The sequence below is a fragment of the Lysinibacillus sp. FSL K6-3209 genome (assembly GCF_037976175.1).
Classification (GTDB): domain Bacteria; phylum Bacillota; class Bacilli; order Bacillales_A; family Planococcaceae; genus Lysinibacillus; species Lysinibacillus sphaericus_D.
This window is the reverse complement of sequence record NZ_CP150264.1, coordinates 2187717-3110462: the sequence shown is the minus strand read 5'-3', so window position 1 is coordinate 3110462 and position 922746 is coordinate 2187717. Positions and strand designations below refer to the sequence as shown.

Sequence of the window (922746 nt, the reverse complement as noted above, 5' to 3'; positions counted from 1 at the left end):
TTTCCAAAGCCAGTGTACGTGCTTGAAGATGTAGAAATTGCAACGATGCGAAAAATTGGCGCAGCAGAAAATCACATTAAAATGGAATTAACTGACGGTCTTGAAAAATTGGATAGTGTAGGATTTAACAAAGGTCATTTGTACCATGAGCTGACTTACGGCATTAAAGTGTCGTTTACTGGCGATCTTCAAATTAATGAATGGCAAGGACGCAAAAAGCCACAGTTTATGATTGAAGATGTTCAAACGACAGAGTGGCAATTATTTGATATTCGTGGTATTCGTCAAACATCTCGATGGTTACACACGGTACCAAAAGAGGAAGCAGTCTTTTTTGCGTTTCGTCTTGAGACAATCAGCTATTATCAATCATTGCTTGGTGTGCCAATTGAATTAGTGGATGTAGAGCTATCCAATGTGGAACAAACAGATTACATTGTATTGCTGGATTTACCACACAATGTTCAATTATTAGAAAATGTGTTAAGCAAAACAGCACCTACACGTATTTATGCCCATTTCTATATGCCAGATTCCCAGTACTTTAATGGCATACCTACACGTGAGCAGTTTGCGTGGTACTATAAATTTTTAAAGCAACGTCCAGCATTTCCACTAGATATGCATTTACCGGATTTAGCGAAACATACTGGTTGGCCTTTAGAAGCATTAAAATTTATGACACAGGTGTTTTTTGAGCTTAATTTTGTTAAAATGGAGAGTGGACTGACGACTGTCAACATGAATGCACCGAAAACGGCATTAACGGAGGCACCGTCTTACAAACAACGTTCTGAACAGATTGAAATAGAGCAAAAACTTGTCTATGCGCCATATATAGAGTTAAAGCAATGGTTTGATGAACGATTAAATTTATATGCGAATACAGTTTCGTAGGAGGAGCAAGAACTATGGATTTAAAGCAGTACGTGACAACGGTTGAGAACTGGCCGAAAGAAGGCATTAGTTTCAAAGATATTACAACAATTATGGATAACGGTCCAGCTTACAAATATGCAACAGATCAAATCGTAGCTTATGCCAAGGAAGTAGGGGCAGAAATTATTGTAGGTCCTGAAGCACGTGGTTTCATTATCGGTTGCCCAGTTGCCTATGCGCTGGAAATTGGCTTTGCGCCAGTTCGTAAACCAGGAAAATTGCCACGTGAAGTCATTAGTGCAGATTACGGTTTAGAGTATGGTAAAGATACTTTAACAATGCATAAAGATGCCATCAAACCAGGTCAGAAAGTACTTATCTGTGATGATTTACTAGCTACTGGTGGTACAGTGGAGGCAACAGTACGCTTAATTCAACAATTAGGTGGAGAAGTTGTTGGCTGTGCATTCCTAATCGAGCTAAAAGAACTAAATGGCCGTGCAAAACTTGGCGATTTAAGCGTAAAAACTTTAATTCAATATTAATAAACAAAAAGGCTGTCCCAAAGTGGGGCAGCTTTTTTAGTGTCTTTTTTGGTGTCAGGCACCCAAACAATTAGGCACCCAAACAATTTATTTGAACACAATTTAGGGTCTACCTTTTTTCATAGGATTTCACTATTTTTTGTATTTTTTGAAGCGTGTCATAAAAATTTATATATTGTTCGAATCCAATATCATGAATGATTTTTTCCTGTAATTCTTTCCAAATAGGTGCTGCTTCATTTAGTTTTTCAATTCCTTTAGCCGTTAAAGAAATAATTTTTGTTCGGCCATCTTGTGAATCTTGGGTAATAGCAACATAGCCACTTTTTTTTAAAAGATTGACATTGCGGGTGATCGTCGTCTGATCAAGTGAAAGAATAATGCCTAGTTGACTAACTGAAACGGCTTTATGCTTTGCTATATTGGCTAACATAGCGTATTGCGTAACTTTTAAATTAGTAGGTTCAAGAATTTTATCGTATAGCTGCGTAACAATTCTAGTCTTCTTTCTAAGATTTGCACATACGCAAATTTGCGTATAGTCAATGTCTGTGTGTACTTTCTCCATCATAAGCTCTCCTTTTATGTTTTTTAATTGTTTATATTATATCACTTAAATGGAAAAAATTTCTTGACATCGAAAATAACATGTTATTATTATGTATGTATATACATGTATTTTTATTTTATATGAAAATATCCTTAAAGTGTTCCATTATCCGAGAATGTAGGTGGCCTTATGAAACGTATTCATTACAGCTGGTTTGTTTTAACGATTACTTTTTTCTCCATTATTGTAGCGGGTATCACTTTATCTTCATCCGGTGTTTTTATTGGTCCGTTTGAACAGGAGTTTGGCTGGGATCGCTCAATCATCGCAATGGCATTTGCCATAAGTCTTTTTTTATATGGCATTTCAGGTCCATTTATGGCAGCACTACTTGAAGTTATTGGATTAAAAAAAATGATGGTAGCTGCGATGGTAATATTAGTTATAGGCATCTCTCTCACATTGTTGATGCAGCAAGCATGGCAATTAATAATTATTTGGGGCTTTATTATTGGTTTAGGAGCTAGTCTCTTTTTAACCGTATTAAGTCCATTTGTAGCGAATCATTGGTTTGAGAAAAGAAGAGGGCTTGCATTAGGAATACTAACAGCTAGTACTGCAACAGGCCAGTTAGTACTGCTTCCAGTTTTAGCGATGATGATCGAAAATTACTCATGGCGTTGGGCAATTACATTAATCATTGTGTTAAGTTCGATCATGTTAATAATTATTTTATTGTTTATGAAAAATAAACCGATGGATGTGGGGCTTCTTGCATACGGTCTTGACGAAGAACGATTGGAAGAAGTAGTAGAAAATAAGAAAAATCCAATCGTCATTGCCTTTAATGGTTTATTTGCGGCTGTGAAAGTGAAAGCATTTTGGCTTTTGGCTGGTAGCTTTTTTATTTGTGGATTATCGACTAGTGGCTTAATAGGTACACATTTTGTATCGTATTGTATTAGTTTCGGTATTCCATTAGTAACAGCAGCATCTTTTCTATCCTTCATGGGGATTTTTAACCTAGTAGGAACAACACTATCAGGTTGGTTATCGGATCGTTTCGATAATCGTTGGTTATTATTTTGGTATTATCTTTTAAGGGGTGCTTCCTTAGTTTTACTACCGTATGCATTAGTACAAGGTTCTTTACCATTGCTCATCATGTTTACTGTGTTTTATGGACTAGATTGGATAGCAACTGTACCGCCAACTGTTAGTATTTCAAGGCAAATTTTTGGTACCCAAAAAAGCGGGATTATTTATGGCTGGATATTCGCCTCCCATCAGGCAGGTGCAGCAGTAGCAGCATATGGGGGAGGTCTTATCTATAAACTTTTTAATTCTTATACTTGGGCATTTTTCTTGGCTGGCGTTTTTTGCGTTTTAGCTAGCTTGTTTGTCATCATTGTGAAAAAGCAAGTACCGAATGGCATGCATAATAGTGATTCAGCATAATAGTATAAACAATATGGAACAAACAATAGTACGCTAGAAAATTCATCTAGTGTGCTATTTTTTATTGAAAATATTTGCATTTCATTTGAAGGGAAAATATAGAAGTGGGGAGTGTTAAACAAATCGAATGAAATGTTTTGACTTCGCTCAAACAAAAGTTTATAATGCAAACAAATATAATAAAAGGTGATGCTATGAATGAAAGAGAACAAGCGGTACTGGCTTTAATTCGCAAAAATCCGTTTATGTCTCAGCAAGAGATGGCAGATAAGATGAATCTGTCCCGTCCAGTACTTGCGAACTTAGTGTCGAGCTTAACGAAGCAAGGGAAAATTGTCGGTCGTGCTTATATTTTACCTGAGGAAAATGAAATTATTTGTATCGGTGGCGCGAATCTCGATCGCAAATTTCATGTAAAAGGAACTGTCCAATTAGGTACTTCGAATCCTGCTAGTTCCTCATTCAGTGTAGGTGGGGTTGGGCGCAATATTGCAGAAAATTTAGGCCGACTTAATCATCAGGTGACGTTATTAACGACAGCAGGTAAAGATGCGGATTGGCAAGTAATCCAAGAAGCATCAGAGTCATTTATGAATTTGCGCTATGTCGAGCAGTTACCAGATGCTTCAACTGGTTCTTATACTGCGATTATGGACGAGCAAGGTGAGCTTGCATTAGCTGTGGCGAACATGGAAGTTTATGATTTATTGTTGCCGAGTTTGTTAAAGAAATACGAGGCAATGCTTATGAATGCTGGCTGCTTTATTATGGATTTAAATTGCCCGAAAGAAACAGTGGTGTATATCCAACAAGTCGCGATTGCGCGCGCTATTCCATTTGTTATCGTTCCGGTATCTTCTCCTAAAATGAATCGACTACCGGATACATTGCAAGGTGTTACGTGGTTTATATGTAATACGGACGAAGCAGAAACGATTGTTGGTCATACAATCAATAACGAGGCAAACTATGACCAAGCGATTCAAAAGCTTCTACAATTAGGAGCAGAGCATGTCATTATTACGGCTGGTAGCAAAGGGGTCTATGCTGCCTCTACCACTAGTCCACCACGTCATTTTGCTGCGAAAGCAATAAAGAAAATTGAAGATGTAACGGGCGCGGGTGACGCTTTTGTAAGTGCTGTCATTCATAGTTGGTTAAGGGGGCAATCGTTTGAAGTTTGCATAGACGCAGGCTTAACGAATGCTAAAAATACATTGGCATCCCCATATACAGTAAGACCTGAACTATCAGAAGAATTGTTGAAAAGTGAAATGGAGGAATAACATCATGAAAGAATTCATCGTATTATCAGAAGAAGTAAAAGCTGGACAAGCAAAAGGGCTACCCATTGTTGCATTAGAGTCAACAATCATTTCACATGGTATGCCATATCCTCAAAACGTACAAACAGCACGTGAAGTAGAGCAAATTATTCGTGATAACGGTGCGGTGCCTGCAACAATCGCGCTTATTGATGGGAAAATTAAAATCGGTTTATCTGACGAAGAACTTGAAATGTTTGGGAATGCACAAGGTGTTGCAAAAACTTCTCGTCGCGACTTAGGCTATTTATTGGCTACGAAAAAATTAGGTGCGACAACAGTTGCTGCAACAATGATTTGCGCTGAGCTTGCAGGCATTGATATTTTCGTTACAGGTGGTATTGGTGGTGTACACCGTGGTGCTGAAACAACAATGGATATTTCAGCAGACTTAGAAGAATTAGCACAAACAAATGTAGCTGTTATTTGTGCAGGTGCGAAATCTATCTTAGATATCGGTTTAACATTAGAATATCTTGAAACAAAAGGTGTACCAGTAGTTGGATATGGCACGTCTGAGCTTCCAGCATTCTACACTCGCCAAAGTGGATTTGATGTCAACTTTAAACTAGATACACCAGAAGAAGTTGCAGCAATGTTGCGTGCTAAGTGGGATTTAGGCTTACAAGGCGGCGCAGTTATTGCAAACCCTATCCCTGAAGTCGATGCACTAGAGCATGAATTCATCACAAGCATTATTGAAAAGGCTTTACAAGAAGCTGAAGAAAATGGTATCCAAGGTAAAAACGTAACACCATTCTTACTTGGTAAAGTAAAAGAGTTAACAGAAGGTAAGAGCCTTGATGCTAATATCGCATTAGTGAAAAACAATGCAGTAGTTGGTGCGAAAATTGCAGTGGCTTACAACAAAGCAAACTAACAAGTAAATGAAAGACTCTTTGCGAAGCAAATCAGCCTAGCAAAGGGTCTTTTTATTTATAATAATGAATATTTTTTCCATTTATGAAACTTGTTCACGATATTATCTAAACTATATGACACAGTCCCTTTACAATCGACCTCTATTTTTTATACAATTAAGTTTATATCTAATCTGAAAAATTTGACGAGCAAGGTGGACATGTTATGGCGAAAGAGCAAATTTTGACTCCTGAGGACGTTTTTGAGTTAGTCAAATCCTACATGAATGAGGAAAATGTCGCATTCGTGAAAAAAGCATATGAATTGGCAAGAGATGCGCATATTGAGCAATTCCGTAGCTCTGGTGAACCGTATATTATTCACCCAGTGCAAGTTGCCGGTATTTTAGCTGAATTACAAATGGATCCAGAAACTGTGGCAGCAGGCTTTTTACACGATGTTGTCGAAGATACGGAATTTACACGTGATGACCTAGTCCGTGAATTTGGCGAGGAAGTAGCAATGCTCGTTGATGGTGTGACGAAGCTAGGGAAAATAAAATATTTATCGAAAGAAGCACAGCAGGCGGAAAATCACCGTAAAATGTTTGTCGCTATGGCACAGGATATTCGCGTTATCTTAATTAAGCTTGCGGATCGTTTGCACAATATGCGTACCTTAAAGCATTTACCTGCTGAAAAACAACGCCGTATTTCGAAAGAAACGCTTGAAATTTTTGCTCCCCTTGCACATCGTCTAGGAATTTCGACAGTAAAATGGGAGCTGGAGGATACTGCACTACGTTATTTAAATCCACAGCAATATTACCGTATTGTCAGTCTCATGAAGAAGAAGCGCGATGAACGTGAGGCTTATTTAGACAATGTTATGGGAGAAATGAAATCCCAGCTTTCTGAAGTCGAAATTGATGCGGATATTTATGGTCGTCCGAAACATATATACAGCATCTATCGTAAAATGGTGCTCCAAAAAAAGCAATTTAACGAAATTTATGATTTGTTAGCCATTCGCGTTTTAGTTGATAGCATAAAAGATTGCTATGCAGTGTTAGGTATTGTGCATACATTATGGAAGCCGATGCCTGGGCGTTTTAAAGATTATATTGCAATGCCAAAGCAAAACTTGTATCAATCGTTGCATACAACGGTCATTGGTCCATACGGAGATCCTCTAGAAGTACAAATCCGTACAAAAGAAATGCATAAAATTGCTGAATACGGGATCGCTGCTCACTGGGCTTATAAAGAAGGTAAAAAGATTGATATTGAAAAACAAAATGTCGATCAAAAATTAACGTGGTTTAGAGAAATATTAGAATTCCAAAACGAGTCTTCAAATGCCGAAGAGTTCATGGAATCTTTAAAATTCGATTTATTCTCTGATATGGTGTACGTGTTTACACCGGAAGGGGATGTAATAGAATTGCCAGCTGGTTCTGTACCTATCGATTTTGCATACCGTGTGCATTCAGAAGTCGGTAATCGTACAATCGGTGCAAAAATTAATGGCAAGATGGTGCCGCTCGATACACCATTAAAAACGGGTGATATTATTGAAATATTAACATCAAAGCAATCTTTCGGTCCAAGTCGTGACTGGCTAAAAATTGCGCAATCATCCCAAGCAAAAAATAAAATCAAGCAATTTTTCAAGCGTCATCTTCGTGAAGAAAATATCATCAAAGGGAAAGAGATGATTGAAAAAGAAATTCGCGCGCAAGATTTCGACATGAAAGAAACAATGTCAGCGGAAAACTTAAAACGTGTCTGCGATAAATTTAATTACACGAATGAAGAAGATTTATATGCCGCAGTTGGTGTAAATGGTATTACAGCGCAACAAGTTGTTAATCGTTTAGCCGAAAAACGTCGTAAAGAGCGTGAACAAGAAGAAGCACTTGAAAAAATTGAGCAAAAAATGAAAAATCCTATTCCACAAAAACGCACAGAGTCTGGCGTTATTGTAAAAGGAATTGACAATATGCTCATTCGATTGTCTCGTTGCTGTACACCAGTGCCAGGTGATGACATTGTCGGTTTTATTACGAAAGGACGAGGTGTTTCCGTACACCGTGCAGATTGTCCAAATATTCAAATTGAGGATGAGCAGGAACGTATTATCGAAGTTGAATGGGAGAACGGGCTTACACCTGAGAAAAAAGAGTATCCTGTCGATATCGAGGTATCTGCCTTTGATAGACCTGGTATTTTAAATGAAATTATGCAAATCGTAAGCGAGACGAAAACGAACATTTTAGCTGTGAGTGGCCGTGCTGACCGTGATAAAATTGCCACTATTCACCTAACGATTTCAATTTCGAATATTTCCCATCTGCATAAGGTTGTTGAACGTATAAAACAAACACCTGATATATATTCAGTGCAACGTGTAATTAACTAATAACTACAGCAAATAACAAGAGAAAAGAATAGTGTAGATTTTGATAGATTGAGGGGTTTAACATTATGAAAGTAGTTTTACAGCGGAGTAAGGCTGCATCTGTTACCGTACAAGGAGAAGTAACAGGTGCTATTGATAGTGGCTATGTGCTTCTTGTAGGCATTACACATGAAGATACAACAGAAGACGTGGCCTATCTAGCAAAAAAAATCGCTAATCTACGCTTGTGGGAAGATAGTGAAGGAAAAATGAATCATTCTATTTTAGAGCATGGAGGCGCAATCCTATCGGTTTCCCAATTTACATTGTATGGAGATACGAAAAAAGGTAATCGTCCAAGCTTTACAAGTGCAGCAAGACCAGAAATGGCTGCTCCATTGTGGGAGACATTCAATGATGCATTACGAGGGTATGGCCTACAGGTTGAAACAGGGATTTTCGGTGCGATGATGGATGTTGCATTGACAAATGATGGACCTGTCACAATTCTACTGGAGTCAAAATAGAGTTACATTTCCTATCATTCCTTCATATACTAAAAAGAATGGCTAAATGCGGGAAGGAAGTGCAATTTCGATGACGCAAATGGGAAGAGTGTCGAATCCTTATTTATATGAAACACTGAAAATGATGATTGGCCAAATGATCGTTGTTCAAACGAAGAAGAATATTCAACAAGGTCATTTGACCTCCATATTACCAGACCATATCGTTATCGAAATTAATCGTACACCTTTCTTTATTCGCATGGAGGAAATTGTATGGGTCACATTGGCGATAACATAAATAAATCACATATAAAAACCTTCATTTTCTTAAGCATATAGAAAATGAAGGTTCTTTTTTATTCGTGTGCATCAAAATAATCTAAAATGCCTTGATAGATGCCAAGTGAGGCTTGTTCTCGGAATTTAGCTGTTGTAATAACTCTTTCTTCATTGGCATTACTTAAAAAACCGAGCTCGATCAGCACTGCCTTTTGTCGATTTTCACGTAGTACTAAATAATTCCCTTGTTGTGTACCACGATCTTTCAAATTAACTTTACTAGCTAATCCATTGTGTATGGCTTCAGCAAGCCCTTTTTGATTGTTGTTTAAATAATAGGAGGTAAAGCCAGAAATTGAGCTATTGTCAGTTGCATCATAGTGAATACTGATAAAAGCGTCCGCATCATGCTGGTGGGCAATGGACACCCGTTTACGAAGTGCTACATATTCATCTGATTCACGTGTCATGACAACATTTGCACCTGCTGCACTTAACTTGGAAGCAAGCAGAGATGCCGTTTTCAATGTAATGTCCTTTTCATCCGTCCCGCGTTGTCCAGTCGTTCCATGGTCATTTCCACCGTGCCCTGGATCTACGACAATTGTTAGTCCGTTTAAAGTGCCCTTTTTTCGTGGCTCAGACTTTGTTTTGGTAGTTGTTTTTGTTGCTGCATTATTTTGAGAAGTAGTCACAACCCAATTGGCAACGAAAGCGGTTTTATCTTCTAATTGAATTTCGTAAAAATCATCTTTAGCCCCTACAATGGGAAAAGTTTCACCTGCATCTACACGTTGCACAACTTCCGCAGTGGTTGTCGCATCTGTGCGTAAGTTGGTGCCATTATAAATAATTGTGACAGATTCAAGTGTTGATGATGAAGATGATGTTGCTGTTTTCGAAGTCGTTTTCACCGCATTTGAAAATGTCCCATAGAAACTATATACCCAACCAGCTTTTTTGTTACTATATTGAATTTGCACCCAATTGTGCTCTTGAGCAAGCACCTTATAAGATTGTCCTTTGGAAACAGTCCCTAGAATTTTGGATGTTAAATCGGCTTTTTTTCGGACATTTAACGTATCGACTAAAATCGTAAAAGTAGTCCCTTTCGATTCGGTTGTTGTAGATACTTCAACTACTGGTTCAGTAGTTGTTTTTTCCGCTTTTTCATTAATCGTCACATAGTCTGAAGATACCCAACCAATTAGCCCATTCCAATTGATCTTTGCCCATTCACCATTTTCTGTTATTAATGTGGCTTGATTACCTGTTGACAGTTGTCCAAGAACAGGAGACGCAATATCTGGTTCCGTACGGATATTTAGACGATCAACTTGGGAAATAACAGTTTTATCTATTGTTTGTTGCTCATTTATGGATGCTGTTAGCCATGAAGCTACCCATCCTTCGAAATCGCCTGTTTTTACTTGAATCCAGTCTCCCTCGCGACCGATAGATGTTAACGAATCGCCTTCTTCTAATGTGGTAATAATGGGGTAAGACAGCCCAGGTCCTTCGCGTAAATGAAGTATGGTTCCAGTAACTTTTAAATCACTTGTATCGGCCAGTGCTAGTTCTTTGTCGCTGATATGTGGTATCATAAATGCTAATAATAAGACAAAGATAATAGTTTTATGTATAAGTTTTGTCGTCATCGAACCCCTCCTTTCCTTGTGCTATTTTACCATGCTTTTATGCTAAAATTCGAGGGAAAAAGGTAACAGAAATCGTTTTTTTAACAACTGTATGATGAAAAACAAGAAAACAGTTGACATTACCTTATGTTGTGACTAACATAAAGGGTAATCAAAAAATGATTAACCGCTTATGACCAAGCAAGTAGCATATACCTCTATTGGAAAAGAGAGGGAAAGACTTAGGCTGCAATCTTTCCTACAAAAATGTATAAGGCGAATAACACTTGAGAGGCTTTTTTCTGAAAAGGAATACTTAGTAGGAAAAAACGGAATCGGCCGTTACCCGATTATGAGGAGGACGCAATATACGTTATGCGTCAACTAGGGTGGAACCGCGGAAGCATATACAGCTCTCGTCCCTTGCAATTATGCAAGGTGACGAGGGCTTTTTTTGTTGGATTTCTTTTGAACAAGGTCGGTCTATCTACAGTATGTTCGTATTTTACATACGAAGGCTAGCTCATAAGCAATTGAAAAGGAGGTATTTTCATGACTTTTAAAGTGCCACGAGGAACACAAGACATATTGCCAGGTCAATCAGAAAAATGGCAAAAGGTTGAATCGATTATTCGTGATATATGTCGTGTCTATCGATATAACGAAATTCGTACGCCGATTTTTGAACAAACAGATTTATTTGCACGCGGTGTTGGTGAAACAACGGATGTTGTCCAAAAGGAAATGTATACATTTGAAGACCGCGGGGGTCGTTCATTAACATTGCGCCCTGAAAATACAGCTGGCGTTGTACGTGCCTATGTAGAACATAAAATGTTTGGGGCACCTGATCAGCCTGTCAAGCTATCTTATATTGGACCAATGTTCCGTTATGAACGCCAACAGGCTGGTCGTTACCGTCAATTCGTGCAATTCGGCGTTGAAGCAATTGGCTCAGCGGATCCTGCTATTGATGCTGAAGTCATTGCACTAGCTATGGACATTTATGAATCAACAGGCTTAAAGGATTTAAAATTAGTGATCAACTCTCTTGGGGATAAAGAAACACGTGATGCCCATCGGACAGCGTTGATTAACCATTTCGAGCCACATATTCACGAATTTTGTGCAGATTGCCAAAATCGTTTGCAAAAAAATCCGTTACGTATTTTAGATTGTAAAGTAGACCGTGAGCATCCATTAATGGCTTCTGCACCTGCATTAACAGATTTTTTAACAGACGATTCAGCGGCATATTTCGCTCAAGTTAAATCGTATTTAGATACGCTTGGTATTACGTATGAAGTAGATCCAAACTTAGTACGTGGTCTTGACTACTATAACCATACTACATTTGAAATTATGTCTACTGCTGATGGCTTTGGTGCTATCACAACACTTTGTGGTGGTGGTCGTTACAATGGATTAGTAGAGGAAATTGGTGGTCCTAATGTACCAGGTATAGGCTTTGCGTTAAGTATTGAGCGTTTATTATTAGCGCTTGAAGCTGAAGCAGTGGAGTTAGATACAGAATCAGCGTTAGATGTTTACATGATTGCCATGGGTGCTGAAGCAAAGCTAAAGGCGGTAGAGCTAACAAGTTCATTCCGTGCAAAAGGCATTGCAACCGACATGGATTACCTAGATCGTAAAATGAAAGCCCAAATGAAATCTGCAGACCGATTAGGTGCTCAATATACAATCGTCTTAGGTGAAACAGAAATGGAAGAACAAGCAGCGACAGTCAAACATATGGCAACTGGGGAGCAACAAAAAGTCGCTTTCTCAGAATTAGTGAACTACTTACTTAAATAAATGAAATAGATGTTGGAGGAAATACAAAATGGCAAAAAGAACTCATGCTAGTAACGAACTTTCTGAAACGTTACAAGGCGAACACGTTGTATTAAAAGGTTGGGTGCAACGCCGTCGCGATTTAGGTGGTCTAATTTTTATCGACCTACGTGACCGTACAGGTATTACACAAGTTGTATTTAGCCCTGATGTAGCAGAAGCACATGCTTTAGCTGATAAAGTGCGTAGCGAATACGTAATCGAAGTTGAAGGGAAAGTTATTCTTCGTGCAGAAGATCAAATCAACCCGAATGTGCCAAACGGAAAAATCGAGGTTGAAGCGACAAGCTTAATTGTAATTAATACAGCAAAGACGCCGCCGTTCCAAATTGAAGATCGCACAGACGTTTCAGAAGACTTACGATTAAAATATCGTTATCTAGATTTACGTCGTCCAGTGATGTTTGATACGTTCAAAATGCGTTCAGACGTAACACGGACAATTCGTAACTTTTTACAAAATGAAGGTTTCTTAGAAGTAGAAACGCCAATTTTAACAAAATCAACGCCAGAAGGTGCCCGTGACTACCTAGTACCATCACGTGTACATGAGGGAGAGTTTTATGCCTTACCGCAATCTCCGCAACTATTTAAACAGTTATTAATGGTAGCAGGTTTTGAGAAGTATTTCCAAATCGCTCGTTGTTTCCGTGACGAAGATTTACGTGCTGACCGTCAACCTGAATTTACTCAAGTGGACATTGAAACAAGCTTCTTAACACAAGAAGAAATTTTGGAAATGAATGAACGATTAATTCAAGCTGTTATGAAAGATGTAAAAGGCATCGACATTCCAGCACCGTTCCAACGTATGAAATACCAAGAAGCGATGGATCGTTATGGCTCAGATAAACCAGATGTTCGCTTCGGTTTAGAGCTAGTAGCATTAAATGATATTTTTGATGGCTGTGATTTCAAGGTGTTTGCTGATACAGTAGCGCAAGGCAAGCAAGTGAAAAGTATTAACATCAAAGGTGCGGCTGATAAATATTCACGTAAAGATATGGACGAACTTACAAAATTCGTTGGTATTTACGGGGCAAAAGGTCTTGCTTGGTTGAAAGTAACAGAAGAAGGTTTAAATGGACCTATCGCAAAATTCTTCGATGAAGCGTTAGCAGCGGCTTTAATGGAGCGCATGGGTGCTGAAATTGGTGATATTTTAGTATTCGTAGCTGACAAAGCTCCTATAGTAGCAGCATCTCTAGGTGCTCTTCGTACAAAATTAGGTCAAGATTTAGGCTTAATCGATGAATCTCAATATGCCTTCTTATGGATTACGGACTGGCCGTTGTTCGAGTACTCTGAAGAAGATGGTCGCTACTATGCAGCGCATCATCCATTCACACGTCCATTTGACGAAGATATCGAATTAATGGACACAAATCCTGCTGCAGTGCGTGCACAAGCTTACGATATCGTGTTAAACGGTTATGAGCTTGGCGGTGGTTCACTACGTATTTATGAGCGTGATTTACAAGAAAAAATGTTTAAACTACTCGGTTTCACAGAAGAGGAAGCAAAAGCGCAATTCGGCTTCTTATTAGAAGCATTTGAATACGGTGTTCCTCCTCATGCTGGTCTTGCATTTGGTCTTGACCGTTTCGTTATGCTACTTGCAGGACGTACGAATTTACGTGATACAATTGCATTCCCGAAAACAGCAAGCGCAAGTTGCTTATTAACGGATGCGCCAAGCGAAGTATCTCCTGATCAATTAAGCGAATTAAGTCTCGCGATTAAATCTTTTAAAAGATAAAAACAATACAGAATACCTAGATTCTCTAACAATAAATGTTGGGAATCTAGGTATTTTTTGTTTATTTCGAAATTATCGCTAGAAATCGTTTGAATTATCTGAAATATGGTGTTATGATAACTGTAATACGAATCCTGATGTGTTTGTCTAACTGCTAACTCTATTTAACAGTTTTGACCGAACACTATATCGTCGGGAGCCATCTAATTTTGTAGTGGCAAACAAGCCCCATACGGAGAGGGACGTTTAAAGCTATGAAGAGGGCACCCACCTGCAAATTGCGGGTTCAAAACGAATGTTTCATTGGCATTACGGCACTATCGGGATTCGTCCATACATAGAGTGCTAGAATGTAGATAGGGCAAAGTCGTAAATTTTGCTAGTCTTTCTTTTACAGATATAAAATTTAAAAGAGCATTCGTTAATGGAAGCGGATAGCAACGCTTACAGAAAAATGAGGCTGGGACATAACTAAAAAAATTTAAAGAACAGAGGAAAGGTGTTCGTAAATTTTTGCTATTATGGGAACTTGGCTATTTGCAAAAAAATAAAAGTGTTCACTAGTTGTTGGTAGCGAAGGCGGTGACTCCTGCTCAGAACGCACACACCGTAAGACGCTGGCATTCCGCGCGTTAGCGAGGGTTGCGGCTTACTGTGCTGAGCGGAAAGCGCCGCCGAAGCGGACAACAACGGCGCAGCAAAAAAGTGTTAGATTGATGGCAGTCAATCTAACACTTTTTCTCTTTTGTCCCAGCCCCTTTTTCTATTGGGATTAGCTTATTTTAAGTCAGGACTTTTTTGTTAAATTGAAAGAAAAATAAGAAAAATTGTAAAAATTACTTTTTATTTTCAAATGAACACACTATAATTGGTATAGACAACTAGACCATAATGCAAATAGATGTCTTTTTCTTGCACAGCCAAGTTGTTAAAAGCAAAGGCAGTGGAGGTGTTGAATTGAGCCACAGATTATTAATTTCCAATGTCACGATCGTCAACGATACCGACTTGCCGTTCAAAGGTGATGTTTTCATTGCGGATGGTCGGATTATGAAAGTAGGCAATGAATTATTCGATCAGGCAGAGCAATATATTGATGGTAAGGGAAAAGACTGGCTGCTATTCCCTGGTTATATTGATATGCATATTCATGGTTCTGCCGGAAGTGATGTGATGGATGCCACCGAGCAAGCATTACATCAAATGTCCCGATCCTTAGTACAAGAAGGTGTCACAGGCTTTCTTGCTACGACCATGACACAGGCAACAGATACCATTGAGCAAGCATTAAAGACGATAGCACAATTTGAAAATGATGAAGATGAAGCCACATTGTTAGGTGTGCACGTTGAAGGACCCTATGTGTCACCAAAGCGAGCAGGTGCCCAACCAGTGGACTATATGATTTTACCATCAATCGAGCAATTTGCTTATTGGCAACAATTGAGTCACAACCGTATTAAACAAATCACTGTCGCTCCAGAGCTGGAGGGAGGTATAGCGTTTATCAAAGCGCTACATAAACAAGGCGTAATTGTTTCAATTGGCCATTCAGATGCAACGTTTGAAGAGGTCGATAGAGCAGTGGCAGTTGGTGTGAGACAGGCAACGCATTTATACAATCAAATGAGACCATTCCATCATCGCAATCCAGGAGTAGTCGGTGGTGTACTTCTTGAAAATGCAGTGAAAGTTGAAATCATCGCGGATTTTGTCCATTGTCATCCTATGTCCATACAACTTGCTTACCGACTAAAGGGGGCAGCGGGAATTATCTTAATTACGGATGCAATGCGTGCGAAAGGATTGCAATATGGCAATTATGATTTAGGTGGTCAAACGGTCCATGTTACAGCAAGCGGAGCGCATTTACCCAATGGCGCATTAGCTGGTAGTATTTTAACGATGGAACAAGCAGTGAAAAATATGAAAGCGGTCACAAACTGTTCACTGTCAGAACTTGTTGCCATGTCTTCTGCAAATGCTGCACAGCAATTACAGCTACGTTCGAAAGGTCGTATCGCAGCAGGCTTTGATGCGGATGTGATTTTGTTAGATCAACAGCTAAATGTAGAAAAAACTATTTGTCGGGGGAAAGTTGTATTTGAGAAATCATAGTAAAACGCGTTAGGAAGGTGCCAAGCTTGTTAGATAAAAATTCTCATATACCAATCTATATACAAATAGAGGAAATATTAAAGCAAAGAATTTATTTAGAGGAATACAAAATAGGAGAAAATATTCCATCAGAACGAGAGCTATCAGTGCAATTTGATGTGAGTAGGATGACTGTCCGTCAATCTATTACCAATTTAGTAAACAGTGGATTGCTCTATCGTGAAAAAGGAAGAGGTACGTATGTAGCCAATCCGAAATTGGAACAACCATTAAAGGGATTAACAAGCTTTACAGAAGATATGCGTGCAAGAGGAATGGAACCGAGCAGTAAAGTTTTGCGCTTTGAAAAAATTGTGCCACCTCTAGACATAGCCGGTGACTTGTTGTTAGAACCTGGGGAGGAAGTATTTTTTGTCGCACGAATACGAAATGCCGATTCTAAACCGATGGCAATAGAAAGAACGTATATTCCAGTGAAAGTTTATCCTGAATTAGATGAGAAAAAAATTATGGGCTCATTGTATGCACTGATAGAAGCAAAATTTCATCAGAAAATTGGCAATGCTATTCAACAAATGGAGGCAGCTATTGTGGCGAAGGAGGACAGTAAATATTTGCAAATTAATAGTACAGCACCAGTGTTAATTATTAAACGAACAAGTTATTTAGCTGACGGTGTGCCATTTGAACTTGTACGAAGTACTTATCGTGCAGATCGATACAAATTTATAAGCGAAATTAAAAGGTGATGCGATGCGAGCTTATTTTCATGAACTTCAAAAACTATTAGATATTGTGCTAGAGCAGGAAAATGCACTGATAGCCGAAGCGGCACAACAGATTGTTTTGCGTCTCCAACGTGGAGGGATTGTGCAATTGTTTGGGTGTGGGCATTCACATCTATTAGCACAAGATGCTTTTTATCGTGCTGGAGGGCTTGTGCCTGTACGTCCTATAACAATAGAGCCATTAACTTTATATGCAGGTGCTTTGACATCTTCGAAAAATGAAAAAGACCCAACAATTATAGCGCGCCATAAAGATCATTTTCATTTTCATGCGTACGATGTATGTATTGTTATTTCAACGTCTGGGCGAAATTATGCCCCAATCGATGCCGCATTGTTAGCCAAACAATCGGGTGTCCTCGTCATGTCTATGCAATCACTTGCGTATCGCCAACAACCAACTCGTCATCATAGTGGTAAGCGATTAGAGGATGTGGTCGATGTTGTTATTGATACACATATCCCTGTAGGAGATGGCTTATTACATCTACAGCAGATGCAATATGCACCAGCGTCAACGGTTATTGGTTCTGCTATTCTTCAGGCGTTATTTAGCCAAGTTATTGAAATAATGGCGGAGTGTCAGGGGATAGTACCTGTTTTTGAGAGTAACAATGTAGAGTCAAATTTGCATCATAATGATGTTATGATTGCGAACTATCAATCTCGGATTAATTTTGAATGAAATTTGGAGGGATATCGATGAAAAAAACATTTAAGATTACAACACCAGAAGGCTTACATGCTCGACCAACAGCATTATTAGTAACTGCTGTAACACCATTTGCTTGTGATGTTCAGTTAACTTACAATGACAAGTCTGTCAATTTAAAATCAATTATGGGCGTTATGGCACAAGGAATCGTAACAGGAAGTATTGTGACGATTTCGGCACAGGGGACAGATGCAGATCAGCTAATGCAAACTGTGACAGAGGTAATCGTAACGAAAGGAATTGGTGAAGAATGTTAGAGATAAAAGGTATTGCCGTTTCTGAAGGCATTGCCTTTGCTGATGCTTATTGTTTAGTGGAACCAGATTTATCATTTAAAAAAGAGACGATTACTGATGTTCAGGCAGAAATTGAACGTTTTAAAAAAGCGCTAGCGCAATCGAAAGTGGAATTACAAGAAATCGTAACAAGCGCGCAGGAAAAGTTTGGTGAAGAAAAGGCAGCGATATTTGTTGCCCATTTACTCTTATTAGAAGACCCTGAAATGTTAGCCGCTATTGAAGAAAAAATGAAATTAGGCAGCAACGCGGAGTATGCATTACATGAAGTTTCAAAAATGTTTATCTCGATGTTTGAAGGAATGGATAATGTTTATATGCAGGAGCGAGCGGCGGATATTCGTGATGTATCGAAGCGATTATTAGCGCATTTATTGCATGTGGAATTACCTGATATTCGTCGTTTGGCATCAGATGTCATAATCGTTGCTGAAGATTTAACTCCATCGATGACAGCACAATTAGATACCAAATATGTCAAAGGTTTTATTACAGATATTGGTGGGAGAACATCACATTCTGCTATTCTCGCACGCACGCTAGATATTCCAGCCATCGTGGGAACAAAAACGGCTACAAAGGAAATTAAACACGGCACGCCCCTTATTATGGATGGTACAAAGGGCAACATTCTTATGAATGTAACACCAGAAATGGCCGCTTTTTATATGCAACAGCAACAAGTGCAACAGCAACAACGAAGTGAGCTCTCTCAATATGTTACATTGTTGAGCCAAAGTGCTGATGGGCACAGTGTAGAGATTGCTGGTAATATTGGCAAGCCTGAAGACGTAGAGAAGGTATTACTTGCTGCGGGGGACGGTATCGGTCTTTTTCGAACGGAGTTTTTGTATATGGAGCGGCAAGAACTCCCGAATGAAGAAGAACAGTTTCAAGCCTATCGTACGGTTCTTGAAAAAATGCAAGGGAAGCCTACGATTGTTCGTACATTAGATATTGGGGGTGATAAGCACCTGCCTTACTTAAAGCTACCATCTGAAATCAATCCGTTTTTAGGCTACCGAGCGATTCGAATTTGCCTAAATCAACAAACCATGTTTCGTACACAACTGCGTGCTTTACTACGAGCGAGTGCCTATGGCAATTTGAAAATTATGTTTCCGATGATTGCAACGTTAGAGGAATGGCGCATAGCGAAGCAAATGTTAGTAGAAGAAAAAGCTCAATTGCAAGCACAAGGGGTTGCAATAGCTGATGCAATAGAAGTTGGCATAATGGTGGAGATTCCTGCGACCGCGATGATTGCTGATTTATTTGCACAAGAAGTGGATTTTTTCTCAATCGGGACAAATGATTTAATACAATATATGTTAGCTACAGATCGTATGAATGAAAATGTTTCTTATTTATACCAACCCTATCATCCGGCTGTACTAAGACTGATTAAACAAATTATTGATGCGGCACATCAACAGGGGAAATGGGTAGGAATGTGCGGTGAAATGGCAGCGGATGAAGTGGCGATACCAATTTTACTGGCTCTCGGTTTAGATGAATTTTCCATGAATGCCGCTTCTATTCTCAAAGCAAGGGCACAGATTGCAAAGCTTTCAAAAGAACAGTTAGGCCAACATATTGAGGTTATTTTAATGTTAGCAACGGCTTCTGAAGTTGAAGCGTATATAAAACAATATTTAATAATGTAATTATTCAATTCTGAATTTTTCGTAAAAAGGAGGGCGTCATGGATATTAAATACGTTCCATCAAATGATTACCTACAAATTCATCGACTAAGGGATTATTGCTTTCCAAATAAATATACTGGTGCACGTCGTGACGATTTCCATTATTGGATTGAGCATAGTACAACACTGGGCGCTTATGACGGGGATAAGGTCGTTGGTCAGCTCTTAATACTGCCACTGAATATGATGATACATGGTGAAAATTATGAAATGGGTGGAATTGGATTTGTGGCAACCTATCCAGAGTATCGTCAGCAAGGGATTATGAAGAAGTTGATGATAGCTTCGCTAAAAGAAATGCGACAAAAAGGGCAAACCATTTCAGTACTGGCTCCATTTTCTATCTCCTTTTATCGTTACTTTGGCTGGGAACTATTTTTTGAAAAGCTTCATTATACAATTCCACAGTCGAAGTTTCCTTATTTCGGTAAACAATACGATGATGTGAAACGTATGAGCTTTGAATGGCCTGATATAGCGCTATTTGAAGCAATTCAGCAGTTTCATAATGCACAGGCACGCTTGACGAATGGAAGCATGCTACGAGACGCTGCTTGGTGGAAACGGATTGCAAGAAGATCACCTGATAGTCACTTTGCCGCGTGTTTTTTTGCAAGTAGCATAGCTGGCTATATTCGCTATACGATTCAAGATGGTATTTTTACCATCCATGATTTTATTGCGCGACATCATCTGGCTGAACAAGCACTATGGCGTTTTGTCTCATCCCATGCAGCAAGTGTACACACGATTGAGGGAGTCACAGCAAATGATTGCTATTTTGGCTTTAATTTTCAAGATCCACAAGTTGAAAAAAAAGTAACACAAGATGTCATGGTTCGAATAGTGGATGCTTTCGCTTTTATGAAACGTTACCCTTGGAATAACTTACAGCACACGTTATACGTGCGTCTTGAGGATCCATTTTGTCCTTGGAATGAACAAATGTATTTGATAAATAAAGATGGTCATGTTTCGATTATGGAGGCAAATTCAGTGTCTGAACAGCATATGCTAACATTACCAATCACCTTATTTTCAGCGATGATGGTCGGCTATCTTCGTGTTAAAGATGCAGTTGTTTTTAGCCAAAAAGAACTAGCAGAGGAAGAAATACAACATTGGCAGCAGGCGATTCCGTCGAAGAAGCCTACATTTTACGAATACTTTTAACTTCATCGTGTCGTAGATGAGAAAAGGAAACATAACTAAACGTAATACGAGAGGCGTTTTAATGTAAACGCAAAAATTTTTGAAGTTTTTTCTGGACTATACCAGTTGCGTAAATGCATTTATTTGCAAGTAATGAGGCAATAGCCCAATTATTTCAGTATGCAGTATAGGTATAAAATGGTTAAAAATCTATATTGTGGTATATACCAATAGATGCTATTCTCAGTATAAGAAAGCGATTTCATGAAAGTCGTCAAGATGATAATAAGAACGAAAAAGACATTAAAGGAGAGTGCTGACAATGAAAAATATTATGTTAGTGTGTGTAGCGGGAATGAGTACAAGTTTATTAGTTTCAAAAATGCAGAAGGCAGCGCAGGAACAAAATATTGAGGCAGATATTTTTGCCATAGCTGAAAGTGAGGTAGATAAAGTGTTAACAAATAAAAAGGCGGATGTATTGTTACTTGGTCCGCAAGTTCGCTACTTAAAATCGACTTTTGAAGCAAAATTCAAGGAATTAAATTTTCCAATTGATGTTATTAATATGGCTGATTACGGCATGATGAATGGTGACAATGTATTGAAACAGGCATTGAAACTAATTGGATGAGGAGGCAAGCCCGATGGAAGAAACAGCGATGATGCAGTCAGTTATGGGGTTAATCGTCCATAGTGGAAATACGAAAAGTGAATGTATGGAAGCGCTTCAGTTAGCAAAAAAGGGGCAAATCAATGAAGCAAAGGACAAAATAAAGCTGGCGAATGAGGCGTTAGTCGAGGCTCATCATGCACAAACAGCATTGTTAACACAGGAGGCAAGGGGAGAGAAAGTTGAAGTATCGATGCTATTAATTCATGCGCAAGATCACTTAATGAATGCTATAACATTTCGAGATTTAGCACAGGAAATGATTGAACTGTATGAACAACTCAAAGGGGAGTAGCATCAAGTATTTGATGTCACAATAAAAAGCAAAGGGAGTGTGTGGAATGTTCCGATTTTTAGAAGAAAAATTTGTGCCGGTAGCTGCTAGAGTTGGGAGCCAGCGTCATTTAGTTGCCATTCGTGACGGTTTTATTACGATTATGCCATTGACAATTGTAGGTTCGTTGGCTGTACTAATTAATAATTTACCAATTGATTTTTATCAGAATGCACTTGATTCTATTTGGAAGCATGAAACATGGACACAATTTGGTGGTAACATTTGGAATGCTACATTTAATATTTTGTCGCTGTTACTTGCCTTTACAATTGCTTACAACTTGGCGAAGGGGTATAACAAGGATGGTCTTTCAGCTGGCGTAATTAGTCTATCTAGTTATTTAACATTTGGAACGTTTGGTGAAGGTGGTTTAACAGGATTAACAACAGGTACGGGCGGAATATTTATCGCCATCATCGTGGCATTGTTATCTACCGAACTATTTTGTAGATTAGCAGGCAATCGTAAGCTGCTAATTAAAATGCCTGATGGAGTACCACCAGCTGTTTCGAAATCATTTGCAGCATTGCTGCCAGCCATTATAACGATTGGGATTTTCGCATTAGTGCGTACCATTATTACGGCAGGTTTTGGTATTCCAGATATTGTGGGTTCGTTTTATTCAACGATTCAGGAGCCATTTATGGGCTTAACAAATACATGGGTAGCGGCGTTAATTTTAGCCTTTATCCCAGCATTCTTATGGACGTTAGGTGTCCATGGTGCTAATATTATCGAGCCATTTATGCAAACGATTAATTCAGCTGCGATTCAGGAAAATGTCAATGCCATTTCGGCTGGAAATGTTGCACCTTATATCGTTAATAAGCCATTCTTTGATGCGTTTGTCAATATGGGCGGATCGGGTACAACCATTGCACTGATTATCGCCATCTTTATTTTTGCAAGAAAGAATAAGCAATATAATACCGTTGGCAAATTATCAGCAGCACCAGGCCTATTCAATATTAATGAGCCATTACTATTTGGTCTTCCAATTGTATTGAATCCTATTTTGTTTATCCCGTTTATTTTAACGCCAATGGTTAACGTAACCATTGCATTTTTTGTAACAAAATGGGGTTGGGTTCCAGCGGCAACGGTTGTAGCACCTTGGACAACACCGCCGATTATTAACGGATTTTTAGTAACGCAATCGTGGACTGGAGCTGTTTTAAGTCTTGTGCTTATAATCGTGTCAGTTTGTATTTACCTACCATTTATAGCGATGGCTAACCGCATTGCTAAACAAGAACAAAAGCATGAACTAAAGGAAGAGACACAAGCACTACAGCCTGAAAAAGCAACAGAGATTCCGAAAGTTGAAGTGTAATAGCTTAATATTGGAGGTATTGTCATTTGAGAAGGTTAGGAATTTCACTATACCCACAGCATAGCACGCTAGAAGAAATGCAACAGTATGTGCAGCTAGCGCATGATAATGGTTTTGACCGTATATTTACATGTCTTTTGTCTTTAAACGATGACAAAGAGAAGCGTAAATTACAGCAAATTAATTATTTTGCCAAACAGCTAGGCTTTGCTATTTCAGCGGATATTGCACCAGCAGTTTTTGAAGATCTAGGCTTAACGTATAAAAATATTGCTTATTTTAAAGAACACTATCATCTAGCGGCATTGCGCCTAGATATGGGATTTTCAGGTCATGAGGAAGCATTGATGTCATGGGATAATAGTGAGTTAAACATTGAGCTTAATATTAGTAATGGCACGAAATATGTGGATAATATTTTATCCTATCAACCAAACCGTAATCATCTTATAGGCTGTCATAACTTTTATCCACGACGCTATACGGGACTATCACGACAGCATTTTTTAGCAACATCGAATAATTTTAAAGCAAACCATATACGAACAGCGGCGATGATTTCTTCTCAACATGCAGTGTATGGTCCTTGGGAAAAAACAGAGCATGGTTTACCGACATTAGAAGAGCATCGCGATCTACCAATAACTGTGCAGGCGAAAGATTTATGGCATACAGGCTTAATTGATGATTGTATTATTGGCAATATGTATGCTTCAAAGGAAGAACTTAGCGCATTAGGCCAATTAAATCGCAATAAGCTAGAGCTAAAGATTGTCCCATCTTCCGAAACAACTATTTTAGAGCAAGCGGTGTTATTTAAAGAGCCTCATTTTAATCGGGGCGATGTATCGGACTATGTTATTCGAAGTACCCAATCGCGCGTGAAATATAAAAATGGTGATTTTCCAGCTCATGATACACACCCATTACAGTTAGGTGATGTGACAATTGATAATAATTTGGATGTGCGCTATAAAGGTGAGCTACAAATAGTGTTAAAGGCAATGCCCAATGCAGGCTCTAGCAATGTAGTGGCAAAGGTCGTGGAAGAAGAACGCTTCTTATTATCTCAAATTCAACCTTGGGCGTCGTTCGGCTTTACAAAATAATTGAAACAGGAGGGGGATTAAGCCGACAGTAGACTGTGCTTAATCCTTTTTCATATCGAAAGGAGTAAATGAAATGTACGTACTAGCAATAGATGGCGGCGGTACAAAAACCTGTGGCGTGATTTGTGATGCGCATGGCAATCTATATGGCAAAGTAGTGACGTCACGTAGTAATCCTACTGCGATGGATGGGCAACATTTTGAGTCGACGCTGCATGGACTATTGCAGCAATTGCAGCAACAAGCGCCACAACTATTTTCTGCAATACATAGCTGCTTTGTTGGTATGGCTGGGGTGAAGGAACAGCAAGCAGAAGGTGTAGTAGAACGGATTATTCGGCAATATGTTCATAAGGCAACGACAGTTATCATTGAAAATGATGCCTTAATTGCGCTCTATGCTGGAACGTTAGGACAAGAGGGCATTGTGCAAATTGCTGGGACAGGTGCAATTACGATGGGGTTTAACTATCAGGGCACGTGCAATCGTGTCGGTGGCTGGGGATACCTTTTTGATGATGAGGGTAGCGGTTATGATTTAGGAGTTGAAACGCTAAAGGCAGTTTTTCAAAGCTACGACCAGCGAGCTAGACCAACAGCCTTGACGGATGTCGTGTTACAACATTTTACTGTAGACCATGTTCCACAATTAATAGAACGTATTTATGGAGTTGCACATCCAAGAACTGTGATTGCTCCACTTGGTAAATATGTTTTTCAAGCGGCAGAAAAAGGAGATACTGTAGCCAATCACATTATGCGAGGGGCTTGTGTGAAGTATTATAAGGCGATCAAAACTTGCTATGTGAATATGTCCTGGAAGCAAGACAATGTGCCAGTAGTTTTAGCGGGAGGTGTATTTGCAAATAACGCGATGCTTGTGCCACAGCTTGAACAATTAGCGTTAGATGAGCAGATGCCACTGCACTTTATTTTACCTGTTTTAGAGCCGATTGGAGGAGCTGTAGTAGGAGCGTTTAAAATGGCGCACGTTCCATTGGATAGGTCATTTATTCAAGCATTTCAGGCTAACTATGCCACATGGGGTGTTGACTAAATCGGCGAAATTACTATGCTCTTTAGATGTCTATGCGAATTTTTATTTTTAGCTATACGACAGCATAATACTTTTGACAATTTCCACTTGAACAATATCATGATAAAATGTAATATAGGTTTGATTTTATCTTAGTATATAACTAGGTTTACTAATAAAAATTCGATAGATGGAGAGTGTAAGGATGTTACATCAATTTTCTCGTAACGAGCTCGCGATAGGTACTGAAGGACTCGAAAAATTAAAAAATACAACCGTAGCCATTTTAGGTGTAGGTGGCGTCGGCTCATTTGCTGCCGAGGCATGTGCTAGAAGTGGTATTGGCCGTATTATTTTAGTTGATAAGGATAATGTAGATATTACAAATGTAAACCGTCAATTAGTAGCGTATCTTTCAACAGTAGGAAAATCTAAATCTGGTGTGATGAAAGAGCGAATTGCAGATATTAATCCAGAATGTGAAGTGATTGATATGCATATGTTTTACACGGAAGAAACGTATGAGCAATTTTTTGCACAAGGAATTGATTATGTTATCGACGCGAGTGATACGGTAATTTATAAAATTCACATTATGAAAGAATGCTTAAAGCGTAACATTCCTATTATTTCAAGTATGGGTGCCGCCAATAAAATGGACCCTACACGCTTTAAAATTGCTGATATTTCCAAAACACATACAGACCCATTAGCAAAAGTGATTCGCACAAAATTACGAAAAGATGGTATTCATAAAGGCGTAACCGTTGTATTCTCAGATGAAAGCCCGATTGTCGTACGTCCAGATGTTGTAGAGCATGTGGGAAAACCAGATGCAGCTATCCGCAAGGCGAAAATGCCACCATCTTCTAACGCGTTTGTACCCTCTGTTGCAGGTTTAATCGCGGCAAGTTGGGTAGTCAATAAAATTGTGGAAGACGTGAAAATTACCCGCGTGCAAGGATAAACTGTGTTTTAAAAAACATGTCGTTTATATAAATTTGGTCATTTAGAAAATGCCAATTAGAAGAGGAATCTGTAAAGTTTTCCATTAGGAACAGTGAGCTTACATGGGCACAGCGTGGCTGTGAATACGAGTTTCGCTCGCTTTTTCCTAAATGGCTTGCAGATTCTTTTCTTTTACGGCATGACTATCAGTAGGAGAAATGACGTAAAATGCTCCCTTATGTTATTTATGCGGCTGACGCTCGCTTTTTCTATGATACAATAGGGCTGTTAAAAAAGAGGGGGCATTCATTAATAATGGAGCAAATTTATCAAATGGAATATAGAGGCTTAAATCTATTCGATGAAATTAGCACAGTGGAATTAGCGATTGATGAGGCGAACAAGACGATACATATTTATGATGTTGGACAGGTTGTGACACCTGTTTTTAATTTTGATGTATCTGCTTATGAATTATCAGATGGTTTTTACAAAATGGCGGATATACTTCGCCACAAAAGGATTTTAACAGAACAGCAACCACCAACGGAGCTGACGTTAAGCCAATGGTTAATTACAAATAATGTGTATTTTTATAGTCCGAAACAAAGAATTAAAAAATATGCCAATGGTTGCATTATCGAAATAATTGATCGAGAAAAAGAACAATTTTTGTTTGACTACTATTTACAAAGAGTTTAATTTTACCAAAATAATTAATCTTACGTACACAAAATGCTAACAATTCACGAAATTGCCTTATTTTTTTCATGAGCTCACTTCTTCTTTTGGTTTATTGCTATAATTTGAATAATTCCAATATATATATACAAAAGGTCGCTTTGTTTGGAATGTTCAAATCTGCTTAAGGGGAGTAGAAATGGCGTTTGCCAAAACAAATGAGAACATGGGAGAGTGGAAAATGGAAATACAAGTAATTCGTGATCACTTAGATATTGTAAAGCTTCAAGAAAAAATGAATAGTATTGTATTTGACTATTTGGATACGTCTAATAATTACACAAAGGCTATGCGATCTTTAACGCCTTTATATACACAGGTTACTACGTTTTATAAGGAATACTTAGGAGCAAGAGCAGGAGAACTTCCGAAAGCCAATACATATTGGCATTTGTTTATAGATTGCAGCGCAAAGTTATGTTATTTCTTAGCTGCATCCATTTTTTATGCGTCCAATGAGCTACAAAAAACGCCAGAAAAAGTAGAAAGTTTATTAATGATCGCGGCCTATTCTTTACCGAGCATTGAACAGGAAGAGAATGAAGAGTTTTTAACAGCGATTTTTGCATTGTATGGGGATGTCGTAGAAGATCATGAGAAAGTATCTGCTTTAAGAGATGAAGTGCTTGCTCAACAAGGTGAAGCTAAACAGTGTTTACAACGCTTTAAATTGTTTGTGGAGAAAGAAATAGCTTAAAAAATATATAAGAAATAAGTATCTACCATTGTCGAGCTTTAAAACGACAATGGTTTTTAATATTGTCGAGATGTTTATGAAGAAGCCTACCAGGCAAACTGTAGACAAACAAAGAATGTCCTGTTGTCTACAGTTTTTCTTTTTAGAGAGGCCGATGACTGCTTTGAGTCTTGCAGGTATGGCTTCCGCAAATTTTCATAATTGTTTGAGTGCCTGGCACTAATTATGGAATGATTTAAGTTTGTTGTATATACTTGCCATCCTTTTTTCCTCTCCTGCAATAACGGGCTTATAAAACTCTGTCCCTACAAGTTCATCTGGTAAATATTGCTGGTCTACCCAGCCACCGAATGTCCCAATAGGGTTGTTATGCGGATATTGGTAGCCCACATGCCCTAAGTCTTTGGCACCTTCATAATGTGTATCGCGTAAATGCAGCGGAATCTCTCCTGTTTTACCTGCATGGATGCTTGCAATTGCAGCATCTATTGCGGAAATCGCTGAATTTGATTTTGATGCAAGGCACATTTCAATAACAGCACTAGCAAGTGGGATCCGTGCTTCGGGTAGCCCTAGACGCTCTGCTGCCTGAACAGCTGCAAGCATATGTGCACCAACCTGTGGGTTAGCAAGACCAATATCTTCATACGCCATAACAAGGAGTCGGCGACTTACGGCAACTAAATCACCTGTTTCAAGTAAATGTGCTAAATAATACAATGCTGCATTCGTATCACTACCACGGACGGATTTTTGTAATGCCGAGAGCAAGTTATAGAAGTGTGAACCATTCTTATCTCCGTAGACACCAATTCGACCAATCAAATGTTCTAAAATATGGTCAGAAGCAATCGTTTGTCCATTCACTTCATCACTTGCATAATAAAGCGACTCTAGCAAAGTTAATGCCTTGCGTGCATCTCCGTGAGCTGCAGTGGCGATTTGCTCGATTTGAGTTGCTGTCAGTACAAAATGATATTTCCCTAGTCCACGTTTGTCATCAGTAAGTGCTTTTTGAATAAGTTCTACTAAATTAGCTGTAGTTAATTTTTTTAACTGATGAATTTCACCGCAACGCGAACGAATGGCTGGGTTAACATCATGATAGGGGTTTTCTGTTGTAGCCCCAATTAAAACGATGGAGCCATTTTCTACATGTGGTAATAAGGTATCCTGCTGTAATTTATTGAAGCGGTGAATCTCATCTAAAAACAATAAGACTTTTCCTGAAATTCTCGCTTCTTGTACAATATCTTCAACGTCCTTTTTGCCAGCGCGTGTTGCATTTAGTGCAAAAAAAGGGAGTTTTGAGCTACCTGCGATGGCATTGGCTATCGATGTCTTACCTATACCTGGCTCACCATACAGTAGCATAGAAGGAACATGTCCATTTTCAATCATTTTATATAAAGCCGTATCAGGACCAACAAAATCTTGTTGACCAACGATTTCATCAAGCGTTAATGGACGCATCCGATAAGCGAGTGGTTCGTTATGCAAAACATTATCCCCTTTCGTACGTTTGTTCTAAATTATAGTATATCATAACCTTCTAAGAGTATTTCCGAGTTCTTCAAGAGGAGATTATGATATACTGTTGGTAGTATTTTGACTAGACTAATTGAGGGTGATAAAATGAAAATTTCTACAAAGGGCCGTTACGGTCTCACGATTATGATTGAATTGGCAAAACATTATGGAGAAGGTCCAATTCCGCTTCGTAAGATTGCTGCTGAAAAAGAGCTTTCTGAAGCGTACCTAGAGCAACTTGTGTCTCCATTACGTAATTCAGGATTGGTAAAAAGTGTACGTGGAGCGTACGGCGGTTATATGCTGGCGAATCCACCTAGTGAGATTTCAGCAGCAAACGTTATCAGTGTATTAGAAGGGCCGATCCAGCCTGTAGAAGGTATTGAAAATGAGGAAGCACCTCAACGAGAGCTATGGCTACGAATTCGTGATGCTGTAAAAAATGTGTTAGATACAACGACAATTGAAGATTTAGCACAGTATACAGAGGAAAATGTCGTAGACGGCTATATGTTCTATATTTAATATTATTAGACTAAAGCACTCCAACGGTTTATATGCTGCCATGTTTTCGCCACTCTGCATGTTGTGCAAAGTTGGACTCTTTAACATGCAGCGTTTTCGCCACTTGGGAAAAGACAGTACTTTAGTGTTTTTGGATAAAGGAGTTTTCAACATGAATGCAAACATCTATCTTGATCATGCGGCTACATCTCCGATGAATGACAAGGTAATAGACGCCATGACTATAGCGATGCGTGATGTATATGGCAATGCATCGAGTATTCACGGCGCTGGGCGTGAGGCGCGAAAATATTTAGATCAGGCACGTGATACATTGGCACAATCCATTGGAGCAAAGCCCGGAGAAATTATTTTAACAAGTGGTGGTACGGAAGCGGATAATACGGCAATTATTGGCACGGCTAATGCTCGTGCTCATGAAGGTAAGCATATTATTACAACTCAGATTGAGCATCATGCGGTGTTACATACTTGTGAAAAGTTGGAAAAAGACGGCTTTGAAGTGACCTATTTACCAGTAGATATCAACGGGCGTATAACTGTAGAAGCGGTACGACAAGCGCTACGTGAAGATACAATTTTAGTAACTATTATGTACGGGAATAATGAGGTAGGTACAATTCAACCAATTGCTGAAATTGGTGAGTTGTTACGGGAACATAAAGCGACATTCCATACGGATGCCGTACAGGCTTACGGCTTAGAAAACATTGATGTAGCTGCTTTGCAGGTTGATTTATTAAGTGTCTCTGCGCACAAAATTAATGGACCAAAAGGAATTGGTTTCCTTTATCAAAAGACAGGTACACCACTTGCAAGCTATGCATTTGGCGGTTCACAAGAGAAAAAACGTCGTGCAGGGACGGAAAATATTCCTGCTGCTATTGGCTTTGCTACAGCTGCTCAAAATGCAAGTGAGTTGCGCGAAGGTAAGCGAGCACTGTACAATCGCTTTAAACAAATTATGTTGGATGTTTTTTCGCATGAAAAGTTAGCATTTCATGTCAATGGTGATCTACAAAATGTTCTGCCGCACGTTTTAAATATTAGTTTTGCTAATATGGAGGTAGAGTCATTTTTAGTGAACCTAGATATGGCTGGTATTTACGCATCCAGTGGCTCTGCCTGCACAGCAGGTACAATTGATCCTTCACATGTGTTAGTAGCGATATATGGAAAAGGGGCAGATGAGTTGCGAAACTCTATTCGCTTTAGCTTTGGCCAAGGACTCACTGAAGAAAATGTACGTCAAGCAGCAGAAAAAACAGCTACGATTGTGAAAAGATTGGCAAAATAATTTGCTGCAAAAGAAAACTTTAAACCTTTAAAGATGCTTTTACTATAAATAAAGCCACAAAGTAAGGTTTAAATGAATTGAATAAAAGAAAAGGTGACCACAATGATCGAAACACGTGACCCATCACAAATCCGTGTCGTCGTCGGCATGTCAGGTGGGGTAGACTCTTCCGTTGCTGCCTATTTATTAAAGCAACAAGGGTACGAAGTAATTGGTATTTTTATGAAAAATTGGGATGATACAGACGAAAATGGCGTTTGTACCGCGACAGAAGATTACGAAGATGTGATTAAAGTATGTAATCAAATCGGTATTCCTTATTATGCTGTCAATTTTGAAAAGCAATATTGGGATAAGGTTTTCACATACTTTTTAGAAGAATATAAAGCGGGACGCACACCAAACCCGGATGTAATGTGCAATAAGGAAATTAAATTTAAAGCATTCCTAGAGCATGCGATGAATCTTGGTGCAGATTATCTAGCAACAGGTCACTATGCACGCATTGACCGCAGTGGTGATGGCGAAGTACGTATGCTTCGTGGTGTTGATGATAATAAGGACCAAACGTATTTCCTTAACCAACTATCACAGGAGCAATTAGCGCATGTCATGTTCCCAATTGGGGATATAGAGAAAAAAGAAGTGCGTAAAATTGCAGAAGAAGCAGGGCTTGCTACAGCTAAGAAAAAGGATTCAACAGGTATTTGCTTTATCGGAGAGCGTAATTTTAAAGAGTTTTTAAGTCAATATTTACCTGCTCAACCTGGCAAAATGGAAACGATGGATGGGGTAGTAATGGGGCAACATGATGGGTTAATGTATTATACATTAGGTCAACGTCATGGTCTTGGCATAGGTGGAGACGGTGAGCCATGGTTTGTCCTTGGGAAAGATTTAGAACGTAATGTGTTGCTTGTCGGTCAAGGATTCCATCATGATGCTCTATACTCAACATCGCTAACAGCAGTGAAAATGGGCTATACTTCGACAAAAAAATTGCCCGGGAAATTTTCTTGTACTGCGAAATTCCGCTATCGTCAAACAGATACTCCTGTAGAGGTAGAAATTTTAGAAGATGGTCGTACACATATTGTGTTTGCAGAACCTGTACGTGCTATAACACCTGGACAGGCTGTTGTTTTATATGACGGTGAAGTTTGCTTAGGTGGCGGTACAATTGATGAAGTTTTTAAAAACAATGAAAAACTAACATACGTTGGATAACTTGCGAAAAAGACTGTGACTCTAAACTTTAAAGTGTATCAAGCAAATAACCTTGGTGTACACGAAAGAGCGATCAGATGTGCAGTCTTTTCGCTACATAGAGGTGAAATGATTTGGATTTTAACGAGCAAGGAATACTAGCGTTTCAAGAGAAACGTTATGAGGATGCTGCACAGCTTTTTACCAAAGCAATTGAAGCAGAGCCTGAAAATGCAATAGGCTATGTGAATTTTGGAAATTTATTGGCGGTCTTAGAAGATACAGAACGAGCAGAGCGTTTTTTTCAAAAAGCAATTACTGTAGATGAAACGGCAGCTACAGCCTATTATGGTTTAGCTAATTTATATTATAATGCGGAACGCTATGCCGAAGCGTTAAAACTTTATGAGCAAGCTGTGAAGCATAAAATTGCAGGTGCGGATGTTTATTATATGATGGGCAAATGCTTTGAACGAATGGAAAATCCTAAGCTTGCTTTGCCATACTTACAACGCGCGGCAGAAATTGCACCAGAGGATACACAAATTCGCCTAGCATATGCAATCGTGCTCTGCGCATTAGAAATGTTCGAGGAAGGTAAGAAGGAGTTAGATTATTTAATCGAACAGGATTGGAATAATGCGGATGCTCATTATAACTTAGGTGTGCTGTATGCTGTATCCACTGAACAAACAGAAGATGCGATGTATCATTTAAAGCAGGCATTTACCATTCAACCTGAATACGATCAAGCGCGTTATATTTACGATATGATTGCACAACGATTTAATTAAAGCGGGCGAGACAAAACTTGAAGAGTATGAAACAAGGACAAAGTTGTCAGCCATTCTTTCTATAGAACGCTAGTTGATGGTGGCGAAGGCAGACTCCTGCTCAGAACAGCACACAATGTAAGACGCGGGTATTCTGCGTGCTATAGAGGGTTGGGGCTTACTGTGCTGAGCGGAAAGCGCCACCGTAGCGGACATCAACGATAATAAAAAAGTGATAGATTGATGGCAGTCAATCTATCACTTTTTCTCTTTGCTTGAGTTATTATTTGCTGTCTTTAACTGCACTGTCAAATGTCAGTTGGGATAAGTATTGAGCTAAATGCGCAATGGGTGTTGTGTCTAAAAGGGACGACTCGGTATCGTTAGCCTTTAAAATATTGATTTCTTTATTGAGCCGTTCCATTTTACTATCTAATTCAGCAGCTTGGAGCGCTGCATCTTTTAGTTCCTTACGAATATGTGCAGGAACTTCCTTATTGTATTTATAGTAAATTTTATGTTCGAGACTTGCCCAAAAATCCATTGCAATCGTTCGTATTTGAATTTCTGTATAGACTTTTTCCATTCGATCGGACATAAAAATTGGGATTTTAATAATAAGATGAAGGCTTTGGTAGCCATTCTCTTTTGGATGCGCGATATAGTCTTTTACGTCCACTACTTCAATATCATTTTGTGCTTGCAACATCGCACTTACTTTATAAATATCTTCTACAAAGGAGCACGTAATACGGACGCCTGCTATATCCCGAATATGTTCACGAATACTATCAATAGCAGGTGTCAGCTCCTTTTTCTTCATCTTTAATAAGATGCTTTTTGGGGATTTCACTCGAGTGGAGACATGTTCAATTGGATTATAATCGTGCATAAGCTTAAATTCTTCTTGTAGAATATTGATTTTCGTCTCCACTTCATTTAACGCAAATTTATATGCTAAAAAGAAGCGAGTAAGTTCTGTTTGGAGTGTTTTAATAGTTGTGGCTTCAAGTTCATGTGTCATCTTAAAAAATCCTTTCTTCTGAAACAAAATGAGTATCTTTAGTGCGAGATGCTTAGACTTTAATCAGTTAATTGGCTACCAACATATGTATTTCTCTTTCTAAGCTTAACAAAAAGGAGGGGAAATTAGAAATTGACACGCTACTAAAGATGCGATTTTTATTAATATGCCTTGTTTTTACTCAAAGGTGCATGACTTCAAAAAAAGACAACATACTAACGCTCCAGTATGTTGTCTATAGTTTGGGCTATTATACAATAATTTTTGCATTTAAATTGTAACGTTTATTGAATTCTTCAACAAAAATTTGCAAGTCGATATAAGTGCCAATATATGGCTCATTTTCTTGATCGCGTAGGAAACTGCAAGTTGCCTTTAATGATTTTGAAAACTCAAGTAGCATTTGTTCATTATCAAGTTGAATCTGTAATGATAAGGAATCATCTAACGTGTTAACTTTGAAATATTTGCCATCAATAATCCGTTCTAAATTGGTTTCTTTAAATGGAAAAACAAAATCTTTATAAATAAGTTTCACAGTATCCCGCCTTTTTTACAATAGTTCACAACTTCCGTATAAGGTAAATCTCCACCGAAAATAGAAAGTGAGCTACCGATCGTGACATGTAGCTTTCCATTTGAGATGGCTTTGAATTTTTCTAAGTCCTCTAAAGAACGAACGCCACCTGCATAGGTTGTTGGAATAGATGTCCAAGCTGCTAAATCTCGCACTAAGCTTTCCTGCATCCCACCTTTTTTTCCTTCAACATCCACTGCATGAATCAATAGTTCATCACAAAATTCTTCAATGTAGGAAATGTTTTGTGGGTTGACTTCAAAATCACTAAATTTTGTCCATTTATCTGTGACTACAAACCACTTTCCATCACGCATACGGCAACTTAAATCGATTACAAGATGTTTTTTACCGATTAGCTTAACGAGTTGCTCTAAGCGATTGACATCGAGTTGTCCATCATGAAAGATAAAAGATGTCACGATAACATGCGAAGCACCTGCATCTATGTACTTTTTAGCGTTTTCAGTCGTAATGCCACCTCCGACTTGTAAACCTCCTGGGTAAGCTGTTAAGGCTGCTAGTGCGGCTTGTTCATTGCCACTACCAAGCATAATAACATGCCCGCCTACTAATTGATCTTTTGCAAACATATTGGCATAATAACTAGGCTCATATTCTGAAATGAAGTTTTCGATAACTTCTTGATCTGCATATCCTAGCGTGCTGCCAACAATTTGTTTTACTTTGCCATCGTGTAAATCGATGCAAGGTCTAAATTCCACTAGCTTCACAATCCTTCCAAACAACAAATTCTTACTGTATATCATAGCATGCTTAGTGTTAAAATAGCCGTAATTCATCATTTGTCAAAATAATGTTAAAAAATTTGAGGATTTTCTAGATAAAACGATTTTTCTTGATGCGCTGTGGTAAAATAATAGGATTGAAATATACAAGCAAGGAGACGAATCGATAATGACAGAAAATCTAGATTTATTTGAACTGAATAAGCTATTTATTCTCGGACGTCCGATTGTCTCTATTTTCCATAATGTTCAAAATATGTATTCTATCGTGCGCGTGAAAATTCAAGAAACAAATTTGCAATATGATGATAAGGAAATTATTGTCGTTGGTTATTTCCCACAATTGCAAATGGACGAACAATATCGTTTTACTGGAACGATGAGACAGCATCCAAAATATGGTGTACAATTTCAAGTTGAAACCTTTACAAAAGAAGTGCCCGCAACTGAGCAAGGTATCGTTCATTACTTATCGAGTGATTTATTTGTTGGTATTGGAAAAAAAACGGCTGAAACAATTGTAGAGAAACTTGGACCCAATACAATCCGTCTTATTTTAGAAGACCCGAATGTCCTTGATGGTGTACCACGACTATCTGCTGAAAAAAAGGAAGTTATTCATCGTACCATTGAGCAAAATCTTGGATTGGAACGGGTGATGATTCAGTTAAATGAATGGGGATTTGGCCCGCAGCTCGGTATGAAAATATATCAAACATATCGTACAGAGACGATTGATTTTTTAACTGAAAACCCTTATCGACTCATTGAAGATGTGGACGGTGTCGGTTTCTTTCGGGCAGATGAGCTTGGTGCAAAATTAGGTATTACAGGCAATCATCCTGACCGTATTAAGGCGGCTATTTTACATATTCTAAATACAGCAGCGTTATCGGATGGTCATGTATTTTTAGATGCGGAACATGTATTACCACAAGTGAAAGATATGCTGGAGCAAAGTCAACGTCAAGAAATACCATACGAAGCAATTTCCAAGGCATGTATCGAATTGCGTGAGGAAAATAAAATCTATGGTGAAGAAACGAGACTATATTTGCCATCTCTATATTTTTCGGAGATTGGTATTGCCTCAAAAATAATTGCGCTAACGGAACGCAATAGTCAAGCGAAGCATTTTAGTAAAGATGAAATTCGCAAGGCAATCGGTGAAACAGAAGCATTGTTAAGTGTCACATATGCAGAAACACAAGCTTTTGCAATTGAACAAGCACTTAATTCAGCTGTCATGATTTTAACAGGTGGTCCTGGTACAGGAAAAACGACGGTTGTTAGGGGCATTGTTGAAGTATACGCGAAACTTCACGGGCTTTCACTAAATCCAAAGGAATATGCGCAAAAAGAAGAGCCGTTCCCTATTATTTTATGTGCACCAACAGGTCGTGCAGCTAAACGTCTAGCGGAGTCTACGGAACTACCTGCGATGACCATCCACCGCTTATTAGGTTTTACAGGTCAGGAGAAAGAGGAAGAAACGGAGCGAGAGGTTACTGGAAAACTAATCATTGTCGATGAAATGTCCATGGTAGATACATGGCTTGCCCATCAATTATTAAAATCATTACATGAGGATGTGCAAGTTGTTTTTGTTGGCGATCAAGATCAGCTACCGCCAGTAGGTCCAGGACAAGTGCTCAAAGATTTACTTGCCTCGCAACAAATACCGACTGTTGAACTGACAGATGTTTATCGTCAGGCAGAAGGTTCAACCATTATTGAACTCGCCCATCAGATTAAACGTGGTACAATTCCGAATGATCTTACGATGAAAACATCTGATCGTTCCTTTATTAAAGCTTCTTCAGAGCAAGTGGCGAACGTTGTAACACAAGTTGTGAAAAGTGCAGTAGCAAAAGGGCAAGAAATCCGAAATATCCAAGTTTTAGCACCGATGTATAAAGGACCAGCTGGAATCGATAACTTAAATAAATTGATTCAAGCGCTTGTCAATCCGAATGATACTGGTACAAGAAAGGAACTTGTCTTTGGTGATGTAACGTATCGCATAAAGGATAAAGTATTACAGCTTGTAAACCAGCCAGAAAGCAATGTTTTCAACGGGGATATGGGTGAAGTCATTAGCATTATCAAAGCAAAGGAAACGGTGGAGAAGCAGGATTTACTTGTCGTGTCTTTTGATGGGATTGAAGTAACATATCAGCGTAGTGATCTTAATCAACTAACATTGGCCTATTGTTGCTCCATTCATAAATCACAAGGCTCAGAATTTCAAACGGTGATTATGCCTGTCGTGCGTGGCTACTCGAAAATGCTACGTCGTAATTTATTATATACTGGTATTACACGTGCGAAAAATTTCTTAATTTTATGTGGTGAGCCAGATGTGCTAGCTAGCGGTTTACAACGAACAGACGATTTGCAACGCTTCACGTCTCTGCGCGCACGACTGAACCCAATGGAAGCGTCTAATGAGGTTATACTAGTGGAGGAGACGCTAGCGCAACAAATAGAAGAGAACACTCAACAAGAGGATGCTACGACTGTTCTACAGCTAACGGTCGAAACCTTACCATCCATCCACCCAATGATTGGAATGGATGGCATATCTCCATATGATTTTATGGATGAATCATAAGAAAAATTAGTTTTATGAGGTGAAGAAATTGAAACGCATTGTATATATGCTCCTATTCATGCTGCTATTACCATTCGTGCACAAGGTACATGCCAGTAATTTAGTTATTCAAGTGAATGAGGAAGCAACTGTCTTTGATAATCGTTCAGTCTCACTTGAACAGGTAGGAACATTATCAGCAGGACAAACTTTTGAAGTGACAAAAGATTATGGACCTAACTGGTGGCAAATTCGTTGGGGAGGTAACTACGGTTATGTTGATAAACGATACACAACTGTTGTTCCATCCAAGACATATCAAAATACTGTACCTTCTATTGTGAAAGTAAAAGATTACATTGTAGCAACGAAGGCAACGCCTGTTTATGATAATACAGGGAACAAATTAGTGCAGTTTGCAACAATATCGGAAGGTGTTCGTTTTCCTATATATAGTAAAATGGGCAGTTGGTACGGAATTGCTGTGAACGGACGACTTGGTTTTGTACATAGTAATTTTGTTAATGAAGAAAAGGGTCAGGACAACACTAATCCATCAACAAAGCCGGTTGAAAAACCTACGCCGACACCACCAACACCACCAACAACCCCGCCAAGTAAACCAAATGGTTATCTTGAAGCGTTGGAAAATGCTGTTCTCTATGACCTTCGTCGAGAACAACCTATGTCGATTGCGACACTGTTAAAAGGGCAACAGTTGGAAATTGCCAATGTTATAGATGAAATGTATGTTCAAGTACGATGGGGCAATACATTCCTTTATGTGGAAAAATCAAAAATAAAATTTGTCAATAAGCCATCTTTTAAAAATAGTGGGAATGATAATGCAGTAAAAAATCAATATTTCATCCCAGTATCAGGGAATAATGAAATTTATGATCGAACTGCGAACAAATTACAACCCTTTGCAAAATTGGATGTAAATCGACGTTACCCAATTTTACGAAAAGAACAAAATTGGTATGTTACGACGATAGGTGGCCGTGAAGGTTATATTCACAGTTCTAAGGTAGCATTAGATCGTGGCGTTCCTGTTATGATGTACCATCATTTCTTAAAGGAGAATGAATTAGGACGCTTTAAAAATGTAAGTACAACGATGACAGATACCCAATTTGCTAATGAAATGAAGTATTTGAAAGATAAAAAATATGAAACGGTTAGTACGGCAGATTTATTGCGCTTTATGCGCAATGAAATTACATTGCCTGCTTATTCTATCGTTTTGACATTTGATGATGGCTTATTATCTACAAGAGAATATGCCTATCCAATATTAAAAAATTATGGATTTCAAGCAACACAATTTTTAATTACGTATCGCAATGAGTATTCACCAGCAGAACAGCTGTTTAATTATAATGATTTACAAGCACTGTCAAAACAGGATATGGATTATATGAAAGATGTCTTCACGTATGAATCACACACATACAATTTACACGATATGATTGGCAATAAAGGGAAAATGTTGTTGATACCTTACCATGAGGTCGTAGAAGATTTAAAGCGCAGTTTAACATTCATACCGAATGCAACAGCATTTGCTTATCCATTTGGTCAATATAATGCCAATATAATTTATGCAGTGAAAGAAGCTGGGTTTACAATGGCTTTTTCAACAAAGCCCGGCTACAACAATCCACATGATGATATCTACCAAATTAAACGTCTCTACAGCGATCAACAAACGAGCTTAGCGCAGTTCAAAAAAATGGTGTCACCTTTTGCTCAATAAAAAAATGAACTGACTAACAGCTTTCAGACGAAAAGCCATATGTATAAAACAAACCCGCATCTTCAGGAAAGATGCGGGTTTGTTTTGTAGTAGATTTTATTTAAATGGTGAGATTAATGTAAGCCGATTAAGTGATGTTTTACCACTTCATATGCTTGGCAAACATTTTCATATTGATCTTGTTCTTTTGCAATCATACCGGAAGCAATAGAGAACAATAAATTTTCTTCATTATGGTCTTCCATTTGGTTCATTAAAGCTGCTTCCATTTGAGCTACATAGGAAATAATTTGTGTATTCATTTTTATTTTCTCCTTTTGGACAAATGATGTTTTTCTTTTCTTGATGACTATATCTTACTCCAGTTAGTCAAAAGAAATCTAGAAAGTTGTACTAATGAAATGAGGTATTTTGATGAATGTGACACAAAAATGAACTTGTTTGAAAAGCGCTTTTTGAAACCGTTTTTATCTAAAATCACTGATAATTCAAGCTTTATCGTCAATTTTTCTGTGTATTATTAAACTAGTACAGTTATCTATAAAATAGCATTTGATATAGTACAGATAAGTAGTTATGGAACGAAAAAACGTAAAAGTTCATATACTACATGGAATGAAAACATAGGTAACTTTTTTAGGGGTGAATGTATGCCAGCAATAACAGGCCAGCAGTATATTAAGCGCATTGATGCATTGCAAACGTATATCTCAATAGATGGCGAAGTCGTTACGGGAAAGGTTTCAGAACATCCAGCATTTAAAGGCGTAATGCAAAGTCAAGCAAAGCTTTTTGATTTGCAGCATGATGAGGCGTTACATGATAGCTTGACCTATGTATCACCAAAGAGTAATGAGCGGGTAGGTATGTCTTTTCTACAAGTGACAAAGGTTGAAGATTTAGTAACAAGACGTCAAGCTGCGCGTGAGTGGGCTTTATCTAATCATGGCTTAATGGGAAGAAGTCCTGATTATATGAACACTACTTTAATGGCATTAGCGTCTGCCGCTGAATTTTTAAAAGATAAGCCAAATTGTTTTCCAGATCATTTACTAAATTTCTATGAGTATGCACGTGAGAATGATTTGACGATGACACATACGTTTATTGAGCCGCAAGTAAACCGTCAAAGATATCATTACGAAGATGAAGAGGTCATCATTGCCGCTAAAATTGTAGGGAAAACGAGTCAAGGACTGGTGATTAAAGGAGCAAGATTACTTGCCACACAAGGTGGCATTACAGACGAACTGCTTGTTTTATCAACAAATGGCTTCGATAAGGAAAAAGGGTTTGGTTTTTCCATACCAAGTGATACGAAAGGATTGAAATTTTTATGTAGACAGTCATTTGTCGGAGGGGAATCAACGTTTGATCATCCTTTAAGCGCGCGCTTTGAGGAAATGGATGCGATTGTTGTCTTTGATGATGTCGTTGTACCGTGGGAGCGCGTTTTTTATTATGAAAATAATGAGGTTGCCAATAACTTCATGAATGTGAGCGGCTTCCAAGCGTATACGTTACATCAAGTATTGTCCCGACAAATTGCTAAAACGGAATTTGTTTTAGGTGTTGTCCAATCAATTGTTAATACAATCAATATTGGCGAATATCAACATGTACAGCAAAAAGTAGTGGAAATCATTGTAACATTAGAAACGATGAAAGCTTTATTGCTCAAATCCGAAATAGAAGCTAAAAGAGATGACTTTGGTTATATAAGACCTCATCATCCAACATTACAAGTAGCCATTCAAATTTTTCCTAAGGTCTATCCAACCTTTACAGAAATCATTCAATTATTAGGTGCAAGTGGCTTAATGTCTATTCCGAGTGAAAAAGCATTTGGCGCAGATGATGGGGATTTGGAGCATTATTTACAGTCCTTTCGAGATGGTGGAGAGGAACGTGTCAAAAAATTCCGTTTAGCTTGGGATTTAACGATGAGTAGCTTTGGCACGAGACAAACGCTATATGAGCGATATTTCTTTGGAGACCCAGTACGTTTATCGAGCTTACTGTACCAATCGTATAATCGGGAGCCATTTATACAAAGAGTAGAAAATTTCTTGAAAAATAAAGATTAAGTGCGAATAGGCATGTTTGACTTTGATTATTAGGTATATTAGCCATTTTTTAGCGGATTGTAATCATTGCTTTTCAATATAGAAATGCAATGATTGACAGAAGACCATAATTTTTTTATAATGTGCGTTAGAAAATAGAAAAAACGATGATGGAACAAGTACGTATTTGTGCGTGTAGAAGAAAGGGATTTCTAGGCTGAAAAAATCCTCACGTTAACAAGTACCGAAAGCTACTCCAGAGTGCAGCTAATCCCTGCCGTTCACTTACGTTACAAGTGCTAAAGAGGTAAGTATACACAATACTTACAACTAGGGTGGTACCGCGAGACAATATACAAAGTCCTCGTCCCTTTTTTGGGATGAGGGCTTTTTTATGCGTATAAGCGGCTTCATATCGTAATTTTACACTATTAGAGGAGGAACTTTTCACATGAAAGCAGTAGAAATTCGCCGTATGTATTTAGAATTCTTTAAAGAAAAAGGACATCACCATGAACCATCAGCACCTCTTGTGCCAATTAATGACCCTTCATTACTTTGGATTAACTCAGGTGTAGCAACATTAAAACCTTATTTTGATGGTCGTATTATTCCAGATAATCCGCGTATTACGAATGCACAAAAATCGATTCGTACAAACGATATTGAAAATGTAGGGAAGACAGCACGTCACCATACATTCTTTGAAATGTTAGGTAACTTTTCTATCGGTGACTACTTCAAAAAAGAGGCGATTCATTACGCGTGGGAGTTTTTAACAGATAAAAAGTGGATGGGCTTTGATCCTGAACTTTTATCCATTACAATACATCCAGAAGACCAAGAAGCATATGACGTATGGCATAACGAAATTGGCATTCCAGAAGAACGTTTAATTCGATTAGAAGGGAACTTCTGGGATATTGGAGAAGGCCCATCTGGTCCAAACTCTGAAATTTTCTACGATCGTGGAGAAGAATATGGGGCAGATGAAAATGATCCAGAAATGTATCCTGGTGGAGAAAACGAACGCTATTTAGAAGTTTGGAACTTAGTGTTCTCTCAATTTAACCACAATCCAGATGGTACTTATACACCATTACCAAAGCAAAATATTGATACGGGGATGGGACTAGAACGTATTGTATCTGTTGTACAAAATGTTCCAACTAACTTTGATACGGATTTATTTATGCCAATCATTGAAAAAATCGAACAATTTGCCAATCGAAAATACAAGCGTCCTGGTGAAGTAGCGTTAAGTGAAATCTTCGGTTCAGAAGAAGATATTAATACACCATTCAAAGTTATTGCTGACCATATTCGTACTGTGGCATTTGCTATCGGTGATGGCGCACTGCCTTCAAATGAAGGTCGTGGTTATGTATTGCGTCGTTTACTACGTCGTGCAGTACGTTACGCTAAACAAATTGGTATCGAAAAACCATTTATGTTTGAATTAGTACCAACAGTTGGAGAAATTATGGTGGATTTCTACCCAGAAGTTACGGAGAAATGCGAATTTATCCAACGTGTGATTAAAAACGAGGAAATTCGTTTCCATGAAACATTAGATGGCGGTCTTACTATCTTTAACGAGGTTGTAGAAGCACAAAAAGCAGCGGGTCATGATTATATTCCTGGAGCAGATGCATTCCGTCTTTACGACACATACGGCTTCCCAATTGAGTTAACAGAAGAATATGCGGAAGAAGTAGGCATGAAAGTGGATCATGAAGGATTCGAAGTGGCAATGAATGAACAACGTGAACGTGCGCGTGCAGCTCGTCAAGATGTAGATTCAATGCAAGTACAAAATGAAGTGCTAGCAAACTTAACCGTTGCAAGTGAATTCGTTGGCTATGATACATTATCAGTAGAAACAGAAGTTGCAGCAATGATTGTCAATGGACAAGTGACGAAGGTCGCTTCAGAAGGTCAAGAAGCATTAGTAGTCTTAGCAAAAACACCGTTCTACGCTGAAATGGGTGGACAAATTGCTGATAGCGGTGTAATTTCCAATGACGGCTTTACAGCAATCGTTAAGGATGTTCAAAAAGCTCCAAACGGACAACCATTACACACAGTTCTTGTTGAATCAGGTGAAATGCATGTTGAAGATGCAGTAAAAGCGGTAGTTAATCGCAGTGAACGTAATCTCATCATTAAAAACCATACAGCAACGCACATTATGCAACGTGCGTTAAAAGACGTATTAGGTGACCATGTTAACCAAGCGGGTTCTTATGTTGGCCCTGATCGATTACGCTTTGACTTCTCTCACTTCGGTCAAGTAACTAAAGAAGAGTTACAACAAATTGAACGTATTGTAAATGAAAAAGTGTGGGAAGATATTGAAGTCGTGATTGAAGAAAAGGCGATTGATGAAGCGAGAGCAATGGGAGCAATGGCATTATTCGGCGAAAAATACGGTGATATCGTGCGCGTCGTTTCCATTGGCGATTATTCAATCGAACTTTGTGGTGGTATCCATGTAAAACGTTCTTCTGAAATTGGCTTCTTTAAAATTGTATCAGAAGGTGGTATTGGCGCAGGAACGCGTCGTATCGAGGCTGTGACTGGAAAAGTGGCATATGAGGCGATCAAAGAAGAAGAGGCGCTATTAAATGATGCAGCAGCATTATTAAAAGCAAATCCGAAAGATATTGTGATAAAAGTCCATGCGCTACAAGCAGACTACAAAGAATTACAACGTGAAAATGAAGGATTATCACAAAAAATTGCCAATGCACAAGCAGGTGCTATTGTAGATGCAGCCCAAACATTTGGTGATGTGACAGTACTTTCAACGAAAGTTGAAGCGAAAGACAATAACCAACTGCGTCAAATGATGGATGACCTAAAAGGTAAAATGACAAAAGCTGTTGTGGTCTTAGGTGCTGTTGATGGCGATAAAGTGATGTTATGCGCAGGTGTAACAAAAGATTTAGTTGGTGGCAATTACCATGCAGGAAATATTGTGAAAATGGTGGCAGAAGCTTGTGGCGGTAAAGGCGGCGGTCGTCCAGATATGGCGATGGCAGGTGCTAAAGATGCTTCAAAACTTGATGAAGCGCTACTTTCTGTGTATGATTACGTTAAATCCATTTAATTAATACGTCAAATCGGTTATAATAAAGAGAAATCGGAGATGAGCTATTCTTTGCACATCTCCTTATTTCTGAAAGCGAGGTGCTGGTCATGAGTTCATTTGATCAAACGATGAAATTTAATTTTCCAGAAGAATCAATGGAACAGGAAGTCAAGCAGGTAATGTTGAAAGTACATTCTTCATTAGAGGAAAAGGGATATAATCCTATCAATCAGATTGTCGGTTACTTACTTTCTGGTGATCCGGCGTATATTCCTCGCCATCAGGATGCTCGTAATTTAATTCGCAAGCTAGAGCGTGACGAAATTCTAGAAGAGCTTGTTAAATTTTATATTAAAAAGAATAACGAGGGCTAGAAATGAGAATTATGGGATTAGACGTTGGGTCGAAAACAGTCGGTGTTGCCATAAGTGATGCACTTGGCTGGACGGCTCAAGGTATTGAAACCGTAAAAATTGATGAAGCAAATGGCGAATTCGGCATCGACCGTATTGCTGAGCTAGTGAAGGAATATACTATCACTGAATTTGTTGTAGGATTCCCGAAAAACATGAATAATACGGTAGGACCACGTGGTGAAGCTTCTGAAAACTATAAAAAGTTATTAGAAGAGACATTTTCACTGCCGGTTAAACTTTGGGATGAGCGTTTAACGACGATGGCAGCCGAGCGCATGCTAATCGAAGCGGACGTAAGTCGCAAAAAACGCAAGCAGGTCATTGATAAAATGGCTGCTGTGATGATTTTACAAGGCTATTTAGATAGCAAAAACTAATTAATGAGGTGGCAAACATGGCGCACGAGCATAACCATGAAGAAGAATTACACGTACAACACATTACAGTGATTGACGAAAACGGAAACGAGCAACTTTGCGAAGTGATTCACGTACACGAGTCTCCTGAATTCGGTAAATCTTACGTATTTTACTCTATGGTAGGAGCAGAAGAAGATGAAGACGGCTCTGTAGAAATCTTCGTATCATCATTTGTACCTTCTGAAAACGGTGAAGATGGCGAATTAACACCGATTGAAACAGAAGCAGAGTGGGACATGGTAGAAGACGTTTTAAACGCTTTAGAGGACGAAGACGAAGAATAATTGTTTTCCATTTAAAGTGTAAAGAACAAGGATGGCAAAAGCGGTCCTTGTTCTTTTTTTACGCCAATCAACTTGGACGTAGATGGGCAAAAACAAAAAATCAGCTCTTTTGTAAGGAGGAAGTTAAATGAACGAGGAAACACAAGAATTTATTATTATCGGTGAAAATGGTCAAGAGCAAACATGCCGAGTTGTATTTACATTTGATGCTGAGGAAAAATCATATGTATTGTTCTCACTGATTGATGAAAAGGGGCATGAAATCCCTGGTGATATTTCAGCCATGACATTTGATTATGATGATAACAGCGGGGATATGACGAATTTGCAACCTGTTGAAACTGAAGCCGAATGGGAAATGATTAATGAAGTTGTATTAACACTACTAGATGAATTTCAGGAGGAACCACAGCTTATAACGGTGACCAATGAAGATGGCACAGATCAGGTGTGCGAGGTTATTCATACATTTGCTTCTGAACAATTTGGTAAATCATACGTACTTTATGTTGCTGTTTCAGACGAGCCAATGGAGGAGCGTGATATTTTCGCCGCTCAATATGTACCTGGACCAGATGGAACGATTGAGGATTTACTACCAATTGAAACAGATGCAGAATGGGAATTCGTGGAAGATATCTTAAATGACTTATAAAAAACATACTCAAAGTTATTGAACTGCCCCGTAAAAGTTAGACATCAATCTAACTTTTACAGGGGTTTTTTTATATGAGTGCCAGTCACTCAAACAATTCAAATCATTTGCAACGATGTCTAATAGAAAATTTCTATCTGAAGCTAAAAAGGATTCTATCGTCGGACGAATATTGTGTTGATTAGAGAGAAAAACATGTATAACATACAGAAAAGCTAGGAAATCTCCTCTCCAAAATTACATAAAGTTCGATGTGTGGAAAAAACAAGAAAAAATTGCATTGACCAATAACAAGTAAACAGATAAGATTTGTTGTAATAAAAATAGAAAATTTTAAATAGTTTATTTTTAAGAGAACTATTTAACTGTGCAAGAAATTTTCTATATTTATTTACAATTAAACCAAGTAAATTAATAAAAATAGGAGGATATCATATGAAGAAATTATGGTTATGGTTTGCTAGCGCGTTAATCATTGTCGTTGCTGGTTGTACAGATTCGAAGCAGGTAAAACAAGACGACGTCGTAACATTAAATGTAGGGGCTGCAAGTGTACCCCATGCGGAAGTATTAGAGTATTTAGCGGAGGATCTTGCACAAGATGGTGTGAAATTAAACATTTCCATACTAAAAGATGCTGTCCAAACTAATCAACAAACAGCGGACGGTGAACTGGATTTCAACTATTTTCAACACATTCCTTTTTTAGAACAGACGAATAAAGAAAGTAATTTAGATTTAGTAAGTGTCAAAGGTATTCATATTGAGCCATTCGGAGTCTATTCAAAAACAATTCACGATATAAAGGATTTACCACAAAATGCAAAAGTAGCTGTGCCAAATGACGTTGTCAATTTTTCACGCGCATTACTACTGTTTGAACATAATGACCTTATCCAATTAGATGATGCAAAGGACAATGATTTCACAGTTGAGGATATTACCAAAAATGAAAAGAACATTCAGTTTATAGGTGTTGATCCATTGCTATTAGTTCGCTCGTTAGATGATGTAGACGCGTCTGCTATCAATACGAATTACGCATTAGAAGGAGGTTATAATCCACTTGAGGATGCACTTATTATGGAAGGACCGGAGTCACCTTATGTCAATATTATTGCAACGACGAAAGAAAAACAGCAAGATGCTGCCATTCAAAAAGTAGTGAAATGGCTGACAAGTGAAAAGGCAAGGAAATTTTTTGAAGATCAATATAAAGGAGCTGTCGTTCCGGTATTTTAGCATATTGAACAGATTATACGGATTCAAGTGCATAGGAGGGAAATATGAATGATTGAATTTATAAATACGACGAAGGAATTTCATGTTGGGCAAGCGACTGTGAAGGCGTTAAATCACATTAATTTAACTATTCAAAAAGGCGATATATTTGGCGTAATTGGCTTTAGCGGCGCTGGGAAAAGTACTTTACTTCGCACAGTGAATTTATTAGAAGAGCCGACATCTGGTGAAGTGCTTGTCAACGGTAAAAATTTAACTAAACTAAGCAAAAAACAATTGCGAGAGGAAAAGAAAAATATTGGAATGATTTTTCAACATTTTAATCTCCTCCACTCTAAAACGGTTTTTGATAATGTCGCAATGCCTTTAATGTTAAGTGGCGCTAACAAATCGAAAATAGCAGCTCAAGTGCAAGAGGTCTTAACATTTGTCGGCTTGCAAGATAAAGCGCATCGCTTTATTGATGAATTATCAGGTGGTCAAAAGCAACGTGTAGGTATTGCAAGAGCATTGATTACAAAGCCGACAATTTTATTATGCGATGAAGCGACATCTGCTCTGGACCCCCAAACGACAAAATCTATTTTAGCGTTGCTCAAGCGTGTCAATAGTGAATATGGCATTACCATTTTAATGATTACACATGAAATGGAAGTGATTCGAGATATATGTAATCGTGTAGCGGTAATGGAGAACGGGCAAATAATAGAAGAAGACAATGTCCTACACATTTTTTCTGCACCAAAGCAAGACACAACGAAAAACTTTGTGCAATCAGTTGTTCGAAATGAAATACCGCAATCTGTTTATGAGCAATTGAATGTCATCGATGGTTCGAAGCGAATTTACAATATGAAATTTATTGGGGTGGATGTCGGTCAGCCTGTTGTATCACAAGTAGCCAAGAAATTCGCGGTCGATGTCAATGTACTATTTGGCAATATTACGGAGCTACAAGGCATTCCATTCGGTCATTTAATAGTAGAGCTAGTTGGTTCAGCAACAGAGATTCAAAAGGCGTTTTTATATATTCAAAGTAAAAATATTCATATGGAGGAGGTCGTTGCACATGAAGGTGAGCACACAGATTATCATCGACGCACTGTTGGATACGCTGTACATGGTTAGTATTTCATTAGTTTTTGGCGCTATTTTAGGGTTTATATTAGGTATCGTTTTAGTTGTTACGCGCAAAGGGCACATACTTGAAAATAAAATTATTTTCTCCATTGTCAATCCAGTTGTCAATACGTTACGATCTATTCCTTTCATTATTTTATTAGTGGCTATCATTCCATTTACACGTCTACTTGTTGGGACAGCGATTGGCACAACTGCTGCTATCGTACCACTTGTCTTGCATATTGGACCGTATATTTCAAGATTAATTGAAAATTCTCTGCTTGAGGTAGATGAAGGCATCATTGAAGCGGCTAAAGCAATGGGAGCTTCTCCATTTCAAATTATTCGTAAGTTTTTACTTCCGGAAGCCTTCCCATCTTTAATTTTAAGCGTCACAACAGCAACGATTGGTCTTATCGGGGCAACAGCAATGGCAGGAGCAGTTGGTGGAGGAGGTCTTGGGGATGTTGCCATAACTTATGGCTATCAACGCTTTGATAATGTAACCATTCTCGTGACAGTTGTACTATTAGTCGTTCTTGTTCAAATTATTCAAAGTATAGGCAATACCATTGAAAGAAAGCTGCGAAGAGTAGCTTAAAAGGAGAGCTAGCAATGAAGAAAATACAGAATATTATCGGACTCTTGTCATTATTATTTTTACTTGTAGCATGTACAAAAGCTGAGGATAGTGATGTTGTAAAGGTTGGCATTCGTAGCTCAGAAATCAAAACGTGGGAATATATAAAAGAACAAGCAGCAAAGGAAAATATACATTTAGAATTAGTGACATTTTCGGCACAGTACGATCCCAATCAAGCATTAGCAGAGGGGGAAGTCGATATAAATGCTTTCCAACATGTCGCATATTTAAATTTATTTAATGAGAATAACGGCACAGATTTACAAGCGATCGGCACAACGATTATGGCGCCAATCGGCTTGTATTCGAACCAATACAAACGCATAGAAGATATAAAAGATGGGGCCAAAATTGCAGTGCCAAATGATCCTTCCAATTGGGGGCGAGCATTGTTACTGCTGCAAGAATATAATCTGTTAACCGTTACCGATAATTTTGATGGCAATGGTGGCGAAGATCGTATACAAGACAATCCTAAAAATTTAACGATTGTGCCAGTGGATGGAGCGACGACGCCTCGTGTTATGGAGGATACTGATTTTGCGATTATTAATAATGGGGTAGCTGTTGAAGCAGGCTTACTTTTAAAGGATGCGATTATTCATGAAAATGAAACAGCAAAGCCTTTTATTAATGTCATTGTGGCAAAGCCAGAAGACAAGGACAATGCAAAGTTGAAAAAAATTGTGGAGATATATCAGCGTAAAGAAACAGCAGATTTTGTCTCTAACATTTCAAAGGGGAACTATATTCCTGTCAATATGTCCTTGGATGAACTAGCAACATGGAAGACGTTTTATTCATATTAAAAGGAGAGATGATGAAATATGGCGGAGAACAAACAATTAAAGTTAGCTTTATATTTAATCGGGGCGGGCATGCATGTTGCGGCATGGAAGCATCCTTTAGCGCAGGTCGATGCAAGCATTGATATAAAAGCATTACAAAAAGTAGCACAACTTGCCGAAAAAGGTAAATTCGACATTGCCTTTGTGGCGGATAGCTTGGCCATTAATCACGAATCCCATCCACATATTTTAAACCGTTTTGACCCACTGATTCAAATTACAGCGCTAGCTGCAGCGACATCTAAAATAGGGCTTGGTGCAACAGCTTCGACTACTTACAGTGAGCCGTATATATTAGCAAGACAATTAATGTCCATTGATCATATCAGTAATGGACGTGTTGCATGGAATTTAGTGACAACGGCAGATGCGACTGGTGAAACAGCCTTGAACTTTAGTCGTGATCAGCACTGGGAGCATGACCATCGCTACGAACGAGCGGAAGAATTTATTGATGTCGTGCAATCATTATGGGATTCATGGGAAGATGATGCCTTTGTCTATGATCGTGAAAATAATATTTTCTATGAACAAGAGAAAGTGCATGAAACAGCATTTAAAGGAAAATATTTATCTGTGAAAGGTCCGCTAAACATTGCGCGTTCGATACAAGGGCAACCCGTTATTGTTCAGGCAGGAGCGTCTAAGCCAGGGCAACAATTAGCTGCACGAACAGCAGAAGTGGTTTTTGTCCATTGGGATGATATCGAAAAAGCCAAAGCACATTATCGCACTTTAAAGGTACAGCTAGCGTCGTTCGGTCGAACGGAGGAGGAGCTGCTTGTTTTACAAGGGATTTCGCCAATAGTAGGTGATACTGAGGAAGAAGCTATTCGTCAATACAATGAATTGCAATCACTGGTAGACCCATATGAGAGCTTGAAATTTGTTTCAGGTTATATGGGCAATGTTGATTTTTCAAAGTATTCACTAGATACGCCAGCTATTGAAGTTGAGTTTCCTACGGTCAATAGTATTCAAAGCCATTTTGACGAGCATTTAGAAATTATTAAAAAAGAAAATTTAAAGGTCGGTGAGTTGTATGCCCGCCTGTTTGGACCTGCTAGACGTGATGCCTTTGTTGGAACAGCGGTGCAAATTGCTGACGAAATGGAACGATGGTTGAAGGAAGGGGCAGCTGATGGATTTATGCTGCAATTTCCGTTGTTACCACGTGATTTAGAAAACTTTGTAGAGAAAGTTGTGCCGATATTACAAGAGCGTGGCATCTATCGTGAAGATTATACGGGGACAACATTACGTGAGCATTTAGGGCTAAAGAAACCTCAAAACCGATTTACGAAAAGTAAGGTGATCCACTGATGCGTGATGTTTTTATTCGCAATGAACGAGAGCAACAGCTCGTTCAATATGCCCGTAAACTTGCTGAGCAAATTGAAGAAACGGCTGCTATTTATGATGAAAGTGGTGCGTTTCCTTTTGACCATTTTAAACTGTTGGAGGAGGCAGGTTATTTTCGATTAACTGTGCCGAAAAAATACGGTGGCGAGGAAATCTCCCTCTATGAAATGCTATTAGTGCAAGAGCAGCTTGCTAAAGGAGATGGGTCAACTGCTTTAGCGGTTGGCTGGCACTTATTAACGTTTTTAAATGTAAGAGAGGCGAAGCTGTGGCCACAGCATATTTTTGCAGAACTAAGTCGTAAAGCTGTGGAGGAAGGTTCCCTGTTAAATATTATTAATAGTGAACGAGGAAAGGGCAATATTTCACGGGGAAGTTTGCCTGGCACGACTGCCAAAAAAGTTCCAGGTGGTTTTATCATTACCGGCGAGAAAGCCTTTGCTTCACTAGCACCCATTTTAAAGCAATTCACAATTATTGCATATTTAGAAGATGAAAATGTAACTGCCGAGTTTCTTATGACAAAAAATGAGCAGGTTGAAGTGGTGAATACGTGGGATGCAATGGGCATGCGAGCAACAGGTAGTCATGATATCATTTTCCACGATACTTTTGTGCCAGATGAAGCATTATTATATCGTCATCGTCCGAATGAAATAAATCGATTTTTAGCAGATGGACGTATCTATTCATTAGAAATTCCCGCAGTCTATTTAGGAATTGCAGGTGCGGCGAGGGATTATGTAGTCGAGTTTGCGAAAAATACGTATTCTTATAGCTTGGAAAATACTATTGCCCACGCTAGCCATGTGCAACAAAAGATTGGAGAAATAGAGGTGTTGTATCAAATAGCACGTCGTACGCTGTACAGTATTGCCGCACAAGCAGAACAGCACCCGACAGATAAACAGGATTTAGCACAGGATGTTAGTATTGCGAAATATGTTATTTGTCAACATGCCATAGAAATTGTGACGAAAGCGATGCAAGTTGTTGGGGGCCGAAGTTTGTCGAAGTCTAATAAATTGCAACGACTTTTTCGAGATGTTCAGTGTAGCCGCTTCAATCCACCAGCTGATGATGTAGTTATTTCTCAATTAGCGCAAAGTTTGTTAGGGGAAGAGAGAAAGCAAGGAGCATTGCAATTATAAAGGTACAAATCTGCTAAAGAATGTGTTAGCAGATTTTTTTATGTGTGCAATTTCTCCTGAATTGTCATTTCTGTTTGTCGAAAAAGTTGATTTCTAGTATGATATTGGATAGTGATAGGGGGGAAACCCGTGGATAACGGTTCTAAAAAACAAGAAATGTTTTCAAAAATGGAAGAAAAAAAATCTGAGGTAAAAATCGTGAGAAAAATCGTAGCTATTATAGCCATTACGTTTTTATTATTATTTGGCATTATCGGTTTAATTGGGTACAACTACGTTAAAAGTGCGCTTAAGCCGGTGAATCCGGATGCGACGAAAACCATTGCTGTTGAAGTACCAATTGGCTCTAGTTTAAGTTCGATTTCGGCTTTGTTAGAGAAAAAGGGCATTATTAAAGATGCGAAAGTCTTTAAATATTACGCCAAGTTTAAAAATGAATCTCAATTCCAAGCAGGAAATTATGATTTAACCCAAGCGATGACATTGGACGAGCTGATTGAGAGTTTAAAAACAGGCAAGGTGTATCGTGAGCCAATCTTTACGATGACGATTCCAGAAGGTCTAACACTTGATCAGATTGGTAAAATCGTAGAAAAGAAAACACCTTATACTCAAAAAGAGTTTATGGATTTAGTAACAAGTGAAGCATTTGTTCAAAAAATGATGGCTAACTATCCAGAACTTATTACAGATGCGGTTTTAGCTGATAATATTCGCTATGATTTAGAAGGGTATTTATTCCCTGCAACATATTCATATTTTGAAGAAAAACCTTCGTTAGAGTCAATTGTCGAAGAAATGATTGCAGCGATGAATAATGTAGTGAAAAATTATAGTGAAGTGCTAGTTGAAAAACAAATGTCAGTCCATCAACTTTTGACGTTTGCATCGTTATTAGAGGAAGAGGCAACAGCACAAACAGATCGTGAAACGATTGCAAGTGTATTTTATAATCGTATAGAGAAAGGCATGCCACTACAAACAGACCCAACTGTTTTATATGCCCTTGGTTCACATAAGGATCGCGTATTGTATGAAGATTTAGAAGTGGAAAATGCTTATAATACTTACAAAAATAAAGGATTACCGCCAGGGCCAATTGCTGGTGCTGGAAAAACTTCGATTGAAGCTGCGTTAAATCCAAGCAAAACAGACTATTTCTATTTCCTTGCGGATAAAGAGGGTGTCAACCACTTCTCAAAAACATATGATGAGCATTTACAAAAGGTAGAAAAATATTTACGTCAAGCAGAGTAGATGCTAGCAAATAGAAATAACGATAGCACATGAAAATAGATAGAAGGAAAGAAAAATAGCTTTCCTTCTATTTTCGTGCTATTATAAATTGTGATTTTTAATCAATTATACGTGGTGGCAATTGTTTCGTGCATATCGACTAACAATTGCTCATTTTTGTATGGCAAAGTACCAAGACATCACGTTTGGTCTTTTTCTTTTTGTAGCAAAGTGATGATGAAGTTTGGATAACGGGAGTGCTCGTTTCCTTTTAAATGAGGGTGAATTTTACAATGGAATTATCGGATGCATATATACAATCATTTATTCAACCACGTAATGACTTGCTTTTAGAAATGGAAGCATATGCGGAAGAAAATCATGTACCGATTATGCAGTTAGCAGGAATAGACGCACTGAATCAGTTGCTACGTATTCAAAATCCGTCAAAAATTTTAGAAATTGGCACGGCAATTGGTTACTCAGCAATACGGATGGCAGAAGCTTTGCCAAATGTGCAGATTGTCACGATCGAACGTGATGAAGAACGTGTCGCTCGTGCAAAAGCATATATTGCAAGATCGACTGTGTCCAATCGTATTACCGTTATTGAAGGAGATGCTTTAGAGGTAGACGATAAGGCAATTCACACAACTTTTGATGCGGTTTTTATTGATGCAGCAAAAGGACAATACCAACGATTTTTCGAAAAATATGCCCCTCTTGTCAACTCGGGAGGCGTCTTGTATATCGATAATATGTATATGCATGGCTTGTCCGATTTGGACTTAAAAGACGTACCACGTCGCAAGCGCACAATGATTCGGAATTTAAAAAACTTTACCGATTGGATTATGCACCATCCTGACTATACAAGTGCATTTTTACCAGTCGGGGATGGCTTATTATTATGTTTGAAGAGGTGACGACTATGAAAAAACCTGAATTGCTTGTTACACCGCAATCAGTGGACCATGTAAAAGCACTGTTAACAGCTGGAGCTGATGCTTTTGTCATTGGGGAACAACAATTTGGTCTTCGTCTTGCAGGTGAATTTTCAGTGAGCGAAGTAGAAGAAGCAACGAAGCTAATACACGCAGCAGGCAAAAAGGTGTATGTTGCAGTGAATGCGCTTTTCCATAACGAAAAACTAGATGCATTAGGTGACTACTTAAAAGAAATGCAACGCATAGGTGTAGATCGTTTAATTTACGGCGACCCTGCGGTTATTATAGTGCGTCGCGAGCAAGGTGTAACCATTCCGTTGCACTGGAATCCAGAAACGACGGCTACCAACTGGTTTACTGCGAATTATTGGGGTAAACGTGGTGCAACACGTGCTGTGCTAGCGCGTGAGCTTTCATTAGATGAAGTTATAGAAATTAAAGAAAACGCAGAAGTAGAAGTGGAAGTACAAGTTCACGGCATGACTTGTATGTTCCAATCGAAGCGTCCATTACTAGGTCATTATTTCTTATATCAAGATAAAGTAATGACAATTGAAAATCGTCAAGAAAACCGTAATATGTTCCTTCATGATGATGAGCGTAACAACAAATATCCAATTTATGAGGATGCAAATGGGACACATATTTTCAGTCCAAATGATATGTGCATTATTGATGAGCTTGGCGAGTTATTTGAAGCAGACATCGATGCGCTAAAAATTGAAGGTGTTTTACAAACGCCGGAATATGTAGTGACAGTTACGGAAGCATACCGTCGAGCAATTGACACATATTTTGACGAATCTGAAGATGCATATGACGATATTAAAGATGATTTACTGGCTAAAATTGAAGAAATTCAACCTGCTATTCGACCACTCGATACGGGCTTTATCTTCAAGGAAACAGTTTACTAGGAGGTGGCAAGAACATGGCATTGGCATTAGAACAAAATGACAAAATCCGTGAAATGATAAACGGTAAACGCGTCATTACAAAAAAACCTGAACTACTTGCCCCTGCAGGTAGCTTAGAAAAACTAAAAGTAGCTGTCCATTATGGTGCAGACGCAGTATTTATCGGAGGTCGAGAATTCGGTCTTCGCTCAAACGCAGATAATTTTTCTATCGAAGATATGCGTGAAGGTGTAGAGTTTGCAAATAAGTATGGAGCAAAAATTTACGTGACAACGAATATTTTCGCTCATAATGAAAATATGGATGGTTTAGAGCAATATTTAAAGGATATTGAATCAGCAGGCGTTACTGGCATTATTGTAGCGGACCCACTTATTATCGAAACATGTCGTAGTGCTGCGCCGAAGCTAGAAATCCATCTTTCTACACAACAATCTTTATCCAACTGGAAAGCAGTGCAGTATTGGAAAGAAGAAGGCTTACACCGCGTTGTTTTAGCACGTGAAGTTGGCGGCGAAGAAATGAAGCTAATGAAAGAAAAAGTCGATATCGAAATTGAAGCATTCGTTCATGGCGCAATGTGTATCGCCTATTCAGGTCGTTGTGTGTTATCAAATCATATGACAGCACGTGACTCCAACCGTGGTGGTTGCTGCCAATCTTGTCGTTGGGATTATGATTTATACGAGCTGGAAGACGGCGAGGAAAAAGCGCTCTTCGATGACAATCATGCACCATTTGCGATGAGTCCGAAAGATTTAAAGTTAATTGAAGCGATTCCACATATGATTGAGCTTGGCATTGACTCATTAAAAGTCGAAGGCCGTATGAAATCAATTCACTATGTGGCAACAGTAGTTTCTGTCTATCGTAAAGTCATTGATGCGTATTGTGCAGACCCTGACAATTTTAAAATTAAACGGGAATGGCTAGAAGAGTTAGATAAATGTGCAAATCGTGACACTGCTGAGGCGTTTTTCCATGATGCACCAGGTCATGAAGAGCAAATGTTTGGCGTTCATGGTCGTAAAACAACCTATGAATTTGCAGGGCTTATTTTAGAGCATGATCCTGAAACAAAAATTGTAACGATGCAACAACGTAACTATTTTAAACCAGGTGATGAAGTAGAATTTTTTGGGCCAGAAATCGAAAATTTCCGCATTACAATGGGGGAAATTTGGGATGAGGACGGCAATAGCTTAGATGCGGCACGTCATCCTTTGCAAATTGTTAAGTTTAAATGTGAGACACCACTTCAACCGCACAACATGATGCGAAAGGAGAATAATTAATGGCAATCAAGCGTCCAGTTGTCATCGGAATCGCTGGTGGCTCATGCTCAGGTAAAACGAGTGTGACCCGTGCTATTTATGATGTTTTCCGTGAGCATTCTGTCGTAGTAATTGAACAAGATTACTACTATAAAGATCAAAGTCATTTAACATTTGAAGAACGATTAGGAACGAATTATGACCATCCACTAGCGTTTGATAATGATTTATTGATTGAGCATATAAAAAAATTATTAAAGCGTCAGCCAATCGATAAGCCGGTTTATGACTATGTACAGCATACACGTGCCAAAGAAGTGATCCATGTAGAGCCAGTAGATGTTATTATACTAGAAGGAATTTTAGTATTAGAGGATGCAGACTTACGTGGTTTAATGGACATCAAATTATTTGTTGATACGGATCCGGATTTACGTATTATTCGTCGTATTCTACGTGATATTAAAGAGCGTGGACGTACAACAGATTCTGTAATTGACCAGTATCTATCTGCAGTACGACCAATGCATAATATGTTTATAGAACCGACTAAACGTTATGCTGATATTATTATTCCTGAAGGTGGAGAGAATGGCGTAGCGATTGATTTGATGGTAACGAAAATTAAAACTATTCTTGAAACTGACAACGTATTGTAATAAGATAGAGTGGTATTGACAATATTTACATGCTTTATGAAGCATATTTTTGTAAGGCATGCATACTATTAGGTCAAAGCGTATTTTGAAATGGATTAAAAATAATAAAATTCGATTAAATGCATTTTTAAAGCATTTGGTCGAGTTTTATGTTTTTATATTGAAGAAATAAGGAGTGAAGTACTTTGTCAAATGAAAAACAGTACCCAATGACTGCCGAGGGTAAAAGAAAATTAGAAGAAGAATTAGTGAAATTAGAAACAGAAACGCGTAAAGAAATTGTAGAGCGTATTAAAATTGCACGTGACTTCGGAGACCTTTCTGAAAATGCCGAGTATGACTCAGCAAAAGAAGAGCAAGCCTTTTTAGAAGGACGTATTTCTACATTAAAATCAATGATTCGTAACGCAGTAATTATTACTGAAGATGAAACGGACAACAGTGTAGTTTCGCTTGGGAAAACGGTTACATTCGTAGAAATTATTAACGGTAAACCATCTTCTGATGAAGAATCTTATACGATCGTTGGTTCTGCAGAGGCTGATCCAATGGAATTCCGAATCTCAAATGAATCACCAATTGCAAAAGGCTTACTTGGAAAAGCAGAAGGTGAAGAAGTAGTTGTACAAACACCTGGTGGTGAAATGAAAGTGAAAATTCTTTCAATTAAATAATCACAGATGTACAAGCAGTTAGCTCTTCTTTCTAGAGAAGAGCTAACTGTTTTTATTTTGCAAGTTGTGTGGAACTTGATAAAATATTGGCTAGAGAGGGGGAGACTTCATGGGTGAACGACAAACACGAAGCAGTCGTCATTTGCAGCCATCTCACAATAAAAAGCTAGATAAAATGTTAAATATTTTAATTGGCATTGTCATTATATTAATTGTTATAACGGCAACGTATGTGTTTAAGTGGCAAGATGACGCACAAGAAACTGTTAAAGAGGAACCAGCTCAAGAGCAAAAGAACGATGAAAGTGAGAAGGAGCCTTCAAAAGAGGAAGACATCGCAAGTAACGACGAACAGTCACAAGAGGAAGACCAGACGAAAGATAAAGACCAGACGAAAGATGAAGAGCAACCAGAACAAAATACGGCAGTTGAAACGACGTCCGACGATCCAATTGTTGACCGTGTAGTGACAGATAAAAACTGGAAACCGACGCCTACAACGCAAACTGGAGAGCATGTCTCATCCTACGATGATCAATCTGTAGATTGGGCAGAAAAAATTGCAACAGTGACAGCCATTACGGGCATTACAAGTGACAATATGATTGTTTGGCGTTTGCAAAATAATGGTGGTGCCAATAAAGCCATTGCAACGGTTTCGACAAAAGACAAAAGTGAAAAGTATCGTGTCAGCATGGAATGGGTTGATAACGAAGGCTGGCTTCCTGTAAAACTAGAACAGTTGAATACATTAGAAGGTGCCTATTGACGAAAACTGCTGTATTGATTATTTTTAAATCTATTGGGTAAAAACATAGCTCAATAGTGCAATGTTCTTTGACCAGAGCCATTAGCAGTAGGTAATGGAAAAAGTTCTACGGATGTTTGGGATTTGTGGCGGGGGCGTTACAAATGAATGTCAAACCCGACACATTGTTGTTTAATAGAGTTGGATAAAAGAAGGGGAGTAATGAATTCATGAAAATCGCAGTTATCGGTGCAATGGAAGAGGAAGTAGAGTTATTACGCGCATCTTTAGAAGGTGCTACTAGTACAACAATTGCTGGTAGTGAATACACAACAGGGACATATGAAGGAAAAGAAGTAGTCCTATTAAAAAGCGGTATTGGTAAAGTCAATGCGGCGATGTCAACAACAATTTTATTACATGAATTCAAACCAGATGTAGTCATTAATACAGGTTCTGCTGGGGGCTATGATGAGGCACTTGAAGTTGGAGCTGTGGTTATTTCAAATGAAGTACGTCATCATGATGTAGATGTTACGATTTTCGGTTATGAAATTGGCCAAATGGCAGGTATGCCTGCTGCCTTCCAATCAGATGCAAAATTAATAAAAGTTGCCGAAGAGGCTGTAAAAGCAGTTGGTGAACATCAATACGGTATTGGCTTAATTTGCTCTGGTGACGCCTTTATGAATGACCCTGTACGTGTGGAAGCAGTGCGTCAGCATTTTCCTCAAATGAAAGCTGTTGAAATGGAAGCGGCAGCTGTTGCACAAGTATGCTATCAATTTGGTACACCTTTCGTTGTTATTCGTGCACTATCTGATATTGCTGGCAAAGAATCAAACATCAGCTTTGATGAGTTCTTACCAGTCGCTGCAAAACATTCAACACAAATTGTATTAAAAGCAATTACGGCTCTATAAATCTACATGTAATAGACAAAGTGAGCAGTGAAAAAGTGAGAAAAATCACAGTCGTAAATAATCTTCAATGCTACAATGGCATTAATTCATTCTCTTCATAGTTCGATGGGAGGTATCCATTATGCTATTTTTAACAGCAGGTGTCGTGATAATTACAATGTTAATCGGCACGCTTATTTCGGCAGATCTTACAGAAGCAACGCATTAATACGTTATAGAAAGCTCCTTTGTGGCTGTTAAAGTCAAAAAGGAGCTTTTTATTGTTTGAGGAAACAACGGACTCCTCAAGGGATGCTAGACACGCTAAAGTGTTTTAGCGGCTAATGAAAACCGTTTTGGAGAGCATCAATAAAACACGTACAGCTATTTCAAGATTGAATTTTTATCAATAACAAATTACAATAAATTACTCAATAGACTTTTGATCTCTTTTATAAAATTGATAGAGTTTAATGAGTGCTCGCTTTTCAATGCGAGATACATAACTACGAGAAATATTTAAGCGGGCAGCGATCTCTTTTTGTGTCAGTGCATCATGCTGATTTAGCCCATAGCGGAGTGTGACAATTTCCAGCTCGCGTTCATCGAGCATGTGCAAATAATGGTACAACTGGGCAACATGCTCTTTATGTTCGATTTTTTCGGTTGCACTTTCTTCATCGCATTGTAGCAGGTCGCGAATTTGTAATGCATTGCCATCTTTGTCTGTGCCAATTGGTTCAAATAAGGATACATCTTTTTGTACTTTTTTCTGGGTTCTTAAATGCATTAAAATTTCATTTTCAATACAGCGTGCGGCGTACGTTGCAAGGCGCGTCTTTTTATCGGGGGTATAACTTTCAACAGCTTTCATTAGACCGATTGTTCCGATGGAAATATAATCATCGAGTTGTTCATGTTTTGGATGGAATTTCTTTACGACATGTGCAACAAGTCGCATATTGCGCTCAATTAAATCGAGACGCGCTTGCTCATCACCACCTAAAAATCGTTCAATACAAGCAGCTTCCTCTTCTTTAGAAAAGGGTTTATGGAATGTTTGCCCTTTTAAATAACCGAATAACGCAGGGATTTCAAACCATAACTGCAACATAGAAGTAAAAATTCCGCTCATTGAATGATTTCATCCTTTCCCCATTTTTCGACAGTATATGTTAAGAAAGGTCGTTCAATGAAAAAAGTGCAACAGCAATTACGCTGTTACACTTTTCTTAACGTGAATGTACTTATCATTAGTAAAGCTAAAATCGGTAATAGGAATAGATAAAAGGCTGGATGGAACGTAGTCGACGCAAAATACGTTAATGTTAATAGCGTACCAGCAGCTGTTATCGGGAGCCCAGTAAAATAACCGTTTGCTTCACTAATATTGAAGCGAGCTAATCGCATCGCACCGCAGACGATATAAAGAACGGTCATCATCATGCCCGCGAAACCAAAATCAACTAGGACAACTTCATACATTAATAATGCAGGTGCTACACCAAATGATATAATATCACTCATAGAATCTAATTGTTTACCTAACTCAGATACTTGTCCGAGCGCGCGTGCCACTTTCCCGTCATAGCGATCGAGAAGAGCAGCAATAAAGATAAACAAGACGCTATAGCTATAATATTCATGTAAAGTGGCCATTATGGCCGCGCCACCAAAGGACATATTACTAATTGTGATGAAGTTTGCTGCGTGCGATTTCATTTTCTTAACCGTCGTATCCACCAACTTGTGATAAAAAAACAAGGCGGATCACTCCTTTGCACTTAAGATATTGTACCATTATACTTCGGATGAGAAAAAATTGACAGTCTAATTTAATGGATAGGGGTTTTGCTTTATGAAAGAAAAACTATACCAACGCTTAATAGAATTAACGAATGGTAAACAATCTTCCCAGCTTTTACAAACTATTGCTAAAGCGAAGTGGAGTAAGCGAATAATTCCAAGCTATATGAAACTATACGATATTAACCTTGAAGAAGTTTCAAAAAAACCACAACAATTTTCAAGTTTACATGATTTTTTTACAAGAGAGCTTTTAACAGATGCACGACCAATAGACCAAAATCCTACTGTTTTTACAAGTCCAGTGGATGCAAAAGTGGAATCCTTTGGGCGTATTGAATGGGATATGACTTTTCTTGTAAAGGGCAAACCTTATGCTTTGCAGGACTTACTAGGGAATAAAGATCGTGCTGCGCAATATGCCGATGGACATTTTATCGTATTTTATTTAAGTCCTGCTGATTATCATCGAATCCATAGCCCGATTGATGGCGAAGTGTTAAGACAATATACACTTGGACAATCATCTTTCCCGGTCAATCAACTAGGACTCACTTATGGCAAAAAGCCAATTTCTCATAACTATCGTCTTGTAACCGAGTTAAAAGTGGCAAATGACCAGCATGTGGCATTTATTAAAGTCGGTGCTACGTTTGTCAATTCCATTGTGTTAACAAATACAACAGCCCAGTGGCAAAAGGGAGATGAAGTTGGTTATTTTTCATTTGGTTCGACAGTGGTCATGCTATTTGAGAAAGATACCATTACATTTACGGATAATGTTGTACAAGGAAGTCCAATTCGCATGGGTGAAGCCTTTGCAAATATGCTATAATGGTCGAATAATACGTTTAGATTAGGGGTCGCTATTTTGTATAATTTTTTATTACCAGATGAATTTGTGACAAGCATTTTTGAAATAACACCAGAAAAGCTTCAAGAATTAGGCATTAAAGGAATTATTACAGATTTAGATAATACGCTTGTGGAATGGGACCGTGCAGATGCAACGGAAGAGCTAATTATCTGGCTACGTATTATGAAGGAATCTGGCATTCGTGTAATTATCGCTTCAAATAATAAAGAAGCACGTGTAAAGCATTTTGCTGAGCCACTTAACATTCCGTATATTCATAAGGCGAGAAAGCCACTTCGTAATGCCTTTTACAGTGCTGTTATTCAACTAGGCTTACGTCCTAATGAAGTAGTAATGGTAGGAGACCAGTTACTTACAGATGTGATGGGCGCCAAACGTTTAGGTTTGCATACTGTGTTAGTAAAACCAGTTGCACAATCCGATGGGCTCGTAACAAAATTTAATCGTTTCGTTGAGCGCCGTGTATTCAATGATTTAAAACGTAAAGGAATAATTACTTGGGAGGAACAAGAATGAACGAAATGCCAAATTGTATTGGCTGTGGTACGACAATTCAAACAGAAGATAAAACAGCAGTAGGGTATGCACCCCCATCATCACTAGAAAAAGACGTAGTCATTTGTCAACGTTGCTTCCGTTTGAAAAATTACAATGAAATTCAACCTGTGTCATTAACAGATGACGATTTTCTACGTATTTTGAATGGCCTTGGAACACAGCAAGGCTTGATCGTAAAAATCGTTGATATTTTTGACTTCAATGGTAGCTGGTTGCCAGGGCTTCATCGCTTCGTTGGCAAAAATCCAGTGCTATTAGTAGCGAATAAAGCTGATTTACTGCCAAAATCAGTGAAGCCAAAAAAAGTAATAAACTGGCTCAAACGTGAGGCAAAAGCACTTGGTCTACAACCAATTGATGTACTGTTAGTTAGTGCACATAAAGGCCAAGGAATGGCTGAGGCAATGGAAGCGATAGACCAATATCGCAACGGCCAAAACGTTTACGTAGTAGGTTGTACAAATGTTGGGAAATCCACGTTTATTAATCGCGTTATTAAACAAGCTACGGGTGAAGGAGAAGTCATTACTACCTCGCATTTCCCTGGCACTACATTGGACATGATTGAAATTCCACTCGATGATGGTAGTGCATTATATGACACACCTGGGATTATTAATCACCATCAAATGGCACATTATATTGATGCAAGCGAATTAAAGTATATTATGCCCAAAAAAGAAATTAAGCCGAAAGTGTATCAGCAAAATGCAGGGCAAACTTTATTTATTGGTGCACTTGCACGATTTGACTTTATTCAAGGGGAGCGTTCAGCATTTACAATCCATGTGGCAAATGATTTGCCAATCCACCGTACAAAGCTTGAAAAGGCTGATACGTTATATGCTGAGCATAAAGGTGAGTTACTGGCACCTCCGACTGCAGACTTTATCGACAAGCTTCCAGAGTTAGTCCGTCATGAGTTTTCAATCAAAGAAGCAAAAACAGATGTAGTTTTTTCAGGACTTGGCTGGATTACGGTACAGCATGCGAATGTGGTCATTGCTGCTTATGCACCAAAAGGTGTACAAGTATCAATTCGTCCATCGCTCATTTAATAATTAGTAAAAGAAGAGAAGAGGAACTAGGACATGAAGAAGTGGTTTGCAGTAATTGGTGATCCGATTGAGCATTCAAAATCACCAGCCATGCATAATGTTTGGTTTGAAGAAATGGCGATCGATGCAGCCTATATTCCAGTACACGTACCATCGCATCAGTTAGAGGCAGCAATTGCTGGTTTAAAAACATTAGGTGCTAGTGGATGGAATGTGACCATACCGCATAAAACAGCAATCATTCCTTATTTAGACGAGCTAGATGAGTTAGCAGAAAAAATGGGTGCGGTGAACACCGTCGTACGAACAAAAGAAGGTAAGTTAAAAGGATACAATACAGATGGGCTTGGTTTTGTGCGCTCATTAGAAGAAGCTGTTGGTAAGTCACATAAAGATAAGCCAGTGCTTCTGATTGGAGCGGGCGGGGCAGCTCGTGGCATCGCATTTGCCATGCAACAACAAGGATATACGAATTTAACAATCGCCAATCGTACAGTTGCCAATGCACAAGCAATGATTGATGAACTCGGAACAGGGCGTGCGATTTCTTTAGCGCAAGCGGAGGAATCGTTGGCTGACTTTGGTATTTTAGTGCAAATGACGTCAGCTGGGCTAGTAACGGGTGACTTTTCGATGCCATTTTCATTGAATCGACTAGCGAAAGGCGCAATTGTTGCAGATATTGTGTATAATCCATTAATGACGCCTTTTTTACAAGCGGCTGTGGAAAAAGGAGCGACCGTTGTAACTGGTCTTGGAATGTTCGTACATCAAGGTGCGATTGCGTTCCATCACTGGCTCGATGAATATCCAAATACAAATTCAATGATTGCGCGATTAAAGGCGCAATTAGGAGGACAATAATTTTTATGTTAACAGGTAAACAAAAGCGTTTTTTACGTGCAGAAGCACATCATTTAACACCGATTTTCCAAGTAGGAAAAGGCGGCGTGAATGACGAAATGACAAAGCAAATTCGTGAAGCATTAGAAGTACGTGAACTAATTAAAGTACGTATTTTAGATAACTGTGAAGAGGACAAAAACGAAGTGGCAGAGGCTCTTGCAAAAGGTGCACATGCTGAACTTGTTCAATTAATCGGCTTGACAGTTGTTTTATATAAAGAATCACGTAACAACAAGAAAATTGTGTTACCAAAAGCAGCGAAATAAGGTGAAACGATGAAAAAGGTCGGTTTACTTGGAGGTACGTTTAATCCACCGCATATTGGACATCTAATCATGGCAAACGAAGTCTTTCATGCATTGGAATTAGATGAGGTACGTTTTTTGCCAAATGCTCTACCACCCCATAAACAAGCTCCGCATGATGCGAGTGATGACAAACGCCTAGAAATGGTGAAGCGGGCCATTCAACCTTATCCGCATTTTCGTGTTGAGTCGTATGAGGTTGATAAGGGCGGTGTATCCTATTCCTATAACACACTTGCTGCATTATGTGAAAGGGAGCCTACTGTGAAGTTTTACTTTATTATTGGGGGCGATATGATTGATTCACTCCATACGTGGTATTGTATTGATGAGCTAGTGGAACTTGTTCAATTTGTCGGCGTAAAGCGTCCAAAGACAGAGGCGCTTACGGAGTATCCTGTATTAATGGTGGAAGTACCGCAAATCGATTTATCGTCGACACTGATTCGTGAGCGCCTTGCTACTGGTAGAACGGTAACCTTTTTACTGCCAGAAGCGGTAGAGACGTTTATACGAGAGGAAGGTCTTTATGGAACGCGAACAGTATTTAGCAGCGATTAAACCTCGCATGCCTGAGAAACGCTATATCCATACACTTGGTGTAATGGAAACAGCCATACAATTAGCAAAAATCTATGGTGAAAACGAGAGCAAAGCTGAAACAGCTGCTATTCTTCATGATATTGCAAAGTATGCAGATATCGAATGGATGGAGGAAATCGTGAAAGCGCAACAGTTAGATCAACAACTGATTGGCTGGGGCAGTGAACTACTACATGGGCCTGTTGGTGCGTATATTGCTGAAAGTGAATTCGGCATAACGGATGAAGAGATATTAAATGCAATCCGTTTCCATACGACAGGACGTGAAGCAATGAGCAATTTAGAAAAAATAATTTTTGTTGCAGATATGATTGAACCAAATCGAAAATTTGATGGTGTAGAACGTCTGCGAAAAAAAGCGCATAAAAATTTGGATAAGGCTATGAGTGCCTGCATACGTCATACATTGGCGTTTTTAATCGATAGTAAACAGGCCATTTATCCATTATCTATAGCATGTTATAACGATATGATGAAAAGAGAGGACAGTGAAGGATGACTTCAACTTTATTACAAGCAGCTTACAAAGCAATCGACGACAAACATGGTGAGGATATTGTCGTTTTAAATATGCAAGGTATTTCACTTTTAGCAGATTACTTCATCATTGCACACGGGAATTCAGATCGCCAAGTACAAGCGATTGCACGTGAATTACAAGAGGTAGCGGTAAAAGAGGGACACGAAATTCGTCGTGTTGAAGGCTTCGATGGCGCACGCTGGATTTTAGTAGACCTTGGTGATGTTGTAGCACATATATTCCACAAGGATGAGCGTGCTTACTATAACTTAGAGCGTCTATGGGGCGATGCACCACAATTAGACGTATCAGAGGCGTAAGTGAGTAGCTACGAACGTTTTGCCCATGTATACGATGAGCTCCAAACGGATATTCCGTATGATCGTTATGTGAAGTGGGTAGAGCAACATGCGCCGAGCAAACAATTCCCGAAGCTTTTAGATATTGGCTGTGGCACTGGTGTGCTTGGGCTGATGCTAGCAAAGGCTGGTTATCAGGTAAGTGGTATTGATTTGTCAGAAGATATGCTTGCTATAGCCGCAGAGCGTTTTGCAGAGGCGGGTTTACAAGTGCCGCTGTTCTGTATGTCGATGCATGAATTGGACGGTTTTGAGGCACTGGATGTTGTCACGATTGCCATTGATTCACTGAACTATGTGGTGGAACAGGCAGACGTTTATTCGACGCTAGAGCGTATTTTTCATACGTTACGACCAGGTGGTCAACTGTTCTTTGATGTCCATTCATTATTTAAAATGGATGAAATCTTTTTAGATGGACCATTTACGTATGATGATGGAGATATTAGTTACGTATGGCATACAGAGCCTGGGGACTATGAACATTCGATTGTCCATCAAATGACGTTTTATGTTCGAGATGCTGGAAGTGATCTGTATGAACGTTTTGATGAGGAGCATTTCCAACGCACATTTGCTATTGAACACTATATGACATGGCTTCGTGAGATTGGCTTTACGGATATAGAAGTAACAGCAGATTTTACAGAGGAAGCACCGGAATACGAAAGTGAACGCATTTTTATACGTGCGGTGAAATGATAGTTGCAACAGGTACTCCTGAAATTTTGATAAGATGATGGAGGCCAATACTCAAAAAAAGTTCGGTATTATACCGAACTTTTTTTTGATTAAATATGAGTTTTTGAAAATATATGGCTAGAACAATTTAGATTTGGATAGATAGCATCAATCTACTTTTCTTCAGTAGAACGATAGTATATGATTAAAACAGACTCCATATGATTACCTTTTGCATAGAAAGGATGGTTTATATGATCCAATCTTTATGGCAAAAGTATAAGAAAAGTGTGTTGCTCCCCAGCATACTAGTAATCAGTGGACTTTGTTACTTCTTTTTCTCGAATTTTGACTCTTCACCTCCCCAAGAAGAGCTCATCGAAACAATCCAACCGACAGAACAGCTAGCAATAATAGAAGAACCTGTTGAAGAAGCGGTCGTACAGCAGGTGCTTATTGATATAAAGGGTGCTGTATTGCATCCAGGTGTCTATGCACTTAAGCCAGATCAACGAATGATAGATGCAGTCCAGCTTGCAGGCGGCTATAGTGAGGACGCTGATACACGGCACATTAACCATGCGCAAAAGGTGCAGGATGAAATGGTTATTTATATTCCTGTAAAAGGTGAAAAACTTGATGACGTAATGTCCAGTTTCAACATTGCCACAGCAAATGAAAGCAATCTGACAACGAATAATAAAATCAATGTCAATAAGGCAGATCATACAGAGCTGGCAACATTAGTTGGGATAGGTCCTTCTAAGGCGCAAAGTATTATTGCCTACCGTGAGGAACATGGACGTTTCCAAACAATAGAAGATGTAAAAAAGGTGGCAGGTATCGGAGAAAAAACATTTGAAAAGTTTAAAGATGCCATTACGGTTAACTAATTTTACAAAATAATGTGAAGTTGACGACCCTTTTCTAAAAGGGCTACACTAGAGTAGAAAAGTGACTGTGGTATATAGCACAGTTCGTTGATAATGTAAGTAAATTTAGGAGGTAGTCATATGGAGCGTATTACTTGGGATCAATTTTTCATGGCACAAAGCCATTTACTCGCGTTACGTAGTACTTGTACAAGACTGGCAGTAGGCGCAACAGTTGTGCGTGATAAACGGATTATAGCAGGAGGCTATAACGGTTCAATTACAGGTGATGAACATTGTATTGAAGAGGGTTGCTATGTTGTTGATAACCATTGTGTGCGTACGGTGCATGCAGAGATGAATGCACTTTTACAATGCGCCAAGTACGGTACACCGACAAAAGGAGCAGATTTGTATGTGACACATTTCCCTTGTTTGCCATGTACGAAGTCTATTATTCAAGCAGGAATTGAACGTGTCTATTATGCAACGGATTATAAAAATAATCCATACGCTCAAGAGTTATTTAAAAAAGCAGGTGTAGAAGTGTTACATGTACCCTTTGATGAGCGCAAAATTGATTTTTTAAGAAATGAAAAATTAGCCTTGTACATAGATATGCTCAATGCATTACGTGAAAGCGGCATGCCAGCAGAAAAATTGCTCCCTTATGAACAGAAGGTGAGTGCATTATTTGGCAAAATACAATAAAGCATAAATGGATTTATGTAGCACTAGCTGTACTTGTTGCTTCGCTTGCGGCACACAAGTCAGCTTGGCTACTTGTTTGTGTTCTATTATTAGCATCATGGCTTATTTTTAAAGGTGAGGCAATGCTGATACCAACACTCGTTATAGGTGTTGGACTTCTTTTTTTCTTCTATCTTTCCACCATTCGATTGACGGAACCTTCCCCTTTACCGTCAACTTTTCAATTAACATGGACGAGCGACTATAAAATTAATGGGCAACGGCTTAGTGGGTTTGCAAAAACAGAGACAGGTGAAACACTCTATGTGATGTATACATTGTCTTCAGAGCTAGAAAAACATTTTTATGAAACGACATCTATTACAGGTTTTACCTATGTCGTTGAGGGCGAACTGGTAGCACCGAATCCACCAGCACATGCTTACGCTTTGTCTTTTGATAAATATTTAGTGAGCAAAGGCGCAAGAGGCATTTTTGAAGTCAAGAGCTGGTCGTTGATAGCAAAAGAGAAATCTTTAGGCATAGTGCTTGCTAAGTACAGATTTCACCTGAAAAAGCATATTGAAACTGCTTTTCCTGCATCCCTTGTAGCAGAGGCACAGGCGTTGCTAATTGGTTTACGGGATCATGTAGACGATGAGCTTCAAAGAGCATATCAGAAGCTAGGCATTACGCATTTATTTGCCATTTCTGGCTTACATGTCGCACTCGTTTCATGGTTGTTTTATGAAGGAATGCTACGAGTAGGTATACGAAAAGAAATAGCGACAATTATCCTACTGATTGTGTTGCCTATGTACGGTGTGCTAGCCGGTGGAGCGCCTTCTGTAGTTCGAGCTGTTTCGGTTGTAGAACTGGTGATGTTAATGCGTTTTGCGAGGTGGCAGATGCCAGTTGATGACGCATTAGCTATTAGTTTTATTGGCTTTGTTTTACTGGAGCCTGGGGTAATATTTCAACTGGGCTTTCAGTTATCCTATCTAGCAACAGTTAGTCTTTTATACTCGAATGCAATCTTGCAAGGCAGGCACTGGTTGTTAAAGTCTTTGTTAATCACGTTTGTATGCCAATTATTGGCTTATCCACTATTACTTTATCACTTTTACGAATTATCAATCTCATCGTTTATTGCAAATATTGTTTTTGTGCCATTATTTTCAATTGTTATTTTACCGACAAATCTGATGCTGCTCATTATCTCATTCATCTCGATGCCTTTAGCTAAGCTATTTTTCAAATTTTATGAGCCTTTGCGCACTTGGCTTTCGGAAGCCATCATATATTTACAAGCTTTGCCGATACAACTATGGACCCCTGGAAAACCTGCTTTATGGCTAGTATGCCTAGCGTTTGTTAGCGTGCTTAGTAGCTTGTATTTTTTAGAAGCGAGACGCTATGGGAAAGTTGTCATGCTGCTTTTAATACCTGCTCTTTGCATCGAACTTGCACCTAAATTATATAACGAAACGAGGCTGACATTTTTAAATGTAGGGCAGGGTGATTGTACAGTCATCGAATTACCGTTTAGAAGGGCCGTATACGTCGTCGATGCTGGAGGTGTACTTCGATTCAAGGAAGAGGATTGGAAGGCTCCAAAGCGCCCCTATGAGGTTGGTAGGCAGGTTATTGTACCGTTTTTAAAAGGAAAAGGTATTCGACAGGTGGATATAATGATATTGACACACCCAGATGCTGACCATGTAGAGGGAGCAGAAGAAGTGCTAGAGGAGATTAGGATGCGGGAAATTCATGTAACACCAAGCTCCCTCGATAAACCAGTGATGCAAGACTTATTAGCGGAAGCGGCGAAACAAAAAGTTCCTGTAAAAGAAAAAATGCAAGGTACTTCATGGCGTGTCGGGTCGACAAATTTTCACTATTTATTACCCGATGATACACATTATGAGGGCAATAATGATTCCCTTGTGTTATTTATACAACAGGAATCGTTTCGTGCATTGTTAACAGGCGATTTGGAGGAAGCTGGTGAACATCAGTTAATAAATCAATATGGACCACATTTGGCAAACATAACGCTTTTAAAGGCGGGGCATCACGGTAGTAAAACTTCAAGCATTGAACCTTTTGTAGAGCTACTACAGCCTACATTAACCATTTTTAGTGCAGGACGAAATAATCGCTACAATCACCCGCATGACATAGTAGTCGAACGTTTTCGACGGCGTGAATTAGCGACGATGATAACGGGGATAGATGGTACGATTGAAGTGGTCGCACATAAAGATAGATGGGGTGTGCGTACTGAAAAAGACCTTGTCCAAATCTGAACAAGGTCTTTTACATTGGTATAAAAGGTAGCTTACATTGCTGCGTAGTCTACTATTACTGCGATGATAAACATAATAGTGAAAACCCCAAAAGATACGCCGAAACCAACGCCAGAATCAATAGCATCGTTACGTTTGCATTGTATATTTTTACCTTCAAATGGATTCATTGTCATCCCTCCAATTCTGTTATTTATTATAAGACATCATTTTCATAAAAGCTATATCGAAAATACGAATTACCAATGTGGCAAGGAATCGACACAATTTAGCCCAAAGTCACAACCGAAACTAAATCATGTATACTAATAGTATTGCTAGATGGAGGTAAAAATATGATATCAACGGTTTGGAACAATATAAAAAAAGGTCAGCTTGCACCTGTATACTTAATCATTGGTGAAGAAAGCTATTTTATAGACGAAACAGTGAAGCGTTTAAAGGAAGCACTCGGCACAGAAGAAGAAATTGAAATGACTACTTTTGATTTGGAAGAATTACCGGTAGATGTCGTGATGGATGAAGCGGATACGATTCCATTTTTTTCAGAGCGTAAACTAGTAATTGCTAAAAATGCATCGTTTTTAAAGGCAACTGAAAAAGGGAAAGAAAAAATCGAGCATGATGTGAAACGTTTGGAGGCATGGCTTGCAAATCCTTCCGATTTTTCTGTAACGGTTTTTATTGCACCATATGAAAAGCTAGATGAACGTAAAAAAGTGACAAAAATGATGAAAGAGCATGCGCTCATTGTCCAAGCCGAAACGCCAAAAGAACAAGATTTAGCAGTATGGATTCAAGGACTTGTGAAAGCACAGGGCAATACGATTACACAAAGTGCTATTGAGCAGCTTGTATCAATGGTTGGACCGAATATGCTACAGCTACAGATGGAAATGGAGAAACTATCGCTCTATGTAGGTGAGGGCGGAGAAATAACAACGATGCTCGTAGAAGATTTAGTCGCAAAAACGTTAGAACAGGATGCCTTTAAAATGTTAAACGCATATTTTGCACATGACCCTGTAGCGGCATTGTCAATTTACCATGATTTATTGCGCCAGAAACAGGAGCCGATTATGCTTGTCGGGCTTCTTGCTTCGAATGTACGGACGATGTCGAATGTGTTTTATTTGCTGAAAAAGGGCTATCATCCGCAGCAAATTGCAAAAAACTTAAAAATTCACCCTTATCGTGTCAAGTTAATGGTTGAGCAACGCAACCGTCCATCTGAAGAAAGTTTATTGAAAGCTTTATATCAGTTGGCAGAAGTCGATTTACAGTTAAAAACAGCAGGAGGAAACCGCGAGCGATATTTAGAACTATTTTTACTACGCCAACTGTAAAAAATATTAACTAGTTGGGCATGAATGGTTGTATAATGTCGTGGGGGGTTTTTGAACGTGCATACACGAATTCAGTACATGGACAGCCTTAGAGCCATTGCAATTCTAGGCGTATTACTTTTGCATGCTGCGACTCCTTATGTCGTGCTTTATGACAAAATTACTTTATTTGACTGGCAAACAGGCATTGTTTATAATGCATTATCGCGCTGGTGTGTGCCCATTTTTTTAATGATTAGTGGGGCATTGTTACTTGGGCGGAAAGAAGAATCGCTGCGTACTTTTTTTAAAAAACGTGCGAATAAAATTTTACTACCTTTTATTACTTGGTCGATAATCTATTATACGTGGGCAACGTATATGTGGAATCCTGGGTATTCGTTGAAAGAGTTTCTAATCATGTTTTTTAATAATCAGATATACTATCATTTGTGGTATTTTTATGCGCTGATTGGTATTTATTTACTAGCGCCCGTCTTTAATATTTTCGTTAATCATGCTTCTAAACAAATGATAGGCTATGTGGTTGTTCTCTGGATATTATTTTATGGAGGTTTCCGTTATTATTCATATATTGTGAGTAATGAATTTACGTTGTTTTTCCCTTTAAGTGAGTATATCGGTTTCTTTATACTTGGCTACTATTTAGCGACATTTGAACTATCGAAAAAATGGCGTGTCGGAATTTACATGCTAGGAATAGTTGGAGCACTTGAAACAATCCTACGTACAAATGTTTTAACAGAGCAGCAAGGACAATTTACAAGCTATGCTTTTTCTTATTCTAGTCCAAATGTTATTGCGATGAGTATTGCTCTCTTTGTCTTTGTGAAATATTGGGTCAATCGTAAAGTGGCAAGCGGAAGCTATGAGACAAGTAGAATTGTTAAGTTAATTGGACAAACAAGTTTTGGTGTGTACTTAGTACATGCAATGATTTTAGATAAAGTCCGCCCGTACTTTTTTGATGAAAATGAGCTTTTTGTCAAACCGCTATTTGCTATTCCATTACAAGTACTCATTATTTTAGTGCTTTCCACAATAGTTGTGTGGATTATGCAGAAAATACCATATCTAAAAAGAGTGATTTAGGTAAGGAAGATTCATACAAATAGCAACTATGAATCGTTTTCCTGATAAATAAAATCCGCTGTGCCTTTCCGAGGGGAAGACAAGGAGCACCTTTAGGGTCTCCTGTTTTTTCGAAGAAGCATAGCGGATTTTTTTATTGGCAATCCTATAATTGTTGAAAACGAAAAAAGACCAGTTACTCAAGAAGAGTAAACTGATCCTTTATAAACACTTACGCTTTTTTAGCTAGGCGAGACTTTTTACGAGCCGCCGCGTTTTTGTGGATAAGTCCTTTTGAAGCTGCTTTATCTAAAGATTTGTAAGCTGCTTGTAAAAGTTCTTGTGCGTTTTCAGCGTTAGCAGCAACAGCGTTTTCAGCTTTTTTCACTGTAGTACGCATTGCAGATTTAGCTTGAGAGTTAGCAACGTTTGCTTTTTCGTTAACTTTTACGCGTTTAATCGCAGATTTAATGTTTGGCATATCTTTCACCTCCTAAAATAGGTACGAGATGATATCTTCTCATTGATTTCTTGTGTCAATACAACAAAAATCATTTTAACAAACGCTAGGCTAAATTGCAATAGATAAATGCAAAGAATATTTACTTGACAGTTTGAACAAACTACTAATTGAGGTGAGCTGAATGCAAAATTTAAATTGGCAACGGACTGATTTAATTGATGAATCTGAAGAGGTCGTTTTACATCAAACGAAGGAACAAAAAGAAACACTTGAACAATCATCTGGGGTTCAAATCGAAGACCGCACTGCAGGACGCGTGAAAATAACCGATGTCCAAGTGAACGCAGAAGGCAAGAAACAAATAGGCAAAAAAGAAGGGAAATATATAACCCTTTCCGTACCAACGCTTACATTAGAAGATGAGGATGGATTTGAACAACTTGAAAAAGCCTTGCTAGCAAACTTTAAAACGTTACATGAATCAATTTCCTGGCAGAAGGATGACAAAATATTAATTATAGGGCTTGGCAATCGAACGATAACGCCAGATGCCATAGGACCATATGTTATCGATCACTTGCATAGTCTAGATAAAATCGATGACAAATTTGTCATGTATGCACCAGGTGTGACGGGGCAAACAGGCTATGAAACAGGTGAATTTGTAGCAGCATTAGCTGAGCGTCTACAACCAAAACTAATCATTGTCGTAGATGCCCTCGCAACAAGAGCAAGCGACCGCTTATGTAAAACTATCCAACTTACCGATACGGGTATTCATCCAGGTTCAGGTGTCGGCAATCAACGCAAGGAAATATCCTTAGAAATGCTTGGTATCCCTGTCACAGCAATTGGGATTCCAACAGTTGTTGATGCACCCGTGCTAATTGCTGACGCAGTAGAGGTGATGTTACGCACTATTGCCGCGCGAGTTGCTGAGAGAGGAAAACCTTCATCTAAATTATCATTATCTTCATGGCGTCCAGATATTAATAAAGAACTGGATATGTCCCTTGTTACACCCATTTTCGGTGAATGGGCAACATGGTCAAAAGAGGAACGTCAACAGCTTTTTGAAGAGACTTTTGCTGCTTCACATGCACAGTTAATGGTCACACCGAAAGAAGCCGATTATTGGATAGATCGGTATGCAACACTCATTTCAACTATGCTTACAAAATGGGCAAACGATCTATAAATTCATCGTTCTAAAAGACACATCCCCTCCATACGATAAGGGGAGGAGGGTGTGACTTTGCTAAAAAAACTACAATGGTCAATTGGTCTATTATTGTTCTTTTTCGTATTACCAGTCATTGCTGGGCAACTTCCGTTCAACAAGCAAGCATCGACTCCGATTAAACAACCAGAGGATAAACAAGTCGTGTTTGCCGCTACAAATTTAGAAGAAGAAAGTGAACTAGAGAAGACGAAAGAGCAGACGCCAGAATCGACGTCAGAGCAGACAAAAGAGCAGGATCCATTTAAAGTATTATTGTTATTTACACATTCACAAGAAGCCTATCAACCGATGGTAAAAGCAGCTAGCGGAAAAGTGGCGGTTTATGATGACAAAACAAATATTTATAACTTACAAGACGCCATTTCCAAGCACTTTAGTATGAACGGTATCCAGACGGATGTATTAGATGTTGATGTGATGAAGGTAATGAAATCGGAAGGCAAAACTTTTCCACAAGCTTATAACACAGTACGTCCATATCTATCAAGCCGTTTACAAGAGCAATCCTATAATTTAATAATTGATTTGCATCGAGATTCTGCCAAGCGGGATGCGACAACTACCATGTACAACAATCAATCATATGCACGTATTGCCATAGTCGTAGGAGCAGAACATAAAAATTACAGATGGAATACGGCTTATGCAGAAAGTCTTTCTGCTGCCATGAATGACATTGTGCCAAAGGTTTCAAGAGGGGTTATATCGAAAAGTGGTGATAATGTAGATGGTCGCTACAATCAAGATTTAGCTAAAGAGATGATTTTAATTGAATTAGGTGGCATCGATAATACAGAAGATGAGTTAAATCGTACAATTGCTGTTATAGGAAAAGCAATTGCCAAAACTTTTGTAACAGAATCTAAAAGTTAAACAGCTATTAGCAGTAAGTTAACAATCATGAGGCAATGATTAACAATTAGTGTGTTACATTAGTCATCTTTAACTATATTGAATTTTTGCTATTCAAGTAATTTTTTCATTGTTGTCCACTTTAGAAAATAGTTTGATGTCATCAATGAAGGGTAATGAATGGTATGTATGGTGCCAATTGAGAGAATTACCTAAAAAAATTTTTTTCTAGGTCTTTCAATTGTTTATACCTTGCATTATACTTTTCAAGTCAGCTCATACGCCTTATTGAATCGGGCGATTTTCGATTGTGTTCATCAATGAAAAAAGCCGTTTCAAAAGCATCTTCCATTATGGGCAGATGCTTTTTTTGTTGTTTTGTTGTAATATTACAAATTTTTAATAAAAAAATGACTTTGATTATATGTTATATACATACTTTATGTAAGAAATATAGTAAATTTTTATACCCTGTAGTAGTGAAAATAGATTTAAAAAACTTAGGAAAATGGTATAACGAAAATCCCACCGTGGAAAAATTTTTTTGCTTTAGAAAATGATCAACCTTTTTAGGTCGCTCATACGTCTTTAATATTATAAGTAAAGAATAAAGCGTAGAAAAGGAGCAGAGGCTAGGCAATATATTCACATTTTGTAGATAATTTAATAAATGGAACGACGTTTTATATTTTATTGGAGGAAACAGTATGTTAGGCAAGACATTGAATCATCGTTATATCCCAGGATTAGATGGGATAAGAGCTTTAGCAGTACTAGCAGTCATTGCTTACCATTTTAACTTTCGATGGGCTAGTGGAGGGTTCCTCGGAGTTGATATCTTTTTTGTTTTATCAGGTTATTTAATTACTTCAACCATTTTACCGATGAAAGGGAATCAATTAACAGTCAGTTTGCGACAATTTTGGATTGGTCGCTTTCGACGTCTAGTGCCCGCTGCTTACGTTATGATTATGACCACTTTCGTCTGGGTCATGTTATTTCATAAAGAACTTTTAAATACTATGCGTGGAGATGCGCTATCTTCCATTTTTTACTCAAGTAATTGGTGGTTTATTTATCATAAACTTTCCTATTTTGATAGTTTCGGGTCGCCTTCCCCATTGAAAAATTTATGGTCTTTAGCGATTGAAGAACAATTTTATGTAATTTGGCCGATTGTATTGATGATTGGTTTAGCTCTATTTAAAAAACAAAGTAAATTTTCGACGATTATTTTCATTGGCGCAATTTGTTCAGCAATCCTAATGGCCCTTTTGTATCAGCCAGGAGCTGACCCAAGCCGAATTTATTATGGGACGGATACACGTTCATTTGAATTGTTAATAGGCTGTTGGTTAGCATTCGTTTGGCCAATGAAAAGACTTTCTACGAAAAAGCTTTCTACTAAGCATGTTTATGAGCTTAACAGTATAGGTTTCATTACCTTTAGTATTTTTATTGTTAGTATTTTATTCGTAGATGAATACCAAGCATTTCTATATAGAGGTGGTATGTTCTTATTTTGTCTAAATGCAGCGCTATTAATAGCCTGTGTTTGCCATCCAGCTAGTTTTTTAGGCAAACTACTTTCATGGAAGCCGCTTCGCTGGATTGGTTCTAGATCGTACGGAATCTATCTTTGGCATTACCCTATTATTGTGTTAGGTACTCCTGTTCATGAAATTGGGAACCCTGTCTATTGGCGTGTTACTATACAGTTATTGCTCATATTACTGCTCGCTGAATTATCTTATCGCTGTATTGAAATGCCTATTCGTAAAAAAGGATTCCGATTATATTTCCGACAATATTTAATCATCAATCCGAACAAATGGCGTGATTTTTCAATTGCAAGAAAAATTGCAACTGCTGTTATTCCACTTTTCTTACTCGTGTTTTTTACTGGTATAACAGGGGTAGTAGGAGAAGCACCACAGGACACAAAGGAGTCTTACCCAACAAACATTAAAATAAATGGTGGGCAACATGCTTCTGCAAAAGATCAGGATACCGTAGAGCAAGATTCCACAGATGAACAAGTAGAATCACCTATTGACAATAACGAAGCAACGTCAAAAACGGAGAAAGATGATGCAAGTGACATTGCTAAGAAAGGACCGTATAAAGAACTACTAGCTATCGGGGATTCTGTTATGATTGATATTGCTACAAGTTTACATACGCTTTACCCTAACATTACAATAGATGGAAAAATCGGGAGACAAGTTTCGCAAGCAGTCAAACTAATCCCTAGTTACGCCCGCTTCAATCAACCAGATAAAGCGGTCATTATTCAACTTGGCACAAACGGTTACTTTACAAATGACCAAATTGACACGCTTCTTGGTGCTTTTTCACAAGCAGAAATATACTTAGTGAACACACGTGTACCACGTCCATGGGAAGCAAAAGTAAACAATGCTTTAGCGAATAAAGCGCAAGAGCGTGAGAATATTACGTTAATTGATTGGCATTCTACAGCCTTAAACCATCCCGAATATTTTGCTCCAGACGGAGTACACTTGGAGCCAGAAGGGGTAGAAGCTTTATCGAGTCTAATTCAGCAAGCAATTGATGCGAGTATGAATGAAGTTTAATAAGCATCCTGCTGTCGCTAGATAGTCTCCCTGAGACGAGTCACTTAATGGAGTGACTCGTCTTTTTATATGAAAGGACAGGGATTTTTTCTTATGTAGAAAAAATAATTTGATGCTAATTTAATATATTTATACCAATTTTAATCCATTTATGTATAATATTTAGTGGTAGGAGGGATTGATGAATACAGTGAATCCACTAGATGCCAAAGCGGTACATGAACATTGACACCTATGATAAGAACTTTCAAGGATTACATAAAAAGGTTATTTATAGAAAATGATAAAAAGGGAGACTTAAAAAATGAAAAGTAAAACACTTGTATTAGTATTGACACTAATGTTAGCATTTGCATTTAATGTCAACATTGCAAATGCTAGCACTTTTAAAGAAGTAAAGGTAACAGACTCTTCATCTAAGGTATATGAAAAAACTGATACGAATTCAAAAGTAATTGGAACTGTAGAAAAGGGAAAATTTGTTATTTCAATTAGTGAACATAATGATTTTTCTCGTATAATGTATTTAAATAACGAAAATAAAATGATTGATGGTTATATTATTGAAGATGTACTTGATGATGCGCCATACACAATTAAAATTGCGAGTTCGAAAAGTGGCTTGGTTGTAAAAGAAACGCCATCTTTAAAAGGTAAAACGGTTGCAACATTACAAAATAAAATGGTTGTCAAAGATTTTGGATCTGTTGGTGATGGTTGGTCCTTTGTCCAGTATGGTAATGTAATTGGCTATGCTGCTACTAATTTTATGAGCAATTCACAGCCAACAACTAAATATGTGCTAGCGAGCAGTCTTATTGTTAGAAATATTGCAAGCCCTTCTGGTGTTCAAGTAGGGGAGCTAGCGAAAAATGAAGAAGTAGCCGTTCATTCTACAATTGCTGGTTGGTCGTTTATAACAACTGCAGATTACGAGGGCTATGTAGTAGATACTTACTTAAGTTCAAAAAATCCAGCTGCCGCGACAACGAGTAAACCAAGTGGCTCGTCAAATGCGGGTAATTCAAATAGTAGTAAAACCTATAAAAATTGTACAGAGCTTCGTAAAGATCACCCAAATGGTGTAGGAGCTGACCACCCTGCCTATGCGCCTAAACATGATCGAGACAAAGATGGATGGGCTTGTGAAAGGTAATTTTACTTTAGTGAGTAGTAAATAATTGAATTAAAAAAGCGCCTGTCACATGCAGGTGCTTTTTTTCGCTCTACAGTTCGTTATTGAATTAGTTAGTGCCTTCCTGTACACACACTTGTCATATTTTATGCACTTTTTGAAAAGCACCTTTTTGGGCCTGATTGCCTGAATTGGGTGCTTTTTGATGCATTGAATTGCAGAAAATAACAAGCATAAATAAGAGTAACCATTGATTTAACAGCATTTATCCCGTTCTAATGTTGTGGTTTGTATGTGGTTCATAGTATAATTCATTATAGTTTAATTAGGAGTGGAAGAGATGAACCGAGAAGCACGATTAAAAAGACAAGAGAACATACGAAATTTCTCTATTATTGCACATATTGACCACGGGAAATCAACGCTTGCTGACCGTATTTTAGAGCAAACGAAATCACTGACATCCCGTGAAATGAAAGCACAGCTACTCGACTCAATGGATTTAGAGCGTGAGCGAGGCATAACAATTAAGTTAAATGCAGTCCAATTAAAATATGAAGCCAAAGATGGCGAAGTGTATACATTCCATTTAATCGATACACCAGGACATGTCGATTTCACATATGAAGTATCACGGAGTTTAGCTGCTTGTGAGGGCGCTATTTTAGTTGTGGATGCAGCACAAGGCATCGAAGCACAAACATTGGCTAACGTTTACTTAGCACTTGATAACGATTTAGAAATTTTGCCAGTTATCAATAAAATTGACTTACCAGCAGCCGATCCAGAACGTGTGCGTCAAGAAGTTGAAGACGTTATCGGTTTAGATGCTTCAGAAGCGGTATTAGCTTCCGCAAAAGCTGGTATCGGTATTGAAGATATTTTAGAACAAATTGTTGAAAAGGTTCCTGCACCAACAGGCGATCCAGATGCACCATTACAAGCACTTATTTTTGACTCAGTATACGATGCCTATAAAGGTGTTATTATTTCCATTCGAATTATGAATGGTACGGTTAAACCTGGCGATAAAATTCGTATGATGGCGACCGGTGCAGAATTTGATGTTATTGAAGTCGGCGTACATACTCCGAAAAGTGTGCCACAAAGTGAATTAACGGTTGGAGATGTGGGCTACTTAACAGCTTCTATTAAAAATGTTGGGGATACGCGAGTGGGGGACACTGTAACATTTGCTAATCGTCCAGCAGCAGAGGCATTAGCAGGTTATCGCCGTTTAAATCCAATGGTATACTGTGGATTATATCCAATTGATACTGCTAAATATAATGATTTACGTGATGCGTTAGAAAAATTAGAGTTAAATGACTCTGCATTACAATATGAACCTGAAACATCGCAAGCGCTTGGTTTTGGTTTCCGTTGTGGTTTCCTAGGGCTTCTTCATATGGAAATTATTCAAGAACGTATTGAACGTGAATTTAACATTGATTTAATTACAACAGCACCATCGGTAATTTACGATGTTTATATGACAGATGGTACGTCCATTAAAGTCGACAACCCATCGTTTATGCCAGATCCACAAAAAATTGACCGTGTTGAAGAACCATATGTGAAAGCGACAATTATGGTACCGAACGATTATGTTGGTGCGGTAATGGAGCTTTGCCAATTGAAACGCGGTAATTTCATGACGATGGATTATATTGATACGTCACGTGTCAGCATTATTTATGAAATGCCATTATCTGAAATTGTCTATGACTTTTTCGATTATTTAAAATCAAATACAAAAGGCTATGCATCATTTGATTATGAGCTAATTGGTTATCAGCCTTCAAAACTAGTGAAGATGGATATCCTATTAAATGCCGAGCAAGTCGATGCACTAAGCTTTATCGTGCACCGTGACTTTGCTTACGAGCGTGGGAAAGTAATCGTAGAAAAACTAAAAGAATTGATTCCACGTCAACAATTCGAAGTCCCAATTCAAGCTGCAATCGGTCAAAAAATTGTCGCACGTTCGACAATTAAAGCGATGCGTAAAAATGTATTGGCAAAATGTTACGGTGGGGATATTTCTCGTAAACGTAAACTTCTTGATAAACAAAAAGAAGGTAAAAAGCGTATGAAACAAGTCGGTTCAGTCGAAGTTCCACAAGAAGCATTTATGGCTGTATTGAAGATGGATGATACGAAGTAACGTTGAAATAACAACGTTTATAGAGGTTATTAATTAGTAATTTTATATCCTTTGGGTGGAGGATGCCACCGATTCGCCACCGTTATTAAAATGAGCCTTCCACAGATGATTGTGGAGGGCTTTTATTATACAAAAAGGAAGGTGTCAGATAAAAACAGACACACTATATACATCAATCAAAAAAGTGACGTGAAGTTCTGATTGAAAATAATTAATATATAATAATGAAAGGTATTAATATACCTAAGAGTGTAAAATATTTGAATATTTTTAGTGAATTAGGAGCGTGGAAATAATTGATTATTTTGAAAGAATACTAAGATTGAAAGACATGGAGGTATGGGATGTTAAGTTTGGTAAAGATGTTTATCGATTATTTATTGTTGATGAAAATCGAGCTTCTGAAATAAAAGATCTAAACCTATCTCCCAATGATATTTTTTTTGAAGATGATTTAAGGGGGAATTTAATTACCGTTAGTGTTTATTCTAAGCATTCTGTCAAAAAAGAACATATAGAACCAATCAATCAATTTTCTAAACAACTTACAGACCATGTTGCATTAGCACACTGTGATGTAGTAATTACATTTTATACAGGTATTGTTGAAAATATTTTTAAGACGGTATTACAGGAGAAATATAACTTAGACTTTGACAAAATTCCTTTACAAAAATTATTACATCTAAATCAAGACTAATGCGAAAAAAAAGCGTTTATTTTGAAAAAGATAGTAGCCACAATAATGATTATGGTACTTATCTAAATAAAGTAAAAGCAGCAGAAATAGAAAAAATGGATATTCCTCAAAAAGTATTGAATATTTACCAGAAGAGATTCAATCAATCTTGAGCGGTGAAAAGAACAAAAGAGCAATATGAGTTATATTTAGAGCTTATTAAAAAAGAAAAAAATAAAGAATATACTAGTTCTCCTATAGAGATAACACCTTTGGCTTCAAATGTTAACTCTCAAAGTTGTGAATATGATTTAGGAAGTAATTAACTGTTTCAGAATTAGAATTCGTCAACTGGTGAACTATATCATACTCATAGTTATAAAAAAAGAAAGTACATAAGGTCTATAACCCTGATGCGCAAAGTTGGTCAGATAATATACCATTTATAAAAACTTTAGCTATCGCAGCAATTGTAGTAGCTTTAGTAGTTACACCCATACTAGGTGACGAGTATGTAGCTTGGGCATATTTTTTAAGAGCTATTTTGGAATATTTTAAAAAGAACCAGGCGCTCATTTTAATTGAGTACCTAGTTTTTTTATTATTTACCTTTTAATATTATTCTAACCCTAATTGAGTCTTGTTCATCAATTTACCACCTTGGAACATTAAAGAAGCATTTGCCCCTAAAGTCTTACCATTATAACTGTACATAACTACATCGCCAGATTCAGAAATAACCGCACCTTCACCACCAAGGATCTCAAATACTTGTTCTTTTGTCATGCCATTCTCTAATTTATTGAATTGGTCGATAGTGATTTCAATGTCAGATGATTCAACACCAAATTGAGCCTTATTGATTAGTTTGCCACCTTGGAAAGTCATTGTAGAAGCAGCTAGGGCACCATCCGTCTCAAATTCATACATAACAGTATGATACGGTTCACCAGCTGAACCTGTTTCAGACATAATTTTCCCTTCACTACCAATAATTTTAACTACTTCTTCATATGTCATGCCATCTTTAATTTGTTTGAACTTTTCCTCAGTTAATTTTCCATCATCTTTAGAAACTGGTGCTGCTGTTTCTTGTTTAGAATCATTCGATGTTTCAGCAACCGATTTTTCCTCTTTTGCAGATTCGTCCTTTGTAGTTGTCTCTCCACAGCCTGCTAGTCCAAGACTTAATACTAATGCTGCACTAAATACTAATTTTTTCATTTGTAAATCCCTCCTCTATATTTCCATTTTAGGAAAATAATTAGAAAAAGTACAGATAAAAAACAGATAATCGTATTTAGTTATCTGTTTAGAATAATTTTTTAATTGTTCGTTTTAAAGATGGTTTACGCTTTTTCTTAATCATTGGCTTTGGCTTTTTAATTTTAATAGGCTTAATTCTAGTTGCTTCATATACTGCCTTTTTAGCTTGCTTCTTTAATTGTCGCTTCTTTTTGCTAAACAACTTTTTAAACATATTAGCCCTCCGCAGATTATTTATATCTTCGTACCTTCTTCTAACACAAAATGAGCTTCAAACTTAATCCCTAAAATATCAGCTATTTCTTGTAATTCTTTTTCACTGAAATTATCACGTTTTAATTTTTTGGTAAATTTGATTGTCAAGTTCCCATTTTTTCAGCTAATTACGTGATGTTCAAAGTCTTTAACAGCCATTACACAGCTTCAAAGTGCACCTGACTTTATTAAAGCTAGCTATTCAAAATTGCTATGTATATAAAAAGAGAACAGGGTAGAATGGTAGATGGGAGAAATAATGCTATGGAAAAATACTATACTTTTGTAGGGTTTTTAACAACCGTTGATAGAATATTAAGTTACTGGTATATAATACTAAGAAATTATGTTTTTATAACTGAGTAGGAGGAGAATAATGAAAAAATTATTTATTGTGTTACTAGCAGCATTCGTATTTGCAGTAGTAAATCCAACAAAATCAGAAGCGAAAGTGATGTATGATGGAGCGGAAGTTGTAAAAGGGCAAACAGGGAAAATGACCTTTAAAAAAGACATTAAGGTATACAAGAAAAATTCAGATGGTACGTTTGAATCTTTAGTGGTAAAGCGAAATAACTTCTTTAGAACGTATGATATTGAAAAATATGATAACAAAATATTTTATCAAATGGGGCAATACCGAGTACAAGCAACCGATTTGGTAGTTTTCAAAGAAGTACCAATAAAAATTCGTTCATCTTTTTATAACAAACCAGCTTATATTGTTATTACTCGCGATGGTATTAATGATGGCTTATATTACGGATCATACATCAAACTAGAAGGACCATGGAGTTTTAATTTCAAGGATACAAATAATGGTCAACTACTACAGTATTGCGAAAGTGGCGATGGTAGTGAGGAATTTTGTTACGAGTATCCTGGTACAGACCTTAAAATCGCTGAGACAATATCGAGAGAAAGAGGTGTACGTTATGAACTAACAAGAGAAGAAGAGGGGAAGGGCGTTCCATTAAAAGAATCTAAGACTGAAAGAATTATGAAAAAGGGAAGTACTGTATATTCAAGGTATGATCATGAAATTAATGGTTATATATATGTAACCGATGAATTAGAAGGAAGACTCGATAATGCTGTTTATCTTCCAATGAATTCACTAAAGCCAGTTGGAGATAAGTGATAGATTAAGAATTATATAAAGCCCTCATATTTATTTGATAAGGGGGCTATTTTTTATGGTTGTGGACATGCGAATAGGCTGATTATCGATGTCTTGTGCTTAGCTGAATAATTCATAAAAGACCATTCTGTGATGGGTGGTCATTTTGTTATTTTCTCCATCATATCCCCACCAATGATAATAAATAAGCGAAGAAAAAACAACCGACAAACCCTTATACAGCAAAGGTTTATTAGTTGGAAAAGGATACGAATAGATACATCCTGAATACAACGTTTCTATAGGAAGCATTTATGACTGTGCTGAAAATGGACGATATGAAGTAATGTTGATTTATCAATATAGGGTATAAACAAAAACTAAGTAAAAAAGCTCAGAAACTCAATTAATTTTGAGCCTGAGCTTTTTTCTATTAAGAACATATTGCTTTGCCTTTAGATAATCAGAGACTATAGAGCATTAATTAATCTCGTTTCTATAAATTATCTTATTGACATCATGTCTTACTGTTTTATGACCGGCTTTAGTACCTTTCCCAACAGCTATGAGCATCACATCTAAATATCTGTCAGAAATATGTAAGATATCTTTTAGTTTTTTAGAATCATAGCCTGACATAGTAATCGTGTCAAAACCGGCTTCATTTGCTAATAAAATGAATGACATGGACGCAAGACTTACATCTCGAGTTAATTCTAGCTTTAAATCTTCCTTAGATTTATGTTGGTAATAATTGATTGCAGCATTTGCTAGATAATCTCTTAGCGATTCATCGTAATACCCTGCTTGAAAGCCCTCCTCATGTATCTCGATAATATTCTCTTTGTCAAATGCCTGATAATCACCTAACATGACCATTAAAGTTGAAGCTTCTATTACTTGTTGCTGATTAAAGGCTATAGGGAGTATTAAATTTCTTAAGTCTGGATTATCAATAATTAAGTATCGTGTAGCTTGAATATTATTTCCATTAGGTGCCTTACTTGCACTTTCAACTAATGAGCTTAGTTTTTCTGAACTTATTTTATAACTTGCATCATAATGTCTAACTGAACGTCTTTTTTCCAAAATATTTTTTACACTCATACTATCAGCTCCGAAATTTTTATTGTCTTGCAGCTTTAATTATAGTAAGCAATAATATAGAAGAAAATAACGCACTTTAAAGTGGTATAGCCACTTAAAGGTGCCTATTTAGCGTCAGGAGGAAAATAGATGGTGAACTATAATACAGGAATTAATATTTTCATGAATATAGCAGGTGGTAAATGGAAATGTTTAATTCTTTTTTTCTTAAGTCAAAAATCAGTAAGAACAAAAGAGTTTTATGAGTTAATACCTGGCATTACACAAAAGGTTTTAACCGATCAATTGAAACAGTTAGAAAGAGATGGCCTTGTACGAAGAGAAATATTTAAAGAAGTACCGCCAAAAGTAGAATATAGCTTAACGGATTTGGGAAAATCTTTTGTACCAGTATTAAACACGATGTGTGAATGGGGAAATACATATGCAGCTATAAAAGGTCTAGATAAAGATCAACAAATTACTTGTGATTTGTTCCGCAGTGCTCAAAATGACAGGTAGTGGCAACTAGACTTGCTCCTAGCAGGTACTGTCAATCATGAAATCAAACATTTATTTAATAATAAGTGCGTAGTTGTTTATTTTTCTAGATTGATGAAATATGAGGTTTAACTAGATTTCATTAAAAATACCAAAAAATTGTCGATATAGATTATGAGGTGGAAAAATATGAAAATAACGCATGATAGTAATTCTACGAACTTTATTAAACTGTCAAATGTATCTTCTAATAGACCTAAAATGGTTCAGCAAAATACTCCAATTCGTAAAGATACATTAACAATAGGACAACAAGCACGAAATTTGTTTAAAGGTCAGCAAGCTAAAACGAGTCTTATTGAAAGTTTAATGAAGCAACGAGAGAGCATTCAACAAATGAAAAGTGATTTAAGCGAACGGACGTTAGAAAACGGAGGCGACTTATCGTCTATTAAAGAACAGCTAAAGGATTTTGAAAAACAAATAGCTGAAATTGATGCTCAAATAGCTGAACAGCAGATGGAAGAACAAAAGAAAGCGACAAACCAAAAGGATCAAGAAATAAAGAAAGAACAACCTGCCAATTCAATGGAAGATATTTTGGGCAAATCCGTTTCACTAGAACAAATGGAAACATTAGAATTTTCGAAGAATTCATTAGGACGCGAGCAAAATCGTCTTGAGAGTGAAGTAGCGTTAGATGCACGCCGTGGAATTTTTATTGATAAAAAATATGAAAAACTTTCAGATTTAGAGGATCGGATTCAAACTGTGCAAGAAAAAGTAGCAGATCAGCTTCAAAATGCTGAAGATAAAGATCTACATAAAGAAGATTCTTTAACTACTCTTATTGATGAACTTAAGGAATCTAAAACCGAACAACAACAGGATAAACTGACAGCGGAATAAAGGAAGTTAAAGTAACTAGCCACCATCATATTGAGCAAATTTGACTGATTAACTGTCATTGTGAAGATGGAAAAAAGCCCAGTTCTCAAAATTTTGAGACTGGGCTTTTTGGCGCGATCTAATTATTATGGTCATGGCAAAAGGATCGTAGCCATATGCATGGTAGCAAAATAGCTATTAATCACATGTGTATTTATATTCAGGGTTTGTTTGAATAAAATAGCCACTTCGTACTTGCCCTGCCCAGTTTTGTAATGCTTCTTTCCAAGCTATACTATCAAAAAATTCATCTACTGTTGTCGTTTCAGAAAACCATATTAATGGGGTATAAGGGGCAAGTGGACCTGCATCTCCCCAGATACCACCTGCTTTGATTGTACTTTGTTTTACAAGCAGTAAAGGAAGTCCGCGTTGTAGAGACATGGATGGTTCTATTTGTAAGAAAGGCGAATAAGGTTCAAGTTGATCCGTTCGCCGAGTTGGTTTTAATAGAGCCGCAGCTGTTCCATAACTAGAGTTTACTATTGTCCGGACATTCTCTATTGTAGTATTGGGATATTGGTCTGTATTCGGAATGGTTCTTGGGAAAAGAAGCACCTGTTTAATTTCGTTAAACATCCGAATAATAAATCGTTGTTCATCAGATAGTGGTGGTTGTGCTGATCCTATAGTAAAAAGGTTTTGATGGCTAAAAAAAACAGGAATGCGGAAAAATGCACCTGCTGCATCATTTAAATCTTCCACAGCTTTATAAAATTGATTGATTTCAGTGTTCGTATTTCTAGTTTTATTCTCACTCAAGTTTGATAACCTCCTTACGCTAACTTATTCAAAAGTTAGAAGGAAAGGCTGTGTTTACATACAATATAGCTATTCATTTTGTTTCTTATAAATTATCACCTATATATTGCGAGTGAAAAATTATGAAATATAGTTACTAGATAAATAAATTAGGTTGCATTAGTTTAATTTTCGAATACACATTTTTATTCTCTCTACATACAGTGTAAAAAGGAGTGGTGTGTATTGATGACAAATCATGACCGTTTTATTAAGGCTGTTAATATTCCTAATCCATTGTATCAATCCATACAAGGACGATATTTTGTTGGTCAAACAGAACCGATTTGTTTAGGGAAAGGGAAAAATGCCTGGGGAAGCTTGAGTAATCCGCATTATTCAAATGTAGATTTATATGTAAATGCGTTTACCATTACAAATCACTCGAATCAACCATTTGTTGCTGAAATTTGGTTTAATGCAATAGCTCCTGGAAATGCGATGATTTCTAAAAACGTAACATCTGCAAATCAGGCCATTTCGCCACTTCCAAAGCCAGAAGTGAAAATTGAGTTTGCTGAACATGTAAGTGGATTTCCAAAACAGGGCGTAAATGCATTTAAACGCATTGTACCTCCACAAAGTACATTGGCAAGTGATGAAGATGGAAAATTTATATTTCCATCAGGAGAATCCTTTGTAATTTTTTTAGTTTCACCCAATGATGGATATATCGAGGCAGAAGTGGCATTTGGATGGTTTGAAAAAAAGATTAAGAAATAAATACATCTGGGCAAAAGAAGAATCGCTTGTGAACATCCGAATCGAGTAGACTAGCCGTCAACGCTAATTGATAACTTTATATCATTATTTTATATTTGATGAATAGACTTTTTTTACACAATAGCTAAATAATGATACTCACAATATAAGTCCTCTTATACTGCTTTATTTACCACTTACTGTATAAATTACAAATCTTCTAAAATGGCATGTTACATTAAGAAATGTAGCACGACATTTTTTGATAAATCAATTTTTAGGGGACTGTAAAATGAAAAAACTTACGTTAATGTTTAGTTGCTTAGCTATTGGAATAGCTGGATACTCCATAGTTCAATATTTAATAATGGATGCCCATCAGGCAGGCTTTGTTCGGATGAAACTGATGTTTATTGATACATTGGATTCGCACTGGTATACCTTGCTTTATATCCATATTGTATGTAGTGTAGTGGCTTTAGTAATAGGTCCCTTTACACTATCTTCAAAATTTAGAGAAAAAAATAGGAAGCGTCATCGTATAGCAGGGAAGGTCTATATGATAGGCATTTTATTCGGCAGTATTGCAGGTCTTTATTTAGCGTTTTATGCGACAGGCGGATTTGTGTCACAGCTTGGTTTTAGTATGTTAGCTATTTTCTGGGTCATTACCGGTTATCAAGCGGTTACGAAAATTAAAAAACATAATGTTTATGAACACCAAAAATGGATGATACGCAATTACTCATTAACTTTTGCTGCGGTAACTTTAAGAATGTGGCTACCATTATTTACTGCATTATTTGGATTCGAAAATTTTATGATTAGTTATCCTATTATTTCGTGGTTATGTTGGGTGCCAAATCTTATAGTTGCGCAGTGGATTATTGGGCGGACACTTCAAGAAAGAAGCACAATAGTTAAATAGGTTAGGATAAATGCCACTCTATTTAGGGTGGTTTTTATTGTCTATTCGTATCAAAAAGGCTGTCAAATTGGGAGGGTAGAATTAAAAAAAGAAAAATAAAAGCCATCGGAAAGATGATATTTTTTATGTAATACTAAAATTATTATTAAAAAAATGTCTAAATTTTTAAAAAAAATAAAGTAATTTGACTATTGTATGAGAATCGTTATCAATGATAAGTTATTGTTAACTCGGGGATAGTTTAGCTATAGCTATACGATGTTGAAATTATATAATATTACTTTTCAAATTGACATCACAATTGAAAGTTTAGGTTTTACATTTAATTAATAGGGTGAAGTTATACTAACTAGAGGTATCGTAATGTTTTGGATAAACAAAGAATACATCAAATAAAAGTTAAGTTTGATGTTACAAAAGTTCTATAACATGTAAATATTCGGGAGGTGTTTTTTTTATACACTTTTGGATAATAAATAAATTTCATATCAATCAGGTAAATCTTTTTTCGACTAAAAATAAAATTTAAGGAGAGATGAAAATGAAAAAAATAATTATATTTTTTACAGTTTTAACATTATTTTTGGGTCTAGTACCTTTTTATGCAAAGGCATATTCAAATGGTGAAGATGAAAAAGAATATAAAGAGAGTTTAGAAAATATCATATCTGTTATAGAAGCAAATCTAGAGATTTCATCTTATGGCATAACTATTTTAGACGAAGATAAAATAGTTCATAATTTGAATCAACAAGATATTAATCTATTAAATGAATTTGCCAGAGAACAAGGTAGCAATAATATAATTACTAAAGCTTCATTAATGGAAGATTTAGAAGCACATTTCAATAACTTAAATTTACGGATTGAAAAAGGTGAACTGAAAGTTTTAGATAATGGTGCGATGATCGATTCTACTGATAACAATTTTTATATTCAGGGCGGATCTACTTACGATGAAACTTTTTGGTGGGGCAAACGACGTTATATGAGTACTTCAGCAGCTAGGCAATGGGTTTATGATTTAAGAGATGCTGCATCTGTATCTACGGGCCTGGCACTTGCTAGTGTCGTTTTTGGCAAACTTGGTGTAATACCTGCCACTATTAATGGTATTACTGCTTTATGGACTAACCAATTAGCTAATCGAGTAGAATATCATAATGGAAATACAAATAGAGGTATTAGAGCAGATTTATACTGGGTTTTAGTTTTTAATATCGAGCCTCAATAATAGTATTTATTAAATTAATAAACAGCTATAAAGTAGGTGCTTTTATTGAAAAGATTTTTAACTAAATTAATTTGGATGATTTTTATATTTGCTGGATTATCCTTGACAATCTATACCGTATTTTCGTCTAATTATGAAAATAATAGTGTAGATGCTACAACTTGGGAATTTGATTGGCTAGATTATAAAGAGCTTCATAAACTTTCTACAGGTAGGTCCCAAATAATTGCTCTAATTGATAGTGGTATAAATCCTCAATACAGTGAAAATCTAAAATTTGAAAAATCTTTAGTTGATCAATCTATCGAAGATACAAATGGTCATGGTACTATGATGTACTCCATAATTAAAGGGATTGATGGCATTTTAGAAGGTATAAGTCCAGATGCACAAATAATCGTCATTAAAGTGATGAATGGAGATGATTCAGTTGCACCAACAATTATCAAGAATGCAATTGAATTGGCTATCCAAAAAGATGCTTCTATTATTAATTTAAGTATGGCTAGCCATTTCGAAGATACAGATATTACGGAAACGATAAAATTAGCAGTAAATAAAGGTGTTACAGTAGTAGCTTCCTCAGGAGATTATGGAAATACTGAATTGATGTATCCTGCAATTTTAGATGAAGTTATTTCAGTTGGGGCGATAGATACTTCAGGAAATGTACTTGATTTAACAAGCGGTTCGCAAAAAACAACGATTAACGCACCTGGTCACGAGATATCAACAATCCATTCCGATGGGACTATAATTAAAACTACTGGTACATCGCAGGCAACAGCCTTAATATCAGGCTATATTGCACTATTAAAAGATTATGCCTTTTCGAAAAATGTAGAGTTGACTGATGATACGATTATATCGTTATTAAAGTCTATTAATAATGAAGAATTAACGTATTTACAAGCATTGAAGAAAATCAGTACTTGGTAAGGGGACTAGTTATATGGAAATAAGACCATATTATTTAGCGATAATAGCAGCCGTCATAAGCTGTGGTGCATCATATTTATCTATATCTTCAGATGCCAAATCTATTATTAACTTTTTTATGGCTGTTTTAATAATTATTTCTATTTATTTGAGTTATAAAGAATACAAAAAATCGAAAAGAGAGTCTTGAACTTAATAGATTAATAGGATGTTGATATATGGAAATAAGAGATTGGTTTAGTATACCAATGATATTAAGTCAAATTGTTATTTGGATTTTATGGATTCTATTACAACTTGCTTTAGAAGCCAATGTAATGTGGATAGTTTTTAATCCATTTAATTTTCTTTTTGTTGCAAATGTAATTATTGGCGTCGTCTATCAAATTAAAAAGTGTAAAAAGACAACGTGTTAATATACGGGTAAAAGATGACCAAGTAAGCATACGATGTGACCTTGGTCATTTTTTATTGTGCAACGAATCCTGAAATAATGGAAAAATATAACTGACTAAATATCATATGTGTATTATGATAAAAGAATAAGAAAGTAACACATTTTAGTTGTAGGAGGGAGGGGATTGCCATGGATTATCGTATATTTGAGCAGAGAGTTCACAATATAGTGGAGCGAATGGTTGCGATTGGTGGAGAAGTATCAGCAGTAGATATTGGTGCCCCTGCGACGCTACAACAAATTGCACACTGTGAGAACCAATTAGGTTTCCAGATTCCTAAAAGTTTTAAAAAAGTGCTACTGGAGTTTTCATCAGCATTATACTTCCGTTGGGTTTTTCCAGATGATTACCAACTAGAAGGTGAACTGGATGGAATCTTTAGTGGAATGCTTCATTGGGATTTGGAATTATTGAACGAGATAAATAATGATAAAAACGCGTGGATTAAGGAAGTTTTTTCAGATCCACAACATGATTACGATAAAGTATGGCATCATACATTTGCTTTTTACGAGGTCGGCAATGGAGATTACATTGCATTTAATATCGTTGATAACAATGCTGATGCTTCTATTGTTTATTTAAGTCATGATGATGGAGAAGGTCATGGCTATAAATTAGCGGATAACTTTATTGATTTTCTAGAAAAATGGTCTAGGTTAGCATTTGTTGGTGGTGAAGATTGGCAGTGGCTAGCATTTACATCGAATGCTCGAAGTGGTCTTTTACCAGACAGTCAACATGCAAAGCGCTTTAGACGTTTAATGAAATTAACAATTTAATTTGGGATGCATGACGGGGCTTACGGAAAGTGCCATTTTGTTTAAAAGGAGCTAATAACATTGTACGAACAACAACTTGCAAGGGCAATCCAATTACGAAATGAGGAAAAGAAGAAAGAATCAAATCACTTGTTGTTAAAAATGGTAGAACAATACCCGAATGATGCGTTTGTGAACTATCAATGTGCTTGGAGCTTTGATGTTTTGGGAGAAGAGTCACAAGCGGTACCATACTATGAGAAAGCAATTCAACAAGGGCTATCTGGCAAAGATTTAGAAGGAGCATTTATAGGGCTTGGTAGTACATATAGAACGTTAGGGCAGTATAAAAAAGCACAATCGACGTTTTTAAAAGGAATCGACTTATTTCCGACTAATAAAGCATTACAAGTCTTTTATGCCATGACTTTATATAATCTAGACGAGCATAGTAAGGCGATGGAGCTTTTATTAGAATGCTTACTACATACGACAAGAGATGCTGAAATACTTAGTTATAAAAATGCGATTCATTTTTATGCACATCAATTAGATAAAGTATGGCAATAAAGGGGGAATAATGTGACGAAGTTTTATATGATGGTTATTACCAAAAAAACAGATGACCAAGAATATGAGGAAGCAGAAAACGTTTTTGTTAAAAAATCGCAACTAAAAAAGTATTTGAAGAGTGAGGGGTACTGCAAGGAAACCAAGTATCAGTACATTAAAATACAAAAAGAATCCATGTATGTTGCGACTGTTGAAAAAATAAAAGTACAATAGAGTCCAAATTCACGAAAACCAGTATTACTGATTATAAAAGGGGATTTGGCCTATTTGAACAGGGAGTTGTTTTAGTTGAAAATCAGTAAAGAACATGCGGAGCATTACATATGGGGCAAACAATGTGATGGCTGGCATTTAGTTAAAAATAATGAATTAAGTATTATTCATGAACGAATGCCTGCCAATACAACGGAAGTTTGTCATTACCACCATCAAGCACAACAATTCTTTTTCGTGCTATCAGGTATAGCAACAATGGAAATAGGCGAAGAACGGATTATATTATTGCCCCATGAAGGAATTGAAGTACCATCATTTCAGCCGCACCAAATGCGCAATGATTCACAGGAGGATGTGGAATTTTTAGTTATTTCACAGCCAAATAGTAGAGGAGATCGTACTCCGATATAAGGTTATATAGAAACCTAAAGTATATTTTCTAAATCTTCATTCTTTTGCATGAGGAACATGTATCTGTTATTTAGTACAGTAAATGATATCAAAAGCTAAGGGGATGACGGATTGATGAGAATTACTAAAATAAAACTTTACGCGTATGATTTACATAAAATGAAGGAATTTTACTGTACCTTATTAGGATTTGAATTATTAGATGAGGGGACCCATTTTTTTGACATAAATGCTGGGGAGAGCAATGTTCGATTCGAAAAACTAGATGCTTCTGTTGCAAAGCAATATCATTTCGCCTTCAATATCCCTAGTAATTTATTTCAGTTAGCGAAAAAATGGGCAAAAGAGCGTGTAGACGTATTAAGTTTGGACGATGAGGATGAAGTGTATTTTAAAACAATCGATGCCTATTCATGCTATTTTTATGATGCCGAGAACAATGTAGTAGAGTTGATAGCACGGCAGCATATCAATCCAAGCGTTAATGCCGATACATTTTCCATTGAACATATACAAGATATAGCAGAAATAAATTTAACCACAGATGCGATTGCAGACGTGGTAGAGCGTTTAAAGGATTATGATATAACACCATTAAAAGGGGAAGATATTCGCTTAGATGCGCTAACTTTTATGGGAAATTACGAAGAGGGAGCCTATCTATTAATTGGTCCAAGTGAACGGCTTTGGTATTTCTCTACTCGAAAAGCGATAATCAGTCCTATTCAAATAGAAGTAAATAAAGAGATTGTGATATCTATGACAGCTAATGGCAATTTTGCGATTTCGGAACAAACGAAGGATAGATAACAGGCTATCCTTCGTTTTATCGTTAAAATAAATCGGTAGATAAATAGCGCAATCCTGTATCTGGAAAGAGTACGACTATACGTTTCCCTTTGTTTTCGGGGCGTTTAGCAAGAGTTGTTGCAACAAACAAAGCCGCACCAGAGGAAGTACCTACTAAAACACCATCTGTTTGCGCTACAGTGCGAGCAGCTTTATAGGCCTCCTCTGTTTCTACTTCTAACACTTCATCAATCCGATCAAGATGAACGTTAGACGGAACGCGAGCTTCCTGTGCATCTGAAAAGCGATGTACACCTGTAATTTCAATAATATCAGGCTGTTCAACTGTAGCGATAGAATTAATAGCTGGTTCTACGCCTATAATTTGTATGGCTGGATTTTTGGATTTTAAATAAGCCCCTACACCACTAATGGTGCCTCCTGTACCAATTGCTGCAACAAAAATATCAATTTGCCCTGCTGTGTCCGCCCAAATTTCTGGCCCAGTAGTGCGTTCGTGAATGTTAGGGTTGGCTTCATTATCCAGTTGATTTAGAAAGACGACATTGTCTTCCTTATCAACGACAGTTTCTCTAAATACTTTAATGGTTTCAACAAAATCGCCATCTGTTTCTTCAAATGCCGCTACCATCTCTGGTACATCGGAAAATGGAACAACCTCGGTTCCATATGCTTTCACAACCTTTGTTCGTTCTTCGCTTACACCATCTTGCATGTAGATACGTAATTTATAGCCCTTTGCTGCTGCAATAGCCGCAAGCCCAATACCAGTATTCCCACTTGTTGTTTCAATAATCGTTTTGTCCTTTGTTAAAACTCCACGTGCTTCAGCATCCTCAATCATCGCTTTAGCAATACGATCTTTTACACTATTCGCAGGATTAAAATATTCTAGCTTTGCAATAATTTCCGCTTCAAGTTGTAGTTCTTTCGTGTACTGATTTAACGCTAATAGTGGTGTATGCCCTACTAACTCGGTTATCGACTGCTTTATGGTATTGGCAATAATTTGACCCATATCATCATCCCCTTTATTTTACCTACTTAACAAATTAGTTTTGTAGGAATTATTGGCATCTTAGCATGATAAATCCTTATGAGCAATACATTTTCTGATAGAAAGAATGGTTCGATTAATAGAAAAACGTAATCAGTTTAGTTAAATTTAAAGTTTTAGTTGTTTTAAAGAGAAGTGGAGGGTAAGATGAATTATTTGCGTTGTTGAACATTTTAGAAAAAACATGAATTGCGCTATGATAAGAGAAATGGGGAATGCTGTTATGATAGTAACCAGAAAAATGAATGTTGGAGAGGATTTGAATGGAATGTTGGAAGATGTGAATCGATTAAAAGAAAGAATCAATCAACTAAGTGAAGCGGAAGCAAAGTCAATGCTTTTCATATCTCTATTAAATGGAAAGTCGAGTGAGGACATGCAGCAAATACTCCTACATATGACAGAAGATAAGGAACAAATGGATAAAGCGCAGACAATACATATTGTTTTTGGTGATTCGCCAGCCGGAAGTCTAAAAGCAGCATTTAGAACGTTAGAATATCAAAAGACAGAGGATATTATTGTTTGGCCAGATAATTTATCGATTGGGCCAGTAAAAGATATACATCAAGCTTCGGGAATAGAAGCGAGACTTGGATGGTTCCACAAACGATATAATATGGACGAGGATGAACGTAATCATTATCGACAATGTATGCAAACTGCTATCGAGAAAATAAACAATATTTTACCACATCAAAAAATCGTTATTTGGACATGCCAAAATGCACATGAACAAACAGGATTAAGACTTGTACTAGCCATGCTAGAAGGCAAAGTGAATACAGTGCGAGTCATTGATACGTATAAGGCTTTTCATGAAAAAGAGATGCATACACAAATAGCGGATTATCCACGAACTTCAGGAGAATTGAATGAAGAAAACCTCCTGTATTTTTATGAACAGTTTGACATGGGTGAACTAATGAATGAAGCAAGAGAAGCCTTAATTAAGGAAGGTAAAAGCTTATTAGCAGACGAAGTTCATCTGTTACGAACATGGACATGTAATGGGCTATTGCATAGCGTACATGAAAATCGAGATGATGATTTTATTATTGAATGTGCTAAGCGGATGTATCAAGAAGATGGTAACGTAGCGTTTAGAAAGGCGGCACGTTTAATAGGTGAAGTGTACGGACATATGCAACAATTTACAGGAGACGAATGGATTGAGTATCGTTTACGAACGTTAATCAAGCAGGGCATTTTTTCGTACCGAGGAGATTTGAAGGCTATGCGCTTTTATGAAGTGAAATTGCAAGACGACTTCTTGACAAATTGAAATTTTTGATGTTTTGACTTCATTAAAAAGCATAGATAGAATAGTGTAGTAGAGTTTGAATAACTCTAGTTGATTAGCAACATTTATCAGTGAACATAACGAGTGAATAAATAATGAATAGATAAATTTGAAGAAAGGAAGTCGATTATGAATCCTGAAATCAATCAAAATGCAATTCTTCAAGCTATTTTGGAGCTTTCTACACAAGTGCAGGGCGTGAAAACAGAGATTCAACAACAAATCAAAGCGCTAGACAAAAGACTAGATTCCGTTGAAACGAAAATAGATTCAATAGAAAAAAGATTAGGATCGGTTGAAACGAGAATAGATTCAATAGAAAAAAGATTAGGATTGGTTGAAACGAGAATAGATTCAGTAGAAAAAAGATTAGGATCGGTTGAAACAAGGCTAGATTCAGTAGAAAGAAGATTAGGATCGGTTGAAACAAGGCTAGATTCAGTAGAACAAAATCTTAGTGCAAAAATAGATAAAGTGGATGCAAAGATGAACGTGATAACACTTGACATATTAGAAACAAAGGCCGATGTGGAAATGTTAAAGAAAGCAAAATAAATTGTTTTGGTCGTCACAATGTGCAATAATCATTGACAATTAGCAATGATAGAGGAGTGAGTTGGATGTTAAAAACAGCAGTATTTGAACAACTAAAAACAGCAATGAAGGAAAAGGATGTCTTAGCAAAAGGTGTGCTAACCCTAGTTAAATCAGCATTAGATTTAGCAGAGAAAGAAAAAGGTGAACCTCTAACACAAACAGAGGAGATTGCAATCATTAATCGTGAAGTAAAGCAAACGAATCAAGCATTAGAAGGCGCGCAAAATGCGGGCCGTGCAGATTTAATTGAAAAAGAAGAAGCAAAATTAGTGTTATTAAAATCCTTCCTTCCTAAGCAATTAAGCGAAGAGGAAATTACTGAAAAATTACTAGCAGCAGGCGTTAGTAAAGGGATGAATATGGGCGAAGCGATGAAGATTGCAAAACCATTATTATCTGGTCAAGCAGAAGGAGCCATAATATCTAAAGTAGTAAAAAGTTTAATTTAATATAAAATTGAAGGATAGCTGACGTAGTAGTGTTGGCTATCCTTTGATTATTCTCGGTGCAAAATTTCACCATTTAATCACTGTCAGAAAATAGAGGTTTTGTTTAATACAACGTTTAGAAGAGGAACTGTAAAATGATTTGTATTAAAATTAAGGTTTGCCAAATAAATGAAAACATTTTATACTATTAATTAACCACTGGTCAGTTAAAGGAGGATTCCATGTCGCCACGTAAACCATCAGCACAAGAATTGACACTCAAGATGATTGTTGACGAAGCCCATAAACAGTTTATTGAAAAGGGTTTTCATCAAGTTTCCATGCGTAGTATCGCGAAAGAACTTGGATGTAGTCATGGAGCAATTTACTATCATTTTCAAAATAAAGCGGAATTATTTTATTGCATTATAGGTGAGTATTTTACTGAATTAAATCAAATGTTAGATGACATTGTAAATGGAACTGGAGAGCATCAAAACAAACTTTACGATGTCTTTGTTGGCTTTATGAAATTTGGATTAAACCATCCAAGCCAATATGAATTGATGTTTATGACGAAAGATCTTCATATTGATGGATTATCGCAAGAGGCTGCTAATCTTTGCTATGAAAAATTTGCGCAATCGGTTCAAGCTTTATCAGCAAAAACATTGTTAATTTCGGATATTCATTCAACATTTCTTGCATTACACGGTTTTGTTTCACATTATCACCATTATGTGATGAACTATGATGAAGCGCAAGAGGCGGTAGATGTTCATGCTAAATTTCTCGTTAAAGCATTAGCATAAATTAAGTTGCTCTAGATGCGAAGGTGAATCTAGAGTTTCCTTTTAACATTTATTGACCGGTGGTTAATTAAAAGGGGGAATAGATGATGAAGAAAGCATTAGTAATGGGTGCTTCAGGTGGAATAGGTTTTGCGATTGTGAGTGAATTAGCAGCAAGAGGTATACAAGTTGTGGCTTTTGCTAGGGGAAAAGAGAAGTTGCAAGCGCTTTTTGAAAATTACCCGAATGTGTCGATTTTTCCAGGGGATGTCTTTAATGAAGAGCATGTAAGGAGGGCATCTGATGGAATTGATGTTATGTTTCATGCTATTAGTTTTCCCTATCAAGAATGGGAAGAAACACATATGCAATGTATCCAAACAATTATCAATGTGGCACAAACGCAACAAGCAAAGATTGCACTAGTGGACAATATTTACGCATACGGAAGGCAATCCTCTATTGTAACAGAAGAGGCAATCAAAGAACCTCATACAAAAAAAGGGAAGATACGATTAGCAATGGAAAATAAATTGAAGGCTAGTAGTGTGCCTTCATTAATCGTCCATATGCCTGATTTATATGGGCCCAATGCAGAAAATACAATTCTATATGAAACATTAAAAAGTGTTATTAGTAATAAAAAGGCAAACTTCGTTGGGCATATGCAAGTGGCTAGAGAATTTCTCTATACAGTCGATGGAGCTAAAGCAATCGTTGAATTGGCATTGCGATCAGACACATATAATCAGAATTGGAATGTGCCAGCTGTGCATCCCATTACAGGAGAACAATTAATGGGGATAATTCGGGATATTACAGGCTATAAAAAGAAAGTACGAACGGTTTCCAACACAATGATTGCTATTTTAGCACTCTTTTCTCCATTTATGAAGGAAATGAAGGAGATGATGTATTTAACAGAGGAGCCTGTTATTTTGAGCGGGGTAAAGTATGAAAGAGCAATTGGCACGCTGCCGCAGACTAGTTATCAGGAAGGTTTACAACAAACGTTGCTATGGTTGAAGAAGAAGAGATAAAATCAGTTTTCCTAAAGTATAAAAATCCACTTCGGTTTCTGCGGGTACAAAGTAGTTCGCAGAAATCTACGTGGATTTTTATTAAATTGTGTGAGTGACTGGCACTTATTTAGTTATATAATGCCTAGCTCGTTATTACAATGAATCATAGGCAATTACCCGTTGATAGATGTTGAAAGGGATTGGGGGTGTTTTTTTGTCAGTTGAATCGTATGTGCATGAAGTGTCTCCTGAAAAAAGTGGAAAACGTAAATGGGTAATCATTGTAGTAAGTATGTTATTCGTTGCCTGTGTATTATTGGTAGGAAGCCGCGTTGTCTCTTTAATTTTTAATGATAATCAGTCGGATTTTGCAGCTTATAAAACACTAGTTGGTCAATCAACTGAAAATGATTTTGGGAAATTGACTTTAAATGAGGTGATGGTTGATGATAATCAACTATTGTTAAACGCAACTTTTGAACCGGCGAAAGATGTAAATTTCGACCATCAAATTTTTTTCTTTCCGCAAGTACTCGTGAACGGTCAAAATTATACCGTTCGAAACGGTGGTCAGACCATTGCCCAATCAGAAAATACTTATACTATATATAGCAGTGTTAAAATGCGTGATTTACCTCAAGATGAACTGTTGCAACTGAATATCCTCTACAATGATTGGAATTGGGAAAAGCCTATTCCAGAGCCTTGGGCATTTAAAGTAGAAGCATCTCAAAAGCAACTGCAAGAAGATCGAAAAGTAATTGCACTCAATAAAACCATCAAGCTTAGTGATGGTCAGGAAATCAAGGTAGAAAAAGTTGTATCTACACCGATTTCAACGACGGTATACGTTGAGACACAAGAAACTACAAATGAATCGTTAAATTTTAATATTGTATCGGAGTCAGGCAAAACTTGGCGTCAAGATTCTTCGTACACATTAAATAAAGAACATACAAAGTGGGGGATTCGCTTCGATGCACGCTATCTTACAGATAAAACGTATAAACTGATTCCTGTTACTGCAAGTGATGTTAAAAGCGGACCAGCTATCAAAATACGCGAGAACTGAATATTCGATGCTTTAAGTAAATTTTACAATATCTTAATCTATTAGAAGCCTATCTCCGTGTAATATGATTGTATATTACATGGAAAGTAGTGAACAGTTTGCGAAAGTTATTCGAGATTTTTCTTATTTCCTTTAAATTAGGTTGTACATCTTTTGGAGGTCCAACAGCGCATTTAGGCTTTTTTCAAATTGAATACGTGCAAAAAAGAAAATGGTTATCAGATAAAGAGTACAGTAGCTTAGTAGCACTTAGTCAATTTCTCCCTGGGCCTGCATCGAGTCAGGTTGGTATGGGCATTGGGTTACTACGTGGCGGACTGTTGGGAAGCTTAGCCTCCTTCCTTGGTTTTACGTTACCATCTGTATTGCTATTAACTCTATTTGCCTATTTTTATTCGCATATAAAGATGGATATGGGCTGGATTCATGGCTTGAAATTGGTTGCTGTTGCCATCGTGGCGCAAGCGATTTGGGATATGTCCAAAAAGTTAATTCCTAGCATAGCACACTTGATAATAGCAGTTTTAGCGCTTATAACGCTCCAATTTTGGGGAAATCCATTTGCGCAAGTTATTGTCATTGCATTGGCAGCTTTAATAGGTGCACGCCTGTTTAAGCAAACGAACGGTTTAGAAGATACCACGCAAAAAAATTTACCCATTTCTAAAAAAACAGGTGGCTTGTTATTAGCATTGTTTGTCACATTAATGATTGCTCTACCAATAGCTAATTCATTGTTAAAAGATGACTTACTAACTATTATGGAAAAATGTTATCTAGCAGGTGCCCTCGTATTTGGTGGCGGTCATGTAGTATTACCGTTACTCGAAACGCAGTTTGTGCAAAGTGGCTTAATGAGCGCATCTGACTTTATAGCAGGCTATGGTCTTACACAAGCAGTTCCAGGTCCATTGTTTACATTTGCCTCTTATATTGGGATGGTCATTGCTGGCGTGCCAGGAGCAGTGGTTGCGACAATTGCAATTTTCCTACCTGCATTTCTTTTAATCGTTGGGGCTATGCCTTTTTGGCTCACTATGAGTAGGCATGTAGCTTTGAAAGGTGCAATGGCTGGTGCTAATGCAGCGGTTGTTGGAATTTTAGCTAGTGCTTTTATTCATCCAATTGTGACGCAAACAATTCAAAGTGGATTAGATATTCTTTTAGCGGCTGTATTTTTGTTGCTATCCTTGCGCTGGGCAGTCCCTCCTTATATACTGGTCCTGCTTGGCATAATAGTGGGACTGCTATGTTATTAAGAGCAAACATAAAAAAATCAAAACTACACATGATGATGGTAGTTTTGATTTTTTTTTGGGATCAATTGTTTCTCTATTGTAGAAGCAAATGAAACCTGTCCATTCAAAGATAGGTTCCACGAGCGGTGTGTCATCATGTTAGCTGAATTGTCATGTTCTATCTTCGATAAAAAGTATATTACGTTCGTATCTTGATACTAGTTTTTGCTTTTTTATTTTTGCAAAGACGTTATGAGAGTTCACTTTTATAAAAACAAGACGGCTTAATACCGTCATGTTGAATATATTTTCATTCAATATAATGCACCGTTCTTAGAGATGCTTACCGTAAAGTTAGCTGAAATTGGGATTACAACACCTTGGTAAGTGTAGTTGTCAGCAATGCTATAACCAAAGTAAGTATAGGGTTGACCTTGAGGCCATTGCGATACACCTGCGTAAGTTTGGCTCCAAGAACCTGAACCCCATCCTTTAGCAGTTGTAATAGTTCCTGGACTTGTGAGCACCATACCATCGCGTTCGCTATGGTATGCCGATTGTGGAGAAACTGTTGCATTGATTCTTCCTATAACGTGTCCTGTTGTATTTATTACATTAAATGATTTTGTGATACTTGTAACAATTTTTCGTGCACGGATATTTGAGGTGGAATTTTCCATTGAAACGATCTTACTTGTAATTACTTCGTTTAATATGATTTTGAATTGGGAAGGCTCAATCCATCCGTTTTCTTCAAAATATGCAAAGTGAGCCACAGCGATATTTAAAACTTCTTGTCCTACATATTGATTTTGTAAGTCTTGTAAATCATTCAGATATTGCTGATAGTATTTTTCTTTTTGTGTTTGTGATAAAACAAGCTCCGCTGCGGAAGCTGATGGAACAAATACACTAACTACACCACATAAAGCGAGAGCGATAATACCGATAATAATACGTTTCATACTTCAATATTCCTCCCTATGTAGTACTTCTTATACTAACATAGTGACGAAATTCTCTATAACTATATACTGTTTTGGACAGCGAAATATTGTAAATTATATAACGCTAAGATGTGTTTATTGTTTAGAAATATTGGACTGGAGGGAAATTTATTTCTTGAAAATACAGAAGTCATTTAATCTAGTATTGAATGGAGATATAACAGTACTAAGTTATTACAACTCGGTTTATATGTCAGAATAAGTGAAATAATCAGAAAATATTATAAAGTTTTTTAAAAATTTTGTCAATAGTAAGTCGTTTAAATAAAGCATTAATTTCAAATTCCAACACATCTCTATGACAATATTTGTATTCAAGCAGGGCAATTTCTGTTGAATTAAACTTTGCAGTTATAAAGTGATTCTTAAGAGAAGCAATATAAATGTCTTTGTTTTTATAAGTTGAGAAGGGTTTCTATTAACATAATCCTACCTTGTTCTTACAGTTCTTTTATTTATCTGGATGGATTCATAGCGTTCTTTATTTCGTTTGTTTATAATGAAGAAATGGAAAAACTCAACAAGAAAGAAGGGATAGCTATGGCACGAGGTGTTTACATTCATATTCCTTTTTGTCATCAAATTTGCAATTATTGCGATTTCAACAAATTTTACTTTAAAAATCAACCTGTTGATGAATATATAGAATCACTTGGCAAGGAGATGGCGCTTGCTACGGAAAAATATCCGCAACATTTTCAACAAATTGAAACGATTTTTCTTGGCGGTGGAACACCTACTGCTTTATCTCCAGAACAATTAACGAGATTACTCAACATGATCCGCACGTATATTCCAATGGATCGTGTGACAGAATTTACATCAGAGGCGAATCCAGATGAATTATCAGAGGCGAAAATGCGTGCTTTGTTTAATGGAGGCGTCAATCGTTTAAGTATGGGTGTTCAATCATTTAACCAAGAATTATTGAAAAAAATTGGTCGCACACATAGCAATACGCACGTCTACGATACAATTGCACTCGCTAAAAAGGTCGGTTTTCAAAATATAAGCATTGATTTAATGTATGGTTTGCCAGGTCAAACGATGGCGCAATGGAAAGATTCATTAGATAAAGCGTTTGCGCTTGAGCTACCACATTTCTCAGCTTACTCTCTTATCGTAGAACCAAAAACAATTTTTTATAATCAATATGCGAAAGGGAAACTGAGCTTACCAACGGAAGATTTAGAAGCGGATATGTATGAAGTGCTAATGCAAGAAATGAAATTGCATGGTTATATGCAATATGAAATCAGCAATTTTGCGAAAGCAGGTTTTACTTCAACGCACAATAAAATTTATTGGGAAAATGATGAATATGCTGGTTTTGGCGCAGGTGCACATGGCTATATGAATGGCACGCGTTATTCAAATTATGGTCCTTTAAAAAAATATATGGATGCTGTAAATGCGGGGGACTTACCTATCATGCAGGAGCATGTTGTAACAGCAACTGAACAACGCGAAGAACAAATGTTTTTAGGGCTGCGTAAAACGGACGGAATTACACACAATATATATGAAGAAAGATTTAATGAGTCAATGTTGGACCGTTATGGACATGTCATTGATAAGCTAGTGTCAGAAGGGCTTTTGGCACATGATGCTGTAGGCATTCGGCTTACACGCAAGGGGCGATTTGTCGGGAATGAAGTTTTTCAACAATTTTTGCTAGAAGATTGAGCGATATCGTTGACATAAAATGTGGGATTTGATAACTTAATAATAGTATTAGCACTCCTCTTAGTTGAGTGCTAACAGAGGTGATGATCATGCTAACAAATCGGCAATTACAGATATTGCAAGTAATCGTAGACGATTTCATTATGTCTGCACAGCCGGTAGGTTCTCGCCAAATCTCAAAAAAACAAGAGATTACATTTAGTCCAGCCACTATTAGAAACGAAATGGCGGATTTAGAGGAATTAGGGTTCTTAGAAAAAACCCATACGTCCTCTGGTCGAGTGCCTTCGGAAAAGGGGTATAGATTTTATGTAGATCATTTGTTGAATCCACAGGGCATTAATTCACGGGATATTCAGCAAATTCAATCAATTTTTAACGAACGTCTAGTAGAAGTAGAGCACATTATCCGAAAATCAGCGAATATTTTATCTGAGCTGACATCGTATACATCGATTCTTTTAGGACCAGATGTCCAAAGACATCGAGTAAAGCGTTTTTCTATCGTGCCACTCTCAAGCGACGCGGCAGTAGCGATTATCGTAACGAATAACGGACATGTTGAGAACCGCATGTTTAGTTTACCACCTAATTTTACCGCTGCTGAACTAGAAAAAATGGTGAACATTTTAAATGAGCGCTTAGTCGGTGTTTCGTTAGATGAAATCCATAAAAAGCTGGAAATTGAAATTCTGGCAATCTTGCAGCAACATGTTCGATCGGCGGATGATTTTATCCATTCGCTCGTTTCAGCTACGATGCAAAATTCGGAAAGTAAAATTTTCTATGGTGGTAAAACAAATATGTTCAACCAACCGGAATTCCACGATTTAAATAAAGTCCGAATGATTTTGGACTTAATGGAAACGACTAGCCAAGTGCAGTCGCTTTTCCATCCGAACGAATCGGGTATTCATATTCGTATAGGCTCGGAAAATCAGCAGTTAGAAATGGAAAACTGTAGTGTCATCACGACGACTTATTCAATAGGTGAGGATCAACAGGGGGCCATTGCAATTATTGGTCCAACGCGTATGGATTACAAGCGTGTTGTTGCTTTGCTTGAAGTAATGCGCATGGACTTATCTCAAGCCTTTACGAAGAATCGTAGTGAATGATAATGAGGAGGATTTAAGTGACTGAAACAACAGAAAACAAAGACCTTGTACAAGAAAATGTACAAGCTGAAAATGAGGCAACTGTAGAACAAACAGAAACGCCAGAAGAAGTGAAAGAACTAACGATTGAAGAGCAGTATGAAGCGAAACTAGCAGAATTACAAGCAAAGCTAGATGAGGAGGAAAATCGCCATCTACGCCTGCGTGCTGACTTTGACAATTTACGCCGCCGTACACAACTTGATCGTGAGGCGGCTGAAAAATATCGTGCACAAAGTCTGTTATCGGATTTATTGCCGGTATTAGATAATTTCGAACGTGCTTTACAAATAGAGCCAACTTCTGAAGAAGCAGTCTCAATTGTAAAAGGTATTGAAATGGTCTACCGATCACTAGTAGAAGCAACTGAAAAAGAAGGCTTACAAGTGATAAAAGCTGAAGGAGAGCAATTTGATCCAAATGTTCACCAAGCTGTTATGCAAGAACAAGATAGTGAAAAAGAACAAGGTGTTGTATTACGTGAGCTTCAAAAAGGGTATATTTTAAAAGATCGCGTATTACGCCCAACTATGGTATCTGTAAACGAATAGTCATCGCACTATTCAAAAAATAATTAGTTAATTAACGCATTTGCGTTTTAATAATAGGAGGAAATTTTACTATGAGCAAAATTATCGGTATTGACTTAGGAACAACAAACTCTTGTGTATCTGTACTTGAAGGCGGAGAGCCAAAAGTTATTCCAAACCCAGAAGGAAACCGTACAACACCATCTGTAGTAGCATTCAAAAATGGTGAAAAACAAGTTGGGGAAGTAGCAAAACGCCAATCAGTAACAAATCCAAATACGATTATCTCAATTAAATCTAAAATGGGTACAGCTGAAAAAGTTAAAGTGGAAGATAAAGAATATACACCACAAGAAGTTTCAGCAATGATTCTTCAATACTTAAAAGGCTATGCAGAAGATTACTTAGGTGAAAAAGTAACGAAAGCAGTTATTACTGTACCTGCTTACTTTAACGATGCGCAACGTCAAGCGACAAAAGACGCTGGTAAAATCGCTGGTCTTGAAGTAGAACGTATCATTAATGAACCAACAGCTGCTGCACTTGCTTATGGTTTAGATAAACAAGATGTAGACCAAAAAGTATTAGTATTTGACCTTGGTGGTGGTACATTCGACGTATCTATCCTTGAATTAGGTGACGGTGTATTCGAAGTATTAGCTACAGCTGGTGACAACAAACTTGGTGGTGACGATTTCGATGACGCAGTAATCGAATATTTAGTTGCTGAATTTAAAAAAGAAAACGGCATTGACCTTTCTAAAGACAAAATGGCTATGCAACGTCTAAAAGATGCTGCTGAAAAAGCGAAAAAAGATTTATCAGGTGTAACATCTACACAAATTTCATTACCATTCATTACGGCTGGTGAAGCAGGTCCATTACACTTAGAAATCTCTTTAACTCGTGCGAAATTCGATGAAATTACATTACCATTAGTAAACCGTACAGTTGGTCCAGTACGTCAAGCATTATCTGATGCAGGTCTATCTACTTCAGAAATTGACCAAGTAATTTTAGTTGGTGGTTCTACTCGTATTCCTGCCGTACAAGAAGCTGTACGTAAAGAAACTGGTAAAGAGCCTCACCGTGGTGTAAACCCTGACGAAGTAGTTGCAATGGGTGCTGCTGTTCAAGGTGGCGTATTAACAGGTGATGTGAAAGACGTAGTACTTCTTGATGTAACACCACTTTCTTTAGGTATTGAAACAATGGGTGGCGTGTTCACAAAATTAATCGATCGTAACACAACAATTCCAACATCTAAATCACAAGTATTCTCAACTGCAGCGGATAACCAACCAGCAGTAGATATTCACGTATTGCAAGGTGAGCGTTCAATGGCAGCGGATAACAAAACATTAGGTCGCTTCCAATTAGCGGATATTCCACCAGCTCCACGTGGTATTCCACAAATCGAAGTAACATTTGATATCGACAAAAATGGTATCGTGTCTGTTAAAGCGAAAGATTTAGGTACAAATAAAGAACAAACAATCGTTATCCAATCTGACTCTGGTTTATCAGATGATGAAATCGAACGCATGGTAAAAGATGCAGAAGCAAATGCTGAAGCGGATGCAAAACGTAAAGAAGAAGCTGATCTTCGCAACGAAGCAGACCAATTAGTGTTCCAAGTTGACAAAACAATTGCTGATTTAGGTGAGCAAATTACAGAAGATGAGAAAAAATCTGTAGAAGATGCTCGTGATGAGCTTAAAAAAGCGCTTGAAGCTGGCGAATTAGAAGGTATTAAATCAGCGAAAGAAAAATTAGAAGGTGTATTACAGCCTCTAGTAATGAAAGTTTACGAACAAGCTGCAGCTGCTGCTCAAGCGGCTCAAGGTGGCGAAGCAGGTCCAGAAGCTGGAACTGACAAAAAAGACGATGGTATCGTTGATGCTGACTTTGAAGAAGTAAAAGACGATAAATAAGATATTATCAACAGCACAGTAAAGTGAAAAAGCCAAAGACCGCTTGCGGCTTTGGCTTTTCTCTTTCTATTCTTTATAGAAAAAGAATGGGCATATTAGTGACATTTCTATAATGCTAGAGATATCATAGATACAATGATAGTAATGAGAAAATTATGGCGAAAATTAAAGCAGTTTTTTAAACTGCATGTTACAATAGATTTTATGCAAAAAGAGCGGAGTGTGAATCATGGAGAAACGCGATTACTACGAGGTGCTTGGTTTAACGAAATCGGCTTCTAAAGATGATATTAAAAAAGCATATCGTAAATTATCAAAGCAATACCATCCTGACTTAAATAAAGAGCCAGGTGCAGATGAAAAATTCAAAGAAATTGCTGAGGCTTACGAAGTACTAAGTGACGATCAGAAAAAAGCGCGCTATGACCAATTTGGACACGAAGATCCAAATGCAGGCTTTGGCGGCGGTGGCTTCGGAGGCGGCGGCTTTGGCGGCTTCGAGGATATTTTCAGTTCATTCTTTGGCGGTGGTGGACGACGTCAAGATCCAAATGCACCACGCAAAGGTGACGATTTGCAATATCGCATGAATATTAAATTTGAAGAAGCGATTTTCGGGAAAGAAACAGAAATCGAGATTCCAAAAGATGAAACATGTGATACTTGTCATGGCTCTGGGGCAAAACCAGGAACGTCACCAGAAACATGTTCGACATGTAAAGGTGCTGGGCAAATTAATCAAGCAGTCGATACACCTTTTGGTCGCATGATGAATCGTCGTACTTGTTCAACATGTCATGGAACAGGTAAAATCATTAAAGAAAAATGTTCAACTTGTCGTGGAGAAGGTAAAATCCAAAAACGTAAAAAAATTAAAGTGTCTATTCCAGCAGGTGTAGATGACGGTCAACAAATTCGTGTATCGGGTCAGGGTGAACCAGGTATTAATGGTGGTCCAGCTGGTGACCTATACATTATGTTCCGTGTTCAAGGGCACAATGAATTTGAACGTGATGGAGATGATATTTACTACGAATTAAAATTAACATTCCCTCAAGCAGCACTAGGTGATGAGATTGAGGTACCAACTGTGCATGGAAAAGTGAAATTACGTATTCCTGCAGGCACACAATCAGGTGCTCAATTCCGCTTAAAAGATAAAGGCGTTAAAAATGTGCATGGGTATGGAACAGGTAACCAATATGTCACAGTTAAAGTTGTCACACCAGAAAAACTAACAGAGAAACAAAAACAATTACTACGTGAATTTGCAGAAATCAGTGGTGATATTCCAGAAGAACAAGGAAGTTCACTATTTGATAAAATCAAGAAAAAATTCCAAGGTGAATAATTAGAGGAGCTGAAGAGCTACGTGAAGTGGTCAGAATTATCCATTCATACAAAAAATGAAGCGGTGGAAGCAATTTCAAACATTTTGCATGAAGCAGGGGCTAGCGGTGTTGTTATTGAAGATTCAGCTGAATATGCGAAGCCACGTGAAGATCAGTATGGAGAAATTTATGCGCTAAATGAAGATGATTTTCCAAAAGAGGGAGTCATCGTTAAAGCTTACTTATCAGAGTCTAGCTTTTTAAATGAAACAGTCGAAGAGATTAAGGCGGCTATTACAAATTTAACGAAATTTAACATTGATATTGGCGAAAATGTTGTTTCGATTGTAGAAGTGAACGAGGAAGATTGGGCAACAGCGTGGAAGCAATATTATCACCCTGTTAAAATTTCGGAACGCTTTACAATTGTACCGACATGGGAAGACTATTCACCCGTTTCAACGGATGAGTTAATCATTGAGTTAGATCCTGGCATGGCATTCGGAACAGGAACACATCCAACGACAGTAATGTGCTTACAAGGGCTTGAAAAGGTCGTGAAAGAAGGCGACACGGTTGTTGACATTGGCACAGGTTCAGGGGTGCTGTCAATTGGTGCTGCAATGCTGGGTGCAAAAAGTGTGCATGCTCTAGATTTAGACGAAGTTGCTGTACGTTCTGCTAAAGAAAATGTTGCGTTGAACAAAGTAAGCGATACAGTGCAAGTTTTCCATGGTAACCTATTGGATACTGTGAAGGAGCCAGCAGATGTTGTCGTTGCCAATATTTTAGCGGAAATCATAATGTCCTTTACTGACGATGCATTTACGATTGTCAAACCGGGTGGATTATACGTCACTTCAGGCATCATCGGAGCGAAACGAGATGATGTAAAAGCAGCACTAGAAGCTTCTGGATTTGTTATTGAAGAAGTTTTATTAATGGAAGATTGGGTAGCGATTATCGCCCGTCGTCCCCTATAAATGAACCGAGGAAGCGCAAATTGTGAGCCGAGTGCTGACGATTTGGCGCTTCTTCTATTGAGAGGAGTGAGCAGTATGCAACGCTATTTCATTGAGACGGCCATTCAGGAAGCGCGCATTACAGGTGAAGATGCCCGCCATATTATGCGTGTTATGCGGATGAAAGAAGGTGCTGAAATCATCGTTGTGGCACAAAACACAGCTTATATTTGTACGATTACCGCCTTTGAAGATGAGGATGTCATAGTGCAAGCAACGGGACAAACCATTCCATCCCCTGAACTACCAGTGCGTGTAACAGTGGCGTGTGGGTTGCCTAAAGGCGATAAACTGGAGCTTATCACGCAAAAGGCAACGGAGCTAGGGATGTATGCTTTATTACCATTTGAAGCGGAACGTTCCATTGTCAAATGGGATGTGAAAAAGGGTGCGAAAAAACAAGAGCGCTTGCAAAAAATTGCAAAAGAGGCAGCGGAACAATCACATCGCACACATATTCCTAAAATTTATGAACCGATTCACTTTAAACAGCTTGTGTCACAAATTGGAGATTTTGATGCTGTTTTTATTGCAGATGAAGAGGATGCCAAAGCCGATAAACGGACAAGGTTTGCGGACAAGCTAAAAAACCTGTATGACAAGCAAGCGAAATCAATCCTTATCGTCTTTGGACCAGAAGGTGGAATTGCGCGCAAGGAAGCTGATATGTTAATGCAAGCTGGTGCGCAAACAATGTCTCTAGGACCAAGAATTTTACGAGCAGAAACGGCGCCTCTTTATGCATTATCTGCAATATCATATGAATTTGAATAAAACTTGGGTTTAGCCTTGTGGTGTTTTTTTTGTAAGTGGAACTGTCACGGAGCAAAGCATTTTACCAGTGTGTAAATCCCTTTGTAGAGCGCGTTTTATGAAAGCTGCTGTCTGCACATGCAGATGGCAGTTTTTTATTACTATTGTCGACAAGAATAGTTGTAGGGGATTACTGCTAGAGAAGAAACTTATGGATGCAATCGAGCGAATTTACCGTAGTAGCAAATTTTAAAGTAGTGCTGAGAAGGGGAAAAAATAGATTGGTTTATGTCAAAGGATTACAGGTTTGTGAGGCAAGTTCTTGTAAACAACATTTAGTCAGTTATGGTATTAATAAAAAAGCCCAATTGTTAGCTTGTTTGTCTAACAATTGGAGCATATGCAGTGCCATCAAAGGTAATAGGGTTTCTATATTGCCTGTTAGAGCATGTTATTTATTTTAAGGCTTCTTGCATAAAAACTTTCATCTTACTACTTAATACTGTTAATTCCCCAATAATTTCGCTGAAATCTTGAACAAGTTGAGCTTGTTCATTTGTTGCACCATTAATTTGACCCATATTTTGTTTCAGGTTTTCAAGGCTACTATTAATATTTCGTAAAGACGTTTCAATACTTTCTGTCGCGTTGGATGTTTCAGAAGAAAGCTTTCTTACTTCTTGTGCCACAATATTAAAACCAGCACCATGTTGACCAGCACGAGCTGCTTCAATCGAAGCGTTTAAGCCAAGTAAATTTGTTTGACGCGAGATGCTTTTTATTAAATTTGTTACTTCGTGTGTTTTTTTAGCATCATCTAGTGCGTGCTGTGCTTGCGTGTTAATTTCGTCACTAGTGGCTGCTAGCTCCTCAGAATGAGAAGCTACGTTATGTACTTTATCTTGTAAACTGTTAATAATAGTTTCCATTTTATTCATATATTCTTCAAGTTTAAGTTTATTGTCGATTGGTAAACCAAAAGCAAGTGCTCCCACAACTTTACCATGTTCACGAATGGGAAAAGCAAATGCATAAATGAAAATTCCGTAAACGTCTTCTGGGATAATTGTATCTGAATTTTGCCCTTTTAAAGCAGTGTAAATATTCTCATCGTTAGAGTTTACTTTGTGCCCGTCTTGATAACCTACATCGATGCGTTTACCAGCTAAACATTTTACAACAGTTTCAGTTTCTTTATCAATAACCGCTACTATTGCTTCTTCTTTTAATGCTAAGTGAATATAGGGAACTGAAAGAGATAATGCTTCAAGAATGTTCATACTAATTCCTCCGTTTTTTGTAAACCGTTTAAGGGCACTATTAGTTTTGTAATCATACAATTACATTGAAAGTATATCATTTCACCAGCTTTGTTGCTATATTGGAAGAAAGAAATGTATTTTATAATATGACAATAAAAAACAATTAAATGATAAAAGAGAATGGCAATTACTTATAGAAGGTTTCGTTTTCAAAGGTGATATTATATTGAGATAATTGATAGCAGAGCGTGTAAAAGTTGGGCAATAGCTATTTGTTATGCTTAGTTATTTTATAAAAAAATCTAATAAGTACTGATTTTAAAAGGTTTGTGTTATTATAGTTCTCGTATCTAAAATAAGAACACAAAAAAATACTTATAAATACGAAACACAATGTTATGTGATGTTGAAAGGATGAAATTAATTATGAGTTACGCGCCTCCAAAAACCGTATCTCTATATACGCTAGGTTGTAAAGTAAATCATTACGAAACAGAAGCTATTTGGCAACTGTTTAAAGAAGAAGGCTATGAACGTACGGAGTTTGATCATAAAGCAGATGTTTATGTGATTAATACATGTACAGTAACAAATACGGGTGATAAAAAATCACGTCAAGTTATTCGCAGAGCTGTCCGTCAAAATCCGGATGCTGTTATTTGTGTAACAGGCTGTTATGCGCAAACATCGCCAGCAGAAATTATGGCTATTCCTGGTGTTGATATTGTGGTAGGAACACAGGACCGTACAAAATTACTAGGCTATATTGAACAATATCGTAATGAGCGTCAACCGATTAATGCTGTACGCAACATTATGAAAAACCGTGTATACGAAGAATTAGATGTACCGGCATTTACAGACCGAACACGTGCATCGTTAAAAATCCAAGAGGGTTGCAATAACTTCTGTACATTTTGTATTATTCCTTGGGCGCGTGGTTTAATGCGCTCTCGTGATCCTCAAGAAGTTGTCAAACAAGCACAGCAGTTAGTAGATGCTGGTTATCTCGAAATTGTACTAACAGGTATTCATACAGGGGGTTATGGTCAAGACTTAAAAGACTATAATCTTGCACAGTTGTTACGTGATTTAGAAGCGAATGTAAAAGGATTAAAACGTTTACGTATTTCTTCTATTGAAGCAAGCCAACTAACTGATGAAGTCATTGAGGTTTTACGTGACTCAAAAATCGTTGTAAATCATTTACACATTCCAATTCAATCTGGTTCGGATACGGTATTAAAACGTATGCGCCGAAAATATACAATGGCATTTTTCGGGGAGCGCTTAACAAAATTACATGAAGCCTTACCTGATTTAGCTGTTACTTCTGATGTAATCGTTGGGTTCCCAGGTGAGACAGAAGAAGAATTTATGGAAACCTACAACTTTATTCGTGACCATAAGTTTTCTGAATTACATGTTTTCCCATTCTCACCTCGTACAGGCACGCCAGCAGCACGTATGGAAGACCAAGTGGATGAGGACATTAAAAATGAGCGCGTGCATCGTCTAATCGCTTTAAACGACCAACTAGCAAAGGAATATGCTTGTCGTTTTGAAAATGATGTGTTAGAAGTAATCCCAGAAGAATTTGTTCACGATGGTAGTGATGAAGAAGGTTTATTAACAGGTTATACTGATAACTATTTAAAAGTAGTATTTGAAGGACCTGAAAATCTTATTGGCCAACTTGTAAAAGTAAAAATTACACAAGCAGGCTATCCTCATTCTAAAGGGCAGTTTGTACGCTTACTAGAGACAGTAAAATAATTGATAAAGGATTGTCTATCTATTGAAGATGGACAATCCTTTCCTTTTTTCCTTAATAATAATGCGCTTGTACGGGCATGATATTTAGTGTTTGTAGCAAGTATTTTTATTAGATAGACTGGCTCTAGTGTTCGATTATTAGACGGAAACGTGAAAACATGTTATCATTCCAAAGAGGTACGGACAACTTAAGTTAGAAGGAGCGCTTGTTAAATGAAAACAAATTATGCAAGTATGATTGATCACACGTTATTAAAGGCGGAGGCAACGAAAGAGCAAATTGAAAAGTTATGTGCAGAGGCTAAAGAATTTGGCTTTGCATCAGTTTGCGTAAATCCAACTTGGGTAAAATATTGCAGTGAGCTATTACAAGATTCAAATGTTTTAGTTTGTACGGTTATTGGTTTTCCGTTAGGCGCTAATACAACCGCTGTAAAAGTATTTGAGGCAAAAGATGCAATTGCTAACGGCGCACAAGAAGTAGACATGGTTATTAATATTGGGGCATTAAAAGACCAAAACTTTGAATTAGTGCAAGCAGATATTGCGGCAGTGGTGGAAGCCGCTAAAGGCAGTGCGATTGTTAAAGTGATTATCGAAACATGTTTACTAACTGAAGAAGAGAAAGTAAAGGCATGTGAACTTTCAGTGGCAGCTGGAGCAGATTTCGTCAAAACGTCAACAGGTTTTTCTACAGGTGGAGCAACAGCAGAGGACATTGCCTTAATGCGTAAAACAGTAGGGCCAGAGCTAGGTGTAAAAGCTTCTGGTGGCGTTCGCAGTTTAGAAGATATGCAAAAAATGGTCGAAGCAGGTGCTACACGAATTGGGGCAAGCTCTGGTGTAGCGATTATGAAGGGCTTAGTTGCAGATTCTAATTATTAATTTTCACATATCATTTAATAGCGGTCTTTAGAAAAATAGTGTACTGGGGATTTCTCCGGTATACTATTTTTTTGATTACCACTAAAGACCGTACTTACAATCAACCATCTATATTACGCTAACCTGTCTATAGAATAATTAATTTTTCCTTCTCATATACTCGAATGACGTAAATCTTTTGAAAGGAGGATTTTATGTTTACGCAATTTAAATATTGGCGGCCTTATATCGGTCCATTCGACCCTTGTAAACCGATCGAAGTCAAGAGTTATTCAACACCTCCGCAATTGTATATAGGCTTTCAACCACCTGGACTACCACAATTTCAAACGGCTAAGGAAGCGCTGAAATTTGGTACTTTATGGCCTCAATTTTTTAGCCCATATCCGAATCCAGAGAGAGGTGAGATGAAAGGTGAGTAAAAAAATGCCACCAGAGTTTTATGAGCTTCTCGAGGCAATTCAGGCCATTGATTTTGTTTTAGTTGAATTAAATCTTTATTTAGATACACATCCTCACGATTATACAGCGATTACACAATTTAATGAAAATGCTGAAAAAAGTATGCGCTTAAAAATTGATTTTGAGCAAAAATTTGGACCACTCATGAACTTTGGTAGAAGCTATTCAAATTATCCGTTTAACTGGGTCGACACGCCATGGCCTTGGCAAGTGTAACATCTTATGAAAAACATTTGGATTAGGGGGAAAGATGTTTGTGGTATTATGAAAAAAAGCTCCAATATCCAGTGAAAGTTAGTACATGTAACCCGATGCTTGCGAAATTTTTAATAGAGCAGTACGGGGGTGCTGATGGGGAGCTGGCTGCAGCACTTCGGTATATGAATCAGCGTTACACTTTACCTGATAAAGTAGTTGGTTTGCTGACGGATATAGCGACGGAAGAGTTTTCACATCTCGAAATGATTGCGACGATGATTTATAAATTAACGAAGGACGCCACGCCACAGCAGTTAAAAGAAGCGGGAATTGGTGATTATTATGTTAATCATGATAAAGCTTTGTTTTATCAAAATGCAGCCGGTGTGCCATTTACCGCAAGCTACATTCAGGCAAAGGGGGATCCCATTGCTGACCTTTATGAAGATATTGCAGCAGAAGAAAAGGCGCGTGCCACATACCAATGGATTATTGACTTATCAGATGACCCTGATTTAAATGATAGTTTAATTTTCTTAAGAGAAAGAGAAATCATCCATTCTCAACGCTTTAGAGAAGCGGTCGAACTATTAAAAGAAGATGGCAACACGAAGAAAATTTTTTAAAATACGACATAATGGAAAAATGCTCGTACATGAATGTTTGCTTGCTTTGATAAAAAACGTAGATGAGAGAAAACATAGCCGATAAGGCGGCAACGCTCGTGGATAACAACCTATAGCGAGCGTCAACAGCATAGCAAATAAGTGTTAGATTGTTGGTAGTCAATCTAACACTTTTTCTTATTTTGCTAATTTGCTTATTCAATATTGGAAAATTGCGCAATATCTTTACGATGGCCAATCATGACTAAAATATCTTCTTGTTCAATTAATTGTTCTGGAGATGGAGAGATAATGATATCTACTCCTCTTACAATGGCAATAACACTGACATTGTATTTAGCGCGTAAATCTAAATCGCGTAAATTTTTATTGGCCATTTTGGGAGGAATCATAATTTCTTCTATACTATAGTCTTTCGATAACTCAATATAATTTAACATATTAGGGGAGAGCAACTGATTTGCTACTCGTTCACCCATATCGCGTTCAGGATAAATAATCCAATCTGCGCCTACTTTATCTAATACTTGCCCATGTCTTTTACCGAGCGCTTTAGCGATAATTTTTTTTATGCCCAGTTCTTTTAGCAATGAAACCGTTAAAATACTTGATTGCATATCGTTACCAATGGCAACAATGACACAATCGAAATTTCCTATGCCGATGGAGGTTAGTGCCTTCTCTTCAGTCGTATCTGCAACAACTGCATGTGTTACATAAAGCTCGGCATCTTCAACCCGCTCCTCGTTAATATCGATTCCAAGCACTTGTTGGCCCGCTTCATGTAATCGTCTAGCCACACTTACTCCGAATCTGCCTAAGCCGATGATGGCATATTGATTGATGGTCATAGTCGTTAGCTCCTCTTGAATTTAATTAACCGATCATTATATTTCCTTTTGGATGATGGAAAGCTTCTGGCTTTCGTCGTTTCGTAATAGCAAAAGCAATCGTTAGAGGACCGAGTCTACCAGCAAACATTGTTAAAATGATGAGTATACGACCAGCAGGCGTCAACTCAGGAGTTAGCCCCATGGAAAGTCCAACAGTACCAAAGGCAGAAGTAGCCTCAAACAAATACATCATAAAACTATGTTTTTGTTCGGTAATGCTAAGAAAGATGGTGACAAACACCACAATGACCATCCCACACATTGCCACGGTTAATGCCTTTAAAATGGTTTCAATCACAATTCTACGACGAAATAAAACGACATCTTCCTTCCCTCTAATTTGCGCCCAAAGCGTAGCAGCTAAAACGGCAAACGTTGTTATTTTAATCCCACCAGCGGTAGAACCAGACCCCGCTCCGATAAACATCAATAAAATAGTTAAAAACAATGTAGAATGAGTCAAATCCCCGATAGGTAAAGTATTCGATCCAGCAGTCCTTGGTGTAACAGCCTGATAGAAAGAGCCCAAAATTTTACCCATTCCCGTTAAATCACCAATTGTTTTACTATTGGTATATTCAAATAAAAATATTAAAAGGGTAGAACCTACTGTTAAAATAACTGTGGCTGATAATACAATTTTAGAATGGACAGAAAGACGTTTTGTTTCACGATATTCATATAACTCATTCATGACGATAAACCCTAAACCACCAATTGTAATCAGCGCGCAAATGGTTAATACAACAAATGGGTCAGCTACATACGCTGTTAAACCTTGGAACCCTCCCATTAAGTCGAAGCCAGCGTTGTTAAAGTTCGAGATTGAGTGGAAAAAACCAAAGTAAATGGCTTTACCAATCGGCATATCAAATGAAAAACGAATCGATAAGATAAGGCCTCCAATTAGTTCAATAAGTGCTGTAAATAACAAAATTCTTTTCACCAATTTCACAAGACCAGCCATCGAAATATTATTAAAGGCTTCTTTTAACAATAGCCTTTCTTTTAAAGAGATTTTTTTCCCTAACAACAAAAATAATAATGTTGCAAAAGTCATAAATCCTAAGCCCCCGATTTGAATAAGAGCCAGAATAACGATTTCACCAAACATTGTAAAGGTGTCTCCTGTATCAACTACAATTAACCCGGTTACACATGTGGCGGAAGTAGCAGTAAATAATGCATTTAAAAAAGGTAGGCCATTTCCATCCTCTGTAGCAATCGGCAAAGTGAGCAAACATGCCCCAATAAAAATAATAATGGCAAAACCAAGTACAAGAATTTTTGGTGGACTTAAATAATGTATCAATTTTCTCATCGATGTCTCCTAACTGTTTACAAAACATGTGAGCCTTTCATATCCATATTTGGGCATAAGAAAAAGACCCTCATGGTTAGACTGTTGGATTGGGCATCACAAAAAAACTAATGGTGGTCTTTATGACCTCCTTCGCTTTAGCCGACGAAGTTAGCTGACGGGTAGGATGGCGAAAGAGAACTCATCCCTTCTACATATGCAGAATTAACCCCAAAATATTGGGTCCTCCGTACTCAAAAAATTTGAGATTTGGCTGTTATGAAATTGAATGGGATTATTTTACGCCCAACTATTAATTTTTGTAAAGCCCTTATTTTAAATTAAATTTCTTCACCTTATTGTTCACGTTAAAGCGCTATAAAATTCGGACAAAGTGGGTGTAAAAAATTCTCTGCGCTATTTCGAATACTTTCTATTGACCGTTAAAAGACAATACGGTATAATTTTTTAGTACACAACAGTTAGTTATTAGCCTAATTCGTTTGTGTATTGACGTGTGTTCGGAGGGAGGGAAAGAGAGATGTCAAAAACTGTCGTTCGCAAAAACGAATCGCTTGAAGATGCTCTTCGCCGCTTCAAACGTACTGTATCAAAAAGTGGTACAATTCAAGAAGTTAGAAAGCGCGAGTTCTACGAAAAACCTAGCGTAAAACGTAAAAAGAAATCAGAAGCTGCACGTAAACGTAAGTGGTAATTTAATTTCCCATTAAAAATCCCTACGTTCAAAACACGCAATTGTATGATTCACTGAGCAGACAATGATATACCTGGAATTAATTGCACTAGCGATTAATTCTGGGTATTTTGCATGATGCTCCATTTTGCGGTACATATTCGAAAAAAAGGCCGAATGAAGTCACCCTAGATTTCGTTCGGTTTTTTCATTGCCATTGTCAAAGCAACTTTCAATCCATCCAACAGAAGATAAAAAACAACCTTTCACTAAAATTTCACTGTATAATAAAAATAAACAAGATTTTGTGAAACTTATTACAAATTCTCTCGTATATACAGTAGAGAAGCATGTTAGAAGGGAGGGAAAAAGATGCGGCAAAAAAGGAGAATACTAAGCTATATCATCATCATTTGGATGACAGTTTTGGTAGCGTTTCCATTGACTACAGCTTTCGCGAGTAGCAAGGTTTACCACGTACCGATTCATGATGAAGTAGAACGTGGACTTCACGCATTTTTGGAACGAGCTTTTAAAGAGGCAGAAGAAAATTATGCAGAAGCGATTGTACTGGAGATACATACGCCGGGTGGATTTGTCAATGCAGCTAGTGACATCGCCATGCTTATGGATGCCACAAAAATTCGTACAATCGCTTTTATAAACAAAGATGCGCATTCCGCTGGTGCTTTTTTAGCCTTACATGCAGATGAAATATACATGGTACCAAATGGAACAATTGGCGCAGCGGCTGTTATCGATTCAGTGGGCAATGCAGCGGACAATAAAGCGCATAGTGCGTGGTTAGCACAAATGCAGGCAGCAGCCGAAACATCTGAACGTGACCCGATATATGCATTAGCAATGGCAGATCCAAAGATTAATTTGCCAGAATATCGTGCTGGGGGAGATAATTTATTAACATTATCTGCTACAGAAGCAAAAAAGGTCGGCTATTCTGAAGGAACGGTTGCAAACTTTCAAGAGCTTTTGGCGGAAACGGGGTTAAAAGGTAGTGATATTGTACCGATTGAGCCAACATTCGCTGAAAAAATTGCTCGTTTTATTACGAACCCGCTAATTATACCTATTTTGTTGTCCGTTGCTAGTTTAGGGCTTGTAATGGAGCTCTATTCGCCTGGATTTGGCGTTCCGGGTATAATGGGGTTGTCAGCTCTCGGATTATTTTTCTTCGGACATATGGTGGCAGGCTTTGCAGGATATGAAACATTGTTACTTTTCATCGCAGGGCTAGCCCTCGTCATCGCAGAATTTTTTGTCCCCGGAGGCATTGTTGGTATTTTAGGTGGTGTGCTTATAATACTTAGCTTGCTGCTAGCAGGTGCCAATATAACGCAAATGATTATGGCGATCGTTATTGCACTTGTAGTAGCCATAATAGGAATGGTGGTCCTGATGAAATTTTTCGGTAAAAAAATGCATGTTTTAAACAAGTTAGTGTTGATGGATGCAACAACGACGGAAGAAGGCTATGTGTCTAACGTTAATCGCACAGAGTTGTTAGGAAAAGTGGGGGTAACAATTACACCGCTTCGTCCAGCAGGGACAATTCGTTTTGTTAATGAGCGTATTGATGTAGTATCAGAAGGTGGCTACGTTGATGTAGGCAAGAATGTAGAAGTGATTAAAGTAGAAGGCTCACGCATTGTCGTGAGACAAACAGAAAAAGAGATGGAGGAATAACAACATGGGATTTGATTTAGCTCTAATGGGTCCAATTGTCGGGCTAGTCTTATTATTTATTGTAGTCGCGGTATTCTTTACTTTTGTACCAGTGGCGCTGTGGATTTCTGCTCTTGCAGCAGGTGTCCGCGTTAGTATTTTCACATTAATCGGAATGCGCTTACGTCGTGTCATTCCATCGCGTATCGTCAATCCGTTAATTAAAGCCCACAAAGCGGGCTTACCAGTAACTATTAATCAGTTAGAAAGTCACTATTTAGCAGGTGGTAATGTAGACCGTGTCGTAAATGCACTAATTGCTGCTCACCGTGCGAATATTGAACTAACATTTGAACGTTGTGCTGCGATTGATCTAGCGGGACGTGATGTATTAGAAGCGGTACAAATGTCGGTTAACCCAAAAGTAATCGAAACACCATTTATTGCAGGTGTTGCAATGAACGGGATTGAAGTAAAAGCGAAAGCACGTATTACTGTGCGTGCTAACATCGAACGTTTAGTCGGTGGTGCAGGTGAAGAAACAGTTATTGCCCGTGTAGGTGAAGGGATCGTTTCTACAATCGGTAGTGCAACAAGCCATACAACAGTCCTTGAAAATCCGGATATGATTTCACAAACCGTGTTATCTAAAGGCTTAGACTCGGGAACAGCATTTGAAATCCTATCCATTGATATTGCGGATGTTGATATCGGTAAAAATATTGGTGCGGAATTACAGATTGAACAAGCGCAGGCGGATAAAAACATCGCCCAAGCGAAAGCAGAAGAACGCCGTGCAATGGCCGTTGCAAATGAGCAAGAAATGATTGCACGCGTTCAAGAAATGAAAGCGAAAGTAGTGGAGGCAGAAGCAGAAGTTCCGCAAGCGATGGCAGAAGCTTTACGCTCTGGTAATCTTGGTATTATGGATTACATGAATTATCGTAACATTCAAGCGGATACAGCTATGCGTGACTCCATTTCAAAAGTAAGCCTAGATAAATCAGAACCAAATGAACCGAACGTATAACATACGGAAAGGAGCGAGTGCTAACAAATGGAACAACTTATTTTATTTGCAATTATAGCCATAGTCAGCTCGCTTTTCGGAAAATTAAAAAACCCAAAAGAACAAAAGCCAATGCCCCCTTTCAATAAATCTGCGCAACCTTCCGCTCATATGGAAGTAGATGAGCCAATGCAACATCAGCCAACGACTAAAAAGCAGAGCTTCGAGGATTTTGCACGAGAGTTTTTAGGGGAAATGAAAGCGGAAATGACGACAGATGTTCCGGAAAAACGAGTGGAACCAAGAGAAGAAAGTGTGAAGGAACACATTCCTAGCTATGTAGCACCACCGTTAACGCCGACGGAACCTTCTAGTCGTAAAATTGAACGACCTAGCCTTGGTCGTTTAGCTGCGGGGAAAAAAGATAGCCCAGTGGCAGCCTCCAAAAATGGATTCCAACTACCAAATTCCCAAAAGGCAATTGTGCAAGCAGTGGTAATGGCTGAAATTTTAGGTCCACCAAAAGCAAAACGAAAATAACTAGCATGTCCTCCTTTTTTGGCGCATATATTGCCGAAGAAGGAGGCATTTTTTATGAAAAAATTATTTCAATTAACGCCACTACTTGAATTAACACAGTATGAAACATTAAAAATTATCGGTCCATATCGCTTTTTACATGCGGATGCTACATCGTGCTCGTTTATTTATGCAGATTATCATATTATTGTGCGTGGAAAATCCGTTGCTATAAATGCAATTAAAGAAGAAATGCTTCATCTTTCAGTAGAGGATTTGCAAGAATTACATGTGAAAATGACTAAAGATTTGGGTGTGAGCAATCATGTGGAATAATCGACCGATCATCATACGTATAAAGCGTCATGAAAATGTTCATCCTTTTATTCAAGCATTGCATGCGCAACAAATACCATTAAAGCGTGTCGTCTTTCGGGAGCAAGAAGTGACATTTGAAACGCATATGGGGTACTTGTCTAAAATTCGCCGTATACGCAGTCGCTATCGGCTCAAAATGACTGTTCATTATGCAGATGAACAACAGGTTTTTCGAGCTCAACTTTGGACATTACTTGGTTTGTTTATCATGATTTTAACCCCTTTGCTATGTGCGCAAGTAGTTTGGCGCGTCGATATTGAAGCGGCTACACCAGAATTGCAGCAACAAATAGAGCGAACGTTTCAAGAAACTTTTAGGCTAGAAACACCTATGACGAAAAAAGTGTTACCGTCAGATGCAGTAATTCGGCAAAGTCTGTTAGAAAAGCATCGAGATTTAGCGTGGGTGCATATTGAAAAACACGGTGGTCGAGTTATTTTAAGACCACAGGAATCGCCTAAAAAAACGGAGCTGACAACAGAAAAACTTGCTACCCATTTAGTTGCTACGAAAAGTGGGGTTATTACAAACTTTAATATTCAACACGGCGAACGGAAAATTTCTGTTAATGATACAGCATATGATGGGGACGTCTTAGTTAGTGGTGTCATTGAAAGTGGGGATGATCATGTTTTTGTCGGGGCAAAGGGAGAGGTATTTGCCGACTACTGGCTTGAATGCACATTTAAAATACCAACAAAGCTAACGCTTCAATCTTTGCAGCAAAAGCAATGGCGTGTCGTGGTGAAAGGTATTCATAAAGAAGCGGTTGATTATGTACAAAAGAAAGACTTACCAAATTGGCTAGATCCTTATGTTTCCATTGTGGAGGAACAGCAAACAAAAACGATGGTAATTAAATTAGATGAATCTAAAATAGACACGTTGTTAATGCCACTACTTCATGAAAAGATGTTGCAATCCCTTCCTGCAAAAACAGTTATTAAGAAAGAAAACCTTTTACAGGCGAAGTGGGGGAATGGTACAGTTGAAGGGAAAGTTCTATTTTTAGTCAATGAAAACATTGCAAGTCCAATAAAAGGGCCACAAGGAGAATGATTATGTCAGAACATTTAACTGTATTACAAGTGGATAATCCAAATGAAGCGGTCATGTTACTAGGTATATCTGATGCGAATATGAAATTGATTGAAGAGGCACTTCACGTTCATATTATTACACGCGGTGAGCAAATTCAGCTTGCGGGTGAAGAAGAAGCAAAAGAACAAGCGACATATCTTTTACATGCATTATTAAAAGTTATTCGCAAAGGCATTAATATCGACCAACGCGATGTAGCAACCGCTATTGAAATGACACAAAAAGGAACAATTGAATATTTTGCAGAACTTTACGATGAAGAAATTGCACGCACGACAAAAGGGAAACCAATTCGTGCTAAGACAATTGGTCAGCGAGAATACATACAAGCGATTCGTCACAAAGACGTTGTTTTCGGTATCGGTCCAGCAGGTACCGGAAAAACGTATTTAGCGGTAGTAATGGCTACACAAGCGCTTAAAAATGGGCATGTAAAGCGTATTATTTTAACTCGTCCTGCAGTGGAAGCAGGAGAGTCATTGGGCTTCCTTCCAGGCGATTTAAAGGAAAAGGTGGATCCATATTTACGTCCACTCTACGACGCCTTAAACGATATTTATGGCTCGGAACAAACACAACGCCTTATTGAGCGAGGAACGATTGAAATCGCGCCTTTAGCATATATGCGAGGACGTACGTTAGATGATGCTTTCGTTATTTTAGATGAAGCACAAAATACAACACATATGCAAATGAAGATGTTTTTAACACGTCTTGGCTTTGGTTCAAAAATGGTTATTACTGGCGATAAAACGCAAATTGACCTTCCTAAAAATACAGAGTCAGGATTGATTGTTGCGGAACGCACGTTAAAATATGTCAAACCAATACATTTCCAAATTTTAGAGCAAGGCGACGTTGTCCGCCATCCAGTCGTAGCAAAAATCATCCAAGCTTATGAAGAGCAACAACTTTAAAATAACCGCCTTAGGCGGTTATTTTAAAGTCTGTACCGAAAGCGAAGCGGCAGGTACAACGATAGAAAAGTCTGTACCGAAAACGAAGCGGCAGGTACAACGGATAGAAAAGTCTGTACCGAAAACGAAGCGGCAGGTACAACGATAGAAAAGTCTGTACCGAAAGCGAAGCGGCAGGTACAACGATAGAAAAGTCTGTACCGAAAGCGAAGCGGCAGGTCAGCGAATTATGCATATCTAAGGTTAAATGTGACGGCTATACATATACGTATAGCTGTTTTTTTGCTTTCTTTATACATTTTTCGGGAAAAATGTTTTTTGAATTGGTATGATAGAAGATAGATAGGGGAGGTGCCAAATGGAGAAACAACTTCAGAAAATTACGGAGCTTATTGGATTCCGCTACTTTTTGATTGTCGTTCTCATCCTTACAGGAGCATTACAATTTACATTTATGTATGGCAATGTAAAGGGTGTTACATATGATTTTAAACCGTTGCAACTTGCGTCAGAAACAGTAAGATCAACGAAAACCATCGAAGATACCGTGAAGACACAGCAGGAACGAGAAAAGGCTGCTAACGCAGTTACGCCCGTCTATCAATTTTCTGAAGACGTCGCTAAGCAACGTGTAGCAATCGTGACGTCTTTATTTGATTATGTTCTCGAAGTGAAAAAGGATGTCGAAAGTAGTAAGGACCCTGTTGCAACTGTCGACCAAGTGGCAAAGCTCCGGAAAAAATTAGAATCCATTGATGTGGATCAAATGCCTGTCGTCTTTACCGATGCACAGTTAGAAGGCTTATTACAACAAAGTGAAGCAGATTTAAAGCGAACAAGCATACAACTATCAAAACTTGTACAGGAATACCTAGAAAAATCAATTCGAAAAGAAAATGTGTTAGCTGCTCAAAATGATTTTGAAACCAAAATACGTGGACAGCGTGGCTATCCTGATAGGATTTTAAGTACCGTCGTATCAATTGGACGTGCTAGTATTATCGAAAACGAAACCATTAATGAGGAACAAACGAAAGTTAGAATAGAACAAGCAAAGGAAGCAGTTGAACCAACACGTATTCTACAAGGTCAAATCATCGTACAAGAAGGTCAGATTATTGATAATGAGGCTTATCGCCAGTTAGAGCTACTTGGTATGGTGAGTAATAAAGCATCACTGAAACCGATTGCAGGGCTAATTATTTTAACGTTCATTCAAATGATATTTATGTATATTTTATTTGATCGTTGGGAAATAGAAGAACAGAAAAAGCGCAATGCATTGCTCGTAACAGTTATTGTGTATAGTTTTTCTATCTTGTTAATGAAGTTTATAAGCTTAGTGGCGGATGGGTTTGATGTAACAATTGCCTTTTTATTCCCAACAGCTTTAGCTACAATGCTTGTACGTCTGCTCGCTGATGATCGAGCTGCAGTCCTTATTACCGTCATGACAGCTGCTTCAGCAGGGGTTATTTTCCAAGAAGGATATTCCTCTGTAATGCAGATGGAAATTACTTTGTATATCATATTTGGTGGCTTTGCGAGTTTATTCTTTATGCGTAGTGTAGAAAAGCGCTCGCATATTATGCAGGCGGTTGCCGTAATTTCCGTTGTAAATATGGGCTTTATCGCATTTTATTTATTGATGACACAATCATCTTATGGATTATCTGAGCTATTGTTTTACTTTATAGCCGCGATATTATCAGCTCTACTATCTGGTGCGCTAACAATGGGACTATTGCCGTTTTTTGAGTCAGCATTTAGTTTGCTCTCCACATTACGTCTCATTGAGCTTTCCAATCCAAATCATCCATTGCTGAAAAAGCTACTAATGGAGACACCGGGAACATATCATCATAGTGTAATGGTAGCGAATTTAGCTGAAGCGGCATGCGAAGCGATAGGTGCGGACGGATTGCTGGCTCGTGTAGGTTGTTATTATCATGATATTGGCAAAACGAAACGACCAGCTTTCTTCATTGAAAATCAAATGTCAGGTATGAATCCGCATGATTCCATGCCTCCAGAAACAAGTGCTGAAATAATTATTGCGCATACAACTGATGGTGCTGATATGCTAAGACGTTATAAAATGCCACAAGAAATTATTGATATTGCGCTACAACATCATGGTACAAGTCTACTTAAATTTTTCCTTTACAAAGCGAAGGAAGAAGGAAAAGTAATAGATGAGGCAAAATTCCGTTACCCAGGACCAAAACCTCAAACGAAGGAAGCCGCTGTAATAAGCGTTGCTGATAGTGTGGAAGCAGCGGTGCGTTCGATGAAAGAGCCAAATGCTGAGAAAATTCATAAACTCGTTCGAGCAATTATTGATGACCGTGTACAAGATCATCAGTTTGATGAATGCGATATTTCAATAAAAGAGTTAAAATGTATAGAGCAAGTACTTTGTGAGACGTTGAATGGGATTTTCCATTCTCGTATTGAATATCCAAAGGCAGATAAGTAGGAGGCACTAATGATTTTAACGATTGATTTTACAGATGAAACAAATGAAGTGACAGCACAACATATGGAGCTTGTAGAAAAGCTTTTACAGCATGCTGCAAAAGTGGAAAAGATAGAACCTGAAACAGAAGTATCAGTAACTTTTGTCACAAATGAGGCTATCCAAGAAATTAACCGAGAATATCGCGATAAAGATCAACCAACAGATGTGATTTCCTTCGCGCTAGAAGAGTTAGGCGAGGGAGAAATGGAAGTAACATTTGAAGGCATGCCACGCATTTTAGGTGATATTATAATTTCCACGGATCGCACTAAGGAACAAGCAGAAGAATATGGGCACTCATTTGAACGAGAATTGGGCTTTTTAGCTGTCCATGGCTTCTTGCATTTATTAGGTTATGACCATATGGTACCTGAAGATGAAAAGGTGATGTTCGGCAAACAAGAGGAGATTTTACAAACTTTTGGCTTAGGACGTGACTAAATGAACTTACGCAAATATTTACGTTCATTTGGATATGCTTTTGAAGGAATAATCACAGCATGTAAAGAGCAAAATTTTCGATCCCATTTGCTTAGTGCGTGCATTGTTATCATTGCTGGTTATTTCACAGGTTTATCACGAGTTGAATGGTTGATTGTGCTATTATTAATAGCACTGATGTTTGCGCTTGAAATGATTAATACCGCGATTGAGCGAGTTGTAGACCTAGCATCAACAGATATTCACCCACTCGCTAAGCAAGCTAAGGATATTGCAGCGGGTGCGGTGCTTGTATTTGCGGTATTCAGTGCTATAATCGGGTTACTTATCTTTATACCGAAATGGTTTTAGTTTAGTTCCATTACAAGCTACCACTTCGCTAAGTGAGGATAAATGCCAATTATGCTCTTATGCATGTGTGGTTTAAACGCTGGCAAAAATCAATTGAAAACCCCAGCAAATGTCACAGATTTTGTAGAGGCGCTTTTCAAGCATGCTCGAAAGAATCTAGACGCAATTACGTTGTGGCGTAATGGATAGTGCCTAGTAAAAGAGGCATATTTGATTTTTTATGTAGAGGAGAATTAGCATAGATGAAGATAGATATGCATGCATTACTAGAAGAGTCAAAAAAAGCACGCGAGAAGGCATATGTTCCTTATTCGAAATTTAAAGTAGGAGCTGCGCTTTTGACTAAAAATGGCGATGTCATCCACGGCTGTAACATTGAAAATGCTGGCTATAGTATGACAAATTGTGCGGAGCGTACGGCGTTTTTTAAAGCTATTTCAGAAGGTGTTTATGATTTTGAGGCAATTGCGATTGTAGCAGATACGGAAGGCCCTTGTGCGCCTTGTGGAGCTTGTCGCCAAGTGATGGTGGAGTTTTGCCCACCAACTATGCCTGTCTATTTAACAAATTTAAAAGGTGATGTCACGGTAACGTCAGTTGGCGAATTAGTACCGTTTGCATTTACAACGGAGGATTTAGAGAATGCTGGAAAATAACACTGGCTATAAGTCAGGCTTTATCTCAATTATAGGAAGACCAAATGTCGGGAAATCTACATTTTTAAACAGGGTCATTGGTCAAAAAATTGCCATTATGAGTGATAAGCCACAAACAACACGAAATAAAGTACAAGGTGTACTAACAACAGACGATAGCCAAATGATTTTTATTGATACACCAGGAATCCATAAGCCAAAGCATAAGCTAGGCGATTTCATGTTAAAAGTATCTAAAAATACATTGCGTGAAGTGGACGTTATCATGTTTATGGTAAATGCGGAGCAAAAGCTTGGAAAAGGTGACGAGTTTATTTTAGAAATGCTCGAAGGTAATCCAACGCCTGTGTTTCTAGTCATAAATAAAATCGATCAAGTGCACCCAGATGAATTAATGGGTATTATCGACAGTTATAAGGAACGTTATGACTTTGCGGAAATTGTGCCGATTTCAGCACTGCAAGGTAATAATGTTGAAAACTTACTAGCAACACTTACTAAATATTTACCTGAAGGCCCACAATATTATCCTGCCGATCAAGTAACAGACCACCCCGAGCGCTTTATCATTTCCGAGTTGATTCGTGAAAAAGTGTTACATTTAACACGTGAGGAAATTCCGCATTCCATTGCAGTAGTCATTGATAAAATTCGTCGTGATGAAGAAAACGAAGGGAAAATTCGTGTAGCTGCGACAATTATTGTAGAGCGTGATTCTCAAAAAGGCATTGTGATTGGGAAGCGTGGAGCATTACTGAAAGAAGTAGGAATCCGAGCTCGTAAAGATATCGAAATGTTATTGGGTTCTAAAGTATATTTAGAGCTATGGGTAAAAGTGCAAAAGGATTGGCGTAATAAATCGACACATCTTCGTGACTTTGGATTCCGCGATGATGAATATTAATTTTCTTCACATAGCTTGATTCTTCAACGAAGTCTTCCTTATCGAGTTGTTGAAGTGGACAAACAGTTGAAGTAATGCTTGATTCAGAAGAGGGAAAACGGAGCTGTCCAAATATGTTTGGAGAGCTCTATTTTCATGGAAAACTTGAAAAAAGGAGGGGGATGGATGCTTTATAAATGGGAAGGTATTGTGCTAAAGGTGCGTGCTTACGGGGAATCCAATAAAATTGTGACGCTACTAACGCGAGAGGCTGGTAAAGTAGCAACGATGGCGCGAGGGGCCAAAAAGCCTTCAAGCAGATTATCAGCCGTAACACAGCCCTTTACATATGGTATGTTTATGGTGCAGCATCATACAGGTATGGGCACTTTGCAACAGGGAGAGCATCTCAATTCAATGCGTCATATACGTGAGGATATTATAGCGACAGCCTATGCGAGCTATATTATGGAACTAGTGGAACGTGTAGTGGAAGAGGGAAAAGCAGAACCTTTTGCATTTGAAGTACTCTTGCAAGCATTACAAGCAATTGAAGATGGCTATGATCCAGAAGCCATTACCCTTTTTGTAGAGTGGAAAATGCTCCCTTATACGGGTGTGCAACCGATACTACATGCTTGTGCTTCTTGCGGTGCAGTGGATGGAGAATTTGCCTTTTCCTTTGCACAAGGAGGTTTCCTATGCCACCGCTGTTATCAGCATGATCCATATATCATTCGTTTAACACCAACACAGTTAAAGTTAATCCGCATGTTTTATACCGTGCCAATTGATCAGATTGGTAAACTGGAATTGAAAAAAGAAACAAAATATTTCATAAAAAAAATTATTACCACGATTTATGAGGAACAGACGGGGATCCGCTTTAAAACAAAGAAATTTATTGAGCAATTAGAAAGAACACCTGAATTACAGTTAAGACCATCTAAAGATAAAACAGAAATGCCAGAGGACAATTAATGTACCCTCTGGCATTTTTACATGATGAATTAGTAATCTTCCATATCATCGTATAAATCGTAATAAGTTGCCCATTTACCTGCAATTTTCATAAATTCAACATTTAAATATGCAGTTTCTCCATTTTTTCCAGTTACATGTATCATGGCATTGCCCTCTGCTAAGGGTGTTACAATCAATTTGTTTCCATTAAGTACTGCTTTGACTGGTACTTTGTAAGTTGGATCAGAATCATCATCTAAATCTTCTAATGCAACTTGCACTGGTTCAAATGTAAAATAATCGCTTGTAAATGTTAGTTCGTCCGTTAGTTCGTAAAGGTCAATACTACGTACAAAATCATACGTATATACATCAGCCGCCATTATTTGTTGTTGGGTACCATTTGTGAAAGTTAATAAGTATTGTCCATCTTTAAAAATGGATAGTGTTGTACCATTATCTTTTGTTTCTAGTGCATAGGAATCTGAAGATAAAGCTTGTCCATCCGCTGTTTGTATACTTACTTCTGTAGGTGTGAACGTTAAATCTGTTTCATTTAAGTTGAGCGGTAGATGTTCTAAATAGTCTTCTTCATTTACTTCTTCAAGCGTTGTTTGTAGCTTGCCGTCTACAGTTTTTACATGAACTAAGAAAAAGAAATCTGTGAACTCTTCTGTCTCTTCGCTAAAACCAGAAATAACTAATTTACCAGTACCTTCTTTTAAAGGTTTAATCGTAATGGTATTTGTCATAATCTCTTCATCATCCCATGTGAAAATATCCTCTGCGGGTTCAATTCCACCATAAGAAGCGAAAATATAATCTTGATTAAAACGACTTGCAGAAATCGTAGCATTATTTTGAGTGTTTTCTGCTCTTACTACAAAAGAAGCAAGTTGAGAACGTTTTACATAACTTTGGGGACCAAAAGTAGTCGGTGTCGTGCCTTTTGTAATGTTATTAGAAAATAATGTTTGAATATATGGCTCGTATTCACTGCCAGCTTTTACATCCGTAAAGGGGATATCAATATCATCAGTAATTGTTAAATCAAAACCTTTGACAATCATTTTTGACAATTGACCTCGTGTAATTTGTTTCGTTGGGTTGAAATACCCATTAGAGCCTCGGATGATTCCTGCTTCTGCTAGTGCAGCGATGGCACCGTAGTTTTCATTGTCAGGAGTAATGTCCTTAAAGTTAGGATTTGTTACATGAACAGTATCAAGATGTAAAATGCCTGCTAAAATTTTGGCAGCCTGTGTACGGGTAATAAAATTTGCGGGCTTGAACGTGCCATCTGGGTAGCCGGATATAATTCCACGCTCTGCTAAGTTTATAATTGCCTTCCCATCCTCTGTAGAGGGATTTATATCGGGGAATGATGAAGCAGCATATGCTGGGGGTGCTATGACAATGGCGCTCGTTGCGATAGTTGCGGCCATAACCATTTGATAAAAACGATGTGTATTCAATTTGTTTCCTCCAATGTCCATTTTTATAGCTTGCTTTTTTCTAGTAAAAATCCTTCCTATGTACAGTTTCAAACTTCCGGACGATTGATTGTGAATGGTTGGTATTACTATGTATTGTTAAAAATACGTACTTTAACATAAAAGATTAACTATAATAATATATTTATAACAAATTGTTGAAGGTGAGAATAGAGGGAATATTATCCACTATAAAATGGGAATTATGAGATATAAATAGCAATGAGCTTTTGCTACTAGGAAAAAAAGATTAGTAGATAACATTTAGTGAGAAATTTTTTGTTTTTTAAGCCATTCTTTATATTAATAGAAAAATGGTTATTTTTTATAAATATACATTTATCTATATTTTTAAATAGGTCAAATGAAATATAACGTTGTCTCAATATCGATAAAAATAAATAAAATAAATAAGAACAAATAACTAATTTTTAGGTGGTTTATAATATATGCATAGTATTAACTAATCATTTAAGCCCCATATACTAGTTGAAAAGGCATTTTAACCTATGATATTGTAAAGATACAAAGAAATGTAATATTAATTATTCTTGTATAATTATGCGAATTAAAGTTTAGGAATGTAATTTCAAACTATTTTAAAACCATGCCTCTATCAGCAAAACGTACTGTTGTACGTTATTAGATTAATGCAGTCCTATGGAAAAGGGAGGGAGGTCACATAATGCTCTAACCATGCGTGTGTGGCTGATAAAATGCTAAAAAAAGTGATATTATGTATTGATGAAGTAGAAGCCGGTGATATTTTAGCAGAAGATATTTTTTCCGAGTATCGCCTATTAGCTAAAAAAGATTTAGTGCTAACTGAAAGAATTATTGCATTACTTAAACTTAGAAAAGTAGAAGAATTGTCAGTTTACCTATCATCAGATTCAGTAAGAATTGTTCATGATTTAAGTATACAACGTGCAATGGAATACGAAGATATTTTTGCACCACTCTTGGAGAAAAATGAAGAAATAGATGAATATCAAGTAGCGGTTAGTAATCTATTTATGTCAACGTTAGAAAATGTTGTACATGAATTACGTTATGGTCAAATATTAAAAAGTATGCAGGATACGGCATATGTCAGAGGCATATTTGAACGGATTTTAGCAGAAAAGCATCGCTACGATTTGCTTATGCGTTTAAAGGAGTGGGATGAATACTCATTTGTCCATTCATTTGATGTTTTTGTTCTTGGAACGATTTTTGCCCGACAATTAGGCTTAACAGACATTGAGATGCTTGCACGAGGTTATTTATTTCACGATATCGGCAAAGTTTTTATTCCACAAGAAATCTTAAGTGTAAAAAGAAAGCTGTCCGAAGATGAATTTGATATAGTCAAAACACATACGACGAAAGGCTATGAGCTTCTTATAGAAAATGGTGAAGCTGATATTGCTTACTTGGCACGCGATCACCACGAACGCTTTGCTGGAAAAGGGTACCCTAACCAACTGTGTGCAGATGAGATGAGTGAAGGTGTTCAGTTATTACAAATTATTGATGTCTATTCAGCAATGACCTCAAAGCGTGTATACCATTCTGGATATGGTGCAACAGATGCTTTAGCTGTTCTATATCGTGATCGGCATTTATATAATGAGAAGTTTATGAACAAATTTGTAGAATGTCTTGGTATCTATCCAGTAAACTCAGTTGTGTTACTATCTGATAATCGAAGTGCACAAGTAGAGCTTGTCTATGATATGTTCCCAACATTACCGAAAGTAAAGTTACTAGATGAACAAACGTCTATGAACTTACCGCTGAATTATAGTGTCAAGATTGTTAAAATGATTGATTATCGTGCCAATAGTTTTGAGGAGATTTTTAATTTATTTATCGAGCAATTGATACGTAATGATGAAGTTTCTTTAAGGGTACATTTCAGTAAATTGATTGACCATCTTCATCCGAAAGAAATTGTTTTAAAAATTTTTCTACCAGCTTTTCGTATTCTTCGACTACTAACGAGAGAAATACAAACTGATATGAAGAAATATAAAAATTCTATACTCATATTAAATAAATTGTTGGAAGAACAATTAAATGTTTTGTACATGGATTATCAGCATGAGCAAACAACTATTTTAGTTGTCGAAACGGCTGTTCGAGAAAACTTTTTCATCAAGCTTGTTCAGAGTATTTTGTATATTGACAAAATTGTACCGTTCTTTATTAATCCGGGAGATGATCAGCGCATTACGCAACTAATGGAGCATTGTGGAGTCAATGTTGCCTATTTTATTGAGGAAGAATTGACGATAGACAAACGAGTGCGTCCTATGCGTGAAGGGACATTTCTCTATTACTCTCTAAGTGATATTGAGGAACTATTAGTAAACTTAGTAGGGATGAGTATGAAAAAGTTTCTATTTGAAGAAAAAATGCAAGAGCGATTATTTATATCGTTAAAAGCATAAAGCAAGATATTTATGACGACCAAATCAATACTTGATTTGGTTTTTTTATAAGCTTATAAGTACGCTGCTATTGTTGAGGGGGAGTTCGGTTGGCAATTGAAAGTATCATCGAATTGAATGAACAAAATATTGTTCAAAGTGGCTGCTTTTGTCTACGCAGTAATCCGCATGCCACAGGATATATAAATAAAAGTAACTGGCTTTATCAAAGGTTTCATGAAGGATTAAAGTATAAAAAAATAATGGACAATAATAAGCAGGCAGGTTTTATTGAGTATACACCAATCGAGTATTCTTCAAGGGTTGTGTTCGGTGAAAACTATGTTGTGATTCATTGTTTATGGGTAAGTATGACTGGAAAGGGCTATGCTTCTCAATTGATTGATAGTTGTTTAGAAGATGCAAAAAAACAACAGAAATCAGGTGTCATTGTCATTACAAACCCAAATAGTTCGTGGGTTCCGAGTAAGCAAATTTTTTTAAAACATAACTTTAAAGAAGTAGAGCAGGCACCAAATGGGTTTGAATTGCTCGTTTATAAGTTCAAAAATGCACCAAACCCATACTTTCCGAACGATTGGGATAAGCGCCTAGCATCTTATCAGGAGCTAACAGTATTCCGAACACCTCAATGTCCCTTTGTAGATATCGCAACGGATAATGTTGTAGAGGCTGCAAAAAAACTAGGCATTCATGCTGAAATCATTGATGTGCAAAATAGAGAAGAATTGTTAAGACTTTCTCCTACCCCTTATGGTGTCTATGGGGTCATCTATAAAGGGAAATTACTAGCTTTTCATAGACTTACTGTACATTCGGCGATAAAGCGTTTAAAAGCGTTACAAAAGTAAGGTCTAATTGTAATAGCGGAGGTGGGCAGTGACTCTAGTATACAACTAAACATACACTAGGGTTGAGACGTTCGTGTGTACCCGCAAAGCATCGCCGTAACGGACAACACAGCATAGCAAAAACGAGGCTGGGACATAAGAGAAAAAGTGTTAGATTGAACCCAATCAATCTAACACTTTTTTGCTATGTCGTTGTTGTCCGCTACGACGGTGCTTTCCGCGGGCACACCGTAAGCCGCAACCCTCGCTAACGCGCGGTCTGTTGCGTCTTACATTATGTGCTGTTCCCGCAGGAGTCACCGCCTCCGCTACCAACAACTAGTGAACACTTCTAATTTTTTATTAATTGCAAAAGCAAGAATAGCTAAGGTCTCCATATAGCAAAAATTTATGAACACCTTTCCTCTGTTCCTTAAATTTTTTTAGTTATGTCCCAGTCTCTTTCTTTTTTTAGCCGTTTGATTTGCTTAAAACTTAGCTAATCGTTTGAATTAAAATTGAAGATGCTTTTCGATATATGCTTTTACATCCGCGATTGGCATACGTACTTGTTCCATTGAATCACGATGACGAACAGTTACTTGACCATCTTCTTTTGAATCGAAATCGAATGTAATACAGAATGGCGTACCGATTTCGTCTTGACGGCGGTAGCGTTTACCGATTGATTGAGACTCATCAAAATCAACAGGGAATGATTTGCGTAACGCTGACCATACATCTGCTGCTTCATCAGATAATTTTTTAGAAAGTGGAAGAACGGCTGCTTTAAATGGTGCTAAAGCAGGGTGGAAACGTAATACGGTACGTTTGTCATCACCTTCAAGCTCCTCTTCATCGTAGGCGTCACATAAAAATGCTAATGTTACACGGTCAGCACCTAAAGATGGTTCGATACAATATGGTACATAGCGCTCGTTTGTTACTGGATCAATATAAGTGAAATCTTCGCCTGAATGTTCCATATGTTGTTTTAAGTCGTAGTCTGTGCGATCAGCTACACCCCAAAGCTCGCCCCAGCCGAATGGGAATTTAAATTCAATATCAGTTGTTGCATTTGAGTAATGCGATAATTCATCTTCCTCGTGGTCACGTAGACGCATAGAATCTTCTTTCATACCTAAGTTCAGTAACCAGTTTTTACAGAATTCTTTCCAATAAGCATGCCACTCAAGATCTTCACCAGGCTTGCAGAAAAATTCAAGCTCCATTTGTTCAAATTCACGAGTACGGAATGTAAAGTTCCCTGGCGTAATTTCGTTACGGAAAGACTTCCCGATTTGTGCAATACCAAATGGTGTACGTTTACGCATAGAACGTTGTACGTTTTTAAAGTTAACGAAAATTCCTTGTGCTGTTTCTGGACGAAGGAAAATTTCGTTTGTTGAAGATTCTGTTACACCTTGGAATGTTTTAAACATTAAGTTGAACTGACGAATATCAGTGAAATCTGCTTTGCCACAATCAGGGCAGACAACATCGTATTTCACCATTGTTTCTTTCATTTGATCGAATGTCATACCATCAACGATAATTTCATCACCTTTTGCTAGTGCAGCATCTTCAATGATTTTATCTGCACGGTGACGCGCTTTACAAGCTTTACAGTCTACCATTGGGTCGTTGAAGTTGCCAACGTGACCAGATGCAACCCATGCTTTTGGATTCATCAGGATAGCTGCATCAATCCCAACGTTATGTTCAGATTCTTGGACAAATTTTTGCCACCAAGCTTTTTTGACATTGTTTTTTAATTCAACACCAAGTGGACCATAATCCCAAGTATTTGCCAAACCTCCGTAGATTTCAGAACCTGGGAAGACAAAGCCACGATGCTTTGCTAAAGATACAATTGTTTCCATTGATTTGTTAGCCATAATAATAGCCTCCTTTGTAATTTTTCCTTGCATTTGAGTGAAACGTAACTGTCTGATAGGACGAATTGATTTAAAACAAAAATAAGAGATTACCTTTATATTTGTTGGAAATAAGAATTCGCCATATCTGAAATAAAAATAGCACCCGTCTCCGGGCACGAAAATGCCCAGGGACGAGTGCTAATACCCGCGGTTCCACCCTGATTGTTTTAAACGCTTTGTTTAAAACCTCTTTTCAAAAAGTTAGCTCAAGGAGTGCCTTTCTCTGCTGCTATGTAGACTTTCACCATCTTCTACTCGCTAAATAAATGAACAGATACTTTTTTCCTATCATCGCCTGTATAACGCAAGATTGCTCGAAAATACATAGAGAGCAAGCGTCTGTGTCAATATTGTAGCATGTAGTTCTTTTCTTCGCAATAACCATTAAAATAGTATATAATAATTGAGCATAAGTATAACACTATTAGATTTGAGGCGGTGAGTCCAATCGAACTCAATAAACGTCAGGAAGACATTTTACAAATTGTGAAAGAGAACGGCCCGATAACAGGGGAACATATTGCAGAACGTCTCAATCTGACAAGAGCGACTTTAAGACCAGATTTAGCCATTTTGACAATGGCTGGCTTTTTAGATGCTAGACCAAGAGTTGGTTATTTCTATTCTGGTAAAAAAACATCCGTAACATTAACGGATAGCATTAACAATTTAAAAGTTAAAGATTTTCACTCTGGACCTGTTGTTGTACCTGAAACAATGACAGTATATGATGCCATTTGCTTCATGTTTTCAGAGGATGTCGGAACCCTTTTCGTTGTCGATAAAAACGAATTTTTGACAGGTGTTCTGTCTCGTAAAGATTTACTGCGTACAAGTATTGGCACGCAGGATTTAAATAAAATTCCTGTACATATTATTATGACACGAATGCCAAATATCTCGTACTGTGAAAGATCCGATTCGTTAGTTGTTGCAGCTAATAAGCTAATAGAACGAGAAGTAGATTCATTACCGGTAATCGAGCCACAAGAGGGTGGATTGACGATTGTAGGTCGTCTCACTAAAACGACCATTACACGTGCTTTCCTTTCGCTTGCGCAAAATGTCTAAAAATTGAAGGGGAACAGCATGAAAAGACTACGAGTTTTTGTTGTATCTGATTCAGTCGGCGAAACTGGGGATCAAGTAGCCAAAGCGGTAATTAGCCAGTTCCGACCAGGCTTGGAAAATACGATTATTCGGCGCTTTCCACATATTCAAACAGAGGAGCTTGTTCGAAAAATTGTGTGCCTCGCTGCGAAACAGAAGGCATTTGTTGTCTATACACTTGTTCGACAAGACATGCGTACATTACTACATGATTTATGTGAGAAAGAAAAAGTACATGCTGTAGATATTTTAGGACCAGCGTTGAAATCAATGGCAACATTTATGGAAGAAATGCCATTAGAGACACCGGGCATTGTGCATCAACTTGATGACGACTATTTTAAAAAAATTGAGGCGATAGAATTTGCGGTGAAATATGATGATGGCAGAGATCCACGAGGCTTATTGCTAGCTGATATCGTACTTGTGGGTGTTTCACGTACATCAAAAACGCCTCTTTCACAGTATTTAGCACATAAACGTTATAAGGTGGCAAATGTACCATTAGTCCCGGAGGTCGCGCCACCAGAAGAATTATTTAAAATTGATCCAAAAAAATGCTTTGGTTTAGTTATCTCGCCTGATAAATTAAATTCGATACGAAAAGAAAGATTAATGACGTTAGGATTAAATGATGATGCTATCTATGCTCAGCATGTACGCATTTTAGAGGAGATACAACATTTTGAACAAGTTGTTGAGAAAATAGGTTGTAAAGTGATTGATGTAACGAATAAAGCTGTAGAGGAAACGGCGAATATTATTATTGAACAGCTTGCAAGCTGTAAATAAGAAACCAAATTGTGTAAACCACCTCGGGGTAGTAGAGGCGGTTTTTTTGAGTCGGTTTTGAAATTGGTATAGATAAATACTAATTTTTGTTTTATAATAATAAAATTGTGGTAAAAATATTTAAAAAGAGAAAAATCCTATTTTTTTGTCGAGAAATAAAGGATTTTTAAAACGGATATCGAATTGTGTTCTAGAACGTAAATTAAAGATGGTGATGAATTTGGCAGGGAAAATACCAGAAGAAGTAATTGAGCAGATTCGTACACAATCGGATATTGTCGATGTTATTAGCGAATATATGCAGCTAACAAAGCGCGGGCGCAATTGGTTTGGTCTCTGTCCTTTTCATGGAGAACAAACGCCATCTTTTTCTGTGTCAACAGACAAACAGATTTTTCATTGTTTTGGTTGCGGTGCAGGTGGTAATGCCATTACTTTCGTCATGGATATCGAAGGGATTTCTTTCCCAGATGCAGTCGTCAAACTAGGTGAACGTGTGGGCGTACATTTAGATGTTGGTCCAACTTTGCCTCAAGCGACGACAAAGATTTCAAAAGCGGAAGAAAGGATGAAAGAAGCCCATGCCTTTGCGGCAGATTTTTTTCATCATTTATTGCTGAACACAGAAGATGGGGAAGAGCCTTTAAATTATTTACTAGAAAGAGGATTTACAAGGGAACTTATCGAATCTAATAGCATTGGATGGTCTCTCCCAAGCTTTGATGCATTAACGATATTGCTTGAAAGAAAAGGTTATAACTTACAAGAAATCGCAGATAGTGGTCTAGTAATCAAACGTGAAGGAGAAGAACGCTATTTTGATCGTTTTCGAGGGCGTATTATGTTTCCAATTCGTGATGAGAATGGTAAAATTATTGCCTTCTCAGGGCGAATCTTGTCATCGACAGGTGAAGAGGCAAAATATTTAAATAGTCCAGAATCACCAATTTTTCAAAAGAGTGAAGTGCTATATAACCTAGACAAAGCACGAACCTCTATTAGAAAAAATCGTCAAGTAGTGTTGATGGAAGGTTTTATGGATGTTTTAGCTGCCACTTCAGTTGGTGTAACAAATGCCGTAGCAACTATGGGTACTTCGCTTACGAATCAGCATATCACAAAGCTAAAACGCTTAGTAGAGCAAGTTACGATTTGCTATGACGGTGATAACGCTGGATTTGATGCGGCGAAAAGAGCGGCACAGTTACTACAAACGGAGCGCATGAAAGTGAATGTTGCGGTGCTACCAGATAAACTAGATCCTGATGAGTATATTCAAAGTCTAGGTGGACAGGCTTTTAAGGAACAGATTTTGGAAAATCCACATACGTATATTGCTTTTATGATGATGCATGCTAGACGAAATAAGAATTTTCAGTTTGAAAATGATACGCTTCAATATATTCAAGAAGTACTCGAACAATTAGTGGGTAGCTCCTCACCGATTGAACGAGATTTGTATATCCGACAGCTATCGAATGAAACAACGATTTCGGAAGAAGCGATTTATGCCCAATTCCGAAAACTAGAGGCAAATCAGGTACGCACTGCGAAAGTGGAAATGCCAACGCATACACCTTCGATGCCAGTCACGCAGCGACAAAAGCCTATGGACGCAGCAGAACGTGCCGAACGTTTATTACTGGCTCATATGCTTCATAATATAGATGTAGTGGACAGGGTATTACGTAGTGAGCAAAAAGAGCCTTTTGTACGAGATGCATATATGGCTGTATTTGTTCGATTGGTAGGATTTTATGAGGAATATGGTCATCCAGATTATCAGCGTTTTGTAGAGATATTAGATGACGCTGAATTACGCAAAATTGTGATGGAAGCGGCTTTAGTGGAAAGGGATCCAGACCAATCAGAGTCAGAGGTTACAGATTCTATTCGACAGCTTCAAAAATATAGAATTGAGCAGGAAATTCATCAAAAGATGCATGAGTCAAAGGAAGCGGAGAAGATGCACGAGTATGCGCGTGCACTTGAAATCGCCCAACAGATTATTCATTTAAGAAAATCGTTATCGGCGATTTAACCCGATTCGGTTGTTTAGAAGGAGGAAGGTTTATGGCGGACAAGTCTGAACGTTCAAAAGAGGTAGAAGTAGAAATTACATTAGATGAAGCAAAAAAATTACTACAAGAAAAGGCGAAAACAGAAGGTGAAATTTCGATGAAAGAAATTTCAGAGAAATTAATGCCTTATGAGTTGGAAAATGAAGAAGTTTTTCATTTCGCTGAAGATCTTGAAAAACATAAAGACATTCAAATTATTGGTAAAGAAGAATTTGAAGAAGAAAGCTTAATGAAAGAAGAAGCTAACGAAGAAACGTTCGATTTAAATGATTTAAGCGTACCACCAGGCGTAAAAATTAATGATCCTGTTCGTATGTATTTAAAAGAAATTGGTCGCGTGGATTTACTTTCTGCCGAGCAAGAAATTGCACTGGCAGAACGTATTGAGCAAGGGGATGAAGAAGCGCGTAAACGTTTAGCTGAAGCGAATTTACGTCTTGTTGTATCCATCGCCAAACGCTATGTGGGCCGTGGGATGTTATTCCTTGATTTAATTCAAGAGGGGAATATGGGACTTATTAAGGCAGTTGAAAAATTCGACTATCGTAAAGGTTTTAAGTTCTCAACTTACGCAACATGGTGGATTCGTCAAGCGATTACACGTGCGATTGCCGACCAAGCACGTACAATACGTATCCCTGTGCACATGGTAGAAACAATTAACAAATTAATTCGTGTGCAACGTCAATTATTACAGGACTTAGGTCGTGAGCCGTCTCCAGAAGAAATTGGCGAGGAAATGGATTTAACACCTGAAAAAGTACGTGAAATTTTAAAAATCGCGCAAGAACCAGTTTCTCTTGAAACGCCAATCGGTGAAGAAGACGATTCACACTTAGGGGACTTCATTGAAGACTCAGAGGCTCAATCTCCTTCTGATCATGCAGCCTATGAATTGTTAAAAGAACAGCTAGAAGATGTATTAGATACATTAACAGACCGTGAAGAAAACGTACTACGTTTACGTTTTGGCTTAGATGATGGACGTACACGCACGTTAGAAGAAGTAGGGAAAGTATTTGGTGTAACACGTGAACGTATTCGTCAAATTGAGGCAAAAGCACTTCGTAAATTGCGCCACCCTTCTCGCAGTAAACGTTTAAAAGATTTCTTAGAATAAAACAGAACTTCATACTTGTGATATGCAAACCTCGCTACATTATATTGTGTAGCGGGGTTTGTTCTTTATAAGCTACTGTTACAGTAGCATTCCTTATTTTTAGGGGAAACTATTAAACAGGATGTTGACTTAAGATTTTTACATAATAGATGTAAAAATACATAATTTGAACGGATGATAAGTTCCGTTTTTTGCGACTTTTTACAGATGTTCTTTCTTTAATTGTGAGATAAAATTGTAGTACAACCATTATTAAGCAATGTTTGGAGAATATACGATGACAAATCCACGGAAAAAAATTATTTTAAATGAGATATTGTTTTGGAAGCAAAATAAGCTATTACCAGAGCACTACTGTGACTTTCTAGCCACTCTTTATGCAGAGGGAAATGATGTAGAAGAGCTAGAAGAAGCAACTCATAAACAGGCAGTATTGCCTTTAGAAAAACGAAAAATGATGTTCTTCATAGTGGGATTATGCTTAGGTATGCTACTGCTTTTGTATATTTATTTTACAGTCACTTCTTTATTGCTTTTATTAACGGGTATTGTAGCCATTGCTACAATTACATTATTCATAATGGCTTTTCGAGTTGCGACCAAAAATAACTTATTAGCCCCTGTCTTCCATATTATTGCTGCTATCTTGTTATTTAGCTTATCTATTCGCATGTATACTACATATTTTAGTGGAAATAATACTGTGCTATTTGTCATTATCGCTGCAAATTGTGGGGTATGGCTAGTGTCAGGTATCAAAATGAAGTTGCTGTATTTCACAGTATCTGGTGGTCTCGGATTATTAGCACTTATTGGTTATTATTTGTATAATTTTATGTAAGAAATACTCTGCTATAACGAACTTTTCGTTCATAGTAGAGTATTTTATTTTTGTAATATAGTAGTATGACTTTTTTAAAAAAGTATAAATTGAAGAAAAAATAGAAAAAACACGGAATAATAATATATCAAAATAATAGTATAACCTATTTATGAAATTGTTATGATAAATCAACAGCATAATAGGACACAGAGGTTTTATATGACAGCTATTTAATTTTTCATTGGATGTATATGAATGCCTAATGGGTGGCAAAATATTTGCGAGAAGGAAAAGAATTGAGTTGCTAGAAGATTCATTATCAGTCCATAATTTGGGTTTAACAAGACATAATTTATCCAATTGATACAGAAATGTCGAAATTGTTACAAACAAAGGAAAACTTAGCGAATGGGGCTTTTCGTTTCTTGTTTAATGCAGTACAATATTAGATGTTGACTGATTCTATATTATAATAGAAGTAGATTTATTATGAGGAGGGGAAACATATGAAAAACAATCCAGTCGTTCCTTACATCTTGATTCTGGCATTTGGTATAGGTCTTATTTTCTTCATGTCTTTACAAGGCGCAGATAACAAGAAAGAAATTGCTGCTGAACAAGAGGGCGGTGGCGAAACTACAGAAGCTAATGATGATGGTTCTGCATTAGTACAAACTTGTATCGGTTGTCACGGTGGTGACTTAACTGGTGGTGTTGGTCCAAACCTACACGGTTTAGATGAAGCTCGTATCGTAGACGTGTTAACAAACGGTATCGAAGGCACACCTATGACACCAGGAATGAAAAACGAAGCGGAAGCAAAAGCAATCGCTGAGTACATTTCTACTCTAAAATAGTTTTAAAAAATGGCTGTACTAAAAAGTGTCTTTACGCTTTTAGTACAGCTTCTATTATGATGGAGTTGCTCAAAAATATGAGACAACTCCATTTGTTTTTTTGTTCAACATCATACATACTAGAGTGGACTCTATATTTATAAGGTAGGCGGTTTAAAATGAACGCACAAAAATTATCAAAACGTTTAGAAACAGTGGCAAAATTTGTTCCAACTGGTGCGGTTGTAGCAGATATTGGCAGTGATCATGCATATTTACCATGCTATTTAATCCATAAGGGGATTGCTACGAGCGCAGTAGCAGGTGAAGTTGTAAAAGGACCGTATGAATCGGCGCTAGGACAAGTTAAAAAAGAAGGGTTAACAGAAAAAATTACAGTTAGACTGGCGGATGGCTTAGCTGCAGTGGAGGCAACTGATCATGTGGATACTGTGACAATAGCTGGCATGGGTGGGCCACTTATTGTGTCGATATTAGAGAAACATCCACAAAGCTTACAAGGTGTAACACGTCTAATTTTGCAACCTAACATTCATGCAAAAGTTATTCGTGAATGGGCTTTAACAAATAATTGGGCCATTCTCGATGAAGATATTTTAGAGGAAGATGAAAAAATCTACGAAATTCTTGTCTTACAAAGAGGAGCGATGACGTTATCTCCGTCAGATATCTTATTTGGTCCTAAATTATTGTTACGTAAAGCACCCGCTTTTTTAAAAAAATGGCAACGAGAAAAAGAAAATTGGCAACGTGTTTTACAGTCCATTGAAGGGGCAGAACCAACTCTTGAAATTGAGGAAAAACGTGCAGAATTAACAGCACTACTTGATTTAGTGGAAGGAGCTTTATAGCATGAAATCAGTAAATGGTCAGGAAATTATACAACTATTTGAATCATGGTCACCAAAGCATCTTGCGTGTATGGAGAATGACCCAATTGGACTTGCCATTGGAACGTTAAATAAACCTGTAAACAAAGTATTAGTGACATTAGATGTGAATGACGCTGTAGCAGACGAAGCGATTGCCCAAGGCTGTGAACTGATTATAGCGCATCATCCGCCTATTTTCCGTCGACTAGCTAATATACGTACGGACAATCCTGCTGGACAATTATACGAAAAACTTATTAAACATGATATTGCGGTCTATGCAGCACATACAAACTTAGATGTAGCGGAAGGTGGCGTCAATGATTTATTAGCTGATGCATTGCTGCTCGAAAATCGCTCTATTTTAGAAGAAACGTATGCTGAGGATGTTTTAAAGCTAACCGTTTTTGTACCGACTGCTGATGCAGACGTGCTGCGTGAGGCATTAGCAAAAGCTGGAGCAGGTCGAATAGGTCGTTATGAAGCGTGCAGTTATACATCGAGTGGAGAAGGGCGTTTCCGTGCACTTGAAGGGGCAAATCCGCATGTTGGTTCTATTGGAGAATTACATGTCGAGGAAGAAGTCAAAGTGGAAGTGGTTTTGCCCGCGTCCATTAAAAATCGCGTATTGAAGGCACTGTTAAATGCCCATCCATATGAGGAGCCTGCGTATGATATCATTCGCTTGGAGCAACAAACGAATCGTATGGGATTAGGTCGTGTTGGCTATTTACCAAAAGAAATGCTGTTACAAGACTTTGCAGAGTTTGTAAAGAAACAACTAGATGTACCAACTGTTCGTGTTGTCGGCGATTTGCAGTCAACAGTAAGAAAGATTGCACTAGTAGGTGGAGATGGAAATAAGTATATTTATACGGCAAAGCGTGCAGGTGCCGATGTCTTTTTAACAGGCGATATGTATTTCCATACGGCACAGGATGCACAAGCAATTGGTTTGCAAATTGTAGACCCAGGTCATCATGTTGAAAAAGTAATGATTGCAGGTGTTGCGAAAAAAATGGCAACATTGTGTGAGACAAAAAAATATAGAGTAGAATTTGTCCAATCGACTATTCATACAGAACCATTTTTATTTGTTTAAGAGAGGGGAATACATGTGGCAAATGGGAAACCTGCTGGGAATAATGCAGGCAAGTTATGGATTATTATCGGCTTACTAATTGCTGTGTTTGGTGGCGGTATGACACTTATGACAAATATGATGAATGAGAAAAAAATAGATGCCATGACCGAGCAATGTGAAAACGATGGAGGCAAAGCCATCGTGTCAAAAGAAAAGAGCTTTCTAGCAACAAATTATTCGTTTGAATGTAAAAAATAGTATGATTCGCATATGATTGAACGCAACTTTTAAAGGAAGTTCCTTTAAAGGTTGCGTTTTTTTGTTATGGTCTTAAAGATAAATCTACTATTTTTCCATTGTTATATAAATATTTAAAATATATTGATTTTTCTATTATCTTATGCTATATAAAAAAATAATTAAATGAGAATCGATTGAGAATTTAAATTGTAGGAATGTGGAACAGTGTTGACGATAACAAAATGCTAGATATAGGAGGTATATTTCTATTGAAAAGAGGCGATAAAATTAAAAAGATTCCAGCACCATATGTTTATCTAATGCTAATATTTATTTCGTTACTATCATTAATCAGGGATTATGAAAGTACGCCTATTTGGATAAAGGTTTTTGGGATATTTGGCATTTTAGGATTTTCCGTACTCACATATTTGGAGAGAGATAAATTTTTTAGAAAGTAAAGTGTTCTATCAATTTCTATCCATTACATAATAAAAAATAGCCATAAATTCTTCCTTGTCAAATGAAAGGAGGTGAGCCATATGTTAGCCAAAAAAACTGTGAGGGTGAAAATAGTAGTGTTAGCGTTGGTGGCATTATTGTTATTGCCATCTGGCGTTTTGGCAGTGTCCCATAAAGCTATTCAGGAACCTTTAATTGCTACAACATCAATGGTTGCCACACAAAGTGATCAATTCAACCGCGGAGACATTTCCCGTAAATGGCTAGCACCAGGACCAATCACGCAATATCCAAATGAAGGTGGCACGTGGGAGTATGGATTTTGGGATGTTAAAGTGCGTTCCTACTACACAGTGGATCGCTGTCATGGAAGCACGGTAAATCTGAATGGTAATATATCAAGATCAGCTGAAACTAGAGCAGGAAAAAAATCAATTGCTGAACTTTGGGCGGTGCAGTTACCTACCCATAATGATCGATATTACTATTGGGTATGCGATTAAGTACTAAAGCTTTAATCCTTTAGAGGCTTGGAATGTCTTTCGCAGTAGGCTTTCCAAGCTTCTCAATAAAAGATTAGGGGGAGTGGTTATGCTTAAAAAAGCAGTGCAACTGACATCTTTGATTTGTGTAATGCTGCTGTCTCTGCTTATTTTTCAATATACGTCACTTATCCAACAGCGGCTGCCATTAGGCACGACCCATCAATTTGATTTAAATCTTGCTGAAACTACTATTGCAAGAGATCAATTGATTTCGGATCTGAACCGACTAACAGATCAATATAATGCAATTGTAGTCAAAACTTCAGTAGATCCAGAAAACTACAACAACAAAAAAGATATCATCTATTTCGGTACTGCCAAACCAGCATTTCATGGCTTGCTTATAGAGCAGAATGCGATTAAGTGGTTCGAATCTGCTCTAACAGGTGACTTGCTTTCAACTGCAGAAATAGGCACCCGTTCTTTATCAGGCACCTATGCTTTTAACGCTGGAAAAGATTTTCAAGTAGCAGTAAATGATTGGGCGCAACAGCATCAAATTGGGCTTATATGGGTTCCAGAACCATCTATACTAAGAATCATTTTTGCATACTTATTTCAAAATGGTACAGGAAATGCAGTGCTCGCTTCCTTGCTGTTATTAGTAACGACCATTAGTACGTGGATATTTCAACACGCAAAAGCAAGGTCTATTCGATTATTAGGCGGCGTTAAAGCTGGGAAAATTCATGTGGAGGATACAACAACAATAGTATCTTTTGTCTTTGTCGGATTTTTACTAGGTTTGTTTATGTCATTAGGCTATGTGGGTGTCATAAAGGATATTCGACAAATTCCATTGGTATTCAATCGTCTACTACTTTGTTTAGTGCTATTCTTAATTGTCGTTGGGTTCATAACAGCCTTGCTTTCACTAATGGCTAGCCCAAAAGCTGCCCATATAGCCAAAAGACAAATTCCGTTGAAGCGGTTTTCCATAATGGCAAAGCTAAGTCATGTTCTTGTTATAATTTTATCGCTAATTGTTATCCCGACCATTATCACATCTATACTAATAACCAATCAACTGTCAAAAGACTATGCGCTTTGGGACAAAATGCACAATATCGTTCGGCTATCCATGTCTGACTTGGATTCATTAGAACAAGAGTCGACACTTCCCGAGGTAGAAGCTTTTTTTTCTAAAATGCAAAAAGCTAATAAAGTAAGCCTTTCTTACGTTATTGATAAAGCGATTTTTTTAGAGCCATCTGAGATGAGTGGCTATGATCATATTATTATGACAGATCGAGCTTGGATTGATTTGCTAGAAATAGGTGTGGAAACAGAAGGCAAGGGCGGGAAACTCATTGCAAAAAATGTTAAAGATTTACCAGATGAATTGGCTTCCTTTTTAGAAGGGCAAATTCCGCTATGGACGAAACATAATGATGTTTATCCAGCGCAAGGTTTAACTTTTTACGAATATGTGGGAACGAAATTTCTTGCATTACCACCAAATGTTGGTTTAGCAGGGGAAACAGTGCAAGCAGAAAATCCGTTAGTTATACTGATAGATGGTCAGCTAATAGACATTGTAAAAACGAAAGGGTTCTTATTATCTTTAGCTTCTAGTGGAAATATCGTTTTTTTTGATGAGAATCATTTACAAGCAGCTTTAGCTAACTCCGTTATGAAACCTTCTATCACGTCGATTAATGGGATAGCAGACGTTGCTTTGGAAACGGCTCAAAGGTTTAAACAACAATACGTTTACTATATTGTATCAGGAATACTTATTGTCGTAACAATGCTGTTGACTGCTATATTAAATGGCAGACTGTGGGCAGGCACGAATGGTAAACGTATTTTTACCTTGCACACCTTTGGTTACCCATACACATCGATTATTAGACCGGCTTTAAAGCGACAACTAATGACAATCATTTTAACAACAATTATCGGTTCCATAATTGGTTATTTTATCCACTATATGCAACTTAGCGTTATACTTTCATCTGCATTGCTTGTCGGAATCTTATATTGGCTAGGTAGTTACATTTCCTTTCAAAATTCCGCAAAACAAGCATTTTATCGTACGAGTCATCGGCACAATTAATGTCTTAAAGGAGTAATGAATATGATTATTCAAACGAAAAATATTGGCATTGAAATTAGTGGCAAAACGATTTTTTCTAATATTTCTCTTGAGATCAACCCGAATGAAATGATTGCCATTACCGGTCCATCTGGTAGTGGCAAAACAACACTGTTAAATTGTCTAGGTCTTATTCAATCAGTTAATAGCGGGGACATCCTAATAGAAAATCAAAATGCTAGTAAATGGAAGGAAAAAGAAAAAACAAGTTTTTGGAAAGATAAAGCGGCATTTATTTATCAAGATTATGGGATTATTGAGGATGAAAACATTAGTTATAACGTGACATTAAATAAGCAACAAGCAAAGGCAAAGATTGTGGAGGAAATTCTACATACGGTTGGACTTGGGGGAAGAGGTCAGGAAATGGCGGCTGTGTTATCAGGAGGAGAAAAACAACGACTAGGCGTAGCGCGTGCAATTTATAAGAAGGCTTCAATTATCTATGCGGATGAACCAACAGCATCACTTGATCAAACGAACAGAGAAGTCATTATTGATCTACTAAGAAAGTGTAGTGAAAACGGTGCTAGTGTGATTATTGCAACGCATGATGAAAGGCTTGTAAGTGTTTGTGATCGAAGTATAAATTTGAATCCATTTATGTAAGAGAAGCGAAACGGTGGATCATTGTTCTGGTGTTCCAAGGCTTCATGACCACTTACATTTTAAATGTGATAAAAATTCACTATACAAATTTCTACCTTCGTCTATACTTGATGTAACGCAATGCAGAAGGGAGTGGCGAAATGTGTTTATCCGTTTAACTAAGGAGCAACAAGAACAAATCATTGCCGATATACAACGCTTTTTCTATAATCAACGTGAAGAGGATATTTCCGATTTTGAGGCACAAAGGGTATTGGATTTTGTAAAAGAGAATATTGCTCCATATATTTATAATGCAGCCATTTCAGATGCAAAATATGTGGTGGAAAGTCAATTATCAGCGCTGGACGAAGAACTTATGGCTTTGGAACGCCCGATAAAAATAAAATGACAATTAAAGAGAAACAATGCAGCAAATTGTTTCTCTTTTTTAGTATTTCAATTTGGTATACATTGGTTTAAAAACAAAAAAATACAATTTCTTTATTGACAAATGCAAGATAGATATGATAATTTTATCTCGAATTAAAGATAATCAACTCCAAAGTAGATAACTCCAAGATAAATGTGCACGCAATGTTTATATCTTAATTTAAAATTTCAAGCCCGTTTTATCTGTAATGTTATGAATAAAGTGCTGTTTTCTTGCACACCATGGCTAAGAGACCGAGTTTTACAGGCTGTTATTTGAGTTTAAATAAATACATTAAGGAGGAATAGAAATGTTGAAAATTGGGATTATTTTAGGTAGCACACGTGAAGGACGGTTAAGCCCACAAGTGGGGCAGTGGGTAAAGGAAATAGCTGAAAAACGCCGCGATGCAGAATATGAAATTATTGATATTGCTGAATTCAAACTACCCCTTTTAGGAGAGCCAGGTGGCGATGCTTCCGGCGCAACTGCGTGGTCACAAAGGGTTGCTGCATGTGATGGTTTTGTATTTATTGTGCAAGAATATAATCACTCTATTTCAGGAGCACTTAAAAACGCTTTAGATTATTTACGTCAAGAATGGAATAATAAGTCAGCAGGTATTGTGTCTTACGGTTCTGTAGGTGGTGCTCGTGCCGCAGAACATTTACGCGGAATTCTTGGTGAATTATTAGTAGCAGATGTTCGTGTACATCCTGCACTTTCGTTATTCACAGATTTTGAAAATGGCACAGTATTTAAGCCAAAAGAGGTGCAAGCCGATTCAGTGAACCAAATGCTCGATCAAGTTATTCCATGGGCGAATGCTTTAAAAACCATTCGTTAAGCTTTCACTAGCATACACCAGTATGCTAGTGCCAGTCACCCAAACAATTATGAAAATTCAAAGAAACTTCTCCATAGAATCATCAAATGCATTATGATAAAGGTAGCAGAATTCATTATAAAAAAGTTCTGGCAATTAACTTGATAACATTCTAACAAAAAGTGGGGAAGTTTATGCAAATAGTAACTGTTCAACATTATGATGCATTTAGTACGGAGCCTAATAAGGGGAATCCTGCTGGGGTTGTAGTGGAAGGAAGCCAATATAGTGAGCAAGAAATGCAAGAGATTGCTAAAATGGTAGGCTTTAATGAAACTGCCTTTGCCTTGCCATCTAATCAAGCAGACATACGTATCCGTTATTTTACGCCAGGGCATGAGGTGGATTTATGCGGACACGCCACAATGGCAACCATTTATGCTCTACAAACACAAGGGTTTTTAGTGAATAAATCAAGCATTACAATTGAAACGAAGGCGGGGATATTGCCAATTCTGTTGGAAGAAAAAGGGGAAAAGCTATACATAACAATGCAACATGCGGCACCACAATTCGTAGATTTTAACGGTTCTAAAGCAGCGCTTGCACAGTCGATCGGTTTAAACGAGGATGAATTACATGCAGAATTACCCATTGTCTATGGAAGCACAGGCTTATGGACTTTATTAATACCTGTCCAACACTTAGCCTCGTTTGAAAAAATGAGTCCACATACCGCTACATTTCCTTCTATATTAAAAGAAATGCCAACAGCATCGTTGCATCCATTTTGTTTACAAGCATTCGATAAGTCGGCAGATATGCATGCTAGACATTTTTCATCGCCATACTCTGGAACAATACAAGATATCGTAACGGGCACTGCTTCAGGCGTCATGGGAGCATATTATGCTAAGTATATTAATCCTGAAGTGATATATCCAAAAACACTCGTTGTTGAGCAAGGGCAAGAGCTTGACCGAGATGGTCGCGTCCATGTTCATGTAAACAAAGTAGACAATGAATTGGATATTTCAATCACAGGAACAGCTGTCTATGTAAAGGAATTGAAAATCCAAATTTGAGTGCCAGTCACTCAAACAATTCTCACACAATTTCAAATAAAAGAGGCTGTTCTTTATTAGAACAGTCTCTTTTGTTATACGTTCTTTACTTTTGTAGTATGTCACATACTCTACCGATTTGACCATCTGTTAAACGAACTTTAATACCATGTGGATGGTTCGGGGAGTTGGTTAAAATATCTTTCACAATACCTCTCGTTTTAACACCTGTTCGCTGATCTTTTTTAAGAATAATATTGACCTCTAGGCCCGGATAAATATTTTTTCGATTTTGACCGTTCATACTGTACCTCACATTTATCTAGCATGACTCAAATTATAGCATATGTGTCGTTAGTTACCTATGGCAAATAGAGATTGAAAAAGTGAGGCTACTAAAGCGACAAATAAAGTATCATCTGATTGAAACAGCTTAAAGACAATTCCTTCGCGTCGAATCCCACTATCTACAAAGCTTGCACTCGCAATTTTTTCATCATTGCAATATAAAAATGCGGTTGAAGTAAAGTCTTTCTCAAAACGAAAGACAAGGCCATCCATTGTAAAGGAATAGGAAGATTCCAATAATTGAACCGTTTTTCGCTGAATAGGTATCATACTTCCATCTGGCATGATTAAGTGATGGCTTACACCTTGTGTTAACACTGTGGAACGTACTTGAAAAAGAGCTTCTCCTTTCGTAGTGCGCGTTTCATAGCGATGTGGCAACGATTGTTGTGTTGCTACTAGCGCAGCTACATTCAGTACTTTCACAATATTGGAACGATCGACAGGTTGGAGAATACAAACTGTTTCATGGAGACTATTTAGAATAGGGTATTTTGACGGTCTATCAAATGCTTGGGAATATGTAAGTGTAAATGTTGCCATAAAAAAACCTCCAATTTACTTACTATACGAATAAGCAAGACTGGAGGTTTCATTATTCAGTGTGTGGGAATCATTTTAACTTTGTGCATGCTGTCTGCTCCGAATCGATGTTATTTCTTCCTGTGAAACGGCATTTCACTTTTTGTAATTTTACTACATTTTTTAATATATATATGATGAAATTAAAATAATAATAACAATATTATGTCTTTTTTTCTAAAAAAACTTGTATCACCCTTTTTTTGTGTAGTAAAATTACAAATAAATTTAGGAGGTGATTTTCAATTGTTAAGCTTCGAAGAAAGAATTAATAGCAAAATGAACTTGCTAACTATTTCTGAGAGGAAGGTAGTCGAGCAGCTAAAAATGCATGAGCAACCCTTTTTGCTGTCAATGAACGAACTTTCACTATTGAGCAAGGTGAGTGAGCCGAGTGTTGTTCGACTGTATAGAAAGCTTGGATATGCTAGTTACCAAGAGTTAAAAGTAGCACTTGCTCAAGAACAAGTAAATAACGGTATCACATCAATAGGGAATTACAATGAGATTAAGGAGGAAGATCTTGCTGATGTCGTTTTCGATAAAATGGCCGATCAGCTTGCCACAGCGATGTCGATGACAAAAGAAAAAATAAACGTTCAACAGATGGAAGAAGCGGTTCAAATTATCTCAAAAGCAGACAGAGTGTTTTTTTTCGGACAAGGTCTTTCAGGTAACATTGCAGAGGATGGTGCTCATAAATTTATGAGAATGGGCGGTACGACAATCGCTGTCAAGGATCCACATTACCAAGCGATTTATGCTAACCATATGTGTAAAAATGATGTTGTCATTGTCATATCGCATTCTGGAGAAACAGTCAATATTATAGAGGTAGTGAAAATGAGTCAAAAAAGTGGAGCGTTTGTCATTGTTATTACATCGAATTCAAACACAACGCTTGCTCAAATGGCTGATACGTTGCTTCTTACGCAGGCGCAAGAGACAGAAAAGCGATCGGATGCGATGGTCAGTCGCCTAGTGCAACTTGCTTTAATTGACACCTTATTTACAAGGGTTGTTGCAATCGGAGGGAGTCATGTAAAAGAATCCATTAATCGTTCAAGATTAGCTGTTACTAGAATGAAGAAGTAAATGATAAATAAAATGTAAGCGTTGTCACCTTAACTAACTTTTTACTTAAGGAGGATCCACTACAATGTTAACAGGTCATACACTCATTTTTGGATTTGTTCTTGCTTTAATTGTTTTATTTGTCCTTATTATTAGATTCAAATGGGATGCCTTCGTCTCTCTTTTAGTGGTTGCCCTTGGTCTTGGCTTATTGTCAGGCATTCCTGCGAAAGAAATCCCTGGCATTATCGCTACCGGATTTGGCAATACACTAGCTGGTGTTGGAATTTTAATCGGACTTGGAATATTATTTGGTCAATTTTTAGCATCATCAGGAGCCATTAATAAAATTGCTACTGGGATGCTAAGCGTCTTTGGGGTGAAAAAATCTCCTTACGCTATTGCAATGACATCGATTACTGTTTCAATTCCTGTATTCTTTGATGCAGCGTTTATTATTTTACATAAATTAATCCAAAATATTTCCCTTAAAACAAAAATAGCACTTTCTACTTTTGTTGCAATTCTTTCGATTGGATTAATTACTGCCCATAGTTTAATTATCCCCACACCAGGGCCATTAGTGGTTGCAGACCAAACAGGATCGGATATCGGAGTATTTCTTCTTTATGGATTGCTTGTTTCCATTCCTGGCGTACTCGTAGGTGGCGTCATGTATGGAAAGTTTATCGGGAAGCGCATTGCAAATAATGGACGTCTTGATGATTATGAAATGTCTGAAGGAAATAGCACAATTGCTGACAGAAAAGAAATTTCAACAGTTCTTTCATTTAGCATACTCGCTTTACCAATTATTTTGATTTTATCGAACACATTCATGAATTTACTATTCAGAGGCAACCCAGAACATTTCGTTCCGACCTTTTTTTCCGTTATTGGAGATAAAAATGTTGCACTGTTAATTAGTTTAGTTGTCGCGATGTTTGCCTTAAAGCCATACATCAAGGAAGATTCTAAAACTGTGTTTGCCAAAGCGTTTAATCAAAGCGGTTTGGTCATCCTTATTACTGGAGCAGGTGGTGCCTTTGGTAAAGTGGTTCAAGAAACAGGCATTGGTGATTTACTTATTGCTATGATGCAAGGGCTTAATATGCCTGCCTTATTACTTGCATTTTTATTTTCGCAAATTCTTCGTGCATCGCTTGGGTCTGCCACGGTTGCGCTAGTGACAACATCTGCAATCATGGGTCCGATAGCGACGGAACTTGGCGTATCGCCAGTCCTATTGGGTCTTGCAATTTGTGCAGGCGGGGTCGGTTTATCACTTCCTAACGATTCAGGTTTTTGGGTAGTAAGTAAATTTGGACGTTTATCTATAACAGAAACAATAAGAGTTTGGACAATTGGGGGCTTCTTATCAGGTGTAACCGTATTACTATTCGTCTACATTCTCAGCATATTCCAAGGGATTTTACCAGGGTTATAATTTACTTGTTTAATTGCGTTGCTTTAGATACGAAAAAGGTATTTATCACTGATTAATAAACAACTAGATTGGAGCTGAAGTCAAAATGAAGAAAAAAATAGGATTTATTGGACTTGGCATTATGGGGGCACCAATGGTTCGCAACCTTTTAAAAAAAGGTAATGATGTGACTGTATACGATATAAATACAACCACAGTTAATATGCTTGCACAAGATGGTGCTAACAAGGCAACTTCTAGTAAGGAAGTAGCATTAACAAGTGATGTGGTGATTACAATGCTACCGCAAGGGGCAGATGTTTTCCAAGCTATTTTCGGCGAACATGGGGTAATGGAAGGTGCTCGTCGGGATATGATTATTATCGACATGAGCTCAGTCACACCGTCAGAATCAAAAGAAATGTTTGAGCTCTCTGCCAATCGAGGCGTCCATTTCCTTGATGCACCAGTTAGTGGTGGAGAGCCGAAGGCAATTGATGGAACATTGACAATTATGGTTGGTGGAAAGGAAGAGATATTTGAAAGGGTAAAAGACATTCTTGGGAATATGGGGAGTAACATCGTCCATGTTGGTGATTCAGGCTGTGGCACGACAGCAAAGCTAGCCAATCAAATAATCGTAAATTTAAATATTGCTGCTATTTCCGAAGCACTTGTGTTAGCGACAAAAGCCGGTATTAATGTGGAGAAAATGTATGAGGCAATTCGTAGTGGATTAGCAGGAAGCACCGTAATGGATGCAAAAATTCCAATGATTCTTGATCGAAACTTTCAAGCGGGAGGCCGTGTCGATATTAATCTGAAAGATATAAAAAATGTAATGAATACTGCACATGAGCTAGCTGTTCCACTGCCATTATCAGCGCAACTTTTAGAGGTTTTTTATAGTTTAAAGGCAGATGGAAAAGAAAGGCTCGATCACGCAAGTATTGTCCAACATTATGAGAAATTAGCGAATGTTGAAGTTTCAAGAGAGGGGCAATCATCATGGTAACGAAAAAAACATCAGAAGTGTTTTCGAGCCTTCTTGAATCGAATCATAAGCAAATTCAAATTCAATTAAAGGATGAGCTAAGTAGTTTTCATCATAAAATCATTGTTCTTGATGATGACCCAACTGGTGTTCAAACCGTTCATGGTGTATCAGTTTATACGGATTGGACAGAAGAAAGTATTAAGCAAGGATTTCGAGAAAAGAATCAAGTTTTTTTTCTGCTAACAAACTCCCGCAGTTTTTCGGCAGAGGAAACAGCAGTCGTCCATCGGGACATCGCTCGCCGGATCCATGCTATTTCTTTGCAAGAAGGAAAGCCCTATGTGTTGATTAGTCGAGGAGATTCCACATTGCGAGGTCATTACCCTCTAGAGACGGAAACTTTGAAAACTTCAATTGAAGAAATTTCTGATACAACGTTTGATGGGGAAATTATTATTCCATTTTTTAAAGAAGGCGGTCGTTTAACAATCCAAAATATTCATTATGTTCAGTATGGAGATGAACTTGTTCCAGCAGGTGAAACTGAATTTGCAAAAGACCGTACTTTTGGTTTTGTTTCCTCTCATTTGGGCGAATGGATTGAAGAAAAAACAAAAGGTGCTTATACAAAAGAAGATACAATTTATATCACGCTTGAAGACTTACGCTCACAAAATCTGAAAGCCATACAAGCGCAATTACTAGCAGCAAAAAATTTTAGGAAAATTGTTGTAAATGCAGCAGCTTATAGCGATGTTGAAATATTTGTTATTGCCTTGCTGCAAGTCATGAAAGCAGGGAAATCATATATTTTTAGGAGTGCCGCTTCTTTAACAAAAGTTTTAGGCGGTATTTCGGATAAGCCGCTTTTATCAAGAGATGAGCTGCTAACAGATAAGTCGTCCAGCGGGGGACTGATTGTAGTTGGTTCCCATGTGCAAAAAACAACAGACCAATTATACGCACTTCTGGATAGTGGTCTTGTCACAGGGGTAGAGCTTGATGTTCATCTTGTGCATGATGATGAGAAGTTTCAACAAGAGGTTCAACGTGTTCGTACTACTTGCGAAGAGCTAATCAGAGCAGGTAAATCTGTTGTGTATTACACTCGTCGCGAGAGGCTAGATTTAGGAGAAAATCAAGGTGAAAACGAACTTCAATTAGCTGTTAAAATTTCAAATGCTGTGACAAGTATTGTTTACAATTTACAGGTACAGCCAAAATACATTGTTGCAAAAGGCGGAATTACTTCTTCAAGCGTGGGTACAATTGGACTATCGGTTAAGCGTGCGACAGTAGCTGGCCAAATAAAACCTGGAATTCCCGTATGGAAAATAGGACAAGAAAGCAAATTCCCCGATTCATCTTACATCATTTTCCCTGGCAATGTCGGCACAATCAATACGCTAAAAGAAGTAATTGAAGTGTTGGAAGGAGAAATAAAGTAACCATTTTGAACATATTTAACCTTTTAGAGAAAAGATAAACCGAACTTCTTGCTACTAATGAAGGCGTTACGGTTTTTCTTTTTATGTTAAACTAGTAGTTTATTCCATAGAAAAGGGAAGTGGAAAAATTGATGATTTGGTGTACATTCTTTCCTATGTATCAGCTAACTAGGAAAAGTTTATGATGAAAACGGTTGTGCAAGCATTTTTTTGTTCGTTATTTATACATATACTATTCATTTTCATTATGTATGGATGGTCATATAGTAAAGAGATTTTCGGAAAGGTAAAACTAGGGGAGAGATATGTAGCAGAAAGTCATACCGATGTGCTATTCGTTTTTATAGGTTCCCCAATCGTTTTTATAGTGACGTCGTTTTTAGGAATAGCAATAGTAAGTGCTTTTCTGATTCGCTTGACTAAAAAATTTCTTAAGGCACGGGGCGTGCAAGAAAACTAGCAAAAGGATTGACTTACTATAAAAAAACATCCAATCTACTAACTTTACAAGTAGATTGGATGTTTTATGTTTAAGCGTTGTGAATCATTTCACCTGAAAGAGCGCGTTTTTCTTGGTCCGTATCAAATTCTTTTTCCATCTTTGATACGACAACTGTTGCTACCCCGTTACCAATTAGGTTAGTGACAGCACGAGCCTCTGACATAAAGCGGTCTACACCTATTAACAGAGCAATACCTTCTACAGGAATCATCGGGAATGCAGCAAGTGTTGCAGCTAGCGTAATAAAGCCTGAGCCTGTGACACCGGCAGCTCCTTTAGAAGTTAACATTAAAATGGCTAGTAAAGTAAGCTGATGCCAAATATCTAAATCTACTCCATAAGCTTGGGCAATAAAAATAGCCGCCATGGATAAATAAATGGAAGTACCGTCCAAGTTAAAAGAGTAACCTGTTGGAATAACAAGTCCAACTACTTGTTTCGAACAACCGTAATTTTCTAATTTGCGCATCATGGAAGGTAGCGCAGATTCAGAAGAAGAAGTACCGATAACGATGAAGATTTCATCTTTAATATATTTAATGAATTTAAAAATACTAAAGCCAAAATAACGTGTAATTAAACCAATAATGACAACTATAAATAGGAACATTGTAATGTACACAGACAGCATTAAGAAACCTAGATTACCAAGTGATTTTAAACCGAAGTTCCCAATTGTGTAACTCATCGCACCAAATGCACCAATTGGAGAAATTTTCATTACCATATTGACAATTTTAAAGAAAATATCTGCAACTTGTTCAAAAAATTTGATAACAGGTTTTGCTGGTTCACCTATAGCAGCAGCAGCTAAACCGAATAATACTGCAGAAAATAAGACAGGCAATAACTCGCCATTTGCTAGTGCGCCAACAACATTATCAGGGATAATTTGCATAATAAATGCGCCAAATCCATGCTCAGCAGCAGCAGCTTGCTCTGTATATTGTGCAACATCTGCAGCATTGGCTGCATCTGTATTAAATCCTTTACCAGGTTGAATAATATTTACTACAAGTAAGCCAATCGCAAGTGCGAAAGTAGAGACAATTTCAAAATAAATTAATGCTTTCCCACCAATTTTTCCGACCTTTTTCACATCGCCCATGCTACCGATTCCGATAACGACAGTTAAGAAAATAATAGGTGCAATTAACATCTTAATTAATTTAATAAATATATCAGCTAATATTTTTAAGCTAGCACCGAACTCTGGGAATGCGGCTCCAACAATAATACCGAGTACGATGGCAATCAGCACTTGTACCGTTAAGTTTTTAAAATTTATACGCATAATACTTCCCCCTTGAAAAATGTATACTTTGTGAACGCTTTCATGTGGTTATCATAGCTGAAATTTTCCGACAATAGTTTTTATGACCGTAAAGTTTCTATTGTTCATTTTGTTCATTTTTCGTTTCGATAGTTGGGAAGTTAGTAATATCAAGGGGTGAAGGCTGTTTTATAGTAGATTATAAATTATTGAATCTATTATAATACAAAAGAAAAAATCCTCACGAAAAGTGAGGATTTAGCCAAAATGACCAAAAGGTTTAGGGAGAAACAATTTTTTGGATTTCAGATAGTATATGATGCTGTTTGACATCTGCTTGATAGATATCATAGACAGGGGCTAGTTTTTCTTGAAAACGTTGTCGTTCTGCATCACTCATTGTGTAAATTTCAAAATCGTTCTCTTGTTGTAGTTTACGTAAATCATTGCCGTTCATAAGAACTGCTTGTTTAAATTGCCAGTCAGTTGTTTCTCTCATCGCTTCCATTAGTTGTTTTTGCACTTTGGGTGGTAGCTGTTCCCAAAATTTTTCATTCATTAAAACCGAATAACCTAAAATACCATGTTTAGTTAATGTCATATTTTTTTGCACTTTGTAAAAGCCCTTGGAAAAAATATTAGATGCCGTGTTCTCTTGTGCATCGATAGCGTGTGCTTCAAGGTCAGTAAAAATTTCACTAAAGGAAATCGATACTGGCGTTGCACCTACTAAGCTGAATTGTTTTTCAAGTGTTTTGCTTGGCATGGTACGTATGCGTAACCCTTGTAAATCCTCAAATGTATGGATTGGACGCTCGGCAGTTAAATGTTTAAAGCCATTATGCCAAAAACCGAGGCCGCGAACATTAAAAGGCTTCAGTTCATCTAGTAATTGTTCACCGATGGGTCCTGTCAACACTTCAAGTACTTCATCATCTGTATGAAAAAGATAGGGTAGATCAAGTACTTGCCAGTCTGGTACGTAAGAAGTCATTTTAGAAAAAGTAGGGATAATCATTTCAACTTTTCCATCTTGTAACGCTTGGAATTCATTTTCATCATTATATAGCGAGGCATTAGGATAGACATGTACTTTAACCTTACCATTTGTTTTTTCTTCAACAAGTTCTGCAAATTTAGTTGCGGCTTGTCCTTTTGGCGTATTTTCCGCTACAACATGACTTAAATGGATCGTAATTTGTTTGTCGAGTCCTTTTTGTTCATCATCATACGGAAGGGTTTTCGAAAACAAAAATCCTTGCTGTATACTAAATACAATCGTTAAAACTAAAACAGTGGCAATCGTTCCAAAAATAAAATTTTTCATATAATACACCCAATTGATTCGTATTTTCACATGTTTTTGTTATTCTAACATAGGAGAAAGCTAATACATAGTAAGAAGGAGGCAATGGTATTGAAATTTCAAAAATTATCAATGAAGGGAAAGATCATGTCTCTTACTTTTTTTATACTCATGCTTTCCTTTAGTATTGGTGGTACGTTTTTACTAGGGTTTGTTATGAACGAGCAAAAAGAAAAGTTAGCAGAACAGGCGTTATTGGTAGCAAAAACCGTATCACAGTTACCAGAATTAAAATCGGCCATTGCAAACAGCGATTTTTTAGAAGCAACTAAACATATTAATCCTGTTGTGGAAGAAATTCGCGATATTAACGGAGCACAGTATATAGTGGTTCTCGATATGCAACGACGCAAGTATTCCCATCCGAACTCTGAAGAAATAGGGACCATATCACAGTCAGGTGATTTAAACGCGGCATTTTCGGAACATTATTATACATCAATCGCGCATGGTGAACATGGCGATATGGTGCGTGCTTTTGTCCCGATTATGAATCATGACGGTGGTCAAATTGGCGTAGTGATTGTAGGGTTTAGTGTGTTAACGGTTAGCGAGCTACTATCGTCTATAGAAAAAGAACTAATCATTACATTAGTCATGTCATTGTTATTTAGTGCATGGGGTGCTCAAACATTAGGGCGACATATGAAAAAGCAAATGTTTGGATTAGAACCACACGAAATTGCTAAAATGTATGTGGAACGAACGGAAACATTTAACGCAATGCATGAGGGAATTATTGCTATTGATAAGGAATTTACAATTACAATTTTTAATGAAAAAGCATGTGATATATTAGGCGTAGCACAACGACCTTCTGCATTAATAGGCAAAAAAATCTTCGAAGTATTACCGGATACACGTCTACCCGAAATATTAGCGCTAGATCGCCCACTATATAATCGTGAACTTTATATCAATAATCATAGTATTATGAGCAATCGTATTCCTATACAGGTGAATGGTGAAACCGTTGGTGCGGTGGCTATGTTCAAGGATCGTACAGAAGTGAAAAAGCTAGCCGAAGAACTTACAGGTGTAAAGGCGTTTGTACAGGCATTACGTGTCCAAACGCATGAACATAAAAATAAATTGCATACGATTGCGGGGCTTTTACAGCTTGGCCATTATGATCAGGCACTTACGTACTTAACGCAAGTAAAAGAAGAACATGATGAAATTACGAAGTTTTTAAATGAGCGCATTAAAAATGAAAATATTTCGGGTCTATTGCTCAGTAAAATTGCTCATGCGAAAGAGCATGGGATTATACTTGAAATAGACAGAGCTAGTCGTCTGACAACATTTCCGAAAAACTTAGATCATCATGATTTTGTTATTATTTTTGGGAATCTAATCGAAAATGCCTTTGATGCATTAAAGGATAGTACGATGGAAGAAAAGGTTGTGCATATTTCGGTGGATGAAGATGAAGATGTACTGGCAATATTAGTAACGGATAACGGTGTCGGCATGTCAGAGACAGTAAAGGCACATATTTTTGATAATGGCTATTCGACTAAAGAAAAAAAAGGTCGAGGGATTGGACTATATTTAATAAAAGAAATTGTCCAAAAAGGACAGGGTGAAATTGAAGTAATAAGTGAGCCGAACAAAGGGACGAGCTTTTTATTAACATTTTATCATTCTTAATATACAGCGATTTTTTCGCTAAATGAGTTGTACTAGAGTATATGGAGGGCTTGACCGTGACACAAATAAACGTGTTATTAATAGAGGACGATCCGATGGTGCGGGAAGTAAACCGTCAATTCATCGAAAAAGTAGCCAGATTTGAGGTAATAGGACAAGCCTCAAACGGCGTAGAGGGCATAGAGAAAATTTGTTCGCTACAACCAGACCTTGTATTTATGGATATTTTTATGCCAGAGCAGGATGGCCTAACAAGCTTGCGGAAAATTCGAGAATTGAAAATACCAGTCGACGTTATTACCGTAACAGCAGCCAATGATATGGAAACAGTTAAACAAGTTTTACATCTTGGTGTCTTCGATTATATCATGAAGCCTTTTTCATTTGAGCGCGTACAAGGAACGCTGGAAAATTATAAGCGCTTTAAGCAACAAATGCAAACAGAAAGAGAATTTACACAAGGAGAGCTCGATCAGTTATTCCATTATCATAATGAACAAGAAAAGCGTGAGCTAGCAAATGAAGAAAAGTCTGAAAAAACGTTGCCGAAAGGCTTTAATCGAGCAACACTTGAAAAAGTGGTCCATTATTTACAATCAGTGGATGGTGCATCAGCAGAAGATGTTGCCAGTGGAGTGGGCATTGCGCGGGTAACAGCAAGACGTTATTTAGATTATTTAGAAAAACAACAGGAAATTACGATGGATGTCCATTACGGTGGCATTGGTCGCCCAATTAATTATTATTTTAGTAAATGACACTAAGATGTGCAGAGCGGAAAGCGCCTATCATAGCTTAGAGCTGGAAAGCAAGAAAGAAACTGGGACAAAACTAAAAAAATTTAAGGAACAGAGGAAAGGTGTTCGTAAATTTTTGCTATTATAGGAACATAGCTGTTATTTGCAAAAAATAGAAGTTTTCACTAGTTATTGGTAGCGAAGGCGATGACTCCTGCTTTAGAACGCACACACCGTAAGACGTAACAAACCTGCGCGTTAGCGAAGGTTGGGGCTTACTGTGCAGAGCGGAAAGCAGCGCCGAAGCGGACAACAACGGTGCAGCAAAAAAGTGTTAGATTGATGACAAACAATCTAACACTTTTTCGTTTTGTTCAAGTACTTATAACATCGCCCTAAGTCCATTAGTAAGGCATAATTTTATCGACAGGTTTAGGCGTTTTAATTTTTGGTAAAATTTTATCAAGTGTCACCGTACGTTGGATCGTATGCGTTGTTTCGTCATTTTCATCGAATTGCTCAAGGAAAGTAATAACCTCTTTTACAATAGGTGTTGGTGTTGAGGCACCGGCAGTGACAGCAACAGTATTAATTCCTTTTAGCCAATCAATTTTAAGTTCCGAAACGTCTGCAATACGATACGAAGGTGTGCCAGCAATTTCTACTGATACTTGTGTAAGACGGTTTGAGTTATTGGATTTTGGATCACCAACAACGATTAGTAAATCAGCTTCCCCTGCTTGTTTCGCAACTGCTTCTTGACGCACTTGTGTCGCTAAACAAATTTCTTTATGAACTTCGATATGTGGGAACTTTTCTTTTAAACTATCCATTAAATGTGCAACGTCCCATTGACTCATAGTCGTTTGGTTCGTGACGAGCAATTTATCATTCGTTAAGTTTAATGCATCAATATCCGATGAAGATTGTACTAAATGAACATGGTCTGGAGCAACACCAATTGCACCCTCTGGCTCTGGATGACCTTTCTTACCGATATAAATAATATCATAGCCTTCAGCTGATTTTTCACGAATTAAATCGTGTGTTACTGTTACGTCAGGACATGTAGCATCAATGGATACTAGGCCTTTGCGTTTCGCAATTTCACGAATTTCAGGTGAAACACCATGTGCTGTGAAAATAACAGTGCCTGTTTCAACCTGTTCAATAATTTCTAAGCGATTATCACCATCTAGTGTAATGATACCATCCTCTTCAAAGGCATCTGTAACATGTTTATTGTGCACAATCATCCCTAAAATGTAGATAGGTCTTGGTAATGTTTTATCGAGTGCGGCGTTACGTGCAATGACCATCGCATCAACAACACCGTAGCAATAGCCACGTGGATTAATTTTTAATACTTGCATGGTTGTGACTCCTTTCAAGCTTACCTACCTACATTATAACGGACAGGCACGGTGAATACAAAGAAACCTTCACTCCATAGGTGGCTGGAAAATGCGCGGCTTCGATGGAAGTGGTTGTCGCGGGGGAGTCGACGCACTTTTTTGCGTTGAACGTCTACTTCTTGATGAACCTGCTACATTGCTAGCAGCGGCTGCATCAGTTGCAGCGGCTGCCGCACCCGCTACCGCTCCAGCTGCAGGGAGCCCTGAAAAACCTTTATATAGTTTTAAAAGGGAAGGAATGTTTTTTACCATAGGCATTGCTTGTTGTATATATGGGGTATACGTTTTGGCAGAGTTAAATAAACTATTTGCCTGTTGTAAAAATGAACCTATTTTAGAAGGTTCCTGTACAGGTGGTGTTGGCATTTGCCCTCCGAATGCCCCCCTCATGCCCCCAGACATTGGAAAGCCACCTGGAATTCGTGGTTGAGGAAAGCCTCCAGGCGGGTAAAAGGACTGCGGTGGCATTTGTGGAGGTGTTGGCATCCGCATTTGCATGGGCATTTGCGCTGGCATTTGCATGCCATTTGGATACATAGGGAATTGATAAGGTGGTCTAAATACCATAATGATCTCCTTTCATTGTACGTTTTGCATTGATGACATACCTGATTATAGATATGATATGCAGACGCTGATGTTAGCGTTCGACAAAGACTAATAACCAGAAAATCGAAGAATTCGTAAGAAATCATTAAAGAAATGCTGTAAAACCTCGTTCCATCAACTACTTTGTAAATAAAATTCTAAAAAAATACACAATATTTTTACTTTGGCAAGCGTATAATAATTTGTTGGTAAGTGCTAACTTAGGCAAAAAGAATGTGTATTATGGATTATATTAGTGAAAAAATGAATATTTGCGAATGGCTTGTAAGAAATATGTTACAGTTATGTAAATGTGGTTTGTTATTTTTACAAAACTGTAATAGTTGGGTCGAATTGAGGAGGGTTTTTGTGACGATTAAATTAAGAAGTGTGTTATCGTTCGGTATTATTATATTGCTTGTTCTAGTAATGGGGATTGTTCAACAACGGAATGCATCTTCGCAGCTAGAGGAAATACAATTAATAAAGGAAAAGACATTTCAATCTACATTGCTAGCAGATGAAATGAAGTTGTCAGTTGTGCAGGTACAACAGTATTTAACAGATATTAGTGCCACACGTGCCCAAAATAATTTAGATGATGGGTTTGATTTGGCACAAAAATATAGTGAAATTTTTTATCGAGACTTAGAACAATTGAAAAGCCTTCATCCCCAACAGCAAGAAAAATTAGATACGATTAAACGTGCATTCGATGCCTACTATAGCACTGGGAAGAAAATGGCAACTAGTTATATAGAAGGTGGCCATGAGGCTGGTAATCAAATAATGCTTGAATTTGATACAACGTCAATAGAAATTAATGAAAAAGTAGATGTATTCCAACAAGAAAGCATTGCCGAAATGCAAAAAACATTAGACAATGTTGAACATCTTGTCGACCATAATAGAGACGTGTTCTTATGGATATTTGGCATTATTTTAGTCATTTGTTTAGCAGTTGGCGTCTTGTTAGTTCGTTCAATTGTTGTGCCAGTCAATAAATTGGCGGCAGCGGCTGAAGTGATTGCAAAAGGCGATTTATGTCAAAAGGATATAGAAGTTCGAACAAATGATGAAATAAGAAAATTAGCCGATTCATTTAATTTGATGAAATCTAATTTACATTCACTTATTCATAACATGACATTGAATGTGGAACATACAACTTCCGCAGCGGAGCAATTAGCAGCTAGTACAGACGAGATATCACAATCTTCAAACGATATAGCCAATCTTGTAGAACGCATGGCATTTAGTGATAATCAATCTGCTGCAACTGGGCGAGAGAGTTCAATTGCGATGGATGAAACTGCACAAGGTGTCCAACGTATTGCAGAAGCTACACAAATGCTTCATACAAAAGCAATTAGTACACAAACTGCTGCAAACGAAGGCGAACAAACCTTACATATTGCAGAAAAGCAAATGTCGATTATTCAACAATCATCCCAATCAACAAGTGATCGAATCAATCAGCTTAGTACTCAATCTGCTGAAATTGTTAATATTACAAAAGTGATTTCTGCTATTACGGAACAAACGAATCTGTTGGCTCTTAATGCCGCGATCGAAGCAGCCCGTGCAGGAGAGCATGGGAAAGGTTTTGCAATTGTTGCAGATGAAGTACGCAAACTAGCAGAGGAATCCAAAGAATCCGCAAAACAAATTGTAGAGCTAGTAACGCTTATTCAACAAGATACACAAGAGGTGGAAAAGGCGGTAGGGGAAACAGTAGGCAATGTTGAGGAAGGTGTGAAATTTATTCGCAATGCCCAATATTCCTTCGATAATATTTTAAAATCAATTGAAGAGATGACGAACCAAATTGAAGATGTCTCGGCTTCAACTCAACAAATTTCAGCAAGTACAGAAGAAATGGCCGCTTCGGTAAATGAAATGTCTTCCTCTGCTGTCCATGCTGCTGAACAGTCCGATGCCGTTGCAGCAACAATTGAAGAACAAGTGGCAACTATACAGGAGATTAACACGGTGGCCAAATCGTTAAGTGAGGAAGCGTTATCAGTGAAAGAAGTTATCAATAAATTTAATATCTAATAAGTTGTCGTTTCATATGCAAAATACAAAAGGCATGACTCCTATACTACTTGGGAGCCATGCCTATTTTAATACCTTTGTAAAGTTGCTATGTTAATGTTGAGTGGGATCGTTTATTTTAGCAGGAGGTGCACACGTATTGGTTGTACAACTTTTCTGTAAAGAACAGGCAGCACATTTCCCTTTTTTCTGTTTCTTAATGCTTTTATATAAAGTAACCCCTGCATAGCTAAAAATAATACTTCCTATGACTATATTGATGATTATCGACATCTTCTACACCTCAAATAAATAGATTCCCAATTGTGTAAACAACGAGTGCAATTAAATAGGCAACAACAAACGGATAAATTGTCGCGAATAACGTCCATTTAGTAGATTGTGTTTCTCTTTTAATAGCGCCAACTGTTGCTAAACAAGGCATATAAAGCAAAACAAAAACTAAAAATGTATAGGCACTTAGTCCATTAAAATGGGTTGTCATAGTGGATGATAATACACCTTCATTGACACCGTAAATAATTGCCATCGTTGAGACAATTACCTCTTTTGCTAAAAAGCCCGAAATAAGGGATGCCCCAGCTTGCCATGTACCAAATCCAAGCGGTATAAAGAGAACTCCAAAAGCGCCGCCAATCATGGCAAGAAAGCTTTCATCCATCGCTACATTAGTGCCATGTGGTCCTAAATAAGATAATAGCCAAATGATAACCGAACCTGCAAAGATAATCGTCCCTGCTTTGCGAAGAAATCCTTTCCCTTTTTCCCATGTTGAACGCCACAGCGTTTTAAGCTGGGGCATATGATAGGACGGCAATTCCACAAAGAAAACCGACGTCTCATTTTTTAGGAGTGTCATAGACAATAACTTTGTAACAATTAACGCTATTACGATTCCTAATAGGTACAAAGAGAAGACAACCAACGATTGATGTTTAGCAAAAAATGCTGCACCAAACAAAGCATAAACTGGTAAACGCGCTGAACAGCTCATAAAAGGTGCTACAAGAATAGTTAGAAGTCTTTCCTTTGGTTGTTCAATTGTTCTCGCCGCCATAATGCCAGGAACATTGCAGCCAAAGCTGATAATCATGGGAATAAAGGCTTTCCCGTTCAGGCCAAAGAATTCCATTATTCGGTCCATGACAACTGCAATTCTTGCCATATAGCCCGAATCCTCTAGTAAAGAAATAAAGAAAAACAGAACAAAGATTTGAGGAATAAAAACGATTACTCCACCAACACCGGCGATAATCCCATCACAAATTAAATGAATAATAAAAGAAGATGCGCCAATGGCCGTTAACCCATTATAAACGGTTTCGCTAAAAGGTCCTCCGACAAAGCGATCCAATAAATCTGAAAGGGGCCCGCCAATCCATGCGAATGTTGCTTGAAACATGAAATACATCAACGCTAAGAAGATTGGTACACCTAAAACAGGATGCGTTAAAATTTTATCTATTTGTTCTGTCCATTGTTTTTCACTTTTCTCTTGAATGACCAATTCATTTTTAAGGGCTGCGATGTAGCTGTCCCGTTGTTTTGTAATGGCACCACTTAACGACTCGCCTATTTCTTCTGTCAGTGCCGTTCGAATCAGTTGAATTTTATGAAAGTAGCCCTCATTTTGTAAGAATACGTCTATAGCTTGATTGCCCATTAAAAATTGAATCGCACACCATCTTCTTTGCTCAGCAGCTACATTTTGTAGCTGTTCTTCAAGTGTTGCAATGGCTGTTTCGATAGGGGAATCGTAGGTTAATGTAAATTGTTGTTCGAGTTGGGAAGAGCTTTCTAATGCTTGATAAATCCCTTCGATGCCTTTCCCTGTACGAGCGACAATTGGAATTACAGGGACACCTAAAGTGCTCTGTAATTTCTCTATGTTAATGGAAATGCCTTTTTTCTTTGCTACGTCCATCATATTTAAGCAAATAAAAACAGGCTTTCTTAGTTCTAACAAATCGAGTGTTAGTTGCATATTTCGTTCAAAATTGGATGCATCGATAATATTTAAAAGCCCATCGATTTGTTCTTCTAATAGAAAAGTAGTAACGACGCTTTCATCTCTAGAAATAGGATTAAGTGTATAAACACCAGGCAAATCGATTATTTCTTTATTGAGTTTCTTTACCTGTCCTACCTTTTTTTCAACCGTTACACCACTCCAATTGCCAACATATTCGTATGAATTTGTTAATGTATTAAATAATGATGTTTTTCCAATATTAGGGTTTCCTATTAAAGCTAATCGCCTCATAATTGTTCTACCTTTATGTTCATTAAGTCTTTTTTACGAAGGCCAATTTTTTGACCTTGGCATTCCATAATACAGGCGCCAGAAAACCAACCTTTTTGAATCATACATACTTGGCAGCCCTCTTTTACGCCAAATGCATTTAAACGTTTCATTAAGAGTGCATCGACTTGCTGTAGGTCTTTAACTTTAACTTTTTCACCCAATTGAACTGCATGAAGGTCCATGAAATCTACCTACTTCCTTGTGAGTGATAATCATTGTCAAAATAAATAATATAGTATCACCTTTTATGTAATCTATCAATAAGAGGTTTACAGTACGGAACTATATGAAAGGAGCTTTGTGCAATAAGCATGGTTGGGGGATAGTTATGCTTTATGAAAGCAGGTAGAAAGTATAGAGAGACAATCCAATAGGGGAAGTTGTCTGTTGCCACTTAAGAGGTGTTATGCAATGTAGCTTGCACCTTATAAAAAAGGCATAACGGACTTTTCCCCAATAGGAAAGTAGTTAGATAGGTTAATGCGCTCCTATCGGCTTATTCGTCATCATCATGATAACGAAGCATGCGATAGCCAACGCGAACGTGTGTCTGGATGTACTTTGGTTGGGCTGGATTATCTTCGATTTTTTTGCGCAGGGTCGCCATAAAAACTCGAAGACTAGGGACGTCCGATTGTAGTACATTTTGCCAAATTTCCTTCAATAAAAAGTTATGTGTCAGCACTTTGCCAACATGCTTGGATAGCACAACTAATAGTTTATATTCGATGGGGGTTAAGTGTACTTCCACACCGTTGACAATCACCGTGTTAGCCAAGTAATCAATTTCTAAATGACCATTGACAAATACGGCTGACTCATTGTCTATCTGATGTTCGCTGACAGTTCTTCTTAAAGCTACTCGAATGCGTGCAAGTAGCTCCTCGACACTAAAAGGTTTTGTAACATAATCATCTGCCCCTGCATCAAGTGCATTAATTTTATCGAGCTCTGCACCGCGGGCACTCACAACGATAATCGGCGTTTGGGTCCAACTGCGGAGTTTGTGAATAAAGTCTAGACCATCCATATCAGGCAAGCCTAAATCAAGGATAATTACATTCGGTTTGAACGTTATGGCTTTTTGTAAAGCACTTGAACCATCTTGCATAATATCGAATTCATAATTTTGGGTAGTCAAGGTCATTTTAATTAAATTGCCAATTGCTATGTCGTCTTCTACGACTAAAATCCGTTTATTCATCGATACTGACAACTCCTTTTTTTAAAGTAAAACGAAAGATGGTTCCGTTCGGGTAGTTATCTTCAACTACTAATTTACTATTGTGTAAAGTTAAAATCGTCTGACATAATGCTAATCCTAACCCTAAGCCTCTTCGGCTATCACTGCGCTGCACTTTCCCTGTAATAAATGGTTCAAATAGCTTTTCTTTTAATGAATCGTCAATACCTGGTCCATTATCAGCTATACTAAAATGTACATATTCGCCTTCCTCTTTTGCGATAAAAGAGATGTCACTACCAGCAGGTGTATATGTTAGTGCATTATTGATAATATTAATAAGCACTTGAATAATCAGGCGTGCATCCATTAAAGCCATAACTAATTCGGGCTCTACATGATAAGAAATATGATGCGTATTGTTGCGTGGAATTACATGTAGCAACGCTTCTTGAATAATATCCTCTACTAGCTCCAACTGCATCTCGAGGGCAAATTGTCCATCCTCTAACATCGAAACGGCTAGTAAGTTTTCGACCATTTGCACAAGCCATCTTGAATTTTTATAGATATCTTCATATAATCGAGTTTTTTCTGTATCTGGAATTTGAACTGTATTTGTTAACAATATATCGGCATTCCCAGAAATCGTAGTCAGTGGTGTCCGTAAATCATGCGAGATAGCACGCAAAAGATTCGCTCGCATTTGTTCAAGTTCAGCTTCTCTTGCCACTTTTTCATTTAAGTTTTGCAAATACCATTTATCTAATGCAAACGAAAAATCATTCATAATGGCATTTAAAATATGGCGCTCAAATGCAGGTAATGGGGTTTGCTTTGAAAGCGCAATGCCAACGACACCCTTTACACTGCCACTTGAAAGAACGGGCATATAATAGCCGTTTACTTCTGGGAAAATGTCAGTGGACACGCCAGCAAAATGGTTATTATTGATGACCCAATGAATGACGCCTAGTTCATTTGTATTTTTAAATAAGGTAGCTACTTTCGTATTCTCCGTATTTGATAGCGTTGGTGTTGGAAAAAAAACAGATTTAGCAATCATGTTATTTTCTATTTCAAAAAATTGGACAGGTTTCTCTACTAATTTAACAATTTGAGACATGCCTTCCATAATAATATCTTCGATGGACTTAGCATGTTGTAATTTGCGATTCGTTTCAAGCAACACTTCCATTCGATAGGATTTTCGGACGGCTACGATGGCCTGCTCTTTTATCTTTTTCGTTAAGCTACTTGTAATAATGCCAGAGAAAAACATAATTATAAATGTCATCGGATAGTCTCGATGATATGCTTCCAGTGAAAATCGTGGCTCTGTAAATAAAAAGTTGAACAGTAGTACAGCTACAGCCGAGCTAATAATAGTCATGAGCCATCCAGATGACCAAATAGCAAGAATTAACACACTAAGAATATAAATGGTAATAATATTCGATTCGCTGACACCCATTGTGAAGAAAAATAAGGCTAAACATGACGCCAAGCTAAACACGACGGACATCTTTAACAAATCTAACCATTCAAAAGTTAGTCGATTGCGAAGATCTGGAAAATAAAATTGCTCGTTTTCTTGGTCTGGCACGATATGAATAGCGAGATTAGGCACATAATCATTGAGTCGATCAATGATTTTTGCATTGGGCTGCCACCATTTCTTTTTCATCACCGTCCTGCCGAGTACCAGTTTTGTGACGCCACTCATTTGAGCATAATTAGCAAGCGCCGCTGCGACATCATTCTCCTGCACGATTACGACATGTCCACCAAGTTGTTCGGTCAATTTAATATGTTGTTGTAAGCGCTCGGAGTTCGCGTCGTTATCGTCACCTTCTTTCACCTTTTGTACATAAAGCGCCGTGAATTTACCATGTAAGGCTTGAGCAAGTCTGGCAGCAGTGCGAATAACTTTTGCATTGGTTGGGGAGCTACTAATACCAACTAAAATATGCTCTTCAATTTGTGCCGTTTGCCTAATCGATTCGCTGTCATTTATTTGTTTGTAATTAATCGTATCTGCCGTTCTACGCAGGGCAATTTCCCGCAATGCTACTAAATTTTGTTTGCGAAAAAAAGATGCTAACGCTTTTTCAGCTTGTTGTTTGGAATATATTTTTCCTTCTATTAAGCGTTGGATTAACTCATCTGGTTCGATATCTACAATTTTAATAAGTGCGGCTTGATCGATTAAATAATCTGGAATACGTTCGCGGACTTTTACCCCTGTAATTTCTTCTACAACATCATGAAGACTTTCGATATGTTGAATATTAACGGTTGTATAGACATGAATGCCCTTTGCTAGCAATTCTTCCACGTCTCCAAAACGTTTTGTATGTCGCATAACCGGAACGTTGCTATGAGCCAACTCATCGATAAGGACAATTTCCGGTTTACGCTCCAATACCGCATCAATATCCAATTCTTGAAAAGTTCTCCCTTTATAATGGATTGTTCTAGTAGGTATTTGTTCAAGCCCATCAAGTAATGCTAATGTTTCTGGTCGAGGATGTGGCTCTATATAGCCAATTACTACATCTTTTCCAAGTTTTTTTGCTAAATGTGCGGCATCTAGCATAGCATACGTTTTTCCGACGCCGGCTGCATACCCAATAAATATCTTCAATCTACCGACAGTTGTTTGTTCCTGATGAAACCTCGTTAAAAGCTCTTCGGGAGTGGGGCGCATTTTTTCCATCATCCTTCACCTCATTTGTATTATAGCGTTATCTGCCATTAAGAAAGTGTAAAGATTTAACACCTTTATCGTTTCTTAATACAAAGAAGCGATTTCCTAACACTACATTAATTTGAAAGTCAGTATGATAAAAACATCAAATAGAGAGAAGGGTGATGCGATTGATGGATTTATATATGGTTGGCTTATTACTTATTAGTTTTGCCAGTCTATATGCGTTAACGACTTGGTGCTACAAGCTAGTCGAAGAGTAAGGGGAGGAATTACTATGTGGATTGTTATTGGAATGATACTTATATTGCTTTTTGGATATTTAGGGCATGCCCTATTATATCCGGAAAAATATTAATAGGTATTTAGGAGGAATAGAGTATGTGGCAAATCGCCATTGTGTGTATTATTTATTTACCGCTTGTTATCCTGACCGGCCATTATCTTTTTCGTGTGACAATGCATAAAAAAACATGGCTCGATCCATTCATGGATAAAGTGGATCATGTGATTTATAAGGTTTGCGGCATTAAACAAGTGGATATGACAGGCAAGCAATATGTATTGTCATTAATTATTTCAAATGCTTTTATGGTTTTTATCGGATACATTCTTTTACGCATTCAATCTTTTTTGCTGTTAAATCCAAATGATATAGAAAATATGGAGGCATCACTTTCTTTTAATACGATCATTTCGTTTATGACTAACACCAATCTGCAACATTATAGTGGTGAATCTGGTTTAAGTTATTTATCACAAATGCTCGTTATTATTTTTATGATGTTTACATCTGCAGCGACAGGCTACGCTGCTTGTATGGCGTTCTGTAGACGGTTAGTCGCAAAAAGTGATACGTTAGGCAATTTTTTTGTAGATTTTGTGCGTGTGATTACACGTGTATTAATGCCTATTTCCATCGTAGTTGCCATTATTTTAGTATCGCAAGGAGCGCCTCAAACATTCAGTGCCAATCAGACCGTTCAAACAATCGAAGGAAAAATGCAAGATATCGCATTGGGACCCGTTGCCTCACTTGAATCAATTAAACATGTAGGTACAAATGGAGGTGGGTTTAATGGCGCTAATTCCACAACGCCTTTTGAAAACCCTACGGTTATATCTAATATCGTCGAAATGCTATCCATGATGTTGCTACCAGGTGCGTGTGTTGTTGCCTTTAGTCTAATGGTTGCTTATAGAAAGAAAAAAACAATATTCGGCAAGCAAGGGCTAACGATTTTTGCTGCAATGGGTATGCTATTTCTTATCGGGTTAGTGACAGTGTATATGGCTGAGCGTGCGGGTAATCCCCTTATTAGTGACTTGGGAATTACTCAGGAGCTTGGCAGTATGGAAGGAAAAGAAATGCGCTTTGGGGTAGCCCAATCGGCTCTTTTCACTACAGTCACAACTGCCTTTACAACGGGCTCGGTCAATAACATGCACGATACATTAACACCAATTGGTGGCATGGTGCCGATGTTTAACATGATGTTAAATGTTGTATTTGGAGGCAAGGGTGTTGGGCTGATGAATATGATGATGTATGTCTTGCTAACGATTTTTATCGCATGTTTAATGATTGGTCGTACGCCACAGTTTTTAGGAAAGAAAATTGAGGAAAAGGAAATGAAGCTAATAGCGCTTTGTATTTTAATTCATCCTGCAATTATCCTACTGTTTTCTGCGCTTGCTGTTGCCACAACATCTGGGGTAGCTGGTATTACAAATCCAGGGGCACACGGTTTATCGCAAGTACTATATGAGTTTGCTTCAGCATCTGCCAACAATGGCTCTGGCTTTGAAGGATTAGCTGATAACTCAACGTTTTGGAATGTGACGACAGGGTTAGCTATGTTTTTTGGTCGCTATTTAACCATTATCCTTCAATTAGCAATTGCTTCACTACTTGCTAAAAAAATGTGGCACAGCGATTCAGTTGGAACATTGAAAACAGATACCTCAATGTTTACATTTTTGCTTGTTGCCATTGTACTGATGATTGGTGCGCTAACATTTTTACCCGCATTAGCACTTGGACCAATTACGGAGCATTTACAAATACATTCCTAATGAGGAGAGAATCAAATGGAAACTGTAAGAAAAGGTTTTATCACGAGCGATTTAGTAAAGAGCTCATTGATAGGCGCATTGAAGAAATTTAATCCAGTTACGATGATAAAAAATCCCGTCATGTTTGTCGTAGAAATCGGTTTTATTTTTGTGTTGTTGTTATCGTTTTTTCCTAATCTACTTGGCGGTGAGGAAGGAGAGCATGCTCAGCTCTATAATGCCATTGTTGCTATCATTCTCTTTGTTACAATTTTATTTGCTAACTTTGCAGAATCCATCGCTGAAGGGCGTGGAAAAGCACAAGTACAAACGTTAAAAAATACAAAGACAGTTACAAAAGCACGCGTCCTTTTAGCGGATGGTACAGAAGTAATGAAACAGGCACATGAGTTGAAAAAAGGGGATATCGTTTTAGTGCAAGCAGGGGAAGTGATTCCAAATGATGGCGAGGTCATTGAAGGGATTGCCACAGTCGATGAATCAGCCATTACTGGTGAGTCTGCACCCGTTGTGAAAGAACGCAGTGGAGATTTTTCATCTGTTACTGGTGGTACGACTGTCACAAGTGATTGGCTAATGATTGAAATTACTTCACTGCCAGGAGAGTCATTTTTAGATAAAATGATTGCCCTCATCGAAGGAGCAAGTCGGAAAAAAACACCTAATGAAATAGCGTTAAATACACTGTTAGTTAGCTTGACAATCATCTTTTTATTAGTGGTCGTGACATTATATCCAATGACTACTTATTTAAATGTACACATTTCCATTGCAACGTTAATTGCACTGACAGTTTGCTTAATACCAACGACCATCGGCGGTTTACTTTCTGCAATTGGTATTGCTGGTATGGACCGAGTGACGCAGTTTAATGTCATTGCAATGTCTGGTAGAGCTGTGGAAGCTTGCGGAGACGTAGATACACTTATATTAGATAAAACAGGTACAATAACGTACGGTAATCGCATGGCAACTGAGTTTTTACCAGTCAAAGGAGTTGACCAACAAACTTTGATGCAAGCTGCATGGCTTAGTTCGCTGACAGATGATACACCAGAAGGAAAATCTATCTTATCATTGGCATGTGATTTAGGGGTAACTACAGCGGATGAACAACAACTAATTCAATACAGTGAGCATATTCCCTTTACCGCACAGACACGGATGAGCGGATTGAACTTGCAGGATGGGACGATCATTCGAAAAGGGGCTTATGATACGATTAAACAAGATAGTCTTGCAGCAGGACAACATATTCCTACAAATTTGGAACAGTTAGTGCATCAAGTATCTGCTGTTGGGGGCACACCGCTTGTTGTGTCGATGAATCACAATATTTTGGGTGTCATCCATCTGAAAGATGTTGTTAAATCCGGTTTGAAAGAACGCTTTGAACAACTGCGAGCAATGGGCATAAAAACAATTATGTGCACAGGGGATAATCCACTAACAGCAGCCGCTATTGCCAAAGAATCGGGCGTTGACAGTTTTATTGCAGAAAGTAAACCAGAAGATAAAATAAAGGTGATTAAAGATGAGCAGGCACTTGGAAAAGTTGTGGCAATGACAGGGGACGGTACCAATGACGCACCTGCTTTAGCACAGGCGAATGTAGGTCTTGCGATGAATTCAGGAACGAATGCAGCAAAAGAAGCTGCCAACATGGTTGATTTAGATTCAAATCCAACTAAAATAATTGAAGTTGTAGAGATTGGAAAGCAATTATTAATGACGCGTGGTGCACTTACAACATTCAGTATTGCAAACGATGTGGCAAAATATTTCGCTATTATTCCTGCTATGTTAATGGTAGCAGTACCTGAAATGAATGCGCTCAACATTATGCAACTGCATTCGCCGACAAGTGCCATCATTTCCGCTTTAATTTTTAATGCGGTGATTATTCCAATGTTAATTCCCATTGCGATAAAGGGCGTAAAATATAAGCCGATGAGTGCTACAAAATTATTACAGAAAAACTTGTTTGTTTATGGACTAGGTGGTATTCTTGCGCCTTTTATCGGTATAAAGGTGATCGATTTGCTAGCAGGGCCACTGTTAACCATGCTTGGTCTATAGGAGGAAAATGATATGAATAGATTTTGGGACAATGTCAAGCAAGCATTAATGGTATCTATTATTATGTTTGTAGTCTGTGGTTTAATTTATCCTGTGACAGTAACGGGTATCGCACAAGGGCTATTTAAGCATCAAGCGAATGGTAGCATTGTGGAAGTTGACGGAAAAGCTGTTGGTTCGGAAAAGCTTGGGCAAGCCTTTACATCAGCAGCGTTTTTTAAGGGCCGTGTTTCATCCATTAACTATAATGTTTATACACAAGAAGATATTGTACCAGATAAAAATGGTGAGATAGCTTATGGTGGCGTGAGCTCTGGAACGTTCAATTATGCTCCGTCCAATCCAGAATTAACAAAACGGATAGAAGGAGATATTCAAGCGTTTTTACAGGCGAACCCGACTATAAAAAGACAAGACATTCCTGCTGATCTTATGACGGCCTCCGGATCGGGTTTAGATCCACATATTAGTGTGCAAGCAGCGCGCATTCAAATCAAACGAATTGCCAATGCAAGCGGACTGTCAGAGAAGGAAATCGAAAAAATTGTGGAGGCTAATACAGAGGGGCGGGCGCTCGGTCTATTTGGGGAAGAGAAAGTGAACTTCTTAATGGCGAATTTAGCTATTTTTAAACAAATGAAGGACAATGAATAAGTGGTGTAAAGTATAACTTCAATAAGGCAGATAGAGAGAATGGTATAGAGGTATTTTCTCTATCTGCTTACAATAAAAGGGTCTATGTTAGCTTTGTGAATTGACAAGAATTTTAATATGGTTTTTCTCTTTCATTAACGCTTCAAAGCCTTCTGTTACAACATCATCGAGCCCAATACGCTTAGTTACAAGTTTGTCCGCTGGGAAATAGCCTTTGGTCATTAACTCCATAACAGCTGGGAAGATATCTCGATAGGCAATAATACCTTTCACAGTACGTTCCGACAATACAATATTATTTGGTTGAATAGAAGCGCTTGATTCCCATATCGAAACGATAATTGTTTCACCTTCGAACGTAGTGGAGTCAATAGCTTGCTGTAAAACAACAGGAACGCCAGTAACTTCAAATGCCACATCAACACCGCCATTTGTTAAGGCATGAAGACGTTCAACAGCATCTTCATCTTGCGGATTAATAACAGCTGTCGCTCCTAGTTCCATCGCCTTTGCAGCACGTTCTGCTGAAAGTTCCACCGCATAAATTTCGGAAGCTCCAGATGCCCGTAATGCTTCGATAACAAGAAGACCAATTGGCCCAGTTCCAAAAACTGCGGCTTTATCGCCAGCCTTTAATTTGCTTTGGCGAACTGCATGTAAAGCTACTGCGGCTGGTTCTACAAGAGCACCTTGTTCATAAGAAAGTCCTGCTGGCATTTTGTGTACCATGTGGTCATCTACCACAGTATATTCTGACAATCCGCCACCGCCGCCAGACAGTCCGTGGAAACCTAGTTGTTTACAAATGTTGTACTTCCCTTTTTTACAAGCAGCACATTCGCCACAAGAGAGAATAGGTTCGACAACGACAGCATCTCCAATTTTTACTTTTGTAACACCTTCTCCAATTTCAACTACCTCGCCAGAAAACTCATGGCCCATCACAATAGGGGCTATATCTTTACTGATAGAGTGTGGCTGTTCAACTGGAATAAAGATTGGTCCTGCTGCATACTCATGTAAATCGCTTCCACAAATGCCTGTCCAATGTACTTTAATTTTTACTTTGCCGGATGCAATGGAAGGCTCCTCAATGTTTTCTACACGGATATCTCTTGCTTTATACCATCTTGCTGCTTTCATCACTATCAACCTCCAATACTATTATTCATGTTTATATTAACATGTGGAAAATATGCAAATCATTAGTTGGACTAAAATTGACATAAAAAATACGAAATGTCCATTAAATTTTTTCACATTTTTCACACTTTACATTTTTCATTGCATAATAGTCGTAATTAAAGTAAGTTTGTTAAGGGTTAGCGTTGCATCGATGAAAAAAACAAGAGAATATTGTAAATGCTTATGTTAATAGTACGTAAACATCCCTAAAAGGCCGAATCATGGTACAATGGGAAAGATGTAAGGAGGAACGAATTATGTCAAAATATACTGATTATAATTTTCAGCCATTTTTGCAGGACGCAATTGCAAAGCTTGGCTTCACAGAACCAACACCAATACAAAAGGAAATTATTCCACTAATCCTGAAAGGGAAAAGTGCGATTGGACAAGCACATACGGGTACAGGGAAAACGCATAGTTTCCTTATTCCTATCGTGCAACGCATTCAAGTTGACAAACAAGAGGTACAAGCGGTTATTACTTCGCCAACACGCGAGTTAGCTCAACAAATTTTTGATGCGTTAAATCAATTAATAGAAGGAACAGACATTCAAGCGAAATTATTTATTGGGGGTACGGACAAACAACGCTCCATTGATAAGTTAAAAACGCAACCACAAATCGTTGTGGGTACACCAGGACGTATTCGTGACCTTGTTTCAGCTCAAGCGTTATTTGTGCATACGGCACCAATGTTAGTTGTTGACGAAGCGGACTTAGCGTTCGATATGGGCTTTATCGAAGAGATTGATGGCTTTGCTTCTCAAATGCCAGAAAAGCTTGAAATGTTCGTGTTCTCTGCAACAATTCCAGAACGTCTACAGCCATTCTTAAAAAAATATATGGAAGCACCTGTCCATGTTCATATGAACGATAAACGTCCCGTGGCAGAAGGTATAGACTTTGTGCTTGTGCCTGTGCGTTCGAAATCACGTAACAAACGCTTGTTAGATGTTATTGAAGGCATTAACCCATTTTTAGCGGTTATTTTTACCAATACGCGTAAAACAGCAGAGCATGTTGCGGGTTATTTAAATGAGCAAGGGATTCGCTGTGGTCAAATTCACGGGGATTTAAGCCCACGTGATCGTAAAAAAATGATGAAGCAAATTCGTGATTTAGAATTTCAATACATTGTAGCAACAGATTTAGCTGCGCGCGGTATTGATATTCAAGGAATTTCACATGTCATTAACTACGAAATTCCAGAAGATCTAGAATTCTTTATTCACCGTGTCGGTCGTACAGCTCGTGCCGGCAATAAAGGTACGGCAATTACATTATTTGAGCCTTCGGACGAGGACGCACTAGCACGCGTTGAGAAAATGGGTATACCATTTGAACAAAAAGATGTTAAAGATGGTGAATGGTCTGAACTAAAAGACCGTCATGCACGTAAAAATCGTGTGAAGCACGAAAATGAAATTGATGCGAAAGCAAAATCTCTAGTGCGTAAGCCGAAAAAAGTAAAACCAGGTTACAAACGTAATATGAAATGGGAAATGGAAAAAATTAAAAAACGCGAACGTCGCCTAAAAGCACGTAATAAAAAATAAGTGAAGGAGGCCTAATCATGTTACTTGGCTCACATGTTTCAATGAGCGGCAAAGAAATGTTGCTCGGCTCTAGTAAAGAAGCTCTTTCTTATGGTGCGAACACCTTTATGATTTATACGGGTGCTCCACAAAACACGCGTCGAAAATCCATTGCAGACCTTAATATTATGAATGGTCTGTTGCATATGAAAGAGCATGGCATGACAAATATTGTTGTGCATGCTCCCTATATTATAAATATTGCCAATACAGAAAAACCGGAAACATTCCGTCTCGGCGTAGATTTCCTACAATCTGAAATTGAACGCACTGCTGCGTTGGAAGCTACACAAATTGTTTTACATCCTGGTGCCCATGTAGGTGCAGGGGCAGATGCTGGTATTGCTAAAATTATTGAAGGATTAAATGAAGTACTATCGCAGGACTATCCCGTACAAATTGCATTAGAAACAATGGCAGGGAAAGGTACAGAGTGTGGACGTTCTTTTGAAGAACTAGCAAAAATTATTGATGGTGTGACACATAACGAGCGCCTTTCTGTATGCTTTGACACATGCCATACACATGATGCTGGCTATAATATTGTTGAAGATTTTGATGGGGTATTAAACGAGTTCGATAAAATAATCGGTGTAGACCGCATCAAAGTTCTTCATATAAATGACTCCAAAAACGTTCGTGGTGCAGGTAAAGACCGCCATGAAAATATCGGTTTTGGACATATCGGATTTGATGCATTAAAATACGTGGTTCATCATCCGCAATTAATGGCGGTACCGAAGATTTTAGAAACACCATTTGTTGCTCTAAATAGTGATGCGAAAACTAAAACAGCACCGTATAAATATGAAATTGATATGCTACGTAGTGGAGAATATAAGCCAGAGCTTATTAACGCCTTACGAGGAGAGTAAGAGAACCGTAGACCAACGCAATGCAAATTGTGTTTGGTCTACGTTTTTTTATGAATCGCGGGTAAACGAGGCTATATCGCGGGTATTTGAACGGCTTCCGCGGGTAAAGAGAGTTTTATCGCGGGTATTTGAACACGAATCGCGGGTAAACAGCTTAAATTCGCGGGTATTTCAATAGTACTGTTCGGAACTATTTTGAAATTCAAACGTCTACATGTGAAATAATGGGAAAGAACATTAGGTATAGAGAATGGAAATAATTACAGATAAATTAATTATGATTGCTTTATTTATTCTCATCATTCATTCAATCGAGACACTTGCCTATGCGGTACGTTTATCAGGGGCACGTGTAAAGTTACTAGCTTCAGCTTTATCTCTGTTTAATGTAATGGTGATGGTTTCAAGGCTAGCGAATATGATGCAACAACCGTTTACGGGGAGTTTAGTGGATACAGCGCCTGCTGACAATGCGCTAGCTTTTGTAGAATACCAGTATCGCTTTATTATAGGAGCGGCATCACTAGGGACACTATTTGGGATATTATTACTGCCGACTTTCGTAGCCATCTTTTCACGAGGCATCATTCATTTGGCTGAGGAAAGAGGGTCGATTCCAGCTTTATTGAAGAAAGGCTTCACATTTGACTATGTAAAAAGAGGCATTAAACATATTCGCAAGCCAAGCTTGGCCTATGTAAAGGGCATTGGTTTACGAGATATTCCAGTCAAACTATTTGTGATGAACATTGTGATTACAGCGATTTATACTATTGGTGTTTTATCTTCTTTATATGCTGGTTTATTAGTCCCTGAATTAAAGGCAACAGCTGTCATGGCGTCTGGATTAATCAATGGCGTAGCAACAATTTTGTTAATTATTTTTATTGACCCTAAAATTTCTATACTTGCAGATGATGTTATCAATCAGCGGGGAAGTTATCTTGATTTAAAAAGAGCATCTGTTATGATGATGACCTCTAGATTTTTAGGAACGATTTTAGCGCAAGTGTTATTTATACCTGGGGCACATTATGTAGCTTGGTTTGCAAAGCTTATTACTTAGGAGTTAAGACAGAAATGGCTTTTAAAACGAGCATTTCATCTACTGGAAGAAGTAAGAATTAAAACATATCGTTAGGTTAATCCTATAATAAGGTTTAGATTTCAAGGCACATTTTCTATAAGGAAATGTGTCTTTTTTTATGTCTTCACTGTAAATAACATTGCATTTTGCAATTTATAAAAAACTAAATGCAATTTATATGTTGCAAAAAGCAATGTCATTTCATATAATACAATTAATAAAACAAATGGAGGTACATTATGTATAAGAAAAATAAGAAGCAAGTGGATGAACGTGTTAAAAATTTACAAAATAAAATATACAAAGAAATGTATGTGCTGATTATGATTGTCTGTTCCATTTCTATCGTAATAAAGTTCTTTAAAATGGGCATGTCCTTGGACAATGTATTAACAGAGTGGTTGATTATCTTTGTGTCATCTGTTTATTATTATGTTAGGACGGCTTATCTAGGTATCTTAACAGATGAAGTAGAGGTTCATGATAGTAACAGTAAAATAAAATTACAGACGAAAAATATCATTTACGGAGTGGCTACTGGTTTGGTACTGGCGATTTTTTTTGGTCTTAATAGTGCCTTCAACTATGCGGATAGCACACAACAAGCATATAAATATTTCTTCATGGTTTTCTTAGTATCGCTAGTTATCTATGTACCATTTTTTGCAGGATTTTTAGGCTTATCATATATGGCTGCAAAAAAGAAAAGTGACCAAGTCGTACAAAAAAATCTAGAAGATTAACAGTGGTGATAAGCATGAAAAACATCCGTTTAAAAATGGCTCGAATAGAGCATGATTTGTCACAGGAAGATTTAGCTCAAAAAGTAGGGGTTACCCGCCAAACAATCGGTTTAATTGAAGTTGGGAAATATAATCCGACGTTAAACTTATGTATTGCAATTTGTAAAACGTTAAATAAAACGTTGGATGAATTATTTTGGGAAGAGTAAGACAATAAAAACCGCCATTTAGCCCTTCGCTAAATGGCGGTTTTTCGCTTAACTTTAGAAAATAAATTCAATAGGTTTCAGTTAACACGCCTTCACGCAGTCTGTATACTTGATCGCATAAGGACTCAATATCATTTTTATTATGGGATGTTAATAAAATAGTTGCTCCTCGCTGTTTTTCAGCGTTAATAATGTCATAGACATTTTGTACAGAATCTTCATCCAAACCATTCATGGGTTCATCTAGTAAAATCAATTCAGGTGTTTCCATAATGCTTTGAGCAATGGCTAGTTTTTGTTTCATCCCAAGAGAGTATGCTTTAACAGGGCGTTTATCTTCTGGGTCTAAACCTACTTTTGCTATCGCAGCTTTTATATCCTGGTCAGTAATTTGATTGCGAATCGCTGCTAAAAATTTTAAGTTGGAGAAACCTGAATAATGCTCTAAAAATCCAGGCTTTTCAAGGATTACACTTGCACTTTTAGGAAATGAAATATCTTGATGTAACACATCCCCGAATAATTTTACTGTTCCGACACTCGGTTTTACTAAGCCACAAATAACGCGGAATAACATCGATTTCCCTGAACCGTTATGACCCACAAAGCCATAAATTTTCCCTCGCTCTAGCTGAAAGTTAATATTTTGTAGCACCGTGCGTTTTTTAATCACCTTGGAAACGTTTAATATTTCAATGGACATAGCGCAACCTCCCTAATGGTAATCATTTTTTAAGCCGATTCGAACAATAATTAAACTCATAAGACAAATAAATAGCCCTTCAATCACTAAAATGACAGCGAACATGTTTGCGTCGAAATTTCCCATTAGCCCATAATAGAAAGGAATATAAGGGGCTGATTGCTTTATACCTGCAAAAAATAGAACGATCAGTAGCACAGACGCTATTTTTCCTGAAAACAATAATTCGATTATTTTCCATAGCAAGGCATGACAGTACATATTGATGCATAGAATGAATGCCTGTAGAACAATCAAGATATCAAATTGTAGCGACACGTGAGCTTTTAAAAAAAGGAAAAAGCTCATTATATAAGTGATTGCCACATAGCATGTCGTGAATATAAGTAGGATTAGCAGCCGATTAAGCCAAAACCAGCTTTTTTTTGGATAGCGTAATAGCATATTGTAGGAAAAAGAAGTGGAGCGAGGCTTCCAAATAATTTGAATTAAAATCACATAACCAAACCATAACAAAGTCCAATACATCCAAGTAAGTTCCTCCACGTGCCCTAAAAGGGCAGTAAATGCTTGGTGCAATGTCAGTCCATCAAAAAGGGATGTCATATGGAGTAGCAATAAAGTAGTACATAATGGATAGACAATACAAATACAACTAATTTTAAGGGCATCTTCTCGCAGTAGTTTCCACTCTAACGAAAATGTTGTCATGAATCATCATCTCGCACGTAAAAGTCTAGTTTATTGACTAAATAATGAATGGCATTGATTAATAATATCGTAACAGCTACTAATATAAAGAATGACCAAATAGGTGAAGTAAATTCACTTTTGTAAAACAAAATAGGTACAATGTGTATTGTGATTTTATCAACCATAAAAAGAGCCATGACTAAAATCGCACTAATAAAATTATTTTTGAGTAGCTGTTGGATCACTATGTATAGCAAACCACAAATAGCCGTAACACAATAAAATATATACATAAAGTAAAGCAAAGAACCGTTTTCTTTAGGCTCAGGCACATATAATAATAGGGCACTGTAATTTGTGATATAAGGGAAAAATATCCACTTCGCTAGCGATGTGCTCAACATACTACTTCCGAAAACAATCGCTGTAAAAAAGGCGGTCACGATAAAAACGAAGCAAACTTTATACGTAGCAAATTGCTGTCGGTGACGATATCTTCTAAGTAATAGCCAATCATTGTCTTTAGATGAAAAAGGCGCTAATAATATTAAAAATAATAAGGTATAGAAATTTTCATAACGAGAGGCTAATATAAAGTCTTTCACCGTATGCCATCTAGTTGCCACTGACATGATAGGCAATACTTCAAACAAATGTAGAGTTATCATAAAACATGCCACAATCCAAAAGAGCCATTTTTTCAAGCGAATATCCTGTAGACAATAGGTGTAGTACTTATAATACATCTTCATGTTTCTTCATCCCAATTAAGTAAATGACAAATGTAATGAAAATTTGCAACAGAAATTCGATAATCATAATAGAGATGGAGTTATCTCCATGTATACCTTCCGGAGCTAAAAAGTAAAATGGAGCCCATTTTGCGTGATTGGCAGCTAAAAACCAAATGCTAGTATAAATAATTTGTGGCATAAAAATTAATAAATAATAATTTTTAATAAACATAGATAGGGCTAGTCCCATACAAACATACACACTAGCAAACAATCCTCCGATAATATAAAATACAGCAACATATGCGTATGGAGACATGCTTAGTAAATTGGAAAAAAGAGGTTGAATATCGCCTTTGAAAGCACTTAAAACATTATCGGGTATTGCCAAAGTCCCCTCTACAAACCCTTTATAAATATTTGCATAGGCTGTATAGTCCCAATGATTTGTAAATATATTAACAAGTACTACCCCTAAACATAGTGGCAGTACGAACATAAAAAAGGCAGTTAGAAAAGTAGAAGCAAACTTTGCAGTGTAATATTTCCGTCTATCCATGCGCATAAAAATAAAATGTTGATAGCCGCTTTTTCTTTCACGAAAAATTGAGTCTACAAGTGCAATAGAAATTAACAACGGAAATATTAAATAATACAATTGAGATGCAAAATTATTAGTAAAACCTAGCCATTGTTTATGCGGAGATACGAAATTGAGCATATCATCTACAATAGGTTTTTCAAAGTGTTGATTATAAATTCTCTCTGATAATAAATATTCTTCATTATGCTCTTTAACGCCTATCCATACAGCAATGACAACAAGCAATACCAAGGCACAAATACTAAGATAAAAGTTTTTATTATTAAATAGTTTTTTATATTCAAGTAGCATTGCTATCCTCCTTTCTAAAATAAAGAAAGGGTTGTCCTAAGATAGACAACCCTATCCTAGAAAAAACTATAATATAATTTTTCAATGGGTTTTATAGAAAAGAGATAGAGTACTCTTAGTTACTTATTTTTACAAATTTTTCAAAGTGAATAAATTACTTTAGTAGAACTATTATCAATTTACTATTTATTGTTATTTTAAATATCTGGATAAAATCTACCTGCAATGTCTACATTTACGTGTGTAAAAGCGCTATTTTCTGCGACAAGCGTTACGCTGTTGCCAACAGCGCTTTGATCTACTGTAAAGGTACGTGTATCATTGTCACCTACCCTTGTAGCTGTTGGAGAAACTTTCTTCCCACCGGAATCCACAATCCACATATTTGCAGTGTAAGTACTACCAACGATAGAGTTTTCCACCTTTGATTGACTATTCGTATCTTTTGTTCCTGTTGCTAAATTAATATTAATAGAAAAAGGAGGCAGTTTTTTCGCATAGCTGATAGGACTTGTCCCTGCACTTGCTATACCTGCACTAAGCAATAATCCTAAAGCACAAACTGTTGTTGCTAGTCTTTTCTTCATTTAAAATCCAACTCCTTACTTTGTATTTTAAAATGGAAAATAAACCAATGACATCGACAACATCGTAACTAAGAGATTATTTCTTTTCTTATCCATAATTATAAAATTCTCAATATTGAAAATCAATATTTTGTTTCGCAAAGGAAAAAGATTTTCTTAGGTAGGTTTTGTAAGATTGAACTCTTAAATGAGTACGAATTTTTTTGAACAAACTCCCACCTATAGAAGGGAAAAAGCCCGAAAGTCCAAAACTGACTTTCGGGCCTTTCTTACGTTTATTTAGTAAAAAGTGCAATAAGCTGGCGAGAACGTTTTCGTCCGAGTACTGCTTCCACTTCACTGAGTACATCTTTTGGAATACCTAAAAAGAGCCAAGAAAAAGAGAATTGCTCTAGATAAGGTCGAAGCTTTTTCACTTCAGAAGTGGTAATGTCAAAACCTTCGGCACGGGCAATCGCTACAACTTCTTTATCACTACTTTGAGATAATTGTTGCAAAAATTGAATACTCACAAACAATCCCTCCTTTTAAGTTTTGTTTTCTTTACAAATACTAAACTTTCATTTATACTTACAATTTGTAAATCGTAATGATTTTGAATTAGAAAGAAGCGATCATGCATGAAACAAGCATTAATTGACATTGAAAATGTGTCATTTCAATATGACTATACACAAGTATTAAAAAACATCTCATTTCGTGTGGAAGAAGGAGATTTTTTGGCGCTCCTAGGTCCGAATGGCTCTGGGAAATCAACATTACTTAAAATTATTTTAGGTTTATTAAAACCGATGTCTGGTGAAATCCAATTATTTGGAGAGCCAAGTGCAACATTTAAACATCGTGAATGGATAGGCTATGTTTCTCAAAAATCCAATGCCTTCAACTCTGGTTTTCCTGCAACAGTTCAAGAAGTAGTTATTAGTGGATTATCAAAAAAATTAGGGCTCTTTAAGCGTCCGACGAAGGATGCTAAAAGCAAAGTATATGAGGCATTAAAAGCCGTAGGGATGGACGCCTTTATGAAACGAAATATTGGCGAGTTATCTGGTGGACAACAACAGCGCGTATTTATTGCACGTGCTTTAGTCAGTGAGCCACGATTACTGATTTTAGATGAACCAACAGTCGGCATCGATCACGAGAATGTGCAGTCCTTTTATGATATGCTGGCGAAATTGAATAGGGAACAAGGAATTACGATGATTCTTGTGACACATGATGTTGATACGGTATCAAACCGCATTAGTCATGTTGCTTGCCTTAATCAAACAATTCATTTCCATGGCTACAAAAACGAATTTGATTCGATTTCTCAGGATGCGCTAGACGCTTGGTATGGCCATTCTGTGAGAAAGATTCACTAGAAGGAGAAGGCACAATGATTGAAGCAATTTTTCACTATGAGTTTTTACAAAATGCCTTTTTCTCTGGCTTATTAATTGGCATCATCGCACCACTATTAGGTGTATTTATCGTAGTTCGTAGGCTATCACTTATTGCTGATGCATTATCCCATGTTACACTTGCGGGGATTGCTGGTAGCTTATATGTAAGTCAGTCTGTTGCTGCATTAGCAATGCTCAACCCAATTTACTTAGGTATACTTGCCTCTGTGAGTGGCTCGATATTAATTGAGCGCTTACGCCGTTTATATAAGCATTATGAAGAACTTGCCATTCCGATCATTATGTCTGGTGGAATTGGCATTAGCGCAATTTTTATTTCACTTGCCAGTGGCTTTAGCACCGATTTAATGAGCTATTTATTTGGTTCCGTTTCGGCTGTGTCGAGGCAGGATTTATGGGTCGTTATAGGGATTGCGATTGTAGTTATTGTGTTTTTATATTTCTTCTTTAAAGAATTATTTGTGCTATCGTTCGATGAGGAATATGCCAAAGCAAGTGGTTTGCCAGCTCGCTGGGTTCACCTGTTGTTTATGATTGTGACAGCACTTGTAATTGCTGCTAGTATGCGCATCGTAGGTATTTTACTTGTTTCTTCTTTAATGACTTTGCCAGTGGCTGCAGCCATGCGTCTGGCTAAAGGTTTTAAACAAACAATACTCTATGCAATTGTATTTGGCGAGGTAGCAGTGTTCATAGGATTAGTAAGTGCATTTTACTTAGATTTAGCGCCAGGTGGTACGATTGTCGTTACGTCTATTGTTATTTTATTGCTAGTTATTATCGTGAAGAAAATTATGTTAAAGGTATCTGTAAAACAAGGGGAGGAAGCACTGTGAATATTTCAAGAGCGTGGGAAATTTTAAAAGAAAACGGCTATAAAAAAACAGATAAACGTGAGTTAATTTTAAATATGTTTGCGGAAACGGATAAATATTTAACCGCTCGAGATTTATTAGATGTGCTGAAAAAAGATTTTCCAGGTATGAGCTTCGATACAATTTATCGTAATCTTTCAACGTTTGTAAAGCTTGGCATTTTAGAAGAGACTGAGTTGTCTGGTGAACGAAATTTTCGTATGCATTGTGAATCTGAACATCATCACCATCATTTCATTTGTATGGATTGTGGCAATGTAAAAGAGCTGAATGTTTGCCCGATGGAAATGTTAGGTGAGAAGCTTCCAGATTATGAAATTGAAAATCATAAATTTGAAATTTACGGAAAATGCCCAGAATGTAAACATGAAACCCTGTCAAATTAGTTTTGACAGGGTTTTTACTTATATCAAAGGAGTATGTTTAGAAGGAAAGGGTATACTCCATTCTCAGTGAAAGAAGGCTACTATGCTCTTACTACACGAATAGCATCTATTTTTTTGCAATCGATAATAAGTGGTGATGTTGAACCAGCTTCTAGGAAATAAGCACAGCAATTTCTACAATTGAAGCTCACAAAAGTTAAACCAAGGAAACTAAGACCGCCTGCTAAGAAAACATCAACTACAGCTCCAACTTCTAATTTTCTTAATTGCTCACAGATGCAGCTTCTGCAGTTGTTCACTGCTTTGTGGCATTTCTCTTCTTTACATTCATGTTCTTTTTTGTGGCTACATTTGCAAGGTTTATGGCATTTACAAGGAGCCCAGTTCATATGCGTAACATAACGTCTATCTTCCATTCATATTACCTCCTTTCTCCATCACTTAATGTAAAGCTATTGCCTTACACTAATAATCTATGTTTTGTTGAAGAATGGAGGGTGGTAATATGTCCGATAAACAAAGAAAAAACTATTTTTTCTTTTAATAAATGTTGTTAAAGTTTATTTTATATGGCAAAGGTGTGATTGTACCGATATGGTTGTCATAGAGATAGAAGTCTATTAGTGGGGAAATAGGAAAGAATGTTATGTTTAGACAGCAGAACATGCATTTAAAATAAAGAAACGACGAATGTTGTTATTTTTACAAGCATTCGTCGTTGATTTATTATTGGTGTTTTTGTTGGAATGCTACCATGAAATCGCGAAGTGCTTCGCAAGTCTCTAATGGCACAGCATTATATGTTGATGCACGGCAACCACCTACTGAGCGGTGACCATTTAAACCGATAAATCCAGCTGCTTTTGCTTCAGCTAGGAATTGTTTTTCAAGTTCTTCATCAGCGACGCGGAACGTGATGTTCATTAATGAACGGCTTTCTGGCGTTGCGTGACCTTTATAAAAGCCATTGCTGTTATCGATTGCATCGTAAATTACTTGTGCTTTTGCTTCATTAAGTTTAGCAACAGCTTCGACGCCACCTTTAGCTTCCACCCATTTCAATACTTCACCTAACATGTAGATACCGAATGTTGGTGGTGTATTATATAATGAGTTACCATCCGCATGTGTTGTATATTTAAGCATTGTTGGAATTTCTTTATTTGCTTTTTCTAGTAAATCCTTGCGAATAATAACGACTGTTACACCAGAAGGACCAAGATTTTTTTGCGCACCTGCATAAATGATACCAAATTTACTTACGTCTACAGGTTTAGATAGGATGTCACTTGACATATCTGCTACTAAAGGAACATTACCTGTTTCAGGGAATTCCTTCCATTGAGTACCGTAAATTGTATTGTTAGAAGTAATGTGCACGTATGCATCGTCTTCATTAAATTGAATATCTGATAATGCTGGGATATTACGATATTTATTTTCCTTTGTGCTTGCTGCTTCAACAGGTGTACCGAATAATTTAGCTTCTTTGAATGCTTTTTCTGACCATGAACCAGATAATACATAGCTTGCTTTTTTATCGGCTTGGAGGAAGTTCATCGGTACCATTGTGAATTGAAGGCTTGCTCCACCTTGTAAGAATAGTACTTCATAGTTTTCTGGAATAGCATAAAGTTTTTTTAATAGAGCAATTGCTTCGTTATGTACTTCGTCGAAAATTGCACTACGGTGACTCATTTCCATAATCGACATACCTGAATTACGGAAGTTTACTAATTGTTGTTGAGCGTTTTCTAATACTTCTAGGGGTAGTGCAGAAGGACCTGCGTTAAAATTGTATGCTCGTTGTGTCAAAATGGTACACTCCTTGTTTTGTTTAATAAAAGCACCTTTATTGGATTATAACTTAATTTTCAAGAGAAAAAACAAAATTCTCAATTTTTTATTTATGTACGATGAAAACGAGCATTTTAGTGTCAGGCACGCACACAATTCGCACACAATTTGTTTTATGTATTGCATATTGATGAAAAACTACATAGAGAAAAAAATTTCGGTATACTGAAAGGTAAGAAATAGTGAAAGGGGTGTATGTATGTTTACAGTAGAACAAGCAAGTCTGATTGTTGTGGATGTCCAAGGTAAATTAGCAACGATTGTAGAAGATAGTGAAACAGTCATTCAAAATGTAGCAAAACTAGTACAAGCGATGGAGGCTTTGGATGTCCCTGTGTTATGGCTTGAACAAAATCCAAGTCGTTTAGGTGGAACTGCATTAGAAATAGCGCAACATCTTCAGGGGGCCCCGATGGCCAAAATGGCTTTTAGTGCATGTCAAGAGCAAGCTTTTATCGATGCAGTTAAAGCAAGTGGTCGTACCCAATTTATCGTGACAGGTATTGAAGCGCATATTTGCGTTTATCAAACAGCAAGACAACTGAAAGAACAGGGCTTTGAAGTGGAAGTCGTTGTGGATGCGGTGTCCTCTCGCACAAAAGCTAACAAGGAAATAGGGCTAGATAAAATGAAGGCACTAGGTATATTGCCAACGAGCACAGAAATGATTTTATATGAGCTTTTACAAAGAGCGGATCATCCACATTTTAAAACGGTGTTACAACTCGTTAAATAACGATTTGATTGCCAGTACACCTTTAAAAGTAAATGCGTAGCAGACAAAGACCACAGCAAAAAAAGAGGCTGGGGCATAACTAAAATATTTAAGGAACAGAGGAAAGGTGTTCATAAATTTTTGCTATATGGAGAACTTAGCTAATTTAGCTATTCTGCTTTTGCAATAAATAAAATTTAGAAGGGTTCACTAGTTGTTGGTAGCGGAGGCGGTGACTCCAGCTCAGAACGCACACCGCATAAGACGCTGGCCTTCTGCGTTAGCGAGGGTTACGGCTTACTGTGCTGAGCGGAAAGCACCGCCGAAGCGGACAACAAAGGCACAGCAAAAAAGTGTTAGATTGATGGGTTGTCAATCTAACACTTTTCCTCTTTGTGTCAGCATCTTATGCAGGCATTTCCGTTGGAGTTGGTTTTGCATAACCATTTTTGTATGTTTCATCAATTGTTTGGCGGATTTCTTTTAATGTCATGCCATCTTTATGCATTTTTGCTGATTGTAGTGCAATTTCCAAACAAACAGCGCAACGTGTGCCATGATCATCCCATACAATTGTTCCATCTTGCCTTTTTTCTTGGATAAAGCAGTTTAAATTACTTTTATGTCCAACAGATTCTCCACAGCCACAGTAGCATGGCATCCATTCTAAAATTTCGGTTGATTGTCCAGCTATTTGGTAGACTAAGCGAATATTTTCAGATTGGTTATCTAAAAATGTTGGCAGGACATCAGCACTTGCTGTCTCTTCCTGAATATCTCCTGTCACATGAGCATGTCCATCATGTGAAGCATCATTTTGAGTATCTTTTGGCTGTTCTTCAGTCGCTTGTTTGTCAGTCCCGCAAGCACTTAACACGAGCAATAACAACGTAAAAATGGATATTAGCTTTTTCAAAAAAAACGCCTCCTACATGTTTACAATATTTCCATTATAACATTGGTCGCGTCAATATTTATAGCAAGGATGGTCACAAATTAGTGAAAAATATCTAATCCGCGTGTTTTGTTCATTAAAAGTTCCATTTTTTCGCCTAGCAATTTTTTTAAGAACAAGCCAAACAACAGAAAAACTAGCCAGAAGCTTAGTAAGAATGCAAGGTCTATCCATATTTTGGACCAAATGATGCCACCAACTGCTTCACGCATCATGCCGATTGCATAAGTAAACGGTAAAAATGGATTAATTACTTGGAAAAACTTCGGTAACAATTCAACGGGATAGGTACCGCCAGAACCAGCAATTTGTAAGACCAACATCACAATGGCTAGTGCTTTTCCTACATTTCCAAATACGGATACTAGCGTGTAGACCACTGTAATAAAAACAAAACTAATGATCAAACCAAAAAGAATAAAGTAAAGAGGCGCACGAATGGAGACGTCTAATAGTAAAACATCACCAATTGTAATAATCAATGTTTGTATAACGGATATAGTTGCAAAAGTCATTAATCGCCCAAAATAAATTTCACGAATGCTATATTGTGGGTTGTCGTGAATATTCACTGCAAGAAGAGAAATAAGCAACAAACAACCGACCCAAATAGATAAAACGGTATAAAATGGTGTCATGGCTGTTCCGTAATTTGCAATTGGGAATATTCTATGTTCTGCTAGTTTGACTGGTTCTTCAAAAAAATCTCGCTCTGCTTCAACATCATTTTTTAACAATTGAACGATTTCAGAGATATCGGTTTCGTTTTCTAATGTCCGTAGCTTATTAGCAAGGTCGATAATTTTAGTACTTAGCGTAGGGAAGTCAGATTGAATAGTTGCTATAGCCTGATTGGCTGTAACTAACGTATTTTTTGCATTGCTTAACCGTTGTTTTGCCTGTGGAATGGAGCTTTGCACCTTCGTTAGCAAAGTAGATGCCTTTGTTAATGTATCCTTTGCAGCATTCAAGGTTGTATGAATTTGTGGTTCCAGTTTATCTGAATAGTAATTAAGAAACTGATTTAAATGATTTGCAGCATCTTGAGCCATTTTTTGAACTGCGGCAATATCTTTTTTCACTGTTTGCTCGTCGATATTATTGAATTGTTGTACTTTATTTGAGACATCCGTTACTAGCGAACTTAGTTGACGTAATGTAGAGAGCACACTAATCATAGAGTCGCTAGCAATAGGATTTGCTTGTAACTTTCCTTGTATGGACTCCAATTGCTGAATAATACCTTTATTATCTAATAGAGCGATAACATCGTTCGATTGCTCCTGTTGAAGCGATGAAATCACCGTTTGGAGCGAGTTTTCCAGTTGTTTACGAGAGGAGGCATCTGCCTGTGTTAACTTCTGTAAAGCTTCCAACGTTTGAATACTACTATTTACCTTATCTTGTGAAGATGTTAACTGCTTTTGCAGTTCGTCTTTAGATTTTGCTAAGGTAGCTGTATCTGTCCGGATAGTTTGCAATTGCTCTAAAAGCTGTGAGAACTGTTGAGCAATTGTTTGTACGCTTTCTAAATCTTCTTTTACAATGGGTGAAAGCTGCGAGAACAGCGTATCTGCCTCATTTATCAGCTGTAGACCATTTTGGACAGTTGTAAGACCGCTAGCTGTTATTTTTTCTATCTCGGGTATTTCACTGATAGTAGTGTCCAATAATTTTTCAGCATCTTTTCCACCTTGTGCGGTTTGAGCTAAAAATGATTCAATATCTGGAAGATGCTGTTCAATTGTGAAAATATAATGTTCGAATTTTTTGAAATCTGGAATATCGTGTTCGATTTCAATGCCAATGGTATTAAACATAGAAAAAAGTGTGCCATTGACTGTTGAAATAAATTCACTCGAAACTTGTTGTGTAATAACACTGGCGCCTTTACCTGTAATTTTAGGAGCAATAGGATTAATTTTTTCATTTACATAATAATCAATATGCGCTTTTGTAGGTTGATCGGTCAAAATAGATGTGAGCTTTTTGGAAAAATCGTTAGGAACGATAAGTACTGCAAAATAATCACCATTGTTTAATGAATCGAGCGCTTCTTGCCTTGGGAGAAAATACCATGAAAAGCTATTGTTTGCTTGTAAATTGCTCATTAATTCCTTTCCAATGTTTAAATTTTCACCTTTAATTGTAGTGCCGTCATCTTCATTGACAACGGCAATTTTCATATTTGCCGTGTGCGCGTATGGATCCATCGAAGCATAGATATTCAACCATGCATACAAAGAAGGTAAAAAAATGAGCCCACCAACAATGACAGCAACTACCCAGTTTGATACTATATTTAAGATATCACTTTTATAAATTCGAAAAACATGTTGGAAAGTAGGTTTCATAGTAAATTTCACTCCAAATTCATTTTGCGCATTATAGTAAGTAGGTTTCCATAAATACACTAAATTATGTTTGAATTGTGCGAAAACTTACTATGAAAGACGAATTAGTTTACTAGGTTCTAAAAACACTTTATAATCAATTCCAAATACACTAAAAGTAGGACATTTTTTATGTGAAATCGGAGGAGTTTAATTGAAAAAGCTACTAATTATTGGTTCGGTTATTGTTGTTTTGTTTGCAGCGATTATTGTACTTACAAATGTATCGAACAAAAACAAACTGGCAAGTGCGAATAATCCATACGGTGACAAAAATCTAAAACAAGAAACAATTGACCAATTAGATGATGAAAATTACCAAAATATTATGTTGCCTGATGAGCTAGAAAAGAAGATTAAAGCTGGGGAAGATGTCAATGCGTATTTCTTTAGTCCAGTTTGTGTCCATTGTCAAGCATTCACACCCGTATTAATGCCGATTGCAGATGATTTAGGCGTAAATATTGCCCAATTAAACGTATATGAATATGAAAATTTGTGGAACAAGTATAATCTCGAAGCAACGCCAACTTTTATTCGTTTTGAAGATGGCAAAGAAACTGCACGTTTTGTAGGGGCATTAGCTGAAGAAGATTTACGAGCTTTCTTAGATAAAGAAGTATTAAAAAAATAACGCACAGAAGAGACTGAACCAATTGGACAGTCTCTTTTTTGTTCGAATAGATAGCAAACGAAATGGAGGGTGCTTTACAGAGTGAAGTATGTATAATATATACTATATAGAATGAGGTGTATGAAAACTGGAGGAAGAATGGATGACAATGGAAGAATATTTTTATAATGGAGAGCTGATGAAATGTTATAAGGCTGCTTTGCAAGTTGCAGATGGGCCTGATAAGGAGTTAGCTACTAAATATATTACCTTGTTGGATGAGTACGATGTTGCTACATTGCCGAAGCCAACACTTTTCGTGGAAACACAGCATAGTGAACGGGCGAATGAAAGTTATCCTGAATCAGATGATGTTTTAGAAATACGTGCTATAAAAGATGAAGCGGCATTTGCGAAGAGAGTGAAAGCGCTAGAGGAAATGGCTAAATCGGGTTCAGCTAATGAAAAGGCACAATCATTTTTTACGCAGGGCGAGCTGTTTTTATTTGCCCATCATTACAATGAGAGCGTCCATTGCTTCAAGCAGGCAGTGAAAGCAAATCCTAATAAGGCTTTGTATTGGGGCATAACAGGTCAGACGATGCATCGTTTTGGTTGGATGCCTTTTGATGCACTTGCTTATTTAGAGCAAGCGATTGACTTAGATCCGACAAATGCTCGCTGGAAATGGAATAAAGCCCTTGTATTAATTCAGCTTGCAAAAGATTTACAGATGGCACCGTTTATAGCTAATGCAGCGATTGCATTAGAGGAAGCCATTGCTTCTTGCGGTGAGCATCAACGATCGCTTAAAGATGCGATCCAAAATACCATTGATAATATGGATAGTTATGTATTTTCATAACATGAACATTTAAGACTGAAGATAAACTCGTTAATTGTGGGGATATTTTCAGTCTTCTTCCTTTTTTCAACAGTTGAAACATTTTATCCATTTTTCTTTGATTGAATTTTAGGTATATCATGGTAATCTATTAGTAGAATCATCTCAAAATTATTTATACATAATGAATTTTATAAAGTAGCGGTTATCAGCCAAGTGAAAGTAGGGATCATCGTGTGGGAATTAAATAAACATTTTTCTTTATTTAGGAAAGGAATACTATTCATATTTTTCTCTAGCGTATTATTGATGATCATTGGTTTTTGGAGTGATGAATTTTACGGGATTTTTGGAAAGAGCAATTATGTTTCGATTCATTTGCTAATAGAAATTTTGATCATTGTTGTGACGATGACAATTGCCATCCAATCATGGTTAACAACACCTTATATTCTATCTAATAGAACACTATACATAGGTGCGTTATTTTTAACGTATAGCTTAATTGAAATTGCACATGCCCTTTCTTATAAGGGGATGCCATATTTTATTATGGAGAGTACCCCCTATGCTGCAACATGGTTTTATATTATTGGAAGGCTAGTGTTATCATGTGGTATCTTGCTCATATTTTTTATTAAGGAAAAAGCCATTCTTAATAAAACTTATCGATGGTTCATTTATAGTACACCATTTGTTATTACTGTTGGATTATTCATACTTATATATGTACCGACTACCCCTATTCTGCCACCGCTTGTTGTTGAAGGGGTCGGTCCAACGCCTTTAAAAAATTCGTTGCAGTATGTTGCAATGGCATGCCATTTTCTCATCATGTACTTATTAATAAAAAAATTCAAGGTAGCACCCAACATTATTTTCTTGTTGGTAGGTAGTGCAAGTTATTTAATCATTAGCGATTTTCTTTTTACTACTTATCGTGACGTTTATGATATTAAAAATTTTATTGGACATATTTTTCAATTGTGTTCTTTTTATCTGCTTTTTAAAGCAATTTATTTTTCGTCCATTGAAAAACCGTTTCAGGATTTAATAGAAATGCAGAAACATTTAGAGAAATCTAGAGAGAAGATGCACTATATGGCTTATCACAACGAGGTGACAAACTTACCCAATGAACGATTTTTAATGGAGACATTACATAAGAATTTATATAAATGTAATGTTAAGAAGGCTATTTTAGCTATAGAGATTGAGCGCATTTCAGCTATTAAAGCGTCACTAGGTAGTTCATATGCAGATAAATTAATTAGTCAAGTTGCACAGAGACTAAAGGATATTTTACCTGAGCAGTATTTACTAAGTATGCTTCGAGAAGATTATTTTATCGTATTTATTGATGATGCAAATCATACACAACGAATAATGGAGCTTTGTAAACAATTGCAAATGGCAATGGCGAAATCCTTCCAAATACAACATATTTCTTTAAATGGGCATTTGAATATTGGCATTTCTTTATTCCCGACTGATGCCTACAAGGAAGAAGAGCTTGTTAGGTTTGCTGTGTATGCGATGCAGGAGGCGAGAAAAGTACCTTCACGCATCGTATTTTATGAAACTTCCATGTCTAGCGATATTACAGAGAAAATTATTTTAGAAAATGATTTACGTCATGCTTTAGAAAACCGTGAGTTGTTTGTGGAATATCAACCGCAAATAGATTTGCAGACGGGGCATATATTATCGGTTGAAGCACTAGTCCGTTGGCAGCACCCAAGTAAGGGCATGGTTTCACCAGGTTTGTTTATTCCAATTGCCGAAGAGTCCGGTATCATTATTCCGATTGGACAATGGGTATTAGAAACGGCGTGTAGACAAGTGAAGCAGTGGGAACAAGCAGGCTTACCACCTATCAAAGTAGCGGTTAATCTTTCTTTAGGCCAATTATTTCAGCAAGATCTAGTGGAGATGATTCAATCTGTACTTAAAGAAACTGATTTAGACCCAAAATATTTACAATTAGAAATAACGGAAAGTATGACCATTAATATCGATCATATAACGATGATTTTACATCAATTAAAAGCGCTTGGCGTGACAATTGCTGTTGATGATTTTGGAACTGGTTATTCATCGCTATCCTATTTAAAAGATTTTCCAATTGATTGTTTGAAAATTGATCGCTCTTTTGTCCAAAAAATTCAAAGCGATCCTACTGATAAAGCATTAGTTGATATGATATTATCAATGGCTAAACATTTACGTTTGAGAGTAGTGGCAGAAGGAATTGAGGAAGTAGCACAGCTCAATTATTTAGTAGCAGGGCATTGTGAAACGGTACAAGGTTTTTTATTTAGTAAGCCATTGCATCCGACATACTTACAAGATAACTATCAAGTACTTCAAGATAATGCACAAACGATTTTAGAAGCGTTACATACCCGATGCTGAAAATGTAAAACAACCTTGTTTCGAAATGAAACAAGGTTGTTTTTTTGTATGAATCACTTATTTTTGGATAGTATTAAAATGAAAACGATTTCACTTATTTAAAATATTCTAAAAATATTAACAATTTAAAAAGTTTTATATAGGATTGCGCTTGACGGCATTGACTTTAGTTGGATGAAGTAATATAATTTTCAAAATATAACAAGATTAATTATTTAGAATAGTATTACAATAATAATTTTTTTGTTGAGCATGAATGGAAAAAATAAATGACATGTAGATAGAAGATAGGAGTTTAGACAATGGATATTATGCAAAAGGCAAAAGAGATGCACAAAGAAGCACAAGGGAAAATGGAGATTGTAGCCAAGGTACCTGTGCAGGATACATATGATTTAAGTTTAGCTTATTCACCTGGCGTTGCGCAGCCTTGTATTGAAATCGAAAACAATCCACAAGCAGTGTACGATTATACAATTAAAGGAAATCTTGTTGGCATTGTGACAGATGGGACAGCCGTTCTAGGTTTAGGTGATATCGGCCCAGAAGCGGCATTACCAGTGATGGAGGGAAAGGCGATTTTGCTAAAACGTTTTGCCAATGTGGATGCATTTCCTATTTGTCTCGCAACAAAAGATGTGGATGAAATCGTACGCACAGTTAAGGCGATTGCTCCAACATTTGGTGGTATTAATTTAGAGGATATTTCCGCTCCGCGCTGCTTTGAAATCGAAGATCGTCTTCGACAGGAGTGTAATATACCCGTATTTCATGATGACCAGCATGGAACGGCGATTGTTGTTGGGGCTGGCTTAATGAATGCGATTAAAATTGTCAACAAGAAACCAGAAGATATGAAGGTCGTGATAAACGGTGCGGGGGCAGCCGGCATTGCTATATTACGCTTATTACTTCAAATGGGTTATAGAAACGTCGTGATGTGTGATACGAAGGGGATAATTTATGACGGTCGTAAGGAAGGGATGAATAGCATCAAAGACCAGATTGCAAAAATTTCAAACCCATTCAAATTAGTTGGGACATTAGAAGATGCGATTGCTGGTAGTGATGTTTTTGTCGGTGTATCCGTTGCAAATTTATTAACGAAAGAGCATATCGAATCAATGAACGAAAATCCGATAGTATTTGCGCTAGCTAATCCAAATCCAGAAATCACATATGATAATGCCCGTGCTTGGGGTGTCCGCGTTATGGGCACTGGACGTTCAGATTATCCGAATCAAGTAAATAATATGCTTGCTTTTCCTGGTATTTTTAGGGGGGCATTAGATGTCCGCGCTACAGATATAAATGAGGCGATGAAGCTAGCGGCGGTAGAAGCCATTGCTTCGTTAGTATCAGCAGAAGACTTATCAGAAGAATTTATTATTCCAAAGTCGATGGATGAGCGTGTAGCGAGCGTTGTCGCGAAAGCTGTCGGCAGTGCTGCTATTGACTCAGGCGTATCGGTGTTATTCCAGCAACCACATCAACATGCTTAAACGTTGTCCGTTTCTTTCTATTTAACAAACATGGTATGATAGAGGTGTAATGATTTGTTGAGATAAGGACGGGTTTCGATCATGGCACAGGAAGTAGCGAATAAATTTATTGAAAATGTATGTTATCATTTAGTACGTAATATGGATATGGAAAAGGTTGAGCAACACTTTAATCAGACGATTGCTATGCAACGTCAATCGGCTAGTTCGGAAACAGATTTTTGGGATAGGCTGATGGTGAATATGCTGTATTTTACTGACAATGAGCAAGTTTGGGAAAATCAGCTTATCAATATGCTAGAACAGAAACAATGGGTAAAACCAGAAGTGCTTGAAGAGGAATTGCTTATGCATCAAATGCGAATTCGTCAGCAAGTAGCTGAACGAATGGAGATGGCAAAAGAATTGTTCCATCAACAGTATGACGCTGAAGGCCTTACAGAGGAAGCCATTATTTATGACTATGCCTATAGCGCTGCTGGGCATTCGATGCGAATGGATTTGCTCTCGGTTCTTGTATCAACGCCTGCACAATCGAAAGTGCTATTTGACGCTGATCCACAAGAAACACTTCGCATCATTAACGGATATATAGCCTATCATATAGACGGGCTTATTTCGAAAACAAATTTAACATAAAGTTTGGAGGCATGGAATTAGAGAAAGTTCTTTAATTCCATGCCTTTGTAGTGTCAGGCAAACAAACAATTTTCAAACAATTAGGGTAAGATTCCAAAATCAACATCTGTGCAGTATAATTGGGCAATATGTTAAAATAGTTTTGATTTTACTTGAAAGGAATTATCGCAATGAATACACCATTCACTTTTAAACATACACAACCAGCAAATATGGACCCTACTAAAAAATATCCAGCGATTTTTTTATTGCATGGAATGGGTAGCAATGAGGATGATTTACCGCAATTGGTACAAGATTTTCAAGATCAATGTCATATCATTAGCTTGAGAGGTCCTATCGCACAAAAGCCGGGTTTTGCCTTTTTTACGATACAGGAAGTGGGAAAGCCAGACCGTGCTATTTTTGATAAAGTGTTAATTGCGCTGCAACGATTTATTTTAGAAGCAATTGAAGAATTTCAAATTGATCCGCATAAAGTATTTGTCCTTGGCTTTAGCCAAGGGGCTGTTCTCGCACAGTCACTAGCTTTTGTTATGGGCAATTTAATTACAGGCATTGTAGCATTAAGCGGATATACCCCAAAATTTGTTACAGAGGAATATGCGATTCGCACGGTCAATCATTTACATGCTTTTATTTCTCATGGTGATTATGATTATGTGATTCCTTCGCAATGGGGTATGGAAAGCAAAGAACTGTTTGAGCAATTTGGCGCGACTGTAACATTCAAGCAATATCCAGATGGACATGGTGTTACACCAGAAAATTGGCGAGATTTAGGCATGTTTTTAGCGCAACAACTACAAGAACAAGATCATATGCAGTAACGCCAAGAAATAGATAAAAGGCATCGGGAATTCAACTTCTCGATGCCTTTTGTTTGTGAATATTTATTTAGAGAGACTGCGGTCTTTATCTGTTACAGCTGCAACAGCATCATGGATTGTCGTTTCGAAATGATTGCTTTGAAGGGAAGATACGCCTTGAATGGTTGTTCCACCTGGAGAGCAGACTTGATCGACCAGCGCCCATGGATGCTCTTTTGATTGTAAAATCATTTTCGCACTGCCGAGTACGGCATTTGCAGCAATGTCGAGTGCCATGTTTTTTGGCATGCCTTCACGCACAGCAGCGCGCGCTAATGCATCGATATACATATAGGTGAATGCTGGTGAAGCCCCACCAATTGTTGTAAAGATGGAGAATAAGTGTTCAGGTACTTCAATTATTGTGCCGATTGTTTCAAATAACATGGTGATAAGACGAAGTTGTGTCTCTGTTACTTGCTCATTTGCTGTATAGCAACTTGTTGATGCGCCAATTAGGGCATTGATATTCGGCATTACGCGAATAATAGGCGTGGACTCGGAAAGATAGCCATGGAAGTAATTAAGGTTTTTTCCCGCAGCAATGGATACGATCATATGCTTTTCTTGTAGATGTTTTTTAACCTCAGGTAAAACATCAGGCAACATTTGGGGTTTCACACCTAAAATAATAACATCACATTTTGTCATAAGTTCCTCGATGGAAGTTGTTGCTTGTATACCATAAGAGGTTGCGAGTTTTGTTGTTTTTGATTTTGTACGATTATAGCCATATATATAAGAGGAATCAAAATCTCCGCTATTGCACATCCCTTTAATAATGGCTGTGGTCATATTACCTAGACCAATAAATCCGTATTTCACGTGTTAGACACTCCTTCGTTTAGATAGAACATACCCATTAGTATAGTGCAGATTGTTTTTCTTGAATAGTATTATGCAGGAAAGAAGGCAATTAGGTTCAAATTCATGCAAGTCGGTGGTATCATAGAAGGAGTTGTGAATTGACATTATACCTTCTATTGATAAAATCATGTACTTTATGTGAACTTTGAGACATAGCGATCCTAAAAGGGGTAAAATAATAATTTGATATGTTTAATGCAAAAAATGTCTCATTCTATCGAAGGACGTAAGTAGAAATTATAAGAGAAAAGGAATTAAGAGGAATGGAACAAAATCTAAAAACGGACCAAAATCCACAAACTGTAGAAAAAACAATAGAGAAACATTCGCGCTCTAATGTTTTAGCTCAAACAGTTAAAACAGGTATCATAAAATCCAATTTAATTCCTATGTGGGCTGGCTTGTCGCTAGGGATGTATAAAAATAAAATGACATTATTGGACAATATACCAGAAATCATTTTCGCAACAATTGGTTCGGCACTTGTTATCGGTGCGGCAGGAGCTTTTAATAATGTGTATGACCGTGATATAGATGCCATTATGCCACGTACGAAAAATCGTCCGACTGTAACAGGTGAGATGTCAGCAAAATCAACGATGATATTAGCGATTACTATGCTTATTGTTGGAGTAGCTGTACTAGCATTAGCCTCACCATTAGCTGCATTATTTGGATTCTTAGGTGTATTTTTATATGTTGTACCGTATACAATGTGGACAAAACGACGCACTATTTATAATACCGAAATTGGTAGTATTTCAGGTGCAGTACCACCTTTAATTGGTTGGGCTGCTGTATCTACTGATATTACACATCCTGCTTTAATGGGGCTCTTTTGTGTGATGGTAATATGGCAAATGCCACACTTTTATGCAATTGCGATTCGTAAGCATGCGGATTATGAAGCAGCTAACGTTCCGATGCTTCCTGTAATAAAAGGGATGCGCCGTACGTATTACCAAACGAATTTTTATTTAATCCTGTTAATACTATCAAGCTTTTTATTTGGTTCATTAAGTATTGGTATTATGCTTGTCGCACTTATATTAAGTGTTGCCTGGCTTGCAATGAGTATTTACGGTTATCACAGCAACACGGATCAAGTGAAGTGGGCGACGAAAATGTTTGTTTTCTCGCTTTTCCATATGACAATTCTCTTCTCAACAGTTATTATTTATTCCCTAGCTGGGGTCATTTTTAAATTATATTAAATACCTTATTTAGATGAATCATGATTGAAAAGCCAACAAGTTATTCTAAGCTTGTTGGCTTTTCTTTTGCAACAGATGTTATTTGTCGAGTTGGCCATTCGAGCGCATGAAGCTGCCCTCCAAAAACAGCACCTCCATCAATACCAATAATATTATTATCACCGAAATAAACACTGTAGTTTGTTGGATCTTGATGCAATTTATAGGTTGGCGTATGCCCGAATATTACAGTTTTCTCACCATCGTAGCCGGTATGAAACTCCTCTCGAATCCATAAAAATTGTAAAGGATCTGTGTCCGCTAAGGCTTTACCAGGTACAACGCCACCATGAACAAAAATGGCATCTTCCAACTCTATATACATTTCAAACGTCTCAATAAGCTGTAAATGTTCTTCAAGCTTTGGCAATGTTTGAATAAAGCTAGGTAATGTGTTTTGCGCAATGGCATCTTCAAAATCTTCTGGCTGATAGCCGTAGCTTGCAAGTGTTGCATCCCCGCCACAAAGTGAAATCCAATGATGCCATGCTTTTGGAATACCAGAACGACAAGCTTTGAGCATAATAGCCTCGTGATTTCCTAGTAGTACACGTGCCCCCGTTGCTTGTAGTTCCTCAATTATATTTAAAACACCACAAGATGCAGGACCCCGATCAATATAGTCCCCTAATAAAAGTAATTTATCTTGTGTGGCATCGAACTTCAATTTTAATAATAATTTTTCCAGAAGTTCTAATTCTCCGTGTATATCACTAATTGCTAGTATACGTGTCATAAAAAAGCATCCTTTCCAGTATAACAGGCGTTACTAATTATTATAGAGAAGAATGTTACAAAATTCGACTTTTCGCGTTTATTGATGATTTCACAGGTATGGAAGAAATATTTTAAGAGAAGTGTTGTACGACATAGTAACTTTTCGCGATTGTCGTGTGATTCTATCTTATGTCACAATGGTTGAGAGCTATTATTCGTTTGTCCATAGAGTTCGAATAGTGGGGAGGGATGTAGTCAATGTGCTAGTGGATGATGCAATATAATTCGGAATATTAGGTGATTTGAATATAAACCTTTTTTGGAGGTCTATATTCAAATCAGTAAATATTAATCCTTAAGGTTGTTCCATTCTTTCTGGGCAATTGTTTCGTCAAAGGTTGACAGCAGGCGATAGTTGTCGGTATCTAAAATGCGATAATGTTGACTAATGACGTTTTGTTGTAAACGATAGCCTTGCCATTCATTTAGGTTTTTCCACCATATGTATCCGCCCATCGTTTTTTCCTTTGGCGGTAATGTGCCGTTATTGGCGATTAAGTCAACCACCTCAAGTGGATCACCACCTAGCTCATGCTGCAATATGGAACTTTCACGACATAAAGCACATACGGCAACGGCAGTTGTCCATCCAGTTTTAATACGACCTTTTTCAATTTGCACGAGTGTTTTTTTTGAAAGCCCAAGAAGATCGCTCATTTGATCTTGCGTTAATGCTTTTTCTGTTCGAATTAATTTTAGTTTTTCTGAAACGAGTAAAATGAGTTGTTCACGATTCATTTAAACACCCTTTCTTTCAGGTTGTTACGCTCCATTATACATGAAAAAAGTAGAAGAAGGTGTGCAAGCGATGATTTTGGAGATAGAGTTAAAGGAGGAACTTGGACAGAGCTAAAGAAATAGACTGCTCAAAGAAAAAAGCTTACTCATTGAGCAGTCTAGTCTGTTAATTGTGGAACAGGCCATTACTTAATATTCATATTTTTTTGTGTCCGAAATAACACGGAAATGGATTCCTTTGATTTGGGCACTTACCTTATGTCGAAGTGTATCAAGATATACTAGCTCGTCTCCATCGTTTACACACTCAGCAATTTCCTGTAAAAGTTTAGTGAATGCCTCTTTGAATAATGAGCGCATATTATCAAAGTCAAGACTTCTAAAGCTACCGTCGATATCGAACGCCTCTACAGAATTTAACTGCTTGGAAGCACCAGCAAAGCGGTCATCGTATACTGTGTAGTTTTCATCTGTTACAACGATAATATATAATACTTCTCCTGTAATTGTTTTTAACTCAATATTTGTTTTGTGTTTTTTTACATCGGTAATAATATGGATACCGTCTGAATGATAAAGTTTAAAAAGTTTCATAACAATGCCCCCTGATCATAAAATCATATACAGATTTATTATATCGAAATATGGCTAATAATGGAATAAGGAAAAAGTATTTAGATAACTTTGTATAGCCCTAAAGTTGTGAAAGCTATATCATCTTAGCCTTTCGTTTACTTTTATTAGCCTTCTGTAGGAACGGGTGCAACTTTATGAAGAGGACGCACTTCGATATAGTGAAGTTGATGACCCTGTTGTTCATAAATGCTAAATACATATTGCGCTAGCTCGATGTTTTTAATCGCTTTGAGCCCATTGTTTACTGTTAAGAACCAACCACCAAGTGTTTCTACTTCTTCGTTATCAAGGGATACTTGCAATAAATTTTCTACATCTTCTACAAGCATTTTTGCATTCAAAATATAATGATTGTCACCAATCTTCCGAATTTCTGCAACTTCATCATCGTCAAATTCATCACGAATTTCGCCAACGATTTCTTCTAAAATGTCTTCCACCGTTACAAGCCCAGAGGTACCACCATATTCATCCATTAAAATCGCCATATGAATGCGTTCTTTTTGCATTCGAACTAGTAATTGTTGAATAGGGGTTGTTTCAATTACTCGAATTACAGGGTTAATAAAGTTTTCGAGCACTAAAGAATCATCAGTTATTTGCTCTAATAAGCCATGTGTAAATAACTCTTTTGCATTAATAAAGCCTAAAATATTATCACGGTCACCATCATACACAGGGTAGCGAGTATATTTCTCGGATGCGATAAAGTGAATAATATTAGTGAAGGTTTCGTTAATTTCAATACCCGCAATTTCTGTTCGGGGGATCATAATTTCGCGAGCGATCCGTTCGTCAAATTCGAAAACATTATTCACGAACTTCAACTCGGTTTTATTGATTTCACCATTTTTAAAACTTTCAGATAACAAGGAACGCAATTCTTCCTCTGTATGTGAAATTTCATGTTCATTCGCCGGTTTCATGCCGAAGAAACCTAAAAGTATACGCGCCGATCCGTTTAAAAACCAGATGAATGGATACATCAATTTATAGAAAGCGATAATCGGTTTAGCGAAAAGCAATGAGATTGTTTCCGTCTTTTGAATAGCTGCCGTTTTTGGCGCTAATTCACCGACAACGACATGTAGAAAAGTAGCGATAGCGAAAGCAGAACCGATTGTGAAAATAGGGATAAATTTATCCGAAATGCCGATTATTTCAAAGAATGGATGCAACATAAATTCAAAGGTTTTTTCACCAACCATCCCGATACCAAGTGCTGTTATAGTTATACCAAGCTGACAGGCAGATAAGTATTCATCTAAATGGTTGACAACGTGTTTCGCAGGTATTGCTTTTTTATTGCCCTCTGCAATTAACTGATCAAGTCTAGAGGAACGCATTTTAACAATCGCAAATTCCGTTGCCACGAAAAAGGCGGTTAAAGCTAATAAAATAGTGAAAATCGATAAATTTAATATGGTCTCCAAATAGTCGTTCTGCAAAACAGAACGTCACCTCCTAGGTATTAATGAGTAATAATAAAGATTGCATTAATGCAATGCTTTCAGGTGAAACATTTTTTTTAATTGTTTGGCTATATTTCATGTCTTGATTGTTCATTTGTTCCAGTAGAGAAGTTACATCATGCTCTAAATCTTGCATTTTTAAACGTAGTATTTGAACATCGATTTCTTCATATGTTGTTGTGACATTAAGTGCTTGTTGTATTTCTACGAGTGAAAGTCCTTCCTGCTTACGTTCCTCGATGAAATGAAGTCGATCAATCATGGCAGGATCATAATAGCGGTAGTTTGATGGGGACCGTTCTGCCTCCAACAGGCCTAAATTTGTATAGTAATCAATCGTTCTTTTAGTAATGCCAGTTTTTTGAGCAAGTTCTCCGATTTTTAGTTTTTCTGTCCCAATGCAAATACCTCCCAACCATCACGTGATGCTTTGATTATAACGTGACAGTTTTATAGCATACAAATAATACGCTTTAAAATTTTTAAAAATATGATTTTTTTGTGAATACGGATTGTTGATAAGGGATTGCTAAAGGAATCATCAATCGTTACAAAAAAAGCTTTTCTAAACGATAAAATCGTTAGAAAAGCTACAGACCTTATTTATTTAAATAGGTATCGTATAGTTGATGTAATGCATCCTCACCATTCATTTGTAGTATTTTTTCTTGATTTAAAACAACTGTGACAGCTGTTTGCGCGCCATCAATTTGATCGTCATCTATTGTACACGTAACAGTCACTACACCCGTTTCAGCAAGCTTCTTTTGCATAGTCGCATCCCATGCTTGGTCAGAGAATAATGGTGCTTGCCATGTACCTTGAACATGTAGTTCATTTATTTCGGCGTCATATTCCCAGCGTATGTCACGTAAAATAGTTTTAAATAGGTCATTAATAGTAAATGTTTGGTCTTTGTAGTTAATCGTTAGCGCTCTTATTGCATGGACATCACGACTAACAGCGCTCGCGGCAGCATCAGCTGCTGAGTTAATGCCCGATGCGGCATCTTTGATTTCGGATATTCGATCGCCACAGCCGGAAAGCAAGGTAGACAGGCATGCTACAAAAGTGAGTTTTGTCATCCATTTCACAAGGAGTACCCCCAGTTTACTAGTTGTTACTACTATATTAACGAAAAGAAAATTGTGAAGAAAGGGTATGTAACCGGCATATTGTGACGGTTTTGCAACGATACAACCTTTTCAAATGTATTAGAAATAGTAATGGTAATCTAGAGTGAAATTTTGAGTAACTTATATCAAGAAGGGGAGCGGTTTCATATGAAAATTAATGATGAGATACTCGATCGATTAGGAACATATTTTGTTTATCATGCGGTCTATGATAATTATGGAATAACCTTCGAAAATTTTGTGGAGCGTTGGCTGCGAGGGATACTTGAAGTTTAGAGATGTCAATAGATAGAAGCTAACAAGGAAGTCCATCTGGTAAGACAAGTTCAGTTAGGGTTGCATCATTGAAGGGAACATCAACGTTGACGACAAAAAGTGTTAGATTGATCACAGTCAATCTAACACTTTTATTTTTAAAATATTTTCTTGCAAGTATTACTTAAAGTAGTTCGAAATAAACTGATTTGCTTCTTGCCAATTATACACTCGCACAACATTGTCAGGTACAGCAAGACGATTATATGGTGTATCGAATAAAATAACAGGTATTTTTAATTCTTCAGCAAGCATCACAGCATTATCATGTTTATCTTCAAAGAAAGCTGCGACATTATGCTTTTTCGCAGTCGCTAATTTATCATGACTTCCGATAAGTTCAATATGATCATACGGAATAGCCTGTGATTTAAACCAGTTCATCGTAATATCAGAAACATTCTGACCACGTGCAGATATATAATATAGCTCATAAGTATGTTGCCAAGCATTTAAAATAGCTTTGGCATCTTTTGCAGCTTCTGATACTTCATACATATAAGGCTCATTTTCCTTAAACCATGCATTAAATGCAGTGCGATCTACTGGATAAGGAAAGGCCGATAAAAAATCATATTCACAAACATCATCCAGTGTAATATTGACATTATAGTGCTTATTAATATGCGGGATAAGTGTACTCGGACATGTCACGGTGCCGTCAATATCAATACCAAAACGGGGCTTTGTCATGCAAGCACCTCCCTTAGGCGTTCGCTTTGGCAGCTTCTTCAGCCGCACGTTTTTCTGCCATTTCTGCAGCTAGCTTATCAATTTCTTTTTTCAATTCTTCTACCATTGTTTCTTCTGGAACTTTACGAACCGTTTTGCCTTTCATGAATAGCAGACCTTCACCACGTGCACCCGCAATACCGATATCGGCTTCACGCGCTTCACCTGGACCATTTACTGCACAACCTAGAACGGCTACTTTTAATGGTACATTTAATGTTGAAATATATTCTTCCACTTCATTTGCAATAGAGATAAGGTCGATTTCAATTCGGCCACATGTAGGGCATGAAATTAACGTTGCCATGTTAGACGCTAAACCAAATGATTTTAATAGCTCACGTGCAACTTTCACTTCCTCCACAGGGTCGGCAGATAGAGAGATACGTAGCGTATTACCAATACCTTTTGACAGGATTGCGCCAAGGCCAGCAGCAGATTTTACAGTTCCAGCAAACAATGTACCTGATTCTGTAATACCTAAATGTAGCGGATAATCAAAAGCTTGTGCAGCCTTTTCATATGCTTCAATCGCTAAATTGACATCGGATGCCTTCATTGACACGATAATATCGTGGAAATCTAAGTCTTCCAAAATTTTAATATGGTGTAATGCTGATTCTACCATACCATCTGCAGTTGGATAGCCGTATTTTTCAAGAATGTGTCGCTCTAGCGAACCGGCATTTACACCAATACGAATAGGAATGCCTTTTGCTTTTGCAGCTGTTACAACGGCTTCTACTTTTTCTTTACGCCCAATATTACCTGGGTTAATACGAACTTTATCAATACCATTTTCAATTGCTTTCAAAGCTAATTTATAATCAAAGTGAATATCAGCTACTAATGGAATATGGATACGTTTTTTTATTTCGGCAATTGCATCAGCCGCACGCTCATCTGGCACTGCAACACGAACAATTTGACAGCCCGCCTCTTCTAGTCGCAGAATTTCTGCAACAGTTGCTTCGACATCATGTGTTTTTGTTGTACACATACTTTGAATGAATAATTCATTACTACCACCAATTGTTAAATTACCGACACGTACAGGACGTGTTTTTGAACGGTGACAAATTTCACTCATTAACTTTCTCTCCTTTTCGGGCCACTACTTTCAGCCGTCACTGACACTTATTTTAGCAGTGTAAGAAAATAAGGACAAGGAAGAAACGTTAACTTTTCATTTTCCGCATGCGTTTTCGAATTCAAAAGAGAGGGGAAGCTTAATATTTTCGCCTGGTACAAGTGCTTGTAATTGTAAATGAGGATTTAATTGATAAAAGAGCTCCAGTCGTTCTGGAAAGGTCATCGGCATTTTTGCTGGGTGTAGTGCAAATAAGCTATGGATGGTATCGCCTTGAATTGTTTGTACCGTAATGTAAGCTGGCTCGCGCTGGTCTTCGCAAAGTGTATTTTGCCCATCTTTTGGATAGAAGGCAGCGAGAGATAATGTGCCTTCTGTTAAATCTACTTTTACGACAAATGCGATAAGCACAATGGCAACAGTTAACAAGAATGCTCGCAAAAAAACCCCTCCTTTTTCTACACTATATTGAGAAGAGAGGGGAATCATGCCTATTATTTTGAAATTGGTTGTTTTGGATATTTTGTAAAGGCAATAATTAATAGAGTAATCGTTAAAAGTAATGACAAGATTGAGAGTATTGTTCGGGCAGTTGGTACAAATTCTGCTAACATGCTTAAAATAGTCGCCCAAGTAATGGCGAATGTTGTAGTGCGCCAAATATGGCGGTATTCACCACGACGTTTCATAACTTTTAAAATAAATAAACCTGCTAGAGCATAGAGCGCAATTTGACCAAAAACTAACATCGTTGTTAGTACAAATAACATGATGAATGTGACGGGGTACAACAGCCATTTTATTTGATCTATGTATTCCGTTATTCCACTTATATCAAGAGTATTAACAGACATATCAGTAGAAAAACGTCCAAATGAAAATACAGTAACAATGGTAATTAATAAAAAGGTATATTGAATGACTTTGCCGATAGGTAATAAACGATAAGCTGCTAGTTTTTTAGGGTGTAATAAGCTATCGATTAATAATTGTGAGTGTTTCATATTTATATCTCCTCCATTCGCTATTCTAACATGTTCGTGAATGACTAGAAATGGATTGCATCACTTTAACTGAGAATGACCTGCTAAAATGTTAACATTGTGTAAAGAAGTTAAAGGTTTTCTTTACTTTTTGTACATTTTCATTTAATGATTAGGAATAGATTAGTAGAGACGTAAGAATTGGAGCGAATACCATTGACAATAGATTGGCAAAGCATATTATTTCAATTTTTAGGCGGATTAGGGGTCTTTTTGTTTTCCATAAAATATATGGGAGAAGGGTTACAAAAATCGGCAGATGACAGACTCCGTGAATGGTTGAATCGATTTACAACGAATCCGTTTATGGGTGTGTTAGTTGGGATAATCGTTACGGTTTGTATTCAGTCAAGTTCGGCGACAACAGTGATTACTGTTGGTTTAGTGAGTGCAGGCTTCTTAACATTACGACAAGCAATAGGCGTTATAATGGGGGCCAATATTGGAACTACCATAACGGCATTTATCATCGGCATTAATATAGGTATTTATTTTTATCCACTCCTCGCAATTGGCGCTGCATTTTTATTTTTCTTTAAAAAGGCTATTTATCATCATATAGGTCAAATTTTATTTGGTTTTGGTGGTCTGTTTTTAGGGTTGGAGCTAATGAGTGCTAGTATGCAGTCGCTACATGAATTAGCAGACTTTGCATCATTAACCATTCATTTGAGTAACCAGCCGGTAATCGGGATATTTTTAGGGACTATTTTTACCTTGCTCGTTCAAAGTTCGACAGCGACAGTTGGCGTTTTGCAAGGCTTATATGCTGAACAATTAATCGGTTTAGATAGTGCGCTACCGATTTTATTTGGTGAAAATATCGGTACGACAATTACTGCTGTACTCGCTTCATTAGGTGCTTCGATATATGCAAAGCGAGCAGCGGCTGCCCATGTGTTATTTAATGTGATTGGGACGGTTATTTTTATGTTGCTGTTTACCCCTTTTATAAATTATGTACAGTGGATTAGTCAGTTGTTTCATTTAGAGGCTCGCATGCAAATTGCTGTCGCACATGGTTCGTTTAATGTCTTTAATATGATGATCCAACTACCGTTTATCGCAGGATTATCATTATTAGTAACCAAAATATTGCCTGGACATGACGGTGGTATTGATGTTGCAACGAAACATCTGGACCCATCCTTCATTGATTCTTCGCCAGCCATTGCATTAGGGCAAGCGAAAGAAGAAGTTTTACGGATGGGTGAGCATGCACTAAGGGGCTTAGAAGAAACGTTTTACTACATGAAAACAGGGGAGTCTTCCCATATTCCTACCGTATTACAGTTGGAAGTGGCACTTAATCATTTAGATAAAGAAATAACGAATTATTTAGTTATGGTGTCCAAGCAGCCGCTTTCTCATGCGGATTCGGTACGGCACCATACCCTATTAACGAATGTGCGTGATATCGAGCGTATTGGCGACCATTTTGAAAATATTTTGGAGCTATTGCAATATAAGGATCACCATGAAGTGAGTTTAAGTAAATCTGCGCGGCAAGATTTAATCGGTATGTTTAGTCTTGCCATCGAGGCGGTAAGGAAAAGCTTAGAGGCGCTTGATACGGCGAGTCTTAGCCTAGCGCAAGAAGTAACAGAATTAGAGAGTTTAATAGACGATATGGAGGATAAACTAAGACAAAAGCATATTGCACGTTTAAATACAAACGAATGTAGTGGCGCTGCTGGTATTGTCTATACGGATATTGTCAGCAATTTGGAGAGAATTGGGGATCATGCTGTGAATATTGCAGATTCTATTTTAGGAATTCGCCACTAGATTGAAACTTTTTGGCAATATCTTTCGTATGTAAGGCATGCACGACAAAAGGAGAGAGCTTTTATGGAAGTTGTTGGCTGGATCGTAGTGATTGCCTGCTTTATCGTATCATTTGTTGGTTTAGTGTATCCGATAATCCCAGGTGTCTTATTTTTACTAGGTGGATTTATTGTCTATGGATTATTTTTCTCATTTGCTGATTTAAGTTGGTGGTTCTGGGCAATTGAAATTTTATTTGTTGTCCTACTCTTTGGAGCTGATACGGTTGCAAATGCTTTTGGCATTAAAAAATTCGGTGGCTCCAATGCAGGTATGTGGGGCAGTACAATCGGTTTATTAATTGGGCCATTCGTTATTCCGGTTGCCGGCATATTAGTTGGGCCTTTTTTAGGAGCCATCGTTGCAGAGCTGATGGTAGAGCGAAGAACTTTTAATGAAGCTGTAAAAAGTGGTGTGGGTTCCCTTATCGGTTTTTTAACGTCAACCGTAGCCAAGGCAGTTATTCAAATTGTGATGATTGTCGTATTCTTTATTGCTATTTAAACGTATTGTGGGGGTAATTATAAAGTTTAACAAATTAAAGAAGTGGGTATATTAGAAATTGGATTATTTATTTCGGTCAAAAGGCTGAAATCTTTAATTTGAGGTATTTTTCATTGAATGGTTTGACCAATTTTGATAATCTAAGGATGTACTAATTATTTCTTTATTTTAGGGAGGAACTTAATAATGGCTTACGAATTACCACAATTAACTTATGCTTACGATGCATTAGAACCAAATATCGATGCAAAAACAATGGAAATTCACTATTCTAAACACCACAATACTTATGTAACAAATCTAAACGCAGCAGTAGAAGGTACTGAATTTGCAGAAAAAGACATTAATGACTTAATCGCAAACATCGATGCACTTCCAGCTGACAAACAAACAGCAGTTCGTAACAACGGTGGCGGACATGCTAACCACACACTATTCTGGGAAGTAATCGCACCAGGCGGTTCAAAAACTCCAGTTGGTGAAGTAGCTAAAGCAATCGATGCTAAATTTGGTTCTTTCGATGCTTTCAAAGAAGAGTTTGCAAAAGCTGCAACAACTCGCTTCGGTTCAGGTTGGGCTTGGTTAATCGTTGATGGTGATTCAGTAGCAGTTACTTCTACACCAAACCAAGACTCTCCAGTTATGGAAGGTAAAACACCAATCTTAGGATTAGATGTTTGGGAGCACGCTTACTACTTAAACTATCAAAACCGTCGTCCAGATTATATCGGTGCTTTCTGGAACGTAGTAAACTGGGATGCAGTAGAAGCTAAATTTCAAGCTGCAAAATAATCATTTGCGATAAAGCAAAATAATTAGGTTTCTGCGGAACATTTGTGAAGTGGAAGTTTACTAATTATTTCTATGTAAAGGGCTATGCATAAGGTGAAAAATCACCTTGGCATGGTCCTTTTTATATGATTTTAGCGCTTTTAGTGATGTAGCTTTCGAATAGTCAGAAATTCATATATACGGAAGGAAACTTTTCTTGCCAAGTACCGTCAATTAAAATGATGCTTCCGCTAGTTAGGGATTTTTATGGCAGATCATTTCATAAATAGTCGAAAATTACGAATAGGCCAACGAAGCAAACGGCTGGGACTCCTCCAACGAAGTGTGAAAAGCGACCTTCTGTAGTGTAGGTGATGTGAATGCTTCTATTATTTACATTTTTCAATAATTAGTATTTTAATGATGAGAAGGCGAATTATGAAAATGATGCAAGAGTATGCTTTTCTGACGCAACTTCGAATGGTATACTAGGTATCGTGTATTTAAACAGTTATTAGATGAGGAGGGGAATACATATGCGCAAAGCACCGGGGAAAAATCGCGCAGCGAGTGTTAAAGCGAAACATCACTCTAATTTAACATTTCGTATGAATGTCCTTTTCTTTGCTATATTTATCGTATTTTCGATGTTAATTTTTAGACTTGGCTATATGCAAATTGTCAAAGGGGAAGATTATGTTCGTATTTTAGAGCGGACGGAAGAAGTACCTGTCAATACAAGTGTGCCAAGGGGTCGGATGTATGATCGTTATGGGCGTATTTTAGTGGATAATCAGCCTGAAAACGCGATTACGTATACAAAAATGCAGACGACTAAAACGGAGGATATGCTAGCGATTGCTGAAAAGCTGGCTCAATTAATTGAGCAACCAACGAATCGTGTCACATTACGCGATAAATTGGATTTTTGGATATTAAAAAACCATGACGCAGCATATGCAAAAATTTCTGATGAAGAGCAAACGAAAATTAAAACACAGGAAAATATTACGACAAGTCAAGCGAATGCAGAAATCGATAAAATTGTGCGTGAGCGCATTACAGACGAGGAATTAGCACAATTAACGGAAGCGGATTTAGAAGTATTAGCAATCTACCGTGAGATGGTATCAGGCTACAATTTATCACCTCAAATCATTAAAAGTGAGAATGTATCAGCAGATGAATTTGCTCGTGTTTCAGAGCGTTTAACTGAGTTACCAGGAGTCAACACAACGACAGACTGGAAGCGTGTTAAACTATCATCCCTTTCTGTGTTAGGCCGTACAACTGTACCAACAAAAGGGATACCGAAAGAGAAGCTCAATTATTATTTAGCACGTGATTATTCACGTAATGATCGCGTCGGGGAAAGTTATATTGAAGCACAATATGAAGAACTTTTACAAGGGCAAAAAACAGTTGTCAAAAATATTACGAATAAAAAAGGGCAAGTTGTTGATACCGTTACAACATATGAAGGCGAGCCTGGTAAAGATTTAGTATTAACATTTGATAGTGAGCTACAAGTCGCTAATGAAAAAATTGTAGAGGAAGAGTTGCTGAAGTTAAAAGCAATGTCTGGCTCAAGTTTATTAGATCGAGCATTCCTCATCATGATGGACCCGAATACGGGAGATATCCTATCAATGGTTGGTAAAAAAATCGAAAAAGATTCGGAAACTGGCAGAAATGTAGTTGTGGATTATGCATACGGCTCGTTTACAACAGCTTATGAGGCAGGGTCTGTCGTAAAAGCAGGTACACTGCTGACAGGCTATAAACTAGGGGCGATTACTCCGAACACAGTATTGGGAGATGAACCAATCCATTTACTTGGTACACCCGTTAAAAGATCGATCTTTAATGCTGGTGGCTATATTTCAATGGATGGTTTAAGCGCTCTTGAGCAATCTTCCAACGTTTATATGTTTAAAACGGCAATGCTTATTAATGGCACGCCATATAGTTATATGATGCCACTGCGCTTAAATGATCAAACATTCCCGAAAATGCGTAATTCCTATGCACAGTTTGGGCTAGGTGTTAAAACAGGTATTGATTTACCAAATGAATTTAGTGGTGTCCAAGGTCCGTCTGGTCCAACAATGGGTGGTAAAACACTCGACTTAGCCATTGGACAATATGATACGTATACACCGCTTCAACTAGCACAATATATTTCAACGATAGCGAATGGTGGCTATCGTGTTCAGCCTCATGTCGTGAAAGAAGTGCGTGATCCATCCAAAGATGGTCAGCAGCTAGGACAATTAGTGACAGAAGTAGGACCAAGAATTTTAAATCATATCGATAATACAGAAGAAGAAATTAATTATGTAAAAAAAGGCTTGCATCGTGTATATACGGGTTCTCGTGGTACGGCACGTTCAGCATTTTCGAACGCACCTTTTACCGCTGCCGGGAAAACAGGGACAGCCGAAGTAGTATATTATGGACCATTACGTGAACGTTATGGTACAAATACGATTAATTTAACGCATGTTGGCTATGCGCCATATGAAAATCCTGAAATTGCTTATGCTGTTGTAATTCCATGGGCAACGACGAACCTTAATCAACATTTATCGAATAATAACGTGATTGCAAGACGTGCTTTAGATGCTTACTATGAGCTAAAAGCAAAATATGAAAAGACAAAAGTGACAGATAATAAAGTAGAACAACCAATTTTACCTGCGATTACAAAAGATAAAATCGGTGAAGATGAACAAGAATAAAAAAACCGCTAGCGCATGTTATATGCCTAGCGGTTTTTAGTATCTATATAGCTTTCTACTGGCGAATAAGCTGTTGAATCGCCAATTCAAATTGTTCCTTCGGTTTTTCCCCATAAAGCTCAATATTATTATAGAAATACGTCGTCATCATAAAATCAATAGCCTCCGGCAAAGACAACTCTCGATGATCCATGATAAGTGTTAAATATGTTTTAAAGTAATCGGCATTTTGTACTTTTGCATGATTAATCACAAAGTCAAACTCCTCTTATAATATTTCCTGACACAAATGATTATTATAGCATCTTTGCTAAAGGAAGCAAATTATTTAATTGCAATTGTAAATATCTCTTTACAATCGTTTACAAAGCATTACATTCCTTTACGTGTCTTTTACGAACGGTTTATACGAATTCAACATTAAGTCATTATAGTAAAGATTGTAAGGCAAAACACAAATAAAAAAGTTAGTGACGGAGGCAAATGAGATGAAAAAGTGGAAGTACTTAACGATGACAGCGGTAATGGGTTCAGCATTAATGCTAGGTGCATGTAGCGGAGACAACTCAACGCAAAACGGTAACAATGCAGAAACGAATGCACCAGCGAACTCAGGACAAGAAGCTGCTGACGAGAAACTGCAAGGTTCAGTTGCTGGAGATGGTTCATCAACAGTAGCACCAATTATTGAAGCAGTTGTTGAAGAGTATGCAGGTGCACAACCGGATGTCAAAGTATCGGTAGGTGTTTCTGGTACTGGTGGTGGCTTTGAAAAATTCATCGCAGGTGAGACAGACTTTTCAAATGCATCTCGTTTTATAAAGACAGAAGAGAAAGAAAAACTAGACCAAGCTGGAATAGCTTACACTGAGTTAGCTTTAGCATATGATGGTTTATCAGTAGTGGTGAATCCTGAAAACGATTGGGCAAAGGATTTAACTGTAGAACAGTTAAAGAAAATTTGGACTGAAGATGGCACAGAGAAAAAATGGTCAGATATCGACCCTTCATGGCCTGCAGAAAAAATCGTATTCTACTCACCAGGTACTGACTCAGGGACGTATGATTACTTTGATGAAGTCGTATTAGATGGTGCTGATCTAGTAAGTGCAGCGACATTATCAGAGGATGATAATATGCTAGTTCAAGGTATTTCTGGTGACAAGTATGCAATTGGTTTCTTTGGCTTCGCTTACTACTTAGAAAATAAAGATAAATTAAACATTGTGAAAGTCAATGGAATTGAACCAACACATGACACAATTGAAAAAGGCGAATATACGCCACTTTCACGCCCATTATTCACTTATGTGAAAAACAGTGCGATGAAAGATAATGCTGCAGCATATGATTTCGTAAAATTCACACTTGAAAATGCAGGGGATATGGCAGAAGCAGTAGGTTATGTTCGTCTACCTGAAGAAAAATATGCTGAAGGCTTAAAAACTTTAGAAGGCTTAAAAACTTTAGAAGGCTTAAAATAAGTAGACATGCATAGAGGGAAAGAGATGGATGCTCTTTCCCTCGCTTATTGGAAAGGAGCACCCAATGGTTTCTCAAAAGGAAAATAAGACATCATCTGTGCAACAATTAATAGCAAATTCGCGCAATCATAAAACTAAGAAAATAGTGGAAAAAGCCATGCCAGCTTTATTATTTTCTGCAGCGCTTATCTCGATTTTGACAACATTTGGCATTGTTTTCACCCTTATTTTTGAAACGTTTGAGTTTTTTAAACGTGTTTCGATTACGGATTTTTTATTTGGTACACAGTGGCTACCGTTTTCTGGAAAGGAGCCGTTATTTGGGATTTTACCGCTTATCGCAGGAACACTGAAAGTTACATTAATTGCAGTTGTTGTAGCAGTACCATTTGGGATTGCTTCAGCTATCTATTTAAGTGAATATGCGAGTGAGAAAACAAGACGTACAGTTAAACCGATTTTAGAAGTATTAGCAGGTGTACCGACAATCGTTTATGGTTTCTTTGCTCTAACGTTTGTCACACCAGTGCTACAAGGAATTATTCCAGAACTTAAACTATTTAATGCACTTAGTCCAGGGATTGTAGTGGGCATTATGATATTACCAATGATTACATCACTATCAGAAGATGCCATGTCATCTGTACCAAACAGTATGCGAGAAGGAGCTTTAGCGCTAGGTGCTACAAAGTTTGAAGTTTCTGTAAAAGTAGTGTTACCAGCCGCTTTATCGGGTATTGTCGCATCAGTCGTATTGGCTATTTCCCGGGCAATTGGAGAAACTATGATTGTATCGCTCGCAGGAGGATCGACACCTAAATTCGATTTAAATGTCACAGATTCCATCCAAACGATGACAGCATATATTGTACAAGTTTCTACGGGTGATGCTGGTTATGGAACGACGATTTATTACTCCATCTATTCAGTTGGATTCACATTATTTATCTTTACGTTAGTGATGAACTTAATCGCTCATTATATTTCGAAACGCTTCAGGGAGGTTTACTAGCATGCGCTATATCGATGATACAGTCGTCAAGAAACGAATGACTAAACGTATTACATTCAATAAAGTGTGGAAGTCCTTGTTTTTCTTGGCCACTACATTTGCGCTTGTAATGCTAGCGATTTTGCTCTACCGCATTGTGACGCAAGGAGTAGGTTATTTAAACATTGATTTCCTAACGAATTTTGCTTCACGCTTTGCAGATAAAGCAGGGATTAAAGCTGCATTAATCGGCTCACTTTGGTTAATGGGAGTAGTAGCTCCGGTATCGATTATTTTAGGTGTAGGAACAGCGATTTATCTAGAAGAATATGCAAAGAAAAATAGATTGAATGATTTTATTCGCATGAATATCTCAAACTTAGCAGGTGTACCTTCCATTGTTTTTGGTTTACTTGGGTTAACAATTTTTGTTCGTATGATGGGACTAGGTAAAAGTATTTTAGCCGCAGGTTTAACAATGAGTTTGCTAATATTACCTGTAATAATCGTGGCTGCTCAAGAAGCAATACGCGCTGTACCGAATGAACAACGTGAAGCTTCTTATGGAATGGGAGCAACGAAATGGCAAACCATTTTACGTGTCGTATTACCAGCTGCTATACCAGGGATTTTAACAGGTAGTATTTTAGCTTTATCTCGTGCAATCGGTGAAACAGCACCACTTGTAGTAATCGGGATTCCTGTTATTCTACAATTTTTACCTAATGATTTATTAAGTCAGTTTACTGCATTACCGATGCAAATTTATGATTGGGCTAAACGACCGCAAGAGGCATTTCAATATGTAGCCGCAGCGGGGATTTTAGTACTGATGATTGTGCTGCTAATGATGAATTCCATCGCTATTTTTATTCGAAATAAATTCCAAAAACGTTATTAATGAGGTGACCTTATGGTACTAGATTTTAAAGAGGAAAATTCAGTTGTTAAATCGATTAATATAAATGTAAAGCCATCTGCTGAAGTTGCGAAAAAAGTAGTGTATGATACTCGGAACTTAAATTTATGGTACGGTGATCATCACGGTTTAAAAGATGTGAATTTAAGTATTTATGAAAATGAAGTAACAGCTATTATTGGCCCTTCAGGTTGTGGGAAATCTACTTATTTAAAAACGTTAAACAGAATGGTAGAGCTTGTACCGATTGTTCGTACATCGGGTGAAATATTATATCGTGAACGAAATATCTTAGATAAAAACTATACAGTAGAGGAATTGCGTACTCGCGTAGGAATGGTATTCCAAAAGCCTAACCCGTTCCCAAAATCAATCTATGATAATATTGCTTACGGTCCACGTATCCACGGCATTAAAAACAAAAAAATTCTAGATGAAATTGTTGAAAAATCATTGCGTGGTGCGGCTATTTGGGATGAAGTAAAAGATCGTCTTAATCAAAATGCCTATGGTTTATCAGGTGGTCAGCAACAGCGTATTTGTATTGCGCGTTGTTTAGCGATTGAGCCAGATGTTATTTTAATGGATGAGCCTACTTCTGCACTTGACCCAATTTCTACGTTAAAAGTAGAGGAGCTTGTACAAGAGCTTAAAAAAGATTATTCAATTGTTATTGTTACACATAATATGCAACAAGCGGCACGTATTTCAGACCGTACAGCATTTTTCCTAAGTGGCGAAGTTGTGGAATATGACAAAACAGATGTGATTTTCCAAACACCTGCAGATCAACGAACAGAAGATTACATTTCAGGACGCTTCGGCTAAGCATAGGGGGAACTATAGATGGTAGTACGTGAACGCTTTGAGCAAGAGCTAAAGGAAATTCAAGAACAGTTTGTAGAAATTGCAACCAATAGTATTAATGCATTAAAAATATCTTTTGAGGCATTGTTAGAGCAAGATTTGGAGAAATCATTAAAAATTATTGAAGACGATTTATATATTAATCGCCTTGAGGAAGAAATTAATGATCGAGTAATTTTGATGATTGCCAAGCAACAGCCGGTAGCGACAGATTTGCGCCGTCTTATGGTTCTTGTAAAGGCTGCATCTGATATGGAGAGAGTGGGAGATTATGCAGTTAACATCGCAAAAGAGACGATTCGTTTAGGTAAGGAGCCTCTAATCTTCCCAACGACAAATTTACAAACGATGTGTAGTAAGACAGTCGAAATGCTTGAAAGTATTATTACAGCCTTTAAGGAAGAAGATACTGTCCGAGCAAAAGAAATTGCTGAACTTGACGATTATGTCGATGATTTATACGGAGCAACAGTAACATTATTACTACGTGCTGGTGCAGAAAGCCCATCTCATATTTCGCAATTTACACATTTAACATTTGTTTGTCGTCATTTAGAACGTTCAGCGGATCATGCAACGAATATTGCCGAACATTTATTTTACTTAATTAAAGGTAAACATTATGAATTGAATAATTAAAAGAGAAGGGCTGCGACTAAGTGGCCCTTCTTTTTTACTTTTTAATACACTCTTAAATATAAGAAATCGCGGCAACATTACACTCTACACATACGTCAAATATGGTAGTGTGTTTATTTGTATTGTCAAAAAAATTTTTTGGTTATACTATAGACATTATCCAAAAAAATGTTCTTAGGAGGTGCTGCTTCGTGAAAGACGGTGTAGAATCACTTATAAAGAAATTTGGTCTAGAGATTTCGTCAGAACAACGCAATTACTTAGATTATCTATATGAAAATTTACATGTAGAAGAGCTAAGTGAGAAGGAACAACATTTTTTTATTGATTATTTTTACAAAAGTGAGACACTGCGTAATATGGCAGCATTTGCACTTGAGCTAGCGGATGTTATGCATGAAATCCGAGAAAATGTTCCAGCTATTGAACAGGCCGAGCGCTTAGCCAACGGTAAAGAGCAACGCATGTACTATGCGCAAAAATGGCAAGAAGCGAGACGTCAAAAGTTAAAGCAACATACAACTAAAAGTGGAAATGTACTATATGTGCCATTTATTGATTACAAGGAAGAGCAAGGGCCTATTATTATTTGTCTTGAACAAACTTTTGGCATGGAGAGGTATTCAGCACTTTGTAAAAGTATGATTTTGCCGTTATTTATGAATGCGTATAAAGAGCAAAGAGATTTATATATCGTGCCATATGATTGTCAAATTCACGTGCACTTCCGCTTTGAAAATGGTCAAATAAATCTATCTGATTTTAAAGATTTTATTGAATATAAGGTACAAGGTGAAGCAGCTATTTTGCCTGTGCTACAGTTTGTAAAAGGTTTGCTACAAGAAAATCAGCAATGCGCAGAAACAGAGGTTCTGATTTTTACTGAAGGGAATCCAGTTGATGGACCACATTTATTAGGAAAGCGTGCAAAGACAATGTTAGATGAAATGAAGCAACGCTACCATGCTGAATTTTCGGTTATTGCGATGAATGAGCATTGTTTTAATGAGCATCACTTCTGGTTTGCAAATAGAGCCATTTTTGCAGATGATGCGATTCAATAAAATGCGAAGCTGACCAGATCGTTATTGGTCGGCTTATTTTTACTATAAACAGTGATATCAATTTTTTTGCACAAATATAATTGAAAATGTACATAGGTATGTAAAAGGAGTATTACATGGATTCATTGAAATGGTTATTACCGAACTTGACTGTGCCAACATGGATAGACATTACTATTGCGGTGGCATTTTGTGTTGTGGGATGGTTGTTTCAGCATTTTGTGTTGAAGAAAATCATTACGAGCACTGTTACATTTTTAAAGAATAGACAGCGTCATTTTCAAGCGACTGTTCTTGGCCAATTTAATAAGGCAATTCGATATGCGTTTATGTCAGCAGTAATTGTCCTAAGTTTATCGAATTTACTTAAAGTATTTTTATTTACACATTTAGCAACAAAGAATTTTGTGTTGTCTATCATGGTGTTTTTTGCCTTTAAAGGCGTATATGATGTGCTTCACTATTATACAAAAAAACCATTAGAGTTAAATAGTGACGAGGAGCAAAATGTTCTTTTACCGTTTTTCCTTCGTATCGGTAAAGTGCTTATTATGATTTTAGCTATGTTTACCATTGCGTCCTTTTGGAACTTTAATCTAAATGGCTTTTTGACAGGAATTGGATTAACAGGGGTAGCGATTGCTTTTGGTATTCGTGATACTTTGGCTCATGTTTTTGGTGGGATGTCCGTTGCACTCGACAATCCATTTCAAATAGGCGATTGGATTGCGACAGAGGATCAAAAAATAGAAGGTACCATTGAGGATATCAATCTTCGCAGTACACTTATTCAAACAGGCGACAAAGGGCTTGTATATGTGCCGAACTCTTATTTAGTAAATCGTCCAATTTATAATTTTTCAAAACGAGAGAAACGAAAATGTGAGTTGTTTTTATATGTAGCTGCGGAAAACGAAGAAGAAACATTACGTAGTGCTTTAAGTACCATTCATCAGCAAATACATTTGCATGCAAATACTGAAAAAGAGCTGATTCATGTATATATAGATGAGTTATATCATGCATCATATCGGGTTCTTGTTCGTTTTTATGTTGCAACTAACGATACGGCTGTTATGTTAAATGTACGGCAGGATATTTTATTTGTGATCCGCCAAGTTGTTCAAGATTATGAGATAGTACTTGCAGAACAACCGGACGAGTGTAAACTTGAGAAAAAATAATTTGAATTGTTCGATATTTTACATTACAATATATACTAATAATCGGCTTAGATGAAGAGTAGTAACTATTATTATTTGTTCAAGAGAGCTAGCGGTTGGTGGAAGCTAGTACAAATAAATAGCGAATGGACTTCGGAGCCCTAATCCAGAAGTTAAGTATGGATTAGCGTTTGCCTACGTTACAAGGCTTAGAGAGGGTCTTTTAAGACCAATAAAGGTGGCACCACGGCTTTTCCGTCCTTTGCGATGGAAAGGCCTTTTTATATGGTTTTTTGGTGTAGTAGAGCAGAGCATAGTGAAGGAGAGATTAAGAATGACAGTTGAGCTTAGTAGATTTGCCATCAAAGTATTACAGGGAGATATGATGACGCCTATATCGGTGTATCAATCTCTGACAGGAAAACATAAGATGCTATTTGAATCTTCAGCCAAGCATGAGGAAAGTGGGCGTTATTCCTTTATCGCCGTTAACCCAATAGCAGAACTGATTGGGGATAAAAACGGTTATCAATATACAAAAGGGATGAAAATTGATACGTCTAACGATAATGTCTTAAAAAAACTGAAAGAAGTAATGCCATTCCATGAAGCGGACTATCCTTTTGCTTTTTTTGGTGGCGCAATCGGCTTTTTTGGCTATGAAACCGCCTTTTATGCTGAAAAAATTGGTGAATATTTACACGATAATTTAGATATGCCCGATGTCCATGTTTTTTTCTATGATACGTTTATCGTGTTTGATCATTTGAAGCAAGAGGTGACACTAGCAGCAATCGATTTATTTAATGAAGGGCGCACACTTGATAGGATGGAAGCTGCTATTGCTGAAATTGAGCAACAGCTACATGCAGGAACGACATTTGGTGCAATGGAGCTAGGTACAATTGATTTCCAACCAATGATACCAAAGGAAGAGTTTATTGCAATTGTTGAGCGCGCAAAACAGCATATTGTGAAGGGAGATATTTTTCAAATCGTGTTATCCCAACGTTTTTCTTCTTCGTTTACGGGCAATCCATTTGCCTTATACCGGCAGTTAAGAACGTCGAACCCATCACCTTATATGTTTTATATGGATTTTGAGGCATACACAATTTTAGGAACTTCTCCAGAGAGTCTTGTAAAGGTCAAGGATCGCAAAGTTACAACAAATCCAATTGCTGGAACGAAACCACGTGGTACAACGCAACAGCAAGATGAAGCAATTGCAGAAAGCTTATTGACGGATGAAAAAGAAATCGCTGAGCACCGAATGTTAGTTGATTTAGGGCGTAATGATATCGGAAGAATTTCCAAGATTGGCACAGTTAAGCTTGTGAAATATATGAACATTGAACGCTACAAACATGTTATGCATATTGTATCGGAAGTTATTGGAGAACTTCGTGATGAAGTCCATGTGTTAGATGTCCTTAGCGCATGTTTGCCAGCTGGTACAGTGTCGGGAGCCCCAAAGATTCGAGCAATGCAGTTAGTTAATGAGCTAGAGCCAGTGAAGCGCGGCGTTTATGCTGGTGCGGTAGGGTATATTTCAGCTACAGGTGATATGGATTTAGCGTTGGCTATTCGTACAATGGTGATCAAAGATGGGTTTGCACATGTGCAAGCAGGTGCAGGCGTTGTGTACGATTCAGTTCCTTTGTCTGAATATGAAGAAACATTAAATAAAGCTCGTGCGCTACTGGAGGTTAAAAAATGATTTTACTCATCGATAATTATGATTCATTCACATATAATTTATTTCAGCAAGTCAGTATGCTTGGTAAGGAAGTTCAAGTAGTAAGGAATGATGAAGTAACAATTGAAGAAATAATCGACATGCAACCAGAAGCAATTATTTTATCTCCAGGTCCAGGCACACCAAATGAGGCAGGAATCACAGTTCAAGTTGTACAAGAACTATATACAAAATATCCGATTTTAGGAATTTGTTTAGGTCATCAGTCTATAGGGCAGGCATTCGGGGGAACAATTAAGCAAGCTAAAAATATTATGCATGGCAAGCTGTCTGCTTTACAGTATAAGCAAACAGGCGTTTTTGCACAATTCGAAGGTGAAATCGAAGTAATGCGCTATCACTCGTTAATCATAGAGCCATCAACGTTGCATGAAGATTTTATTATAACGGCCACTTCGCGTGATGATGGAGAAATTATGGCTATCCAACATAAGCACTATCCACTTGTCGGATTACAATTCCATCCAGAATCAATAGCCACTAAAACAGGTAGTGACATCGTGCAAGCCTTTTTAGCACTTGTTTAGGTGCCAGGCACTCAAACAATTTGATTTCAATAGAAAAAATCCACTTGCCTCCTGCAGCGTATGTAATGCTGCTGCGGGGTGAAGTGGATTTTTTTATTATTTATTGCTTTTTACCAGTTATTAATTTGGCAATTTCCTCTAGTGACATGGAAGAATTGACTTCATAAGAGCCGATTTGTAAACTTCGCGCATATTTGGCATTCGCAAGTAATAGCTCCATTTCTACACTATTTGTAATAATGCCACCGTCTTCGAGCTTTTGCGCCACAATATAGGGCGTTATGCCGCTATATATTTGAAGTGTCATTGTGACTTCATTATCAGTTTTCTTTTCAGCGTTCTGGGTACTATCAGTATGCTCATCTTCCGCAGACATGTCAGTTGCATTTTCTTGTTGCTTATTGTCATTACCAGTTTCTTTCGTCGAGTTCGCTTTTAATGCTGCGATTTCTTTCGTTGCTTGCTCAAGTTTTTTTTGTAGTTCCTCTACGTCCTTATCGTTTGAAGAGGCCACTGTCGGTAGACCAATATTCAGATCCAAGCGATCGGCTATAGAAAGCAATGCGCCGACTAGGAAAATGGCGATACCAAATGCACGGATGGCGGATTTGTTCATTATTATCTACCTCCGTTTGCAATCACTTGTCGCACTTGCTCTTCCGTTAAATTGGAGCGAATACTAATATCAGCAATGGAAAGTCCTTGCTTGTTTAGCTCGAGTACCTGACTAATAATGATTTCATGAATCGGCTTTAAGTTGTTTGGCATTGGTTCAGCCTTTTTTACCTGTGCGGCTTGTTGAACAGCCTGCATAACCTGTTGAACCTTTGGATTTTGCGTCGGAGGATTTTTAGCTATGGATGATTTAACCTGAAATTCAGGTTCTAGTAATAGCTCTTCTTCCACAATTTTGAGACGTCGTTTTAAATTATTCGTTTCTTGAAAAATAGAAATGGATAATTCTTCGACATCTTGTTCGACTTTTTTCGCACTATCTTTGAAAAAGAACGATAAAAAGATAAGAACGATACCGACAATCATAAGTATGATGGATAAATCCACTAGTTTCACCCCATTAAATTATGTAATTATAAGGTATTTTACCACATGCAAACTTAATATGAAATGAAGGTAGATTTTTTTTCAGTTTATGTTATAATAGGTTAGTCGTATAAATCATGCTCAAATTTAAATTCTTGATATAGAGTGGGAGGGTTAATAATGCGCGTAAATATTACTTTAGCTTGCACAGATTGCGGCGAACGTAACTACATTTCTAAAAAGAACAAGCGTAACAATCCAGAGCGTCTTGAACTTAAAAAATATTGCTCTCGCGAGAAGAAATACACTCTTCACCGTGAAACAAAGTAATCGCTCATTAAGCCAAAACCACACGTGGTTTTGGCTTTCTACATTTTAAAGGGAGGTGCGATGTCGTGGATAAAACAACGTTGCGAAACAAGGTGCGTGAAGCACTCTCAAATATGAGTGCAGCTACATATCGCGAACAATCATTTGCTATCGCAAGAAAAGTGCTACAGGAACCATATATAATAGAAGCAAATACGATTGGCATTACCATTTCTAATAAGCCAGAAGTTGACACAATTCATCTAATCGAAGCACTTTGGAAGCTTGGTAAAACAGTGGCAGTTCCAAAATGTAACGCAAAAACAAGAGAAATGTCATTTTATGCGATAGAATCGTTTGCCCAGTTAGAAACTGTTTATATGCATTTGCGTGAACCAATTCCGGAAATTAGTGAGTTTGTTGACGCAAATGAAATGGATATCATACTTGTTCCTGGCGTAGTTTTTGACACACAAGGCTATCGAATTGGCTACGGTGGTGGTTATTACGATCGCTATGTATTACACTATAAAAAAGGTAAACTAATATCTGTGCTTTTTGATGAGCAACTATATGAACAGGTGCCTATAGAGACGCACGACTACCCAGTAGATCTTATCATCACACCGACAAAACGCATTGATTGTGAAGCGCAACGAGGAGCGAAATAAAATGGATAAAATGCTAGATATTTATGATTTATTAAAAACATATGGCACTTATATTTATACACGTGATCCTATTGGCGATTTAATGTTAATGGAGGATGAAATTCGTGAGTTGTACAAGGCGAATGTACTCGACATTAAAGATTACCAAATGGCACTGTTGTTAATACGACAAGAAACGACAAGACTGCGGGTTGAGCAAAATAAGCAGTAATGTTTCAATAGCGAATAATTTGGGTACCGTAAAAATATCGTAATCTGTATGTAAAATTCGTAAAAACAGTGGTTTACCACTGTTTTTATGTTTTTACGAAACTTTTTACATTTAAAAACGTATATATTAATGTTAAGCTATAATGAAGCCGAGGAGAAAGGCTACCTAAAAATATATCTGTTGATTATCTGTAAAAAATGGATTAAGATATATTTTGTTTCAGAAATCAAATTGTAAATTTTATTATTTTTTTGTAAGGAATAGGGAGGATGTTAGGAATGAAATTAACTAAGTGGCCTAAACATTCATTTATGATACTAGCAATCGTAGCAACTTGGATAAAAACGGTCATTGTGTACCACACAAGCTTTGAGTTGAAAATTGAAAATGCGATGCAACAATTTATTTTGTTAATTAATCCATTAAGTTTTTTACTGTTTGTTTATGGATTATCGTTATTCTTTAAAACACCAAAAATAAGAAATCGCTATATAATCACTATTAGTATCGTATTATCGATTGTTTTATATGGAAACGTAGCGTTCTATCGATTCTACAATGACTTTATTACATTGCCGGTATTATTCCAGACAAGTAATTTTAGTGATTTAGGAACATCCGCTGCAGCTATTATTAATCCATGGGATCTTTTATATTTTGCAGATGTCTTTATTATTATTATCGCTAATAAGTATTTACCAAAAATGAAAGCAGCGGTAAAAGTAAATGTTGAATTCCGTCGTGCATTTTTCGTATTAGCAATTGCCATGACATTTTTAAACTTAGGTTTAGCAGAAACAGAGCGTCCACAATTATTAACACGTAGCTTCGACCGCGAACTACTTGTTAAAAATATAGGTACGTACAACTATCATTTATATGATATTTATATTCAGTCAAAATCATCTGCACAACGCGCATTAGCGGATGGCAGTGAATTAGTAGAAGTGAATAACTACATTCGTTCTAACCAAGCATCAATCAATGAGGAAATGTTTGGAAAATACAAAGATCGCAACTTAATCGTCGTGTCGCTCGAGTCATTACAAAACTTTGTGATTAATAATGATATGAATGGACACGAAATTACGCCATTCTTTAACTCTTTAACAAAAGATCCAGATACGTATTATTTCAGCAATTTCTATCACCAAACAGGGTTAGGGAAAACATCAGACTCTGAGTTTATTTTAGAAAACTCATTATTCGGTCTTGGCCGTGGCGCTGTCTTCTTCACACATGGTGGTAATACGTATAACTCAATGGCAGAGCGTCTTGGGGAAAATGGTTACTTTACAAATGTTATGCACCCGAACAATAAATCGTTCTGGAATCGTGATATGATGTACCAATCTTTAAAAATTGATAAGTTCTATGATGTAGACTCATATAAAGTAGAAGAAGGCCAAGCTGTCAACTGGGGTATGAAAGATATTCCGTTTATGGAGCAGTCCGCTGCATTGATGAAAGACATGCCACAGCCATTCTACTCTCGTTTAATTACGTTAACAAACCACTATCCATTCACTTTAGATCCAGAAGACGTGATGATTCCTGAATATACATCAAACTCAGGAACATTAAATCGCTACTTCCAAACAGTGCGATACATGGATGAGGCGCTAAAAGACTTCTTCCAAGATCTAAAAGACCAAGGTGTTTATGATAATTCTATTATCGTTATGTATGGAGACCATTATGGTATTTCTGAAAACCATAATAAAGCAATGGCACAATATTTAGAAAAAGACGGCATTACACCGTATGATAATGCATTATTGCAAGAAGTACCTTTATTCATCCATATCCCTGGCGATGGTCAAGGGAAAGAGATGACAGAGGTAGCTGGACAAATAGATTTACGACCAACTATTTTACATTTACTTGGCGTTGAAACGACAAAAGATATGCAACTTGGTGCAGATTTATTCTCACCAGAGCACGAGGATTTCGTTATCTTCCGTGACGGCCGCTTCATTACAGATAAATACGTTTATGCTGGTGAGGCTTGCTATGACAAAGCAACAGGGGAACAAATTGATGTAGCGCCTTGTCAACCTTTTGCAGACCGAGCAACAACGGAATTAGAAAACTCGGATGCCATCATAAACGGCGACTTACTCCGATTCTATGATGAAAAAACAGGCAATTTAAAACAAAATGCAGTGAAATAAATGGAAAAAGGCATACTAGAACTTCTAGTATGCCTTTTTTGGGTGTCAGTCACGCAAACAATTCAGGTAATTTTGAAAATTTAGCAATGCAATCGCTATTAGTTGTCCTTTACAGATTCGATAGGAACTGCTGTAAGTCCTTTTGTGTAACTTGCCCCTCGACTGTATATCTCAAAGTACCCTCAGCATCAATAATAAAGGTAGTAGGGTAAGCCATGACTTCGAAAGCCTTCCCAAGTGCTCGATCATAATCTAAGAAAATAGGAAAACTTAAATTGTATAATTGTTGAAACTTGATTGCATTTTCACGACTATCATTTGAAGTCGCATTGATTGCTAGCAACTCAACATTATTTGGTTTTTGCTCATAAAAAGTATTTAAATCCGGTGCTTCCTCCTGACAAGGACCGCACCAAGAAGCCCAAAAATTTATAATAAGAATTTTCCCTTTATATGCTTCTAATGTCGTTGAGGATTCATCTAAGTGTGTTAATGGGCTTTTAAAGTTAAGCATCTTTGCCCCTGTTTGTTTATCTACAATCAAATTAGGTTGGGTCTCTTTGTATATTTCATTTTTCACAGCAATGCCAATGAGTGATAGTACTACTACCAAAGAAATGACCATTAAAATCTTTTTACGTTTCATCATAAATCTCCTTCTAGTGCATATAGATATAGATAAATTAAATAAATTATTCCATATTTAAAAAATCCTTACTTATATGATAACGTAATTTATGAGAAAAAACCTCCTATTTTTTATAAGGGTTAGCATGTTTCGGTGATGAAAGCATCCATACAGAAAAGAAAAAGAGCAGCCTCATAATAGAGACTGCTCTTTTCTGTCTGGATTTTAGTGTAACGCTGGAGGATATCCACTATGAACGATTGTCATGATGACGAACCAACCGAATACCCCAGCACTTGCTAAGTTGAAAACAATGCTTAGTAAGTTTTTTTCTTTAATTGCTTGGAATGTACCAACGACAGCTAAAATCGCTACTAGACCAAAAATAACCATTAATAAGTTCATTAAAAAAGACACTCCTTTCGACATCAGAAAATGAATGTCGTAAACAATATTCCTCCTTAATTGTAAACGTTCTACCTGTTTTTGTCGAGGACTAATATAGAGTAAAGTATGAACTTTTATCGTCAAATTGTGGCAAAGAATGTATAATATGAAGTTGAGGTGATAAAGATGATGAACGTACGAAGCTATTCCCTTGGACCAATCCAAACGAATTGTTATATCGTATCGAATAAAGAGAAAGAATGCTTAATATTTGATCCAGGCGAAGAAGCGACAAAAATTATAAAGGCAATTCGCAGCAATGGATTGAAGCCATTAGCCATTTTTTTAACACACGCCCATTTTGATCATATTGGTGCAGTGGATGAAGTCAAAGAAGCATTTAATATTCCTGTGTGGATTCATGAAAAAGAGGTTAGCTGGCTAGATGACCCGATGAAAAATGGTTCTGGTAAATATGCTTCTTTACCAGATTATAAGGTGGCTGCTCCTGCTAAAGAACATATTATTAAGAAAGAGCAACTTTTTGAAATAAGTAATTTTGTATTTAATGCCGTATTTACTCCTGGCCATTCACCTGGTAGTATTTCATATATTTTTGAACAAGATGGTTTTGCCATCGTTGGAGATACATTATTCGAACAAAGTATAGGGCGTACAGATTTACTTGGAGGATCAACAAAACTATTACTTGCATCCATTCATGACAAACTACTATCGTTACCTGAAGATACCATTGTTTACCCAGGTCATGGCAATTACACAACAATTGGTACAGAAATGGAAACGAATCCTTTCCTAAATGGCTTTTAACGGCGTTTAAACGGCAAGGGTTAGTTAAAGCGATAGGGAATAAAAAAAGCGTGTCTCAAGTTGTTGAGACACGCGATTTTTTGTATTAATGACCGCCACCAGGTACGTGAATGAATGTTGTATAGTACGTGAAGCCAGCGAAGAATACAGTTAAATATGCTCCGAAAATGTACATGTACATACGTTCTGAAAGGTTCAAGAAGCCTAATAATAAGAATAAACCTGTATTACCTACGAATAATAGCGATACCTCGTTCATACCACCAAGGTAGAACATAACTGCAAAAATACCTGTCCAGAATGCCATAACTTTATACATATTATCCATGAAGATTTCCCCTCCTTTTGCCCACGACACAATAATCTCTTACTCATTATAAATGATATGAAAGGTGTCTGTAAACTGGAACTTCTGCTTCTTTGTGACAAACAAATGGATTTTACAAATTAGCTATCGATTTCTGTCACGTTTATTTCATATTTGCATAAATCGCAGTTATGTATCATGCTTTCGATTTGGATAAATTCATTATTAGAGAATAATGCATTTAATTGTCCTTTTAAGTAAGATTCGTGTAAAGTACAAACGATGTCCGAGTGGGTATCAAGCTGCTCTTGGAATGGGCAATTAAAAATGGAGAAAATCACTTTTTTCCCTTTTTCCGTTTGCTGTATTTGTGGAGTATAGCCAATTAATGCAGCATTGTCTGTTAATAGCTGAAGCTTTTGTTCGAAGGTTAGCATGTTATTTAGTTTTAATTCAGCATTTACATAATTTTTCATTTGTTGATAGCCATCTTGATAACTAATTTCCTGACATTTAGTTAAAGCAGATGGTCCTAACTCTTGTACTAATTGGATCGTCCATTTTAATAAGCGCTCTTCATCACGTCTAGGGAATGTTAGTGAAACACCTTTTTCAGATGCCTTATAAACACGACCAGGTCGTCCACCTTTACCGGTTTTTGCGAAATCTGCAGTAATAATATTAATTTCTGAGAGCTTGGTTAAGTGAAGGCGTGCAACATTTGGATGGATGCTGAATTTATCAGCAATATTTTGTACTGTTACCGTTTTTTTCTCTTTTAAAATATACTCATAAATGGAGTACCTCGTTTCGTCGGCTAAAGTACTAGTAATTTTTAATGGATGGATCATTTACATCACCTCATTGTATTATTTGAAAAAATGCTGTTAATGAAAAGTTAGGAAAAAAATCATGCTGATTCTATTATATTGCATTATTGGAAAAGATACAGATTCTTTAGGCTTAAATATTATCTTTTTCATATGTTTTGTTCATAATTTGTGAAAATTTGTATGTTATCCACAATATTTTTAGAAAAATCTACATTTACTAGTGAAATATCCATCAAATTTTTATTTTAGAAAAAGGGCTTTTCTCGTAACGTGTTCCTCTTTATACTAGGAAATAACGAATAGAGCGGTCATATTCGAATGAACTAGAAAGAAGGGGTAATTATGCAAACTTTTGAATCTGTTGTAGAACAAAAGAGTGAGCATCTTTTAGTGAAAGCCTATCATTTTGGTGCTTCGGATTTATTACTTATACCGCAAGAAAATCGGTATATAATCTATTTTCGAAAATATGATAAGTTACTGACAGCAGGAGAGCTCCCCACAGAACTCGCCGAGCGTATCGTGTCCTATTATAAATTTTTAGCAGCATTAGATATTAGTGAGCGGCGTAAACCACAAAGCGGCTCTTTTCAGAAAATAGTGGAGCAAAATCGTTTTGCTTTACGCGTTTCCACACTTCCTTCTGCTTATTTAAAAGAAAGCCTGATTATACGGCTTCTACTTCAAAACCACGCATTTCCACTTACATCCTTAAGCTATTCCAAATGTGCAGCTGATAAGTTAACAAAGCTAGTGGACAATCAACAAGGCATTTTATTGTTTTGCGGCGCAACGGGCACAGGTAAAACAACATCTTTGTACTCTTTAATACACCATTGTTCTAGCGAGCTTCAACGCCATGTTATTTCATTAGAAGATCCTGTAGAAAATCAACAAGTCAATCTTCTTCAAATTCAAGTAAATGAACGAGCTGGCATTACTTATGCGGCGGGCTTAAAAGCGATTTTGCGGCATTCGCCAGACGTGATTATGATCGGTGAAATACGTGATCAAGAAACAGCTAAAATTGCTATCGAGGCAGCTCTTACAGGTCATTTAGTGCTGTCAACTATTCACGCTAAGGATTCAGTAAGTTGTCTCTATCGTCTTTTAGATTTAGGGGTGTCACCAGAAGAGCTTCGTCAAACAGTAATTGCTATTGTGGCACAAATGTTACTACACATTCCGCAACAGCAAGAGGAAAGACGAGCATTATTTGAAATATTATGTGATCGCGACCTTGATCATGCCATTCAAGCTTTGATACAAAAATCGCATTATGCAATGCCTTATCGTCTTACGTTGGCTGGTCAAAAAGAAGAAATTATGAGGCAACAATATGCTGCAGCTCAGAGCGTTTATTGACAAACTACAACTGGATTATAAAAGAACAACAAAGTGGCGACTAAAAGAACAAGCACAATTTATTAGGCGTTTAAGTGTCTTAATACAGGAAGGCTATTTGTTTGCTCAAGCGGTGTCGATGCTGCTGCCACACCATGTGAAAAACTATGAGGAGGTTCAACAATTTGTAGATGAAGCACTTAAACAAGGAAAAGGTGTTATAGGTGTATTTGACACTTTACAATTAGCCAAGCATTATTTGGTAGCCATTTCAATTGCTGAACATAATGGACATATCGTTAAAGCATTAGATGGTGTGGCCAAGCAAATGACGTTGAGCCAAGAGACTAAGAAAAAACTAATGAAGTTACTTTTGTATCCAGTAGTATTGATTGTATTTTTATTGTTGTTGTTCCTGTTATTTCGTACGTTTTTCTTTCCTAATATTGAAGCAATGGTGACAAGTCGCAACGATTATGGAACAGAGGAACAGTCGTCTATTGCCGTATCTAAATTATTATTACATGTTCCAGACGTATTTATCGTAGTCCTTTTTGTTTTGACTTTAGGTAGCATCATTTTTCAGCGTATGCTAAAAAGGTTACCTGTTGCCAGACAGCTTCAAATAATGTTGAAAATACCTTTTATGAATAGCTATTTTCGCTTAACCATTTCAAAACAATTTGCTGCTTATTTGGGTAGCTTGCTGCATAGTGGTTTTTCCTTACAAGCAAGCTTGCAGATTTTAGAGCGACAACGGTACCAACCGAATGTACGATTTTTAGCTAGTCGCATAAAGGAAAGGGTTACTTTTGGAGATACGTTAACACAGGCAGTTACTTTACTTCCAGTGTGGCAAAACGATTTTGCTACGTTTGTAGAGCATGGGGAGCGAAGCGGTTACTTAGGGAAGGAATTAGTATTGTATAGTGAATTATTGTTAGAAAAGCAAGAACTCCTGTTGCAAAGATTGCTTGCATTTGTACAGCCAACGTTTTTTGTTTTTATTGCTTTATGTATTGTTGCGGCCTATGTCAGTTTATTGTTACCGATTTATCACATGATTGAACTTATATAGGAGGACCTATCATGAAACATATACAACAAGAAGCTGGATTTACTTTAATTGAAATGTTAATTGTTCTGTTAATTATTTCCGTTTTAATACTTATTACAATTCCGAATGTTACAAAACATTTTGCGACGATTGATGAAAAAGGATGTGCTGCATATATCTCGATGGTACAAGGGCAAGTCGAGGCTTATCGGGTAGATTTTATGGAGTATCCTTCATTAGACGATTTAGTGGCAAAAGGATACTTAAAAGAGCAGGGAACGACTTGCCCAAATAAGGAAAAGATCGTGATTACCACTAAAGGAGAAGTGCAATTAGCAAAAAAATCCTCTACAGCAGAGGTTGATGGACAATGAATCGCATTAAAAATGAACAAGGTTATACGCTGCTTGAAATGGTCATGGTGTTATTTATAGTAATGTCATTAACGGCTATTGTGACAAAATTATCAGTGAAAGTAGCTGAAGCAAAAGAAGTGGAACGCTTTTTTATGCAAATGCAATTAGACCTTCACTATTTGCAAACGTATAGTATGCACCACAAGGATTATATATTTATCAAATTTGAACCACACTTACAACGTTACAGTATTAAAAAAGATTTTTTTACAACTGTATATACTCGCCCCTTTCCAAAAGAGGTAGAACTATTGACAGAGGGGACAAACGTTTATACTGTGCGCTTTAACTTTATCGGTAATATGATGACGCCAGGGACACTTTATTTTCATACACCTCTGGGGCTTAAAAAAGTAGTCATAACGCTAGGACGAGGGAGAATGAGAGTCGAATGAATGAAATGGGCTACTCCTTTGTTGAAACAATTGTTTCTGTTGTTATTGTAATGCTGTTATGCTCGACGTTAATTCCGATTAGCTACACAATGAAAACAACCCTCTATCATCAAAAACTTGAAGTTGCCGCTGCCGAAACGGCTTATGAAGGATTAAAGCAATATCGTTATTTCCAGCAAGTCGCAGGAGTAAAAACGATTGACGATGTAGAGTATCATTGGCTATTTGATGGACAGAAAATATGTGTCACATTTCAAAATACAAGAGAACTGCGTCAAAAGTGTATTGAATTAGCAGGTGAAATTCGATGAACGACAAAGGATATACTTTATTGGAAGCGCTGATTCAAATGGTCGTCTTTGTGCTCGTTTGCCATGTTTTCATCTTGATTATTCTGTGGGCTCTTACAATCAAAACTTCTATCATGACGGATGAACATTCAAAATGGGAGTTATTTGTTTTCGAAATGAGTACGAATTTGGCCAATGCTACTTCCTTATCGGTAAGGCAAAATCAAAGAACGATCATGCTTCAAACAGCCAATACATGGCAGTATTTTGACTGCTATCATAATATGATTCGACAAAGAGTGAATGGTGGTCATGTCCCGATGCTTGTGGGGATAAACAATTGCCAGTTTCAAATGAGTGGCAATGAACTGACAATCGCTGTCGAATTTCCAAGCGGTTTAAAGAAGGAGCGGACCTATTTTGTACCAATTATTGAAAAATGACAGAGGGGCTGTTTTTTTAATCGCAATTGCATTATTATTTTTTGTAACTACTTTTGTTCTTACGTATTGCATGTCTTATGAGATTCAGTTTCGAACATATGATGGGTTAGAAAAGATGAATGTTCGAGCTACGATAAATTTATTAGGACAAATTTTGTCAGACAGTGTAGAATCGTAGTAAGAAGGTGATTCGAATGCGAAAAATATATTTAGTTGGCTTTATGGGCTGCGGGAAGAGTGCGTTAGGTAGACGGTTAAGCTATTTATTAAAATTACCCTACTATGATATGGATCATGAAATTGTCAGACAGCAGGGAATGACGATTCCACAAATTTTTGAGAAGTATGGAGAGGCTCGTTTCCGTGAAATAGAAACGGAATTTTTGAAAAATTTCCGCGACGAGGCATGTATTATCTCTACAGGTGGCGGTGTAGCAATAAATGGGGAAAACCGTAAAATTATGAGACGCAGTGGACTTGTATTCTTTTTAGATGCGACATTCGAAGATATTTATAAACGAATACAGCATGATCCAAATCGACCAATAGTACAAAGCTCGACCAAGGAAGAGTTAGAGGAGCTGTATCATTACAGAAGAAAGTTTTATCGCGATGCAGGACATATTCAAGTGCTGACAGAAGGTAGAACGATTCGGCATATTCTAGAGTATTTAGTATTTCAAGTAAAAAGATTAAAAAGCGAACGATGATTGATTTAGATGACTGTAATATTCGTCTTTTAAGTTAAATTAAAAAATGTTTGCCTTTTCAATGCAATCAATGTTAGGATATAGACTAATAAGATAACTTTTTGTACATTGAATACTAAATAGTACCAAGAGCATTCTTGGGCGGATGATTGTACGGGGAGAGCGCGTGTAGACGCCACCGAAGGAGCAAGTAGCAAAGGGCTATGAATCTCTCAGGTAAAAGGACTCGTACAAGACGCAACTCTGGAGAGAGCTGTAATACAACAGCCACCAAAGGGGAAAGCCTACTGATTGGCATTTTCGCAATGCGAGTTAGATTGGTGTAACTTTCAGGTGCAAGGACAGAGAATCCCGAAAAGGGGTTCGTCTGTCTTTTTTTATGTCTAAACATCTGTCAAAGTACAATCGGGCACATAGTTTTTCATTTGCTAACAAAGGATAACTGCCTTAGCGTACTTACGGCATATGCGCTTAAATATCAAAAAAGCAGACGAACTACTACCAGTAAAATGATACGAACAATAAGGAGGCAATAGTAATGACGAATGAATTAAAACGTACACCTCTATTTGACGAATACGCAAAGTATGGTGGTAAAACAATTGACTTCGGTGGATGGGAATTGCCAGTACAATTTACTTCAATTAAAGAAGAACATGATGCAGTGCGTAATCGTGCAGGCTTATTTGATGTGTCTCATATGGGCGAAATTTTAGTAACAGGTCCAGATGCACTAGCGTTTTTACAAAATCTTTTGTCCAATGACATCGCTAAAATTGCTACTGGTCAAGCGCAATACAATGCAATGTGCTATGAAGATGGTGGCGTTGTCGATGATTTATTAACTTACAAACTTGCAGATAATCATTATTTACTATGTGTCAACGCAGCCAATATTGAAAAAGACTTTGATTGGATGATGGAAAATCAACATCAGTATGATGTCACAATCGACAATCAATCGGAAGCTTTTGCACAAATCGCTTTACAAGGACCACTTGCAGAAGAGCTTCTTCAATCATTAACGGCTACGGATTTAAGTGCAATTAAATATTTCCGCTTCCAAGAGGATGTTGACATTGCAGGACATAAAGCGTTAGTCTCTCGCAGTGGTTACACGGGTGAAGATGGTTTTGAGTTATACGGTGCTCCAGCGGATATTAAAGCTCTTTGGGATATTATTTTAGATGCAGGAAAAGACAAAGGCGTTGTGCCAGCAGGCTTAGGTTGCCGTGATACATTGCGCTTTGAAGCAGGTCTTCCACTTTATGGGCAGGAACTTTCTGCTACAATTTCACCACTTGAAGCGGGCATTGGCTTTGCTGTGAAATTGAATAAAGATGACTTCATTGGGCATGATGCGTTAGTAGCTCAAAAAGAGAATGGTTTAGCGCGTAAAATTGTCGGTATTGAAATGATTGATAAAGGGATTCCACGTCATGGTTACAAAGTGTTCAAGGATGGTCAAGAAATCGGTGAAGTGACAACAGGTACACAGCTTCCTTCTTCAAAACGTAATGTTGGTAACGCCTTAATTGACAGCCAATTCGCAACTATCGGAACAGAATTGGAAATCGAAATTCGTGGTAAGCACTTAAAGGTAGTAACAGTTGAAACACCGTTTTACAAGCGTTCAAAATAAAATTTGAAAAGAGGGACCTACATTTATGAAACATCGTTATTTACCAATGACGGAGCAAGACAAACAAGACATGTTAGACGTAGTTGGTGTATCGTCAGTCGATGAGTTATTCGAGGATATTCCTGAAAAAGTACGTTTCAAAGGCCTTTATGATATTAAAGAAGCAAAATCAGAATCAGCACTTTTAAAAGAGTTATCGGCACTCGCTGCAAAAAATAAAGATACAAATGCGAACGTATCATTTTTAGGTGCAGGTGTCTACAATCACTATAAGCCGATTATCGTAGACCATGTCATTTCTCGTTCAGAATTTTATACAGCCTATACTCCGTACCAGCCTGAAATTTCACAAGGGGAATTACAAGCGATTTTTGAATTCCAAACAATGATTGCGGAGCTTACAGGCATGGATCTTGCCAACTCTTCTATGTATGACGGCGGAACAGCATTGGCTGAAGCAGGGATGCTAGCTGCAGGTCATACACGTCGTAAGAAAATTTTAGTATCTGAAACGGTTCACCCTGAATATCGTGATGTCGTTGCTACATATGCATACGGTCAATCAATTGACATCGTTACAATTCCTCATAAAGATGGTGTCACAGATGTAGAAGCTTTAAAAGAGCTGATTGATGAAAATACAGCGGCTGTTATTGCACAATATCCAAACTTCTTCGGTCAAGTAGAAGATTTACAAGTTATCGGAGATATTGCACATGATGCGAAAAGTTTATTTGTTGTATCATCTAACCCACTTGCACTAGGAATTTTGACACCACCAGGTAAGCTTGGTGCCGATATTTGCGTTGGTGATGCACAAGTATTTGGTATTGCGGAAAGCTTCGGCGGTCCACACTGTGGATTCTTTGCTGTGACAACTAAATTAATGCGTAAAGTGCCTGGTCGTCTTGTTGGGGAAACAGTAGATGGTGAAGGTCGTCGTGGTTATGTGTTAACACTACAAGCGCGTGAACAGCATATTCGTCGCGACAAAGCAACATCGAATATTTGTTCAAACCAAGCGCTGTTAGCTCTCGCAGCATCTGTTGCAATGACTGCTTTAGGCAAGCAAGGCGTACGCGAAATGGCCATGCAAAATATTGCGAAAACACGCTACGCAAAAAATGCTTTTGAAGCGGCAGGCTTTACAGTGGCATTCCAAGGTGCACACTTTAACGAAATCGTTGTAAAAACAAATAAATGCGTGAAAGAAATCAACAAAGGCTTACTTGAAAAAGGCATTATCGGCGGTTATCCATTAGGTCAAACATACGATTCACTGAAGCAACATGTACTAATAGCTGTCACAGAATTACGCACGAAGGAAGAAATTGATGCACTTGTTGCAGAAATGGGGGCTCTCAATGCATAACGAAAATCAATCACTCATTTTTGAAATTACAAAAGAAGGTCGCGTAGGGTATAGCTTAGAAGCGTTAGATGTACCAGAAATCGATCTTGCGGATTTACTTCCTGCAAACTGTATTCGTGAAGAAGCGGCGGAGTTACCAGAAGTTTCAGAGCTTGATATTATGCGTCATTATACAGCATTATCTCGTCGTAACCACGGTGTAGACTCTGGCTTCTATCCACTTGGTTCATGTACGATGAAGTACAATCCAAAAATCAATGAGTCAGTGGCACGTCTATCTGGCTTTGCCAATGTACACCCATTACAAGATGAATCTACTGTTCAAGGTGCAATGGAACTTCTTTATGAACTGCAAACGTCTTTAGTCGAAATTACAGGGATGGATGAAGTCACATTACAACCAGCGGCAGGTGCGCATGGTGAATGGACAGCATTAATGATGATTCGTGCTTTCCATGAAGCAAACGGCGAAGGACATCGTAATAAAGTCATCGTTCCTGACTCTGCACACGGTACAAATCCAGCATCAGCAACAGTTGCAGGCTTTGAAACAATTACAGTTAAATCTGATGAAAACGGCTTAGTCGATATCGAGGATTTACGTAAAGTAGTAGGGCCAGACACAGCAGCATTAATGTTAACAAACCCAAATACACTAGGTCTATTCGAAGAAAATATTATCGAAATGGCAGAGCTTATTCATGAAGTTGGCGGGAAAGTATACTACGATGGCGCTAACTTAAATGCCGTAATGAGTAAAGCACGTCCTGGCGATATGGGCTTTGACTGTGTACACTTAAACTTACACAAAACATTTACAGGTCCACACGGTGGCGGTGGTCCAGGTTCAGGTCCAGTAGGCGTAAAGGCTGATTTAATCCCATTCCTACCAAAACCAGTTCTTGTCCGTACAGAAGATGGCACATACCACTTCGATTACGAGCGCCCACAGTCGATTGGTCGCGTAAAACCTTACTATGGCAACTTCGGCATTAACGTACGTGCTTATACGTATATCCGTACGATGGGTCCTGATGGCTTAAAAGCTGTTACAGAATATGCTGTACTCAACGCAAACTACATGATGCGTCGCTTAGAGCCATTCTACGACCTACCATATAACCGTCATTGCAAGCATGAATTTGTATTATCTGGTCGTCGTCAAAAGAAACTGGGCGTTCGTACATTAGATATCGCAAAACGTCTGTTAGACTTCGGCTACCATCCACCAACAACGTACTTCCCACTCAATGTAGAAGAAGCGTTAATGATCGAGCCTACAGAAACAGAATCAAAAGAAACATTAGATGCTTTCTGCGACATTATGATTCAAATCGCCAAAGAAGCAGAAGAAAACCCATCGATCGTACAAGAAGCACCACATACAACAGTCGTATCTCGTCTAGACGAAACGCGCGCTGCCCGTACACCAGTGCTTCGTTATCAAAAAGCATAAAAACAAAAACTGCTCGACTAGTATTGTAACTGGTCGGGCAGTTTTTTGGTGCAGAAGTGCGAAATGCTGGAAATCATTAGAATGACACAATCTCCTTCCTATTATTTCGTTTCGTAAAATAGAAAACATAGCAGACATTTTTAATAAACACTGATATTATAGTTAGTTAATATAGTAATAAAATTGAATAAATACATTTAATTGTAATTAACTCTTGTCTTTTTATTAAAAAATATAGTAAAGGATGGGCGAAAATAATGAATGCTATTCATTCGGAGTGTTGTTTATCAGTTCATACAACACTAAAAGATACATATAGAATAAAAGAAATTCTATCCACAAGTAAATTGTCTATTGTATATCTTACCGAACATGTGCAAACGGGCGAGCTTCGGGTGATAAAGGAATTTTTCCCTAGTGAAATAGCTTTACGGGATTTAGATAATAAGACGATTATTTATCGTTCGCCATCTAAAAAACAACAGTTTGAGCAACTGAAGGACAATTTTATTCATGAAGCACAGATATTGGAACAAGTAAATCATAAAAATATTGTAGAATATGTGACACACTTTGAGGAGAATAATTCAGTCTATATTGTTATGGCACTTCATAAAGGGACGCCAATGGATAAATATTTATTAAATTATCAATTAAATACTAGGGTTCAATTATTTGATACAATATTTCTTCCAATAATAGATGCACTATGTTATTTACACAACAAAGGAATTATTCATCGAGATATAAAACCTAATAACATTATTATTGATAAGGCAGGCAGTCCTCGTTTACTCGACTTTGGCTCGGCAATATACTATGAAACAACTATTAATCCTACTATATATACTACTGCAGGATATTCCCCAATCGAGCAGTATTCAAATCAATCTGAACAAGGAATCTATACAGATATTTTTAGCCTAGCTGCTACTATATACTATTCAATGACAAATATTGTGCCACTAGATATTTCGCAAAGAGTGATTGATGACAAGCTGGTGAATATAAGGGACTATAATAAAAATGTGAGTATAGTAATGGCGAAAATCATTAAGTGGTGCCTAATAGTCGAGCCAAAAAAACGGTGCTCCTCACTGAAATGGGTGGAAATAGCTATACAAATTGAGAAATTTAAACAAAAAATGCAAAATTACTTAGCGTGATATAATAATAAATAGCCACATGGGTATCAATTTTAATCCTTATTAATCATTTTTTATTTACATAATTATAAATATAAAACAGCTTATGGAATTTTTATAATGAATCCATAGGCTGTTTTTTTATTGATATATCAGTGTTTTTTTAAAATTTAGTAAGTTTAAATTGTGCTTTTTTCTTTTGGTTAAAAATTACTAATAACAGTACATTAATAGAAAAAAGTACCAATGTAAATATTGACAATAAAATAAGATATTGTATAGTTACTTTGTGATACAAATTGTTATTAGTGAAGGGTTCATTTAACGGAATTTTAGTGAAGCCATTTTACTCATCAGTGAAGTAGACAGTACATATTTTAAACATCAGGTACTATAGATTATCTATACCATATACGAATTTAAACTATGCTTGATGATGCATTAAAAATCTAAAATAAAAGGGATTCTAACGCCTAATTATTTACATAAAATAACTAAAAAGTTTTAAATAGGAATTTTTAAAGATTTTTAATGACTTCACTAATGACTATGCTTATTTAATCCATTATTAAGGGAGGGATGGCTGTACATTACAGCCGAAAAAATGGAGATTATTAATCAAACAAACAGAACGATGCTCTTTGAGGAAATTAATCCGGAAAAGTTAGATTTAATTACACTTGTTGGGGATGTTAAAGGAATTGATAGTCTAAGCGATGAGAAAATCAAAGAAATAAATCAATATCTACTTGTAAAAAGCTTCGATGAATTTTTAGATAAATTCTCTCCAACGGTTTATTCATTCTACAATGCTGCCAATCAAAAAGTAATGTATACGCTAAAAAAACCAGAAGGCATTCAAGACGATTGCATTTCTGAAATCGCGATTGATCAAAACAATGATTTTTTGAAAATGCTTTTCACCCTTATTGATACGAAACGAAGCCAAGGAATTACCAATGTAGATTTTAAATTTGAAAATCTATTAGACATGATTTCTCCTAAAAAAGTAATGGATGATATACGCCAAGTAAGAAAAGAAATTCATTACTTGTATGGTGAATATGACAAGTTAGACGATGGTGATCCGAAGAAGCTAGATACTGGAGATAAATTAAATCTTATGTTCGAGGTTGCCAGCAGAAACTATAACAATGTTATGGCCATGTTGCCATTAGCAATTGAAGATATTAAAACAAGACTTTTGCTAGGTGCTAATCAGGAGGAAAATGAGTCCGAAAAGTTACAAATTGGAACACTTACTATTGGGGACACGGGTGAATTAAAAATTATTGAAGCACCTCAAACGAATTCATCAGAGCTGATGGTTATTGAAGAAAATAGTAATTATGGTTTAAGTACTGTTTTCGAAGAAGACTATGAAGCAATCACAGAATCCCCATCTTCTTATGTAAAGGATTTAGTCGTAAGAACATTTTCCCCTTTACCATCAGTGAAAGCGGATTTTGATGTTGAAACAGAAGTACAAAATTACAATACATACCTAGAATTCTATAAGGATGCTAAGGATGAATTTGTAAAGACAGTAAAGCCATTAGTTGAAAAGCTACTGGGAGTCAAAATGTACTTTGACCAATATGCAACTAAAAATAAAGGGATGCAACCTTCGCTATTAGTTACAAATACAAAACTAGATATGCTTGTTAAAAGTAATAATTTGCCAAGATTGCGCACGTATTTAAATACTGTCAACTCGAAAAATGATTTTACGGATACAGTATGGTATGGAATCGTCCCATCACTTGAACTTGAAGCTTCTGGAAAGATGAAAGTGACTAGATCTCGATTTAAAGGAAATGAAAAAGTTGCAAAGCAGGAAGGCAACACGATGGAATCTTTATCTAGTCTTCTGGATACAGTCAAAGATTATAAAGTCCAAATATTCTTTAATTTTATGGCTGAAGAAGAGACAACGTTTAATGGTATCGCTACGGCAGGTATTGACCGTTTAATCGATAAATGTTCGGTGCTCGTTCGCAAAGATTATAGTGAATTTGCAATCCCTTGCTTGCCAAACTTTACTATAATTCCGAAAGATAAGTCTGGGGTTGTCATTGATACAAGAATGCAGACAACGGAGAATGGTGCGCGACTATCAAAAGAAAAAGAAGATATTTTAAAACTTTGGATCGAGGGTGTATATGTAGGCGCAAGCTATGTAGCAGCAGGAATTGTGTCCGCTTATCAATGTCCAGAGTATTTAAAAGAATCATTTAGAAATGTGAAGAGAAATTATCCGGGGGTTCGTTTTGACATTGAAGCAGGTGACAACTCATTACGTGCTGTGACTACGATGGCGAAAGAAATATCTGGATTTACAAATAATATTAAAGATGCGATTAATAGCAGAAGCTTTGGATTTGTATTCTCATCTGAAAATGCACAACTGCAGGATAAAGATATTAAACGTATTACAGTATATAAAGCTAGAAGCTTGGCGATGGAAGAAGATGGATTCGACTCAATCTACAAAACACAAGTTAGTACGTATATTGAAAGAATTCTAAGATTCCAATCAGGTGACTTTAAGCACGAGAATATCGTTCGCTTCTTTAGTAATAATCCAAGTAGTCAAAAAAGTAAGTGGCTAAATGATAAAGGGCATGTAAACTCGATCATTCATGATGGAGATGATATTGGCTACATCATTGATGAGAAAACAAGCTTATGTCAAATCGACCTTGTATTTAACGGTAATGTGAAAAATCTTGAAGTCATGATTACTAAAGGGACAAGTGCTGTTAAAGCATAAAAACCGAACATGAAGAAACTACAGACATCGATTGTTTAAATCGTATGTTTAAGATTTGTTATTTAAGCAAATCTTTTAACATAAATATGAATTTACTCAAATGACTGGATTGATAAAATCCTTACATATTTCTCGTTACGTTCTTGCAAAACGATACGAGAAATGAAGTCAGCTAGAAATATGGTCAATTTTATCAAGCACGATTTAAAGAGTGAATTCAACAACTATTAGGAGGGAATAAGAATGGGTTTTGTATTAAAAGTAGAAGGTTCAGAGGCAATTGAATTAGGATTAGAGAGCATTATGACTGTTGAGTATGAAACAGATACACCGAATGACTCTAACGCTCGCTCAACAGATGTGGGTGCAACTTTAAAAGTAAAGGGTAAAATCCTAACAGCAACAGATGGTGATAATTCAGATGATACGATGAAATTAGGATTATGGTCATTAGTACCTGCTGAAAAGTCGGACTGTTACCGTAAAGTAACACTTGAAGTTATCTCAGCTGATCAAGTTGTACGAAAAATTCACTTCCCAAATGCGTTTGTTGTTGACTATACAGAAAGATATGGCGACACAGAAGGTATTGGTGAATTCTTCTTATTCATTAAGCAGAAGAAAGATAAAACAGATTTAGCGAAAATCGAAGGCGGCTATGCTGTTTAATGTAGAAGTTTGATAGAACACACTATTATCTAAGGGACTATATAGTTCCTTAGATAATTTTGAATAATCCTAATACAGGGGATGAAAAATAGTGAAAAATCATTATGAAACTTTAGGTGTCAGCAGACAAGCCACCCAAGATCAAATTAAGCTTGCATACAGAAAATTATCTAAAAAGCATCATCCTGACGTAAGTGGAGGCAATAAAGAGTCCGAAAAAATTTTTTTAGAAGTACAAGAAGCTTACAAAGTATTGAAAGATACGTCTACTAGAGAGGCCTACGATGCTCGCCTGGATGGGACGACAAAAAACAGTGATCATAGTCATGAACATTCGACAAAAACAAAAGCTCAAACAACTACCCATCAACAAGCATTTAATATGAATGATATTGAGAAAAATTTCGAACATTTTTTTGGATTTAATCCAAAAACGAAAGAAACATCATCCACACTGCATAAAACAGCAAAGAAGAACCCTTTAGATACAACTGATTTATTCGAACGATTTTTTAATAAATAAAACAAGTTAGTGAGGAGGAGAATGCTATCGTGAATAATATGAAAAATACTGTAGAAGTAAACACGTACAATGCAAATAGACAAATGATGATAAAAATTATCGATATTATCATCGTAATCATCGCCTTCTTTTTTATTTTATATGTATTTGTGATGAATCAGGACTTTCTATTGAAAATTATTATTGGGTCAATGCTGGCAATAATTATCATTGCTTATGGATTAATTAAATACGAAGCAAAAGAGACAATGTATGAATATACAGATACAAATATTCAGAAAATTGTATTGCTCAATGAACGTGGGGCAGAAGTAGAAGAATGGTTGTTAAATGATAAAACCTCCATGTTGATTGGCAAAAGCTCTAGTGAACAAGAGGTAGATATTGATTTAACTGGCACGGAATATGAATCGCTTATTAATTATGAACATGCTGTTTTAAATTGTGTATCTGGTATGTGGTACATAGAAGACATAGACTCTGTAAATGGTGTCGGTATAAAAAAAGCACACAAACGTGTAAAAAGTAGTTTAAAACAGGAAAATCCTTATCGCTTAAATAGTGGCGATATTATATACATAGCAAATACACGAATTTTAGCAAAATAAAAAGTTGCTAGATTTGTTGCCAAGATGAAGATGGAGGTTAATGATATGAGTTTGATTAGATGTACAAATGGTCACATGTTTAGTTCAAGAAGACATAGAAATGTTTGTCCTTATTGTAATGTAACGGTTGAACAGGAGCCTAGAACTACTACAGCAACAGCAGTGGCAGAAGTAGATGATAAAACGATGCCCTATCTTGGAGAAATGGACGGAATTGACCCTGTAACAGGATGGTTAGTTTGTATTGAAGGGCCACCAATGGGGCGTGACTATCGAATTTTGTCTGAGAAAAATTTCATTGGCCGAGCAGAAGATATGCATATACGAATAATCGGTGATAATAGCATTTCCAAACGTAATCATGCAGTTATAGTATACGATCCTAAAAAAAGAAATTTCTATCTTCTTCCAGGAGATGCATCTGGCTTGGCTTATTTAAATAATGAAGCAGTTTATACACCAACAGAGTTAGCGGCCTACGATGTTATTCAATTAGGAAGAAGTATGTTTTTATTTATTCCCCTATGTGGTGTTCACTTCGAATGGGAAAACAACCAAGGCGAGGAATGATGAGACATGGATCAGACACTACTATCTTACATAATTGTACTTAGTTTCATCGTCATCATTATGGCTTTGCTCATCCTACGCAAGCTTCTTATGCATAAAGGAGAACACGGCAAGATAGAAATAGGAAATGGTCAAACTATTGGCAGACGAGCCGAACAAGATGATTATTTCTCTACAGTTGAAACAAAAGTTGGCACGATGGCAGTTCTTGCAGACGGCATTAGCGGATTAGCCAATGGCAGAATGGCAAGTACAATCGCAGTTACCACATTTATTCAAGAGTTTATGAAGCAAAAAAGTATAGCAAATATACAATCTTATTTTAAGGAAACGGCCTTAACAAGTAATCGCATGATTGTAGAAAATTTAAATGGTTCTAATGGGGGAACCACTTTAGTAGCTGCAGTAATTGATAAGGAAGGTTTCCTACATTGGGGAGCTGTTGGAGATAGTGTTATTACGCTATTTCGAAATGGAGAATTTATAGCAATTAATCAAAAACATATTTTTGAATCTGTATTAAAAGAACGTTATATTTCAGGAGAAATTTCTCAACTAGAAGTTCAAGAAAACCCACTTAAAAAGAGACTTATTAACTATCTAGGATATGAGGGATTTAAAAATTTAGATACTGGAAATAAACCGATTCAGCTAAAAAGAGGGGATAAGGTCTGTCTATTTAGCGATGGCGTCTACGATACCTTAACAGAAGTAGAAATGGAAAGAATCCTTTCACAGCACGCTCCTCCTTATGATATTGCTCAAAATATAATCAAAGCTGTCGAACAAAAACGCTTAAAAAATCAAGACAATGCAACCATTGTGATATTAGAGAAGACATGGGCTTAATGATTGTTAAGATGTGCATCTGATTAGGTTAGTGAAGAAGGAGGAGAATGATGAGAAAGGAAAACAGCGACTTCAAAACAAGCTTTCTATCCGAAGCGGGTTCATTTATGCAAAATAAAGATTACTTTGCTTATGCGGAGCTGGATGATGTTGCTTGCTGGGTAGCAGTGAAAGGGCTAGATTCTGATCAAGAAATCAATAGTGCAGAATTAGCAGTAAAAGGCATTCTGGAAAAGTTTATGGAAAAACCTTCGATGTCTAGAAAGAGAATAAAAAAGTATATAAAAAATGCCCAAGCTGTTCTTCAGGCCCAAAGCTTAAGGGTGAGGTTAAAAGCAAGCATTATCATGGTCGTCTCGGATTACTCTAAAATAATCTATGCCGTAGCAGGAAACTCCCGACTTTATCACTTTCGAAATGGCATCGTGACTTATAAAAGCAATGATCAAAGTTTAGCAGATGAACTAGTGAATGATAGAAACCGTTCTCTCGATATCAGCCATCATGAAGAAAGAAATAATTTACTCAATTATCTTGGCAAACCATCAAATTTCCAACCGTATATTTCGAAAAAGATGAAACTTATGGATGGCGATGTGTTGCTATTATGCACAGCCGGATTTTGGGAAGAAGTTAGTGAAATTGAAATGGCTGATGCGTTGGAAAGTATAAAGGATCCGGAGCAATATACTGAATTATTAGAAGAAGTACTATTAAGTAGGCAACGCAAAGTTGTCAATAACTATACAATGGCAGCGATATTTGCTAATAAAGTTTATCAAGAAACAAACAAGAAAAAAATGAAATACATCAAAATGATTGCTGCTGCACTTATTGTAACATTAATTGTTGGGGGTAGTACGATTTACTATCAAGCAAAACAGGCAAAAAAATTAGCAGAGTTAACAGTAGAGATGAAAGAGCATGAAAAGACAGGAAACTTGAATTTCCAAGATGGGAATTATGCGGATGCTTTACTGGAATATAGTGAAGGCAGAAATGCTGCGAAAAAATTAAAAGACCCCGTACATAGAAAATTGCTTGCGAAAAAGTTAAGAGTAACACAACTCATCATAAACGGAGATAAGGCATCTGAAGAAGGGCAATTTTCTGAAGCAATGGAACATTATGGAAAAGCCAATAAAGAAGGAAAACTTATAAAAGATTTTGGAAAAGAAGTCATTGAAGAAAGAATTGCGAATATGGATTCCATCGTACAAATTGTGGAAGCTATCAAGGATGGAGATTTTCGATTTGAGGCTGAAGATTATAATGGTGCCTTACAAATCTATCAAAAAGCAAGAAAGAAAGCGCTAGCTGTTGCTTTTACTGGTGAAGAGCAAATCAAGACAAAAATTGAAGAAACAGAAGAAAAAATAGCTGAACTAAAGAAGGCTCAGAAACAATTACAAGCTGAAGGTTTAGAAAAGAGTGGAGACCAAAGCTATGCACGTTTAGATTACGGGAAAGCGATTGAATCTTACACATTGGCTCAGGAAATTTATCAGGAAACAGAGTTACTTGCAAAGGTTTTAGGACTAGAGCGAAAAATTATGAATGCAAATGATAAATTAAACCCAGTTCCTCAAGGACAAGCAGCTGACACTGCAACCCCATCGATGGATGAAGCAACAGGCGCTGAGGAGCCTTCAAATATGGAGATGATGAAAGAAGGAAAGTAACGTGATGAAAGAGCTCATGTTTGAACGGTTACGTAAAGTTGAAAATTTAGAGCAACGGCAACTGTTAAAAGATATTGTTAGTGGTGTATTTGTCAATTTAATAGACTATCAAGAAGAAATGAATAAAAGGCTAGAGGAACGGATATTCAATGAAATCGATGATTTGGAAAATAAGTACGATATTTATGTCACACTTTGTGCAAAAGAAGATGTCGATCCAATTCATGATTGCTTATTCCCGATGCTCCCATCTGATCTTGATAAGCAGCCAATCGATGCGGCAACATTGCTCGATTCACTAAATGAACATAAAAAAACAGTCCTTCTTACTTTGTTCTTACAATGTGATACATGGCAACTTAATCAATTAATTACAGAACAAAGACTTTTTACAGGAACACTATTAACGACAGATGGATCTGTAGAGGTTAAGGTGCGTTTGCAAAAAAATACAATGTATTTAGATGAAATTGAAAAATTATATCCTATATTTCATATGAATGGGTTACCGTGGAAAACAATCAATCATCCCTTTGCTCACAAGTTTTTTGATGTTGTGTTAGTTGAATGTCCGACTTTCAACGAGGATACGGAGATTATTAACATAACCATTGATTTACAAGAGTTTGAACAAATGAAACACCTGAACATGGTACCATTGTGGAACATTCAAAGGCACGAAGTAAAAAATGTAGGATTTCCAATACCTGCAATTGATAAAGTGAATTACGAACATGTCCTTTCGCTTCGAAAAATGGGAAACCAGCATGGCTATCTCATTGAAAGTGATGAAAACAATGTTAGATATGTTAAGCGCTCCGAAAGTGAATTGACGGTCGTATCTCCGCAAGATAAATCGGGAAGTTGGCAATTATTAAAAATAGCACAATTGGAAAAAGAAAAGATTGGCAAGTTACATTACGAGCTACTGTCTAATCGCAGAATGGATCGTTTTATGCATAAATTTGCTAGTAAGTATAACGTAAATGTGAAAACAAAAGGAGAAATAATTCGCCTTGTTAATTCATTTGAAATAGCAGAAAAACTAGAACTTGTTGACATAAAAATTATGGAGGCATTCCAAGGCAAAAGTTTTAGCTATGCTGCCAATCCTTTTTTAATAAATATGTTAGGCGAGCACAGTAACAAAAAAACGATGTTGTTGGAATTTAAAGCGAAAGAGGCCAAAAATTTTATTTCAAACGACATCTTAAGCTTTCTAGTGGCCGAAGTACAAAGGCAGTTCTTTGAATATAAATGCGAAGGTACATGGCTATGAACTATATTTGGGATTTTCTTATTAGTGCAGAAGAGAAGGGTTTTAGTAAAAAGGATATTCAATTTATGCTGGCTAAAACATTCTCACCATATATGGAATTAAGTCCACCATTATTAAATACACAAGATGTAGTGCAACATATGGAGATCAATCCATATTATCGCTTTGATGAAATATTTAAAGACCTATTTCATCCTGACAATTTAACAGATTTGGAATTAAGAGAATACTTACTCGATATCGTCCTTCATTTTCTAGCCGATATTGATCGCATGCAAGGTATGAATAAGAGAGAATATTATGTTCGATTTATATTGAAAGAAATGGAAATGAACGTATTCGGAGAACGAGTACGGGACAATTTATATGCTTTGACGAAAAAGGAACAAGAAATAGTAGTACTCAATCTTTTAAGGTTATATCAAACAGGAGATGATATTTATCTGTTAAAAGATACACTCAAAAAGCTCTTTAAGCACTGTGTTATTTATGTTAGATCAGAGGAACAGGATGAGCTACTGTTATACATTGCTCAAAAAAAGACTGAACGCAATGCTAGCAAAGTGCAGCTTATTCAAGAACTGTTTTTGCCAGTAAGTTTCCATATGGAGGTTTATTGGGAATATCACTTTGGCATAATCGGTACAGAGGAGACCATGAAGCTAGATCAAATAGCCCTTTATTGATCTTTTAGCGGAGGAGGATGCAGGATGAATAAATATTCGTATAAGCTGTATGCGAATAATCGTTACACAGAAAAGAAGTATATGACATATACACGGGTTGAGTTAATGGAGATGACAACTTTCCAACTTCGAAATATTTGCTACAAGGAAAAGTTGGTTACAGGTCTTATGAATACTCTTACAAGAGATCAACTCATCGAAACGATATTACGTTATCGTGGTGCTGAAGAAACCCTTCTTATAAAAGAGCGGAAGGATGGGGGTTTTGAACGAGTTGAAGCAGCGATGCAAACATATTTAAAGACGCCTCTTTCTGATAATGGAGAAATTAAAATTCCTGCAAAGATGAGTTTATATAACGGCATGAAAATCGATAAGCCTGATCAGTATCTCGTAGAAACAGGTGGATTTCTTACAGAGTCCAATGTGTTGCTAGTGAATGAGCAGCTTGAGCTATGTGGTCTCCTGAATTTACGCAAGGATGACCAATATCCAAATCGTTATTTTCTAGCTGCAGATCAAGCAATTGGCATTAGACAAACGAAAAACAAAAATTACAGCTTTATTTTTTTAAGAAAACAAGATTCAGAGTATATGTACAAAACATATTATCAAGAACATCCGCTACCACCTACTAATCTCCATTATTATAAGGTACCTATACCAGATTTAGAAATTAAAGAACTTGAAACAACTACAGCTATTCTTGCAATCGACTTTGGAACGACTAATACGACGGCAGGAGTCTATTTAGATAGTGATTATGTGTCCTCGCCATGTAGTCACGATTTGCTCAATAAAAGAATTCACTTAAATACCATAAACTTTGTTGCTTTTCCTGATTCTCTCCATCAAAACGAATGGATTGAAGTAGTACCGACTGTGATGAGTGTGGCAGATTGTTCGAATCCAGATCAAATAAACTATCATGTCGGTTATGATGCTTTAAAGATGATGAAAAAAAACAGCTATACCTCTCTTGCCACAAAGTTTCAAGGGATTAAACGATGGGTTAGTAATTATACAAAATTAGAAGAAGTAATGGATGCAAACGGCAATACAGCCATTGTTCCTCGTAGTCAAATTATAAGGGAATTTTTGTTATATATAATACGCATGGCGGAGCATCAATTTAAATGTCGCTTTAAGCATTTACATATTTCCAGTCCAGTGAAACTAAAGACACAATTTTTAGATATGTTCCACGCCATATTGCCAGAATATCAAATTGAAACTGAGCATGCACTCGATGAAGGAATGGCCGTACTCTATAATACAATTGCTAATCAAATCGAGAATAATAGCTTTATGGATGGAAAAAAGTATAAAGCACTCGTAATTGATTGTGGAGGTGGTACGACCGATTTATCGTCTTGTCAATTTGCAATAGAGGATGGACATATTTCTTATAAAATTGATATCCATACAACGTACGAAAATGGGGATACAAATTTTGGCGGTAATAATATTACCTATCGAATTTTTCAATTTATGAAAATTGTCTTTAGCAATTATTATAGTCGTGGCACAAGCGTCTACGATATTGATACTTTAATTGATATACCTGGCAAGGATATCTATCGCTATGTCGACGATTATGGTGTGGAAGCGGTCTATGAACAATTTGAAAAGGCCTTTCGTGAAGCAGAAGACATTATTCCTACACGTTTTAAAGAATATGAAAATCGTACACGTGATGAGTATTTGCGCGTGCGCAATAATTATTATTTCTTATGGGAAATGGCTGAGGAAATGAAGAAGGAGTTTTTCCGAAAAACAGGTATTTTACGAAGTCGTTTTTATTCGGAAAAAGATTTACAGCAGGAGAGCGATTTGAACGTAACTGCTGTTGACCGATGGTGTCTATCTTTAGTAGAAAACAATCAATTCAAAGATGTGTATGATTATCCGAACGTATTTTTTAATATTAAGGAAATTAACCATCTTATTAAGGCTGATATATATGATATTGTACGAGAGTTTTTGGAAGAGTTTTATGAAAATGGACAACTTAGCGAATATTCAATTATTAAGTTAACAGGCCAATCGTGTAAAATTGATGCTTTTCGTGAGGCATTAAAGGAATTTGTACCTGGACGAAGTATTGAATTTAGGCAAAAGGCTGACAATGTCGGGAAAGTACCTGAACTAAAATTATCTTGTTTAAGAGGCGCACTGCGTTACTTAAATGCCAAAAAGATAGGCATGATTGAAACGAATGTCACGAACCATGCGCCTGTTGTGCCTTATGCTGTTAGTGCTTTTACACATAACCGCCAAGAAAAATTACTGATAAGCAGTTTAGAACGACTGAACCAAATTCATGGCAGCATTTCTCGACCTTGGGGTGTGACGGAAGTTGAATTCTTCCTAACGGGTAGCGATAACCAAACGCCATATAAATATATTTATATAAACCGTAAAGAAGACTTTACGCCGACTCTATATGAAAATATCGCAGCGCAATATCAAGATAAAATTCCACAAGATGAGACGGATTCCATTACAAATGGCGAAGTGAAGTTCTTTGTATTTGCCGCAGAAGACCACTGGGGTTTCCATGTCGTTCCTGTAGCGAGAAGAGAAGAGCAACTTTTTGTTGGCAATAAAGCATTCTTTGCGTTTGAAACGGAGTTATCCGAATTAGATTTCTTCGACGGCTTAAAGTAAGCGCTCAAAAGTGAAAACAAGAAAAGAGGTGGGTGACAGCTTGTTTGCCAATCAATATCCACATTTTCAAAAAGGTCGTATTTTAAAGCGAGAAATGTTGGAGAATTTACGAGATTACCCAAGAGAATTTTTAGATCTGTATTTCCAAGATTACTCGAATGGCATTATTGCGGGTGTCCATATTATTGTAGCAGATTCACAACTCATAATTACAAAAGGCATTATCAAGCATAATGGAAGGCTATATATGCTACATAGTAGCTATGAGCTTCCTTATGAAGCTACAGGGCACGAAACGATATTAAAAGTACGATTTCCTGAAGCAGTGAATAACCTTGATTATACCCATTACACAACAGAAATTATTTTAGATGATTCCGTTGATCTTGCACAAAATGAACTAGAATTAGCACGCTTTAAATTAAAATTAGGAGCCAAACTGCGCTCACAGCATATCGACTTTCTCGACTTTGCAACTGAATATAACACAGTAAACTATCATCATTGCCAGTATGCTGGCATACAAAAAAGCACCTACCACCCACTTATATTGCAATATTTTGCACGAGAGCTTTTAAAATATCGTCCAACTAATCCATATGATATAGCCTTTGCCTTAGAGTGTTTAAATCAGGAGAGAGTGCAACGAGATGCGATTGATTTCTATATTTGCAATAGGCTAGAGCTAGACTATCAAACGTTAAGTAATAGTCAAATTCATAAGTATTTAAATCGTATTTTAATGGACGTAAAGGGTGGCAGCCGTATGAAGGGACTCAGTCAAGGTCGACCAAAACGTATGATTGTGGATTAGGTAGTGATGTGCTAAGAAAACAAGATTATCATCACAAAGCAAGTCGTTTTATACCAACACTAGCTATAAGAAAAATAAAAGAAGGTCTATGCATACTAAAAGACTTTTTAACAAAGGAGGGCGAAAAAATGAGTTATATGGATGAAGAAGTAATTGAGATGACCAAGCATGCAAGGCAGAAAAAACGAACAGAGAACATTGAAAAGCAATTGTTACATACGGACATTGTGAAAGCCATTCAAAATGGCCAGCTAACAATTGAAGATGAAACAATTGAATTTGCACAGATTGGCTTTTACGAGAATCAAATACAAATGTTTATGCCTGTAGCATTTGAAGAGATGGAATCGGAATTAATGAATATTAAATATCCATCAAGCCGTAGACCGGATTACATTTACACAAGTGATAGCACGTCCATAAACGTCACGATGAAACGAATGGAACAACAATTAAAAGAAGAAGAGTTAGAAGATTTTACTGAAACGATGATGAATATCGTGCAAAAGTTCCAGCCAGGTGCTGAAATGTTAGATATCGGCATGAAAGAAGTGAACGGTCTACAAATTGGTTATTTTGATTTTATTTCGAAGGCACTCGATAACAAAATTTATAATTTAATGTTTTTATTTATAGTAGATGGCCATGTGGCTACGGGTTCAGTTAATTGCTTGAAAAAAGAAATGGATATATGGCAACCGATTGCTTATGGCATGTTGGAATTAATCTCAATCGAAAACAAATCATTGGATGGAGAAGGTGTTGTTTGATGGTGCGAGTTAACAAGGAAACAGCAATGACGTATAAAGATTTAATTGTGATGCCCTATAATATCCGCGTCAGCGAAATCGAAATCACACAACAAATGAATGAACATGCGGTATTACATTTAACAGGCATTATACCAGATGAACTTGAAGACTCCTACGTTTACATGACTGATGCTGAAACAGCTATCGAAGTATTGCAAATTAGCAGTAATGGCCAATCGCCTATTTTTAATGGATTAGCATTAGATGTACAAGTGAAATCGGTGCTGGGTACGTATTATTTGGAGGTGAAGGCAGTTTCACATACGTATGTATTAGATGTGAAGAAAAAAAACCAAACGTACCAACATGCTAAGATGCCATATACAGAATTGATCAATAAATGTATTGCCGACCAACCAGGTGCCGACTTTATGGATCATGTCACAAAGGGTGCTAGTATTGGTAGCTTTACAATGCAATATTTAGAGACAGACTGGGAGTTTCTAAAACGTATGGCTTCTAGATTTCATACGGGCTTAGTGCCAGACACAGTTCATAGTGCACCAAAGTTTTACTTCGGCGTACCATTTCAAGCAGGTGCTGTACAGAAAATAGATGCAATCAATTACCGTGTGAAAAAGGCAATTGGCAACTTCCTTATTTCTAGTAAAAATCATCTCGATAGTATAACGGACAGTGACTATATGTATTATGAAGTAGAATCGACCCAACTATTCAAAATCGGCAACGAAGTCACGTTCCAAGCCAAAAAACTATATGTTTATAAAATCGTATCGAAGCTTAAAAATGGCTTATTGAAGCATATTTATACGCTTACACCAAAGAATGGTTTCAGTGTTCACACGACGTATAATCAAGCAATTATCGGCGCGTCTATTCAAGGAAAAGTCATTGATGTGGCAGGAGATAAAATCCGCATTCATGTCGATTTTGACGAGGGGCAAGAAAAGAGTACAGCCTATTGGTTTCCATATTCAACAATCTATGCGTCAGAAGATAATACAGGGTGGTATTTTATGCCAGAGTTATCTGACAATGTGAGAATCTATTTCCCAAGCAACCGTGAGGATGAGGGGATTGCCATTAGCTCCGTGACCAAAGCACCACCACAATCGGGTGCTATGTTAGCAGCAACGAATCCGACCAGTCAAGGTGGGGGCGGTAGTGCTGCCCCTCCAGAGGATAGTCGCCAAGACCCAGTACGTATGGCTGATCCAGATGTGAAAACACTTAGAACGAAGCATGGTAAACAAATTCTACTAGCTCCTGATCGTATTGTCATTTCTGGTGGTGGATTAATGATTTCGTTAATGGATGATAATGGTATTTCTATTATTAGTGATAAAAACATTAACTTAAAAGCAACAGACAAAGTCGTTATTAATGCCAAGCAAATTATGATCAATGCCAATGAAAAAATTGAGATGACATGTAAAGAGAACTCAATCAAGATGGAGGACAAAATGGAGATTAAAGGAACAGAAGTACGAGCAAATTAGTGGGGATGTAGACGCATGAAACGAGAAGAAGCCTTACAGCATTTTATGGATGAATGTGTGGTAGTCCATGTCAACCGGTTACAAGCAATAGTCGATCGACAGTTTCGTCAAGACAAGGAAGTTTTACTTCAACCAATCATTCACGCATTTGAACAACTATTTGCGAATATTAGCAGACAGCAACAGCAGGGTAAGTTAGCCCCAGTTGCTTTTATTCATCTATCATTGCTACGAACATCTTTATTAGAAAACAAGTTTACGTATTTGCTGGAAGCATATGGAGAAACATGGTATTTCGATTGGGTAGAATGCACAGCAAAATATGAAGCACATTGGCTTTGTGAAGCGATGAGGGATTTACAAAATACACTAGAAAAAGAAAGAAAGTCATATATTAGCATTCAAACAACGGACGTTCGAGTCATTCTGCAGCAGACCGTTATACAGTTTCATCAATATATTGTCCAATTGCTACGTTATCTCTTTCGCTATCACCAAGAAAGCGTCCCTACAATCAATTTTCAACGCGCGACATGCTTGCGTTTCCGAGCTGGCGAATATAAAGGGTTTAGTGAAGATATTGCACTGATTGACGAACGGCAACAAGTGGAAAAAGATATCCTGTTATCGTTAGAGAAGAAAGAGGCGAACCAATCGTATACGTTTGAAAACTTTTCAAACCTATCATTAATGCAACAAGATTTGAGCCATATGAACTTTTCCTATGCAAATTTCCAAGACAGTAATTTAGCAGAGGCTTCATTGCATCGAAGTGTTTGCATTGGTACAAATTTTATTGGTTGTCAATTAGCGAATGTTGATTTTTCGTATGCAATGATTCAAGATGCAGATTTTCGAAATGCTAATTTAGCTGGTGTTAATTTTAGACATGCACAAGGAAAAACATTGAAGTTTCCTAATAATGAAGTTCCTTGCTACCTTGGTACGGATTTCAGCAATGCGAATTTGCAACAGGCAAAATTTGAATTTGCACAAATGGCAGGTGCTAATTTTACGGGTGCTAATTTAAAGGGCGCCACTTTTTTTCAACGAGATCAAGCGAAGTATCAATTTAGCCAAGCCCAGATAAAAGACATTCATTGGATTTGAAGCTTACAGGAGGACAAAATGGAATACTTTATTGTTCAACAAGACCAAAGTATTATCAATCCTATTATTCCTTTGAAGACGGACCTTGATGATGATTTTGTGTGCTCTTCAGTATTTGCAGAAGTGGTGGAAAAAGAACAGGGGCTATATTTAGATTATTTAGAAAAGCCTCGAACAATTGTGTCAGAGCAATTAAAAAAGCTGTTAGCAAAATATGAGGATCACTTAGCGTTTACAGCTATTGTTTTTACGGATGTAAAAAAGGGGACACAGCGCTTGTATTGGCTGATGGAGATTGAAAAGAAGAATTGTATTTCTCATGAAACCACGTATTATCCAGATGGACGTATCAAGGAGCTTGTGATAAACCCGAAAAAGGTTGAATTAGATTATATTTTTCAAGTCAATAGTCAAGGAAATTCTTTTACAATTGTTAATCTAGATGTGGCAGAAAGTATATTAAGACGACCATTTCTTGGCATTCAGTTGCAGCGAGTAAAACTTGAAAGAAGCTAAAAAACGTTGATTGCTAAAGTATACTGATGCATCTGGAGTCAAACAAAAATCAAAGAATAAGTCGTAGTTTGAAACATATACGAAGGGTAGGTTATTAAATGGCTCAAGTTGTAGAAAATTTGGAGACAGAAGGTTCAGAACAAGAGCAATTTAGTTATGTGGTTCATGGAGCAATTATTTCTTGTGAGCATGGTAGTCATCTAAATTATTTAAATTTACCGCAGGATCATGGCGTTTATATTAAAGGGAAAGCCGTATTGAATGTGGGCGATCGTAAACCTGACAACATCCCAACCTTTGGCGTGTGCCTGAAATTAAAAAAACCATGTACGCCTGCATGCTCCATCGACTGGATGGAAGGAATGGAAAATGTCAATATCGAGGGCAAGCAAGCGTTATTGTCCCGATGTCATACGCAATGCTCAGCAGGTGGAGGAAAAATTGATATTGTGCATGATGGACAAGAGGAATTAACAATACCGAAACAAGGCTTTTAAAAAAGAGTGTTTGAAAGGAGGTAAGTAATGAAAACGCTAGGAGAAAAGGAAGTCAACAAGATAACTACGTACGAGGATCTTGTGCTCGAGTGGCCTTATCCTCTTATTCATATCAATAAACTAACGATAAAACATCAAGGCAATGATCATGCAAGACTGTCCTTTACAGGAATGATTGCGGAAGAGCAAGCACAAAAGTATATTCAACGTGTCAGTCATTCAGATGAAGTGGTTGTAAAATTTGGTCGACAACAAGACATCTTGTTTTCAGGTAGAATTGAAAATGCAGAGTTGCAGGCAGCGCAAGGGGTGCATTATGTCTATGTCGAGGCAGTATCGTTTACAGCCAATATGGATGTTGAAAAACGCTCACGTTCTTTTCAAGATGCGAATATGACCTATGTAGCGTTACTAGATACCATTGTGGGGGCTTATCCTCATGGGGATTACATCGACCAGGTGTCCAACGGTCAAGCAATAGGTCATATCTCGATTCAATATATGGAGACAGATTGGACATTTATTAAAAGAATGGCTTCTAATCTACAGGCGGTTGTTTTTCCTGATTTACAAGGAAAGGGACCACGATTTTGGTTTGGCACACCCGAAAGTAAGAAACGTATAACAATCGACCATCTACCTTCTGTATTACATATGGATATAGATACGTATCGATTGATTACTGAAAACGATGGTACGGATGTAAGTGAAACCGATTATACATTTTGTGAGTTTGAAAGCACAGAAGCGTACGAGTTGGGTACATCGGTACAATTAAAGGGAAAATCCTATATGATTACGGTTCGGGAAATTCATCTCGAAGCGGGTGTACTAAAATTCCAATATACTGCCCAACCAGAAAAAAGTATTCGTCAGCGATTAGTACGCAATTTAGATTTGATTGGCGCAGCTTTTACAGGGAAAATCATTGATGTTACGCAAAACACGGTCAAAATTCATTTAGATATCGATAAAAAACAAGAGAAAGAAAAAGCACATTGGTTTGCTTATTCAGCAGATGCAAATGGTGTCATGTATTTAATGCCGCAAAAAGGTGCTCGTGCCCAATTACATTTTCCAAGTGCTGTGGAACAAGATGCCATTGTCATTAGCTCGGTGCGTGTTGCACCTGCTACACCAGAGGGTGGGCAAAAACAAACGAAAAAAATGGCAGACACGACCGTGAAATCATTGGCGACCAATGCGGGGAAAGATATGACATTAGGTGTGGGTGATATTACCTTTAGTGCAGTAGATGGCGTATTGGACCTTAAGATGGATGATGGAGAAGGCGTAACATTTCAAAGTAATAGTACCATTATGCTAGCGGCAGATGAAACACTTGAGATGAGTGGTATGAACGAGTTATCGGTAGAAGCGGAGGAATGGATTGCCATTTCAGCAAAGGAGCAAAGCCATATAATCCTTGCAGCGGACACACAGTTAATTAGTACACTGATTGAACAAGAAGGCATAGAGAAAAAAAGTCAACCACCGAAGTTAAATGAAGAAGCAATCGAAGCTACATCCAAAGTGGATGTTATCTTCCCACAAAAAGCAGAGCAGAAAAAAGAGAAAAAAGGCTTCTTTAGTAAGGTGCTTGATAACGTTAGTTTAGCTTTAGATGTTGCTGGATTTATTCCAGGTATCGGGACTTTCGCGGATATTGCCAACGCTGGTATTAGCTTGGCAAGAGGAGACTATATGGGCGCGGCGATGAATATAGTCGGTGCAGTGCCCATCGTTGGGGATGCTGCAAAAACAGCCTACAAGGCCAATAAAGCCGTAAAGGTAGCAGAAGCAGCTAGTAAAACCGCCAAGGCTGCAGATAAGGCAGTGGATGCTTCAAAAGCAGTAAAAGGGATGAAAGCCGCTTACTCCAAAGTTGCGCAAACACTCGATACTGTGTCAGCACTGGCTAACAAAGGCACAAAAAGCATGAAAACAGCAGCCGATAAAGTAATCGCTTCGATGGATGAAGTGCTAGCTGTGTCAAAGGCTGTCGATGGTATGAAGGCGATGGCCAAAACAGAGTTAACCAAACTCAATCATCAAGTATTAAAGAAATTTAACTGTACAAAAGGTTTAAGTGATAAATTCTGTAAAAAAGGCTTTGAACCGGTTGATTTAATTACTGGACGTATGATCTACGAAGGTGTTGACTTTGAACTTCCGGGTCCTATCCCTCTTGCATGGGAACGTGCGTGGTACAGTGATAGTAGTCGAGTTGGTTTAACCGGACATGGTATGCACTTTACATACGATCTAGCCTTAGAGATATTTGAAGAAGAAGACCTTATTGGCATTGTGGTGACGGATGGTCGCGCAGTAGGGTTTCCAATTTTACCAATTAATTTACCATATTTTAATAAAAAAGAAAGAATGACCCTGAAAAATACAGGTATAGAATACCATTTGTTTGAGCATGATACACGCTTGCTTTATGTATTTGAACAAACAACCGAGACGACATATCGATTAAAAGAAGTAAGAAATGAGCAAGACCACCATATTCAATTTGCGTATAACCCAAAAGGCTTCTTATCTCAAGTAACAGATAGCGTAGGGCGCGTACTAGATGTTACGACCAATGAAGCGGGCAGAATGACGGAAGTTGCTTTACGCAACCAAATGAGTCGTGAAGTGTTAGTACGCTATGTTTACAATGATGTTCAAGATTTAATTGAAATCCAAGATGCATTAGGACAAAGTACACATATCCAGTATGTCAATCACTTAATGATGCAAAAAATAGACCGCAATAAAAATAGCTTCTTCTGGCGTTACGATGGGCCAACTACAGGTGCGCGCGTTATTAAAACATGGGGAGATGGCAATGTCCTAGCAGGTGAGCTTGCCTATTATGAGGGCTATAACGAAATTACCAATAGCTTAGGGCATATAAGCACTTACTATTTTAATGAAGATAACCTCTGTACGAAAATTATGTATCCGGATGGTAGTGAGGTCAGCTATGTCTATAATGAGGACTTTGAATTACTGCAAGAAGTAGATGAAGATGGTCGCGTCACAACTTTCAGCTATGATGAATGGGCCAATCCAATTACGATGACGCTGGCAGATGGCAGTACTTTATCTTCTCAGCATGATGCCAAAGATCGATTGATTCAGGCAGTTAATCCAGAGGGCGGCAGTCGTCAGTGGATTTATAATGAAGACGGGACATTACAGGCAACGATTTTAGAAGATGGTACAAAGACTGAATTTTCTTATAATGAGCATCGTTTAATCGATACAGTGACAAATGCGCAAGGGCATATGGTAAGCTTAACGTATGACGCTGACCTAAACTTAAGCCAAGTCACATTGCCAGATGGGACAAGTTCAACATGGACATACGACAGGCGTGGGAACTGCATAAGTACAACTAATCCGCTTGGAGCCACGGAAAAGTTCCATTATGACCATTTAAATCGCCTAGTACGCGCCCATCTATCTGATGGTAACGATGTTCAATTAAAATACAATGCTTATGATGATATTATTTTTGCAAAGGATAACCATACACAAGTCGCCTTTGATTACACGATTCTTGGCAGCTTAACATCCCGCAAACAAGGTGGCAAGCAAGTACAATTCACCTACGATACAGAGGAGCAATTAACCGCTGTTATCAATGAAAAAGGCGAAGCATACACCTTTGAACGCGATACCAAAGGCCATATTATCAAGGAAAATGGCTTTGATAACATGGAAAAATCGTATGAGCGAAGCCTCGCAGGACTCGTGCAACGGATTCAACGACCAGGGAATCGTTGGACAGCGTATCAACACGATGCGCTAGGAAATGTCATTCGCTCTGACTACTATGACGGTACGTGGGAAACATTTAGCTATGACAAAAACGGCGCATTACAAGAAACGGAAAATGAGCATGTAACCGTTAAGCTAGAACGGGACCCATCAGGACAAGTCATCAAAGAATGGCAAAACGACCATTGGATTGCCAGTAGCTATGACGAGTTAGGCAATCGTTCACAGATAACAAGTAGCCTCGGTGCCAAAATCGATGTGGCTCGTAATGAACTAGGCAATGTCTTACAAATGACAGCCTCTCGCTCCGAGCAATCCCAGTGGACAGCCTCGATGCAGTACAATGAACTCGGTCAAGAGATTGAGCGAATCCTACCAGGGGATGTTATTAGCAAGTGGCAGTATGATATCACAGGTAGACCAACACATCACAGAGTAAATAGCCAAAGCCGAGATACACGAAGACGTGCCTACAATTGGGACGTCAATCATCAATTACGCAGTATGGTCAACGAGCTAACCGGTGTAAAAGTGACGTACGGCTATGATGAATTTAGTAACCTCGTGTGGGCCAATCAAGACAGTCGTCAATTTGATTTCTTATACCGCAGTGTCGATGATGTCGGCAATTTATATGAAACAAAAGATAAAAAAGACCGTGTCTATGGCGCTGGCAGTAGATTATTAGAAACAAAAGATGCCAAATTCTCCTATGACGAAGAAGGAAATCTTGTAGAGAAAGTCGAACATAGTGGAGATACATGGAAGTACGAGTACTATGGCAATGGCATGATGGCCAAGGTCATAAAGCCAGATAATACGGAAGTTACTTTCAAGTATGATTCATTAGGTAGGCGAATAGAGAAGAGTTCTGAAGATAAGGCTACTCATTTTGTATGGGATGGCAATACGATTCTGCATGAGTGGCTTGAAGATAGGGATGCTTGTGAAACTAATATTCAGAATATATCTTCAAGCAAAACTAACATTGATAATAGTCTTATAACTTGGATTTTCAATGAAGGTACATTTGTTCCTTTTGCTAAAATTACAAGTGAAGGGATTTATAGTATTATTAGTGATTACTTAGGTACACCTTCTGAAGCCTACGATTCTGACGGTAATAAGGTTTGGTCCAATGAGTTAGATATTTATGGTCAGTCAAAAGAGTTTACCTGTGACAAGGATTTTATACCATTCCGATATCAAGGGCAATACGACGATGAAGAAACCGGCCTTTACTACAACAGATTTAGATATTACTCACCAATTGAGGGGATGTATACGCAAAAGGATCCAATTGGGCTTAATGGTGGTTTTGTCTTATATGGATATGTACAGGATACAAATAACTCAATAGATATTTTTGGTCTTTCATGTACTAAAGAGTTAAGAAAAAATATGAACAAAGCTAATAGTGAGTTAAGAAAGAATGAAGGGTACATGAAACGTGCTTGGTATAAATATAAAGGTTCCGCAGCTCATCATATTGTAGCGGGAGATCATTCAAATCCAGATGCTCAAAGAGCTAGAGATATCTTGGAAAGACTTAAGATTAATGTAAATGGTGCAGATAATGGGATTTATTTAAAACATGTTGATCCAAATAGTATACAACCAGGTGCTTATCATAGAATAATCCATACTAATGATTATTTTAGAAATGTTGCTGATAGGTTGGAAGCTGCTGAACGTTTTGGTGGAGCAAAGGCGAGAGAAGCAGTATTAGCTGAGCTAGAAAATATTAGGACTGATTTATTATTTAACGTTAAAATTTGGTGAAGGGAGTTTTGTTAATGAATATATATAGATTTGTAAATGATGATGATTTTAAAGATTTAACCTTTTTGGATAAGGATTATGTTCGTCGATTTTCAACTTTTACAGGACAAAAGATTACTCTAGATTGGAATGAAGAGATATTTGGTATTTTAGAAGATAAACTTAATAGGGGGAAATTGTTAGATTTTGATTCACGTTGTTATGGATCTACATTAATAGTAAAAAAGAAATTTGAAAAGCTTTTTATTGATGAATTTTCCGAAATTATAGAAACCTTCCCGATAAAAATCCAAGGTATTTCAGAGGAATATATATATATAAATGTAACAAATGTTGTAACAGCAATTAATTTTGATGGTTTAGATATGCAAGAATCCCTTGCAATGTTGAGAGGTGATAATATCAGATTTAACTTAGAAAAAATAGAAAATGAAACAATATTTAGAGATATTAGAATTAATAACTTTTATTTCTGTACACAAAATTTTAAGGATTTTATTGAAGAAAATAACATTAATGGATTGCGTTTCATGAAAGTAGGGACGGGACTTAGAATGTCATAAATGAATTGCATATTTTTAAACATGCTTTTTCCTAAATGCTATGAAGAGAATTATTTCTCTTCATAGTCACTATAATGGTTCCCGTTAATGAATGTATCTGGAGTGTCTAGATTTAAAAAAGCTAATTCTCCAAGCTCACAGACGGAGTTAGTAAGTTCTAATATTGCAAACTGTTTTTCATTAAAATTCACAATGATATTAAGAAAGTTATCTAAGTCGTCCGCACTAATACCTTCATCCTCCATTTCTTTCTCGGTAATAAAATCATCTATATGGTAAGAAATATCAATAGCATCCATAATAAGTAGCTTTTCAAACTCATCGCATACTTTATCTCCAAAAACTAATTCCATTAATTCAAATTCTTTTGACTTTTTAATTTGAATGAAAAGAGATTGTAAAATGTATTTTAGTGAATAATTCATAATTGAATCGAAATCCTTTTGGACAATATCAGCTTTGATGTTAAAGGAAATTTCTTGAATCATATCTGTATGAAAGTTATTTAAAATAGATCTATAAATAGGATGACTAATTTCCTCTATGGTATCTTTCCAAATTTTCATGTTTTCTTCAAAAGGTATCATTTTATTATTCCTCCAATATTTTTTGTTTAATTTTACCATATGGATATTGGTTAATACAGTTAATTTAAATATACAATTTTATGGATAATATCTGGCGAGCTTTGACGAATTCGTATGGGATGGCAATACGATTCTGCATGAATATTTGTCACAGGATAATTCAGTGGAGAATGCTTCCCAGGCAGACGTCGATATCGCAGATAATCTCGTTACATGGGTATTCAATGATGGCTTTGTCCCTTCAGCAAAAATCACGAATAAAGGCAACTACAGCATTATTAGTGATTATCTAGGAACGCCTGTCGAAGCCTATGATGAACAAGGTCATAAGGTTTGGTCGGCTGAGCTTGATGTGTATGGGCGAGTGAACGAGTTTACGGGTGAGAAAGATTTCATTCCGTTTAGGTATCAAGGGCAGTATGAAGATGTAGAAATTGGCTTGTATTATAACCGATTCCGATACTACGACCCAGAGCAAGGGAATTATACGCAGATTGACCCGATTGGGCTTGCGGGTGGGAATCCTACGTTGTATGGGTATGTTAGAGATCCTCTTATGGAGATTGATCCATTTGGTCTAATAAATTGGAAACAAATTAGTTGGACTGCAACTAGACCAAAGGGTACTAAACAAACATATGAAGTGTATCAAAGGGATGATATAGACTGGGATAAAGTAAGAACACTTGGTAGTGCTAAGGGGAGAGGAATGACAAACAGAGATGCGGCGAATAAATATTGATTAGCACCTCAACTCTCTGATGGTAGCTTTGTTACTTTACATCACTTAGGCCAAGATTCGAGGGGGCTTTAGTAGAGGCAAGTACTCGTTATCATGGAGTTGGAAAATATGGGCAGGATATATTGCATAGCCAATTTGGAAGAAACAAGCCACACCCTATTCATCCAATAAATAGACCTCAATTTAGTGTCGATACTAGAGAGTATTTTAAAACACGATGTAAAAACTAGAATTTTGGAGGTAAATAAAATATGAATGATATGAATGAATTACGGAATAAATACCAGGCTTTATATGATATTGATGGAGTTTCTAAAGAGTATTTAGATAAAATTGAACATGAACTTCAAATAAAGCTACCTAATGATTTTCGTGAAATATCTGGATTTTACTGTGGGGGTATTGTTGGTGGGATAGATATCCATTCTTTTTTATTTTCTGAGCCAACTAATTTTATAAGTGAAACTATAAGAATCAGAGAAGCAGTTGGCTTGCCGGACAGATTTATTGTAATTGCTGAAGAAGCTGAAAGTATTATTGTTATGGATACTGAAAAAAAACCATCAATCATGTGGCTTGATTCTGTAGAAGTAACTAAATTAGAAAAGCAAAATTTTATTTCTAAACCAGATGTATGGGAGGATTTTTCTGACTTCTTTAGCTATTTACTAGATGAGGAAGAGGAGGAACGGAAATATTAAGAAGTAATAATAAATAAAATGGCTAGAGAAAATTAGAAAAAGTACTACTACTATTAAAAAAGTTTTCGAGACATATGTAAAGTAAATGTATAAGATTTTACTTTACATGTGTTTTTGTACACCTCGTTCCAAGGGGGCAACATAGAGCTCCAGGTCCGGTGCAAGGAAGTCTTCATCCAAACCAAGGGGGTGGATTTAAAAAACTGACAAGCGGGTGTAATACATGATGAAAGAAAAAATGAATTTAATTAGTGTTAGGGATGTGTTATCGCATCCAGAAAAGAATCCAGAGACTTGGTTCTATCTTCCTCCAAATTTAAAAGAATGGAATTTAAATACAGAGGGGATATTTTCATTAGATAGTTTTGATTTTCCACCCGATTCAGATGACTTTTTACCAGAACAAGTGAAGCAAAATGGGTGGATAGAAACGTTGGATGGTGCAAGTATTGAGGATGTAATTGACAATGTAAATAATCAGTTAGAAAATCCATCACTAGATCAGTTGCTGCAAGCGTTTATTTATTATTTTGAAAATGATGCATTTATAGTTTTTTAAGTAGTTAGATAATGATAAAGAGAAAAAATTTTTTCTCAAATGGCAAGTTTGCCGGTTAATTGGCAATTCTGTTCAAAATCGAAGTATTGCTAATAATCCATTTTTTTCAGTAGAGCATTGAAAAGCATGAAAGAACGAATTCCGTAATATGGTAATTCGTTCTTTTTATTATTATAATAAACCTTGGAATCTTTCAGCCACATCGGATTCAAAGATGCTTTGGGAGCAAAGTACGCATCAAACGTTCACAGATAATGAGAGCTTTCAATTATGACGCGTGAGGGTAGGTGGATAGAGAAGTGTTCGGAAGGTAGAGCTACTCATTTTGTATGGGATGACAATACGATTCTGCATGAGAATTTCTCGCAGGATAATTCAGTGAAGAATGCTTCACAGACAGATATCGTTATCGCAGATAATTTAGTGACATGGGTATTGTATGATGACTTTGTCCCTTCAGCAAAAATTACAAATGAAGGCAACTTCAGCATTATTAGTGATTATCTAAGAACGCCTGTCGAAGCTTATGATGAGCAAGGTCATAAGGTTTGGTCGGCTGAGCTTGATGTATATGGACGAGTAAACGGGTGAGAAAGATTTCATTCCGTTTAGGTATCAATGGCAGTATGAAGATATAGAAATTGGCTTGTATTATAACCGCTTCCGATACTATGACCCAGAGCAAGGGAAGTATACGCACGTTGACCCGATTGGGCTGGTTGGTGGGAACCTACGTTGTATGGTATGTAAATGATTCTAACATTTTAGCGAGAGCACCTAGCCCAATTCTTGCTGGAAACCGAAAAAAGCTGGAGATAAAATATCAGGATATCAAGCTCACCGTGTTAGTAAAACTAATACATGGGAAACACATCAATCCTTCTTTGACTCTATTGGTATGGGGGATTAAGAGATGAAGCATTTATTGGTATTATGATGCCTGGCAACCCCAACACATTAAAAGGAAGCTCTTTTAGTATGATTCATAATACTCAACACCCTATGTATAGTGATTATGTCTTGAGTAGGGTGACGGATATTGCCGATTAACACTCTCTGGGATTAATAAATGAAAAAGAGGATAGGACAGATATTAAAAAATTGCAAGAAGAATTGAAAAACAAAATACAGAAGGGGCACTTTGGTACTGTGCAATCTAGGAAATATCTTAAGTTTCAAAGATTAGGGAGATAGTATGAGTTATTATATGATTGTTAAGGATAATGTAAAGTCGCCTATTTTTTTGAAGGGCGTTATTCACGAATCATTTGATGAAACAAAATATAGTGAGGCAATGGGATACGAATGGAATAAAATCTTTTTTCAAAAACAAGAAATGCCAAAAGATTTATGGTTAATTACTAATAATAAAATTGAATTTGACTATTATGAGGGTTTTAATGGTCATATTATCAGTAGTGATTTTTTTACTTTGATGAATCAAGTAAATACTTTACAAAAGTATGTTACATCAAATCTACAAGTTGTTAGTTCAAAGGGAAAATCTAAAGTAAAAAAACCCTATTATTTTATTAAGTATTATAATAGAGAAGATTTCGTTGATTACGAGAAGTCAGAGTTTACAAAAAGAAGTGTTCCAGAAAATAAGGTTTTTGACATAAATTATATGGTTGAAAAATATCAAAAAATTGTTCTACAAGAAAATGATAGAGACGTGTTTTGCTTGAATGACTTAAAATTAGCAAGATATCTATTTTGTTCAGAAAAGTTTAAGCAACTTTGTGAAGAAAAACAAGTGAAAGGAATTCAATTTATAGAATTAGAAGATGTTCCTCAATATTTTTCTTCATATGATCGGTAATAAATTTTTGTAAATGAGTTAATTTCATAAATGCATTTTTGATTAAAAAATACGAACAATGTGTTCTGAAAATACTAATAATAAAATATCGTTCGTTTTATTCGAATTTCAAAGTTCGTGTTTATTTATAGGAAATTGAATTGAAAAATTGATTCAAGTATATATAAAAGTGAATTTGAAAGTAAAGGAGTAAAAAATATGAAAATATTAGAGGTTATTAAAAAAATTGAACTGAATAGTAATTGTAAAATTGTGAAAAGGCACACAGATTACGCTAGTGATTTAGCTCTACCAAAAGATTTGAATTACTTTTTTAGTAATTATGACTCTTTACAAATGTTTTTAGATAAGCCATACGGAATAAAAATTGTTTCTTCAAATGAGTTTATTCCAACTAGTAAAAGGCTTTACCCGGAAGATGATATTATTTGGGAGGAACTTGAAGGTGATATAAGTAATGAATGGTATCTTATTGCTGAGTCTGAACAAATAAACCAATATATTAGTATTGACTTAAGCAAGTCTCATTTTGGTTATTGCTATGATAGTTTTTTGGAAACCCATGCAACACCAGGAGATAGTCAGATTATTGCTAAAAGCTTTACGGAACTGTTAGAACATTTATATTCGAGTAAAGGTGAACATTGGTTTTGATTGGCCGAAAATTTTAAATCTTATGGGGATGCTTATGATGGCAGATAAAAAAGAAATAGGAATATACAGCTGCAGTCTTGAATGACTTTAGTGCTTGATAGAAGTATATGTAAGGAAGATATAAAAATCTTTTTCTTTACATATGTTTTTGTTTGATTCCTTATAAGGCCGTATATAACCCTAGCTATTCGCCAAATATAAAAACATATTCTTAGAGTTTTCTTGAATCGCACTTGTTTTCTAGAAGAAATTGAAACTGCTTGTAGCATGATAATGATGAAGGGAAAGAATTTCTTCTTAAATGGCATGTTTGCCGGTTAATTAGTTGTGGGCATTCTGTTCAAATTCGAAGTAAGTATAGCTAATAACTCCTTTTAAATTTCAGTAGAACAATGAAAAGCATGAAAGAATGAATTCCTTAATATGGTAATTCTTTCTTTTTATTATGATAATAAACCTTGAAATCTTTCAGCCACATCGGATTCAAAGATGCTTTGGGAGCAAAGTACGCATCAATCGTTCACAGATAATGAGAGCTTTCAATTATGACGCGTTAGGTAGGGGGTTAGAGAAGTGTTCGGAAGGAAAAGCTACTTATTTTGTATGGGATGGCAATACGATTCTGCATGAGAATTTGTCGCAGGAAAATTCAGTGGAGAATGCTTCCCAGCCAGATGCCAAAATCGCAGATAATCTAGTGACATGGGTATTGTATGATGGCTTTGTTCCTTCAGCTAAGATAATGAGTGAAGGCAACTAACATTATTAGTGATTATCTGGGAACACCTGTCGAAGCCTATGATAAACAAGGTCATAATGTTCACAAGAATTAATAAACGATTTAAGACAAGATTTGAGAAAAGGTAAAATAAGACTACATTGTGAGGGGTGATTTTTATGAGTTATTATCAGTTATATAGCAATTATAGAAGAGATGTTTTTTTTGGTTACACAGAAAAGAATACTTTTAATCAATATGATTTAGAAGAGGGTATTGTCTATCCTTTAGATGAGAAACTTTATTATTCAGTAGATAAACTTGATACTTATTTAAACGATTATGATATTTTGCCAACAATAGGGGGGCTATTGGTAAGTTTAAAATTCAAACAACTAGTTGAGCGATTAGGATCAGATTGTCAGTTCATTCCTGCAGTCATATCGTCTACAAAGAGCGGCGAAATCAATGAAACATTTTTTGTCATGAATGTATTAAATCTAGTACCTTGTTTGGATTGGGAAAACTCGGAATATAAACCATTATTAAAATCCTTACCAGACGGACCAATTAAACTACTGACTATAAAATATGTTCCCAATTCTTTAGAAGGGCATCATATTGTAAGAATGAAAGAATATACAGGAAATATCATTGTTGATGAAATATTTATAAAAGCATGCAAAGAAGAAAAGATAAAAGGAGTAATGTTTGTCAAAGAGGGAAGTACCCAACGACCAGAATTTGTTGAAATGTAGGGTATTCCTAATAATATTAGTAATTATTATTAGGAGCAAAAACAGTTATAATACAGAATTTTCTTACTACTACTTTAATTAAGTCGTGGCAACATATGTAAAGAAATTGTCTTAAACTTTTTCTTTACATATGTTTTTTTATTGTTTATTGAATTATTAAAATTGTATTTCTATTTTTCGTAATTTTCTAAACATAATGCGGTAATATCTCTAATATATCCATACTCAATTTTTTCTCGTAATGACCATGGGCAATGTTTTGCAAATGATAGTCTCTCGGGCAGAGTAAACAGTGGACAGCCTCGATGCAGTACAATGAACTCGGTCAAGAGATTGAAAGAATCCTACCAGGGGATGTCATTAGTAAATGGCAATATGATATTACAGGTCGACCAACACATCACAGAGTAAGTAGCCAAAGCCGAGATAAGAGAAGACGTGCCTACAATTGGGACGTCAATCATCAATTACGAAGTATGGTCAACGAGCTAACGGGTGTAAAAGTGACTTATGGTTACGACGAATTTAGTAACCTCGTGTGGGCCAATCAAGACAGTCGCCAATTTGATTTCTTATACCGCAGTGTCGATGATGTCGGCAACTTATATGAAACAAAAGACAAAAAAGACCGTGTCTATGGCGCTGGCAGTAGATTACTAGAAACAAAAGATGCCAAATTCTCCTATGATGAAGAAGGAAATCTCGTAGAGAAAGTCGAACATAATGGAGATACATGGAAGTACGAGTACTATGGCAATGGCATGATGGCCAAGGTCATAAAGCCAGATATGACAGAAGTAACTTTCAAGTATGACACACTAGGTAGGCGGATAGAGAAGTGTTCGGAAGGTAGAGCTACTTATTTTGTATGGGATGGCAATACGATTTTGCATGAGTTTTCCAAGCAGAATGTTGCAGATACTTTAGACAATCTAAAATCTTCACAAACCGATACTGCTATAGCAGATAATCTAGTTACATGGGTATTTAATGAAGGGTTTGTCCCTTCTGCAAAAATCACGAATGACAGAAACTACAGCATGGGATAAAACATGGAATTATACCATGGTAATGCATAATAGAAGGGAGATTGCTATGAGGTATAATAAATTTTTTCAAGAACGAAATGAATGTATGGTTTTTCAAACTAATGAAATTGATAGCGGTAATGGCTGGATTGGAGGTAATGCACCAAGTTACTTCGATGAATTGGAAGGCACAGTAAATGAAGAAACAACAATGTATTTTTATTTGTCCTTTGTTAACCCTTTCAATGAAAATGAGATGATATCTATTTTTGCACCCCAAAATTTTGAAGAACGTATCTCTAAAAATAGATATCCAAATTGTTCATTAATGACAATAAAACATTCTAAAACAGAAGAGAGTAAATTTGATACATTTAACAATCCTGATTTTGTAAAACATTTTATTTCTGAAGCCACTATTGTAAGTGATAAAAAACCATTTAATCAAAGTTTTCTTGTGAAATTCGGAGGAAAACCAAAGCATATTCAGGAAGAGGAATATTATTATAAGGAGCTACATGAAGATGGCTTTAGTTTTATACTCCAAATTGATGAGGAAGGATATCCAGATAAACTAATAAAGCCAAGAAAAAGTTATCCCTTTGCGTTCGGTGCTATATATTTATATGCACAAATGAAAGAAGATTTAATTGAGAATCCTCTAAAAAGTTATTGGCAATATTCATAAGTAAGATACAAAACATATATAGAAGACTTAAGTTCTTTTTACATATGAACGATATTTTCACGGTAGGTAATAGAAGATTATATGTTGCTAAAGAGGCTAATTCAAAGGTGAATTCCAGTTTGGGCGACTAAAGAAAATTTAGGGAATATTAATTTAAATAAACGTTTTAGCACTACAACAGCCGGTAGGACAATTTTAAATTCGTTGCCCTTAGGTAAAGAAATGGAGGGCGGGTGCCCTACGCCATTCTCCGGGGGAGTATGAATTAGAGTTAGATGCTAATGGGTGGGTTTCAGTTGATCAATTGTTAGAATCTTTAAGAAGGTCTGATAAATGGTCGCAATTAAGATTGATGATTTGAAAAAATGGTTGAGGAGTCAGAAAAAAACGTTACGAAATTTTAGATGATAAAATCCTATGAAAATCCAAATTGTGTAACGGATTTGGATATTTCGAAAAGGGTGGTAAATAGCGGTGGAACAGTATGTTAAACCTGATGAAAGATTATTATATTACAAATGTGATAATGTTGAATTTGCGAAAGGTCACGGGGAGTTATTTACAGAATTTGCGAATGGAATTGCAACTAGGCAAATTAATATAATCAATAACGAAATGTATATTTCTTCCTCGTTGAAAGATTGGAACGAAAATATTGGATTTTTATTGTACGATGGACATATCAATAGCTTAGATTTAAGCGATAGTGTTCCTACTACTAGAATAGAATTTGAAAATAAGTGGAAGGAGGCAATATTAGTTGCTATTAATAAACCTCAAATAAGTTACTTAAAAGGTGATGCTTCCATTCCTTTAGAAGAAAATACACTAATCATTCATGTTGTTAATATATTGGGATTGTGGGGGAAAGGCTTTGTTCTATCTTTATCCAAGCAATTCCCCTATGCAAAAAAAGAGTATTTAAAATGGTCTAAGGACAAGGAAACTTTTAGGTTAGGAGAAGTTCAGTTTGTATGTGTGGACCAACAGAAATCGGTTTTTATTGCAAATATGCTTGCACAAAAAGGTGTAAGGAAAAATTACAAAGATAGTACAACTTATATTGGTTATGATGCACTTCGTTCATGCTTAAAAAAGTTGCAAGGTTTTCATTAATTAATAGATTAACTATACAGATGCCTAAAATTGGTTCAGGATTAGCAGGAGGGGACTGGAGTGAGATTGAAAAAATAATAAATGAGGAATTGATTTATAATAAAATAAAATGTAATGTTTTAGAATTATAGAAAGAAAAATGGCGAATAATGATATTAGTAAACTCCAGATATCTAAAGGTACAACAAGTATTTATAATTGATTACAAGTGCTTTTGTATAAATTAATAAGTGGCGATTAATCCGTTAATTAAGGGTTTATTGTCACTTGTTTTTTGATATTTTATTAATCATGATATAGGTAGAAATAGTGATATTAGGAAACTCAACTTTGCTTTTGCATTGACTGAGCTAAATATGCATGAAAAATTATAACTATTCAAAATTATTATGAAGAATAGAAGAGGTAAAGTGCAGTACAAAATAGTAAAAGGACAGTACTTTAACTAGACGAGAGATTCTACAAAGAAGTCTAAAAAAAGAAACTAATTTCCGGGAAAATAAAAACTAAATCACCATGTAGTAGATTACATAAATGAATACATGAAGGGAATAACATTTTAATATGGAGAAAAAATTTGCGATTTTTAAAAAAGAAGGTATATTTTGTCCTAATTTACTTGAGGGGATAATGCATACAGAATTTTTTGAAAAAAATCCATTTGAGCCAAGAGATTCTGATGATGGAGAATGGAGAACCTCAAAAAATATAATAACAGAGTTGCCAAAGGAAATATGGTTCGTTTCCAAAGATAAAAAATATGATTTTGACTTCAGATGGGAGGATGGTGGATTTTTTGTATCATTAGATTTTCTTAATCTATTAAAAAAATTTGAAATAAGGAATTTTCAATATACTAAATTAAATATGGTGAATAAGCATAAAGAAAGTATATCTTCAAAAGAGTATTACTTTGTGCGCTTTTATAATAAATTAGAAGATGTCATAGATATGGAGAAATCAAATATTGAAATCTATAAGCAAAATGGTCATATAAAAAAAATATGGGATTTACAATTGAAAAGCAAGGCAATGCTTCCTGAAGTGTTTCAAATTAATAACATTAGACTCTTCAGAGTTATGTTCTGTTCAGAAGAATTTAAAAATGAAGTTGAAAAACTTAAATTGAAGGGAATTATTTTTGTTCCTTCAAATGAAGCGGATATGTATAAACCATAATAATGTAGCTGTACAAATTGTATTTAGTGGTTATAGCAATAGGGAAATTTAAACATACGTTAAAAGAGTAGCTTTTATCTTAGGTTGGATTATATTGTTGCTCTTTTACTGTAGTACAGGATTAAGACTAAAGAAACAAGTTGAAATGGAAACAAATGTTGAGCGGGTAGAGCGGAGACTTAAGGTGAAATTCCCTGTTGATTTTGTTAATTTAATTTTAAATTACGATTTTGGGGATTTTAGTATTTTAGGGGTACATTTTGGTAATCATACAAATTATCTAGAAACGTTAATAAGTTACCATGAACATTTATCTAATGAAGATATAAAGAATTTTTCCAATCAATTTATATCTATAGCTATGGGAGATAACTTTACACTTATTATGAATGTTAATTGTGGGAGTATTTACGTTTACGGCTCAGAGACACTATTTAATAACAAAATAAAAGGTAGCTGATTCTTTCACAAAACTAATTTAAATATTAGAAACAGCGTATTTTCATACTTCTCAAAACACCCAAACTGAGTTTTTAGATATTATAATAAAAAAATTTGACGAAGATTGCATAGACTTTTGGAAAGAAATCATCAATTAAACACCACTATGACTTATGTTAAGCTGTTGCGGCAGTAATTAAAAATAGAGATAAATTTGTAAGGCGGTGTATAACCTAAGGACAAAGGTTTAAAAGGTAACGCGAATAAATTTCTAAATAACGTTATTTTGTTTGATAATTGCTGGAAGGATGTTTCATTTTATAAAATAAATGAAACAATTTCTGATGAGTTTCCAGGAAAAAAAGATTTTATAGAGTTTTATCTTGTTAAAAATGGAGGGGTATTTACTAAAGGAGCATATATTTGCCCTGATAATTTTTATGAAATATTAAACAAGGATTATTACTCAATAGAAATTGGTAGTTTTTTTCACATTCCACTACTAGAAGATGAGGATGATTCGGCATATACAACATCAATTGAAACAGCAAAAGATAGAAGGAGAGATTATTCCGAGGAATTCGGGGGTTTTGTTCTATTTCATATCCCTTTTGCTGATAATCATGCAGATAATGATTTTTGGATTGATATTTAAACAGGTGAAATCAAATACATGGATTATGAAGAAACTTACGATCCTGATGATGCAATCATTGTAGCACCTTCATTTCTCGAATTTTGTTAGTACATTCAAGCAAAACAAAGGTAGAGAAGACAGTTTCTAATAAGTAGAATCAAAAGAGTAGTAAAACCAAAGACGGTTTTTCTACTCTTTTTTACTTCTGGTATGGAAATGTTTACACAAAAATCATTATTTTGTTAATATAAATTAATAGATATATAGTGTGATTAGGTAAAGAATACAAGGGGATCTGGTGAAAAAAAAGAGATAGTTAAAAAGAAGAGGAGGAACGTAAAAATTCATATATAAAGGAATGATTAAATGAATGGGAAAAAATATTGGAAGTATTTTGATTGCGCTATAAAAGACTACAAAAAAAGAGTGATTTCAGATGAGGAAGTAAAAGAAATACTAGATAATCGAATGGATGAAATGAAAGACTTAATTCAAAAAAATGAAAATAATCGATTAGCGGATCGTTTAAAAATGGGGATAGGTGTTCACCTTGAAATGAATGCAAAAAATAGAATATTAAATAGCGAATCTTCAGCATGGATTTTATTAGAGCAGCAACTTTTTTGGTTAGTTCAAATGATCAAAAGCAATCCTAGTAGAAGAAGTGTTTCAGATAGTCAAATAGGAGGACTTATCGGGCTTTCTTTATTATGGGATTATGAAGAAATTGCAGAACTAACATACAAATATGCAACTAATATGTTCATGAAAAATCCAGATTTTTATTCTGAGAATAATACTCATCATGTTTTTATGACGTGCCTCTATCATTATTGGAAAAATGGAGAAATGCCTGAATTGTTTAATGTATTACCAGAAGATCATATCTATCAAAAATTAATGCGCAGTTGGAATGAGACAAATAATTTTGCAGAGCATCTTTATGAGCTATGTAATTTTCATATCTACAGTCTAAGCGATACGCCAGATAAATCAAGTGAAATTTTATCGTTTGACTGTATTCCTTATGATTATTATTGTATTCGAATAATACGAGAGAAAGAGGGGCTAGACACACCTTATCTAGAGCATCCATTGCTTCAAACACCTCTTGCAGAGATACCACGAGAGAAACCTGGATACAAGCTTGAGGAGGATGAGATATTGCAGTTCGTCATTCAAAATGAAAAAGTACCGGATTCACAGCGTATTATACGTTAGTAGTATTTCATTTATTTAAATGATCCAATCATTTTTTAGGAAAAGGAATGAGTGTATCATGCATTGTTATTGCTTGTGCAAAAGCTTTCATATGAAGTAGAAGAACAAATTTTTTCAGAGGTTTCATTAGCTATACAAAAACCAGAATCCTACTTCGAGATGTTTAAAGATCGACTCGATGAAAGAGGGATAGACAGCCCGATTGATGAATTGGCATGGATTTCTTTGGTTGATTCACTTCTTGATCATGGTTTGGCATTTGAAATCGATTGGAAAGAGTCAGGTTTATACATTTGTGATGTTGTTGATGAATTGCTAGATAGAAAAAATATGGCGTGCGTGAGTTGGGAAGACTTTGAAGATGGTGAATTTGATGAGCTACCAACGTCCCTATGTTTAAATAAAATCTCCGGAAAGTTAAAGGAACAGGCAATATCGTTGGCAAGCTTGGATATTGAAAGTGACTGTTACGTTCTGATAACCGTTCCGTCATCTGACACTGATGAAATGAAAGCTTTGGCAAAGGAAGCAGGTTATAGCATTCAAGATTCATTTTGAAATCGTGGGGAATTCTTTTCATTAAAAATAATAAATTTTGGAGTGATAGAATGAGTTACTTTATGCTAGTAAAGGATGAGGTTAATTCTCCTAACTTTTTAAAAGGCGTGTTGCATGAGGAATTTAATGAAACAAAATTTAATGAAGGTATGGAATATAATTGGAATAGACTCTTTTTTGAAAAGGCTGATTTACCGAAAAAACTTTGGTTGATTACTACAAATAAAATTGAATTTGATCATTATGAAGATTTTTTAGGACATATCGTTAGCAACAAATTTTTAAATCTAATGAGGGAAAGTAACTGTTTACAAGATTGTGTAATATCTAGTCTGGATATAGTAAATACAAAAGGGAAGCCCAAAGTCAATGAACCTTATTTTTTTCTGAAATTTTATAATAGAGAAGATTTAGTGGATTATGAGAAATCGGATTTTAAAACTAGGGAAGTCCCAACAAACAAATCCTTTAGCTTAAATGGAAATTTTGTTGAAAAATATAAGGAAATTATTTTAAAAGAAACTGATAAGGAAATTTTTTGTTTAAAGGATTTAAAATTGGTGAGTTATTTGTTTTGTTCAGAAAAATTCAAACGGCTATGTAAAAACAATGATATTAAAGGAATCCGTTTTATTGAAATTGGTGATATACCACAATACTTTTTGTCAATAGAGCGCTAGAGTGACATGGCCAATGCCCTACAAAGGATTGCTCTCGCTCCGAGCATGCTTTTGAAAAAAATAAAATAGACAAAAAATTGAAAGGGGAGAATTGTATGGATTGGTTTGACAAAATTGAAAGCGTTTCAAATAAGCAACAGTTTTTAGAATTTGTAAATTTATTATCAGCTGATTATAGAAAGAATAGAGATGAATGGGAAAATAAATCTATAGATTTATTCCTTCAAGCCATTGAGGGTTGGATGGAAGATATGGAAGGATTTTATGAAAATTCTGGTCTAGATACTCCTAAAAATATTAATTGGAACTTTTTGGCCAATATGTTGTATGTGGGTAAAATCTATGAGTAAAAAGTCTACTCTAAAAAATATTGCCAGATGGACAAAAGCAATGGAAAAGAGGTTGGATTTAAGGATTCAAGGAGCTGTAAGATAAATGAATGATGATAAACTTAGTAAAGAGGTGGCATATGCTCTACGTCATTCTCCGGGAAAGTATGAATTAGAGTTAGATGTTAATGGGTGAGTTTCAGTTGATCAATTGTTAAAATCATTAAGAAAATCTGATAAATGGTCGCACATCGAGCTTGATGATTTGAAAAAAATGATTGAGAAGTCAGAAAAGGAGCGTTACGAAATTTCAGATGATAAAATAAGAGCGTTTTATGGACATTCGACTTCTATTAAAATCCAAAAAAAGGGAATGGAGCCACTTAGCACACTTTATCATGGAACGAGTCGTCGTTTTCTTGAGTCAATAATAAAGAATGGCTTGGTTCCAAAAACAAGGCAATATGTTCATTTATCTGAAGACATTCATACGGCTATCTTATTAGGTAAAAGGAGAGACACTGCCCCTATAGTTTTAAAAATCAATTCAGAAGATGCATATAAAAATGGTGTGAAATTTTATTTTGCGCATGAAACGATATGGTTAGCAGATGTTATATCGTATGATTTTATTAGCTACTAAAAATATTAACAGTACAGAAATCTACAATATGTAGGAAAGATATAAAAAATACATGTATATGGTTATCCCATGTGCATGTGTTTTTTCTTGTTTTGATTTACTGGGTCTATTCCTCCCTATCTTGGAAAGATTACAAGTAACAATTATTGAATACTATATAAAGATGAGCGTTAAGCAATAAAGACTAGTTGTTTGAACTGCTTTTCATTCAAATTAAAAATTATGTAATCTAAGTCGTTCATGGTAATATATTCTTCCTCCATTTCCTTCTCCATTATAATAAAAAATATTTATAGCATCTAGAAGAAGTGATATTTCAAACATCTTGCTTATTTTATCTCTCAAAACTAATCATCGCTTCCACTATTATGACCCCAACACTGGCACGTACACACAGACTCAAAAGTTTTTATTGTAACTAATGAAATTGGTTCACCAAATATAAATTTGCAACGAGAGTTGGATGAGATTCCTTAAAAAAAGAGAGACCTAAACGGTATTTCTACTCTTTTCTTGTTTTATAAATGGTAATGTTTACATATAAATGGTTATTTTGTTAATGTATAAGAGAGAAGAAATCGTTATTAGGTGAATACTGACAGGGAATCAGCGCAGTATACGTTAAAGGTATTTCATTAATTAAAAGAATAGCAGATACCTTAAGGAATAGGTTCTTTAAAGAAGGAAACGGGGTTTAATAAATGGAAAATAATTTTGCGATTTTTGAAAAAGAGGATAAATTTTGTCCGATTTTGCTAGAGGGGATATTGCGTACAGAGTTCTTTGAAAAGAATCCATTTGAAGCAAGGGATTCTGATGTTGGGGAATGGAGAACAACAAAAAATATTATGACAGATTTACCTGAAGAATTATGGTTTGTTTCAAAAGATAGAAATTATAATTTTGATTTGAGATGGAAACGTGACGGATTTTTTGTATCGATAGAATTTTTAAACCTATTAAATAAATTCGGAATAGGTAATTTTCATTATACTAAATTGCATATGGTTAACAAGCACAAAGAGAGTATAACTTCAAAGGAATATTTCTATGTGCGATTTTACAATAGGTTGGAAGATGTAATCAATATGGATAGGTCTAATATTGAATTTTATAAACAGAATGGGCGTATGAAAAAAATATGGGATTTACAACTAAAAAATGCAAATGTACTCCCTGATGTTTTTCTACTAAATAATACGAAGCTTTTAAGTATATTAATGTGTTCAGAAAAGTTAAAAAAAGAAGCTGAGAAACTAAATTTGAAAGGGATTATTTTTGTTCCTTCAAATGAAGCAGGTGTGTATAAACCATAACGGTAATAAATACAAGGTGGGAAATTATATGGATATTTTCCAAATATGAAATGATTTTGACTATTTCGATGTGACTTTTCTTGATAACAAAGATGTGAGTCTTTTTTCAACTTTTAAAGGACAAAAAATTACTTTAGATTGGGAAGCGGACATTTTCGCTCTATCGAGGGATAAATTACAAAAAAATGAGCGTTTAGATTTTGATGCACGCTGTTTTGGCTCTACTTTAATTGTGAAAAAGAAATTTGAAAATCATATTAAAAAATTATTGCCAAATGAAGTTGAGATGCTTCCAGTAAGGATAAAAGATATTCCAGAGGAGTACCTATTTATAAATGTGTTAAAAGTTATTCCAGCCATTGATTTTGAAGGTTTAGATACGCAACAATCTCTTAGTATGCTAAGAAACAAGGAAATAAAGTTCAAGATAGACGAAATATCAAATGAAATCCTTTTTAGAGATATGAAAATCAACTTTTATTACTGCACTCAAACGTTTATTGATTTTATTGAATGTTATCAAATTAAAGGATTGTTTTTTGAGAAAGTGGGATTTGCAACGTGAGGGCACTAAATGCTTTCAAGTCGAAGAGCGTTCAGCAATAATATAATTCTGCTATTAGAAAAGCTATGGTCGAGCGAGCAGTGAAGGAGGCTTTAAAGGACAATGAAGAACCTAGCGCATTCGATTTCTAAAATTGAAAATACTAGTAAGTTGCGATATTTAGGAACATTTAATGAAACGAAACAAGAGTTAGAAAAAATTTATAATCTCCCTATTTTAAATCAAACACTTTTGAAATGGTATAGTGATTTACCAAGAGATAAAGACGTAATGTTTTTGTGGACGAACGATTTCTATCTATTTGGAATAGAGAATCTAACGGTAGCTTTAGAGGGCTACAGGTTTATTAGAGACGATAAAGGGTGGATAGATAGCTCAGAGACATTAAAATGGCAGGAGAATTGGATCAATATTGCCAGTTGGAGCGGAAACCCAGTCATTGCAGATATAAGTAAAGAAGAAACGCCAATTTATTACGATTATGCAGGAGGGGATTTTTCCCCGAAACTACTTGTGGATTCACTGGAAAAGTTCGACTATTTTTTGTCAGTATGGCTTGATACACATGAGGATAGATATTATAAAAGCGGGGAATATCAATCTGATTTTTTTAATTATATGGAGAAAGAGTGGAAAGTTAAATTACATAATGAAGAAATTAAATTATTATGCGACTTTCTTCCGGTTGCAAAATCAAAAGTAAGTTTTGTCCCAATTGATTCCAAAACTAACGGAAAAGTGAAAAAATATTATGTGTATCTTGAGCATCCAGGTGATCATAAATCAAAAGTGATTCTAGCATTAAAAAAAGAAACGGGACTATCATTCGAAGAAATACTAAATCGTTTAAATAGTAATGAGTTTCTAATAGCTGAGGGATATGGGGAAAATACTTTAGTTTTAGCAAATTATTTTATTTCTTTAGGTGCGAATGTGAAAATTAAGAAAATCTAAAATATTATAGTGAGTTCTTGAGCTTGGCTTATGTTAAAGAAATACAATTACATATAGCAATAGACTTAATTAAATTTATTAACCAACTAGCTAACGATAGGGGTAACTTAATGAAATATTTTATGTTAGTCAATGATAGAGATACTTCTCCCATTTATTTAGATGGGGTTTTGCACGAAAGCTTTATTGAAGAAAAATATGTAGAAGGAATGAACTATGAATGGAATCGGCCATTTATTGAACAAATGGCGTTTCCCAAAGACCTTTGGTTAATAACGAGAAGCAAAGTTCAATTTGATTATTACGAAAATTTCTTCGGTCATATACTGTCTGAAAAGTTTTTATCTGTAATGAAAGAAGGGAATGCATTGCAGGATTATGTTATAGCTAATTTGGAAATTGTAAGTACAAAAGGTAGCCCAAAAGTAAAGGATGTATTTTTCTTTATGAAATGTATTAATAGACAATCATTGGTTGATTATGAAAAGTCTGCGTTACTTACAAGAGAAGTGCCAAGCAATGCAAAATTAAAAGTTGGTGGAAGTTTTGTTGATAGATATATTAATTTGGTGTTAAAAGATACGGACTGTGATTTATTTCAATTAAACGATCTAAAACTAGGAAGATACTTATTTTGTTCGGAGAGATTTAAATCATTGTGTGAAAAGAATGATCTTAAGGGGATTCAATTTATGGATTTAGCGTTAGTGCCTAACTATCTACAATCTATAGTGAATTAACGAAACAGGGGTGAATTTAATGAATAATACAGCATTATTGTTCGAAGAAGGTTATTGTACCAATATTATAAAAGATGCACATTTGCTAACGAATAGTGTAACACTAGAAATCCCTATAAATGACACTGTAAGCCAATACGATATTTGTAAATTTAAATTGATTGTTGAAGAAGTGAAAAATGGAACACAATTATTGTTGGACTCTTCTACATTAGGTGAAAAAATAACAGAAGTACTATATAACGACGTAACTTTTATTAAAGAAGATTTTATATGTTACATGCATGAAAATAATTTGGAGTTACAAAAGCAAAGCCAAAATAAAGTTATTCAACAGGCTTTTAAAGAGGGGGCAGTTTCTAAAAAAAATGCTTATCGAAAAAATTGTCCGGAATTAAAAGGGGATTACAATATCAAAATTCAAGTTTTTCGTCATGGGATTCAAAAACCTGATTTTTTATCGTCAGAAGCTCCTCTGTTTTTAACCGATTATGAACACAAGATAGAGACAGTTACTGTCTATGTGCTTATATTCAAAAACTCTATTGATATATATAAGAATAAAAATGTTACCAAATCTACGGTTTATGGTGGTTTAGGGCATCTAGGTTTTTTTATGGTGGATTTAAAACTTTTTAGTGAATTTATAAGAAGTGAAGTTGGGGATAAGCCATTAAACCTTGTTGAGTTATTTACTACAACCAATTTAGTTGATAAATGTTTTGAAGAGGGAATATTAATTATTACTTGGGGAATTAAGCCTTGGCATTATTATATTCAAGCAATGAATAATTCAATTCTACTTGATGAATGTATAGTTAAAGGAACCTACAAAATTAAAAATGAGATAAAGGAGTTATCTGTAATTCCTGGTGACGAATTACTTAGATGGCCGGCATGTCTTGAAAAAAAATGGCCAACCATTTGTTTGGAGGGTACTGGTGAAAAAATTGATCTTACTTTATATACTTGGTCAGGTGCACTCGGAAATGAAATAATTCCTATGTATATTCTTGAAAGAAGTGAAGAAAGGATAGAGAATGTAAATCCTATTATTAATTACAGTTTCATTTAAATTTAAGGACTGAAATAGAAGAGGCATTTTGATATTAGGAATGAAACCACATGAAGTAATAGCTGCAAGAATTTTCGAAAAGTTATTAATCACAATACATAGAGTAATGTTCACAATGAGGAAAAAATGGGGGGATATAATTTGAAAAAATATATGATAGTAAATGACAAACTCACGACACCTATTTTCTTAGATGGCGTAATACATGAACATTTTGATGAAACAATGTATCACGAGGGAATGGGGTATAGTTGGAATCGTCATTTTTTTAACAAAGATGATTTGCCGAAAGAATTGTGGTTCATTACCACAAGCAAAATTGAATTTGATTATTATGAAAGTTTTTTAGGGCATATTGTTGAAGAACAGTTATTAAATTTAATAGTTGAGTCGAAAGCGATACAAGATTATGTCATAGCAAAACTACATATAGTTAACACCAAGGGAAAGTCAAAAGCAAAGAAAAATAAAAACTATTATTTCATAAAATATTACGATGGTATTTCATTGGTGGATTATGAAAAATCAGAATTTATTTCTAGAGAAGTACCTAAAAATAAAAGTTTTAAATCGGAAGGAACCTTTGTTGAAAAATATCTGAAAATAATTTTTAACAATACAGATTATGATGTCTTTCGTTTAAAGGATTTAAGATTAAGTTCATACATATTTTGTTCAGAGAAATTTAAGAAACAATGCATTGCACTAAAATTAAAGGGGTTAAAATTTATTGATCTAAATGACGTTGCAACACATATTAACTCCCAGTAGGTTGTAAATGAAAGAGCTGAAATGACTGATTGTATTTCATGAAAATAAGAACGGCTAGGTGAAAAGATAATCAGAGAATATGCAAACTTAATGTACCGTAAAAATCTAGATTTTACTGGACGGTTGAGGGGCTACCACTTCTTAGTAGTCAAAGCCATAAAAGGAGATTTCTATGTATAAGAACGAAGCTTTAAATATCGTTTATGAACATATTTTAGGGGAAGATTCAATATTAATTCAATTGAGAAGGGGGGAAGGATTAAATGAGAATCAATTTAATGAATTAATCACTGCTATGCAGTTTTTAATAGTTGAATTTAAGAGCTTAGATGTTGTTCCAAAAAAACTTGCATTAGCGTTTGTAGATGTAAGTAATTATTTTTATTTTAACGAAAATAAATATTGTTTGGAAGAACAAAACATTATTGAAGATGCTGTTCAGATGATTAGTCAATTGGCAAATGAGTTATTTGACTCAAACAAAGAGTCGGATGACTAATAATTCCATTATTTCCCGGTTTACGAAAATACATATACTCAGATAACTAAATTAGGAGTTGATATGATGTCAGTGGAAATTACGTTTAAAGATGTTGAAAATGAATCCATTGTGCCCCGACTCGGCGGGTATAGCTTCTTGCCTAAAAATATTGATTGGCCATTAAATCCAAATGGAGATAAATTAACACTTGTATTTTGTTTGCCAACAAATTTCCTTAATGAAACGCTAAATTTAAACTTACCAAAAGAACAGTTCCTCTCTGTATTTACAACGTATAAAAAGAATGATTACTTTTTAGATTACATAACTTTTCATGGAGATCAAGAAGAGTTAGCAAACATTAAACAAGGATTTACAAAGGTTTTATTACACGAAATTGGAGAAATTCGAAATGAATCCAATTTCTTAATACCTGCACAAGCGTTTATTTTAGGCGACAAGTTGAATTTGGACTATGAGAATTTTGATGGTGAAGATTTAGATGATATTGAGATTTATTGTGGTTCATTAATGGGCAATAAAGCATCTTTGTTACAAAAAGAAGATTTAGGTTTAAAAGATTATCAATTTTGCCTACAAATTTATGGCGGTGATTTTCCAGAGGAATTTCGTAATATCTTTAGCCTAAGCGATTCAATAGGATATTTATTTTTAAACAAAAATTATAATCAGAATGACATAGGTATTTTTTTACTCAATGTACTTAAGGGTCTTTAAAATGGTGAATCATAGGAGAAACGCAGTGAGTTAGGAGGGCTAGGATGAACTCAAAAGTACTTGAAATTCGAAATGAATTATTAAATCAGTGGACTGAAGTAGAGCAGATTATAGATAGGATGATTACTACAAAGTTATCTGAGGTTTCTTATTGGAAATTTGCTTCTGATGAATATTATACGCATTTACCATATTTTCATGAGATCAATAAAGCTTGCAGAAAAGAAAAAATTAAAGGTGTTCTATTGGTTAAAGAAGGTAATGTACGTAGTCCAGACTTTGTTGAACTTACATAGTGTTGTTAAGTGGTTAAATGTAAGTTGTTTCTACGATAGAATAAAAATGGTATTATATGTTGTGAGAAGTGTTTTTAATAGGACAATCAACATCAAAGGAGGAACCATTGTGAAAAAACTTGATGCTAAATTCGAATACTTGTCGGATATGTACGAAGATTCGTATTATCCAACGTTTTTAGTAAATAAAATTAAAGAAAATATTATGAAATTAGTCCATTTTATTGAAGAGGGCAATCATACCATTGAAGAGGTGCTGGAAAAGTTGGATGAAATGACTGTAGCAATCAATGAACTACAGGATGAGTTTTATGAACACGATAGTGAAATTGAAACGGTGGCACGAGATTCAATCGCCATAACAGTAGAAGAAATTTTACAATATTTTGAGATTGATATAGATATCGAAGAAGCGTTAAGAGAAAGAGATTGGTGAAGAATTAACTGAGTTTCAATGAGGAAAGTGGATGTTCGATAGAAGATGGTTATAGTGTTTTTATCAACTTCTAATTATATTGTCTTAAATTAAAATTTGTTTTCCTTAAAGAATAATAAATTGTAGAATCCATAAAAAGAACGGAGCTTCATTCACTTGATTGCCTAATAAGCAACAAGTGTTTTTTTATGTTTAAGATAACATTATAAATGCTAAGATCTCCAAATACAAACGCACACACATAAAGATGCACACTTTTGATTCACTTTCTCGCATACTAATCATGAGTTGGATTTTAATACTCTATTTATCCTTCAATTGAAGTAAGGTTTATAGAGCATATATACTCCGAATTTGGAACTAATACTGATAAAACTATTTTAAATTTAGGCATGAACCCAATCAGCGATTATTCGGAAAACCAAGGGAATATTTTTTGTTGGTGAACTACGTCTTATTCAACCGAAAAGTTATTATTATAAAGAGTTGAAAAATAATAATTATTCCTTTTTCCGCAAAGAGAAGAGGAAGGCTCTATTGATTATATGGATTATGTGTTCATCTATATAAGCATAATGACACAGGAGAATATGAAAACAAAAAAAGTTAACAATCTGCTTTGACAAAAAAGGCTGAAAATTTTAAAATTTTAATATAGGAGGTTGTTTCAAATGAAGAAAAATATAAGTTTTATTATAGCTTTCTTTTTAATAATAATGGTCTCACTATATTTTTTAAATGAATACAAAAGAAAAAATCTTGTACAAGATTTTTTCGATACTGATTCTTTAGCTGAAGAAACCCATGATATTAGTATCATAGATACAGAGCGCAACGTTAAAACTATCAAAAAAGATAGTACTGTATTCCCGACTTTCCTAAATTTACTAGAAAAACTAGAAATAAAACGAACTAGCTCTACTTTTACTTACACAGGGTTCTCTATGATTATTTATCACAACAACGATTTGCATGTTATTTATCTTAGTGAAAACGGACTGTTAACTTTTAATCACAAAACTTATGAAATACAAAATAAACAGGCATTTAAAAAATTCCTTGATATTGTAAAAAAAGAGGCGGAGCCAAAATCATAAAATCTTTTATATAGGTACATCGGTTTTAATGAATTTCTGCTAATAGCAAAAGCGATGACTCCTACTCAGAATGCACACAGCGTAAGACAAGGGCATTCTGAGCGTAAGCAGAGGAAATATTGCCTTGAACAATAGTGAAGTCAGTGTTCCCTGTCGCCAGGTTATTGAATGCCAAATAGTTAACTCTAAATGTAATAGAAACATAAGTTTTATTTTCATTGAAAATCCTTAATAGTTTATTTGGGAATCACCTTCTTCTGCTACTCGTAAAACTTCATTTTTTTCCCACTTCGACACTTGTAACTGTGAAAAGATCTAGTAGCACTACGCCATTAATTGCTACATCAAACCAAAACAATGACAAAAGCATTCAAAATTTTGCAATGCAACAACAAAAAGACACCGTATCTATCTCGAGTGAAGCAAGAAATAGGTTACTGACGGCTCGTGCTTCTGTGAGACCTAACTCATGGGTAGATACAGCGTTAGATTGGGCAAAATCTACCGTTAGTTGGCTTAAAAAAGCGGGTCAATTTGCTGTAGATGCAGCAAAAGAAGGCATTAACTTTTTAGTACTTGATGATGTTAGAACGATTTTTAATCCGAATGCGGGCATTACAGAAAAAGGGGTAGCGTTAGTTTCCCTCTTCCCAGCAGGAAAAGTAGTGAAATCAGGGAAATTATTCGAGCTATTGAGAAAAGCGGGGAAATCCGCGGATGTTGATGCCTTTGCTGGTTTAGGTAAAATTCAAAAGTTTAATGCTAAAGGGATTTTATTAGATGGAGATAGCCGTACGGGTTGGGAACATATTTACAAAAGACATGTTGCGGGAACTACTGCAAATAGGGGGACCACATTATTTCCTAGAGCACTCGGTGATGCACAGATTAAAAATTTAATTATGGAATCATTAGAAAAAGGAACTTTAAAAAGTACGCATGCTAATGGAATGAAAATTTACACATACCGCCCAAGAAAATATGGTATTTCTGAGATGACAACAGTTGTCACAAAAGATAATATTATTAAAACATCTTATCCTAATGGTGGAACATCGGTAATAAGAAAATAAAGGAGGGAGCCTAACAATGAAAATTAGATTTGATTTAGAAGATGACGATTTATCAGTTCTGCAAAATAAGAATATCCGTGCTGATTTTTATCTCGACAGTTATTTAGAAGTATTTGTACTTGAAAATAATAAGGAAATTTTTCTCTTTTCCACAACAATACACAGTACAATTATTATTACATTCAGTCGACAATTATTAGAATTATACGAAACAGGTAAGAAACTTGTTCTTGATACTTTTGGTAATGCCAACGTCTATACTTTTAAAAAAGTGGGGAATAATATAGTTATTACCAATTTTGATGTATTCACTAATGCAGAAGCATGGCAATATACATTTGATTTTAATGCATTTTTGAAGGCTTATACAAACGAGTTACGAAGACATTTGCGAAATTTGACAGAAAAAGATGCAAACATTATAAAATGTTCAGACTTTATCTTATTAAAAGAAAGCTTAAAGAGTTTAGAAGCGGTTGCCAATGCAATTTAATTTAGAGAGGTAAGCTAACAATGAAAATTAGATTTGATTTAGAAGATGACGATTTATCAGTTCTGCAAAATAAAAACGTGCATGCTGATTTTTATCTCGATAGTTATTTAGAAGTATTTGTGATTGACGATAACAAAGAAATGTTACTCTTCTTTACAACGATACACAGTACCATAGTGATTGATTTCAATCAACTATTAATTGAGTTGCATCAAACAGGCAAGGAACAAGTTCTTGATACATTTGGTAATGCCAACGTCTATACCTTTAAAAAAGTAGGAAGTAATCTTCTGATTACAAATTTTGATGAATTCTCTAATTCAGTAGAATGGCAATATGCATTTGATTTTATGGCATTTACGAAGGCTTATACAAACGAGTTGCGACAGCATTTGAAAAATTTAGTAGAAAAAGATGCAAAGATTATCAAACGTCCAAACTTTATGTTACTTAGACAAGGATTAAATGAACTGGAAATAGTTGTAGCCCCGTGATATGAATCTTATTATTTGGAGATACCCGTATATTATGACAATGATAATTAAAACAAAGAAAGAAGAGGTTTCTCTATAGTTTTGAGATGCCTTTTCTTTCTTTGTTAGTTTACTATACGTCAATTTATGCTTTTGTAAATATGTATGGATAGAGTCCTGTTTGATGTATGTACTTCAGTTAGTAACAATCAAAAGAATACTAGAACTGCGCTGGAAATTAGGTAGAATTTACTTTTTTAGATTGTTTGACAATAATAAGGGAAATTTTTGTTTATTTACCGATATATATCGTAGGTAACAAAAAGGAGGTCAACACGTTTTGAATAAAAAATATCTTTTTACAGTAGCGGCTATTCCCGCAGCATTTGTTGTGCCTGCTGTAGCAGGGGCAGAAGAAGTAACGACCCTTACAATAACAGGTAACCCTTTAGTAGGTGTAACGCTTAATGCCGACTTAAAAGGTGCACCAGCTGGCACATACATAAAAAGTTATCAGTGGTATTATGTTGAAGGGGGTTCCAATAAACCAATTCCTAGTTCAACAGAGGCTACATTTAAATTACCGGTAGAGGCAGAGGGTAAAACAGTCCTAGTGGAGGCTGTGACGACGACAGATACTAAATATACGAGTAGCCCAATAGTGGTACCCGAGTTGTCTTTAAAAATTGAGAAGCCTTCTTTTGAGGGGTACGGTCCTCAAAATAATGTATTACCTGGTGACACAGTGAAAGTAATCGGAGCTAAAGTTACTGATACGAAGGGTGCTGTAATTCAAAGTAATCAAATTACATATAGCTATGAATGGTTTTATAAAACGGGTGATGTGTTTACGATTATTTCGGGAGTAAATACAGAGTCCTATACGATTCCTAAAGATGCGCTTGAAACAAATAAAAAAGATATATCGGTCAGAGTAATTGCGAAAGTCGGTACTAAGAGAGTGGAATCTGATTTCACAGAAGTGCTGACCGTTTCGAAACAGCCAATTGAAACACTTGTGACGAGCATTACGAATTTACGCAAAAGCGATAGCAAGTATCAGGTAACAGATTTTGCATCATTTGAAGCGAATGTAAAAGCATTAGAAACGAATTACCAAGCTCTTTCAGCTACTGCAAAGGCAAGCATTACGAACTATGATGTGCTAAAGCGTGCATTGGCAGATGTTGAGGCTATTAGCAAATTAAATAAGCAATTAGACAATATTAAAACAGTTGAGCAAAAAGACCTGGCGAAATATATTAGCGATCTAGAAGCGTCGTATGACAAGCTTGATTTATTACAACGTAGTTTAGACGTAAATGATACTTTGTACAGTGGTATTAAAGCTTTAGTGAAAGAACCATCTGATACCGCAGATTTAGCAGAAGTGAGAAGAATTAATAATGAGATTGTGGCGCTATTAAACTATGATAGTGCGCTCATTAAGTATGCCCCTAACAGTGTCGAAGCATTACAGCTAGCGGTAAACAAAATAGAAGCTGATATTGCGAAACTATCGAAAAATTATCAAGTGGCTGTACAAAATCAAACGATACTTAAAGACGCTAAGCAAGATTTGAAAAAGATAGAACAGTTTATTAAACTTTTTGATAAATTGACAGCGAATACGACAGCGAACAAGCAGGTGACAATTGCTAAATCCATTCGCTCTAGCTATGAAAAATTAACGTATAAACAATTGCTTTTAGTGCCAAATGACTATAAAGTGAAGTTGCTTAATGCGGAAAATGCAGAGCAGGATATGATCGATCGTTTGAATGCGGATATTAAATCGTATATTGGCGATAAGCAATATCAAATTAAGCCTACAGCAGATACATGGCAAGGCTATGTGAACAATATTAATAAAATAGTGTCAGATTATAAAAGTTTAACAAAAAATTCAGCGGCTAAAATTATCGACTATGACCGTATTTTAATCATGCAAAAAGACTTTAAAGCGGCTGAAAAAGTGATTAAAGATATGGATGGTTACAAAAAGCTTGCCAACACAGCTGGCGTGACAGAAAGTAAGCTGAAAACGAGCTACAGTAATACACTAAAAGCATACAATAAATTAACGACTTTACAGCAATCACTTGTTTATAATGCGCAGGAATTTTTAAATAGTTCTCCAACTATAACGGTAGGAAATAATGGCAATGAACCTACTGACAAGGCAGATGCTGAAGCACTGAAAGTTAAAATACAAGCTTTCACCAATGTAACAAGTTATACATTTACGCAATTTGAAGCGGAAGTAGAAGAGGCAACAAAGCAATATAAAAAATTATCATCTCCAGCACGAAAATATGTAACGAACTATGATTTATTAACTACAGCGACAAAAGATCTTACTGGGGTAAGAGCATTCCATAAAAAAGTACAAGCAGCTCGAGAAGAACTAGATGTTGCAAAGCAAACGAAAAAAATTCAATCAGTCGAAGCAGCTTATGCGAAATTGCCTGCCAATCAACAGCATTTAGCGAAAGCGCAGTACGAGGATTTATTAAATAATCGTTTAGTAGACACGACTGCACCTGATATTTCAAAATTAATACAAGATATTGCGGCAATTGAAACGGATGATTTATATAAAGTATCCATACAGGATATTCAAAACTTAGCGAACCAATATAATAAACTAAGTTCCAGCGATAAAAAACGTGTAACAAATGCGGCAATTTTAACAGCAGCTATTGCAGATGTTAAAAAGGTAGAGTCATTTATGAAGCAATACGATAAGTCGTTTGCAAGCAATCCGACAACAGTTATTAAAGCATTTGCGAAGCTAACATCTAAACAAATGAGCTTAGTCAGTGAAAATGTTCGCCAACAAATTATCGCCAAGGAGAAAGAACTTCAGCAAGCAAACGATATTGCATTAACGTTAATAGAGGACATTAATTCACTTGTCCAAAATGGCGATTATATTGTGACTTTAGAAGCAAAAGTGGCGGAAATTCGCACTGCTTACGATAAACTAACTGCTTCTGAAAAAAGCGTCGTAAAAAATTATTCGAAGCTGACACAGGCAGAGAATGACTTGAAAAAAGTAGCAGAGGTTCATGCGCTATATGTACCTGATACAAATGGCAATGAAGCTGCTCGCAAAGCTTGGCAAACTGCTTATGGTAAACTCTCTAAAAAACTAGAAAATCTGTATAAGAATATGTACGCAGGCGATCTGTAAGCAGACTTCTGTGTAATCTGTAAAAATAGTATGTAAGGGGAAAGACAAACCTTACATACTATTTTTGTCTTAGTCTAACAGGGGCTAATTTGGTATTATATTTAAGGTAAGGTTTGAGAAGTCATTCATTGTGTATACTAAGTCCGAAAAGCAGTAACTGTTTAGACATTCTCTTTTGTCATACCTTATGACAGACGCTACAATACATGGTTGACTTAGATTAATCAAATAGAGTCTTCGTAGTTCAAGCTATGAGGGCTCTGTTTTTAACTAGAAAAGGAGAGCACAGCAATGCGAATACATCATCATCAAGTTGAACATCACGATAGTCAATCGATAGGGCAGTGGGTTGAGCAGTTCCGTCCCTTTGCTAAAGAAGGGAAATGTGCCAGCTATATTCCAGCTTTAGCGCAAAAAGATCCACAACAACTAGCCATCTCCATTATTGGACCGAATAGTGAACAAATCGTTGGAGGGGATGTAACGGAATTATTTACCCTCCAAAGTGTTTCAAAAGTTGTGACCTTTATTTTAGCTTGTATGGACCGAGGGTTGCCGTATGTTTTAGAACGGGTAGATGTTGAGCCTACTGGGGATACGTTCAATTCGATTATTCGTCTTGAAAGTCATCAGCCTGGCAAACCTTTTAATCCGATGATTAATGCAGGAGCGATTACAGTGTCCTCGATGCTGGATGGCAGTTCGCCACAGGAGAAAGTGGCTAAAATCCTGTTGTTTTTAGAACAAATGGTTGGCAAACAGTTAAAGGTAAACGAAGAAGTGTTTCAATCTGAATGGCAAACAGCTAATCGCAATCGATCATTAGCCTACTATTTAATGGATTCGGGCTTTTTAGATTGTCCAGTTGAAGAAGCATTGGAAGTTTATTTGAAGCAATGTGCAATTGAAGTCAATGTTTCGGATTTAGCAATGATTGGCTTAGTAATCGCGAATGATGGCTATCATCCACAACGAAAAATCCAGCTTTTTCCAAAACAAGTGGCTAAATTAGCGAAAGCCCTAATGGTGACATGTGGTATGTATAATGCATCAGGTAAGTTTGCTGCTTTTATCGGTTTGCCAGCTAAAAGTGGTGTCTCTGGTGCCATTGTTGCGGCTGTTCCCAATCACGCAAGCTTGGAATCGCCTTTTCCAACTGGTTGTGGTATTGGCATTTATGGGCCAGCTATTGATGACATTGGAAATAGTGTAGCAGGTGTAAAGTTACTAAAGCATGTTGCAGATGAGTGGAATATGACGATTTTTTGATGTTAAAAGTAGTGAATATATCTTATTACGGGAGGGTGCTGTCCGCAGGTACACACGTAAACCGCAACCGTCGTAAAAGACAGATTGTTGCGGCTTACGTTCCCACTAGAGTCAACTTTTTTTAAATAGCTTTAATTGATTAACAATAGAAAGAAATACATTTAAGTTGTACTTGATGGCTGGTGCTTTTAAATTTCATATGCCTTGTGAAGTCATGTTTAAGAATACTTTTTCTGTTGTAGGGGTTCATTGTGTCATGCCAAGGTTATTCAATTTAATACCCGCTACAAAATGATTGATTATAAATATAAAACTATAGAAACACTTTTTGATATTTACTGTATATTTTTCTTTTTAGAAATTAAAGACATGCATAGATTGATAATAAAACCTATGATTATTAATACTTGTAGTAACGGCCATGTAATGCTTTCTTGGACTAAGCTTATTATGAAAAACACAATGACAACACTAACTAATGTAATCAATAGATTTTTCATTTTCATTGTTTTTGCCCCTTTGTATGAATAGTAGATGTTTGAATATCAAGTTCGCATTCTTGCTCACCAAGCCATTTAAAACATAAGGGTACAAATTTCTTAGGGACATTATAATTAAATAACTGAAAATTTTCAATATATAAATAAATGAAATTACACTATTTTTCTTTCTATTAATCACTCTAAAAAGTAGGTTATTTTTCGTTTTATAATATGTTTATTTTGGAAAAGGTAAAGTTTGTAAGAGGAGAGACTTGTTGGTTAATTGGTGAACTGTAGGCGGTTTAATCATCTATTATAATGAAAGACAAGACGCAATGCATTGTAATTGCGTCTTGCTGTGGATTTGTCGCCAATTTATAAAAATGCTGTTATCTATTGTTGATATTTTTGCTTTTATAAAGAATGAAAAGAACGATAAACCAGATAGGTGTTAGTAAAAGCGCTGTTCTAGTCGCTTCAGAAATCAACATAATTACTAACAAAAACGCGAAGAAAGCAAGTACTAAATAGTTCACAAAAGGTGTCAATGGTGCTTTAAAAATCGACGCTTCATGGAGGGCGCGATTTTTACGTTTATAGATAATATGCGAGATTAGAATAATACTCCATACCCAAATAAAACAAATAGCACTAATTGTTGTCACGACGCTAAAGGCGTTTTCTGGCATGAGCTTGCTCAGTAATGCCCCTATTGATACAACGATTGCTGAAAGAACAAGTGCGTTACTTGGCACACTGTTTTTATTTAGCTTAGCAAAAGAAGCGGATGCCTGCTTGTGACGGCCAAGATTATAAAGCATACGACTTGTAGAAAATAAACCACTATTGCCTGCTGAAGCCGCAGATGTCAGCACAACAAAATTGATAATACCTGCTGCGATAGGTATACCTGCTAATGAAAATACTTGTACAAATGGACTGCTTGTAGCAGACATTTCATACCAAGGGTTGATGCATAAAATGACTGTTAATGCGCCTACATAAAATAGTAAAATACGCAGTGGAATTTTATTAATGGCAGATGGAATATTTTTTTTCGGATCTGCTGTTTCTGCAGCAGAAACACCGACTAGTTCAACTCCTACGAAAGCAAAAACAACCATTTGGAAGGCCATTAGGAAGCCATAAATACCGTTTGGGAACAGCCCGCCATGTGCCCAAAGATTGTTTACTGATACAGTGCCAGAAGTTGTTTGAAAGCCTGTAAATAGCATGAATAATCCAATAATTATTAATGCAACAATTGTTACAACTTTAATCAGTGCAAACCAAAATTCGAGTTCTCCAAAAAGCTTTACTGTCAATAAATTAAGAAATAATAAGAGTACGAGACAGCCAATAGCGGGTACCCATTGCGGAATATTAAACCAATATTGTACATAGACACCGACGGCAATAATATCTGCCATCGCGGTCATTATCCAACAAAACCAGTAGGTCCAACCAGTAACATACCCAGCCCAAGGACCGATGTACTCTGTGGCGAAATCTGTAAATGATGTATAGCCTGCGTTTGATAATAGTAGTTCGCCTAGTGCCCGCATGACAAAAAATAAGGCGATCCCAACAATGAGGTAAGCCAAAATAATCGAAGGCCCTGCTAAAGCAATTGCTTTACCTGATCCTAAAAATAAGCCAGTCCCAATTGTTCCGCCAATTGCAATAAGTTGCACATGGCGATTTTTTAATTCTCGTTTTAACTGATGTTGTTCCAAGTTTATTCCCCCATAAGATGCGTAGAAGCGCTAGCTGGAAAATAAAAAAGAGACTAGTAGCAACACTAGTCTCGTAAACGTCAGAATAAAAATACCATGTCCGAAAGTTCAGTTTGTGAAAAATACAATATAACATTCGTCGTGTGGTATAGCTTTCATGGTGAAAGTTTATCTTACTCCTCTGTCCTTTTGCCTGAGATAGTGAACCCTTCGGCGACGCTAATTGCGCTCTCTCCAGAAATGCTCCTGCTATAGTTTCATCCATAGCATTCATAGCTTCAATCTTTATTTTAAGATATTATTTATCCTACCAATGACGAGCCAATAATACAAGGGTCAATTTTCAGTAGTATGCAGGAAAAAAGAAGAATTGGTTTCATGATGATATATTTGTTACAAAAAATAGTTATTTTAGACATAGAGTAATAGATACATTATCATTATTTTTACAACTACAAAGCTAAAAGAGGTGGAGGAATGGAGCGAGTAAAAGAAGCAGCACGGTTGTTAGCACTAGAAGGGGAGAGTAAACAAGCAAAATTATTATTGCTAGATGCATTTTCAAAACAGCCCAATTGTATTGTTGCGCATAATTTAGCAGATTACCATAAAGAACAGGAGCAATACGAAGAAGCATATCACTATGCATTACAGGCTGTTGCATGGCAACCAAAAACGTATTCCCCGTATGCATTATTAGGCGAATTGTCTATGCGCCGAGGTGACAATCATTCGGCACAGCAATGGCTAGAAAAAGCATATAACCGATTTCAATCACCGGTCGTAGCGCACAATTTAGCAACTCTGTACCAGGCACAACAAAAATATGAACAGGCTGCTCGCCTTTTTATAAAATCGTATGAAACCGAGGACTATGGGCTGATGCATGCTGTCGAATGTTTTGTGTTAGCCAACGATTTTCAGCATGCAAAAAAGTGGATAGCGATCATTGAACAAGAACAGCAACGCTTTATAGGTGAAGTAGAGCTAGGAGAGTTGTACGGGCGAATTGGAGATTATCAGAAATCCGCTGTGTGGTATGCAAAAGGCTACCAACATTATGCCCATACAGGTGAATGGATCGCTGATTATGTATGGGTACTACACCAATTAGGAAATGAAGAGCAGAAAAAAGCAGTGATTACAGCTTTTATGGAGCAATGTACACAAACAATGGCTGACTTGGCTGATAAGACGTTAGAAGATGGTTGGACGGAAGAAGAAGTAGCAGAAGAGGAGGCACAGCTTAGAGCGAATATGGAGCGGGTGAACAGTGCCCATTTACAGCACCACATTATGATGCAAAATGAGCCGAGTATCGCTTCACGCTGTTATACTTTTTTCTGTCCGATGCATGATGAAGGACATGGTGACAGCGAACTAGATGGTTAGTCGTTAGACAACTACTATTATATAGAAGAAACTCTGAATATTAGCAAAAAGAATCCTTTACCAAAACATTGGAAAGGATTCTTTTTATGAAAAAACCAAGCGCTAGTATCCTACTTCACGGAGGATAGGACTATGTTAAATAGTCGCTTTAGCCTGATTGACTTCACTTTGCTTATTGTTTTTTTGTTTTAATTTTACCAGTCCAATTACGGAAGCCGCCTTCAAGCTGGTAGATTTGATTGTAACCACGTTTTTTTAGGTAAAGAGCAGCACGCGCGCTACGGCCTGTATTTTGACAGTATAAATATACTGGTAAATCTGGGCGGATTTCTTTATAACGTTGACGTAATGCTGTAGAAGGAACATTTCGTGCGCCAAGGATATGACCTGCATCAAATTCTTTTTGTTCACGCACATCGATTAACTGCGCTTTACGGTAGCCTTCAATAAATTGTTCTTGTGTTAGGTTGGTTACGGCTTTTTTTAGTCGCATTGCATTAATTGCGATATATGCAATTAGCACTACTAAAACGACACCAATTGTGATAAGTATATCCAATTTCTTCTTACCCCTTTCTATCTTCTTTATTATTATAAAAGATGCGCTGGCGATAGTCCAATGAGTTTGATAAAATTAACTAGATTGTGGCTAGAAATGATTGATAGATGTAGGAGATGACATAATGACAACTTGGTATTTTCTAAATTCAGGAAAATGTAGTCCCTCTTTTAATATGGCACTAGATGAGGCATTGCTTGATTGGCATAGTGAGGGTTTAATTCCCCCTGTTATTCGTTTTTATGAGTGGGAGCCAGCGACATTGTCGATTGGTTATTTCCAACAAGCGAAAAGAGATATTAATTTAGATGCGTTACGTGAACAAGGAATAGGATTTGTTCGTCGTCCGACGGGTGGTCGAGCAGTATTACATGAACATGAGTTAACATATAGCGTTATTGTTACGGAAAGCTATCCAAATATGCCTGAATCCGTAACAGAGGCGTACCGAGTACTAAGTGAAGGAATATTGCAAGGCTTTCATAATTTGGGAATGGATGCCTATTTCAGTGTGCCTGACACAGAGGAAAAAAGGGCAGATTTGAAGCAGCCAAAAAGTGCCGTGTGTTTTGACGCACCGAGTTGGTATGAACTTGTTGTTGAAGGAAAAAAAATAGCGGGTAGTGCACAAACTCGTCAAAAAGGTGTTATTTTGCAACATGGTGCGATCTTACTTGATCTTGATGAGGATAAATTATTATCTGTTTTTAATTTTTCAAGTGAAGCGGCAAAAGAACGTATGCGCAAAAAGCTACCAGAGAAGGCAGTTGCTATTAATAGTCTTGTAAAAGAACCTGTGTCCATTGAACAATGTGTAACTGCTTTTCGAGATGGTTTTGCAAAATCGTTGCAAATTGAATTAAAACCATTTACACTTTCTGAGGAGCAATTAAAATATGTGCATGAGTTGGCAGAAAAAAAATATGCGCATGATGATTGGAACTTTAAAAAGTAAAATGTGGTATAAGAAAAATATTTTTTCAGCGTTTAAACCTTGTAATGGCAAGCAGTAACCAATCTATTTGAAATTGCAAGAGTTGAATTTAAAAACTATATATAGTATCTTTTTAAAAGCGACATACACAATATGTAGTGTTTAACAACACATGATATTGTGTATTTATTATTGTAAGGGGAGGCAAAACGATGGTACTTACAAATCATCAACCCGATGTAAACAAACAAATTGAACAGTTAAACAAAGATATTGAGCAATTCCCACAGGTTCACCCTGTCACGCCTGATATGCAAATCACACATAAAGGTGTATCAAGACTTGTGATGATCGACCGCTACTCATTTAAGGATACGGAAAAGAAAACGCTAAAAGCTGGTGATTTCGTCGTATTAACAGTGAAGGCAGATCCAAAATTCCCCGCACGTGGTTTAGGAACAATTCAACATATTGATATGTCTACAAAAACAGCAGATATTTTGATTGAGGAAGACTACCGTAGCGCATTAGATGATCCAAAAGAGCAGGAAACAGGTGTGATTACACGTTCAATTGACGTGCTAGAAAAGCCTCTTGAAATTTTTTATGAGCAAATTGCTAAACGTAATGCAACAGGGCTTGCTTCTGTTGAAAAAACAGCTGAAAAACGCCAAGAATGGTTTGAAAAATTTTATCAGCAACTCGTTTCATTAAAATTTGTACCAGCTGGTCGTGTCATATATGGAGCAGGTTCTGAAACAGATGTAACTTTCTTTAACTGCTATGTAATGCCGTTTGTAGCGGACTCACGTGAAGGTATCAGTGATCACCGCAAGCAAGTAATGGAAATTATGAGCCGTGGTGGTGGTGTAGGAACAAATGGTTCAACACTTCGTCCTCGCAACACGTTAGCACGTGGAGTGAACGGTAAATCGTCTGGATCGGTATCATGGCTAGATGACATTGCAAAACTGACTCACCTTGTCGAACAGGGTGGATCCCGTTAACCAAAACGGCGGGATTAAAATCTCGTGAATTGCTGGAACACCCTGAGAGCTTTTCTTGCTACAACGTAAACTGTGAAGTTAAACGTGAACGCTAAAAAAAGAAAAGATTGGGCAATCAGCAGCGAAGCATCTGGGGAAACACAGATGAACGTTCAACGACTATTGAAACTTCCTAAACTTTAATACCATTTTGGAGGTGTAAGCATGGAAGAAGTAAATCGTAATGTACGGAGACGTCCTTACGAGGCGCGAGACAAAGAACGATTGATTAAAAAAATTATTGAGTTACATGAAGATGGAATGAGCCAAGTAGATATTGCGAAAATGCTCAGTATCGGTAGAGGAACAATTCTTAGATGGAACAAAGAATTAGAACTTTTTAAACCGAGAACACCTGGTGAAGCAGGTAAGCTGAAAAATAAAAAATACCATTATAATGAAAACTACTTTAAACAAGTTGATACAGCAAATAAGGCTTATTTAGTTGGCTATATAACCGGAGATGGAACCATTTTTGATCGTGGGACTTCTAAACGCTTAGTGTTATCACTTGCAGAGCAAGATCGACAACTACTTGAAGATATCGCTAAAGAATTATATATGTTGAATGCAATTAAATTTCGACGACGGAGAGCATCCAATGAACAAAATAAATATGCCTTAACAATTAATTCAACAGAAATGTGTAATGATTTAATAAAATTAGGGATTACACCACGAAAAACAGGGTTTGAACGTTGGGTTAACTTTGGAAGAGAAGATTTACAGTGGGCATATTTAAGAGGTTTTTTTGATGCCGATGGACATATTTCAAGTCGAGGAAGACTAGGGTTTACAGGAAATAGTCAAATGCTCCTATCGTTGCTACAATTTCTACATGATAATCAATTAGCTTTATCTGTTCATAAACTTTATCCAAAACAAGGTTGCGTAGACTTGTACATCACTAGAAAAGATGATGTGAAAAAGATTGCTCAACAGTTATATAAGTTTGGCTCCATTCAACTCAATCGAAAATATGAAAAAATCAAATCCTTCTTTGATGATATAGTCTGATCTTATGTGAAAGCATAAGAATGTGGCAGAAATGACCACATCTGAAAGGTATTTTAATATACTTTTTTGTAACAAAAAGCGTGGGGCACAAATGATTATGCTGGCAGATTGGCATCCTGATATCGTGGAATTTATTATTTCAAAAATGCAAAATCCACGTATTTTACGATACCTAATGGAAAATACAGCAGATGAGACGATTATTCGTCTAGCGAAAGAAAAATTAAACTTTAAGCCGCTTTCAATGCAAGAAGAAGCAATGTATCAAGGCATTGTGAATTATAAAGGCATCGAAGGCTTAGGCGGATTCGATAGTGGCATTATTCGTGAAGCAGAAAATAAATTGCGTGACGGTGGTACGTACACAGTTCATAACCCAGAGTTTTTAACGGGTGCTAATATTTCTGTAACGTTAACGAAAGAATTTATGGAAGCTGTTGAAGCAGATGGTGATTTTGACCTGCGTTTCCCAGCGGTTGAAGAATATACAAAAGAAGAAATGGCTGTTTACAATAGTGAGTGGCATAAAGTTGGAGACGTACGTGAATGGGAGAAGATGGGCTATAAAGTACGCACATATCGTACGATTAAAGCAAAAGAGCTTTGGAATCTTATTAACGTCTGTGCAACATATTCGGCAGAGCCAGGGATATTCTTTATAGACAATGCCAACGATATGACAAACGCAAAAGCATATGGTCAAAGTGTTGTTGCGACGAATCCTTGCGGTGAACAACCACTTGCACCATATTCAGTGTGTAACTTAGCTGCTGTCAACTTAGCGCAGTTTGCCAATAAAGAAAATCAAACAGTTGATTACGAAGCATTACGTGAAACGGTTCGTGTTGGTGTCCGTATGCAAGATAACGTAATTGATGCAACGCCGTATTTCCTTGAAGAAAACCGTGTACAAGCTCTTGGTGAGCGTCGAGTGGGCTTAGGCGTAATGGGCTTAGCGGATTTACTTATTTATTGTGAAAAAGAATATGGCTCAGAGGCGGGCAATGCACTTGTAGATGAAATCTTTAAAACAATTGCAGAAACTGCTTACGAGGCGTCTACAGAGCTTGCAAAAGAACGTGGCAGCTTCCCATTCCTAGTAGGGGCGACAGAGGAAGAAACGGCACGTTTACGTAAAGCCTTTACAGAAACAGGCTTTATGCAAAAAATGCCAGCACACATTAAAGAGCAAATTTTAGCAACAGGTATACGTAACTCGCATTTACTAACAGTAGCGCCAACAGGATCGACAGGAACAATGGTAGGCGTAGCAACGGGTCTAGAACCATACTTCTCGTTCACATACTATCGTTCTGGTCGTCTAGGCAAGTTTATTGAAGTAAAAGCAGAAATCGTTCAAGAATACTTAGACCGCCATCCAGAAGTATCTGAAGATAATTTACCTGAATGGTTTGTGACGGCAATGGAATTAAAACCAGAGGCGCATGCGGATGTACAATGCATTATTCAAAAATGGATTGATTCGTCGATTTCAAAAACAGTAAATGCACCGAAAGGCTATACGGTTGAACAAGTTGAAAAAGTGTACGAGCGCCTTTATAAAGGTGGCGCTAAAGGTGGTACGGTCTATGTTGATGGTAGCCGTGATTCACAAGTTCTGACACTAAAAGCAGAAGAAAATGATATGGATCAATTATCATTTGAAGAAGAATTAGTAGAAGAGCATGCAAAACGTCCAGTTGTATTAGTGGATACAATCCAAGCGCTTGAGTCAACAACAGTTATCGGCTCAGATGTTGGGAACACATGCCCAGTTTGTCGTAAAGGCACAGTCGAAGAAATGGGTGGCTGTAACACATGTACAAACTGTGGTGCACAATTAAAATGCGGTTTGTAAAATAAAACCTAATGTAAACCACCTCACCTCTATAAATGATTAGAGATGCGGTGGTTTTCTATTGGATAATTGGGTTAGTATTGTTCTGAATAGTAATGTAGAAAGTAACTTCAACTAAATCCGTTTGGGTGGAGTGTTATTTTTTTCGAATCAGCGTTTCTCCAAGCGCGATTCCAACTGTAACAACTAAAATTGTTAGAATTAACAGAGCTTGTAAAATAAAATACCCAACTTGATCGAACATCGTATCTCTCCTCTTTTCTTAGTAATACCTTCTATTATGAAATATTTACTTCCTAAATGAAGGGTCAAACGAACGAATAAAGCTCCCAATCAGTTCGATTTTTATCATATAGTTTACTTCATTAACATCATATATATGCAGTTGTTGTAATATTTCTTTAACAACAGGACGTTCAATATTTAATCAGCCTTGCGCTTTTCTTAAACGAACAAGAAGAAAGAATCAATGTAACAATTTAGTTAACTAGTTAAAAGTACATTTTGAAGAGTGAAACAAGAGTTTCAGAAGGTGAAAGAGGATATTCTTTTAATAGGATTGATATATCGTTAGCATAGCAACTAAGAAAAAGGTTTTCAATAAAAGGAGGAAACGACAAGTTGAAAGTGCTTTGTAAAGCTTGTAAATTAGAAATTTTTGAACCATTAATAGAATTAAAAGATTTAAATTTGATTAATAAAAATGATGGTCAAGATTACATTCCTAGAGGCTTCTATTTAATTCAACAAGAGACAGCTTACGATATAGTAAAAGGTTCTATCATTATTAACATCAAGGATTTAATCAATTCAAAACGCCATTCAAATAGAAGCAGATTAAATGGTTGTTGTGGTCTTGATGGATGTGATGGAATGAATAGGGTCTGCTTGCATAATCACGAAATTGCTACAGAATACTCTGATTGTTGGAGGATCCATCAAGTGATATTCAATCCAGAGTTAGTAGAACTTATTTAACACTTACATATTAAACGACGAAGAGCCGTGTAGAAACCTGTATCTATGATTACGTGTGTAATTCATAAATACAGGTTTTTTAGTCAAACTTTTAAAATACTATTTTTTAAAAATTGAACCTATAATCATTTGCTAATCGTCTAATAGCAGAATTTAAGAGAGGAAGGGAGGGTAGTAGATGGACAGAACAGAAAAAGATTTCTTATTAGAAAAAATGATGATTGAATATGGTGATGAGTTGGTACGATTGGCATTTTCTTATGTAAAAGATACTGAAATTGCGAAGGATATGGTGCAAAATACGTTTATCAAATGCTACAAAAACGTGGATACGTTTCGCTATGATGCCCATATAAAGACATGGCTCTATCGTATTGCAATTAACGAATGTAAAGATTATTTAAAAAGTTGGCATTTCAAAATGGTACAAGTAAAAAGTTTTATTCATGAAACAGCAAAGTCGATTTACCCATCAACAGAAAAAACAGTTATCGATAAATACAATAATGAAGAACTAAAGGATACCATCTTTTCTCTTCCAAAAGTGTATCGGGAAGTGGTGTATCTCTACTACTACGAATCGTTAAAGACAGATGAAATTGCTGAAGTATTGGATATTCCAATGAATACAGTGAAAACGAGATTAAGAAGAGCCAAACAACGATTAGAGTCGATGATAAAGGAGGCTGAACTCAATGGAAGATAAACGATTAAGAGATAAAATGCAGAAGATTTCTAATCAAGATTTAAGATTTACGCAAGAAGACCGACAAAAGGTTTTTGAACAAATTCGTAGGTTGGAAAAGAAACACCGAGTACAAAAGAAGTCTCTTGTTCCTTCTTCAAAAAAGATTGTGCCAGTGCTCATTTCATTATTAGTGCTAGGCTTATGTCTAGTTTTATTTATGCCATCGATGTTGCCTAGGAGCTTTCATGAAGATGGGAACAATAATGCAACAGCAGTTCAGGAAGATCAAATTGTCACTACTTTAATTACGGTGAAAGCACAACAGGAGGACGATAGAATACCTCTAAATCTTTTACTTACATATAGCAAAGAGAAAAACGCTATGAAAGTTCTGTCGATTCCTCGTGAAACGTATGCACCGATAGCGAACAATGATGGGACTACAGTGCACGATAAATTAGTATTTGCTTATGCTTTTGGTTCAGGAGGAGCAGAAAATGTAAGAACGACCGTTTCCAACCTATTTAATTTACCCATTGATTATTATGCGGTCATCGACTTAGAGACCTTTTCAGCATGGATTGCATCTATTAACGGTATAGATTATGACTTGCAAGAAGATACTCGCGTAAGAGCAATCACGAAAGTAGGACTAGATTTCAAAAAAGGAACGAATCGTTTAAATGGGGAAGAGGTAGTGGCATTAATGATGGCTGCTACAGACGGGAGAAATTTAAAGGAAGAAAACTTATTAAATCTTATTCAAATTGTGGTGAATAAAACGCAAAACGAAATGGCGAAATCGAAATTAAAAGAACTTTCCACTCAAATTGAAGCCAATATACCACTAGAATCATTGTTTGAAAACAAAATAAATCTTCATTCAATTAAATCAGTATCGTTAAGTGCTGGCATTCGAGATGATATGATAGATGGAAAATATTATGTTACGTTTGAGAAAGATTTTTTAACAGCCATTTCCGAAGAGTTAACGACATTTGAGTAATTAAACATTGGATTTATTGTGATTTATAGGAAAAAGATTTTATACTAGAAGTGCGTTAATTAGTTTAACGCACTTTTTATATTTACGAGGAAAAATATGTTAAAGAGGGGTAATATGGAGCACTATCGAAGTGTTAAGGAAGTCATTGATAATTGGGATCCAAAGGGATTTTTGCATTACACACCTGAGGATGAATATGACCCAGAAATTAGGATGATAGTAGAGCTACTTCCAACAGTAACTTCTGTTGAAAATTTAGCGCTTAGGATACATGAAGTTTTTGTAAAAATGTTCTCGGTAGATGAAGTATTTGCAATTTCGAATTGCTATCCAATTGCGTTGGAAATTTGGCAAACCATTAATAAGCAGTAAGCGCAAGTATTAGTGTGAGATGCAGTTTAGACAGGATACTTGCTTGTATACCAAACTGTTTTTTTGAACTCTGTTTTTTGAGAGTAAACGATAATGAAACTTAAAATTACATAAAAAAGTGCATGTAGAAAAATATTGAAGTAGGGATTTTGGAAGACAGCTCGAATGTTTATATAGAAAGGGGGAGAGAGTATGTCACGTTTACCAATTATTGTAGCACCAATGTTTTTAATTTCGAATCCAGCGATGGTCATCGAGGCAAGTCGAGCGGGGGCTATTGGTTCGTTCCCGTTATTAAATGCAAGACCCGTTTCAACTTGCGCAGACTGGCTTCAAGAGATTAAAGAGGCGTTGCCAACAGAACCGTGGGCCGTCAATTTTATATGTCATCCAGTAGCGAATGTTCGTTTTGAAGAAGATTTACAATTAATTGAAGAATATGAGCCACCTATTGTCATTACATCGCTTGGCAACCCGAAGCGTGTTATTGATATCGTGCATCGTTATGGGGGAAAGGTCTATGCGGATGTGGCAAATGTCAAGCATGCTGAGAAATCAGCAGCCACGGGTGTAGATGGGTTAATTCTTGTGTGTGCAGGAGCTGGTGGACATGGTGGACAACTGAATCCATTCGGCTTTGTCGCTGCGGTTAAAAAATTCTTTAATGGCACCATTATTTTATCAGGCTCGATTTCAAGCGGTGCAGACGTATTGGCAGCGCAAATAATTGGAGCGGACTATGCTTATTTAGGCACTCGCTTTATTGCTTGTCATGAAGGAGATGCACCAGAGGCTTATAAAAACATGGTTATCGAAAGTGCAACAGATGATGTTTTGTATACAGATGCCTTTAGTGGCGTGCCTGTCAATGTGTTAATTCCATCCTTAATAAAAGAAGGGATTGACCCGTCGACATTAAAGCCAAAAGAGGCTATTGATTTAACACACCTTGTAAATGTGAAGGCTTGGCGTGATATTTGGTCGGCAGGACATGGTGTCACAGCGATTGAAAAACGTGAGTCTGTGCGTGAAATTATTACGTCATTACAGGAGGAATATGAAAGCGCTAAGCAACAATTGAATGTGGTACAGTCTCTGTAATCGCGGGAGGAGTGCCCTTTTAGGATGTTAGGAAAACAAAACGCACAATGCTGTTTAACCAACAATTGTGCGTTTTTGTATTGTCTTAGTTATGGATCTTGATTAATCGTGATTCAATGTTGCAGCGATTTCAGGTTGTTGTTCAACTCGACGTAGCATATTAAATGAGGCAATCGCAACTTCGACCTGTTCGTCCATCGGCTCTCTTGTTGTCAGTAATTGTAGCCATAGACCAGGATAGCCTAAATAGCGTAATAAAGGAATATTGCGGCATGCATTCGTTGCTTGTAGTACTTCAAATGATACCCCTAATACAACGGGAATTAATAAAATACGGTCTACAATTCGTAACCACAGCGGGTCTGTAGGTACGAAGAAATATAAAAACATACCAACGAACACAGTGAATAGCATAAAGCTACTACCGCATCGATAATGTAAACGAGATTGTGCTTGTACATTTTCCACAGTAATATCCAAACCAGCTTCATAGCAATTAATGACCTTATGCTCGGCACCATGATATTGGAAAACGCGTTTAATAATTGGTGTTAAAGAAATAAAATATAGATAGGTAAGCAGTAGAAGCAGCTTAATGCCACTTTCGAGAAGCACTTGACCAACTTTCCCTTCTATCCATGGTGAGAATAAATCAGCAATAAACACTGGAATTAATGTAAATGCAAATTTACCGAATAGGAAAGAAAGAATCCCGACAACAGCTACGCCTAAAATCATTTGAAGCTTTGAGCCGCTTTCTTCTACATTTTCGACTTCTTCGCCGGGTGTAACGTCATAACGGTCCCCTGAAAATTGCATATGACGTGAACCTAAACCTGCTGATTCAATAAGTGCAACAACCCCACGTACAAATGGAATTTTTTTTAGCTTTTGCAGGATTGGTTTTTGGACTTTTTTATAATGATAATAATCAATGGAATCATCGTTACGGCGAATGGCAGTAATCGTATGTTCCTTCCCTCCGAACATCACACCCTCTAATTGTGCTTGTCCCCCGTATACAGGTGAATTGCTCAAGGCTAACACCACTCTCTTTATATATTTCAACTGTACCATTGTACTAAATTTAGCGAAAAACCTCTAGAGGTACGCATAGTAAATTTTCTTTATGGCTACACTTATCGTATAATTTTGCTTTTTTAGGAAGAGCGCTTATGTATCATTCAGTGCCATTGCTAAAGACAGGACGTGTAAGCGATGTGCACGCTGATTATTTAATAGAGGAGGGATAATTATGAAAGTAGGACTTATAACATCTGCTGTTAATGCGATTGTGTTAGCCCTATGTTTAAAAGGCCTTCATTTTTTTCATTTTATTCGATGGAATCCAATAGGCTTTTACAAAAAATGGGAGTTGTTCGAAGAGAGTTCTAAATTATTTCATTGGAGTTTTTTAACGTTAGCACTGTTTTTAGTCGGATTCTTTTTATACATGACATTACGATATGCTCATATTATACCTGCAATCTTGACTTCATTTTTACTCGGACTTTTGGTAACAATCACATTGGAGTGGTTTGTTTTGGATTTACCGTTACAATCCTCATCTTTTAAAAAATTATCCATCCCTTTTATGGTCGTAGTTATTTGCCTTTTGCGCTTTTTACTTGAAACAGCTAATTTTCATTACAAGGAGCATACAGCACAAAAAGGAAATTAGTTGCTGTATGCAATTGGTATGATAAAATAAAAAGCAAGTACATAGAAAGAGGCGAATACTGCGTGAAGTTATTATGTTTGAATGGACCAAACTTAAATCGACTCGGAAAGCGTGAGCCACATATTTATGGCCATGAAACACTAGACGATGTCAAAAATAATGTTCAAAATCTTGCGACTTCTCTTGGTGCTACAGTCGAGTTTCGTCAATCGAATCACGAGGGTGTTCTTGTAGATTGGGTGCACGAGGCGGAAGATGAAAAGTATGATGGGATTATCTTTAATCCAGGTGCGTATACTCATACCAGCGTAGCATTACATGATGCAATTGCAGGAGTGACCGTACCGGTTATTGAAGTACATATTTCCAATATCCACAAACGTGAGGCATTCCGCCATCATTCTTATCTTGCCCCAGCCTGCCTAGGTCAAATTAGTGGACTTGGTACAAAAGGCTATGAACTAGCACTACGCACTTTTATTGAGAGGGAGAAATAATTATGTTGAAATTACAAAAGCTTCGTAAAATACTTCAAGAACAAAACATCGATGGCGTTTTAATTACGAACGAGTATAACCGTCGTTATATGACAGGTTTTACTGGTACGGCTGGCGTAGCGATTGTGTCCCAAAATGATGCTGTATTTATTACAGACTTCCGCTATACAGAGCAAGCAACTGCACAAATTAAGGATTACCGAATTGTGCAACATGAAGTAACACTCCTAGAAGAAATTGCGACACAAGTCAAAGCGATGGGTATAAAATTATTGGGCTTTGAGAAAGATTCTGTCAGCTATGGTACATATGAGTTATATAAAAATGTAATTCAAGCTGATTTAGTGCCCGTTTCTGGATTAATTGAAAAAATTCGCTTGATTAAGACTGAACAAGAGATTAATATTATTAAGGTTGCGTGTGAAATTGCTGATCACGCATTTACACATATTTTAGACTACATCAAGCCAGGTAAAACAGAGCTTGACGTTTCGAATGAATTAGAATTTTTCATGCGACAACAAGGAGCAACACAGTCCTCTTTTGATACAATTGTAGCGTCTGGTCTTCGCTCGGCACTACCACATGGTGTTGCAACAAATAAAGTTATTGAAAAAGGCGACTTTGTCACGCTTGATTTTGGTGCGCTATACAATGGCTATATTTCGGATATAACACGTACGGTGGCAGTTGGTGAGCCATCTGAAAAATTAGTAGAAATGTACAATACAGTCCTTGCGTCACAACTTTTAGCACTTGAAAAAGTTGGTCCTGGCTTAACAGGTATTCAAGCAGATGCCATTGCACGTGACTATTTAACAGAAAAAGGCTATGGTGAGGCATTTGGTCATTCATTAGGGCATGGGATTGGTCTTGAAGTACATGAAGGCCCTGGCCTATCGAAACGATCAAATACGGTTTTAGAGCCGGGAATGGCTGTGACGATTGAACCAGGTGTTTACGTACCAGGAGTCGGTGGTGTGCGTATCGAAGACGATATTTTAATCACTGAATCAGGTAATGAACTACTAACACATTCGACAAAAGAACTTATCATTTTATAAACAATGGAGGAACACAAATGATTTCAGTAAACGATTTCCGTACAGGTCTAACAATTATTGTTGATGGCCAATTATATCGCGTGTTAGATTTCCAACACGTTAAACCAGGTAAAGGTGCTGCATTCGTACGTTCTAAATTACGTAACCTTCGTAACGGTTCTGTGAATGAAAAAACATTCCGTGCTGGTGAAAAAGTAGAGAAAGCACAAATTGATAATCGTAAAATGCAATATTTATATGCTCAAGGTGATGAGCATGTATTTATGGATTTAGAGTCATATGAGCAAACTGAACTAGCTTCAGCTGCCATTGAATATGAATTAAAATTCTTAAAAGAAAATATGGAAGTACACATTCAATCTTACCAAGGTGAAATGCTAGGTGTAGAATTACCAAACACGGTTGAATTAGAAGTAACTGAAACAGAACCAGGTATTAAAGGTGATACTGCTTCAGGCGGTACAAAACCTGCTACGCTTGAAACAGGTCTTATCGTGCAAGTTCCGTTCTTCGTGAACCAAGGTGATATGTTAGTGATTAACACTTCTGAAGCTTCTTACGTGTCACGCGCATAAGTAGTATTTAGTAAACCTACTCTTTTAAAAAGGGTAGGTTTTTACTTTTTTTTAATACATATATCGAGTAAAGTACAAAAATATGTAAAAATAGAAGGAGGTCGGAAAGTGAAATAAGGTTTACAATAAAAGTAAGGAGTGAATGCAATGTTAAAAAAATTTGAAATGCACTATCCAATTATTCAAGCACCGATGGCGGGGGTTACTACACCAAAATTTGTTGCTGCCTGTGCGGAAGTTGGGATATTAGGCTCAATTGGAGCGGGCTATTTAGATGGTGAGCAGACAAGAAATTTTATTCATGAAGTAAAAAAGCTTACGCAAAAGCCATTTGCCGTAAATTTATTTGTGCAAGAAGAGCCACGCATTGATATAGATGTTCTCCAAAAAGCACGTATGGCGTTACAGCCTTACTATGATGAGCTCGGATTATCACCAGTGCAAAGTGTGATGTCAAACGAAGTTTTTGAGGGGCAATTGCAAGCAGTTCTGGATGAGCAAGTAGCTGTGTGCTCATTTACATTTGGTATACCGTCTCTAGAAGTTATTCAACGTTTAAAGGATAAAGCGATTTATGTTATCGGGACAGCTACTACGCTAGAAGAAGCCATTCAAGTTGAGCAATCAGGTATGGATGCGGTTGTTTTACAAGGTGGTGAGGCAGGGGGGCATCGGGGCTCGTTTACGAACCCTATGCAATTAATTGCTCGTGAAGATTTGCTACAACAAGTAGTAGGCAACATAACAATCCCGATTATTGTTGCAGGGGGCATTGTTTCGCAAGAAGATGTGCAGCGCGCACTAGCGGGTGGTGCACAGGCAGTACAAATAGGGACAGCATTATTGGTAGCTGATGAATGTGAAATATCACCACTGTATAAAAAGGCTATCTTGCAGTCGAAGCCACAACAGACGACGATTACGTATGCTTTTACTGGTAAAGCAGCGCGTGGCTTAACCAATCATTTTACAGAACATATGAAGGATGCTGTTGTAGCACCGTATCCATTGCAACATCATTTAACCTCCACTATTCGTAAGGAAAGTGCAGCACAAGGCAATCCACAGTATTTATCGATGTGGATGGGGGAAAACAGTCACTTAGTGCAACCCGGTACAGTGAAAAGTATTATTGAAAAATTAGTATAGGTGCCAGTCACTCAAACAATTCTAAATTGTTTGAGTGACTGGCACTGTTCTTTTTTTTGGGGGTGCGACATATATTGCTGTACACGAGGGGGCGTATGAATGGAATTACAAGACGTATTAAGAGTCGCTGGAGTGGGACTAGTAGTAGCGCTTCTTCATGTTTTCTTTGATCAAACAGGGAAGAAAGAATTTTCATTTTTCTTATTTTTTATTGCCTACTTATATATGACAGCAGAATTACTCCGATTTTTACGTCTATTTTTCACTGAAATTTTAACATTCTTCCAGTGGTTAACCTCATCTGGGTAAGTAAATGGAAATTGTCATTGTTGCTGTTGTCATGCTGCTTTTATTGTTGCTTATAAAAGAAGTCATACAGCCACTCCACGCGCTAATTAGTGTAATGTTTTCTTTTTTGTTGTTCAGTTTTTTGTTTACGACACTCCTATTGCCTTTCGTCAAACAAATTCTCGATATGCTTTCATTTTTGCCCTATGCAAAAGCCATTGTAATGAGTGCTAGTCTTTTTTATGTAGGGCAATGGGTGTCGATGTTATTGGTGGAGCATAGCTACAAAGTGTTGGGTAGTATCGTTTTCGATGCAGTTAAAATTGTTATTTTACTGTATTGGTTTAAAGAATTTGTGGTTGTTTTACAGGGGGTGTCATCTATTTTACAAAGGTTAAACTAAGGGGCGAAGCCAGTGCAGGAGCAACTACTTTCGTTTTTCGTCGATCCATTTTTTCTCTTGCTCAAGATGACGCTCATATTGTGTGGCTATGTCATCATTACTTTAATTGTCAACATGCTTTTACCAGAATTTGAAAAAGGGACAAGAATCCTTTTTTTTCTTATTGTGTTAGCCACGATCGGACCAGTAGTCGTCAACTCATTTCAACTTATTGATGAAATTGCACAAGGACTTTCTCATATATTCACAGCCTTTTATCCAATTCTTACTTCAAGTTTTTTGCTATCCAGTAGTATTACTGCTATTGCTTCTTGGCAGCCTTTTTTGCTTTTTTTTGTACAAGTCTTAACGATCATTAGTAGTAAATGGCTTATCCCAGGTGTACTTTTTGCCATTGTTTTTGATGTATGCAGTGTCATTGTCAAAGAAATATCTTTTACAAGAATTGCAGAATTAATTCGTTTTACTATTATGAGTATTGTTTCTGCATCTGTTATTTGCTACATCATATTAATGTCGGCAAGTGGTGTTGCTGCATTTAGTGTCAATAAGGCTGTTGCAGAGCCGGTGAAAAAGTTAATAGAAGAAAATATTCCAGTAGTCGGTTCTTTTATCGTAGATAGTTTTTCGATGTTTCAGCATATGACCCAATTCTCTACTTCAATTAGTAGTATAAGTGCCTTTATTGCCGTGATTACTGTATCGTTTATTCCGACAGTCCAGCTTGTGGTTAGTGCGTATTCATTAAAACTATTAGCCGCTATTTTAGAACCAATTGCTTTTGATGATATATGTAAATTACTTGATCATGTTAGTAAATCTCTCTTTACATTATGTGCAGTATCATTTCTAATTGCTTTTTCATTTATGTTTTCTTGTTTTTTCCTTATTGTTTTCGTGCAAGTGCTGGCAGGGGGGAGATAGATTGATTCTTTTATTGGCATTGCTCTTTATTTGTCAATTTTTCGTATTTCTGACGGATGATAAACAAATAATTTCACTAACAAAACTTGTCATTACGTTAGTATTTTTGCAATTGCTATTAAAGATTCCATTTATCAATTCATAGGAGGAAACAAGCGTACATACACTTGAAAAAGAGAAGATGAAAGGAGGCAATGTACAAGTGATGTGGAAAAGGCACGAAAAAAAACAACGTCATTTATCGTCTTAATGTTGATTGCTGCCTCCGTGGGAATTTTCATCGTGTTACCTATGTATCAAACGAATTCATCAAATGAGCGAGTAACACCGAATACGAGTGAAGAAAAACTTGAGCAAACGCTTAAGGCAATGCAAGGTGTTGGGGAGGTTAAAGTATATTTTTATTACGGAGAGATGACAGATGCCAAGGATGAAAATAAACTATTTAGCCAGTATTTTCGAGGGACTGACCAAGGTACGAAAGATGTAACAGGAATGCTAATTGTTTCAGAAGGAGCATCAGATATATTTGTAAAAAATGAAATTCGTGCGGTCGTTAGTCAAGTGATGCAATTACCTATTCATCGAATTATTATTGTTCCAATGGAAAATAAGGAGGAAAAGTAAATGCGCGTACGTAGAAGAACAGTTTGGTTTATGACATTATTAAGTCTTGTAGCAGTCATTTCAGTTTATTATTTGGTGGATCCTGCAAAACAGTTTAATGGCTTAACGATTTTTACAGATGATACATTACAACAAACAGCAATTACGGGTGTTACAGATCAGGAGGCTACTAGTAAGCAAGATGCCACACAAGAAGTATTGTCTCCAAGTCATTTATTTGAAGAAATGCGTATGCAAGTAAATGATGAAAGAAGCCAATTACGTGAACAATTAACGCAAAAAATTGCGTCTGAAGAATATACAGCTGAAGAAAAAAATGAGGCTTTCAATGAAATCGATGGCTTGATTAAACAGGAATCGGCTGAAGCGATGCTTGAAATGTTGATTAAGTCTTTAGGCTATAATGATGCGTTTGTTAGAGCGGAAGGTGAAAAAGTTTCCGTAACGGTTATGGCGGAAGAATTATCAAAATCACAAGCAAATGAAATTATTTATTTAGTAAAAACAGAGTGGGAAGGCGCAAATGACGTTCAAGTTAAATTCAGTGCAAATAACTATTAAATAATAAAGAAAAAAAGGAATATTCTGTTTATTAATTAATCATTGTTATATATCAGCATAATGAAAAGGCTTTCGTTTAGTAAAAGAAAGCCTTTTATTTTGTTTATATTTACTTAATTTTCATTTTAGTGTTTCAAATTGTTTGAAAAAAATATAGAATAGTTATTGTAGTAGATTTTATTTCATAAGGAGAGTTAGAAATGTTCAAAATTCAAGAAATTCGTGAAATTATCAAATTAGTAGATTCTTCTTCAATCGACGAGTTCGTTTATGAAGTAGATGGCGCAAAGGTTAAATTAAAAAAGAATGGTGTTGTCGTAACTGAAACAGTAGCACCTAAAAAACAAGAAACAGCCCCTGTTGTACAACAAACTGCACCAGTAGCACCAGCAGCTCCAGCGAAAGTTGAAGAAGCACCAGCAGCTCCAGCAGCAGCACCTGCAAGCAACGACCCATCGTTACATAAAATTGTATCACCAATGGTTGGTACGTTCTATGCAGCTCCAAACCCAGATTCACCAGCATACGTAAAAGTTGGCGACAAAGTAGGCGATGAAACAATCGTTTGTATCGTAGAAGCTATGAAGCTTTTCAACGAAATCGAAGCTGAAGTTAAAGGTGAAATCGTTGAAGTACTTGCCAAAGATGGCGATTTAGTAGAATACGGTCAACCATTATTCCTTGTAAAAGCTGAGTAAGGAGTGCAAACCATGAAAAAAGTTTTAATCGCAAACCGCGGCGAAATCGCTGTTCGTATTATTCGTGCCTGTAAAGAATTAGGCATCAAATCGGTTGCTGTATATTCTGAAGCAGACGCAGATGCATTACATGTGAAGTTAGCAGACGAAGCATATTGCATCGGTCCGAAGCTATCTAAAGATTCTTATCTAAGCTTCCCAGCATTGTTAAGCGTAGCAGAAAAAACAGGAGCAGACGGTATCCACCCAGGTTACGGTTTCGTTTCTGAAAATGCTGATTTCGCTGAAGCATGTGAAAATGCGGGCATTAAATTCATTGGTCCTTCATCTGATTCCATCAAAATTATGGGGATTAAAGACGTTGCTCGTACAACAATGGAAGCAGCAGGCGTTCCACTTGTACCAGGTACTGGTATTGTTCCAGATATCGAAACAGGTAAAGAATGGGCTGCGAAAATTGGTTACCCAGTTATCATTAAAGCAACTGCTGGTGGTGGCGGTAAAGGTATCCGTGTAGCACGTACAGAAGAAGACCTTGTAAAAGGTATTGATATTACGCAAAAAGAGGCTGCTGCAGCATTCGGTAACCCTGGCGTATATTTAGAAAAATTCATTGAATACTTCCGTCACTGTGAAATTCAAGTGTTAGCTGATGGGTACGGTAATGTCGTACATTTAGGCGAACGTGACTGTACTGTTCAACGTCGTATGCAGAAATTAGTAGAGGAAGCTCCATCTCCTGCTCTATCTTCTGAACGCCGTGCAGAAATGGGTGCAGCAGCGGTGAAAGCAGCTCAAGCATGTAACTATGAAGGTGCTGGTACAATCGAGTTCATCTATGACTATCAAGAGGACAAGTTCTACTTCATGGAAATGAATACACGTATCCAAGTAGAACACCCTGTAACAGAAATGATTTCTGGTGTCGATCTTGTTCAACAACAATTAAAAATTGCATCAGGTGAGAAACTTCCATTCACACAAGATGATATTAAATTAAATGGTTGGGCAATTGAATGCCGCATTAACGCAGAGAATGCATACAAAAACTTTATGCCATCAGCTGGTACTGTAGATACTTATGTAACACCAGGTGGCTATGGTGTACGTATTGACTCTGCTGTATATGCAGGTTATACAATTCCTCCATATTACGATTCAATGGTAGCAAAACTGATTGTTCATGCGGATACGCGTGAAGAAGCAATTGCGAAAATGAATCGTGCGCTAGGTGAATTTGAAGTAGCTGGTCCTGGTATCAATACGACAATCCCATTCCACCAAGCATTAATGAACAACGACGTCTTCAAATCTGCGAAATTCAACACGAAATTCTTGGAAGAAAATGACGTATTAGGAACAAGTAAGAAATAATTAACGAACGTGGAATAGAATCGAATATCTATTTCTTAAACCTTCTGGCTTTTAGTAGTCAGAAGGTTTTTTATTTTTGAAATTTTGTAAAGAACAGATTTTTTCTTTTGAATTACATTTCAGGATGCATACAGCTTCTAAGTATTAATGGGGCATTTCTCAATTCCCCCTCACTTAGGCTAGCATCGCTACAACGTTCTGTCGGTGCAATGGTCACAGCGGTTATGGTTGGTATGTGGAAAAAGCCCATTGAAAGCAAAGTAGAGGCTGGTGATTAACTTTCAATGTCTAATCAACGAGGAAGAAAAATCTAGGATTACTTGTATGTAAAAAAATGAAAACGTCTTTTCTAAGCCAAACCTTCCTTTTTATAGTATAATAAGCATAACAACAGCATTTGCTTGCGATGTGTAAGGGAAAGGATGATATTTGTATGGCAGAGAAAGTAGGACAATCTTTCGTACAACCAACACCTTCTGGTAAAGAAGAGCTTGGGAAAATTGAAGTAGCTGCAGAAGTAATTGAAATTGTAGCTGGAATCGCAGTAAACGAGGTAGAGGGTATCGCAGCAACGCGTGGTAATATAGCAACTGGCGTCGTTGAACGCTTCGGTAAGAAAGTACACAATAAGGGCATAAAATCTGGTGTAACAGAACATGGACAAATTACAATTGACGTATTTTGTTCTGTAAAATATGGCTATTCAATTCCGAAAGTGGCAAAGGATGTACAAACGCAAATTCGCCAAGCAATTTTAAATATGACTGCACTTGAAACAGCAGAGGTGAATGTCCATATTACAGGTATTCACTTCGAAAAAGAGGAAACAGTAGTACCAGAATAAAAAAGAGGAGCTGCCATCTTGGTGATATTTCACCATAGAAGGCAACTCCTTTTTAAATTGGTTAAAAGGTTTTATAGCGCGATATCTTTTGGTTTCTTCCAGAACAGTGCAAGTATTACGCCGAAAACTAACACGATGGTAGCGAAGTAATAAGGATAATTTAAGTCAATGTCGAATAATATTCCCCCAATAATTGGTCCGAATATATTTCCGAGACTTGTAAACATAGAGTTCATGCCCCCAACAAAGCCCTGCTCATTTCCTGCGATTTTTGATAAATAGGACGTAACGGCAGGACGAATTAAATCGAAGCCGACAAAAATAAAGAATGTCACAAATAATATTGCGAAATAATGATTAACGATTGTCATGGCAAAAGTCAGCGTGGCAGACAGAATGAGGGAGTATCGAATAACATTAATCTCGCCCATTTTCTTCGTAAGCCAGTCAAACAATAGTAATTGGGCAATGGCACCAATAATACCACTACCGGTAATGATAATAGCAATATCAGATGGTGTAAATGCAAATTTATGATCAACGAATAAACTAAAGAGTGATTCGAATGCTGCAAGACCAAATGAAAGGACAAAAATAAGCACAAATGCAATGAAATACAAAGGGCTAAAAATTCGTTTCGCACTGCTGAAAATAGAAGATGCGGCTTCTGTATCATCCGTAGCACGTGTCGGTTCTTTTAAAAATGTGAGCGATAATAACGCTGCTACGAAACCGAGAACACCGGCAGCGAAGAAAGGTAAACGTGTACCGTATTCTGCTAAAAATCCACCGAGCCCTGGTCCTATAATAAAGCCTGTACTAATCGCTGCACTCATATAGCCAAGTGCTTTCGGACGTTGCGCCATTGTTGTAATATCAGCAATAAATGCTGTTACTGCGGGCATAATAAAAGCAGCACTTACGCCACCAAGCATGCGCGATAAAAATAAAATTTCAATGGAACGGCCCATCCCGAATAATAGCTCTGAAAGACCAAAAATAAATAGACCAACAACAATCATGATTTTTCGGCCAATACGGTCCACCAGTTTCCCTGCAATTGGCGATACAATCAGTTGTGTGATGGCAAATGCTGCCACCATATAGCCAACGACAGAGCCTGTAATATTAAGCTCGTTCATAATAGTTGGTAATACTGGGATAACCAATCCTATTCCTAAAAAGGCGATAAAGAGATTGGCTAATAAAATAGTTAATGTTATAGCTTGTTTCTTGTTCATTTTTCTCTCCTTCAACAGTTCACGATACACGAGATTCATAATCTACTAGAATATTTTCCATCTAATACAATAAACCCTATAGTTACTATAGGGTCAAAAGATTTGTTTTTATTTTTTTAGTGTGGAAGTAAAAAGGCATAATTATGCAATGCATGCGAATTATTCTTACTTAATAAAGGAGGATGTTTAAAGCGTCGTACTTTGTCTGATTTTTAATTCTACAATAAACTTCTTTTCCTGCTCATCAGTTAAGGTTGCTGGCATATATAATTCGTAAACGGTGGATTCAAATGCTGTTTGGTGCGCATCTACATATTTTTTAAGTTTTTCGTAAAAGGTAAAATACGTATCGGGGTGATATATAAAAGCAATGCAAGCATATTTGCCTGCTGGTACAATGGTTTGTTTCATATTTGTTGTAAGTTTAGAAAATCTACGTTCCGTTAATAGTGGAGTGAAAATCGCATCATAATAAATGTCATTTACATCTTTGTAATGAGCGAGCGGATAAATACATCCATAGCGACTGTTTAAGACACTACCTTCATTCTCGATAATTTTTGTTAAAATGCTGTAGTATGTATTGGTGCTAGAAGTGGGTGTCAGTTCAGTCGTAGTGACTTGTAATATTGGCATTTCCTCTTCAAAACGTGTGTAAACTTCACCGAAGATGGGGATGTCAATTTGCTCTTGCATTTGTTTTTTCGTTTTCAACAGCGTGTATTTTACTTCATTCAGACGTGAAATTTTTTCTTCTAATCGTTGTTCTTGTTGTTCTAAAAAAACAAGCAACTCTTCAGGCGTTAGCATAAGCGCCTTTTTAATATCTTCAAGTGATGTCCCGATATATTTTAGTGACTTAATAATATCTAAGTAAAAAATCTGACTGTCTTTATAATAGCGGTAATTGCTAGCGGAATCAGTATAAGCAGGCTTAAACAAGTCAATTTGGTCGTAGTAACGAAGGGTCTGCACAGAAAGGTTTGCTAATTTTGCAACTTCCCCGATTGTATAATAATGTTCTGTCATCTGTTTTCCTCCACTAGTAAAAAAATGTTGCGTTTGTGTCAAACTCTCACTAAAGAAAGTGTATTTTTTTATTATAGCATTCAGCAAAGAAATGGCTCGATATAATTGAAACGAATTATTAAAATTTACGATTATATATTGTAAGAAGGTCCCCAAGTTAAAAATAAGGTAGCACTACATTTTTAACATTTCAACAAATTAGTAGTTAAAATAAGTAGAAAGTTGCTTGAAAAAGGTTTCAGATTATTGAAAACTTGCTTGAATCCGTGTTTCTCGTACGAATTTATGCTATTATAAACCTTAATGCCACTTAAGAAGGAGAGCTTTACATGAAACGACATGAAGCACGTGAAAAAGCGTTGCAAGTTTTGTTTCAGCTAGACAATACGGATCTTACAGTCGAAGAAGCAAAAGCACATATTAAAGGTCAACCGACAAATGCTTTCTACGAAAAGATTATAAATGGAACAGCTGAACATTTAGAGGAAATTGATGCGGCATTATCGCAGCATCTAGAAAAGTGGTCACTTGCCCGTCTGCCAAAAATTGAGAGAACAGTTTTACGACTAGCTGTATACGAGCTTTTATACATGCAAGAAACACCAAAAAGAGTCGTACTTAATGAAGCAATCGAGTTATGCAAAACATTTGGAGACGATAAATCGTCAAAATTTGTTAATGGCGTACTTTCTAAATTTACAGAACAATAAAAATGTGTTGAATTGGAAGGAGTAACTAAGGTTTATGTCAAGTGCAATTATTAATGGTAAAGAGATTGGTCAAGAAATTCGTAATTCAGTAGCCGAGCGAGTAGGTCGTTTAAAGGAGCAAGGTTTAATTCCAGGCTTAGCGGTTGTTCTAGTTGGGGACAACCAAGCTTCAGCTACATATGTGAGAAATAAGCAAAAATCTTGTGAAGCAATTGGGATGTTTTCAGAGTTAATTAAACTGCCAGAGGAAACGACACAAGAAGAGCTGTTAGTGCAAATTGAATTATTAAATAATCGTGAAGATATTCACGGGATTTTAGTGCAATTACCACTGCCTAAACATATTGATGAGGACACAGTTATTGCGACAATCGCTGTTGAAAAAGACGTAGATGGCTTCTCGCCAGTTAGCGTTGGGAAAATGATGCTTGGCCAGGAAACATTTTTACCATGTACACCGTTTGGCGTGATGAAGCTTCTTGAATATTCAGGAATTGAAATCGCTGGAAAGCATGCAGTTATTGTAGGTAGAAGTCATATTGTAGGGAAACCAATGGGTCAACTATTGCTACAAAAAGATGCGACGGTGACATACACGCATTCAAAAACACCAGATTTACCTTCATTCACAAAACAAGCAGATATTTTAATTGCAGCGGTGGGGCGTGCGAACTTTATTACAAAAGAGCATGTTAAAGAAGGTGCTGTTGTTATTGATGTCGGCATTAACCGCGATGAAAACAACAAGCTTTGCGGCGACGTAAACTTTGCAGAGGTTGACGGTATCGCATCTCACATTACACCAGTTCCAGGCGGTGTCGGCCCGATGACAATCACAATGTTACTCTTCAACACAGTGCAAGCGGCAGAAACAAAGCTTGCGAATAACAAGTAATTAATTGAAATAAATTTCGTTTGCTTAGAGAGCCATCTCATTACTTTTGAGGTGGCTCTCTTTTTGCAAGTGATTCGTGTGCGGATAGAATGATGTTGAAACGCCACAAAATCTGTGCAAATCGCCACAAAACCAGAGAGAAACGCCACATAATTAAAATAAAACGCCACTAAAACGGACACATGTTAGCCACTTTTATCTGAGCCAAGATTGGAATAAAGATGTTACAGTATTGTTTTCAAATAGGATGAAAGACAGATGTTTTTTCTTATGAAACTGTATTTTTACACGTCATGCGCGCCAAAAAATGTTATGATAAGTGTAGTTTTGTGAAAAACTTGATTTTAGTAAAGGAGCCGAAAATAATGTCATCAGCTTCTTATTTAACTGTAAAAGCTTTAACGAAATATATTAAACGAAAATTCGATGCCGATCCACATCTTCGCGAAGTTTATGTCAAAGGAGAGTTATCGAATGTTAAAGTACATCAATCGGGGCATATTTACTTTACGTTAAAAGATGATGGAGCACGGATTGCAGCAACGATGTTCAAAACTGCCGCAACAAAATTAGCATTCGAGCCAAAAGAGGGTATGCAAGTATTTATCCGAGGGGATGTAAACGTTTACGAAGGTTATGGTACATATCAATTATATGTGCAGGAAATGCAACCAGATGGAATCGGAAGCCTGTTTGTTGCCTTTAACCAACTGAAAGAACAGCTTCAAAAAGAAGGGCTTTTTAAACCTGAATGGAAACAGCCAATTCCAAAGTTTCCTGAAAAAATAGGTGTTTTAACATCCACTACTGGTGCCGCGATACGAGATATTTGTACGACCTTAAAGCGACGTTATCCGCTTGCTGAAATCTTCATTTATCCAACCCTTGTACAAGGGGCACAAGCAGCACCAAGCATCGTACACAATATTGAACGCGCTAATCAAGATGCTGTTTGTGACGTCTTATTAGTAGGGCGGGGTGGAGGTTCAATTGAAGATTTATGGGCGTTTAATGAGGAAGCTGTAGCACGTGCTATTTTTGATAGTCGGATTCCCATTATTAGCGCAGTAGGGCACGAAACCGATACGACGATTGCCGATTATGTAGCAGATTTACGTGCACCGACACCGACTGCTGCCGCTGAAATGGCAGTTCCTGACCAGCAAGAATTGTATCAACGAGTGTTGACTCAAAAATCGCAGCTTCACCAAATCGTGAGGGCGCAACTTATAACGGAGCGACAACGTCTAAATAAGCTACAACAGTCCTATCCTTTATCGATGCCAGAAAGATTGTATCGTCCGTTTACCGAACGATTAGCACAGCTTGAAACAACTTTACAAAAAGCGATGCAAGTAGATTTGATGAAAAAAGAAGCACAACTTCAAAAATTGCATAGCGCAGTAGAGCAGCAATCACCAAAAAAAGCGCTCGTTTTTCATCAAAGGGAATTAGATCAGCGCATTCAACAGCTAACACGTTCTGCAACACATTACGTAGCAAAGCAAAAACAACAATTTGAGGCATCAGTAAGAACACTCGAAGCATTAAATCCGCTTGCTATTTTAACAAGAGGATTCACAGTCGCTTATAAAGATGACAAAGTGTTGAAATCGTCTGCTGACTTAAAGCGGCAAGATCAACTAACATTGGCCTTCCACGATGGGAAAGTAATTGCCGAAGTGACAAATGTCTTGCCAAATAGTAAGGAGGAATAGCAATGGCGAAGAAACAACAAACATTCGCAGAAGCAATGACGGCACTTGAAGAAATAGTCCGCCAATTAGAGCAGGGTGATGTGCCATTAGAAAATGCTATTGATTTATATAAACAGGGCATGGAGCTTTCACAGTTTTGCCATAGTAAACTACAGCATGCCGAGGAACAGTTAATTTCAATTGTTCAAGAAACAGGCGAAACAACAGTATTTGATCCGCTAAAGGGAGAGAACTAGTTAAAATGAACGAACAATTAAAACATTTTATTCAGAGCAACACACCACAAGTGGAGGCTGAGATGTTTGCACTTGTTGAGAAAATTGACGCACCAACTCATTTAAAAGAGTCGATGCTATATTCATTAAAGGCAGGAGGCAAACGTATTCGCCCACTGTTTGTATTAGCAGTTTTAGAAATCTACGGTAAGGACCTAAAAGCAGGGCTTACAGTCGGTGCTGTTATTGAAATGATTCATACGTATTCTTTAATTCACGATGATTTACCGAGCATGGATAACGATGATTTCCGTCGTGGCAAACCAACTAACCATAAAGTGTTTGGAGATGCCCTTGCAACACTTGCAGGCGATGCGTTAAATACGCTAGCGTTTGGCATTTTAGCGCGCATGGATCTTTCAGCGGAGCAACGAATAGAACTTGTCAATCTTCTAAGCGTAGCAGCAGGTGCTGAAGGGATGGTTGGCGGCCAAGTACTCGATATGGAAGGTGAGCAACGCCAACTAAGCCTAACGGAACTAGAACATGTACATGTCAATAAAACAGGTGCACTTTTACGATTTAGTATTGAATCGGGTGCAGTATTAGCCAATGCTTCTCAAGAAGATCGTGCTACTTTAAAGGAATATGCGCATCATATTGGGCTGGCATTCCAAATCCAAGACGACATTTTAGATATTGAAGGCACAACAGAGGAATTAGGCAAAACTGCAGGGAAGGATGTAGCGAGCGATAAAAGCACATATCCTGCATTATTAACATTAGCTGGAGCCAAAGAAAAACTTGCTGACCATTATCAGCTAGCTATTGCAGCACTGGATAACTTACAAGTAGATGTAAGCTTACTGCGTGAGTTTGCGGCCTATATTGTTCATCGTAAAAACTAAGAGAAAAAATGGGCGTTAGAGGGAAAGAATATGCTAGAATAGGTGAGGACGTTTGCCAAGAGGCAAACAATAAAGTGTTCGTACTTTTAGCATATGGATAACACTGTTATAATGGTGGAAACACGATTGCGGTGAATAATTTATTGAAAAGGTGTGTGAGAAAGGTGGATTTAAACAAGATTTCTAGTCCATCCTTTTTAAAAAACTTAGATAAGAGAGAGCTTGAACAACTTGCAAAAGAAATTCGAACTTTCTTAATTGAAAAATGTTCTGTCACAGGTGGTCATATCGGACCGAACCTGGGTGTTGTGGAGCTGACAATTATGCTTCATAAAATGTTTGACAGTCCAAAAGATAAGTTTTTATGGGATGTTGGCCACCAAGCTTACGTGCATAAAATTTTGACAGGTCGTGCGAGTCAATTTGACACTTTGCGTCAGTTCAAAGGGCTTTGTGGTTTTCCAAAGCTTGTGGAGAGTGAACATGATGAATGGGAAACGGGTCATAGCTCGACATCGTTGTCAGCAGCCATGGGTATGGCAGCAGCACGTGATATTAAAAACGAAAAAAACTTCGTCGTACCGATTATTGGGGACGGTGCTTTAACTGGCGGTATGGCGCTTGAGGCATTAAATCATATAGGGCATGCAAAAACAAACATGATTGTCATCTTAAATGACAACGAAATGTCCATTGCGCCAAATGTTGGGGCATTACACAACGTATTAGGTCGCTTGCGAACTGCCAAAGAGTATTCAAAAGCCAAAGAAGAATTAGAATCGTTAATTAATAAAATTCCGGTTTTAGGTGGGAAGCTGGCTTCAACTGCTGAACGCTTGAAAGACAGTTTGAAATATCTAGTCGTTTCTGGTGTCTTCTTTGAGGAATTAGGCTTTAAATATTTAGGACCAATTGACGGTCACGACTTTGAGGCGCTTGAAACGACTTTATCCTATGCTAAAAAAGTAAAAGGCCCAGTGCTTGTGCATGTCATTACGAAAAAAGGAAAAGGCTACAAGCCGGCGGAAGACGATACAATCGGGAATTGGCATGGGACAGGTCCATATAAAATGGAGACTGGTGCCTTTGTTAAATCTGAAACAAAAGGTCCTGCATGGAGTAGTTTAATCGCTGAAACCGTACGTAAAATTGCACATGAAGATGAACGCATTGTGACGATTACGCCAGCAATGCCTGTTGGCTCAAAATTACAAGGGATTCAAAAAGACTTTCCTAAACGCTTTTTTGATGTCGGTATAGCTGAACAACATGCTGCAACGATGGCTGCAGGTCTTGCTACTCAAAAAATGAAGCCGTTTTTAGCGATTTATTCAACGTTTTTACAGCGTGCGTATGACCAAGTTCTACATGATATTGCGCGTCCAAATTTAAACGTTTTCATTGGTATTGACCGTGCAGGTTTAGTTGGTGCAGATGGTGAAACACACCAAGGTGTCTTTGATATAGCATTCCTTCGCCATATTCCCAATATGACGATCATGATGCCAAAGGATGAGAATGAAGGTCAACATATGGTGAAAACAGCCATTGATTATAACGGCGGACCGATTGCCCTTCGTTATCCACGTGGCAATGGGATTGGTGTCCCGCTCGATGAGGAGCTTATGGCTTTACCAATAGGCAGTTGGGAAGTGCTACGTGAGGGGAAAGATGCGACGATATTAACATTCGGAACAACTATTCCAATGGCAATGGAAGCAGCGCATATGCTCGCGCAACAAGGCGTAGAAATTGAAGTGGTGAATGCTCGCTTTATTAAGCCGATGGATGAAGATATGCTGCATCGTATATTTACTAGCAATAAACCAGTGCTAACGATTGAAGAAGCGGTATTACAGGGGGGCTTTGGCAGTGGCGTCTTAGAATTTGCGCACGACCATAGTTATTTCACTGCAATTATTGATCGAATGGGTATTCCAGATCAATTTATTGAGCATGGAAACGTAGACCAACTGCTAGCGGAAATCCATATGACAGCAGAAGATACAGTAGCACGCATGCAAGTGTTACTACAACAAAAACAGCAAGTAGGTTTGAACAAATAATGACAAAACAACCGAAAGAACGTGTAGACATTTTACTTGTAGAGCGTGGGCTTTGTGAGACGCGCGAGAAGGCAAAACGCTCAATTATGGCGGGCCTTGTCTTTTCTAATGAAATACGCATCGACAAAGCAGGAGAAAAAATTGCAATTGATGCACCGCTGCAAGTAAAAGGTTCAGATTTAAAATATGTGAGCCGTGGTGGCTTGAAACTAGAAAAAGCTTTGCAAATTTTTGATATGTCTGTAGAAGGGAAGCTGATGCTTGATATCGGCTCCTCTACAGGTGGTTTTACAGATTGTGCATTACAAAATGGTGCTCGACATTGTTATGCCTTAGATGTTGGTTCCAATCAGCTTGCGTGGAAAATTCGTTCAGATGAACGTGTAACAGTTATGGAAAAAACGAATTTCCGCTATACAACAGCGGCAGATTTAACGGAAGGTTTACCTGAGTTTGCTACAATTGATGTGAGCTTTATTTCACTATCATTGATTTTACCGGTACTAAAAACGGTTTTAATGCCAGGTGGGGATGTCATGGCACTTGTTAAACCACAGTTTGAAGCAGGTAAAGAGAATGTTGGTAAAAAGGGTATCGTCCGTGATAAAAAAGTCCATCTTGATGTTTTAGAAAAAAACGCTGCTATGGCAACGGAAGTTGGCTTTGTTGTGAAGGATGCTTCTTTTTCGCCGATTACTGGCGGTGAGGGGAATATTGAATTTTTATTCCATTTAGTGAATCCTGTAGGGGATGAAGGTATTCCACCATATACAGCTTTTAATGCACTCGTTGAAGAAGCGCATAGTGCACTAAAATAACACGTGCTCATTAAGTAGAGCCGTGTTTTTTCTTGTGCTTTTATGCTGAAAATGGTAGTGTAATTATACAAATATTTAACTATTTATAAGAGGTGAACAATATGAATAAAGGGCAAAGACATATACGGATTCGTGATATTATTGCAAATCATGAAATTGAAACACAAGATGATTTAGTCGATTTTTTAAAGGATGCAGGCTATAATGTGACACAAGCAACGGTCTCACGTGATATTAAAGAACTGCACTTAGTAAAAGTACCTTTGCAGGATGGACGCTATAAATATAGCTTACCCGCAGACCAACGATTCAATCCAGTACAAAAATTACATCGTGCATTAGCGGATGCTTTTGTGAGCATTGACGGAGCATCGCATTTCTTAGTAATGAAAGCACTCCCAGGTAATGCGAATGCTATTGCGTCATTACTGGATCATTTAGATTGGCCTGAAATTTTAGGTACGATTTCAGGGGATGATACTATTTTAATTATTTGTCGCGATGAAGCCGAGCGAGAAAATACAAAAAATCGCTTATTGGACATGCTATAAGAGGGAAACGAAAATGGTTAACAGTTGCTTGCCTGTTTTTAAAAAGCGGTCATTTTGCATCTGATAGCACGAGATATAATAGCAGTTGAATTTAATTCAGAGGTGACAATTTGTGTTAAGAGAGCTTAGTATTCGAAATTTTGCCATCATTGAGGATTTAACGGTTAGTTTTTCGGATGGTTTAACTGTACTAACAGGAGAAACTGGGGCTGGGAAATCCATTATTATTGATGCGGTACATTTACTTGCTGGTGGTAGAGGCAATTCAGAATTTATTCGTCATGGTGCTAAAAAAGCAGAGTTAGGCGGGTTGTTTCAAATTTCAAGCACTGCACATCCTGTATATAAGAAATTGGAGGAAGCAGGCATTGAAATAGAAGAAGATTCTATTATTTTACGCCGCGATTTAAATGACTCTGGCAAAAGTGTTTGTCGGGTAAATGGCAAATTGGTACCTTTATCGGTTTTACGAGATATTGGTGCAAGTCTAATTGATATACATGGTCAGCATGAAAATCAAGAACTAATGGATGAAAAACAACATATTCATTTATTGGATCAATTTGCAGAAGAGCAACTATCACCGATTCTTGAACAATACAGTATTCAATATAGCGAATATCGGGCATTAAAAAAAGAATTAGCCTCCATTTCTATTGATGAGCAGTTAATGGCGCAACGCATTGATTTGTACCAATTCCAAATGAAAGAATTGGAAGATGCAAATTTAAAGCTTGGTGAAGAAGATGAGCTGTTAGATGAACGTCGTCGTCTAATGAATTTTAATAAAATTTTCGAACGCTCGAGTGCTGCCTATGAAGCAATTCAGGGAGAGACAAAAGGGCTTGACTGGATCGGAACAGCGATGGGCGCATTAGATGATGCTGCGGTCATCGATGAACAGTTTAAAGAGGCATCTGAGTCGGTAACAACTGCTTTTTACGCTTTACAGGATGCCGCCTATCAGGTGAAAAATGTATTAGATGAGTTAGAATTCGATCCCGCGCGATTAAATGAAGTGGAGCAACGCTTGGCACTTTTCCAAAACTTAAAGCGCAAATATGGCTCCACTGTTGAAGAAATGCTCGCCTATTATGAAAAGATTAAAACAGAGCTTAGTGAGCTTTTGAATCGTGATGAAATATTGCAATTAAAAGAACGAAAAGTACTTGAAATGGAAGTAGTATTAAGTGAACTTGCTGAAAAACTTTCGCATGTTCGAAAAGCAGCAGCCAATGATTTAAGCGAGGCTATCATGGCAGAGCTACGTGAATTACATATGGAAAAAGCAAAATTTATTGTAAATTTTGATGCTTTACCTTACTTTGATGTCAATGGTAAAGACCAAGTGATCTTTTATATTTCAACGAATGTCGGGGAACCACCAAAATCTTTACCGAAAATTGCTTCAGGTGGGGAATTGTCGCGTATGATGTTAGCGTTAAAAACAATTTTTTCTTCTTCCAATGGTGTTACATCCATTATTTTTGACGAAGTGGATACTGGCGTAAGTGGTCGTGTAGCGCAAGCAATCGCTGAAAAAATTGCAGCCATTTCTGTTAATTCTCAAGTTTTGTGTATTTCGCATTTACCTCAAGTGGCGGCGATGGCTGACCATCATTACTTCATTAAAAAAGAGGTGGAACATGATCGGACATTTACTTCTTTAGCAGAAATCGATACAGATGCTCGTATTGAAGAAGTGAGCCGAATGATGTCGGGTGCAGAAATTACCGATTTAACTTTACAGCATGCGACAGAATTGTTAAAGATGGCAAACGAACGAAAAAAACAAATGCGCTAAATTAATAAGAAAATCCAGAGGCAGTCCAATGTTTCTGGGTTTTTTTCATTTTGCACAAATATTTACCGCTTATAAGAACCGCACAACAACACATAGTATAAAGACAAAAATCAAAAGGAGGTGTCGTATGAATCGTCGTTGGCGTCAATTTGTCATTTTGCCTATGCTCATCGTTTTGTTATTTATGCCCATTCAGGCTTTTGCGGCCAAAAAATTAATACCGATGGGTGAAGCAATTGGAATTCAGCTTCAATTATCACATGTCTTTGTTGCGCATGATGTGTTATTAGCTTCCAATCAATGGATGAAAGGAGGCGCCGTTATCGAAAAAATAAATGATACAACGGTAAAAACACTCGCTGATGCCAAGCAAGCCATTGCTCGCCATGGGCAACAAAAATGGACGATAAAAAGTGAAGGTAAAGCATTAACAGTTGACTTACAAAAACAAGAAGCAGAACATGTCATCTCTTTTTTAAAGGATGAAACAGATGGAGTAGGGACATTGACATACATTGATCCAGAGACATTAAATTACGGAGCATTAGGCCACCAGATTGTCGACTCAACTCTCCAAGAAGCACCTGTCTTCCGAGCAGGCTCCATTTTCTTAGCATCCATTCATCAAATCCGTAAAAGCCTACCTGGTCAACCCGGCTATAAAATTTCCTCCATTGAAAAACATCAGGAACGATTAGGGAGTATTGATAAAAATACGGTTTATGGAATTTTTGGCCGATGGGAAGATAGCTATCAACAAAGATTGCCCAAAGCCATCGAAATTATGCATGCAAAAGATATAAAATTGGGGAAGGCTGAAATTTATACAGCTATTGAAGGAAGTAAAGTCGAAACATTTTCCATTGAAATTACAAAAGTTGAAAATGAACGGCTTGAATTTATCGTTTCTGACGAAAAGCTTATTGAAAAAACAGGTGGCATTTTACAAGGTATGAGTGGTAGTCCCATTATACAGGATGGTCGTTTTGTTGGCGCTGTCACACATATGTTTGTTGAGGAACCGAAAAAAGGAGCTGCTATTACAGTGGCAGAAATGTTAAGAAAATCTTCATGAGTTGGATGGAGCTGCTTCTGGTAGCTCCGTTCTTTCATGGAGAAAATAGGATATTTTAGCTCTTTCCCTAAGTATTTCATGGTTTTTGTGAACACTTTAGCGATACTTAAAAAAAAGTGTAGTTTTATCAGCATTTTTTCACTAAAATAAGTGATAAGTGTATTCGACAATTTGCTGTTACGTATCGTAACTTGTCGAGAAAAAAAGAAAGTATCGGACTACATACTCATTTTTGGAAATTGAAAAGGTTTTTAACCCAAAAATGTCGAAAATTCCACAGTGTGTCAAAAAGACATTAGGGGTAACGGTTTATGCTTTGAATAGTCAAAGCAAAGTCCAGAAGGAGGAATGGAAATGACAAAGGTAAAAGTGGCGATAGCAGATGATAATCGAGAATTATTAAAAACAATGGAGCATTATTTTCAAGGACATCCCGAAATTGAAATAATTGCAACGGCCTCGAATGGGAAAGTATGTCTTCAAATGCTTGAAGAATACACACCTGATATTTTATTACTGGATATAATTATGCCTCACCTAGATGGATTAGCAGTATTGGAAGCGATGTATCAAAATGATCGTATGTCTTCGATACAAGTCATTATGCTCACAGCATTTGGTCAAGAAGATGTAATGAAACAGGCAGTGGATTTAGGAGCATCGTACTTTATGCTAAAGCCATTTGAATTCGACCAGCTTGTCCAAAAAATATTACATTGTGCTGGCCAAAAGGCTTCTATACCGAAAAAGGCGAGTGTATTACAGCCGACAACTCCTCAAAAATTAAATCAGCATCAGCTTGATAGCACCATTACAGCGATTATTAAAGAAATTGGCGTACCTGCTCATATTAAAGGTTACTCATATTTACGGGAAGCGATACAAATGGTGTTTGAAGATATCGAGTTATTAGGGTCTGTGACGAAAATTCTTTATCCAGAAATTGCAAAGAAATTCAATACAACACCGTCACGTGTAGAACGTGCCATTCGTCATGCCATTGAAGTCGCATGGAATCGTGGCAATTACGAGTCCATTTCGTCGATGTTTGGCTATACAGTGCATCACTTAAAGTCGAAACCAACAAATAGCGAATTCATCGCCATGATTGCGGACAAGATTCGTATTGATATGATGGCGAGTTAATTAACAGTTATAACAGCTTACAGGACTTATAGTTGATATATTATAGATTTATTTACCAATAAATCACTTTTTGAACCTATAAATAACTAAATATATGCGGGTAAATGTTAACGCACATTCATTTATTGAGTTTACGAAAATTCATATAATGGAGGTGTGTTTTTTTTGGTAGAAAAGAAAGGTCTGTAATAGAATTTATACCTTACCGTTTTTCACACGCACATAAGATTGCGAAGAACATATTTTATCCTCAAAAGGTAAATAAATACTATTTTTAGGTATTCCCTTACAATTATCTTGTTGGTAATATATAACTGTGACTAGTGAAAATAGGAGTGTTGTGAAGTGAGGAAAATTAAAAGGTTATCTCTAATTATCGGCATTATAATGATTCTATCGGCATGCAGTAAGGATGAATCTGTGAAGGGTGATGTTAATAATGTATCAGAAGCTGAACCTAATAAGAAAATTGAAGTAGCACAAAAGGAAATGGAAGAAGAGGTTATTGACCCACAACCTAAAAATGATTTAAGTGCAGAAGTTGATATAATCATGGAAGATTTCAATATCATCTTACTTGAGCATCAAGAAAACTTGATTGAATATTTGTTAGGCACTTCCAATTTATCATTAGAGGATTATCAAATGAAAGCGTTACTCGAAAGTGGTGAATCAGTTGAAGAAAGTATGTATAGTATTAATTTAAATACTATTACGGAAGGAGATAAAAAGATTGCATACCTATTTGGGGAGCTGAAAAAATACCAAGATTTAAGGTTTCAAGCACTTAAAAAGTATATAGATGAACCTAATGATTATGACTTAGACATTATTAAGGCTAATACAGTTTTTGTTTCTGATATTGCAATAAAGATGATTGATATTAGAGCAAAAGGAATTGAAGAATGACAGCGTACTCTCTTTTGAGTAGGTTGTTTTTTTATGTACAATCTTCTCCACCCTACCATGTAAATTTACAAATGTAGACCGAGATATTGGAATAGAGGAACGTATGAACTTGAGTGTGTAGCAAAGGAACAAGCGAACGTTGTATGGATGGTGTTGGAAATTGAAACTAAACAGAAGTTTGGCCGTATACATAGTATCATGTGATTTGGGGGGATAGTATGGTTAATGCTTACAAGGTGGCTCTTATTGGTGGAACGGGTAAAGTAGGGCGTTATATTGCTTCTAAAGCGGTAGAGAAAGGATATCAAGTCCGCATGTTAGTTCGAAATCCAGAAAAAGTAATAGGCAAGGACAGTAGGGTTGAAATCGTCAAAGGAAATGTAAAAAATGTAGAAGATATTCGTAAGCTACTAAAAGATTGCCAAGTAGTTATAAATACCTTTGGGCAACCAATTAAAGAGAAGGCGATGTATAGCAGTATCACTAAAAATATACTCGAGTTAATGACTGATTTACATATTGATCGTTATATTGGTGTAACAGGTGGCTCTCTAACTATTACGGGCGATCACAAAAGCATGTTAAATAAAATGGGGGCAAAGTTGTTTGAAATAATGTACTCTAATATGATGGTAGACAAGAAGAAAGAATGGCATATTCTTAACGATCATCCACACATACAATGGACGTTAGTTAGACTACCGTTTATAGTGGATGGCGCAGAAAGAGGAAATTTGAAAGAACATTTAACAGATATGCCTGGCACAAAAATAACAAATCAAGATATTGCGACTTTTATCATTCATCAAATCGACAATATAAACTATGTACATAAAGCACCGTTTATTGCAAATTAATTAAAAGTTCCCAGTTTATTTATACTGCAAAGTACATTGGCAAACTAATGATGGATTGTCTCCTATCATTAATAAAATAAGAATGGTATTATTGTTACAAAATGTAATATATACTATATAAAGCTTGAAAAATTGGAGGGAAATAAACATGGGGTTATTTGATGGAATAATGGGCAATGCAAGCGAAGTCAATCTAGATAAATTGCAAGAAGAGATGAAAGAGATATTAATACCGAATGAGACCATTCAAAATGCGTATAAAATTATTAGAGATACGTTTATTTTTACGAATAAGCGGTTAATTTTAATCGATAAACAAGGGGTAACGGGTAAGAAAACCGAATATCATTCAATTCCTTACAAAAATATTCTACATTTTTCAGTGGAAACGGCGGGTACATTTGATTTGGATGCAGAGCTAAAAATTTGGGTTTCAGGTAGCCAATTGCCGATACAGAAAAATTTTAATAAATCTACTAACATTTATAAAGTGCAAAGTGTTTTAGCAGAATATGTACTAGGTTAGTATTCTAAGGGCGGTTAACAGGTTTAGAGCTGTTAATCGTTTTTTTTGCCTTTATGGCTATAATAGGGACGGGGGGATTATAAATGAAAAGTGTTAATTTTCAACTTGACCATCATAACGCATTAGAAATAACACAAATCAATGATCAGTTATATGAGATGCGACTGAGCGTTAATGGAAGCATAAGTATTTTCTATTTAACGCGTGAACAATTATGCACGGATAGCAGAATTGAAGCATTTCAAGATAGATTAAGCAGTGACTTATTTACAGATAATAAATGACTAAAAGCCCAGAGTCTTTATGCTTGATGCTTAAGTAAGCATACAAATAAATAGTAAGTTAAAACGGTACTTTATGCAGTAATGTTCTACTTTAAGAATGTTTTTAGTAGACAAGACCTAATACAAAAAAACTAAAATAAGGATTTATGTGAATATAGCCATTTCTTTTTCAAAGCGTTCTTAAAAATAACCTAAAAATTTACTGGGTTTTTATGCAATAATAACATTTCCACTTTTGCAACGAAGGAAAACATGCTTTTTTATAGTATATATCGTCTATTTTTTAGAGGAAAAAGGTTTGTACTGTGTACAGAGCTTACTGATAAAGTAGGGGTATTTTCTTTATGAGTAGTGACAATTGTCTCTAAACAAATGTAAATAGATTGTATATACTTACATATAGAGGGAAGGAGGAGGTAGCGTGATTCTAGTTCGAAATGATAACTTCGAAATATCGGAAGAAAACGGAAAGGTATTTATGCTTACATACAGCGCTGGGTTTCCATTAAAAGATTTTGATGGCGTCTTACGTAGTCATCCACGACTAAAGTTATCTAATTTTTCTATATTAAAAACTGTACTAGCGACAGAAAGCACAAGTCCTGTTGAGATTGGACGCTGGCTTCCAAATGTTGAAGCTGAAATTGCTCGAGATAAAATGTCTGCCTCTATATTTATATATGAAACAGCTGATTATATTCAAAAGAATAAGGAAAAATTAACGGAACAAATTTTGGAAACATTAGCGGATCAAGGCATTATTTATGGCATTTTAGACTTTGATATTTCAAAGGTTGAACCTGGCAAAGCGTTTTTAATTGCGCAAGGAACGTCACCTGTGGCAGGTACAGATGCACAAATTACATATTTACCTAAACCTGAAAGAAAACCTGTCATTCGTGAAGATGGGAAAGCCGATTATTACGACATGAATTTTATTTCAGAAATTTCAGAAGGCTCTTGGCTCGGGGAAAAAATTCCTGCAACGATGGGCAAGCCTGGTCAAAATGTACTCGGTGAAATAATTGCGGCAGTACCTGGTCGTGATTTTCCTATTCGATATGACAAAAAATCCGCGTATGAAGTAGAAGAAGATGGTAAAATCGTCATTCGTTCGAAAATAGCGGGTGTGTTAGATGATGTCAAAGGTGCGATTGGTGTAAATCGCCATCTACCGATTCATGGAGATGTAGGCGTTGAGACGGGGAATTTAGAGTTTAATGGCTCTTTAAGCATTAAGGGAACCGTTACAACTGGCTATACTGTTATTGCAACCGGAGATATTTCCATTGAAGGTGCGGAAGGTGTAAGCGGCGCAAAGCTAATTAAATCAATCGAAGGTGATGTATACATTCGAGGCGGTATTTTTGGTTTGGGTTCAACACTCGTTGAAGCCGGTGGCAATATTTTTGTGAAGCATGTCAATGAAGCTATTTTAGTCGCAGATGATAGTATTCATATCGGTTTTTATTCACTTGGGTCACAACTTACTGCCCATTCCATTTTTGTTGATGAGCGCAGAGGGAAAATCATTGGTGGGCGTGCTGTTGCAAAAAATACCATTGTTACAGCCATTTCGGGAAACCGTTTAGAGCGGAGAACGGATCTAATCATTGAAAGTGTCAATAAACAGGAAAGTTATGCAATGATGCAAGATAAAGCAACGCAGTTAAAGCAATTGCAATCCGATATTTCAGCGCGTGAAGCGAAGATTACAAGTTTACTACCTCTGCTTAAGCAAATGTCTACGCAGCAAATTGCTGCCTTTGAAGAAACAAAGCAAAGCTTATCCAAGTTAAAAGCAGAAGCGGTGACGCTAGATCGTGAAATTAAGTTAATGATGGATGAGATGCGTCATGCTGGAAAAGAAGAAATTATTGTTACAAAGGAAGCCTATCCTGGTACGTATATTCAAATTGGCAAAAAGTCCTCGTTGTTAAATAAAATGACGAACGGAAAATTTTTACTGGAGTTTGGTGAGCTGAATGTATAATGAATCATTCATCCCTGTGTTTGCGCACCGCGGGGCGTCTGCTTATGCGCTAGAAAATAGTTTCAAAGCGTTTGAAAAAGCATTAGAGCTAGGTGCCAATGGGATTGAGTTAGATATTCAGCTATCAAAAGAAGGGATACCCGTTGTTTACCATGATCCGCAATTATCAAGATTAGTAGGCAGTAATAAGCTAGTGAATGAATGCACGATAGCGGAATTGCAGAGCTTTAAATTAGGGAAGCCGTGGAGAAGGTTTTTTTCATCGTATAGAATTCCGACATTTGAAGCGGTTTTAGCATGGGCAAATAATCACCAACTCCCACTGAATATTGAATTAAAATCGACCATTCTTGACAATCAAGATGCGCTCGTTCAACTGCTTCAAGGGCTTAAATTACCAGCAGGTAGCCATTTTTCATCGTTTCATTATGAGCTGTTAGAGGTTGTGAAACGTCATGCGCCACAGTATGAAACAGCGCTAATTGCGACAAAAAAATTAAAATGGGATTTGTTGAGTGATTATAAGGCAATTGATTGTGTTCATATGCATAAAAAGTATTATAAACCCCGCTATTTAGAGGCATGCGTAGCTAGTGCTAAGACATGTCGCTTTTATGCGATTGATGGCAGTGAAAAGTTTTTGACGAATCCACATACATCCGTAGTAGGGTGGATTACTGATTTTCCGGATAAAGTTATCCATGTACAGCTACGTCAATAAAAATAGCTATCCAGTAAGTCACAAAGTTCTGTGGCCTATTTGGATAGCTATTTTTATTTTTTTTGGAAGCGCGGAGCCACTTTTCCTTTTTTTCGATCGCGGTGTAATAAAAAGCCTGCGAAAAAGCCAAAGCCGACAACAAAGAAAATGATGCCAACAACAAATTGCAGCCATAAAAATGGGAAAGGTGAGATGAGCTTACCGAATAATGTATCACGCATAAATTTAATGCCACCTGCGGCCATTAGACCTGGAATTAGCATGACAATAAACGCAGCAAAACGAGCCATACATGTCCCTCCTCATACCTAACTTTAATTGTACCTGTGGATAATGGAATGTCAAGAAAGCCTATGAATCTAAGGCGTCTCGTAAAAGCGCAGGAAGAAGCTCAAAATCTAGCAATCGTAACTGAATTTTTAGAAAATTCTTACTTAGTAGGAAAAGTGTAATAATAGTTGCGAAATTGTGAATTTGTCAGTATTGTAAAATTAAATGGAGCGATATTATCCATTGCAAAACAGTTTTATCATTTTTTTAAAATTTGATTGGGATGGGCATTAGGGGTTGCACTTTCCAAAGCAAAGGGGCGAGTTTTCATGGAAATCTTCAAGTATATGGAAAAGTATGATTATGAACAATTGGTATTTTGCCAAGACAAAGCATCTGGGTTAAAAGCGATTATCGCTATCCATGACACAACACTTGGGCCAGCATTAGGTGGTGCTCGTATGTGGACCTACGCGACAGAAGAAAATGCGATTGAGGATGCATTACGATTAGCACGTGGGATGACATATAAAAATGCAGCTGCTGGTTTAAACCTTGGCGGTGGAAAAACGGTCATTATTGGGGACCCATTTAAAGATAAAAACGAAGAAATGTTCCGTGCTTTAGGTCGTTTCATTCAAGGGCTAAACGGTCGCTATATTACAGCTGAGGATGTTGGTACAACCGTAACAGATATGGATTTAATCCACGAGGAAACAAATTATGTTACTGGTATTTCACCAGCGTTTGGTTCATCGGGTAATCCTTCACCAGTAACTGCTTATGGCGTTTATCGTGGCATGAAAGCAGCGGCGAAAGAAGCATTTGGTTCGGATATGCTAGAAGGGCGTACTATATCGGTACAAGGGCTAGGAAACGTTGCTTACAAGCTTTGCGAGTATTTACATAATGAAGGTGCAAAACTTGTAGTAACAGATATTAACCAAGCGGCTATTGATCGTGTTGTCAATGATTTTGGCGCTACAGCAGTTGCACCTGATGAAATCTATTCACAAGAAGTTGATATTTTCTCACCGTGTGCACTTGGCGCTATTTTAAATGACGAAACGATTCCGCAATTAAAAGCAAAAGTAATCGCGGGTTCTGCTAATAACCAACTACAAGATTCACGACATGGAGATTATTTACACGAGCTAGGCATTGTTTATGCACCTGACTATGTTATTAATGCAGGTGGTGTAATCAATGTCGCAGACGAATTATATGGCTATAATCGTGAACGTGCGATGAAACGTGTAGATGGTATTTACGATAGTATTGAAAAGATCTTTGAAATTTCCAAACGTGATAGTATTCCAACATATGTTGCGGCAAATCGTTTGGCGGAAGAACGTATTGCTCGCGTAGCGAAATCGCGTAGTCAGTTCTTAAAAAATGAAAAGAATATTTTGAACGGTCGTTAACAACGTCTATTCGCTAAAGAGAAGTCGCATTGTCGACTTCTTCTGTTTAAATAGTAGTAAATAAATGTCTAGGCTAATAGATTCGTCATTACAATAAATGACGTACACCTTTCGTTGCAATGTCTTTCAGATAGAGATTGTTACCTGTGGCGATACAGCGCTTTTCCTCGATGGATTGCACTATGACGCCAGTTAGGAGAGAGAGGCTTTAGCACTTTTCTCATAAGGAGGAATAACATATGGCTCAAAATTATGATGTTGTTATTTTAGGGGGAGGGACAGGTGGCTACGTCGCAGCTATTCGTGCGGCACAATTAGGCTTAAAAACAGCTATTGTGGAACGTGAACGACTTGGTGGTACTTGTCTACATAAAGGCTGTATTCCGAGTAAAGCATTACTTCGAAGTGCTGAAGTATATCGTATGGCCAATAAAACTGCCAGTGAATTTGGTGTAGAGATTACAGGTGTTACCTTGCAATTCAATAAGGTGCAAGCGCGCAAACAAGCAATAGTAGAGCAATTAAGCCAAGGTGTGAATACACTGATGAAAAAAGGCAAAATTGATGTTTATGAAGGAACAGGTCGAATTTTAGGCCCATCTATTTTCTCACCAATGCCAGGTACTATATCAGTAGAGATGCGCAATGGCGAGGAAAATGAAATGCTTGTTCCAACCAATGTTGTGATTGCAACAGGATCGAAGCCACGAGGAATGGCAGGATTAACGGTTGATGGGAAGTACGTCATGAATTCAGACCATGCATTGCAAATGGAAGCATTACCGACTTCATTATTGATTGTTGGTGGTGGTGTAATCGGCATCGAGTGGGCATCTATGCTTTGTGATTTTGGAGTAGCTGTAACTGTAATTGAATACGGTCCTACGATTTTACCAGCCGAGGATGCGGATATTGTAAAAGAAGTGACAAAGCAGCTTGAAAATCGTGGTGTGCGCATTGTGACGAATGCTCGGTTAAATACAGATAGCTTTAAAATAGAAAATGATAACGTTTACATTTCGGCGAAGCTTCAGGATAATGAGGAGCGATTTGAAGCACAGAAATTATTGCTTTGTGTTGGACGTGAAGCAAACATACATGGCATTGGTTTAGAAAATACCGATATTGAAATCGACAACGGCTTTATTCAAGTACGCGATTCTTATCAAACAAAGGAATCACATATGTATGCCATTGGAGATGTGATCGGTGGTTTACAATTGGCGCATGTTGCCTCACATGAAGGTTTGTCCGCTATTGAACACATTGCGACAGGAAAAGTAGCGCCGTTAGATGTTTTGCAAGTACCAAAATGTGTCTATTCCTTCCCAGAAGTGGCTAGTATCGGTTTGACGGAAAGTGCTGCTCGCGAAAATGGGCATGTATTAAAAATTGGTAAATTTCCTTTTAAAGCAATAGGTAAGGCACTTGTTAATGGAGAATCAGATGGTTTTGTTAAAATAATAGCCGATGAAAAAACGGACGATATTTTGGGTATTCATATGGTAGGGCCGCATGTAACAGATTTAATAGGAGAAGCTTCATTAGCGAAATTATTAGATGCAACTCCTTGGGAAATTAGTCAAGCAATCCATCCACATCCATCATTAAATGAAGTATTAGTGGAATCAGCTTTAGCTGTCGATAAGCGAGCTATTCATTTTTAATGCGTCTACAGACATTACGCCGAGTTGCAACTGATAAAAAGACCGACATAAATTGAGATACTAAAGGGGCTTGTGCAAAAAAAAACAGGCACTTTAGCACGTTTTCTAATGTGAAAGGGGTGTTCATATGCAAGACGTTCAACTGAAACATGAAGATTTAGGGTTAACAAATGAAGATGTCCTTGCTATGTTCGAAACGATGTTAATGGCAAGAAGATTAGATGAGCGCATGTGGTTATTAAACCGTTCAGGTAAAATTCCATTTGTAATTTCTTGTCAGGGACAGGAGGCTGCACAAGTGGGAGCAGCATTTGCGCTAGATAAAAATAAAGATTATATTGCACCGTATTATCGAGATATGGGCGTAGTCTTACATTTTGGTATGACGCCAAAAGAGCTGATGTTATCAGCATTTGCAAAGGCTGAAGATCCAAACTCTGGCGGCCGCCAAATGCCTGGACATTTTGGGCAAAAGAAAAACCGCATTTTGACTGGTTCTTCACCAGTAACAACACAAGTTCCGCATGCTGTTGGTGTGGCGCTTGCGGGACGCTTGCAAAAGGAGGATTTCATCGCCTTTGTTACGTTAGGAGAAGGTTCTTCCAACCAAGGTGATTTCCATGAAGGAGCGAATTTTGCCGGTGTGCATAAGCTACCCGTAATTATAATGGTAGAAAACAATCAATATGCTATTTCAGTACCAGTGGAACGCCAGTTAGGTTGTGCAAAAGTATCCGATCGTGGTATTGGCTATGGCATGCCAGGCGTAACGGTAGACGGCAAATGTCCACTGCAAGTTTATAAGGTTGTCAGAGAGGCGGCAGAACGCGCTCGTAGCGGTGAAGGTCCAAGTTTAATAGAAACGGTGACATTCCGTTTAACTGCACACTCTTCGGATGATGATGATCGTCAATATCGTACAGCTGAAGATATCGCGGAAGGGAAAGCAAAGGATCCGATTGTATTGTTTGAAAAGTATTTACAAGATGCTGGCATTATGACGGAATCTCTTCGTACTGAAATAGAAGAGCGTGTGATGGCCGAAGTAAATGAAGCGACGGACTATGCAGAAGCAGCTCCATATGCTAAACCAGAGGATGCCTTGAAGTACGTATATGCACCAGTGGACGGAGGTGACGTGTAATGGCAGTAATGTCTTATATTGATGCGATTACATTAGCGATGAAGGAAGAAATGGAACGAGATGAACGAGTTTTCATTTTAGGAGAGGACGTTGGTCGTAAAGGTGGCGTTTTTAAAGCAACTACGGGTCTTTATGAGCAGTTTGGGGAGTATCGTGTGTTAGATACACCGCTTGCGGAAAGTGCCATTGCAGGAGTCGGTATTGGCGCGGCAATGTACGGCATGCGCCCAATTGCTGAAATGCAGTTTGCAGACTTTATTATGCCTGCTGTGAACCAAATTGTATCGGAAGCTGCGAAAATCCGTTATCGCTCCAATAATGACTGGACTTGTCCGATTGTAGTCCGTGCTCCTTTTGGTGGTGGGATTCACGGAGCGCTTTACCATTCACAATCGGTAGAAGCACTTTTTGCTGGAACACCCGGTTTGAAAATTGTTATTCCTTCCACTCCGTATGATGCGAAAGGCTTGTTAAAGGCAGCAATTCGTGATGAAGATCCGGTATTATTCTTTGAACATAAGCGTGCGTATCGCCTAATCAAAGGGGAAGTCCCATTAGACGATTATACATTACCAATCGGCAAGGCAGATGTGAAGCGAGAAGGGGAAGACGTTACGGTCATTACGTACGGTCTAGCCGTTCATTTCGCTTTACAGGCAGCCGAGCGTTTAGCGGCAGATGGCATCTCTGTCCATATTTTAGATTTACGTACAGTGTATCCGTTAGATAAAGAAGCCATTATTGAAGCGGCAAGTAAAACAGGAAAAGTATTGCTTGTGACAGAAGATAACAAGGAAGGCAGTATTATAAGTGAGGTTGCTGCCATTATTGCAGAACATTGCTTATTTGACCTTGATGCGCCTATTCAACGTTTAGCTGGACCAGATGTACCTGCGATGCCATATGCACCTACGATGGAAAAGTTTTTCATGATAAATCCTGAAAAAGTAGAGCGGGCATTGAGAGATTTAGCTGCATTCTAAAAATCTCCTATCAGGAGATGCATATCTAATTAGTAGTCTCTTTTGAGTAGGCTCAAAGGCTTGCGAAATATAAGTTGAAGCTTCTCAACTAGTTGTCTCGAATTTTGCAATGGCATGCTGTAAATGGACAATTCAAAATTCGGGTTGACTAGATGGAGGCGTAATTGATGGGAGGAAAAGATAATGGCGATTCAAAGCATTACGATGCCACAGCTCGGTGAAAGCGTAACAGAAGGTACAATCGAAAAATGGCTCGTACAACCAGGTGATACAGTAAAAAAATATGATCCATTAGCAGAAGTTGTGACGGATAAAGTAAATGCAGAAATCCCATCCTCTTTTGAAGGGGTCATTACAGAATTACTTGCAGAAGAAGGGCAAACGTTACCAGTTGGAGCAGTGGTTTGTTCCATTGAAATCGCAGGTGACGGTGAAGTGCCAGCGTCTTTGCCTGCGAAAAAGTCGACAGTAAGTGCGGCAATATTAAATGCAGGGATTCAGAAAAAACAAGAGTCTCCGAAGGAAGTTACTGCACCTATTGCATCAGCAAATTCAGTGAGACAGCAAAAAAACCGCTATTCGCCTGCTGTACTTAGACTGGCGCAAGAACATGATATTCCACTTGAGCAAGTTGTTGGTACAGGAGAGGGTGGCCGTATTACACGAAAAGATCTACAACAACTCATTGACGCAGGAAATATACCAACGCCAAAAGATGTAACACCTTCTGAGCCAGTTGCAACAACGGCTAGTAGCCAACCTGTTGCCGCTATCGAAACACCAACAAAACCAATCGCATCCTCGCCAGTGTTGCAAACAGGCGACATTGAAATTCCAGTAACGAATGTGCGCCGTGCCATTGCGAATAATATGGTACGTAGTGCTCAAGAAGTCCCACATGCTTGGATGATGATGGAAGTTGATGTAACGGATTTAGTGGCTTATCGGGATAGTATAAAGATGGACTTTAAGCAAAAGGAAGGTTTTAATATTACCTACTTTGCGTTCTTTGTAAAGGCCGTTGCACAAGCTTTAAAAGAGTTCCCAATGATGAACGCTATGTGGGCGGGTGATAAAATTATCCAAAAACATGACATAAATATTTCCATTGCGGTAGCAACAGACGATGCACTTTTTGTCCCTGTTATAAAACACGCTGATGAAAAGTCCATTAAAGGGATTGCTAAAGAAATTCACGAGCTTGCCCAAAAAGTACGCACGGGGAAACTGACAATGGACAATATGCAAGGTGGTACTTTTACAGTTAATAATACGGGTGCTTTCGGTTCTGTGCAGTCGATGGGCATTATTAATTATCCGCAAGCTGCCATCCTGCAAGTGGAAAGTATTGTAAAAAAACCAGTTGTTTTACCTGGTGGAATGTTTGCGGCACGCGATATCGTAAATTTATGTCTATCTTTAGATCATCGCGTATTAGATGGATTAGTTTGTGGTAAATTCCTAAATAGAGTAAAAGAAATACTCGAAAATACAAATAAATCTTCGACGTCAGTCTACTGATGACTTGTCGGAAACCTGTTGTATAACGGTTTCCGATTTTTTTTTGCTTTTCGAGTCGCAATTTGTCATGTAGAATAACAAATAGAAACTACTAAGGGGGGAAGCTGATTAAGCGTCCGCATGTCAAACAACATGAAAAATATTGAATTTGAAAAGCCGTCCTATTCAGAATGGCAAGATGCAGCAATCAAAGCTTTAAAAGGGAAACCATTCGAGTCTCTTTTAACGAAAACAAGTGAGGGTGTTACTTTAGAACCACTTTACACACAAGAAAGTTTAGTAGCAAAACTTGGAGATGAACTTGATAAACAAGTTGCCACAATCCGTTCCCTACAAAATAGTCAAGTATTTCGTGTGGCACAGCAAGTTTATGCAGAAACAAGTGAAGCATTTTTCGCTCAACTTGATGATAGTTTAGCTCGTGGTAATGAGATTGTGACAATTGATAGCCGTGTTAACTTTGAATGGTCTGAAGAAATATTGGCACAACTAGCTCCTTATTTCTCTGAATATTCGTTTAAAATAACGGTAAAAGACGAGAATGACCCATTGTTAGCAGTATTCGACAACATCACAAATGAACAGCGTGAAACTGTGAATGGGTATATTGTAGCTAAAAGCCCTATCAAGCTTGAAGGATTGCCAAATGTACGAACTATTAGTGCAAACACAGTAACTTACCATAATGAAGGCGCTAATGCCGTACAAGAATTAGGTTATGCACTTGCTATTGCAGCAAAATATGCAGAGCAAGAAGAAAACTTTGAAGCTTTTGCACAAAAATTTTATGTTTCATTTGCGATTGATACACAATTCTTCACAGAAATTGCGAAGTTACGTGCATTTAAAGTACTTTGGAAAGCGTTCTCATCCGCATATGGTGTGGAAGGGAATGTAAAAATTCCAACGCTTGCGGAAACTTCTCTACGAAGCTTCTCGAAATTGGATGTTTACGTAAATTTACTACGTGCAGCAAATGAAGCGCTTTCTGGATTAATTGGCGGTGCGGATGTCTTTACAGTTCACCCACATGATGCATTAACGAAGCCTACAGAACAATCTGTTCGTATTGCTCGAAATGTATCTTTAGTGTTAAAAGAAGAAACAAATGTCTTAAAAATAACAGATCCTGCCGGTGGTTCATACTTCATTGAATCATTAACAGCGGATTTCGTAAAAGAAGCTTGGGCATTATTCTTAGAAATTGAAGCTGCTGGTGGTATGGACGCGTATGCGGCATCTGGTAAATTAGCAGAAGCATTAGAAGTATCTTACCAAGCGCGAATTAAAGCAGCACAAACACGCAAACAATCGGTTATCGGTACGAATATTTATGCAAATCCAGCAGATGTACTTGAAAGTGAAACGAACCCATTATTTGCAGATGTTAAGCGCATTTCGATTCCGTTTGAGCAATTGCGTGCACAAATGACTGCTGCCAATGTGAAAACAGGAATTCTAGCATTAGGTTCACTAAAAAGTTCAAAACCTCGTGCAGACTTTGTATCTGGTTTCTTAAACACTGTTGGTCTAGTACCAGAAAAAAGCGAACCAGTAGCAACAGTTGAGGAAGCGCTCGCTTGGCTAAATACAACTGAAGCAAAATATGTTGTTATTGCAGGCAATGACGATACTACAAAAGAATTAGTACCAGCAATTTTAGCTAAAAAACCAGCAAACGTAATTGTAGATGTTGCAGGTAAATTTAAAGACGAAGAAGAAGCTTGGTTAGCAAATGGCTTAAACGGCTTTATTTTCGCAGGACAGAACATCATTGAAAAATTAAATTCAGTGTTCGCTAGCATGAAGGAGGTCCAACGATGAGCAAGCCTAATTTTAGTGCAATTGAAATCGAAAACGTATTATCAACTGAAGCTCCTGCGGCGTCAGATGAAAAATTCATGACAAATGAAGGTATTGAAATTAAAGATATTTATACAAAAGATGACATTAAAGATGTGAAACATTTACATGATGTAGCTGGTATAGCACCGAATACACGTGGACCATACCCTACTATGTATGTTGCGCGTCCTTGGACAGTTCGTCAGTATGCAGGTTTCTCTACGGCTGAAGAATCAAATGCCTTTTATAAACGTAACCTTGCAATGGGTCAAAAAGGGCTTTCAGTTGCCTTTGACTTAGCAACGCACCGTGGTTATGATTCAGACCACCCACGCGTTACAGGTGATGTTGGTAAAGCTGGGGTTGCCATTGACTCTGTCGAAGATATGAAAATTTTATTTGATCAAATTCCGTTAGACCAAATGTCTGTATCTATGACGATGAATGGTGCTGTACTGCCAGTACTTGCCTTCTACATCGTTGCTGCTGAAGAGCAAGGGGTAACACCAGACCAGCTAGCTGGAACAATTCAAAATGATATTTTAAAAGAATACATGGTGCGTAACACATATATTTATCCACCTGCAATGTCGATGAAAATTATTGCGGACATTTTTGAATATACTGCGAAATTCATGCCGAAATTTAACTCTATTTCTATTTCGGGCTACCATATTCAAGAAGCAGGTGCTACAAATGATATTGAACTTGCCTACACGCTAGCCGACGGACTTGAGTATGTTCGTACAGGGTTAAAAGCGGGTATTGATATCGATGCCTTTGCACCACGTTTATCATTCTTCTGGGCGATTGGTATGAACTATTACATGGAAGTGGCAAAAATGCGTGCTGCACGCCGTATTTGGGCGCAAATGATGTCTACGTTCAATCCAAAAAATCCAAAGACATTGGCATTACGTACACACTCACAAACTTCTGGATGGTCTTTAACAGAGCAAGATCCATTCAATAACGTAACGCGTACATTAATCGAAGCCAATGCTTCATCAATGGGGCATACGCAATCACTTCATACGAACGCACTTGACGAAGCAATTGCTTTACCAACAGATTTCTCTGCACGTATTGCACGTAATACGCAGTTATTCTTACAAGAAGAAACAGCCATGACAAAAGTGATTGATCCATGGGGTGGTTCATATTATGTTGAAAAACTAACAGATGAAATCACTGAATCTGCTTGGGCGTTAATCGAAGAAATTGAAGAACTTGGTGGTATGGCAAAAGCGATTGAAACAGGTCTTCCTAAGATGAAGGTTGAAGAAGCTGCGGCGAAACGTCAGGCGAAAATTGACTCGAAATCAGAAACAATCGTTGGTGTGAACAAATATCGTCTGGACAAAGAAGAGCCAATCGACATTCTTGATATCGACAATACACTAGTACGTCAAAAGCAAATTGAGCGTTTAGATGCTATGAAAGCAGCTCGTGATGAGGCAGAAGTACAAAAACATCTTGCACGCTTAACGAAAGCTGCACAAGATGGTGAGGAAAACTTACTTGCAGTAGCGGTAGATGCAGCGCGTGCTCGTGCATCACTGGGAGAAATTTCTGATGCAATCGAGGTTGTATCTGGTCGTCATAAAGCCATCATCCGTTCCATTTCAGGCGTTTATTCTGCTAACTTCTCTGACGAAGAACAAATTACTGAAGTGAAAAATATGACAGATGAGTTCCTTGAAAATGAAGGTCGTCGCCCACGTATTTTAGTTGCGAAAATGGGACAAGACGGACATGACCGAGGTGCCAAAGTCATTGCAACTGGCTATGCTGACTTAGGGTTTGACGTAGATATTTCACCACTATTTATGACACCTGAAGAAACTGCGCAAATGGCTGTTGAAAATGACGTACATTGTATCGGCGTATCGTCATTAGCAGCAGGTCACAAAACTTTAGTACCTGCATTGGTTGCTGAACTGAAAAAACTTGGTCGTGAAGATATTATCATTATCGTTGGTGGCGTTATTCCAGCACAAGATTATGAATTCCTTTATGAAGCAGGTGCTGTGGCGATCTTTGGTCCTGGTACAGTAATACCTGTATCTGCCATTAAAATTATTGAGGAAATCTATAAACGTTTAGGTTACGAGGAAGTGTCTAAATAATGGACAAAAACAAAGGGATGCAGGAAAGTGCTCTATTTGTCATGGGTGGCGTGGAGGCATCTCACGATGGTATGCAGTATGGTGTACCGAAAAAATTCCGAAAGAAAAAGGCGGACAACCTTAATATACAGGGGCTTGCACGAGATGTACGTGCAGGCTCCCGTGTACAGTTGTCAAAAGCCATTACGCTCATTGAAAGTTCGAATAGTACCCATAAAGCACAGGCTCAGGAGTTATTACAGGAACTTTTACCGCATACAGGCAACAGTGTTCGTATAGGGATTACGGGAGTACCAGGGGCTGGTAAAAGCTCTTTCATTGAAGCTTTCGGAACGATGTTATGTGAGATGGGTAAAAAAGTAGCGGTCCTTGCAATAGACCCGAGTTCTTCATTATCAGGGGGCAGTATTTTAGGCGATAAAACGCGCATGGAAGAACTGGTGAAAAAGCCGAATGCATTCGTTCGTCCATCACCGTCTGCTGGTACCCTAGGGGGTGTCCATAAGAAGACGCGCGAAACGATGCTTTTATGTGAAGCAGCGGGCTACGATGTCATTTTAATTGAGACCGTTGGTGTTGGGCAGAGTGAAACATACGTCCGCGGTATGGTCGATTTCTTCCTGTTGCTCGTGTTAACAGGTGCAGGGGATGAGCTTCAAGGTATGAAAAAGGGCATTATGGAATTGGCGGATGCAATTGTTGTGCATAAAGCGGATGGTGACAATGTTCGACTAGCGAAAAAAACCGTTTCCGAGTACAAGCAAATATTGCATTTCCTTCAACCTGCAACACCAGGTTGGATGTCTACTGCCATGCCAGTTAGTTCGTGGGAGAAAAAGGGACTCGATAAAGTGTGGGATACAATCGGTGAATTTAGGCAAACGGTAGAAGCAAATAACTATTGGTCTATCCGACGTCAAAAACAAACGAGAGATTGGTTCCAATCTATGATTACGGATCATTTAATTGATGCGTTTTACGGAGACCCAAATCGCAAGGAACAAGTGCAGTTACTAGAGCGCCAAATCCTCAATGGGCAATTAACAGTAACGCAAGGTGTAGATCGTTTATTTAGCGATGAGCAATCACAGAAATAATGTACGCTTTTATATGAGCATGTAGGTGCACAAAAGCATCACTTACTGCTATGATAGGAGATGTATGAGCGCTTTCAACCAAAAGTTATACAAAGCAAATGAAGACAGCGCGAAATTGAAAGGAGCTATCGCTTTATGAATATGGATTACGATTTATTTATGCAAGAAATTTTAAAAACAGCACGTGCAGAAATTGAGGCTGCAGGATACGAGCAATTACGCACGCCAGAAGCTGTTGAAGAGGCGTTTGCTCGTCCGGGTACAACATTAGTTATGGTCAATTCAGTATGTGGCTGTGCGGGGGGCATTGCTCGACCAGCAGCAGCACAATGTGTGCATTACGATAAAAGACCAGATCATTTAGTTACTGTCTTTGCAGGTCAAGATAAAGAAGCGACAGCAGCTGCTCGTTATCACTTCGGTGAAGACCACTTGCCATCTTCTCCATCATTTGTACTTTTAAAAGATGGACAAGTCGTAGCAGAAGTGGGCCGCTATGAAATCGAAGGCCATGATCCAATGTCAGTAGTGACAAACTTACAAGCAAATTTTGAAGAATATTGTGAAGAGCTATAAAGTTTGATTAACACCTACATGGTGAGCTTAACATAAGTTTAGCTTTTAGTTATTTGGCTAAAGTGACTAGTGCACTTTAGTCAAATCCTTTCGGAATTTTTGTAATATTGGCTAAATAAATGGACAACACAATAAAAGTTTAAATAGATAAGATGAGCTTCTAATGAATAACTATTCGTTATGAATGCTGCAGGATGGGAGGCAGTCGACTTGAAGAAATTTTCAATCGGCTATCGTACATTAAAAACAGCAGTCGGAGCAGCGATCGCCATTGCGATTGCGCAGTATTTTGAATTAGCTTCTTATGCTTCAGCCGGTATTCTAACGATTCTATGTGTGCAGCCAACAAAGAAAAAATCCCTTCATGCTGCTTATACTCGCTTTGTCGCAAGCATTATTGGTATGCTGTATGCATTTTTGAGCTTTGAGCTATTTTCTTATCACCCATTAACATTGGCAGGAATGCTTGTATTGTTTATACCGACGATTGTTTCGTTAAAGGTAGCAGATGGCTTTGTATCAAGTGCGGTGATTATTATGCATATTTACGCAGCTAAGGGCTTTTCGTATGATTTGGTAACGAATGAGTTAGCCTTGATGGCTATTGGTTATGGTACGGGAATCGCCATTAATATGTATATGCCAGATATTCAAAAGGAATTAAATTACTATAGAGTTAAAATAGAGGAAATGTACAGTAAGATTTTTTTAGAAATTGCCAGCTATTTAAGACAGGGTGATACGTTATGGGATGGACAGGAACTGATTCAAGCAGTCAAAACGTTGAATGATGCAAAATCATTAGCCTTTAAAGATGTAGAAAATCATTTTACTCGTAGACAAAATGACTATTATGTCTATTTCGATATGCGTGAGCAACAGCTTGAAATTATTGAACGAGTTCTCCCGAAGATAACGGCATTACCTGTTATAGTACAAGAGGCAGAAATTGTGGCAGACTTTGTCCAAGACCTTGGGGAGCATGTCCATTCTGGAAATACGGCAGGTCGTTATAGGGAAAAATTAGAGTTAGCGAAGAGAGATTTTGCGAAACTACCTTTACCTACAAACCATCAAGAGTTTATTGCGCAAGCAGCGCTTTATCAATTCATTGAAGAAATGGATCGGTATTTAGAAATAAAGCAATCATTTAAGGGTTTAAAGGTAGAAAGAAAGCGCCCACAGTAGCGTGGACGCTTTGCATTTTCTTAAACTAGCATTGATAAACCGAATGCAAGAGATGAGATGACCATGATGGCAATCATGGCATAAACAACGACTTTTTGAAATTTTTTATTACTCATATGCTCGTTCGCTCCTTCTTTTCTTATAAATAGTTTAGCAAATCTGAAAAATTTCTCAAGTAGTAGAGTTTTGACAAAAAAATCTGTAAAATAGGTTATGTACCATAACAGAAGGAGATGTCACCATGGAGAGAGTAGACCATATTGGGATTGCAGTGCGCGATCTAGATGAACGCATTACATATTATACAGAAACTTTAGGTTTAAAGTTGCTGAAAGTGGAAGAGGTTGAATCTCAACAGGTTCGTGTTGCTTTTATTGACGCTGGCAATGTGAAAATTGAGTTACTTGAACCGATGAGCGAAAAAAGCGCTATTCACGGATTCATCGAAAAACGTGGCGAAGGCATTCACCATGTTGCATTCGGTGTAACAGGAATTCGTGAACGCATGGCAGAACTTCGTGAAAAAGGCGTGCGTCTTTTGTCGGAAGAGCCAGGACCAGGTGCAGGTGGCGCAGAGGTTGCTTTCATGCATCCTAAATCATCTTTCGGTGTGTTATATGAATTATGCGATAAAAGTGGAAAAGGGGAAAAGTGATTAGTATGGATATGTTCGACAAAATTAATGACTTATATGATCGTAAGACGGTAATTGAGCTTGGCGGTGGCTATGAACGCATCGAAAAGCAACATGATAAAGGTAAATTAACAGCTCGTGAGCGTATTGAATTATTACTAGACGAAGGTACGTTTTTCGAGATTAACCCATTCATTACGCACCGTACAGTAGACTTCGGTATGGACAAAATGGAAGGCCCTGGCGATGGTGTAGTAACAGGCTTTGGTAAAATTAACGGACGTCCAGTTTACTTATTCTCTCAAGATTTCACTGTTTTTGGTGGAGCGCTTGGTGAAATGCACGCTAAAAAAATGGCGACAGTAATGGATCTAGCAGCTAAAAACGGCACACCATTTATCGGTATTAACGATTCAGGTGGCGCGCGTATTCAAGAGGGTGTTCTTTCTCTTGATGGTTACGGACATATCTTCTACCGTAATGCGATTTACTCTGGAGTAATTCCACAAATCTCTGTTATTATGGGACCTTGTGCGGGTGGAGCTGTTTATTCTCCAGCTATCACAGACTTTATCTTAATGGTTGATAAAACATCTCAAATGTTTATTACTGGACCAAAAGTAATTGAAACAGTAACAGGTGAAAAAATCTCTGCTGAAGACCTAGGTGGATCAAAAGTAAACAATGCAGTAAGTGGTAACGCTCACTTCCGTGCACCATCTGAAGAAGCGGCAATCAATCAAATTAAACAATTATTAAGCTATTTACCACAAAACAATAAAGAAAAAGCACCACGTCAACCACGTCCAGAAGGTGACGATTACCGTCCAGAAATCGTGGATACTGTGCCAATCGAAACAACGCGCCCATACGATGTGCGTAAAGTTGTAGAACAAGTAGTGGACGAAGGTTCATTTATGGAAGTTCACTCAGAATTTGCGAAAAATGTCGTAGTTGGTTTTGCACGTATTGCTGGTGAATCTGTAGGTCTTGTATGTAACCAACCAAAAGTATTAGCGGGTGGTCTTGATATCGATTCTTCAGATAAGGCAGCTCGTTTCATTCGTACTTGTGACGCGTATAATGTGCCAATTATCACTTTTGAAGACGTTTCTGGTTTCTTCCCAGGCGTAAAACAAGAGCATGGTGGTATTATCCGTCATGGTGCGAAAATCCTTTATGCATACTCTGAAGCAACTGTACCAAAAATTACAGTTATTCTACGTAAAGCATATGGTGGTGCGTACGTTGCACTTAACTCTAAATCAATCGGTGCTGACTTAGTATTCTCTTGGCCAAACGCTGAAATCGCAGTAATGGGTGCAGCAGGTGCAGCAAATATTATCTTTGCTCGTGAAATTGCGAAGTCTGATGATCCAGAAGCAACTCGTGCAGCAAAAATTGAAGAGTATAAAGAGAAATTCGCAAATCCTTATGTTGCGGCATCTCGTGGTATGGTAGACGATGTTATTGATCCTCGTGATACGCGTATCAAACTTATTCAAGCTCTAGATATGTTGTCAAACAAGCACGAAACACGTCCAGAGAAAAAGCACGGAAACATTCCACTATAAGTTGGACAAACCCAGTAGCCAGTTGGCTGCTGGGTTTTTTTAGATGGAACGACTAAAAAATATATTCAAAAAATGACAGATAATTGAAACATTTTTGCTGTTCACCCGTACAAATAGGTAAGGGAGTTGAGATGAATGGAGTGGCAACAATTACAGTCTGAGCAGGAAAAACTTCATGCCCAGCTAAGAAATGTTAATAGATTAAGTGAAAAAAAGCTTTTAATTGAAGGACAAATCGAGCATGCAAGGCAGGAAATTTCCAAACATTCTACAGAACTCAATCAAATTCGAATCAAGCTTGATAAGCTAGAAGGCTTTTCATTTATGAATATGATTCGAACTTGGACAGGGCAACAAGATGAGCTAAGAGCGGAGAAAGTCGATAAAGCAGCTATTTTGGAATTGAAATGCAATGAAGCCAAAAAAATGCTACATGATTTAACAATCGACCTGGAGCAAGTGAATCATTTGCGCACCCAATCAAATGCAAAACAATTGCAACAAGCGCTAAGTCATCTGCAAGAAAAAAAGCAAAGCTATCTCCAATTACACGAGCCTGAATATGCGCACAAATTGGAACAGCTTGCGAATGAAGAAGTGATGACCAAGCAGTTAATTTTTGAGATAACTGAAGCAGAGGAAGCGGGGGATATTGCGCTAACTAAATTAGGTCAGGCAGCCGCATCACTGCATTCAGCGAGCGGATTTTCTACATGGGATACGTTTTTTGGAGGTGGCATTATTGCCACACATTTAAAGCATGATGCGCTTGATAAAACCGAAAGTTATCTTCATAATGCCCAAATTGCCTTGCAACGTTTTCATAATGAATTGCTTGATGTCCAAGATTTGTCTACCCAGTCATTACATGTGGAGGCAGACGGTTTTGTAAAATTTGCGGATTATTTCTTTGATGATATTTTTTCTGCTTGGTCAGTCCATTCAAAAATATCAACAGCAAGAGAGCAAGTATCCCGTGTACAAGATGACGTACATAATACAATTAGACGTTTACAGGAAAAACATCATAAAGCAGTAGCTCATTTAGAAGAATTACAGAAAGAAAAAAAGGCGATTTTACAAATTTAACAGCGAAGCCGAGTCAAAAGCGAAAAAGAGGCTGGGACATAAGAGAAAAAGTGTTAGATTGACTGCCATCAATCTAACACTTTTTTGCTATGCCGTTGTTGTCCGCTACGGCGGTGCTTTCCGCTCAGCACAGTAAGCCGCAACCCTCGCTAACGCGCGGAATGCCAGCGTCTAACATTATGTGCTGTTCTGAGCTGGAGTCACCGCCTTCGCTACCAACAACTAGTGAACACTTCTAATTTTTTTAATTGCAAAAGCAAGAATAGCTAAGGTCTCCATATAGCAAAAAATTATGAACACCTTTCGTCTGTTTCTTAAATTTTTTTAGTTATGTCCCAGCCCCTTTTTTTGCTGTGAACGCTAGGGCGCTTCTAAAGGGTTACCAACGATTCATGGATTTCTACGGAATGAAAAGACAAAATAAAGAAGTTACTACTAGCGTATTATTCCAACTCTTCAGTCATTGTGCTAAACTAATACTTATATTATGACGTGGAAAACACGTAAATCAAGGGAGTCTTACAACATGACAAGTCGTTTAGTAGAAGAGTTTTTTGAGCTCGTACAAATCGATTCAGAAACAAAACATGAACAACTAATTGCGCCGGTATTAATCGACAAATTAACAGCACTTGGTTTTACAGTAGTGCAAGATGATGCACATACTCGAAATGGTCATGGAGCTGGCAATATTATTGCGACATTAAAAGGTTCATTAGACATTGAGCCTATCTATTTTACTTCTCATATGGATACAGTTGTACCAGGAAAGGGCATTAAACCGTCTCTTCGTGAAGATGGTTATATCGTTTCTGATGGCACAACGATTTTAGGCGCGGACGATAAAGCGGGTCTAGCAGCGATGTTTGAAATGGTAAAACGCTTAAAAGAACAACAAATCGAACATGGTGATATTGAGTTCATCATTACAGCAGGAGAAGAAAGCGGACTTGTGGGGGCGAAAGAATTGGACCCTTCAATTATTCGTGCAAAATACGGCTTTGCGGTAGATAGTGATGGCAAAGTAGGTGGAATCGTGACAGCAGCGCCATTCCAAGCGAAAATTTTTGCCAAAATCATCGGCAAAACAGCGCATGCAGGCGTTGCGCCTGAAAAAGGTGTGTCAGCGATTACAGTTGCGTCAAAATGTATTGCACAAATGAAGCTTGGGCGTTTGGACGAAGAAACAACGGCTAATATTGGTCGCTTTGAAGGTGGTCAAGCAACGAATATTGTGTGCGATGAAGTAACAATTTTAGCAGAAGCACGTTCTATTGATAAGTCAAAACTTGACGCTCAAACGAAACATATGCAAGATACGTTTGAACAAGTTGCCGCTGCAATGGGGGCACGTGCAGAGATAGAAGTGAAACTAATGTATCCAGGTTTCCGCGTTACAGAGTCAGATAAAGTCGTTCAAGTAGCAATGGCAGCAGCCCGCAACATTGACCGCACGCCACAGCTAGGTATATCTGGTGGCGGATCAGATGCTAATATTATTGCAGGCTTTGGTATCCCTACTGTGAACTTGTCAGTAGGCTATGAAGATATTCATACAACAAATGAAAAGATTCCTGTAGAAGAGTTAGAAAAACTAGCAGATTTACTTGTGGAAATTGTGAAAGAGTCAGCTAAACACGAGCGCTAAAAGAAGGAAGTGACCTAATGGAAAGTGTCAAGGCAGTAGTTTTCGCTTGTGGTACAGAAGAATATGCAGTACCAGTGGAGCAAGCAATTTCAATTGAAAAATTAGAGCAAATAACGCCTATTCCACATTTACCAAATTATTTATTAGGTTTTACAAGAAATCGAGGAGAGCTAATTCCTGTATTAGATTTTGAGCGCATTCTCTATAATCGTTCGTCAAACGCGGCTACAGCACGTATTATTGTCCTCAATACGGATGTCGTGAACTACGGCTTGCTCGTAACAGAGGCACGTGAAATTCTTGATTTAGATGAGTCCATTTTAAAGCAAATGGGGCTTGTTAATTATTCCAAAACACGTTACTTTACGGCAGTGGCCAATTTAGAAAACCGTATGATTACGTATGTAGATCCTAAAATTCTTGTAAATTCTTTAGATGGCATTCGAGAAATTATCAATTATTTACACAAAATGCTGGAAAATGAAAAAGAAAACATAGAAGCATAAGTTTTGACAAACAAAAGGAATAACATGAAAACCCCCTCCAATGAAGTGACCCCTAAAAGTTAGACACGGTTATTTCATTTAGGCAGCTTGGGTAAACTGAGTTCGGTATTGTACCGGACTCAGTTTTAATTTTGCCTTAATTCGTTTCGTATTGTAATACGTTATATAGTTTTCAAGTTCCAATTTAAAATGCTCAACACTTTCGAACTCCTTTAAATAAAGGAATTCCGATTTCAAAATCCCAAAGAAATTCTCCATCACCGAGTTGTCATAACAGTTGCCTTTACGTGACATACTTTGCACAATGCCTTTTGATGCAAGTGCGTGACGGTATTGCTTCATTTGATAATGCCAGCCTTGATCGGAATGCATCAGTAATTGGCGTTCCTCTGGTAACTTCTCTAATGCTTTCTCCAACATTTCTGAGACAAGTGAATACGTTGGTCGATGACCAATTGTGTAAGTAATAATTTCTCCGTTAAATAAGTCTAAAACAGGGGATAAATAGAGTTTTTCACCAAACAATTTAAACTCTGAAATATCTGTTACCCACTTTTCATTAGGGGCTTCAGCTGTAAATTTGCGGTCTAAAATATTCGGTGCGATTTTACCGACTGTCCCTTTATATGATTTATACTTTTTCATTCTGACTACGCACTTTAAACGAAGTGTTTTCATGATACGTTGTACTTTCTTATGATTCACTCTTCGTCCACGATTTGCGAGTTCATCACGAATGCGACGGTATCCGTAACGGCCTTCATGTTCGTTATAGATGGATTGAATTTCAGCCTTTAAGTCGGTATCTGGATCGGGACGATTCAGTTTCTTCACTATGTCATAATACGTACTACGTGGAATCTGTGCGAATTCGACAAGTGCCTTCACCGAGTATTTATGCCTTAATTCATAGATGACCTTTACTTTGTCTTCTTTGGTGATGTTTCTTTGGCTTGAACTAAGGCGTTCAACTTTTTTAAATACTCGTTTTCCATTTCAAGCTGCTTGATACGAGCTTGAAGTGCTTCTGGTGAGCCTTCTACTGGTGTATGTTTTGGTTGTTTATTGGTTTCTTTTTTCATGGATGGACGCCCCTTTTCCTTTGATTGAAGGGCATCGAATCCTTTTGTTTCAAACTGTTTTCGCCAATGAATAATGGACGATGGAGCTGCTATACCAAAGATAGCCGCTGTTTCTATTAAGGACGTGCCGTGCTCAATCATGAAGTTTAGTACGTCTAGTTTAAACTGTGCTGTATAGTTTGTATATGATTTTATAAACGCTTCAACACCGTTATACTCATATTGTTTAGCCCAGTTTAGAATAGCCTTATGATCTGTCCCAATCGATTTAGCAATTTCATGTGAACTTTCTTTGCCTTCTAAGTATCGTAAAGCTGCTTGTAATTTTTCCTCTGCAGTATATTTAGCCATTAAAAAACTGCACCTCCAATTGTTAGATGTGTCTAACAATTGGGGTGCAGTTCACAATGTTTGGAGGGGGTTTTCATTTGAATTAAGAAAGTCGACCGCTATAGTCTTCAAACTTAAATTTACAAATGACTTTAATACCTTCTTCATCGTTATACGAAACGATAGATGGTAGGTTGACACCGTTAAACATATGGTTTTTAACCATCGAGTAATGTGCCATATCAGTAAAGACAAGACGATCGCCCGGTTTTAGAGGTTCTTCAAATGAGTAATCACCGATAACATCACCTGCAAGACATGTAAGTCCACCAAGGCGATATGTGTATGCTAGCTCATTGGCTTGACCTGACCCGATAATCATCGGACGGTAAGGCATTTCAAGTACGTCTGGCATATGACAAGTTGCCGATGTATCTAAAATAGCTAAATCCATCCCGTTTTTCTGAATATCAAGAACCGTTGCAACTAAGTAGCCTGTATTCAGTGCTACTGCTTCACCAGGCTCTAGATACACTAGGAGATTGTACTTATCTTGAATATAATTAATGATATTCACTAGTTTTTCTACATCATAATCTTCACGTGTGATATGGTGACCACCGCCGAAGTTTAGCCATTTCATTTGATGTAAAACATCACCAAATTTTTCTTCGACTTTTTCAATTATACGCTCTAATGTATCAGAGTTTTGCTCACACATTGCGTGGAAGTGTAAGCCATCAATACCGTCAAGCTGAGATTTGTCGAAGTTAGCTAATGTTGTACCAAGACGAGAGTTCGTATAGCAAGGATCGTATAGTGCTGTTTCAATTTCAGAGTACTCAGGATTAACACGAATACCACATTCAATTGTTTTGCCAGCAGCTTTTACTTTATCCTTGTACTGTGCCCATTGGTTGAAAGAGTTAAAGACGATGTGATCAACATAGCCTAGAAGCTCGTCCATTTCATGCTCTACATAAGCAGGAGCATAGACATGAACTTCTTTGCCCATTTTTTCATAGCCAAGACGTGCTTCAAAAAGTGAGCTTGATGTAATCCCAGCTAAGTATTCACCAACTAAAGGGAATGTTGAATGCATAGAAAACCCTTTTAGAGCAAGTAAAATACGGCAGCCCGTACGATCTTGTATCGACTTTAAAAGCTCAAGATTTTTTGTTAATAGTCGTTCATCCACTACATAAGAAGGTGATGGAACTTTTGTGAAATCAATTGGTTTCATCGGCTACTTTCCTTCGCTTCGATCTCTAAGTCAAGTAATTCTGGGTTATGGCTTTCTTGCCATGGTAGACCCCATTTATTTAATGCATCCATAAATGGATCTGGATCGAATTCTTCTACGTTCCAAACACCTGGTTTTTGCCATTGACCGTTCATAACAAGCATTGCACCGATCATTGCTGGTACGCCAGTTGTGTAAGAAATCGCTTGTGAACCAACTTCGTTATAGCACGCTTCATGGTCACATACGTTATATACGTAGTACGTTTTTTCCTTGCCATCTTTTAAACCACGGATAATACAGCCGATATTTGTTTTACCTTTTGTACGTGGTCCTAGTGATGCTGGATCTGGTAATACTGCTTTCAAGAAGTGGATTGGCTGAATCATTTGCCCTTCGAATTCGATTGGCTCAATAGAAGTCATGCCTACATTCTCTAGCACTTTTAAATGTGTTAAGTATTTTTCAGAGAATGTCATCCAGAATCGAATTTGTTTTAGACCTTTAATGTTTTTAGCAATTGATTCTAATTCTTCATGGTATAGCAGGTAAATATCTTTTGGTCCGATTTCTGGTAAGTTATAAACTTCTTTTTTCTCAAGTGGTGCTGTTTCAATCCACTCGCCTTCTTTCCAGTAACGACCATTCGCTGTAATTTCGCGAATATTGATTTCTGGATTGAAGTTTGTTGCAAAATGATAACCGTGGTCACCAGCATTGGCATCTACGATATCGATATAGTGGATTTCGTCGAATTCATGTTTTTGAGCATGTGCTGTGAAAACGCCTGTTACACCAGGGTCAAAACCACTACCAAGTAATGCCGTTAAGCCAGCTTTTTCAAACTTCTCTTTATAAGCCCATTGCCATTTATATTCAAATTTTGCCGTTTCAGGTGGCTCGTAGTTTGCAGTATCCACATAGTGCACACCTGTCGCTAAGCAAGCATCCATAATCGTTAAGTCCTGATAAGGTAACGCTACATTAATGACAACATCTGGTCCGAAACTTTTAATAAGTTCGATTAATTCATCTGTATTGTCAGCGTCTACCTGTGCAGTATGAATCTTTGTTTTTCCGCCGTCTAGTTTTTCTTTTAGAGCGTCACATTTTGAAACAGTTCTACTTGCGATACAAATTTCCTCAAATACGTCCGAATTTTGAACACACTTGTGTACCACAACACTGGCTACTCCGCCAGCTCCTATAATCAATGCTTTACCCAATTGTCTACCCCCAAGTTCATATAAAGTATTGTCAAACAAGCTGATTATACAGAAAATTGATTTACTACTCAATCATTGTTTTTAAATTTCTACAAAAAATTTTTTATTTCAACATTTATTAGCCGTAATTAGAGGGGAGATACCCCCGATAGCTGATCAACTAACGCGTAAAAATCCACTGTGTATTCTGCCTGTAATACATAAGTCACACCAACTCTTATAGTTGAGTTATTGCGTTATGCTTTAGCATAGTTAGCAGAAGTCTCCATGGATTTTTACTTAGTAGTCATGCACCTTAAATTGTTTGAAAATTGTTTGAGTGACTGGCACTCAAAGGTGGGGTTCTGCATCGCCCCATAAATAAAAAATAATGATTAACAGCGTACTTAATAATCCCATCACGAGGCCATAGGTGCTGAAGGCCACTTGCACTTGACTTTGCACAGCATAAATAAAAATGGCTCCAAGTGTTAATAAATTGCCCATAATAAGTAATAACAGATGAAAACCTTTATTCATAGCAAGCCCCTCCTAAAATAAAATTTACTTGCCCCAAAGATGAAACTATTTTACTTCAATTATCTCATAATTCAGAAAAAATATCCAAATAATAACTATTATTATGTGAAAAAGTTTGACAGATGGAGGGATTTATCTAAATTTCGTATGGGAATAATGGCTATTTTTTATGGAATTGATGAATGGTGCTTTTTGAAGCTGACGTTACAATACGCTTGAAACAGATTATTTTTCATGGCGTTGCAAGTAGGATGACATTATTTATATTAAAAAAACAGCATAAGAATGCATTGGTTTTATGATTATTGCTGTTTTTCGCTCTAAAGATGGTAAACTACCAATAAGAAAGCTCTTTGGTGAAGGTGAGGATTTTATCGTGATCAATCAATTTAATGAACAGGTACAACTAATAAATGAATTATTTGTCAGTGGACAAGTGAAAGAAAGCTATACCTTGGCGAAGGCATTATTAAAGGACGAATCATTTGAAGCAGATGATTCTTATTCTATTATTCAACAGCATGTGGCACTTTTAGAGGCTAATGGCTATGCTACTATGCCAGTCCACACTGCAGATAATGTGAAGCAAAGTGTCGAACGTGCGGATGGATCGTATCCAGAGCGTGATGTCCTTAGTGCCTATATTGGCAGTCAGGACGATGAGCAATTTGGTCGAGTAGTAGATGAATTATTAGCAGGGTCTATCGAAGCGCAGGCCAATGCTTACTATACAATGGCTGAATATTTTGTACTCGCAAAAGAGCCTGATAAAGCAATGGTACAATATGCGGAAGCGATTAAATTACAACCGAATATAGCACTGTATTGGGGAGCATTTGCGCAATTTATTAATCATATGGAAGCGAGCCCGTATTTGGCACTACGTCTTATTGAAGAGGCGATTCAGCTAGATGGCATGAATGCTCGTTGGTATTATATTCAAGGGAATATCTTTTTCCAGTTAGTTGCAGCTACCAAAAATTTAAGTTACTTACCGGCACTAGAGGAAGCTTGGTCGAAAGCCAAAAAACGCTGCTCTGCTAAGCAAGTGGCATTAAAGGTGGACATTGCTAAGTCAGAGGATTTACTAACACAGTGGAAGAAACAAATGCTATAAGGACGAGCTTTTTTAATAATCTATCATAGTTTTCCAAGGGCGTTTATGCAGAGTTTACTTGTATATTTATGAATTGTTTGAGTGACTGGCACTTAGTAAATATGCGTTACGACGGGCGTTTCAGTAGATAATCAATTGTATATTTATAAATTTTTTGAGTGGCAGGCACTACATTCCTGTATTTTTATGCTAGAATAGGATTATAAACGGACGTAAGAAGCTTATTTTATTGCATGAAAGAAGTGTTTGTTTGAGTTTATATGTTGCGTATGTATTAGTAGGGCTTGCTATAGCCATGCCTGTAGGTGCCATTACGGTCGAAATGACTAAGCAGGGGCTAAAAAATGGCTTTATGCATGGCTGGGCAGTAGGTCTTGGCGGTATGACGGTTGATGTAGTATTAGTTTTTGCTCTGTGTATGGGGCTTGCTTCTATATTAGCTATGCCGCTAATTCAGCTGCCTATGTGGATTATTGGCGCCGGCTTCTTGTTTTTACTTGGGTTAGATTCGATCAAAAATGCCGATCAAGACATTACGCTAGCGGGTGAAAAGGTAACAAAATCATTTTTCACATCGTATCGCAATGGGCTTCTGGTAGCCATTTCGCCAGGAAACCTTGTTTTTTGGGTAAATGTATTCGGTGTAGTTCTAGCAAAATCGTATGACAAAGGAGAGTCAGCAAGTTTCCTAGTAATAGCTGCTGGTATACTTAGTGGTATTTTACTGCACGACATAGGTTTAATGACTATAGTTTCGGTTACGCGTAAGGCGATGAGTCGAAAAATGATTAAAATCCTGACAATGATATCAGGAATGTTATTAATTGGTTTCGCAGGTTACTTTATTTATGAATTTATTCAAGGAATTAAAATGTACAGATAAATTGTCAAAAGAGGCTGGGACATAACTAAAAAAATTTAAGAAACAGACGAAAGGTGTTCATAATTTTTTGCTATATGGAGACCTTAGCTATTCTTGCTTTTGCAATTAAAAAAATTAGAAGTGTTCACTAGTTGTTGGTAGCGAAGGCGGTGACTCCAGCGGGAACAGCACATAATGTTAGACGCAACAGACCGCGCGTTAGCGAGGGTTGCGGCTTACGGTGTGCCCGCGGAAAGCACCGCCGTAGCGGACAACAACGGCATAGCAAAAAAGTGTTAGATTGATGGCAGTCAATCTAACACTTTTTCTCTTATGTCCCAGCCTCTTTTTAAGTTGTCCTCATCGTTATGCTGAAATTGTGCGATGTTCCTCAATGCAAGCGATGATTTCTTCCGCTACTTGATGTGCCAAAGTGAGTTCAGAAGTGAAGCCTACGCAAGAACAATTCATCTCACCTAAAATATAGCAATCTTCGCCTGCCTCATTTGTATCTAGCATAAAATCGGCTGTCCAAATAAGTGGTAAATCATAATTACCTAATAAGTTGGTAACGAGTGGTAACTGTGTTAAGAAGTTTTGTACAAGTTGTTCCCAATCTTCTGGCTTATCGTAGCGATATTGCGCACCAGAGAAAAGTGTAGCACTAAAGGCATCTTCAGTATCGGCTGGTTTTTTATGTACCACGTGAACGGGTTTGTCACGCAACATAAATAAGCGGATTTCGCCTTCAGTAATACGAGGAAGGAAGCGCATATCAATTAACATTCCATTTGAGCCTGTAATGTACTGCTCACAAAACGTCATAAATGCACCTAGCTCCCAATACTCTACATGATTATCTTTTGCTTCAGTACATTTAATTTTGGCATCAAGAGGTACTTCTGTTATGCCAGCAGCAAGGGGCTCGACTAATTTTACTCGCCAAATACCTTCGCCAGTTGAACCTCGATTTTGCTTTAAGACACGTTCCGTCAGTGCAAGGGAAGTAGGGAATTGTGCTTTAAATGCCTCAATCGTGTAATAAGCAAATGTATCATCTGGTACTAAATTTGTAGATACTAATTTCGATAATACATCTTTCGAACCGTAACCAATCATTGCATCCGGATGAGGCATGCCAATAACACCTGCTGCACATAACTCTCGTAGCATCTCGAAATATTCTTCCTCATGTTCTAAATTACCAGGATTAATGCGAGATACATAGGCAACGCCATTTTCTTTTACGTAGTCAAAAATTTCGTCCTTTTTTGTTACTTCAAAAAATATTACTTCCGCATCTTGTCCACGTTGTTTAAGTGCATTGACCATCGGCATTGTATCAAGTCTGTAGCCGTCAGGTCCCTTGTCAGTGCCGCCTTGTACTTCGAAGAAAATAACTTTTTTATTCATAGATAGCCTCCTTAACTTCTTGATATTTTTTAGTATACTGGACAAACAAGGAGAAAAGATATACGAAATATGTAAATTTTATATATAATTTCATGGTGGAAATGTTCTCGTATAGTAGTTTACGACTAATTATTTTTTGAATAATCAAATTTCAGAGTTATTTACTATTAAACTGGGTTTAAATTACAATTCTAAGTTTTTCTTCTGAAACACTGTAAGATATAAAATCATACATAGAATCAGTAATGTGCCAATCATTTGGAAGCCCCCAAATGGAATTTGCAGCCAAAGAACACTTGTGATGACGGCCATTAAAGGTTCCAAACTACCAAGTAAGCTTGTTTCTTTTGGGGATAGGTAATGCAAACTGGCAATATAAAACCAAAATGCAAGCATCGTACCAAAAATAATGATAAAGAAAAAATAAGCAGTAGTCGCAAATGTCCAGGTCGATAGCTCAATGTGCCATGGTTGATAGAATATGCTCATGGTGACACCCCCAATGAGCATCGCCCAACCGACTACAAGTAAAGAATGAAATTGTTGTAAAAGCGGTACGGCATACAATGTATAAAAAGCGACAGCCAGACCGGATAACACACCCCAAAATACACTCATAAACGGAACAGAAAGCGTGGAAAATGAACCGTTTGTTAGCAATAAAGTCGTACCGATTAGTGTAAGTGATACAGCAATGCCATCTTGTTTGGTGAGTTTACTGTATTTTTTAATAATATAGTAACTGATAATGAAAAGTGGCGCTAAATACTGTAATAAAGTCGCTACAGCAGAATTTCCGATTGCAATGGACATCATATATGTATATTGCACAGCAAGCATACCCAGTAGACTAAAGAGAATTTGTCTGAATGCATCTTGCTTTGTTCGCCACATAACAAAAATGGATTGGTGACGATGTGTTATTTTGTAAATGGCAATTAACAAGATACCAGCAACAAGCAGTCTGCTCGATACGAGCCAACCAACTTCAATATGTTCTTGCTGGAATAGTTTTTGCGCAACTGTTCCGCCAATTCCCCAAAAGCTTGCACCAAGAATGACAAGCATAAAACCAAAAGCACGGTTTTTATTTTGTTGTTGATTCATTTTATAGCATCTCCTAAACTATCAATATAAAAAAATAGTATATAATTTTCATTGTAAAAAATATCGTATTAACGGTTTAAACTATCAATATATTGAGGTGTTTGCATTGACATTGACGCATATTAAAGTAGCGAAGGATTTACAAGAATTAACGATACATGGTTCGAATGCATTTCCAATTGCTTTATACGAAACGACATTACAAGTAGATCGGTTGGATTTTTTGCCATTACATTGGCATAAAGAAATACAGTTCGTCTATGTCAAAAGTGGACGTGTCAACTATCGTGTAGGTGCGGACATCATACTGCTTGAGGCGGGAGAAGGGCTATTTGTCAATGCAGCATGTTTACATGAAGCGAAACCAAATGAGGTGGACCAGTCGTTGCTGTTTTGTATAAATGTTGATCCGAAATTTTTAGGCGGACATGAAGGGAGTGTGTTGACATCTAAATATGTGCAACCATATATAGCCAATAATAGACTACCATTTGTTAAGCTTTCCGGTGAGCTAGCACAAGCTGTAGAATGTGTTGCCCAATTATTAAAGGAACGAAATGCCTTTTTTGAATTTCAGGTGTGGAGGGCATTGTTATCGATTTGGGAGGCTATTTTAATGCAATCGAAGCTTACTGAGGAAACGATACATGCTTCTATGATCGTGCAACATGAGCGTGCAAAAGAAATGCTTGACTACATTCATCGTCATTATCAAGAAAAAATAACCCTGGAAAAATTAGCTGCACATGTGTTTATAAGCAAGGCAGAATGCAGTCGTTTTTTTAAAAAAGTAGTCGGTATGACACCATTTACGTATCTATTACATTACCGTTTAAGAAAAAGTATGGAGTTGTTGCGTGATAGTGACAAACCCATCACCTTTATTGCATCAGACACAGGCTTTAGTACAGTTAGTTACTATATTGAGCGTTTTAAAGCATATACGGGTTATTCACCACATGCGTATCGCAAAAGATTTTTAGTTGAACAGCGCAATACGTAGTATGCGGAGAAAAGTGAATATTTCATGACATGCTCATACAAAAAAACTTTGCTTTCCTTGTAAATTGTTTACAAATGATGCACGCTATTTTAAAATAAACTTAATATTAAAGTTAACTTAACTATTAACCTAACTTAAAAAAGGATGATATTGTATGGACCAACATGATGACGCATTATATAAACTCGTACAGGAAATTAACGATGCGATTTACTCGATGGATAGCCATTTTATAAAAGTCCATCAGCATTTAGTAACAGATGATTTGTCTACAAAGCAAATGATACTGATGGATTTTATCCATAAAAATAAAAGTGTAACCATTGGACAAATTGCTCACTATTTGAATATTACTTCAAGTGCTGTTGGTCAACTCGTAAGTAAACTTGAAGAACAACAATATGTAATGCGACAAATTAACCCTAAAAATCGCCGTGAAATTTTTGTCCACTTAGATACAGTGGGTATTCAGTATTTCGAGCGGGAAGAAGAAATAAAGCGCTATATTATTGCCAAGTATTACTCGAAACTGGAACGATCAGAATTAGTTCAATTGAAGGAGATTATTCAAAAATTAAATAACATTGTTTTGCAAGAAGGCATGATAGAGGAAATAGAACAAAAGTAATGTCGATACGTGCAATAGTCTGACACCTAAAAGGGGAGATTCGAAATGATGGTCTTAAAAAAGAAACAAAACATCTGGATGGCGTTTTTGGCCATTGTATTAATTAGCAACTACTCGCTTTATAATACGGGATTTGGCATGTCCATTTTACCCGCAGACACAGCGGGCGTTGTATTTGGCTCATTACTCGACTTTATCGTCGTAATACCAGTGCTATTTATGCTGTATAAACGAAAGTTTTCTATTAAGTATGCGATTGTTTTGGCCGCAACAGGTTGTATTGCTGCACGCTTCATTATTCCAATGGATCATTTGCAACCGTATGTGGCGGTGACGTGGGCTGGATTTGCAGTTGAAGGGGCACTAATCGTTATCGAACTATTATTTGTCACAACGTTAGTATATTATCTACCTAAAATTTTAGCGGATGTGCGGGCAAGTTCTTTACCAGACATTTTTTCTTTTCCACAAGCAGTTGAAAAACATGCTCCAAAGTATCGGATTATACAGATGCTGTGTACAGATTTACTCGTTCTTTACTACGGATTTGCAAGTTGGAAGCGAAAAGAACGGGCGGGATTAACATTACATAAAAACTCTAGCTATATCGCCTTTCAGATGATGATGATTCATGCCATCGTGATAGAGACTATTGGTATCCACTGGTGGCTTCATGAAAAATCCATGCTATTATCCATCCTATTACTTATCATAAATATTTACTCTGTCTTATTTTTTATAGCTGATATGCAGGCAGTTCGCTTAAATCCTATTTATGCAACCTCTGATTCATTATATTTATCTTTAGGTTTAATGAAACGAGCGACCATTCGCTTCGATGCGATTGAAAAAGTGGAAGAAAACCCAGAACTGTTAAAAGAAAAATTATCGAAAGATACAATGGATTTTATAGCACGTGATTTTGGAGAAGCCTATCCACACATGATATTGCAGATGAAAGAACCGGTGGAAGTAACATTTATGTTAGGTCTGAAAAAGCGGTATAACAAAGTGGCAATCAAAGTCGATCAAGTACAGGAATTACGAGACCTATTACGCCGAGGCATGGAGGAAAATAAAGGGCAGTAAACAACTAAAGCCTTGCACAACGATGTGCGAGGCTTGTTGTGTTGTTAGCTCTAAACAATGTTTCGTTTTTAAATACACCTTTATGTATTGCACGATTAATTCCTACCCAATTAATCCCTTCCTACTACATGCAAGGGGCAAGAGAACAAGACTGTTATTTTTTACTAGGAAAAATGACATAAGAAAGGCTAATAACGGCATCAATTATTAAAACAATCCCCCAAATTTTCATTACTTGTAGTAGGGAAGATGTATCGGTATGTTGACCAATAAATACAATCATCGCATACAATAAACTCGTACTAATGATGTAGGCGAGAACATGTAAACCGAGCATTTTTACTTCATGGATCCCTTTCGCCAATCCTGTTAACCGCTGTTTTTCAATCTGAACTTTTAAAAACCATTGTTGAAACTTTTCATCTGCCCAAGTAATCATGGTCTTCCCATAGGCAATTGAGACACCTATGTAGATGGCGGCAATACCATGTGAAGCGGATGCTGGTGTACCAGCTTTTAAGTCCATAGCAGTTAGCAAGATTAATAGGAGGTCTATAACAGGTGTAAGCGCAAAAAAGAAAATGCTTAGTTTTGGCTTGTTAAAACGGTATCTACAAACCAAAGCTATTAATATGACAATCCAAAATGCTATTTCTGCAGCGATAATCCAAGCAATCATAAAAACCCTCCATTATTTTGATACAGTTGTATTAAATAAAATTACCATAAAGTTTTAAATAATACAAATGTATTAAAATAGTCTATACTTGAAGTATGCCTAAAATAGTGAATCATCAAGAAAGAAAAGCGAGTATCGCGAAAGCCACGTGGAATGTAATAGCTAGGGATGGACTTAGAGGTGCTACAGTACGTTCAATAGCAAAGGAGGCAAATTTATCATTAGGTGCTGTTCGTTACTATTTTAACACGCATGAGGAATTAATCGTATTTGCGATGGAGTTAGTAGAGCAGCAAGTAAATGAGCGTATTGCCCAGCATTTACAAAAGCCACTACCGATTAAGCAAATAATTGTAGCAGTACTTTTGGAGCTCGTGCCAATCTCTGAACAACATATTATTGAAATGCAAGTTTGGCTAGAGTTTGTCTCATATAAGGTGCGCAGTGGAGAACCAACAGAAGAACATATATTGAGTGGTATTGAAAAGATATTTGCCTATTTACAACATGAAAATTTACTGCAAGATGGACTAGTAGTGCACGATGAAATTGTCCATTTACATGCATTTATTGATGGACTTGCCCTGCATGTTTTAATGGGCTTAGTACCAATGGATAAAGTGCGACTTCAATGTTTAATTGAAAAAGAAATAGATAAAGTTTTAAAACTATAAATCAAGTGGTTTGCCCATCTAGTGTTAATCTAGATGGGCAATTGCTTTTAGTATGTCTTCACTAACGGCATCCCAAAATTGACGTTGTACGGAGTCGCAATACGTATAAAGGTGTTTCCTTTGCACATGCTCATAAATTTCCTCTATTGCTTCCTTGTGGAAAGATAGACGATGATTCAATGTTTGACGTTCTTCCTCGATACACAATAATTTATAAATATCCGTCAGTCGTTCAAGCTTTGCACACTTCTGTTTCGTATCCTCATATTGAACTTGATGAAACCTTCCTATGGCCGTATGCATTGAGATTTTTTCTCGATGTTCTGCTTGCAATGTTCGATATTCTTCTTGCCGAATAGCTACACGATACCAAAATTCATAGCGCATAGGTAAATCTCGTATTTCGTAAGTAAGCAAAGTATTTAAAATACTGCTCATTTGTTCATATGTATCTAGCTTTTTCTCTGTCTCCTTAAATAGTCCAAACATTTTGCCACCCCCTGTTTTGATTAATACTACAGCGTATGATAAAAACCCTTTAATATTTCTTGGGAAATAACATAACGTTGATAAAACGGGGTGTATCACCGTTCAATTGGGTGGAATTTAGGATAGAATACCCTCGAATAAGGCATTATCTTAATCATTTTTGTAAAAATGCAAAAAAAGGCATTTACAAAAGGAAAAATAATGTGTTAACTTAAAAACTATAGTTGGTTAACTTAAAAGAGGGGGAGGTACAGTTGCAACACTTTTGGGTTGTTGGAACAGATACAGATGTTGGAAAAACATTTGTCACCACATTATTAATGCGTAATTTGCAAAAACAGGGCATACGAGTAACGCCTTATAAACCAGTGCAAACTGGTGAAGTATATGATGGCGAACAAGCCTATTACTTCGACACAGCGATGTATGAAAAATATTCTTTGCAATTGCTAGACAGAGAGAATTTAAATGGTTATTCATTTAAAGAAGCAGCATCGCCACATTTTGCGGCTCAACTGGAGGGGCAGCAAATTGACACACAGCAGTTATTAAAGCAAATGCAACTTTTACAGCAAACTTGGGATGTTGTTATTTGTGAAGGAGCAGGTGGGCTCTTTGTACCATTAGATGCATGTGGCGAAACGACACTGTTGGATGTCATTGTTGAAAGTAAACTACCCGTTGTCGTGGTTACACGAACAGCACTAGGAACAATTAACCACACGCTCTTAACGTTAGAAGCATTGACTACACGGCAAATTGAAGTGCTTGGTCTTGTATTTAACGGTGATATGGGGAGCAGGATGGAGCAAGACAATATTCAAACTATTTTACAATATTATACATTGCCCTATATGACGATACCAAAGCTGGAAGAGCTGTCGGACATTAGTGCGTATGCAATTACGGGCACATCATTGTTTGAAAGGCTGATTAGACGTGAAACAAGTATTAACTAAGCTACAAGAAAAAGATTTACAACATGTCTGGCATCCTTGCTCCCAAATGAAAGATTATGAGGCTTTTCCACCAATCGTTATTAAAAAAGGCGAGGGTGTATGGTTGTATGATGAACATAATCAACGCTATCTTGATGCGGTATCTTCATGGTGGGTCAATTTATTTGGACATGCCAATCCACGTATTAGCCAAGCATTAAGTGAACAAGCATTTACGTTGGAGCATACAATTTTTGCGAATTTTTCACATGAGCCAGCGATTAAACTCGCGCAAAAATTAGTAGCTTTAACACCACAAAGTTTACAAAAAGTATTTTTTGCAGATAATGGCTCATCTGCTATAGAAGTCGCTTTAAAAATGAGTTTTCAATATCATATGCAAACGGGGAAAACGCACAAAAAACGCTTTTTGGCATTAACGGATGCCTATCATGGTGAAACATTAGGTGCTTTATCTGTCGGTGGGGTAGATCTTTATAACGAAGTGTATCAACCACTGTTACTAGATACGGTACGAGCACAAGGCCCAGATTGTTTCCGTTGTCCATTTAAGCATCATCCGGATAGTTGCCATGCCCAATGTATTAGTTTTGTAGAAGATCAGTTGCGCATGCATCATCAGGAACTTACGGCGGTTATTATTGAGCCACTAATTCAAGCGGCAGCAGGGATGAAAATGTATCCAGCTATTTATTTGCGACGTTTACGTGAACTATGTACGCAATATGATGTTCATCTAATTGCAGACGAAATTGCTGTAGGGTTTGGACGAACAGGTACACTTTTTGCCTGTGAGCAAGCTAATATCTCTCCGGATTTTATGTGTTTATCAAAAGGTTTAACAGGTGGGTATTTACCACTGTCTGTCGTAATGACGACGAATGAAGTATATCAGGCATTTTATGATGATTATGCCACGATGAAGGCGTTTTTACATTCACATAGTTACACAGGGAATACACTTGCCTGCCGTGTAGCTCTAGAGGTATTGGCGATATTTGAAGAGGAACAGTATGTAGATGTTGTGCAAGACAAAGGCGAACGCATGCGAAAGCTAGCGTTGGAGGCTTTTGCTGAGTTACCCTTTGTTGGTGAATATCGGCAAGTTGGGTTTGTCGGGGCGATTGAACTAGTGGCGAATCGCGATACGAAAGAGCCATTACCGAGTGAGGAGCGCATTGGCTATCAAATATACAAAAGAGCTTTAGCAAAAGGGTTACTTATTCGTCCACTTGGGAATGTTTTGTATTTCATGCCACCATATATTATAACGGACGACGAAATGCAATTTATGATTCAAACAACAAAAGATACAATTGTGCAATTTTTTGAAGAGCGGGAGGGATGAGGGCATGTTGAAACGACAGTCAACGTTATCACTTGTGATGATTGCGATGTTTGCTGCATTAACAGCCGTTGGTGCCTTTATTAAAATTCCATTACCGCTCGTGCCGTTTACATTACAAATTGTCTTTGTCTTTTTAGCGGGCTGCTTACTCGGTGGTCGCAATGGATTTCAAAGTCAGCTAGTTTACATAGGAATAGGTTTAGTTGGCTTGCCAGTTTTTACACAAGGAGGAGGCATTACATATGTATTGCAGCCGACTTTTGGTTACTTAATAGGATTTGCTCTTGCTGCATTAGTAATCGGCTATATGATTGATCGAGTAGAATCACCAACGAAAAAACATTTTATTGTTGCCAATATTATAGGGCTTATTATTATTTATGCAGTCGCAGTACCTTATTTATATGTAGCATTAAATCTATGGTTAAACATGAAATCAAGCTGGTCTCATGTATTTTTAGTAGGCTTTGTCAATAGTATTGTTGCAGACTTTTGCTTAGCAATTGCTTCTGCCCTTTTAGCTGAACGCCTATACAAAGTATTTCGTTCCGCTAGAGCTATAAAACTTGTGCAAATTGAAAAGGAGAATGTTTAGTGAATTGGTTACAATTAGCAGATGAAGTGATTGCAGGCAAGGTAATTAGCGATGATGAGGCACTTGCCATTTTAAATAGTGATGATGATGATATTTTAAAGCTAATGGACGGCGCATTTGCCATTCGTAAGCACTATTACGGCAAAAAAGTAAAGTTAAATATGATTATGAATGCTAAAAGTGGGTATTGTCCAGAGGATTGTGGCTATTGCTCGCAGTCATCTAAATCGACCGCTCCTATTGAGAAATATCCGTTCATTACAAAAGAGGAAATATTGGCGGGGGCAAAGCGTGCGTTTGAAAATAAAATTGGTACGTATTGCATCGTCGCAAGCGGACGTGGGCCGACTCGTAAAGATGTCAATGTAGTGAGTGAAGCCGTTGAAGAAATTAAAGCAAAGTATGGCTTAAAAGTTTGCGCTTGCCTAGGTTTACTAAAAGAAGAACAAGCACAACAATTAAAAGAAGCGGGTGTTGATCGCTACAATCATAACTTAAATACATCAGAGCGACATCATTCCTATATTACGACGACGCACACATATGAGGATCGTGTTAATACCGTTGAGGTCGTAAAGAAACATGGTATTTCCCCATGTTCTGGAGCCATTATTGGGATGAAAGAAACGAAAATGGATGTCGTGGAAATTGCACGCGCATTGCATCAGTTGGACGCAGATTCAATTCCAGTTAACTTCTTACATGCAATTGATGGAACGAAACTTGAAGGAACACAGGACTTAAATCCTCGCTATTGCTTAAAAGTATTAGCGCTATTCCGCTATATGAATCCTTCGAAGGAAATTAGAATTTCTGGTGGTCGGGAAGTCAATTTAGGATTCCTTCAGCCATTTGGAATGTATGCAGCAAATAGTATTTTTGTTGGGGATTACTTGACTACAGAAGGACAAGAAGCCAATAGCGATTATCGTATGCTTGAAGATTTGGGCTTTGAAATCGAGCTGACACAAAAGCAAGAAGAAGCATTTTGTTCTTAATTCAAACAATCATTATGAAATAAAATCTACTACTACACAATATGATTACCTAAAACCGTTTGAGCGTCGTGGAAAAGGCGCACAGACGGTTTTTTTATTGGTCAATATGAAGCGAAGGATGGTAAAAATGGTTCCGATTATATACCTATAAAATGATGGTTTTCACAAAATGTTCAATGAAAGCGTTTTGAAATTGAACAGTTTGTGAAGGGCTTCACATAAAGCTTTATTTTTGAAAAAAAGAGCGTAAAATGAAAATTAGCAAGAGTTGTTATAAGACAGTTTGTTCTTTGTATCACATGTTAGGTGATTGTTATATTACAAAAATAATAGGTAAGGGAGAGGTTAAGATGTGGGTTATTACAGTTTTTGAGAAAAAAAATGTGCGTATTTTTGAATATACGAACAAAAATGAGGCAACAGCCGCATTAGCCAAATTTAAGAAAAATGCCGTATTAACATATACAAAATAGTTTCGTTATAAATCTAACAAACCCCCTCATTGTACAATATAACGTACAATGAGGGGGTTTTTAGTGAAAAAGTATGGAAAAAGCACTGTAAACTAATAAAATAGCCATAACAATATTAAATGGTTGGCGATACTGTAAAAGTACTTTTCGAAAAGTGGAGCCAAATAGAGCCCAGCTAAATGTACTGATAATCCCGACAAACCCTAAAAATAATGCAAACAAAATGTAACTCATATAGGAAGTGTAATACGGCAAAATATAGGTAGCAACGACCGTAATGCCAAACAAAATTCCTTTTGGATTAATGAACTGGAGGAAGGCTCCAAGTAGCAAAAGGTTTCGTTTATGCTCCTCAAGATGGTTAGTATCCGAATCTTCATGGTCTTTCATTGTCGCAATTTTGAAAGCTAAATACAACATATAGCCTACCCCTAAAATCGTAAGTGGCAATGTAATAATGGGCATAATTTGACTAAGAACTACATTAAAAAAACTACTTAAAGCGGTTATTGTAAAGAAGCCCATGCCAACACCGAGACAAAATTGCATAGTTTTTTTCAAACCATATTGGTTGGCATAGGCCATTGCCATGATGTTGTTCGGTCCTGGTGTAAAGCTTGTAATGATTACGAATAGTAAAAAGGATATGTAAGGCATTTTAGACCTCCTTGTTATTTGTATGTTATAATGTCTGAAATAAACAATATAACGTCATACTTTTTATTATACTTTATGGTCGTTATATTGTACATTTTTTTAAGGGGTGCTTGTTTTGGAGGAAATTCATTTAATTTTCGCAAGAAATTTAAAAGCTATTCGAGAAAGAGAAAAACTTAGTTTAGAGAAAGTGTCTCAGCTCTGTGGCGTTAGTAAAACGATGATTGGGCAAATTGAAAGAGGCGAGTCTAGTCCAACGCTTACAACTATTTGGAAAATCGCAACAGGTTTAAAGGTTTCCTTTACGGCTCTTATCCATCAACCACAGTCGGAAACAGAAGTCGTGCTGAAAAAGGATATACAAGTATTATCAGAAGATAATGGGAAATATAGAGTGTATCCAAATTTTCCATTTCAAGAAGATAGTCGTTTTGAAATCTATACAATCGAGATTGATCAAGGTGGTCAATTAAGTGCTGAAGGTCATAAAGAAGGCACAGAAGAATTTATTACCGTTTTTGCAGGAGAATTAATGATTCGGGTCAATGACCATAACTACACATTAAAAAGTGGTGATTCCATCCGATTTAAAGCTGACAGACCGCATGACTATCGTAATGCAGGTGATACATTAACGAAGTTAGGCATGACCATCTCTTATCCGCATGAAAGATAAAAAATCGTATGACCGCTTATGGATAGCGTTCATACGATTTTTACATTATAAAATACTGCCTAAACGTTTAATACCTTCACGAATAATTTCTGGCGTTGCATTTGTATAGTTCAGACGCATCGTGTTAACACCTGTTTTAGATGTATAGAAAGGATCGCCAGGAACGAAAGCGACTTTTTGTTCCATTGCTTTGTTAAAGACATCCAATGCTGCAGCACCGTTATTCATTGTCGCCCAAATGAACATGCCGCCTTCTGGACGAGTGTATTCAACGTGCGCTGGGAAAAATTCCTGCATCGCATCTAGCATTGCATCAGATTGATTTTTATACAAAGTAATAATTTTTTTTACGTGCTCTGTATAATCATTATTTGCTAAGTAATCGTAAATCACATATTGAGAGAAAATGTTTGTGTGAAGGTCAGTCGCTTGCTTTGCTGTTTCAATATGTTTCATTAGCTCTTTGTTTTTTGTAATAATAAAGCCAAGGCGCATACCTGGTGTAACTGTTTTAGAGAAAGAACCTAGTAAAATACTATTTTCGAGTTTTCCGGCACCGATATAAGGAAGTGGTTCACCTTGGAAGCGTAATTCTCCATATGGATCATCTTCGATTAATGCTACATCGTATTTAGCAATTATGTCATATATTTGTTGACGTTTTTCTTTTGAATACGTAAGACCCGTTGGATTTTGGAAGTTAGGTACTGTATAGATGAATTTCACGTTTGGCTGCTGTAAAGCATTCTCTAATTCTTCTAAATTAAGGCCATCGTTTTCAAGGGTTACACCATAGAAATTAGGCTCACTTAATGTGAATGCTTGAATCGCGCCTAAATAGCCTGGTTCCTCAATGACAATGCCATCCCCTTTATTAATAAGTACTTTTCCAATCAGTTCAAGCGCTTGCTGTGAACCAGTTGTAATCAATATATCATCTGCGCTAATATCTAACCCATGAACACGCTTGTATTTAGCTGCGATGTATTCACGTAAAGGTGCATAGCCTTGTGTAGATGAATATTGGAATAATCGACTGCCATTTTCACTAATCGCATGGTCAACAGATGCTTTTAATGCATCGATTGGGAAAGAGATGGGGTTTGGTAGCCCGCCTGCAAAGGAAATGACATCCTCGGTATCCGTTACTTTCAAAATATTACGGATGAATGAAGATGGTGTGTTTAAGATTCTTTCAGAATATTGCATAATTTTATCGGTCCCTTTTTCTGATTTTTTAAAAATTATAGCATTGTAATCATTTGCATACAATATTATGATTGTATGCAAGACAATTATATATTGTATGCAAGACAATTATATATTGTATGCAAAGCCAAATGGAAGGGGTTAGAGCATGCCATTTAACTCATTTGATGAATACCCTATGAGCTGGAAGCCCAATATAAGCAATATTTCAGCGCCAATTTATATCGCAATTGCTGAGCAGTTAGAACAGGATATTAAAGAAGGCGTTTTATTGCCAGGGACCAAGTTGCCACCGCAACGCGAACTGGCTGATTTTTTAGATGTCAATTTAAGTACAATTACACGTGCGTTTAAGCTGTGCGGACAAAAGGGACTAATTTATGCATCGATCGGGAGTGGTACATTTGTTTCTTCTGATGCAGCGGCAAATAAAATTTTATTACCGACAAGCAATGCCGCTCATTTGATTGAATTAGGTTCGGTTTTACCAGATGCCTATGCGAATGAAGAAATAACACGTTATATGAAGAAAATGCTCAATGATTCTAATGTCAGCAAATTATTTCAATATGGTCGACCAGAAGGGAATGCATGGCAAACTGAAGCAGCAGCAAAACTTTTGGAAAAAGTTGGATTTCAAACGGATCAACCAATATTGCTTGGTGCAGGGGGTCAAAATGCAATTGTCGGCACATTAGCCGCTTTATTTCATCCCGGTGATCGTATTGGAACAGATCCCATTACATATGCAGGAATCAAAACGGCAGCTAATATGCTTGGTATTCAACTAGTAGCCATTCAGCAAAAAAATGGAGAGATGACAAAAGAAGGTTTATTGTATGCTTGTAAAAATGAACATATTAAAGGTCTTTATGTGATTCCAGATTTTCATAATCCTACGACCCATACGATGTCTGTTGAAACAAGAAAAATGATAGCAGAAGTGGCAAGGCAAAAAGGGTTGATCGTGATAGAGGACGCGATTTATAGCTTCTTGAAGGAGCAGCCATTAGCACCAATCGCCTTTTATGCACCGGAAAAGGTAGTGTATATTGCCAGCGTGTCCAAAACGATATCACCTGGTTTAAGGTTATCCTTTATTGTGACGCCTAGTGCATTAAGAAAGAAAATTATTGAAACACTATATAATATCAATATTTCGGTATCACCTGTAATGGTGGAGCTTACAGCAAGACTAATTCAAGATGGTGTTGCGCAAACGATATTAGAGAAACATCGCTTATATGCTAAACAACAAAATGCGCTGGTGAATCAGTATTTAGGGGAATACAATATTTTAGGTGATGCTGAGTGCATGTTTAGATGGCTTCTATTGCCTAAAAAATTTACTGGCGTGCAGTTTGAATTACTTGCCGCGAAAGCGGGCGTCCAAGTCTATGCAGCAGAACGTTTTGCAGTAGGCAATGCCAAACCAGTAAATGCTGTACGATTGGCAATTACGGCACCAGAAAATAGCACACAGCTTGAGCAAGCCTTAACGGTATTAAAGGAATTGCTTGAAAGTGATGGTGACTACGCGTTTGTAGATTAAAAGTGAATGAGTGGAAGGGAAAAGTGTTAGATTGCATGCAATCTAACACTTTTTTACTGTTGAGCGTAACAGTGGGGTTTCGCAAAGGTTTACCCGCGAATGAGAGACATTTACCCGCGTTTCGCAAAGGTTTACCCGCGAATGAGAGACATTTACCCGCGTTTTCCAAAGGTTTACCCGCGAATCACAAGGTTTACCCGCGAATCACAAACTTTTACCCGCGCTCCAAATATTCTGTGAATTTTCACAAAAACAAATTGCATTTTAAATCAGTTTAGTGCATATTTATAACATATTAATTTTTTAGAAGAAGGAGAAATCTATGAAAATATATAGTGCTACAACAGCTGATGTTATGCCTGTTTATGAATTAATCAAAATTTACGCAGATAAAGAGATTGTATTACCTCGTTCCTTATTATCAATTTATCAACAGTTACAGTGCTTGTATGTTGTCAAGGATAATCATAAGGTTGTTGGGGTAGCAGGATTACATGTATTAGGGCAAGATTTGGCAGAAGTTCGTTCCTTAGTTGTAGATCCAGATTACCAACAAAAAGGAATCGGTCGAATGTTAGTGGAACATATCATTCAGGAAAGTCCCAAATTAGGGGTGGAAAGATTAATATCTTTAACTTATCAAGTAAAGTTTTTTTCAAAACTAGGATTTCAAATTGTCAAAAGAGATGATTTGCCAGAAAAGGTTTGGACGGATTGCGTGAATTGCCCCAAAATTAATAATTGCGATGAAGTAGCGATGGTTAAATATTTAGAAACTGCAGACTAAAAGTTGAAAAGGAGGAAAAGGCAATGCAAGAACTAGGGAAAAAAGAAAATGATATGCAAACATTGATGCCGAAAGGATTTTATACTTGTGTGAAGAACCTCGGTATTAAAGATGAAACGCTAGACTTCACGGTTATTATGTCTTCTACTGTAGCAAACGCAGCTGCTATGTTTACGCAAAGTAAATTTTGTGGTGCACCTATCCTCATTGGTAAGGAAAATGTTGCGAACGGTAAATTACAATGTTTTGTCATTAACAGTAAAAATGCGAACGTCGCAACAGGGGAAGAAGGGATTCGTAATGTTCAAGAAATTGTCAACTTGGTCGCACACGAGTTAGCAATTGCACCTGAAAATATTTTACCTTCTTCAACTGGTGTAATTGGGCATCAATTACCGATGGATAAAATAAGAAATGGAATCATCAATCTTAAAGAACAGTTAGTAGAAGGAGGCTTAGAAAAATCAGCACAAGCAATTATGACGACAGATACTTATCCAAAATGTAAAATATGCAAAGTCGGTAATGCTACATTAGTTGGTATTGCAAAAGGTTCTGGTATGATAGAGCCGAATATGGCTACGATGTTATCTTACTTTGTGACAGATGCTGAAATTCCCGCCACGACTTTACAAACAATTTTTAAAGAAGCCGTCAATCATTCATTTAACATGGTTAGTGTCGATACCGATACGAGTACAAGTGACACAGTAGCCATTATGGCGAATGGATTAGCAGGGAAAGTGGATATCAAGCAATTTACTGAAGCGTTAAATAACATGAGCATTGACTTGGCAAAAGAAATTGCCCGTGATGGGGAAGGCGCTACAAAATTAGTTGAAGTCACTGTCAATGAGTCATCGAGCTTTGTACAAGCTAAAAAAGTAGCTAAAAGTATTGTGAATTCGCCACTCGTGAAAACTGCTATTTTTGGAAAAGATGCCAATTGGGGACGTATAGCTATGGCGATAGGTAAATGTGAAGATGAAGTTGAACTGAATCCTGAAAACATCTCCATCTATTTTGGTGAAACGTTAATTTATCAAGGGAAACCAATCGATTCCGTCGATTTATCTGTTATCCAAGATTATCTTGAGAATTCTGAAATCCAGATTAAAGTATCGCTCGGCTTAGGCAAGGAAGAAGCTACTGTATGGGGTTGTGATTTGTCCTATGACTATGTGAAAATTAATGGTTCCTATACAACATAAAATAACAGTGCAGCTATTGTGCAATCATTGTACATTACCTGCACTTTTTTTTGCCGCAAAAAAAGCAAGTCGGTGAAAAAAGGAACAAAAGTTCTTGTATGTGATAAACTATAGATAAAGTTTAAGTTGAAGGATTAGCATGACGAAGAAACGATACATTCTTTCTTTGTAGATAATAATTAATGAGGTGAAAGAAAATGCATAAAGGAAGAATTATTTTACATATTGACCTGAATTGCTTTTATGCCTCTGTGGAACAAATTTACGATCCCTCATTAAAAGGAAAACCAATCGCTATTGCAGGTAATCCAAAAGAGCGAAGAGGTATCGTGATTACATGTAGCTATGAAGCTAGAAAAAATGGTGTTTATACAACGATGAACGTCGGTGAGGCAAGAAGAAAATGTGCTGATTTAATTGTCCTTCCACCAAATTTTGAGCGATATCGAGCAGCTTCTAAAGCATTTTTTAACTTATTAAAAGAATATAGTGAAATTCTTCAACCAGTTTCTATTGATGAAGGGTATATGCAACTGCCTATGATAGAAGGGCAAAATGTAATGGAACTTATACAAAGCATACAAGATCGCATTTGGAACGAATTACAATTACCTTGTTCAATAGGTGTTGCACCGAATAAGTTTTTAGCGAAAATGGCAAGCGATATGAAAAAGCCGATGGGGATTACCATATTACGTAAGCGTGATGTGCCATCTATACTGTGGCCATTGAATGTCATAGAAATGCATGGAGTTGGGAAAAGTACAGCAGAGAAGTTGAAAAAGTTGGGTATACAAACAATTGGAGAATTAGCTGTGGCAGATGAACGGCTATTAAAGCAACAATTTGGCATCAATGGTTTTCGCATGAAACAGAAGGCGAATGGTGAGGATGATCGACCTGTTGATCCCGAAGCAATATATGATACGAAAAGTGTAGGGAACTCGACAACACTTTCGCACGATACGACCGATAGAAATGAATTATATAAACTAATTACTACACTTTCTGAAAAGGTAGCAGATCGTTTAAATGCTAAAAAACTGGCTGGCGTCACGGTGAGTATTTTAATTCGTACAGCTAATTGGAAAACCTATACGCGCAGTAAATCGGTTAACAATGCAATTTATTTAAAAGAGGATATTATTGAACATGCATGGAGCCTTTTTCAAAAACATTGGAATGAGGAGCCTGTCCGATTATTAGGCGTAACCATTTCAAATGTCAGCAATATGAAAGAAATGACACAACAATTAACATTTTTTAATTTTGAAGAGCATGTCAAAGAGGAGCCGATTTTAAAGGTAGTAGATGAGATGGAAGAACGATTTGGCAAAGGCATCATTAAACGAGGAGCAGATATTGCTAAGCGATCATCTTTTCAATCACAGACAAGCTTTAGTAAAGATTTTTTAGATGATCTTAAATAAGGTGCTTACGTTTTGTGACGTAAGCACCTAGTTTGCCCTTTATTCTTTTGGGTTAATAATTCCGTAAAAAACAATATCTTCAAATGTATTATTTTTATAAATATGATCTTTTAAAGTACCTTCATATTGCATACCACACTTTTCCATAATCTTTCCAGAAGCGGGATTTGATTTAAAATAGCGAGCATAAACACGATGATAGTTTTTCTCTGTAAATACAAAATCAATCAGTGCTTTAGCGGCTTCAGTTGCATAGCCATTGCCCCAATGTTCTTCACCGATCCAATAGGCAATTTCACCATTTTTATATTGTGGATGATTGGAAACACCGATTGCCCCGTATAACTGTCCGCTTTGTTTGTCTGTTATAGCGAATTCATACATAGTCTCCTGATCATAATGCTTTTCATGATTTGCAATCCATGTCAGCGCACATTCTAATGAATAAGGATAAGGTAAATTTAATGTGCTTTTATAGATATTATAATTATTACAATAATTGCTGACTGCTTGTGCATCTGATTCCTGAAATAGACGAAGCAGTAAGCGCTCTGTTTCTATTGTTTTGGCCGTTTTACTATAGATCATGTTTATCCTCCCATCCTGTTAGTGATTAAAGGTTAAAACTTTTTTACAGTATATCACACGGAATTGGATTATATGTATATTGTTAGGTGATTTTGTAGCTATCTGAAGCCTGTGTTATTTGTACATAATAAAATATGAAATAAGTGAATAATTAGGTAACCTATATGGCACATTAACATATAGGAGGTGGAAGAAGAATGTCTAAAATTATTGGTGTTGAACAATCTTTATCAAATGTAGAAGACGCTTTAAAAGCAAAAGGATATGAAGTGATTCAGCTTCGTAATGAAGCAGATGCAAAAAAATGTGATGCTTGCGTAATTACAGGACAAGATAGAGATGTGATGGGCATTAGTGATCCTATTATGGCAGGTCCTATTATTGATGCAGCTGGGCTTTCCGCTGATGAAGTAATACAACGTGTAGATCAATATTTCCATTAAAGAAAGGGTGCTATTTTTGAAGTCCTTCGTGACATCAAAGGTGGCACCTTTTGAATGTCTCATAATGCTAGTGAAGTCCTATTGATAATATCTTTATCCTTTCATTTCCTTTATAATAAACACTAGCTACATACATTTTTAAGACCATCAAGGGTAGACATAAGGGGAGAAGAATGAAATGGAAATACTTCACGCAACAATGGATGAATTAGAAGATGTAACAGTGTTATTTGATGAGTATCGGCAGTTTTATGGACTAGAATCAGATATTAGCAGTGCCAAAGCATTTATCCAATTACGGATGGCTTTAAAAGAATCCATTATTTTTATTGCTGTGGAAAATGGGAAATCAATAGGGTTTGCACAACTGTACCCAACGTTTTCTTCCATCGCATTACAGCGTGCCTATATACTTAATGATATCTACGTCACAGATGAAGCGAGAGGCCAAGGGGTAGGCAAAGCATTGATGGAAAAAGTGTTTCAATATTGTGAGCAGCAATCAGCACGTTATGTGACACTACAAACGGCTGCGGACAATGTACATGCCCGAAAATTATATGAAAATCTGAATATGAAACAAGATCAATATTGTAACTATGTAAAGTATTTTGGTTAGTAAAAAGAGAAAAAGTGTTAGATTGATGGCCATCAATCTAACACTTTTTTGCTGCGCCGTTGTTGTCCGCTTAGGCGGTGCTTTCCGCTCAGCACAGTAAGCCGCAACCTTCGCTAACGCATAGAATGCTCGCGTCTTACGCTGTGTGTGTTCTTCGCAGGAGGCACTACCTTCGCTACCAACAACTTGTTTTTCTTTCTAATTTATTATTCATTTTCTATATTTTTATATTAGCAAAAATTTATTTAAAAAAACTCTTTTGCTTTAAGGGAACAGAAAAAATGAGCTTTAATTTATTTCAAGTGTATACGGTTGCGTACTAGCTCGACCATTTGCTTCACTAACTTCTATATAATATGTTCCTGGTTCTAACGCGACAATACCTAGTTCGGCATCATCTGCCCCGTAATAATCGATGGTTTTTACTGTGCGTCCTTTTGCATCAATAATACGAATAACACCATCCAATCCTTTTTCGGTTAGTAAGGTAAACGTTACATTTCGCTTACTATGATTGAAAAATTCAAAATAATCTTTATCGCCAAATGGTACACTAGCATTTAAATATTGGCTAGCTACCCATTTATCGTCTTTTCTCGTTAGTGAAGATGGCTTTGTAGGTATACCATTGACTAATTTAGAATCCGCATCCTCATCATCCTTTTTATGGTCAAAGAGCGTTAAATTATATGGCTGAGTCGAAACTAAACCGTTATCAATTGTATTAACAGCAATAAAATAACCATAATCTTTTTTTACTTTAAATGAGGTATTTAGCGCGGATGTCCCTGATATACCGAGCAGCCTTTCAAAAAAGCTTTCACCTTGACCAAATGGAATTTCTGTTTGCATTTCATTGCCGTCAATTTGCTTATTACCATTAGTATCTTCAATGATAGAGCCCATAAATTTCAAATCTATTTGTAGCTCTCTTGGTAATGACGTTCCTTGCTTATTAGTATAGGGCTCGGAATTGATGAGAAGACTTAATACTGTATCTTCGCCCTGATGTTTGTAGTAGTAATAATTTGTATCATCATAAAAAACGAGTTTATTTTGATAGTTGGTACCAGATTCAATTGAACGGGCATTTTCAGCTGTATTGATTCCTTTATTTTGGTCTTGGGGAATTGCTGCAATTTTATTTGCTTTAAAAATATATGGTTCGGTAGAACGATCTCCGAAATTTAAGACTTTAGCAACATAAGTTTTGCCCTTTTTCAATGCAATTGTCTTGGGATCATTTTCATTGATTGTTATGCCGTATAGTCGTGAAATAATCGCTGGATCATTCGTTAATGAAGAAATTAGTTGCAATTCTTTCGTTTCCTCATCATATTCTAAAATACTACCAGTTGGTCTTTGATTTTTGCCTTTTTGAAGTTGGAAACTATAGATGGCATCTTCTTGTGGTGTGAAAATAAAATAATCAATATCCTCATCTGTTTGGAAGTATGCTTTGTACTCTTTACCAATCGTATATGGAATTGCATGCTCCAAAATTACTTTTGAGTCTTCTTCTTCATCAGATAATTCTATACTTGAAAATAGTTTTTTGTTAAAGTTCTGTTGACGTTTTTTTGTTTTAGATGGAGCAGGTGAAGAAGGATTATTTTCCTCGGCTTCTTGTGTTGGTTCAATTAATGGAAGACCATCTTCATCTTCAGGTAAATAAACGACTTCACCAGTTAATGTGTAAGGTATAATGGATTCGTTAATTCTATCGTTTTCTTCATTGTCAATGCCGCCGCTTAAGAACTTTAAGAAAGAATCGAATGAAGAATCGTTATCACTATTATTTGTAACGCTTAAGACATATTCTTCATCAGGCTCGACATCGACAATAAGACTAACTCCTTCGCCTTTTGATTTGCTGCTTAATGCAGAGATTGGGAGGCGTTCATCATCCTCTTCATCGTCACCTTGTTCTGAAGGTTCATGTTCAAAATCTCTTTTCAGATAAAGTTCTAAAGATGCAGTTACACCAGGGATACCAGATAAATCAAATTTCAACGTCGTTGGCTTTGAAACAGTGAATGTGAAATAGTCTTGGTCGCTCTCATGATCTTTAGAAAGCAGTGTATAGTTTTTTCCTTGTGTATTGAATGGGAATTTTTGTATCTCCACTGCTTGATCGATCGTCGTTAAATTATCAATTGGTAATGTGTTTGTTGTTTGAGCTGTAAATGTAAAGTAAGACTTGCCCTTTAAGCTATAGCCTCCATTATGGTCTTTTACACCAATAAGAAGTGTTCCTTGTTGCTCTGCTTTATATAGATAGCCCTCTTGTTGGTTCACGCGCACATCATTTACTTTAATCGGTTCTACATCGCCACTATAACCAGTAGGGTAGAAGTATAAATCAAATGCATAATCGTAATTTTCGGCACCTTTTAAAGATAATTGAGCATATTCATTCGCATTTAAATCAACCTTGTACCATTTTTTCTCTTCTGGAAGCCTAAACTCACCTTTTTCTGTATTTAGAACATTCTTTTTCAGTACTTTGGCGTTATTCAACCGTTGTTCTTTTGTTTCGTTATAGCGTTTAGGTAGATTATTAATATCAAATTGTAGCGCTTTAACAGGATCAACGAGACCATGTCCATACGTAAGGTCGTAGCCTGGTTCTCCTAAATCTTTAGCAGTCAATTCAAGAATAGCTTCTATTTCATAAGGCTTTAAATTCGGGTATTTAGATTTTAATAGTGCCGCTACACCTGCAACAACAGGTGATGCCATTGATGTCCCACTAAATATAGCAAAAGAAGATCCTTTTTTTTCATCATAAACGGTACTATAAATATCCTCACCTGGTGCAACGATGTCTACTGAAGGACCATAATTTGAGAAACTAGCTAATTTATTTTGTTCATTTGTAGCACCAACGCTAATAACACCTTCAAAAGAAGCAGGGAAGGAGTATCGATCGGTTGATTCATTGCCTGCAGCGGCTACAATGGTAATACCATTGTCAAGCGCTTTTTTTACAGCTTCCTCTATTAAAGGAGACTCGCCATAGCCACCAAGACTCATATTAATCACGTCTGCTTTTTGTTCGATGGCATAAAGAATACCTTGTGCAATGGCAAAGTCACTAGCGTCTTCTTGTCCGTTAAAGACGTCTATTGGCAGAATTTTGGCATTAGGAGATATCCCGTGCCCACCAATTCCATTATCTTTTGTTGCGCCAACAATGCCCGCGACATGCGTTCCGTGTGGATCAGCAACAGGAGAGTCGGCAGGTTTTACCGCATTATATGGTGGCAGTACTTGCGCTTGCAAATCGGGATGTTTATAGTCTACACCCGAATCGATAACGGCTACTTTTACATCATGATTGCCAGCTAATGCTAGTGCTTTATCAATTTCCAGTAGCTGCAAATGATACATATCTTTTTTCTTTGGATCTACAATAGTGTTAAAGGAATGATACTTGTAGCTTGGGGATACACTTTTTACGCCTTTTTGCTTGGCGTAGTAGGAAACAGCCTCTGTTAACGATTGTCCCTTTTTAAGTTGGATTACATCATAACCTAATGAAGGAATGGAGCGAATTACTTTTGCACCTATTTTACTATGTACGTTCTTAGCAAGACCCGAATGTTTGACGATAATCGTATTATCACTAATCCATTCGTTTCCTCCTGTTTGTTTGTTGAACTGCTTCGCTCCTTGTTTGTTGTTGCTAGCGAGCATAGTTTTCACTGATTCTGGGTTCTGTGGTGCTTCAGCAAAGGCAGAAGCAGCAGGAACCAGTAAGGCAGAACATGCTACGACAGCGATTGATTTCATCACCCAGTTTTTCAATTGTTTTTACCTCCTTAAAAAAATTATAAACTACAATATTTATAACGGATGGTAAAGAGAAAGGTTTCATACCACAATAAAATTTTTTTACAAGTTTTTTTGTTATAACTAGTATATTGGTTTATAAATAATTGTTTTATATGGTTTTTCGCATAAGTTATTGCTTGTTTTTTTGTGGAGTGAAAGTCGGTGGGATGTTAATAGTCCTGTACGTAACGAACCAGTGTTTGACAACAACACTGTTCGTTACGTACAGGATATTAAAATAGAAGTGGGTAGGGATGACAAGAATTGTCCCTTGAGAAAGAGTGTTTAGTGAATTAGCCTCTATTACTAGTTATTCACGGAAAGATCTTAAAGCTGTTCAATAAGTTTGTGTAAATCCTTTTTGGAACGAGGCATTGCTATGTTGTCACCCAATAGTTTTTTCGTTTGTAAGGCAAGCGTCATTTCAAATACCCATGGTCGTTCAAGATGGGCTTTTTCAAGCAATTCCTCTTCGTAAAACATGTCGATTGGATCCCCATTATAAATGATTTTCCCTGCCTCCATCACGATTATTTGATCCGCCCATTCATAGGCTAAAGCGATATCATGTGTCGCTAATAAAAACGTACGTTGCCCATCTTCTAATTTAGCTAAGTACTGTAAAAATTGTGCTGCATAATAAGTATCTAGCCCAGCAGTCGGTTCGTCTAATAGTAAGACGGAAGGTTCCATTGCGAGCACACCAGCCATAGCAACACGTTTCTTTTGTCCAACGCTTAAAAAGTGAATGGGCTTATCAAGCAACGCTTCAACCTCTGTTTGCGCAACAGCCCACGCGATTTTTTCTTCAATTTTTTCGTTTGACCAGCCAAGATTTAATGGCCCGAAAGCTATGTCTTGCTTGACAGTACCAGAAAAAAGTTGATTGTCCGCATCTTGGAAGACGATGCCAACTTGTTGTCGTAATGTTGCTAATGCTTTTCTAGAATAGCTAAGCGTGTCGTTACAAAAAGAAATAGTGCCAGCTGTCGGTTTTAAAATACCATTTAAATGCTGAAATAACGTAGATTTACCTGCGCCATTGTGACCGAGCAGGGCAATTTTTTTTCCCTTTGGTATTTGCAAAGTAATATCTGTTAAGGCTGTAGTGCCGTCTGCATAAGCATAAGATAAATGTTGAAGATCAAAATAAAGCTCAGTCATGTGAAATACCTCCATAGATAATGAGGGATACGAAAATAATAACAATGCCTAACCAGTTTTTCTTGTTGTAGCTACTACTTTCTTGCCAATAGACAGCCTCACCACCGCGCGCCTGCATCGCATTATTTAGTTCGCGACTGCGTTGGAACATTTCGGCAAACAGTGCTGCAATAAGCATGGAAATCGACCGAAGCCATTGCAATGGTGACTGATAACCAAGACGAGCTTGTTGTGCAAGATGAATTTTTTGCATGCTATTTAAAAAGATAAAAATAAAACGGTATGTTAGCTCTATCAACTCTACAAATAAAGTTGGCAACCGCCATTGCCGTAAGACATAACAAATGGATTGTACGGAAGTCGTTAAAATTAAAAAATATAAACAACTAATACTGCCCAAAACGGTGAAAAATAGTTGCTGTGCTGTTATCAAGCTGTCATTTCCAATGAAAATTGTCCACTCGCTTAGCGAAAACGTCCATAGATGCGCCGGCAAAATACTAGCAGTAGGTGCAATCGAAATCAAAATAGATAGTAAACTGGAGAGCAAGAAAAAACTCGGTAAAAGCAGTAGTTTTGCATAATATTGTAAAGGAATTTTTGCGCCTAAAATGATAAAAGCACTCATTACAAGAAATGTAATGAGTGAAATTTGTTCATCTCTCATGATAAGCGACAATAGCAACAACCCAAGGGAGAACGTCATTTTTTCTAACGGATGAACGGACGCTAGTTTATTCATATAAGCATACTTATCAATGAGTAACATCGTTTAACCTTCTTTATGCTTACCGCGCATATAGCCCACGAAATAGCCAATAAAACCAGCGCCAATAGCGGCTTGTAAGACGAATAATAGACTTTCAATTTCACCACTTGGTGGCTCCCATAAGCTTTCAAACCATGGTTCGTAGTCTTTGTTTATTTCACCAATGGCTGCTTCAGCTTCACCGTCAGCACCGCCGAATTCAGCGCCTTTTTGGATGAATAGAGGGATGATTGCTAAAAGTATCACTATAGCTAGTAACAGTAAATTTTTCTTCATGTTAATGTGCCTCCTTTGCAGAGAAAACACGTAAAGCTTTTAATTCGCTTACATTGTATTTTTTTAAGAAATTCATCACAATGACAGTTAAAATCCCTTCACTAATTGCTAGTGGAATTTGTGTTAACGCGAAAATACTAGCGAATTTTGTGAATGAAGCCATAAAGCCTCCTACTTCTGAAGGGAAGGCAAGTGCAAGTTGAACGGACGTGACAATATATGTACCTAAGTCCCCAAGCATTGCTGCAAAAAAGACAGCGAGAGAAAAGGATAGACCGATTTTTTGAGCGCCTTTAAAAACAGCATACGCAATCATTGGTCCTACAATCGCCATGGAAAAAGCATTTGCGCCAAGAGTGGTAATGCCACCATGCGCTAAAAGTAACGATTGGAATAATAAGACGATTGTCCCAATCACACTCATTGCTAATGGGCCAAACAGGACTGTGCCAAGTCCAACACCAGTAGGGTGTGAGCAACTGCCCGTAACAGATGGAATTTTTAATGCAGATAAGACGAATGCAAATGCCCCTGATAGCCCTAAAATCATTTTCGTTTCAGGGTTTTCATCAATTGTTTTGCGAATTGAGCGTAACCCTAAAATAATAAATGGAATTGAAATAATCCACCAAAATATCGCCCATTCAATCGGTAAAAATCCTTCCATGATATGCATGGCAAATGCTTGTTTTGGTACTAGTAAAAATGCTAGTAGGAAGTAACTAAGTTTCCAAAAAGATAATTTCAAAATCTCTCCTCCTTAAATCAAAATTTTTGAATGTAGCGTGCGCAATAAAAAAGCACTTCTCCTAATTTAGGAAAAGTGCATAGCTGAAAAAGCAAATAGAATCATCATCTGCCAAGCCGCACACCTATCCTCGTAGGTTGAAACGATCACGTTTTTTTCGGCAGGTCTCCTGGCTTTAGTTCAACGTTTTATAGGTCTTCCCGTCCATTGGACAGTGACATTCTCTATAAAACTCCCTAGTACAGTGGCGGGACCGCGCCGGACTTGAACCGGCTTCCCTTTTAAGCGAAATGGCTACACTTCGCACCGAAAAAAGATGAAATTGTGAGATTTCACGACACAGTGTAACATGTTTTTCCATTCACAAGCTATCTTTTTTTATAAAAAAATTTTTTTTGTTATTTGACATTCTAGAAAATTCAGATAAATATAAGAGAATAGCTGTCGCTTTCAATGAATTACTTGTTGAAATTTTATTAAAAATCTAATAAATGAAAAAGAAATGTTGAAAAGTATTAAAAAAATAGGCTATGATAGAGACAGTTTTTCAATTCTTTTTAAAAACATACAGCTTTTTAATTTAATATAAATACATCTATAAGTGCTCGATATATTTCGAGATAATAGGGAAATCGGTGTAAATCCGATACAGCCCCCGCTACTGTAATAGCTGATGAAATCGCAATGCCACTGAAAACTTGGGAAGGCGCGAGAGTAAAAGGAAGCTTAAGTCAGGAAACCTGCTTATTGATGGCATGCAAACTTTTCGGAGGGAGAAGTGAAGCGAGAGCGGATACGTGTATATTCGTTTTTATTTTGGCTTCTACAAAACCTTGACTCTTCGATATAGAGTGAAGGTTTTTTCTTTTTCCTAAAAGTAAATGAGGGGAGAAAAGCAATGACAACTTGGAACTTAGAGGGAATGAAAACGCATCTTTTTATTTGTAATGGCAGTAGCTGCATGAAAAAAGAGGCAGAGGAAATTACCCTAGCAATACGAGATGAAATCGAAAAATTAGCACTTGATAAGGAAATACATACGACAAGAACGCGCTGTAATGGCAGATGCAAAGATGCCTGTGTTGTCATCGCTTATCCACAAGGAAATTGGTATCGTGTGCCATCGGTTGAACACGGAAGAACACTTGTACAAGATTTAAACCATGATTCTTTACATAGTGAACATGTTTTTACGCTGAAAGAAGGTACATTACAGCGTACACCACAAACAACAGCCATTAAAGGCATCGACAAGGTGAAAGAGGGGTAAAAAATGGCGCAAAAAGGAAAGATTTTTGTTGTGGGCTTTGGCCCTGGTGATTTTAACCATATTACGACTCGTGCTGTGGAGGCACTGCAACAAAGTGAATTTATCATTGGCTATAAAACGTATGTTGAGCTTATTCAAGATTTAGTTAGTGCAAAGTCGATTGTTAGTACGGGCATGACAGAAGAAGTTTCACGAGCGCAAGAAGCAGTACGTCAAGCGGAAGCTGGCAATATTGTATCCGTTATTTCAAGTGGAGATTCGGGTGTATATGGGATGGCGGGGCTTGTCTATGAAGTACTGATTGAGCTTGGTTGGACAGAAGCAACAGGTGTTGAAGTCGAAATCGTACCAGGTATTTCAGCTATCAATTCCTGTGCAAGTTTACTAGGTGCACCGATTATGCATGACTCTTGCACCATTAGTTTAAGTGACCATTTAACGCCATGGAATTTAATCGCCAAGCGTGTGGAAGCAGCGGCTATGGCAGATTTTGTCATCGCTTTATATAATCCGAAAAGTGGTCGCCGTACACGTCAAATTGTCGAAGCCCAGCGGATTTTACTTGAATATCGCTCGCCTGATACGCCTGTAGGTCTTGTCAAGAGTGCCTACCGAGAGCGTCAGGAAATTACGATGACGACTTTAGCGGAGATGCTTGAGCATGATATCGGCATGTTAACAACGGTTATTATCGGCAATTCTTCGACGTTTTTCTATGATAATAAAATGATTACACCGCGAGGCTATCAGCGTAAATATACGCTCGGGGAAGAAAAACAGCCTTTACGTCCTCATCAGCGTTTAAGAGAAGAAAATGAACCGTGGGCAATGAACCAAGAAACAGGTACTGCAAGCCATGATTTTGCGGCAGATCCAAATGCAGGACGGATGAAAAGTAATATTGCCATTACACCTGTATCAACACCGACAAAATCGTCTTTAGAAATGGCAGCAACAGCACTTGCAATGGTGCAGGGGACAACTGTAACAAAAGCCACACCAAAGCTAGTTCAACAAAAAATGGAGTCAATTTTTGAACTAGCTGTTAGCCCTGGGGTAGCAAATAAATTTTTTACACCACAGCAAATGATGGCATTGGCTGAAGTTGTGGGAGACGAAGGCACGATGGAATATACACCAGACCATCAAATACATTTGAAAATCCCAACGACAGAACCACAAGCGATAACAGAGAAGTTGAGAGAAGTAGGGTTTTTACTCTCACCAATTGGGGATGTGTTGTCATTAAAGGCATGTGATTTCTGTTATGGGGAGAAGGCTGATTCCATCCCATATGCAGAGGAACTTCAAGCAACTCTAGGTGGGTTGTCATTGCCGAAAACATTAAATATTGGCTTTAATGGTTGTGGCATGGCATGTTATCGTGCTGTGTTTGATGATATCGGTATTGTTTATCGCAAAAGTAAATTCGATGTCTTTATCGGAGCTAAGCCGGTAGGTCGAACAGCACATGCAGCACAGCCTGTCGTAGAGGGGTTAGAGCCAGAACAGCTTATTCCGCTTATTACCGCGATTATCGAAGAATATAAGGCAAATGCACATCCAAATGAACGCTTGTTTAAATATTTTAAACGAGTGAAAAAAATATTGCATTTTACGTATCAAGATATGTCATCCAAAATAAAAGTAGAGCCAGCACCGTGCGGCGACTAGTGAGGAGAAAAGAAATGAAAGCAATTTTATTTATTGGCCATGGCAGCCGTTTAGCAGCAGGAAATGATGAGGTACGCACATTTATTCAACAATTGACTCCTTCAATTGACGACAGCTATATCGTTGAAACTTGCTTTTTAGAATTTGAAGCACCTAATATCCCAGCAGGTATTGATGCATGTGTAAAGCGTGGCGCTACAGAGGTGTATGCTGTGCCCATTATTTTATTGCAAGCAGGCCATTCAAAAATTCATATCCCAGCAGCGATTGATGCAGCTCGTTTAAAATATCCGGATGTAACTTTTACATATGGGCGACCACTTGGCGTGCATGAAGAAGTGTTAAATATTTTAACAGAACGTTTATCAGGAACGGGACTGAATATTAAAGAAAAACAAGAAGATACTGCGATTTTATTTATCGGTCGCGGTGGTAGTGATGCGGATGCAAACAGTGATTTTTATAAAATTGGTCGTTTGCTTTGGGAACAATTAGACGTACTGACAGTGGAGTGTGCATTTATGGGCGTAACGAATCCCACAGTGGACGAAGGAATCGAACGTTGTTATCGTCTTGGGGCGAAAAAGATTATTATGTTGCCGTATTTCTTATTTACAGGCATTTTAATGGAGCGTATGGAGGGGATGCAAAAGAGCTATGCAGCCACATATGCTGATTTAGACATCCAATTGGCGGATTACTTTGGCTACCATCCAAAATTAAAAACGGTGTTGCTAGATCGTATGGAAGAGGCCATTGCAGGAGACGTAAAAATGAATTGTGATACATGTCAGTATCGTATTAATGCATCGGCATTCGTGGAGCATCATCACGACCATGACCACGACCATGACCATGGTCATCACCATCACCATCATCATGACCACGATCACGATCACGATCACCACCACGATCATGACCACCATCATGAAGAGGAGCTAGTGAAATGATTTTCATGTTAGCAGGGACAAGCGATGCAAGAAATCTTGCACTTGCATTGCAGTCAGCAGGCTATGCTGTTACAGCAACCGTTGTCACGGATTCAGCTGCTACAAGTCTGGCACAAGTTGGACTGCCTCATTTAGTCGGTCGATTGACGGCAGAGGAGATGGCTGCACTTATTACTGAACGAGGGGATCGTTTAGTCGTTGATGCATCGCACCCATTTGCAGAGGAAGCTTCTAAAAATGCCATGGCAGCGGCAAAAAGTGCAGGTGTTCCATATATCCGCTATGAACGCGCAAATGAGCATTACGAACATCCACTCATTACAGTCGTTAAAGATTACGAGGAAGCAGCACAATTAGCTGCAACAAAACGAGGCGTCATTATGCTGACAACAGGTAGTAAAACACTTGCTACATTTACAAAGGTCTTGCAAGGGTTAGAACATACTCGTGTCATTCCGCGTATGCTGCCTCGCCTTGATAATATGGAAAAATGTGAAGCGCTTGGTGTGGCACAACGAGATATTGTAGCCATTCAAGGACCCTTTTCAAAAGAGTTAAACGAAGCATTATTCCGCCAATATGATGTCACTTTAATGATTACAAAAGAAAGTGGCAAAGTGGGTTCAGTAGATGAAAAACTAGAAGCCGCTCTAGCATGTGGTATCGAAACGATTTTAATAGCACGACCAAATATCCAATACGGCCAGCAATATTCCTCATTTGAGGACGTACTTCAGGCTGTTCAAAACATACTTTAGGAGGCAATTGAAATGGACTTCAAAACAGATTTTAAACCATTAACAGTAGACCCAGACAAAATTTATGATTATAGTTTCTCAATTATTGCAGAGGAAATGGGCGAACATGATTTTTCAGAGGATGAGTGGAAAGTTGTTCGACGCATTATCCATGCTTCGGCAGACTTTGAATTAGGACGTAGTGTAATTATTACACCAGGAGCGATTGAAGCAGGGATTAAGTCCATTCTTGCGGGACGTCATGTTATTGCAGATGTGCAAATGATAGAAAGTGGTTCAGGTAAAAAACGTTTCCAAAAACATGGCGGAGATTTACACTGCTATATCGCAGATGAAGATGTGTCGATTGAAGCGAAAAAACAAAATACAACACGTGCTATTATCTCGATGCAAAAAGCGTCAAAATTACACGAAGGTGGTATTTATGCGATTGGGAACGCCCCAACTGCTTTACTAGAATTAATTCGTCTAATCAAAGAAGGTTTAGCAAAGCCAGATTTAATTATTGGTATGCCAGTAGGCTTTGTTTCAGCAGCGGAGTCGAAAGAAGAGTTATTGAAACTAGAAGGCATCCCATATATTACAAATGTTGGGCGTAAAGGCGGTAGTACAGTGACGGTTGCTGCATTAAATGCCATTTCATTATTAGCGGACGAACAGGCGAAAAAATAATGGAGCGGAAGCCAAAAAAGGATCCTAAAGACATGCGTCACGGTTATACAACAGGAGCCTGTGCAACAGCCGTTACGAAGGCCGCCTTGCTAGCACTTATTACGAATGAAGAACAAGAAACGAGTACGATTCATCTACCAATAGGGCGAGATGCAACGTTTACGATAGAAAAATGTACGTTCGGTCATAACGAAGTAAGTTGCGAAACAATAAAGGATGCTGGTGATGACCCAGATGCAACACATAAGGCCCTCATTATTGGTACGGTAAGTTGGGCTGATACACCAGGGATTCATTTAGATGGGGGTATTGGAGTCGGGCGAGTAACAAAGCCCGGCTTGCCCGTTGCTGTTGGAGAAGCCGCCATCAATCCTGTACCACGTAAGATGATACATAGTACCGTGCAAGATGTGCTAGATGATTTTCAAATTACACGCGGCGTTAATGTTGTTATTTCTGTACCAGATGGTGAGGAAATAGCGAAAAAAACATTAAATGGACGGCTCGGCATACTTGGTGGTATTTCCATTTTAGGCACAAGGGGAACCGTCGTGCCTTTTTCGAGTTCCGCTTATATGGCAAGCATTGTCCAAGCTATTAGTGTTGCAAGAGCTGCTGGCTGTGACCATGTTGTCGTGACAACAGGTGGACGTAGCGAAAAGTTTGGCATGGCTGAGTATCCAGCACTACCTGAGGAGGCATTTATTGAAATGGGTGATTTTGTCGGCTTTACGTTAAAGCATTGTAAACGGCTTGGCATAAAGCGCGTATCGCTCGTTGGCATGATGGGGAAATTTTCAAAGGTAGCGCAAGGGGTGATGATGGTGCACTCCAAAAGTGCAGCGATTGATTTTAATTTTTTAGCACAGTTAGCAATAGATGTTGGGGCAGATGAAGAGACCGTTGAACAAGTTAGAGCAGCGAATACCGCCTCTCAAGTTGGTGAAATAATGGCGGATAAAGGGTATGATGCATTTTTTCATCATTTATGTGAAGCGTGTTGTTATTCATCATTACACCATATTAGAGGTGGCTTGACGCTCTCCACATCGATTTATTCGATGCAGGGACAATTACTAGGAAGGGCTGATGACATTGCATCAATCGATGAAATTAATTGGGATCGGGGATAACGGACAGGAAAGTTTATTTCCTCAGTATAGACAGTGGATTACAGACTGTGAAGTGCTCGTTGGTGGTGAGCGTGTCCTTGATTTTTTCCCAAGCTTTGCAGGCGAAAAAATCGTCATTAAGGGTGGTCTTTCATCGCTCGTTGAAAGACTATCTCAAGAAACGAGAAAGACCGTTATTTTAGCGTCAGGTGATCCACTTTTTTATGGTATCGGAGGCTATTTAGCCAAAAAGCTTACGATTGAAGTGTATCCATATATAAGTTCCGTCCAGCTTGCCTTTTCAAAAATGGGTGAGAGCTGGCAGGATGCCTATGTAACAAGTATTCATGGGCGCCCAATAAAAGGTCTGGCACAACGTATTGATGGTAAAAAGAAAGTGGCATTGCTGACTGATGCCGAGAATAATCCAAATGTGCTTGCGCGCTATTTAAAGCATTTTGGCATGACGGAATACCGCGCTTTTGTTGCAGAGAATTTACAAGGTGCTGATGAAAGATATGGCTGGTACTCTCTTGATGAATTAGAAGAAGCGAAGTTTTCCCCCCTAAATGTTGTGATTTTACAGCAAACATCAGCCCCAAAGCGCTATGCACTTGGCATTGATGATGAAGCGTTCTCACAACGTAAGCCTGACAAAGGACTTATTACGAAAAAAGAAATCCGTGTTTTAAGTTTGCAAGCAATGCAGCTTCAAAAGGACAGTACGATTTGGGATGTAGGTACGTGCACAGGCTCCATGGCCATTGAAGCAGGAAAACTTGCACCAGAAGGTCAAGTGTTTGCAGTAGAAAAAAATGCACCTGATTTAGAAAACTGCCTGCAAAATCAACAGAAATTCCGTGTCGATATAACGGCTATTCATAGTAAAGCGCCTGCTGGACTAGAGCAATTCCCAGATCCAGATGCCATTTTTATCGGCGGTACAGGCGGGGAAATGGTCGAGCTATTACAGTTGTGTTGTACCCGTTTAAAGCTAAATGGTCGCATTGTCTTAAATGCGGCAACTATTGAAAATTTATATAAAGCAGTCGAGGCGTTTAAAGCATGTGGCTTTGCAGTGGAAATTTTACAGGCACAACTTGCGCGTAGTAAACCAATTTTAGATATGACGCGCTTTGTCCCATTAAACCCAATTTATATTATTTCGGCATATCGAAAGGAAGAAAATCATGAGTAATCTTGGCATTTTATATGGCCTAGGCGTTGGCCCTGGCGATCCAGAATTAATTACAGTAAAGGCATTCCGCGTTATTCAGGAGTCGCCTGTTATTGCGTACCCTAAAAAGTTAAAAGGTAGCAAAAGTTACGCGCATCGTATTGTAGACGTTTATATCAACCCAGAGGAAAAAGATATGCTAGGTCTCGTTTTCCCCATGACAAAAGATGAAGCCGTCTTAGAACGTGAATGGACGAAATCTGTTGAACTGGTCTATGGTAAATTGCAAGAAGGGAAGGACGTAGCGTTTGTGACAGAAGGGGACCCTCTGCTATACAGTACGTTTATCCATATGATGAAGCTTATGCAGGACATGCATCCTGATGTAGAAATTCGCACAGTACCGGGTATTTCTTCATTCAACGGTTCTGCATCCCGCCTAGGCATCGCCCTTGCTGATGGAGATGATCGTGTTGCCATTATACCAGCCCATGATAATTATGAAGCGATGCGTGAAGCGATAGAAAGCCATGATGCTGTCGTTTTTATAAAAGTAGCAAAAGTAATTGATTTAATGCTAGAAGTACTGCGTGATTTAGATTTACTTGATAAAGCGTCCGTGGTCACAAAGGTAACGTCTGATGAGGAAATTATTTGGGATGTACGTGAACTAGACGGTGTTGATTTAGAATATTTAACGTTAATGGTGGTGCGTAAATAATGAAAAAAATATATATTGTCGGTGCAGGCCCAGGGGACCCCGATTTAATTACTGTGAAGGGTTTACATATGCTTCAAACAGCAGACGTTGTGATGTATACAGATTCATTAGTAAATGAAGACCTGATCGCAAAAGCAAAGCCAGATGCGGAAGTGATTCGAACAGCCGGCATGCATTTAGAAGAAATGGTTGCCGTCATGGTTGAGCGCGTCAATGCAGGGAAAGTAGTCGCGCGTATGCATACAGGTGATCCAGCGATGTATGGTGCCATTATGGAACAAGTTGCATTATTAAAGAAGGAAGGAATTGGCTACGAAGTGATTCCAGGCGTTAGTTCGGTATTTGCTTCAGCCGCAGCAATTGGTGCCGAGTTAACGATTCCTGATTTAACACAAACGCTTATTTTAACACGTGCAGAAGGACGTACACCTGTACCAGAGTTTGAAAAGCTACGAGATCTCGCTAGCCATCATTGTACGATTGCGCTGTTCTTAAGTGCCACGCTAACAAAAAAAATCGTCAAAGAATTGCAAAGTGCTGGATGGGCTGATAATACACCTGTTGCGGTTATTCAACGTGCCACATGGCCAGATCAAAAAATTGTCCGTACGACATTAGTTGAGCTAGATGAGGCAATGCGTGTCAATGGTATTCGCAAGCATGCCATGATTTTAGCAGGATGGGCATTAGACCCGAATATTCATGATAAGGATGAGTACCGTTCGAAATTATATGATGCGACCTTTACACATGGCTTCCGCAAAGGTGTGAAGACAAGTGATTGAATTACAAGAAGGTATGCTACCTGAAGTGGAGCAGTGCAATCCCTATGCAGTGGTTGCCATTACAAAGCATGGTGTGCAAATCGGAAGGAAACTACAGCAGACTTTTGCGGCAAGCGATTTATATTATATGAGTAAATTTGAACAGGGCGACGAAGATGAAAAGCATATTCAGCTTTTTACTGGAACGGTTCGTTTATTACTGCCAACACTCTTTAAGCAGTATAAAGGGTTAATATTAATTATTTCACTTGGTGCGGTTGTGCGCATGATAGCACCTATTTTACAAGATAAGAAAACTGACCCAGGTGTTGTAGTGATTGATGATAGAGGCGAAAATGTCATTAGTGTGTTATCGGGTCATTTAGGTGGCGCCAATGAGCTAACGCATGAAGTGGCAGCGGCACTAGGAGCAAATCCTATTATCACAACAGCTTCTGACGTGCAAAAAACAATTCCCGTTGATTTATTTGGGGCACGTTTTGGCTGGGTATGGGACAGTGCTGATAAATTAACACCAGTTAGTGCCTCAGTCGTTAATGAAGAACATGTGGCGATTGTACAGGAAGCGGGTGAACGTGATTGGTGGATGCGTGATACACCAATGCCGGAGCAAATAAAAATTTATCCTTCAACACAAGCGGCAATTGCAGCGCAACCGCATGCTACGCTATTGATTACCGACCGACTCATTGAACCAGAGGAAGAAGTGCTGTTGGAAAATGGTGTTATTTATCGACCGAAATCAGTTGTCCTTGGTATGGGTTGTAACCGTGGAACGTCTGTTGAGGAAATTGAACAGCTGATTGATGAAACACTAGCTGAATTAAAGCTATCGAAAAAAAGTGTCAAAGCACTATGTACAATTGATTTGAAGAAAGATGAAATGTGCTTTATTGAACTAACAAAAAAGTATGATTGGGAGTTCGTAACATATACGCCAGCACAATTAAATGAAATAAATTTCCCATCACCCTCTGAAACGGTCTTTAAATATACAGGGGCGTATGGCGTAAGTGAACCAGCTGCGATGCGTTATGCACAGGTGGAATCGCTCGTATTAACTAAGAAAAAATCAGGCAATGCTACGATTTCGGTAGCAAGATTAGTATTTTAAGGAGGGGGCTTATGCAAACAAATCGCTTTGTACTTGCAGGGACAGGCAGTGGCGTTGGTAAGACAACATTCACGATAGGACTGATGAAAGCATTGCAAGAAAAAGGCAATGTCGTGCAAGGGTTTAAATGTGGTCCAGATTATATTGATCCTAGTTATCATACAGCGGTGACAGGACGTGTATCACGGAATATTGATAGCTGGATGTTTTCGCATGATGCGGTCCGAGATATTGTTGCACGTGCAAGCATAGATGCAGACGTCTCAATTATTGAAGGGGTGATGGGCTTTTATGATGGCAAAAGTCCATTATCGGATGAAGGTTCGGCAGCAGAAATCAGTGTTGTTACAGAAAGCCCTGTTATTTTAATCGTCAATTGTGCAAGTATGGCTCGCAGTGTAGCTGCTGTAGTCAAGGGCTTTCAACTTTTATCTGACAAGCCTACTATTGTTGGCGTTATTGCCAATCAAGTAGGCAGTGTCGGTCACTATGAAATTGCCAAAGCTGCAATTGAGCAAGAATGTGGTATTCCGGTTATCGGCTATTTAAAGCGAGAAACAGGCATTGATATTCCAAGTCGTCATTTAGGGCTTATTCCAGCTATTGAACGAGGCGAGCTTGATACATTTTTTAACAAGCTAGGTGCTCTAATGGCAGAGACGATTGATTTGGATTTATTGTTAGCTTTAACAAAGGCACCCGTCCTACAAGAGACAGGTCAGCTATTTGCGGCACAACCATCACAAAATATTTGTATTGCGGTTGCAAAAGATGCTGCATTCAACTTCTATTACGAAGAAAATTTAGCATTATTACGAGCAAAAGGAGCTACTTTGCAATTTTTCTCACCACTTGCTAACGAGCCTGTTCCTGCTGAAGCAGATGGTCTTTATATTGGTGGGGGGTTCCCAGAGGAATTTGCCGATACACTTGCAAAAAATACGGTCGTAAAAAATTCCATTCGTGAGGCAATTGCAAAAGGTTGTCCTACATTAGCTGAATGTGGGGGCTTTATGTATTTAACAGAAGCTATTACCAACAGCCAAGGTGAGCGCTATGAAATGCTAGGTGTTATTCCAGGTGAAGTAATGATGCAAACAAAGCTTGCATCACTTGGTTATCGTGAAATTTTTGGCACTGCGTCTAACTTTTTAATCGGAAAAAATGAAGAAGCAAAAGGCCATGAATTCCATTATTCCACATACAGTGGTAAGCACGATACGCCCGCTTACGAAACACAAGGACGTTTTGGCAAAAAACAAGAAGGTTATCAAACAGGCAATGTAGTAGCGGGGTATACGCATTTTCATTTTGTTTCTAACCCTAAGCTAGTAGATAACTGGTTAACTGCTTGTAAGAAGGTGAAAACATATGACTAATTATTTTCCTATCCATCTTAATATCGAATTTAAAACCGTTGTCATTGTTGGTGGTGGGCATGTAGCGACTCAAAAGGTTGCTTCCCTACTACCAGCGAAAGCAAACATTGTCGTCGTTAGCCCGACTTTACATGACACTTTAGTGCCCCTTGTCAAATCAGGCGAAATTACATGGCGTGACAAGGAATTTGAACCACGTGATTTAGATGATGCAACGCTTATTATCGCTGCGACAAATGATACCAACGTCAACGATGCGGTACAAGAGGCAGCTCAACATTGGCAGCTTTTAAATCGTGCAGATGTACAAGGTGAAAGTGATTTTATTACACCAGCAACTGTTCGTCGCGGTCCATTAGTGCTGACGGTATCTACATCTGGTGCAAGTCCAGCTCTTGCACGAAAAATAAAACAAGATTTAGCTGAGCAATTCGATGCTATTTATGAAGAGTATGTTTGTTTTTTACAGCAAGCTCGACTAATGGTTGCAGCCAATTTTGAAAAAGGTGAGCAAAGACGTGCGGCGTTACAAGCACTTCTTGAGCCAAACTTATTAGAATGGACACGTAATGGAGAAATTGATCGACGAGAGGCATTTTTACAACAACTATTGACGGGAGAAACGCGATGAAAGAGGGAATTGTATATTTAGTAGGAGCTGGCCCAGGAGATCCTAAGCTCATTACAGTATATGGGCTGGAATGTATTCAAAAGGCCGATGTCATTGCGTACGATCGTCTAGTGAATCCAAAATTATTAGAATTTGCGAAAAAAGATGCTGACCTTGTGTACTGTGGTAAATTGCCTGGTAAACACCACCTTATTCAAGATGAAATTAATACATTGCTTGTTGAGAAAGCTCAAGAGGGCAAAGTCGTAACACGTTTAAAGGGTGGCGATCCTTTTGTTTTCGGCCGTGGTGCTGAAGAAGCAGAAATATTAAAAAATAATGGTATAGCCTATGAAGTAGTACCAGGTATTACGGCTGGCATTGCAGCTCCCGCTTATGCAGGTATTCCTGTGACCCATAGAGATTTTGCCACAAGCTTTGCACTTGTGACAGGTCATGGGCGCGAGCAAAAGGGGCAAGATTTTTTAAATTGGCCAGCACTCGCAACGGGAATTGATACGGTCGCTTTTTATATGAGTGTTGGTAACATTGCCTATATTTCAAAAAAGCTTATCGAAAATGGACGTCCAGCAACTACACCTGTGGCGGTTATTGAATGGGGTACTACCGAACAACAGCGCACGATAACTGGACCACTTCACAATATTGCTAGCATTATTGAACGGGAGGGATATCATAATCCTTCTATGATTGTCGTTGGGGATGTAGTCAACGTACGTGAAAAAATACAATGGTTTGAAGAGCAAGGGCTCGCTTTTAGCTAGTCAGGCAACAGAGCAGCTGACTAAAAAGACCTACTTAAAGGAGGACAACATCATGACAGTAATCGAAGCGTTAAAAAATCGTCGTGCCATTCGCAACTATACACCACAGCCAGTGGAAAAGGAAAAAATTGAACAAATTTTACAAGCAGCAACCTATGCACCGAACGACCGCATGCGTGAGCCGTGGCATTTTTATGTGTTACAAAATGATGCCATGAAGCGCTATGAGAAAATGGCAAGTAGCTATTTGCAAGAACGTTTTCCAACGAAGCCTCATTTAGTAGAGAGCTCATTAAAAGTTGTGCAAACGACGCCTGTTGCCATTGTAGTGACTGCTGATATGGTGGAGAATGATGAAGATGCTACAGCAGATAATATTTTCGCTGTTTGTAGTGCCATTATGTCTATGTGGTTAGCCGCAGAGGAGCTAGGGCTAGGATTTGTGTGGCGGACACGAGGTGTTGGACTTGTTCATGATGCACGTATGCATACATTTATCGGTGCGGACCAAAATCAAAAAGTTGTCGGTACTATTTTCATAGGTTATCCAGAAGAACAAGAGCTTAAAGATAAAAAGCGTACATCATTTGAAGAAAAAACCACTTGGCTTTAAAGGGGGTAGAGAAAATGGCTAGAAAAGGTTTGTTTTTAGTATATACAGGTGATGGCAAAGGTAAAACAACAGCTTCTCTTGGTGTAACATTGCGGGCAGTAGGACGTGGTTTACATGTGCGTTATATGCAATTTATCAAATCGCCAGAGCGTACGTATGGTGAGCAAATTGCCCTTTCCAAACTTGGCGTAGAAATGGAGCAAATGGGCATAGGCTTTACATGGACGAAAACACCAGAGGAGCACCGTGTTGCATTAGCGAAGGCATGGCAAAAAACAAAGGAAGCTTTACAAGATGACAGCATTGATTTACTTGTTTTAGATGAGCTGAACAATGCACTTGCCATTACTAAATTTCCGATTGATGATGTGCTGCCATTAGCTGAAGTGCTTGAAGCCATTGCACAACGCCCTGCTACAATGCATCTTGTCGTAACAGGACGCAGTGCTAATCCTGCTCTTGTTGCTATGGCGGATTTAGTGTCAACAATCGATGCAACGAAACATTACTATGAAGAAGGAATTCCCGCTGTCAAAGGCCTTGAATTTTAACACCAACTGGATTCATTTCGATCATATACGCATTGGGGGATAATCAATCTTCCTTAGTGTTGTTAGGAGGAAAATCAAAATGTCAGCAAAATCAATTATGATTCAAGGAACAGCCTCTGACGTTGGAAAAAGTATGATATGTACGGCATTATGTCGTATTTTTTCTGATGATGGGTTGAGAGTAGTGCCATTTAAATCTCAAAATATGGCGCTTAACTCATTTGTAACAGAGGATGGCGGAGAAATTGGACGGGCACAAGGGGTCCAAGCTGAAGCTGCAAGGGTTGTGGCGACTACTGATATGAATCCAATTTTACTTAAACCAAAGCAGGATATGGTATCAGAGGTCATTGTCCACGGCAAGCATTTTTTAAATATGGATGCGAAAAGCTATCGCAATCAATTCGTCCAAGAAGCCATGCCGATTGTTGAGAAGTCGGTTCGTACGTTACAAAATACATATGATGTTATTGTATTAGAAGGAGCAGGCAGCCCAGCTGAAATTAATTTAAAGGATCGCGATATCGCCAATATGCGCATGGCTCATTTAGCCGATGCAGCCGTTGTTTTAGTTGCTGATATTGACCGCGGTGGTGTATTTGCCTCCATTATCGGGACGCTTGCATTGCTGGATGATGCAGAGCGTGCCCGGGTTAAAGGGCTGATTATTAACAAATTCCGTGGTATGCGTGAGCTATTAGATGATGGCATTGAATGGGTCGAGCGAGAAACAGGCATTCCAGTGCTTGGTGTTGTGCCTTATGTGGATGTCAATATCGAAGCGGAAGATTCATTAGCACTGTCTGCCTTGCGCTTTAAAAAGCCAAAGCCTGGCGAATTTCCAGTAGACGTGGCGATGATTCGTTTACCTCGCATTTCAAATTTTACAGATATTGACCCATTTTTTGATGAGCCAGAGGTAGGCGTACGTTTAATCGGCAATGTGACGGAGTTGGGCACACCGGATTTGCTTATCCTACCGGGCACTAAAAGTACAATGGATGATTTAGCTTGGCTGAAGGCACAAGGCTTTGAACAAGCAATTACAAACCTACGCGCACGCGGAACAAAAATTATTGGCATATGCGGCGGTTTTCAAATGCTTGGCGAAGTGTTATTAGATCCAGATGCCGTAGAAGGAAATGGCGAGTCAGCGCAAGGTCTAGGCTTGTTACCGATGGAGACCGTATTTGTAGGAGATAAAAAAACCGTACAAATGTCTGGAACACGTGGGCAAGCTATTTTAACAGGCTATGAGATTCATCTTGGGCGTACCAAAATTTTACGGGATGAAGTGTCACCTTTTTTACAGCTAGCAGATGGTCGTGTTGATGGAGCAGTAAGTGCTGATGAACAAGTAATCGGTACATATTTCCACGGAATCTTCCATAATCGAACGTTTACACGTCAACTTGTCAACGAAATGCGCATGAAAAAAGGGCTTGCTACATTGCCAAGTGATGTTAAAAGTGATGCAGAACGACGAGAAGATGCTTACAATATGCTCGCATCACATGTGCGTGCCAATTTAGATATGGAAAAAATATATGATATGTTAAAAATTGAGGTAAATGGATGACAAGAAAAGGACCATTAGCTATAAATTATGAAGCATTATGGCAAGAAGGCATGAAGGATTGGCAAGGACAAATGCCAGAGCGTATGGTGAACGATCAATTAGAAGAACAATTTTGGTCTCAATCGATCGCTCGCAAAAAAATGGGGCAAACGGATCCTTATGCAGCACTTATTTTTGAAGCAATGAAGCAACGTATTCGTCCAGAACATTCAGTGATTGAAATTGGACCAGGGTGGGGCAATTATACATTCCCACTTGCAGATTATGTACGAGAGTTAACGTGTGTAGATAGCTCAGACAGCATCCTTGATTATTTACAACAATGTTTACAAGAGAACAAGCATATTTCCTATGTTCATGCGAAGTGGGAGAAACTTGAAGAAAATGAGCTAACAGCACATGACATTGTGCTTGGGGTAAACTGTTTTTATCGTATGTACGAAATTAAATCGGCATTATATCACATGAATCGCTTGGCTAAAAAGCGCGCAATTATTGGCATGACAACAGGTCCAATTCAGCCACACTATGAAGTATTACATGAGAAATATGGTTATGATATTAAATACCCAAGAAGAGATTATATTGAATTTTTAAATTTATTATATGAAATGGATATTTATGCAGAATGTACAATTATTCCTTTGGAGCGTACGTATGAATATGAAACGTATGACCAGCTTGTGACAACGCAAAGTAAAAAAATATTAAGTACAGACTTTAACCGCTCGCATGTTGAGGACTCACTTGCTCCATTTATAGAAGAAAAAAATGGGCGTTATTACTACCGTCATGATTTCCACGCAGCACTTGTATCATGGCAACCGAAATAATAAGAAAAACCTTTGGCGATTGCTTTCACCAAAGGTTTTTCTTATGTTTCGCAATAAGGTACAATAGAACAACAGAAAAAGAATTGAGGTGGCAGTTATGCAACTACATTTTTTAGGAACAGGAGCAGGCATGCCTTCGAAGGAGCGCAATACGAGCGCATTAATGGTTAAGCTATTAGAGGAAAACGGTGAAATGTGGCTTTTTGATTGTGGCGAGGCGACCCAGCATCAAATTTTGCATACGTCTTTAAAGCCACGTAAAGTGACAAAAATTTTCATTACCCATTTACATGGCGACCATATATTTGGTTTACCTGGATTTTTGAGCTCACGTTCATTTCAAGGTGGAGATGAGCCGTTGACCATTTATGGTCCAGCCGGCTTACAGCAATGGGTAGAGCAAACATTTGCTTTATCAAAAACCCATTTAACGTATCCATTGCAATTTGTAGAAATACATGAAGGCGTCATTTATGAAGATGATAAATTTACGGTGCGTGCAAGTGAATTACGCCATGTCGTGCCATGTTTTGGTTACCGTATCGAACAAAAGGATTTACCTGGCGAGTTACTGATGGACAAAGTCCAATCCTACGGCGTACCGAAAGGACCATTGCTTGGACAGTTGAAGAAAGGACAAGATATTGCACTTGATAATGGCACCATTATTCAAGCAAAGGATGTTGTGGCACCTCCGAAAAAAGGCTTTACGCTTGCAATTTTGGGCGATACAAAATATTGTGAACAAGCCATTTCTTTGGCTGAACAAGCAGATGTTGTTGTGCATGAGGCGACATTTGATGGGAGTACTACGGATTTAGCTGCGAGCTATGGTCACTCTACCAATGTAGAAGCAGCGATGGTAGCAAGTAAAGCTGGTGCGAAATATTTACTTTTGAACCATTTAAGTGCGCGTTTTTTACCACATGATTTACCAATTTTTTTAGCCCAAGCACAAGCCATTTTCCCACAAACCTTCCTTACATCGGATCAAGCGGTTTTTTATTGGAGTAATAATAATTTATTATCTTAGTATAATTATATACATTGGATGAAAAGTAATTATTTTGAAAATAAACACCTATTTTAATGAGGCTTCATTAAAATAGGTGTTTTTCTATTGGGTCTATAAGTCTAGAAAAAGTTGAGAAGAGAAAAAGTAAACTTCTAAAATAACTTATTTTTTTACAATAAATATGAGGAAAAGACCATTATGTTGGTATTTATCTAGCAACTTTATAGATAGGTCATTTTTTATTACAAATTAATGACAATTTCATCATTAGAATAAATTTATTATTTAAAATTATGGAAAATTACATTAAATGTAGGGAAATGTTGTTGTATGATGAAATGGAAACAATCCTACTTTAGGGGGAATAGTCAATGGGGAAATCAATGAAATGGAAAATGATGCTGGAAATTATGGCCATCGTCGTGTTAATAATTGGCGCATTTTCTGTTTACATTTTTCAGGCGACCTATAAAAGCGTCAAGAGTAATGGTGAGGCACTCGCTAGCTCAATTGTTATGGGCATGGAAGGGGCTATTCAATCCAGAGCAAAAGCAGAAGAAATTATGGAAAGAGAAATGATTGCGGAATCTGTGATGGCTTCGTACATTATTGACAAAGGTGCTACATATGAAGATTTAAAAGAAATCGCTGAACGAGGCGGAATTGACGAAATTTGGAGTACCGATGATAAAGGGAATACGGCAGTGACATCGGTAGCACCGTATATTGATTTTAATTTTGGGTCCGATCCAAATGGACAAGCTGCTGAATATATGCAGCTATTAGACGGTCGGGCTACACAAATTGTGCAAAAAGCACAGATTCGCGACGTGGATAGCGAATTTTTTAAATTTGTTGGTGTTAATAGTTGGAATCCAGCTACACCGCAAATTGTCCAAGTAGCAAGACACGGTCAACAACTGTTAGATTTAGAAGCAAGTATTGGCAGTGAATATTACATAAATGAACTAAACAAATATTTATCTAAAACGGTCCTTTTTGCAGCGGTTGTAAATGAACAAGGAGAGCCCATTGTTGCGACAACGGATAAAAATTTAGCTAAGATTGGCTTTACGAAAGAACAATTTACTTCGGCAAAAAATACTGAATTTTCTGGGCGTTATGATGGAAAACGTGTTACACAATATGTAAAGCCTTTATCAAATGGTACCTCTTTAGCGATTATTGTGTCGAATGAAGTGTTATCGAATATACTATTGGGGACAATTATTGCCTCCATAATCGTCGTGTGTGTTATATTCCTCATCACAGGCTTCTCTATTAATCGACAAGTTTCTCGCATTTTAAAAGTGCGTAATTCACTAGAGGATATTAGCAAAGGAGAGGCAGATTTAACGAAGCGGATTGATGTAAGTTCGAATGATGAGATTGGTCAATTGGTTACATCTTTTAATGGAATGATGGACAATTTCCAACACATTATGAGAGATTTAAAACAGGATGCTACGCAAATAAAAGAGGCGACGTACATTATTCATGGAAATGCCCATCAAACTTTGGATTCAGCGCACAATATTCAAGATGAATCGCACCAAGTTGCACAAGCTTCATTTGGGCAATTAAAAAATACAGAAGATAGCGCCCAATCTATGGAAGAATTAGCGCGTAGTATTCAGCATATTTCTGATTCGATTGCAGAAATTTCTACGATTTCTCGCAACACCGAAGAAAATGCCAATAATGGTTTGCACATTATGAATCGGCTGCAAAATCAATTGGAAGATGTTCACCAAAAAACAGATCTTTCAGTTGCGAGTATGCAGGAATTAGAAAAACTATCCGCAATGATTGGTGAATTTACAAATGTTATAACAGGTATTTCTGATCAAACGAATTTGCTAGCACTAAATGCATCAATTGAGGCAGCTCGTGCCGGAGAGGCTGGTAAAGGCTTTGCCGTTGTTGCAGAGGAAGTGCGTAAATTAGCAGAAGAATCGAAAGTTGCTGCAGATCGCATTTCTCATGTCGTGATGAATGTCCAAAAAGAAACGACGAATATAGTATCTACTATCTATACAACAGCAGATGTTTTACATGCAGGTCACGCCATTGCAAGTGAGGCTCGACAATCCTTTGAAGGCATCCATAATGATGTGCAAGTGTTAGCTGAGCAAGTAGATTTAGTTTCCAGTTCAACAGAAGAAATTGCCGCTAGTACAGAAGAAGTAACCGCTACAATGGAAGATGTTTCATTATTAGCCAAGCAGACATCCGCTAGTGTAGATGCGGTTGCACAAAAAGCGCAAAATCAAGCGACGAGTATGAATGAGATGACGGCGATTATTGATATGCTAAATGGGACAGCAGAAAAACTAGAACAATCTGCTGGAAAGTATAAAGTATAATCGTTGACTTCGTATAATGAGTAGAGTGCCATGTTATAGAAATATAGTGCGTTTAATAGATGATTTCCGTATAATTAAGTAAAAGGGGAGTGGGTGTATGGATCAACAAAAGATGCCACCAGCTGTTTTACGTTTACTTGTTATCTTTCCCAACGTATTAAGCTATTTATTACTAGGCGGACTCATTATCTATGTAATATCAAATTATGAAGTGTTAAAAACAACTGAAAGCTTGAAAGTATGGCTAATTCTTATTGCAGTTCTTGCCCCTGCAGCGGCATATACAACTTTTAGCATTATAAAAAAAATTCGTGCTGGTCATATGTAGCAGTTATGACAATGCGTTGCATCTTTTCGATTATCAAAAGATGCAGCGTGTTTTTTTATTAGACTCTCAAAAATGGCAAAATGAGCAGAATACGAATAAAAAATTCCCTTCAAGGAAAACTAAAAGGACGAAGTGGTGAATCATTATTTAGAAAAAGAGGTATGTTACATGAAGCAATCAAACTGTGACGCTGCTCCACTAAAGCAAACAATAAAAGAAGAGCTTAGACAAGTCATTACTTCTTTACAGCAAAGTTTAGCCTCAATGGATTCTCAAGAAGATTGTCTACTGACAGATTTAGAGCAAATAAAAGGCAACTTTTTAACGATTGAAATGCAAGCGGCAACGTTTTATTTAAATTGCTATTTGTCCCCATTTACAGAAAAATACCCAGAACTATCAATTTGCGTACAAAATATGTCAAAAAGACGACACGGTGGATTAATTGTCTTTGAAAGAAAAGACGCCGTAGATCATCTGATTAAGCCGGGAATTCATATTGGTGCAGAACTTACGCATTCTTTATTAGAATCTATTTTTTTCCCAGGTAATCCTCTCCATGACGGTGCTGTGTTAGTTAGAAGCAACCGCATTGTTTCAGCGGCCAATGTGCTTCCACTGTCAGATATTTATACTGGTGATAAAAAACTCGGTACAAGACATCGAGCTGCAATTGGTTTAAGCGAGCGTAGTGATGCCCTTATTATGGTTATATCAGAAGAAACAGGAAGAATTTCATTTGCTTTTAACGGAAGCTTACATCCGATTACTTCACATGGAATATTATAATAAAAAAAATATCTCAAATTCGAGATATTTTCCTTGCACCGTTCTCACTTGCATGGTAAAGTGAGTTTACAGTTCGAGGAAGGGAGGGCAAAGTGATGGAAAAACATACACTCGGCTCACTTACATGGTTGCGGATGATGCGCTTTACCAATCAAAGTAATCAGCTATCGAATGAATTTTTAAAACGGTTTAACTTAACAACTGCACAGTTTGATGTGCTCATTCAAATCAAAACCTATGCACCGTTAACGCAATCACAACTAGCCGAAAAGGTTACTGTGACCCAAGGTGGTATGTCACGGATGCTTGCACGTCTTGAAAAAGAGGGGCTTATAGAGCGCAAGCAAAATTGGAAGACCAAAACGATATCGCTCACGGCAAAAGGGATGGAATTGATCGATGCTGCTACACCAAGCCAGCTTCACTTTCAATCCTCATTTTTTGAAGAGGTTTTATCAGAAGAAGAAATGAAAGCTTTATATAAACTGATGTCAAAACTAGAAAAACATAGTCGAGAAAAAAAATTACCTGAAGTGTGATTTTTTTTACTTCATCACTTGCGTAGTCAAGTGAAAACATTAGGAGGACTTTATATGCAAAAAATTAGCGGTCATCATCATATTTCAATGTTAACGAAAAATGGCAAAAAGAATAACGATTTTTACACAAAAATCCTCGGTTTACGTCGAGTGAAAAAAACAGTCAATCAAGATTCTCCTTCAATGTATCATTTATTTTATGGAGATCTTACAGGGGCAGCCGGAACAGAATTAACTTTTTTTGAAATGCCTGTAGCTGGACGTACTGTCCGTGGAACGAATGCCATTACACGCATCGGCTTATTAGTACCTAGCTATGATAGTTTACTATATTGGAAAAAACGGTTTGAGCTATTACAAGTGGAGCACAGTGATATTACAACATATGCAGGTAAAGATGCTTTGCTTTTTGAGGATCATGAAGGCTTGCGCATGGTGCTGTTAAATCATAATGGACAATCAATACCAGCCGAGTGGCAAGCGTGGGATGGGTCTGATATTGCATCAGAGCATCGTATTTTAGGGATGGGCACAGTGGAAATGACTGTTCGTTATTTACAGCGTACAGTAAATTTATTACAAGAGCTTTTTGACTATACCGTTGTTACGGAAGATGATATAGAAGTACGACTTCAGTCAATTGCTGGCGAAACGTTTGGTGAAATCATCGTCAAGGAGTTGGAAGGACCAAGTGAAAAACCAGGTCGAGGAAGTATTCATCATCTTGCACTGCGCGTAGCTACAGTAGAAGAACTTCAACAATGGGATGCAGTAATTAAAGCACGTGGTTTAGACAGCACAGGTGTGGTTGATCGTTATTACTTCCAGAGCCTTTATTTTAGAGATCGTAATGGCATTCTTTTTGAAATGGCAACAGATGGGCCTGGTTTTACAGTAGATTCTGCTATAGAGGATTTAGGAAGAGAACTTGATTTGCCACCATTTTTAGAAGCAAAGCGCACAGAAATTGAAGCGATTTTAGAACCACTCGATTAAAGGGGAGAGTACAATGGAAAATTATCGTATCAATCAATCAGCAGGTTTAGAATTTGGACTTTATTCACTCGGAGATCATATTCCGAACCCCTTAACAGGTCATCGGATTTCAGCTCAGCAACGTATACAAGAGCTAATTGAAATGAGCCAATTAGCGGAGCAAGCTGGCATCGATGTATTTGGCGTAGGGGAAAGTCATCAGTCGTATTTTACAACGCAGGCCCATACAGTCGTGTTAGGTGCCATTGCCCAAGCGACGACAAAAATAAAAATTGCTAGTTCTGCGACCGTGCTAAGTGTATCCGATCCAGTAAGAGTCTATGAGGATTTTGCCACAATTGATTTAATTTCTGATGGACGTGCGGAAATTGTAGCAGGTCGAGGGTCACGCGTTGGAGCCTATCATTTACTAGGTGTCAATTTACAAGACTACGAAGAAATTTTTGAGGAAAAATTAGCACTGTTAAAAAAGCTCAATGAAGAAGAGCTTGTGACATGGGAAGGGCAGTATAGAGCACCGCTTCATAATGCGCAAATTTTACCACAGCCGAAAAATGGCGCATTGCCTATTTGGCGCGCGGTTGGCGGTCCTCCTGCAAGTGCTATAAAAGCTGGCTATATGGGCATTCCAATGATGTTAACGACATTAGGTGGACCTGCCATTAACTTTAAACCTTCCGTGGATGCTTATCGTGAAGCAGCTGATCGAAGTGGTTTTGATGCAGAAAAGCTACCGATAGCAACAACAAGTTTATTTTACGTAGCAGATACATCAAAAGAAGCTTTGCAAAATATGTATCCTCATCTTAATGGAGGTTTCCAAGCAATTCGTGGTGGTGGCTATCCAAAACAACAATTTGCTGAAGCGATTGATACACGAGATGCCCTAATGGTCGGTAGTAAGGAACAAATTATTGAAAAATTGCTGTATCAATATGAACTGTATGGCATGCAACGTTTTATGGCACAAATTGATTTTGGAGGCGTACCTTTCGATCAAATAATGAAGAATATCGAAATCATTGGCTGTGACATCATACCAGCAATTAAAAAATATACAGCAAAGTAAGTGTGAGAATCGCCACTAACCTAAGCTCAATCGCCACTAAACAAAAAAAACGCTGATAGCTTGAAAGATTCCAAGCTATCAGCCATTTTTGTGTTACCAACCACGAACATATTGCACGGGCGGTTCGATTTTTGCGCCGAGTTCTTTGGCAGCATGCAAAGGCCAGTAAGGCTCGCGCAATAAAACACGACCTAAGAAAATTAAATCAGCACGGTTATTTTGCAATATTTCTTCTGCATGTTGCGCAATTGTAATTAGACCCACTGCACCAGTAGGAATATTTGCGCCAAGTTTAATCGCTTCCGCATGTGGCACTTGGTAGCCAGGAAATGGATGAATATCTGCCTGTACGACTCCGCCAGTAGAGACATCCACTAAATCTACGCCTTGTGATTTCATCCATCGACTAAAGACGATAAAGTCCTCCATTGATGTGCCATCTTGTGCATAGTCTTCAGCAGATACACGAACAAGTAGGGGACCTTCCCAGACACTTCGGATGGCATCAATAACTTGACGCAATAAGCGATAGCGATTTTCCTGTGAGCCACCGTATTGATCGCTACGTTTATTTGTTGCAGGTGATAAAAATTCACTAATCAAATAGCCATGTGCGCCATGAATCTCCAACACATCAAAGCCTGCTTGACGAGCGCGCACAGCTGCATTTTTAAAGGCTTCAATAACATTGTCAATATCGGCAAGTGTCATTTCACGTGGTGTTTTATAAGCATCACTAAAAGCCATCGCTGAAGGGGCAAAGATGTCACCCTCTACAGTTGCTTTACGTCCTGCATGAGCAAGCTGAATGCCCGTTTTCGCTCCGTAAACTTGCATATTTGTTACTAATTGTTGTAACCCTTCGATATGAGTGTCATCCCAAATACCAAGGTCATTACTAGAGATGCGTCCTTCAGGTACTACTGCAGTAGCTTCCAATAGTATTAAACCAATTTGCCCAGCGGCGCGTGTTGCATAATGCACAAGATGGAATGGTGTTACAAGTCCGTCTTCCTTCGCAGAATACATACACATGGGGGCCATGACAATGCGGTTTTTTAAGGTAATTGATTGCAATTGGAATGGTTCAAATAATTTAGTCATCTCAAGCCCTCCTAATTCCTAGTTATTACCTCTATTTTGCATGGATTATTTGCTTTTTGCAAGTGCGCGAGATCGCGCTTCTGCTTCTTTAATGCATGCTTCAATCGCGGCATTAAATTGATACTGTTCAAGTGCTTTAATGCCAGCTTCTGTTGTACCACCTGGACTTGTCACTTTTTTACGAAGGACATTAGGTTCGTCAATAGATTGTTTGAGCATTTCAGCTGTACCAGCAAGCGTTTGGGTCATAAGAAGTCTGACCGTATCTTTTGACAGCCCCACTTCCATACCAACCCGTTCAAAAGCTTCCATTAGATAATAAATATAAGCAGGACCACTTCCAGAGAGTGCTGTAACGGCATGCAATTGGTCTTCCTCCACTTCAATTACAGATCCAACAGCTTCTAATAATTGTAAAAACATGGCACGCTGTGTAGCCGATACTTGCACATTAAATGCTATGCCACTTGCCGACATGCCAATTGTTGCAGATGTATTAGGCATTACGCGAGCGACTGGACGTAATCCTAATTGCTCAGTGATCGTGCTAATAGCAATACCAGCTAAAATGGATAGAATGGCCGTATGTTCAGTTATTTTGTTTTTCAGTTCAAGCATTGCCTTGATGGCATCCTTTGGTTTCATCGCCAAAATAATCAAGTCTGCTTGCTGGTATATCGCATCCTCAATACTAGTCTGGACGCCATACGTATCGTGTAAAAACTGTAAACGTTCCTTATCTGAGCGATTGGTGACATAAATTTCGTGTGGTGTAAATACGTTTTGTTTTATCCAACCTTGCATCAATGCTTCTGCCATGGAGCCAGCACCGATAAATAAAATTTTTTTCATAGGGAAAACCTCCGATTCAAAATAAAAAAGCGTTCTCGTCCTTAAATAGAAGGACGAAAACGCTGTCGTTTCCGCGGTACCACCTTTGTTTGCCAATTCGGCACAACTCTTAGCCCTTTTATCGCAAGGGGGAACGGTTATGTTGTCATAACTGCTCAGAAGTAGGTTCTGTATTGGGAGTGGGTGATGTTACTTGCAGCAAATGTAACACTCTCTAAACACCTTCACCATTTACATACTTGGCTTCCTCAACGCACATCTAATAATTTGATTATTCAAAATTATAGTAATAATACGTCAAGCTGTCAACAGGAGGGTGACTTAAGAAAGAAAAACTTGTAAAATAGGTGAATGAGTATTCATTATTTACACTAAAGGGGGAGCCAGCTTTGTCGATACACAAAATAGAAATTCCAACACCCTATGAAGTAGGAGATGTCAATGCATTTATTGTCAAAGGTGATGCATTAACGATTTTTGATGTTGGTCCGAAAACAATGGAAGCCTATGATGCACTGAAATGGGGTATTCGGGCAGCTGGCTTTGATTTACGAGATATTGAACAAGTTGTGTTAACCCATCACCATCCCGATCATGCAGGTTGGGTGGATGCTTTTCCACATGCAGAAATTTTAGGCCATGCCTATAACGATAAATGGTTACGACATGACGAAGATTTTTTACGTTATCATGAGCAGTTTTACAGTGAGCGTTTGTTCGAACACGGGGTTCCACAGGCATATATTGAGCATAGTGTCCATGTTCGACGAGAATTAGAGCTTGTAGGGGAGCGACCATTAACTCAAATTTTATACGATGGCGATGAAGTTCCAGGTCATCCTGGGTTAAAAGTATTTGAAACATTAGGGCATGCGCAAAGTCATTTTATTTTTTGGGATGAAAAAATCCATTATGTAATTGGTGGAGATTTATTATTAGAAAAAATAACACCTAATCCATTAATCGAACCACCTCTAGATCGCACATCAGGTCGACCAAAATCATTGTTGCAATATAATGCTTCACTAGAAATATTGCGTCAATTGCCAGTGAATATCATGTATACAGGGCATGGCGCAAATTTAGAAGAAATACCAGCTCTCATTGATAAGCGACTAGAAAGACAACACCAACAATCCATGAAGGTCTATGAGTTACTAGGAAATGATCAGCTAACAGTTGTACAAATGACAAAGCGTTTATATCCTTCGATTTTTCAGCATCAACTAGGCTTGACATTGTCTAAAACACTTGGACATTTAGATTATTTAGAGGCAAATCATCTTGTGGTTTCCGTGAAAAATGAGGCAGGTATCTATTTCTTTAAAAGAAAGTAGGGTTCATACATGAAAATGAATAAAAAGACAATCTTTGTAACAGGTGCAACGAGTGGTGTAGGGTTAAAAATTACAGAATTATTAGTTGCACAAGGTCATCATGTGTATGCAACAGGGCGTAATGAAGTAGCGTTAAAAACTTTACAACGTTTAGGTGCCAATGTTATACAAGCTGATTTAACGTCACTTACAGCCATTGATGAAGTATGTGCGCAACTGCCTCCGCTCGATGTAGCTATTTTTTCTGCGGGAGTTGGTAAGTTTGCTATTGCGCCGTTGTTATCAGATGAAAATATAAGCGAAATGCTGGAGCTCAATGTGCGCGTGCCAATGTATTTAGCAAAACGTCTAGCTGCACCAATGATTGCGCAGGAACAGGGGCAACTGATTTTTATCGGTTCTCAGGCCGGCAAGGTTGCTACACCGAAGGCTAGTGTTTATGCGGCAACAAAGCATGCCATTGTTGGTTTTACCAATGGTCTGCGTATGGAGCTAGCACCCTATAATATTAAAGTAACAGCCATTCACCCGGGACCAATTGATACACCATTTTTAGATAAAGTAAACGATGAAAGCGGATATCGTGAGTCTCTAGGTCGATTTCTTTTAACACCTGAAGAAGTGGCACAGGCGACAGTAAAAACGATAGAGCGCCCAGTTCGAGAAGTAAACTTGCCAAAAATCATGGGCTTGACGAGTAAACTATATGCGTTAGCGCCTGCTACAATCGAATTTTTAGCCAAACCACTATTCAATAAGAAATAACGGTGCCAGTCACCCGAAAAATTCTGAATATTTTGCGTGCCAGTCACCAATTAACCATTGTTATTGCAGACTTTTAACATTCTTCGTAAAAGTGTATTTTTTTATAAAAATGCACTTGTATTTATTTTTATAACATGGTACTATTCGTGTATAAACTTTTAAGTGAATGTATAAACATACATATCATATAGAGCAATTGGAGGCGCATTTTGTATGGCAAATAAAAAAGTAGTTTTAGCATACTCAGGCGGTCTTGATACTTCTGTAGCAATTCCGTGGTTAAAAGAACAAGGTTGGGACGTTATCGCAGTTTGTCTAGACGTTGGTGAAGGAAAAGATCTTGAATTTGTAAAAAATAAAGCACTTCAAGTAGGTGCTATTGAATCATATATGGTGGATGCGAAAGATGAATTCGCTGAAGGATACGCACTTATTTCATTACAAGCACATACTTGGTATGAACAAAAATATCCATTAGTATCAGCACTTTCTCGTCCTTTAATTTCTAAAAAGTTAGTGGAAATTGCTAACCAAGTGGGTGCGGATGCAGTCGCTCACGGTTGTACAGGTAAAGGAAACGACCAAGTTCGTTTCGAAGTGTCAATAAAAGCATTAAATCCAGATTTAGAAGTACTAGCTCCTGTACGTGAGTGGGGTTGGAGCCGTGATGAAGAAATCGAATATGCAATGAAACATAATGTACCGATTCCGGCAACATTAGATTCACCATTCTCAATTGACCAAAACTTATGGGGCCGTGCAAACGAAGCAGGCGTAATGGAAGATCCTTGGGTATCTCCACCAGAAGAAGCGTATGGCTTAACGGTTTCTGTTGAAAACGCACCAAATGAAGCTGAATATGTAGAAATCGAATTTATTGCTGGTAAACCTGTAGCTTTAAACGGCAAAGAAATGAAACTTGCTGATTTAATTCAAGAATTAAATGCAGTAGCAGGTGCGCACGGTGTTGGCCGTATCGACCATGTTGAAAACCGTTTAGTTGGTATTAAATCTCGTGAAGTATACGAAATTCCAGGTGCAAAAGTACTGTTAACTGCTCATAAAGAGCTTGAAGACTTAACACTTGTGAAAGAACTAGCACACTTCAAACCAGTGATTGAGAAAAAATTATCTGAATTAATTTATGATGGTTTATGGTTCTCTCCTTTACGTGATGCATTACAAGCATTCCTTGCTGAATCACAGCAATACGTAAATGGTACAGTACGTGTGAAACTTTACAAAGGTCATGCCATTGTAGAAGGACGTAAATCACCAAACTCATTATACAACGAAAAATTAGCAACATACTCTAAAGAAGACCAATTCAACCACGCATCTGCTGTAGGCTTCATCGAATTATGGGGTCTGCCAACAGTGGTTAACTCTTCAGTTAATAAAAAATAATTATTAAAAGTAGGGTGTAGTGTAGCATGAACGCTGTACTGCACCTTTTCGATAAGTAATTTAGGAAAAGGTGAGCTGTTATGACAAAACTTTGGGGCGGACGTTTCCAAAAATCAGCAGAAGCATGGGTCGATGAGTTTGGCGCATCCATCGGCTTTGACCAGCAACTTGTATTGGAAGACCTAGAAGGTAGTGTCGCACATGTCACGATGCTTGGTGCAACGGGAATTTTACCAGCAGAGGATGTAGAAGCTATTCTTGGCGGTCTCGCACAATTACAGGAAAAAGCAGTCGCTGGTGAGCTTAAATTTACTGTTGCCAATGAAGATATTCATTTAAACCTTGAAAAAATGCTCATTGATTGCATAGGACCAGTTGGTGGTAAACTGCATACAGGCCGTAGCCGTAATGACCAAGTGGCAACGGATATGCATATTTTCTTAAAGAAACGTGTAAAGGAAGCCATTGATTGTATCGAGACATTCCAAAAAACGTTACTAGAAAAAGCAGAGGAGCATGTTGAAACAATCGCGCCAGGTTACACGCATTTACAACGTGCACAACCCATTTCTTTTGCACATCATTTAATGGCATACTTTTGGATGCTTGAACGCGATAAACAACGTTTTACGGAATCCATTAAACGTATTGATATCTTACCATTAGGTGCTGGTGCCATGGCAGGGACAACTTTCCCGATTGATCGTCTAAAATCAGCGGAGCTACTTGGTTTTAGTGAAGTGTATGCGAATTCTATGGATGCTGTCAGTGATCGTGATTTTATCGTCGAATTTTTAAGCAATTCATCATTATTAATGGCGCATTTATCTCGCTTTGCTGAGGAAATCATTTTGTGGTCAACAGATGAATTTAAGTTTATCGAATTGGATGATGCATTCTCGACAGGCTCATCCATTATGCCACAGAAGAAAAATCCAGATATGGCGGAGTTAATTCGCGGTAAAACTGGTCGTGTGTATGGTAACCTAATGGGCTTACTGACAGTGCTAAAAGGAACGCCGTTAACATACAACAAAGACATGCAAGAAGACAAAGAAGGAATGTTCGATACCGTGCATACAATTCTTGGCTCTTTGAAAATCTTTGAAGGTATGGTACGCACAATGACAGTGAATACGGAGCGTCTGCACAAGGCAGTCCACTCTGACTTCTCAAATGCCACGGAATTAGCAGATTACCTTGCAACAAAAGGCATGCCATTCCGTGAAGCACATGAAGTAACGGGTAAATTAGTCTTTACATGTATTCAAAAAGGCATTTATTTATTAGATTTACCGATTGAAGATATGAAAAAAGAAAGTGAGCTTATCGAAGCGGATATTTATGACGTATTAGCACCTGAAGCCGCTGTACGCCGTCGTCATTCATTAGGTGGTACTGGTTTCGATCAAGTCAATATTCAAATCGCTAAAGCAAAAGCTTGTCTTTCTTAACTATTTTGCGTGCAAGTCCATAGAGACATTTGCATAGATATTCATTAAAGCTGTCCAGTGAGGCACTATGAAAAACCTTAATCCTTTTTCTGTAGAGCCAGAGGGTGAAACAAAAAAGAGCACCTTACATATGTGAAGGACAATCCCCAATTTTCGGAGACGCGAAATTGGGGTTTTTGTATAAGGAACATATAGTCATGTTAAAAAGGGGAGAAATGTCATATGACGGATCGTTTTACAAAGGGGTTAGAAACAATGAAGCACTATGTAACAGAAGAAGAGGCATACCGTATGGTAGAATCGGATGCCCTCGCTGACATAGCGCCCGATTTGCGCAAAATGATTATCGAGTTTGCCTATGGAGATGTCTATTCACGCCCAGGACTTGATGCGAAAAGTCGAGCACTTGTCGTGATCACAGCAGTTGTTACACAAAGTGCTGTACCACAAACGAAAACCCATATAACACGAGGGTTGCATGCAGGATTAACACCAACAGAAATTGTGGAAGCACTATTGCAATTAGTACCCTATATCGGCTTTCCTCGTGTACAAAATGCGCTAACGATTGCTCAACAAGTATTTGCGGAAAAGCAGCTAACTATAAAATAAACAAGCGATAAAAATTTTTTAACAACATGTATAGAGTTTTGGAATATGGCCCATACTGTTAAAGGATACACTTAATCATCTAATATGATGAGGAGGATGCAGAATGAGTAGTTCAACTCCAGTAGACAACGAATCTCAGGAAAGTCCGCCACAGCTGAATAAGGTTTATGCTTCACATATCTTAAGGAGTAGGTAATGAGAGATATCTCTGGGTTACTGTATCTTAAGATGAAGTAGAAACCACAACTGTACAATCAAATAGAATGTATAAGTGTCCAAGGACCCAGAATTTTTCTGGGTCTTTCTTTTTTGCTAAATTTAGTTGATATTGCAAATAAACTGTTATACTCTAAGTATGACAGATGCAGTCGCAAACGTATAACAATTTGAGTGTTTATTATGCGTATTGTTATAAGGGAGGGTTTTGATGAAAAAACTTTTTGTACTATGTTTGATAGCAATCGCATTAGTTGCCTGTTCGCCAAAAGAAAAAGCAACACAGGTCGACAAAAAGGAGGATGAACCTGCTATGAATGAACAGCTAATCGGGAAATGGGCAGGGGATATTGAACTTCCAAATGGTTCACTACCTATTATTGTAGACTTACAAAAAGAGGGCGGAACATTATCTGTTCCTGCACAAGGGTTAAGTAATTATCCCTTTAAAAGTGTGTCATATAGTGGTAATAAAGTACACATTAGCATTCGTTTAAATGGCTCGGCCATTGAGGTAAACGGAACGTTAAAAGACGAGCAAATTGAAGCTAAGTTTAATCAAAATGGAGGAGAATTCCGCCTTATTTTAAAGCGTTATGAAGAACAGCCAGAACAACCTGTCTCCTACGAAACATTCACAGTTCCGGTTAAGGATGGCGATTTAACAGTCGCACTGCAAAAAAGCACTAAGGAGCCTTCACCAGTCGTACTCATTATTGCAGGTTCTGGCCCGACAGATAAGGATGGGAATTCCGCAATTGCTGGACAAAATAATAGTTTGAAAATGCTTGCAGAAGGATTAGCCCAAGATGGTATTGCAAGTGTTCGATACGATAAACGAGGTATCGGGGATAATGCTTCCCTATTGAAAAAGGAAGAGGATATCACCATCGATCAATATGTTGACGATGCAGTGCAAATCATTCATGCACTGTCCGCCAATCAAGCTTTTTCAAGCGTTCATATTATTGGGCATAGTGAAGGGTCATTAATTGGTATGCTCGCCGCTAAAAAGACCAATGTGGAATCATTTGTGTCAATAGCAGGCGCAGGTAGAACGGCTGATACGTTACTTTTAGAGCAATTATCAGGACAATTAACACCTGCTCTAACAACTGAAACTAATATGATTCTGGCCGCACTGAAAAATGGGGAGCAAGTGCAACATGTATCGCCAGAGCTACAAGCCTTATTTAGACCTTCTGTGCAGCCATATATGATGTCATGGCTGAAATATAATCCAGCTACTGAACTTCAACATGTAAAAGGACGCGTGTTACTGATTCAAGGAACGACAGATATCCAAGTGAAAACAACAGATGTCGAAGCGTTGAAGCGAGGCAATGAAAAAGCTGAACTTCTCTATATGGAGGGCATGAATCATATTCTAAAAAATGCACCGGAGGATCGAACGAAGAATTTAGCGACTTACGCAGACCCAACATTGCCACTACATCCAAAGTTATTGCCAGCTATTCACAAATTTATCGCCAATGATTAGTAGCAATAGACAAATGGTCACAACATAGGTCAGGTTCGACTTATGTTGTGGCTGTTTTCGTCTTTAAAAGGGTGAAGTAAAGAGTATCAGAATTATCCGATATTTAACATTTTGTAAATTTCTCCTCCTAATAAAGATTAAAAAGTTAACTAACTATGTAATTTCTCACTGTCACAATCACGGTAGTATGGTATTTTTAATGATGAAAATAAAAAAGTTTCCATATAAATAGTAAAAAATGGATGTGTTTTTGCGGAGGTAAGGCTTTGAAAACTGTTAAGAAAGTTTTGTGCCAAAATACGATAAAAAATCAGCTTCGAAGAGGCCACATTGTAATTATTTTTATCATTAGTTTATGTATTTTTATTCCTACAATTTTTATTGAATATCAGCAAACGATTAACCAGCAAAAAGTAGAAATGACCCATTACTTAGACGCTCAAACCTATTTTTTTGAAAGCTGGTTAATGGAGCGCTCAAAAGATATACATACTATGACGAATTTAGATTTTGTAAAAGGCTATCAGTATAAAGAATCACAAGCTTATTTTCAAGAATTTAAAAAGCAATCCGTTTTTACTGATTTAGTTTTTGTGAACAAAGAAGGGATAGTGCAGTTCGATACTGTAACCGAATATCAACAAAATGGAGTTGGGATTGATGTAAATAATCGTGAGTATTTTCAAGTCGCGAAGAAAACGAAACAGCAATATATAACAGATGTATTGATTAGTAAAGTCACAAAACAGCCAATTATCGCTTTTGCCTCTCCAATTCTTGATGAGCAACAACAATTTAATGGTGTTGTGTTTGGCACAGTGAATTTTAATACAATCGATCAACTTTTAAACGAATCAAGAGTCGGTTTTCAAGGGCATGCATATATTGTCAATCGGGATGGAACCTTACTAACGGAATTCGATACCAACAAGAAAAAGAAAGATGCGAATGGTCAAAATATAATTTTAAAAAATGAAATGATTGATAAACGAATTTTTATGATGGCTCAAACGGATGCATTAAAGTCCTCATTAAATACTTATAAGGATGCTAAGGGACAATGGGTTTTGGCTAAAAATAAGCCAATTAATCAAGGGAAATGGTACATTATTTCTGAAGTCAATCTGATGGAAGCATATTCACCTCTGTTTAAAAGATTTGGGTTGCTAGCTGTATGTATCTTATTAGGTACATTTTTCACTATTAAAGTAATGTTACTTATTACAAAAAAAATAGAGGAACCCATCGAACAGCTACTGGAAGGCGTTGCCAAAGTGGAGCAAGGTAACTATGATTATAAAATCAATGAAAAACAGCTAGCTCCTTATGCTAAAGAGTTTCAGGAGCTTTGTTCGTCTTTTAATGAGATGAGTACAAAAGTGAAAGAAGACACAATATTGCTAAAGGAGCTATCGGTTACATGCCAGCTAACAAAACTTTATAATCGTCGATATTTAATCGAGCAAGGAGAGCAAGTTTTTCAGGGATGTAAAAATGAAGACGATCATTGTTCCTGTATCGCGATTGACATCGATTTTTTCAAAAAGGTTAACGACCATTACGGGCATTTAATTGGTGATGAGGTATTAAAGCATGTTGCAACGATCATAAAGGAATCTGTCAGAAGAAAGGATATTACAACGAGATACGGTGGTGAGGAATTTGTTATTTTGTGTCCTTCGACTTCGTTAGAAAGTGCTGTGAAAATAGCAGAGCGTATAAGAAAAAATGTTGAGCAACATCCTTTTCATGTAGGTGAACAGTTTATTCATATGACAGTGAGTGTCGGCATAGCTGAATATGCAAATGAGGCTGATATCTCGACCTTTTATGAGCTAATCGATAAGGCAGATCAAGCTCTTTATATTGCAAAGGAGAGCGGACGCAATATGTTAAGGATTTATAATGGTGAAAATAACTTTGCTAGTGTTAACAAATAACAAACGTAAAGAAGATTTTTTTCGTCATTTCAAAAAAAGAGGGTGTAGTCTTTTAAAGGAACGGTCATACTAACATGGATTCACTTATAAAGTCTATAATGATGAGGAGGATGTAAAATGAGTAGGCCGGAACAATTAGACCCGAAATCTCAAAAAATCCACCGTAACTGGACAAGGATTAAGCGTTCAAAATCTCAAGTAAATGGTGAAACGGAGATAACTCTCCATAACCGTATCTTGAGAAGTGAAGCGAAAGCCCGACAGTTTTAATCATGCCTAGAAGTAATAAGTGTCATCAAGCCCAGAAATTTTTCTGGGCTTTTTTTATTTAAAGTTATGTACTATATAAGTATTGGATGTGTAGTAAAATAAAGGAAGTGCGAAGGGAGGAACTAGAATGAGCAAGCAAATAAACATTCGCGTCGCATGTTTTGCAGATGCACAACAAATGCTAAAAATCCAGCAGGAAGTAATGGCTGAAGAACGATATTTCATCTCGACCGAAGCAGAATTTCAACAAACAATTGAAGGTCAGCAAGCATGGATACAGAAGAAATTGGCGAATGATCGTGACATAATTCTTATTGCCGAATGCAATAAAACAATCGTTGGCTGGCTAGCATTTCAATCGCCAGAACGAAAACGTCTAGCCCATACAGGTAGCTTTGGAATGATGGTTCGAAAAGATCAACGAGGGCAAGGAATTGGGAAACGTTTAATGAAGCGCTACTGACATGGGCAGCTGCCAATCCACTAATCGAGAAAGTTTGTTTAGGCGTATTGTCCAGCAATATCAGTGCTATTGCCCTTTATCGAAAAATGGGTTTTATCGAAGAAGGTAGAAAGATACATGAAATCAAAATTGCTGACAATCTATATGTTGATGATATATTAATGTACAAATTGGTTTAATGCATATTTTCTTATTAGAAAGAGGTTTTTTTATGAAAATTTATAAGTTTACAAAGGACGGCGCTAATGCCATTCACCATTACAACTCGTTGCATTCATTTTACACAAAAATAATGACAACAGTGGAGCCAACAAATATAGGGTTTATATACATAGAAGCGGGCGGATTTGTCGGTCTGCATGAAGCACCTGTTCCACAGCTATTTATAGTTATTGAAGGAGAGGGATGGGTTTGTGGTGAGAATCGAGAGAAATTAGTCGTAAAACAGGGGGACGGTGTTTTTTGGCAAGTGGGACAAGCCCATGAGTCCGGCAGTGACAAAGGGTTAACAGCCCTCGTTATTCAATCTAAGCAAATTGATTTGCCTATAAAATAGAGGGCAACACTAGCATATTTCCTAATAAGACGAAGACAGTGACACCGTTATTTTTTTGCTAATGGTAGAATCAAACGTATTGTTTTTAACATATGCCCTTCAAATAACTCATCAAATTCGTCTACTTGTTGGAAGCCCTTTGCGCTGTAGAATTGTCTACCGATTCTATTGTCTTTCTCAACGCATACAGTAAGCGAGGTTGCTCCTTGTAATCTTTGAATACCGTTTTCCAATAGAGCTGAACCAATGCCTTTATGTTGAGCGGTTGGAAGGAGGTAAATAGCGAGTAACTCGGCCTGTCCCTCTTCATTAACATTTGAAAAATTAGCAAAGCCAATAAGAGACTCACCAACTGTTGCCACTAAAAAAGGGCTTGTTTGAAGACGGCATGTTAAACGTTCATTACTATAGGCGGCTTGAAGAAATCGTTCTTGAATATGCTTTGGTATGATTCCTTCATATGTTGCAGCCCAAGTTGTTTGCGCAATTTCTTGAACAAAAGAGATGTCATCTTCATTCATTTGTCGTATAATGAGTGTCACTACATATCACCTACAATTTCAATAATTTCTATATATTGTAACATATAACGTAACGACCAAGGGGGATGTTTTTATGCAAGTTTTAGAAAAAGCATTTGGTTATATTACCCGAAAATATGACGATCGGATTCAGGTCCTTGTATTTGAGCAAAATACAGAGGGAGCGGGCATTCAAATTCCAAAAGGTACAATTGAAGACGGAGAAACGCCACTTGAAGCAGTTATACGAGAGATGGTGGAGGAAACGGGTTTAACAAATTTAGAAGTACAAGGCCTTATCGCACAGGATTATGCTGAGCATTATTCAGGAGCATTGCAAAAACGCTATTTTTTCCATTTAACTTCAAATGAGTTACAACATACTTGGCAACACAATCCAACAGGCTTAAACGAGGGCAACCTTCAATTTACATTTTATTGGATTGAAAAGGAACATGACGTTGAGCTCGCAAAAGGACATGGCGATTATTTATATCGTATTGTCTAGTGCCAGTCACCCAAACAATTCTGAATTTTTAGGTAAAATAAAAACCCACTTAGATTTCAACGGCTTACACTGTGCTCGTCTGAAATTCGAAGTGGGTTAGTTTAGTGCCAGTCACGCAAGTTTCTGTTTTTACGCTTTAGCGGCAATTTCTAATGCTTGGGCAAAGTCTGCAATTAAATCATCCACATGCTCCAAACCGACTGAGAATCGTAATAATCCATCAGTAATGCCACGTTTGATCCGTTCTTCAGGCTCCATAGCAGCATGGCTCATTTTTGCTGGGTAGGAAAGAATAGATTCCACACCACCAAGAGATACAGCAAAGACGGGAATCTTCATCGCTTCTACTAATGCTTTCGCTGCTGCATAGGTAGGTAGGCGGAACGACAAGACAGCGCCTGCACTTGTACATTGGCTTTGATGAATGGCATAGCCAGGATGTGAGGCAAGACCTGGGTAATACACTTGCTCGACAAGGGAATTTGCTTCTAAAAACTGTGCAATCTTTTGTGCGGATGCAGCAGAACGGCTAAAACGTACATCGGTTGTTTTCATATTTTGTAGTAGTGTGAAGGAATCTTGTACACCTAAAATATTACCAAAAGAATTTTGGATAAAATACAGGTCGTTTCCTAGTTGTTCATCTGCTGTTACAGTGAGTCCTGCAATAATATCAGAGTGGCCAGATAAAAACTTCGTGGCACTATGAATGACGACATCTACACCTAAGTCAAGAGGTCGTTGGTGTAAAGGTGTCATAAATGTATTATCTAAAAACGTTAGACATTGATGTTGTTTGGCTAGTGCGACTACTGCACGGATATCTGTAATTCCTAATGTAGGATTTGATGGTGTCTCCATATAGAGAAGCTTTGTAGTAGGTGTAATAGCAGCTTCAACCGCCGCTATATCAGTAAAATCCACGAACGTATATGTAATCCCGAATCGAGGTAATACTTTTGACACAAAGCGGTAAGTACCTCCATAGACGTCCGCTGTAATGACAATGTGATCACCTTGTGATAATAACATTAAGGCTGCGGAAACTGCTGCAATACCAGAAGAGAAGGCATGTGCACGAACGCCACCTTCAAGCTCGGCAACGGCTTTCTCTAACGCGTCACGTGTTGGGTTACCTGAACGAGCATAATCGTATTCACCGAATTCATCGATGCTTTCTTGGTGAAATGTTGAAGAAACATACATCGGCACATTGACCGCACCTTTTTTATTTTTGTAGCCATCTCGTACACCAGCGTGGATAAGCGCTGTCTCAATATGTTGTTTCATTTTCTATTCCTCTTTTCTCAACGTATCAAATACTTGTTTTAAATCTGCAATTAAATCTTCAGCTTCTTCGATGCCGACAGAGAAGCGTAGTAAACGATCGCAAACGCCGCGTGCTACACGTTCCTCGTAAGGCATATCGGCATGTGTTTGTGTAGCAGGGTAGGTGATAAAGCTTTCAACGCCACCAAGGCTCTCTGCAAAAATAATTAACTTTAAGTTCCGAAGAAATGGGTCAATCCATTCAGGCTTTTGTAGTCGGAATGACAACATACCACCTTTACCCGTATATAATACGTCTGTGACAAGTTCTTCTTCCTCTAAATAAGCAGCGATCGCTTTGGCATTGGCATCATGTTGTTTTAAGCGAAGATGTAACGTTTTTAAGCCACGAATCAATAACCAAGAATCCATTGCACCTAGTACCATTCCGCTACCATTATGAATAAAGCCGAGACGTTCGGATAGCTCAGCACCTTTTGAGACAACTAAACCGGCTAATACGTCATTATGTCCGCCAATATACTTTGTTGCAGAATGCAGTACAATATCTGCACCTAGTTCAATTGGTCGTTGGAAGTAGGGTGTATAGAAAGTATTATCTACGATTAGCAATGCACCGTGTTGATGGGCAAGCTCAGCATACACTTTGAGATCAAATTCCTGCATAAGTGGGTTTGTTGGTGTTTCGATAAAGAGGGCACGCGTATTGTCATTGATTAACGCCTCTACTTGCTCAAGCGATTCAAATTTTGAATAGATTGGTTTAATATTGTATGTTTCTTTAAAAAAGTTAAAAAGACGATATGTACCACCATATAAATCATCTGGTACGATGAGTTCATCTCCTGGTTTAAATAGAGACATCACCAGTTGGATTGCAGCCATACCGGAACTACAGGCAAAGCCAGCATCGCCACCTTCTAAATCTGCAATACCTGCTTCTAAAATGGCACGCGTTGGGTTTTTTGTACGTGCGTAGTCAAATCCTGTTGATTCACCGATACCTGTATGTTTATAGGCAGTTGATAAATGAATGGGTGGGCTAACAGCGCCAGTTCTAGGGTCACTCAAATTGCCAAGCTGTACAAGTTTTGTTTCAATACGTCGATTGTTTGTCATGTCGTCACTCTTTTCTTCATCGTTAATATAGAAAGAGTCCACTAGGGGACTCTATTCCTTAATAGAATAATTCAATTAGTATCTTCAATTTTCTCTATAATTGTTACTTAATTTAACATGGAAAGTACAGAAGGACAAGATGATTTCAGAAAATTACATAGATTATTAAAAATAAATCATGTAGGAATAGTAGGGGATTGATGATTGGCGATGAAAAGAGGCTTGAAAGAGGCACAAATAAAAAAGGCTATAGATTCGTTTTCGCGTAGCACGAAAATATCTATAGCCTTTGTGGCACATAATGCCTTGTCCATTATGCTTGTTGTTTTTTTAATAAATCTCGAATTTCTTTTAACAGTTCTTCTTTTGCATCTAGCACAGGTGTCGGTTCCTCTACAACAGCTTCCTCTTTTTTTCTAGTAAATTTCGTCATAAGACGTAATGCTAAGAAAATAGCAAAGGCGATAATTAAAAAATCAATAATTGATTGTAAAAATACACCTAACTTCACTTGCGCTGTACCAGAACCAAACATAAAGCTTTCTGTTAAATCAATGCCACCTGTTAACACACCGACTAATGGCATAATAATATTTTCTACTAAGGAGGTAACGATTTTCCCGAAAGCCCCACCAATTACAACGGCAATCGCTAAATCAATTATATTGCCTTTCATAGCAAATTCCTTAAAGTCTTTCCACATATAATATATCCTCCCAATAATTATCCAAAAAAAACAATCGAATTGTATTCTACTATATTACCCTAATTATATTCAACTATAAACATAGGAAAAAGAAAAATAGAAAAAATCTACAACATAAAACGGTAAATTTGGTAATATAGAAGTAGACAAAGAATGATTAGGTGTGACATATGGCGAAAAAAAAACAAAAGAAACCATTACTATCCCCAGGCATGAAGATGGGGATGATTGCATTATTAATCCCTGTAGCCATTACTGTTTATGTACTTGCTTTTTTTGCTTGGAAGGAGCTACAAACATTCCCGATTTTCGAAAAACTTGCACAACAAAAGGCGATTGAGGAAATACAGCAGCATTTCGATATGAACATTCCAGAACAATATATTCCGGTGTATGTTGCTGCCGAGGAGAAATATGGCGTGCCTTGGACATTGTTAGCTGCCCATCATCGTATTGAAACACGATTTTCTTCCATGAAATCACTTGTTTCGCCAGCAGGGGCAGTCGGACATATGCAAGTGCGACCATAAGGTCATGTAAGAAATCTCCACTAGCAAGGAGTAGGTAAGACTACAATACCTATCATTACCCAACTTATCCGTGAGGGAAACCAATATCGGGGAGTGTAGCATGTTGGGAAAGCTATAAGTTATCGAATCATCACGATACGACTGAATAGCAAAATGAAAAGATGTAAACGAGGATAAAAGCTAAACTGCCTGAATGACAGTCCGAGGAGGTTATTGGTCCACCTATGACGGAAGATGATTATTTACGTCATACAGCGAAACAGAATGGTTAATTGGTAGCCATCTCTGAATACACTTTGATTAATTGCATGTCAAAAGTGCGTAGTCTATCGCTGACCAACTATAATAAATAGTAAAGGGCGAACGTCATATCCGACATTACATCGTGCTTGTTCTTATATGTGCTAAATGGTGATTACCTACGTCAGAACGCTTAAATAAAAGCTATGATAAAACGTATCTGAATATCTGATATGGTAACGGAGTTCTCGTAGTAGTCCGAGGTGGGGAAAGCCCATCACATGGCGAAGGGGAACAGCTTATCAAGTCTAACTAAAATTGGAAAGGAGCGTGAGGCTCTATGAGAAGTCCAAACACTGTGTTAGACAGTCTAACGAAACAATCAACACGCGAAAACTACAAATTCGAACGAATCTATCGAAACTTGTATAATGTGGAATTCTATTTAATGGCTTACGCTAAGATTTATGCGAAAGAAGGCAATATGACACAAGGTGTTGATGGACAAACCATTGATGGTATGAGTCTAGAACGAATTGAAAGATTAATTGAAAGCCTAAAAGATTATAGTTATCAACCAAAACCGTCCAAAAGGGTTTACATTCCAAAAAAGAACGGTGGTAAAAGACCATTAGGTATACCATCTTTCGAAGATAAATTAGTTCAAGAAGTAGTAAGAAGTTTACTTGAAGCTATGTACGAAAAAACTTTCTCGGTACACTCTCATGGTTTTAGACCAAACAAAAGCTGTCATACTGCACTTATGCAAGTAAAAGACAGATTTACTGGAGCTAAATGGTTTGTGGAAGGTGATATTAAAGGATTCTTTGATAACATTAATCATCACAAACTAATTGAGATTTTGAAAAGAAAAATTAATGATGATAAATTCATTGACTTAATTTGGAAATTTCTTAAAGCAGGTTTCCTAGAGGACTGGCAATATCACAAAACATATAGTGGTACTCCGCAAGGTGGAATCATCAGCCCCATCCTTTCAAATATCTATCTAAATGAGTTAGATAACTTTGTTTTAGTTTACAAAGATAAATTTGACAAAGGAAAAGGACGAAAACGTCTACCGGAATACCGTACTAGAGAAGCTAGACTACACCGAGCAAACGCAAGGTATAAGGAAAAATGGGAAGAAATGAACGAGAAAGAAAAAGAACAAGCACTTCAACACTTGGACGAGTTGAAAAATCACATGATGGAATTACCCTACAAAGACCCTATGGATGAAAACTACAAGCGAATACAGTATGTGCGATATGCCGACGATTTCCTAATCGGTGTTATCGGTAGTAAAGAGGATTGTCAACAAATAAAACATGACATTAGCACTTTCTTAAGTGAAGAACTGAAAATTGAATTATCACAAGAAAAAACGCTCATTACGCATTCTAGTAAAAGAGCAAGGTTTCTTGGATATGATATTAAAATTAGTCATGATAATAAAACGACAAAATACACAGCGAGTGGACATAAACAACGTACACGTACAATGAGCTGTGAACTTCTTTTACCACATGAAATATGGCGAAATAAATTAATCGAATACAAAGCGTTAAAAATAGACGAAAATACACAAAAATGGAAGTCTACTCATCGGGCGCATCTTCTGCAAAACGATGATCTTGAAATATTGATGATTTACAACGCAGAAATCAGAGGTTTATATAATTATTACAAGTTAGCGAACAATGTTTATAAACTAGATGGATTTAAATTCATCATGGAATATAGCATGTATAAAACTTTCGCAAACAAATATAAATCAAGCGTTAGAAAAATCCACAGAAAATACAGTATAAATGGAGATTTTGCGGTGAGATACGAAACTGTCAATGGCAGTAAAATCGCATTCTTCTATAAAGATGGATTTAAAAAGAAATTATTACCATCTTCATATGCCGATGTTGATGTTATTTCTAAGACAAGAAACATCATTTACAACCGAACAGGTCTCATTGAGAGGCTTGTAGCAAAGGAATGTGAATGGTGTCATGCCACAGATGTGGATTTAGAAATTCATCACATTAAGAAGTTAAAAGACCTCGAAGGCAAAAAACGATGGGAAAAACGCATGATTGAAAGAAACCGTAAAACGATGGCACTATGCAAAAAATGCCATGTTGATTTACACAACGGTAAATTAGACTGATAGGTGGAGAGCCGTATACGCCGAGAGGTGTACGTACGGTTCGGGGAGGAGTTCTTGGAAACCTAGCATAGAAATATGCCAAGGCGCCGGGTTCTTACTCTACTTTATGCCTTGTACATTTGTAGGATGGAAACACCCAACTTGTGAGGGATTGGGTCAGGGCAATATTACAAAAGCAGAGCTGATGAATCCCGAAACCATTAAAAAATATGGAGGCTACGGTGTCGATGCCAATGGGGATGGTATTGCGGATCCCTATGATATCGAAGATGCTGTATTTAGTGCTGCCAATTATTTATCAAAGTATGGCGCGGCAAAAGGTGACGTAAAACGAGCCGTTTTCAATTATAATCATAGTGAAGAATACGTTAAAAATGTCTTACATTACTATAATTTGTATAATGATTACCACGATGAATTAAAAACAGCCGTCCTTCTTAATGCAAAATAATAAAAGAGCCATCTAAATCGATGGCTCTTTTTGTACATAATTACGTAGCTTTACGCATACTTTTAAGAATAATGCTTACAATGAAGATAAGCACAATTGCACCTATTAACGCTGGAAATACATAGAAATCGCTGACTTTCCAACCCCAGTTGCCTAAAACCATACTACCTATCCAAGAACCGACAATCCCGGCAATAATATTACCAATAATGCCTCCAGGAACATCTTTTCCTAAAATGACGCCAGCTAACCAACCTAAAATTCCTCCGATGATTAAATACCAAATGAAACTGATCATAATGATTCATCTCCTCAAAGTTAAGATATAATGGCATTACTTAGTTATATCCTTTTTGGAGATAATTAAACCTCTACAGCTACTTTTTTATGATTTCATTTATTTTATTTCACAACTGTCGCTCCTAAAGTATGTTCAAAATGACGCAAAGCCCAATCATGTCCGGCTGCATCAAAACTTGCTACTGCATTTGCATAAATAACAGTAGAAATGCCCAAATTATAAGCATCCACAGCCGTATGCAAAATACAAATATCTGTACAAACACCAACTAAATGAACTTCCTCGATGTTCCGTTCTTTTAATAAAATGGCTAAATTTGTTCCTGCAAAGGCACTATAACGTGTTTTATCGAGCCAAATCACTTTATCCTTATACAAGTTATAAACTTCACCAACATGACCGTATAGATTGCGACCTGATGTTCCCCGAATATTGTGAGGAGGAAAAAGCTTTGTTTCAGGGTGAAATGGATCGTTTTCTTCATGTAAATCATTAGCGAAGACGACGACATTTTTTTCTGCAATAAATTGTTCAATTAAATTTGCAATAGGCGTATCGAGTAATTGTCCTGGTTCCCCACATGTTAATTTACCATCTGTTGCTACAAAATCATTTGTATAATCAATTACCAGTAATGCTTTTTTCAATTTCGTCCACTCCTTTAGGCATGATTTCACTCTTTATCATGCCATATTTGGTTTTGGCTGTCAGAAAAATAGTTATATTTTAATATTAAGAATAGTTTGAAAATTGAACAAGGTGAGCGTATAATGTGAAAAAAAGGAGAGGTGATAGTTTATGAATATGACTGTTATGAAACGTTTAGATCGCCAAGGATTCTTTATTGCTGCGCTACATTTGGTGGTAATGTTAAATTTAGCTGCTGAGTTTTTATTGGCATCCTAATCTCTTAAAAATCTAATAGAAAGGTGAGTACAATGCTTGACCTATACTAAAACAACCGTGAAGGCAATTTCGTCGTAATACACGGTTGTTTTTTGTTGCCTATTGTGAAGTAGACAAGCTTTCGGTGTATTTTTCTTGTACTTGACCAATATAAATCATACGAGGGGGATTAAATGACAACGAGATTTCAACAGGCTTTCCATGGCATAGAGCGTCCATTTGCTTGGTTAGACCTTGATGCACTAGATGATAATATCGCAAAGGTGCAACAAGCTTGTGGGCAAAAAAAAATCCGCATAGCAACAAAATCAATACGCTCGGTGGAGGTATTGCACTATCTCCAACAACACCTGTCGAATATAACAGGATTCATGACATTTACCGCGGCAGAATCCATCTTTTTACTCCAAAAAAATTTCGATGATGTGCTGCTTGGTTATCCTGTTATGGAAGATATGGCTGTACGCAAGCTATTGCACTATGTAAAAGAGGGAAAAACCGTCACATTTATGGTAGATAGATGTGAGCAAGTTGCGTTTTTAGAAAAAATAGGAGCGGAGCTTGATGTAAAGGTATCCATCTGTATCGATATTAATTTATCTACTGATTTTAAAGTACTTTATTTTGGTACAAAGCGCTCATCTCTTGACTCGCTGGAGTCTATCACGCCTTTTTTAACTTATATAAAACAGCAGTCGCATATAGAAGTTGTAGGCGTTATGGGATATGAGGCGCAAATAGCTGGTGTTGGCAATCGGCCTGCTAATGCTATAAAAGGTAGGCTAATAGATTTCATGCAAACTCAAGCCAAAAAGCAAGTAACCCAATTTCGTAGATTAGCTATTGCGCATGTAAAAGCCTACTTTCCTCAATTACGCTTTGTTAATGGTGGAGGAACAGGCAGTATGATATATACTGCGGAGCAGAAGGAAGTGACAGAAATTACAGTTGGTTCAGCATTTTATGCACCAGCCCTTTTTGATCAATTTGCCCATTTGCAACTGTCAAAAGCAGCAGGCTTTGCACTCCGTGTGACGCGGAAACCAGCGCCTAATATTGTTGTCTGTCATGGTGGTGGTTATCCAGCGTCTGGAGCAATGGCGAATGATCGATACCCGGCATTTTACGAGCCGAACTATTTTGCCTTTCTTCGTTTAGAAGGGGCAGGAGAAGTGCAAACACCGATTAAGGTAACAGGCAAAACACTCACAATTGGGGATACCATCTATTTTCGCCATGCAAAGGCTGGAGAGCTTTGCGAAAGATTTCAAACACTTCATGGCATAAGGCAAGACGAATATGTAGGTAGCTTTGCGACGTACAGGGGGGATGGTCAATGTTTTCTGTAGAGAAGTGGAAAAATGGGGGGAAATGGACGAACTGGGCTGGCAATATAATAGCGTATCCAAGTGAGATGCATTTACCTTGTTCTATAGAAGAAGTTGTAAATGTAGTGAAGCATGCGCGTGATAGGAAGAAAACCATTCGTGTAACAGGTGCAGCGCATTCATTTAGTGCTGTTGCCATGCCGGAGCATATTGCACTGTCATTACATAATATGCGCGGGCTTATTTCGATAGATGCCGAAAACCAAGAAGCTACACTGTGGGCAGGCACTTATTTATATGAGATTGGACCACAGCTTGCAAAGCATGGGTTTGGCTTAATGAATATGGGCGATATTCAAGAACAGAGCATTGCCGGAGCAGTGTCTACTGGTACACATGGAACAGGGGTGACTTTAGGTTCGTTGTCGTCTGCTGTGACACGCTGGTGTTTTGTTGATGGAAATGGAACTTATCATGAACATATTCGAGGGACTGACGATTTATCCGAGGCGCTTCATGTCTCACTTGGCATGCTAGGAGTACTTGTAAAAGTGACGCTAAAAGTGTTGCCACTCTATAGTTTACATTATATTGGCACAAGGGACACATTAACAAACGGACTAGCCACCTTTGCACAAGATATTCGACAGCATCGACATGTTGAATGGTTTTACTTTCCTGGTAGTGAAACGATTCAAATTAAACGTATGAATGCGATGGCCCCAGTGTATCAAAGTGAATGGCGCAAGTATGTAGAAAATATAAAACTTCAAATGGTAGAAAATGGTGCGTTTTTTGCGATTTCAGAGCTATGTAAATGGAAACCAGCTTTAAGTAGTGCAATGAGTAAATTAGCTGCTGCCAATGTTGTGGAGGCCGAGAAGATTGGCATTAGCTATGAAATCTATCCATCTCCTAGAAGTGTCAAATTCCAAGAAAGCGAGTACGCCATATCATTAACGCAATTTGAGGCATGCATGGAAGAAATTCATGCAATGTTTAAAAAAGGACATTTGCATGTGCATTTTCCATTGGAATGCCGTACAACAGCAGGTGAGGCTGGTTATTTAAGTCCTACACAAGGACAAGAATCCGCCTTTATTGCTTTTCATATGTATAAAGGCATGTCGGAAGAGCCTTATTTTACATGGGTGCATAATTTAATGCAAAAATATCATGGTCGACCACATTGGGGAAAACAAAGCCATTTAACTGCACAGCAAGTACACGCATTATATCCAAATATAGATAAATTTTTAACAGTTCGTGCACAATATGATCCTGACAAAGTATTTTTCACACGTTACTTAGAGCAATTATTCATATTGTAAAATTTAGAATTTAACAACAACTGAATTGTAAAATTTTTTTAAGAAGTGTATTGGGAAAGATGAAAGCATGTTTGATAAATAATCACCGAAATAGTGTTTATAATGAAAAAATTTAAATTTGAACGAAATGTCAAAATATTTATCAAATCGAGATAAAACCGATGCTTAATCAGCATGTAAACGATTTCAAATTTCGCTGAGTTTTTGAATTGTTTAAACAATTCAAAAAATACTGTTGACTTAGCCTAGTTATTCGTACTATGATAACAACAATTTAATACGTTCGTTCCTACAATCAGTTGCCACAAAGGCAATCAGCTAGGTAAAAACAAAATAGACAGAACATTTTGTATATAGCGACGAACATAGCAATAAATGAGGGGCGTTTAAAATGAGAAGTGACATGATTAAAGTAGGCGTAGATCGTGCGCCACATCGTAGTCTTTTATATGCAACAGGCAAAGTAAAAGCAAAAGATTTAGGGAAACCATTTATTGGGGTTTGTAACTCTTATATCGACATTATTCCAGGTCACGTTCATTTACGTACATTTGCTGATGTAGTGAAAGAAGCCATAATTGAAGCGGGGGGCATTCCATTCGAATTTAATACGATTGGTGTGGATGATGGTATTGCAATGGGCCATATTGGTATGCGTTATTCTTTACCAAGCCGTGAAATTATAGCGGATTCAGCAGAAACAGTTATTAATGCACACTGGTTTGATGGCGTATTTTACATTCCAAACTGTGACAAAATCACACCAGGAATGTTAATGGCAGCAGTTCGTACGAACGTACCATCAATTTTTGTATCTGGTGGTCCAATGGAGGCAGGTACATCTGCTACAGGAAAACAGCTTTCATTAACTTCAGTATTTGAAGGTGTTGGGGCTCATAAATCAGGTAATATGTCAGCTGAAGAGCTGTTAGATATTGAAAATAATGCATGTCCAACATGTGGTTCATGTTCAGGGATGTTCACAGCGAACTCCATGAACTGCTTAATGGAAATGCTAGGTGTAGCACTTCCAGGCAACGGTACAATCGTTGCTACGTCTGAAGATCGACATAAGTTGATTAAAGAAGCCGCTAAACAATTAGTGCGCATGATTAAAGAAGACGTTAAGCCACGTGACATCATTACAAAAGAAGCAATTGATGATGCATTTGCACTCGATATGGCAATGGGCGGTTCCACGAATACGGTGCTTCACACATTAGCGATCGCAAATGAAGCTGAAATCGACTATAACATTGAAGATATTAATAAAGTTGCAGAGCGTGTGCCATATTTAGCAAAAATTATGCCTGCTTCCGATATTTCAATGGATGATATCAATAAAGCAGGTGGTGTCAGTGCCATCATTAATGAATTAGCATCTATTCCAGGTGCCATTCATCCAAATCGTCCGACTGTTGCAGGTCTAACAATGGGCGAACTAGTCAAAGATTATCACATTACAAATGATCAAGTTATTCGTACAAAAGACAATCCTTATAGCCCAGTCGGAGGTTTATCGGTGCTATTTGGTAATATCGCACCAGATGGCTCTGTCATTAAAGTAGGTGCTGTCGATCCTTCGATTAAAGTATTTACAGGGGAGGCTATTGTCTTCGAATCACAAGAAGCAGCGCAAGAAAATATTGATAACGGTACTGTTAAGGAAGGCCATGTCGTCGTCATTCGTTATGAAGGACCGAAAGGTGGCCCAGGGATGCCAGAAATGTTAGCACCTACATCAGCCATTCAAGGTCGTGGTCTCGGTACAAAGGTAGCATTAATTACGGACGGTCGATTCTCCGGTGCATCTCGCGGTATTTCAATCGGGCATATATCGCCGGAAGCAGCAGAAGGCGGTCCAATCGCCTTAGTTGAAAATGGTGACATCATTACGATTGATTTACCAAATCGTACAATTAATTTAGAAGTTTCAGATGAAGTATTAGCAGAACGTCGCGCAAAACTGCCAGTGTTTGAACCGAAAATCAAACGTGGCTGGTTAGCAAGATATTCAAAATTAGTAACAAGCGCCTCAACAGGTGGCGTGATGAAAATTTAGTCTTAAAAACTAGTAAAAAATCAATAGGTTAAAACGTTGATGAGGTTAAAGGTTCTAGAGCCTTGTATCTACCAGAGAGCCGGTCGTGCTGGAAGCCGGCGATACAACTAGATCCGACATCCCCTCGGAGTGAACTATTAAACGCGTGATCGCCATTAGATAGTTCCGGGCATAATCGAAGTGCTCGTTATTAATGAATAAATGATTTATGACACCGTATTGGATGTAAGTTCACTTGCATTGGTGCATAAATGCTTTCATTTATTCGCGAGGTAGCAATATGATTGCTATAAACAAGGGTGGTACCATGAAAAGTCTTTTTCATCCCTACGCAAGGTAGTTCTTTGCGTTCGGAGAAAAAGGCTTTTTATTATTTATTAAGCGTAGAATATTCCGTTTTCAGCATAAATAGTTGAACCTTTTCAGCGTTACATCACTAAAGTGTTCATTAACTAGATGAGGTAGTCGTATGCTGGTGTGAATCGAAAGACAAGAAGGAGGCATATTTTGATGAGTGCGAATGTTTCAATTAATGAAAAAGAACAATTGGCGACAGAAGAAGTAGAACAAACTTTTCAAGCGAAAGATGGTGCAGACGTTTTAGTCCAAGCGCTGCATGATCAAGATGTAGATATTATTTTTGGCTATCCAGGTGGAGCAGTACTTCAAATATATGATGCAATGTACAAAAACCCAATTCGTCATATTTTAACACGTCACGAGCAAGGTGCCATTCACGCAGCTGAAGGCTATGCACGTGTATCGAATAAGCCGGGTGTTGTTATCGCAACAAGCGGTCCAGGGGCAACGAACTTAGTAACTGGTATTGCCGATGCGATGATTGATTCCATTCCTTTAGTTGTCTTTACTGGTCAAGTAGCGACAACGGTTATTGGGACAGATGCATTCCAAGAGGCAGATATTATGGGGATTACAACACCTATTACAAAGCACAACTACCAAGTGCAAGATGTCAATGATATCCCTCGCATAGTGAAAGAAGCGTTCCATATTGCGAATACAGGTCGTAAAGGACCTGTTGTGGTAGATTTCCCGAAAAATGTATCTCAAATGCTGTTTGATGTAAATAATCCACCACAAGAACCAGAAGAAATTTATTTACCAGGCTATCAGCCAACATACAAGCCGAACTATTTGCAAATTCAAAAGGCTATTCAAGCTATTTCGCTAGCGAAAAATCCAGTAATTCTAGCAGGGGCGGGTGTACTATTTGCCGATGCTCGTGAAGAATTAACAACATTCGCTGAGAAGTATCAAATTCCTGTGACGAATACCTTATTAGGTCTTGGCTCCATCCATGGCGATCACGATTTATTCATTGGAATGGCCGGAATGCATGGAACAGTAACGGCAAATATGGCGATTACTAAGTCAGATTTACTATTAAATATTGGTGCTCGATTTGATGACCGTTTAACAGGGAATTTAGCAACGTTTGCTCCAAATGCAACAATCGTTCATATTGACATTGATCCAGCTGAAATCGGAAAAAACGTACCGACCGATATTCCAATCGTGGCGGATGCAAAAGAGGCATTAAAATCTCTTCTGAAAAAAGATTTTGAAGGTCCAGATACGAAACAATGGCTTGAATTTTTAAACAATCATGCAAAAGAATATCCGCTGTGGTATTCAAAAGAAGATGGAGACACAGAGGTGTTACCGCAGGAAGCACTAGAACTTGTGCATAAAATTACTGAAGGTGATGCCATTGTGACGACGGATGTAGGGCAGCATCAAATGTGGGCTGCGCAATATTACCGCTTAAACAATGATCATGGTTGGGTAACGTCTGGTGGACTTGGTACGATGGGCTTCGGCTTCCCAGCTGCAATAGGGGCCCAGTTTGCGAAGCCAGACAAAAAAGTTGTTTCGATTGTAGGCGATGCAGGCTTCCAAATGACTGCACAAGAGCTTTCATTATTAAAAGAATTCAACTTACCAGTAAAAATTGTGATTTTAAATAACAGTTGTTTAGGGATGGTACGCCAATGGCAACAAACATTCTATGAAGAGCGTTATTCATCATCACTTATGCCAATCCAGCCAGATTTTGTTAAATTAGCGGATGCTTACGGCATTAAAGGCTATCGAATTAACACAATTGACGAAGCGGAAAGTATTTTCCGTGAGGCACTTCTTTCTGACGAGCCAGCGTTAATCGACTGCCGTGTAAAACAGCTTGAATGTGTATACCCGATGGTTGCACCAGGTAAAGGGTTACATGAAATGATTGGGGTGAAAAAGAATTGAAACGAGTAATTACAGTAACAGTGATTAATCAAAGTGGTGTATTAAACCGTATAACAGGTTTACTTATGAAGCGTCAATTCAATATCGAATCGATTACAGTTGGTCATACTGAACAGCCAAACTTCTCAAAAATGACATTTGTTGTGAATGTAGAAGATGAGCGCAAAATTGAACAACTAGTGAAGCAATTATCGAAGCAAATTGATGTGTTAAAGGTCAATGACATTACAGATAAATCCATCGTGCTTCGTGAGCTAGCGCTTGTGAAGGTTATTTCACCACCAAATTTACGTCTGGAAATGAACTCAATTGTTGAGCCATTCCGTCCACAAATTATTGATACAGCGAAAAACGTTGTGACATATCAAGTGGTAGGAAATCCAGAAAAAATTGATGCCTTTATTGAGCTTATTCGCCCATATGGTATTAAAGAATTAACGCGCACAGGTGCAACGGCATCTGTTCGTGAAACACAAAAAACCATCAATACGCAGCTCTCTATTTTAAAATAGTTTGCATATAAAATCGAAACTTGTGATTTGAGGCACTGTAAAGCTGCAAATGCTCATAAGTTTAAAAAAAACAAACCCAATTTTAGGAGGAAACAAACAATGGCTACAATGTACTATGAACAAAACATCAACGAGGACGTATTAAAAGGGAAAAAAATCGCAATTATCGGTTATGGCTCACAAGGTCATGCACATGCATTAAACCTTAAAGAATCAGGTTTTGATGTAGTAGTAGGTGTTCGTCCAGGTGGATCTTTCGATGCAGCAAAAGCTGATGGCTTAGACGTTAAAACAGTTGCAGAGGCAGCGCAAGAAGCAGATGTAATCCAAATCTTACTACCAGATGAGCGTCAAAAAGCAGTTTATGAAGCTGAAATTGCTCCATATTTAGAAGCTGGTAAAGCACTGATGTTTGCACATGGTTTCAATATTCACTTTGGTCAAATTACGCCACCTGCAGATGTTGACGTATTTTTAGTAGCACCAAAAGGACCAGGTCATCTAGTGCGTCGTCAATTCCAACAAGGTGCTGGTGTACCAGGACTATTTGCTATCCACCAAGATGCAACGGGTCAAGCAAAAGATTTAGCACTTGCTTACGGTAAAGGTATTGGCGCTGCTCGTGGCGGTTTATTAGAAACATCATTCAAAGAAGAAACTGAAACGGATCTATTCGGTGAGCAAGCAGTACTTTGCGGTGGGGCAACTCAATTAGTTAAAGCTGGATTTGAAACATTAGTAGAAGCGGGCTACCAACCAGAGCTTGCTTACTTTGAGACATTACACGAATTAAAATTAATCGTAGATTTAATGTTTGAAGGCGGTATGGCGACAATGCGTTACTCTGTTTCAGATACAGCTGAGTGGGGTGATTATGTTGCAGGTCCACGCATCATCGACGATTCAGTTAAAGCTCGCATGAAAGACGTATTAACAGATATCCAAGATGGTACATTTGCTCGTCGTTGGATTCAAGAAAATGAAAATGGTCGTCCAGACTATACAAAATTCAAAGAAGCTGGTGCAAACCACCAAATCGAAGAAGTTGGTGCAAAACTACGTGCAATGATGCCATTCATCAATGAAGGTAAGGAAAAAGTTGTGAGAGAAGTGGCTACAAGTGCGAAAAATTGATATTTTCGATACAACACTTCGCGATGGTGAACAATCTGCCGGTATTAATTTAAATACAGCAGAGAAAATTGAGATTGCCAAGCAACTTGAACGTCTAGGTGTAACAATTATTGAAGCAGGTTTTCCTGCTTCATCTCCCGGTGATTTTGATGCGGTTCAGCGTATTGCAGGTACTGTGAAAAATTCAATCGTTACAGGGCTAGCGCGTTGCGTGCAAAAAGATATTGATACAACATGGGAAGCGATTAAAGTAGCAGAACAACCGCATATTCATATTTTTTTAGCAACATCTCCAATTCATATGGAATACAAGTTAAAAAAATCACCTGATCAAGTCGTAGAGCAAGCCATTGAAGCAGTGAAATATGCGAAAAAATACTTCCCACTTGTGCAATGGTCTGCCGAAGATGCGTTCCGCTCAGATCGCGAATTTTTAGTACGTATTATGAATGATGTTATTGCTGCTGGCGCGACGACGATTAACGTGCCAGATACAGTGGGCTATGCTTCTCCGCAAGAATATGGCGCATTATTCAAATTTTTACTAGAAAACGTCAAAGGTGCTGAAAAGGTGAAATTCTCAGCACACTGCCATGACGATTTAGGAATGGCTACGGCTAACACCATTGCGGCTATCGAAAATGGTGCGTCACAAGTTGAAGGAACAATTAACGGTATCGGGGAGCGTGCAGGGAATGTTGCACTAGAGGAAATCGCTGTAGCCCTCCATATCCGGAAAGATATCTATCCTGTTGAAACAGGCATCAACTTACAGGAAATTAAGCGTACATCGCAATTAGTTAGTAAACTAACGAATGTCGTTATTCAGCCGAATAAAGCAATTGTCGGTAAAAATGCATTTGCACATGAGTCGGGCATTCACCAAGATGGCGTGTTAAAAAATCCTGAAACATATGAAATTATATCACCTGCGCTGATTGGCGAAGGAGAAGTACCGCTTGTTCTAGGAAAACATTCAGGACGCGCTGCTTTCCGTGATCGTGCAGAAACAATGGGCTTTACACTGTCAGATGAAAAGCTAAACAAAGCTTTTGCTGAATTTAAAAAACTAGCCGACCGTAAAAAAGAAATTACGGAAGAAGATTTATTAACGCTGCTAACAGAGCAGCAAATTCAAATCGAAGATGTGCCATTGTTTGAGCTTAAAATGGTACAAGTGCAATATGGAACAGAAAATATTCCAACTGCTACCGCGACGGTCGTGACGCCAGAAGGCAATGTGAAAAATGTTGTGGCTACAGGCTCAGGCTCAGTGGAAGCAATATTTAATACGTTAGAACAGCTTGTGCCTGGTGCTATCAATGTCATTGATTACCGAGTGAAGTCTGTCGGCAAAGGGCGTGATGCACTTGGTGAGGCTGTTATTAATATCCGATACGATGGTGTATCAACAACGGGACGAAACTCTTCACAGGATGTATTAGAAGCATCCGCGAAAGCTTATTTAAATGCGATTAACCGACATTTAATTCAGGTAAGTCTTCGAGCACAAGGTGAACTCGTTTAACTTGATTTGACTCTCACCTAGCAAAGCAGGTGAGAGTCTTTACTAAAATAGCGTAACCGTACGCTAGACAAAGAAAGGTGTTTTACGATGGAGAAAAAAATTACAGTACTTCCTGGCGATGGAATTGGGCCAGAGGTGGTTGCGTCAGCTATACGTGTACTACAAGTAATAGGCAAACGTTTCAACCATACATTCCATTTAGGATATGGAACAATCGGAGGCGCTGCCATCGATCAACACAACAATCCACTACCCGATGAAACAATTGAAATGTGTGAGAGCAGTGATGCGATTTTACTAGGCGCAGTAGGGGGGCCAAAATGGGACAATAACCCGCCAGAATTACGTCCAGAAAAAGGCTTACTTCGTATCCGCAAGCACTTTGACTTATTTGCAAATTTACGTCCAGTAAAGGCGTTCCCGAGTTTACTAGAGGCTTCACCTTTAAAACGTGAAGTAGCCGAAAACGTCGATTTAATGATCGTACGTGAACTTACAGGCGGCGTATACTTCGGGGAACCACGTATGCGTACTGAAAATGGCGCGATTGATACAACAGTTTACTCAACAGCTGAAGTAGAGCGTATCGTTGAAAATGCCTTTGAATTAGCACGTTTACGTGGAGGCAAATTATGTTCAGTCGATAAGGCAAACGTACTTGAAACTAGCCGTTTATGGCGCGAAGTAGTAGAAGCGAAGAAAAAAGACTATCCTGATGTTCAAGTGGAACACAACTTAGTAGATTCCGTAGCGATGAAATTAATTACAAATCCTGCTCATTATGATGTCGTTGTAACAGAAAACATGTTTGGTGATATTTTAAGTGATGAAGCATCGGTTATTACAGGTTCTCTTGGCGTACTACCATCCGCATCCATCCGCGGTGATAATTTTGGACTTTACGAACCAGTACACGGTTCAGCACCAGAAATTGCAGGGCAAGGTGTGGCTAATCCAGCAGCAACGATTCTGTCAGTCGCTATGATGTTACAATACTCATTTGGCCTAGCAGAAGAAGCGGCTGAAATCGAACGTGCAGTAAGTGCAGTATTTGATGATGGGTACTTTACAGCTGATCTTGCACGTGATGGAGGACGCACGTTATCTACAAATGAATGGACAGATAAAGTCATTAATGAAATTGATACAAGTTTTGTTTCAGAAAGTATTATGACAACATATATTTAAGAAATAGGTGAAGACAATGGGAAAAAATATAATTGAAAAGATTTGGGATAAACATGTTGTTTATCAGGAAGAGGGCAAACCGGACCTGTTATATATTGATCTTCATTTAATTCATGAAGTAACTTCTCCGCAAGCATTTGAAGGTCTACGCATAAATGGACGGAAAGTGCGTCGTCCTGATTTAAGCTTTGCGACGATGGATCATAACGTGCCAACGAAAAATCTACCGACAATCAATGATCCAATTGCACGCAATCAAATTGAAACACTGGCGAAAAATGCTGCTGAATTCGGAGTTGAGCTGGCAGGTATGGGTCACCCTGACCAAGGGATTGTCCACGTGATTGGACCAGAATTAGGTTTAACACAGCCTGGCAAAACAATTGTTTGTGGTGACTCGCATACATCTACACACGGTGCATTTGGTGCCATTGCATTTGGTATCGGTACATCCGAAGTAGAGCACGTAATGTCTACACAAACATTGTGGCAAAACAAGCCAAAAACGATGGAAATCCGCGTTGAAGGAGAGCTACCGGTTGGCGTTGCTGCTAAGGATATTATTTTAGCAATCATCTCGAAATTCGGTATTGGCGTTGGTACAGGACATATTGTGGAATTCACTGGAGAGGCAATTCACAAACTGTCAATGGAAGAGCGCATGACTATCTGTAATATGTCCATCGAAGCGGGTGCAAAGGCTGGTCTTGTATCACCTGACCAAATCACAGTGGATTATATTCGTGGCCGCAAATATGCACCACAAGGTGAGAAATTTGAAGAAGCGACAGCTTATTGGCTAAGTTTAGCATCCGATGAAGACGCAACATATGATGAAGTCCGCATCATTAAAGCAGAGGAAATCGAGCCGATTATTACATGGGGTACAAATCCCTCAATGGGCGCGGGTGTATCACAAAATGTTCCTACGCAAGCAGATTATCAGGATGAGTCAGATAAAGCCGCACTTCGTAAAGCACTTGCCTATATGGGCTTAGAAGAAGGGCAACCATTAACTTCAATCGATATCCAATACGTATTTATCGGCTCATGTACGAACTCACGTTTAAGTGATTTACGAGCTGCTGCAAATGTTATTCAAGGACGTAAAGTGCATGAAAACGTAACAGCAATTGTTGTCCCAGGTTCCCATTCCACAAAAAAACAAGCAGAAGCAGAAGGTTTAGATAAAATTTTCATTGCTGCAGGTTTTGAATGGCGCGAATCCGGTTGTTCAATGTGCTTAGCGATGAATGATGATGTGGTCCCAGCTGGTAAACGCTGTGCATCTACCTCAAACCGTAATTTCGAAGGTCGTCAAGGTGCTGGTGCTCGCACGCACTTAGTATCACCTCCGATGGCAGCCGCTGCAGCGATTGCAGGTCACTTTGTAGATGTACGAGAATTCGTGAAGGAAACTGTGTAAACGCACCATTTACACGGAAAGGATGATTGAAAATGCAACCAATTAATATCGTAAATAGTGTGATAACACCACTTGATCGTAAAAATGTCGATACAGATCAAATCATTTCAAAAGAGTTTTTAAAACGCATTGAGCGTACAGGCTTTGGTCAATTTTTATTTTATCATTGGCGTTTTGATGCACAAGGCAATGAAGTACAGGACTTTGTATTAAATAAAGCAGAATTTAAAAACTCTAAAATTTTAGTAGCGCAAGATAATTTTGGCTGTGGCTCTTCCCGTGAGCATGCACCGTGGGCAATTTTAGATTATGGCTTTAACGTCGTTATTGCCCCTTCATTTGCGGATATTTTCCATAATAACTGCTTCAAAAATGGTATATTACCTATCAAATTAACGGAAGCAGAGTGCGATGAAATTTTAGCAAAAGGTTTAGAGAAGCCTTATCATGTCGAAGTAAATCTTGAAGCACAAACAGTAACAGGTGAAGATGGCAAAGTTTATACATTTAACATTGATTCTTATTATAAAGAAACATTATTAAATGGCTGGGATGAAATTGCCCTAACATTTAAATACGAAGACCATATTGCTGCCTATGAAGCACAACGTGTAGCCTACTAATGGGCAAGTAAAGCTGAGAAAAGTGTTAGATTGACTGGAATCAATCTAACACTTTTTTGCTGTAAACGTTTTTAGCTTTGATGGGGAATGTTGCCAGCGCAGAGACTTCGAAATATTGGAACATGGAAGCCTTTGTCTTTCTTTTGTCAAGTCGTTAAAATAGAAAGAAGGAATCGAAAGGATGATTTAGATGATTACAGTAATTGGTAGTTTAAATATGGATTTAGTGATACAAATGGCGGATTTCCCGCAACTGGGAGAAACAGTTCTTGGGCAACAATTTCAAACAAGTCCTGGAGGAAAGGGGGCTAATCAGGCGATTGCAGCGGCTCGTCTAGGTAGCAGCGTCACAATGATTGGTTGTGTAGGCGATGATCGTTTTGGGCATACATTGCGAACGGTTTTGAAGCAGGAGCATATTGATACAACATCGCTTCTAACAACTCCAGAATCAACGGGCATTGCAAATATTTTAGTGCATCAAAATGATAATCGTATCATCGTAGTACCAGGAGCAAATTATATGCTGAAACCAACACATTTGGATGCTGTAAAAGATGTCATTATGCAAAGTCAAATGGTGATCTTACAGCTTGAAATTCCGTTGGAGACGACAGCACATGCTATAAAATTATGTAAAGAAGCGAATGTACCAGTGCTGTTAAACCCAGCCCCTGCGGCGAACTTTGATATGCGCTGGATGGATGATATTACCTACTTGACACCAAATGAAGTGGAGTGTGCCCAGCTATTTGGAAATGATTTCGATCAAACGCTCGAAAAATATCCGAATAAACTAATTATTACACTTGGTCGTGATGGGGCGCGTTATTTTGATGGCGAATATCCTATTCATGTCCCTGGCTATATGACAAAAGCAGTGGATACAACTGGAGCTGGGGATACTTTTAATGGAGCGCTTGCCTATGCATTAGTAGAGGGGCAGTCGTTGGATGAAGCAGTATACTTTGCGAATATAGCGGCCTCGCTTGCGGTTGAGCAAGTAAGTGCACAAGGCGGTATGCCAACACTTAGTAAAGTTTATGCGAGAATGGCTGGGTTGGACGAATAAATAACATTATGTTTCACAAGTAAAGTGATAGGATGTGTGGATTTTTTCTAGTAATTAGCATGAGGCACTATCATTGCATATACCTAGTTGTGCGATAAATGTGAAAAATAGAGAAATTTAACCTAAGAAGGAAATCCTATTTGTGACAACTCGAACTAAGTAGTTTGTCCTTTTTTGTCATAAAATTTTATGACTATATATAAGAAATCGAATAGTTTCATTTATAATGGAACTATAGATACATATGAAAGTAGGTTTTGAGGATGACGAATATTGACACTACGCCAATCGACTATACAGCCTCAGCGAATAATATTTTGCCACAGTTTGTGGATCGTTTACGTCAACTGCACAGCATTATTGTACAAAATACATATGTGAAAGATACAGCTAAGCACTTAAATCGTATAATCCAAGATGCAAACAATCAAACAATGGTACTGATAGTCGGAAAAGAACGAGTAGGAAAAACAACAATGGTGAATGGTCTTCTTGGTCGTTCTATTTTACCTGTAAGCGATCAAAATCCGACAGGGGTTAACACGTTTTTACGATATGGTGAGCATGAGGAAATTAAAGCATATTTTTTAGATGGTATGGTGGCAATATTTGATATGAGCAAATTAGAATTACTTACTACAGGTGATACGTTTGCATCACAAATTTTACGTGAACATTTAGATTATCTAGAAGTATATGTGAAGCATGAGTTATTAAAATCTGTGACAATTATCGATTCGGTCTCATTAGAAGCGGGTGGGGGAGAGATGGCATACTTCTCCGAATCGCTAATCAATCGAGTGGATGAAATTTTTTGGGTGTTACGTTCAGAATCAATGGCAATCGATGCAGAAGTTTTATTAATGGAAGCCTTAAAAAATAAAGGGGTAGTTCCACTTTGTATCGTTAATGGCATTGATAAAAATAATAATACAGAAGCATTTATTCGTTCTGAAAAAGAACGAATTGGTCATTTATTAAGTGATTTTGTAGCCATTTCAGCAATGGATGCCCTTGAAGCACAACAAACAGACAATAAAGCGTTATGGCAGCGTAGCCAATATGATAATCTAATTGCACAAATTCAACGTGTTGCGGAGAATAGCGATAAAAAAACGTACGCCATTATTATTCGTTTTTTACAATGGCTGGAGCGTTTCCGTTTCGAATTAACAGTTATACCGCAACGTGACCCGTTTCAATCAGCAGTAGAAAACATAGAAAAATTTGCGGGAGATACACAATATGAATTTTCGCGTTATCAGCGTGATTTAGCCATTGTACAAGAATATGAACAGGAATACGAGCAGGTAGCAAACGTCTTCAAAAATGTTCAAACTTTGTATCAGCTCTTACAAACGATATCACAACATGATTATTTACAAGATGATTTCGTTGAACAATTTACTGAAAAAGCAGTGATCTATCAACAGGCATTACGTGAATATCGTAATATGCATAATGAATATATGAGAGAATATGAGCGTTTGGACGCACAACATAAAAAAATTCATGGAAAAGGGTTGATGAAAGCCATTTTTGGCCATCATACACAAAATGATTTTTTCAAAGAACGTGTTCTGCGTTTAAATGAACAGCAAGAAGTGTGTGTTACGCAGCATGCGAAAGTACTGGAAGCGGAAGCTATCATTGTGGAAGAAATGCATACAGTCCAAAACTATTTGATTGAGTTATCTAAAAAACGTTTAGCTCGAATTGAGAAAAAGGTAAACGAGCTGAATCAGCAACGTGCAAAAGAGAAACGCCAACTAAAATTATATGCTGCTAAGTTAAATGAATTTTCTTGTTTAATCGGGGCACAAGGATTTATTAAAGAAAATATCCAACCGTTTCTTATGGAAGAAAGGATGCCACTGCGCCCGAAAGATCAGCAAATGCTAAAAGAAACAATCGATTCGATTACGAGCATTGATTTATCCAAAAATGGCTTACTGGCGAGAAGTCAAATGAATAACAAAATGGAAAGTGTAGCCATTCCATTTGATGTTGAAAGTAAGTATCTACTACAGCCATTACGACTTGCCGAGACGGATGTTAAATCAAACGATATACCCGCCATACCGAATAAATTAGAAATTCAATATGGTATCGAATAATAGTTGTTAGTTCAAGAGGTTGGGGCAAAATAGAAAAGGTGTTAGATTGATGGCAGTCAATCTAATACCTTTTTTGCTACGTCGTTGTTGTCCGCTACGGCGGTGCTTTCCGCGGGCACACCGTAAGCCGCAACCCTCGCTAACGCGCGGTCTGTTACGTCTTACATTGTGTGCTGTTCCCGCAGGAGTCACCGCTTCCGCTACCAACAACTAGTGAACACTTCTGAATTTTTATTTATTGCAAAAGCAAGAATAGCTAAGTTCTCCATATAGCAAAAATTTATGAACACCTTTCCTCTGTTCCTTAAATTTTTTTAGTTATGCCCCAGTCTCTTTATTTTATATAGTATATTGCAGATAAAATGGATAACTTTGATTGTGCTTATACCTTAACTAGTTTAATGCTATTAACATTATCCTTTTGATGGTATAAAATAGGCATAGAAAGATGAAATGGGTGGTTTTTTTGGTTTCTTCTAAAGATGTAGCAAAGTATGCCGGTGTTTCACAGACAACTGTTTCACGAGTGTTAAATACTCCAGAACTCGTGAAACCGAAAACATTAAAAAAGGTCATGGAGGCAATTGAACAATTAAATTATGTCCCAAACGATATTGCAAGATCACTTGTACAACAAAAGACAGGGATAATTACTTTAATTTCTGGACCTTTGCATAATCCATTTTTTGTCGATACAACAACCGAAATTGTAAATTATGCAAATGCCAGAGGTTATAAGGTAAACGTGTATTTTGGAACGGAAGATAATCTAGCGACTATTTACAATTCCGTGTTAGAAACAAAGGTGGATGCGATTATTTTATCATCTATAAGGTATAAGGATCCATTATTTTATAAACTTGAAAAACTGGAGATACCTTTTATTATGTTTAATCGTAAACATCAAGAAAATAGACATTTTGTAGAAATAGATAATATAGAAGCAGGCTATTTAGCGACTAATCATCTACTGACTTTAGGACATACGGACCTTTGTTGGATAGGGGGGCCCCATGAAATGAGTACGTTTTTGGGAAGATATGAGGGTTTTAAAAAGGCGTTAGTAGAGGCGGGCATAGCAATAAATACAGTGCCGACATTTTTTACAAATACGAGCAAAGGTGATATAAAGCGAGTGTTTGAAGAACTATTGGTGCTATCTCCAAGACCGACAGCAATTTGCGCTGCAACAGATGCTATTGCCATTGAAATACTCAACCAATGCTTAGAACAAGGATTGGATATTCCTAACGATTTTAATGTAATTGGAATTGATAATGTAGAGCTGAGTAAACATCAATCTATTTCTTTGACGACAGTTGGCATCAAATCAGAAAAAAATTTAGGGTTTTTAGCGATTGAGAAATTATTTGATGTAATGGAGAAAAAAAGTACTTGCATCCAGCAAACAGAATCTGTTAAACTTTTCCCAAGAAACACAACAGGTAAAAAAATGAACTGATTAGTGTCAGTTTATTTTTTTATACTAGAATGGTTACGTATTCATTTCTTTATTTTCTGAAATGAATACGTAACCATTAAAAAGGAGTGAGGATTTGAAGAAACATTTACTGTTGAATGGTGAGTGGCGTATGACGGATCAATATTTAGATGTTTATGCCCCGTATTCAAAAGAATTAATTGGTCAGTTTGCGATAGCAACTGAGATTGATGTGCAACAGGCAATTGAGTCCGCACATGCAGCTACTTCAAAAATGGCAATGTTAACAGCAATTCAGAGAGCTCAAATTTTGGAACAATTATCGAATTTATTTGCTGAGCATCGAGAAGAAGCGGCTACTATTATTTCGTTAGAATCTGCAAAGCCACTTAAGTATGCAGTTGCAGAAATAGACCGAACAATTGAAACATATAAGTTTGCCGCTGAAGAAGCGAAGCGCCTTGCAGGTGAATTGATTCCGATGGATGCTTCAAAAGGTGGAGAAGGGCGCTTTGCTTATACGTTGAGGGAACCGATTGGCGTTATAGCGGCAATTACGCCATTTAATTTCCCTCAAAATCTTGTCGCACATAAAGTCGGCCCAGCATTAGCGGCAGGAAATACAATTGTGTTAAAACCGGCAACACAAACGGCACTATCTGCACATTTTTTAGCAAAATTACTTGCGCAAACAGACTTGCCTGCAGGTGCATTTAATTTAGTTACGGGCTCTGGAAAACTCATCGGGGATACATTTTTAGCACATCCCCAAGTGAAAATGATTACATTTACAGGCAGTCCAGCAGTAGGTATCTCCCTTCGTAATCGAGCAGGATTGAAAAAGGTAACGTTAGAACTTGGTTCTAATGCGGGAGTAATTGTCGATGGAGGTGTTCCATTAGAAAACATAATGGATCGTATTGTAATGGGAGCGTTTTCAAACCAAGGTCAAGTCTGTATTTCCTTGCAACGTATTTATGTTATGGACAATGTTCTTGATTCGTTTTTAAAACAGTTTACAGAAAAAATTATCCAACTAAAGTTAGGGAATCCGCTTGACCCAAAAACAGATTTAACATCAATGATTTCAGAAACTGAACAACAACGTGCATATGCTTGGATTCAAGAGGCAGTAAATGAAGGGGCACAAATTATTACTGGAGGTCGAATTGAAAACAATATTTTATTACCTACAGTCCTTTATAATGTACCATCTCACAGCCGCGTTTCCTGTGAAGAGATTTTCGCGCCTGTCGTTATCATTAACACTGTGTCCACAATAGATGAAGCAATCGAAGCAATAAATGATTCGAATTATGGTCTACAAGCTGGCATCTTTACTACATCTATTGAAACAGCGTTTAAGGCATCCAAAAAATTACAAGTAGGTGGTGTCATTATAAATGATGTACCTACATACCGAGTAGATCATATGCCATATGGAGGAGTAAAAGACAGTGGAACAGGTAAGGAAGGTATTAAATATGCAATCGAAGAAATGACCGAAATGAAACTAGTTATTTGGAATAACAACTAATAATGAAATGGGGATGTTTGTAAAATGAAGATGATAAACAAGCACGCTAAACTATTTGTTATGGATAATGGAACGATGCGCATGGATAAAAACTATATGATTGCAATGCATAATCCAGCAACGATTGATCACCCGAATCAACCAAATGAATTTGTTGAATTTCCGGTTTATACAGTTTTAATTGATCATCCAGAAGGAAAAATTTTATTTGATACAGCATGTAATCCAAACTCAATGGGACCCGAAGGAAGGTGGGGTGAATTTACACAAAAAGCATTCCCTATTAATATGCCAGAAGAATGCTATTTACATCATCGGTTAGAAGAATTAAAAGTTCGCCCAGAGGATATTAAATATGTAGTTGCTTCACATCTTCATTTAGATCATGCAGGTTGTTTAGAACTTTTTACAAATGCAACGATCATAGTGCAGGAAGATGAATTTAATGGAACGTTACAAACATACGCGAGAAATGTTAAGGATGGTGCGTATGTTTGGGGTGATATAGATATGTGGATTAAAAACAACTTACAGTGGCGCCTAATCAAACGTGGTGAAGATAATGTGAAACTTGCAGAAGGTATAAATATATTGAATTTTGGTAGTGGGCATGCTTGGGGTATGCTAGGCTTGCATATTAATATGCCGGAAACAGGGGGAATCATTTTAGCGTCAGACGCTATTTACACAGCTGAAAGCTTTGGACCACCGGTTAAGCCTCCTGGTATTATCTATGATTCAGTAGGTTATAACTCAACTGTTGAACGAATTCGAAGATTAGCAAATGAAACAAATTCACAAGTATGGTTCGGCCATGACCCCGTGCAATTTAAATCATTTAGAAAATCAACAGAAGGCTATTATGAATAGATAGGAGTATAACGAACATGAGTAAACTTACCTTTACTCCTACAAACTATATAGGTTGGGGGAGTCTACAGCATTTACTTGTAGAAGTAAAAAAATTCGAAGCAAAGAATATATTAATCGTAACGGACCCGTTGTTAAAAGAGTTAGGTATAGTGGAGCATATTAATAAGCCTTTACAAGAGAATGGTTATCGTACGACCCTTTATACTGACATTGCTCCAGAGCCACCTCTTGCAATTGGGGAACAATTGGTAGACTATACAAGAAAGCATCAATTTGATTTAGTTCTCGGATTAGGTGGCGGAAGTGCATTAGATTTAGCAAAGCTAGCTGCCGTATTAGCTACTCATGACGGCAAAGTCGCTGATTATTTAAATTTAACAGGTACAAAAACACTTGAAAATAAAGGGCTTCCCAAAATTCTAATTCCAACAACTTCGGGTACAGGGTCGGAAGTTACAAATATTTCGGTTTTATCGTTAAAAACGACTAAGGATGTCGTGACACATGATTATTTACTAGCTGATGTAGCCATTGTAGATCCAGAATTAACAATTTCTTTGCCATCAAAGGTAACGGCTGCTACGGGCGTTGACGCGTTAACACACGCAATTGAAGCATATGTTTCAATTAATGCAAATGAAGTGACAGATGGTCTTGCACTTCAAGCGATTAAATTAATTAGTAGTTCAATTCGTACAGCGGTACATGACGGTAAGAATAAGCAAGCACGCTCAGATATGAGTTATGGCAGTTATTTAGCAGGCTTAGCATTTTTTAATGCAGGTGTAGCAGGGGTGCATGCTTTGGCTTATCCTCTTGGTGGTCAATACCATATTGCACATGGAGATTCGAACGCTGTATTACTACCATACGTTATGGGCTATATTCGTCAAAGTTGCGAAAAACGCATGAAGGATATTTTAGATGCAATGGGATTGTCAACTAGTTATTTATCGCAAGAAGATGCTTCCTTTAAATGTGTAGTGGCATTACAGCAACTAATAAAGGATGTAAATATTCCTTCAACTTTGAAAGGGTTTGCCATACCGGAATTAGCACTTGAACAATTAACGGATGATGCCACGAAACAGACAAGAATTTTAGCGCGAAGTCCGATGCCGTTGAATCGAGAAGATATTTTGGCTATCTATCGCGCAGCATTTGATGGGGAAATTCGCGAACCGAAACGACAAACAATGTAGACAATAAATAATGAAGGGCCGTATCAATGGATACAGCCCTTTATTATTTATTAAGCTTCAGCACCAGGTGTAAATGTTCGTGTAGCTAATTCCGCATCAAGCATAAAGATAGCATTGGAATCATTTTCAATGCGTTCAATTTTTCGGATTAATGTATCGAACGTTGATTCTTCTTCTACTTGCTCATCAATGAACCATTTTAAAAATGCCATTGTTGCGTGTTCACGTTCATCTAATGCAATATCGGATAAGTTGTAGATACGACGCGTTACTTCTTTTTCATGTGACAAAGCTGTTTTAAAAGCATGCAAAATAGAGTTGAAATGATTTTCTGGACTGTCAAAGCCATGGATTGTTGCACGATAACCCATATCACTTAAAAAATTATAAAATTTCATTGCATGGAAACGTTCTTCTTCTGCTTGCACTAAAAAGAAATTAGCAAACCCATCGTAATCTTGATCTGTGCAAAATGCGGCCATTGCCATATAGGCATGCGCGGAGTAAAATTCAAAATTCATTTGTTCGTTAAGTGCTGTGTGTAGTTTTTCAGATAACATAGTAGTTCCTCCCTTTGCAGTAAATACCTTCTACTTCTCATAGTATATAGCGAAAGGTGGTCAACATACAGAAAAAGATATTTTTCGTCATAAATGCTGCAAAATTAAATTGATATTCGTTCTCAATTAGAAGATTTAGTTTTTTAATTTTGGAGAATCGCCACGAAACGAACGCAAATCGCCACCAAGCTAGTAAAAGACGCCATCTGTTTTTGGCAAAAAAATTCGCCTAGACGTTGAGTCTAGACGAAATGATACATTATGCTTCTTTCTTTTGGTTTTTGACACCAACTAAGTAACCGATTAGCGCAATCGCAAGTAACACGATCCAGAATGTTGCTTTCCACATTGTTGAATGTGGGAATTCGTGAGGAATAAAGCCTAATTTTTCATGTGCTAATGTTAAGACTGCTAACTTTACGCCAACCCAACCAACGATTAAAAATGCAGCTGTTTCAAGTGACGGGAATTTTTCTAGTACACGTACGAACCAGCGTGCCGCAAATCGCATCATAACAACCCCGATAATACCACCAAGGAACATAACACCGAATTGTCCTGCATTAATACCACCGACATCGAAATTACCTAAGTGCGGCAATGTCACAGCGATTGCTACTGCAGCTAGAATGGAGTCTACTGCAAAGGCAATGTCCGCCAGTTCTACTTTAATAACGGTCATCCAGAAACCAGATTGTTTTTTAGGTTCTTTAATTTCATCTGATTCTCCGGCGGCTTTCCGCGAATCGTAAATATGTTTAATTGACATGAATAACAAGTAAGCAGCACCTAATGCCTGAATTTGCCAGAAATTCACGAGTGTTGTAATTAAAAATAGTGCGGCAAAACGGAAAACGAATGCACCAACTAATCCGTATAATAATGCCTTTTGTTGTTGTGCTTTTGGTAAATGTTTTACCATCACGGCCATTACGACCGCGTTATCTGCTGCTAACAGACCTTCTAGTACAATTAATACGACAAGTACCCAAGCGTATTCTAATAAAATCGCTTCCAAATATGTTTCCTCCTTTGTTGTGGACAGAAATGAATAATATGCTCTTTCCTATTTTTAATTTTAGGCAAAAGAAAAAGACCCATGCCTAAAAAATAGGCAAAGGTCTTGCTAAGCAATTATTTGGAAGCTCCAAATAATAATTTGTACCAATAATTTCTAGTACAGTACTCATCTATGTAGGAAATTAGATGAGTTTGCTATCACACCCGATGGCTGCTACCATGTAATGACGAATGTGAAATCAGATGTATCGCTCACATCTGCTAGCTACTCCCCTTTGACAAAAATGTCAAAAGCTATTCAATTCTTCTTACTAAGGATTATAGCACGTTGTTCGCAAAAAGCAAATAGAAATGTAATGGTATACTAAATTTTTTCCTAATTTTTCTCATGAGTGGTACTATATGATGATAAGTGAATTTTTTTAACAACTTAGAGGGGAGACATATATGTATAAAAAGTTTTTTTCATACTACAAACCACATAAACGATTATTTGCTATTGATTTTTCCAGTGCCATTGTCGTAGCAATACTAGAGCTAGCCTTTCCTTTAGCTGTACAATGGTTTATTGACAAGCTACTTCCTACAGGAGATTGGGGCATGATTGTTAAAGTGAGTATTTTACTATTACTAGTATATGCTCTTAGTACAGTACTAAACTTTATCGTCAATTACCTAGGGCATAAACTTGGCATCAATATTGAAACCGATATGCGACAGGAGCTATTTAATCATGTACAGCGTCAATCATTCCGTTTTTTTGATAATACAAAAACGGGTCATATTATGAGTCGAATTACGAATGATTTATTTGATATAGGAGAGTTTGCTCACCATGGACCAGAGGATTTATTCATTGCCATCATGACATTTTTGGGCGCTTTTGTCATTATGTTTAATGTCAATCCAACACTTGCGCTAATAGCAGCTATTATGGTGCCATTTTTAATGTGGCTTGTTACGGTTAGTAACATCAAGATGAATAATGCATGGAAAACGTTGTACGGAAAAATTGCAGATGTCAACGGTCGCGTAGAGGATAGTGTGTCTGGAGTACGCGTTGTGAAATCATTTACAAATGAAGCATTTGAAATGGAGCGTTTTAAGGAACAAAATAGCTATTTCCGTTCAGCAAAATTATACGCCTATAAAATTATGGCCGGGGCGCATTCAAGCATCTATATGATGACTCGTTTGTTAACATTAGTAGTCCTAGTTGTGGGCGCATGGTTAAGCTTTAATGGGAAATTATCGTATGGGGGACTTGTTAGCTTCGTTTTGTATACGAATGTTCTGATTAAACCTATTGATAAAATTAGTGCTTTGCTAGAACTGTATCCAAAAGGTATGGCAGGCTTTAAGCGCTTTCGTGAGTTGATAGAGCAGGAGCCTGAAGTTCAGGATCGAGACGGTGCACAACCAGTTACACATTTATGCGGGGACATATCATTTAAAAATGTCGATTTTAATTATGATGCGTCTAAAGCTGTTTTAAAAGATATTTCATTTGATGTACGGGCAGGCCAAACAATTGCCTTTGTAGGACCATCGGGTGCAGGGAAAACTACTATATGTTCTTTAATTCCAAGATTTTATGATGTCCATCAGGGAGCCATTACGATTGATGGTTTGGATGTGCGAGATATGACTCAAGCCTCTCTTCGTGAACAAATCGGTATTGTCCAACAGGATGTCTTTTTATTTACAGGAACAATTCGAGAAAACATTGCTTATGGACGTTTAGGAGCAAGTGATGAAGAGGTTCAGGAAGCTGCTAAAAGAGCCCATCTCGAGTCCTTTATTGCTGAATTGCCAGATGGTTATGAAACACAAATTGGTGAGCGTGGCTTAAAGTTATCAGGCGGGCAAAAGCAACGTATTGCTATTGCTCGTATGTTCTTGAAAAATCCACCGATTTTAATTTTAGACGAAGCAACCTCTGCGTTAGATACCGAAACGGAAATGATTATCCAACAGTCGTTAGCAGAGCTTGCTGAAAATCGAACAACGCTTATTATTGCACACCGCCTTGCGACTATCCGCAATGCAGATCGTGTGCTTGTTGTAACACAAAACGGGATTGAAGAGGACGGCACGTATGAGGAATTAGTTGCACAAGATGGTATTTTTGCTAAACTTCATCATATTCAATTTCGCAAAGCCGAAAGTGAAAGAGTCATTCAACCAATTGAAAGTTAAGTAGAATGTAAGATTGTAAAGTAAATAGGCATCGAATGTGAATTATTCGATGCCTTAGATTTATTTTACAACTATTCTCTAATTGTTTCGGTATAAGATCCTCTGCCAGGATTTATTTTGTAAACATTTACATGAATATTGCGTATGGAATCTTCAGTTAACTCTATTTTTCCGTTTTTTTCTAATTTTTTCCACAGTTTAACGTCTTTGCGGTAAAGTCTTTCAGATAAACGGTAAATATCTGTATCCAACGCAATAGCTTCCTTAAATGTTTCTCTTACCTCTTTTTCCACTTGTTTTTCGATCTCTTTTTGAATTTCTTTCGTAGTAATTTTTTTTGTAATACCAAGAACGCTGGTTGCCTCCAATTTGATTTCGATATCAAATTGTACATTTTCGTTTTTTACGATAGGTGTAATATGAACTTTTATATGTTCCAAAGCAACGGTTACATAGGAATTTTCATCTTCACCAATTTGCCCTGTGATTTCACTGCGCATTGTTTCATTGGTCATCCATTTGACACCGTTAGCTTTATTTTGTGTGAGAGCGCCTTTATAGCCTTCTTTGGATAAGAGTGCAACACCCTTTATTTCTATCGATTCAGTCTTTCCTTTCGACGTTTCCCATCCTTTATCAATTGAGACAAGAGGTAAATACACTTCATGACTAGGCTCATTTAGACCGATGACCAATTTTCGAACGTTAATCGGTGTTACAAAAGATTCTTGCCTAAATGAATTTAATGGATCACCGAGTTTCGATAGAGTAAGTGCTTTATTATTAATTGGCGTGACGACTAGTAATTCATCGAGTGGCTCTTTTGTGCCATATACCCATATTTGGTATCTCATTTCGCGATAACGAGTTAAAAAGTCAAGTACTTGGTTGACCTTGTCGCTTTTCATTACTTCTTCTGAAAGTATAATGTAGGTAATATGACCCCAAAATGCCTTTTGATCAATGGAATGATATAAATCAAAAAAAGAATCTTCTATTGTTTTACCTTTGGCATGTCCAATTTCAGCTTGTTGGGCTTGCGGATTATTAGGCTGTTCTGATTTGGCTATATTGGCAAAATCAATAATTTGCATATAGGTTTCATAATGACCATCTTTAAAATCGATACCAAGTGCATGAACATAGTACATCCTTTGGGGTTCAGTGACATCCCAACAGCCTGACAGCAGTGTTGTCAGTACTAACAATATACAGAGTATTTTTTTATTCATTTTTATCCTCACTCGTACGTGTTTGATCTTGTGGAGCAATATAGTTCGGGCGTTTGGCGTAGCCTTTAGGTGATAAGCGGAAAAGTGTTTTCTTAATGGTTTGCCAGTCTAAATCACCGCCAACTTGCATATAAGAATAACCAAATATTCTTATATTACATAGGTAAAGAAGGGTTAAGTATAGGGATATAAAGAAGCCAAATAATCCAAAGAAGCCGCTTAACAAAATAAAACCAAGACGGAAAATACTAATGGTCGTAACGAGAGATTGGTTTACAAGTGTAAAGGAAGCGATGGTAGAGACAGCAATAATAACGATCATTTCTGGGCTTGTCACACCGGCACGTATAGCTGCATCACCAATAATTAAACCACCAACAACACTTATCGTTCCGCCAATAACAGATGGTAAACGTAGACCTGCTTCTCGAAAGAGCTCGAACATCAGTAGCATTAATAGCATTTCCAATGAAGAGGGAAGAGGTAAACCTGTTCGACCTTGCACAACCGTTGCTAAAAACAGTAAAGGTAATTGATTTTGATGATAAGTAGTTAAGGCAAGCCAAAAAGCAGGTAAAAGCAAACCGATAAAAATACCTGATATACGTAGTAAACGTTCTAGTGAACTAAAAACAATCGGGTATTCATTATCCTCGCCTGATTTTAAGAGTAAAAATAAATTAACCGGTGTCATAACCGCATACGCTACACCATCTACAAAAATAAGAAAACGTCCGCGAATTAATGCTTGAATCGCGAAATCTGGACGTCCAGTATAATCCGTTTTCGGGAAAAATCGCGTATTTTTGTTGACACGTTCCATTAGCAAATCACTGCTAAAAACAATATCAGTGTCTACGGATTGTAGCTGTACTTTTATACTATTTAAAATGTCCATGTTGGCGATGTCATCAAAATAAAGTATGGCCACTGTTGTTTTTGAACGTTTTCCCAATTCCATTTTTTCAACACATAAGGAATTTGTCGGCAGTCGTTTTCTTAATAATGCAATATTGACGGAAATATCTTCAATAAAATTATCTCGAGGCCCTTTAACAAGTACTTCCATCCGGGTTTCTTCAGGATTACGATTTGGCTTTTTGGCAATATTACTTGCGTAAAGTAGTTCATCGGATTCAAAATAAAGAAGTAAATGGCCAGTATATACGAGTGATATAGCTTCTGATTCTTCTGTTACTTGTTGTAAGTTAGGGATGTGTAACTGGGTATTGATAGCATCTTGCAGTGATGTGTCTGTTAATTTATCAAAAAGAGACTGAACACGCCTTACAATCACGTCATGGAGTAGTTGCTGATCAATCATCGCCTCACAAATGACGAATTGTACTCGATGCTGCTTAAATACATATTCTTGAAAATGAACGTCAGCAGATTTTTCAAATAACTGCTTTAAGCCGTTTAAATCTAAGGATTTTTCTGTTGAAGGCATCAGGTGTCACCACTTTCCGTGTCTTGGTAATCGGCTTTAGACTTGTTTGCTTTTTTTCCTGACATGAAAGCCACAATCATTAAAAAAATGGATAGTAAGAAAAAGAAAATAAACGTAGCTGTTAATATATAATTTCCTTTGAGTTCTAGAAATATGTGCTCATTTAATAATATTAGTGGCAAGCATATGAAAAAGAACGGAAGTGCTACCATTTTCCATATGCGTTGGTGGTCTCCCACCATGCCCAGTAAGTCCGTTACAACATATAAAATAAATCCAACACGAATGAATGTTCCTGTAAGCCATTGATAAATAGAAAGAAAGTCTAAATGTTCTACATAGCGCCCTATAGTTACTAATCCCCATTCTTCGTAAGCAGGATAACGTTGTTTAGCAGCTTCAGTTGGTCCAAATTCTGTAATAGCACCAATAAGTGGTCCCAATGTTAACCCTGCTAGAATTAGTAGCATGATGGCAAAGTGATACCATCGAAGTCGATCTTTAATTTGATGTTGGATAAGTAAAAACATTATTAATTCTGAAAAGCCGGAAGCGGGGTAGATGAGCCCTGATAAGATTGGTTGGAAACCGTGCTCCAAAAAAGGCCGTAATAACTCATGATCCTTCACTTGTAAATTGGTAAACGCGACAAAAAAGCCAAATACGACGACCGCTAATAAAACGAATACATTGACAATAACAATTGTTTGTAAACTAGTCATGACAAGCAAAATACAAAGCGTAACATAAATAGCAAGCAAAATTAACTTTGGTGTTTTAGGTAAAAAGGTTGTATTGATCCACTGTAACGTTTCAATCATTGTAAAGGCTGCAATAATGATGAGAACAATGACAATTGTATAGATGACGATATTCGAGCCGACTTTTCCTATTTTTTGTTTTAACCAATTTTTTAAAGGTTGTTGTTTTGATTTTCTATGAATATACACTAAAAGAAAGAGCCAAGGAAACATGATTAGTGATGTGAAAATAACGGATAACCAGCTATCTCTTTCTGCAACCTCTAATAATGGAGGCATTATGGTTACGTGATTTTTTAAGCCAATAACTGTCATTGCTAGGAAGACAACATGTAAAATACTAATCGATCCGACATTTTTCATATAAAAACCCTCTAACCTGTTTTGATACATATTAGCATTGACAAAAAGTTGAAGGATTATAAGTTATAAAAAGGCACTATCTCAAATACTTGAGATAGTGCCAGCTATTTAGTGAATATATTGATTACTTACAAGACTGTTTTGAAGTACGTCCGTTGGAATTTCAAATTCTACTACGCCCATATAACCAGGTGCTACTTCATATTTATCGAATGAAATAATAAGCTTTCCTTTATCCGAAATATAGAATTGTTGTTCAGCGTCTATAGCTTTAAAAACATCCATTAAATCCTCATCAGGCAAGCCTGCACCTTTGACCCAATAGACTTTTTCTTCGTTCGATGCAGCAATTTGTGCACGCATTTGTTCTTTAATATTGTCACTAATGACACGAATATAGCTGTCATCTTTAAATAACATTGGTAGCGTGATTAAAATTTCATTTTGTTTATCAATTGTATCATAATGCATCACTGTTGAAGAAGAACCAACTGTATTGACGATATAACGTCCTATCGATAAAATTTGATCGTTATCTGTTTTAATGTCATAGCCGCTATCTACGCCATAGTGACCACCGCCATTCGCCTTTATATCGCCAACATCTGCAATAAATTCATCGTAAAGCGCTTTTCCTTCTGCACGATACTTTTCATTTAATGTATTAGCCAGCTTTTGATTTTCTAAATTTTCAATAGAAGGAACTTTAATATTTGCTTCATATGTGTCATCTGCCACTTCGTATTCAGTCCAAGTAAGTACTTTTACAACACTTCCGACAACCGGTATTTCCGAAAGGGTACGTGCCATTGCAGGGCTAACGTTTAAGCTAGCGGTAAACAGCATTGCTGCTGCTGCTGTTCCTAGTAACCAGTGTGGCGTTCGATTTTTTTTCTTCTTTTTACTTTGCTTTAGTGCATTTTCAACAACAAAGTCAAGCTCTTTTGGGATTGGTACTTCATCATATTGTTTTTTTAAATCTTTTAATTTTTTATCCATGTGTGGTTTCTCCCTTCTCATCTTGGAGTTGTATTTTTAACAGTTTTAAGGCTTTATATAGGCGTGATTTTGCTGTGCTCAACTTGATGTCCAATATATTGGCAACATCAGCTAGCTTTAAATCCTCAAAATAATGCAAAATCACTACTTCACGGTACATCTGGGGTAATTCTTCTAACGCATGCTCTAAGTCGATATCTTCGTAAATATCTTCTTGTGCAGGTGTTAAATATTGAAGAGTGTCGTCATCTGTTACTTGTAAACGATTATGTTTGCGCAAAAAATCTATTGCTGTTCTTACAACGATTTTGTAAAACCAGCTTTTCATATAATCCACATGTTCTAGTCGATCGAGAGAAAGCATCGCTTTTTGAATGCTGTCTTGTACTATATCGAGTGCATCTTGCTCGTTTTTCGTATAGCTATAGGCTAGCAAATAAAATCGTTCTTTCTGTTCACGAATTAACTGGACAAACACCTCTTCATGTTGAAATGCATTTCTTGTTTTCATGTCCAAAGAAGCTCCTTTTTAACATTTTCAAATTGTATACAACTACTAGACGTGTGAAAGTGGAGAAAAAGTTGATAGAAAGAAAAAAAACTTACCTCCTGTAAGAGGTAAGAAGCATTTTATGAAAAATAGTCGTATGTATTTTTCAGTAGTAATAGGATTGTTACGACAATAAATAGCTTACGTACATAACTGCTCCCACGTTTAATAGCAAATTTTGAACCAACAATCGCACCTGCAATTTGTGCAAGCCCCATAGCGAAGCCATAAGTATAATGGATCTGCCCTAAGTAGATAAACATTAAAAGGGCTGCAATGTTACTGCCAAAATTCAAAAATTTAGCATTGCCCGCAGATTTTAAAAAGTCAAAGCCTACTATTAAAAAGGCAAATAGTAAGAATGAGCCTGTACCTGGTCCTAAAAAACCATCATAGAAGCCAATTAAAGTAATAATAAAGATGAAACCAGCATATCGTTTAGGTGTTAGCTTATTATATGTAGAAATGCTCCCCCAGTCTTTTTTGAATATTGTATAAACGGCTACAACGGCTAGCATAATTAACATTAACGGTTTTAAAACACTTGGATCGATTAAATGGACAATCCATGCCCCAATCATGGAGCCAATAAAAACAAATGGAAATAGCTTGTAGACGGATTTGATGTCTAATTTTCCAGAACGGTAAAACGTAATGGTACTCGTCAGAGAGCCCATTGTACCGGCAAGTTTATTGGTTGCGACGGCTGCAGAAGGTGGTAATCCTACAAATAAGAGGGCTGGCAATGAAATAAGCCCACCTCCACCAACTACAGAGTCAATAAATGCGGCCAAAAAGCCAAAAATAATAAGAATCAATAAAATATTCAAATCTAAATCAAAAGGCACGAACGTCATCTCTTTTCTATAATAATAATCTGATATTAGCGGAACAAAGAGTGACTGTAAATAGTTTGAAAAAAATTCGAGTACAGCATTTAGTATGGTTCAATTGTGATGGGAATATAAAAAATCTACAAAATACAAAAATATTCTACTTTATGTAACTATTTTAATGTATTATGAAGAAAATGGTGTTTTTGCGTAAAGGGGACGTGATGACATTTGTCTTTAGGAAATCATTTTCGAATTTTTGTTTGTGTTGTATTTATGGGGGTGCTTGTAGGGTATGTGTTCAATGCAAAAAAGGATATTACCGATAATGTGTACATTGATTCAGTAAAAGAGGGCTATTTAGTTGATTTTACGGATGTGAAAGTGCGTGATGCCTTTAATTATGCTTTTACAGAACCTTATTGGCGTTACTATGAAGCGAAAACGGGTCAACATGTTGTGGAACTTTCGGGGGACATTGTATTTCTAGAGGAAAAGGGACATGCTATTTTGCAATTTGTTGTGAATGAGGAAGCGAATGAATTTAAGCTTTTCGCAATGAAATTTAACGATGAAGTACTGGATTCACAACAAAAAGGAACGCTTATTGGCATGGTGTATGAAACATGGGAAATGAAACAACTCGCTTATCAGTAAGTGCTTTTACTTTGTAAAATAGAATTACTATATTACAGTAGTAAAGAGAGCATACAGACAGAGAGGGCGTTTTCATTGAAGTTAAGTATTTTAGATCAAATTCCTGTACCAAAAGGTCATAGTGCTGAACAGGCATTTTTGCGGACAGAACAATTAGCGCTTTTAGGTGAAGAATTAGGCTTCAATCGTATGTGGTTGGCAGAACATCATAATAGCGCATCACTGGCAAGCTCAGCGCCTGAAATAACAGCGGCATATTTAGCTGCGAAAACAAAACGTTTACGTATTGGCACTGGTGGTGTTATGATGATGCATTATTCGCCGTACAAGTTGGCAGAAGTTTTTAAAACATTAAGTGCACTTGCACCGAATCGCATTGACTTTGGTGTTGGCCGTGCACCTGGTGGAGACCATGCATCGATTTATGCACTTGCCGAGGGACGCAGACAGCATTTTGATGAACAATATGATAAACTCGATACTATTTTAAAACTGATGAATAACCAAAAGACTGGCGAATCAGTCTATGATCAAGTTGTTGCATCACCTACTATCAGTCAATTACCAGAAGCGTGGTTGCTTGGCTCAAGCGGTCAAAGTGCCATGCAAGCAGGGCAACGTGGTGTAGGTTATTCGTATGCCCAGTTCTTTACTGGCAATATGTCTAAGGATATTTTTGATACGTATAAATCGTATTTTACACCTTCTTATTATATGGAAAAACCGCAAATTATCGTTACTTATGCGACAACGGTTGCCGATACTTTAGAGGAGGCAGAATACTTAGCAAAGCCAATTGATATTACGCGGCTTCAATTGATGAAGGGACAAATTATCCAAGCAATGTCGCCTGAAGAGGCGCAAGACTATCCATTGACCGAGATGGATAAAATGATGATTGAAAATAATCGTAAAGCCAACATTGTTGGCACACCGAAGGATGTTGCGGCATTTTTAGTAGCTGAACAGGAGCAATATGGCTTTGATGAAGTAATGCTAAACTGCAATCAATATGCGCAGGAAAGTCGCTTAAATTGCTATAAACTACTGGCAAAAGAATTGATTTCACAATAATGTTTTGAATACTATTTAACGGTAATTGCAGAAATGACAAAGCGTTCTTTGCAAAAAAGCGTAACACGCCAGTACAGAACAAGAAATCAACGCAATATAGAGAATATTTAAAGCAAAATGTCCAATGCATGCAAGCGCATTGGACATTTTTGATTGTTTAAAGTTTTGCTGAGCCACTTGTAAAAGTAGTGTTCTGATAGTACATATTTTTTACTAAGACGTTCGGACCTAAGCATTTTACAGCGGGACAGTGGCAGTTTAACGATTTGGCTAAATCTGTTGTCATCCATTTATCGAAAATTGCAGGTAGCTTATCTTGAACAATATTGCCAAGCGCTGATGCATCGCCAAAGTCTGTAACGATTACATCTCCTGTAAAAATATTAACATTTAGTCGAGAACGACCATCTGGATCATTACGCATTGTAACGTTTTTCGTCTCGCGTAAACGTTTTAATAGTTTTTGATCTTCCTCATCGGTGCTACATGGATAGAACGGTAGTGTACCAAATAACATCCAAGTTTTTTCATCACGCACATCAAGTAAATGATGAATAGCAGCGCGAGTTTCCGCTAGAGAAAGTGAGCTTAGTGAACTGGCGAAGTCTGATGGATACATCGGATGTACCTCGTGACGAGCACAGTGCATCTCGTTAATAATTTGATTGTGAATATGCTCTAGGTAAGGCAATGTTTTTTTGTTGAGCATTGTTTCAGCAGAGACCATAACGCCGTGTTCCGCAAGCATTTTGGAGTTATCAATCATGCGTTGGAACAAAGCAGCACGTTGTTCATAAGTTGGTTTTCGCTCCATCATGGCAAAACCTGTTTCAACAAATTCATCCACCGTACCCCAGTTATGTGAAATATGTAAAACATCCAAATACGGTGCAATGAGTAAATAACGTTCTGGTTCAATTGTTAAGTTCGAGTTAATTTGAGTACGTACCCCACGTGCATGTGCGTATTTTAATAGGGGGAGTACATAATTTTGCACGGATTTCTTCGACATCATCGGTTCGCCACCCGTAATGCTAAGCGTTTTTAAGTGGGGAATTTCATCCAGTCGTTTTGTAATTAACTCCATTGGCAGTGCTTCCGGGTCTTTGTTTTGTAATGTATAGCCGACAGCACAATGGGCGCAGCGCATATTGCAAAGAGTTGTTGTTGTAAATTCAATATTTGATAGGGTCATGTGCCCATGTTGTTCGACATCTAAATACGCTTCCCATGGATCAAAGTGGGGCGTAATGGTTTGTAAGGTCGTCATAATTCGTACATCTTCCTTTCTAGCATTCTATTGTCTCATATTCACTACTATTTTCAAATATGAAATTATTGAAAGAGCTTTTTTTCGTTTAAAAGATGCATTTTAATCTATCTTCGGAAATAATGTTCATATAAGAAAACGCTAAATATTTCTATGAGGTTATGAGTAATACGTTTAACTGTATTGGCTAAATATTAACGCGCGGTGAGGAAATGGATTGACAGTATACAAACCATGTTTTAAGTGAAGTACAGGAAGCGGTCCTAAAAAAGCTGCTTGCTTTAAATACATTGATGCAAAGAAAAGACTGAGTGTATAGTTTACTATTTTTCCAAAAAAACGTTATGATAAAGAAAGCAAGGCGGTAAGACCGTAACAAAGAAAGTAGGAAAACGTTTTGAATAAGTATGAGATACTATTGTTTGATGTAGATGATACATTATTAGATTTTGATTTAGCTGAAAATGCAGCACTAGACCGTTTGTTTGAACAAGAAAATATTGCTACTACACCGGCGATGATTGCCCGTTATAAAGAAATTAATGAGTCTTTGTGGCGTGCCTTTGAACGAGGCGAAGTAACAAAAAATACATTACATAATACTCGTTTCTCCATTGCGCTAAAGGAATTTGGTATAGAGGTAGACGGAGAATATTTTGAAGCGGGTTTCCAAAAGTACTTGCAGGAAGCGCATCATTATGTTGATGGTGCCTATGAGCTGATTGCACAGCTTGCGGGTAGTTACGATTTATATGTCGTTTCGAATGGTAAGACGAAGACGCAAAATAAACGATTAGCTGATGCAGATTTAGCCAAATACTTTAAAGGGATTTTTATTTCGGAGCAAACAGGCTATCAGAAACCGATGCCGGCTTTTTTCGATTATGTTTTTGAGCGCATCGAGGGATTAGATAAAGACAAGACCATGATTGTTGGTGATTCGCTAACATCGGATGTCAAAGGTGGTTTGCTAGCAGGAATTGATACGTGTTGGTTTAACATTCGCAATATTAGCAATGCAACGGATATTCAACCTCATTATGAAATTAAAAAATTGCACGAGTTGCATTTGTTATTAAGTCAATAATAAAATGAAGGAACTTCGCTCAACTATTAGCAGTTATAATAGTGAGCGAAGTTTTTATTACTTAAAAATGACGGTTGGTAGGAGTATGTGCTAAAAATACTATATTTTTACACATTTAAATCTATTATGATAGTAATAGAAAAAAAGAGGGAGGACCAATATGAAAGGAATTTTTCAAAAAACAATGTTAATAACACTGTTGGGGGCGTCTATAGCTTGCCCGATGCAAGCATCTGCCTATGACGAACCGACGAATTACGTACATATGAAAACGGAAAATATGACAGTATATTCCGCTTATGGTGCGACCATTTCTGCAACTGAAAAAAATGGAGTTTATAGCATTAAGGCGAATATCGTCAATAATCGTCAACCACTTGAGGTTGTCATTTTTAAAAATGGTCAAACTGGCGTGCTACAACAAGTGTTTAAAAAAGGAATTACAGAGCCTGTTGCTTATCGCGATGAAGGGGACCGTGTTGTTGCAACCATTCATAATAATGCAGAGCTGAAATTTGTGCAACCTGAACAACTTTATTTCCGTGATCTAACAAGAGCAACAGGTAGTAGCTATATCCAAACTTTGGCGGAGCGCGGTATTATTCGAGGGCGCACACCTGATTATTTTGGTGTGAACGATGCTTTAACACGTGCACAGTTTAGTGCCTTGCTCGTTCGTGCATTTAGCTTCCAGCAGATGCCAACAAAACAGTTTACAGATATAGACCAAAAAAAATCGTGGTACGTAGGTCATGTAGGTGCCTTGCACTCGTTAGGTATTATAAATGGCAAATCACCAACTATTTTTGATCCGAATGGCAAAATTACACGACAGCAGGCAATTTTAATGCTCGGGCGTACATTGGATGCTGTTGATTTTGTCCATGAAGATGAACCGACATTACCTTATGAAGATAGTCGTGCATTCCAAGGAGAGCTACTGCGTCACACGCAAACACTCTATGCGATTGGCGCGCTAGACGAAAGTGCAATGTTGCGTCCAAACGACTATATAACTCGAAGTCAATTTGCGAAAATGCTAGCAGTAACTTTACAAATTGCAGGCAGATTATAATTGTCAGAATTGTTTGCGTGCCTGTCACGCCCTTCACACCTTTTCATCCTTAATTGGAAGAAAAGGTGTTTTTTATTGTATAAGTACTTTACAAAAAGTTAAGAATCAATTAGAATTGCAAATTGTAATGATAATAGTAATCATTACTGTTTATGAAAGGGGAACAAATTATGAGAAAATTGTCTAGTTTCCTACTTATCTTCGCATTGAGTATATTAGCGGCATGCGGAAATTCAGAGGATAAAAAACAAAGCACAAGTAGCAACCCAAAAAGTGTACTGACCATGTCTTGGGTCAAAGATATAGGTCAAGTTAATCCACATATGTATGCTCCAAATGAACTGTTTGCACAAGCCATGCTATATGATCCATTAGTGAGCTATGGAGAAGATGGAAAAATACAACCGGCGCTCGCAACGTCGTGGGTTATGGCTACAGATGGTAAAAGTTATACTTTTACATTACGTGATGATGTAATGTATTCAGATGGTTCGAAGCTAACTGCAGAGAATGTAAAAAGAAATATTGATACCGTTGTCGAAAATAGTGCTGCACATAGCTGGCTAGAAGTTGTTGCGGTTATTGACAACGTGGAAATAGTGGATGAACGACAAGTTAAAATCAATTTAAAAGAACCTTATTATCCATTTTTGCAAGAATTATCACTGATTCGTCCACTGCGTATGTTAGCAGATAGTGGTTTCCCAGCGAGTGGCACGACAAAGGATGGGATAGCAAAGCCGATTGGTTCAGGCCCGTGGATTTTAACTGACTATCAGCAAGATAGCTTTGCAGAGTTTACCCGAAACGAAAATTATTGGGGAGAAAAACCGAAGTTAAAAAAAGTAATCGTCAAAATTATTCCTGATGCACAAGCGCGGATGATGGCGCTAGAAAAAGGGGATATTGATTTAATTTTTGGTAGCGGGCAACTTGCACCTGCGGAATATCAAGCGTTACAAAAAACAGGAAAATATCAAACGATGATTTCGGAGCCATCTTCCACCAGAATTTTATCATTCAATACTACATATGGGGTGACGCAGGATAAAAATGTAAGACTTGCATTGCAACATGCCTTTGACCGACAAACAATGATTGATTATGTATTAAACGGCCTAGAGCAAGAAGCCTATACATTATTTGCACCAGGTTTTCCATTTAGTGATATAAAGCTAGAACATTATACTTACAACATCGAGAAAGCGACGCAAATACTAGAGGAGGCAGGATGGGTGTTAGAAAGCGGTGCAACATTCCGCACAAAAAATGGGCAAACATTAACGTTAGTAATACCGTATAACAGCGGTGATCAAGTGCATAAGACCATTTTCGAATATTTACAAAGTGCATGGCGTGAAATAGGCGTAGAAGTGCAGTTGATTGGAGAGGAAGATCAGCTTTTCAAAATGCGTAGTAAAACAGGTCAATACAACATAATCATGAATGATACATGGGGAGTACCCTATGATCCGCATATGTATATACGCACAATGATAGGTGACAAGCAAATCGGTTATTACGCGCAAAAAGGATTGGCCGTGTCAGAGCAACTAACAGCGAATATAGCGAAAGTAATTCGTTCAACAGATGAAGGACAACGGCGAGCATTGTACGAGTCCATTTTTCAAACAATTCATGAGGAAGCCATTTTCATGCCGTTATCGTACCGTACCAATTATTTAGTTGCGAATAATGCGTTAGCAAACTTGTCATTCTCAATGCAACAGTATGAAGTCCCTCTAAAAAATTTTGAGGTGAAGTAAGCAAATGGGGTCATTTTTAGCGAAGAGATTGGGTAGCATGTTATTGGCGTTTTTTGGTATGACCATCATAGCATTTGGATTAATTCGTGTTATTCCAGTAGATCCGGTGGAAGCCTATTTTACAATGAATCAAATTCCAATATCAGAAGAAGCACTTGCATCTATGCGTGAGGAAGAGGGCTATAATCGCCCCTTGCTCGTGCAATATAGTACTTGGTTGGTAGATGCTATGACGTTGGATTTTGGTGAATCGTTTGTATCGAAAAAGTCAGTAACAGCTGAACTTTTGCAACGTTTTCATGTGACGCTGACACTTGCAGCAACCGCCTTTATTATGATTGTTACGGTTAGTTTTACGGTTGGTATTTGGTCTGCTACAAAGCGTGGTGGGTTTATTGATTGGCTTAGTCGTTCGTTTATTTTTACACTCGCATCTATGCCGAGCTTCTGGCTTGCTTTTGTTTTTGTCTATATCGTGGCATTAAAATGGGGATTGCTTCCACTAATGGGGTGGGGGAGTTTTGCACATGTCATTTTGCCTGCTGGAACGCTTGCACTCGGTTTTATTCCTTACTACATTCGGCTTATTCGATCCAGCATGCTGGAAGAAGTCAATAAACCACATGTAGTCTTTGCAAGAGCCCGCGGTGTGAAAGAGTCGGTCATTATACGGAGGCATATTGTGAAAGGGATTTTACCACAGCTTGTTACTTCGCTTGCGATGACATGTGGTGGATTGCTTGGGGGAGCGGCTATTATTGAAATTGTTTTTACAATATCAGGAGTCGGGCGATTTGTTGTAGAGTCGATGTTTGCTAGAGATTATTTTGTGCTACAAGGCTTTATCGTCATTATTGGTGGGCTATACATCGTCTTTAATTTTCTTGCAGATCTATTGTGTGCACTTGTTGATCCAAGGGTAAGGTTAAAAGGAGACGGAGCATAATGAAAAAGAAAATAGCGCTTATAAGTAGTAGTGTGCTTGTGTTATTGCTGATTGTCATGGCATTATTTGCACCGTGGCTTGCCCCAAATGATCCTTATGCGACCAATATGGCATTGAAATTACAAGGCTTTTCTACTGACTATCCATTAGGTACCGATTATTTAGGGCGCTGTGTGTTATCGCGTTTATTATACGGGGCACGTGTATCTCTTTTTATCGCGTTGAGTGTACTTGTCGTAACATTGTTTATTAGCATGTTTGTCGGGCTGCTTGCTGGTTATGTTGGAGGTATTGTCGATTTAGTATTAATGCGTCTTTGCGACATTTTTCTAGCGATTCCTGATTTCGTGTTTGCACTTGTCATTGTTGGAGCGCTTGGTGGCGGTATACGGAATATGTTTATCGCCATTGTGCTTGTGTCATGGGTGGGCTTTGCACGGATTATTCGCAACATGGTGCGGTCATTAAAAGAGAGTACGTATGTGCAGTATGCGCGTACAATAGGAGTTCCAAAATGGAAAATTATAATAAGACATATTGTACCTTTTGTATTCCCACAAATTTTTTTATTGAAATTAATTGGTCTTGGCTCAACGATTTTACTGATTTCTGAGTTGTCATTTTTAGGTTTAGGGGTATCAGCACCGATGGCAGAATGGGGCATGATGATTAGCGATAGTAAAACGTATTTGATGAGTCATCCGATGCTCATGTTTCTACCAGGTATTATGATTTCATTAACTGTTCTGATTTTGAATTGGTTTGGCGATGCACTTCGAGAGGCAATGGATCCAAAAGCCATATAGGAGGGAGGTCGTGACATGTTAGAAATACAACAACTTTCTATTTGGATACAAACCGAGAATGGGGAAAAGCAAGTCGTAAGAGATGCTAGCATGATGATTCCTGCTGGTCAAACAGTCGGTATAGTTGGAGAGAGTGGCAGTGGTAAAACCATGTTATGTCATGCCGTTATGCAACTGTTTCGGGATTCTAGACGCTATAATGGTGATATTTTATTTGAAGGACGTTCATTATTAGCCATGGACGAGCAAGAAATGCGACAGCTTCGAGGTAATGATATTGCACTTATTATGCAAAATCCGATTGCTATGTTTAATCCGATGGTCACAGTTGGCGATCATTTCGTTGAAACGATGCAAGCACATACCTCTGTAAAAAAACAACAGGCACTAAAAATAGCCGCACAACAACTTGCGCGCTTTCAATTGCCAGATGCATCAATTTTAAAAAAATATCCACATGAATTAAGTGGTGGAATGCTCCAACGCATTATGATTGCCCTTGCAGCGAGTCTTAGCCCGAAGCTGTTATTAGCCGATGAACCAACGACAGCTCTGGATACGATGACACAACTTGAGATTTTAGAGGAATTAGCATTATATCAACAACAAACAAATACAAGTATGCTAATTGTCTCACATGATTTAGGTGTGATTGCCAAAATGGCGGATATCATCGTCGTCATGCGCCGAGGGCAAATTATTGAATATGGTCCTACTGACTGTATTTTAATGAAGCCTGTTCATTCCTATACACAAGCACTATTAGCTGCGAAAGATAATAAATACTCGCTCGAACAGTTAGTGGATGCATGGGTGGGAGAAGTAAGCGGTGAATTATATGAACATAGGCAAGGTCACTGGGTAAGACAGGAGGAAACGTCATGTTAATGATACAACATGTTTCAAAATGCTATCAGCAAAAAGGTTGGTTTCGTATAAAAGAAAGGATACAGGCAGTAAAAAATGTTACATTAACACTTCGACAGGGTGTATGCTTAGCTATCGTCGGTGAAAGTGGTAGCGGGAAAACAACGCTTGGAAAGCTTGTATTAGGGATAGAACAACCAGATTGTGGCGCGATTCTATTTGATAATTTGAATGTGTGTACGACAGTGAAAGCATCGAAGAAACTGTTGCAAAAAAACATACAAGTGGTTTTTCAAGATTGCCAAAGTGCGGTCAATCCGAAAATGAAAATAAAGGACATTATTGCGGAGCCAATGGAACGTCACCTATCACTATCGAAGGCTGAAAGAGTAAAGAAAATCGAACAGTTACTTGTACAAGTTGGATTAGCCTCAAGTGATGCTTATAAATATCCGCATCAATTAAGTGGGGGACAATTACAGCGTGTGACGATAGCAAGAGCCATTGCAACCGAGCCTAAGTTAATTGTCCTTGATGAATCTATCAATAGCCTAGATTTACTTGTGCAGATAAGTATATTAAAACTACTGAAACAGTTACAGCGGGAAAAAGGGTTTAGTTACTTCTTCATTACACATGACCTACATGCAGTACAGTTATTTGCTGATGAAGTAGCTGTGATGGATAAAGGGGAAATTGTCGAATATGTAAGCGATATAACACAAATTCACAACATGACCCATCCAGTAAGTAGGCGACTATTAGCAGCAAGATTACCAATTACTTGTAAGCGTTCTTCTCAACCGCAAGGATTTGATCGAGAGGAGCATGTTTCATGAGGTATCGTCCATTATCGGGCCGCATGCTCCAAATGTATGGACTCGCTATGTTTTTCTTTACGGCAAACGCAGTATTAACGGTTATTTTTCCTATTCAGGCTGCAGCGGGAGGCTTTAAAGAAAGTCAAATTGGTGTCATGATGGCGATGTATATGCTTGTTTGTATGTTTTTACGTCCATTTGCTGGGCAGATGATAGCACAACATAGTCCATATGCAATTATGAAATGGCTATTACTAGCCCACGCGATAGCATTACTTATTTATGTCGTATTTGGCATTGATAGTCTCTATATTGTGCGGATATTACAAGGCGTCATCACAGCCTTTTTCTCGATGGCCATGCAACTTGGCATAGCAGATGTGTTACAAGATGAAGATCGTGGGCAGGGGATGTCGATGTATTCCTTATCCACCGTAATACCTGCAATTTACGGACCGGCATTAGCACTGTTACTATGGAGCCAGTTTGAACTGGACTATTTACTAGCATTGATTGTCTTTTTAGCAATTGCACCGCTGTTTTGCTTTATCCGTTCGCCTTTACCGAAAACAAAAGCAGCAAAACAACGGATTTCACTTAACGATATGCTTGATGCTTTAAAGCGTACGAAACAGCATAAAGGGCTAATGGTATCAGCCATTGTCATGACGATAGGCGCTGCCGTTTTTGGGGCTATTTCCACTTTTGTACCACTTTATATGTTAACTGAAGGTATTGCCAATCCAGCGCTGTATTTATTTTTACAGGCGATTGTCGTTGTCGGTAGCCGTTTTTTATTCCGCCAATCTATCCCTTCTGATGGTAAATGGCATCCAATGTTTATCTCTTTAGTATTAATCAGCTCAATGCTCGGTACGACATTCCTTGCCATGTTACCCATGCTTGGTTCATTCGTTTATATGTCTGCAATCTTTAATGGCTTAGCAGCAGCAATGCTCTATCCAACGGTTACTACATATATGTCCTTTGCTGTACCAAAGGAAGCTCGCTACACATTGCTAGGGCTCTATTTAGCTACATATGATTTAGGTTTCGGAGCAGGAAGCTTTTTCATGGGCTTCGTTGTGCAATTCACTTCCTATGCCATAATGTTTATGACGTGCACATTGATGGCAGGAATAGCACTAATAATTGTTGTGATTAAACGTGAAATGACGGGAAAGTACGAGCATCTAATCGTGACAAAGAGCTAATGAGTGCTTCTAGCGGGTAGAAGGAAAAAATAGCTTACAGATGACAAAATTTTGAGAAGTAGAAAAGAATAGTTAATCGTAAGGAAGGTATAAAAATCAACATATCGGGCAAAACCTTTTATGAGACTAGTTTTCACGAAAGGGGAAAATGCTAATGAGTACCATTTTAAATGCTACAAAACGTCATAAAGGACAAGGTTCAACACTAACAAAACTAAGACAAAGTGGTGCTATTCCAGGCGTTGTTTACGGTTATCAAATGGAGCCGACGTCGATTTCACTTGACGCAAGAATGTTTGCGAAAGTATTAAGTGAAATCGGTAGTAAAAGTGTCTTTCAATTAGATGTGGAAGGTAAGAAAATAAATGCCGTGTTAAATGAAGTCCAGCGCTGTGCATTAAAAGGGCATGTGAAGCATGTTGATTTTAAATCAATCAATATGTCAGAGGAGCTAGAAGTCGATATTCCTGTTTCCGTTGTAGGGGAAGCAATAGGTGTAAAAGATGGCGGTTTCCTGTTACAACCAAATCGTGATATACGTATTAAAGTGCAACCATCGGAAATACCAGAAACGATAGAAATCGATGTAACCAATGTTGCTATTGGCACTTCGCTGTATGTGGGCGATATTCGTCAAAACTATCATTTTGAAATTTTAAATGAAGATGATTACACATTAGTGACCGTTACACCACCACCAGCAGAAAATGTACAAGAAGATGAAACTGTAGATAGTACACCCGAAGTAATCGAAGCAACAGGGCAAAATACAGCCGAACCGAGAGAATAAAAAGTATCGTATCCATGCTAGCAAAAAGGAGCCGTAAAAGGCTCCTTTTTATAATTTGTATGATTTTAAATAATCGCGCTCTTCACACCAGTCCATTTAGTAAATAATTTCTCGTTATAGGTTAATGCTACTTGTACAATCGGGCCGAGACCAAAAGCCATTAGGACTGTGCCAACACCAATAGGGCCTCCGAGGAAAAAGCCGATAATTGCTACTGTTACTTCCATCAAAGTACGAGCACGCGTGACACTCCAGCCAAGCTTATGAACCATCAGAAGCATTAATGTATCTCGTGGGCCAATTCCTAAATTGGCTACCATATACATACCACAGCCCCAGCCAAGTAATAGCAATCCAGTGAGGTAGGCAAATAATTGCATCCAAAAACCCTCAATATCAGGAAGCCAGAAGTTGAAGATATCAATAAAAATACCAGCTAAAAACATATCTACAAATGTACCTGGCAAAGGAAACTTCTTCGTCACTAACATATCGAAAGCTAAAATGGCTAAGCCAATGAGGATGGACCAAGTGCCAATCGTTAGTCCAAACGTTTTGGCTAAACCTATATGTAAAACATCCCATGAACCAACACCAAAAAATTGCCCTTTAATCGTTAACGTGACGCCAAATGATAATACGATAATGCCAACAATGAAAAACAGACATCGTGTAAAAAAAGCTTGTTTCATTTTTAAAACCCTCATTCTAATAAATTCATGTTGTCCAACAAAATATTATAGCAATAGTTTTGAAAAAACCTCGAAAATAGTCATTTCATATTTTTCAAAAAATGCGGGTTTAGCTTATGAATGGAGGGGTAAAATAACAATATGAAAGGATGGGATGAAATGACTTCGGTACGTGATGAAATTTTAGAAGTATTAAATCGAGAAAAAATAGGAACGATGGCAACCGTTGAAAATGGCAAGCCTTATTCACGTTATATGACATTCCAAAATGAAGACTTCGTGTTGTATACCGTAACAAATAAGCATTCGGAAAAAATCGAGGAGCTATTGAAAAATCCGTATACACATATTTTATATGGCTACGACAATGGTGGATTTGGCGATGCCTTTGTTGAGATAGAAGGGAAGTTAACGGAAATTCAAGAGGAAGGTTTGAAAAATAAATTAGCGGAATTTTTCACAGGAATTTTCATTGGCAATAAAGATGAAATGGTAACACTTAAAATTGAACCCATTCGTATGCGATTGATGAACAAAAAAGGTGAGCCACCAAAAGAGTTAGAATTTACAAACGACCATTGAAAGATGGTCGTTTTTTATACCACAAAGTACTGTTGCCTACCATAGTGCGCTCCTATAGGAGTCGTCGCCTCCGTTTACCGCTAACGGCTTCAAGCGTAAGAACTAGGTTATAATGTTGAGGTAATTATCCTATTGAAGCCATTGTGAAAGTAAATGTAAGGTAAAACAATCTTCATGACTTGAATCTCCTTCATTATTCATGCATGATAGGTCATAAATGAAAAGGGAGTGTGCTCATATGGTAGAAAAACTACAGCAACTAACAAATAACATAATCGCATCACAGGGGAAACTAGAGGCGGATTTTATTTTGCGCAATGCCCTTGTTGCCGATGTTTTTACATTAACTTGGAAAAAGGCCGATGTTGTGGTGAAAAATGGGCAAATTATCGCCCTCGATACCCAAAATCGTTTTACTGCTAATAATGAGGAAGATGCTGCGGGTCATTATGTAATTCCTGGGTTAATTGATGGGCATATACATATTGAATCTTCTATGCTCACACCAGCTGAATTTAGTCGTGTCCTTGTTCCTCATGGTGTTACGACAGTCATCACAGATCCACATGAGATTACTAATGTCGCAGGTGCAGAAGGTATTCAGTTTATGCTAGATGATGCTAAAAAAGCTGAAATGGATATTTTCGTTATGTTACCGTCAAGTGTGCCTGGCACTCATTTTGAACATGCAGGTGCAACTTTGACAGCAAAAGATTTAGCACCATTTATGACCAATGACCATGTTCGTGGTCTGGCAGAGGTGATGGATTTTCCTGCTGTGTTAAACGGCGAAGCCAGTATGCTTGAAAAAATCTTGTTAGCCCAACAAGCAAATCTAGTTGTAGATGGCCATTGTGCAGGCTTAACAAGCGCGCAAATTACAGGCTACCGTGTGGCAGGTATTCATACCGACCATGAATGTGTGACAGCAGAAGAGGCGTTAAACCGTATAGAGCAAGGCATGTACGTATTAATTCGTGAAGGCTCCGCTGCAAAAAATTTACGTGACTTATTACCAGCAGTAAATACAGTAAATGCCCGTCGATTCGGTTTTTGCACCGATGACAAGTATGTCGATGAATTAATGGATGAAGGTAGCATTAACTTTGACGTAAAAATGGCCATTGCAGAAGGGATGGAACCATTGCAAGCCATTCAATTAGCGACCATTAATGTAGCAGAGTGCTATCGATTATACGATCGGGGTGTTTTAGCACCGGGCTATAAAGCAGACTTTATAGTAGTAGAAGATATAAAGGAAATGCGTGCAAAAGCGGTCTGGAAAGATGGGATCAAAGTCGCTGAAAATGGTGAAATGTTAACAGCTCGTGCGCAACTAAAAGTGCCAGCCCATATCCATCAATCTGTCCATTTGCCAGTCATGACAACTGATATGCTTGCCATTCCGTTTACAAAAGGCACGACAGCTAATGTTATGGAAATTGTTCCCAACCAACTGATTACGAATCATTTGGTCGTAGAGGTACCTGTCACAGATGGTGTGTTTGTACCATCTGTAGAGCAGGATTTACTAAAGCTTGCTGTTATTGAGCGCCATCATCAATTGCATACGACAGGGCTAGGTATCGTGAAAGGTTTCGGTTTGCAAAAAGGAGCAGTTGCAACAACAGTAGCCCATGACTCACACAATGCGTTAGTCATTGGAACGAATGATGCAGATATGGTAATGGCACTTAATCGTATTCAAGAAATTCAAGGTGGCTTTGTTATTGTGGCAGACGGTCAAATTTTAGCAGAAATGCCGCTAACGATAGGTGGGTTAATGACGGATGTAACGGCAGCTGAAGCTAAAAACCAATTAGCAAGTTTACACAATGCACTCCATGAGCTTAATCCTCATTTAGATTTCCATTTTCTTTTAACGTTTTCGTTTGTAGCACTACCTGTTATTCCAGCCTTAAAGTTAACGGATACAGGTTTATTTGATGTGACAACGTTTCAACATATTTCAGTAGAGGCATAGCCTTAAAAAACGACCTGAAAGCATCATGCATTCAGGTCGTTTGTTTATTTGGAGGTCATGCGGGCTTGAAGCTGTTTATTTAACAATGTTGCCTGTGTCAGAGCTAACGCATCAAGTGCTATATCACCAGGTTTATTGGCCTTACCGATAATGTATGATGAAAAAGGCATATTTAAAAAGTTAAAAATATAGTGGAATTGTTGAATCATTGGTAAGCCTTTTATTCGTGGATCATCGCCACCAACAGCAAGTACAATCGCTTCTGTTGTCTGAAGCTGTTCTTTCAACTGTGGAAAACGCTCATCACGAATGGCATGACTTAGACGGTCAATCACATTTTTCATAATGCCAGACATGCTATACCAATAAATCGGTGTGGCAAATAGAACGATATCACTTGTCAGTAAAGCTTGAATAATTTGGTCGTAATCATCCTCTACATACTGAAAGCCTTGTGCATCATGGCGTAAATCATGAATGGGTACAATATTCAAGTCCTTTAAATATAACTTTTCATGGGAGATCCCTTCTAATACATAGTTGGCAAGCTCCTCACTATTGCTGTGTTGTCTTGAGCTACCATACAAAGCGGTAATGCGCATATTATTCCTCCTTAAATCAAATTAAGCATAGTGTATGCTACTTCTACCTATCGTATTTTCATGGGACGTTAGTGTTCCGCCTTTGTTTATTGCTTTTTTAATGTGCCTGAAAAGTTCGTTCCTTCATCATGTGCAAATCGGCAATCTACTTCAATAATTTTAAGTGCATTTTTAAGTTGTTCAAATTCAAGCACACAGCGGTTGCCATTGTCGGATTTGTTCATAATAGCCTTTGTGCTAGACGTGATGGTAGCTGTACCTTCTACACTACCAGACTGTTGTCCATCGCTTGCTGTCAAAGAAATGTTGAAGCTCTTGCTTGTAGCATTTGAAATAATAGCATCACGGCGATTAAAATCAGTCGCTCCTTTGCCCCATTTATAATAATAGGTATACGTTCCTTCCCATGCACTGTTAGATGTTGCTACTTGTTGCATCGATTTATCGAGTTGCTTTTGCCCATTAAGCGCTCGTCCATTTAATGAAACGTTACTTTGGTTTTCGTGAATGTTTTGTGCATCATCAGAAATCGTATAAAAATTCCTTGAATCCATGCGGTGAAGCAATGTCACAACTTGCGCGCGCGTCATATGGTTTGCAACGCCAAAAAACTTTTGTAAATCATGATTTTCATACTTGGGGTTTTGTCCAGTGGAAATATAGGAATCGAGTAAAAATTGAATGGATTCATTAAGACCGCGTTTGCCCTCTGCAAGGTGGGTGATTGCTTGTGCAACAACACCGCGTTTTATTGCTGTTGCTCGAATATTGTTATGAAAATACCCGTTGAGCGGTACACCGTAACTAGCTAGGCGATTATAATACTCATCTGCCCAGTTCCCAGCAGTAGTCTGTTTTTTTAACTCATCATATGGGGACTCTAGTTCGTAATAATTAGCAAGTAACTTTGCAAATTGTTGCTCCGTAATGGTTGCATTCGGCTTGAAGGTACCGTCCGCATAGCCATCGATAATGTCATATTCTTCTGCCCACAAAACCGCCTCGTAAGCAAAATGGTCTTCCGTTACATCTGAAAAACCGGCTGCCTCCACTTTGTAGTTCCCAGCAACGATAAGTAATGAAAGCAATAATATACACACTAATTGTTTCATTATCATACTTCCTTTCTAGCTGTAATTATATTTAGTTTGCAGGATATAGATGGAAACTGCAAATGTTTCTATCAAATAATTCAAGATTACGTCAATTTTACTAGTGAACATGATGGGCTACATTGTACGAACGATATAACGGAAGATATCAGCAATTTTCAACTATAGCCTTTACACCGTTACAACTGGATAGGCACCTTTAATTTTTATAAAACGATGCACAGAAATATGATGGGCGCATAAAAAATGTGTGCAAGAAAAAAATTTTTTAAAAGAAATTTTTATAAAACAGTTGAAATTTCTTTTCATTAAGCATATATTTTTCCTAAGGGAAACAAAATATCACAAACGAAAGAAGAGTGACTGTATGAAAGAGTTAGATGATTTGAAACTAACAATTCTTCCGCTAGGCATACTAGTGTTTTTGACGATGTTATGGAAAATGACCCAATCAGTTGGTGTAGCGATTTCAATCATTATATTTTGGATGGGCTGGAAACAGCTTATGAAAAAATTCATGATAAATAATTAATACGCCATGCAAAGCGGCGTGATTAAAAAAAGATGAAATACACATCTGTCCAAACGGAAAATAGAGAAATGTTTACGCAAGTTGCTGCGAAAGCGTCTCTCGAAATTTATAAAAAGAATAAGGAGGGAAACCGTTTCGTCAAAACAAGCAACATTATAAAACAACCCAAAGTAATACGTTTACTTCCACGTAATTAAACGAATAACCGCATCATCATCTTCAGCAGGAAACGACTAAGAGTGGGGAAATTAACCATTGATTAAAGTAGCAGTTGAACAAGAGGCTGATAAAAATAGACATCTTTTTCAAGGCATTGGGCAACAGAAGCTGTGTGAAATTCAAAAGACAATAGCAATTAAATGCACACAATATTTTTTGATAGAAACAGTTAAGTGTTATCCTTCTTTAGAAATTTGCAGTGGCAAGCTCATAAAAAAGCATTCACAATGGAAAGAATCTATCAATGTGATGGGGGAAGCTTGGACTCATATCGGCTTCCCAATAAGCTTTACCGTTAGTCGATTAATTGCACATTATACGGTTAAAATGTAGGATTCGTTGCACCACAATGCTAAAAAAGAAAGTAGCTTCGGCAAAATCAGGCACGATGGTGCAAGAAGTAAACGACGCTATAGCGTTTTATAAGGTTTTGACGACGGTAATGGTAATGAAACGTTTTTTAGGTGTAATGGTTTTAATGATGTTACTTTTCGGTTGTAGCGCAGAAAATAGCGCAACGGAAAAAAAAGAAGGAGTCGTTGTTGCAACAACGGGGCATATTGCCGATGTGATTAAAGAAATTGGCGGTGACCATTTAACTGTTTCGGCATTGATGGGGCCTGGTGTAGATCCACATTTATATAAAGCAACACAGAGCGATTTATCGAAGTTAGAAAACGCCGAAGTTATTTTTTATAACGGTCTACAATTAGAAGGACAAATGCTCGATATCTTTGATCAAATGTCCAAAGATAAAACTGTGCTAGCTGTTGGGGATAAGTTGGATAAAGCAAAGCTACTTGATAGTGAAGATGAAGGGCTTCTACATGATCCGCATATTTGGTTTAACATTGACTTATGGAAACAAGTTGTGGACGCTGTAACGAAAACGCTTGTAGCAGAATATCCAGCGTTTAAAGATGACTTTAAAGCAAATGAAACAACGTATTTGAAAAAATTAGATGAGCTACAAGCGTACGCTAAAAAGCGCATTAGTGAAATACCAGATAAGCAACGAATATTAGTAACAGCACATGATGCGTTCAACTATTTCGGAGAGAGCCAAGGATTTGAAGTTCGCGGCTTACAGGGGCTAAGTACAGAAGCTGAATATGGTGTGAAAGACGTTCAAGAAATGGTGGACTTTTTAGTAGATAACAAAATCAAAGCGATTTTTGTAGAGTCAAGTGTTTCCGATAAAGCGATGAAAGCTGTTATTGAAGGGGCAAAACAAAAAGGGCATGAAGTTGCCATAGGTGGCGAATTATTCTCAGATGCCATGGGCGCTGAAGGAACAGAAGAAGGCACATACGTTGGGATGTATCAACATAACATCGACACCATTGTCGATGCACTAAAGTAGGTGAAAAAATGAATGCATTAACAGTAGAAAATTTATCGGTTGCTTATGATAAGAAAACCGTTTTAGAAAATGCCAACGTCACAGTGCCTAGCGGTCGGCTTACAGCCATTATTGGACCAAATGGAGCGGGAAAATCGACGTTCTTAAAAGCGATATTAAATCAATTACCAAACAAGGTAGGAAAAGTAGAGATACTAGGAAAGCTATTCGATCCAAAAAGTTTAGTCGTGGGATACGTCCCACAGCGCAATGCCGTTGATTGGGATTTCCCAACGAATGCACTAGATATTGTGCTAATGGGAAGATACGGACATACGGGATTGTTTAAAAGACCATCTAAACAAGATAAGCTTTTAGCAAAGCAAGCTTTGGAAAGTGTAGGCATGCAAGATTTTGCACAGCGTTCCATTGGTCAATTATCAGGAGGTCAACAGCAACGTGTATTTTTAGCACGGGCTTTAGCACAAAATGCTACTATCTATTTCTTAGATGAGCCATTTGCTGGTGTTGATGCCGCTACTGAAAAAACAATTATTGATATTTTAAAAAGCTTAAAGGCACAAGGAAAAAGTATTTTTGTCGTACATCATGATTTACAAACAGTAAAAGAATATTTTGACTACACAATTTTATTAAATAAAACGATTTTAGCATCCGGTGCAACGGAAGATGTTTTTACACCAGAACAATTACAAAAAACATACGGTGGCAAACTATTCATGATGCAAGACATGGTAGGAGCGAACAGCCTATGTTAACTGGAAACTTGCTTTGGGTATTAATGGGTACGATGTTGCTTGGGATTGCGGCTGGAATAACAGGTACTTTTTCCTTTCTTCAAAAACAAAGTTTAGTAGGTGATGCTGCAGCACATGCAGCATTACCTGGCATTGCCTTAGCATTTTTATTAACAGGGCAAAAAGAATTACCTATATTAATGCTGGGGGCAGGTATAACATCAGCTTTGTCTGTCTACTGTATCCAATGGATTGTTTCATTTTCGAAAATGAAAGCAGATGCTGCTATTGGTTTAGTGCTAACGGTATTTTTCGGGGTAGGCGTTGTATTTTTAACGGTTGTCAATCATAGCCCGTTAGGAAATCAGAGTGGCCTTAACAATTTTATTTTTGGTAAGGCGGCAACGATGACAAAAGCGGATTTAACATGGCTGTTTTTAAGTGCAACAATTATTATAATAGTTAGTTTGTTATTTTATAAGGAATGGAAACTATTAATCTTTGATCCCGTGTATGCAAAAGGGATTGGCTTACCGATTGAAGCGTTAAAGGCGACGTTAACCGTTTTGATTGTGATGACAATTGTAACGGGCATTCAATCAGTCGGTGTTATATTAATGTCAGCGCTGTTAATCATTCCTGCCGTAAGTGCTAAATTATGGACGAGGAAGCTAAGTTCAATGCTTGTAGTTAGTGCAGTAATAGGTGGTGTGTCAGGGATTGTTGGAACCTTTATTAGTTCTACGCGTACAGGCTTATCAACAGGACCTTTAATTGTTTTAGTAGCTGCTGCCATTTTCTTTTTATCTTATTTATTTAGTCCAGCAGGGCAAATGTATAAGTACTTTAGAAAAAAACAGTTTCGAAAGCAAGGTGAAGTAGGATGATTGAATTATGGGTCATTATCACGGGTCTTTTGGTAGGTATTACATGTGGGATGGCTGGTGTCTTTTTAATATTACGTAAAATGTCGATGATTGCAGATGCTATTAGCCATACGGTGCTGTTTGGGATTGTGATGGCATTTATCATTACGCAAACATTAAATGGATTTTGGATGCTATTAGGTGCAGCGGTTGCTGGCATTTTAACGGCATACTTAGTGCAGTTATTACATTCTTCGGGTATACAGCAAGATGCTGCAATTGGTGTTGTCTTTACGACGTTATTTGCCGCAGGTGTTCTGCTAATTACATTGTTTGCTAGCCATGTGCATTTAGATGTTGAGCATATCTTAATGGGTGAAATTGCATTTGTTCCTTGGGATAAATGGACGTTCTTTGCAATCACAATGCCCAAAGCTATCTGGATACTATTGCTTGTATTAATGATTAATATAGGGTTCCTATTATTATTCTTTAAGGAAATGAAGCTTGCAACCTTTGATAACGTTTATGCAGCGTCCATTGGTGTACCAATACTTTTCTTACATTATGGTTTTATGACGTCCATTTCTTTTACAACTGTTGCAGCATTTGATAGTGTCGGGGCAATTTTAGTAGTAGCGATGTTAATTGGACCTGCTGCCACAGCCAATTTAATTAGTAAATCAATTAAACAGATGTTCCTATTCAGTATGTTATATGGAGGGGCAGCGGCGATTCTTGGTTATTATTTGGCTAAATTTTGGGACACGTCGATTGCAGGTATGATGGCTACGGCGGTCGGCTTATTATTTATTGTTACATTATGCGCTCAAAAATTCGTCGACTATAAACGAAAATCGCTAGTTAGTAAATTAGAAGGAGTTTAAAGTGCAAGTTATTGATAAAAGTAATGTTTGACCTCAAATTTTAACTTATGTTAAGGGATATGCACTTTAATTAGTAAAATCAATGAAGAAGAGATGGGGCTTTTAAAAACCCATCTCTTTATTTTGTTATATAGTGTAGTAAAACATCGGTATGCTAGCAAGTCCGCTAATTATTATTAAAAATGCACATTTCATCCTTTAGCATGATTTTCCCTTTCTATAAAAATAGTATACTTTTGTCAATAATCATTAGGGGAGATACTATGATAAAAGGATTATATGAAGCACATTTACCTGTTAGCGATTTACAACAATCCATTATATTTTATGAAAAGCTAGGGCTTGAATTAGCTTATGTGCAACAGCAACTCGCTTTTTTCTGGATTGTCAAAGGACAAAGTTGGATAGGTTTGTGGGAATGTAAGGAAGCGCAACTAGATTACCATCCGTCTATCCGACACCTTGCTTTTAAAATAGACGAAGATGATGTAGGACGAGTAAAACAATGGTTACAATCCATTGGCATTGAAATACGAACAGCATTTGGCTTTACGCCCTCACAACAGCCGCTCGTCTTACCCAATTATCCACATGCCCATGCGGCAATCTATTTTGCCGATCCAGATGGCAATTCTATTGAGCTAATTACACCATTAAGATTGGATGTTGCTGAAGAATTTCCAATGATGTCTTTAGCAACATGGTACAAAAGGGATAAATAGCAAAAGTGATACATCAATCAAGAATAAAGGAGTTTGCACGCGTCGATAAAATGCCAGATTTGTAAAATTATATGTACGAATATTTATAATTTTGTTACGATGGATGTTATAAAAATTTAATATTGGGCAACGAGGGGAGACAGCATGTGGGGAAAACGTAATGTTTGGATTATTTTATTAGGTGAATTTGTAGTAGGTCTTGGCTTATGGGCTGGAATTATTGGCAACTTAGCATTTATGCAAAAAGTCGTGCCGTCAGATTTCCATAAATCATTAATTATTTCAATTGGTATATTAGCTGGTCTTGTTGTCGCACCACTCGCAGGAAGGTTGATTGACCAATCGAAGAAAAAAACAGTTATTCAGTTTGCGAGTATAGGTCGTATTCTAAGTGTGTTCTTTATGTTTATAGCACTGTATACCAACTCTGTAATATGGATGATATTATTTTTAATCACGTTGCAAATTGCAGCAGCATTTTATATGCCTGCTTTACAGTCTATTATACCATTAGTTGTCAAAGATAAAGATTTAATGACTTTGAATGCTTGGCAAATGAATGCTCGAACGATTTCTAGAATTGTCGGAACTGCCGCAGCGGGCTTAATGTTAAGCTATTTTGAGTTGAAATGGTTATACATTGTTTCACTTATTGTGTATATTATCATGTATGTTATGACAAATAGTTTAAAGCTTGATGAAACGGTAAATGTATCTGTCAATGACAAGGAAAAAGGTAGATTTAAGGACGTATACCCGATGCTAAAGGAGCATCCAGTCGTGTTAATGACACTCGTATTAATGTTAATTCCGACATTATTTTTGGGCTCTTTTAATCTAGTCATTATGAAAATCACCGAAATGCATGCGTCCACGACTATTTCGGGATTATTATATACAGTTGAAGGAATTGGCTTTATGTTAGGGGCTGCGGGGCTCAAATATATTGCTGAGCGCGTCAAAATAGGGACATTATTATTCGGACTTGCATTGATTATTGGCATAATGGAGCTAATGCTATTGCTAGCGGATAGCACGTTCTTTGCTTTATTAACATTCGGATTATTTGGTTTTTCTGTCGGGTGCTTTTTCCCAACAACAATGGTGATTTTTCAAAAACAAGTACCGAAAGAGTACCACGGGCGATTCTTTTCCTTCCGCAATATGATTGATTCGGTTGTGTTCCAAATTGTTCTGTTGTCAACAGGTATGATGCTTGATGTAATCGGCTTAAGTGGAATGGGTATTGTTTTTGGTATAATTAGTTTAAGTTTAACTGTAACTTTTTTCCTTTTCTCGAAGAAAAGAAAGGTGATTTTACACGCACATTAAGTGTTACAATGACAAGTTATTTCTATCTACAGGTCAATCTGTATGTGGAAATAGCTTTTTTTGTTTTTTATGTGGCAAAATTCAGTTTCCTATCATTTTCATGTCCTACTATTAATGATGGAAGGAGTGAAAGAAATGAAAAACAAAAAAATAAGTGTAGCAGCTAGTTTATTGGTAGTAGGTTTATTAACGAATGGTATGCAGGCAAAAGCAGATGATGACGATTATAATCACGATGGTTATGAAAAACATGAAAAGTATGAAAAATACGACGACCATGATGACGACTATGATCATAATGATGACTATGATTATGAGTATGAAGATGATTATGACGACGATGATGATCAATACCAAAATTATGATACAACGAACGTTGTGAATGAAAAAGGGAAATGGAATATATGGACAAGATCCGTTGTTGTCGATAAAGAAGTGCTACCTTTTACGGATTCAAAACAAGTTGTATTAAAAGTGACAGGCATAAATAAAGAGGTAAACTTGTTTGCAATGCCAAAAGACGGAGAAATATTTGTACCTGGCAAAACAGTGGCAAAGTTATTAGGTGCAACAGCGACGTATTACAAAACAAGTGAAATATTGGTTATTCAAAACGCCAATCATGAACTTATTTATCGCGCAGGGAAAAATGTTGCTTACGACAATTATGTAAAAACACCATTACCTGCACATGCTTTTTATTTAAATAATGAGCTTTATTTACCGATTAGTGCCATAACAAATGGCTTAGGCTTTATCGCCGAATGGCAAGAGGAAAATCAACAGTTTGTTTGTCAACCATTAAATTAGGTAGGAGCGTGGAGAACGATGAAAGATCCAAAAAAAGCAAAATGGTTATTAGGCGCATCGGGTGTACTCATTTCTGCTGCATTACTATCACAATTTAATGACACATCGCAAGCTGAAACAACTGATGCTCAATTTTCTAAAATAGAAGAGAAGGCCATGACAAAGAAAGAGAAAGAGCTCGTCCAGCTTGATTGGACAAATTTTGAAATAACAAAACAAACAGCAGTCAAAAGTGAGCGCAAAACGAAAAGAACTTGATAGGGATGATGACAGTGGATACATTGACATTACAAGTAATGAATACGGAATTTTATCTAGCTATAGCAAAGAGTAATAAAACGAATTGGCAAGAAAAAGCTGAAAAGTGGCTTCGTTACGTAGCGCAAGAGTGGTCGAGGTTTGGCACGAACAATGAACTTTGGCAATTGAATAATCTGGAAATCGGGCAAACATTACAATTAAGTGATGATCTCTACGATTGTTTAGTGCAGGCCAATGACTATTATCTTCGTACAAATGGTTTATTTTCACCGTATTTAAAATTACAACTTGAACAACATGGCTACAATCAATCTTTTCCGTTTACCACAATTGAAAAGGAGGCAATGTACAACCAACCTATCATAGCAGGTAATCCTTTTCAGTTTTTAAGCAATCAACAAGTTATGAAAATAGCACAGCAAGAAATTGATTTAGGGGGGTTCGCAAAAGGCTATGCTATTGAAAAATTAGCGCAATGGCTTGAGGCGGAAATAGCTCCTGAATACGGCTTAATAGATGGGGGTGGGGATATGAAAATGTGGTCGTCAGGTGAAAAAATATGGACGATTGGTGTTGCCGATCCCTATGATGTGGACAAAGAAATAAGCGCTATAAAAATGGCTTCGGGCGCTATTGCTACCTCTAATCGAATTTATAGAAGTTGGACCCAAGGAGAAAACAGTAAGCATCATTTATTAAATGGTCAAACAGGAAACGTTGCGATCACGGATGTAATACAAGCAACGGTCGTAACATCATCATTATGTGATGCAGAAGTTGGAGCAAAACTTTGCTTTTTAGTGGATGACACCAAACAGCAACAATGGCTTGAAGCAATATGCGACCGCAGTGCACGTTTTATTGTAAAAGAAAATCAAGCAGGTTACTGGGCAATGACGGGGGAGAAAATATGTTAACAAGTACATGGGAATGGATACGGTTATTAGGGTTTTTAGCATATTTTTATTTTACAGTGTCTATTGTATTTGGTTTGTTAAGAAAATCGACGTTTGTCAAATCACATAAAAATTTAATTTACCAAGTTCATCAAAATGCGGGGTGGTTAGGTCTAATAACCGTTGTTGCGCATATGTTCGTGCTCATCATTGATAACTACGAGCCCTATGCATTAGTGGAAGTGCTACTCCCTTTTTCATCTCATTATCAACCGATTGCCTCTGGACTTGGGATAATTGCTTTTTACTTATTTTTACTAGTACTATTAACATCAGATTTATGGTTGAAAACGATGAATCGCTCAATATGGAAATCGATCCACTTTCTCGTATTGCCAGCTTGGCTCCTATCTCTTTTACATGGCATACTTATTGGGAGTGATACAGACAACATATATATCCTGCTGTTCTATTTTACGTCCGCAGGTTGTGTTCTCTCAATATTGATAGCAAGAATGGTCAGCCAAGGAAGGAAGACAAAAGACAAAACAGTTCCACAAGCATTAAGGAGCTCAAAATAAAAGCATCAGCTTATTTCTTGAGAGGAAATAAGCTGATGCTGTTGCTTTTTAAGCCAATTTAAGAAATGTTATTGAACAGGAAATTCAATATAAAATGTTGAACCTTTTCCTACAGTACTCGTAACATAAATTTTTCCTCCATGCTGTTCCACAATCGCTTGTGCAATGGCAAGACCTAACCCTGTCCCATTGCGTTGGCGGGAAGTGTCACTGCGGTAAAAGCGTTCAAACACCATGGCAAGTTCCTGCTCTGGTATACCGATACCACTATCTGCTAGAGCGATCGTGATAAGGTTCGCTTGTTTTGAAAGTGTTAATGTAATCTGACCTTGTTTTGTGTAGGCAATAGCATTATCTAATAGGATATAAAGCAGTTCTTGTATTTTTGTTGCATCGCCAAGTAGTTCAATGTTTTCTTCTATTTGTGTGCAAAATTGAATGGGTTCAGGCATGATTTTTTGAAATTTAGTACTTATTTTTTCAAGCATAGTAGATAGCTGTAATACTTCTTTATGAGTTAAGCCCTGCTGTTGATCGTGGCGCGCTAAAAATAATAGTTTATCAAGCAGTGCTTTCATTAATTGGGCCTCATCTTTTAAATCCGTAATTAATTCTTTGCCAAAAGGAGTTAAATGCTTTGCTTCCTCAAGTTCTAAAATATCGAGTGAACTATAAAAAATACTAAGTGGTGTGCGCAATTCATGAGAGGCATCCGAAACAAACTTTTTTTGTTTATCAAATGACCATTGAATAGGAACCATCGCTTTGCCAGCCATGTAGTAGCTTAGTAACCCGATTAAAATCGTTGAAATACACGCTAATAGTAGCAGTAACTCACTTACTTTTTGAAAAAAGTGATGTTGTGTTGTTACAGATTTCCCAATCAGTATATAGCCGACTACTTTTTCATGATAGTTAATCGGCTTTTTAATTATAAGGAAATGCTGTTCTTGCCATTCGAAACGACGTACGACATCGTGAACTTGACGGTCTTGCGAAAAGACTTTTTCTACTTGTGTTTTAAGCCCTCTAACAGATTCATCCCCATGGATAAATTGATGATCGTTTGTATAGATATAATAAAAATAATTCCGGTTTGGGTCATAGCTCACGGTTTTTTTGTTGTCATTTGCATATTCAAAATAATCATGTTCTTGTTTTATATAAAACGCTTCTAATTCTTGTATTTGTTGATTTTCCATCAATTTAACAAGAGCAAAATAAAGAACAATAATAAATAGTGAAAATAATAAAAAATAGAGTGTGGCATACAAATAAGATAATTTTTTTCTTGTTTTATGAAACATGAGATTCCCTCAATTTATAGCCAATGCCCCGCACATTTTGAATGCGTGATTTGACTTGCCCATCATCAATTTTTTTTCGAACAAGCTTTACTAAAGCATCTAATGAATTGTTGGACACATCATAATCATAGCCCCAAATATAAATGCATATTTGTTCTCTCGTTAGAACACGACCTTTATTTAAAAATAAATATTCAAGCAGTAAAAATTCATTTTTAGTTAATTCTACTTCGGTATTATTAAGCAAAAAAGTCCGCGCATCGACTTGTAAGGTTAAATTATCTACTCTGACAACTTGCTCAATCACTTTATTTTTTCTACGCAGTAATGCCCGCACCCTTGCTAACAGTTCCTCCATCTTAAAGGGTTTTACTAAATAATCGTCAGCGCCACTATCAAGTCCTGTAATAATATCTTCTGTATCGTCCTTGGCAGTTAGCATTAAAATACTGCCATTAAAGCCACTTTGTCGTAACTGCTGACAAACAGCAATACCACTTAGCTGAGGCATCATCCAATCTAAAATCACTAAATCGTACTGTTCAGAAAATGTATTGTTCAGGGCATCTTGTCCATTATCGACAGATGCAACATGGTGGAATTCTTTTTTTAAAATATGAACAATATTTTTACGTAGTCGACTATCATCTTCTGCCAGTAATATTTTCATTTTAGTTCCCTCCTGTTTCCATATTCAAATTATTATACTATGCTAAAATGAAGGCAAACTGAAAAAATAGTACATCATCCTGTTTTTTTTACATTTACTATCTTTAGTGTGAACCACCAAGTTATCATTTAGTAAATTAAATCAATAGAAATCGCTATCGCATAATGACTAAAAGTTAGTTCTATAGTACATACCTCCATTATAAAGGGTAGTACTACAATGTATACTAACGGAAGTTTGCATAACTGCCACGACATAGCTTATTGAAATTAAATGGATAGGATTTTTCGTATACAATAGTAGTGAAAGAGGGGGGAGTAAAGGATGGATAGTTATTATGCTGTTATTTTCACATCACAACGGACGGATAACGACAACGAAGGATATGCCAAAATGGCGGATGCCATTGAAGCATTAGCAAAACAGCAGTCAGGTTTTCTTCGTGTGGCAAGTACAAGAAATGCCGAGGGGCAGGGGATTACTGTATCGTATTGGGAATCGTTAGAGGCGATTCAACAGTGGAAAAACAATGCACAACATGTTGTAGCACAACAATTAGGTAAAGAAAAATGGTACAGTCATTATCATGTAGAAATATGCCAAGTTATGCGTGCCTATTCTTTTTAAGATATTAGCATTTAGTCTTCAACGATAGCACAAATAAAAAATCCGCTGAGCCTGCAAAAGGCTCCACACGGATTTTTTTGCTTTTAATAACGATAAGCCATGTTCCATTATTACGAGTATCGAGTTACTGTAATATCATGTTCACCAAACGCTTTATAGGCACGATGGTCAATAGCTCCAGCAACCGTTTCAAACGGTATAGCTCGACGAATGCCAGCAGTAACAAACTTTTTAGCTTGCATAACAGCCTCTTCAACACTTAGATCTTGTGCTAATCCAGCAGTAATCGCTGCAGAATATGAACAACCCGCACCATTTGTATGAATAGTATCAATACGTGGGGCTTCCAATATTACCATGCGTACGCCATCATATAATACATCCGTTGCGGGACCATCGAGACGACCACCTTTTACGAGTACAAATTGCGTGCCAAGCTTATGTAAATCACGGGCAGCATCCTGTAAATCAGTTGCAGATGTAAGTTTCTTACCATCGAGCAAATATTCTGCTTCAGGCATATTAGGGGTCATAATTGTTGCATGTGGTAATAGTTTATCCTTTAAAGAAGACATGGCACCTTCTTCCATTAATGCAGTTCCTACTTTACCGAACATAACAGGGTCAATTACGACATGTTTGACCTGAACAGTAGAGAGCCAGTCTGACACAAGCTCAATGATATCTTTGGTGAATAGCATCCCTGTTTTTAAAGCATCGATGCCAATTTGCGTCGCAATTGTATGGAGCTGTGCCTCAATAACGTCTAACGATTGCGTAAAAACGCCTTGATTAGTTCGAGGATGTGTTGCTACAAAGGCCGTAATGGCAGAAGTGCCGTACACGCCTAGTTCTTGGAAAGTTTTTAAATCTGCTTGAATACCAGCTCCGCCACGTGCGGCAGAACCAGCGATTGTCAGTGTTTTTTTCATATTTAGTGTACTCCTCATCTTATACGTTAAAGCTAGGTGACGATGTCTTAATCATATTTCTATATTACTTTATTGTAATAATAATTGTCGTTATTTTGAAATAGCCAGAAAGCAGAGTTTTTATAATGTCAGTTTAAACATGAGGCTGCAAATTAAAACATGTATGCCAACGGTCATTAGGAAGAACATACATGTTTTAATGTCGCTATGCAATCAAAGGGGTTACGTTAATTTTTGTAGATGGCGTTTCACAGGAATATTGCCAAGTTTACGCCAGATGGTTTCAACTGGACCTTGTTTATATTTACGTAACCATAAAGTAGAAAATCCAATCATAAACAACGTAATGCCTAGCCAAGATGCGTGGATTAATGGTTGGCTATAATGGTTGGAAAGGCCGAGTCCCCAATTATAGAACAAAAAGGATGCGATGATATTTTGCGCGATATAGCATGTAAGTGCCATTTTGCCAACATTACTAATATAATGTTGGGCTTTAACGAATTTTTGATGGCGGGCGATTAAAAAGACAAGCCCGAGATAACCCAGTGATAAAACAGGGGCAAAAACATAGCGGTCTAAAACGACAAATTGAGTACTAAAAAACGATAGAGCATTTAATGGGATACCAATACCTAATCCAATCCATAGTAGGCGATTTTGCAGTCGAATGCCATGTTCATCCATTTTCAATAAACCTTTTCTGACAAGGAAGACGCCAAGTAAAAATAAGAAAACATTCATTGGTAAAATCATAATCGCTTCTGAGCGTAAAACCCAAAAATGTTCTAGCCGGTACACAACTTGCTCCCACCATGAAAACCCAGATATCTCAAGCAATTGATTCTCCTGACGAACTAGTGCTGCTTGTTCAGCGATACTACTACGATTTTCACTTAGATTGGCATATGGATTGTTTGGAAACAATGTTCGTGCAAGTTGAGTCGTCATAATTTTGTCCATAAGAAAACCTTCTACGACTTGGTGAAAAAGGTGGATACTAGCTGCAACAAACATACAAATTTTCATGACTCGCTCTGAGCGTTGAATAATAAATGCAACGAGGATACCTGTTAGGGAATAACTCATTAATACATCAAATTCAAAAACAAATATAAAATGAAGAACCCCATCTAAAAAAAGCAATATCATAGACCATAGGTACAGTTTAAACCAAGGGAGCCCTCTATTTTGGAAACTAGCATATTTCAATTGCATGCCAATGCCGAACATAATCGTTAATAAGCCAAGAAATTTCCCGTTCGTCAAATAATCTGAAAACTTAGATATATATGAGCCAATCCTTGAAATATCAGTTTCATCTAAATCGACTGAATAGCCGGATGACCCAAAAATCCAAATATTCGTTCCCAGTGTACCAATTATGGCTAATCCTCTCGCAACATCTAGTAATTTTATTCTTTCCATCAAAACACCTCACAAAAATGTTTATATAGAACGAAATGATAACGATTTTCATTTAGTTCTCATAAGTAATAAACGCCAAGATGGAAGAAAGGTTTCGTGAAAATAAGCATTTTTCTATGTTGAAGTAGCATAAATAAGATTTTTTATATAAAATGTTTGGGGATTTAGGCTTTCAGAAGAGACTCTTCTTTAGAACGCGCAAACAAAGTTAATGTTTATTTTCTTACCGCGCCGAAGCATATAACAGTGTTTAAATGGAAAAAGTGTTAGATGATTTGCTGTCAATCTAACACTTTCTTTGTTTTGTCCAACGTTTTTAAAACATTTGTGGTAATAACTCATCTATAAAGTGTCGATTTTTACGTAACCAAATTTTTAAAATGATACGATGCGTTAAAAGCTGATGTCTTTTGTTGGGCCTGTTTTTTGCTTCTAGTAAACTCTCGAGTAATATGCATGTTTCGCTAGCGTAATTATTAGGTTCTACTAGTACATCAAGCTTATAATCTATTAAGTGCGCTGCTTGCACCTTTGCGAGTAATTTGGCAAATAGAGTCGTCATTTCTTGGTAAGCTTCATCAAGTTCTAAGTCAATTAATGTATATAATGTATGTTCAATTTCAGCCTCTAAAGCTTGAAGCTGCTCGATTGTTGGTTGTGTCAAAAAATCACCTCTAATGTTTTAAGGACGCCCTGCATAAGGGAAAGCCCTAGTGCTGCAAAGAGCAATCCGACAATTACTGTACTACAAACATAACGGAACGCTAGATGCCATTGTTTCTTTTCGATTAGTTGCAATGTTTCAAACCCAAATGTTGAAAACGTTGTATAAGCACCTAAAAAGCCAATTCCTAAGAAATGCCATAGCGCATCACTTAGATGTGCACCAACTAACAAACCGAGTACAAAGGAACCTGTTATGTTGATGACAAAGGTAGCCCAAGGATATGTACTAACAATCCATTTACCTAAGTAAAACCTTGCTAATGCACCTAAAAATCCGCCTATTCCAACTAATATCATTGCATCCGCCTCCTTGCAAGTAGAGCACCTAGCCAAGCGCATACTAGACCACCGAACACACTCATCAAACAATAGGCGAGTGCTTGTCCCCATTTACTATTTTCCAACAGTAAAAGTGTCTCTACAGAAAAGGTCGAGAAGGTAGTAAAGGCTCCTAAAAAGCCTGTACCAATGCCGAGTACAAGGGGCGTGCGGTTAGTAAAGGTGGTGAAAAGGAAGGCTAAACAAAAACAGCCAACTAAATTAATGCAAAGTGTTGAAAATGGAAAGACCGCCGTTTTTGCAGCTAGCATACTAATATAATAGCGGGAAATAGCGCCTAAACATCCTCCTAAGCCAATTGCAACAAATATTTTCAATGTCAAAGACTCCTTTATTTTTTAGACCGAGTATACATAATAAGATTCACCGCATGCCTTTATATTGTATCAAGCACAAAAGCAGGATGGTAGTTTTTTAAAGTTTGTTATAATAAAAGCTATTTTCTTGCGAATAAAGCAATTCACTACTTTAAAGCGTTAATTATTTCCTGTAATATATAAAAAATAACAGTTTGAATGTTGACAATTATTTCAATTATATGATAATCTTCAATAACACTATAACAAACCAAACAAAGGAGGGCATGACAATGATGATTTTATCCGTACGATACAAAAGCACAGCTGCATACATTGTCCATGTCTAACATTGTTATTTTTTATGCAATGAAAGGTATGGGTACACCTTACCTTTTATAAGAGACGCATGCTCTTTTCAGGGGATGCGTCTTTTTTATTGCAAAAAAAGGTGATAGTGAACAGAAAAAGGAGTGTATGTGTATGCAAAACATCACAAGGAAATTAATTTTCAATAAGGAATTGCTAGATAGTGGGTAGCGAAGATGTAAAGCATTTAGGAAAGAAGGTATTGATGGATGTTTGATGTATTAAGTAAACTAAGTTGGTTTTTCAAGCAATATTGGAAGCAATATACAATAGCGATTGTACTCTTAATCATTGCGAGTGGATTAGAGGTTATTCCACCGTATTTACTAGGGTCTATTATTGATATTTTAACTGCAGGCACAATGACAACAGCTATTTTAACGAAATATTTGTTGATTTTTGTAGCTATTATAGTTGGTGGTTATGTCTTGAATTTTGTATGGCAATTTCGATTATTTGAAGGTGCCATTAATTTAGAGAAAATGTTACGTCGCAATTTAATGCAACATTTTTTACGTATGACACCGACATTTTATGAAAAAAATCGCACAGGTGATTTAATGGCACGAGCTACCAATGATTTAAACGCCGTGTCACTAACTGCGGGCTTTGGAATCATGACACTGATAGACTCGACGATATATATGGGCTGTATTATTTTTGCAATGGGTTATATGATTTCGTGGAAGTTAACGTTTTTTGCCATGTTGCCAGTGCCTATTATGGCTATTCTTATTCAGTATTTAGGGAAAATTGTGCATGAACGATATATGAAAGCGCAGGACGCCTTTGGGGAATTAAACGATAGTGTCCTTGAGTCAGTAGCAGGCGTTCGAGTTGTACGGGCGTATGTACAAGAAAAAAAGGACGAAGCAAACTTTGCGGCAATGAGTGAGGTCGTTTATGAAAAAAATATGCATACGGCAAAAATCAACGCTTTATTTGGACCTATTACGAAAGTAGGGACAGGGATTAGTTATGTTGTGGCACTTGGCTACGGTGCGCATTTAGTATCGACTGAGGCGATGTCGTTAGGGCAACTTGTAACATTTACTGTCTATTTAGGATTAGCGGTTTGGCCAATTTTTGCGATTGGGGAACTTATTAATGTGATGCAGCAAGGAAATGCCTCATTAGACCGTGTACAGGAAACATTACGCTATGAAGCGGATGTACAAAATAGTGCAACACCGCAAGCTGTAGCAACACCAAATGCTATCGGGTTCAACGATTTATCTTTCCAGTATCCAATGAGCCATGTGAAAAACTTGGAGCGTATTTCATTGTCGCTAAAAAAAGGGCAAACACTTGGCATTGTTGGAAAGACAGGTGCAGGGAAAACAACCTTCTTACGACAGCTGCTACGTGAGTATCCAATTGGAGAAGGTCAGTTGTCCATTGATGGCATTGATATTACAGCTCAAACAAAAGAGCAGTTACTCGATTGGATCGGCTATGTGCCGCAGGATCATGTATTATTCTCCCGTACAATTCGAGAAAATATTTTATTTGGAAAAGAAGATGCTACAGAAGAAGAGCTGAAACAAGCGATCCATGCAGCATATTTTGAAAAAGATTTAGCCCATCTCCCAATGGGGCTTGAAACACTTGTTGGAGAAAAAGGGGTATCACTTTCTGGAGGTCAAAAGCAACGTGTATCAATTGCGCGGGCACTTATTAAAGACCCTGAAATTTTAATCCTTGATGATTCACTTTCAGCTGTAGACGCTAAAACGGAAGCTAAAATCATCGAAAATATTCAGCGTGAACGACAGGATCGAACGACGATTATTACAACCCATCGATTATCAGGAATTCAACATGCCGATATGATAATTGTGCTTGATGAAGGACAAATAGTAGAACAGGGAACACATGAACAGCTCCTTTCACAACAAGGCTGGTATAAAGAACAATTCGATCGTCAGCAGCTAGAAGGGGGTGCCTCATGAGTACGAGTCAACGCTTAACACGCTATGCAATGTATTTTAAAAAACCAATATTTTTAGGGTTATTTTTCTTAACAATTGCTGTTTTTACCGAACTTGTAGGACCGTTTATTGCAAAACACATCATTGATAATTATATGACGATCGGTCAAATAGAGATTAAACCGATTACGTGGTTGTTACTATTGTATTTAATTTTGGCGATTGCTACAGCCGTTTTACGTTACTTTATGTATATTTATTTACAAATGGGCGCAAATCGTGTTGTTCAAAAATTACGTAAAGATGTTTTTGAGCATATCCAAACGTTACCAATCCAATATTTTGATAACTTACCAGCAGGGAAAATTGTTGCGCGTGTAACCAATGATACCGAGGCAGTACGCAATTTATATGTGCAGGTACTATCAAATTTTGTGACAAGTTTAATTTCAATAATCGGTGTTTATGTAGCACTATTTATTTTAAATTGGCAAATGGCATTATTGGCTTTAGTCATGGTGCCGGTTATTTATGTATGGATGATTTTATATCGTAAATTTGCTTCGAAATACAATGATGTTATTCGCACAAAGATTGCCGATATCAATGCAATGATTAATGAATCCATTCAAGGTATGACAATTATTCAAGCATTCCGACGTGAGCAACAAATGACGAAGGAATTTGATGATATGAATAATGAACACTATGCCTATGAACGTAAACTATTAGTGCTCGATTCAGCGACTTCATTTAACTTAGTGAATACGTTAAGGCTTTTAATGTTTACGATTTTTATTTTCTATTTTGGGACCCAATCGATGACGACAACGCAAATAATTTCAGCAGGGACTTTATATGCTTTTGTCGATTACTTAACAAAACTCTTCAATCCGATCACCAATATTGTAAATCAATTTTCGCAGCTTGAACGCTCGCTGATTGCAGGGAAGCGCGTGTTTGAGGTGTTAGATATAGATGGAGAGCCCGTATCTGAAGTAAGTCTACCAAGGTATAAAGGAAATGTAGTGTTTGAGGATGTTTCCTTTGCCTACAAAAACGATGACTATGTTTTGAAAAACTTATCATTTGAAGCACATCAAGGAGAAACAATTGCACTTGTAGGTCATACGGGCTCTGGAAAAAGTTCGATTATGAATTTATTATTCCGCTTCTATGACCCATCAAAAGGCAAGATTTCGATTGATGGTATTGATATCACAACGGTTGCTCGTCAATCTATGCGTGAGCATATGGGGATTGTTTTACAGGACCCTTATTTATTTACCGGAACGATTGCGTCCAATGTGAGCTTAAATAATCCGAAAATCTCTCGACAAAAAGTGGAAGATTCTTTAAGAGCCGTTGGAGGAGATCGCGTGCTTGCAAACTTGCCAAATGGCTATGATGAACCAGTGATTGAAAAGGGAAGTACATTATCTTCTGGTCAGCGACAATTAATTTCTTTTGCACGTGCATTAGCCTTTGATCCAGCCATTTTAATCTTAGATGAAGCAACTTCAAATATTGACACTGAGACAGAAGAAATTATTCAACATGCAATGGATGTACTGAAAAAAGGGCGCACAACATTCATTATTGCCCACCGTCTGTCAACAATCAAAAATGCGGATCGAATACTTGTCTTAGATCGTGGAAATATTGTGGAGCGTGGTACCCACGATGAGCTATTAGCACATGGTGGAATTTATGAAAAAATGTATCAAATGCAAGCGAACTCTTTGCAGTAATAAGCGCCATTCCTAAATGTGTGGCATATTTTGTATAAAATATAGAACCCCACTTTTGTGAACTGCACCCCAATTGTTAGACACATCTAACAATTGGAGGTGCAGTTTTTTAATGGCTAAATATACTGCAGAGGAAAAATTACAAGCAGCTTTACGATACTTAGAAGGCAAAGAAAGTTCACATGAAATTGCTAAATCGATTGGGACAGATCATAAGGCTATTCTTAACTGGGCTAAACAATATGAGTATAACGGTGTTGAAGCGTTTATAAAATCATATACAAACTATACAGCACAGTTTAAACTAGACGTACTAAACTTCATGATTGAGCACGGCACGTCCTTAATAGAAACAGCGGCTATCTTTGGTATAGCAGCTCCATCGTCCATTATTCATTGGCGAAAACAGTTTGAAACAAAAGGATTCGATGCCCTTCAATCAAAGGAAAAGGGGCGTCCATCCATGAAAAAAGAAACCAATAAACAACCAAAACATACACCAGTAGAAGGCTCACCAGAAGCACTTCAAGCTCGTATCAAGCAGCTTGAAATGGAAAACGAGTATTTAAAAAAGTTGAACGCCTTAGTTCAAGCCAAAGAAACATCACCAAAGAAGACAAAGTAAAGGTCATCTATGAATTAAGGCATAAATACTCGGTGAAGGCACTTGTCGAATTCGCACAGATTCCACGTAGTACGTATTATGACATAGTGAAGAAACTGAATCGTCCCGATCCAGATACCGACTTAAAGGCTGAAATTCAATCCATCTATAACGAACATGAAGGCCGTTACGGATACCGTCGCATTCGTGATGAACTCGCAAATCGTGGACGAAGAGTGAATCATAAGAAAGTACAACGTATCATGAAAACACTTCGTTTAAAGTGCGTAGTCAGAATGAAAAAGTATAAATCATATAAAGGGACAGTCGGTAAAATCGCACCGAATATTTTAGACCGCAAATTTACAGCTGAAGCCCCTAATGAAAAGTGGGTAACAGATATTTCAGAGTTTAAATTGTTTGGTGAAAAACTCTATTTATCCCCTGTTTTAGACTTATTTAACGGAGAAATTATTACTTACACAATTGGTCATCGACCAACGTATTCACTTGTCTCAGAAATGTTGGAGAAAGCATTAGAGAAGTTACCAGAGGAACGCCAATTACTGATGCATTCCGATCAAGGCTGGCATTATCAAATGAAGCAATACCGTCACGCACTTGCATCAAAAGGCATTGTGCAAAGTATGTCACGTAAAGGCAACTGTTATGACAACTCGGTGATGGAGAATTTCTTTGGGATTTTGAAATCGGAATTCCTTTATTTAAAGGAGTTCGAAAGTGTTGAGCATTTTAAATTGGAACTTGAAAACTATATAACGTATTACAATACGAAACGAATTAAGGCAAAATTAAAACTGAGTCCGGTACAATACCGAACTCAGTTTACCCAAGCTGCCTAAATGAAATAACCGTGTCTAACTTTTAGGGGTCACTTCATTGAAATGGGGTTCTACAAATCGAAAGGCATCAAGAAGTTCGCTCTTGATGCCTTTGCTTTATCTTGTGTAGAGTAAAAACGCCCTCTATAGTTAATAAGTACTTTTCACATTTTGTAAGACATTGACAAAGAATAATAAAATAGAAAGTGCAACGGCAATTCCACCGCCAGATACGAACAGTTCAAATAACCAATGAGGCACATCTAAGTAAACCATCATCATCCCAACTAACAGAAACGGTAAACCGATATTGTAAAGCCAAAACTGTGCCTTGGCGAGCCCTGTTTCTGCAGCATCCTTAAAATGACAATAAACGAGCCCTATGAATCCCGTAGTTAGCCAACCAACGACACCAATATGTGCATGTGTCGTCTTCCATTGAAGTTGAATTGCATAATGCATAAACAGTCCAAAAGCGATTGTAAGTATTAAATAGAAGATCGATATTTTAATCCATTTTGCGCCCATCGAAACCAACTCCTATTTTGAAAGCGATTTTAGCTAGCTACTACAGTCTATTCATGTCGGAAAAAAAGATGTCTGTCCACTTCGAAGAAGTTAGAATAGTTGTTGAATTGAAAAAATAAGCGCTTTTACTTAAAATAAAAAATAATTAGAGAATATTTTGCCAAATGGAGGATCTATGAAAAAGAAAATTATTATACTGATGATGCTTTTAACCATGTGTTGTTACCCATTGCTATTTGTTGAACAAGCACAAGCAAATGAGCAAACGATGACGAATAAAATCAATACAATCATCGCTAAAAACTGGAAAAACAATGAATATAGTATTACGGTGCGAGAAATGGAAAAAGGAGACGTTCTTTATAGTAAGCATGGGGAAAAAATGATACGTCCCGCATCCACTCATAAATTGCTTGTTAGTGCTGCGGCATTAGATTTACTCGGCTCTGATTATCGTTTTGAAACGAAGGCTTATGTGGATGGTCCCATTGAAAATGGTGTATTACAAGGAAATATTTATTTACAAGGTGGGGGCGATCCAACATTATTACCTGTCCATTTAGAAACATTCGCCAATGGGCTGAAAAAGTTAGGAATCACCAAAATTACAGGTGCATTGATTGCTGATGATTCGTGGTTTGATGACGATCGATTAGCCAAAGGAATAGTCCCACAAGAAGAGGCATTCTCTTATGCATCACGTATTTCTGCTCTAACGCTCTCACCGAATGACCAATATGATGTCGGCAATGTCCATGTAAAAGTAACTGGCACTAAAATTGGACAAGCAGCCAAAATACAGCTTTTACCATATGCAAGCACAATCCCCATTGTCAACAAAACAAAAACTGTGAAAAAGGGTGAGAAATCGACCGTCAAAATCACAAGAGAATATGGAACAGATCGTATTGTTGTAACAGGCAATTTACCAGCAGGTACAGAAAAAAATACATATGTGACTGTTTATAATCCAACGATGTTTACGCTTGATGTATTACGAGAAAAATTAGTAGCAAAAGGTATTCAAAAAATGCCTCTTACCGAAGGGAAAGTACCAGAAAATGCACAGCGAGTTGGCATTACTTACTCCATGCCATTAAAGGATATTAATTTTCGATTTTTAAAGTTAAGCATTAACGGCATGGGAGAAATGCTAACTAAGCAATTGGGAAGGGAGCTTCTTGGAGAAGGAAGTTGGTCGGCAGGCATTGAAGCCATTCGCACCTATGGTATAGATAGTGGATTAAATATGGACCAATGGTACTTTGAAGATGGCTCAGGCTTAAATCATCAAAACCGCGTAAGTAGTATGCAGGAAAGCTTATTACTATTTAAAGTTCGACAAAAACCTTGGTACTTCTCGTATTTGGATGCTTTACCACATGCGGGGCGAAAAGGAAAGCTGGTTGGGGCGACATTAGAAAACCGCTTGAAAGGTTATAGTGTCTCAGCTAAAACGGGCTACATAAGTGGTACCTATGCATTAAGTGGCTATGTCAAAGGGAAAAGCGGCAAGTGGTATATTTTTAGTATTTTAACGCAAGGCAATAAAGGTTCAGCAATTGCTACGATTGATGAAATTGTCAAGCAAATTGCCATTGAAATGTAAAGGGTTTCAAAAGAGTGAGCAATCTAGTTTAATTATGAATAATTTAGTGTTAAACTATTTGATGATTAATGAAAAGGAGCTGTTTACTCATGGGCAAATTACAAGACAAGGTAGTAATTATTACTGGCGGTGCTGGCGGTATCGGTAGTGGTATGGCAAAAGCAATGGTAAAAGAAGGAGCAATCGTAACGATTGTAGATTTAAATGAAGAAACAGGGAAAGCAATGGAAAAAGAATTGCAAAAAATTTCTCCAAAATCAATGTTTTTACAGGCAAATTTAATGGATCGTGCTAATTTGCATAAAATAATCGATACAGTTGTTGAAAAATACGGTAAACTAGATGTATTAGTTAATAATGCACATGCTTCAAAACAAGCAACGATTGAAGATACAACGCAGGCTGATTTAGATTTATCATTTGATACTGGTTTCTATCCAACATTTTATTTAATGCAAGCAGCATTACCGCACTTAAAAGAAACAAAAGGGAATATTATTAACTTTGCTTCTGGTGCTGGAATTGCTGGTCATGAAACACAAGGTGCGTATGCTGCAGCAAAAGAAGCAATCCGCGGCATTTCTCGTGTAGCGGCAAATGAATGGGGACGTTTCGGTATTAATGTAAACTTAATTAGTCCAATTGCAAATTCACCAGGTGTACAAGCATGGGCAAAAGCACAACCAGAATATTACGAAGCTGTTAAAAATAAAATCCCAATGGGTCGCTTTGGTGATGTAGAAGATGACATCGGCCGTGTAGCAGTATTTTTAGCATCAGAGGATTCACAGTATATCACAGGTCAAACACTTATGGTTGACGGTGGTTCAATCATGCTTCACTAATTTTCTCGGTTATTGTTCGAGGAGGATTTTTTTGACACAGACAAGTATTTTTAAACTCATTCATATGATTGATCAGATGAATAATGCTAATATTATACGTTTTACGAAAGGTTTTCCTTATCCGTTAGGCATTTCACCGATTTTAGTTTTAAGTGAACTAAAAATGAAAGGCCCGCAAAGACAAGCAGAATTAGCGGAAACGATTGGTTATACGAAAGGTGCTATGACAAGCATTGCTGAAAAATTAGTAAAACTGGGCTTAGCAGAAAGACTATATGATGAGGCTGATAGACGTACGATTCGTTTACAGATTACGGATAAAGGTGTAGACGCATTGATAAAAGCACAAGAAGTTGGAAAAGATGTATTTATTCAGCTTTTTGAAGTATTGAATGATGAAGAGATTGCACAATATTTGTCCATTCAAGAAAAGTTAGTGCAAGGAATACACGACAGAAATAATCAATAAGCAAGTTGCGTTTTACAGTAGCTTGGAGAAATACCTTGAGCGTTATTAGTGCTCAAGGTATTTTTCTTTTTTTATAGTAAAGATTGCGTTAATGATGGTCCAAAATGTATATCAAACCGAAAGGCTTGTGCTAGAAAACGATTAAGCGTGTGAGATGGTTTTCTTGGCGTATAAATGATATGTATACATACAATATAGAAGCATAAATCTTTGAAATAAACGTAAAATCGACAAAAAAACTTTATAATTGAAGGGAAATTTGCTATTCTATACGGTACAAAAGGGATTTTTACATACATAAAGAAATGTTTTCTTACTGTAGGGAAATGATAGAAGGTAGGTTAAAAAATAACAAGATAAAACAGCAGCATTTACAAACAGGATTGCCAATTTTACATATTAACGAATATAAAGACGCATATTTAGTAAATACTAGTGTACGTCTTTTTTTCGTCCAATATGCATATAAATAGACCAGATAAACTTTTTTCCAACCTAAAACGTCAAAAAGAGGGGCAAATTTTTTAAAAAGCTAGAGAGGACTTAAGTATGGAAAAAAACATGAAACGAATGAAAGAAAAGAAAAAAAAGAGTAAGAAGAAAATATGGCTTTGGATAGTAGGTAGCCTATTAACGATTTTTTTAATCTTTATAGGTACAGCTTATTATACTATTCAGAAAACGATGAATAAAATAAATACACCTTTAGTTGAAGCGACAGACATTACTGAAGAAGCGCCAAAAACAATGAAGAAAAAAGAACCGTTTTCTGTGCTGTTACTCGGTGTTGATGAACGAAGCAACGATAGTGGCCGCTCAGACACAATGATTGTCATTACGGTCAATCCTGAAAAACAAACGATGAAAATGTTAAGCATTCCAAGAGATACACGTACCGAAATCATCGGTCATGACACAGTAGATAAAATTAACCATGCTTATGCTTTTGGAGGCGTACCAATGGCAATGGATACAGTTGAAAATTTGTTAGATATTCCACTCGATTATTATGTATTTATTAATATGGAAGGGTTTCTACAAATTATAGATACGCTTGGTGGTGTTACGATTGAAAATGATATGGATTTAACCTATGATTCATACCATTTTCCTAAGGGAGAACTATCTTTAAATGGCGATGAAGCACTTATTTTTTCACGTATACGCTACGAAGATCCACGAGGGGACTTTGGTCGCCAAATTCGTCAACGTCAAATTATTGAAGCGGTAATGAAAAAAGCTTCTACACCGTCCGTGATTTTAAAGGCTAGTGATATGCTCGATGTTGTCGGAGACAATGTCCGCATGAATTTTACAGTGAAAGATTTAATCCAGCTACAAAGTATATATAAGAAAATGGATAGTAGTATTGATCAGTTATCATTTGAAGCAGAAGGAGGGCAAATGATTGATCGAATTTGGTATTATGTACCAGATGAAACGGAGCTTCAACAAATACAAACAGAGTTAAAAACCCATTTAGAATAAGGCACGATCATTTGGCTACAATAGTTGTAAAAATATGTTTGCGAAGGGAGCGAGATGAATGAATGGGAGGACCCAGGTGCTTAGGTATACAGCATTAAATAATTGCATGCAAAGCTATGTACCTAAACGGAAAGTACAAAAAAGTCCAGTTAAATTCATGATGCAACAGCTACAACTATTATGTTTTAAAATTTTTATGTAAGACAAAAAAATCATTCAGGTAGGATGCATGCCTAGTTGAATGATTTTTTTCGTTATAAAACGTACTAGCAGTTTTTTATTTCGTTTGAAATATCTGAAAATTTGGTGTATAATTCTTTATAAGAAATAGTTGAGGGAGTGATTGTGATGATGATTGGTACAATATTGTTAGCTATCGCGTTGCCTGTTGGGATTGTATTAGCAGTTGATTTATTTAACGAGCAACATCACTCTACTACATAAAGCAACTAGTTGATGTACATAAATAGAATATATTTTCCAAGACACAAGCGACTGAGCTTATGTCTTTTTTTCATGGTATGGAAACATTTTGTGTTTTTATTCGTCAATAGACACTAGAAAATGCTATACTATTAAATAAAAAAGTATCGGGGAATGAGCATGCAAGCAGAAAAAACGAATATGAAAAAAGAAATTCTATCCTACATTAAAATTATTGTTATTACAGCAATCGTCGTCTTAGGCTGTAAGCAATTTTTATTTGCACCGATAAAAGTACAAGGTGCTTCTATGTATCCGACATATGAGGATAAGGACATCATTATTGTAAGTAAAACAAGTAAAATTGAACGCTTTGACCAAATTGTCTTTCAATCTCCAACTGAGGATGAATTATATATTAAGCGTGTGATAGGGCTTCCAGGGGATACAGTCGAAATGATCGATGATGTATTGTATGTAAATGGAAAGGCCTATAAAGAAGATTATGTCAATCGTCAAACCGATGATCCGAGTCAACTACGCATTACCGAGAATTTCACATTAGAAGGTTTAACAAATGAGAAAAAGGTGCCAGAAGGTAAATACTTTGTCATGGGTGATAACCGTTTGAAAAGTTATGATAGTCGCCATTACGGCTTAATTGCAAAAGATGCTATTTATGGAGAAGCGAAATTGACTCTTTATCCATTTAAGCATTTTCACATTGGCATTGAATAGAGACCAACGATAAAAATTCAAAAGGGGGCAGCTCATTGGAAATGGGCATGCCTCCTTATTTTCTTTATTTTGCTGATAATGCTTTACACACTTTATAAGAAGGGTAGTAAACGCAAACTGTTGAATCTTCAACAGTTTCTTTTAGTGGATCTTGTCTCTTTTCTAAGCTAGATGTTGGTTGATCGATTGAGAGCTCTTCTACTACTAATTCCGCGCCATAAAATAGCATTAAAAAATAGCATACTAATCCAAATATCCGCAAACAATCACCCCATTGCTATATTTCATGTCTATTACTATGTATGGTCGAATGATAAAAAATATAAGCAAAAAGCTAAAAAAATATATAAAAATAAATTGAGCTTATGTAAAGATGCGGGTGTTAGCAAATAGAGTGATAGAAAAATGTTGTAACGCAAAAATCCATATGCTAATATAGCTAAAGTAAAATAATGATCTGTATAACCTCAATAATATGGATTGAGGGTCTCTACCAGGAACCATAAAATCCTGACTACAAAAATTTGCTTGCATTTTGTAGTCAGGATTTTTTTATGCTGCTACAAAATGGGCGTGTAACAGAAAGGTGATTCCATGAATTGGAGAGTATTTATATTGGCAGCTACTACTTTTGCAGTTGGGTTGGTAGAGCTAATTGTGGGCGGTATATTGCCATACATCGCAGATGATTTGAACGTCACAGTTGCAACAGCAGGACAATTAATTACCATTTTTGCACTAGTATATGCTATTTCAGCACCTGTCCTTTTATCGTTAACTGCGAAAGTGGAAAGAAAGCAGCTCTATCTTATTTCATTGTTTTTATTCACATTGGGGAATGTTATGACCTATTTCAGCCCGACCTTTGCCATTGTGATGATGGCAAGAATTATCACAGCAATGAGTACAGCATTGGTTATTGTATTGTCTTTAACAATTACAACAAAAATAGTAGAGCCAAGACATCGTGCCAAAGCGTTAGGGCTTATTTTTGTCGGTGTTAGTTCGGCATTAGTCATCGGTGTACCGATGGGCATTTTTATTACAGAAGCATTCGGTTGGCGTGCTGTTTTTTTAGGGATTGCAATGTTGTCAACTGTATCCATGATTCTAATATTTATGATTTTAGAAAAAATGCCAGTTGTTGAAGTGGTGCCATTAAAAGCTCAAATCAAGTCATTAGCTAATTGGAAAATAGCGAGTGCGCATTTAACAACACTGTTTATGCTAGCAGGGCATTATATGCTGTATGCTTACTTTACGCCATTTTTAGTAGAAGCATTTAATTTAAGCTCTTCTTGGATCAGTATTTGTTATTTAGTATTCGGTCTTGCTTCAGTAAGCGGAAATGCAATTGGTGGTTGGTTAAGTGACCAAATTGGTACGGGCAAATCGATCGTTATAATTATTGCAACATTTGCCATCGTGCTGTTCAGTATTCCGTATACGATTGTCGCTTTTCCGTTATTTTTAGTCGTGACAGTGTTGTGGGGAGCGCTTAGTTGGGCACTTACACCACCGTTACAAAATTATTTGATTCAAACAGATCCGAAAACATCGGATATTCAACAAAGCTTAAATACTGCCGCTCTACAAATAGGGATTTCAATAGGCTCAGCAGTTGGTGGGGCTATGTTTACGGTTACAGGCTCGGTCATGCATTTAGCAAGCTTCGGTGCTATTTTAGTGTTAGCTGCGTTAGGGTGTGCCATTTTTTCTTTAAAGAGAGCACCGCTTGCAAATGGCAACTTATAAAATATCCATGCATGATAAACGTAAATTATGAAATAAAGCAGGACTATGATTATTGAAAATCGAATGTAAGAGAAGAGAGGGAGGCTGGTAAATAAATGCAGGTAGATTTAACGGAATTTGAAGGATTGAATGTGAAAGTTGTCGCAACGATTGATCACACGCTTTATCGGAACGTTGGTGCCATTATTTTATATGAAGAAGATTCACACATTTTATCTGTACGAAAACTGAAACGAAAAATCGCTGATCAATATATACCAACAGACGAACTCGAAAATTTTATATTTGATTCACAAGCTGATGCTATTAAATTTACACATAAGTTAACTAGAATGAGTGCGCTGGATTATTTGTTAGTGACAAACAGAGAAAAACAGGTAAGTGAATAGCCGTTTAGGTCGTCTTGTCATGTACGGGACGACCTAAACAATTGCTTTAGTCCTCGTTTTACATTGTAGAAGGAGCAAGTAACCAACGTTTTTTGTGACTAAGTGCAATTAACTTTGCGCCGAGATTGGCATACTTCATATGAAAGACTTGATATTTTGTAGAGAGCGTATGCTCGATAGACATGTCCATCGCTTGACTGACTGAAATTAACGACGAAGCAATATTCATTGATAGGATGGCGCTAATTTCGCAATCATTTACGGCTGTCTTGCCTCGAATCTTAGCAATTTGTAAATTTCCTTGGTCAATTGATAGTGGTGGGGCAAGAACGCCATTTTCTTTTAATAGCTTCTCTAATTGCTTATTTTCCTCTTTTAAATATTGAATAAACTCCAAAATAATGACTTTTAACTCTCGATTCACTGCATGTTTGAAAAAGAGATGATTGGTTGCTATATAGCCATTATTGACCCCAAGTTGTTTCCAAATTACAAACACTTCCTTAAAACGTAGAGCGTCTATATTTCGCTTTGACATTTTCATTATGGCACGTCCTAACTCATTTTATAGTTGTTGAATGTGAGATTAGGATGGGAGTATTCGTTATTTTTTATACATTTATAGGAAAAATAGTCATTGTCAAAAATATTATGTGTGTCATCTAGCAAAACATATGTACAATTATTTGTTTTGAAGGCTTCGCCACTTTACTTCTGCATTTTCACTATTTTGCTCTTCAACTGAAGTCTCGTCACGAAGCATTCTTTATCTATCCTCATTTTTTTGTTGTTTTATTTTTAAAGCTCCTAATCGTGGTCTTTAAGGACGCATAGTTACCAATGGCTGCGTATCCATAAAAAAAGCCCATAAATACTCCAGCTAAAAAATTATGTTTATGGCTAATAAAAATAGAAATCATTAACCCTAGCGCCAGAGCGATTGCTGGGACATATTTAGGTTGAATAGGGAAAAAAACTTTAATTGCTTGTGTCAGGATCATGACAACCGGTACGGCAATCACAGCATCCCAAAAATTTGTATGGATAATAGGAAAGCCCATTTTATATACACCTCTTTCATGCATGATGAATAATAGTTAGACTTTCCATTCTGAAATGTTTTATGCATTTTTGCAACGAAAACTAATAGACTTCATGGCATTAATACGAGTAACCATTTGGATGCATGTAGGGATAATGGTAAAGATTTAGGTTGTAAGGCGGATACAGTTGCATAAAATTTGGTGAGCTAGAGGGAGTTGGAATGGATTGGTTGCATTCTTTTGGAGGACCGATATAAGTCGTAGGAACAACAGGCGCAATCGTTTGTTTCCATACATTTTCATCTAAGCAATACGTATGCGCCATAATTGCTGTTGGTGTAAATTTCAAAATATCAGAACCTAAAATAACTTCTGGTGTAGGGGCATCAAAAATAGCGAGTATATGCGTGTTGTCTGCATTCGCGACAATATAATGCCACCACCCTTGTGGAATATTTGCTACCTGTCCAGATTTTATTGGGTAATTTTGAATTTGTTTTGTAAAAGGATTTAAAAGAGAAACGGTAGCAGCACCAGAAATACAATAAACAAGCTCTCCTGCATTTTGATGATAATGCGGTTCTACAACATTATTGGTACTTAGAAATATATCAAGCAATGACACATTTTCTAATGTATTTAATTGGGCAGTACCAAGAATGTTGATGTAGTTTTGATTATCCTTTTTAAATAGGGGGCTTGTATTTACATCAAACGTAAACTGCGTGGATGGAGATGTGTAGTCGATGGGCAAAACAATACATCCTTCCTTCATGTAAGTATATGATCGTCAATATCACAGATTATGACTATAGATGTTGGTGCTTTAAGCAAAACGCCTATGAAAGAGCTAAGTATCAAAATAAAATTAAGGGTTTTAAATTTTTATACAGTAATCAATGATTATTTTGTATTTCAATTATAACCTCCTTTTCAGAATTTACTTGAGATTTTAGATTAAACCAGATAAATAAGTTTAATACATTTACGATTATTATGATGACTATAATTGCGACTGCTACTTTTACCCAATTCATATGTACCTCACTTCCTTTTTTATTTTTTGGGCTTGGATTTATACTAGTCTATAAAAAAATTATAATATATTTCTGATAATTAATGAAGAAATAAGCTACTTTAAACGATTACATTAAAATACAGTTTCTACAATTCCTATTTTTCAGTCAGTGTCCAAGTAAAAATTTATGAATACGCATTTGTCTTCTACATAACAATACAAGTATAAACATATAAATAAAGGTAGCGAAAAAATACTAGTGTTTAACCATTAATAGAATCAAATCTAGTATTTTCACAATTCAACTACATCTTATTAAAAATTAAGGAAATCTTAAGTTTCAGCTTAAGTAAAAATTAAGATTTATTTTCTATACTATAAAAATAAGGAAATTACGAAACCATTTGAAGAATTAAAACGTATTGGTATTAATAGAACAATATTGAAGTAGGTGACGAAATGGTATATACCATTTACATAGTATTGACAAAAACAGGGACCTTATTATCGAAAGCAATAGGGATGTATACGGGAAAAGAGATGAACCATGCTTCCATCGCCTTTGACCAGGAACTTTTTGATATGTACAGCTTTGGAAGAAGACAGCTCAATAATCCTCTAAGTGGCGGTTTTTTAAGGGAAAATGCTGAAGCGGGTCTTTTTGAATGTGCGGATTGTGTGATTTACCGTTGTCGTGTTTCGTATTATCAGTATCTAGAGATGGAAAAAATTGTACACTATATGTATTGCAATCGAGATCGCTACAAATATAATTTTATTGGGCTTTTTGGTGTGATGATGCAAAAGGAAGTACGCAGAGAACGCGCTTATTTTTGTTCGCAGTTTGTGGCAACCCTTTTAAAAATCGGTGGTCTGAAGATTTATCAAAATCCAGCGTTAATGACCCCCGACTGTATTGCACAGTTACCTTATTTAGAAGAGGTTTTTGCTGGTAAACTAGCAGATTATTTACAAGATGTACGACAACCTGCAATGCTGTATGGTTAAAATCACTTTATTTAATGATGTTGTATGCCCCTATTGAATACATGCAATACATTTTTTTGATATAATGATTGAGTAAAAAGAGGGCGGGTGATAAAGGTGCAAATCATTGTAGTTGAAGGTGTACCTTATCATTGGGTAAAACAGTTACAAGAAATTCATGCACATGTATTTGAAGGTGCACAACTTACCCTAGAAAAACTTGAAAGTAAAAAAGACCTGCTTTGTTTATTTGCCGTGGAGAAAGAGGAGATAGTAGGTTTTAAATTAGGTTATCCACATTCTGATGGCGTTTTTTATAGTTGGTTGGGCGGTGTTCACGAAAAGATGCGAGGTCAAGGCATTGCGAGTCAATTGATGCGACAGCAACATGAAAAGGTGCTAGAACTTGGCTTTAGTAAAGTTCGTACATACGGTAGAAATAAGCGCAAAACTATGCTTATCACGAATATTCACCATGGTTTTGATATTGTATCGACTTTTATTGATGATAAAGGTCGACATAAAATAGTATTTGAAAAATTATTGAATTGAGGAATGTATGATGAAAGCATATTTAGCGAATGGGTTATTTTCTTTAGGAGATCGCTTAGTAAATGAACGATTAGCAAAGGCAATTCGACAAGCGATACCAGATATTGAATTATATGTGCCACAGGAGAACGATGCGATTAATGATAAGTCATCCTATGCGGATAGTTTAGCCATTGCAGAAGCGGATTTAGCAATGCTACAAATGAGTGATGTATTAGTAGCTGTGTTAGATGGTGTAGAAATTGATTCTGGCGTAGCGGCTGAAATTGGTGCATTTTCAATGCTGAACCGCCCAATCGTTGGGGTATTTACAGACGTCCGTCAACAAGGGCGAGAAAATATGATGAAAATAGAAGCGCTTATACGTGATGGCATTGAAAATCAATTTGTTTACCGTAATTTATTTGTTATCGGTTTAATCAAGCGCAACGGTGTCATTACGACTTCTATTGACGGTGCTGTATTAGCGGTTCAGGAACTTCAACAATAAGGAGGAATGGCAATGCTTTTAACAACAACGGATGTTGTTGCAGGAAAAGAGATTGAAGAAACATTAGGTTTAGTTAAAGGCAATTCGGTCCAATCGAGAAATATTGGCCGCGATATGATGGCGGGGCTTCGCAATATTGTCGGCGGTGAAATGAAAGAATATGCAGAAATGCTCGTGCGTTCCAGAGAAATTGCTACACGAGCTATGGAAGAAGAAGCGCAGCTTTTAGGAGCTGATGCGATTGTAGCTGTTCGATTTTCCACATCATCTGTTATGGACGGAACGTCAGAGGTTTTAGTTTATGGTACAGCTGTAAAATTAAAAAGTTAACTACTATAAGAGGACTTCAACCTACTCGGATTGAAGTCCTTTAAAATGCAAAATTACTTGATAATACTTACAAAAAAGCGGTATGTCCGTCTGTGAAGAATGGAATCTAATATAATTAGTATTGCACTAATTATCCCAATTATATAGAAAATTCGTAGTTATAAGGACTAATGATGTCCATCTCGTTTTGTATAATAAGAGGGTAACTATGTAGAAAGAGTGGGATATATGGTGGATTCACAACAAAATAAAGGCTATCGTGTCATTTCAATGTTCGACAGATTGATGGATGGTCAAGGAATTAGCAAAAAGCAAGAAGCATTTACACATCAAGTTGGTGAAAAAACCATACAACGAGATTTAGATCAAATTCGAGCGTATATTGAAAAAGCTAAATTAGACTGTCATTTAGAGTATGTGCGAACAGAAAAAGTGTATAAGCTAACGAATACTGGAAAAAACGTTTTATCCAAAGAACAAGTGCTAGCGATTGTTAAAATACTCATTGAATCAAGAGCGCTTTTAAAATCAGAAATGAGCGACATTATCGATAAACTTATTTCAATCGTTGCAGCAGATAAACAAGAGTTTATTCATAATATCATTTTAAATGAGAAGCATTTATACGTTGACTTAAATCATAAAAAATCTCTTTTACATTTAATATGGGTAATTTCAGAGGCGATTCAAAAGAAAAAAATAATTAAAATTGATTATTTACGAGAGAGTGAGACAATTCCTTCACAAAAGATATTAAAACCTCTTGGTGTTATTTTCTCCGAATACTATTTCTATTTAATAGCTTATGATAGTAAGCAAGAGAAGGACCTACCGATTGTCTATCGTATTGATCGTATCCAGCATTTTCTAGAGTTAGATAAGAAATTTCAAATCCCCTACTCCGAACGTTTTCAAGAAGGTGAATTTCGTAAACGCATTCAGTTTATGGATGCAGGTGAGCTGATGCATATTAAATTTCTATTTAAGGGGCGTTCGCCACAGGCGGTCTTAGATCGTTTACCGACAGCTAAAATTTTGTCCAATAAAGATGGACAATGCATGTTTGAAGCGGAAGTTTTTGGTCGTGGTATTAAAATGTGGCTACTTAGTCAAGGGGCGAATATTGAGGTGCTGGAGCCATTGGAGCTGAGAGAAGAAATGATTGAAACAATTCAATCCATGCAACAAAATTATCTTTATATGTAGACGAGGAAAGTATACTTCATTTTTTAGCCACATTAAAAAAAGTAATAAGAATGCATGAAAAGATGACTAAATTCCCTCCCTCTTGCCGACTATAAAATGGAGGGGGGATTTAAAATGTACTCACTTTCAAATTTTAAATTATTGGTTGAAAAACAGAAGGAAATTGATGCAATTTATCAACAATGCGATGAATTAAAAAAAACAACGGTTACACCTAAAATTTCTGAAGAAGTAGATCGATTTTATACATGTTGTAAAACGCATTTAGAACAGCAAGGTTTTAAGGTGACCTTGTCATCGTCAAAATTAATTGCAGAGTATAAAGAGGCATTTATTAATATCGATAAGCATTCAAAAGATATTGAGGAATGTATTTTTATTAATTTAAATAATTATGTGCAAGATCAGTTATCTATTATGTTAGACATTGAATATCAACAGTTCGAACAAATCATTACATATAACCTAGATGGTTTTTCAACGGTTATAGAGCAAGTAAACGAAAAACTAAATCAAGCAAAAAATTTTCAAGATGCTTGTAAAGCCGCAAAGCTTATTTATAAAAATAATCAAAATGATATTTTTCATTCCGCTGATGAAGCAGTAAACTATTATTTTAAGTAAAACACAAGGCATCCTCCTTACTCGGGGCATGCTTTATCGCAAATATTCGTTGGTAAAGAAGTATTATAAGCATGATAAATGGCATTGTTGGATGTCTTTTATCGACAAGTTGAGCATACTAGGAGTGCATCTAGTATGCTGTTTTTTGTTTTTTCTACGACATTAGGAGTCTTTATCCTTACAATTAAAAGCTTTTTTTATGTGATAGGCACTACAAGCAGTTCCTTGCTCATCGTAAATTTCTTTACCTACGACTAATTCAGTATTGCGATTAGCGTATTCGTTATAGTTTGTAATCGATAGTACATCATCTGCAGTCCAGTTTACATTCACACTGCCTTTGGCATCACTAAAATAAATTGTTTGTTCTTCATCATGTTTTTGATGATGTATAATATTGACAATCATCTTGACTCCTCCTATAGCGCCGCCATAATTATCATAATAAACTTGTGCTGAATAGTCACCATTTGGTGAAGGAATAGGGCGACCATCTTTTGTATCGCCTGTATAGGAAAAAGTATAAGTAAAATGGTGATAAACAACATAAAGGCAAAATAGTAATAGTGGCATCAACAAATATAAACTAATTTTTTTCATATTCTTCCATACCTCCTGTAAATACTACGAAACTTTTCAGTGAAAGTTCCTAGAATGGTAGTTCTCTTTTAAAAGGGTTTTTGCCAATTTTGGAGAATTGTAAATATAATAAGGGAGGAATAAGATGTTTCCTATTGTAGAGACTGAACGTTTAATATTAAGAGAAATAATGGATGAAGATGCAACAGACCTTTTTCGCTGTTTTTCCAATCACCTTGTTACCCAGTATTATGGACTAGAACCCTTTGCAACAATCGAACAAGCAGAAAAACTAATCGAAACTTTTTCTAAAAATTATAAGGAAAAAAGAGGTATTCGATGGGGGATAGAGCGGAAAGAAGCAAAAGGCATTATCGGAACCATCGGCTTTAACGCATGGTCACCTAAACATAAACGGGCTGAAATTGGCTATGAGTTGCATCCCGACTTCTGGCGAAAGGGCTATACAAAAGAGGCGGTAGCTGAAATTGTGTCCTTTGGGTTTGAAAAGATGGAACTAAACCGGATTGGGGCAATTGTCTTTATTGAGAATGTAGCATCCAATCAGTTACTAGCTCATTTAGGTTTTCACAAAGAAGGCGTTTTAAAGGAATATATGTATCAACAAGGGAAAGCACATGATACAAATGTATATGCTATTTTTAATGATAAGCCATAAAGCCATGAGCCCAAATTCACCTTTCAGTGCGTTTGGGCTCGCTGGATGAATATGATTTAATCTTTTGTTAACGACAGTAGAAAGCTGTCTCGATCTGTTTCTTCTTGCATTTTACTATCGACTAACATGGCGCCATACTTCACAGTTGTCATGTTGGCATCGACTAAAAATTGTACATTGACTTTAGCCTTTTTGTTGTTGATAGGACAATCACCTTTAAATTCCACTACATCTTGTCCCTTTTGTGTCTCAAAATAAACCCAATATGGATTTTCGCAAGCTGAAGCAAAAGCTGTTTCGAGTGATTGGTTACTATTTTCGATTGAATAGTTTTTGACATATGTAATATATTCATTATCCGTGATGTCTTCTTGCGGACCATAAAAATACCAAAACACGCCTATTATGCCGATTGGTATAATCCATAAAATATTACGCTTACTTAATTTCCCCATTTCCCATCCCCCTTTATAACCATATTTTATCATCCTGAGCCTATTATTTGCTAGCTCAATATAATATTTTCTAGCTTAAACTTTTTTCTTGTTACTTATTAAAGCGGGTAGTGACTAAAAGAATAATGATTCTATTTTCTCTTCTAAGCCGTTAGTTTGTATAGAAAATTAATAATAGATAATAAGGGAGAATAGAATGGAAGAACGCAAAACAGAAAGGGGATGAAATGCTTGTCAAATTATGTACAACATGCCGTGTTTGAACATAGTTTTTGGCTAGAAATCTTGAAAGATCACAGTAATTTTATTCATGATTCATTGTATCCTTCAGAAACAGAGGATATCCAAAAAGCGCATTCATTTATGGAACAATTTTCTCAGTTACTCGCCTTTGCCAAATCCATGAAAGCTGCAGAAGTAGCAATATCGTTTTCACTTAGTGTTGCTGAGGTAGTTGAACAATTCAAACAGTTTAAATTTCACATTCTTCGAAGACAGTTGGTAGGCAAGATTGGTATTCATTTAGCGCCCACATTTATTAATCATATGGTCAGTGAATTAGAGGAGTATCAACATGTCCTCGGCTATTTACAAAAAGGTGAAATCCCTCCAATTTTTCATGAACTACATCATCATTTACTTTGGCTTTTAGATGCATCAGGACATGCTGGTACAATCAATGATGAATTAGATGGGGTAGAAAAAAGGTTGAAACAAAAGAGCGAAACTTTTACCCATCATTTTGAACAATTTTATTTAAAGGCAGTCGAGTTAACGGGATATTTGCGTTCTAATGTAAGCACATTTCCTGCTTTAACACGCTTTAATAAAGATGTAGAAATCGAAATGAAATTGTTTAAGACATTTTTACGGGAGTTAGAGGAAATGGAGCTAAGCGCTGAAGTACTAGGGACATTTACAGCACTTATGGCGGACCATATGTGGAGAGAGGAACAGTATTATTTAGCTAAACTAGCGCAATCTATAGGAGAAGGATAAATTAAAAGATGATAAGAGCTAACATTCATTAAATAATGATGAACAATTTCCCCAATCTTGAAACCAACAAACTACAATTATTGTTTTTCTATTTCTATAAAAAATCGTATAACTTAACTATAAAAAAGTGTTGAGAATGGGCAACTTCTCTTTTTTATTTGTCATCCAAATTACATTCATTCGAAATACGATGTCGTTTTAGTATAAAGACATTAGGAAGTGCTATTTTACATCGTTTACAGTAAAATAGTAGTAGGTATTTCACAATTAACTCAACTAATCCATTAGTTGAGTTTTCCATTTTTAGCTAACAAACTACTAAAATATTTAAAAGAAGATGTGATTATTTCATGGGAAAAATTGCTATTTTATTATATGGATAATATTGTTCAAAGTAGGTTCTTGACTTGAAAAAACATTCTAACACCTTGTTTGCCAAGAAGGAATAGGACATATAAATGTTCGACTATATGAAAGGAAAAGTCGAATAAAAAAGGAATAATAGGTATAAAGTTAAAGATTTTTCTTGGGTTTGTGAAAAAATGTACTTAAGCTAAACGGGCAGGATAGTTTAAGTGTATTTCTTCACAACAACTTGTACTTTGAACTATGAAGTGTTAATATACTATTAATCGAAAGGAGAGATGGGTGGACAATGAAGAACTAATCTAATTTTTAACAATTGAAATAGTATATTTCAGTTTAAAAACTTAGGATTAGTTTGCCCATTTTTTCATATACTAAATAAATGTAAGACTGAATAGCTAAAAAGGCTACTTAGTTTTATTTGAGTATCGTAAAGAGTGACATGACTAATCCTTCCAACATTATATGGGAGGATTTTTTATTATTCTCCCAGAATCAAAATAAAGAAAGAAGGAATCGAATTGTTAAAACAAAAAGAACTAATGGCAAGGGTTAAGGAACTTGTCCAGTCAGATGAACGAATATCTGCTTGTATGATGTATGGGTCTTTTACAAAAGGAGAGGGAGATCAATACTCTGATATAGAATATTATGTTTTTCTGAAAGATGATACAATTTCCACCTTTGATTCAGCAAAATGGCTAAATGAAGTCGCTTCCTACCATTTACTCTATCAAAATGAGTACGGTACGGAAGTAGTAATTTTTGAAAATCTAATACGTGGTGAATTTCATTTCCTTTCCGAAAGCGAAATGAATATTATTCCTTCATTCAAAGAATCAGGCTACATTCCTGACACAAAAGCAATGTTTATTTATGATGAAACAGGACAATTAGAATTGTATTTATCAGGGTTGGAAGGTTCGGGACCAAATAGACTTACAGAAGAAAACGTAAATTTTTTATTGAATAATTTTTCCAACCTATGGTTAATGGGGATTAATGTTCTTAAAAGAGGGGAATATGCACGTTCACTGGAAATTTTATCTCAATTACAAAAAAATATACTGCAACTCATTCGAATTGCGGAAGAAAATGCCGATAATTGGTTTAATATGACAAAGAATCTTGAAAAAGAAATTAGTCCTGAAAACTATGAAAAGTTTAAAAAGACTACTGCCCGATTAAATGAATTAGAACTATATGAAGCCTATAAGAACTCTTTGCTTCTCGTTATGGAATTTCGAAATCTTGTTGAAAAACAGTATCAGTTAACCGTTAGCAATGATTTTTTCGAAAAACTGTTACATTATATGAATGAATAGAAAAAAACTTATTGTGCTATCGGGTGCTTAATACAAAAAGGAAGGTGAGTGAGAGAATAAAATTCAACTCTTTAATTCCAGAGTTTTCAGTTAAGTACATTGAGAAGTCGAAATGGTTTTATATAGATATACTTGGATTCCAATTAGAATATAAGAGCATAGTAGTAAAGGGGTTAGTCGTAAGGCAGGGATTTTGTTAAGCAAGTTCTTTTAGTGTTTCATATTCTTTACCTTGATGAATACTATGGAATTTACATATGGTAAACTTTAAATAAAAACGACTTTTATGTAACGCTATTTTAATTATGATATACTTTTGAAAAGGTACATAAATTCTAAAGAATATAAATGGATACAGTTATAAAGTGGCATGCTATAATTTAAAGCACTGATGGGTGATTTCATGTATAAAATTATGATGGTAGAAGATGATGAAAAAATTAGAAGAATCGTTTCCGATGTGCTTCACAAATGGAAGTATGATGTGATTGAGGTTACAAATTTTGACCAAGTGTTAACGGAGTTTGAACAGGTCCAGCCACACTTAGTATTATTGGATATCAATTTACCGACATTGGATGGTTTTTATTGGTGTCAGCAGATTCGTTCAGTTTCCAAAGTCCCTATTATATTTCTTTCTTCTAGAAACGAAAACATGGATATTATTATGGCTATTAATATGGGCGGGGATGACTTTGTGCAAAAACCGTTTGATTTAGATATACTTGTTGCCAAAGTAAAAGCACTTTTACGTAGAAATTATTCCTATCGAGATGAAGAATCTGTACAACTTATCCATCGGGGTTTGAAATTAAATATAAGCAATTCGGTGGCTGAATATAAGGGACAGAGCGCAGAGCTATCTCGCAATGAATTTATTATTTTACAATTAATGATGCGCAAGATTGGGAAAATCGTATCACGAGATGACTTAATGCAGGCATTGTGGAATGAAGAGCAATTTGTTGATGATAACACACTGACAGTAAATGTGAATCGTTTACGTCGAAAGGTTGCTAGTCTTGGGTTGAATGATTTTATAGTTACCCGTAAAGGAATGGGGTATATTATCGAATGACTTTTTTTCGGTTTTTACGGTATGAAAAGTCTTATATATGCGTCTATTTAATAGGTTTCATGCTCATGGCTACTGTGTTTTTCCTTGATGTTAATATAAATTTCACTTGGGGAACCTTTTTATATGCCTTTGCTTTATGCACGATTGTATTGATTGGATTTTTAGTATTTCGCTATCAACAAAATGTACGAGCAATCCACAATATTGATCATGAGGCATTTGACAGATTATCTCTAGAAGCTGAGCAGATGCAACAATTAATGGATGAGATGAGAAAAGAGCATATACGAGAAATGAATGCTGTTCAAGAGAAACAAAAAGAACATTATGATTTTATTGTTTCTTGGTTTCATGAAATCAAAACGCCAATTGCTGTCCTCCATTTAATCCAACAAACGGATATAGATGCGAATAGTTTAAGGGAAGAAATCGAGAAAATTGAAAATTATGTTGATCAAGCTCTTTATTATGCTAAATTAGATAGTTTTAATCAAGATTATAGTATAGGGAGTTGCGATATGATTGGCATTGTGAAAGATACGGTGAGAGACCATTCCAAAACTTTTATTTCTAAAAAAGTTCGAATCCTCTTGCCCTCTGAATCGATGAGCGTACAAAGTGATTCTAAATGGTTGAAATTTATAGTAAATCAACTTTTAACCAATAGCTTGAAGTATACGGACAACAGTGGAGAAATTTTGATTGGTACCAATGAAACCCCACAAGAAAAACAACTCATCATCCGAGATAATGGGATCGGAATTACACCACAAGAGCTACCAAGAATATTTAACCGAGGATTTACAGGTGAAACGGGGCGAACATACTCTAAATCAACAGGGATGGGCCTATATTTAGCACAACAATTATCCAATAAACTTGGTCACTATATTACTTGTACATCTGAAGTTAGTTCCTACACAGAATATATTATCCATTTTCCAAAAGATGATGATCCTTTTTTGTTTATGAATAAGGAAAAGCAATGACTAATAATATCAGTCATTGCTTTATTTTTATCACTTTTGTTGATTAACAATCTTATAGTAAAGATTGGTTGACGACACGTAAAACAAGAAATAGATAACAAAATAAATAATTAGTATTGCCCACATGATAGAAGTGAGCTGTGGGAAGTCTCTCACTTCCTCGAATATAGAGTAATTCATAATAAACAAGCTATGCAGCATTCCCAGTATAAGTGGAGGCAAGAAGACAAAAAGCAGTTTCTTACGGATGACTTTTTTCATTTCAGTGTTACTAACACCAATTTTACGCAGGATAGCATATTGTTTTTGTTCGTCTGTTGCTTCACGTAATTGTTTGAAATATATAATGCTTCCTAAAGCAAATACAGCGATGACGGCAAGAAAAGCTGCTGTAAACAGTAATAATGCTGAAGATTCAGCTTGAATAGCATAGCCGTCCGCAAAAGCTGAATAATAGATATCAGGTGATTGCGAAACAATCGCTTGTATTTGTGCTGATAAAGCTGACGCATCTTTAGCATTTTCAATTTGGTATAGTTCATACATTTGGGTATTCTGACTATTTTGTATAGTGGCATACGCTTCATCCGAGATAATGAATATAGCAAGATGAAGAAAAACATTGGTGTTACTCAAATTACTGGCAGGGCCAAGTAGTGCATAGTCTTTTCTTTCTATAAGGTGAAAAGTAGACTCATCTCCTACTTTTACTGTGAATTCTGATTGATCATCCTGTGTGAACTGTTTGGGTGTATCTATTTTTGAAAGAACAATAGCCTCTTGGCCATGCAGGTTAACTTCCTGGTCATCACCGCGTAAGGCAACTATATCGTTAAATTGGGTCTCTGAAAATAAAAGGATATCTTCTGTGAGATAATCCGATTGTTCAAAGGCAACATCTCTGTTTGTAACGGGATTTACTAAGATCCCTTCAATCGTTTCATGAGTGATAACTGGGTGGTTTGATTCATGAATCAATGTTTCAATTTGATGCTGAATATGTTCATCCTGAGATTCGAAAGCAATATCATTTGGGAAATTTTTAGTACTCCCATCGAGTTGAACAGCGTAATCAAATTCCTTTTTACGTTGGTTCATAAAAAATGTATTAGCGTAGAGTATGAAAAAAATAATAAATAAAAACACCACAATGGATGCTGCTATAAGCCCTACCTGAAAATTTTCTTCATTTTCTAATGCAGCTAAAACATCCTCATTAAAGATTAAAGATGAAAAAGTATATTGAATAACTACTCCAATAATCATCGAAATAAGATAGATGGAGTAAATTCTAAAATTCCGTCTGACATTGCGCCACGATAAATCCAATAATTTCATCTGCGATTTCCCCCTAGAGTGCTCTGAAAGGTGAGGATGCGATCAAAAAATTCCTTTTGGGTTTGTTCTCCTTTGAACAGCTCATTTACAATCTTACCGTCTCGTAGAAAAATGACACGTTGGCAGTAACTTGCAGCATAGGGGTCATGTGTAATCATCATTATCGTTGTTTTAAATGTTTGATTAAGTGATTCAATTTGTTCCAGTAGCTGTGTTGCAGAGCGAGAGTCAAGTGCACCTGTAGGTTCATCAGCAAAGACAATCGCTGGGTTAGTAATAATAGCACGTGCCGAAGCAGTACGCTGTTTCTGCCTGCCAGATATTTCAGATGGATAATGATTTAAGATCGATTCAATGTTTAGCGGTTGAATGATATTGGATAGTCGTTTCTCCATTTCCTCAACATGTGTCTTTTGTAATGAGAGTGGCAAAAGAATATTTTCCTTTACTGTCAACGTATCTAGTAGGTTATAGTCTTGAAAAATAAACCCCATCCGCTTTTGACGAAATTCACGTAATGATTTCTTTTTTACTTCCAATAGCGAGGTCCCTTCAATCCAAATGTTCCCGCCATTAAATGTGTCAATCGTGGATAATGTATTCATTAATGTTGTTTTTCCTGATCCAGATGGACCCATAATTGCGGTAAACTCACCTTCTTCAACAGCTAAATCTATATTTTTTAAGACCTGAGTCTTTCCGTATGATTTAGATAAGTTTTTCGTTTGAATAATTGTATTCATTTGCTTAGTCCCCTTTCAATGTCAATACTATACCTCTGAATAGGATTACCAACCATCGATGTAATATAATGCAACATGACAAATCTGTCACAAATAAAAAATTGCATAGTAGAACTCTCGGTTGGAAGATTAGAATTACTAAAATAATCGTTATCTTATTAAAATATGTTATAACCATCATGAGAGGACTGTGGATATGATTTTATTTTTACAACCATGATTTATATTATTATCTTTTATTGGTCACGACTGACTTTTTGGAGTTAATATAAATAACGAAGGGGGGTTATTGAAGTAACAGGTGCTTATCTTGAATAAAGGAGAGCACCATTTCGCTATAGGGGCAGTTTAGTTGATGAAGCTTACTGAAAATATTATTCCATTACTTTACTGTATGAGAATAATCAAATTAAGTATGCCTTGATTTCTTAATGCACATTATGCTAACATAAAAACAAATGAAAAACTTGTTTTTATGTTTTTATAAGAGAAGGTTTAGGACTATGGCTAAATTCACACAATTAGAAAAAGAAAGGATTAAAAAAGAATTATTTGAAGTGGCATATCGTTTTTTCGTTGAAAAGGGTTTTAAGAGTACTTCCCTTGAGGATATAACTTCGTCTGTTGGCATTGCGAAGAGTACTTTTTATGTATTTTTCCAATCAAAAGAAATGCTATATATGGAGTTGTTATCACATGAGGGAGAGCAAATTGAAAATCAGGTTTGGCCAAAGGTTTTAGCTGCTGAGGATATACGTTCAGCTATAAAAATATACTTAGATGAGATGGCTTTGGAGCTAGAAAATAAGATTTTAACTCAAAGGCTGATTTACGATCTCGAGGAGTACAAGCTTGTATCAAGAAAGCTAAATCCAGAGTATGTTGGATCAGAGAATCTTAGAAGTATCACCCCTCTTATGGACTTTATCAGGTCACGTCAAGATTCTAAGGAGATTATCGACGAAGAACCAAGCGTAATTGCTGGCGTTTTAAGAGCAGCTTTATTAATAGGCTCACAAAAGGGAGATTTACTGGAATACAATTATGAAATGATTAGGGAGTTATTATTCGAAGCTGTTGCTGATCGAATTACTCGGTCTTATTTGGTCTAGGTAAGTATTAATCAGATGAAAGTACTAAAAAAGGTGATAATTCATGACAGAAAAAATAATTCGTTTTAATGATGTTCATATCTGTACTGAGAGTTTTGGAGATATTAATAATCCAACTATCTTGTTAATTATGGGAGCTACTACATCAATGATTTGGTGGGAGGAAGAGTTTTGTAAGAGATTAAGCGATCAAGGGTTTCATGTTATACGCTATGACAATAGGGATGTAGGTAAATCAATTACTTACGAGTATGGCCATCCAGAGTATACTTTTGAGGACTTGGCTGATGATGCAATTCAGGTACTAGATGCGTATAAGGTTGATAAGGCTCATATAGTCGGTATGTCTATGGGAGGGATTATTACGCAGATAGTAGCTCTTAAACACCCAAGCAGGGTGCTTACTATTTCATTGGTTATGACATCAAATTTTGACCCTAGCCTTCCTAAAAAGGATAGTAAAGTAACAGAAGCTTTAGGTGAGCTTAAAATCAAAAATTGGCAAAACAAAGATGAAGTGATAGAGTGCTTTATTAAAAAAAGCAAAGTTCTTATAGGCTCTAAACATATATTTGATGAAGAAAAAATAAGAAGACTGAATGAAGAAGAATTTGATAGGGCTAGTAATTTACAGAGTAGGGATAATCACGGAATTATAAGGGGATGGGGTTCATATTTATCAAGAACTGCTGAAATAAACGCTCCTACATTGGTAATTCACGGAATAGAAGACCCTATTATTCCATACGAGCATGGAGTTCATCTCTCTAAGATTATACCAAATGCTGTATTAGTTACCTTAGATGGTTCTGGACATGAGCTTAACTATAATGATTGGGATGAAATTATTAATTCTATATCAAAGCATGCAGCAAATTTATTACCGAAATTTTTAAAAATTAGATAGGAGTGATTTGAATGGGTAAAGAAATGAAACAAGTTATGGAAATAGCTAAAAAACATAATCTAATTTTAAAGGAAGAAACAATACAGTTTAATGAATCCGGACTGGATTTTCAAGTTGTATTTGCCCAAGATGAAAGTGGTACGGAGTGGGTTCTTAGATTGCCTAGGCGGGAAGATGTTATGCCTAGAACAAAGGTAGAAAAACAAGCATTAGATTTGGTTAATAAGTATGGAAAATCTTTTCAGGCGCCAAATTGGATTATTTACTCAGATGAGCTAATAGCTTACAAGAAGCTAGATGGCGTACCAGCAGGAACTATAGATCATAATATAGGGAACTATGTTTGGGAAATAGATATTAACAATGTTCCAGAATCTTTTCACAAGTCTCTTGGAAGAGTGTTAGCAGAGATTCATAGCATACCGAGTGATAAAGCCGTGGAACTTGACTTAGTAGTACACACACCAGAAGAAGCAAGAATGTCAATGAAGCAGCGTATGGATGCGGTAAGAGCAAAGTTTGGTGTAGGTGAGAATCTATGGAACAGATGGCAAACATGGGTGAATGATGACGATATGTGGCCTAAGAAAACTGGTCTGATTCATGGAGATATACATGCCGGACATACCATGATTGATAAAGATGCTAATGTGACCGGATTAATCGACTGGACTGAAGCTAAAGTTACAGACATTTCGAATGACTTTATTTTCAACTTTAAAGCTTTTGGTGAAGAAGGGTTAGATGCCCTAATTCTTGCTTATAAAGAAGCTGGTGGGTATTACTGGCCTAAGATGAAAGAGCATATTATTGAACTTGACGCAGCATACCCAGTTTCAATTGCTGAGTTTGCATTAGTGTCAGGCATCGAGGAATATGAACATATGGCAAAGGAAGCATTGGGAGTGATAAGTTCGTAGGTGGTTGATGCCTTCGTTGACACGTTCCCACATAATTCGGTTTCCACATAAGTAAAAATCGCTTGTATAGCAGTAAGAGAGATTGTGAAGGATTACTCTTTAACTAAAGGGTGCATTAGTTCAATTAGATGTTAGAATTAATCATTATCTAATCTTAGGCGGAAGAAATGATTAATCGCTTTATAAAAATCCTATAGCATTTGGTGAAGAGAGAACCTGTTTTAAATTAGCCTTTTTTAAAACAGGTTCTTTGTGTTTAAATTAAAAAGTGAGTTCTCTTTGAATAAATATTATTTTAAACCCGAATTTGATTGACTTTTAAACAGAAATCGTCCAAACTAAAAACAAGAATAAACGTTCGGTTTAAAGGTTTGGAGGAGGGGATAAAATGTATAATGCAAAATATCGATTCGTCTGGAAGGCGATAAAATACAATAGAAAACAAGGTGGAGAAATTGTAAGTACACCTTCATTTATTATTGGTCTAGAGGATAGAGAAACAAAAGAAGTTTTCCCTCATCCCATAAGCCATTTTTTGTATAAGAAATACCATAGAAACTCGGGTTCAGTAAATACTGAATTAACTGTGGCGCAAATTATTGTTCCCTTCTTGAACTTTGTATTAGATAAAGTGAATCAAGAAGCGTTAAATTATACTGCAATCAAAGGATTGGTTGACTTACAAGAGTGTCATGCTAATGCTTATTTACAATATTGTGTAGATGAAAAATCAAATAAGAATAGCACTTTAGAAATGAAAGAGAACTTTTTATCCAAGTTTTATAAGTACTTATGGGATGAAAAAGTATTAAAGCATAAGCCCAGATTCAAGTTAGTTTCAGTAAGAACAGGAAAAGAAATCAGAAAAGTCTATAAAATAGACTTTACCTACAAGAAGACAGATGAAACTCTTTTACGTGAGAAGATTAAAAGAAAAGATTTAGTTCCTCAAAATCATGAATCTAACGAGAACAGAATCTTTATTCGTTTGCAATATATTCGAGAGATACTTTACGTAGCAAAGCATGAAGTACCTGATATAGCATTTGGAGTGGCTTTACAAATTTTTGGAGGGTTACGTAAAGGTGAAGTCGTAAACCTGACTAGAACAGCTTTAAAGTCGCAAAATGGGCAAGATTATGGTGTTGAAGGATTAGTGATACTTGTCAGGGATCGTCAACTTGATTTATTTAATAGGTTTGAGGATGTTTCAACAATGCAGGTGAAAAATCCAAGAGACCAATCATGTCTTATTGATCCAATTTTAAATTATCTATATAAAAATCATATGGAAGTGGTACTTAAAAAGGTGAAAGGACCTAAACAGCCTAATGCATTGTTTTATAATACGGAAGGAAATTCAATGTCTGCCGACACGTATGATAAGCGCTTTTTAAAATTAAAGAATGCTTATTTAGGGATGTTATTAGGTACAGAAGGTAGATATCAGGATTATTTAGACTTCTCTCAAACAAAGTGGCGCTCTCATATAGGGAGAGGAGTATTTACAAACATGTGTTTAGATGCTGGATTTAATGAAAAACAGACGGCCGTATTACGAGGTGATAGATCTACTCAATCAATGGAGTCATATTTTGATATTATAACTGCCACTTATAATATTCGAAAGGCTTTAGGCTTACTCTCTCCAGATCAATCTAGTAATATAGCAAACTTAAATATGCCAATAAATAATAAAATGTGGAAGGAGGTTCAAGAATTTGGGTCAGGACTTAGAAATTAACTTTAACGATTACATGACAATCTACGAGATAGCCGAAGAGAAGTTTAATAAGAAGCCCAATAATTACTATTTTATTTACAAATTAGAAGAATCCATATCAAAATTACCAGCTGAATGTAAGATTTCAAAGGTCGAATTCAGAGAAAAATATTACGTTGAAAAATATGATAAAAATATTAAAAACTTATATTTGAAAGAAGATGTAAAACGTTTTTTTAGAAATTATGTACCAAAGGCATCTCTCAAGGCAAAACTAAAAAAAGTTGTTAGCGACGCTACAATTCACAAATATTATAAAAAACTAAACCCAACTGAAATTATACTTGGTGGAAATTTAGATGTTTTTGTTTCAATAGAAATAGCACAAGAACTAACTGAGATAATAAACACAGTGGCAGGCAAGGGACAATGGGGGTGGAGAACTCATACTTTCGAAAAATATAAAAATCAACACAACTATTTGTCACTTGATGAGGTTATGAAAAAATTAAATTGTTCTTATGCGACTACTCAAAGGTTAATTAAAGAAAAGTTGTTATTCGTGTCAGATAAATATGGAGACAGAATGCTTTTTGAAAAAGAGCACGTATTCGAATTGTTTTCTGAACAAGCAAGGCTTATTGAAAAATATAGCAACAATTATTACACAGCGAAGCAAATTCAAGCGAAATATAGTAATGCTTTTGCGCAATATATAAAAGGCGGAGAAGATAAGGTTCGAATAAAGGTAACAAAAGTTGATCCCCCACTGCTATTAATCTCACACTTTGGTGTTCAAATGAAACTCTATGAAAAAAACGAAATTGATAATCTATGGGCGGATTATAAGCTTTATTTGGATATGAATTCTATGTCGATAGAAGATCCTTTTGAAGATTTTCTTTTCAAAGTTGAGCAAGTGTTAAATATTAAATTTACAAAAACTCAGCAAAACACAAAATTATTATGGTATCAGTATGTTGAAAAATACCTTCTTAGGACTAGGATGTCTGATAAGAATAGAATTACATTTCTAACTAATCAATTTGCCAGATGTACGGAAATAATATTCACTACTTTTAATAAAGAAATATACTCCTATTCTGGAAAAGAAATCAATAGTAAATTTCTTAACGATACACCTAATATTAGAAGAAGTTATCAAGGGGATTTCTATTATTTCTTAAAACAAATGCTTGAAACTTTTACTATGGAAGGATTACCTTTACCGTATAGCGTAGATGAATTAAATGACCCAAGAACCTTTAAAAGAATTAAGGAAGTAGCCACGGATATTTATTCTTTAGAGGAATATCATGAGCTATACAAATATACCAATCGTGTAGGATTTCATAAAGAGAAAGCAATACAAGATGTTACTGAGTTAATCCAAAGCATGAATTATACAAAGTATAAACGATACGACAGTTGCTGGTTATATATTCTAGTTCAATTAACAAATAATTGGAGACATAGTACCGTACTATCACAAATTCCAAGAATTGATCTATCAACTACCTCAATTGAAAACTTGGAGTGGTTAAAGAGAAATGATCCTTCGGTGGAGGATGCAAACAATATCATTTATCAAATTAGCAGGTATGTAACAAAAATAAATAAAACAGATGTAAGTGCTGAAGGAATATTTACTATTGGTGAGCCACTCAAAGTTGCTTTTGCAACTGCGATAAGTATTTGTGAGTTTCGTAGAAGAGCAACATTGGATAGTAGTTCTACCTTAATAGATTTATCAGGTCATTTAGTGAAAAAATATAATCCACATAAAGATTTCTTTTCAGAGTTTACTAATGGATTTAAATTTGAAAACAGAAAGATGAATAGAACTCTTAACACTCTAATCTGGTCAGTGCTTAGACATATGGGGAAAGGGTTAAAAGAATCACAAGTATCAAGAAGCCACTTGCAAGATCAAACAACCATTAACCATTATATTAAGCTATCTAACGAACAAGTGAAGAATCTTGTGGATGAATTGTTTGAAAGAAATCAATTTGGATTTGTAACACAAACCTTAACGAATATACTTTTTGGCACTGAAACAAACAAAAGTATCGAAACGGAAAGAATGTTAGAGGTAAATAAGCAATTCGGTGATGTTTTTAAAATTGAAGCGACCGCAGGATTAATTAACAGAATCACAACAGAAAGGGAGCATGTATTAAAATACCTCGCAGAGTTTGATATGGAAGGACTTCGTGCCCTTTTTTACCAATCCCTAACAGGATCGCTTCCTTCAAAACAGAGATACCATCAATGTATCTATGCTGAATGTAAATATGAGAATGAATACGGTGAAAGACCATCGTGTGATACTTGTGCAGCATCAATGATTAATGTGTATGCGCTAGAAAATATAATGGACAATTATATCTTTATGATGGAAAAAATAGCAAAAGAGTTTGATAGTGCAACCATCGGAGAAAAACAGAAGCTTGCAAACCAGTTTTTTCTACTGCATAACGTTGTTGATCAAGCAAGAAGTAGATTTGGCAGAGAGGTTGTAGATGGATTTGTAGAAGGAAATACCGAGCGAATAAAGAACTTAGGTCTAGATTTATCAACAAAAGGACTAAAGAGTTTTAGAACTTCAGGAATACTAGGGGGGTGACGTGTGTGGCAAGCAAAAGGAATGTAGGATCATTAATGCTTGATTTCAGCAGTATTAATCCAGGGGATATAAGAGGTGCTGGGTTTGATATTAGCAAGAATGTAGAAGAGGCAAAGAAGTCTTTAGAAAGCTTTCATGATTATAGAGTTAAAAAAGTTAGTGTAAATTTTGAAGATAGTAAATGGATTTTTAATGAAGAGTTCACGCGAAGTAACGTGGTTTTTGATTACACGATGATTTCCCACTCTTTAAAATTTGGTACAACTGAAAATAAAGAGGAATTATTTATCGCAGTGAAATGTTGGATGGCCAAAAAACTTAATGAAAGCTCTATAACGGTTACAAAGGCTAGGCTTTTAAACCTTGTTACTGCTTTTCTATCTACAAAGGGTCTTAGGGAACATAGTGAATTATTGGAAATGATTCAGGAAAGCAATCTTATCCGTAGAGGTTCAAAAAATCAATATAACGTCAAAAAAGTGTCTAACAATGTTATGTATAGATTTATATCGGATCTTGTCAATTTTTTAGAATTTTATAATCGAGATGAATTTGTATATTTCATAAATGATTTAAACGAACATAAAGCGAAAATCAAATTGGAAAAAAACTACAGAAAGTTGCCGTCTTTCAAAGATATTTTAACCATAAAACAATGTCTAGACAGTTGGTACGAAGAAGCGGTAAAAAACGATAGTGAAAAATTACTTAAATATTTTCCTCTTGTTTTATGGTGGAATCTAACAACTATTATCCCTATGAGGGTAATTGAGTTTTGTCACATTAAAAGAAATTGTTTTTCATTAAAGGATGGAAATTATTTCATCACCTTTCCAAGAATGAAGTACGATCGAATTAGTACACATCGAACAGACATTGAATACGACACGTTACCTATCCCTCAAGAATTGTACGACCTTTTTCAAAACTATTTAATACGCTCGGAACAGTATGGACTATCGAATTATTTAATTTCACATAAGGTTTATCGTCATTATTTCAGCGATGATAAAAAAACATATGATGATAATTCTTTGTTTAACTATCATAATTTCAATAATACAATAGCAAGTTTTTTCAAAGAAATAGTACACGAGAAATATAAAATCAATATTATTTCTATAAATAAGCATTACCGGAGAAATTACTCAACAAGATCAAAAGAGGCATTTATATCTGATTCAGCAATCGGTAGTATAGATACAATGATTAACCTTGGCGATTTAAGACACATCGCAATTATTAATATGATGATGCAGGGATATGACAAGGTTGAGATTCAGCGATTGGCAGGACATATTACAGAGGATATACAATATAGCTATTTCAATCATATGGAAAACTGGATGGACATTGAAATACAGAAAATGGAGAAGGAATTCAATCAGTATAGACCAATAAATTCAACTTTTAATGACAATGAAATTTCACTTTTACATCCAAAATCCCAAGATATTTTTGAGAATCAAAGCAAAAAAAATTACATAAACAAGAATGTGGAGGAAAAGGAATATTTAAAATTAGATTTAGGCTCTTGTATGGACAAAACTATGCCCTGTCCTAGTTTCAATTGGAAACATAGAGGTTGTTATTTTTGTAAACATTGGTCTATTTCCAATCAAGAACTAGAAGAAAAAAGAAATCAAATTGCTTTTGACTTGAATTTACTTTATGAAGAAACAAGAGGGAAAATCAAGTTTATACAGTCGCTATTTGATCTGCAATTCGATAACACAGAAAACGTCAATAATAATACAAAACGAGACTTATCTTCAACGTCAAAGGAAATTCAATTAGATATTAAACGGATTGCAAAATTACGGTCTATGTTAGGGGTTTCAGATAATGAATAAAATCGGTACTAAAGGCATTTTGGATGATATAGAAAAAGAGACTTCATTGAGGAAACTGATTGTTGAATATGATGAAAACCATAATATCAAATCTAAAATCACATATAAAGACATCTATGATTTCGTTAAATCGCAGTATGATAATGGCCAAGTTGATTTTTATCCTGGATATACGTGGTGGAAAACAAAAGGAAAACATTTAGTAGACGAATACAATTTAGTAAAAAAAAGAACCATACCCTTATCCGAAACAGAGGACTTAGACGTTTTTGACATCCTTGATGTGATAGAAAAGAATTATGGAGATAAAGAATCGTTAATTAAATATCTCCTTCCTTATAATGATTTGTTAGATAGGCTTGTCAATAAAATTAATAAGCTTCAAAGTAATTCCCGAAGCCTATCAGAACAGATTGTAAAAAAGGATGAACGAATTCAAATATTAGAACAAAAAAACAGCAATCAACAGTCTTTATTGGACGGGCTATTCTACAATATTATAGGATCTGAAAAAGAATTAAATAAAGTAATGAAAAGGGGTAGTACGAAATCAGATATAGTGAATTATGCATTGTCTGAAACTTTCGGAAATCCTGCTGCATACATTGACGAGTTCAGCAAACGTTTAGAGATAGGTAATTTTACTATAGACGATCAGACAAATAATGTCGTTAAGTTCCAACCCAAAAGTGATGTTTTGGAGGAAGATGATTATGATTATTAAAAACCATAAGTCTTGTTCGACTTTATGAAAAAGTCGAACAAGACTTATACCAATGAAAACGTGTAGAAAAGGAGATTGACCTAAAATTGGGATACGTATTAATTCTTGCTGAAAAACCATCGCAGGCACGAGCTTATGCAGAAGCATTTAAAATTAAACACAAAGAGAAAACGTTTATAGAGTTAGCGCCCTGTTCAACATTTCAACTCAAATGGTTAATGGATTAGCAATTATTGAATATTTGATAAAATAAAGAGTGTATTGGCTTTGTAGTTAAGTACATTCTTTATTTTTATGATTTAAATAAGTTCCTTGATTTTCCCATATTAAAGGAGGCGTGCCATTTGATTTTGACTTTAACTAAAAAGGAGTTAGCTAACTTAATCTTCGGTGCACTGTTAGAACAAGATGAGATATTAAAAAAAGAACTAATAAGTAAAAACGATAAAAATGAACTGCAAAGAGTTTTCCACACAACACGCAGCTTTGCTTTAGAGTACGGTTATCCTGAATATGAGGTCGAACGTGTAATTGTGAAATTTATAAAAGTACGTGGTCTGAATTTTTTTGAGCAAATTAGTGTGATCCAGAATGGCTACAATAGGTTTATAGGTCCTTATCATATCGGCCCAGGAATAAGTAAATATTTATTAGAGAATGAGTTTAAAATGTATATATCACCAAAAGAATTTGCATATAAGTATAATTTCCCTGTTGGTGATGTTGTGGATTTCCTTCGAAACAGCTCATTTGAACTGTGTCTTTATTATGGTCAATATATTCACTCTGAAGATAAAATGTTAAATCCAGATAGGCAAGAATGGTTATTGAAAGAGTCCGAAGCTTGGAAATCAGTGAAGCAACTATCGGAAGAGTACGGTACAAGCATAAAAAAAGTTATTTATGTATTAGCCACCGAAAAGAGAAGACTAATAGGAACCTATGAGGATGCTGGTACAGGAGAAAATTCTTATGTCGTATTCCAATCTATGTTGAAAATGCTTAATAACTTTTTTATTCATAACGACGTACCAAAATATTACAAGAAAAGTCCCTTAGATTCAAGTGTCGGCTTTGGTAATACACCAAACAGCAAAATGGGAAAGTCATTAACAAAAAACTGGCCCCGTTTCTTAAGTTAGAAATTTCCATCCAAAACAAGAAAGTGATTTTCCCATATTGAGCGCATTAAGTTATTTGATGCCATTAATACAAAAGAAAAGGGATAGGTACGTCTTCCATGTTTAAATGTATTAGCGATAGTCAGTAATATAGTGATAAATGATAATTACTTAGTAGAATCAAAGCCGCCTGATTCAGTCAAAAATGCACAAATTTTAATGATGCTGACGAAATCGATTGGATTGCGATTGGAGATTTGAAATATTTAAAGGGTGCTCCTGGTACAAAGATTTTAGTAAGTGATATTTTAAATTGTTTCAAGTAAAATAGTAGTAAGGGAGATTGTCGACAAAAGGCATCAAGAAGTTCTAACCTTGATGCCTTTTGTCATTTTTTATAGTAAATAATTGGATTTCATTCCCAAGTCGACCATTCTCTATGAGCATATCTACTCTCCTTAAGCAGCTTGCCATGTCCAAGTAGCAAGCTTTTTCAAGTTCATGGCAGCAAAAGTAAGCATCGCCTGCATGGACAATTTTTTAAGACCCCTTAAGTTTGTCCATCGCATACCATGCTTTTCTTTTGCATCTGCAAAGACACGTTCAATCGTTTCTTTGCGCTTTGCATAAATTTGTTTAATATCATATGAATGGCGTAAATGTTCAGCTTCTTCCATATATGTTTCCCATATATGACGTTGAATAAGTTTTTGATGATTCTTGCTTTCTGTACATTGTGATAGCCAGGGGCAATTAGCACAAATCGTTGGATTCGATTTATATTGGCGATACCCTTCCTTTGTGGTTGTCGTATATTTCAATACCTGCCCTTGTGGGCAAAGATAACAATTATAGTACTCATCGTACACATATTCATGCTTTCGAAAGAAACCATCTTTTGTTTTAGGACGTGTATAAGGGAGAACAGGTAACATTTGATTCTCTAATAAAAAGTTAGTGATGGCAGGTGTTTTATAAGCAGCATCCGCAGCAATCGCTAATGGCTTTTTCACTTTTTCAATGATTTTTTCAACAAGTGGCTGCAATACATAGCTGTCGTGCACATTTCCTGGAGTCACAATCGTACCTAATACAAAACCTTTTTCATCTGTCGCTGCATGAAATGAATACGCAAACTGCTTAGTCCGTTCATCCTTAACATAATAACCACTCTCAGGGTCTGTCGTACTTTCCTTGATTTCTTTCCATTCGTCTTTTTCAAATTTCTCTGGAGGGAAGGGCTTTTTTCCGTGTTCCTCACGATCAATATTTAATTCCAGTTGAAGTTTCTCTTCATAAGCACGTGTTTCTTTTCGAACGACTTTTTTATCATACTTTCGCTTATTAGCGCTTGCCTTTACATGCGTGGAATCAATAAATACATGGTCCGCGTGCAGGAGACCCTTCTTCAGAATTTCTTTTAGAATACGATAGAAAATTTGTTCAAACACGTCTGTGTCTTGAAACCGTCGCGCATAATTTTTACCGAAGGTAGAAAAGTGTGGAACTTCTGTATGGAAGCCAAATCCTAAAAACCAACGATAGGCCATGTTCGTTTCAATTTCTTTAATAGTTTGACGCATTGAGCGAATACCGAAAACATATTGAATAAAGGTCATTTTAAAGAGAACAACAGGGTCAATACTTGGACGCCCTAAAGATGAATAGAGGTTTTCCACTAATGGATAGATAAACGAAAAATCAATCGCTGCCTCTAGTTTTCGGACTAAATGGTCTTGTGGCACCAATTGGTCAATTGTCAATATTTCTAATTGTTCACGTTCATTGATTTGATTTTTCGACATCATTTTCCATCACCTCAAATAGATTATTTTATTTATAGTTGATTGATAGCAATTCATATCAAGTTGATTGGAGCGAAGGGCGGGCGACTCCTGCGGGAACGCACAGTACGTAAGACGCAACAGACCGCGCGTTAGCGAGGGTTGCGGCTTACGATGTGCCCGCGGAAAGCGCCCGAACGTAGCGGAAATCAACGGGAGTAGACATCTATTTTTATTTTAAAATGAAAAAAGACTGTAGGCAAACTCGAAATTTTTCGAGTTTGTCTACAGTCTGACTCAACTAATTTGATTAGTTGAGTTTTATGTTTTTATATAAAAGCTACTAAAATATTTAAAGAAGATGTGATGATTAATGGGGAAAATTGCTATTTTGGCAGAGAAACCATCTCAAGCAAGAGCTTATGCAGACGCATTTAAAATTAAACAAAAAGAGAAATCGTTTATTGAATTAGAGCCCTGTTCAACATTTCCTGAGGGAGCAATTATTACTTGGGCTGTAGGCCATCTTGTAGAATTGAAGGAACCTAAAGAATATAAAAAGGAATGGGAAAAATGGTCCCTAGAATCGCTGCCAATTATCTTAGATAAATATGAAGACAAAGTAGTAAGTAAAATGTATACGCAGTTTAATGCAGTCAAAAAAATCTTTAGTGATCCGCAAGTAACAATAATTTATAACTGCTGCGATAGTGAACGTGAAGGTTCAAATATATTCTACTCTCTTTTAAAAATGACAAAAGTAAAAAAGCCTGTAAAACGTTTATGGATTAACTCTTTAGAGGTGGATGAAATTCGGAAAGGTTTTCAAAATATGCACAGTAACGAGCGCGATTTGCTGATGTATCAAGAAGCAAAAACACGCCAAATTAGCGACTGGCTAGTGGGCATGAACTGTAGTCGTTTATATACATTACTGCTTCAGCAGAAGGGCTTTAAGGGCAGTATTTCTATTGGGCGTGTGCAATCACCAACCGTGTATTTGATTTATAAAAGACAACAAGAAATCGAGAATTTTAAGCCTGAAAAGTTTTATGAAATTGAAGGGTTATTTAAAGCCCAAAATGGTCTGTATAAAGGTAAGGCGAAAATCAAATCCAATGTTAGAGAAGAAGTAGAGCAGTTATTGAGGCAACACGCTATTCAGCCACTGGATACGGGTCAAATTACGAGTGTAACAAATAAGACAAAGCGTATCCAACCACCTAAATTGCATGCATTATCAACTTTGCAGGCAACAGCAAATAGACGCTGGAAATATAGTCCGGCTCATGTGTTAAAGTTGACACAGTCGCTGTACGAAAAAAAGCTAGTATCTTACCCACGTACCGATTCACAGCTGATAACGCCAAACGAATACAATTATTTACATGATGCGTTGCAAAAATATCAACAGCTCATTGGTCAGTCTTTTACGCCTGTTGTAAGAGGTCAACATAAACGTTATGTTGACAGTTCTAATGTAGGCGAGCACTATGCCATTATTCCGACGAAAAAGGTACCAACCGAAAAAGCGTTACAATCCATGACTGCGGATGAACGAAATATTTATTTTGAAATATTACATACAACGCTTGCGATGTTTCATGCTGATTATGAGTATGATGAAAAAACGATTTTAACGAATGTGAAAAATGTAGAATTTAAATCCGTCGGGAAAACAGAGCTTGTAAAAGGCTGGCGGGAGCTTTTCGCCAGCGATAAAGAGCCTCCACATCGTGAGGAAGTTCTACCTGTCGTATCCAAAGGGGAAATCGTCCAAAGTAAGATCGCCATTATGGAAGGGACTACAACGCCACCAAAGCCTTATACAGAAGGGCAACTAATTACAATGATGAAAACATGCGGTAAATCGGTTGAAGATGAGACTGAAATCGAAGTTTTAAATTCTGTAGAAGGTATTGGCACAGAGGCAACACGTAGTGGCATTATTGAAACGATTAAAAAGCATGGGTTTATTGAGGTGAAGAAAAATATTGTCAGTATCACACCTAAAGGAGAACTGTTATGCAGAGCAATTGAAGGCACCTTGCTTTCCAGTCCTTCGATGACAGCGAAATGGGAGATTTATTTAAAAAAAATAGGACGGGGCGAAGGGTCTGCCAAACATTTTATCGACAATATTGGCAAATTCATTCATCAGTTAATTGCAGAAGTACCAAACAAAATTAACACAATCACAATTGATGCGGAGCAATTGGCAACGAATACTAAAGCAAAAGATATTGTGACATGCCCAACATGCAAAGTAGGCAAAATCAGCTTGCGCAAGAAATTTTATGGTTGCTCGGAATATAAAAATGGCTGTAAACAAACATTTCCAGAAAGATTATTAGGGAGAAAGCTCACGGAGAAGAATATTAGAGATTTATGTACGAGCGGGAAAACAGCCGAAATGAAAGGTTTCAAAGCAAAAAGTGGCAAGCAATTTAGCGCTGCCCTGCAATTTGTGGAAGGGAAAATTGAATTTGCATTTAATACAAAAAAATAACGTTCATAAAGTTTATTTGGAATGTGCTGCTTAAGGTACAAATGGAGTGAAATGGTGCCATCTTTATAGAAGGGGTGAAGTATGTGGATGAGCAGGAGCTAGTAGTGAAGGAATACTTATTACAGGAAATCGAGGCAGGGAATTACTCGCAAGATGGGAAAATGCCAAGTGAACATACCCTAATCGAAATGTTTGGTGTACCACGTATCAAAGTACGAAATGCCTATGATTTACTAGAGAAAATGGGTTTAATTTATTCGCAGAAAGGGATTGGACGCTTTTTGCGGGAAAAACAAAAACCACTTGAGGTTGTAATGTCTGGCGATATAAGCTTTAGTGAAAAAATGCTCAAATTTACATCAAACTATCAATCAGTTGTGACGAAAATGGAACAGGTACCTAAAGAACATCTAATTTTTAGCAAGCCGTATGTTCAACATAGCGACCTTTATCTTATCGAAAGATTGCGCTTTATTGATGAGGAACCAGCTGCAATCCATCGCTCGTATGTTGTCGTTGAAAATATGCCTGCCATTAAGCAAGTGAATAATGCGTTATCCTCTATCTATACATTTTATCAACAGCATGGGGTGAAACAATTTCGTAGCTCCTTCTCACATTTAGCTGTCAAATTTCCAAATGAACTGGATCGGACATTGCTCGCGTGTGAAATACTGGTGCCTCTCGTCAAGGTGGAATCAGATAGTTGGGATGACGAGCGTAATGTTTTACTAGAATACACAGAAATTGTATATCGAACGGATCGCTTCTTTTTTCAAATATAGATTAGATTGACTTCAAACCATTCGTGTTTGAAGTCTTTTTTTTTTATGCTGTAAAACAACCAGAAGATGATTTGCTACGTGACCCCGCCATTTTAATCAAATGACGTTAATTTTTGTAAAACTTAATTTACATGAACTTCACGAAACCTTTTCACTACTGAACATGGCGCCAAGTTAAGGTATTGGTGAAGGGAGTTGGTCAAGTGAAACGAGCTGAACGGACTAAATTATTAATTGAGGTTGGACGTGAAGAAGCATTACAGATGGCAAATGAAGTTTGTCACCACTATGAGGTAATTGAAATCCAAGCACCGAGAGAGGGGCTTGTCATGATTAAAATGCGAGAATCTGCACAGCAATCCCTTTTTTATATAGGCGAGACGTTAGTAACAGAAACGAAGGTCAAAATTGGAGAAGCATTTGGTCTTGGCTTAGTTCGCGAATATGAGCCAGAGCTTTCCAAGGCACTGGCCATTATAGATGCAGCTTATAATGGGCAACTACCTGTAGTAGCAACGTGGCAGAGCGTGTTAATGACACTGTCACAACGTCTTGATACAAAGCAACAAGAAGTAAAACGATCAATAGAACGGACAAAAGTTCAGTTCGACACGATGTCAATTTAAGGAGGTAGAAAAAATGGAAACGGTGCACTTTACGCAACGAACATTTCGTACATTAATGGATTGTTTTGCTCGACCAGGCAGTAAAGGGACGTTACAAACTTTGCATTCCATTGAAGGGCTATATCCTGAAACATTATCTGTTTTAATGACATTGTTTGATGGAGAAATCAGCTTTCAAGCAGTGGATGATTCGAAACGACTTCACCAAGAGCTACGTCAATGGACAGGGGCAAAAGTGGAAGATTACCATGAAGCGGATTTTATCGTTGTGCCTGCAAATGCCAACAAAGAACAATTATTAAAAGTGTTAGAAGTAGTGAAAATAGGAAATTTAATTGATCCACAGCAATCCGCTACAATCGTCATGGAATTGCCACAGCAGTCAAAAGAGGTTGTTTATCAATTAACAGGGCCTGGTATTTTGCATAAAGAACTAGTGGAACTGGGATTATCTCCTGATATTTTGGTGTTGCGTGCAATGCGAAATCGAGAGTTTCCACTAGGAGTCGATGTGATTTTAATAGATGAAAATGGTGAAGTGCTTGCTTTACCACGCACAACGAAGTTGGAAGAGGTGAAAAGCTAATGGCTTATGTAGCAGTTCGTGGTGGCGCCGAGGCAATTGAAGCATCTTTAGAGCATTTGCAGTATGAGCGCGTGAAGCGAGGCGCCCATATTTCAGTGCAGACATTACAGTCCACAATGCGAGGTTTTTTAGATCAAGTCATGTCGGAAAGTAGTTTATATAGTGAACGTTTAGCCTCTTTAGCGATGAAACAAAGCGAGGGCAATGCAGAGGAGGCTGTATTTTTATTACGTGCTCACCGCTCTACATTACCACGCTTGTATTATTCAACTGTAACGAATGCGAGAGACATGTTTGTCCTACGTCGCATATCGGCTAGTTTCAAAGATATTCCGGGAGGTCAAATTTTAGGGGCTTCACACGATTATTTACATCGCTTATTGGACTTTGATTTGCTTGAGGAAACCGTAGCAGATGTCGAGTTAAAGAAGGCGACATTTGAACAAATAGATAAACCTGAAGAAAGTAATTTGGCATTAGAGCAGCTTCCAAAAGTAATGGATTATTTACGCGATGAAGGTCTATTAAGAAAGTTCGCTTTAAATAATCAAGAACCTAAAGATGTGACGAAGCAAGCCATAACGTTTCCAACAAATCGTTCTCAACGTTTGCAAACATTAACAAGGGGACAAACAGGGACGATTACATCTCTTGGTTATGCAGGTCTTCGCGGATACGGTGCATCCCATCCAAATGTTGGGGAGGTACGGGTCGGTTGGCAACCAATCTATGTTGCATTAGATGACGACGATATAGACCCTTACTATATTGGCGCCATTAAACTAACGGAAGTAGAGTCGTTTATTCCTGTCGATGTAGCTGAAGAGGGACAACAAGTGTTGGAATTCGATGTTGGTTATGGTGCATGTTTTGGACAAAACGAAACAAAAGCCATTGCGATGTCTATCGTAGATCATGCACTAGAAGTTGGAGGCGATTCTCCTATTCATGATGAAGAATTTGTATTACTTCACGTGGATATAATTGAATCTACAGGATTTATCTCACACTTGAAAATGCCGCATTATGTCACATTCCAAGCGAAGTTAGAACAAATGCGCAGTATAAAAAAGGAGGGGCACCGATGAGCGCAGTACCATTTGCTTTGTTAGACGAACAGTCAAAGCGTGAAATCCGACGAGCAATTTTGAAAGGAATAGCTATTCCTGGCTATCAAGTGCCATTCGCCTCGCGTGAGTTGCCAATAGCCCGCGGTTGGGGAACGGGGGGCTTGCAAGTAACACTGGCATTAATTGGTGAAAACGATGTACTGAAAGTTATTGACCAAGGTTCGGATGATTCCGTTAATGCGGTTAATATAAAAAAGCTTGTGACCAAAACAACGGGTGTTCAAACAACGACTCGTACGCAAGATGCCACGCTTGTACAATCACGCCATCGTATTCCTGAAGTGCCATTGCGTGCAGATCAAGTGTTAGTGCTACAAGTACCAGAGCCAGAGCCGCTGCGGGACATTGAACGGAGTGAATTTAAAACAAAACGTTATCATGCAGAAAAAGAATATAGCGGTGCTTATTTAATGTTGTTTGAACAAATTATGCGCTATAACCAGACTTCTCAAGGGGCGGATTATCCAGTATTAGTAAATGGACGCTACGTTATGAATCCTAGTCCAATTCCGCGGTTTGATAACCCAAAAATACATCAAAGTGAGGCGCTTATACTTTTTGGGGCGGGCCGTGAGAAAAAAATTTACGCAGTCCCACCTTATACAAATGTGGAGTCGCTGGCATTTGAAGACTATCCGTTTGTTGTCGAGCAATTTGAAGGAAAGATGTGCCGGGAAACAGGTCTGTCAGATGTTTTTCTCGATGAGCTGACGGATGAAGTTACGGGTGAAACTTACTATGTTTGTAATGATACAAGTTATCTGCAAGAAATATTACAACAAAAGGTGGCAGCAAAATGATGCAAGAACAACCGGTATTATCGATTCGACAGTTATCCAAACAGTACGGTGATGGTTGTACGCATTGTCAGCACGAAGACATGAAACTAGAAAAAAATTTTTGCCCTGTCTGTAAAACTGTCTATGCATGTCGAAATGTATCGTTAGATTTATATCGAGGAGAAATATTAGGAATTGTCGGAGAGAGTGGCAGTGGTAAATCGACATTGATGAAAAGTCTTTACTTTGATGAGATGGTGACGTCAGGAGAAGGCTATTTAGTAGATTATGAAAATGGGCACAACAATATTTTTACTGAATCGAGCCAAAAGAAGCGTCATATACGAAATACGATTTTAGGGATGGTTTACCAAAATCCGATGCTTGGACTGAAAATGGATTTTTCATCCATGAGTAATATTGCAGAAAAGCAAATTGCAGCAGGTAATCGTCATGTTCGTCAGATGGAAGAGCGAAGCCTATCACTTCTACAACATGTTAAAATTCCTGTCCATCGAAGTAAAGAAGCTCCGAAAAATTTTTCAGGTGGCATGCAGCAACGGGTTCAAATTGCTAAGGCCATGTCCAATAACCCGCCTATTCTATTACTAGATGAAGTAACGACAGGATTAGACTTGTCTGTACAAGCAGATGTTTTAGATTTAATTAAATCGATACAACGGGAGTTAAATATTTCAATGATTGTTGTATCACATGATTTGGCCGTTATTCGTATGCTTGCTGACCGTACAATTGTCATGCTAAATGGGGAAATTATTGAACATGGGTTAACAGATCAAGTGTTGGAGGATCCACAGCACGAATATACACAACAATTAGTTTACTCATTACTGTAAGGAGGTAAATGGATGCTTGCGATTATAAATGGCGTTATTGTGACAGAACAGCAATTTTTAAAAAACCACATTGTATTAGTGGAGGACAATTTAATTAATGCCATTGTCCATGAAGCGGACATTGAATTACATGGTATAGAGATTTTAGATGCTAAAGGTGGCTATGTGTCACCAGGTTTTGTCGATATTCATTCGGATTATATAGAGACGATTGTCAGCCCTCGTCCAACCTCAGTAATGAGCATGAATATTGGTTTACGGGAGAGCGAACGCATTTTAATGACGCATGGCATTACAACAATTTTTCATTCCTTATCCTATTACGGGGATGATAAATACTCACATAAAGCAATTCGTAATCCAGAAAATGTTCAAAAATGTGTTGATGCGATTTACGCTTCACACGAAGAGCCACATTTAATACGACATCGGTTACATGCTCGCTTTGAAATTGATTCCATCGATCAAATCCCGAACTTAGAGCGCAATATTAAAGATGGCAAAGTGCATTTGCTATCATTTATGGATCATACACCAGGTCAGGGACAATATCGAAATCTTGAAATCTATAAAAATATTATGCGCGGCTATCGTTCGATGTCAGATCAGGAAGCCAATGTATTAATTCAAAATCAAGTTGATAAGGCGAAAATGACTTTCGATGATATTGAACGACTAAGTCGACTAGCCATTGAGCATAACATTGCGGTTGCTTCACATGATGACGATGATGTAGCAAAACTTCAACTTGTTCAATCGTATGGCACAACAATCAGTGAGTTTCCCATTACACTCGATGTGGCAAAAGAAGCAAAGAAGATGGGGATGCAAACGATTGCTGGTGCACCCAATATTTTAAATGGTGGCTCCCATTCAGGTAATTTAAGCGCAAGTGAGGCGATTCAAGCACAAGTAATCGATATTATTTGTAGTGATTATTATCCTCCTGCTATGTTACACGGGATTTTCGAATTATCGAAACAATATGATGAAGATTTACATCGGTTATTCCAACTTGTGACGATTAATCCTGCACGTGCAGTAAATCTTGATCACGAAATTGGCTCAATTGAGGTTGGTAAAAAGGCAGATATATTAATTATTGAACAGATGGAAGACGGCTATCCCGTTGTTACAACAACTATGGTTGATGGCAACATTATTATGCAAACCAATTATCGCTAAGGGGGGAAACGATGTTAACTATACACAATTTGCAGAAATCGTTTACTATTCATCATTTACAAAAGACCTTTCCAGCACTTGAAAATATATCGTTGCATGTGAGGGAGGGGGGCTTTTTAGGGATTGTCGGTAAAAGTGGCAGTGGCAAATCGACCATCTTAAAAAGTATTTATCGCACTTATATGCCGCAAGCTGGAAACATCATATTCCATTCAGAAGCCTATGGTGAGATAGATTTATTACAGGCAACGACTCGACAAATTGTTTATTTACGAAAACATGAAATTGGTTATGTGTCGCAATTTTTAAACGTCATGCCTCGAACGACTGCATTAGAACTTGTGACACAATCTTTACTAGATGTAGGTGTAGAACAAAAAGAAGCTATTGCCCGAGCAAAGCAAGCATTACGTCATTTTGATTTAGAGGAAAAATTATGGGATAATTATCCAAATAATTTTTCGGGCGGTGAAAAACTTCGCTTAAATATTGCTTGTGCGATAGTGAAAGAGCCACGCCTCCTTCTTTTAGATGAACCTACTGCTAGCTTAGATCAAACATCGAAAGTTAAGGTAAGGGAATCCATCGAAAAGCTAAAAGCACAAGGAACTACTTTAATTGGTATTTTTCATGATTTAGAGTTTATGGAAGGCTTGTGCGATGATGTTTTTACAATGATGAAAATTAGCGACAAGGAAGTGTTAGCGTGAAAATAGATTTGCATACACATAGTCGTTATTCCGATGGTAGCGAAACATTGATGCAATTATTTCAGCAAGCGAAGGTAGCTGGTATCACACATCTAGGCGTTGTTGACCATGATACAACAGCTCACCATGCGGAGGGGCGTAAGCTTGCGGCACAATTCGATATCGAATTTATTGCTGGTGTTGAAATATCTGCCTATGACTTTAAGCGTCAGCGAAAAGTCCATATGCTTGGCTATGGTTTTCAAGGTCAATGTCCACATATTCAAGCACTTTGTACACCACTACTTGCTCGCCGACACGACCATTCATTATGGCAATTAGCGCGCATACAGGAGGCGGGGTTCCCGCTCGATGCAAAGCAGGCACTCGCCTTTGCCCGCGAAAGCGGTACTTTATATAAACAGCATATAATGAATGCGTTGACAGAAGAGGCATATAGCTCAGAATATTATCAAACATTGTATCGCTCATTATTTAAAACAGGAGTAGCAGCAGGGGATATTGTTTATGTTGATGCATTTGAAGCATTGCAAGCCATTCATGCAGATGGCGGAGTGGCTGTCGTTGCCCACCCTGGTCAGTTAGACTCTTTCGATATCACGGAGGAGCTTGTGCAAGAGGGGCTCGATGGAATCGAGTTAATTCATCCTGATCACACATCTGTGCATATGGAACAGGTGCAACAATTGGCTCAAAAATATCATTTAATTACAACAGGTGGATCAGATTATCATGGTCGTTATGGTGCACCTGTACAGTTAGGGCAATATACATTATCCAATTTACAAACGGCCGTTTTTATTTAGTCAATGTAAAATTTTATTAAGAAAAATGCGGAGCTATTTTCAAGCGCTTTCTGAGATGATTAAATGGGGCATGTAGAGCAAAACTACAAAAACTGAAGTGAAAAAGGAGAAGAATAATGAACAAACGATGGTTATCCATTTTGATGGGCATGTTGACTGTACTTTTTTTAGCTGCTTGTAGTTCTTCAGACAATGGAACAAGTGAAACAAAGAAAGCCAATGCAAAATCAGATGAACCACTTGTAATGGTTTGGTATCCAAATGAATCAGGTTCTGAAATGGCTCCTTCTCGTGATGCTTTTGGTGCCATTTTTGAAAAGGCAACAGGGCGTAAAGTAGAACATAAATTAACGACAGATTATGCGATTGCGATTGAATCAATTGCCAATGGCAATGCACATATTGCTTTTATGGGAGCACAAGGGTATATCGAAGCAAAGGATAAAAGTAAAGATGTCGAACCCTTAGTTGTTCCATCAGGAGAGTCTGGTACGTTAGACGATGCGGTCTATTATAGCTGGCTAGCTGTTCCAAAGGATAAGGCAGAGCAATATCAAAAGAATGGCCAATATACGTTAGATACAACGGAAGGCAAAACGATTTCTTTCGTATCTGCTTCTTCAACATCAGGTTTCAAAGTACCAACCAGTTCAATTATTTCTCACTTTAGCAATAAAAATTTAACAGAAGAAGCTTTAATGGAAGGCAATGAAGTGTATCCAGAAGTGTTATTTGGGGATTCCCACCAAGGTTCAGCTGTCAATATGTTGATGGAGCGCTCTGATATCGCAGCATTTTGTGATACATGTGTGGAAGCTTATGTTGAGCTAGTGGAAGGAAAAGCAAGTACACCAGGTGCGGTTTATAAGGTAAAAGATAATGCTGCAGCACCGTTTAACACGTTAACAGGAAAAGAGTTTGTGCTGATACAGGTAACACCAGTACTTAACGCTCCATTCGTAGTTAATACGTCGGTATTAAGCGAAGAAGATATTAAGACATTAAAAGATCTCTTAATCTCAGATGAAACAACCAATAACAAAAGTATTTTTGTACCAAAAGATTCCGGCGATTCGGGATTGTTCTATCGGGCGGCGGACGAGCGTTTCTTAGAAGTGGAAGATGCTTGGTTTAATCCAATTCGCGAACTATCAAAATAATACTGTATAGGGCTTTTATCTTTAAAGATAGAAGCCTTTTTCAAAAAAGTTTCAGCGATTTTCCATGCTATTAGCTTTATAAAATAACGATACAAGGAGAGAGAATAATGACTACTATTGTATTGGAAAGACAGCCCCTACAGTCGGCATTTACTGTTGCTCCAGAAAGAGAGCAAGCAAACACGATTTTGCAGCTAAATAACATTGCTAAAAGCTATGACCATAAGTCCATGGTGTTAAATGATATTAATCTTTCCTTGCAAGAAGGCGAGTTTGTATCCATTATAGGTCAATCGGGTGCAGGGAAATCGACATTACTACGCTGCATTAATCGAATGATTGAACCGTCCAAAGGAGAAATCATTTTTGATCAGCAAGATATTACGTCGATCAATAAAAGAGCAATGCGGCAGCAACGTGCGAAAATGGGCATGATTTTTCAGCATTATAACTTAGTTTCCCGCCTGACGGTATTTGAAAATGTGTTGCATGGTCGATTTGGTTATAAATCCACGATGCAAGGTGTCCTAAGTATTTATACAGAAGAAGAGAAACGACTTGCATTATCTATATTAGAGAAGCTGGATATGAAGGATCAAATTTATAAACGTTGTGACCAGCTAAGTGGTGGTCAAAAGCAACGAGTAGGGATAGCAAGGGCATTAGTGCAAGAGCCAAAGTTATTGTTATGCGATGAGCCTATCGCATCCCTTGATCCCAACTCATCGAAAGTTATTATGGATCATTTAAAGGAAATTTCACAGTCTATGGGCATTACTGTGTTAGTGAATTTACATCAAGTCGACGTTGCCATGCGTTATTCTGATCGGATTATCGGATTACGTAAAGGGGAGAAAGTATTTGATGATCTACCGAAGCAGTTAAACCAGCTTGCTATACGTAACATTTATGGAACAAGCGTACACGAATTAATTACGGAATAAGAGGATGCGGAGGGTATGATGACAGAGGCGAATATTTTACGTAGAAAAAAGTGGCGAATGTCAGGGGTAATGGTCGCACTGATTGTATTAACGTACGGCTCAGCAGCCATTACAAAGTTTAATATAATAGAAGGTTTATACGCGATTCCTAGTACACTTGCATGGATGATTAACAATTTAGTGCCTTCAGCTGAAACAATAGAAAATATCCCAAAAGTATTAAAACGTCTTTGGGAGACGATTATTTTATCCGTCATAGCCTCTACTACAGCAGCTGTATTTGCTTTGCTTTTTGCTATATTGGGGGCGCAAACGACACAATTCAATCGTTTCTTCGGCTTTGTAGCAAGGTTCATTGCATCCATTTTTCGTAATGTTCCAGTAATCGCATGGGCGCTTGTTCTTGTTATTTCATTTGGACATAATGTTATAACGGGCTATTTCGCACTATTTTTCTCGACGTTTGGCTTTTTAGTTCGGATGTTTATTGAAACAATTGATGAGGCAAGTTCAGACGGAGTAGAGGCGTTAATGGCTACAGGGGCTACCTATTTTCAAATGGTATGGAAAGGCGTATTACCAGATACGATGCCTCAGATGCTTAGTTGGATATTTTATATGATTGAAACCAATATTCGAAGTGCGACATTAGTTGGATTATTAACAGGTACAGGTATTGGTTATTTATTTGATCTTTACTATAAAAAACTAGATTATAATATGCTAGGGCTTATTACCATTATGATTATAGCGGTTGTTTTTATTATTGAATTTACATCAAACAAAGTAAGGAAGGTGATCTCTTAATGCACGTGTCACCTTTAGAGACAAATGTCAAAGTAAGAAATCGTCGAATTCAAATCACTAAAACGACAAAGGCGAATATCGTCATGCGTCTTGTATTATGGGCACTATTGTTGTTTACACTAATTGGACCATTTTTCCTTGATTATGGGACCATTACATGGTCAACAGCCATTTCCTTAACGCTAGGTAATTTAAAGATGATGTTTTTAGAACCAGCCTTTCATCAAATTACATTTGCTACAGCGTTAAAGCAAATTAGTATGACACTTGCTTTAGCTTTTTTAGCAACGATTTTAGGAGCAGTCATCTCCTTTTTCCTTGCTATCTTTAGCGCGAAAAACTTAGCACCTTCAATGGTGTCAAATGGAATAATCGCTTTTAACTCATTTATTAGAGCTGTACCTACAGTTCTGTGGGTGTTAATCTTTGCGATTGTTGCAGGTCTCGGTGCAATTGCTTGTGTACTTGGGATGATGCTACATACCATTGCTTACTTAACAAAGGCATTTGCTGAATCATTTGAGGAGTTAGAAGAAGGTACTATAGAAGCATTGCGGGCGTCAGGAGCGAATTGGTGGCATATTGTATGGCATGCTGTCGTTCCGCAGTCTTCGTCCTATATGGTGTCGTGGATTTTCTTACGCTTTGAAACGAACTATGGTGTGGCAGTGGCGATGGGTGCAGCGGCGGCGGCAGGTGGTATTGGCTTTGAGTTATTTATGGCTTCTAGTTTTTACTATGATTTACACGAAGTTGGGATGATTACGTATTGCGCTCTTATTGTCGCCATCATCTTGGAGCTTGTGTCCCTTCGTATTAAAAGAAAATTAATGGCGAAATCATAAAATGAGGTGCAGAAGAAGATTTGACTTCGAACACACTGTAGGCAAGTTCTAATCCTAAAAGAAACGAACGATAATAAAAACAACACCCTAATGATGGTTATTTCATACATCAATTAGGGTGTTATTTGTCATTTAGATTTTAAAGCTACGTACCATCTGATTAAGCGCATCCGAAATGCTCGTTAATGTGTGCGCAACGCTTTGAATTTCTTCCATAGAAGCTAACTGTTCTTCTGTTGCAGCGACCACTTCATGTGTACTTTCGGAATTTTCCTTAAAGAGTGAAGAAACGATTTCATATTGTTGGGTAACTGTTGTAAAATCGGCTGTTAGTTGTTCTGTTGTGGCAGCTATTTCTTGTACTTTACCAGTGACATGGGCAATGGATTGCCTAATATCTTGAAATTGTACGGAAGTAGTAGAGGTTAATTGAACCCCACTTCCGACATTTGTTTTCACTTTTTGTATCGTTTGAACGGTTTCATTGGTTGTCTCTTGAATACGTGTAATGAGTGCTTTGATTTGATTTGTCGAGCCACTGGATTGTTCAGCTAATTTCCGTACTTCTTCTGCAACTACGGCAAATCCTTTTCCATGCTCTCCTGCACGTGCAGCTTCAATGGCCGCATTTAAGGCAAGAAGATTTGTTTGATTGGCAATGTCATTTATCAATGTTGTGATTTCACCAATTTTGACAGCATCTTCAGCAAGTGAATTGATATTTTTATCTGTTTCGTCTACCGATTGTGCAATGGCCTCCATGGACGAAACAATTTCTTTAACGGATTTTTCTCCTTGATCCGCCTGTATACTAACTTCATTCGTATCTTCTGAAACATCAGCTGTATAATGTGTCATACTTTCTAAACTTTGCAATGCTTGCACGATGGCAATAGTGCTTTCGTGTAAAATGTTCGCTTGGCTATCCATACTAGTCGAGACATCTTGTATATTTTCCGTAATTTGATGCGAAGATCGTTTTGATTGTTCCGCACTCGCAGAAAACTCTTCGGAAGACGCTGCTACTCGCTCGGATGAAGAGCTAATTTGTGTCATCATCTGTTTTAATGAAGAAATGAAGTGGTTAAATGAAGCAGCTACTTCCCCTAATTCATCTTTGTTTTTTACCTGGATCGTTTTAGTTAAATCACCGTTTCCTTGCGCGATATCGTTCATCTGAATGTTTAGTTGGCGCAATGGTTTTAAAATGGATTGGTAAAGTAAAACGCCTAATATGATTCCAGATACTGTGGCAACTATGGCAACCCCGAGTAGAAGTGCTTGGCTCATTTTAGACTGCGATTTTAAGCTAGCGCTTGCTACTTCTGTTTGTTGATCTATTTGTGCAATAAAACGTTCAAACGAAGGGTCAAGTACTTCTTTCCGTATTCTTCGTTCTTCTCCAAAATGAATGTCAGCAGCTTTCTTAGGGTCAATCGTATGATTGTGAATAACTAATTGAACTTGATTCCAATATTCTTCGTAATTTTTCTTAATGTCATCAATGGTCTGTTGCTCTGAAGATATGATGGAAAAGGCATATAATTGATTAAATTGCTGTATGATATCGTTTGATTTTTCCTCCATTTGTGATACAAATGTTGGATTATTAGTTAATAGTAATGCTCGCTCATCATTTGAGAGACCGGCAAGCCGATATTGTATTTGCTTCGTAATCACTTTAATTTCCATTAAATTATTTACATCATTATTTTGTGAGACAATTTTCGATAAAGACCATGTCCCGAAACTACCGACGGCCATGATTGATAACACAAAAATTGAAGTAACAAGAATAAGTCTTGTCTTAATACGCATACAAATCCTCCATCTATTTCGATAAATTAACTTTGCTTTAAGGAAGCAAAAGTGATAGAGATAAATAGTGATATGGTCGACTAACACCAAATGGGGTATTAACATCTTGCTTTTATAACTATTATCTTTTGCAATAAGTATTCATCTACTTGTAGTGTCCTTTATCAAACTATATGGCTTAACAGTTTGATATTCTTTTTCAGTACTTAAATAAAATAAGAGAAAAGCCAACAATGTGCTCATTGGCTTTATAAATAAAGTCACTTGCTTTGTCTTATATTATTTAAAGATAATGAATCTATTATTGCTAAATATTAGTTTATTTTAACATCACATGTGGTGATTGGCGAGAACTATGTGGTAGATTTTTGCTTTTTCATATAAACATAAAGTGAGTAGCCCGTAAATTTGAGTTACTAATGTTTTGTATCACAGAAATAATGGCAACAAAATGTAAAAAGACAGCTATTTTACTAAAAACAAAAAGGAAGTAAGCGTTTGCTTCATTATATAGAAGAAAGACGAAAGCTTCTGTATTTCCAGCAGGTACAAAAGGAAATGGGAAAGGTTTTAACACAATAGATAAAAAGGTAAGCGCACAAAAAATGCCATCTTAGTATAAGAGGGCATTTTTAAATTGTTGCAAGCAAATTCATTATCAAATAGCACAGACATAATGATGATTGTAGCATATCATAATGACAGTAAGCGCTCTCTTCATTAGTCATAAAAAACAGTTTTCAGGTAGCGACGTATGATAGGACGCGGTTGGACACCATTTAATAAAGGAGACGAGCTAATTTGAAGTGCGTCTTTTCATGAACAATTGTAATCGCCATGCTCATATAGCGCATTTAAGCTAGTTCAAACGAAAATTTACACGATTATGTGACATATGCGAAAAAAATTTATAAAAACCTTAACTATTTCATATGAAATCCGTATAATAAATCAAACAGTGCGAAAATTGTCCATTTTTCTATCGACGAATTGCGTGAATTTTTTAAATTGTATTGACGTAGAGAACGATAATTTGTACACTGTGTACATTCAATTGTTTTTTGGAGGAATACATTATTTTAAAAAGTTAGGATTTGATAGATATGATCGTATGTAAATTTGGTGGAACATCTGTAGCAAGTGCAGAACAAATTCAAAAAGTAGCAAACATTGTAAAATCTAATCCGGCACGCAAAATCGTAGCCGTTTCAGCACCAGGAAAACGTTCTGGTGATGATATAAAAGTAACAGATTTACTAATTGACTTAGCGAATGCGGCATTACAAAATGAAAATATAGAAGAAAAACTACAAACAGTAGTCAATCGTTACAAGTCTATTGCTGACGGTTTACAACTAGATCATACAATTTGTGACGTTATTACAGAAGACTTGCGCGAACGTGTGCAAGGTGATCCTTCCAATGAAGAATTATTTATTGATAGCTTAAAAGCGGCAGGAGAAGATAACAATGCCAAGCTTATTGCAGCGTATTTTAACTCTATCGGTATGCCAGCACGTTATGTAAGTCCAAAAGAAGGTTTGGTCGTCAATGATTTACCTGAGCGTACGTTTGCCTTACCTGAAGCCTATACAAATTTAGCGCCATTAAAAGATACAAAAGAAATTATTGTTTTCCCAGGTTTCTTCGGTTACACTAAAGCGGGCATATTGCGTACGTTTGATCGCGGAGGCTCGGATATTACAGGCTCTATTTTAGCAGCTGCAGTTGAAGCGGAGCTTTATGAAAACTTTACGGATGTGGATTGTGTATTTTCCGCAAATCCGAAAGTCGTGAATGATCCAGTAGAAATTAAAGAAATAACGTATCGCGAAATGCGCGAATTATCCTATGCGGGCTTTTCTGTCTTCCATGATGAAGCATTAATGCCTGTCTATAAGATTGGGGTGCCAGTTAACATAAAAAATACAAATAATCCTTCAGCCCCAGGTACTCGAATTGTACCGAGTCGTCCTGCTACAGGTCGTCCGGTTACAGGTATCTCGGCAGACAGCGGCTTTTCAACGTTATATGTGTCAAAATATTTAATGAACCGTGAAGTAGGGTTCGGTCGTAAGCTTCTACAAATTTTAGAAGATGAAAATATTTCATATGAACATACTCCATCTGGTTTAGATGATATTTCGGTAATTATGCGATCCAACCAACTAACACCAGAAAATGAAGCGCGTATTTTAACGCGTGTGAAAAATGAATTGCAGGCAGATGATGTCCAAATGCGTCATGGATTCTCAATGATTGTGATTGTTGGGGAAGGGATGCGTAATAACACAGGTCTTGCGGCACGTGCAGCAACAGCCATATCTAAAACTGGAGCTAATATTGAAATGATTAATCAAGGCTCGTCTGAAGTAAGTCTTGTATTCGGTGTTCTACAAGAGTATGAAAATCGAATTTTACAAGCACTATATGGAGAATTCTTTGCACAAGTGCAAGCATAAGTGAACTCAATACGATAGTTTTATGATAACGATAAAATTATCTAAAAATAAAACGGAGCTACCTTATAAGTAATGCATTCATTGCTTATAAGGCAGCTTTTTCATTTTGGTAGTTACATGGATGTATGAATGCCTCCGAAAAATCAAACACTACTAGAAGGAATAGAGTTTTCTTTTATACAGTAATGCTGTAAAATCGAGTTCGTACATAGATAGGAGGTCGTAATAGATTGAAAAGTTTTTCAATGGGTATGATTTTGTCAGTTATCGGTATTTTAGTTGTCTGTTTAACCATTATGGACATTTTACCAGCATCGACGAAATCTATGAAAATTGTATTTGTTGGGATTGGTTGGGTTTTTATTATAGCCGGTTCAATTATTCGATTTAAAAATTTAAAGCAAAAGCAATAAGAAAATTAGCTAAAATGAATGTTGCAAACATCAAAGTTATGATACAATTTCAAAGAAATAAATAATTTCAATACGATGAAGTTGTTATTTTGTACTATACAAAAAATTCAGAAGGTTCAAATTTGCAGTGTATTCATAATTAAAGAATGAACAGTACAAATTCTTCTTGTAAGAATTTGTTTTTTTATTTACCTCCGCTACAAAATATGGGTTCTCCCGTTTGAAAGGGAGTAGTGAATAACCAATAAATTATATAATCAATAATGGAGGTAAGTAGATCATGATTGTACGTATGGAAGATATAAAAATAATAGATAATTATGTTACGATTCAAACAACAACTCCGATGAAAGTTGTCTCGTCAGCGATGCATAATCCAGGCTTTGGCTACTATACACATCTGCTGAATCGCTCTGTACCCAAAACGTACGATGAACGAAAACCACATCATGAATTACGGTGTTTTTTGCAATCAGCGGGTTTTCCCATCGACAAAACCGTTGCGATGATGACAGCGGTAGACGCTCGTTTCGCAACAATGCGTGAATTTACATATGAAGGGTTGCATCTAGTTGTTATGATAACGGCAGGCTTGGGCAATGCTGTCGATATTACACGTGCATTTCATCGACAAGAGCAATATCACGCTGGAACGATTAATACGTGGGTGCTAATCAATGGGAAACTATCGGATGAGGCGCTGTTCCAGGCAATGATCTCTACGACAGAGGCAAAGGTTAAAGCACTAATAGATGAAAATATTACGGACCCTACTACGGGTACATTAGCAACAGGCACGTCAACGGATAGTTTGCTTATTGCATCGACAGAAGAAGGCGATTTCCATCAATATGCAGGCCCTATCACAATGTTGGGCAAAGTGATTGGACATGGTGTTTATGAAACGATGCGTGAGGCCATCCAAAAATACAAAAAAGAGAAAGAGGCGAATCCACTATGATGTTATTAGTGATTGCCTGTATCATTGGCTTATTATTTGATTTAGTTGTCGGTGATCCTCCCAAAATGCCACATCCAGTACGGTGGATAGGCAAACTTATTCAAGCGCAAACCGCCTTGTGGAATAAGGGCAATATGCGAAAATTTCGTGGGATGATTATGGCGCTTGCTGTCGTTGGAACGACCATGTTTGTTGTAACCGTGATTGTAGTGCTTAGTTATCAAGTGAACATCGTGTTTGGAATTCTAATAGAGGGGTTATTAATTGGCGTTGGACTAGCACAGCGTAGTTTAAAAGAATCAGCAATAGCTGTCTATGAGCCTCTTGTCCAAGGAGATTTTGCAGAGGCACGTGTGAAATTATCGTGGATTGTTGGGCGAGATACCGATCAGCTTGATGAGGATGAAATTGTTCGGGGTGTAGTAGAAACAGTATCTGAAAATACAAGTGATGGTGTAACCGCGCCACTCTTTTATGCATTTTTATTTGGGGCAATTGGTTTATGGGGATACAAGGCAGTAAACACGTTAGATTCAATGATTGGCTATAAAAATGAAAAATACAAAGATTTTGGTATGTTTGCCGCAAGACTTGATGATGTCCTAAATTTTATTCCTAGCCGTTTAACAGGATTGTTGATGGTACTTGGTACAAAAAATGAAACAACGGTTTCGCTTGGCAAACGCTTAAAACGCTGGGTACAGGATGCTAAAAAACATCCTAGTCCAAATAGCGGTTATTTGGAAGCAGCAACTGCTGTACAGTTAGGCGTACAACTCGGCGGGAAAAATACATATCAAGGTGTTGCATCGTATAGAGCGACGATGGGTGAAAAACTTGTACCGTTAACGAAAGAGCACATTGCAACATCTGTGTCTCATATGCGAATTGCTACACTGCTCTTTACGCTTGTTATGTTAGCAATGGAGGTGTTAATTTTTGCAATTACCTAATCATGGAGCAAATCCGCAAAATGTCTATCAGCAGCTCGGGCTGAAAATGCCGACAGAAGTATTTGATTTTAGTGAGAATGTCAATGCAGCAGGTCCTCCTCCATTTGTTGAGGCACGCTGGCGCACATTTTATCCATTAATTCAGCGTTACCCAGACCCAGATGGTGAACCTTTTTTAACAAAGGTGGCCCATTTTCATCGCATTGAAAAACAGTCAATCGTCTTAGGGAATGGGGCATCAGAGTTATTTACTGTGTTAGCCAGACGCTATGTAAATAAACGTGTTATTGTGATTCATCCGACATTTTCGGAGTACGAACGGACGCTAAAGGCTGCCGGGGCGAATGTTGTGTCAATTGTTGTGGATGACGTTATAAACTATACATTACCAATGACACAACTTTATCAAGAAATGGTTCATGCAGATGCAGTATATATCTGTACACCAAATAATCCAACAGGTGTCTTACCAAAAAAAGAAGAACTCCTCCGCTTAATAGCTTATGGAGCGGAAGTAGACTGTGAACTCGTATTGGATGAGGCATTTATTGATTGGGTCAGTGAAGATCATTCATTAATTGGCGAAGTTGCGCATAATCCACATGTTATTGTTGTGCGATCAATGACCAAAATGTATGCCATTCCTGGGTTAAGACTCGGCTATTTAGTTGCAAGCAAAATCATTGTTTCAGAGCTAAAAGCAATGTTGTCACATTGGAATCTCAACGCATTTGCGCTTGTTATCGGTGCGGGCTGTTTGGATGAGCATGATTATTGTCAACAGGCAATCGACTATGCCACAACTCAAAGAGAATGGCTCCAACGTTTTTTGCGAGATAACGGATGCCGTGTGACCAATAGTGTGACAAACTATGTATGCTTTTCATTGCCAAGCAACCAACATCCAGATACATTTTTTAGCTTTTGTTTAGGGCAAGGAATTGTCCTGCGCCATACAAAAAACTTTAGGGGATTAAATGGTGAATGGTTCCGCATCGGCATTAAGGATGTAACAGCGATGACCTATTTACATAACTGTTTACAAACGTGGTTTAAAGCAAATAAGGGGTGAGAAAAGTGACAACTTTTTATCTAGTTCGACACGGGGAAACAGTTTGGAATAAAGAACATCGATTGCAAGGGTGGTTAGATTCTCCATTGTCTGAAAACGGCATTTTACATGCTAAAAAACTTGGCGAACAATTGAAAAATATTCCCTTTACTGCAGCGTATAGTAGCACAAGCGGTCGTGCAAAAGAAACATTACACTATTTAACGGCAGGTCGTAAGCTAGCAATTCACTATGAGGATGATCTACGTGAAATTTTTTTAGGAAATTGGCAAGGGAAAACAGTGGAGAATATTATGGCGATTAACCGTTTTGACTATGAACTGTATACCAATTATCCAGCGCAATTTGTTGCCACTCACACCGAAAGCTTTGGCGAAGTAACAGAACGAGCGATGTATACGTTAAAAAATATAGCCCAACGTTATCCACATGAACATATTTTAATTGTGTCACATGGAGTAACGATTAAATGCATAATTAATGCCATATTAGAGCGGGGCATTGACCAGCTTTGGACAGCGCCACATATAGAGGGGACAAGCATGACCATCGTAGAACGTACTGAAGAAAGCTGGCACGTTAAGGTTATTGGTAGCACACAACATTTACAATAGAGAGGTGACAACTGTGCCGCTAATTTTTATTTCAGGTGGGGTTCGCAGCGGTAAATCTCACTTTGCCGAACAAGAAGCTGTTTTGCGCTATCAAAATAAAGATTTAATGGACAAACGATTGATATATATTGCTTCTGGTGTTGCCATGGATGTTGAAATGGAAAAACGAATAGAGCGCCACCAGACTGATCGTTTAAAACAAGCGATTGCGTGGCATACAATTGAAGCACCTTATCAAATACAGGATGCCTTTCATACGTTAGTTGAAGGGGATATTGTACTTTGGGACTGTGTGACGACATGGCTGACCAATGCCTTTTATGAAGGATTTGATAGTGGAACGCCATGTGTAGAAAAGCCAGGTTGTCTAGAGGATAAAATATGGTTTATGAAAAGTGCAGTGTTGACGTTACTTGACAAAAAGGTGACGCTTTTTGTCGTTTCGAATGAACTTTTTGATGAACCGCCATATGGAAATGAGGAGGTCGAATTGTACCGCCAATTGCTCGGCAATCTCCATCAATGGTTTGTTTCGATTTCACAGGAAGCCTATGAAATCAATTATGGTATCGTCAAGAAATGGAAATAACCTTAAAGCTTTGTATGGTGTGATTGACACGCAAAAAGAAGCGAACGGGAATTTCTAGAAGGCACGTAGCATGGGAGTTGACTTTACGTTGCTCCTATAAACGTTTGCTTTTCATGTCCTATTGGCAATGAATCTTCTAGATTTTTTAATTTTCGCATGAATAAAAATTGGTTGAGATAACACGAAAGAAAGAAGGCAAGGCGATGAAAACTATATGGCACAGTGTATTGCTGGGATTTCAATTTTTTACAGTTTTGCCTGTACATAAAGAAATTCCGTTATCTAAACGGACAATTACTGGAATGTTTGCATTTTTACCTTGGATAGGGGCGCTGATGGGAGCTGTTGTTGCAGCGATAATCTACTGTTTAACACAATGGACAGCCAGCAGTGAAGTCCTCTTAACATTTATAATTATCGGTTTATTTGCATTATTTACAGGAGGCTTGCATCTAGACGGTTTTATCGATATGGGAGATGCTTATTTTTCTTATCGCGATCGCGACAAGCGACTTGAAATTTTAGATGATCCGCGAGTTGGGGCATTTGGTGTACTATCTGTGTTATTTCTAGTGTTAGGAAAATTCGTTGTGCTACATGAACTTTTTGTACAGAACAAACTTTCATTATGGATGCTTGTCTTTATCCCTTTACTGACACGTGTAGGAATGAGTTTCTATTTTCTATCGTTACAATGTTCGAAGGAAAAAGGACTTGCTTATTTTTTTAAAACACATATACATCATCGTTTACTGATAAGCTTGATGTTCCTTACGCTTATACTTGCTTATTGTGGTATGTTCGTAGTTTTAAGCTTTTCAATGGTGCCATTGTTATTAATGGTCGTTTTAGTCATAGCATTTGTATTGTTTCGGCAGTTTACAGTGCGTAATTTTGGCGGAGTTTCGGGTGATTTGCTAGGTGCTTCAATTGAAGGAATGGAGGTTGTGCTATGGGTGACATTGTTACTGTTCGTTTAATGAGACATGCACCGACAAAAGAAAATGTGGAAAAGCGTTATATTGGCTGGACAGATTCTTCCTTAGCACATGCGTCGGCGCTTCCAATAGTCAATGATTCTGTTAGAAAAGTATATGGCAGTGATTTACGTCGTTGTCAAGAAACGGCGAAATGTTATTTTCCACAAGCTAGCTATATAGCCGATGCGAGATTTCGAGAGACGAATTTTGGTGATTTTGAAGGCAAAACATATGACCAATTAAAGTCAGATCATCGGTACCGTAGATGGTTAGATGACCCACTGAAAAATGCGCCACCAAACGGTGAAAGATTTGATCAGTTTTGTGAGCGAGTAGTCGCAGGTTTTTTAGCGTTACCAAAAGATGAGGATGACTATTATCTCGTCGTTCATGGTGGGGTGGTGCGAGCGTTACTTGTTGCATTTGCTCCTCAACAAGAGGCTTTTTGGTCATATCAAGCACCCCATAATCGCCTATTTACGCTAACGTTTTCCCGAGCAGCTTGGAAGGAGGGAGCTAGATGCATGTCTTTATCGGAGGAGCCTATAACGGAAAAACCGCTTATGTAGAGCGATTACTAAAAGATTATCACTATACGATAATTGATGGCGAACTACCAGATGTTGCACCTGATTGTGATGCACTAATTATTAAAAATTTAGAACAATGGCTCGTAAAACGCAATTTGGAGGAAGATGAAGCCATTATCCATCACATTTTAACAACACTTAAAAGCCTTGAAAAAAACTGTGTAGTGTATATGATTGTAACCGATATGGGACGTGGTGTTGTACCGATGGAAAAGCAAACAAGATTATTGCGTGACACGTGTGGTCGCTTGTATCAGGCGTTATTTGCAGAAGCAAAACAAGTAAATCGTATTTGGTATGGCATTGCAGAACGTATTAAATAAACGAGGAGAATACTTGTAGAAAAGAGGAAATGGAATGAATCGACAAAAATTAATGAGTTTGACATTAACAGCCATGGTTGCGGCGATTTGTGCAGTTGGGGCAGTTATTAAAATTCCGTCTTTTGTATCATCGGCGGCACTCGACTCAGCGCCAGCATTTTTAAGCGTTGCATTTTTATCGCCTGTATTGGCAGGAGTAGCAGGGTTAATCGGTCATTTGATTACAGCACTGACATCTGGTTTTCAGCTTGGACCATTGCATCTTATTATTGCGGCCGAAATGTTTATTGTTGTATGGCTATTCGGTGTGATGCACAAAAAAGGTATGCATTTTTGGAAATGGCCGGTTGCGCTTATATTGAACGGTGTGATCGCACCACTCCCATTTTATTTCATCATTAGTCCAGCGTTTTTCTGGGGCTCATTAGCGAGTATTTTCATGGCAACTGTCATCAATTTATTGATTGTCGCTGTCGTGATGCCAATACTCTCGAAAGTGTTTGTTCGTAAGGCGGGGCGAGCAAATTGAGAAATGCAGTAAAAATAGGGAATCTGATTGTTACAACAGATAATGCTGCTGCCATCGGAGAAAAACCTCAAGATGTCGTATCGGCTCCGGATACATTAACGGCCTATTTAACTGGGCGCGTCACTTTTCTAGAACAGCTTGCAGGCGATGCTCTACCCAGTCATATTATTCTTGCCAACTTTTCAGGTGATGAGGCGTGGTCTCGTTATGTCGTAGGACTTGCGCAAGTTTTTGAAGAAGCAGGTCTACCATGTCCACCTGTAAATGGCAGTTCAGAATCCAATATGCCGACAGTGCAATCGGGATTATCTGTAACCATGTTAGGTGAAATACAAACAAGGTCGCCATTTGTTCGTGACAACCTGATTTGGTATACGTATGGACTGCCACTCGTTGGCAATGAAGTGCTTGCGAAGCCTGAAGATGTGGCCCAACTACAACCCATTTACCAAGCTTGGCGCGAGGAAATTGTGCAACAAGTTTGGCCGGTAGGTTCTCAAGGCTTACAAGCAGAATTTTCAAGACTTTTTGGGCAGCAACAAATTAAAAGTTCGTTGGATGTAGGAAAAACAGCAGGCCCATGTGCGGTAATTTTACTAGGAATCAATCCAGAAAAAGAGCAACTGGCACAAAAAATTTTTACTAGAAATTTTGAGAAACTGCGTAAAACTGCATTGGAATAGGGCTTGCTTCGAGCAAAAGTAGCGTTTACGAGAATACAAGGGGCAAAACGCCTATTGAAACGTTAAACACAATATGTTAGATTTGTTTAGGAGTTAAAACACTATATATAGTATATTGGACAAGCGGTACCAGTATGGTTTAAAAGGGAATTCGGAAATAGAGATATCTAAAGCCGAAGCTGTCCCCGCAACTGTAAGTGCTGACAAATAATTAGGATGCCACTGTGAAAGAACGGGAAGGCAATTATTTGAAGGAAGCATGAGCCAGGAGACCTGCCGAGTTGTTCAAGACAGCAACACATCTTCGGGGATTGAGAAGTGGAGGCGAGAGATTTGTCCACTTCGATGTGTACATGTCCTTCATTTCCATTTCCGATTTTACAGCGATTACGCAACCGAAACATGGTGTGTAATCGCTTTTTTGTGTGCGCTGATAGAAAGGGAGAGAATGGGAATATGACAATTCAAATCGAACAACAGATGGCTAAGTTAAAGAAAAGTTACACAGAGGAGGAGCTTGAAAGCTTTGTAAGATTATCGGATAGATGGCTACGAAAAAATGACAATGCAACATTTGAAGCTTGGGCGGATGCGATGATTTTACAAACACTTAGTCTTATTGATGAGGAAGAGCCATATTGGACATTTGTTGCTGCCCAAATTTACTTAGAAAAATTGTATGATCAATTTGCTACCCGTCGTGGCGTTGGGGTGGAAGATGTCTATAAGGTATTTCCGGAGCAACTTGCTCGCTATACCGAGGCAGGGCTTTATCATGACTGTTTAACGACGAAGTATAGTGAACTAGAGCTAGTCGAGCTTGCGTCTTATCTTGAACAGAGTCGTGATGAACTGTTTACGTATATCGGATTAAAAACGTTAATGGACCGCTATGTTGTGCGTGATTATACAAAAACACCTGTAGAATTACCGCAAGAGCGTTGGATGGTCATTGCAATGACATTGATGCAAGATGAAACGGAAAACCGCTTAGAAAAAGTACGAGAATCGTATTGGGCGATGAGTAATTTATATATGACGGTTGCAACACCGACATTGTCAAATGCCGGAAAAACACATGGCCAGCTTTCAAGCTGCTTTATTGATACGGTAGATGATAGTTTACAAAGTATTTATGATACGAACACAGATGTTGCAACATTATCGAAATACGGGGGCGGTATAGGCGTTTACATGGGAAAAATCCGTAGTCGCGGCTCCTCTATTAAAGGGTTTAAAGGCGCATCTAGTGGAGTACTGCCTTGGATCAAACAGCTCAATAATACAGCGGTGTCAGTGGATCAGCTTGGTCAACGCCAAGGCGCAATCGCTGTTTATTTAGATGTTTGGCATAAAGATGTCTTTACGTTTTTAGATTTACGTTTAAATAATGGAGACGAACGATTACGCGCGCATGATATTTTCACTGGTTTATGTTTACCAGATATTTTTATGGAAGCAGTCGAAGCGCGTGGAGAGTGGCATTTATTTGACCCACATGAAGTACGTGAGGTAATGGGCTTCTCACTCGAAGATTGTTATGATGAGCAAAAAGGACAAGGCTCTTTCCGAGATAAATATGCGTCGTGCATTGCCAATCCACTATTAAGTCGAGAAGTGGTGCCGGCAATCGATATTATGAAGCGTATTATGCGTTCACAGTTGGAAACAGGTGTACCATTTATGTTTTACCGCGATGAAGTAAATCGCATGAATCCAAATAAGCACGAAGGGATGATTTATAGTTCAAATTTATGTACTGAAATTTTCCAAAACATGTCGCCAACGCAATTCGAATCCATTACGTTAGAAGATGATGTGATTGTGACACGTCGTAAGCCTGGAGATTTTGTTGTATGTAATTTATCTTCTGTCAATTTAGGGAAGGCTGTTCCGGCTGGTGTGTTAGAGCGTTTAATACCGATTCAAGTGCGCATGTTAGATAATGTCATTGCCTTAAATACTATTCCTGTGAAACAAGCGGAGCGTACTAATGCTCGTTATCGTGGAATTGGGCTAGGGACATTTGGTTGGCATCATTTACTTGCCTTGAAGGAAATTCAATGGGAGTCGGATGAGGCAGTTGACTATGCTGATAAATTATACGAGCATATTGCATACTTAACGATTCGTGCATCGAGTGCACTTGCGCGAGAAAAAGGTGCTTACCCATTATTTGAGGGCTCTGACTGGCAAACAGGTGCTTATTTTGACAAGCGTAGCTACAACAGTGACAAGTGGCAAGCATTGCGTGCGGATGTCGCGAATTATGGAATGCGCAATGGGTATGTAATGGCAGTAGCACCAAATTCATCGACATCCATTTTGGCAGGCAGTACGGCAACGATTGATCCGATTTTCCAAAAGAGTTACTCCGAGGAGAAAAAGGATTACAAAATTCCTGTTACAGTACCTGACTTATCACCCGTAACGACTTGGTATTATAAGTCTGCTTACTTTATTGATCAAAACTGGACGATTAAACAAAATGCAGCACGTGCCCGTCATATTGACCAAGGCATATCGCTTAATTTATATGTGCAAAATACGATTCAAGCAAAAGACTTACTCGCTTTACATCTTAATGCTTGGGCAAGTGGCGTGAAAACGACTTATTATGTGCGTTCAACATCCGTTGAATTGCTAGAATGTGAGTCTTGTGCGAGCTAGGAGGAATAGAAAATGACAACAATTACGAAACGAAAAATGATGGATAAGGAGGCGCCAAACCGTTCGACAGCCATTGTGAACGGGCGCTCTTCTAATATTTTAAACTGGGATGATGTGCGTTTTAGTTGGGCGTACCCAAAATATAAAAAAATGCTTGGGAACTTTTGGACACCTTTTGAGATTAATATGAGCAATGATGTCAAACAATTTCCAACTTTATCAGCGGATGAACAGGAATCATTTTTGAAAATTATTGGTTTACTAGCGCTGTTAGACAGTGTACAAACGGATTTTGCGGGCAAGGTGGCGGACTATTTAACGGATTCGAGCCTGAATGCCTTAATGATTATTTTAGCGCAACAAGAGGTGATTCATAATCATTCCTATTCTTATGTTTTATCCAGTATTGTAAATAAAGATGAACAAGACCGTACATTTGACTTTTGGCGCACGGAGCCAGTGTTAGAACGTCGCAATGATTTCGTTATGAAAGGCTATCAAGCATTTGCAGAGGAACCAAATGTTGAAAATATGTTAGAGGCCATTGTCTATGATGTTATTTTAGAAGGCTTATTTTTCTATTCAGGCTTTGCCTTCTTCTACCATTTAGCACGCAATCAAAAAATGGTGGCTTCGTCAACAATGATCAATTATATCAACCGTGATGAACAGCTACATGTGGATTTATTTGTGAAAATCTATCAGGAATTGCTAGCGGAATTTCCTGAATATGATACACCAGAACGAGCGGCGCGTGTGCAGGAGATTTTCCGTGAAGCGGTTCAACTTGAAATCGATTGGGCAAATGAAGTCATAGGTGAAAAAATCGAAGGACTCGATGTGGAAGATGTCCATGATTATGTCCATTTTTATGCGAATGTACGTTGCCACCAACTAGGGGTAGAGCGTCCGTTTGAGGGTTATCGAAAAAATCCATTAAAATGGATTAAAGCATACGAGGATGTAGACTTAGGAAAGACAGATTTCTTTGAGCAACGATCCCGTCAATATGTAAAAGTAAATGTAGAAGATAACGGCTTCGATGACTTGTAATTTAATATAATATAATTGTTTGAGTGCCTGTCACTCTATCCACTTGGCTTTTGCGTAGCATTATGTAAGCCACAACTCCCGCTTTTGCGCCGTATGTTGTGACTTTCTGTATGTGAGTTCCCGCAGAAGTTCAAGTGGATTTTTACTTTCTAGCCAGAAAATTGTTTAAGTGCCTGTCACTGAATTCAACTGAATTCAGTTGCCAATTGGGAATGATTTTCAGTTATAATGAATAGCGTATGTGATTTACAAGGAACGGAGACGAAAGAATGCAAGTAGTTAAACAGTTAGGGAGGTATTTAGGGCCCTATAAATTTTTTACACTGATTGCCCCTATTTTAATGGTGCTTGAGGTAACGATGGATTTAATCCAACCAACCATTATGCAACATATGATTGATACAGGAATAGCAAATGGTGACAATCCATATGTCTTTAAAATGTTCGTGTTAATGCTGATGAGTGCGGTTCTTGGACTAGTAGGGGGGATTGGGTGCTCTTTTTATAGTTCCAAGGCGGCTATTCACTTTGCCTCTGATATCCGTCAATCGTTGTATGAAAAAATGATGACGTATTCGGCAAAGGAACGTGATACTTTCACTACAGGTAAGCTCATTACCATTTTAACAAGTGATGTGGAAAGTGTTCAACGTGCGTTTATGATGACGTTACGTATTTTTGTTCGTGGCCCGTTGTTATTTATTGGTGCTGTTATTATTGTTTTTGTAACAGCTCGCGAGTTATTTTCTATTTTACTAGTAATTGTGCCGATTTTAATATTGGCCATGTATTTTTTTACAAAATATTCAGGTATTTTATATCGAAAAGTACAAGAGGCTATTGACGGGGTTAATACAAAATTACAGGAGAATTTAGCGGGTATCCGTGTGGTGAAAGCGTTTCGACGTGAAAAGCATCAGGTAGAGCAGTTCGCTATGCACAATGACACGCTAACGAAACGTTTTATTACGGCAGAACAAATAGTAGGAATACTTGTACCGTTTACGATGTTTGTCGTCAATATCGGCATTGTTGCGGCACTTTGGCTAGGTGCCATTAAAGTGGAAACAGGTACTTTGCAAGTTGGTGTCATACTTGCGTTTATAAACTATTTAACGATTATTTTAAATGGACTCATGTCTTCCAGTATGGTGCTAATGCAAATTGCTCGTGCTCTTCCTTCAGGGGAGCGTATTGTGGACGTCCTAAATAGGGAAGTGGCAGTGACAGAAGTAGCACAGCCGATTACGACGTCCATCCAAGGAATGATAGACTTCCAAAATGTAAGCTACCGCTATTATGACAATTCGGAAGATGTCCTGAAAAACATTACATTTTCTGTAAAGGTGGGGCAAACAATTGGGATAATTGGTAAAACGGGGAGTGGTAAATCAACACTCGTAAAACTATTACCACGACTAGTTGACCCGACAAGTGGAGTTATTTTGCTAGATGGAAAGCCATTACATCAATATGCATTGGAAACGTTACGAAAACATATTGGGTTTACCTCGCAAAAGGCTTTACTATTTTCAGGGACAATTGAAAAAAATATACGTTTTGGGAAGGAAGAAGCGACACAACAGGAATTACAGCTGGCACTTGATGCGGCTTGTGCAACTGAATTTGTGGCGAAACTTGAACAAGGGCTAGCACATGAATTGTCACAAGGGGCAACGAACTTATCTGGCGGTCAAAAACAGCGCATAGCACTAACCCGTGCATTTGTAAGACAACCAGTTATCCTTGTCTTAGATGATACAACGTCCGCTCTAGATAGCGCATCTGAAAAGCAAGTACAGCAGGCGATTAACGAGCAATTTCAAGAAACAACAACATTTATTGTTGCATCTAAAATTACTTCCATTCAACAGGCAGATGTAATTATAGTGTTAGAGGATGGCGAAATTGTTGGGCAAGGAACGCATCAGCAATTAGTACAAAATAATGAACCGTACAAAGCAATCTATGCTTCACAGCAAAAGGCTGGTGAACGACAATGAGTCAAAGTCAACCAAAGCAAATGAATTTTGGACGTGGACCACGAATAGGCGGACCAGCAGAAAAAGCTCAAAATCAAAAAACAACGCTCTTACGTGTATGGCACTATATCAAACAACAAAAAGTAGGATTGTACTGTTCGGTATTTTTCGTGATTGCTTCGACATGTTTAAGCTTAGCTGGACCATATCTAATCGGACATATTGTGGATGACTACATTATGAAAAAGCAAATAGGAGGGACAATTCGACTTAGTATTGTTCTTGCCTGTGTATTTACTGTCGCATCTATTTTTACTTGGTTACAAACGTATGTCATGATTCATGTCGCGATGAAAACGATTCGCACATTACGTCTTGAACTATTTAAAAAACTGCAAACATTAACAGTGAAGTTTTTTGATCAACGCGCACTCGGTGATTTAATGAGCCGTGTGACCAATGATATTGATAATTTGAATACAGCGTTAGCCCAGAGTGTAACACAAATCGTATCGTCGATTTTAACAGTCATCGGAGTAAGCATCGCGATGTTTGTCTTGAGCTGGCAATTGGCTATTGTTACGCTCATTATTATCCCTTTGATTGTTTTCACAACTAAACAAATTGTCAAGCGCAGTAGTAAAAACTATGCAGCTCGTCAACGCGATTTAGGAAAGCTAAATGGAACGATTGAGGAAATGATAGCAGGTGCTGAGGTCGTTACACTTTTCGGTAAAGAGCAGCAAGCAATCGAAACTTTTCGATTACAAAATAACAACCTTCGAAATTCAGCACAACGCGCCGAAATAACGTCCGGCTTACTAGGGCCAATCAACAACTTTATGAATAACTTAGGGCTAGCGGTCGTCATAGGTACAGGGGCATTTTTGACTGTGAAAGGTCTAGTAACTGTCGGAATTATTGCGGCATTTGTCACATACACGCGTCAATTTTTCCGTCCACTTAATCAACTGTCGAACTTATTAAATACGTTTCAATCAGCGATTGCAGGGGCAGAACGAGTTTTTGAAATTTTAGATGAACCTTCAGAAGTGGCAGATAAACCACAGGCAATTGATTGTCACAGATTAAAGGGAGAGGTTGCGTTTCAACAAGTATCTTTCAGCTATTTGCCAAATCAGCCGATACTAAAAAATATTACTTTCCATGCCAAGGCAGGAGAAACAATTGCACTAGTGGGTCCTACAGGCTCTGGTAAAACGACGATTATTAATTTGCTGACTCGTTTTTATGATGTGGATGCAGGTGAGATTCTTATTGATGGCCACAATATTGAGGGGTATAAAATGGCCACGATTCGAGAGCGTGTTGGCGTAGTATTACAAGATACCTATTTATTCACGGGCACTATTCGTGAAAATATTCGCTTTGGTAAGCTCGATGCGACCGATGAAGAGGTCGAAGAAGCGGCTAAAATTGCCAATGCGCATAATTTTATTAAATACTTACCAGCAAGGTACGATACGGCTATACAGGCTGGAGGAGGAAATTTAAGCCAAGGGCAAAGACAACTCCTAGCGATTGCTCGCGCTATTTTAGAAAATGCTGATATTTTAATTTTGGATGAAGCCACATCTAGCGTTGATACGCAAACAGAGGTGGATATTCAAAAAGGATTACAACATTTAATGCAAGGACGCACAAGTTTTGTCATCGCACACCGTTTGAAAACGATTGAAAATGCCAATCAAATTTTAGTTATTCAACAAGGGGAAATTGTTGAACAAGGTAACCATCAACAACTGATGCAACAACAAGGGATTTACAACAATCTCCAGCAAAAACTACTGTTAGAACAAGAACAGCCAAGTGTCTAAACCCTTTTAAATTTCCTATAAAAAATGAATAGCAATCATTTACAGAACCCTTCATCTTAAGTGCACGAAATAAGATGGAGGGTTCAATTTTTGACAAGTAGTCGCATATAGATGGTAAAGAAAATGGATACGGCTACGTCTTAGGTCTTAGATGAAGTTAAAGCCAAGGGTCGTTTCCATATAGCGAGAATCAGATAAAATGAAATGAATAGGATATGAAAAAGTAGGAGGAAATAATGTGAAAAAAATATTGGTTTTAGCTTTCATGATGTGTGGCTCGTTGCTCGTTTTAAGTGGTTGTTTTTCTGTGATTCCAGAGAAGGAAAAAGAAGATACCTTTCAGGTAAAAAAGGATGATGCACAAAAATTAGATGTTGAAATAAATCTAGGTGTTGGGGAAATGACGGTTTCAAAAGGTGCGAAAGAATGGTTAGAGGGAAGTGCCCAGTATAACGTTAATAAATTAGCACCAGAAGTGAAGTATAAGCTACGTGGCAATACAGGTGAAATTGATATTGATCATAAAGGCTCTAGTAAAGTGAAGATTGGTAATACAAAAAATTTATGGGATGTCCAATTAAATGAAGACATTCCAATGGATCTTTCGATAGAAACGGGTGCATCAAAAGCAATGCTTGATTTACGAGGACTGAAACTTGAAAAATTAGATATTGAAACAGGGGTAGGCGACCTAAATGTTGACTTAGGTGGCGATTGGGAAAAAAGCTTCAAAACAAATATTGAAACGGGTGTTGGGCAAACTACGGTCATTTTACCATCAGAAGTCGGTGTAAAAATAACGACCGAAAAAGGCATTGGTTCGATGAATCTAGAAGGCTTTATTGCAAAAGGTCAAGGGATTTATGTGAATGAGGCGTATGAAAAGGCAGATATAGTGCTTGAGGTGAACTCAGAGTTAGGCGTAGGCGATGTTACATTCAAACTAGATAAGTAACTACCTACTACAATACGATCAATTTAAGCGTCAAATACAACAGGTGAATTGTATTTGACGCTTATTTTATGTTAGCTTAAAGAAAGCAAGCGTAATTGAAGGAGCGAACGGATTGAGAATTTTTACATATAAACAACCTGTAACGATTGAATCGACGAAAGTAGTTCAAATAGTGAATGAGGAAGGAAACGTCTCATCAACTGTACAGCGGATTTACTCCAATGGATTGAAAAAAGCTTTTGACCGTACGATGGATTATCGATATTTTGTACAATTTGATGTCAGTACAGTGGACGGACAACGTCTTTTCACCTGTAAAAAAGTATCGCGACGTGGGCGTGTGCATTTCAAAGGCAAGGACTTTGTAACAGGTAAAGACTATATGATTGCCTATGACGGCTGGCAAATCATGATTCCAGATTTAATCATAACAGATGGTCAACAAAAAATAATGCTGAATAAGGAGATGGAAGGCTGGTCTGTGTTTACGTTGGATGAACAGCCAATTGCACGCTGGCAAGCGGTTTATCAAGAAACACATTTTGATATTACGCTGGAAATTGAAGCAACGAGCCCGATTCAACATGAAGCATTTTTTATTGCCATAGGACAGGCTGTCTTATTTGTCGGAGCATAGTGTGAAAAGCACCTTTCATAAATGAGAGGTGTTTTTTTGATGTAATCAACTTCATCGTTATTGCATTATTACAATGTTAATTATAGTAAAATTAACTAAGAAGTTTCCGTACGTACAATCATTGTTTGAAATTTATATTTCGAGGAGAGAGTGGGATGAAGAAAAAGCCGATTTACGTTGAAATTGATATACAAGCACCGATTGAGGATGCTTGGCATTATACGCAAAACCCAAAGTTGCATGAGCAGTGGGATTTACGCTTTACATCCATTACATATAAAGAAAAAGAAGAGCTTTCAGAACTGCAACGCTTTACTTATGAAACAAAAGTGATGCCTGGTGTAACAGTGAGCGGTTGGGGAGAAAGTAAAGGGGAACATTTGATGAAAGATGGCGTTAAAATATCCTCTTTGCATTTTGGGACGCCACAAAAAATATCACCAATAGCAGAGGGCAAAGGTTATTGGAAGTATATTCCGAAGAAACAAGGATTAACGTTTTTAACGCAATATGATTATGAAGTGCGCTACGGCAAATTAGGTTTGCTATTTGACTTGGTATTTCGTCCATTAATGGGATGGGCAACAGCACTTAGTTTTGATGTATTGAAAAGGTGGCTAGAGAAGGGTGAAAATCCATCTGCGCAATATCGACGCTTTTTTCTAACACTGCTTATTAGCGCACTATTTTGCTTCGTTTGGTTGTATCATGGACTAATACCTAAAGTACTGTTCCAACATCCTATGGAAGTGATGATGGTAGAACATTCGTTGACACAGTTGAATGCTGCTAATGACCGCAATGTAGCAAATGCAACTTCACTCGTTTATTGGATTGGTGTGGCAGAGATGCTATTTGCGCTTTGCTGGTTAGTACCTAGTCCTAGAGGGAAGCGGCTGCTCTTTGGGCTGCAAATCATGTTATTCCCACTATTAACGCTTGGTGCTGTGCTAGTAGATACTGATATTGCAATGGCACCATTCAACCCAGTCACATTAAATGGCGCATTATGGGTCTTATCCATTGTAGGATTTGTTCTTAGTAAAGATTTACCTAGCGCGGCAAGTTGTAAACGAAAGCGAGGGAAAAAAGTATGACCATTTATCAAACGTTATTAGGAGAGGACTTTAAAAGACTCCATCCAAAACTACAACAGCGCTATGCATTGCCAGTAGGTCAAACGTTTAATGCGCAAGGTGTGATGCATCGTATACAATCAGGAGCAAAATGGATGCATCCCTTTTATCTAATAGCTGCAAAGTTTAGATTTTTATTTCCTGAGTCAGGAAAGGATATCCCCTTTACAATAAGTAATACATGTCGACAACTGCCCAATGGAGAATTGGAGGTCATATGGAAACGATCTTTTTATTTTAATCACAAGACAAGGTATTTTGATGCGAGGATGACGGTTGATCCAATCAAAAAAATTGTCAAAGATTACTTAGGCTCACCAGCTCTTTTTTATTCAGATTTACTGTTTTCAGTGACAAGAGAAGGGAAATTAATTATTCGCTCAGGGCCACAACGATTTGTTATATCTAGGCTAGAATGCGCGATACCGCAACAGCTAGAAGGGCGTGTTATTGTCGAGGAAGGCTATGATGAGTGCAGAGAAGTTTTTACCATTCACGTATCGATTTATAATCCGCTTATGGGGAGGTTGATGATGTATGCTGGGGAATTTACGCAAAAATCTCTTTAGTCCCGTGTTATTAATAGGTTGGGTACTAATGTTGTGTTGCTATTTGTTTAGCATGCAACCACATTATTTACTGTTACTTACATTTGCGCAACTTGTATTAATCCCAGCAATGCTAAAAATGGTTGTCCCTTTCAACAAAATATGCCATACCTTTGTCATCGCCATGATGCTTGTTGTAACAATTTTACATTTTCCTATTAGTCGTGAGTTCGCGATTTTCTTAGCGGGTTTATATGTTGTATATACAGCTTATATGGCATTGCAAGGTATGACTCGCTTTTTACAGCGAGGTTTTACGAACATTGCTGAAATCGCTATAGATATTGGACTCCTCTATTTATTTATCGGAGGTCTATGGTTCTTTGCCTTTATAGCAGAAATAGATACAGGATTTTCCTCGTTAATTACATGGTTAACTGCAATTCATTTTCACTATTCGGCTTGTTTATTCGCTATATCAATTGGATTATTTGGACGTTTACATACAAGCAAATGGTACAATGCTGTCGCCATGATTTTATTAACAGGACCATTGCTAGTTGCACTTGGTATTACGTTTTCGACAATCATTGAAATCGTATCAGTTGCCCTTTATATATTTGCCATCTACTGCTTATTTACACTGTCGTTAAAAACAACTATGCCAAAGAGACAGGGCGTACTATTGCGGATTTCTTACGGCTCGTTATGTTTGACCATTTTAGGATCTTTTCTTTATGCTATTGGAAATTTTACTGGCACGTCGATTATAAGTATTCCCGACATGTTAACCTATCATGGTTTAGTGAATTGTCTATTGTTTGGATGGATGGGGGTAATAGCATGGGGGATGGATGTCCCAAAATCTTCACATCAGCCTTTTACGTTTCCGGTGAGTCGTATACGGGGGAAACTACAGCCTCTGGAAGAGCCGCATACCGGTTTAGTTGATACACTGCAAGATTTTGTAGATACACGGAAAATTCCACAAATTATCCCACATTTTTATGAGCAAACGACTCATTATCGTCTAAATGCTTCGGTACAATGGCGATTATGGTTTAAACCATTTGCATTCATCTATCAAGGGATTAGCCGTTGGATGCAACAGCTTAATTTGCCGCTATCCAGTCAACGAGTGGAGATGAATGGTGTTATTGTGAAAGTAGATGAACGACAAGATGGTCGTCTTGCTCCGCGTGCTTGGATTCGTAAAATAAACGAGCAAACGATATTCGTAGCCATTTACTCACAACATACGACCAATCAAACAACGTATATGAATATTGCTTTACCATTACCTTTTTCAACAATGATAGGTATTTTATATGTATATGAGCAAGACGGAAAATTACATATAACAAGCTCCAAAACAGGGGAAGCAGGTATATATTTAGCATTCAAACAAAATATATTGAGACTGCCCTTAAATGAGCATTTTACGATTACTGCTAAAAATGATACAACTTTAACGGCGATACATACGATGCGCATTTTTGGATTGTCTTTTTTACGCATAGATTATCAAATAGAACGAAGATAAATGACTATTCTACAATAATAAAAAATAACCGAAAGAAAGAAAAGAAGTGTTAGATTGACGAACGTCGATTTAACACTTTTTTGCTGTGAACGTTATTATCTGCTACTGGGAGGAGTTGCATAATTAGTCTTGTTATCTATTTTATCTTCACAAAGATAGAGCATTTAATTTCATCTTAATAGCATAGAGAAAAATCACTATCCAATTAGTCCCTTTTTGTAAATATTAGTTTCATGTCCTGATAAAATTGTATTTTTTAACTATAACAGCAATAGATATAGGCGAAAAGTCTTGTTTGAGAATTTTTCTTTTTTGTAAAAATTATAATTCAATAGAAGGAAAAGTAATGTTGAAAATCAAAAGGATGCTAAAAAACACAAAGAAACCTCTGTTTTATTCAACTAATTATAAGAAAAAATATTATTTCATCCTAAAGCTAATTAAAAATGGTAGATTACTAATATTAAGCAATACAGTTAAATTTTTTACCGATTGCCTGTTATTTTTTAGAGAAGAAATAGAATAGTCGAAGGGGATTGCCAAAAAAAACGATAATAAGAAGGAGAAATTAACAATGAATTTTAAAACGATTAGTAAAAGAATTGTATTTTCATTTAGTATTGTTGTTGCCGTTATTGTTTTATACATTGCTTTTAATTTTTACGAAATCACACAAAGTAACCAAGCGACAGAACAAATTGTGGATGAGGAGTTGCAATTATTAATTGCTGATTATGAGTTAGCATCTACTATTGGCTTAAGAATTGCCACAGCAAGGGGCTATGTATTATCTGGCAATGAAAAATATAAAACAATTTATGATGAAAATGTAGAACGAGCGCTTGCCAATGAAAAAATACGTTTAGCTATTGCTGAATCAGCGGAATTTAACAAGTATGCTGAAATGGCAAAAGAATGGAGTAGCTATGTTCAAAGCGAGGTTTTTGATGTATACGATCAAGGAAATAAGGAATTAGCCATACATAATTTAGCTGCAATGGATGAAAAAGCGACAGAAATTCGTGAGGGATATGAGGCATTAGCAGCACAACGGAAACAATCAATAAATACTGTAGGAGATACACTTATTACCGATGGGGAGCGTAAGCAAACTATAAGTATTATTGTAGGAATAAGCATTGTCTTTATCGCCATTATGATCGCGTTAATTAGCGCTCGTATTATTTCGAAGCCTATTATCTTAATTACAAATCGCATGAAGAAAATTACAGATGGGGATTTAAGCGAACCTGCACTAAATGTAACATCAAAGGATGAAATAGGGCAATTAACCGAAGCAACAAACACGATGTCCCAAATTTTAAATAATTTATTAAAACATATTCAAACGGTGTCAAATGAGGTTGCCGCCCATAGTGAGGAACTAATGCAATCTGCTACAGAAGTAAAAGAGGGGACAGAGCAAGTGGTAGAAACAGTTGCAGAAATTGCAAGCGGAACAGAAGTGCAAGCGAGTAATGCATCTGATGTGGCAACAAGTATGACGGACTTTTCAACGAAAGTAACGGATGTCAATCAAAGTAGTAGGGATGTCTATCAGTTTTCTGAATCTGTAATGAAGCTAACAGAAGAAGGGAAAGGGCTTATGGAAGCTTCTACACAACAAATGATGACAATTGACTATATTGTAAAAGATTCAGTTGAAAAGGTGGATGAATTAAATAAACAAACACAGGAAATATCTAAAATTGTTGCGGTAATTCATGATATTGCAGCGCAAACAAATCTACTGGCGTTAAATGCAGCGATTGAAGCGGCACGTGCAGGAGAGCATGGCAAAGGATTTGCAGTAGTAGCAGATGAAGTTCGAAAACTGGCAGAGCAAGTATCTTCATCTATTAGTGAAATTACAAGTATAATTCAAATAATCCAAGATGATTCAACCATTGTGACATCCTCTCTCGAAAAAGGCTATGGAGAAGTTGCAAAAGGTACAACACAAATTGTTTCGACGAATGAGACATTTAGTGAAATTGCAAATGCTGTTTATTCGATGTCAACGAGCATCGTCAATATGTCAACGAAGCTAGAAGAAGTTGTACAAAATACGATGACTATTAATAAATCAGTGGATGAAATTGCCGCTGTGTCTGAGCAATCGGCAGCAGGTATTCAGGAAACTTCAGCAACGATAGAACAAGCTGCTAGCTCAATGGATGAAATAAAAAATAGTTCTAGTCATCTAGCTGAAATGGCTGAAAACTTAAATGATCTTATTGGAAAATTTAAATTATAAATAAGGTTAAACACGATTGGATACCACATCAAAAAAACAACAAATAAAACTATAAACAAAACCAGTAAGAGGCGAATGTATCGCTCACTTGCTGGTTTTTTTCTTACGTATTGTTGGTGATTACCTTTTAAAAATAGACTTTTAAATGGATAAACGATGAAATGCTCATTTATTTGGATAAAATTGAATAATCGTAAGCTCAATGGGGATATAAATAGGATGAATAGGTTGATTTGTGACGTACTTATTAAAGTACAACATGTAAACGACGGGAGGCATGTGGATGGCAACACTTGTAGTAAAAAAAGGGATAATGCATCGTTATCAAAATATCAATCAGGCGCTACAAGACGCTGAAGTTGGAGATGCTATAGAAATTCGGGATGGTATCTATGAAGAAAGTATAGAGATTTCAAAAAGGTTAACGCTTTATGGTAAAGGGGATGTTACGATTAAAGGTGGCGTGTTTATTCGTTACCATACGCATGTAGACATCCGTAATATCCGTTTTAGTCAAGGCCACGGCATTTATGTGAAAGGGGATCTACAGCTTGAAAACTGCATCATCGAAAAGCAACAAGTGAGTACCCAAGTCACTGTTAACTTTGGTACTTTAGTGATGAAAAATGTTGATATACTGGCAGGGACAACTAATCAATTTGGTATGCGGATAGATAATGGATCAAGTGTAATGCTGATTGAATCAACATTACACCAGCATACGAAAGCACAAATTATTGCGCAAAATAGTGAAATTTCATTGTCGAAGTGCATGTTGCTAGAGGGCACGATGAATGGAATTTTTGCCATACGAAACGTTAACATGGTCATAGAGGATTGTGAAATTCATGGGCATGAAAAAACTCAAATCGTTGCAGCGTCCAGTACAATTTCTTTAGTCAACACGCTTATTCACGAAGGAAGAGATGTAGGCATCCAAGTATTTAGCGGCTCAAAATTAACAATCGATCAATGTGAAATCAAGCAACATGCTGAAACAAATGTCGTTGTCCATGAAAGCGAACTTGTAGCGTCTGATAGTTGCATTGCGAAAAGTAATGGGAATGGACTGTATATAGGCGAAAAATCAAAGGCTATTATCTATGATTGCCAGTTATATGGCCATAAAAAGCCACAGTTGTTTATAGAGAATAGTAAAGCTGAGATTCGAAAATGCCAGGTGACCAATGGCAGCACAACGGGTATCACCATTTTCAATGAAGCCAATGTCATAATGACTGAATGTACGATCCATCATCATATACAATTTCATGTAATTGTTGATGCGAGTGGTCTTGTGCTCGATCAATGCATCATTCAATTTGGGCAAACAGGTGGAATTTATGGAAATGATCATGCCAAAATTACTTTAAAAAATTCACGCATACAGGAATTAGAAAGTCATCATATTTATATTAATAATGCGCGTCTTTTTGTCAACGATTGTGCCTTTCACCATATAGTTGGTAATGGAATTACGTGTATTGATGCCATTGTTGAAGTAGTAGACAGTCAATTCATGCAATGTAAACAAAGTCCTTATTCTATATTTTGGTCTGATAAGTCAATGGGGCGCATCCAAAATTGTGCAATCAACGACACCGAGCGAACTTTTTTGGCCATGACCAATCAATCGCTTCTTGAACTCGTCAATAGCACCTTATCAAATGTTAAAACAGCGGCAGTTGTTCAGGAACAGAGCCAATTATATATTCGGGGGTCAATACAAGCGGGGAGATGTCAAAAAGATGACTCCTCAAGAATTATTCATATAGACTTACAACAACCAACGAGTAAAAAAACACAACGAATTGTCGATAAATTAAGTACATGTAACGGAAGCAATGTTGAAGATTGAAAAAAGAAAAAGAGTAGTTTCAAACTTTTGAAATTACTTTTTTTATGTCTGTTACAAGTCAAATGGTAAACATGGAGGTTTCAATTATAAGAAAAGGGGTATAAACAGTAGGGTTGGACGTCCAATACCATATATATTCCATTTTTTACTATGCTATAAAAGTGTCTTATGTGTGAAAGGTTAAAGACCTTTGCGAGATAAAATACTTGAAGAGGACGAATATTTCATGCAAAATATGGACAAAGATTCATAAAATTCGACAAAAGAATTATTTATTTGTAAGAAAATTGCCCACTTTTTTGTGCACGATACATTATGTTGAGAAAACTTGGAATTTATTCGGAAGTAAATTTAAAATATTTGTAATATTATATTCAAAATAACAATGTTTGTTTTTTTAGAAGAAAATATTGTTAGAAAATTTAGTTTTTAGATTGCTTAATTTGTAGGTTATATCCTATAATTAGTAAAAATGGTTCATTAATAATATTGTCTGTCTGTAGTACTAGACCTTTGGATAATGTTTTTGGAATAATGAAATATTTTTGAATTTGGAAATGGGGTGAGAAAAGATGTTTGGGCTTTCGAAAGAAGAAATTATGATGATGCTAAAGAAAGTTGAATTAGCAGATAGCCAAAAAATTGCAATAGCTGATATATTTCATCAAAATAATCTGTTAATTGAACAACAGCTAGCATTTATTATCCATCTAGTAATAGATGAGCGCGAACGAAATACGTCAAACAATACATATTTAAATTAATATCAAGCGATTTTGTCAAAGCAATAAACGATGTGTCTTGATATTATGCATAGAACAAATTATTAAAATCATGTGAGCCAAAATGGTAAGGCTTACATCACAATATATGTAAAAAGAAGATATCACAGTTTTTTTGTTGTGTACAAAATAACTGTGATTTTTTCGTATATAAAACGAAAGCTAAAAAAACTGTGATTTGGCAAAAAATGAAACTTAGACCTATTATAAACGTATAAAGGTAGAAATAGAAAAGAAAGGAGGTATGCGAAGATTTATTCACCGGCCAAAACACCTAGGGGGATATCTTGAATCGGTATGTTGTACCTGATGAATGTGACAAGGCCAATTTTAAAAGATAAAAAATAGTCGGAGGTAGTGAAGATGAAAAGATGTGAATGGGTAAAGTTAGATGAGCCATTATATGTAGAATATCATGATAAGGAATGGGGCGTGCCGATTTATGACGATCAGCGCTTATTTGAAATGATTTGTCTAGAGGGGGCACAAGCAGGTCTTAGCTGGTGGACAATTTTACAAAAGAGAGACGGTTACCGAGAGGCCTTTGACCAATTTAATGCTGCCAAAATCGTTTCCTATACCGAAGAAAAGTTGGCTGAACTAAAAGAGGATACACGTATCGTGCGCAACAAGCTTAAAATCGCAAGCGTTGTAACGAACGCACAAGCCTTTTTACGTATCCAACAACAGCATGGTTCCTTTTCACATTACATATGGTCATTTGTCGACAATCAGCCTATTGTGAATAACTGGGCAACGATTGCAGATGTCCCAGTAACTACTGAGTTAAGTGATCGTATGAGCAAACAGCTTAAAAAAGATGGCTTTAAATTTGTTGGTAGCACGATTTGTTATTCATTTATGCAGGCAGTAGGCATGGTCAATGATCATATTGTAGATTGTAGTTGTCGCCAAGAGCAATCGTTAGCACAATCTTAAAATTTACAGCTATAACAAGGTTAATAAAGATGAAATGATGACGTGAAAAATAAGTAACTAAAATAACATGTACCAGTAATACTATTGCAATATTTTAAATATACGATTTCACTAGACAATTAGGATGTTTTCATATATAATGGAATTAATAATAAGATTTCTTGATTTAAAATATTGAATTCACCTATTACAAAAGTAATCGTGTTTTTCGGTACTTTTTATAATAGGTGGTTTTTTTTTCTGAAGAAATTGTTTATTAATTTATTTTTTGGAGGTTTTATTTATGAAACAAGGTACAGTAAAATGGTTTAACGCAGAAAAAGGTTTTGGATTTATCGAAGTTGAAGGTGAAGCAGACGTATTCGCTCACTTCTCTGCAATCCAAGGTGAAGGTTTCAAATCACTTGACGAAGGTCAAAAAGTTGAATTTGAAGTAGAAGACGGTAACCGTGGACCACAAGCTAAAAACATCGTTAAACTATAATTGAACGACCGTTTTATAAAAAGAGGCATTCTTTAAGAATGCTTCTTTTTTTCTTTATATTCAATCGTTATTATTCTTTCCATGTTAAAAGCAGCAATCTGTATATCATGAATACACCAAGATAAGCCCCAACAACTAAAAATAATGGATTTAAAAAAATGGCGTGGATTGTTGTCATAAATACTGCACCATCTACGATAATTTGATAAATTGAGGTGGATGCAATACTACCAAAAATAATCAGTGCAAACACTGCCAAAACATTCCATATGCTATGAACGCTATTGCTTTTGTATTGTAGTAAAAGCATGATAATAGGGACAACAATGCTTGATAAGATGATTAACAGTTTCAGCATAAATCACTTCCTTTTCCTAATTATGACCATGACCTTTCAATCATAATCAGTGGCGGAAAGTGTAGCGTGACTTCGCTAATAAAAATAAATTGTATGATAAAAGCTTTGTATGATGTTCAGCTTTTTTTAAACATATAATGTTATGATTTAAGTACATATCCTGTTAAGGAAAAAAGTAGAAGATTTAGGAGGGATTATCATAAAAGATCATCGTGTAGTATACACAAAAAAAACGAAGGGAGAAGGACGGAAAATGGAAAAGAAAACTGTAGTGAAAAATGGAATAGGATTTGGTTCAGCTTTAGCTATTACAATATCTTGGAGTGTTCATCATTCTATACTTTGGGCAATTATTCATGGATGCTTTAGTTGGTTATATGTAATTTATTATGCGGTAACAAGATAAAGAGGGTTTAATCATAATTTATAAGATGTTACATAAGGCTGCGGATGATGAACTTTAACATATCCTTCGCAGTTTTTGCATACATAACTAAGTGTTCCTTTTACAATGGATTATCTAGCAATGGATTAAGAAAGATACTGTTCATTTAAAGTCTTATGTGAATGAACGTTCTTGGAAGAAAGGTTGATAGGATGACACATCAAGTTACCGCTAAGAGCAATATTGATTTTGGTGCAACAGGCGTCGATGAAATATTGCAAAATGTAGCATATATTTTATCTACATTTGTTATGTCCTACCCTGATAAGAGAGAGCGGGACAGAAAAAAAGAGCTTGAAGTCCCTTTTCATTTTGCAAAGAGACGTAATACCGCACGTATCATTGATAGTATTCAACGTTTTGAACCACGAGCAGTCATTATTGATGTGGACTATGTAGGAGATGTATCGAAAGGGAAAATAGAACCAATAGTAAAAGTAATTGTCAATGGATAATTTTTTGTATAGAAAAAGCTAGTAACAGTCCTCCATCCTTCGTAGTAAAATCTGCTTGACTATTTCGGAGAATTTGGGAAGACGCAGCAGATATCTGAGTACACTGAAAGTCATCCGTAAATAGCAAGCAGATTCTTATGCAAAGCTTAGGTTCGTTTACACAGTTGCAATTCGTCTGAGTGCGTCAATTTTTTTGCAATCGACAATAATAGGGGCATTTGCTGCTCCAGCTTCCACAAAATAAGCACAACAATTACACGTATCTAATTTTAAGAAAATCACACCAAGGAAGCTACCTCCACTTGATAAATAAACATCTACTGTAGTTCCTAATTCAAATCTTCGTAATAAATGACAAATACAGCCTTCACAGTGGTGATGATCGTCTTTGTGCTCATCTCTGTCATCTTTCCAACAAGATTTTTCTTCACAAGTACAATGATTGTGTTTCCAATCTTCATGTTTTCGGCAACAAGATTTTTCTTTATGATCATGTTTTTCAACAACATGGTAGCATTTCTTTTCGACTTCGCAATAATATTTATCTTCTTGTTTATCACATGTATCTTTTTTGTCATGATTCCAATTCATATGTTTGCAATATCTATTATCTTTCATTTTAAAATCTCCCTTTTGTTAGTTTGTTTGTGTAATGCGCGCGCTAGCCTTACATTTATAATCTATGAATTGAAATGGTATTGACTTGGTAATATGTCCCTTAATAGAGTTAAAAAATAAAATCTTTTTTTAAAAAAACAAACCTGTATGTATACCTATTCGAAACAAATAATAGTAAGAAATAAGATTTGAGCAAAGAAGAAGATAAAAGAGCATAACATTGTTTTCTTCCTTTTCTCTTTCGACAAAGAGCGCTTTCCAGCGATGCATCTAGTGTCCCAATTACGTATTTTAGTGAAAAAGGAGAGCAGGAAAATGCAGGGAAATCTTATAAAAGGTTTTTGTATAGTAGTGGCATTACTTGTATTTGTAACGATTTATTTAAAATACCAGCCGTCTGCATCTGTGCAATTATCTCAACATAATTCTTCTCAATATGTATCTGAAGAAGTAGCACAAAAGTTACAAAGTACACAATTAACAAAAAAAATAATTATAGCGCTAAGAGCTGAAGGGTATCATCCAGATAGCACGATTGAATATTTAATCGACTCATCGGACAATCAAATTATCACAATAAGTTTACATAATTTAGAGAAAATCGATAACCGAACGGAGAGCAAAATCCAAAAAATAGTAAATAACATAGCGAAAAAGAATAACTTTAATTTGTTTATTGTGGATGTCCAGCTTACTGATCGAAATTGACGATTTTTGTATATGAATTCTAGTCTATTACAAGAAAATAAATAGTTAGTAATAACTACAAAAAGTTGAAAATTATTGGAAAATTATTATAGTATGTACTCCTCTTTATTGGTATATTTAGTATGTTAAAAGAAGAATTGGGAGGATTTAGTGATGAAGAAGTTTTTAATCATGGCTGTACTGTCGTTAGTAGCAATTATGGCAGCCGCATGTGGTAGTGAAGTTAGCAAAGGAGGTAGCACTCCTATCCCAAGTAACGAAGCAAAGAAGGAAGAAGCTTCAGCAGATAAGGAATCAGAAGAAAAAGAAGAAGTTAAAAACGATCAGACTGAGAAAGAAGCAGCTGCTCCAGTCGTTAATTATGCAAGAAACTATTTAGAAGATGTACCATTTTTTACAGAAGATCAACTAACATTAGAAAAGCAATCATATAATTTTATTTCAACGAATGCAGATTTATTCCCTGCTTTATCAAAAGAAGCCATTCAAAAAACAAAAAAGCTTGCGGATGATAAAATCACTTCCAAGCATTTAAATAAAAATATTAAACCGTATCTAGAGAAAATGGTTACTTTTGCAGGCGATATCATCCAAATAGAGGAAGATACATTAGAGGATGGTACACCAGTGTCACTTATTTTAATTGAAGATATGGACTTTAATGCGATTTATGCTATTGGCTATCAATCAACAGAATTCCTTGAAGGGGATTTTGTAGAAATTTGGGGTTTACCTTTAGGTCAATATAGTTATGAAAATATAGATGGTGGTACTACATTAGCTCAAGCTATTGCAACGTCTCATATAGAATAAAATATAAAGGGGCACAGTCGAACGAGCTGTGTCCTTTTATCATGCATAAAAACTAATCTAAATCTATGATATAATCGCAAGGAAAGAGGTGATTTTACTGAATATTTTAGTTTTGGGTGCAACGGGCCGTGTAGGCAGTCATATCGTTTCCCTTGCACTAAACGATGGTCATCAAGTGATCACATTAGTACGTACACCAAGTAAAATGATAATGGCGAATGAAAATTTACAAGTTAAACAAGGTAATGTCTTAAATAAAAACGACCTCATATCAGTTATGGCTGATGTAGATGTCGTGATTAGCGCATTAAATACGGATGGGACAAATACGTTAACAGCAAGTTTACCACTTATTCTCGATGCCATGGCAAGTAGAAATGTGAAGCGAATTATAACAGTCGGGACAGCTGGAGTTTTACAAAGTCGTCTAACGCCTAATTTACTTCGATATCAATCCAGTGAATCAAAACGAAAGTCAACGTTTGCAGCACAAGAACATCACAATGCCTTTACATTATTAGCGCAATCAACTATGGATTGGACAATCGTTTGTCCTACATATTTACCAGATGGACGTTATACAGGTAAATATCGCGTAGAGCGAGATTTCCTTCCAGAAGGTGGGAGTGAAATATCTGTGGCAGACACTGCAGAATTTACTTACCAACAAATTCAATGTTCTGAATACGTGAACTGTCGAGTAGGCATCGCCTATTAATAGTACACACTCATTTTAACGATGGTATTAGTTAAAATGTGTGTGTTTTTACGTAATCGGAGGAACTACAGCAGCTTTGCGTCATTTTAATAAAAAAAGCTGTAGCAACAGTTTGCTACAGCAAATGAATAATTAGGGAGATTCATGGCTTTAATTTTATTGTGGCACATAACTTGTTTTTTTATACTTCATATGGCAGTTAATAATTCAAAGTTAAAAGCATTTTTTAATCATTTCCACAAATAATAAAGTACTAAATAATTTTTTTGGGAAGTGAAGTTGTTGAAGAAATTAATGCTGTATATTGTGCCTTTTTGTATTTTAGCTGTCTCCATTTTTTTTGTAAGTGAACGTTTCTCAGCTGATAAAGGAAGAAAATATTATGAAGAGGCAGGGCAAATATTATGGGAAATAAAAACGAATGAAAAAATTATTGCTTTGACCTTTGACGATGGCCCTCATAAAAAATATACACCAGAAATATTAGATGTTTTAAACAAGTACAATGCAACATCTACATTTTTTATAGTCGGTGAAAATGCGGAAAAAAACCCAGCAGTTATTCAAAGAATGTATGAAGAAGGGCATGAATTAGCCATTCACACATATACACATCCTTTAAGAACGAGTATCCCTAATCTATTGAAGGAAATTAAAAAAACACACGAAACAATTTACGGTATTAGTGGATATTCTCCAACTTTATTCCGTCCAGTGGAAGGACAATATACAGACGGTATGATTGATGCAGTTGCAAAAGAAGGATACAAAGTAGTGATGTGGTCTTGGCACCAAGATACAATGGACTGGAAAAGCCCTGGTATTAATAAAATAGTTAACACTGTATTAAAAGGGGCCAAGGAAGGAAATATCGTCCTTTTTCATGATGGTGGCGGAGATCGAGGTCAAACGGTTAAAGCACTAGAAAAAATTTTACCTGAACTGGAAAAGCAGGGGTATAAATTTGTTACGGTTTCGGAATTACTTGAAGTGCAAAAAGCAACGAATAAAATGGAAAACAATAAGAAATAGCAGGAATGCTACTATTAAAATAACTTCGATAAGTGCAAGTTAAACAAGCACTCATCGAAGTTTTTTAGCATTATTACGCCAGTTATGATTTAAGCTAAGCGAATATATACGAAACAAATAAAAAAGAAGAGCACAATAGTGTGCCCTTCCATTTCTAACGACGATGTTCTACAAGGTCTATTGCTCCTAACACAATATGTGCTAAACCAAATCCAAAGACTGTATGGGCAATCATTTTGTTAGAACCGCTTTTTTGCTTTAATGCATATCCAGCAGCTGTAACAGCAGAACCTAAAATAGTTGGGATTAAACCTTCTCGAATTGAATTCATCAAAATCCCTCCATCGAAGTTAATTTGGTGACATTACACCACTTATACTATTTGCGAATAAGCGCGAACCTATACTCGTCCAATTTTCCTTTAATGAAGTCCATTTTTTATTCATGCTGTATAGAATGACGAAACGCAGGAGGAAATCCAAGATATTTTCACTTTTTTTAACCATAAAAAATGGGTCACTTGGGGGAAGTGACCCAAAGGGGTTAATAGGAGTGTAAAACTGGCATCATGGATGCCATTGCTTTGCATAACATTTTTTATAAGAAAGCAGTACCGACAATAATTAAGAGAATAAAGAGTACAACAATAAGCGTAAATGTAGAGCCATTGCCGCCGCCATAGTAATAGTCACCGCCATAGTTATATCCACCACAATAATTATTGTTCCAATTTCCTACATTTCCGTAGTAGCCCATGAAACATACCTCCTTTCCTTCCTTCAATTTATAATATGTTCCCTGTTGAAATGCGGAGGGGTATTTATCCCAATTCAAGCCCATCTGTTTTAGAAATGTTTTTTTAATGAGTAAAGTTTTTCATTACAAAAAGCTGCAGCGTATAAAAACGCTACAGCTTTGAATTGGTTACCTGTTTGGTTTGTCAGTAAGAGCATTATAGCATACTTTTTAAACTGCGGTATAGCATTTCTAATTCACTACATTAATTTGGCTAATATTTATGATATCAAGGTCTTTAAATGTTTTTCCGAAATACATAGTAGCTTAAACACTTGTAATTCATTTTAAACAAACCTAATATTGTGAAAAAGCCTTGATAACCTCCATTTCTTTTTTCAACGATACTAAGATTTTTCTAATCCATTCCTTTTAGGTTTTCCCTAATGACTTAGCCCACTTTAGATAACTGTACAAAGCGTATGGATGTGCCAAAAAGTAGAACGAATGTGATAGCTAATGGCTAGAAGCTTGAGTAAGGTTTATTTACGAAAAGTTAGTTCTTTCTGTATTTTTGTTAACCTTCATAGGTCTAGGAATTGAATATGCTAGAAATGAAGGCATTGATTGAAGAAATCAAAAAAGTACTTTATGAAAAATAAAGTAGTTTTTTTATGCCTCCAGCTATCACCTGTGTGGGGGGTTCTAATATAGAAGAAGGTAGGTGATGATATGGAAACAAATACATTTTGGTCTTCACTTATAGGAGGTATGACTGCATTAATCGTATATCTAATTGGCGGTGTAGATGAATTGGTGACATCATTAACAATTTTAATGGCAATTGATTTGACATTAGGTGTAATGGTTGGTTGGATCATCAAAGATATAGATTCTCGTAAAACCTTTAAAGGTCTACTGAAAAAGACAGCCATGATTTTAATGGTTATTGCAGCAGTTCAGTTGGACAATGCAACAGAAAGCGGCAACTTTATGCGTAACGCCATGATTTTGTTTTTAATTGGGATGGAAGGAATAAGTATAATCGAAAACTTAGGTAAGTTGGGCATTCGTGTTCCAAAGTTTTTAGCAAATGCTTTTGCACAGTTGAAAAAGGATAATGACGATAAAAAGGATGATGAGCAGTAGATTGTAGTTAAAAGTCTTGTGATTTAGTGGCTTTTTCATGACGGATAAGGACATTATTTTAAAAAATTCCCACACAGTAATGGCAAGAATATAGAAACAAGGCCATTTGGCTTTAAATATAGTTTTTCTACCACACACTGCCTTGAATAAGACTGCTAAAAGACCCAATATCTTTTGATTGGCATACGGTGTGGAGATTGCTATACGTAAAAAATATTCGCAAAGAGATAGCAGGTCATAAAATTGAAACGTTTAATTGTTCGTTTAACACAGCACAAAATGGTAGCTGTTTTTCATCAAAAATAATAAAAGAGTCACATCTAACTAGGTGGGGCTTTTTATTTTGCATTTAATAATGAGGGGAAGAGCGTGTTGAGGGATAACACATCTCGAAAGAATAGCGTTAAAGGAATATTGAAGCATAAATGGATGTGATCAAGAGGACTTTGCCTTCAACAAGCTTTACCAAGTTTATTTGGAAAGAGGTGGTAGTATGCAATTAACCGATGGCTCCTGGATTTTTGAAACCGAAGAGATAGAAGCTGCTGTCATGAACTTAGAACGAGAAGGATACGAGCGAGAAATGTTGAACGCCTTCGCTCGATACGCTTACTTACGTTATAAACAAATTAGGGATACGGTAAATCCACGGAAGTGTAAATACATGTTTATTGATAAAGTAAGAGAACAATTAAAGTCCCCAGCAAAATTACGAAGAGTTAGTAGTTTATTGAATATGACAGAAGAGGAAGTACAATACATTGTAGCATTTGTAAAAAAGCATTTGAAATATGTAAAATAAACAACCCTGTTTAAGTGAACTGAAAAATAAAAAGGATTTATTTATATTTTGCAAAAAAGAGCTTAACAGTTCATAAATTATATAAACTTTTTGCCAATCCAATGAGCTGTTAACACAACAGGAAAAAAGAGCACACCAAAAGGTAAGGATATCAAAATCATTTTCCACGTAACAATTTCCTCCATCAATAATGATCTAAATAAAAGAATGCTGTATGGAATAATAAGAATGATCGATGTAATAGTTCCAGGAGCAATAGAGCGAAATATAATCGTCTGCCCAATATGCGTAAACGCATGAATAAAAAATACTAATGAAACAGCTATAAAAAAGTATAAACTCCAACTAGTGCCATTATAAAGATAGTGAATAGCTGAAACAGTAGCTGCACTGACAAATAAAAAAATAACGATAACTGCTGCTGCAAATTGAGCTGTCGTCATAGAAAACTGCTTCACAATTCGGTCAGCTATTTTGGAAGGCAGCCGTTTATAAATCTTATTGCGATTCGTATGCAACCATTTTTCTACTAAAATAATCTCTTCAAAATCGTGGATAATGAAAAGAATAGGAAATAACCAGATTAATGTTTGAACATTTAACCAGAATGCCATTATGGACCTCACTTGCTTTCATTTATATTTGGTCACGTATAAAGATTGTAGATTGGAATGGAAAAATGATTAAAGGGTCACTGGACCAGAGTGACCCTAACCAACAAATCAGGAGGTGCAAAGCTAAATTTGCTTTACACTACTATTACTATGATGAAATAGTTATGATAACTAGCTATTAGCCTGCAAACTAGATAAAAAATAAATACTTTATTATTTCTAAAGTTACGTGTGTTTCCATAGTTATAAGTATTATAGCAATTTTGGATTATTTAGTTAATTGTTTTTTGAATAATAGTGAGTGATGGTTAACTTTTAGTAAATTACTGCTCTTTCGACAAATACTAAACGTTGATAAAGATTAATATTTCTAATTTATGTAGGAAGTTCTAAGTACATTATAATTCATAGGGAAATAGTACAGTGAGTATGCACAAGGATAAGTCTATATACATGTGACATTGTCTATCTTTTTATTCAAATTTGTTATTTTCAATTGTCAGAAATTATCAATATATCTTATAATAATAAAAAATATAATATAAGAGGTGAACTTATGGGGAAACCAGTAGATTACAATCTATTTCCAGCCTATCAAAACACACTTGAAGACAGACTAACCGAACGAAAAGAAGAATATATAGAAGAGTTAGAAAAAGCAAAAATTGGCGGGTATCTATTAGATTTTGAAAAATTATTAGAAGAAGTACCGCAATAAAAAAAGCACCTCACAGGGGTGCTTTTTAGTTGAAACAAATCGTAAAAACCTGTATACCTCGTTACATACCAATCGAAAAAATTTCCTATTCGCCATTACATATCAAATAAAATAAAATTTTAGCAAATTGCTACAAAGTTTGTATAAGAATTAATAATTCAGTAAATATATTTATTTTGAATTATCTTCAAAATAATAGTTAAATAACCCTGATTTTTAGCTTGAATATTGAAATGCTATCCGTAATTGTTAAAATAAATTTTAACTAGATCTAGTGAGACATAGGAGAATACGTGTCCCAATCTCAATGAAATGGGTGCTATTAGAGCATGGAAGAATGCTAGATAGCCATTAATAAAAATCCTATGATAATGTTCGGTTATGAATATTTTTAATACTATGAAAACTGATAAACAGATTAAAATTTAATGTTTATAGGAGGATTAGTATGAAAAAATTTATTTGTTGCTTAGTAGTAATTTTGGTATTTTCTACTGTTGCATCTCCAACATTATTGACAATTGCAAGTTACGAAAATAATTTAACGCTAGCTTCAGAATATAAGAGCTTTACGTTGCTTTATGATAATGGTAATCATTCAGCTTTTCAATTAAAAGATGAAGCAGGAAATATTTTTGAGTACGTTGAAGATGTAATCAGTAAACCTGATGGAACGGATGAAATTACCCAAAAAATATTTAATATTTCACCTATAACGAGAAAGAATTAATAGATGAGAAAGTTATTAGGATAATGGAAACAACAGAAGAAATAATGATTAAAGAACTTACCAATCCGAATAGTGTGGAAGTGAAAATAAACAAAAATAATCCTCAATATAATACTAATGGTACTTTCCAACAACAATCTTATAATGATATTAATCCTAAATTAAAAACATGGACTGCCTCAAAGGGGGCATCTGGCGGTTCTTATATTGCGGCTATTCGTTGGGAGGAATCACCTAATAATAATAATGCCTATGCTATTTTTGGTACGATGTCTAAAACGACAACGAAGCAACAATGGCAGTATAGAGATTTTAAAGCAGCAGCTAATAATATTGTTGATCAAGAAAGAGGTCTTCTATTAGGCGGCTTGGGTGGCGTTGCAACAGCAGTCTGGGATGCAGTAAAAGGTGGAAATCTATTATCATGGGAATTAATAAAAAAGGTATTTATTAAGCTAGGAAAGGGTATACCAGTTTTTGGGACAATCCTTCTTATTTTTACTTATGTTAATTTATGTCTGAGTGCAAAAGGTAAATATCATGCTATACCATAATTATGAAGATGAAACTAAGCAAGCTTATTAGGTGATATGTTTTGAATACATTTCTAGAGATTCTATTGGGTGCTTTCATACTTTTCGTTTATATACAAATCATGTCCTTTGTTTTCAAGGTTTTGGTAAAGTATATGAAGCGAAAAAGTACGGACTTTCTTGTGCAAATACTTCCTGGTTGGCTTATGGTGATGTTATCAAGTGGTTGTATATTTTATTATGCTCTACCATTTTATCGGTACTATATTATTATGCAAACTATAATGTATACCGCCATGGTTGTTTGTATTATTGCGTTGTTCTTATTATTGGTCGTGAAACCTATCAGTATCAATAAATATAACAAGATAATAATAAAAATTAAAAAAGGGGCATGGTAGCAAATAAAGCATAGTCAAAAGAAGTTTTTGAAGTTTAATGATATATAACCATTTAGTTTCAATGGAAGAATTAGAAAACAAAAAAACTTGCTAGATTTTTAGAAAATAGCGGAAGAAGTACTGCAATAAATAGGAGGCATCTCACTTTAAAGTGAGGTGCTTTTCAATATAGTCTAGAACAGTTTATTAATTATCAAATAAAAATATCAAGTCATACCATAATAATGAAGATGTAAAAATTATAGAAGGATGATTTCTTTTGAATTCTCTTTTTAATATTTTATTGAGTGCTTTAATTGGTTTCGTTTATTTGAAAATAATGTCTCTTGTTTTCAAAAAATCGGTAAAGTATATGAAACAAAAAAGCAGGGACTTCCTTGTGCAAGTATTGCCAGGGTGGCTTTTGATAATGTTATCAAGTGGTTGTATATATTGGTATGCACCTCCGTATTTGACATATTATTATATAATGCAAACAATAATGTATACCGCCATGGTTGTTTGTATTATTGCGTTGTTCTTATTATTGGTGCTGAAACCGATTAGTATCAATAAATACAACAGAATAGTTGTATTTATTAAAAAGGATTTTAATCGTAATTAAAGCTAAGTTAACAGGTTCTAAGCATATAGATGTGCAGCCATTAAGTGTATTGATACTAAATGGCTGCTTTTTAAATAAATTTGAGTACTACGCAGAATAAGTAATGTAAATAATGTGCTATTGTTATAGAATGGTAAAAATACGGTTTTGAAAGTAGAGGGAAAAGCATGTTTCCACTATTACATACCGAGCGTTTAGTGCTAAGAGAACTGACAGAAAATGATGCGCAAGCAATATTAAGTTGTTTTTCAAATCCAGACGTTTTACGTCATTATGGGCAGAAGCCATTAACAAGCTTAGAGCAAGTGAAACAGATTATCCAAAATTTCTCTAATAATTTCAAAGAAAAACATGGCATTAAATGGAGAATATCCGTGCAAGGCCAAGAAGAAATTATTGGTACATTGGTTTTCAAGATTGGTCTGTGGAGCATAAAAAAGCGGATATCAGTTATGCGCTTTTCCCTAATAGTTGGGGGCAAGGCTATGCAAAGGAAGCTGTAAGGAAAGTTATTTCCTATGGTTTTCAGGAGATGAATTTGGTGCGCATAGGAGCCATTGTTTTTACGGAAAATGAAGCTTCCAATAAGCTATTGGAAGCATTGGGTTTTGAAAAAGAAGGGGTTTTAAGAAACGTTATGCATCAAAATAATATGCCTTATGACACTAATATTTATTCTTTCATTAAGTAAAGAAGTAAAGAACAATTTTGAATATTATGTAATGATTAAGCGAAATGAATAGTGAAATATAGTGGGAATTTTATTTACTAAATAATTTGAAACATGGAATAGTAACAAGCATAAACCCCGAAAGATGTTTTGAACAAATGTCATCGTCTAAACTGTACAGTGCTGTTTTTGTGCGAACTGTAGATTTATTGAAAATAAAATACTTATAGTGTTGCTCACCTACTTATTGTAAGCTCCTCCATACAAAAGAGTAATTGCGCAAGTACGGGAGTTGTTGTTTCCTGACAGTTTTATCCTGTAATGAGCTACGATTTAACTTTTAAACCTAGTAATGATGCAAACCCAACAGCTTGTTCAGAGGATACTTCGCAACCTTTTATACTTTCCAAAGTAACATTCAACCTTTCATATCGACATGTGCTAATATCAATACCTTTTAAAGAGGTTTGAGAAAAATCCACATCATTAATATCACACTCATTAAAAATGACTTTATTAAATTTGCATTCAAAATAGTTGGCGCTTTGTAGCGATGAATCATCAAAAATGACCTGTTTTAAACGAGTCTCTGTAAAATCACATAAATTTGCAATACAATTGTCAAACAAAACATTTCCTACATGAGCTTCTGCTAAATTTAATCCTAAGACTTTACAATTGTCGAATGTAACTCTGTGAATTAAGCCTTCCCTAAAACTAGCATTCGATAAATCACAGTTTTCAAAAATTACATCAGTCAAATCAATTTTTCTAAAAGATACATTTATAAATCTCACATTTTTAAAGAGTACTTTTGATAAAATAAGTCTATCAATAGCTATATTGTCAATGACCGTATTGGCGATGACACAATTGGATAAGTACGGATCTTCTTCATAAAAAATATCTTGAAAATTTACTTTTTCTAATGCTAAAGGCAATTTAGGTGATTCAATTTTAAATACTTTTGCCACTTTATCACACCTCTCAATGTAATGATGTATATAGAATAATAAAAAATTCATGTTTTTATAAGTCTTTATTTTTCCTTCATAGTATGGACATAGCAGTTTGTGTTATAAAGGACCGATTTTGGGGGGATTAACATTGGAAGATTCAGTATTAAAATTCTATGATGAACTTGCAGAAGATTATCATCTAATATTTGTTGATTGGCATTTAGCCATTGCCCGGCAAAGTGAAATTCTATATAAAATTATCCAATCGAAGTTAAACTTATCTTCGATGCAGCAGGTTTCCTTATTAGATTGTTCGTGTGGCATTGGTACACAAGCAATTGGTTTGGAGAATTATGGATTTCATGTAACCGCTACTGACATTAGTGCTGTATCTGTAAATAGAGCTCAAAAAGAAGCGGCTCATTATGGGGTGAAAATAAACTTTGGAGTAGCAGATTTTCGCGAGCTCAATACGAATGTATCAGGGTTCTTTGATATTGTGCTGTCGGCGGATAATGCAATACCGCATTTAATAACAGATAAAGATTTGCACAAAGCTTGTCAAAATATGTATGAAAAGCTTCATCATAACGGTTTCCTTTTAGTTACGATAAGAGATTACGATGCGATGGTTATAGAGAAAATAATCACGACAAAACCAAATATATTGGACGAAGGAAAGAGAATGACTTTTCAAGTCTATGATTGGGCAGAAGATGGAAAAACGTATACAGTAAATCAATTTATTATGAGAGAAATTAACGGTGAATGGAAAATAAAACATAATAGTACTCGATACAGGGCATTGTTAAGGGAAGAAATTAACAAAGTACTATGTATGATTGGCTTCGTCAATATTGAATGGCATTTCCCTGAAAATACAGGTTATTATCAACCGATTTTGACTGCTCGTAAAGTGTAAAATGCAGTTCCATTTGCAAGCACACTAACATAAACTTTTATACTAAATATGAAACTTTTTGAATTTTGAAACGTATATTTTTAAAATACTGGTTTTCAGGAGGAAAAAATGTATAAATTTAGTACGTTATTTCTTATGTCCATCTTCTTATTAACAGCTTGTACACAAGATGAGGTTGTCCCAAAAGAACAAGAAATTGAGGATGAACAGATTGTAGTGACACCTGATGGGAAAGTAACCTTTGAGATTATTAATAACATGAAGGTCCCACAAGAAAAAGTGGAAAAAATTAAAGAGGAACTTCTAACTGCCTATGATGTAATACAAAATTCGATTCAAACTGCCTATGTTCCTTCTGACAAAATCAACGTTTATCTCAATAAAGGAGATCTTACTTCTTTGGGCTTGGCATCCAGAATCGAGCTATATGGCGTGAAGGAAGACAGATACCCACTAATACATGAATTAACACATTCCTTACTGGGCTATGGGAAAGATTTTGATACAAGCAGTGGGTATTTTACACAAGAGGGCTTTGCTAGTTATTTGGAAGAAAAGTACGGGGAAAATAAAACATATCCCCATAAACTTGTAAAATATTTTATGGATGCAAACAAATTAATTCCTATTAGTAAATTGATAGATTCTAATCCGGATGAATCCTATTTTCGCCCTGTCCTTATAACTGAAAAAGATTTTACTCTTCGATTGATGAGCTATACACATGCTTCATCTTTTGTAACATATTTAGTAGACACTTACGGGTTAGAAAAGTTTGAACAGATTTACAATGAAAAGGATTTGTCAAAAAAAGTAGCGGATGTATATGGAAAAAATATGAGCGAATTAGAAAATGAATGGATTGTTTTTCTTAAAAAGGATTCAAATAATTTAACATATGAAGAGAAAATGGACATGGGGTATTTTTTCGCTATCTCTTCAGTTATAGATACGATTGATTCGAAATTTTTTTCAAAGGAATAAAATGATGCGTGTTGCATTTAAGTTATTCATCAATATTTATATATCAGGCTGTAATAGAATGTGGGATTCGACATGGGAATGAATTTTTAGAATGGACGAAAAACCATGATACAAATTTGCTTATTCAATGGAAGCCTGATAGCCAGTAGGTCTAAAAAAACGGGGGCACTTCTCTAGTTATTAAGACTTGATTTCGACATATTTTGTCAGAGTTTCTTCGTTTTAGAACATCTTTTTATAGTAATATGAAGGAAAAAAGATGAGGAGATTGGAAATGCCTGATTTAGTACTTGCCCTTTTTTTATTGAACCTTTCTTTATTTCTTTTACATGAAATGGATGCGATTAGGTGCTCGGAGTGGCGGATGTTTGTCATACTAAAGGATATGGAAGATGAGAAAGCTTACAAAGCATTCACATTGATTCATATTGTTCTTTACATAATTATATTTTTATTATTATTTAGTCAATATCAAACGATCCTTTTTTGGACTTTAGATTTATTTTTTATTGTTCATTCCATTCTGCATTTATTTTTTGAGCGACATCCTCGAAATCACTTTAAAAATGCATTTTCAAGAGCAATTATACATTCATTAGGCATTCTTTCAGTAGTACATTTATTATTTTTAATTAAGCTTTAAAGCAAAGCCATATCTTTTGTGATATGGCGTTTTTTATTGAAGAAAAATAGGCCATAATTTGGAACAATACACGTCGATAATATAGTAAAATGAGGGATGAATAGATATTTGAATTATTCGAAAATTAAAGAAAGGATGGTGGATAGGATGGTATTTCTTAAATACGATATAGAAGAGAAAGATATTAGGATGCTAAAAGAAGTTTATCAATCTGTTGGATGGCATAAACATAACGAACTTATCATCGAGAAGGTTTTTAATGCAAGTACTCATGTTGTAGTTGCATTGGTGGATGGCAAAATTGTAGGTTTTGTTAGAGCGCTTTCAGATGGGGTATTTAATGCAGCTATTTATGATGTAGTTGTCCATAAAAAATTTCAAGGCCAAGGAATTGCACGGATGCTTTTGGAAGATATGATGAAGCAGTTAGAAAATGTTTCATGCATTCAGTTAATTGCAACCACTGGTAATGTTCCTTTTTACGAAAAAATGGGATTTAAAAAATTGAAGACAGGTATGGGGATTTATAAAAATCAGCAACTAGCCCAAGAATATTTAGAGTAAATTTAGTAATGGATAGATCAATAATCATTAAAAAACCAGAATAGATGCTACAATATGTAGATTAATTCTGGTTTTTTAAATAATCCAATTAATTTTTTATACAAATTGTTCCTGTTTTTATACCCGTCGGTCCATTAAATCCAGGGATTGTATCAACTACGGTATTTGTTGCGATATTAATAACAGACACCGTATTATCTAGTTGATTTGTGACATATGCAAACGTTCCATTTGGTAGGATGGTTATTTGGTCAGGGGATAGACCTACAGGGATTGTTGCAATAACTAGATTTGTAGACGTATCAATAACAGATACTGTATTACTACCTTTATTTACAATGTAAACAAATGTTCCATCAGGTGTAATGGCTGTTCCAACAGGACCATTTCCAACAGGAATGGTAGCAATGACTGTATTGGTATTTGTGTTAATAACGGACACCGTATTACTAGCTTCATTTGTGACATAAGCAAATTGTCCATTCGGTGTAATTACAATGGATCTTGGGCGAACTCCAACAGGTATTGTAGCTACAACTGTATTGGTTGCCGTATTAATAACCGATACTGCATTTGAATTTTCATCGGCAACATAGGCGAACGCACCATTGGGTGTAAAAGCTATCCCTTGTGGTGCAAGACCTACCGGAATAGTTGCAGTTACCGTATTCGTAGTTGTATTTATGACAGACACCGTATTAGACCCTTGGTTAGAAACATAAGCCAATGTTCCATTCGGTGAAATGGCTACACCTAGGGGATTTACTCCTACTGGAATGGTGGCCACTACCATATTCGTTGCCGTACTAAAAACTGTTACGTTATTCGAGAAGTATGCAGGGACATAACCGAATTCACCATTTGGTGTAATCGCTACTTCTAAAGGAGCAGTTCCTACTGGAATGGAAGCGACGATAGTATTCGTTGCTGTATTTATTACTGATACTCTATTGTCTGGCGTTGCTAATTGACCGGCATCTGTAACATATACTAGAAAGTTGCAAATTGGTGGGAAAGGTAAAAATGGTGGTTTACAATCACACTTACAACAAAAACAGCAACAATGGCAACGACAATTCGGATTTGATTTGAGCTTGAACTTTCTAAGGTTTTTAAGTTTTTTTTCCACGATAGTCCTCCTTTCTTTCATATATTGCTACTATATGTACACGTAACCATCTTCCTTGTATGTTTTCCTACATCTAAAAAGACACGCTTTCATATTAAGTACTTTTATTCAAATAATGTTTTAACTTCGTGAACATTTTTGATGTCGCTTTACGCAAATAAAATTTAAGTCTTAAATGAATCATATTTTTTCAGACGTTAGCATAGTGAAATAAAGGGGGATAAATATGGGAAATGTGAATATTTATGAAATCATTGGCTTTTCGATTGATCCTATTTATGAGGCAATAACAAAACTTATGGTTGATGAAGAAATCGTTATTGGCAAATATACCATTCGTAAAACACCAAAATTTTATGAAATTGAAAATATAAATTTGCATGAGTGTTTTAAAGAAAAAGAGCATTGTTATCAATTTTTATGCAACTTGCTCATTACAAAATAATGAAGTTACGGCAGCCATCATAGATGTATGATGATGTACTAAAAACCAAATGTTGTATAATTTTAATTATATTATTAAATAGTGAAGGGGGATTATTATTGAATATCGAGTTCATAAACAGCAAAATTTCAGAACACTTATTGAGTGGTACATTTGAAGTAAGTTTGTTTTTAATTGAAAAGATTAAGACACAGTCTATGTTAGACTATTTTTCATTTAAACCATCAATAAGCCATTCTTTACAAAAAGATATAATCAATATTATCCAGCCAACTATTGATAAGCTTGTTGGAAAAGAGCAGCTAGAATTTAATGAAAATGGACGACCTAATGGCGTAGTTGAGTATTGTAAGTCATCCTATATAGGAATAACTTATGATCATTTATTAAAAAGTTTACAGGAACCGGGTGAATCATTGAATGAAGATGTGCAAAAAGATTTATACTGTATAAAAATTGAAATAGAAGAAGGAAAGTATGCTTATTTCTTAAATCGCATTCCGCAATTCAAGAAGTTTTCAAAAGGTCTTTGGGGAATCATTGCGGATTCTACTTTTAGAAAAGTCTCAGATTCATTTATTGGCATTGAACCAGGGTTTGACCTACTTATTTATGACAACGAAATACTAGTAGTAAATAATGTTTCAGTGCAACGAATTTTCGATTTGAAAACAAAGTATGTGCACAATACGAATTCGGTCTTATGTGCTTTTGAAGAAACGAATAAATTAGAAGGCTTTGAACAATTTAAAAATGATAGCATTGAAGATGGTAATATAGTTAAGCGAGTTTCGCGATTAATGACAAAGCCTGAGAGAATGACGAGGTTTGTTGAGAACTTTGATAAAATAGAAGAAATTATTAAGGAATTTGACTTAAATATTGAATTAAACGAGGAAAAGACAAAAATAAAATATACAGATAAAAAACAATTGAATGATATCGTCAAGTTACTAAATGATGCCTATTATAAAACTGTTCTTACGGGTGAAAGAGGCAGGGATGATTTAAGGTAATTTATCAAGAAAGGGTGGAGGACAAATGACAAATCTTTTTAAATTGTTTCTGTTTATATCGTCATACTCTCCATTGTATCTCATAGTTGCTCTGTCCATATTCCCTTATGAAAATATTGATGTGCAGTCATTTGTTGAAGATCAAGTAACGCTTACCGTTACTATTATTTTGGTCGTATTATTTTTCCTTTCCTTTTTACCGATTTGGTATATGAAAAAATGTGAATTAAACAGCACGATTATTAGTGAGCGCGTAGCAAGAAAAAATGAAGAGATTTTAAGTTACTTAGTGACATATATCGTACCTTTACTAGCCATCAATGTTAAAGAAATAAGTACTTTAATTACAAACGGGATTTTGTTTATAATAATTGGCTATTTATATATTAAGTCCAATTTAATCCATGTGAATATAACGTTCTTATTATTTGGATGGAATATTTACGAGGATGAGCTTGGTCGTGTAATTATTTCAAAAGACAATCCAGATTATTTTATTAGAATGAACATTGCTAACAATCCTATCCGTGTTAGAAAACTGGCTAGTAATATTTATTTGCATAGGTCTTAGAGAAAGTAGCAAACCATTGTGAAAAGAAAGTTGCCATTTGACAATGGGCAGGACTTAAAAGACTGTCCATAGACAGCCAGATTACTTAGTGGGCAAGGATACTCCTTATATTACAAACAAAAAAGCCTATACCGAAAAAAGATATAGGCCAAATTCAAAAATTAATCTGTTTTTAGGAGAGAATAAATATTAATATCTATAAAATTCCCTTTTGAATTTTCGTATTGTCTTAACTTTCCTTCAAATGTAAAATGAAGCTTTTGTAACACTTTTATAGAATTTACATTTGCAGGTTCTACCTTTGCTTCAATTCTATTGATTTTTAAAGTTTCGAAAGCATATTCAATAAGTGCCTTTATACTTTCAGGAGCATATCCCATGCCCCAATAGGCTTTCGCGATATCATAACCAATTTCTACTTTTGCATTATCTAAGTCTATTGAATTGAATCCACATGTTCCTATTATTTCGTTGGAGTTCCTTTCAATCATGCTAAACCGTATGGCTTCACCAGCATGAGCTAATTCTTCTAGAAGTTCAATCATCTCTGTTGCTTGCGTTTCATGCGTAAAGGTAGTGATATTCATGTATTTCGTTACATCTGGATCAGACCAAAGTTTAAACAAGCGAGGTGAGTCTGATACAGCCATTCTTCTTAAATGTAATCTTTGAGTGTGTAGTTCTTTTATCAATGCTTATACCTCCAATATTTTTAATCAGTTAGATAAAAAATATTGCCATCTGCGCATAGTTCAGTCCCTTCAAGGTTTTTATTCTATTTATTTCGCTTTTACTTTTGTTTTTCTAAGTAGCAAGGATGCCATTAATAAAAAAACAGCGATCCAAACGGAAAAGAGAAAATTTTCAAGCAAAGCCCAATGATCATTTTTGAAATAATCCCAAATGGATGAAAGTAAAAAAACGGTCATAATGAAAGTAATATATAAATACTTTCCGAATCTTGTCAATTGAAACACCCCGTTATGCATCAGTGCAACTTTAAAAAGCCAACACGTTTGCAGGCTCTACAACCGTAAAAGAGAGGCAATGTAAACTTTTGTGGCTTTCTAACCTTGATGGCAGCTACTTCACCACAATCTTTACAAAAGTTAAAAATGTATGGCGAACCAACAGAAAATACGGAACCCATAGGCAATATTACCTTGACTTGATTCACTACTAACTTGACCGCTTACAAAGGAATCACCACCACAAGCTGTACAAACTCCATAAATGCGCCTCTTTATGTAATATATGTTAACTATACTATAAAATTGATGATAGCGTCTAATCTCTACAGCGCATCATAAATATTGATTAGTTTTTTATATTTCCCACTCGCTGCGTAAAATCCCCATTTTAATAGCATCATAGTATTTTTCGTCAACAATCCGTGCATCTCTAATTCTTGCTTCTAATTGCATTCCTAATTTCTCTGCTACTCGTATCATTCTTTCATTACCAGACCAAGTAGACATCCCTAATCGATGTAGTGGGGTATTTTCAAAAAGATAGTCAATCCATAAGCGATAAGCTTCTGAACCATAACCACCATTCCAATAAGCTGTATTATATGTGACAATCCCTGTTTCAAGCCAGTTAGTGTTTTTATCCACCCAATAAGCACCGACAACACCAATAAATTGTTCGTCTACTGCTATGATTAATGTACTTGGGACACCTTCAAAGATTTCTTCATCATTAGCCCATTCCTTTAAAAACGCAGCTTTAGACATATGTTTTTCGGGGATATATGGACCGTTCCATTTTTTAGCTTCTTGTTTTTCATCAATATACTTCCAATAATAGATATTTTCAATATCGGAAGGAGTAGCTGTTCGTAATGTAACTTTATTTCCTTGTATATGTATCATTGTATCTCTCCTTATTATAACAAAAATACTATAATATAATAATATAACCAAATATATTCTTATTGTATAGTTTGTCGAAAGAGTAGATTGTAGGACAAGCATATAGCGTACAAATGGATAGATAATAGTCAGCATTTTTCATTCCAACTTTTATGGTAGGGAGGACATGTTGCCTTACAAAGGAAAGACATATAGGAGGGAGCATTAGCTATGAATTTTGAAGAAAATATCCATCTACATGTTGGATTTTATGATGCTAATGGTGAATTTGAAGGTATTTTTTTAAAACAAAAAAGTGGCGAGACATGGTGCTTATTTTTCCATAATGAATTTTATAATGTATCTCTAAAAAAAACGTATGCTTTATTTGATCAAGATTTTGGGTATATGGTGAGAGAATACAATATTTGTAATTTAACTTTTGAGCAAGCGAATGAATTATTCAAAGAATTTTTATTAGAAGAGGAATTAATCGTTATAAGGGAGGGGGACAATACCTTTCATCTGAATGAAGTAAAAGTCCAAGATTATTAGGTTTCAGCTAACCACTGTTAAAAATACCTCGAGAGTAGAACAATCGAGATATTTTGTCGACAAACTGTGCGTAGCTTTATCTTCTTAATAAGATATACGGTAAATAATGCCTTTAGTAGTCGAGTTACATGATAGATAGACTGAAACCTACTGTCTATTTTCATATCAGGGGAGAGAAGGAGGCAAAGCCCTAATCTAGTTTTGATGGCGTTTATCTAAAAAAAACTAGTAAATTAACTCCAAATTATGTATATTTATTATGAGGAGGAATTAATTATGAAAAAGATATTAGTATTACCATTATTATTGTTATTTGGAATTATTTTTGCGGGATGTAGTGCGGATTCAGAAAAGGAGAGTGGAGACAAAAAGGAGGTTGCTGCAGATACAACTGAAAAGACTTCTGTGAGCAAACCACTTAAGGTCGATAAAGAGCTATTAAATGTTGAGGTAACGTTACCAGCTGATTTTTTTGAAGGTGAAGATATAGATACAGTGATTGCTGATGCCAAAGACGAAGGTATTCAAGAAGTAATTAAGAACGATGATGGTTCTTTAACGTTTAGAATGTCTGAATCACAGCACAAAGAAATCTTGAACGATATGGAAGAAGAGATTATCGTGTTCATAGAAGAGATTAAAACAGATGAAGAGATTACTTCTATTAAGGATATAAGTTACAATAATACATATTCTGAGTTAACACTTTTAGTTAACCCAGAAGAATTAGAAAACACCCTAGACGTCGACGCTACAGCTGAACTTGTTCTGATGGGTATGTTCTATCAACTGTTTAATGGAGTAGATCTAGAAAAAAATCAAGTAACCGTTACTTATAAAAATGAATCAAATGGTGAAGTAATTAATACAACAGTATATCCGTAAAACCAGATGATTTAAATGAGCAAAATTAATTTTAATATTTCAAGGAATAAAAGCACTTAAAAAAGTGCTTTTTATTTTGCACTAAAAGGAATTTGAGGCATATCATAGGTCTATACGCAACTATGATTTAATCAGACTTAGGAACCCATCGCTGTTGTAATAGTTAATCCGAAAATAATTGTTGATACTGTGATAATTCCATCGGAAGCTAAACAAGTTAAAAAGGTTTGCTAAAATGGTGTTTACAAATCTATTGCTGTTACAAATGATGACAATTTCTTTAAAAAAGCTGTTGTGTCGTCATATGATACTGATAGAGATAAATGCTATTGCTTTTTATATTTTTTACTAGTCCATGCCCAATTTAAGAAAGCAAAAATAAGGACGGTCCATAGAGAAAAGAAAAAGTTACTAAGCAAGTTCCAATTACCGTATTTAAAATAATCACGAATCAATAAAATTAAAAACAGTGATAAAAAGTAGAGGAGATAGATATATTTCCTGATAAATGCCATATTTTTAACCTCATTATGTATTTTATATAAATTGTAGCACAAAAAACGTAGACGTTTGCTTCAACACAAAGCGGAATAGATAATCAAGCATTATCATTAAAGAAGCATAACAATGGTGAAATTTATGTTAAAGAATTTCTTGGAAAATCTATACATTGCGCTTATAAAAGGTGGTGCTTTAGTACAATATAGATTCCCTTATTATGTAAATATGATACAGATAGAAGCGGGAGTCTTTAGTTAAGGTAGTCATTTTTAGTAGGAGGGGCTAACATGTGGTGGAAACTTAACAAAATAACTGAGGATGAAAAGCAAATTGTATACCGATATAGGCGTGAGAGCGACAAGTTGGATGGTGAAATTGCTTTTGATCGAAATACCAAAACATTTCATTGCATCAATTATGCCTATGGAGATACTCAAAGAGAAGTAGAATGGTTCTACCCACATCTCTGGAGGACAATAAGTAAAGAGAATGCTCCTGACGAGCACTTTATAGCGATTGGTTAAAAGCATTACTTATCTTAAGAATTATATAATGTTAAATTTAGAAGGTTGGACATTTATAGTTATCTCCATAGTATCTTTTTGCATGATAAAAAAAGAAGTAATTTAAAGAGGAGTGAAAGGATATGCTGAAAATTCTACCAATTGTTTTTGGAATCATCGTAATCGCGCTTTCAACTTATGGACTTGTCACACGTGATTATCAGTTTAATTTCTTAACGATATTCTTCTTAAGTTTATCCATGTTAACTTTAGGCATTAATGCATATCAAAGCGAGAGAAAAGCTTACGGCTGGTTCTTAATAGGTATATTTTTATTTTTAGTATATGTATCAATTCAAAGTTTTATATTTAGGTAAATATAGGCGTTATTTATAAATTGACTGTAATCGGACACACAATTGAAAATAAGCAATAAAAGACATGCCTTATTGGTACGTCTTTTTTTTGTGTAGTGAAAATGTATAAAAAATCAAATACTTACAATTGTGCAGAGCTAATACTACGCATTGAATTTACTTACTTCATAAATGCCTATATTATTTTGAGCTAATGAACGTACAATTTCAGGTATCGCTTGAACAGGAATCGTTAACAATAGTACAACTTGATTATTATCATTTTTGAACTCATAATCTACCACCAGTTGATGTGTTTTTTGTGTTATATGAATTACTTGATTTTGAATACTTTCTATCTCTAATCCACCTAAATTAAACTTTACTTTAATAAGATGATCACTATAGTCTTTTCTATCAATTATCGAGAAACCTCTTTTCTAGTTTGGCTTTATAAAATTAGGACGTGTTGTAAATAGAAAGGTTACAATCAGTAAACAAATTAATAAGGCAATGTGTAATTATTAAACAAAATGATGGATAAATGAAAATAGAGAGAGTAAAACATCCCTCTAAAATTCCCAATATAGCATTACTTATTTCTTTCAAGTACTTCGATACGTTTTTCTAATTTCTTGACCTTCATGTCATTAAGAAGGGCAATAACTGTCGCTGCTATAGCGAAGGTAAAAACTACGAATGTAATACCAAGCATTAGTTTGCCTCCTAATTTTTGTTAATCTAATTATAGCACAATATAACCTACTGGGTTAGGCGTTGCAGTTTTAATATTATTGAGGTTATTGAAGTTACTTCACCAAATACACACAGTAAAAATTGGTGGAGCTTCTATTAAGAAAATTCATGTGAATAATATAAAAAAACTGCTGCGTCGTCACATGTAAAAGCAAATTAGAGAGATTTTCAATGAAAAGAAGTTGAATATAGTGAAGCGCTCCTTTGCTGCATATCAAATGATTAATTGAAAAGATTTACATAATATTAATATCTAATTAAAAAACGCGTGGTAGTTTGATTAGGGGAAAGAAGAAATTTCTAGTATGAGAGGAGAAAAAATCATGGAAAAAAACACTGAAGTTTTAAGAACAGAGGGGGATATTAATTTAACAAAAACACGGTCGATCTGGCAAGAAAATCATTTAAGTAAAGAATCGTTTGAGTTTATAAACGATGACGCTAAGTATTATTTACATCAGTCTCTTTCTACTCCTTGTTTAAATATAATTGAAAAAAGCTATGGCATTTACATAGAGGATATAGATGGAAGAAAGTATATGGATTTTCACGGAAATAATGTTCATCAAATAGGTTATGGGAATGAGTATGTTATTCGTGCCGTAAAAGAGCAGTTGGATAAACTGCCATTCTCTCCAAGACGTTATACAAATAAAGTTGCAATCCAGTTAGCAAAAAAATTAGTTGCTATTGCACCAGAACCTTTAAATAAAGTACTTTTGGCACCTGGAGGAACTTCAGCTGTTGGTATGGCTTTAAAGCTTGTTCGAAAGGCAACAGGTAAATTTAAAACGATATCGATGTGGGATTCATTTCACGGCGCATCTTTAGACGCGATTTCAGTTGGAGGAGAAGCGCTTTTCCGTAACGGTATGGGCCCTTTAATGCCAGGAACTCTACATATAGCTCCTTATAATTCATATCGCGGTTTGTTTGAGGATGACAATGGTAGGTTTAAATCACTTGACTATCTAGAGTATATACTAGAAAGAGAAAATGAAATCGGTGCAATTATTTTAGAGCCTGTTCGTTGTACAGACGTACATATCCCGCCAAAAGAGTACTATCAACGTTTACGCAATATTTGTGATCGGAATAATATATTAATGATTTTTGATGAAATTCCAACTGCTTTAGGACGAACAGGAAAAATGTTCACTTTTGAAAACTTTGGAGTTATTCCAGATATTGTTTTACTGGGAAAAGGATTGGGTGGAGGTGTGTTTCCAATGGCGGCGATGCTCGTAAAAGGAGAACTGGATGTTGCCCAAGATATTGCACTTGGTCATTACACGCATGAAAAAAGTTCGCTAGGCTGTGCAGCAGCCTTGGCTACTCTTCATTATATTGAGGATTTTAAATTAATAGAAAATGCTAATCAATTAGGAGAGTATATGAGAATACGGCTTAAAAAGATGCAAGAGCAGTATGAAATTATTGGTGATGTACGAGGAATCGGTCTTTTATATGGCGTAGAACTAGTATTGGACCGCCATTCGAAAGAAAAAGCTATAGTCGAAGCAGAACAAGTAATGTATAAATGTATGGAAAAGGGATTAAGTTTTAAAGTATCACAAGGAAATGTGCTTACGCTCACGCCACCACTGATTATTAAGGCACAAGAATTAGAGCTGGCAATGGATATTTTAGAACAATCTATCCAAGAGGTTTTAGCGAAGTAATATAGATTTATGAAAAATTGATTAAACATCGCTATGAGGTGTTTTTTATTATATAAAGAAACAATAAAAGTAAAGGTTAAAAGGTAGAATTACAAAAACCAATATAATTTTAAAGTAGCGCTATTGTCGGCGCTATTTTTATTTTGCTTGACCATTTTATAATAAAGATATTTACAAAATTAGGTTTGTGAAGTTTGGGAAATCTAGTGTTGTAACACTTTCAGCACCTTAACAGCATATGTGTAATGATGTAAATATGGTATAGTGAAAAAGAGGTGTAAAAAAATGGTTAGAGGGAATAGTGAATTGTTAGAAACAGAAACAAATTCAAGAGATCAGAGGGAGTTGATAAAAAGTATTTACAATTGTAAAGATAAAGATTTAATAAAGTTTTTAAGTAAACACCTAAAAAGAGATGATTGGAATGGGGAGAGTTTGTTTACTATTTTTAAAAGACTCCTAAAATATGAGAAAAGAAATTCAAATATTAAAGATTATATAAAAAATATTAAAACTCTTTCTACAGAAGATCGATTATTTTTGAAGGCTAGATTAGTAGAAATTGAATGTACATATGATAGAGTTTCGATAATAAACCTTAGTGGTGTAGGACTATTTGCTTTTTTACTTATCTATAAAGAAATGTCAAAAGAAATTTTATTTAAACAGCTCCCAGTAACGTATTATTATTTTATGCAAGCTGTTTATATTTTGGTAATATTATTTTTAATTAAAAAAGCGGTCAATTCAAAACGTTACCAATCGAAAGCAAAGTATTTCTTAACTATAATTGATAGCTTTAAAAATTAATCGATATTAAAAGTTATTTGTCCGATTGCTACAAAACATAATATGAGCCATACAAGTAGATGAAGTGATTTTCGGGTTGCTTCATCATTTATGTATTTTGGAATAGGTTTAATGCTATTAGCTTTCCTTGATTTAATAAAATTTTTAATTAGTAGTTGACTAAAGAAAAAGTTACAAGTAGCATAAAAGAAATACTGTTGTATTCTTATAAACTTAATAAGGTATAAAAACTTATTCGATGTTTAAAAAAGAATCAAATTATAAAAAGGAGTGATTTTAAATGGCGATAACAACATTTAAGGCAAACACATTTTTAAAAGAAAAGGTTTTGGTAGAAGCTCATGTTAGAGGTCATAAAATTATTGTCGATGAACCAAAAGAATTAGGTGGAGATGATCAAGCTCCAAACCCTGTAGAACTCCTTCTTTCGGCTTTGGGGGCATGTCAATCAATAGTAGCAAGAACTTATGCGAAGAAATTTGATATAGACCTTCAAGATTTCTGGGTTGAATTAGAAGGAGACCTTGATACAGATGGCTTTTTAGGCAAGTCCGATGTAAGACCAGGATTTATATCAATCCGATATACTTTTCATATCAAAACGAATGCATCAGAGGAAAAGGTAGAAGAATTTAAAAAATATATTGAAGCACGTTGCCCTGTAGGTGATACGATTGCTAATACAGTAAATCTTGTGTCTTCAGGAATTGTTATTGAGAATTCTGTAGTTTAATCTATTTTTATGTAATACGTAATATAATTGTAAGCTAGATATTCAGAATGTTCCAAACGATTTTCAAGTAACTTTATATACTGCGAGGGAGGGGCACTAAGTGTTTCCTCCCTTGTTATTTACAAACTGGGGCAAGACATACATAAATGGCTCTATTTTTAGTGATGGGTATATTTTTGTGTAATACTTTAGAACATTGTAAAATAGACGATATTAACCTGTTAAAAGGTACAGAGAATATGTTTAATGGGAGGTTGGGTCGATGAATAATCAGAAGAAGAGTAAATTACAAATATTAGCGATAATTTTAATAATAGCCCTATTGGTTGCGGCGTTTGTTACTTTTTTCTTAGGGCATTTTGTGGTAGGTTCTGTTTTATTTGTAATCTTTATGATAATCTTGAATGCAATTAGTAGTTGGACAAGAATCAAAAATACTGAGTACATTCATTTTAAAGAGCATAAATATAATGAGAAGTGGTGATGAAACGCGGTTTTTGCTATGGAACTGATCCTAATCATGCATTCTAGCTTTTTTTATTTTTGTCTTTTCAGGGAGTGAAACCAAAGATGTACAGAAAAGGGGCAGTGTATCTTGATAAAGTAGTAATAGCAAAATAATTGTTTTACCCTTGATAAACCAAAAGCACATGTTTTTTCATGTGCTTTTGATTTTTTATATTTATAAAGTTGATAAAAAAACATTATGTAATTTTAAATACAAGATTGTTTATTAGCAATAGAATCAATAGGTTGTTTTTTGTCATTTCTTGCGCTTACCCGGGAAATTATTTTTTTATTTTCTAATTTAAATACCACATTCTAATGGCATTTTGTAACACAAAAAAGGATGGCTAGGGCAAATTGGGATTATCCAAGTAGCTAAAAATAATAACTATGTCGTGATGAATCGCACAGCATTAAATGACAACTGGCTCAATCCTCAAATAATTGAGCGCTGATACATACAAGTGCAGAACCGCATTCCATTTGTAGAAGGGGATAGAGAGGTTGAAGTCTTTCATAGACTGCTAGATGGGGATAGCATGCGTGCAATTGGAAAGCATATGAGATTATCTAGTACGATAATTTTTAGAGTAAGAAATAATATTTTGAGTCAGATGATGAAGTAGCCAATGAGCTACTTCTTTTAATAACATATGTTCAACAATCGCGGGCCAGATTATGGAATAACGCAGTTGATGGGTTATACTAAAAATCAGATATAGATTGTTAAGAATTATAAAAGACAGAATAATCTAATTCAAGGATATATGATAGATAATAAATTCTATATAGAGGTGGAATTATATGCCTAAAATTGACAATATGTTAGCAATTCTATGGATGCTTCGTTCAGGTGAAAAAATTACAGCAAAACAAATTTCAGAAAAGTTAGAGATGAATATAAGGACTGTGTATCGTTATATTGATACGATTTCAACAAGTGGCGTACCTATAATTTCAGAACCAGGACATAACGGTGGATACACTTTAATGAACAATTTTATTGAGGCTCCTCTTTTTTTTGATTTTGAGGAGCAAACTTCACTATTTCACGCTGCTGTTTTTGCAGAAGAAGCAGGATATTATGGAGGTGAGGCACTAAATAGAGCCATTTCAAAATTAAGTAAATACTCAAATCAAGAGCAGAAAACAAAGATAAACCAACATTTAACTAGTCTTGAAGTAATAAGTCGATTAAGTTCACTCTCTATGGAACCTTTTTTGAAGGAGTTGGAGCAGGCCGTAGCTGACGGGTACTCAGTAAAAATTCTTCACCATAAAACTGGCAAAAAGGAAATAAATTATAGATTGGTCGATCCGTACAGAATTATCTATTGGAATAATAAGTGGTATGTGATTGGATTTTGTCATCTTAGAAATGATATCCGTAGTTTTAGAGTAGATCGAATTGAAAGTCTAATGCTAACCGAAAATAAATTTGACCGGCCAGAAAATTTTTCAGCACGTGACATTTTTATAAAAAATCTTCTCCCAACTATAGAAGATAAAGATAGAATTATTTCTTTGGTTATTAATGGAGATAAAAGTGTATTGGCTGATATTTGCCAACATTGGTTTTTAGGACATTATTTACAAACACGGACATCAAATCAAGCAGTTTTTCTTCTTGAAAAAGATATAATACATACATATGTACCTTATTTACTTTTGCCGTACAATAAATCTATTAAAGTTATCGAGCCAATAAGTCTTAAGAAAAGAATTATTGAAGTTCTGACGGGATTAATAAAATATCATCAAGTATGATGACTTCCCTGACGTTAACTGTCAGGGAAGTTATTTTATAATAGCTATATCAATTGTGATTGGAGTGCTATTGGATGCAAACAAAAAAAGTTTTTCTATATGTATTTAATACAATGTCGGACTTTGAATATGGATATTTAATTGCTGAACTAAACTCGGGAAGATATTTCAAAAAAAATTTAGCCCCTTTAAAAGTAATTACAGTAGGAGCTAATAAAGAAATGATTACTACTATGGGAGGACTGAGCATAAAACCCGATATTTCACTTGATGAATGTATTCTTGAGAGTAAAGATATTTTAATTTTACCAGGAGGGACTACTTGGAGTGAAGAAATTCATCAACCTGTCTTGGAGAGAATTGGCCAAGCTCTAAAGTTTGGCACTATTGTTGCTGCAATTTGTGGTGCAACTGAGGCTCTTGCGAATATGGGATACTTAGATTCTAGAAAACACACAAGCAATGACTTAGAGTATATTAAAATGGTCTGTCCTAATTATAAAGGGGAAAAATTTTATGAGATGAGACCTGCGGTATCTGGTGAGAATTTGATTACTGCATCAGGAGTAGCACCTCTAGAATTTACGATGGAAGTACTGAAAAAACTAGATGTATTTGCACCTGACACATTACATTCATGGTATAACCTAAATAAGACTCATCAACCTGAATACTTCTTCCAGTTAATGAATTCAATAAATAGCTGAGCTAAAAATCAACGAGGCAGTTTTATAAATCATGCTTTAGAAAATGTAAAAGTGATAGTTTTTGTATATAACTTAAATATGTTTATGGAAGTAAAGAACTTACAAAGCACTTCTGAAGTTGTTATAAATAGGATTGGTAACTAAATCTCTTTTTAATCTTATTGATCAAAGGTGTGCTTTTTTCTTTGGTAATTATGTTGGAATGATCTTCCACAATCGGGGGCGATTCTGTAACAAGAATCAGCGCTCGTTTTTTATTGAAGGGCCATTTTGTTGAGCAATAGTCTTACACTCTTAATTCAGCTTTGAGGATTATATTGGAACATAAGGTTAATTTTTATTAAAGAATAGTTCTATTAAACAAACTTTAATTGGATATATAAAGTAATATAGTTAGTTGAAGTAAAATGCAACTTAACATTCCTGTTGAAATGAGGGATTTTAAATGGATATTAATTTTCATAATGAGCAAAACCGTAATACTTATTTAACTCGAAAAGCTGATGATTCGTGGGGTAAGGTTATAAACAGTTCGAGAATATCTCTAAGGCGTTGGATATAGGGTGTGGTGGGAGTATTTATTCAAAGGCGATATCTGAAAATGAGAGTAGCCTTTGTTACCGGTGTTGATTTTTCCAAAGAAATACTTAATGGTGCAAGAGATAACTGTAGAGAATTTCAAAACATATCATTTAAGCAAGGTGATACACTTCATACAAGCTTAGAAAGCAACGATTACAATTTACTTCTTGAAAGAGCGTTGATACATCAAATAATTATAAAAAAGAATTATAGACGAAAAAAACCTCTTGAGTTGAATCGTGGAAGTTACTTCAGAGATAAAAAAGTTAATATAGAGTTAAAACACACATTCTTTCACGTATGAAATCACAGTGTTTTTTAATTGTTACATAAGGTATTGCACATTAAAAAATCACATAGATGGAAATAAAGAGAGAAATTGTGTGATTAAATGATGATTTATTAAGTGTATTACCAAGAGACGAGAACCTGAAATCTTTGTTTACAAAAAGGATTATATATGATAATTTGGATTAAAATGTTAATAATGGTGGTGGAATTAATGAAGTGGACATATGTTTTAGGTATCGTTATTTTAACTGCGTTATTGAGTATAGGTGGTACACTTTTAATCTCAGAAAAGATCTATGAAAAAGAAGAGATGGAACAAGATGTGAAAGAATTAGAGAACACTTCAAAAGAAGATACAAAAGAAAAATTTGTATCGACGGTGGATGTGAGCGGGATAGGTTGGGAAACCCCTATTTTCTCCAAGAAAATTGATGATTGGAAAAGTGGAGATGAACCCTTCGTTGGCAATCTAGTTGAAGAAGTGATTCAAGAGATGGCACACCAAAAGATTATCGCTGAATCGAAAGAAGGTTCTATTATGATTACACCAGAAAGAATCGACACATTAATACAGATGGTAGAAGAAAACAAAGATAACTATGAACGTCATAAAATGTCTGATAAGTATGCACCTTATGAAATATACCTAGATATATTAAAACGTTGGAAAAAAGGTGATTTTTCAACAGTTGACGATGACCATAATATTTTAATGTTTATTCAAGGAGGGAAACCACCTGAAGGTTTAGCAACAGGTATTGCTTCGGAAGAACAAGAGATAAACTATATTTTCCAAGTTTTTGCTAAAGAGGTAGATGAAGTCTTTGGCTCAACAGAAAAGCAGAATTAATCTATTTTTAGAAGTTAAATAATAATTGCTAATGAACTGCACCCCAATTGTTAGACACATCTAACAATTGGAGGTGCAGTTTTTTAATGGCTAAATATACTGCAGAGGAAAAATTACAAGCAGCTTTACGATACTTAGAAGGCAAAGAAAGTTCACATGAAATTGCTAAATCGATTGGGACAGATCATAAGGCTATTCTAAACTGGGCTAAACAATATGAGTATAACGGTGTTGAAGCGTTTATAAAATCATATACAAACTATACAGCACAGTTTAAACTAGACGTACTAAACTTCATGATTGAGCACGGCACGTCCTTAATAGAAACAGCGGCTATCTTTGGTATAGCAGCTCCATCGTCCATTATTCATTGGCGAAAACAGTTTGAAACAAAAGGATTCGATGCCCTTCAATCAAAGGAAAAGGGGCGTCCATCCATGAAAAAAGAAACCAATAAACAACCAAAACATACACCAGTAGAAGGCTCACCAGAAGCACTTCAAGCTCGTATCAAGCAGCTTGAAATGGAAAACGAGTATTTAAAAAAGTTGAACGCCTTAGTTCAAGCCAAAGAAACATCACCAAAGAAGACAAAGTAAAGGTCATCTATGAATTAAGGCATAAATACTCGGTGAAGGCACTTGTCGAATTCGCACAGATTCCACGTAGTACGTATTATGACATAGTGAAGAAACTGAATCGTCCCGATCCAGATACCGACTTAAAGGCTGAAATTCAATCCATCTATAACGAACATGAAGGCCGTTACGGATACCGTCGCATTCGTGATGAACTCGCAAATCGTGGACGAAGAGTGAATCATAAGAAAGTACAACGTATCATGAAAACACTTCGTTTAAAGTGCGTAGTCAGAATGAAAAAGTATAAATCATATAAAGGGACAGTCGGTAAAATCGCACCGAATATTTTAGACCGCAAATTTACAGCTGAAGCCCCTAATGAAAAGTGGGTAACAGATATTTCAGAGTTTAAATTGTTTGGTGAAAAACTCTATTTATCCCCTGTTTTAGACTTATTTAACGGAGAAATTATTACTTACACAATTGGTCATCGACCAACGTATTCACTTGTCTCAGAAATGTTGGAGAAAGCATTAGAGAAGTTACCAGAGGAACGCCAATTACTGATGCATTCCGATCAAGGCTGGCATTATCAAATGAAGCAATACCGTCACGCACTTGCATCAAAAGGCATTGTGCAAAGTATGTCACGTAAAGGCAACTGTTATGACAACTCGGTGATGGAGAATTTCTTTGGGATTTTGAAATCGGAATTCCTTTATTTAAAGGAGTTCGAAAGTGTTGAGCATTTTAAATTGGAACTTGAAAACTATATAACGTATTACAATACGAAACGAATTAAGGCAAAATTAAAACTGAGTCCGGTACAATACCGAACTCAGTTTACCCAAGCTGCCTAAATGAAATAACCGTGTCTAACTTTTAGGGGTCACTTCATAACATCCTTCGGGGTGTTTTTATTTTGCACTTAAATGTAACAATTGAAAAGTCATTGCTGCTGAACTACCGGTACTTTCTTTTGAGAGCGAAATTTACATTATAAGTCATCTTCTATTAACCTATAATATTTGCTAATGGAGGATAAGTTATGACTGAAAAATTGAATGGTAAAATTCATTGTATGGATATAAGTTTATTAAAAATATTTTGAAGACCAAGTAGCATAAAATGTAGTCTTGGTCTCATTATATAGAAAAATGTTATATAACTTTCTGTAATTCAGTTTTGCTCATCGGTAACAAGTCCGAAAATTTCAAGTATATCTTCGATAATTACACTTGTGTCTGTTGCTATTATTATAAATATTAATAAACTAATAATAATTGAAATCGCAATTAATACATTAAAGGTAGTAACATTTTTTTTATTATATTCAGGAACTTCTTCTACTTGAGCTACTAAATCTTTAGCTGAAGAAAGAGTAATATTATCAGGATCTTCTTTAACTGTATTGCAATATTCACATGTATAGAGAGTTAGGCCTTCTCTTACAATCTTTTTATAAGAATTTTTTGCCAAGCAGCTAGTACAATTAAACAATAAATTTACCTCCTTTTTAAGAAACAACTATTTACCATTTTAGGTAATCAACCACTGATTGTATATATAAATTTAGTATAATTTTTAAGTGTATAACAACCTATAACCCATGCCAACTCGCTACACAAAAAAGTCACGAAAGTCTATTCTGATATGAACTAGCACCAACATATTTTGGGATTTTCATAATTAAAATAACCCCTAATTAATAGAAAAGAGCAATAGATTTATTCATCCGATGCAGTACGGGAAGCCTAAGCGTATGTTGACATATAGCAAGAATCAAATTAAAGCGAGGGACGAGGAATGGGTGAACAATACTTAATCGATCAGTTGGTGTTACACATAGGCCTCTACAAAAAATATCAGTACAAAGAAAACGAGATAGGGTTTTATCAAAACCTTGAAGCTTTACGGGAACTGAAAGGGTTGAGCACACAGGACGAGGCTTTAGATTATGCTATTGCATTTACTGAAGGATTGAAAGCTTCATGAGACTGTGTAACGGTATTCAAATTGACATTCTTAATGCTTTATAAGCAAGGACGGAAAGTATTAAGATGTTTTATCAGGAGATTTAGAGAATGAATTTTTGAAGGAAACAGTATGAGAAACTGCGGAGAGTGACATCGTAATGGCAAGATATTGTTCAGGAGGATGAAGAATGAAAAAATCAAATTCTCTAATGGTTCGCCAATAGTTTCACTAAAAGAGGTTTATTAAATTGACACGATTGATTATTCTGGTGGATATTTATAGGTCTTTAAGTGGGTGTGATTTATCAGTTTAACATCAGGGCCATAAGATATTTCATAGGTCATTCGGTCCTTCCCTACAGGGATATACTGACCGCCATCTGTCGGTTCAATTTTAAATGTAATTTGCAATTTAAAGCCACGAAAACCGTTTACTCTTTTAGTTTCAATAACTTCAATTTTCCATGGAGTAACATGTGGTGAAAAATCACGTAAAATCTTCGGATAATAATAGCTATTTAAGTCTTTTTCAATATAAGGAGTAAGCATAAGCATGAGCATATCCTGTAATCTAAGTTCGTTAGAATCTTGAAGGGGTTCATTTATTCCGAAACCTGTCTTTGGAAGGGAAAATAAAAGAAGAGTAATTGATATTACTAAAGCAGATAAACCCTTTTTCATTTATAAAATACACCTCTTTAAAAATTTTATAAATTTATTATTAACCATCCATTTAAAAGTATGTAGTTTTAAAAAGAGAAGATAGAAAAATACTCGAAATAATTCAACAGTAGTTTACTGCACAGTATGAGTAAAGAAACTAAAAAAGGTCACTGAGTCGTGACCCAGAATAAGGGAGGTAGTGACTGTCAACTAGCGCCACAACCAAATAAGTGCGTGCGATCAATCAATAATAATTTGTACAGATTAAGGGTAAATTTACATCTTGAATCTGTGCAGCACATTATGAAAATGTTCAGTGAAAATTTGTGGGTTAATTTGTAAATTTAGATAACTTTTCAACTTCTTCAGGAGTAATGTGTTTAGCCTTATATGAAATAATGGCCTTATTTGAAATCACTTTATAATTTTCAGAAGGTAAACCAGGTGGTATACGAAAAGTGATGTTAATTAATTTATGTGGTGGATTGTGCGCACCTTCAAATGAAATAACCCTTAAACTAACGTCATAATAGTCATTTTCAATATTTCTTTCAATCTTTTCAATTCTTCCAAATTCGAATAATTGATTATCACCGTATGAGGACATTGTTTCAAGAATTGGTAGACCTAATTCACGTAAAAATGCTAACTCTATTATACTCGGGGGTTGATTTTGAGGGAAATATTCAATATCTGAATTAGCGAAAGCAGAATTGATGGCAAGAAAACACATAAAAAGTAACGAGACGATTATTATTTTTTTCATATAATAATTTCCTTTCAGTATTTATTCTTGTTATTTGCAAGTACAAAAATTTTATGTATCTTAATTTGACTTAAAATCAAATTAAACTTACTGAACAATATGTGGATTAAACTATCAAATAATAATCAGTAACGAGAGGTGATTATTTGAAGCGGGTTTTAAATTATGTCGGTTCTAAATGGAATTTGGCTAGCTGGATAGCAAATCAAATGCCAGAGCATAAGGTGTATCTTGAGCCATTCTTCGGAAGTGGTGCAGTCTTATTCAATAAACAAGCTGCGCGTATTGAAACAATAAATGATTTAGATGGCAACATCGTCAATCTATTTAAAGTGATTCGTGACCAACCTGCACAACTAGCCCAACAAATTCAATTTACGCCCTATTCAAGGCAAGAATACAATGAATCATTTACAGCATTGAATGATGAATTAAATGTGGTAGAAAGAGCAAGAGTGTTCCTAGTCCGTTGTTGGATGGCACGCGGAGGAAAAACAAGCGACCGTACAGGATGGCGTCACAATGTAGACTCGACAACCTTTAGTGCCCTACCTGATTGGCGTAAGCTACCAGCTATCGTTTTAGAGGCGACTGAACGATTACAACATGTGCAAATTGAAAATTTAGATGCAGTAACTCTGATACGCCGTTATAACAAAGAGGATTGTTTGATATACAGTGATCCACCGTATTTATTGAGCACACGTACAAAACTACACTATGCTTATGAAATGACGGATGAACAACATGAAACGTTATTGCGAGCTTTAAATAAACATCAGGGTTTTGCCATGATTAGTGGCTACAACAATGATATGTACAATGAAATTTTACAAGGTTGGACAAGGATTTCGAAGATGGCCAAAACCGAAGCTGCAAAAGAAAAATGCGAAAGTCTGTGGTTAAATTCTCAAATAATTGAGCGTGGATATATACAAGAATCACTTTTTGAAACTGTGTAGGAGGGGCGTATCTATTATGTGTGAAAAAGTTTGCTGGACTTGCGGACACTTTGCTTTTGGTTGCTTTGTAACAGGTGAGTACAACAATACGGTTAATGTAGATGGGACATGCGATAAATGGTGTCCAGAAGGTACGCAAGGCACTGTAACAGACTTTGGTTACGATGATGGAAAAAATGAAGAGTGGTTAAAAGATGATATGTCTAATCTTTAATCGAATGAAAATATTTAGTAGCAGAGATAGGTTGATAGAATAGGTTGTTTTGTAAAAAAAGAAAAGGTGTTTCACCTAGATGAAGACACCTTTAAAAAAATTAATCCCAAATATTAGGGATTTTAACTTTTGCAGTTCGTAAATAATCGAGTAATTGACCAGTATGAACGGATTCATGATAGGCAATTCTCAACAACATATCTCCCAAATCTCTAATGTAACCCACATCTGAGCGATCAATTTTAATGTTTTTTAAATCTTCAATTGAAAATGATTTAATAGTTTCTATAAATTGATTTCTAAACGGTTCCGCAAAAATTAATTCAGCATCTATAGTGGAGAATGGTTGTTTTTCAAAAGGAGATTCAAATTCAGGCACACTGCCTTTATTTTTAAGCGCCTGATGGTAATAATATTCACTTTCTAGAACATGTCTAATCATCTCAATGCAAGACATAGCTTTATCATCTGGTCTCCAATTTAATAAATCTTGGGGGATAGATGTCCAAAGCTTTATACTACGTCTTCGCACTTCGTTGAAATTTAAAAGAATTAAATCGATTGTGTTCATAATTTTCCCTCCACTCATTAGTATATTTAGTATTATATACGAATGTATGTATGTTTGTTAGGAAGTGGTTTATAGGGGGAGTTTATCGTTCGTTTTTATAAATGCTATTGAACAATATGAGGAATAAACGAAAATAGAGCGATTATAATATCGCTCCAGAATCCAGTTATGTAATATAATCACTTATTTCTTTCAAGTTCTTCAACACGTTTTTCTAATTTTTTGATTTTCATGTCATTAAGTAAGGCGATGACTGACGTTGCTATAGCGAAAGTAAAGGCTACGTACGTGATACCAAGCATAAGTGTACCTCCTAATTTTTGTTAATTCAATTGTAACACAAAAAAGCCGCAGCGTCGTCACACGCCACAGCTCATCCTCTTAATCCTTATTCGTATAAGCATTATAACACATAGGAGGGCGAAACTATGTTAAAAGAGCGAAAATTAGTTATTACACCAGACACTTTGGATTCAATTATTAGGGACTACCACTGGATGGTTAATGCTATTAAAGAAATGCGAGAAGAAATGGTTATTGGGGCAAAAACGGCGCAATACGGTATCGAGGCTACACTACCAAAGGCTGTAGGCGGTGTAGGTGATCCGATTATGCAGGAAGCTATTAGACGTTCGAAAAATATTAAACGTGTTGCGGAGTATGAGAAGAAGCTTTTAGAAGTGCAAAAGTTAATTGAAAGAGTTGAAGGGGATAGAGAGGTACAAGTGTTGAACTGGATGCTAGACGGGAAATCACAACGTTGGATAGGTCAACACATGGCTTTATCATCAACTAGTATTAAACGTATTAAAGATAATATTGTGAAACAAATGATTACATGATAAGGGCCTTGTCCCCCAATGTTATTATTTTAAGTTAGAAATATAAGAGCCTTGCTACAATTAAATATAGCAAGGCTTTTTAAAGGTGTTTAATTTTTATTCATTTTAAAAAAAGAGAATTAGCCTTGAATTTAAAATTATAATCAGCTATACTGATTATATTGTTTATTGATTATCTTTGGAGGTGATATTACAATTGGAAAAATGGAATCAATCTTACGGTTTTTTGCTTGGGAAAGTTCTTCAGCAAATGGAAACTAAGTTCGCAGAAGGACTTGCTCCATATGAAATTAACTCTAGACAATACGGGGTTCTTTTATTTATTAATGGAAACCCGTACTCATCTCAAAAAGATATATCTGAAAATCTACAAATTGATAGGACAACAATGGTAAGCCATATCGATCACTTAGAAAGTCTAGGATTTGTTAAGAGGACACGGAATCCTAAAGATAGGAGGTCCTATAGCCTTTTGATTACACCAAATGGAAACGATGTCTTGGATTCATGTTGGGAATTTTTAATTAATACAGAATTAGAAGTTTTAGCCCCTTTAGATCATCAAGAAAGAATATTGCTCAAGGATTTCCTTATTAAAATTTGGTCTGCACTTTAAAAATTGGAGGTAATACATTTATGAAAGCACTTGATTATTTTAATGCACGTTTAGAAGGAACAATAAGCCCTATGGATTATTTGAAATCGGAACAAAATGATCCTGATAAATACTTTTTAATTGATGTTAGAAACGGTCCTAATCATGTAAGAAGTTTAACAATTAAGGATGCAAATATCATTCCACAACAAGAGCTGGCAGATCGTTTGAATGAAATACCTATGGATAAAGAAATTATTGTTTACTGTTGGGATGTATGGTGTAACACAGCTGCCAAAGTTGCAAAGTTTTTATTAGAACGTGGCTATAAAGTGAAAGAGTTGACTGGAGGGATTGCGGCATGGAAAGAAATGAACTTTCCTGTTTCAGATTCCTCTCAAAATAGTAATCTTTCTGATAGTTGTGGGTGCTGATTCAGCTGCAAAGTAAAAATTCTTAAATTGAATATCAAGACATGTTACAAATGTGATAGATGTTACAAACGTTATTTACGTTACATTCGTTATAGATTAGGTATTTAAAAATTAATATTGTAAACTCGGAGGTAGGTTCGGTGCGGTAAAGGTTTCCTCCCTTGGTATTTATCAAATTCTAAATATTAGGGAAAGACAGACCGACGATCGACCTGCGCTTGTCAGATTAGTTCGGAGCGTGACATACATGACCGGCCCATATTTTTTAAGAGATTAGGTATCTTAATTAATATAAAAGGCTAAAAATTAGAATAAGGAGTGCTTTTTATGTGAACTTCGTCCACTTTCCATAATTCAGTCAAACTTACTAAACGTGCACGGAAATGCACGAACACAATTCGATTACGATAATAACGTGGTGTAGCTCTGCCACGGTTGCTAGAAGTGAGCTAACTCGACAGTTTAAAACTTACCGCAGTTGACGAACACGAACCTTTATTCAAAATAAAGGTTTTTTATTTTTATTTCACCTTTAAATTAATTTGCTATAATTAATATTAGGAGGAATAAATTACATATGAAAAAGTATTTTTTTGTTAATTTCATAACGATCTTGGTGGTGATGTCTATATGTACTGGAGTAAATGCTGAATCAATAACAAATACCCAAGATCAACAGAAAATAGTAAGTCCATTAGAAATTACGCAAAAAACAGATAATGGATTATCTGTTAGTGATTTAGATGTAATTCTACTTAGATAAAAAAGTAGATAAATCTAAGGATTCGGATGTAGCTATAAAAGTAGCTATAATTGCGGGTATTTTTTCTATTATAGCTAATGTTGTGATTTATATATCTAATAAAAAAACCCGTGATTCAGCTGAACAATCATCTAAATCATCAAATGATGTTTTAGAAAAAATTAGTGTTGTTGAGTCTAAAACACAAGACAAACAAAGGCTAGTTGAGGTAATTAGTTCACAACGAGTTGAGTGGATAAACAATGTCAGAACTTTGTTTGCAGAATTCAACACCAACAGTTATATATTTACTTCGTCAGTTAGACAGTCAGAAGTACAAAAAATAAAGCCTAGTAGTGAAGTCAATTCAATTATTCCTAATCTCATATTTAATGTTGAAATGTTAGAGTTATATTTTAACCCTGCTGAAGTGGTTTCACAAAAACTTATTAAAGCATGTACTGATATTATTAACGAACTATCTAATGCTACTATAAAAATGACTTCCCCATACGAAGGTGCAATTTGGCCAGCGTTAGAAAGGAATTACAATATCAATAGATTGAATATACTCTATTACCAGCAAGTAATACTTAAATCTGAATGGAAAAGAGTTAAAATTGAAACTGACACTGGAAAACAGTTATCAAAAAAACAAATGTTAAAGATTTTTAAAGAAGTTGCTGAAGCTTTAAATGCTGATAAATACAAATTGCATTTAAAAGAAGAATTAGAAAAAAATTTAGAAAAAATTGAATTGGAGGAGCGCTATATGGGAGAATCTACAGAAATTAATAATTCTACTCAAAGTGAATTTATTAGCGATTTGGTATTACATATAAGTAAAGATGATAAGAAATTAAAAAAGTTCATAGATGAAAATTTATTCCCTTTGAATTCGAAAGGTAAAGGAGACATAACAATTAATAACAACATTAATGCTTTAAAAACTATGGATCCAAATCAACAATTATTAGTTAAGGGTAGGGCTAAACATTTTGAAGAAACAAACGATCCTTCAAAATATTTCCCTGCATTAATAGCTATGATAGCAATTTTATTGCCTGTTTATGCACTTATTAATCAATTAACTGTAGATAAAACCCTTTCTCAAACTATCATAATATTTTTTAATATTTTTTTATTTTTGGGGACATTATTATATGTTGCAAGATTGTATTTCAATTCTGTTAGAATGCGTTCTTCAGCAGTATATTTTAATTCTTTGGTAACAAATATAAAATATGATAATGAAAAATAATAAACATCCTTCGGGATGTTTTTATTTTGCCTTGAAAACTGCATCAAACAGCCAAAACGCTTTGTGATGATAGGGTTGAGTTTGGTGTGGTTTTGAGAGCAAAAAGTTATTACATATATTTCTTCTCCTGGTTTATGATTGGGCTAAGGAGGTAAGAGTTTTGAAAAATATAGAAAATACTGGTCTTGTTTAAGGGTTTAGAAGGAATTTCCATTTTTGAGTCGAATAATGACATAAAGAGGGAGAGTGATTTGAATGACTGAACAAACGAATAGTTCGGATCAGAGTATTTTCATTAGCGATTTAATCGAAGCGACAAGAGGGAAAGATCAGGAATTGAAGAAATTCATTGATGAACATTTATACATAAAGAAATCCCCTTTCGGCATTGAAAGAATAAACAAAAATATAGAGTATTTAGAAACTTTGGATTCGACCCAACAAGCGCTAGTTATAGGGAGGAGTGCCGATTTTAAAGAATCTAACGACCCTTCAAAATATTTCCCTGTACTAATAGCTTTTTTTGGATTTATCATTTCGCTTTATCAATTACTAGATAAGTTCACTGGCACTGTTATTTATTCATTTATGGTAACCTTTGTATTGTCCATTTATTTCACTTGGATAATGATTCGTGCTTTTTCAACATATCCGACAGCAGCATATTTTCATTCTATGGTAACGAACATAAAATTTGAAAAATAGTTTAAGCATCTCTTAGGAGGTGCTTTTTCTATACCTAAAAACAAACTAAGCAACTAGCATAATGGGGTGATTACAAAACAAACAAATGATGGAGGTGGTGGTGTATGAGATATGGCTAGACCAAGGAATCCGAAACGTGATGAAGCGTTTCAAATGTGGGTTGAAAGCAAAGGGAAAATACTCTTGAAGGATATTGCCGAGCAGTTGAATTTATCCGATTCGCAAATCCAAAAGTGGAAGAACTAAGATAAATGGGATAACCAATTGAAAGGTAACGTTACTAAATCCAATGGTAACGTTACTAAACGAACACGAGGTGCACCTGTTGGTAACAGCAATGCTAAGGGCCATGGTGCACCTAAGCAAAATCAGAACGCTGTTACACATGGCTTCTTTCAAAAGTTTCTACCAGAAGAAACGCTCGAAATTATGGAAGCGATGAACGAACGTTCTCTATCCGATTTAATCTGGGATCAAATACAGATTCAGTATGCTGCTATTATTCGAGCTCAACGTATTATGCATGTTGAATCAAAAGATGAGATTATAAAAGAGCTAAAACGAGAAAAGGTGCAAAGTGGTAAAAATCCTTCGCACGAAACTGAATACAACTTCCAATTTGCATGGGAGAGACAGGCGCAACTACTCACTGCTCAATCAAGAGCAATCGGGGAGTTGCGTTCTTCTATTCGTCAGTTTGTGGAAATGGCAGATCAGGATGATGAACGACGATTGAAGCTAGAGCAGATGCAGTTGAATATAGAGAAAACAAAAACATCTATTGAACTATCTAAGATTGCTATTCAAAAAGAAAATGGCGAAAATGAGGAAATTGAAGATGATGGCTTTATCGAAGCATTAGGGGCAACTGCTATTGAAGTATGGAGTGGTGAAGATGCTTAAAAAGTTGAAGGCTTCCGTCTTCAAATTCAAACCATTTTCACAAAAGCAGAAGAAAGTTTTAACCTGGTGGCATAGAGATTCGCCAGTAAGGGATAAGGACGGCATTATTGCAGACGGGTCCATTCGTTCAGGTAAAACCCTCTCCATGTCCTTATCGTTTGTTATGTGGGCCATGGCATCTTTTAATAATCAGAACTTCGGTATGTGTGGTAAAACGATAGGCTCGTTTCGTCGTAATGTTCTGTTTTGGTTAAAACTGATGTTGAAAGCACGAGGGTATGTGGTAAAGGATCATCGGGCTGATAATTTGCTTACTATCTCAAAGGGAAGTAAAGTAAATTATTTTTACATTTTTGGCGGTAAAGATGAACGATCACAAGATTTAATTCAAGGTATTACATTGGCTGGTGTATTGTTTGACGAGGTAGCCCTTATGCCTGAAAGCTTTATTAATCAGGCCACAGGACGATGTTCAGTGGAAGGCTCGAAATATTGGTTTAACTGTAACCCAGAAGGACCATATCATTGGTTCAAGGTAAATTGGATTGACAAGATAAAGGAGAAGAATCTAATCCATTTGCATTTTACAATGGATGACAATCTCTCTTTGTCAGTATCTGTTAAAGACCGATACAAACGCATGTATAATGGTGTATTTTATCAACGATTTATTTTAGGGGCATGGGTACTTGCTGAAGGGATTATTTACGATATGTTTGATGAAGTGCTGCATGTTGTAAAAACAGAGCCTCGTCATTATACAAAATATTATGTCAGTGTCGACTATGGCACGCAGAACCCTACAACGTTTGGTTTGTGGGGTTTTTATAATGGTGTTTGGTACAAAGTCAAAGAATATCATTACGATGGTCGAAAGAGCAGTAAACAAAAAACAGGTTCAGAGTATTATGCGGATTTAAAACAGTTTATAGAAGGTCTTGAGAACCTTCATGGGGTTATTGTTGACCCGTCTGCCTCTTCATTTATCACATTATTAAAAAAGGATGGTGTAAGAGTGGTAAAGGCGAAAAATGATGTTTTGGAGGGGATACGGAATGTTGGAAATGCACTTACTAACGGATTGATTTTATATAACGACTGTTGCAAAGAGACATTCCGGGAATTTAGCTCTTATATTTGGGATGCGAAGGCAGCGGATCGAGGCGAGGACAAGCCAGTTAAACAAAATGACCATCAAATGGACAGTGACCGATATTTTGTAAACACGGTGATCTTTAAAAAAGGTGGCTTATCTGTTCTTAAGTGAGGTGATGACATGCTAATTGAAGACCTATTTCGACCACGTTGGCATGAGCAAATGGAAGAGGTGATAAAAAACATGATTGCTAGTGTGATCAAGAATGAACAGGTCATACTCAATGAAATAAAGGCTTGGGAAAAGTCAGAAAAACGTAAGTTAATGATTATTGGGGCTAAGTATTATAAAGGCAAAATGGACATCGAAGAAAAGAAACGTGATGTTGCGTGGAAGTCTAATTTAAAGCTGGTGCATGGCTATGTGAAGAAACTTGTAGACCAAAAGGTTGGATACACGCTCTCCAAACAGCCATCAGTAACGAGTGAAAATAATAGCTACCAAAAAAAGCTCAATGATATTTTTGATGCAGGTATGATTAACCGTTTACGAAAAATAGGTAAGGAGTCCATCAATAAAGGTGTTGCGTACCTCCATCCGTATTTTAACGAAGATGGTCATCTGACTTTTATACGTTTCCCGTCAGAGCAAGTGATTCCTTTCTATGCGGATTCTGAAAATATGAAAATCGAGTCGTTTTTAAGAGTGTTTGAAGTGGATCATTACGAAGGTACAACGAAAAAAACGTTGAAGAAGGTTGTTCATTATCACAGTCAAGGTATTGACCATTTTGTTTTAGAAAGTGCAACACTCGTTCTTGATATTCCAGCAGGAGGAAAGCAAGGATATCACTTCTTATTTGGCGAACAGCCAGTATTGTGGGAGAAGGTACCCCTTATCCACTTCCGATATAACGAAGAAGAACAACCGTTGATTGAACAAATTAAGTCATGGGTTGACAACTACAATACACAAGCATCGACGAATGCAGATGTACTTGCGGATATACCCAATTTCATCTATAAGCTGATTAACTATGGAGGAGTGGATTTAAAAGGATTTCTCCATGATCTCAATGTGTATCGGGCAGTCAAAATTGACGAGAATGGCGACGTTGATAAACTCACTGCTGATATTCAAACGGAGGCTACTGAAAAAGAGCTAGAACGTACTCGTAAGGCGATATATGAGCTTGGTAGAGGTGTCGATACGCTAAATGAAAATTTAGGGAATGCATCAGGTGTTGCACTTAGATTTCGTTACAGTGATTTAGACATCGATTGCAATATTTTAGAAAGTGAAATGCAGTCCAGCATCGAGCATATGCTATGGTTTATCACTCGTTATTTAAAGATGATGGGTGAAGGGGATTTCACGAATGAAAAGGTAAAGTTTGTGTTTAATCGTGACATCATCACCAATGAGATGGAAGCTGTTGAAATGTGCGAGAAGTCAGTGGGAATTATTGATGACCAAACAAATCGTGAAAATCATCCTTGGTATACGCCAGAAGTTGAACAAAGACTTAAAAAGCAAAAGGAGGAAGAACAAAAGGAAATCGATGAGTACCAAGAGTCCTTCGAGAAGCAACGGCAGTCTCAAATGGAAGTGAAGGACAATGAGTAAGTATTGGGAAAGTCGTGCCGCACAACGTGAACTAGAATCACAGTTGATTGCTAGTAAGTACTTAGCTCGGATGGAAGAGCAGCTTCGAATGGGGCAAGCAAATATCATACAGCAAATTGAGGCATTCTATGCGCGATATGCAATAGATTATAAGGTTTCGTATGCAGAAGCAAAGCAGTATTTAACGGCAAAAGAGTTAAAAGATTTTCGCCATATCACCTTACAACAGTATAAAGCTCTTTCATTAGCTGGAAATCCTGAATACGACCGTATTTTAAATGCTATTGGGTATCGTGCCCGTATTTCACGCTTAGAAATGTTGCACTTACAGATTCAAATGCAAATGCTAGAGCTATATGGTAGTACAAACGGTTTACAAGCTTATTCGTACACAGGGTTATCAGAAGTATATGAAAACGCTTATTACAAGGCACTTTTTGATATTGCTACATTTACTGCTGTTTACCAACCTGTCAGCAAGCTGACAGACGATGTGATGAAAGAGGTACTCACATATAACTGGTCGGGTAAAGAGTTCTCGAAGCGTATTTGGGGTCATGAAGCAAAGACAATGGCTGTGATAAAGAAAGAGTTGGAAAGATCATTTAAGCAAGGTCGTTCATTGATTAAAACATCAAGAGCAATCAGTGAAGCAACTGACGTGGCGTTAAGTAGAGCACAAGCACTTGTAAGGACAGAAGCTAACTTTTTTCATGGCTTAGCAGCGAATAACGCTTATCGTGAAACTGACCTTGAGCGTTATCAAATACTAGCAACCCTTGATAACCGTACATCAGAAATCTGCAAAGCACAGGATTTAAAGATTTATTTAACGAAAGATTATAAACCGGGTACCAATGCACCTCCATTTCATACAAGGTGTCGAACGACTACCATCCCGTATTTTGATGAGTCGGAGTATATGGAAGGTGAAAAAAGGATAGCACGAGATCCCCTCACAGATGAAAAATACTATCAAGATGCTAATTTAACATATACAGAATGGTATCAAGTGTACGTTGTTGATAAATATGGTCAGGAGAAAGTTGAAACCTTTAAGAATAGACAACGTAATTTAAAAACTGACAAGGATCAATATCGTAAATATAAAAAAGTTCTAGGTAAAAGTGCACCAAAATCTTTTGAAGAATTCCAAGATATTAAGTATAGTAATGGTGACGAGTGGAATAAATTACAAGACAATCTGTATGTAAAAACAAAGTTACAAGACGGTACATTTGGAACGAAAATTAATCCAGAAAAACAAGCCCCTCATATGGAATCTACTCAGTTAAAAGGGAAAAGCTACTTCTTTGATGATGTAGATGTTCAAAAGTTGTTTGATAAGTATGCTGGGACAGGTGTTGTAGAAACAGACCGTAATGGAAGAAGGAAAAACACAGAAGTTGTTTTTGTCGATGATATAGTAGGTATAGCAGTTTCGGAACATGGTACTTTTAAAACAAATAAAATAAAAATACACCATTCTAAAAAACGAACGCATTTAGTGCCAATTAAGCCAAATAAGGAGGAATAAAAGTGGATATTTATAATGATTCGGGAGAGAAAATTAAAGTTACTTTTACTGATAACCAAACTTTAATCGGAATTGTTGATCATTGGACCTCTTCAGCAGACAGTGAAGATGATGTTCAAGAACTAACAATTAAACCTATAGAGGGTGAACTTAAGGGACGACTAGTGAATTTTAACGAAAAAGAAATAAAAAAAATTGAAATTATTGAGTAGAAGCACTTAACCATGATGATGGATTGAGTGCTTTTATTTTGGTCTTTTTAAAGGCTAGACCATAAAGAAGCGTACACCACCAACAGGCACAGACCTGTATAAAAATGTATGGAGGTAATAAAAATGGATTGGTTAAAAAAATTACTTAAAGATGCAGGTGTTGCAGATACTCAAATTGAAACGATTGTAGCGAATGTTACTAAGGAAGCTCCGAAGCATGTAGTACCAAAAGCAAAATATAACGAATTATCTACTGCTAAAAGCTCGCTACAAACGCAACTTAACGAACGTGATAAACAACTTGAAGAGTTAAAAAAGGTAGATGTTGAAGGACTTCAAGCAAAAATCATTGAATTGCAACAAACCAATAAAACCGTAAAACAGGAACACGAGCAACAGATGAAAGATGAGCGTTTGAATACTGCTCTAAAACTAGCACTTCACAGTAATGTGCATGATACAGATCTTGTAATTGGACTTATCGATAAGGCGAAGATTGAATTAAGTGAAGATGGAAAAATAGTAAAAGGACTTGATGAGCAACTGAAAACGTTGCAGGAATCAAAGTCTTTTTTATTTGTGCCAGAATCTCAAACATTGCCGAAAGGTACAAAGCCTGCTGAAAGTAAAAAAAGTGATAAAGATGAAGGTTCAAATGAAAATTATGGAAAGTGGATTGCAGAAGAAGTGTTAGGCAATACACAATACTTAGCTGATGCGCGTAAGTCTTACTTTCAATAAGGAGATGACTTGGAATGAGTAAATTCATTGAAACAACTTTTACAAACAAAAAAGAAATATTAAAATTTCCGGATCATTATGTGAACGTAGCGATTACTGTTTCAGATAAAGGCGTTAGTCCAAATGCAGAGGGCAAAAAGATTGTACCTGCTGGAACGATTTTAGGCGGTGGATTCCTTACAGATGAAACGGTAAAAGCGGTCAAAACGAATGGTGCAGGAGCTGAGGGGGTTCTTTTCAATGATACGGATGTTACTTATGGTCCTGCATCAGGTGCAGCATTAATCCACGGATTTATTGCACTGAATAAACTTCCTGAACAGCCAACGACAGAAGCTATTAGGGCATTAAAACAAATTACATTTTTGAAATAAGAAAGGATGATATTACATGCCAACAATTTTTGATTTAGTAAACGCCAAAAATATCGCGACTTACTATCAGAACAACCCATCAAATCGTATTCCTTATTTAGGGGCGACCCTTTTTCCGCCAAAGAAACAACTCGGTTTAGATTTAAGCTGGATAAAAGGCTCAAATGGATTGCCAGTCGCATTAATGCCATCTGAATTTGATGCAAAAGCAACAATTCGTGATCGTATTGGCTTTAGCAAAATTCAAACGGAAATGCCTTTCTTCCGTGAAGCAATGCGAATTGGGGAAAAAGATCGCCAAGAATTAAATAAATTACAGTCTTCCAATTTAGATGCTATGACGCAGACCATTATCGCCAACATTTATGATGATGCCACTAATCTTGTGAATGGTGCGAATGTTCAACCAGAACGAATGATTATGCAATTACTTTCTACCGGCAAAATTCGTATTACAGCTAACCGTCAAAATTACGACTATGACTACAAAATGAAAGATGAGCACAAAGAATCGTTAGCTGGTGATGCGCAGTGGGGGAATGTAGATGCTACACCGATTCTAGATATTATGAAATGGCAGGATACAGTAGAAGAGAATACGGGTACTCGTCCAAAAAACGCGATAATGACACGTAAAACATTTGGCTATTTGCTCAATCATCCAAGTATTCGTTTAGATATGAATCCGTTGGGCGGGGACTTAATTATCATGACGGATGCCATGTTAAAGCAATATTTACAAAATAAATTTGGTCTTTCTGTAGCGGTGTATAACAAAAAATACCGGGCTGAAGACGGCTCATTGCATAATTTTTATCCAGATGACTACTTTACATTGATTCCAGATGGCAATCTCGGTAGTACGTATTACGGTACGACACCAGAAGAATCCGACTTGTTAGCTGGACAATCTACTGCTGATGTATCGATTGTGAATACGGGTGTAGCCATTACGACGATTAAAGAACCGCATCCTGTAAATGTTGAAACGATTGTTTCTGAAATTGTGCTACCAAGCTTTGAAACAATCGATAATATTTTCATTGCGAAAGTAAACTAATGGCAGGTGATGGCTAGATGAAAACAATAGTGAAAGTAAAAGATGGTAGTTTCCCTGTTCGTTATGACAGTAAAAGGTATAAAGCTGGTGAAGAATTAGAAGTGCTTTCAGAACATGCAGACCATCCAGATTTTGAAGTGTTAGTAGTGATGGAGCCACCTAAAAGACGCAATACAAAAGCTACAGCGACCAAAGAGGCGGAGCCCAATTAGGAGGGTATAATTTGGACGTATTTGATATCATCATCAATAAAATGGAGCCAGATGTATTTACGGAAGAGGTACTACTGTTAAAAATAGAGGAGGTAGCACAAGCCATTAAAACGTATTGCAATCGAAGTGATATTCCAGATGATTTAATGTTTGTCCATGCGAATATGACACTAGATTTAATTCATCAGGAAATCAAATCGATGAATCCTGCTGATTTTGCCGTTGCAAAGTCTGTTAAAGAGGGTGATGTTGCAGTTGAATTTACTAGCAATACGACAACAAGTGAGCAAGCAACTGCAAGAGTACTCACGAACTATACCTCCCAGTTAAATCGTTTCCGAAAATTGAGGTGGTAGGATGACTATTCGAAAGTTAATGACGACGGCCACAAAGTCTGTTGAGCGATTATATGATCGCGTAGCAACAATCAAACGTTATGAGGAGTATGAAAAGCCAAATGGCGCTACAAGTCAACAATGGATTACGAAATATGCGAATATCCCTTGTCGTTTATCTACAGTAGGCATGCAGACGCTAAATAACGTGGTCCAAGGTGAAGCCAATCAAATTGTTTATGATGCGAAGCTAATCCTTTCTCCAACGGTGGATATTCTAGCTGGTGATGAAATAACGGTACAACTATTTGAAGATGGTGAATTGATGCTAAACGATGAATTTACTTCCGCTAAAGAATCATTCTTGTATGTTACACATCAAGAAGTGTTGCTGAAAAAGAAGGGCTATGCTTAATGGCTTTTGAGTTTGAAGAAGTAAAACAGTTAGCTGAAAAATTGAAAGAGCTCACCATTGCTTCTGGGAGAATTCATAAGAAAGTCGCGGAACGCATCGCTCAATTGGCGATTCGTAAAGTAAAAATGCTCACACCTGTAGATACCGGAGATTTGCGGAATAACTGGAAATATCACATTGTTAAAGAAGGCGATACGTATAAAATTGTTCTATATAATCAGGTAGAATATGCGCTGTTTGTAGAGAAAGGTCATCGTATTGTAATTGCTGGACGTACAGTAGGTTATGTCGATGGGCAATTTATGCTGGAACTTACAGAACAAGAGATGGAACGGATTGCACCACGGATGTGGGAACGAGAAATTGAAAAGGAGTGGAGGCGTATTTTAGGTGAATAGTGTAACAGAAGGCATCAAGTCACTTGCAATCATGCAAATACGTTCTTTGTATCCATCCATGCATGTATATGATAAACCAGTTAAGCAGGGCTTAAAAGTACCTGCTTTTTTAGTACGCATTTTTCATGTTCATCAGGAACGTGGGTTGAAGCACCAAGCCAATCGCACGTATTCATTTAGTATGGTTTATTTCCCTTCTACTGACGATGTAGATGAAGAATGCCTTGATGTATTAGAAATCGTACAAAACAATTTTAAATACCTTGCCGATCGGTTTCATGTACATGAAATAAGAGGTGAGATCGTTGACGAAACGTTAGTAGTTAATTTCCAAGTGAAGGCTAGATTACACGATATTTTAGATGAAGTAAAAATGAGAACATTGGAGGGCGTTGGATTTGACACAAGTGGCGACAAACAAACAGAACACTGTGAAGCAGCTAGGGAACAAAAAATTCTCGAAGGCTGCTTTTGTAGATAGTGCTCAATCTACAAAAGAGCGCTTGGAATATGAGGTTGTGCTACAAGATGGAGCAACCTATACAAAAAATGAAGCTGACAAGTTAGTAGCAGAATGGAAGAAGAAAGGAGTGAATGCCTAATGGGTGGTATTTGGGAAACGCAAAATAAAGTACGTCCTGATGCGTATATCAATTTTGAATCAAACAGTTTAAATACAATGGGCCTTGATTCTAATGGCGCTCTAGTTGTTCCTGTAGCACTTGACTGGGGGGATGTTGGGAAGTTTATAAAACTCTCTCCCAATACAAAGTTTAGAGCACTTTTTGGCAAGTCACTTGGTGATATACTTCCGATTCGAGAAGCCTTCAAAGCTACAAGCAATGTCTATCTCTACAACTTAAATGGAGAAGGACAGAAGGCACAAGCAACAGCGCATGGTTTAACGGTCATAGCAAAATACGGAGGTACTGATGGCAATAAGATTCAAGTTACGACTACAGAAGGGTTAGATCAATATATAACCGTCAAAACGTTTGTTGATGCTGTTCAAGTAGACGCGCAACATGTCGCTTTTTTTGATGAGTTAAAGCCTAATGATTACGTCATATTTAACGGATCATTGCCATCCAGTGATGCAATTTTGACGCTTACTGGAGGCACTACAGTCGCTGCAACCAATGATTCAATTTCTGAATTCGCATCCGCATTAGATAACTTGAATTTTAAGGTTGTGGCTTATGGTACAGATGAAACTACCACAAAGGCGTTGCTTGCATTAAAGATGAAAGAGTTACGACAACAAGCCGGTAAGCGTGTCACGTTCGTAACGAATAATTACAATGCTTCAGACCATGAAAGTACGGTATCAATTAAAAATGGTGTCCTACTTGCTGGTGGTGAATTCTTAGAGGCAAAAGATTCCTTGTATTGGTTTGGTGCCGCATTTGCAGCGTCTACAGTAAATTCATTGACGTTTGAAAAATATCCTGGTGCGATTGAAGCGGAAACGATGACAAATGATGAAATCATTCAAGCCTTAAAAGACGGCCATATTGTCTATACGCTACATGAGGATGAAGTCGTAGTGGAGCAAGATATTAATACATTTCGTTCATTTACACCGACGAAGAACCAAGATTTTCGAAAAGGAAAAATTGATCGAGGGATGTCCATTATTGAAAACAACACACGACATATTTTTAGAAAATATTTCATCGGGAAAGTAATCAATAATGCGGATGGTCGAGATTTGTTTAAAAAACAATTAATGAAAACGGTACTTGATCCATATGTGCGTTTAGGTGTTATTGAACCTTATTTACCTGAAGATATTGTGATTGAACAAGGAGAAGAAAAAGATGCCGTATTCGCAATACTAGGAGTTAAATTTATCGATGCCATGGAGAAATTATATATGCGAATTGAGTGCAAATAGGAAAGGGGCATAGCGTATGGTAAACGTCATGCAAACAAAAGACGCCATCTCCTCGCGTGAGGGCATGGTGTTTATTAATATCGAAGGACGTACATTCGAAATTGCGGAAATTTTAAAGTTTAAGGCAGAAGTGGAATACAACAAAGTCGAAGTAAAACGTCTTAATGCTCGAATGGAAGGCTCTAAAATTGTGGGGGCTAAAGGTGTTGGTGAAATGACGATGTACTACCATCGTCCAGAAGTACGTGCAATGGCAGTGGAGTATCTACGTTCAGGTAAATCGCCGATGTTTGATGCAACGATTGTCAATGCAGACATAACAAGTGCAGCAGGTAGACAAACTGTTGATGTTCGAAATATTGTTCCAGATAAAACACTGTTAGCAATGATTGATGCCGATAGTGCAGACACATTAAAAGACGAGTTTCCATTCACCTTTGACGATTTTGAAATCTTAAACCAATTCAATGTGATTCAATAAGGAGGAGCAGTAAATGAGTAATTTTAAAGCATTCATGAAAGAAAATGTAAGACAAGCCGAGCCTGTAGAATTAAAGTTAGAACGTTTTGCAGAACCTATTCAACTACGTCCGTTAACATCTGCAGAGTCGGATGCTATTAATGATCGATGCTTTAAAAATAAACCTGGTAAAAAAGGGCGTCAAGAACGTGTATTTGATCCAGTAGCCTATAACCGAGGCATTAGCGTGGCTTCAATTGTTTATCCGGACTTAAACGATACAGCGCTTCAAACATCTTACGGTGTCCGTGGTGCTGAACAATTGTTTGGCGCAATGTTCTGGGTAGGTGAAGCCTCTCAAATCTCTGATAAGGTATCGGAAATTAGCGGTATTGATAAGGCGCTAGAAGATGAGGTAGAAGAAGTAAAAAACTAATACAGGGCAGTGACGATGAGCGCGACGGATTAGCCTTCTATGCACACGTTGCGCTGCATCGTTTTAATATACTGCCAACTGCATTTTTAAGTATGGGTCGCAAGGAACGCGCATTTATTATTGCTAGTTTGGATATTGAGTTGGAGAAAGAAGCGGAGGCTGTGAAGAAGTAATCGCGGTAATTTACTTAAACTAGTGGCGCAGGTTAGTTAAATCGTTTTGTTTAAAGGTTATTCAACAATCGGGCCATTTAATGGAGTATAGCTTATGATATCGCTAGAATGGACATTATGAAATATTTTACTTAAACTATATTACAGCATAGTTTAACAGAATCTTTGTCTCTTTATTATTTTTGATGAATTGAGCCATGAGTGCATAGTTTTGAGCCAGTGAGAGTACCTCTATTTTCGAACTAGAGAGCCGTTGATAACGTAAGAGAATAAAGCAAGTAGATATTAATCGAGGTGGTATATATGGATTTATTGCAAGTCTCTAAAAGCCAGTTAATCAGTGAAGTATACGAATGTAAAAAAATGATTTACCGATTAACAAACTTACCAAAAAATATTCAATCGAATATCTCAAATTCATTATTACCGTATCTTTCAATGATTGTTGATGGAATTGATAGTCTTTTTCTGACTGAAGATACTATTGTACTTTCTAGTAAATTTGAAGATATCAATGGAGAGAGTTTTACGAAGCTTATCAAAAAAATAAGAGTAAGTTCCAAATTGCTTACTGATAAAAAAAAACTAAGAACTTCAATAGAGATGTTAAATAGTGAAATAAAAAAATTTCATCAAGAGTTAATAAAAGATTATACTGAGGAACAATTAGTATATGTAAAAGCATTCGGACAAGACGATTTAGGTGTTTTCTATTATAAAAACAAGCCGTATGCAAACAGTAGTCAAATAAATTTATATATTAAACCATTTAATTCAAGTGTAGGGGAAGTTGGGAAGGATGTATTCAAATTTAGTATGCAGGTCGCTATGTACATAAACGAGTTTTGTTCTGTGCTAGAAGGGCAAACGCTACCAAATTTGAAGCGAGAGGATTACATTACTAATGTAGATTGTGAAGACTTCATTTACCAAGATTATATCTACAGTGAAGAAAAACGAAGAAATATTTTTAATAATTTTATAGATGAAAGAGTTTCATTATATTTACTGAATATGCAATGTCAATTAAATTTCGCCCTTAATATTTTAGATTTACTAATAGACGAACATCCACTGAAATACAGAATTCAATTATTGATTTACTATTACTCTGTCCAAGCAATAGGTTTCGCTTCTGAATCAGGCTATTTAGAAGTTCTCGAAGAACATCAAGAAACGATTACCGCAGTAATAGAGACTCATAAAAGAATATTTAAATGCAGTACTTTTAGAAATAATCTGTTTCATTATAGGCTTTCACAGGAGATTACCCCTTCATTGAGCAAAAACTATTTTGAAATTATGGTAGAAACACTAACATCTGTATCTTTAGAAAACTTGTTAACCACCGTTTATAAGGAAATGAATATTGTTGAAAAGTTAATTAAAGAAATTATCTACTAGTTTATATTAGTTATTCAATTAAAGGGCGCGATTCTGTAATAAGGATTAGCGCACGGTTTCATTAAAGGGCCAGATTGCGGAGTATCAATTTTTTAAGATATGCTACCAAACGACGGTTTGGAAAGTTTATGTAATATAATTAAAATAGCATAGCGGGTTTTCAGAAGGAGGCGAGGTAAAGATGGAACAATTTATTCTAAATGGACAAATTGTTAATGTAGATGTTCAAAAAACAAAAGAATTGTATAAAGAGCTTCCTTTAGTTTCTGACAAAGAACATTGTGGCTGTTCCGATTGTACTTACTATGCGAAGGCAATTATTCATACATCTCCAGCAATTCAACAGTTTTTTGAACAATTTGGTGTCGATCCAAGGAAAGAAGCTGAAGTATGGAGAGCTTGTGAAAATGACGATGGTACATATTGTTATGTAGCAGATTATCATTTTATTGGCGAAATTCCCCATGATAAAGAATTAGATTGGATTGACATAGAGGATGCGTCATTCGGTTTGACAAATCGAACTGGAAATTTGCCTTCACCAATGATTCCAGAAACCTTCACCCCACCTATAATCGAGATGATTCTGAAAATTAATTTACGTTCTGATATCTAGTTATTTAGAGAGCATCAGACTTATACAGCTTTATGAAAAATTCCTATAAATTAGAATTTGGAGAGGAGTGTAACAATGACAAAAATAAAGGAACTTCAAAAAACAACTGGTGGAACAATAGCGATTGATTGGAACTTAGTTGAAGAAAATATTGGCTTTAAATTACATGATAATTTAAAAGACTTTTATTCACGAATATTAGGAAGCAAAAATAAGTCAGGCTACATTTCAGGAATAATAAAATTCAATCCTGCTGAATTTGTAAAGCGATATGTCAACAAAGACAATTGGCTAAACGATGCAAATGGCAATAGTACTTGTGCAGAATTTACGCTTTGTCTGTTAAAGCAAACAGATGACAACAAATATATATCAGACTTTATTCAAGAGGCATTTTTTGGCGAATGGACAGGCGGAAATGATTTCGGGCATAGAGCATATATCGGTGAAATTCTTATCAACATGGGTCAAGTATCACTTCTTTTGAATAATGATACAGGAGTATTTGAATGGGTAGATTTTGGATATGGGTATTTTGATAAATATTCTGATAATCCATATGGAATTGTGGCTGATAATACACAAGAATTTCTTAACAAATTCAAACCAGCAAAGTTTGATAACTTCCAGTTTAACTAATAAATGAATATTAAGAAACCTCACTTATGATACAGAGAACCTTATCATAAGTGAAATTTTATTAATTCGTTATAGAAACGTGTGGTGAGTGAAATATATAGTACTTGGTTGTCAAAAGTTAATGACAATAATGTTTTATGAACTTCATATACGTAAATCGGAATAGAGTTTTCCGTAACTTAAAATTAAGTCAAACACTCTCATTTGAGGGTGTTTTTCTATTTGAAAATTCAATTTTTTTCGCTTCGAATATTGTCGAATCTCCTCTGATTATTTATATTTATATTTATATTGAGATGAATTTTTTATAAAGGGAGGAATTTTTTTATGAAAAAGGCATTTAAGTTTGGTTGTGGGGGTATTGTTGCTTTAATTGTATTAATAATAATTGTAGGTGCTTTTGTTGGCGATGATACGAATAAATCAACGGATAAAGAAAAAGCTCCTGTTACATCTTCAACTAGTAATGAAGATAGTGAGGGAAAATCTGAATCTAGTGCAGAAGAGAATAAAAATGTTGGAATTGGTGAAGAGCTGATTGTAGGTAAAGTTGCTTTCAAAGTAAATTCAATTGATGAGGTTAATGAAATCAGTGCGGCAAATGGTTTTATGAAGTATAGGCCCGATGCAGAAGGGGCAGTGTTTTTAAATGTAAATGTGACTGTTCGTAATGATGGAACAGAACTGATTAATACTGATTCAAGTTTCTTTAAATTAATTTCTAGTAATGGAGCTGAATATTCACCATCGTCTATTATTGTAGCAGATGATAAATACTTTACATATGAGGGGATAAATCCTGGGCTAGCTTTAACAGGTAATGTAGTGTTTGAAGTTCCACCAGGATTAACGGGCCTCGATTTAAAAGTACAGACCGGATTCTGGGGTACTGAAACAGGAATGATAAATTTAAATTAAGAGTATAAAAAAGTCACTCATTGAGTGGCTTTTTATTATGGCATGATGAATCAATCTAAGTAAAAAGCTGACCATCCAGTCTAACTTCTATGGGAAAGAGTAATTAGTTTGGGTCTAGTAGAATATCCCTCAATTGTGTATATTTATGTATAGGAGGGATTATGTGAGAAAAAATAACGTTTATTCGGGTCAGTAAGGTTTAGTCCTGTTTCCGAAAAGATAGTTGACGTGTGGATTCAAGAGTTAGAAGATGAAACTTTTGGAATCGCAAAATTTACATATGACTCTACTTACTATTAGGGGGAATTGAATTGGCTCGTAATAAAGTAATTGCAGGAGATTATGAAGGAAAGAATATAATGATTAGTCAACAAAGTTTCTTTAGCAAGCAAGAAGTTTTTTTATTTACTGGTTTTACTAAAAAATTTCCCTTAAATAAAGAAACAGTCGAATCTTATGAGTTAATAACTGAAGAGCATAGAAAAAGTGCAGTTAGCGGGGTTTCTCGTGGATTAGTCGGTGGTGTGTTACTAGGTCCAGTTGGGTTATTGGCGGGCTTATCTGCCAAAAATATAGGAACTCACATTTTAGCAATTGAATTCAAGGATGGAAAGAAAAGTTTAATTGAAGTCAACGAGAAAATTTATAATCTTTTCTTGCAAAAGATGTTTTAAGCACTCCTCGTGAGTGCTTTTTTCTTTGTATAAAATAAAACGAGAGGCAAGAAGGAAAGATGAAAAATAATATAAAAGAGTAAATTTCAGTTCACCTTTATATTTTAGGCTATTTGAATAAATCACTTCTCTTAGATCAGGATTCGTGATACATAGTTAAAAATACTATGTATTACCTTCTTACTTCATTGTGCCTAACTTGGATATTTATGTTAATATAGATGTTTATATTGTGAAAAATCATTATTTAAACTTAAGCTTTAGTCTAATGCAAGAAGGGACGTGTTTTATTGAAAGAGATTAAATCGACATCTATTCAACCTAAGGTAAGAGAACTTTTATCCTTCGCAACCTCCGAAAAGAATGTCGAGAAAGAATATGATTTATATATGCAATCACCAGGAAGAAAGTTATATAAATATGACCTTGAAACTGAGGTTGCTGGTTGTATTGGAATAGAACTTTTAGGTCCAAAGCGTTGTGAAATAAAACATATCGCAGTATCTTCAGATTGTAGAGGAATAGGCATTGGGAGTAAAATGATTAGCTTTATTTTGGAGAAATATTCTGTATCTTTTATGTCTGCTGAAACGGATAAAGATGCTGTGAATTTTTATAGAAAATATGGATTTAAGATAACAAGTTTAGGAGAAAAATATCCTGGTGTAGAACGATTTCAATGTATTTTAAAAGCTGAATAGGATTAGGTTTTCTTCAATTTTTGAGATGTTTTAGTTCAATAACGCTCATCAAATAAATACCTTTTTATAAAAACTTATTAAATATCTAATCAAGCCATTCAATTTGAGTGGCTTTTTATTATGCCTATAAAGGGGGTTGATACACTTGTCTGTTCGAACAACCATGACCTTAACAGACAAAATGACAGGCACTTTACAAAAGATGATGAAAGCGATGAATAGCACAATCCGTGCAATGGAACAGATGCATAACACATCCAGTCGAAGTATGGATATGCGTAGTCTGCAGCGTGCAAGGCGAGATATTGAAAGTGCTACTACCGCCATCAATCGATTAAGAACTAGTGCGAGACTAGCCCAGCAAAATGTGGGTGCTTTGGGTGATAAATTTAGAGGAACCTCAGGCGGTATAGCTGCCGCCACAAATGGTGTTGGGCGATTTTTAAGTAAATTTACAGGGTTTGCGGCTGCTATATTGTCTGTCCAAGCTTTGATAGAAGGATTTAAAAAGTTAGTAAGCGCTTCTGATGCTTATAGTAATGTCAATGCACGTCTTGCCAATATCAATGATGGGTCACAAACACAGAAGGAGTTACAGGATAAGATTTATAGGGCAGCCCAACGTAGTTTAGGTTCGTATAATGATATGGCTGAGAGTGTCTCCAAGTTAAATTTATTAGCGGGTGATGCTTTCTCAAGTAATAATGAAGCCATTCGATTTGCAGAACTAATGAATAAGTCATTTGCAGTATCAGGTGCAGGCGCACAAGAAAAAGCTGCAGGTATGCATCAATTAACACAAGCCTTAGCTTCTGGACGGTTACAGGGTGATGAATTTGTATCCATTACTGAAAACGCTCCGTTATTAGCGAAAGCAATAGCAAACGCTATGGGGGTAAGTATGGGTGAAATGAAAAAACTCTCTTCTGAGGGTAAAATAACGGCTGATATCATCAAAAAATCATTATTCGAAGCTGCAAATGATATTGAAGATAAATTCAGCAAATTGCCATTAACCTTTGCTGATGCTATGACAGTCTTTAATAACTGGGCACAAAGAGCATTTGAACCGTTATTTATACGCTTAAGACAGTTTGTTAATTCAAAAGCATTTGGCGTGTTAGCAGGTCATGCCATGGTGTTTATCAATCTCTTTGTAGCTGGATTATCACTTGTGTTTGATGCACTAGAAACTTTGTATACCATTATTGGAGCAGTCGGGCAGTTTATGTATGATAATGCTAGTTGGGTCGTGCCTGTCCTTGTGATAATGGGTACTGTTATCGGTTCCATAGTCGCAATACTAGCAGGCAAATATGCAGTTTTAGGCTTAATACGTGTTGCCACGCTGGCTTGGGCAGCTGCACAATGGGTTGTAAACGCAGCCTATTTAGCAAGTCCGATTACATGGGTGTTAATTGCGATAATCGCTGTTATCGCTTTTATAGTAACGGCCATGGTGATGTGGGGAGAACAAACAGCTACAGTAATAGGTTTTGTTGCAGGCATTTTTGGCGCATTAGGGGCGTTTATCTTTAATACATTTGCCAATATAGCGAACTTCCTCACAACCTTTGCAGAATTTTTTATTAACTTATTTATTGACCCTGTATATGCGGTGAAAAAGTTATTTTATGATTTGGTCATGATGGTGGTCGATAATATGTCTACGATGGCAAGCAGTTTTGACAAGGTTGCAACAGTACTCGGTAACGTCTTTGTAGCAGGTGCAAATATTGCTATCAAGGCAGTGAATGGATTAATTAACCTCCTCAATAAAATACCTGGTGTTGATATAGGCACTATAGGTGAATTACAGACTGGTAAATCTAACGTCGTTACAAAGCATTGGCAAAATTTTGTGGGCAATTTAAAGCCGCCAACGAGTGATAAAAACGTAGTCAGCTTACCTAAAACCAAGCTAATGAACATTCCAAATGCATTCAATAAGGCGAACGAATGGGCATATAACGGCATGATAGCTGGCAGTGAAAAATTAGGTGGACTCGTGGAAAAAGCCAAAAATGTTATGGGATTAGGGGAGAAAAAAGAAAAAGAAAATCCATTTTTAGATAAATTCAGTTTGATGGATGACGTGGTGAATACCGCGCCGTCCGCATCTAAAATAGGTGCTTCGGGTGATCCTGATAAAGGAAAACGAAAAGATGGGAAATTAAAAGGTGGAAAACTGGATAAAGTCGGTAAGATTGAAGACAAAGTCAATCTTGCAGACGAATATCTCGAATTATTTAAAGATATTGCAGAAGGGAAAGCCATTCACAACATTGTTTCGCTTACACCAAATGTACAGGTCTATAATCATTTCGACGATACAACAGGTAGTGCAATGGAAAAAATGCTGACTAAGTTCGGCGATTTGTCCCATACGAATGGCCATGTAGCGAAAATAAACGACTATGTATCACAAGCATTGAATGCTCCTATTAGAGATGATGTTACAGTCTCAAACGAAGTACGAGAAAAGGTTTCGGCCTCACCTATCACCAATAACAGTAAAACGATTGTGCAGCATATTCAAAGTGAACCGAAGTTTTATTTTACTGGCGATATTCATGAAAAAGTGGATGTAAATGATGTTATAAAAGTGATTACACAAGGGTTGAAAGATGAGCAAAGTCGTTCAGTAGAGGGGGTATATGGATGATAGGAATTTATCTAAGTGCCAACAACGATCAAGAAGGATTTCGTATTCCCGTCAATCCTCCTGAATTACCATTTAAACAGGATGCCGATGGAGAGCAATTTCAGATTGCTAAAACGGGCACAGTCAATGTCCCGAAACCAATGCAGCTACAGGAATTTTCATTTTCATCATTTTTTCCTGCAGTGGATACCCATTATGCAGAGACGCAGTTTAGAGAGCCGAAACAATATATTGAGCAATTTAACAAGTGGATGGCCGATGAAACGGTGATCCGCTTTATTTTTGTTGGTGGTTCTTTTTCAGTTAACGAACAAGTGACGATTGAATCATTTGAATATAAACAACAATTTGGGACAGCTGACGTTGATTACACCATCTCTTTTAAAAAATATGTTCCCTTTGGTTTTAAGAAAATGGAGCTTGTGAAAAAGACTACAGCACCGGTTAATCAAAAGACATCGCAACAAGTTGTAAAAAAGGAAGCGCCAAGGGATAATCCTAAACCTATACCACAGACGTATAGTTTGGTGAAGGGCGATTCGCTTTGGAAAATTGCGCAAAAATACACCGGAAATGGAGCGAATTATAAAGCTCTACAATCGTTGAATGGCATTAAAGATAGTGATTTAAGAAAATTACCTATCGGTTTAAAAGTTAAAATCCCGCCTGAATGGACGGCTAAGAAATGAGGTGTGAGGTATTGAGGTTTTAATCGATAATCGGGATGGAAATATCTGTGAAGTGCCTGTTACATCGTTGAGTTGGAAGACTGAAAAAACAGGGAAAGCATCAGAACTTACTGTGCATTTGCTTAACCCAAAGCCACTTGAATATACCATCGCTTCTGGAGCGATTGTTAGAGTAATGGATGGTCAACACAAAGTATTTTATGGCTATTCATTTAAAGCCAGCTTTGGTGTAAGTAGTGAATTTCACATTACGGCTTACGATCAATTGAAATACTTCATGTATAACGATTCTTTTTTTATCCCACCAATGTTAGCTGAAAAAGCAATTGAGCGTATTTGCGGTCTAGCAGGACGTAAGTTAAGTACTATAGCGAAAACAGGGTTTATAGCGCCTGGAATGATTGAAGAAGATAAAAAAGCATTGGATGTCATCATGAAATATATTGATTCGGCTATCGTAGCCACGAACCAAAGCTTTGTCTTTCTCGATGATTTCGGCACACTTGGTTTGTATAATATTCGTGATTTAGTTATACCACCTACAGACTTTTATATAGGGGAGGAAAGTCTTTTATATGACTTTGATTATTCGGTATCCATTGAGGATTCTTACAATCGTGTAAAACTAGTTTTAGATGATAAAAAAGCTTCCAAACGTCGAGTATTTATTGCACAGGATAGTCGTAATATCGCGAAGTGGGGTCAATTACAATATTACAAAAAGGTTGATGACAATATGACACCTGCTCAAATTGACAGTTTGTTAAATGCATTACTTGCGGTTCATAACAAAGAGAAAAAGGAACTGGCATTAAAATGTTTAGGTGATTGGCGAGTGCGTGCAGGAAAGATGGTGTATATCTACATCGAGAAATTAGGACTGAAACAACTGTTTTTAGTGGAAGCATGTACGCACGATTGGTCAGCTAATGTCCATACGATGAGCTTAGAATTGAAGGTGATTTCATGAGTTTACTAGAGTTAATCAAAACGACGGCAATGGCAGCTTTTCATGCGTCCAATCCAGTAAATATTGTGTTTGGAAAAGTCATAGAAGCAAAGCCATTAAAAATTGAATTGCACTCAAAACTCATCTTAACGGATGAGTTTTTACTTGTGGCCGAACATCTAACTCGCCATGAAAGAGTGGTAAGTATTCAATTCCAGTACCCTACAAACTACACGAAAAGACAAATCGGTGATGAGGGAAAGCAAGCAAGTTCCAAACGAAAAAGTCAAGGTGAAGCGAGTGCAATTCCTTATGAAGACTATGAAATGAAGTATGCAAAGATTGTATTTGAAGATGGCCTAAAAATAGGCGATAAAGTAGTATTACATCGCGTTCAAGGCGGTCAAAAGTATTTTGTATCAGACCGATACAGGGAAGGTGATAGGGTATGGTACTACCCACAGAAAGAATAACGATTACACCTGATATTGAAGTAGTGGACGCTGTTGCATTACCCACTCGAACATATCAACTGGATTTCAAGCGGGGTTGTTGCAGTGGATTTATTGATGGGCAAAAAGCGATGGAACAAGCCATTTTCAAAGTGCTGCACACAATTCGTTTTAAACACCTCATTTATACACATAATTACGGTTTTCAAAACATGATGGGTTACGATGAGTTGTATGTGCGTGGTGATTTAGCTAGGCGTATACATGAAGCAATACTTCAAGATGAACGCATCAACTCTCTTGAAAATTTCAGTCTTGAATTTACGTCAAAAGAAGATGTGTTAGTGACATTTACTGCAAGAACAATTTATGGTGATGTCAGTCTGTTAAAGGAGGCGATACGGATTGCTTGATTACCTAGAATCCAAAACGTTTGATGGCATCTTAGCTGAAATGCTGGAACGTGTCCCGAATGATGTTGATAAGCGGGAGGGCAGTGTCATTTATGATGCCCTTGCTCCAACAGCATTAAAGGTCGCTGAAATGTATTGGGATATGGCTATACTGTATCGCCGTACGTTTGCAGTTACTGCAGATGGTATGGATCTTGAAAAACGAGTGAATGAACATGGAGTGGAACGTAAAAAGGCGGGCAAGGCGATTCGCCGCGCTCTATTTACAGATGGGGATGGTCAACCTCTTGAAGTACCGATTGGAAGCCGATACCGTTTAGATGCACTTGTCTATCATGTGACAGAACGACTGGAAGCGGGTGCATACAAGGTGGAAGCGCAAACCGCTGGGGCAGTCGGCAATAAAGACTATGGCGAAATGCTACCACTTGAAGCAAATAATACGCTCGGTAAAGCCATATTAGCTGATGTACTGGTACCAGGAGAAGATGACGAAACCGATGCTTCACTATATCAAAAGTATCTAGAACATATCCGTGAAAAAGCTTTTGGTGGTAATCGTGCTGATTATAAGAAAAAAGTGATGGCCATTCAAGGTGTTGGGGGTGTGCGATTAAGACGTGCCCCCTATGGTGGTGGAACGGTTCAAGTAATAATTATTGATACTGATTTTAACGCACCTACATCGGAATTTGTCTCCCATGTTCAAGAGCTAATAGATCCTACCGAGTTTAAAGGAGAAGGCTATGGAACTGCACCGATAGGACATAAGGTAACAGTCCAAGGGGTGGGGAGAGAAGAAATTAATGTGGCATGCGAAGTAATGTTGAACGGGGTAACGGTCGGTCAAATTGAAGCGCAAGTAAATGAAACGCTAGAAGCGTATTTCGTTGAACTTCGAGCAAATTGGATGAAGGATGTAGACATCCATGTCCGAATTACGCATATCGAATCTAGGCTATTAGAGATTGAGGGAATTGAGGATATTGCTTCTACACGATTGAATGACGTAGCTAACAACATTACATTGGTTGAAGAAATTCCGGTGCTTAAGAAGGTAATGTTGAAGGAAGTGAGTTTATGACAAATACTTTTTTAGATGAGTTACCTTCTTATTATCAAGAGATTAAAGAGTTTCGAGAGTTGTCCAATACAGTTACAGTGAACTGGGACCAACTTAGCGAAGTTCTTTTTAGTATGGATAATGATCAATTTATTTTAACTTCAAGTGAGGCTGCTATAGCGATAAGAGAAAAAGATTTTGGTATTCGCGCAGATCCAAAAAATGAAACATTGAATTTCCGAAAACTGCGATTACTGGGGCGCATGCAAGAAATTACGCCCTATGTATTGGAGTATTTAATCAAGACACTGACGGGACTAGTCGGTGAAAACAAGCATCAAATTTTATTAAATAGTCATCAATTTGAAATGGAAGTAGCAATCGATGTTGAATAATCAATTTACTACAATGAGGTTATAAAACTAGTTGAACGCATTGTACCGTTAAACATTGATTTACTAACGACAATCCTAGCGTTAAAGGAGTGTCTAGTTGTTATAGGAGGCACATATGGATGGGCGCTACATTATAAAATTTGTGGTCGTTTTAAAACAGCGCAAGTGCATGGGGCAATCGGAAGAGAAATGATAAGCGTTGCTACTGGAATATATGGTTTTCATACAGGTACTCGCGTTTGTGGTCGATTTAGAGCGGGAGGTGTAAGTGATTGAACGAAATACAACCATTAATGATAGATTTAACGCAACAATTTTTAAATAGTCTTACAGTTAGTGCGAAGGTAACCATAGATGGTGTCATTTACGATAAAGAAATCTATCATACTAGCACAAAATATGGACTAAGAAAGTACGTGAAATTGTCCACAGAACAGGGCTTGGTCACACGTGCTGCTTTAGTTGATCGTTATGGGCGTGAAATGTACGTAAAAACAATGAACTATCAAAAAGGTTCAAATGGATATGTTATTGCATTTCCTCTCCAACTTGAATCGAAGGAAGTGAATGTAAATGGGTAACTATATGAATAGTGAAATTCCATTAAATTTTAAGGAGAATCCATATACGCGAACTGAATGGCAAGATGATGTTAAAGACCCTCTCACGGGGGAAATAATCGAAATTGGGACAACTTATATGGCTGAATATGCAAACAATTTCGAGTGGGGTATTTATAACGCGTATCGTTTTATGATTGAAATGTACCGACAGATGGAACGCATGCGCGTTCGGTTGGAACTCGACGGTCGTGTACCAGGTAACTCCGGTACATTTGCCGATACACTGGACGGTAACACTAACAAAATCAAGTTAGATAAAACGTTGACCGAAATTATCGAGGCAGTTGAAGTCGGGGCAACAACATTAAAAGTAGCTAGTGTAGAAGGTTTTACAGCAAAGACACAAGTGACTATTTACGATAATGAACATAGTGAAGACGTGATGATAACAGAAGTAGGTACAGACATGATTAAGGTATCAGCAGTTGCTACAACATACAAAAAAGGTGCAAAAGTAGCTCGTAGTAATGTGGATATGGATTATGTAAAGGCTGAAATGCGTTTTGGTGAGTGGCAGACTTATGATGTTGAATTAATCGAGGTGATGTAGCGTGGTTCGATATTATTGGAATAAGTATCAATCGATCCTAACAAATCCTTATTTTATTAGTGCGTGGAATAATCCGCAACCTGTTAGTTTTCATTTTAATCAAATGTATACGTGGTATACTTCTTATTCTTTTACTGATGATGGGAAAGCAATTGGCGTTGGTCCAGTCAGATTTCAAATTGGCAGTTTAGATGCATTGGATCCTCGAAAAATTTTAAAAGAAGGAACAACGTATTATCGAATTGATGTTCTTGAAGGAATCCCTGTGAAGATTCAAGTTAGCTACGTTAGCAATACGAATGTCAGTGGAATAGAGCAAAGAGGGTATGTGGGCAAAGGGATATCTTCTTATACGAAAGGCTCATTAGTGCAAGCTAATATCATAGGCCATGCCAATGCCTATGTAAATGGTGGAAGAAACGCAGATGGTTATTGGTACGAGAGAGGTGCGGTGGTTACGACAACACCCCCAACACGACCGGCAACCCCTGGCGAATTTACGCAACCAACGGGCACTTTACAAATCGGTGATCGGAAAACCATCGCATGGTGGGTATCGTCAAATTCGAATCATACTTTGTCTAGGTACGTATTAGAAGCTGCTGTAAATGGTGGGTCGTTTACACAAATCGGGACACCCACAACGAATAGTTTTTCCTATACAATTCCAACATCTACAAGCATTCAATTTAGAGTAAAAGCAGTCGATGCTAGAAATTTAGAATCAAGCTATCGGACAAGTAGTGTTTATCCAGTAACAAAGCCCAACTATTATTGGAATCAATTTAAAACTGCTCAAGGTGGTTTAGTGCAATCGGGCATCGTTGCAGAAGAAACGGCTTATCCAACGAACAAAAAACATAGTGATGGTTATTGGTATGTCAGAGGCAGTCGTGTCAATCAAGCCATTGCACCGCCTGGTCCATTTACAACCCCAACACAAGGCAAAAAGTTCAAACCAAACGAGACGGTAAACATCACATTTGGTGCATCTCAGGCTGCTAATCTCGCACTTTATGAAGTAGATTACCGATATAATAGCACAGATGATTGGACATCATTTTCATACAACAATACGCTTACACGTAGCTTGCAAATTAGTGCTAATCCAACACATACAACATTAGAACTACGTGTGCGAGCAAAAAATACAAGCAATGTGTATTCCGATTATATCCATTCAGATATATTGACAATCGAACACAATGTAGCTCCTACTGTATCGTTACGGAGTCCATCTGGCAACGTGAGATTATATGAAAATGATACGCTAAATATCGAAGGAACAGCTTTTGATTCTGATGCAGATCAATCCGTTACGGTGTATTATCAGATCAATGAGGAGCCTCGTAAAATATTAGCGACCAACCTAAGTCAGGTAAGATTCCCTTTAACAAAGCAGTTAACTTTTAAAGGTGGCAAGCTCTATCAGGGTAAAACGGCTATTACAGGCCAACTATCCGAAGGAACCATTCAAAAATTATTTGTATGGGCAGAGGATACCGAAAAAGGAATCTCTCCAAAAATAGAACGAAGGTTTTCGGTCGTACCGAATAGAGCACCGTTGTTATCGGTGGATGCTGTAGTACCTTCTGGTGTTGTTGATACTGATTCATTTAAAATATCCGGTAAAGCATCAGATGACGATGCGAATGCGACAGTAAAGGTGACAAGCAGTATCAACGCAGGTGAGCCAGTGGAAATTTACAGTGGTTCGGGTGGTGCGTGGGAGTTTGATGTAAAGCTAGCACAATTAATAACGGGTGAAAATACAATTGTTCTTGAGGTCGTAGATAATTACGGAGCCAAGACAAGTAAAACGATACAACTAAATAAAAAAGAAGTGAAAACGCCTATTTTACAATCCGTTGCTCGTTACCAAATCGAGCCGCCTAGCGGATCTGCAAAGGGCGTTTTATTGTTTATTCAACGAGATGAAGCACTTGAAATAAAAGTGGAAGTATCCATGACGGCAAAGGGTGAGCCAGAGCAATACACGGTGTTAACACCAGTGAATACAGCACCCATCACAGCCAAACAAGGTGTCGTGGAGGACACATTTGAGCATAAAGAAATGGAAGCTAAACAACGAATTGTATTAAAAATTACGCTAACACGTAAGGACTTGGCATCTAATCACAAAATACATCTGATAACAGGGGCGGTGGACTAATGGCATTTCAATATAAAATACGAAGTTTGGACGGTACACTTGGTGAAATGAAGAAATTTGGTGTCGATGAAACGCAAGAAGAAAAAACCGAACGATTAGTAGCAATTAACGCTCAATTAGCCTACGAATCGGTTATGAAGGATTTAAGGATTGTAGAGTTAAATAGTAATCAAGCAGATTTAACATATCAATTGATGATGAAAGGGGTTCTGTAAGATGGATTGGTTAAAAATGATTAATGGCTTTTACCCTAAATACTGGACAAAGGAAATGGTTGGCGATGCTGTAGAAGCTGGGAAGATAACAGCAGAACAGTATAAAGAGATTACTGGCGATAATTATTCCTTAAAAAATAGGAAAGCAGAGGCTTAGAGTTATTTTTGTTGTTACTCCTTAAAGGTAATCTGTTCCTTTTGTCGAATTAAGTAGATTAAAGGAGTTGACTATTAAGTGGATATTAGCGAAATATTATCTAATAAAGGAGTTATTACAAGCGTTCCAACTATTATTATTTTTTCAATCCCTATCATAAAGAAGGCAATAGACTCGTTCAATATAAAGGCTGTAGAAAAAATATTATATAGTCCATCAAAACGTCTAGGAATTTTTTTAACACAAGTTCTACTAATAGATATTTTAATACTATTTATATATTTATCTTCCATGTTTTTTCTTGGTTTCGATCTTGATAAAACTACCATTGGATTATTAATTTACTTAGTTTTATTAATATCTATACCTTCATTTTCTATATTGTTCTTTATTATAGGGAGTTTAAGTGTAAAATTTAAATTTTCTTTTAAAGATGATAATGGAATTGAGTGGGACATTGAGAAAAGAATAAATAAAAAAAAGGTTTTGGCATGTAAAAAAAATACTTATAAGTTTTTTGAATATGAATTTTTAATGGATATAGAACTGGAGAGGAAATTATTGAAGAAAGTAGAATTACCTCTTCACAAAAAAATATATGATAACATAAAAAAAATATTTATTATAACGGCTTCAGCTATGATAGTCATAGGTATAGGTGCAATGGTAAGTGAAGGCATTTGGAGAATTATTTTCTCTATACTTTTTATTATTGTCATAGCATTCTTACTATATGTTGAAACTATTAGAAATAATAAATTATTAATGGATCAATACGAAGAAGTAAGAAGTTGATGATTAAAACATGCTACTTCTTTATGCCACTAGATTTAAAAAGAGATTCCTAACTATATAGTTTCGTATGTATATCTGCAATAGAAAAATAGCAATGCTCATGTTATTTAAGTTTTATAAATAAGCGAGCACATGAAATGAGCCAGGATATAAACTAATATAGCGATTAAATTGCATTATTTCAAAAAAATTTAACAAAAGTTTAATTAGCCTTACACAATTATCTGTGTGAGGCTTTTATTTTGCAAAAAAGGAAGGTGTCCAATGAAAACAGACACATTATATACATCACTCGTAGGCGGCTCCATGGCAGGGGTCGCCTATTTTGTTGGTGGGATTGACCATTTAATCAAAGCACTCACTATCTTTATGGCGATTGATTATATTTTAGGGACTATGGTTGCTTTTGTTGTGAAAAACGTTGATAGCAGAAAAGCTTTGATAGGGCTATTTAAAAAGGTAGCTATGATCTTGATGGTTATTGCTGCAGTGCAACTGGACTTAGCAACCGAGAGTGGTAACTTTATGCGCAATGCTATGATTCTTTTTCTAATTGGTATGGAAGGAATCAGTATGATTGAGAATCTTGGTAAGCTAGGGATGAAAGTGCCGAAGTTCTTAACAAATGCTTTTAAGCAGCTACAAATCGACAATGATGATAAAAAGGATGATAAATAATGAGTGTCACAACAACATGCCGAGATTTAGGTGAATTACTACCAGTGGCGCAAACCGCTTGCAGGTTGCTCTTTCAACAGTGCTATAAAGCAGGCATTTATAATATCTTCGTTACGGAAACATATAGAAGTCAAGCACGGCAAAATTACCTATATGCACAAGGCAGAACAAGACCAGGGAAAGTTGTGACGTGGACGCTAAAGAGTAATCATACTTCACGTTTAGCGTGGGACATTGCCGTGGCTCCACCGAAACCCTTATATGATGTAGATACATTAACAAAAGTCGGGGCAATCGCTCGTAAGTTAGGTATTACGTGGGGTGGTGATTGGGCACGCAGAATCGACCGTCCACATTTTGAAGTGAAACGCAATTGGAAGATGCCTAGAGGGTACAAATTAGAAGGACAAATAATCGTGCCAAGTAACAGCAAAATGAAAGTCCAATTAATTGTGAAAGACAAGAAGGAGGAAATCAAGGTGGCAAATACAACATGGAATCCAGGTTCACCAGCTTTGAAAACTGAAACAGAAAACTATATTGCACAAGCGGTTAAGGATGGAATTATACAGGCTTCACACTTGAAGGACTTACAGAATGGAGTCATGACGACGGATCGTTTGATTGGTTTGTATATTACGATTCAACAAAGACGAAATAAATAAAAAGAAAGACCGCTCTACCACTTAATCATTGTGGAGGGCGGTCTCTTGATTAATACTCTCTTACTTCAAATGAAGCAATCTTGTCGTGTACAATATATTCAGTTACTTTTTTATAAGGTGAGATAGTTTTTGTGAATTTGAAAGTTGAAGTACCTTGAGCACTTTCAAACCAATTCAAGTAATTATTTAAAACGGTATTAGTAACATCATATTCTTTTGTAATACCATTTACTAGTGTGATACTAAGGATAGCACTAGAAGATTCACTAATAGGTTTTTTAACAATCACAGTGCTAGTAGCTGAAATATCAGTGTTTTCGATTTTTGCAGTTATGATTGCTTGGCCTTCACGAATAGCTGTCACGTTACCATCCTGATCTACAGTGGCAATTGATTCATCACTCGAAGACCATATCACATTTTTATTGATAGAGTTTTCTGGTAAGACAGTAGCAGTTAATTTATCCTTACTACCTTCCAGTATTTCTATTGAATTTTTGTCTAATGAAATGAATTCAACATCTGGAATTTCAACTGGTGATAATAATGTTCCATCAACATCAATTGCATCTAATTCAAAAAAACTAGCTGTATCGAGGTTTTTCAATATAACAATATGTGTTCCTGGAGATAAATTATTTTTTTCGTAAGATACTCTTTGACCATCATTTATATTTAGTGAGTCGATATTTTGAGAGAATGTATCGACAATCTGTCCGTCAATACTAACTTCAATACTCTTGCTTCTTGCCACCCAAATTGCAGAAAGTAACCTAATTTTAGTTCCATTAAATCTAAACGTTGCTGTGTTATCTCTAGTAAAGAATGCAGTAGAACCCTTGTAAAATATTGGATGATTATGCGGAGTGTACTTAGAAGTATCTCCTACAATTACTTTAGGACTATTTCCGTCGTATCTATTCCAACCTTTTTCAGGTTTTTTGAGTTGACTTCCAATTATTGCACTATTTTCAGGAGTATTATTTAAATTAGTTACTCCTTCTTCGTAATCAACCCCTTCTGCTGCTGATGCACTTTCAACACTAAAGCTAACAAGTAATAACAGCATTAATGCCGAATAAATAAAACCTTTTTTAAATATATTTACCATGATGTATCCTCCTTAAAGTTGTATATGATCATTTCCTGAATAAACCTCCAAAGATAACATTAACTACTTATGGGCTTTTTTGCTATAATAAAAATCGATTAATTTTGATAACAAAAAAAGCCACTCGATTTGTACAGCACCCCCAAAATTACCGAAAAACTAACTTTTGGGGTTCACTCCATTTGAGTGGCTTAATTTTTAATTCATTTTTTCGAGAGCTTTGTTCATTTGATCTTCATTTGATTTTACAGCTTCACTATCTACTGCATCAACACCACGATATGTATATTTCATGTTTTGGAAATAATCAAAAGCGAAATCCTTTAGAGCACCTTCGCTATTTTTCTCAACAAAATAAGATTTTAAAATGTTAGTCAACATTCGCTCATGGTTTTCGATTTCACTTAAATAATTACCTGATTTATAATCATCAACTATGTACGTTGAAAATTCCTTCACTTCTGCTTCCGTAGGATTATACTCCATTAAAAATTTTTCAAGTGCATAAAACTTATCAGCCGGACTATCAGAATTTGTAGCCAATTTTGTTATTTCATCCTGCCATTTTGCCGTCTCTGCTGTTACAGATTCTTTTGCAGGTGCAGCTTGTTCACTAGCTGGAGCTTCTTCTTTAGGTGCAGCTTCGTTTTCATCACCACATGCAGCAAGTAAAAATGCCGATAAGGCTCCAACATAAAATAATTTTTTCATTTTCAAACTTCCTCCTTTATAATATCTTATCTATTTTAAGAAATTAGATGGTAAAAGTATATAAAAAAAGAAAAATAACCAATATTAGTTATTTATTAATTCCGTTCCACTAAACTTTCTTTTATGTTCTAATTTGAATAAATATAAATTTTGAAGTATGTATATTACTAGGGTGTGTCATTTTTTACACCTAAGAAAGCAACCAAAGCAACAAAAAAGCAACCAAAAATCTGAATGCAGGTGAATATCGGTGAAATCGAAACATTATACAAGTGTGAAAAACCTTGCTATAATGGGCTTTGTGATTACATATGAAAGAGGGTAAAAGCATGAATGCTTACGACGAATATATGAAACAGGTAGTGAAGCCGATGCGTGAAGAGTTGGTGGAGGCTGGTTTTAGGGAGCTGACAACGGCGGATGCTGTTAATGAATTTATGGCGGAGGCAAAGGGGACTTCTTTGGTTGTGATTAATTCAGTATGTGGATGTGCTGCAGGGTTGGCACGTCCAGCGGCTCGTGAAGCAGTTGCTGCGGTTAAACCAGATTATCTTGTAACGGTATTTGCAGGGCAAGATCCTGAAGCAACTGCTGCGATGCGTGGTTTTTTTGAGGATGTACCACCAAGTTCACCATCAATGGCCATTTTAAAAGATGGGGAATTGGCTTACTTTATTCCGCGTGAACAAATTGAAGGCTTCCCAGTGGAGCAAATTACTGCGCATTTAACAGGCGTTTTAGAGCAGACATGCGAGAAGTAAAAACAATTGTCACTACAGCGGGCAGACCAGACGATTTGTCGATGGTGCTCGCTGATTTTGTGTGTAGCAAGTTAGATGCTCCCTTTATCCCTCGTCATAAACGCTCAATCCGTAAACTTGCAGAGGACTTTCAGGCGAATATCATTGTAGCAGGGAAAAATCGCTATGAATATTATGCATTTGGCGCAGAAGAGCCCTTTTTCTTTCATCCGAATTCCGCAGCATTTCGCTTAAAGCGAGTAGCGAGGGGAGAAATGGAGCCGTTTTTAGATGCGGCACAGCTCGAAAAGGGCGATTCGGTATTAGATTGTACGCTCGGTTTAGGTGCGGATGCGATGTTAGCCGCCTATACTGTTGGTCAATATGGTCGAGTGGTAGGACTGGAAGCTAATCCAAATGTGGCATTTATTGTAGCGCATGGTATGAAAGCATATGATACCTCGGAGCTTCCATTAACGGCCTGTATGCGACAAATAGAAGTGGTGCAAGCAGAAGCGGTTGCTTATTTAAAATCACAGCTAGATAATTCATTTGATGTAGTCTATATAGATCCAATGTTTGAAGAAATTATTGAGGAATCGAATAATTTTCAGGCACTTCGTACAGCAGGAGCACATATGACTTTAACGGATGAATGGGTCAAAGAAGCGAGACGAGTGGCAAAAAGGCGTGTTGTGTTAAAAGCGCATTATCAATCAACGTGGTTTGAAAAATATCATTTCTCGAGATTAACGCGTTTGACTTCAAAATTTCATTATGGTGTTATTGTGAAACAATAGACAACGGGAACAGACATAAAATCATGTTTGTTCCTTTTTTTATTACTATTAAATAGGGTCGTGTTTAAATGAATATTTTCGGTGCCGTTATTGATAATGAAACAAGGAGTATACATTACCATACTGAAAAGGAAATTATCGCAAATTTGCCTGTTGTGAGCGTTATTATCCTTGATATAAATGCTATGAAGAGCACGTACAAAATGCTATTAAACGTTGCTATCATGATTAATTTCATACGAACGCAATACTTTGTGGATATTGGAAACATGAATTGACGATTCAAGCCTATAGGGAGACATTGTGCTGTCCACAGTGTAATGCGTTATTTAATAAAAGATGTGCAGTTCATTATTCTATTTATTTTGCCAAGCAATAGTTTATAGTGAAAAACATGATTTTACTTTATAAATTTTTTATGCTATAATTATATACGTGCTATTTTAGGTAGCATCTTTCAGTAATCTGGCATTCTGCTTTTTGTTTTTTAGGATACTTATTCACACTGGCGCATGCTTTGGGGCTGCAAGGACGCAAAAGAAGGCTGGGTTTGCGTTGCTTAAGTTAGAGAGCACACAGTGGAATTTTACCGCGGTGAAGAAACGAAAACGTTTCGAAATAATATTCCCCAGATGATTGGGTTGAGACTTTACAATTTACAGAAATGTTACCTATTAAATACTAAAGGGGTAGTTTCGCTAAGGCGAAGCTACCCCTTGTCCAATTTCTTGATAATTAGGAATAAAAATAATAAGTATTTGTGATTTAGCACCTGCTTTTTTATAAAAAGTTAGGTGTTTTTTTGTATTTTTTTGAAAACCCCTTGCTATGCGAGGGGTTCTAAAGAGCTTCTAGCTATGGACAAGAAAAAAACCCCAGCCGTACAATGAAATCAGGTCTGGTCAACCGACTCCGTACGAAAGGGGATCCAAATGGATAATAAAAGTTTAGCACACACGACATGGAATTGTAAGTATCACATCGTCTTTGCGCCAAAATATAGAAGACAGACTATCTATGGACAAATTAAAGTAGATGTAGGTGAATTCTTCGCCAGTTATGTGAAAGAAAAGGAGTAGAAATTATAGAAGCAACAGCATGTCCTGATCATATTCATATGTTGGTAAGTATTCACCAAAATTAAGTGTTTCATCATTTGTGGGTTATTTGAAAGGGAAAAGTAGTTTAATGATATTTGATCGACATGCGAATCTGAAATACAAATAGGGGAACAGGAAGTTTTGGTGCCGAGGATATTATGTAGACACCGTGGGAAGAAATAGAAAAATTATTCAGGAATATATAAAAAATCAATTACAAGAAGATATTCTAGAGGATCAAATGAGCATGAAAGAATTCATTGACCCATTCACAGGAGAAGAAATAAAAAATAAGAAGAGAAAAAAATAAACCCACTTTAGTGGTAGCGTGAAAACGGAGTGCGGGTGGTGGACCTTTCAGTGTGTCTTTAGACATGGGCCAGTACCCCAGCGTTTCACGCGTAGAGCAAACCACCAGTTAGACTGGTGGTTCTGATTTATCTTTTTTCTCCTAAATAACGACATATATCGACAAATTATCATGGATTATATTACCGTTTACTATTGTGGGAAAATAAGTAATAATAAAGTGCGGAGTTTTTTAAAAAATCAAATTTATGCTATTTGATTGAAAGATTCTGAAAAAAGATTGAAACGAGGGTGTGGCATATGAAACAAGTAAACGAAGTACCAAAAAGTGTATTGGACCAACTAGCAGAAGTAGCTCAGCAGCAACAAGAAAGTTTGGAGGCACTTGTAGCATTCTATTCCCAAGAAAGGTTGTTAGTTCGATTAGCAGCTTCTTCTTATGAAGATCAATATTGGCTATATGGCGAATTTTTATTAGGGACAATCACAAATGATATTGAGAAGTCTTCTTCTGGAATGACATTGTGCGCCAAAAACATGGCAGATAAAGAAAGTATCATCAAACATGCTTTCCAAGAAATATGTTCAGTGAAAGTAACGGAAGATGGGATTGTGTTTGCCATTGATGAAATAGAAGTCTCCTCTAGCGGCGAAGAAGAAGTTCATCTTAGGATTCCTGCACAAATAGGACACATAACAACATACATAGAAATAACAATAACTTTATTCGATAGTGTCTCCATGACTCCTCGAAAGATTGCAACCGCATCATTGTTAAATAGTTCGTCAACTGAGCTATTAGCGTATCCGACAGAGCTCATCATTGCACATAAATTTAATACCATATATCAATACCCAACATTAGCAGAAACGCTGAAAGATTATTATGCTATTTATTTACTAGCGAGTACACAAAATTTTGAAGGTCGTGTATTACAAGAGGCTATACTCGATACATTCGACCGACATAAAACGACAATTGAAAAAAATCCGCCTGTGTTCTCAAAACGTTTTGATTTGGACGACAGCAAGAACAAAGCATGGCAACAATTATTAACACAACAAGTATCCTTTGCTAAAGTTCAAAAAATTGTTCACCAATTGTTATGGCCAATATATAAAAAAATTGAAGTAGAAGATGAATTCTTTGAAAATTGGGATTATACATTTTGTAATTGGCAATAAGAAAGAAATTGAAGTATCCGCGAGCTCAAATAATGTTCGCGGATTTTTTATCTATGTTATCCGTCATTTCTTGGACTTAAAATGTCGGATATAGTAGGTTGTTTTTAATTATGATAGATAGCGACAGGAGTGATAATAATGGATTGGATTGTAAGAATAAATAGAGTAATGGATTACATTGAACAAAATCTATCCGGTAAAATAGACGCCAAAGAGGTAGCAAAATTAGCATGTTGTTCTGAATACCATTTTCCTAGAATGTTCTCAGCTATTACAGGATTATCTTTAGCGGAGTATATTAGGCGAAGACGATTATCGCAAGCAGCATTTGAACTTCAAAACAACACATTTGTTCGAATTATTGACCTTGCAATCAAGTATGGATATGATTCACCTGATGCTTTCAGTCGCGCTTTTAAGAACCTCCATGGGGTTACTCCAACAGTCGCCCGCAAGAAAGGGATTGAATTAAAAGTCATTCCAAGACTCTCCTTTCATATTTCAATCAAAGGAGATGTAGAGATGGACTATCGAATCGAAGGATTAGATTTTGAAGTTGAAATTGTAGGTGTGAAACAAAAAGTAAGGACAGCTGATGCTTTTAATGAAATCCCTAAATTGTGGGAAGAGGCGAATAAAAGTGGATTGTTACAAAGGTTAATAAATCTGTCATGGGAAAACCCACAATGCAAAATGGAAGGGATTTTAGGTGTTTGCGGCAAACAAGCGGCAATTACAGATGATGAATTTGATTATTTTATGGGCTGCCGCTATTCGCAAAAATTCCCCAATGATATGGAGAAAATCATCATACCTAACAATACAACATGGGCTGTTTTCCCAAACATCACGGATGCCTGGAACCGTTTATATACAGAATGGCTCCCATCGTCCGGATACGAATTAGCAGACCTGCCTTGCATTGAAAATTATTTAGCACCTGATCGCATTCCTAGTAATGAGCTTTGGGTTCCTGTGCTACCAAAATAGTTTTTAAAACGAATATACTGTGCGTATTGAAGTAAGTTGAAGAAGACCACTCCACGAAGGGTGGTCTATTTTTATTGAGTAAAATCTCTAACAGAAACTAAAATATAAATGATAGTCCATTTTAGAAATGGTTTTAATGCGTCATTCATTTGCATACAGTGGGGTGAAAGCAATTGTTGAAAGGATGTGAAGACACAATGAAAGTAAAGGTTAAAGAATGGCGTGTAATGTCTGATCATAACAAACAATTATTATTAAACGCGGTAGCAACGAAATAAAATTCCTTATGGATGTCCATAAAGAACATTTTGCAAGATTGGGAGGCGCACTACCGCTAATCACTAGCGAAAAGCTAAAACAATTGAATAAAATATTTTACACTTACTTCGGTAGGTGTTTTTTATTAAAAACTGTTAAAGGTAGACACTTGTGCTATCTAATAAAAACCGTATTACAAAGGCTTGTTTATATAAAGATAGGTTAAATGGTATGATAAGAATAGATTGGTAAATCGGATATGAAAATTGAGAAGGGAGGTAGTATGTATGGAAATTAGAAAGCCGAACAATTTTGAACTAGATGAAATCATTGCGCTTTCGCCACAAGCTTTATCCGATGGTACATTGGGCGGAGTAAGGGCAACCAATGAAAAAGTAATGAACCTTATTGAACCTCTCCTAAATAAAGGATGCTATTATTTAATAGCAACAGAGAATCATAAGTTAATGGGGTGGATTTTAATTGGGGAAAGCAAAGACCAATTTACGGACCAATTAAATGGCTTTATTTATGAGCTATATGTAAAAGAGACCTATAGAGGCAAGGGTATTTCGAAAGTATTAATGAATGTTGCTATTGAGCAATTGAGACAGGAAGGATATTCAGAAGTCAGACTTAGCGCTTACGTAGGGAACCATGCGATAAAACTATATGAAAAAATAGGGTTTAGGTACAGAACCGTAAGTATGAACTTACCATTGTAACAGTACTTATTCATACACAATTCAACTAAGTACCTGGTTGGTTGGATTTAATAATCTATTGTTTTTGTTAGAATGGATATGTATATAAGTCCAATTAAAATTATTAGCTTATAGCAATCGTGTACTCAATAGGAGTTTTACATGTTAAGGGAATAACAAAAAAGATTGAAGCCAAAGAGCTTCAATCTTTCTTATTCATACATTTCTGTATATGATTTTGCCGTATTTGATTAGCCCTACCTAGCCCCTTAACAGCACCAAATAGAAGCTTAATTTACATCATGTTGCAAAAAAAGAAATTCGAAAATAATAGCAAAAACTTAAATAATACGGCATTATACATACAAATAGTGTTCAGTATGCATAAGTCACTAAATTAGTCAGTGAAGCATAAAGAAGTTAAGTAACCTAACATTAATAAAAGACCAATACCCATTGCGATTGACATACTTTGTACCTCCTTTTAAAAAACGACACATTTATACATAAATTATTGTACAATGAAATGTAGAAATATGAAACCTTTTATTGGTTGGAACGTATTATATTATAAGTAGAATTACCAATTTGTACATAAAAGAGAAGGTGTTAATTAATGAAAAAGTGGGTTCAAAAAAGTATCGTAATTATGGTTGCGTTTTTAACATTTGGATTAATTACGCCAACACATGAAATTTGGGATGCATTCGATCAAAACCCTTCGAATCGCGCCTCTATCGGTCCTTCATCTGGGACAAGCACTGCGCTAGCCGCTGAATCCGAAGTAAAAGCGGCTGAAGCAACTGAAATACAGCAAAATGCGATTGACTACGAAGCACTTCTAGTTGACGCAGCGAAAGAGCAATCGTATATGAAGTTTGGAACAAAAATCGGCCCTAAAATTAGCAATGAATTTGATTCTATTATCTTCCCTAAAATAGAAGAGGCAATAGCGATGACAGTGGCCAACGTTGAAGAGGGATCATTGGCAAATCTCACAATTACTGAAAAACCAAGTGGCAACTATGGTGAAAAAATTTTCAATATTATTAATAACGAAACAGGCAATGATTTAATTCGCTTCCATGTGCGTACTGAAAAGCGCCCACAAGAAGGCTACTACTACAACTTCCACTATCACAGTGCCGAGGATGACTTTATGGCTCACAACAATCTTGGCGATATTTACTGGGAAAAAAACACACCACCGAAGTGGTTGTCATAGCATGTCCGAAACACTCGTATTTGATACGAGTGTTTTTTTTTGCGAAAACGTTGATATATCAATCTTTGTAGAAAATTATAAAAAATAAAATTATTAATGTAATTTAGGTAGGGGAAGAAAGAAAATACATGTACCCAAAAAGTACCCCAAAATCATCGCTTTTCTTTCGTTAGATTCTTAAGTAAATATATGCGCCCCTATAATATTCCTTTTGTAATAACAGTACAGGTGTTTAATTTTTGTAATAACACTTCTCTGAATTTGCCATATTCGTCAACTCGCATGTGGAACATATTGTCCTTGTATTTATTCCACTGTTTAAATTGCATATACAATTCAATTGTAGTTTTAGCAGAAGTAGTATTTAGTTTTATTAATTGATGTTCGAATTTGTCATATTGGGACGTGCTAAGAGAGTAAAATAATAAATAGTTCCCATCATTATCTAATTTAAAATTTCTAAATTCACATTCATCTATACTATTTAGTACATCTTTGAAATTAAATTTAATGTTACCTGTAGTAATACTTTGACTCATAATTTTAGAAATATTATCTCGGATTTCCGCTTCTAAAAGGGTTGAAATATTTTTTTCAAGTTCTTTTTCTTTAGTATTACTGTTATTAAGAGACAACTCATCTTCTAGATAATCTGATATTCTTTCAATTTTTTTTATATTCTTTATAGTGCTTATTTCTTTAACTAAATCTCGAATATCTATAATATTAATATTTTTATCAAAATTAATTGAGTGACTTTTAAAATCTTTTTTATAGGTTTCTTTCACTGTAATAATTAATATAAACAATTCATTGTACTTTTCGTGTAGTTTATGTTTTTCAAACATGTCTAATGTATCTTGTATTTTTGCTCGCTCACTAGTAGAAGTAACTTGATAACATATTTTTGATTCTACATCACCTAAGTCAATGGCTGGATGATTAACTTTTATTTCATTCATGTTGATGAGATCAATTTCGTAGATTATACTTAAAAGTCCAGCATAGAAATCCTCAGATGATTTATTTATATCTGTATAGCCAATTTTATTGTTTAAATCTGTATAATTCTTCAGCGTTCCTAAATGCTTATTAATATTTTTTAATAACTCTTCTTTTCTTATCAATATAATACCTCATCTCCAATATTTTACGTTCATATTAGGATAGCATACAAAGGATGGGTTTTATTATCAATTTCTATTGGGGGCTATATCTATCCAAAAACAAATACCAAAATTACTTTCCAATGTGTTAACTAATTTTTTAGTAGTGAAAAACATATCATCTTAGCAAAAATAACACCCGTTTACCATACGAGTGTTATTTTTTTGTTTTAATTCCTGCATCATTACGCATCTGAATAAATTTTTAATGTTAATGGTTGAACTATTAACATTCCTCAATGTGCAACTGTAATCTAAAACTCTAATATTGAAAATAAAGGGGTGATTTTATATAAATTAAAAAATTTATGAAAGCGTTGTATAGGCTATTTACTGAACGATGTAAAGGAGAATTAAATAAAGATGCTTAAGAAGTTTTTAATCGTAGTACCTGTCACGTTATTTTTATTTGCATTACTTTTCAATGAGAATAAGGTTTTTGCAAATTTTACGGAAGATGGGTTTATCTATAATGATAATACAACGGGTATAGTACCAGAAATGTATTATCCAGGTGGGGTAACAATTTACGGAGATAATAATCCCAGTCGAAAAGATTTGGTCATCCCAGATACGTTAGGTGGTAAGCCTGTCACAAATATATGGTATGAAACATTTAATCATAAACAACTGACCTCCTTAGTGCTATCAAATAATGTAAAATTAATAGGCTACAATGCATTTGATAATAATTTACTAACTTCAGTAGTATTCCCAAATCAGCTAGAATGGATTGGAGATTTTGCTTTTGCGAATAATAAGCTATCCAGTATAACAATACCTGATACTGTAAAAAGAATCGGCCAGGGTGCATTTGTTAATAATGATTTAAAGACAATAACGATTTTAAGTAGGAATACAATTGTATTACCAAATGCTATACCTAAACAAACGAAGATTTTGGGAACAATTCCATCAAAGGCAAAGGAGTATGCGGATCAAAATGGAAATCCATTTGAGTATTTAGGATTTACAATTACCTACGATGGAAATGGCCATACAAGTGGCAGTGTTGCAGCAGATTATATAGACAAGACAACACAATCATTTACTGTGAAAAAACAGGAATCATTAAAGAAAGATGGTTACGTTTTTACGGGATGGAATACAGAGCGGGATGGTAGCGGCACTGATTATCATGTAGATGAAGTAAAAACAATGACAGGAGATTTAACACTTTATGCTATGTGGTTGCCGCAGCAACATGTAACGTTTAACACGGATGGAGGGAGTATAATTCCACCACAATTCGTGAATGATCAAACATTAGTGGTGGAACCACCTGCTCCAACAAAACAAGGGCATACATTTGAAGGTTGGTATAAAGAGGCTGCACTAACAAACAAGTGGGATTTTATAAATGATGTAGTAAGCAGTCCAATTACTTTGTATGCGAAGTGGAAAGTCGTTCAACATGAAGTGACGTTTAATACAGGTGGAGGAAGTGCAATGCCATCACAATTAGTTGATGACAATGCTATAGTGTTAGTGCCATCTGTTCCAACGAAACAAGGTTATATATTTGCTGGTTGGTATAAAGAGGCAGCGCTCATCAACCAATGGGATTTGACAAATGATGTAGTAACGAGTGCAACAACATTATTTGCCAAATGGAAAGTCGTACAATATGAAGTGACGTTTAATACGAATGGAGGCAGTGGAATCCCCTCACAGATGGTTGATATTAACATGAAGATAAATGAACCAACTATCCCGACGAAACAAGGTTATTCATTTGGTGGATGGTATAAAGAAGCTACACTAACAAATCGATGGGATTTTAAGAAAGATACAATCACGGGTAAGACAACACTTTTTGCAAAGTGGTTTGTTAATAGTTCTCCAGTTAGTAGTAATAATGGTAGTAGTGATTCATCACCGCAAAATGTCACAGTATATTTTGAAACAAATGGCGGGAGCGTATTAGGTCACTTGTCTGTAGCGCATGACACAAAGATAGCAACGTTACCGATTCCTAAAAAGGAAGGTTATACGTTTGGCGGCTGGTATAAAGAAGCTGCTTTAATCAATGAGTGGGATTTGACAAAAGATCGTGTGACGAAAGAGACCAAGTTGTATGCGAAATGGATTGCAAACATAGCGCCAGAGCTTACCCCAGAACTAAGTCCGGAACAAACGACACCTGAACCTGACTTACCAAAAGTGTCTTTTCATGATATTGCCAATCATTGGGCAAAAGAAATGATAGAAGAAATAGCTAGTCAAGGGATTATAACAGGGTATCCAGACGGTTCGTTTCGTCCGAACGAATTTATTCAACGACAGCATGTGGCATTGTTATTTTACCGTGCTTTTGAGTTCGAGCCGACACGCAATGCGCTTACATTTTCGGATGTAAATGCAAGCCATCCATACTATGAAGCCGTTACGACATTACAACAAGCAGGAATAGTCGATGGTTCACAGGGGAAATTTAATCCTAATGCTTTAATGACGCGTGCACAGTTGGCAAAAGTTGTGACGCTTGCGCTAAAGATAGAATTAGGAGGCTCTAGCACATTCCAAGATGTTCCTCCAACGCATTGGAGCTATGCGTATATCGCTGCATTAGCAGAACTTGAAATTGTACTTGGCGATAACGGTAAATTTAAGCCAGATGAACCCGTTACGCGAGCACAGTTTGTAGCCATTCTATACAGAGCATTGAATCTTCGTTAGAATCTATTAAACTCATCGACTAATGAAATAAATGAAACTCGTATTTTGATTAAAGTTTTATCAAAATACGAGTTTTCGCTTTACTTGTAATGATAGGTTTTAGTTCTTATATGGAAGCTTTATATATAATTTACAATAAATATGTTATACTTGTTTTGTTTTACAAAAAAAGAAAAAGGGGGAAATAACATCTATTTGGTGTGATATGTATGAGCGAATTGAAAAAGGTTTTTGGGAAATTAAATAAAATCGATATGTTTTCACCGTATTTCTTTTTGCCATTTATTTTACTGCTATATTTTTTTATTAGCTTATTTGATTGGCATAAATTTGAACAATTCGGTATTCATGTATCTATTTGGCCGGCTGTAATTTTAGCCGTTATTTGTTATTACATAGGTGTATTTTTAATCGATAAACTGCAATGGACAATTCCCACATTCGGACTGTCATTCTTAGGGAAATATATCATTCATTTTATAGTTGTTTTAACGTTGCTTGGATTAGGTTCCTATTTAATGATGATTTTTAGTGGGAATCTAGGGATAACGGACGAAGCCAATCGCCGAAACTTAGATCCAAAGTTAAACTTCTTTAGCCAATTATTATGGTTTGGGGTTTTATTGCTGTTATCTTATAAAATGATTTTGGAAAAGAAGATGACCTGGAAAAAAGCAATCGGATACGGTTCAATTTTTGCAGTTATTATGTTTCTATTTCTATTAATGGGCTACCGTACACCGCTTATTATTATGTTATTTACTGGGATTATTGTTTTCCACTATGTTGTAAAAAGAGTGAAGTTAACGTGGTTTTTATCGGCAATATTCGTAATTGGTATCGGATTTTCGTTGTTTGGCTTTATTCGTGTGATGACAGAGGATACGACAAAGGCATTCAATGATCGTAAGCAACCCGATGTAGAATTAACTGCGGAGGAAGAAAAAAAACTATTAACGGCTGAACAAAAAGTAAACTTAACACCGAAATGGGTGCGTGCATTAAATGCTGAAGCAGTGACAAGTCATATCGTGTTAAGTACCATTATCGAATACACAAAAGAAGAAGGTTACTTAAAAGGTGAAATGCATCAAGGCATTTTTAGTACAATTTTACCTGGTGAGCAAATTTCACCCCGTATGAAAGTTACCGAGGTTGTCAACTCGATTACGTCGGAACGCGGTATAAACGTGACTCGTGAACAGCGAACAACAACGCCAACTTTTATTGGTCAATTGTTTTTAGACGGAGGCTATTTATTAGTAGCAATTGGCTTCCTATTGTATGGCGTATTAATTTCTCTAATTTATAATAAAGTAAAACAAAATGGCATACGTAGTTTCCATACGGTTGCTTATGCATTCACGATTACTGTGTTTACAGTATCCATGCACACCGGTTTACTGGATTTAATCTTTGTTCTGATGCTTGGGTTTGTTATTATAGCATCATCTATTTTGCCATCTAATAGGCAAAAGTTGAATAATTAAAATAAATAAAACTATCCGCTAAAGTTAACTTTTTCAGGATAGTTTTTTTTGTGCGTGGTTCGCTTAAAACAAAAATGACCTTCTCCAAAGCGGAGAAGGCTTGTTAATCATCAAGTAATGCGCTCAAAAAATGTAATAGTCTTATCCATATCTGTCACATGTTGATTACACGAATCGCTGTCTGCACAAATGTAATTGCTGTGATTTGTATAAGTGCCGACGATGTTTCCTTTAATGGATGTAGTAAACAGTCCAGTATCAGCGTGACGATTACAGATTGCGCATATACCCCGTATTGTATGATTGGAGAAAGTGCCTTTAATTGCCTTTAATTTATCGTCTTGCTCTATAATGACATATTTTCGATTGGTACCATAATCATCCCAAGCTAAGTAGCAAATTTGTTGAAAATCAATTTGTTCAAGATTCGGCAATTTTAGCTTTTTTTCTTTTTTAAACAGGCTTTTGATGGTGCTTGCTGTAATTGGTTTAAATGGGATAACATACGATTTTAAATCATTTAAATATGCCTCACCTGTTCCACGTTCTGTTACAGATAAAATAGGCGCAATGAGTTGTGCTTGTGCAGGTGTCATAACAACTTTTTCAGTAATTTCTGTTTGTGCAAGACCACGCACAGTCAGAATGACGTTTTTATCTTGTGTAGTAGCAAGTGTTTGTAAAATTTTATTCATTTGTTGTTCAAGTAAATGATAGTTGGCAACCGTTAAAAACGGCTGAATTGCTTGTTCTTCCATGTGAATTCACTCCTGTAAATTAGGCTTTTTTTATTTTAGGCCTAAAGAGATCATCCATTTGTGGGGTTTACCTAGACCTCTTCGACCTGATAATTGATGGGTCTAGAGCAGGCATTACAAAAGAATGCGACCATTTCGATTCCTCCTTGGAAAGCAAACTATAAATATTTTAACATTAAAAGGGAACGAAAGAAAGAGGAGTGGGGAAAGAGAAATAACATGCTTCACTAAGGATACATAAAAATCAAAATTACTTGCTCATTCAAGTTTTTACAGCACAAAGGCATAAAAATAGGGGGCATATAAAAAGAGCTGCTTTTAGGCAGCCCAGTATATCAATCAAAACTTATGTTAACAACGACATAATAAATTTTCCACATAACATAAATATTGCATAGACAAGTAAAGCGCTAAGTACTGCAATGCCAGGCTTAAACCAGTTTGTTAATAGGAAAGCGAGCACAGTGAAAAGTAGCATGCCTACTGCACCAAAGACTGTATTTTGTAAAACATTATGAAAGGTGTCAGCTTTCATATGCTTCATTTGCATACCCATGTTAATAAGCGTGAGAATTGGCAAGGCCGTAATAATGCCCGATAAAAATAAATACTTAGACTGACTTAAAAGTAAGGCTAAAACCATAATGGTCCCGCCAACAATAAAATAGATCAAATATAGCAATTGTAACCCTCTGTTTCGTACTCTCTTCAAGTTTAGTAGTGTAATAATACTGCACATAGCTCCTGCTTACAAGGTCCTCCGAATGTAAGTAGCAAAAAGCTAGTAAAAATAGATGTTGATTTGAAATAAATAGCGAAATTCAGTAGTAGGATGGTAGGAAATGCAAGAGTGTATACCATAAAATAGGTTTGATGCAGATTAGAAACAGTCCATCCAAACACGAATATGGCGAGGGTTCGTATTGTGAGCGCAGTAATGAAAAGATCAGTAGTAAACAGAAAAAGACAATGATTTAATGGGAGAGGAAAGGGTTGTGTTAGATTTTAATCCTGTGTAAAATAAGTGAACGATTGCAAGTATTAAAAATTCCATCTCTTTAATATAAATCTCTTTTAATATATCGTTATATACGATATAATCGTGAGTGACGATATATTAAAGGAGTAAAAAGTATGATACAAGATATAAACTATTATTTTACAAATATTTTCTACCATCTCCATACAACACATGAAGATAATATTTCCCATCAAAGTGTACGTATTTTACAGATGATTCAAAAGGAAGATGAAGTGACAGTTCGAGATATTGCACAATTATTAAATATCTCGCAAAATACAGCTTCAGAGCATGTGAAAAAGCTAGAACGACATGGTTGGGTTGAGAAGATTCGAGTAGCCAATGATCAACGTAAAGTGAAGCTTTTTCTTACAGCGGATGGATTACAGGTTGTAAAGAAAAATACGGAATTAGATGATAACAAACTAAAGCAGGCGCTCCTTCTTTTATCAGAAAAAGAACAACAAAGTGTTTTAGAAGCATTTCAGCTATTAAGCGAGGTGTCGAAATGATTTATACAGTTGTAAAAATTATATGTTCTGCTGCGATTATTGCAGTTGTCACAGAAGTTGCTAGAAGATTTCCTACATATGGTGGTATGATAGCCGCACTGCCACTTGTCAGTATTTTAAGTATTATTTGGCTAACCGTTCAAAGTGAACCGAATGAGCATATACAGCGATTTACGGTTGGTGTAATAGTTGGACTTCCTGCAACAATGGTTATGCTATACGTTATGTATATGGCAATGAAATCGTCTATTCATATTGTCTTTGCTATAGGACTAGGCGTGGTATCATGGGCCATATGTTTAGGTATTCAAAAAGCCATAGCCAGTGTATTTCATATTTCAATTTAAAGAAGGTAGATTATTATGCCAATCATTCATATTTCACAAGTTCCAAAAAAGGATGTTCAAGCGTTTTTTCAAACACATTGGGGAAGTACGGAAATGGTTATTTCCAGTGGTATTTATGATTGTAGTACATTAGAAGGTTTTGCATTTTTAAATGATACCCACTTAATCATAGGACTAGTAACCTATGAAATCCGAGGAGCCGAATGCGAAATTATTTCACTTGATAGTTTGGAAGAAGGGAAAGGAATCGGTTCATGCCTTGTAACAGCCGTGGAAGAACAAGCACGTCAGCATCACTGTACTGTTGTTTCACTCATAACTACGAATGATAATTTACATGCACTAAAATTTTATCAAAAACGAGGCTATTCCCTCGTAGAAGTTCTACCAAATGCGGTAGAGCGAGCAAGAGCATTGAAACCTGAGATTCCCTTTATCGGTCATGACGGTATTCCCATTCGTGATGAAATACGGTTGCAAAAAGAGGCTGGGATAAAAGAGAAAAAGTGTTAGATTGATGGCAGTCAATCTAACACTTTTTTGCTGCGCCGTTGTTGCCCGCTTCGGTGATAGCACCGTAAGACGCAACCCTCGCTAACGCGCAGAATGCCCACGTCTTACGGTATGTGCGTTCTGAGCAGGAGTCACCGCCTTCGCTACCACTAATTTATTATTCATTGCAAAAGAAATAATAGTAAATATGTTCTATATATTTTCTTAGCAAAAATTTATCAAAACCAATCTACCTCTATTTAAGATTTTAAGGTTATGTCCCAGCTTCTTTTATCATTTAGTCCACTAAAGATTTGTAAAAATTCTGTTCCGGTACCTTACTTGTCGTTTATACTAATGGTGAAGCTTGAAAGTGAGGAATCTAATGAAAAAGATATTATTTACCCTGTTTTTTAGTGTGTTAGTAGTGGGAGCGGCTTTTATCATCTATTTGAAAAGCAATCCACCACTTGTTGTCAATGGTTATACAAACGCTGATGGGAATCCGTCTATTCGATTAATAGAAATTGAGAATAAAGGGCTAAGAGAGCTACAACTACAATCGATACTTGTCGATGAAAAGTTGCCAGACAATGCCAAGCTAGTCATCAGTAAATCAGAACCGTTTGAAGTTGGCACAAAAATTGATAACAATGCTAATATGACATTTCATAAACTAACACAAGTGAGTATTTTTCCTAGTCAATACATAGATCGTCAGGCAATTGGGAAACAACCGCAACATTATGCATTACAAGTACATGCTACAGCAATTGGAAAGATTACGATTCAATACAAATATTTAAACATACCATTTACATTAACGGCAGAGCTTCAATCAAATTCGTAACAAAGAACGGATGATTTATCGAAATTGTCATCTATAACTGGGTTCATCCAATTGTTTTTTCTCAAATTTTGTCATATCTATTTGGCGATTGTCTTTTCATAAGATTGTTTGGTGAAAAAAACCTATTATTCCTAAATTGTGGTAATCTGATTGTAATAGTTATTGGAATGATAGGAGGGGTCTAATGGGTTTAGTAATTGTTAGCATCATGGCTGTTATTAGTAGTTTAGTGTCCATCTTCATAATTGTTCGGAAACAGTCCAAAGGTGATATAAGGCTACAAGTTGAAGCGATATGTGAAGGGAAAAATGAATTAGATCAAGCAATTATGAGAATCTACTTTACATTTTCGATTGGCAAACTAGCTAACAAAAGAAAAGCAATTATCGGTAGCATTGATTGGTCAGAAGGCTGGATGCCTGTTAGCTACAATTTGAAAGAACATGGGTGCTATCGAGAAGAACGGATCCCTACTTTGACAGAAGATAAGTACACTACTTTTGAAATAGATGCGACAAATGCGATAGATGAACAAGGGAGCGGTGAGGGTTACGTCGTTTTAGTGTTAGAAAAACCGACACAGACCATGTTATCAAGAGCAGGCGTGATGTTAGTTGTAACAGCTAACTTAGTTTCCTATCAATTATCAGATTCTATCAGTTGGCATAATGAAGTAATAGTGAACCATATTTAAATTAGAAAAGCTATTCATAAGGATTAAAACTTATGAGTAGTTTTTTGTTTAAGAAAATGCGTAAAGACAAGACGATAAAAAATTTTTTGGAAAAAATGTATGCGTTTTACATGCTGGTACACCCATATTTCAGGGATTTCGAGAATGGAAAAAATCTTTTTCAATTATTGACAACTTTTGAGATGTCCGATATAGTGAATACCAATTTCATGAAACCATGAAAACAGCTATGATAAGGACGAGAGTTTTGATGAACGATTTACAGAGAGGGAAGCCTAGGCTGAAAACTTCCTAATGCAGCGTCAATTCTTACTACCTTTGAGCAGTGCTAGGAAACTTGCACCGTTATTTGCAACGTTACTGCAAAGACAATGAGCCGCTAGTGCATCTAGTGGGAATTTGGGTGGAACCACGGGTAAATGACACATACTCGTCCCTATTTTGGGACGGATATGTGTTTTTTTAATTTTTCAGTAAAGGAGAAAAGATCATGTCAAATCAAGTTATCAACATTCAGTTTCCAGATGGAAAGCAACAACTATTTACAAAAGGTGTTACACTAACCGACATTGCACAGGCGATTAGTCCAGCGCTGCGCAAAAAAGCAATTGTAGGAAGTGTCAACGGAACCATCACTGATTTGACGCGCCCGATTTTGGCAGATGCCCAAATCAACCTATTTGATGCTAGCACACACGAAGGAATGGAGGTTATTCGTCATTCCACAGCTCATTTATTAGCACAAGCGATTAAACGCTTATATCCAGAAGCACAATTTGGCGTAGGACCAGTAATCGAAAACGGTTTTTATTATGATATCGAATTATCACATTCTCTTGTACCAGCTGACTTGCAAAAAATAGAAAAAATGATGAATCGTATTGTGCAAGAAAACATTCAAATACAACGAAAAGAACTAACACGTGAAGAGGCAAAACGTTTGTTTCAACATGATAAACTGAAATTAGCATTACTAGATGATATTCCAGAAGATGACCTAATAACGCTTTATGAGCAAGGTGATTTTTATGATTTATGTCGTGGACCGCATGTATCCTCAACTGGTAAATTACAACACTTTCAATTAATGCATGTATCAGGGGCATACTGGCGCGGCGATAGCCAAAATCAAATGCTTCAGCGAATTTATGGTGTTGCATTTGCTACAAAAGAAGCATTACAAGATTACTTTATATTTTTACAAGAAGCAGATAAACGCAATCATCGTAAATTAGGAAAAGAGCTCGAATTATTTATGTTTTCAGAAGAAGCACCAGGTATGCCATTTTATCTAGCAAATGGTCAAATACTCCGAAGTGAATTAGAATCCTTTTTACGGCATCTCCAAACAAAATATGATTATCAAGAGGTTCGTACACCTTTTATGATGAACCAGCGTCTATGGGAACAATCAGGTCATTGGGAGCACTATAAAGAAAATATGTACTTTACACAAGTAGATGCACAAAGCTTTGCATTGAAACCTATGAACTGTCCAGGGCATATGCTGATATTTAAAAATGAAAGACACTCATACAGAGATTTACCGATTCGTATGGCGGAATTTGGACAAGTGCATCGACATGAGTTTAGCGGAGCATTAAATGGACTGCTACGAGTTCGAACTTTTTGCCAAGATGATGCCCATATTTTTGTTACACCACAGCAAATAGAAGATGAAATCATATTAGCGTTGCGAATCATTGATCATATATATCAAGTATTTGGTTTCCAATACGAAATTGAATTGTCGACGCGTCCTGCTGATTTTATGGGGCATATTCAGCTTTGGGATGAAGCGGAATCGGCATTGGAAAATGTCCTAAAAAATGCGGGTTATTCTTATAAAATAAAGGAAGGAGACGGAGCATTTTACGGCCCTAAAATAGACATTCATATAAAGGATGCTATTAAACGAAGTCATCAATGTGCAACAATTCAACTGGATTTCCAACTGCCTGAGAAATTCGATTTAACCTATTTAAACGAACAAAACGAAAAAGTAAGACCTGTCGTAATTCATCGCGCTGTATTTGGTTCAATTGACCGCTTTTTAGGTATTTTAATTGAACATTTTGGTGGAGCATTTCCGACGTGGTTAGCACCACAACAAGTTATCGTAATAGGGGTGGCTAAGATGCACCAAGAGTATGTTCAACGGGTAGTGCAAGCACTTGAAAAAGAACAAATACGGGTACGTGAAGATAACCGACAAGAAAAGCTAGGGAAAAAAATTAGAGAAGCTCAACTAAAAAAAATACCGTATATTCTCGTCTTGGGCGATCATGAATGCGACAATCAAAGTGTAACAGTGCGGAACTATGGTCAACAAGTGTTGAAAGAACAACCGTTACAGCAATTTATTGAAGAAATTAAGCTCGAAATTAACGAAAAAGCGTTACCTAATAATTAAACGTAAAATGGAAGCCTGATAAGATAGTTTAATCAGGCTTTTATTATTTTGGATAAAATGATTTAGTATGCACATGTAATAAAGTGAAAATTTTCGAATAGATAGATACAAAAGTATAATCGTTACTTCTAGATATGTTTTTTCATGCATATTATATAGTGTAGATAGAAGATTATTTCATTTATTATTATTGAGTATTGGTAGATTTTATTATTGGTGTGTAGGTACTTCCCCCAATAAGTAAATTTTTTGTTTCTGCATCAATCACTGCATATTTATAAAATTCTTCTTGTGCATGTTGACGATAGGAAGCCAAAAAATATACTTGTCTGTTTGGATGAATCATTGTGTGATTGGAGAGATCCATTTCTTGACTGACAGTATTTGTTTTCGTATTAAAAAATTCCCGAGTTTCTGGCACGTCTTTAAATAATATTTTTTCACGCATGCTGAATGTTGCACCATGATACTCTTCATAGAGTGATTTATCTAATTGTTTATAAAAATCGTCTTCTACAAGAAAAGTTTGAAAGTGATTACTAGGGTATTTTAGCGTAGTGTTTGTTGTTGTGATTGGTTCACAAATAGTAGCTGTCGACTCTTTTGGTATAGGCTGTGAGTGTGAAAATAGATTAGATAAAACGACCAAGGTTAAAAGTAATACTTGCATAATTTGGCCTCCTATAATTAACGTTATAGGTAGATTTCCCAATTTCTTGTTATATATACGTTGCATGACAATAATAGAAAGAATACCAAGGAGAAAGCAACGAAGCTTTTTAACAAGTGAAGAAATTGAATGAAAAACCAGCCAAGAAAGTCTTCTTTTTGACTGGTTTTATCCAAAATACGCGTTTTTTATAAAATTTATTTATAACTACTCCTCCTTTTTTAGGAAGCTTGTTTAAAATATCTGTTTAGTAACACATCTAGCTCTTGGCTATAATCTACTACAGCAGGGTGTGTAAATCCTAAATCTTTTGCCTTTTTATACATAATTCTCCTTTTAATCTCGATTTCAAACTTCAAGAATTGTTTAAACAATAAATTTACCAACTTTTTCTCCTCCTAATTTTTTCTACATATTCTTGATTTAAAATTCTCATGGCTTCGATTCAGCTTTTTCATTGTATATCAGTTAAAACAAAAAAATTGTCACATTGTGTATAGGAAATGAAATTCGTAATTTAGTCACATATAAGTCTATGTATGGATCATAATAATAAATGATAGACTAGTTTCATTTCTCCATTTTTTTAGCTTTTAAGTTACATAATTAGCGAGTATAACGAGTTTTTCTTTAAGAATTCGTTAAGAACTAAACGCGTACGATATATGTCTTTTTTACTAGATGAATTATTCTTCCTACCTAGAAAAGAAATTGCTAATAGTTACATTCATTCATATATTGTCGCAATTTATCAAATCCTATTATTTGCTGTTTAATTATTAGGGATTTTTTTTAACTATTGAACTGATTAGTTTATAAACACAAGTCTCAGGAATCGAAATGCTCAAAATAGGATAGGTAGCAAATGAGTAACGCACACATTCATTATTTTGAATGTGTGCGCTTTTTTAGCTACGTGGGGGCCACTCTTCACGTAATAGGCCAAATAAGATAATATCGTGAAATTTGCCAAAGCGGAAAATTTCATTCCGGAGTATACCTTCCTTTGTAAAGCCACATTTTTCATAAGAGCGAATGGCGCCTACATTAAAGCTAAACACTTGTAGTTTAATTTTGTTGATTGCAATGTAATCGAAAATGAAGGTGATAAGCGTTTGCATCGCATCCGTTCCTAATCCTTTACCTTGCCATTTTTCACTTAATGATATGCCTACTAAGCAAGTGCTGTTAGTCCAATTGATCGAATATACACCACATGACCCAATAAGCTGTTGCGTCGTCTTTTCAAAAATGCCGAAGAAAAATTCTTCTTTTTTTCCACTAATACTTCGAAAGAATGAAGAATGGTCTTCAACTGTATGTGGGAATGGTATCTCGTCATTAGCAAGTAATAAAGTAGGTTTTTCATTCTCCACGTTTATAAACGCTTCTAAATCAGAGGATGCCATTTGTTTTAATATAATTGATTGTCCATTTAGAAAATCTTTAAAATAATGTTCCATATAAAATCTCCCTTATCTAAGGGTGCAGTTTGTGTACTATCCCTTTGAAAATTAGTTTTTTTCAATCAACGTATCTACTGCATTGATTACAATCATATTCACAGCTCCTTTCATTTGAATAGTATAATAATAGCATAGTTTGGAATAATAAGTAATTACATGTAAAAATAAAATGCAATCGAACCCCTGTCACATGATGGTTGGGTTCTGCTAGTAATATCTAAAATATGTTAAAATTTAATGATAAATAATATGCCAGTTGGCAGAAGGGGAGGGGTATAATGCGCTTAAAGTTTTATGAACCATCAGATTATTTATTAGTTGAACAATATATGTTATCACAGGAGCAACTTCTCTATACAATGTCACCAATGGCAAGTCTTAAACTCTCTGAAACAGATATCAATCGGCATGCCATTTTAGCGATGAAAGGTGAGAAGCTTGTCACTTTTTTTGTTCTTCACGAAAATGAAGGAGTAAAACCTTATTCAGAAAATAACCAAGCCATTTTAATTCGTGGATTTTCAACAGATATGCATGAACAAGGAAAAGGGTATGCCAAAGAAGCATTACAATTATTGCCTACATTTGTACGACTACATTTTCCTACAATCAATGAATTAGTGTTAGGTGTTAATGTTCCGAATACAGCAGCTCAGGCGCTCTATAAAACATGTGGCTTTATCGATGAAGGCATATGTGCAGTAGGCATCAAAAGCGAGTTGAAAGTGATGAGCTATGATTTACAAAGTGATCATTGAAATGAGGAGGAATGCAGATGTATATAATAGAAGCAAGTATGGAACACTTCACTCATCTCTGTGTATTGGATAAAGAAGTAATAGGCGACTATTCAAGAAGTGATTGCATTAAGCATGCAATATTAGAAAGACGATGCATGATATACAAAATACAAAGTTGTATTGCAGGATTTTTAATTTTTACAACAGATTTCTTTGATTGTAGTTTTATTTCATTAGTTATAGTTAAACCGTCTGAACGTAGAAAAGGCGTTGCTACAGCACTATTAGTAGATTTTATTGAAAGAGCACCCACTGCCAAAATTTTCTCTTCAACGAATCGTTCCAATACAAAGATGCAAAACATATTGAAGGCTACAGGATTTAAAAGAAGTGGCTATATAGAAAACTTAGATGACGATGATCCAGAAATTATTTACTTTACATTAAAATAGAAATCTTCGTATTCTTATTCATGGACAGGAGGGGGGACTAGCGTAATTTCCGCCCTTTTTCTCTGTCATAATTTTGTAACATTAGCTATTAATTAGGAAAGATACGCTTCAAAAAGGGCACTAAATGTTTGGCGTGACGTTCTATTATGGAGAAGCAATTTACAGCTTCTACAAAAAAAGGATGTTGGAGGTCGTTGTGTTGAGTACTGAAAATTTAATAAGCTTGAGTGGAACTTCGTTATTTTTTGCTTTTATCTTGCTGTTAATTGCGATTTTACCGTTTGGATTAGCAGTAAAATCTGCAAGGCGTTCGTTTAGGAGACTGGGTCTTATACTTACATATTCTGCTTTCATCTTGCAATTAGTGTATTTTATTTTAAGATGGATTGCAGTCGAGCATGCACCTGTTAGTAATATGTATGAGTTTATGACGTTTTTTGGCATTATGCTAACAGCTAGCTTTCTAATTATTCATTACTTATATAAACAAATTGTCGTAGGGTTATTTGTAATTCCAGTGGTCCTAATTATTTTGGGCTATGGAAGTGTTTTTACAAATGAGGTGAGACCCCTTGTACCTTCGTTGCAAAGTAACTGGTTAACAATTCATGTTATGACAGTAGCATTTTCAAGTGCTATTTTATCGATATCATTTGCAACAGGTATTATCTATTTACTGAAATCTTTGGATGTTCATAAAAGGACGAGGAGTACCGTTGCGTTAGAGTTCGTTATGTACTGTTTGATTGTGGTAATTGGATTTAGTGCTGCAGCAACGGTATTTAGTGTAACGACGGAAGAAGTACACATTCAATATGAAAATGCTCAAGCTGTGAAGGAAAAGGCAGTCTATACGATGACACCACTGATTGTTAATAAAGGAGCGGTCACAGTAAGTGGAGAGACAATCGGCTGGTTGAAGATTACGCCATCAATCGATGCCAAAAAGTTAAATTCCATCGTATGGGCATTTATTGTAGGAACCATCTTGTATGGTGCCATCCGACTGTTCTTTAGAAAGCCACTCATCGTGCTATTAAAACCATTAACAAGCCGTGTACAATCAGCTTTAATGGACGAAATTTCATATCGGGCAGTAGTGATTGGCTTCCCATTGTTTGCCTTAGGTGGTTTATTATTTGCTATGATCTGGGCACAAATTGCATGGGGAAGGTATTGGGGGTGGGACCCAAAAGAAGTCTGGGCGCTCATTACGTTTTTATTTTATGCGGCTTTTTTACATCTTCGTCTGTCAAAGGGATGGGAAGGGGAGAAAACAGCCTGGCTATCTATTGTTGGCTTTGGCATCATTGTCTTTAATCAAGTTTTCGTCAATTTAGTCATTGCTGGTCTACATTCATACGCATAAAAAATAAGGAAATGAAAAGAGACATCCGTAAAGGATGTCTCTTGGACTTTGAACTGTTAATTCTTGAACGAGAATTAAAGTTTTACAACGTTTGTAGCTTGAGGGCCACGGTTACCTTCTTCAACGCCGAATTCTACTTTTTGTCCTTCTTCAAGTGTTTTGAAACCTTCAGATTGGATAGCAGAGAAGTGTACGAATACATCGTTTCCACCTTCTACTTCGATGAAGCCAAAACCTTTTTCTGCGTTAAACCATTTTACTGTACCTTGAGTCATTTAAAAAACCTCCAAAAATAAATTCAACAATCATATTCCTTCAATCAGTATAAAATAATACCATAATCAGAAGCTCGCTAGAACACGTTACTATTGAATACGTGGTTTCATTGTTTACGATGAAGCAATTTAATTATTACTTTCATTATATAACAGATTCATACATTTATCCAGCAAATGCCGTTTTTTAGTAAGAAAAAATTACATAATATCGTTTTTAACTATAATGATTAAAAAAAATGCTAAAAAATAAAGGTCTATAGTGCTTAATATATTAAAAAAATACTGAAAATCATTTAATATTACCATTTATTTGACTTCTGGTATAACTTTATAAATGACATGTAGAAGTTATTGGAAAAATCCGAGTGATGGTCACCGATTAATTAGTCGATCCATGCTTTTTCTTTGGCAACAATCACTGCTTCAGCACGTGATTCCACATGTAATCTGACAAAAAGTTTTGATAAATAATTTTCCACTGTACGCTGGGTAACGCCTATTGCAGAGGCAATAGCTTTATTGGTACATCCTTGTGCGACCAGTTGTAAAATTTCCTGTTCTTTATGACTTAGTAATACTTCCTGCTTAGCATTGGAACGATTCGAGTGCTGTTGGACAAAGTCTAAAAAATCTGCTGATAATAAAATTTCCCCCCGCAAAGTGGCTTGGATTGTTTGAATTACCTGTTCTTTTGTAGCGAGCTTCGATAAAAGTCCATCTACTTTTTTTTCTACAAGAAGCTCGTAATAATCGGATAACTCATAGCCTGTATAAAGAATAATTAGCGCTTCAGGTTGTTGTTTCTTTATCATTTCAGCCAGTTGAATGCCGTTTAAAGGTTTCATATTAATATCAATTAAATAGAGCTGAAAGGGGTGTGATTCCATTCTAGCGAGTACATTGGCGCTTTCTTGTTCTGTTTCAATATGGACATTTTCTAGATCTTGTAATAATGTTTTTGTTCCGTCTAAAACGACAGGATGATCATCTACAATCAATATTTCAATCATTTGTATGGTTCCTCACATTCCTCTTGAATTTGAATATAAATATGCATGCCATCATTTGGTTTGGAGGTAATGGTCATATCTCCGTTAAAGGCCCGAACACGTTCTCGAATGCCATTAATGCCCATAGAAGCGGAGGATTGCATTAAATCTTCAATATTACAGCCGATACCATTATCGTCGTATTGGAGAACAAAACCGTGGTTTATTGCAAGTAGTTTAAGTGAAACTTTAGATGCATCGGCATGTTTAATAGCGTTATTTAACAGTTCTTGAACTAGGCGATAGACAACTAAATGTAAAGTTGGATCTTGGAACTGAACTCGATCAATTTGTGTATTTAATAGAAAGTTTGCACGTATTTTTACTTTTTGTACGAGTTTTTTTAATGCCATTTCTAAACCAAAAGTATCAAGTAAAGGCGGGCTCAGATTTTCGCAATACTCCCGTAAATCTTTAGAGGCATTTAACAGTTGTTCCCGAATATCTAATACTTTTTTTTCTTCAATAATAGGAGAGCTAGCAATAACATCTAATTCTCTCGCTAAATGTAATTGCTCCTGTAAAATAGTGTCATGTAATTCCTGTGCTAAAATACTCTTTTCTTTCTCAATAATATTCCATAATAATTTATCAAGCCAAGGAAGTTGAGTGTTATGCGTATCTTTCATATGCTGAATATCTCTTACTAAATCTTCAATTAGTTTTAAATTATCAATAAACATAGAGACGTATAATGCTAGTAACTCCAACCATAGAAGTTCTTCTTTTTGTAAAGTGTGTCTAATTCGTATAAGAATCTTTTCATCTACTGTATCATGGATCAGAAGTTGTGTCAGTTGGCTCTCTACTTGAATTTCACCGCGAGAAAATGGGACATCTTCCATGATTGTTTCAAGCGTAAATGCAGTTGTCCCGAGTTTTTCGGTAATTTCATATTTGAGACTTGAAAGTAATTCCTGTTGGCTTTTAGCTTTACTAATCCGTTTAACTGCTGCATATAAATTATGGACATAATCACCAGATGATGAAAATATAATTTTTCGATGTTTAAAGTCAAGTTGTTCTTTTACATAAAAACTGGCTATAAAACCAATAAAAATAATGAGAAAGACAACAATCATCAATTCAATTGAAAGTTGGTCCAAAAACAAGATTGCTAATAAAGACGATAAAATGAATGAACTGAAAAAAGCGAGTGATGAATAATAGCGAAAACGAGATAATTGGTATTCAATATCAAATAAGCGTTCGTTCACTTGAATAAAAATAAAGGAAAAAGGTATAAACAAAATAAATAAAACACTAATTTCAGGTCGTATTATCGCGTTATACCCTAAAATTTCAGGTACAACAAACAACAATAGAAATGGCAAAAATGGCACGATACAAGAAATAGCGATTAAGCGTATTTTAGCTAATCGGGTTTGTAGATAGCTCGTTAATAATATATAGATTGCATAAAGTACCAGTACTGCAAATAGACTGAGCGTTACGATAGGGGTAATAACCCTAAATTGTGGAATGAGCATTTCAATGATATAGCAGCATAGAATAACAAACGGAAGAAAATAGAGCCACTTTACATCTATATACTTCCATTTTATGTGTAAAAAACGATAATATTGTTGTAGGAAATGAATGATAAGGACTAAGCACAAAACTAAACAAATTCCGTTTACAATCATGCCAATGATATTTCCTCTACTTGATGCACCTACACTTGTATAAGCTAAAGAGCAGGTTAATAAAAATAGCATTAGTAATTTCGTAATTACAGTATGGTTATTTCGCTGCCATAAATAGATGGCAACGCTTAAACAAAGGATGAAATAAAACATCGGAAAAACAATATGTAAATATAACTCTTCAGGTAAATCCCGATGTTTAATTTGGATTGTTTGAACAGTACCATCAGGTTTTAGAAGTGTTAGCTCTTTCGCGGTTGTAATATAAGTATCTGTTTGGGAAGAGCCAAAGCCTTTAGCGGGCTTTTGATTGATGGAAAGGATAATATCACCTTGCTCAATCTTTTTTTGTTGAGCCCATTCTGAATAATAAGGATGAATAATAACAGGTAGTGTATTGGACGTATCAACTAAAATACTAATATAAGGACCACGGATGGCAACACCCAATACATAAATGCCAAGAAGTAAATATGTTAAAAAAATACTAAAAGTTAATTTGCTCATAAAAGACGCTCTTTAATTTTCATAATCATAGTTATAGTGCTCCGTTTCATCATGAAGTATATACTATATTATCCATAATTTTTAATTTTTTTGGAATACCGAAATAAAGTGTTTCGGAAAACCACTAACATTTTTTCGGAATAACGAAATAGCATTTTCGGTATAAGCTGTGATAATGTGAATCTAGCCTAAGTGACGGAAAGGGGGAGCACTTTGTGAAATGGAGTGTGCTGTCACTCATCCTAATTTTCCAAGTCGCCATATTGGCGTATCCCAAAACGACATTTGCTCAAACTTTAAATAAAGATGCAATAGAAGTGGATATTTGTATCATTGGAAGTGACAATCATTTTGTCTATAAGATTCCGAAACAGTTACATAATGATACACCTTATTATGAAATGCAAAATGATATCGAATCTTCCTTAGCTAGCCATTGGAAAGTGCAAGGTGGTCATGTTGAAACGAATCATTCGAATGTAGCGTATACATTTTTTATCGAGGATTTATTTCAAGAAAAACAAGATGGGCATTTGAAGATATCTATTCCATATCGCACTTTAGTAGGGATGTTTCGTGAAGATGAAGCGATTCAATTACGTATTATGGCTAGTAAATTAATGAATTGGCAAGTAAACGCAAAAGAGTGGGCAACACTTGGATTTGTTCAGCCACTGACTTTTTTGAGTGAAAGTGAATATGTCTACAATGGGGCTGTTAACGAATTGTTGCAACAACGAGTTGCCCATTTTGATGGTGCAATCGCTAAGCGTCAAATGTTGTTACGCAGTGTCATGTATTTTAGCTTTATTATTGTTCAAATTTTTGCATGCTTGATTTTATCGAGACGTTTAAAAAAACGAATCATCCAACACCCTGAAGAAATGCATCAATTTAGAAAACTAAATTATATGTACCAAATCATTCCTTTATTTATTGTTATTGTGCAAATTATATATTTAGTGATGTCGGGACTGCTAACAGCATTTGGCCTTTACTTTAGTCCTGGCATTGATTTGTTGTTTATTATTGGGCCAATTCTTTTTACAATTATATTGTTGCCGATGTTTTTTGTTCCGACAGAAAATGAAATCGCAAAAGAATTACAACATAATAAAATGGGTTCACACTTAGAATAGTATCGCTGTTTGTCATTGATACAAAAATTGCGATGTAGCTGTTGGAAAGTAGTTTGTTTTTGTAATTCGACGTTCACTCCTCAATATTAGATGGTATAATGGTCAACAGCATATTTGAAGGAGCTGGTGACAAATTGACGCATCCAGAGACTGCGTATTTAAATTTACTACAACATATTTTAGAAAATGGAATTAAAAAAGAGGACCGTACGGGGACAGGTACGTATAGCATCTTTGGCCATCAAATGCGTTTTGACTTAAGTCAAGGCTTTCCGCTTTTAACAACTAAACGCGTACCATTTAAACTTGTAGCTAGCGAGCTTCTTTGGTTTATTAAAGGAGATACAAATATTCGCTACTTATTACAACATAATAACCATATATGGGATGAGTGGGCGTTTAAAAAATGGATTGAATCCGATGAATATAATGGACCTGATATGACAGATTTTGGTCGTCGATGCTTAACGGACGAAGCGTTTAATGTTGTTTACCAAGCTGAGCTGGCATCATTTTGCGACCGTATTTTAACGGATGATGATTTTGCAAGAAAGTACGGCGATCTTGGGAATGTCTACGGCAAGCAATGGCGCAATTGGACAACGTCAAACGGGGAAAGTCTTGATCAATTACAAGATGTTATTCACCAAATTAAGCATAATCCAGACTCACGTCGTATTATTGTCAATGCATGGAACCCTGAAGATGTTATTAATGCAGGTGCAAAAGGAAGCAAAGCGGCTTTACCACCTTGCCATGTTATGTTTCAATTTTATGTGGCAGAGGGCAAATTAAGCTGCCAATTAATGCAACGTAGTCTAGATACATTGCTCGGCTGTCCTTTCAATATTGCCTCTTACGCATTATTAACACATTTAATTGCCCATGAATGTGGGCTTGAAGTCGGCGAATTTATTCATAGTATTGGCGATGCACACATTTATGCAAATCATGTGGAGCAAGTGAAAGAACAGCTTTCACGTGAGCCACGGGAACTACCAACCTTGAAAATAAATCCGAATAAAACGTCGATTTTTGATATAGAACTTGAGGATTTATCCATCGAGGGCTATAATCCACATCCAGCAATTAAAGCACCGATTGCGGTTTAGTCAAAAGCAGCAGCCATTTTGGTTGCTGCTTTTTTGATGGCTTGGACTAGGTCCAAATAATCTATTTTGATAAATAGGCAAGTTGGTGGATGTTTCGATAGGTGCCTTCTATTATAGTATTTATGGTATTATAAGGTATTTTTTCTAATAAAAGCTTTAGGGGTGGCTGGGTTGAGAGAAAGAATAGTGCTGCAAAGTACAACAAAAGCAAAGTTTTTTCGATTACGTGAAAATATACAAGGGGAGTCCTCGTCCCGAAAAGATCAGCAGCCTCAACAGGATAGTCCAGCTATTACCACTACATTAACACAAGAACAATTAGTAAAAATGATGCAAATTATTGAGGAAATCCGTCTGAATGGTACTAAATAAAAATGTAAGCGCCTTCGAAAGATGAATACAACGCTAATTACCTTAACTCTTGTCCAGTTTTATCATAAAAAGTGAAAATTGCAGGAAACGTATCTTCTGCATCAGGAGGTAATTTAAATGTTTTCATAAATGGTGCAGAAGTATCAACTTCGATTTCTTTTTCAAAATTCATCAAGTTTGTCAATTGTATTTTGGCCACATTGCTATCTAATTCGTGTACATACAATGTGCCATAGTTGCCTTTATTGGTTTTATATTGTCGATAGGTTACTGGAGGATCTGTTGCTAAATAAATAAATTTTAGTTTGCCATTCCATCCTTTATTAAAGCGTGCATGACCATACTGACTATCGTTTATTTTCAACTGGACTAACCACATATTTGTTTCTTCTATTCGTTCAAAATGCATGATTTGAATGCTACTGTCGATAAATTCTTCTAAAAAATTTTTCACTGTCGTTTCGGATGATTTTAGATGATAGTAATTATAATAAGCATTTCCGTAAATGAAAAGTCCTAATAATAGTAATGGTGAAAAAGAGCATATTACAATTAATATTAATTTGATTTTCATGCTAAATATCCTCCCGTCTATAAAAGTTTTCACATTTAGTCTTTATACAATTATATCAATTTTTTTCTTTTACTCGTCTATCGATTATATTTTGATGATGATTTTTAACTTGTGGAGTAAGAAATCATCACTATAAATTCAAGCACCTTCTAAGCTATAATGGCGAAGGAGGTGTTTTTAGATGAACGTAATTTTTATAGAAACAATGACAGGGACAGAGCTTTTACAGATGGTATCACATGATGTGGCTGGCATACTAGCTGCGGCTCAAGGCGAGAGTGTAACGTTCCCCGTTGGTCATTATAAATATGAATTTCATAATCTAGATTTTTATGAAGAAAATGGTCAAATCCAACAAGAGCTCGTTATTTATATGACAAAAATTTAAATTCGATAGCGGGTGTATTTTTCTGAATAATGAACAGGTTAAGATATGAGCATATGACTTGCGATTATCTCGACCTGTAACTATAATAGTTACAACAGGTGGTGATTCGTATGGTCAATAGTCGATTTTCAGTCGCTATCCATATACTTTCGCTCATTGCTACAACATCTGATAAAAGTCAGCTTACATCTGATTATATTGCAGGTAGTGTCAATACGAATCCCGTAGTCGTACGACGGATGATTGGGAAATTGAAAAAAGCAGGCTTGTTAACTTCTCAGTCAGGACTTGCCGGTTATGGACTTGTTATTGAACCAAAGGATTTGTCATTGTTGAGCATTTACCGTGCGATTGATGGTCCAGAGCAACTATTTGCAATACATGATGAACCGAATCCTGCATGTGCTGTCGGCCGAAAAATACAGCATACGTTGGAAACCGTTTATCTAGATGTTTGGCATGCAATGGAAAAACAGTTACAAGCACAAACATTGCAAGATGTGCTAGATCAACTTCGTTAAACGTAACGAGGTCGGTCTTACTGTATTCAACCTGTAACTAAAATGGTTACAACAAATTATAGGAGGATTTTATAATGAAAATAGGCGTTATTGGAGCAACAGGAAAAGCAGGGCAAAAAATAGTGGAGGAAGCATTACAACGTGGTCATAACGTTACAGCCATTGTTCGTTCAGCTTCTAAAGTAAAAGAGAACATTACAGTGATGGAGAAAGATGTATTGGATTTAACACAAGAAGATGTAAAGGGTTTTGATGTTGTTGTGAATGCGTTTGGTGCACCGCTTGGACAAGAAGCATTACATGTTGCTGTAGGTCGTCATTTAATTGCTATCTTTAACGGCATTGCCACAAAACTATTCGTAGTGGGTGGAGCAGGCAGCCTTTTTGTAGACCCAGAAAAAACGATTCGTGTTATGGAGACACCCGATTTTCCGGAAATGTTTTTGGCAACTGCAAAAAATCAAGGTGAAAACCTGCAAGACTTACAAGCATCAAGTATTTCGTGGACATTTTTAAGTCCTTCTGCCCTATTTGATCCAGAAGGGCCACGTTCAGGTAGCTATACAACTGGAATAGATCATTTGTTAGTGAATGCTAAAGGTGAAAGCTATGTCAGCTATAGTGATTATGCGATTGCAGTATTAGATGAAATAGAAAATCCACACTTTTTAAATAGACGTTTTACCGTTTCCTCAACTAAATAATCCTACTGCCGAGCGTAAGAAATATGCTCGGTTTCTCATTGTTTATCGTCGTTTACGAAAAAAACTTTCATTTTACTGATAAATGACTGTTTACAAGACGGCATTTATTAGCTACTATCAGTGTGAGTATTAGTTCAAAGGAGACGACAATAATGTCCACACAACGTATAGAAAAAGATTTTTTAGGTGAAAGAGTATTACCAGCAGATGCTTATTACGGGATTCAAACGCTTCGTGCAACAGAAAACTTCCCAATTACAGGCTATAAAATTCACCCAGCCCTAATTAAAGCAATGGGTATTGTAAAAAAAGCAGCAGCATTAGGTAATATGGAAGTACACCTATTATCAAAAGAAATTGGAGAGGCTATTGTCGAGGCTGCACAAGAAGTCATCGATGGTAAATGGGATGCTGAATTTCTAGTAGACCCAATCCAAGGTGGTGCAGGCACTTCTATTAATATGAATGCGAATGAAGTTATTGCGAACCGTGCTCTTGAAATTTTGGGTAAAGCAAAAGGGGACTATCAGACGGTTAGTCCGAACAGTCATGTTAATATGTCACAATCAACAAACGATGCCTTCCCTACAGCGATTCATATTGCTGTATTAAATTTAATCGATGAGCTTCTGGTGACGATGGAAAATATGCAAGCCGTATTCCATCAAAAAGCAGAGCAATTTGCACATGTTATTAAAATGGGACGTACGCACTTACAAGATGCTGTACCAATTCGCTTAGGACAAGAGTTTGAAGCTTATTGTCGTGTAATTAACCGTGATATTGTTCGTATCCGTCAAACACGTCCAAACTTATATGATGTGAATATGGGGGCAACAGCGGTCGGTACTGGGCTAAACGCTTTCCCAGACTATATTAAATCTGTAGACCAACATCTAGCTGAAATTTCTGGCTTACCATTAAAAGGTGCTACACATTTAGTCGACGCTACGCAAAATACCGACGCTTATACGGAAGTGTCAGGGGCATTAAAAATTTGTATGATTAATATGTCTAAAATTGCGAATGACCTTCGTTTAATGGCATCTGGTCCTCGTGCAGGTTTAGGAGAAATTATTTTACCCGCACGTCAACCTGGTTCATCTATTATGCCTGGTAAAGTAAATCCAGTAATGCCAGAAGTGCTAAACCAAGTTGCATTCCAAGTAATTGGGAATGACCATACCATTTCTTTAGCATCTGAAGCGGGTCAATTAGAATTAAACGTAATGGAACCAGTGCTGGTTTTCAACTTAATTCAATCAATTAGCATAATGAATAACGTTTTCCGTGCATTTACAGAAAACTGTTTAAAAGATATCGAAGCAAATGAAGAACGTATGAAGGAATATGTAGAGAAAAGTGTGGGTGTTTTAACAGCAGTCAATCCACATATCGGTTATGAAGTAGCTGCTCGTCTTGCACGTGAAGCCATTCTTACAGGTCGTTCAATTCGTGAACTTTGTATTGAAGCAGGTGTCTTAACGAAAGAGCAATTGGATTTAATTTTAGATCCATATGAAATGACACATCCAGGTATCGCTGGTTCTAGTATGATGAAATTAAAATAATTTTTAAAAAGCACTTTGTTTTATGCAAAGTGCTTTTTCTGTAGACAAAGGGCATCGTTATTCCCTTTGTCTTTTTTTAGTATACCAATATACATATAAAAGATGGGCGTATTTCTATCAATCTTAGGATAAATAAACTATAATAATGGTATTATAGTAATATTATAGTTAGGGGATTTTGGAATGACTTTACGAAAAAAAAGTATTTTTGGTTTTTCATTATTAAATTTAATAATGATTGTAGTGTTAATAATAGATCTTGCTAATTTAACAGCATTAGCATGGCTATCTACAATATTAACGATTATTGGTATCTCCATTACTTTATCCTATATCTTCTATGTTAAATATAAAGTGATTCAACCTATTAACCAATTATCTAATGCTGCGAAAGCAATTGCAGTAGGTAACTTTGACTCTGATGTCATTACTGTACAAGACAATAGTGAGATTTCAGAATTAGCAAATGCTTTTCTAGAGATGAAAGAGCAATTGCGTACGATGACACTAACAATTGCCAACAGTTCGACAGATTTATCTGCCAGTATCGAAGAATTGTCAGCCAGTACAAATGAAATTACAATGGCTGTTGAAGAAGTTGACCATCAAATGGAAAAAACGTCAAATGGCCTTAAACAAGCCGCACAATCGGCAAACAATAGTGCTGTTGCGATGCAGGAAACAGTGGACGGCATTGAGCGTATTTCGGTTGCCACACAGGATGTTTTCAACCACGCGAAAGAAGCGAATGATATCGCAGGAAATGGTGCAGAAATTTTGCATGTTGCGAAAAACCAGATGGAGTTTATTTCATCTTCAACAGATAAAACAAGTACCTTAATACAACAATTATCAAGTAAAATGACGGATATTAAAAAAATGACAGAAATGATTACAACGATTACAGATCAAACGAATTTACTTGCTCTAAATGCTGCGATTGAAGCGGCACGGGCTGGAGAACATGGGAAAGGTTTTGCAGTCGTTGCAGAAGAAGTTCGTCAATTAGCAGAGCAATCCAAGCACTCTGCCATTCAAATTGTGGATCTTGTAGTAGGTATTGAAAGTGATACGAAACAAGTTGCTGTGGCTGTGGAAGAAGACTTAAAAAATGTTCAACAGGGGGTCTATGTCATTGATGAAGCAACAAAATCTTTTGGCAACATTTCGCAGCACGTTAGCCAAATGACTGATCAACTCGAAGGCATTTCAACAACTGTAAATTACTTGTCAAATCGTGCAAATGAGGTAGCTAATCTCGTGTCAACAATTGCAGGGGGGATGGATCAATTGTCCAGCTATACAGAAGCTGTGCTACAGTCAATGGATGAACAAACGGCTTCCATGCAAGCAGTCAATCAAGTTTCGCAGGAATTAACGATACAGGCTGATGATTTACAAAAGATTACAAATCAATTTCATGTATAAATAAAAATGCATCGTTCTTTAGGTGACAGTTCGTGCATTGATAGCAATGCACATACTTTTATGCTGCTGTTTGACTTTAAAATACCACTACTTTACAATATAAAGTAATAGTTTAATAGGAATTTTCTAGCAAATTCCTTCACAACTGAATAGCGTGTAGTAAGAGGTGTAAATTGCGTGCAATTTACTTAAAAGGGAAGTCGGTGCAAATCCGACGCTGTCCCGCAACTGTGAATGTGAGCGTCTTTTCAAATTATGACCACTGTCAAACGACGGGAAGGTGAAAAGAAGCGATGACCATAAGTCAGGAGACCTGCCTGTTACGAGTACACACCATAAACCTACGAGGAATAGGAGGTGGCATGTTGACAAAACAGAATAATCTGTTCGTCACAGTACGTCAAACGACCAACACCAAAGGATGTAAAGGGATACGGCATCAAGCCAGATCGCTTCCATTGGTGCACTGTTTGATGTTATCGGATGAATGATATTTTTGAAGTACGATGGCCATAATCACGGATTTCCTCTACATTTGCAGGAAATCCGTTTTTTTTATGTAATCGATACCTTCGTTTTGAAAATATGTACGAGAAGAGGTGCAAGTATGACAAAAATTCAGGTATGTTCAACACGAGAAAAGAAAAATGTTGATATGAAGATTTGTAAGCAACCGCGCACGGAAGTTGCCAAGCAACGAAAAACGAGAATGGTTATTGAAGCACTAGTAGATCAGTTTTTAGCCACAGGGCTTATTCCGCACGATCGATTATTTGATTGCATTTTTTATAATAAAGACATTATTTGGATTCGAAATGATGACTATGAAGGATACTTATTTGCGAAAGCAAGTGTGGCTGATGAATTGAAAACAAAAAAGAATGGTTTTATGATGTATATGCCAACCAATCCAATCGTTTACGAAGTAAATGAGGAAGCCTATCATTTAATTACACGCATCGATTCAATTCGAGCTAAACCCAATTTGGATCGCCTGAATGTAGAATCGAAGCCTATTTTAAGTGCTGCAAGGGTCAATGATTTACTATGTTCGATGGTAATGCGTTTTTATCAGACGTATATGGAAGATTTATCGTTAGTAGCTCAAGAAAATCAAGACTATAGTAAAATACAACATTTACTAGACTATGTAGAGCGTGAATATGCTCAGTTTTTACAAAGTGTAAAAGAATTAAATGATTATCATTTAAATTGGCATCCACGTGGCAACGGTCATCAATTGTTACTCCAACGTATTGAGCAATTACAGATTTTAAAAAGTAAGCCTGGTTCGGTTCTTGTGGATTTCTCAAATCATCATGGGTATGTGATTGTGGAGTCAGCGAATTCTTTGAATAGGAAAACGAAAAAAGCGTTGTAGATTATATAAAATGTATTGGTACGCATGTTATGCAGTATTCGATTTTCTGTCAGAAAGGCATCGAAAAACATTCGATGCCTATTTATTTTATAGACAATGCATGGCTGCTTTTGCCTCATTCCATGGGACTGAATAGCCTTTTCCTTTCGCACAAAAAATGCTCGACGACGTATAGTCAGGATCAGCCTGTTTATTATAATTGATTTGTGCGATTATTGCCTCGCTATTATGACATCTATCATAGCCATCGAATTGTAAAGATAAAGAGCCTTTGCCATTCGTGTAAGCAGCGAAAGTAGTACTATAGTGCATAAATGTAGCAACAGGTACACGTCCTGTTAAAATGACTTGCTCCTCTGACAATATCGGAGAATCAAAAGTACCATCTGCTTGTTGGATATCGTTCATCATTCGCCCAATAAAATCATTGGATGCTTTCATTTTGAAGCGGTAATAGGGCTCAAGTAAGATATTCTCCGCTTGTTCTAGCCCTTGTCTTAATGCACGGAAAGTAGCTTCCCGAAAATCTCCTCCTTCGGTATGCTTGATATGCGCTCGTCCTGTCAACAGTGTAAAACGAATATCGGTAACAGGAGAGCCAGTTAATAGACCGTGATGCTCGCGTTCAAACAAATGTTTTTCGATAAGGCGTTGGTGACCTACTGATAAATCATCAGCATGACAGGCGTTAACAAACGTATTCCCAGTTCCGCGGCTGTTCGGCTCCATGAATAAGTGTACCTCGGCATAATGTTTGAGCGGTTCGAAATGTCCGTAACCAGTTACAGTCGTTGCAATCGTCTCCATATACAAAATTTGAGGCTTATCAAAGGTAATATCAAGTGAAAAGCGATTTTTTAAAACTTCAGCAAGTACTTCAAGTTGTATGACACCCATAATATGTACATGAATTTCTTGGAATTTTTCCTGCCAAACGACTCGTAACGACGGTTCCTCGGCTTCGAGTAAGCGAAAAATCTGTAAAATTTCCTTTATATGCTGTTGCCCTTCATACAGTACTTTTGCTTGTAATGTAGGCACAAGTTCATAAGGTTTAGGGATTATTGTACTTCCTAAAATGTCCCCAATCTTCGCTAGGCTAAGCCCTTTCACTGCAAAAATGTCTCCTGCTTGCACAGCTTGGGTTGTAAGAAAACGGCGCCCATTATACAACCTGATTTCTGTTATTTTTTCCGTAACATCGCCAAATGAAAAGTCATCGCGAGTATGCAATGTTCCTTGTAAAGCTTTTATAAAAGTTAAGCGTTGTGTGCCATCATGGCGAATTTTAAACACTTCTCCTTGAAAGGGTGCTTGAAGGTCGAAGTGTGTCTGTGTCAGGAGGGGTAGCTGTGATACAAATTCCTTGATTCCAATATCTTTTAAAGCAGCACCAACAAAGCAGGGAAATGCTCGCTCTTCTTTAATCATCTTTTGTAACTGTAACAGGCACGTTGAGGCATCGAGTGTATCTGTTAAAAAGGCCTCGAGAAGGTGATCATCGCGCTCGGCTAGCCACTCAGCAATATAGCTTTGTATAAAATCTTTACGTAATGGGGCATCGATTAACAGGATGTTGTCAGAACAATCCTTTTGTAGTTGGTTTATAACCGCATTGATATCCGCCCCTTCACGGTCTATTTTATTAATAAAGAAAAAGGTTGGTATATGGTATTGACGGAGCAACTGCCAAACTGTTTCTGTATGACCTTGTAAACCCTCTACAGCACTGACAATAATGATGGCGTAATCCATTACACGTATGGCACGTTCCATCTCAGGTGAAAAGTCTACATGTCCAGGTGTGTCAATCAGCGTATATGTATCATTTTCTATTTGCATCCGTCCTTGTTCCGCAAAAATGGTAATTCCTCGGGCTTGTTCAATTGCATGATTATCTAAAAATGTATCTTGATGATCGACTCTTCCACGAGATTGGATACTATTTGTGTGAAATAATAATTGCTCACAAAAAGTTGTTTTTCCTGCATCGACATGTGCGAGTACACCAATCGTTTTATACATAAAAAATCCTCATTTCTAATGTAGTCTCTATTCATTGTACCAGAATGATCGCTCAAACATTTCGTGACAAATAGTTCGCTTTCATGTTTAAATAGTGATAGTTTATTAACAAGTATCATTTATGGATTTTTTTGTGTGATTGAAATCAAAAATACCTTCTGCTAGTCTATTTTTATAACTAAAAACTGCTATATATTGGTGCAAATGGCTTTAGTCATTTGCTTAAAAGGGAAATCGGTGAAATTCCGATGCTGTCCCGCAACTGTAAATGGGGAGTTTATACAATAGTCACTGTAGTTGAACTATGGGAAGACGTATAAGCGATGAACCTAAGCCAGGATACCTGCCAATATGTATTTTTTACTTAACACCACGAGGATGGTGATAGTGATTGTTTAAATACCCAATGTATTTATCACTATGTCACCCTCTTGGAAACAAGGGGGTTTTTTTATGTGCTAGTAGCAAGGAAATCATTGATTTCTTCCTATACAAATCCAATTACATAATTAAAGGAGAAATGGAACCATGAACAAATGGAAAGGCATGTGGCTAGTTGTTGCCATTGCGATTATAAGCATTTTAGGAGCTTGTAGTGCGAAAGACAACTCGGAAAGTGCTACACAAAGTGAGCATATCGACCCTGCACAAAGCGAGGCGACAGAAGTAACCATTGACAATAATGGTACTACACAAGTTTATACAGAGGCACCTAAAAAGGCGATTAGTTTAAATCAGCATGTAACGGAAATTATGTTAGCTTTAGGCTTAGAAGATTCAATGGTTGGTACAGCCTATTTAGATGATAAAATTTATGAACCTTTACAAGCTGCCTACGATAAAGTACCAGTAATAGCAGAGCAGTACCCAACAAAAGAACAAGTGATAGATAGTGAAGCCGATTTTTTATACGCTGGATGGAAAAGTGGCTTTAGTGAAAAGGGTGTTGGTACACCAGAAGAATTAGAGACACTTGGTATCCACACATATTTACATCATTCTTCAAGTATAACGAAACCGACGCTAGATGATATTTTTATGGATATTCGCAATATCGCAAAAATTTTCCGTGTTGAAGATCGAGGAGAAGCATTAGTCGATCAAATGACAAAAGATGTTGATGCAGTGCGTGCAAAGTTACCGCAAGGAGAAAAGGAGCTACGTGTGCTTGTCTATGATAGTGGGGATAAGGAAGTCTTTACTGCTGCTCAAAATTTTATGAATGAGCTTGTCACTGTCGCTGGTGGTAAAAACATTTTTGGTGAAATTGAATCTGGATGGGCAACTGTCTCAAAAGAAGATACAGTAGAACGCAACCCGGAGGTAATTGTCGTGATTGATTATGGTTCTCAAAGTGCTGAAGACAAAATACATTTCCTGAAAAATGATCCTGCATTAAAGGAAACCGACGCTGTGCACAATGAGCGTTTTGTCATATTACCGCTTTCAGCTGCTTCAGAAGGGGTTCGTGCGGCAGAGGCTATCAAAATTTTGGCTAAAGGATTCTATCCAGAAAATTTTTAATAACTTTAGAGACTAGCGAGATTTAAGGAGAATAAAAAATGAATGCATTTCGTTCAAATATACCAGAACGTACATTTGAAAAATTAAATATAGATGGTCAATTTACTCGTCTCGCAATAAGTCCGGGTATTATTAATAAACATTATACACCCGAGCAATTTCAAAAAATAGCAGAAGTCGTAGGGGACAGTGGGGCCATTAAATATTCAGCATCCTATTGTATATTGTTGTCCATTCCTACGCGAACAGTTCAAGACGTTATAAGTGAACTGCAAGAAGTGGGCTTATATATTTCACCATCAGGCTCCATTGTTGCGTTCAAGGCTTGTGATTTTTGTGATGGAGAGCGAATGGAAGCGGCCGAGATTGCAGAACAATTATACATTGAGTTGCAGGGACAAAAGGTGCCATCAACATTGCGGTTAAATGTCAATGGCTGTGCGTCAGCTTGCTATAATGCTGTCTATGATGATATTGGACTTGTCTATCAAAAAGATAGCTTCGATGTTTATTTAGGGGCTATTCCAATGGGGGCAAAAGCACAGGCGGGGACATTATTTGCTAAAGGCGTTTCGGTGCAAAAAATAGCAAACTTTTTACAGCATATTATTGCGCTTTATCAACAACATGCACGTCCAAATGAGCCTTTCTATAAATTTTATCGCAGAACGAATACCGCCGAATATTGGCAAACAATGCATAATGTGAAATAAAGTAAGGCTATCCATGACATAGTTTGTATGCGATGACCGTATCGCTATCTATAATTATAGATATAGCCTATGGAGCGAAGAGTGGGAAGCAACTTGTAATTAAGTGTTAGATTGACGGATGTCAATTTAACACTTTTTCTTCAATTGGACATATATACCGACAGCTTAGTTGAATAAATCGTATGCCATGTGCTCACGATAAGTCGATTACATTTTAAGGGGATGTAGAAATGTTTAATCGTTTATCAGCACAAAATGGTGTGTTTCGATTACCGCCAATACAGCGGAAAAATAATAAGGAGTTAGATGTTGCTATTGCAGATCTTGAAGCAAGAGGATTTCGTTTAGTAAGGCGTGGAATTCAAAATGATAAAAAACAATTCCATTCATCATACAATAAAGTTTGGGCTATTATGGAAAAATTGATGACTTAAATAGGGTGAAAATAACAAAAAGCTGCTTTGATTTCTCTCAGCAGCCCTATAAGTAGTGAAACACTACGAACTTATATTTTGTCTTTTTCTTGTCTTTCTATACTTATAATCATGCATAGACATGATGAAAGAGTAGGACAAACGATTTTTAATGATGGTAACTGTTACGAAAAGAAAAATATAAGAGAAGGTGGTTATTATGGAGGAAAATTTAAACTATGGAGTAGATTATAAATATATTCCTGCTACATCTGTTAGAAGTGGAGTTGGAATAGAAGTATTAGATGATGTATATATGTATACAGTTCAAATTGTCAATATCGTGCTATACGGGTATCCACATACGAATGAATTTGTATTAATTGATGCTGGCATGCCAAAAAGTGCAGAGGAGATTATTTCCGTAGTTGAAGAGCGGTTTGGCGATGATTGTCAGCCTAAAGCAATAATTTTGACACACGGACATTTTGATCATGTTGGAAGTATTATTGAATTAATAAAGCATTGGCATGTACCTGTCTATGCACATCGTTTAGAACTTCCCTATTTAACTGGAAAACAAAACTATCCAAATCCAGACCCTGCTGTTAGCAATGGGTGGGTAGCGAAAATGTCACCTTTTTTTCCACATGAAGCGATTAATTTAGGGGGAAATATAAAAGAAATTCCTGCTGATGGTAGCATTCCTTATATGCCTGGTTTTCGTTGGATTCACACGCCAGGACATACACCAGGACATCTATCTTTATTTAGAGAGGAAGATCGCACACTAATTGTTGGGGATGCTTTTGTTACGGTAAAACAAGAGTCACTTTATAAAGTGCTGACGCAACAAAAAGAGATAAGTGGACCGCCTCAATATTTTACAACTGATTGGTCTGCTGCCAAAGAGTCAGTTGAAAAGTTAGCAGCATTAAAGCCTAATGTAATGATTACTGGTCATGGTTTACCAATGGTTGGTGACGAATTGAGTGAAGCACTGCGAAATTTAGTGAATGATTTCAATCAAATTGCTCTGCCTAAGTATTATCAGAATTAAGTGATAGGTCCCTAAAGCTTGAAGATTTTAGGGGCTTTTATTAGTGCCAAATCATTCAATCATTTGTACTGAGGTGTAATCACTGTGACATTAGGGAATAATAACACAAACTATTAGAGAAAGAAGGAATGATTATAAAAAAACATGATGAGAATAATCGTTCAATGCTAAAAAATGGACATCCTTACGCACAGCGAAATGTCTGGTCAGGGTTTCTTTTCGGTATAGGATTAGTAGCATTTATTGATGAAACATTTTTTCACCAACTATTACGCTGGCATCACTTTTACGATAAATCGACAACTGAAATTGGTTTAATATCGGACGGCTTTTTCCACGCATTTAGTTGGTTTGCGACAATTGCAGGTTTATTTTTATTTGCAGATTTACGTCGTAAAAATGGACTAAGGTTTGCAAGATGGCTAGGTGGTGTATTTTTAGGCGCAGGAGGGTTTCAATTATATGATGGTATTATTCAACATAAGTTAATGCGGATACATCAGATAAGGTATGTAGAAAATGTAATAACATATGATTTAATTTGGAATATTCTTGCTACAATACTATTCATTATAGGGATTTATCTTACTATCCGTACTAAAAACACTTATCACATACCTAAGGTTACATCTTATGAGCGCTAAGCATAGTAATCATATTGCGGAGATGAATCAGTATGGTTTTCTACATGTTTCTGTACAACTATTTTTTTTATTGTTATTTAGTATTTTATTAATAATGTATATAAGTGCTGTGGTTATTACGAATCGTCATTATAAAAAGTGGCCACTTTATCGCATTGTATGTTTTGTTTTGGGAATAATATTAGCGGTTATTGCCGTTGTTGGGCCTTTAGCAAATCGTGCAATGATGGATTTTACAGCACATATGGTGAGTCATTTACTTTTAGGAATGTTAGCCCCATTGCTTATTGTGATGGCAGCACCTATGACACTTTTACTAAGAACTTTGAGTACTTCATTAGCACGTGCACTTACCAAAATACTAAAAAGCGGACCTCTCCGTATACTTACACATCCAATAGTTGCGATTTTACTAAATATTGGGTGGCTTTGGTTATTATACACGACTAACCTATATGCACTTATGCATGGTAATAGTCTCTTACATTTAGTTGTCCATTTACATGTATTTCTAGCAGGGTATGTATTTACGATTTCCATACTTTATGTTGATCCTGTGTTTCACAGAAAATCCTTTATTTACAGAGCAATCATTTTAATTATTGCATTGGCAGGACATGGAATATTATCAAAATATATTTATGCACATCCCACTGAAGGTGTGCCAATCGCACAAGCAGAAATCGGAAGTATGGTTATGTATTATGGTGGAGATGTAATTGATGCGATGATAATTTTCATCCTTTGCTTACAATGGTACAAAGCAGTAAGACCGCGAATAGTTGAACCGATGCAAAAAAGCGATAGTTTAGAAAATCGACAAATTGATTCTGTCTAGCACCATTTTTACTGAATATGTTTTCAGCGCATTCGCGTAAAAATTGTTGATAACGAAATGGGGAATGGTTATAAATTTGGCGTCTATACGCTCAAAAAAAGTGTTAGGTTGACTGAAGGAAGGTGGTCTAACACTTGTTTTTTTATTAAAAAGGGAATAAAACTTTTACTTTCACTCTCGCTTTTAGATGTTGAGTCAAAGCTTTTGCTATGTCAGATGAAGAACTTAATGGAAGCTTGATTTAAGAAAAAATAGTAGACAAAGTTGAAAAACTCGACTTTGTCTACTAGCTTTGTGAGTGACTTTACTTAAGTCACACTTTTTAGTTTAGCTTTTGAATAAAAACAACTTTTAAGTAGTTGAATTCAGGATGCTCACGTGGCACACGGAAATCCTTTGGTAAACCGTATTCCTCCACAATTTTATAACGAGTATGCGTGTCATTAAATGCTTGCTCGATAAATCCTTTAAACTTTTTCATACCAAAGCTTGCATTATTTGTAGAAGCCACAATAATACCATTTTTTTCAGTAATCTCGATTGCATCTTTTAATAGCTTAGGATAGTCTTTAGCAGTTGAGAATGTAATTTGTTTTGTTCGAGCAAAGCTAGGAGGATCTAATACAACAAGATCAAATTTCAACTGATGGCGTTGCGCATATTTGAAATAATGGAATACATCCATTACTTTAATATCCTGTGCTTCATAGTCAATTTGATTGACACTAAATTGCTCGATAGTTTTGGCTAAACTGCGTTTGGCTACATCGACACTTGTCGTTTTCGTAGCTCCACCTAGTGCCGCTGCTACAGAAAACGCACCTGTATACGAGAATGTGTTTAACACAGTTTTAGCGTTTGAATAGCGTTCACGAATAGCAAATCGTACGTCACGCTGGTCGAGGAAAATACCTGTCATAGCACCATCATTTAAATGGACAGCGTAATTCATGCCATTTTCCTTCACGATTAGTGGAAACTCACCAGGTGTGCCCATTACAAAATCGTCTTGTTCGATATATTGTCCTTTACTATCAAAACGCTTTTTCTCATATATCGCTTTAAAGTTTACGGTTTCTGAAAGTGCCTCATAAATGACCTCTTTAAATGAATAAATGCCAGCACTATACCAACTCACCATATAATAGCCATCGAAGAAGTCAATAGTCATACCACCGATGCCATCACCCTCGCCGTTAAAGACACGAAAAGCAGTCGTATCAGGATTATTAAAGAATACTTCACGATTTTGAACGGCCTTTTTAATTTTTTTTGCAAAAAAAGTTTTGTCAATTTCTTCATTGGCATCGGTAGACAACAACCAGCCAATGCCTTTATTTTGGATACCATAATAGCCTGTCCCTATAAAGCGGTTATGAATATCTAACAGACGAAGTAGGGCTCCTTCTTCAGCAGGCAGTTTGCGTGTATCAACGGCATCTTTTGAAATTAGCGGATAACCTTTTTTTAATGGTCCTGCAAATTGATTGTTAATTTGTAATGCAATAGTTTGTGTCATGTTGTCATCCTTTAAAAAACATTTTGCTCTATTATCGCATTGTTTAGTGTCATTACACAAACTTATTTCACGAATATCGCAATTTTTTCATCCTCAGTCTCGTATTTGGTGTAATGATTAAGCTTAATCATTAGATAAATAGAATAGTAAAGTAGAGTTTGTCCATAATTACTATGTAATTCTTTCTTAAATTAGCTAAAGGGATTAATCTCTATAATTTTTGTTGCAATATTTGCGATAAACGATTGATCATGTTCGACAAATAATAAGGTAGGTTTAAATTGTTCTATCATGGACTCGATTTGTTTTTGATTGAAAATATCTAGATAGTTTAGAGGCTCATCCCAAATAAAAAATTCCGCCGGTGTTCCTAATGATTTAGAAAATTCTACCTTTTTCATTTGCCCATAGCTCATTTTTTCAATCGGAATACGAAATACATCACGTTCAACACCTAAAATACGAAGGTTTTGTAAGAAAAGTGTGTAGTCAAGGTGGTGTGCAGTAGCAAAATCTTTTAATATACCTGCATTGTCATTGTAATGTTGGCGAATAATACTTTTAGTAATGCCTTGGGGAATTGTAAGCTCACCATTAATAGTGCCATAAAAATTGCTGTTAATTATATAATTTAATAGTGTCGTTTTTCCACTACCATTTGGTCCCACTAATGCAACTTGCTCACCTTGGAAAATTTCACATGTAATTGGTTTGAAAAGTAATCTATCATTAAAAGCTAAGGAAAAATTTTTAGCTCGAAGAACGGGGTCTCGATGATTGAACAAACAATTAATCTTAAGAGAATCGACACTTTCGATATTTTTTAGAAGCTTTGTTTTTTCTTCAATTTTTGATAGCATCCGCTTCTCGATTACTTTCGATTTTTTCATCATACGAGCTGCTCTTGCATTTTCAAACGCATCATTTCCAGAATTCCTCTCTCGCTTTATAGCCCAATTAGCCTTTTCCTTTGAAGTTTTTTTCAAGCGCTCAATTTCTACTTTTATTTGATTATTTTGTTCAATTTCGTATTGATCTTGTAATTGTTTTTGCTTCTCATATGTTGAAAAATTTCCTTTAAAAGTATTTAATTGATTTTTTTCAATAACTATAATATGATCAACCACTTCATCTATAAAATGTCGATCGTGGCTCACTACAATGTAGCCTTTCTTTCTTTTTAAATATTCAGATACTTTTCTCCGGGCATTTATATCCAAATGATTGGTAGGCTCATCCAAAAGGGGGTATTTGGACTCTTCACAAAAAGTTGCGGCTAACAAAACTTTTGTTTGCTCACCGCCTGATAATTGTTCAAATGGTTGCCATAAAATCTCTTTATCTAAAGACAATAATTGGCATTCCCGTTCTAGTTTCCATAATTCTAAATCCATAATTTCTTCAATTGCATAGAATGTTAAATTCTTTTTATTCGCAATAGTTTGAGGGAAATATACAAAATCTATATCACAAATGATATCACCTTCATAAGGATATTTTTGCATAAGTAAGTTTAAAAACGTTGTTTTCCCCCTTCCATTTCTACCGATTAATCCAAGACGCCATGTAGTATCAATATTTAAATTGATATGACGAAAGATTGGTTGTTCAAGTGTATCAAAGCTAAAATTCAGATTTTTAATTTCTATTTTCATAATTAGATGACCTCCAATGGAGATGATGTGATTATTAAAGTTGCATACATTCAATAATTTGGTGTGTATATGCATTTAAATATAAAAATCCTACTAAAAAAATAGAACATTGGCAAAAAAAATTAAAAAATGCATTTACTGTAAATTTTTAATTCTTCCTTCTTTTAATTTCTGTTACTAATAGGGGAGTCAGGCAGGGTTTCAGGAATTGTGGAGTATTTTTTGCTTAGTATTATAGAAAAAAATAATAAAATAAAAGAAATTATTAATAAAATAAACCATGATAATTCAATAGAGACAGTATTTGCTATGAATAAAAAAAGTGCGCTTCCTATGGGTACTGTGAGCTGAATAATGGAATAAAAAATACTAGTTACTGAACTTAAAGAGTTTTCAGGAGTAATAATCATTATAAAGGAATCAATCCTAGGATTGGACAAACCCAAAAAGTATCCAGATAAAAAGGTAAGTAACAATAATGAATATTTATCTTGAATGTACATTATATTAAGAATTATCCCGCAGGTTAATAAGATTTCCATTATTAGATTAAACTCTACAGATTTATTTTTAAAATAGCTTAAAGGCACTAGAGCGCCTAGAATTAATCCAAAACTTTCAATTGTTCCGAATAAGGCAATTGTGAATCCAAATGAACCAAATTGTAGATGTTCATATTTGTTATATGACAGAGGAATTAGAGAAAACTGCGCTGAACTAATTAGATTCATTATAGAAAAGATAATTGTGAAATGAAATATTTGTCGAATAGAGTTCAAAATTCTCAAATTGTTTAGGGAGTCTATATAAAACTGTTTTACTGTTTTTTTAAGGCTTTTATTTACAAATTTCTCGTTTCTTGCATAAGAAACAACCTCATAAAAACTTTTCCGATTTATCCAAAATAAAATAACAGATAGTGTGAAGAAAAACGCATTTAATAATCCAAATAAACTATAGTTATACTTTAATAGAACGATTAAAGTTGCACCAAATAATTTACCAGTCAAATCTATTATATTCATAATACCAGTTTGAAAGGATCTGGCAGATGTCAAATTTTTTTGCTCAACTATATTTTTAGTAATAGGTAAGGTAAGGTAGGTACTATAAGTACCTGATAAATCACTAAGTAAATTAATTAATAGCACAATTCCGAAAACTATCCAACTTTGAGAAAAATCTACTACTATAGCGAATATAAAATAAAGCGAAGCTTGAAAAGCTCTTATTTTAATTATCATTTTGATCGGGTCTTTAGTTTTGTCTGCAGCATATCCCAATAAAAAATCTGATAAAAAAGGTAAAGTAGAAATAAATGTAACAGCACTGATTGCTAATTCTGGATTTGGAAAAGATTTTGCATATATGATAAAGACAATATCAAATAGGGTAATGCCAATTACACTTAAAATATTTGATGTTAATAGATATCTGAAATTTCTGTTTTTAAAAAATATATTCATTGCTTTATATCCTTTTTGAAAAATGCCAAAATCTTATTTTGAACATAAGCAATCCCAGCATTACCTGATTTAATGTCGAAAGTAAATTTATTATAGGATTTATCTGGGATATAAGTGCAAAAGTGATTATTGATATTAAACGTATCAACATTTAATAAAATAGACATAGCCTCATCTAACAATGAATTTAAGGAGAAAGTTTTACCTACTTTGAATATTGTATAGGCAATTCCTGTTAATCCATCTAAAAAACCAGGGTATTGAGCCCACTTATCATTTGTTAAAGATTTAACGCAAGGGAAAATAAATTTGTCTTTTAGTTCAATTTTTAATTTATTATCTATGTCATCGATTAAATATAATTCTAATGCTACATAAAGAAAACCTGACAGTCCGTCCATTATATAAGGTGAGGATGTATTACCTCCAATAGAAATTGGATAATAAAGTGTTTCATCGGTTTCCAATTGAATAATACAGTCTAATATTTTATTAATAATAGACAAGGATTTATTTAAATTTTTTATATTTTTATTCCTGTTATAAAGTAATAACTCAAAATATGCCAGACCAAGATAACCTTCAAATAAACCTAAATGTTCTCCTTTCTTAAAGGGTAATTTTCTAATATTTATTTTATTATCTATAATGCTTAAATAAACATCTACTTCAAAGATTTTCTTATTAGAATCACTTAGCATTAATATTATCCCAAAACCTGTTATTCCATTTGAAATACTTAAATCAGTAGAATTTTTCAACCAATTTATTATGTCTAAATCTAGTGTTTTCTTTAAAAAGAACTCTTTTTTTAAATGAGGATTTAGTAAAAATCCTAGGTTACTATTATTAATTCCTCCTAAAGTTATATCTTTCGGTAATAATAAATTAGGTTTATTAATTCCAGCTATCAATGTTGGTAAATAGAAACCAGATAAAATATTGAAAAAAGAGGTATTGGGTGGTGATAGGTAATATTCATTGAAATATTTATAATAAACAGATTCAATAGTGTTTAGATTCTTTAAGTATGATCTTTTTATTCTTTCTAGTAAAACTTTTCTTTTAGGAATAGGTTCTTTATTTAAACTTACCCTAGAATCAATATTTTTTAATATTGTAGACAGTTCTTCTTTCCAACCATCATTTTGGTTAATTAAAAGATTTATTATTTTACAAACAGCTATTGGAACTTCATTATCAATACAGTATAAATTAAATTGTTTTAATGAGGATGCTCCACTTGAATCAATATAGTTTAATCTATTAGAAGGAAATATAAAATTCATTAGTAAATAACCTAATTTATGATAATCCGATTCGAATGCAGTTAAATTAGCGAGAGTATTATCGTAATAACCTTCTGTAGATCCCAATTTAAAATGGGATAGAGAATATTCATTATAAATATAAGAAGAACCAAAATCACAAACCCAAACATAAGGTTTGTTTTTTCTAGATAACATAAAATTATTTGGGCTTATATCGTTTAATATAATATTCTTTTGGTGTATTTTTTCTAATAATATGATTGATTCCTTAATAATTTTATGAAGGGTTATATCTTTATAAAGTGTCACATCTGCTCTTATTTCAGTGAAAGTAACCCCATCGATGTATTCTTGTATAACAAAAAAGTTTTCCCACTCAATAAATTCTCTATAAATTTTTGGAATACCTGGAATTCCTTTTAGTGTATTCAGTATTTTAATTTCATTTTTCAAGTCATCAATGGCTGTACCCCATATACCTGTAACATACGGCCTAGCTTCTTTTAGAATTGCACTTTTTCCGTTATATATTGAAAAATATACATTCCCTGATGCCGATTGATGAATAATTTTTTTGGAAAAATAATTTTATCAATGTAATTATTTACTAGTTCGAAAGAGTTTTCATTTGTAAATGGTTCTTCTTCAAAAGAGGGAACAGAATAAAAACGACGATTATCTAGAATTTTATCTCCATTAGGCGCAATTAAGTAATCGCTATCCGATTCAATTACTCCATATCTATAATAAATATTCGAATTTTTATAGCGTTTATCAGATAAGACATAGGGTCCTTTGAAATTTTCTAATAGCTTGTATAATGATTGTATAATATTTTTGAAATGACTTTTATCACTAGGATAGATTGTAATAAATTTACCTACCTGTAATGGGGAATTTTCACCAGATATACAGTATGAGAATTCGGATTTATTATAAATAAATTTGAAGCTTATGTTATTTTCTATACAATATTTGTAAACAATATCTAAGACTTTTTGATAATTAAATTTTGTACAAGAAATATGAATTTTCCAGCCCTGTCTTGGTAAGATTGCTTTTTTGTAAATATATAAATGATATATAGAAAAGAAGCTTTCTTCAAAATTTGCAACATTTTTAATATTTAATGAAGGGATTATATTTTCTGTTAATTTTAGCTTGTGTTTCTTACTGCCATATAGAAAATTCTTTACTTGTAATTTATCCATCGTCAAATACTCCTTCTGTCACTAAATTTAATTAAGATTCTGGAATAAATTAAAAAATATCAGTATGATTGTTTACACATTAATCATACTGATATTTTAATTTGTAGAAAATTCAACTTTTAGGATTTTCTAGTTTTACAGTAATTATAATGTTGTTTTTGTTGTTCTTTCTATGCATTTTGTAGATTTAGCCATTCGCACATTTTTTTCTGTCTTCTCGGCAGGCAAACGTAGTAGCTCTAATACTTTGTTCATAATATCACCTCCTATCTTTTTAATTATTATATTAATTAGCAAGTCAAAAAACCATTTAACAATTAAGAAAGTAAATGGGCATTAAAGAGTGTTTTTTATTAAAAATTACATAAAAAAGGGGAGAATTATATGAAAAAAAGGCATTATAATTTTGGTCCTTTAATTAAAATTACTAGACGGAGATTAGGATTTACACAAGAGGAAATAAGTGAGGGCATATGTACTCCATCCTATTTAAGTAGGATTGAAAATTGTCATGTAATTCCTAGTGCAGAAACGTATAAATTAATTTTAGATCGTTTAAATCTGGATTACGAAAATTTTATTGAGGATCTAAATAATTTGGATGAGAATTTAGAAGCTATTTATTCAAAACTACTTTTAAAAGAAGAAATTAAGGATTATGATTTGAGTATATTCGAGAACTCATATTTGTATTTGGCTAATAATGATTTATATATAAAATCAAAACTTATAAATTCTAAATATTTACTATCTTTGAATAAATATATAGAAGCGGAGGATATTATTAATCAACTAAGTGAAATATATAACACATTTTCTGATAGAAATAAGTTTATTTATTTAAATGTTGCTATATCACTTTATTATCTTACAAACCAAACAAATATAGCTTTAAACTTAATAAGTAATGAAAGTAATTTAAATATTCAAGCTGGTGATTTTGAAGTAGCGTGTTTTCGCTTTAACGTTGCATTAGTTTTGTGTAAAGAATATAGGTATTTAGAGTCAATTGATTATTGTCAAAATGCATTAGAATATTTCAAAACGGTATATCTCCCGAATTTTTCTTTTAAATGTCACATCTTATTAGCAATAGCTAAAAATAACCTAGCTCAATATAAATTAGCACAAACTCATATTAATATATGTTTTAAAATTTTGGAAAATTCAGATAAAATGAAGCGTCCAGAGAATTATACTATTATTTATTCTAATTTGGGATGTTGTTTTGAGAGAGAGGGTAATTTAGAAAAAGCAATTTATAATTACAAACTTGCGTTAAATTATAAACAAGAAGGAAGTGAATATATTAATATTATACGCTGTACATATAAGAAGGGGGATCTAGGAGAAGCTATAGCGTATTTAAACAATGTAAATAATACTTTTGAAAATCTTCCACTTAATTTACAATATCAACGAGATATTTTTACTTTTATTTTATTAGGGAAATTAAATAGGGAAAACGCTACTAGTTTTAGTGATTTAGAAGAAAAATGCTTGAACTATTTTAAAAAAAATAAATTATATAATTTATTGATTTTTTATGCAAAATTATTTGCGGAATTTTATAAAAACATTAAGTGGTATAAAAAATCATGTGAGCTGTATGAGTACGCTCTTGAAATAAGTGAAAATATAAGAAAAGGAACAAATTAACGATTGTTTAATCAACGAAGCGCATTGTATGTATATTATTTTAAAGAAATAAGGCATTGGTACTTTCGACCAATGCCTTACCTAGTGTCATGTTGTCATCCTTTAAAAAACATTTTGCTCTATTATCGCATTGTTTAGTGTCATTACACAAACTTATTTCACGAATATCGCAATTTTTTCGACTGTTTCAATTGTGGCTGCTTCAAAAAATGCCATTTTACTGAAATAACTATGAATCAAACCAGCCATGTGAATATGTTCGACATAAACGCCCGCTTCAGCTAATTTATGAGCGTAAGCAAGTCCTTCATCGTAGAGTACATCTGCTTCAGCTGCAATAATCATTGTTTTGGGAAGAACGCTAAAGTCTTCAATATGCAAAGGGGAGACAAGTGGATTCATAAAATGGTTTGTCTCCGTATATTGCGCTGCAAACCATTGCATCCCTTGTTTATCCAAACCAAAGTGTTCGCCAAAAGCATTATAAGAAGCCGTCGAAAAATCAAGGTTTACAACAGGATAAATCAATGCTTGCGCAGTAATTTTGGGGCCATTAAATGTCGCAGCTAAATAGCTGACAACGGTTGCTAAGTTGCCCCCAGCACTATCCCCAGCTACTGATAATTGACTATTATCACCACCAAAAGTTGCAATGTTATCAAAAACCCACAGTAAGCCATCGTAGGCATCGTGTAAAGGTATTGGGAATGGGTATTCTGGTGCTAAGCGATAATCAATGGATACGACAATGGCATGGGCTTTGTCTGCAAGTAGCCGACAACCAGCATCAGCGGATTCTAAATTGCCGAATACCCAGCCACCACCGTGATAATAAATAATTACGGGTAATTTTTCTGCCTGTTCCGGAATGTAAATACGAATATTAATTTCTTGGCCATCACGCACACTTATTTTTTTATTTTCTATAGAAGCAAGTTGTGGTGAATGGCCGGATTGCCATGTTGGAACTGTACGTGCGTATCTGGCTTCCTGTGGTGTCATTTCATAATAATGGGGTGTTCTAGCTGTTTCTTGAATATAGCGAATAGCCTCTTTTGTTAAACGTGTCATGATCATCATCCTTTAATCGTTTAAGTATTAATCTTCATTATAAACTATTCTTATAATTTTACTAGGTTTTAGTATCAATTAAGAAAATTATTTTAATAATGAGCAGAATTATTCCGATAGTAAAGTAAAAATATGTTTATAATAGAATGAAGGATATAACTTGGAGGGTAAGTATGATTTCATTAATAGTAGCACATGATCATAACCATGTTATTGGCTATGAAAACGGTATGCCGTGGCATTTACCGGGGGATTTACAATATTTTAAGCAAAAAACGATGGGCAAGCCTATGATTATGGGTCGTAAAACATTTGAATCGATTGGTCGACCTCTACCAGGGCGACGTAATATTGTCGTTACACGTGATGCAAATTATCGTGCGGATGGAATAGAGACGGCGACAAGTATTGAGGAAGCTCTTGCATTAGCAGGGGACGTGCCTGAAATCATGATTATTGGCGGTGAACAAATTTTTAGACTATCTATGGAGCTAACGGATCGCATATACATTACAAAAATTAATCATTCTTTTAAAGGGGATACTTTTTTTCCAGCATATGAAGAAGACTTTGTTTTAGTTGCGTCACAAGAACCAGAAACAGCACCTGAAGGTTACACATTTCAATATCAAATTTTTGAACGTAGACAATGACAGTTAGTAGGATTTAGCAGCAAACAAAAGTTTTCCTACTTGCATAAAACGCACGGTGTGAGCTTTTTTATTAGAATTCAAGTTATAAGCTGAAACTATTATTAATAGTGAATTCTAATTTAATATCACACATTATATATAGAAATTAAAGGGATAGAAGAGCTTAAATAAATTCGCTCTATCTATCCTCTTTTTTAACACAGATGCCCCTATTTACTACAACATTAAATCAATCTAATGTTGCAGTAATTTAAAAGGAGCTTATATCAATTATTAATTGACATTAAAGCCTAATTCTTAAACATCTATGTAATAATATAGGTTGTTTTCTAAAAGATTGTTGCTATTCAACTAATAGTGTTGTTAACTCTCACATAACAATTTGTCTATATTTTTCCATTAATGGTATTATTGTTGGTTTCGCAAATACGATGAAGTACAATTAAATATGTGGGAAATTCAAACCGCATTTAAAGAAAAACATACGCAGGGAGGATATAATGTTTAAGAAAAAATTTCTAGAGATGATTGAACAGTCAAATATTGCAAATCATAAAGAGTATTTATCTCAAGTATTGAGGCCAGCAATTGATATACTTAGACATACAGATGCCGAACCACAATTGGGCTGTAGTCGTTTTGGAGGAGCACCTGATTTACCAGTTGGTAGCGAATGGCCAACGTATGAGAAGAAGCCTTATCGCTTCCTTGGCCAGATCAATTTCGCAGAAATCGCTTCAACTGAAAGAGGTCTGCCATCGAAAGGACTCCTAAGTCTCTTTGTAGCAGATGATTGTGATAATGAAGATGATGGTTATCTAGAGGCGTTTGAGGACGGATATATTCATGGTATCTATATTCCCGAAACAACGAATCTTGAGACGATGATGCCACCCCATTCAGATATTGGCAAGACAACAGTGCTTGAGTTTCTCCCGACTATTGATATTCCTTATGACGAATACCAGTTGAAGGACTGGCCTTTCGATGATGCACAGAGCGACATATACACCGAAATCCGGGATTCTCTACATAAAAGTTCGGACTATCTTCTAGGCTACCCCTCGCATTCTACACTAGCATATGATCCAACGCCTGGAGCAGAATGGATCTCACTTTTAACCGTTGATTCGGATGAGAGTCTTGAGTGGTGTTGGCATGACGGCGATAAATTAATGATATTTATTGAAATAGAACGACTGAAAAACTTGGACTTTAGTAGGCTAAAGTCAGATGCAGGCTAAAGAGCAATTGGGAAAAAGGAATTTATGAAACATATCACTTAGTGTAACGGGGTGTTTTAGTTGAAGAAGAGACAGCAATGGCTGTCTCTTTTTACTCCTTAAATGATTCAAAATGAGCTTTAACCCATTTATTTTCGTTTTCTGAAATATACTGTTCAGCAAGAATTAGTCTTTGTGCAAGTTCTTGCTTTGATAGTTTCATATACTTCCTATGAAGATTGTCAAGATTACGATTGGGTTTAAGCATTTGGAAACTAACGTCTGATTCAAGTTGTTTGTTTTAATTCCTTTGTTATTTTCTCTCTGTTTAAAGGTTTTACTATGTTGCTTGTAATATTCATACAACTCTTCATTTGACCGTATTGTATTTCAATTGTTTCTTTGCCTATTCGTATCGCCCAGTCACTAAGTCTTTTATGATTTTCGGTTAGCAAAGGCCGTTTATTTTTGAATGTCGGGGTCATAGTCTTCCTCTTTTCTATACCGTTCAATCAACTCAATTTCCTTCAGTTCAGTACGAGCGTGTTGACTTCAGGTTTTATAGTACCTTTCTGTTCAAACTCACTAACTGGAATCATTTTATTAAGTTTCAATAAATCAGATTCAATAACTCTCCAACCTTCTTTATCGCTATTTCTATATGCGTTAGGGAATTTGCTAGACCGTATCCAACGTTTAATAGTTTCTTCGTGCTTATCTAATAAGTCAGCCACTTCTTTTACTTTATATTCTTTCAAGCTATTGCCTCCAAACAGAATGTACGTTTCGGGAATATTCGTTCTGTTTTACTACAACATTTAATTACTGTAAATATTTGCTTATAAAGGGTAGAGGTGATGATAAACGAGGTCTTTAGAGGTCTAACAAACAAAAAAGTACACCACTATATTATGAGTGATGTACTAATTATTTAATATAATGTGTGACATTAAAGACAACCTCTTGATATTACTGTTTAATAATACATTCACTTAACTTTAATTTTACAGAGTAACACCGTGCGTTGTCTTTTATATTCGATGTGGATGCATTAATTTATAAATACAGATACACGCAAGCATACATTGAACCACATCCCGCTAACACAAACAGATGCCAAATTGCATGATTATAAGGCAGTGAGCGCCATGCGTAAAAGATAGCACCAATTGTATAGAACAAACCACCAGCTAATAAATAAGCAAAGCCATGACTCCCTAAGAACAGATAGATTGGCTTTATGGCAAACATAATAAGCCAGCCCATACCAATGTAAAAAACAAGAGATAGGATGGCAAAACGATGAATAAAAAAGCATTTAAATAGCACACCAAGTAAGGCAAGCGTCCATATGATACATAATAGTGTTATTCCAAATGTACCCCCAAGTGCAATTAATAAAAATGGTGTGTAGGTCCCAGCAATTAAAATATAAATGGCGGAATGGTCAAGGATAGCAAAAAAATATTTATATTTTTCAGGCAGACTATGGAGTAAGGTAGACATCATAAACAAGATAATGACAGATGCACCGAAAATACTAAAAGTCGTAATATAAAGTGCTTGCCCGTTGTGGACAGCCGTTAATAGTAACAGCACAAGCGCTGGAATACTTGCGAGCAACCCTACGCCGTGGGTGATGGCATTCCACAATTCTTCCTTCCGTGTTTTATAGTCAAATGAATTCATCATCGTACACCCTCCCGTCGTTATATGTTTACAATAGCCCATTCATTTGACTGTTTCTATGTATGTTTGTCATATATTTACTTATTTAAAATGTCATGTCGATTTATAGAGGAAAATGTTAGACAAATTTAATGAAAAAAGGCTATAGTATCCAAGGTAGTGTACATGAAACAGACTTGGAATAGACAAGTCAGATGACAAATGTCATGTTTACATATGGAAACATTAGTCTATATAATAATTTCAATGAAGTAAAAGGATGTGTCGAAGTGGGACGAATTCATATTGTAACGGACTCAACTTGTGATTTAACAAAAGAAGAAGTAATGCAACACGGTATACATATTGTGCCGTTAACCATTCAAATTGATGGGAAAACGTATATAGATGGAGTGGATTTAGAGCCACAAACTTTTTTAGGTTTAATGAAAAATGCGAAAGATTTGCCGAAAAGTTCTCAACCTGCACCAGGGAAATTTAAAGAATTGTACGACGAGCTTGGAAAAGATGGGGATCAAATACTTTCCATTCATATGACAGGTGGCATGAGTGGAACAGTCGAATCAGCTCGACAGGCGGCACAAATGACAGATGCAGATGTAACTGTCATTGATTCTCGCTTTATTGCAATTGGGCTTGCGATACAATTACGAGAGGCCATTAAAATGCGCGATGCAGGTGCGACTGTGCAAGAAATCGTCGCACGTTTAGACAAAGTACGTGAACATACTCATTTATATGTGATTGTTGATACACTTGAAAATTTAATTAAGGGCGGTCGAATTGGTAAAGGAACAGGCTTTATCGGTTCTTTACTCAACATAAAAGTAATTGCGAACTTAGAAGGTGGCGCATATAATCCTGTGTCAAAAGTTCGTAGTCACAAACAGGTTGTCAATTACTTATTCAAGCAATTCCAAGCGGATACTGCTGGTAAAACAGTAAAAGCTGTAGGAATTTCACATGCTGATGGCTTAACAACAATGGGCGGTCCATTAAAAGAGTTAGTAGAAGGAACTGGCTTTGATGAGGTAGAAATTGCTTTTACCTCTCCAATTATTTCTACACATACCGGTCCAGGTGCAATTGGTTTTATTTATTTTGCCGAATAATCGATAAGAGCTGCTACATAAGTAATTGTAGTAGCTTTTTACTGTTCTTAGTCAGCTTGGAAAATGGTTAACAAGTATTGAGATGAATATGCTTAGATTTTTCTTGATAAATTGGAGCATCGTCACTTTTCTTTGTAGTGACAACTATCTATAATAGAACTAACAGCAAATGATGGAAGGTGGTCAAATGGGCATCTGGCGAATTATTTTGTCATGTTTGACCGTCTTAATACTAAGTGGTTGTGCAATATCAATAGATGAACCGAGTCCGCAGGCTGACGATGAAAATGAACAGTCAGGGACGGAGCAAGATATGAGACAGGATGAGCAAAAAGCAGAGGAAGAGGCAAAGCACTCTAGTAATGTATTGACGCAAATTTTTGAACATTTTTTTGAGCCTACACCAGAGGATTTACGGCAAATTGATGATGACAACGCAAAACAACTACATTACTTGGCACTTGGAGATTCATTAACAGACGGTGTCGGGGATGAGTATGGTCAAGACGGTTATGTTGGAAGATTAGCAGATTCAATGTTAGCTTGGACTTCGATATCAGAAGTTAAGGTTGAAAATCGGGGAAAAAGAGGTAGACGTAGCGATCAGCTATTAAAATTATTAAAAAAAGGGCATTATGATGAAGAGTTACAACAAGCACAGCTTATTTCATTAACAATGGGTGGCAATGATGTAATGAAAGTAGTCAAAAAAGACCTGTTTAACTTGAAAAGAGATGCCTTTGATAAGGAATTATTAACCTATGAGAATCGTTACAGTAAAATAATTGACAATATACGTGCAAAAAATCCAACTGTACCGTTATTACTTATTGGGTTTTATAATCCCTTTTCAATTGTCACAAATGAGGCCAACGAATTTGATACGATTATTACAGAATGGAATAGCGTTATCAAAAAAATAGCAAGTAAGGATTCAAACGCTTGTTATGTTTCTGTAGAAGACTTGTTTGATTCAAATGAAGAACTGGTCTATCACACGGATTTTTTTCACCCCAATGCAAAGGGGTATGATAAAATGACGGAGCGAATTTTAGCAGCAATGGAGCAATGTAAAATGGAACAAAAAATTAATAAGGAAATAGGCTTCGGGGAGTGAAAAAATGAATAAATGGAAATTCGCATTTTTTGCGTTAGCAGGTATGGTTATTTTTTCAATTCTCCTCGTCGTTTATTTAGCAACGAAGCCAGTTGAAGGATTTGAATTAGCGAAGAGTGCAGACAGTGAAGAAAACGTAACAGGTAATGTTCTTGTAGTCCAAACAACTACGAAAGAGTTAGAGTCAATTACCAAAAAATATTTAAAGGACACAGCTAAAGGCTCACCATTGCCATTGGATTTTACCATTGGAGATGATATTGAATTACGAAGTAAATTAACTGTTTTTTATACAGAAATTCCGATTTCAATGAATTTTGACCCGATCGTTGATGAAAAAGGCAATATTATTTTAAAGCAAACAGGGATGAATGTAGGGCTTTTAAACATTCCGCCGGAGACGACCATGAAAATTATGCGAGATTCGGTGGATTTCCCTTCATGGATTACAGTCAATCCAAATAAAGCTGAAATTTATATTGATTTATCGCGAGTAAATATTGCGTCAGGTTCTAGGGTTCGTGCGAAGGAATTAGACTTACCGAACGATAAGATTTTATTGGAAATTATCGTCCCAGGAAAATAAGGAGTGAAAATAAATGGCAATACAATATGCGACATTTGCAGGCGGCTGTTTTTGGTGTATGGTCAAGCCATTCGATGAAACACCTGGCATTAAAGCTGTAGTTTCTGGTTACACTGGTGGACATGTTGAAAATCCAAGCTATGAACAAGTCTGTTCGGAAACAACAGGTCATGTAGAAGCGGTTCAAATTACATTTGATGATGACATCTATTCATACGAGCAATTATTAGCTACATTTTGGACATTAATTGACCCAACGGATGCTAGTGGGCAATTTTTTGATCGTGGACAATCCTACACAACGGCGATTTTTTACCATGATGAAGAGCAGCGTGAATTAGCTGAACGTTCAAAGGCTGATTTAGAAGCTTCTGGAAAGTTTGATAAGCCAATTGCTGTAAAAATTTTACCTGCAAGCACATTTTATGCTGCGGAGGACTACCATCAATATTATTATAAAAAAAATCCAATGCACTACGAACGTTATGCAGTCGGTTCTGGTCGCAAAGCATTTCAGGAACAACATTGGGGGCATAAAAAATGAATAAAGAGCAACGTTTAAAAGAACTAACAGATATGCAATACTATGTAACGCAAGAAAATGGGACTGAGCCACCGTTTCGTAATGAATATGATCAACATTTTGAAGAAGGAATTTATGTCGATATTGTTTCAGGAAAGCCACTCTTTAGCTCCCACGATAAATTCAATTCTGGCTGTGGATGGCCAGCATTCGCAAAACCAATTGCACAAGAGCATGTGACGGAGCATTTTGATACTTCCCATGGAATGCGTCGTGTAGAGGTAAGAAGTAAAGAAGCTGATTCTCATCTAGGACATGTTTTCCCAGACGGTCCACAAGAGTTGGGTGGTTTGCGCTACTGTATCAATTCTGCATCACTTCGTTTTATTCCAAAAGCTGATTTAGAACAAGAAGGCTACGCTGAATATAGCACTTTATTTAAGTAATAATCAAACGCCTAGTACGCTTAATTCGTACAGGCGTTTTTATTATTGGAAAAAAAGAGAGGATGGGATATAACTAAATAATTAAAAATAGAGGAAGGTATTCGTAAATTTTCGCTATTCTTGCTTTTGCAAAAAAAAAATTCATGGTTAGCGAAGGGAGGCGCCTCCTGCATAGAACGCATAAAGACGTCAGACGCGGGCATGCCCATTAGGGAAGATTGTGGCCTGACTGTGCTGAGCGAAAAGTGCCGCCTGTGGTGGACACCAATGACTTAGCAAAAAAGTGTTAGATTGATTGCAGTCAATCTAACACTTTTTCTCTTGTGTCCTAGTCTCATTTTTAAATTTTGAACGCACCTACAACACTACGTAAACTATCAGCTTGATGTGCCAGCTCTGTTGCCGCTGCGTTAATTTCTTGCATGGATGCAGAACCTTGGGTAGCTGCAGCAGCAGACATCACTGTATTGGATGCTGTTTGTTCAGCATAAGCGTTAATATGCACAAAATCACTTGCTACAGCGTTACTATAATCAAGCGTATGGGCTATTTTATCAACCATTGTGGCAATAATGGCAGTTGTTTCTTTTGTTTGCGTTAAAATGTTGGACAATGATTGGTTTGTTTCATTTGTCACCTCAACGCCTCGAATAACCGTTGTGACACCTTCGTGATTTTGTGTAATAATTGATGCCACTTCATCTTGAATAGAATTTACAATGGCTGTTACTTCTTTAGCCGCAGTTTGTGATTGCTCAGCGAGCTTGCGTACTTCATCTGCTACGACAGCAAAGCCACGACCATGCTCTCCAGCGCGTGCTGCTTCAATTGCCGCATTTAATGCAAGTAAATTTGTTTGCTCAGAGATTGCTGTAATCGTACCGATAATGGAGGTTATATCTGCAGATTTGCGGCCAAGTGCCTCAACGGTTGTGGAGGTAGAAGCTATCGTTTCTTCAATTGACTGCATGACTAATGTAGATTGAAGTACTGAACGACTTCCTTCATCTGCTGCTTGTTGCATGGCGAGAGAAGCGCGTTGTACGGCATTGGCTTGCTCATTCAACTGATGCATAGAATGGTCTAAATTACTCATTTTTTGTTGAGCACTATTCATGCTATTGATGGTATTCTCACTATCACTTGCGATATCTGCACTTGCATCTGCAATATTTTGAATTGTACGTGCATTTTCATCAGCTAGCGTCATGAGCTCTCGGCTACTATTTGATACATGATCAGCAAGTTCACTGACGCGTTTAATAAGGTTTGAAATAGACAAAATAAGCGTATTCGTCGAGTTAGCAATTGTAGAAAATTCATCGTGATTACGCACATGCACGCGCCTTGTTAAATCACCACCCGCTTGCGCAATATCTAAGATGGAATGGTTAATCGCACGTGTATTATTTTTTAATGATTTAAATAACATATAGCCAAAAATGATAATGGCAATAAGACTGATAATCGAAAAAATAAAGAAATAGGTGTTGGATAAAGTTACCTGTTTATTCAATTTATTCAGTTTTGTTTTGTTCGATTCGTCCATTACTAAATTAATGGCATCAATATTATTATCAATATGCAATTTCATTGATTCGCCAGTGCCCTCAATCATGAGCTTCCTTGCTTGTTCAAGACCAAGTTCATCTCGCATTGTCATCACCTTTTTTGAGTATTGGAGATAGTTTTTATAATACTGGCTGATTGCTTGTATATGTCCAAGTTCCACTTCGCGGTCTGCAAATTTTTCTTGTAAAGCCGCTATTTTTTTATTAATAGAATCAATCTTCATTTTATAAGAAGTGGAATAACTACCATTGCCGGTAATTAGGTAAGCTTGTTCGAGGTTGGTTAATCTAGCAATTTCATAGGCAAGCTGATTTACTGTAAGCTGCTCTTGTACATTCTTCTCAGTAAAATCCTCCATTTGTTGTTGAAGATTCGTAATATTGATGTAAGACAATATACCCATTGCTGCATTAATAAAAATAAGCAAAGTAAAAATGATAAGTACTTTTCCTCGAATCAAATGATAAAAACGTTGTCGTTTTTCTATAGTAGGAGGGAGATTGTGCCTACTAGCTTTAGAATCCATAGCTTTCTTTTTTCTGAAAAAATTAGAATCTAAGAGAGAAGGGCGGTTTCTCTTAGGTTTACTAGCTTGATTCTTGTTTTTCATCGCCATCACCTTCCTAATTTTTGCATTGATTGACTACAATTCTATCGTATAATACTAAAAAATTCTATCCTAATTTCACAAAATTTTCATTTTTCAGATAAAAAAGCGTAATATTTTTGCATGACAAAAGTCTTTAAGGTGAAAAAGGCTATGCAGTTTTTCTGCACTAGGAAAAAATACTTAAAGAAAAAAATGATACATTTTATGACGAAATGTATTTTTTTTGATAAACTAGCGGAAAGTAAAAATGAAAAGGGGAGGCATTTTTCAACAATGAAAAAGAGCTTTTATTTATATGTATTAACATTCAGAGGGGGAGATTGGTCAGATGCAAAAGTTCGATTTGCTGAAGAAGTATTTCATGAACATAACTTTCCTAAACAAAGCATGGATTTTGATGAGTTATCTACATATATCGAAACGTTTGCAACAGAAAATTTAACAACTGAAGTATTTGATGAGTTATGGGATTTATACAGGGAACAAGGACAATAATGATTCGCAATACTTTCATTATTCGTACTTTTATAGTTGCTAGACGTCTAGCATTGCGTAAATACGTGAAACCAAGTATTATTTATAGTGATAACTGACAGAAAAGAGGGATTGCTGTATGAGTATTCATATTAATGCAAAAAAAGGCGAAATCGCTGACACTATTTTACTTCCGGGAGATCCACTTCGTGCAAAATACATTGCCGAAACGTTTTTAGAAGATGTTACATGCTATAACGAAGTCCGCAATATGTTTGGTTATACGGGTACGTATAAAGGCAAACGTATTTCTGTACAAGGAACTGGTATGGGCGTGCCTTCTATTTCTATTTATGTAACAGAATTAATGCAAGAATATGATGTACAAAAATTAATTCGTGTAGGTACTTGTGGTGCAATTCAAAAAGATGTTAAAGTTCGTGATGTTATTTTAGCACAAGGAGCAACAACGGATTCACGTATGAATCAAATCATTTGGGGCAACAATATTGACTTTGCACCAATCGCTAATTTTGACTTATTATTAAAAGCTTACAATGCAGGTAAAGATGCAGGTTTAAGCCTTCAAGTAGGTAATATTTTCACAGCAGACCTATTTTACTCAGACGAGCACCAAAATGAAAAACTAGCTAAATACGGTGTACTAGCTGTAGAAATGGAATCAGCAGCACTTTACACATTAGCAGCGAAATTTGGCCGCCAAGCACTTTCTATCTTAACAGTAAGTGACCACATTATTACTGGTGAAGTCACAACATCAGAAGAGCGCCAAACTACATTCAACGACATGATTGTTGTTGCATTAGAGGCTGCTATTCAAGAATAGTTGATATAGCAAGGGTTATAACAAGTCTAAAACTATCAGAATAAGAGCAACCGACCTAAAACCGACCATTTTATAAAATGGAATCGAAGAAGTCGGTTGCTTTTCTTTTTCTTCATCTTCATAGTTAAGTGGCTATATATTAACAGTTTAATATTTACATGTCTAAATTGTTCATGGATAAATTACTGAAAAACGATTAGGTTAAAGTATAGTTGGAACTAATTCATGAATGGGGATACATTTTGAGGATACTATCTCAAACTTAACCTAATGTTAAAGAAATAACCGATTGAATATTCGAGATATGATGGTAATGTCAAAATGCTCACAGAAAAGGCGTACAAAACTACAGTCTTGTAACGGAGTGGGTAAAAGCAGAAAACTGGCCAGCTTTATGGGAAGTACCTAATTTTGAAAGGGTATTTTGGTTTTTGACAATTGTTTCTATCTTACTAAATATAGTACCTATACTTTTAGAATTAAAAAATAAGTTCTTATTGTGATACATACAGCTTTACAACACTAAGTGCATTACTATAGTTTTCTAATTTTTTCATATAATGTATAATTTATAATTAAAGTGTTTAAATCTGATTATTTCAAAAGAATTATTTTAGGAGGGGGAAATTTGTTATATTCAGCTTTATTTATTGGTGTCGTTTTAATTGTAATTACGAATAAGCTTACTCAAGCTTTTAAATTATCAAGCACATTGGGGTTGCTTGGTCAAATCAGTGCGTCACTTGTAATCATAATGATTGGAAACCTCGAGGTTAGTCATATTAGTCTAGGTAATCACTTTGCATTGGGATATTTGACGGTTCCATTTACTTTATTACTTCTTATAAGTTTTACGAATGTAATGAATATAGAAAAAGTTCAAAATCCTTCAATATTGCTGCTGCCATTCGTTTCTTTAGTTTTTTTCTCAATAGCAGCTTTATTCATAGGTCATCCATTTGTTTTAATAACGGGGATTTGTTCCAGTTTAACGCTTATGTTTATTCTGCTATACGGCTATTTTACTGGGAAAGTATTTGTGGGAAGAACACTTACTACGTCAATAGGTTTCATAATAGCCGTGCTTTCAATATCCCTCATTGAAACATCTATTGTAACAATTTATATTCCGTTATTTACTTTAGCATTACCATTCACTTTATATTATTTAATTCAAGATAAAATTACGAATGTACAATCAATTTCAGTTAGCTTTTTAACAGCTATTTTATTTGGTGTATTAATGTATATAGTTCCTTTTAATACAATATGGTATTTCATTGCTGGGTTAACGAGTATTTTGGTTATCACGCAATTTTCAAGTAAGTATCGCTTTATTTAGAAATTAAATTTCTATTCAAGTAACGGGGCTTTAGTAAAACAAGTAGTTATAAAGTATACAAAATAATTCTAAAAAACGTTCCTAAAATGTTTAGAGAGAGACCGAATTCGAGAAATGCTGTTAAATCAACATTTCTTGGATTTTCCTTTGATTGTTTATACAGCTTTTTAGGGAATGTACTTTCAGGTGTTCTAAGGAACGAAATTTATATGGCTTGTTTTACCTACCGATGATTCAAGTCAACATCAATAGGTACGTATGGTGATGTTTGTTTCACTTTTAAATCTGAAACTTCGCCCTTACAATATATTGAAAATTTCGAGTTGAAATCAGACAAAATTGTTTACATGGATATTGATTGTAGACATATAGGTAAACTGTGCTTTTCCTCATAGGTATACTCGGAATAATGGAAAAAGAAGTGATCATTAAAGGGAGAAAGACGGTCTTAGAAAGGTTATATGGCATGACGATAGCCAAGTAACTGAGTTATTTGTTCGTATGTGTATTCGGATAATTCAAGGGCAAAGGTGACTATTGAATAGTCCGCGAAAATTGGGGGGGAATTAAAATCAAAAACCGACAGGAAAAATCTGCCGGATAAACAATTAATTTAAGTTATTTCCAAAACCATAATTTGCTTTAGGGCCAGAAGCTCCTTGGATGTAGTCTGCTTCCGCATTTTGGATTTGTTGTCGTACTTGTTTCACATCTGTCTCAGTTCCGAATTCTACGTTGTTTGTTGAATTCATAAAATTTTGATTTAAAAAACGACCAGAAGCTTGATTTTTGTTAGCTTCAGCTTGCTGGATTTTTTGTCTAATTTGGTCAATTGTTTGGTTCTTGTTTCGATTTTTTGACAAGTATTTTCACCTCCTCAAATTAGTCTGTTCAGAAGAGGTTTACTTATCCCTAGAAACTTTTATGTAAAAAAGGGAGGTCGTGACGGTCAACCAACGCCACAACCTAATAAGTGCGTGCGATACACTCAATAATAATTTGTTCAAATTAAGGTTATTTATACATTAAAAAAGCCGCAACATTGTCACACGCTACAGCTTCAAAACGAAACTATTTGAACTTTTTAGGTTTAGAAACTTTAATTGAAGCTACTTCTCCGCAATTTTGACATACAGTAAAAATAAGTGAAGATCCAATAGAGAGCATATTGTTAACCGGCCTTAATGCTGCAGGGCCATCAAGCTTACCTTCACCAAATGAACTATAGCCGCAGGACTTGCAGGTTAATTTGTTATTTTCCATAACTAATATCACCTCAATATGTAATTTGTGTAAATTATAACATAGAAAAAGCCGCAGTGTTGTCACACGCTACAGCTCGAAATTGGTTTATGCCCTTTTAAGGCTTGTCAGATAAATCATTATATCATAACTTAGAAGGGCCAACGTAATGGGCAAACAAGGGCAAATTAAAATAACGAAAGAGTATTTACTTCAGCGGATTGAAAATTATTGAGAAGGGAATAGAGAAGTTGGAGTCCTTCATAGATTGCTAGAAGGGAATAGCATGCGTGCAATTGGGAAGCATTGAGATTATCTAGTACGACAATTTTTAGAGTAAGAAATATTTTGAGTCAGATTATGAAGTAGCCAATGTGCTATTTCTTTTCAATTGACCAGATTGTTGAAAATAAAACTATTAAAGGGTTTTAAATTTATATTAAAATCTAGATGGTTCAAAAGGCTTTTACTTAAACTCCGGTTCTTAGAATTAAAGTAGAAAAAGTTAAAGGGGGATAAATTTGATTAAAAAAATCGATATAACTAATCTTAAACTTGCTGAAGAAGTTTTAAACATTCAAATACCATCATATAAAATAGAAGCAGAAATAATAGACTTTTATGATATACCGCCATTGAAGGATACAGTTTACACGTTACAACAATGTGGTGAGACTTTTTTTGGTTATTACTTAGAAGAAGAATTATGTGGCGTCATTTCTATAAAAGCAGAGAATGGTATAATCGATATACATCGGTTAATGGTACATCCTAAACATTTCAAAAAAGGAATTGCCAAGGTATTATTGGATTTTATTGAAAACGACAATGAAGGATTTGAAACAATAATAGTATCCACTGGATCCAAGAATACACCAGCTGTGACTTTCTATTTGAAAAATGGATTTTCAAAAACAGAGGAAATCAGTATAACAGAACGCCTATCCATAACTTCTTTTAAAAAAGATTTAATATAGTTTTATTAAGCAATTAAGTACTCTCCTGGAATAAGGAAAGTGCTTTTTTCATTAAAGAGCCATTGTTTATTGGCAAGAGATCAAAAATAGCGAAATGAAGAAAAGTAGCACATGGTATAGCAAAGAAAAGTATTTAAGGAAGGATGTTTTACGAGCGATTTAGCAAGTCATTTTTTAAACAAAAACAAATAGCATAGGTATTTTTAAATTGGCTTGAATGATAGATGGATAAAATTATGTTAAGGAAAAACAATCTACTTTTGTTGGATTATTAACATACATTGGTAAATATTGGATTACTGGTATACAATAATGAGAAACAGTTTGGGGAGAATAATGAAAAAAATATTTATTTTGTTACTAGTAGCAAGTGTATTCGTGATAGTAAATCCTACAAAATCAGAAGCAAAAGTGATGTATGATGGAGCAGAGGTTGTAAAAGGGCAAACAGGAAAAATGACCTTTAAAAAAGACATCAAGGTTTACAAGAAAAATTCAAATGGTACGTTTGATTCTTTATTGGTTAAGCGAAATAACTTTTTTAAAACGTATGATATTGAAAAATATGATGGCAAAACATTCTATCAAATGGGGCAATATCGGGTACAAGCAACGGATTTGGTAGTTTTCAAAGAAGTACCGATCGATATACGTTCATCATTTTATCATAATCCAGCTTATGTCATGATTAATCATCAGGGTGTGAAAACGAATGGTATGGATACTTTCATTGAATATGGCACACTTTTTAGAGTTGGAAAACGAGAAGAGGTTTGTAGACCACAAGTATCATTAGTATCTATTGAGAATGGTAAATTCAATTACCATTATTGTATTGGAGACATTGAAGGTGGGGATGTAAGCAGTACAGGTATTCTCGATAGCACCGATATTGGAATTTTTGAAAAGAAAACAAGAAATAAAGGCTTGTATATATTAACAGAAGATACAGAACTATACAATGGTCCGATGATAACAAGATACTATGGTAAAGAGTTGAAGGGAACAGTCTTTTATTCACCAGGAATTGAGATCAATGGTTATTTGATGGTGGGAGATGTGAATTTTGGTTTTATTCCAGCAAATCTATTGAAGCCAGTTGAAGAATAGATTAGAAAAAAGACCACTCAATGAGAATGGACCCTAAAATAGGTATAGACAAAAAAGCATTTTCAATTGAAATCCGGGTGTAACTATCTAGATTTCAATTTGGAGGTGTTTTTTTCTAGGGGAAAAAGAGTGAGTTATTCTTGAGTTAAAATGAAAACCATCGGGGTACAGTAACTTCTTAAATTGAAATTGTATCTGCTGTAATAAAATGAATATTGTAATATGCTATTATAAATAGGTTAACAATGTTAACAGAGTTCTAGAATATTCAGAAAAAAACTAGTAAGGAGTCCTATAATGAAAAAGAAATTAAACTATTTAATCTTACTTGTTACTTCCATTTTTATTGTTGGTTGTACGAACGTAGAAGATGCATCCGTTACAGTGAAAGAAACAAATTCACAAGAAGTAACAACAACTACGGTAACAGAAAAAACAGCATCAGAAAATACAGCAACTCAAACAAAAGATGAACTATTTAAAGGGTACAAACTGATTGAAGTGGATGGTGGCGATTTGTCAGGACATCGCGAACCTAACGTCGTCGTTGACATTGGCTTTGGGGACCGTCATTACTATGCATTTACGAATGAGACAGGGCAATTGGTTCGTGTTATTGCTGACAAAATCGTTCTACAAGATGACCGTACAGAACCCGTAACGTCAGCTGGCAGATACTACGCGGATGAAGCAAAAGTTCCTGGTGTAGAAAGAGCAGATTTAGATGAAGGACATATTATTGCTGATTCCCTTGGTGGGGTATCAAATGCTTATAATATTACGCCACAAAATAGTACGCTTAACCGACATGGTGATCAAGCATATATGGAAGATGCTATTCGTAAAGCTGGTGGAGCTACTAATTTCGAAGCTATTATTACATATCCTAATAAGGAAACGCAGATTCCTTCTCATTACAAATACACTTACACTTTAAAAGGAAATAAAATTGTAGATGAGTTTGCTAACGGCAACCCTGATGAAATAAATAAATCTCTAGGATTAACTGAAAGTAAATCAACTAACGCAAATAAGGCACCAAGTTCGAATAAGTCCAATGCTTCGAATGGCACTGAAGATATTTCGAGTGTTGATACAGATGGAAATGGACAAGTAACGATTAAAGAAGCAAAAGCAGCAGGTTATAGTATGCCAATAACGCGTGAACACTGGTTGTACAAATATATGCAAGACCGTGATAACGACGGTATGGTAGGGGAATAAGCTCCTTGAACTTTCTTCTCCTTGGACGATTTATACAATTTGCAAATGAGTATCTGTATAGGAACTAGAAGTAAAAGAATCTATCATAATCGGGCGGCGATTATGGAGCTACTATACAACGGTTAAAACCGTTGTTAGATTGCGAATTAATCGTATACTCCGCTCCTTTATTAGTGAGTCGACTATGAATACTTGCGTTAGTTAACCTGATTTACTTTGTACGGATGAATCTATTCTGGATTGGTTAACACAGCACACTATATACAATGTATATAGGTGCACCTTGTAACTGGGTACTCGTAGAACTTAAATTCAATAATCTGTTATTATTAACCTAATTAAACAATTATATACAAATTAAAAGTGGGGTTAAAATAATATGCAGAGAAAAACAAAGTCGGCAATTGTTCTCATTGCAGTATTAGTTATTTTTGGAGGAATTTTTGGTTACATCAAATTCACTGAACAGTTGGGGAAACCTACTCCCGAAAAAGAAAAAGCAGCCGTTGGACATGTTGAAGTAACGATAAAAGATAATACTGTTTCTAAAGCAAAAGAAAACATACCATATCCTGAAGATTTAGAAGAATTTAAAATGAGAAACATTATCCATAACATGTCCCATCAAAAAGTCAAAACTGAAAATGATATAAAAATAGGAAATACGCAAATAACACAAGCTAAAGTAGACCGATTGTTAGAAATAGCAAAACTCAATATGAAACTTTATGACAATGGCGATGTATATATAAAAATATTGGAGAGATGGTCGGGAGGCGACTTTTCTAATGCTGTTGAAGACCATAATTCTATCTGGGAAATGCAAAATGGAGAGGTTGGAAAAGCGATTCGTTTATTAACGCCCGAAGAAGAAAAATCACACATCAAATTTTATTTTACAAAACCATTAAAACCCGAAAATAGTGCTCAATAATGAGCACTATTCAGACTGTAGAACAAATTTATTGAATTTGTCTACAGTCTTTTTTTACTAGATGTGCTACTTGTTCGCAGCGCTTGCGGAATATAAATGTAATAACACTTTTTATAAAGTATATCCCTCCATTACAGCATTTAATTCGCGATTTAATTCCGTTAGCTTTTCAGCAGCATTTGCAACATCTGTAATTGCTTTAATATGCTCATCTATGGAAGATGCAATTTCCTGTACTGAAGCAGCCGTTTGTTCTGATACACTGGACGCACTTTCGATTCCTTCACTCATCAACTTATTATAGGATGTCATCACGTCCATTTCTTTATTTACTGCTAAAATCGATTCCACAATTTGTTTAACAGAATCAGACATCTGATTGAATTTACTTTGTGTTAGAACAACATCATCATTTAACTTTTTAGCAGTGTCCATTGTTACTTCTACAGTTTCAACTGTTTTAGTAGTTTCTGAAACAATGGACAAAACGACTCCTTGTACTTGGTGAGTAGCATTTTTAGATTGTTCTGCTAGTTTCCTTATTTCATCGGCAACAACTGAAAATCCTCTACCATACTCACCTGCTCTTGCTGCTTCAATACTCGCATTTAAAGCTAGTAAATTTGTCTGTTCTGCAATTGTTTCAATTGTTTCCATTACCTGCGTGATTTGATTTATTTTACTATTTAAATTTGTAATTTCATAACTGACTTTTTGTGATGCTACTAATGAATCATTGTTTGATTTTTGTAATTGCTGAACTATTTCAATTCCCTCGGATGTTATTTTTTCTGCATGTTTTGTAATGTCGTACATAACTTTACTTTGCTCTTCCGTGGTATCGATAGAACTTGATAATAGCTCAACTGTTTGGTTAATCTTGTCTAAATCATGGGCTTGTTCTTGCGTGCCAGTAGCAATTTCGGTAATTGCTCTGCCAACTTCATCACTACTAGCAGATGTTTCTTCTGAAATTGCTGATAAGTTAGTCGCTGAATCCAATAATTGGTCACTAGTATTTTTAGTATTTTCGACGAGCGTACGTAATTGCTGTGACATTTTATTAAAAGCAACCGCAAGTTGTCCAATTTCATCATTTGATTCAGGTAGATTGGTAACCATTATATGTCCGTCAGCAATTTTTGCTGATGTTTCAGCTACTTCTTTCAGAGTATGTATTTTCCTCCGAATACCTAAATAAAACACAAATGAACTTAAAATAATGAGTACAACTGTTGTACCAAAGATAATATATTGTAAAATGTTTAATCCTGCATAAAATTCATCTTGAAAAACAGCAATTCCAATAGTCCAACCCCAAGGCTCAAAATATTCTGTATAGGCAGTTTTATCTTTAAAAGAACCATCTGGCTGTTTGTCCGAATAAACGACATAGCGATCTTCTTCATTTTTGGCCTTGCCGCCTGCAACTATTTTTTCTCGATTATTTCTGTTAAGTTCATCGGTAGGAGCTCCACCTACTTTAGAAGGGTGGAGTTGTAATACTAAATCCTCGTCAAAAGCTAATATATAACCATTTTCTTTGTAAGTAAAATCGGATTTTTTATAATCGTAGTCTCCATTTTCATTTACTGGTCCATTTAGAATAATTCTCGCTTTTTCTTTCCCTTCCGCTAGTGTTATTTTGCCACTTTCCACTTCTTCATTAATCAATTTTAATGAAGTATAGGCCCCCTTAACAATGCTTTGTAGTTCTCTTTGGCCGGATTCTAAGAGCTGATTTTTGGCAACCAAATAACTTGTTGAGCCGATAATCACAACTGTGACAAGTATAATAGTTGTGATAAGTAGCATTAACTTCCCTGAGATACTTCGTAACTGTAAATTTTTCTTCTTCATTTGCTTCCTCCCACAACTATATATAGGTATATTTCGACAATAATCTACATAATTCAATAGTATCGCATTGTTTTTTTATAATAGGACAAAGGATTTATGAAAAGCTAGAAGAAAATTATCTTTTTAGAATAGTTTCTACTTAAATCAGATCGATTCAGTTTTATTCTAAAACTATACTTGGATAATCTAGGTTGCTTAAAGCATGCTTAAATCACCAAAAAGCATCATTTTATTCATCGCTTCAAAGTTTGCGCCTGTCACTGTACAGGGAAATGGCATGAAAGACGAGCCGTAATTCTTCGTAACGCCAATCGGTGCTTTGCTTTTTTTCATCATGCTTGTCTATTTTTTAATCACTCAAAAGCAAAGTTTGTTTAACTATATAGTTTATTCGCAAAGCCACGAATCGTTAATTTAATAACATTCGTGACTTTTTGATGTGTGCCCAAATTTAGTTTATTGACTGTTTAAATTCAAAAAACCATCAAAAGTTTATAAGAATTATATTTTTTTACGTTAACCTTGTATCTATAATTGAAAGGGGCAACTAGAAAATGAAAAAAATTATGAAGTGGTTTACAGTAAGTTTCTGTATATTATTGATTGTGCTTAGCGTCTCTGTCTTTAGCTTCCATAAGTTCAAAGAGAATAAAGAAAGTTCGTTATTAGAGAATAATACGGGCAAACTAATCGATTTTAACGGGAAAAAAATGAATGTTTATTCTGAAGGTCAGGACAATGATACATTTGTATTTATGGCTGGCTCAGCAGTAGCAGCACCGATGTATGAATTAAAAAGCTTGTATCATCATTTTTCAAAAGAAGATAAAATAGCCGTTGTGGAAAGAGCAGGATATGGGTATAGTGATGTATTTAACGACGATCGGGATATAGATGTAATACTAGAACAAACGAGGGAGGCACTTATGAAAAGCGGCAATAAGCCCCCTTATATTTTAGTACCACACTCTATTTCAGGAATCGAAGCCATCTATTGGGCGCAAAAATATCCAAAAGAAGTAAAAGCCATTGTGGCGTTAGATATAGGTTTACCATCACAATATATCAAACATCCCGTAGGTTTCGCAGAAAAGACTTTTATGAAAATAGGGAATGCTTTAAGTGAATTAGGATTCCAAAGAGTATTTCCGACTTTAGCATATAACGAAGCCGTCTTAGAGAAAGATTTTCTGACTCCAAAAGAAAAAGAAATATTTAAAGCGATATCTAATAAACAGGGAATCAACAACGATATGCAACAAGAAATACTACATGCCGTAAATAATAGTAAAAAGTCTGCGGCATTACCTATTCCGAAAACAACCCCAATTTTATTTATTGATGCTTACCTTGATAAAAATTCTGAAGCTGCTAAAGCATCACTAAAAGACTATCAGGATTTTGCTAAGCAGTTAGATATTTCGAATATAATTCAAATAAAAAGCAAGCACAGTATTTACTTGTACCATTCTACTGAAATCTATGAAGAAACCCAACAGTTCTTGCAGGAGATGGTTGAAAAATAGTGAGGAAGGAACGAGAATATTGTTTACAATTTTACTGGTAGAAGATGATAAAATGATTGGAAGTTTATTAGAGAATATACTGCAAGAAGAAGGGTATAACGTAATCTGGTTAGAAAATGGAGCTTCAATATATACCGTTATAAAGCAAGTCGACATTGTCATTATGGATATTATGCTACCTGGTGAGGACGGCTATCAAATTTCCATGCGCATTAATCAGTTAGGGCATAATATTCCTATCATATTTTTAACTGCAAGAAGTGATATTGAGAGTAAATTAAGAGGGCTTGAAATTGGCGAAGATTACATGGTAAAACCATTTGATCCGAGGGAATTATTAATGCGAATAAAAAACAAATTAGTTGCTTTTTACGGCATTCACAAACAAATACAGCATTTATCAGTGGATGTAACGCATATGCGTGTTGTTAATCATCAACATCAGAAAGAAGTCGAATTGACAGCCATTGAAAGGAAAATATTCTTTTATCTCTATGAAAACGCAGATTATATTTTATCTAAAGAACAATTCATGGAATACCTTTGGCCGCTAGAGGATCGTAATTTAAATTTAATTAACGTATATATTAAAAAGCTACGCAGCAAAATTGACGATCGAGATGGTGTAATTATTCAAAATGTATATGGAGAAGGGTATCGTATGAATACTCATATGAAACAATGAAACTAAAAAAGAAATATCAACTATTGCTATTGACGGTTATAGGCAGTGTGCCTCTTTCTGTTGTGGTGATTAGTGTTTTCGTAACCATAATCTACAATCATTTTTCAACTAATACAGAAACCCAGTTTTATGAGTCAAAAGCCTATCCAATTATGCTAGGATTATTTATCGTTAGTTTTTTTGCTTTGGCTATACTATTCTCTAAATCCATTAATACATTGATTAAACGGATCAATGTATTAAACCAAACGATTATGGAGTTAGCGAGTGACGACAAGAAGAGGCTTCAAAAGATTCCTTACGCTAGAAATGATGAATTAGGGGATTTAACCAATGCAGTAAACCTCCTTATTGACCGGACGATATCCAAGGAAATTGAAGTACAGCAACAGGAGCGAATGAAACAAGAACTTTTAACGCAGTTGCGTCATGATATTAATACACCTTTAACAGCGATGCGCTTACAACTGTACACAATCGAACGTGATTTTTCACAACATCAGGATATTTTCAATTCTTTAAACGAACAAATAAACTATATTTCAAAGTTATCCAATGAATATAATTTTGAGCGTTTATCTCGTGTTGATAATTCATATATAATCATGGAAAAGGTAGATGTGCCAAAACTTCTAAATACAATTATTTTAAAGTGGAATTTTTTATATAAAGTCAACCAAATCTCTATTGTATTAAACGATTGCGCAACTAACTGCCAATGGAGTAGTCATGAAATTTGGTTGCACCGCTTATTTGATAATATCTTCCAAAATACATTGCGTCATGCAGCATGCGATACATTGGAAATCACGTTGCAAAAAAACTTAATTATCTTTAAGGATAATGGGATTGGGTTTAATGTGGAGGAAAAAGGCACTGGTTTACGCATCATAGAAGATATTTGTCGAGTGCTTGAACTACAGAGTACAATCCAATCCAATGAAAAAGGTACTCAAGTGACCATAAGCTATGCGCAATATTAATACTTTTGATAAAAACAACACCTCAAAATTAAAAGCTTTCCAAAATCGTATTGACACAGCTTACTAAAAATATATAACTGCAGTCACCCTTATCCAACATTCCAGCGCTATTTTAAAAAAATGGAGCCTTCTTTTGCTAAAGGTCATATTATAGAATAATAATTTATTAAGCTATCTTTTGCAGTGACATTCAATTAGATAAAGGGAGTGTAAAGGTGGACCTATTACTCTGGATAACGATTAGTTTCATCATAATTGGATTTGTTGTTCTCACTTCTATGAAAATAGAAATGGAAAGTAAGGTCGAGTATATAAAAGCAAATATGGACGACGAGGATAATTCATTAAAAGCGAAATCTGTAATTTGGTGGATATGGAGTACCACTGCTTGGGGGATAGTGAGTATATTTCTTATTGTTTGGTGTTTTCACAATCACTTTGGATAGCTGTTGGCTTCAAATGTGCTAAATCTTCAACAATCGTGCGCGATTCTGTAATAAGGATTAGCGCTCGTTTTTATTAAAGAGCCGAAGGAATAAGAAGTATTAATTAAAACATGCTATATTTAGAAATAAAAGGATAAGGTTTGCGAAATGAAGAAAAAAGGAACTATCCTTTTGGATTTGCAACACTATCTATTCAGAATAAAGTAATCAACTATTTATTGAGATTTTGAAGTTAAAGTCTTATAGAGTCTAGTCTATTTTAATAGTTATTCTTTATTCGCTATACAACTAATAAGGAGTGGAATGATGTTTTTCTTAACACGTGAACGACAGGAAGTATTTAACGCAGCACAGGTATATCCATTTGAGGAAGCGTTCGATGCTGAATTTGAAAATCATTTGTATGAGCATTTAAGCCTGTATGTAGGAGTCTTACCGATAAAGTTTCAGCAGGAAATTATTGAACGAACTTTATTTCGAAATAATACTTTAATGGAAGAATTTGAAGAATGGTGCAATGTGACAATTGAGCAGTTCACAACTAAGAGTCATGCTATTTATGACAAGCGTAAAGCACTTGTTGAATGCTTTAATCCGTCCGCACAAACCGTTTTTTCACAGTCATTTCATGATGGTGAAATTTTGAACGCTGCGCAACAAGGAACTAATTTTACGCTTCTATTGGATATGAGCGGCGGGTTTACAGTCGAATCAATTGTCCAGTTAGTGTTTCAGAATGCACAAACAGAGGGTCATCTTGAAGGTTATTACGTGTATGACGAATTAATAAAAATTGAAGATAGATTTGCATTACGAGTGTTATCAAGTTTTGGCAGCCCTTATGCCGAATGGACAATTTCCTTTACAGATGTGACAGCAAAATACTTATATCGTCCTGCAGTTTATATTGAACCTGGAGAAATCGCTACATGGGATGATTATGTAATGGCGCTAAATCAAGATGACAAATACTATATTGTAAAAGATATGCACTTTGTAGAAATTGATTTAGCTAATCTTTCGCAAAAAGATAATGGGATTTATGCTGGAGGGGAATTACTAGGTGATACCTTTGAGGAGGCAAAAGAGCGAATTTATTGTGCTACTTACGAAAATCCGTATGCGCATTTTAGTGAGCCTATTCCGACAGATGAGTTGTCATTGGCTATGTTTGATTTAGACCAAAATATACGAGTTCGCGCCTTCAACACAATTTTTGCACTAGGAGAGGAAGTTGCATATATTGTTAATGATACGCTACGTAAAGTCGAAAGTGCAGATGAAAATATGTATTTTGGCATTATGGCAAGCCATTTCGATCAACTCGGTTGTTTAGAGGATGATGTAAAACTGAAATGGCTTAGGGAATAACAGGAGTAAAGATTATTTGGAGTTTGATTGAACTATGGCATAATAATCTCTTTAACGAATTTATAGGCTATACATAAACTCACCTTAAAGTTGTTTCAACATATTATTTTGTAATATGTATGATAGGGAAAACATTAGGATTATTTAAGAGATTTGTTAAAAGCGGAATTGTTTTATGAAGTTTAAAAAAATATATAAATAACCGTGTGCAAAATATATGAAGTCATAATACCAGTGTAGAAACATCTAGTACAGTAAGAGGTTTGTGTCAAATGATATAGATTGTAAAAGAAGATTTATAAATAAGAAACCGACTAATAGTCGGTAATAGCATTGTTAATATTGGCTTATAAAGAATAAAAACCAAACTGCGTGATTTTGTTCATCTGAAGCATTTGAACTAAATTGGTTACTAATATAAGGAATATTATATTGTCGAGCCACACGATGATAAAATTCGACCGCTTCTTGTTCGTCTTTAAATGCAGTTAGAATTCCGTTTTTAAAATTTAATGGCAACGGCTCTGTTATTTGTGGAGAAGGATGTTGACCGGTAAGGGCGGTATACATATAAGCAAAACCTTGGTAATGTCGCATTTCATCTTTTCTTATCTCTAAAATACGGTTTTTAACATCCTCATTTGGAGCAAGTTGAGCCAAGTGCTCATAAAATCGAATCGCATTATATTCGCCATTAATGGCTTTAACAAGATCGACAATAAATTGATTATTTGAAGTTGGTTGTACTGCGTATTGCAACTGTTCACACTCCTTTATTAATTATGCTTTGGCAGTAATAATTATTGCATCATTTTTTTCACTTGTTTTAATTCAATGATTATTTGGTCTATCTGTTTTTGCAAATTATCTACGTCTTTCGATTTATCACTATTTTGGTTTTGAGGATCCTGATTATTTGATTTTTCTAAAGCATTTAGAGCTAGACCTGCTGCAACTGCAGAAAGACCGTCGCCCAACGTTGCGATGGATGCTCCGATATATGCTAGTCTTGCTATTTCGATTTCCGTCGTACCTAGATTTTGTTGTGGATTCTTTTTATGTCTATTCATTACAATATCCCCCTTTACTTCTATAGTGGAAAATAATCTTAACCGTATCCTATGTATTAAGGAAAAGAAAGGTGACGACCTAAATTTTTTGCCGGCATGATGAAGTTAAAACGGATAGTAAAACAGTACACAAAGAAGCCCGCTGCCATGATGGATAGTTAAGCATCGTGTACTTCCCATGTGGTCCCTTATGGAAATACTTTATTGATGATAACAGTACAATTAAAGTTTCATGATTTTAATATTTTTAGTTAAATTTCATTCATAGTGGATAGACTATTTTATAACAAGTGAAATAAACGCAGAATAAAATTTTCTGGTGTTTGTTTTTATTTATTGTGTAAATTTTTTAAAAGGAGGCAATTGTGTGCCACTACACCCATCCGTTGTGCATTTTCCAATTGCATTATTATTAACAGCAACAGTAATTGAAGTCATCAATTTGTTTTTAAAGAAAGAATATTTATTTAAGACAAGTACTATTTTGTTTGTAACTGGTTTTGTAACCGGTTTGGTTTCTTTTATGACAGGTGATGGAGCAGAAGAATTTGCTGAACAAAAATGGGGAGAAGTTATAGAATCGACAGTTGAATTACATGAAAATATGGCTTTATTATCTCTAATATTGTTTGGTGCGATTGCAATATTAAAATTATTTGGTCAGAAACTGAAAATTAATAAAAAATGGGTCTTAACTTTAGTGGTGATTTTAGGTATCATAGGTTCTTCTACATTAGCTTATACAGGTCATTTGGGAGGAAAGATGGTGTATGAAAGTGAAAAATTAAGTTATACAAACCATTCCGAATTGCCAGATCGTGATTAAAAAAATGGATTGTTTATAACTTATTCTGTAGAGGCTCGTTTTGCAAATTGGCTATAGCAAGCAATGGCACTCATTGTATTGTGCGTAAATTACTTTTGGATTCGTGTTAATACATTTTTAATCTTCGTCTTTTCATCTGCTTTTGGTATTGGAAGGTTGCAAGTCCATAATTCCTTTTTTATTTAAATGTTAAATTACTACCTCTATCGTCTCGTCAAAAATAATTCAACTCTACAAGCGAAACAATTGATAATAATCCCTCTCTTAGCGTAGGGGAGGGGTGCCCTAATTCCTTCTAAATTAACGTGTTATTTTTCAGTGAATACTGAATGGCATTTATCATTAATCATTTTTATTTACATATTCCATAGATACATCATATGCAATATGTAGAAAGTAAGATTAAAAGAAATGCTTTTAAATCATTCTTCAACATACATTAAATTGAAAATACAATAATCTTCTTTTATTTTTTCTACAATAGGATATATTAAAATAGAATAATCTAAAATATCCAAAGAGTAGGTGTCGACTAGATGGAGAATCACCCTTTAAATAATGCAGAAATAGAAATGAAACAATTAAAATATGCCCAGCAACATTTGGCAAATGAAAGAACATATTTAGCATGGATTCGAACGGCTATTTCAATATTAGGGGTTGCTTTCTTGGCAACGAGTTTGCATTTTGCCATCGGAACTGTTCGAAATTTTTGGGTAGATTTTTTATCAGCCATAATCGGCTTGTTAGCATGTTTATTTGGGATATTAATTATTTTTACAGCTACATTTAATTATTCTGCAAAAAGAAAACAGATAGTGAATGAAGAATTTGTTCCATCGAATAGACATATCATGTGGATTTCTTATTTTTTAATGATCTTAATATTATTGGTGATTATCTACTTTTTGATGATTAGTTTATCGTAGACTAAAATGAGAATGGTCTTAATGTCCCACATAGAAATTAAAAGGATAGAAGAGCTTAAACAAATACGCTCTTTCTATCCTCTTTTTTAGTAAAACGAACCTTTGTTACTTAAACAAGTGAATTAAGCTATGTTGCAGTAATTAAAAAATGTTATGCATAACGTTTTGTGCTTTTCACCAATTTCGTCATTGTTCGATTAGTAGTAGAGGGCAAAGGAATTGTTTTGTAAAACTTTAAGTAAAGTCAGAGAAAGGGAGGAGAGATGCTATGAAATATACTTGTCCTTGTTGTGGATATAAAACATTAGACGAAGAACCCCCAGGAACTTATGACATATGTACAATTTGTTTTTGGGAAGATGATGGCGTTCAATTTGATGACCCTGATTGGGAAGGAGGAGCTAATCTTCCATCTTTAAGGCAAGCCCAAAAAAACTTTATGGTATTTGGGGCTTGTGAAGAAAGGTGCATGGAGTTTGTCAGAAAACCAAATGATAAAGATGAAAAAGATCTTAATTGGAAACAGTTAATTTAGAAGAGAGTTAATGTGCTAATATAGCGATTGTTTAATAAGGGTCGAATTTAGGAGGAAGTTGAACTGAGTTATTGTTCATTTATCGCAACAAATTATGCAATGCCAGAAGTAGAAACAAAAGCGAAGACGATTACTGTTAGGGAAGCTATGGAATTAGCAATCAAACCACATGAGTTGGTACCTTGGGAGAAGATGGACCCTAGTGCCCAAATAGTAGTAGTTGAAAATAAAGAGGACTTAAATGAGTTGGTCATTAAAAAGGATGCTTACTATGATGTCAGTGGATATACAAGTTATTCATTCATTTATGAAGTTACTTTTATATATTCGGAATTGAGGGCAAAGCAATTACTGGCGTACCTAAAGGAAAATATTAGAGAAGAGCAAATAGTGGAATTATGGAGGGTGTGGATTGGTCATGACGAGAATGACCTAAACATACCGTATGTTAACGTTAACTACGAAGAGTTATCTCTCAATCATCTGGTACAAATTTACAATCCGAACCATGAAAAATTTAAAGAACAACATTGTATAGTAATAGAAAGATACAATAATCAATACGACAAAAAAGGTTGAAAATAGCGCGACTGCTTCATGACGTTGCAATAAAATGAACAGAATCATCCGTGACTAAGAAAGATTATGTCAGCCAGCATAGTCTTTTTTATTGCCAACAAAAATACATAGGTTTTGAATTAAGCTAGTGCTTCATAATTGTCGAGGACCAAAGGGTGTTCGCTATTCGTGTTATAATAAAAACATCTTTATGACAAAGTATCCATTGAAACTAAAAGAATTGTCGGTGTGTTTTTTCTTTGGTAGTACCACAATCGTTCATAATGAAGCTGTCACGTAATAATGCATGCAATCTAATAAACGAAAATAAGGGAACTTTTTTCTCGTCTGGAGTGATAATATGTTTATTACAATAAGTGATGTTTTGAACATGGAGGGATTTGAAGATGTAGAAGTCCTTGCAGGAGAGGCTGGATTGAGCCGCAGAGTTGAAAATGTCTATTTTATGGAAGTTCCGGATATTTACACATATATCGATCAAAACGGATTGCTACTCACTACCTTGTATCCTGTTGCTGATAAACCGGAGCATATTGAAACACTAATTCCAAAATTAGCCGAATTGAATCTTGCAGGAATTGCCATTAAGCCAGGAAGATATGTCGCTGAAATTCCAACCATTATGGTGGAGCAAGCAAATAAACTTGGTATTCCGCTAATGAAGCTACCAGATGGTGCAAACTTATCTACACTGACTAATCAAGTACTGACAAAGTTTTTAGACGTAAAGACATCGCTGTTGGAATTTCGAAATAAGATGCATCAGCAATTACTGGAGTTATTATTGGAGGGCACAGATGTCAACAAGTTCGTTCATTCTATTGCTAGTCTTGTTAATGCCCCAGTCTTGCTTCTTAACAATGATTTTGAATATGTCGGGTCTTCACTTCACAACGAACATAAAATTTCAATCCAACACAAGGCGTACAATTCAGATGCGAGCAAGAGCACATTTTCTGTTCAAGTCGATAATACCGTTTATGACAAAAATGATTTGTTTATTCAGTGCATTTTTGCAGGAGGCAATGACTATGGCTTTTTGGTCATATTGCTAGAAAAAGAAAAAAATCTAACAGAGGATTTAATTATTGCTATTGAACAAGCCTCCTTTATAATCGCTTTTTTATTTCAAACAGAGCAAACATTGCTTCAAAAAGAAAGAAATCATTTAAGCAGTTTTGTCCGAGACATTTTTCATAATCAATATACTTCCCAAACGGAAATGATTGAAAAAGCAAAAGTGTTTAGATGGAACTTGCAATTTCCGCTTGTTCTAGTAAGCATCAAAACAAATGAGAAAGATAGCGAAAAGAAATTGGGGATATTTCACAAAATACTTGATTCAGGTCTAATTGAGGTTTCAGCTTCTAAAATGGTGGATGTTCCGATAGAAAATTGCAAAGTTCTTTATATTAATGACTCTTTAGTATGTTTTATTAGTCTGGTGTCTGAAAAGAATGTTCGGAAAAAACTCCAAAATCTAGGGGACACGATACTCACGCTGTTTGAGAAAAATGGGCATCTTGGGGTTAGTATATCCGATACAGTCTATCATTTTAACCAAATGAAAGAGTATTATGACAATTCAACATTAGTGTTTCAAGTTTATAAAGAACATTTACAAAAACAGTCCTACGTTCATTTTTATGGCGATATTGGCTTATTCCGACTTTTTCATTATATTGATAATCTTTACATGCTGGAAGATTTCGTAACCGAAAAATTAGGGAAAGTGTTCGAATATGATAAAAAGAAAAATACAAATCTTTTAGAAACGCTTAAGTACTACATTAAAAATAATACAAATGTGCAAAAAACGGCAGAGGATATGTTTGTTCATTATAATACGATGCGTTATCGAATCAATAAGCTGAAAGAACTTGGCATCGACGGTGAGGACGGCTTCGAATTAACAGAAATTTCATTAGCCTACCAATTGCATCAATACTTACAACTGAAAAAAGGGTGAGGGTGAAGAACCCTAGCGACGACTTTACGTTGGACATTGTCTTCTCGACAATGTCTTTTTTTTGTAAAAAAGGCGTTATGCTTTGTAGAAAGTTGCCAATTAAAAGAGAAATAAATATCAACTTCTTACAATGATTAAAACGCTTTCAAATGCTATCATGTAGGTATTGAAGGAGGGAGGTTTCAATAAACAGCAGTCATCATAGACGATTTAGGTATTTAGTTTCTGTATTACACTTTGGAATACAAGGAGTGTTGGAAATGCGTGACTATCTTTTGTCTTTAGCCGGTGGTTTGATTGTAGGGATATTATTTTCTTTAGTTAAGTTACCGTTACCTGCCCCTCCTTTGGTAGGTATATTTGGAATGGTAGGTATATTTTTAGGAGGTGTACTAATGGATTCTCTTTTCAATTCTCTCAAAGAAAAGAGAAATGTAAGTACGTAAACGAACCACCAGAAAATGTTTGGTTATGCGGTTTTTAATGAATACATCCCACTAAAAAAGGAGAATGTAAGATGTTGCAGATTATCTTGTCATTCATAGGAGGTTTACTTGTAGGCATTTTATTCAAATTCATCAAGCTGCCAGTGCCGGCTCCCCCTCTTATTGGTATTGTTGGGGTAGTAGGAATCTTTCTAGGTGCTGAGCTAGTAAACGCTGTCCTGCGTCTTTTCTAAAAAGACATAAAATCTTCTTCCTTCATTAGGCTAACTTGTAACTTCGGATTATAAACGTTTGAGTTAAGTTGCCTATCTCCATATAATGGACTCAAGTTTTTCCTGTATTATTTTCCGTTTCATCAAAAAATCATTGCGGTCAGTTTTCTAAAGCTAGATGTTTTGAATACCATTCGAGAGGGAGATCTACATGAATAAAGTATATACAATAGAAGCGAAACCTTATAGTTTTGAATTTGAGTTAGAAACAACAGCGTTAATCATTATTGATATGCAACGTGACTTTTGTGCACCGGGTGGCTTTGGTGAAAAGCTAGGGAATGATATTACGCTGACACGCTCCATTATTCCTACTATTAAGACGGTTTTGGAAGTAGCGCGTGAAAAGGGTATGATGGTTATTTACACTCGTGAAGGGCATCGCCTAGATTTATCAGATTGCCCGCCAAGTAAATTAAAACGCGGCAGCAAGCAAGGGGCAGGCATTGGTGATGAAGGTCCAATGGGAAGAATTCTTATCCGTGGTGAGTATGGTCATGATATTGTGGACGAGCTAAAGCCTGTTGAAGGCGAAGTTATTATTGATAAACCTGGAAAAGGTTCTTTTTATCAAACAGATCTTGAAGTGATTTTAAACAATAAAGGTATTACACATTTGCTTGTTGCAGGGGTAACGACTCACGTCTGTGTTCAAACGACGATTCGTGAAGCGAATGACCGTGGATTTGACTGCTTACTACTTGAAGATTGCTCAGCAGCATTTGATCCAAAAGACCATGAAGACTCCATTCATATGATTAACCAGCAAGGTGGCATCTTTGGGTGGACAGCTCCATCGAAAAATCTGCTTGTTGCACTTGAAGATTAACGAAGAAAGAATCTGCACGAAGTATTTAATAAAGCGTTTTCATTTAAGAGAATAAACAGTTGAGGGCATGCTACATTTACATGTCCAATGCATGCCCGTATCCGTAATTCTACCAGCTATCATGAGAATATGGTGATATCTATGGTTCCAACATATACAGGTAAAATCAATCAGATGGACGGCCGTCTACTTGAATGGATGCGCCAGCAATCAATCGGTGAACCAATTGGAGTAGTCCACAGTGTTTTCGATAAGGTAGTAAATTTCACAACTGATGACGGTACAATGCTCTTTTCTTTAGCAAAGAACGAGGTGATTCAATCACCTAGCATGATGAAAACCTGTCAGAATGACTATTTTTCTAAGATGTGTTCGACTATAATGTTGACTAAATCTATTTGTTTAATTGACTATAATTTATTGAAAATCAACGATTGGCAATGGGATTTTTCAAATGCGGCCATTTGGAATAGGAATATTAAGCCGCACTGTCAAGCAAAGCTAAAGCCGACTGTATCCCGCTTGCGGCTATTAAACAATTTTATCCTACAACACGGAGCACTAGGAGGAATCTACGCGGCGTGGAAAAGCTTCACGTATCCAGACTGGGAGGTTCCTATTGCTACACGAAAGAATATCTATTTCTCCCCGTTTCTTGAAGGGTTAGAGCAGCTAAAAGATGATTTGAAGACAGATAAGTTTGATAGGTTTTTTGATAACTTTGCGGGACTTGGCATGGGGTTAACACCGTCTGGCGATGATTTTCTAACAGGGTTATTAGCTACCTGGCAGTATTTTGAATCCCCCCTATATAAAAAAATGGAAAGCTGTAGCGAAAAATGGTTGCAGAGATTGAAAGGTAGAACGACCACGGTAAGCTATTTTATGCTAAAGCAATGTCTGGAGGGACAGGTCAACGAAGCTTTACTTAATGTATTGGACAACATAGACGGTAATCCAATCCCTCATTTACAGCGTATTTTAGAAATGGGATCGACCTCTGGGACAGATATGTTGACTGGTGTTAGCGTAGCATATCAACAGCTTATCGACCTAAAGGAGGAAAAATAATAATGACATCTAAAGTATTGATAGAAAGTAACGCCTATCATGACTCGGTAACATTAATGTCACTATCAAGCAAAATAAATCGTATGGATGGCGTCGAGCAGGCCGTTGTTTCGATGGCAACCGAAATGAACAAAGAGTTGCTAGAAAACATTGGTCTGCTAACGGATGAGGCGAAAGTAGCTACGGGAAATGATTTAATTATTGCCTTGATTACAGATACAGATGAGCGAGCAGAGGAAGTGATAACACTTATCCATACAGAATTAACTTCCAAGAAGGTAAAGAAAGGAAAAGATAATTATCATACAGCGAAAACGCTGACTTCTGCATTGCATCTCATGCCGAATGCTAATATGGCGATTATCTCCGTTCCAGGAAAATATGCAGCGCGCGAAGCGAGTCAAGCCTTAAAGAAAGGCATGCACGTTATGCTGTTCAGTGACAATGTAAGTATGGAAGATGAAAAAATTTTGAAGGAAATAGGGAGAGACAACGGTTTATTCGTTATGGGGCCAGACTGTGGGACAGCAATTATCAATCGCAGTGGACTGTGCTTTGCCAATAAAGTAAGCGAAGGAGGCATTGGACTAGTGGCAGCCTCCGGAACAGGACTACAGGAAGTGACGGTACAAATTGATCGACTTGGTTACGGTATTACACAGGCAATTGGTACGGGAGGTCGCGATCTCCATGAATCAATTGGCGGAATTATGATGCTTCAAGGGCTTCAAGCATTGGAGAACGATGACAATACGAAGGTCATCACATTAATTTCTAAACCTCCAGCGCGAAATGTTCAGGACAAAATTCTTGCAGAAGTGAAAAAATGCCGAAAACCCGTTGTAGTCTGCTTTTTAGATGGTGATGCAAAAGCAGTTGAGGCAGCAGGAGCCAACTTTTCTCCTACATTAATTGATGCTGCCCGCAAATCTGTTCAATTACTTGATACGCAAGCCGTAATCGAAACGGACATTGCAAAGAGCGTTCAACGATGGATTGCTGAAGAAAAAGCAAAATTAGCAGATGTTCAGCAAGACATTCGTGGATTATTCTGCGGTGGTACGCTGACAGCAGAAGCATTATCCATTCTCCGTTCTTCAGGAAAAAGCGTCAAAAGTAATGTCGCTAAAAAAGAGGAAGAGAAACTTAACGACATTACCAATAGTGTAGGTCATACGTTGCTTGATATGGGCGATGATAAATTTACAAAAGGTAAACCACATCCTATGATAGAGCCTTCACTTAGAAATGAGCGGATTTTTCAAGAAGCACGAGACCCTAAAACTGCTGTTCTGTTATTGGACTTTGAATTGGGATATGGTGCCCATGAAGATCCAGTAGGTGTAACACTAGAGACGCTTCAATTAGCAAGAGACGAGGCTACACAGGCAGGAAGGCACTTGTCAATCGTTACTTATATTTGCGGCACTTCTAAAGATAAACAAGATTATCAGCAGCAACTAAAGAAACTTCAATCTATAGGCGCTTTTGTTGCCGATAGCAATGAAATGGCAACAAGAATTGCCGCAATGCTTGTACAAAAGGAGGTCAATTAAATTGAGTACAGCGAATGAGCTTTTTAATCAGCCATTACAAGTAATTAATATCGGCACATCCAAATTTAAAGAAGATTTGGAGCTGCAAGGGGTTGAAACCATCCAAGTGGACTGGCAACCGCCTGCAGGAGGCAATCTACAATTGCTCGAAGCATTAGATTTCTTTCAGGAAAATGAAAAAGTGGAAAAGGCGAATCAAGAATCGATTCAACGCATAAAAGATGCACATCCATTCTTAATTGATATTGGACTGGCTATTGATGTCATACCTGGAATGCACAGCAAAAAAATACTACATGCTGGCCCTCCTATTGCATGGGAAAACATGGCGGGTCCGATGCAGGGGGCAGTGATTGGCGCACTTATTTTTGAAGGGATGGCAGCGGATGAGGAACAAGCAAGAGCATTGATTGATGCTGGAGCAATTGAATTTGGCTCATGTAATGAGCATTCAACAGTGGGACCAATGGCGGGCATCGTCTCTCCTTCCATGCCAGTTCATATCATCGAAAATCGAACACATGGAAACCGTGCATATTGTACGATTAATGAGGGTCTAGGCAAAGTGCTACGTTTTGGTGCTTTTTCTAGCGATGTAATTGATCGGCTTAAGTGGCTGCGCGATGTTTTTGCTCCGGCTTTGAAAAAGGCACTTGTCCTAACAGATGGCATAGATTTAAAAGCCATCATCGCGCAGGCTCTTCATATGGGAGATGAGTGCCATAACCGCAATAAGGCAGCAACAAGCCTTTTCTATAGGGAAATTACTGATTATTTAATGCAAACAGATAGCAAGACGGACACATTGCGAGAGGTCTTACGCTTTATTCAAAACAATGAACACTATTTCTTGAACCTGTCCATGCCAGCATGTAAAGCTTCACTTGATGCAGGACACGGCGTTCCATATTCCACGGTTGTTACGACAATGGCGAGGAATGGGGTTGAATTTGGTATTCGCATTAGCGGGCTAGGTGACAAGGAATGGTTTACAGCACCGGCAAACTTTATTAAAGGCTTATATTTCCCAGGCTATTCAGAGCAGGATGCAACTAGGGATTTAGGGGATAGTGCCATTACGGAAACAATGGGAATTGGTGGGTTTGCGATGGGCGGTTCGCCTGCAATTGTTCAATTTGTTGGAGGAGAGGTAGAAGATGCTATTCAATATAGCGAACAAATGTATGACATTACAGTAAGTGAAAATAGCAATTACGCTATACCAACGCTAAATTTCCGTGGAGCTGCCTTTGGAATTGATGTTCGAAAAGTGATTGAAACAAGCATTCTTCCTGTTATTAATACCGGCATGGCACATAAAGTAGCAGGAATCGGGCAGATTGGCGCAGGCATTGTCCATCCTCCAAAGGAATGCTTCGAAAAAGGATTGCTTCGTTTCTATAAACTATATGGAGAGGAAGAGGCAAATGAGTAGAATATTAATAGCGCTTGGAGGAAATGCACTCGGTTCTACTCCTGAAGAGCAACTACAATTAGTACACGATTCAGCCAAGCCAATTGTTGATTTAATTGAACAAGGTCATGAAGTAGTGATTGCCCATGGTAACGGGCCGCAAGTCGGTTCTATCAATCTGGCATTTGAAAAAAGCTCGAAGGAACATGCAAATATTCCTAGTATGCCATTTGCTGAGTGTGGGGCAATGAGCCAAGGGTATATTGGCTACCATTTGCAAAATGCACTCCATGAGGAACTGTTAAAACGCTCAATTAACAAATCAGTAGCAACAGTTGTCAGTCAGGTAGTAGTTGATAAGAACGATCACGCCTTTCAAAATCCAACAAAGCCAATTGGTCCTTTTTATTCAAAAGAAGAGGCTGAAAGATTAATGGCTGAAACGGGTGACCATTATATAGAAGATTCAGGACGTGGCTACCGTCGGGTTATTCCATCGCCTGCTCCGGTTAAAGTCGTTGAAAAAGATATTATCCAAGACTTAGTCAATGCAGGGCGTATTGTCATCGCTGTTGGTGGTGGGGGTATACCTGTAGTGGAGGAAAAGAACCATGCTTTAATCGGCGTAGAAGCGGTTATTGACAAAGATTTAGCAAGTAAATGTTTAGCGGATGAGTTGAATGTAGATTTTCTGTTCATATTGACAGCTGTCGAAAAAGTCGCAATTAACTATGGGAAACCAAATCAGCAAAATCTGAATCAGTTATCGATCGAAGAAGCAGAAAAGTTGATGAAAGAAGGGCATTTTGCACCAGGCAGTATGCTTCCAAAAATTCAGGCAGCCATATCATTCGTCAAGGGGAAGCAAGGTCGCAAATCAATCATCACTTCGCTGGAGAAAGCAAAGGATGCCATTCTTGGTAAGACAGGCACCGTTATTTTCAACTAAATCAGCTATTACAAGTAAATGAAAATGTATAGTAAGGAGAATTGGAAATGAACGAAAACAAGACGAAAGTAAAAATTGGCGAAGCATTAAAGTGGAATGTATTTACAGAGCACCGTAAAGTCTATCACCGCGAGCTTCTAAGTGCCAAAGAGGCAAATGAACTCGGCGTCAGTGTTAGCTCGGTCTTAAGAGAACGCATAGAAGTAGGTGGAGCCGTATTGCCCCATTATCACGACGTAGCTGAAGTAATTCATATTACAAAAGGAAAAGTAAAACTTCTGCAAAATGGGGAATGGAAATCCTATCAAGAAGGGGACACTTTCCTTGTACCAAAAGGGGTCGTTCACTCGGTTGCCAATGACGATGTCGAACCTACCGAGCAGGTTAGTATCTTCATCCCTGTTCATGAAGAAATCCATAACGAAAACTTTGCATCCCATATGGTGGACGCAGAGTAGCATGTGAATAAATACGAAAGAGCAATCCGAAATATGAACGGATTGCTCTTTTTATTGTGACGGGAATGTCGAATTGTTAAGCATGAAGGGGGAACGCTAAACGGAAAATTAAATTGTTTAGCACTCTCGCCAACACAATAAAAGAAATTGATAAATCATAGCAAGTAGTTTATAGTTTAAATATTTGATTTAGAGGAGAAATAGTTGAAGCACTATTTAAAGAATTTTTGCTTTTAAGTAGTTTTTGGTATTGTGCGAAATACAATAATAGATTGTACATGGCAAGCTATTTTTTAGCGATGTTCATTCCATGGGATTGATAGTGTTATGGTTGTCCATGGAGTCCTACTTAATTCTAATTTTTGTAATATTAGAAAAACAAAGAACTTAGTTATGTCCGGATTAATTGACCCAATATACTAGAAATTGCTGTTTTTCACACTGAAGCACTAATTTTAGTGTGAAAAATGTTATTTGCGCGAAAACAGTATTTATTTATGAAAAAATAACTTTATAATATAATTTTACTCAACTTTTACTCTAGTATTTCTCTTGCGAAAAAACTTGACTAAACAAATAGGAATTAAGATAATAACTAAGTAGTTTTAATTATTATATAAATAAAATTTATCTGATAAAGTGAGGAACATAATGTTTGCAGCGATTAATGGAACGAAAATTTATTTTGATGTAGAAGGTTCAGGGTATATTCCACTAGGACCAAAGATGGTAAAAAAACCGGTGCTTATTGCAGTACATGGTGGTCCAGGTAGTGATCACTCAGATTTTAAGCCGTGGTTAACACCACTAGCTGAATACTACCAGATTGTTTATTTAGATCAAAGGTGCAACGGTCAATCAGAGCGTATCGATGTGACGACAGCAACGTTTGAACAGCTAGCGGATGATATTGAAGCGTTACGTAATTATTTAGGCTTAGGTAAAATTGCTGTACTAGGTCATTCTTTTGGTGGAATGATTGCTCAAGTATATGCTACGCGCTACCCACAATCGGTAAGTAAGTTATTACTAGTTAATACTGCACCAAGCTATGATTTCTATAAAGAAGCTAAAGCGTTTGCGCAACGTATTGGAACGGAACAACAAGTTCAAACTATTCCAGAGTTATTTGAAGGAAACATTCGTGATGACAATCATTTAATCCAATGGTGGGATATTTGCTGGGATTTATACTGGTACGATTATCAAGAAGAACTAGGTGGTGATACAGGAAGCCGTCCAATCGGATCTTTAGAAATTACAAATTATACATTTAAGTATTTAATGCCACAATACGATGTGCGTGCACAAATTGCTACTCTTGAAATGCCTACATTGATTGTAGCAGGTCGCCACGATTGGATTACGCCATTAACACAGTCAGAAATAATGCATTCATTAATTAAAAATTCACAGTTAGCTGTATTTGAAAAGAGTGGTCATATGCCATTTATCGAAGAGCATAAAGACTTCTTAAACGTTGTACGTGAATTTTTATTAAAGGACTGATGCAACCATGAATACTGAACAATTACAAGCTTGGCATAAGCAACGCCATTTGGATGTAACGGGTGCACAAGGTGATTTAACTTTAATCGCAATGCACGAGTTAACAAGTGAAACAACAGTAAAACAAATTGCTGGAAGCTGGAAGCCGACAAGTCCAACTGAACTAGGGCTAACATTAACGGCAACTGTTGAAGACCAATTATTCATTAACGGCGTGCTAGTGGATGGTGTGGTGCATATAATTGCGGATGAAACAGTCGTTCAAACGACAGATGGTATCTCTGCAATGGCAACGAGTCAGCCTGGCTCTATGCATTTATTAGCCATTTGGGATGAAAACAGCCCTGCACTGCAAACATTTAGCCATATTGATGCATACGAAATGAACAAACAAGCAATTTATAACGGAAAACTTATTAAAGATGATGCGATGATTGAATTTTCTCATACGGGAGATGCTCGTCGTGCAGCGCGTAGTCATGCATCAATAGGGGTCATTGAAGTGGAAATTGGCGGAGTACATTATAGGCTTCGACCATTTCAATCTGGGCGATATTCAATTATTATTTTCCGAGATGCAACAAGTGGTAACGAAACATACAGTATGGGTCGTATGGTAGTCATCGAGCATTTAGACGATGAAACGGTACTTCTTGATTTTAATAAAGCCTTTTTACCGCCATGCGCATTTTCATCTTCTTTTAACTGTCCAATGCCTCCTTTGAGTAATCGTATACAAAGTAAGATAGAAGCGGGCGAAAAGCAAATCATTTCAATACATTCATAATGAAGCACCTAATTTAGAGAAATAGGAGAAATAACAATGTTCAAAAACTCGAAAAATTTTATGTTAGCGTTATTAACAATGGCAGTACTAGTGGTTTTAGCAGCATGTGGTAACGATGAACCTTCTTCTAAGGGAAAGAGCAGTGATAAAAATGTTGTCAATATCGGTGTTACGTACCCAGCTAGCAACATTAATCCATTACAACCGAGTGGATTAGTTTCTACTTATGTTTCAAATCTATTATTTTTACCATTAGTTGATTTAGATTCAAAATTAAACTATCAGCCAATGTTAGCTGATTCCATTACAACGCAAGACAATCAAACATTTACAATTAACTTAAACAAAGAAGCAAAATGGACAGATGGTACAGATATTACAACAGATGACGTCATTTACACATTGCAATTAATGGCAAACCCTGTCGTAGCGTCAAATTATGCGTATATGTTTGCGATTGTGGAAGGTTTAGATGATAGCGGTTATTTACCACAAGGTTCTAGTTCTATTTCTGGCGTAACAAAAGTAGATGGAGATACAATTCAAATTAAAACAAAAAAACCAACGACGTTATCGATTTTTCAAGATACAGTAGGGCGTTATTTATTAACATTACCGAAGGCACAACTAGAAAAAATTGCAGTGGAAGAGCTAAATGCAAGTGATTTTATGCAAAATCCAACCGTAACATCTGGTCCATTCATTATTTCAAAAATGGATCGTTCACATTATGTAGAAATGGTACCCAATAAAAATTACTTTAAAGGTGCTTCTTCTTTAGATCAATTAAACTTTAAGGTCTTACAAGGAAATCAAATTGCTGCTCAATTAAAAAGTGGTGAAATTGATATGAATATACCGTCTGCAGGTGTTATTCCGGTATCCGATTATGCAAATGTGCAAGGTTTAAATACATTAACATCGACTTATGGTGAGCCATTAGCTACACAATATATGTATATTAATGAAAACGTTGTAGCGGATGCGAAGCAACGTCAAGCAATTTCGTATGCGATGAACCGTCAATTAATTATTGATAACCTATTAAAAGGTGCGGGTGAAGTAACAGATGGCTTCTTCCCAAGCAACAGCCCATACTTAAATGAAGAAGTTAAACCGGTTAAATATGATTTAGAAAAAGCCAAAAAATTATTAGCTGAGTCTGGATGGGATTCAAGCAAAAAGTTGAAATTAGCTGTGTTATCAGGTGATGCCACATTAGAGCAGGCTGCAAACATCATCGTAGAAAACTTACGTGAAGCAGGTATTACAGCTGAAATCCAAATGATGGATTTCGGAACAATTATTGATGAAATTGTAAGCCAAAAATATGATTTAGCGATTTTAACAGTATCCATTACACCAATTAATCCACTTCCGGATATTTCTTACTTCTTAGGGGAAGGCAATCCAAACGCTTATCACAATGCACGTGTGAATGAAATTTTAGCTGCATTAGCGACTGAAGTAGATGAAGTGAAAATAAAAGCGTTATATGGTGAATTACAAGAAATTACACAACAAGATGTACCGATGCCATCAATTTATGCAACAACAGCATTGGGAGCAGTAAATAAACGTGTTCAAGGCGCTAAACCAAGTGACTTCGGTATGTTTATTAACGTACATGAGTGGACTGTTAAATAGAGAGAGATAGGACGTGTTTATATGGAGAGTTTGCTGAGCGTAAAACAGCTGAAAACGGCTTTCGAAACTGAATATGGAAAATTAGTCAGTGTCGACGATGTAAGCTTTGATGTGAAAAAAAGCGAAACATTGGCGATTGTAGGAGAGTCGGGAAGCGGGAAGAGCGTAACGGCACTTTCTATTATGCGTCTATTAGGGAAGCGCGGTTCAATTGTGCATGGTGAAATTAATTTAGAAGGTAAAAACTTAACAGCACTTTCTGACAAAGAATTTCAACCGTTACGTGGAAATGAAATTTCAATGATTTTCCAAGAGCCAATGACCGCGTTAAATCCTGTTTTTACAATTGGTCATCAGCTAGTAGAGACCATCTTACTCCATACAGATGTCGATAAAAAGGAAGCAAAAGCAATTGCGCAAAATATGTTAGATAAAGTGGGTATTCCTAATGCTACACGTGTGATGAAGCAATTCCCATTTTCATTATCAGGTGGAATGCGTCAACGTGTCATGATTGCCATCGCCTTAGTATGTAAACCAAAACTATTAATTTCGGATGAACCGACAACAGCACTTGATGTCACGGTACAAGCGCAAATTATGCGCGTAATGAATGATTTATGTACGGAGTTACAAACATCTGTCTTACTTATTACACATGATTTAGGTGTTGTGGCAGAAATGGCAGATCGTGTCATCGTTATGTATGCAGGGCAAGTTGTCGAAGAAGCTGATGTTTTTACATTGTTTGAGCGACCATTACACCCGTATACAATGGGCCTAATGGATTCTATTCCATCCATGGATTTTGACGATAAACAATTAAAGGCAATACCAGGGACGATACCAGGAAGGTACCAAAATATTGTAGGCTGTCGTTTTGCAAACCGCTGCACTTTTGCAACAGCGCAATGTAAAAAACAACAACCACCATTAATTGAAGTCGAAAATGGCCATAAAACGAGATGCTTTGAATGGCAAAAGATAGTGCACAAGGAGGAGAGTAGTCATGACAATCAAAACTGAACGAAACAACTCTCCGTTACTTGTCTTAGAAGATGTTAAAACATACTATCCGTATAAAACAGGGTTTATGAATTTAAAAACCGACTATGTAAAAGCAGTAGATGGTGTTTCATTCGAAATCTATGAAGGTGAAACAGTCGGGCTTGTAGGAGAATCAGGCTGTGGGAAATCAACATTAGGGCGAACAATTATCGGTCTAGAACCGAAAACAGGTGGTCGTATTTTATTTGATGGTCAACAAATGGATTATCGCACAGATCGCGTAAGTTTAAGTCAACAAATTCAAATTGTTTTCCAAGATCCCTATTCTTCACTAAATCCAAGACAAACAATCGGATCATTACTTGCAGAACCGCTGCGCGTACATAAAATTGTCCCCACGAATGAGATAGAACAGGAAGTAGAGCGATTACTTGGGTTAGTGGGGCTTCCAGCGACGGCCAAGGGACGGTACCCACATGAGTTTTCTGGTGGTCAACGCCAACGTGTTGGCATTGCTCGTGCATTAGCTGTAAGACCTAGATTATTAATTTGTGATGAACCTGTATCCGCATTAGATGTATCGATTCAAGCGCAAATTTTAAACTTGTTTAAGCAGCTTCAAAATGAATTGGGCTTAACGTATTTATTTATTGCACATGGTTTAGGTGCAATGAAATATATTAGTGATCGGATAGCCGTAATGTATGCAGGCAAAATTGTGGAGATGGGTACGACAGAGCAAGTTTTCTTAAACCCTCAACATGACTATACAAAAAAATTACTACGTGCTTATCCGAAGCCGGATCCGACGAAGCGAAGTATTATTCAGCGTGAAAAGGGGATAGATGCATGATAGGCTATATTTTAAGACGATTATTAATCGCCATCCCCGTGCTATTTGGTGTATCGGTTATTAACTTCATTATTATGCGAATGGCACCAGGTAATCCTGTTGATATGCTTGTAAGCCCTAAGCTACCAGATGCGGCAAGAGAGGCTAAAATGATAGAATTAGGGCTCAATGACCCAGCCTACATTCAGTATTGGCATTGGTTAAAAAACTTAGTGTTAAATGGCGATTTAGGTTATTCGATGATTACGTATGAGCCGGTAACAGAGTTAATTGCCAGCCGCATGGGTCCGACTGTTATTTTAATGGGCACAGCTTTAGTGTTAGGGTTAATGATTGCCATTCCAATTGGCATTTATAGTGCGACGAAGCAATATTCAAAGCTTGATTATACCTTTGTAACGGGTTCATTTTTAGGGATTTCCATACCGAATTTCTTTTTGGCTTTATTATTAGTTTATATTTTCTCCATACAATTAAACTGGTTGCCTTCAGGCGGTATGAAAGAATTAGGTTCTGAAGGAAGCCTTGGATCACTTTTATGGCATATGATTTTACCAGTGACCGTGCTTGTCGCAAACGTTGCTGGGCGAAACATTCGTTATGTGCGCTCGGCTATGCTTGAAATTATGGGACAAGACTTTTTGCGTACGGCTCGTGCAAAAGGTGTGAAGGAATTTTTTGTCGTGAATAAGCATGCGTTGCGCAATGCTTTAATTCCGATTGTCACAATTGTCGGTTTAGAGGTTTCGATTTTATTTGGTGGGGCAGTTGTCATTGAACAAATTTTCTCTTGGCCAGGAATCGGTCAGCTGACACTGTCATCCATTATGAGTCGAGATTACTCAACGATTATGGGATTAAACCTAGTTGCAGCTTTCGTTGTTATAGCTGCCAATATTTTAACGGATATTGTATACGCATTTGTCGACCCACGTATTCGTAAAAGCTATGTTGGGGGTGGCAAACGATGAGTATATTTAAGCGATATTTTAATAAAAAACAATATGATACAGAGCAAACGGTCACTTGGCGTGAAGAATCTGCTGTATCGAATACGAAGGGCATGTTTTGGAAACGATTCAAAAGGCATAAATTAGCTGTAATTGGACTTTGGTTTTTAGCGATTATAACGATGGCAGCCATTCTTGCGCCGATTTGTGCTCCATTTGACCCTGCTGAAATTACGGGTGAATTTAGTGCACCACCTTCTTTGCAGCACTTACTAGGAACTGACCAAGTGGGACGAGACGTGTTGAGTCGAGTTATTTATGCGGCACGTGTTTCGTTAGCTGTAGGTATTGGAGCTGTGGCAATTTCTGCGATTATCGGTACGGTGTTAGGTTTAATTTCCGGGTATTTTGGTGGCATGATAGATGGGATTGTAATGCGTATTACAGATATGTTTATGTCATTTCCATATATTTTGTTTATTTTAGTTGTGGCAAGTATTGTAGGGCCAGGGTTAACGAATATCATTTTAATTTTAGGGGTATTAGGTTGGCCAGGTATTGCTCGACTTGTGCGCGGGAATGTCTTAGCGATTAAGCAATCAGACTATGTGAAGGCAAGTATTGCATTAGGATATAGCACGCCACGTATTTTGTTTAAGCATATTTTACCGAATACGGTTGCACCAATTTTGATTTATGCAACATCTGGTGTGGCAGGGGCAATATTAGATGAAGCAGCATTAAGCTTTCTAGGCTTAGGTGTACAGCCACCAGATGCAAGTTGGGGGAATATGCTATCTAATGCCCAGTCGATTTCGATATTAACAGATCAACCATGGCTTTGGATTCCACCAGGTATTTTCATATTATTGACAGTGTTAGCCATTAACTATATTGGGGATGCATTGCGAGATGCACTGGACCCACATAATTCAAAGTAGTAAAAGGACAAATCCGTAAAAGTCATTAGTTTTCGGATTTGTCCCTTTTTACATTTAGCATTTTCCGCTTACATTTTCCCCTCTGCAAACGAAAAAACGGATTTGAAAATTTAATTCTTCAAATCCGTTTCGTTTTTTATTCAACTTTACCGTAATAATCAACAATTTTTAAGAATATTGTCGCGATATTTAACAATGCCCGCTCATCAAAATCGAATTTAGGATGGTGGTGAGGGAATTGTGTAGTTGCCTGTTCATTCGCAGAGCCGACGTGAATAAAGTTTCCAGGTACATGTTGTAAGTAATAGGCGAAATCTTCCGCTCCTAATACGGGCGTTTTCATGTCAAACGCTTCTGCTGTAAAGTGCTCTTTTATTAATTGTTCAACGACTACAGATTCTTCCTCTGTATTAATTAACACTGGATAGCCTTTTAAATAATCGATTTCATAGTCTACATAATTTGAAACTTTTAAGCCTTCTAAAATAGCGAAAATCTCTTTTTCAATCTGGTCACGTACATTTTGATTTAATGTACGAACAGTACCTTCTATGGTTGCAGTATCTGCAATAACATTAAATGCATTTCCCGCGTGTAAACTACCAACTGTGACAACCGCAGCTTCAGTTGGATTTACTCGGCGGCTAACGATTTGCTGGAAGTTTTGAATAAGCTGAGTCGCTGCGATGATTGAGTCCTTCGTTGTATGTGGATAGGCTCCATGTCCACCTTTCCCGAATAATTTAATCGTAAATGCGTCAACAGAGGCCATAATTGGACCAGCGGCAGTTGATAGTTTTCCTAAAGGTAAGTCTGACGCTAAATGAGCGCCAAATACATAATCCACACCATCAAGTGCGCCATCCTCTATCATAAATTTTGCGCCACCTGGTGGCTTTTCTTCCGCAGGTTGGAAAATTAAACGAATAGAGCCCTTTAATTGCTCTTTATTTTGCTGCACGATTTTGGCGAATGCAAGTAGTGCAGCGGTATGTCCATCATGTCCACATGCGTGCATAACACCAGGTACAGTGGATTTATAGGGCACGTCCTTTTCATCATTGATTGGAAGGGCATCGAAATCGGCACGGAACGCGATGGTTTTTCCTGGTAACGCGCCATCAATGCTAGCGACGATTCCTTTTTTACCTACTCGTTCACGGAATGGGATACCATATGCTTTTAATGTATCGGCAATAAAAATGGCTGTATTGTCTTCTTCAAATGATAATTCAGGATGCATATGCATATAACGACGATTTGCTACAATTTCATCGAAAAGTGTATGTAATTGTGCTACTTGATTTTGAAAATTCACAAGATCACCTCTAACTAATGTATGAAGTTGATAATACGTTTATTAAACCAAGTTGTCAAGTATGATATAAAGACTTTGAGCAGGCCATTAGGTTTAAGATAGTGAGTGACAGGCACGCAAAATATTCTGAAAATTAAATACATTTATCTGGTGTGTGTAAATGGCCATTAGTGCTATCCTTTTGATTTATTTATTGCTTCTCCATTTTTGCGAAGTTTTTGAGATATAAAATACCAACAATCATCATGAAAAGGCCAAAACCTTTATAAGTCATTGTTTGCATTGTTTCATTATAGACGGTTATATTCATGAAAATAGATCCAATAAAGATAATTAATATTCCAATAATGGCGTTCAATATTTTCAACATCATTTATATGCCTCCAATGTCCTCTACATTAGATAGTGCAGTATTGTGTCCTAGTTTTGTCGTTGAATCAGTATAGATTTAACATATATAAAGTCAATCACTACTCTTACTAAAGACAATACTGTAGGAAATATTCAATTTATGCCAAACCCAAGATTCAAAAATTTTATCTAATTCTTTTTTTCGTTTGTTCATTTCTACGCTAAGACCTAATTGTTCAAAAGTAAATATTTCTTGTATTCTGTCTTTATACTTCGTGTCAACAGAAAAAGTCACAGTTTGGCTCAAATGACTTATCCCCCATACTTATTTAAGTGAATTGAATGGTGTATATAGCATTTATTAATACGTATCACTTTGATGCTTAAACAAAGGGACTTAGCCAATTACGCTTAATATAAACGGCGTAAGTCCTAATCGTAGAATCTTAATTATAGTGTTTCGCTCTTTAACGTTTCATCTTGACTAATTTGCTTCTTCTTAATACATACAATAACAAAGGCTTGTACTGTCATTGCTATGATGATGAATAATAAATGGGTATTTTGATAAAACCATTGTGACATAAAATAAAATATAGGTGCCGATGCTAAATAGGAAATATATTGGTTTTTCGTGGTGAAGAAAATAATTGTGGAAATGCAAGTAGTAACTAAAATAAGTTCTAATAACAAACCAATAGAACTACTATCTAAAAAATATTGTAAATCGTTGATATAAGTCATACCAATTTTACCTCACTTTGCTAGCAATTATTTGCAAATAATTGTAACATAACAAAGGAATTATTGGTAGTTAATGGTTAAAAAGTGACGCTAGGGGGAGGTTGAAAATCCTTCATATATATAATGACAATATCTTTTTATAAAAAACGGTTATTTAAGTATAGCTTTGAATGGCTACAAAAAAAGAAAAAAGACATATGATGATCAATAACCAACCTGTAATGTCTTTTGGTGTTGAAAATCTTGCATCCCCATTATTAACATTGTTAAGCCTAAAAATAATATCATCTATGCTTGAAACTTAAAGTCTATTGTAATGAAGCCATACAATGCCAAAGATATGCCCACTATTGAAAATAATATACGTAATATTATTAATAATGTGATTCCTCCAAATCATTTCTTTTTCACTTTTTCAAACTTTAACTAAATCTATTAGTGTGATTTTATGTGATAGTGTCCATATGATTGTATTGGACTTTCCTTTTCCCCATGCCAGATAGACCAAGTCTCCACTTTGTCCTCCTCCAATACATTTTGTTGTATATACGTTATGTAAATAGTTTCACTATTTCACGCGTCTCCACTTACTTAATATGTATATAATTTTTTTGAATTGGATTGCCGATGTAGTGATGTTCTTTGCTTTTTTGGCAACCGAAAATAAAATCCACTTTCGAAGCTTTCTCCAAATTCTACTAATGTTCTTATTGAAGCACTTGATCACTGCAATTAGCATAACGAAAGTCTTGTAGTTTTGTAAAAGAGAGTGTATATAAAAACACAAACAAAATGAGTGCGCACACATACTATAAAAAGAAAGCATGATAGTCTATCCATTCTATTTAAGGAAAGTAACACTACAGTAAATACGTCATTCTAGAGAACTAAAACGAATCTACTTTTGGAAGGGGGGAACCGCGTGGTATCAATACGTCAAAAATTAGTCGCTGCGACCCAAGCTGCAAAAATTACAAATGGCAAAAATAATGCGAAAAAATATATTGTTGTACATGAAACAGACAACACAAGCGTTGGAGCCGACGCAGATGCCCATGCTCGACTCCAAATCAACGGTAATAGTAGAAATGCTAGTTGGCATTGGCAAGTGGATGATCAAGAGGCCATACAATCTTTTGAACATTATTGGGAATGCTGGGGAGCTGGAACGTATATAGGCAATACACAAGGCATTCAAGTTGAAATATGCGTTAATAGCGATGGAGATTATAATAAGGCAGTAAAAAATGCGGCGAGTTTAATAGCAAAAATAATGAAAGATGAAAATATAGCGATCGACAATGTCGTTCAACACCATTATTTTAGTGGTAAAAACTGCCCTAGAAATATGCGTACAGGGAAAATCTCGTGGACTAATTTTTTGCAAATGGTAACAAGCATTGATACGCCAAAGCCCGATAAACCACCTAACGAGTTATCGAAGTATCGTATAATCACAGGAACATATAGCACTCGAAGCGCTGCTATGAGCGTGTTAGATATAATGAGAAAACGTTTTGGCTGGGTTGCGTATGTTGAACAGGAAGAGTCCAAGTATCGAGTGAAAACAGGGACATTTACAGGTATTACTGCTGCTAAAAGTGCAGAAAATAAAATAAAAGCGGCTAAATTAGCGCAACTGACATACATTATTGATGCATAATGGCGCATCAGCTAATTATATGAGTATTTTAGTTGACTGCTTTTAGGAAATGAGTAAAATAGAAAGGCAGTACTATTATATACTTGAAACTTAGCAGCTAAGGGCAGTGCCTCAGAAGGTATCTGAGGCACATTTTAATGAAAAATTGTAAAATAGGGACTTTTTAGACCATTAATCTATTAGTAGTGAGTGTATGGATGCTGAAAAAGTAGCTTATTAATGTGCAATTTTATGAAGTTAGTAGGGGGGACAAGAGCTGTCATGAAATTTTGACACTCTTTTTCTTTTCGTCTCCTCTATAACCTGTTAAGATGGTAATAGTGTGACAACAAGTTAGTGTATATGAGAGTGGTGACAATCAAGATGGATGAACAGAAAAAAGATGGTTTAGAACAACAGCAAGAGCAAATACAACAAGTAGAGGTAAAACCTGCAGGCCAATTTATTCAGATGAAGCCGTTTAAGTTTATTATGCTGATGTTCTTTACAATCTTAATTACCGCAGGCTTAACCATTTTTGCGTTAACTTTCGGTGAAAAGAAAGTGGTAGAAGTAAAAGTCCCAATTGAACGTGCGGAATTTACAAAACTATACGAAGCATTTGATATGCTTAAAGGTAAGTATTACAAAGATATCGATGATGAAAAAGTAGTGGATGGCGCCATTAACGGCATGTTTGATGCATTAGAAGATCCTTATTCTGATTTTATGGTGAAGGATGAAGCAGAAAAATTTAACTCTGGATTATCTTCAAGTTTCCAGGGTATTGGTGCTGAAATTCAAGAACGTAATGGTTTTATTACTGTTGTGTCACCTATTAAAAATTCACCTGCTGAAAAAGCAGGGTTATTACCAAAAGATATTATTTTAACGGTAGATGGTAAAAGCATTCAAGGTTTTAGCGCTTCAGAAGCAGTAGCACTTATTCGTGGCGAAAAGGGTACACCTGTAAAGCTAACAGTGAAACGTGGCGAAAATGCTGAACCAATTCAAATGACGATTATTCGCGATGATATTCCTGTTGAAACGGTTTATGGTGAAATGCTAGATGGAGATATTGCACATATCCAAATTACATCATTCAATGAAGAAACAGCAAAAGAGCTAGAAAAAATCCTTGTTGAGTACGAAGGAAAAGGCATGAAAGGGATTGTCCTTGATTTACGCCAAAATCCAGGTGGGTACTTAGATGCTGCGGTTGAAATTTCAAATTTATTTGTACCAGAAGGTAAAGCGATTGTACAAGTGCAGCAAAAAGACGAGGAGCCAGTTATTACAAATGCGGTAGCAGGGAAAAAATATAATGTACCTGTAACCGTTCTAGTGGATAATGGCAGTGCATCGGCATCGGAAATTTTAGCAGGTGCTTTAAAAGAATCAGTAGGCGCTAAAATTGTTGGTGAAACATCGTTTGGTAAAGGAACCGTACAAAATGTTACACCTTTAAAGGATGGTTCTAATTTAAAATTCACAACCGGTAAATGGTTAACACCAAACGGTAACTGGATTAATGAAAAAGGCATTGAACCGGATGTAAAAGTAGCATATCCAGCTTATGCTTCTTTACCAATTTTAGACCCGACGATTGAAATGAAAGAGGGCTTGCAGTCAGACTCTGTCAAAGTGGCTGAAGAAATGTTAGAAGTGCTAGGATATGAACCTGGAAAAGCTGACGGGATCTTTGATCAATTTACAGAACGAGCTGTAAAAAAATTGCAATCTGACAATAAGCTTGAAGAAACAGGTATTCTAACGAACGAAACAACTTACGCATTAATGGATGCGTTACGTGAAAAAATGAAATCAGAGGATCCTCAACTGTTAAAAGCAAAAGAGCTAGTTTCTGATGCAAAAAAACAAACAGAGGGAACAACAAACTAACACTGTAGCTGTCGCAGAAGTCGTCTCGTACGGCAATGCGACAGCTTTTTCTTTAGGAGGAATGAATTGTGAAGGATGTATATTTATTTAGCGGATTTCTTGGAAGTGGTAAGACATCTATGCTGACAGATGTTATACGACAACTAAAAGAAAAGGGTTTAAAGCCCGCTGTTATTATGAATGAACTTGGCAAGCTGCCATTTGATTCTCAAGCTGTAGAAGAGGACGTGCCGCTAAAAGAGATGCTAGAGGGCTGTATTTGTTGTTCAGGAGCTGAAAAAACAGAGGCTCAAATCCAGTCTCTTCTATTAGATAGTGAATTTGACGTTCTAATTATTGAAACAACTGGAGCGGCTCACCCTGTAGAAGCATTGGATGCTGTCTATTCTCCAATTTTTGCCGAGCAGTTACATGTCAAGGGGATTGTTACAGTTGCGGACTCGAAGCTTTGGTTACATCGTGACACATTAACTCCGCAAGTGCGTACATTGTTTATGGAGCAAATTCGTCACGCGCATTTATTATTAGCCAATAAAACCGATTTACTAACAGAGGCGGAGCAAGCGCAAGTCGTTTATGAGCTACAAGGTTTTAATCCCCATGCATTTATTTTGCAAACAACAAATGGGCGTGTACCGTACCATTTACTAGAAAATTTATCTGCCACTGTTAAAATTGATAAGCAATATATTGAAAAAACACCGATAACCTCCATGCATTTAGGTTCCCGTTTAGTTGAATTTGAAGATGTTCACTTTACACAAGAGCAAATAGAAGAGTGGGTACGTGGATTACCAGATACGGTGTACCGAATGAAAGGCTACGTTCCGATAGAAGGCGTTAAAAATCCAATGCTGTTTCAGTATGCCTATGGGATGGTACAATGGTTGCCAGAATTCATTAAAATGCCCGCAAAGCTTGTTTTAATAGGTGAAAATATTGGCAGTGTTCATGTAATTGGTATTGATTAAATAAAAAGTGTCCCATGCTTTACTTGATATAATCAAATTCATCTGCTCGTGTTCTTTCTGAATCCTTAGAAATCATTCAGTGGAACCGAGCAGATTTTTTATAGCCATAGCAATTTTTAAATCTCTTTTTATTTTATCCAGGCAATTTTAGTTATTGGCAAGTGTGCTAATCTATCAAAATCATAGCCAAAATACGAACAGAAATTGAATACTGTCAACCCTCTTTAAAACGTAAGTATTTCATAGATTGGTCAAACTTGCTAAAAAATATAACAAAAAAACCCCTGTTTAACGGAAACTACTTTTCTATTGGGCAGGCTAGCAGATGTTGGGAAGATTTTTTATAGAATCATACTTTACGATAGGTTGCAGATAGGAGGAATTGCAAAATGAAAAAAACACTTACTGCAATTTGTGCAACATTTCTTTTAGCAGCTCCAATTCAATTGGCTTCTGCTGCTTCTAATACTACAGAAGGGAACACAGCAAATCAGACAACGAACTGTAAAGTTTACTATTATAATAATTGGTCAAATCACAAGTGGGTTGTAACTAAACCGAATACAACTGCACCGTCAAAAGATACGCAAACAAATCAACAAACAAATAAACCAACAAATCAACAAAATAATACAACGACAACACCACCAACTACATCTAATCCGACTACAACAACATCGGATGTAAATGCTTTTGAACAAGAGGTAGTTAAATTAACGAATGCTGAGCGTACAAAAGCAGGGTTAAAAGCTTTACAAACGGATGATAAATTAATGGCTGCAGCACGAGAAAAATCTCAAGACATGCAATCGAAAAAATATTTTTCACATACGAGCCCAACATTTGGGTCACCATTTGATCGTATGAAAGCTTTAGGCATCACTTATAAGAGTGCTGGTGAAAATATCGCCCAAGGTCAACGTTCTCCACAAGAAGTCGTACAAGCTTGGATGGATTCACCGGGTCACCGTGCCAATATTTTAAATGCAAATTATACACATATTGGTGTAGGTTATGTGAAGTCAGGTAACTACTGGACGCAACAGTTTATTCAAAAGTAATAATGTGAAAATTTAATAGAAACAACGTATTCAAGTAGGATGTCCAATAAGTCTTCATGGCTTATTTGGATGTCTTTTTATTTTTTTAAGGTAAAAAATGATAAACAGTGAAAAAAACAGGATAATCGAAAGACATGCCGTTTGAGATAAGCCATTTTTGCCTATACTTCCAAGTATAGGAGGCGTTTTATGAATAAAGTGGAAATAATGATGAAAAGCTTACAAAAAGCATTTAATCAATCATCCGATTTTACAGTAAGACAAGTAGACTGGCGAGAAGGAACGTCTGCTATTTTATGTTTTTATTCCTCGCTTGTGGATGCAAAAGAAGCGCAAAAATTACTCGATACAATTTATGCCCGTTTAGATACAAACAAGCCGTTTTGGAGTGAAACGATAATGACGACTCTTAAGCCGTTTTCGCTACCACAAGCTATCGAACATATTTGTAATGGCGAAACGCTAATCATTATTCCTGATACAGGTGAAATGCTTTCACTCACGAGTGTAAATCAAGTACATCGCAATCCTGATGAGCCGAATAATGAGCATGTTCTGCGTGGATCACATGAAGGGCTAGTGGAAAGCGTTGATACCAATTTAGCCTTATTACGCAAACGTATTCATAATCCTTCCCTTGTCGTAAAATCCTTTTCAATTGGCAAAGAGACAAATACAAAAGCTTATTATCTTTACATTGACGGAGTCATTAAAGCAGAAACGTTAGCTGAAATTGAAAAGCGCATTGACGCCATTAACATAGATTATTTTTATAGTGTTGGTCAACTAAGTGATGAGTTAGAAGATTCCGTATGGTCGCCTTTTCCTCAATTGCTCAATACGGAGCGTCCGGATCGGGTTGTCGCTAATTTAGTGGAGGGGAAAGTGGTGTTAATAACGAATATCTCTCCGACAGCATTGATTGCACCTGTTACGTTTTTTTCTTTTTATCAATCGCCTGATGATTATAATGGTCGAGTGTTGGTAGGTTCTTTTTATCGCATGGTACGGTTATTATCATTTTTGGCTGCTGTTTTTTTGCCGGCATTTTACATTGCAATTATCAGTTTTCATTTTGAAGTATTGCCATTAGAATTGAGTAATCAGGTGAAAAATGATGTAAATGAAATTCCATATCGACCTTTAATAGAGGCGCTTATATTGGAAATCATTATGGAGCTTATACGGGAATCCAGTATACGATTGCCACAATCAGTGGGGCAGACGATAGGCATTGTCGGGGGATTAGTTATAGGAGATGCTATTGTAAGTGCTGGTTTAGTATCGAACTTAATGGTGATAGTTGTTGCTTTAACAGCAATCTCTAGCTATGTAGTGCCTTCAGTAGAATTAAATACTTCGATTCGTATGCTACGCTTTCCATTTATGGTGTTAGCCTCACTATTTGGTTTTTTTGGCATTGTTATTGGTGTAGTTGTTTTATTGATTCATTTAATTAATTTAAGCTCTTTAAAACAGCCATACTTTTCTCCAATTGTGCCATTTCAACCAAAGGAAATCTATAAAGTGTTCGTGCGAGGACCGTTCTTTAAACCTACCGTCCAAGTGACATCTTTTAGTTCACCGAAAGATGACAGTGTAAAGAATGGTGATACACCTTGAATTTTTCGTTATCTAAAGGGCAATTTTTTTTACTATTGTTTTTCATTGAAACAGGTATTATTTATATTTCCTTTCAAACGCCTTTAATTAGCGAAAGTAAAAATAAGGCCTGGGTGCTATTTATCGTAGCAACCATATTACATTATTTAGTATTACTATTTTTTGAACGGTATTATCGGTATTTTTACTTGAATACATTTTTCCAATGGGTGTATAAGGTGTATTGGTTTTTAATGATTGCGACATTTTTAGCCTATATGGTATATGTTTTAGCATCATGGGTTTTGCCTCAAACGCCCGAGTGGATAATCATCTTATTTATTGTTGCACTTTCGTTATATGGTAATATAAGTCGACCGGAAACCGTTATTAATATTGGCGTTATGTTTATTCCGCTTATATTTATTTTTATTATTTTTTTAATGCTTGCGGTTCCAGACCTTACATGGACAAACTTATTACCGCTTGAATTTAATAATAGTAAGGAAATCATTCAAGGTCTTATCCATAGTGTTTTTGCATTTATGGGCGCAGAAATGTATCTGATTTATCGTCCTTTTTTACAAAAGGAATTGACTTTAAATTACAAGTCAATATTGATTTATCAGCTTATCGTTTTTGTCTTTTATTTAATTTCCGTCATGTTTTCCCAAATGTTTTTTACTATTGAAGAGATTAAGTTAGTACCAGAGCCGATTATTTATATTTTAAAATCTCAAGAAGTTACATTTGTCAAGCGACTTGATATTTTCTTTGTGTATATCTGGCTGTCGTGGTCCATCATCACAGTATTGATTTTTAATTTAACGATAAGGGTTGTCCATTTTGGTATAGGAAAAAAGGGTACTAAAAAGACAACCGTTTTTTATCATATTTTGCTTGCGATTGTGCCACTTTTTTTAGTTAAGTTTAAGGTGATTGAAATAATGAAAAATTCCTTCCATTATATAATATTACTTTTCACTTTTCTCTTACCGATTCTCATTATTTTTTGGAATAAATGGAGGGGGAAAACGTGTATCGAAAAGCAATAATCATCCTTTCGGTTGCACTACTTGCGGGTTGTTGGGACGAGCGTTTATATAAAAATTCGTCAGTCGTTTCCCTTGCTGGCATCGAAGGGACAATGGGCGAGTATAAAGGATATTATGCATACCCAAAAACGATTGATAAGCAAAGTCAAATTATGTTAATTGAGGCAAAAGGGATTTCTCCACGTGATGTTCGAAATAATGCTGACATGAAGGTTGAACAAACACTTGATTTGTCTGAACTCGCAACATTGCTTATTTCGATTGATACGGTGAAAGAGCCTTTATATGACCTACTAGATATTTATTTTCGTGATCCGCAAAATCCAATATCTATTAAAGTGGCATTAACTGAGGGGAGCGTAAAACCTTTTGTTGAATTAACAAAAGAAGTAACGGACAATGCAGGAGGTTACTATGAACGCTTTATTAATATCTTTGGCGTTATCAAACAATGTTGATCCGATCATTTGTAAATTCAGTTTAGGGTAAATTGTATTTTTTTCTGTACTATTGCCGTACCTTATATCAAAATGGACGAAGAAGAACATAGTGCGGAAGCGGCAGGGGTGGCGTTGTTTTCTGGTCAAGTGTTTACTGGGAAAATTTTAAATCCGAAGCAATCCTTTTATATGCTTTTATTAATGGATAAAGCGAGTCAGCATGCACGCATTGAATATATGCTCAAGCTCAATGGCGAGGATGTACCTGTCACTTCAGAGGTGATTCATTTAAAAAGAAAATGGATCATCAATGAAGAAATGAAAAAAATAACAATGGATTTTAAAATTGATTTAGAAATAGAAGAGTTTTCAAAAGATCATTTGTATAAAGAAGAGACGTTTAAAACGATAGAAGATATGTTCCAACAAAGAATACAAGCTGATTTTGAGGAAGTATTAAACATACTACAAGAAGAGAAATCCGATACTTTAGGGATAGGACGTTATATTCGCGCTCATCATCCCAAATTCTTTCAGCAAGACTGGCGTGAGCAATTTGCTTCACTTACTATTGAACCAAAAGTGAAAGTAACGATTATTCGTACAGGCATACTCCGTTAAAAAGGAGCTTTTATCTATTGTTTAAATAATAAAGCGCAAAAATGTTGATGTCTGTATCACCATTTTTGCGCTTTATTCATTATAGGGCAAATTTTCTTTGTACGAGTAATAAGCGGATTAATAAGGTAATAGCACCCGCAGATAGGCCAGCTACAAGCCCTAACCAATAACCAACTGGACCGAAATCCGTATAGTTAGCTAGTACATAACCTGTTGGCAATCCGATAATCCAATACGAGATGATAGCCATGATAAACGTGATGGTCACGTCCTTGTATCCACGTAATGCGCCTTGTACAGGTGCTTGAATAGAATCAGATAGTTGGAAAATGGCGGCATATACTAAAAAGACTTGCGCATTTTTTAAAACAAGCTCATCACTTGAATACATTGTAGCGATTTGTTCACGAAGTAAGTAGAGAACGCAAGCTGAAAAAAAACTAAATACAATCGCTGTACCTACGCATAAATAACTATAGATTTTTGCGTCACGTAAACGTCCCGCCCCAATTTCAAAACCTACTAAAATCGTAACACCCATTGAAATACTTAGAGGAACCATATATAACAACGACGTAAAGTTAATAGCGATTTGATGGGCAGCGATAATTTCGGTGCTAAAGTTACTCATCATCATTGTGACGGCAGAAAAAATACTTGTTTCTGCAAATAAGGAAATGCCGATTGGTACACCAATAACTAAAATTTCTTTCCAGCTAAGCCATTGTAACTTCGGCCATTCGCGGAAAATAGTAAAGTGTTCAAAAGGCACGCGTTTGGCAATAATCCACACCGTAATAAAGAAAATTAGCCAATACGTAATGGCTGTCGCAACACCTGCACCAACACCGCCAAGCTCTGGCGCACCGAACTTTCCGAAAATGAAAATATAATTTAAAAAGATATTAATAGGTGTTCCTAGCAGTGTAATAATCATGGTTACTCGTGTTTGACCTAACGCATCGATAAAACAACGTAGAACAAAAAATAAAAAAAGTGGTACAAGACCAGCGCACATAGCATGAATATAAGATTTTGCAATGTTATGTACAGAGGCGTCTAATTGCATATTTCCAAGTATCCAATCGAGCCCGATAAATAATATGATAAAAATACATGCAGAAAGTACAAGTGCGACATATAAGCCTTGCTGCACTGCTTGTTTAGCTAACTGTTCTTTCTTTGCGCCAACAAGCTGGGAGACAATCGGTGTTATTGCTAATAAAATACCTGAAAGCCCAGTATAGATAGGCATCCAAATGGACGACCCAATAGAGACTCCTGCTAAATCAGAAGTACCGTAGCGACTAGACATTAAAATGTCGAAAAAAGAAATGAGGTAAATGGCTACTTGGGTAATTAGAATAGGTACGATGATTTTTACAATTATAGAATACTTTTGCTTTAATGTTGTCGTTTTATACATAGTGAGTAACTTCCTTTTATAAGCATAATGAATTAGTATAGCATATAGTAAACATAATATGATGAAAAATTAAAGCTTCATCTATATCTTTTCTTTCGCATATAGTAAAATAAAAGACTGTAAACAAAAGTGGCGTTTGCTACAATGGCTTTTAAGGAATAGGAGAATTTACGTGAAACAACAAACAATCATTTTAACCGGTGGTGGGACAGCAGGCCATGTATCACTTAATCAAGCGATATTACCTTCTTTACTTGAACTAGGTTACGATGTCCACTATATTGGTTCAGAGCAAGGTATTGAAAAAGAATTAATTGGCGAGGCATTTCCGGAAGTCCCGTTCTATGGGATTGCTAGCGGAAAATTGCGTCGTTATTTCTCTATGAAAAACTTTACGGATCCTTTTAAAGTACTTGCTGGCATTATGCAAGCATTTCGCATTATAAAGAAAGTAAAGCCAGAGGTTATTTTTTCAAAAGGTGGTTTTGTCTCTGTACCTGTCGTGATGGCAGCTAAAGTGGCAGGCGTACCAGTTGTTATACATGAATCCGATGTAACTCCCGGTTTAGCTAATAAAATTGCACTCCCATTTGCTTCGCATATCTTCACTATTTTTGAAGAGACACTTCAGCACTTGCCAAAGGAAAAGGCAACTTGTACAGGTTCCATTATTCGTCAAGAATTATTTAATGGTAATAAAGCGAAAGGTCTTGCTTTCTGTGGCTTTACGGCGTCAAAACCTGTTCTTTTAGTGATGGGGGGAAGTCTTGGTTCAGTTGTGTTAAATGATGCATTACGCCATAATTTACCTGAATTACTTCAAACATTTCAAGTAATACATCTATGTGGAAAAGGAAATAAAGACGAAAGCTTAGAGGCAATGAAAGGCTACAAACAGTTTGACTATGTCACGACGGAATTACCGGATTTACTACATGCAGCAGATTTTGTTGTATCTCGTGCAGGATCTAACTCTATATTTGAATTTTTAGCCCTTCATAAGCCGATGTTATTAATTCCACTATCTGCACAAAAAAGTCGCGGCGATCAAATTTTGAATGCAAAGTTATTTAAAAAGCAAGGATACGCTGAAGTTTTACAAGAGGAAGAACTAACAAAAGAAACATTTATGAAATCAGTTTATACGTTAACAGCGCGTAAATCAGAAATCATACCAGCAATGGAAAAGACGCAAAGACCTAAAACGCCAAACGAGATGGCGAAGTTAATATTGCAATATAAAAAATAAAAAGCTATGTGTACTGTTATAATAAACAGTGCACATAGCTTTTTTAATTGGTCATTACATTGCTTGTTCTTCGCCTTCTTGCGTCTGATTGGCAGTTGTGAGATAGAACAAGTCACGTGGTATTTTATATAGATTAAATTGTGCTTCTCCGCTGTTAACTTGTGCTAATAATGTTGGGTGACTGTCATTTGCACTTACAACATAAGGCAACTTTAAAGCGGCACGCTGTGATTTACTATTTTCTACTCGTATACGGAGGAAAACCGTATGGAAATTATAATCAAAAAATAATTCATTTAAGAAGAGCATTTTTGCTTTTTGGTTGTAACCTTGCCCTTGATAGGGGAGCCCTATCCACGTTCCGAGGAAGCCAGCACCGTCTTCCACATCATGAATGCTAATGGTGCCAATCGGTTGACCCCAATCATCAGTTATTGTCCTGGAGATAGCGAGCCCTCTCGCTTCTTCTTCGATTAGTTGCTTGGTCATAAACCAGTATTCGTCCGCAGATTGTGCCTTTTGGCGAACGAAGGGAAAAACAGATGGATGCGATAATAGCTCATAAAGCTCTGTACATTCATGTAGGTCTCGATGTTTAAGCATACGAAACGCCTCCTTTGCAAGGGTAGTTAAAACAATTCCGTTAAAGCATAAAGAATAAAACTAAAATTCGTACTGGAATTAAAAACCCAAAGAACTAGACGTTATAACTATGAAATCCATAATCTCCCGCTGTCTTACTGATTTTGCGACCATACCGAAAAATGGCTAGTTTTATTAATATAATATAACAAGTCTACTGCTTGGTGCAATCATTTTGCTCTTTCAAACGAAAATTAAGTTTAATTGTCAGTTAATTCGGAAAAAATAGCGAAAAATATCATTTCCCTACTTTTGTTATATATGATTATAAAGTCTTTTATAGTTATATGTTTCATAAAAATGACGGAAAAAGTATTTCCTTAGTATCGTTTTGCCTTTTAAAAAGTGAAATATTATCAAATTTTACTCGAAAAAGGATAGAATCTTTCGTAATTCTACAAAGTTAAATGATTGTAAATATGTTATAATACTAGTGTAATTTTTATTTTATAAATAAATACATTTATAACGAATTTATATATATGTGACTTTATAATGGGGAGTGACATTATGGAATATCTTTTAAGCGAAAAACTATTCAATCAACTATTTATTGGAGAAGATTTCGTCTATTTAATGAAGAGAGTTGGAGACGATTATCAATATATTCGCTTAAATCAAGCTGCCCAAGTACTGTTATCCAATAACACCGTTGGAAAAATGCTATCTGCTGTTACTTCTAGTCGGAATTTTGTCATTATTCAAGAAAATTATCATCGAGCAATTGCTCAACATCAGCAGGTCGATTATGTCGATTATGCCTATGTTCAATCGGAAGTGCGAAAATATGAGACATCTGTCCGCCCGATTAAAGACGGAAATGAATACTATATTTTAGCTATTACAAAAGAAATCTTATATGACAGAAGTGTTGAAGATAAGTTTTTATTTATGCGGTCTATTTTTGACCACGCTTTTTTTTCAACCGTTATTTTATCTGCTGAAGGTACTATATTCGAAGTAAATACAAGCTTCATTCAAGATTTTGATTTGGATAACGATATGGTGAAACATCAGCCATTTATCGATTTGCCCATCATTCCAAAAGAGGAAATAGAAAAAATACAAGACTATTTACAAAGAGCAGCAATGGGTGAAAATATTGCAGAGAAGCTTATTAAATTACATACGTTGGATCAACAGGAGCGCATGTATTTAGTATCAATGTCACCAGTAATGCAAGGAGACAATTCCTTTGCTATTTTCTTAATCATGCAAGATTTTACGCAATTTACAGAACAACAGGCCGCATTGCGATCAACATCTCATGGCCTTGAAGTGTACAAGGCAGCTTTAAATTCTGCCACTTCCATCGCTATTTTAGATATCGAAGGAAAAATCGTGGAAGTAAATGATTTATTTTTAAATGCTTCGGGATTTACAGCCAGTGAATTACTAGGTCATCCTTATGACCTTATTGAACCACGTAATAATAAAAAAAGCGTTTTTCAAGCAATCAATGAAACCCTGGCATTAGGAGAGGTGTGGCGAGGTGAGCTGTGCTACCGCACAAAGTATCATGCAGACTATTGGGTAGAGGCTGCTATTGTGCCCTTGAAAAATGAATTTGGCCAAGTGGAGCAATATTTATCCATTAACTATGATATTACGGACAAGAAAAGAATGTTAACGGAATTAAAAAATATTGAACGGACATTCCGATTAATTACTGAAAATACAAATGATTTAATTGTCATCTTAAATGAAGATGGCATCATTATTTATGCCTCACCATCTTACAGAATGTATTTAGGTTATGCCATTGTTGAATTACAAGGACAGTTTTACAGTGATATTATTGATGAGCAAAGTAAACCAGCGTGGCAAGCGTTTCTAAATGATTTTACAGAGAAGACGGATACACAATTTGAGTTATTGCTTCAAGCGAAAGATGGCACACCTGTTTGGACAGAAGGCAATGTAACGGTCGTTCATGATACGGAACGCGAAACAATCTCACAAATTATTATGGTTTCACGTGAAATTACCCATCGTAAAGAACGGGAAAATGATTTACTTTATCTAGCTTATCATGATAGTTTAACGCAGCTACCGAATCGAAGGTATTTAACAAAGGAATTTCCAAAAATACTGATGGACGCACATGCAAAAGACGCATGTATTGCCATGTTATATATTGATGGAGATGATTTTAAAGATGTAAATGATCAATTCGGACATGATATGGGGGATGATTTTATCCGCAAATTTGGCAAGGTGTTAATAACATCTGTCCGTAGTCACGATCTTGTTATTCGAATGGGTGGGGACGAATTTATCATTATTTTAACAGGTTTAACGCGTAAACCTGAAGCAAGGCAAGGTCAAATGATGCATATCATTAACCGTATTCGCAATGAATTAAAAAAAGGTTGGACAATCGAAAATCATTTCTTTGCACCTACTGCATCTATTGGAATTGCCTATTATCCAGACCATGCAACTACGTTAGAGGAGCTAATGGATTTAGCAGACCAAGCATTATATAAGGCGAAGGAAAGTGGGAAAAACAATTTATTTATTGGCCCTCTTTAAAATAAGTCTGTACAAACGAGTATTTACTTGTGGTACAGGCTTTTTAAATGATGTTATGCTAGTGCTATGATAGAAAAGAAGTTATTAGATTGAAATAGAAGGTGATTAGATGCCTAAAAAAATACTATTAGTAGAAGACGAAAAACATATTGCTCGTTTTGTTGAACTGGAGTTACAACATGAAAGCTATGATGTGACCGTAGCCTTTGATGGGCGGGAAGGGCTTGCACTTGCTACTACAGAAAACTATGATGTTCTATTATTAGATGTCATGCTACCTGGTATTAATGGAATTGAGATTTGTCGTCGTATTCGCACGCAGTCTCAAGTACCCATTATTTTACTTACTGCCAGAGATGCTGTGATGGATCGAGTTGCGGGTTTAGACGCAGGAGCCGATGATTACATCGTGAAGCCGTTTGCCATTGAAGAATTACTGGCACGTATACGTACCATTTTACGTCGAGTGGAGCCTAATGAAAAAATGGTGGGTCACACATTACATTTTCGAGATATTGAAATCGATATTGATGCATATGAGGTATTAGTGCAAGGTCAAAAATTGGATCTTACAAAAACCGAATATGATTTGTTGAAGTTATTAATAGAACATAAAAATCGTGTATGTACAAGAGAGCTTATATTAACTTCCATTTGGGGATATGATGCAGATATTGAGACAAATGTTGTGGATGTATACATCCGTCATCTAAGGACAAAACTACCTGGTGATTTAAATGCCTATATCGAAACCGTACGTGGGGTAGGATACGTGATGCGTGAATGAACAAAATAAATGCATATTTCAGCAATCTTTCTTTGCAAAGAAAGTGGATGTTGACATCGAGTGCGGTCATTTTTATTAGCTACGCTATAATTTGTATCGTTGTCTATGTTTCATTGCATACTTGGCTATTAAATGATGAAATTAGTAAAGTGAAACGAACAAGAGATGACGTCGCTTCATTTCTAGAATCACAAGGGCCAAATATATCAATCCAACAAATTCAGCAAAATACAGGATTATTAAAATCGATTGTGGATCGCGAGCAAACGGTTAGACTATATAATAATGATGGTATTGAAATTTTGCGAATTAATAATGCCTCAAAAGCTGCACCTCTTTCTCCGATGCAAGAAATTGTGCAAATGACCATTGATAAAAAAGATGCATATGTTGTAAACGAGCCAATAAAACTCGGATTTTTTCAAGTATATATTCAAGTGATTCATCCGTTAACACGTTTTGAATCCTTAATGCGTTATTTGTTGACCGCTATGCTTATTGCAGGAGTCGGTGCATTGTTCCTTTCAGGTTCCATTGGGTATTATTTAGCGAATTATTTAACGAAACCACTTCATGCATTGCGTGCATCAATGAAAACGGTTATGGACCAAGGTTTTAATGAACCTATCCAGCTATCTTACGCATCACAAGATGAAATTGGTGACTTATTGAAAATGTACAATGCAATGATGAATGAACTACAAATATCGTTTGCTCAACAGCAGCAATTTGTTGCGGATGCTTCTCATGAATTGCGGACACCTATTCAAGCAATTGAAGGCCATCTCTCACTACTGAAGCGGTGGGGGAAGGATGATCCAGCTATTCTAGAGGAATCGATAGATACATCATTAACGGAAATTACTAGGATGCGAAAAATGATTGAAGAGTTGCTTGAACTTGCACGACGTGAAGAGAAAGATGAAACGAGTGAGGCAAATCCGGTAGCAGTCATTGAAGGTGTTATAAGTGAAATGGCGAAATTGTATCCGGATGCAACTATTACGCTGTCGAAAAATGGTGAAATAGGGGCTGTTTTTATAACACCCAATGCTCTTGGTCAAGTAATTCGCAATATAGTAGAAAATGCCATTCGTTATTGTGAAAAAGTTCCGAAAGTAAATATTTCCCTTTTGATGAAAGGTGATAAAGTGGAGTTTCAAATAACAGATAATGGGATTGGGATAGCTGAAAAAAACCTTCCCTATATTTTTGATCGTTTTTACCGTGTTGATGAAGCAAGAAATCGTCAAATTGGCGGTACGGGCTTAGGGTTAAGTATTTCTAAAATGTTACTTGAAAAATATAATGCTTCAATAGAAGTCAAGAGTGAAGTAAATGTTGGAACCGTTTTCTTGCTGAAGATACCGCTAAAATATTAAGAAAAATACACGCTTTATTTAAGAATTTTAGCCTTTGAGAAAAAAATTGCTTAATTTGCTAAAAAGAGTTGTATTTTCTGTGAAGAGTAGTAAGATTGAGATGGAAAAAACGTTCATTAAATTATGGATAAGTTGTGTCAAACATCCTTTTAATGAGCGGGAAAATATTATATAATTAATTGTAATTTAATTAATGGAACTGCCGATAGGCAAAATTTGGAGGTCATTTTTCATGTCGAACAACGTTACAACTGTAAGTTCTCCATGGTCAGCTTTCTCTGGTCCTAACTTAGGATATGTGATGGAGCAATACGACTTATTCTTACAGTCTCCTGAAGAAGTAGAACCGGAGTTAGTATCATTATTCCAACAATTTGGTGCACCAGTCGTAGTAGAAGGTGATGTAGCTGTAGTAAGTGGTTCAGCAGCTCCTGCTGGCGATTATAAAAAGGTATTGGCAGCTGTTAAATTAGCTGATGCAATTCGTTCACAAGGACATTTAGCAGCAGATATTTATCCTTTGAAAAATCGTGCACTTCAAACAGCGCAAATTGAAGAAAGTGCGTTCAACTTAAGTCCTGCGGATTTAGCAGAAATTCCTGCTGCTATCTTCTTCAAAGATGTGCCAGCGGGCGTGAAAAATGGTAAGGATGCAATTGATTATTTAAAATCTGTATATACAGATAAAATAGCTTTTGAATATGGGCATGTTGTTGTAAATGAAGAACGTGATTGGATTCAATCTCAAATTGAATCTGGTTCTTTAAAACAAGCACTATCTTCAGATGAGAAAAAAGCGTTATTAGACCGTTTAACACGTGTTGAGAACTTCGAGAAATTTATTCATAAAACATTTGTTGGTCAAAAACGTTTCTCTGGTGAAGGTTTAGATACTCAAATCGTCCTTTTTGATGAAATTTTAAAAACAGTAGAAGCAAACAAAGTAGAAAATGTACGTATTGGTATGGCACACCGTGGTCGTCTAAATGTGCTAACACATATTTTAAATAAGCCATATGACATGATGTTCTCTGACTTTGCACATGTTTCAAACGACTTATTTATGCCAGAGCATGGTCGACTTGAAATTACAAAAGGTTGGACTGGTGATGTGAAATACCACATGGGTGCTTCCTATACACGTGAATCAGGTATGAATGTCAAACTAGCGTATAACCCTTCACACTTAGAAGTTGGAAATCCGGTAGTATTAGGTTCTACTCGTGCAACACAAGATGATACATCTAAGCCAGGGCAAGCTGTGCATAATCCTGCAAAAGGACTAGGTATCCTTGTGCATGGTGACGCTGCATTCCCAGGTCAAGGGATTGTAACAGAAGTGTTAAACTATTCTAAAACAGAAGGTTTCTCAACTGGTGGTACAATTCATATCATTGCGAACAATATGATTGGATTCACTACGGAACTACAAGACTCACGTTCTTCTGTTTATTCTTCTGACCCAGCAAAAGGTTACGAAGTACCAGTTGTACATGTTAATGCAGATAGCCCAGAAGCTGTAGCACAAGTAGGTCGTTTTGCGGCTCACTATCGCCAAAAATTTGGTAAAGATATTATTGTTGACTTAATTGGTTACCGTCGACATGGTCATAATGAAACAGATGACCCAACTGTAACAAACCCAGAAACATATAAACTTGTTGCAAAACATGATACAATTCGTACATTGTATGGTGCGCAATTAGTGTCAGAAGGCCTAGTTACTGCCGATGAAGTAGCAGCACTTGATTCTGCAATTTATGCTGAAATGCAAGTGGCTTACGATCACGTAAAAGAAATGGCAACTAAAGATGAACATACACAGTTAGAGATGCCAGAAGAATTAAAAATTGAATTCCCACAAATTGATACAGCAGTAGGTGCTGAACGTTTACAAACAATTAACGAAGAACTTTTAGTGTTTGAACAAAACTTCGAGCCACAAAAGAAACTAGGTAAAATTTTAGAAAAACGTCGCGATGCATTTACTTCTGCTAAAATTGACTGGGGTCATGCTGAAACATTAGCATATGCAACAATTATTCAAGATGGCACACCTGTTCGTTTTACTGGTCAAGATGCGCAACGTGGAACATTCTCACAACGCCATTTAGTGTTACATGACAAAAATAACGGCAATGTATTTACACCACTTCACCATATTTCAGGTGCAAATGCTTCATTTACAGTTCACAACTCTCCATTAACTGAAGCTGGAGTTGTAGGCTTTGAATACGGTTACAATCTAGAAAACGGCAATGTTTTATCTGTTTGGGAAGCACAATTTGGTGACTTTGCAAATATGGCACAGGTAATGTTTGATAACTTCATTTCAGGTGCGCGTTCTAAATGGGGACAAAAATCAGGCTTTGTCATCCTTTTACCACATGGTTATGAAGGTCAAGGTCCTGAACACTCATCAAGTCGTATGGAACGTTATTTACAAATGTCTGCAGAAAATAACTGGTTTGTTGCGAACTGCTCAAATGCAGGTAACTACTACCACTTATTACGCCGTCAAGCAGCAATGTTAGAAACAGAGGGTGTACGCCCACTTGTTGTTGTATCACCAAAATCTTTACTTCGTCATCCATTAGCAGCAGCAAGTGCTGAGCAATTAGCAGATGGTTCATTCCAAGAAGTAATTGAGCAACCAGGATTAGGTACAAAAACGGATTCTGTTGAGCGTATTGTATTAGGTACTGGTAAAGTAATGATTGATTTAGCAGACCGCGTAAAAGATGGAGAAGGCTTCGATCACTTACACATTGTGCGTGTAGAACAACTTTACCCATTCCCAACAGCGCAAGTAGCTGATATTATTGCTAAGTATCCAAATGTAAAAGAAATTGCATGGGTGCAAGAAGAACCTAAAAACCAAGGTGCTTGGAATTACGCATTAGAAACATTATATGAGCTATCTGAAGGTAAAAAGCTTCGTTATGTAGGTCGTCCTGCAATGAGCTCAACTTCAGAAGGCGATGCAGATTCTCATAAAGCAGCTCAGTCTGCTGTTATTGAAGAAGCAGTGGCTGAAACGATTAAAGTTAAATAAACATATCAACATTACTGGAAGCTGGGCTACTTGCCTAAGGCGGTAGCCCTTTTATGTGCATTATGCACGTTAATCAAAGGAGGAAATGAAAGTGGCTGAAATTAAAGTCCCTGAATTAGCAGAATCGATTACAGAAGGTAGTATTGCACAGTGGGTTAAAAAAGTGGGCGACCGCGTTGAAAAAGGTGAATTTATCGTTGAACTTGAAACAGATAAAGTAAACGCTGAAATCATCTCTGAAGAAGCTGGCGTATTAACACAAATTTTAGCTGAAGAAGGCGATACTGTTCTTGTAGGTCAAGTAATCGCAGTTGTTGAAGCTGGCGAAGGTGCAGCACCAGCTGCAGCACCAGTTGCAGTAGCTCCAACACCAGCAGCGCCACAAGCAGCAGCTCCAACACCAGCAGCGCCACAAGCAGCAGCTCCAACACCAGCACCAGTTGTAGAAGAAACTTCAGGTGAGCGTGTTATTGCGTCTCCTGCAGCACGTAAACTGGCTCGTGAAAAAGGTATTGACCTTGCAGCTGTATCTCCAGTAGATCCACAAGGCCGTGTACGTGTACAAGATGTTGCAGCTCATGGTACAGCACCAGTGGCAGCACCACAAGCAGCGCCAGCAGCACCAAAAGCAGTAGTAGCTGTTGACGAATCTCGTGTAACAATTGAAAAAATGAGCCGTCGTCGTCAAACAATTGCTAAACGTCTATTAGAAGTGAAGCAATCAACAGCGATGCTTACAACATTCAATGAAGTAGATATGACAAACGTAATGGCATTACGTTCACGTAAAAAAGAACAATTCTTTGAGTCAACTGGCTCTAAGCTTGGTTTCATGTCATTCTTCACTAAAGCAGTAGTGGCTGCTCTTAAAAAATACCCATATGTGAATGCTCAAATCGTTGGCGATGAAATTCACTTAAATAACTTCTTTGATATTGGTGTAGCTGTATCAACTGAAGAAGGTTTAGTAGTACCAGTTGTTCGCGATGCTGATCGTAAAAACTTTGCTGAAATTGAAGATTCAATTGCAGATTTAGCTAAAAAAGCTCGCGATAAAAAATTAGGTATCGCTGATCTTCAAGGTGGTTCATTCACGATTACAAATGGTGGTGTATTCGGTTCATTAATGTCAACACCTATTATGAACGGTACGCAAGCTGCTATTTTAGGAATGCACTCAATTAAAAAACGTCCAGTAGAAGTGAACGGTGAAGTAGAAATTCGTCCTATGATGTACTTAGCACTATCTTATGACCACCGTATTATCGATGGTAAAGATTCTGTAGGCTTCCTTAAAACAGTTAAAGAATTACTTGAAAATCCAGAAGATTTATTACTAAATTCTTAATACAAAAAAATATGTATTAGAGCCCTGCAAACTTAACGGTTTGCAGGGCTTTTTGTTGTCCATGTATAGGCAGGAATCGGAGGAATTAGGTAAGGTTATAAAGGAATAGTCTAAATTTTGTATTATTAAGTTAGTCTAAAGGCCTTTAAAATAGAAAGATACTGAATCTTTTGTATGGTCAGTGGTGTTGAACATAATAATAATTTATGAAAAAATATAAAATAATAATTACAATATTTCTACTTTCTTAGATGTAATTTATGGATTTTAGAAGGATAATAACCTAATTTTGTCATTAGTCAGAAAAATGATAAAACTATCTTGACGAATAGACTAGCTTTATAGTAATATCTAAATATCAATTAAATAAACAAACCTCACTGTTAACTATGTGAGGTAGAGGCGCGGTATTTATTAGTCCATTGCTGAGTTAAAGCAAGCGAAGACGTAATGGAGAAGGAAATATCGCCGAAGTATAAAAGGAGCTCGTACTTTTATGCTGGGTCTGCAGTGAATAAGTGCAGGACTGTCCTAGTAAATCTAATTCCAGTTTACTAGGTTGTGCTATCTCAGAATGATGGAAATTATAGTGAGGATTTGGGCAACTGTCAATAAAAGGTAAGACCTAAGTTCAAAACTTAGGTCTTTTTTTGTACAGTTGCTTTATTTTTTTTACAGAAAAGGGGAGTTTTAGATGAAAAGAAAATGGTTGCTATTTATGTTAACGGCAATGACAGCGATTTTGTTAGCAGCTTGTGGTACTGGAGACAAATCGGAAGACAAAGCATCAGGCGATGCGGCGAAAGAAGAAGCAGGTGGAGAATTCCGTATAGGTATGGAAGCAGGTTATCCTCCATTTAACTGGACACAGCAAGATGATGCAAATGGTGCAGTAAAAATTGCTGATAATGCAGAATATGCAGGCGGCTATGATGTACAAATGGCGAAAAAGATTGCTGAAGGTTTAGGAAAAGAATTAGTTATTGTCAAAATGGAATGGGATGGTTTAGTTCCAGCTCTACAATCCAAAAAAATTGATGCGATTGTAGCCGGAATGTCTCCAACTGAAGAACGTAAACAAACAATTGATTTTACAGAAAACTACTATACTTCTGATTTCGTCATGGTAATTAAAAAAGGTAGTAAATATGAAGATGCAAAATCTATTCAAGATTTTTCAGGTGCAAAAGTGACTTCACAGTTAAATACGTCTAACTACAATGTAATCGATCAAATTAAGGGCGTAGAAAAACAAACAGCAATGGAGAACTTCTCTGCAATGCGTGTCGCTTTAGAAGCAGGCAAAATTGATGGTTATGTAGCAGAGCGTCCAGAAGGTATTTCTGCTGCAGCAGCGAATGACAAATTTACATTTGTATCATTCGAAGAAGGCTTTGATACAGATATTTCAAATACTTCGATTGCAGTTGGTTTACGTAAAGGTGATGCAAGTCTAGATAAAATCAATGAAATCCTAAAAGGTATTTCAGAAGATGATCGCCAAAAAATTATGGAAGAAGCAATTCTTCAACAACCTGCAGCACAGTAATTTAGTTGGGGTTGCGCCAAAATGGAAAATAGTATACTGGAAGTACTTCTAGTATACTATTTTTTGATTTAGAAGTTTGAATCTTACGTAATGCGATAGGGGTCAGCTATCATCAAAGGCAATAGTATGCTTGGAGCATATATGGGGTAGCCTCAATTATTTCCGTTTATATAGAAGGGTGGCACCTTCTGATAAATGTTCATGTCTATGGTGTATTTCACATAATTTGAATAAAGCAACATCATTCAAATGAAGAGATGATTTCGCTAAGGCATATTTGATATCAAGCAACAACGCGTTGTTAGGAGGAACATCATGAGTTTAGATTGGATCATTTCTATTATAGAAAACAACTGGCAAATGTTTTTACGAGGTGCGTATTATACATTACTTATTTCAATTATCAGTACAGTCATTGGTGCATTTATCGGATTTTTTATTGGGATTATGCATACCATTCCAGTACGTAAAAAAGGTATAAAATATTATGTATTAAAATGTTTTAATTTTATACTGACATGCTATGTAGAATTTTTCCGTGGTACACCAATGATTGTACAAGCAATGGTAGTATTTTACGGTCTAGATATTGCTTTTGGGATTGATATGCACTTTATTACGGCAGGTATTTTAGTCGTTTCGCTTAATACAGGTGCTTATATGGCAGAAATTGTTCGTGGAGGGATTGTTTCCATTGATAAAGGACAGTACGAAGCCGCTTCTGCTATTGGGATGGGCCATGTGCAAATAATGATGTATGTCGTATTACCACAAGTTGCGCGTAATATTTTACCTGCAACAGGCAACCAATTAATTATGAATATTAAAGATACGGCCGTATTAAGTGTGATTGGCGTAACAGAACTATTTTTCCAAACGAAATCAATATCAGGTAATAACTTCCGCTATTTCGAATCATTCTTTGTGGCATGTGTGCTGTACTTTATCATGACATTTACGGCATCAAGAATTTTATTATACGTTGAAAAACGCCTTGATGGACCGGATGCTTATCAAAAAGAATTAAAGGAAATTGACTAAGGGGGACGAACAAATGGCAATCATTCAAATAGAGCATTTAAGTAAATCATTTGGACGTAACCAAGTGTTGAAAGATGTGAATTTTAAAGTAGAAAAAGGAGAGGTTGTATGTTTAATCGGTTCATCAGGTTCCGGTAAATCAACACTCTTACGTTGCATTAATTTACTTGAAACGCCAAACGGTGGCGAAATTATTTATAAAGGGGAAAATATTTTAGACGAAAAGCATAATATTAAAGCTTATCGTACCCATTTAGGCATGGTTTTCCAACAGTTTAATTTATTTAACAATCATAATGTGTTAAAAAATTGTACAGTAGGGCAAGTAAAGGTGTTAAAACGTTCAAAAGAAGAAGCAGAGAAAACAGCCTTGAAGTATCTTAAAATCGTTGGCATGGATCAATACGTCAATGCTAAGCCGCGACAACTTTCTGGTGGCCAAAAGCAGCGTGTAGCAATTGCGCGGGCATTATCGATGAATCCAGATGTGATGCTATTTGATGAACCGACATCTGCGCTAGATCCAGAAATGGTCGGGGAAGTCTTAAAAGTTATGCGGGAGTTAGCGGATTCTGGAAATACGATGTTAATCGTAACACATGAAATGGAGTTTGCGAAGGAAGTTGCAGATCGCGTTGTATTTATGGATAAAGGGGTAATTGTGGAAGAGGGACCACCATCGAAGGTGCTAGTAAACCCAGAACATGAACGTACAAAAGAGTTTTTAAAACGAACGCTGAAGTAAGTTTAGCGTTCGTTTATCTTCAGCATCAATGGATTCAGCGCGTGCTAGCACTTGATAGAATGCTTCAGTCACGTCTGTAATAGGGGAGCTCTCTGTATCAGAAATCTACAAGTAAGCAAGCCCTACCATGAAAAGTCGTGGTAGGGCTTGCGAGTGTTAGAAAAGTATCTTGAAAGAAAAAACAAGTTTCTACAGTTTGAAAAGTCCATAACAAATGGACTCATTTATTTTCTAGAATTCCATTCTGCATATAAAATAAAGCAGATGGCAAATGCAACAGCGATGATAAAAAACCATTGCGGAACACCACCAAAACTCATAACAACACCTCTAGTATCATTTTATTAGGGTAAATGTGTAAATAAAACGTCATTAAGTACAAAATATAGACTTCTATAGTTTTTTCTCCACAAAAGAGCTAAAATCGTATAAAATAAACAATAGACGTTAGCTAAGTGCTAGTAAAGAGAGGTAGAGAAATTATGTTACATTTAAAATGGAAAGATGCGCCAACACTTCGTACGGTTACGTGCAAACATACGAATGCATCAAAATATTTAGTATCCAACGTATTAACAGTAGGAAAAGAGTATGAAGTGAAAAATGAAACAGAAGAGTTCATTTTCATTATTGACAACACTGGTAATATCGGTGGTTACTACAAAGAGTATTTCGCATAAAATGAGTAGGGGTGTCACAGAGAACTTCTGAGACACCCCTTTTTATATTTAGCGACCCAGCAGATTATTCCTTCGTTGTTTTTTTCATCCCCGCAACATCGAGTTGTAAATGTTGTCTATCCTGTTCTGTAGCGGTATGCAAAGCAAAAACATCTTGAATGGCCGTTTTAAGCTCCTGCTGTGTTTCTTTAAATTTCATTACTTGCTGTTCAAAAGTAGGGCTTGTAAAACGCTCATTCGTTCGTGCCAGTCTTTCTTCTAATTGGTTATAATGATGATCCATATTCATGGATAACATCATCGCTAATTGATTTTTCCAAAGCGGAATGAGTGTCACAATTGAAAACTCTATTTTCTCAGCAAGCGTTTGATTAGCTTGTTGAATCATTCGTATTTGAGGGGCAGTTTGTAATGCAACCTGCTGGGACACTTGTAAATCATAAATACGTTGGTCAAGTCTTTCGAGTTGTGCAGTAAAATCATTGAGCTGCTGAACGGCTAGCGGTTGTTTAGTTGTTTGGACAATATCAATTTTTGTAGGTAGTTCTACTTCAATGGCTTGCTGTTTTTTCAACAGTCCAGCTGCAATAGCAGTGGCAAGCTCTTCAAAAAATCCTCTATTGTGTGCATATAGCTGTTCTAACAGTTCTACGTCTTTTAACAGTTGTAGTTGTGCACGTTCGAGTTGAACACCAATTCGTTCGACTTGAATACTAATGCGTTCAAATTCTGTTAACGTTTGTTTGATGCTAGGACTAGTTTTACCGAACATTTTTTTGAAGAAAGAAGGTTTTTTTGGCTCTAATGCCGCAGGGTCTACTCGATCTAATGTTTGCATTAAGGAATCTAGCATTTGACCAATTTTTGTGACATCTTTATCTTTCACTTGGGCGAGCATACGATCTGCAAATTGAGAGACTGCACGTTGAGAGTCTTGACCTAATGATAATACGGATTCAAAACTAGTTAGGTCGATTTGACTTGCATATAAAAGTGCACGACTTTGGGCAAGAGGTGACAATGTCTCATAGGTCTCCATCGCTTCTTGATTTGACGATGCTAAATAGCTTTGTACAAGAGGTGAGATTCCTTGCAATGAATCTAAATGGACGAAAGCATCTCTGTTAGCTGTCATTTTTCCTCGCCTCGCCATTCCAATTGTTCTTTCCGTTTTAAATTGGAACGGTTTGCGAATTCAATTTCCATTTGAAGATGATCGATATCATTAGACAGTGCATCCTTTAAGTCAATTTGAATCGTGGAATTTAAATCCGCTAATGTTTCGCGCGTCTTTGATAATGTAATTTGGATTTCTTTATCTTTGACAGGCTGTTTTGACAGCATTGTATACTTTTCAGTCAATTCAACAGCAGAAGGAAGGTGCGCATAGAAAAATGGCTCCACATTGTAAAACTTTCTTGGATCAGTTTTGACAATTTTGACGATGTTTTTTGAAATACGTGTCATTTCGAGTAATTGCTTAAAGGCTGACACCGAACGTACACGTAAATAGTTTTGGCTTAATGTTTGAATATGTTTGTTAGCTGTCGATAGCTGTAAATCAATATGTTTATACTCATCCTTTGTAATTCCTGCTATGTGCATAACTTTTCTTTTTTGATTGAGTTTTAGCAATGTTGTGCTCGTTGCATATGTTCCAGCGAACAAACAACCACCAAGGAAGAATCCTGGATTTGCCGCAAACGCTGTAATAGAAACAGTTGATAGAGAAATTAAAAGGCTAGCGGTATGTCTTGAGAAAAACTGTCCGATACTGAGCATCGTTTCTTCCTCCTTGCTTTTCAATATGTCTATCTTTTAATACGTTAAAATCGACATAAAGTTTCAATAATTATCTTAAGACTTACATAAATTTTACTGCTAATTGCTAAGTTTCTCAATAAATACACTTGTCTAATGGATAGAATTCGCATTTTAATAGGCGTATATTCTTTATAGTATGTTCGTTTTATAAAAGACCATTAGCAAAAGTCCGTTAATGAGTAGAAAAAAGAAGTCAGACTTAAACAATGTCCGACTCCATACGTACATAACCTTTTAAATCGTCGAAAAGTTCTAAAGTAAAAGAATTTGAATCTGCTTGAAGGCTAACACCCTTTTGAACAAATAGTAGAAATTCATCAATTGCTTTTTTTGAACCTTCTACCTCTACTTCTATTTGCTCTTGAGCATTCAACTTGCAGTAACCTTTCAAGCCTAGTTCTATCGCTTTTTGTTTAATAAAAAAGCGATATCCTGTTCCATAAACATCTCCGAAAAATTTAATCAGCGCTCTCTTGTTCACGCTAAAACCTCCCAAAAAGTAGAGGAGGGTAGTCCCTCCACCTTACTGCATAACACGTTCTTTTTCCAAGTATGCAATTAAATTATTAATATAGAATAGAACACGCTTCGAGGCTTCGTCTACCTCTTTTAAATGGCCATCAGCTTTTTGAATATTACCTTCTTGATATGCTTCCGCAGCCAATTTAGCCGATTTATGCACTTGTAAATGATATGCGTCTAATTCACGATAATCTTGTAAATGACCAAAACGTTCCACTGTCCGAGGAGCACTATACCATTTACCAAGTCGGCATTCAGTATGTGAAGACACGTCGCTTGGTTGTACTTCTTCTAATCCGAGGAACATATTATAAATACGCCATTTCCATAAAATATGGTCTGCTTTTGAAAGTTGTAACAAAGCAATGGAAGATAACTGGACATTATTATTCGCGATAATATCATTACGGAAGCGATTAATTTCTTGACCGAGTAAGTGAATATCGCTTGATGTATTATAACTATAATCACGAATATCATCTTGATGGCCGGAAATTTCAATCATTCGTGCGGATACTTCGTCAATAGCAGCAGCTTGCTCTTGTGAAATGGCAGCCGTATTTGTTACATCGAGATTAATTCCTTCAATTGCAGCGACAATAGCATTTAGCAATGGTAATGATTGTTTTGCTTCAATTGTTGCTTCTTTAATAATTGTTGTTGTTTCTGTTATGGAATGCGAAACATCATTGGAGTAACTTTTCAGATGGTGAACATTTGTCGATACTTCGCTAAGTGCAGAAACCGTTCCTTCTGCTAACTTGCGGACTTCTTGCGCTACAACAGCAAATCCTTTGCCATGTTCACCAGCACGAGCAGCTTCAATTGAGGCATTCAGTGCAAGTAAGTTTGTTTGATCGGCAATTTGGTTTATTAATGTCACAACGTGTTCAATATCATTGACGCGTTTTTGTAACTCAGTAAACGATTCAACGATGGTAGTAAACGTTTCTTCCGTTTTAAAAATTTCCGATAAAGCATGCTCAATGGCATTCTTACCTTTGACAGCATGGTCAACTGATTCCGTTGTTTTCTCAGAAATATGCGAGGACATACGAGCAACTTCATTGATCGATGCGGCAATTTCCTCTGTTGCGGCAGTAGATGATTGTATTTCTTCATTTTGTTTATCTAAACTAAATACTAAATCTTTCATGTACATAATTTTTGCATTTACATCCATGAGTGAAGAAATTTCAGCGACAACGTTCTCGATAATACGCTCTGTTAATACTTCCACAAGTAGTTCCTGGTCAACATTGACAGCTGATTGGAAAGATTTCATATACTCAAAAGCTTTGTATGGTTTTAAACCAAAGTTATGTAAAATGTAAGTCGTAATATAAAAGGCAAATTGGTTAAATACTACAATTAACTTACCAGGCTCATATTGGTTTTTTCGAAACAGATTAAAAAACTTTACCGTTTCATCCACATATTCATCATCACGAGTGGCCAAGAAAAATTGCGTTAAATAGCGACTAATATTTTCTTCACTGATCGTTTGTTGAGAGGAGGGAGAGATTTCATTTAAATAATTTTTAAATATTGCATTCATAGAAGGCGTAATATCCTTCAGTTTATAAAAGAGAGTCTTTAAATTTTCTTCATCTTGTTGATTAAAATGATTAAATGCCAATGTCTTGTTGAAACGGCCTGTTGCACTTAAGTTGGTCCCTCGCTTTAGCAATTCTTCTAGCTCGGCCTTAGGTCGAATACTTGAAAACATAAAAAAAATACCTCCCAAATTAAATAATGAATAATAAGGTAATAATAGCATATTGCAGGGTGTTTTAATAGACATTTCAGAAGTGTTTGCTAAAATTAGAATATCTTATAACAGCAAGGAATGTGGCAAATATGTATACAATACTTTACATGAAAGCTGACTATGAGCCTTGGTGGAAATTTGAAGGCTGGGAAGCTTTTATTCAAACGAAAGAAACGTTTGATACAAAAGAGCAATTTGAGCAGGCATTACAACGGAAATTACAGCATTTTCGATCAGTATATGAACATGAAGCGACTAAAGAGGGAGGTTTTTGGGCTTTTTGGTCTGAAGATGAAAGTTTTTACTGTGAAGCCTGTGATGATGATGCCCAAGTATACCATGGCATAATGGCGTTTGAAGGGCATTGTTAAATAAATTTTCAAATTAATTAAAAAAACAATTTTCTTTATTTGACAAAATTATGAATGGTGGTATACTTAACTTAACAATTTAATTGCTTCACCGGAAACATGGATTCACATATTACAAAAAGTGATCGCGTTAGTTCGGTACTCTTTGTAATATGTGAATTTTTTTAATTCGTTGAAGAAATTACATATTGTTCACTTTTATTTTTTTGGAGGTTTTTTTAAATGAAACAAGGTACAGTAAAATGGTTTAACTCAGAAAAAGGTTTTGGATTCATCGAAGTTGAAGGCGAAAACGACGTATTCGTACACTTCTCAGCTATCCAAGGCGAAGGTTTCAAAACACTTGACGAAGGTCAAAAAGTGGAATTCGAAGTTGTAGATGGCAACCGCGGACCACAAGCTGCTAACGTAACTAAACTTTAATTCTCAGTAATTAAAATTACTTTCGTTAAAAAAAGGCACCCTATTTATATAGGGTGCTTTTTTTGTATACTTTTGTGCTAGTTCGACAATAGTAAGGACAGGTATTTTGCTATGGACTCGTTTTCAATAGTTCATTTTTAATTATTAATAGGATTATTTTTTGTTTTAGGGTATTAGGGAATTAAAGAGTAGAAGGAGGTAGCTCAAAATGGATAACAACTTAAACAAACAGAATAAGCAGGAACATCATGATTTTTATCAAACATTGCGGGAGAAATTTGTACAATTTTTCACTTCAAAAACAGGGAAGAACCATCACTATGCGGATTATTTATTATTTGTACCTGATATATTTCATTTACTAATTAAAATCGTGACAGATCCTGCAATTGACTCTAAAAGTAAAACATTAATTGGGGCAACCATTACGTATTTTATTTTCCCAATGGATGTTTTACCAGAAGGTATATTTGGTTTTGGCGGTTTTCTGGATGACTTGATGTTAGCCACGTATGTTCTTAATATGACGATTAATAAATTGGGCCCTGAAGTGATTGAAAAACATTGGACTGGTGATGAAAAATTACTTGGACTTTTACAAAAACTAACAGAAACAAGCGAGGAACTTTTAAGTAAGGTTCCTGCAAAATCAATTGTTACAAACTATCTGAACAAAAACAATAAATAATAATATTATGTTAACTTATATTATTCCGAATTAAAATCATGGCTGGGACATAACTAAAAAAATTTAAGCAACAGACGAAAGGTGTTCATAATTTTTTGCTATATGGAGCTTAGCAAACTTAGCTATTCTTGCATTTGCATTAAATAAAAAATTAGAAGTGTTCACTAGTTGTTGGTAGCGGAGGCGGTGACTCCTGCGGGAACAGCACATAATGTAAGACGCAACAGACCGCGCGTTAGCGAGGGTTGCGGCTTACGTGTGTGCCCGCGGAAAGCACCGCCATAGCGGACAACAACGGTATAGCAAAAAAGTGTTAGATTGACTGCCATCAATCTAACACTTTTTCTCTTTTGTCCCAGCCTCGATTGTTCGCTTTGTTCACTGTACTTTCTCCATGTACTGTAAACTATAATTTAACCTTTACTTCAGTGCCATCATTTGCTTTGACATCCACTAGTACGATTCCTTTATAATTTTTTAGCTCCCGAACAATAGGTTTGAGCATTTCTCTATCTATTGGAGGAAACGTAAAGTCTATTTTGTTCCTTTCAAAGTGATCTTTTGTCCATTTGTTTGCCATTAGCTGCATAAACTTTGAAGTTAAAATGGAAATAGCGATATTGACAAGTGCATATGGAATAGGAATGGTGAAGCGCAAACCTTTTGCTTTCACTTTTACATACATCATAAGCGTTTCACTATTCAATAATAACTGAAACGGTATCCCCGTCTGCAGATTTAATATCAACAATTTGGCCATCTAATTCGTTTTCGATTGCTTCTAAGATAAGGTTGATATCTATATCTTTAACGTATTTTTCTGATTGAGGTATGCTTGCAGCAATGCTGTGACCTGCCATTAATATTACTTTTACAAGTTTTATAGGCAAATTAACTGTAACATTATCATTTTCGGCAGAAATCACACGAATTTTTAATGTTTTATCTAAATAGGTAGTTGGTTTTTCTAACGATATATTTCCCGTTTCTTCTTTATCCTTTAACGCTTGAATTAGTTCAGATCCTTTGTCTGCATCAATTTTTCCTTCTTGAATCATTGTTAACACTCTTGAAATTTCCTCTTTCATCATTGATTCCTCCTTATTCTTCTTTTAAAAGTTTAATGGCTTCTTCAGCTGTGATTTCGCCATTTTCCAACATAGTGACAACTTTTTTCTCGTCGATTTCATTTTTCTTTTTTGGCTCATATCCAAGGGATGAAATAATGTCTGTTAACTTGCCTCTAACAGTAGGATAGGAAATACCCAATTCTTTTTCTACTTCTTTAATATTCCCTCTGCATGTCAAAAATACTTCCACAAAATGCTGCTGATCCTTCGATAAGGAAGCCAATTTCGATAATTCAAATTCATTTTCAATCGTAGTGTGACAATGAGAGCACTTCAGCCTGGTTATTTTTAGTGTTTTACTACAGACCGGACAATTCGTAATTACTTTATAAGCCATTAGCGTGACATTCCTTTCTATTTGTTGATTAAATTATATAATAAAAAATAAATAAAATAAACATTTAAATTAAATAAATTAATTTTATTTATGAAAAACATTAAATAATTAATAAATCATTTTGATATTAGTGTTGTTATGTGGAGCGGAAGGGCGATAGGAGAAGTGACTTACCTTACGAAGGAGAGTACAAGTATGTCTAACTGAAAACATATCGTGAGTGATGAGTAAAAAATCATGCGAAATGCCAGGAAAGATGTAAAATGAGAAGCCCCGCCGCTATCCATAGAAGATAGATGGCGGGGCTTTCATTCATCATAGAAGTTATATTGCTCGATTTGTTCTTGTAAAACATGTACAGGTATAAACAACCCTACTCGTCCATAAGGCTCCTTTTTCATGGTGGCGAACACAATACCGATCACATCACCGTCTGTATTGAAAACAGGGCTCCCACTATTGCCTTTGTATACAGGTGCTTGCATCATCATAACGGGCACCTGCCAATCATCAAGATAAATTTCATTCAGTAATGTTCCTTTATTTGCAATACCTGTGAAAGCTAGTGGATTTCCAATGAAATAAACTGCTTCATCCTCTTGATAACTAGGGCGATTGGCAAGCGTTAACGACGGTAGATTGGTACCAGTAACTTGCAAAAGAGCTAAATCGACTTCAGGAAAACTTTGTACTAATTGTGCTTCCATAAGCCCTTGTTCTGGAAAGACAACAGACAATGTAAGCGCATTTTCCACCACATGGGCATTTGTTACAACTAAGCCATCTGGAGAAATGACAAAGCCTGTCCCTTTACTAGAGCCAGTAGAAACTTCAACAATTGCTTTTTTATATGTCTGAATATCTTCTTTTTTGGATAATTGACTGGAGACCTTGAGAAATTCAATAGCTGGTATCGAGTAAATTTGGAAAATCAGTGCAAACGTATTCATAAATAAGACGAATGCCATGCACCATATCATCCATTTAATAATGGGCTTTTGCTTCCTTACCTTGCTTCCTTGCAGGCGTCTTTCTCGTTCTTCAGCTAAAGCCTTTTGTTGCTCCGCCAGTACAAGTTCAATCAATTCCTCTTCTGTTAACTCTTCTTCAGTAGTGTGCTTATGTATGTCGCTCATGGAAGCTACCTCCTTAGTTAAAGAAAAAGGCGCCAAGAGAGACGCCAGTGCAGACAATTTATTCGATTTTTTGAAGCGTTGACGTGACCTTGAATATTTCTTCACTATTTGTTTTCATTTCGTCTTTAGTGTAGATAAGCCCAACACCTTTGGCAAAATATTTAGTTATCGTTATGTTGTCCTTTGTTTTACTAAGCTCAATTACATTGCGGAAGGTGGTGAAACTCGTTTTGATAGAGGTGGTAGTCGATACAATTACCCAACCATCAAAGCGGCGCCCAACTTGCAGCGGTTGTTGTAAAATCGTTTCAATAACCGGAAAGGTTGCTACTTCTTGTGCTGTTGGCAAAGTAGGTGCTTCATCGACCGCTTCCATATAGACAAGTTCTATAGCAGTATTCGTAATGCGATAGACTTTTAATAAAATGACACCGCCATTATTTTCGATTTGGGCAATTGCCGTTTTATCGATATAGCTTGTCTGAAGTGTGTAACTAGCAAATTCGTTCCCTTCACCTTGAAAGTAAGCTGTAGATCCATCTGGTGGGAAATAGTCAGTAAACATTTCTGCATCTAGCTGTTTTGTGTTTTGCTCCTCTGATTGGGTCTTGTCATGATTCGTTGCAAGGCTAGTTTGTTCCTGACGCGCATTCCTTTGATTGTTTGTACAGCCAACAAGAATAAGTGCTAGACATAAGAATAGGATTTGTCTCATATCCAACTCCTTTTGCCATTTTTCTTTAAGTATACGTGAAGTGACGACTAGATACGAATATTAAGAGAACCAGCTCTCTAAAAATGTAATGCGTTTTTGTGTTGCATCCACTTTGACACGTAAACCAAGTGGCATGGCGTGCAATGGGTGTGTATGACAACAATCCACCTCCGCCAAGATTGGTATATTTAACCCGTCCAGCTGTTCTAACAGAACATCATATGGTTTTCGTCCTGTTCCTTCATCATCGTATTGCTCATGTTTACCTAAAATAATTGCTGAAATTTTGTCGAAGAAGCCATGTAATTTTAGCATGGCGAAGTTTTTCTCGACTACAGCAATCGTTTTGGATGTATCTTCTAACAGTAAAATATCGCCTTCTTTTATTTGTGGGAAGAAGGGGGTTCCTATAAAACCATACATTGTATTGATATTGCCACCGATTAAACGACCTTCCGCATTTCCTTGTTGTACGGTAATCCATGCATTATCATGTTGTGTTTTTTCTACAGTTTTTTCAAGCCAATTAATACGGTCGTCCGTCCAGATAGGGGGAGTGGGCATTTCATAAGGAATTGGCACGTCTTGCATAAACAACTCTTTAAAATATTGTTCTGTGTAGTTGACGAATGGTGGGAATTCACCGAATGTGGATGCAACAGAAGGACCGTAAAACACCGGAATGCCAGTCTTTGCATAGATGGCAAGTAGGATGGCTGTTACATCCGACAAGCCCACAAGTATTTTAGGCGTTTGTTGTAACGCTGCATAATCTATATAAGGCAACATACTATTTGCATTTGTGCCTCCCATCGTAGGCAATATCATTTTCACCGTAGGATCCCGTAGTAAATCATTGAGCTCTTGTGCTCGTTCCTTCGGCGATCCAGAACGGTATGTATCACTTTTGCCAGTTAATAGACCTTCCTTGATGGTAAAGCCGAGTGCCTGTAATCTTGCCTTACCTCGTTCATAACGTGCTTTAGCAAGTACTGAGGCTGGTTTGGAGGGCGAATAAATACCGATAGTATCGCCTTGTTTTAATGGGGAGAACATAAAATACCTCTTTCCAATTATTTAAGTTGTAGCCCATTATACATGATTTTACAACTATATGGGTGAACTCTGCTACTTTATGAAATAGATGCTACTTTCAACAGAAATTTAGACCATTTGTAGCAAAGTTGATATTGTTATGTATGTTAATCATATTCTAGAAACTTGCGATACTGTTTAGAATTGACTATGATAATGTCAGAATCAAAAAATGGGGGCGATTCGATGTATCGGCAAGTAGAAGATTTTCTAAACGACTGGACAATTGCAGCGGAAGGAACGGTTCAAGTACTAAAAGCAATGACGGATGATACGTTAGACCAATGTATTGTGGAAGGGCATAATTCATTAGCTTGGTTAGGCTGGCATTTAGTTGGTGCAGCAGGCTATTTTAGTTATTTAGCAGGTTTAACTGTGCCAATGATTCGTCAAGAAGATCCAGTTCCAACTACAGCAGCAGAAATAGTAGCGACATATGAAAAGATAGCCAACAGTATTAAAGAGGAAGCGGCGAAGCTTTCAAATGAGGGCTTACTAGAAGAAGTGAACAGTTTTAAAGGACCGATTTCTAAAGGCGCATTATTACGCGCAATGATTGATCATCAAACACATCATCGTGGACAAATGACTGTACTATTACGACAAGCTGGTTTACCTGTACCAGGTGTATTAGGACCAACGAAAGAAATGCAATAATCCAATTAGATGGCAAATACATGTAGTATTTGTCGTTTTTTAATTTCCAAAATAAAAACTCCCCCAAATAAGTGGGGGAGTATCAGACTATGAAACGTTAATTAGTGAAAGGTTTAGTTTAATCCTTGGCTGTCTTTCCACTCTAAAAACTCATCATAAGTTAACTGTTTGTCTAAAATCGTACCATCTTCTCGGATTTCAATGACACGGTTAGCAATTGTTTGGATGAACTGATGGTCATGAGATGTGAAAATCATGGCACCTTTGAAGCGGATTAACCCTTCATTTAGCGCTTGAATTGATTCAAGGTCAAGGTGGTTCGTTGGTTCATCAAGTAAAATAACATTAGCAGTTGCTAACATCATTTTTGACAACATACAACGCACTTTTTCTCCTCCTGATAAGACAGAAGGGGATTTTTTCACTTCTTCACCAGAGAATAGCATACGACCTAAGAAACCGCGTAGGAAGCTTTCTGTTTCATCATCAGGTGAATATTGACGAAGCCATTCTACTAATGATTTTTCTGAGCCTTCGAAGTATTTATCATGATCGTTTTCGAAATAGCTTTGAGATGTTGTAACACCCCATTTAAATGTACCAGCATCTGCTTCTTTTTCTTCCATTAGAATATCAAGAAGCGCTGTTTTTGCCATTGGGCTACCTAGTAATACGATTTTATCGTCTTTATTCATTGAGAAACGAATATCTTTAAATAACGTTTGACCGTCTTGACTCGCTGTTAAACCATCAACTGTTAAAACATCATTACCGATTTCACGGCCGATTTGGAAGTTGATAAAAGGATATTTACGGCTAGAAGGTTTAATATCATCAAGCTCGATTTTATCCAGCATTTTTTTACGTGATGTTGCTTGTTTAGACTTAGACGCATTGGCAGAGAAACGAGCAATAAACGCTTGTAATTCTTTAATTTTCTCTTCTTTTTTCGAATTTTGGTCTTGTGCCATTTTTTGCGCTAATTGAGAAGATTCATACCAGAAATCGTAGTTCCCCACATATAATTGGATCTTAGAGAAATCCAAATCCGCGATATGCGTACATACTTTGTTTAAGAAGTGACGGTCATGGGATACGACGATTACTGTATTTTCAAAGTTAATTAGGAATTCTTCTAACCATTGAATCGCTTTTAAGTCAAGGTGGTTGGTAGGCTCATCCAGTAATAGAACATCTGGTTGGCCGAATAAAGCTTGTGCTAATAACACTTTCACTTTGTCAGAACCTTCAAGGTCACCCATTAACATATAGTGAAGGTCATCTGAGATGCCTAAACCGTTTAATAATGTTGCTGCTTCTGATTCAGCTTCCCAACCGTTTAGCTCTGCAAATTCACCTTCTAATTCAGCAGCACGCATGCCATCTTCATCAGAGAATTCTTCTTTTGCATAAATTGCATCTTTTTCATTTTTTACATCATATAGGCGTTTGTTACCCATAATGACAGTATCCAGTACTGTATGCTCATCGTATTCGAAGTGGTTTTGTTTAAGGACAGATAAGCGTTCGTCCTTACCCATTGAAACATTTCCTTCTTGTGCTTCAATTTCACCAGAAAGAATTTTTAGGAATGTTGATTTTCCTGCACCATTTGCTCCGATTAAACCGTAGCAATTCCCCGGTGTGAATTTTATATTTACGTCTTCAAATAGTTTACGATCGCCATAGCGAAGACCTACATTACTTACTTGAATCATGCAAGTTCCTCCTTTTTTCACAATGGCTCTAGTATATCATGAAATATGTTCCATAGTCTATAAACATTATGACAGCAACGTTTATCATTCATTGATTTATTGATTAGCACAGTTCTTGTTCAGTTATCTCTAAACTGTTACTAAATAAATAGACAGATTCTATTTCCATTTCTTTTAAAACATGTCCATACACTTTATAGATCATATCTGGCGTATTCCCTAATCTTTCTAAAATTACTTTCACTTCATACCTCGATTTAATAAGATTGTGCAATGAGTATGTCGTAAACTATGCAAAGTAATTTGGAGAAGAGAAGTTTAAGTAGCAATAGAATATTTTACCTATTTTAAATTAGTATATGGGAGAGGTGATAAGAATGGCGCACTATGAAGAAATGGAAACATACAGTGAGTGATAAGGTACGTACGTTATTACACAGGAAAGTGATTATGAAGCATCTAAAAAGTGGATTGTATTTTCTATGTGAATCATTACCATAAGGAAGATAGAAGGAAGGAAACTGAGGAATTGGAACAACAAACGTTATCTCTGTTTTAAATGAATTGTAATGGAGGGTATCACAGATTGTAACTTGATATACTTTATTAAATCAAAATTGGTGAGAATTATTGATAAAGTTAGTTAATTAGCAATTTGCGCTATAAGTAAATATAAAAAGGCCCAGTGCCTTTCTTCTTAAACGAACGAGGGCTTTAATTTAATTATGATATGGTTCACCTTAATGTAGTTAGTTTTTATTTTCTATATAGATCCTTACAAGCGATTCATCGCTATTTTCACCAAGACAATGTATAATAAGAGAAGCAGAAGAAGAATTAAATTTTTCCTCTAGTGAAAAAAAGAGGTGCACTTACTTGAAACAATTTGAAACAGCATTACCTGAGCAGTATGAAACATTAAAAAAACAGGCCAATTATACGTCTAGCTGGCGAGAGCGTTTAGCCGCAGTCGAAATATTATCGGCTTATCAACATGACAAAATCATAGATATATTAAAAAATCGTATGGAGCATGATACTGTCAACAAGGTCCAATTAGCAGCCTATGAAGCACTTGTAGCGCTTGGCGAGGACGTAGAGAAGCCATCACCTGCACGTTTTGATATTATTAAAGGAACAGACAAAATTTTCCTGCGGGTTAAAAAGAGCTTGCCAAAGGACCATACAGTGGCAGACTTTGCGGATAAACTAAAACGTATGCGTTTAGATGTCTTTGATGCGTATGAAGGCGACAAAGGTGCAGAATTTATGAACTGGTTAGAGGAACGTTGGGCAAAATTGTAATCAGTAGTTTTTCGATTTATGAAGAAAAGTCATTTTCTCCGCTTGTGGAGGGAATGGCTTTTTCTTATCTTACGCTGCGGTTCATCGAAACTAATATTAAATTGTATTACTTCTTTTCTTTGATCATCTATCTTTATTTTTTAATGATAAAACAAACAACTTATTAAACTAACCTACTCTTTTAGTTTAAGTGAAAATCTGCACAATTTCTTTATTCCATGCGGAACAAGAACAATCCTAAATATCAACCTCTGATGGATCATTTATAATAAAGTTTGATTAAAAATCCTGTGTTGAACTGCAGGGTTTTTTTGTTCAACAAACGGACCATTTACGGAATAAATAGGTAACTTAATTTACCTTTATCCGTCTAAAATTCTAAGGAGGGATAACGTGAAAGTGTCAAGATTACTTTGGGGCTTGGTTATTTTCATTGTATTAACTGCTGTTGGATGTTCTAATTCATCGAATAAAGGTAAAGTAGAAGTTTATACAACTGAAAATCCTAGTGCGGAAGAGATTTTAAAATTAGATCCTGAAGCCGATATATTTCAATTCAATGGAGTGATTTATCAGACTGGAATTGATTGGGTTGAAGAACTAACCTTAACAAAAGGCGAGCAGGTAGGAGAAATAAAAACAAAAAACGGTACAGATACTAACTTTGAAGACGAAATGTCGAACAAATTACCTGTTGGTGCAAAAGTTTTTTCGGTTAAAGAAAAAGAAGAAATTGGAGGACCAATTTTACTCGTAGAATCAGAAGGTAAACTTTATAAATACTATGGGCTTGTTGAGGGTTAATCAATTTTTATATATCCCAAAAAGGCGATTGTTGATCAACATAGCTGGGAAATGTTCGAATTTTATAAAAATCTCATACTTATCTAAAAATGGAGTTTTTGAAGTTGCTATTAGATAATGATTGAGGGATAGTTTTTAAACGTTTCTAAGGGAAAGAACAGGTAAGTAAATGAAATAGATTTATTCCTAATATTTTTTAAAGTTTCATTGAAAGGAAGATGATAAATGTCAAGAAAAGTAAAAGAATTGAGAATGAATGATGTTGTTTTTACCACCTAAGCACTCAGATATGCAAAGTTTATAGAGAACTAAGGAGCATTAGGAAAGAGCTTGAGCAGATTAGTCGTATGCGAAGGTTGCTAGATGAAGATTTGAAAGAAAATGTTCAGCAAGGTAAAGAGGAATCTTGCTGAACATTACTTTGAATATTGATTATAATTTTAATGAAGGTTGGATTTTTATTAATTAATGAAATCTTGAGGAACACATTCACGAACACCAGCATTTCTCAATGAGTTAAATAAAGCTGCACTGATTCTTAATAGTACATTTTTATCAGTGCCATTTTCCAAATCATAGATAACAAAGTATGAATTATCGACTGTAAAAATACATTTTCGTTCTAATTCAAATCCAGGTGGTACTGGTGGAAGGTTAAAACGTGGTACAACTACAGGTGTATCTCCTTCATCTCTGATAAAATTGAAAGTTTGTTGGTCAATCTCATAGATATTAACTGGATCAATCTCCACACCTTTATTCGGAATTGTAATTTCATCTTCAACTAATAGGAAAAAGCGTTCGTTTCGAAAGTTGAAAAGACTTCTCGCTCCAATTTCAAATGATGCCATCTTATATTCACCTCCTATTCTATAAATAGTTTATTCATATCAAATACAGTTGTCTGGACATTAAGGAAGGGAGAGTGAAGAATAGTTTCTGGTCTGAAGTCATTAGAACCTAATAGTAAGGGTGAGATTGATTTACTTATATCGGATATTCATGGAGATTAACTGAACAATATGAGGAAAGAAACTAAAAAAGGTCACTGAGCTAGTAGTGACCCTAAATAATTTGGAGGCTGTGACGGTCAACCAGCGCCACAGCAAGTGCGTGCGATACACTCAATAATTATTAGAATTTACAGAAAAGACATGCCAAGTTAGGTAATGTCTTTTTTTAACCCTAAAATGAGGTGAGAGTTATGTCAGTACGTACTACCATGACCTTAACTGATAGAATGACGGGTACTCTTCAAATGATAATGAAAGCGATGCATAGCACAAATAAGTGCAACTATTTTTTGTTTGTTCTGGAGATAATAATCTAGCAAGTTATTTGAACGAGAGCAGATATAAACATGGTAAACTTTTATATATACTACCCGATAAAATATTTTTGTAGTGGTAGTGAGGAGGAGCGAAATTACATAACTTCGCTCTGAAGGAAGGTGAGTATTTGTATAAAATTATGATTGTTGAAGATGATAAGGCATTGTCAAATGGTATTGCTCTTGCATTACAAAGTAGCGAAATGGACGTTCTTTCATTTCACAGTATTCAATCAGCAAAAAAGCAGTTATCAAATACTAACTTTGATTTGTTGATACTAGACATTAATTTGCCTGATGGAAACGGACTAGACTTGCTATGCGAAGTGAAAAGAAATAGTACTATACCCGTAATCATGCTCACAGCAAATGATATGGAAACAGACATTGTAACAGGACTTGAAATGGGAGCAGATGATTACATTACTAAACCATTTAGCCTTGCCGTGCTGCGTGCAAGAGTAAATACGCAGCTCAGAAAACAAGTGGTCACAAAAGGAAATCCATTTAAACAAGATCACTTTGTTTTTGACTTTGACCGCATGGAATATTTTAAAAACGGAAAGACAGTTGAGCTGAGTAAAACCGAGCAAAAACTGCTAAAAATTTTAACAGCAAACAAAGGCGTAACTGTAGAACGTAGCGTATTGATTGAACGTATTTGGAGCGATGGCGGCGCACATTATGTTGACGAGAATGCCTTATCTGTTACGCTAAAAAGATTACGGGACAAGCTTGAGGATAACCCTACAAAACCCGTATATATAAAAACAGTATATGGAATAGGTTATTTATGGGCGGTGAAATAAATGGTGTTTTTTAAAGCAAATAAGGTCATTGAGCGATTAAACAAAATGATTGACAATGCAATAGAGGGAAGACCGATTGAAAACGGATTTGATGAAAGCAAGCTATCTGCACTGGAAACAAAATTATCCCACTATCTTACAGCAAACAGTGCCACAAAAATACAGTTAGCGGACGAAAAATCTAAAATCAATCAACTGATTTCCGACATATCTCATCAAACGAAAACGCCTCTTGCCAACATTCTGCTCTATACCCAACTTTTAGCCGAAAGTGAGCTGTCTGACTATAATCATAACTGTGTGGCAGCTTTAACGCAGCAGGCAGAAAAATTAAACTTTCTTATTTCTTCTCTTGTAAAAGCATCTCGGCTTGAAACGGGAATTATAACGGTTACCCCTACAAACAACAATGTAGCGAACATGCTTGAAACGGTTATAGAGCAGGCTACACCGAAAGCTATGGGGAAAAATATTGCTTTAACAGTAGATAGTAGGGATGTAGAGGCAGTCTTTGATTCAAAATGGACAGTGGAGGCACTTTACAACATTGTAGATAATGCCATTAAATATACACCAAGTGGCCAAAGTGTCCAGTTATCTGTCACTCCGTATCAGCTTTTTTGCAGAATTGATGTCGCCGATACAGGACTCGGCATTTCAGAGGATGAAACGGCAAAGATTTTTTCTCGTTTTTATCGTTCACAGGAGGTAACCGACAAAGAAGGCGTCGGTCTTGGTCTTTACCTTGCGAGAGAAATCATTACAGCCCAAGGCGGATATATAAAGGTCAAGTCTAGGTTGGGAACTGGCTCTGTTTTCTCGGTGTTTCTTCCAATAAAAAATTGAAATCTTTCAATACTGTTAGATTTGATTTTGCTTCAGAAAGATTCTCGAAAGATTCGAGGTTTATAATATGAATTGCAGAGATGGAAGACATATTTTTTTGGAGGAAATTTAAATGATCGTACTTGAAACAAAAGATTTAATGAAAATTTACGGTAAAGGGGATACGGCTGTTCATGCATTGGATGGCGTCAGTATGAAAGTGGAGAACGGTGAGTTTGTTTCGATTGTAGGTACTTCCGGTAGCGGCAAATCCACGTTGCTTCATATGCTTGGCGGTCTTGACCGCCCGACAAGTGGAAGAGTGATTGTAGATGGTCAAGAACTTTTTAAGTTAAAGGATGAAGAACTTACGATTTTCCGCCGCCGAAAAATAGGCTTTGTTTTTCAAAATTATAATCTTGTCCCTACTTTAAATGTTTATGAAAACATTGTTCTTCCCATCGGGTTAGACGGCAATACGCCTGATAAAGCATATGTCAATGCCATTATTCACACGCTTGGTCTTGAGCGTAAACTTCAAAATATGCCCAATAATTTATCCGGAGGGCAGCAGCAACGCGTTGCTATTGCGAGAGCTTTGGCATCAAAGCCTGCTATTATTTTAGCCGATGAGCCAACAGGAAACTTGGATACTAAAACTAGTCAAGATGTTCTATCTTTATTTAAAGTAACAAGTAGACAATTCAAGCAAACGATTGTCATGATTACCCATGATGAGGAAATTGCACAGCTTGCAGACAGAATTGTCCGTATAGAAGACGGACAGATTGTAGATGGTGGTAGCAATGCTTAAAGTGAATAGTAAAAGAACCATTCATTTACTTGCGAAAAGTTCATTCAAAGCAAGTAGAATGAGAAACTTATTTGCTATCATTGCAATTATTTTGACTTCGGTCATGTTTACGGGGCTTTTTACAGTAGCTACAAGCCTTGTTGCATCGATTGAGGAAAGTACTATGCGACAAGTGGGTGGCAGTGCACATGGTAGCTTTAAATATCTGTCAAAAGCACAATATGACACGCTGAAAACGCATCCTGATATCAAAGATATTTCTTTTTCTGTCGTTTTGGGCGTGGGAGAAAACAAAGAACTAGCCAAACATCCTACTGAAATTCGATACACGAGCGGTGAAAACAATGCTAAAGGTATGTTTTCTATGCCGACAACAGGGAAACTTCCACAAAATGATGATGAAATTGCCACAGACACACTCGTTTTAAAGCAACTTGGCGTTTCTGCTAAGCTAGGTCAGAAGGTCACCTTGGACTATTCTTTAGCTGGGAAAAAAATAAGCAAAACCTTTACACTGGTAGGTTATTGGACAGGTGATAAGGTTATGCAGGCAAGTCAAGCATGGGTGAGCAAAAGTTATGTGGAAAAACAACTTGCTGATTACAAACCAAGTAAGAAGGGCTATGATGTAGGTTATATTAGCGCTGATGTCAATTTCAATAACAGCTTTCATATTGAAAGCAAGTTGCAAAAAGTGATTGTAGACAGTGGATTCAGTCTAGACGATATTGATTATGGTGTCAATTGGGCTTATACCGGAAACGGCGAATCTCTGGACATAGGCACAATCGTTGCGACTGTTGGTGCCATTTTAATGATTGCTTTTAGCGGTTATTTAATGATTGCGAATGTATTTACAATTAGTGTGGCAAATGATGTACGGTATTATGGACTGATTAAAACGATTGGTACAACACCAAAGCAAATTCGCAAATTGATACGTAAACAGGCAATGTGGCTTTGTTTCATCGGTTTGCCAATTGGGCTACTTGCTGGTTATCTTGTAGGAATGTTGCTAGTACCGATTGTGTTGTCTATCATCAACACTGATGTCATAAAAATATCGGCTCATCCTCTTATTTTTATTCTGTCTGGTATTTTTTCAGCAGTCACTGTTTTTGTCAGCGTTTCTAAGCCGTCAAAAATTGCTGCAAAAGTCAGTCCGATTGAAGCGCTTCGTGTCACAGATAACAACAGAGGGGGTAAACGTAAGTTAAAGAAAGGTACTAAAGTAAATTTGTGGACAATGGCCTATTCAAATCTTACTCGTAACAAAAAGAAGGTCGTACTTGTCTCCATCTCACTTTCTTTAGGGCTTGTGATTTTAAATGCTACCTATTCGATTGCAAACAGCTTTGATATGGATGAATATTTAAGCCGTTCCATCATTAACGATTTTGCAGTGGGAGACGTGTCTAACTTTAATGTCAATCTCAACTATAGCAACCAAGACACGTTAAGCGAAGGCTTTTTCTCTGAGCTGTCCTTGCAAGAAGGCATAGAAAGCATTAATAACATCTATTTTACAGAATATGAAGTGCCAACAGGGCCACGCTTTGTCGATATTCCTAAACAATTGGCGAAGGAATATGGCGCAGATAGTAAGAAAGTTGAAGCACTTGAACGTTATGCTCAACAACCAAAACAACTATTGCATCTGTATGGTCTTGATGAGGGTGCTTTGCAAAAGTTAATCTTACTGCATGGCAAAATAGAGGAGCAAAAGCTTTATTCGGGAAAATATGTAATAGCTGCACCATTTGATGCACAAGGCAATATTTTATACTATGCAATCGGTGATAAAATTCAGCTTCCCAATCCAACTGGACAAATGCGGGAATATGAAGTGCTTACTGTTGCGGATATTCCAGAAAGCATAAGCGCAAGACACTCGCATCCGTTAACGCCAACATTTTATTTGCCAAGCCAAGTCTTTTTAGCGCAAATTGAACAAAAAGCCCCAATGCTAAGCACGATTGATGTGCAAGATAGCGCAATGGAAAAAATGGAGCGTTTTTTAGCAAACTATAGTACTAACACCGACCAAAACATGGAATTTGAATCCAAAGCGTCTTTAGTAGCAGAATTTGAAAACTTGCAAAAAACGTTGAAAATCGTTGGGATTACCATCAGCATTCTAGTAGCTTTCATTGGCATTATGAATTTCATCAATTCTGTCATTACTTCCATCAATGCACGTCGACGAGAGCTTGCGATGTTACAAAGTATCGGTATGCTTAATAGCCAAGTAATTAGAATGCTTATACTGGAAAGTACCATGTATATTCTGTTAACTACAGCTACAACGCTTACTATTGGAAGTGCAATTTGCTATCTGGGTCTAAGTGCATTTACAGCAGGGGCAGCCTATATGAAGTTATATTTTACAGTTGTTCCATCACTGCTATGCCTTCCAGTACTTCTTGTTATAGCCATAATAGTTCCTGTCATGTGCCAAAAGGTCATTTCAAAAAGCAGTATTGTGGAGCGATTACGTAAAATAGAGTAGCAAACTATTACTATCAAACCATCAATTATAGCTCCTAAATTACACGCAAAAAGGCAACTCCGTTTGGGGTTGCCTTTTATGTATCTACTAAAGGGATAGCGAAGAGAAGGGAATGCGTGATTGATGTTTTGTAGCATATGTACTTAACAAAACTGCCTGTATCCCTTTGACATGTTTTTTCAATTTCCAATTGGAGAAATCTATTTAATTTAGCTATCCGGAATAAATAGATTAGAGATTAAGCCGTATTTTTGAGCTATTTGTAGTGCTTCAATTCTAGAATTTGCTTTTAATTTTGAAAAAATTTTAGTTAAACTATATTCGATTGTACGTTGGCTGACATATAATTCTTCCGCAATCATTTTATTGGTGTATCCTTTCGAAATAAGCTCAAGAATATTTTGTTCTTTATTCGAAAGCGTGATAATACTGTTTTCTTCAAAATTATTATTAGCAGAAATCGAATTTCTTCGGAGTTGGCGCAATAAAGATAGTGGAATAATTACTTCTTCATTCAATGCACAATAAATAGCATTTACGAGTTGTTCAGAGCTGGACATTTTGCTTACAAAACCAGAGATACCTGCATTAATTAATAAATCAAAATGTGTATTAATATCAAAACCTGTGTAAATGACAATTTTTGCCTCGGGATTTACTTGTAAAATTCTTTTAGACAGCTCCAATCCATTAATGTCAGGCATATACAAATCTACAAGAAAAATATCGAATGATGGGTTAGAGGCAGCTTGGATAATTTCATCGATATTTTTTAATATCGTTACTTCCATACCTGCCGTTTCTAAAATAGTTTTTGTACCCGTTCGTACCGCAGGATGATCGTCCACAATTAAAACTCTAATCAAAAATTTCACCTCTATTTCAAATAATGATGCAAATGTGAAGTCCTTTGTTCAATGAAGAATTAATTTCTATCGATCCATTTAAAATCCGAACACGTTCTTTAATGCTAAACATACCGATTTTATTCGTATCTATTTCAGATGGCTCGAGTAATCCAACACCATCATCATCGTACAGTAGAATGATGTGGCTTTCATCGTAAAATATCGAAAGCTCTACTTCATTTGCATTCGCATGCTTACGAGCATTGTTGAGTAGTTCTTGAACAATTCGATAAATATTAATTTCAAATTCATATGAAAGCCCTTCAAGCCTCCCATCATAATCAAAATAAATAGAAAAATCACACTGTTGTCGTGTTGATTCAATCAAATGCCCTAAGGCTTGTTCTAGTCCTTCTTCTTTCAAAAAGGGAGGACGAAGTTCAATACATGTTTCTCGTACTAGATGAGCTATGTCAATCGTATCTTCTTTTAAACAGTCTAACTCTTTACTTAACGATGTTTTTTCAGCATTTTTAATAAGTCCTTCTATAGTTCTTATTAATTGTAATAAGCCTTGTAAAACACTGTCATGTAAATCCATAGATAAATTAATACGCTCTTTTTCGGTCACATGCATAAGTAGTTTTGAATAGGAAGTGGGCATGATTACTTCATCAATATTATTTTTATAAGAATCGAGTTGGCATTTCAACTCTTCGATTAAGTAATTATTTTCTAATACAATACTTGAAAAATAACATATCGACTCTAGCCATGCCTTTTCTTGTGGATTCAGTTTTGCATTATTTTTCTTTTGTTCAAAATAGATAATTTCTTTGCTAATGCCGTTGCTACCAATAACCGTTGCGAAGCCTTTATGTACTTTAAGCAAGGAACCATTTGAATACTGCGCCCAATTAATTTTTTGAATGGCATGATATGCAAGGCTTTTGTGAGCAGATTTAACAGTCCAATTGTCTACTGCGGGTCTTTTTTCAATTTGGATATAGTTTAAGTTATCAACCGAAAGTACATCTTTAATTTGTTTTTGAAGTGCATCAATCAATGTAAAAGGATTGGTTTCAAATTTCACCTTTTGGAAAAAGCCATATAAACTAATGTCTAATCGATTATTTTTAGAAAATAAATGGGGATTTAATTTATAGTCTAAATAATCTTTGATATAGAGCAAGATGCAAGAAAGATAAAATATAAAGATACCCAGTATGAGAATTTCAATTGATAATAGATGTACTTCAGTCATAAAACTTATTATTAATGTCGTTAGTATAGAAAATGGTAAAGATAATAACGTAAAGTATTTAATCTTATTTAAAAAGAAGTCAATATCAATTAATTCATAGGTCAATTGCAGATAAACTAGAATAATAGGAATGATAAAGATGAAAATTCCTGTTATTTCAGCAGAAATGATATAACTACCATGGAAAATAATAGGTAGTGCATAAAATAAAATAAATGGTGAGAAGGCAATAAAATAACCTGAAAACATGATTTTTAGTTTTATTCGTACATTAGGTTCATGGTTAATATAATAGTACCTTATAAGTAAAAATAGTAAGAAAAATATTAAAGATGAAAAAAATTTTAATTGAATAGTTGTGCTAGAAATTTCTAGGTCTTTATTGACAAACGAGACAAATGATATGGCCATAATAAGAAAGTATAGAAGGTATAATGCTTTAAGATAACAGCTTTTAATGAATGGAAGTTTAGAATAAGAGAAATGTAAATATAAGAAATGTATAAATAAAATAACGAATATTGGAAGCGTTATAGTATTGATGCTACGTCCGATTACATCACCTCTTGCAGAAATCGGGGCGCTACTATAACAAAGCGCAATCGTTAATAAAAAATAAGTGAGAACCTGTGATGAACTTTTTTCAGAATGTCGAGTATTCAAGATGATTGCTAGCGCAATCGCAATGATGACAGATAAAATTTTAACGAAGAGTTGTATCTCAAGCATTAAACTTTTATTTCCGTTTTCAACGATAAATGAAACCGTTTCATTGGCAGCATTAAGGATAGTTAGAGAATCCGCTAACTCTATACGTTGGAAATAAACGATAGAGTGATGAAGTGAAGGATGAGCGTTGTTGACTTTTAAGATTTGGTCACCTGGTTGGATATTTTGGTTTATTCCCCATGAGTTTTCATAAATGGTATCTACAAAGTATTGTTTATCTTTATTTACTACCTCTATTCCAATTAAAGGATATTTCATTGTCAGGTAAAAAAAATAAATGATTAATAGTGTAGTAATAAAAATGGGGATCCCCATCCAAATAAATTTTTGCTTTTTCATTATTTCCTCCTTAGAAGTAAGTGACAATCCATAGGAGTGACATATTAATGTAGAGGGCATTAGCGATTATGAAAAAGGGACGTAGAAAATAAGATTTAGCGTATTCCATTTTGTTGCCATTACAAATAATTGAAGAGTCTAACCCTTAATTTATTTATGAGGTGTCTTTCCTTTCAAAAACCATTGGCAGGGATGGTGTGTGTATAGTTATGATGTATTCAACTTACTTTTTTCGTTTGCTCATACATTTTTTCGAGAAAAATGCGAGAAGACTAGCTACAGGTAGAATCGTGTTCCTTTTCTGCTTATCGAGGTGATAGCCCCATTGTTTTATAATATTAATTTGAATTTATTTCCAATAATATGCTTGCAACTGCGGTTTTTTATTTAAGACAACGTCTATAAGAGCCTTATTCTCTTCTGGAGAAATACCTATAATACAAATTTTATTGTGTTTTAAGAGATGTAATACTTCAGTGTCTTTCATTAGATAGTGAATGATGTTTTTCATATGAAGATCTCCTTTTAAATGTATTTAAGTAGTGCTGCTTTATATTTTTTATTAATTGATAATGACATAATGCTGGCTTCAGCCTTGTTCCGATATAGTTGTTGGGTGACTTTTGAATAAAGAAAAGCACCTGTTTCTTCTAAAAGTGAATCGATCACTGTAGATAGCTTCAATATTTCGTGTTTTTCAATATTACCGTTGTAATAGTTTTGGATTTTTTCTATCACTGGATGATTTTGATCCACGGCTAATAAATATAAAATGGGTAAAGTCCATTTTTTATTTAGCAAATCATTTTTTCCATCCCAACGTTTCATACCTTCCATATCATTTTGAATTTGACCGATTACCCCGATGTGACTACCGTAAAATTGAACTTCAGTTGCTTTATCCGGATTCGCAAGAACAGTTCCTATTAAACAAGCTAACTCCGTTAAGGACCCAGACTTTAAAACAACCATGTCCATATAGCGATCTTCACAAGATATCTTGTTTAGTAAATCGATATGTTGTCCTTCAATAGCACGCAAAGCTTTTGTGACCACAAGTTCTAATGCGATATATTTATGTTTAAAATCGGATTCTTTAATGATTAACTGACATAAAAAAAGTAAGTAACTTGAAATATTTAACGATAAATTTTGGTGTTGAACCCAAGGCGATGAAAAATTATCTTGGTCTTCAATATCATCTAAAATATCAAATGATAAAATAAGAAGTTCAATTGCCGCTGCTACTTTAAAAATTGGATTCTCTATTTTATTGTTATAAATCACATAATGGAGTATGACTAACTCTCCAAATAAATAGCCTTCATCTTTTTTAAAGTCGATAAATTCATATAACTGCGTTTTCATATCCTTATTCGTTACATACGTCTCTAAAATATCTACCATAGTTGAATACAATCTATTATTAACATTTAAACTCATCTATAACACCACCACCCCGTAAATAATACCACATATTAACATTATATTAAAATATATCCTAAACATTGTAAAATTAGGAACTGTAAATATCGTTTGAATAAAGGTTTTAATACGTTTTTTCGTCCGCATTATCGCTGCCAAACTGAATGGATTTATCGGTTTTTTCAAATTATTTTCGGTATACCGAAATGGGGTTTTCGGTGAATTGCAACAGAAAATATGTGAAGATTTAAATGTCAGAATGATTTTAATACCGGTAAATTAAGTGATTTCTAGACTTTAAGAAATTTTAGTAAGTAGTTCATGATTTGCTGTGCATCAAAAAAATTGAATTTCATTGGAGGCTTATATAATGAGCAATATTAATTTCGATACGATTATTGTAGGGAATGGAGCAATAGGATCTTCTATCGCATATGAACTTTCCTCTAGAGGTCAAAAGGTTGCACTTGTAGGGAAGGAAGCACGTGAATCAGCAGCATCTATAGCTGCTGGCGCGATGAATGGCTGTTATGGAGAAGTGACTGAAAGTCTAATGAAAAGTGAATTCGGTCGAAAAAAATTATTAATGGATATTAAAGCTAAAAATATGTGGGAAGGTTGGTTATCCAAACTGACGAAAGATTCAGGTGATGAAAGAGAAGTAATCATTGCCAACGGAACGGAAGTAATTCTTAACACGGCAGGAACAAGCGATGTAGATTCTGTAAACTTTATGCAAATCGAACAAGCGCTGAAAGAAAATTCGGAACGCTATGAAATAATTGATCCAGATAACCACGTATGGCTAAAGGCTGATGAACAAGTAAGGCCTCTTAAAGCATTACTAATACCAGAAGAAAATGCAGTTGATCCTAACATTTTATTAGCTAAACTTTCCAAAGCCATTCACAATCTTGGAGGAACCCTTTTCAATGAACATGCTCTATCAGTGGTGACAGAAGGAAATCAAGTTTGTGGAATTGAACTGAGCGAAAAGAAAATTTTTGCAAAGAATATTATTATCGCTGCAGGGGTTCAGTCATTAGATTTATTAGATTTCGATTTAGAATTGAAAAATAAAATACCGCCAATGTTTTCAGGATACGGTGTATCAATACTTTTAGAATTGGATGACATAGAAAATTATAACAGGGTCATTCGAACGCCAAATAGAGCATTTGCCTGCGGTTTACATTGCGTTCCTCGAAATGGGAAAGAGCTTTACATCGGTGCAACCAATATACTATCGGATATTCCAAGGAAAAGTGCCTATGTATCGGATGTACAATTTTTATTAGATTGTGCAGTAGAACAATTACACTTAGATCTTTTTAATGCCGACATTAAAAAAATTCAAGTTGGAAATAGACCGATACCAGCTGATGGATTCCCGTTAATCGGTCAAATTAAATATGATGGTCTTTGGTTAGCTACAGGAACATATAGAGACGGGTTACACCAATCTCCTTTAATCGCTGAACACTTAGCTAACGAAATAAGTGGGATTGAAAACGATATTGACCTTTCTGATTTTCATCCAATTCGAAAGCCTCTCTATAATACACCAAGACATGAATTGATTGCTAAAACAACATCCGAAATGTTCGCCACTGGTTACGAATATCGTTGGGACGTGCAACCTTATTGGCATCCTATTTTAGAAAAAGGTATGCTTCATAGTTTTGAAGAAATTTTAGACGAGCTACATAAGGAATTTGCTCCACCACCTGAAATCCTTTCTCTTTACCTGACACATCCTAAATCTTCTAAAGAACAACTAAGAACATACTACAATGCGTGGAGTGAATGATGAAGACAAAAGAGGATTATATTAACCTTTTAAAAAGCGCAGGAGTATGGGACCCTGTGGGTGATTACGAAAAAATATACAATCAATATAATTTTACAGAAGCGGGACAAGATGACCCAAAAGCAGTAAAGGAATTTGAGGCAGACATTCATGAAAGATGTAATAGAATTCCGTTGGAGCATATAGTAGGCTACGCAGAACTGAACTCTAATAGATATGTTGTTGGAACAGGTGTCTTTATACCGAGAATTCAAAGTTTGGGGATCGTTGATTGGATTAAAGAAAATCAAGCAATTGATCCGAGTTCTTTAGTATATGACTTATGTTCTGGTTCGGGTGCAATCGGGATAGAAATTTGGCAAATGACGAATGCAAACATTGTCTGCATAGAAAAATCAGATTTAGCTACAAAGTATCTCAAGCGAAATATCTTGCGTCATCATGCCGAGAAGGTTGCCGTATATCAAGGAGACATCAAAGAATATTTTGATAAAATGCTGCAAAAACCAGTCGAAGCAGAAATTGTTATATCCAATCCCCCATATGTACCGAAAGAAATGGCGCAACCTCCTGAATGGGGGGTACATCATCCTGAAGAATCGGTCTATGCAGAACAGGATGGCCTAGATATTATCAATGCTTCAGCTCTATTTGCGAATAGAGCATTAAAAAAAGATGGCGTTGTATTAATCGAACATGATGAAAATCAGGGGGAAAGCGTCAGTGCGATATTAGCAAGCAATAATTTTTATAACATCCAAACAATTATAAATGAGAAATATTCTGACGAGACAGGTCTCTCCATCTTTACTATAGGTTATAAGTTATAAATAAATATCTTAGAAAAATGGTAACAATTTTTTATTTTTCATAAACCGTTCTTAATTTCCAATATTTATTTACTATTTGTTCTAATGCTATACCAAAGGCATTTTATTTAGATGCTCATCTTTAGCTAGAAATTTGTAAGAATGAAATTATTTCTCTAGAGAAGGAGGATTAAATAATGAAAGAAGAATTACTTGAAGAGTGGAGAGCAGAAATCGATACGATCAACACTAAAATTGTTGCACTGTTATCGGAAAGAATGGAAGTATGTACAGAAATAGCAAAATATAAATACAAATACAATGTGAATATGATGCAGCCTAAAAGGATTGAAGATGTATTAAAGAAAACAAGCATCGTAGCAAAAGAAAAGAATTTAAACCCAAAATATATTGAAGATGTATTTAAAGTTATTATTAATGAAACGTGTGAGGTAGAAGATAAGTTAATCAAAGGAATGAAAGCGAACCAATGAAAACACTAATAATAGACAATTATGATTCTTTTACTAATAATATTGCGCAATATGTTTATAGAGTAACGAATGTTTCTCCTGTCGTCGTAACAAATGATTATCCTTTTCATAAAATTAATCTATCGGAATTTAATAATATCATTCTATCTCCTGGACCTGGAACTCCAGAAAAAGATGAAGATTTCGGTATATGTAAAAGGATGATTAAAGAAGCGAATATTCCTATTTTAGGCATTTGTTTAGGTCATCAAGGGATTAATCATTGTTTTGGCGGAGAGGTTGGCAAAGCTCCTAAACCCGTACATGGTTACAAAGAGCTGATTGTCAATAGTGGTGATAATATCTTTAAAGGCTTGCCAAATAGTTTTTTCGCAGTTAGATACCATTCTTTAATCTGTACTAAACTTGCGCCTTCCCTTGAAGCAACTGCTTATACTCAAGATGGTTTGATTATGGCGATTGCCCATAAAGAGTTACCTATTTATGGCGTCCAATTTCATCCTGAGTCCATTGATTCGGAGTTTGGCGTTGAATTAATTAAAAATTTTATTGATATTTCTGCGGAAAAATCCTACGGGAGGCCATTACATGTACGAGATTTCGCTTAAAGAAAAGCTAGAGGGTGTAGGGTGTCCAATGTTTGTAGCGCCCAAGAATATTGAAATAGGGTTGGTGTCCTCTCCTATTAATATCTATGAAAAATTATTTTATGGTTTAAAAGATAGTTTTTGGTTAGATGGAGAGTTATCAAGTGAGTTTGGCAGCCGTTTTTCAGTTATGGGAAATTGTGATGTAGATACGGCAATTTCCTTCATGTATTATGTGAAAGATTCAAGGTTGGATATAACTGGTCCTAAGGGACAAGAGTCGGTTTATGGAGATTTTTACGAAGTCATGGACTGTATATTTTCTTTAATAACCAATGAAATGCCTAAAGAGGTGTTACATCCATTTAATGGGGGCGTCATTGGCTATTTAGGATACGAGTTAAAAGCACTTCGAGGGATACCGAATAAACATAGTTCCGATTTGCCAGATGCTGTTCTTTATTTACCTAAAAATATCTTAGTGTTTGATCATCGAAATCAAAAGAGTTATGTATGCAACTTTTGGGGTGAAATTTTAACGATATCAGATGATCTACTGCAGAAAAGTGAACAGTCCATACAAAGAAAAACGGTCGAATTTTTAATACCTCCAACAGAACATGAGATTGACTTAGAAATATCGAGTGACGACTACAAAGAAAAGATAAAACAGTGTCAAACATACATTACTGAAGGTGAATCTTACGAAATCTGTTTAACAAACCGTGCTTCCATGCCATATAGCTTTGATCCATTGCTGCTATACAAAGAAATGAGACTTTTGAGCCCCGTAAGATATAGCGCTTTTTTCAATACCGAACGTTTTTCAATTGTAAGTTCTTCTCCAGAAATGTTTATAAGCATTGACGAAAACGGAAAAATGGCGTCGAAACCTATTAAGGGAACTAGAGCAAGAGGTACGACTGAAGAGCAAGATCGTTTGGAGAAAGAAAGTTTAATGACTTCCTCAAAGGATAGAGCAGAGAATTTAATGATTGTCGACTTAGTAAGGCATGATTTTAATGAAGTTTGCCATCCCGATACGGTGAGTGTACCAGAAGCTTTTGTTGTTGAAACCTATTCATCTGTACATCAGTTAGTTTCCACAGTCGTTGGCGAATTAAATTGGGATAATGGCATTTTTAAATCTATAGGAAAATGCTTCCCTGGGGGCTCAATGACTGGAGCACCGAAACTGAGAACGATGAGAATAATTGATGAGTTGGAAGAGTCTCCTCGAGGCATCTATTCTGGATCAATTGGTTGGGTTGGCTTTAACGGTTATACAGATTTAAGTATTGTTATTAGAACGGTCGTCATTAAAGATCACGTTGCAACTTTTGGGGTAGGAGGAGCTATTATAGAGGCATCAGATGCAGAAGAAGAGTTCCGTGAAACATTAATTAAGGCATGTGTTCCGTTTCAAAGTATAAGGAGGGTTCAAAAGAACAATGAAACATGAGACAATACTAGTGTTGGGGGGAAATGGTTTAATTGGTAACTTTTTATCATCATTATTAATGAAGTCTGGGCATCATCTAGTCATTATAGATAAAGAGCCGTGTGAAGGTGATTCCTTAAGGGCTGCGTGTGGAAATCTTTACTCGAACCTAGAAATTATCGTATCTGATGTACGATCTGATGATATAAATGATATTTACTCTTCGGGGGATGCAATTATTTTTGCATTACCCGAATCCGCCTGTTTAGATGTATTAGCATCAAAAGCGCATTTCATGAAGGATGAAGTAAAAATCATTAATACATGTTCGATACAAAGTTCTTTTTTTAAGCATGCGAAAACCTTTTTACCGAATAACCCTTTGGTAGGGATTAATTTTATGTTTTCACCTACTTTACCTTATCAAGGAAGAGCGGTAGCACTTGTAAAAGAGGAAGAGTCAGAAGCATATACAATGATGAAAAATCTAATAGAATACAATGAAATGGTAGTATTTGAGTTTGACCCACACCGCCATGATGAGAAAGTTTCACTTGTGCAAGCACTTCCTCATATTTTAATGCTTTCATTGATTAGTGTATTAGGGGAGAAACATGATTTTTCCATAAAAGAAATAATGCAGCTTTCCCCACCGCCTATGCAGATGATGTTATGTTTATCAGCCAGGCTCACACAAAATTCACCTGATGTATATTGGGATATTCAAAAGTTTAACCCTTATTCAGAGAAAATTAGAAATGATGTAATCCATTCTATAACGAATCTCAATCAGATTATTGAAGAGGATTGCTTCCAAGACTTTTCTTTTTTGTTGAAAAATCATGAAGAAGTTTTAGGTGAATCGTTAAATGAGCTAAAAGTAAAGTGCAACCGCTATTTTAATAGTCAATAATCTTATGCTTACAGGAAAAGGAGGCATATTATGGAGGAGAAATCTGTAAGTCCTTTCGTCACCATTATTAAAAGTAAACCAAAACTATTGGCACTTTTAATCATTTTATTGCCTGTTTTGAGTGTAACAATTGATAATACGATTCTGTCATTTGCCTTACCACAGCTTACATATGCATTATCACCGAGTGCTGCTCAACAGCTTTGGATAATAGATGCTTACGCTTTAGTGCTGGCAAGTTTACTTGTTACGATGGGTGGTATTGGTGATCGTAAAGGACACAAAAAAGTACTTTTTATCGGTAGTCTTGGATTTTCGATTATATCGTTTATTATCATTTTTTCGCAAAATGCAGGTCAAATTATTGCTGGTAGAGCGGCGCTAGGTTTTTTTGGCGCAATGATTCTACCTGCTACATTAGCCTTAATCCGTTCTACTTTTCTGGACCGAGAGGAGCGAAGGTTAGTAGTAGCGGCATGGGCTACTTGCTTAACAATTGGTTCTGTACTTGGACCAATTATTGGCGGTGTATTACTTACTTTCTTTTCGTGGCATGCAATCTTTTTAATTTCAATTCCATTTTTTATTCCTGTCATATTCTTTATTCACAATTTTATTACCGAATCACAAGAAAAGTTAACTGGCAGAGTAGATTTCTTCAGTATTGGCATGAGTTTCATTGCCATGTTTGGTATTATGTTTGGGTTAAAACAAGTTGCTACTGGTGGAGAATGGGAACTAAGCTTACTAAGCATAGGGATTGGCGCTATTTTTGCAGTGTTGTTTGTAAAAAGACAGCTTGTTTTACCTAATCCTTTGTTAGATATGAGTCTTTTTAGAAATAAAAGCTTTTCTTCGCTTGTCTTTATCAATATGGTCAGCTTGGGTTCATTAATAGGATTTATATTCTTTGCAACACAATTACTTCAAATATCGCATAGAATATCGCCATTAATTAGTAGTTTTATCCTTGTGCCAGGTGAAATAGTAGCGATTATTTCTGGAATAGGCATCGTTGTCATCGCGCAAAAGGTGAAACCTAATTTTATCATTAGTGGGTCCCTTATTCTTATTGCGATTTCTTTTTTAGCCGTCTATAGTTTAACACTTACACCTCTAATTATTGGTTTATCTTTTCTGTTCATTAGTAGTGGAGTGGGCATTATTACTACCGTATCGAATGACCTTATTATTTCATCAGTTATTCCTGAAAAAGCTGGTGGGGCCTCGTCGGTAAGTGAAACGGCCTATGAAGTTGGCGTTGTCCTTGGTACGACGTTAATCGGGGGAGCGATTACATGGTGGTATAGACAATCGTTTTTATTACCAGATTATCTTCAGGCTAAGATTTCAGAAGGTTCGACAGATACGCTTGCAGGTACTTTAGCGGTAAGTGAGTCGTTACCAAAAGATTCCTCGACTGAATTGCTCAATATTGCAAACTCTGCCTTCCTAAAGGGCGTTGAATATACGAGCTTAGTAGCATTTTGTTTCATATTACTTACGGCTATTTTAACTTTCTTTTTTATTAAAGAAGAGCATCCCTCTAATCATTGAAATTAGGGGGATTTTTTAGTGGAGAATGGATGATTGGTAGGGTGACCAACAATAATTGCTAAAATCATGGCACGTTGCACAACTTAAAATGAAGGAATGATGATGTATGAACAACAATATCGATAGCATAATTGAACTAGAAGAGATGATGGTAAACTTTATAAGAAAATTTTTATCAGAGCAGCAAAATTTGCATAGCCAAAAGGTCATTGAATTCTCAAACGCCAATATATTTCAACTATTGGATGATTTAGCAATACCAAGTGAAGGTAGACCGATGTGCGACGTTCTATCTGATGCAGTAGAATATATTTATAAATATAGAGCTAAGCTTAATCATCCTCGCTATTTTGGTTTTGTACCAGGCCCTGCATCACTCATATCATGGGTAGCTGATGTCGTAACCAATGCTTACAATATGCATGCAGGAAGTTGGATGTCAACACCTACGGCAAGTTATATTGAAAAGGAACTCATCGCTTGGTTAAATAATAAAATTGGTTACACCGAACAATCTGGCGGAATTTTTGTATCAGGTGGTTCGATTGCAAATATTACTGCGTTAACCGTAGCGCGTGATAATAAATTGGATGGTGACCTTGCCAAAGGAATAGCCTATATTTCCGATCAAACACATTCATCCGTAATGAAAGGTCTAAAAATAATTGGTTTAAGCGACCGTAATATTAGAATTATTCCAACTGATAATTTTAAATTAAATACAATGTTGTTGCATGAACAAATAAAAGCAGACTTATCATTAGGCTTAAAGCCATTTATAGTGATTGCCAGTGCTGGTTCCACTAATACGGGAAGTATTGATCGTATGGAAGATATTCATCGCATTTGCCAAAAGTTTAACCTTTGGATGCATGTTGATGGGGCTTATGGAGCGACTGTCCTTCTGTCAAAAAAGCATAAAAGTAAGTTAAAAGGGATTGAAAATGCCGATAGCGTCAGTTGGGATGCCCATAAATGGTTATTTCAGACGTATGGTTGTGGCATGATTTTGGTTAAAAATAAAAACCTATTATTTCATAGCTTTCATACTAATCCTGAATATTTAAGGGATGCACAAATAAATAATGAAGAAATTAATTTTTGGGACTTTGGTATGGAACTGACACGGCCAGCTAGAGCGCTAAAGCTGTGGTTCACGTTGCAAGTTCTAGGGTCGGATAAGATGGAGGAATTGATTAATCATGGTATACGTCTAGCAGAATATGCAGAAAGTGAAGTTTTAAAGTACAAGGATTGGAGCATTATAACGAAAGCGACCTTGGCAATCGTCAATTTTCGATTTTCACCATCGAATTTTGACGACGAGATCATAAATAGAGTAAATACAGAAATTTCGAGAAAAATGGTAAGTAGTGCTTATGCTGGGGTCTTTACGACGATATTAAACGGCCAAGTAGTTTTAAGAATGTGTACGATTAACCCTGAAACAACTTATATGGAAATAAAGAAGACGATTGCACTTTTGGATGAGTACGCAAGAGCTATTTCTTTCAAAGTGCTGTCCGATGTCAATAAAAGCAAGGAGCTACAGACTGTCAAAAATTGAAGACTCTGTCTATTTGTTTTCGCATCATTTAGGTGAAAGGTATTTATTTAATATAAAAAGAACATGTTTTGAAAATCAAAATAGGTTCTTTTCTTATTGCAAAACGCATAAAAACACCATATTAGCTGTAGGTATTATAGTTGCAAAAGTAGGTGTATTATTTTAATAATCAAACAAATAATGTTAACATAGAAAGATGTATATAATTGGTAATATTTACTTTGGTATAATCTAGGTGTAAAACTGTTACAAGCAAAAAAATATTTTCATTATAGGAGGATGAACAATGGAGACAAAAGAACAAATATTACACTTGTTATTGCAAAAGGGCTTTAAGTTTAGATTTTATGAAGATCAAAATTTACTTTTCTATACAAAAGAGATAACGGAACCTGTATTCGTTAAATGGTTTGCTGAAGAACACTGTCATTTACCGGACTGTGATATGACGCATGTTTCGATCTCCCTTGAAATCACGAATAATCTCGAACGTGCGCAATATACTTTCTTTAATGGCATTGATAAACAATATATATTTAAAGACTTACTAGAGTTTAAAGAAGTATTGGAGAAGCTACCTAATTTAATTGAATTACGCTAATGGATAATTTTTTAATGAAAGAGTGAGCTTAATGTCAGAAGGAATAATGTTTTCTGTCTTTACTAGAAACAGTTTGACATTGTCCATCGTTTTCTACTTAAACCAACTCAACCAACGTTGACTTGAAGGATATAATCATGTAAAATATTCCAAAATTCATTAATAATTGTACATTCTGTGAAAAAGACAGTAATTCATTTTGAGCTGCCAAGCGAGTTAGGGATGGTGTGAGCCTAATGCAGATCGTTTGAATGAAACGCACTTTGGAGAAGTTTCCCGAAATACTAGTAGGGAATACCGGGGCGTCACCCCGTTATCAATTGAAAGTGGTCATAATAATGGCAACTAGAGTGGTACCACGGGAATGCAATGCTCTCGTCTCTTATTTGAGACGGGGGCTTTTTTATTTGTAGAGGAGGGAATGGATATGATAACAGAAATTGCAAAAAGTTTAGCGATCGCATTACATCAGCAAGTAACAGTAGAGGACATTAAAACATTACTTGAAAAGCCTAAAAATAGAGCAATGGGTGATTTTGCCCTGCCATGTTTTAAATTGTCTAAACAGCTAAGTAAATCTCCACAAACCATTGCAACGGAAATTCAAAAAAATGTAACGTGTGAGCTGATACAATCTATCGAGCTAGTTGGCGGATATGTCAATTTATTTTTAAATCAACACCTCATCACACAACAAGTATTAAGCAAAGTGATGAAAGAGCAAAAATTATATGGAACAAGTCCAATAAGTAAAGGCAGTGTCGTATTCGACTTTTCTTCACCGAATATTGCCAAGCCTTTCTCAATGGGCCATTTACGTTCAACAGTTATAGGCAATGCCCTTGCCAATCTAGCAGAGAAAAATGGCTATAAGGCTATTCGTATTAATCATTTAGGCGATTGGGGTACTCAGTTTGGAAAGTTAATTGTCGCTTATCATCTATGGGGAAACCAACAAGCAATTGAAGCTGCACCAATTAAAGAATTATTGAAAATTTATGTAAAATTTCATGAAGAAGCACAACAAGATGCAACGTTAATTGTACAAGCGCGAGCGGCATTTAAAGCGTTAGAAGAGCAAGATGAACAGGCACTTGCTCTATGGCAATGGTTTAGAGAAGTATCATTAGAAGAATTTAAGGGACTATATCAGTTGTTAGGTATTCAATTTGATCGTTACGAAGGAGAAGCGTTCTATAATGATAAAATGCCAGCGGTTGTAAGTGATTTACAAACAAAAGAACTGCTGACACTATCTGAAGGTGCATATGTGGTCGAATTAGAGGATATGCCTCCTTGTATCATAATGAAAACAGATGGCGCTACACTGTATGCTACGCGTGATTTAGCCGCTGCCTTTTATCGACAGCAACAGTATAATCCTGAAAAAATTTACTATGTCGTAGGCAATGAACAAACATTGCATTTCCAACAGTTATTTCACGTTATTGAAAAAATGGGTTATGATTGGGCACAAGATTTACGCCATGTGGCTTTTGGAATGATACTTCAAGATGGAAAAAAGATGTCAACGCGAAAAGGGAAAATGGTTCTTCTACATGATGTATTGACAGAAGCGATTGAGACTGCAAAACAAAGTATTCAACTGAAAAATCCACATTTACAAAATAAAGAAGAAGTAGCGAGGCAGGTTGGTGTAGGTGCCGTTATTTTCAATGACTTAAAAAATAATCGCATCCATGATATTGAATTTTCTATAAACGACATGATGCAGTTTGAAGGGGAAACGGGCCCATATATCCAATATACGCATGCACGCATTCACTCCATTTTGGACAAAGCAGATGGTCCACTTGAGGAAGTGTCTTTCCAACCGTTAGGACAACAGGCATGGCAGGTCTTGTTGTTACTTGAACAATTTCCTCGTGTAATTGCGAACGCTTATGAACAAGTAGATCCTTCCATCGTAGCTAAATATGCTTTACAATTAGCTCGTGCGTTTAATAAATACTATGCAACGAATAAAATTCTAGCAAAAGATCGCTTACAAGGTTGCCGTTTAACATTATGTCATTGTGTAGCTATGATTCTAAACGAAGCATTAGCTTTATTAGGAATCGAAGCACCGAAAAATATGTGATGATGCTTCTCTAAGTTTATTGTACCAAAAGCACAAATAAAGCAGGATGCATATAAAAATAATGAAATATTGACGGTAAGCAGAGAAAATGCTAAAAGAAGAATAGAAGAAATCGGATGTCTGACAACATTATTTATCAAGGACAATGACATAGTAGTGAACTTGGCATTAGAAAGGTATTCAACGTTATGAATAATAAACAATGGACAGCTTCGACAATCGTCGTTGTTGTCAGTATTTTTTTCGTCGCCCTCAATATGCGACCAGCTGTAACTAGCATAGGGCCACTATTTAATGTGTTAATGGAGTCTCTTCAAGTATCCAATACGCAAATGAGTTTATTAACATCCATTCCTGTCTTTTGTATGGGGCTTTTTGCACCAGTGGCTGTTCCGTTACAACGACGGCTTGGTACAAAGTTTTCAATTGCACTACTTTTAACTATTATTGGGTTAGCCAATGGACTTCGATGGTTACAGGAAAGCTTTGTTTTGCTTGTGGTTACAAGTTTTGCTGCTGGTCTTGCCATCGCTATTATCGGGCCGATGGTAAATGCATTTATTAAAGAACAATTTCCAAATCGTTTTGCAACGGTAGTTGGCGTGTATTCTTTTGGCATTGGGACAGGTGCAACATTAAGTGCGGCATTAACGGTATCATTTTATAATGGGTTTCATAAAGATTGGACCATTGCCCTTGGTAGCTGGGCAATGCTGGCTGTGCTTGCTCTTATAATTTGGTTGCTTGTTATCCCAAATCAGGTAGAGCAGTCGTCTGTACAAAAGGATGAACGAATAAAGGAAGCTGTACGTAATCCGTGGAAAAACAGCCGTGCGTGGACGATTTTACTTTATTTTGGTTTTCAAACATCGTTATTTTTCTCGATGATGTCTTGGTTAACGCCTATTTTACAAGATAAAGGCTTAACACTCGTTGCTGCCAGTTCGATGTTAACTTTTCTGTCAATCATACAGATGATAGGAAATATAGTTGTCCCGATCCTAATGGAAAAATGGTCAAATCGTATTCGATGGCTATTGTCATTAGGAATTATCGGTGTTATCGGTTTTGCACTATTATGGTTAGGAACGGGATGGCTATTATGGATTGGCGTTCTTATTATTGGGATTGTGCTAAGTGGATTGTTTCCTATTGGTTTATTATTACCATTGGATGAAGCACGCTCGCATGAAGAGGCCAATAGCTGGTCCTCAATGGTCATGTCTGGTGGATTTATGATGAGCGCAATTATTCCTACACTAATCGGTTATTGCTATGATTTAACAGGTAACCATTCGTTTACCTTCGTTATCTTTTTGCTATTAACGTTTGGGATTATTACTACAGCGCTTGTATTAAGAAAGAAATAAATAGCATGTCTTCTGTAGGTTTCAAAAAAGTTTTAATTGCAAGGGCAGTAACGGCAACTTATCATGTCGTTACTGCCTTTTGCTCGTGTAAAGAGTGCTTCTTGAACAGACAGAACTCTTCGAAAAGTATGACAAAATGCTATTTTTCTTTAATGTAAGTAGATAAATTTTTAAAAATGGCCTTATTTTAATGGATATATTTCAATAATAATATTATGTAAACTTGAAACAAATGACATCGTTGTTTATGATAGTAAAGAAAGAAGTTCGATAGAAAGTATTGGTGAACAAATGCGAAAAAAGATGCTTATCGTTGGAGCGGCAACCCTCCTGTTAACAGGTTGTGGCGATCAATCTGTTGCGGACATGTTTAACAAGGAAAAAACAGCAATTAAATCTGACAAACTCGTCGAGAAACAAGAGGAAAAGCTTATTCCAGAGGTGAAGGTTGTAGGGGAGAGCGCTATTGGCGCGGGTATTATTGTGAAGAAAGACCCTTCGATGCTCTATATTGTAACAAACGGAGCGTTGGTCGCATCAAAACCTACTGCCCTTGTGCAATTTAGTAACGATAAACTTGTAGAAGCTGATGTACGCTATATATCTACTGCTTATAACATTGCTATTTTACAAGTGAAATATAATGCGTCGGTCAATGTTCCAACTGTATTCAATGGCAAGTTGGATCACTTGGCCGTGTATGTCGATGGCTTACCCCACACAATCAAAAGATATAGTGACAAGGTCGCTGCTTATTATATAGATGTAGACCAAGCTTTACCACCCGGTAGCCCTGTGATGGAGGCAGAAAATGGTCAAATTGTGGGCGTTTATTTTAATCGACAGCAACAGGGCGTTTCTCAACCATACATATTGCCACTTCAAGATATAGTACAGTTACTTGATGAATGGATTATTGACGGCATGAAGGCAAAGGATCGTTTGTCTCAATCTAAAAATTTGTATGCCTATAGTGAAGTCGGTGACAAAGAAGCGGTGCAAAAAATACTTGATAAATATGGGAAGAATATTTTTGCCTATAATGAGGACGAGGTAAAAATATTTATTGATACATTTCATGAGCATTTAAAGGCGGCTGTGGCGATTAATGATGCCAGTGTGATGCAGTCTGTTACTGGTGCAGAGGATTTACAGCATACGCTGAAAGATATGGTTGCTTATTATGCGTCCAAGCAAGCGAAAATCCATTTTTCTAATACAACTATTAAACAGATAGAGAAAGTAGGGCAAAATATTATTGTGCGTGCAAAAACGGAATACGTGCTGACCGATTCAGCGGGACAGGAAGCACTTGCACATTCCATCATGACCTATGAGATTTTCAAAAATGATCAAGGCGATTACAAACTAATTCGCCTTATAGCAGAGGAGTGAGAAAGAGAATGGAGCAAGCAAGACAAATGCTACAGCATCACTTTGGTTATGATTCATTTCGCATCGGACAAGCGCAAATTATTGAGCAAACATTAAGTGGGCAGTCGAGCCTTTGCGTGATGCCGACAGGTGGAGGAAAATCGATTTGCTATCAAATTCCGGCATTAATGCTTGATGGTTTAACGATTGTGATTTCACCGTTAATTTCCCTAATGCAAGATCAAGTTGAGTCATTGCGAGCAGCGAATATACCGGCGGCTTATATCAATAGTACGTTATCAGCACAAGAAGTGGATGAAACGATGCAACTAGTGAGTGGAGGTTATTTGAAGCTGCTCTATATTGCACCGGAAAGATTAGAAAGTGCTGCCTTTTTACAAGCATTATCACAATTATATGTACCATTGCTAGCTGTAGATGAAGCGCATTGTATTTCGCAGTGGGGCCATGATTTTCGCCCCAGCTATCGCGCCATTCAAAAATTATTTACATTATGGGCACAACAACCCACTGTGCTTGCCTTAACTGCTACAGCAACTCCTGCTGTCTGTGAGGATATCCGTCAATTATTATCGATTGACGAAAAGGCAACACTCATTACAGGCTTTGAACGTGAAAACTTAGCTTTTACGGTGTTAATCGGTGAAAATAAAGAGCGCTATATTAAAAATTATATTGAAAAAAATAAATCGGAAGTCGGCATTATTTATGCGGCGACACGTAAATCAGTTGATGCATTGTATGACTCACTGACACGTGCGGGTGTGTCGGTTGCAAAATATCATGCAGGACTTTCAGAGAACTTGCGTATGACTGAACAAGAACGATTTTTAAAAGATGAGGCTCGCATTATGATCGCAACCAATGCGTTTGGTATGGGAATCGATAAAAGTAATGTTCGCTTTGTGATTCACTATCAAATGCCACGTAATATGGAGAGTTATTATCAAGAAGCGGGCCGCGCAGGGCGTGATGGTTTGCCGAGTGCTTGTATTTTGCTCTACGCTTCAGGGGATGTACAAACACAACGTTTTTTAATTGAGCAGACACGTGATGAGGCGCGTATCGCACAGGAATTAGAAAAATTACAAACGATGGTCGATTACTGTCATACCGAAGGCTGCCTACAAAATGCGATTTTAACGTATTTCGGTGAACAGGCAGCCGCACCTTGTAAACGTTGCAGTAATTGTCAAGATAACCGGGACGTAAAAGATGTCACGGAAGATGCACAAAAGGTATTAGCATGTGTTGTAAGAATGGGACAAAAATTTGGCAAAACAATGGTAGCACAAGTATTAATAGGCTCTAAAAATCAAAAAGTTCTTGAATTTGGATTTTCAAGACTTTCAACCTATGGCATTTTAAAAGGGCAATCTTCGAAGGAGGTTTCTAATTTTATCGAATTTTTAATTGCGGAAGGATTATTAGCAGTTAAACATGGCACATTTCCAACGATTTATGTATCGGAGGAAGGAAAATCTGTTTTGTTAGGCAAGCGAACAGTTATGCGAAAACAAGCTGTTACGGTTCGACAACTTGCAGATAATGATCCATTATTTGAACACTTACGCATATTACGCAAAGAGATTGCCGATGAAGAAAAGGTACCACCATTTGTCGTGTTCTCTGATAAAACATTGCGTGAATTATGCGATAAAAAGCCTTCAGAGCTGGAAGGACTTAGACAAGTGAGTGGTATTGGTGAAGTGAAATTCGAGAAGTATGGCAAGCGTTTCTTTGATGCAATGCAGTCGTTTACCTTAACTTAATGAAAAAAGAATCCATCTTGTGTTTTTCACACGATGGATTCTTTTTGTATGATTTAGAGAAACTGTCTTTGATTTCTATTATTTTTTCCAATGTTCCGCAATAAATTCATCACGTCCTGATACCGCTCGATCTTGTTTATAATGGTCCGGTTCTTTTTTGTAATAGTCTTGATGGTAATCTTCTGCTGGATAAAAGTGTTGAGCATCACGAATTGTGGTTACAATAGGTTTATCGAAGCGACCACTATTGGCAAGCTTTTCTTTCGATGCCTGTGCAATTCTTTTTTGTTCTTCAGAATACGTAAAAATGGCCGTTGCATAGGATTCGCCCCTGTCGTGAAACTGACCGTAGGCATCTGTAGGGTCAATTTGCATCCAATAAATATCAAGTAACTGTTCATAACTAAAAATAGTGGGATCAAATTCAATTTCGACTACTTCTAAATGACCTGATTTGCCTTTTTTAACGTCTTCATATGTTGGATTTTCTAAATGGCCACCCATATAGCCTGATGTAACTTTATGTATGCCATCCCATTCTACAAATGGCTTCACCATGCACCAAAAACAGCCACCTGCAAACGTCGCTTTTTCTATCATATTCATCATCCTTTCTTTTGTGAAAATATTATAGCATTATTTTGTTCATTACTGGCAAATAGGGTGTAAAATAACGAATAGATAGATGCTGATGAGGATAGTAGGAGAAAAATGAAACTTTCCTTACTTTCAATCGTTACATTAACTATAAAAAAATAGAGGAGTTAGTTCGTTATGGAAGAGCAAGACTATACAAGACGCTCACAACGTCCTAAGAAACGTCGATTGCGTAAAGGAAGAGCACTGTTTACGTTCTTATTACTCTGTGTCATTGTCATTGCTGGATACAGTATTATGCAATATCGAAGTGGTTTGCAATTAGCTACAGACACGTTGGTACCCCAAGAAGACTTTAGTGGAGACGAAGTAAAGGACGATATTGAGAACTATTTATTATTAGGAATCGATACACGCGGTGAGGAGAAATCGCGAACAGATACAATGATGATATTATCTTGGAATAAGAAAACAAACGATGTGAAACTAGTATCATTTATGCGGGATATTTATGCAGACATTCCCGGCTATCAATCCTATAAACTAAACACGGCGTATTATTTAGGTGGTGTTCAACTGTTAAAAGACACATTAAGTAATATGTTTGGTTTACCGATTCACCATTACGCACTTGTCGATTTTAAAAATTTTGAATCACTTGTAGACATTTTAGCACCTAATGGTGTGGAAATGGATGTAGAAAAGGATATGTCGGAAAAAATTGGTGTTACCCTTACAAAAGGTACGCATAATCTAAATGGGCAGGAATTACTTGGCTATGCAAGGTTCCGTCATGATGCGGAAGGGGATTTTGGCCGTGTTGCTCGTCAGCAAAAAGTGATTGAAGCATTAAAAAATGAAATATTAGCACCACAAAATCTATTGAATTTACCTAAATTCATCGGTGCCGCACAAGGCTATGTAACGACTGATTATTCATCTGCAGGTGAAATCCAACAAGTTTTAAAAATGGTGTCTAAAGGGAAAGTATCAATCGAGAAAGCGACAATACCTATAGAAGGTAGCTATGATTTCCAAAACTTTAGCCATGCAGGATCTGCTATTGTGATTGATGAAAAGGCAAACAAAGCGTTTTTAAGTAAATTTTTAGGAATTTCCTTAGAGTGAAACTTCGCAAAAGCCAACATTATCCTGTAAAATATAGGTGAGCATTCGGATTGGGGTGAGTAGATGAGTGAAAAAAGACCGAGGGAGCATTCAAACTTCTTTTCGACGAAGTTTATTCGCTTTTTAGGTGGTAAAAATTTATTATTTACGTTAATTATTTTATTATTACTCGCATGTGTCATTTACATGTTTGGAAAAGTTTCCTTTATATTTACCCCGCTACAAGTATTATTTGAGGTTGTTATTTTACCAGGGGTACTAGCCGTAATCGGGTATTATTTATTACGACCATTATTAGGAATACTTGAAAAGTGGCGTATCCCAAGAATTTGGGGCATTTTAATTTTATATATTGGTGTAGTTGGCGTCATTACTTTACTTGTCGTGTTGGTCTATCCATTTTTACGAGATCAATTTACGAATTTAGCACAGGAATTCCCTGTCTATTTTATGGCCCTAACACAAAATATAGTGGAATACTTAAATAACTCACGTGTTAATGAGTATTTAGCCAATATGGATTTTAATTATGAAAAAGTTGTTATGAATTTTACGACAGATATTATTGAAACAGTAAAAGATACAGCGGCTAATTTAGCACAAGGTGTTGCAACAGGGATAACCGGTTTTCTTTCAACTTTAACAGGCATTATTTTATCGCTTGTAACGGTACCATTTATATTATTTTATTTATTAAAAGATGGCGAGAAATTACCGAAATTTGTTATGAAAATATGCCCGCCTCGCATGCGTCCAGGTTTACATGATGTTTTACACGATATGGACAAGCAAATTAGTTCTTACATACAAGGGCAAATTTTAGTGTCAATGTGTATCGGGGCAATGGTCACAATTGGCTTCTTAATTATCGGCATGAAATATGCATTGCTACTTGGTTTTTTAGCTATGATAACAAGTGTAGTTCCTTATTTAGGACCAGTCATTGCAATTACACCAGCTGCTATTATTGCGCTTGTTAACTCGCCATTAATGCTTGTTAAACTAGCCATCGTCTGGACGATAGTGCAGTTAATAGAAGGGAAGTTTATTTCTCCGCAAATTATGGGGAAATCCTTGAGCATCCATCCTATTTCCATCATTTTCGTCTTGCTAACAGCAGGTTCATTATTTGGTGTACCGGGAGTAATTTTAGGGATTCCAGGCTATGCAATTTTAAAAGTACTCGTCACACATTTATTTAAGCTATTTAAGCAACGATATAATCGCTACGAAGATGAAGTAGTACAAAAATATGATGTGTAACAAAAAACAGCTACTCTGAGATACAGTAGCTGTTTTATTTTAGCAATATCAAACGGAAAAGATAAAAAGCATGTGCAAGGGAATCATCCTTATCACATGCTTTATTAAATATTAGGAAATGGAAACGTTTTTTAGACGATCTACTGCTTCTTGTAAGACCTCTTTTGGCTGAACAAGAGCAAGTCGTAGGTAGCCTTGCCCTGCTGTACCAAACACTGTTCCCGGTACTGTTACAACACCAATTTGTTCAATTAGCTTAAATGCTAAATCCGTGCAGTCGATATCGTACGGATATTTTGCCCATACGAACATGCCACCATCAGAAGGAGCTGCATCCCAACCAAGTTCACGTAAGCCATTCATTAACGTTTTATGACGCACTGAGAATGTTGCACGTAAGTTCTCTGTAATTTCTTCCGCGTGGTCTAAAGCAACTACCGCCGCATCTTGAATTGGTTCAAAAATTCCGAAGTCTAAATTCGATTTGAGTTGTTTTAAGACAGCAATCATGTCGGCATTCCCAGCAATATAGGCAATTCGTGTGCCAGCTAGGCTAAAGCTTTTTGATAAGGAATTGATCTCCATCCCTACTTCTTTTGCACCTGGCGCCGCTAAAAAGCTTATCGGGCCGTCACCAGTAAAGTAAAACTCTGAATACGCCGCATCATGTAGCACAATCACATTATATTTTTTAGCAAAAGCAATGACCTTTTCGAAATACGCAAGAGAAGGCATAGCTGGTACAGGATTACCTGGTAGATTTAAGATAAGTAACTTGGCCTTTTGTGCAACTTCTTCTGGCACAGCGTCTAAATCAGGTAAATAATCGTTATCTGCTGTTTGTGGCATATAGTAGGGTGAGGCACCCGCTAGATGAATGCCTGCATCGTAAGCGACGTAAGCTGGATTTGTTGACAGAACGATGTCTCCTGGATCACAAAAGGCGATTGGTAGATGGACTAAGCCTTCTTGAGAGCCGATTGTTTGAATAATTTCAGTTGTAGGGTCTAAATCGACATTGCTACGACGTTTATAATAACGGCTAACTGCATCATAAAAACGTTGTGTACCAGTTAATGTGTAGCCATATGATTCTGCCAAGCCCGCTCTGTAAGATAAATGCTCACGGATTTTTGCATGTGGTGGAAGGTCAGGGCTACCTAAACTTAAATCGATTAAAGACATACCTTTTGCTTGTTGTTGTTTAGCAAAGTTCTTTAAATCTCCGAAAATTGCTGGTGTAAATAGAGACATTTTTTTTGATGGTACGATTTTCAAACTAGGACACTCCTTATAGTTGTATAACAGAATAGTAGTACACATTTTATCATACTAAAGCACAGAAAGGGGAAGTTATTCTGAAAAAAGAATATATTCTTGTAATGGAGAAGATGCTTGCATAGGCTAGCGGAAAAAATTAAGCTTAAATGACAATATTTTTGTACAAAATAATAACGGGTAACGATGCTAATGATAGTAGCGATATAATTCTGCTATTATTAAGCAAGGAAGGTGGTTTTTTAGATGAAGGTATGTTCTTTAAGTGGACCAAGTGGAACAGGAAAAAGTACAAGCGCGCTCGTTTTTGCACATAAAATAGGAGTGCAAGCCATTATTGATGACGGTTTACTCATTGTCAATGGCGTGAAAGTAGCAGGGATTTCTGCAAAGTTTGAAAAAAATACGATAACTGCTGTACGACGTGCGATTTTTTCAGAAGAAGCGCATCGTGAAGAAGTCGTTAAAGCTCTCGATACATATCATGTTCAATCTATATTACTTATTGGTACGTCTGATAAAATGACGAATAATATTGCCAAGCGCTTGGAACTAGGGCCGATTGAAACGTATTATTATGTTGAGGATATTCGCTCTCAAAAGGAAATCCAAAAGGCGCGATTTATTCGCCAAACGCAAGGAAAACATGTTATGCCCATACCGTACCGTCAAGTCGAGCAAAATTTCTTTAAACGACTGGTGCAAAAGGGGAAGGAAATTTTCACACCTAAACGCGAAAAAATCGGTGAAACAACCATTGTGCGTCCTGACTTCCAACAGGAATATATTGAAATAGAGAAGCAAGTCTATGTGCAATTACTAACCTATACTTGTAAACAGCAAGATATTGTGCAAAAAGTAGAACAAATACAGTTTAGCCTTGGAGAGCAGGCAAAGGTCATAGTATCTTTGCAATTAAAGATGCCGATAGATTATTCATTGCCTCGTCGCTTATATCAGTTACAAGAAGACGTACAACAGTCTTTTTACCAGCATTTTGGCTACGAACTAGATGGTATCAATGTTCAAGTGCACTCTGTTGTACAAAAACGAAAATAAAAAACAGGTACTCCAGTCGCAAAAGGGCGAGTGAGTACCTGTTTTCTATTTTGATGCGCGTGTAAATTGAGGTTGACGCTTTTCAACAAAGGCACGGCAGCCTTCTGTAAAATCACTGCCTACAAATGGTGTAGAACCTTGCCATAATGTTGGTACACTATCGACACATTCTTGTACAGATTGCTTTACAGCAAGTAAAGATTCTGGAGACATTCCGGCTACCAGCTTGCCCATTCGAATCATAAATTTATTTAAATCTTTCTCAGTTACTAAATAGTTCAGCATACCCAGCTTAAAGGCTTCATCGGCTTTAAACATACGACCTGTAAATACCAAATCCTTCGTTGTAGATGGGCCAACAAGTTGGACAAGACGCTGGGCAAATTTATTGTTTAATGTGATGCCCAATTTGCCTACAGGAATGCCTAATTTTGCTTTTTCAGAGCCGATGCGAATATCACATGCTAAAGCAAGTTCTAACCCTGCGCCCATTGCAGGACCGTTAATAACACCAATTGTTGGAATCGGTAAACGTTCAATCGTTGATATTGTTTTTTCCATATGTAGAAAAGCTTCTTCTGCCTTTTCCAAAGAAATAGCGTTGAATTCTTTAATATCAGAGCCAGCTGTAAAATTCTCACCAGAGCCTCGTAAAATAAGCACTTTATTTTTAGGATTATCTAACACTTTTAGTGCAATTTTAGCTAATTCATCCCACATATTTGCGGTAAGCGCATTTTTCGCTTGTGGTCGATGGATCGTAATAATCGCGAGTCCAGCCGTTTCTTGATAAATAATTTTCGCATCCTCAGCCTCAAGACGAGTTGTTCTTACTTGCATAATTGAAAAGCCCCCTACAATTTAAGTTGATACTTATATTATATAACACAAAGGACAATAAACACTAAATAATACGAATTTTCATGTTTTTTCAACCTGTTACACAAGATTAATGGCATTTTATAGAGATTGTACTACAACAGATAATTGCTATTGTAATAAAGCAAAAGATATGAGAAACTACTATAGGAACATTTGTTTCTTTATTTCGTATGGAGCATCGTGTACAGAAAGATAAGTTTAATCGATAATTACAGATTATCCGACACTACTCTATTTAAAGTTAAATAATACCTCACGCACCATAAATATTATAAAATAAAACTATCACACGTACAGTAAACAAGGAGGGCGCATGATGGTACCATTAAAAGAAGCATGGCAAAGTTATTTATTACTATTAAATTCTTTAAAGAAAAGTACTGCTACAAAAAAACAATACAACCTTGATGGACAGCAATTTTTAGCTTTTGCAAGTGAACATAATATTCAAATGTTGGATAAACAATTGAAAGAATTATTATTTATATATAGTAATTATCTAAAAGAAAACTATGAAAATGTTAATACTTTTAATCGGAAAATAGCGTCACTCCGTAGTTTTGTAGACTTTGTATTTTTGCGAGAATGGGTTGAACCGTTTGATTATGAAAGCATTTTACAGCCAAAAAAGAGGGGCAAGGATTCTTTAAAAGTGCTGACAAAAGAGCAATTGTTAAACATTTTAGAAGTATGGCCTACCTATTTTCGATATGCAAAAACACCTGAGCATGCTTGGCTTGCCAGACGGAATGGTTGTATTGTACAAATGTTTATCGAAACGGGTTGCAAGCCTGCTGAACTTGTCCGTATGAAGTGGGGGCATCTTGAAATTCCATCATCACTTATTTCGATTTCAAATCAGAATGGCAGAAGAGAGATGAGACTTTCACCTATTTTGATGGAAATGTTACAGCATTATAAAAATGCGACGGAAGATATACATCAAGGGAATGTAGGGGAGTGGCTTTGGGTCAGTGAAACAAGTCTTACTAAATCGATCACGACAAAAACAATTGAACGGATTTTTCAAACACTATCAAAAGATATTGGCACAAATGTACGAGCGACGGATGTTCGTTACACGGTGCTACAGAAGGCGTTACAAAGTGAGGAAACGGTTGAAAACATACAACAAAAAATGGGATATGTTCGAAAATGGGTATTAACAGAACGAGGAGAACGTTTTAAGTAACTGTGCAGCAATTGTCTCTCAAGCACAAATTGCTGCACTTCTTTTTAAAAATGGGTTAACGCTTTTACTTGAACTTTTACCGTTAAATCATGTTTACCGCCTGTATAGACGCCTTCGACAGGGCTAATATCGGTATAGTCACGTCCGATACATAAAATAATGTGATTTTCTAGTACTTCCACATTATTGGTTGGGTCTAACCCAATCCAACCAATACCAGGAATCATCACTTCAACCCAAGCATGTGTTGCTATATCTCCGATTAAACCTGAATTTCCATCGACATATAAATAACCGCTTACATAGCGAGCAGGTATGCCTTTAGCACGCAGTATAGCGAGCATAACGTGCGTGAAATCTTGACAAACTCCTCGTTTTAAGGCAAAGGCTTGGCTTGCAGTTGTCGTAACATTCGTTGCTGTTGGATCATACTCAAATGTTGAATATAAATATTGCATTAAATTAAGCGAAAACAGCACTGGATTTTCTGCGTGCCCAATCGCATGAAACACTTCCTCTATCTGAGCATCTGTCATATACGTAAAGCTTGTTGATTTTAAATAGGGCAAATAATGTTCGTAAAAGAGCTGGGAGTGAAAAATCGTCTGCATTTCGGGTGAATATTGAATGCGATGAATAAATGGTGCACGCTGTATACTAACGATGGATGTTGTTTCTATTTCTAGCACTTGATGTTGCTCAGGGATATAAAATGTACCGACTGTATTTCCCCAAATATCTGCATGCTCACGCGTTAGAGAAGATGGTGAAATCGCGATACGGTAGGACAGCAAGCGTTGACGCTCATCACCCCGCGGCTTTAAGCGGATAGTATTCAAGCTTTGATCGACTTCAGATTCATATTGAAAAATATTTGTATGTTGAATTTCAAATTTCATCGTGTCCGCTTCCTTTTGATTACTGACTTGCGTGTTGAAAGGGAGCTGTAAGTGGTTCCTTTCAAGCTTGTAGGCTGGGTTCATATAAATGATAAATTGCTGAAAATGTATGACCAAAATCAATACATTGACACAATCTTTCCTCCATTGAAAATATAGCTTCCTCTAAGGAAACTGTTGATAAATCGAGCTCGCTAATGGCCGTTAACAAAGCTCGTAACGGTGTATTAAGTGCTACAAAACGAGCAGTTAGATGGTCTTTTTCAATATGCATAAATGCATCCTCTAATTTTTTTAAACAGACCATCACGGAGCGTGGAAAATGCGCATCCTGTAATAAATATTGCATAACAGATAGTAAATTTGTTTGATGGTACTTACGTTTATAAGACGCTGTCGCTTTTGATAAATCAAGCAAAAATATCCCATCGGCTTCTTCTATATTGCTAGTCATTGGTTGTTGCTCAAGCATGATTAATATCATACGGATCATCTTTTCTGCTCGTTCAATCCATTTGCCGACTTGCATAAAATAAAAAGGTAAATCTCGTTCCATTGAGTCTTCAACTAGTCCTGTAACCGTTAACGATGTCTTACGTACATTGTGTAAAAAATAATTTAGTGATATTAATTGAAATGGTCGTTTCTGCACCGTTACTTCTTGCTGCATATATAAATAAAAGGCATTGTGTAATTCCCAAAGCTCAATAGGGATACTATCCCGTGTTATTCGTGCATTTTCTCGAACGGCGCGCAAAGTTGCATGCAAAGCGTTGCTATTGTTATCAGAGAACAACAAGTACTCAATAAGAGGATTCACTCGAATGACTTCATAGCATGCTAGAAATTCTTCTTTCGAAGCACAAATATCTAAAATAGCTTCCCAGTGGTCGAGATAATCATGTTCCTTACCAGATTGCTCCAGCATATTCAACAGCTGTACTTGTAATATATGTGCATTTGTTTCTGTGCGTTCACTATATCTTGCCATCCAATATAGTGCGTCTGCTACTCGACTTAGCATGCGGCAATTCCTCCTTTAATATCCACGTATCTTTTGCTCCGCCACCTTGTGAGGAATTTACGACTAACGATCCTTCTGTTAGCGCAACACGTGATAAGCCACCTGGAAGGACAAATATCTCATCACCTGTAATGACATATACACGCAAATCGACATGACAAGGATAGAATTTGCCATTTTGATAGGCAGGTGCGCGTGATAACTGAATGGTCGGTTGTGCGATATATTGATTTGGTTGGCTTACTATTTTTTGTCGAAAGCTAGAGATTTCTTCAGCACTTGCATGTGGACCAATCAGCATATCGTAGCCACCTGAAGCACTTACATTTTTTATAACAAGCTCGTGTAAATGTTTTAGTACCCATGCCCGCTGATTTTCATCATCAAGATGGTAGGTCGTAACATTTTCTAATATAGGCTCTTCATTTAAATAAAAACGAATCATATCAGGGACATAAGCATACATCGCTTTATCATCTGCGACACCGTTGCCTACTGCATTTAGTATTGCAATATTTCCTGCCTTATAGGCCTCCATTAAATACGGCACGCCAAGTAAAGAATCTTCCCGAAAGACAGTAGGATCTAAAAAGTCATCATCAACGCGGCGATAGATAATATCGATTTGCTCTAATCCGTAAATTGTTTTTTTATAAACTTTTAAATTTTGCACAATTAAATCGCGTCCTTCAACAAGCTGAACATTTAGTTGTTGCGCTAAAAAGACATGGTCGTAGTAGGCTGAATTATACATACCAGCAGTTAAAAGGACTGCTTTCGGTTCAACATGAGCCTTTAAATTTCGTGGTCGATGTGAAAGTAGTGCCTTTTTCATGTTGGCCATTTGTTTTTCGAGCGATTGAATCGTATGTTTGGAAAAAAATTCAGGATACACTTCCTTCATAACATAACGATTTTGAAAAACGTATGAAATGCCGGAAGGATTACGTAAATTATCTTCCAATACGCGGTAAACACCGTTTTGATCACGAATTACATCAATGCCTGCTAAAAAAATATGATTATTTATTGGCACTTGAACACCCAACATTTCTCGACAATAATAGGAATTTTGTTCGATAAGATTTTTGGGAATAATGCCAGCTGTTACAATTAACTGTTCATTATAAATATCATGTAAAAAACAATTTAACGCTTTGACACGTTGTTTCATACCTGTCTCAATCATATGCCATTGTGAATGCGGGATAATAATCGGTACAAAATCAAAAGGCATTGTCCGTTCTGTCCCCCCTTGGGCACCATATACAGTAAATGTAATACCTTGTCTAAGGAAGCTCGATTGGGCTTGCTGGTATTTTTCTTCTAGCTGTTCTTGTGAAAAAGCACTTAGTTTACGATGGAAGGAGCGATAATGCGGTTTCGGCTGGTCACCATCTAACATTTCATCAAAAAAAGAACCCGAATCATATAATTTCATCATGTGAACCGCCTCCGAATTTAAGGAATAGTCAAAACATGTTACACTAAAAAGAATACATAAAAGGAGCTAGTAAAAAATGATCAACATTAACTTAATGCAAGCTTATGAGTTAGACAAGCTATCGAAACTAGGTATATGTGATGAGGAAATCTTACAGACATTGCGAACTGGGGAAGTATCGTCATGGTGTACAAAGGAACCAAATTATGAATTTCAAGAAACGCTGGCTCTTTTTCAAGAAGGGGAGCACCAATTATTGGACGCGCTGCATGGTAATTATCGAATAAAATATGTAACATTACCTGGCATTAAGCGTTTACTACATCTTCGCTTTCAATTAGAAGAAACGAAGGACTTTCAATTGGCAGAAACAGGTATTCAGAATTTAGCGTGTGACGAAGCCATAATTTCGAAGCTTCATACGATGTTGTCGACCAACTGGAAAATAACACAACAAACGAATGGTACATATAGTATTTTCGCTAATTAACTACAAATAACCAAATAATTCCACGCGCATTGTGAGACGAATCGACTCGTATCATTACCCACTGAATCATTTTTCAATTCGTCTCAGCGTATAGTAGTATACTAGAGTTTAATATTCATTTTGTGAGGCGTTTATGCATAAATAAATAGACCTTGCAAAAAAATTTCAAAAAAAGATGATTTTTTAACAATTAGAAAATCATCTTTTTTAATTACCAAAATAAGAACATATGTACGATGTAGGGAAAAAGGGCATTTTTTCATCAATAATGTTCCCAAATTTATATTTGGGAACGTTTTTTATGGTAAAATAGAGAAAATAGAGGTGATTTTATGCAAAAGAATCCAAAACCTAAAATAATGAAAGACTTCTTAGTGTACTTAACAACAATCAAAGGAAAGTCCCAACGTACTCGAAAAGAATATGAATACGATCTCACTTTATTCTTTCATTTTCATTTAGCCATGCAAAATGATATAGATATCGCGCAAATAAACGAAATTAATATAGCTACTATTACAATAGAAGAAATCCGTGACATCACTTTGGAAGATCTCTATTTATTTATGGAATATTGTGAAGTACAACGTAATAATTCCGCTTCCGCAAGAGCGCGGAAAGTCGCTACCTTAAAATCGTTTTTCAAATACGTTAAAGGAAAGCGACGCCTTATTGAAGAAAATCCAGCAGAAGAGTTGGAAACACCAAAGATTGGTCGTAGAAAACCGATATATATGAATATGGACGAGGCGACACAGTTTATTGAGGGTATTCAACTACATGGCGCATCGCCACGGAATTATTGTATGATGATGTTTTTCTTAAATCTCGGTATTCGCGTATCTGAACTTTGCCAGCTCAATACATCATCTATACAAGGTCGTTATTTGACCGTAATCGGAAAAGGAAATAAAGAGCGCACAGTTTACTTAAATGATAGTTGCATGCAAGCGCTAAATAATTATGAACAGAGTGGGAAAACGCCATTCAAGGGGGAAGGAGAAGAACCTCTTTTTGTTTCGCAAAAAGGAACACGTTTTACACGACAAACAGTAGCCAAAATCGTTAAGCAAATCAATAAACAATCGGGTCTGCAAAAGGATAGGCTTACACCACATAAATTGCGTCATACATCAGCGACAATGATGTATAAAGCTGGGGCAGATATTCGTAGCTTACAACATATACTAGGTCACTCCAGTGTCGCTACAACCCAAATCTATACCCATATTGAGGACGAGCAATTGCAACATGTTTTGGAGAATAACCCTTTTAATATTGTTGATTAATAGCTAACGTAAGAGCATACGAACAAGTACGATGCATATATACAGAGTAGGGTCTAAAACTGAAGGGGGAAAATATATGATTTCATCATATCTTGAACAATTAAGTGTTACGAGAGAACAACTATTAAAGGAAATAGAAGTATTAAACGATGCTCAATTTAATCGAAAACCCGATGCAAACAGTTGGAGCATTGCTCAAATATGTCATCATTTAGTGCTAGTAGAAACTTCAACAATGAAGGCCATTTCATGGGGGTTAGCCTCTCAAGAAAATACCAATCCTGAACGGATCAATGTTGAACTAATGAAAGATCGAACAAAGAAGCTCGCAGCACCCAAAATTGTGGAACCGACAGAGGAACCATTCGCTGTCCAGCAAATGGTGACACTATTATATGAAACAAGAGCGAAACTAACGACATTTTTGCTTCAACTAGAAGAGCCGTCCTTACTTGCTAAAAAAGCTGTAAATCACCCAGCCTTCGGACCATTACCACTCAATCAATGGATTGAGCAAGTGTATTTGCATGAACAACGACACATTGAGCAAATACATGAAATGAAAGGAATTGTCATTTAAACTGTACTAGGAGTTACGATGAAGAAAAGAAAGCTAAAACCAATTATGAAAAACAGTTTGAAAGAACTAAGAAATTGTGTGTTAACAGAAATTATTTGGAATATCATTCTATGGATTCAAAGACAAATTTTCCGTTTACTAAAAAATATACTGTAAAATTGTATCAAAACCCGAGTTCTGTCGTTTCTTACACAGAAGTCGGGCTTTTTTAATTTACAATTCGTTATGAATATTTACTTGACGAACAGCATAATCTGTTATATATTAATTAAAAATAAAAACAACTGTTATAAAACAGTTTGTACAGGAGGAATAGTCTATGTCAAAGTATCGAGATGGTTATGAGTTTTATTGTGAAATGTGTGAACGTTATGGGCTAGAGCCAATTTCATTCCGTTATTACATTATCCAATTATCCCAGCAACAACTTTCAGCTTATAATATGCAAGCGAAACAACTAGGAATTTAAAATAATCGCAACAAAGGATGTGGTTGTAACGGACGCCAAAGTGAATAGTTTATGAAAAGCCCAGCCATACTAAATACATGGACTGGGCTTTGATTAATATGAAAGAAATTTCAGAAATATTATTGACTCGAGTTGATATCTGTTATATATTATTTATACAAATAAACAACTGTTATAGTACAAAGAGAAGAGGAAAATGGATGGCACACTATAGAGAAGGTTATGAGTTATATTGTAAAAAATGCGAGCAATTTAATTTAGAGCCTATCAATTTTTATTATTATATGAACAAGTTATCTCAGGAGCAATTAGAGTTCTACAATGAAGCTGCACACGAAAGGAAGTTATTGGCATGACGGACTATCGACAAGGCTATGAATTTTACAGACAAATATGTGATCAACATGGATTAGAACCCATAAACTTTCACTACTATATATTAAACTTATCACAAGAACAACTGGATGCTTATAATGAACAAGCAAAAATTGTGGGAGGTCAAATTGAATATGAAGTCTCTTAACATGTAAAAATGCCTTGCTGCCAGCTGCGACAGTAGGGCATTTTTAATTTTTTAAAGTACCGATTTTATTGTTTTAAAGGTAAATAGTATAATGATAGTTTTAATAGTAGTACAAATGTAATTATTGAGATTGGTAAATTGTCGAATGAAGTGCGTTTAAAGTCATTCTTTTTTGTCTAATTTATTGAAATCTATAAAATTAGATAATTGTAGATTATATATTTGGGTTGAATTAACTGCTTTTCTAAGACTATAATATAATTACATAAAAAAGGGCCAGCTACCACAACTTTATACCTCACTATTATGTAAAGAAAAAGTACTAAACCCTCTTATTTTAATGAACGGAGAATGAAAAATGATGAATATCACGCCTGGTATTATTAATCAAGTTAACTACAGCCTGAAAGAATTACAAGATATTTTTTCAGCAATGAATAGTTCGATCATTGTTGCTATTACAGATCGGACCGGAAAAATAACATTTGTTAATGATCATTTTTGTAAAATTTCGAAATATAAGCGTGAAGAACTAATTGGACAAGATCACCGTTTACTAAACTCCGGTTTCCATCCTAAATCTTTTTTTAGGGAAATGTGGAAAACAATTGGTAAAGGAGATATGTGGAATGGTGAGGTGTGCAATCGCGCTAAAGATGGTAGCTTATACTGGGTGAAAACAACAATCATTCCTTTCCTCGATGATAATAACAAACCTTATCAATATATTGCCATTCGAGTAGATATTACCGCACAAAAGGATATTAAGAAAATTACCCATATCGCTTATCATGATGAATTAACAGGGTTACCAAACCGTCGTAAGTTAGAACAACGTTTAGAAAATGAATTCCATCAATCTCGACGTACAGGTGAGAAGTTTGCGTTATTTTTCATTGATGTGAATCGTTTTAAAAACATAAATGATGGACTTGGCCACATCATCGGTGATATGTTCCTTGTGGAAATGGCAAATCGTATTCGTAATGTAGACTACACATCCAACTCTTTCTATCGCCACAATAGTGATGAATTCGTTATGATATTAAATGATGTTTCACGAATTGAAGAAATGGCAAAAGAAATAATTGGGGTTTTCGATGATAGCTTTATCGTAGACGCATACGAATTTTATGCAAGTATAAGTATTGGTATTAGTGTTTTTCCGGATCATGCCAATACAATAGAAGATTTATTAAAAAATGCTGATATAGCGATGTATGCTGCAAAATCAACTCGAGGCAATCAATATCGACTTTATAGACATAATATGGATGAGGCCAATGACAAGTGGTTACTACTTGAAACCAAACTACACCAAGCATTAAAAAAAGATATACTAGAACTACATTACCAGCCAAAAATCGATTTAAAAACAGATCGAGTTGTTGGAATGGAAGCTTTACTGCGTTGGTACGATCCTGAATTAGGACAAATGCCACCAGATCGTTTTATTCCGTTTGCTGAAGAATGTGGACTTGTCAATGATATTGGTGTTTGGGTATTACATAAAGCTTGTGCACAAGTATGTGCATGGAACAAAACATTTCATTCAAATTTAAGCGTTGCTGTCAATATATCTCCCATTCATATTAGCACACCTGGTTTTGTTGAAATGGTCCGTGATGTCATTGCGGGAACAAAAATCAATCCGCATTTATTAGAAATTGAAATTACAGAGATGAGTATGCTTGACTATACGGAAGATTTAATTGATACCATTGAACAGTTAAGAGCATTAGGGATTACTATTGCGTTAGACGATTTCGGAACAGGCTATTCATCCTTAAATTATTTAAAAAAATTCCCAGTAGATGTGTTAAAAATCGATCGCGCGTTTGTTCGTGATATTTTACCAGAGAAAACAGGGATTGCAATGATTTCTGCAATGATTTCGTTGGCACACGCTTTAAATCTTCAAGTAGTTGCAGAAGGTGTTGAAGAAGAGGCTGAATTAAATGTACTGCGTGAACATGGCTGTGATTTCGTACAAGGCTATTACTTCAGCAAACCACTATCGGTGCAAGACTTTACAACAACGATTTTAAATCAACCGCTAAAAAATAAATCTAGCTCCTAAATGGGGCTAGATTTATTTTTATAAATATAGTTTACATAATAATATTATTTTATATTGTTGCTACAAGAACATCATGGTATAATTTGGTTTTAACAAGTTGCATTCAAGGAATTTGATTGAATGAGAAAGAAACATGTTTTGTATAGCAAAACCTATTACTTAAACATTTAATATAATCACCTTTGCTCTTGTTAAAAGAACGATAGGCGTGCAAACAACAAGAATTACCAGCTAAATTAATTGCATTAAATCAAAACGATAATGAAATGGGAGTAGCTGCCAATAATATATACCTATTTTTAAATTTTTGTTTAAGTAAGACGTCAAAAATGTTAATAGGAGAATCCTGATGATTGAATTGAAAACAGAAAGATTAAGAATACTACCACTAAGTGCAGATAATCTAAGATTACTTATTGAGAATCCCAAAAAGTTAGAGCTACAATTATCTTTAAATGAATCAGGTCGTTTTCTAACTATGGAACTTCAACAAGCTATGGAAATTCGACTTACTAAGTTACTACGTGATAAGGAAAATTATATTTGGTATACCAATTGGGTCATCGTCTCGCATAGTCTAAATTGTAGTGTTGGAGGAATTATGTTAAAAGGACTTCCAAACAACCATGGTGAAGTCATAATTGGGTATTACACTTTACCTGAATATCAAGGAAACGGCTATATGACAGAAGCAATTGGAACAATGAAAAATTGGTTGTTAAATCAGCCTAATGTGAAGTTCGTTATAGCTGATACGGAAAAAGATAATATCGCATCCCATAGAGTATTAGAAAAGTCTGGTGCAAAACTGTATAAAGAAACAGATGCATTATATTATTGGAGATTTACGAAAAAATAATGACTTTAAAAAAAGAGCCTTCATATCAAAAAATGAAGACTCTTTTTGCTATAGCGAAATATAAAATGAATTATGAAAATAATAATGAGGTGAGAAAATGGGCAAATTTTTTGTACCGTCAAAAGGCGTACTGTCGTGGAAAGAATTCCTTGCTGATCCTATAAAGCAATGGAAAAAAGGATACTCTGCTTTTGAGTTAGCTGTTAGTTGGGGGAATGCGCATAATTTACCATACACCGTTGACAATGTATTTAAAAATAGCAACATTACTTTATTTCAAAATATTGAAGTATTATATGGGTTTCCTGAATACAAGGTGCCTTTACCTGGAGGAAATGCAAGTTCACAAAATGATCTTTATATACTCGCAAAAGCGCATAATGTACTTATCCCCATTATGATAGAAGGGAAAGTAGCAGAACCTTTTGGAAAAACCGTTGATAGCTGGTTAGGAGACAACCCAAGTGAAGGAAAAAGGAAAAGATTAGCTTATCTACTCCAATTATTTACTTTAGAAGAAGAGTCGGTGAAAAAAATAAGGTATCAGTTATTACATCGAGCAGCATCCGCTTTAATAGAAGCGAACCGAGTAAATGCTTGTAATGCACTAATGCTAATCCACTCTTTTAGCAAGACCGCCGCATGGTTTGAAGATTTCGTAGCATTTGTTGAGCTATTTCATATTTCCCCGAAGCAAAATACGATTGTTGGTCCAGTGCAGTTTCAAAATGTAAATTTGTATTTTTGTTGGATAACAGATGTAAATAATATTTAAGTGGGTGCTTTTACGAGCATAATGTAAAATTAACTGAATAATAGGCATCGGATTTTACGAGCTCGTTTGCCTACACGCTAAGACTTCATTACTTTTTAATGAGGTCTTTTCCTATTCAATAGATGCACATACTTTACCACTATCCAAAATATAAATATAGAATATTCTGTTAACTGGTGTTAAAATGACCATTATACACATATAGTACAAGTTATAAGTCCTCTGTGTTCGCATTTTTTCAAGGAGGTATTCATGATAAATAAAAATGATTACGACAATGTTGCCTTTAACCAAATGGAAATGCTTCGAAATGAGATTAATCGGACTACAATGAATCGAAAGTTGGTCAATAAAATTGATAACTATTATGTACTTTGTATCTACGAACAACAGAAAATAGCGAGTAATGATCAAGCGACAAAAGCGATTACATGGACTAAAAATGTGATATCGAACTCGTTTGTTATTTGGGATCGTACCTATAAAGAGAGTGAACAGTTATTTATGAACTTACGAATTTCTTCTAGAAATCGTGTTATCACTGAAATAGCTAAAAACATCGTTTCGTTTTTACTGCAAAATTATGAGGACCAGCTAAATGAAACACAGAAGCAGACTTTGATGCATCATAACGAACTTCATTACGAGAGATATATTCATCGAATGGAGCAAATGATTAAAGCAAATACATTTCTAGGAGAAGATAATGCGTGGGAAGAGTTTTGCTCGTGGTTTCAAGTCTACTTAACAGAGTGGGTACTGGAAGAACTAGAAAGTACATTAGGCTCTGAAAAGGTACATCAAATGAGCAGTCAGGAATTAAATCACGTATTTTTTCAGCAAATAACGAAAAATCTATCAACTAATGAGGCATTTATTTCAAAATATACAAATATCGTCAATCATTATATGGCGCAATGGTTTCATACTATTATTGCATTAATGAAGCTCACGAATTTAAATGCACAAGAAATTGCTTCCATGCTTCAAATCGCAAACTCAAATCACGAGGATACCTTGCCACATAGTAAAAATCTAATCTTGTCATTAGGGGTAGAACAGCATCTCCATGTTATGAATAATGCACCGTATCAGTATGTCCGAGAAGCATTATATAAAAATAGTTTTCAATCTATTGACAATACGCCTTGGCCGACTACAGCTTTAGTCAAAGGGAATGTAGAAGGCATCATTCAATTACGTCCTTATCTATATACTGATGGCTCTATCGACACGCATACAATGATAGAACAAGCCCAAAATCTAGCACAAAGTTTAACAGATTTAGACGTTGATATGTTTGATGCTTTATGTAGTATCTTTCTATCTAAAGCAAGGTATACAGAAGATATTATTGAAATCCACTTTAATGATTTATTGAGGATTCGTGGTTTAAAGCCGAAATTAGGAGGCGAAGGGCGACGAGGTGGGTATGAGCAACAACAAAAAGACAAAGTTTTGCAATCGCTTACAAAAATTCAGAGCTTATGGCTTGAATTAAATAAAGCTACTATTTATGAAAAAGGTAAGCCTGTTCAAACACAACTACAAGGACGAACATTTCTTTTTATCGATGAATACCGAAATGAATATAATATTGCCCATATAGATAATCAAAAAACATTTACAGTTACAGTCGATAAAGTTTTTACAAAGTATCTTTATGGCTCTGGAAGACAAATTGCTTTGTTACCGATTCAAACGTTACATTACAACCCCTATAGTCAAAAGTGGGAAAAAAGATTGGCACGCTATTTGAGTTGGCGTTGGCGAACGCAAGCAAGAAAGGGCGATTTCTTACAGCCAAATAAAATCAGAACATTGCTAGAAACAATTGGAGAAAATATCAATGAACGTACACCCTCTCGCACGAGAGATCGCTTTGAAAAAGCGCTGGATCAATTACTCGAAGATGGCGTTCTTTCTGCATGGCATTATCATAAATGGGATGAATCCATTGCCAATCATAAGGGATGGGTGCGCTTATGGTTAGATGCTACGATTCTTGTTGAACCACCAGAACTTATAAAAGAACAATACCGCTCCATTGAAAAGACAAAAAATACAACACATTCTGCAATTGGTTTCCAAGATAGCGTACAACATACAGAAAAAGGGGCTACTATTGGCCATCAATTGCGAGCCATACGCAAACAATTTAATCTATCGCTTTTACAAGTTTCTGAAGAACTTGAAATTTCACCTTCATATATAAGTAATATCGAGCGAGGTATCAAAACCCCTTCTGTCAAAATTCAAAACAGCATTAAGCGATGGCTTCAAAAATTTCATTAAAGAATATTGTATTTGCATAAAGCTGCCTATCTATCGTTTGAATACGGTATATAGGGAGCTTTTTTTATACCACCTATATCCTCTTTTTTGTTGTGTGATAATCTTCATTTTGCAGTTTTTACTGTTATCCTCCCCTTAAGTCGAGGTCATCGTGTGTAGATGTCGTGGTTAATGTGTGCATTAAAGAAAATAAAAATATTTTAACCCTTGCCTTGCCTATGCTTTTCACCTATTTTTCTTTTTTTCACTCCCTAATAATTAAATTATTTTACAGCTTCTTTTTTTCATTGTCTTGAAAGCACGTTCGATACAATGGACAACATAATCAAAGTGATTTTCTATTATTCGAAACCGAGGTGAAATAATGAAGAAAGAATTGAAAGCTTATGAATCGCTAGAACCTTTGTTTAATCCAAAGTCTGTGGCAGTACTGGGCGCCTCTACCAATCCATATAAAATTGGCTATATTCAATTGAAAGCGCTAATAGATGGTGGATTTAAGGGAGATATTTATCCAATTAATCCGAAAGCTAGTGAAATAGAAGGCCTGCCATGCTACCCTTCGATCACAGCTGTGCCTGATGACGTAGATTTAGCCATATTTTGTGTAGGGGCAGAGCACATTCAGGATAATCTCCAAGTATGTGCCAAAAAGAAAGTGAAAGCTGCCATTATTTTCGCATCTGGTTTCGCTGAAATTGGTGAAGAAGGGGTCATGTTACAACAAGATTTAGCGACCATTGCGAAAGAACATGGCATTCGTATTATTGGCCCGAACTGTGTAGGGCTAGTGAACACAACGAATGGTATGATTGGCACATTTTCACCAGCGATTTTGGCAGTGCCATTGCATGAAGAAAAAGCAGTAGGCTACGTTTCCCAAAGTGGAGCATTTGGCGTGTTAACATATATGGCCGCTGCACAAAAAGGGTTAAGCTTTAATTATTTTGCAAGTGTCGGCAACGAAATGGAAACAGAATTTTCGGATGTAGTGGAATATATGATTCATGATCCCAAAACAAAAGTGATTACAGGCTATTTAGAAGGGGCCAAAGATATTAAAAAGCTTCGACGTTTAGCAAAAGAAGCGCTAAATCGCAAAAAGCCAATCGCGTTAATGAAAACGGGCAGAAGTACAGCTGGCAGTAGAGCAGCCGCTTCCCATACAGGCTCCTTAGCTGGTTCAGATTTAATTTATGATGCATTTTTTAGACAAAGTGGCATTGTCAGGGTCGATGATTATGAAGATATTATTACTTTTTCAAAATTATTTTTATCCAATCGACTACCACAAGGAAAAAATACGGTGTTAATTACTAGTTCTGGTGGACGGGGCATTAACGAAGCAGATCGCTGCGAAGGTTTAGGATTAAACATTATACCACTAAGTGAAAAGACGAAGACAGAGATTAAAAAGCACATTCCTTCTTTCGGAAGTGCCAGCAATCCAATCGACTTAACGGCAGCCGCTTCAGTAACCAATCCCGAGCTGTATATCGCGCCATTACGCGCACTCATTGCTGATCCAGAAGTGCATAATATTATTTTAACGGAATTTCCATTGTACTGGGAAGCGGATAATCCATACCTTCAGGAGTTTATTGAGCTATGTAAAAACTCGGATAAATTCGTTTTTATTACAACATTCCCATTGGACGGTATGTCTGTTCCTAAAGGGAAAGAGACGCTAGAGAAAAATGGCATTCCCGTTATACCAGGTGATTTAAATCCAATTAAAGGTTTAGCGAAGCTTGTGGAATATAGCGAAAGTTATCGAAAGCATCAGCAAAAAATGCGCCAACAAGAGGACACGACAATCAAGCGGATAGACATTGCACATATCCGTGGAACAACACTAAGCGAAGCACAAGCGACTGACATACTCGATGTCTATGGCATTCCAACAACGAAACGTACGGTGGCTACTACGGCAGAGGAAGCGGTCCAATTTGCCAATGCCATTGGATATCCCGTTGTCTTAAAAGTCGATTCAGCAGATATCCCTCATAAAACAGAAGCCGATGCTATTCGTCTTAATGTACAATCAGCGAACGAAGTAATGAAAGCGTTTACTGAAATTTATCACAATGCGAAAACCTATAAAGCAGATGCGCAGATCAATGGCATTGCCGTACAAGAAATGCTACCAGAAGGAACAGAGGTGATTATTGGTGCGACAAAAGACCCAAATTTCGGTCCTGTCGTGATGTTTGGATTAGGCGGTATTTTTGTTGAAGTCTTTAAAGATATTTCATTTAGGGTCGCACCACTAACGAGAGCTGATGCCGTTGAAATGATTGAAGAAGTAAAAGGGAAAGCGCTTTTAAAAGGAGCACGTGGCAAAGCACAGAGTGATATCGAAGCCATTATTGATGTCTTACTCAAGGTATCGCAGCTTGTTACCGAAAATGAAGCGGTGATAGAAGAATTAGACATCAATCCATTAATTGTTTACGAAGACGGTGTAAAGGCGGCGGACGCGATGATTGTCATCAATAAAGATGTTTTTGAAAAGTCAGTAGTCGGGAGGTAAATAGATGGAACTAGATCAACGTTTAATTGGTTTAACAGGACCACACTATGTTTTTGAAGTAGAAAAAAGGCATATTCGACAGTTTGCAGAAGCTATCGGCGATCCAAATCCATTATACGTAGATGAAGCCTTTGCTAAATCAAGCATTTACGGGGGTATTATTGCGCCCCCGAGCTTTCCAGTTGCGATTGGTGCTGACAGTGGACAGGGCATTCACTTGCCATTGGATTATAGTCGCATGCTACATGGTGAGCAAGAGTTTATTTATCAGCGTCCAATTCGCTCTGGGGATCGTTTGCATTGTCAAATGAAGGTAACAAACGTCTACGAGAAAGAAGGAAAAAATGGACCGATGCAGTTTTTAGTAATGGATACAGAAATGAAAGATGAAAACGGTGAGCTTGTCGTAATTAGTCGCACCAATATCATTTATCGCGCATTAGCCAATAGTAAAGCATAACAATACTGTTGAACGAAGATTTACGCTCTTCGTTCAACTTTCACTCGATAACTAAGGGGGAAATATCATGCTTCAATTCAAAGAATTACAACAAGGACAAAAGCTGGAACCACTTGTAAAGCCTGCTGTTACAAAAGTTCAGCTTGTCAAGTATGCGGGTGCATCAGGGGATTTTAATCCTTTACATACAGATGATGCATTTGCTCAAAGTATAGGAATGCCTGGCGTGATTGCACATGGAATGCTTGTCATGGGCTTTCTTGGCCAATACGTTATGGAACTTGCTGGTACATCTGCTACGCTCACGAATTTTAACATGCGTTTTGGTGCGATGACGAGACCTGGTGATGAAATTACCTGCTTGGCTATCGTCAAAAAAATTTACCAAGAACAAGCAAAACAATTCGTTGATTTGGATTTGTATGCGGAGAAAGCACCAGGGAAAATTGTAGGGTTTGGTGAAGCGACATTACAACTGATTGAACTATAGGAAACAAGGAGGTTGCAATATGGCTACTATTAAAGATCGCTATGCCATTGTGGGGGTAGGCGAAAGTGAACGTTCAAAAAATTCTGGTACAACACCTTTACATTTAGCATTAGACGCTGCACGAGCTGCATTAAAAGATGCAGGTTTAGAAGCGCGAGAAATTGATGGTTTTATGAGCTACTCGGAAAATGATTCTTGTACGTCCCATCAATTAGCAACCTATTTAGGAGTACGACCAAAATATGTAAAAGATATTATGGGCGGCGGCAGTAGTACAGAGATGTTAATTGCGGATGCCATTGGCTTAATTGAAACAGGTCAAGTTAATACCGTTTTAATCTATCGTGCGATGAATGGTCGTTCTGGCGTTCGTATGGGCGGCGGTGGCTGGGATGTCAATATGCTACAAGGTGCGATGGATGGCGGAAGCTTTTTTATTCCGTATGGAGCTGGTGGACCAGGGCAATGGTTCGGTTTATTTGCAACGCGCCATATGCAACAAACTGGCATTACACAAGAACATTTAGGGCATGTCTGTGTAAGCTTTTATGAACATGCTCAACGTAATCCGAAAGCGTTCTTCTATGGGAAACCTTTATCGATGGAAGAGTATTTAAAAACACCTCATTTAAGCTATCCATTCACGAAACATGATTTTTGCCTAGAATCAGATGAAGCCAATGCGATTATCGTCACATCCGCTGAAAAAGCAAAGGATTGCAAGTCAAAACCTGTCTATATTATGGGCATCGAAGCGAGACGCACGGTATCACATGCGCATTATTGGACGAATTTAGATGAAGTGGCATCTGACTTTGTAGCGCCTTCTCTTTATAAAAAAGCTGGGGTGACACCACAAGATATTCAGGTCGCTTCAATTTATGATTGCTTTAGTTGGGTTGTATTACGGCAGTTAGAAGCCTACGGTTTTGCAGCACGTGGCGAAGTAGGTGATTTCGTTGCCAGTGGCAACCTAAAAATGGGGGGTAAGCTACCAACGAATACAGCAGGCGGCATGCTTTCAGAAGGCTATACACATGGTATGAACAATGTGCTGGAAATTGTTCGTCAAATTCGGCATGACTATCAAGGAACAGATCGACAGGTGAAAAATTGTGAAATCGGTATTTGTACTGGTTGGTCTGGTCCTGATATTGCAGGGGCAATGATTTTAAGAAACTAGGAGGGAAAGTCATGTATCAAAAACCAATTCCACTGAAAACACAAGATAATCAACCATATTGGGATGCGGCGGATCGTCATGCGTTAATGCTACAAAAATGTGCAACATGCAATGCCTATAACCACCCGCCAGGTCCAGCTTGTGCAAAATGCGGGTCCACTGCACTGAACTGGGAAAGCCAAGGTTGTCATATTACAGGAACAATTTATTCCTATGTAGTGTCCTATAGACCTTTCCTGCCAGGCTTTCAAGACGATTTGCCGACGATTATTGCGGTCGTACAGTTAGACCATTTACAAGCGGTTAAGATAATCGGCAATGTGCTAGATTGTCCACCAGAAGTAATAAAAATCGGCATGCCTGTGAAAATGATATGGCAAGATATTACGGAAGATCGTGCGCTTCCTCAATGGATACAAGCTTAAGTAAATCTAAAATATTCATAGAAAGGGATGATTCGATGGATTTTTCATTTACGGAAAAGGAAGAACAATTTCGTCAAGAGTTAAGAACGTGGTTGGCAGCGAACTTACCTGATGGATGGTTGCAAGGAGATGTACAGCTAGATAAAGAATCGAAAGCATACGAGTTATTTTTACGAGATTGGCAAAAGAAACTGTATGAAGGTGGTTGGGCTGCGATTGCCTGGCCTAAACAATACGGTGGCCGCAATGCGACATTGATGGAAGAAATTGTTTATCAACAAGAAATGGTACGGGTGAAAGCGCCACCGTTAATTAATTATGTGGGGCTCCATATGGTTGCGCCGACTTTAATGCAAATCGGTTCACAAGAACAAAAAGAAAAATACATTGAAAAGATTATTACAGGGGAAGAAGTTTGGTGCCAAGGCTATTCAGAGCCAAATGCAGGTTCAGATGTAGCCGCTATTCAAACGACTGCCGTAAAAGATGGGGATCGTTGGATTATTAATGGGCAAAAGGTTTGGACGAGTTTCGGTCATGTGGCGGATCGTTGCTTTTTAATTACAAGAACGAGCCGATTCGAGAAAAAACATAAAGGCATTACGGTGTTCTTGTTAGATATGCACCAGCCAGGAGTGGAAACGCGACCAATTGTTTCAATGGATGGTCAAAAAGATTTTAATGAAGTGTATTTAAATGATGCTGTCGCTTACGATGCCGAAATTATCGGTCAAGTAGATGAAGGCTGGAAAGTAATCATTGCACTGCTAATGCATGAAAGAACGGGAATTGGTGGTCAAGTATTTACGTTAGAACAACAATTTCATGATTTAGTGGCATTAGCGAAGGACTTAAATGATGATGATGAGCCACTGATCAAAAATCCATTTATTCGAAAAACAATGGTGGACTTGTATACTCGTTCTCGTGGTTCCCTGTTAAATTATTATCGTAATTTAACGAAGCAATTAAAAAATGGTCATCCTGGTGCAGAAAGCTCGATGGATAAGCTGCTTGTAAGTGAATTGACGAAAGAACTGTTTGCTCAAGCCATTTCGATGCAAGGTCATCATGGCATCCTATGGAAAGAAAATGCATTGATTGATCGCTCCTATTGGCAGGACAATTATTTATACTCTTTCGGTCAGACGATTGGTGGGGGCACAAGTGAAATACAAAAGAATACCATTGCTGAAAGAATACTAGGTTTACCAAAGGATATGGGTCGATAATATTGCGGGGGTGGCTAATATGGATTTTTCGTTAAATCAAGAACAAGAAATGTTTCGAAGTTATGTACGCAAATATTTAGATGATGTCGGTCAAACAAAAGTGGCACGTGAGTTTACCGAAGGCAACACTAGTTCATTTCAGAAGCTGTATGCTGGCTTAGCTGAGCTAGGCTGTACGAGTGTCAATGTGTCTGAAGCGTATGGCGGTATGGGGCTAGGTCAGTTAGATTTAGTGCCTATTCTAGAAGAGACGGGTCGCGCATTGCTACCAGGGTTATTTTTAGAAACAAACGCTTTAGTTGTACCATTATTGGAGCAATTCGGTACAGCGCAGCAAAAAGCGAAATACTTATCAGCAATTGCGAGCGGCGACCATACGTTTACAGTGGCATGGTTGGAGCCTGGCGGTAACTACAAGCCATCTAATGTGCAAGTACATGGCACATTAGATGGAGACGTTCTTACGTTAAATGGGGTGAAAACGTTAGTGCCTGATGTAGAGCTAGCAAATAGCTTGCTTGTTCTAGTGCGAACGGCAGAAGGGCAAGACAAGCAAGGAATATCACTTGTAATCGTTGATTGTGATGAGGCGTCTATGCAAATGCAATGTCAAAAAAATATGGATGAAACACGTTTGCTTGCAGAAGTGACGTTTCATAATGTGCAAGTATCCAGTCAGCAAATTGTGGGCACTGTTCATCAAGGATGGGACGCATTGCAAGAAAGTCTATTATCATTTAATGCAGCGCTTTGTTCTACTATTGTTGGCAGTGTAGAAAAAATTGTAGAAACGGCAGTTGAATATGCCACGATTCGTGAGCAGTTTAACCAACCAATCGGCAGATTTCAAGCAATTAAACATCGCTTAGTCGATATGAAAATGGATTTAGAAACAGCTCGTTCATTAGCTTATTATGCAAACTGGGCAATAGAAAGTAATGCGGAAGATAAAGTTGAAGCGGTTTCAAGTGCGCGCTTATTTGCAACAGAAGCATTTATAAAAGTTGCATCTCAAAGCATTCAAATTCATGGTGGCATCGGCTTTACAGAAGAAATTGATTGTCATCTTTATGTGAAAAGAGCGCGTTTCTATGAAAATTACCTTGGCAGTACACAGCAATATTATGAGCAGACAGCAGTGGCATTAGGTTGGTAGCATCCAACTGGTTTTCTGCTTCTTAACCGTTAGCAACGGCATCGTTTTCCTAATGGAAAGGAAGTCATCTTGTATTTGAAAGGGTGGGAAAAATATTGAAAACAATGAATACTGTAAAAGACTATCAAAATGTCATTAACGGTAAAGTCATTCCATCATCTTCAGGTAATAAAATGGATAGCTATAATCCAGCAACAGGTAAGGTTTGGGCGACCATTCCTTGTAGCACGGTTGAAGATGTAGACGCGACAGTACATGCCGCTCGAACAGCCCTGCCAGATTGGTCAGCTCTTCCTGCTAGTGAAAGAGCGGGTTATTTACGACGTATTGGTGATGCCATTGCCCAATATGGAGATGAATTGGCTGAACTGGAAACAAAAGATAATGGCTGGGTAATACGGGAAACGAAGTACGGACTTATGCCGGTACTCGCAAATATGTGGTATGATGCGGCCGCTGCTGCTATTCATATAGGGAGTAAAGGGGAAACCGTGCAACTTGGGCCAAATACAATAGGGTTTACAATACGGGAACCTTTTGGCGTTGTCGTCGGTATTATTCCTTGGAATTCAGCTTTATGGACATTTACGGTGAAAGCCGCGGCTGCCCTTGCAGGTGGAAACACGGTTATTATTAAACCATCAGAGTTGGCAGCAGCAGCCCCGCTTCGCTACGGTGAAATTCTTCAAAGTATCTTACCACCAGGCGTCTTAAATGTTATTTCGGGTACAGGTGCGGAAGTAGGCGATGCGCTTGTACGACATCCAAACGTGAACAAAGTGAGTTTAACAGGATCAGGAAGAACGGCACAGGCAATCGCGCAGTCCACTGCACAAAACCCTAAGTCGATGGTTTTAGAATTAGGTGGGAAGTCACCTAATATTGTTTTCGAGGATGCAGATTTAGCGAAAGCAGCCAATGGTGTCACGGTCAATGGGATTTTTACCGGTAATGCAGGGCAACTTTGCGTTGGCGGTTCTCGGATTTTAATTCAACGTTCTATTTTAAATCAAATGATTGCTTTGATGAAAGAGGAAATCGCTACGCATATTCAGTTGGGCGATACCTTAAACATGCAAACACCTATGGGACCCGTTGCCAATGAGATGCAATATAAAAAAGTTTGTTCGTATATTGAGCTTGGGCAACAAGAAGGCGGAGAAATCCTGATTGGTGGACGCTTCGGCGGTGCTAACTTATTATCAGGTCAAGATACATTGGCGGAAGGCTATTGGATTGAACCGACCTTAATCAAAGTAGAGGGTAATAACTTACATGTATGCCAAGAAGAAATTTTCGGACCCGTTGCCGTGGTAATCCCATTTGATACGGAAGAAGAAGCACTGGCGATTGCAAATGATACAGAATACGGATTAGGAGCTGGTATTTGGACATCCGATTTAAATCGTGCACATCGCATGATTCGCGCAATCGAATCGGGCAATGTTTGGGTCAATACGTACCGAATCGTTGGCACAGAATTACCATTTGGCGGTCAAAAAGCGAGCGGTTTTGGGACAGACTCTGTACGCGAATTTACACGAGAAAAAACGTGTTATATCCAAATTGGCTAGTATGGAGCAAACCAAAAATAGGTAGGGAATATAATTCGTAGAACAAGAAAAAATGAAATGGGGACGAGTATGCCACAAAGGAATAACGGTCTATTTTATGGCTGGTATATTGTTTTAACGAGCTTCTTGATTATGTTTTCGGCATTTTCGATTGTCAATTCTCTACACAGTTTATTTCTTGTACCGGTAACAACAGAATTAGGCTTAACGAGGACAACGTTTTCAATTGTTCTCTCAGTAGGTGGTCTAGGTGTCGCCATCGCTTCTCCCTTTATGGGCAAGCTACTTGCAAAAGGCAATATGAAGTTAATCATGTCTGTCTGTATCATTCTAGCAGGGTGTGGCTTTATGTTATATTCTCTCGCACAATCGGCTGTCTATTTTGGCGTCATTGCCTTTTGTATCGGGATATGTGTTGCTGGATTTTCGAATATTCCTATTTCCATCATGCTAACGAATTGGTTTTATGAGAAAAAAGGGCTAGCTATGGGATTAGCATTTGCAGGTTCAGGCATTGGAACAGCTGCACTTAGCCCAATTTTAACCATGTTCATTTCAAATTATGGCTGGAGAACAACTTATATTATTGCCGGGGTGCTAATTATAGTGATTTCACTGCCATTGATCTTATTTTTCACAAAGAAAAGTCCTGCTGAAAAAGGGACGATTGCGTTTGGGGCCAATCGGGCAGAAATCACACAAGCAAATACGGAACAATCCGGTGTCACGTTAGCACAGGCAAAGAGATCGGGCATGTTTTGGTTATTTATTTTCGGTGTTATCTGCTTTGCACTTGTTGCAGGTGGCGTACAAATGCATATCCCCGCATATTTAATGGATATTGGTCATCCAGCGCTATTTGCAGGTACAATTTTCGGACTTTTATCTTTATCCAATACGGTTGGCAAGCTTATTCTTGGTGCTATTTTTGATAAGTTTAGAACAACCGGAGGCATTCTTTTTGTAGGTAGTTGTATGACGATAGCGATGGTGTCACTGTTGCTGGCTAACGCTAAGAGTTTTGCGTTTGTCTTTGCTATCGCTTACGGCTTCAGTATTGTTATTGCGACAATTGGCCCTCCATTTATGACAGATGATTTATTCGGCAAAAAAGATTTTGGAGCTATTTTCGGTGTTGTCCAAATATTCTTCGTAGCAACGAGTTCACTTGGTGTTATCGTTTCCGGTCTTATCTATGATCTTACACAAAGTTACAAAGTGGCGTGGTTCATATTTTTAGGCTTATTTATACTAAGCATGCTTTGTATTTTAATAGCAAATGTCATGAAAAAGAAAAAGCACTCAACTGTTGAAGAGATGGCTATAGAAGAAAGTATGGAAGGTATTTGATAACGGTCAATTCTAATGAAGAGAGATTCCTCCATTTATTCCAAGGAGAAGCTCTCTTTTTATGCATGTCTTTCTTACAGAGGAGCAACTTTGAGCTTTCTAAAAAAAGAAATATCGAACTATATTTATATAAACATTCATTAAAGTTCGTCTTTCAAACTAAAAAATGCGTTTTGTTCAGCGACTGGACAATTGGGTGATGCACTAAAACACGAACATTTAAAAGAATTGACTCATTTAGGTATGTAGGAAAGAAGAAAATTCTACTCGTTATAGACTACGTTAGTAAAAATTGCTGGAATTAATACAAGAAGCGGTGGTAGCCGAGTAATAACAATTCGTTTATTCATTTAAAAAAGAGTTCGGAATAGAAAAACCGGCAAAAAAGATTGCCGGTTAGAGATGATGATTATTTTGAATTGTTTTCGTTTGCAAAACGACCAGAAGCAAATTTTTTATTTGCTTCTGCTTGTTGGATTTGTTGTTTAATTTGATTTATATCCATTTCATTTCCAAATTCTACATCCATTGCATTCGCTGAACCAGAAGCTTGTAATTTGTTCGCTTCTGCTTGTTGGATTTGCTGTTTTACTTGATTAACATCAGTTTTATTTTGATAGTTCATTAAAAATCACCTCCTGACATTAGTTTGTACAGAAGGTGATAATCTATCCTTTATTTTTTAGACACTTACTTTTTGGTGATTATTCTTCGATGTTTTTTGGCTCTTATAATTAAAAACGAAGGTCGCCGAAATTCTTTGTTTAAATTTGGTAAATTACATACTGCATCTTTAGTTGGTATTGGCTCCACCATTTTTTCGATTTGTAAGCCATGTTCAATCAGCGTATTTATAATAGTTGATAGTGTACGATGATACTTCACAACATTATCAACTAACCAATGTTGTGTACGTAAGCCTTCATTCTGATAATTATCTAATGCAAAATAGAGTGAGTTCCCTTCAGCATCCGTTATCCAATTGTCTTTTCCCATATTAGCACTTACAATTGGATGCTCTATTGAAAATAACAAAATTCCACCTTCACATAATGCGGTACTGATTTTCTTTATAAGTAACTGAAAGTCTGCAATATAGTGAAAAGCTAAAGAACTACTTATAAAATCAATGGTTCCCTTGGGCACTTTCATCTCTTCAAATGCAACCTGTTCAAACAATAGATTGTCATAAACATGATGTGTTTTTGCATGTGCAATCATATTGGAAGAAATATCAATTCCTGTAACGTATTTTGCACCGAGCTCAAGACAATAAACGGCAAAATCTCCTACACCACATCCGATATCTAATACGATTTTATTTTTAAGTGTCGGTAGTAATGTCAAAAAATTGGGTTGTTCCAGTAAAATGTTATAATTATGTTCTCGTGCTCGTATTTCTTGATATTTTCTAAAGAACGTATTGTTATCATATATATTCTGTTTCATTATACCCTTCTATTCATCACAACGTTATGAAGTATTTGCGCAACCTTATTATCACACGCACTATCTAAAATAAATAGACTTATAATTCCTTCTTTGTTAAGATGTAGATAGAGGCATGTCTTCTTTACTAAATCTATAAAAAAACATACGGAATGGCAGAAATCATTAGGATTTCTGCCTTTTTTGTACCCATTATTCAATGGAATGTTGTTGCAATGACCTTCTACATTTGTCAAATTGGCTTTGGCTATTGGATTGCTTGTTGACGATAGTTTTGGACGTTTTTATTCCATCCAAACGTTGATAAGATTACATAATACGACAAGTAGGAGGGATATCAATGGTTGAGGTACGTTACAAAGTAAGAGAAGTATTAGATCAAAACAAAATTAATGTATTTTTGAAGCAAGCTCGAATTGGGTATTTAGGAATGGCTGACGGTCATTTGCCTTATGTTGTTCCACTTAACTTTGTTTGGACAAATGGGATGCTCTATTTCCACGGAGCTACTGGCGGAAGACGCAATCAAGTTATGGATGAAAATCAGGAAGTCTGCTTTACAGTATGCGAAGAATATGGAACGATTACTAATCCAGTGCCCGCAAAGACGGACACTGCGTATATGAGCGTCATCGTTTTTGGGAAGGCTCAACCCATCGACGATTTGGATGAAGCTACACATATGTTGCAAGAGATGCTAAATAAATATGTGCCTGGTTATTATAATCGTCCTTTATCTGAGCAACATGTGGACAAATATCGTTCAGCTGTTTTCGGTGGCCCAGTTCAAGTTTATCGGATTAATCCACAACAAATGACCGCGAAAGAAAATCCTATTGAAGTAGGGCAAATGTTTAAAATATAAAAATATATTTCATAAACTATGGTAAATTTATTTAAACACCACTTCCTATATCACATAGGTAAGTGGTGTTTTGATTTAACTAAAACGATTAGTGCAATTCATAGAATTTAATAATCCGAAGAATTATCAACATTTATGGATTGGTGAAAATTGTGTTTTTGGATGTTTTTTCACAGTCCGTTATTCGTTATGCTAAGAGCGTTCATTTTAATAAAACAAATAAAAAGGGGGGCATAGCAATGCAGTATCTAACTGAACAATAATCTCTATTTGAAACATTACATAATAAAAGGTCAAATGATGACATTGGTAAGTCTGATACACAAATAATAGCAAATCCCCGATGTATGGAATGGACATTCTGACAGGTAAGAATCACTGGAGTTTTCAAATTTGGTTTTAAAGAATGAATGCTATTTTTATGAGTAGAGAGAAAGTGTTTGACCACTATTGGAATGAAAGGTAGGGAAAGTGTATGAATACAACATCCGTTTCACTGCGTTTGCGTGATTTGCTATCACCCACCATAGCTGCTTTTATATCTGTGTTAGTAAACTATGGAGGTACTTTTATCTTGGTGTTTCAGGCTGCTAAGGTTGCTGGCCTGAGTCCTGAAATGACTGCTTCATGGATATGGTCGATTTCCATCGGTGTGGGAGTAACTGGTATTTGGTTAAGTTATCGATACCGCGAACCGATTATTACAGCTTGGTCAACACCAGGTGTGGCATTTCTTGTTTCAGCTTTGGCGGTCACTTCTTATCCTGAAGCAATTGGCGCATATATTATATCTGCTGTAGCATTTGTTTTTTTAGGATTATCTGGAATGTTCGAACGTTTTGTCCAGCTTATTCCACCAGGCATCGCTTCAGGCCTTTTAGCAGGTATTTTATTGCAGTTTGGTATTTCGGCCTTTGGTGGTGCGAAAGTTGACCCTTTACTTGTAATTGTCCTATTTACTGCGTATATCCTATTAAGACGATTTACATCTCGCTATGCAATTGTCGGTATCTTAGTAATTGGATTGATTTATTTGATAAGTATGGGCAAGGTAGATTTCAGCAATGTCGAATTGGCCATTGCTTCTCCAGTATTTGTTGTTCCAGCGTTTTCTCTTCATGCCTTATTAGGCGTTGCTTTGCCGCTTTTTATTATTACCTTGACGGGACAATATATGCCAGGAATGTTAGTGTTGCGAAATGATGGATTTAAAACGAGTGCGAATCCGATTTTAATTGTAACAGGATTGGGTTCGCTCCTAACAGCACCATTTGGATCACATGCGTTTAATATTGCCGCAATTACAGCCGCAATTTGTACTGGAAAAGACGCTCATGAAGATTCAACGAAACGCTATATTGCAGGAATTGTCTGTGGTATTTTTTATATAATTGTTGGAATTTTTGGGGTAACATTGGCTGCATTGTTTTTAATTCTTCCTGCAACGTTTATTGCCACATTAGCTGGATTAGCATTGCTCGGTACAATTGGTAGTAGCCTTGCTAATGCTTTAACAAATCCGAACGGACGCGAAATTGCACTCATTACTTTTTTGGCAACTGCCGCAAATGTTACATTACTTGGCGTAGGAGGGGCATTTTGGGGGCTTGTAGCTGGTTTAGGAGCACATTTATTAATTAATGTTCAATTTCTTAAAAAAACACAAAATATGAATGGGGCACCACAAAAATAGTTTCAAGTGAAAACTATGTACATGTAACGTGACATGTTTTAAAAAGCAAAATAATAGAGTCTTGTTTGTAGAAAAAAGGGGACAGTTGTTACAGAGATATTTAAATAGAAACGAATCAATTGATCCTCTAGATGAGCATATAGCTAATAGTTTTCTCTATTATGAAAGGTGGTTTTTAAAATCAATACACAGCAATCGACAGAAGCATTCGAAATAGCAAAACAACTAATGCCTGGTGGTGTAAACAGTCCAGTAAGAGCATTTCAATCCGTTGGAATCGATCCGATTTTTATTAGTCATGGAATTGGGTCAGAAATATATGATATTGATGGGAATAAGTATATAGATTATATCCTTTCTTGGGGACCATTAATTCATGGACATGCAGATAAGGATGTTGCTAGTGCATTACTCGAAGCAATAAAAAAGGGGACCAGTTTTGGATTGCCCACTTTGCAAGAAAATAAGCTAGCACAATTAATCACTACTCGAATTCCGTCCATAGAGAAGATTAGAATGGTTAACTCTGGTACAGAGGCAACAATGAGTGCTATTCGGCTAGCTAGAGGTTTTACAGGCAAAAATATAATTGTTAAATTTGAAGGAAACTATCATGGACATAGTGATCATCTATTAGTAAAAGCTGGTTCAGGAATAGCAACATTAGGTCTTCCTGATTGTCCAGGTGTACCGTTAGAAATTACAAAAAACACGATATCCGTTCCGTATAACAATATTGAAGCACTTAGTAGTGTATTTCATACATATGGTTCAGAAATTGCAGCGGTAATAGTGGAACCATTTGCAGGTAATATGGCAGGCATACCTGCTGACCCCGAATTTCTACAGACAATACGTTTGTTCACTTCAAAATATGGAGCGCTATTTATTCTTGATGAGGTAATGACTGGTTTTCGTATTGCTTATCACTCTGCTCAAGGGCTTTATAACATTCAGCCTGACTTAACGTGCTTAGGGAAGATAATCGGTGGAGGCATGCCCGTTGGCGCATATGGCGGCAGAAAAGAAATTATGAACCTGATTGCACCGGAAGGCAATATTTATCAAGCTGGCACTTTATCGGGTAATCCAATCGCGATGGTAGCAGGATATACTACAATAAATAAATTAACCTATGATAGTTACAACTATATTGAAGAGCTATCAGATCGACTTATTCAAGGATTATCAACAGTTGCCCGTAAATCCAATATACCGCTGATGACAACTAAAGCTGGAACAATGATTGGCTTGTCCTTTACAGATAAACCTTTACAAAATTTTGATGATGCGCGCAAAATAGATTCAGAGATGTTTCGTCATTTCTATGTTGAAATGCTGAAACAAGGGATACTTTTACCGCCTTCACAATATGAAAGCATCTTTTTATCGACTGCCCATTCCATACATGATATTGATGAAACAATTCATGCTGCAGATATAGCTTTTCAACGAATGTCAGCGTTTCTTTAGAAAGTGGAATATGAGGGCGTTATCACATGTATAATCATGATGAACTGTATGAATGTTCGCATCATTTAACTGGAAGTGAATGAAAATGTTAAAAGTAAACCGAGAAGATAAAATTCCGATTTGGCAACAGTTGCTGGATCAGGCTATCCATCATATAACAACTGGAAAATGGCCACCAGGTGAATTACTTCCTCCATCCCGAGAGCTTGCCTTATTAGTCGGCGTTTCACGCTCAACAATACAAATTGTTTATGAGGAATTATTTAGTCGAGGCTATACCGTTACTAATTGGCGTGGTGGAACAAGGGTAAGTGAATGGGGATTGAAAGCTAACTCGGCAGAAGAAACTACCTCTCATGGACCATCTACGCCAGCATTACCTTTATTAAACACGGCAGTTGATGAATTAAACAGTTGGTTTAGAGGCACAGAAAATCCAAATGTAGAAATTGATTTTTGTCCTCATGAGCCTTATTTAGACGAGCACTTCCAAAAAAATTGGAGACAATCTTTTTTACAGGCTTCATCCGAAGCAGATTTGACCACTTGGGGTTATGGCAACCCTTATGGTTTTACTCCGCTCCGTGAACAGATTCAACGTTATCTAACATTTGAAAGAGGTGTTCATGTAGATATTGACCAAATCATTTTAACTTCTGGTGCACAGCATAGCATTGATCTAATTGCACAAGCACTGTTAACGGAAGGAGAAACCGTTTCTGTTGAAGATCCTGGATTCCCTGCTGCCTGGATGACCATGAAATACCGGCGAATGAATGTCGTTTCCGTACCTGTTGATGAGTATGGAATACAAGTAAATCGTATTCATCCGCAAAGTAAGCTTATTTTTGTTACACCTTCTCACCAATGTGCAGTTGGAGTTATTATGTCTGAACCACGTAGACAACAATTGCTTCAAAAGTCTGCGCAAGAGCAATTTTGGATTGTAGAAGATGATTATGATGGCGAATTTAGGTATCGTGGTGGGCCGCTTCCTACTTTGTTCAGCCAACAACCACAGAACACATTGTATATGATGAGTTTTTCCAAAATGGTGGCACCAGGCATACGCATTTCGGCAGTGATTGGGCCAAAGGATGCCATTCGTCAGCTTGCTCAAGTACAAGCCCTAACCTATCGACATCTGCCGATAATGGAACAACTAACGCTTAGTCATTTTATTGAGCACGGTCATTTTATGCGGCATATGAGGAGAGCAAGAAATGTATATCGACGCAGACATGAAGCAATGACCAAGGCCATCATGGCAACTGGACTAGCTGAACGTTTTAAACTAAGTGGCATTGAAACAGGCTTGCATATGCTTCTTGAAGCTGAAGAATCGTTTGATGAAGAAGCGATGACAAACCTAGCGCTCGACAAGGGAATTCGCGTTTATCCACTTAGTAAGTATTGTTTAGAAACGAATCGAAAAGGATGGGTACTGGGATTTGCTAAAGTTGATGAAGGCGCAATTGAAGAAGGCATTAACCGCCTTGCCAAGATACTTTTATAATTGAAAAATATCTCTTTGGCTTTACAAACAATCAAATTTTATGAATGAGCCCATGTTGCTTGAACTGCCACAGTCAACCCCATATGTTGATATGAAAGCAATACATAAATATAATTGACAACCAATAAGGCAAAATGGTATTTTTGTTTAAGAAATTTTTAATTGAATAAGGCGACATGACTTTGGATGTCATGTTAGCGAATTGACAAAGAAAATGTTTTAATGCAGCGCCTCCTAAACTGGGGGCGCTGCTTTTTGTATTTTTTTAGAGGAGTGAAATGATGGATAAAAGAATTTACCTATTATCGACGATTGCTTTTATAGTTGGTCTAGTTGAATTAGTAATTGGAGGGTTGCTTCCACTGATTGCGGAAGATTTAAATATTTCGTATGGCAAAGTAGGAATGTTAATCTCCATGTTTTCATTAAGTTTTGCCATATCAGGCCCCATTTTATTATCTTTAACTTCAATGATGGAGCGCAAAAGATTATTTCTCATCGTTTTGTTTATTTTCTTTGTGTCTAATATGATGATTGTGTTGAGTGATATGTATGTTGTTCTTATGAGCGCTAGAATTTTATCAGCTATGTGTGCGTCGCTACTTGTTTCGTTATGTATCACCATCGCTTCTCAAATAAGTGATGAGGCTTATACAGCAAGAGCAATCGGCCTTGTATTAATGGGGGTTAGTGCTTCCCTCGTGTTTGGTGTTCCGTTTAGTTTATGGTTAGGCAGCGAATTAGGTTGGCGGGCACCATTTCTTTTTATTGCTATTTTGACATTAATGCTGATGTTAATAGTATTTTTTGTATTAGGAACAATTGAGCCCAAGAAGAAATTGCCTATTAAAGCCCAAGTAAAGGCGATAAAGGAGCGAAAGATTTTACTTATTCATTCAATCTCTATCGTGTTTTTTACAGGTCATATGACTTTATATGCATATTTAACACCATTTCTTCAGTCCACGCTACATTTGTCAGAGAAGTCTCTTAGCCTGATGTATTTAATCATCGGTATATCCTCCATATGTGGGAGTTTACTAGGTGGATATTTTACTGATCGTATTAGTGCAAAACGAACGATTATTTCCGTATTGTCCTTCTTTACATTAACGATTGTTGCAATTCCGTTCTTAAAATTTTCCGTTGTTCTGTTCGTCGGGGCCATATTATTATGGAGTCTACTAAGTTGGTCACTACAACCTGCGATTCAAAGCTATATTGTTTCTACTGCATCGACTACATCAGATATCCATCAAAGTTTAAATAATTCTGGTGCTCATATTGGCATGGCATTAGGTTCTACAATAGGGGGCATTACCATTGATGCATATAGTGCTGAAATAAATGCCATTATCGGTGGCACAATGACTTGCATCGCATTAATAGTAGCGCTTCTGACCTTTAAATGGCAAAAAACTACGTAGAAATATGGGCAATTTTTGTCCAATCAAGCTTAAAAAGCGAATACAATAAACGGAAAATATATCATATATTTGTAAAATACATTAAAATAAAGCTAGCCACGTAAGATTGCAGGCTAGTTTTATTTTGATTTTAGCACTATAGATCAAGCAGGCATTTTCACATTTTCATTTGAATATATTTTTAATGAGATTACTATTATTAAATATAATGGTGGGGGAGATTGGATGGACACTTTAACAAATAAGAATCAACAGGACGTAATCATTTCTATTATTATACCCGCTCATAATGAAGAAAAGTACATTGGAAAATGCTTAGACTCTATTTCAAAAGCGTCAAAATTACTCCAAAATGAAGTTGAAATCATTGTTGTGCTAAATCGCTGTACAGACAGAACAGAAGAAATTGCGAAATCATATAACTGTATCACAATAGATAATGACGATAAAAATCTTTCTAAAATTAGGAACACAGGCGTTGAAAGAGCTAGGGGCGAAATTATTGTAACAATAGATGCCGATACACAGATGAATGAGCATATGCTTACAAAGGTAGTGCAAAACTTGAGCTCGGGAAAGTATATTGGCGGAGGAGTTACAGGGAAATTTGAAAGAATGTCTTTAGGGATATTCGTTTCAACTATGTTATTGATAGGACCCTTACTTATTAAATATGGCGCCATATCCGTGGGCATTTTTTGGTGCTACAAAGAGGATTTTAAGTCCATTAACGGATTTAATGAAGAGTTGCTTATGGCGGAAGATGCTGATTTTGCTAAACGCTTAAAAGTGTGGGGAAAAAAGAAAGGACAAAAATACGGAACAATTCAAAATGGTATGATTACCTCCAGCAGAAAGTTTGATAAACACGGAGACTGGGTGTTACTTAAACGTCCGAAATTAATTTTAGCTTATCTGAAAGGAACAGATAAACACTATGCAGATGAAGCCTATTATGAAAATCATGATCGATAATCTATCAAGTTGAGAGAAAGAAATAAAGGGAACTGTTTTACCAAACATCTATTAAAATTTACAAAGACGTTAATCAATGCAGGATTAACGCTTTTTTTATTGAAATTATTCTTTTATAGCTAAAAGAGAGGGGAACAGATATGAGTAAACAATTAATCATCGGCGACGTAACACAAGAACTAACTTCTACACGTCGCATATTGGAACGCTTACCGGAGGAGCATATGTCATGGCGACCACATGATAAATCAATGACCCTCGGTGGACTAGCCACACATCTAATCAATCTTCTAAACTGGCAAATCACAATTATTCAGCACACGGAGTTGGATCTTTCAACAGTACCACTTCGACGAGAAGCAATAGAAAAACAATCTGACATTCTAGAAGAATTTGACGCAAACGTCACAAAGCTTAGCAAGCTGCTCATCGAATGTGATGACAAAGCGCTCGGCGATGAATGGACGCTTCGCCATGGCCATCATATTATACGCCAACAGCCGCGAGCACTTGCGTTACGTACTTTTGGAATTAGTCATATGGTTCACCACCGTGCACAACTGGGCGTATACTTACGCCTTCTTGATATTGCGGTGCCAGGCTTTTATGGACCATCAGCCGATGAAGAAATCTAATTAAATATCTTGGTGCAAGGGTGATCAAGATTAAAGAGTTGCATAATGCAGCTCTTTTTTCATTTTCTGTAGGCTGATTACTATTAAAAGGCTTTTGGGCGAGGTTTTTTTAAAATCATCCTACAGCTTTCGATTTATTTAATTTTAAAAATATTCTATTTGTTTAAAATAATAGTATTTTTCTATGAGGGTAGACTCATTTTTTATGAATCGTCCTAAAAATAATTGAATTCAATTAAAAACCTTTATAAAATGAAAGCGAATTCACACTTTAGTGCATGCACGCTTGTTAATTAAAATGATTTCTTACATTTAAGGAGGCATGTTAATTATGATAGCAGCAGTCGTAACGAAAGACAAAAAAGTAAGTGTAGAGGAGAAGCGACTAAGACCATTAAAACATGGTGAAGCATTAGTACAAACAGAATTTTGTGGTGTTTGTCATACGGATCTACATGTCAAAAATGCAGATTTCGGTGATGTTACAGGGATTGTATTAGGTCATGAGGGTATTGGTAAAGTGATTGAAGTTGCAGAAGGGGTTACGTCACTAAAAGTTGGTGACCGAGTATCTATTGCTTGGATGTATGAGAGCTGCGGACATTGTGAATATTGTACGACAGGGCGTGAAACACTATGTCGCGATGTTAAAAATGCAGGGTATACAGTAGATGGTGCTATGGCCGAGCAGGTGATTGTATCAGCTGATTATGCAGTGAAAGTTCCAGCTAATTTAGATCCAGCAGCCGCTTCTTCTGTCACTTGTGCAGGTGTGACAACTTACAAGGCGGTGAAAGTGTCAAATATCCGTCCAGGACAATGGATCGGGATATTTGGTATTGGTGGTCTCGGCAACTTAGCTGTGCAATACGCCAAACATGTCTATGGTGCAAACGTAGTGGCGTTCGATATCAATGATGAGAAGCTAGCATTTGCTAAAGACGTAGGGGCAGACGCTATTGTTAATTTATTAAATGAAGACCCAATTGCGAAAGCAAAAGAACTGACAAATGGGAAAGGCTTAGATGCAACCGTGGTCACAGCTGTAGCTAAAACGCCGTTCAATCAAGCGATTGATGTGGTAAAAGCAGGCGCACGTGTAGTAGCAGTTGGTTTACCTGTAGATAAAATGGATTTAGATATCCCTCGTTTAGTACTGGATGGTATCCAAGTGATTGGTACATTAGTAGGTACACGCCAAGACTTACAAGAAGCATTCCAATTTGCGGCAGAAGGTAAGGTAGTACCGAAAGTAACATTACGAAAAATCGAGGAAATTAACGAGATTATGGAAGAGATGGAACAAGGTAAAATAACAGGACGTATGGTAATTGACTTTACGAAATAATAGCTTGTTATCAATTAATTTATAAACTAAACGAGGCACTTCCGCTACAAAGGAGGTGCCTTTCTTTTATCTTTACAAATACCTGTGTTTTTTAGTGAAAGGAAGCAACTTACTTTCATCTAGATTCATATTTTTTATGCATAAAGGCGTTTCTAAGTTAATTTAATTAGAGAAGCTTCTGTCATAGTTACTTAATTTTCATAACTTCAATATATCTATACATTCCTTTTAACATAACTGGGTCATCCTTTATAATTTTAAGCCTTTGTTTTTGTTGGCTAAACATATCCTCAAAACTTCTTCCAATATCAGTGCCTAATAGGCTTATAATGGGCCTTAACAGCTTTTTTGTTACCGTTATTCGTTGATGTTTAGCAGCAAATTTATCAAAAATTAGTATTTTTCCATCCTGCTTTAAAACGCGAATCATTTCTTCAAAGCATTTATGTTCATCAGGCACGACAGAAAGAATTAAACTCGCCACAATATAATCGAATGATTCATCTTCAAAAGTCATTTTTTGCGCATCCATTTCGATAAATTGGATAGCAGAGCGCTCGAATTTACTTTTAGCGATAGCTAACATATCAGGCGAATAATCAATGGCTGTAATATCATAATTCATATAGTCAATGTATTCTAAATCAGCTCCAGTACCGATCCCAACAAATAAGATTTTCTGCTTGCTTTGAAAAGGGACTTCTTGAAAAATCTTTTTTCTCGTCTTCAAAAAAACACCAGTATTAAAAAATCTATCATAGAAAGAAGAGCCCACTTTGTAGACAATCTTATTCCACTTATTATTCAATCGGTCATCCCATCTTTCATCAGTAAAATTAAAGGAAAGTCATTTAAAATTGCTTAAGGAAAGTAAACTAAGTATAGCGAAGGCATTGTCACTACATGTTCTTTATAATATTATACTAAACTATAGCTTCGAACATATCCTCCTTAGACATCTAGAGCTAGCGACATAATTGTCTAATAAAGTGGGATGAACACACAGATTCCAGCGATTTATTACAGAAAAAAATTGAAGACAATCTACCTTGACTTCAGTCTGAAACCAGTAATAACAACGATGCCTCCTACTTACATATGACAAAGACATTTAACTATAATCAGAACATTATCAGTATAGAACACGCCATAAATAAAAGGTAGCGTATGATTCCCAATTTTTCCAGTTGACTGATAGTGCTAAAATTTCATCTTTTGTAGGCTTTTGCGTCATATTACGTAATACTTTTATCGAATTAATCAGACCAACATCATCAATTGGGAAAGCTGTTTGGAATCTCAGGCAGCGCATCAGTACGTAATTAGCTGTCCACGGACCGATTCCTCGTATTTGAATTAAGCTTTTTTCGGCATCTTTAAAGTTCATTGTTTGTAATTTCTCCTTCGATAAAGTACCATTTGCCATTAATTTAGCAATACCAATGATATATTCACTTTTTTTTGCCGTCATTTTGATATCTGCTAGGTCGGACGGTGTTAACTTTGCAATGCGCTCGTACGTTGGGAACAACCAATATTTTTTCCCTTTCCATTCGATAAAATCACCAAAGCTTTCTACAAATTGCTTCTTTAAGGAATAGGCAAACGCTAAATTAATTTGTTGCCCTAAAACGCCCCAGCATAATGCTTCAAATAAATGAGGTATGCCCACTACACGCAATCCATAAAATTTTCGGACAGGCATTTCAAGTAATGGGTCTGTAGTTGCCATATCATAAAAAGGCGTTAAATCGTTCTCAAGGTCAAACCATTCATAAATATAGTTTACAATTTGTTGTCGTATCCGCTTATCATTCGGCCTAGAATCATTTAGGAATTGAACAATCATTTGGTTATGTTGGCTTACGCTAATCTGTACTAAGGAGCGAATTTCCCCTATAGCAATAACCTTTGTAATAACATTGTTCTCAACCTCATACATACATTCATTTTTTTCTCGTAATAGATAGTTTAGATTTGCATTCATATCGAAATGGTTAGGTAATGGAATGACCATCTCATCATTATTTTCATGCCATATCACTTTTGCATTCTCCTCTATAAACTGATTATTAGGTAACATATACGATTAAAATTTACTTTACCATATCATAATCGAGACGAATTTTGTTATCTTGCTATTACATTCTAAACACCTTATGTTTTTCTACTGATGCGGTTATAGTGTTAGTTATTAAGAATGCGAATAGGAGGGCGTAACAATGGTTCAAGAGATAAAAACACGAGTAGAAAACTTAGATTGGGACACCATTCAAAATGAATTAGATGCACAAGGGTTTGCAAAGCTTCCCGTGATTTTAACAAAGGCGGAATGTGAATTTCTAAAAGCGTTGTATCTTGAGAAGGAGCCGTACAGAACAACAATCAATATGCAACGCTATCGCTTTGGCAATGGGGAATACAAATACTTTTCCTATCCACTACCTGCTATTGTCCAAAGTTTAAGAGAGGTCTTCTATGTAGAATTGTCTAAAACAGCGAATCGTTGGTTGGGGTATTTACGAAAAACAGCACAGTTTCCCAACAACCTTCAAGATTTTTTGAACATCTGTGAAGAAAATGGGCAAACAAGACCAACACCTTTATTATTAAAGTATGAAACAGGGGGCTTTAATTGTTTGCATCAAGATTTATACGGCGATATATTTTTCCCATTCCAAGTAGTCTTTGTCTTAAATCAACGTGAAAAAGATTTTTGCGGTGGAGAATCGCTATTAGTTGAACAAATTCCTCGTGCTCAAAGTAGAGGACATGTTATTACTTTAGATCAAGGCAGTGCGCTTATTTTCCCTACGAACGATAGAGTTGTTCTTGGTCAAAAAGGGTATTACAAAAATAAGGTTCGTCACGGAGTAAGTACGGTTACTTTCGGGGAACGTTTTGGTCTTGGAATCATTTTTCATGATGCGACATAAAAACTACTTCAATATCTTGCTATTCTATTTCAAGCATTGTACATTGGGAATTTCTAAGGAGTATAGTGTAAAGAGAGGTGAGCGTAATGCTAGATAGGTTCAATCACGAGTGTCATGATAAAACTTCAAATGATATGGAACAGATAACAGATGAAAAGTGGCAAGCAATAATCAATAATGATCCAACGTATAATCATCAATTTTTCTATGCTGTCAAATCAACAGGGATATTCTGTAAACCATCTTGTAAATCGCGCGTCCCGAAAAAAGAAAATGTCTGCATTTTTCAAAACGCAGAACAAGCTCTACGTGCAAATTTTCGGCCTTGTAAACGTTGCAAGCCAACGAATGAAAAATTGCCTGATAGCGAATGGATTGAGCTAATTACTGCCTACATTGATAAAAATTACACAGACAAATTAACCCTAGAATCGTTAGCCACAATTTGTCATGGGAGCCCCTATCATATGCATCGCACATTTAAAAAAATTAAGGGTATAACACCTGTTGGATATATACAACAAGTTCGCGTACATGAGGCTAAACAATTATTAATGCAAACAAATAAAGCCATCGGAGATATCGCCATTTGTGTAGGAATGATGAATACGCCTTATTTTATTACGTTATTTAAAAAGAAAACTGGATTGACACCAGCACAATTTCGACAAATGCATATAACTGGAGGAAAAGATAGTGGTAACAAACAATAAAACAACGCTCTATTGGGCTTTACTAACATTTGAAGATTGGCATTTTTATATTGCTTCCACTTCTAAAGGGTTAGTGTATGTAAGTTCACAGAACAGCGCATTCGAGGAGCTAATCGAGTGGACCAAGAAGCGCTTTCCAGAAAGTCCACTAATTGAAAATAATAAAAAGCTAGAACCCTATATGGTTGAATTGATTCAATACCTAGAAGGAAAGCGAAAAACATTTACTATGCCATTTGATTATGTAGGGACACCATTTCAGATAGCAGTGTGGAATGCACTTTGTGACATTCCTTATGGACAGACGAAATCCTATTCAGAAATTGCCAATGCTATTAATAAACCAGCAGCTGTGCGCGCGGTTGGCACAGCGATTGGAGCCAATCCAGTATTAATTACTGTACCGTGCCATCGGGTAATTGGCAAGAATGGCTCATTAACAGGCTATCGAGGAGGATTAGCAATGAAAACACAGCTCCTAGAGTTAGAAAAGCGAACTTCAACTAGCTACGAGTGATGATGAATGGAGGGGACTGGGATGAAAAGTGAATTATTCTATAAAAATCCAAAAACGATTCTGAATAAAGGAACTGGTTTTCTTGCTGGCTATACGCATTCACTAAATCCTTATACAGGCTGTTCATTTGGGTGCTCCTATTGTTATGTACGAGCAATGCCTGTGGCACTTTTTCGAGATGGTGAATGGGGCAATTGGGTCGATATAAAAAACGGAGCTGCAAATTTATTAAAAAAGGAGCTTCAGCGCGCCAAAGCTAAAGGAAATGTGACCATTTTTATGTCATCAAGTACAGATCCTTATCAGCCAATCGAGCATAAGGAAAAAGTGACAAGGTCCTTACTAGAAGTGATGGTCGCAGATCCCCCAAACTTCCTTTTAGTACAGACTAGAAGCCCACTTGTAAGCCGTGATATTGATTTGCTACAACAATTTAAAGAGAAAGTTCGAGTAAGTATAACGATTGAGACAGATTCCGAAACAATACGTAAACATTTTACGCCAGATGCACCACCAATTCAGGCGCGTTTTAAGACATTAGAAACATTAGCAGCCAACGGAATCCCGACCCAGGTGGCTATAGCCCCCATTTTACCAAGTGGGGAATATTTTCCTGAGAAATTGAAACCATTCGTCGATCGAATCTGTTTGGATGACTACTTTTTGGGAGATGGCAGTGGTGGAAAACGCACAAGAAAACTTGATATGGAGGAGAAATATGCCCAACTTGGTTTAGAAGATTGGTACGGACCACATGTAATTAATAATGTCTATAATCAATTTATTAAAATCTTTCCAGAAAGTGATGTTTATCTAAGTCAAGCAGGATTTGAGCCGTAAAAATAATAGCACATTGGCTATCACAAATGGATGCTTTGCAAATAACGGAACGACCATTGCAAGCATCCTTGCTGAATTTTACATAAACGATGCTTGTGCGCTGTGAGAGCTATCGAGATGGGCAACTGTATGTGTGGTTGAATCTCGATATGTTTTACAGTGTAATTTTTATGGGAAAATCCGTAAAAGCAATGTGTAGTAATCTAACCTAATATAATTACTTTTGTCGCAATTTTCTAGTTATCGAAAGTTTGGAAATGGGTCCAAGCGGATTGTGGAGCATCATATAGTGCATTAAAAGAGGCTGGGACAAAACCCTCCTCTGAAAACTAATAAGCCGTTGAAATTTTACGACGAGTAAAATTTCAACGGCTTTGATTATTTTTACATAAAAATAAGAACCACTTCTGATAAGATAAAAGTACACCACATACCAAATCTCTGAAAGAAGGGTTCTTATGTTCAAAAATTATAACATGAATCAATTAGTTTTGCCTTTAGATTTAGAAATGAAATTACAAAAGAATGACATTGCCTTCCATGTCCATCATTTAGTCGAAAGTATCCCGCCCGAAGCGTTTGAACCATTTCTTCGAAATGAGGGCTGTCCTGCCTATCATCCACGCATGATGCTTAAAATTATCTTATGTGCCTACACGCAATCCGTCTTCTCAGGGCGCCGAATGGAGGCGCTTTTAAAAGATAGTCTTCGGATGATGTGGCTAGCACAAGGGTATGAACCAACCTATCGCACAATCAACCGATTCCGTGTCCACCCAGAAGTCAAAGAGTTGATTCGACAATGCTTCGTTCAATTCCGCTGCCAGCTGGTACAGGAAGAATTAATTAATCAGGAAGCGATTTTTATTGATGGAACAAAAATTGAAGCGAATGCAAATAAATTTACATTCGTGTGGAAAAAGTCGATTGAGAAATATCATAACGGACTCATTGAAAAGTCCAACCAGCTATACAATGAGCTACTTGAAAAAGAAATCATACCCGAAATGGAACGGGAAAATGAACAGGAATTAGCATTAGAAGACCTTGACCAAATGGTCAAAAAAGTAGATGAAGTGATTTCTGAATACGATCGAAAAATTGAGGACTCATCGGATGTGGCAGAGCGAAAGGCTTTAAGAAAGGAACGAAAATTCCCAAAGCAAACGCGCAAACAATTAATCGACTATATGGAACGCAAACTAAAATATCAAAGAGACTTCGAAATCTTTGACGGACGAAATAGTTACTCGAAAACAGACCCGGATGCGACATTTATGCGTATGAAAGATGACTATATGAAAAATGGTCAATTGAAGGCAGGTTATAACATACAAGTAGCAACAGAAGGTCAGTATGCGCTTGCCTACAGCATTTTTTCGAATCCAACGGATACACGTACATTAATCCCATTTTTGGATGAAATCGAACAACATTATTTGAAGTTACCAAAACATATCGTAGCAGATGCTGGATATGGAAGTGAACAAAATTATGATGATATCCTTGTGAACCGTAAGCGAGAAGCCTTAATCACATACAACATGTATGTAAAAGAACAGAGGAAACCGTATAAGCAAAACGAATTCAATACAGGGAACTGGGCTTATGATGAAGAAAATGATCGATATACTTGCCCAAACCAACAACAGCTTGAATTTAAATATCGTACCACGAAAACGGATAAGTATGAGTACACGCGTGAGTTTAAGGTATACGAATGTGAAGACTGTTCCGGCTGCCCCCTCCGTTCATTCTGTACAAAAGCAAAAGAAGGAACGAATCGAAAGTTAACAGTGAATGAGAAGTGGGAACAACAAAAAGAACATGTGAGAACAAAGCTTTCAGAAGAAAAAACGAGTACCATTTATCGTCAACGCAAAATTGACGTGGAACCTGTTTTTGGATTCTTGAAGGCTAATTTGCGTTTCACTCGATTTTCTGTACGAGGAAAATCGAAGGTTGATAACGAGATGGGTCTCGCATTAATGGCTGTGAATTTAAGAAAATTCACAGCCATTAGCTAAAAGCTATATGGAGACAACATAAAAAACAGAGAAATCCGAATTTGAATAAATTCAAATTCGGATTTCTCACTAATCGAAGCTAGTTATGTCCCAGCCTCTTTTTTACAATATATTAACATACCAAAATGTAAAGAATGACTTATTTAAACTATTTATAAATTTAATCCAAATCGCTTTAATTCAATGAAAACACCTTCCAACTGTTTTCCTTTGTCTGTTAACGTATATTCCACACGAGGGGGAACTTCTGGGAAAACCTTTTTAATCAAAATCCCATGATCTTCTAGTGTTTTAAGACGGAGGGAAAGTGTTTTCGGACTAATTCCATCCATAGATTTTAATAGGTCACTGAACCGCATTGTTCCTTCTATAAGTAAATCGCGAATAATTAAAAAAGTCCATTTAGTCCCAATTACATCAAGTGTTTTCGCAATGGGGCAAGCCTCACCTGGGGCTCCTTTTGTCAACACTACTGGCTCAATCATACTCATCTGAAATATCCTCCCTAAAAATTTTTGAGTAATTTATTGGCTTCATAGCACAATAGTATACTTTTGGAAACTTTATGAATTAAATATCACTACTTCCGTAAAGGAAGTAACTATCTTTATAATATCATTGTGTTTATTAATTTCATACCCTATTGAGGAGGTGCTCAAAATTATTGTATGAAATCCACGAAAGAAGCTCATTAGTAAAATATCGGCTAGACACTGGGGTTGTTTTTAAAGATAGCACCTGTAAGAGATAGTGATTTTTTAATCTATTATGTAAACAAGTAAGGGGAGAATAACATGTTGAGAGATAAAAAAGTTGTGATTATCGGCGGAAGTTCTGGGATTGGTTTAGCATCAGCTAAACAGTTAGTAGCGCAAGGGGCAGAAGTAATCATTGCCAGCCGCTCCAAAGACAAATTGCAGAAGGCAAAAGAACAAATAGGAGTTAGGGCAACCACTTATATTCTAGATACAACGCAAGAACAGCAAGTACAATCTTTCTTTGAAAAGATTGGCCAGTTCGATCATCTAGTTGTAAGCGCGGCAGAAACATCGGGCGGGGCATTCCTCCAAACGGATACAGCACAAGCCCAAAAATTGTTTGAAAACAAATTTTGGGGACAATATTATGCAGCAAAGTACGGTGCTTCTAACATTTCATCAAACGGATCAATTATTTTATTTTCTGGAGTTGTAGCCTACAAGGCTATGGTTGGCTCGGCAATACTAGGTGCAGTCAATGCGGCTATATCGAATTTAGGACAGACTCTGGCATTAGAACTTGCTCCTATCCGAGTAAACATCGTCTCACCAGGTATAATTGATACACCTTCCCGTAGCAAAATGCCAGAAGAAGCACGTAAGCACTTCTATAATACAGTTGAAAATAAACTCCCTGTGAAACGAATAGGGCGAGCTGATGATGTTGCACAAAGCGTACTATACTTGTTACAAAATAGTTTCGTGACTGGAACAGTTCTTCATGTAGAAGGCGGTCACATGTTAACTTAAGACAGCAGCAGAATATATCTCCTAAACAAACTTTTGTAGAACTATAACTGACCTAACAAATAAAACACCTTTTGCGTTGACTGACGGGTATTGTACATATCAAATCAACGTGGAGGTGTTTAGTTAGTGTTCTTTTTTACAACAGTTTGTGGACGATTATAAGCACCAACGTCACAACAGAATAATTCCGTGCGATACACTCAGTATCAAATTGACAAGGTAGAGGTGACTTTTACATAAAAAAAGTAGCGTGTGACACGCTACAGCAAACTATTGACCATTCTTCTTAGGAAGAATATTCAATAGATATTGTTCAAGAAGGCTAATAAATAACAAAGATTTAGAATGGAATGTCTCTATTACTTAATATGTGAGCTAACAATGATAAGTGTAATTCCAGTAAATAGGCAAATGATTCTCGCCACAGGAATTTTATCAGCTAGTCCAAATAATGCAATCGCTGTCGTTACGATTAAAACTGTTGGACCAACCAATGCAAGCATTGTATTAATATAGAATGCTTTTTCTAAATTATTCAACTTTAGCATCAACAATCCAGCACTTACTTCAATACTTCCAGACAATACACGTAAAATAACCATAGCAAGAACCGATTTTTCAATAATGGTCATCATCCTATCTTTATAGATAATATTAACATATCTTATAAATCCACTTTAGTCTAATTGTAGAATTCTGTTTCAAAGAAATACTAACATCAATGTATGTATGATCAGAATCAAGTATTCTTGTTTTAATATGCTTTCTAGTATGAATTAATAGGGGTACATATAATAGAATCCATCGAAAAGATAGTAATTTTAAAGGATGCAGGCATATAGTACATTTTCTTTTCATATATTATACATTGAAGTGTAATCATGATATTTTATAAAGAGACAGACTTTTCTCGCAATTTAAATAAGTAAGGAGAGTGTTGAATATGATATCTTTCTCTAAACCAGATGTAGAACAGTTTTTACGTACATTTTCGATTGGTGATTTTGCGGTTAGTCCAGATGAAAAACAGCTAGTTTTCAGTACAAATTTAAGTGGCAAATATAATTTATGGGCGATGAATTTACCAAATACGTTCCCGTCGCAACTTACATTCATTGACCAAAGTTGTCAAGGTCTTCTCTATGATAAGCAAGGACGGTTCATCATTGCCGGTTTTGACAAGAATGGAAACGAAAATACGCAATTTTATGGAATGCCAATTCAAGGTGGAACAATGAAAAAAATTATTTATGAAGAAGGAACTCGCAATTCTGTGCCCATTTTATCTGAAGATGGGAACAAGCTTTATTATACATCTTCGAAAGGAAATCCAACGTATTTAAATGCATATGTCTATGACTTGGTGACAGGTGAGGAAAAAACAGTTCTTGTGGGAAAAGATGCGCCCACTTTTTTACTCGATTTTAGCCCAAATGAAGAGGTAGCCCTCTACTATAAACATTTTTCTAATACGTTTAAACTACTATACGCTAAACGAGGAGAGGAACATATTCTCCTAACACCGCCAACAGATCAGCAACATACGGTCAGTGGCGCAGTGTTTGTATCCGATAAACTCATCTATTTATTAACAAATTACAATGCTGATTTTACGTATTTGGCTTCCTATAATTTAGAGACAAATGAGTTTGTAAAATTAAAAGATTTAGAGAATGAGAGCTTTACTACGTTGAAATATAACAAAGAAAAGCATTGTCTGTATGTCATCAGTGAAAAAGGTGTAGAAGATCATTTGTACAAGCATGATTTGCTATCGAATAATTGGGAAGAACTACATTCACCATGCAGTATTATTGAAAAACTTATCGTCACAAAATCCGGTACGTTGTATTTATTAGGAAGAAGTGCGACGAAGCCTCACAATATTTATCAATTGAAGGAAAATGAATGGACATCTTTAACCGAATACACAGTTCCAGGTGTAGATCAAAGCGAATTAGTGGAACCAGATGTGATTACGTATTCTTCCTTTGATGGACTTGAAATAGAAGCCTTATTTTTCAAAGCTAAAAAGGAAAATGATAATGGTGAAATCATTTTTTGGCCGCATGGTGGTCCGCAAGCAGCAGAGCGCAAATTTTTTAGAGCTTCCTTCCAGTTCTTTTTAAATAATGGGTATAGCATTTTTGCTCCGAATTTCCGTGGGTCAACAGGCTATGGATTGGCTTTCACAAAAATGGTAGAGGGAGATTGGGGACACAGTCCAAGACTTGATAATGTAGCTGGTCTCGACTGGCTCATTGAAAATGATTACGCAGTAAAAGGCAATATTTTATTAATGGGCGGAAGTTATGGAGGATACATGGCATTATTGCTCCACGGTAGACACGCTGATTATTTCAAAGCCGTAGTGGATATATTTGGTCCATCTGATTTGTTCTCATTTATCAACTCAGTTCCTGAAGACTGGAAGCCAATTATGGATCAATGGGTAGGAAACCCTGAAAGAGACAAGCAAAAACTCATTGAATACTCACCAATTACTTATCTAGAAAACATGGTGAAACCAATGCTAGTTATCCAAGGAGCCAATGACCCACGTGTTGTAAAAGAGGAATCTGATCAAATCGTACAGGCTTTAAAAGATAAAGGGCGCGAGGTTGAGTATATGCTTCTTGAAGACGAAGGACATGGGTTCTCTAAAAAAGAAAATGAAATTGCTGTATATCAAAAAATCCTGTCATTTTTGAATCAGTTCGTTGAATCTAAAGTGAACGCATAATGATACGTATTATGGAAAAGAAGCCCACCTGAGAAGAAAACAAAGAGCGTATTAAAAATTCTTTCTTCAAATAATGGGTGTGTAAGTTGATGGCAATATTAGTTGAAGTTTAAAAGGGCAAAAGAGAACATTGTATGTGCTAGTGCAACTGTTTTGGGGTTCAGTTCAACTTTGTTCATAATGACATTAATTTTTAGCAGTAAAATCAATTAAAGTATAGCTTTTTTAATCAAATTTTTTTTAAACTTACAAAAATACTTGCAACATCCACTCTAGTACTATATAGTACTAATTATGACAAAAGGAAAACTAATGAATCAAAAACGTGTGATTGAAGTAGCTGCAACATTATTTTTAGAAAAAGGGTTTGCTTATACAAGCATGGATGAATTAGTTCGTGTAAGCAAAGTTTCAAAGTCTAATGTGTATTATCACTTTTCTAATAAGGAAGAATTGTTGGATGGGGTCGTCAGTTATTGGATTGAAATGTATCAATCTGCAATTGATGGCTTACTATCTCAAAACCAATTATTAGTTGAAGATCGTATCCAACTGTTTTTAAAGCAATTATCACAAGGAGTACAGACGAGAGAATATAAGGGGGGCTGTCCATTTATTACGCTTTATATTCAAAGCCCTACAAATGCATCAAAAGTAAAAGAAAAAATAGGTCTTTTTTTTGTAGGATTACAAACGAAAGTTTCTCTATTACTTAAACAAGGGGTAGAGAACGGTGAATTTAAAAAGACAATTAATATTGACGAGGTTGCATCTCTTTTTATTACAAATCTTGAAGGAGCGCTATTTATTTCAGAAACACTAAAGGATGCAACTGTAATCATGAAAACAGCAGATCATTTGTTTAACTTGCTTCGATAAAAGAAGCATTTTTTTTACATCAAATTAGTACTACACAGTACTAAAAGGAGGATTTATATGAGAACAGTATTTTTAACTGGCGGAACAGGTTTTATTGGAAAGGAATTAGTGAAGGAATTAGCCAAAGAGCAAGTAACAATTCTTCTATTAGTGAGATCGAAAAGTAAAGCAACACGCATTTATCAAGAAAGAGGCATCTTAAATGAGGCAGTTATGCACTTTATTGAAGGTGATTTGACGAAAATAGACTTAGGTCTAAGTGCTGAAGATAAGGAATGGGTATTGAAAACGGATGTGATTATTCACGCAGGAGGCCCCATGGATATTCAAACGACAAGCAAAGAGGCAACTTCCGTATTTTTGAATGGTGCCAAACATATTAGTGAATTCGCTAAAAATATTCATCAATCGAAGGGATTGCAACAATTTATTCATGTTGTAGGCTATATGAGTCCCTTTGATGAGAAAAATAGCAAGATTGCGATAGATGTGTTTAAAGAAGGAAACAATTTTTTGAAAATAAAAAATCCGTATGAGAGAACAAAGTTTTTAGCAGATCTTTATATCCGTCAGCAGGCATCAACAGTAGGTTATCCGCTTTCAGTAATTAATCCACCAACTGTAGTTGGCAGTAGTAAAACAGGGAGTACGGAGCAAACAGAAGGCTTAGGCTTGCTTGTGATGAGTATGCGAAAAGGGCTCATGCCAGTGATTCCAGGTGGTAAGGAATATAGATTACCGCTTATTGCAAACGATGAACTAGCAAAGTTTATTGTGCAAGTTTTCAAATTGAAGCAACCAACTATACAAACATATACACTTGTTGCCGATAAACAACATGATCAGAATATTTCAGAATTATTAGATGCTATGTCAGAAAGTATGAATATGACTGCACCTAAAATCTCTGCCCCATTGCCATTTATGAAAGCACTTATGAATAGTGGCGTAAGCAAAATAACCCAAATTCCTGCTGATGGGTTAACTTTTATTACAAATCGAACATTTTCAAATGGTTCAGCGAAAAAGATGATGGGAGAAGATTGGTTTAAGGAAACAAATGTAATAAAATTTTTACCAGCCGTAATAGCTGATCTGGATTATCGCATGATGTATCAAAATGGCCAAAATAGTCATTTATTTAAACGAACATTATGTAATAATACTACCATTTACCAATCACAAGGAGAGGGTAAACCGTTTATTTTATTACATGGTTTATTAAGTGATGGAGAGGATTTATTTCCTTTAGGGAAAGAGCTTCATGAAAAAACAGGTCGACCTGTATGGATCATGGACCTTCCAGGTTTGGGACGTTCTCCTTTTAAACGTGAGAAAAACCTTTTAAATATCTATTTGAATGTATTGAAACAGTTATTGGAGAAAGCTACTAATGGTGCCCATCTAATTGGCCATTCATTTGGTGCGTATATTCTTTTAGAAGCATTAGTACAAAAGTACATAGGTAAGAAGTATACAATTACTTTACTTCAGCCACCTGTTGCTAGAAAAAATGCTAAATTGATAAATGTTCCTCAATTTATAAACAAATGGACATTGAAATTGGCAACTACTAATTTGATAGAGCGTTATTTATTAAGTAATGGTTTATTTGAAAGTAAGGAGAACATCCCTGAACATTATATTGAAAAAATAAGTAACAGTTTTACCTCTCCTAGAATTTTAAATACTACGGTTCAGCTTAACAGTTTACTATTGAAAAACGATCAAGGTGATTTCAATGAAGTAACAAAGTATAATCTTCACATTATTTGGGGGGATTATGACAGAGGCTATTCTGCTCCTTCGCATCTTGGTAAGGTTGATTTTGTTCCATATGGACATCATTTTCCTCTTAACCATCCGAGTGAAACGGCTAATTTGGTAATAAAAAATAGTAGTACTAACAGATAAGAGTGTATATCAGTATCCTGAGGTAGTAAAATGCGAATTGAACAAAGTATTGCTCTTTACGCAAGGGATTTACCTTGTGAAGAAATATACCTTAAAACTCCCATGAAAGAACGTAATAATTTTTCATTTTCTGTGGTTTAGTTATAAAAGATACAGAGAGGGGATTTTGATAGAAAGTGATTATCAAGTTATTCGCTGTTAGAAAAAATGGATGCTTATAAGTACTCTTATCAAGTGACAATAAGCTAATTATAAATAGGGTTGTCTTATTTTTATTGAACGTTCTTTAATAAAAATAAGGTAGCCCTTTTAATATTAGTTGCGGTGAACCATACAATAAGTAAATGATATTTTAATTAACAAAGGGAATAAATCGACAAAAGTAAATTCTATAAAATTCAAAATCTACTTCAAACTCGCCAAATAATTTAGTTTACATAATATAAATATCTTGGTCACAACTTTCTAATTATCGGATGGTTCACATAATTTATCGTATAAAAGGGAATTATTCGTTTAAATAATGCTAATTATCGTTTAATGTAGATGTGTCCAATATTTATTAACATTATTCATAAGCGTGAACAAACTAAGCTGGTGGGTACCTTATCTTAACAAAGGATAAAGACTTTAATTATGCGCTGGGAGAGTAATCGAGATGGGTAACGATACGCGTTACTGAATCTCAATACGTCTCATAGCTCTATCATTATTTTGTAAATTAGCATCAGTTGAAGCATTAAGAAAAGATAAAGAGCACCAATTTTCTATTTGGGGGACCAGCAAACCTATTACTCGCAAAGTAGAATAGTTGCATTTTTGAGAGACACCGTACGATGGACGAAAAGATCGTGTACTAAGTCCTTTTTTCATTATTCAAGAAAAAGGGGCTTTTCTTTAGTCAGGACAGCATCTTTCTTCATGAAATGGACCATTTAATTGAATAAATCTAACCGTTTCCTCTAGTAACGGTTAGATTTACGCGAGAAAGTTGATTCACTCGTATTTTTTTAAAACAATAGCCGCATTATGACCTCCAAAACCAAATGAGTTAGATAGCCCCATATTTATTTTCACTTGGCGAGCAACAGACGGTACATAATCTAGATCACATAATGGATCAGGATTTTCTAAGTTAATTGTTGGAGGAACTATCTCTTCCTTTATGCTCATTGCTAAAGCAATTGCTTCAACTCCACCAGCTGCACCTAACATATGACCAAGCATAGATTTATTAGCTGTTATTGGAATTTGATAAGCTTGCTTTCCAAATAGCTGCTTAATAGCCATCGTTTCAGAGATGTCGCCCACTTTTGTACTTGTTGCATGGGCGCTAATAACATCAATTTCTTCAGGTGATATATTGGCATTTTTTAAAGCTGATTTCATTGCAAGATAGGCCCCTTTACCTTCTGGATGTGTAGCTACCATATGGTGTGCATCTGAACTTGCACCATATCCAATGACTTCTGCATAAATCTTTGCTTCTCTACGTAAAGCATGAGATAAGGATTCTAAGATTAGAATTCCAGCTCCTTCAGACATGACAAATCCATCTCGATTTTCATCAAATGGACGACTAGCTTTAGTTGGATCGTCGTTTCTTGTTGATAATGCTGTAGCATTACCAAAGCTTGCTATTGATAAGTCCGTTATAGCTGCCTCTGTTCCACCCGCAAACATAACGTCAACTTCTCCAGAACGGATTAGTCTAAAGGCTTCGCCGATAGCAGTATTTCCAATTGCACATGCGGAAACAGGGGACATAGAAGGCCCCATGGCGTTCCATTGGATACTAATTTGTGCAGCAGCAGCATTAGAAATCATGGCAGGTACTAGAGTTGGGCTGACTCTTTTTGGTCCCTTCTGTCTAAGCGCATCAATATTTTCAATTAAGGTTTCAAGTCCCCCTATACCTGAACCTACGTATACGCCTAACCTTTCTCCGTCTATACGTTTGAGGTCTAACTCAGAGTCTGTCCAAGCTTGTTGGGCTGCAGCCAAAGAAAATTGAGAAAAGCGATCTAAACGTCTTGCTTCTTTCTTTCCAAAAATTTCATCTGCATCAAAATCTCGTATGACACCTGCAATTTTTGCCTTATGATTAGTAACATCGAATGTATCAATAAGGGATATACCAGACTCTCCGTTAATCAGATTGTTCCAAAATGTCTTGAGGTTATTTCCTATAGGTGAGACTACGCCCATACCTGTAATCACAACTCTTTCCACTGTGCATCACTCCAAATCAATAATATAATTGTATTCTACAGTCATTTTATCCTATTACAAGTGATTGTTTATCCTAGTATAATTACCACTAGGTTAAATTGGTATGATGAGGAGTTTTAAAAATGAATGATAAAACTAGGCTTGAAGCTTTGTCGACCTTCTTAAAAGCTAAGCGTGCCCAAATTAAGCCAGAGTCAATTGGTTTGCATGTTGGAACCCGGAGAAGGACACCTGGGTTACGAAGAGAAGAGGTTGCACAACTAGCAGGTGTAAGTACCACTTGGTATACATGGCTAGAGCAGGGAAGAGATATAAAAGTTTCTTCAATCGTACTTGATTGTATTTCTACAGCTTTGCAATTAAATAATGATGAAAGAGACTACTTATATGACCTGGCATTAGAAGCAAAATCGGAAATTACATATCCAAAAAAGGATCAATCAGAGCTTAGCCCTTCTTTAAAACGAATTCTAGCTGAATTAACATATTGTCCGACTATCATTACGGATCGACATTGCCATATTGTGGGCTGGAATCCTGCAGCTGCTCATGTTTTTTTAGATTTTGAACAAATACCGAATGATCAAAGAAATTTGATTCGTTTAGTGTTCACAAGAAAAGAATTCAAAGCATTGGCCGTCAATTGGGAACATTTTGCGAAAGGTTTTCTTGCCATATTCCGTACCTATTATGGACACTATTTAGGAGATGAATGGTACAACCAATTTATTAAAGAAATGAGTCATTCCCACCTAGAATTCCAAGAGTTATGGCTAGAAAGTCAAGTGAGTAAGGCTCCAGAGATGATAATTGAATTTAGACATGCTAAAGCAGGTAAAATGTTGTTTAATTTAACTTCTCTCCAAGTTCAAGGTGATATGGATTTACGGTGCAGTATCTATACACCAGTAGAGGAAACAGATACAGAAAATAAATTAAAGCGATTAATGAAGAGGGTTTCCGTTGAAAAATAATAAATTTATTTCGTTATTCCATAATAGGGCGTTTTTCTTCATGAAATGGGCATTTTGTGGAATATAACCTAACAATAAAATTTGATATTTGTGTTAAATTTTATTAGGTAAGATTGTGAAAGATTAAGGGGGAAAAGTATTGAACGTAATAGAAGAAATTTATGGGGAATTTATAATAGAACCAGTTTTGGAGAAACTGATTCATTACCAAGCATACAATGATTAAAAAAATCTCATCAAGGTGGAGCGAGTTATTTAGTAAATAAATAATAGAATGGAACAATTAGAACCGAATCATTTCTTAAGTACAGATGCGTCTTTTTTACGAAAAAAAGATTGAGTCGAATGTCTTCTTTTGAAATAATTGGTACTAATCAATATGTTAATTAAAGGATTAAGAGCATTAGAAAAGAATTATTAAAATATAGGAGGGTCGCCCATGGATAAAAATGAATTAATCTCACTATTCCACAAAGAACTTCGACAAGAGGCTCAAGTAAAAGGTTACATTAGAGAGGAAACAGAACATGTCGTGCGTCACATTTCACAGTTTGGTGAAAAAGGGTTCATTGTTTCATCTAATGTAAACGAAGGTGATGTAAGAGAAATTATTAAGAACGAGTTAAACTATTTTAGTAACCTTGAGCAGGATTTTGAGTGGAAGGTGTATAACTACGACAAGCCTGCTGGTTTGAAAGATATTCTTGAACAAGAAGGATTCACAATAGATGACCCTGAAGCACTAATGGTCATGAAGTTAGATGAACAGCACCCCTTGCTTAATCATGGCCGACACTTCAATTTAAAGGAAATAACAGATGAACAAGGCATTCAAGACATTATTGTTCTAGAAGATGCCATCTGGAATGTACCGCATGCTGAGCTGGGAGAAAGACTTTGGAGAGATAAACAGAATAATCCTGAATCCCTATACCTTTATGGAATTTATGAAGATGGGCAGCTTGTAAGTGCAGCTTGGATGTATTTAGAAGAAAACTCCTCCTTCGCCAGCTTATGGGGAGGTTCAACCCTACCGTTGTTCCGAGGAAAAGGTTATTATACAGCACTTTTAGCTACTCGTGCAAAAAAGGCATATGAAAATGGGCATCCTTTCCTTACTGTTGACGCCAGTTCAATGAGTAAGCCTATCCTAGAAAAGAGTGGTTTTCTATGTCTTGCATACTCTTATGGCTGCCAGTCACCTTCTACCAAGTAGTAGTGCCTCTTATTAAAAAACTAGCTAATAGAAGCTCATGTGTTATTCCGTTAAAGGGTGCGATTGTGGAATAAGCGTTTTTTTCTTATTCAACTAACGGGGTACGTTAGTTGAAGATTCGCTTTCCAAAATAATTAATCTTTTTATGGTCCACTTTATCAAAAAAACTTAACAATTGACCAAATGATTGTAAATGGAAATTACCAGTGAAGAGAGAATAATTGGGTATTTGTGGTATTATATAGTAAGCGAAGAAACAGAATAAAATTTTCCAACGAGCTTCGCAAACAATTGAAATTACAATAGGGGGTCCTGCCGACAAAATTTAGAAGGATAAATCAGTTCCTACTTTTATAGAATAGGCTGAAATGGTATTTACTTAGATTATAGTAACAGCTAGGTTTGAATAGCTGAGAATTAAAAGGAGAGATTTCATTATTTATGTTTAAAAATTTTTTTAAAAAGTGCTTAGTAACTTTTTTGGTTTTACTTTTACTTATCCCTGTTTTTGCAAATCAAAAGGCTACAGCTAATTCACTACCTCAAAATGAAATGCGTGCAGCCTGGATTGCAACAGTATCTAATATTGATATGAAGGCAGGTATGAATAAAACCCAATATACGCAATGGGTTCAAAGTACCTTAGACAAATTAAAAGCTAATAACTTTAATACAGTTATCTTTCAAGTTAAGCCATTAAATGATGCACTGTACCCGTCTAAGCTTGCTCCATGGTCATCGTATATAACAGGCAAGACACAAGGGACCAATCCGGGTTTTGATCCATTACAAATAATGCTAGACGAAGCACATAAGCGAGGATTAGAACTTCATGCTTGGGTAAACCCATATAGGGTTACGATGCCTTCGCAATCTTTGTCTAATCTTGCTGCCGATAATGTAGCCCGTAAAAATTCTAATTGGGTAGTGAAATACGGTAAACAATACTATTTAGATCCTGGTTTGCCAGAAGTTCAAAATTACTTATTATCAACCATAGAAGAATTAGTAAGCAACTATGATATAGACGCTGTACATATGGATGATTACTTCTATCCTTATAAAATAAAAGGAGAGACTTTTCAAGATCAACAAACTTTTAAAAAGTATGGTGGCTCATTCAAAAATATTGAAGACTGGCGCAGAAATAATGTTAATCAATTAGTAAAAAAGGTTTATGCAAAAATTAAGGCAATTAAACCACATGTTCAATACGGAATATCTCCGTTTGGAATTTGGCGAAACAAAGGGCAAGATTCTACGGGTAGTAACACGAATGGAATGAGTAACTACGATGATCTTTATGCTGATACAAGACAGTGGATTAAAGATGGAAGTATCGATTATATTGCGCCTCAAATTTATTGGTCCAGAAATCATAAGGCAGCAAATTACTCTGTTTTATTAGATTGGTGGGGAAGAGAAGTTCAAACGTACGCAAAAGTCCATCCTGTTAATCTATATATTGGAATGGCCAATCATAAAGTTGGAAATGATTCTGATACTACATGGAAAAATAAGACGGAGCTTATCAGCCAAGTAATCGCCAACAGAGAAAATAATAATGTTCAAGGACAAATGCATTTTTCTCTTAGAAGTATTAACAATAACGCTCTTGGACATGCCTCTTATCTAAATCAGCAACTATACAATTATAAAGCTTTAACACCTTCAATTTATTGGAAAGACTCTGCAATACCTTTATGTCCAACTGATGTTAAATTGAGTAAAGAGTCTTTCGGCATAAAGCTTACAATTACAGATGAAAATAGTACTCAACCAAGGAAATATGTAATATATCGATTTGATGGAACAAAAGAAGGTTCATATGAAGACGTTAAAAATATAGTGGACGTGGTTTATAACACACAAGGTAATACTATTTATTTAGATACTAATGCAAATAATAGTAAAGTATACACATATGGTATAAAGTCTATATCTGCTACAGGTGTGGAAAGTAAAACTGCTTTTGTTCTAAAAGACGGAATTCCTTACCAGTAGTAATAAGCCAACAGCTGATCCTAAACACAAAAGAACGATATCAAACTGAAAAGTTTAATAATAACAACCTCGTAACTAAGCTTACGAGGTTGTTTCCATTAGCTAATAGCAAACCGCAAAGGAACATTTAGTTGTCCTTATTGTAAAGCAGCTCTATATACGGCCTGGAGATATAAATGGTACTTATTTTCTTTTCAGCAAAATTTCCAAATTGGGCAAATATCTGTTGCAATTTAAAACAATAAATCATAATATAAGAATATAGTTATATAATGATTAAGTCACCTTTCTTATGAGGTGATTTTATTTAAAATAATATATAAGCAAATGATTATATAAGGAGTGTAGATAAATGGAAAATACACTAATTGAAAAACAATTAAAAGCAGCAGCTGATTTGAATCGCATTAAATTACTTGCATGTATGAAAAATGGGGAGGTTTGTGTATGTGATTTTGTGGATGTACTAGGCATATCACAACCAGCAGTTAGTCAGCATCTTCGAAAATTAAAGGAGGCAGGTATTATTACTGAACGAAAAGTAGGGACTTGGAAGCATTATCGTTTAGTAGAGGATCAAACGGCACTGATGAAGGGCATTTTAGAACAAATTCAGCCTTTAAACGGGTGCAACTGTGGTACAGATTGTTGCCATGTAGGGGGAAATGATAATGAGTAATGACTCTTTAACCAAACAGCTTTCTTTTCTAGATCGTTACCTTACCATTTGGATATTTGTTGCGATGGGAATAGGCGTTTTATTAAGTCTGACAATGCCTAATATTGGTGAAGCATTAGAGTCCATGTCTATTGGCACAACATCTATACCGATAGCTATAGGGTTAATTGTGATGATGTACCCGCCATTAGCGAAAGTAAAGTATGAAGAAATGTGGAGAGTATTTAAGGATTGGAAGGTACTTTTACTATCACTTTTCCAAAACTGGTTACTTGGACCATTCTTAATGTTCTTTTTAGCCATCATCTTTTTGCGTGATTATCCAGAGTACATGACTGGACTCATTATGATTGGCTTGGCTCGCTGTATTGCCATGGTCATTGTGTGGAATGATCTAGCACGTGGGGACCGCGAATATGTAGCTGGCTTAGTTGCCTTTAACTCTATCTTTCAAATCGTGACATATTCAATCTTTGCTTACTTTTTCTTAAATGTATTACCTGGTTGGTTTGGTTTAGAGAATTTCAATGTTTCCATCTCCATGTGGGAAATTACAAAGAGTGTTCTTATTTATTTAGGAATACCTTTTGCTGCAGGATTCTTGACTCGATGGATTGGTATTAAAACAAAAGGAAAACAGTGGTATGAAAAAAAGTTCTTGCCGAAGATTTCACCACTGACTCTAATTGCACTGCTGTTCACAATTGTAATGATGTTTGCTTTAAAAGGTGAGCAACTAGTGGAACTCCCACTCGATGTCGTACGAATTGCAATTCCATTATTTATTTACTTTGTTGTGATGTTTGCTGTTTCATTCTTCTCTTCACGTAAAGCTGGCGCGTCTTATCCTGTCACAGCAGCTCTTTCTTTTACAGCTGCAAGTAACAACTTTGAGTTAGCGATTGCGGTAGCAGTTGGCGTATTTGGCCTTCATAGTGGCGTGGCATTCGCCGCTGTTATCGGTCCACTTGTAGAAGTACCCGTACTCATAGGACTTGTATGGGTTGCCTTACGTTGGCAGAAAAAATACTTTAAAACCATTAAATTATAAGGAGCAATACTTATGACAAATACACTTTATTTCTTATGTACAGGGAACTCATGCCGTAGTCAAATGGCAGAAGGATGGGCTAGAAAATTATTGCCTACTAATTGGATTGTAAAAAGTGCTGGGATTGAGGCACATGGCGTAAATCCAAATGCTATTAAAGCGATGGCGGAGGTAGAGGTTGATATTTCAAATCATACATCAGATTTAATTGATTTTAAGACATTAAACAATGCAACATTAGTCGTTACATTATGCGGAGATGCCGCTGATAAATGTCCGATGACGCCACCTCATGTTCGTCGTGAACATTGGGGATTTGAAGATCCAGCGAAAGCGTCCGGTTCAGAAGAAGAAAAGTGGGTAGTTTTCCAAAACGTTCGTGATGCTATAGGAAAACGTATTGAAAAATTTGTAGCCGAGGAGCTGAAGTAAATTGAAAAAAATTCATATCTATGAGCCAGCCATGTGCTGTTCTACAGGCTTATGTGGACCTTCTATAGACCCAGAATTATTGCGTATGTCCTTTATAATGAATAATTTAAAGAAAACCAACTTTGAAGCTGAACGATTTAATCTGACTAATGAACCAAATGCTTTTGTAGAAAACGAAACAATCAATCAACTTTTAATGGCCGAAGGAATGGATGCCTTACCTGCAACGTTTGTGGATGGAGAATTGCTTTGTAAAGGGAAATATCCAACAAATGAGCAATTTTCACAGTGGTCAGGGCTTTCAGAAAAAGAACTATTACAAAAGCCGAAAGTACGTTTGTCACTAAAAGGAGATGCCTAAAATGGAACGCTTTACAAGAAGTCATTTCCCTAACACACCGTTCTTGTTTTTTACGGGGAAGGGAGGCGTAGGAAAAACATCTGTTGCTTGTAGCCTATCAATAGCCATTGCAAGTGAGGGGAAAAAGGTACTTTTAATTAGTACAGATCCCGCATCCAACTTACAAGATATTTTTGGTCAAACGCTTTCTAATAGTCCAACAAAGATTGAAGGCATAGACAATTTATTTGCGATAAATTTAGACCCTGAACAAGCAGCACAACATTACAAAGAGCAAATGGTTGGTCCGTACCGTGGAAAACTACCTGATGTGGTCATTCAAAATATGGAGGAACAACTTTCTGGGGCTTGTACAGTAGAAATTGCTGCCTTTAATGAATTCGCAACACTATTGACTGATACTTCTGTGATTGGCAATTTTGACACTATCGTGTTTGATACAGCACCAACAGGACATACGTTACGCTTATTACAACTACCTTCAGCATGGTCTACATTTCTAGATGAAAACACGACTGGCACTTCATGTTTAGGTCCTTTAAAAGGGCTAGAACCGCAACGAGAAGTCTATAAAGAGGCTGTTCATCGTTTAAAAGATGCTAACCAAACAACGTTAATGTTAGTGACACGCCCTGAAGAAAACCCTTTAAAAGAAGCAGCACGTGCTTCTCACGAGTTATTTGAAATTGGTATTCAAAATCAGACTTTATTAATTAATGGATATATGCGTAATGTCAATTCTACTGATCATATCGAAGAGGCTTTCATTGCACGTCAATCGGATGCATTAGCCAGAATTCCAGAAGAACTAAATCGATTTGAACATTTCTACTTACCGTTTGTACCGTACTCATTATCAAGTATTGAGCGTATGCAAGCATGGATGACCAATCAAGAAATTACACATACAAATGAATCAAGCGAAGAAACTAAGATTCCTGAAGTGGAAGAAATGATTGCTGATTATTTAGAACGTAAACCGAAACTGATTTTTACGATGGGTAAAGGCGGGGTTGGTAAAACAACGGTTGCTTCTTATATTGCCTTACGCTTAGCGGAAGAGGGTACTCCTGTACATTTAACTACAACAGATCCTGCTGCACATTTAAATTGGACATTCGGTGACGAACAAGTCAAAAATTTAACGATAAGTCGAATAGATCCGAAAGTAGAAGTTGCAAACTATGAAGCTGAAGTGCTTGCACAGGCAAGTGAAACGATGAACGAAGAAGGTTTAGCATTTGTGAAAGAGGATTTGGCTTCTCCTTGTACAGAGGAAATAGCTGTATTCCGAGCATTTGCAAATGTGGTAGAAAATCATCAAGATGAGGTCATTATTATTGATACAGCACCAACAGGGCATACGTTGCTGTTATTAGATGCAACGGAAGCTTATCATCGCGAAATAAGCCGTTCACAAGGGGATATTCCTCCAGCTGTTTCTAAACTGTTACCAAGGTTGCGTGATGCTTCCTATACGAGTGTTGCCATCATAACTCTACCTGAAGCAACACCTGTTTATGAAGCGACACGCTTACAAGACGATTTGCAGCGTGCTGGATTATCTGTTGATTGGTGGGTTGTCAATCAAACCTTTTCTTCAATCCACACAACAAGTCCAATATTAATTCAAAAACAACAAGCTGAAAGAAAATGGCTGAATGAAGTACAATCCATCAGCAACAATCAATTCGTGGCCATCCCATGGATAAAAACACCACCGGTTGGAACAAAAGGCTTACATGAACTAAAAGGAGAGAAAATCAAATGAAAATGAGTCCAGAAGGTAAACATTATTTAGAACAGGTAATAGCTGATTCGGAGGTTAAAACACTTCGTTTCTTTGGTATTGCAGGCTGCTGTGGAGTTAATTTAGGTGTAGGTTTAGAAGCACCAGCAGCAGAAGATGCTATTCAAACAATTGAAGGTATCGAAGTCGCAATCCACCCTGATATTGCACCACAATTAAAAGATGTTACGATCCATGCAGAAGAAGAGAATGGTGAACTCGGGTTAGTACTGGTAGGATACTCTCCGACATCTTGTTAAACAGAGACCTTAAATATACTAACAGCATTAGCAATTATTCAATCCGTTGTATGGAGGATTAGAAATGACAGTAAATCATGCTAGCGTATTAACTAAAGATTATTTTATCGCATATTTAAAGTTAATAATGAATAGTAGAGAATACACATTAGTAGAGGCTAAAGAGTTTGCTTTTGATTTCTTCTTTAAAGGGGATATGGAACACTACGACACCTCTACATGGTTACAATTCGAAAAAGCTATAAAAGAACTTGATAAAACGATTAGTAAAATTGAAGTGTAGTAAATTCACTCACAAAGTTTAAATAAACGTCTAGCTAACTGCTAGACGTAAAAAATACTTTTTATATAAGGGAATGCTTATATAAAGAATGAAAGAGAAGAAGTTAATTATGAAAACACTAAAAGTAATCAATCAAAATGGATCTTGTTGTACTCCTGCAAAGGATATTGAGGTACAAGAGACTGTAAATAATTCTAATAAGAATTTACCGATTGTAATAATTGGCGCGGGTCCAATTGGATTAGCTACAGTTGCTCATTTAGTAGAACAAAAGCAAGCATTTATTTTACTAGAGGCAGGGGGTGAAATAGCACATAATATTCGTAGTTGGGGGCATGTTACGTTATTTTCCCCATGGCGATATAACATCAATAAAGCAGCCAAAGCTTTATTAGATACCTCCGATTGGGTAGAACCTGATTTAGATACATTACCAACGGGAAATGAATTAATTGATCTCTATTTAAGACCTTTGAGTGAGTTAGTACAAATAAAACCTAACATTCAATTGAACGCAAAAGTAGTTGCGATTTCACGACAATTTAATGATAAGATGAAGACAAAAAATCGAGTAGAACAGTTCTTTAATATTTATGTTGAACAAGAGAATGACATCAATATTATTGAGGCGAGAGCTGTTATTGATGCGACGGGTACCTGGGGAAATCCAAATCCAGCAAATACTACAGGTGTTTGGCTAGAAAATGAAAAAGCATTAGCAAATTACATTGAGTATGGTATTCCAAATATAAATTCAAATGCTAAGAGATATGCAAATAAGAAGATTGCTGTTATTGGTGGTGGCCATTCAGCTATTAATACCTTATTGGCACTTGTGGAATTACAAGAAGAGAATCCTGCAACAAAGTTAGTATGGATTATGCGTAAAAGATCTGTTGAAGAAGCATATGGTGGCGAAGAAAAAGATGCATTAGCAGCTCGTGGCGCACTCGGTGTACGTATTCACGAATTAGTAGATACAGGTAAGGTTGACGTAATAACACCTTTCTATATCTCGCAGTTGAAGAAAGATGAGAGCATCCAAATTGTTGGTACTATTAACGGGGAAACAAAGGTATTAACAGGATTTGAAGAGCTAATTGTCAACGCAGGTAATCGACCAGATCTTACGATTAACAGTGAACTACGGCTTTCCATTGATACAGCAACAGAAAGTGTAAAAGCATTGGCGCCTCTAATTGACCCTAATGAGCATAGTTGTGGGACAGTAAGAGCGCATGGAGAAGAAATACTGAGACAACCAGAAAAGGATTTCTATATTGTCGGTGCAAAAAGTTATGGACGCGCACCAACATTTTTAATGGCAACTGGATACGAACAAGTCCGTTCAATAACAGCTTACTTGTCAGGTGATAAAGAAGCTTCGAAACGAGTGGAATTGGAGTTACCTGAAACAGGGGTATGCGGTATAAATCTTGCCAATCAAATTCATGTTGTTAAAAAATCTGACTGTTAGCGAAAGCTAGCAGTCATTTTCCAGAAGAAATATTTTAATTAACTTAAAAAATATAAAGTTTTATTAACCCTATTCTCTAATTAGAACGGGGTTATTTTATTGAAGACATATGTGCAATGCTGATAATCCATAAGATACAGCAGTATGTTCTTGTCCATATACAACAGACTATGCATATAGATGGGTAGTTGACGTATCCAAGCCCTCCTCACTCCAAATAATTTTAGTTTACATAATATAAATTATAGGAAGTTATGTTTCATAATTAAGTATACTTATGATAGTGAGACAGGAATGAAAAAAATAAACTCAGCTAATCGTTTAATCAACTGAGTTTATTTTGCGTTGTATTTAGTTTTTAGACAATGCTTTCATATCTGCTACGATTGTTTCAACCGGTACATCTGTCGTGCCATCATAATCTTTTACGACAACACCGTCAGCATTCACTAAATAAAAGCTCGACATATGTACTACTTGATCAGAATTCGGATCATTTTTTACTAATGAATTAAATGATTTTCTAGCAAATTGCTCTATATATACTTGCTTATACCCAGTCAGCAGCTGCCATTTGCTATCATCAACAACCGTGTACGTTTTTAAATAATTTTTTAATACATCCGGTGTGTCAACTTCTGGATCTACGCTAAATGCTACGATTTGATAGTCCTTTACGCCTTCATCTTCTAATGACTTTTGCACATCTGTCATATTATATGTCATTGGCGGACAAATCGAATTGCAATTTGTAAATATGAACATGGCTAGCCAAGGCTTTCCTTTAAAGCTCTCAAGGTTCACTTGCTCATTGTTTTGATTGGTAAAAGAAAAATCTTGTACGTCAATACTCATTTCAGGTTCAAATTTATAACTACCGCAAGCAGTTAATAAACTACTTATTACTAGTAATCCAACTAGTAAGATCCATTTCCTTCTTAACAAAGTGTACACTTCCCTCCAACTTATCATCGTTTTTTATTGTATAAATTATAGATTACAAATACAAGATAATGGTCTTGAATCATTTCCTTCTTTATGTCAAACTCCTTTATTTGTATGTTTTTGGTAACTTTTAAACCATTTTATACCATCTTGGTAAAAGTTTTTTTAAAAATTTTTTCAGCATTTTTTTACTAAATTTCTTATTTCCCAAGACATCATATAATTGTTATATAACAAGGTTTTTTTGCTATTCATTTACATACCCTATTTTATAGAAAAATAAGGAAAACGCTAAAATTCTCTTTCAAGTTCATTTTTTCTTTTACATTCGAAATTATTATCAATAAGCTATTTCAACAATACTATTTCAATAGTAAAACGTGTTCTCTTTCATACAGATAATTTCTATTAAATCCTTATTATTTCTACTTTATTTCGACTATCTAAATTTGACTAAAAATTTGAAAAACTAAAATTTTAGTATTGCATTATAGGATTCTTCCTCATAAAATAAGTGAATATAACGACGAGACAAAAAGAAATATGTCGTTTTAAACAGCAATATATAACTTTAGGGGGAATAATAATGGCTAACATTACTGAGAACAAAAACGTACAATCAGTTGACTATAATGCAATTGAAGCTATGGAATCGTTCAACAACTTCGTAAAAAAGAAAAATACTTTCCTTTTTTCGATCACAGCAGGTTTTTTAATTCTTTATATTTTACTACCAATCCTTGCTTTTCAGCCTGTACTACAACAAAAAGTTGTTGGTAGTATTACGGGCGTTTGGATTTACTCAGCAGGACTTTTCATCATGACAATTGTTCTTTGTACAGTATATGTAAAAAAAGCTTCTTCATTCGATAAAGCTGCAGCTGCAGTTCTTGCAGAGTATCAAGCGAAAGGTGGAAAATAAATGAATTTAGTATCAGTAGGATTCTTCTTAGGAATCGTAGGTTTAACATTAATCGTTACGTATATCGCTGCGAAGCGTACTTCTTCTGCCAGTGATTTCTATACTGCCGGTGGTGGATTAAAAGGATGGCAAAACGGCTTTGCGATTGCTGGTGACTACTTATCAGCGGCTGCATTTCTAGGGGTTTCAGGTGCTATCGCATTAACTGGTTTTGATGGTTTCTTCTTCTCAGTAGGTTATGTTGTTGCGAACTTAGTTTTACTATATGTCATTGCGGAACCAATGCGTAATTTAGGACGCTATACATTAGCCGATATGTTAACAGCTCGCTTTAATGAAAAACGTATTCGTGGAGTAGCTGCTACAGGCACAATTATTATCGTTATTCTTTATATGATTGCTCAATTAGTAGGTGCTGGTGCTCTTATTAAATTATTATTTGGTATTGAGTATTGGGTTGCGGTGTTAATTGTAGGCGTTATGATGACTACTTATGTATTATTTGGTGGTATGACGGCTACTTCATGGGTTCAAATTATTAAAGCTGGACTTTTACTATTTGGGACAGGTTTATTAGCAACATTGGTATTAATAAAATTCGATTTCTCTTTAGTGAAAATGTTTGATACGATTTCATCTGATCACGGCGATAAGTTTTTAGTGCCAGGTATGAAATACTCAAGTTCAATTGACTCTGTTTCAATGATGATGGCACTAGTATTAGGTACGTCAGGTTTACCACATATCCTAATGCGCTTCTTTACTGTTAAAGATGCTAAAACAGCTCGTGCTTCTATTTCTTGGACAACTTGGATTACAGCTATTTTCTTCTCATTAACAATTTTCTTAGGTTTTGGTGCTATGCACTTTGTAGGGCTTGATAAAATCATCGCTGAAAGTAAAGCTGGAAATACGGCTGCTCCACTATTGGCTGAATTCCTTGGTGGCGATGTGCTGATGTCATTTATTTGTGCGGTTGCATTTGCAACAATCTTAGCGGTAGTTTCAGGACTAGTATTAACAGGTGCATCTGCAATTTCTCATGATATTTATGGTGAGATTATTAAAAATGGTAAATTAACTGAAAAGCAACAAGTTTTAGCTGCTCGTACAGGCTCAATTTCAATTGCCATTGTATCGATTATCCTTGCATTATTTGCACAAAGTTTAAACGTTTCATTCTTAGTATCATTTGCATTCTGTATCGGGGCTTCTGCCAACCTACCTGTTATTTTATATACAATTTACTGGAAAAAGTTCAATTCAACTGGTGCGGTAACTGCCATGGTAACAGGCTTAGTTTCATGTTTAGTTCTAGGTGCTATGGGTCCAAACGTTTGGAGTCCAGTTGAAGGTGCAGCAATTTTTGTTGGAAATCCACTAGTGCCACTTGCAGTTCCAGCAATTATCACGATTCCTCTTGGCTTTATTGCTGGGTACTTAGGTTCTGTTCTTTCTACTAACAAAGTATCTCAAGCAGAGGCGGATCGTATTTACAAAGAGATCCGTGTAAAAGCAAATACAGGGGTATCCGTTTCAGATATTTCTCATTAATCACTTGAGATTTTAATGACCTTTTTCATAGCAAAAAAAGACTCGACTTCGGTCGGGTTTTTTCTTTTTTTATTATAAAAAATTAAACATTTTACTTATCGAACAATACTATTCTTTTTCCAAAAATAAGAAAATAACCAATTTTCACTAGAGAAATAGTGTTTATTTTTTCTGGAAAAAACGTATTTTTTCTCGGTTAATACAACTGTTTTTTTGTCAAGAAGCTAGTAATACCATCGGCTTATAAATTTATCTGAATATTCGAAAACCCTTTAATTTCTAGGCTTTGTCATGTATTTTCTGTTTAAAGTCTATTTTTCAGAAAATTTTTTTTACATAATTTTTCTGAAATGTATTGCAATTTCGTGAACTGTCTCATAAAATTAAGATGTGAATTCACTAAAGTAGCAAAAAATAGTATTTAAGCAGTAAAAATAAACACAAAATGGGGAATGTTTATGGCGAACAATCAAGCAAGCAAAAGCATTGTTATTGATTATGATGCAATTGCAAAACAAGAATCGTTTAAAGCACTTGTAAGAAAAAAGAATACCTTTCTATGGTCAATCACTGTATTCTTTTTAGCAGCTTACATGTTGCTACCTATTCTTACATCTTACACAACAATCCTACACCAAAAGGCTATTGGGGAAGTCACTTGGGTATGGATTTACGCAGCAGGATTATTCATCATGACTTGGAGTTTATGTCATCTATATGTTGCGAAAGCAAATAGCTATGACAAAGAAGCAAAAGCAATTATAGCTGAATATGAAAACGGGGGTGGCCGCCTATGAGCTTTATCGCAATATTTTTCTTCGTAGCAATTGTTGGTCTTACATTAATTATTACATGGTGGGCATCTAAACGTACTTCTTCTGCAAGTGATTTCTACACTGCAGGCGGTGGTTTAACAGGCTGGCAAAATGGACTAGCTATCGCTGGTGACTACTTATCAGCAGCTTCTTTCCTAGGGATTGCTGGTGCCGTTGCATTATTCGGATTTGATGGATTCTTCTTCTCTATCGGTTATTTAGTAGCTTACTTAGTGGTGCTATATATCGTAGCTGAGCCATTACGTAACCTTGGTAAATTTACATTAGCTGACATGATTACAGCACGTTTTAATAATTCTAAAGTTCGTGGTACAGCAGCTCTAAGTACCATTACAATTGTATTATTCTACATGATTGCACAACTAGTTGGTGCAGGCGCACTTATTCAATTACTTTTAGGAATTGACTATTGGGTTGCAGTATTAATCGTTGGTGTTATGATGACTACTTATGTTTTATTCGGTGGTATGACTGCAACTTCTTGGGTACAAATTATTAAAGCTTGTCTATTAATGTTAGGTACTGTCATTATTTCGTTCTTAGTATTAAAAGAGTTTGGCTTCAGTATTTCAACAATGTTTACAGAAATGTCTACTGCTACTGACAGCGGTGCGGCATACTTAAATCCTGGACTTAAGTATACAAACGGTATTGATACAATTTCAGTTTTAATTGCCCTTGTATTAGGTACTGCAGGTCTTCCACATATCTTAATGCGTTTCTTCACAGTAAAAGATGCAAAAACAGCTCGTTCTTCAGTTATTTGGGCTACTTGGATTGTAGGTCTATTCTATGTATTAACAATCTTCTTAGGCTTCGGTGCTGCTGCATTCGTTGGTAAAGAAGACATTATCGCTGCAAACGCGGCTGGTAACATGGCTGCTCCACTTCTTGCAGAAGCACTTGGTGGCGACATTCTGTTCTCATTCGTTTGTGCAGTAGCATTCGCAACAATCTTAGCGGTAGTAGCAGGTCTTGTACTTTCAGGTGCATCTGCCCTATCACATGATATTTATGGTCAAATTATTAAAAAAGGTAAGGTTACAGAAAAAGAGCAAGTACTTGCTGCTCGTATCGGTTCTATTACAATCTCTATAGTATCAATCCTTCTTGCACTTGGTGCACAAACATTAAACGTTGCGTTCTTAGTATCACTAGCATTCTGTATTGCTGGTTCGGCAAACTTACCAGTAATTATTTACACAATTTATTGGAAACGCTTTAATACGGCTGGTGCAGTAACAGCGATGTTAACAGGTTTAATTTCTGCTTTAATACTTGTAGCTGTATCTCCAAACGTTTGGAATCCAGTTGAAGGTAAAGCAATCTTCGTAGGTAATCCGTTAATTATGTTAACGAATCCTGCAATAATTTCTGTACCACTTGGTTTCTTAGGTGGTTTCATCGGAACGTTACTTTCTAAAGAAACTGATGAAGCGAAATATCGTGAAGTTGATGTAAAAGCAAATACTGGTATTTCAGTTCAAGACGTATCTCACTAATACTATCACTAAAACCCCGTAAACTTTATGCTTACGGGGTTTTACTTTTCTCCCTCTTTTCGGTAATATATTGGTAATGTGAAATGGAGGGATTAGCATAGCACTATCTAAAGCTAAAAAGAAACGTATGCATTTAAAACGGACGCAAGGTAAGGATGTTGAGAAAAAACGTCAAACGGCCCCTTTTAGTACGCATGAACGCGTGACAAAAACGAAGCATGCTACATTAGAACACAATAGAACAAAACATAGGAAACAGCCACACGGAGACGATTACTCGCTCTAAATGTGGCTGTTTTTGTCGTTTCTTTATAAATCGTAAAATAATTTTGTGTTTCGTGTCACGGTATTGGCCGCTTCTTGCGTTGTTATACCTTTAAGCGTTGCAATGACTTCGATACTTTTAGCCATCATAGACGGCGAAGTTCGAGCCTTGTCAAAAGGTCCTTCAAATGGCCAAGGTCCATCCGTTTCCACCATCATCAGTTCCAATGGATACTTTGAAATCAAATCTTGTATTTCCGCTTCATAAACACAATCAGGCGTAATGGAAATATAATAACCATTATGTATCATGCGCACAATTGCCTCTTCACTTCCCTTGAACCAATGAAAATGAGCTTTCTTTACACCATGTTTCTCAAGTAAATCACAAGCGATTAGTGCATCCTCATAAACAGCATGTAACACTATCGGTTTATGAAGTTCTTGCGCTAACAAAATAAATTGTTCTAATAACGCAATATAAGGGCGCTCATCCAATATATGCGTTTGTTTTCGATAATAAGGTAAACCAACCTCTCCAACAGCAATCATCTCACTAGCATGCTGTCGTATCCAATCAAATAAAGCTTCTTTCTCCCTATCATTAGGCAACGACTGTTCAGGATGAAAACCATACGCTGCCTTGACCTTCGCATAGGCTCTCGATAACTTCAGCGTTTTCTCACAAGAATGTAAGTCCATACTGACCGCTATAACCGTTTGCGCCTCATCAAGTAGCAAAGGGACTTCTTCTTCTTGATACTGATCTAAATGAATATGTGCATCAATCAACATATGCATCGTCCTTTTCTTCCTTTAAATACTGAAAAAGTTGTTGTTTTAACTGTGTAAATTGAGTGGAATGGCGAATTTCCTCGCAACGTGGTCGTGCAAACGGCACAATGATTTCTTCCTTAACCGTCGCTGGACGTTTCGTTAATACAATAATGCGATCCGCTAAAAATAGCGCTTCTTCAATACTATGTGTCACGAATAGAATAGATTTTTTATGTTCCTCCCAAATAGATAACAGCCATGCCTGCATTTCTAATCTTGTAAACTCATCGAGCGCTGAAAAAGGTTCATCTAAGCATAGTATCGGTTTCCCACTGACGATAGCGCGCAAAAATGATACACGTTGTTGCATACCTCCTGATAATGCATGCGGATAAGCATTTTCAAAAGAAGCAAGACCAACCTTTTCTAGCCACGCTTTGGCAAGCTCTTTATTCGGACGACGCTGCAATTCTTCAACAATCATGACATTTTCTAATATCGTCCGCCACGGTAATAAGCAAGGTTGTTGGGGCATATAGCCAATGATGCCCGTTTTTCGTTGAATATTGTCTCCATCTAACAAAATAGCGCCGTGATCGACAGGCGTTATTCCTCCTATCAATTGAAAGAGTGTGCTTTTGCCGCTACCTGAAGGGCCAATAATTGCCACAAATTCACCTTCCTGTACTGTAAAGGATAAATTATACACCACTTCAAGCGAGCCAAAGGACTTAGATATGTCTTGAATGTTCAGCATGTGCGCCCCTCCCCTTTACAACAAGCTTTTCTACAAAACGAATCACACTAAATAACAATAAACTTAATAAGACAATCGCAAATATCGCTACAAAGACGCGATCCGTTCGAAACGATGATTGTGCGAGCGTCATATAAACACCAATTCCCTTTTTTGCACCAAGCCATTCTGCTATGACCGCTCCCATCACACTATAGGTCGCCGCAATCTTAATACCGGAAAAGATGGATGGATAAGCATAAGGCCATTCTAATTTCCAAAATGTTTGCCCTTTCGTAGCACCAATCATTGCAAAATAATGTTTGAGCTCAGCAGAGGTTTGCCTAAACCCATCCATCGCTGCGATAACGATTGGAAAGAAGCAAACGAGACAAATAATAATCAGCTTGGGTAACAAGCCGAAGCCAAACCAAATAATTAATAATGGCGCTAAAACGAGTACCGGCACATTTTGAGACACAATGAGAATCGGATAAACAAACGCTCTTATTGTTGATGAGCGATGTAAAAATACCGCAACGCTTAAGCCACAAATCACACCAATCGCCAGCCCTAGTAATGCTAGTTGAATCGTGGCCCAAACATGGGGACTAAACGTTGAAAACGATTCAATACCTTCAATCATAATGGCACTTGGCGCTGGCAATAGCCAATGTGGGATATCAGCTATTCGTATAATAAGTTCCCATATGAATAAGAGGAAGGCGATAAAAATAATCGACCTTCCTTTCATAATTACCTGTTTCACCCTCGATATTTCTCCGTCAATGTCCCCATCGTAATGCCGGCTGGCTGATATAAAATTTTCACTTGTGTAATAACATTGATAGCGCCTAAGTCAATCATCTTTTTATTCATCTGTTCTATAATTTGTAACAAAGTGGATAATTCACCCTCCATTGTTGTTTCCAGTGGATGCACCTCATAGTGCACACCAGAAGCATCAATCACAGCAATCGCCGCATCTACAAATGGGATCACATCCTCATATTTTTCTGTTTTAGGTATGATTTGTACACTAATTAATGAATTCGCCATTTATTTCGCTCCTTTCTTTGGTAAGAAATCGTTAGTAAATGCTTGTTGTGCATTAAAGTCGCCTTCTAAAACGTTATTCTTTGTCATCCAGTCCGCATAGTTTTCCCAAACTGCTAACTTTTGTTCTCCCCATTGCGCCGCATCGTCTTGATATTTACCCGCTAACCATTCCTGACTTTTATGCACAAGCTCTTTATCCAAATCAGGTACTGCTTCAAGTAAAATATCAGCCGCTTCACTTGGATGCGCTATCGCATATTCATAGCCTTTTGTAGTTGCCGCAACAAATGCCTTTACGACATCAGGATTATCCTTTATCATCTTTTCATTCGTTGCCAATACAGGTGTATAATAATCGAGCTGCTCACTATAGTCGGTTAAATACTGCATATTTAACTTTTCCCCACGAAGCTCTGCCTCAATACCTGTCCAAGCATAATAAATCCACGCAAAGTCAATATCCTTTTGCATCATTGTGAAAAAGTCGATATCTCCCGCATTGACGATATCTAATTTATTGATATCAGCATTGTCTGCTTTCATCAATGACTGTAAAACCGCTTGTTCCACTGGAGCACCCCAGCCACCATAGGTTTTTCCTTCATAATCTTTTGGTGATGTAATGCCTTTTGAAGCAAGTGATGCAAAGCCTGAAGTATTATGCTGAATAATTGCCGCAATCGAAACGAGCGGCACACCTTGTACACGAGCTTGCGTAATGCCTTCTTGGATGCTTACACCAAACTCTGCTTTCCCAGACGCCACAAGCTGATCAGCACCTGCATCACCTGGTAAAATAATCTCTACGTCTAAGCCTTGCTCTTTAAAATAGCCAAGCTTTTGCGCCACATAAAGCCCCGTATGATTCGTATTAGGTGTCCAGTCCAGTACAACGGATACTTTTTTCTCTGAACTAGCTTCCTCTTTTTTGTCCCCTTTTTCGCTACACCCAACTAATGTCAATAGTGCAGCAACCATAATGAATAACCATTTTTTCATGCTATATCCTCCTAGCAAGTAATTTGAAAGTGTTCATGATTGAATGTTTCACCAGAAGAAAAGCGTATGCTGTTTTAATCCGTTTGCAGGCCATTCTAATTGTTTTCTATATGCTTAAGGTTAATGATCATCCTTAAACAAAAAACGCCTAGGAATTATCCCAGGCGTTTGCAAACGGTATCAAAAAATAGTGTACGAATATTTTTGAATAGATGTTCCCTACGCTGGTACGAGCCAAATCAGGTTCAAAGGGTCAGCATCTGAACGGACGCAATCTCAGCTGGCAACTTCCAGCCCCCCTACATTCTTAACTTATGAACTTTTCGTTGATTATTATACCCCTATGTATCTTCAAATGACAAGCTCGTATTTTTTAATCCCCCTTCCTTTGGTAATTTATTTTCCCATGGAGCCGCTGGATGAAAAAAAGCCCAGTTCTATAAAAGAACATGGGCTAATGAATTATTCCTCTTCTTTTTTCATTTTCATTACATGAGAAATGGAACCATCTGTAGCAATATCTATTTTAAAGGAACCATTCGAATGACGATCTGCGCGCGTTAAACCTTTGACATCAATGATTTCTTGCACACCTTTTTCTGTTTCAACAATGACTTGTTCCTCATCGCTTGCCTTTACTACCGCAACTACACGATGTGGATTGGCTTTTAATTCAGTTAACACTTTTAAACCACGTTTTGCTCTACTTGCCATATCGACTTCAGCGACATTCATCTTCTTCACAGCGCCTCGTTGGGTAACAATCACAACATACTCTGTATCAGACGGCTTTAATATTGTTACACCAGCAAGTACTTCCCCATCTTTTAACGTGATGCCTTTCACGCCACCCGTTTTAACACCTGTGACAGGAAGCTCTTCAATTGGGAAGCGGATAGCGTAGGCTGTATCGGTAATCAATAACAACTCTGCCTCGTCTGATACAATATCCGCCATTATCATTTCATCACCTGATTTAACATTCATCGTCTTAATCGGCTTCGAATAACGTGTCACTGCATAATCTGGCAGTGGCGAGCGTTTAATTTGACCTTCCTTTGTAGCCGTTAAAATATAGGTGTTTGGCTGTTCAAAGGAATCAAAACCATAGACTGCAAGAATCGTTTCATCTTCCCCTGTTGGCACAATACTTGAGATATGCTGTCCAAGATCTTTCCAACGAATATCTGGCAATTCATGTACAGGCTGATAAATATAATTCCCACGATTGGTGAACAACAATAGATGATGCTGGGTATTTAACGTTGCCTCATACAGTAAATAATCGGAGTCTTTCATGGCAAAATCTTGTCCATTAGATGCGGCATGCGAACGTGTAGATGTGCGCTTAATATAACCATCTTTTGTCACTGTGACCACCACATCTTCACTCGGAACAAGCACGTCTAACGTAATTTTAATTTCTTCAATCTCTTGTTCGATTTTCGAACGGCGCGGTTCAGAAAAACGTTTCTTTATATCAAGTAATTCTTGTTTAATGACACGAATAAGTTTCGCTCCACTATGCAAAATACCTTCTAGCTTCGCAATCAATGCATTTAACTCATCTTGTTCACGACGTAGCTCTGTAATATCCGTATTCGTTAAACGGTATAATTGTAAGCTCACAATCGCCTCAGATTGTACTTCAGTAAAGTCAAATTTCACCTGTAAATTTGTTTTTGCGTCGCGCTTATCATTCGATGACCGAATTGTTGCAATTACTTCATCTAAAATCGACAGCGCTTTAATCAAGCCATCAACAATATGAGAACGGTCTTTAGCCTTTTGTAAATCATAAATGGAGCGGTTTGTCACCACTTCTTTTTGATGGGCTATGTACGCATCAAGTAGCAGCGGCAATGTCATCATCGTTGGACGACGATTATGGATCGCAATCATATTAAAGTTATAGGCTACTTGCAAATCAGTAGTTTTAAATAAGTAATTTAAAATGCCCTGTGCTGGCACGTCTTTTTTCAACTCAATCACGACACGTAAACCCGTACGATCGGATTCATCTCGAATTTCCGCAATGCCTTCCAGTCGTTTATCGACGCGTTGTTCATCAATTTTCTTTACAAGATTCGCCTTATTTACATCATACGGTAATTCCGTTATAACGATTTGTTCTTTCCCGCCTTTTAATGGTTCTATGGCTGCTTGAGCACGAACAATAATTTTACCGCGTCCTGTTTCATAAGCCTTTTTAATACCATCGACACCTTGAATAATCCCTCCTGTTGGGAAGTCAGGACCTTTAATCACCGTCATAAGCTCATCGACAGAAGCATTCGGTTGATCTAAACGCATTAAAACGGCATCTAACACCTCATCAAGTGCATGTGGAGGAATATCTGTGGCATAACCGGCGGATATCCCTGTCGACCCGTTGACAAGTAAATTCGGGAAGCGAGCAGGCAATACCGTTGGCTCCATATCTTGATCATCAAAATTCGGTACAAATTCCACTGTCTTTTTACCGATATCACGTAGCATTTCAGCTGCAATTGCTGACAATCTTGCTTCTGTATAACGCATCGCAGCAGGTGGATCTCCATCAACAGAACCATTATTTCCGTGCATTTCTATCAGCATATGGCGCGCTTTCCAATCTTGACTCATTCGCACCATCGCTTCATATACCGAACTATCACCATGTGGATGGTAGTTACCGATTACATTTCCGACAGTTTTGGCAGACTTACGGAACGGTTTATCATTCGTATTGCCTTCCGTATACATTGCAAATAAAATACGTCGCTGTACAGGTTTAAGACCGTCGCGCGCATCTGGCAACGCTCGGTCTTGAATAATATATTTACTATAACGACCAAACCGGTCGCCCATTACTTCTTCTAATGGTAAATCTTGAAACTTTTCCGTACTACTCATGCTTGGTCCTCCTCTTGTTGGATGAATTCATTGTCTAAAATATTCGAATCATCCTCCATGCCGAAGTTAACATTTGCTTCGATCCATTTACGGCGCGGTTCTACCTTATCGCCCATTAACGTTGTCACGCGACGCTCAGCACGTGCTCCATCCTCAATCGTGACACGAATTAATGTACGTGTCTCTGGGTTCATCGTTGTATCCCATAGTTGGTCAGCATTCATCTCACCAAGTCCTTTATAACGTTGTAGGATATAGCCTTTCCCCACTTTTTTAATGGCTTTTTGTAAATCATTTTCGGTCCAAGCATATTCAATGACCTCTTTTTTCCCTACACCCTTAGATACTTTATAAAGTGGTGGCAACGCAATAAATACTTTGCCAGCCTCAATTAATGGGCGCATATAACGATAGAAGAATGTTAATAGTAGCACCTGAATATGTGCGCCATCCGTATCAGCATCGGTCATAATGACCACTTTATCGTAGGCTGAATCTTCTACTGAGAACTCCGCTCCGACTCCAGCACCAATAGCATGAATAATCGTGGAAATTTCCTCATTTTTCATAATATCTTGGAGCTTCGCTTTTTCGGTATTAATGACTTTACCGCGCAATGGTAAAATCGCCTGAAACGTACGATCTCGCCCTTGTTTCGCTGAACCGCCAGCAGAATCACCTTCGACTAAATATAATTCGTTTTTCGCAGCATTACGAGATTGTGCAGGTGTTAGCTTTCCTGAAAGAATGGTACTTCCTTTTTTACTTTTCTTCCCGTTACGAGCATCTTCGCGTGCTTTTCGCGCCGCTTCACGTACTTGTTGAGCACGAATCGCTTTTCGAACAAGCGATGCAGATAATTCGGCATTTTCTTCTAGCACATATAAAATTTGCTCAGAGACAACGCTATCGACTGCCGAACGCGCTTCACTTGTACCGAGCTTTCCTTTCGTTTGCCCTTCAAATTGTAATAAATGTTCAGGAATACGGACAGAAACGATTGCCGCTAAACCTTCGCGAATATCTGTCCCTTCTAGATTTTTATCTTTATCTTTTAGTAAGCCTATTTTCCGTGCATATTCATTGAAAACTCGTGTCAAGGCAGCTTTTGCACCGGTTTCATGTGTCCCACCATCACGTGTACGGACGTTATTTACAAACGATAAGATTGTTTCTGAATAACCATCGTTGAATTGGAAGGCAAATTCAACTTCGATATCGTCTTGCTCGCCCTCTACATATTTGACAGGATGAAGGACATCTTTTTCCTCATTCAAATACGCAACGAAAGCTTCAATGCCGTTTTCGTAAAAGAAAACATCACCTTTGCCTTCCTCGCGTTGATCAATTAACTCAATTTTTAATCCTTTTAATAAAAATGCAGACTCACGTAAACGTTCTGCAAGTGTATCATAATTGAATTTAGTGACGGAGAAGATTGTGTCATCTGGTAGGAAATGGACAAGTGTTCCTGTTTGCTTTGTCTGACCAATTTCTTCTAGAGTCGTCACAGGATGTCCGCCGTTTTCAAAACGCTGTTTATATTTTTTCCCATCGCGATGAATCGTCACTTCTAAAAATGTCGATAAGGCATTAACAACGGACGAGCCAACACCGTGTAAGCCGCCACTCGTTTTATAGCCGCCTTGTCCAAATTTACCACCTGCATGTAAAACTGTGAAAATAATTTCAGGGGTAGGTTTGCCCATTTTATGCATACCCGTTGGCATTCCACGTCCAAAATCTCGAACGCTTAAACTTTGATCTTTATGAATTGTGACAATGATATGAGAACCAAAGCCAGCAAGTGCTTCATCCACCGCATTATCTACGATTTCATATACAAGGTGATGAAGTCCTCTGCCATCTGTGGAACCGATATACATGCCGGGTCGCTTTCGTACCGCTTCTAATCCTTCTAATACTTGAATTGCGTCATCATTATAGACGCTAGGTGACTGTTTATTCGCCAAAAGATTCCCCTCCAAAAAACAAACGCATGTTCTGATTACGTTCTCATCCTAATAATAATAGCATTTCCTGTCAATAGCTAGTGACAGATATATATAATTTTTAATTTCGCTACAACGTAATTGCTTCTATGAACTATGTTTAGAGACCAATCAAGGGTAGGCTACTGTCATGAATGTCAGCAAATATTTTAAGCTTACTGCCTTGACTACCAAACAAAATCCACAACAACTGTAGGAGGCGCTATCTTCACTTAAGTGAGCATTGAACGCCTTCTAATTACTGAACACTCCAGCATACCAAAAACATCAGTGGTAGGCGTTTTTTTGTTGAGTGATGATTTTTAATAGCTTCACAAGAGAAATTACAGATAGACTTCTATTCTACCAAAGGAATGTGTGATTGACAAAATTGCCATTTTACCTATATTTTAAGAAAGCGCTTAGGTATTAATACAATACTAGTTCCGAATAACCGTACATAAGCTATTATAAGCCTGTGACTTTTGAAATCATGATGTGCTATTTCCTTTTGTATTGAATTCAAGGCTCATGATGAAATCTCCTTCATATCATTGTAGATTAAAGAGAAAAAGTGTAAAATACTTGTTACAAACTATTAGTACCAAGTGTTATTATTTGGATGAAAGGAGTCCACCTATGTTAAACGGACTTATTATTTTATGTGCCTATCTTATCGGCTCTATACCTTCCGGGTTATGGATTGGCAAAATATTTTACAAAACAGATATTCGCGAGCATGGTAGCGGCAATTTAGGGGCTACCAATACTTTCCGTATATTAGGGAAAAAAGCGGGTTTAGTGGTGACGGTGATGGATGTTTTAAAAGGAACAGCAGCCGTGTTACTAGTGATGCTACCAGTATTTGCTGATGTCACAATTCACTCACTTATTCTAGGGCTTGTTGCGGTCATTGGACATATGTTCCCTATCTTTGCAAGTTTCCGTGGCGGTAAAGCGGTTGCCACTTCAGCGGGCGTCCTCCTAGGCTATTCTTGGCCTTTATTTATTTTACTATTCATCACTTTTATCGTAACATTAAAGCTCACGAAAATTGTCAGCCTCACATCAATGATTGCGGCACTTGTAGCATTAATCTATTCGATAATCTATTTTTTTGTGACAGGCGATTTTGCATTAGGGATTTTAGTAGCCTTTTTATTTACCTTTATCATTTATCGACACCGAGCAAATATTTCGCGCATTAAAAATGGCACGGAGCCAAAAGTTAAATGGCTTTAAAAATGAAAGGAGTTCTCGCATGAATATCGCATTGACAGCGCAAGCTTTACAATGGTTTAAAAATGAAATGGAAGTCGAAAAAGGTGATTCAATTCGCTTTTACGCTAGATATGGCGGCTCAAGTCCCTTTCATGAAGGTTTTTCCCTAGGGATGACACGTGAAGAACCAATTGAGATAGGCGTTCAAACAGTAGTAGACGATGTCACATACTATATTGACGAAAAAGATCTATGGTTTTTTAACGATTATAATTTACACGTTGATGTAGACGAACAACTTCACGAATTAAAGTATGACTATATAAAATAACACAGTATTTCCTTTCTCTATTGAAAGGAAATACTGTTTTTTTATTTCAAGACTAAACCATCTTAAGTTTTCTCGGTTTGGTTTAGCTATCCGCAAAATTGACCATCCTCATACTAGTCAATCTATACTCTGAGGAGGAATATAAATGCCCGTTTCAAAAAACAACAATACCTCCCAACAGCAAAATCCAGCAACGAATTTACTGCACACTTCTCTTTCAGAAAATATTTTTACCATCAAAGAAGCACTTGGTCATAGTAATGATGTGATTATTCGTGAAATGATTATCGACAAACTTGATTGTTTGGCCATCGCTATTATTAACATTGATGGCATATCCGACAAAACGGTAATTACGGATTTTATACTAGAAAATCTACTGTTTGAAATTGACAACGAACCGGAAAATACAATTGACAACATAAACGACTATATGAAAAAACAATGTTTAGCGGTAGGTGATGTGAAAGATCTTTATGATTTTACTGCGTTATTTACGTCCATTTTAAATGGTGAG

Annotated in this window: 927 protein-coding genes, 1 other RNA gene, 10 pseudogenes, 11 riboswitches and 4 other annotated features (2 of these 953 running past the window's edge); of the genes and pseudogenes, 725 read left to right on the top strand and 213 right to left on the bottom strand. The window is 36.7% G+C overall.

Features of this window, described 5'->3' with window-relative positions; all coding sequences use genetic code 11:
* Positions 1–897 carry the 3' portion of a single-stranded-DNA-specific exonuclease RecJ gene (gene recJ / locus MHH88_RS15170; RefSeq protein ID WP_339259100.1) on the top strand. 1443 nt of this gene lie to the left of the window's left edge, so the window shows 897 of its 2340 coding nt (coding positions 1444–2340); the start codon falls outside the window, past its left edge; the stop codon is at positions 895–897.
* Positions 898–911: 14 nt separating this feature from the next.
* The gene (locus MHH88_RS15165) at positions 912–1424 is read left to right on the top strand and encodes an adenine phosphoribosyltransferase (RefSeq protein ID WP_024363155.1); all 513 of its coding nucleotides are present in this window, start codon (positions 912–914) and stop codon (positions 1422–1424) included.
* A 109-nt stretch (positions 1425–1533) separates the two neighbouring features.
* Here the strand turns inward: MHH88_RS15165 and MHH88_RS15160 are convergent, their stop codons facing one another.
* Positions 1534–1992 carry a MarR family transcriptional regulator gene (locus tag MHH88_RS15160; RefSeq protein WP_339259097.1) on the bottom strand — a complete coding sequence of 153 codons (459 nt, stop codon included), beginning with the start codon at positions 1990–1992 and terminating at the stop codon, positions 1534–1536.
* A gap of 171 nt (positions 1993–2163) precedes the next feature.
* On the opposite strand from MHH88_RS15160, the gene MHH88_RS15155 reads away from it, so the two are divergent.
* The 6 genes from MHH88_RS15155 to MHH88_RS15130 all read left to right on the top strand — a co-directional run bounded on the left by MHH88_RS15155 (position 2164) and on the right by MHH88_RS15130 (position 8825).
* On the top strand, positions 2164–3432 hold the full coding sequence (locus MHH88_RS15155; RefSeq protein ID WP_339259095.1) for an MFS transporter: 1269 nt from the start codon (positions 2164–2166) through the stop codon (positions 3430–3432).
* Between the two features lie 164 nt (positions 3433–3596).
* The gene (locus MHH88_RS15150; RefSeq protein ID WP_339259093.1) at positions 3597–4718 is read left to right on the top strand and encodes a carbohydrate kinase; all 1122 of its coding nucleotides are present in this window, start codon (positions 3597–3599) and stop codon (positions 4716–4718) included.
* Positions 4719–4722: 4 nt separating this feature from the next.
* A complete protein-coding gene (locus MHH88_RS15145; RefSeq protein ID WP_069513333.1) occupies positions 4723–5637 on the top strand; it encodes a pseudouridine-5'-phosphate glycosidase in 915 nt (304 codons plus the stop codon).
* A 206-nt stretch (positions 5638–5843) separates the two neighbouring features.
* Positions 5844–8039, top strand: a complete 2196-nt coding sequence (locus MHH88_RS15140; RefSeq protein ID WP_024363150.1) for a bifunctional (p)ppGpp synthetase/guanosine-3',5'-bis(diphosphate) 3'-pyrophosphohydrolase — start codon at positions 5844–5846, stop codon at positions 8037–8039.
* Between the two features lie 65 nt (positions 8040–8104).
* The gene (gene dtd / locus MHH88_RS15135) at positions 8105–8545 is read left to right on the top strand and encodes a D-aminoacyl-tRNA deacylase (protein WP_339259089.1); all 441 of its coding nucleotides are present in this window, start codon (positions 8105–8107) and stop codon (positions 8543–8545) included.
* A 79-nt stretch (positions 8546–8624) separates the two neighbouring features.
* Positions 8625–8825 (top strand): DUF2642 domain-containing protein, encoded by a 201-nt coding sequence (locus MHH88_RS15130; RefSeq protein ID WP_339259087.1) that lies wholly within the window; start codon positions 8625–8627, stop codon positions 8823–8825.
* Between the two features lie 58 nt (positions 8826–8883).
* Here the strand turns inward: MHH88_RS15130 and MHH88_RS15125 are convergent, their stop codons facing one another.
* Positions 8884–10464 carry an N-acetylmuramoyl-L-alanine amidase gene (locus MHH88_RS15125; RefSeq protein ID WP_339259085.1) on the bottom strand — a complete coding sequence of 527 codons (1581 nt, stop codon included), beginning with the start codon at positions 10462–10464 and terminating at the stop codon, positions 8884–8886.
* Between the two features lie 163 nt (positions 10465–10627).
* Positions 10628–10870: a binding site (T-box leader), on the top strand.
* Positions 10871–10995: 125 nt separating this feature from the next.
* Between MHH88_RS15125 and hisS the strand changes: the two genes are divergently transcribed.
* The 17 genes from hisS (at position 10996) to MHH88_RS15040 (ending at position 27707) form a co-directional block, all read left to right on the top strand.
* Positions 10996–12258 carry a histidine--tRNA ligase gene (gene hisS / locus MHH88_RS15120; RefSeq protein WP_024363146.1) on the top strand — a complete coding sequence of 421 codons (1263 nt, stop codon included), beginning with the start codon at positions 10996–10998 and terminating at the stop codon, positions 12256–12258.
* 28 nt (positions 12259–12286) lie between these two features.
* Entirely contained in the window at positions 12287–14056 is a 1770-nt protein-coding gene (aspS, locus tag MHH88_RS15115; protein ID WP_339259084.1) for an aspartate--tRNA ligase, read from the top strand.
* Positions 14057–14184: 128 nt separating this feature from the next.
* A non-coding RNA gene (gene ssrS, locus MHH88_RS15110) (6S RNA) lies at positions 14185–14387 on the top strand.
* A 626-nt stretch (positions 14388–15013) separates the two neighbouring features.
* Positions 15014–16174 (top strand): N-acetylglucosamine-6-phosphate deacetylase, encoded by a 1161-nt coding sequence (nagA, locus tag MHH88_RS15105; RefSeq protein WP_339259083.1) that lies wholly within the window; start codon positions 15014–15016, stop codon positions 16172–16174.
* A 26-nt stretch (positions 16175–16200) separates the two neighbouring features.
* Positions 16201–16923, top strand: a complete 723-nt coding sequence (locus tag MHH88_RS15100; protein WP_339259082.1) for a GntR family transcriptional regulator — start codon at positions 16201–16203, stop codon at positions 16921–16923.
* Positions 16924–16927: 4 nt separating this feature from the next.
* Positions 16928–17647, top strand: a complete 720-nt coding sequence (locus MHH88_RS15095) for an SIS domain-containing protein (protein WP_339259081.1) — start codon at positions 16928–16930, stop codon at positions 17645–17647.
* 17 nt (positions 17648–17664) lie between these two features.
* Entirely contained in the window at positions 17665–17934 is a 270-nt protein-coding gene (locus MHH88_RS15090; RefSeq protein ID WP_024363141.1) for an HPr family phosphocarrier protein, read from the top strand.
* On the top strand, positions 17928–19640 hold the full coding sequence (gene ptsP / locus MHH88_RS15085) for a phosphoenolpyruvate--protein phosphotransferase (RefSeq protein WP_339259080.1): 1713 nt from the start codon (positions 17928–17930) through the stop codon (positions 19638–19640). The genes MHH88_RS15090 and ptsP overlap by 7 nt, the downstream gene beginning before the upstream one ends.
* A 38-nt stretch (positions 19641–19678) precedes the next feature.
* Entirely contained in the window at positions 19679–20854 is a 1176-nt protein-coding gene (locus MHH88_RS15080; RefSeq protein ID WP_339259078.1) for a GNAT family N-acetyltransferase, read from the top strand.
* 301 nt (positions 20855–21155) lie between these two features.
* A complete protein-coding gene (locus MHH88_RS15075; RefSeq protein ID WP_038509826.1) occupies positions 21156–21467 on the top strand; it encodes a PTS sugar transporter subunit IIB in 312 nt (103 codons plus the stop codon).
* 13 nt (positions 21468–21480) lie between these two features.
* Positions 21481–21801, top strand: coding sequence for a PTS lactose/cellobiose transporter subunit IIA (locus MHH88_RS15070; RefSeq protein ID WP_069513353.1), 321 nt, complete (start codon positions 21481–21483; stop codon positions 21799–21801).
* Between the two features lie 46 nt (positions 21802–21847).
* The gene (locus MHH88_RS15065) at positions 21848–23176 is read left to right on the top strand and encodes a PTS sugar transporter subunit IIC (protein WP_339259072.1); all 1329 of its coding nucleotides are present in this window, start codon (positions 21848–21850) and stop codon (positions 23174–23176) included.
* A 26-nt stretch (positions 23177–23202) separates the two neighbouring features.
* Complete coding sequence (locus tag MHH88_RS15060; RefSeq protein WP_339259070.1) at positions 23203–24285, top strand: MupG family TIM beta-alpha barrel fold protein; 1083 nt, start codon at positions 23203–23205, stop codon at positions 24283–24285.
* Positions 24286–24358: 73 nt separating this feature from the next.
* Complete coding sequence (locus MHH88_RS15055; protein WP_339259068.1) at positions 24359–25342, top strand: BadF/BadG/BcrA/BcrD ATPase family protein; 984 nt, start codon at positions 24359–24361, stop codon at positions 25340–25342.
* Positions 25343–25526: 184 nt separating this feature from the next.
* Positions 25527–26288 (top strand): tRNA threonylcarbamoyladenosine dehydratase, encoded by a 762-nt coding sequence (locus MHH88_RS15050; protein WP_024363133.1) that lies wholly within the window; start codon positions 25527–25529, stop codon positions 26286–26288.
* A 296-nt stretch (positions 26289–26584) separates the two neighbouring features.
* Positions 26585–26971 carry a hypothetical protein gene (locus tag MHH88_RS15045; protein ID WP_339259066.1) on the top strand — a complete coding sequence of 129 codons (387 nt, stop codon included), beginning with the start codon at positions 26585–26587 and terminating at the stop codon, positions 26969–26971.
* Between the two features lie 178 nt (positions 26972–27149).
* Positions 27150–27707, top strand: coding sequence for a hypothetical protein (locus tag MHH88_RS15040; RefSeq protein ID WP_339259064.1), 558 nt, complete (start codon positions 27150–27152; stop codon positions 27705–27707).
* A gap of 219 nt (positions 27708–27926) precedes the next feature.
* Here the strand turns inward: MHH88_RS15040 and MHH88_RS15035 are convergent, their stop codons facing one another.
* Positions 27927–29207, bottom strand: coding sequence for a replication-associated recombination protein A (locus MHH88_RS15035; RefSeq protein WP_339259062.1), 1281 nt, complete (start codon positions 29205–29207; stop codon positions 27927–27929).
* 135 nt (positions 29208–29342) lie between these two features.
* On the opposite strand from MHH88_RS15035, the gene MHH88_RS15030 reads away from it, so the two are divergent.
* From MHH88_RS15030 to MHH88_RS15015, 4 genes are all read left to right on the top strand, one after another.
* On the top strand, positions 29343–29762 hold the full coding sequence (locus MHH88_RS15030; protein WP_024363129.1) for an Rrf2 family transcriptional regulator: 420 nt from the start codon (positions 29343–29345) through the stop codon (positions 29760–29762).
* Positions 29763–29913: 151 nt separating this feature from the next.
* Complete coding sequence (locus tag MHH88_RS15025) at positions 29914–31059, top strand: cysteine desulfurase family protein (RefSeq protein WP_339259060.1); 1146 nt, start codon at positions 29914–29916, stop codon at positions 31057–31059.
* Between the two features lie 102 nt (positions 31060–31161).
* Complete coding sequence (gene mnmA / locus MHH88_RS15020) at positions 31162–32286, top strand: tRNA 2-thiouridine(34) synthase MnmA (protein WP_024363127.1); 1125 nt, start codon at positions 31162–31164, stop codon at positions 32284–32286.
* Between the two features lie 113 nt (positions 32287–32399).
* Positions 32400–33059, top strand: coding sequence for a tetratricopeptide repeat protein (locus MHH88_RS15015; protein ID WP_024363126.1), 660 nt, complete (start codon positions 32400–32402; stop codon positions 33057–33059).
* 262 nt (positions 33060–33321) lie between these two features.
* Here MHH88_RS15015 and MHH88_RS15010 read toward each other — a convergent pair whose 3' ends face one another.
* From MHH88_RS15010 to hisA, 3 genes are all read right to left on the bottom strand, one after another.
* Positions 33322–34062, bottom strand: a complete 741-nt coding sequence (locus MHH88_RS15010) for a GTP pyrophosphokinase family protein (protein ID WP_339259056.1) — start codon at positions 34060–34062, stop codon at positions 33322–33324.
* Positions 34063–34312: 250 nt separating this feature from the next.
* Positions 34313–34600 (bottom strand): hypothetical protein, encoded by a 288-nt coding sequence (locus MHH88_RS15005; protein ID WP_069513369.1) that lies wholly within the window; start codon positions 34598–34600, stop codon positions 34313–34315.
* On the bottom strand, positions 34597–35364 hold the full coding sequence (gene hisA / locus MHH88_RS15000; RefSeq protein WP_024363123.1) for a phosphoribosylformimino-5-aminoimidazole carboxamide ribotide isomerase: 768 nt from the start codon (positions 35362–35364) through the stop codon (positions 34597–34599). Before hisA ends, MHH88_RS15005 begins: the two co-directional genes overlap by 4 nt.
* A 193-nt stretch (positions 35365–35557) precedes the next feature.
* On the opposite strand from hisA, the gene MHH88_RS14995 reads away from it, so the two are divergent.
* Positions 35558–38002 (top strand): ATP-dependent RecD-like DNA helicase, encoded by a 2445-nt coding sequence (locus MHH88_RS14995; RefSeq protein ID WP_069513370.1) that lies wholly within the window; start codon positions 35558–35560, stop codon positions 38000–38002.
* A gap of 28 nt (positions 38003–38030) precedes the next feature.
* Positions 38031–39740 (top strand): polysaccharide deacetylase family protein, encoded by a 1710-nt coding sequence (locus MHH88_RS14990; RefSeq protein ID WP_339259052.1) that lies wholly within the window; start codon positions 38031–38033, stop codon positions 39738–39740.
* 113 nt (positions 39741–39853) lie between these two features.
* Here MHH88_RS14990 and MHH88_RS14985 read toward each other — a convergent pair whose 3' ends face one another.
* Positions 39854–40042, bottom strand: a complete 189-nt coding sequence (locus tag MHH88_RS14985) for a hypothetical protein (protein ID WP_069513374.1) — start codon at positions 40040–40042, stop codon at positions 39854–39856.
* A gap of 348 nt (positions 40043–40390) precedes the next feature.
* On the opposite strand from MHH88_RS14985, the gene hpaB reads away from it, so the two are divergent.
* From hpaB to mtnN, 20 genes are all read left to right on the top strand, one after another.
* Complete coding sequence (gene hpaB, locus MHH88_RS14980) at positions 40391–41827, top strand: 4-hydroxyphenylacetate 3-monooxygenase, oxygenase component (RefSeq protein ID WP_069513376.1); 1437 nt, start codon at positions 40391–40393, stop codon at positions 41825–41827.
* Between the two features lie 137 nt (positions 41828–41964).
* Positions 41965–42181: a binding site (T-box leader), on the top strand.
* Between the two features lie 76 nt (positions 42182–42257).
* On the top strand, positions 42258–44918 hold the full coding sequence (gene alaS, locus MHH88_RS14975; RefSeq protein ID WP_339259047.1) for an alanine--tRNA ligase: 2661 nt from the start codon (positions 42258–42260) through the stop codon (positions 44916–44918).
* An 89-nt stretch (positions 44919–45007) separates the two neighbouring features.
* Positions 45008–45274 (top strand): IreB family regulatory phosphoprotein, encoded by a 267-nt coding sequence (locus MHH88_RS14970; protein WP_024363117.1) that lies wholly within the window; start codon positions 45008–45010, stop codon positions 45272–45274.
* Between the two features lie 2 nt (positions 45275–45276).
* Positions 45277–45693 carry a Holliday junction resolvase RuvX gene (ruvX, locus tag MHH88_RS14965; RefSeq protein ID WP_024363116.1) on the top strand — a complete coding sequence of 139 codons (417 nt, stop codon included), beginning with the start codon at positions 45277–45279 and terminating at the stop codon, positions 45691–45693.
* 17 nt (positions 45694–45710) lie between these two features.
* The gene (locus MHH88_RS14960) at positions 45711–46019 is read left to right on the top strand and encodes a DUF1292 domain-containing protein (protein ID WP_024363115.1); all 309 of its coding nucleotides are present in this window, start codon (positions 45711–45713) and stop codon (positions 46017–46019) included.
* Positions 46020–46146: 127 nt separating this feature from the next.
* Positions 46147–46674 (top strand): DUF1292 domain-containing protein, encoded by a 528-nt coding sequence (locus MHH88_RS14955; protein ID WP_339259042.1) that lies wholly within the window; start codon positions 46147–46149, stop codon positions 46672–46674.
* A gap of 435 nt (positions 46675–47109) precedes the next feature.
* Positions 47110–47916, top strand: a complete 807-nt coding sequence (locus MHH88_RS14950) for a MetQ/NlpA family ABC transporter substrate-binding protein (RefSeq protein ID WP_339259040.1) — start codon at positions 47110–47112, stop codon at positions 47914–47916.
* A gap of 48 nt (positions 47917–47964) precedes the next feature.
* Positions 47965–49044 carry a methionine ABC transporter ATP-binding protein gene (locus MHH88_RS14945; protein WP_339259038.1) on the top strand — a complete coding sequence of 360 codons (1080 nt, stop codon included), beginning with the start codon at positions 47965–47967 and terminating at the stop codon, positions 49042–49044.
* Positions 48986–49639, top strand: a complete 654-nt coding sequence (locus MHH88_RS14940; RefSeq protein WP_069513386.1) for a methionine ABC transporter permease — start codon at positions 48986–48988, stop codon at positions 49637–49639. Before MHH88_RS14945 ends, MHH88_RS14940 begins: the two co-directional genes overlap by 59 nt.
* Before the next feature lie 14 nt (positions 49640–49653).
* Entirely contained in the window at positions 49654–50490 is an 837-nt protein-coding gene (locus MHH88_RS14935) for a MetQ/NlpA family ABC transporter substrate-binding protein (protein WP_339259036.1), read from the top strand.
* Positions 50491–50508: 18 nt separating this feature from the next.
* Complete coding sequence (locus MHH88_RS14930; protein ID WP_339259034.1) at positions 50509–51852, top strand: LLM class flavin-dependent oxidoreductase; 1344 nt, start codon at positions 50509–50511, stop codon at positions 51850–51852.
* Entirely contained in the window at positions 51852–53042 is a 1191-nt protein-coding gene (locus MHH88_RS14925; RefSeq protein WP_069513392.1) for an acyl-CoA dehydrogenase family protein, read from the top strand. The genes MHH88_RS14930 and MHH88_RS14925 overlap by 1 nt, the downstream gene beginning before the upstream one ends.
* A 129-nt stretch (positions 53043–53171) precedes the next feature.
* Positions 53172–54299 carry an endolytic transglycosylase MltG gene (gene mltG / locus MHH88_RS14920; RefSeq protein WP_069513394.1) on the top strand — a complete coding sequence of 376 codons (1128 nt, stop codon included), beginning with the start codon at positions 53172–53174 and terminating at the stop codon, positions 54297–54299.
* Between the two features lie 272 nt (positions 54300–54571).
* Positions 54572–55204 (top strand): O-methyltransferase, encoded by a 633-nt coding sequence (locus MHH88_RS14915; protein ID WP_339259032.1) that lies wholly within the window; start codon positions 54572–54574, stop codon positions 55202–55204.
* 5 nt (positions 55205–55209) lie between these two features.
* Positions 55210–56142: a peptidase U32 family protein gene (locus MHH88_RS14910; RefSeq protein WP_339259030.1), complete on the top strand. Its 933-nt coding sequence runs from the start codon at positions 55210–55212 to the stop codon at positions 56140–56142.
* Positions 56143–56156: 14 nt separating this feature from the next.
* Positions 56157–57437 carry a U32 family peptidase gene (locus tag MHH88_RS14905; protein ID WP_029747273.1) on the top strand — a complete coding sequence of 427 codons (1281 nt, stop codon included), beginning with the start codon at positions 56157–56159 and terminating at the stop codon, positions 57435–57437.
* Positions 57437–58075, top strand: coding sequence for a uridine kinase (udk, locus tag MHH88_RS14900; protein WP_024363103.1), 639 nt, complete (start codon positions 57437–57439; stop codon positions 58073–58075). The genes MHH88_RS14905 and udk overlap by 1 nt, the downstream gene beginning before the upstream one ends.
* Before the next feature lie 185 nt (positions 58076–58260).
* Positions 58261–58749 carry a transcription elongation factor GreA gene (gene greA / locus MHH88_RS14895; RefSeq protein ID WP_024363102.1) on the top strand — a complete coding sequence of 163 codons (489 nt, stop codon included), beginning with the start codon at positions 58261–58263 and terminating at the stop codon, positions 58747–58749.
* A gap of 109 nt (positions 58750–58858) precedes the next feature.
* The gene (locus tag MHH88_RS14890; RefSeq protein WP_339259028.1) at positions 58859–59518 is read left to right on the top strand and encodes a YrrS family protein; all 660 of its coding nucleotides are present in this window, start codon (positions 58859–58861) and stop codon (positions 59516–59518) included.
* Positions 59519–59727: 209 nt separating this feature from the next.
* Entirely contained in the window at positions 59728–60420 is a 693-nt protein-coding gene (mtnN, locus tag MHH88_RS14885) for a 5'-methylthioadenosine/S-adenosylhomocysteine nucleosidase (RefSeq protein WP_069513402.1), read from the top strand.
* 406 nt (positions 60421–60826) lie between these two features.
* Here mtnN and sigK read toward each other — a convergent pair whose 3' ends face one another.
* The gene (gene sigK, locus MHH88_RS14880) at positions 60827–61534 is read right to left on the bottom strand and encodes an RNA polymerase sporulation sigma factor SigK (protein ID WP_024363098.1); all 708 of its coding nucleotides are present in this window, start codon (positions 61532–61534) and stop codon (positions 60827–60829) included.
* Between the two features lie 86 nt (positions 61535–61620).
* Entirely contained in the window at positions 61621–62121 is a 501-nt protein-coding gene (gene pssA / locus MHH88_RS14875) for a CDP-diacylglycerol--serine O-phosphatidyltransferase (RefSeq protein WP_051147750.1), read from the bottom strand.
* Between the two features lie 136 nt (positions 62122–62257).
* Between pssA and MHH88_RS14870 the strand changes: the two genes are divergently transcribed.
* The 12 genes from MHH88_RS14870 to MHH88_RS14815 all read left to right on the top strand — a co-directional run bounded on the left by MHH88_RS14870 (position 62258) and on the right by MHH88_RS14815 (position 71943).
* Positions 62258–63040 (top strand): phosphatidylserine decarboxylase, encoded by a 783-nt coding sequence (locus MHH88_RS14870; protein ID WP_069513404.1) that lies wholly within the window; start codon positions 62258–62260, stop codon positions 63038–63040.
* Positions 63041–63073: 33 nt separating this feature from the next.
* Complete coding sequence (locus tag MHH88_RS14865) at positions 63074–63598, top strand: YqeG family HAD IIIA-type phosphatase (RefSeq protein ID WP_231786343.1); 525 nt, start codon at positions 63074–63076, stop codon at positions 63596–63598.
* A complete protein-coding gene (yqeH, locus tag MHH88_RS14860; protein ID WP_024363094.1) occupies positions 63595–64698 on the top strand; it encodes a ribosome biogenesis GTPase YqeH in 1104 nt (367 codons plus the stop codon). Before MHH88_RS14865 ends, yqeH begins: the two co-directional genes overlap by 4 nt.
* Before the next feature lie 33 nt (positions 64699–64731).
* Positions 64732–65562 carry a shikimate dehydrogenase gene (gene aroE, locus MHH88_RS14855; protein ID WP_103976180.1) on the top strand — a complete coding sequence of 277 codons (831 nt, stop codon included), beginning with the start codon at positions 64732–64734 and terminating at the stop codon, positions 65560–65562.
* A 5-nt stretch (positions 65563–65567) separates the two neighbouring features.
* Positions 65568–65870, top strand: a complete 303-nt coding sequence (gene yhbY, locus MHH88_RS14850) for a ribosome assembly RNA-binding protein YhbY (protein WP_069513408.1) — start codon at positions 65568–65570, stop codon at positions 65868–65870.
* A 9-nt stretch (positions 65871–65879) separates the two neighbouring features.
* Positions 65880–66470: a nicotinate-nucleotide adenylyltransferase gene (locus tag MHH88_RS14845; protein ID WP_069513410.1), complete on the top strand. Its 591-nt coding sequence runs from the start codon at positions 65880–65882 to the stop codon at positions 66468–66470.
* Complete coding sequence (yqeK, locus tag MHH88_RS14840; protein ID WP_339259022.1) at positions 66439–67011, top strand: bis(5'-nucleosyl)-tetraphosphatase (symmetrical) YqeK; 573 nt, start codon at positions 66439–66441, stop codon at positions 67009–67011. The genes MHH88_RS14845 and yqeK overlap by 32 nt, the downstream gene beginning before the upstream one ends.
* Positions 67008–67352 carry a ribosome silencing factor gene (gene rsfS / locus MHH88_RS14835; RefSeq protein WP_024363089.1) on the top strand — a complete coding sequence of 115 codons (345 nt, stop codon included), beginning with the start codon at positions 67008–67010 and terminating at the stop codon, positions 67350–67352. Before yqeK ends, rsfS begins: the two co-directional genes overlap by 4 nt.
* Positions 67353–68093, top strand: a complete 741-nt coding sequence (locus MHH88_RS14830; protein ID WP_339259020.1) for a class I SAM-dependent methyltransferase — start codon at positions 67353–67355, stop codon at positions 68091–68093.
* 233 nt (positions 68094–68326) lie between these two features.
* Complete coding sequence (locus MHH88_RS14825; protein ID WP_339259018.1) at positions 68327–68965, top strand: helix-hairpin-helix domain-containing protein; 639 nt, start codon at positions 68327–68329, stop codon at positions 68963–68965.
* Positions 68966–69085: 120 nt separating this feature from the next.
* Positions 69086–69655 (top strand): ComE operon protein 2, encoded by a 570-nt coding sequence (locus MHH88_RS14820; protein ID WP_339259016.1) that lies wholly within the window; start codon positions 69086–69088, stop codon positions 69653–69655.
* Between the two features lie 122 nt (positions 69656–69777).
* The gene (locus tag MHH88_RS14815) at positions 69778–71943 is read left to right on the top strand and encodes a DNA internalization-related competence protein ComEC/Rec2 (RefSeq protein ID WP_339259014.1); all 2166 of its coding nucleotides are present in this window, start codon (positions 69778–69780) and stop codon (positions 71941–71943) included.
* Positions 71944–71975: 32 nt separating this feature from the next.
* Here the strand turns inward: MHH88_RS14815 and MHH88_RS14810 are convergent, their stop codons facing one another.
* Positions 71976–72113, bottom strand: a complete 138-nt coding sequence (locus MHH88_RS14810; RefSeq protein ID WP_024363084.1) for a YqzM family protein — start codon at positions 72111–72113, stop codon at positions 71976–71978.
* 165 nt (positions 72114–72278) lie between these two features.
* Between MHH88_RS14810 and holA the strand changes: the two genes are divergently transcribed.
* Both holA and MHH88_RS14800 read left to right on the top strand, forming a co-directional pair.
* Positions 72279–73289: a DNA polymerase III subunit delta gene (gene holA / locus MHH88_RS14805; RefSeq protein ID WP_339259011.1), complete on the top strand. Its 1011-nt coding sequence runs from the start codon at positions 72279–72281 to the stop codon at positions 73287–73289.
* 57 nt (positions 73290–73346) lie between these two features.
* On the top strand, positions 73347–74381 hold the full coding sequence (locus tag MHH88_RS14800) for an acyltransferase family protein (RefSeq protein WP_103976184.1): 1035 nt from the start codon (positions 73347–73349) through the stop codon (positions 74379–74381).
* Between the two features lie 211 nt (positions 74382–74592).
* Here the strand turns inward: MHH88_RS14800 and rpsT are convergent, their stop codons facing one another.
* Entirely contained in the window at positions 74593–74841 is a 249-nt protein-coding gene (gene rpsT, locus MHH88_RS14795) for a 30S ribosomal protein S20 (protein WP_024363081.1), read from the bottom strand.
* Positions 74842–75004: 163 nt separating this feature from the next.
* Between rpsT and gpr the strand changes: the two genes are divergently transcribed.
* The 7 genes from gpr (at position 75005) to MHH88_RS14760 (ending at position 83822) form a co-directional block, all read left to right on the top strand.
* Positions 75005–76021: a GPR endopeptidase gene (gpr, locus tag MHH88_RS14790; protein ID WP_025220063.1), complete on the top strand. Its 1017-nt coding sequence runs from the start codon at positions 75005–75007 to the stop codon at positions 76019–76021.
* 51 nt (positions 76022–76072) lie between these two features.
* Positions 76073–76939, top strand: coding sequence for a stage II sporulation protein P (gene spoIIP, locus MHH88_RS14785; protein ID WP_339259007.1), 867 nt, complete (start codon positions 76073–76075; stop codon positions 76937–76939).
* A 686-nt stretch (positions 76940–77625) separates the two neighbouring features.
* A complete protein-coding gene (locus MHH88_RS14780) occupies positions 77626–79515 on the top strand; it encodes an acyltransferase family protein (RefSeq protein WP_339259005.1) in 1890 nt (629 codons plus the stop codon).
* A 304-nt stretch (positions 79516–79819) separates the two neighbouring features.
* Positions 79820–80671 carry an excalibur calcium-binding domain-containing protein gene (locus MHH88_RS14775; protein WP_339259003.1) on the top strand — a complete coding sequence of 284 codons (852 nt, stop codon included), beginning with the start codon at positions 79820–79822 and terminating at the stop codon, positions 80669–80671.
* 319 nt (positions 80672–80990) lie between these two features.
* Positions 80991–82817: a translation elongation factor 4 gene (gene lepA, locus MHH88_RS14770; protein WP_103976185.1), complete on the top strand. Its 1827-nt coding sequence runs from the start codon at positions 80991–80993 to the stop codon at positions 82815–82817.
* A 286-nt stretch (positions 82818–83103) separates the two neighbouring features.
* Positions 83104–83517, top strand: a complete 414-nt coding sequence (locus MHH88_RS14765) for a hypothetical protein (RefSeq protein WP_339259000.1) — start codon at positions 83104–83106, stop codon at positions 83515–83517.
* 155 nt (positions 83518–83672) lie between these two features.
* Positions 83673–83822: a hypothetical protein gene (locus MHH88_RS14760; RefSeq protein ID WP_339258998.1), complete on the top strand. Its 150-nt coding sequence runs from the start codon at positions 83673–83675 to the stop codon at positions 83820–83822.
* A gap of 292 nt (positions 83823–84114) precedes the next feature.
* On the opposite strand, the gene MHH88_RS14755 is transcribed toward MHH88_RS14760, so the two are convergent.
* The 3 genes from MHH88_RS14755 to MHH88_RS14745 form a co-directional block, all read right to left on the bottom strand.
* Positions 84115–84720: a DUF3862 domain-containing protein gene (locus MHH88_RS14755; RefSeq protein ID WP_069513431.1), complete on the bottom strand. Its 606-nt coding sequence runs from the start codon at positions 84718–84720 to the stop codon at positions 84115–84117.
* A gap of 88 nt (positions 84721–84808) precedes the next feature.
* Positions 84809–84976 carry a hypothetical protein gene (locus tag MHH88_RS14750; protein ID WP_339258996.1) on the bottom strand — a complete coding sequence of 56 codons (168 nt, stop codon included), beginning with the start codon at positions 84974–84976 and terminating at the stop codon, positions 84809–84811.
* A 20-nt stretch (positions 84977–84996) separates the two neighbouring features.
* Positions 84997–85125: a hypothetical protein gene (locus MHH88_RS14745; protein ID WP_339258994.1), complete on the bottom strand. Its 129-nt coding sequence runs from the start codon at positions 85123–85125 to the stop codon at positions 84997–84999.
* A 268-nt stretch (positions 85126–85393) separates the two neighbouring features.
* Here MHH88_RS14745 and MHH88_RS14740 point away from each other — a divergent pair, with 268 nt between their 5' ends.
* A complete protein-coding gene (locus MHH88_RS14740) occupies positions 85394–86158 on the top strand; it encodes a hypothetical protein (RefSeq protein ID WP_339258992.1) in 765 nt (254 codons plus the stop codon).
* Positions 86159–86617: 459 nt separating this feature from the next.
* On the opposite strand, the gene MHH88_RS14735 is transcribed toward MHH88_RS14740, so the two are convergent.
* Positions 86618–87244, bottom strand: a complete 627-nt coding sequence (locus tag MHH88_RS14735) for a nitroreductase family protein (protein WP_339258990.1) — start codon at positions 87242–87244, stop codon at positions 86618–86620.
* A gap of 129 nt (positions 87245–87373) precedes the next feature.
* Here MHH88_RS14735 and MHH88_RS14730 point away from each other — a divergent pair, with 129 nt between their 5' ends.
* On the top strand, positions 87374–87745 hold the full coding sequence (locus tag MHH88_RS14730; protein ID WP_069513445.1) for a winged helix-turn-helix transcriptional regulator: 372 nt from the start codon (positions 87374–87376) through the stop codon (positions 87743–87745).
* A gap of 168 nt (positions 87746–87913) precedes the next feature.
* On the top strand, positions 87914–88633 hold the full coding sequence (locus MHH88_RS14725) for a hypothetical protein (protein ID WP_339258987.1): 720 nt from the start codon (positions 87914–87916) through the stop codon (positions 88631–88633).
* Between the two features lie 177 nt (positions 88634–88810).
* Here MHH88_RS14725 and MHH88_RS14720 read toward each other — a convergent pair whose 3' ends face one another.
* On the bottom strand, positions 88811–89434 hold the full coding sequence (locus MHH88_RS14720; RefSeq protein ID WP_339258985.1) for a hypothetical protein: 624 nt from the start codon (positions 89432–89434) through the stop codon (positions 88811–88813).
* Between the two features lie 228 nt (positions 89435–89662).
* Here MHH88_RS14720 and MHH88_RS14715 point away from each other — a divergent pair, with 228 nt between their 5' ends.
* The 11 genes from MHH88_RS14715 to MHH88_RS14665 all read left to right on the top strand — a co-directional run bounded on the left by MHH88_RS14715 (position 89663) and on the right by MHH88_RS14665 (position 96505).
* A complete protein-coding gene (locus tag MHH88_RS14715) occupies positions 89663–90196 on the top strand; it encodes a DUF6143 family protein (RefSeq protein ID WP_069513449.1) in 534 nt (177 codons plus the stop codon).
* A 271-nt stretch (positions 90197–90467) separates the two neighbouring features.
* Entirely contained in the window at positions 90468–91103 is a 636-nt protein-coding gene (locus MHH88_RS14710) for a DUF2306 domain-containing protein (RefSeq protein WP_339258983.1), read from the top strand.
* Positions 91104–91644: 541 nt separating this feature from the next.
* Positions 91645–92337 (top strand): hypothetical protein, encoded by a 693-nt coding sequence (locus tag MHH88_RS14705; protein ID WP_339258981.1) that lies wholly within the window; start codon positions 91645–91647, stop codon positions 92335–92337.
* Positions 92338–92412: 75 nt separating this feature from the next.
* Positions 92413–93276 carry a S8 family serine peptidase gene (locus MHH88_RS14700; protein ID WP_339258979.1) on the top strand — a complete coding sequence of 288 codons (864 nt, stop codon included), beginning with the start codon at positions 92413–92415 and terminating at the stop codon, positions 93274–93276.
* 13 nt (positions 93277–93289) lie between these two features.
* On the top strand, positions 93290–93466 hold the full coding sequence (locus MHH88_RS14695) for a hypothetical protein (protein ID WP_176723238.1): 177 nt from the start codon (positions 93290–93292) through the stop codon (positions 93464–93466).
* 58 nt (positions 93467–93524) lie between these two features.
* The gene (locus MHH88_RS14690; RefSeq protein ID WP_339258976.1) at positions 93525–93692 is read left to right on the top strand and encodes a hypothetical protein; all 168 of its coding nucleotides are present in this window, start codon (positions 93525–93527) and stop codon (positions 93690–93692) included.
* Positions 93693–93862: 170 nt separating this feature from the next.
* On the top strand, positions 93863–94516 hold the full coding sequence (locus MHH88_RS14685) for an SMI1/KNR4 family protein (protein WP_339258974.1): 654 nt from the start codon (positions 93863–93865) through the stop codon (positions 94514–94516).
* A gap of 60 nt (positions 94517–94576) precedes the next feature.
* Complete coding sequence (locus MHH88_RS14680) at positions 94577–95065, top strand: tetratricopeptide repeat protein (protein ID WP_339258972.1); 489 nt, start codon at positions 94577–94579, stop codon at positions 95063–95065.
* 12 nt (positions 95066–95077) lie between these two features.
* Positions 95078–95281 carry a hypothetical protein gene (locus tag MHH88_RS14675; protein WP_069513459.1) on the top strand — a complete coding sequence of 68 codons (204 nt, stop codon included), beginning with the start codon at positions 95078–95080 and terminating at the stop codon, positions 95279–95281.
* A gap of 75 nt (positions 95282–95356) precedes the next feature.
* Positions 95357–95695 (top strand): cupin domain-containing protein, encoded by a 339-nt coding sequence (locus MHH88_RS14670; protein ID WP_339258969.1) that lies wholly within the window; start codon positions 95357–95359, stop codon positions 95693–95695.
* 114 nt (positions 95696–95809) lie between these two features.
* Positions 95810–96505, top strand: coding sequence for a VOC family protein (locus tag MHH88_RS14665; RefSeq protein WP_339263088.1), 696 nt, complete (start codon positions 95810–95812; stop codon positions 96503–96505).
* A gap of 22 nt (positions 96506–96527) precedes the next feature.
* On the opposite strand, the gene MHH88_RS14660 is transcribed toward MHH88_RS14665, so the two are convergent.
* Positions 96528–97523 (bottom strand): cysteine synthase family protein, encoded by a 996-nt coding sequence (locus tag MHH88_RS14660; protein WP_103976194.1) that lies wholly within the window; start codon positions 97521–97523, stop codon positions 96528–96530.
* Between the two features lie 262 nt (positions 97524–97785).
* On the opposite strand from MHH88_RS14660, the gene MHH88_RS14655 reads away from it, so the two are divergent.
* The 7 genes from MHH88_RS14655 to chrA all read left to right on the top strand — a co-directional run bounded on the left by MHH88_RS14655 (position 97786) and on the right by chrA (position 104034).
* Positions 97786–98847, top strand: coding sequence for a DUF1835 domain-containing protein (locus MHH88_RS14655; RefSeq protein WP_339258967.1), 1062 nt, complete (start codon positions 97786–97788; stop codon positions 98845–98847).
* A gap of 147 nt (positions 98848–98994) precedes the next feature.
* Complete coding sequence (locus MHH88_RS14650) at positions 98995–99420, top strand: hypothetical protein (RefSeq protein ID WP_339258965.1); 426 nt, start codon at positions 98995–98997, stop codon at positions 99418–99420.
* A gap of 65 nt (positions 99421–99485) precedes the next feature.
* On the top strand, positions 99486–99911 hold the full coding sequence (locus MHH88_RS14645; protein WP_069513469.1) for a GatB/YqeY domain-containing protein: 426 nt from the start codon (positions 99486–99488) through the stop codon (positions 99909–99911).
* Between the two features lie 221 nt (positions 99912–100132).
* Positions 100133–100702 carry a TetR/AcrR family transcriptional regulator gene (locus MHH88_RS14640; protein WP_339258962.1) on the top strand — a complete coding sequence of 190 codons (570 nt, stop codon included), beginning with the start codon at positions 100133–100135 and terminating at the stop codon, positions 100700–100702.
* Positions 100703–100788: 86 nt separating this feature from the next.
* Positions 100789–101721, top strand: a complete 933-nt coding sequence (locus tag MHH88_RS14635) for an SDR family NAD(P)-dependent oxidoreductase (RefSeq protein ID WP_339263086.1) — start codon at positions 100789–100791, stop codon at positions 101719–101721.
* A 196-nt stretch (positions 101722–101917) separates the two neighbouring features.
* Positions 101918–102775, top strand: a complete 858-nt coding sequence (locus MHH88_RS14630) for a DUF4179 domain-containing protein (RefSeq protein WP_339258960.1) — start codon at positions 101918–101920, stop codon at positions 102773–102775.
* Positions 102776–102864: 89 nt separating this feature from the next.
* Positions 102865–104034 carry a chromate efflux transporter gene (gene chrA, locus MHH88_RS14625; protein ID WP_339263084.1) on the top strand — a complete coding sequence of 390 codons (1170 nt, stop codon included), beginning with the start codon at positions 102865–102867 and terminating at the stop codon, positions 104032–104034.
* 293 nt (positions 104035–104327) lie between these two features.
* On the opposite strand, the gene MHH88_RS14620 is transcribed toward chrA, so the two are convergent.
* Complete coding sequence (locus tag MHH88_RS14620; RefSeq protein ID WP_339258958.1) at positions 104328–104978, bottom strand: hypothetical protein; 651 nt, start codon at positions 104976–104978, stop codon at positions 104328–104330.
* Positions 104979–105560: 582 nt separating this feature from the next.
* Here MHH88_RS14620 and hemW point away from each other — a divergent pair.
* The 7 genes from hemW (at position 105561) to MHH88_RS14585 (ending at position 113454) form a co-directional block, all read left to right on the top strand.
* The gene (hemW, locus tag MHH88_RS14615; protein ID WP_339263082.1) at positions 105561–106706 is read left to right on the top strand and encodes a radical SAM family heme chaperone HemW; all 1146 of its coding nucleotides are present in this window, start codon (positions 105561–105563) and stop codon (positions 106704–106706) included.
* A gap of 89 nt (positions 106707–106795) precedes the next feature.
* Complete coding sequence (hrcA, locus tag MHH88_RS14610; RefSeq protein ID WP_024363052.1) at positions 106796–107824, top strand: heat-inducible transcriptional repressor HrcA; 1029 nt, start codon at positions 106796–106798, stop codon at positions 107822–107824.
* Between the two features lie 17 nt (positions 107825–107841).
* A complete protein-coding gene (grpE, locus tag MHH88_RS14605) occupies positions 107842–108414 on the top strand; it encodes a nucleotide exchange factor GrpE (RefSeq protein WP_339258955.1) in 573 nt (190 codons plus the stop codon).
* A 71-nt stretch (positions 108415–108485) separates the two neighbouring features.
* Positions 108486–110327 carry a molecular chaperone DnaK gene (gene dnaK, locus MHH88_RS14600; RefSeq protein WP_103976199.1) on the top strand — a complete coding sequence of 614 codons (1842 nt, stop codon included), beginning with the start codon at positions 108486–108488 and terminating at the stop codon, positions 110325–110327.
* Between the two features lie 229 nt (positions 110328–110556).
* The gene (gene dnaJ / locus MHH88_RS14595) at positions 110557–111678 is read left to right on the top strand and encodes a molecular chaperone DnaJ (protein ID WP_069513489.1); all 1122 of its coding nucleotides are present in this window, start codon (positions 110557–110559) and stop codon (positions 111676–111678) included.
* Between the two features lie 21 nt (positions 111679–111699).
* On the top strand, positions 111700–112641 hold the full coding sequence (gene prmA, locus MHH88_RS14590; protein WP_024363048.1) for a 50S ribosomal protein L11 methyltransferase: 942 nt from the start codon (positions 111700–111702) through the stop codon (positions 112639–112641).
* A gap of 75 nt (positions 112642–112716) precedes the next feature.
* Positions 112717–113454: a 16S rRNA (uracil(1498)-N(3))-methyltransferase gene (locus MHH88_RS14585; protein WP_339258952.1), complete on the top strand. Its 738-nt coding sequence runs from the start codon at positions 112717–112719 to the stop codon at positions 113452–113454.
* A 434-nt stretch (positions 113455–113888) separates the two neighbouring features.
* On the opposite strand, the gene MHH88_RS14580 is transcribed toward MHH88_RS14585, so the two are convergent.
* Positions 113889–114713, bottom strand: coding sequence for a methyl-accepting chemotaxis protein (locus MHH88_RS14580; RefSeq protein ID WP_103976201.1), 825 nt, complete (start codon positions 114711–114713; stop codon positions 113889–113891).
* A 408-nt stretch (positions 114714–115121) separates the two neighbouring features.
* Between MHH88_RS14580 and mtaB the strand changes: the two genes are divergently transcribed.
* From mtaB to MHH88_RS14555, 5 genes are all read left to right on the top strand, one after another.
* Positions 115122–116471 (top strand): tRNA (N(6)-L-threonylcarbamoyladenosine(37)-C(2))-methylthiotransferase MtaB, encoded by a 1350-nt coding sequence (gene mtaB / locus MHH88_RS14575; RefSeq protein WP_024363045.1) that lies wholly within the window; start codon positions 115122–115124, stop codon positions 116469–116471.
* Positions 116472–116684: 213 nt separating this feature from the next.
* On the top strand, positions 116685–117356 hold the full coding sequence (deoC, locus tag MHH88_RS14570; RefSeq protein WP_339258950.1) for a deoxyribose-phosphate aldolase: 672 nt from the start codon (positions 116685–116687) through the stop codon (positions 117354–117356).
* Positions 117357–117550: 194 nt separating this feature from the next.
* A complete protein-coding gene (locus MHH88_RS14565; RefSeq protein ID WP_339258948.1) occupies positions 117551–117778 on the top strand; it encodes a spore coat associated protein CotJA in 228 nt (75 codons plus the stop codon).
* A 4-nt stretch (positions 117779–117782) separates the two neighbouring features.
* Positions 117783–118034, top strand: a complete 252-nt coding sequence (locus tag MHH88_RS14560) for a spore coat protein CotJB (protein ID WP_069513626.1) — start codon at positions 117783–117785, stop codon at positions 118032–118034.
* A gap of 38 nt (positions 118035–118072) precedes the next feature.
* Positions 118073–118642, top strand: coding sequence for a manganese catalase family protein (locus tag MHH88_RS14555; RefSeq protein ID WP_024363041.1), 570 nt, complete (start codon positions 118073–118075; stop codon positions 118640–118642).
* A 194-nt stretch (positions 118643–118836) separates the two neighbouring features.
* On the opposite strand, the gene MHH88_RS14550 is transcribed toward MHH88_RS14555, so the two are convergent.
* Entirely contained in the window at positions 118837–119493 is a 657-nt protein-coding gene (locus MHH88_RS14550; protein ID WP_024363040.1) for a TrkA family potassium uptake protein, read from the bottom strand.
* Positions 119494–119518: 25 nt separating this feature from the next.
* Positions 119519–120856 carry a TrkH family potassium uptake protein gene (locus tag MHH88_RS14545; RefSeq protein WP_339258945.1) on the bottom strand — a complete coding sequence of 446 codons (1338 nt, stop codon included), beginning with the start codon at positions 120854–120856 and terminating at the stop codon, positions 119519–119521.
* Positions 120857–120980: 124 nt separating this feature from the next.
* A riboswitch (cyclic di-AMP (ydaO/yuaA leader) is annotated at positions 120981–121121 on the bottom strand.
* 255 nt (positions 121122–121376) lie between these two features.
* Here MHH88_RS14545 and rpsU point away from each other — a divergent pair.
* From rpsU to recO, 13 genes are all read left to right on the top strand, one after another.
* Positions 121377–121550, top strand: coding sequence for a 30S ribosomal protein S21 (gene rpsU, locus MHH88_RS14540; RefSeq protein WP_004227078.1), 174 nt, complete (start codon positions 121377–121379; stop codon positions 121548–121550).
* Positions 121551–121946: 396 nt separating this feature from the next.
* Entirely contained in the window at positions 121947–123233 is a 1287-nt protein-coding gene (locus MHH88_RS14535; RefSeq protein ID WP_339263080.1) for a nodulation protein NfeD, read from the top strand.
* 4 nt (positions 123234–123237) lie between these two features.
* Complete coding sequence (floA, locus tag MHH88_RS14530) at positions 123238–124242, top strand: flotillin-like protein FloA (protein ID WP_024363037.1); 1005 nt, start codon at positions 123238–123240, stop codon at positions 124240–124242.
* Positions 124243–124269: 27 nt separating this feature from the next.
* Entirely contained in the window at positions 124270–124761 is a 492-nt protein-coding gene (locus MHH88_RS14525) for a hypothetical protein (protein ID WP_339258942.1), read from the top strand.
* 54 nt (positions 124762–124815) lie between these two features.
* Positions 124816–125076, top strand: a complete 261-nt coding sequence (locus tag MHH88_RS14520; protein WP_024363035.1) for a hypothetical protein — start codon at positions 124816–124818, stop codon at positions 125074–125076.
* A complete protein-coding gene (locus MHH88_RS14515; protein WP_339258940.1) occupies positions 125066–126178 on the top strand; it encodes a sporulation protein YqfD in 1113 nt (370 codons plus the stop codon). Before MHH88_RS14520 ends, MHH88_RS14515 begins: the two co-directional genes overlap by 11 nt.
* Positions 126179–126180: 2 nt before the next feature.
* Positions 126181–127137 carry a PhoH family protein gene (locus MHH88_RS14510; protein ID WP_069513518.1) on the top strand — a complete coding sequence of 319 codons (957 nt, stop codon included), beginning with the start codon at positions 126181–126183 and terminating at the stop codon, positions 127135–127137.
* Between the two features lie 358 nt (positions 127138–127495).
* Positions 127496–129616, top strand: coding sequence for an HD family phosphohydrolase (locus tag MHH88_RS14505; RefSeq protein ID WP_069513520.1), 2121 nt, complete (start codon positions 127496–127498; stop codon positions 129614–129616).
* A 9-nt stretch (positions 129617–129625) separates the two neighbouring features.
* Positions 129626–130099 (top strand): rRNA maturation RNase YbeY, encoded by a 474-nt coding sequence (ybeY, locus tag MHH88_RS14500; protein WP_069513522.1) that lies wholly within the window; start codon positions 129626–129628, stop codon positions 130097–130099.
* Positions 130100–130450, top strand: coding sequence for a diacylglycerol kinase family protein (locus MHH88_RS14495; RefSeq protein WP_339258936.1), 351 nt, complete (start codon positions 130100–130102; stop codon positions 130448–130450). It begins immediately after the preceding gene.
* Positions 130451–130692: 242 nt separating this feature from the next.
* Complete coding sequence (locus MHH88_RS14490; protein WP_081328040.1) at positions 130693–131106, top strand: cytidine deaminase; 414 nt, start codon at positions 130693–130695, stop codon at positions 131104–131106.
* On the top strand, positions 131093–132010 hold the full coding sequence (gene era / locus MHH88_RS14485; protein WP_025220028.1) for a GTPase Era: 918 nt from the start codon (positions 131093–131095) through the stop codon (positions 132008–132010). Before MHH88_RS14490 ends, era begins: the two co-directional genes overlap by 14 nt.
* Positions 132011–132175: 165 nt before the next feature.
* Entirely contained in the window at positions 132176–132970 is a 795-nt protein-coding gene (gene recO, locus MHH88_RS14480; protein ID WP_069513527.1) for a DNA repair protein RecO, read from the top strand.
* A gap of 29 nt (positions 132971–132999) precedes the next feature.
* Here the strand turns inward: recO and MHH88_RS14475 are convergent, their stop codons facing one another.
* On the bottom strand, positions 133000–134427 hold the full coding sequence (locus MHH88_RS14475; RefSeq protein ID WP_339258932.1) for an S-layer homology domain-containing protein: 1428 nt from the start codon (positions 134425–134427) through the stop codon (positions 133000–133002).
* Between the two features lie 722 nt (positions 134428–135149).
* Between MHH88_RS14475 and MHH88_RS14470 the strand changes: the two genes are divergently transcribed.
* Both MHH88_RS14470 and MHH88_RS14465 read left to right on the top strand, forming a co-directional pair.
* A complete protein-coding gene (locus tag MHH88_RS14470; protein WP_339258930.1) occupies positions 135150–136880 on the top strand; it encodes an HD domain-containing phosphohydrolase in 1731 nt (576 codons plus the stop codon).
* Positions 136881–136975: 95 nt separating this feature from the next.
* Complete coding sequence (locus tag MHH88_RS14465) at positions 136976–137731, top strand: GNAT family N-acetyltransferase (protein ID WP_339263078.1); 756 nt, start codon at positions 136976–136978, stop codon at positions 137729–137731.
* 491 nt (positions 137732–138222) lie between these two features.
* Here MHH88_RS14465 and MHH88_RS14460 read toward each other — a convergent pair whose 3' ends face one another.
* The gene (locus tag MHH88_RS14460) at positions 138223–139608 is read right to left on the bottom strand and encodes a glycine--tRNA ligase (RefSeq protein ID WP_103976209.1); all 1386 of its coding nucleotides are present in this window, start codon (positions 139606–139608) and stop codon (positions 138223–138225) included.
* A 480-nt stretch (positions 139609–140088) separates the two neighbouring features.
* On the opposite strand from MHH88_RS14460, the gene MHH88_RS14455 reads away from it, so the two are divergent.
* From MHH88_RS14455 to MHH88_RS14380, 16 genes are all read left to right on the top strand, one after another.
* Positions 140089–140721, top strand: coding sequence for a helix-turn-helix transcriptional regulator (locus MHH88_RS14455; protein WP_024363022.1), 633 nt, complete (start codon positions 140089–140091; stop codon positions 140719–140721).
* Between the two features lie 18 nt (positions 140722–140739).
* Positions 140740–141552 (top strand): pyruvate, water dikinase regulatory protein, encoded by an 813-nt coding sequence (locus tag MHH88_RS14450; protein WP_069513531.1) that lies wholly within the window; start codon positions 140740–140742, stop codon positions 141550–141552.
* A gap of 208 nt (positions 141553–141760) precedes the next feature.
* Complete coding sequence (gene dnaG, locus MHH88_RS14445; RefSeq protein WP_339263076.1) at positions 141761–143593, top strand: DNA primase; 1833 nt, start codon at positions 141761–141763, stop codon at positions 143591–143593.
* Positions 143594–143625: 32 nt separating this feature from the next.
* On the top strand, positions 143626–144753 hold the full coding sequence (gene rpoD / locus MHH88_RS14440) for an RNA polymerase sigma factor RpoD (protein WP_069513536.1): 1128 nt from the start codon (positions 143626–143628) through the stop codon (positions 144751–144753).
* Between the two features lie 277 nt (positions 144754–145030).
* Positions 145031–145594 (top strand): hypothetical protein, encoded by a 564-nt coding sequence (locus tag MHH88_RS14435; protein WP_024363018.1) that lies wholly within the window; start codon positions 145031–145033, stop codon positions 145592–145594.
* Between the two features lie 488 nt (positions 145595–146082).
* Positions 146083–146433 carry a cytochrome c550 gene (gene cccA, locus MHH88_RS14430; RefSeq protein ID WP_024363017.1) on the top strand — a complete coding sequence of 117 codons (351 nt, stop codon included), beginning with the start codon at positions 146083–146085 and terminating at the stop codon, positions 146431–146433.
* Between the two features lie 158 nt (positions 146434–146591).
* Complete coding sequence (locus MHH88_RS14425; RefSeq protein ID WP_069513539.1) at positions 146592–147284, top strand: tRNA (adenine(22)-N(1))-methyltransferase TrmK; 693 nt, start codon at positions 146592–146594, stop codon at positions 147282–147284.
* A 1-nt stretch (position 147285) separates the two neighbouring features.
* Positions 147286–148407 carry a Nif3-like dinuclear metal center hexameric protein gene (locus tag MHH88_RS14420; protein ID WP_339258923.1) on the top strand — a complete coding sequence of 374 codons (1122 nt, stop codon included), beginning with the start codon at positions 147286–147288 and terminating at the stop codon, positions 148405–148407.
* 15 nt (positions 148408–148422) lie between these two features.
* Positions 148423–148647: a hypothetical protein gene (locus tag MHH88_RS14415; protein ID WP_069513550.1), complete on the top strand. Its 225-nt coding sequence runs from the start codon at positions 148423–148425 to the stop codon at positions 148645–148647.
* Positions 148648–148898: 251 nt separating this feature from the next.
* Entirely contained in the window at positions 148899–149090 is a 192-nt protein-coding gene (locus MHH88_RS14410; RefSeq protein ID WP_337982523.1) for a hypothetical protein, read from the top strand.
* 81 nt (positions 149091–149171) lie between these two features.
* Positions 149172–149594, top strand: coding sequence for a lactococcin 972 family bacteriocin (locus MHH88_RS14405; protein ID WP_337982522.1), 423 nt, complete (start codon positions 149172–149174; stop codon positions 149592–149594).
* An 88-nt stretch (positions 149595–149682) separates the two neighbouring features.
* A complete protein-coding gene (locus MHH88_RS14400; protein ID WP_339258919.1) occupies positions 149683–151695 on the top strand; it encodes a hypothetical protein in 2013 nt (670 codons plus the stop codon).
* Between the two features lie 21 nt (positions 151696–151716).
* On the top strand, positions 151717–152343 hold the full coding sequence (locus MHH88_RS14395; RefSeq protein WP_339258917.1) for an ATP-binding cassette domain-containing protein: 627 nt from the start codon (positions 151717–151719) through the stop codon (positions 152341–152343).
* 142 nt (positions 152344–152485) lie between these two features.
* Positions 152486–152734 (top strand): DUF2164 domain-containing protein, encoded by a 249-nt coding sequence (locus tag MHH88_RS14390; protein WP_339258915.1) that lies wholly within the window; start codon positions 152486–152488, stop codon positions 152732–152734.
* A 331-nt stretch (positions 152735–153065) separates the two neighbouring features.
* Complete coding sequence (locus MHH88_RS14385) at positions 153066–153602, top strand: NADPH-dependent FMN reductase (protein WP_339258913.1); 537 nt, start codon at positions 153066–153068, stop codon at positions 153600–153602.
* 173 nt (positions 153603–153775) lie between these two features.
* Positions 153776–154666 (top strand): PhzF family phenazine biosynthesis isomerase, encoded by an 891-nt coding sequence (locus MHH88_RS14380; protein ID WP_339258911.1) that lies wholly within the window; start codon positions 153776–153778, stop codon positions 154664–154666.
* An 85-nt stretch (positions 154667–154751) separates the two neighbouring features.
* Here MHH88_RS14380 and MHH88_RS14375 read toward each other — a convergent pair whose 3' ends face one another.
* Both MHH88_RS14375 and MHH88_RS14370 read right to left on the bottom strand, forming a co-directional pair.
* Entirely contained in the window at positions 154752–154949 is a 198-nt protein-coding gene (locus MHH88_RS14375) for a YwbE family protein (RefSeq protein WP_069513567.1), read from the bottom strand.
* A 50-nt stretch (positions 154950–154999) separates the two neighbouring features.
* Positions 155000–155536: a hypothetical protein gene (locus MHH88_RS14370; protein WP_339258908.1), complete on the bottom strand. Its 537-nt coding sequence runs from the start codon at positions 155534–155536 to the stop codon at positions 155000–155002.
* Positions 155537–155821: 285 nt separating this feature from the next.
* Between MHH88_RS14370 and MHH88_RS14365 the strand changes: the two genes are divergently transcribed.
* The 4 genes from MHH88_RS14365 to MHH88_RS14350 all read left to right on the top strand — a co-directional run bounded on the left by MHH88_RS14365 (position 155822) and on the right by MHH88_RS14350 (position 160520).
* Positions 155822–156670 (top strand): MurR/RpiR family transcriptional regulator, encoded by an 849-nt coding sequence (locus tag MHH88_RS14365; protein ID WP_339258906.1) that lies wholly within the window; start codon positions 155822–155824, stop codon positions 156668–156670.
* 64 nt (positions 156671–156734) lie between these two features.
* Positions 156735–158096 carry a gluconate:H+ symporter gene (locus tag MHH88_RS14360; RefSeq protein ID WP_339258904.1) on the top strand — a complete coding sequence of 454 codons (1362 nt, stop codon included), beginning with the start codon at positions 156735–156737 and terminating at the stop codon, positions 158094–158096.
* Positions 158097–158181: 85 nt separating this feature from the next.
* Positions 158182–159090, top strand: a complete 909-nt coding sequence (gene garR, locus MHH88_RS14355; protein ID WP_339258902.1) for a 2-hydroxy-3-oxopropionate reductase — start codon at positions 158182–158184, stop codon at positions 159088–159090.
* Complete coding sequence (locus tag MHH88_RS14350) at positions 159084–160520, top strand: four-carbon acid sugar kinase family protein (RefSeq protein WP_339258900.1); 1437 nt, start codon at positions 159084–159086, stop codon at positions 160518–160520. Before garR ends, MHH88_RS14350 begins: the two co-directional genes overlap by 7 nt.
* 530 nt (positions 160521–161050) lie before the next feature.
* Here MHH88_RS14350 and MHH88_RS14345 read toward each other — a convergent pair.
* Positions 161051–162316: a dicarboxylate/amino acid:cation symporter gene (locus MHH88_RS14345; RefSeq protein ID WP_069513580.1), complete on the bottom strand. Its 1266-nt coding sequence runs from the start codon at positions 162314–162316 to the stop codon at positions 161051–161053.
* Positions 162317–162575: 259 nt separating this feature from the next.
* A complete protein-coding gene (locus tag MHH88_RS14340; RefSeq protein WP_339258897.1) occupies positions 162576–163622 on the bottom strand; it encodes a TRAP transporter substrate-binding protein in 1047 nt (348 codons plus the stop codon).
* A 150-nt stretch (positions 163623–163772) separates the two neighbouring features.
* Here MHH88_RS14340 and MHH88_RS14335 point away from each other — a divergent pair, with 150 nt between their 5' ends.
* Both MHH88_RS14335 and MHH88_RS14330 read left to right on the top strand, forming a co-directional pair.
* Complete coding sequence (locus MHH88_RS14335) at positions 163773–165314, top strand: sensor histidine kinase (RefSeq protein WP_339263074.1); 1542 nt, start codon at positions 163773–163775, stop codon at positions 165312–165314.
* 56 nt (positions 165315–165370) lie between these two features.
* The gene (locus MHH88_RS14330) at positions 165371–166072 is read left to right on the top strand and encodes a response regulator (RefSeq protein ID WP_339258895.1); all 702 of its coding nucleotides are present in this window, start codon (positions 165371–165373) and stop codon (positions 166070–166072) included.
* A 383-nt stretch (positions 166073–166455) separates the two neighbouring features.
* Here the strand turns inward: MHH88_RS14330 and MHH88_RS14325 are convergent, their stop codons facing one another.
* Positions 166456–167424: a 4-hydroxy-3-methylbut-2-enyl diphosphate reductase gene (locus MHH88_RS14325; RefSeq protein ID WP_069513585.1), complete on the bottom strand. Its 969-nt coding sequence runs from the start codon at positions 167422–167424 to the stop codon at positions 166456–166458.
* Positions 167425–167493: 69 nt separating this feature from the next.
* The gene (locus MHH88_RS14320) at positions 167494–168033 is read right to left on the bottom strand and encodes a 4-hydroxy-3-methylbut-2-enyl diphosphate reductase (RefSeq protein ID WP_339258892.1); all 540 of its coding nucleotides are present in this window, start codon (positions 168031–168033) and stop codon (positions 167494–167496) included.
* Between the two features lie 390 nt (positions 168034–168423).
* Here MHH88_RS14320 and MHH88_RS14315 point away from each other — a divergent pair, with 390 nt between their 5' ends.
* Positions 168424–170112, top strand: a complete 1689-nt coding sequence (locus MHH88_RS14315; protein WP_069513588.1) for a methyl-accepting chemotaxis protein — start codon at positions 168424–168426, stop codon at positions 170110–170112.
* Positions 170113–170205: 93 nt separating this feature from the next.
* Here the strand turns inward: MHH88_RS14315 and MHH88_RS14310 are convergent, their stop codons facing one another.
* The 5 genes from MHH88_RS14310 to MHH88_RS14290 form a co-directional block, all read right to left on the bottom strand.
* The gene (locus MHH88_RS14310) at positions 170206–170379 is read right to left on the bottom strand and encodes a FeoB-associated Cys-rich membrane protein (protein ID WP_339263072.1); all 174 of its coding nucleotides are present in this window, start codon (positions 170377–170379) and stop codon (positions 170206–170208) included.
* A gap of 16 nt (positions 170380–170395) precedes the next feature.
* Positions 170396–172375 (bottom strand): ferrous iron transport protein B, encoded by a 1980-nt coding sequence (feoB, locus tag MHH88_RS14305; protein WP_339258889.1) that lies wholly within the window; start codon positions 172373–172375, stop codon positions 170396–170398.
* Positions 172372–172599 (bottom strand): FeoA family protein, encoded by a 228-nt coding sequence (locus tag MHH88_RS14300; protein ID WP_069513592.1) that lies wholly within the window; start codon positions 172597–172599, stop codon positions 172372–172374. The genes feoB and MHH88_RS14300 overlap by 4 nt, the downstream gene beginning before the upstream one ends.
* A 314-nt stretch (positions 172600–172913) precedes the next feature.
* Positions 172914–173621, bottom strand: a complete 708-nt coding sequence (locus tag MHH88_RS14295) for a response regulator transcription factor (RefSeq protein WP_339258887.1) — start codon at positions 173619–173621, stop codon at positions 172914–172916.
* Positions 173614–176322, bottom strand: a complete 2709-nt coding sequence (locus tag MHH88_RS14290; protein WP_339258885.1) for a sensor histidine kinase KdpD — start codon at positions 176320–176322, stop codon at positions 173614–173616. The genes MHH88_RS14295 and MHH88_RS14290 overlap by 8 nt, the downstream gene beginning before the upstream one ends.
* 369 nt (positions 176323–176691) lie before the next feature.
* On the opposite strand from MHH88_RS14290, the gene kdpA reads away from it, so the two are divergent.
* The 3 genes from kdpA to kdpC are packed head-to-tail and all read left to right on the top strand — an operon-like array spanning position 176692 to position 181119.
* Positions 176692–178386: a potassium-transporting ATPase subunit KdpA gene (gene kdpA, locus MHH88_RS14285; RefSeq protein WP_339258883.1), complete on the top strand. Its 1695-nt coding sequence runs from the start codon at positions 176692–176694 to the stop codon at positions 178384–178386.
* A 15-nt stretch (positions 178387–178401) separates the two neighbouring features.
* Positions 178402–180465 (top strand): potassium-transporting ATPase subunit KdpB, encoded by a 2064-nt coding sequence (gene kdpB, locus MHH88_RS14280; RefSeq protein ID WP_339258881.1) that lies wholly within the window; start codon positions 178402–178404, stop codon positions 180463–180465.
* 12 nt (positions 180466–180477) lie between these two features.
* Complete coding sequence (gene kdpC, locus MHH88_RS14275) at positions 180478–181119, top strand: K(+)-transporting ATPase subunit C (protein ID WP_339258879.1); 642 nt, start codon at positions 180478–180480, stop codon at positions 181117–181119.
* Between the two features lie 87 nt (positions 181120–181206).
* On the opposite strand, the gene MHH88_RS14270 is transcribed toward kdpC, so the two are convergent.
* Entirely contained in the window at positions 181207–182262 is a 1056-nt protein-coding gene (locus MHH88_RS14270) for a 2,3-butanediol dehydrogenase (RefSeq protein WP_339258877.1), read from the bottom strand.
* A 299-nt stretch (positions 182263–182561) separates the two neighbouring features.
* On the opposite strand from MHH88_RS14270, the gene MHH88_RS14265 reads away from it, so the two are divergent.
* The 5 genes from MHH88_RS14265 to MHH88_RS14245 all read left to right on the top strand — a co-directional run bounded on the left by MHH88_RS14265 (position 182562) and on the right by MHH88_RS14245 (position 186816).
* Positions 182562–183863 carry a DEAD/DEAH box helicase gene (locus MHH88_RS14265; protein WP_069513604.1) on the top strand — a complete coding sequence of 434 codons (1302 nt, stop codon included), beginning with the start codon at positions 182562–182564 and terminating at the stop codon, positions 183861–183863.
* 17 nt (positions 183864–183880) lie between these two features.
* Entirely contained in the window at positions 183881–184777 is an 897-nt protein-coding gene (locus tag MHH88_RS14260; protein WP_024362983.1) for a deoxyribonuclease IV, read from the top strand.
* 250 nt (positions 184778–185027) lie between these two features.
* On the top strand, positions 185028–185843 hold the full coding sequence (locus MHH88_RS14255; RefSeq protein WP_339258873.1) for a lipid II flippase Amj family protein: 816 nt from the start codon (positions 185028–185030) through the stop codon (positions 185841–185843).
* A 260-nt stretch (positions 185844–186103) separates the two neighbouring features.
* Positions 186104–186607: a DUF6773 family protein gene (locus MHH88_RS14250; protein ID WP_103976230.1), complete on the top strand. Its 504-nt coding sequence runs from the start codon at positions 186104–186106 to the stop codon at positions 186605–186607.
* A gap of 14 nt (positions 186608–186621) precedes the next feature.
* On the top strand, positions 186622–186816 hold the full coding sequence (locus MHH88_RS14245) for a helix-turn-helix transcriptional regulator (RefSeq protein WP_024362980.1): 195 nt from the start codon (positions 186622–186624) through the stop codon (positions 186814–186816).
* A 67-nt stretch (positions 186817–186883) separates the two neighbouring features.
* Here MHH88_RS14245 and MHH88_RS14240 read toward each other — a convergent pair whose 3' ends face one another.
* From MHH88_RS14240 to MHH88_RS14215, 6 genes are all read right to left on the bottom strand, one after another.
* The gene (locus MHH88_RS14240; RefSeq protein ID WP_339258870.1) at positions 186884–187519 is read right to left on the bottom strand and encodes an ABC transporter ATP-binding protein; all 636 of its coding nucleotides are present in this window, start codon (positions 187517–187519) and stop codon (positions 186884–186886) included.
* Positions 187520–187531: 12 nt separating this feature from the next.
* The gene (locus tag MHH88_RS14235; protein WP_339258868.1) at positions 187532–188230 is read right to left on the bottom strand and encodes a hypothetical protein; all 699 of its coding nucleotides are present in this window, start codon (positions 188228–188230) and stop codon (positions 187532–187534) included.
* Positions 188227–188964: a hypothetical protein gene (locus MHH88_RS14230; protein ID WP_339258866.1), complete on the bottom strand. Its 738-nt coding sequence runs from the start codon at positions 188962–188964 to the stop codon at positions 188227–188229. Before MHH88_RS14230 ends, MHH88_RS14235 begins: the two co-directional genes overlap by 4 nt.
* Positions 188948–189841 carry an NADH dehydrogenase FAD-containing subunit gene (locus MHH88_RS14225; protein ID WP_339258865.1) on the bottom strand — a complete coding sequence of 298 codons (894 nt, stop codon included), beginning with the start codon at positions 189839–189841 and terminating at the stop codon, positions 188948–188950. Before MHH88_RS14225 ends, MHH88_RS14230 begins: the two co-directional genes overlap by 17 nt.
* Before the next feature lie 197 nt (positions 189842–190038).
* Positions 190039–190428: a hypothetical protein gene (locus tag MHH88_RS14220; RefSeq protein WP_025219999.1), complete on the bottom strand. Its 390-nt coding sequence runs from the start codon at positions 190426–190428 to the stop codon at positions 190039–190041.
* Between the two features lie 275 nt (positions 190429–190703).
* Positions 190704–190940, bottom strand: coding sequence for a Nif11 family protein (locus MHH88_RS14215; RefSeq protein WP_024362974.1), 237 nt, complete (start codon positions 190938–190940; stop codon positions 190704–190706).
* 108 nt (positions 190941–191048) lie between these two features.
* Here MHH88_RS14215 and MHH88_RS14210 point away from each other — a divergent pair, with 108 nt between their 5' ends.
* Genes MHH88_RS14210 through MHH88_RS14200 form a run of 3 tightly spaced genes read left to right on the top strand, consistent with a single transcriptional unit; the run spans position 191049 to position 193098 of the window.
* A complete protein-coding gene (locus MHH88_RS14210) occupies positions 191049–191795 on the top strand; it encodes an ABC transporter ATP-binding protein (RefSeq protein WP_339258862.1) in 747 nt (248 codons plus the stop codon).
* Between the two features lie 14 nt (positions 191796–191809).
* Positions 191810–192673 carry a metal ABC transporter permease gene (locus MHH88_RS14205; protein WP_069509209.1) on the top strand — a complete coding sequence of 288 codons (864 nt, stop codon included), beginning with the start codon at positions 191810–191812 and terminating at the stop codon, positions 192671–192673.
* A complete protein-coding gene (locus MHH88_RS14200; protein ID WP_024362971.1) occupies positions 192670–193098 on the top strand; it encodes a Fur family transcriptional regulator in 429 nt (142 codons plus the stop codon). Before MHH88_RS14205 ends, MHH88_RS14200 begins: the two co-directional genes overlap by 4 nt.
* An 80-nt stretch (positions 193099–193178) precedes the next feature.
* Here MHH88_RS14200 and MHH88_RS14195 read toward each other — a convergent pair whose 3' ends face one another.
* Entirely contained in the window at positions 193179–193514 is a 336-nt protein-coding gene (locus MHH88_RS14195; RefSeq protein WP_024362970.1) for a hypothetical protein, read from the bottom strand.
* A 310-nt stretch (positions 193515–193824) separates the two neighbouring features.
* Positions 193825–194913, bottom strand: coding sequence for a 3-phosphoserine/phosphohydroxythreonine transaminase (serC, locus tag MHH88_RS14190; RefSeq protein ID WP_231784714.1), 1089 nt, complete (start codon positions 194911–194913; stop codon positions 193825–193827).
* A gap of 241 nt (positions 194914–195154) precedes the next feature.
* Between serC and MHH88_RS14185 the strand changes: the two genes are divergently transcribed.
* A complete protein-coding gene (locus MHH88_RS14185; protein WP_103976235.1) occupies positions 195155–195691 on the top strand; it encodes a hydrolase in 537 nt (178 codons plus the stop codon).
* A gap of 385 nt (positions 195692–196076) precedes the next feature.
* Here MHH88_RS14185 and MHH88_RS14180 read toward each other — a convergent pair whose 3' ends face one another.
* Together MHH88_RS14180 and MHH88_RS14175 are read right to left on the bottom strand one after the other, a co-directional pair.
* Positions 196077–196586 carry a PCYCGC motif-containing (lipo)protein gene (locus MHH88_RS14180; RefSeq protein ID WP_339258856.1) on the bottom strand — a complete coding sequence of 170 codons (510 nt, stop codon included), beginning with the start codon at positions 196584–196586 and terminating at the stop codon, positions 196077–196079.
* 80 nt (positions 196587–196666) lie between these two features.
* Positions 196667–198979, bottom strand: coding sequence for a YhgE/Pip domain-containing protein (locus MHH88_RS14175; protein ID WP_339258854.1), 2313 nt, complete (start codon positions 198977–198979; stop codon positions 196667–196669).
* A 193-nt stretch (positions 198980–199172) separates the two neighbouring features.
* Here MHH88_RS14175 and MHH88_RS14170 point away from each other — a divergent pair, with 193 nt between their 5' ends.
* The 6 genes from MHH88_RS14170 to MHH88_RS14145 all read left to right on the top strand — a co-directional run bounded on the left by MHH88_RS14170 (position 199173) and on the right by MHH88_RS14145 (position 205861).
* Complete coding sequence (locus MHH88_RS14170) at positions 199173–199652, top strand: thioredoxin family protein (RefSeq protein WP_069509170.1); 480 nt, start codon at positions 199173–199175, stop codon at positions 199650–199652.
* A 142-nt stretch (positions 199653–199794) separates the two neighbouring features.
* The gene (locus MHH88_RS14165; protein WP_339258851.1) at positions 199795–200496 is read left to right on the top strand and encodes an O-linked GlcNAc transferase; all 702 of its coding nucleotides are present in this window, start codon (positions 199795–199797) and stop codon (positions 200494–200496) included.
* A 288-nt stretch (positions 200497–200784) separates the two neighbouring features.
* Positions 200785–202890, top strand: a complete 2106-nt coding sequence (locus MHH88_RS14160; RefSeq protein ID WP_339263070.1) for an EAL domain-containing protein — start codon at positions 200785–200787, stop codon at positions 202888–202890.
* Between the two features lie 302 nt (positions 202891–203192).
* Positions 203193–204392: a malic enzyme-like NAD(P)-binding protein gene (locus MHH88_RS14155; protein ID WP_339258849.1), complete on the top strand. Its 1200-nt coding sequence runs from the start codon at positions 203193–203195 to the stop codon at positions 204390–204392.
* A gap of 81 nt (positions 204393–204473) precedes the next feature.
* Positions 204474–205031, top strand: a complete 558-nt coding sequence (locus MHH88_RS14150; protein WP_339258847.1) for a hypothetical protein — start codon at positions 204474–204476, stop codon at positions 205029–205031.
* A 170-nt stretch (positions 205032–205201) separates the two neighbouring features.
* The gene (locus MHH88_RS14145; protein ID WP_024362960.1) at positions 205202–205861 is read left to right on the top strand and encodes an esterase; all 660 of its coding nucleotides are present in this window, start codon (positions 205202–205204) and stop codon (positions 205859–205861) included.
* 63 nt (positions 205862–205924) lie between these two features.
* Here MHH88_RS14145 and proC (MHH88_RS14140) read toward each other — a convergent pair whose 3' ends face one another.
* Positions 205925–206725, bottom strand: coding sequence for a pyrroline-5-carboxylate reductase (proC, locus tag MHH88_RS14140; RefSeq protein WP_069509153.1), 801 nt, complete (start codon positions 206723–206725; stop codon positions 205925–205927).
* A 305-nt stretch (positions 206726–207030) separates the two neighbouring features.
* On the opposite strand from proC (MHH88_RS14140), the gene cyoE reads away from it, so the two are divergent.
* A complete protein-coding gene (gene cyoE, locus MHH88_RS14135; RefSeq protein ID WP_339258844.1) occupies positions 207031–207981 on the top strand; it encodes a heme o synthase in 951 nt (316 codons plus the stop codon).
* Between the two features lie 40 nt (positions 207982–208021).
* On the opposite strand, the gene MHH88_RS14130 is transcribed toward cyoE, so the two are convergent.
* The 6 genes from MHH88_RS14130 to MHH88_RS14105 form a co-directional block, all read right to left on the bottom strand.
* Positions 208022–208756, bottom strand: coding sequence for a metallophosphoesterase (locus MHH88_RS14130; protein ID WP_069509147.1), 735 nt, complete (start codon positions 208754–208756; stop codon positions 208022–208024).
* A gap of 329 nt (positions 208757–209085) precedes the next feature.
* Entirely contained in the window at positions 209086–209535 is a 450-nt protein-coding gene (locus MHH88_RS14125) for a helix-turn-helix domain-containing protein (protein ID WP_069509144.1), read from the bottom strand.
* A gap of 189 nt (positions 209536–209724) precedes the next feature.
* Positions 209725–210129: a hypothetical protein gene (locus MHH88_RS14120; RefSeq protein ID WP_024361300.1), complete on the bottom strand. Its 405-nt coding sequence runs from the start codon at positions 210127–210129 to the stop codon at positions 209725–209727.
* 146 nt (positions 210130–210275) lie between these two features.
* Entirely contained in the window at positions 210276–211604 is a 1329-nt protein-coding gene (locus tag MHH88_RS14115; protein ID WP_069509203.1) for a hemolysin family protein, read from the bottom strand.
* A 31-nt stretch (positions 211605–211635) separates the two neighbouring features.
* On the bottom strand, positions 211636–212058 hold the full coding sequence (locus MHH88_RS14110; protein ID WP_256093119.1) for a MerR family transcriptional regulator: 423 nt from the start codon (positions 212056–212058) through the stop codon (positions 211636–211638).
* A gap of 184 nt (positions 212059–212242) precedes the next feature.
* Complete coding sequence (locus tag MHH88_RS14105; protein ID WP_339263068.1) at positions 212243–212728, bottom strand: hypothetical protein; 486 nt, start codon at positions 212726–212728, stop codon at positions 212243–212245.
* A 198-nt stretch (positions 212729–212926) separates the two neighbouring features.
* Here MHH88_RS14105 and MHH88_RS14100 point away from each other — a divergent pair, with 198 nt between their 5' ends.
* Positions 212927–213055 carry a hypothetical protein gene (locus MHH88_RS14100; protein WP_255313805.1) on the top strand — a complete coding sequence of 43 codons (129 nt, stop codon included), beginning with the start codon at positions 212927–212929 and terminating at the stop codon, positions 213053–213055.
* Between the two features lie 159 nt (positions 213056–213214).
* On the opposite strand, the gene MHH88_RS14095 is transcribed toward MHH88_RS14100, so the two are convergent.
* From MHH88_RS14095 to MHH88_RS14080, 4 genes are all read right to left on the bottom strand, one after another.
* Positions 213215–213787: a hypothetical protein gene (locus MHH88_RS14095; protein ID WP_069509138.1), complete on the bottom strand. Its 573-nt coding sequence runs from the start codon at positions 213785–213787 to the stop codon at positions 213215–213217.
* Positions 213788–213800: 13 nt separating this feature from the next.
* Positions 213801–214916: a flavodoxin-dependent (E)-4-hydroxy-3-methylbut-2-enyl-diphosphate synthase gene (ispG, locus tag MHH88_RS14090; RefSeq protein ID WP_024361295.1), complete on the bottom strand. Its 1116-nt coding sequence runs from the start codon at positions 214914–214916 to the stop codon at positions 213801–213803.
* Positions 214917–215012: 96 nt separating this feature from the next.
* The gene (locus tag MHH88_RS14085) at positions 215013–215357 is read right to left on the bottom strand and encodes a hypothetical protein (RefSeq protein ID WP_024361294.1); all 345 of its coding nucleotides are present in this window, start codon (positions 215355–215357) and stop codon (positions 215013–215015) included.
* Positions 215358–215410: 53 nt separating this feature from the next.
* Positions 215411–215920 carry a DUF1189 family protein gene (locus MHH88_RS14080; protein ID WP_339258838.1) on the bottom strand — a complete coding sequence of 170 codons (510 nt, stop codon included), beginning with the start codon at positions 215918–215920 and terminating at the stop codon, positions 215411–215413.
* Between the two features lie 195 nt (positions 215921–216115).
* Between MHH88_RS14080 and MHH88_RS14075 the strand changes: the two genes are divergently transcribed.
* From MHH88_RS14075 to MHH88_RS14060, 4 genes are all read left to right on the top strand, one after another.
* Entirely contained in the window at positions 216116–217747 is a 1632-nt protein-coding gene (locus MHH88_RS14075; protein WP_069509132.1) for a Na/Pi cotransporter family protein, read from the top strand.
* A 63-nt stretch (positions 217748–217810) separates the two neighbouring features.
* Positions 217811–218290, top strand: coding sequence for a DUF456 domain-containing protein (locus MHH88_RS14070; protein WP_339258835.1), 480 nt, complete (start codon positions 217811–217813; stop codon positions 218288–218290).
* 186 nt (positions 218291–218476) lie between these two features.
* Entirely contained in the window at positions 218477–219082 is a 606-nt protein-coding gene (locus MHH88_RS14065; RefSeq protein ID WP_024361290.1) for a superoxide dismutase, read from the top strand.
* Between the two features lie 515 nt (positions 219083–219597).
* A complete protein-coding gene (locus tag MHH88_RS14060; protein ID WP_069509125.1) occupies positions 219598–221802 on the top strand; it encodes a penicillin-binding protein 2 in 2205 nt (734 codons plus the stop codon).
* A gap of 55 nt (positions 221803–221857) precedes the next feature.
* On the opposite strand, the gene MHH88_RS14055 is transcribed toward MHH88_RS14060, so the two are convergent.
* Complete coding sequence (locus MHH88_RS14055) at positions 221858–222055, bottom strand: hypothetical protein (protein ID WP_339258832.1); 198 nt, start codon at positions 222053–222055, stop codon at positions 221858–221860.
* 235 nt (positions 222056–222290) lie between these two features.
* Here MHH88_RS14055 and MHH88_RS14050 point away from each other — a divergent pair, with 235 nt between their 5' ends.
* The 9 genes from MHH88_RS14050 to MHH88_RS14010 all read left to right on the top strand — a co-directional run bounded on the left by MHH88_RS14050 (position 222291) and on the right by MHH88_RS14010 (position 231215).
* Positions 222291–223286, top strand: coding sequence for a PstS family phosphate ABC transporter substrate-binding protein (locus MHH88_RS14050; protein ID WP_339258830.1), 996 nt, complete (start codon positions 222291–222293; stop codon positions 223284–223286).
* Positions 223287–223350: 64 nt separating this feature from the next.
* The gene (pstC, locus tag MHH88_RS14045; RefSeq protein ID WP_339258828.1) at positions 223351–224298 is read left to right on the top strand and encodes a phosphate ABC transporter permease subunit PstC; all 948 of its coding nucleotides are present in this window, start codon (positions 223351–223353) and stop codon (positions 224296–224298) included.
* A 1-nt stretch (position 224299) separates the two neighbouring features.
* Positions 224300–225178 carry a phosphate ABC transporter permease PstA gene (pstA, locus tag MHH88_RS14040; RefSeq protein ID WP_069509116.1) on the top strand — a complete coding sequence of 293 codons (879 nt, stop codon included), beginning with the start codon at positions 224300–224302 and terminating at the stop codon, positions 225176–225178.
* Between the two features lie 60 nt (positions 225179–225238).
* Positions 225239–226024: a phosphate ABC transporter ATP-binding protein PstB gene (pstB, locus tag MHH88_RS14035; RefSeq protein WP_308457622.1), complete on the top strand. Its 786-nt coding sequence runs from the start codon at positions 225239–225241 to the stop codon at positions 226022–226024.
* An 18-nt stretch (positions 226025–226042) separates the two neighbouring features.
* Positions 226043–226702 (top strand): phosphate signaling complex protein PhoU, encoded by a 660-nt coding sequence (gene phoU / locus MHH88_RS14030; protein ID WP_069509110.1) that lies wholly within the window; start codon positions 226043–226045, stop codon positions 226700–226702.
* A 191-nt stretch (positions 226703–226893) separates the two neighbouring features.
* On the top strand, positions 226894–227766 hold the full coding sequence (locus MHH88_RS14025) for a hypothetical protein (RefSeq protein WP_103976240.1): 873 nt from the start codon (positions 226894–226896) through the stop codon (positions 227764–227766).
* 116 nt (positions 227767–227882) lie between these two features.
* On the top strand, positions 227883–228950 hold the full coding sequence (locus MHH88_RS14020; protein ID WP_339258825.1) for a mechanosensitive ion channel domain-containing protein: 1068 nt from the start codon (positions 227883–227885) through the stop codon (positions 228948–228950).
* A 39-nt stretch (positions 228951–228989) separates the two neighbouring features.
* Positions 228990–229195: a binding site (T-box leader), on the top strand.
* A gap of 68 nt (positions 229196–229263) precedes the next feature.
* On the top strand, positions 229264–230649 hold the full coding sequence (gene trpE / locus MHH88_RS14015) for an anthranilate synthase component I (protein WP_339258823.1): 1386 nt from the start codon (positions 229264–229266) through the stop codon (positions 230647–230649).
* Positions 230646–231215, top strand: a complete 570-nt coding sequence (locus tag MHH88_RS14010) for an aminodeoxychorismate/anthranilate synthase component II (RefSeq protein WP_339258821.1) — start codon at positions 230646–230648, stop codon at positions 231213–231215. Before trpE ends, MHH88_RS14010 begins: the two co-directional genes overlap by 4 nt.
* Positions 231216–231315: 100 nt before the next feature.
* On the opposite strand, the gene MHH88_RS14005 is transcribed toward MHH88_RS14010, so the two are convergent.
* Together MHH88_RS14005 and MHH88_RS14000 are read right to left on the bottom strand one after the other, a co-directional pair.
* Positions 231316–231831, bottom strand: coding sequence for a hypothetical protein (locus tag MHH88_RS14005; RefSeq protein ID WP_339258819.1), 516 nt, complete (start codon positions 231829–231831; stop codon positions 231316–231318).
* 2 nt (positions 231832–231833) lie between these two features.
* The gene (locus MHH88_RS14000; protein WP_024361278.1) at positions 231834–232277 is read right to left on the bottom strand and encodes a hypothetical protein; all 444 of its coding nucleotides are present in this window, start codon (positions 232275–232277) and stop codon (positions 231834–231836) included.
* Between the two features lie 159 nt (positions 232278–232436).
* Here MHH88_RS14000 and rpmG point away from each other — a divergent pair, with 159 nt between their 5' ends.
* The 4 genes from rpmG to MHH88_RS13980 all read left to right on the top strand — a co-directional run bounded on the left by rpmG (position 232437) and on the right by MHH88_RS13980 (position 235621).
* A complete protein-coding gene (gene rpmG, locus MHH88_RS13995; protein ID WP_008408521.1) occupies positions 232437–232586 on the top strand; it encodes a 50S ribosomal protein L33 in 150 nt (49 codons plus the stop codon).
* 65 nt (positions 232587–232651) lie between these two features.
* A complete protein-coding gene (locus MHH88_RS13990) occupies positions 232652–233236 on the top strand; it encodes a 5-formyltetrahydrofolate cyclo-ligase (protein WP_339258816.1) in 585 nt (194 codons plus the stop codon).
* A 1-nt stretch (position 233237) separates the two neighbouring features.
* Positions 233238–233447, top strand: a complete 210-nt coding sequence (locus MHH88_RS13985) for a YqgQ family protein (protein WP_024361277.1) — start codon at positions 233238–233240, stop codon at positions 233445–233447.
* A gap of 278 nt (positions 233448–233725) precedes the next feature.
* A complete protein-coding gene (locus MHH88_RS13980; RefSeq protein WP_103976246.1) occupies positions 233726–235621 on the top strand; it encodes an LTA synthase family protein in 1896 nt (631 codons plus the stop codon).
* Positions 235622–235730: 109 nt separating this feature from the next.
* Here MHH88_RS13980 and MHH88_RS13975 read toward each other — a convergent pair whose 3' ends face one another.
* Together MHH88_RS13975 and MHH88_RS13970 are read right to left on the bottom strand one after the other, a co-directional pair.
* Positions 235731–236270: a TlpA disulfide reductase family protein gene (locus MHH88_RS13975; RefSeq protein ID WP_258040963.1), complete on the bottom strand. Its 540-nt coding sequence runs from the start codon at positions 236268–236270 to the stop codon at positions 235731–235733.
* Positions 236271–236474: 204 nt separating this feature from the next.
* Positions 236475–236654, bottom strand: a complete 180-nt coding sequence (locus MHH88_RS13970; protein ID WP_024361274.1) for a DUF2759 domain-containing protein — start codon at positions 236652–236654, stop codon at positions 236475–236477.
* A 168-nt stretch (positions 236655–236822) separates the two neighbouring features.
* Here MHH88_RS13970 and MHH88_RS13965 point away from each other — a divergent pair, with 168 nt between their 5' ends.
* Positions 236823–237467, top strand: coding sequence for an MBL fold metallo-hydrolase (locus MHH88_RS13965; protein WP_103976248.1), 645 nt, complete (start codon positions 236823–236825; stop codon positions 237465–237467).
* Positions 237468–237552: 85 nt separating this feature from the next.
* Here MHH88_RS13965 and MHH88_RS13960 read toward each other — a convergent pair whose 3' ends face one another.
* Both MHH88_RS13960 and MHH88_RS13955 read right to left on the bottom strand, forming a co-directional pair.
* Positions 237553–237795 (bottom strand): DUF2626 family protein, encoded by a 243-nt coding sequence (locus tag MHH88_RS13960; RefSeq protein WP_024361272.1) that lies wholly within the window; start codon positions 237793–237795, stop codon positions 237553–237555.
* Between the two features lie 119 nt (positions 237796–237914).
* Positions 237915–238625: a helix-turn-helix domain-containing protein gene (locus MHH88_RS13955; protein WP_339258811.1), complete on the bottom strand. Its 711-nt coding sequence runs from the start codon at positions 238623–238625 to the stop codon at positions 237915–237917.
* 324 nt (positions 238626–238949) lie between these two features.
* On the opposite strand from MHH88_RS13955, the gene comGA reads away from it, so the two are divergent.
* The 30 genes from comGA (at position 238950) to MHH88_RS13805 (ending at position 272514) form a co-directional block, all read left to right on the top strand.
* Positions 238950–239972 carry a competence type IV pilus ATPase ComGA gene (comGA, locus tag MHH88_RS13950; RefSeq protein WP_339258810.1) on the top strand — a complete coding sequence of 341 codons (1023 nt, stop codon included), beginning with the start codon at positions 238950–238952 and terminating at the stop codon, positions 239970–239972.
* Entirely contained in the window at positions 239947–241029 is a 1083-nt protein-coding gene (comGB, locus tag MHH88_RS13945; protein ID WP_339258808.1) for a competence type IV pilus assembly protein ComGB, read from the top strand. Before comGA ends, comGB begins: the two co-directional genes overlap by 26 nt.
* Positions 241030–241040: 11 nt before the next feature.
* Entirely contained in the window at positions 241041–241382 is a 342-nt protein-coding gene (gene comGC / locus MHH88_RS13940) for a competence type IV pilus major pilin ComGC (RefSeq protein ID WP_069509073.1), read from the top strand.
* On the top strand, positions 241379–241819 hold the full coding sequence (gene comGD, locus MHH88_RS13935; RefSeq protein WP_339258805.1) for a competence type IV pilus minor pilin ComGD: 441 nt from the start codon (positions 241379–241381) through the stop codon (positions 241817–241819). Before comGC ends, comGD begins: the two co-directional genes overlap by 4 nt.
* Positions 241816–242130 carry a type II secretion system protein gene (locus MHH88_RS13930; RefSeq protein ID WP_024361266.1) on the top strand — a complete coding sequence of 105 codons (315 nt, stop codon included), beginning with the start codon at positions 241816–241818 and terminating at the stop codon, positions 242128–242130. The genes comGD and MHH88_RS13930 overlap by 4 nt, the downstream gene beginning before the upstream one ends.
* Entirely contained in the window at positions 242127–242552 is a 426-nt protein-coding gene (gene comGF / locus MHH88_RS13925; RefSeq protein WP_069509064.1) for a competence type IV pilus minor pilin ComGF, read from the top strand. The genes MHH88_RS13930 and comGF overlap by 4 nt, the downstream gene beginning before the upstream one ends.
* Positions 242542–242730: a hypothetical protein gene (locus MHH88_RS13920; protein ID WP_339258802.1), complete on the top strand. Its 189-nt coding sequence runs from the start codon at positions 242542–242544 to the stop codon at positions 242728–242730. Before comGF ends, MHH88_RS13920 begins: the two co-directional genes overlap by 11 nt.
* A 16-nt stretch (positions 242731–242746) precedes the next feature.
* Positions 242747–243262, top strand: a complete 516-nt coding sequence (locus MHH88_RS13915) for a shikimate kinase (RefSeq protein WP_024361263.1) — start codon at positions 242747–242749, stop codon at positions 243260–243262.
* 145 nt (positions 243263–243407) lie between these two features.
* Positions 243408–243500: riboswitch (glycine riboswitch) on the top strand.
* Positions 243501–243800: 300 nt separating this feature from the next.
* Positions 243801–244904 carry a glycine cleavage system aminomethyltransferase GcvT gene (gene gcvT, locus MHH88_RS13910; protein WP_339258800.1) on the top strand — a complete coding sequence of 368 codons (1104 nt, stop codon included), beginning with the start codon at positions 243801–243803 and terminating at the stop codon, positions 244902–244904.
* Positions 244905–244929: 25 nt separating this feature from the next.
* Positions 244930–246276 carry an aminomethyl-transferring glycine dehydrogenase subunit GcvPA gene (gcvPA, locus tag MHH88_RS13905; protein ID WP_024361261.1) on the top strand — a complete coding sequence of 449 codons (1347 nt, stop codon included), beginning with the start codon at positions 244930–244932 and terminating at the stop codon, positions 246274–246276.
* Positions 246269–247732: an aminomethyl-transferring glycine dehydrogenase subunit GcvPB gene (gene gcvPB, locus MHH88_RS13900; protein ID WP_069509050.1), complete on the top strand. Its 1464-nt coding sequence runs from the start codon at positions 246269–246271 to the stop codon at positions 247730–247732. The genes gcvPA and gcvPB overlap by 8 nt, the downstream gene beginning before the upstream one ends.
* 257 nt (positions 247733–247989) lie before the next feature.
* Entirely contained in the window at positions 247990–248898 is a 909-nt protein-coding gene (locus MHH88_RS13895) for a serine/threonine-protein kinase (protein ID WP_339258798.1), read from the top strand.
* Between the two features lie 583 nt (positions 248899–249481).
* Positions 249482–251650, top strand: a complete 2169-nt coding sequence (locus MHH88_RS13890) for a transcriptional regulator (RefSeq protein ID WP_069509044.1) — start codon at positions 249482–249484, stop codon at positions 251648–251650.
* A 243-nt stretch (positions 251651–251893) separates the two neighbouring features.
* Positions 251894–252319, top strand: a complete 426-nt coding sequence (locus tag MHH88_RS13885; RefSeq protein ID WP_024361257.1) for a hypothetical protein — start codon at positions 251894–251896, stop codon at positions 252317–252319.
* A gap of 91 nt (positions 252320–252410) precedes the next feature.
* Positions 252411–252842: a DnaJ domain-containing protein gene (locus tag MHH88_RS13880; protein ID WP_339258794.1), complete on the top strand. Its 432-nt coding sequence runs from the start codon at positions 252411–252413 to the stop codon at positions 252840–252842.
* 38 nt (positions 252843–252880) lie between these two features.
* Entirely contained in the window at positions 252881–253450 is a 570-nt protein-coding gene (locus MHH88_RS13875) for an FHA domain-containing protein (RefSeq protein WP_051147702.1), read from the top strand.
* 45 nt (positions 253451–253495) lie between these two features.
* Positions 253496–254020: an FHA domain-containing protein gene (locus MHH88_RS13870; RefSeq protein WP_069509038.1), complete on the top strand. Its 525-nt coding sequence runs from the start codon at positions 253496–253498 to the stop codon at positions 254018–254020.
* Positions 254021–254026: 6 nt separating this feature from the next.
* Positions 254027–254869 (top strand): protein phosphatase 2C domain-containing protein, encoded by an 843-nt coding sequence (locus MHH88_RS13865; protein WP_103976257.1) that lies wholly within the window; start codon positions 254027–254029, stop codon positions 254867–254869.
* Between the two features lie 47 nt (positions 254870–254916).
* Positions 254917–256551 carry a serine/threonine protein phosphatase gene (locus tag MHH88_RS13860; protein WP_339258791.1) on the top strand — a complete coding sequence of 545 codons (1635 nt, stop codon included), beginning with the start codon at positions 254917–254919 and terminating at the stop codon, positions 256549–256551.
* A gap of 4 nt (positions 256552–256555) precedes the next feature.
* Positions 256556–257830 carry a normocyte-binding protein gene (locus tag MHH88_RS13855; protein WP_339263065.1) on the top strand — a complete coding sequence of 425 codons (1275 nt, stop codon included), beginning with the start codon at positions 256556–256558 and terminating at the stop codon, positions 257828–257830.
* Positions 257821–258516, top strand: coding sequence for an iron-dependent peroxidase (locus tag MHH88_RS13850; RefSeq protein ID WP_339258789.1), 696 nt, complete (start codon positions 257821–257823; stop codon positions 258514–258516). Before MHH88_RS13855 ends, MHH88_RS13850 begins: the two co-directional genes overlap by 10 nt.
* A gap of 24 nt (positions 258517–258540) precedes the next feature.
* Positions 258541–261186, top strand: coding sequence for a molecular chaperone (locus tag MHH88_RS13845; protein ID WP_339258787.1), 2646 nt, complete (start codon positions 258541–258543; stop codon positions 261184–261186).
* A 10-nt stretch (positions 261187–261196) separates the two neighbouring features.
* Positions 261197–262000: a DNA and RNA helicase gene (locus MHH88_RS13840; RefSeq protein ID WP_339258785.1), complete on the top strand. Its 804-nt coding sequence runs from the start codon at positions 261197–261199 to the stop codon at positions 261998–262000.
* 128 nt (positions 262001–262128) lie between these two features.
* On the top strand, positions 262129–262770 hold the full coding sequence (locus tag MHH88_RS13835) for a hypothetical protein (protein WP_339258783.1): 642 nt from the start codon (positions 262129–262131) through the stop codon (positions 262768–262770).
* Positions 262770–264272, top strand: coding sequence for a phage baseplate assembly protein V (locus MHH88_RS13830; RefSeq protein WP_339258781.1), 1503 nt, complete (start codon positions 262770–262772; stop codon positions 264270–264272). The genes MHH88_RS13835 and MHH88_RS13830 overlap by 1 nt, the downstream gene beginning before the upstream one ends.
* Positions 264273–264287: 15 nt before the next feature.
* Positions 264288–265382 (top strand): pentapeptide repeat-containing protein, encoded by a 1095-nt coding sequence (locus MHH88_RS13825; protein WP_339258779.1) that lies wholly within the window; start codon positions 264288–264290, stop codon positions 265380–265382.
* A gap of 18 nt (positions 265383–265400) precedes the next feature.
* Entirely contained in the window at positions 265401–265898 is a 498-nt protein-coding gene (locus MHH88_RS13820; protein ID WP_339258777.1) for a hypothetical protein, read from the top strand.
* A 98-nt stretch (positions 265899–265996) separates the two neighbouring features.
* Positions 265997–266395 carry a DUF4280 domain-containing protein gene (locus tag MHH88_RS13815; RefSeq protein WP_024361243.1) on the top strand — a complete coding sequence of 133 codons (399 nt, stop codon included), beginning with the start codon at positions 265997–265999 and terminating at the stop codon, positions 266393–266395.
* Between the two features lie 27 nt (positions 266396–266422).
* On the top strand, positions 266423–271951 hold the full coding sequence (locus tag MHH88_RS13810) for a DUF6531 domain-containing protein (RefSeq protein ID WP_339258776.1): 5529 nt from the start codon (positions 266423–266425) through the stop codon (positions 271949–271951).
* A 14-nt stretch (positions 271952–271965) separates the two neighbouring features.
* Entirely contained in the window at positions 271966–272514 is a 549-nt protein-coding gene (locus MHH88_RS13805; RefSeq protein ID WP_339258774.1) for a DUF1629 domain-containing protein, read from the top strand.
* A 50-nt stretch (positions 272515–272564) separates the two neighbouring features.
* On the opposite strand, the gene MHH88_RS13800 is transcribed toward MHH88_RS13805, so the two are convergent.
* On the bottom strand, positions 272565–273101 hold the full coding sequence (locus MHH88_RS13800) for a hypothetical protein (RefSeq protein ID WP_339258772.1): 537 nt from the start codon (positions 273099–273101) through the stop codon (positions 272565–272567).
* Between the two features lie 163 nt (positions 273102–273264).
* Here MHH88_RS13800 and MHH88_RS13795 point away from each other — a divergent pair, with 163 nt between their 5' ends.
* From MHH88_RS13795 to MHH88_RS13620, 36 genes and pseudogenes are all read left to right on the top strand, one after another.
* Positions 273265–273843, top strand: coding sequence for an RHS repeat-associated core domain-containing protein (locus tag MHH88_RS13795; RefSeq protein WP_339258770.1), 579 nt, complete (start codon positions 273265–273267; stop codon positions 273841–273843).
* Between the two features lie 251 nt (positions 273844–274094).
* On the top strand, positions 274095–274544 hold the full coding sequence (locus tag MHH88_RS13790) for an SMI1/KNR4 family protein (protein ID WP_339258768.1): 450 nt from the start codon (positions 274095–274097) through the stop codon (positions 274542–274544).
* A gap of 223 nt (positions 274545–274767) precedes the next feature.
* Positions 274768–275103 carry a hypothetical protein gene (locus MHH88_RS13785; RefSeq protein WP_339258766.1) on the top strand — a complete coding sequence of 112 codons (336 nt, stop codon included), beginning with the start codon at positions 274768–274770 and terminating at the stop codon, positions 275101–275103.
* Positions 275104–275373: 270 nt separating this feature from the next.
* Entirely contained in the window at positions 275374–275694 is a 321-nt protein-coding gene (locus tag MHH88_RS13780; protein WP_339258765.1) for a hypothetical protein, read from the top strand.
* A gap of 604 nt (positions 275695–276298) precedes the next feature.
* Positions 276299–276925 (top strand): Imm43 family immunity protein, encoded by a 627-nt coding sequence (locus tag MHH88_RS13775; RefSeq protein WP_339258763.1) that lies wholly within the window; start codon positions 276299–276301, stop codon positions 276923–276925.
* Positions 276926–277123: 198 nt separating this feature from the next.
* The gene (locus MHH88_RS13770) at positions 277124–277579 is read left to right on the top strand and encodes an SMI1/KNR4 family protein (RefSeq protein ID WP_339258761.1); all 456 of its coding nucleotides are present in this window, start codon (positions 277124–277126) and stop codon (positions 277577–277579) included.
* Positions 277580–278108: 529 nt separating this feature from the next.
* Positions 278109–278339, top strand: a complete 231-nt coding sequence (locus MHH88_RS13765; protein WP_339258759.1) for a hypothetical protein — start codon at positions 278109–278111, stop codon at positions 278337–278339.
* A gap of 137 nt (positions 278340–278476) precedes the next feature.
* Positions 278477–279055, top strand: a complete 579-nt coding sequence (locus tag MHH88_RS13760; RefSeq protein WP_339258757.1) for a DUF1629 domain-containing protein — start codon at positions 278477–278479, stop codon at positions 279053–279055.
* Positions 279056–279360: 305 nt separating this feature from the next.
* On the top strand, positions 279361–280104 hold the full coding sequence (locus MHH88_RS13755) for a hypothetical protein (protein WP_339258755.1): 744 nt from the start codon (positions 279361–279363) through the stop codon (positions 280102–280104).
* Positions 280079–280771, top strand: coding sequence for a hypothetical protein (locus MHH88_RS13750; protein WP_339258753.1), 693 nt, complete (start codon positions 280079–280081; stop codon positions 280769–280771). The genes MHH88_RS13755 and MHH88_RS13750 overlap by 26 nt, the downstream gene beginning before the upstream one ends.
* A 229-nt stretch (positions 280772–281000) precedes the next feature.
* Positions 281001–281093 (top strand): annotated as a pseudogene (locus MHH88_RS13745) (RNA 2'-phosphotransferase); the annotation flags it as partial.
* 152 nt (positions 281094–281245) lie between these two features.
* The gene (locus tag MHH88_RS13740; protein WP_339258751.1) at positions 281246–281887 is read left to right on the top strand and encodes a hypothetical protein; all 642 of its coding nucleotides are present in this window, start codon (positions 281246–281248) and stop codon (positions 281885–281887) included.
* A 564-nt stretch (positions 281888–282451) separates the two neighbouring features.
* On the top strand, positions 282452–283066 hold the full coding sequence (locus tag MHH88_RS13735) for a DUF1629 domain-containing protein (RefSeq protein WP_339258749.1): 615 nt from the start codon (positions 282452–282454) through the stop codon (positions 283064–283066).
* 145 nt (positions 283067–283211) lie between these two features.
* Positions 283212–283526 (top strand): SMI1/KNR4 family protein, encoded by a 315-nt coding sequence (locus tag MHH88_RS13730; protein ID WP_339258747.1) that lies wholly within the window; start codon positions 283212–283214, stop codon positions 283524–283526.
* Positions 283527–283793: 267 nt separating this feature from the next.
* On the top strand, positions 283794–284162 hold the full coding sequence (locus MHH88_RS13725) for a hypothetical protein (RefSeq protein ID WP_339258745.1): 369 nt from the start codon (positions 283794–283796) through the stop codon (positions 284160–284162).
* Positions 284163–284510: 348 nt separating this feature from the next.
* Entirely contained in the window at positions 284511–285365 is an 855-nt protein-coding gene (locus MHH88_RS13720; protein ID WP_339258743.1) for a hypothetical protein, read from the top strand.
* Positions 285366–285416: 51 nt separating this feature from the next.
* On the top strand, positions 285417–285923 hold the full coding sequence (locus tag MHH88_RS13715) for a DUF6630 family protein (RefSeq protein WP_339258741.1): 507 nt from the start codon (positions 285417–285419) through the stop codon (positions 285921–285923).
* 50 nt (positions 285924–285973) lie between these two features.
* On the top strand, positions 285974–286603 hold the full coding sequence (locus tag MHH88_RS13710; protein ID WP_339258739.1) for an Imm43 family immunity protein: 630 nt from the start codon (positions 285974–285976) through the stop codon (positions 286601–286603).
* A 95-nt stretch (positions 286604–286698) separates the two neighbouring features.
* Positions 286699–286953 (top strand): hypothetical protein, encoded by a 255-nt coding sequence (locus MHH88_RS13705; RefSeq protein ID WP_339258737.1) that lies wholly within the window; start codon positions 286699–286701, stop codon positions 286951–286953.
* A gap of 85 nt (positions 286954–287038) precedes the next feature.
* Positions 287039–287575: pseudogene (locus MHH88_RS13700) on the top strand (RNA 2'-phosphotransferase).
* A 701-nt stretch (positions 287576–288276) separates the two neighbouring features.
* Positions 288277–288891: a DUF1629 domain-containing protein gene (locus MHH88_RS13695; RefSeq protein WP_339258735.1), complete on the top strand. Its 615-nt coding sequence runs from the start codon at positions 288277–288279 to the stop codon at positions 288889–288891.
* Positions 288892–288961: 70 nt separating this feature from the next.
* On the top strand, positions 288962–289456 hold the full coding sequence (locus tag MHH88_RS13690; protein WP_339258733.1) for a hypothetical protein: 495 nt from the start codon (positions 288962–288964) through the stop codon (positions 289454–289456).
* Positions 289457–289558: 102 nt separating this feature from the next.
* A complete protein-coding gene (locus tag MHH88_RS13685) occupies positions 289559–290410 on the top strand; it encodes a hypothetical protein (protein ID WP_339258732.1) in 852 nt (283 codons plus the stop codon).
* 23 nt (positions 290411–290433) lie between these two features.
* Positions 290434–291150 carry an Imm43 family immunity protein gene (locus MHH88_RS13680; protein WP_339258730.1) on the top strand — a complete coding sequence of 239 codons (717 nt, stop codon included), beginning with the start codon at positions 290434–290436 and terminating at the stop codon, positions 291148–291150.
* Positions 291151–291169: 19 nt separating this feature from the next.
* A complete protein-coding gene (locus MHH88_RS13675) occupies positions 291170–292225 on the top strand; it encodes a hypothetical protein (protein ID WP_339258728.1) in 1056 nt (351 codons plus the stop codon).
* Between the two features lie 141 nt (positions 292226–292366).
* Positions 292367–292996, top strand: coding sequence for an Imm43 family immunity protein (locus MHH88_RS13670; protein ID WP_339258726.1), 630 nt, complete (start codon positions 292367–292369; stop codon positions 292994–292996).
* Positions 292997–293168: 172 nt separating this feature from the next.
* The gene (locus MHH88_RS13665) at positions 293169–293495 is read left to right on the top strand and encodes a hypothetical protein (protein ID WP_339258724.1); all 327 of its coding nucleotides are present in this window, start codon (positions 293169–293171) and stop codon (positions 293493–293495) included.
* Between the two features lie 63 nt (positions 293496–293558).
* Positions 293559–294215 carry a DUF1963 domain-containing protein gene (locus MHH88_RS13660; RefSeq protein ID WP_339258722.1) on the top strand — a complete coding sequence of 219 codons (657 nt, stop codon included), beginning with the start codon at positions 293559–293561 and terminating at the stop codon, positions 294213–294215.
* 44 nt (positions 294216–294259) lie between these two features.
* Positions 294260–294511, top strand: a complete 252-nt coding sequence (locus MHH88_RS13655) for a hypothetical protein (protein WP_339258720.1) — start codon at positions 294260–294262, stop codon at positions 294509–294511.
* 109 nt (positions 294512–294620) lie between these two features.
* Positions 294621–294947 carry a DUF5713 family protein gene (locus tag MHH88_RS13650; protein WP_337982480.1) on the top strand — a complete coding sequence of 109 codons (327 nt, stop codon included), beginning with the start codon at positions 294621–294623 and terminating at the stop codon, positions 294945–294947.
* Positions 294948–295618: 671 nt separating this feature from the next.
* Positions 295619–296044, top strand: coding sequence for a hypothetical protein (locus MHH88_RS13645; protein WP_339258717.1), 426 nt, complete (start codon positions 295619–295621; stop codon positions 296042–296044).
* Positions 296045–296427: 383 nt separating this feature from the next.
* Positions 296428–297117 (top strand): hypothetical protein, encoded by a 690-nt coding sequence (locus MHH88_RS13640; protein ID WP_339258715.1) that lies wholly within the window; start codon positions 296428–296430, stop codon positions 297115–297117.
* A 16-nt stretch (positions 297118–297133) separates the two neighbouring features.
* The gene (locus MHH88_RS13635; RefSeq protein ID WP_069513068.1) at positions 297134–297610 is read left to right on the top strand and encodes a hypothetical protein; all 477 of its coding nucleotides are present in this window, start codon (positions 297134–297136) and stop codon (positions 297608–297610) included.
* Positions 297611–297630: 20 nt separating this feature from the next.
* Positions 297631–298104: a hypothetical protein gene (locus MHH88_RS13630; protein WP_339258713.1), complete on the top strand. Its 474-nt coding sequence runs from the start codon at positions 297631–297633 to the stop codon at positions 298102–298104.
* Positions 298105–298423: 319 nt separating this feature from the next.
* Positions 298424–301279: a hypothetical protein gene (locus MHH88_RS13625; protein ID WP_339258711.1), complete on the top strand. Its 2856-nt coding sequence runs from the start codon at positions 298424–298426 to the stop codon at positions 301277–301279.
* Between the two features lie 291 nt (positions 301280–301570).
* Entirely contained in the window at positions 301571–302548 is a 978-nt protein-coding gene (locus MHH88_RS13620; RefSeq protein ID WP_069513071.1) for a glutaminase, read from the top strand.
* Positions 302549–303419: 871 nt separating this feature from the next.
* Here the strand turns inward: MHH88_RS13620 and MHH88_RS13615 are convergent.
* Complete coding sequence (locus MHH88_RS13615; RefSeq protein WP_024361210.1) at positions 303420–304766, bottom strand: amino acid permease; 1347 nt, start codon at positions 304764–304766, stop codon at positions 303420–303422.
* Positions 304767–304937: 171 nt separating this feature from the next.
* Positions 304938–305014: riboswitch (glycine riboswitch) on the bottom strand.
* A 229-nt stretch (positions 305015–305243) separates the two neighbouring features.
* Between MHH88_RS13615 and MHH88_RS13610 the strand changes: the two genes are divergently transcribed.
* Positions 305244–306158 (top strand): tetratricopeptide repeat protein, encoded by a 915-nt coding sequence (locus MHH88_RS13610; protein ID WP_339258708.1) that lies wholly within the window; start codon positions 305244–305246, stop codon positions 306156–306158.
* A gap of 172 nt (positions 306159–306330) precedes the next feature.
* On the opposite strand, the gene MHH88_RS13605 is transcribed toward MHH88_RS13610, so the two are convergent.
* Positions 306331–306717: a rhodanese-like domain-containing protein gene (locus MHH88_RS13605; RefSeq protein ID WP_024361208.1), complete on the bottom strand. Its 387-nt coding sequence runs from the start codon at positions 306715–306717 to the stop codon at positions 306331–306333.
* Positions 306718–306841: 124 nt separating this feature from the next.
* On the opposite strand from MHH88_RS13605, the gene MHH88_RS13600 reads away from it, so the two are divergent.
* The 9 genes and pseudogenes from MHH88_RS13600 (at position 306842) to MHH88_RS13560 (ending at position 315717) form a co-directional block, all read left to right on the top strand.
* Entirely contained in the window at positions 306842–307672 is an 831-nt protein-coding gene (locus MHH88_RS13600) for a biotin/lipoate A/B protein ligase family protein (RefSeq protein WP_069513073.1), read from the top strand.
* Between the two features lie 191 nt (positions 307673–307863).
* Positions 307864–308655: pseudogene (locus tag MHH88_RS13595) on the top strand (ribonucleotide reductase N-terminal alpha domain-containing protein); the annotation flags it as partial.
* Positions 308656–308862: 207 nt separating this feature from the next.
* Positions 308863–309714 (top strand): LAGLIDADG family homing endonuclease, encoded by an 852-nt coding sequence (locus MHH88_RS13590; protein ID WP_103976296.1) that lies wholly within the window; start codon positions 308863–308865, stop codon positions 309712–309714.
* Positions 309715–309790: 76 nt separating this feature from the next.
* Positions 309791–311572: pseudogene (locus MHH88_RS13585) on the top strand (vitamin B12-dependent ribonucleotide reductase); the annotation flags it as partial.
* A 627-nt stretch (positions 311573–312199) separates the two neighbouring features.
* Positions 312200–312550 (top strand): hypothetical protein, encoded by a 351-nt coding sequence (locus MHH88_RS13580; RefSeq protein ID WP_339263064.1) that lies wholly within the window; start codon positions 312200–312202, stop codon positions 312548–312550.
* A 178-nt stretch (positions 312551–312728) separates the two neighbouring features.
* A complete protein-coding gene (locus tag MHH88_RS13575; protein WP_024361204.1) occupies positions 312729–313256 on the top strand; it encodes a sigma-70 family RNA polymerase sigma factor in 528 nt (175 codons plus the stop codon).
* Entirely contained in the window at positions 313246–314244 is a 999-nt protein-coding gene (locus MHH88_RS13570) for an LCP family protein (RefSeq protein WP_339258704.1), read from the top strand. Before MHH88_RS13575 ends, MHH88_RS13570 begins: the two co-directional genes overlap by 11 nt.
* Before the next feature lie 114 nt (positions 314245–314358).
* Positions 314359–314616 carry a DUF1871 family protein gene (locus MHH88_RS13565; RefSeq protein WP_339258702.1) on the top strand — a complete coding sequence of 86 codons (258 nt, stop codon included), beginning with the start codon at positions 314359–314361 and terminating at the stop codon, positions 314614–314616.
* A gap of 192 nt (positions 314617–314808) precedes the next feature.
* Positions 314809–315717: a nitronate monooxygenase gene (locus tag MHH88_RS13560; protein WP_339258700.1), complete on the top strand. Its 909-nt coding sequence runs from the start codon at positions 314809–314811 to the stop codon at positions 315715–315717.
* A 102-nt stretch (positions 315718–315819) separates the two neighbouring features.
* On the opposite strand, the gene MHH88_RS13555 is transcribed toward MHH88_RS13560, so the two are convergent.
* On the bottom strand, positions 315820–316794 hold the full coding sequence (locus tag MHH88_RS13555; protein ID WP_339258698.1) for a DUF1385 domain-containing protein: 975 nt from the start codon (positions 316792–316794) through the stop codon (positions 315820–315822).
* Between the two features lie 178 nt (positions 316795–316972).
* On the opposite strand from MHH88_RS13555, the gene MHH88_RS13550 reads away from it, so the two are divergent.
* The 15 genes from MHH88_RS13550 (at position 316973) to MHH88_RS13480 (ending at position 326402) form a co-directional block, all read left to right on the top strand.
* Positions 316973–317398, top strand: a complete 426-nt coding sequence (locus tag MHH88_RS13550; protein WP_069513080.1) for a hypothetical protein — start codon at positions 316973–316975, stop codon at positions 317396–317398.
* A gap of 62 nt (positions 317399–317460) precedes the next feature.
* Positions 317461–317895: a type II 3-dehydroquinate dehydratase gene (gene aroQ / locus MHH88_RS13545; protein WP_069513081.1), complete on the top strand. Its 435-nt coding sequence runs from the start codon at positions 317461–317463 to the stop codon at positions 317893–317895.
* Positions 317896–317897: 2 nt separating this feature from the next.
* Positions 317898–318959: a Xaa-Pro peptidase family protein gene (locus MHH88_RS13540; protein WP_069513082.1), complete on the top strand. Its 1062-nt coding sequence runs from the start codon at positions 317898–317900 to the stop codon at positions 318957–318959.
* Between the two features lie 17 nt (positions 318960–318976).
* On the top strand, positions 318977–319534 hold the full coding sequence (gene efp / locus MHH88_RS13535) for an elongation factor P (protein ID WP_339258696.1): 558 nt from the start codon (positions 318977–318979) through the stop codon (positions 319532–319534).
* 147 nt (positions 319535–319681) lie between these two features.
* Entirely contained in the window at positions 319682–320683 is a 1002-nt protein-coding gene (locus MHH88_RS13530; protein ID WP_339258694.1) for a nitronate monooxygenase, read from the top strand.
* Positions 320684–320782: 99 nt separating this feature from the next.
* Positions 320783–320992: a hypothetical protein gene (locus tag MHH88_RS13525; protein ID WP_008179863.1), complete on the top strand. Its 210-nt coding sequence runs from the start codon at positions 320783–320785 to the stop codon at positions 320990–320992.
* Positions 320993–320996: 4 nt separating this feature from the next.
* Positions 320997–321374, top strand: coding sequence for a hypothetical protein (locus MHH88_RS13520; protein ID WP_024361190.1), 378 nt, complete (start codon positions 320997–320999; stop codon positions 321372–321374).
* A 12-nt stretch (positions 321375–321386) separates the two neighbouring features.
* Positions 321387–322298 (top strand): stage III sporulation protein AE, encoded by a 912-nt coding sequence (locus MHH88_RS13515; protein WP_025219929.1) that lies wholly within the window; start codon positions 321387–321389, stop codon positions 322296–322298.
* A gap of 1 nt (position 322299) precedes the next feature.
* Positions 322300–322443 (top strand): hypothetical protein, encoded by a 144-nt coding sequence (locus MHH88_RS13510; protein ID WP_162832708.1) that lies wholly within the window; start codon positions 322300–322302, stop codon positions 322441–322443.
* Positions 322444–322505: 62 nt separating this feature from the next.
* Positions 322506–322925: a hypothetical protein gene (locus MHH88_RS13505; protein WP_025219928.1), complete on the top strand. Its 420-nt coding sequence runs from the start codon at positions 322506–322508 to the stop codon at positions 322923–322925.
* On the top strand, positions 322926–323486 hold the full coding sequence (locus tag MHH88_RS13500; protein WP_025219927.1) for a SpoIIIAH-like family protein: 561 nt from the start codon (positions 322926–322928) through the stop codon (positions 323484–323486).
* Between the two features lie 200 nt (positions 323487–323686).
* Positions 323687–324184: an acetyl-CoA carboxylase biotin carboxyl carrier protein gene (gene accB / locus MHH88_RS13495; protein WP_025219926.1), complete on the top strand. Its 498-nt coding sequence runs from the start codon at positions 323687–323689 to the stop codon at positions 324182–324184.
* 12 nt (positions 324185–324196) lie between these two features.
* Positions 324197–325558 (top strand): acetyl-CoA carboxylase biotin carboxylase subunit, encoded by a 1362-nt coding sequence (accC, locus tag MHH88_RS13490; protein WP_024361185.1) that lies wholly within the window; start codon positions 324197–324199, stop codon positions 325556–325558.
* A 107-nt stretch (positions 325559–325665) separates the two neighbouring features.
* On the top strand, positions 325666–325836 hold the full coding sequence (locus tag MHH88_RS13485; protein WP_339258690.1) for a hypothetical protein: 171 nt from the start codon (positions 325666–325668) through the stop codon (positions 325834–325836).
* A 155-nt stretch (positions 325837–325991) separates the two neighbouring features.
* Positions 325992–326402, top strand: a complete 411-nt coding sequence (locus tag MHH88_RS13480) for an Asp23/Gls24 family envelope stress response protein (protein ID WP_069513084.1) — start codon at positions 325992–325994, stop codon at positions 326400–326402.
* A gap of 71 nt (positions 326403–326473) precedes the next feature.
* Here the strand turns inward: MHH88_RS13480 and MHH88_RS13475 are convergent, their stop codons facing one another.
* Positions 326474–327643 (bottom strand): MFS transporter, encoded by a 1170-nt coding sequence (locus MHH88_RS13475; RefSeq protein WP_025219923.1) that lies wholly within the window; start codon positions 327641–327643, stop codon positions 326474–326476.
* A gap of 186 nt (positions 327644–327829) precedes the next feature.
* Entirely contained in the window at positions 327830–328672 is an 843-nt protein-coding gene (locus MHH88_RS13470; RefSeq protein ID WP_339258687.1) for a MerR family transcriptional regulator, read from the bottom strand.
* A gap of 329 nt (positions 328673–329001) precedes the next feature.
* On the opposite strand from MHH88_RS13470, the gene nusB reads away from it, so the two are divergent.
* The 17 genes from nusB to MHH88_RS13385 all read left to right on the top strand — a co-directional run bounded on the left by nusB (position 329002) and on the right by MHH88_RS13385 (position 345868).
* Positions 329002–329382 carry a transcription antitermination factor NusB gene (nusB, locus tag MHH88_RS13465; RefSeq protein ID WP_069513087.1) on the top strand — a complete coding sequence of 127 codons (381 nt, stop codon included), beginning with the start codon at positions 329002–329004 and terminating at the stop codon, positions 329380–329382.
* Between the two features lie 34 nt (positions 329383–329416).
* The gene (gene folD, locus MHH88_RS13460; RefSeq protein ID WP_339258684.1) at positions 329417–330277 is read left to right on the top strand and encodes a bifunctional methylenetetrahydrofolate dehydrogenase/methenyltetrahydrofolate cyclohydrolase FolD; all 861 of its coding nucleotides are present in this window, start codon (positions 329417–329419) and stop codon (positions 330275–330277) included.
* Positions 330278–330642: 365 nt separating this feature from the next.
* The gene (gene xseA, locus MHH88_RS13455; protein ID WP_339258682.1) at positions 330643–331995 is read left to right on the top strand and encodes an exodeoxyribonuclease VII large subunit; all 1353 of its coding nucleotides are present in this window, start codon (positions 330643–330645) and stop codon (positions 331993–331995) included.
* Between the two features lie 2 nt (positions 331996–331997).
* Positions 331998–332231, top strand: a complete 234-nt coding sequence (gene xseB / locus MHH88_RS13450; protein ID WP_024361176.1) for an exodeoxyribonuclease VII small subunit — start codon at positions 331998–332000, stop codon at positions 332229–332231.
* Between the two features lie 5 nt (positions 332232–332236).
* Complete coding sequence (locus MHH88_RS13445; RefSeq protein ID WP_069513090.1) at positions 332237–333118, top strand: polyprenyl synthetase family protein; 882 nt, start codon at positions 332237–332239, stop codon at positions 333116–333118.
* Positions 333119–333282: 164 nt separating this feature from the next.
* The gene (dxs, locus tag MHH88_RS13440; RefSeq protein ID WP_024361174.1) at positions 333283–335184 is read left to right on the top strand and encodes a 1-deoxy-D-xylulose-5-phosphate synthase; all 1902 of its coding nucleotides are present in this window, start codon (positions 333283–333285) and stop codon (positions 335182–335184) included.
* The gene (locus MHH88_RS13435; RefSeq protein WP_339258679.1) at positions 335184–336002 is read left to right on the top strand and encodes a TlyA family RNA methyltransferase; all 819 of its coding nucleotides are present in this window, start codon (positions 335184–335186) and stop codon (positions 336000–336002) included. The genes dxs and MHH88_RS13435 overlap by 1 nt, the downstream gene beginning before the upstream one ends.
* Before the next feature lie 101 nt (positions 336003–336103).
* Positions 336104–336553 (top strand): transcriptional regulator ArgR, encoded by a 450-nt coding sequence (gene argR / locus MHH88_RS13430; RefSeq protein WP_024361172.1) that lies wholly within the window; start codon positions 336104–336106, stop codon positions 336551–336553.
* A gap of 112 nt (positions 336554–336665) precedes the next feature.
* Entirely contained in the window at positions 336666–338357 is a 1692-nt protein-coding gene (recN, locus tag MHH88_RS13425; protein WP_069513092.1) for a DNA repair protein RecN, read from the top strand.
* A 127-nt stretch (positions 338358–338484) separates the two neighbouring features.
* Positions 338485–339432 carry a SpoIVB peptidase S55 domain-containing protein gene (locus MHH88_RS13420; protein WP_024361170.1) on the top strand — a complete coding sequence of 316 codons (948 nt, stop codon included), beginning with the start codon at positions 338485–338487 and terminating at the stop codon, positions 339430–339432.
* 354 nt (positions 339433–339786) lie between these two features.
* A complete protein-coding gene (gene spo0A, locus MHH88_RS13415) occupies positions 339787–340578 on the top strand; it encodes a sporulation transcription factor Spo0A (RefSeq protein WP_024361169.1) in 792 nt (263 codons plus the stop codon).
* Between the two features lie 345 nt (positions 340579–340923).
* The gene (locus MHH88_RS13410; protein ID WP_339258676.1) at positions 340924–341487 is read left to right on the top strand and encodes a hypothetical protein; all 564 of its coding nucleotides are present in this window, start codon (positions 340924–340926) and stop codon (positions 341485–341487) included.
* Positions 341488–341705: 218 nt separating this feature from the next.
* Positions 341706–342344 (top strand): NAD(P)H-binding protein, encoded by a 639-nt coding sequence (locus tag MHH88_RS13405; protein ID WP_069513093.1) that lies wholly within the window; start codon positions 341706–341708, stop codon positions 342342–342344.
* Positions 342345–342492: 148 nt separating this feature from the next.
* Entirely contained in the window at positions 342493–342870 is a 378-nt protein-coding gene (locus MHH88_RS13400) for a PH domain-containing protein (RefSeq protein ID WP_069513094.1), read from the top strand.
* An 83-nt stretch (positions 342871–342953) separates the two neighbouring features.
* Positions 342954–343154 carry a hypothetical protein gene (locus MHH88_RS13395; protein ID WP_339258673.1) on the top strand — a complete coding sequence of 67 codons (201 nt, stop codon included), beginning with the start codon at positions 342954–342956 and terminating at the stop codon, positions 343152–343154.
* Between the two features lie 421 nt (positions 343155–343575).
* A complete protein-coding gene (locus MHH88_RS13390) occupies positions 343576–345147 on the top strand; it encodes a FapA family protein (RefSeq protein WP_339258671.1) in 1572 nt (523 codons plus the stop codon).
* Complete coding sequence (locus MHH88_RS13385; RefSeq protein ID WP_339258669.1) at positions 345140–345868, top strand: glycerophosphodiester phosphodiesterase; 729 nt, start codon at positions 345140–345142, stop codon at positions 345866–345868. Before MHH88_RS13390 ends, MHH88_RS13385 begins: the two co-directional genes overlap by 8 nt.
* Before the next feature lie 53 nt (positions 345869–345921).
* Here MHH88_RS13385 and MHH88_RS13380 read toward each other — a convergent pair whose 3' ends face one another.
* Positions 345922–346158 carry a DUF2627 family protein gene (locus tag MHH88_RS13380; RefSeq protein WP_010859733.1) on the bottom strand — a complete coding sequence of 79 codons (237 nt, stop codon included), beginning with the start codon at positions 346156–346158 and terminating at the stop codon, positions 345922–345924.
* A 309-nt stretch (positions 346159–346467) separates the two neighbouring features.
* On the opposite strand from MHH88_RS13380, the gene MHH88_RS13375 reads away from it, so the two are divergent.
* The 10 genes from MHH88_RS13375 (at position 346468) to MHH88_RS13330 (ending at position 359712) form a co-directional block, all read left to right on the top strand.
* Complete coding sequence (locus tag MHH88_RS13375) at positions 346468–347562, top strand: Glu/Leu/Phe/Val dehydrogenase (RefSeq protein WP_069513098.1); 1095 nt, start codon at positions 346468–346470, stop codon at positions 347560–347562.
* A 239-nt stretch (positions 347563–347801) separates the two neighbouring features.
* Positions 347802–349229, top strand: a complete 1428-nt coding sequence (gene lpdA, locus MHH88_RS13370) for a dihydrolipoyl dehydrogenase (RefSeq protein WP_339258666.1) — start codon at positions 347802–347804, stop codon at positions 349227–349229.
* A 127-nt stretch (positions 349230–349356) separates the two neighbouring features.
* Complete coding sequence (locus MHH88_RS13365) at positions 349357–350373, top strand: thiamine pyrophosphate-dependent dehydrogenase E1 component subunit alpha (protein WP_339258664.1); 1017 nt, start codon at positions 349357–349359, stop codon at positions 350371–350373.
* Positions 350373–351356 (top strand): alpha-ketoacid dehydrogenase subunit beta, encoded by a 984-nt coding sequence (locus MHH88_RS13360; RefSeq protein ID WP_024361156.1) that lies wholly within the window; start codon positions 350373–350375, stop codon positions 351354–351356. The genes MHH88_RS13365 and MHH88_RS13360 overlap by 1 nt, the downstream gene beginning before the upstream one ends.
* Positions 351357–351539: 183 nt before the next feature.
* Entirely contained in the window at positions 351540–352877 is a 1338-nt protein-coding gene (locus MHH88_RS13355; RefSeq protein ID WP_339258661.1) for a dihydrolipoamide acetyltransferase family protein, read from the top strand.
* 120 nt (positions 352878–352997) lie between these two features.
* Positions 352998–354701 (top strand): methylmalonyl-CoA mutase family protein, encoded by a 1704-nt coding sequence (locus MHH88_RS13350; protein WP_339258659.1) that lies wholly within the window; start codon positions 352998–353000, stop codon positions 354699–354701.
* Positions 354698–356851 (top strand): methylmalonyl-CoA mutase, encoded by a 2154-nt coding sequence (gene scpA, locus MHH88_RS13345; protein ID WP_069513103.1) that lies wholly within the window; start codon positions 354698–354700, stop codon positions 356849–356851. The genes MHH88_RS13350 and scpA overlap by 4 nt, the downstream gene beginning before the upstream one ends.
* Positions 356851–357948, top strand: a complete 1098-nt coding sequence (meaB, locus tag MHH88_RS13340; protein WP_069513104.1) for a methylmalonyl Co-A mutase-associated GTPase MeaB — start codon at positions 356851–356853, stop codon at positions 357946–357948. Before scpA ends, meaB begins: the two co-directional genes overlap by 1 nt.
* Positions 357949–358083: 135 nt before the next feature.
* Positions 358084–358524 (top strand): BrxA/BrxB family bacilliredoxin, encoded by a 441-nt coding sequence (locus MHH88_RS13335; RefSeq protein ID WP_024361151.1) that lies wholly within the window; start codon positions 358084–358086, stop codon positions 358522–358524.
* Positions 358525–358704: 180 nt separating this feature from the next.
* On the top strand, positions 358705–359712 hold the full coding sequence (locus tag MHH88_RS13330; RefSeq protein ID WP_339258656.1) for an aromatic acid exporter family protein: 1008 nt from the start codon (positions 358705–358707) through the stop codon (positions 359710–359712).
* A gap of 20 nt (positions 359713–359732) precedes the next feature.
* Here the strand turns inward: MHH88_RS13330 and prli42 are convergent, their stop codons facing one another.
* The gene (gene prli42, locus MHH88_RS13325) at positions 359733–359828 is read right to left on the bottom strand and encodes a stressosome-associated protein Prli42 (RefSeq protein WP_152490651.1); all 96 of its coding nucleotides are present in this window, start codon (positions 359826–359828) and stop codon (positions 359733–359735) included.
* 125 nt (positions 359829–359953) lie between these two features.
* On the opposite strand from prli42, the gene mce reads away from it, so the two are divergent.
* The 5 genes from mce to MHH88_RS13300 all read left to right on the top strand — a co-directional run bounded on the left by mce (position 359954) and on the right by MHH88_RS13300 (position 365163).
* Positions 359954–360367, top strand: a complete 414-nt coding sequence (gene mce / locus MHH88_RS13320; RefSeq protein WP_069513106.1) for a methylmalonyl-CoA epimerase — start codon at positions 359954–359956, stop codon at positions 360365–360367.
* Positions 360368–360372: 5 nt separating this feature from the next.
* Entirely contained in the window at positions 360373–361920 is a 1548-nt protein-coding gene (locus MHH88_RS13315) for an acyl-CoA carboxylase subunit beta (protein ID WP_069513107.1), read from the top strand.
* Between the two features lie 135 nt (positions 361921–362055).
* Positions 362056–363009 carry a hypothetical protein gene (locus MHH88_RS13310; protein WP_339258652.1) on the top strand — a complete coding sequence of 318 codons (954 nt, stop codon included), beginning with the start codon at positions 362056–362058 and terminating at the stop codon, positions 363007–363009.
* A 526-nt stretch (positions 363010–363535) separates the two neighbouring features.
* Positions 363536–364657 carry a M20/M25/M40 family metallo-hydrolase gene (locus MHH88_RS13305; protein ID WP_339258651.1) on the top strand — a complete coding sequence of 374 codons (1122 nt, stop codon included), beginning with the start codon at positions 363536–363538 and terminating at the stop codon, positions 364655–364657.
* 17 nt (positions 364658–364674) lie between these two features.
* A complete protein-coding gene (locus MHH88_RS13300; protein ID WP_069513110.1) occupies positions 364675–365163 on the top strand; it encodes a CheW domain-containing protein in 489 nt (162 codons plus the stop codon).
* A gap of 78 nt (positions 365164–365241) precedes the next feature.
* On the opposite strand, the gene MHH88_RS13295 is transcribed toward MHH88_RS13300, so the two are convergent.
* From MHH88_RS13295 to MHH88_RS13280, 4 genes are all read right to left on the bottom strand, one after another.
* A protein-coding gene (locus MHH88_RS13295) for an IS3 family transposase (protein ID WP_337982349.1) occupies positions 365242–366596 on the bottom strand; the annotation gives its coding sequence in 2 pieces (ribosomal slippage) (positions 365242–366143 and positions 366143–366596; 1356 coding nt in all).
* Positions 366597–366678: 82 nt separating this feature from the next.
* The gene (gene nspC / locus MHH88_RS13290; RefSeq protein WP_339258648.1) at positions 366679–367818 is read right to left on the bottom strand and encodes a carboxynorspermidine decarboxylase; all 1140 of its coding nucleotides are present in this window, start codon (positions 367816–367818) and stop codon (positions 366679–366681) included.
* A complete protein-coding gene (locus MHH88_RS13285) occupies positions 367815–369044 on the bottom strand; it encodes a saccharopine dehydrogenase family protein (protein ID WP_024361143.1) in 1230 nt (409 codons plus the stop codon). The genes nspC and MHH88_RS13285 overlap by 4 nt, the downstream gene beginning before the upstream one ends.
* A 330-nt stretch (positions 369045–369374) precedes the next feature.
* Entirely contained in the window at positions 369375–369563 is a 189-nt protein-coding gene (locus MHH88_RS13280) for a hypothetical protein (RefSeq protein ID WP_339258645.1), read from the bottom strand.
* A gap of 298 nt (positions 369564–369861) precedes the next feature.
* On the opposite strand from MHH88_RS13280, the gene MHH88_RS13275 reads away from it, so the two are divergent.
* Together MHH88_RS13275 and MHH88_RS13270 are read left to right on the top strand one after the other, a co-directional pair.
* Positions 369862–370680, top strand: a complete 819-nt coding sequence (locus tag MHH88_RS13275; protein ID WP_339258643.1) for a hypothetical protein — start codon at positions 369862–369864, stop codon at positions 370678–370680.
* 250 nt (positions 370681–370930) lie between these two features.
* The gene (locus MHH88_RS13270) at positions 370931–371563 is read left to right on the top strand and encodes a LysE family transporter (protein WP_339258641.1); all 633 of its coding nucleotides are present in this window, start codon (positions 370931–370933) and stop codon (positions 371561–371563) included.
* 345 nt (positions 371564–371908) lie between these two features.
* On the opposite strand, the gene MHH88_RS13265 is transcribed toward MHH88_RS13270, so the two are convergent.
* The gene (locus MHH88_RS13265) at positions 371909–372955 is read right to left on the bottom strand and encodes a Cj0069 family protein (RefSeq protein WP_339258639.1); all 1047 of its coding nucleotides are present in this window, start codon (positions 372953–372955) and stop codon (positions 371909–371911) included.
* A 183-nt stretch (positions 372956–373138) separates the two neighbouring features.
* Entirely contained in the window at positions 373139–374062 is a 924-nt protein-coding gene (locus MHH88_RS13260) for a DMT family transporter (protein ID WP_339258637.1), read from the bottom strand.
* A 112-nt stretch (positions 374063–374174) separates the two neighbouring features.
* On the opposite strand from MHH88_RS13260, the gene MHH88_RS13255 reads away from it, so the two are divergent.
* The 3 genes from MHH88_RS13255 (at position 374175) to MHH88_RS13245 (ending at position 376782) form a co-directional block, all read left to right on the top strand.
* The gene (locus MHH88_RS13255) at positions 374175–375065 is read left to right on the top strand and encodes an AraC family transcriptional regulator (protein WP_339258635.1); all 891 of its coding nucleotides are present in this window, start codon (positions 374175–374177) and stop codon (positions 375063–375065) included.
* Positions 375066–375219: 154 nt separating this feature from the next.
* A complete protein-coding gene (locus MHH88_RS13250; protein WP_339258633.1) occupies positions 375220–375693 on the top strand; it encodes a MarR family transcriptional regulator in 474 nt (157 codons plus the stop codon).
* Between the two features lie 45 nt (positions 375694–375738).
* A complete protein-coding gene (locus MHH88_RS13245; protein ID WP_339258631.1) occupies positions 375739–376782 on the top strand; it encodes a beta-carotene 15,15'-monooxygenase in 1044 nt (347 codons plus the stop codon).
* A 154-nt stretch (positions 376783–376936) separates the two neighbouring features.
* On the opposite strand, the gene MHH88_RS13240 is transcribed toward MHH88_RS13245, so the two are convergent.
* On the bottom strand, positions 376937–377461 hold the full coding sequence (locus MHH88_RS13240; protein ID WP_069513117.1) for a hypothetical protein: 525 nt from the start codon (positions 377459–377461) through the stop codon (positions 376937–376939).
* A gap of 95 nt (positions 377462–377556) precedes the next feature.
* Here MHH88_RS13240 and MHH88_RS13235 point away from each other — a divergent pair, with 95 nt between their 5' ends.
* Complete coding sequence (locus tag MHH88_RS13235) at positions 377557–378135, top strand: TetR family transcriptional regulator C-terminal domain-containing protein (protein WP_339258629.1); 579 nt, start codon at positions 377557–377559, stop codon at positions 378133–378135.
* Positions 378136–378159: 24 nt separating this feature from the next.
* On the opposite strand, the gene MHH88_RS13230 is transcribed toward MHH88_RS13235, so the two are convergent.
* Positions 378160–378624 carry a hypothetical protein gene (locus tag MHH88_RS13230; RefSeq protein ID WP_069513119.1) on the bottom strand — a complete coding sequence of 155 codons (465 nt, stop codon included), beginning with the start codon at positions 378622–378624 and terminating at the stop codon, positions 378160–378162.
* Positions 378625–378878: 254 nt separating this feature from the next.
* Between MHH88_RS13230 and bioD the strand changes: the two genes are divergently transcribed.
* The 5 genes from bioD (at position 378879) to MHH88_RS13205 (ending at position 382997) form a co-directional block, all read left to right on the top strand.
* Positions 378879–379583, top strand: a complete 705-nt coding sequence (gene bioD, locus MHH88_RS13225; RefSeq protein ID WP_339258627.1) for a dethiobiotin synthase — start codon at positions 378879–378881, stop codon at positions 379581–379583.
* Positions 379564–380931, top strand: coding sequence for an adenosylmethionine--8-amino-7-oxononanoate transaminase (gene bioA, locus MHH88_RS13220; protein WP_081328028.1), 1368 nt, complete (start codon positions 379564–379566; stop codon positions 380929–380931). Before bioD ends, bioA begins: the two co-directional genes overlap by 20 nt.
* Before the next feature lie 4 nt (positions 380932–380935).
* On the top strand, positions 380936–381526 hold the full coding sequence (locus MHH88_RS13215) for a biotin transporter BioY (protein WP_069513121.1): 591 nt from the start codon (positions 380936–380938) through the stop codon (positions 381524–381526).
* Positions 381526–382524 (top strand): biotin synthase BioB, encoded by a 999-nt coding sequence (bioB, locus tag MHH88_RS13210; protein ID WP_069513122.1) that lies wholly within the window; start codon positions 381526–381528, stop codon positions 382522–382524. Before MHH88_RS13215 ends, bioB begins: the two co-directional genes overlap by 1 nt.
* Before the next feature lie 350 nt (positions 382525–382874).
* The gene (locus tag MHH88_RS13205; protein WP_255313762.1) at positions 382875–382997 is read left to right on the top strand and encodes a hypothetical protein; all 123 of its coding nucleotides are present in this window, start codon (positions 382875–382877) and stop codon (positions 382995–382997) included.
* 60 nt (positions 382998–383057) lie between these two features.
* Here the strand turns inward: MHH88_RS13205 and MHH88_RS13200 are convergent, their stop codons facing one another.
* Positions 383058–383654, bottom strand: coding sequence for a LysE family transporter (locus MHH88_RS13200; protein ID WP_339258624.1), 597 nt, complete (start codon positions 383652–383654; stop codon positions 383058–383060).
* A 115-nt stretch (positions 383655–383769) separates the two neighbouring features.
* Here MHH88_RS13200 and MHH88_RS13195 point away from each other — a divergent pair, with 115 nt between their 5' ends.
* Positions 383770–384330, top strand: coding sequence for a helix-turn-helix domain-containing protein (locus tag MHH88_RS13195; protein WP_339258622.1), 561 nt, complete (start codon positions 383770–383772; stop codon positions 384328–384330).
* Between the two features lie 45 nt (positions 384331–384375).
* Here MHH88_RS13195 and MHH88_RS13190 read toward each other — a convergent pair whose 3' ends face one another.
* On the bottom strand, positions 384376–385539 hold the full coding sequence (locus tag MHH88_RS13190; RefSeq protein WP_339258620.1) for a PLP-dependent aminotransferase family protein: 1164 nt from the start codon (positions 385537–385539) through the stop codon (positions 384376–384378).
* Between the two features lie 148 nt (positions 385540–385687).
* Here MHH88_RS13190 and MHH88_RS13185 point away from each other — a divergent pair, with 148 nt between their 5' ends.
* From MHH88_RS13185 to MHH88_RS13170, 4 genes are all read left to right on the top strand, one after another.
* Positions 385688–387091, top strand: coding sequence for a PLP-dependent aminotransferase family protein (locus MHH88_RS13185; RefSeq protein ID WP_069513126.1), 1404 nt, complete (start codon positions 385688–385690; stop codon positions 387089–387091).
* Between the two features lie 322 nt (positions 387092–387413).
* Complete coding sequence (locus MHH88_RS13180; protein ID WP_339258618.1) at positions 387414–387878, top strand: N-acetyltransferase; 465 nt, start codon at positions 387414–387416, stop codon at positions 387876–387878.
* Positions 387879–387901: 23 nt separating this feature from the next.
* Positions 387902–389089, top strand: coding sequence for a bifunctional glutamate N-acetyltransferase/amino-acid acetyltransferase ArgJ (argJ, locus tag MHH88_RS13175; RefSeq protein WP_339258616.1), 1188 nt, complete (start codon positions 387902–387904; stop codon positions 389087–389089).
* A gap of 197 nt (positions 389090–389286) precedes the next feature.
* The gene (locus MHH88_RS13170; RefSeq protein ID WP_339258614.1) at positions 389287–390519 is read left to right on the top strand and encodes a DNA polymerase IV; all 1233 of its coding nucleotides are present in this window, start codon (positions 389287–389289) and stop codon (positions 390517–390519) included.
* A 39-nt stretch (positions 390520–390558) separates the two neighbouring features.
* Here MHH88_RS13170 and MHH88_RS13165 read toward each other — a convergent pair whose 3' ends face one another.
* A complete protein-coding gene (locus tag MHH88_RS13165; protein WP_339258612.1) occupies positions 390559–391107 on the bottom strand; it encodes a GNAT family protein in 549 nt (182 codons plus the stop codon).
* Positions 391108–391304: 197 nt separating this feature from the next.
* Here MHH88_RS13165 and MHH88_RS13160 point away from each other — a divergent pair, with 197 nt between their 5' ends.
* Entirely contained in the window at positions 391305–391550 is a 246-nt protein-coding gene (locus tag MHH88_RS13160) for a YkuS family protein (RefSeq protein WP_024361120.1), read from the top strand.
* A gap of 178 nt (positions 391551–391728) precedes the next feature.
* Complete coding sequence (locus MHH88_RS13155; protein WP_069513132.1) at positions 391729–392169, top strand: GNAT family N-acetyltransferase; 441 nt, start codon at positions 391729–391731, stop codon at positions 392167–392169.
* Between the two features lie 288 nt (positions 392170–392457).
* Here the strand turns inward: MHH88_RS13155 and MHH88_RS13150 are convergent, their stop codons facing one another.
* The 5 genes from MHH88_RS13150 to MHH88_RS13130 form a co-directional block, all read right to left on the bottom strand.
* On the bottom strand, positions 392458–395979 hold the full coding sequence (locus MHH88_RS13150) for a S8 family peptidase (RefSeq protein WP_339258609.1): 3522 nt from the start codon (positions 395977–395979) through the stop codon (positions 392458–392460).
* Positions 395980–396333: 354 nt separating this feature from the next.
* Positions 396334–397170, bottom strand: coding sequence for an ATP-binding cassette domain-containing protein (locus MHH88_RS13145; RefSeq protein WP_339258607.1), 837 nt, complete (start codon positions 397168–397170; stop codon positions 396334–396336).
* Entirely contained in the window at positions 397163–397939 is a 777-nt protein-coding gene (cbiQ, locus tag MHH88_RS13140; protein WP_339258605.1) for a cobalt ECF transporter T component CbiQ, read from the bottom strand. Before cbiQ ends, MHH88_RS13145 begins: the two co-directional genes overlap by 8 nt.
* Positions 397940–397942: 3 nt before the next feature.
* Positions 397943–398215, bottom strand: coding sequence for an energy-coupling factor ABC transporter substrate-binding protein (locus tag MHH88_RS13135; protein WP_069513136.1), 273 nt, complete (start codon positions 398213–398215; stop codon positions 397943–397945).
* Between the two features lies 1 nt (position 398216).
* Positions 398217–398963: an energy-coupling factor ABC transporter permease gene (locus tag MHH88_RS13130; protein ID WP_339258602.1), complete on the bottom strand. Its 747-nt coding sequence runs from the start codon at positions 398961–398963 to the stop codon at positions 398217–398219.
* 141 nt (positions 398964–399104) lie between these two features.
* Positions 399105–399289: riboswitch (cobalamin riboswitch) on the bottom strand.
* A gap of 256 nt (positions 399290–399545) precedes the next feature.
* Positions 399546–399726, top strand: a riboswitch (cobalamin riboswitch).
* 135 nt (positions 399727–399861) lie between these two features.
* On the opposite strand from MHH88_RS13130, the gene MHH88_RS13125 reads away from it, so the two are divergent.
* The 24 genes from MHH88_RS13125 (at position 399862) to MHH88_RS13010 (ending at position 422648) form a co-directional block, all read left to right on the top strand.
* Positions 399862–400233, top strand: a complete 372-nt coding sequence (locus MHH88_RS13125) for a (2Fe-2S) ferredoxin domain-containing protein (RefSeq protein ID WP_024361113.1) — start codon at positions 399862–399864, stop codon at positions 400231–400233.
* 3 nt (positions 400234–400236) lie between these two features.
* A complete protein-coding gene (cobJ, locus tag MHH88_RS13120; RefSeq protein ID WP_339258600.1) occupies positions 400237–401907 on the top strand; it encodes a precorrin-3B C(17)-methyltransferase in 1671 nt (556 codons plus the stop codon).
* 14 nt (positions 401908–401921) lie between these two features.
* Complete coding sequence (locus tag MHH88_RS13115) at positions 401922–402857, top strand: sirohydrochlorin chelatase (protein WP_339258598.1); 936 nt, start codon at positions 401922–401924, stop codon at positions 402855–402857.
* Positions 402854–403615, top strand: a complete 762-nt coding sequence (gene cobK / locus MHH88_RS13110) for a precorrin-6A reductase (RefSeq protein WP_339258596.1) — start codon at positions 402854–402856, stop codon at positions 403613–403615. Before MHH88_RS13115 ends, cobK begins: the two co-directional genes overlap by 4 nt.
* Positions 403616–403627: 12 nt before the next feature.
* Positions 403628–404287, top strand: coding sequence for a precorrin-8X methylmutase (locus tag MHH88_RS13105; RefSeq protein WP_004231303.1), 660 nt, complete (start codon positions 403628–403630; stop codon positions 404285–404287).
* Positions 404287–405420: a cobalt-precorrin-5B (C(1))-methyltransferase gene (locus MHH88_RS13100; RefSeq protein WP_069513141.1), complete on the top strand. Its 1134-nt coding sequence runs from the start codon at positions 404287–404289 to the stop codon at positions 405418–405420. Before MHH88_RS13105 ends, MHH88_RS13100 begins: the two co-directional genes overlap by 1 nt.
* Positions 405377–406597, top strand: a complete 1221-nt coding sequence (gene cbiE / locus MHH88_RS13095; protein WP_339258592.1) for a precorrin-6y C5,15-methyltransferase (decarboxylating) subunit CbiE — start codon at positions 405377–405379, stop codon at positions 406595–406597. The genes MHH88_RS13100 and cbiE overlap by 44 nt, the downstream gene beginning before the upstream one ends.
* The gene (gene cobI, locus MHH88_RS13090) at positions 406590–407297 is read left to right on the top strand and encodes a precorrin-2 C(20)-methyltransferase (protein WP_024361106.1); all 708 of its coding nucleotides are present in this window, start codon (positions 406590–406592) and stop codon (positions 407295–407297) included. Before cbiE ends, cobI begins: the two co-directional genes overlap by 8 nt.
* A complete protein-coding gene (cobM, locus tag MHH88_RS13085) occupies positions 407297–408082 on the top strand; it encodes a precorrin-4 C(11)-methyltransferase (RefSeq protein ID WP_069513142.1) in 786 nt (261 codons plus the stop codon). Before cobI ends, cobM begins: the two co-directional genes overlap by 1 nt.
* Positions 408075–409196 carry a cobalamin biosynthesis protein gene (locus tag MHH88_RS13080; RefSeq protein WP_339258589.1) on the top strand — a complete coding sequence of 374 codons (1122 nt, stop codon included), beginning with the start codon at positions 408075–408077 and terminating at the stop codon, positions 409194–409196. Before cobM ends, MHH88_RS13080 begins: the two co-directional genes overlap by 8 nt.
* Before the next feature lie 11 nt (positions 409197–409207).
* A complete protein-coding gene (locus tag MHH88_RS13075; protein WP_339258587.1) occupies positions 409208–410575 on the top strand; it encodes a cobyrinate a,c-diamide synthase in 1368 nt (455 codons plus the stop codon).
* Positions 410568–411206: an NAD(P)-dependent oxidoreductase gene (locus MHH88_RS13070; RefSeq protein WP_069513145.1), complete on the top strand. Its 639-nt coding sequence runs from the start codon at positions 410568–410570 to the stop codon at positions 411204–411206. Before MHH88_RS13075 ends, MHH88_RS13070 begins: the two co-directional genes overlap by 8 nt.
* Positions 411203–411970 (top strand): uroporphyrinogen-III C-methyltransferase, encoded by a 768-nt coding sequence (gene cobA, locus MHH88_RS13065; RefSeq protein WP_024361101.1) that lies wholly within the window; start codon positions 411203–411205, stop codon positions 411968–411970. The genes MHH88_RS13070 and cobA overlap by 4 nt, the downstream gene beginning before the upstream one ends.
* A 52-nt stretch (positions 411971–412022) precedes the next feature.
* On the top strand, positions 412023–412583 hold the full coding sequence (locus tag MHH88_RS13060) for a nitroreductase (RefSeq protein WP_339258585.1): 561 nt from the start codon (positions 412023–412025) through the stop codon (positions 412581–412583).
* A 14-nt stretch (positions 412584–412597) separates the two neighbouring features.
* A complete protein-coding gene (locus MHH88_RS13055) occupies positions 412598–413134 on the top strand; it encodes a cob(I)yrinic acid a,c-diamide adenosyltransferase (RefSeq protein WP_069513147.1) in 537 nt (178 codons plus the stop codon).
* Positions 413135–413213: 79 nt separating this feature from the next.
* Positions 413214–414713 (top strand): cobyric acid synthase, encoded by a 1500-nt coding sequence (locus tag MHH88_RS13050; RefSeq protein WP_069513148.1) that lies wholly within the window; start codon positions 413214–413216, stop codon positions 414711–414713.
* Positions 414710–415546 carry a class I SAM-dependent methyltransferase gene (locus MHH88_RS13045; protein WP_339258583.1) on the top strand — a complete coding sequence of 279 codons (837 nt, stop codon included), beginning with the start codon at positions 414710–414712 and terminating at the stop codon, positions 415544–415546. Before MHH88_RS13050 ends, MHH88_RS13045 begins: the two co-directional genes overlap by 4 nt.
* Positions 415547–415643: 97 nt before the next feature.
* Positions 415644–416579 (top strand): ribonuclease Z, encoded by a 936-nt coding sequence (gene rnz, locus MHH88_RS13040; protein WP_339258581.1) that lies wholly within the window; start codon positions 415644–415646, stop codon positions 416577–416579.
* Between the two features lie 353 nt (positions 416580–416932).
* Positions 416933–418927 carry a HAMP domain-containing methyl-accepting chemotaxis protein gene (locus MHH88_RS13035; protein ID WP_069513151.1) on the top strand — a complete coding sequence of 665 codons (1995 nt, stop codon included), beginning with the start codon at positions 416933–416935 and terminating at the stop codon, positions 418925–418927.
* A 97-nt stretch (positions 418928–419024) separates the two neighbouring features.
* Positions 419025–419255, top strand: a complete 231-nt coding sequence (locus MHH88_RS13030) for a hypothetical protein (protein WP_024361094.1) — start codon at positions 419025–419027, stop codon at positions 419253–419255.
* 168 nt (positions 419256–419423) lie between these two features.
* Positions 419424–420044: a sporulation-specific diadenylate cyclase CdaS gene (gene cdaS / locus MHH88_RS13025; protein ID WP_069513152.1), complete on the top strand. Its 621-nt coding sequence runs from the start codon at positions 419424–419426 to the stop codon at positions 420042–420044.
* Positions 420045–420139: 95 nt separating this feature from the next.
* The gene (locus tag MHH88_RS13020) at positions 420140–420583 is read left to right on the top strand and encodes a MarR family transcriptional regulator (RefSeq protein ID WP_339258577.1); all 444 of its coding nucleotides are present in this window, start codon (positions 420140–420142) and stop codon (positions 420581–420583) included.
* Between the two features lie 54 nt (positions 420584–420637).
* Positions 420638–421579 carry a ring-cleaving dioxygenase gene (locus MHH88_RS13015; RefSeq protein ID WP_339258575.1) on the top strand — a complete coding sequence of 314 codons (942 nt, stop codon included), beginning with the start codon at positions 420638–420640 and terminating at the stop codon, positions 421577–421579.
* Between the two features lie 13 nt (positions 421580–421592).
* Positions 421593–422648 carry an LLM class flavin-dependent oxidoreductase gene (locus MHH88_RS13010; RefSeq protein WP_339258573.1) on the top strand — a complete coding sequence of 352 codons (1056 nt, stop codon included), beginning with the start codon at positions 421593–421595 and terminating at the stop codon, positions 422646–422648.
* A 93-nt stretch (positions 422649–422741) separates the two neighbouring features.
* Here MHH88_RS13010 and namA read toward each other — a convergent pair whose 3' ends face one another.
* Positions 422742–423752: an NADPH dehydrogenase NamA gene (gene namA, locus MHH88_RS13005; protein WP_339258571.1), complete on the bottom strand. Its 1011-nt coding sequence runs from the start codon at positions 423750–423752 to the stop codon at positions 422742–422744.
* Between the two features lie 45 nt (positions 423753–423797).
* Complete coding sequence (gene proC / locus MHH88_RS13000; protein ID WP_339258569.1) at positions 423798–424604, bottom strand: pyrroline-5-carboxylate reductase; 807 nt, start codon at positions 424602–424604, stop codon at positions 423798–423800.
* Positions 424605–424993: 389 nt separating this feature from the next.
* Here proC (MHH88_RS13000) and MHH88_RS12995 point away from each other — a divergent pair, with 389 nt between their 5' ends.
* The 10 genes from MHH88_RS12995 (at position 424994) to MHH88_RS12950 (ending at position 435125) form a co-directional block, all read left to right on the top strand.
* Positions 424994–425941, top strand: a complete 948-nt coding sequence (locus MHH88_RS12995) for an MBL fold metallo-hydrolase (protein ID WP_339258567.1) — start codon at positions 424994–424996, stop codon at positions 425939–425941.
* 9 nt (positions 425942–425950) lie between these two features.
* Positions 425951–426706 carry an SDR family NAD(P)-dependent oxidoreductase gene (locus tag MHH88_RS12990; RefSeq protein WP_339258565.1) on the top strand — a complete coding sequence of 252 codons (756 nt, stop codon included), beginning with the start codon at positions 425951–425953 and terminating at the stop codon, positions 426704–426706.
* Between the two features lie 213 nt (positions 426707–426919).
* Positions 426920–428113, top strand: coding sequence for an argininosuccinate synthase (locus tag MHH88_RS12985; RefSeq protein ID WP_024361085.1), 1194 nt, complete (start codon positions 426920–426922; stop codon positions 428111–428113).
* Between the two features lie 80 nt (positions 428114–428193).
* Positions 428194–429567 carry an argininosuccinate lyase gene (gene argH / locus MHH88_RS12980; RefSeq protein WP_339258563.1) on the top strand — a complete coding sequence of 458 codons (1374 nt, stop codon included), beginning with the start codon at positions 428194–428196 and terminating at the stop codon, positions 429565–429567.
* A gap of 222 nt (positions 429568–429789) precedes the next feature.
* Positions 429790–430179 carry a carboxymuconolactone decarboxylase family protein gene (locus MHH88_RS12975; RefSeq protein ID WP_339258561.1) on the top strand — a complete coding sequence of 130 codons (390 nt, stop codon included), beginning with the start codon at positions 429790–429792 and terminating at the stop codon, positions 430177–430179.
* A gap of 427 nt (positions 430180–430606) precedes the next feature.
* Entirely contained in the window at positions 430607–431896 is a 1290-nt protein-coding gene (locus MHH88_RS12970) for an alpha/beta hydrolase (protein ID WP_339258559.1), read from the top strand.
* A 266-nt stretch (positions 431897–432162) separates the two neighbouring features.
* Positions 432163–433836 carry a diguanylate cyclase gene (locus tag MHH88_RS12965; protein WP_339258557.1) on the top strand — a complete coding sequence of 558 codons (1674 nt, stop codon included), beginning with the start codon at positions 432163–432165 and terminating at the stop codon, positions 433834–433836.
* 117 nt (positions 433837–433953) lie between these two features.
* Positions 433954–434106: a YpzG family protein gene (locus MHH88_RS12960; protein ID WP_069513162.1), complete on the top strand. Its 153-nt coding sequence runs from the start codon at positions 433954–433956 to the stop codon at positions 434104–434106.
* Positions 434107–434233: 127 nt separating this feature from the next.
* On the top strand, positions 434234–434569 hold the full coding sequence (locus tag MHH88_RS12955) for a GNAT family N-acetyltransferase (protein WP_339258554.1): 336 nt from the start codon (positions 434234–434236) through the stop codon (positions 434567–434569).
* A gap of 211 nt (positions 434570–434780) precedes the next feature.
* Positions 434781–435125 carry a cupin gene (locus MHH88_RS12950; RefSeq protein ID WP_069513164.1) on the top strand — a complete coding sequence of 115 codons (345 nt, stop codon included), beginning with the start codon at positions 434781–434783 and terminating at the stop codon, positions 435123–435125.
* Between the two features lie 47 nt (positions 435126–435172).
* On the opposite strand, the gene MHH88_RS12945 is transcribed toward MHH88_RS12950, so the two are convergent.
* Complete coding sequence (locus MHH88_RS12945) at positions 435173–435667, bottom strand: GNAT family N-acetyltransferase (RefSeq protein WP_176723230.1); 495 nt, start codon at positions 435665–435667, stop codon at positions 435173–435175.
* A 73-nt stretch (positions 435668–435740) separates the two neighbouring features.
* Between MHH88_RS12945 and MHH88_RS12940 the strand changes: the two genes are divergently transcribed.
* Positions 435741–436154 carry an NUDIX domain-containing protein gene (locus MHH88_RS12940; protein WP_069513165.1) on the top strand — a complete coding sequence of 138 codons (414 nt, stop codon included), beginning with the start codon at positions 435741–435743 and terminating at the stop codon, positions 436152–436154.
* 129 nt (positions 436155–436283) lie between these two features.
* Here MHH88_RS12940 and MHH88_RS12935 read toward each other — a convergent pair whose 3' ends face one another.
* The 3 genes from MHH88_RS12935 to mscL form a co-directional block, all read right to left on the bottom strand.
* Positions 436284–437444, bottom strand: coding sequence for an aminotransferase class I/II-fold pyridoxal phosphate-dependent enzyme (locus tag MHH88_RS12935; protein ID WP_339258551.1), 1161 nt, complete (start codon positions 437442–437444; stop codon positions 436284–436286).
* Between the two features lie 3 nt (positions 437445–437447).
* Complete coding sequence (locus MHH88_RS12930; protein ID WP_339263062.1) at positions 437448–438563, bottom strand: methionine biosynthesis PLP-dependent protein; 1116 nt, start codon at positions 438561–438563, stop codon at positions 437448–437450.
* A gap of 313 nt (positions 438564–438876) precedes the next feature.
* The gene (gene mscL / locus MHH88_RS12925) at positions 438877–439266 is read right to left on the bottom strand and encodes a large conductance mechanosensitive channel protein MscL (RefSeq protein WP_339258549.1); all 390 of its coding nucleotides are present in this window, start codon (positions 439264–439266) and stop codon (positions 438877–438879) included.
* A gap of 173 nt (positions 439267–439439) precedes the next feature.
* Here mscL and MHH88_RS12920 point away from each other — a divergent pair, with 173 nt between their 5' ends.
* The 3 genes and pseudogenes from MHH88_RS12920 to MHH88_RS12910 form a co-directional block, all read left to right on the top strand.
* Positions 439440–439799: a hypothetical protein gene (locus MHH88_RS12920; RefSeq protein WP_339258547.1), complete on the top strand. Its 360-nt coding sequence runs from the start codon at positions 439440–439442 to the stop codon at positions 439797–439799.
* A 580-nt stretch (positions 439800–440379) separates the two neighbouring features.
* Positions 440380–442203 carry a reverse transcriptase domain-containing protein gene (locus tag MHH88_RS12915; protein ID WP_339258545.1) on the top strand — a complete coding sequence of 608 codons (1824 nt, stop codon included), beginning with the start codon at positions 440380–440382 and terminating at the stop codon, positions 442201–442203.
* Positions 442204–442306: 103 nt separating this feature from the next.
* A pseudogene (locus tag MHH88_RS12910) lies at positions 442307–442654 on the top strand (lytic murein transglycosylase); the annotation flags it as partial.
* Between the two features lie 40 nt (positions 442655–442694).
* On the opposite strand, the gene MHH88_RS12905 reads toward MHH88_RS12910, so the two are convergent.
* Both MHH88_RS12905 and MHH88_RS12900 read right to left on the bottom strand, forming a co-directional pair.
* The gene (locus MHH88_RS12905) at positions 442695–442952 is read right to left on the bottom strand and encodes a GlsB/YeaQ/YmgE family stress response membrane protein (RefSeq protein ID WP_024361073.1); all 258 of its coding nucleotides are present in this window, start codon (positions 442950–442952) and stop codon (positions 442695–442697) included.
* A gap of 104 nt (positions 442953–443056) precedes the next feature.
* Positions 443057–443602: an isochorismatase family cysteine hydrolase gene (locus MHH88_RS12900; RefSeq protein ID WP_069513170.1), complete on the bottom strand. Its 546-nt coding sequence runs from the start codon at positions 443600–443602 to the stop codon at positions 443057–443059.
* Between the two features lie 432 nt (positions 443603–444034).
* Between MHH88_RS12900 and MHH88_RS12895 the strand changes: the two genes are divergently transcribed.
* From MHH88_RS12895 to MHH88_RS12820, 16 genes are all read left to right on the top strand, one after another.
* The gene (locus MHH88_RS12895) at positions 444035–445210 is read left to right on the top strand and encodes an amino acid deaminase/aldolase (RefSeq protein ID WP_339258543.1); all 1176 of its coding nucleotides are present in this window, start codon (positions 444035–444037) and stop codon (positions 445208–445210) included.
* The gene (locus tag MHH88_RS12890; protein WP_339258541.1) at positions 445198–446520 is read left to right on the top strand and encodes a D-arabinono-1,4-lactone oxidase; all 1323 of its coding nucleotides are present in this window, start codon (positions 445198–445200) and stop codon (positions 446518–446520) included. The genes MHH88_RS12895 and MHH88_RS12890 overlap by 13 nt, the downstream gene beginning before the upstream one ends.
* 391 nt (positions 446521–446911) lie before the next feature.
* Positions 446912–448582 (top strand): dihydroxy-acid dehydratase, encoded by a 1671-nt coding sequence (ilvD, locus tag MHH88_RS12885; RefSeq protein WP_339258539.1) that lies wholly within the window; start codon positions 446912–446914, stop codon positions 448580–448582.
* Positions 448583–449092: 510 nt separating this feature from the next.
* The gene (ilvB, locus tag MHH88_RS12880; RefSeq protein ID WP_069513174.1) at positions 449093–450856 is read left to right on the top strand and encodes a biosynthetic-type acetolactate synthase large subunit; all 1764 of its coding nucleotides are present in this window, start codon (positions 449093–449095) and stop codon (positions 450854–450856) included.
* Complete coding sequence (gene ilvN / locus MHH88_RS12875) at positions 450853–451368, top strand: acetolactate synthase small subunit (protein ID WP_024361067.1); 516 nt, start codon at positions 450853–450855, stop codon at positions 451366–451368. The genes ilvB and ilvN overlap by 4 nt, the downstream gene beginning before the upstream one ends.
* Before the next feature lie 99 nt (positions 451369–451467).
* Positions 451468–452502 (top strand): ketol-acid reductoisomerase, encoded by a 1035-nt coding sequence (ilvC, locus tag MHH88_RS12870; protein ID WP_024361066.1) that lies wholly within the window; start codon positions 451468–451470, stop codon positions 452500–452502.
* A complete protein-coding gene (locus MHH88_RS12865) occupies positions 452489–454030 on the top strand; it encodes a 2-isopropylmalate synthase (protein WP_339258536.1) in 1542 nt (513 codons plus the stop codon). The genes ilvC and MHH88_RS12865 overlap by 14 nt, the downstream gene beginning before the upstream one ends.
* 87 nt (positions 454031–454117) lie before the next feature.
* Complete coding sequence (gene leuB, locus MHH88_RS12860; protein WP_024361064.1) at positions 454118–455218, top strand: 3-isopropylmalate dehydrogenase; 1101 nt, start codon at positions 454118–454120, stop codon at positions 455216–455218.
* Between the two features lie 16 nt (positions 455219–455234).
* Positions 455235–456644: a 3-isopropylmalate dehydratase large subunit gene (leuC, locus tag MHH88_RS12855; RefSeq protein ID WP_339258534.1), complete on the top strand. Its 1410-nt coding sequence runs from the start codon at positions 455235–455237 to the stop codon at positions 456642–456644.
* A gap of 32 nt (positions 456645–456676) precedes the next feature.
* Entirely contained in the window at positions 456677–457267 is a 591-nt protein-coding gene (gene leuD / locus MHH88_RS12850) for a 3-isopropylmalate dehydratase small subunit (protein ID WP_024361062.1), read from the top strand.
* 190 nt (positions 457268–457457) lie between these two features.
* Positions 457458–458339 carry a ribokinase gene (gene rbsK, locus MHH88_RS12845; RefSeq protein WP_339258531.1) on the top strand — a complete coding sequence of 294 codons (882 nt, stop codon included), beginning with the start codon at positions 457458–457460 and terminating at the stop codon, positions 458337–458339.
* A 263-nt stretch (positions 458340–458602) separates the two neighbouring features.
* Positions 458603–460456: a dynamin family protein gene (locus tag MHH88_RS12840; RefSeq protein WP_339258529.1), complete on the top strand. Its 1854-nt coding sequence runs from the start codon at positions 458603–458605 to the stop codon at positions 460454–460456.
* A 457-nt stretch (positions 460457–460913) separates the two neighbouring features.
* Positions 460914–461918 (top strand): LacI family DNA-binding transcriptional regulator, encoded by a 1005-nt coding sequence (locus tag MHH88_RS12835; RefSeq protein ID WP_339263060.1) that lies wholly within the window; start codon positions 460914–460916, stop codon positions 461916–461918.
* A gap of 94 nt (positions 461919–462012) precedes the next feature.
* The gene (locus MHH88_RS12830; protein WP_339258527.1) at positions 462013–463434 is read left to right on the top strand and encodes an aldehyde dehydrogenase family protein; all 1422 of its coding nucleotides are present in this window, start codon (positions 462013–462015) and stop codon (positions 463432–463434) included.
* Positions 463435–463458: 24 nt separating this feature from the next.
* Positions 463459–464304 carry an N-acyl homoserine lactonase family protein gene (locus MHH88_RS12825; RefSeq protein ID WP_069513181.1) on the top strand — a complete coding sequence of 282 codons (846 nt, stop codon included), beginning with the start codon at positions 463459–463461 and terminating at the stop codon, positions 464302–464304.
* Between the two features lie 17 nt (positions 464305–464321).
* The gene (locus MHH88_RS12820; protein ID WP_339258524.1) at positions 464322–465509 is read left to right on the top strand and encodes an iron-containing alcohol dehydrogenase; all 1188 of its coding nucleotides are present in this window, start codon (positions 464322–464324) and stop codon (positions 465507–465509) included.
* A gap of 50 nt (positions 465510–465559) precedes the next feature.
* Here the strand turns inward: MHH88_RS12820 and MHH88_RS12815 are convergent, their stop codons facing one another.
* Together MHH88_RS12815 and MHH88_RS12810 are read right to left on the bottom strand one after the other, a co-directional pair.
* Positions 465560–466069, bottom strand: coding sequence for a ferritin (locus MHH88_RS12815; protein WP_025219855.1), 510 nt, complete (start codon positions 466067–466069; stop codon positions 465560–465562).
* Between the two features lie 259 nt (positions 466070–466328).
* Entirely contained in the window at positions 466329–467087 is a 759-nt protein-coding gene (locus tag MHH88_RS12810) for a TerC family protein (RefSeq protein ID WP_069513183.1), read from the bottom strand.
* Positions 467088–467536: 449 nt separating this feature from the next.
* On the opposite strand from MHH88_RS12810, the gene MHH88_RS12805 reads away from it, so the two are divergent.
* On the top strand, positions 467537–469288 hold the full coding sequence (locus MHH88_RS12805) for an ABC transporter ATP-binding protein (RefSeq protein WP_339258520.1): 1752 nt from the start codon (positions 467537–467539) through the stop codon (positions 469286–469288).
* A 71-nt stretch (positions 469289–469359) separates the two neighbouring features.
* On the opposite strand, the gene MHH88_RS12800 is transcribed toward MHH88_RS12805, so the two are convergent.
* From MHH88_RS12800 to MHH88_RS12775, 6 genes are all read right to left on the bottom strand, one after another.
* On the bottom strand, positions 469360–470520 hold the full coding sequence (locus MHH88_RS12800; RefSeq protein WP_339258518.1) for a Ger(x)C family spore germination protein: 1161 nt from the start codon (positions 470518–470520) through the stop codon (positions 469360–469362).
* Positions 470513–471970, bottom strand: coding sequence for a spore germination protein (locus MHH88_RS12795; RefSeq protein WP_339258516.1), 1458 nt, complete (start codon positions 471968–471970; stop codon positions 470513–470515). Before MHH88_RS12795 ends, MHH88_RS12800 begins: the two co-directional genes overlap by 8 nt.
* Entirely contained in the window at positions 471970–473094 is a 1125-nt protein-coding gene (locus MHH88_RS12790) for an endospore germination permease (RefSeq protein ID WP_339258514.1), read from the bottom strand. Before MHH88_RS12790 ends, MHH88_RS12795 begins: the two co-directional genes overlap by 1 nt.
* Before the next feature lie 108 nt (positions 473095–473202).
* Entirely contained in the window at positions 473203–474093 is an 891-nt protein-coding gene (locus MHH88_RS12785) for an RsiV family protein (protein ID WP_103976338.1), read from the bottom strand.
* The gene (locus MHH88_RS12780) at positions 474086–474604 is read right to left on the bottom strand and encodes a sigma-70 family RNA polymerase sigma factor (RefSeq protein ID WP_339258512.1); all 519 of its coding nucleotides are present in this window, start codon (positions 474602–474604) and stop codon (positions 474086–474088) included. Before MHH88_RS12780 ends, MHH88_RS12785 begins: the two co-directional genes overlap by 8 nt.
* A gap of 119 nt (positions 474605–474723) precedes the next feature.
* Positions 474724–475491 carry a TSUP family transporter gene (locus MHH88_RS12775; RefSeq protein ID WP_339258510.1) on the bottom strand — a complete coding sequence of 256 codons (768 nt, stop codon included), beginning with the start codon at positions 475489–475491 and terminating at the stop codon, positions 474724–474726.
* A gap of 216 nt (positions 475492–475707) precedes the next feature.
* On the opposite strand from MHH88_RS12775, the gene MHH88_RS12770 reads away from it, so the two are divergent.
* Both MHH88_RS12770 and MHH88_RS12765 read left to right on the top strand, forming a co-directional pair.
* On the top strand, positions 475708–476133 hold the full coding sequence (locus MHH88_RS12770; RefSeq protein ID WP_069513191.1) for a hypothetical protein: 426 nt from the start codon (positions 475708–475710) through the stop codon (positions 476131–476133).
* Between the two features lie 75 nt (positions 476134–476208).
* Positions 476209–477207, top strand: a complete 999-nt coding sequence (locus MHH88_RS12765; protein WP_339258507.1) for an LLM class flavin-dependent oxidoreductase — start codon at positions 476209–476211, stop codon at positions 477205–477207.
* A gap of 157 nt (positions 477208–477364) precedes the next feature.
* Here MHH88_RS12765 and yfkAB read toward each other — a convergent pair whose 3' ends face one another.
* On the bottom strand, positions 477365–478477 hold the full coding sequence (gene yfkAB / locus MHH88_RS12760) for a radical SAM/CxCxxxxC motif protein YfkAB (RefSeq protein WP_339258505.1): 1113 nt from the start codon (positions 478475–478477) through the stop codon (positions 477365–477367).
* Positions 478478–478874: 397 nt separating this feature from the next.
* Here yfkAB and MHH88_RS12755 point away from each other — a divergent pair, with 397 nt between their 5' ends.
* The 9 genes from MHH88_RS12755 (at position 478875) to MHH88_RS12715 (ending at position 487849) form a co-directional block, all read left to right on the top strand.
* Positions 478875–479564 (top strand): YjjG family noncanonical pyrimidine nucleotidase, encoded by a 690-nt coding sequence (locus MHH88_RS12755; protein ID WP_339258504.1) that lies wholly within the window; start codon positions 478875–478877, stop codon positions 479562–479564.
* A gap of 160 nt (positions 479565–479724) precedes the next feature.
* Complete coding sequence (locus MHH88_RS12750; protein WP_339258502.1) at positions 479725–480639, top strand: S-layer homology domain-containing protein; 915 nt, start codon at positions 479725–479727, stop codon at positions 480637–480639.
* A 170-nt stretch (positions 480640–480809) separates the two neighbouring features.
* Positions 480810–482405: a nickel ABC transporter substrate-binding protein gene (nikA, locus tag MHH88_RS12745; protein WP_339258500.1), complete on the top strand. Its 1596-nt coding sequence runs from the start codon at positions 480810–480812 to the stop codon at positions 482403–482405.
* A 4-nt stretch (positions 482406–482409) separates the two neighbouring features.
* The gene (locus MHH88_RS12740) at positions 482410–483351 is read left to right on the top strand and encodes an ABC transporter permease (RefSeq protein WP_339258498.1); all 942 of its coding nucleotides are present in this window, start codon (positions 482410–482412) and stop codon (positions 483349–483351) included.
* Positions 483351–484157, top strand: a complete 807-nt coding sequence (locus MHH88_RS12735; RefSeq protein ID WP_339258496.1) for an ABC transporter permease subunit — start codon at positions 483351–483353, stop codon at positions 484155–484157. Before MHH88_RS12740 ends, MHH88_RS12735 begins: the two co-directional genes overlap by 1 nt.
* A 15-nt stretch (positions 484158–484172) precedes the next feature.
* The gene (locus tag MHH88_RS12730) at positions 484173–485045 is read left to right on the top strand and encodes an ABC transporter ATP-binding protein (protein ID WP_069513199.1); all 873 of its coding nucleotides are present in this window, start codon (positions 484173–484175) and stop codon (positions 485043–485045) included.
* Positions 485039–485863: a dipeptide/oligopeptide/nickel ABC transporter ATP-binding protein gene (locus MHH88_RS12725; protein WP_339258492.1), complete on the top strand. Its 825-nt coding sequence runs from the start codon at positions 485039–485041 to the stop codon at positions 485861–485863. Before MHH88_RS12730 ends, MHH88_RS12725 begins: the two co-directional genes overlap by 7 nt.
* Positions 485860–487059 carry an MFS transporter gene (locus MHH88_RS12720; protein WP_339258490.1) on the top strand — a complete coding sequence of 400 codons (1200 nt, stop codon included), beginning with the start codon at positions 485860–485862 and terminating at the stop codon, positions 487057–487059. The genes MHH88_RS12725 and MHH88_RS12720 overlap by 4 nt, the downstream gene beginning before the upstream one ends.
* A gap of 154 nt (positions 487060–487213) precedes the next feature.
* Complete coding sequence (locus MHH88_RS12715) at positions 487214–487849, top strand: 50S ribosomal protein L25/general stress protein Ctc (RefSeq protein ID WP_339258488.1); 636 nt, start codon at positions 487214–487216, stop codon at positions 487847–487849.
* A 65-nt stretch (positions 487850–487914) separates the two neighbouring features.
* Here MHH88_RS12715 and MHH88_RS12710 read toward each other — a convergent pair whose 3' ends face one another.
* Positions 487915–488541, bottom strand: a complete 627-nt coding sequence (locus MHH88_RS12710) for a YitT family protein (RefSeq protein WP_339258486.1) — start codon at positions 488539–488541, stop codon at positions 487915–487917.
* A gap of 159 nt (positions 488542–488700) precedes the next feature.
* On the opposite strand from MHH88_RS12710, the gene MHH88_RS12705 reads away from it, so the two are divergent.
* A complete protein-coding gene (locus MHH88_RS12705) occupies positions 488701–489123 on the top strand; it encodes a pyridoxamine 5'-phosphate oxidase family protein (RefSeq protein ID WP_339263058.1) in 423 nt (140 codons plus the stop codon).
* Positions 489124–489361: 238 nt separating this feature from the next.
* Positions 489362–491107 (top strand): adenine deaminase, encoded by a 1746-nt coding sequence (gene ade, locus MHH88_RS12700; RefSeq protein WP_339258484.1) that lies wholly within the window; start codon positions 489362–489364, stop codon positions 491105–491107.
* Positions 491108–491151: 44 nt separating this feature from the next.
* Here ade and MHH88_RS12695 read toward each other — a convergent pair whose 3' ends face one another.
* A complete protein-coding gene (locus tag MHH88_RS12695) occupies positions 491152–491709 on the bottom strand; it encodes a flavodoxin family protein (RefSeq protein ID WP_069513205.1) in 558 nt (185 codons plus the stop codon).
* 86 nt (positions 491710–491795) lie between these two features.
* Positions 491796–492821 carry an S-layer homology domain-containing protein gene (locus MHH88_RS12690; protein WP_069513206.1) on the bottom strand — a complete coding sequence of 342 codons (1026 nt, stop codon included), beginning with the start codon at positions 492819–492821 and terminating at the stop codon, positions 491796–491798.
* A 367-nt stretch (positions 492822–493188) separates the two neighbouring features.
* On the opposite strand from MHH88_RS12690, the gene MHH88_RS12685 reads away from it, so the two are divergent.
* From MHH88_RS12685 to MHH88_RS12630, 12 genes are all read left to right on the top strand, one after another.
* The gene (locus MHH88_RS12685) at positions 493189–493353 is read left to right on the top strand and encodes a hypothetical protein (RefSeq protein WP_162832707.1); all 165 of its coding nucleotides are present in this window, start codon (positions 493189–493191) and stop codon (positions 493351–493353) included.
* 255 nt (positions 493354–493608) lie between these two features.
* Entirely contained in the window at positions 493609–493905 is a 297-nt protein-coding gene (locus tag MHH88_RS12680; RefSeq protein WP_339258482.1) for a hypothetical protein, read from the top strand.
* A 115-nt stretch (positions 493906–494020) separates the two neighbouring features.
* A complete protein-coding gene (locus tag MHH88_RS12675) occupies positions 494021–494935 on the top strand; it encodes a zinc ABC transporter substrate-binding protein (protein ID WP_339263056.1) in 915 nt (304 codons plus the stop codon).
* Between the two features lie 8 nt (positions 494936–494943).
* The gene (locus tag MHH88_RS12670) at positions 494944–495693 is read left to right on the top strand and encodes a metal ABC transporter ATP-binding protein (RefSeq protein WP_069513208.1); all 750 of its coding nucleotides are present in this window, start codon (positions 494944–494946) and stop codon (positions 495691–495693) included.
* The gene (locus MHH88_RS12665; RefSeq protein WP_339258480.1) at positions 495687–496559 is read left to right on the top strand and encodes a metal ABC transporter permease; all 873 of its coding nucleotides are present in this window, start codon (positions 495687–495689) and stop codon (positions 496557–496559) included. Before MHH88_RS12670 ends, MHH88_RS12665 begins: the two co-directional genes overlap by 7 nt.
* The gene (locus MHH88_RS12660; protein WP_339258478.1) at positions 496556–497425 is read left to right on the top strand and encodes a metal ABC transporter permease; all 870 of its coding nucleotides are present in this window, start codon (positions 496556–496558) and stop codon (positions 497423–497425) included. The genes MHH88_RS12665 and MHH88_RS12660 overlap by 4 nt, the downstream gene beginning before the upstream one ends.
* 263 nt (positions 497426–497688) lie before the next feature.
* Positions 497689–498147 carry a VOC family protein gene (locus MHH88_RS12655; RefSeq protein WP_339258476.1) on the top strand — a complete coding sequence of 153 codons (459 nt, stop codon included), beginning with the start codon at positions 497689–497691 and terminating at the stop codon, positions 498145–498147.
* A gap of 144 nt (positions 498148–498291) precedes the next feature.
* Positions 498292–499479, top strand: coding sequence for an MFS transporter (locus MHH88_RS12650; protein WP_069513212.1), 1188 nt, complete (start codon positions 498292–498294; stop codon positions 499477–499479).
* Between the two features lie 135 nt (positions 499480–499614).
* Positions 499615–500289, top strand: a complete 675-nt coding sequence (locus MHH88_RS12645) for a copper amine oxidase N-terminal domain-containing protein (RefSeq protein ID WP_339258472.1) — start codon at positions 499615–499617, stop codon at positions 500287–500289.
* Between the two features lie 18 nt (positions 500290–500307).
* Complete coding sequence (locus MHH88_RS12640) at positions 500308–500547, top strand: hypothetical protein (RefSeq protein ID WP_024361019.1); 240 nt, start codon at positions 500308–500310, stop codon at positions 500545–500547.
* 5 nt (positions 500548–500552) lie between these two features.
* Positions 500553–501467 (top strand): FAD:protein FMN transferase, encoded by a 915-nt coding sequence (locus tag MHH88_RS12635; protein WP_339258469.1) that lies wholly within the window; start codon positions 500553–500555, stop codon positions 501465–501467.
* Entirely contained in the window at positions 501461–502027 is a 567-nt protein-coding gene (locus MHH88_RS12630) for a ferric reductase-like transmembrane domain-containing protein (protein ID WP_069513215.1), read from the top strand. The genes MHH88_RS12635 and MHH88_RS12630 overlap by 7 nt, the downstream gene beginning before the upstream one ends.
* 68 nt (positions 502028–502095) lie before the next feature.
* Here the strand turns inward: MHH88_RS12630 and MHH88_RS12625 are convergent, their stop codons facing one another.
* Both MHH88_RS12625 and MHH88_RS12620 read right to left on the bottom strand, forming a co-directional pair.
* Positions 502096–503334 (bottom strand): HAMP domain-containing sensor histidine kinase, encoded by a 1239-nt coding sequence (locus MHH88_RS12625; protein ID WP_339258466.1) that lies wholly within the window; start codon positions 503332–503334, stop codon positions 502096–502098.
* Positions 503324–504004: a response regulator transcription factor gene (locus MHH88_RS12620; protein ID WP_024361015.1), complete on the bottom strand. Its 681-nt coding sequence runs from the start codon at positions 504002–504004 to the stop codon at positions 503324–503326. Before MHH88_RS12620 ends, MHH88_RS12625 begins: the two co-directional genes overlap by 11 nt.
* A gap of 324 nt (positions 504005–504328) precedes the next feature.
* On the opposite strand from MHH88_RS12620, the gene MHH88_RS12615 reads away from it, so the two are divergent.
* On the top strand, positions 504329–504631 hold the full coding sequence (locus MHH88_RS12615) for an antibiotic biosynthesis monooxygenase (RefSeq protein WP_069513218.1): 303 nt from the start codon (positions 504329–504331) through the stop codon (positions 504629–504631).
* Between the two features lie 110 nt (positions 504632–504741).
* Here MHH88_RS12615 and thiD read toward each other — a convergent pair whose 3' ends face one another.
* The 5 genes from thiD to crcB (MHH88_RS12590) all read right to left on the bottom strand — a co-directional run bounded on the left by thiD (position 504742) and on the right by crcB (MHH88_RS12590) (position 508373).
* Complete coding sequence (gene thiD, locus MHH88_RS12610; protein ID WP_339258463.1) at positions 504742–505563, bottom strand: bifunctional hydroxymethylpyrimidine kinase/phosphomethylpyrimidine kinase; 822 nt, start codon at positions 505561–505563, stop codon at positions 504742–504744.
* 222 nt (positions 505564–505785) lie between these two features.
* Positions 505786–506991, bottom strand: coding sequence for a DUF418 domain-containing protein (locus tag MHH88_RS12605; protein ID WP_339258461.1), 1206 nt, complete (start codon positions 506989–506991; stop codon positions 505786–505788).
* 316 nt (positions 506992–507307) lie between these two features.
* The gene (locus MHH88_RS12600; protein ID WP_339258460.1) at positions 507308–507655 is read right to left on the bottom strand and encodes a hypothetical protein; all 348 of its coding nucleotides are present in this window, start codon (positions 507653–507655) and stop codon (positions 507308–507310) included.
* The gene (crcB, locus tag MHH88_RS12595; RefSeq protein WP_024361010.1) at positions 507652–508014 is read right to left on the bottom strand and encodes a fluoride efflux transporter CrcB; all 363 of its coding nucleotides are present in this window, start codon (positions 508012–508014) and stop codon (positions 507652–507654) included. Before crcB (MHH88_RS12595) ends, MHH88_RS12600 begins: the two co-directional genes overlap by 4 nt.
* Positions 508011–508373 (bottom strand): fluoride efflux transporter CrcB, encoded by a 363-nt coding sequence (crcB, locus tag MHH88_RS12590; protein WP_339258457.1) that lies wholly within the window; start codon positions 508371–508373, stop codon positions 508011–508013. Before crcB (MHH88_RS12590) ends, crcB (MHH88_RS12595) begins: the two co-directional genes overlap by 4 nt.
* Positions 508374–508930: 557 nt before the next feature.
* Between crcB (MHH88_RS12590) and MHH88_RS12585 the strand changes: the two genes are divergently transcribed.
* The 3 genes from MHH88_RS12585 (at position 508931) to MHH88_RS12575 (ending at position 513870) form a co-directional block, all read left to right on the top strand.
* Entirely contained in the window at positions 508931–510673 is a 1743-nt protein-coding gene (locus MHH88_RS12585; protein WP_069513223.1) for an ABC transporter ATP-binding protein, read from the top strand.
* Entirely contained in the window at positions 510670–512403 is a 1734-nt protein-coding gene (locus MHH88_RS12580) for an ABC transporter ATP-binding protein (protein ID WP_069513224.1), read from the top strand. Before MHH88_RS12585 ends, MHH88_RS12580 begins: the two co-directional genes overlap by 4 nt.
* A gap of 112 nt (positions 512404–512515) precedes the next feature.
* Positions 512516–513870 (top strand): IS3 family transposase gene (locus tag MHH88_RS12575; protein WP_337982349.1). Its coding sequence is split into 2 segments (ribosomal slippage): positions 512516–512969 and positions 512969–513870, totalling 1356 coding nucleotides; the frame shifts between segments, so codons are not numbered across the junction.
* A gap of 129 nt (positions 513871–513999) precedes the next feature.
* Here the strand turns inward: MHH88_RS12575 and MHH88_RS12570 are convergent.
* On the bottom strand, positions 514000–514377 hold the full coding sequence (locus MHH88_RS12570; RefSeq protein WP_339258455.1) for a hypothetical protein: 378 nt from the start codon (positions 514375–514377) through the stop codon (positions 514000–514002).
* Between the two features lie 175 nt (positions 514378–514552).
* On the opposite strand from MHH88_RS12570, the gene dacB reads away from it, so the two are divergent.
* The 6 genes from dacB (at position 514553) to lepB (ending at position 519949) form a co-directional block, all read left to right on the top strand.
* Positions 514553–515986, top strand: a complete 1434-nt coding sequence (dacB, locus tag MHH88_RS12565; RefSeq protein WP_339258453.1) for a D-alanyl-D-alanine carboxypeptidase/D-alanyl-D-alanine-endopeptidase — start codon at positions 514553–514555, stop codon at positions 515984–515986.
* An 89-nt stretch (positions 515987–516075) separates the two neighbouring features.
* On the top strand, positions 516076–516831 hold the full coding sequence (locus MHH88_RS12560; protein WP_024360998.1) for an SDR family oxidoreductase: 756 nt from the start codon (positions 516076–516078) through the stop codon (positions 516829–516831).
* Between the two features lie 31 nt (positions 516832–516862).
* Positions 516863–517300, top strand: coding sequence for a MarR family transcriptional regulator (locus MHH88_RS12555; protein WP_103976372.1), 438 nt, complete (start codon positions 516863–516865; stop codon positions 517298–517300).
* A gap of 549 nt (positions 517301–517849) precedes the next feature.
* Positions 517850–518788, top strand: coding sequence for an LCP family protein (locus MHH88_RS12550; protein ID WP_339258450.1), 939 nt, complete (start codon positions 517850–517852; stop codon positions 518786–518788).
* 348 nt (positions 518789–519136) lie between these two features.
* On the top strand, positions 519137–519232 hold the full coding sequence (locus tag MHH88_RS12545; RefSeq protein WP_029747072.1) for a hypothetical protein: 96 nt from the start codon (positions 519137–519139) through the stop codon (positions 519230–519232).
* Between the two features lie 159 nt (positions 519233–519391).
* Positions 519392–519949, top strand: coding sequence for a signal peptidase I (gene lepB, locus MHH88_RS12540; RefSeq protein ID WP_103976375.1), 558 nt, complete (start codon positions 519392–519394; stop codon positions 519947–519949).
* A 64-nt stretch (positions 519950–520013) separates the two neighbouring features.
* Here the strand turns inward: lepB and MHH88_RS12535 are convergent, their stop codons facing one another.
* Entirely contained in the window at positions 520014–520178 is a 165-nt protein-coding gene (locus MHH88_RS12535) for a hypothetical protein (protein ID WP_339258447.1), read from the bottom strand.
* 208 nt (positions 520179–520386) lie between these two features.
* A riboswitch (purine riboswitch) is annotated at positions 520387–520486 on the top strand.
* Between the two features lie 57 nt (positions 520487–520543).
* On the opposite strand from MHH88_RS12535, the gene MHH88_RS12530 reads away from it, so the two are divergent.
* Complete coding sequence (locus MHH88_RS12530) at positions 520544–521704, top strand: MFS transporter (RefSeq protein ID WP_103976377.1); 1161 nt, start codon at positions 520544–520546, stop codon at positions 521702–521704.
* A gap of 95 nt (positions 521705–521799) precedes the next feature.
* Positions 521800–522093 carry a hypothetical protein gene (locus MHH88_RS12525; RefSeq protein WP_103976378.1) on the top strand — a complete coding sequence of 98 codons (294 nt, stop codon included), beginning with the start codon at positions 521800–521802 and terminating at the stop codon, positions 522091–522093.
* Positions 522094–522151: 58 nt separating this feature from the next.
* Here the strand turns inward: MHH88_RS12525 and MHH88_RS12520 are convergent, their stop codons facing one another.
* The 3 genes from MHH88_RS12520 to MHH88_RS12510 form a co-directional block, all read right to left on the bottom strand.
* On the bottom strand, positions 522152–522637 hold the full coding sequence (locus tag MHH88_RS12520) for a DUF3231 family protein (RefSeq protein WP_339258444.1): 486 nt from the start codon (positions 522635–522637) through the stop codon (positions 522152–522154).
* 232 nt (positions 522638–522869) lie between these two features.
* On the bottom strand, positions 522870–523154 hold the full coding sequence (locus MHH88_RS12515; RefSeq protein ID WP_069513231.1) for a hypothetical protein: 285 nt from the start codon (positions 523152–523154) through the stop codon (positions 522870–522872).
* A 100-nt stretch (positions 523155–523254) separates the two neighbouring features.
* Positions 523255–523896: a cupin domain-containing protein gene (locus tag MHH88_RS12510; RefSeq protein ID WP_339263055.1), complete on the bottom strand. Its 642-nt coding sequence runs from the start codon at positions 523894–523896 to the stop codon at positions 523255–523257.
* A 717-nt stretch (positions 523897–524613) separates the two neighbouring features.
* Between MHH88_RS12510 and MHH88_RS12505 the strand changes: the two genes are divergently transcribed.
* From MHH88_RS12505 to MHH88_RS12480, 6 genes are all read left to right on the top strand, one after another.
* A complete protein-coding gene (locus tag MHH88_RS12505; protein WP_069513232.1) occupies positions 524614–525162 on the top strand; it encodes a hypothetical protein in 549 nt (182 codons plus the stop codon).
* Positions 525163–525258: 96 nt separating this feature from the next.
* Positions 525259–525693: a GNAT family N-acetyltransferase gene (locus MHH88_RS12500; RefSeq protein WP_069513233.1), complete on the top strand. Its 435-nt coding sequence runs from the start codon at positions 525259–525261 to the stop codon at positions 525691–525693.
* 7 nt (positions 525694–525700) lie between these two features.
* Positions 525701–526183, top strand: a complete 483-nt coding sequence (locus tag MHH88_RS12495) for a nucleoside 2-deoxyribosyltransferase (protein ID WP_339258441.1) — start codon at positions 525701–525703, stop codon at positions 526181–526183.
* Positions 526184–526195: 12 nt separating this feature from the next.
* Positions 526196–526513, top strand: a complete 318-nt coding sequence (locus MHH88_RS12490; protein WP_024360985.1) for a YbjQ family protein — start codon at positions 526196–526198, stop codon at positions 526511–526513.
* Between the two features lie 228 nt (positions 526514–526741).
* Positions 526742–527719 (top strand): WYL domain-containing protein, encoded by a 978-nt coding sequence (locus tag MHH88_RS12485; RefSeq protein ID WP_081328032.1) that lies wholly within the window; start codon positions 526742–526744, stop codon positions 527717–527719.
* 114 nt (positions 527720–527833) lie between these two features.
* Positions 527834–528343, top strand: coding sequence for a hypothetical protein (locus MHH88_RS12480; protein WP_339258438.1), 510 nt, complete (start codon positions 527834–527836; stop codon positions 528341–528343).
* Between the two features lie 162 nt (positions 528344–528505).
* Here the strand turns inward: MHH88_RS12480 and MHH88_RS12475 are convergent, their stop codons facing one another.
* Positions 528506–528943: a DUF5412 family protein gene (locus MHH88_RS12475; RefSeq protein ID WP_339258436.1), complete on the bottom strand. Its 438-nt coding sequence runs from the start codon at positions 528941–528943 to the stop codon at positions 528506–528508.
* Between the two features lie 124 nt (positions 528944–529067).
* Between MHH88_RS12475 and MHH88_RS12470 the strand changes: the two genes are divergently transcribed.
* Positions 529068–529601: a GNAT family protein gene (locus tag MHH88_RS12470; RefSeq protein WP_339258434.1), complete on the top strand. Its 534-nt coding sequence runs from the start codon at positions 529068–529070 to the stop codon at positions 529599–529601.
* Between the two features lie 56 nt (positions 529602–529657).
* Here MHH88_RS12470 and MHH88_RS12465 read toward each other — a convergent pair whose 3' ends face one another.
* The gene (locus MHH88_RS12465; RefSeq protein WP_339258433.1) at positions 529658–530056 is read right to left on the bottom strand and encodes a glucosamine 6-phosphate synthetase; all 399 of its coding nucleotides are present in this window, start codon (positions 530054–530056) and stop codon (positions 529658–529660) included.
* A 231-nt stretch (positions 530057–530287) separates the two neighbouring features.
* On the opposite strand from MHH88_RS12465, the gene MHH88_RS12460 reads away from it, so the two are divergent.
* From MHH88_RS12460 to MHH88_RS12445, 4 genes are all read left to right on the top strand, one after another.
* A complete protein-coding gene (locus tag MHH88_RS12460) occupies positions 530288–531055 on the top strand; it encodes a DUF2935 domain-containing protein (protein WP_339258431.1) in 768 nt (255 codons plus the stop codon).
* Between the two features lie 887 nt (positions 531056–531942).
* The gene (gene lnu(G), locus MHH88_RS12455) at positions 531943–532746 is read left to right on the top strand and encodes a lincosamide nucleotidyltransferase Lnu(G) (RefSeq protein ID WP_025785293.1); all 804 of its coding nucleotides are present in this window, start codon (positions 531943–531945) and stop codon (positions 532744–532746) included.
* Positions 532747–533149: 403 nt separating this feature from the next.
* Positions 533150–533824, top strand: coding sequence for a response regulator transcription factor (locus MHH88_RS12450; protein WP_101152101.1), 675 nt, complete (start codon positions 533150–533152; stop codon positions 533822–533824).
* 59 nt (positions 533825–533883) lie between these two features.
* Entirely contained in the window at positions 533884–534813 is a 930-nt protein-coding gene (locus MHH88_RS12445) for a sensor histidine kinase (RefSeq protein WP_339258429.1), read from the top strand.
* Positions 534814–534843: 30 nt separating this feature from the next.
* Here the strand turns inward: MHH88_RS12445 and MHH88_RS12440 are convergent, their stop codons facing one another.
* Together MHH88_RS12440 and MHH88_RS12435 are read right to left on the bottom strand one after the other, a co-directional pair.
* Positions 534844–536151, bottom strand: coding sequence for an FtsX-like permease family protein (locus MHH88_RS12440; protein ID WP_025785295.1), 1308 nt, complete (start codon positions 536149–536151; stop codon positions 534844–534846).
* Positions 536148–536894: an ABC transporter ATP-binding protein gene (locus MHH88_RS12435; protein ID WP_025785296.1), complete on the bottom strand. Its 747-nt coding sequence runs from the start codon at positions 536892–536894 to the stop codon at positions 536148–536150. Before MHH88_RS12435 ends, MHH88_RS12440 begins: the two co-directional genes overlap by 4 nt.
* Positions 536895–537397: 503 nt before the next feature.
* Between MHH88_RS12435 and MHH88_RS12430 the strand changes: the two genes are divergently transcribed.
* The 9 genes from MHH88_RS12430 (at position 537398) to MHH88_RS12390 (ending at position 547904) form a co-directional block, all read left to right on the top strand.
* On the top strand, positions 537398–538006 hold the full coding sequence (locus MHH88_RS12430) for a TetR/AcrR family transcriptional regulator (RefSeq protein ID WP_025785297.1): 609 nt from the start codon (positions 537398–537400) through the stop codon (positions 538004–538006).
* 43 nt (positions 538007–538049) lie between these two features.
* Positions 538050–538913, top strand: a complete 864-nt coding sequence (locus tag MHH88_RS12425; RefSeq protein ID WP_025785298.1) for an alpha/beta hydrolase — start codon at positions 538050–538052, stop codon at positions 538911–538913.
* A gap of 11 nt (positions 538914–538924) precedes the next feature.
* Positions 538925–539833 (top strand): Mph(B) family macrolide 2'-phosphotransferase, encoded by a 909-nt coding sequence (locus tag MHH88_RS12420; RefSeq protein WP_025785299.1) that lies wholly within the window; start codon positions 538925–538927, stop codon positions 539831–539833.
* Positions 539834–540221: 388 nt separating this feature from the next.
* Positions 540222–541577 (top strand): hypothetical protein, encoded by a 1356-nt coding sequence (locus tag MHH88_RS12415; protein WP_025785300.1) that lies wholly within the window; start codon positions 540222–540224, stop codon positions 541575–541577.
* Positions 541555–544185 carry a helix-turn-helix domain-containing protein gene (locus MHH88_RS12410; RefSeq protein ID WP_025785301.1) on the top strand — a complete coding sequence of 877 codons (2631 nt, stop codon included), beginning with the start codon at positions 541555–541557 and terminating at the stop codon, positions 544183–544185. Before MHH88_RS12415 ends, MHH88_RS12410 begins: the two co-directional genes overlap by 23 nt.
* Positions 544186–544190: 5 nt before the next feature.
* A complete protein-coding gene (locus MHH88_RS12405; protein WP_025785302.1) occupies positions 544191–546038 on the top strand; it encodes a site-specific integrase in 1848 nt (615 codons plus the stop codon).
* A complete protein-coding gene (locus MHH88_RS12400; protein WP_025785303.1) occupies positions 546031–546762 on the top strand; it encodes a hypothetical protein in 732 nt (243 codons plus the stop codon). Before MHH88_RS12405 ends, MHH88_RS12400 begins: the two co-directional genes overlap by 8 nt.
* A gap of 86 nt (positions 546763–546848) precedes the next feature.
* Positions 546849–546989 carry a hypothetical protein gene (locus tag MHH88_RS12395; RefSeq protein ID WP_339258425.1) on the top strand — a complete coding sequence of 47 codons (141 nt, stop codon included), beginning with the start codon at positions 546849–546851 and terminating at the stop codon, positions 546987–546989.
* A gap of 117 nt (positions 546990–547106) precedes the next feature.
* Complete coding sequence (locus MHH88_RS12390; RefSeq protein ID WP_339258424.1) at positions 547107–547904, top strand: hypothetical protein; 798 nt, start codon at positions 547107–547109, stop codon at positions 547902–547904.
* Positions 547905–548341: 437 nt separating this feature from the next.
* Here the strand turns inward: MHH88_RS12390 and MHH88_RS12385 are convergent, their stop codons facing one another.
* Positions 548342–549691, bottom strand: coding sequence for an IS1182 family transposase (locus MHH88_RS12385; protein WP_339258423.1), 1350 nt, complete (start codon positions 549689–549691; stop codon positions 548342–548344).
* Positions 549692–550040: 349 nt separating this feature from the next.
* Between MHH88_RS12385 and topB the strand changes: the two genes are divergently transcribed.
* The 14 genes from topB (at position 550041) to MHH88_RS12315 (ending at position 563396) form a co-directional block, all read left to right on the top strand.
* On the top strand, positions 550041–552176 hold the full coding sequence (gene topB, locus MHH88_RS12380) for a DNA topoisomerase III (protein WP_339258421.1): 2136 nt from the start codon (positions 550041–550043) through the stop codon (positions 552174–552176).
* A gap of 74 nt (positions 552177–552250) precedes the next feature.
* Positions 552251–552961 (top strand): GntR family transcriptional regulator, encoded by a 711-nt coding sequence (locus tag MHH88_RS12375; RefSeq protein ID WP_339258419.1) that lies wholly within the window; start codon positions 552251–552253, stop codon positions 552959–552961.
* A 203-nt stretch (positions 552962–553164) separates the two neighbouring features.
* Positions 553165–553587 carry a phosphonate C-P lyase system protein PhnG gene (gene phnG / locus MHH88_RS12370; RefSeq protein ID WP_069513244.1) on the top strand — a complete coding sequence of 141 codons (423 nt, stop codon included), beginning with the start codon at positions 553165–553167 and terminating at the stop codon, positions 553585–553587.
* Between the two features lie 13 nt (positions 553588–553600).
* Positions 553601–554173 carry a phosphonate C-P lyase system protein PhnH gene (gene phnH / locus MHH88_RS12365; protein ID WP_339258417.1) on the top strand — a complete coding sequence of 191 codons (573 nt, stop codon included), beginning with the start codon at positions 553601–553603 and terminating at the stop codon, positions 554171–554173.
* The gene (locus MHH88_RS12360) at positions 554173–555261 is read left to right on the top strand and encodes a carbon-phosphorus lyase complex subunit PhnI (protein ID WP_339258415.1); all 1089 of its coding nucleotides are present in this window, start codon (positions 554173–554175) and stop codon (positions 555259–555261) included. The genes phnH and MHH88_RS12360 overlap by 1 nt, the downstream gene beginning before the upstream one ends.
* Complete coding sequence (locus MHH88_RS12355; RefSeq protein ID WP_339258413.1) at positions 555258–556103, top strand: alpha-D-ribose 1-methylphosphonate 5-phosphate C-P-lyase PhnJ; 846 nt, start codon at positions 555258–555260, stop codon at positions 556101–556103. The genes MHH88_RS12360 and MHH88_RS12355 overlap by 4 nt, the downstream gene beginning before the upstream one ends.
* A complete protein-coding gene (locus MHH88_RS12350; RefSeq protein WP_339258411.1) occupies positions 556100–556939 on the top strand; it encodes an ATP-binding cassette domain-containing protein in 840 nt (279 codons plus the stop codon). The genes MHH88_RS12355 and MHH88_RS12350 overlap by 4 nt, the downstream gene beginning before the upstream one ends.
* Before the next feature lie 12 nt (positions 556940–556951).
* Entirely contained in the window at positions 556952–558124 is a 1173-nt protein-coding gene (gene phnM, locus MHH88_RS12345; protein ID WP_339258409.1) for a phosphonate metabolism protein PhnM, read from the top strand.
* Positions 558125–558135: 11 nt separating this feature from the next.
* Positions 558136–558834, top strand: coding sequence for a phosphonate C-P lyase system protein PhnL (gene phnL / locus MHH88_RS12340; RefSeq protein ID WP_339258407.1), 699 nt, complete (start codon positions 558136–558138; stop codon positions 558832–558834).
* The gene (locus MHH88_RS12335; protein WP_339258405.1) at positions 558831–559640 is read left to right on the top strand and encodes a PHP domain-containing protein; all 810 of its coding nucleotides are present in this window, start codon (positions 558831–558833) and stop codon (positions 559638–559640) included. Before phnL ends, MHH88_RS12335 begins: the two co-directional genes overlap by 4 nt.
* A 116-nt stretch (positions 559641–559756) precedes the next feature.
* Positions 559757–560800: a PhnD/SsuA/transferrin family substrate-binding protein gene (locus tag MHH88_RS12330; RefSeq protein ID WP_339258403.1), complete on the top strand. Its 1044-nt coding sequence runs from the start codon at positions 559757–559759 to the stop codon at positions 560798–560800.
* A gap of 107 nt (positions 560801–560907) precedes the next feature.
* Positions 560908–561744: a phosphonate ABC transporter ATP-binding protein gene (phnC, locus tag MHH88_RS12325; protein ID WP_081328035.1), complete on the top strand. Its 837-nt coding sequence runs from the start codon at positions 560908–560910 to the stop codon at positions 561742–561744.
* A 15-nt stretch (positions 561745–561759) separates the two neighbouring features.
* Positions 561760–562551 carry a phosphonate ABC transporter, permease protein PhnE gene (phnE, locus tag MHH88_RS12320; protein WP_339258401.1) on the top strand — a complete coding sequence of 264 codons (792 nt, stop codon included), beginning with the start codon at positions 561760–561762 and terminating at the stop codon, positions 562549–562551.
* The gene (locus MHH88_RS12315; RefSeq protein WP_339258399.1) at positions 562551–563396 is read left to right on the top strand and encodes an ABC transporter permease subunit; all 846 of its coding nucleotides are present in this window, start codon (positions 562551–562553) and stop codon (positions 563394–563396) included. Before phnE ends, MHH88_RS12315 begins: the two co-directional genes overlap by 1 nt.
* 132 nt (positions 563397–563528) lie before the next feature.
* On the opposite strand, the gene MHH88_RS12310 is transcribed toward MHH88_RS12315, so the two are convergent.
* The gene (locus MHH88_RS12310; protein WP_339258397.1) at positions 563529–565214 is read right to left on the bottom strand and encodes a methyl-accepting chemotaxis protein; all 1686 of its coding nucleotides are present in this window, start codon (positions 565212–565214) and stop codon (positions 563529–563531) included.
* 1103 nt (positions 565215–566317) lie between these two features.
* Here MHH88_RS12310 and MHH88_RS12305 point away from each other — a divergent pair.
* The 26 genes from MHH88_RS12305 (at position 566318) to MHH88_RS12180 (ending at position 594065) form a co-directional block, all read left to right on the top strand.
* Positions 566318–567676 carry an aspartate kinase gene (locus MHH88_RS12305; protein WP_339258396.1) on the top strand — a complete coding sequence of 453 codons (1359 nt, stop codon included), beginning with the start codon at positions 566318–566320 and terminating at the stop codon, positions 567674–567676.
* A gap of 230 nt (positions 567677–567906) precedes the next feature.
* Positions 567907–568089 carry a hypothetical protein gene (locus tag MHH88_RS12300; RefSeq protein WP_069513257.1) on the top strand — a complete coding sequence of 61 codons (183 nt, stop codon included), beginning with the start codon at positions 567907–567909 and terminating at the stop codon, positions 568087–568089.
* Positions 568090–568369: 280 nt separating this feature from the next.
* The gene (locus tag MHH88_RS12295; protein WP_339258393.1) at positions 568370–569050 is read left to right on the top strand and encodes an adenosylcobinamide amidohydrolase; all 681 of its coding nucleotides are present in this window, start codon (positions 568370–568372) and stop codon (positions 569048–569050) included.
* Positions 569047–570003, top strand: coding sequence for an adenosylcobinamide-phosphate synthase CbiB (gene cbiB, locus MHH88_RS12290; protein ID WP_339258391.1), 957 nt, complete (start codon positions 569047–569049; stop codon positions 570001–570003). Before MHH88_RS12295 ends, cbiB begins: the two co-directional genes overlap by 4 nt.
* Positions 569990–571075: an aminotransferase class I/II-fold pyridoxal phosphate-dependent enzyme gene (locus tag MHH88_RS12285; protein ID WP_339258389.1), complete on the top strand. Its 1086-nt coding sequence runs from the start codon at positions 569990–569992 to the stop codon at positions 571073–571075. The genes cbiB and MHH88_RS12285 overlap by 14 nt, the downstream gene beginning before the upstream one ends.
* A 5-nt stretch (positions 571076–571080) precedes the next feature.
* A complete protein-coding gene (locus tag MHH88_RS12280; protein WP_339258387.1) occupies positions 571081–571689 on the top strand; it encodes a histidine phosphatase family protein in 609 nt (202 codons plus the stop codon).
* Between the two features lie 13 nt (positions 571690–571702).
* Positions 571703–572278, top strand: a complete 576-nt coding sequence (locus MHH88_RS12275; RefSeq protein WP_339258385.1) for a bifunctional adenosylcobinamide kinase/adenosylcobinamide-phosphate guanylyltransferase — start codon at positions 571703–571705, stop codon at positions 572276–572278.
* A 203-nt stretch (positions 572279–572481) separates the two neighbouring features.
* Entirely contained in the window at positions 572482–573258 is a 777-nt protein-coding gene (cobS, locus tag MHH88_RS12270) for an adenosylcobinamide-GDP ribazoletransferase (RefSeq protein ID WP_339258383.1), read from the top strand.
* Positions 573231–573827, top strand: a complete 597-nt coding sequence (locus MHH88_RS12265; protein WP_339258381.1) for a histidine phosphatase family protein — start codon at positions 573231–573233, stop codon at positions 573825–573827. Before cobS ends, MHH88_RS12265 begins: the two co-directional genes overlap by 28 nt.
* Positions 573779–574171 carry a bifunctional adenosylcobinamide kinase/adenosylcobinamide-phosphate guanylyltransferase gene (locus tag MHH88_RS12260; protein ID WP_339258379.1) on the top strand — a complete coding sequence of 131 codons (393 nt, stop codon included), beginning with the start codon at positions 573779–573781 and terminating at the stop codon, positions 574169–574171. The genes MHH88_RS12265 and MHH88_RS12260 overlap by 49 nt, the downstream gene beginning before the upstream one ends.
* 34 nt (positions 574172–574205) lie before the next feature.
* Positions 574206–574700 carry an ECF transporter S component gene (locus MHH88_RS12255; RefSeq protein ID WP_069513266.1) on the top strand — a complete coding sequence of 165 codons (495 nt, stop codon included), beginning with the start codon at positions 574206–574208 and terminating at the stop codon, positions 574698–574700.
* The gene (locus tag MHH88_RS12250; RefSeq protein WP_339258376.1) at positions 574697–575383 is read left to right on the top strand and encodes a hypothetical protein; all 687 of its coding nucleotides are present in this window, start codon (positions 574697–574699) and stop codon (positions 575381–575383) included. Before MHH88_RS12255 ends, MHH88_RS12250 begins: the two co-directional genes overlap by 4 nt.
* 107 nt (positions 575384–575490) lie before the next feature.
* A riboswitch (cobalamin riboswitch) is annotated at positions 575491–575679 on the top strand.
* 160 nt (positions 575680–575839) lie between these two features.
* Positions 575840–578053, top strand: coding sequence for a ribonucleoside-diphosphate reductase subunit alpha (locus tag MHH88_RS12245; protein ID WP_069513268.1), 2214 nt, complete (start codon positions 575840–575842; stop codon positions 578051–578053).
* 12 nt (positions 578054–578065) lie between these two features.
* Positions 578066–579106: a ribonucleotide-diphosphate reductase subunit beta gene (locus MHH88_RS12240; protein ID WP_024360953.1), complete on the top strand. Its 1041-nt coding sequence runs from the start codon at positions 578066–578068 to the stop codon at positions 579104–579106.
* A gap of 269 nt (positions 579107–579375) precedes the next feature.
* On the top strand, positions 579376–581109 hold the full coding sequence (locus tag MHH88_RS12235; protein WP_339258373.1) for an ABC transporter ATP-binding protein: 1734 nt from the start codon (positions 579376–579378) through the stop codon (positions 581107–581109).
* Positions 581106–582926 carry an ABC transporter ATP-binding protein gene (locus tag MHH88_RS12230; RefSeq protein WP_339258371.1) on the top strand — a complete coding sequence of 607 codons (1821 nt, stop codon included), beginning with the start codon at positions 581106–581108 and terminating at the stop codon, positions 582924–582926. The genes MHH88_RS12235 and MHH88_RS12230 overlap by 4 nt, the downstream gene beginning before the upstream one ends.
* A gap of 238 nt (positions 582927–583164) precedes the next feature.
* A complete protein-coding gene (locus tag MHH88_RS12225; protein ID WP_339258369.1) occupies positions 583165–583881 on the top strand; it encodes a toast rack family protein in 717 nt (238 codons plus the stop codon).
* Between the two features lie 112 nt (positions 583882–583993).
* Positions 583994–584518: a hypothetical protein gene (locus MHH88_RS12220; RefSeq protein ID WP_339258367.1), complete on the top strand. Its 525-nt coding sequence runs from the start codon at positions 583994–583996 to the stop codon at positions 584516–584518.
* Between the two features lie 155 nt (positions 584519–584673).
* Complete coding sequence (locus MHH88_RS12215) at positions 584674–585615, top strand: DoxX-like family protein (RefSeq protein ID WP_339258365.1); 942 nt, start codon at positions 584674–584676, stop codon at positions 585613–585615.
* The gene (locus MHH88_RS12210) at positions 585612–586223 is read left to right on the top strand and encodes a DUF4166 domain-containing protein (protein WP_339258363.1); all 612 of its coding nucleotides are present in this window, start codon (positions 585612–585614) and stop codon (positions 586221–586223) included. Before MHH88_RS12215 ends, MHH88_RS12210 begins: the two co-directional genes overlap by 4 nt.
* Positions 586192–587745 (top strand): YndJ family protein, encoded by a 1554-nt coding sequence (locus tag MHH88_RS12205; protein ID WP_339258361.1) that lies wholly within the window; start codon positions 586192–586194, stop codon positions 587743–587745. The genes MHH88_RS12210 and MHH88_RS12205 overlap by 32 nt, the downstream gene beginning before the upstream one ends.
* 574 nt (positions 587746–588319) lie before the next feature.
* On the top strand, positions 588320–590002 hold the full coding sequence (locus tag MHH88_RS12200; protein WP_339258359.1) for a methyl-accepting chemotaxis protein: 1683 nt from the start codon (positions 588320–588322) through the stop codon (positions 590000–590002).
* 283 nt (positions 590003–590285) lie between these two features.
* Entirely contained in the window at positions 590286–591860 is a 1575-nt protein-coding gene (locus tag MHH88_RS12195) for a right-handed parallel beta-helix repeat-containing protein (protein ID WP_339258357.1), read from the top strand.
* A 572-nt stretch (positions 591861–592432) separates the two neighbouring features.
* Complete coding sequence (locus MHH88_RS12190) at positions 592433–592624, top strand: hypothetical protein (protein ID WP_024360943.1); 192 nt, start codon at positions 592433–592435, stop codon at positions 592622–592624.
* Positions 592625–593005: 381 nt separating this feature from the next.
* Positions 593006–593581, top strand: coding sequence for a DNA-3-methyladenine glycosylase I (locus MHH88_RS12185; protein ID WP_339258354.1), 576 nt, complete (start codon positions 593006–593008; stop codon positions 593579–593581).
* A gap of 283 nt (positions 593582–593864) precedes the next feature.
* The gene (locus MHH88_RS12180; protein WP_024360941.1) at positions 593865–594065 is read left to right on the top strand and encodes a cold-shock protein; all 201 of its coding nucleotides are present in this window, start codon (positions 593865–593867) and stop codon (positions 594063–594065) included.
* 70 nt (positions 594066–594135) lie between these two features.
* Here the strand turns inward: MHH88_RS12180 and MHH88_RS12175 are convergent, their stop codons facing one another.
* Entirely contained in the window at positions 594136–594423 is a 288-nt protein-coding gene (locus MHH88_RS12175; protein ID WP_339258350.1) for a transposase, read from the bottom strand.
* Between the two features lie 253 nt (positions 594424–594676).
* Here MHH88_RS12175 and MHH88_RS12170 point away from each other — a divergent pair, with 253 nt between their 5' ends.
* Positions 594677–594829, top strand: a complete 153-nt coding sequence (locus MHH88_RS12170) for a hypothetical protein (protein WP_176723200.1) — start codon at positions 594677–594679, stop codon at positions 594827–594829.
* Between the two features lie 191 nt (positions 594830–595020).
* Positions 595021–595323: a hypothetical protein gene (locus MHH88_RS12165; protein WP_069512216.1), complete on the top strand. Its 303-nt coding sequence runs from the start codon at positions 595021–595023 to the stop codon at positions 595321–595323.
* 156 nt (positions 595324–595479) lie between these two features.
* Here the strand turns inward: MHH88_RS12165 and MHH88_RS12160 are convergent, their stop codons facing one another.
* Positions 595480–595941, bottom strand: a complete 462-nt coding sequence (locus MHH88_RS12160; protein ID WP_339258347.1) for a hypothetical protein — start codon at positions 595939–595941, stop codon at positions 595480–595482.
* A gap of 315 nt (positions 595942–596256) precedes the next feature.
* Here MHH88_RS12160 and MHH88_RS12155 point away from each other — a divergent pair, with 315 nt between their 5' ends.
* The 4 genes from MHH88_RS12155 to MHH88_RS12140 all read left to right on the top strand — a co-directional run bounded on the left by MHH88_RS12155 (position 596257) and on the right by MHH88_RS12140 (position 599212).
* Positions 596257–596649 (top strand): hypothetical protein, encoded by a 393-nt coding sequence (locus tag MHH88_RS12155; RefSeq protein ID WP_339258345.1) that lies wholly within the window; start codon positions 596257–596259, stop codon positions 596647–596649.
* Positions 596650–596802: 153 nt separating this feature from the next.
* Positions 596803–597462, top strand: a complete 660-nt coding sequence (locus tag MHH88_RS12150; RefSeq protein WP_024364921.1) for a hypothetical protein — start codon at positions 596803–596805, stop codon at positions 597460–597462.
* Between the two features lie 97 nt (positions 597463–597559).
* A complete protein-coding gene (locus MHH88_RS12145) occupies positions 597560–598180 on the top strand; it encodes an SDR family oxidoreductase (protein WP_069512765.1) in 621 nt (206 codons plus the stop codon).
* Between the two features lie 282 nt (positions 598181–598462).
* Positions 598463–599212 carry a polysaccharide deacetylase family protein gene (locus MHH88_RS12140; protein ID WP_339258343.1) on the top strand — a complete coding sequence of 250 codons (750 nt, stop codon included), beginning with the start codon at positions 598463–598465 and terminating at the stop codon, positions 599210–599212.
* Positions 599213–599366: 154 nt separating this feature from the next.
* On the opposite strand, the gene MHH88_RS12135 is transcribed toward MHH88_RS12140, so the two are convergent.
* On the bottom strand, positions 599367–599543 hold the full coding sequence (locus MHH88_RS12135) for a hypothetical protein (protein WP_024364918.1): 177 nt from the start codon (positions 599541–599543) through the stop codon (positions 599367–599369).
* A gap of 266 nt (positions 599544–599809) precedes the next feature.
* On the bottom strand, positions 599810–599968 hold the full coding sequence (locus MHH88_RS12130; protein ID WP_103976403.1) for a YjcZ family sporulation protein: 159 nt from the start codon (positions 599966–599968) through the stop codon (positions 599810–599812).
* 711 nt (positions 599969–600679) lie between these two features.
* Here MHH88_RS12130 and MHH88_RS12125 point away from each other — a divergent pair.
* Both MHH88_RS12125 and MHH88_RS12120 read left to right on the top strand, forming a co-directional pair.
* Positions 600680–601096, top strand: a complete 417-nt coding sequence (locus MHH88_RS12125) for a phage holin family protein (protein ID WP_024364917.1) — start codon at positions 600680–600682, stop codon at positions 601094–601096.
* A gap of 493 nt (positions 601097–601589) precedes the next feature.
* Positions 601590–601898 carry a hypothetical protein gene (locus MHH88_RS12120; protein WP_069512226.1) on the top strand — a complete coding sequence of 103 codons (309 nt, stop codon included), beginning with the start codon at positions 601590–601592 and terminating at the stop codon, positions 601896–601898.
* Between the two features lie 77 nt (positions 601899–601975).
* Here the strand turns inward: MHH88_RS12120 and MHH88_RS12115 are convergent, their stop codons facing one another.
* A complete protein-coding gene (locus MHH88_RS12115) occupies positions 601976–602512 on the bottom strand; it encodes an HXXEE domain-containing protein (RefSeq protein WP_069512228.1) in 537 nt (178 codons plus the stop codon).
* Positions 602513–603068: 556 nt separating this feature from the next.
* Here MHH88_RS12115 and MHH88_RS12110 point away from each other — a divergent pair.
* From MHH88_RS12110 to MHH88_RS12095, 4 genes and pseudogenes are all read left to right on the top strand, one after another.
* A complete protein-coding gene (locus MHH88_RS12110; RefSeq protein ID WP_167397257.1) occupies positions 603069–603230 on the top strand; it encodes a hypothetical protein in 162 nt (53 codons plus the stop codon).
* A 448-nt stretch (positions 603231–603678) separates the two neighbouring features.
* A complete protein-coding gene (locus tag MHH88_RS12105; protein ID WP_339258338.1) occupies positions 603679–603960 on the top strand; it encodes a hypothetical protein in 282 nt (93 codons plus the stop codon).
* 23 nt (positions 603961–603983) lie between these two features.
* The gene (locus tag MHH88_RS12100) at positions 603984–604514 is read left to right on the top strand and encodes a hypothetical protein (protein ID WP_339258336.1); all 531 of its coding nucleotides are present in this window, start codon (positions 603984–603986) and stop codon (positions 604512–604514) included.
* A gap of 1151 nt (positions 604515–605665) precedes the next feature.
* Positions 605666–606189, top strand: a pseudogene (locus tag MHH88_RS12095) (GNAT family protein).
* Positions 606190–606494: 305 nt separating this feature from the next.
* Here MHH88_RS12095 and MHH88_RS12090 read toward each other — a convergent pair.
* Positions 606495–607142, bottom strand: a complete 648-nt coding sequence (locus MHH88_RS12090) for a pentapeptide repeat-containing protein (RefSeq protein ID WP_339258334.1) — start codon at positions 607140–607142, stop codon at positions 606495–606497.
* 133 nt (positions 607143–607275) lie between these two features.
* Here MHH88_RS12090 and MHH88_RS12085 point away from each other — a divergent pair, with 133 nt between their 5' ends.
* From MHH88_RS12085 to MHH88_RS12070, 4 genes are all read left to right on the top strand, one after another.
* On the top strand, positions 607276–608049 hold the full coding sequence (locus MHH88_RS12085) for a class I SAM-dependent methyltransferase (protein WP_339258332.1): 774 nt from the start codon (positions 607276–607278) through the stop codon (positions 608047–608049).
* Positions 608050–608157: 108 nt separating this feature from the next.
* Positions 608158–609033: a hypothetical protein gene (locus MHH88_RS12080; RefSeq protein ID WP_339258330.1), complete on the top strand. Its 876-nt coding sequence runs from the start codon at positions 608158–608160 to the stop codon at positions 609031–609033.
* Between the two features lie 274 nt (positions 609034–609307).
* Positions 609308–609676 carry a DUF6713 family protein gene (locus MHH88_RS12075; RefSeq protein WP_339258328.1) on the top strand — a complete coding sequence of 123 codons (369 nt, stop codon included), beginning with the start codon at positions 609308–609310 and terminating at the stop codon, positions 609674–609676.
* Positions 609677–609823: 147 nt separating this feature from the next.
* The gene (locus tag MHH88_RS12070; RefSeq protein ID WP_339258326.1) at positions 609824–610240 is read left to right on the top strand and encodes a GNAT family N-acetyltransferase; all 417 of its coding nucleotides are present in this window, start codon (positions 609824–609826) and stop codon (positions 610238–610240) included.
* Between the two features lie 88 nt (positions 610241–610328).
* Here the strand turns inward: MHH88_RS12070 and MHH88_RS12065 are convergent, their stop codons facing one another.
* Positions 610329–611369 (bottom strand): beta-propeller fold lactonase family protein, encoded by a 1041-nt coding sequence (locus MHH88_RS12065; protein ID WP_339258324.1) that lies wholly within the window; start codon positions 611367–611369, stop codon positions 610329–610331.
* A 226-nt stretch (positions 611370–611595) separates the two neighbouring features.
* Here MHH88_RS12065 and MHH88_RS12060 point away from each other — a divergent pair, with 226 nt between their 5' ends.
* The 3 genes from MHH88_RS12060 to MHH88_RS12050 all read left to right on the top strand — a co-directional run bounded on the left by MHH88_RS12060 (position 611596) and on the right by MHH88_RS12050 (position 613401).
* Positions 611596–611814, top strand: coding sequence for a hypothetical protein (locus MHH88_RS12060; protein WP_339258322.1), 219 nt, complete (start codon positions 611596–611598; stop codon positions 611812–611814).
* 98 nt (positions 611815–611912) lie between these two features.
* Positions 611913–612830: a DUF4868 domain-containing protein gene (locus tag MHH88_RS12055; RefSeq protein WP_339258321.1), complete on the top strand. Its 918-nt coding sequence runs from the start codon at positions 611913–611915 to the stop codon at positions 612828–612830.
* Between the two features lie 25 nt (positions 612831–612855).
* On the top strand, positions 612856–613401 hold the full coding sequence (locus tag MHH88_RS12050; protein ID WP_339258319.1) for a hypothetical protein: 546 nt from the start codon (positions 612856–612858) through the stop codon (positions 613399–613401).
* Positions 613402–613562: 161 nt separating this feature from the next.
* Here MHH88_RS12050 and MHH88_RS12045 read toward each other — a convergent pair whose 3' ends face one another.
* A complete protein-coding gene (locus MHH88_RS12045) occupies positions 613563–614093 on the bottom strand; it encodes a GNAT family protein (protein WP_069512255.1) in 531 nt (176 codons plus the stop codon).
* A 633-nt stretch (positions 614094–614726) separates the two neighbouring features.
* Positions 614727–615275, bottom strand: coding sequence for a GNAT family protein (locus MHH88_RS12040; RefSeq protein ID WP_339258316.1), 549 nt, complete (start codon positions 615273–615275; stop codon positions 614727–614729).
* A 210-nt stretch (positions 615276–615485) separates the two neighbouring features.
* On the opposite strand from MHH88_RS12040, the gene MHH88_RS12035 reads away from it, so the two are divergent.
* The 4 genes from MHH88_RS12035 to MHH88_RS12020 all read left to right on the top strand — a co-directional run bounded on the left by MHH88_RS12035 (position 615486) and on the right by MHH88_RS12020 (position 618075).
* Complete coding sequence (locus MHH88_RS12035; protein WP_103976411.1) at positions 615486–615809, top strand: DUF3986 family protein; 324 nt, start codon at positions 615486–615488, stop codon at positions 615807–615809.
* 276 nt (positions 615810–616085) lie between these two features.
* Positions 616086–616694, top strand: a complete 609-nt coding sequence (locus tag MHH88_RS12030; protein WP_337982396.1) for a hypothetical protein — start codon at positions 616086–616088, stop codon at positions 616692–616694.
* A 788-nt stretch (positions 616695–617482) separates the two neighbouring features.
* Positions 617483–617719 (top strand): hypothetical protein, encoded by a 237-nt coding sequence (locus tag MHH88_RS12025; protein WP_339258313.1) that lies wholly within the window; start codon positions 617483–617485, stop codon positions 617717–617719.
* A gap of 122 nt (positions 617720–617841) precedes the next feature.
* The gene (locus MHH88_RS12020; protein ID WP_069512270.1) at positions 617842–618075 is read left to right on the top strand and encodes a DUF3953 domain-containing protein; all 234 of its coding nucleotides are present in this window, start codon (positions 617842–617844) and stop codon (positions 618073–618075) included.
* 143 nt (positions 618076–618218) lie between these two features.
* On the opposite strand, the gene MHH88_RS12015 is transcribed toward MHH88_RS12020, so the two are convergent.
* Together MHH88_RS12015 and MHH88_RS12010 are read right to left on the bottom strand one after the other, a co-directional pair.
* Positions 618219–618359, bottom strand: a complete 141-nt coding sequence (locus MHH88_RS12015) for a hypothetical protein (protein ID WP_339258310.1) — start codon at positions 618357–618359, stop codon at positions 618219–618221.
* A 287-nt stretch (positions 618360–618646) separates the two neighbouring features.
* Positions 618647–618769, bottom strand: a complete 123-nt coding sequence (locus MHH88_RS12010) for a hypothetical protein (protein WP_256093183.1) — start codon at positions 618767–618769, stop codon at positions 618647–618649.
* Between the two features lie 364 nt (positions 618770–619133).
* On the opposite strand from MHH88_RS12010, the gene MHH88_RS12005 reads away from it, so the two are divergent.
* From MHH88_RS12005 to MHH88_RS11965, 9 genes are all read left to right on the top strand, one after another.
* On the top strand, positions 619134–620492 hold the full coding sequence (locus tag MHH88_RS12005; protein WP_339258307.1) for an aspartate aminotransferase family protein: 1359 nt from the start codon (positions 619134–619136) through the stop codon (positions 620490–620492).
* A gap of 285 nt (positions 620493–620777) precedes the next feature.
* Positions 620778–621302, top strand: a complete 525-nt coding sequence (locus MHH88_RS12000) for a hypothetical protein (RefSeq protein WP_339258305.1) — start codon at positions 620778–620780, stop codon at positions 621300–621302.
* 280 nt (positions 621303–621582) lie between these two features.
* Entirely contained in the window at positions 621583–622035 is a 453-nt protein-coding gene (locus tag MHH88_RS11995) for an OsmC family protein (RefSeq protein ID WP_339258303.1), read from the top strand.
* Positions 622036–622297: 262 nt separating this feature from the next.
* Positions 622298–622519 carry a hypothetical protein gene (locus MHH88_RS11990; RefSeq protein ID WP_103976416.1) on the top strand — a complete coding sequence of 74 codons (222 nt, stop codon included), beginning with the start codon at positions 622298–622300 and terminating at the stop codon, positions 622517–622519.
* 827 nt (positions 622520–623346) lie between these two features.
* Complete coding sequence (locus MHH88_RS11985) at positions 623347–624309, top strand: YafY family protein (RefSeq protein WP_339258300.1); 963 nt, start codon at positions 623347–623349, stop codon at positions 624307–624309.
* Positions 624310–624383: 74 nt separating this feature from the next.
* Positions 624384–625016: a type 1 glutamine amidotransferase family protein gene (locus MHH88_RS11980; RefSeq protein WP_339258298.1), complete on the top strand. Its 633-nt coding sequence runs from the start codon at positions 624384–624386 to the stop codon at positions 625014–625016.
* Positions 625017–625581: 565 nt separating this feature from the next.
* The gene (locus MHH88_RS11975; RefSeq protein ID WP_339258296.1) at positions 625582–625902 is read left to right on the top strand and encodes a class I SAM-dependent methyltransferase; all 321 of its coding nucleotides are present in this window, start codon (positions 625582–625584) and stop codon (positions 625900–625902) included.
* A gap of 198 nt (positions 625903–626100) precedes the next feature.
* Positions 626101–626739 (top strand): DUF6241 domain-containing protein, encoded by a 639-nt coding sequence (locus tag MHH88_RS11970; RefSeq protein ID WP_339258294.1) that lies wholly within the window; start codon positions 626101–626103, stop codon positions 626737–626739.
* 86 nt (positions 626740–626825) lie between these two features.
* Positions 626826–628180, top strand: a protein-coding gene (locus MHH88_RS11965; RefSeq protein WP_337982349.1) for an IS3 family transposase whose coding sequence is annotated in 2 segments (ribosomal slippage) — positions 626826–627279 and positions 627279–628180 — 1356 coding nt in all. Because the reading frame shifts where the segments join, the coding sequence is not laid out codon by codon here.
* A 319-nt stretch (positions 628181–628499) separates the two neighbouring features.
* Here MHH88_RS11965 and MHH88_RS11960 read toward each other — a convergent pair.
* Complete coding sequence (locus MHH88_RS11960) at positions 628500–628799, bottom strand: hypothetical protein (protein WP_339258290.1); 300 nt, start codon at positions 628797–628799, stop codon at positions 628500–628502.
* Between the two features lie 327 nt (positions 628800–629126).
* Here MHH88_RS11960 and MHH88_RS11955 point away from each other — a divergent pair, with 327 nt between their 5' ends.
* A complete protein-coding gene (locus MHH88_RS11955; protein WP_339258288.1) occupies positions 629127–629315 on the top strand; it encodes a hypothetical protein in 189 nt (62 codons plus the stop codon).
* A gap of 242 nt (positions 629316–629557) precedes the next feature.
* Here the strand turns inward: MHH88_RS11955 and MHH88_RS11950 are convergent, their stop codons facing one another.
* Entirely contained in the window at positions 629558–629977 is a 420-nt protein-coding gene (locus MHH88_RS11950) for a DUF3888 domain-containing protein (RefSeq protein WP_339258286.1), read from the bottom strand.
* A 313-nt stretch (positions 629978–630290) separates the two neighbouring features.
* The gene (locus tag MHH88_RS11945; RefSeq protein WP_339258284.1) at positions 630291–630725 is read right to left on the bottom strand and encodes a hypothetical protein; all 435 of its coding nucleotides are present in this window, start codon (positions 630723–630725) and stop codon (positions 630291–630293) included.
* 146 nt (positions 630726–630871) lie between these two features.
* Here MHH88_RS11945 and MHH88_RS11940 point away from each other — a divergent pair, with 146 nt between their 5' ends.
* Together MHH88_RS11940 and MHH88_RS11935 are read left to right on the top strand one after the other, a co-directional pair.
* A complete protein-coding gene (locus MHH88_RS11940; protein WP_339258282.1) occupies positions 630872–631687 on the top strand; it encodes a DNA adenine methylase in 816 nt (271 codons plus the stop codon).
* 16 nt (positions 631688–631703) lie between these two features.
* On the top strand, positions 631704–631901 hold the full coding sequence (locus MHH88_RS11935) for a hypothetical protein (protein ID WP_339258280.1): 198 nt from the start codon (positions 631704–631706) through the stop codon (positions 631899–631901).
* Positions 631902–632001: 100 nt separating this feature from the next.
* On the opposite strand, the gene MHH88_RS11930 is transcribed toward MHH88_RS11935, so the two are convergent.
* Positions 632002–632472 (bottom strand): DinB family protein, encoded by a 471-nt coding sequence (locus tag MHH88_RS11930; protein WP_339258279.1) that lies wholly within the window; start codon positions 632470–632472, stop codon positions 632002–632004.
* A gap of 179 nt (positions 632473–632651) precedes the next feature.
* Entirely contained in the window at positions 632652–632774 is a 123-nt protein-coding gene (locus tag MHH88_RS11925) for a hypothetical protein (RefSeq protein WP_339258277.1), read from the bottom strand.
* A 126-nt stretch (positions 632775–632900) separates the two neighbouring features.
* Here MHH88_RS11925 and MHH88_RS11920 point away from each other — a divergent pair, with 126 nt between their 5' ends.
* The 43 genes and pseudogenes from MHH88_RS11920 (at position 632901) to MHH88_RS11710 (ending at position 666360) form a co-directional block, all read left to right on the top strand.
* A complete protein-coding gene (locus MHH88_RS11920; protein WP_339258276.1) occupies positions 632901–633314 on the top strand; it encodes a LuxR C-terminal-related transcriptional regulator in 414 nt (137 codons plus the stop codon).
* 196 nt (positions 633315–633510) lie between these two features.
* Positions 633511–633930: a MarR family transcriptional regulator gene (locus MHH88_RS11915; RefSeq protein ID WP_339258274.1), complete on the top strand. Its 420-nt coding sequence runs from the start codon at positions 633511–633513 to the stop codon at positions 633928–633930.
* Positions 633931–633950: 20 nt separating this feature from the next.
* Complete coding sequence (locus MHH88_RS11910; protein WP_339258272.1) at positions 633951–634343, top strand: rhodanese-like domain-containing protein; 393 nt, start codon at positions 633951–633953, stop codon at positions 634341–634343.
* Between the two features lie 577 nt (positions 634344–634920).
* Positions 634921–635106: a hypothetical protein gene (locus MHH88_RS11905; RefSeq protein WP_339258270.1), complete on the top strand. Its 186-nt coding sequence runs from the start codon at positions 634921–634923 to the stop codon at positions 635104–635106.
* Between the two features lie 82 nt (positions 635107–635188).
* Positions 635189–636346, top strand: a complete 1158-nt coding sequence (locus tag MHH88_RS11900) for a hypothetical protein (protein ID WP_339258269.1) — start codon at positions 635189–635191, stop codon at positions 636344–636346.
* Positions 636347–636601: 255 nt separating this feature from the next.
* Positions 636602–637051 (top strand): hypothetical protein, encoded by a 450-nt coding sequence (locus MHH88_RS11895; RefSeq protein ID WP_339258267.1) that lies wholly within the window; start codon positions 636602–636604, stop codon positions 637049–637051.
* Positions 637052–637162: 111 nt separating this feature from the next.
* Positions 637163–637954, top strand: a pseudogene (terS, locus tag MHH88_RS11890) (phage terminase small subunit).
* Positions 637947–639221, top strand: coding sequence for a PBSX family phage terminase large subunit (locus MHH88_RS11885; RefSeq protein WP_339258265.1), 1275 nt, complete (start codon positions 637947–637949; stop codon positions 639219–639221). The pseudogene terS and the gene MHH88_RS11885 overlap by 8 nt, the downstream one beginning before the upstream one ends.
* 9 nt (positions 639222–639230) lie before the next feature.
* Positions 639231–640676 (top strand): phage portal protein, encoded by a 1446-nt coding sequence (locus tag MHH88_RS11880; protein WP_339258263.1) that lies wholly within the window; start codon positions 639231–639233, stop codon positions 640674–640676.
* Positions 640669–642213 carry a polymorphic toxin type 50 domain-containing protein gene (locus tag MHH88_RS11875; RefSeq protein WP_339258261.1) on the top strand — a complete coding sequence of 515 codons (1545 nt, stop codon included), beginning with the start codon at positions 640669–640671 and terminating at the stop codon, positions 642211–642213. Before MHH88_RS11880 ends, MHH88_RS11875 begins: the two co-directional genes overlap by 8 nt.
* A gap of 2 nt (positions 642214–642215) precedes the next feature.
* Positions 642216–642425 carry a hypothetical protein gene (locus tag MHH88_RS11870; RefSeq protein ID WP_339258259.1) on the top strand — a complete coding sequence of 70 codons (210 nt, stop codon included), beginning with the start codon at positions 642216–642218 and terminating at the stop codon, positions 642423–642425.
* 123 nt (positions 642426–642548) lie between these two features.
* Positions 642549–643166 carry a phage scaffolding protein gene (locus tag MHH88_RS11865; RefSeq protein ID WP_339258257.1) on the top strand — a complete coding sequence of 206 codons (618 nt, stop codon included), beginning with the start codon at positions 642549–642551 and terminating at the stop codon, positions 643164–643166.
* 14 nt (positions 643167–643180) lie between these two features.
* Positions 643181–643540 (top strand): hypothetical protein, encoded by a 360-nt coding sequence (locus MHH88_RS11860; RefSeq protein ID WP_339258255.1) that lies wholly within the window; start codon positions 643181–643183, stop codon positions 643538–643540.
* A 16-nt stretch (positions 643541–643556) separates the two neighbouring features.
* Positions 643557–644600 (top strand): major capsid protein, encoded by a 1044-nt coding sequence (locus MHH88_RS11855; RefSeq protein ID WP_258842881.1) that lies wholly within the window; start codon positions 643557–643559, stop codon positions 644598–644600.
* 17 nt (positions 644601–644617) lie between these two features.
* Entirely contained in the window at positions 644618–644812 is a 195-nt protein-coding gene (locus MHH88_RS11850; protein WP_229386861.1) for a hypothetical protein, read from the top strand.
* Between the two features lie 11 nt (positions 644813–644823).
* Entirely contained in the window at positions 644824–645168 is a 345-nt protein-coding gene (locus tag MHH88_RS11845) for a hypothetical protein (protein WP_339258253.1), read from the top strand.
* A gap of 1 nt (position 645169) precedes the next feature.
* Complete coding sequence (locus MHH88_RS11840; protein WP_339258251.1) at positions 645170–645562, top strand: hypothetical protein; 393 nt, start codon at positions 645170–645172, stop codon at positions 645560–645562.
* The gene (locus tag MHH88_RS11835) at positions 645562–645960 is read left to right on the top strand and encodes an HK97 gp10 family phage protein (RefSeq protein ID WP_258842878.1); all 399 of its coding nucleotides are present in this window, start codon (positions 645562–645564) and stop codon (positions 645958–645960) included. Before MHH88_RS11840 ends, MHH88_RS11835 begins: the two co-directional genes overlap by 1 nt.
* A complete protein-coding gene (locus tag MHH88_RS11830; RefSeq protein ID WP_339258249.1) occupies positions 645953–646441 on the top strand; it encodes a DUF6838 family protein in 489 nt (162 codons plus the stop codon). Before MHH88_RS11835 ends, MHH88_RS11830 begins: the two co-directional genes overlap by 8 nt.
* 120 nt (positions 646442–646561) lie before the next feature.
* The gene (locus MHH88_RS11825) at positions 646562–647857 is read left to right on the top strand and encodes a phage tail sheath C-terminal domain-containing protein (RefSeq protein WP_339258247.1); all 1296 of its coding nucleotides are present in this window, start codon (positions 646562–646564) and stop codon (positions 647855–647857) included.
* 16 nt (positions 647858–647873) lie between these two features.
* The gene (locus tag MHH88_RS11820) at positions 647874–648338 is read left to right on the top strand and encodes a phage tail tube protein (RefSeq protein ID WP_339258245.1); all 465 of its coding nucleotides are present in this window, start codon (positions 647874–647876) and stop codon (positions 648336–648338) included.
* Between the two features lie 13 nt (positions 648339–648351).
* Positions 648352–648753, top strand: coding sequence for a phage portal protein (locus MHH88_RS11815; RefSeq protein ID WP_229386853.1), 402 nt, complete (start codon positions 648352–648354; stop codon positions 648751–648753).
* A gap of 476 nt (positions 648754–649229) precedes the next feature.
* Entirely contained in the window at positions 649230–650330 is a 1101-nt protein-coding gene (locus MHH88_RS11810) for a hypothetical protein (protein WP_339258242.1), read from the top strand.
* Between the two features lie 181 nt (positions 650331–650511).
* The gene (locus MHH88_RS11805; protein ID WP_339258240.1) at positions 650512–650946 is read left to right on the top strand and encodes a hypothetical protein; all 435 of its coding nucleotides are present in this window, start codon (positions 650512–650514) and stop codon (positions 650944–650946) included.
* Between the two features lie 75 nt (positions 650947–651021).
* A complete protein-coding gene (locus MHH88_RS11800) occupies positions 651022–651585 on the top strand; it encodes a hypothetical protein (RefSeq protein ID WP_339258238.1) in 564 nt (187 codons plus the stop codon).
* A gap of 327 nt (positions 651586–651912) precedes the next feature.
* Positions 651913–652503: a DUF4352 domain-containing protein gene (locus MHH88_RS11795; protein ID WP_339258236.1), complete on the top strand. Its 591-nt coding sequence runs from the start codon at positions 651913–651915 to the stop codon at positions 652501–652503.
* Between the two features lie 311 nt (positions 652504–652814).
* The gene (locus tag MHH88_RS11790; RefSeq protein WP_339258234.1) at positions 652815–653177 is read left to right on the top strand and encodes a hypothetical protein; all 363 of its coding nucleotides are present in this window, start codon (positions 652815–652817) and stop codon (positions 653175–653177) included.
* 290 nt (positions 653178–653467) lie between these two features.
* Positions 653468–653878 carry an N-acetyltransferase gene (locus MHH88_RS11785; RefSeq protein WP_339258232.1) on the top strand — a complete coding sequence of 137 codons (411 nt, stop codon included), beginning with the start codon at positions 653468–653470 and terminating at the stop codon, positions 653876–653878.
* Positions 653879–654023: 145 nt separating this feature from the next.
* Positions 654024–656543, top strand: coding sequence for a tape measure protein (locus tag MHH88_RS11780; RefSeq protein WP_339258230.1), 2520 nt, complete (start codon positions 654024–654026; stop codon positions 656541–656543).
* Positions 656540–657232, top strand: coding sequence for a LysM peptidoglycan-binding domain-containing protein (locus MHH88_RS11775; RefSeq protein WP_229386844.1), 693 nt, complete (start codon positions 656540–656542; stop codon positions 657230–657232). The genes MHH88_RS11780 and MHH88_RS11775 overlap by 4 nt, the downstream gene beginning before the upstream one ends.
* Before the next feature lie 67 nt (positions 657233–657299).
* Positions 657300–658202 carry a hypothetical protein gene (locus MHH88_RS11770; RefSeq protein WP_339258227.1) on the top strand — a complete coding sequence of 301 codons (903 nt, stop codon included), beginning with the start codon at positions 657300–657302 and terminating at the stop codon, positions 658200–658202.
* On the top strand, positions 658199–658654 hold the full coding sequence (locus MHH88_RS11765) for a DUF2577 domain-containing protein (protein WP_258842865.1): 456 nt from the start codon (positions 658199–658201) through the stop codon (positions 658652–658654). The genes MHH88_RS11770 and MHH88_RS11765 overlap by 4 nt, the downstream gene beginning before the upstream one ends.
* Complete coding sequence (locus MHH88_RS11760) at positions 658630–659046, top strand: DUF2634 domain-containing protein (RefSeq protein WP_339258224.1); 417 nt, start codon at positions 658630–658632, stop codon at positions 659044–659046. Before MHH88_RS11765 ends, MHH88_RS11760 begins: the two co-directional genes overlap by 25 nt.
* Positions 659039–660130 (top strand): baseplate J/gp47 family protein, encoded by a 1092-nt coding sequence (locus MHH88_RS11755; RefSeq protein ID WP_339258222.1) that lies wholly within the window; start codon positions 659039–659041, stop codon positions 660128–660130. The genes MHH88_RS11760 and MHH88_RS11755 overlap by 8 nt, the downstream gene beginning before the upstream one ends.
* Entirely contained in the window at positions 660127–660504 is a 378-nt protein-coding gene (locus MHH88_RS11750) for a putative phage tail protein (protein WP_339258220.1), read from the top strand. Before MHH88_RS11755 ends, MHH88_RS11750 begins: the two co-directional genes overlap by 4 nt.
* Positions 660505–660776: 272 nt before the next feature.
* Positions 660777–661085, top strand: coding sequence for a hypothetical protein (locus tag MHH88_RS11745; protein ID WP_339258219.1), 309 nt, complete (start codon positions 660777–660779; stop codon positions 661083–661085).
* A complete protein-coding gene (locus MHH88_RS11740) occupies positions 661078–661677 on the top strand; it encodes a hypothetical protein (RefSeq protein WP_339258217.1) in 600 nt (199 codons plus the stop codon). Before MHH88_RS11745 ends, MHH88_RS11740 begins: the two co-directional genes overlap by 8 nt.
* A gap of 1 nt (position 661678) precedes the next feature.
* Positions 661679–663850, top strand: coding sequence for a hypothetical protein (locus MHH88_RS11735; RefSeq protein WP_339258215.1), 2172 nt, complete (start codon positions 661679–661681; stop codon positions 663848–663850).
* On the top strand, positions 663850–664065 hold the full coding sequence (locus MHH88_RS11730) for a hypothetical protein (RefSeq protein WP_339258213.1): 216 nt from the start codon (positions 663850–663852) through the stop codon (positions 664063–664065). Before MHH88_RS11735 ends, MHH88_RS11730 begins: the two co-directional genes overlap by 1 nt.
* 1 nt (position 664066) lies before the next feature.
* A complete protein-coding gene (locus MHH88_RS11725) occupies positions 664067–664222 on the top strand; it encodes an XkdX family protein (RefSeq protein ID WP_339258211.1) in 156 nt (51 codons plus the stop codon).
* Between the two features lie 78 nt (positions 664223–664300).
* Positions 664301–665017: a hypothetical protein gene (locus MHH88_RS11720; RefSeq protein ID WP_339258209.1), complete on the top strand. Its 717-nt coding sequence runs from the start codon at positions 664301–664303 to the stop codon at positions 665015–665017.
* A 264-nt stretch (positions 665018–665281) separates the two neighbouring features.
* Positions 665282–665695, top strand: coding sequence for a phage holin family protein (locus MHH88_RS11715; RefSeq protein ID WP_339258207.1), 414 nt, complete (start codon positions 665282–665284; stop codon positions 665693–665695).
* On the top strand, positions 665695–666360 hold the full coding sequence (locus tag MHH88_RS11710; protein WP_339258205.1) for a M15 family metallopeptidase: 666 nt from the start codon (positions 665695–665697) through the stop codon (positions 666358–666360). The genes MHH88_RS11715 and MHH88_RS11710 overlap by 1 nt, the downstream gene beginning before the upstream one ends.
* A gap of 49 nt (positions 666361–666409) precedes the next feature.
* Here the strand turns inward: MHH88_RS11710 and MHH88_RS11705 are convergent, their stop codons facing one another.
* Positions 666410–667471, bottom strand: a complete 1062-nt coding sequence (locus tag MHH88_RS11705) for an Ig-like domain-containing protein (protein ID WP_339258203.1) — start codon at positions 667469–667471, stop codon at positions 666410–666412.
* A gap of 198 nt (positions 667472–667669) precedes the next feature.
* Entirely contained in the window at positions 667670–668182 is a 513-nt protein-coding gene (locus MHH88_RS11700) for a hypothetical protein (protein ID WP_339258201.1), read from the bottom strand.
* A gap of 329 nt (positions 668183–668511) precedes the next feature.
* On the opposite strand from MHH88_RS11700, the gene MHH88_RS11695 reads away from it, so the two are divergent.
* The 8 genes and pseudogenes from MHH88_RS11695 (at position 668512) to MHH88_RS11660 (ending at position 675493) form a co-directional block, all read left to right on the top strand.
* Positions 668512–668943 carry a BrxA/BrxB family bacilliredoxin gene (locus tag MHH88_RS11695; protein ID WP_339258199.1) on the top strand — a complete coding sequence of 144 codons (432 nt, stop codon included), beginning with the start codon at positions 668512–668514 and terminating at the stop codon, positions 668941–668943.
* The gene (locus MHH88_RS11690; protein ID WP_339258197.1) at positions 668931–669722 is read left to right on the top strand and encodes a class I SAM-dependent methyltransferase; all 792 of its coding nucleotides are present in this window, start codon (positions 668931–668933) and stop codon (positions 669720–669722) included. The genes MHH88_RS11695 and MHH88_RS11690 overlap by 13 nt, the downstream gene beginning before the upstream one ends.
* Positions 669723–669790: 68 nt before the next feature.
* Positions 669791–670101: pseudogene (locus MHH88_RS11685) on the top strand (hypothetical protein).
* A 553-nt stretch (positions 670102–670654) separates the two neighbouring features.
* Positions 670655–671132 (top strand): annotated as a pseudogene (gene tnpA, locus MHH88_RS11680) (IS200/IS605 family transposase).
* A gap of 299 nt (positions 671133–671431) precedes the next feature.
* The gene (locus MHH88_RS11675) at positions 671432–672316 is read left to right on the top strand and encodes a nucleotidyl transferase AbiEii/AbiGii toxin family protein (protein ID WP_339258195.1); all 885 of its coding nucleotides are present in this window, start codon (positions 671432–671434) and stop codon (positions 672314–672316) included.
* Positions 672317–672454: 138 nt separating this feature from the next.
* Positions 672455–673306 (top strand): helix-turn-helix domain-containing protein, encoded by an 852-nt coding sequence (locus MHH88_RS11670; protein WP_339258193.1) that lies wholly within the window; start codon positions 672455–672457, stop codon positions 673304–673306.
* 545 nt (positions 673307–673851) lie between these two features.
* Positions 673852–674289 (top strand): GNAT family N-acetyltransferase, encoded by a 438-nt coding sequence (locus MHH88_RS11665; RefSeq protein ID WP_339258191.1) that lies wholly within the window; start codon positions 673852–673854, stop codon positions 674287–674289.
* 595 nt (positions 674290–674884) lie between these two features.
* Positions 674885–675493 carry a YpjP family protein gene (locus MHH88_RS11660; RefSeq protein ID WP_339258189.1) on the top strand — a complete coding sequence of 203 codons (609 nt, stop codon included), beginning with the start codon at positions 674885–674887 and terminating at the stop codon, positions 675491–675493.
* 197 nt (positions 675494–675690) lie between these two features.
* Here the strand turns inward: MHH88_RS11660 and MHH88_RS11655 are convergent, their stop codons facing one another.
* Complete coding sequence (locus MHH88_RS11655; RefSeq protein ID WP_339258187.1) at positions 675691–676620, bottom strand: SMEK domain-containing protein; 930 nt, start codon at positions 676618–676620, stop codon at positions 675691–675693.
* Positions 676621–677022: 402 nt separating this feature from the next.
* On the opposite strand from MHH88_RS11655, the gene MHH88_RS11650 reads away from it, so the two are divergent.
* The gene (locus tag MHH88_RS11650) at positions 677023–679338 is read left to right on the top strand and encodes an InlB B-repeat-containing protein (protein ID WP_339258185.1); all 2316 of its coding nucleotides are present in this window, start codon (positions 677023–677025) and stop codon (positions 679336–679338) included.
* A gap of 209 nt (positions 679339–679547) precedes the next feature.
* On the top strand, positions 679548–680828 hold the full coding sequence (locus tag MHH88_RS11645) for an oligosaccharide repeat unit polymerase (protein WP_339258183.1): 1281 nt from the start codon (positions 679548–679550) through the stop codon (positions 680826–680828).
* 110 nt (positions 680829–680938) lie between these two features.
* Here MHH88_RS11645 and MHH88_RS11640 read toward each other — a convergent pair whose 3' ends face one another.
* Complete coding sequence (locus MHH88_RS11640) at positions 680939–681586, bottom strand: FusB/FusC family EF-G-binding protein (RefSeq protein ID WP_103976490.1); 648 nt, start codon at positions 681584–681586, stop codon at positions 680939–680941.
* 346 nt (positions 681587–681932) lie between these two features.
* Positions 681933–682259: a hypothetical protein gene (locus MHH88_RS11635; RefSeq protein WP_339258180.1), complete on the bottom strand. Its 327-nt coding sequence runs from the start codon at positions 682257–682259 to the stop codon at positions 681933–681935.
* Between the two features lie 461 nt (positions 682260–682720).
* Between MHH88_RS11635 and MHH88_RS11630 the strand changes: the two genes are divergently transcribed.
* From MHH88_RS11630 to thrS, 6 genes are all read left to right on the top strand, one after another.
* Entirely contained in the window at positions 682721–683119 is a 399-nt protein-coding gene (locus MHH88_RS11630) for a MarR family winged helix-turn-helix transcriptional regulator (RefSeq protein WP_339258179.1), read from the top strand.
* The gene (locus MHH88_RS11625) at positions 683119–683466 is read left to right on the top strand and encodes a DUF3147 family protein (protein WP_339263052.1); all 348 of its coding nucleotides are present in this window, start codon (positions 683119–683121) and stop codon (positions 683464–683466) included. Before MHH88_RS11630 ends, MHH88_RS11625 begins: the two co-directional genes overlap by 1 nt.
* Positions 683467–683481: 15 nt before the next feature.
* Complete coding sequence (locus MHH88_RS11620; RefSeq protein WP_339258177.1) at positions 683482–683979, top strand: GNAT family N-acetyltransferase; 498 nt, start codon at positions 683482–683484, stop codon at positions 683977–683979.
* A gap of 364 nt (positions 683980–684343) precedes the next feature.
* The gene (locus MHH88_RS11615; protein ID WP_339258175.1) at positions 684344–684808 is read left to right on the top strand and encodes a hypothetical protein; all 465 of its coding nucleotides are present in this window, start codon (positions 684344–684346) and stop codon (positions 684806–684808) included.
* Between the two features lie 184 nt (positions 684809–684992).
* Positions 684993–685502 (top strand): hypothetical protein, encoded by a 510-nt coding sequence (locus tag MHH88_RS11610; RefSeq protein WP_069512348.1) that lies wholly within the window; start codon positions 684993–684995, stop codon positions 685500–685502.
* Positions 685503–685992: 490 nt separating this feature from the next.
* On the top strand, positions 685993–687915 hold the full coding sequence (gene thrS, locus MHH88_RS11605; RefSeq protein ID WP_339258173.1) for a threonine--tRNA ligase: 1923 nt from the start codon (positions 685993–685995) through the stop codon (positions 687913–687915).
* A gap of 187 nt (positions 687916–688102) precedes the next feature.
* Here thrS and MHH88_RS11600 read toward each other — a convergent pair whose 3' ends face one another.
* From MHH88_RS11600 to MHH88_RS11590, 3 genes are all read right to left on the bottom strand, one after another.
* Positions 688103–688585, bottom strand: a complete 483-nt coding sequence (locus MHH88_RS11600) for a hypothetical protein (RefSeq protein ID WP_339258171.1) — start codon at positions 688583–688585, stop codon at positions 688103–688105.
* 221 nt (positions 688586–688806) lie between these two features.
* A complete protein-coding gene (locus MHH88_RS11595; RefSeq protein WP_024364089.1) occupies positions 688807–688971 on the bottom strand; it encodes an aspartyl-phosphate phosphatase Spo0E family protein in 165 nt (54 codons plus the stop codon).
* A gap of 522 nt (positions 688972–689493) precedes the next feature.
* Positions 689494–690048: a GNAT family protein gene (locus MHH88_RS11590; protein WP_069512353.1), complete on the bottom strand. Its 555-nt coding sequence runs from the start codon at positions 690046–690048 to the stop codon at positions 689494–689496.
* A gap of 281 nt (positions 690049–690329) precedes the next feature.
* Here MHH88_RS11590 and MHH88_RS11585 point away from each other — a divergent pair, with 281 nt between their 5' ends.
* The 3 genes from MHH88_RS11585 to ccsB all read left to right on the top strand — a co-directional run bounded on the left by MHH88_RS11585 (position 690330) and on the right by ccsB (position 692612).
* On the top strand, positions 690330–690809 hold the full coding sequence (locus tag MHH88_RS11585; protein ID WP_339258168.1) for a GNAT family protein: 480 nt from the start codon (positions 690330–690332) through the stop codon (positions 690807–690809).
* Between the two features lie 11 nt (positions 690810–690820).
* Positions 690821–691243 (top strand): GNAT family N-acetyltransferase, encoded by a 423-nt coding sequence (locus MHH88_RS11580; protein ID WP_103976494.1) that lies wholly within the window; start codon positions 690821–690823, stop codon positions 691241–691243.
* 199 nt (positions 691244–691442) lie between these two features.
* A complete protein-coding gene (ccsB, locus tag MHH88_RS11575; protein ID WP_339258166.1) occupies positions 691443–692612 on the top strand; it encodes a c-type cytochrome biogenesis protein CcsB in 1170 nt (389 codons plus the stop codon).
* Positions 692613–692686: 74 nt separating this feature from the next.
* Here ccsB and MHH88_RS11570 read toward each other — a convergent pair whose 3' ends face one another.
* From MHH88_RS11570 to MHH88_RS11560, 3 genes are all read right to left on the bottom strand, one after another.
* Positions 692687–692887, bottom strand: a complete 201-nt coding sequence (locus MHH88_RS11570; RefSeq protein ID WP_010859201.1) for a cold-shock protein — start codon at positions 692885–692887, stop codon at positions 692687–692689.
* Positions 692888–693273: 386 nt separating this feature from the next.
* On the bottom strand, positions 693274–693900 hold the full coding sequence (locus MHH88_RS11565) for a response regulator transcription factor (protein ID WP_069512365.1): 627 nt from the start codon (positions 693898–693900) through the stop codon (positions 693274–693276).
* Positions 693897–696092: an ATP-binding protein gene (locus MHH88_RS11560; RefSeq protein ID WP_339258164.1), complete on the bottom strand. Its 2196-nt coding sequence runs from the start codon at positions 696090–696092 to the stop codon at positions 693897–693899. The genes MHH88_RS11565 and MHH88_RS11560 overlap by 4 nt, the downstream gene beginning before the upstream one ends.
* Positions 696093–696307: 215 nt before the next feature.
* On the opposite strand from MHH88_RS11560, the gene MHH88_RS11555 reads away from it, so the two are divergent.
* The 3 genes from MHH88_RS11555 (at position 696308) to MHH88_RS11545 (ending at position 698715) form a co-directional block, all read left to right on the top strand.
* Positions 696308–697231, top strand: a complete 924-nt coding sequence (locus MHH88_RS11555) for a hypothetical protein (RefSeq protein WP_339258162.1) — start codon at positions 696308–696310, stop codon at positions 697229–697231.
* Positions 697232–697329: 98 nt separating this feature from the next.
* Positions 697330–698343, top strand: a complete 1014-nt coding sequence (locus MHH88_RS11550) for a thymidylate synthase (RefSeq protein ID WP_172583023.1) — start codon at positions 697330–697332, stop codon at positions 698341–698343.
* Between the two features lie 171 nt (positions 698344–698514).
* Positions 698515–698715 carry a hypothetical protein gene (locus tag MHH88_RS11545; RefSeq protein WP_339258160.1) on the top strand — a complete coding sequence of 67 codons (201 nt, stop codon included), beginning with the start codon at positions 698515–698517 and terminating at the stop codon, positions 698713–698715.
* Positions 698716–698752: 37 nt separating this feature from the next.
* Here the strand turns inward: MHH88_RS11545 and MHH88_RS11540 are convergent, their stop codons facing one another.
* Positions 698753–699289 carry a hypothetical protein gene (locus MHH88_RS11540; RefSeq protein WP_339258158.1) on the bottom strand — a complete coding sequence of 179 codons (537 nt, stop codon included), beginning with the start codon at positions 699287–699289 and terminating at the stop codon, positions 698753–698755.
* Between the two features lie 181 nt (positions 699290–699470).
* On the opposite strand from MHH88_RS11540, the gene MHH88_RS11535 reads away from it, so the two are divergent.
* The 6 genes from MHH88_RS11535 (at position 699471) to MHH88_RS11510 (ending at position 705282) form a co-directional block, all read left to right on the top strand.
* A complete protein-coding gene (locus MHH88_RS11535; protein ID WP_025219612.1) occupies positions 699471–699677 on the top strand; it encodes a hypothetical protein in 207 nt (68 codons plus the stop codon).
* A 110-nt stretch (positions 699678–699787) separates the two neighbouring features.
* Positions 699788–700198, top strand: a complete 411-nt coding sequence (locus tag MHH88_RS11530; protein WP_025219611.1) for an Rrf2 family transcriptional regulator — start codon at positions 699788–699790, stop codon at positions 700196–700198.
* A gap of 74 nt (positions 700199–700272) precedes the next feature.
* The gene (locus tag MHH88_RS11525) at positions 700273–700902 is read left to right on the top strand and encodes an NAD(P)-dependent oxidoreductase (RefSeq protein ID WP_339258154.1); all 630 of its coding nucleotides are present in this window, start codon (positions 700273–700275) and stop codon (positions 700900–700902) included.
* Positions 700903–701054: 152 nt separating this feature from the next.
* Positions 701055–702473, top strand: coding sequence for an aspartate ammonia-lyase (aspA, locus tag MHH88_RS11520; protein WP_103976498.1), 1419 nt, complete (start codon positions 701055–701057; stop codon positions 702471–702473).
* 183 nt (positions 702474–702656) lie between these two features.
* A complete protein-coding gene (locus tag MHH88_RS11515) occupies positions 702657–703901 on the top strand; it encodes a methyl-accepting chemotaxis protein (RefSeq protein ID WP_339258152.1) in 1245 nt (414 codons plus the stop codon).
* Positions 703902–704048: 147 nt separating this feature from the next.
* Positions 704049–704237, top strand: a riboswitch (cobalamin riboswitch).
* Positions 704238–704508: 271 nt separating this feature from the next.
* Positions 704509–705282 carry a hypothetical protein gene (locus MHH88_RS11510; RefSeq protein ID WP_339258150.1) on the top strand — a complete coding sequence of 258 codons (774 nt, stop codon included), beginning with the start codon at positions 704509–704511 and terminating at the stop codon, positions 705280–705282.
* Positions 705283–705369: 87 nt separating this feature from the next.
* On the opposite strand, the gene MHH88_RS11505 is transcribed toward MHH88_RS11510, so the two are convergent.
* Positions 705370–707307, bottom strand: coding sequence for a translation factor GTPase family protein (locus tag MHH88_RS11505; RefSeq protein ID WP_339258148.1), 1938 nt, complete (start codon positions 707305–707307; stop codon positions 705370–705372).
* A 179-nt stretch (positions 707308–707486) separates the two neighbouring features.
* Positions 707487–707673: riboswitch (cobalamin riboswitch) on the top strand.
* A gap of 162 nt (positions 707674–707835) precedes the next feature.
* Here MHH88_RS11505 and MHH88_RS11500 point away from each other — a divergent pair.
* The 6 genes from MHH88_RS11500 to MHH88_RS11475 all read left to right on the top strand — a co-directional run bounded on the left by MHH88_RS11500 (position 707836) and on the right by MHH88_RS11475 (position 712499).
* A complete protein-coding gene (locus MHH88_RS11500; RefSeq protein WP_339258146.1) occupies positions 707836–708831 on the top strand; it encodes an ABC transporter substrate-binding protein in 996 nt (331 codons plus the stop codon).
* A gap of 38 nt (positions 708832–708869) precedes the next feature.
* The gene (locus MHH88_RS11495; protein WP_339258144.1) at positions 708870–709544 is read left to right on the top strand and encodes a precorrin-3B methylase; all 675 of its coding nucleotides are present in this window, start codon (positions 708870–708872) and stop codon (positions 709542–709544) included.
* 230 nt (positions 709545–709774) lie between these two features.
* On the top strand, positions 709775–709978 hold the full coding sequence (locus tag MHH88_RS11490; protein WP_339258142.1) for a hypothetical protein: 204 nt from the start codon (positions 709775–709777) through the stop codon (positions 709976–709978).
* Positions 709979–710177: 199 nt separating this feature from the next.
* Positions 710178–711017: an MBL fold metallo-hydrolase gene (locus tag MHH88_RS11485; RefSeq protein WP_339258140.1), complete on the top strand. Its 840-nt coding sequence runs from the start codon at positions 710178–710180 to the stop codon at positions 711015–711017.
* 164 nt (positions 711018–711181) lie between these two features.
* A complete protein-coding gene (locus MHH88_RS11480; protein ID WP_339263051.1) occupies positions 711182–711661 on the top strand; it encodes a DUF2243 domain-containing protein in 480 nt (159 codons plus the stop codon).
* Positions 711662–711683: 22 nt separating this feature from the next.
* Positions 711684–712499 carry a cytochrome c oxidase assembly protein gene (locus MHH88_RS11475; protein WP_339258138.1) on the top strand — a complete coding sequence of 272 codons (816 nt, stop codon included), beginning with the start codon at positions 711684–711686 and terminating at the stop codon, positions 712497–712499.
* Positions 712500–712821: 322 nt separating this feature from the next.
* Here the strand turns inward: MHH88_RS11475 and MHH88_RS11470 are convergent, their stop codons facing one another.
* From MHH88_RS11470 to MHH88_RS11450, 5 genes are all read right to left on the bottom strand, one after another.
* Positions 712822–714018, bottom strand: a complete 1197-nt coding sequence (locus MHH88_RS11470; protein ID WP_339258136.1) for a class I SAM-dependent rRNA methyltransferase — start codon at positions 714016–714018, stop codon at positions 712822–712824.
* Between the two features lie 191 nt (positions 714019–714209).
* Positions 714210–715673, bottom strand: coding sequence for an ABC-F type ribosomal protection protein (gene abc-f / locus MHH88_RS11465; protein ID WP_339258134.1), 1464 nt, complete (start codon positions 715671–715673; stop codon positions 714210–714212).
* A gap of 164 nt (positions 715674–715837) precedes the next feature.
* Entirely contained in the window at positions 715838–717139 is a 1302-nt protein-coding gene (locus MHH88_RS11460) for a hypothetical protein (protein ID WP_339258132.1), read from the bottom strand.
* Positions 717136–718872, bottom strand: coding sequence for a lanthionine synthetase LanC family protein (locus MHH88_RS11455; RefSeq protein ID WP_339263049.1), 1737 nt, complete (start codon positions 718870–718872; stop codon positions 717136–717138). The genes MHH88_RS11460 and MHH88_RS11455 overlap by 4 nt, the downstream gene beginning before the upstream one ends.
* Positions 718873–718913: 41 nt before the next feature.
* Complete coding sequence (locus MHH88_RS11450; RefSeq protein ID WP_339258130.1) at positions 718914–719621, bottom strand: hypothetical protein; 708 nt, start codon at positions 719619–719621, stop codon at positions 718914–718916.
* Positions 719622–720005: 384 nt separating this feature from the next.
* On the opposite strand from MHH88_RS11450, the gene MHH88_RS11445 reads away from it, so the two are divergent.
* Positions 720006–721280, top strand: a complete 1275-nt coding sequence (locus MHH88_RS11445) for a helix-turn-helix transcriptional regulator (protein ID WP_339258128.1) — start codon at positions 720006–720008, stop codon at positions 721278–721280.
* A gap of 153 nt (positions 721281–721433) precedes the next feature.
* On the opposite strand, the gene MHH88_RS11440 is transcribed toward MHH88_RS11445, so the two are convergent.
* A complete protein-coding gene (locus tag MHH88_RS11440) occupies positions 721434–722351 on the bottom strand; it encodes an alpha/beta hydrolase (RefSeq protein WP_339258126.1) in 918 nt (305 codons plus the stop codon).
* A gap of 173 nt (positions 722352–722524) precedes the next feature.
* Between MHH88_RS11440 and MHH88_RS11435 the strand changes: the two genes are divergently transcribed.
* Together MHH88_RS11435 and MHH88_RS11430 are read left to right on the top strand one after the other, a co-directional pair.
* Positions 722525–723004, top strand: coding sequence for a dihydrofolate reductase (locus tag MHH88_RS11435; RefSeq protein WP_339258124.1), 480 nt, complete (start codon positions 722525–722527; stop codon positions 723002–723004).
* 500 nt (positions 723005–723504) lie between these two features.
* On the top strand, positions 723505–724248 hold the full coding sequence (locus MHH88_RS11430) for a YwqG family protein (protein WP_339258123.1): 744 nt from the start codon (positions 723505–723507) through the stop codon (positions 724246–724248).
* Between the two features lie 506 nt (positions 724249–724754).
* On the opposite strand, the gene MHH88_RS11425 is transcribed toward MHH88_RS11430, so the two are convergent.
* Positions 724755–724985: a helix-turn-helix domain-containing protein gene (locus tag MHH88_RS11425; protein ID WP_339258121.1), complete on the bottom strand. Its 231-nt coding sequence runs from the start codon at positions 724983–724985 to the stop codon at positions 724755–724757.
* A gap of 298 nt (positions 724986–725283) precedes the next feature.
* Positions 725284–725919 (bottom strand): hemolysin III family protein, encoded by a 636-nt coding sequence (locus tag MHH88_RS11420; protein WP_339258119.1) that lies wholly within the window; start codon positions 725917–725919, stop codon positions 725284–725286.
* A 266-nt stretch (positions 725920–726185) separates the two neighbouring features.
* On the opposite strand from MHH88_RS11420, the gene MHH88_RS11415 reads away from it, so the two are divergent.
* From MHH88_RS11415 to msrB, 5 genes are all read left to right on the top strand, one after another.
* Complete coding sequence (locus tag MHH88_RS11415) at positions 726186–727028, top strand: DegV family protein (RefSeq protein WP_103976505.1); 843 nt, start codon at positions 726186–726188, stop codon at positions 727026–727028.
* A 187-nt stretch (positions 727029–727215) separates the two neighbouring features.
* A complete protein-coding gene (locus tag MHH88_RS11410; protein WP_339258118.1) occupies positions 727216–728145 on the top strand; it encodes a GDSL-type esterase/lipase family protein in 930 nt (309 codons plus the stop codon).
* A 4-nt stretch (positions 728146–728149) separates the two neighbouring features.
* Positions 728150–728731 (top strand): YpmS family protein, encoded by a 582-nt coding sequence (locus tag MHH88_RS11405; RefSeq protein ID WP_024364120.1) that lies wholly within the window; start codon positions 728150–728152, stop codon positions 728729–728731.
* Positions 728732–728744: 13 nt separating this feature from the next.
* Entirely contained in the window at positions 728745–729275 is a 531-nt protein-coding gene (gene msrA / locus MHH88_RS11400) for a peptide-methionine (S)-S-oxide reductase MsrA (protein ID WP_339258115.1), read from the top strand.
* Complete coding sequence (msrB, locus tag MHH88_RS11395) at positions 729272–729700, top strand: peptide-methionine (R)-S-oxide reductase MsrB (protein ID WP_339258113.1); 429 nt, start codon at positions 729272–729274, stop codon at positions 729698–729700. The genes msrA (MHH88_RS11400) and msrB overlap by 4 nt, the downstream gene beginning before the upstream one ends.
* A 340-nt stretch (positions 729701–730040) precedes the next feature.
* On the opposite strand, the gene MHH88_RS11390 is transcribed toward msrB, so the two are convergent.
* Positions 730041–731882: a methyl-accepting chemotaxis protein gene (locus tag MHH88_RS11390; protein WP_339258111.1), complete on the bottom strand. Its 1842-nt coding sequence runs from the start codon at positions 731880–731882 to the stop codon at positions 730041–730043.
* Positions 731883–732155: 273 nt separating this feature from the next.
* Here MHH88_RS11390 and MHH88_RS11385 point away from each other — a divergent pair, with 273 nt between their 5' ends.
* From MHH88_RS11385 to MHH88_RS11375, 3 genes are all read left to right on the top strand, one after another.
* Positions 732156–732377: a YozE family protein gene (locus MHH88_RS11385; protein WP_069512773.1), complete on the top strand. Its 222-nt coding sequence runs from the start codon at positions 732156–732158 to the stop codon at positions 732375–732377.
* A 118-nt stretch (positions 732378–732495) separates the two neighbouring features.
* On the top strand, positions 732496–733203 hold the full coding sequence (deoD, locus tag MHH88_RS11380; protein ID WP_024364125.1) for a purine-nucleoside phosphorylase: 708 nt from the start codon (positions 732496–732498) through the stop codon (positions 733201–733203).
* A gap of 628 nt (positions 733204–733831) precedes the next feature.
* Positions 733832–734545 (top strand): UDP-N-acetylmuramyl pentapeptide phosphotransferase, encoded by a 714-nt coding sequence (locus MHH88_RS11375; protein WP_339258107.1) that lies wholly within the window; start codon positions 733832–733834, stop codon positions 734543–734545.
* A 608-nt stretch (positions 734546–735153) separates the two neighbouring features.
* Here the strand turns inward: MHH88_RS11375 and MHH88_RS11370 are convergent.
* Together MHH88_RS11370 and MHH88_RS11365 are read right to left on the bottom strand one after the other, a co-directional pair.
* Positions 735154–735408, bottom strand: a complete 255-nt coding sequence (locus MHH88_RS11370; RefSeq protein ID WP_069512499.1) for a hypothetical protein — start codon at positions 735406–735408, stop codon at positions 735154–735156.
* 208 nt (positions 735409–735616) lie between these two features.
* A complete protein-coding gene (locus MHH88_RS11365) occupies positions 735617–735808 on the bottom strand; it encodes a hypothetical protein (RefSeq protein WP_069512500.1) in 192 nt (63 codons plus the stop codon).
* Between the two features lie 500 nt (positions 735809–736308).
* Here MHH88_RS11365 and MHH88_RS11360 point away from each other — a divergent pair, with 500 nt between their 5' ends.
* The 4 genes from MHH88_RS11360 (at position 736309) to MHH88_RS11345 (ending at position 740032) form a co-directional block, all read left to right on the top strand.
* Entirely contained in the window at positions 736309–736764 is a 456-nt protein-coding gene (locus tag MHH88_RS11360; protein ID WP_069512501.1) for a GNAT family N-acetyltransferase, read from the top strand.
* Between the two features lie 336 nt (positions 736765–737100).
* A complete protein-coding gene (locus MHH88_RS11355) occupies positions 737101–737874 on the top strand; it encodes a hypothetical protein (RefSeq protein ID WP_339258103.1) in 774 nt (257 codons plus the stop codon).
* 297 nt (positions 737875–738171) lie between these two features.
* Entirely contained in the window at positions 738172–739098 is a 927-nt protein-coding gene (locus MHH88_RS11350; RefSeq protein WP_339258101.1) for a DNA/RNA non-specific endonuclease, read from the top strand.
* 379 nt (positions 739099–739477) lie between these two features.
* Positions 739478–740032, top strand: a complete 555-nt coding sequence (locus MHH88_RS11345; RefSeq protein WP_339258099.1) for a DUF6241 domain-containing protein — start codon at positions 739478–739480, stop codon at positions 740030–740032.
* Between the two features lie 111 nt (positions 740033–740143).
* On the opposite strand, the gene MHH88_RS11340 is transcribed toward MHH88_RS11345, so the two are convergent.
* Complete coding sequence (locus MHH88_RS11340) at positions 740144–741892, bottom strand: methyl-accepting chemotaxis protein (protein ID WP_339258097.1); 1749 nt, start codon at positions 741890–741892, stop codon at positions 740144–740146.
* 195 nt (positions 741893–742087) lie between these two features.
* A complete protein-coding gene (locus MHH88_RS11335) occupies positions 742088–742228 on the bottom strand; it encodes a hypothetical protein (protein WP_339258095.1) in 141 nt (46 codons plus the stop codon).
* A 218-nt stretch (positions 742229–742446) separates the two neighbouring features.
* Between MHH88_RS11335 and MHH88_RS11330 the strand changes: the two genes are divergently transcribed.
* The 5 genes from MHH88_RS11330 (at position 742447) to MHH88_RS11310 (ending at position 746903) form a co-directional block, all read left to right on the top strand.
* Positions 742447–743418 carry an alpha/beta hydrolase gene (locus MHH88_RS11330; protein WP_339258093.1) on the top strand — a complete coding sequence of 324 codons (972 nt, stop codon included), beginning with the start codon at positions 742447–742449 and terminating at the stop codon, positions 743416–743418.
* Positions 743408–744103 carry a response regulator transcription factor gene (locus tag MHH88_RS11325; protein ID WP_339258091.1) on the top strand — a complete coding sequence of 232 codons (696 nt, stop codon included), beginning with the start codon at positions 743408–743410 and terminating at the stop codon, positions 744101–744103. The genes MHH88_RS11330 and MHH88_RS11325 overlap by 11 nt, the downstream gene beginning before the upstream one ends.
* A complete protein-coding gene (locus MHH88_RS11320) occupies positions 744100–745086 on the top strand; it encodes a HAMP domain-containing sensor histidine kinase (protein ID WP_339258090.1) in 987 nt (328 codons plus the stop codon). The genes MHH88_RS11325 and MHH88_RS11320 overlap by 4 nt, the downstream gene beginning before the upstream one ends.
* 215 nt (positions 745087–745301) lie before the next feature.
* Positions 745302–745532 carry a hypothetical protein gene (locus MHH88_RS11315; RefSeq protein WP_339258089.1) on the top strand — a complete coding sequence of 77 codons (231 nt, stop codon included), beginning with the start codon at positions 745302–745304 and terminating at the stop codon, positions 745530–745532.
* Positions 745533–745835: 303 nt separating this feature from the next.
* Positions 745836–746903, top strand: a complete 1068-nt coding sequence (locus tag MHH88_RS11310) for a DUF4085 family protein (RefSeq protein ID WP_339258087.1) — start codon at positions 745836–745838, stop codon at positions 746901–746903.
* A gap of 336 nt (positions 746904–747239) precedes the next feature.
* Here MHH88_RS11310 and MHH88_RS11305 read toward each other — a convergent pair whose 3' ends face one another.
* Positions 747240–747662 (bottom strand): ferritin-like domain-containing protein, encoded by a 423-nt coding sequence (locus tag MHH88_RS11305; protein WP_103976519.1) that lies wholly within the window; start codon positions 747660–747662, stop codon positions 747240–747242.
* A 41-nt stretch (positions 747663–747703) separates the two neighbouring features.
* Entirely contained in the window at positions 747704–747973 is a 270-nt protein-coding gene (locus tag MHH88_RS11300) for a translation initiation factor 2 (protein WP_069512512.1), read from the bottom strand.
* A 367-nt stretch (positions 747974–748340) separates the two neighbouring features.
* Here MHH88_RS11300 and MHH88_RS11295 point away from each other — a divergent pair, with 367 nt between their 5' ends.
* From MHH88_RS11295 to opp4C, 20 genes are all read left to right on the top strand, one after another.
* Positions 748341–748799: a DUF2231 domain-containing protein gene (locus tag MHH88_RS11295; protein WP_339258086.1), complete on the top strand. Its 459-nt coding sequence runs from the start codon at positions 748341–748343 to the stop codon at positions 748797–748799.
* Between the two features lie 572 nt (positions 748800–749371).
* The gene (locus MHH88_RS11290) at positions 749372–749728 is read left to right on the top strand and encodes a DUF202 domain-containing protein (protein ID WP_339258084.1); all 357 of its coding nucleotides are present in this window, start codon (positions 749372–749374) and stop codon (positions 749726–749728) included.
* Positions 749729–749996: 268 nt separating this feature from the next.
* Positions 749997–750263, top strand: coding sequence for a CPCC family cysteine-rich protein (locus MHH88_RS11285; RefSeq protein WP_339258082.1), 267 nt, complete (start codon positions 749997–749999; stop codon positions 750261–750263).
* Between the two features lie 99 nt (positions 750264–750362).
* Entirely contained in the window at positions 750363–750842 is a 480-nt protein-coding gene (locus MHH88_RS11280; protein WP_339258080.1) for a magnesium transporter, read from the top strand.
* A 340-nt stretch (positions 750843–751182) separates the two neighbouring features.
* Positions 751183–752811: a PucR family transcriptional regulator ligand-binding domain-containing protein gene (locus MHH88_RS11275; RefSeq protein ID WP_339258078.1), complete on the top strand. Its 1629-nt coding sequence runs from the start codon at positions 751183–751185 to the stop codon at positions 752809–752811.
* Between the two features lie 260 nt (positions 752812–753071).
* Complete coding sequence (locus tag MHH88_RS11270; RefSeq protein WP_024364802.1) at positions 753072–753257, top strand: DUF1427 family protein; 186 nt, start codon at positions 753072–753074, stop codon at positions 753255–753257.
* Between the two features lie 71 nt (positions 753258–753328).
* On the top strand, positions 753329–753490 hold the full coding sequence (locus MHH88_RS11265; protein ID WP_024364803.1) for a DUF1427 family protein: 162 nt from the start codon (positions 753329–753331) through the stop codon (positions 753488–753490).
* A 190-nt stretch (positions 753491–753680) separates the two neighbouring features.
* Positions 753681–754358, top strand: coding sequence for an isochorismatase family cysteine hydrolase (locus tag MHH88_RS11260; RefSeq protein WP_024364804.1), 678 nt, complete (start codon positions 753681–753683; stop codon positions 754356–754358).
* Positions 754359–754445: 87 nt separating this feature from the next.
* Positions 754446–755429, top strand: a complete 984-nt coding sequence (locus tag MHH88_RS11255) for a DUF2877 domain-containing protein (RefSeq protein ID WP_339258072.1) — start codon at positions 754446–754448, stop codon at positions 755427–755429.
* Between the two features lie 2 nt (positions 755430–755431).
* Positions 755432–756985, top strand: a complete 1554-nt coding sequence (fdrA, locus tag MHH88_RS11250; protein WP_339258070.1) for an acyl-CoA synthetase FdrA — start codon at positions 755432–755434, stop codon at positions 756983–756985.
* A 1-nt stretch (position 756986) separates the two neighbouring features.
* A complete protein-coding gene (locus MHH88_RS11245; protein ID WP_339258068.1) occupies positions 756987–758420 on the top strand; it encodes a DUF1116 domain-containing protein in 1434 nt (477 codons plus the stop codon).
* Complete coding sequence (gene arcC, locus MHH88_RS11240; RefSeq protein WP_103976526.1) at positions 758413–759348, top strand: carbamate kinase; 936 nt, start codon at positions 758413–758415, stop codon at positions 759346–759348. Before MHH88_RS11245 ends, arcC begins: the two co-directional genes overlap by 8 nt.
* 47 nt (positions 759349–759395) lie before the next feature.
* Positions 759396–759806: a cupin domain-containing protein gene (locus MHH88_RS11235; protein ID WP_025219573.1), complete on the top strand. Its 411-nt coding sequence runs from the start codon at positions 759396–759398 to the stop codon at positions 759804–759806.
* 651 nt (positions 759807–760457) lie between these two features.
* On the top strand, positions 760458–761315 hold the full coding sequence (locus MHH88_RS11230) for an alpha/beta hydrolase (RefSeq protein ID WP_339258063.1): 858 nt from the start codon (positions 760458–760460) through the stop codon (positions 761313–761315).
* Between the two features lie 7 nt (positions 761316–761322).
* Positions 761323–762102 carry a DUF1684 domain-containing protein gene (locus MHH88_RS11225; protein ID WP_339258061.1) on the top strand — a complete coding sequence of 260 codons (780 nt, stop codon included), beginning with the start codon at positions 761323–761325 and terminating at the stop codon, positions 762100–762102.
* Between the two features lie 36 nt (positions 762103–762138).
* Positions 762139–763749 (top strand): ABC transporter substrate-binding protein, encoded by a 1611-nt coding sequence (locus tag MHH88_RS11220; RefSeq protein ID WP_339258059.1) that lies wholly within the window; start codon positions 762139–762141, stop codon positions 763747–763749.
* Between the two features lie 21 nt (positions 763750–763770).
* Positions 763771–764775: an ABC transporter ATP-binding protein gene (locus MHH88_RS11215; protein ID WP_339258057.1), complete on the top strand. Its 1005-nt coding sequence runs from the start codon at positions 763771–763773 to the stop codon at positions 764773–764775.
* On the top strand, positions 764759–765610 hold the full coding sequence (locus MHH88_RS11210; protein ID WP_339258055.1) for an ATP-binding cassette domain-containing protein: 852 nt from the start codon (positions 764759–764761) through the stop codon (positions 765608–765610). Before MHH88_RS11215 ends, MHH88_RS11210 begins: the two co-directional genes overlap by 17 nt.
* Positions 765607–766581: an ABC transporter permease gene (locus tag MHH88_RS11205; RefSeq protein ID WP_339258053.1), complete on the top strand. Its 975-nt coding sequence runs from the start codon at positions 765607–765609 to the stop codon at positions 766579–766581. Before MHH88_RS11210 ends, MHH88_RS11205 begins: the two co-directional genes overlap by 4 nt.
* Complete coding sequence (gene opp4C, locus MHH88_RS11200) at positions 766578–767501, top strand: oligopeptide ABC transporter permease (protein WP_339258051.1); 924 nt, start codon at positions 766578–766580, stop codon at positions 767499–767501. The genes MHH88_RS11205 and opp4C overlap by 4 nt, the downstream gene beginning before the upstream one ends.
* 136 nt (positions 767502–767637) lie before the next feature.
* On the opposite strand, the gene MHH88_RS11195 is transcribed toward opp4C, so the two are convergent.
* From MHH88_RS11195 to MHH88_RS11180, 4 genes are all read right to left on the bottom strand, one after another.
* Complete coding sequence (locus MHH88_RS11195; protein ID WP_339258049.1) at positions 767638–768819, bottom strand: amidohydrolase; 1182 nt, start codon at positions 768817–768819, stop codon at positions 767638–767640.
* Between the two features lie 190 nt (positions 768820–769009).
* The gene (locus MHH88_RS11190) at positions 769010–769192 is read right to left on the bottom strand and encodes a hypothetical protein (protein WP_339258047.1); all 183 of its coding nucleotides are present in this window, start codon (positions 769190–769192) and stop codon (positions 769010–769012) included.
* A gap of 90 nt (positions 769193–769282) precedes the next feature.
* Complete coding sequence (locus tag MHH88_RS11185) at positions 769283–769477, bottom strand: hypothetical protein (protein ID WP_339258045.1); 195 nt, start codon at positions 769475–769477, stop codon at positions 769283–769285.
* Positions 769478–769620: 143 nt separating this feature from the next.
* The gene (locus MHH88_RS11180) at positions 769621–769914 is read right to left on the bottom strand and encodes a hypothetical protein (RefSeq protein WP_339258043.1); all 294 of its coding nucleotides are present in this window, start codon (positions 769912–769914) and stop codon (positions 769621–769623) included.
* A 922-nt stretch (positions 769915–770836) separates the two neighbouring features.
* Between MHH88_RS11180 and MHH88_RS11175 the strand changes: the two genes are divergently transcribed.
* The 8 genes from MHH88_RS11175 (at position 770837) to MHH88_RS11140 (ending at position 779208) form a co-directional block, all read left to right on the top strand.
* Positions 770837–771577 (top strand): N-acetylmuramoyl-L-alanine amidase, encoded by a 741-nt coding sequence (locus MHH88_RS11175; RefSeq protein ID WP_181020905.1) that lies wholly within the window; start codon positions 770837–770839, stop codon positions 771575–771577.
* Positions 771578–771940: 363 nt separating this feature from the next.
* Positions 771941–773458: a S41 family peptidase gene (locus tag MHH88_RS11170; RefSeq protein WP_339258039.1), complete on the top strand. Its 1518-nt coding sequence runs from the start codon at positions 771941–771943 to the stop codon at positions 773456–773458.
* Positions 773459–773526: 68 nt separating this feature from the next.
* Positions 773527–774429: a CobW family GTP-binding protein gene (locus MHH88_RS11165; protein WP_339258037.1), complete on the top strand. Its 903-nt coding sequence runs from the start codon at positions 773527–773529 to the stop codon at positions 774427–774429.
* A 389-nt stretch (positions 774430–774818) separates the two neighbouring features.
* Entirely contained in the window at positions 774819–775490 is a 672-nt protein-coding gene (locus tag MHH88_RS11160) for a CAP domain-containing protein (protein ID WP_069512533.1), read from the top strand.
* A gap of 189 nt (positions 775491–775679) precedes the next feature.
* Complete coding sequence (locus MHH88_RS11155) at positions 775680–777113, top strand: spore germination protein (RefSeq protein ID WP_339258034.1); 1434 nt, start codon at positions 775680–775682, stop codon at positions 777111–777113.
* Complete coding sequence (locus MHH88_RS11150; RefSeq protein WP_339258032.1) at positions 777110–778147, top strand: GerAB/ArcD/ProY family transporter; 1038 nt, start codon at positions 777110–777112, stop codon at positions 778145–778147. Before MHH88_RS11155 ends, MHH88_RS11150 begins: the two co-directional genes overlap by 4 nt.
* Complete coding sequence (locus tag MHH88_RS11145; protein WP_339258030.1) at positions 778129–778605, top strand: hypothetical protein; 477 nt, start codon at positions 778129–778131, stop codon at positions 778603–778605. Before MHH88_RS11150 ends, MHH88_RS11145 begins: the two co-directional genes overlap by 19 nt.
* A 72-nt stretch (positions 778606–778677) precedes the next feature.
* The gene (locus MHH88_RS11140) at positions 778678–779208 is read left to right on the top strand and encodes a Ger(x)C family spore germination C-terminal domain-containing protein (protein WP_339258028.1); all 531 of its coding nucleotides are present in this window, start codon (positions 778678–778680) and stop codon (positions 779206–779208) included.
* 79 nt (positions 779209–779287) lie between these two features.
* On the opposite strand, the gene MHH88_RS11135 is transcribed toward MHH88_RS11140, so the two are convergent.
* Positions 779288–780634, bottom strand: a complete 1347-nt coding sequence (locus MHH88_RS11135; protein ID WP_069512537.1) for an MATE family efflux transporter — start codon at positions 780632–780634, stop codon at positions 779288–779290.
* A 172-nt stretch (positions 780635–780806) separates the two neighbouring features.
* Here MHH88_RS11135 and MHH88_RS11130 point away from each other — a divergent pair, with 172 nt between their 5' ends.
* The gene (locus MHH88_RS11130) at positions 780807–781883 is read left to right on the top strand and encodes an undecaprenyldiphospho-muramoylpentapeptide beta-N-acetylglucosaminyltransferase (RefSeq protein ID WP_069512538.1); all 1077 of its coding nucleotides are present in this window, start codon (positions 780807–780809) and stop codon (positions 781881–781883) included.
* 54 nt (positions 781884–781937) lie between these two features.
* Here the strand turns inward: MHH88_RS11130 and MHH88_RS11125 are convergent, their stop codons facing one another.
* The gene (locus MHH88_RS11125) at positions 781938–782486 is read right to left on the bottom strand and encodes a GNAT family protein (protein ID WP_024361631.1); all 549 of its coding nucleotides are present in this window, start codon (positions 782484–782486) and stop codon (positions 781938–781940) included.
* Positions 782487–783035: 549 nt separating this feature from the next.
* Between MHH88_RS11125 and MHH88_RS11120 the strand changes: the two genes are divergently transcribed.
* The 9 genes from MHH88_RS11120 to MHH88_RS11080 all read left to right on the top strand — a co-directional run bounded on the left by MHH88_RS11120 (position 783036) and on the right by MHH88_RS11080 (position 795647).
* The gene (locus tag MHH88_RS11120) at positions 783036–785060 is read left to right on the top strand and encodes a diguanylate cyclase (RefSeq protein ID WP_339258023.1); all 2025 of its coding nucleotides are present in this window, start codon (positions 783036–783038) and stop codon (positions 785058–785060) included.
* Positions 785061–785169: 109 nt separating this feature from the next.
* On the top strand, positions 785170–785847 hold the full coding sequence (locus MHH88_RS11115) for a response regulator transcription factor (RefSeq protein WP_069512540.1): 678 nt from the start codon (positions 785170–785172) through the stop codon (positions 785845–785847).
* Complete coding sequence (locus tag MHH88_RS11110) at positions 785844–787229, top strand: HAMP domain-containing histidine kinase (RefSeq protein WP_339258020.1); 1386 nt, start codon at positions 785844–785846, stop codon at positions 787227–787229. Before MHH88_RS11115 ends, MHH88_RS11110 begins: the two co-directional genes overlap by 4 nt.
* A 232-nt stretch (positions 787230–787461) precedes the next feature.
* Positions 787462–790284, top strand: coding sequence for a 2-oxoglutarate dehydrogenase E1 component (locus MHH88_RS11105; RefSeq protein ID WP_339258018.1), 2823 nt, complete (start codon positions 787462–787464; stop codon positions 790282–790284).
* Between the two features lie 91 nt (positions 790285–790375).
* Positions 790376–791632 (top strand): 2-oxoglutarate dehydrogenase complex dihydrolipoyllysine-residue succinyltransferase, encoded by a 1257-nt coding sequence (gene odhB, locus MHH88_RS11100; protein WP_339258016.1) that lies wholly within the window; start codon positions 790376–790378, stop codon positions 791630–791632.
* Between the two features lie 389 nt (positions 791633–792021).
* Positions 792022–792207: riboswitch (Lysine riboswitch) on the top strand.
* Between the two features lie 119 nt (positions 792208–792326).
* Positions 792327–793181, top strand: a complete 855-nt coding sequence (locus MHH88_RS11095; protein WP_339258014.1) for a transporter substrate-binding domain-containing protein — start codon at positions 792327–792329, stop codon at positions 793179–793181.
* A gap of 315 nt (positions 793182–793496) precedes the next feature.
* Positions 793497–794222, top strand: coding sequence for an amino acid ABC transporter permease (locus MHH88_RS11090; RefSeq protein WP_069512545.1), 726 nt, complete (start codon positions 793497–793499; stop codon positions 794220–794222).
* Positions 794223–794235: 13 nt separating this feature from the next.
* On the top strand, positions 794236–794967 hold the full coding sequence (locus MHH88_RS11085; protein WP_069512546.1) for an amino acid ABC transporter ATP-binding protein: 732 nt from the start codon (positions 794236–794238) through the stop codon (positions 794965–794967).
* Positions 794968–795449: 482 nt separating this feature from the next.
* Positions 795450–795647 (top strand): DUF6501 family protein, encoded by a 198-nt coding sequence (locus tag MHH88_RS11080; protein ID WP_025219552.1) that lies wholly within the window; start codon positions 795450–795452, stop codon positions 795645–795647.
* Positions 795648–795711: 64 nt separating this feature from the next.
* Here MHH88_RS11080 and MHH88_RS11075 read toward each other — a convergent pair whose 3' ends face one another.
* From MHH88_RS11075 to MHH88_RS11060, 4 genes are all read right to left on the bottom strand, one after another.
* Positions 795712–796782: a toxic anion resistance protein gene (locus MHH88_RS11075; RefSeq protein WP_069512547.1), complete on the bottom strand. Its 1071-nt coding sequence runs from the start codon at positions 796780–796782 to the stop codon at positions 795712–795714.
* On the bottom strand, positions 796779–797429 hold the full coding sequence (locus MHH88_RS11070) for a 5-bromo-4-chloroindolyl phosphate hydrolysis family protein (RefSeq protein ID WP_339258004.1): 651 nt from the start codon (positions 797427–797429) through the stop codon (positions 796779–796781). The genes MHH88_RS11075 and MHH88_RS11070 overlap by 4 nt, the downstream gene beginning before the upstream one ends.
* Before the next feature lie 241 nt (positions 797430–797670).
* Positions 797671–797952, bottom strand: coding sequence for an acylphosphatase (locus MHH88_RS11065; protein WP_069512549.1), 282 nt, complete (start codon positions 797950–797952; stop codon positions 797671–797673).
* Between the two features lie 42 nt (positions 797953–797994).
* Positions 797995–799722 carry a globin-coupled sensor protein gene (locus MHH88_RS11060; RefSeq protein WP_339258001.1) on the bottom strand — a complete coding sequence of 576 codons (1728 nt, stop codon included), beginning with the start codon at positions 799720–799722 and terminating at the stop codon, positions 797995–797997.
* Between the two features lie 149 nt (positions 799723–799871).
* Between MHH88_RS11060 and MHH88_RS11055 the strand changes: the two genes are divergently transcribed.
* The 3 genes from MHH88_RS11055 to MHH88_RS11045 all read left to right on the top strand — a co-directional run bounded on the left by MHH88_RS11055 (position 799872) and on the right by MHH88_RS11045 (position 801246).
* A complete protein-coding gene (locus tag MHH88_RS11055; protein ID WP_339257999.1) occupies positions 799872–800135 on the top strand; it encodes a DUF1033 family protein in 264 nt (87 codons plus the stop codon).
* 222 nt (positions 800136–800357) lie between these two features.
* Positions 800358–800558 carry a cold-shock protein gene (locus tag MHH88_RS11050; protein WP_004230088.1) on the top strand — a complete coding sequence of 67 codons (201 nt, stop codon included), beginning with the start codon at positions 800358–800360 and terminating at the stop codon, positions 800556–800558.
* Positions 800559–800766: 208 nt separating this feature from the next.
* Positions 800767–801246: a DUF1232 domain-containing protein gene (locus MHH88_RS11045; RefSeq protein ID WP_339257997.1), complete on the top strand. Its 480-nt coding sequence runs from the start codon at positions 800767–800769 to the stop codon at positions 801244–801246.
* A gap of 406 nt (positions 801247–801652) precedes the next feature.
* Here the strand turns inward: MHH88_RS11045 and MHH88_RS11040 are convergent, their stop codons facing one another.
* The 6 genes from MHH88_RS11040 to MHH88_RS11015 all read right to left on the bottom strand — a co-directional run bounded on the left by MHH88_RS11040 (position 801653) and on the right by MHH88_RS11015 (position 805620).
* Positions 801653–801934: a hypothetical protein gene (locus MHH88_RS11040; protein WP_339257995.1), complete on the bottom strand. Its 282-nt coding sequence runs from the start codon at positions 801932–801934 to the stop codon at positions 801653–801655.
* Between the two features lie 10 nt (positions 801935–801944).
* Positions 801945–802334, bottom strand: coding sequence for a hypothetical protein (locus MHH88_RS11035; protein WP_024361648.1), 390 nt, complete (start codon positions 802332–802334; stop codon positions 801945–801947).
* A gap of 13 nt (positions 802335–802347) precedes the next feature.
* Positions 802348–802713 (bottom strand): DUF2089 domain-containing protein, encoded by a 366-nt coding sequence (locus tag MHH88_RS11030; protein ID WP_339257993.1) that lies wholly within the window; start codon positions 802711–802713, stop codon positions 802348–802350.
* A 308-nt stretch (positions 802714–803021) separates the two neighbouring features.
* A complete protein-coding gene (locus MHH88_RS11025; protein WP_339257991.1) occupies positions 803022–803849 on the bottom strand; it encodes a serine protease in 828 nt (275 codons plus the stop codon).
* A 58-nt stretch (positions 803850–803907) separates the two neighbouring features.
* Complete coding sequence (locus tag MHH88_RS11020) at positions 803908–804564, bottom strand: hypothetical protein (protein WP_339257989.1); 657 nt, start codon at positions 804562–804564, stop codon at positions 803908–803910.
* Between the two features lie 60 nt (positions 804565–804624).
* Positions 804625–805620: a S66 peptidase family protein gene (locus MHH88_RS11015; protein WP_339257987.1), complete on the bottom strand. Its 996-nt coding sequence runs from the start codon at positions 805618–805620 to the stop codon at positions 804625–804627.
* A gap of 225 nt (positions 805621–805845) precedes the next feature.
* On the opposite strand from MHH88_RS11015, the gene MHH88_RS11010 reads away from it, so the two are divergent.
* A complete protein-coding gene (locus MHH88_RS11010; protein ID WP_339263046.1) occupies positions 805846–806316 on the top strand; it encodes a DinB family protein in 471 nt (156 codons plus the stop codon).
* Between the two features lie 113 nt (positions 806317–806429).
* Here MHH88_RS11010 and MHH88_RS11005 read toward each other — a convergent pair whose 3' ends face one another.
* Both MHH88_RS11005 and MHH88_RS11000 read right to left on the bottom strand, forming a co-directional pair.
* Complete coding sequence (locus MHH88_RS11005; protein WP_069512558.1) at positions 806430–808034, bottom strand: ATP-binding cassette domain-containing protein; 1605 nt, start codon at positions 808032–808034, stop codon at positions 806430–806432.
* Between the two features lie 103 nt (positions 808035–808137).
* Positions 808138–808352, bottom strand: a pseudogene (locus tag MHH88_RS11000) (tyrosine-type recombinase/integrase); the annotation flags it as partial.
* Positions 808353–808910: 558 nt separating this feature from the next.
* Here MHH88_RS11000 and MHH88_RS10995 point away from each other — a divergent pair.
* Complete coding sequence (locus tag MHH88_RS10995; protein WP_024361655.1) at positions 808911–809339, top strand: HEAT repeat domain-containing protein; 429 nt, start codon at positions 808911–808913, stop codon at positions 809337–809339.
* A gap of 393 nt (positions 809340–809732) precedes the next feature.
* A complete protein-coding gene (locus MHH88_RS10990) occupies positions 809733–810143 on the top strand; it encodes a hypothetical protein (protein WP_339257980.1) in 411 nt (136 codons plus the stop codon).
* A 461-nt stretch (positions 810144–810604) separates the two neighbouring features.
* Here the strand turns inward: MHH88_RS10990 and MHH88_RS10985 are convergent, their stop codons facing one another.
* Positions 810605–810994: a spore coat protein gene (locus MHH88_RS10985; protein WP_339257978.1), complete on the bottom strand. Its 390-nt coding sequence runs from the start codon at positions 810992–810994 to the stop codon at positions 810605–810607.
* A gap of 607 nt (positions 810995–811601) precedes the next feature.
* On the opposite strand from MHH88_RS10985, the gene MHH88_RS10980 reads away from it, so the two are divergent.
* From MHH88_RS10980 to MHH88_RS10965, 4 genes are all read left to right on the top strand, one after another.
* The gene (locus tag MHH88_RS10980; RefSeq protein WP_339257976.1) at positions 811602–812282 is read left to right on the top strand and encodes a response regulator transcription factor; all 681 of its coding nucleotides are present in this window, start codon (positions 811602–811604) and stop codon (positions 812280–812282) included.
* On the top strand, positions 812283–813128 hold the full coding sequence (locus MHH88_RS10975; RefSeq protein ID WP_339257974.1) for a HAMP domain-containing sensor histidine kinase: 846 nt from the start codon (positions 812283–812285) through the stop codon (positions 813126–813128).
* Positions 813129–813240: 112 nt separating this feature from the next.
* Positions 813241–813921 carry an ABC transporter ATP-binding protein gene (locus tag MHH88_RS10970; protein WP_339257972.1) on the top strand — a complete coding sequence of 227 codons (681 nt, stop codon included), beginning with the start codon at positions 813241–813243 and terminating at the stop codon, positions 813919–813921.
* A complete protein-coding gene (locus tag MHH88_RS10965) occupies positions 813902–816430 on the top strand; it encodes an FtsX-like permease family protein (RefSeq protein WP_339257970.1) in 2529 nt (842 codons plus the stop codon). The genes MHH88_RS10970 and MHH88_RS10965 overlap by 20 nt, the downstream gene beginning before the upstream one ends.
* Before the next feature lie 209 nt (positions 816431–816639).
* Here MHH88_RS10965 and MHH88_RS10960 read toward each other — a convergent pair whose 3' ends face one another.
* From MHH88_RS10960 to MHH88_RS10945, 4 genes are all read right to left on the bottom strand, one after another.
* Positions 816640–817296, bottom strand: a complete 657-nt coding sequence (locus tag MHH88_RS10960; RefSeq protein ID WP_107897184.1) for a response regulator transcription factor — start codon at positions 817294–817296, stop codon at positions 816640–816642.
* A 16-nt stretch (positions 817297–817312) separates the two neighbouring features.
* Positions 817313–819610 carry a hypothetical protein gene (locus MHH88_RS10955; protein WP_103976586.1) on the bottom strand — a complete coding sequence of 766 codons (2298 nt, stop codon included), beginning with the start codon at positions 819608–819610 and terminating at the stop codon, positions 817313–817315.
* A 349-nt stretch (positions 819611–819959) separates the two neighbouring features.
* On the bottom strand, positions 819960–820121 hold the full coding sequence (comX, locus tag MHH88_RS10950) for a competence pheromone ComX (RefSeq protein ID WP_141705594.1): 162 nt from the start codon (positions 820119–820121) through the stop codon (positions 819960–819962).
* A 14-nt stretch (positions 820122–820135) separates the two neighbouring features.
* Positions 820136–821053, bottom strand: a complete 918-nt coding sequence (locus tag MHH88_RS10945; protein WP_339262966.1) for a polyprenyl synthetase family protein — start codon at positions 821051–821053, stop codon at positions 820136–820138.
* A gap of 352 nt (positions 821054–821405) precedes the next feature.
* Here MHH88_RS10945 and MHH88_RS10940 point away from each other — a divergent pair, with 352 nt between their 5' ends.
* From MHH88_RS10940 to recQ, 13 genes are all read left to right on the top strand, one after another.
* On the top strand, positions 821406–822845 hold the full coding sequence (locus MHH88_RS10940; RefSeq protein WP_339262965.1) for an FAD-dependent oxidoreductase: 1440 nt from the start codon (positions 821406–821408) through the stop codon (positions 822843–822845).
* Positions 822842–823675, top strand: coding sequence for a HemK/PrmC family methyltransferase (locus MHH88_RS10935; protein ID WP_258041005.1), 834 nt, complete (start codon positions 822842–822844; stop codon positions 823673–823675). Before MHH88_RS10940 ends, MHH88_RS10935 begins: the two co-directional genes overlap by 4 nt.
* Before the next feature lie 176 nt (positions 823676–823851).
* Positions 823852–824148 carry a chorismate mutase gene (locus MHH88_RS10930; protein ID WP_069512570.1) on the top strand — a complete coding sequence of 99 codons (297 nt, stop codon included), beginning with the start codon at positions 823852–823854 and terminating at the stop codon, positions 824146–824148.
* Positions 824145–824756: an aminodeoxychorismate/anthranilate synthase component II gene (locus MHH88_RS10925; protein ID WP_339262963.1), complete on the top strand. Its 612-nt coding sequence runs from the start codon at positions 824145–824147 to the stop codon at positions 824754–824756. Before MHH88_RS10930 ends, MHH88_RS10925 begins: the two co-directional genes overlap by 4 nt.
* Entirely contained in the window at positions 824737–826197 is a 1461-nt protein-coding gene (gene pabB, locus MHH88_RS10920) for an aminodeoxychorismate synthase component I (protein WP_339262962.1), read from the top strand. Before MHH88_RS10925 ends, pabB begins: the two co-directional genes overlap by 20 nt.
* Positions 826187–827089: a prephenate dehydrogenase dimerization domain-containing protein gene (locus MHH88_RS10915; protein ID WP_339262960.1), complete on the top strand. Its 903-nt coding sequence runs from the start codon at positions 826187–826189 to the stop codon at positions 827087–827089. Before pabB ends, MHH88_RS10915 begins: the two co-directional genes overlap by 11 nt.
* A gap of 30 nt (positions 827090–827119) precedes the next feature.
* Positions 827120–828646, top strand: coding sequence for an MFS transporter (locus MHH88_RS10910; protein ID WP_339262959.1), 1527 nt, complete (start codon positions 827120–827122; stop codon positions 828644–828646).
* A gap of 106 nt (positions 828647–828752) precedes the next feature.
* Positions 828753–830213 carry an aminotransferase class I/II-fold pyridoxal phosphate-dependent enzyme gene (locus MHH88_RS10905; protein WP_339262958.1) on the top strand — a complete coding sequence of 487 codons (1461 nt, stop codon included), beginning with the start codon at positions 828753–828755 and terminating at the stop codon, positions 830211–830213.
* Positions 830214–830499: 286 nt separating this feature from the next.
* A complete protein-coding gene (locus MHH88_RS10900; RefSeq protein WP_339262957.1) occupies positions 830500–830814 on the top strand; it encodes a hypothetical protein in 315 nt (104 codons plus the stop codon).
* A 168-nt stretch (positions 830815–830982) separates the two neighbouring features.
* Positions 830983–831200, top strand: a binding site (T-box leader).
* Between the two features lie 41 nt (positions 831201–831241).
* The gene (argS, locus tag MHH88_RS10895; RefSeq protein ID WP_339262956.1) at positions 831242–832915 is read left to right on the top strand and encodes an arginine--tRNA ligase; all 1674 of its coding nucleotides are present in this window, start codon (positions 831242–831244) and stop codon (positions 832913–832915) included.
* Between the two features lie 188 nt (positions 832916–833103).
* Complete coding sequence (locus MHH88_RS10890) at positions 833104–834285, top strand: MFS transporter (protein WP_339262954.1); 1182 nt, start codon at positions 833104–833106, stop codon at positions 834283–834285.
* A 291-nt stretch (positions 834286–834576) separates the two neighbouring features.
* The gene (locus MHH88_RS10885; protein WP_339262952.1) at positions 834577–835680 is read left to right on the top strand and encodes a hypothetical protein; all 1104 of its coding nucleotides are present in this window, start codon (positions 834577–834579) and stop codon (positions 835678–835680) included.
* Positions 835681–835688: 8 nt separating this feature from the next.
* Positions 835689–837452 carry a DNA helicase RecQ gene (gene recQ / locus MHH88_RS10880; protein WP_339262950.1) on the top strand — a complete coding sequence of 588 codons (1764 nt, stop codon included), beginning with the start codon at positions 835689–835691 and terminating at the stop codon, positions 837450–837452.
* A gap of 78 nt (positions 837453–837530) precedes the next feature.
* On the opposite strand, the gene msrA (MHH88_RS10875) is transcribed toward recQ, so the two are convergent.
* Positions 837531–838052 carry a peptide-methionine (S)-S-oxide reductase MsrA gene (msrA, locus tag MHH88_RS10875; RefSeq protein WP_339262949.1) on the bottom strand — a complete coding sequence of 174 codons (522 nt, stop codon included), beginning with the start codon at positions 838050–838052 and terminating at the stop codon, positions 837531–837533.
* A 174-nt stretch (positions 838053–838226) separates the two neighbouring features.
* Here msrA (MHH88_RS10875) and MHH88_RS10870 point away from each other — a divergent pair, with 174 nt between their 5' ends.
* A complete protein-coding gene (locus tag MHH88_RS10870; protein WP_339262948.1) occupies positions 838227–839177 on the top strand; it encodes an LCP family protein in 951 nt (316 codons plus the stop codon).
* 63 nt (positions 839178–839240) lie between these two features.
* Positions 839241–840440, top strand: coding sequence for an AI-2E family transporter (locus MHH88_RS10865; RefSeq protein WP_069512582.1), 1200 nt, complete (start codon positions 839241–839243; stop codon positions 840438–840440).
* 111 nt (positions 840441–840551) lie between these two features.
* Here the strand turns inward: MHH88_RS10865 and MHH88_RS10860 are convergent, their stop codons facing one another.
* Positions 840552–841718 carry an aminotransferase class I/II-fold pyridoxal phosphate-dependent enzyme gene (locus tag MHH88_RS10860; RefSeq protein ID WP_339262946.1) on the bottom strand — a complete coding sequence of 389 codons (1167 nt, stop codon included), beginning with the start codon at positions 841716–841718 and terminating at the stop codon, positions 840552–840554.
* Between the two features lie 246 nt (positions 841719–841964).
* Here MHH88_RS10860 and MHH88_RS10855 point away from each other — a divergent pair, with 246 nt between their 5' ends.
* The gene (locus tag MHH88_RS10855; protein WP_339262945.1) at positions 841965–842777 is read left to right on the top strand and encodes a hypothetical protein; all 813 of its coding nucleotides are present in this window, start codon (positions 841965–841967) and stop codon (positions 842775–842777) included.
* Between the two features lie 45 nt (positions 842778–842822).
* Here the strand turns inward: MHH88_RS10855 and MHH88_RS10850 are convergent, their stop codons facing one another.
* Positions 842823–843617, bottom strand: coding sequence for an enoyl-CoA hydratase/isomerase family protein (locus MHH88_RS10850; RefSeq protein WP_025219523.1), 795 nt, complete (start codon positions 843615–843617; stop codon positions 842823–842825).
* Between the two features lie 355 nt (positions 843618–843972).
* Here MHH88_RS10850 and MHH88_RS10845 point away from each other — a divergent pair, with 355 nt between their 5' ends.
* Positions 843973–844851, top strand: a complete 879-nt coding sequence (locus MHH88_RS10845; RefSeq protein ID WP_339262943.1) for a tyrosine-type recombinase/integrase — start codon at positions 843973–843975, stop codon at positions 844849–844851.
* 44 nt (positions 844852–844895) lie between these two features.
* On the opposite strand, the gene MHH88_RS10840 is transcribed toward MHH88_RS10845, so the two are convergent.
* The 3 genes from MHH88_RS10840 to MHH88_RS10830 all read right to left on the bottom strand — a co-directional run bounded on the left by MHH88_RS10840 (position 844896) and on the right by MHH88_RS10830 (position 848218).
* Complete coding sequence (locus MHH88_RS10840; protein WP_069512587.1) at positions 844896–845750, bottom strand: transglutaminase family protein; 855 nt, start codon at positions 845748–845750, stop codon at positions 844896–844898.
* Positions 845751–845811: 61 nt separating this feature from the next.
* Positions 845812–846774 carry an alpha-E domain-containing protein gene (locus MHH88_RS10835; RefSeq protein WP_339262941.1) on the bottom strand — a complete coding sequence of 321 codons (963 nt, stop codon included), beginning with the start codon at positions 846772–846774 and terminating at the stop codon, positions 845812–845814.
* Positions 846728–848218: a circularly permuted type 2 ATP-grasp protein gene (locus MHH88_RS10830; RefSeq protein ID WP_339262939.1), complete on the bottom strand. Its 1491-nt coding sequence runs from the start codon at positions 848216–848218 to the stop codon at positions 846728–846730. Before MHH88_RS10830 ends, MHH88_RS10835 begins: the two co-directional genes overlap by 47 nt.
* A 76-nt stretch (positions 848219–848294) precedes the next feature.
* On the opposite strand from MHH88_RS10830, the gene MHH88_RS10825 reads away from it, so the two are divergent.
* From MHH88_RS10825 to MHH88_RS10735, 19 genes are all read left to right on the top strand, one after another.
* Positions 848295–848708: a hypothetical protein gene (locus MHH88_RS10825; RefSeq protein WP_339262938.1), complete on the top strand. Its 414-nt coding sequence runs from the start codon at positions 848295–848297 to the stop codon at positions 848706–848708.
* Between the two features lie 332 nt (positions 848709–849040).
* Positions 849041–849997, top strand: a complete 957-nt coding sequence (locus tag MHH88_RS10820; RefSeq protein WP_339262937.1) for a tyrosine recombinase XerC — start codon at positions 849041–849043, stop codon at positions 849995–849997.
* Between the two features lie 76 nt (positions 849998–850073).
* Positions 850074–850577, top strand: a complete 504-nt coding sequence (locus tag MHH88_RS10815) for a DinB family protein (RefSeq protein ID WP_339262935.1) — start codon at positions 850074–850076, stop codon at positions 850575–850577.
* A 319-nt stretch (positions 850578–850896) separates the two neighbouring features.
* Complete coding sequence (locus MHH88_RS10810) at positions 850897–851046, top strand: hypothetical protein (protein ID WP_024361697.1); 150 nt, start codon at positions 850897–850899, stop codon at positions 851044–851046.
* A 200-nt stretch (positions 851047–851246) separates the two neighbouring features.
* Positions 851247–851402, top strand: a complete 156-nt coding sequence (locus tag MHH88_RS10805; protein ID WP_069512591.1) for a transcriptional regulator — start codon at positions 851247–851249, stop codon at positions 851400–851402.
* Positions 851399–851569: a hypothetical protein gene (locus tag MHH88_RS10800; protein ID WP_024361699.1), complete on the top strand. Its 171-nt coding sequence runs from the start codon at positions 851399–851401 to the stop codon at positions 851567–851569. The genes MHH88_RS10805 and MHH88_RS10800 overlap by 4 nt, the downstream gene beginning before the upstream one ends.
* A 358-nt stretch (positions 851570–851927) precedes the next feature.
* On the top strand, positions 851928–853649 hold the full coding sequence (locus MHH88_RS10795) for an EAL domain-containing protein (protein WP_339262932.1): 1722 nt from the start codon (positions 851928–851930) through the stop codon (positions 853647–853649).
* 349 nt (positions 853650–853998) lie between these two features.
* Entirely contained in the window at positions 853999–854508 is a 510-nt protein-coding gene (locus MHH88_RS10790; protein WP_339262930.1) for a GNAT family N-acetyltransferase, read from the top strand.
* A gap of 97 nt (positions 854509–854605) precedes the next feature.
* Positions 854606–855283, top strand: a complete 678-nt coding sequence (locus MHH88_RS10785; RefSeq protein WP_339262928.1) for a hypothetical protein — start codon at positions 854606–854608, stop codon at positions 855281–855283.
* Positions 855284–855535: 252 nt separating this feature from the next.
* A complete protein-coding gene (locus MHH88_RS10780) occupies positions 855536–857578 on the top strand; it encodes a helix-turn-helix transcriptional regulator (protein ID WP_339262926.1) in 2043 nt (680 codons plus the stop codon).
* Between the two features lie 364 nt (positions 857579–857942).
* Positions 857943–860111: an acetate--CoA ligase family protein gene (locus MHH88_RS10775; RefSeq protein WP_339262925.1), complete on the top strand. Its 2169-nt coding sequence runs from the start codon at positions 857943–857945 to the stop codon at positions 860109–860111.
* Positions 860112–860115: 4 nt separating this feature from the next.
* Positions 860116–860571, top strand: coding sequence for a MaoC family dehydratase N-terminal domain-containing protein (locus MHH88_RS10770; RefSeq protein ID WP_339262923.1), 456 nt, complete (start codon positions 860116–860118; stop codon positions 860569–860571).
* A 67-nt stretch (positions 860572–860638) separates the two neighbouring features.
* Positions 860639–861061, top strand: a complete 423-nt coding sequence (locus MHH88_RS10765) for a MaoC/PaaZ C-terminal domain-containing protein (RefSeq protein WP_339262922.1) — start codon at positions 860639–860641, stop codon at positions 861059–861061.
* A gap of 19 nt (positions 861062–861080) precedes the next feature.
* The gene (locus MHH88_RS10760) at positions 861081–862244 is read left to right on the top strand and encodes a thiolase (protein WP_339262920.1); all 1164 of its coding nucleotides are present in this window, start codon (positions 861081–861083) and stop codon (positions 862242–862244) included.
* An 11-nt stretch (positions 862245–862255) separates the two neighbouring features.
* Positions 862256–862669, top strand: coding sequence for an OB-fold domain-containing protein (locus tag MHH88_RS10755; protein WP_069512601.1), 414 nt, complete (start codon positions 862256–862258; stop codon positions 862667–862669).
* Complete coding sequence (locus MHH88_RS10750) at positions 862654–863901, top strand: acyl-CoA dehydrogenase family protein (RefSeq protein ID WP_339262919.1); 1248 nt, start codon at positions 862654–862656, stop codon at positions 863899–863901. The genes MHH88_RS10755 and MHH88_RS10750 overlap by 16 nt, the downstream gene beginning before the upstream one ends.
* Before the next feature lie 19 nt (positions 863902–863920).
* Positions 863921–865057 (top strand): acyl-CoA dehydrogenase family protein, encoded by a 1137-nt coding sequence (locus MHH88_RS10745; protein WP_339262917.1) that lies wholly within the window; start codon positions 863921–863923, stop codon positions 865055–865057.
* 104 nt (positions 865058–865161) lie between these two features.
* Entirely contained in the window at positions 865162–866631 is a 1470-nt protein-coding gene (locus MHH88_RS10740) for an aldehyde dehydrogenase family protein (protein WP_339263044.1), read from the top strand.
* A 69-nt stretch (positions 866632–866700) separates the two neighbouring features.
* Positions 866701–867981, top strand: coding sequence for an MFS transporter (locus MHH88_RS10735; RefSeq protein WP_339262916.1), 1281 nt, complete (start codon positions 866701–866703; stop codon positions 867979–867981).
* Between the two features lie 409 nt (positions 867982–868390).
* On the opposite strand, the gene MHH88_RS10730 is transcribed toward MHH88_RS10735, so the two are convergent.
* On the bottom strand, positions 868391–868606 hold the full coding sequence (locus MHH88_RS10730; RefSeq protein WP_339262914.1) for a gamma-type small acid-soluble spore protein: 216 nt from the start codon (positions 868604–868606) through the stop codon (positions 868391–868393).
* Positions 868607–868671: 65 nt separating this feature from the next.
* Positions 868672–869430 carry a class I SAM-dependent methyltransferase gene (locus tag MHH88_RS10725; RefSeq protein ID WP_339262912.1) on the bottom strand — a complete coding sequence of 253 codons (759 nt, stop codon included), beginning with the start codon at positions 869428–869430 and terminating at the stop codon, positions 868672–868674.
* A 340-nt stretch (positions 869431–869770) separates the two neighbouring features.
* Here MHH88_RS10725 and MHH88_RS10720 point away from each other — a divergent pair, with 340 nt between their 5' ends.
* The 8 genes from MHH88_RS10720 (at position 869771) to adhP (ending at position 879362) form a co-directional block, all read left to right on the top strand.
* A complete protein-coding gene (locus tag MHH88_RS10720) occupies positions 869771–870295 on the top strand; it encodes a pyridoxamine 5'-phosphate oxidase family protein (RefSeq protein ID WP_339262910.1) in 525 nt (174 codons plus the stop codon).
* Between the two features lie 475 nt (positions 870296–870770).
* Positions 870771–871988: a benzoate/H(+) symporter BenE family transporter gene (locus MHH88_RS10715; protein ID WP_339262908.1), complete on the top strand. Its 1218-nt coding sequence runs from the start codon at positions 870771–870773 to the stop codon at positions 871986–871988.
* A gap of 180 nt (positions 871989–872168) precedes the next feature.
* On the top strand, positions 872169–873461 hold the full coding sequence (gene hemL / locus MHH88_RS10710) for a glutamate-1-semialdehyde 2,1-aminomutase (protein WP_339263042.1): 1293 nt from the start codon (positions 872169–872171) through the stop codon (positions 873459–873461).
* An 85-nt stretch (positions 873462–873546) separates the two neighbouring features.
* Positions 873547–874977 carry a PLP-dependent aminotransferase family protein gene (locus MHH88_RS10705; protein ID WP_103976620.1) on the top strand — a complete coding sequence of 477 codons (1431 nt, stop codon included), beginning with the start codon at positions 873547–873549 and terminating at the stop codon, positions 874975–874977.
* Positions 874978–875255: 278 nt separating this feature from the next.
* Positions 875256–876404 carry an MFS transporter gene (locus MHH88_RS10700; protein ID WP_258041012.1) on the top strand — a complete coding sequence of 383 codons (1149 nt, stop codon included), beginning with the start codon at positions 875256–875258 and terminating at the stop codon, positions 876402–876404.
* A gap of 225 nt (positions 876405–876629) precedes the next feature.
* Positions 876630–877379 (top strand): glycosyltransferase, encoded by a 750-nt coding sequence (locus MHH88_RS10695; protein WP_339262907.1) that lies wholly within the window; start codon positions 876630–876632, stop codon positions 877377–877379.
* A 140-nt stretch (positions 877380–877519) separates the two neighbouring features.
* A complete protein-coding gene (locus tag MHH88_RS10690; RefSeq protein WP_339262906.1) occupies positions 877520–878014 on the top strand; it encodes a DinB family protein in 495 nt (164 codons plus the stop codon).
* A gap of 331 nt (positions 878015–878345) precedes the next feature.
* A complete protein-coding gene (adhP, locus tag MHH88_RS10685) occupies positions 878346–879362 on the top strand; it encodes an alcohol dehydrogenase AdhP (RefSeq protein ID WP_339262904.1) in 1017 nt (338 codons plus the stop codon).
* A gap of 187 nt (positions 879363–879549) precedes the next feature.
* Here adhP and MHH88_RS10680 read toward each other — a convergent pair whose 3' ends face one another.
* Together MHH88_RS10680 and MHH88_RS10675 are read right to left on the bottom strand one after the other, a co-directional pair.
* Positions 879550–880170 carry a class I SAM-dependent methyltransferase gene (locus MHH88_RS10680; protein ID WP_339262902.1) on the bottom strand — a complete coding sequence of 207 codons (621 nt, stop codon included), beginning with the start codon at positions 880168–880170 and terminating at the stop codon, positions 879550–879552.
* Positions 880171–880494: 324 nt separating this feature from the next.
* Positions 880495–881406, bottom strand: a complete 912-nt coding sequence (locus MHH88_RS10675; RefSeq protein WP_339262900.1) for a DNA-3-methyladenine glycosylase — start codon at positions 881404–881406, stop codon at positions 880495–880497.
* Positions 881407–881584: 178 nt separating this feature from the next.
* Here MHH88_RS10675 and MHH88_RS10670 point away from each other — a divergent pair, with 178 nt between their 5' ends.
* The 5 genes from MHH88_RS10670 (at position 881585) to MHH88_RS10650 (ending at position 886395) form a co-directional block, all read left to right on the top strand.
* Positions 881585–882298 (top strand): 2OG-Fe(II) oxygenase, encoded by a 714-nt coding sequence (locus tag MHH88_RS10670; RefSeq protein ID WP_339262898.1) that lies wholly within the window; start codon positions 881585–881587, stop codon positions 882296–882298.
* Positions 882299–882384: 86 nt separating this feature from the next.
* The gene (locus tag MHH88_RS10665) at positions 882385–883011 is read left to right on the top strand and encodes a bifunctional transcriptional activator/DNA repair enzyme AdaA (RefSeq protein WP_339262896.1); all 627 of its coding nucleotides are present in this window, start codon (positions 882385–882387) and stop codon (positions 883009–883011) included.
* Complete coding sequence (locus MHH88_RS10660; RefSeq protein WP_339262894.1) at positions 882995–883528, top strand: methylated-DNA--[protein]-cysteine S-methyltransferase; 534 nt, start codon at positions 882995–882997, stop codon at positions 883526–883528. The genes MHH88_RS10665 and MHH88_RS10660 overlap by 17 nt, the downstream gene beginning before the upstream one ends.
* A gap of 21 nt (positions 883529–883549) precedes the next feature.
* Positions 883550–884368, top strand: coding sequence for a radical SAM protein (locus tag MHH88_RS10655; RefSeq protein WP_339262892.1), 819 nt, complete (start codon positions 883550–883552; stop codon positions 884366–884368).
* Between the two features lie 458 nt (positions 884369–884826).
* Positions 884827–886395, top strand: a complete 1569-nt coding sequence (locus MHH88_RS10650; protein ID WP_339262890.1) for an IS1182 family transposase — start codon at positions 884827–884829, stop codon at positions 886393–886395.
* 152 nt (positions 886396–886547) lie between these two features.
* On the opposite strand, the gene MHH88_RS10645 is transcribed toward MHH88_RS10650, so the two are convergent.
* Positions 886548–886886, bottom strand: a complete 339-nt coding sequence (locus MHH88_RS10645; RefSeq protein WP_339262888.1) for a helix-turn-helix domain-containing protein — start codon at positions 886884–886886, stop codon at positions 886548–886550.
* A gap of 303 nt (positions 886887–887189) precedes the next feature.
* Here MHH88_RS10645 and MHH88_RS10640 point away from each other — a divergent pair, with 303 nt between their 5' ends.
* Positions 887190–887903 (top strand): SDR family oxidoreductase, encoded by a 714-nt coding sequence (locus MHH88_RS10640; RefSeq protein ID WP_339262886.1) that lies wholly within the window; start codon positions 887190–887192, stop codon positions 887901–887903.
* Positions 887904–888262: 359 nt separating this feature from the next.
* Here MHH88_RS10640 and MHH88_RS10635 read toward each other — a convergent pair whose 3' ends face one another.
* Positions 888263–888538: a YqhV family protein gene (locus MHH88_RS10635; RefSeq protein WP_024361739.1), complete on the bottom strand. Its 276-nt coding sequence runs from the start codon at positions 888536–888538 to the stop codon at positions 888263–888265.
* A gap of 308 nt (positions 888539–888846) precedes the next feature.
* Here MHH88_RS10635 and MHH88_RS10630 point away from each other — a divergent pair, with 308 nt between their 5' ends.
* The 3 genes from MHH88_RS10630 to MHH88_RS10620 all read left to right on the top strand — a co-directional run bounded on the left by MHH88_RS10630 (position 888847) and on the right by MHH88_RS10620 (position 893439).
* Complete coding sequence (locus tag MHH88_RS10630; RefSeq protein ID WP_339262884.1) at positions 888847–890646, top strand: S9 family peptidase; 1800 nt, start codon at positions 888847–888849, stop codon at positions 890644–890646.
* Positions 890647–890958: 312 nt separating this feature from the next.
* Complete coding sequence (locus MHH88_RS10625) at positions 890959–891525, top strand: TetR/AcrR family transcriptional regulator (protein ID WP_069512622.1); 567 nt, start codon at positions 890959–890961, stop codon at positions 891523–891525.
* 57 nt (positions 891526–891582) lie between these two features.
* Complete coding sequence (locus tag MHH88_RS10620) at positions 891583–893439, top strand: alpha/beta fold hydrolase (RefSeq protein WP_339262882.1); 1857 nt, start codon at positions 891583–891585, stop codon at positions 893437–893439.
* Between the two features lie 996 nt (positions 893440–894435).
* Here the strand turns inward: MHH88_RS10620 and fabF are convergent.
* Positions 894436–895671: a beta-ketoacyl-ACP synthase II gene (gene fabF, locus MHH88_RS10615; RefSeq protein ID WP_339262880.1), complete on the bottom strand. Its 1236-nt coding sequence runs from the start codon at positions 895669–895671 to the stop codon at positions 894436–894438.
* Between the two features lie 122 nt (positions 895672–895793).
* Here fabF and MHH88_RS10610 point away from each other — a divergent pair, with 122 nt between their 5' ends.
* From MHH88_RS10610 to MHH88_RS10560, 11 genes are all read left to right on the top strand, one after another.
* Entirely contained in the window at positions 895794–896645 is an 852-nt protein-coding gene (locus MHH88_RS10610) for a helix-turn-helix transcriptional regulator (RefSeq protein WP_339262878.1), read from the top strand.
* A gap of 439 nt (positions 896646–897084) precedes the next feature.
* A complete protein-coding gene (locus MHH88_RS10605; RefSeq protein WP_339262876.1) occupies positions 897085–897861 on the top strand; it encodes a GNAT family N-acetyltransferase in 777 nt (258 codons plus the stop codon).
* Between the two features lie 441 nt (positions 897862–898302).
* Positions 898303–899865, top strand: a complete 1563-nt coding sequence (locus tag MHH88_RS10600; protein WP_339262875.1) for a family 10 glycosylhydrolase — start codon at positions 898303–898305, stop codon at positions 899863–899865.
* 352 nt (positions 899866–900217) lie between these two features.
* Positions 900218–900544, top strand: coding sequence for a metalloregulator ArsR/SmtB family transcription factor (locus MHH88_RS10595; protein WP_339262873.1), 327 nt, complete (start codon positions 900218–900220; stop codon positions 900542–900544).
* Positions 900537–901595, top strand: coding sequence for an ACR3 family arsenite efflux transporter (gene arsB / locus MHH88_RS10590; protein ID WP_339262871.1), 1059 nt, complete (start codon positions 900537–900539; stop codon positions 901593–901595). The genes MHH88_RS10595 and arsB overlap by 8 nt, the downstream gene beginning before the upstream one ends.
* A 12-nt stretch (positions 901596–901607) precedes the next feature.
* Positions 901608–902027, top strand: a complete 420-nt coding sequence (gene arsC / locus MHH88_RS10585) for an arsenate reductase (thioredoxin) (RefSeq protein WP_339262869.1) — start codon at positions 901608–901610, stop codon at positions 902025–902027.
* Between the two features lies 1 nt (position 902028).
* Positions 902029–902388 (top strand): arsenite efflux transporter metallochaperone ArsD, encoded by a 360-nt coding sequence (gene arsD / locus MHH88_RS10580; RefSeq protein WP_069512637.1) that lies wholly within the window; start codon positions 902029–902031, stop codon positions 902386–902388.
* Between the two features lies 1 nt (position 902389).
* A complete protein-coding gene (gene arsA / locus MHH88_RS10575) occupies positions 902390–904159 on the top strand; it encodes an arsenical pump-driving ATPase (RefSeq protein WP_339262867.1) in 1770 nt (589 codons plus the stop codon).
* Positions 904156–904437 carry a Fe-S cluster assembly protein HesB gene (locus MHH88_RS10570; protein ID WP_103976636.1) on the top strand — a complete coding sequence of 94 codons (282 nt, stop codon included), beginning with the start codon at positions 904156–904158 and terminating at the stop codon, positions 904435–904437. Before arsA ends, MHH88_RS10570 begins: the two co-directional genes overlap by 4 nt.
* A 64-nt stretch (positions 904438–904501) precedes the next feature.
* Positions 904502–904720, top strand: a complete 219-nt coding sequence (locus MHH88_RS10565; protein WP_339262865.1) for a hypothetical protein — start codon at positions 904502–904504, stop codon at positions 904718–904720.
* A gap of 109 nt (positions 904721–904829) precedes the next feature.
* Positions 904830–906197 (top strand): NAD(P)-binding domain-containing protein, encoded by a 1368-nt coding sequence (locus tag MHH88_RS10560; RefSeq protein ID WP_339262863.1) that lies wholly within the window; start codon positions 904830–904832, stop codon positions 906195–906197.
* Positions 906198–906548: 351 nt separating this feature from the next.
* On the opposite strand, the gene MHH88_RS10555 is transcribed toward MHH88_RS10560, so the two are convergent.
* Positions 906549–907169, bottom strand: a complete 621-nt coding sequence (locus tag MHH88_RS10555) for an SCO family protein (RefSeq protein WP_339262861.1) — start codon at positions 907167–907169, stop codon at positions 906549–906551.
* A 559-nt stretch (positions 907170–907728) separates the two neighbouring features.
* Between MHH88_RS10555 and MHH88_RS10550 the strand changes: the two genes are divergently transcribed.
* The 4 genes from MHH88_RS10550 (at position 907729) to MHH88_RS10535 (ending at position 911956) form a co-directional block, all read left to right on the top strand.
* A complete protein-coding gene (locus MHH88_RS10550) occupies positions 907729–908064 on the top strand; it encodes a DUF485 domain-containing protein (RefSeq protein ID WP_069512644.1) in 336 nt (111 codons plus the stop codon).
* Positions 908065–909618 carry a cation acetate symporter gene (locus tag MHH88_RS10545; protein ID WP_107895337.1) on the top strand — a complete coding sequence of 518 codons (1554 nt, stop codon included), beginning with the start codon at positions 908065–908067 and terminating at the stop codon, positions 909616–909618.
* A gap of 458 nt (positions 909619–910076) precedes the next feature.
* A complete protein-coding gene (locus MHH88_RS10540) occupies positions 910077–910415 on the top strand; it encodes a DUF485 domain-containing protein (RefSeq protein WP_339262859.1) in 339 nt (112 codons plus the stop codon).
* The gene (locus MHH88_RS10535) at positions 910412–911956 is read left to right on the top strand and encodes a sodium/solute symporter (protein WP_069512646.1); all 1545 of its coding nucleotides are present in this window, start codon (positions 910412–910414) and stop codon (positions 911954–911956) included. The genes MHH88_RS10540 and MHH88_RS10535 overlap by 4 nt, the downstream gene beginning before the upstream one ends.
* A 309-nt stretch (positions 911957–912265) precedes the next feature.
* Here the strand turns inward: MHH88_RS10535 and MHH88_RS10530 are convergent, their stop codons facing one another.
* From MHH88_RS10530 to parE, 7 genes are all read right to left on the bottom strand, one after another.
* Positions 912266–913015: a TatD family hydrolase gene (locus MHH88_RS10530; protein WP_339263041.1), complete on the bottom strand. Its 750-nt coding sequence runs from the start codon at positions 913013–913015 to the stop codon at positions 912266–912268.
* Positions 913005–913754, bottom strand: a complete 750-nt coding sequence (locus MHH88_RS10525) for an ABC transporter ATP-binding protein (protein WP_339262858.1) — start codon at positions 913752–913754, stop codon at positions 913005–913007. Before MHH88_RS10525 ends, MHH88_RS10530 begins: the two co-directional genes overlap by 11 nt.
* Positions 913729–914502: an ABC transporter permease gene (locus MHH88_RS10520; protein WP_081327992.1), complete on the bottom strand. Its 774-nt coding sequence runs from the start codon at positions 914500–914502 to the stop codon at positions 913729–913731. Before MHH88_RS10520 ends, MHH88_RS10525 begins: the two co-directional genes overlap by 26 nt.
* On the bottom strand, positions 914499–914792 hold the full coding sequence (locus MHH88_RS10515; RefSeq protein ID WP_069512648.1) for a thiamine-binding protein: 294 nt from the start codon (positions 914790–914792) through the stop codon (positions 914499–914501). Before MHH88_RS10515 ends, MHH88_RS10520 begins: the two co-directional genes overlap by 4 nt.
* Positions 914793–915791 carry an ABC transporter substrate-binding protein gene (locus MHH88_RS10510; RefSeq protein WP_069512649.1) on the bottom strand — a complete coding sequence of 333 codons (999 nt, stop codon included), beginning with the start codon at positions 915789–915791 and terminating at the stop codon, positions 914793–914795.
* A gap of 199 nt (positions 915792–915990) precedes the next feature.
* Positions 915991–916102: riboswitch (TPP riboswitch) on the bottom strand.
* Positions 916103–916253: 151 nt separating this feature from the next.
* Positions 916254–918686: a DNA topoisomerase IV subunit A gene (parC, locus tag MHH88_RS10505; protein WP_339262857.1), complete on the bottom strand. Its 2433-nt coding sequence runs from the start codon at positions 918684–918686 to the stop codon at positions 916254–916256.
* The gene (parE, locus tag MHH88_RS10500; RefSeq protein WP_069512651.1) at positions 918683–920659 is read right to left on the bottom strand and encodes a DNA topoisomerase IV subunit B; all 1977 of its coding nucleotides are present in this window, start codon (positions 920657–920659) and stop codon (positions 918683–918685) included. Before parE ends, parC begins: the two co-directional genes overlap by 4 nt.
* Before the next feature lie 657 nt (positions 920660–921316).
* Between parE and plsY the strand changes: the two genes are divergently transcribed.
* The 3 genes from plsY to MHH88_RS10485 form a co-directional block, all read left to right on the top strand.
* Positions 921317–921919: a glycerol-3-phosphate 1-O-acyltransferase PlsY gene (gene plsY, locus MHH88_RS10495; protein ID WP_103976644.1), complete on the top strand. Its 603-nt coding sequence runs from the start codon at positions 921317–921319 to the stop codon at positions 921917–921919.
* Positions 921920–921938: 19 nt separating this feature from the next.
* Entirely contained in the window at positions 921939–922229 is a 291-nt protein-coding gene (locus MHH88_RS10490; RefSeq protein ID WP_069512653.1) for a HesB/YadR/YfhF family protein, read from the top strand.
* A 145-nt stretch (positions 922230–922374) separates the two neighbouring features.
* On the top strand, positions 922375–922746 hold the 5' portion of the coding sequence (locus MHH88_RS10485; RefSeq protein ID WP_339262856.1) for a spore germination protein. 1176 nt of this gene lie beyond the right edge of the window; 372 of the gene's 1548 nt are visible here — the first part of the coding sequence; the start codon lies at positions 922375–922377; its stop codon lies beyond the right edge, outside the window.

Coding starts and splice junctions, on each gene's coding strand:
- MHH88_RS15165 (WP_024363155.1), top strand. CDS start 912: ATGGATTTAAAGCAGTACGTGACAACGGTTGAGAACTGGCCGAAAGAA.
- MHH88_RS15160 (WP_339259097.1), bottom strand. CDS start 1,992: ATGGAGAAAGTACACACAGACATTGACTATACGCAAATTTGCGTATGT.
- MHH88_RS15155 (WP_339259095.1), top strand. CDS start 2,164: ATGAAACGTATTCATTACAGCTGGTTTGTTTTAACGATTACTTTTTTC.
- MHH88_RS15150 (WP_339259093.1), top strand. CDS start 3,597: ATGCAAACAAATATAATAAAAGGTGATGCTATGAATGAAAGAGAACAA.
- MHH88_RS15145 (WP_069513333.1), top strand. CDS start 4,723: ATGAAAGAATTCATCGTATTATCAGAAGAAGTAAAAGCTGGACAAGCA.
- MHH88_RS15140 (WP_024363150.1), top strand. CDS start 5,844: ATGGCGAAAGAGCAAATTTTGACTCCTGAGGACGTTTTTGAGTTAGTC.
- dtd (WP_339259089.1), top strand. CDS start 8,105: ATGAAAGTAGTTTTACAGCGGAGTAAGGCTGCATCTGTTACCGTACAA.
- MHH88_RS15130 (WP_339259087.1), top strand. CDS start 8,625: ATGGGAAGAGTGTCGAATCCTTATTTATATGAAACACTGAAAATGATG.
- MHH88_RS15125 (WP_339259085.1), bottom strand. CDS start 10,464: ATGACGACAAAACTTATACATAAAACTATTATCTTTGTCTTATTATTA.
- hisS (WP_024363146.1), top strand. CDS start 10,996: ATGACTTTTAAAGTGCCACGAGGAACACAAGACATATTGCCAGGTCAA.
- aspS (WP_339259084.1), top strand. CDS start 12,287: ATGGCAAAAAGAACTCATGCTAGTAACGAACTTTCTGAAACGTTACAA.
- MHH88_RS15095 (WP_339259081.1), top strand. CDS start 16,928: ATGCGAGCTTATTTTCATGAACTTCAAAAACTATTAGATATTGTGCTA.
- MHH88_RS15090 (WP_024363141.1), top strand. CDS start 17,665: ATGAAAAAAACATTTAAGATTACAACACCAGAAGGCTTACATGCTCGA.
- ptsP (WP_339259080.1), top strand. CDS start 17,928: ATGTTAGAGATAAAAGGTATTGCCGTTTCTGAAGGCATTGCCTTTGCT.
- MHH88_RS15080 (WP_339259078.1), top strand. CDS start 19,679: ATGGATATTAAATACGTTCCATCAAATGATTACCTACAAATTCATCGA.
- MHH88_RS15075 (WP_038509826.1), top strand. CDS start 21,156: ATGAAAAATATTATGTTAGTGTGTGTAGCGGGAATGAGTACAAGTTTA.
- MHH88_RS15070 (WP_069513353.1), top strand. CDS start 21,481: ATGGAAGAAACAGCGATGATGCAGTCAGTTATGGGGTTAATCGTCCAT.
- MHH88_RS15065 (WP_339259072.1), top strand. CDS start 21,848: ATGTTCCGATTTTTAGAAGAAAAATTTGTGCCGGTAGCTGCTAGAGTT.
- MHH88_RS15055 (WP_339259068.1), top strand. CDS start 24,359: ATGTACGTACTAGCAATAGATGGCGGCGGTACAAAAACCTGTGGCGTG.
- MHH88_RS15050 (WP_024363133.1), top strand. CDS start 25,527: ATGTTACATCAATTTTCTCGTAACGAGCTCGCGATAGGTACTGAAGGA.
- MHH88_RS15045 (WP_339259066.1), top strand. CDS start 26,585: ATGGAGCAAATTTATCAAATGGAATATAGAGGCTTAAATCTATTCGAT.
- MHH88_RS15040 (WP_339259064.1), top strand. CDS start 27,150: ATGGCGTTTGCCAAAACAAATGAGAACATGGGAGAGTGGAAAATGGAA.
- MHH88_RS15030 (WP_024363129.1), top strand. CDS start 29,343: ATGAAAATTTCTACAAAGGGCCGTTACGGTCTCACGATTATGATTGAA.
- MHH88_RS15025 (WP_339259060.1), top strand. CDS start 29,914: ATGAATGCAAACATCTATCTTGATCATGCGGCTACATCTCCGATGAAT.
- mnmA (WP_024363127.1), top strand. CDS start 31,162: ATGATCGAAACACGTGACCCATCACAAATCCGTGTCGTCGTCGGCATG.
- MHH88_RS15010 (WP_339259056.1), bottom strand. CDS start 34,062: ATGACACATGAACTTGAAGCCACAACTATTAAAACACTCCAAACAGAA.
- MHH88_RS14995 (WP_069513370.1), top strand. CDS start 35,558: ATGACAGAAAATCTAGATTTATTTGAACTGAATAAGCTATTTATTCTC.
- MHH88_RS14985 (WP_069513374.1), bottom strand. CDS start 40,042: ATGAATACACAAATTATTTCCTATGTAGCTCAAATGGAAGCAGCTTTA.
- hpaB (WP_069513376.1), top strand. CDS start 40,391: ATGCCAGCAATAACAGGCCAGCAGTATATTAAGCGCATTGATGCATTG.
- alaS (WP_339259047.1), top strand. CDS start 42,258: ATGAAAGCAGTAGAAATTCGCCGTATGTATTTAGAATTCTTTAAAGAA.
- MHH88_RS14970 (WP_024363117.1), top strand. CDS start 45,008: ATGAGTTCATTTGATCAAACGATGAAATTTAATTTTCCAGAAGAATCA.
- ruvX (WP_024363116.1), top strand. CDS start 45,277: ATGAGAATTATGGGATTAGACGTTGGGTCGAAAACAGTCGGTGTTGCC.
- MHH88_RS14960 (WP_024363115.1), top strand. CDS start 45,711: ATGGCGCACGAGCATAACCATGAAGAAGAATTACACGTACAACACATT.
- MHH88_RS14955 (WP_339259042.1), top strand. CDS start 46,147: ATGAACGAGGAAACACAAGAATTTATTATTATCGGTGAAAATGGTCAA.
- MHH88_RS14950 (WP_339259040.1), top strand. CDS start 47,110: ATGAAGAAATTATGGTTATGGTTTGCTAGCGCGTTAATCATTGTCGTT.
- MHH88_RS14945 (WP_339259038.1), top strand. CDS start 47,965: ATGATTGAATTTATAAATACGACGAAGGAATTTCATGTTGGGCAAGCG.
- MHH88_RS14940 (WP_069513386.1), top strand. CDS start 48,986: ATGAAGGTGAGCACACAGATTATCATCGACGCACTGTTGGATACGCTG.
- MHH88_RS14935 (WP_339259036.1), top strand. CDS start 49,654: ATGAAGAAAATACAGAATATTATCGGACTCTTGTCATTATTATTTTTA.
- MHH88_RS14930 (WP_339259034.1), top strand. CDS start 50,509: ATGGCGGAGAACAAACAATTAAAGTTAGCTTTATATTTAATCGGGGCG.
- MHH88_RS14925 (WP_069513392.1), top strand. CDS start 51,852: ATGCGTGATGTTTTTATTCGCAATGAACGAGAGCAACAGCTCGTTCAA.
- MHH88_RS14915 (WP_339259032.1), top strand. CDS start 54,572: ATGGAATTATCGGATGCATATATACAATCATTTATTCAACCACGTAAT.
- MHH88_RS14910 (WP_339259030.1), top strand. CDS start 55,210: ATGAAAAAACCTGAATTGCTTGTTACACCGCAATCAGTGGACCATGTA.
- MHH88_RS14905 (WP_029747273.1), top strand. CDS start 56,157: ATGGCATTGGCATTAGAACAAAATGACAAAATCCGTGAAATGATAAAC.
- udk (WP_024363103.1), top strand. CDS start 57,437: ATGGCAATCAAGCGTCCAGTTGTCATCGGAATCGCTGGTGGCTCATGC.
- MHH88_RS14890 (WP_339259028.1), top strand. CDS start 58,859: ATGGGTGAACGACAAACACGAAGCAGTCGTCATTTGCAGCCATCTCAC.
- mtnN (WP_069513402.1), top strand. CDS start 59,728: ATGAAAATCGCAGTTATCGGTGCAATGGAAGAGGAAGTAGAGTTATTA.
- sigK (WP_024363098.1), bottom strand. CDS start 61,534: ATGAGCGGAATTTTTACTTCTATGTTGCAGTTATGGTTTGAAATCCCT.
- pssA (WP_051147750.1), bottom strand. CDS start 62,121: ATGAAATCGCACGCAGCAAACTTCATCACAATTAGTAATATGTCCTTT.
- MHH88_RS14870 (WP_069513404.1), top strand. CDS start 62,258: ATGAAAGAAAAACTATACCAACGCTTAATAGAATTAACGAATGGTAAA.
- yqeH (WP_024363094.1), top strand. CDS start 63,595: ATGAACGAAATGCCAAATTGTATTGGCTGTGGTACGACAATTCAAACA.
- aroE (WP_103976180.1), top strand. CDS start 64,732: ATGAAGAAGTGGTTTGCAGTAATTGGTGATCCGATTGAGCATTCAAAA.
- yhbY (WP_069513408.1), top strand. CDS start 65,568: ATGTTAACAGGTAAACAAAAGCGTTTTTTACGTGCAGAAGCACATCAT.
- MHH88_RS14845 (WP_069513410.1), top strand. CDS start 65,880: ATGAAAAAGGTCGGTTTACTTGGAGGTACGTTTAATCCACCGCATATT.
- yqeK (WP_339259022.1), top strand. CDS start 66,439: ATGGAACGCGAACAGTATTTAGCAGCGATTAAACCTCGCATGCCTGAG.
- rsfS (WP_024363089.1), top strand. CDS start 67,008: ATGACTTCAACTTTATTACAAGCAGCTTACAAAGCAATCGACGACAAA.
- MHH88_RS14825 (WP_339259018.1), top strand. CDS start 68,327: ATGATCCAATCTTTATGGCAAAAGTATAAGAAAAGTGTGTTGCTCCCC.
- MHH88_RS14820 (WP_339259016.1), top strand. CDS start 69,086: ATGGAGCGTATTACTTGGGATCAATTTTTCATGGCACAAAGCCATTTA.
- MHH88_RS14815 (WP_339259014.1), top strand. CDS start 69,778: ATGCTGATACCAACACTCGTTATAGGTGTTGGACTTCTTTTTTTCTTC.
- MHH88_RS14810 (WP_024363084.1), bottom strand. CDS start 72,113: ATGAATCCATTTGAAGGTAAAAATATACAATGCAAACGTAACGATGCT.
- holA (WP_339259011.1), top strand. CDS start 72,279: ATGATATCAACGGTTTGGAACAATATAAAAAAAGGTCAGCTTGCACCT.
- rpsT (WP_024363081.1), bottom strand. CDS start 74,841: ATGCCAAACATTAAATCTGCGATTAAACGCGTAAAAGTTAACGAAAAA.
- gpr (WP_025220063.1), top strand. CDS start 75,005: ATGCAAAATTTAAATTGGCAACGGACTGATTTAATTGATGAATCTGAA.
- MHH88_RS14780 (WP_339259005.1), top strand. CDS start 77,626: ATGTTAGGCAAGACATTGAATCATCGTTATATCCCAGGATTAGATGGG.
- MHH88_RS14775 (WP_339259003.1), top strand. CDS start 79,820: ATGAAAAGTAAAACACTTGTATTAGTATTGACACTAATGTTAGCATTT.
- lepA (WP_103976185.1), top strand. CDS start 80,991: ATGAACCGAGAAGCACGATTAAAAAGACAAGAGAACATACGAAATTTC.
- MHH88_RS14755 (WP_069513431.1), bottom strand. CDS start 84,720: ATGAAAAAATTAGTATTTAGTGCAGCATTAGTATTAAGTCTTGGACTA.
- MHH88_RS14750 (WP_339258996.1), bottom strand. CDS start 84,976: ATGTTTAAAAAGTTGTTTAGCAAAAAGAAGCGACAATTAAAGAAGCAA.
- MHH88_RS14740 (WP_339258992.1), top strand. CDS start 85,394: ATGAAAAAATTATTTATTGTGTTACTAGCAGCATTCGTATTTGCAGTA.
- MHH88_RS14735 (WP_339258990.1), bottom strand. CDS start 87,244: ATGAGTGTAAAAAATATTTTGGAAAAAAGACGTTCAGTTAGACATTAT.
- MHH88_RS14730 (WP_069513445.1), top strand. CDS start 87,374: ATGGTGAACTATAATACAGGAATTAATATTTTCATGAATATAGCAGGT.
- MHH88_RS14725 (WP_339258987.1), top strand. CDS start 87,914: ATGAAAATAACGCATGATAGTAATTCTACGAACTTTATTAAACTGTCA.
- MHH88_RS14715 (WP_069513449.1), top strand. CDS start 89,663: ATGACAAATCATGACCGTTTTATTAAGGCTGTTAATATTCCTAATCCA.
- MHH88_RS14710 (WP_339258983.1), top strand. CDS start 90,468: ATGAAAAAACTTACGTTAATGTTTAGTTGCTTAGCTATTGGAATAGCT.
- MHH88_RS14705 (WP_339258981.1), top strand. CDS start 91,645: ATGAAAAAAATAATTATATTTTTTACAGTTTTAACATTATTTTTGGGT.
- MHH88_RS14700 (WP_339258979.1), top strand. CDS start 92,413: ATGATTTTTATATTTGCTGGATTATCCTTGACAATCTATACCGTATTT.
- MHH88_RS14695 (WP_176723238.1), top strand. CDS start 93,290: ATGGAAATAAGACCATATTATTTAGCGATAATAGCAGCCGTCATAAGC.
- MHH88_RS14690 (WP_339258976.1), top strand. CDS start 93,525: ATGATATTAAGTCAAATTGTTATTTGGATTTTATGGATTCTATTACAA.
- MHH88_RS14685 (WP_339258974.1), top strand. CDS start 93,863: ATGGATTATCGTATATTTGAGCAGAGAGTTCACAATATAGTGGAGCGA.
- MHH88_RS14665 (WP_339263088.1), top strand. CDS start 95,810: ATGAGAATTACTAAAATAAAACTTTACGCGTATGATTTACATAAAATG.
- MHH88_RS14660 (WP_103976194.1), bottom strand. CDS start 97,523: ATGGGTCAAATTATTGCCAATACCATAAAGCAGTCGATAACCGAGTTA.
- MHH88_RS14655 (WP_339258967.1), top strand. CDS start 97,786: ATGATAGTAACCAGAAAAATGAATGTTGGAGAGGATTTGAATGGAATG.
- MHH88_RS14650 (WP_339258965.1), top strand. CDS start 98,995: ATGAATCCTGAAATCAATCAAAATGCAATTCTTCAAGCTATTTTGGAG.
- MHH88_RS14645 (WP_069513469.1), top strand. CDS start 99,486: ATGTTAAAAACAGCAGTATTTGAACAACTAAAAACAGCAATGAAGGAA.
- MHH88_RS14640 (WP_339258962.1), top strand. CDS start 100,133: ATGTCGCCACGTAAACCATCAGCACAAGAATTGACACTCAAGATGATT.
- MHH88_RS14635 (WP_339263086.1), top strand. CDS start 100,789: ATGAAGAAAGCATTAGTAATGGGTGCTTCAGGTGGAATAGGTTTTGCG.
- MHH88_RS14620 (WP_339258958.1), bottom strand. CDS start 104,978: ATGAAACGTATTATTATCGGTATTATCGCTCTCGCTTTATGTGGTGTA.
- hemW (WP_339263082.1), top strand. CDS start 105,561: ATGGCACGAGGTGTTTACATTCATATTCCTTTTTGTCATCAAATTTGC.
- hrcA (WP_024363052.1), top strand. CDS start 106,796: ATGCTAACAAATCGGCAATTACAGATATTGCAAGTAATCGTAGACGAT.
- dnaK (WP_103976199.1), top strand. CDS start 108,486: ATGAGCAAAATTATCGGTATTGACTTAGGAACAACAAACTCTTGTGTA.
- dnaJ (WP_069513489.1), top strand. CDS start 110,557: ATGGAGAAACGCGATTACTACGAGGTGCTTGGTTTAACGAAATCGGCT.
- MHH88_RS14585 (WP_339258952.1), top strand. CDS start 112,717: ATGCAACGCTATTTCATTGAGACGGCCATTCAGGAAGCGCGCATTACA.
- MHH88_RS14580 (WP_103976201.1), bottom strand. CDS start 114,713: ATGAACATTCTTGAAGCATTATCTCTTTCAGTTCCCTATATTCACTTA.
- mtaB (WP_024363045.1), top strand. CDS start 115,122: ATGAGTTACGCGCCTCCAAAAACCGTATCTCTATATACGCTAGGTTGT.
- deoC (WP_339258950.1), top strand. CDS start 116,685: ATGAAAACAAATTATGCAAGTATGATTGATCACACGTTATTAAAGGCG.
- MHH88_RS14565 (WP_339258948.1), top strand. CDS start 117,551: ATGTTTACGCAATTTAAATATTGGCGGCCTTATATCGGTCCATTCGAC.
- MHH88_RS14560 (WP_069513626.1), top strand. CDS start 117,783: ATGCCACCAGAGTTTTATGAGCTTCTCGAGGCAATTCAGGCCATTGAT.
- MHH88_RS14550 (WP_024363040.1), bottom strand. CDS start 119,493: ATGACCATCAATCAATATGCCATCATCGGCTTAGGCAGATTCGGAGTA.
- MHH88_RS14545 (WP_339258945.1), bottom strand. CDS start 120,856: ATGAGAAAATTGATACATTATTTAAGTCCACCAAAAATTCTTGTACTT.
- rpsU (WP_004227078.1), top strand. CDS start 121,377: ATGTCAAAAACTGTCGTTCGCAAAAACGAATCGCTTGAAGATGCTCTT.
- MHH88_RS14535 (WP_339263080.1), top strand. CDS start 121,947: ATGACAGTTTTGGTAGCGTTTCCATTGACTACAGCTTTCGCGAGTAGC.
- floA (WP_024363037.1), top strand. CDS start 123,238: ATGGGATTTGATTTAGCTCTAATGGGTCCAATTGTCGGGCTAGTCTTA.
- MHH88_RS14525 (WP_339258942.1), top strand. CDS start 124,270: ATGGAACAACTTATTTTATTTGCAATTATAGCCATAGTCAGCTCGCTT.
- MHH88_RS14520 (WP_024363035.1), top strand. CDS start 124,816: ATGAAAAAATTATTTCAATTAACGCCACTACTTGAATTAACACAGTAT.
- MHH88_RS14515 (WP_339258940.1), top strand. CDS start 125,066: ATGTGGAATAATCGACCGATCATCATACGTATAAAGCGTCATGAAAAT.
- MHH88_RS14510 (WP_069513518.1), top strand. CDS start 126,181: ATGTCAGAACATTTAACTGTATTACAAGTGGATAATCCAAATGAAGCG.
- MHH88_RS14505 (WP_069513520.1), top strand. CDS start 127,496: ATGGAGAAACAACTTCAGAAAATTACGGAGCTTATTGGATTCCGCTAC.
- ybeY (WP_069513522.1), top strand. CDS start 129,626: ATGATTTTAACGATTGATTTTACAGATGAAACAAATGAAGTGACAGCA.
- MHH88_RS14495 (WP_339258936.1), top strand. CDS start 130,100: ATGAACTTACGCAAATATTTACGTTCATTTGGATATGCTTTTGAAGGA.
- MHH88_RS14490 (WP_081328040.1), top strand. CDS start 130,693: ATGAAGATAGATATGCATGCATTACTAGAAGAGTCAAAAAAAGCACGC.
- era (WP_025220028.1), top strand. CDS start 131,093: ATGCTGGAAAATAACACTGGCTATAAGTCAGGCTTTATCTCAATTATA.
- recO (WP_069513527.1), top strand. CDS start 132,176: ATGCTTTATAAATGGGAAGGTATTGTGCTAAAGGTGCGTGCTTACGGG.
- MHH88_RS14460 (WP_103976209.1), bottom strand. CDS start 139,608: ATGGCTAACAAATCAATGGAAACAATTGTATCTTTAGCAAAGCATCGT.
- MHH88_RS14450 (WP_069513531.1), top strand. CDS start 140,740: ATGAAAAGACTACGAGTTTTTGTTGTATCTGATTCAGTCGGCGAAACT.
- dnaG (WP_339263076.1), top strand. CDS start 141,761: ATGGTGATGAATTTGGCAGGGAAAATACCAGAAGAAGTAATTGAGCAG.
- rpoD (WP_069513536.1), top strand. CDS start 143,626: ATGGCGGACAAGTCTGAACGTTCAAAAGAGGTAGAAGTAGAAATTACA.
- MHH88_RS14435 (WP_024363018.1), top strand. CDS start 145,031: ATGACAAATCCACGGAAAAAAATTATTTTAAATGAGATATTGTTTTGG.
- cccA (WP_024363017.1), top strand. CDS start 146,083: ATGAAAAACAATCCAGTCGTTCCTTACATCTTGATTCTGGCATTTGGT.
- MHH88_RS14425 (WP_069513539.1), top strand. CDS start 146,592: ATGAACGCACAAAAATTATCAAAACGTTTAGAAACAGTGGCAAAATTT.
- MHH88_RS14420 (WP_339258923.1), top strand. CDS start 147,286: ATGAAATCAGTAAATGGTCAGGAAATTATACAACTATTTGAATCATGG.
- MHH88_RS14405 (WP_337982522.1), top strand. CDS start 149,172: ATGTTAGCCAAAAAAACTGTGAGGGTGAAAATAGTAGTGTTAGCGTTG.
- MHH88_RS14400 (WP_339258919.1), top strand. CDS start 149,683: ATGCTTAAAAAAGCAGTGCAACTGACATCTTTGATTTGTGTAATGCTG.
- MHH88_RS14395 (WP_339258917.1), top strand. CDS start 151,717: ATGATTATTCAAACGAAAAATATTGGCATTGAAATTAGTGGCAAAACG.
- MHH88_RS14385 (WP_339258913.1), top strand. CDS start 153,066: ATGTTGAAAATTGGGATTATTTTAGGTAGCACACGTGAAGGACGGTTA.
- MHH88_RS14380 (WP_339258911.1), top strand. CDS start 153,776: ATGCAAATAGTAACTGTTCAACATTATGATGCATTTAGTACGGAGCCT.
- MHH88_RS14375 (WP_069513567.1), bottom strand. CDS start 154,949: ATGAACGGTCAAAATCGAAAAAATATTTATCCGGGCCTAGAGGTCAAT.
- MHH88_RS14370 (WP_339258908.1), bottom strand. CDS start 155,536: ATGGCAACATTTACACTTACATATTCCCAAGCATTTGATAGACCGTCA.
- MHH88_RS14360 (WP_339258904.1), top strand. CDS start 156,735: ATGTTAACAGGTCATACACTCATTTTTGGATTTGTTCTTGCTTTAATT.
- garR (WP_339258902.1), top strand. CDS start 158,182: ATGAAGAAAAAAATAGGATTTATTGGACTTGGCATTATGGGGGCACCA.
- MHH88_RS14350 (WP_339258900.1), top strand. CDS start 159,084: ATGGTAACGAAAAAAACATCAGAAGTGTTTTCGAGCCTTCTTGAATCG.
- MHH88_RS14345 (WP_069513580.1), bottom strand. CDS start 162,316: ATGCGTATAAATTTTAAAAACTTAACGGTACAAGTGCTGATTGCCATC.
- MHH88_RS14340 (WP_339258897.1), bottom strand. CDS start 163,622: ATGAAAAATTTTATTTTTGGAACGATTGCCACTGTTTTAGTTTTAACG.
- MHH88_RS14335 (WP_339263074.1), top strand. CDS start 163,773: ATGCTTTCCTTTAGTATTGGTGGTACGTTTTTACTAGGGTTTGTTATG.
- MHH88_RS14325 (WP_069513585.1), bottom strand. CDS start 167,424: ATGCAAGTATTAAAAATTAATCCACGTGGCTATTGCTACGGTGTTGTT.
- MHH88_RS14320 (WP_339258892.1), bottom strand. CDS start 168,033: ATGGTATTTAGACCACCTTATCAATTCCCTATGTATCCAAATGGCATG.
- feoB (WP_339258889.1), bottom strand. CDS start 172,375: ATGAGGCGATTAGCTTTAATAGGAAACCCTAATATTGGAAAAACATCA.
- MHH88_RS14300 (WP_069513592.1), bottom strand. CDS start 172,599: ATGGACCTTCATGCAGTTCAATTGGGTGAAAAAGTTAAAGTTAAAGAC.
- MHH88_RS14295 (WP_339258887.1), bottom strand. CDS start 173,621: ATGAATAAACGGATTTTAGTCGTAGAAGACGACATAGCAATTGGCAAT.
- MHH88_RS14290 (WP_339258885.1), bottom strand. CDS start 176,322: ATGATGGAAAAAATGCGCCCCACTCCCGAAGAGCTTTTAACGAGGTTT.
- kdpA (WP_339258883.1), top strand. CDS start 176,692: ATGTGGCAAATCGCCATTGTGTGTATTATTTATTTACCGCTTGTTATC.
- kdpB (WP_339258881.1), top strand. CDS start 178,402: ATGGAAACTGTAAGAAAAGGTTTTATCACGAGCGATTTAGTAAAGAGC.
- kdpC (WP_339258879.1), top strand. CDS start 180,478: ATGAATAGATTTTGGGACAATGTCAAGCAAGCATTAATGGTATCTATT.
- MHH88_RS14270 (WP_339258877.1), bottom strand. CDS start 182,262: ATGAAAGCAGCAAGATGGTATAAAGCAAGAGATATCCGTGTAGAAAAC.
- MHH88_RS14265 (WP_069513604.1), top strand. CDS start 182,562: ATGTCAAAATATACTGATTATAATTTTCAGCCATTTTTGCAGGACGCA.
- MHH88_RS14260 (WP_024362983.1), top strand. CDS start 183,881: ATGTTACTTGGCTCACATGTTTCAATGAGCGGCAAAGAAATGTTGCTC.
- MHH88_RS14255 (WP_339258873.1), top strand. CDS start 185,028: ATGGAAATAATTACAGATAAATTAATTATGATTGCTTTATTTATTCTC.
- MHH88_RS14250 (WP_103976230.1), top strand. CDS start 186,104: ATGTATAAGAAAAATAAGAAGCAAGTGGATGAACGTGTTAAAAATTTA.
- MHH88_RS14245 (WP_024362980.1), top strand. CDS start 186,622: ATGAAAAACATCCGTTTAAAAATGGCTCGAATAGAGCATGATTTGTCA.
- MHH88_RS14240 (WP_339258870.1), bottom strand. CDS start 187,519: ATGTCCATTGAAATATTAAACGTTTCCAAGGTGATTAAAAAACGCACG.
- MHH88_RS14235 (WP_339258868.1), bottom strand. CDS start 188,230: ATGACAACATTTTCGTTAGAGTGGAAACTACTGCGAGAAGATGCCCTT.
- MHH88_RS14230 (WP_339258866.1), bottom strand. CDS start 188,964: ATGAAGATGTATTATAAGTACTACACCTATTGTCTACAGGATATTCGC.
- MHH88_RS14225 (WP_339258865.1), bottom strand. CDS start 189,841: ATGCTACTTGAATATAAAAAACTATTTAATAATAAAAACTTTTATCTT.
- MHH88_RS14220 (WP_025219999.1), bottom strand. CDS start 190,428: ATGAAGAAAAGACTAGCAACAACAGTTTGTGCTTTAGGATTATTGCTT.
- MHH88_RS14210 (WP_339258862.1), top strand. CDS start 191,049: ATGAAACAAGCATTAATTGACATTGAAAATGTGTCATTTCAATATGAC.
- MHH88_RS14205 (WP_069509209.1), top strand. CDS start 191,810: ATGATTGAAGCAATTTTTCACTATGAGTTTTTACAAAATGCCTTTTTC.
- MHH88_RS14195 (WP_024362970.1), bottom strand. CDS start 193,514: ATGGAAGATAGACGTTATGTTACGCATATGAACTGGGCTCCTTGTAAA.
- MHH88_RS14185 (WP_103976235.1), top strand. CDS start 195,155: ATGTTTACAGTAGAACAAGCAAGTCTGATTGTTGTGGATGTCCAAGGT.
- MHH88_RS14175 (WP_339258854.1), bottom strand. CDS start 198,979: ATGAAACCTACTTTCCAACATGTTTTTCGAATTTATAAAAGTGATATC.
- MHH88_RS14165 (WP_339258851.1), top strand. CDS start 199,795: ATGACAATGGAAGAATATTTTTATAATGGAGAGCTGATGAAATGTTAT.
- MHH88_RS14160 (WP_339263070.1), top strand. CDS start 200,785: ATGATCATTGGTTTTTGGAGTGATGAATTTTACGGGATTTTTGGAAAG.
- MHH88_RS14155 (WP_339258849.1), top strand. CDS start 203,193: ATGGATATTATGCAAAAGGCAAAAGAGATGCACAAAGAAGCACAAGGG.
- MHH88_RS14150 (WP_339258847.1), top strand. CDS start 204,474: ATGGCACAGGAAGTAGCGAATAAATTTATTGAAAATGTATGTTATCAT.
- MHH88_RS14145 (WP_024362960.1), top strand. CDS start 205,202: ATGAATACACCATTCACTTTTAAACATACACAACCAGCAAATATGGAC.
- cyoE (WP_339258844.1), top strand. CDS start 207,031: ATGGAACAAAATCTAAAAACGGACCAAAATCCACAAACTGTAGAAAAA.
- MHH88_RS14130 (WP_069509147.1), bottom strand. CDS start 208,756: ATGACACGTATACTAGCAATTAGTGATATACACGGAGAATTAGAACTT.
- MHH88_RS14125 (WP_069509144.1), bottom strand. CDS start 209,535: ATGAATCGTGAACAACTCATTTTACTCGTTTCAGAAAAACTAAAATTA.
- MHH88_RS14120 (WP_024361300.1), bottom strand. CDS start 210,129: ATGAAACTTTTTAAACTTTATCATTCAGACGGTATCCATATTATTACC.
- MHH88_RS14105 (WP_339263068.1), bottom strand. CDS start 212,728: ATGACAAAACTCACTTTTGTAGCATGCCTGTCTACCTTGCTTTCCGGC.
- MHH88_RS14100 (WP_255313805.1), top strand. CDS start 212,927: ATGAAAATTAATGATGAGATACTCGATCGATTAGGAACATATTTTGTT.
- MHH88_RS14095 (WP_069509138.1), bottom strand. CDS start 213,787: ATGACAAAGCCCCGTTTTGGTATTGATATTGACGGCACCGTGACATGT.
- ispG (WP_024361295.1), bottom strand. CDS start 214,916: ATGAGTGAAATTTGTCACCGTTCAAAAACACGTCCTGTACGTGTCGGT.
- MHH88_RS14080 (WP_339258838.1), bottom strand. CDS start 215,920: ATGAAACACTCACAATTATTAATCGATAGCTTATTACACCCTAAAAAA.
- MHH88_RS14070 (WP_339258835.1), top strand. CDS start 217,811: ATGGAAGTTGTTGGCTGGATCGTAGTGATTGCCTGCTTTATCGTATCA.
- MHH88_RS14065 (WP_024361290.1), top strand. CDS start 218,477: ATGGCTTACGAATTACCACAATTAACTTATGCTTACGATGCATTAGAA.
- MHH88_RS14060 (WP_069509125.1), top strand. CDS start 219,598: ATGCGCAAAGCACCGGGGAAAAATCGCGCAGCGAGTGTTAAAGCGAAA.
- MHH88_RS14050 (WP_339258830.1), top strand. CDS start 222,291: ATGAAAAAGTGGAAGTACTTAACGATGACAGCGGTAATGGGTTCAGCA.
- pstC (WP_339258828.1), top strand. CDS start 223,351: ATGGTTTCTCAAAAGGAAAATAAGACATCATCTGTGCAACAATTAATA.
- pstA (WP_069509116.1), top strand. CDS start 224,300: ATGCGCTATATCGATGATACAGTCGTCAAGAAACGAATGACTAAACGT.
- phoU (WP_069509110.1), top strand. CDS start 226,043: ATGGTAGTACGTGAACGCTTTGAGCAAGAGCTAAAGGAAATTCAAGAA.
- MHH88_RS14020 (WP_339258825.1), top strand. CDS start 227,883: ATGGATTCATTGAAATGGTTATTACCGAACTTGACTGTGCCAACATGG.
- trpE (WP_339258823.1), top strand. CDS start 229,264: ATGACAGTTGAGCTTAGTAGATTTGCCATCAAAGTATTACAGGGAGAT.
- MHH88_RS14010 (WP_339258821.1), top strand. CDS start 230,646: ATGATTTTACTCATCGATAATTATGATTCATTCACATATAATTTATTT.
- MHH88_RS14005 (WP_339258819.1), bottom strand. CDS start 231,831: ATGAACAAATCCGCCATCCGTGCATTTGGTATCGCCATTTTCCTAGTC.
- rpmG (WP_008408521.1), top strand. CDS start 232,437: ATGCGCGTAAATATTACTTTAGCTTGCACAGATTGCGGCGAACGTAAC.
- MHH88_RS13985 (WP_024361277.1), top strand. CDS start 233,238: ATGGATAAAATGCTAGATATTTATGATTTATTAAAAACATATGGCACT.
- MHH88_RS13980 (WP_103976246.1), top strand. CDS start 233,726: ATGAAATTAACTAAGTGGCCTAAACATTCATTTATGATACTAGCAATC.
- MHH88_RS13975 (WP_258040963.1), bottom strand. CDS start 236,270: ATGATGAAACGTAAAAAGATTTTAATGGTCATTTCTTTGGTAGTAGTA.
- MHH88_RS13970 (WP_024361274.1), bottom strand. CDS start 236,654: ATGAACTTATTAATGGTTATTTTTGGTCTAGTAGCGATTTTAGCTGTC.
- MHH88_RS13965 (WP_103976248.1), top strand. CDS start 236,823: ATGATGAACGTACGAAGCTATTCCCTTGGACCAATCCAAACGAATTGT.
- MHH88_RS13960 (WP_024361272.1), bottom strand. CDS start 237,795: ATGGATAATATGTATAAAGTTATGGCATTCTGGACAGGTATTTTTGCA.
- MHH88_RS13955 (WP_339258811.1), bottom strand. CDS start 238,625: ATGATCCATCCATTAAAAATTACTAGTACTTTAGCCGACGAAACGAGG.
- comGA (WP_339258810.1), top strand. CDS start 238,950: ATGCAAACTTTTGAATCTGTTGTAGAACAAAAGAGTGAGCATCTTTTA.
- comGB (WP_339258808.1), top strand. CDS start 239,947: ATGCTGCAGCTCAGAGCGTTTATTGACAAACTACAACTGGATTATAAA.
- comGC (WP_069509073.1), top strand. CDS start 241,041: ATGAAACATATACAACAAGAAGCTGGATTTACTTTAATTGAAATGTTA.
- comGD (WP_339258805.1), top strand. CDS start 241,379: ATGAATCGCATTAAAAATGAACAAGGTTATACGCTGCTTGAAATGGTC.
- MHH88_RS13930 (WP_024361266.1), top strand. CDS start 241,816: ATGAATGAAATGGGCTACTCCTTTGTTGAAACAATTGTTTCTGTTGTT.
- comGF (WP_069509064.1), top strand. CDS start 242,127: ATGAACGACAAAGGATATACTTTATTGGAAGCGCTGATTCAAATGGTC.
- MHH88_RS13915 (WP_024361263.1), top strand. CDS start 242,747: ATGCGAAAAATATATTTAGTTGGCTTTATGGGCTGCGGGAAGAGTGCG.
- gcvT (WP_339258800.1), top strand. CDS start 243,801: ATGACGAATGAATTAAAACGTACACCTCTATTTGACGAATACGCAAAG.
- gcvPA (WP_024361261.1), top strand. CDS start 244,930: ATGAAACATCGTTATTTACCAATGACGGAGCAAGACAAACAAGACATG.
- gcvPB (WP_069509050.1), top strand. CDS start 246,269: ATGCATAACGAAAATCAATCACTCATTTTTGAAATTACAAAAGAAGGT.
- MHH88_RS13895 (WP_339258798.1), top strand. CDS start 247,990: ATGAATGCTATTCATTCGGAGTGTTGTTTATCAGTTCATACAACACTA.
- MHH88_RS13890 (WP_069509044.1), top strand. CDS start 249,482: ATGGAGATTATTAATCAAACAAACAGAACGATGCTCTTTGAGGAAATT.
- MHH88_RS13885 (WP_024361257.1), top strand. CDS start 251,894: ATGGGTTTTGTATTAAAAGTAGAAGGTTCAGAGGCAATTGAATTAGGA.
- MHH88_RS13875 (WP_051147702.1), top strand. CDS start 252,881: ATGAAAAATACTGTAGAAGTAAACACGTACAATGCAAATAGACAAATG.
- MHH88_RS13870 (WP_069509038.1), top strand. CDS start 253,496: ATGAGTTTGATTAGATGTACAAATGGTCACATGTTTAGTTCAAGAAGA.
- MHH88_RS13865 (WP_103976257.1), top strand. CDS start 254,027: ATGGATCAGACACTACTATCTTACATAATTGTACTTAGTTTCATCGTC.
- MHH88_RS13860 (WP_339258791.1), top strand. CDS start 254,917: ATGATGAGAAAGGAAAACAGCGACTTCAAAACAAGCTTTCTATCCGAA.
- MHH88_RS13855 (WP_339263065.1), top strand. CDS start 256,556: ATGAAAGAGCTCATGTTTGAACGGTTACGTAAAGTTGAAAATTTAGAG.
- MHH88_RS13850 (WP_339258789.1), top strand. CDS start 257,821: ATGGCTATGAACTATATTTGGGATTTTCTTATTAGTGCAGAAGAGAAG.
- MHH88_RS13845 (WP_339258787.1), top strand. CDS start 258,541: ATGAATAAATATTCGTATAAGCTGTATGCGAATAATCGTTACACAGAA.
- MHH88_RS13835 (WP_339258783.1), top strand. CDS start 262,129: ATGAGTTATATGGATGAAGAAGTAATTGAGATGACCAAGCATGCAAGG.
- MHH88_RS13830 (WP_339258781.1), top strand. CDS start 262,770: ATGGTGCGAGTTAACAAGGAAACAGCAATGACGTATAAAGATTTAATT.
- MHH88_RS13825 (WP_339258779.1), top strand. CDS start 264,288: ATGAAACGAGAAGAAGCCTTACAGCATTTTATGGATGAATGTGTGGTA.
- MHH88_RS13820 (WP_339258777.1), top strand. CDS start 265,401: ATGGAATACTTTATTGTTCAACAAGACCAAAGTATTATCAATCCTATT.
- MHH88_RS13815 (WP_024361243.1), top strand. CDS start 265,997: ATGGCTCAAGTTGTAGAAAATTTGGAGACAGAAGGTTCAGAACAAGAG.
- MHH88_RS13810 (WP_339258776.1), top strand. CDS start 266,423: ATGAAAACGCTAGGAGAAAAGGAAGTCAACAAGATAACTACGTACGAG.
- MHH88_RS13805 (WP_339258774.1), top strand. CDS start 271,966: ATGAATATATATAGATTTGTAAATGATGATGATTTTAAAGATTTAACC.
- MHH88_RS13800 (WP_339258772.1), bottom strand. CDS start 273,101: ATGATACCTTTTGAAGAAAACATGAAAATTTGGAAAGATACCATAGAG.
- MHH88_RS13790 (WP_339258768.1), top strand. CDS start 274,095: ATGAATGATATGAATGAATTACGGAATAAATACCAGGCTTTATATGAT.
- MHH88_RS13785 (WP_339258766.1), top strand. CDS start 274,768: ATGATGAAAGAAAAAATGAATTTAATTAGTGTTAGGGATGTGTTATCG.
- MHH88_RS13780 (WP_339258765.1), top strand. CDS start 275,374: ATGACGCGTGAGGGTAGGTGGATAGAGAAGTGTTCGGAAGGTAGAGCT.
- MHH88_RS13775 (WP_339258763.1), top strand. CDS start 276,299: ATGAGTTATTATATGATTGTTAAGGATAATGTAAAGTCGCCTATTTTT.
- MHH88_RS13770 (WP_339258761.1), top strand. CDS start 277,124: ATGAAAATATTAGAGGTTATTAAAAAAATTGAACTGAATAGTAATTGT.
- MHH88_RS13765 (WP_339258759.1), top strand. CDS start 278,109: ATGAGAGCTTTCAATTATGACGCGTTAGGTAGGGGGTTAGAGAAGTGT.
- MHH88_RS13760 (WP_339258757.1), top strand. CDS start 278,477: ATGAGTTATTATCAGTTATATAGCAATTATAGAAGAGATGTTTTTTTT.
- MHH88_RS13755 (WP_339258755.1), top strand. CDS start 279,361: ATGCAGTACAATGAACTCGGTCAAGAGATTGAAAGAATCCTACCAGGG.
- MHH88_RS13750 (WP_339258753.1), top strand. CDS start 280,079: ATGACAGAAACTACAGCATGGGATAAAACATGGAATTATACCATGGTA.
- MHH88_RS13735 (WP_339258749.1), top strand. CDS start 282,452: ATGGAGAAAAAATTTGCGATTTTTAAAAAAGAAGGTATATTTTGTCCT.
- MHH88_RS13730 (WP_339258747.1), top strand. CDS start 283,212: ATGGAAACAAATGTTGAGCGGGTAGAGCGGAGACTTAAGGTGAAATTC.
- MHH88_RS13720 (WP_339258743.1), top strand. CDS start 284,511: ATGAATGGGAAAAAATATTGGAAGTATTTTGATTGCGCTATAAAAGAC.
- MHH88_RS13710 (WP_339258739.1), top strand. CDS start 285,974: ATGAGTTACTTTATGCTAGTAAAGGATGAGGTTAATTCTCCTAACTTT.
- MHH88_RS13705 (WP_339258737.1), top strand. CDS start 286,699: ATGGATTGGTTTGACAAAATTGAAAGCGTTTCAAATAAGCAACAGTTT.
- MHH88_RS13695 (WP_339258735.1), top strand. CDS start 288,277: ATGGAAAATAATTTTGCGATTTTTGAAAAAGAGGATAAATTTTGTCCG.
- MHH88_RS13685 (WP_339258732.1), top strand. CDS start 289,559: ATGAAGAACCTAGCGCATTCGATTTCTAAAATTGAAAATACTAGTAAG.
- MHH88_RS13675 (WP_339258728.1), top strand. CDS start 291,170: ATGAATAATACAGCATTATTGTTCGAAGAAGGTTATTGTACCAATATT.
- MHH88_RS13665 (WP_339258724.1), top strand. CDS start 293,169: ATGTATAAGAACGAAGCTTTAAATATCGTTTATGAACATATTTTAGGG.
- MHH88_RS13660 (WP_339258722.1), top strand. CDS start 293,559: ATGATGTCAGTGGAAATTACGTTTAAAGATGTTGAAAATGAATCCATT.
- MHH88_RS13655 (WP_339258720.1), top strand. CDS start 294,260: ATGAACTCAAAAGTACTTGAAATTCGAAATGAATTATTAAATCAGTGG.
- MHH88_RS13645 (WP_339258717.1), top strand. CDS start 295,619: ATGAAGAAAAATATAAGTTTTATTATAGCTTTCTTTTTAATAATAATG.
- MHH88_RS13640 (WP_339258715.1), top strand. CDS start 296,428: ATGCAACAACAAAAAGACACCGTATCTATCTCGAGTGAAGCAAGAAAT.
- MHH88_RS13635 (WP_069513068.1), top strand. CDS start 297,134: ATGAAAATTAGATTTGATTTAGAAGATGACGATTTATCAGTTCTGCAA.
- MHH88_RS13630 (WP_339258713.1), top strand. CDS start 297,631: ATGAAAATTAGATTTGATTTAGAAGATGACGATTTATCAGTTCTGCAA.
- MHH88_RS13620 (WP_069513071.1), top strand. CDS start 301,571: ATGCGAATACATCATCATCAAGTTGAACATCACGATAGTCAATCGATA.
- MHH88_RS13610 (WP_339258708.1), top strand. CDS start 305,244: ATGGAGCGAGTAAAAGAAGCAGCACGGTTGTTAGCACTAGAAGGGGAG.
- MHH88_RS13600 (WP_069513073.1), top strand. CDS start 306,842: ATGACAACTTGGTATTTTCTAAATTCAGGAAAATGTAGTCCCTCTTTT.
- MHH88_RS13590 (WP_103976296.1), top strand. CDS start 308,863: ATGGAAGAAGTAAATCGTAATGTACGGAGACGTCCTTACGAGGCGCGA.
- MHH88_RS13575 (WP_024361204.1), top strand. CDS start 312,729: ATGGACAGAACAGAAAAAGATTTCTTATTAGAAAAAATGATGATTGAA.
- MHH88_RS13570 (WP_339258704.1), top strand. CDS start 313,246: ATGGAAGATAAACGATTAAGAGATAAAATGCAGAAGATTTCTAATCAA.
- MHH88_RS13565 (WP_339258702.1), top strand. CDS start 314,359: ATGGAGCACTATCGAAGTGTTAAGGAAGTCATTGATAATTGGGATCCA.
- MHH88_RS13560 (WP_339258700.1), top strand. CDS start 314,809: ATGTCACGTTTACCAATTATTGTAGCACCAATGTTTTTAATTTCGAAT.
- MHH88_RS13555 (WP_339258698.1), bottom strand. CDS start 316,794: ATGGTACAGTTGAAATATATAAAGAGAGTGGTGTTAGCCTTGAGCAAT.
- MHH88_RS13550 (WP_069513080.1), top strand. CDS start 316,973: ATGAAAGTAGGACTTATAACATCTGCTGTTAATGCGATTGTGTTAGCC.
- MHH88_RS13540 (WP_069513082.1), top strand. CDS start 317,898: ATGTTGAAATTACAAAAGCTTCGTAAAATACTTCAAGAACAAAACATC.
- efp (WP_339258696.1), top strand. CDS start 318,977: ATGATTTCAGTAAACGATTTCCGTACAGGTCTAACAATTATTGTTGAT.
- MHH88_RS13530 (WP_339258694.1), top strand. CDS start 319,682: ATGTTAAAAAAATTTGAAATGCACTATCCAATTATTCAAGCACCGATG.
- MHH88_RS13525 (WP_008179863.1), top strand. CDS start 320,783: ATGGAATTACAAGACGTATTAAGAGTCGCTGGAGTGGGACTAGTAGTA.
- MHH88_RS13520 (WP_024361190.1), top strand. CDS start 320,997: ATGGAAATTGTCATTGTTGCTGTTGTCATGCTGCTTTTATTGTTGCTT.
- MHH88_RS13500 (WP_025219927.1), top strand. CDS start 322,926: ATGCGCGTACGTAGAAGAACAGTTTGGTTTATGACATTATTAAGTCTT.
- accB (WP_025219926.1), top strand. CDS start 323,687: ATGTTCAAAATTCAAGAAATTCGTGAAATTATCAAATTAGTAGATTCT.
- accC (WP_024361185.1), top strand. CDS start 324,197: ATGAAAAAAGTTTTAATCGCAAACCGCGGCGAAATCGCTGTTCGTATT.
- MHH88_RS13480 (WP_069513084.1), top strand. CDS start 325,992: ATGGCAGAGAAAGTAGGACAATCTTTCGTACAACCAACACCTTCTGGT.
- MHH88_RS13475 (WP_025219923.1), bottom strand. CDS start 327,643: ATGAACAAGAAACAAGCTATAACATTAACTATTTTATTAGCCAATCTC.
- MHH88_RS13470 (WP_339258687.1), bottom strand. CDS start 328,672: ATGACAGAACATTATTATACAATCGGGGAAGTTGCAAAATTAGCAAAC.
- nusB (WP_069513087.1), top strand. CDS start 329,002: ATGAAACGACATGAAGCACGTGAAAAAGCGTTGCAAGTTTTGTTTCAG.
- folD (WP_339258684.1), top strand. CDS start 329,417: ATGTCAAGTGCAATTATTAATGGTAAAGAGATTGGTCAAGAAATTCGT.
- xseA (WP_339258682.1), top strand. CDS start 330,643: ATGTCATCAGCTTCTTATTTAACTGTAAAAGCTTTAACGAAATATATT.
- xseB (WP_024361176.1), top strand. CDS start 331,998: ATGGCGAAGAAACAACAAACATTCGCAGAAGCAATGACGGCACTTGAA.
- MHH88_RS13445 (WP_069513090.1), top strand. CDS start 332,237: ATGAACGAACAATTAAAACATTTTATTCAGAGCAACACACCACAAGTG.
- MHH88_RS13435 (WP_339258679.1), top strand. CDS start 335,184: ATGACAAAACAACCGAAAGAACGTGTAGACATTTTACTTGTAGAGCGT.
- argR (WP_024361172.1), top strand. CDS start 336,104: ATGAATAAAGGGCAAAGACATATACGGATTCGTGATATTATTGCAAAT.
- MHH88_RS13420 (WP_024361170.1), top strand. CDS start 338,485: ATGAATCGTCGTTGGCGTCAATTTGTCATTTTGCCTATGCTCATCGTT.
- spo0A (WP_024361169.1), top strand. CDS start 339,787: ATGACAAAGGTAAAAGTGGCGATAGCAGATGATAATCGAGAATTATTA.
- MHH88_RS13405 (WP_069513093.1), top strand. CDS start 341,706: ATGGTTAATGCTTACAAGGTGGCTCTTATTGGTGGAACGGGTAAAGTA.
- MHH88_RS13400 (WP_069513094.1), top strand. CDS start 342,493: ATGGGGTTATTTGATGGAATAATGGGCAATGCAAGCGAAGTCAATCTA.
- MHH88_RS13395 (WP_339258673.1), top strand. CDS start 342,954: ATGAAAAGTGTTAATTTTCAACTTGACCATCATAACGCATTAGAAATA.
- MHH88_RS13385 (WP_339258669.1), top strand. CDS start 345,140: ATGTATAATGAATCATTCATCCCTGTGTTTGCGCACCGCGGGGCGTCT.
- MHH88_RS13380 (WP_010859733.1), bottom strand. CDS start 346,158: ATGGCTCGTTTTGCTGCGTTTATTGTCATGCTAATTCCAGGTCTAATG.
- MHH88_RS13375 (WP_069513098.1), top strand. CDS start 346,468: ATGGAAATCTTCAAGTATATGGAAAAGTATGATTATGAACAATTGGTA.
- lpdA (WP_339258666.1), top strand. CDS start 347,802: ATGGCTCAAAATTATGATGTTGTTATTTTAGGGGGAGGGACAGGTGGC.
- MHH88_RS13365 (WP_339258664.1), top strand. CDS start 349,357: ATGCAAGACGTTCAACTGAAACATGAAGATTTAGGGTTAACAAATGAA.
- MHH88_RS13360 (WP_024361156.1), top strand. CDS start 350,373: ATGGCAGTAATGTCTTATATTGATGCGATTACATTAGCGATGAAGGAA.
- MHH88_RS13355 (WP_339258661.1), top strand. CDS start 351,540: ATGGCGATTCAAAGCATTACGATGCCACAGCTCGGTGAAAGCGTAACA.
- MHH88_RS13350 (WP_339258659.1), top strand. CDS start 352,998: ATGTCAAACAACATGAAAAATATTGAATTTGAAAAGCCGTCCTATTCA.
- scpA (WP_069513103.1), top strand. CDS start 354,698: ATGAGCAAGCCTAATTTTAGTGCAATTGAAATCGAAAACGTATTATCA.
- meaB (WP_069513104.1), top strand. CDS start 356,851: ATGGACAAAAACAAAGGGATGCAGGAAAGTGCTCTATTTGTCATGGGT.
- MHH88_RS13335 (WP_024361151.1), top strand. CDS start 358,084: ATGAATATGGATTACGATTTATTTATGCAAGAAATTTTAAAAACAGCA.
- MHH88_RS13330 (WP_339258656.1), top strand. CDS start 358,705: ATGAATGCTGCAGGATGGGAGGCAGTCGACTTGAAGAAATTTTCAATC.
- prli42 (WP_152490651.1), bottom strand. CDS start 359,828: ATGAGTAATAAAAAATTTCAAAAAGTCGTTGTTTATGCCATGATTGCC.
- mce (WP_069513106.1), top strand. CDS start 359,954: ATGGAGAGAGTAGACCATATTGGGATTGCAGTGCGCGATCTAGATGAA.
- MHH88_RS13315 (WP_069513107.1), top strand. CDS start 360,373: ATGGATATGTTCGACAAAATTAATGACTTATATGATCGTAAGACGGTA.
- MHH88_RS13310 (WP_339258652.1), top strand. CDS start 362,056: ATGGAGTGGCAACAATTACAGTCTGAGCAGGAAAAACTTCATGCCCAG.
- MHH88_RS13305 (WP_339258651.1), top strand. CDS start 363,536: ATGACAAGTCGTTTAGTAGAAGAGTTTTTTGAGCTCGTACAAATCGAT.
- MHH88_RS13300 (WP_069513110.1), top strand. CDS start 364,675: ATGGAAAGTGTCAAGGCAGTAGTTTTCGCTTGTGGTACAGAAGAATAT.
- nspC (WP_339258648.1), bottom strand. CDS start 367,818: ATGAAACCAATTGATTTCACAAAAGTTCCATCACCTTCTTATGTAGTG.
- MHH88_RS13280 (WP_339258645.1), bottom strand. CDS start 369,563: ATGAATAAAGGTTTTCATCTGTTATTACTTATTATGGGCAATTTATTA.
- MHH88_RS13275 (WP_339258643.1), top strand. CDS start 369,862: ATGATTATTGCTGTTTTTCGCTCTAAAGATGGTAAACTACCAATAAGA.
- MHH88_RS13265 (WP_339258639.1), bottom strand. CDS start 372,955: ATGAATAAAAAAGTTATTTTCTTCGAAGTACAAGGCGGCACTGACAAG.
- MHH88_RS13260 (WP_339258637.1), bottom strand. CDS start 374,062: ATGAATCAACAACAAAATAAAAACCGTGCTTTTGGTTTTATGCTTGTC.
- MHH88_RS13250 (WP_339258633.1), top strand. CDS start 375,220: ATGGACCAACATGATGACGCATTATATAAACTCGTACAGGAAATTAAC.
- MHH88_RS13245 (WP_339258631.1), top strand. CDS start 375,739: ATGATGGTCTTAAAAAAGAAACAAAACATCTGGATGGCGTTTTTGGCC.
- MHH88_RS13240 (WP_069513117.1), bottom strand. CDS start 377,461: ATGATTGCTTGGATTATCGCTGCAGAAATAGCATTTTGGATTGTCATA.
- MHH88_RS13235 (WP_339258629.1), top strand. CDS start 377,557: ATGCCTAAAATAGTGAATCATCAAGAAAGAAAAGCGAGTATCGCGAAA.
- MHH88_RS13230 (WP_069513119.1), bottom strand. CDS start 378,624: ATGTTTGGACTATTTAAGGAGACAGAGAAAAAGCTAGATACATATGAA.
- MHH88_RS13215 (WP_069513121.1), top strand. CDS start 380,936: ATGTTGAAACGACAGTCAACGTTATCACTTGTGATGATTGCGATGTTT.
- MHH88_RS13205 (WP_255313762.1), top strand. CDS start 382,875: ATGTGGGTTATTACAGTTTTTGAGAAAAAAAATGTGCGTATTTTTGAA.
- MHH88_RS13200 (WP_339258624.1), bottom strand. CDS start 383,654: ATGCCTTACATATCCTTTTTACTATTCGTAATCATTACAAGCTTTACA.
- MHH88_RS13190 (WP_339258620.1), bottom strand. CDS start 385,539: ATGCAATATTCTGAAAGAATCTTAAACACACCATCTTCATTCATCCGT.
- MHH88_RS13185 (WP_069513126.1), top strand. CDS start 385,688: ATGCCATTTAACTCATTTGATGAATACCCTATGAGCTGGAAGCCCAAT.
- MHH88_RS13180 (WP_339258618.1), top strand. CDS start 387,414: ATGAAAATATATAGTGCTACAACAGCTGATGTTATGCCTGTTTATGAA.
- argJ (WP_339258616.1), top strand. CDS start 387,902: ATGCAAGAACTAGGGAAAAAAGAAAATGATATGCAAACATTGATGCCG.
- MHH88_RS13170 (WP_339258614.1), top strand. CDS start 389,287: ATGCATAAAGGAAGAATTATTTTACATATTGACCTGAATTGCTTTTAT.
- MHH88_RS13165 (WP_339258612.1), bottom strand. CDS start 391,107: ATGATCTATAGTAAAACGGCCAAAACAATAGAAACAGAGCGCTTACTG.
- MHH88_RS13160 (WP_024361120.1), top strand. CDS start 391,305: ATGTCTAAAATTATTGGTGTTGAACAATCTTTATCAAATGTAGAAGAC.
- MHH88_RS13155 (WP_069513132.1), top strand. CDS start 391,729: ATGGAAATACTTCACGCAACAATGGATGAATTAGAAGATGTAACAGTG.
- MHH88_RS13145 (WP_339258607.1), bottom strand. CDS start 397,170: ATGACTGAGCTTTATTTTGATCTTCAACATTTATCTTATGCTTATGCA.
- cbiQ (WP_339258605.1), bottom strand. CDS start 397,939: ATGTTACTCATTGATAAGTATGCTTATATGAATAAACTAGCGTCCGTT.
- MHH88_RS13135 (WP_069513136.1), bottom strand. CDS start 398,215: ATGAAGAAAAATTTACTGTTACTAGCTATAGTGATACTTTTAGCAATC.
- MHH88_RS13125 (WP_024361113.1), top strand. CDS start 399,862: ATGACAACTTGGAACTTAGAGGGAATGAAAACGCATCTTTTTATTTGT.
- cobJ (WP_339258600.1), top strand. CDS start 400,237: ATGGCGCAAAAAGGAAAGATTTTTGTTGTGGGCTTTGGCCCTGGTGAT.
- MHH88_RS13115 (WP_339258598.1), top strand. CDS start 401,922: ATGAAAGCAATTTTATTTATTGGCCATGGCAGCCGTTTAGCAGCAGGA.
- cobK (WP_339258596.1), top strand. CDS start 402,854: ATGATTTTCATGTTAGCAGGGACAAGCGATGCAAGAAATCTTGCACTT.
- MHH88_RS13105 (WP_004231303.1), top strand. CDS start 403,628: ATGGACTTCAAAACAGATTTTAAACCATTAACAGTAGACCCAGACAAA.
- MHH88_RS13100 (WP_069513141.1), top strand. CDS start 404,287: ATGGAGCGGAAGCCAAAAAAGGATCCTAAAGACATGCGTCACGGTTAT.
- cbiE (WP_339258592.1), top strand. CDS start 405,377: ATGACATTGCATCAATCGATGAAATTAATTGGGATCGGGGATAACGGA.
- cobI (WP_024361106.1), top strand. CDS start 406,590: ATGAGTAATCTTGGCATTTTATATGGCCTAGGCGTTGGCCCTGGCGAT.
- cobM (WP_069513142.1), top strand. CDS start 407,297: ATGAAAAAAATATATATTGTCGGTGCAGGCCCAGGGGACCCCGATTTA.
- MHH88_RS13075 (WP_339258587.1), top strand. CDS start 409,208: ATGCAAACAAATCGCTTTGTACTTGCAGGGACAGGCAGTGGCGTTGGT.
- MHH88_RS13070 (WP_069513145.1), top strand. CDS start 410,568: ATGACTAATTATTTTCCTATCCATCTTAATATCGAATTTAAAACCGTT.
- cobA (WP_024361101.1), top strand. CDS start 411,203: ATGAAAGAGGGAATTGTATATTTAGTAGGAGCTGGCCCAGGAGATCCT.
- MHH88_RS13060 (WP_339258585.1), top strand. CDS start 412,023: ATGACAGTAATCGAAGCGTTAAAAAATCGTCGTGCCATTCGCAACTAT.
- MHH88_RS13055 (WP_069513147.1), top strand. CDS start 412,598: ATGGCTAGAAAAGGTTTGTTTTTAGTATATACAGGTGATGGCAAAGGT.
- MHH88_RS13050 (WP_069513148.1), top strand. CDS start 413,214: ATGTCAGCAAAATCAATTATGATTCAAGGAACAGCCTCTGACGTTGGA.
- MHH88_RS13045 (WP_339258583.1), top strand. CDS start 414,710: ATGACAAGAAAAGGACCATTAGCTATAAATTATGAAGCATTATGGCAA.
- rnz (WP_339258581.1), top strand. CDS start 415,644: ATGCAACTACATTTTTTAGGAACAGGAGCAGGCATGCCTTCGAAGGAG.
- MHH88_RS13035 (WP_069513151.1), top strand. CDS start 416,933: ATGGGGAAATCAATGAAATGGAAAATGATGCTGGAAATTATGGCCATC.
- MHH88_RS13030 (WP_024361094.1), top strand. CDS start 419,025: ATGGATCAACAAAAGATGCCACCAGCTGTTTTACGTTTACTTGTTATC.
- cdaS (WP_069513152.1), top strand. CDS start 419,424: ATGAAGCAATCAAACTGTGACGCTGCTCCACTAAAGCAAACAATAAAA.
- MHH88_RS13020 (WP_339258577.1), top strand. CDS start 420,140: ATGGAAAAACATACACTCGGCTCACTTACATGGTTGCGGATGATGCGC.
- MHH88_RS13015 (WP_339258575.1), top strand. CDS start 420,638: ATGCAAAAAATTAGCGGTCATCATCATATTTCAATGTTAACGAAAAAT.
- MHH88_RS13010 (WP_339258573.1), top strand. CDS start 421,593: ATGGAAAATTATCGTATCAATCAATCAGCAGGTTTAGAATTTGGACTT.
- namA (WP_339258571.1), bottom strand. CDS start 423,752: ATGACTAAATTATTTGAACCATTCCAATTGCAATCAATTACCTTAAAA.
- proC (WP_339258569.1), bottom strand. CDS start 424,604: ATGAAAAAAATTTTATTTATCGGTGCTGGCTCCATGGCAGAAGCATTG.
- MHH88_RS12990 (WP_339258565.1), top strand. CDS start 425,951: ATGAAAATGAATAAAAAGACAATCTTTGTAACAGGTGCAACGAGTGGT.
- MHH88_RS12985 (WP_024361085.1), top strand. CDS start 426,920: ATGGCAAATAAAAAAGTAGTTTTAGCATACTCAGGCGGTCTTGATACT.
- argH (WP_339258563.1), top strand. CDS start 428,194: ATGACAAAACTTTGGGGCGGACGTTTCCAAAAATCAGCAGAAGCATGG.
- MHH88_RS12975 (WP_339258561.1), top strand. CDS start 429,790: ATGACGGATCGTTTTACAAAGGGGTTAGAAACAATGAAGCACTATGTA.
- MHH88_RS12970 (WP_339258559.1), top strand. CDS start 430,607: ATGAAAAAACTTTTTGTACTATGTTTGATAGCAATCGCATTAGTTGCC.
- MHH88_RS12960 (WP_069513162.1), top strand. CDS start 433,954: ATGAGTAGGCCGGAACAATTAGACCCGAAATCTCAAAAAATCCACCGT.
- MHH88_RS12955 (WP_339258554.1), top strand. CDS start 434,234: ATGAGCAAGCAAATAAACATTCGCGTCGCATGTTTTGCAGATGCACAA.
- MHH88_RS12950 (WP_069513164.1), top strand. CDS start 434,781: ATGAAAATTTATAAGTTTACAAAGGACGGCGCTAATGCCATTCACCAT.
- MHH88_RS12940 (WP_069513165.1), top strand. CDS start 435,741: ATGCAAGTTTTAGAAAAAGCATTTGGTTATATTACCCGAAAATATGAC.
- MHH88_RS12935 (WP_339258551.1), bottom strand. CDS start 437,444: ATGAAACAACATATTGAGACAGCGCTTATCCACGCTGGTGTACGAGAT.
- MHH88_RS12930 (WP_339263062.1), bottom strand. CDS start 438,563: ATGACAAACAATCGACGTATTGAAACAAAACTTGTACAGCTTGGCAAT.
- mscL (WP_339258549.1), bottom strand. CDS start 439,266: ATGTGGAAAGACTTTAAGGAATTTGCTATGAAAGGCAATATAATTGAT.
- MHH88_RS12920 (WP_339258547.1), top strand. CDS start 439,440: ATGGCGAAAAAAAAACAAAAGAAACCATTACTATCCCCAGGCATGAAG.
- MHH88_RS12915 (WP_339258545.1), top strand. CDS start 440,380: ATGAGAAGTCCAAACACTGTGTTAGACAGTCTAACGAAACAATCAACA.
- MHH88_RS12905 (WP_024361073.1), bottom strand. CDS start 442,952: ATGATCAGTTTCATTTGGTATTTAATCATCGGAGGAATTTTAGGTTGG.
- MHH88_RS12895 (WP_339258543.1), top strand. CDS start 444,035: ATGACAACGAGATTTCAACAGGCTTTCCATGGCATAGAGCGTCCATTT.
- MHH88_RS12890 (WP_339258541.1), top strand. CDS start 445,198: ATGTTTTCTGTAGAGAAGTGGAAAAATGGGGGGAAATGGACGAACTGG.
- ilvD (WP_339258539.1), top strand. CDS start 446,912: ATGAGAAGTGACATGATTAAAGTAGGCGTAGATCGTGCGCCACATCGT.
- ilvB (WP_069513174.1), top strand. CDS start 449,093: ATGAGTGCGAATGTTTCAATTAATGAAAAAGAACAATTGGCGACAGAA.
- ilvC (WP_024361066.1), top strand. CDS start 451,468: ATGGCTACAATGTACTATGAACAAAACATCAACGAGGACGTATTAAAA.
- leuB (WP_024361064.1), top strand. CDS start 454,118: ATGGAGAAAAAAATTACAGTACTTCCTGGCGATGGAATTGGGCCAGAG.
- leuC (WP_339258534.1), top strand. CDS start 455,235: ATGGGAAAAAATATAATTGAAAAGATTTGGGATAAACATGTTGTTTAT.
- leuD (WP_024361062.1), top strand. CDS start 456,677: ATGCAACCAATTAATATCGTAAATAGTGTGATAACACCACTTGATCGT.
- rbsK (WP_339258531.1), top strand. CDS start 457,458: ATGATTACAGTAATTGGTAGTTTAAATATGGATTTAGTGATACAAATG.
- MHH88_RS12840 (WP_339258529.1), top strand. CDS start 458,603: ATGACGAATATTGACACTACGCCAATCGACTATACAGCCTCAGCGAAT.
- MHH88_RS12825 (WP_069513181.1), top strand. CDS start 463,459: ATGAAGATGATAAACAAGCACGCTAAACTATTTGTTATGGATAATGGA.
- MHH88_RS12820 (WP_339258524.1), top strand. CDS start 464,322: ATGAGTAAACTTACCTTTACTCCTACAAACTATATAGGTTGGGGGAGT.
- MHH88_RS12815 (WP_025219855.1), bottom strand. CDS start 466,069: ATGTTATCTGAAAAACTACACACAGCACTTAACGAACAAATGAATTTT.
- MHH88_RS12805 (WP_339258520.1), top strand. CDS start 467,537: ATGTATAAAAAGTTTTTTTCATACTACAAACCACATAAACGATTATTT.
- MHH88_RS12800 (WP_339258518.1), bottom strand. CDS start 470,520: ATGAATAAAAAAATACTCTGTATATTGTTAGTACTGACAACACTGCTG.
- MHH88_RS12795 (WP_339258516.1), bottom strand. CDS start 471,970: ATGCCTTCAACAGAAAAATCCTTAGATTTAAACGGCTTAAAGCAGTTA.
- MHH88_RS12790 (WP_339258514.1), bottom strand. CDS start 473,094: ATGAAAAATGTCGGATCGATTAGTATTTTACATGTTGTCTTCCTAGCA.
- MHH88_RS12785 (WP_103976338.1), bottom strand. CDS start 474,093: ATGGATAAAAAATTAAAAGATTTAAAAAAACAATATGATGAAGTACCA.
- MHH88_RS12780 (WP_339258512.1), bottom strand. CDS start 474,604: ATGAAAACAAGAAATGCATTTCAACATGAAGAGGTGTTTGTCCAGTTA.
- yfkAB (WP_339258505.1), bottom strand. CDS start 478,477: ATGACGACCTTACAAACCATTACGCCCCACTTTGATCCATGGGAAGCG.
- MHH88_RS12750 (WP_339258502.1), top strand. CDS start 479,725: ATGAAAGGAATTTTTCAAAAAACAATGTTAATAACACTGTTGGGGGCG.
- nikA (WP_339258500.1), top strand. CDS start 480,810: ATGAGAAAATTGTCTAGTTTCCTACTTATCTTCGCATTGAGTATATTA.
- MHH88_RS12740 (WP_339258498.1), top strand. CDS start 482,410: ATGGGGTCATTTTTAGCGAAGAGATTGGGTAGCATGTTATTGGCGTTT.
- MHH88_RS12735 (WP_339258496.1), top strand. CDS start 483,351: ATGAAAAAGAAAATAGCGCTTATAAGTAGTAGTGTGCTTGTGTTATTG.
- MHH88_RS12730 (WP_069513199.1), top strand. CDS start 484,173: ATGTTAGAAATACAACAACTTTCTATTTGGATACAAACCGAGAATGGG.
- MHH88_RS12725 (WP_339258492.1), top strand. CDS start 485,039: ATGTTAATGATACAACATGTTTCAAAATGCTATCAGCAAAAAGGTTGG.
- MHH88_RS12720 (WP_339258490.1), top strand. CDS start 485,860: ATGAGGTATCGTCCATTATCGGGCCGCATGCTCCAAATGTATGGACTC.
- MHH88_RS12715 (WP_339258488.1), top strand. CDS start 487,214: ATGAGTACCATTTTAAATGCTACAAAACGTCATAAAGGACAAGGTTCA.
- MHH88_RS12710 (WP_339258486.1), bottom strand. CDS start 488,541: ATGAAACAAGCTTTTTTTACACGATGTCTGTTTTTCATTGTTGGCATT.
- MHH88_RS12705 (WP_339263058.1), top strand. CDS start 488,701: ATGACTTCGGTACGTGATGAAATTTTAGAAGTATTAAATCGAGAAAAA.
- ade (WP_339258484.1), top strand. CDS start 489,362: ATGGTAGAAAAACTACAGCAACTAACAAATAACATAATCGCATCACAG.
- MHH88_RS12695 (WP_069513205.1), bottom strand. CDS start 491,709: ATGCGCATTACCGCTTTGTATGGTAGCTCAAGACAACACAGCAATAGT.
- MHH88_RS12690 (WP_069513206.1), bottom strand. CDS start 492,821: ATGAAACAATTAGTGTGTATATTATTGCTTTCATTACTTATCGTTGCT.
- MHH88_RS12685 (WP_162832707.1), top strand. CDS start 493,189: ATGAAAGAGTTAGATGATTTGAAACTAACAATTCTTCCGCTAGGCATA.
- MHH88_RS12675 (WP_339263056.1), top strand. CDS start 494,021: ATGAAACGTTTTTTAGGTGTAATGGTTTTAATGATGTTACTTTTCGGT.
- MHH88_RS12670 (WP_069513208.1), top strand. CDS start 494,944: ATGAATGCATTAACAGTAGAAAATTTATCGGTTGCTTATGATAAGAAA.
- MHH88_RS12665 (WP_339258480.1), top strand. CDS start 495,687: ATGTTAACTGGAAACTTGCTTTGGGTATTAATGGGTACGATGTTGCTT.
- MHH88_RS12660 (WP_339258478.1), top strand. CDS start 496,556: ATGATTGAATTATGGGTCATTATCACGGGTCTTTTGGTAGGTATTACA.
- MHH88_RS12655 (WP_339258476.1), top strand. CDS start 497,689: ATGATAAAAGGATTATATGAAGCACATTTACCTGTTAGCGATTTACAA.
- MHH88_RS12650 (WP_069513212.1), top strand. CDS start 498,292: ATGTGGGGAAAACGTAATGTTTGGATTATTTTATTAGGTGAATTTGTA.
- MHH88_RS12645 (WP_339258472.1), top strand. CDS start 499,615: ATGAAAAACAAAAAAATAAGTGTAGCAGCTAGTTTATTGGTAGTAGGT.
- MHH88_RS12640 (WP_024361019.1), top strand. CDS start 500,308: ATGAAAGATCCAAAAAAAGCAAAATGGTTATTAGGCGCATCGGGTGTA.
- MHH88_RS12635 (WP_339258469.1), top strand. CDS start 500,553: ATGATGACAGTGGATACATTGACATTACAAGTAATGAATACGGAATTT.
- MHH88_RS12630 (WP_069513215.1), top strand. CDS start 501,461: ATGTTAACAAGTACATGGGAATGGATACGGTTATTAGGGTTTTTAGCA.
- MHH88_RS12625 (WP_339258466.1), bottom strand. CDS start 503,334: ATGTTTCATAAAACAAGAAAAAAATTATCTTATTTGTATGCCACACTC.
- MHH88_RS12620 (WP_024361015.1), bottom strand. CDS start 504,004: ATGAAAATATTACTGGCAGAAGATGATAGTCGACTACGTAAAAATATT.
- MHH88_RS12615 (WP_069513218.1), top strand. CDS start 504,329: ATGGATAGTTATTATGCTGTTATTTTCACATCACAACGGACGGATAAC.
- thiD (WP_339258463.1), bottom strand. CDS start 505,563: ATGAAAAAAACACTGACAATCGCTGGTTCTGCCGCACGTGGCGGAGCT.
- MHH88_RS12605 (WP_339258461.1), bottom strand. CDS start 506,991: ATGGAAAGAATAAAATTACTAGATGTTGCGAGAGGATTAGCCATAATT.
- crcB (WP_024361010.1), bottom strand. CDS start 508,014: ATGATATTAGTTGGAATAGGCGGATTTTTAGGTGCATTAGCAAGGTTT.
- MHH88_RS12585 (WP_069513223.1), top strand. CDS start 508,931: ATGTTTGATGTATTAAGTAAACTAAGTTGGTTTTTCAAGCAATATTGG.
- MHH88_RS12580 (WP_069513224.1), top strand. CDS start 510,670: ATGAGTACGAGTCAACGCTTAACACGCTATGCAATGTATTTTAAAAAA.
- MHH88_RS12570 (WP_339258455.1), bottom strand. CDS start 514,377: ATGGGCGCAAAATGGATTAAAATATCGATCTTCTATTTAATACTTACA.
- dacB (WP_339258453.1), top strand. CDS start 514,553: ATGAAAAAGAAAATTATTATACTGATGATGCTTTTAACCATGTGTTGT.
- MHH88_RS12560 (WP_024360998.1), top strand. CDS start 516,076: ATGGGCAAATTACAAGACAAGGTAGTAATTATTACTGGCGGTGCTGGC.
- MHH88_RS12550 (WP_339258450.1), top strand. CDS start 517,850: ATGGAAAAAAACATGAAACGAATGAAAGAAAAGAAAAAAAAGAGTAAG.
- MHH88_RS12545 (WP_029747072.1), top strand. CDS start 519,137: ATGATGATTGGTACAATATTGTTAGCTATCGCGTTGCCTGTTGGGATT.
- lepB (WP_103976375.1), top strand. CDS start 519,392: ATGCAAGCAGAAAAAACGAATATGAAAAAAGAAATTCTATCCTACATT.
- MHH88_RS12535 (WP_339258447.1), bottom strand. CDS start 520,178: ATGCTATTTTATGGCGCGGAATTAGTAGTAGAAGAGCTCTCAATCGAT.
- MHH88_RS12530 (WP_103976377.1), top strand. CDS start 520,544: ATGAATTGGAGAGTATTTATATTGGCAGCTACTACTTTTGCAGTTGGG.
- MHH88_RS12525 (WP_103976378.1), top strand. CDS start 521,800: ATGCAGGTAGATTTAACGGAATTTGAAGGATTGAATGTGAAAGTTGTC.
- MHH88_RS12520 (WP_339258444.1), bottom strand. CDS start 522,637: ATGAAAATGTCAAAGCGAAATATAGACGCTCTACGTTTTAAGGAAGTG.
- MHH88_RS12515 (WP_069513231.1), bottom strand. CDS start 523,154: ATGGGCTTTCCTATTATCCATACAAATTTTTGGGATGCTGTGATTGCC.
- MHH88_RS12505 (WP_069513232.1), top strand. CDS start 524,614: ATGGTATATACCATTTACATAGTATTGACAAAAACAGGGACCTTATTA.
- MHH88_RS12495 (WP_339258441.1), top strand. CDS start 525,701: ATGATGAAAGCATATTTAGCGAATGGGTTATTTTCTTTAGGAGATCGC.
- MHH88_RS12490 (WP_024360985.1), top strand. CDS start 526,196: ATGCTTTTAACAACAACGGATGTTGTTGCAGGAAAAGAGATTGAAGAA.
- MHH88_RS12485 (WP_081328032.1), top strand. CDS start 526,742: ATGGTGGATTCACAACAAAATAAAGGCTATCGTGTCATTTCAATGTTC.
- MHH88_RS12480 (WP_339258438.1), top strand. CDS start 527,834: ATGTACTCACTTTCAAATTTTAAATTATTGGTTGAAAAACAGAAGGAA.
- MHH88_RS12475 (WP_339258436.1), bottom strand. CDS start 528,943: ATGAAAAAAATTAGTTTATATTTGTTGATGCCACTATTACTATTTTGC.
- MHH88_RS12470 (WP_339258434.1), top strand. CDS start 529,068: ATGTTTCCTATTGTAGAGACTGAACGTTTAATATTAAGAGAAATAATG.
- MHH88_RS12465 (WP_339258433.1), bottom strand. CDS start 530,056: ATGGGGAAATTAAGTAAGCGTAATATTTTATGGATTATACCAATCGGC.
- MHH88_RS12450 (WP_101152101.1), top strand. CDS start 533,150: ATGTATAAAATTATGATGGTAGAAGATGATGAAAAAATTAGAAGAATC.
- MHH88_RS12445 (WP_339258429.1), top strand. CDS start 533,884: ATGCTCATGGCTACTGTGTTTTTCCTTGATGTTAATATAAATTTCACT.
- MHH88_RS12440 (WP_025785295.1), bottom strand. CDS start 536,151: ATGAAATTATTGGATTTATCGTGGCGCAATGTCAGACGGAATTTTAGA.
- MHH88_RS12435 (WP_025785296.1), bottom strand. CDS start 536,894: ATGAATACAATTATTCAAACGAAAAACTTATCTAAATCATACGGAAAG.
- MHH88_RS12430 (WP_025785297.1), top strand. CDS start 537,398: ATGGCTAAATTCACACAATTAGAAAAAGAAAGGATTAAAAAAGAATTA.
- MHH88_RS12425 (WP_025785298.1), top strand. CDS start 538,050: ATGACAGAAAAAATAATTCGTTTTAATGATGTTCATATCTGTACTGAG.
- MHH88_RS12420 (WP_025785299.1), top strand. CDS start 538,925: ATGGGTAAAGAAATGAAACAAGTTATGGAAATAGCTAAAAAACATAAT.
- MHH88_RS12415 (WP_025785300.1), top strand. CDS start 540,222: ATGTATAATGCAAAATATCGATTCGTCTGGAAGGCGATAAAATACAAT.
- MHH88_RS12400 (WP_025785303.1), top strand. CDS start 546,031: ATGAATAAAATCGGTACTAAAGGCATTTTGGATGATATAGAAAAAGAG.
- MHH88_RS12385 (WP_339258423.1), bottom strand. CDS start 549,691: ATGATGTCGAAAAATCAAATCAATGAACGTGAACAATTAGAAATATTG.
- topB (WP_339258421.1), top strand. CDS start 550,041: ATGGGGAAAATTGCTATTTTGGCAGAGAAACCATCTCAAGCAAGAGCT.
- phnH (WP_339258417.1), top strand. CDS start 553,601: ATGGAAACGGTGCACTTTACGCAACGAACATTTCGTACATTAATGGAT.
- MHH88_RS12360 (WP_339258415.1), top strand. CDS start 554,173: ATGGCTTATGTAGCAGTTCGTGGTGGCGCCGAGGCAATTGAAGCATCT.
- MHH88_RS12355 (WP_339258413.1), top strand. CDS start 555,258: ATGAGCGCAGTACCATTTGCTTTGTTAGACGAACAGTCAAAGCGTGAA.
- MHH88_RS12350 (WP_339258411.1), top strand. CDS start 556,100: ATGATGCAAGAACAACCGGTATTATCGATTCGACAGTTATCCAAACAG.
- phnM (WP_339258409.1), top strand. CDS start 556,952: ATGCTTGCGATTATAAATGGCGTTATTGTGACAGAACAGCAATTTTTA.
- phnL (WP_339258407.1), top strand. CDS start 558,136: ATGTTAACTATACACAATTTGCAGAAATCGTTTACTATTCATCATTTA.
- MHH88_RS12330 (WP_339258403.1), top strand. CDS start 559,757: ATGAACAAACGATGGTTATCCATTTTGATGGGCATGTTGACTGTACTT.
- phnC (WP_081328035.1), top strand. CDS start 560,908: ATGACTACTATTGTATTGGAAAGACAGCCCCTACAGTCGGCATTTACT.
- phnE (WP_339258401.1), top strand. CDS start 561,760: ATGATGACAGAGGCGAATATTTTACGTAGAAAAAAGTGGCGAATGTCA.
- MHH88_RS12315 (WP_339258399.1), top strand. CDS start 562,551: ATGCACGTGTCACCTTTAGAGACAAATGTCAAAGTAAGAAATCGTCGA.
- MHH88_RS12310 (WP_339258397.1), bottom strand. CDS start 565,214: ATGCGTATTAAGACAAGACTTATTCTTGTTACTTCAATTTTTGTGTTA.
- MHH88_RS12305 (WP_339258396.1), top strand. CDS start 566,318: ATGATCGTATGTAAATTTGGTGGAACATCTGTAGCAAGTGCAGAACAA.
- MHH88_RS12295 (WP_339258393.1), top strand. CDS start 568,370: ATGATTGTACGTATGGAAGATATAAAAATAATAGATAATTATGTTACG.
- cbiB (WP_339258391.1), top strand. CDS start 569,047: ATGATGTTATTAGTGATTGCCTGTATCATTGGCTTATTATTTGATTTA.
- cobS (WP_339258383.1), top strand. CDS start 572,482: ATGAAAACTATATGGCACAGTGTATTGCTGGGATTTCAATTTTTTACA.
- MHH88_RS12265 (WP_339258381.1), top strand. CDS start 573,231: ATGGGTGACATTGTTACTGTTCGTTTAATGAGACATGCACCGACAAAA.
- MHH88_RS12260 (WP_339258379.1), top strand. CDS start 573,779: ATGCATGTCTTTATCGGAGGAGCCTATAACGGAAAAACCGCTTATGTA.
- MHH88_RS12255 (WP_069513266.1), top strand. CDS start 574,206: ATGAATCGACAAAAATTAATGAGTTTGACATTAACAGCCATGGTTGCG.
- MHH88_RS12245 (WP_069513268.1), top strand. CDS start 575,840: ATGACAATTCAAATCGAACAACAGATGGCTAAGTTAAAGAAAAGTTAC.
- MHH88_RS12240 (WP_024360953.1), top strand. CDS start 578,066: ATGACAACAATTACGAAACGAAAAATGATGGATAAGGAGGCGCCAAAC.
- MHH88_RS12235 (WP_339258373.1), top strand. CDS start 579,376: ATGCAAGTAGTTAAACAGTTAGGGAGGTATTTAGGGCCCTATAAATTT.
- MHH88_RS12230 (WP_339258371.1), top strand. CDS start 581,106: ATGAGTCAAAGTCAACCAAAGCAAATGAATTTTGGACGTGGACCACGA.
- MHH88_RS12215 (WP_339258365.1), top strand. CDS start 584,674: ATGAAGAAAAAGCCGATTTACGTTGAAATTGATATACAAGCACCGATT.
- MHH88_RS12210 (WP_339258363.1), top strand. CDS start 585,612: ATGACCATTTATCAAACGTTATTAGGAGAGGACTTTAAAAGACTCCAT.
- MHH88_RS12205 (WP_339258361.1), top strand. CDS start 586,192: ATGCTGGGGAATTTACGCAAAAATCTCTTTAGTCCCGTGTTATTAATA.
- MHH88_RS12200 (WP_339258359.1), top strand. CDS start 588,320: ATGAATTTTAAAACGATTAGTAAAAGAATTGTATTTTCATTTAGTATT.
- MHH88_RS12195 (WP_339258357.1), top strand. CDS start 590,286: ATGGCAACACTTGTAGTAAAAAAAGGGATAATGCATCGTTATCAAAAT.
- MHH88_RS12190 (WP_024360943.1), top strand. CDS start 592,433: ATGTTTGGGCTTTCGAAAGAAGAAATTATGATGATGCTAAAGAAAGTT.
- MHH88_RS12185 (WP_339258354.1), top strand. CDS start 593,006: ATGAAAAGATGTGAATGGGTAAAGTTAGATGAGCCATTATATGTAGAA.
- MHH88_RS12180 (WP_024360941.1), top strand. CDS start 593,865: ATGAAACAAGGTACAGTAAAATGGTTTAACGCAGAAAAAGGTTTTGGA.
- MHH88_RS12175 (WP_339258350.1), bottom strand. CDS start 594,423: ATGCTGAAACTGTTAATCATCTTATCAAGCATTGTTGTCCCTATTATC.
- MHH88_RS12170 (WP_176723200.1), top strand. CDS start 594,677: ATGGAAAAGAAAACTGTAGTGAAAAATGGAATAGGATTTGGTTCAGCT.
- MHH88_RS12165 (WP_069512216.1), top strand. CDS start 595,021: ATGACACATCAAGTTACCGCTAAGAGCAATATTGATTTTGGTGCAACA.
- MHH88_RS12160 (WP_339258347.1), bottom strand. CDS start 595,941: ATGAAAGATAATAGATATTGCAAACATATGAATTGGAATCATGACAAA.
- MHH88_RS12155 (WP_339258345.1), top strand. CDS start 596,257: ATGCAGGGAAATCTTATAAAAGGTTTTTGTATAGTAGTGGCATTACTT.
- MHH88_RS12150 (WP_024364921.1), top strand. CDS start 596,803: ATGAAGAAGTTTTTAATCATGGCTGTACTGTCGTTAGTAGCAATTATG.
- MHH88_RS12135 (WP_024364918.1), bottom strand. CDS start 599,543: ATGAATTCAATTCGAGAAGGTTTAATCCCAACTATTTTAGGTTCTGCT.
- MHH88_RS12130 (WP_103976403.1), bottom strand. CDS start 599,968: ATGGGCTACTACGGAAATGTAGGAAATTGGAACAATAATTATTGTGGT.
- MHH88_RS12125 (WP_024364917.1), top strand. CDS start 600,680: ATGGAAACAAATACATTTTGGTCTTCACTTATAGGAGGTATGACTGCA.
- MHH88_RS12120 (WP_069512226.1), top strand. CDS start 601,590: ATGCAATTAACCGATGGCTCCTGGATTTTTGAAACCGAAGAGATAGAA.
- MHH88_RS12115 (WP_069512228.1), bottom strand. CDS start 602,512: ATGGCATTCTGGTTAAATGTTCAAACATTAATCTGGTTATTTCCTATT.
- MHH88_RS12110 (WP_167397257.1), top strand. CDS start 603,069: ATGGGGAAACCAGTAGATTACAATCTATTTCCAGCCTATCAAAACACA.
- MHH88_RS12105 (WP_339258338.1), top strand. CDS start 603,679: ATGAAAAAATTTATTTGTTGCTTAGTAGTAATTTTGGTATTTTCTACT.
- MHH88_RS12100 (WP_339258336.1), top strand. CDS start 603,984: ATGGAAACAACAGAAGAAATAATGATTAAAGAACTTACCAATCCGAAT.
- MHH88_RS12080 (WP_339258330.1), top strand. CDS start 608,158: ATGTATAAATTTAGTACGTTATTTCTTATGTCCATCTTCTTATTAACA.
- MHH88_RS12075 (WP_339258328.1), top strand. CDS start 609,308: ATGCCTGATTTAGTACTTGCCCTTTTTTTATTGAACCTTTCTTTATTT.
- MHH88_RS12070 (WP_339258326.1), top strand. CDS start 609,824: ATGGTATTTCTTAAATACGATATAGAAGAGAAAGATATTAGGATGCTA.
- MHH88_RS12060 (WP_339258322.1), top strand. CDS start 611,596: ATGGGAAATGTGAATATTTATGAAATCATTGGCTTTTCGATTGATCCT.
- MHH88_RS12050 (WP_339258319.1), top strand. CDS start 612,856: ATGACAAATCTTTTTAAATTGTTTCTGTTTATATCGTCATACTCTCCA.
- MHH88_RS12040 (WP_339258316.1), bottom strand. CDS start 615,275: ATGATACATATACAAGGAAATAAAGTTACATTACGAACAGCTACTCCT.
- MHH88_RS12035 (WP_103976411.1), top strand. CDS start 615,486: ATGAATTTTGAAGAAAATATCCATCTACATGTTGGATTTTATGATGCT.
- MHH88_RS12030 (WP_337982396.1), top strand. CDS start 616,086: ATGAAAAAGATATTAGTATTACCATTATTATTGTTATTTGGAATTATT.
- MHH88_RS12025 (WP_339258313.1), top strand. CDS start 617,483: ATGTGGTGGAAACTTAACAAAATAACTGAGGATGAAAAGCAAATTGTA.
- MHH88_RS12020 (WP_069512270.1), top strand. CDS start 617,842: ATGCTGAAAATTCTACCAATTGTTTTTGGAATCATCGTAATCGCGCTT.
- MHH88_RS12010 (WP_256093183.1), bottom strand. CDS start 618,769: ATGCTTGGTATTACATTCGTAGTTTTTACCTTCGCTATAGCAGCGACA.
- MHH88_RS12005 (WP_339258307.1), top strand. CDS start 619,134: ATGGAAAAAAACACTGAAGTTTTAAGAACAGAGGGGGATATTAATTTA.
- MHH88_RS12000 (WP_339258305.1), top strand. CDS start 620,778: ATGGTTAGAGGGAATAGTGAATTGTTAGAAACAGAAACAAATTCAAGA.
- MHH88_RS11995 (WP_339258303.1), top strand. CDS start 621,583: ATGGCGATAACAACATTTAAGGCAAACACATTTTTAAAAGAAAAGGTT.
- MHH88_RS11990 (WP_103976416.1), top strand. CDS start 622,298: ATGAATAATCAGAAGAAGAGTAAATTACAAATATTAGCGATAATTTTA.
- MHH88_RS11985 (WP_339258300.1), top strand. CDS start 623,347: ATGCCTAAAATTGACAATATGTTAGCAATTCTATGGATGCTTCGTTCA.
- MHH88_RS11980 (WP_339258298.1), top strand. CDS start 624,384: ATGCAAACAAAAAAAGTTTTTCTATATGTATTTAATACAATGTCGGAC.
- MHH88_RS11970 (WP_339258294.1), top strand. CDS start 626,101: ATGAAGTGGACATATGTTTTAGGTATCGTTATTTTAACTGCGTTATTG.
- MHH88_RS11955 (WP_339258288.1), top strand. CDS start 629,127: ATGGGTGAACAATACTTAATCGATCAGTTGGTGTTACACATAGGCCTC.
- MHH88_RS11950 (WP_339258286.1), bottom strand. CDS start 629,977: ATGAAAAAGGGTTTATCTGCTTTAGTAATATCAATTACTCTTCTTTTA.
- MHH88_RS11945 (WP_339258284.1), bottom strand. CDS start 630,725: ATGAAAAAAATAATAATCGTCTCGTTACTTTTTATGTGTTTTCTTGCC.
- MHH88_RS11935 (WP_339258280.1), top strand. CDS start 631,704: ATGTGTGAAAAAGTTTGCTGGACTTGCGGACACTTTGCTTTTGGTTGC.
- MHH88_RS11930 (WP_339258279.1), bottom strand. CDS start 632,472: ATGAACACAATCGATTTAATTCTTTTAAATTTCAACGAAGTGCGAAGA.
- MHH88_RS11925 (WP_339258277.1), bottom strand. CDS start 632,774: ATGCTTGGTATCACGTACGTAGCCTTTACTTTCGCTATAGCAACGTCA.
- MHH88_RS11920 (WP_339258276.1), top strand. CDS start 632,901: ATGTTAAAAGAGCGAAAATTAGTTATTACACCAGACACTTTGGATTCA.
- MHH88_RS11910 (WP_339258272.1), top strand. CDS start 633,951: ATGAAAGCACTTGATTATTTTAATGCACGTTTAGAAGGAACAATAAGC.
- MHH88_RS11905 (WP_339258270.1), top strand. CDS start 634,921: ATGAAAAAGTATTTTTTTGTTAATTTCATAACGATCTTGGTGGTGATG.
- MHH88_RS11895 (WP_339258267.1), top strand. CDS start 636,602: ATGACTGAACAAACGAATAGTTCGGATCAGAGTATTTTCATTAGCGAT.
- MHH88_RS11885 (WP_339258265.1), top strand. CDS start 637,947: ATGCTTAAAAAGTTGAAGGCTTCCGTCTTCAAATTCAAACCATTTTCA.
- MHH88_RS11880 (WP_339258263.1), top strand. CDS start 639,231: ATGCTAATTGAAGACCTATTTCGACCACGTTGGCATGAGCAAATGGAA.
- MHH88_RS11875 (WP_339258261.1), top strand. CDS start 640,669: ATGAGTAAGTATTGGGAAAGTCGTGCCGCACAACGTGAACTAGAATCA.
- MHH88_RS11865 (WP_339258257.1), top strand. CDS start 642,549: ATGGATTGGTTAAAAAAATTACTTAAAGATGCAGGTGTTGCAGATACT.
- MHH88_RS11860 (WP_339258255.1), top strand. CDS start 643,181: ATGAGTAAATTCATTGAAACAACTTTTACAAACAAAAAAGAAATATTA.
- MHH88_RS11855 (WP_258842881.1), top strand. CDS start 643,557: ATGCCAACAATTTTTGATTTAGTAAACGCCAAAAATATCGCGACTTAC.
- MHH88_RS11850 (WP_229386861.1), top strand. CDS start 644,618: ATGAAAACAATAGTGAAAGTAAAAGATGGTAGTTTCCCTGTTCGTTAT.
- MHH88_RS11840 (WP_339258251.1), top strand. CDS start 645,170: ATGACTATTCGAAAGTTAATGACGACGGCCACAAAGTCTGTTGAGCGA.
- MHH88_RS11835 (WP_258842878.1), top strand. CDS start 645,562: ATGGCTTTTGAGTTTGAAGAAGTAAAACAGTTAGCTGAAAAATTGAAA.
- MHH88_RS11825 (WP_339258247.1), top strand. CDS start 646,562: ATGGGTGGTATTTGGGAAACGCAAAATAAAGTACGTCCTGATGCGTAT.
- MHH88_RS11820 (WP_339258245.1), top strand. CDS start 647,874: ATGGTAAACGTCATGCAAACAAAAGACGCCATCTCCTCGCGTGAGGGC.
- MHH88_RS11815 (WP_229386853.1), top strand. CDS start 648,352: ATGAGTAATTTTAAAGCATTCATGAAAGAAAATGTAAGACAAGCCGAG.
- MHH88_RS11810 (WP_339258242.1), top strand. CDS start 649,230: ATGGATTTATTGCAAGTCTCTAAAAGCCAGTTAATCAGTGAAGTATAC.
- MHH88_RS11805 (WP_339258240.1), top strand. CDS start 650,512: ATGGAACAATTTATTCTAAATGGACAAATTGTTAATGTAGATGTTCAA.
- MHH88_RS11800 (WP_339258238.1), top strand. CDS start 651,022: ATGACAAAAATAAAGGAACTTCAAAAAACAACTGGTGGAACAATAGCG.
- MHH88_RS11795 (WP_339258236.1), top strand. CDS start 651,913: ATGAAAAAGGCATTTAAGTTTGGTTGTGGGGGTATTGTTGCTTTAATT.
- MHH88_RS11775 (WP_229386844.1), top strand. CDS start 656,540: ATGATAGGAATTTATCTAAGTGCCAACAACGATCAAGAAGGATTTCGT.
- MHH88_RS11765 (WP_258842865.1), top strand. CDS start 658,199: ATGAGTTTACTAGAGTTAATCAAAACGACGGCAATGGCAGCTTTTCAT.
- MHH88_RS11760 (WP_339258224.1), top strand. CDS start 658,630: ATGGTACTACCCACAGAAAGAATAACGATTACACCTGATATTGAAGTA.
- MHH88_RS11750 (WP_339258220.1), top strand. CDS start 660,127: ATGACAAATACTTTTTTAGATGAGTTACCTTCTTATTATCAAGAGATT.
- MHH88_RS11740 (WP_339258217.1), top strand. CDS start 661,078: ATGGGTAACTATATGAATAGTGAAATTCCATTAAATTTTAAGGAGAAT.
- MHH88_RS11730 (WP_339258213.1), top strand. CDS start 663,850: ATGGCATTTCAATATAAAATACGAAGTTTGGACGGTACACTTGGTGAA.
- MHH88_RS11725 (WP_339258211.1), top strand. CDS start 664,067: ATGGATTGGTTAAAAATGATTAATGGCTTTTACCCTAAATACTGGACA.
- MHH88_RS11715 (WP_339258207.1), top strand. CDS start 665,282: ATGAAAACAGACACATTATATACATCACTCGTAGGCGGCTCCATGGCA.
- MHH88_RS11710 (WP_339258205.1), top strand. CDS start 665,695: ATGAGTGTCACAACAACATGCCGAGATTTAGGTGAATTACTACCAGTG.
- MHH88_RS11705 (WP_339258203.1), bottom strand. CDS start 667,471: ATGGTAAATATATTTAAAAAAGGTTTTATTTATTCGGCATTAATGCTG.
- MHH88_RS11700 (WP_339258201.1), bottom strand. CDS start 668,182: ATGAAAAAATTATTTTATGTTGGAGCCTTATCGGCATTTTTACTTGCT.
- MHH88_RS11695 (WP_339258199.1), top strand. CDS start 668,512: ATGAATGCTTACGACGAATATATGAAACAGGTAGTGAAGCCGATGCGT.
- MHH88_RS11690 (WP_339258197.1), top strand. CDS start 668,931: ATGCGAGAAGTAAAAACAATTGTCACTACAGCGGGCAGACCAGACGAT.
- MHH88_RS11675 (WP_339258195.1), top strand. CDS start 671,432: ATGAAACAAGTAAACGAAGTACCAAAAAGTGTATTGGACCAACTAGCA.
- MHH88_RS11670 (WP_339258193.1), top strand. CDS start 672,455: ATGGATTGGATTGTAAGAATAAATAGAGTAATGGATTACATTGAACAA.
- MHH88_RS11665 (WP_339258191.1), top strand. CDS start 673,852: ATGGAAATTAGAAAGCCGAACAATTTTGAACTAGATGAAATCATTGCG.
- MHH88_RS11660 (WP_339258189.1), top strand. CDS start 674,885: ATGAAAAAGTGGGTTCAAAAAAGTATCGTAATTATGGTTGCGTTTTTA.
- MHH88_RS11650 (WP_339258185.1), top strand. CDS start 677,023: ATGCTTAAGAAGTTTTTAATCGTAGTACCTGTCACGTTATTTTTATTT.
- MHH88_RS11645 (WP_339258183.1), top strand. CDS start 679,548: ATGAGCGAATTGAAAAAGGTTTTTGGGAAATTAAATAAAATCGATATG.
- MHH88_RS11640 (WP_103976490.1), bottom strand. CDS start 681,586: ATGGAAGAACAAGCAATTCAGCCGTTTTTAACGGTTGCCAACTATCAT.
- MHH88_RS11630 (WP_339258179.1), top strand. CDS start 682,721: ATGATACAAGATATAAACTATTATTTTACAAATATTTTCTACCATCTC.
- MHH88_RS11620 (WP_339258177.1), top strand. CDS start 683,482: ATGCCAATCATTCATATTTCACAAGTTCCAAAAAAGGATGTTCAAGCG.
- MHH88_RS11615 (WP_339258175.1), top strand. CDS start 684,344: ATGAAAAAGATATTATTTACCCTGTTTTTTAGTGTGTTAGTAGTGGGA.
- MHH88_RS11610 (WP_069512348.1), top strand. CDS start 684,993: ATGGGTTTAGTAATTGTTAGCATCATGGCTGTTATTAGTAGTTTAGTG.
- thrS (WP_339258173.1), top strand. CDS start 685,993: ATGTCAAATCAAGTTATCAACATTCAGTTTCCAGATGGAAAGCAACAA.
- MHH88_RS11600 (WP_339258171.1), bottom strand. CDS start 688,585: ATGCAAGTATTACTTTTAACCTTGGTCGTTTTATCTAATCTATTTTCA.
- MHH88_RS11590 (WP_069512353.1), bottom strand. CDS start 690,048: ATGGAACATTATTTTAAAGATTTTCTAAATGGACAATCAATTATATTA.
- MHH88_RS11585 (WP_339258168.1), top strand. CDS start 690,330: ATGCGCTTAAAGTTTTATGAACCATCAGATTATTTATTAGTTGAACAA.
- MHH88_RS11580 (WP_103976494.1), top strand. CDS start 690,821: ATGCAGATGTATATAATAGAAGCAAGTATGGAACACTTCACTCATCTC.
- MHH88_RS11570 (WP_010859201.1), bottom strand. CDS start 692,887: ATGACTCAAGGTACAGTAAAATGGTTTAACGCAGAAAAAGGTTTTGGC.
- MHH88_RS11565 (WP_069512365.1), bottom strand. CDS start 693,900: ATGATTGAAATATTGATTGTAGATGATCATCCTGTCGTTTTAGACGGA.
- MHH88_RS11560 (WP_339258164.1), bottom strand. CDS start 696,092: ATGAGCAAATTAACTTTTAGTATTTTTTTAACATATTTACTTCTTGGC.
- MHH88_RS11550 (WP_172583023.1), top strand. CDS start 697,330: ATGGTCAACAGCATATTTGAAGGAGCTGGTGACAAATTGACGCATCCA.
- MHH88_RS11540 (WP_339258158.1), bottom strand. CDS start 699,289: ATGAAAATCAAATTAATATTAATTGTAATATGCTCTTTTTCACCATTA.
- MHH88_RS11535 (WP_025219612.1), top strand. CDS start 699,471: ATGAACGTAATTTTTATAGAAACAATGACAGGGACAGAGCTTTTACAG.
- MHH88_RS11530 (WP_025219611.1), top strand. CDS start 699,788: ATGGTCAATAGTCGATTTTCAGTCGCTATCCATATACTTTCGCTCATT.
- MHH88_RS11525 (WP_339258154.1), top strand. CDS start 700,273: ATGAAAATAGGCGTTATTGGAGCAACAGGAAAAGCAGGGCAAAAAATA.
- aspA (WP_103976498.1), top strand. CDS start 701,055: ATGTCCACACAACGTATAGAAAAAGATTTTTTAGGTGAAAGAGTATTA.
- MHH88_RS11515 (WP_339258152.1), top strand. CDS start 702,657: ATGACTTTACGAAAAAAAAGTATTTTTGGTTTTTCATTATTAAATTTA.
- MHH88_RS11510 (WP_339258150.1), top strand. CDS start 704,509: ATGACAAAAATTCAGGTATGTTCAACACGAGAAAAGAAAAATGTTGAT.
- MHH88_RS11505 (WP_339258148.1), bottom strand. CDS start 707,307: ATGTATAAAACGATTGGTGTACTCGCACATGTCGATGCAGGAAAAACA.
- MHH88_RS11500 (WP_339258146.1), top strand. CDS start 707,836: ATGAACAAATGGAAAGGCATGTGGCTAGTTGTTGCCATTGCGATTATA.
- MHH88_RS11495 (WP_339258144.1), top strand. CDS start 708,870: ATGAATGCATTTCGTTCAAATATACCAGAACGTACATTTGAAAAATTA.
- MHH88_RS11490 (WP_339258142.1), top strand. CDS start 709,775: ATGTTTAATCGTTTATCAGCACAAAATGGTGTGTTTCGATTACCGCCA.
- MHH88_RS11485 (WP_339258140.1), top strand. CDS start 710,178: ATGGAGGAAAATTTAAACTATGGAGTAGATTATAAATATATTCCTGCT.
- MHH88_RS11480 (WP_339263051.1), top strand. CDS start 711,182: ATGCTAAAAAATGGACATCCTTACGCACAGCGAAATGTCTGGTCAGGG.
- MHH88_RS11475 (WP_339258138.1), top strand. CDS start 711,684: ATGAATCAGTATGGTTTTCTACATGTTTCTGTACAACTATTTTTTTTA.
- MHH88_RS11470 (WP_339258136.1), bottom strand. CDS start 714,018: ATGACACAAACTATTGCATTACAAATTAACAATCAATTTGCAGGACCA.
- abc-f (WP_339258134.1), bottom strand. CDS start 715,673: ATGAAAATAGAAATTAAAAATCTGAATTTTAGCTTTGATACACTTGAA.
- MHH88_RS11460 (WP_339258132.1), bottom strand. CDS start 717,139: ATGAATATATTTTTTAAAAACAGAAATTTCAGATATCTATTAACATCA.
- MHH88_RS11450 (WP_339258130.1), bottom strand. CDS start 719,621: ATGGATAAATTACAAGTAAAGAATTTTCTATATGGCAGTAAGAAACAC.
- MHH88_RS11445 (WP_339258128.1), top strand. CDS start 720,006: ATGAAAAAAAGGCATTATAATTTTGGTCCTTTAATTAAAATTACTAGA.
- MHH88_RS11440 (WP_339258126.1), bottom strand. CDS start 722,351: ATGACACGTTTAACAAAAGAGGCTATTCGCTATATTCAAGAAACAGCT.
- MHH88_RS11435 (WP_339258124.1), top strand. CDS start 722,525: ATGATTTCATTAATAGTAGCACATGATCATAACCATGTTATTGGCTAT.
- MHH88_RS11430 (WP_339258123.1), top strand. CDS start 723,505: ATGTTTAAGAAAAAATTTCTAGAGATGATTGAACAGTCAAATATTGCA.
- MHH88_RS11420 (WP_339258119.1), bottom strand. CDS start 725,919: ATGATGAATTCATTTGACTATAAAACACGGAAGGAAGAATTGTGGAAT.
- MHH88_RS11410 (WP_339258118.1), top strand. CDS start 727,216: ATGGGCATCTGGCGAATTATTTTGTCATGTTTGACCGTCTTAATACTA.
- MHH88_RS11405 (WP_024364120.1), top strand. CDS start 728,150: ATGAATAAATGGAAATTCGCATTTTTTGCGTTAGCAGGTATGGTTATT.
- msrA (WP_339258115.1), top strand. CDS start 728,745: ATGGCAATACAATATGCGACATTTGCAGGCGGCTGTTTTTGGTGTATG.
- msrB (WP_339258113.1), top strand. CDS start 729,272: ATGAATAAAGAGCAACGTTTAAAAGAACTAACAGATATGCAATACTAT.
- MHH88_RS11390 (WP_339258111.1), bottom strand. CDS start 731,882: ATGAAAAACAAGAATCAAGCTAGTAAACCTAAGAGAAACCGCCCTTCT.
- MHH88_RS11385 (WP_069512773.1), top strand. CDS start 732,156: ATGAAAAAGAGCTTTTATTTATATGTATTAACATTCAGAGGGGGAGAT.
- deoD (WP_024364125.1), top strand. CDS start 732,496: ATGAGTATTCATATTAATGCAAAAAAAGGCGAAATCGCTGACACTATT.
- MHH88_RS11365 (WP_069512500.1), bottom strand. CDS start 735,808: ATGGAAAATAACAAATTAACCTGCAAGTCCTGCGGCTATAGTTCATTT.
- MHH88_RS11355 (WP_339258103.1), top strand. CDS start 737,101: ATGAAAAAAATATTTATTTTGTTACTAGTAGCAAGTGTATTCGTGATA.
- MHH88_RS11350 (WP_339258101.1), top strand. CDS start 738,172: ATGAAAAAGAAATTAAACTATTTAATCTTACTTGTTACTTCCATTTTT.
- MHH88_RS11345 (WP_339258099.1), top strand. CDS start 739,478: ATGCAGAGAAAAACAAAGTCGGCAATTGTTCTCATTGCAGTATTAGTT.
- MHH88_RS11340 (WP_339258097.1), bottom strand. CDS start 741,892: ATGAAGAAGAAAAATTTACAGTTACGAAGTATCTCAGGGAAGTTAATG.
- MHH88_RS11335 (WP_339258095.1), bottom strand. CDS start 742,228: ATGATGAAAAAAAGCAAAGCACCGATTGGCGTTACGAAGAATTACGGC.
- MHH88_RS11330 (WP_339258093.1), top strand. CDS start 742,447: ATGAAAAAAATTATGAAGTGGTTTACAGTAAGTTTCTGTATATTATTG.
- MHH88_RS11320 (WP_339258090.1), top strand. CDS start 744,100: ATGAAACTAAAAAAGAAATATCAACTATTGCTATTGACGGTTATAGGC.
- MHH88_RS11310 (WP_339258087.1), top strand. CDS start 745,836: ATGATGTTTTTCTTAACACGTGAACGACAGGAAGTATTTAACGCAGCA.
- MHH88_RS11300 (WP_069512512.1), bottom strand. CDS start 747,973: ATGAATAGACATAAAAAGAATCCACAACAAAATCTAGGTACGACGGAA.
- MHH88_RS11290 (WP_339258084.1), top strand. CDS start 749,372: ATGAAACAATTAAAATATGCCCAGCAACATTTGGCAAATGAAAGAACA.
- MHH88_RS11285 (WP_339258082.1), top strand. CDS start 749,997: ATGAAATATACTTGTCCTTGTTGTGGATATAAAACATTAGACGAAGAA.
- MHH88_RS11280 (WP_339258080.1), top strand. CDS start 750,363: ATGCCAGAAGTAGAAACAAAAGCGAAGACGATTACTGTTAGGGAAGCT.
- MHH88_RS11275 (WP_339258078.1), top strand. CDS start 751,183: ATGTTTATTACAATAAGTGATGTTTTGAACATGGAGGGATTTGAAGAT.
- MHH88_RS11270 (WP_024364802.1), top strand. CDS start 753,072: ATGCGTGACTATCTTTTGTCTTTAGCCGGTGGTTTGATTGTAGGGATA.
- MHH88_RS11265 (WP_024364803.1), top strand. CDS start 753,329: ATGTTGCAGATTATCTTGTCATTCATAGGAGGTTTACTTGTAGGCATT.
- MHH88_RS11260 (WP_024364804.1), top strand. CDS start 753,681: ATGAATAAAGTATATACAATAGAAGCGAAACCTTATAGTTTTGAATTT.
- MHH88_RS11255 (WP_339258072.1), top strand. CDS start 754,446: ATGCATGCCCGTATCCGTAATTCTACCAGCTATCATGAGAATATGGTG.
- fdrA (WP_339258070.1), top strand. CDS start 755,432: ATGACATCTAAAGTATTGATAGAAAGTAACGCCTATCATGACTCGGTA.
- arcC (WP_103976526.1), top strand. CDS start 758,413: ATGAGTAGAATATTAATAGCGCTTGGAGGAAATGCACTCGGTTCTACT.
- MHH88_RS11235 (WP_025219573.1), top strand. CDS start 759,396: ATGAACGAAAACAAGACGAAAGTAAAAATTGGCGAAGCATTAAAGTGG.
- MHH88_RS11230 (WP_339258063.1), top strand. CDS start 760,458: ATGTTTGCAGCGATTAATGGAACGAAAATTTATTTTGATGTAGAAGGT.
- MHH88_RS11225 (WP_339258061.1), top strand. CDS start 761,323: ATGAATACTGAACAATTACAAGCTTGGCATAAGCAACGCCATTTGGAT.
- MHH88_RS11220 (WP_339258059.1), top strand. CDS start 762,139: ATGTTCAAAAACTCGAAAAATTTTATGTTAGCGTTATTAACAATGGCA.
- MHH88_RS11215 (WP_339258057.1), top strand. CDS start 763,771: ATGGAGAGTTTGCTGAGCGTAAAACAGCTGAAAACGGCTTTCGAAACT.
- MHH88_RS11210 (WP_339258055.1), top strand. CDS start 764,759: ATGACAATCAAAACTGAACGAAACAACTCTCCGTTACTTGTCTTAGAA.
- MHH88_RS11205 (WP_339258053.1), top strand. CDS start 765,607: ATGATAGGCTATATTTTAAGACGATTATTAATCGCCATCCCCGTGCTA.
- opp4C (WP_339258051.1), top strand. CDS start 766,578: ATGAGTATATTTAAGCGATATTTTAATAAAAAACAATATGATACAGAG.
- MHH88_RS11190 (WP_339258047.1), bottom strand. CDS start 769,192: ATGATGTTGAAAATATTGAACGCCATTATTGGAATATTAATTATCTTT.
- MHH88_RS11180 (WP_339258043.1), bottom strand. CDS start 769,914: ATGACTTATATCAACGATTTACAATATTTTTTAGATAGTAGTTCTATT.
- MHH88_RS11170 (WP_339258039.1), top strand. CDS start 771,941: ATGGATGAACAGAAAAAAGATGGTTTAGAACAACAGCAAGAGCAAATA.
- MHH88_RS11160 (WP_069512533.1), top strand. CDS start 774,819: ATGAAAAAAACACTTACTGCAATTTGTGCAACATTTCTTTTAGCAGCT.
- MHH88_RS11155 (WP_339258034.1), top strand. CDS start 775,680: ATGAATAAAGTGGAAATAATGATGAAAAGCTTACAAAAAGCATTTAAT.
- MHH88_RS11140 (WP_339258028.1), top strand. CDS start 778,678: ATGGACGAAGAAGAACATAGTGCGGAAGCGGCAGGGGTGGCGTTGTTT.
- MHH88_RS11135 (WP_069512537.1), bottom strand. CDS start 780,634: ATGTATAAAACGACAACATTAAAGCAAAAGTATTCTATAATTGTAAAA.
- MHH88_RS11125 (WP_024361631.1), bottom strand. CDS start 782,486: ATGCTTAAACATCGAGACCTACATGAATGTACAGAGCTTTATGAGCTA.
- MHH88_RS11120 (WP_339258023.1), top strand. CDS start 783,036: ATGGAATATCTTTTAAGCGAAAAACTATTCAATCAACTATTTATTGGA.
- MHH88_RS11115 (WP_069512540.1), top strand. CDS start 785,170: ATGCCTAAAAAAATACTATTAGTAGAAGACGAAAAACATATTGCTCGT.
- MHH88_RS11110 (WP_339258020.1), top strand. CDS start 785,844: ATGAACAAAATAAATGCATATTTCAGCAATCTTTCTTTGCAAAGAAAG.
- MHH88_RS11105 (WP_339258018.1), top strand. CDS start 787,462: ATGTCGAACAACGTTACAACTGTAAGTTCTCCATGGTCAGCTTTCTCT.
- MHH88_RS11095 (WP_339258014.1), top strand. CDS start 792,327: ATGAAAAGAAAATGGTTGCTATTTATGTTAACGGCAATGACAGCGATT.
- MHH88_RS11090 (WP_069512545.1), top strand. CDS start 793,497: ATGAGTTTAGATTGGATCATTTCTATTATAGAAAACAACTGGCAAATG.
- MHH88_RS11085 (WP_069512546.1), top strand. CDS start 794,236: ATGGCAATCATTCAAATAGAGCATTTAAGTAAATCATTTGGACGTAAC.
- MHH88_RS11080 (WP_025219552.1), top strand. CDS start 795,450: ATGTTACATTTAAAATGGAAAGATGCGCCAACACTTCGTACGGTTACG.
- MHH88_RS11075 (WP_069512547.1), bottom strand. CDS start 796,782: ATGACAGCTAACAGAGATGCTTTCGTCCATTTAGATTCATTGCAAGGA.
- MHH88_RS11070 (WP_339258004.1), bottom strand. CDS start 797,429: ATGCTCAGTATCGGACAGTTTTTCTCAAGACATACCGCTAGCCTTTTA.
- MHH88_RS11060 (WP_339258001.1), bottom strand. CDS start 799,722: ATGTTTTCAAGTATTCGACCTAAGGCCGAGCTAGAAGAATTGCTAAAG.
- MHH88_RS11055 (WP_339257999.1), top strand. CDS start 799,872: ATGAAAGCTGACTATGAGCCTTGGTGGAAATTTGAAGGCTGGGAAGCT.
- MHH88_RS11050 (WP_004230088.1), top strand. CDS start 800,358: ATGAAACAAGGTACAGTAAAATGGTTTAACTCAGAAAAAGGTTTTGGA.
- MHH88_RS11045 (WP_339257997.1), top strand. CDS start 800,767: ATGGATAACAACTTAAACAAACAGAATAAGCAGGAACATCATGATTTT.
- MHH88_RS11040 (WP_339257995.1), bottom strand. CDS start 801,934: ATGATGTATGTAAAAGTGAAAGCAAAAGGTTTGCGCTTCACCATTCCT.
- MHH88_RS11035 (WP_024361648.1), bottom strand. CDS start 802,334: ATGAAAGAGGAAATTTCAAGAGTGTTAACAATGATTCAAGAAGGAAAA.
- MHH88_RS11030 (WP_339257993.1), bottom strand. CDS start 802,713: ATGGCTTATAAAGTAATTACGAATTGTCCGGTCTGTAGTAAAACACTA.
- MHH88_RS11025 (WP_339257991.1), bottom strand. CDS start 803,849: ATGAGCGACATACATAAGCACACTACTGAAGAAGAGTTAACAGAAGAG.
- MHH88_RS11020 (WP_339257989.1), bottom strand. CDS start 804,564: ATGAGACAAATCCTATTCTTATGTCTAGCACTTATTCTTGTTGGCTGT.
- MHH88_RS11015 (WP_339257987.1), bottom strand. CDS start 805,620: ATGTTCTCCCCATTAAAACAAGGCGATACTATCGGTATTTATTCGCCC.
- MHH88_RS11010 (WP_339263046.1), top strand. CDS start 805,846: ATGTATCGGCAAGTAGAAGATTTTCTAAACGACTGGACAATTGCAGCG.
- MHH88_RS11005 (WP_069512558.1), bottom strand. CDS start 808,034: ATGATTCAAGTAAGTAATGTAGGTCTTCGCTATGGCGATCGTAAACTA.
- MHH88_RS10985 (WP_339257978.1), bottom strand. CDS start 810,994: ATGGCATCATTTGAAATTGGAGCGAGAAGTCTTTTCAACTTTCGAAAC.
- MHH88_RS10975 (WP_339257974.1), top strand. CDS start 812,283: ATGGTGTTTTTTAAAGCAAATAAGGTCATTGAGCGATTAAACAAAATG.
- MHH88_RS10970 (WP_339257972.1), top strand. CDS start 813,241: ATGATCGTACTTGAAACAAAAGATTTAATGAAAATTTACGGTAAAGGG.
- MHH88_RS10965 (WP_339257970.1), top strand. CDS start 813,902: ATGGTGGTAGCAATGCTTAAAGTGAATAGTAAAAGAACCATTCATTTA.
- MHH88_RS10955 (WP_103976586.1), bottom strand. CDS start 819,610: ATGAAAAAGCAAAAATTTATTTGGATGGGGATCCCCATTTTTATTACT.
- comX (WP_141705594.1), bottom strand. CDS start 820,121: ATGAAAAACATCATTCACTATCTAATGAAAGACACTGAAGTATTACAT.
- MHH88_RS10945 (WP_339262966.1), bottom strand. CDS start 821,053: ATGAGTTTAAATGTTAATAATAGATTGTATTCAACTATGGTAGATATT.
- MHH88_RS10940 (WP_339262965.1), top strand. CDS start 821,406: ATGAGCAATATTAATTTCGATACGATTATTGTAGGGAATGGAGCAATA.
- MHH88_RS10935 (WP_258041005.1), top strand. CDS start 822,842: ATGATGAAGACAAAAGAGGATTATATTAACCTTTTAAAAAGCGCAGGA.
- MHH88_RS10930 (WP_069512570.1), top strand. CDS start 823,852: ATGAAAGAAGAATTACTTGAAGAGTGGAGAGCAGAAATCGATACGATC.
- MHH88_RS10925 (WP_339262963.1), top strand. CDS start 824,145: ATGAAAACACTAATAATAGACAATTATGATTCTTTTACTAATAATATT.
- pabB (WP_339262962.1), top strand. CDS start 824,737: ATGTACGAGATTTCGCTTAAAGAAAAGCTAGAGGGTGTAGGGTGTCCA.
- MHH88_RS10915 (WP_339262960.1), top strand. CDS start 826,187: ATGAAACATGAGACAATACTAGTGTTGGGGGGAAATGGTTTAATTGGT.
- MHH88_RS10910 (WP_339262959.1), top strand. CDS start 827,120: ATGGAGGAGAAATCTGTAAGTCCTTTCGTCACCATTATTAAAAGTAAA.
- MHH88_RS10905 (WP_339262958.1), top strand. CDS start 828,753: ATGAACAACAATATCGATAGCATAATTGAACTAGAAGAGATGATGGTA.
- MHH88_RS10900 (WP_339262957.1), top strand. CDS start 830,500: ATGGAGACAAAAGAACAAATATTACACTTGTTATTGCAAAAGGGCTTT.
- argS (WP_339262956.1), top strand. CDS start 831,242: ATGATAACAGAAATTGCAAAAAGTTTAGCGATCGCATTACATCAGCAA.
- MHH88_RS10890 (WP_339262954.1), top strand. CDS start 833,104: ATGAATAATAAACAATGGACAGCTTCGACAATCGTCGTTGTTGTCAGT.
- MHH88_RS10885 (WP_339262952.1), top strand. CDS start 834,577: ATGCGAAAAAAGATGCTTATCGTTGGAGCGGCAACCCTCCTGTTAACA.
- recQ (WP_339262950.1), top strand. CDS start 835,689: ATGGAGCAAGCAAGACAAATGCTACAGCATCACTTTGGTTATGATTCA.
- msrA (WP_339262949.1), bottom strand. CDS start 838,052: ATGATAGAAAAAGCGACGTTTGCAGGTGGCTGTTTTTGGTGCATGGTG.
- MHH88_RS10870 (WP_339262948.1), top strand. CDS start 838,227: ATGGAAGAGCAAGACTATACAAGACGCTCACAACGTCCTAAGAAACGT.
- MHH88_RS10865 (WP_069512582.1), top strand. CDS start 839,241: ATGAGTGAAAAAAGACCGAGGGAGCATTCAAACTTCTTTTCGACGAAG.
- MHH88_RS10855 (WP_339262945.1), top strand. CDS start 841,965: ATGAAGGTATGTTCTTTAAGTGGACCAAGTGGAACAGGAAAAAGTACA.
- MHH88_RS10850 (WP_025219523.1), bottom strand. CDS start 843,617: ATGCAAGTAAGAACAACTCGTCTTGAGGCTGAGGATGCGAAAATTATT.
- MHH88_RS10845 (WP_339262943.1), top strand. CDS start 843,973: ATGATGGTACCATTAAAAGAAGCATGGCAAAGTTATTTATTACTATTA.
- MHH88_RS10840 (WP_069512587.1), bottom strand. CDS start 845,750: ATGAAATTTGAAATTCAACATACAAATATTTTTCAATATGAATCTGAA.
- MHH88_RS10835 (WP_339262941.1), bottom strand. CDS start 846,774: ATGCTAAGTCGAGTAGCAGACGCACTATATTGGATGGCAAGATATAGT.
- MHH88_RS10830 (WP_339262939.1), bottom strand. CDS start 848,218: ATGATGAAATTATATGATTCGGGTTCTTTTTTTGATGAAATGTTAGAT.
- MHH88_RS10825 (WP_339262938.1), top strand. CDS start 848,295: ATGATCAACATTAACTTAATGCAAGCTTATGAGTTAGACAAGCTATCG.
- MHH88_RS10820 (WP_339262937.1), top strand. CDS start 849,041: ATGCAAAAGAATCCAAAACCTAAAATAATGAAAGACTTCTTAGTGTAC.
- MHH88_RS10815 (WP_339262935.1), top strand. CDS start 850,074: ATGATTTCATCATATCTTGAACAATTAAGTGTTACGAGAGAACAACTA.
- MHH88_RS10810 (WP_024361697.1), top strand. CDS start 850,897: ATGTCAAAGTATCGAGATGGTTATGAGTTTTATTGTGAAATGTGTGAA.
- MHH88_RS10805 (WP_069512591.1), top strand. CDS start 851,247: ATGGCACACTATAGAGAAGGTTATGAGTTATATTGTAAAAAATGCGAG.
- MHH88_RS10800 (WP_024361699.1), top strand. CDS start 851,399: ATGACGGACTATCGACAAGGCTATGAATTTTACAGACAAATATGTGAT.
- MHH88_RS10795 (WP_339262932.1), top strand. CDS start 851,928: ATGATGAATATCACGCCTGGTATTATTAATCAAGTTAACTACAGCCTG.
- MHH88_RS10790 (WP_339262930.1), top strand. CDS start 853,999: ATGATTGAATTGAAAACAGAAAGATTAAGAATACTACCACTAAGTGCA.
- MHH88_RS10785 (WP_339262928.1), top strand. CDS start 854,606: ATGGGCAAATTTTTTGTACCGTCAAAAGGCGTACTGTCGTGGAAAGAA.
- MHH88_RS10780 (WP_339262926.1), top strand. CDS start 855,536: ATGATAAATAAAAATGATTACGACAATGTTGCCTTTAACCAAATGGAA.
- MHH88_RS10775 (WP_339262925.1), top strand. CDS start 857,943: ATGAAGAAAGAATTGAAAGCTTATGAATCGCTAGAACCTTTGTTTAAT.
- MHH88_RS10770 (WP_339262923.1), top strand. CDS start 860,116: ATGGAACTAGATCAACGTTTAATTGGTTTAACAGGACCACACTATGTT.
- MHH88_RS10765 (WP_339262922.1), top strand. CDS start 860,639: ATGCTTCAATTCAAAGAATTACAACAAGGACAAAAGCTGGAACCACTT.
- MHH88_RS10760 (WP_339262920.1), top strand. CDS start 861,081: ATGGCTACTATTAAAGATCGCTATGCCATTGTGGGGGTAGGCGAAAGT.
- MHH88_RS10755 (WP_069512601.1), top strand. CDS start 862,256: ATGTATCAAAAACCAATTCCACTGAAAACACAAGATAATCAACCATAT.
- MHH88_RS10750 (WP_339262919.1), top strand. CDS start 862,654: ATGGATACAAGCTTAAGTAAATCTAAAATATTCATAGAAAGGGATGAT.
- MHH88_RS10745 (WP_339262917.1), top strand. CDS start 863,921: ATGGATTTTTCGTTAAATCAAGAACAAGAAATGTTTCGAAGTTATGTA.
- MHH88_RS10740 (WP_339263044.1), top strand. CDS start 865,162: ATGAATACTGTAAAAGACTATCAAAATGTCATTAACGGTAAAGTCATT.
- MHH88_RS10735 (WP_339262916.1), top strand. CDS start 866,701: ATGCCACAAAGGAATAACGGTCTATTTTATGGCTGGTATATTGTTTTA.
- MHH88_RS10730 (WP_339262914.1), bottom strand. CDS start 868,606: ATGAACTATCAAAATAAAACTGATGTTAATCAAGTAAAACAGCAAATC.
- MHH88_RS10725 (WP_339262912.1), bottom strand. CDS start 869,430: ATGAAACAGAATATATATGATAACAATACGTTCTTTAGAAAATATCAA.
- MHH88_RS10720 (WP_339262910.1), top strand. CDS start 869,771: ATGGTTGAGGTACGTTACAAAGTAAGAGAAGTATTAGATCAAAACAAA.
- MHH88_RS10715 (WP_339262908.1), top strand. CDS start 870,771: ATGAATACAACATCCGTTTCACTGCGTTTGCGTGATTTGCTATCACCC.
- MHH88_RS10705 (WP_103976620.1), top strand. CDS start 873,547: ATGTTAAAAGTAAACCGAGAAGATAAAATTCCGATTTGGCAACAGTTG.
- MHH88_RS10700 (WP_258041012.1), top strand. CDS start 875,256: ATGATGGATAAAAGAATTTACCTATTATCGACGATTGCTTTTATAGTT.
- MHH88_RS10695 (WP_339262907.1), top strand. CDS start 876,630: ATGGACACTTTAACAAATAAGAATCAACAGGACGTAATCATTTCTATT.
- MHH88_RS10690 (WP_339262906.1), top strand. CDS start 877,520: ATGAGTAAACAATTAATCATCGGCGACGTAACACAAGAACTAACTTCT.
- adhP (WP_339262904.1), top strand. CDS start 878,346: ATGATAGCAGCAGTCGTAACGAAAGACAAAAAAGTAAGTGTAGAGGAG.
- MHH88_RS10670 (WP_339262898.1), top strand. CDS start 881,585: ATGGTTCAAGAGATAAAAACACGAGTAGAAAACTTAGATTGGGACACC.
- MHH88_RS10665 (WP_339262896.1), top strand. CDS start 882,385: ATGCTAGATAGGTTCAATCACGAGTGTCATGATAAAACTTCAAATGAT.
- MHH88_RS10655 (WP_339262892.1), top strand. CDS start 883,550: ATGAAAAGTGAATTATTCTATAAAAATCCAAAAACGATTCTGAATAAA.
- MHH88_RS10650 (WP_339262890.1), top strand. CDS start 884,827: ATGTTCAAAAATTATAACATGAATCAATTAGTTTTGCCTTTAGATTTA.
- MHH88_RS10645 (WP_339262888.1), bottom strand. CDS start 886,886: ATGAGTATGATTGAGCCAGTAGTGTTGACAAAAGGAGCCCCAGGTGAG.
- MHH88_RS10640 (WP_339262886.1), top strand. CDS start 887,190: ATGTTGAGAGATAAAAAAGTTGTGATTATCGGCGGAAGTTCTGGGATT.
- MHH88_RS10635 (WP_024361739.1), bottom strand. CDS start 888,538: ATGATGACCATTATTGAAAAATCGGTTCTTGCTATGGTTATTTTACGT.
- MHH88_RS10630 (WP_339262884.1), top strand. CDS start 888,847: ATGATATCTTTCTCTAAACCAGATGTAGAACAGTTTTTACGTACATTT.
- MHH88_RS10625 (WP_069512622.1), top strand. CDS start 890,959: ATGAATCAAAAACGTGTGATTGAAGTAGCTGCAACATTATTTTTAGAA.
- MHH88_RS10620 (WP_339262882.1), top strand. CDS start 891,583: ATGAGAACAGTATTTTTAACTGGCGGAACAGGTTTTATTGGAAAGGAA.
- MHH88_RS10610 (WP_339262878.1), top strand. CDS start 895,794: ATGAATGATAAAACTAGGCTTGAAGCTTTGTCGACCTTCTTAAAAGCT.
- MHH88_RS10605 (WP_339262876.1), top strand. CDS start 897,085: ATGGATAAAAATGAATTAATCTCACTATTCCACAAAGAACTTCGACAA.
- MHH88_RS10600 (WP_339262875.1), top strand. CDS start 898,303: ATGTTTAAAAATTTTTTTAAAAAGTGCTTAGTAACTTTTTTGGTTTTA.
- MHH88_RS10595 (WP_339262873.1), top strand. CDS start 900,218: ATGGAAAATACACTAATTGAAAAACAATTAAAAGCAGCAGCTGATTTG.
- arsB (WP_339262871.1), top strand. CDS start 900,537: ATGAGTAATGACTCTTTAACCAAACAGCTTTCTTTTCTAGATCGTTAC.
- arsC (WP_339262869.1), top strand. CDS start 901,608: ATGACAAATACACTTTATTTCTTATGTACAGGGAACTCATGCCGTAGT.
- arsA (WP_339262867.1), top strand. CDS start 902,390: ATGGAACGCTTTACAAGAAGTCATTTCCCTAACACACCGTTCTTGTTT.
- MHH88_RS10570 (WP_103976636.1), top strand. CDS start 904,156: ATGAAAATGAGTCCAGAAGGTAAACATTATTTAGAACAGGTAATAGCT.
- MHH88_RS10565 (WP_339262865.1), top strand. CDS start 904,502: ATGACAGTAAATCATGCTAGCGTATTAACTAAAGATTATTTTATCGCA.
- MHH88_RS10560 (WP_339262863.1), top strand. CDS start 904,830: ATGAAAACACTAAAAGTAATCAATCAAAATGGATCTTGTTGTACTCCT.
- MHH88_RS10555 (WP_339262861.1), bottom strand. CDS start 907,169: ATGATAAGTTGGAGGGAAGTGTACACTTTGTTAAGAAGGAAATGGATC.
- MHH88_RS10550 (WP_069512644.1), top strand. CDS start 907,729: ATGGCTAACATTACTGAGAACAAAAACGTACAATCAGTTGACTATAAT.
- MHH88_RS10545 (WP_107895337.1), top strand. CDS start 908,065: ATGAATTTAGTATCAGTAGGATTCTTCTTAGGAATCGTAGGTTTAACA.
- MHH88_RS10540 (WP_339262859.1), top strand. CDS start 910,077: ATGGCGAACAATCAAGCAAGCAAAAGCATTGTTATTGATTATGATGCA.
- MHH88_RS10535 (WP_069512646.1), top strand. CDS start 910,412: ATGAGCTTTATCGCAATATTTTTCTTCGTAGCAATTGTTGGTCTTACA.
- MHH88_RS10530 (WP_339263041.1), bottom strand. CDS start 913,015: ATGTTGATTGATGCACATATTCATTTAGATCAGTATCAAGAAGAAGAA.
- MHH88_RS10525 (WP_339262858.1), bottom strand. CDS start 913,754: ATGCTGAACATTCAAGACATATCTAAGTCCTTTGGCTCGCTTGAAGTG.
- MHH88_RS10515 (WP_069512648.1), bottom strand. CDS start 914,792: ATGGCGAATTCATTAATTAGTGTACAAATCATACCTAAAACAGAAAAA.
- MHH88_RS10510 (WP_069512649.1), bottom strand. CDS start 915,791: ATGAAAAAATGGTTATTCATTATGGTTGCTGCACTATTGACATTAGTT.
- parC (WP_339262857.1), bottom strand. CDS start 918,686: ATGAGTAGTACGGAAAAGTTTCAAGATTTACCATTAGAAGAAGTAATG.
- plsY (WP_103976644.1), top strand. CDS start 921,317: ATGTTAAACGGACTTATTATTTTATGTGCCTATCTTATCGGCTCTATA.
- MHH88_RS10490 (WP_069512653.1), top strand. CDS start 921,939: ATGAATATCGCATTGACAGCGCAAGCTTTACAATGGTTTAAAAATGAA.